We start from the raw sequence: 922,746 nt of genomic DNA, 5'->3' as shown, positions 1-922,746 counted from the left end.
AGTTCGACAGTGTGTCCAGCTCGTGACTGATCAGCAAGATGGCGACGTTCTGCAGCTGATTGAGCTGGGTCAATAGGCGGAATATCTGCGCCTGGGTGCTGGGTTCCATCGAAGCCGTGGGTTCATCGGCGATCAGCAGCTTGGGACGGTTGGCCAGTGCCATGGCGATCATCACTTTTTGGCATTCGCCTTCGGAGAGCTCCCAAGCATAGCTGGCCAGTACACGCCGCGGCTCTTTGACGCCCACCTTGTGCAACCATTTTTGTGCTGTAAGACGTCGTTCTTTACTGCGGCGCCAGAACGGGACTTGCTTGTTTAGCGGCATGGCTTCGATCAACTGACTGCCCACGGTCAGCGCCGGGTCGAAACTGCCGGAGGGGTCCTGAAATATCATCGACATATCAGAGCCCATCAGACTACGGCGTTCTGCATGGGTCATTTCCATCAGGTTACGGCCATCCCACATCATGCGATCGGCGGTGACAGTCCAGTTGGGGCCGGGAATTCCGAGAATGGCCCGCGCCATAAGAGAACGGCCCGAGCCGGATTCACCGACCAGACCATGGATTTCACCGGCATTGACAGTCAGGCTAACTTTTTCCAACGCCTTGACTCGCCCTTGGGGCGTGTCTAACTCTATGGTGAGATTTCGTATATCGAGTAACGGCATAATCAGTTTCTGATGGGCGCAAGCGCCGATCTCAGTCCATCGCCGACCAGGTTGACGGCCAACACACTCAGTAGGATAGCGGCTCCCGGAATAGTCACAGTCCAGGGGGCGGTCAGCAGGTTATCCAGCCCCTGAAAAACCATGGCGCCCCATTCAGATTTGGGCGCCTGAGCGCCGAGATTGAGAAATCCCAATGCGGCAATATCCAAAATGGCCGCAGATATTGCCAGCGTGGTTTGAATAATCACAGTTTCCCAGACATTAGGCATAATCACAAACCAGAATATTTGCAGACCATTGGCGCCATCCAACTTGGCGGCGGTGACATATTCTTTCTGCAACTCTTCATGCACGGCCTGATGTATGGCGCGCACAAACTGAGGCGTGAGTGCGATACCCACGGCCCAGAATACGTTCATCAGCCCGGGGCCCATTACCGCCACCACCAAGATGGCCATCAAGAGTGATGGAATCGACAGTAAGGCATCGAGCAGGTGCCCGAGGATACTCGACTTGAGGCCGCGCATCATCCCTGAGATTGAACCGATAATAAAACCGACCAAGAGCGCGGTGGCGACAATCGCCAGTGCCATGCCGAAGGTATAGCGTGCACCATGCAATAGGCGGGAAAAAATATCCCGGCCAAGATCATCAGTGCCGAGAAAGTGCTCAACCGTGCCGAGGTCGTCCCAAGAAGGGGGCAATAGTAGGGCATTCGGATCCTGGAAATTGGTTGGATAAGGGGCAATCATCGGCCCGAACAGCGTCAGCAATAGCAGGCAGAGTACCCCCCAAAGCCCGGCAAGCGCAAAGGGGTTGGCGGCAAAGGTACGCCAAAGCTTGAGGCTGGGAGACGGGATGTTGTCTTCCTGGTAAGTTTTAATTTGAGGCATAGAGTTCCTTCCTGCTGATAGGGTTGCTGGCCGTGTGCAGCACTTCAATCAGTATGCTCAGAAAGATAATCAGCAGCGCCACCGCCAGCGTACCGCCCTGGATCACAGTGTAATCCCGTTGGTAGATGCCAGATACCAGCCAGGACCCCAGACCTGGCCAGCTGAAGATCACTTCCACCACTATGCCATAGCTGGCAAAGGGCCCCAACATTAATCCCAAGTGTTTGAGCAAGGGGATCAAGGCGTTGGGCAAGGCATGACGCAATACAATTTTGCTGGTTGGCAAGCCTCTGGCCTCGGCGGCGCGGATATAGGTCTGGTTCATCACATTCATCATCGCCGAGCGGGTAATGCGAACTACCACGGTAAAGGGCAGTATAGAAAGTGTCAGCGCCGGTAGAATGATATGCAGAGCGGCATCCTTAAAGGCAGATAAGCGATATTGTGAATCTGACAGCAGGGTATCTATCAGCATAAAGCCGGTCACAGGCTTGATTTCATAGAGCAGGTTTATCTGCCCGGATATCGGCAGCCAACCCAGCCTGACGCCGAACCAGAGAGACAGTGACAGCCCGAGCCAGAATACCGGAATTGAATATCCTGTCAGTGTCATGGCCATAATGGCGTTTTGGGTCAGCTTTTGCTTACTCAACGAGGCCAGCACCCCCAGCGGTACCCCTAGAATGATGGCGAACAAACCGGATACAGTGGCCAGTTCGAAAGACGCCGGCAATACTGCCAGCAGCTCTTCCATTACCGGTTTTTGAGAGGTTACCGAAATACCCAGATCGCCGCTGAGCCTCTGGGTCAAATAACCCATAAACTGGGCCAAAGAGCCGCCATCGAGATGATAATCGGCAATGATTTGCGCCTCTTGGGCATCACTCGGTGCCTGGATCCCGGTCAGGGCGTAGATACGGTCGACCGGAAACAAACTGGTGGCATAGAAGAGCACACCAATCAGCAACAAAGAGGTGGCGACAAAGAGGTTGAGTCTGCGCAATAGGTAAGCAGCCATCATTCTTGCTCCTTGGCGGGTGGCGTTGGGGCATCAACAACAGCCGCTTTATTGCTGTGGCCTATGTTGGCAAAGGCGATGCCGCCGAAAGGCGTCAGGCTGGTTTCGGTCACGCTGGCATTTTTCAGCGCCATACGTTTGGCATGGGCCAGACTCACCAACGGCATATCTTGTGCCAGAATTGCCTCGGCCTGGTGGTACAGCAAACTGCGGCTTTCTCTGTCGGTCACGCTTCTGGCTTGGTTGAGCAGGGCGTCAAACTTGGGGTTACACCAGCGGGAACGGTTGTTGTTGGAGGCGATGGAACCACAACTGAGCAAGGGGGTGAAGAAGTTGTCCGGATCGCTGTTGTCGGCGTTCCAGCCGATAAGCACAGAGTCATAGTCGCTGCGCGCCAGTTTTTGGGTGAACACACTCCAATCGTAGTTGACGATATTGACCTTGACACCTATGGTCGCCAAATCGGCCTGGATCAGCTCGGCGGTCTTCAGCGCATTGGGGTTGTATATTCGTGCTACGGGCATAGCCCAGATATCCAGTTCCAATTTACCTATACCGGCTTCATCCAGCAGTGTCCTGGCTTTATCAGGGGCATATTCATAGCTCTTGGCCGAGTCGGAATAGGCCCAGGAGGAGGGGGGTAAAATCCCCGTTGCCTCGATGGCCGTATCCTGATAAACCGCTCTGAGCAGATTTTGTTTGTCGATGGCGTAGGCCAGCGCCCGTCTGACCCTGACATCATTAAACGGCGGTTTTTGGGTGTTGAAGGCCCAATAGGCCACGTTCATTCCCGGGCGGCTCTCCAAAACCAGGTTGTCATGCTGTTCAATAACCGGTAACTCACCGGCCTTGGGCAAGGCCGAGACGCTGCAATCACCGGTGATCAGCTTGGCCAGACGGGTGGTGCTTCGCGGTGTGATATCGAACACCAGCATTTCAGACTGCGGCATATTGCCCCAGTAACCGGGGTGGCGCCGATAGCGGATATATTCATTCTTAACGTATTGCACCAGCATAAAGGGGCCTGTACCTACCGGCTGGTTGTCTAACTGTTGTGGGCTGCCTTTGGCGAGAAGCTGATCGGCATACTCTTTGGAGAGGATCACCGCAAAGTCGGTGGCCAGGTTGGACAGGAATGAGGCATCGGGCTGGGTGAGTTCAAACCTGACTCGGTATTCGCTCAGTTTACTGATGGATTTTATCAGCCCGGCAAAACCTATGCTTTGGAAGAAGGGATAACCATCCTGAGCTACCTCATGGAAAGGGTGCTGTTTGTCTATGATGCGATTGAAGCTGAACAGCACATCATCCGCATTGAAATGCCGACTGGGGTGAAAGTAGGGCAGATCGTGAAACTGGGTGCCTTGGCGTAGCTCAAACTCATAACTGAGGCCGTCTTCACTTATTTGCCACTCGGTTGCCAGTGCCGGGATGATATCGCCGCTCTCGGGATCATAATCCACCAGACGACTGTAAATCTGGTGCGAGGTGGCATCGATAGTGGTTCCCGAGGTCACCAGCTGCGGGTTAAACGACTCGGGATTGCCCTCGGAGCAGTATACCAGGCCGGACGGCACTTTCTGTTGACCACAGCCGCCAAGCAGCATTGTCAGAGCCAGGCCGGTCAGTATGCTTCCGGTCAGCGTCAGGCGCCGGCATGAGCGGAATAAACGCCCAGTGGCAAGGCTTCCGTAGAGCTTGCTCCTGGAGACTTGCGCCATTGCATCAGAGACTCGCCCGGGGCGTAACGTCAGCAGATTCATTGCAAAATCGTTAGTTATTCAGATGTTGACCGAACATTTTAGCAGTGCAGCCGTTACCTGGGCAATCGGCTTATGCCTTATCGAGCAAATTGTATTTTTTCAGTATGCCTCTGAGTTGATGGTAGCTAAGTCCCAGTAGTTCGGCGGTTTTCTTTTGATTGAACTGGCTGGCACTGAGTGCACGTTGAATCAGGTCGGTCTCGAAGTCCTCACAGCACTGTTTGAAGTCCACCGGGAACTGTATCTGGTTTGCCGAAGGTTCCGGACTATCGTTTGTCGGCGCGGCGGCACTGCCGGCAAGGACTTGATTGTCAACTTCTTCAGCAGTCGCCAACTGGCGACTATGAGTCTTGACCCGCTTGGTGGGCCTGTAGGGCGAGGCAAAAGGGTCGAGCACTATGTTCTCAATCGGTTCTGGGTTATGACCATGGCGATAGACGCTGCGCTCTATGGCGTTTTTAAGCTCCCGAATATTACCCGGCCAGTTGTGATCCATCATGGTCGCCACGGCTGCGGCGGCAAAACCGGTAAACAGCTCCAGCTTGAGCTGACGCGCCATCCCCACGGCAAAGTATTCGGCCAATGGCAGAATATCTTCCCGGCGGCAGCGCAGCGGCGGCAGGGTGATCACATCGAACGCCAAACGGTCGAGCAGATCGGCTCGAAACTCGCCGGCTTCCGCCAGACTGGGTAAGTCTTCATTGGCGGCGCAGATTAGGCGGACATCGGCATTGAGGGTCTTGCTGCCGCCCACCCTTTCATATTCGCCATATTCAATGACCCGCAGCAGCTTCTCCTGAATGAGGCCGGACGTATTGGCCAGTTCATCGAGAAACAGGGTGCCGCCGTCGGCGCGCTCGAAGCGGCCTTCATGACGCCCCTTGGCGCCGGTAAATGCGCCGGACTCATGGCCAAACAGTTCACTTTCCAGTAGATTTTCACTCAGAGAGGAACAATTGAGTTTGATAAAACTCTGATCCCAGCGCTGGGAAAGATAGTGCAGACGTTCGGCTATCAGCTCTTTACCCGTCCCCCGCTCGCCTATGATAAGCACAGGTTTGGACAGAGGTGCGATTTGGGAAACGTGCTCCAACACCTCCAACAGGGCATTGGATTGACCGATAAGGTTGTCTTGTTGATAGGGATTGGCCACGATAACAGTTAGTCTTAAACGCTAATAATTGGTGAAAATCATAATATGCGGGTAGGTTAAATAAATAAAGTAAAAGTTAAGTTTTATATTATATCATTGATAATGTTGATAAATTAAAAGTTGGCACGGGATCTGTATTACAAGAACCGAGACCCACAATAAATGTAGAGGACAGGATTATGGGAATTTTCACACGTTTTGCCGACATCATTAATGCCAACATCAGTGCCTTGCTGGACAAGGCGGAAGATCCGGAAAAAATGGTGCGCCTGATCATTCAGGAAATGGAAGATACCCTGGTTGAAGTACGTTCTACTTCGGCTAAAGTATTGGCAGAGAAGAAAGAGTTGCTCCGCCGTATTGGCAAAGTGCAGCTTCAGGTGCAGGATTGGCAGGAAAAGGCCGAGCTGGCACTGACCAAAGACAGGGAAGATCTGGCCAAGGCCGCGTTGGTTGAAAAGCAAAAAGCCGCAGCGCTGGCGCAAACTTTGGAGCAAGAGCTCGAGGTAGTTGAAGAGCATATCGCCCGCCTGAAAGAGGAAGTGGGTCAACTGCAGGAAAAGCTGGCCGATGCCAAGGCTCGCCAGAAGACCATCATAATGCGCAAGCAAACCGCTTCTTCACGCCTGGAAGTGAAAAAGCAGCTGGATTCCAGCAAAATCGACAATGCCATGCTCAAGTTTGAACAGTATGAGCGTCGCATCGAAGGGCTGGAGGCTGAAGTTGAGTCCTATGATCTGGGTGGCAAGAAGTCCAGTCTGGAAGAGGAATTTGCGGCACTCAAGGCCGAAGATTCTGTCAGCGCCGAGCTGGAAGCCTTGAAGGCCAAGGTGAAGGGCGATAGCGCCAAAACCAAAAAATAATACAGACTCAGAGGTGATTTATGGATATGGACTTACTGCTGGCACCCCTGATTATCTTCATGATCTTTGTGGCGCCAATCTGGTTGATTCTGCATTACCGCAGTAAACGTCAGGTGAGCCAGGGGCTTACCGAGGCAGAGTTCAAACAGCTTAACGACTTGATAGACACAGCTGACAAGATGGGCCAAAGGATTGAAACACTGGAAGCCATCCTGGATGCCGAGTCCCCGGAATGGAGGCAACGTCATGACTGAATCAGGCAAGCGTACTCTTTACCGCATTCCCCAGCAAAGGAAGATAGCCGGGGTCTGTGCCGGGGTAGCCGAGTACTTTAATCTGGAACCTTGGTTGGTTCGGGTCGCTACGGTTTCAATCCTTTTACTCGGTGGCTATGGAATGGTGATTATCACCTATCTGGTGCTGTGGATGATACTGGATGTCAAACCTTGGACAGCCAAAGACACCCATAAGGACATTGGGGTCAAGAAAAAGGTCTGGCAAGCCGGGGAGCCCGCCGGGCAAGCGCTCAGAGATGTAAGCAATCGCTTTCAATCGCTGGAGCATAGGCTCAGGGCACTCGAACAACATGTCACCTCTGAGCAATTCGAGTTGAAAAGACAGTTCAACAACCTATAAATCCTTGTTCAAGGGGCGGTGCTTACCGCCCCGTTTGTTTGTATCAGGAGAATTATGGCAAGCGTCAGGCAAGAGTTCGGCAAACTCAAACACAAAACTCGTGAGTTGGCACAGCGCACCACAGACAGGCATCTTAGGTTGGCGGTTACCGGCCTTTCCGGCGCCGGCAAGACGGCCTTCATTACCGCGCTGGTGGATAGACTGTTGCGCGCTGGCACCGAGCCTGATGGCAGGGGCTTACCCCTATTTCAGGTGTGCCGCGACGGACGGTTACTCGGGGTAAGGCGGGAGCTGCAGCCGGATTTGACCATAGCCAGTTTTGATTTTGATGCGGCGATTGCCAGTTTGACCGCGGCCAGGCCCAGTTGGCCGGCATCGACCCGCAGCATCAGTGAGCTGCGGCTGACGCTCAAATATGTGCCTACCAAAGGGATGTTGGCAAAATTGGCCGACAGCGCCAAGCTGCATCTGGACATAGTCGATTATCCCGGGGAGTGGTTGCTGGATTTGCCCATGTTGAGCCAGGACTTTAACCGCTGGTCTGAAACCCGCTTTGCCTGGCAATCAACCCTGGAATCCTCGCCTCTTTACCCTAAATTTGCTGCGGCGCTGGCGACGCTGGATTTGTACGCCGATGCCGACGATCAGGCGCTGGCCGCCATTGCCGAAAGTTATCGGTTACTGCTGCTGGATCTGGTGCAACAACAGGGATTTTATCAAGCCCAGCCGGGGCGAATGTTGCTTCCCGGAGAGCTGGCCGGTACGCCAATTTTGGCCTTTTTCCCCCTGTTACCCGAGCAACTCAAAGACAAGCAGCAACTGGCATCGGCTGGACGTCGCAGCAATTATCAGGTGCTCAGGCACAGATATCAGCAATATCTGGCCAAAGTGGTTAAGCCCTTCTATCAGGAATATTTTGCCGGTTTCGACCGTCAGTTAATTCTGGTGGATTGCTTCAGCGCCCTTAATCGCGGCAAGGCGCAGTTTGAAGATATGGCCGAAGCTCTCAATGCCATCAGCGCCAGCTTCCAGTATGGGCAGTCCAATTTGCTGCGACGTTTGTTTGCTCCCCGAATAGATACTCTGCTGTTTGCCGCCAGTAAAGTCGATCAGGTGACCCGGGATCAGCAGGGCAATGTGTTGTCACTGCTCAGCGCCATGTTGGCACCCAGTCGGCAGCAGGCCGGATTTGCCGGCAGTCGGGTGGAAACCATGGCTATCAGCGCCATCAAGGCGACTCGTCACGGTATGGTCAAAGATGCCGATGGCGTGGAGGTGGAAGTGGTTTGTGGCCGGCGCATGAGCGATGGTCAGAAGGTGACCCTGTATCCGGGTGAGGTGCCCAGAGCCTTGCCTGAGAAAGCGTTCTGGCAAAGGCAGGGATTTCATTTCTGTGAGTTTGCGCCGCCAGACAGCCAACCGGAACAAGGCTATGAACATATCCGGCTCGATCACCTGCTGGAGTTTCTTTTGGGCGACAAGTTGAGGTAAGTCGTGGCAAAACACAGTTCAGAAAAGCGTGTTGATAATGCTGCCGGCAACGGCAGTCACGCTGATGAGGCGCAAACCACAGAGTTGGCGCCGCAAAGAATTTTCAGTCATCAGCCGGAATCCGCCGCCGAATTGGCCGCGGCCAAGGATTTCCAAGGCGATGGTTTTGTTGAATACCCCACAGAAGCCGAACTGGAACAAGTGCTGAGTGCAGAGCCCAAGGCGGATGAACTCATCTCCCTCAAGCCCAAACGCTGGTCTTGGTTGGCGCGTTTGGCCCTGTTGGGCGTGATGGCGGCGGTCGTGGTGCAGACACTGCTCGGTCTTGTCGATGCCTGGCGCGACAGCCCTTGGCTGTTTGGTTTTTACAGCCTGGTGCTCGCCTTGGTGCTGGCCTGGGTAGGCAAGCTTTGTTTCGGGGAATGGCGCAAACTCAAACGCCTGCGCCAGGTGGAAGATACCCAGCAAACCGGGCAACGCCTGCTCGGCAGTATGCAGATGGGCGAAGCGCGCGATTTTATCTATGGTATTTGCAAGCAGATGCCCAAGGGGCCGGAGCAGGACAGGCTGCAGTCGCTGCTGAATCCGGAGCAGAATGATGCCGAGCAGTTGCAGCTGTTTGATCAGGTAGTGCTGACCGAGCGCGACAAGGTTGGCATGAAGCTGGTGCGCCGTTATGCGGCCGAATCGGCCCTATTGCTGGCGGCCAGCCCGCTGGCGGTACTGGATATGGCGCTGATCCTCTGGCGTAATCAGAAGATGATCCAGGATATCGCCCGCTGTTATGGGGTAGAGCTGGGTTATTGGAGCCGTATTCGGCTGATCCGCGGGATCCTGGTTAATATTCTCTATGCCGGCACCACAGAGCTTGCCACCGACTTGGGTACCCAATTGCTGTCGGTAGAGATGTCCGGCAAGCTTTCGGCGCGGCTCGGTCAGGGACTGGGGGGCGGTTTGTTGACGGCGAGACTTGGCTATCAGGCGATGGCGCTTTGTCGGCCGCTGGCATTTTCCAGTGCCAGCAAGCCCAAACTGTCGCGGATCCACAAAGAACTCCTGTTGGAACTGAAGGATTTTTCCGCCTCAGTGCTGGTGAGGAAATCCGAATGTAACAAAGATTTTACAACCAAGGAGTAATGATTTTTGCTTGCCGATTTGGGCAAGTCTTGCTGACTCAGTATGTTGGTGCCAGGACAACTGAATCATCCCGGGCGAGAAGCCGAATAACAATATAAGGGATGGTCGGACTGACATGGGGAGTTAAGCATGCAACACAAGCAGCCAAAAGCACTGCACTCAGCCACACTGGCTATTCATGGCGGCCACTCGGGCGAGCCTTCCGGGGCATTGGTGTCGCCTTTATATCAGAGTGCCACCTTCTGTTTTGATACCGCCCAAAGCGGTGGTCGCCGCTTTGCCGGTGAAGAAGAGGGCTATATCTATACCCGCTTGGGTAACCCGACGGTTGCCGAGCTTGAGCGGCGTCTGGCGCTGCTTGAAGGCGCTGAAGCCGCTGCTGCTGCCGCGTCCGGCATGGGCGCGGTATCGGCGGCCTTGCTGGCATACTTGAGCTGTGGCGACCATCTGTTGGCTTCCTCGGCCGTCTATGGTTGCACTTTTTCATTGATGACAGAGCAGTTTGCCCGCTTCGGTATTGAAGTTTCTCTGGTGGATTTTGCCGATCTCGCGGCGGTCGAGGCGGCTATTCGTCCCAACACTCGGGTGATTTTTTGCGAAACCCCGGTGAATCCGCATCTGGCCGTATATGATATCCGTGCCATAGCTGCTATCGCCAAGCGCCATCAACTGACCAGCATAGTGGACAACACCTTTATGACCCCGCTGTTGCAACAGCCTCTGCAGTTGGGAATCGATCTTGTGGTTCACAGCGCCACCAAGTATCTCAATGGCCACGGCGATGTTATTGCCGGTATCATCTGTGGCTCACAGGCGGCGATAACGGCCATCAAGCAACAACAGCTAAAAGATATTGGCGCCGTGCTATCGCCTTTCGATGCCTGGTTGATTTTGCGAGGCCTGAAAACCCTCTCGGTGCGACTCGAACGTCATTGTGATAACGCCGAGCGCCTGGCGCAGTATCTCGAATCCCATCAAGCCGTGGCCAAGGTACATTATCCCGGGTTGGTTTCCCATCCGGGCCATCAGTTTATCGGCTCGCAGATGCGCAGGGCCGGTGGGGTGTTGGCGTTTGAGCTTAAGGCTGATTTGGAGCAGTCCATGGCCTTTGTCAATCGACTGGCACTGTTCAAAATTGCTGTGAGTCTGGGGGATTGTGAGTCGCTTATTCAGCACCCGGCGTCCATGACCCATTCACCCTATACCCAAGAGGCGCGTCTTAAAGCCGGCATTAGTGACAGCTTGCTGCGAATATCGGCCGGGCTCGAGGATGTGGATGACCTGATAGCCGATCTGGAGCAAGCACTGACAGTGATCAGTTAAAAGAGACAAGGCGAGCATGGCTCGCCTTGTTTTTCGGGCTTGCGAGAATCAAATGCCCCAGAAGGTGTGGGCTATGATATAGAGCACCAACATACTGATGACGTTGATGATTAAGCCTACGCGCATCATTTCAGATTGTTTGATATAACCGGAACCATAGACAATGGCATTGGGTGGTGTGGCCACCGGCAGCATAAAGGCGCAGGATGCCGAAATACCTATGAGCACCGACAGCATTACGGGCGATAGCCCCAATGCTTCGGCGATAGCGGCAAACACAGGTACCAGCAGGGCGGCACTGGCGGTGTTACTGGCAAACTCGGTCAGCATCACCACAAAGAAAATGACTGCGAACACGAACAACGACATATGGGTACTGCCGAAGATGTCCGTCATCCAGTGGGCCATGAAGACGCTGGTACCCGTGGCTTTCAGTACGGCGCTCAGAGTCAGACCACCGCCGAACAGTATCAGTACCCCCCAATCGGTGGTTTTTTCTATCTTCTTCCAGCCAACCAAGCCAAGCCCTGCCAGCAAAACCACTGCAGAAAGCGCGACTATGGTGTCAAACTGGCTGATACCACCGAGCGCCTCTGACAGGGGCTTACTGAAGATCCAGCAGCAAACTGTGGCCAGGAAGATAAACAGAGTCAGTTTTCCTTGGAAATTCAGTTTTTGATCTTCGATATCCAGCTTACATTCCACCGAAAGATCCGGTTTGAAATACAGATACAGGGCGATAAGCATGGTTGGCAACATCAAAGCCACGGTCAAGAGGCCAAACTCCAGCCAGTCGCTGAAGCTCAAGCCGGCCTGGGCAGCGGCAATGGCGTTTGGCGGACTGCCCACCAGAGTACCTATGCCACCAATGTTGGCTGAATAAGCGATACCCAGCAGCATAAAGACATAGGTGTTGTGCTGGCTCTCTTTATCCAGTTGCTGCAAGATCCCCAGTGCCAGAGGCAACATCATGGCCGCTGTGGCCGTGTTGCTGATCCACATAGACAGCAATGCGGTTACCCCGAACAGCATCATACAGGCGATGCTGAGTTTGCCTTTGGAGGCCAGTAATACTTTTTGGGCGATAAGGGTATCGATTTTTTGATGGTGCAGGGCAGCGGCCAAGACAAAGCCACCAAAAAACAAATAGATAATTGGGTTAGCAAAGTTGCTCATGGCAGCTTTGGTTTCAAACACACCAAAAGTGACTGCCAAAACCGGAATGAGTATCGCTGTGATACTCAGGTGAATGGCTTCGGTAAGCCAGAGCACTGCGGCAAATACCAAAATAGACAGGCCGGTATTCACTCCGGGTTCAAAGGGTAAAAAGTTGTGCAGTACAAAAAGCAGCAGAATATCTGCCACCAAGATCAACATGTTACGTTGTTGGGTGCTCTTCTCTGTCTGCGAAGGGGGTAAGCTTTCCGTTTGTTCTAAAGACATTTTCAACTTCCTCGTCTTGTTATTATGGCAAGCAATTTATGGCATGGCTCACATTTATCAAAGGGCTTTTTTGGGTAACTTAACTACCTGGTACATCACGCTTGTATTGGAACCATATCACGAAAGCTGGAAAATTGAGAGGGCGATCACTCAAGCGTGATCTCGTTGATGTGTTTTTTTGTTTCAAACGGTTAACATTGAGGCTTGCTCTTTATATTACTGAAAGAGAATGAAAGTTTAAAACGGTGATGTGTGTCACATTTGGTTATTGTCTTGGTGTCTGATTGTAATAATTTGGCAATATTCGTGCGCTGGACTACATTTCTTTAAGGCCAGGGAATACCGGCCTTAACCAATGACAAGGAGTCTTATATGAAAACACCATTCTATGCTTTGCTACTCGCAGCCTCTCTGAGTTCTCCCCTATACGCCGGAGAGCCCACTAAAGACAAAACCCCACAAACGCCGCAAGCCAGCCAAGCACAGGTTCATAAAATCAACATTAATACCGCTTCGGAATCTGAGCTGCAGTTACTGAAAGGGATAGGTGAGGCCAAGGCCAAAGCGATTGTTGAATATCGCAGCAGCCAAGGCAAATTCAAATCCATTGATGAGTTGACCCAGGTCACGGGTATCGGCGCCAAACTGGTCGAGCAGAATAAGCATCTGTTGGTGCTTTGAAAATAAAGATAAGCAAGTTTTTGTTTATCTTATGGTCAATTGGCCATTATTGAGGGGAAGCTGAGGTAATTCCCCTTGATCCCAGCGGAACCATGATGGATAATCCCCGGCGTTGCAGTAAGGCTGCAAATCTGTGGTGACCCCAGGGTCCCCCCGCAATGATAACTTGTGAACCCGGCCAGGCCCGGAAGGGAGCAACCGTAGCAAGTGACTCATGTGCCGGGGTGTGGCTCTGGGGGAACCTCCAATTCCAAACCTTTTCAAATGGTTAGCGCTGGAAGTACCTAAGGGGTCCACAAGGTGGTCCACTTTGAGTCTAGCTAAAGCCTCTAATCCAGCTCCTTATTTGTATCGATCCCGGCATGGTATTTGGTATGCCCGTGTAGTCGTTCCTGAAGACCGTAGAGATGCTATAGGGAAACGTGAACTCCGCAAGACACTTGCCACTAAAGACAAGCGCGAGGCTGTCCTGAGATCTTGGGATGTGCTCAAGGCTCTGCATGCCTTGGCTAAAGGCAAAGCATCGGCGACACAATCCCCGTCAGCCAGCTTGGAGTCTTCTCAAGGTCGTGCTGTGGTATCGGCTCCAGTCCCTCCTGAGATTGCCCCCGTATCCCCCCAGTTACCTAAGTTGAGTCAGATAGCGGATGAATACAGCCGGGAAAAGGTCTTGGGTGGTGCATGGTCGAAACATACTGAGAGCGTCAACCGCAAGACATTCAGAGACATGATTGCCTTGCTGGGCGACCTTAGGATTGACCAGTTCACCAAGGAACTGGCTCAGAGGTATAAGCAGCACTACAGTGCCAAGACTGACTTGTCTGTCGCGACAATCAACAAGTATCTGACTAGGGTCACCGCCTTGTTACAGTGGGCCTCAGCTCACTATGGGACACCCAATCCCATGGCAGGAATGAGCATTCGTGTGTCGGCAAAGGTGAAGGTGTCTAAAGAGCGGGAGGCGCTGTCTCCATTCCAAATCAAGCAGTTATTCCAAGCACTGCCCATAGGTAACGCTAAAAGGTATGCCTACAGGTACTGGGTGCCTCGGCTTGCGGCGTACACTGGGGCCAGAGTCGGGGAGTTGGCTCAGTTGTATCTGGATGATTTCACGGTAATTGATGGTCATCCGTGCATCCTTATCCGAGCCAATCACCCAGACCAATCAATTAAGACCCCAAGCAGCGAGAGGGCCATCCCCATTCACCCTAAGCTGATAGCTCTGGGCTTCCTGCACTTTGTTGAGAGACAGCGAAGCCTAGGTCATCAGCGCCTGTTCCCTGAGTTGCCTAAACAGGAGGCTCGTGGTTACTCCCATGCTGTTTCTAAGTGGTTCCACAACTTCAAAAGGAAACTGGACTGGGGAGAGCGAGAGACCTTGCACGGTATACGCCATGCGGTGGCAACTCAGTTGAAGCGCAAGGAGTTTAGCTCTGATTTGGTCGCCGGGTTATTGGGGCATTCCCATGGTTCAATTACCTTCGACCGCTACGGGAAGGAGTACGAGGTAAACAACCTGCTCAGAGTGGTTGAGGCTCTGGATTGGGAATGAGGGCTGGTGCATCGTCATAAGGATGTATCCAAGGACTTTAATCATGCTTGGAACCGCTTGATGCCAAAGGCTGGGTGTGTGTAGCGACAAGGGGTTACTTGGGTCAGCTCAGAGTAAAACTTATCCATCAGCTCCTTGAGGTTCTTGACCTCTACCTGAGTACTTGGGACAGCTCCATACTTAGTCTGGATGTAGATAGCCTCAGTGTTCACCTTGTAGTGCTCCAGCACCTTGCGGAACATGGCGGCAGAGAGGTTACGACCGTACATACACTTGGCGTCTGTGATAAGCAGGTAGCCAGGCTTGCAGCCACGAGAGGCAAACTTGTGCTCAATCTCGGAGAGACGCTCGCCTTGTTCGATCTGGGCCTGCTTCACGCTTAACAAAGCGGCCTCTTGGTCAGCTTGTTGGCGGGCGATAGCGGCAATCACCTGCGCCGGGGTCATGTTGGGTAATTGGCGTTGCTTGGTCTCCAGCTCCAGCCAGCGGTCGATTACGGCGGCCCGGCGAACTACGTCATAGCCACAGACCAGAATCTCGCACTCGCGGCGGGGCAAGTTGTATTGCTTGATGTAGCCACGATTGTCACGCTCAATGAGATGCTTCAAATCTGAATCATCCTTACCAAGCTGTTCAAACATGGTCTTGATGTCGCGGTGGATGTTGAAAAGTGTCTTACCTGTCAGCTCGGCAATCTCGCGGCTTGACATAGTTGGTACGTTGTTGGTTGATACTTGTGTGGACATAATCAGTCTCCTTTTTGCAGTTAATTAAGGTGGTTTGGGTTTGCCTTAGAACGGCAGTTTGCTCATTAGAGAAGCCCTAATGCCTGTGGTCGTATTGACCAACAGGCGGGGAAGTCGAGAGTTCTAATCGTGCTTGGTGGCCTTCGTCAGACGGAACTTAGCCAAACACTTCAGACTGCTTGGTGCAGTGGTGGCGCAGCGTCTCAAACTTGCCGTAGGTGGTCAGATCGAAGTGCTTGGTGTTAACCCGGTAGTCGTCAGCCATGTGCTTCAAGACAGTCGATACGGAAGTCCAGTAGGCATCCCGCTCAGTGGTTGCGGTCGATGGAAACTCTCTGGCAATCCGATCCATCAGCTCAATAGCCTTGTCTACGTCACCGTTCAGTTCCTCTAGGGCCTTACGCATGGCATGACCACCACGCTGGCCTTGGAGGTACAGTTCAGTGGCCCGTTGTTCATGGACAGACACTATGGTCTGGGCGATCTCTTGAGCTTCCTCAATGTCTCCATTAGTCAGGGCGGTGAAGGTATTCACGACCACCATGTAGAACTCAACATCACACCACATGGCGTAGGCATAGAGGGCTTCCTGAGTTGCCCATGTGTGGTTCAATCGATGACCACTCGGAGAGGTAGAGACACCGAAGCGCAATTTTGCGCGTCGGCTGAGACTGTCTCTGACTCGGTGCCTCCACTGATGTGGGAGCTTGCTATTGGGCAACTTGAAGGCGCGGTGAATGTCATTAAGGTCGTACATACCGTCTTCATTTGGGTAGACAGTTGCGGTGATGTTGTTAAAAGTCAGGGTTATGTTTTTCATAGCGTATCTCCAATTAATCCTATTTCTTGGTCAACCATTTGCTTTGCTATGGCAGCCAAGAGTTGAGCACTTGTCATCACCGGTTTGCCGTCAATAGCAGACCAGTAGTCGAGTACAGCAATGCAACAAACTACGTCGTAACCTGTTGCTAGAATCTCGTGGCTAGACATAGTGAGCACATTGCTAGGTGATATTTGGGTGGACATTATTAGTCTCCTTAAAGTACAGCCCTTCTGGGCGTAGTCAGTTGAATGCCCTACCGCTCGCCTACAGGCCGCAGCAGAGCTGGGTTTGTGATAAAACATGAGTACCTCCTGAAAGGTTCTGTCGTTAATGGAGGGACAATTAGTGATTTCCGGGTGAGCGGTCGCTGAAAAACCCCCTCGATCCACAGAGGGAAGGAGGGGTAAGGAGGACACACATTGAGGAAAATCGGATTGAGGTCTGCCCGTATCGGACTCGTCTGCCGAGGGGCGGGCGTTCGCTCAAAAGAGGTGGTTGCGGTGGGCTTTGGTTCCCACAATGCCAGTGCCTATGGACTGGCGGTTTACGTTAACTCTACGCAACCGAAACTAACTGTCGGCTTTCTGTCGTTAATGGAGGGACAATTGGTTTTGTCCTAGAGAATTGGCGGCAAAGGATGGATTTGAACCATCGACCCACTGGTTAACAGCCAGTCGCTCTGTCCACTGAGCTACTCTGCCTATAGCATGTAAATAAGGAATTTGGTCTCGGTGAGAGGACTCGAACCTCTGACTTCCTGCTCCCAAAGCAGGCGCTCTCCCAACTGAGCTACACCGAGGAAGGTGGCCGATACGTGCTCTCGCATTCTGAACGGCCAGCTTATTGAAACTGGTTGATGACCGTGAAAGGCCATTGCGCTTTCTGTCGTTAATGGAGGGACAATTCCCAGACCACCCTTCTCGCCTGCCTGTAGAAAAAGAGAGGGCCACTGAAACAGCAGAGGAAACTGTGTGGCCCCATAGGAAGGAGATAAGGAGACAAATTACGAAGCGTGACATTTCTGTCGTATATGGAGGGACAATTCCCAACGCCTTGATTTTGCTGGCTTCGGGCAGACCCAAGACATATCTGTCGTATATGGAGGGACAATTGCCTCCGGCCCTTAGAAAGAAGGTGAGTAATGAGCATTCATTCGTTTTCCTTGCTGAGAGTGTGCGAGCTTGGTGACGGGATATGACTCAGTACTTTTGAGCTGATGTTGTAGCTCAACACGCAGAGAAAGGGGCGCGTTCTGTTGCTTGAGTGTGGCTATCAGGACTGTGCCCGATCGTCACCATAACCCCAAGCTTGCTGTGTGTTTTACTGGAGGGGGAATAACCTGCAGTCCAGCCTACAGGCATTCTTGACCTGCTTGGCTTCTTCAATTTTCTGTATAACGTCAAACGGCAATGCCAGAGCACATTTCACCAAGCTAAATATCTTGCTGGCTTGAGATTTGCTGTAGCGGTAAGTCTCCATGATTGACTTGACTGTAATCAGCTCTAATTCAGATAGGACTGAAACCAGTACAGCAGGAGAGGCAACGCCCCTAGTGTTGTTGTCAGACAGGCTCGTTAATCCACGCAGCAGGTCCGAGAGGGCGAGGTGAATAACATCTCGACACTCATCTTTGAGGATCAGAAACCATGTGTTTTCAATGCTCGCCGCTTTTCGACCAGCGCCTGGCTTACGTTTTCTCCCCTTATCTTCCACATCCGAGCATTGCTTGGTTGTATCCAGGACGCTGAATGCTCTCCCATGCTTAGAGCGAGCACGCATTTCAAAGCTGGGCAGAGGTCGTAATGGGGCTGCTTCATCAAAATTGTGCAGTGCCTGTGCGATTATTCTTTGTTGGCATTCTGTGGGCTGGTAGCTAGTGGGGATGATTACGTCAGGTATGGGACTACCTGCGGCAAAGTCAAAGACTGTGCTCATGGTTGAGTAATGCTCCATCGTTGAGATAGCGCAGGTGGTTGGAATCTGAAAAGCCTTATTTGTCTCACCTATATAGAAAGACTCACCTAAGGATGCCTTCGGGCAGTAACGACCCCAGCTTCAGAGCTATCAAGTTGTACTAAAGGGAAGGTTTTATTTGTGTTAGCAGATGTAGAGAGAAGCGAGCCAAATACAGGAGGCATCAGGTAAGCGCGTTAGTTGAAGCTAAATCAACAGTCTCCTGTTACTTTGGCTACCGTTCTCCTAAAGGATGTAAATAGGCTTTGCAGTCTATTTGTGGGGCGTAGTAAGTAGATGAATGCCAATAGGCTGAATTTTCTTGGTTGGTATACCTCTACCTCAGGAGTGCTCTGAGTATGACCTGTAGGCAGGGACTGCAAGCGGGAGCGAGCAAAGACAGGGAACCTCTGGAGCGTAGCCACAGGAGAGACTCAAGTCTGCTCCATCGTATATGGAGGGACAATTGGCAGATGGTCTCCTGCTGGTGGTCTTGATGACCGTAGGCGGTCTCAGTGACAACACCAAAACAGGGAGGCAGAGACAAGGAATGCAGAAGATCCTCAGAACGCCCCAGAGCCTCGATTAGCCTCCAGTAATACCTATGGCCTATCCAAGGCTCTGGAGGCTATAGCAGATCATTCAGAGCGTTTACAGGCTCTTATTCCAGTGCCTCTTGACTGTCGCCAGAGACAACCCCAAGACCTCGCTTGCCTTGGATTGCGACAGCCCTTGCTCTCTTGCTTTCTTCACCGCCTCAGTAGTTCCCTTGGCTACAGGGCGGCCAAGCTTCTTGCCTTCAGCCTTGGCCCTTGCAAGTCCTTCCTGAGTACGCTCTACAATGCGGGACTTCTCGAACTCGGCAAAGGCTGTCATCAGGGACAGCATCAGCTTACCTTCAGGCGTGCTGAGGTCGGACACAGGCAAGTCTAGGGACTGGACGCTAATCCCCCTTGAGGTCAGATGCTGTATGGTCTGGAGCACGTCTATGGCATCCCGACCCAATCTATCCAGCTTCAAGACCACTAGGCGGTCTCCAGCTTCCAACTTGTGGTCCACTAGGTTCTTGAAAGCTGGCCGAGCCATGGCTGCTACGCCTCCAGAGATAGACTCGCTAATGATACGGCTATCCAGTAGCTCTGGAATGCGCTCCTTAAGCTGGTGGGCTTGAGTCTCGGCATTCTGCTCGACAGTGGAAACACGACAGTAAGCAAAGGTTCTCATGGGTTAACTCTCGGGTGGTGTCATAATCGGTATCAAGAATGATCTTGGGGTTCAACAATGTCAAGTGCTATTTTGTTGATACCAGATAAGACCCACAATTCCCAGTGTCATAAAACGATGGTTTGTTGAGCCTATGGATGGTGTCTGTGGTTGGCCTGAGAGTGTCTTGGGGAAACGAAGGGCAGATAATAAATCGATAGGGGGTACGGGGGGGAATGCGGGCAAAGGCTATATCTAGAAAGGCCTCAGAAATTTTTGGTGATTTTAAAGGCTATTGCCGTGGTTCTGCGTGAAACCTGACAAGTAATCATGGGCACTATTCATCAGATTTCACACAGACGCATATCATCGGGGACCCTATGAGCGGATCTATGTCCTATATAGCTAGGTCTAGAGGTAAATCGCTGATATCTTTCAGTCTTTTTCCTTCAACCATAGACATGATTGAGTTTAATTGCTCCGTGAATAAAGGCTCTTGCTTACTTAAGTCAGTGAGGGTGTTGATTAACTCATAAAGCGCAAAATGGTATACACAGTCGATATCGCCTGTTCCCAAGGCTATGGAGGACAAACGGCTTGGAGTCGGCTCAGCCGTTACGACAACTATATGGGGAACTCTACCTTTGCGACTTCGCATAAGGTTAAGGGCTTCTGTTCTAGCATTTTGTGCTCGGTCTGAGCGCATGGTAAATTTACAGGAGACACTTGCGTGTAACAAAGGGGAGACAGTACCGACATGATTGCTGGCTCGAAGCATTGAGTGTTGGCAATTAGTTGAGTCAACAATCAAGTCTGGTTTACCAAGGTTAATAACGTCATCTGGCTCGGGATACCTTAGGACAACCACGTCGGGGGCTATCGTGTAACCATCGCCTAAGAAGTTCTTTAACTCCACATGCTCTTTGGCAAAGTCATTCAATTTGACTAAATGAGCATATTGCTCATATGCCCCCAGAGGAACATCCTTACGGCTTCCCAGTTTCTGAATGTCCCAATTGCCGGGCCGAATATGGCTTAATTCTAAAAAGCATTCTGTAATGAAACGGTTACATGCCTCTTCAAAAAGAGTCCCGGCAGTTTGCCCTTTCTGTTTGTGGGCTATCTTTTGTGGTACTTCCCCAAGGCTGGGAAGAATCCTTTCAGCAATACCCGCAGCGATAAGGACACTAGCCTTGTTACTTTTATCGGCGTTTGGATAAACGGGGCCATACTTGTCGTCAGTCCCAGATGTAAAACTAACTAAGTTGTTGTTGAACATCATCCTATGAAAATTACTTCTAGCAACCCCAAATTTACTCATTCCTTAGTCACTCTCTTTTATCTTTTGGTACGCTAACATTAATTGCTTCCCAACAGCTTGAGCTACAGGAGGTGGGAAGGCGTTTCCTACTTGCCTGTAAGCATGAGTTTTAGTGCCCGTAAATGTCCAATACTCTGGAAAACCTTGGATTACAGACGCCATCTTCACTGTTAGTTGTGGCATGTATTCCGTGCCTTCTTTCACCTTGCCATTACGACCAATAGCGCCAATAAAACCTTTCGTTGGCACTTCGTTGTCATTTGCTAAACGATGGGCATTAACACCAAGTTCACTCCATTGACGTTTGGCTCTTGTTGGGCCTAAGTCTGGGCCACCATGTTTTTTTGAACCACCAACAACCGTGGGTGCTATTTTGTTTGCTTTAGATTTCCATTCATCCACACCGTCCCAGCCGTTTTCTGACATCAAATGGTAAAGCGCTTCCCCTACTGTTGGGGTAGGTTTTTCATGTGGTGTTGGCCAGCTAAAGTGTTGAAAATGTGGACGTTTAATTGCGACCATGATTACTCTTGGGCGAAGCTGAGGAACACCATAGTCACTGGCTTGTAGTAGTTTCCATTCACTGTCATATCCTAAGGAGGAGAGCTCATTAGAGATATGATTACGGTAGCTAGTAAATTTAGCCTCGGCTAATCCCGGGACGTTTTCTAGCATCACCATCATAGGGTCAACTTTTCTGACTATATCAATAGCTGTTGGAAAGAGGTCTCTTTCATCATCAGAACCCAACTGCTTTCCGGCTTTACTAAATGGAGGGCAAGGAACTCCTCCAGCAACTAAATCGATCTTACCTCTGTAGCTAGTTGCGTCTTTTTCAGCGAAGTCTTTTAGGTCTCCCGTTACAATCTTTTTCCATCCCAACTGAAGCTGTTGATTGTTAAAGTTCAAGGTAGCCGCGGCGTGTTCATCAATTTCAATAAGCAGCTCATGCTTGATGCCCGCAAGGTGGAGTCCTAGTGCTTGGCCACCAGCACCAGCACACATTTCAATAGCATTAATCATCAATAAAAAAATGTCAGTAAACCTCTAATAATTGGAGAGCAGTATACCTGCCAATAGCACTGAACCAAAGTGTGAAGAATGGATCCTGTAGTGGTTGACATGGATGCAGTCGAAGGGGTACAAATTGTGGGTCATTCAACAGATTAATCCACTTAGGTGTCTTCACGCGTGTGAATGGATGCTTACCTCGCGTCCTCCCCGCAATGATAACTTGTGAACCCGGCCAGGCCCGGAAGGGAGCAACCGTAGCAAGTGACTCATGTGCCGGGGTGTGGCTCTGGGGGAACCTCCAATTCCAAACCTTTTCAAATGGTTAGCGCTGGAAGTACCTAAGGGGTCCACAAGGTGGTCCACTTTGAGTCTAGCTAAAGCCGATTTCCACCCCTATCTCTGTTACTCCTGACACGATATTTGATGCGCCAGAAGCGCGACCCTATATAGCGAAGAAATGCCAGTGGCTACCATTAACACTTATGTTTGGTATAAACAGCTAGCTACATGGACTGCGATGGCTTGGCTATCAACTCATTAACGGCCAAAACAAGACAGCCAAGAAGTAAAAGAATAGTCGCAGAGCGGCGACTTTATTTCCGCTGGTGAGGCTCAAACCCAGAGTTATCCATATTTGTGATAACTGGCCTGTGTTACCCCTGCGCTTGCTGATCGGTTTCCAGTTTCGGGGGTAGTTTGGATTTCAAAAACGCCCGCGATTTCTCTAATGCCTGGTAGATTTCGTTGCGCATTCTATCTTGCTCTTGATAGTCACCGTAGAAATAGGTGTCTACCAGATGGTGAATGTAGCGCACTGGTAGTTGATTAAGCGTGATACAAGCCAGATCGGCCACATAGTCGCCCGGCAGCTCGTCCATTAATCCCTCTTCGGCGAGGATTTCCATTAACATCACTTCGTAGTAGTTGCGGATCTCTAACTGCATAGGTGACGCTCCCCAAAGTTTTGCTGCATTACGCTTGGTTTATAGCATTTGGTTTGTAGCCTCTAGCGATATAGCATAGCAGCGGCATGAAATAACTGACTGTGTCTGAGTGTTAATTGTAGAGGGTCTTTGCAGTATCCGCCTCCCGTGACACAGGCTATTGGTATTGCCGCGTCTCTGGCATGACGCAATACGCTCATATCCCGCCGGGATATGCCCTCAAGGCTGAGCCGCAGCAAGCCGAGTTCATCTTCAGCATGTACATCGACTCCTGCGTCATAAAGAATGAGATCCGGTCTATGAGTCAAGATCAGCAAAGGCAGTATCTGCTCCAGCGTTGTAAGGTACTCGTCATCACCAGCGCCTTTTTCAAGCTCGATATCATAGTGAGAGTCTGCTTTACGGGCGGGGAAGTTTTGCCGGCAGTGTATTGAGCAGCTGATAATGTTCGCATCGCCGACTGTCATGCTGGCTGTACCGTCGCCTTGATGGACATCGCAGTCGATAATCAGAACCTTGTCTGCCAGTCCTTGGTTTATCATGCGTCTGGCACTGTAGACTAGATCGTTGAAAACACAGTAACCGCTGCCAAAGTCCTGGTGAGCGTGATGGTAACCACCGCTGATATGCAGCGCTATGCCGTGCTCGAGCGCTTTTCGCGCCGCAAGCTCGGTACCCGCGACTGAGTGCAGTGTCCGCGTCAGTAGATGTTCGCTCCAGGGAAAACCTATGCGGCGCATCGCCTTGGGATCCAGTCGATTGTGAATAAATCCGGCAACATATTGAGGGCAATGCACAGAAGCGAGGGCAGTTTGGTTTACAGGCTTTGGAGAACAGAGGCTGAATTGCCCGGAAAATGGAGTTTGGCACAGATACTCAAACAGACGCTGATATTTGCTGATGGGAAATCTGTGCCGGGATGGTAACGCCAGCCTGGAATAGCTGGCGTGATATACCAAAGGGATCATTTATCAGAGCTGTTTGATGGCCCAGCTCATGAACTCTTTGCGAGTCGCTTCATCGGCCTGTAACCACCAGTACTGCAGCATTTGCTGAGCGTGGGCGGCACTGTCGCCATTTTGGCCACTGGCCTTGGAAGCCGCTGGCATTGTCATGGCGCTGACTGGCGATGGCTGAGTTACAGGGGCCACTGGTTGGCTGGCGGCCATGTTACCTGAAGTTACGGCAGCAGCAGCGGTTTCAACATCAGGTGCATTATTGCCATTGAACAGTTGCGACAGGAAAGAGGTTTCTTTCAGTTGAGTCAGTTCCACCTGGTAGTTGACCTGGCCCTTGTCGGCGCGGGTAATGACGACCTGAGGGGTTTTGGCAAACTCTTTGGGCTTCTTGACGTGGTCACCATCGGCAGGCTTGAGGATATACTCGTTGTCGCCTTCTGCCTTAAGAGTCAGGATGAAAGGAGAAGACTTCACGAAGCTCTGACTATCGGAAAAATCGTCATCGATCATATCGTGGTAACGAATGGCTATCTTGTGGACACCTTCGGACAGTGCCAGCTCAGATTTGTGGTTGAAGTTGCTGGTTTCAATTTCCTTGCCATCCAGTGCCAGATACTCAAAAGACATAGGGATGGTCAGATTGGCCGCAAATACCGAGGAAGTGCTGAGCAGGGCCAGTAGGGCCGAGGCGGTCAAGCGTAGTTTCATTGTTGCTCCTTAACGATTGTAACTCTGATGCGGACGTTCAAATGCCTGAATGCGATCTTCAATATAGCTGATCGCCTGCCTGCACTTACCGAGGCGGCGATGCATCAAAAGGATGTCATTCTGGACGGGGATTTTGTCAGTACTATGACAGTTTTCAAGCTTTGATTGCAATTGTTCAATCTTTTGTTCTATTTTTTTGGCCCAGTTCAGATGTTTGTTCAGCTCTTCGTACAATTGATGGCTGTTTTGCATAACACCCGCGGCTATCCAGCCAAAACCACTTTCCTGATGCCGGCGGCCCTGACGTTGTTGGTAGCTTTGCCGTTTACTGGCCTGCTGCAGCTTCTGGATCCTGGCGTTGAGACCTGTGGTACCCAAGGCCCGTTTCAGGGCGACAAACCTGTCCTGAATGCGCTCGCAGCTTAAGGCTATAGTGTGTTGGGCCAACTGATGGCGTAACTGTTTTTCCAGCTGATCTATGCTCTTGTGCAGCTGTTCCACACAGGGATAGAGTTGGGCACCATGCTGAATAAACAACTCGCTGTTGAAGCGTTCAGTATCCTGCAGCAGTTTGCGCTGCGCTGCTGGCAAAGAGGCATCATGCTGCAGCACTTCCTGCTCCAACTGCCTGAGCTGTTCCCGCAGACGTTGTACCAGTTGGTTGGTGTTCAAAACCAAGCACTCCAGGCTAGATTGGCGGCGATAAGCACCACGATAGCAATAAAGAGTGGCCTGATAAACGGCATTCCAAAGCGGATAGCCGAGTGGGCGCCGATATAAGAACCCAGCATCATACACAAGCCCATCACCACACCTACCAAAAGGTGCACTTTACCTAGCAGCAGGAAAATCATCAATGCCGTGATATTGCTGACAAAAGTCATTGCCCTTGCCAAGGCACTGCTGTGCAGGAAGGGCAGGCGGTACAGCGCGGTCGAGCTGACGGCCCAAAAGGCGCCAATGCCCGGGCCAGCAAAGCCATCGTAGGCGCCAAGCCCCAGCCCCTGAAGTATCTGTTTATGCTTGGCCGGCGTTTCGGTGACGGGTTTACATTGGCTGCAGCCCATGGCTCCGGGTGAAAACAGCGAATAGAACGCGATGGCGATAATAAGCAGTGGCAGAATTTTTTCCAGCCAACGGGTGTCGATGAGATAAACGGCAATACTGCCGATAACGGCGCCTATGGCGGTAGCAATAAAGGCGAACAGCCAGAACTTGGGGGTCAGCAACTGCTTGCGGTAGTAGGTAAATGCCGCCATGGAAGAGCCGAAGCAGGCCGCCAGTTTATTGGTCCCCAGCGCCAGATGAGGCGGCATGCCCACTGTCAGCAAGGCGGGAATGGACAGCAGGCCGCCACCACCGACTACGGCATCAATAAATCCGGCCAGCAGGCCGACTGCGGCCAATATGGCCCAGCTGCTGGGTTCGAGCAGAATATCCACTTTACATCCTGATTGAGCGCATCATTCGATAACGCGGCGGTAAGGCGGCAGGGCATCAAGCAGCGACGACCCGTATCTTTTGGTTACCAAACGCCTGTCTAATATGGTTATTCGGCCATAGTCCTGCTCTTTTCGCAACAGGCGGCCGCAACTCTGGATGAGTTTCCGTGACGCATCCGGAATAGTCAATTGTAAAAACGGGTTACCGCCTTTCATTTTGACATATTCTGCATGGGCCTGCTCTACCGGCGAGGTGGGCACGGCAAACGGCAGCTTGGTTACTATCAGGTTAGTCAGGTAATCGCCGGGAAGGTCGAGACCCTCGGAAAAACTGCCGGTACCAAAGATAATGCTGGGCTCACCTTTGTCACATTTCTGCTTATGTTGCTCAAGCAAGTGCTGGCGTGGGGCACTGCCCTGGATCAGCGGTTCGGATACCAATTTGTTGCGCAGTAGATCGGCCACCTTTTCCATCTGCCAGTAGGAGGCAAACAGCACCAGAGTGGCCATTTCACCCTCTACCAACTGCTTTATCTGGCTGGCGAGTTCTTCTGTGTAGGCGTCTTCGGTTGGCTCGGTGCGCATTTTCGGCAGATAAAGAGTGGCGTTGTTTTCAAAATCGAAAGGAGATTGCAGCGCCAGATAGCGACTGCCATCATTGAGTGACAGGCCAACCTGATAGGCAAAATGCTCAAAGCGGTTCAGTGCTCTGAGGGTGGCGCTACATAGCACGACGCCGGCGGCTTTTTCCCACAACATATGTTCCAGCATATAGCCGACTTCGATTGGCGATGCACTGAAAAGATAGTCTTGCGGTTTGCCGCTGAGGGCTTCAATCCAGCGGGCGGTGGGGGCACCTTTTGGACTGTCCTCCTTGGCCATCATCTTCCAGAGCTTTTGCAGGTTTTCCAGGCGCTGCATCATAAAGCCGGTTTCGCTCAAGAGGGCTTCGGCCTGATGCCTTGGTAATTCACCATCCTTGACGCTTTCGCTGAGAATAGCCTGCATCTTATTGAATTGCTTGAGGGCATCGTTGGAGGCCGTGGCCAGGTTTTCTGCCTGAATCAACAGAGCGTCCGGCAGCTTGCCATGTTCGAACCGCAGGCGATTTTCCGGGTTGGCAAAGAGTTTGGGTTGGGTATCACAGTAGTGGGCAACCTGATTCAGCAGGCCGGTTAATTCTTCGATGCGATCCAGCATCGCCTGCGCCGGGGCAATAATATTGTTGCTCTTTATTTGGTTTTGCAGTTTGGCCGTGGTCTTGCTGACTTTCTCCAGCCAATCGCAGGCGCCCCTGAGCGTGGCCTGGGCGCTGGAGAAATCCCTGGCTACATTCGGCAGGTGATGGGCTTCGTCGATAACGTAATAGACTTCTTCCGGATCCGGCAGAATTACACCGCCACCCAGTTCAAGGTCGGCCAGTAACAAACTATGGTTGGCAATAAGCACATCCCAGGTATCAATATCTTCGCGGGCCTTGTGGAAGGGGCAGTGGCTGTGACTGGCCAGTTGGCGATGACAGCTGTGTTTGTCACAGGCTATCTGTTGCCACAGGTGGTCTGGCAGCGGCGTTTTGAGGGTATCAAGTTCACCATTCCAGCGGCCATCCTGATAGTCTTTGAGCAAAGCCTGCAACTGCTCAACCTGTGAGGTATCCGGCTTGGTTTGCCACATGGCCATCTGGCTGCCGTTGCCATCACCGACCAACATCTCAAGCTTGGCCAGGCACACGTAACGCTGACGCCCTTTGACCAGACCGAAGCGGAAGTTGAGTTTGGAGTGTTGCAGAAAAAACGGCAGATCTTTATGCAGCAACTGCTCCTGCAGCGCCACAGTGGCGGTGGCGATACAGACTTTTTTCTTGCTAGCCAGCGCCAGGGGGATGGTTCCCAGAATATAGGCCAGGGATTTACCTATACCTGTGCCCGCTTCAATTACCATGATGCGCCGCTGCTTGTCGTATTCACCGGCAAGTGTCTTGGAGATCTCCGCCACCATATAATTCTGCTCCCGGCGGGAACGGAAGTTGGGCAGTGCGGAGGCAATGTCCTTGTAGATCTCGCGGATCTGGGTCTTTACATGGGCTGCTAGCATGAGACTCGGTTATGGAAAATTGTCCTGTATATAATACCACTAATTTCTTATGCTAATAAACCTCTAAAACACGATTGTCCCGACTCATGCCCCAAAACATGCCGCAAACCCTGAAAGGCCGTATTCTTACCCGTCATCTGGCTCAGAGAGACGAGGGGTTATGCCTGCAATACTATCTGGCCACCGAGCAGGGGCCTGTGTTGGTTGAGGTGCCGGGACAGGAGCAGATTTGCTTTGCCAAAGAGAAGGATGCGGCGACTTTATGTCAAAGTTTAAGCCAGGTACGGACCCAGCCGCTGGCGCTGAGAAACTTCGCCAAAGAGAAGGTTGCGGCGCTTTACAGTCGCAGTCGGCAACAGATGCGGTTACTGCAAAAGCAGGCCCAGGATCAGGGAATGCCCTTGTATGAAGCCGATCTTAAACCCCAGCAGCGTTTCTTGATTGAGCGCTTTATTGCGCTCGATGCCGAGTTTTACGGTTATTTCAGCGAGGAAAGCGGCGCACTGACACGGTTTGTTGCCAGTCGCGCCAGGAAAGCCTCGCTGAACAATGTCGGTCTGGCTGTTATTTCCCTCGATCTTGAATGTAGCATGCAGGGCAAGCTCTATTCCGCCGGACTCTACGGTCGTGACCGCGATGGAGCGCTGTTTCAGCGTGTGTACATGATAGGTCAAGCCCAGGACGGGCCAGACTATATCCACTGGGTCAGGGATGAAGCAGCCCTGTTACAGGCTTTGGTTCATTGGTTCAGTCTCTGGGATCCGGACATTATCATAGGCTGGTCGGTTGTCAATTTTGACCTGGCACTGCTGAGCCGACGCTACGCCCATCATGGTATTGAAGCACGGCTTGGGCGCGGAGGCGTGCCCATGTCCTGGTTGGTAGAAGGCAAGTATCGGCCGGAAACCCTCTCCTTGCCCGGGAGAGTGGTGTTGGACGGTATAGACTGGCTCAAGGCCGCCTTCTATCAGTTTGAGCGCTATTCGCTCGAGTTCGTCTCCCGCGCACTCTTGAGCGAGGGTAAGGCGATAGATGAAGTTGAAGATCGCGGTCAGAAGATAAGCCAGCTCTTCCAAGAGGATAAATTGGCATTGGCCCACTACAATCTGACCGATTGCCGTCTGGTATTGGATATTTTCGATAAAACCGATCTATTGAATTTTGCCCTAGCCCGGGCGCAGCTGACCGGGTTGGAATTTGGCCGGGTAGGGGCTTCGGTGGCGGCGTTCAATCATCTCTACCTGCCACACTTGCACCGGGCCGGATTTGTGGCGCCGGCAGCACCGGCCAGTGATGGCCTGGAGAGTCCCGGCGGCTATGTGATGGACTCCATTCCGGGCCTTTACCGGGACATTCTGGTGCTGGACTTCAAGAGTCTATACCCTTCGATTATTCGCACTTTTTTGATCGATCCCATGGGGTTGGTACAGGGTATGGGTGAACCCGAAGCCGAGACGGTACCCGGCTTTCTCGGTGCTAGATTCAGCCGCAAACAACCTATCTTGCCAACGCTTATCGCTAAGTTGGCCCAAGAGCGGGAAAGCGCCAAGGCTCAAGCCAATGCGCCCTTGTCTCAGGCAATCAAGATCATCATGAATTCGCTTTATGGGGTACTGGGCTCTCGGGGGTGTGTATTCCACGATGCCCGCTTGGCAAGCTCAATTACCATGCGCGGTCATGAGATAATGCAGCAGACCAAACGTTGGATTGAGGATGAAGGCATGAGTGTTATCTATGGCGACACAGATTCGACATTTGTTTGGCTAGGACAGCAGCATGACATCGCGGATCCGCAAGCCTTCGGCAGGGCGTTGGCCGCTAGGATTACCGCCAAGTGGCAACAGCATTTGGCGGAGCATTTTCAGTTGCAGAGTCATCTGGAACTCGAGTTTGAGCGCCATTATGAACAGTTTCTGATGCCTACTCTCAGGGATTCAGAAGAAGGCTCCAAAAAGCGCTATGTTGGTGCCAGCCGCAATAGCCAAGGTCAGTTGGATATTATCTTCAAAGGCATGGAGCAGGTTCGCAGTGATTGGAGTCCTCTGGCCAGGCGGGTTCAATACGAGCTGTACCGGCGTATGTTTAATGGCTTGGATGTAGCGGGCTTTCTGGCTACAGAAATAGAAGCGCTCAAACGCGGCGATTATGACAACGAGCTTATTTTCTCCAAGCGGCTAAGGCGTAAGTTGGATGCTTATCAGGCAAAGGCGTCACCCCATGTCAAGGCCGCCAGACAACTGTTGGAGCAGACCGGCGACCCTCGTTATGGCCGTTTGGGCACCCGGATTGACTACCTGATCACAATCAATGGCCCCGAAGCGGTTTCCCTCAGACGTTCAGCCATTGATTATGATTACTACATCGAAAGGCAAATCAAACCGATAGCCGATCCGGTACTTTTCATAATGAAAGAAAGTTTCAGTCAAATCTGTACCGGACAAATGAGTCTAATCTGACGTTGAACTTGTTTCAAAAGGTTAATAAAGTTAATAAATAGTTTTATTGCTGGGTTTTGTCGGTTCTTGTAGTTTTTTTTAAGGTAAAACTAATAGAAAATGTGATTTTTGTCTTTACCGCTTTGCTAACCTTTTGCTAATCTTCGCCACCTTGGATGGAAATAAAACAACGGAATGGGGTAGGTAGACTGAAAACACGTAAGGTTACAGCAAATGAACAAGACTCTCATCGCATCGGTCCTGGCAGGACTCTTGACCATTCCATCGGCGCAAGCCATAGAAATCTATAAAGATCAAAAAAATGCAGTCTCTATCGGCGGTTTCGTTGATGCCCGAGTGATCAATACTCAGGGGGAAACGGAAGTCGTCAATGGTGCTTCCAGGATTAATTTTGGCTTTGAACGTGAGTTGACCCATGGCTGGAATGCGTTTGTGATGCTTGAATGGGGTGTCAACCCATTCGGTAACAGTGATATTGTCTATAGCAGCAAGTTTGAATCAGTCCAGGATGATTTCTTCTACAATCGTCTTGGTTATGCGGGACTGTCCCACGACAAATATGGCACCTTGACCATAGGTAAGCAGTGGGGCGCCTGGTATGATGTGGTGTACAACACCAACTATGGCTTCGTGTGGGATGGTAACGCTGCCGGCGTTTACACCTATAACAAGGACGATGGCGCCATCAATGGTACCGGCCGTGGCGACAAGACGGTTCAGTATCGTAATAGTTTTGGCGATTTCAGCTTTGCTATCCAAACTCAGCTGAAGCACGATGGCTTCGATATGGACGAAAGTTCAGGTACCAACCCGTTCCCGCCAAGGGATCATGCGCCAGTTGCCGGCACTGCTGCGACTGCCACAACCGCCACCAAGGTTGAATTCAACAATACTTATGGCATTGCCTTGACCTATGCGGTCAGCAAAGATCTTAGCCTGATGGCCGGCTATAACTATGGTGAGTTTGAAGCGACCCGCGCAGATGGCAGTACTTTCTCTGAGTCTGACTATATCTATGGTGCAGGTATCACTTGGGGTGGTTGGGATAATCAAGGGTTGTATGCCGCTGCCAACGTCAACAAGAACGAGTTCCACGATACAGATAACCTGGGGCGTTTGATCCCTGAATCTTATGGTGTTGAAACTCTGGTTTCTTACCGCTTTGATAATGATATCCGTACTTTTGTCTCTTACAACTTGCTGAATGCCGGCGATGCCTACGAGCAGGCTTACGATGGTGACGTGTTTAAACGTCAGTTCGTGGTAATGGGTGTTCACTATATATGGGATGCCAATACAGTGTTGTATGTTGAAGGCCGTAAAGACTTTTCCGATTTCGAGGGAGCCAAAGAGGCTGAGATGGAATTGTCTGAAGACGATGGTATCGCTATCGGTATTCGCTATACCCTTTGATTTTAATGAGTTGTTCAAAAAAGCGCCGAAAGGCGCTTTTTTTTATTGAAAAAAGATAAGTGTAAACATCCCTTTCTAAAAAGAGGTATGTAATACATCTGTTACATCTCGGCTTAAAACAAGCATTTTGATAAATTCTCTTTACTTCAAGCTGTTATTGCGCCTGACTCCGGTTCAAAAGCCTTATATTACTGCAATAGCCATTATATTGGCTTTAGATGAAATAATGCTTTCTCTCTTTTGTTGTTAACTATATATGCAATATTCACATTTCAAATGTTGATAAAATGTTTGTTATGTGATTTTATTTGCGTGAAATTGTTGCTGGTTGGCTCATGTGCACCTGCAAACAACTAAAGGATCCGGACAAAGCATCCGGATCCGTTACCAAGACACAAGATGTCGAAAGGGAGATAAGTATGTATAAGAATAATTCGGTAACCAACGCAGTGCGTTTGGCATTGGTTGGTGGTGTTGCGGCAACGGCTTTCAGTGTCCCAACCGTTTTGGCGGCTGAAGAGGGCGCTGATAATGTAGAACGTATCGAGGTAACGGGTTCACGTATCAAACGTACCGACATGGAAACAGCAAGCCCTGTTAGCGTGATCGATGCTTCATCTATCATAGCGTCAGGCGCAGTGAATATTGACGACGTTCTGCAAAAAATGACCTCTGCCGGTGGTGCCATGACCAACGCCGGTATCAACAACGGCTCAGGTGGTAACTCGCGTATCAACCTGCGTGGTTTGGGTGACAACCGTACTCTGGTTCTGGTGAATGGTCGTCGTATGATTGCATCCGGTACCGGTGCGGCTTCTTCTGTTGACCTTAACACCATTCCTGTTTCCATGATCCAGCGTGTCGAAGTACTGAAAGATGGTGCTTCTGCTATTTATGGTACCGATGCGATTGCCGGTGTGGTTAACATCATTCTGAAAAGAGATTTCGACGGTTTTGAGATTAACGTTCAAACTGGTCTTTCAGGTGAAGGCGACGCCGACGAGTCCAGCATCGACATGACTCTGGGTAACACCTTTGATAAAGGTAATATCGTCGTTAACGCTCAGTACACCAAACGTGGTGATGCCAGCCAGGCAGATCGTGATTTCTCCAACTGTCCGATTGCAGAGAAAGGTCCTAAAGGAAATCGTAGCCTGTACTGTGGCGGTAGTAGCTACTCTCAAGGCGGTCACATTTGGGGTGACAACAACTTTGGTATCGTAGGTACAGGTCCTGAAGGTGCTTATGCCATAGGTGACAAGGGCTACTATGGTGAGTATGTCGATAACGGTGGAGGCAAGCCTAAGTTCCAGTACTTCGATGGTATGTCTGAAGCGGACCTGAGTGGCCTGGGTGGCACCTATCATGAGTTCAGTGATGCTGATAGATACAACTACGCCAAGGACAGCTATCTGTCGACGCCAATGGAACGTTTGAACCTGTCCATGGCCGGTACTTATGAACTGACCGAATCGATTCGTTTCTTTACCGAAGCCATGTACTCCAAGCGTTGGTCCAACCAGCAGATGGCGCCTCAGCCAATCTGGAACAACTCTGCTTGGGTTTACAATCCTAAGTCAGCCGGTGGTTGGATGACTGATGACCTGCTGCCTTGGGTGCAGCCAGGTGAAGCGCTGGCTTATGGTCGTCGTATGGTTGAATCTGGTACCCGTGACTTTGACCAGGTGGTAGACACCATTCGTATCGTTGTTGGATTGGAAGGTGAGTTTGAAAACGGCTGGACCTGGGATGCTTCTTACAACAAAGGTAAGAATGACTCGACCGATACTTTGGCTAACTTGCACAACTTAGGCTCCATCAACGCCGCAGTACTCGAAGGCACTTTCGATCCTTTCCTGCAATCTTCATGGGAAGGTGAGAGCATCAAGCCATACATCTATACCGAAGTGAACAGCGGTGGTAGTGAATTGGATGTGATTGCAGCGACTCTGTCCGGCGATCTGTTTGAATTGCCTGCCGGTATGATGGGCTTTGCAGCAGGTTATGAGCATCGTAAAGAAGCGGCTCACTATACTCCGGATTCTCTGACTTCACAGGGGTTGGCAAACGATCCTCGCGTTGAGCCTACTGCTGGTGATTTCAGCGTTAATGAATTCTACGCAGAGTTGGCAATCCCACTGCTGAGTGAGCTGCCTTTGGCGCAGCAAGTGGATCTGAGTGCCGCCATGCGTTACTTCGACTACAGCACTTTCGGTGATGATACTACTTGGAAACTGGGTCTGACTTGGCGTGTATATGATGACCTGATGATCCGCGGTGGTATGTCTACAGCCTTCCGTGCACCAACTGTTTACGAGTTGTACGGCGGTAAGTCACCATCGTTCGAGCAGATCGTTCACCCAGCCACCGATCAGGATCAGGCTGAAGTGACTGTTGGTGGTAACGAAATGCTGACACCTGAAGAGGCCGATATCACTACTCTGGGCCTGGTATATTCACCAAGCTTTATCGAAGGTCTGTCTCTGACTGTCGATTACTATGATATCGAGATCTCCAACACTATTACTTCAGTTGACAATAACTATGTTGCCAACCAGTGTTTGGATGCCGGTGGTAACAAGATCAACACAGGCACTGCGCTGTGTCAGTCTTCCAACATCGAAATCGACAATAGTGGTCGTATCAAGTTCGATAATGGTCTGCAGAACATAGGTGCTACTAATACTTCGGGTTACGACATCAATCTGGCCTATGTATTCGATGCATTTGGTTTGGACTGGAAAGCCGGTTGGGACAGCTCTATCCTGAGTGAGTATGAGGAGTTTGACCCGGATGGTAATGCCGTTGACTATCGCGGTTATATCACTGGGGGCGTAGGTGCTTATGCCAAGTTCAAGAGCAATCTGAACATTACTGCCGCCGGTGACGATTGGAGTGTCACTTATGAAGCTCGCTACATCGATGGTATGGACTCATTTGCTTGTAAGAAGAATGATGGTAGCTGCTACGCGCCTTCAGTAGACAGCGTAGTCTATCATGACCTGTCAGGTTCATATGATATCACCGACCGCATTCGTGTATCCGGTGGTGTCAACAACCTGTTCGACAAAGAGCCTCCATACTATACAGGTAACAACGACTCGAATACCGACCCTTATACCTATGATATGTTGGGTCGCTACTTCTTCGTTCGTGCCAGCATGAAGTTCTAATGACAAGCTTCATCTTATGATGAATTAAGTCAGCTTCATTAAATGAAAGCCCCGGGATGATCCCCGGGGTTTTTGTTTATTCGATCCTGATGAGTCGCCTTAATACTATTACGTAACAATTCGTTCTCAATCCTAGTGTTGACCTGGTATCGACGTGGTTTGGGGTTTGATTGTTTTTTATACTGCCTCAGTGGTTTGATATCGAAACAGTTGGATTAAATGTTATTGGTCTCTAACTTACGCATTACTCCATTTAGGCTTGTGCAAGAGAGAATGCTGCTTTTGTTTTTTTTAATTCATATAAAAATCATGGTATTAATCAGAAATTTCAATAGGGCGTAATGGCGTTTATCGGCTAAGCAAATCATTGACATTTGTATATAAATTGTAAAAAGTGGCTATTAGTGAATAATCGCACAGTTAACCCCGATTTCCGGCGTTTTCATCTCATTTCAAATGTTGACACAGGTCAACATTTTGTGAAATGATGCCAGCGGGTCTATGCCTCCAGGGGTATAGGAAAGGGAAGATAAAAAACTAACAATCACAAGAGAAAGACATACTTGATAGCTTTAGTCGCCGTTGAAAAGGGATATTCGAGGCACTGTTGCTGAAAAGTTAAACCTTTTTAATCACTTCAAATTGGTTGGGAACTATGTCCAAGGTAAGCAATAGAACAAAAATCGCTTCTGCGCTTGTTGGCGCGCTGGCACTCGCCAGCAGCAACTTAGTCGTTGCAGATCCTCTTACCGACGCGCAACAAGCCGCGGGTCGCCTACAGTCAGAAGCCGTTGCGTCACAAAAGAAGATCGATAAGTATTTTGACCAGGCTCAAGATATGCTTTTCGAATATTCCGCCGTTGCTGACGAGCGGGAATCTCTCAAAGCCTACAATGATTATTTGGCTGGATTGGTCGCTGATCAGGAAGCCACAATGAAGTCCATTCAGGACGATATCAATGGCGTAGACAAACTGCGTCAGGGTGTTGTTCCTTTGATGTTTAAAATGGTTGATGCCCTGGAGCAGTTCGTGGCTCTGGATCTGCCATTCAAGTCTGAAGACCGTGCACAACGCGTCAAAAACCTTAAAGACCTGCTTAACACTGCCGAAGTGACTCTGGCTGAAAAGTTCCGTCTGATCCTGGATGCGTACAGCATCGAGCGTGAATACGGCAGCTTTGTTGACGTTGAAACCGGTAAGCTGAATCTTGACGGTAAAGAAGTGCTGGTTGATTTCTTCCGCTTGGGCCGTGTAGCTCTGTACGCTCAGAGCCTGGACCAGAAGACTGCCTGGATGTACAACCCTGAAACCAAGGGCTGGGATAAGCTGGATGACAGCTACCTGCGTGACATCACCAAGGGTATTCGTATCGCCCGTAAACAAGGGGCTCTGGATCTGTTTGCACTACCAATTCCAGCTGCGGAGGCTGCACAATAATGAAAAAGCTAATCACTACCGCCGTCGTTGCTGCCAGTTTCTCACTGTCTGCCGGTATGGCCAGTGCCGCTGAGGCGCCTAAGACGATTGACCAACTACTGCAGCAAGTCAAAGTTGAGCGTGCCGCTCAAGGTAAAATCAACGCCAAGCGTGAGCAAGAGTTCCAAGCCGAGCGTGGCGACAAGGCCGCGTTGCTGAAGCGTGAAAAAGATGCGCTGGCTGCTGAAACTCAGCGTGGTAAAGATCTGAACCAGGCCTTCCTAGACAACGAGCGTAAGATTGCTCAACTCGAAGAAGACTTGAAAACCGCTCAGGGTGACTTGGGTGAAATGTTTGGTGTGGTTAAAGGTGAAGCAGGCGATTTCGCCGGCAAGCTAATCAACTCCAACGTCAGTGCTCAGTATCCAGGACGTGACAAGTTCGTTCAGGATCTGGGTGCCCGTAAGCAACTGCCTAAGATTGAAGAACTGGAGCGCTTCTGGGAAGAGCAACTGTTCGAGATGGCCGAGTCTGGCAAAGTGGTTAAGTTTGAAGGCTCTGTAACCGACATCGATGGTAACGTGAAAAACACCACCATCTATCGTGTTGGTGCCTTTAACCTGTTGGCTGATAACAAGTATGTGGTGCTGAACCACGAGCTGGGTCTGATCCAGGAGCTGTCTCAACAGCCTGAAGGTTACCAAGTTAAGCCTATCGCTGACTTTGAAAAAGCCACTTCGGGTACAGCCAAACTGTATATTGACCCTGCCCGCGGTACTCTGCTGAACATCTTCACTCAGAAGGCCAGCTTCCAAGACCGTATTGAGGCCGGTGGTACCATTGGTTACATCATCATCGCCTTGCTGGCTCTGGGTCTGCTGATCTCGCTGGAGCGTCTGGTGACTCTGACCGTTATCGGTGCCCGCGTTAAGTCTCAGGCCAAGAATGTTGCCAACCCAGGTAACAACGCTCTGGGCCGTGTACTGAAAGTGTACCAAGAGAACAAAGATGTTGACGTTGAGACTCTGGAGTTGAAACTGGATGAAGCTATCCTGAAAGAAACACCAGCACTGGAAACACGTATCTCCATCATCAAAGTATTGGCGGCTATCGCTCCTATGATGGGTCTGCTGGGTACCGTAACCGGTATGATTGCAACCTTCCAGAGCATCCAGCTGTTCGGTACTGGCGATCCAAAACTGATGGCCGGTGGTATCTCTATGGCACTGGTAACTACAGTACAGGGTCTGATTGCGGCTCTGCCACTGATGTTGTGTCATGCTATTGTTGTGGCTCGCAGTAAGTCTATTGTTCAAATCCTTGAAGAGCAAAGTGCCGGTATTATTGCTGAACACGCAGAGAAGAGGGCTGACTAATGATGCTATACCTGATGGACATTTGGGATTCCGTCAGGGGCTTCATGGCCTCCGGAGGCGACGTCCTCTGGCTTGTTGCGGCGGTGCTGTTTCTCATGTGGGTATTGATGCTTGAAAGATTCTGGTATCTGAACTGGGTATCACCTAAGAATCATAAAGAGATCATTACCGCATGGAATGCCAGGGAGGAAACCACTTCCTGGTATGCACACCGTATCCGTGAAGCTTGGGTATCCCAAGCGAAGCAAGATATGAATGCACGTATGCTGATCATCAAAACACTGGTAGCCATCTGTCCTATGATAGGTCTGCTGGGTACAGTGACAGGTATGATTTCAGTGTTCGATGTTATGGCAGTTCAGGGGACGAGTAATGCTCGTCTGATGGCAGCTGGTATTTCTATGGCCACTATGCCAACTATGGCTGGTATGGTCGCGGCATTGTCCGGGGTGTTCTTTAGCACTCGTTTGGACGCCAAGATGAAAATCAGCTTGGAAAAGCTGAAAGACAGCCTGCCACACCACTAGAGAGAGATTGAACATGGCACGTAAGAAGCATTCCAGTGTAGAAGAGGAAGCACAGATCGATATGACCCCGATGCTCGACATCGTGTTCATCATGCTGATCTTCTTCATTGTGACCACCTCGTTTGTGAAGCCATCCGGTTTGGACTACAACAAACCCAAGGCGTCCACAGCGACTTCAAAACCTTCGGCGAACATCTTTATCGGCGTCAGTAAAACCGGCGTAATTATGATGGAAAACCGTCAGGTTGATATTGAACGAGTAACCGCTAACGTAGAACGTATGTTGGCAGAGGCACCAGAAGCCGCCGTTCTGATCCAGGCAGACAAAGAAGCCCAACACGGCTTGGTTGTTAAAGTACTGGATCAGGTGAAGGCTGCTGGTATTGATAAGGTCTCGGTATCTGCGGGGAACGACTGATATGTTAAGAGCACTAGTATCTATCATTATTGGTGCTGCTGTGACTTTTGGTCTGTTCTGGTTTATGGCATTCCTGGTCGGAGGTGGCGCTCAACGTGGCGACACCTCAACCGAAACGCCAGTTATCGAGATCACAATGGACAAGCAGGATTCGAAGGCACAGAAGAAACCAAGGGTGACACCTAAGCCACCCCCACCACCAGAGCAGCCACCGAAGCCAGCGGAAACGCCACCGGATAGCTCTTCTGATATTGATACCAATATGTCATTCAATATGGGTGGAGTAGAAGCAGGCGGTCCAAGTACAGGCTTTAAGCTGGGCAACATGATGACCCGCGATGGTGATGCAACACCTATCGTGCGGATTGAACCTCAGTATCCCATTGCTGCGGCGCGTGATGGTAAAGAAGGTTGGGTACAACTTCGCTTTACTATCAACGAACTCGGTGGTGTTGATGATGTTGAAGTTATCCAGGCTGAACCGAGAAGGATCTTTGATCGTGAAGCGGTTCGTGCACTGAAGAAGTGGAAGTACAAGCCGAAGATTGTTGACGGTAAGCCGATGAAGCAACCCGGTATGACAGTTCAGCTGGACTTCACCCTGAACCAAGGAGACAGATAAGATGCAAAAAGTGAATAAGCTTGCTGCAGCCATGCTGTTGACTTTGTCGGGTAGTGCAGTGCTGATGGCGCCAATCGCCCAGGCCGCTGAGAAGTGTCCTATCGACCAGCGTCAGGCCAAGGCTGTGGGTCAAACTGCTGCCAAAAAGGTACAGAGATCCTTTGAAGCCTATCAGGACGGTAATCTGGACGAAGCAATCGCAGTATTGCTGGAAGCCAACGCCCGTAATGACTTCGACAAGGCCTATATCGCCCGTATGCTCGGTAACTTCTACGCTGAAAAAGGTCAGATGGGTACCTCCATCAAGTACCTGAAGCAGGCAGTAGAAGCCGATATACTCGGTGGAACCGATCACAGTGCAACGCTGAAATTGTATGCGGATCTGCTGCTGCAGGAGAAGAAGTTTAAAGAAGCTATCACTTACTATAACAAGTGGATGGACTTCTCCTGTAAACAAGATCCTGTGGTCTACCGTCGTATCGGTATCGCCTATACAGAGCTGAAAGATTATCAGAACGTGCTGAAAACCGCGGACAAAGGTTTGTCACTGGCCGAAACGCCCGACAAGAACCTTTACCAGCTTAAGTTCCAGGCTTACTTCAACCTCAAGCAGTACAAGAAAGCGGTTGGTGTTCTGGAAACTATGGTCCCCCTGTTTCAGGACGATAAGCGTCTTTGGGTTCAGTTGGCTCAGCTCTATCTGCTGACCGAGAACTTCGACAAGGCTACAGTGACATACGATCTGGCTTATCAGAACGGTTTCCTGGAAACCGCTGATAACATCACTCGTCTGTCGCAACTGTTGGCGTCCAAAGGTTCGGCTTATCGCGGCGCTGTGATTTTCGAGAAGCATATGAAACAAGGGCTTATCGAAAAAAGTGAGAAAAACCTGTCCATGTTGGCCGGTTTCTTCCACAACGCCAAGGAGCTGAAGAAGGCCGCGGCCTATTATGGTCAAGCAGCTGCTGCCGGTAACGATGGCAAGCTGTACCTGAAACAAGGCCGTCTGCTGGCCTTGGATCAGCAGTTCAAGGAAGCGATTCCAGTATTTAAGCAAGCGCTGGATGCCGGACTGGAAAACCCAGGTGAAGCTCAGTTTGAGCTGGCACTGGCCTACTTGAACCTGAAAGACTATAAGTCGGCTTACCGCCGTGCCGAATTGGCTTCCAAAGATTCCAAGACGGCTCGCAGCGCCACTAGCTACTTGTCATACATAAAAGAGAAAGCGCGGATCCACAACGTTTCGCTCTAATGTTATGCCAGTGAAAAGCCCCGTAAGGGGCTTTTTTATTGTCAGCGAGTCAGTGTACTTCCTTGACACGTGAAAGCGTGCTGTCCTGCTCTTCTAGCTGATGACTCAAGGCTTCGACATCAATAAACAAGGTCTCGGGTTTCAACTCTTTATTGGGTAAGCAGATGCAGGCCGCAAGGCGATAATCCAGCTGCAAGTGATGAAACTTACTGTACTCTTCGCTGAAGGCCTTTATTTTTTCGTTAATCCGTTCAATCACTTTCTCTGTCCCCATCTTATCGACGTTGAACAGGCCGAGGGCGAACAGATGGTGGTTCATGCGTCCCAATAGGTCGGTATTGCGCAGCAAGGCTTCTTGTATCTGTTTGGCAAAGAATTCCAGCAGGTGAGGTTGGTTAACTGTTTCATGTATGTGAGGGCAAAGATACAATAGCGCCAGACTCTGGTGATCCCGCAGATGGCGATACCATTCGCGGTGGAAGACTTCCATAAAATAGGTCCGGTTATAGACCCCGGTTTCCGGATCCCTGAAACCCGAGTTACTGAAGGAATAAATCATGGGTTGGCTCCGAGCTAATGAATGTTACAAGTATAGTTAACCAATCCATCTACTGAGTTGTGACAGGAGAATGACGACAATGAAAAAAGGGTTTTTGCTGTGCTCTATTATTTTGGCGTTGAGCGGTTGCTCCAAAGAGGAGAGCAGTTTGGTGACTCAGCCTCAGGCGGAGCAACAGCCCGCTGCGGTAATGGTACAAACGGCAGAGCAGGCTTATCTCGCCATGGTGGATCAGTTCTTCAAGGACTACCTCAAGCTTGAGCCCATCTATGCCACCTTTGTTGGGATCAATGACTATAACGATACTTTCGGTGGCGACCTATCCGAGGCCTACCTCAAACAGCGTCATGAACTCAACAGCCGCTACGCCGCCCAGGCTAAGACCATAGACAGACAAGCCTTGCCCGAACAGTTGCAACTCAGTTACGACATGTTTGTCTATGACAGGGATATGGCGTTGGTGGATGAAACCTTCCCCAGCCGTTTTATGCCAATAAGCCAGTTCTACAGCACAGTGATTACCATGGTGCAGCTTGGCAGCGGTGAGAGTGCCCAGCCTTTCAATACCCCGCAGGATTACGCCAACTGGCAGCAGAGGGTGAAAGGTTTTGTCAATTGGACTGAACTGGCGAAACAACGTATGGATGAGGGCATTGCCAGCAAGGTTGTGCTGCCACGGGTATTGGTCGAGCGGCTTATCCCTCAGTTGCAGGCACAGTTGGTGGACAAGCCTCAAGACAGTATCTTCTACGCCCCTGTGACCAAGATGCCTGAGAGTTTCAACGCCGCCGAACGCGCCTTGATTGAGCAAGAATATCAGCAGATGATCAGTCAAGAATTGCTGCCGGCTATCGCTTCTCTCAAGCAATATTTTGAGCAAACCTATCTGCCGGCCTCGCGGGCCACTGACGGTTGGTGGGCGCTGCCTAACGGTAAAGTCTGGTATCAACATCTGGCCAATGCTCATACCACAACCACTATGGCGGTGGACGATATTCATCAAATCGGCCTCAAGGAAGTGGCGCGGATCCTCGATGAAATGGACAAGGTGCGCCAGCAAGTGGGTTTTGAAGGTGATCTCAAGGCCTTCTTTGCTTCACTGTCATCCGAGCCAGAGTACTTCTTCAGTGACAGGCAGGGCTTAATTGACGGCTATATGGTGCTTAAGGATAAAATCAATGCCGTATTGCCAGGTTACTTCAATGTGATGCCCAAGGCTGACTATGTGGTGAAGCCGGTTGAAAGCTTCCGTGAAAAATCGGCCGCGGGAGCTTCCTACGAAGCACCGGCCGTCGATGGCAGTCGTCCAGGGGTGTTTTACATCAACACCTATAATCTGAAAGCTCAGCCCAAGTGGGGCATGACTACCTTGTCATTGCATGAGGCGGCGCCGGGTCACCACTTCCAAATAGCCATCAAGCAAGAGCTGCAGGGCGTGCCTGAGTTCCAACGTTTCAGCGGTTATACCGCCTTTGAAGAGGGCTGGGCCCTCTATGCCGAATATCTTGGAATAGAGATGGGTTTGTTTGAAGATCCGTACCAATATTTCGGCAAGCTCTCGGATGAAATGCTGCGGGCGATGCGTCTGGTGGTGGATACCGGCCTGCATGCCAAGGGCTGGAGCCGTGAACAGGCGATTCAGTATATGAAAGACAACTCTCCACTGGCGGAAAGCGACATTATCGCCGAGGTGGAGCGCTATATGGCAATTCCTGGTCAGGCACTGTCTTATAAAGTTGGTCAGCTGAAGATCCTGGAGCTCAGAGCCCGGGCCGAGAAAGCCCTGGGGGATAATTTCGACCTCAAGGCCTTCCACGATCAAATCCTTACCACAGGTTCCTTACCCATGGCGGTGATGGAAGCCAAGATAGATCTCTGGATAGAAAAGCAGCTGAAGCAAAAAGCATCTGCCTGAGACTGAATTTAAGTCGAGTCTTTGATAAGCAAACTCAAAACGCCGTCATCTGACGGCGTTTTTTATCTTTGACTCACGGCCTGCCATTATTGTTGTGTCAGTTAACTTCTGACACAGAATGATATTATACTGGCCGGGTTTGTTCGGTGACCGACCGAAAAAAGGCCACTTGGCCAAGATTACTGAGGAGCAAATTATGGTACAGGCAACAGCAAGACATCTACTGGTAAAAACCGAAGCAGAATGCGCCAGCTTGAAACAACAGATTATCGATGGCGCCGATTTTGCCGAGTTGGCCCGTAAACATTCTGCTTGTCCTTCTGGTGCACAAGGCGGCGAGCTGGGCTCATTTGGCCCGGGAATGATGGTGCGTGAGTTTGATGAAGTGGTGTTCAGCGCGCCGCTCAATGAAGTACAGGGGCCGGTGAAAACGGCTTTTGGTTTTCACCTGCTTGAAGTCACCAGTCGCGGTTAAGCTGTAAGAGTTTAAGCAAGTGATAGAAATCTATACCGATAGACTCAGGCTCAGGACTCTGAAGGAGCAAGATTGGCCGGCGTTTCTGGCACTGCATTGCGATCCTGAGGTGGGCCGCTTTGTTAGAGATCCCGAACCCGAACCACTGCTCAAAGCCAAGTTTGAGCAGCGCAGCCAGCCTTGGCGTTACGAGTCCGGCGACTGGCTGACGCTGGTGATTGAAGAACTGGGCAGTGGCCATTTTGTCGGCTTGACCGGCTTTTATTGCGTCGATCCTGAGCTGGCGCAGGCGGAGGTGGGTTACCTGTTGCATCCGGATATGCAGGGGAAGGGTTATGCCACGGAGTCGCTACGCGGGGTAATAGATTGGGGTTGTTTGAGCTTCAATATTCATAAGTTCATCGGTCACTGCGCCAATGACAATCTGGCTTCGGCCAAGGTCATGGAGAAATGTGGCTTCGAGCTTGAAGGGATATTGCGGCACAACTTCCGTATCGGCGATCTTTGGGTGGATGACAGGGCCTATGGCCTGCTCAGTGATGAGCGTCGTTGACTTCTCTCCCCCAAGCGGATGCTTGCTGCTATAATCCGCCCCAAATCGAGTCAATTCCAGCAAGGCAAGGTCACAGTGACACAGAAAATGAGCGAATTCACCCTCAATAGCGGCGATGAGTATATTGAGCTTTATAAGGTGCTGAAGGCAGAAGGCATGACCAGTGCCGGCGCCGAGGCCAAGCATGTGATTGCCGAAGGGCTGGTGCTGGTCAATAACGAGGTTGAAACCCGCAAGCGCAAGAAATTGCTGCCAGGCGATCTGGTCAACTTCAACGGCGAAACGGTTAAAATAGTGGCGGCGCAATAAGCGCAAGGGGAACAAAATGCAATTTCCAGATGATGACAACGGCAAGATGCTGCAGGCAATGCAGGAGTCGGGTATCGACCTGAGCAAGCCTTTGGATGTGGACTTTTTCCTGGTGTTTGATGATCAGCGCGACGCTGAATCGGCATTGGAAGATCTGAGTCAATCCGAGCAGGCAGGCGAAGTTGAGCTGCAGTTCAACGAAGAGATTGAAAAGTGGGAGCTGATTGTCTGCATCAATATGGTGCCCGAGTATCAGGCATTGGTGGCGCGCGAAACCGAGCTGAACACCTTTGCCGCCGAGTTTGATGGTATGACAGATGGCTGGGGCGTGATGCAGCATCAGGACGGCGATGACGAGTTTGCCGATGATGAGCATGAGTGCGACGACCACTGCCACCACTGAAGATAGTGAGTTATCGCTAAGGAAGGTGCGAACGAGTCCCGTCAGTGCTCTGCGTCGACTTACAGACTCGGATGCAAGGCGCGGCTCACGGCAAATGGCCTAGTCCTTAGCAAGAACCATTACCCCTAGGCCACCCGAATTTGGGTGGCTTTTTATTGGCTCGTTCTGCTTTTAGCCTCATTTACGATAAGGCGCAAACTCAGACAGCAACCAATCGATAAATAATGCCGACTTACGTGGCAGGCCGCTGGACTTGGGGGTTAACAGATAGTAGCTGTAGGGGCTGACAAAGGGCGCTTCAAAGGGGATCACCAGAGTGCCGGCCTTGAGTTGATCTTCGATAAAGAAACGCGGGATCAGCGCCGCTCCCATGCCGCTGGCGGCGGCTTGACTCAGCATATAGAAATGTTCGACGCCAAACTTCTGCTCTGTGGTAAGTTTTATCCCCAGTTGCTTGGCCCAGTAAGGCCAAAGCTCAGGGCGGGTGGTGTGCTTTAGCAGCGTTACCTGGTTGATATCTTCCAGTTGCTTTAGCTTGGGAGCCAGTAGCGGCGAGCACACCAGACACAGCTCTTCATCCATCAGTTTGATCACATTTACTCCCTGAGGTTCACTGGTGGCGGAGCGAATGGCGATGTCGTAGCGGCCGCTGGCAAAGTCGACGGCGAAGTCGCCTATGGTGAGATCCACATACAATTGCGGAAAGCGTGACTTAAATTCCTCCATTCTCGGGATCAACCAGTTGATGGTCAGGCTGGGTAATACATTGATGGCCAGGGTCTGCGCCTTGAGACTTTGACGTTTCAGCTCGGCGGTGGCATTGGCTAGAGTCTGCAGAGCCGCCTGCACCTGTGGCAGGTATTGCCGCCCCTCATCTGTGAGCGCCAGTTGCCTGTGTTGACGCACAAACAGACTGAACCCCAGAAAATTCTCGAGTAGGCGCACCTGTTTGCTGATGGCACCGTGGGTCACATACAACTCCTGCGCCGCGAGGGTGATGCTTTGCAGCCTTGCCGCTGCTTCGAATGAACGCAGGGCATTGAGAGGAGGTAATTCCTGAAGCATGTTTTCTCCGCTGTTTTTTATGTGAGAAAATCTCACGCATAGGCGAGAATAACTCCTTTGCCTTTTGCGGGCAAACTGCGTCTAATAGCGATCCTTCAACTCTGTATTCGACAACATAAAAAATGGCATTTGAACTCACTCTGCAATTGGCTACGGTTCTGTTTTTTGTCGCCTTGGTGGCGGGCTTTATTGACTCTATCGCCGGTGGCGGTGGCCTGTTGACTATTCCGGCGCTTATGTGGGCCGGACTGCCTCCGGCGGCGGCACTCGGCACCAACAAGCTACAGGCCTGTGGTGGCAGTTTCTTCGCCAGCCTCTACTTTGTGCGTAAGGGAATGGTGAATTTGGGTGAGATGAAACTGGCAATTGGCTGCGCCTTTGTCGGCGCCTCAGTCGGTACGATTCTGGTTCAATTGATAGATGCCAGCGTGCTGGAGTTGATGCTGCCGTTTCTTATTTTGGCTATTGGTTGTTACTTCCTGTTTTCCAAGAAAATTACTGAAGATGACCGCGCCAGGGTTCTGACCCCGGGGGTATTTGCCTTTACCGCCGCACTCGGGGTGGGCCTGTATGATGGCTTTTTCGGCCCGGGCACCGGCAGCTTCTTTGCCCTGGCGTTTGTGTCCTTGGCGGGGTTCGGTCTGGCCAAGGCGACGGCTCATGCCAAGGTACTGAATTTTTCCACCAATATTGCTTCGCTCATCTTTTTTGCCCTTGGCGGCAAGGTGGTTTGGCTGCTGGGATTGGTGATGCTGGCAGGGCAGGCCGCCGGGGCGACTCTGGGCTCACGTCTGGTGATCACCAAGGGCAGCAAGATCATCAAGCCGCTGGTGGTGGTCATGTCGCTGGTCATGAGCCTCAAGCTGCTGGCCGATCAATATCAGTGGAGTTTTTAAGCCCAAATAAGACAGACGGCTGAGTGGTAAGCACTCGGCCGTAGAACCTCGGCAGGCGCATATACTATTGCATTGATTTTGCATACCATAAGGCTCACGTATCCGCCTGTAATCTTAGCGCCCAATGAAATTTATCCATACCTCGGACTGGCATATCGGTCGGCAACTGCACAACGAGTCGCTGCTGGATGAGCAAGCCCATATGCTTGAGCAGATAGTGGCACTTGCCGCTGAGCATCAGGTTGATGCCCTGGTGGTCGCCGGTGACATATATGACCGCTCGATCCCGCCTGCCAGCGCGGTTGCCCTGCTGGATAAGTTCCTCAATACCCTGCTCAATGAGCATCACATTCCTGTGCTCATGATAGCCGGCAATCACGACGGTCAGGAGCGGCTCGGATTTGCGGCGCGGCAAATGGCCGCCAGCGGCCTTTATATTAGCGGTCCGCTGCAAGCGCAGGTTAAGCCGCTTATCCTCAAAGGCCGTGACGGCGATGCCTGTTTCTATCCCATTCCCTATGCCGAGCCGGCGCAGGTAAGGCATGTGCTGGAGGTAGATGCCGGCAGTCATCAGCAGGCGATGGCCTGCTTGCTGGAGCAGGTTCAGGCGCACGACAGCCAAGGCCTGCCCAAGGTAGTGGTGGCCCACTGTTTCCTCGATGGCGGCAGTGAGTCTGAATCCGAGCGGCCCTTGAGTATCGGCGGCGCCGATAAAATCGACCCTGCACTCTTTCGCGGCTTTGACTACGCAGCGCTCGGGCATCTGCATGGCCCGCAATACAAGGGCGCCGAGCACGTGCGTTATTCGGGCTCGCCGCTGAAATATTCCTTCAGTGAACACAAACAGAAAAAATCCGTGACTCTGGTGGAGCTGAGCGCAGCTAATACCCCAAAAATCACTCTGCTACCGCTAAAACCCAGGCGGGATGTGAGGGTGATTGAAGGCCTGCTCGATGAACTGTTGCAACAGGGCGAAAAAGATCCGGGGCGGGAAGATTACCTGATGGTGCGTCTGCTCGATACCCAGGCGCTGCTGGATCCCATGGGCAAACTGCGCGGCGTCTATCCCAATGTGTTGCATCTGGAGCGCACGGGCCTGATGTCCCGGCAGCAGGGGCAGGAGATTGGCCGCGACAGAATCAAAAAAGGTGAGCTCGACATGTTCAGCGATTTTTTCAGTCAGGTGCAGGGTGAAGCCATGACAGAGGCGCAGCAGCAGACCATGAGCCGTTTGATTGAAGAGTTGCACAGGGAGCAGGAACAATGAGACCGCTGATTTTGGAAATGCGCGCCTTCGGCCCCTTCGCCGATTGTCAGCGCATCGACTTTACCGAGCTGGGCGACAAGCCGCTGTTTCTGATCAATGGCCCCACAGGGGCGGGCAAGACCACGATTCTGGATGCCATCTGTTTTGCCCTGTACGGCAAAACCACAGGTAACGAGCGAGAAGGCAGCCAGATGCGCTGCGACAATGCCGATGACGGCCTGCTTACCGAAGTGTATTTCAGTTTTGAATTGGGGCAAAAACGCTACAGCATTCGTCGTTGTCCCGAGCAGCAAAGAGCCAAAAGCCGGGGCGAGGGTTTTACCCTGCAAAAGAGCGAGGCGGAACTCAAGCGGCTGATGCCCGATGGCACTGAAGAGTTGCTGGTGGCCAGTAAGGTCACGGATGCCAACGCCTGCATCGAAGAGTTGACTGGCCTGGATGTGGATCAGTTTCGCCAGGTGATGGTGCTGCCCCAGGGCAAGTTCCGCGAGCTTTTGCTGGCAGACTCCAAAGAGCGGGAAAAGATCTTCAGCCAGCTGTTTCAAACCCATATCTATCGCCGCATTGAAGAGCGCCTCAAACAGCAGGCGCTGGAAATCAAGGCAAAGGCCAGAGACTTGCAATCACGCCGCGCCGGGATTTTGGAAACTGCCGGTGTCGAGAGTCTCGAGCAGTTGACAGCGGAAATTGCCGCTCTGACCCCCTCTTTGAGCGAAGCGACAGGTAACAAACAAAAAGCCAGCGATGCCTTGGCCCAGAGTGCCAAGACGCTCGATAACGCCAAGGCGTTAACCGCCGAGTTTGAGCGCCGCAAGCTGCTGCAAACCCAGCTTGATGCGCTTGAGCTGCGGCGCGCTGAAATCGAGCTGCACCAGCAGACATTGGAGAATGCCCGCAAGGCTGAAAAGCTGCTGCCAAGCCTCAAAGAGTTGCAGTTTCGCCAGCAGGAGTGGCAGCAGGCTAAAGCCAAGGAGGCTGACTATGCCAAGCAGTTGCAGAGCGCCGAGCAGCGTCTGAAACAGGCTACAGATGACAAGGCAACACTCGCCGAGTTGGATGAGCACGCTAATAAGCTGCGACGGGAGCTTGAACAACTCGACAAGCTGCAGCCGGCTATTAACGAGCTCAAGCAACTGACCGAGGAGCATGAGCTTGGCCTAGTGGAGCTTGAGCGCCTTGAACGGGTAGAGCAGCAGAGTCACACTGAGCTGGAACAATGGCAGCAGCAACAACAAAAGCTTAAGTCAGAGGAGAAGGAACTGTGCTCAAGCGCCGAGCGCCAAGGGCCGTTGCATCAGGCTCTGGCGGCGTTGAACACTCGCCTGGAGAAGACGGAGCAGCTCGGGCACATTAAGCAAAAATGGCAGCAAGCCCAAGTCAGCCTGCAGCAGGCCGAGGCCTATGGTCATCAATGCAAGGCTGAAAGACAGAGCGCCGAAACGGAACATCAAAGGTTGCAACTGGCCTGGCATACAGGCCAGGCGGCTATTCTGGCGGCCAAGCTGCAGCCGGGGCAGCCTTGCCCCGTATGCGGCGGCTTGGATCACCCGGCACCGGCCGAGATGGCGCAGGATATTCCGGGTGAAACCGAGCTCAACCGGGCGAGAGACGCCGAGCAGCAAGCTTCGGCAAGGCATGAGGCGGCCCGCAGCGATTATCGTCATATCAAGCGGCAAACCGAGGAGTTGCAGCTCGAGCTGCAGCGCTTGAGCGCTGAGTTACACGCCTTTATCGCCGCGGATGTTACGACAGGTGTTACGGCTGATGTTAAGACTGGTGTTACGACAGAGGCTAAGGCTGACGCCGCTATGGATGCCGACTCTTATGCCAAAGCCGATCTCGCTAGTGAAATAGACAGGCTTGAGTCCCGGCGCAGGCAGCTGCTCAATGAGTTGCAACAGGCCGAAGCGGCTCAAACCCGCCTCAATAACTGCAGGAAGCAATTGCAGCAGGCCGAGCAGCAAGTGGAGCAGCGACTCAAACACAGCGAGACTCAATTAAAGCAGTTGCAGCAGCTAAGAGAGCAGTTGAGTCTTGCGGGAGCCCGTAAAGACGCGGCGCTTGCTGCTCTGCCCAATGAATATCATGCTTTGGCAGCCGAGGCGGCGCTTGAACTGATGGCGCGGCAACTTGAGCAAAAGCAGAGTGAGTGGCAACAGCTTAAACAGCGACAGCAAGATATCAATCAACAGTATACCGAGGCCGTCAGCCAGCATAAGGCGCTGATGCAGGCCTTGACATCGAGCCGTGAAGACAGCGCCCGGGCCGAGCAGTTTGCCATCAAAGCGCAGCATGCGCTTGATGATGCCCTGAAGCAATCTGGATTTGCTGATCGCCAAACCTTGGAACAGGTGCAGCTGGATGAAGCGCAGATGCAGGCATTGGCTGAGAAGATAGAGGCCTGGCGCACGCAGCGCTTTGAGCAGCAGGCGCTGCTCAAAGCCATGGATGAGCGGCTCGCCGGACAAAGCCTGCCTGAGCTTGGGCAGCTTGAAAGCCTCTGGCAGCAACAGCAGCAGCAACTCGCCGAGGCGGAGTCTGCTTGGCAGACGCTCAATAACCGAATGCAGAGCCTGAAAGGCACAGAAGCCCAGCTCAATAAAGAAGCGCTAGCCGCTCAGGCGCTGGAGCAGGAATACGCCCTAATCGGCACTCTGAGTGATGTGGCCAATGGCAACAGCCATAGCAAGGTGAGTCTGCAGCGCTTTGTGCTCAGTGTTTTGCTCGATGATGTGCTGCTCGAGGCCAGTCGCCGTTTGGCGCTGATGAGCAAAGGCCGCTACCGCTTGCTGCGTAAAGAGGACAGGGCCAAGGGCAATAAGGCCTCTGGTCTGGAGCTTGAGGTGGAAGATGCTTACAGCTCCAAGGTGCGTCCGGTGGCCACTCTCAGCGGCGGTGAGAGTTTTATGGCGGCCTTGTCGCTGGCGCTGGGACTCTCTGATGTGGTGCAAGCTTATGCCGGTGGTATCAAGCTCGATACCCTGTTTATTGATGAAGGTTTTGGCAGCCTGGATCAGGACTCGCTGGAGCTGGCGGTTCGTACCCTGATGGATCTGCAATCCAGTGGCCGCATGATAGGGGTTATTTCCCATGTGTCGGAGATGAAAGAGCAGATAAGCTGCCGTATAGATATCAGCAAGCATGCCTTGGGCAGCAGCATTCGCCTGGTTACAGCTTGATGCAAATGGGACCGATTTGTTGGACTGTTTTTAAATTCACCCAGTAATCATAGGGTTTTGGCGAATAATACTTGTCTCAGGGACTTTTTTTGATATAAGTTTGCTGTTGGCCCCTTGAAAACAGGGGCTTGAACTATTGGTTTTCAGTTTGAACTCGGTGAGGCGACAGTTGCAGACAGATAGAATTTCCTGGTTGAGTATGATCCCTATGCGTTTGCAGGCCTTGCCCACTTTACACAAGAAGCTGCTGCTCAGCTCAGGCTTATTGGTGGGCGCGGCGCTATTATGGCCCGGGACTCACGAAGTCACCCCACAACGTATTCCCTTGCATCTGGATATTGAAGCTCTGCTGCCTCAAGTCAGCACTGAGCCTTCGGTTGTTGAAGTCGCCGGCCCGGACTTTGAACGTGTGATCCAAAGTGGTGACACCCTCAGCGTATTGTTCCAAAAGGCGGGAGTTGGCCAGCAAACCATGTATAAGGTGTTGGAAGCCGATTTGGATATTCTGGCACTCGATACTCTGCAGCCAGGTAACAGGATCCGCTTTTGGATCGATGAGCAGGGCAACCTGACCCAGCTGGAACTCTACTTTAACGCCGCACATCAGGTGCTGTTCAAACGTTTCGATGATGGCGGCTATGGGGTTGAAGAGATCAACATCGAAGGCGTCTGGCAAAACCGGATTGTCAGCGGTGAAATCCAGGGGTCTTTCTATCGCTCGGCGCAGCGGGTCGGCCTGAGCGCCGCCGAAATTCAAAAAATTGAGAGCCTGCTGAAAGAAAAGCTCAATTTTGCCCGGGATCTGCGTGCCGGTGACCACTTTTCTGTGCTGATGAATGATCAGTACATAGAAGGGGAGTCGACCGGTGTCAGTCAGGTGCTGGGATTACGCATTCAAAACGGCCGCAATGAAATTACCGCCTTTCAGAGCACAGATGGCAACTTCTATGATGAGAAAGGTCAGAGCCTGGCGCGGGCGTTTCAGCGGATCCCGCTGGAGAAACGCTATAGGATCAGCTCATCATTCAACCCCAATCGCCGTCACCCGGTCACAGGGCGGGTTTCCCCTCATAACGGTACCGACTTTGCAGTGCCAATAGGCACCAAGGTCGTGGCGCCTGGCGACGGTGTAGTGACCCTGGTGACCAATCACAGATTTGCCGGTAAATATATAGTGATAGAGCATGGCAACAAATACCGTACCCGGTATCTGCATCTGTCTAAACCTTTGGTGCACAAGGGCCAGAGAGTCAGTCGTGGCCAAGTTATCGCGCTGTCCGGTAATACCGGGCGTTCGACCGGGCCGCATCTGCATTATGAGTTTCATGTCAATGGTCGGCCGGTGAATGCCATGAAGGCGGATATCCCCATGGCCAGCCAACTCTCCAAAGAGCAGATGCGTGAGTTCAGCCAATTGGTCAGTACCCGTAAGATGATGATGGATCTCGGTTAAATCCGTTTATTGTGAGTGCACCGGCCAGCGTCTTGAGCGCTGGCTTTTTTATAAGCTCATTTTACCCATCCCTCCCTATTTGTTAGGGTGTGGAGAAAACCTGAGTGCAACAGGAGGAAAAATGAAGTTATGGCATGCACTGGTATTGATGTTCTTGAGCCTGGCGTTGCCGGTTACGGCGGCCGAAGAGCCCCCAAAACCCTATTCGGAGCAGAGTATTTACGACAAGCCCTTGATGGAGCGCTATGTGCTCGATGAGCTCAAGTCGATACGGCAAGACATGCAGTCGCTGGAAAAACGGGTTACGGTCGATATTACCGACCGAGAGTTGGCGGTGGCCGACAAGTCGATGAACTACGCCAATGTGACTGTGACCTACTTCTTTTACCTCATTGCCGCCGCGGTGTCACTGATCGCCTTGGTCGGTTGGCAGTCCCTCAAGGATATTCGCGACAAGACCCAAGAGATGGCCAACGAGAAACTGGAGGCGATTGCCGCCCAGTATGAGAAAAAGTTTCAGGAGATGGAGCGTGAGCTGAAACGCAAGAGCCGGATCATTACGGAAAACAACAAGGAAATTGAGCGGATCAACGAGATACACAACCTGTGGATCCGTGCTCAACATTCGCAGACGCCGGAGCAGCGAATCGAGATCTACAACGATATCCTCAAAATACGTCCGGGCGATCTCGAAGCCTTAACCTACAAGGCCGATGCCGCCATGGAAATGGGCGAGTATCACTGGGCCTTGAGCATCTGTAACCGGGTGTTGGAAGTGGATCCCAAGAACGCCAATGCGCTTTATCAGCGGGCCTGCGCCTTTACCCGCATGGGCTCGGAAGAGCAGGCGATTTCCGATCTGGAATTGGCTGTGGGTTTCAGTGCCTCACTCAGTGAGGCGGCCAAGGAGGAGAAAGACTTTGATTCCCTGCATGGCTACAAACGTTTTGACGATCTGATCAGCGATGACTGACAGTAATGTCGGGCAATTATCTAGTCCTGCGGCAGGGTTAACCTGCCTGCTGTAGCCGCTGCTGATACTTAAGGGCGCAGCGGCACAGTTTGCCCTTGAGTGCCGGGCAGCCGCCGCAGGGGGATTTCTTAAAGGGGTGCAGCGCAAAGCTCATGCTGCCGGTCTGGGGCTTTAGGCTGTGAAGTTGTCCGAGTTCGACAGAAGCTTGATTGGCGGCAATCCAGGTGCCGACTCGGTTTTGTAGTTCTGCCTTGAGCAGTTTCTTTTGCGGTTTTTTGAGCTTCTTCTGCCGGGAGAGTTCAGTGGGCAGTTGCTGCTCTAATGCGCTAACCAAGTCTTTGCCAAGGCGTTTGCGGCTGGACTTGCCAAGTGCGGGTAGCGTCTTTTTCAGTGCCTTATTGGCCTGCTTGTGACATATCTTGGAAACATGCTTGCTTATCTTGGGCATAAACCACTCCACACCTTGCCGGTATCCTCATCACTGGCCAAGCCAAAGCCGGTTAAAAGAAGCCATCAGAAGTGGCCTGACGATAACTTTTGAAAAGGCTGTTTGAAAAGCTGACACCAAAAACTAAAGCTGATTTTAAATGAAAACTATTATCAGTCAATATAAGGTTGAGTTTATAACGCTTGGGTTCTTTTGAGGGCAGGTATTGGCGGGAAACGCTTCGAATAACGGCTGGATAGCAACTGGATATATTGCAGAAAGTCCAAGAACCAAACTTTCAGAGCTAAGCGGTTTTGAATGCAGCTCTAACACTCACATTGGGTAGGGGTCTTGGTTGGCGTCCAGCAAGCTGAGGTAGATCCTGAGCTCAAACTCCAACTGATGGTAATCAGGCTCCATATAGGTGCACAGTTTGTAGAAAGCCTTGTTGTGTTCTTTCTCCTTCAAATGTGCCAACTCATGCACCACCAACATTCGCAAAAAGGCTTCGGGTGCCCGTTTCAGGCGAGAGGAGATACGGATTTCGTTCTTGGTCTTGAGTTTGTGTCCCTGCTTACGGGCGGCGTAGGTATGCAGCCCCAGCGCCTGATGGCTGAGGCTGATCTTGTCGTCAAAACACACTTTGGCAAGCGGGTTTGATTGACGCAGATAAGTTTGCTTCAGCGCTTGGGTATAGTCCCAAAGCGCTTTATCACTGCGGATCTGGTGTAGCTCGGGATGGCGTTTTCGCAGGTATTCTCCCAGCTTGCCCGTTTGGCTGAGCTGCTGAACTTGCTGCCTGATCTCTTCGCTGTAATGGGCCAGATAATCAAAACCGCTCAAGGGGTTAGACCTTCTTGTAGATCCGCATTTGCAAAAAGGCGTAAGCGGCTTCGAAGGCGTTTTGCTGGAACTTTTTCAGCTCCAGGCCGCTGAAGTCCACTTGTGGTGGATTGCGTTTAAGCTGCTCTTTAATGTTTTGTGGTGTCAGCAGGGTTACCGGCAACTTACCCAATTGAATGGCCGCCTCGAACTTGAAGCTGGCAGAGCTGCCAGCCAGTTTGCCTTTGTATTCGCGCTCGATAATCACGACGTGCTCGACCTGGTAGTCTTCCATCAGCTTATCGAAAGCGAATTGGAATTCCCGAATTGCTTCCTGACTGGCAGGGTTGCTCAAGGTAAATGAGTGACGGCGGCAATCGGGAACGTTGAATACGTCCCCCTGGGCGCTCAGCAAACAGATGACGGCTTCGCCGCCTTTTAATTCAACAGCACAAACTTTCATGGTATTCCTTGTGGTTCATCATGCCGCACCGGCGGCTAATGTTAATCTTATGACTCGGAGCCGCTTTCATCGCCGTTATCTACTGGAGCGGGTTTACGCCTCATAGGGGCATCGCCCACATCCACCCCGGTAATAAAGCGCTTGTCTCTGCCTGACTTGGTCTTGCCCGGTTTAGCCGCTGTCTTGCTGCGGCCCTTGGGCTTGCTGGCCTTGGCGTTCTTGGGTTTGTTGCTCTGGCGCTTGGGATCGGCCAGGCCACTGAATTTGGGTTCGAGCCCCTCAAGGGTACTGAGCTCGAAGCGGCGACCGAGAAAGCTCTGCACCTTCTTGAAGTTGAACCAGTCCTTGGGGCCCACCAGAGACAGGGCATCACCCTTGGCGCCGGCGCGGCCGGTACGACCGATACGGTGGACATATTCTTCGGCAAACTTGGGCATGTCGAAGTTGACCACCAAGGAGACATTCACCAGATCCAGACCGCGGGAGGCCACATCGGTTGTCACCAGAATTTGCTGCTGGCCGCGGCTGAACTGATCCATTATCTGGTTACGGGCGCTTTGGCGCAGTTCACCACTGAGCGCCACGGCGCTGTAGCCCTCTTGTTTGAGCTTTTCGGCTAATCTGTCGGTATCCTGGCGGGTGGCGGTGAAGATGATCACCTGGCGCTGTTGTTCGCGCTTTAGCAGTTCAATCAGCAGCGTCTCTTTATGATCCAGATGGTCACAGAGGAAAATACGCTGGTGTATGTCCTGATGCTCGGCATTGGCGGCGCCAATGGCCACATGCTGTGGGTCATTGAGCAAGGTGGCGGCGATATCATTGACCTCTTCATGTTCCAGAGTGGCCGAGAACATCAGGGTCTGCCGCCGTCTATGGTTGGCGGCGTCGTTGATCGCCTTGAGTTGAGGCGCAAAGCCCAGATCCAGCATACGGTCGGCTTCGTCAAGAATAAGCAGTTCAAGCCCTTCCAGATACAGATGGCGTTGTGACAGGTGGTCGGCAATCCGTCCCGGGGTGGCGACGATAAAGTGTGGATCCCGCGCCAGGGCCTTGGCCTGATCGTTGAAGTTTTCTCCGCCAAGCACACTGATGGCTCGATATTGGGTATTGGCAACCAACAGACGCAGCTGGGCGTAGACCTGGTTGGCCAGCTCACGGGTCGGCAGGAGTATCAGTACCCTGGGATCACGCTTACTGAGCGCCTTGGTGGAGATCACCCTTTGCATTGCTGGCAACAAAAAGGCCAAGGTCTTTCCCGAGCCCGTCTTGGATGAGGCCATCAGGTCTTTCCCGGCCAGCGCCACGGGAATCGCTTCACGCTGAATTTCGGTAGGCTCATCGATACCCATATGTTTAAGGGTTTGCAGCAGACGCTGATCCAGCGAAAAATCGGAAAAATGCAAAGGTGAACTCCTCAATAAAAACGACCGCACATTATAACGGCTTTTACGGCGCTGGGCATGTATTTAGTCAAAGGAGTGTCGAAACACTTGCGACTTTTGTTCAAAAAAGTCGCAAGTGTGTGGCCGGAGTCCTGCCGGATAAAATCTGGAGCAGTACTGGCTTCGGGTGTATGCTGCCTTGGCTGTCTAAGCTTAGGCTGCGTGACTGGTAGAAAAATATAAAGGAGAGAGGATGACGCAGAGTCATAACCCTTGTATTGGTATCGCGCTGGGAAGCGGCGCCGCCAAAGGATGGGCCCACATAGGTGTACTCAAGGGACTGGCAGCCATGGGGGTGCATCCGGCTAAGGTCGCCGGTTCATCCATAGGAGCCCTGGTCGGCGCAGCTTATGCTAATGAACGCCTCGAAGAGTTGGAAGACTGGGTACGCAGCTTTTCCAGTTGGGATGTCTTGGGGTTGATGGATATCAGTTGGGGCCGGGGAGGGCTCATCAGTGGTGACCGGGTATTCAGCGCCATTCAGGACCGCATCGGCGATCTCTTGATCGAAGAGCTCAAATACCCCTTTACTGCGGTATCGACCGATCTTTATTCAGGACAGGAGATCTGGTTCAGCCGAGGCGATTTGCGCCAGGCCGTCAGGGCTTCTTGCTCCATGCCGGGGATCATGTCACCTGTGCGTCAGAACCATCGTTGGCTGGTGGATGGCGCTGTGGTTAACCCCATCCCAGTGTCTGTGGCCAGATCCATGGGAGTTGATCTGGTGATAGGTGTCGATCTGCATGGGCACAGACGAGAGCAGTTGCAAATGGTACCTGTGGCACTCAATAGTGCAGAGCCTCAGGCTCAAGGACGGGATATGGCACACGCCTCAGAGAGTGGCTTTATGGATCTGTTGGCCAAGGGTAAGGATTATATTTCCGGTTTGACCGACAAGTTTTCCCTCGGCAACAAGGCCGAGCCTGGGATGCTGGCGGTGATGTCGCAGTCGATGGATATTCTGGAGCAGCGTCACAAGCGTGCACGCTTGATGGGGGATCCACCGGATATCTTCATTGTTCCCAAGGTATCGGACATAGGTACTATGGAGTTTCACCGTGCCGGTGAGGCGATTGCTGCCGGTGAGAAGGCGGTGCAGCAGGCTTCACATCTGATTGATGCGGCGTTGGGGCGGCTGTAAAAGGCATTGCCTGCAACTGATACGTGTGGGCACACTTCCTGCATAGTCAGCACATCATCAGCATCAGGGTATTTCAAGGCGTTTTTTTGACTATTTCCAGCTAGTTAAGGCTAAAAAACGCACAGTTGAATATCTATATGACGGAAAACTGACATGCAGCCTATCCATTCATCAGTGGATCCCAGATTGTCCGGGGTTGATGCCTACGGCGTCAATAATCGTCTTACCAGCGGCAATGGTCTCTCGGTTGTTGATACTGAAACAGTCAATGACAGCAAAAACCAAAGCCAGAACTCGGCCAAAATAGGTCAAGATAGTATCTCTCTTTCCAGTGAGGGACGAAGAGCCGCTAGGGTACAGGAACTGGCCAAGGAGTTTTTCGGCTCTGGTCAGTTCAGTAGTGCCGATTTACCTAAACTCTTGGAACGGCTCTCCGATGAAGGCTTTTTATCGGAAAAACAACTTGGCAGATTGCAAAGCAGTGGTTTGATGGGGGTTGATACTAAGGATAACGCCAGCCTCAAGGAGTTTATTCAGGGGCAGATTGGCCTGCTCAGACAACAGGCCAGCCAAAGCCCTTTACTCAATGCGCTTAAAGGGGCGGACAACCTGATGGGCAATATGGGAATGATGTATTCACCATCAATCTCCTTGGCGGCCAATAAGGTTGCGGCACAGTTGGATACCCTGCTTAAGGGAGAAAATCAAACCGCCGAGAGTGCAGGGAGCAACAGCAATAAGCTAGCGGCCAAGGCCGACTCCGCATTGCAAGATCCACAGCTGTTATCGCGGCTGAGTGGCGTCAGCGCTTTGATGCGTACCGCTGCTGCAGTCGGTAGCCAGCAACAAGCCAGTGGGCAAATCAACAGTTATCTGGCCTTGGCAAAAAGGTAAATTAGGCCCGCCGACTTAGCTTTCGTCCAGGTCCGGGTCAAGGGAAAAATCTCAACAAGTTGTGCTCGTTGGCACTAATCCCAAACTCTTATTCATCATCTCCAATACCATGATCCAGATCATGGTATTGATGGCGGATTTGTCGCTTAATCTCCACATATTGTGCTTGGTTAATAAAACACCACTATATATGGTGTTAAATAAACAACATGGAGACTAATAAAATGCCGGTAGTGATTAAGCGGGACGGGTGCCGTACTCAGTTCGATGAGACAAGAATAAAGGATGCGGTGCTGGCAGCCTCGAGCCACTGCGGTATAGAAGATGAGGACTATGCGGCGACCGTTGCAGCCTTGGTGACTCAGGCCGTGGCTGACAAAGCCGAGGTCAATATCCAGGAGCTGCAGGACAAAGTTGAAAATCTGCTGATGGAAGGCCCTTACAAACAAGTGGCCCGCAGTTATATTGAATATCGTCATGATAGAGACATCTGCCGTGAATCCAGCAGCCGTCTGAACCTGGAGATCCGTGGTCTGGTCGAGCAGAGCAATGCGACTCTGCTCAATGAAAACGCCAATAAAGACTCCAAAGTGATCCCCACCCAGAGGGATCTTTTGGCCGGTATCGTCGCCAAACATTATGCCAAACATCATATTCTGCCCAAGGATGTGGTGGCTGCCCATGAGGCCGGTGAGCTCCACTATCACGATCTCGATTATTCGCCCTTCTTCCCTATGTTCAACTGTATGCTGATCGATCTCGGTGGCATGCTGACTCATGGCTTCAAGATGGGCAATGCCGAGATTGAGACACCAAAATCCATCTCCACGGCGACGGCGGTTACTGCACAGATCATCGCCCAGGTCGCCAGCCATATCTATGGCGGCACCACAATCAACCGCATAGACGAAGTGCTGGCGCCCTTTGTGGCCAAGAGCTACGACAAGCATTATCAAACGGCACTCAAGTGGGGGATTACCGACGCCAAGGCGTTTGCTACCGAACAGACCAAGAAAGAGTGTCACGATGCCTTCCAGTCACTGGAGTATGAGGTCAATACGCTGCATACCGCCAATGGCCAGACACCTTTTGTGACCTTCGGTTTTGGTTTGGGTACCAGTTGGGAGTCACGGCTGATCCAAGAGTCTATTTTGCGGATCCGTATGGAAGGTCTGGGCAAGAACCGTAAGACAGCGGTTTTCCCTAAATTAGTGTTTGCTATTCGCGACGGCATCAACCACAAGGCCGGCGACTGCAACTACGATATCAAGCAGTTGGCGCTCGAGTGTGCCAGTATTCGCATGTATCCGGATATTCTCAACTATGAGCAGGTGGTCAAGGTTACTGGCTCGTTCAAGACTCCGATGGGCTGCCGTAGTTTCCTTGGCACCTATGAGGAAAATGGCGAGTTGTTGCACGAAGGCCGTAACAACTTAGGTGTGGTCAGCCTGAACTTGCCGAGAGTCGCGCTGGAAGCCAAGGGGGATGAAGCCGAGTTTTATCGTATTTTGGATCAACGGCTGGCGATGGCCCGCAAGGCGCTGGATACCCGTATCGAACGTTTGGCCAACGTCAAGGCCCGAGTGGCGCCCATTCTTTATATGGAAGGGGCCTGCGGCGTGCGCTTGCGTGGGGATGATAATGTTGCCGAAATCTTCAAAAACGGCCGTGCCTCTATTTCTCTGGGCTACATTGGCCTGCATGAGACAATCAACGCGCTTTATGGTACAGACACTCATGTGTTTGATGATGAGGTTTTACGGCAAAAGGCCGTGGCTATTGTTGCCTACCTCAAGGCGGCCACTGTGCGTTGGAAAGAGGAAACCGGTTATGGTTTCAGCCTTTACAGCACCCCGAGCGAGAGCCTGTGCAGCCGTTTTGCCAAGCTCGATGCCAAGAGCTTCGGTCTGGTAAAAGGGGTCACCGACAAGGGCTATTACACCAATAGTTTCCACTTGGATGTGGAGAAAAAGGTGAATCCTTACGACAAGCTCGACTTTGAACAGCCGTATCCCGAGCTCGCTAGTGGGGGGTTCATCTGCTATGGCGAATACCCCAATATGCAACACAACCTTGAAGCGCTTGAGAATGTCTGGGACTACAGCTTTAACCGTGTGCCTTACTATGGCACCAATACTCCAATCGATGAATGTTACGACTGTGGCTTTACCGGTGAGTTTAGCTGCACCAGCAAGGGCTTTACCTGTCCCAAGTGTGGCAACCATGAGCCAACTCGAGTATCTGTGACCCGCAGGGTCTGTGGTTATCTCGGTAGTCCGGATGCCAGACCTTTCAACCACGGTAAGCAGGAAGAGGTCAAGCGTCGGGTTAAACACCTATAACGACAAACTGGTTTTAAGGAAGGGGTGAAAATTGCTTCCTTCCCTGAATAAAGGCGCCCCACGGGGCGCCTTGTGGATATAAATATGAACTATCATCAATATTACCCCGTGGATGTGGTTAATGGACCTGGTACCCGGGTAACCCTGTTTGTCTCCGGCTGTGAACATCAGTGCCGGGGGTGTTATAACCAGTCAACCTGGGACCCCCGCTCCGGGCATCCTTTCGATGGGGCGATGGCCGACCGGATCATTGCCGATCTCAACGACAGTCGGATCCCAAGACGTGGGCTATCGCTCTCCGGTGGCGATCCTCTGTTCCCGGGTAATCTTGACGCTATCAAGGCCCTGTTGTTAAGAGTGAAGGAAGAGTGTCCTGGTAAAGATGTCTGGCTCTGGACCGGTTATCGTTTGGATGAACTCAGTCCGGCGCAACAAGCCTTGTTGCCACTTATTGATGTGTTGGTGGATGGCAAGTTTGTGCAGGAGCAAGCGGACCCCTCGTTGAGGTTTCGTGGCTCGGCCAACCAGGTGATACACCTTCTTAAAGAGTCTCAACAAGCACAAAAGTGAAAACTGGTTAACACAATTGCTTTTTCCTGCTAAAAAACCCCGTCACCTCGGCTTGAGTTACTGCTATACTGCTGTCCGGCACAGCAACGGCAACCAGGCCGTCCACTCTCAGAGTGTCAGGATTTTGTAAGGTAACAAAATGAATTTGAAGCAGGAGCTGCAACAGCTCAACGATAAGTTGGATCAGTATCGCCGTAAATTGGCTGCAGCAGAACAACGCGGTGACGGTCCTATTATTGCCCAGTTTCAGCGGGAAATCGCCGCTGTGAACAAGCGCATTGCTGCCGTTAAGGGTCAGCAGAGCCGCCAGCTTGGTAAGCAAGGGCAGGGTATCCGTGATTTGCCATTTAGTCGTGAACTCACCAAGGCCGAACAGGCCGACATGGGCAAGCTCAAGAAGTCTGTTAAGGGCTTGGTCGTGGTGCACCCTATGACAGCTTTGGGTAGAGAGATGGGCATTACCGTCGTGACCGGTTTTGCGCCCAAGGCTTTTTAACTGCCGCAGTGACAGCGAATAATAACCAATGAATTCACTTGGGTATTCCGGTTGGTCAAAAAAACGCATAGAATGACCGACCTGAATACTGAGCACGCTTCACTATTATCTTGATTTTGAAGGATGTTAACCGTCTCAGGGAATGAGAGCAGTCGTTAAGGTTAATTCATGTCTATTAAATTTATCGCCACCGCCAAATTGCCAACCCCTTGGGGGGTGTTTGCCATGCATGGTTTCGAAGATACCGAAACGGGTAAAGAGCATGTGGCACTGACTTTTGGTGAGCTCCAAGCCGATAAACCTATGCTGGGACGGATCCATTCGGAATGTCTCACCGGAGATGCCCTGTTCAGCCTGCGCTGCGACTGCGGCTTTCAACTACAGACCGCGATGCAAAATGTTGCCGAAGCCGGGCAAGGCTTTATTCTCTACTTGCGCCAAGAAGGTCGTGGTATAGGGCTGTTGAATAAGATCCGTGCCTACAAGTTGCAGGACGATGGCGCCAATACAGTGGAAGCCAACGAGCGCTTGGGTTTTCCGGCCGATATGCGCAAGTACGATATGATTGCGCCGATGCTGGAAAAAATCGGTGTCCATCAGGTTCGGCTGATGACCAATAATCCTCGCAAAGTGAAGGCGATGAAAGAGCTTGGCATCGAGGTCATCGAACGTGTGCCACTGCAAGTGGGCAAAAACCGTTATAACGAAGCCTACCTGAAGACCAAGTCGACCGAACTTGGCCATATGATGTCTGAGTATCATTTTACTGAAGACCATCAGGACTGAGTCATCAAAGATGAATCCATAGGGGAAGGCTAAAATGAGTAACGGCTTGAGTCGCTTACTGAAGATAACTTCCCCGTGGCTGCTCCTGTTCGCGGCATCAAGCATTGCCGCAGAGTCCCCTGGCCATGCCCGGCCGCCTGACAACTCCCACTATGCCTTTGGCAGCTATCTAGGTAGCGGGGTTTATCGTGCGTCTGAGCAGGATGCCACTGTCATCAGCTTACCGCTGGACTTTACGCTGGAGCAGAGTGAAGACTCGGAGTTCTTGCTACGCCTGCCTATCTCGGTGGGCTTTTTCAACTATAGCCTCGAAGATGCCGGTGAGTTTGAGTTGCCTTCCAGTGTCGGTACCCTGACTGTGACACCAGGCTTTGAAAAGCGTTGGCGCCTGGATGATAACTGGCGCATTGAGGCCTATGGCGATCTCGGTTTTGGCAGTAATTTTGACCAAGGCGGTAATGTCGCCATCATGGCTGCCGGCATCAGTGGCTTACGTCATTTTGAACTGTGGCAGGCAGATTCTTTGTGGGTGACCCGGTTGAAATTTGCCGCCTACAGTGAACGGGCTTTCAGCATTAGCCAGAGCTTTTCCGTATTGCAAACCGGGGTGGATGTTGGCTTGCCCTATCGCTGGTCCTGGCGGGGGCTGCGGATACAGCCTCGGATATTTGCCTTGGGCTACTGGTACTTTGATCAGCTACAGTTTGCCGGCGATCTCAATCGGGATACTCTGGTGTCCGGCAGTATTGAACTGGGCGCCACCCTGGCTCTTGCCAAGCCAGTGCTTGGCATAGACAGATTGGGGCTCAGCTATCGCAGCGGTGATGGGCTGGAGATCTGGCGCCTGGTGTTCAGCATGCCAATCTAAACGACATCAACCCTTGTTGGCAGCATCTTCATCTTGTTTGGCTTTCTCATTAAGCAAAGAGACCAGTTGGCCGCTGACGGCAGCTATCTGATCTTGCAATAATTTGCGCTCTATTTCGGCAGCCTCTGAGTTATCGCCATTGAGTTGTTGCAGTTCCTGTTGTAACTCCTTGAGTTTGTCCTGCAGCTCTTTAATCTTCTTGTCAATGTCTGACATACCCGAGGTCTCTTCCTCGGCGGCTTTCTGCGCCTTTGATGTCTGCGCTGAACTATTTTGGTGCAGCTTGCCACCTAGATCATCGGCCAGCGCTTGGCGCCCAGCAGAAGAAATATTCACTTTATCTTGGCTGTTTGAGCTTATGGCACTGTTTTCTTGCACTGTGTCTTTGGCGGCCACATTAACCTCGCTCAGGCTTCGGGAACCGGTTCCCTGAGTGACCTGTTGACCTAAACCTGCAATGTTCATTGATAAACTCCTTGGTGACAGTAATTATTGGCGCTGATAGTCGTGAATAGAGTATCGACTCCCAAGAACAGAACTTTAACCGTATTAAAATTAAATTTGTATAAAATATAGCGGCTTGCGTGCTGTATTTGCTTTCGTTAATTGAGTTATTTACCCCAGATATGGGCATTAGTTTGTGGTTTGTCGGCACTGGTTTTTTTGACTGGCTTGGCGTTGATAGCAGGCGCTGAACTGCCCAGCAAATGAGGCGGAATGGGCAAGCCTTTGCTGGTTAGGTAGAGGCGCTCCAATTTTTCCCTGGCCCATTGGGTCTTTCGCAAAAAGGTCAGACTCGATTTAATGCTGGGATCATGGCTAAAGCAGCGCACCCTTATCCTTTGTGCCAGGCCATCAAAGCCGTACTGCTCAACCATCTCTGTGAGTATCGTCTTGAGTGTCAGGCCGTGCAGGGGATCTTTATTGGCTTGAGGGGAATTGGAAAATGTCATCAATGAGCCTTGGCATGTGGTGATAAGAAGCGGCAATAGTATAGCAGCTTTAATCACTAAGCCTTAAAAGTTCGATGCGCAAGTCGATTTGTCGGTTCAGTAAGTCTCATGGCGGAACCAATGGGGCGGGCGATTATTCAGTTGTAGTTCGCTTGGGAGTTTGTGTGCAACCGTTGTGCGTAAAAGACCGGGCCCATTAATGGGCCCGGCGGTCGTGTCAGCGCGGCTTAACGACCGGCGCTGGCCTTGAGGGTATAGTAGCCACCACCATTGTATACCGCCTGATAACCGGCGTTATCCAGCGACTCCTTGGCAATGCCTGAGCGGCGACCGCTACGACAGTAGACAACTACAGGGGTGTCCTTGGCAATGCCCTGTTTGGCGAAGACTTCGACTATCTGCTCAAAGGGGATATTGATAGCCTCTGGCAGGTGTCCCTCGGCGTATTCTTCCGGGGTTCTGACATCCACCAGCATGGCGCCCTGGGCGACCTTGGTCAGCGCCACCTCGGGAACCATCTGCTCGGCGCGAACGCTGAGGCTCAGCAATAGACCAAACATCAGAGTCGTTAGCCACAGGAGTTGGCGTTGGGTACGGGTTACTATTTTCACTTACATTCCTTAATCAGTGGGCCTTGGCCTGTTCAGCCTCCGTTTTCATACCGAATTTACGCATCAGCATGCTGGCAGGACAAAAGCCGGTAAAAGCACTTTGGAATAGGTTAGCGCCAACAAACAGAGTTAGCCATACAAAATTGTGATGGACAGTGGCGGTTAACAGTAATGACAACATCACCATAAATCCGGCAAAGGCCATAGTGGCACGTTCTACAGACATTTTAAGCTCCTTTGGCCGCTTGGGCCTGGTTGATTACTGAGTCGATGCGCTTGCGCATCAGGGCATAGTAAAGTACCGGGATCACCACCAATGTCAGCAGGGTGGAGATCAGGATCCCGAAGATAAGGCTGATGGCCAGACCGTTGAAGATCGGGTCATCCAGAATAAACATGGCGCCTATCATGGCCGCCAGGGCGGTGAGCATAATAGGTTTGGCCCGCACGGCGCCGGAGTGAATGACCGCCTGTTCAAATGGCACTCCGGCAGCGGTTTCCTGGTTGATAAAGTCCACCAGGAGTATGGAGTTACGTACTATGATCCCCGCCAGCGCTATCATGCCTATCATGGAGGTGGCGGTGAACTGGGCGCCGAGCAAGGCGTGTCCCGGCATGACCCCGATAATGGTCAAGGGGATAGGCGCCATAATGATCAGCGGTACCAGATAGGAACGGAAGTGGGCCACCACCAGGAGATAGATGGCAATCATGCCGACCCCATAGGCCAGGCCCATATCACGGAAGGTTTCATAGGTGATCTTCCACTCGCCATCCCAGAGTACGCTGATGGCATCCAGGCCATCGGGTTGGCTGAAATAATGCTGGTTGAAGCCAAGGCCACCTTCTGAGTCGATATCTGCCGCCATTTCAAACATGCCGTACAGTGGGCTGTCGAGCGGCCCGGCCATGTCGGCAATCACCATGATCATCGGGATCATGTTTTTGTGAATGATGGGCGCGTCTATCTGCCCCTTGCGGATTGTCACCAATTCGGCCACGGGCACAGTGCCGCCATGGAGGCTGTCGAGGCGCAGGTTGAGTACTGAAGTCAAATCCAGTTTGTCGGCTTCAGGCAGTTCCAGACGAATGGGCACGGGGCGCTTTTGCATTGGCTTATGCAGTACGTTGATATCCTTGCCGCCGACAGCGGTGGCCACCAGATCCACTATGTTGGCGTAGGGCACGCCCAGCAGACTGGCCTTGCTGCGGTCGATAAGTACCTGCCATTTCTGTTGTGCCGCCGGCAGGAAGATATCGATATCCACCACATCCTCGGTCGTCTGGAACAGGGACTGCAGCTCTCTGGCCGCCTGCTGGCGAATGTCTTGGCTGGGGCCATAGACCTCGGCCACAATCGGCGACCACACAGGTGGGCCTGGGGGCACTTCCACCACTTTGACATTGGCGTTGAAGCCCCGGGCGATTTGCTGCAGCGGGCCGCGTACTGCCAGGGCTATGCTGTGGCTGTCTCTGTCCCTGTGCTGTTTGTCACTGAGATTGACCTGAATATCGCCAAGCTCCTGACTGTTGCGGACAAAGTAATGCCTGACCAGGCCGTTGAAGTTGATCGGGGCATGGGTGCCGGCATAGAGCTGCAGATGCTGCACTTCGGGTACAGTCACCAGATAATCGGACAAGGCCTTGAGGACTTTTTCCGTCTGCTCCACCGGCGTGCCTTCCGGCATATCCACCATCACCTGGAATTCGCTCTTGTTGTCGAAGGGCAACATCTTGAGCACCACCAACTGGCCAACGGGCAGGGCAACGGCCATGCCTATCAGCACAAACACGCCGGCCGCCATGCCTACTCGGGCCTTGCGGCTCTCGAGGAATGGCTTGATAAGCCGGGTAAACAGCTTGAGCATTACAGGGCTGGTGTTGTCGCTATGCCCCTCGCCACCCTTGTGTCTGAGCAGTTTGTGACTGAGCCAGGGAGTGACCACAAAGGCCACCGCCAGGGAGATTAACATGCCCATGCTGGCGTTGATGGGAATAGGGCTCATATAGGGGCCCATCAGCCCCGAGACAAAGGCCATCGGCAGCAATGCCGCAATAACGGTAAAGGTCGCCAGAATGGTGGGGCCACCCACTTCATCCACGGCAGCGGGAATGAGTTCACTCAGGCTGCGTTTGCCCATGGCCATATGACGGTGGATGTTTTCCACCACGACGATGGCATCGTCCACCAAAATACCTATGGAGAAGATCAGTGCAAACAGGGATACCCGGTTGAGGGTAAAGCCCCAGGCCCAGGAGGCGAAAAGGGTAATCGCCAGGGTAATGACAATCGCCACACCCACCACCAGTGCCTCGCGCATTCCCATGGTGAACACCACCAGGATAACCACAGCGGCGGTTGCAAAGATCAACTTGAAGATCAGAGTGTTGGACTTGTCAGCCGCCGTTACGCCATAGTTGCGCGACACGGTGACATTGACATTGTCCGGAATAAGCAGGTTACGGCTCTTTTCCACCTTGGCAAGGATAGCATCGGCCACATCCACGGCGTTTTCACCCGGTTGTTTACCTATGGCTATGGTCACTGCCGGGAAGACGCCTTTAGCTTCTGCTTCGGCGTTGTGACCGTTCTGATGCCAGGCGCCATAGAGGGGGACATCGGCCTTGAGGCTGATATCGGCAATATCACTGAGGAACACTGGGGCGGCCTTGCCTTGGCTGTCATTGTGCACCGCGACCACCAGTTGCTGCACATCCTCCAGCGAACGCAGGAACTGGCCGGTCTGCACCCTGATCTCCTGGTTATCTTGCACCAGAGACACGGGCATGGAGACCGCATTGTTGGCGCCGAGCGCCCGGTTGATGGCATCGAAGCTGACACCATAAAAACTCATTTGGGCCGGATTGATGCGCACATTGAGCACCAACTCATGGGACCCCATGGACTCGACATCTCGGGTGCCGGGAATGCGCTTGAGTTCGGTTTCGAGCCCATGGGCCACATGAGTCAGTTGCTGAGCCGAGACACCGGGATCCTCTGACCAAAGAGTCAGGCTGACAATGGGCACATCGTCTATGCCCATGGGTTTTATCAAGGGATCGCCCACTCCCGCGGCTCTGGGCAGCTTGTCCAGGTTGGAATAGATTTGATTGTAGAGTTTGACTATCGCCTCGTTGCGGGGCACACCCACCTCAAAGATGACGATGATCATAGCGCCATCGGGCTGCGAGAAGGAGTAGAGGGTATCTATGCCTTTTATCTGCGAGATCACCTCTTCGGCCGGCAGGGTAACCAACTGCTCGACTTCGGTCGGTGTGGCGCCGGGGAAGGGGATAAACACATCGGCAAAGGTCACATCTATCTGAGGCTCTTCCTCCTTGGGAGTGACCAAAATGGCAAACATCCCCAGCAACAAGCCCAGCAGGGCCAGGAGCGGCGTAATGGCACTGAGCTGGAAACTGGCGGCAATGCGGCCGGAGATGCCGGTGTTATTTTCGCTGTGATTAGCCATGAGTTCCCCTTACTTGGCCTGGCGCTGCTCGAGCAGCAACTGATAGGCGTTGGCGGCGACTATGTCTCCGGCTTCGAGTCCTGCCAGTATGGTCACGCCATCGTCACGCACATCTCCCAGACGTACCTGTTGCAGGACAAAGTTATCGCCGCGCTTGAGGTAGACGGCCGACAGCTCATTGACGCTGTAAAGCGCTTCTTTGGGCAGCACTATCTCCTGGCGTTTGTCTATGGCAAAGCGCACCTTGACGAAACTGCCGGGCAGTAGATCGCCTGTGTTGGTCGGCAGTGGCAGTCTCACCTGAAAGGCGCGGCTCTGCTCATCACTGAAACCAAAGACCTTGGGGGTAGTGACGTCAAAACTGCGGCCATCGGCTAGGCTAACCGTCATCTTGTCTGTGGCTTTGGCGGCTTGAAGAAAACGCTGCGGCAGTTGCATCACCACCCGCATCTCATCGTCGGCAAAACCGGACAGGAGCGGCTGACCGGGAGCCACCGTCTCTCCCTCCTCCACATGCCTGGCCGTGACTATGCCAGCATATGGCGCGCTGACGACTGTGTATTTCAGTGATTCCTTTGCCTGAATGATCCTCGCCTTGGCGGCGCTGGCCGCTTGGGAAGCTGACTTGGCATTGGCTATGGCCTGATCCATTTGGCCGCGGGAAATCGCGCCCTTGGGAAACAGTTCCTGATAGCGCTTGAGCGTCAGCTGCGCTTCGGTATCCAAGGCTCTGGCTCTGGCGTATTCCGCCTCGGCTGCCGCCAGGGACGCGCCTTGCTCTTCACTGGTGATCTCAAGCAGCGCCGCCCCGGCGGGGACTCGGTCGTTGACATCAAAGTAAAGCTTGAGGATCCGTCCCGAGGTCTGGGCCGACACGGTTGCGGCCTTGACCGCCTCGAGCCTGCCGTCCAGAGTCAGCAACTGGGTGTGCTCTGTCTGCTGGACGGTAAGTGTCGTCAGATCTGCAGCATTAAGTGTTTGATTGAACAATAAAGCAGGCAGTAATAGGGTCAGTATTGATGTTATTTTAGGCATGAGCTGCTCTCGAATAAAGTCCATGAGAAAATTCTAATGAATAAAGTGTGGAGCTGCAACTGTTAATTGTTCAGTATAGTTAAATAAGTTATCAAGGTCGTCACGAACGGGCACAGGATAACGGCTAAAAGATCAAGAACTTTGGTCTAAGTTTAAAGCTTTTGACACTGCCGATATTGGGTGGATTCTGAACAAAGAAGCGCTGGATATCTGTCATGTATCCAACATCAGGGGGAAGTGAATATCCTGAAAAGGAGTGAATACTCCTTGGCATAAATAGCTGGCGGGTTTTTTTGGACAATCTATCGCCTTGGTGAAATCGCTTGCTAATGGTTTTTCGCCGCTAGCCGGTTGTTTTAAAATAAAAAGACCGCCCCAAAGGGCGGCCTTGTCAGCTTAAATTTGTTGGAGTTTTGGCTCAGAACTGATAGCTGTACTGCACTGAGTAGTACATGGCTTCTGATTTGGTAATGGCGTTAACCGGGCCAACTACTGCACTATTTTCTACCAACTCAACCTCTTCACCTTTAACAAAGGCCATGCCGAAGTCGATGGTTTGATGTTGGTTGATGTGGTAGCTCAGGCCAGCGGTGAACCATTGACGGTCAGAGTCTGGGATGGAGATAGAGCTGATTTCATCAACCACACCATTGTCGAACATGTAACCTGCACGCACTGTGAACTGCTCATTGATGTCGTAGGTTCCGCCTACACTCATCAACCAGGAGTTTTTCCACTGGTACTGTTTCAGAGGGGCGTTAACATTGTTGGCAATCACAGTACCGGTACCATAAATGCTGCTGACACCATCTTTGGCAGTAATTTGATCAAAGTTGCCCCAGCGGGTGTATTGAGCCGTGTAATGAACCGCAAAGTTTTCGGTTAACTGGTGGAAACCGGCCAACTGGAAGATATCGGCCAAAGGCACTTCCAGCTCATCAAACAGGGTTGACGCGAAGTTGCCTGTTTGGCCTAAAGGTGTCAGTGTCGCAATATGGCCACTCACATCGACATTGGGGCTGTAACGGTAGCTCAGGCCAAAACGGTTGTTCTCATTCAGCTCAAGCGTGGCACCAACGATGCCGCCAATACCCCAACCATCGGCATCCACATCGACCAAGGGCATTTGCTTGTAATAGCGATCCAGGTTGCCTTCGCCATAAACCAAATCCAGTCCGACGCCCAGACTCAACATATCATTGATGCGGTAAGACACACTGGTGTTGAAGTTGATGGTGGTTACTTCGGTATTACCGATCAGATCATAGGGAGCCGCAACTGTCTTGCTATTGACCAATGATGCGCTGTCTGTGCCGGTACCGAAGTTGGAAAAGGCCGCAAAACCGACAGCCCATTTATCGTTCAACGGCTGGATGTAATAGATGTTGGGGATCCATTTGACGCTGCCTGCATCATCAATTCCACCCAGATCCACCTGGCCACCCATGAAGTTAACGTCTTTGATATCTACCTGGACGTCTACAGTAGTGACACCAACCGAGATAGCGGCTTTGTCAAACAGTGCCATGGCGGCTGGGTTACGGGATAACACAGATGCGTTATCGGCGATCACGGCATCACCGGCAAAGGCGCGGCCGATACCTGTGGCAGATTGGCTGTTGAGTTGGAAACCGGCTGCCAGAGATTGGCCACTGATCAGCGCGACAGAAACTGCGATAAGAGTCTTGTTGAAATACTTCATTATTATCTTCTCTTTTTATGTTTGCAGGTTGGCTGTCAGTCTTTAACCCCCACAGACACCCGCCTATTTAATCCCGTGCATCTTATGGAGGCCCTGTACCGCTAACAACTCCGACCAGATGTGATTTTTTGTAATATTTTGGTTAATTTCAGCGAATGTGCAGCGAACGTGTGACGAACTTACAAATATGGATGGAGCTGTAAAAGCAGCAATAGCTGAATTTAAGGCGTTTGGAGGTACTCACTTGGCATGTTGCGCCGCTGTGAATTTGAGTGAAACAATAAATTACAAAGCTGCGGTGCGTTTGGCGTACAAGTGTACGCCAAACCCTGGAAAAGGCGTTGAAGAGTCATATCTGAAACAGAGTTAGAGGCTCTGTTTGAAGTGCTTGAATTGCACCTCTGTGACCTCGGATGGCGGCGATAAAAGGCTTATCACAACCCCGGCCAAGGTGGCTAGAATGAATCCAGGCAATATTTCATAGAGAGCGAAGATACCGCTTTCCAATTGTTTCCAGATGATTACTGTCAAGCCGCCAACCAGGATGGTAGCAATGGCACCGTTACGGCTGTAGCCACGCCAAAACAGCGATAGGATCACCACAGGGCCGAAGGCGGCACCGAAACCGGCCCAGGCATAACTTACCAGCCCAAGGACGCTCGCTTCCCGATCTAGGGCTATCACAGCCGAAATGATGGCAATGGCCAATACGCCGATACGACCGACCAACATCAGCTCCTTGCTTGAAGCCTCGGGTCTGAGCCATTTGCGGTAGAAGTCTTCGGTGATCACGCTGGAACACACCAGCAGCTGTGAGTCTATGGTGCTCATGATGGCCGACAAGATCGCGGCGATCAGCAGGCCACCAATCCAGGGGTTGAATGCAGCCTGCGTCAGGTGAATAAATACGGTTTCCGGGTTTTTGAGCGGCGCATCGGCAAAATAGAGCGTTCCGGCAATGCCGGTTGCTAGGGCACCGACCAGGGAGATCAACATCCAGCTCATGGCGATGCGGCGAGAAACTGGTAGATCCTTGACGCTGTTAATCGCCATAAAGCGCGACAGAATATGGGGCTGACCAAAATAACCCAGCCCCCAGGCCAGAGCCGACAGCAGGCCTATCAGGGTCAACTTATGGCTCCATAACGACAACATGGCCGGGTCCAGGGTCTCCAGGCTTTGGTTACTCTCTGGTTGGGTAAACATACTGACCGGGACTATCAACAGGGCGATTAACATCAAACAGCCCTGGAAGAAATCTGTCCAACTGACCGCAAAAAAACCGCCGACAAAGGTATAGGCCACTATTACGGTGGAACCTATCAACAGCGCCGTCAGGTACTCGAGGCCAAAGACATTGCTGAACAGCACGGCGCCGCCCACCATGCCGGAGGAGGCGTAAAAGGTGAAAAACAACAATATGGTGACGGCAGAAACCAGTTTCAGAAGGCCGCCCTCGTCGTTGAAGCGCTTCTCGAAAAAGTCTGGCAGGGTGAGGGCATTGTCGGCCATCTGGGTATAGATCCGCAGGCGTTTGGCGACTAGAAACCAATTGAGCCAGGCACCGAGCAACAGGCCTATTCCCATCCAGGCCTCGCCCAAACCGCCGAGATAGACGGCGCCGGGTAAGCCGAGCAGCAACCAGCCGGACATATCGGAGGCGCCGACACTGAGGGCGGTCACCGCCGGCCCCATCTTGCGGCCGCCGAGAATATAGTCATCGACCGAATCGGTCGCCTTGTAGGCCCACAGGCCTATCCCCATCATCAGGGCCAAATAACCCAGAAAAGTTATCATTACCGGGGTTTCAATATGCATGCTGGTTTACACTTATGTGTTGTTGTTTGGCGCGGATACTAGCAAAAGTTTGCTTAAGCGCCCAATGTTGATGGTTTATGTGAGGCAGAACTGACCAGTCCCGATGGTACGGGACTGGGACTGGGGAACGCTATTTCTTATATAAAACTTTGTTTTATTTCTTTTTTAATTTTTTCTATGTCTTGAGGGTATTCGGCCACCAAAACCAGGTAAGCCGAGTCAGTTTTGACAGCCTCGCCCCGGTATTCGCTATCGGCAAAGGCTTCGGCCAGCATCACCCTGTGTTCAGGGGGGACAATAAACACTGTCACCTTGCCGCGTTCACCGGCCAACACCAGGTGAATACTCTCTATTCCCTGAAAATCGCAGAAGGTGCTGTAAAATACCCGTCCTGGTTGGCTGTTGAATCTGACTGTTTCCAATCCTTTGAGCGATGCCAGTTCGGCATTGATCGCTTGATAAGAGATATCGGCATTACTGGTCATGGCCATGGTTTCATGACGCACATGGGCGAGGGCGTGTTGACCTAAGTCCACCGGCCCCTGGCGCCAGAGACTGAAACTGACTCCGGCAACAAAGGCGACGGAGGCAGCCATCGCCAACATCCAGCCTGTACGTTTACGTTGATTATGGTGCACGGCCAACTGTTGTTTCAGCAGCAGTTTTTCGGCCAGATTTTCCGGAACCGGGAGTTTGAGTGCCGAGTTAATTTTGTCATCGAGCGCCTTAAGCTCGGCGACAAAGGCACGATTGCTTTCACTTTGAGCAAGGGCGTCCAGAAATTCGGGATCCTGGTTATAGGGGTCGCCATAGGCCTGGCGGCGAAACTTCAGCTCATCCATTGGATTGACCTCTGACTTTAGAGTGCTCCAGTAGCTCTTTTAACTGATTTCTGGCCCGAAACAAGCGGGTCATGACAGTATTGGGGTTCAGATCCAATAATTGGGCGATTTCATCGCCACTGAATCCCAATATTAACTGTAATAACAAAGGCTCACGGTATTCGGGTTCCAGCTGGGCAATTTGACGCCTGAGCAGATAATGCTCTATATGGTCTTCCTGACTCATGGAGTCGTTATCCTGCCAGAGCTCTTCGCCGATATCGGCATAATCAAACTGCTTACGCTCAAAGCGACGGGCATTTTCCCGACGTAAAATAGTGATTAACCACGCCTTGGCCGCATTGTCATCCTTCAATGAATCCAGCGAGCGCCAGGCCCGGAGAAACGTTTCCTGGGTAATATCTTCGGCTATATGGCGATCGCCGCAAAGCCAGAAGGCGTAGCGGTAGATATCGGCATGCAGCGCCCTGACCAGGCTATCGTAACGTCTTTGTTTATTCAGCATGTCAGAAATGACCGCATCATTAGACTTTTTCTTTCGCCAGCTATCGAACATTTTCATGCTTGTTTTATTTTTGTCATCGTTAAGCTTAATGGCGTTGCAGGTATTCTGGCAAATGGCGGTGGCATAAAGTGTGTCTAAACCATGAATTGGACTGAGTTTTGCAATATTAACGGATAAAACTCTAAGGCTATTAGCAATATTTTTTGTTTATCTCGCAACTTTTTGATGACAATCGCGAGGCCGATAGCATGACTATGGCGCTAGTTTATGTTGCAACTCCCTCGTTATCTTTAACGAATGTTCAATAGCGGACGAATGAGCTGATGTTAATGGATAAGCATCTCCTCCAATGGGTATGCCGCCTAACCATAACGTTAGCCATAACTTTAGCTTTAACCATGGCGCGGCTTCGCGGCGGCGGATCAGACACTGAAGTTCATTGGGATTACCCCGGGCTTAACAAGCCACTAGCTTGATGAGCCCGGGGCGTGCTGTTAAGGATTCAGCGGCGCCAGCACTGAGGTCGAATCAGCCGCCTTGGAGTATTGGCTCTTGAAGCGCTCAAAGGCTTGCAGCAGCGCCGGGAAATACTGAGTGGGATCGCCGCCTTGTTTGCCATAGCGGCTGGCTTGAATCTTGGCGACGATGGCGGCCAACTCAGGTGCCAGTTTAGGCAGTTCATCGAGTGTGACGCTATGGCCCGTGATATCACTGAGTTCCAGTAGCAACGCCTGGAACACCCGGCTCAAGTCCCCTTGTTGACAAGCCTGGCTCAATCCCGGCCGGGTTTGGCTTGTTTGAGCTTGCGCCACTGTTGCCGGAGCGGTTATCGCTTGCTGTTTGCGCGCCTTTAGCCACAGCACACAGGTGGCCAGCCACAGCGACGCAAACAGGGCGGTCAACCAAGGCCAGAAGCCTGCGCTGAGGTTTGATTCTTCCTGCGGCGGGTTGATGATGGGCTGCGGCATATCGGCCGCGGGGGCTACTTGGATAGTGCGCGCCGGCAGCAGGGCGAACTCCTGCTGCTTTAAATGCGGATTCCACCAAGGCACCTTGATCTCCGGCAGGGTATAACTCCCCGGCTTGGAGGGCACTATGGCAATGGTTTGGGTCAGCTGAGATACCAGTTGGTTGTCGCGAACAAAGGTCTTGCGCTGCGCCTTTTCCGGATAGCTCTTGAGATTGTCCGGCAAGCTCAGTTTCAGCTCTGGCAGGCTGGTTTCATCGGCATTGGATGCCAGCAGTGTCAGGTTGCGGGTAATAGGGCGGCCCACTTCAAAAGTCTGCTTGTCGTCCCATTCCTCTTTGAGCATCACCAGATCCGATACCAGCCAGTCGCCGTGATATTCGGCCGGGATCGGCTTGATGCTGATCAGCATGCTGTCGCTCTGGGCCTGCATGGGGCGGCTTTCCTGGAAGGTAAACATGCCCCTTCTTGGGGTATCGACCAGCACATCACCCGAGAAGTTGGCACCGGAAATCGCCAGCTCGCCCGGCTCATCGGCTATGATGCCGTAGCTGCGCTCTATCACCCGAAAACGGCGGCCGTTGACGATTTCACTGCTTTCTTTATCCTCGCCGAGCTGTTTTATCTGGGCGCCACTGATAGAGGGGGCCGACAACACTCCACGCTGCAGCTCAACGGCCAGAAAGAGTTTTACCTTGTAGGTGAGCAGCTGGCCGACATAGGCCTCCTTGGCCGAGATACTGGTACGCAGGAACAGGTTTTTTTGTGCCTCCGGGCGGCTACCGGCCGGCATCACCTTCAATTCGATGGCATCGCTGCTGACGCCATCGATACTCAGGGCCGGAATAGTGACCTGACCTGTGGTTTTGGGGGCCAGCATCACTTGCCAGCGGGTTTCCTTGCGGGCATCAAAATTGATGATCTGGGTACTGCGACTGACGCTGGTGCGACCGACGATAAAGTCTTTCAACAGGGCCGAGGTGTCCAGTGCCTGGGCTTCGAGTTCATCATCTGCCACCACGGACAGCATAAAGTACTCGCTTTCGGTCACGGGATTGCGATCGACCGAGGCCTGAAGCTGTGTCAGTGCCAGTGCCTTGAGCGGCAGCAGGCACAGAAGCAATAGAGGAATAAGTCTAGTTACCACTGTTCATTGTCCTTGGGTGTCTCGCCGCGCTGGCGGCGTTTTTGATACTCGAGTTGCATCTTGTTGCGCAGCAAAATGGCCGGGTCATCTACCAATGCCTTCAGCGCCCGCTCCATTTCGGGGGGCAGGGGCTCGGTGTCATCGAGTGACGAGGCGGCAACTTGTGCCTTAATCTGTTCATCACTTTGCTCATCGTTTGGGCCTTCTTGTTGCTCGGCAAGGCTCGCCGAGTTGGCTTTGTCGGCATCAGACTCTGAGCCATCCTGTTGACCCGCACCGTTTTGACTTGCAGCTGTGCTTGACTCATTTTGCGGCTCTTGCTCTTGCGGCAAAGCAGCCTGCATCTCAGGCTCAGAGTCTGCGCCGGTGTTATCCTCGGCATTTTGCGGGTTCTGAGCGCCTTCGGCATTCTTATCAGCGTCCTTCTCGGCGGCATTGTCAGCATCATTTTGCTGCGAGTCGGCAGAGGAAGGCTCGCTATTCTCTTTGTTAGCGTCTTTATCTGAGCCCTGGTGCGAGTCCTTGCTTGAGCCTTGGTCGGCTTGGCTGTCTTGACCTTGCTCTTTGCTTGGGTTTTGGCCCTGGCTGTTGTCACCTTGGGCGCTGTCCTGACTGCCCTGACCGCCTTGACTCTGGTCGTTGCCAGACTGAGAGCCTTGTTGCTGTTGAGCCTTTTGTTGCTCGCGCAGTTCATCGGCTAAGACCTTATTTGCAGCAGCATCCTGCATTTGGGGATCTTTTTTCAGCGCCTCTTGGTATCTCTTGGCGGCCTCCTCGAATTGGCCAAGCTGCATCAGGGCATTGCCTTGGTTGTATAAGCCTGTGGCACTGCCATCTTGCTCGAAGGCTTGCAGCGCACCCTGATAATCGCCGCTGCGGTAGCGGGCGCTGCCTTGCCAGGCGGGGTCAACAAACTTGTCGGCGGCAGTGGCAAAATCCTCTTGCTTGAATGCCTGCATACCCTGTTGATCCCGGGTTTGCCAAAGGTCATCCCAGCCGCTTGCCTGGCTAGATGGGCTGACAAGCAGGCCAAGGCTCAAGGGCAGCAATAGCACCGGCAGGCCGCTGCGAAAGCTTAAAAGCAGCGGCAACAACAGCAAGAATGCCAGATAGGGGCCAAGGTCGACCCAGGTATCGCCGGCAAGATCTGTTTCTGTGGCATCCGAGCTGGTGGCGAGCCACTGCACCAGCGTTTGCAGATCCTTGCCGTCGTTGCTGTAGGGCACCAAAATGCCGTTCCCGGCACTCGCCAGCTCGCTGAGCATGCCAAAGTCGGTGGCCGGTACTACCACTTCATTTCGGCTGTCCTTGAGCAGTTGCCCATCCGGCAGCCTTATCGGTGCACCCTGGGATGAACCTATCGCCAGAATGCCCAAGCGGTAGTGACTGCCCTCAATCGCCTGTCTGGCGGCGTTGAGCTGACGGCTGCCGACGCCATCTGTTATCAAGATGATATCGCCCTGCAGGTGGCCGCCCTGGCTGAGCAGCTCCTTGGCTTTCTCCAGCGCCGCGGTTAAATTGGAGCCGCGCACTGGCATGATGGCCGGGCTCAGGGTTGGCAACAGATTGAGCAGGGTGTTGCGATCCCGGGTCAAGGGGCTGATGATAAAGGCATCACCCGCGTAGGCCAGCAGCGCGGTTTCCCCCTCATTGAGTTGCCCCAGCAGATCCGTGGCGCGGAACCTGGCCTGGGTCAAACGGTTGGGGGCGGCGTCTGTGGCATACATGGACAAAGACATATCCATCACCAGCACCCTTCCTGTGCTGCTGGCAAATACCGGCAGGGGTTTCTTGTAGAGCGCCGGGCCGCTTAAGGCCAGTACCGCCACCAACCAGGCCAGACCAAGCCAGGGCAGGCGGTTTTGGCGACTTTTGCTGCCTTGGGTCAACAGCAGTGGCGCCAGATGCGGCGCAATATAACGATCCCAGTCAGATTGGCCCGTTTGACGGCGACTTTGCAGCACTAACAGCAATGCCAGTGGCACTAAGGCCCACAGCCATTCGGGACGGATAAAGTGCAAACTCATGATTTCCTCCCCCAAGGCCTTGGCCAGACGCTGAGCAACAGGCTTTGCAGCTGCAGCAGTACGCTCAGTGCCAGCGCAAGTCCCAGCGGCCAGTAAAACAGCTCGGATTGCGGCCGGTAACTGAGGGCGTCACGGCTGACGGGCTCCAGCTTGTCGATTTCCTGATAGATCTGTTCCAGTTCTTCGGTATTCCGGGCACGGAAATAGCGCCCCTTGGTGGCATCGCTTATCCGTTGCAGCTGGGCTTCATCCAGATCCATCGAGGGGTTGACCCGCTCACGGCCAAACAGGGTGCGACGCTCCATCACATCGGCGCCCACACCTATGGTGTAGATGGTGATGCCGCGCTTGGCGGCAATGGCTGCGGCCTGATCCGGCACTATGCTACCGGCATTGTTGGAGCCGTCGGTCAAGAGCACCAACACCCGGTTGCTGTCTTTTACCTTATCGAAGCGTTTTACCGCCAGGGCAATGGCATCGCCAATGGCGGTCTGTTTGCCCACCAGGCCGATTTGGGCTTCCTTGAGATACTGAGCCACAGAGCGTCTGTCCTGAGTCAGTGGCGCCTGCAGATAGGCGGCATCGGCAAACAATATCAGGCCGATACGATCGCCGGCGCGGCGCTCGATAAAGTCGCTGACCACTTTCTGGATCAGGGTGAATCTGTCTACCGCCTTGCCATCGAGCACCATGTCTTCAATTTGCATACTGCCGGAGAGATCCACCGCCAGCATCAGGTCCCGCCCCTCTGTGGGCAGCTCTATGGGATCGCCGAGCCACTGTGGCCGGGCGATCGCCAGCAGCAACAGGCACCACAGCAGCCAGAGACTCAAGGGCGCTCTGCTTTTGCTTTGTTGCTGCTCGCGGGCATGGGCATCGACGCCGGGCAGTTGCAGTTGGCCGCCGCTGTTGACTGCGGGGCGATAGGCAAGCAGCAGCGGCAATGGAATAAGCAGCAGTAACCAGGGCCAATGGAGGGTCAGCATCTTGGTTTACCTCCCTTGGCAAAGTGTTTCGGCGCGCGCTTGAGCCAGCAAACACAAAGCGCCCGCAACTCGGCAGGGGCTGCGCTCGGTTGGCCACTGTATTGATTTTCGAGCAAAGAGGCGAAGCGACCACGCAGCTTGGCTGGCAGTGCGTTATCCAGATACTCGGCCCAGGGTTTGCCGCTGAGTCCGGCCACCTGGGCACGCTCACCATAGCTGATGGCGGTGCGTTTCAACAATGCGCTCATCTTGGATAGCAGCTCCGGGTCCTGGTCCTGCAGCTGCGTCAGTTCAGCCATGGCGGCTTGAGCCACCGCCTTGTGAGCCTTGGCTGCCTGCAGGCGCCGATAGCCAAAGAATGCCGCGGCGCCAAGCAGTAACAAGGCCAGTAGCATCAGCAGCCAAATACCGGGAGCCGGAGGCCAAAAGGGCACCTCGGCCGGTAGTTGAATATCCTTGAGCGCACTCAGCGCCGGATTGGCTTGATTGGGATTCATCTTAACAGTGTCAATTGTTGATTGAGGCGCCGGCCGGCATCCAGAGTGCGAACCGGGACCTTGAGTTGTTGCATCAGGGTATCAAACTGCGCCAGGTTGGCGCGCTGACGACCGAGCCAGGCATCATAACCGCTGCGATCCAGGATCAGGCTGCGGCCCGACTCCCGTACCGGCAGGGCAAACTGCCGCGGCAGCTCAAGTGTGCCTTGGCGCATGGGATCTGTTACCACAAAGGCCGCCAGCTCGCAGTGGCGTTTGAGTTCCGACAGCGCCTGCTGACATTCGCTGCCAAAACCGTTGCCGTCTGTGATTATCCAGATAAGGGAGCCGGGTTTGGCCAGTCGTGCCAGACGCTGACAGGCCTGGAGCATTAACGCCTGACCATCTTCATGGGGGCTGTCCAGCGCTTCGAGCTGCGACTTGTGTACCGCCACCAGCGCCGATATCAGTGCCAGGATCCCCTGATTGCGTGCTCTTGGCTTAAGCTCTCTGTGGGCGCTATCGCCCACCACCAGCGCGCCGAGACGGTCGCCCTGCATGATGGCATTCCAGCCCAAGGTCGCCGCCAGATGCGCCACCTGTACCGACTGCAATAACAGCTGGGAGCCGAAATAGAGGCTGTGCTTCATATCCACCAACAGCAGAATAGGGCGCTCACGCTCCTCGACAAACAGCTTGGTATGCGCCTTGCCGGTGCGGGCGGTGACCCGCCAATCTATGGTGCGGACATCATCACCCTGTTGATAGTGGCGCACTTCGGCAAATTCCATGCCGCGGCCCTTGACCAGGCTGGCTCTGTGACCGGCCATGGCCGCGCGGGCTTTTCCTTGCCTGTCACCCAGAGCGCGGGCGATATTCTGGCAGGCAAGCAGCTCGGCCTCACACAGGTGGAGGCCGTCGGCAAACAGTGGCAGTGAAGAGTCTGTTGCTGCGGCTTTCATCAGGGAACGGCCACCTGATTGAGCACATGGTCAATCACCTGATCGCGGCTGACCCCTTCGGCCTGCGCCTGATAACTCAGCAGCAAACGGTGACGCAGTACATTGGGCACCACGGCTTGAATATCTTCAGGGGAGACAAAGTCACGTTCATACAACCAGGCGCGGGCGCGGGCGCAGCGCTCGATGGATTGGGTCGCCCGCGGGCTGACGCCGTATTCCAGCCACTTGGCAAGCTGGTCGCTGTAGCGCTGAGGCTGACGGGTCGCCATCACCAAGTCGACAATATAACGCTCCAGCGGCTCGGCCAGATACAGCTCCAGCGCCTGCTCCCGGGCGAGGAATACTTCCTGCTGGCCTATGGGAGTGACTTTCTCCATGCCGTGGGTCTTGGCTTCGCTGCGGGACAAACGCAGGATCTTAAGCTCAGTGTCTGCTTCCGGGTAATCCAGGTTCAGGTGCATCAGGAAGCGGTCAAGCTGGGCTTCCGGCAACGGGTAGGTGCCCTCGTTTTCCAGCGGGTTTTGGGTCGCCATCACTAAAAACAGCGGCGGTAACTTGTAGGAGTGCTTGCCCACCGTCACCTGGCCTTCGGCCATGGCTTCCAAAAGGGCCGACTGCACCTTGGCCGGGGCGCGGTTGATTTCATCCGCCAGAATAAGGTTGTGAAATATCGGCCCGGCCTCAAATTCAAAGGTCGCGGTTTGGGCACGATAGATGTCGGTGCCGGTCAAATCGGCCGGCAGCAGGTCCGGGGTAAACTGAATGCGATGAAAGTCGCCCTCAATGCCATCACACAGCGCTTTAACGGCCCGGGTCTTGGCCAGCCCCGGTGGTCCTTCCACTAACAGGTGGCCATCGGCTATCAGAGCGATAAGCAGGTTTTCGGTCAAAATTGGCTGACCTATGATCACTTGATCCAGATAGGTCCGCAGTGCATGAAATCGACTCAAAGGCATGATGCTACTCGTTTTATTTTAAGGCCCAACTATAGACAGCGGTTATGGTAAAGAATTCCCTGCGCTCTTGGCTAGTGTTAAAAAAACAAACAAGTGTTTAAAACCGGCCAACAAGAAGTTAGAATCAGATCACACTTTTAATGGTCAGACCTGTTTAGGGCAGTACGGGTCTCTTATGGAAAAACAATAAAGCGCAGTGTCAGGGCCATTTTCGGCGTGCGCTGCTTAATAAGAGGGTGACAAATGAGTGACAGACAACAGGTAACCAATGCCAGGGGCGAGCGGATTGCCATAGTGGCCGGTTTGCGTACCCCGTTTGCCAAACAGGCGACGGCGTTTCACGGCGTGTCGGCGCTGGATATGGGCAAGATGGTGGTCAATGAGCTGCTCAGTCGCAGTGAATTGGACCCCAAGCTGATTGAGCAGCTTGTCTACGGCCAGGTCGTACAGATGCCGGCCGCGCCCAATATTGCCCGTGAAATTGTCCTGGGTACCGGCATGAATTTGCACACAGATGCCTATAGTGTTACCCGTGCCTGTGCCACCAGTTTTCAGTCCACTGTCAATATTGCCGAGTCGATCATGACGGGCAATATCGAAATAGGCATAGCCGGGGGCTCGGATTCCTCCTCTGTGCTGCCTATCGGGGTGTCCCGCAAGTTGGCCCATGCCTTGGTCGATCTCAACAAGGCCCGTACCCTGGGACAGAAGTGGAACATAGTTCGCCGTCTGGGGTTTAAAGATCTCTTGCCTGTGCCGCCTGCTGTGGCCGAATATTCCACCGGCCTGTCCATGGGGCAAACCGCCGAGCAGATGGCCAAGAGCCACGGCATCAGCCGCGCCGATCAGGACGCGCTGGCCCACCGCTCTCATACCCTGGCGAGCCAGAGCTGGAACGAAGGCAAGCTCAAGGATGAAGTCATGGTGGCTCATGTGCCGCCCTACAAGAGTTTTATCGAGCGTGACAACAATATCCGCGACAACTCGTCCCTTGAGTCTTACGCCAAACTCAGACCCGTATTCGACCGCAAGCACGGCAGTGTCACTGCCGCCAACAGTACCCCGTTGACCGATGGCGCCTCTGCGGTGATCCTGATGAGTGAAGGCCGAGCCAAGGCCCTGGGTTACACCCCCATCGGCTATATCAAGAGCTATGCTTTCAGCGCCATAGATGTCTGGCAAGACATGCTGATGGGGCCATCCTACGCCACGCCACTGGCGCTGAAACGCGCCGGTATGCAGCTCGAAGATCTGACCCTGATAGAGATGCACGAAGCCTTTGCCGCCCAGACTTTGGCCAATATGAAGATGTTTGCCTCGAAGAAGTTTGCCGAGGAAAAACTCGGTCAGAGCCGCGCCATTGGTGAAATCGATATGAGCAAGTTCAACGTGCTCGGCGGCTCGCTGGCCTATGGCCATCCGTTTGCGGCCACGGGTACCCGCTTGATCACCCAAGTGTGTAATGAACTGAAGCGCCGCGGTGGCGGTACGGGTCTGACAACCGCCTGTGCGGCCGGTGGTCTGGGTGTGGCAATGATAGTGGAAGTGGAGTAATTGCAGATGGAAAACAGCAACAAGAGTTTTAGCCTCAGCCGCCGCGACGACGGCATTGCCATTCTTTCCATGGATGTACCCGGCGAAAGCATGAATACCCTCAAGGCCGAATTCGGCCCTGAGATCAGTGCCTTGCTGAGCGAAATCAAAACAGACAGCAGTATCAAGGGCTTGGTGATCATCTCAGGCAAGCCCGACTCCTTCGTGGCCGGCGCAGATATCTCCATGCTCGATGCCTGTCAAAGCGCCGCCGATGCCCGCGAGCTGTCGAGCTCAGGGCATAAGGTGTTTGCCGAACTGGAAGGGCTGAAGATCCCCGTGGTGGCAGCCATTCACGGCGCCTGTCTCGGTGGCGGCCTCGAGCTGGCACTGGCTTGTCATCTGCGGCTGTGCAGTGACGACAAGAAAACCATGTTGGGGGTGCCGGAAGTTCAGCTCGGTCTGCTGCCGGGCGGTGGTGGAACCCAGCGTCTGCCACGCCTGGTGGGGATCACCACAGCGCTGGATATGATGCTTACCGGTAAACAGGTTCGCCCCAAGCAGGCGCTGAAGATGGGGCTGGTGGACGATGTGGTGCCCAAGTCGATTCTGCTGGAGGCGGCGGTTGAACTGGCATTGGCCGGCAAAGCCAAGCGCGGTAAAGGCAAAAATAATAAACCTATGATGAACAAGTTGCTCGAAAGCAACGGCTTTGGGCAGAAAATCATCTTTGATCAGGCCCGTAAACAGGTTGCCAGAAAAACCCAGGGTAACTATCCGGCGCCGGACAAGATCATCGACTGTGTGCGAGTAGGGATGAGCCAGGGGATAGAGGCAGGTTTGGCCACAGAGGCGCGCCATTTCGGCGAGCTGGTGATGACGCCCGAGTCGGCGGCGCTGCGCTCCATCTTCTTTGCCACCACAGAAATGAAAAAGGAAACCGGCGCCGAAGGTGCTGAGCCCAGTCCGGTTCACAAGGCCGTAGTGCTCGGCGGAGGCCTGATGGGCGGCGGTATCGCCTCAGTGACCACCACCAAGGCCAAAATTCCGGTGCGGGTCAAGGATATCAGTGAGCAGGGACTCAGCAATGCGCTGGGCTATGCCTATAAGTTACTGGATAAGGGCGTCAAGCGTCGGCATATGACCCCGGCAGTGCGCGATAAGCAGATGGCCTTGATGACGACGACTACAGACTATGTTGGGGTAAAGGATGCCGACATAGTGGTCGAGGCGGTATTTGAGGATCTCAATCTCAAGCATCAAATGGTGCGGGATATCGAGCGCGAATGCGGTGAACACACTATTTTTGCTTCCAACACCTCGTCTCTGCCCATAGGTCAGATTGCCGAAGCCGCCGCCAGACCGGAAAACGTCATCGGCCTGCATTACTTCTCGCCGGTAGAGAAGATGCCGCTGGTGGAAGTGATTGCCCACGACAAGACCTCGCCCCAGACGATAGCCACCACAGTGGCCTTTGCCCGCAAACAGGGCAAGACACCGATAGTGGTGAAAGACGGCGCCGGTTTCTATGTTAACCGTATCCTGGCGCTCTATATGAATGAAGCGGCGCAGCTGCTGCTTGAGGGCAACAGTGTCGAGAGCCTGGATAAGGCGCTGGTGAAGTTTGGTTTCCCGGTCGGCCCTATCACTCTGCTCGATGAAGTGGGTATCGATGTGGGCGCCAAGATTTCGCCGATACTCGAAAAAGAGTTGGGTGAGCGTTTCGCTGCCCCCTCTGCTTTCGATAAGCTGCTCTCCGATGACCGCAAGGGGCGCAAGAATGCCAAGGGCTTCTATCTCTACGGTCCTAAAGCCGGCAAGAAGAAGGAAGTGGACAAGAGCGTTTATCAAGTGCTGGGGATAGCGCCGGGTGTTGGCGCCGAAAATGCCAACCTGGCAGAGCGCTGTGTGGTGCAGATGCTCAATGAAGCGGTGCGGTGTCTGGAAGAGGGCATCATAGCCTCTGCCCGCGATGGTGATATTGGCGCCATCTTCGGCATTGGCTTCCCGCCTTTCCTCGGTGGGCCTTTCCACTATATAGACACCATGGGCGCCGATCAGTTGCTGGCCAAGCTGGAACGCTTCCAGAGCCGTTTCGGCGACAGATTCGCCCCGAGCGAATTGCTCAAGACCATGGCTGCCGAAGGGCGACGCTTCTTCGACTGACACTGATTGGAATGGCTGTTCTTCGAATCGCCTTTGAGTAACAGCACTTTGAATAACAGTGCTTTGAGTTACAGCGCTTCGAATAACAGCGCTGCTTTACTGTAAAGCGGCCTCAGGCCGCAACCCTCCAACCAAACGCCCCGGTAAGGCTGTAAATCACCGGGGCGTTTTTTTTAACTGTCACAACCGGGGATAGGACGTGATATCGGCAAATTGAAACGGGAAAATACCGGGTTATGGGTGATTCGAGTACCGGGGAAACTCAACGAAATAGGCGAATATTGCCTATTTCGCTGCGCTTTTATTGGTTCAAATAAGAATAACGAGGCGGGCCTGTAGACCCGCCCGTTGAGAGTGACACGCTATATTATTGTCCCAGATCGAATCGACGGGTGGTTTCCATCAGATCGGATGCCAAGCGGTTAAGATCCTGACAGGTGGCTGCCGTATGCTGGGTTCCTTGGGTATTTTCCTCGGAAACCATCTGGATGGTGCTCAGGTTACGGTTGAGATCCTCGGCCACCACGTTTTGCTCCTCGGTGGCGCTGGCAATCTGATTACTCATATCGGTAATAGTGTTCACCGCCTCGTTGATACTGACGATGCTTTCACCGGCCTTGCTTACCAGTTCCAAGGAGTCTTGCATCTGCGCTCGACTGATCTGCATCGCTTCACCGGCTTCAGCCGTGCGAGCCTGCAACATTTCGATGGTCTTGCTGATCTCTTCGGTCGAAGTCTGTGTACGCTGCGCCAGAGTGCGCACCTCGTCAGAGACTACGGCAAAGCCACGTCCCTGCTCACCGGCTCTGGCGGCCTCAATGGCGGCATTCAACGCCAATAGGTTGGTTTGGTCGGCAATGCCGCGGATCACGTCCAGCACCATGCTGATGTTATGGCTGTCCTGCTCCAGCTGTTGCACAACATTAGATGCTGAATCCAGTTTGTCGGCAACCGTATCTATACTGGTAACTGTCTGCTGTACTATGCCTGTGCCTTCCTGGGCGGCATTCATGGCATGATTGGCGGCATTGGCGGCTTCGGTAGTGTTACGGCCGACGTCCTGCAGGGTCGATTGCATCTGATTCATGGCCGTTGCCACTTGATCGATTTCGTTTTGTTGCTGTGACATACCCTGGGCCGATTGCTCGGAAATGGCGCTCATTTCCGCTACGGCCGAGCCCAGTTGCTCAACAGAGGAGGAGATCTCTGTCACCAGTTTTTCAGGCCTTCTTTCATTTCACGAATGGCCAGGGCCAGTTGCCCGGTTTCGTCGTTGTTGATGCGACCGTTTTCAATCCAGTCACAGAGTTCTCCATGGCCGAGCTTACCTTCGGAAATGGCCCGGGCCTGGTTGACCAGCATGGTGAGTGGATTACGGATCTGGCGGGTGAGAATGGTGGCAAAAAAAAACACCAGCAGCAATGCAGCTATGGTGATACTGATAATGCTAAATGTTGCCGAGTTGAAGTGGTTTTCTGCGTTTGCCTTGCCGGTATCGGCAAATCCGTGATTGATTTTGACCAATTTTTCAACATTATCAACAATCAAGGCAAATTTCTTCGGACCCTGAGTTAAAAATAACTGTTGTGCTTCGGGGATCCGACCACTGTCCAGTAAGTCGGCTACGCGGTTGTGAAACTCATGATATTCATCCCAATGTTTGACAATCGCAGTATAAGCGTCAGTTTCCTCTTGGTTGAAGAGATTCTTGCTGTATTCATGAAACAGTTTCTTGAGCGTTTGTGCCTGTTTTATCATCACGCCATTGTATTGTTGAGCTGTCTCGGGATCGTCCAAAATCAAGAAATACCCCAGTTCATAGCGGCGAAAATCGGTCACCTGACTACGAATATCATTGGCGATGTTCATGCTGGGAATGTTGGCATCAGTGATTTCGATTACGGCGTCATTCATCTGGTTAAACAGGTAGAGCGAAAACATTCCCATAAAGAGCAATATTGCCCCAAAAAGGGAAAATGCCATAGCCAGTTTTTACCTATTGTCAGGTGTCTGAGACTCATAGTTAAACCTTTTTGTTTTATTTGTTAAAACGGTGACTTTATATTATTAAGTCACTTTAGAATGATAGGGATTACAAACGGAAAATAAAAAACAGACAGTCGAAAAGTATTATGTATCTTAAAGGATGCATAACGGTTCCGACAGGTGTTTACTATGTCGAGTTTGTTCTAAATCTATTTATATTCTTCAAATTTTTTTTTTTGGTGAATGTTGCCACTAAATTTTTAGTATGATGGATATTTACAGGTAGTAGCCATCCATGGCGCGACAAATTTACACTAAATCAAGAGACATGCTTTCACGCACATTAAATATTATCTTTTAAGATGCCACTTTTGGGAATGACATTTGTCACAATTATGGTGAAACTGAGAATTTTGTATTCACTTTCATACTGGTTATTGTGCTTTAGTTATTAACTATAGATGAAAATGGCGTTAGCAATGGATTAATGAATAATAATTAATGATTGTTGCGATCATCGCTATTTGATTGATGGTTTTGTGTCGGGTGTTGATTCCGTTTTCTTTTTGCTGGCGATTACCTATTTTTAATGTGTTTTGGTTGTTTTTATGTTTTATAAATATTGGTCTGATTACTTTTCTATTTTTAAAGCAATAATGAAATACAATAATTTGATTGGGTTGTTACTCTTTGCGGCTTTCCTAAGTTGATACTAAATTTCACCTTAAAATATTAGTCATTGCTGTGCTTGTTGTTTTTTACAACAAGGATGTGATTAAATAATGCTCAAAATTTAAGTTATTTGTGAATAAAAGTGTGACTCGATTAATATTTAACGGACAAAGTTTAGTGTACCGAATGGGATGCTTGGATCCAGGATGTATAATTAACGTCCATCATATTAGCCCGGTCGAATAAACATTCTTAGAACACATGGTAATGAATTTCCGGGTACTTTAGTTTCGAGCAATGTCATGATAGAAATCCAACTCGATGGTACTCTCATCTCAACGGAAGAAAATAAAACACTTCTGGAAATAGCAACAGAGAATGGGGTTCATATTCCCAGTCTTTGCAATATAGGTAGCAGGTTAAATACTGAGTTTGAACATCACTGCAATATTTGTGTAGTGGAGGTGTGTCTTGCCGGCTCACCACCATCTGAGCGTCAGTGTCTGCGGGCTTGTGAAACGCTGGCTCAGCAGGGAATGGAGGTTGTTACCCATTCTGCTTTTCTGAGTGAGCAGCGGCAGCAAGCGCTTAAATACCTGTTACAGGATCATTTTGCCGACTGTGAAGCTCCATGCCAACAGGCTTGTCCTGCGGGAGTGGATGTTCAGCAGTATCTTTACCACTTAGCTCAGGGGAATCACACCGAGGCGGTGAAGGTTATCAAACAAACCTTGCCCATGCCTCTGTCTATTGGCCGGGTATGTCCGGCATTTTGTGAAGCCGAGTGTCGCCGCTCATTGATCGATGAGCCCGTGGCTATTCGACAACTCAAACGTCATGCTGCCGATCTGGATTTGGCTGATATGGAAAGTTATGTCCCGGAACGCCTTCCGGATACGGGCAAGAAAGTCGCTATCATTGGAGCCGGCCCCGCGGGATTGACAGCTGGCTATTTTCTTTCCAATCAAGGACATAATGTTACCATTTATGACGAGGCTCCCCAGGCCGGTGGTTGGTTGAGATACGGTATCCCTGAGTATCGTCTCCCTAAAGCCATTTTGGATAAAGAGATAGAACTCCTTCAGTGTAATGGTTTGGAGATAGTGACAGGATGTCGTCTGGGAAGAGATATTCATCTGGATGAACTGGCTCAAACCCATGACGCTATCTGCTTGGCCATAGGTGCCCAAAAAGCGGTGGAGATGAACTATCCGGGTAGCGATTTGGCGGGATGCTTCCTCGGGGTCGACTATCTGCGCGACTATTGTACGGACAAGAGACTGACAACAGGCAATAAGGTGGCCGTTATCGGTGGAGGGAATACGGCCATAGATTGTGCCCGTACTGCCGTGCGCGAGGGGGCTGATGTCACTCTGATTTATCGTCGTACCAAAGCCAGCATGCCAGCAGAGCCGCACGAGGTGCATGCCGCCGAAGAGGAAGGGGTTAAATTTCACTTCTTGGCTAATCCGGCATGCAATCACGCCGATGAGCATGGCCGGGTACGGGCCGTCACTTTTGACAAGATGCTACTCAGTGAACCCGATGCATCGGGGCGTCAAAGTGTCATTGCCAGCGGTGAGCAGTTTACTGAGGACTTTGATACCGTTATCGCTGCAGTATCACAACAAACCGATCTGTCTTTCCTGGATACACCTAAAAATCAGCTTGCCTCTGGTCAACTGACATTGACACGTTGGAATACTATTTCCGGTTGCGACCACACCATGTCTGCCGGTATTGACAAGTTATTCGTGATTGGGGATTCTCGCCGTGGCCCGGCTACTGCCGTGGCGGCCATAGCCGATGGGCGGCGTGCGGCTGAAGCGATCAGTCGCCAATTGTCCTCGGGTCTAACATGCGCCCTGAGCCCACGGGCTTTTAACGCTCGCAAGGCTGCCAAGACCCGCATGTTGGACAAGTCGCTTTATCCTGCCTCAAAGGTAGAACCCAGAGTTAAAATGGCTGAATTGCCTGCTGCAGAACGGCTACAGAGTTTTGCCGAGGTCGAGTTGGGATTTAGCCAAGAACAGGCATTGCGGGAAGCGGCCCGTTGTTTGGAATGCGCCTGTCAGTCCAACAAGGATTGCAAATTGCGGCACTATGCCACCGAGTACAAGATCAAAGAAACGCAACTGGACATAAGTCATGCCAGACGTTTTGTTATAGATGATTCGGCTCCGCTTATCACTTTTGATGCCAACCGTTGTATTAGCTGCGGAGCCTGCATCAGCGCCTGCCATAGCCATGGGCATAATGTCATTCGTTTTACTCCCGATCATTACAGTGCCTTGCCTGCGGGAGAAGAGGCGCTGCGCTGCGCTCCAAGGGCCGGTTTCAGCGTTTCCATGGCTGACAGTGAATGTGTGCAATGTGGCCAGTGTGTGCAGGTTTGTCCGACCGGAGCCCTGGTCTACAAAACCGATAAGCGTTATAACCGGGTGACTATGCGGGCGCTGGGCTTATATCGAGACGATCTGTTGTCTGATATTCGGGTCAGTCATGGCAACCCGGGCGTACTGGCTTTTTATCGGGATATGAATACCACGCCCATGGGGGCATTGGCTCATCAATTATTGCATACCCACTATATAGACAGGACTCGACTCGGAGCTTAGATCTGGCTGGCGCCGATAACACTTTGTCGATAAGTTGGAATCATGGTCGGCTATAGGATACCAACCTGAAAACGCTCCCGAGTTCGGGAGCGTTTCAATCGGAGATTATTTCAATTCAACACCTTGATAGTGCTGAGTTAAATGAGTCATTTCAATCGCTGGAACCTGAATTTTGTTTTCCAACAACAGATCGGCCACGCTTTGGTCAAATGAGCGGTAGTGAAGCTTCACTTCCACCTGGTAATGACTGGTTTCACTCGGCAATTCGAATGGATAAGCCACTGTTTTGCTGCCTTTGGCTGGAATTGTATTTTGCACGCTGAATTTGGCGACCTTCCAAGGCTTATGCTCCGAGTTGCCATGAATGTCTACCGAAGTATCTTGAAATACAACCGTATTTTCCGGCAGCTTGTTGTTGGCGTCCAGAGTTCCTGAGCGTAACAGCTCTTTACCCTTATCATCAGTAATAACAACCTCCAGCCATACCTGACGGATGAAGGTTAGGCTGGTTGGCAGAGCATGACCCGCGCGGCGGTTGTGAACCGTGATTTCCAACACAGGCTCCTTGGCTGAACCTTTGACTGAGGCGTTCAATTCAGCCACGGTTTGCAGGCGTTTTGTTGCTTCCTCAGCATGTTCTTTACCGCCCTTTACTCCCAGTAAAGGCGCGACAATGGCATTGCCCCCGACAAAGGTATGATCATGAACCAAGGACCTTTGTTTGCCTCCCATACCGGCTTTTCCGCCAAGACCGTGGTCGGCAAGTTGTTTGGCGGGTTTCATTTCATCAGCCACCCGCACAGCGGTTTCTACCGGAACCATGTGACAATCCTGGCATTGGATCCCGGCTTCGGCATAAGGTGAGTTTTTCCACTCCTGGTAGGTGTGTTCCAACGGGAAGTGATTCTCGGTCGGATTAAACACATTATGGCAATTGGCGCAAAATTCTGATTTGGTATGCAGCTCAGAATAAATCACTTTATGGCCCATGGCCTTAGCATCGTCATAGGGACCACGTTTACCACCATCGGTCGACAGTTCAAGCGAGGCGTTGCCATGTTCTCCATTGGCCGTTTTCGCCATATTGGTATCTACCACTGAGTGGCAGACCTCACAGCTGACCCCCTGATTGGCCACGGCCTGAGTGGTAAAACCACCAAACTTTCCGGATTCAGATTTAAACTCAACGGTTTGTGTGACAGTACCTAGAGCGGTATGGCAGCCACCACAAAGATTGCGGGTTGCACCATCGGTTTCCTTTTCGCCCATGGCCCACTCGGCTTGAAATACCGGATCGATAAAGGCGATGGAGTGCATGGAACCTTGCCACCCCTTAAATTGGCGGGGATGGCAGCCGGAGCAGGTTTTGGCATCTTTAAAGCGGCTGATTTCGGGTTGAGTTTGTTCCTTGATAGAAAGATTGGTCAACGGAAATGGCAGGGGTTCGCCGGCCATGGCCGTCAGCGGCAATGTGGTGCTTAATAGCAGCGCGATGGTGGTTTTTTTCATGGTTTTGCAATCAATGTAAATACAGTTGGAGTTTATGGTTAGCCGTCCAATGTGAACCGGCGGCTTGTTAATCTATGCAAAACAGGGTAGGGCGTGTGTCTTATGGATCTCAAACTTGTGATTTCAATGGTTATCTGTTTATTTTATTGTAATCTGCTCACAATAATACCTTTTGTTACATTGCAAAAGCTGTTTTTGTGGGGGTTGTTTGTTTTTTCATTACCACTATATTCTGTTTTTATTGTTATTTTTTAAGTTTAACGCTGCTGAAAGCGTTATTTGTTCAATGTCGAATTATTAGGTCTTTATGTGGTTTAAGTTGGGTTTGAATGGTTGTAAAGCGTGATGAACTTTGTCTACAGTGCCCGGAAGAGGAGAAAGACTTACAAGGAGGCTTGTTGCGTGATAACAGTGACGACTCGTCAAAGGTGGCAGACCCGTGGGTCTGCCTTGTGAGCGTTAGACTCGGGTTATTGGCCCAGGTCGAATCTGCGGGTGGTGTCCATTAGCTCAGAGGCCAAGCGGTTAAGATCCTGACAGGTGGCCGCCGTATGTTGGGTTCCTTGGGTATTTTCCTCGGAAACCATCTGGATGGTGCTCAGGTTACGGTTGAGATCCTCGGCCACCACGTTCTGTTCCTCGGTGGCGCTGGCAATCTGATTACTCATATCGGTAATAGTGTTCACCGCCTCGTTGATACTGACAATGCTTTCACCGGCCTTGCCGGCCAGTTCCAAGGAGTCTTGCATCTGCGCTCGACTGATCTGCATCGCTTCACCGGCTTCAGCCGTGCGAGCCTGCAACATTTCGATGGTCTTGCTGATCTCTTCGGTCGAAGTCTGTGTACGCTGCGCCAGAGTGCGCACCTCGTCAGAGACTACGGCAAAGCCACGTCCCTGCTCACCGGCTCTGGCGGCCTCAATGGCGGCATTCAACGCCAATAGGTTGGTTTGGTCGGCAATGCCGCGGATCACGTCCAGCACCATGCTGATGTTATGGCTGTCCTGCTCCAGCTGTTGCACAACATTAGATGCTGAATCCAGTTTGTCGGCAACCGTATCTATGCTGGTGACTGTTTGTTGCACTATGCCTGTGCCTTCCTGGGCGGCATTCATGGCATGATTGGCGGCATTGGCGGCTTCGGTAGTGTTACGGCCAACGTCCTGCAGGGTCGATTGCATCTGATTCATGGCCGTTGCCACTTGATCGATTTCGTTTTGTTGCTGCGACATACCTTGGGCCGATTGCTCGGAAATGGCGCTCATTTCCGCTACGGCCGAGCCCAGTTGCTCAACAGAGGAGGTAATCTCTGTCACCAGCTTTTTCAGGCCTTCTTTCATTTCACGGATAGCCAGGGCCAGTTGCCCGGTTTCGTCGTTGTTGATACGGCCGCTTTCAATCCAATCGCATAGCTCGCTGCGGCCGAGTTTGCCATGGGAAATAGCTTGGGCCTGAGTGACCAGCATAGTGAGCGGATCACGGATCTGGCGAGTGAGCATAGTGGCGAAAAAGAACACCAGTAACAAGGAGACGGCAGTAGTGACTATTACGCTGACTATTGCCGATTCATAACTGTATTCCACTTCTTGGCGGCTAAGGTTAGAGAAGTTATCGTTTACACTCACCAGCCGCTCAGCATCGTCAATGATCAACTTAAATTTCTTTGGTCCTTCACTTAAAAATAATTTCTTGGCCTCTACGACTTTGCCGTTATTCTGCAGCGCAGCAACTCGGTTATGAAGGAGCAGATAATCATTCCAATGGTTAACCACTGAGTGGTAAACGTCAGTTTCTTCCTGGTTGTAGAGAATTTTGCTGTATTTATCAAACAACCATTTTAATGTTTGTGATTGTTTTTCCATCACGGCTGTATATTCTCTGGTCTTCTCTGAGTCGTCCAAGATCAAAAAATAACCCAATTCATAACGACGAAAGTTGGTCACTTGATTACGGATATCTGTGGCGATGTCCATGCTGGGAATAATAGCGTCAGTGATTTCGGTAACCGCTTTGTTCATCTGGTTGAAAAGGTGGAGAGAGAACATTCCCAAGAAGAGCAAAATCGCTCCAAAAAGGGAAAATGCCATTGCCAGTTTTTTACCTATTGTCAGGTGTCTGAGACTCATTGTTAAACCTTTTTATTGTGTTTGTTAGGAATGGTGGCCTGTTTGGAGGGCCAACTTTAACGAGTGACAGGGCAAGTAAAAAAATAGAGGAATACCGTAAAATCAGTTCAGACTCTTGCTTTTCAAACAAGGGTGCCGGATTGAGCTCAGTCCGTTTGAAGTCAATTTATACCGGTAAACGTTGTTGAATAAGGTAGGTGCAAAAGCTGTCGAACAACAAGCGCTAAAAAATAGCCAGGTGGAAAATCAATATAAGATGTGAAATTACCTGTTATGGGTTACGAAATCATCTTCCTACTTTTGATGTAAAACTGTCACTCGGTTACGGATTATCCTGGAATTTATCAGATTTTGGAAGGATACTCATCACGGTTATGACAAGTTGGTAATATTTGTATCAACAAGTGGTTGTTTTTATCGCGCACAGAACTCCGTAGTTTAAATATTAAACTCACTACTTACTTGAGTTGTTGAGCCGCACTGGCTTAATAGGCAAATGGCAACGTTATCGCGAATTAGCCCCGTGTAGGGTATGACTTCAACAGGCTTTGTTGAGGTTTGGCAGGTCGACCCGTCCCTGGTTCTGGACCTGGTATAGATAATCAAAAGGAGCACAGTGGTTCTTTACTTACGAACCCACTTGCCGGAAGCATCCTGAACTATATGGCCTTTGTCGGCGGCAGCAATCGCCTTGGCGCCGGCGAGTTTGGCAACATCATCCACGGAAATTCCGTTTTGACGGGCGATTTTTTCATAGTGTGCCCGGCGTTTGGCATTGATATCCTTAACCAGTGCCGTTACCTCGGCGCTGGATTTGACCACGCCCAAATAGCCGTTTTGCTGTTCCCCCACCAACCCTTGGCTCTTGGCGTCCTGCAAACCTATGGCAAAGACGCAGAAACTCATCAACAGAGCGGCAGTCAGGGTCATCAACTTGGTTTTCATCTGTGTTTTCCTTTCGCGAATTCCGGCAATTTAAAACAGTTCATCATTGGCCAGCAGTTGATCCAGCTCTTTATCGACCTTGATGCGAATTTCATGTTCGATTTTCACATTCAGGTTGATCACAATCGGCTTATCCGGTGGCTCTATCTTGACCGTTGGGGTACAGGCCGAGGCCAATAATAGGCTGGCGGCTAGCGGCAACATAAATTGGGTCTGTTTCACATTCATGTCCTTTTGTGTCTTCACTGCATGGAAGCTTCAATTTGGGTTTGAAGCTTGTCACCTATGGTCAGACTCCTGAGGAGCTGCAGCATGTTCTCCTCATGAGAGTAGTTCAAGTGGATAGGGCGTTCAATCCCCTCGGCCTTGCCTTTTACTTCAACCTTGAGCCAGGCCTCGCCATCCGGCGCCATATCGTAAGTGCTGGCCAGGGTAGAATATTGCAGGTGTTCGAGGGTGGAAAAGGCAAAGTCCAGATAGGGTTGGCCGGCGCGCATTTGAGCGACAGCCGGATTATTGCCGACCTTGATAAGTCCGCCTGGGGCACGGGCGGCCAGGCGACCACCTTTGACCGACACCTGGCCGCCGGTAATAAATACCGGCAAAACACCGTCGAAAATACCGTCGGCGTAGATGCCTTCCTGAGGCTGGATGGCCAGCAATTCTTCCAGGCTCAGGCCCTGCAACACCAAATAGGCATTGGATGGCGCGTTGAGCCGCAAGCGGAAGCTGGGCAGCAGCATTTGTCCCTTGAGTAACTCGCCTTGGCCGCGCACCTGAATATCGGCATCCCGAAATCCGGGCAACAGCTTAGCTTGAGTGCTTTGGTTGTTGTCGAGTTCAGGGGTCAGGCTGAGCTGGCCTTCTAAACCCAGGTTGGTCAACAGCACTCCGGGGTTGAAGGCCTGTACCGAAGCCTTGAGTTGCTGACAGTTGAGTTCGGCCTCTGCCGGCGCCTTGGCTTCCTTGGCCAATGTCAAACGGCACAATGCCGACAGGTTGGCACCTTCAAATGGTAACTGACTGATACTGCCGGAGAGATCCGACAGCAGCGGGTTGAAATCCAGTTGCAATTGCAGCGCTCGTCCAAGCCCTTCGAGCTTGAGGTCGGCAATCATATGGGTCTCGCCCCTGAGTACCAACTCAGGAGGCAAGGGCAGGTTCTTGGCCGCCAGCGCCTTGATATCCGCGAGATCCGTATCCAGGGTCCAGCGACTGTTCAAGCGATAGCCAAGCGGATCTTTGGCCCGCTTGGGCCAGATGGGCATAAAGTCGTGGCGGCTGTGAAGCGGGATATTATCCAGTTGCCAGTTTTCTTCACTGATAAGACGGTTATCCTGCCAGTCAATGGTCTGGCTGAAGCTGCCATAGCCCAGATTGAGCAGGGTTTCGGTGCGAGGTCCGAGCTTGGTATGCCGGGTTTGGCTTAAGTTGAGCCCATCGAAGGCCAGATTCAAACGACTGGCAAAACGCTCATCCAAGAGTTGGCTCAAGAGTGGCAAGTGCCGTTTTTGATTTTGGTTGGCATCCAGGGTTCGACTGAGCCCGGGGCTCAGGAGCGAGGTTTGGGCAATCGACAGTGCCAGCGGCCCGCTTTTAGCCTGCAATTCACCCAGCTGGCTGCTGACCGCGGGCAAAGACAGCTTAAGTTTGCCTTGGTTGAAGCTGCCACTGAGCGGGTCCAGCAGTGATAACTTAAAGCCCGAGAGTTGGATACTTTTATCCTCTATACCGGCTTGAATGGCGCCTGTGCTGAGCCCAGGATTGGCCGCGAGGCTGAAGTCCAGTTGTTGCCCTGCGCTTGTCGGCTCCAGTGCCAGCTTACCGCTAAGCGCCATTGATGCGCCCTGATTGAGTTGCAATTCAGCGGCTGCCGACTGCCAACGAAAACCGCTCGGCAGGGAGGCTTCAAGGCGCCAGTCTGTGCTTGCTTGTTCCAGTGGCAACTGCTCAAGGCTGAGTTGCAGCCCCTGAATGGCCTGTTGCAGCGCCAGTTCGAGTCGCTGCTCGGCCGACAAGGGCTTTGATTTTGAGGCGTTTGGTGAGCTTGAGCCTGATGAGCCAGAGCTTGAGAAGTCAGAGCTTGATAAACCAGAGCTTGATAAACCAAAGCCCGGCGAATTTAACCCTTGAGGCTTGGCGCTTTGCGGCAAAGAAACAGACGTGTCTTGCTGTGCTCCTGTGGCCTTTGGCAGTTGCAATTGCAGGTTTTCAAAGGACAGCTGCAAACTCGGCCGCTCGCCATTACTGAGCGCTGCCGGGCTCAATTCCGCAACACTTGGCCGATTAATTGGCGAACCGAACGACGCTTGCTGCTTCTCTGTCATCAGGGCGGGCAGTAACGGCCGCACTGTCAGACTCGGCAGCGATACCCGCATGGATGTCTCATTGCCCGTTGCCGCATTGTTCTTTGTATCAGTGACCTTGGCGGGTTTGAGCTCGGCGCCGAGGCCCTGATCAAGCGCCAGCTCAATTGCGGCGATAAGGGGTTTTACTTGTTTTTTTTCAGCTGACTCTTGCGCCAGGACTTGCTGCAGCTGTGCCAGTTGTGACTCGAGTTCCGCTGCCTGGGCTGCTGATGCTTGCGCGGGTGTTGCTGCGAGCAAGGCAAGCAGTGCTTGGCGCTGAGCCGGAGTGGTTGAAAGCGTGAGTCTCAGCGGCGCCAGCTCAAGAAGCTGCTCGCTGGTGGAGCCCGAAAAGCGAAAGCGCAACCCTGCGCCGTCACTATCTTCAACCTCAGCCTTGGCATTTGCACTGGGGTTGGCACTGGCCTTGGCACTGAAACTGGCAGCAGCGTTGGAACTTGGGCACAGAGGGCTATCGGTCAATGAATTGTGTGCCTTAGCTTTAAGAGGCAGCGGCGTTATCTCAAGCGCCACTTGCTCGAGTCCCGGCATGGCAATAGTCGGCGCCGACCAGCAATGGCGCGAGTCTATGTTGCCTTGGGTCAAATCCAGAGTCAGTTGTGAGAAGAGATCTCCGCCAAGGCTCGGCATCAGCTCGGCATGCAATATTTCATCAAGCTTGAAAGCGCTGATGAGGGGCGCTGCGGCCGGGTCCTGCTCAACACTTGCCAGCGCCTGTTGCAGCGCTTTGAGATGCAGTTGACTGGTCAGTCGCCAGGCGGGGGCACCGTTGGCGAGTTTGGCTTTCAAGTCGGCGGTTAATGCCAGCAGGGGCGTCTCTTGTCTTGTTTGAGTTCCTGAGTGAGTTTCTTGTTGCCCTCCTTGTAACCGGGTGGCCAGCTCAGTAACCAGTTGCCCGGAAGGGCTGAGCTGCAACTGTTGCAGCAGCAGAATAAAGCTTTGGGGATTAGCTGCCTTATCCAAGGTCTGCGACGTACTGGGTGTATCGGATACGCCCGCCTCGGGCAACAGGCTTATTCGGGTCGGCCCCAGGGCTATTTCGGGCACAGAGTTCAAGTCCAGTGCCAGACTCTGACCGCCATCATCGCCGCCGGGCAAGAGTAGCTCAGGCGTCAAACTAAAACTGGCGTCTCGATAGCTGACTTTTTGAAGTTGCGCCATCAACCAGTCGGTGGAGCCAGGGGGCGGCGTCGATGCTTCGCCTGTCAGCAATTGCCAAATCCGTTTGGCACTGACAGGCGATTTGAGCTGGAGCCTGAGTTGATGAAACTCAAGCTCGCTGCCCTGGTAATCAAGCTTGAGATAATCGAAGCTCAGTCTGTCCCAGCCTTCAGGCGCCAGGCGCAACTCGTCGATACGAATATCTTGCGCAGCCAGATATTGATTAATATGCGGCAGCAGCCACTGCGGCCTTTCATAGAGGGACCAAGCCAGCCCCACCAGCAGGGCACCCGGAAGCAGCACCAGCAGAAGCAACAGGCCAACAGCCCATACCGTCAGGCATTTCTTGCTTGGGAGTCGATACCTCATTGGTGTTTCCCGGCCTTGGCCGCTCACTCCTGCCAGCGAATTTCTGTGGTCAGAGTGTGACTCTGTTTGGGGGCGAGCACCAGTTTATCTTCCAGCACATTGGCGGCTTCCAGGCAGACCATGGACAGGTAATCCTGCTCTTGGAAACGGGCCAGCCGCTTGGACTTGTCTATCCAGGGGTTCCAAAGTACTGCCGAGTGGCTCTGCTCACGGCTGACAAGAATAGTGCCGTTGGGGGTATGTAGCTTTTGCAGCTCGGACAAGCCGGTGTAAACCCGGTCAGTCTCGCGCTCAAAGCGCACTTCGTCCTCGACTTGTGCATACGGGCCTTTGCCAAACTCGATATATTGGCTGCCGGCAAAGCCTGTGGCGCGCAGTTGGTGGATATCGCCGATGGGGAAATAACTATGCAATGCCTGGGTCAGCGTCACGCTTTGCTCGCCCAGGTTGCGGTTAATCAGGCTGACCCTGAGGCTGTCGCTGAGGACAAAGTCCAGCCGCACCTCGGTATCGTGGGGCCAGTAACGTCTGTCCTCGTCGCTGAGTTTAAGGACAAAGCTCAGCTCTACCCGTTCATTACTGATATGAGTTCGCTCAAGTTGCCACAGCCGGGTACGGGCAAAGCCATGCTGGGGCCAGCCCTCATTGGCATGCATGCCAAACCAGGGCCAGCAGACGGGAATACCGCCGCGAATACCACTGCCCGGCAGATAGTCATCGGCAGGAGAAACCCACAGCAGCGGCGCCTTGCCCTTGGGCACAAAGCTATCTATCTGGGCACCCTGTAAAAAAATACGGCCGTAGCAGAGTGGGGTATCGATTTCGATATAGTCCAGACCATTGGGGTGTTTGCGGGTGTTGACGCTGGCCATGCAGGATTCCTTTAGCGGGCGAACAGGATAATGCCCCTAGCTTACAAAGTTTTACAGCCCGAGATAAGGGGCTGTTCAAGCGAATTTACGCAGAGCGCTGTTCTTGTATTCAAAAAAAGTGATATAAAACTGGTCAGAGGTGCTGAGTTTTTACTCAGAATTGGCTAAGGTGAGACATCAATCACAGGGAAAAGGAAATAAGCATATGGCAAGTTATCAGCCGCCGATGCGGGATTACCGCTTTATTCTTGAACAGTTACTGGATATTTATCAGCAGCCAAAACTGCAGGGGTTCGATGAAATCGACCCTGAGTTGGTCAATGCCATTCTCGAAGGCATGGCCGATTTCAGCACCGGGGTGATGCTGCCGCTCAACAGTGTCGGCGATCTGCAGGGCTGTCGTCTGGAAGCAGACGGGGTGAAAACCGCCGAGGGCTTTATCGATGCCTACCGCCAGTATGTGGATAACGGCTGGCCGACGCTGACCTGTGATCCCGAGTTCGGCGGCCAGGGCCTGCCGGAAGTGGTGGGTATCTTTGCCACCGAAATGCAGACCTCCTCCAACATGGCCTTTGCCATGTATCCCGGGCTGACCCACGGTGCTTACAGTGCCATCTTTGCCCATGGCTCCGAGGCGCTCAAGGCCAAATATCTGCCCAAACTGGTGAGCGGCGAGTGGACCGGCACCATGAATCTGACCGAATCCCATGCCGGTACCGATCTGGCGCTGCTGCGCACCAAGGCCGAGCCCGGCACTGACGGCTGCTATCTTGTCAGCGGTGAGAAAATCTTTATCTCCAGTGGCGATCACGATCTGGCTGAAAACATAGTGCACCTGGTCTTGGCCAGGTTGCCCGATGCCCCGGCCGGGGTGAAGGGGATCAGTTTGTTCGCCGTGCCCAAGTATTGGGTCAAGGAAGATGGCAGCCTGGGCGAGGCCAACAATGTCAAGGCCAGCGGCCTCGAGCATAAGATGGGCATTCACGGCAATTCCACTTGTGTGATGCTGTTCGATGGCGCCAAAGGCGAGCTGGTGGGCGAACCCCATCAAGGCCTCAGAGCCATGTTCACCATGATGAATCAGGCGCGCATGGGCGTTGGGGTTCAGGGGCTGGGCGTCTCTGAAATCGCTTACCAGAACGCGCTGGCCTACGCCAGAGAGCGGGTTCAGGGAAGGGCACTGTCCGGCACCAAGGCGCCGGAGCAAAATGCCGATCCTATTCTGGTGCACGGCGATGTGCGGCGGATGCTGCTGTCGCAAAAAGTCTTCAATGAGGGCGCCCGCGCTCTTATCGGCCAGCAGGCGCTGTGGCTTGATGAAGCCGAGCGCCATCAGGATGCCGAACAAAAGGCCAGAGCCAAGGCGTTGGCGGCGTTGTTTACCCCTGTGGTCAAGGGCTTTATCACAGATAGAGGCTTCAGCGCCTGTGTCGATGCCCAACAGGTGTTTGGCGGCCATGGCTATATCCATGAGTGGGGGATGGAGCAGTTTGTCCGTGATGCCCGTATCGCGATGATTTATGAAGGTACCAATGGCGTGCAAGCCCTGGATCTGGTGGGGCGCAAGCTGATGGGTGATAAGGGCGCGGCGCTGAAACTCTGGGCCGCAGAGGTGGAGGCCTTTATCGAAGGCGCCAAACCCAAGGCCGCTCAAGAGCCCCGGTTTGCCAAGGTGCTCGAAGGTTTGGGCCAGGCGGCAACGGATCTGCAGCGCGCTACCCAGAGCCTGATTGAGTTGGCGATGAAAAATCCCGACAACCTGGGCGCGGCCTCCATGCCTTATATGCAGCTATTTGGCACCGCTGCGCTGGCGTGGATCTGGGCACGGATGGCCGAGCTGGCGCTCGATGGGCTGGCAGATGATGCCGACGGTTTCTATGCCGGCAAACTGGCCTCGGCGGCTTTCTTTATGGACTACTATGTCAGCAGCGCCAGTGGCTATCGGCGTCAAATTGCCGCGGCCAGTGAATCCATCATGGCCTTCGACGACAGTTACTTCGGTTAATTGAGGTAGCTTCAATACCAAAGGGTCGGTGCAACCGGCCCTTTTTTGTGGTACACCAATAGCTTCCAAGCCAATCGATTCGTCAGTATGGAGTGACAAGATGGATCTGAATTACGACAACAACAATATTTTCGCCCGCATTCTTCGCGGCGAGTTGCCCTGTATCAAACTCTATGAAGATGAGCATACTCTGTCTTTCATGGATATCATGCCGCAAACCAAGGGCCACTTATTGGTGTTGCCCAAAGAACCGGCCGTGACCCTGTATCAGTTGTCTGATGAAGCGGCGGCGGCCTGCATGCGTACCGTCAAACTGATGGGCAAGGCGGTGGAAAAGGCCATGGGGATCCCGGGCTCCACTGTGTTCCAACACAACGGCAGCGCCGCCGGTCAGAGTGTGCCCCATGTACATTTCCATGTGTTGCCCGGCCCGCTCAAAGGCCTGATGGAGCATGCGGCCCATCAGGGGGACATGGATGAGCTGCACACCCTAGCCGATAGAATTCGCGCCTGTATCGAATCTTGAGTTGTTCCCCCCAAACAACCGCCTCTTGGCGGTTGTTTGCTATTAGTGCCATCTGAAGCGGGATTGGTTTTAGCGGCACAAAATCTCAATCAGCTTAAAGTCAGTTTGCCGTTGATAAGCAAAGAGAGGTTTGATTGCATAATCGCATTGTATTTACCGGTGGGCCGGGTTCAGGCAAGACGTCAGTCATCGACTTTTTGCAAAGCTTGGGTTATCCGAGTGCGCCGGAAGTCGGCCGTAAGGTGATCAAGGCTCAACTGGCGCAAGCTGGAAGGGCACTGCCCTGGGATGACAAGAGCGCTTTTCGTGATGCCATGGTTGATGAAGAGCTGGCGCGTTATCAAGCTTTCAGCGGCGATGACGGCATTATCTTCTTTGACCGCAGTATGCTGGATTCCTACGGTTATAGCCTGCTTGAGAACTTAACTATTCCCGAGAGTTTGCTGAGTCATTGCCGTGAGCTTGTTTATCACCCAAGGGTATTCATCTTTCCGCCCTGGCAAGCCATTTACGCCAATGATATGGAACGTAAGCAGGGCTTCAGTGAAGCGGTGGCGACTTATCATGCGATGCAAAAAGCCTATGAGGCTTTCGGTTATGAGTTAATTGAAGTGCCCAGATGGTCGGTTGCGAAGAGAGCCGGTTTCATTTTGGCCAAGGTGAGCGAGGCACTGCAAACGCCCTAAGCCGTCGCTCACATTTTCTCCGCTACTTTCTGTTTCCCTGCCATTCAACCTGAGGTTCCGGTTTAATCCCCGGGCCGCCCCTACCAAACGCTCAGTTTAAATATTGCTAAAATCACAGCACAGGTCAGCAGTCCAAGACCGCCCAAAACACAAACCACTTTTTCCGGGTAGCGTGAACCCAGTTCGGGAAAGAGGATAGCGCCCAGGCTGAAGCTTGGGATCATCTCGTACAGTAACCCCATTCTCTGGTTGCTTGCCGGTGCAAATGGCGGCAGGTAGAAGTAACAGAGCAGATAAATAGCCAAGGTGATAATCGCGAGCCATTCATAGCCCTGAAAGGGCTCATCGGCCTTGAGCAGACGGCGCAGCAGGACAATCATAATCGCCGCGATTAAAAGTAGCATGACACTTCCCTGTAAATAAATTGGCCGCCACAAACTAAGGGATCCGAGCTGAGCTGACAAGCGCAAAAGAGAAAAAGCGCCGCAGGGGCGACGCTTTTTGAGGCCATTTACCAGCTCAGGTGGTAATTGATGGCAAAAGTGCGGCCACGGCCGTGATAGTCAAACATCTTCTCCGGGCCGTAAGTCGGGCTGTAGAAGTAAGCGGCTCGCTGGCCCCAAAGGGTGCTGTAGTCCTTATCAAGCAGGTTTTCGATGCCATAGCTCAGGGTGCCGACTGCCAGTTCGATGGAGCCGAGCAGATCCAAAGTGGTATAGCTGTCTAACTCACTTCTCTGGCCATCATTTGCCTTGAAGCGATAGTCAGAGTCGGCGCTGAAGCTGTGCTCGGCCTGCAATCTTAACTGCTGGCTGTCACCGCGCCAGGCGATAAAGGCCGTGGCCTTGGAAGGTGAAGCATAGGTGACTGTCTCATCAATCCAGTCGGCGCCATTTTTGATTTCACTGCGAACCAGATGCAGGTTGCTGCCTACCTGCCAGACGCTGCTGATATCGAAGTTCAGCTGTGCTTCCAGGCCATAGGTGCGTTTATCCTTGTCCTTGACTTCTATGGTCAGATCGCTGCGATTGACCTCAATCACCTTATCCGAGATGGCGTAATACAGACTAGCCTGGGCCTGCCAACGGTCGGCCAGATAGCGCCAGCCCAGCTCAAAGGAGTCTGTCTTGATGCCATCGAGGCGGGAATCATTGATATTGATGCTGTTTGTCAGCTGCAGATAACCACCGGCATCGGCCTGATAGCTGCCGCGACCATAGTATTTGGACAGATCCGGTAGCTCAAAGCCTTGCGAGTAGGCGAGCCACAGTTGCTGATCCCGGCTCAGTTTAGCCACCAATCCCAGGTTAACCAGGCCGACATGGTAGTCTGTGCTGCCGCCCTTGATAGCATCGGCGCCCGGCGCCTTACCCTGGGCAATCGCCACCTGTTGGTTATAGCCGATAAAGTCATCGACGCTGTTGTCCATCTGCTGATAACGATAACCTGCGTTGAGCACCAGATAGTCGTTGATATCCCAACTGCCCTGCAGGAAGGCTGCGATGGACTCGACACTGAAGTCGACATATCGGCCTGTGGTGAATAGCTCCTTCATGGTCAAACCGCCACTCTGGTTGGCGGCGTCGAGATCAAAACTCATCTGATCCGAGTCGAAGCTCTCCTTGTCCCAGTCGATGCCCCAGGTGAGTTTGAGGCTGTCGCTGGGTCTGGATTCCAACACGGCTTTCAGGCCATAAATGCCGGTGTTTTGTGACGAGGCAGAGAAGTTGTAAACCCCGAGGGTTTCACTGACGTAAGGGAAGGGGTGAAAGTCGAGATCTTCCTTGCGGTAAAAGCCTTGCAGGTACAAGGTTTGGCCGAGAAAGTCCGCCTGGGTATAGCTGAGGTTCAGTAAGGTACGATCGGTTTTGGGACTGCGATCGGCATTCAATCCCTTGCGGCTTTCGAGCAGGGAAGCATCTGAGGTGACGCCGCTGAAGTTTTCCCCCATATAGAGGCCGTGGTCGCCGTCGGACTCATTGTTGTAAAACTGCACCAGGGCACTGAGGGTGGCATTGTTTGGCAGGCTCCAATCCAGGTTGGCCATCAGATCATAACCTTGGGTGTACTGCATGCCGGTTTGGGTGATATCCGGCATCACCTGATTGCCGCTGCCGTCGAACCATTGGCCATTTTCCTGCCAGGCGGCACTGAAACGTCCCTTGAGGGTATCACTGCCTCCGGCCACGGCAAAGGCGGCGCGGTAATCCAAGTCATCACTGCCGTTAAAACCCGATTTGAAACCTGCCTCGGCTTCAAAGGTATCCAGGCTGTCGGCGGCTTTTTTGGTCACTATATTGATAGCGCCGCCCAAAGCTCCACCGCCATAGAGGGCTGAGGCGCCGGCCAAGACTTCAATGCGGGCGATGTTAAAGGGATCTATGCTGTCCAACTGGCGGCTGATCCCTCTGGAGGTGTTCATGGATACGCCGTCTATCAGCACCACCATGGCGCGGCCGCGCATGTTCTGACCAAAGTTGGTTCGGCCCTGGCTGGATACGTCCATGGAGGGAACCAGGGCGGCCAGCATCTCTTTTACGCCTTTGCCGCTGTTTATCTGCTCGCGGATGCTGTTTTCATCGATTAGCCAAACCGTGCTGGAGAGCTCGCTTATCTGGGTAGGGGTACGGTTGGCGCTAACCACCATGCGCTCCATCTGGGTTTCTTCGGCCATGGCGGCTCCCATCGGCAGCAATTGACTGCTGACAGCCGCGGCGACAAGGGTCATCCGAACCGTGGATTTGGGCATAACATTCTCCTAAACAACTCAAGGGGTTAAATGAGGCACCAGACAGGGATCCAGCAGGCGAACACCAGGCTGAGCGTCTTCTTGCCGGGTTGGTATCCCAAGGCTAAAGACAGCACCAAGCCTGGTGCTAACAGCAGGATCAACAGTCGGGCATCCAGCCCAAAATTGGCCAATACCAGCATGATTGCCAGCAAGACCAATCCCTCACACCAAAGCAGTTGGTTACAGCGCAACAACAGCGGGGACGTTTCCATATTATTTGGCCTCCTGAAAGATGTTACATTTTAATTGCAAGTGATAATGGTTCGCAATTGAATTTACACTGGGTGGTAAAAGGTGAACTTATGGATAGATGATTATTTCCATAATGAAATCATGGGTATGTACATGGATTTTCGAATAGTGCTTTAATGACTTCCGCGCGTGGCACTTAGTGTTGGCTGTGGCAAAGATGAGAACTTGCTATTGGCCTGGAAAGTCTCGGCCGGGCTTTCATGGTTGATTTCAGCCGCCGATAGGGCATAGATTACGGCAAGGTAGAGAGGGACCATACTGAGATAGCTTGTGATCAGCGCAATGGATGAGTTTACTGGGAAGGCTGCTGTTAACGCGATCTGATGAGCTGGATAAAAGAGATGACGCTGCACTTTTCAGCGCCTGGCTGCATTAAAACGCTCGGCTTAGCCGAAGAGATGAGCATTTAAATCAGTTTGGTAACCTAAGGCGGCTCAAGGGCGCCGGTGCCTGCTCTCTCTATTGAGGTGGATGATTTCACTTTAATAACCAACCCATTGCTTTCAATACCATTCCCCTGGTGAATTACGTTTCCTCCGGGGCTGAGCGGCGGGCCAATAAGGAATTAAGCAGATGCAGTTACCCATAGAGTATTACTGGTTGAAAGCGCATAAATTTGCAGGACTCATGCCTTGGTGGTTTATCGATGAACCCGGCGGACCCGGGCTGAGAATGGAATACCAAAAAGAAACCGGAGAGGACTTTTATCCCATCGCCAGGCGGCAAGATAATGACAGCGTGGCCGGGTTTAAAGTGATTGACGGCGAAATACAAAAAGAGCTGGTCTCTGTCCATTTAACCTGGACAGGAAAGCGCGAGCAGCCAGGTTTTCCGGCCAGGGCCGTGTACAAGGATATTTTTTCCTGGTTGTCAGAAGAAGTCCTTCCCGAAACGGCTGACTGGGTAAGTGAAGAATTCCTGGCGGAGATTGAGGAGGAAAATAGATAGCTGCGCTGTGTTTAGTTGCCTTGTTCAATCGCCTTGTTCGATTAACTTTGCCCAATCAAGCTTAGTTAATCATGCCATTACCCACAGAGGATTTGCAGCTGGCAGGTGACTTGGCTAGAATTACTGTAATTTTATCCAGTAATTCTGTTCAGTGACAGTCAAAGGACGCAGTGGATGATCCTCTATATCGCCGAAAAGCCCAGCCTTGGGCGCGCCATCGCCGAGGTGCTCCCAAAACCCCATCGCAAACATGAGGGCTATATCGAGCTTGGCAACGGAGATTGTGTTTCCTGGTGTATAGGTCATCTGCTGGAGCAAGCTGAGCCGGATGCTTACGATCCCGCCTACAAGTCCTGGCAGTTGGAACATCTGCCTATTGTCCCGTCTGATTGGCAGATTAAACCCAAAGCCAGCAGTCGCGGCCAACTCAGTGTCTTGCGTAAATTGGTCAAGCAGGCCAGTGAGCTGGTCAATGCCGGCGATCCGGACCGGGAAGGGCAGCTGTTGGTGGATGAGGTGATTGCCCATCTTGGGGTCAAGGGCGATAAGCTGGCAGCGGTTAAACGCTTGTTGATAAGCGATCTCAACCCGCAGGCGGTAAAACGCGCCCTGGGGCAGATGCGCAGCAACCGCGAGTTTGTGCCATTGTCGACTTCGGCACTGGCGCGTAGCCGAGCCGATTGGCTCTACGGCATGAATATGACCCGTGCCTATACCCTGCAGGGGCGCAAGGTGGGCTATCAGGGCGTGCTGTCGGTCGGTCGGGTGCAAACTCCTGTGCTTGGTTTGGTTGTTCGGCGCGATCAGGAGATAGCCGCCTTTGTGCCTAAACCTTTTTATGAAGTACTGGCCCATCTTAGCACCCAAGAGGGGAGCTGTTTCAGCGCCCGCTGGCAGCCCAGTGAGGCTTGTCAACCTTGGATGGACGAAGAGGGGCGGGTGCTCTCCCGCGGTTTGGCGATGAATGTGGTCGGCAGGATCACCGGCCAACCCGGCCGGGTAGATGAGCTGGAGCGTAAGCAAAGACACCAGGCGCCGCCTTTGCTCTATAGTCTGTCTGCGCTGCAGATTGATTGCGCCAAACGCTTCGGTATGAGCGCCAAAGAGGTGCTGGATACGGCGCAGTCTCTGTACGAACGGCATAAATTGATAACCTATCCGCGCTCCGATAGCCGTCACCTGCCCAAGGCGCAGTTCCAGCTGGCCCCGGCAGTCTTGAATGCCATTACCCAAGGGGCAGCTGAGCTGCAGCAAGGCTGTGAAGTGCCCAATCCCGCCCTTAAGTCTAAGGCCTGGAATGATGCCAAGGTGGACGCCCATCACGCGATAGTGCCTACGGAAAAGACGGCTAGCCTCGGTGTGTTGTCACAGCGTGAGCGTCAGGTGTATTTGCAGATCGCCCGTCAGTATTTGGCGCAGTTTTACCCCAATTATGAGTACCTTGAAACCCGCGCCGTGATCGACATTGCCGGAGGTTGCTTCGTGGCCAAGGCCAAACAACCATTGAAACAGGGGTGGAAGCAATTGTTTGGCAAACAAAAAGCCGACGATGAAGCGGAAGATATTCAAACTGCTTTGCCTGAGCTGACTCAGGGGCAGATGCTGGATTGCCTCAAGGGTGAACTAGTGGAAAAGATGACCCAGCCCCCCAAGCATTTTACCGACGCCACACTGCTGGCGGCGATGACAGGCATAAGCCGCTATGTGAAAGACCCAGAGATCCGCAAAATTCTCAAGGAAACCGATGGGCTGGGGACAGAAGCAACCCGCGCCGGGATCATTGAACTCTTGTTTAAACGTGGCTTTTTGAAACGTCAGGGCAAGAATATTTTGGCTACCGAGGCTGGCAGCGGGCTTATTCAAAGCCTGCCTGAAGTGGCCACCACGCCGGATATGACGGCGCTGTGGGAAAGTAGCCTAGATGCGATTTGTCGCCGTGAACTTAAATATCAGGCCTTTATGCAGCCCTTGACGGCTAAACTGGGCGAGCTTATTGAGCAGGCCAAGGCACAACTGCCTACGGCCTTGAGTGGCGTGAAAAGTACAGGCTTCAAAGGACGTAAACGTCGCAGTGGTGCTTATGCTACTAAGACCGGCGCGTCCAAGGGCACAAGCACCAAAAAGAGCACTGGCGATAAGGCCGGCGCCGGCAAGCGCAACTATCGTTCAGCGACCAAGAGCAAAACCAAAGCCCAGTCTGCAACTTCCTGAGAGCTTGCGGTTATTTCAAGCGTCGGTATTGGTTGGATGGGGAATGATACTCGTATCCCAGCGCACTGAGCTTATGCTCCAGTTGGGTAGGTGACAGGTCGAGTTCGTAGTAGAGGGCATCCTTGTCTGGGCAGTTTAGCCTTAGCTTTTCATTGACTATGCCCAACAATATTTCGGCGGGCAGATGTTGTAAGTTTTCCATGTTCTCTCCAAGTGCTCATATAGTGCTCACCTATGATGCAACAGATACAATTGCCGCTGCAATATATTTAAATTTATACAAATCAGTATATTAGTCATCAGTCTGTGACTTTGTATCTTTGAGTGTAGGAGCCGCGATGAGGGCCGACAAGGGGTTGCCTGAGTCGTTGCTGAGGTGGCTTAGCTTAAGGTCGCTGAAAATCAGGGAGTTACCTTTTAATGAACAAATTTGTCAGCTCACTCGTTCCTGCAAGCCACTGCTGACTTATCAAAGTTAATAAAGATACGCTTGAACATGCTTTGATGCAGAAACTGCACGCTTGTTACAACGATATTTAATTCCTCTCACGGTATTTAACGCCCCCCAGTCACGATATTTCACGATTTGACGATCCAGCTCCGGAAACTCGGCTTTGACGGTGGCTTTTTCGTGGCTGGCACGCAAACTGCACCCCTTCGAATAATACATAGAAATATGTCTAATAAATCAGCGTGTTAAACGCTTTTTACTTATAAAAGGGTAATGAATATGAACAAGAAGATCCTGGCACTTATGATCCCGGCTATGCTGGCAAGTGGCGCTTCTCAGGCAGTAGAACTGTATAACGACCAAACCAACAGCGTGAACATGATCGGCTGGTTGGGTTTTGCGGCCTTCAACGATGGCCATGAAACCTCTGTTATCGATAACTTTTCTCGCGTAGGTTTCCGTTTCGATCGTCAGGAACGTGATGGCTGGCGTGCCTTTGCTCACACTGAGTGGGGCATCAACATGGTGACCAGTGATGACAGCCTGGTTTACACCCAAGGCCAGGGCGGTGGTCAGATGCGCGCCGAGAAGAACAGTGACTTTATGTTCAACCGTTTGGGTTATGTGGGTATGGCTCACGACAAGTGGGGTACTCTGACTTTCGGTAAGCAGTGGGGTGCATATTACGATGTTGCCTATACCACAGATATCCTGGATGCCTTCACTGGCTGGTCTGTAGGTGCCTACACCTTTGGTGACGGCGGTCTGACTGGTGCCGGTCGTGCCGATGCTGCCTTCCAGTATCGCAACACCTTCTTTGGCAAACTGCATATCGCTCTGCAGTACGCTTCCAAGCAAAATGATGACATCGCTCTGTTCGACAAAGACGGTGTGGCATTGAATGATGGTTCTGAGCTGAGCTTCGACTCTAGCTATGGCGCCAGCATGACTTACTATGTGACCGACAAGTTCAAGGTTCTGGCCGGTTTCAACCGTGGTGACTTCGAAGGCAACCTGGCCGGTGTCGCCGTTGATGATACCAACCAGATCGTCGGTATCGGTGCTCAATACGGTACTTTCTACCAGTATGCTCCAGGTCGTGATGCCGATGGTCTGTACGTTGGCTTCAACGCTCACAAGAGTAAGCAAAACGAACTGGTTGGCGGCAACCTGTACGATTCTACCGGTGGTGAATTCATCGTGGCTTATCAGTATGAAAACGGTTTCGTACCTTCATTCCTGCTGAGCTATCAAGATCTGGATACAGACGCCAACACCGCTATCAAGGGTGACTGGACTCGTCAGTTTGCGGTACTGGGTCTGCACTACCGTTACAGCCGTGACACTGTAATGTTCGCCGAAGCCAAGATTGACTTCAGCGACATGGATGACAAGTCTTGGGAAGATCTGCAAGACAACAACTATGCAGTAGGTATCCGCTACTTCTTCTAAGGGGCTCCCTTCTTTCCCTGCATTGGCCACCTTAGGGTGGCCTTTTTTTCACTTTTTCTTGCCTAGATGCAAAAGGAGGACAAACGAGACTATGACAGTGAGTAAGGGTCTGTGGTTATCGGCATTATTTAGCCTGTTGGCATTGGGAGAGACTGGTGCCGCCGCGGCATCTACTCGTGTGGAAACCGGTTACCTGGGGTTCCCCGGGGATACCCGTAGCGACAACCGCGGCGCTTTCAACCAGCCTTTTGTGGCGTTGAGCTACTTTAATCGCGATGAGCGTAACACCTTTTATCAACTATTGAAGGTGGAAAATCCGGCTAAAGTCGTCGCCGATAAGCGGGTCGCATTTAAATCTTTGACCATTTGGCATTATCGACTCAATGAAGAGCGAACCGCCTTATGGCTACAAAATTTTCTCGGTACCCATAAACATCTGACCGAAGACAATTTTTATTTGGGATTAAAACAGCATTTTGATTATGGCTCGCTGCGTTTTAATCTGGGGCTGGCGGGGCACTATACCGTGAGCCAGTCTAATCTGACGGACAGGGATTATTCAGGGTTATCCGGAGTGGTGCTCAATGGCAACAGTTATTACGATTTGCCAGTGCTCGCCAAGGGCTGGAAATTAAACCTGGATTATACAGCGGCTTTGGGGCGTGACCGCGAGCATGCGGCGGTATTTGGTTATGACACTGATTATGGGCATCAGCTATTTGCCGCGCTTTCCGGCCCATTGAGCAAAGATCTGAACCTGAAACTGCAATTGACTCATTACCAAAGTTGGGGTACTGCACCCAACGATGGTCTGGAATACAGTGTTGCCGTCAATTACGCTTTCTGAATCTATTAAACCAATAAGGCCGAAAGAGAGACTTTCGGCCTTATTATTTTTGAATTGTCGATTAAACAATTCCCAGTTTTTTCATTTTGCTGCGCAGCGTATTGGGGTTGATATCCAACAACTCGGCCGCACCACCCGGACCATAGAGCTTGCCGCCGGTCACTTTAAGGGCATGTTCAATATACTTGCGGGTCATGGTTTCCAGCGGCACCAGCTGATTACCGGCGTGGCTTGGGTCAACCACTATGGTCTGGCCGCTGGCAGTCGCCACGGCTTCGGTTTGTGGCGCCAGGAAACTGAAGTCCAGTGGGCCGGTCGGGTTTTGAATGATGGCCCGCTCCAGCACATTGATCAGCTCCCTGACATTGCCGGGCCAGTTGTATTGGCTGAGAATCGCCAGCTGTTCGGGGCGAATGCGGGGAAGCTTCGCCAGTTGGAATCGAGCGCTCAGCTGTTCAATGAAATGCTGTACCAATAGCGGAATATCTGTCCTTCGTTGGCGCAGAGAAGGGATATCAATCGGGAACACAGCTAGTCGGTACCAGAGATCCTCGCGAAAATCCCCTTGATGCACCATGGCTTGCAGGTGTCTGTGAGTCGCGGCAATCACCCTGATATCCAAATGTACCTGTTCATGACCACCGACTCGGGTGATGGTGCTGTTTTGCAACACCCTGAGCAATCTCACTTGAGCCGAGAGTGGTAACTCGCCGATCTCATCGAGGAAGATGGTGCCGCCATTGGCCTGTTCGAAGTAACCGGCCTTGCGCGACTCGGCGCCGGTAAAGGCACCTTTCTCATAGCCGAATAGCTCTGAGTCGATCAGGGTTTCAGGAATGGCGCCGCAGTTGACTTTAATGAAGGGTTTACCACTTCTGGCCGAGAGTTCATGAATGGCGTTGGCGATCACCTCTTTACCGCAACCAGTTTCCCCCAACATTAGTACTGTGGTGTTGAGGTGGGCGATGGATTGCACCTGTTGCATCACCTGCTTTAGCCCCGAGTTGGCACCGACCACACCATTTTGCACATCCAGCGTGCGTTTCAGGCTGACATTTTGTTTGGCCAAGGCCTGGTTTTCCAGCAGCAGATTACGGCCTCTGAGATTGAGGGCGGTGATTAGGGCAAAGGTGCTCATCTGCGGCGCCAGCATATCGGCGTGTCGTGGTCGGAAGGTACCGGCTTTTTTGGAATAGAAGCCAACTATTCCTAAATGGGTATCCTCGATCGACATCCGCAAGATGATCAGTGAGCGGATCCCGTATATTACTTTGGGGGCTACCTGAGAGGTTACCGGGTCATGGTCAATATCGTTAACAATTCTGACCCTTGGCCTATCTGGGTCCTCCAGGGTTTTGGCTAGACCTTCGGGAAGAGACACTTGGACATTAAGTGTACTGGCCTGGGTTTCACTGGCTTGAGCAATAAATTGTATATCATTGAATTCTTTTCGATAAATATTTATGTACAGACCATCGAGCGGTATAGAGTCGCGCACATAGTCGAAATAGTGTTTCAGTGATGTATCCAGTTGCAGGCTACTGCACAGCCGCCTGGTACACTCGTAATAAAAGTGTTTTTCCATTGATATTTCAAATAAACCGCGAAGTTTCGTGATTGTAGATCTTTATATTTCGTGATTCTGTGGTCGTAATCATAAATCTCCCCCAAAGCACCTCTTTTTAGTTAGTTGGCATGGCCAGTGCAACTGGTTGACTGAGTTCTTTCCCTGCATGAAAGGAAAATAAGTACATGACAGAAAAACAGAAAATAGACAGTAGTCGTCGTCAGTTGCTCAAAGGCGGCGCCGCTCTGGCCGTGACCGGGGTGGGGATGGCTGTCAGCAATGGTGCCATGGCCCAGTGCAGCGAGCAGGCACCGGAATCCTTTGATGAACTGGTAGATGTGTTGGTTGTAGGTAGTGGTTTTGCCGGTATGGCCGCAGCCCTGCAGGCGCGTGAAGCCGGCGTCAGTGTAATGGTTATCGATAAGATGCCTGTTTTTGGTGGTAACTCAACCATTAACGGTGGTGCCATGGCCGTTGCCGGTTCTCCGTTGCAAAAACAAGCCGGTATTGAAGATTCAGTCGATGCCATGGTGGCCGACATGTTGCGCGCCGGTCGTGGCATGAATGATGTTGAGATGCTGAAGCTGGTGTGTAATGGCACAGCCGAATCTTGCCAATGGCTGATTGACTATGGTGTCAAGTGGAAGCCATTTGTACAGCACTTTGGCGGTCACAGTGTTCAGCGTGTGCTGCAAACTGTTGAAAGCTCAGGTGCCGGCATTATCCGTCCTTTGGTTAAGGCGGCTCGCGCCAAAGGCGTGATCATGAAAAATCAAACCAAGCTCGAATCTTTTATCCGTGACAGCGATGGTCGCGTGATCGGGGTCGAGGTTCGTGAAGGTTATTATTTCCCACGCGAGCGGACAGGTAAACTACGCACTATCGGCGCTCGTAAGGGCGTGATCATGGCGACCGGTGGTTTTGGTCGGGATATCGAATATCGCATGATGCAGCTGCCTGAGCTGAACAATGATCTGGATTCTACCAACCATCCAGGTGCGACCTCTGAAGCTTTGAAGCAGATGATGCTTCTGGGTGCCAACCCTATCCATCTGGATCAAATCCAATTGGGCCCATGGGCATCACCGGATGAGAAAGGCTTTGGTACCGCCTCTCAGTTCAACACTATTGCCACTTATCCTCACGGTATTGTGGTGGATGTGCGCACCGGTGAGCGTTTCTTCAATGAGCTGGCCGACCGTAAGGCGCGTGCCGATGCCATCATGACCCGCAGAGATGAGCATAACAATCCTGTTTATCCCATCGGCTTTACCAATGCCGAAGGCGCGAAAAATGCGCAAACACTGGATTGGGGTATCAAGTACAAGGTAATCACCAAGGCTGAAACCTTGGACGAACTGGCCAAGGCTTATGGCATGCCTGCCGACAAGCTCAAGGCTCAGGTGGCTCGCTGGAATGAAGCGGTCAAGACCAGAGAAGACAAAGAGTTTGGTCGTCCAATGCAGGAAGCGATAGTGCTGGATAAGGGCCCATGGTACGCAGTGCGTATGTGGCCAAAAGTTCACTATTGCATGGGTGGTGTCAAAGTGAACACCAACTCAGAAGTTCTGCATCTGGTCAGCAATAAGCCTATCCCAGGTCTTTATGCTGCTGGTGAATCTACCGGTGGTATTCACGGTGCCAGCCGTCTCGGTGCTTGCGCCGTGGCCGAAGGTATTGTCACCGGCCGTAACGCTGGCCAAAACTGTGCCGCTGCCCAGTCTGTAGCACTCAAGCAAGCGTAAAATATTCAATAACAAGGAGTAAGATGATGAACAAGTCTCTTATGCTGGCGTCTTTGACGCTGAGTCTAATGTCAGGCAGTGCTCTGGCAATGGAGCAAGTGGTTCTAGATGGTAAACACATGACTCAGGAACAAGCCTGGGCCATTGCCGACGGTGCCAAAGTGAAGGTCGCTTCTCAAGCCCGTACCAAGTTGGTTAAGTCTCACGAGCTGCTGATGGAAGCTGCGCGTCTGGGTAAGCCGGTTTACGGCCTGACAGTAGGTGTAGGTCTGAACAAAGACCACAAACTGTTTGATGCCAACGGTAAACTGAGTGCGGCAGTATTGGATGCGTCTCGCAGCTTTAACTACAGCACATTGCGCGCCCACAGTGCCGGTGTTGGTGAGCCAATGCCTGTACGCCTGACTCGTGTTGCTCTGGCCGTGCGTTTGAACACCATTCTGGCGGGTCAAACCGGTGTTCAGCCTGTAGTGGCTGACCTTTACGAAGCCTACTTGAACAAGGGTATCACTCCAGTTATCCCTTCACAGGGCACTGTGGGTGAAGCCGATATCCTGCTGGCCTCTCACGTAGGTCTGGCGATGATTGGTGAGTGGGAAGTGTTCTACAAGGGCAAGCGCGTAAGCAGCCGTGAAGCTATGGCCGATGCCGGTATTCCTCTGCTGGAGCCTATGGGTAAAGATGCCCTGTCTATCCTGTCCAACAACGCAGTGGCTGTAGCCTATGCAATGAAGGGCTATCAGGATGCCAAGCACCTGCTGGAAGTGTCTCCAACCGTATTCGGTTTGAGCCTTGAAGGTTTGAACGGTAACGTGGCTCCTTTCCTGCCACAAACCAATGACATCCGTCCTTTCCCTTACATTCAGGCAACGACTCAAGATATTCTGGCGCAACTGGATGGCAGCTATCTGTGGCAACTGAATGATGAGCGTCCTCTGCAGGATCCTCTGAGCTACCGTACTACAGCTTATACTCTGGCTAGCGCCAAGAAAGCCTTGGTAGATCTGGGCGAAGTGATCGATATCCAGATCAACCACTCAGACGATAACCCAGCCGTAGTTCTGGGCGCATCCAAGGACTACAGCCAGTTCCCTCAGGTAGCCAAGTACATGGTTGAAGGCAAGGGCGGTGTGTTCCCAACCACCAACTTCGAGCCTCTGCCTGTTGCCCTGGCAGTACAGAACCTGAGCACTGCTTTGACTCACGTGTCTCACAACAGTGTAATGCGCACTATCCACCTGTCTGATGCCCACTTTACCCGTCTGAGCCGCTTCCTGGCCGGTCCGGAAAACAATGGTCATGCTTTCGGTGCAATCCAGAAAGCCTTCGTTGACATGCAGGTGCGTAACAAGCAACTGGCCAGCCCTGTCTCTTTCGATGGTATCCAAATCGCCGGTAACATCGAAGACACCTTCACTAACCTGAAGTTGGCTTCTGACAACCTGATCCAGATTGTTGACAACACCAACACCATCTATGGCCTGGAGCTGCTGCACTCTACTCAAGCTGTTGATCTGCGCAAGATGCATGACAAGAGCCTGAAACAGGGTAAAGCCACTGGTGCCATGTATGAAGCTTATCGTCAGCAGGTACCTTTTGTAAGCAAAGATCGTCCTTTCACTCCTGATATCCAGGCGTCACACGACTTTATTGCTAACTACTGATAGAAGAGCGGGGCAGGCAACTGCCCCGCAACAGGAAGCCCCAAGATGTTGAAGATAATATCCACTGTTCTTGTTACCTGCGCCTTGATGCTGCCTGGAGCGGCCAATGCCATGAAGATCAAGGACTACCACAAAGAAGTCATGACTGCTGAAAATGGTCGTGTCGATTGTGCCGCTTGCCATGGCGATGCCAAGCGTAAAACCATTCCTGATGCGACGGCTTGTGAAGCTTGTCACGGCACTCCTGAAGACGTTGCCAAGCAGACAGCTCGTCCAGCCAACGCCGGTCATGATGTTGAACCTAATCCCCATGACAGCCTGCACTATGGCACGGATTTGCCATGTACTTACTGTCACCAGGAGCACAAAGAGAGCAAGGTATATTGCAATCAGTGCCATGAGTTCACATACCCAGCGATGAAGCGCTAAAAGGCGATTCGAGTCTCCCTGTATTTGGGGATTGGATTTAACACCGTGCTTTACAGCGCTGTTCTTGATTGGTCGACATAACGCCGAGAAGTTCACCGCTGATATAGTGAATGGTATAAGTCTGTTATTTCCACCGCAGCCTTGGCTGCGGTTTTTTTTGGATAAAAAAAGGTCTGCCAAAAGAGCAGACCCGGACGATACTGAAACAAGCGTTCAAGTAACGCGTCAATGGATGTGGAACCGAGTTCAGTGTGCGCTTTTTAAATTAACCCAAACTGAAATCATCTGAGCTCGATGCCGCGATTGAGGGCGATAAGCTTATCCAAGATCCGTTCACCATCCATGCGTATGCCGTTGTGCTCATATTCAGAGGTCAACCAATACTTGAGGTTGCCGACTCTGGCGGCGGTTTCCAGGCTGTAGGCCTGCTCGACATACATATCTTCGCTGTAGATGGCAGCGGCGACAGGTACGCGGTTATTGGCGAGAATATTCGGGTCATAGAGTGAAGGCCAATCGGCTTTGGCGGCCAGCAATTCGGCGCAGGCTTTTAGCGGCTTGAGGTTGGCAAACTGCTCAAACATCCAGGGGTAGATCATCTCACCGCTGAAAAGCAGCTCATCGGCGTCCGGGGCAAACGCCGGATATTCGGCCCGCACCCTGTGGGCAGCCCAGTTTGCGGCTTGCTGCTGGCAATAGATAGACTCGTGCATGATGGCAAACAGTGGGTTGGTGTTGTAATCCAGCAATTGACAGAACTGCGCCTCAAACAAGGGATTGAGCGCCTTGCCGCTTGGGGTATCTATCAAGGCTTGCTCCAGCAGATAGTAGAGGGCTTCCGGTCCTTGCTCCATGCCTAAGTTGACGCCCAAAAGCTGCAGCATTTCCTGGGTCAGCCGCTCACCTGTGGCCAGGCGCGCATCATGGCTATTGATAAATTCTCTGAGCTCGGCCAGCAAGGCTTTGGCATCTTTGAAACGGGCAAAGAAATCCCGGTTTTTGGCCAACAGGCGTTGATATGTTGCCCGATAAACCTCGGTTGCGGGGCGCTCAAGGGATGGAATACCGCCGGTAATAAAGGCTTCCTTGAGCCCTTGCGGTGCGGCGCTCAGGTATCTGAGTACGCAAAAGCCACCGAAACTCTGACCGAGAATACTCCAGGGCGCATCCGGGCTCAGTTGCGCCCGAATCGCCTCGGCATCACGAATAATATTGTCGGCGCGAAAATGGCTCAGGTACTCAGCCTGATCGGCAGGCGTCAGCCCGCTAAGGGTCTTAAAGCTGACCGGGCTTGAGAGGCCGGTGCCACGTTGATCCAGCAAGAGTACTCGGTACTCTTTAAGTGCTCTTTTGATCCAGCCGCCATTGGCAAGGGGGCGGACGGCACCAAAACCCGGGCCTCCTTGGAAAAACACCAAGAGAGGCAGATTGGCGGCGTTGTCCTGGGGGCCGCGAAGCTCCCGGGCAAAGATTTGCAATTGTTCCCCGGTGGGATGCTGATAATCCAGCGGCAGAGAGAAGAAGTGTTTGCGGCTCAGGATGCCAGCAAGACGGCTGTCTGTTATCATGTAGGGACTTGGGCTTGAAGGTTGATAGCCCAAAATAGTATATAAAAATCCCTAAGCTGCAAACCGGCGCCAGATTAAAGCGGCTTATCTGACGCTTTCCTTGCCCGGGATCATTTTTTCTGTTGCCGGGTTGATGGATCATGCATCGAGACGATCTATCGATCATGGAACGATAACAGCCTGCGAGTGTGTGTAATGAAATACCAGATCATCCCTGTGACCCCTTTCCAGCAAAACTGCAGCCTTATTTGGTGTGAAAAGAGTGGCAAAGCCGCGGTGATAGATCCGGGTGGCAACCCAGAGCGCATCATGGATGCCTTGGCGCAGCACGGCCTGCAGTTGCAGTATATTCTGTTGACTCACGGGCACATAGATCATGTCGGTGCCGCCAAGACCTTGGCCACTGAGTGTGAGGTGCAGATCATAGGCCCGCATATCGACGATAAATTTTGGTTGGATAATCTGCCGCGTCAGAGTCAGAACTTTGGCTTTCCCGCTTGCGAAGCGTTTGAGGTTGATCGTTACCTCGAAGATGGTGAGCAGCTTACCCTGGGTGAACAACAGCTGAGTGTGCTGCATTGTCCGGGACATACTCCAGGGCATGTGGTCTTTTTTGATCCTGCCGGGAATCTGGCTTGGGTGGGGGATGTGCTGTTTCGTGGCTCCATTGGCCGAACCGATTTCCCCGGCTCCAGCTACCAAGCCTTACTTGATTCCATCCGTTATAAGCTCTGGCCTCTGGGGGAACAAGTCAACTTTATTCCCGGCCACGGCCCCATGTCCAATTTTGGCGAAGAGCGACGTAACAATCCCTTTGTGGCCGATCAGTTAATGGCCGACTAAAGTCGCCATTGATGAATAAACCCGGACCTTCCGGGTTTTTATTTGATTAAATTTCAATATTTTGTGGTTTTATTACGCCTTTGGGTGTGGTTTTGCACAATATTTAGCCATAAGTTAACCAATATTAGCGGTTGATCTGGTTTTTGTTATTAAAAGTGATGTAATTTAGTCAAAACATCGTTTTACTGGAGGCTACCATGCAACAGCGTTGGCATGCAGCAATATCTGCCGGGCTTTTGGCCACTGTTTGGTGTGGGGTTGCCGACACCTTGGATTTGACAACCTGGATAGGTTTTCTGGGGTGCAGTACTTTCTTCGCTCAGGGCCGCCGCGGTTTTGCCGGTCTGCTGCAGGCATGGTGCACCAATACTTCAGGTGTATTCTGGGCCTGGCTTATTATCAGCGGCAGCAGCTTCTTTGTCTCGCCGGTATTTGGCTGGATCTTTACCGGCATCGCCACCAGTGCCATGTGTTTGCAGGCTAGTTTCAGTAAACTCAACTTTATCCCCGGGGCTTTTATCGGCTGCTGTATTACCTTTGCCATGGCCGCAGATATTGCGACCATAATGCCCCCTTTGCTGATCGGTGCCGTGTTTGGTTATGCCATGAGTCGCTTGACGGATCTTATGGGTTATTACCAAACCAGCCGCAATGACAGCGCAAGTTCTGAATCCTTGACTCCTGAGCGGATCGTGGAGTGAGCCAAGCCATACTTGCTGTTTTGGGGCACCTGCTCTTAGGTGCCCGGCTGGGTAGCCCAGGCCTGGTCTAACGGGTTATTCCTGTTCGCTGGCGATGATGGCCTGAATGCTGTGAGGATGCACCTTGACGCAAACCCCGTCAGCCTTGAATGCCAATGTCGGGTTGGCCAAGCGTTCGGCTTCGCCTTTGGGGCTGCTGGCCTTGAGTTTAATATCCGTATCGCCATCGAGTGCGGCTTGGGTTCGGGGGCAGAGAGTTCGCAGTTGCTCAGCCAGTTCATCACAGCTTTGGGCGCCACCCGGCAAAACCAGTTCCAGATGTTCCCATCCCTCTTCGGGATAGTGTTTATCGCCGGGGAAGGGCAGCTCGACACAGGGAATTTGCCATTGACCCAATCGCAGAGGCTGCTGCAGTCGTATGATCAGAATCGGGCGGCCGTTGATGATATTCTCCGAAATGATTTCACCGCATTGGGCAAATTCGGCCTTGAGCTTTTCTGCCGCGGCGACAGAGTTGACCCGCAGCGCGGCGTGATCGCACTCGTTTAAACGTTCGAGTCCGAGGCGCTCAATCAGAGGCATAACTTTGTCGGCAAAGGCTTGCCAGTCTGTCAGCAACTGCGACAGAGATTGTAGGTTTTGCATATTTGATTCCTGTTTCAGGGCCAGATTTCTATCGGCGTTCCCGGCTCAATCAACTGCCAGAGTTCATCCATCTCTTTATTGGTGAGGGCGATACAGCCATTGGTCCAGTTAAACTGTTGCGCCTCTTCCGGGGTTAACTCAGAGCGGGGGTTTTGGCCGTGGATCATGATTTGACCGCCTGGGCTTATCCCAAGCGCCTTGGCCCTGAGTCTGTCCTCATCATTGGGATAAGAGATGTGAATCGCGCGGTAAAAGGCGCTGTCGGCCTTTTTATAATCCAGTAGATAACGGCCCTCGGGAGTACGTTGGTCGCCTTCCTGATACTTGTGGCCCTTGGGCATCTCCCCCATGGCGATGCGATATTCCTTGATCACCTTACCGGCTTTAATCAGGCTCAGACGCGAATCTGACTTGTTGACCAGCACCAAATCCACCTGTGCCGAGGCCAGGGGGCTGTACAACTGGGCAAACGCCAGCAGAAATATTGCATAAACTATATGACGAAACGAAGGGCCCATGGTGCCTGGCTCTGATTATGGTTATTTTGACGCGATAATAACCGAAAACAGGGGCTTTCTTGAAGCCTTTGAGCGCACCTGTCTGTGCTTTTTTGGCCTGCATGGGGTGCGCTTGTCTCTGTGCCGGTGCCAGAGAATATTTGGCACACTCGCCGATGCGTGGCAGACTTACGCCCCTGCCTTTTGGGCATGGCGCCGCGAAAATTGACAGTGCGAGACGTTAAAGGGTCAAGAGTGAGACGCCGTTTGGGTTAGACAGTAAGGAAAGCTTGCCGCATGAATCAACACAAGATGACAGATACGCCACCAGAGCCTGAGCTCAAGCGTAAGCTTAGAATAATCATCTTTGGTACTGAAACGCCTGCCGGTCGCTGGTTCGATATCGGCTTGATCATCTGCATTATTCTCAGTGTTGCCTTGGTTTTTCTCGATACCGTGGCTGATATCCATGCCCGTTTCGGACATATCATCCTGGCACTGGAATGGGCCTTTACCTTGGTGTTCACTCTGGAATATCTGTTGCGGCTCTATTGCTCCAGCAATCGCTTGAGTTATGCCCGCAGTTTTTACGGTGTCGTGGATCTGCTCAGTATCCTGCCCAGTTACCTGGCACTGTTCTTCCCCGGGGCCAATTTCACTTTGGTGATCCGGATTTTGCGGCTGTTCAGAGTTTTTCGGGTACTCAAGCTGCTCAGATACTTGAGTGAGGGAAACCTGCTGCTCAAGGCGATGCTGCAGTCGAGTCGCAAGGTGTTTATCTTCTTTTTCTCTGTGAGTCTCATCATTATGGTGCTCAGCGCCATCATGTATGTGGTCGAAGGCCCGGAAAATGGCTTTAGCTCGATCCCCAAGTCTGTCTATTGGACCATAGTGACCATTACCACTGTGGGCTACGGTGATATCACCCCCAAGACAGATCTCGGTCAGGCGATAGCGGCGTTTACCATGCTCTTGGGTTACTCGATAATTGCTATTCCCACCGGGATCCTTACCGCCGAAATCTCCCAGGAGATGGGCCGTAGCCGCGATCTGCGCCGCTGCGCCAACTGTTTAAAAACCGGGCATGATCACCATGCTATCTACTGTAATCGCTGCGGCAGTGAACTGGAGCCAGTTCCGGAAGAAAACAAGGATTAGGGTGTCAAACAACCAATCATCGGCTAAGACAGTCACTCAGGCAGGCACTCAGGCCGTCACTCAGGCTAAGTTTGTTGAGGGCAATATACTGCGTCACATTCTGGTGATGAGTTCTACTGCGGCCGTTGGGATCTCGGCGCTGTTTGTAGTCGACCTGTTGGATATTTTCTTCCTCAGCATGCTGGGAGAGCTGGAATTGGCGGCCGCCGTGGGCTATGCCGGTACCATCTCTTTCTTTACCACTTCCATAGGTATCGGCCTGTCGATTGCACTGGGGGCTCTGGTGTCCCGCGCCGTTGGCGCCAGAGACACCGAAGGGGCCAAGCGTTTGTTGCTCAATGCCGCCCTGGTGACTCTGCTGATATCCAGCCTGATGGCGATAGTGGTGACCGCCTTGATCCCTGAACTGCTGGCGCTGGTGGGCGCCAGGGGGCATACCGCCGAGCTTGCCGCCGATTATCTGTATATTCTGGTGCCTTCGCTGCCGATCATCTGTTTGGCGATGGCACTTGGCAGCGCCCTGCGCGCCGTGGGTGATGCTAGGCTCTCCATGCTATCGACCCTGGCGGGCGGCGCGGTCAATGCAGTATTTGATCCCATTTTTATTTTCTTGTTTGCCATGGGCATAGAAGGGGCGGCGGCCGCCTCGGTATTGGCGCGTCTCAGTGTGCTGCTGATCGCGGCAAGAGGGGTGTTTATCAAACACGGCCTTTGGCACCGTTTCGAACTTGCGAGCTTTCGCGGCGATCTGCGCGCCATTTTTGCCATCGCAGGGCCGGCCATGCTGACCAATGTGGCCACCCCCATAGGTAATGCGGTAGTGACCCGGGCGATTGCCGACTTTGGTGACAGCTTCGTCGCCGGTTGGGCCGTCGTGGGGCGTTTGACCCCGGTGGCCTTTGGGATGATCTTTGCGCTTTCCGGCGCCATAGGCCCAATCATAGGGCAGAATTATGGTGCCAAGGCCTATGACAGGCTCAGCGAGTGTTTGACCCGGGCGCTGCAGTTTTGTATCGCCTATGTGCTGGGGATGTCGCTGCTGCTGTGGCTATTGCGCGAGCCTTTGGTATTGGCATTCGACATGCGCGGCGATTCTGCCGAGCTGGTCCGCTTTTTCTGCCAATATATGGCGCTGTTTTTCCTGTTCAATGGTGCGCTGTTTGTGGCTAACGCCTCGTTCAACAATCTGGGTAAGGCTAAGTATTCGACCGCCTTCAATGTGGGCAAGGCCACTATCGGGACGCTGCCATTTGTTTATCTTGGAGCCGAGCTCGGTGGGGTATATGGAGTCTTGATTGGTCAGGCACTGGGGTCAGTGCTCTTCGGGATATTGGCGGTGATCACCGCCTATCGGCTGGTGGCCAGAGTGGCCGCCAATGGCCGCCAGCAAGGTCTTGAGGCCGACAGGCTCGATGAGGAGGAACTCTCCATGGCCTCCAGCAGTCCATTGTCGTCTTCCTGTACCCAGATGGGGCAGATGACCGAAGAGCTGGAGCCGATAGCCAGTGCCCAGGCGACCTCGCCCCAGCGGCAGAAGCCTTAACGCCATGCATTAAAGAAGAGCTTGAAAACGCTTTATAGGCTGTCAGATTGGGGCGTCGCGGCGGTATCATTTTCAGCAGTATCGCTGCTTGGTTGTTCAACAGCGCTGCTTTCTGCTTGTTCGGCCGCCGCGATTTTGGCGCGCTCGGCCTTGGAGATATAACCCTGTTTGGCCGGGCCTGAGTTGGGGATCTCTTTCTTGTTTTCCCGGGCTTTGGCACGCTTGGCCAGTTTTTTGGTCAGTTTTTGTCGCTTGTTCATGCAAAATTTCCTGGTACTTCCCACTTGGGATGGGCAAAGGGCAGGCATTTTAGCCTGCCGACGGCCGGGCAACAAGCTCAACCTGCCTGGGGCAGGTTGGGATACTGCGGCGCAAGCGCTTTTCTTAGAGGAATAGGGTCATAAAGACACCGATATAGCTCATGGAAACTGCGACTCCAATGCTGAGCAGAGCCATATCTAACATCAGTGGTCGTTCCGGCGTCTTGGCGGCCTTGATAAGCTCGACCACACTGGTGGGGATCACTATCAGCCCTGAGACTATCAGCAATAAGAAACCGGGGCGGAACAGGTTGAGCTGCAGTGCGCTTTGATCCTGCCAAAGGTGGTTATACTGCTCGCCAAACAACAATAACGCCATGGCAACCACGGCCGACAGGCTGGTGGCGAGTAACAACTGACGATTAACCTTGCTGCGGTTAACCGGCTCTTCTATCTCCTGAATGATTCCTGTGGGTTCCATCTCATATGCACCTAAAGCGGGAAACTGCGGCAAAACTAGCAAATTTGCGGTTTTTTTTCAAAAAAATTACTTATTGCCGAAGCGACTCCTGTCCATTTCATTGGCGCCATCGCGGCATTCGCCGCGGATCTCGCCTCTGTCGGACTGCAGCAGACGACTGAGCTCATAGAAGCCTTCGCGGCAATATTGATTCATCTTGAGGGTATTATCGAGCCCAAGTTGTAGCTGCTGTTCAAACACGGCAAGTCTCGCCTCTCGAATCGCCTGTCGTTGACGCATCTCTTTGGCTGTCCTGGGAGCCTCGATAGGATTTTCGTACCGGCCGTCAGCCTTGGGGGCTGTAAGCCGGGCGGTATAGGTGAAGAGCTTCAAACCATCGGCCTTGATATCGGTCTGAAAATTGTCTTTGATGGCACCGGCAAAATCGGCCGGATCTATGTTGGGTTTTGAGCTGCAGCTACTGAGCAGCAGCGGCAGTAATAACAGAAAAAGCGCACGCATAAGCTGGGGTGATTATCCTTATTATTTTTTTGGAGATACAAATTAGTGCTAACTTACTGCAGAATAAACATAATTGCATTAAGGAAGGTGCGAATAAGTCAGCGTGGCATCTATGTTTATCGCCTTTATTGGCTGAGCGAATGGTAGGTTATGGTCGAGTATCTTCAACATCTTTTCGATAAGGTTCAATGGCAGCCGGGACTGGCTGACGTGCTCTATGGGGCTCTGCTCTTTGGCTGGTTTGCCTGGATCTGGCCCAAACGGGACTGGCAACGACTACTGGCGGACAAGAGCCTGCAGTGGCGGGCGCTACTCAGTACCTTGGCCATCAATGGTCTTTGGCTGCTCAATGCCAGCGTAACCGAAGGGATCCATGCGCATTTTCTGGCCTTGGTGACCCTGATGCTGATGTTTGGCTGGCGTTTGGCGTCTGTATTGATGCTGCTTCCGGTGAGCTTCTTTTGCCTGTTTGTCTATCACCAGCCCTGGATGTTGGGGCCCATGATGCTTTTTGGCGTGTGTCTGCCACTGCTGCTGGCGTTGACCGTACACAGCTTGAGTTATCACAAATTGCCCAAGCATTTGTTTGTGTTTATTTTTGTGGCTGGTTTTCTTAACGCCGGGCTATCTGTTGCCAGCCATATTCTCGCCTGGTCGGCTTATCTCTGGGCCAGCACGGATTACAGTGCCGCTTACCTGGCGGATAACTATCTGCTGCTTATTCCGCTGCTGGGGTTCCCGGAGGCCTTACTCAACGGCATGGCCGTGACTCTATTGGTAGTATACCGGCCCGAGTGGCTCTACGATTACTCGGACCGGGTCTATCTCTGGCGTCGCTGACTTGTGCGACTGAGTGCAACTATCTTTCATTGCCTAACAAACTAAGCCTGTCATCAGGTAACTCGTTGTTTTTTCGATATTTGTGTTGGCCTGTGGTGAGACTTTAGTCTTTGGGGGCGCGGATCACCAGAGTACCGGCGAGTTTGTCATGCCAGCCCTGTTTGCGGGGATCGAAGGCCACCCAGAGATAGCCAAGGCCGAGTACCAGACTCGAAGGAATATAGCCCAAGTAGCGTACTATCAGACGGATAATAGATGGCTTTTGCAAGGTTTTGGCATCGACAATGATGATACTGAAGATCATCTTCCCTGGCGTCGCCGACTTATAGTGCCAAAATAAGACCACTAGGGTAATAGGCAACAGATAAGAGAGGATGTAGAAGAACAGCGTTGTGATATTGGGCAATTCCGTTGAAATAAGACCTATTCCATAGAGAAGCAATAAAAGTAATAACGTGATAAAGAATAACATGATGTTGTCCAGTAGGTTGGCGGTAAATCGTTCCCAAAATCCTATATAGACGGGATGGCTGACGCTAAGGGAGGGCACTTCTGTATTTGGTGCTTGAGGGGAGGAGGAAAAGGTCTGTGCTGCTGTTGGTGCTTGATGAACTAGGGCTGGCTCCATGCTCTGCTGGGATTGCTCTGTTGTCATTTACTCTGTCCTTGAGTCGAATTTACTCTTTGGACAATACACGGAAAACCTAGGGTGAACAAGCCGGGCGAGCCATATTGGATACGGCAAGCCCGGAGCGTTGTCAGCCAAAACGCTGATTGAGATAGCTGATGATGTCGTTGGATTCGTACATCCAGGTCACTTCACCGGCTTGCTCTATTTTCAAACAGGGAACTTTCATCGTGCCGCCGCCGTTTTGCAGGGCACTCTTGTGTGGCTCCTGCTTGGCATCCAGGGTGGTGATATTCAGGCTCTGGCGTTTCATCGCACGTCTTACCTTGACGCAGAAAGGGCAGGCGGGATACTGATATAGGCTGAGGCTACGACATTGTTCATCGATATCCGCCTGCTGCTCGGGTTGCCGCTTAAGCCCCTTGGGTGAAAAAACAAAGTTGAGCAGCAAAATAATCCGCCCCAAGATCCAACGAATAATAAACATAAGCATCCTCTATATAAGCTTAAAACGGCAGGCAGTTTAACTCAGTGGTAGTGAAACTCAAGCCTGGGCTAAGGGTGATGAAGGGGCGGGAGGAGTGCGCCAGAGTCCTTTGTCAGTGCAAAGGTTGCATGCAGAGATGTAAAGGCGCCAAAGAGGCGCCTTTACAAAGTGGCCAGCGTTTTAATCGGCATTGAGCGACAAAATCGCCTGAGATGCATCCTGTTTCATCTCTGTCTTGCTGTCGAGCAGGAAGACTCTTTCCGGGGCGACGGCTGCTCTGTCCACCAGGAAGGCCTTGATGGCCTGGGCCCTGGCCTGAGCCAGATTGGCCAGCTCGTTATTGCTGATCTCCTGAGCGCTGAGCAGTTGGTTGTAAAGGCCCATATGCCAGACGGTGAGCAGGGTATCTTCATCGACTCTTTCACCGTTGGCCTTTTCGGCAAGTCTTTGCTTCACTTTGTCTTTTTCCGCGTCGGCATCCAGTTTGAGCTGTTGCTCGAACAATTCCACCAGAGCATCTGCCAGCTTACCCTGGGTGGGGAAGCGACTGGCGCTCAGCTCGTCCGGCAGGGTTGCAAGCTTGCTGGCCTTGAGCAGTTGCTGCTGCAGTTTTTGCTCTGCCAGCACCTCACTGTCTTCTCGCAGTGCTACGCTGCCTTCAATGCTCAATTGCAGCTTGGGCCTGTCATCCAGCGCCTTGGCCAGCTTGCTCAGCTTATCCTCGGCGTCAGCGTCTAGCGTGGCTATACCGGGTTGGAAAGCGACCAGGTTCAGCTCTTCATCACTGCCAACCAGACCGGCCAATAAAGAGAAGGGGGCGGTGACCGCCTTGGTGATCACATTGGTGATGGCGGTCATCACTATGCTGCCGAAGCTGAAACTTGGACTATCGAGATCGCCTGAAACCTGTAAGCCAAGATCTATCACCCCATGTCTGTCTTGCAAAAGGGCGATAGCCAGGGTGATTGGCAAACTGGTGGCCAGATCGGAATCACTGGGTTTACCCAGTTTAAGCTGATCTATCACCAGATGATTGTCGCCTTTCAACTGGTTGTCTTCCAGTTGATAGTTGAGCGCCAAAGACAGCTGGCCTTTGTCTATGTAGTAACCGGCATAGGTGCCCGAATAGGGATTTACCGAGGTCAGCTCGACACTCTTGAATACTAAATCCAGATCCAGATAGGGTTTTTCCAGCAGTGGATTCACCTCTCCCTTTAGGGTGACCGGAGCATACTTGTCTATCTTGCCCTTGATATCGACACTGGCCTTGGTTCCCGGGGTAGAGGATAGCTGGCTTATCTTGCCTTCCAGCGCCTCGATACCGGAAGCAAAGTTAGGAGTGAGGGAGTTATCGGCAAAATAGGCCGAGCCGTTTTGGATGGCAATGCTGCCGATATCCAGTTTAAATGCCTTCTCTGCAGCTGCCCTGGCGGTGTTTTTTTCCTTGGCGGCAGTTTGCTGCGCTTGTATGTCGACGTTTTCTTGCGCCGCTTGAGATTGAGCATCCGCGCGGAGCAACTCGCCGATGTTGGTGCGCTTATCTTCGGTAATCATCACCTTGGCATAGGGCTGTTTCAAGAATATATTGCTGATTTTGAGGCTGTTTGCTTCGGAATCAAAGCTCATCGCATCTATCGCCATATTCTGCCATTTCAGCAGAGGCTCAAATGCCAATCCATCCTTGATAAGCAGTTTATCTATGTCGGCTTGCCCCTGAAAATGGGCCTTACCTTCGGCGTTGGCAGTGAACTTGCCCTGAGTGCTCAACTTGCCGCTTTCAAACTGCATATTGAGGTAGGGCGCCAGATAGGGCTGGAACTGCTGCAGCTCTAGCTCAGTTAGTGCCAACTCGCCTTTAATCGTGAGAGCCTTGGCATCTAACGCGCCGATGGAGGTGAACTGGCCTTGGCTGGTTTCCGGTGGGTTTTGGGCATCAGAACTCAGCGCCAGCTGCAACTGGTAGTCTATGTTTCCTTCGAGATCGGAACGCACGGGTCCTGTGGTGATATCCAATGGGTAGACACGCCAGTGGATACCATTGCTTTGCTGCTGCTCAAACAAGTTGAGATCGGCCTGTTTGAGATTGATTTTGCCTATGGTCAGCAGCCACTGTTTCTCTTGCCCCAGGGCTTTGTTTGGCTCAGCTGCTGGATGCGCTGTAGCTTTTTCTCGCGCTGTAGCCTTTTCATCTTGCGCTGTGGCTTTTTCTTTCGCTGTGGCCTTATTTTGCGCCTCGGTTTCAGTTGCCGCCTCTGGTTGGGTTACCGCTGGTTCCTCTTGCGCCTTGGCCGCGGTGTTATCGGGCTTGGCATGTGTGGCAGGCAGGGCGGGCATAAAGAGCTGCTGTAGATCCAGGCCTTGCTTATCCAGGCGGGCATCGGCCCACAGGCCTTGCAGCGCCAGTTCGTCGATATCAACACTCTGGTTATCGCCGTCCACCCGAATGTTATCCAGCGCCAACAGTGGCAACTTGACTCTGGCTTGCTGTTGGTCGGAGAACAGCAGATTTTCCAGAATAAACCGGCCCTTGTGGGCATGGTAATGCAGTTGGTCTTGTTGCTGTTTCAACTGGTACTGGCTTTGGAAGCTGAGTTCACCGTCGCTGAGCTTAGCGGCAATAAGCCCATCGGCAAACGGCCAGAAGGGCAGCAGGGAAATTTTGGCCAGTTGCAGCTCGCCGCTGACTTCGAGTGGCTGCAGCTGAAACTGTCCCTGAGTCTGCAACTGTCCATTATCGCTGCCGGTCAATGACAGGGCATAGCGGTTGGCATCTTTCGCCAGTATCGGTTTGTTCTCATCTTCCGGCAGACTGAGACTATATGCCTTGGTATCCAAAGCTTGTAGGCTGAAATTAAGCTTGTCGTAACTTAACTCGGTATTGGCGACCTCATCCTGGTAAGCGAATTTACCCTCTGTCACTCTGATATCCCGGGCAATGACTCTAAGCGGCGCAGAGGCTTTTTCCGTCGCCTCGGCTTGCGGTGTTCGATTGGCTTCAAGGTGGGCAAGCATATCGCTGAAGTTGAATTGAGCTTGGCCCTTCTCTGACGCAAGTCTTTGCACATTCACTTGTGGTTCAAGGAGATAGATATGATCTATGGCGATGGCCCCTTGAGTCAGCGAGCGCCAAAATGCCAGTTCCAACTCAAGCTGCGTGAAAGACACAAATACTTGCTGCGGGTCGCTCTCCTGCAGGGCGAAGTTATCCAGGCGGACTCTGAGAAGAAAAGGGTTGATGCTGATATCGTTCAGGCTGGCCTGACGCCCGAGCAGTTGTTGCAGCTGCTTGGGTGTTTGCGACTTGATCACCCAGGGAGCGAGTCCACCGAGCAATAGGGCATAGAGGCCATATGCTAGTAGTAGATAGATGCCGGCCTTGATGGCGAGCGGTGCCTGTCGAAAGCGGCTGATGAGCTGAGTCAGCAGATTGGGCATAGCGGTGTGAGATCCCTTGAAGCAGGTTTGCATCCATAATTGGGCGCTATTCTAACGTGTATTCGCTATTGTTGATAAGGCGGTTTTGTGTTTGGTTTTGTTACCATTAGGCTATTTATCCGGCCGTTATAAAACGCTTCTTTTACCAATCTGTCTGGCCGTTAGAGCTTTAGTTGGCAACATGAATGATCTTTACCAAACGGAGCGGATTCAATCTTCGCCGGATTGGGTGTATGTAATGGCAGCAATAATGGCGCCGCAGGGATCTTTTATCCAGCAGAAGCGACCGACCTGAGGAATGTTTTCCGGGCCGTAAAGGATATCGCCTCCCAACGCCTTGGCTTTGATGGCAACGGCGTCGACATCTTTGACGGTAATATAACCCGTCCAGTTGCTCGGCATGGCTGGCGCCGGACTGTCTGTTATACCGCCAATGCCGATACCTTCGTTTTCTATGATGTGGTAAGGCCCCTGCGGCAACTGCATGGTCTTGAAGCTCCATCCAAAAATTTCACCATAAAACCGCATCGCCCGCTCAGAATCATTGGCGGTCAATTCGTGCCAACTCAAGGCTCCATGGGTGTTAAAGGGGGAGTTCATAGATAGGTTCTCCTGAGACTGGCGGGCTGATAACTTGGCCGTTTTCATTAATCGACCCGGTTTGTTGAGCCCGCAATGAGTTCAGTTTTGAGTGTAGCCGAGTCAGCCGGGCTTTGTGGGTTTCTTTGGCGGGAGCTCTGGGGCGCGAAGGTAGCCATTGTCGCCTAAATCGGGAGGGCTCAAAGTCCGGCTTACATGGGGCAATCACCGCAAAGTGAGGGCGTTAGCTGATGGACTGGATGTAATCTGCAATCTCAGTGCGCCCCCACTCATGGGCAAACTCAAGTGCTCCCATATTTTTCATTGTTGGGCCGGTATAACGGACCCTTGTATCTATACCCGCTTCCACTAGCCGCTTCACAATATGGAGGTGGCCATAATGTATTGCAGTAAAAAGGGGATTGCGGTCTGGCTCAGAAATATCGAGTCTTGCGCCAAGGCCGATGAAGTAGTTCACGATATCTTCGTTGCCATTCGAAGCCGCCCTATGGATTGGACTGCTGCCACTGATACTGTCTTTGCTATCGATATCGGCTCCCAGCTTGACCAAAGCCTGGCACAATGCCAAGTTGTCATTATCAGCTGCAATATGAAGCATGCTGCCCAGTGGCGTTTGTAATCGAACCAGCTCTGAATTCATCTGCAATAAGTCGATTGCATCAGCGGTTCTCTTCTCCCTGATGCATGCCATCAGAGCCCTTAATTTCAGTATGACTGCTTCGTTCACTTATTTATCCGTCCTGACTTAATGGTTCCGAGTGGGTATCAAGCCTAATGTTTTCTAGAGTATGAGATTTATCAATAGCCGCATGTTGGTTGAGTTTTTCCGACAAAAAATGGGCAAACATTCACCATTGGCCAATAAACCTATGCTGTCGAATAAGGTTTATATGACGGCTTGTTTTATCAATACCTGTAGTGCTGCATTTGACAGAGGGTTACGGCCCCCACTAGGTGCAGAAATTCTTACTATTAGGGTTATCTGGGTTCAGGACTTGTATCCTAAAGTCTGGCGCCAGATTGAACCGTTTTATAACGCTTGATATTCGGTCAGATGTTAATGCAGAACCGAAATCCGAGAAAAATGGGATTGGATCATTATTGATAGCCCACATTTCATTCATTGTCTTGGCTAATTCTTTGGCTTGCTCCCAATCACCTGCAAATATCTTGGAGTAATCAAAATGCGGCCATGCCGCAATATCATCCTCCTTTGCCGAATCTTCGCTGAAGAGAAAGGATACACTGATCTCCGAGTGCCAAGGAAACACGCCTACGTCAATGATCCTTAGCTCTTTTTCGCCAAAGTCAGCTAAAGCTTGCCGCAATTTCCCTTCTAGCAGTTGTTCAATGTTTTCTCTGCTGTATTCCATATCCATTCCCATTTCTTTTGATGTCTTAATTAAGCTGTATAGGTTTATATGAACTGTTAGATTTCGCGCCTACTGACCTTTCCCGAGATTAGAATCAAGGATGCAAGATGTCGCATGTAGTCTTGCAAGCCGATGTTCAACTATTTAAATTAAAAATACAGTAAAAACCACTATGCCCATAACTCTTGTTGTAATTGTAGGAATTTTGCCAAGCGTTACCAAGTCCAGCAGTAATGTAACATTGTCTTGCTAGAATTTGATTGCACTTAAAAACTTAGAAATAGAGTTGTGTAACTTGAAAACACCAAACTCTATATCTACGTAGTACACGTTGCCTTCATTTTTTGGACCACTACCGATAAAAATCATTTCATCGCCTAGGGTGACAGCAATGGGGTTTGCATCAATACCTTCAAGATAAGGGTTATACCTTTCACGGATTGCTGTTACCTCTTCTGGCGGGATTATTTCAACTATCTCCAACTTCTTGTCAGGTATAAAATTACTCAACTCCTTATACTGAGCTACATCTATGTATTTTCCGATAATTTCTTCTGTGATGCTTTCCATTACTTCCCCGAGAGGTATCACGCCTCAAGTAGCGCTTCAGTTAGTTGACTTGTTAATTGAAAACTGATGTAAAAAGCAAAAATCAAGCTATCCACTGTAAAACAATAACTTAATCTTCTTTCTGTCTATATCAATATGCAACACCAGATGCAGAAGATTACTCATTATGGTGAATGTGGCCATATCAATGGCAAAAACGGCTTCCAATTCAAACAGTAACGATTCCACCCAACCACGGCGGTGGTCATAATTATTGCCCGAGTAGGCATCATCATCACACAGAAAGGCATGCCGCACCACGCGGCTGCAACAGTGGTAGTAAGGTGTATCTTCAAGGCTGATTTGAGTTCGGCGAGGGCGTGGCATAATAACCTCCTTGTTAAATGCTTAAAAAAAGCATAGTCGGAGGCTAACTACCGCGCCATTAACGTTGGGTGTCCACACTTTTTATCAGCGTACAGAACATCAATCTATACTCACCACCTAACATTCTTGCCAAAGGTATCTTTGGCTTGCTCTTCCTGTTGCTTCAACCACCTTGTTCTTTCACCGCTTTCTTGAATATAAATGCTCAAATCACGTATAGAGTCAAATGGAAGGCTATATGGAATGGAACGTAAATAAATAGATTGTACCGCTGTATTAAGGAATAAAGATTTTTGCTCGGGTTGGTTTAAAAACAGCTCCATTAATTGTGGATGATACTCTTTCATATCCTCGCTACCATGTTGACCTGCAGCAGCGTCAACACGATTCGCCATTAAACGAAGAACATCCGAAGTAAAACCATATTTTTCTATAATGTCAATTATATGACCCGATTGATATACCTCATGATCCAAATCATTTTGAAGTAAAAGCTCGATATACAACGGAATATATTTTTCATGATACATACAAAGAGCATAAGCTCCTGGTTCAGCAAGATGGTCTTCATCCCCACCCCAAAGTTCCAAAGTGGTTGTTTTACAGTAATTAGTGATATTGTAGATAAAAGTAACCGCTTTTCGCTCTAAAGTTGGATCAGTCGTAAATTTCTTGAACATCTCCTCTTCACTGACCGAACCTTCGGGAGTCACCACATTAATTTCAATAGGGCAGTTCCAGTCAATATCAGCGCGATACTCGTCGATTCTAGACGAAATATCAACATAAGCGTCGGCTAACTTAGTGAGTGTTTCTAAAGTATTAATTTCATCCACTTCAATATTGATAATAACTTCATCGTTACAGTTGTTAATCGTTTTTTTCACATCATACCTTGGAAATTAAAAATTTACTTATTGCACAAAAACTTTCAGTGCTCCGTTAAGAAGTTTACATAATATAAATAGCTTATAACAGCGATATAGTACGCATGCGCGTTTTAGTCCTCGGAGTGACCTTTCCCCGAGATTAGTACCAATCTCTTGATGAGATTTTCCAGCTTATGCTGCTTGCTTGGCATTCGCAACGGGCGGCATATAGTTCAGTGAACTATGAGGGCGAAAAGAAAAATCAAAATAAAAAATCAAGCCACCCATTATAAAACAATAACTTAATCTTCTTTCAGTCTGCGTTCAAGCACCGGTAGGGGATTTGAGCACCCGGAGGTAGAAAGATATCCTTGAGTTGCAGAGGTTTGATGAAATCGAACCGATTTCACGCAAAAATGCGAGATTTGAGCTGTGCTAGCCCTCCCCATGTTCAGGGGGGGGCAATGACTGCGGTTGAGATAAATCGCGTGGGGTTCAGGCCGTTTGAAAGTACTGGCAACTGGTTGCAAAATGCCGTCGTCGCTTCTCCAAGTGTTTGCAGTAACAGCTGAGCTCTTGCAAGGTGCCTACCGGTCCACGAAATAGTCTTCCAAATTCAGTGGTAAGCTTGAGCCAGTTCTCATGAGGGATATTCAACCGCATCAGTAGCTTGGTACTCTTTTCACTTATCGAACCTCGCTTATCATCGCGAATACAGCGCCCGGTATCATCCACCAATTCAAGATAATCCTTGAGCCCAAACGCAATACCACTGCGCAGGTTATCGCATTCATTGCCGATAAAGGGCAGTAGCTTGGCGGGTTGTTCGCATTTCAAGGCTGCCCGAATACGTAGCCGAATGCTGGTATGTGCCGACTGCTCAGGCGTATCGGCCATCTTGGCTCTGATGGGATTGAGGTCAACGTAGGCCATGCAGGTTAACACCGCGGCCTCATCCAGTAAGGCTTGTGACTTAAATCTTCCCTCCCACAAATTTATCCGGAATAAATTTGAACAGCTTTAGCTGGCCCGCAGGGAGAGCGCCAGGGATGGCGGCGAATAGAATCGGCCGGTACAGTTATCTTCCTGATTGGCTTGACGCGCTATCGGTTCGTTGAGACAACGCATGAACCAACTGATGTCACATAACCTGCTGCGATAAATCGCAATAGTATGCTTCAGCCTGGGAACTGCATGCGCTTCAATCAGCTCACCCTGGGTGAATTTGCGGGTTAACTCATCACCTTTGAACAGCTTATGCCATTGCTCAAGCACTTCTCTGTCTGTCCATCGGTTTGCTGTCTCTATATCGATATGCAATACCAGATGCAGATGATTACTCATGATGGCGAATGCCGCCACATCAATGGCAAAGACGGCTTTCAGTTCAAACAGTAAAGATTCCACCTAACCACGGCGGTGGTCATAATTTTTACCCGAGTAGGCATCATCACCACACAGAAAGGCTCGCCACACCACGCGGCTGCAACAGTGGTAGTAGGGCGTATCTTCAAGGCTGATTTGAGTTCGGCGAGGGCGCGGCATAATAACCTCCTTGTTAAGTGCTTAAACAAAGCATAGTCGGAGGCTAACTTCCGTGCCATTAACGCTGGGTGTCCATATTGTTACAAACCAAACAACGGAAAAGACGTCAATCTTGATGGCCTTGTTATATTCATTTTTGATCAATGGCACGACCAACTGAAACACTCCACTTCCCATTGTGAATTATTCGCTGGTGCGGAATCGTGCTATTTATGATTTCACTTTTGGTTAATTGGGACAGAGATTCCCATTCACTGTTGAATATATAAGTAGCGTTATCTAGGTGAATGCTTTCAAGAACGTATATATCTTTATCTTTGAAACCGTAAACAAAATACCCACTAAATCCAGCCCTACCAGTAGCAAGAAAATCCGGTTTTCTTTTTGCGATGATGCGCATTCTATACTCAATTACTTCCTTATCTTTTTCATCAAGGTTTTCTGTGGCCTTGTGGATTATGGGTTTGGATTTATCCCAAGGATATTCCCCTGGAGGCAGAACGTCCCATTGCAGCCTTTTTAGTTTTGGCCCAATAATTTGGTTTTTCTCTGTATCAAAGATTTCAAACTCAGAAAAACACTCAAGCATTACGTTAGTAACATGAATGTTTCTTTTCTCTTCTGATTCAATCAAGCTAAGTTCGGAGCTTGATATATGCAACCTTCCATTAATCTCAATTATTTCTAGTGTTTCTGACGGAGCAGGAATGTATTCGCGTGGATACTTATCCATAGTTCGGGTTTTAATGCCGTAATGGATTCCACCATGCCAGTCTCTTGAAGCACCATAAAACATGACTGATTCAGATTCCTTAGGGAGGTCTCTTCTTACCTTTATATCTCCATTATTGTTAAAGGCTGTGTATTTACCCATTGTCGAAGGGATCAAGTAATCCCCGACGCTCGGGTTTTGATCAAAACCAAGTGCTTTCCGCAGCTCCTCAGAGACACCTTCGAGTAGAACTGTGAAGCGCACCTTTTTTGCCGCCCCTACTGTTTTAAGGATCTTCGTTAGTGATCGGACTGACTTCCCTGAAAACTTCATTTAGTACTCCTGAATATAACGCCGCGCTCTGCGGCAAATTTGGAGCGCAGCGGAGAGTTTGTCCGACAGCAGCGCTTTGTTAGCTGATTTTCTCCAAAGTATAGATAATACCTTGTCGAGGTAATACCCCACCTTCAACTTTGAAATTTTTGTGTGTATCACCTTCTGATATCGTTTTAAGCTCATTAGATAAAGATGGATATACCGTAAATCTATAGCCTTTTGGAAATACTGCATTAATGTTTAAATCAATTATTGGATATTTTGTATGCTGACAGTCATATACTTTGTCAGAAAAAATTGTTGAATACTCAAAGGTTGACTCAATATAATCATTTGATGGAACCGTTACAGTGTAGCTAACTAACTTGCCGCCATTTTCAAGATCATCAATTTTTATATTCTTGTTGTTTGATACATCGCTTGGATGATATTCAATCAGTGCTGTACCGTCACTTGATAGGCATTGAGCTTTTTTGATTTCTTGATTTCCAGAAGACAATGGCTCCATACTGATTTTCACGGGATCAGAGACGGGTTCCTTACTGACATTATGTAATTCATAATGAGTAGTAGCTGTCATCTTGATTTTTCCACTTTCCTCTGAAAACACAAAAGTCCAATGTGCCTTTTTTCGTATTGCCTTGTTTTCAATTATTTCTGTTTTGACAATTTGAAATATCTCTTTTGGAATTAGTGTTTTAAATAAAGCATCAAATACGTTTATGTTCACTGCCTCCCTGAGTTTTTCAAGTTCTTTTTCATGCTTTTCTTTTTGATCTTGCTCTAGCTTTCTAGCAACAAATATCGTTGCAAATAGAGCAACTGCCAACCCATAAAAGAAATTTGCGATTAACTTATATATTTGCACCGCAGCAGGAACAACCACGACAGTTTTTTGCTCTGTTTTATTGGGACCAGTTGCAACTTCTACACTTTCATATGTAACTGCATAGTTATTTCCTTGAAAGTCAATAAATACGCCCACTAGAACCGAGATCAAGATTAAAATAAGCCATCCATATAGCTTATAATCTTTATTTTCGTTACTCATTAATACTCCGAAATTTGTATGATTGATTTCAGCTAACAGCTGTATAGCACGCATGCGCGTTTTAGTCCTCGGAGGAGTGTAAACGCGCATCGCTATCTGTTTGTATTAGCTGGATATAATACAATTTAGTCCTAATATCCCTTGCAGCTAAACGCGCATGCGCGGTTTCCAAACCTATTATCTACCCGCTGCACTTTTTAACTATATGAATTTAATGATATTTTTTTTAAAGTTACGGAAATAACGCGCAAACTTAGCTGCAACTTCCCGGCATTTTGTCGAGAATGTCAATAATACTGTATAAAAAATCAGTTATTAGGCACTTACCATGAGCGCTTCAAGCCCTGCAACCAAGGGCCTTAAAACCAAGCACCTTAAAACCAAGCGCCTTAAACCCAAGCCCCTAAAACTCAAGCCCGACAAAAAGCGTTAAGTAAAGCCATAGCTACCGCACGGGCGCGACATGTTGTTCGTCCCTGAATACCGTTACAAACGGAAAAGTATCCTTGTCGCAGAGCGTTCGCTTAAGAAAAAGCTAAAGCTAACTGGTTGAATTGGCTATACAATACCCAGTACCTATTAGTAAAACAATTAGCTTAAGGTCAAGTTTTTTAACAAAGGCAATAAAACCCTGATTTTGTGGGGGTTGGCAACATAATTAGCTATTAAAACAACTTTGCCCGGCAAATCATATGAGCAATATTCCAATTGTTAAATTGCCTGTTTCAGTGCTTGATGGCTGGGGGCTATTTCAGTTGTTATCGCCGACCAATACCGCTAAGTCTACTTGGGTTTGTGTGCTCGTTGAAAACGGCTGCCAGGATGGGCATGAACGGGAACAGGCTTGGGGGGAGGGCAGCCTAAAGCTGCTGCCAGAGAAGCTTTTCTATGTTAGCCTTGCCTTGTTTAAGAAGTTTATTGTCGTTTTGCCTTTGGCAAATAGTAAGATTTCAACTTGTATTCAGGGATGAAAAATGCAAATACGTTTGGCTACTGAAATGGATTTGGAGCAACTGATCCTGTTGTTTGATGAATATCGGCAGGAACTGGGGCAAGAGTCGGATCTCGGTCGTTGTCGCGAATTTTTACGCTGTCGCTTGCAGGAAAATGATTCGATGATCTTTATCGCCACCGAAGGCGATTACCCATTGGCATTCACTCAGCTCTTTCCTTCATTCTCTTCTTTATTACTCCAGCCCTTGTGGTATCTCGATGATCTCTTTGTATTGCCCGATTACCGTGGTCAGGGGATTGCCAAAGAACTCACCCATAGAGCCCGTACTCTGGCACAGGATGCCAAGGTGCTGGTAGTGAAACGCCAATTGGGTGAGTCCTCCATGTCGGCAACCGGGGATGACACAGAGCAAGGTCTGTATCACGCACTACTTTAATCGACTGCCCCCTGTTTGCTACCATTAGCGGGTTTTAATTTCAGGGGATTTTAGATTGAAAACAGCAGTACAACAGACACCTGTGCTCGACAAGAGCGCGGTTACCAATCTCTTGGCGCTGGCCATTATGCTGACCGGCTATGGCATGCACTCAGATGTGTTATTTAACATCGGCCTATTTGCCGTATCCGGCGCCATTACCAACTGGCTGGCGGTGCATATGTTGTTTGAAAAGGTGCCGGGTCTCTATGGTTCAGGGGTGATCCCGGCTCGTTTCGAACAGTTTAAGCAAGCGATCAGCGAGCTGATGATGGAGCAGTTCTTCTCTGAGGCCAACATAGACCGTTTCCTGTCTACCCGCTCGGACAAGCAGAGCCTGGATCTCTCCGGTGTTATCACCAAGGTAGACTTGGCTCCGGCCTTCGATGCTTTGGTGGCCACGGTTGCCCAGTCATCATTGGGGGGCATGTTATCCATGTTTGGCGGCGCTGAAGCTCTTACTCCGCTCAAGCAACCCTTTATTGAAAAGATGCAACAATCGCTGGCAGATATTGCCAAGAGTGATGATTTTTACGAGCTGCTCAAGGGCGAGCTGGAGCAGCCCGGAGTGATGGCCGATATGCGCAGCCAAATTCAGGATATTGTCGAGCAGCGGTTGGCCGAGTTAACGCCGCAGTTGGTCAAAGAGATGGTGCAGCAGATGATTAAAACTCACCTGGGCTGGCTGGTTGTCTGGGGCGGTGTCTTTGGCGGTTTGATAGGGCTGGTCAGCGTATACCTGCAACGCTTGCTATAACTTGGCTATCAGGCATTGGCGATAAGCGCGGTCAAGTAGAAGCTTTTCAGCATATTAAGTATTACAGCAATCAAGTCGCTCAAGCGGCGGGAGGAAATCCATGGCGTTACATCATACGATTAACTATCTTGAACTTCCCGCCCGGGAACTGGAAGCCACTAAAGCGTTTTTTCAGGCGGTGTTTGGTTGGGGCTTTGTTGACTATGGCCCGGACTACAGCTGTTTTACCCAGGCCGGGATCGATGGCGGTTTTTTCCGTTCATCGGTGAACTTCGATACCCTCAATGGCTGCCCGCTGTTGGTGCTCTACTCAAATGATTTGAATGCCAGCCTGGAGGCCGTGAAGGCCCATGGCGGCGAGATCAGTAAAGATATTTTCAGTTTCCCCGGCGGTCGGCGCTTTCATTTTCGCTGCCCGAGCCAAAACGAGTATGCCGTCTGGTCTGAATAGCCCCGGACGCTTCTGCCTTTACAAGGAAGGATTATGCCTCACTGTATTATTGAGTATTCGGCGCCCCTGGCGCAGCAGTTGTCGATTGCCAAGCTGGTTCAGGCGGTGCACCAAGGTGCCATAGACTCAGGCTTGTTCACACCATCTGCCATCAAGAGTAGGGCGTATGCCTGTGAGCATTTCCTGGTAGGGGAGGACAGCGCGCAAAGCTTTATCCATGTGCGTTTAGCCATTATGCCGGGGCGCACCGATGAGCAAAAGCAAGCCCTGACCCAAAGCGTGTTTGCCGCACTGGAGCCGATTGCGGTCAAAGCCGACAGTGTATCGCTGGAGGTTACTGAGCTGCATCAGCCAAGCTACCTTAAGCGCGGTAGCTAAGAAGCTAATATGTCCAGGCAGCCAAAGCGCAGTAACAGGGTGGATTCTCCCTGTATTCGCCACTGCTGCCTGGACCTGCAAGATGTTTGCCTGGGGTGTTTCAGGACGCTGGAAGAAATTCTGGCCTGGCATCAGGCAACGGACAGCGAGCGGCAGGCTATTCTCGAGCGCTGCTGGCAGCGACAAGTTGATCGCCACCAAGCCGCTGCCGGGCTTAGAGTGCTGAGAACAAGGCGCAAGTGAACAAGCTTAAAGCAAATAAAGCGGCACAGAAGCGGATTTAAGTTAATGAATAAAGGCGCCATTCGGCGCCTTTATGGTTTTTTCTTAAGCTCAGTAGGATGCGGTGTGCACAGAGCGCACCGCTCGGCCGGAAGGATCTATGATGCCGGATAGGCTCTCATCCCAGGCCAGCGCTTCCGGGGTCGAGCAGGCAACCGATTTACCACCCGGTACAGTCAGTGCTGCCGACTCCAGCGGGAAGTGCTCTTCAAAGAAGCAGCGATAGAAGTAGGCCTCCTTGGTTTCCGGCGTGTTGTGCGGGAAGCGGAAACGGGCGTTGGCCAGCTCTTTATCCTCCACCTGGGCGGCGGCATGTTCTTTCAGGCCGTCAATCCAGGAGTAACCCACACCGTCACTGAACTGCTCTTTCTGGCGCCAAGCGACTTCGGCCGGGAGCTTATGCTCGAAGGCTTCACGCAGGATATGCTTTTCAATCCGGCCATCGCGCGACATCTTGGCTTCTGGGTTCAGGCGCATGGCCACGTCCATAAACTCCTTGTCGAGGAAGGGTACCCGGGCTTCCAGGCCCCAGGCTGCCATGGCCTTGTTGGCCCGCAGGCAGTCGTACAGGTGTAGCTTGTCGAGTTTACGCACCAGTTCTTCGTGGAAGGCGCGGGCGTTTGGTGCCTTGTGAAAATAGAGGTAACCGCCGAATAGTTCATCGGCCCCTTCGCCCGAGAGCACCATCTTGATCCCCATAGCCTTGATCTTGCGCGCCATCAAATACATGGGGGTTGCAGCGCGTATGGTGGTGACATCATAGGTTTCTAGGTGATAAATCACTTCCTTGATGGCATCCAGGCCTTCCTGGAAGGTGAAGTGCAGCTCATGGTGTATGGTGCCTATGGCATCGGCGACCTTTTGTGCCGCTGCCAGATCTGGTGCCCCTTTCAGGCCCACGGCAAAGGAGTGCAGCTGTGGCCACCAGGCATCGGAGGCGTCGTTGTCTTCAATACGGCGCTTGGCAAAAGTTTGGGTAATGGCGGAAATCACCGAGGAATCCAGCCCGCCAGACAGTAAAACGCCATAGGGCACATCTGACATCAACTGGCGTTTTACCGCGGCTTCCAACGCTTCGCGCAACTCTTCGCTGGAGGCGCTGTTTTGGGCTACCGCTTCATAGTCGCGCCAGTCACGCTGATAGTATTGCACCGGCGCGTCATCTTCACTGTAGAGGTAATGCCCGGGGCTGAATACTTCCACAGTTTTACATACGGGGACCAGCGCCTTCATCTCGGAGGCGACATAGAAGTTGCCACTGGTATCGCGGCCGGTGTAAAGCGGGATGATCCCCATGTGATCCCGGCCTACGAGGTAGCAGTCCTTGGCCTTGTCATAGAGTACGAAGGCAAAAATACCGTTGAGCTTATCGAGAAAGTCGCAGCCATATTCCTGATACAGCGCCAGGATCACTTCGCAATCCGAGTTGGTCTGGTAGCTGTACTTGTCGCCGAGCTCGGCCTTGAGTTCTTTGTGGTTGTAGATTTCACCGTTGACTGCCAGCACCAATTGGCCGTCTGCAGATAACAGCGGCTGGGCACCGTGTTCGATATCGACAATGGCCAGCCGCTCATGGGCGAGAATGGCTCTTGCAGTGGTATGAATACCCGACCAGTCAGGGCCGCGGTGACGCATCAGTTTGGACATCTCCAGCGCCGTGCTTCTCAGAGCGGCGGCATCAGACTGGATATCGAGAATGGCAAAAATTGAACACATGGTAAGACTCCAAACTTGGTGTTTCTTCAGCAATGGCTCCACTTTGCCTGTAGAATTCTCAAAAGCCAAGCGTTATTTTTAAATATAAATCACAAAAACGGCCTAATTTATAAATTTTAACCTGTTTGTTTGGTGGCTTTTTTGCAGGTTGAATAATTTAATCGCTTAATTGGTGAAAGATCTGCATTTTAGTCTGCTGTAACCGCGTGCAAATTGGCGCTTTCCCAAAGCCGCTGTTTTTATCGGCGATCGATTTATCGGCCCGGAAAACAACACAAAAAGGCGCCGAAGGCGCCTTGGGGGATGGGGAAATGCGTCTGGTTAAATCGCCGGAGTAACGCCGGTTTCTGGTCGCAGGCTGTGAAACTCTGTGCCCTCGAAGTAACCCGGACGGTCGGCCGAATCCGCCAAGCGTTCGGCGGCCTTGTAGTACACGGCGAGATCTTCCAGTGCACCGGAGAGATCCCAGTTGGCATGATACTCATCGCAGAGGTTGTGATAGCAGCCTTTCATCTGTTGTTTCATCGCCGCTTTGTAGTCAGCGGTGGCCTGATCTACAGGTTCGCTGCCGCCACCGGCAAATACCGCAGGTACGCCATACTGGGCAAAACTGAAGTGATCCGAGCGGAAGAAACCGCCGGACTCGGGGTGTTTCTCTGCTGTGGCATAGCGGCCCTGGGTCTTGAGCGCGGCTTCCAGATAACGCTCCAGCTCAGACTTGCCTTTGCCCACTATGGTAAAGTCTTTGGTGCGGCCATAGATATTGGTGCTGTCGAGATTAATCACCCCTATGGTGTTTTCCAGTGGATAGGCGGGCTGGGCGGCATAGAAACGTGATCCCAGCAGACCTTGCTCTTCGCCTGTGGTGGCGATAAAAGTCAGCGAGCGCTTCAGGCGCTTGCCAGCCTTGACGTCGGCGGCAAACTCACGGGCGATGGCCAGCATGCCGGCGATGCCGGAGGCGTTGTCCATGGCGCCATTGAACACCTTGTCGCCTTCGGCCGAACTGCTCATGCCCAGATGATCCCAGTGGCCGGTAAACAGAATATGCTCATTGGCGCGGCTGCTGCCCGGCAGAGTGGCAACCACATTGTAGCTGTCGCCATACTCGGCCTTGTTGTCGAAAGCTATGCTGGCGGTTTGCCCCAGCGTCAGTTGCGTTGGGCCGAGGGCGGCGCGGCTGATGGCACTGTCCAGTTCAAGCCCGGCCTTGGCAAACACCTTTTTGGCGGCGTCCAGGGTTATCCAGCCTTCCACTGCCACTCGCTCATTGCCGGAGTCCGAGGCCAGATCCTGCTGTGGGCCGGTCCAGCTGTTCTCCACCACAGACCAGGGATAAGCGGCAGGAGCCGTATCGTGAATGATAATGGCGCCCAATGCGCCTTGACGGCTGGCTTCTTCATACTTGTAGGTCCAGCGACCGTAATAGGTCATCGCCTTGCCGTTGAATTTACCGAGATCCGGACGGGCAAAGCCGGGGTCATTTACCAGAATAAGGGCGATTTTGCCCTTCATGTCCAGGCCTTGGTAGTCATTCCAGTCGTATTCGGGGGCGTTGATACCGTAACCGACAAACACCAGCGGCGCGTTGGTGATATCGATGCGTTTGACATCATGGCGACTGCCGAGCACCAGATCCCGGGGATATTGAAAATCGATACCGGCTAACTGTATTGCCTGGGTTTCACTGGCGGTATAGCTCACCATGGGCACTTTTTGTAAAAAGCTGCCATTGACACCGGGCTCAAGCCCCATATCGGCAAAGGCCTGGCTGAGATAGTCCAGAGTCAGCTGCTCGCCGCGGGTTGTCGGCGCCCGGCCTTCAAACTCATCCGAAGCCAGGGTTTGGATGTCCTGGCGAAACTCTTGTTCATTGAAACTGACAACGCGGATGGGGTCGTCGGCAGTATTGGTTTGGCTGCAGGCACTCAAGAGTGCCAGGGTACACAGGGGGATCATCAAGCGCATAACGGATCCTGTTGTTGCTTTTATTGTCAGGTATGAAGTGGCAACGGCTTTGCCTTTGCCTGTGCGCTATCATGGACGAAAAAACGCCCCCGGCACAAGCGGAGGCGGTAAAAGGAATGTTACCAATGGTTTCAGATCACGTCGATGTCGGCGGCGCAGGCAAACACATGGTTGGGACGGAAGGGCTCTTTCTCTATGTCTTCCAGCTTGCTGACCCCACTGGTGACCAGTATGGTTTCCAGTCCGGCCTGAAAACCGGCCAGAATATCGGTGCGCATGTTATCGCCGATAATCACGGTATTTTCGGAATGACCATCTATGTGGTTCAGGGCCGAGCGGATGATCCAACTGCTGGGTTTACCCACGTAGAAGGGCCTGCGACCGCTTATTCTCTCTATAGGCGCGCAGAGAGCGCCACAGGCGGGGCTATAAGCCGGGCCATGGGTATCCGGGTTGGTGGCAATAAAACGGGCGCCATCGGCAACAAAACGGGCGGCTTTATGGATCATGTCCCAGTTGTAGGAGCGAGTTTCGCCGACGATAACAAAGTCGGGGTTGATATCGGTAATGGTAAAGCCAGCCTTGTAAAGTTCGTGGGTGAGGGCGCCTTCACCTATGACAAAGGCCTTGCTGCCTTCTTGGTGCCTGAGAAAGTCGGCGGTCGCCATGGCCGAGGTATAGAAACACTCTTCGGGAATATGCAGCCCGGCGGCACCGAGGCGGTTTTGCAGATCTTTGCCCGTCTGCACCGGATAGTTGGTCAAGATGACCAAGGGGTTTCCCTGTTCCAGCACCCGGGCGATAAACTTGTCACTGCCGGGGATTAATTTGTTGTCGTGCATCAGCACGCCGTCTATGTCGCAGATAATACTCTTCATGCGCGTCTCGTTCTGTCCTGATAACTGCCTCTATCTAACGCCATTGGTCATAAAATTACAATTGGCCGCTGAAAAAAGCCGGTAACGGAGCGTCATATCCGGGTAAATTAGGCGGAGAGGTAAGCTTGCGCCATAGCTGTAATAGCCATTGTTGTAATAAAAAAAAGGAGCCGTATGGCTCCTTTTCGCTTTAAGTTTACTCAGAGATCAGTCCGGGGCGTAGCCGTTGGGGCCGATGGCTTCATCGTCGAGCCAAGCTTTACCATCGACCATTTTCAACCGGCCCTGACAGAACCAGCGCACCACTATTGGGTAGATGGCGTGTTCCTGCTCGTGCACTCTGGCCGCCAGAGTTGCCACTGTGTCATCGGCAAACACTGGGACTTTGGCCTGCAAAATCACCGGGCCACTGTCCAGAGCCTGGGTAACAAAATGGACGCTGGCGCCATGCTCGCTGTCACCGGCTTCGATGGCGCGCTTGTGGGTATCCAATCCAGGATACTTGGGCAGCAGTGACGGGTGGATATTGAGCATCTTGCCCAGGTAACGGCTGACCAGCTCATCACTGAGAATACGCATAAAGCCGGCCAATACGATGAGATCGGGCTGATATCTGTCGATAGCCGCCTGCAGTCTGGCATCGTATTGGGCGCGGGACTCCTCTTTGCGGGCGATGACGCAACTGGTGTCTATTTCGGCATGATGGGCCCGGATCAGACCATAGGCATCGGCCTTGTTGCTGATCACTCCGACCACGCGCCCTGGCATCTTGCTATCACAGCTGTCGATAACAGCCTGCAAATTACTGCCATTGCCCGAAATCATTACCAATATGCGACAACTCTCCTGCATTAAAGGATCTCCACTTGCTCTTCTTGTTGATTACGATTGGCGATAGTGCCTATCTGCCAGGCGTTTTCACCTTTGGCCTTGAGTAGCTCAATGGCGGCGGCGGCTTCGGCCTGAGGCAGGGCAACTATCATACCGACACCACAGTTAAAGGTGCGGTACATTTCATGTTCTGTGATATTACCGGCTTGCTTGAGCCAGTTGAATACGCTGGGCCACTGCCAGGACTCGCCCTGGATAACGGCCTTGGCGCCTTCGGGCAGTACCCTTGGAATGTTTTCCCAGAAACCGCCGCCTGTGATGTGTACCATGGCGTGAACCGGGTGTTTTTCCAGCAGTTCCAGCAAAGGTTTGACATAGATGCGGGTTGGTTCCAGCAGGTGATCGATAAGCGGCTTGCCGTCCAGATCTTGCTGTGGGTTGGCCTGGCTGACTTCCAGGACTTTACGGATCAGTGAGTAACCGTTGGAGTGAGGACCACTGGAGCCCAGGGCTATCAGTGCATCACCGGCCTGTACCTTGCTACCGTCGATGATGGCTTCTTTTTCTACCACACCGACACAAAAACCGGCCAGATCATAGTCAGCGCCTTCGTACATGCCGGGCATTTCGGCGGTTTCACCACCGATCAGGGCACAACCGGATTGGAAGCAACCTTCGCCGATACCTGTGACCACGTCGGTCGCCACATTGACGTCCAGCTTGCCGGTAGCATAGTAGTCGAGGAAAAACAGCGGCTCGGCGCCTTGAACCAGCAGGTCGTTGACACACATGGCCACCAGGTCGATACCGACAGTGTCATGCTTTTTGAAGTCAATGGCCAGGCGTAGTTTGGTGCCCACACCATCGGTACCGGAAACCAGCACAGGGTGCTTGTATTTGGTTGGCAGTTCACACAGGGCGCCAAAACCACCCAGGTTGCCCATGACTTCAGGACGGTGAGTGCGTTTGACTACGGACTTGATGTTATTGACGAGTGCGTTGCCTGCATCGATATCGACACCGGCGTCTTTATAGCTCAGTGGGGTAGGGGTACTCACTTGATCCTCTCGGGTACATCGTTATGGATTTTATGCGGCGCTATTCTAGCAGTTTGCCGGGGGGCTCGAAAGCCAAGATTGCACTTTATTCATAGGGATATAAGTCACGATTTACCAGATTTATAAAACTTTCTGTTTTACCGCTGGAACAAATCAACTAAAATCTCACAAATTTGCCCAAATCCGGCTGGTTTGTGCTCTGCACGCCTGGAGCTGCCAGTCTGATTGCTCGTCCCGCCCGCAAGATCAGGAGAAAAAAGAATGAAAGTTGTCGAGGTTAAACACCCGCTGGTACGCCACAAAATTGGTTTGATGCGTGAAGCTGAGATCAGCACCAAACGTTTTCGTGAGCTCGCCGCTGAGGTTGGCAGCCTGTTAACCTACGAGGCAACCGCAGGTTTGGAAACCGAAACTGTGACCATTGAGGGCTGGAATGGTCCGGTTGAAGTGGAACAGATCAAAGGCAAGAAAGTGACAGTAGTGCCTATCCTGCGTGCTGGTCTTGGTATGATGGACGGCGTACTGGAGAACATTCCCAGTGCCCGCATTTCTGTCGTCGGTGTTTATCGTGACGAAGAAACTCTGGAGCCTGTGCCTTATTTCGAGAAGCTCGCCAGCGATATGGAAGAGCGTTTGGCATTGGTAGTTGACCCCATGCTGGCCACAGGTGGCTCCATGATTTGCACCATAGACTTGCTGAAAAAGCGTGGCTGTAAGCATATCAAGGCGTTGGTGTTGGTTGCGGCTCCTGAGGGCCTTAAGGCGCTGGAAGAGGCACATCCCGATATCGAACTCTATACAGCGTCTGTCGATCAGTGCCTGAACGATAAGGGTTATATCCTGCCTGGTTTGGGCGATGCCGGTGACAAGATTTTCGGTACCAAGTAAGCTTTTGCCGCTGAGCAAACCAGACAAGAAAAGGCGCCTTAAGGCGCCTTTTGACTTGATGTCGGAGCGTACTTAGGCTCAGCTATATCTCCCAACAAACCCCCAGTAAACCCAAGTAAATGAGTTCTCACGATAGACACCCTCCCAATATCTCTGAGATAAATGGCGCATTTTGCCATCAAGCCTTTTAGCCCCCTCAAGGCGATCTTTGGCGAGGATGTGCCAGGGCTTTAGCCCCGCCCCTCTGCTAGGATGTCCCGCTTTTAAGCGTGCCGATTCAGGGTTGATGGAATCCACAGATATCTAATGTATAGATGCTTAATGTATAGGTGCCTATGCACAGAGATCAGGACGAACGAGGTTAACTATCTCAGTTTCACAAGCTTTGGGCGAACAAGGTTTAAAGGTGAGCTTTGGGTCGCTGCTTGATACCTTGCCACAGCAGCAAGCCGCCGAGCAGCAGCACCAAAATAACCACGGGCCCACCGACCGCATAATCGTTTAAGGCGATCATCGGCGGCAACTGGGCCGTGTCTTGGTATGATGCATCGGACACAACGATCAGAAGCGCCAAACCTGCTGCCGCCAACAAGGTGATACCGCTGGAACGGCGCCAGTTACGGTGACGGTTGAGAAAACCGGCGAGGGTGAGGCTGACAGCCGCCAGCAAGGCGCCGAAGATAACCATAAAGTATTTTGCCGGTTGTTGCTCCGGCAGGCTCTGGAAGGCACCAAAAATACAGATATAAGCTGAAAAAGCACCGACCAGCAGTAACAGGTAAGCAAACAATATACGCAGCAGTGACATACGGGTCCTTGTTGTCTTTGGGAAAGGGGGCGATTAAAACATAAAAAAAAGCCCACTTGAAACAAGCGGGCCGCAAAAATTAAATCATTGCAATCAACAAATTGAAGGAAGGAAGTCAAGCATAAGAACCAGGGAAAACTGCCATGAAAACTACACAACAGTTTTGAAGTTCTTGGTTTTCATATTTACCGGGGTAAATACTTCCTGAAAACGAGGCACATTTTAGTGACAGAATGTGTCAGCAACAAGCGAGAAAAACTACGTCATGAGATAAGTAAAACTAATGCCACAAAGGTGATGTAGGTCACGTAAATGCACTTATAGCCCGTGTTTCGCTTCTTTACTCAATGTGGATGCATAAATCTGCAATTTATATAATTAATCCTTGTTGCCGTTTTATTAACATTTGTCATTGTTCAATCCTTGCACAGATTGTCATTTGACGATTGTGTCGGTTTTTTTTGCTTGTATAGTACTTTGCAAGTCGCTGCGTTTGCATTTTTTGCTAAAACGCCGCTGTACGCCTCTTTATTTAGTCGGACAGGAAGTTTCCATGATACTAACTACAAAATTAGCTCGCCCTATGCTGTTGGCGGTTGGTCTGAGCCTGGCGCTCGGCGCTTGCCAAAGTGCTGATAATTCTAAGGGCCAGAATGCGCTGGCTGCCGTTAAGTCCCAGTATCCGGCGACTCGCGCCGAAGTACTGGTTGAAACCATTCACGGTGTTCAGGTTGCCGATCCTTATCGCCACTTGGAAGAAAGCACCCCGGAAACCGAAGCCTGGGTCAAGGCGCAACAAGTTTTTGGACAGGAGTATCTGTCGGCAATCCCCAACAAGCAGGCGGTAGTCGACAGGATCACCACCCTGTGGAACTACGAAAAAATCTCTGCACCCTTTGAAAAGGGTGACAATACCTTCTATTACCGCAACGACGGCCTGCAGGCCCAGTCAGTGCTCTATGTCAAAGACAAGCAGGGTAATGAGAAGGTGTTGCTGGATCCCAACGCTTTCTCCGACAAGGGCACAGTTGCCCTGTCAGGAGTGTCAGTGAGTGACGATGGCAAGGTGCTGGCCTATGGCGTATCCGAGTCCGGCTCCGACTGGCAACAGTGGCAGTTTATGGATATTGCCAGCGGCAAGCTGCTCAGCGACAAACTGGAGTGGATCAAGTTCTCCTCTGCCGTGTGGGATCACGCCAACGAAGGCGTATTCTATGCCCGTTATGATGCCCCGGCCGGCGGAGACAAGATGGCCGATGTCAACTTCAACCAAAAGGTTTACTACCACAAGCTGGGCACAGATCAGAGCCAGGACAAGCTGGTTTATGAAAGACCGCAAAACAAGGACTGGGGCTTTGGTATCGGTGTCTCTGAAGACGGTGACTATCTGCTGCTGTCCATCTCCCAGGGAACCGACAGCCGCAACCGCTTCTTCTATAAGTCACTCAAAGATCCAAAAGCGGAAGTGGTCGAGCTGATTTCCGAGTTGGAAGCCGAGTACAGCTTTATCGGCAACGACAAGTCAGTGTTCTACTTCAAGACAGATCTCGATGCCCCCAACGGCAAAGTGATTGCGATAGATTTGCGCCGCCCGGCCAAAAAAGACTGGCAGACAGTGATCCCTGAGACAAAGGATCCTATCGCCAGTGTTGGTATCATCAATGATCACCTGGTGGTGAGCTCACTGCATGACGTGCTGGGACAGCTGTCCATCTACTCCATGGGCGGCGTCAAGCGCCAGGACGTGACTCTGCCGGGCAAAGGCAAGATTGCCGGCCCATACGGCAAACGCAGCAAAGACTACTTCTATTACACCTTCAACAGCTATGTGCAGCCGCAGACCACCTATAAGTTTGACTTCAAGACAGGTGAGTCCGAGCTGTACCAGAGCCCTAAAATCGCCTTTAATCCGGATGATTATGTATCCGAGCAGGTGTTCTACACCAGCAAGGACGGTACCAAGGTGCCGATGATGCTGTCCTACAAGAAAGGGCTGAAGAAAGACGGCACCAACCCGACACTCCTGTACGCCTACGGTGGTTTTGCCATCTCCATGACCCCAAGGTTCAGCCCGGCCAATATCGCCTGGTTGGATATGGGCGGCATCTATGCTGTGCCCAGCCTGCGTGGCGGCGCCGAATATGGTGAGAGCTGGCACCAGGCAGGTATGTTCGACAAGAAGCAAAATGTGTTTGACGACTATTTTGCCGCTGCCGAATACCTGCTGGACCAGGGCTATACTAACAAGAGCAAGCTTGGCGCCTATGGCCGCAGTAATGGTGGTTTGTTGATGGGCGCCGCCGTGACCCAAAGACCGGATCTGTTTGCCGCCGTGCTGCCCGCCGTTGGGGTACTGGATATGCTCAGATTCCACAAGTTCACCATAGGCTGGGCCTGGACCAGTGAATACGGCAGTGCCGACAATGCCGAGCAGTTCCCGGCGTTGCTGGCTTACTCGCCATATCACAATGTCAAGTCTCAGGCTTATCCTGCGACCATGGTGATGACGGCCGATCACGACGACAGGGTGGTGCCGCTGCACAGCTTCAAGTTTGCCGCCATGATGCAGGCCAAGCAGCAGGGTGATCAGCCGGTTATCATGCGTATCGAGTCCAATGCCGGTCACGGCGCAGGTAAACCCACGGCGATGAAGATAGATGAAGCGGCGGATATCTTCACCTTCCTGTGGCACAACTTTGGCTTGACTCTGCCTAGCAAAATCGACGGTTAAGCTTAAGTTAAGCCTTAAAAAAATAAACTGGGGCCTGCGGGCCCCTTTGCTTTTTCCGCCATTCACAAGCGGATTGTGGATAAGGTATAGTAGGCCTCACTTTTGGCGCATTAAAAGCAAGTGGAAGCATGTTTCGTTGGCCTATCACTGTCTATTATGAAGACACAGACGCGGGTGGGGTGGTTTACCATTCCAACTATTTGAAATTCTTTGAAAGAGCCCGAAGTGAGTGGCTCAGATCTATGTCGGTGAGCCAAACCGCTCTGTTGCAGCAGGATATCGCCTTTGTGGTACGCCGCGCCGAGCTGGATTTCTGCAAGGCGGCGCGATTTGAGCAGAACCTTTGGGTGGAAACCCGTGTCTCAGAAGTGAAGCGGGCATCTTTGGTGTTTGAACAGCGCCTGGTAGATGCCGAGGGTGAGTGTTATTGCGCGGCCAGCATTCTGGTTGCCTGTATTTCACTCGAGCGCATGCGGCCACTGGCCATTCCCCAACACATATTGCAGGAGTTTAAAAAAGGTGGAAGCTGAGATTTCGTTTATTGGATTGTTCATGCAGGCCAGTCTGTTGGTAAAACTGGTGATGCTCACCTTATTGTCTCTGTCTATCGCGTCCTGGGCTGTGATTATCCAGAGGCGCAAACTCCTGAATGCGGCCAGGCATAATGCCGAACGCTTCGAACAGAAGTTTTGGTCCGGTGTGGATCTCAATCGTTTGTATCAGGAACTGTCGGCGCGCCAGGACAGTAACTCAGGGCTGGAAGCCATGTTTGTTTCCGGGTTTAAGGAATATGCCCGCCTGTCGAAACTGAACGGTCGGGTGCCTGAGGCCATTATGGATGGCAGCTATCGCGCCATGCGGATCTCCCTCTCCAAAGAGCTGGATAAGCTGGAAACCCATCTGCCACTCTTGGCAACCATAGGCTCCACCAGTCCCTATATCGGCCTGTTTGGGACAGTTTGGGGGATCATGAACTCCTTTATCGCCTTGGGCGCGGTGGAAAATGCCACACTGGCCATGGTGGCCCCGGGGATTGCCGAAGCGCTTATTGCTACCGCCATGGGCCTGTTCGCCGCGATTCCAGCGGTTATCGCCTACAACAGATTCTCTACTCAGGTGGAAAAGGTCGAGACTTCCTACGCCAACTTTATGGAAGAGTTCTCCGGCATATTGCACCGTCAGGCATACAGCGATAAGGAAGCGGTATGATGCAGGGATATCAGCGCAAGCGGCGTCGCCCCGTCGCTGAAATCAATGTGGTGCCCTATATCGACGTGATGTTGGTGCTGCTGATCATCTTTATGGTGACGGCGCCGATTGTGACTCAGGGGGTGAAAGTGGACTTGCCTCAGGGCGAGGCCGAGCCGCTGCCCGCCGACAGCAAGCCGCCTGTGGTGGCCTCTATTAATGCCGAGGGTGAGTATTTTCTCGACTTGGGTGGCTCACCCAATAATGAAGTGCTGGATCTGGAAGAGATCAGCACCCGGGTCAGTGCCATCATCCAAATGGAGCCGGATCGCCCCGTGGTGGTTAAGGGCGATCGCGCCATTCCCTACGAGCGGGTAATTCAACTTATGGTATCGCTGCAACATGCCGGCGTGCCTTCGGTCGGTTTGATGACAGATTCGCCAGAGGAGAAGTAAGTGGCTGGGAAATCTGATTTTACTGTCCCCTTTATCATCTCAGCTGTGCTGCATGTAGGGGTTATTGCGATTCTGGCCATGGGCGTGGACTTTCATGACAAGCCTAAGCCGCAGCCCACCCAGGCGCAATCTGCGCCTGTGCAGGCCGTGGTGGTCGATCAGCAGAAAGTGGACGACTATGTCCAGAAGCTGAAACAGGACAAGGCCGCCGCCGAGCGCCGTGAGCGCGAGCGGCAGCAGGAGCTAGACCGCCAGGCCAATGAGGCCAGAAAGGCCCGCGAGCAGGAGCAGGAACGGATCCGCAAGCTGGAAGCCGAGCGCAAGCAAAAAGAACTGGAGACCCAGAAAGCCGCCGAAGCTGCCAAGGCTGCCAAGCTGAAAGAGCAGCAGGAGAAAGAAAAGGCCCAGAAGGCGGAAGCCGAGCGTAAGGCCAAGGAGCAACAGCGTAAAGAAGCCGAAGAGGCTGCCTTGAAGGCCGAGCAGAAACGCAAGGCTGAAGAAGCCGCCGCCAAGAAGGCGGAAGAGGAGCGCAAACGCAAAGAGGCTGAGCGTAAGGCCAAAGAGGAAGCCGAGCGTAAACGCAAGGCCGAGGAAGAGGCCCGTCGCCGTCAGGAGCAGGAGTTGGCTGAGGCGCTGGCCGCCGAGCAAGCCGCTTTGTCTGCTACCCGCAATCGTCAGGTCATGAGTGAAGTCGACCGTTACCGGGCGATGATCACCGCCACTATTCAGCGCAATCTGGTAGTGGACGAGTCCATGCGCGGCAGAGTCTGTAAGGTCAAGGTGCGTCTGGCCAAAGACGGCTTTGTCACCAACAGCCAGATCATCGAAGGGGATCCTGTGGTATGTCGCGCCGCCAAGGCTGCCATCAACAAGGCCGGGCGTTTGCCGGTTTCCCAGGAGCCTGATGTGTATCAGCTGATGAAAGAGATTAATTTAGAAGTTAGACCGGAATTCAACTAAGGGAGCCCCATGAAACGAATTGCCAAGAGTCTTATCTGTTTGCTGGCCGTGCTGGTGCTGCCGGCCAAGGCGGCGCTGGATATAGTGATCACCGAAGGGGTGGACGCCGCGCGTCCCATCGCCGTGGTGCCTTTTGTTTGGCAGGGCGCCGGGCCTGCGCCAGAGTCGATTTCGGATGTGGTGATGTCTGATTTGACCCGCAGCGGTACCTTCAAGCCTCTGGATGAATTGTCACTGGGTCAACGCGCCATCAGCAAGATAGACGAGTTCAATGCCGCCGCCTGGAAGAATGTTTCTGCCGAAGCCGTGGTAATGGGCTATGTGAAACCTTATGGCGCCGGTAAGTATCTGGTGAGCTTTGACCTAGTGGACTTGGTTAAGGCGCAGATGCAGACTGGTGGTCCTCAGTCCCGCAGCGAGCTATTGCTAGATAGCCGCGAAACCGTTATCAGCGAAGCGCAGTTCCGCCAGTATGGCCACAGGATCAGCGACATAGTCTATGAAAAGCTGACCGGGATCCGCGGCGCCTTTTTGACCCGTATCGCCTATGTGGTGGTCAATCGCGAGGAAAAGAACCCCTACCGTCTGATGATTGCCGACTACGACGGCTACAACGAACAGATGTTGCTGCGCTCGCCCGAGCCTTTGATGTCTCCGGCCTGGTCTCCGGACGGGCGTAAGCTGGCCTATGTCAGCTTCGAGAACAAAAAGGCTGAAGTGTTTGTTCAGGATATCTATAGTCAGAGCCGCACCAAGGTCACCAGTTTCCCTGGTATCAACGGCTCGCCGAGCTTTTCGCCCGATGGGACTAAGCTGGCGGTGACGCTGTCCCGAGATGGCCAACCTGAGGTCTACGTGGTGGATATAGCGACAGGTGCGCTCAAGCGGATCACCAATCACTATGCCATTGATACTGAAGCCACTTGGTTCCCCGATGGCAAGTCGTTGCTGTTCACCTCAGAGCGGGGTGGCAGGCCCCAGCTATATCAGGTAGAGTTGGCCTCAGGCAAGGTGACCCGCCTGACATTCGAAGGCGAGTGGAACCTGGGGGGAACTGTGACCCCTGATGGCCGCAGTATGATTTTCGTCAACAGAACCAACGGTAAATATAATATTGCCCGTATGGATCTGCAGACGCGTTTTATGCAGGTTTTGACTTCAACCCGGCTCGATGAATCACCCAGTGTTGCCCCTAACGGCACCATGGTGATTTATGGCACTACCTATAACGGCAAGCAGGTGCTGGCAGCAGTATCTGTCGATGGCCGTTTCAAGGCGCGGTTGCCCGTAGGGCAGGGTGAAGTGAAATCACCCGCTTGGTCACCGTTTCTATAACTTATATTTCAGAAGGATAACATGATGGATCTCAACAAGTTGTTTAAGGCAATCGTAATCGCGGCGCCATTACTGGCTCTGGGTGCCTGTAGCTCAACTTCAGAATCAGAAACGGACGCCAGCGGTTCGACAACTTCCGGCAGTGAGTACGGCAATGCTGCCGGCGGCGTGGAAATCGGGGGCGCCAACCCTGTGCTGAGCCCTGAAGAGCAGCAGCGCCTCAAGTTCCAGGAACTGCGTAAAGAACACATCATCTACTTTGATTTTGACCGCAGTGAAGTGCAGACAGAGTTCGCCGAAATTCTGGAAGCCCACGGTACATATCTGGTTGAACACCCTAACGTACGTGTGTTGATTGAAGGTCACGCCGATGAGCGTGGTACGCCGGAGTACAACATCGCTCTGGGTGAGCGCCGCGCCAAGGCCGTTGCCAAGTACCTGCAGGGTATGGGCGTACTGCCAAGTCAGATGAGCATTGTTAGCTATGGTGAAGAGAAGCCTCTGGACATGAACCATACCGACGAGAGCTTTGCCAAGAACCGCCGCGCTGTACTGGTGTACTGATCCCGGCGACAGAAGGACACTAAAGAATGAAGAAAGCCGTTATCATCGCGGCCATGCTTCTGGGAACTGGGGCCGCTTATGCGGCCCCAGCGCCCGTTGAAGATATTGGTGGCGGTTCCAGCGAAGATCGTATCGCCCGCCTTGAGCGGATCATCAAGGCTCGTCAGCAAGCTGAGTTTGATACCATGCGCAGAATGGATACTCTGCAACAAGAGGTGCTGGAGCTCAGAGGCCTGACCGAACAGCAAAACTATCAGATCAACCAGATGTTGCAGCGTCAGCGCCAGCTCTATGACGAAATCGCCAACCTGCAAAGTAAGCCAGCGGCGCCTGCCGTTAGCCAGACTCCATCCAATCTGGTGGCCAGCTCCTCTTTGTCCGAGACCGACAGCTATCAAAGAGCGGTCGATCTGGTACTGAAAGAGCGTCAGTACGACGCTGCAATCCCTGCATTTCGTGACTTTATCAAGCAGTATCCCAATTCGGGCTTTGCCGATAACGCCAACTATTGGCTCGGGCAACTGCTCTATAATAAGAATGAATTTGCCGAAGCTAAAACCGCTTTTACCAATGTGGTCGATAACTTCAAGGAATCGGGTAAGCGGGCCGACAGCCTGGTTAAACTTGGGCTGATTGCCGAGAAAACCGGTGATAAAACGGCGGCAAAGAACTACTATCAGCAAGTGGTGAAACAGTACGCAAACAGCGCTGCAGCAAGGATTGCACAGCAGCAACTGGCGGCAATTAAACCATGATTTAACTAAAAAACATCCGCCCAGTTTGTTTTTCATGCAAACGACAAAAAATCGGGAATTTACACTTGCATGAGAATCACAAAGCGGTATTATAGGCGCCCTCAGCACGGCACAGCCTGCTGGGGCGAAACTTGAATGGGTCGTTAGCTCAGTAGGTAGAGCAGTTGGCTTTTAACCAATTGGTCGAAGGTTCGAATCCTTCACGACCCACCAACTTCATGTTTCGTAAACCTTTTTAGTGGGTCGTTAGCTCAGTCGGTAGAGCAGTTGGCTTTTAACCAATTGGTCGAAGGTTCGAATCCTTCACGACCCACCACTGATTTATTGCGGTCTGCCTCGGCAGTTATGTCGGGTCGTTAGCTCAGTCGGTAGAGCAGTTGGCTTTTAACCAATTGGTCGAAGGTTCGAATCCTTCACGACCCACCATCGCAATTCAAATCAACAATCTGGCAGTATATCCGTGGGTCGTTAGCTCAGTCGGTAGAGCAGTTGGCTTTTAACCAATTGGTCGAAGGTTCGAATCCTTCACGACCCACCACTAGCCTGAGAATAGGGTGACACCCAGATGGGTCGTTAGCTCAGTCGGTAGAGCAGTTGGCTTTTAACCAATTGGTCGAAGGTTCGAATCCTTCACGACCCACCATTTCTCAGCGTACTGCAAAAGGTAGATCTTCCTGCGGGTCGTTAGCTCAGTCGGTAGAGCAGTTGGCTTTTAACCAATTGGTCGAAGGTTCGAATCCTTCACGACCCACCATCAGGAAAGATAGACCACAACATTCAGTGGGTCGTTAGCTCAGTCGGTAGAGCAGTTGGCTTTTAACCAATTGGTCGAAGGTTCGAATCCTTCACGACCCACCACTGAATGCTCCATCTGTATGGGTCGTTAGCTCAGTCGGTAGAGCAGTTGGCTTTTAACCAATTGGTCGAAGGTTCGAATCCTTCACGACCCACCATCCAGAATACCCTCTACAACATCTTAAGTTCGATATTTCCAAACTACGCAGATAATTAGGCTAATTTAGCTAAAGCTTTTCTACTTTTGTCTTATAGACCTATTGCCAATGTTTCAATTCTGTTAAACATCGGATAGTGCTTCTTGCTAGCTCAATCTGTTTCGGCTGTTGTGCGCTTTGTCGAATGGATTGGCATAACAACAGGGAGACAATCCAAGATGAAACAAGCAAGACTCACCGGGGTGTGTGCTTCAACCCTTCTGGCACTGGGCGGTTTGGGGACGGCTCAGGCATCGGCACTGGACAAGACTGACGTGCAGTTTGGCGGCTATCTTAAGGCCGATATCATGTTCAGTGATTACAGCAATGGCGCGCCCGACTCCAACAATATTTCACGCCAGTTTTATGTGCCGGGTGCCATCTATGGTGTCGATGGCAACGGCAATCAGGTTGCCGACTTCCAGGCTCGGGAAACCCGTTTTAATTTCAAGACGGTAACAGATCTCGATGGTCATACGCTCACCGGTTTTATCGAGCTGGACTTTATGACTCACGCCGATGGTGATGAGCGGGTATCCAACAGCTATTCACCGCGCATTCGTCATGCCTTTATCAGCTATGACAACTGGACCATAGGCCAGACCTGGACCACCTTTATGAATCCGGGAGCCTTGCCGGAAAACCTCGACTTTGTCGGCGCCACCGAAGGTACTCCCTTTGCCCGTCAGGCGCAGCTGAGATACAGCAATGGTGGCTTTCAAATCGCCATTGAAAACCCGGAAACCACTATTACTCCCTATGGCGGTGGCAGCCGGATCACCAGTGGTAATGGGGTGATGCCGGATCTTATCGCCCGTTATAACTTTAAGACCTCGGGTGGCGCCAGTTTCTCTGTAATGGGGATGCTGAGGCAACTCGAACTGGAGACTCGTATCGCCAATCAGGATATAGACAGCACAGAGCTCGGCTATGGCGCCAGCGTGGCCGGGATCATTCCTGTGGGCCGTGATGATATCCGTTTCACCGCCACCTATGGCGAAGGCCTGGGCCGCTATGTGGCGCTGAACTTTGCCAATGGCGCGGTACTGGATAACAATAACGATCTGCAGGCGATAGAATCCTACTCAGGCTTTGTGTCTTATCGTCATTGGTGGAACGAGCAGTGGCGCTCAAGCTTTACCTTGTCCGCTTTCAGCGCCGATAACGATGTGTCTCTGACCGGAGGCAGCGCCAACAAGGAATCCTATTCAGGTTATATCAACCTGCTTTACTCGCCGGTGAAGGCTCTGACCTTTGGGGTAGAGTATATGTATGCCAAGAACGAGCGGGAAAATGGCACAGATGGGGAACTCAACCGGGTCATTTTCTCGGCTAAATACGTGCTCTAACCCTTGTTGCGACCGGGAGCTGTGACTCCCTACTTATGATCCCTATTTATACTCTTAGCCAAGCCACCTCAGGGTGGCTTGCTTTATTCGGTGGCCTAAATATCCAGGCAATGGTGAAATAGGCCTTAAAGGTTTAGGGGCTGTAATATGGTTTTCCTTTATTGCCAAATCCCGCCCTCGGGGGTCATCAACGCCATAAGTGAGCTATGACCGATTTCGTTGCTGATTATTGCGTCTAGCTTGCCAAACACTAATTCGCTATTCATGCCATTGATAACATGTGAAAAGTCATTCTTCACATGTTAATGCTTCGGGTGCAACAGGAGAGATAATTGAAATGTAGGAGCGGCTTACATAGGTGAACCGTTTAAGCCGCCCTTGAGGGCATCCAAGCTGAAAGTAAAAAAATGCCCCTCCAGGAGGGGCAATAGGAGGAAGTAAGCTTTTACTCTGTACGGTTGAGTCGCGACTCAATCAGAGTATCAATCACGGCTGGGTCGGCCAGGGTTGATGCATCTCCAAGGTTGGTAATCTCGTTGGCGGCAATCTTACGCAGGAAGCGGCGCATGATCTTGCCGGAGCGGGTCTTGGGCAGGCCACCGGCAAACTGGATAAGATCCGGCGTTGCCAGGGCGCCAATCTCTTTGCGCACCCATTGTCTCAGCTGTTGCCTCAGCTCTTCGGTGGCTTCTATGCCCTTGGTCAGTGTGACATAGGCGTAGATCCCCTGGCCCTTGATGTCATGGGGATAACCCACAACTGCGGCCTCGGCCACCAGATCGTGCGCCACCAGTGCGCTTTCAATCTCAGCGGTGCCCAGACGGTGACCGGAGACGTTAATCACGTCATCGACCCGGCCGGTGATCCAGTAGTAGCCATCTTCATCACGACGGGCACCGTCACCGGTGAAATACATGCCGCGGAAGGTTTTGAAGTAGGTCAGGGCAAAGCGCTCATGATCACCGTAAACCGTGCGCATCTGTCCCGGCCAGGAATCCAGCATCACCAGGTTGCCCTCGGTAGCGCCTTCCAGAATATTGCCCATGTTGTCTACCAGCGCAGGTTGCACCCCGAAGAAGGGACGGGTGGCCGAGCCAGGCTTGGTGTCTGTGGCACCGGGCAGCGGGCTGATAAGAATGCCGCCGGTTTCGGTTTGCCACCAGGTATCGACAATCGGGCAATGCTCATGACCTATGACCTCGTGATACCAGCGCCAGGCCTCAGGGTTGATGGGTTCGCCCACAGAGCCCATGATCCGCAACGAGCTGCCGTTAAACTGGTCAAACTGCTCCTTGCCTTCGGCCATCAGGGCGCGGATAAGCGTGGGGGCCGTGTAGAGTATGTTGACCTGATGGCGGTCAATCATCTCGCCCAGGCGGGCAGGGCTTGGGTAGTTGGGCACACCTTCGTGAATAAGCACTGTGGCACCATTGGCCAGCGGGCCGTAAATCATATAGCTGTGGCCGGTGATCCAGCCCACATCTGCGGTGCACCAGTAGACTTCGCCCTGCTTGTAGTCGAACACATATTCGTGGGTCATGGAGGCGTACACCATGTAGCCGCCCGTGGTGTGCAGCACCCCCTTGGGGTTACCGGTGGAGCCTGAGGTGTAGAGCAGGAACAAGGGATCCTCGGCGCCCATCTCTTCCACTTCGCAATGCTCGGAAGCGGTTTCGGTCAGCGATTCCCACCAGACATCACGGCCTTCGACCCAGTTGATATCATTGCCGGTGCGTTTAAGCACTATCACCTTCTCAACCGTGGTGACATCCGCATGGGAGAGCGCCTCGTCGATATTGCGCTTGAGCGGAATAGCCCGGCCGCCGCGCAGGCCTTCGTCTGCGGTCAAAATGACTTTGGAGCGGCCATCTATGATGCGTGAGGCGATGGAATCCGGGGAAAAACCACCGAATACCACGGAATGTACGGCGCCGATGCGGGCACAGGCCAGCATGGCGATGGCAGCTTCCGGCACCATGGGCATATACATGGTGACCACGTCACCGCGGCGCACGCCCTGGCTCTTGAGGGCGTTGGCAAATTTGCACACTTCTGTGTGCAGCTGGCTGTAGCTCAGGGTGCGTTGATCTTTGGCATCATCGCCTTCCCAGATGATGGCGGTCTGATCGCCCAGTTTCTCCAGATGGCGGTCGAGGCAGTTGGCCGAGGCATTCAGCGTGCCGTCGTAGAACCAGTTGATCGACAAATTGTGATCGTCAAATGAGGTTTTCTTGACCTTGGTATAGGGCTTGATCCAGTCAATACGCTTGCCATGTTCACGCCAGAAACCTTCGGGGTTAACCACGGACTCCTGGTACATTTTCTTATATTTTTCATCATTTACCAGTGCATTGGCCGCAATCGCCGCGGGCACTTTATAAAGAGACTGAGTACTCATTGGGCTTCCCCTTGTTTTTATCATACGTGAGCCAAAGTATGGGTTGCTTGCCGGTGCCGTCTCTATTAGACATTGGTCTAGTGATGAAAAAATGTTATTTATTAATCGGTTATTGCGTTTAAAACGCACAGCTTGAAGTGCTTGAGCCGGCGTGGTTTTGTTAAGGTTTGCGCGGGTTTAAATCGGTATCCAATACAGGTTTTTGCCCCCACAATGGGCGCCGCATAAGATGCAAATCGCCACAGCGGTTCATCAAAACCCTTGGCTGGTGTAATCTAGCCGGGATAACAACAGTCGCCGACGGATACGGCGACAATAAAGAGAACCCTATGAATTTGACCCTTTTTGTGGCGGTGATCGCCGTCTGTTATGTCTGTTTGCTGTTCCTGCTTGCCTGGGGCGCAGAGCGTTGGTTCAGTGGCGTCACCCGCAGGTTACAGAAATGGATTTACGCCCTCAGCCTGGCGGTGTATTGCTCTTCCTGGAGTTTTCTCGGCACGGTTGGCCAGTCGGCCAATGACTTTTGGTCCTATCTGCATATCTTTATTGGCCCCATCATCATCTTTACCCTGGGCTTTGGCATGCTGCGCAAAATGGTGGTGGTGTCCAAGGCGCAAAATATCACCTCGGTGGCCGACTTTATCGCCGCCCGCTACGGCAAGTCGCAGCCGCTGGCGGTGATCATCACGCTCATTGCCCTGTTCGGCATCATGCCCTATATCGCGCTGCAGCTGAAAGCCATGGTATTCAGCCTAAGCCTGTTCCAAAGCCCGGATGATCCGCTCGATGGCGCCAAAGTCGCGCTTATCATCGCCGTGCTGCTGGCCATCTTCGCCATCCTCTTCGGCACCCGCAAACTGGATGCCACCGAGCATAACCCGGGGATGATGCTGGCTATCGCCTTTGAATCTTTGGTGAAACTGGCCGCCTTTGTGTTGGTGGGCGGCATAGTGGTCTTCGGGGTATTTGGCGGCTTTGGCGACCTCTGGAGCCAGGCCAGCGCCAAGGGGGTAATAGTCAATCCCAATCTAAGGCTCGAAGCACTGATGCCCGAGCTGATAGTCGGCATGGCGGCTTTTCTCTGTATGCCGCGCCAGTTCCACGTCATGGTGGTCGAGGCCGAAGGCGAGCAGACACTGTCCAAGGCGCGCTGGTTGTTCCCTCTTTATATTGGCCTGTTCGGTTTGTTTGTCGGGCCGCTGGCCCTGGCGGGCAAGGTGCTGCTCGGCGACAGTGTCTCTGCCGATACCTATGTGATCAATCTGCCGCTGGCGCTGGACGCACCTTGGCTGGCGATAGTGGCGCTGCTGGGAACCCTCTCGGCCGCCACCGGCATGGTGATAGTGGCTGTGGTGACCATCAGCGTGATGATAAGTAACGAGTGGCTGGTGCCGGTACTCTTGCGTACCGGGCAGATCCGTCGCAAGAACTTTAGCCAGTTTTCCCAGCAACTGCTCTATGCCAGACGTCTCTCCATCGCGCTGATCCTGGCTTTCGGGTATTTCAGTTACCTGAGCTTTGAGAGCAGTGATTCTTTGTCCAACCTGGGCATGCTGTCTTTCGGCGCCTTTGCCCAGTTGGCACCGGCCTTGGTGGGCGGGCTCTACTGGAAACACGGCAATCGCGCCGGGGTGTTTCTCGGCATGGCGGCGGGCTTCGGTCTATGGGGCTTTTTGTTGCTCAAGGGCTCGGGTGCCTGGGAAGGCGTGCTGGCAGGTCAATTTGAACTGTTAAAGGCGCTTAAGCCCAATGTCAACGATACCCTGTTGGCACTCGGCGCCAACCTGATTGGCTATATCGGCGGCTCTATCTGGTTGCGCGCCGGCTTGGTGGAGCGTATTCAGGCCAGCGCCTTTGTCACCCCGGGTGAACTCAAAAACACAGGTAATCGCAAGACGGGCCCCATTAGTCAGCAGGACTTGCTGATCCTGGCCAGTCGCTTTGTCAGCCCGACCCGGGCCTATGAGAGTTTCTCGCGCTTTTCTGCCGATGCGGTGCGCAGCGATAGCTGGCACAAGACGGCACCGCCCGAGCTTATTGCCCATACCGAGCACATGCTGGCCGGGGTGCTGGGGGCTTCCAGCGCCTCTTTGGTGATGGACTCAGTGTTGCAGGGGCGGGATCTGGCCCTCGATGAAGTCTTCAGCCTGGTGGATGAGGCCTCGTCGAAGATTATTCTCAGTCAGGACATGCTGCGCGCCGCCATAGAACACGCCTACGAGGGCATGAGCGTGGTGGACAAAGATCTCAACCTGGTGGCCTGGAACTACCGCTATGCAGAGCTTTACGACTATCCGGAGGATTTCCTGCAACCGGGCATGCCCATCAGCGAGGTGATACGTTTCAATGCCTCCCGCGGCTACTGCGGCCCGGGGGATGTGAACGAGCATGTCGAGCGCCGGGTACAGCATATGCGCAACGGCACCGCCCACAGCTCAGAGCGGCGCAGGCGCGATGGCAAGGTGATCAAGATTCAGGGCAATCCCATGCCGGACGGCGGCTTTGTGATGACCTTTACCGACATTACCCAATATCGCGAGCAGCAACAGGCGTTGGAGCAAGTCAACGAAACCCTGGAGGCCAGAGTCAAGGAGCGCACCTATGAGCTGGCGCTGCTCAACAGCAAGCTGCTCGAAGCCAAGGCCCAGGAGGAGATGGCCAACGCTTCCAAGAGCCGTTTCCTGGCGGCGGTGGGGCATGACTTAATGCAGCCGCTCAATGCGGCCCGGTTGTTTACCGCCTCTTTGAGTCAGTATCCTGGGCTTGACAGGGAAGGGCGGCTGACCCTCTCCCATGTCAACAGCTCACTGAAAACCGCCGGTGAACTGCTGACCGATCTTTTGGATATCTCCAAGCTGGATTCCGGCATGGTGGAGGTAAAACGGCGCGACTTTGCCATCTCCGAAGTGCTCAACGCCCTGGCGGTGGAGTTTGAGGCCATGGCCAAAGACTGCCAGATCCGCTTTGCCATGATGCCCTGCAGCCTGACGGTCAATTCAGACCCGTCACTGCTGCGGCGGGTGCTGCAGAACTTTCTCACCAACGCCTATCGCTATGCCAAGGGCGGGCGGGTGCTGATGGGCTGTCGCCGCCGCGGCAGCGAGCTTGAGGTGCAAGTGCTGGATACAGGTTGCGGCATCGAAGCCGGGCAGCTTAGGGAGATATTTCACGAGTTCAAGCGCCTGGATAACCCCCATTCCAACAGTGTCAACGGCCTGGGGCTTGGGCTGGCGATAGCCGACAGAATAAGCAAAGTGCTGGAGCATGATATCCGTGTATCTTCTGTGCAGGGCAAGGGCTCTGTATTTGCCATTCGGGTGCCGCTTGGGGCCACTGTCAGCGTGCCGCAACCCAAGGCCATCTCTTCTGTGTTGCAGCCGCTCGCCGGGGTCAAAGTGCTGTGTATCGACAACGAAGAGGCTATCCTCGCCGGGCTCGAAAGCCTGTTGAGTCGCTGGCAGTGCGAGGTGATCTGCGCCCGGGATCTGAGTGATGCCAGGATCAAGCTGGGGCTCAAAGGGGTGGCGCCGGACATCATGCTGGCAGATTATCATCTGGATAAGGGCCAAAACGGCGTCGATGCCATGGATGAGCTCAGGGCGCTGTATGGGCAACATCTGCCCGGTATTTTGATCACCGCCAACACCCGTAAGGATCTGGTGGAGGATGTCGAGCGCCGCGGTTACCACTATATGGCCAAGATGATTAAACCGGCGGCGCTCAGGGCTTTGATCTCAAGCCTGGTGAAGAAGGCGTAATTCAAAAGCTCAGTGAAATAGCCTATGGAAACAGGACCTGATTTATCGGCATTAAATCAGGCCCGGTATTTTAGCGGGTGACTTCTGTTTGTGTCTGTATCTGTGCCTGTGTCTGTATCAGTGCCTGCGCCGGAACCCCGGCGTATCCATCAACTTGCCAGGGGCGATAAGCCAGGCCGTAGCTCAAGGTCGCCATGGTCCAACCGATAAGGGCGCTGGCGATATCGTGGGATAAAAAGTGGGCGCCGCGAAACTCCTGACACAGACTGAACACGGCGCCTATCAGCAATACCGCGCCGAGTAACTTAAAGCGCCATTTCGGCTTCAAGACCAACGCCAGATAATAAAGTCCCACCCAGGCAAAGGCGCCGCTGGAGTGGCCGCCGGGGAAACACTGGCCCAATTCAGTGTCAACGCTCAGGCTCATGGGGAAGGGCAGATAAGGCTTTTGGCCACCAAATAGACTGAGATCCCAGGGGCAGGCAACATTGGTCATGCTCTTGCCGATACGCACCAAAAGCACGGTTGCCAGGGCGCTTGTAAACAACATCAGCAAGGGCCGGCGCCAGCGTTTCATTGAGGCTTTGAAACTGCTTAAAACCAGGGTCGACAGCAACACAACTGCCGCCAGCACCACCAGATCCCGTCCTCCTGTGTGCAGCAGTTTGTCTGCAACAAAGGCATGGCGCCAGGGCCAGGCCGTGTTGGTGCCTTCAAATGCCAACATCCACTGTGCCAGCAGTAGGTCGGCATTAGTGATGTGCAGCAAGATAAGCAGGCCAAGCCCTACCGATAACGGCAACAATAGATGATGTTTGAACCAGTGTTGAAAACTCAGTGGGTGGCTTGCAATGGGCATTGTGATTCCTGTGACATAGCGCGAGTTTAAACCGAGTCGCAGCTGAGATCTGCGAAATAAAAAGCCTGAAAAAGCGGGCGTTGAACTCATGGCGTTGAACTCACGGCCCGGCTGGTGGATAGGAATTATTCTGGCCGGCTCAGATTAAGGTCTGCTTAAGGCCGGGTGTTTTTGTCTACATTGCCTGGAATGGCGTATTGCAATGAGTTGAAACAAAACCTTTTTTGCGTATTTTTTTACCACTGGTTATGTTACAGGGGTAGCTCTGCTATGGCGCTGGTTAAGTTGCGGTTTTGGCGGGGGATCCCCACAGGTTTGCTGGTATTCAAATACAAGGAACAGGAATGAAGCTCAATAAACTCTTTTGGCTGACGGCCCTTGCGCTAGGCAGCCCCAATTTGCTGGCTGCCGAGGCCAAACTCCTGCGGGAGCCGGATCTTCGCGGTGATACTCTGGTGTTTTCCTACGCCAAGGATATCTGGAAAGTGTCGCTCAAGGGCGGCGAGGCGGTGCGCCTCACCAGCTTCCAGGGCCAGGAGATGCAACCCAAGCTGTCGCCGGACGGCAAGTGGGTGGCTTTTACCGGCGACTATGAGGGTAATCAGGATATCTACCTGCTGCCGATTGCCGGTGGCGAGCCCAAACGCCTGACCTTCCACCCGGATGTGGATCAGCTGGTGGGCTGGAGCCCGGACAGCAAATCGGTATTGCTGCGCTCCGGCAGGGCCAATGCCCCGAGAGGCTGGCAGCAGCTGTTTACCCTGTCCATCGAGGGCGGCAATCCCAAGCCTTTACCCATGAACCGCGCCTTTGACGGCAGTTTCTCTGCCGATGGCAAGCAGCTGGTTTACCGCCGCGCCGGTCTTTGGGATCCGGGCTGGCGTAACTACCGCGGCGGCCAGAATCAGCCGCTCAGGTTGATTTCGCTCGATAGCCTGGAGGAAAAAGATCTGCCCTGGGACAACACTCAGGATCTCGAGCCCCAGTGGCACGGCGACTATATCTATTTCCTCTCCAACCGCTCTCAGGTCACCAATATCTTTCGGGTAGCGGTCAAGGGTGGCGAGCCGGAGCAGGTGACCCATTACCAGGATGCCGATGTCAAAGGTTTTACCCTGGATAACGACACTCTGGTATACGAATACCGCGGTGAGCTGGTGAAAAAGTCGCTGGCTAACACCAATGCCAACGACAAGGGTGAGGCACTGGCCATCAGCCTGCATGCCGATTTCCCCTGGGTGCGGCCACGCTTTGAAGAGGTCGAAAAGCAGATAGAGTCGGCGGCCATTTCGCCTACCGGTAAGCGCGCCTTGTTTGTGGCCCGCGGCGATGTATTTACTGTGCCCGTGGAGCACGGCGATGCCCGTAATCTTACTGAAAGCTCAGACAGCCGCGAAGTAGGCGCCGCCTGGTCCAACGGCGGCAAACAGTTGGCCTGGTTCTCCGACAAGAGCGGCGAATATCGCCTGGTGATAGCCGATCAACTCGGCAAGCCGCAGCAAGAGATCAAACTGGCCGAAAAAGGCTTCTATAGCGGGCTTATCTGGTCGCCCGATGATAAACAGCTGGTGTTCAGCGATCAGCGCCAGCAACTCTGGCTGGCAGACTTGTCCAAGGGTAAGGCGCAGGTTATCGACAGCCAGCCGGTAGTGAATCCCGACTGGGAAATGGCCCCCAGCTGGTCGCCTGACAGCCGTTATCTGGCCTACAGCAAGCAGGATGACAGCTTCTTCCGTAGCCTCTACCTGTTCGATACCCGCAATAATCAGAGTAACAGAATTACCCAGGGCATGGCCGATGTGCGTTACCCAGTGTGGGACAGCGCCGGCGACAAGCTCTATTTTGCCGCCAGTACCGACTATGGCCCTCACGCCGCCTGGTTGGATATGACCTCGGTTGCCTTCACCCCGACTTACGGCCTCTATACCATGCTGCTCAATACCCGCACCGAGGCGCCCATGCTGCCAAGAAGCGACGAGGAAGAGGGCAGCGGTACTGAAGAGGAAGCCAAAGGCTCAGATGCGCCGCCTGCGGTGCGAATCGATCTTAACGGTATAGCGCAGCGGGTGCTGCCTCTGGGTGAGAGCGGTAAAATCCACAGCCTGAGCGCCGGTAAGCCAGGTGAGCTGTTCTATATGCAAGATTTGGATGAAACCACAGAGCTTCGCAAGTACAGCACTGAGGAACGTAAGGCCGATACCCTGGCCGGTGATGTGGATGAGTATCATCTGAGCCACGACGGCGAGAGCCTGCTGGTGAAAATCGGCGACAACTGGCAGCAATTTGCCGGCGCCGGGCCCATGGGGGACGATGCCAAGACGCTCAACGTCAAGCTGACGGCCCGTATCGATCCCAAGGCAGAATGGCAGCAAATCTTCCGCGAAGCCTGGCGCTTCCAGCGCGATTACTTCTATGTCAGTAATTTGCACGGCGCCGATTGGGACGCGGTATACAAGGAGTTCCAGCCACTGGTCGCCCATGTGCGCCACGGCGCCGACATGACCTATCTGCTCGATAACATGGGCGCCGAAACCTCTGTGGGCCACTCCTTTACCAATGATGGCGATCTGCCGGAAATTGCCGACAACCGCACCGGTCTGCTCGGCGCCGATATTGAGGCGACCGACAAGGGTTACCGCTTCAGCCGCATCTATCGCGGCGAAAACTGGTATCCGGCGGACCAAGGCAGTGCGCCGCTGGCTCTCTATCCCCAGGTCAAGGCGGGCCAGTATCTGCTGGCAGTTAACGGCAAACCGCTGGATAACAAGGCCAACTTCTATCAGGCCTTCCAGGGGACTCTCGGCAAACAGACCCGTCTCAGCATCAGCCCTGATGGCAGTGACAAAAAAGCCTTTGAGGTGACTGTGGTGCCAACGGCCAGCGAACAGGCATTGAGACGGAACGCCTGGGTCGAGGATAACCGCAAACGGGTGGATGAAGCTTCCGGCGGCAAACTGGCTTATGTCTGGGTTCCGGACACGGGTGAGAACGGTTTCAGTTACTTCAACCGCTACTTCTTCGCCCAGAATCAGCGCCAGGGCGTGATTATAGATGAGCGCTTCAACCACGGCGGTTACATTGCCGAGTACATCATAGATGTGCTGCGCCGAGAGCGTAACGGCTACTTCAATAACCAGATGGCCGGTGATCACCCCATGACCAGCCCGGGCAGCGGTATCTGGGGGCCCAAGGTAATGTTGATTAACGAAGTCTCCGGCTCGGGCGGCGACATGCTGCCTTATATGTTCCGCTATTACCAAGTGGGCAAGCTGGTGGGTAAACGCACCTGGGGTGGCTTGGTCGGCATCTGGGGTGTGCCTTCTTTGATGGATGGTGGCCATATCACGGCGCCGCGCAGCGGTTTCTTCAGTATCGACGGCCAGTGGCGGGTCGAGAACGAAGGTGTGGCCCCGGATGTGGAAGTCGAGCAGTGGACCAAGGACACAGCCAAAGGCATAGATCCTCAGCTGGAAAAGGCCATCGCTATTGCCTTGGATGAGCTGAAATCGGCCGCGCCGGTGAAGCTGCCGCAGCCTGCTGATCCTGTGCGGGTGCCTCAGGTGAAATGACTTTGATTAAATCGCTCTGATGAAATAGCTCAGGGGAAACTAGCCCAACAACTTGCGCCGCTTGCCTTAGTCTTACAGGCAAGCGGCGCTTTTTGTTGGAAAACTATCAAAATTCAGCCAATTATTTTGTAAAAAATAACCAAGACAGGCTTTTATGGCTTTTGTCAAAAACTTGACCTTTGGCTAATTGTTTTCACAAACGGGGCTAGGTATTGTGTAACTATTTCAGGTGCTTATCTTTAGCCTTTACTTAAGCTGGACGCTGTTGCATTTTTCTGTTTTCAGCGAAATTCAGGGACGAACAACATTCGTGCCCGTGCGGTAGCTATGAGGGTTACTCAACTTTTGTAGGACGCTTGCTCATCGAATAAAGATAGTAGCTATGATTAACTTGGCGCTTCAAATCAGTTGATCTAAAGGGCTTACGGTTCCGGCATAGTGCTGGCCAAGCACATGTGTGTATATTTGGGTTGTTTTCAGATCATTGTGCCCCAACAGCTCTTGGACGCTTCTGATGTCTCGGCCAGCCTGCAACAGATGAGTCGCGAAGGAATGCCTGAAGGTATGGCATGTGACCCTTTTCGCAATACCTGACTTGATTACTGCGGCGCTGAGGGCTTTCCGAATGACGCTTTGATGTAAATGGTGTCTACACATAGTCTGTGTGTAAGGGTGTTGGCTAATGGCCGTTGAGGGGAAAACAAACATCCATCCCGGACGTCTATATGCAGAGGGATACTTACGCTCCAGAGCGTAGGGTAAAGATGGGCCAATTCCTCTTTCGTTATCACGCGACTGTAAAGTATGAGCTTGTTCCATAAACACAGGTAATTGAGATGCACAGCGTTGGCTTAATATCGTCTGCCTGTCTTTACGTCCTTTACCGTCCCGTATGGTTAAGGCCAATTGAACGAGATCAATATCCTGGATCCGTAACCTAAGGCATTCAGATACTCTGAGTCCACTGCCATAGAGTAATTCAATGATCAACCTGTCACGCCCGCACAACTGCTGAAGGATGAGCTTGATTTCATCCGGGTGCAATACTGTTGGGAGTTGTCGTTGCTTACTGGCGTAACGAAAACCTAAGTTGCCAAGTTCTTGATGCAAGTGCTTGTGATATAAGTAAACTAATGCATTCAACGCCATCTTTTGGGTATTGATTGCCACATTACGTTGGTTGGCAATGTAACTCAAAAACTGGCCAACTTCGTTCGTTCCCATAGTCTCTGGGTGGCGTTTATCGTGAAATAGAATAAAAGCCTTGATCCAATAGAGATAGGCTTTCTCAGTCTTAACACTGTAACCGCGCATCCGCATGGTTTCCCGAACAGAAGTTAAAAAAGGACTTGGACTGGTCATTGCGAGCACCTGGACACTGTTTTTTTATACAGTATTATTGAGGTTTTGACAAAATGCCCAGAAATTTGGAGATAATTTTGCGCGTTATTTCTGCAACATCACAAAAAATAACTTAAAATTCATAAAGATATAAAACCATTTTGGTAGATAATAGGTTTGGAAACCGCGCATGCGCGTTTTGCTGCAAGGGATATTCGGGCTAAACTCTATTATATTTAACTAATACAAAGAGATAGCGATGCGCGTTTACACTCCTCCGAGGACTAAAACGCGCATGCGCACTATACAGCTGTTAGGCAAAAAAAGGAAAAGTATGAAGCCTGGAATCACTTTTGAGAATATCTGGCACGATGAAGATATGTATGAATTCAGAATATCTTCAAGTGATGGTGTCTCTGTATTTATCCATGATGTATATGTGGGCTACGGCACTTTTGATGAGACAATCGCGGGTTTAGATGCTTTCAAAAGCCAAGTATACGGTGGAATCTACGACATTGAATTTGGATCATTTGGTCCCGAGTATGCTAGTGGTGCATTCCATGCGAGATTGCACTTTCAGAACAAAGGCAAAATATTCGTTAGCATTAGTGCTCAATCGGAATTCGGAGATTTTGGTAAAAAGAATATCGCTAGTGAAGCTAAGCTGTATTTTGTTACCGAACCTGCATTATTAGATAACTTTATTGCTAGTCTAAAGTCTCTAAATAACGGGGATACTAACAGTGTATACCTCGAAATTGCCTAACAAGTGCATCTTGCCGGACTTGGGTAGACTGTCACCTTTTTCGCGCTACGCGGCAAAAAAGCCGCCAGTTCACCCAAGCCGCAAATGCAGGCGTTATGTTTTTCGAGGTTAATATCAACTTTGGGTGAATATGAAGAAAAAAGCAGATAAAACGATCAAACAGATATCAGCTCTTAATTCAAGACGTAATCAAGGTTTATCTCAAGCTGAAAATAGCGACCCGGGTTTCGGCTGTCAGGGAATTATAGGGCAGTTTGTAGGGTACTATTTAAGATGCGAAGTATTTGCAACCAAACTCCAACATTTTTACCAATCGGACAAAGGTTATAAGCAAACTAGTTTAAACACAAAGGATTTTAAAAGTGCTCTTACTCACTTTGATATACATCTTGAGGAAGACAAAGTAATCAAGATCTTTCAAGGTGGCAAAGGCAAGCGGGGAACAAAGAGTGCGAAACAATTAAGAAATGGATATTTACATCAGTTGTCTAGCTCTGATAAAACAGAAATTGAAACTAACGGAACATGGTTTGTTGGTGAAATGAAGAAACTATTGCGGTTGAGAATAAAAACATAACAAAGCATTTAAGAGTGATTCTCAACGCTTGGCTTTTTTCATTCTATCGTTGAGTTAAGTGTTTACGGTGGTATGGTTTAGTTTCGTGGTCGCGTTGTTCACACCTTAATGCGGCGTTATGTTTCATGAGAAGGATCTTGCATGCTGAAAAAGTACAAGGATGAAATCGGGTCTCTTGGTTCTATTTTTTCTACCATCGGTGTGTTGGCTGCCTTGGGGTTTTCTATTTACGCCCTTTATCCTAAACCTAAAGAACCAGCGCTAGACCTTCTGGTTAAGAGGATTGACTCAGAGTCGGAAAGACTTGTGATCTACAACGGTGGCGACGGTGTTTGTGCTGAATTAAACGTAACATACCCGGAAACCAAAACTAAGGCGTTTATTCTGTTTAATTATGAAGCATCTTCTCTCATGAACGCTGAATACGATATAAAGTCGAAAGCAGTTAAACATCCAGCTAAGTTTCCTTTTTACTGGGACGAATGTGAAAATGGCCAATGTGTAATTGAGGCAGGCATTCTTCTTCCCCAGCGTTTGATTTCTATTCAATTTACAGGTTTAGATACCTTTCCTGTCAGAGTTGAATGTATCGGCCAGTCTTACGAGGCGGTGATAAATGAAACATAACAAGGCCAGTCAGTTCGGACAAAAACTCGCTGTCACTTTTATTGCAAAAGCCGCAACAAAAGCGCCATCAAGCTTTTGCCGCTGCTGGCGGCGTTATGTCATCCGAGGACTGGGCAATTGATCAACTATCGATCTCTGCGAAGACGGTATCCAGATATAGTCACGTATCGGGCTGTCGCTGAAAAAGCGCGTCGACGGATACGAGGAAGATGCGAAGGGAATAAAGGTGTGGATAAAAATAGCTTGAAAACTCATGCAATTTTACATTTCGATGAGTCTGGCTTTACCGGCAATAATCTATTACACAAGCAACAGAAAATATTTTGTTATGCATCATTAGAATGCCCTCATGATGAAGCACAAAATTTCGTTGAGCACATCATTCGTAAGTACAAAATTCAAAACGGCGAAATTAAGGGCGGTAAATTATTAAAAGGGGTTCGAGGAAAGCGAGCTGTTGATGAAATAATTCAAAATTTTAAAGGCCGATTCAAAGTTTCAGTTTCCGATAAAAAGTACGCGTTAGCGGGTAAGTTTTTTGAGTATATATTTGAGCCTGCAATCGCGAACGTCAATTCAATATTTTATAACATCAACTTTCATCGCTTCATTAGCAACATGCTTCATCTTGAACTATCTGTCAGAGGAGCAATGGCTGAAGAAATATTTGAAGATTTCGAAAAACTGATGAGGACGGGAGATTTTGAAGGGTTAAAGGCGCTTTTTTCAACTTCGAAAGATGAAGGTATATCTCCAGTTTTAGAGCAAATTTGTGACTTTGCGATACACAATAAAGATTCCGTGGTGCAAGAGTTAGATGGTTATGCTGGTGAAGGTGCAGGGAAATGGGTTCTAGATTTGACTAACACTGCTTTATTCAGCCTCTTGGCTGAATGGGGGCAGGAATATGATCAATTAACTGCTTACTGTGACCAATCAAAGCCATTGAGCGAAGATCAAGAAATATTCAATGTCATGATTAATCGAGAGGATAAAAAATTCACGCATGTTGCAGGGATTGATTCACCCATAACATTCAATTTAAAAGAGCCACTAAATTTAGTTGACTCTAAAATCGTTCATGGGGTGCAGCTTGCTGACGCAATAGCAGGTGCTTTCGCCTATGCTTGCGACAGGGAAAATCAAGACGAGTACGCCGAAAAATGGCGAGCTATGATTGAGGAGCATGTAATTTTCGGTAGTGTTTTTCCTGACTATGATCATCTGGATTTGAATAAGCTAGAGGTGCAAAGAAATGCGGTTTTGCTGCAAGAATTGGCAGACCGTAGTAAAAATGGTATCAGTCTAACCGAAGATATTGCCGAATATATTCAATTCATCACTATAGCGCTAAGAGAAACTCCGCTTGAACTACAGACATAACAAGCGCATGTTGCCGGACTGGTTTTCCGCTGCGCTCCAAACCGCCGCAAATGCGGGCGTTGTTATGCATCAGTACCGATATTAAGGAAAGAGTAGCAAATAATGGGTAAATCATTACCATCAGAGAGTGAACTGAAAGAAAGTTATAAATCATTTGCTAACTTTACGTTTGAATTGCTCGGGGATATTGCAAGCAAAAAATCAAACCTTATGTTTGCTGCTGTTAATTCACAAATTGCGTTAGAGCTTTTTCTAAAATACTTGTTTACCGCTAAAGGTAAAGTTGATGAAATTAGAAAAACAAAAAAAGGAGAATTGATTGATGATTTTAAAGATTTTAATCAAATTCTTAATAGCTTTTACTCTTCAAGATCATGGAATTTTGGTCAAAAGAAAGAATTTGTTGAGTTGATGCAAACTCGAAACTCGATTGTGCATAGAGGCCAGAAGTCGCAATGGGATCCTGAATTAGCCAAAATAATTGTAAAAACGCACTTTTTTATGCATGCAACTGCATGGAGTGAATTAGGAGAGGTTTTACTATTCGACAATTACATTCCGCACAAAATTTCAAATATTAGTGTGTGGCGAGAAGGAGTTGAAGACTTCTGTGATGATCTAGCTGATATTTATAATTGTGAGGTGCTTAGTTGTACTGCTTGCAAAAGCCGAGCAGTAGTAAGTGGTGAAATATTCGTACTTGAGGAGGGGCATACAGAAGAATATGTTGTTTGCTTGTGTTGTCTCAGTTCAATAAATATTGAACATGAAGCTAGGCTTCTTGAATGTTACAAGTGTTTTGATAGAGCTTATCTTATTGATGCATTTAACGAACAAAAAAATCAACTTTATATAGGGAAGTGTTCTGAATGCGATACTGACACTATGGTTCGTAAATGCGCTAACTGTGAATGGTTTTACCACCCCTCATCGGAGCCTGAAGTTAAGTTCATAAATAAATATTTCTGTTCTGAATCTTGCAAAGAATGCTATGAAGAAGTTTATGCATAACAAGCGCCTGCAATCTGACCTACGGCTAATGTCACCTTTTGTGCGCTTCGCAGCACAAAAGCTGCCAATAGCCTCCGGCAGTTGAGGCGGGCGTTGATATGATTCCCATTGTCAAATAGATAAAAGTGTCCTTACCGGAGACCCAAAAATCTCCGGTAAGGACACTCTGACAGTCGGACTTTGGCGAGTAAGTGTCGGCGGTTGACCTTGCTGATATCCGCGAGTTTGGTTATTCGCATTACTTGTGTTCGCCGCAGGAGCCTTGCCTCAGTCTAGAAGCGCGGATGTGACCGCTTAACGCCCTCGAGGGTTGCTCGCACCGCTGCCGCCGTCCGGCGCTGCCAGAGTGATTTTTAAATGTAATTCAGTACGCTTGTTGTGGCATATCGGCATCAAAACCTTGAGCTAAATCCCAAATGTAGCCTGTCAGTTCGCGAGCCACAGCGGTAACGACTTTATTGTATTCTTTGCCTCTTGCTTTTAAGGCATGAAAGCGTCGACATAGGCGCTGCTGGATTTCCCATGAGCGAGTTTGCAGTTTGATAGAGTGCTCTTGTTGGCGACTTTCCAATTCCCTCGAGACCCGAGCGGGGAAACGATAGGCCCAGGCCGATTCAATAAGGATGCGTCTGGCGTGGCTATTGCCGCACTTGGTGATGCCGCCGCGCCGTTCCCGCTGACCACTGGAGTGTTCGCTGGGTGTCAAACCGACAAAGTTCATCAGTGAACGCGGAGAAGCAAAGCGTCTGAGGTCACCCAGTTCCGCCACTAGGGTCATAGCGGATAAGAAACGTACTCCACGCAGTACCGTCAGACGTTGCACCAGTGGGTACCAACGCCAGCTTTCGGCCAGGCTTTGCAGCTCCAATTCCAGCCGTTGCAAGCGCTCATAGCGCTCGGTAACGATATGAATGTAGTGCTGAAAGGTGATTTTAGTAGCACTTTGCGGAAAGTTGATATCAGCCAGGTGGCGTCGATAGGCCTCGGTCCAGTTTTACAAATACAGGACAGCCAATCCTTTTTGATGTTTCGCTCAGCCTTGACTAGGCTTTGAAATACCCATCAAAGCTCAGTCGAGGTTGGTTATGACCACAGCCCGTCGTCAGTTGATAGATGCTGAAAGTACGCCCTTTTACCACGTGATTAACCGTTGCGTGAGAAGGGCATTTTTGTGTGGTGAAGATGCACTGTCTGGGCGCAGTTACGAGCATAGGCGTGGCTGGATAGTGGATAAAATCAGGCAGTTGTCGTCAATATTCTGCATCGACGTTTGCGCTTATGCGGTTATGAGTAATCACTACCATTTGGTGCTCAAAATCGACCTTGCTGCGCAACAATCGTTGTCACCATTTGAAGTCATTGAGCGTTGGACATTGCTCTTTAGTGGCAATCCTGTGGCGGCAAAGTTCCTCAAGGGCGATAGTCTCTCAGAAGGTGAGCGAATACTGTTGGATACGCTGATTGGTGATTGGCAGGAACGTCTTGGCAGTATTAGTTGGTTTATGCGCTGTTTAAACGAAGATATCGCCCGCAAGGCCAATCGAGAAGATGGTTGCAAGGGCGTATTCTGGGAAGGACGCTTTAAGTCGCAGGCGCTGCTCGATGAACAGGCGCTGCTGGCCTGCATGATGTATGTGGATTTAAATCCCATTCGCGCAGGTATTGCAGATTCACTGCAAACTTCTGATTACACATCCATTCAGGAGCGCATAGAGGAAGTTGATGAACCTACAACTGCCAACGCTTCACTTAAGCCACTGCTGCAATTTGATGGTGAAGCCACTGCCGCCGAACAAAGCGGCATCCCATTTCACTTTGCCGACTATCTGGAGCTGATTGATTGGACAGGTCGGGCGGTGCGGGAAGACAAGCGTGGCTATATTGCCTGTTCCAGGCCCAAACTGCTGCTTGAGCTTGGTATCAGCGACGATGCCTGGATAACTTCTGCCAAGGAGTTTCGCCGTCAGTACAGTGGCATGAGTGGCCGATGGGATGCAATGTGTGCCATGAAGGCCAAATATGGCGGTAAATGGTGCCGGGGTAAGCAACAAAGCCAAGCAATACATCCCCATTAACCTTAAACCCTTGGTGATTTTGCAGCAACAGGCTTAAGCCTGCCGTTGGCATGCCTGGTAACTGTAGTTTTTGCATGAACCTCGCAGATTACTCATCTTAGAGAGCCTACTGCCCAAAATACGTCGTTATTTATCAGAGACTGACACTTGGCAGCGTGCTTCCTTGCGGTTTAGAAAGTGTTTAGGATGTCCTTGAGCTCTGTCAGAAAGTGTTTAGGATGTCCTTGAGCTCTGTCATATACTTCCTCGTAGCTCGTAAAGTGTTTAGGATGTCCGGTATATCCGGTAAGGATGTCCGGTATATCCGGTATATCCGCTGTATATCCGATAAATTGGCCTAAATTAGAAATTTAGCGTTTAAGATTTAGGCTGGTAAAGTAAAGGTTTGATCAAGGCCTAAATTGCAGGGCTTGTTCGCACCTTCCTTATAAAATGGAAAGATAAATTTGAAAATTGCATATATAACAGAAGATTTTGAAAAAGGTGATTGTTTTTTTGTGGATGATGACAACAGGGCATTCTATTATCAGGATGACAATTTTACACCTACCTCAATTCTTTCACCTGTTGTATGGTCAGATAAAGATTTGGTTAATATTGAAGCTTTAGATATCATTGATGCCAGTTGTTTAAATGTAACTAAAGAAATCGCTGAAGTTATAATGAGCTTTGATCCATATGGGGTTGAAGTCTATCCAGCTGCATTGAAATGCGGGGGTGATGACACTTTAACTGGAAGATATTTAGTGGCAGTAAATAACGAAGTAGATGTGATTGACCAAGATCGATGTTTCAAAGTTACCGATGCAACAACAAGGTTTTATTTATCGGAAGAGAAAATATTAGCACTCGAACCAAGTAAGAGGCATGTGTTTAATCCTAAAGGAATGTTGAAAACCTTCTTTTCAAATGAACTGTTTGAAGCACTTGTCGCTATAGCTCAAGAAGGGAAAATTAAAACAAGTATAGTTGCTTATACATTTGATACCTTAGATGAGGCACCACGAGTATAGTTAAGGAAGCTGCGAATACGTTGTATTAGTCGCGACTTGATCTGACACAACAAGACGATACGTTACAGTTGGGTGAGTAAGCTCTTGTTTGATTCCATAGAAGATGTACAAGACTATGCAACTCAATGGCCTTGGTTTTACAATCCCGAAAGGCCACGCAAAGCCAATCATGGGCGTCCACCTTTAATGGTCGCTTAAGCTCTACTTTTAACTGCGGTTAAAAAGGGGAGGATTACCATACTGGCAAAACAGGAGGCGTCCATATATGGCCAAGTTAAATTGGCCACGGTTTTGTATTCAAGCCAGTATCTTCGCTCTGACTCGTTCGGTGTCATTCCATCCACTTTAGCTTGGCGGATTTTGCGCGCACAGATACCCTGCTTGAGATAGAATAGCGTGCGAATTTTATTGCGAACTAAAGGAGCGCGAGTGCAGCAGAATCAAAATGAGCAGGCATCAGACCTGGCACAAATCTGGGTCGATGCCGATGCCTGCCCGGTAGTGATCCGCGAAATGTTGGTGCGGGCGGCGGCGCGTACCGGCATCAATGTCACTTTTGTCGCCAATCAGGCACTCAGGATCACAGGTGCTGCCAGTGTCCAAACCTTACAGGTGCCCAAGGGGTTTGATGTGGCCGATAACGAAATCGTGCGCCTGTGTCACGCCGGTGATTTGGTGATCAGCAATGATATTCCGCTGGCGGCCGAAGTGATAGACAAGGGCGCCAAGGCGCTCAATAGCCGTGGCGAGCTGCTGAATCGTGACAATGTGCGTGCCCGTCTTAATATGCGGGATTTTCTCGATACCCTGCGTGCCAGCGGTATAGATACCGGCGGCAGTCCCAAGTTGAGCCAGGCAGATAGACAGGCCTTTGCTAATGAGCTGGATAAATATCTGCTGCACTGGCAGCGTGCTAAGACGAGTCAGGGCTAAGCCTGCCAAGCCATAGTTCGCTCAGAGAATCAAAAGCCTGGAAATTTGAAACCTCAGCGATTTGAAAGCTGAGTGGCTCGCAAGTTTCGCGGCTATGCAAGATTCAGAGCCGATACAGAATTCATTTCCTATTTAAGATCTGGCTGCAGTTCAAGACCTGTCACCCATTAAAGACTTAACGCTCCATTCAAGACAGGGCATCCACTCAAGACTTGCCCAGATCCGGCGCCTCCGGCAGCGCCTGCTGCAAAAAGTCCAAGAGCAGGCTGACCTTGGGCGACAGATGGCGGTTCTGTGGGTATAAGGCCCAAATCCCCTCCGGCGCCGCCTGGTAAGCCTCGAGCACAGATACCAGGGCACCGCTGGCGAGATCCTCGCCGACATAATAATCGGGCAGTTGCACCAACCCGAGCCCTTTGCGGGCAGCATCCAATAGCCCTGGGCCAGAATTACACACCAAGCGGCCACTCAAACGCCATTGACGTTCCTGGCCCTGCTCGATAAAACGCCAGTAAGGATGGTTACCCAGTAAACATTGATGCCGATGCAGCTCGCCCAGAGTGTGGGGCACGCCATGGTTGGCCAGATACTCAGGGCTGGCACAGACATAATTGCGGCGACTGCCAAGACGCCGCGCCATCAAGCTGGAATCCGCCAGCTTACCCAGCCGAATCGCCAAATCATAACCGCCATCAATCAGATCCAGCGTCTTGTTGTTGAGATCCAGTTGCAGATCCAGCTTGGGGTGCAGGCAGAGAAAGTCATTCAGCAGCGGCAGAATAAACTGCTCGCCGTAAGTGACCGGCGCCGTCACCCGCAGCAAGCCCTGCGGGGTTTGTTTCAAACTGCCAAGGGCGCGTTCGGCTTCTTCTATACCATCTTGCAGCAAGCGGCAGTGGCGATAATAAAGCTGACCCTCTTCACTGAGCGACACCTTACGGGTAGTGCGATAGAAGAGTTTGCTCGCCAGGCGTTTCTCCAGCGTGGCGATTTGGCGGCTTATCTGCGCCACAGACAAGTTGAGCCGCTCGGCGGCGCGGGTAAAGCTCTGGCTCTCGGCCACGGCGATAAATTCGCTGATCCCTTCCCAGTGGTTCATTATTACTTCTCAGTAAAAGTGATTTGTATATTTGGCTGATTATCTTTTATTTGGGAATAAATACAATGTTGGCATCCGGTTTATGAGCCAAGAGGTTCGATACCGAATCAATCACAACAGAAGGAAGCGACAATGACAGACAAATTTATCAAGTCCCGCGCCGCCGTAGCCTGGGCCGCCGGTGAGCCGTTGAAGATGGAAGAGGTGGATGTGATGTTGCCCAAGGCCGGTGAGGTGTTGGTGCGCATTGTTGCCAGTGGTGTGTGTCATACCGATGCTTTTACCTTGAGCGGCGATGACCCAGAAGGCGTGTTTCCGGCCATTCTCGGCCATGAGGGCGGCGGCATAGTGGAGATGGTCGGCGAAGGCGTCACCAGTGTGGCGGTGGGCGATCATGTTATTCCTCTTTACACGCCTGAATGCGGAGAGTGTAAGTTCTGCCGCTCCGGCAAGACCAACCTGTGTCAGAAGATCCGTGAGACCCAGGGCAAGGGGCTGATGCCGGATGGTACCACCCGTTTCTTCAAAGACGGCAAGCCGATTTTCCACTACATGGGCTGCTCGACTTTCTCTGAATATACGGTATTGCCTGAGATCTCCCTGGCCAAAGTCAACAAGTCGGCGCCGCTGGAAGAGATCTGCCTTCTGGGCTGCGGTGTCACTACCGGCATGGGCGCTGTAATGAACACTGCCAAGGTGGAAGAGGGCGCCACCGTGGCCATCTTCGGGCTCGGCGGCATAGGGTTGTCGGCGGTGATTGGCGCTGTTATGGCGAAAGCCGGTCGCATCATAGGCATAGATGTCAATGAATCCAAGTTTGAACTGGCAAAGAAGCTGGGGGCAACCGAGTGCATCAACCCCAAGGACTATGACAAGCCTATTCAGCAGGTGATTGTGGATTTGACCGATGGCGGCGTCGATTACTCGTTCGAGTGCATCGGTAATGTGGATGTGATGCGTTCGGCGCTCGAGTGTTGCCACAAGGGTTGGGGCGAGTCAGTGATCATTGGGGTTGCCGGTGCCGGGCAAGAGATCTCCACCAGACCTTTCCAACTGGTGACCGGCCGGGTATGGAAAGGTTCGGCTTTCGGTGGTGTCAAAGGACGCTCACAGTTGCCAGGCATAGTGGAAGATTATCTGGCCGGTAAGTTCAAGTTGGATGACTTTATCACCCACACCATGGGGCTTGAAGATATCAATGAAGCCTTTGAGCTGATGCATGAAGGCAAGAGTATACGCAGCGTGATCCACTTCTGAGGACCTTCTGATGGAAAATATCAGTAACAACAGGTCGTTTGGAGGCTGGCACAAGCAGTACCGTCATCACTCCAGCAGTCTGAACTGCGAGATGCGTTTCGCCATCTATCTGCCGGAGCAGGCTAATAGCCAAAAGGTACCTGTGCTGTATTGGCTCTCCGGGCTGACCTGTACGGATGAGAACTTTATGCAAAAGGCCGGGGCCCAGCGTCTCGCGTCTCAGCTGGGGCTGGCCATAGTCTGTCCGGATACCAGTCCGCGCGGAGAGGGTGTGGCCGATGCCGAAGATGCTGCTTACGATCTGGGGTTGGGGGCCGGTTTTTATGTCAATGCGACCCAGGCTCCCTGGAGCAATCACTATCGTATGTATGACTATGTGGTAGATGAGTTGCCGGCATTGATAGAGCAGCACTTTCCGGTATCGGATAAGCGCGCCATTGCCGGTCACTCAATGGGCGGCCACGGCGCGTTGATGATAGCCCTTAAAAATCCGGGCCGTTATCTCAGCGCTAGCGCCTTTGCCCCCATCAGTCATCCTAGCCAGTGCCCCTGGGGCCAGAAGGCGTTTGCCGCTTATCTTGGCAGTGACAGGGAGGCTTGGAAGGCCTATGACACGGTCGAGCTGATAAAAAGTGGTGCCAAAGGGCTGCCGATGCGGGTCGATCAGGGCGAGAGTGATCTGTTTCTGGCCGAGCAGTTACTGCCACAGGCCTTGCAGGCCGCCGCCACTGACGCTGGAATTGCGCTGAGTTTTCACAGCCACCCCGGCTATGATCACAGCTACTATTTTATCGCCTCATTTATCGACGAGCAGCTTAAGTTTCATGCCAGCCATCTGGGCTTGTAAACGCTGAGCCTCTCAAATGCAGCGCCGCCGAGGGTTTGCCCCGGCGGCGCTTTTTTATGGGTTATAGCGGCCATTGCCCGGTATCCGCTTGTTGAGTACTTTCTGGTTTACCCCACTTTTGTCTGAGGGGGATTAACGAGCGCAGGGGTTAATGGGAGGGAGCATGAAAATAGGCAGATGGCAGACACCCTTCGAGCAGGGGGATCTTTTTATCACTGGGCTCTTCTGGGGCGGTGATTTCATGTTGCAGCTTCCCGGCGGCAAACGCTATCAAATCAAAAATACGCCCCATCCCGGAGTCGATCTCAGCCTGGAGCTGTTTCATTTACCGAGTGAAGGGCGCTATCGGCTGCATTACCACTCGGTCACTGCGTTTCGTATGTTGGATGAACATGGGTTGCTGGAGCTATGGCAGGCGCTGAGCGAGCTTGGGGACGAACAGGGTTACAACAGCCGCCTGATTAAAGATCACGCCTGGTCGCAGGAAAGCCCAATCAGTTTCTTCCATGGGCACAGCGACGGCTGGTCACATCTTATCTGCACCGGCGATGAGTGTGTCGAGGTGTTGTGCCCGAGCGCGCCGGAAATCATCTATCTTGGCAAGTGTGCCGCCATGGAGTACTGAAAGTCTTTGGGAAGCGGTGAGATCAGCTGATCTCGACCTTTTCCATCCCCAGTTGCTGCAGCGCTATCACGGCCTGGGTGCGGTTACGAACCCCTAGCTTTCGGAAGATAGCGGTGGCGTGGGCTTTGATGGTTGCCTCGGATACGCCCAGGTCGTAGGCTATCTGCTTGTTGAGCAGGCCTTCGGCAAACATCTGCAACACCTTGTATTGCTGGGGCGTCAGTTCAGAGAGCTTGCCGGCGACCTTGTCGGTATCATTTTCATCATCAATTTCAACCAACTCTATGTCTTGAGGCAGCCAGATATCGCCGAACATTACTGCGGTGATTGCTTCGATAAAGGTTTCCATCGAGGCCGATTTGGGAATAAAACCGGCGCCGCCGTAGTGCAAGGCACGGCTGATGGTGGCGGCATCTTCGTGGGCTGAAATCACTATTACCGGCAGCTCGGGGAAGTGGGCGCGCAGATGGATAAGGGTGGAGTAGCCATGGGATCCTGGCATCTGCAGATCCAGCAGCACCAGATCATATCCCTGATGAGTTTGCTCAAGCAGTTTCTGCAGCGCATCGGCACTGTCGGCCTCAAACCAGCGGGTATTGGAGAAACCGCTGTTAAGCGCTTGGCGCAGGGCATTGCGAAATAAAGGGTGATCATCGGCGATGATAATATTTAAGTTTTCTGGCTTCATGGCTTGTTATGGTTATGGCTCTGCACGCTGAAGAAGGGTCAATGTAACAGAAAAGTGACAAATAATCCTATTGCTTTATCAGGCTTTAAGTGACTTTTTGTTACCGTCGCTTTTAGACTTTAGTCGAGAACGACGGTCAATAAAAGCCTTTTCAGCGGCAAAGACTGTTGCAGAATGAAACCTAAAAGCCTGTAGCCAGATACAGGCCAGGATTATGCGAATAAGCGAACAGGGGCTAGTTGGCTAGATCATTACTCCAGATCTGGGTCGGTTTTCTGTCTTCATCGACGGCCACGAAGGTGAAGACGCCGCGGATAGCGTGCTCGCGCTTATCCTGATACATATCTTCTACAAAAATGTTCACTTCGACTTTCATCGAGGTGTTGCCCACATGGATCACCCGGGCGATCAATTCTGCCAGGCTACCGGCGGGGATCGGTTTTTTGAAGTCGATTCTGTCAGAGCTGACGGTGACCAGTGTCTTGCGACAAAAGCGGGTGGCGGCAATAAAGGCGGTTTCATCCATCCAAGCGAGGGCTTCACCGCCAAACAGTGTGTTGTGATGATTGGTAATGGACGGGAAAACCGCCTTGATGACCCGAGCCTCGGCTTGTTCAATTCGGCGCGCTACGGCCGCTTCATATTGGCTCTGTGTCGTTTCTGGCATACGGCAACCTCAAGGTTATGCTGGAAAATCAGGGGCGGTATTATAGTTCGACCAAAGGCGGATTGACAGCCTGGGGCAGAAAGCCTTGCATGAAAAATATTGGATGTTCAAAAGTATCCGGGCATGAAAAAGCCCCGGTATCTCCGAGGTGGAGACGGGGGCTATTTTATGTTGGCGGCCTGAATCTGTAGCGGCTTACTTGCCCAGCAGGCGGCGTCTTTCCTTGGCGGCGGCGGCCAGATCTCTGAGCAGTTTTTCCGAGTCTTCCCAGTGCAGGCAGGCATCTGTGATGCTTTTGCCGTAAGTGAGGGGCTCACCTGCAATAACTTTCTGATTGCCTTCGACAATAAAACTCTCGGCCATAATACCGGCAATGGCGGTGGAGCCGCTGCGCAGCTGCGCCATAATATCTTCGGCGACTTCCAGCTGCTTCTTGTGCTGCTTCTGGCTGTTGCCATGGCTGAAGTCGACCACTATACCTGAGTGGATCCCAACCGAATCCATCTGCTCTCTGGCCTTGGCCACATCTTGCTCGCTGTAGTTGGGGGTTTTACCGCCGCGCAGAATGATATGTCCATAAGGATTACCATGGGTGCGATAGACCGCCAGTGAGCCGTCTTTGTCCGGAGAGTAAAAGATATGTGGTTCTCTGGCGGCGCGCACTGCATCAACGGCGATATTGATGTTGCCGTCGGTACCGTTCTTGAACCCGACAGGACAGGAGAGCGCCGAGGCCATCTCACGGTGAATTTGGCTTTCTGTGGTGCGGGCCCCGATGGCGCCCCAAGTGATGAGATCGGCAATATACTGACCGTTCACCATATCCAAAAACTCGGTGGCGATCGGCAGTTTCAGCTCGGTGATCTGCTGCAGCAACTTGCGGGCCTGGCGCAGGCCTTTATTAGGGCTGAAGCTGCCATCCAAGTCAGGATCGGAAATCAGGCCCTTCCAGCCGACTATGGTGCGGGGCTTCTCAAAATAGACCCGCATCAGAATGCACAGATCGTCTTTGAGTTCATGGTGCAGCTTGGCCAGGCGGCTGGCATAGTCCAGGGCTGCCTCTGTATCATGGATGGAGCAGGGGCCTATGATGACCAACAAACGCGGATCGTCACCCTGAATAATGGCTTCGACTTCGCGGCGCTGTTCAACCAGGTAATCTGCGGCTTCCTGAGTCAATGGATACTCAGATGCGAGTTGGGCAGGTGAGATCACTTTACATAAGAGAGAAGTACGTAATTCGTCTGTTTTAATGGTCATTCATAATACCGGGGGAAATTTCTTGAGCGCTTTGCGCTTATCTTGTGTCGGATTATAACCAATCGAGCGGTGCTGCAAAGTGGCAATTGTCCGATAATTGGTCATGTGGGTCTTGAAAAATGATCAATTCCCACACTAACTTCATTTGATTCGTCTAGCAGTAACAAGTAGTTAGCCTGATGATGTCATTCTGTAACTCAGTTTCAACTCAGGTAAATATTACTTGGTGCATGGCAGAGATTTTAAAACATATGGCGTTCAAGGCCCGTGGCATCGAGGATCTTGGTGGCGATCTCCTCGACCGATTGGTTGGTGGTGTCTATATAAGGAATACGTTCTTTCTTGAACATCATCTCCACCTCTTTGACTTCGAGGCGGCACTGGCGCAGTGAAGAGTAGCGGCTGTTCTCCATTCGACTTTGGCGTATTTCATGCAGACGCACGGGCTCAATGGTCAGGCCGAACAGCTTGGATTTGTTGCGTTTCAGTATTTCCGGCAACTTGAGGTTATCCATATCGTCTTGAATAAAGGGGTAGTTGGCGGCCTTGATACCGAACTGCATCGACAGATAGAGGCTGGATGGCGTCTTGCCGCAGCGGGAAACCCCCAGCAGGATAATGTCGGCCTTATCCATATGTTTCATGGTCTGGCCATCGTCGTTCTCCATGGCAAAGTTAATGGCATCGATACGGGCATCATAACCCGCTTTGGCCATACCATGGGTTCGATGCAGTGAAGGGCTCGCTGTGACCCCCAATTGTTGTTCCAGTGGTGCGACGAAAGTGTTCAAAAAGTCATAGTCTAGGCCTTCACTGGAGTAAATAATGTCGCGAATTTCCGGTTTGACGATGGAATGGAACACCAGAGGCCGTTCCCCTGTTGTAATAAAACTATCGTTAATTTGTTTTTTAACGGCTTCGGCCTTAACGGTATTTTCGACAAAAGGAATGGTAAGTGAGTCAAATTCCAATGGAAATTGAGAAAGTACCGCGTGACCAAACACCTCGGCTGTGATCGCGGTTCCATCAGAAATGTAGAATACTTTACGTGCCATGCCGACCTCATGTAGTAATAAAATTACAAATAAAATTATAGATTTACGCTTGTTGCCTCGGAGTGTAAAATGCCGCTGCCCTCGTGTGAAGGGGCCACTGAAATAAACTTGCGGAGATAGAACTGTGCAGCAATACGTACTCTGGTATCAGGAATTAGGCATGGGTGACGTCAACAAGGTCGGCGGTAAAAACGCTTCCCTTGGTGAAATGATCAGTAATCTGGCCAATGCCGGTGTTCAAGTACCTGGCGGCTTTGCGACCACATCCCACGCGTTCAATGAGTTTCTTGAGCAAAGTGGAGTAAACCAGAAGATATACGACATTCTTGACACATTGGATGTAGATGATGTCAACGCACTGGCTAAAGTTGGTGCACAGATCAGACAGTGGGTTATCGAAACCCCATTTCAGCCAGAACTCGAACAAGCGATTCGAGAAGCTTACGAAAAATTAGCCTCTGAAACCCAAGACGCTTCATTCGCCGTGCGTTCCTCTGCCACCGCAGAAGATATGCCCGACGCTTCATTTGCCGGTCAGCAAGAAACCTTCCTTAACGTAAAGGGCTTCGACGCTGTATTGGTTGCCATCAAGCATGTGTTTGCCTCTCTGTTTAACGATCGCGCTATCTCCTATCGTGTGCATCAGGGGTACGACCATCGCGGCGTGGCACTGTCTGCCGGTGTTCAGCGCATGGTACGTTCCGACAAAGCGGCTTCCGGCGTGATGTTCACCATGGATACCGAATCTGGCAACAAGGATGTGGTATTTATCACTTCTTCCTTCGGTCTGGGCGAAATGGTGGTACAAGGTGCGGTTAACCCGGACGAGTTCTACGTACACAAGCCAACCCTGACAGCCGGTCACAAGGCCGTTGTACGTCGTAACATCGGCAGCAAGCTGATCCAGATGGTGTACTCGGATGACGCATCTCACGGCAAGCAGGTGAAAATTGAAGATGTCGCCAAAGAACAGCGCATGACTTTCTCCATCAACGATGAAGAAGTGATGGAACTGGCCAAGCAGGCGATGATCATTGAAAAGCATTATGGCCGTCCGATGGATATCGAATGGGCCAAAGACGGTAACGACGGTCGTCTCTACATAGTTCAGGCTCGCCCTGAAACCGTGCGTTCCCGTGAAGATGTGCAGCTGATTGAGCGTTATCACCTCAAGAGCCGCGGCGAAGTGATCTGTGAAGGTCGCGCCATCGGCCACAAGGTGGGCTCAGGTATTGCCAAGGTGCTCAACTCTATCGACGAAATGGACAAGATCCAGCCAGGCGATGTACTGGTTACCGATATGACTGACCCGGATTGGGAACCTATCATGAAGCGCGCCAGCGCCATTGTCACCAACCGTGGTGGCCGTACCTGTCACGCAGCCATTATCGCCCGTGAACTGGGCGTGCCTGCGGTAGTGGGTTGTGGTGACGTGACCGACAAAATTCAAAATGGTCAGGAAGTGACTGTATCCTGCGCCGAAGGCGACACAGGTTATATCTATCAAGGCAAGCTGGAGTTTGATGTGATTTCCAGCCGCGTTGATTCCATGCCTGATCTGCCGATGAAGATAATGATGAACGTGGGTAACCCTGACCGCGCCTTCGACTTTGCCCGTCTGCCTAATGAAGGTGTGGGTCTGGCCCGTCTCGAGTTCATCATCAACCGCATGATAGGCATTCACCCCAAGGCTCTGCTGGAATTCGATCAGCAAACCGACGAGCTGAAAGCCGAGATCACCGAGATGATCGCCGGTTATGAATCTCCGGTTGAATACTATGTTGCCCGTCTGGTGGAAGGTATTTCTTCTATTGCTGCAGCATTCCACCCCAAGAAGGCTATCGTGCGTATGTCTGACTTTAAGTCAAACGAATACGCCAACCTGATCGGCGGTGACAAGTACGAGCCAGAGGAAGAGAACCCAATGCTGGGCTTCCGTGGCGCCAGCCGCTACATCTCCGAGTCGTTCCGCGATTGTTTTGCCCTAGAGTGTGAAGCCATTAAGCGGGTTCGTAACGACATGGGGCTGAAGAACGTTGAGATCATGATCCCGTTCGTTCGTACTCTGGAAGAAGGCCGTCAGGTTATTGAACTGCTGAAAGAGCAAGGTCTGGAGCGTGGTAAAGATGGTCTGCGCGTCATCATGATGTGCGAACTGCCATCCAACGCCCTGCTGGCGGATCAGTTCCTGGAGATGTTCGATGGTTTCTCCATCGGCTCCAACGACCTGACTCAGCTGACTCTGGGCCTGGACCGCGACTCTGGTATCATCAGTCACCTGTTCGATGAGCGTAACGAAGCCGTTAAGGCGCTGCTGGCGATGGCTATCAAGTCTGCCAAGGCCAAGGGTGCTTACGTGGGTATCTGTGGTCAGGGCCCTTCGGATCACGCCGACTTTGCCGCCTGGTTGGTGGAGCAGGGCATAGACACAGTGTCTCTGAACCCAGACACAGTGATCGACACCTGGTTGTACCTGGCTGAAGCCCACGGCTAACAACTCAGTAAGTTATGAAAGAAGCCGCTTTTTAGCGGCTTTTTTTTGTTTATAATGGCCCGATAACAAAAAATTTATTCGAGCATAAGATGTTACCCCTACTTTCACACCAACAAACTCTGGAACCCTTGTATCTGGAATATCTGGATGCGCTGGAGCAGCGCGGTTTTCGCGGCGATATTGACCGGCGTTACAGTGCCCGCTTGGCGCAAGCGACGGATAACTCTGTTTATCAGTTTCTGCCACAGGCGGTGCTATACCCCAGAGACAGCGCAGATATTGCCATGGCGTTACGGCTCGCCTGTGAGGAAGCCTTTGCCAAGGTGGTCTTCAGTGCCCGAGGCGGCGGTACCGGAACCAATGGCCAGGCGCTGACCCATGGGATAGTGCTGGATCTCTCGCGCCATATGAACCGGGTGTTGGAAGTTAATCCAGAGGAAGGTTGGGTCAGAGTCGAGGCCGGTGTGGTCAAGGATGCGCTCAATGATGCGTTGCGTCCGCACGGCTTTTTCTTCAGCCCGGATCTTTCCACCTCCAACCGTGCCACCCTGGGCGGCATGATTAATACCGATGCCTCCGGCGCCGGCTCGCTGGTGTATGGCAAGACTTCGGATCATGTGCTGGAGCTCACCAGTGTGTTGGTGGATGGCAGTGTGCTGCACACGGCTCCGGTGAGCCGCGAGGCACTGGAATCGGGTGAGAAAGTCACTGACAACCCGCTCGGCAACAAGTTGATTACCGAGGTGGCCCGTCGCTGCCGTGAGCAGCGAGAGCTGATTGAACAGCGCTTTCCCAAACTGAATCGTTTTTTGACCGGTTACGATCTGAAAAACGTCTGGGATCAACAGCTAAGCGAATTTAATCTGTCGCGGATCCTCACGGGCTCTGAGGGAACGCTGGCGGTGGTGACTGAGGCCAAACTGGATATCACCCCCTTGCCGGCCAGCCGCCTTATGATCAACATCAAATATGACTCTTTTGAATCGGCGCTGCGCCATGCGCCCGACTTGGTGCTCGCCAATGCCACTGTGGTGGAAACCGTCGATTCCAAGGTGCTGAATCTGGCGCGGGAAGACATTATCTGGCACTCGGTATCCGAGCTTATCCAGGAAGTGCCCGGCAAAATAATCGATGGTCTTAACATGGTGGAGTTTGCCGGAGAACAAGCCCAGGTCGATGAGCGGGCTGAGCGTCTGGCCGCGGCGTTGGATGCACAGATTGCCGCCGGTGAGAAAGGGGTGCTTGGGTATCAGCTCACCCGGGATGCCGGTTCCATCAATAAGATTTATGCCATGCGCAAGAAGGCTGTGGGGCTGCTCGGGGCCACCAAAGGTCGCCGCAAACCGATAGCCTTCGCCGAAGATACCGCCGTACCACCTGAAAAGCTCGCCGACTATATTATGGAGTTCCGTGCCCTGTTGGATAGCCATCAACTGCAATACGGCATGTTCGGCCATGTGGATGCCGGGGTGCTGCATGTGCGTCCGGCGCTGGATATGTGCGATCCCAAGGATGAAGCCTTGCTGCGCACCGTCTCGGATCAAGTGGCAGCACTGACGCAGAAATACGGCGGCCTGATGTGGGGCGAGCACGGTAAAGGCGTGCGTGGTGAGTATGGCCCCCAGGTATTTGGCAAGCAGCTTTGGAGTGAGCTTGAAGAAGTTAAGACGCTGTTCGATCCCCAGAATAAACTCAACCCGGGTAAGCTGGTGGCGCCCAAAGGCCAACAGCTTATCTACAATGTCGACAGTACCAAGCGCGGCAGTTTCGATAGGCAAATACCTGTCAGTGTCCGCAATGCTTTCCCGGATGTGATGAACTGTAACGGTAACGGCCTGTGTTTCAACTACAGCCGCTTTTCGCCCATGTGCCCCTCGTTCAAGGTGACAGGAGACAGGATCCATTCGCCCAAGGGCCGCGCCGGATTAATGCGTGAGTGGCTGCGACTGCTGGAATCTGAAGGCGTCGATGTCAATGATCTGGCCAAGTCCAAACCCATGGGCCTGTTGCAGCGGCTGCAGAACAGCCTCAATGCCAAGAAAGAATACGACTATTCCCACGAGGTGATGGAGTCGCTCAAGGGCTGTCTCGCTTGTAAGGCGTGCTCCGGCCAGTGTCCGGTGAAGGTGGATGTCCCCAAGTTCCGGGCACAGTTTTTCAGTATCTATTACCGCCGTTATCAGCGTCCCGCCAAGGATTACCTGGTGGCCGGTGTCGAGGATTCGGTGCAGCTGATGGTCAAGGCCCCCCGGCTGAGTAACTTTGCGGCGCAGAACCCTTTATCCAAGTGGGTGATTAAAAAGGCTCTGGGGTATGTGGATGCGCCCGCGCTGTCTGTACCTACGCTGAAACAGCGCCTGGATGCTCACCCCAGCCGCGGTTATGATCTCAACGCCTTGAGCGCTATTCCTGCCGCTGAGCGACAAAACTATGTGTTGGTGGTGCAGGATCCTTTCAACAGCTTCTACGATGCCGAACTGGTTTATCGCTTTATTCGCCTGATTGAAGCGCTTGGACTCAAGCCGGTATTGCTGCCGTTCAAGCCAAATGGTAAACCGGCTCATATCAAGGGGTTTCTGGAGCAGTTTGCCAAGACGGCGCAGACCGCCGCCGATTTTCTCAATCAGGTGCATGCTCTTGGCATGCCCATGGTGGGGGTAGATCCTGCGTTGGTGCTGGTTTATCGCGACGAATACCGTGAGGCGCTCGGCGCCAAGCGCGGCCAATTCAATGTCCAGCTTGCCAGCGAGTGGCTCAGTGCCATGCTCGAGCAGTTACCGCAACTGCCTGCAAGCGGGCGCGAGTTCACCTGGTTCAGCCACTGCACTGAATCCAGTGCTCGCCCCGGCACTGCCAAAGAATGGCAAACCATCTTTGCCCGTTTTGGTGCCAAGTTGGGAACCGTGAATCTGGGTTGTTGCGGCATGGCCGGTACCTATGGCCATGAGCTGGAAAACCTGCCACGCTCCAAGGCTTTGTATGAGATGTCCTGGGACGAGGCGATAAAGTCGCTGCCGCAGGAGCAGATATTGGTGTCCGGTTATTCCTGTCGCAGCCAGGTCAAACGTTTTGGTGGCTTCAGGCCCAGGCACCCCATCGAAGCCTTGCTGGAGCTGACTCAGGCGCAAGCCTGAGAGCGCCAAAAATAGGGAACCCAAAATAGGAAGTCAGGATGAAACAGTCAGCAGACAAGGTGAGTGAGGCCCTGAAAGGGTTGGGGGCAAGGCCTGACTTGTGTCAGCAGCAAGCCCTGTTTGAGATAGACGTTAAAGGTGACTGGTATTATCTCAACTCACCACTGCCGGCCAAGTTTGCCAGGCTCTTCAGTAGTATTTTGCACTGCATCGAGGGTGAACATCTGTTGATCACCCCGGCAGAGCGTTTGAAGGTAGCGGTGACCGACACACCGCTCATCATAGTCGATTACAATCAGTTAGATATCGAGGCCGAGAGCAGCCGTTTTGCCCTGGTTTGCTCCCAGGGTAATGAGTTCGAGGTGCTGGGGCTCAATGCCTTTGAGAGCGCCGAATCCGGGCTATTGGTAAGCTTGCCTCGAGGTCTAAAGGCCAGGCTTGGGCGTGCCTGTTTCTATCGCTTTGCCGAAACCTATCTACTGAGTTAAATATTAACGGAATCGCTTTGCCATTCAGGCAGATATAAAACCTTTATTTACAGTAGCCTGACTGTAAATGCCCCATTGTTCTCCTTTCTTGTGTTAGTGAAATATTCAGCAGGTGGTAGTATTAATACCATTGGTATAGAAGTTTGATTGACTCAGAATCGGGTTAGCCACTCAAGTTTAAGGCGGATTGTCGGCTGGCAATCGTGTACCCATAGGGGAGTCATAAAGCCGTATATTTGGGCAGGTCAATGCGGTTTTATTCCGCTTGAGATGTCATATGCCGCTTTCATGCTCCCTGTGTAGGTCAATCATTTTGCGCAGTGGTATAGTTAAACTCGGCAGCGGAAATGGCCCGGCGCCAATGAAACAGAATAAGCGATTTTGTTGCATAAAGCGCTTGCCCCTGCCGCTAGCGAACAGACAAGCCCTGAAGTACAGGAGGTGTTGCTTGAACCGCAAAGAGAGTCTCGGTTATCTGGTATCCCATTTGAACGTGGAACTGCAACATGAACTGGATAGCCGCCTGAAGCGTTATCAGCTGGATATTAAACTCTGGCCTGTGTTGTTTGCGCTCTGGCAAGAGGAAGGGATAAGCCAAACCGAGTTGTCACGTCGCTGTGATGTGGCCAACTACACCATGACACGCCTGCTGGATCAACTGCAGGTACAAGGCTTAATCTATCGCCATCAGGAAGAAGACAACCGACGTGCATTTCAAATTTTCCTGACCGATCAGGCCAAGGCGATGGAGCAGGATTTGATTCGCGAGGCCGAGCGGGTCAACGAGAAGTTTATGGCGGCCTTGGATGAGCCGGAAAGAGGGCAGCTGCTCATGCTGCTCAACAAGATCAATCATACTGACAAGCGTTAACCCTATGGTTGAATGTATGCTCGGTAAATCAAAGATAAACCAAGAGCGCGCACACCAATCCCCCCAGTAGCAACCAGTGTTGCAGATGTGAGCTGCTTGACTGCTGTTTCCCCTGTTTGAGGCTCGCCAGCAGGCGGTTACACTTGTAGATGCGACAGATAGTCAGCTCTGTGGTGGGGTCAACCAGGAGTTGCATCCGGCAACGTACACCGTTACGCAACTTGAAGCTGTGCTCGCTCTGCAGCCCCAGGTTGAATTTGCTGGATACCACTTTACCGTCGACAAACAAACGCTCAAATCCATTCCAGTTGCTGGCCTGTAATTCAACCTTTTGCTGTTCCACTTCATAGCCGAATCTGAGCATCACTAACTCCCTGACATGCGAGATGACGAATGCTAAGTCAAGCAGAGGTAGATGACGCTTGCCAGTCCGTAAAAATGAATTTTCTGTTTCCGGCGCTTATCTCTTTGCCGACAGGAGGAAAATTTTTTCAGTAATAAAAAAGGGCCCGAAGGCCCATTTATGGAATATGGTTGAGCCTAGGCTTGGGTACCATTGATGATGGCACGGGCCATCTCATCGGCTACTTCGGCCGTGGTACGGTTCTGCTCATCGGCCTGTTTGAAGATGGTCAACAGGGTGTTGTAGATCTCTTCAACCTTGGCGGTAGACTTGGCGGCATCATAGTCCTTTTCGAAAGACACGTTGATGATACCACCGGCGTTGATCACATAGTCTGGAGCGTAGAGGATGCCCATCTGCTTGAGCTGCTCGCCGTGGCGAGGCTCAGCCAGCTGGTTATTGGCACAGCCTGCGACTATGTTCGCTTTCAGCTGTGGCAGTGTGGTGTCGTTAAGTGTCGCACCCAGGGCGCAAGGGGCATAGACATCCACGTCCAGAGCATAGATGTCTTGAGGAGCAACCACCACGGCGCCAAAGTCGGTGGCGACCTTGTCCAGTGATGCTTGATGAATATCGGTTACAAACAGCTCGGCCCCTTCGGCATGCAGGTGCTTGCACAGATAATAGCCCACATGGCCTACGCCCTGAACGGCTATCTTGAGGCCCTTGAGGCTATCTTTGTCCAGTTTGTGTTTAACGGCAGCCTTGATACCTAAGTAAGTTCCCATGGCGGTAAAAGGAGAGGGATCGCCGCTCATACCTTCCAGGCCAAGCACATAAGGGGTTTCATCATGGGCAATCATGATGTCGGCAGGGGTGGTGCCCACATCTTCGGCCGAGTAGTAGCGGCCGCCGAGGCTGTGAACAAAACGGCCAAAGGCGCGGAACAGCTGCTCACGATTTTCTGTCTTGGGATCGGCAATGATCACTGACTTACCGCCACCCATGGCCAGACCGGCCAGGGCATTCTTGTAAGTCATACCGCGGGAGAGGCGCAACACATCAGTGAGGGCTTCATCATCTGATTGATAGTTCCACATACGGCAACCCCCAACGGCTGGACCCAGGTTGGTATTGTGGATGGCGATGATGGCACGCAGGCCACTTTCCTTGTCATGACAGAATACTACCTGTTCATGTTCGTCGAATGATACATGATTAAATACAGCCACGTCTGTTCTCCGCTGTGCATATTGGGGCGGCGCTTAGCGGCCGCCTACCGCTTGTTATATTTATTGCAGAACCATAGCATTTAGCGATACTCTCAACAAAGCTGATGAGCAGAATAATTGTGATCTATCTGGCAATTTTGCTTTCCACTTTACGTTAACGTAAAGCTGGTTTAGTTCTCGGTCTGAAGCCTTGTTACCGTGTTGCGACTCAAGGCGGCTCGGGGGCTAAATCGAATCGACACAGAATAAAAAGCACAATAAAAACAAACAAGAAGAAAGGAAAGTTTATGACTGAACAGACAAGTACACCGCCCAGCGCCGAACAGCAGGAAGCCTTGCGTCAGGCTTGGGTGCGTGAACAGTTCCAGAAAGCCAATAAATTTCTTGCAGAGAAAGGGGTGATCCCCAGCAAAGTAGTACCGGCAGAAAGCCGCTATCTGGCGCCTTATGTCGCCATGTGGAAAATCGAATCCAAACAGCCCAGCCATAAGACTTATTGGGTAATGTCCGGTGACTTGCCTTCCGACTATGTTGATGTCAGCGTAGCGGCCACTGCTCGCGAAGCCTTGCGTCACTTTTCGCTGACCTGGCAGCTTAAGGCCGAGAACCTGGTGCAGTCGGGGGCAACCAAAGATCCTACCCAGGCCAAGTTTGCCCAGTTGCTGGTCTCCAGAGCCGAGAGCCTCTACAAAATTCAGCAGGATGATCAACTCTGGGGTTGAGTCTCCGTAATTGTTGAACAGTAAAAAATTAACACGAGAATGCCGTTCACTGATAGTGAACGGCATTCTTTTTTAGCGCGTATGCCATGGGGCAAGGGCGCTCAGTGACAACGAACAGCCGCGGTGTCTAGCATGATGCCGCCAAACCTTAGGGCTAAAAATAACCAGATCAAGCTGGAGCCAATACCCCATAAGCCGATATGGGATAGAGCCGACCGACTATGAGGTTTTGCCCATTTCCAGGCCAGTAATAGACTCCAACCAACGCCCAGCCATAACAGTATGGAAAACCAAGGCATGATGTCACTATCGCGCGCCAATCCAGTGAACTGCCATTGGCTGCCCCCAAGTTGTGCCAGACCATTCACCAGATTACTGATACCGCGGCTCATAAACATCATTAATCCATGTGATAACAACAGACATAACAGCAGAGGGATATTGATCGATAGCATGTCTGGCAACCAATTCTGCTTGCGGTCTTTGATAAAGATTGAGGCCGCGACAGCAGAGCTCCAGACGATAGTGGCGGTTATTAATAGTGCAAACAGAGTCAATAATAGCCCGGATACGTTGAGCCAAGGGAGCGTTATTGAGGGGCTTAAGTATTCGGCTAACGTGTTCCAGGGCAGTAGCTCTCTCATGTTGCTCCTATCCCATCTGTGCTGCAGTTGCGTTTGGATTGTGACCATGGCAATTAATGCTATATAGGCCCAAGCATAGATCATCGGGCGGGGGACCTGAGGTCGGTGCGTTGAATACCCCAGGCTTAATGAGGAACATTGAGAAAAGCATGCCAGGCAGAGATTACAACTTTGATGTTGGCGGCTGTCGTTTAACAGTGGCAATGAGATACGTTGCGGGCAGAGGCGACTGCACTCGACTGAACGGCAGTTTTGGCAATCTTGACTCAATTTTACGGTAAGAGAGCTTGTGTTGGAGCATCCTTGGGCTATTACAGCAAAAGGGCACAGGCTGCGACAGAAGGGGGCGTCGCGGTAATATATCGACATTAACAACATCAGTAGCAAAAAAGTGCTGAAAAATATCAAGGTGGCGGTCAAAGGGAGTTTCCCATAGCCTCCTGAAACTGCGGCATTGACCAACCAATAACTGCCGAGCAGCGTGGCTAAACTCCAGCCCATATGGTTCAATCTTTGAGGTAGGCGACGGCCAAGACCAAACCTACTTATGCTTCGCCCCAGGACGCCCAAAGGGCAGAAGGCGCAAAACAGTGGGCCGGATAGTAATAACAAGGTCACGGTAAGTACCGGCCAGAATAACCCCCAGAACAGGCTACGAACCCAGAGTTCACTCTTATCCGGAAGCCACCATCCCGCCAAAAGGGTCACTAGAAATACCGTGACCCCAGACCATTGAATGAGCTTCAACAAGCCACGTCCATTAAACATAGAGGGCATCTTTTTTATCCTCAAAAGCGATAGTGCAGGGTGGCATTGATATGGCGTCCAGGTTGGGTGAGGCGATCCGGGTTCATTTGTGGATCGGCTTGTAACCCGGCCAAATTGCCATAAAGCCAATATCGCTCATCGGTTAAGTTCATGATGCCTACTTGCAATTTGAGTTCGTCAGTGACCTGCCAGTAAGCCAGCAAATCCATGTACAGGTATTCAGGCGCGGTCAAATTGTTAAGCTCTGTCCAGTCGTCTCCTTGTTTGGCGGCACTGTATTTGATAAACCAGCTGGCCCCCCAGTGTCCATCAGGGTGGTCATAACTCAGATCCAGAGTGCTGTTGAAAGGGGCTATAGTGTCCAGAGCCCTTTGAGTAAGACGATTTTTACCTTCTGACCAGGCGGCAGACATTCTTAATGACGCCCCATCTAACCAATCAGACAGTTGCCAATGGGCCTTGAGCTCGGCGCCACGGATCCAAGCTTCGCCGACATTCTGGTATTGCATTACATTTGGCCAGACAGTGTCATCAACAACGCTGTCAATAAAATCTCGGTAGTCGTTGTAGTAAAGCGCGGCCTCTAATTGAGTATTTTTACTGTTCCAACGAATGCCCCACTCATAGTTGGTACTACGCTCGGCTTCGAGCGATTCGTTGGGAAGAATGGTGACATGGGGTAAGTCGAGACGATAGTAAAGATCGTATAAAGAAGGGGCCCGGTAACCGCTGGTAACCGTAATATAGCTGCCAAGCTCGTCGGTTAAACGATATAGCAAGCCGGTATTGAATGTCAGTACATTACTTTCATGACGAGCCAAATCCCCGTCGGGATCGGTACGATAATCGTCATATCTCAATCCTAAATCCCATTGCAGTGGGAAAGCATTTGCTGTTAGTTGTTGTTTAATAAAAAGTCCGCTACGCAGGGCTTTGGCTGCAGGCATGGTCGTATTGGTGTCGGTCACCACCCCGGTTTCTGAGTCGAGATCTTGATAAAATGAGTCAAACTCACTGTGTACTACCGATACACCATAGATCCAATGTTGTTCAGCACTATTTAAGGACACTTGCTTGTCAAACTGACCATGTAGTTGCAGATGTTTGTCTTCACGGTTGCGGATTAATACACAGTCGGCAAGGCAGTCGGTATTTTTTGTACGGTAATTGTCATTGTCGGTATCGGCTTGTTGCCAACTGAGATGCCATTGCCAGGAATCAAATAAATGCTTGTTGGCATCCCATTGGTGCGCCATGGTTAGGCGCCAGCGCGATTGTTCGCTTTCGAGCCGGTTATTGAAGTAAAGAGTATCGGGTTGATTGCCTCGCCCGGCAACCGTATAGCCTTCCATTGACCATAAATCGCTATCGCCATCGCGCAAGTATAGTTCTGCCGTGAGCGCCAAGGTTTGGGAACCTGTCAGTTGCGATACCCCCTTTAGCAATAAATTGTGACTCCGATAATTGGCCGGATCGGCCAGCCCTCTCATGACGCCAATGATATCGGCACCCTCTCCGTGAGCTTGTGTTTCGGCTTCATCTCGGAATGTATAAATTGCCAATCCTTGCCAGTTACCATTGTCTACTGCGGCTTCGAGGGTGTTTTTAACCCCCTGATTAGCACCGGTATAGCCCAGAGACAGGTTCAGCGCCCGGGCTTCTCCTTGAAGTACATCATCAGGTGTTTTGGTGCGTAATAGTACGGCCCCACCTATCGCATCACTGCCATAGAGGCTGGAAGCCGCATTTTTATTGATTTCAATGGCGGTGAGAGTATCGAGTTCAAAACCCGCAGAATATTGGTTGATCACATCTGTATGAGGGGAGCCGCTGCCAGCTTTAAAAAATACCGGTTGTTCTATGCCATCAATCAGTAGTTTTACCCTGTCTTCGTTCATACCTCGAATGTTGAAGCTGCTTAAGCCGAACTTCCCGGTGCCGGCTATTTCGACCCCAGGTTCCGCTTTGACTGCATCTTGGACATTGTTGGCCATATTACGAGCCATCTCCTGGGAAGAAATAGCCGTGACACTGCCGCTGACATTTGAGATGGCGGCGGCACTTCGATTCCCCACGACCACCATGACTTCATCCACCGTTTGGGCGTGTAGCAGGTAACTTGGCAAGAGTGCCAATGTGATTGTTGATATGGAAAAAGTCAGAGGTTTCACGAGGTTATCCTACATAGATTTACAATGAGTGCATGATAGGAATAGACACAGATAAAAATGGATGCGACCAATTGTCGCATGCTCAATAATGCTTTGTTTATTATGAGTATTTCACTTTGAGTAACTCTTCGGAGTGTGACGGGAATGGCAAAATGCTTTCTGTTTGCTTGGTGTAAACGGATAATGTTGTGTTCCAGAAGTCGCCATTGACTATCGGCTCAAGGGACTAAGCAAGATCTTATCAGCTTGGGTATCAAGTGATTGATTGGAAAAGAGATGAAAATCAAACTAACGGTTTTAACGCTATTTAAAATCGGTATTTTTTATTAAGATTGCCCACTCGTACACTTGCCTCGAGTCAATCTGTTGTCAAATCGACCGGCTTAATGATTAACAGGACGTCTGAAACATTTCAGAGCCGCATTCATCAGGCTTCAACTGTCATATTGATTTCTTTGAGTCGAGACGTTGCCTATCAAAAGTCAGTGACATAACTGAATTTGTCAGAGCGAGTCTTTGAGACTTTTATGTTTTATTGCTTGAGGGCGTTAAGCACTTTGGATTTTGAAATAAGAGGCGGCGCCCCAGATGGAACAATCGCCAAAGTCTATAAGGCTCTAGCCGTGAGAATATCGACAATACAAGTTGGCTTTTAAGCTGGTGGCAGTAATAACTATCTGAATTTAAAAGGACTAAAGTGGTAATAAGGAGGTTCTATGGCACTTATTTATGAGGTTCAGGCTCGGGGAGCGGCCAAGGTGCTGGTACATGAAGTCAGCTCCCGCGCGGCCGCCGATCTATTGGTTTATCGAGTCGACAGCCGCGGCGCTACGCACAATCAGGATAGTCTCTGGTGTCAGGTGGCGAGCCGCTCAATGGCTACGTCACTCATTCATTGGGTCAGCCATCGTGGCGCGGCCGATCTGCTGGTGTATTTTGTCAGCAGCCGCGGAGCCAGCGGTTGGCAAACCCAGCACCCGCTCAAAGGCCGTTTGTAACCCGAGGGCTTGTAAATCCAGGTAAAGAGGACGCCGGAAAGGTGAAAGAATGGATATTGAAAAACAGCTTTGGCTGCTCTGTGCGTTTTCATAAACCCGAGCTGGACACCAGTGGTTGGCTTGAACACTATTGCGTGACCATCTCGGGAGAAGGCATGCAGGCAAGTGTGAGGGTGGATAATCTTCCCTACGGACGGAACCCGGCGGATTTCTTTGAGGAGCTTGCCCGGCAGTGGCAGGGTTGGCAAGGCGAGCAAAGCTGGGCTGTTGCAGGCATTGGCGATGAATGGCAAAGATTTCTTTTATCCCGCGCCGGCCGGCCTTTGAATGCCCTTTAAAGACGTTTTACTGACAAGGATTTCCATGAGATTCGTATTTTTGCTTTGTGCCTTGCTGTCGCTGACTGCATTGGCCGAAGAGCAGCGTTTTACACTTGCGGCCGGGCTTATCGATGAAGCCGTGACAGTTCAGGTTGCTTTGCCCGAGAGTTATCGACATTCAGACAGTTTTCATTACCCCTTGTTGTTGGTACTTGATGGTTCGACTCAGTTTCATCATGTGGCATCCAGCGTTGGCTTTCTGAGCACATACGCCATAGTGCCGGAAATGATAGTGGTGGGCATAAGCACCCGCGACAGACTCAAGTACTTTACTCTCACAGAGCCGGAAGATTTCGCCGCAAGGGCGGGAAAGGCTGATGTTTATAACCGTTTTATCGCAGAGGAACTGCTGCCTGCATGGAGTGAACGTTACCGTCTGGCGCCTTACCGGACGATATTTGGCCACTCTTTGGCCGGGCTTTACAGCAGTTATCAGGCGCTCGGTCCGGCATATTCCTTCAATGCCGCGATAGCCATTAGTCCCAGCCTCTGGTGGGACGATGGTGCCTTGATTACAGATTACGACAAATACCAGACTCGCAAGCGTAAAACGCCCATGCGCTGGTTTCTCAGTATGGCGAGTGAGCCAGGCGAGATGGTGCAGGCTTTTGACGCCATGCTGCAAAAACTGGACACCAAGAAGCCGTCAAAGCTATAGGTTTTCAATGCCCGTTTTGCCCGAGAAACCCACGACAGCACTTCCTTGATTAGCAATGTCGAGGGGCTTAAAGCCATCTTCAGTGGCTGGAACGCGGTACCACAAGTCGATGTGATGTCGCTGCAACAACTGCTGGCGTTCTACAGGGGAAAAACTGCCGAGTATGGCTATACCTTTCCGTTGTCGGCACATCAATTCAATGTATACGGCCTAAAGGCCGCCTATGAGGGCCAAACTGCCTGGGGCGTTGCCATATTGGAGCAAGGAGTAGAGAGATTCGCTCGCTCGGAAATCCTTTGGGACAGCCTGGCAACGGCCTATACGCTTAACCAACAGCTCGATAAGGCAATGGCGGCTTCTATCAAGGCGCTGCAATTGGCCAGGCTGCATGGTTCGGTTTTTCTCGAAGAGATTATGGCTCAGAACCGGGCGCTTGAGCAAAAACTGAGTCAGCCCTAACTCAGGTCTTTTACCTACCAAGCCCGGGATTTCCTGGAGAAGATTTACACCTGTTATGAGAGGAATGCCGTGTTTCGTGGATTAAATGAGATAAAACAACATGTTGAAGAAGGCAATCTGGACTATTTGCGCCAGCATATGCCGAAAGCCTGGTCCCAATATATGTTCAGGATAGAGAAAGACCCGGCCTGGCTTGAGATCATCTCTTATCTCAGAGCGAACGCCGTTATCAAGGACTATCAAATCTATTATCTTATGTATTGTCGTGTGGCGTATTATTCCGAGCCGAAGCAGTTTACGCCACTATTTGACATCATCAAAGTCAACTGCCCGGATGGCAGCTTGGTCGAAGACGACCCTGAACATCTTTACCGGCTGTGTCACGATATTTATCTCGGTTTTATTAGCGCGTTTATTTCAGTGGGTGGCCGCTTGGACCATAACCGGTTGTTGGCATTGGTCTTCGCAGGAGAGTCTGACGCTTACGCCATTTTTAATTTTCTACTGCCCAGATACGTCTTCTCCCATAAGGCACTGGCTACGGCGGCGGCCTGTTTGTTTTACAATGAATACCATTTGGATGAAGCCGGTGAACAGGCTTTGGCTGCCTTGCTAAGTCGAGGCATAGCGTTGGATTACTGCTTTGATGATGACAGTGAATTCGGCGAATATGCTTGCTTGGCGGCATTGATCTTCGGTCACAACCCAAAAAAGTTTAACCAGCTGTATGCCGATGGTGTCGAGCAGGCGCTTGTCGACAGTTTCGATTGGTCGTTCTTGCTTACCGAGCATGAACTGACTCTTGAGCATATTGAAGCCCTCAAGCTGTTGTCCCGCAGCGCTGCGTTACCCATAGATGAGATTGGCGAGTGCCTGTTAGAAAGAGAAGATGAAGCATTGCTGGCTGCTTTTGACTCCCTGCGCTGATGTCTTAGGCTGAAGAACTTTATCAATCACGGCGCGAATGGCCGTTGAGGCTGTGAGCGGGAAACTCTGGGTGTTGTAAGAAACTGCCGACTTTCAAGGAGCGAAAAAATATGAATCTACTGCTGCTCAGTAATCACCAAAGTGCAAGAGGCCGTGAGGCGCTTGCGTTTGTTATCGCGGCTCTGGGGCTTAAAGGGCAAGCGGGTGGTTACATAGGTTCAGAGCCTGATCCCGAGGGGAATTTCTACCGGCCAACACAGGCGTTTTATCAAGGCCTTGGCATAGGTCTCAACACCTACCTGGATTTTGAACAGGGCTTTAACGACACTGCGATGCAGAGGTTACTGGATAAGCCTTTAGTGCATCTCTCTGGCGGGGATACTTACCGTTTTTTACATGGATTGTATAGCCGAAATCAACAGCAGAAACTCAAGAGTTATGCTGCATCAGGACATCTCCTGGTTGGTGTCAGTGCCGGCGCCATGCTGCTGACCGCCAACATAGAAACCGCGGCGCTTTGTGGTGACAGCAATACAGTAGGCCTTGAAAATCTGAAGGCGCTGGGCTTGGCCGAACTTTTATTTGTGCCCCATGTGGTTCATTCGCAGAGCCGAGACCAATCCCATGGCCTCAGCCAAAAACAGCGTGCAAAGCAATTGGCAGAGCGGCATGGTTTGCCTGTTTATCTCTGCTCGGATGAAGACGCGCTGGCCATTATTGATGGCCGACTTCACAGTTTTGGCGCGCCGGAGCTCATCCTGCCAGAGGCTATCGCCTGAGCCCTGCAGTGCAGCAGTGCCCGTTCATCGGGATGACAAACCTCATCTATTGAGGTAGTTTGAACATTATTGATGGCGTATGCCAACAAGGCCTTAAGGAAGCAAGGCATCACCCAAGAGGAAGCAAGGATGGCAGCAGAACTGATCAAATCGTCAATGACTACAGTGCAGAACGGAGTGGCCAAAGCCGATGGCAAGATTTCTTTGACCGGCAATGAACTCAGGTTTGTGCCTTTCAATCAGCAACTGGGGCTGGGGCCCTACACACTCAAGCGTGATGATATCTGCGCGGTAGAAAAGTGTCTGGCTACTGGCGGCGGTATTTTCCCTATATCGGCAGATGCGCTGCGGGTCATTCTCAATGATGGCAAACGCTATGAGTTTATTCTGGCAGATACCTCAGAGTGGCTTACGCTGCTGTAATTTTGTGCCTCTTTAGGTAAAAGCGGCATAATCGGGAGCTGGGTATGAAAGTATTGGCAATGTCTCAAGCGCAATGGTACCTGTTGGAGCATGAAGGACAACTATATCTGGATGTGCTTTGCCGACATAATAACCGCTTTATGATCCAGCTCAATGAACGGGAAGTGGCAGAGTATCGCCGTTCCGGCAATCTATTTCTCGGGCAACTGGCCCGTGATATTCAATATGCGGTACCTATTCGCAAGGGGACTCGTTGTGGTTTCCAGGGGCGGGATCAGCGTCGTCAACTGGGGGAATTGGCCACCACAGCCGAATGTGAGTGGCTGGCGGCCAAAGAAGCAGAACAGTGATTATTTTGCAATGCTGCCTCCAAAATAACTCTGCAAGATATTTATCGTAAATAATAATCACCCTAAAGCTTGGTCTAATTAATATTGTCAGGATGGAGCTTTGGTGTGTTAAAGTAAGAATGGTTTTGTATTTATATACTTCAACAATGTGAAAGGTATGTAAGATGGCTCCTTGATATTATTGGCGTCATTTGAAAAGGAATGAGAACATGGATAGTTTGTCGAAAAAGTTATTGGGTGTTTTTTTTGTTTTGTTGCTAAGTGGCTGTAGTCGTGAAGTTGCTTATTTGACTTTTGATACGTCTGCCTTAAATCATATTTCATCACCCAGTGTAGATAGAGATCTATCTGTTGAGATTCTGACTCTACTGGAAGAGCAAGGGATTGATGTTACCGGAGCGAGAATGCGCCTGGCGAAAGATGATCCCAAAACTGTGATTTTGACCTTGCCCGAGAGTGAGGCTGAACCAGCTAAATTACAGCGGATTGAACAGGCGCTAGGCAAGATACTGGCTGCACGTAAGGCATTATCTTTGGGTGTCAGTTTTACCCTGGATAGAGCCGCGGAGGAATTGAAAGCAGAGCAAGTTCCAGAGGTTTTTGAAACCAATTTCACTTTTGAAAACGATCTTGTTTTAACCAAAAGAAAAATTTATGGCGACATGCTTGTTAGTATGCTGGTAGGTGAAGAACCAAAGGCATCAGTATATTGCAATGCTTCGATACAATTGGACGAGAGTTTACCTTTTAATGCATTTTTTTATGAGGCGACCGGTAATAATAAAGTTGAATATTATGTTTGGATTGAAGGAAATAAACATAAAGTCAAAGTTAGGTTTCACAATGAGGAACTGCAAAGCATGTTTACAAATGGTGTTTTTACCCTAATAGAACCCCCTGTGGCAAAGCAGTCTTCATCTATTAGAGATAAAGCAGAAGGTTTTTATCTTGATTTTGGTCGTGTCGGCGAAGTTAAGATCGATAACCGTCCGAAATTCCCCTCATCTGGATCCTTTTCGAGGGAGCCCTATGCGACAATGGAAAATCGTTGCCATAGGCGACTTGTTGAGTCAGATCGACTCTTTACTTTTTTCAGTGGCCTGAGTATAGACCGTCTCGTTAGTGTCAATATCCTGTATGAATAAGTAGGCAAACAAAGCTACTTTTACTCTGGTTAAGGACACAAATGGGGGCAGTATTATTTCAGTGCAAGTATCACGTTTCCCGGGGATGGCACATTGGCGGTGTTTGCATTTGTTGCATAAAAGGCCGCATAATCGGCAACGGGCTTATCCTCGCCCCATGTCATACCTAAGTGCCTGCTAAGGCTTTTAAATCAAGGTCACGGAAAACCCAAGGTTTTGTGACAGTTATTCTGATAGGAAAAGGAATTTTACCTCAATGCTTCTGCAATCTTTTATCGACCATCTGCCACCCGGCGCAGATATCAAGCCAGTATCGGCGTCAACTCTTGCCAAATATCGGGACCATTTGCCCGAGTGCTTATTGGAACTGTGGCAACAACATGGCTTTGGCCACTATGGTGATGGTTTAATCCAACTTATTGATCCGGATGAATACCTGGACAATCTCTGGGGCTGGCTGATGTTGGATGAAGACATGAGTCGCATCCCGTTCGCTATCAGCTGTTTTGGCGACATTTTTTATTATCGGCTCCTGAGCGATGAAGGGGATGAAGATATCGCCTTTATCGATCCCCACACTTCACAGACAGATGTGCTCACCTGGAGCATGGAAGATTTCTTCAACGACTGGTGTTGTGACGATGAAGTGCAAACCAGCTTCTTCAGGAAGAAGGAACTTCAGCAAGTCAGTGACCAGCAAGGCAAGCTGCAGCCAAACCAGATCTATTTTTACACCCCGGCACTGCGTCTCGGGGGCGAGCCTGCCATTGATAAGACTCAAAGAGGCGATGCCAGAGTTCAGCTGGACTTCTTGCTGCAATTGGCACTTGAAGCCTAACTGCGAGAACAGGAGCAGAAATTGAATCGGGCAGCAGTCATAGTCTTCTGGCTAGCCTGCTTGTACACGCTTGGCAAGCTGGTTTTGTCGGCGACAAGACAGACCGCCATGAACGTATGCTGGTAGGCCGCCGGGCTGATCTTTATTTACGGCTTGTTGCGGATTCTGGGACAAGGCTCAGGCGGCGCCGAAACCGTCATGACAGGTTTGGGTGTGGCGCTGCTGCTGTTTTATAGCCTGATCATTAACTTATTTGCCGCGCCATATCTGTTCTTTGATGCCGCTCGGCAAGTGGGCTCCAATCAGGCTTTGAGCACAAAGCGGCATATTGGAGAAGCGAGCCAAGCAGAGTGAGTTCTTATGTTTGCCCATCTATTTCGAAAACGAAAGATAAAGCAATATGCCCGTAGGCTATCCAGGGATTTGCTAAAGCATTACGGCAAGAAGAGATATTACTCCAGAAATCAGCTGGAAAGGGCCTTAATCAGACAAAAGTTCAGGCGTCCGGCCAAAGCCTGTGATAGCAATGGCGGGATTTCGACCAATGAATATTATGCTTATGCCATGTATTGCTCACCGGCCGAGTTTTCCCGCACCTCGATGCAAACCTCCATCGCTCAAGGTCCCAGAGAGCCGGACTATGGGCAACTGAGAAGGGAAGCTGCGGAGGTTATCTTTGGCCGGCCACAGGATTTTTCTATCACGAGCCTGCATGATGCCTGTACAGGCCATAGTGCAGCGCATGCTGCTGGGGCTGATTTGGATTGTGACTCAACCGGAGATTAATTAAAACCATGGTTTTAAGTCTTTTGGGGGCTTGTCGCAGTCGCCTTTTTCGCATGACGATAGGGTGTGTTATCGGGCTTAATTGAAACAAGGTTTTTAGGAGTGCCCAATCAAACCAATTTTTCAAGGATGAGGCGTCCTAAGTTCAAGCGCATGCGCTCCAGGACGAATAATTAAAAAGGAGATTGACTGATGCATATGGCTTTAAAGGTTTTGTTTGTTAGTGGTGGGGTGCTGAGTTTTTTTATTGGCTTGCTATTCCTTGGTGGCGCCAGCCTGTTTCACAGTATTTTTGCGGCCAATGGCTTGGCTGTGGACGCGAGTCTTTTTGTTGTCATCGCCTTGGCCTGTTTTGCCTATGGTGGCTTGGGGTTTTGGGGAGGCTTCGGTGAGAATAAGCTCGCAGGTGGTACCTTTTGTGCGATTGGTTTGGTGATGTGGCCTGCCGGAACTATTTACAGTGTTATCTGTTTGCTTGTTTGGTTATTCCTGAATAACAATCAGGAAACGCCTGTAGTTGCTGAGGAAGAGGAGGCCAATCAAGAAGTAAAGCAGGCTGTTGGGGCCGCCAATGGGGAACTAGAGTCCCTTTCACAAGATGGCTCGTTGGTTGCCCAAAGGGAAGTGGACTTAGATACCAACGCTGAGCCGGAAGCTAACCCGGTTAATCATGAATTGCTATCCCACCTGAAAAATCAATCTGGTTTTGACTTTTCTAACATTGTTAAGCTTTGCGAAGTTTGTCATGCCGCAGATACCAAGCAACTGTTAGCCAATCATTATGTTTGTGGTGATTGCAGACAAAGATACCTGTAAACCGAAACTATGGCAGAACTATTGGTCAAATTGGTGCTGGCGGTTGTTCTGCTGACAGGCGTTTTGGGCTGGTTTGCCTTGATGTTTGCTTCGCTGCCCGGCGCCGAACTGCATCGCAGTTTGTCGATGCGTCTGGTGCGAGGATTGTTCTACAGCTATCCCCTTTGGGTGTTGGTGCCGGTATATCAGCTTAAATACACCATGGTAGCAAGCTTAATGGGTTTGCTTTGGGGGATAGTCCCAATGCTGCCTTTGCTGTTAGTCTGGTTGATATTTACCCTTCAGGGGCGGGAGCTTAAACGGCGGCAACAATTAAAAGCGGTATCAAAGCCCAGAACCAAACAGGAGTAGAAGGGCAAACATGGCTAAACCAGAGGCTGTTAATGCTCAAGTGATACCCATGGCCCATTGATACCGCAAGATTGACCAAATAATCAAGGAGGTTTAGATGGTGACTATCGCCGAGCTGCAAGCTTTTATTAACTACGAGCTGCCACAGAGCGGTATTGTGATTGAACATCTGGGAGATAAGTCGGCCAGAGTGCGTAAGCCGATAACTCAGGCGCACCTGCGCCCCGGCGGTACTGTCTCAGGGCCGGCCATGATGGAGTTAGCCGATATTGCCATCTATATCGCCTTGTTGGCGGAAATAGGTATAGTGCCTCTGGCGGTAACTACCAACCTGAATATCAACTTCCTGCGTAAACCCAGCGCCGAGTGTGACATAGTTGCCGATTGTAGGCTGCTGAAATTGGGTAAATCATTGGCGATTGCCGAAGTGTCTGTGTTTTCAGATGGACACAGCGAAGTTGTGGCTCATGCCGTGGGCACTTATTCCATTCCGCCGACGAACTAGCCCCTAACTCCATTCAAAAATTGTTGCTGCCCTTGTGATTCGATCCTTCCAGGGGCTTGGGCCTTGCTCAATGCCGAACTCGATAACTGTGATGTATCGTTTTTTGGGCCTTCGGCATCCAGGGAGTATCTGCAGCCTGGCCAAGTGCATGCTGTAAAACTATGCCTACTTCATGTGGTTTGCGGCTCAGTCATGAACCGGCTTTGAAACCGTAACCCTTTGTCAAAGGGGCTTCAATAAAATTAAAAAGGCTCCCTTTGGAGCCTTTGGGCTTATCTAAGGCTAAAACCGGTAGGTGACAGAGATCCCAAAGTTACGGGGATCGACTATCGCCGCATAGCCATCCGGGTAGTTACGGGCTGCCGGAGAGCGACTCAACACGGCTTTCTCATCAAAGGCGTTGTTGACGAAGGCGTTGAAGATCCAGTTGTCTGTCTCATAATTGAGCGACATACGTGCCAGCACATAGTCACCGGCAACTCGTTCCTCTGTGTTCTCAAAGTCACCATAGTACTCACCGACATAGTTGGCGGAGACACTGAAGGTAAGCTGATCCGTCAGCCAATACTGGGCACCGAGATTGGCGGTCATTGAGGGGGCCGAATCCAGTTCATTGCCCTTGGCAGAGGCATAACCTTCTCCAGGTTCCTTGATTTCCGAACTCAACAGCCCAAGGCCGCCGTGCAGGCGCAGATCCCGGGTCACCATGGCTGAGGCTTCAAACTCGGCACCATAGGTAATCACCTTGTCCATGTTGATAACCCGTCTGGCAGAACCTGTGGCCTGATATCCGTCGTAGTCGTTGTAGAACAGGTTGGCGCTCAGGTTGATATTACCGCCATCCAGGCTGGTTCTCAGCCCAAGTTCATAGGCGTTTACGTACTCTTCATCGTAGAAGTAGAACTCATTCTCCGGAAAGCCTATCGCCGCACCGGCGGCGTTGTAGCCACGGCGACCGCTTAAGGAGACTGTGGTCTCGGCATTGATATCGTACTGCAATACCAGCTTGGGCAACTTGATGGTCTTGCTGTTGTCCAGGGTATCTTCTATGGGCGTTTGCGGCTGCTTCATCCAGAAATTACGCAGCTGCGATTCCCGTTCGACCCGGCCTCCGGCGGTGATCCTGAAGTCATCGGTGAAGTTATAGGTAAATTCGCCGAAAACCGCCTTGGAGTCACTATTGTCGTCGCCGCGATAAACAGTACCGCCGATACTGTTGAAGTCTTGATCGCGCTTGAAATAGTAGAGGCCGATAAAGCCGCTGTAGAGTTCGCTGTTAAGGCCAAAATGCAGCTTGGTTTCAGCCGTGGTGTTGGACTCCTCCATACTCACCACTTGCTCGGTAGCAGGATCCTTGTCATAGGTATCCATCACCCAGTGGTAGTTCATTCTGGCCAGCAAGAAGTCGATCGAAAAATTGTCACCGATCCTGTAGTCCAGCTTGATGCTGCCGGTATCTGATTCAGTGTCCATGTTTCTGGGGTTGATGGGCTGATACTTAAAGGGATCGTCACCACTGAAGTATTGCCGTCCCGTGTTGCCGCGCTCATGGTTTTTGGCATAGCTGAGCATGGCCTTGAGGCCGTCAATGGCTGCGGGCTCCCACAGGAGTTTGGCTCTTATTCTGTCTGTGTTGAGCTTATTCAGATCAAAGCCCGGCGGGTTAGCTTCATGGATAATCGGGTTGGCGTAAGTTTCACCATCGGTATGCTGCGCCGATAGGCGAAAGGCCAGTTCATCCTCAATCAAAGGGCCGGAGATGGCGGCGGCCGAGTCTATATATTGGCTCTCACTGCGGTAACCCACCCGAGCGGCACCCTGCCAGTCAAAAGTCGGATCCTTGGTCTTGATAAACATGGCGCCACCTATGCTGTTGCGGCCATTACTGGTGGATTGGGGACCGCGAAACACTTCAATTTGCTCTATGTCCCACATGCCGGTATCGCCGGTCAAATCCGCCATAAAAGGTTCTGCCACACCATCGGTTATGGTTGATACCCGGGTCTTGGCGCCGCCGGAAACCCCACTAAAGCCGGTGGCGGCGCCGTTACCGGAAATCCCGCGGATATTGGGCATCTGCCCTGACAGCACTACCAGGTTGGGTATTTCTGAGATGGCGTCATGCACCGACAGGTATTGCAGCGTCTTAAGCTGCTCCTCGGTGATGACAGATACAGATGAACTCACGTCTTTCAATGATTTCTCTGTCTTTTCCCCCAAAACGACAATTTTTTCGATTGATTGATTTCCGCGCTCGACAGCATCGTCGGCAAAGGCCGGTGATGCCAGCATAGCGAGCAGCAGGGCATTGAGCTTAAACGTGTAGCTAGGCATGAGTATCTGTCCTGATTAACAAATGAAGCGATTGAGAAACTAAGCGTTGAGTGGGGGCAAATTTATATTGTTATAAACATGAGTGCAAGTGATAATTATTATCATTAAGAATGATTGTGGTTGAATGTAGGGAAATCTTTTGTAGAAGGGATAAATTGGATGTATGAAATGAGTTGCTGCAGATTTTAGGGCTGGCATCTGAGTGTACTTAAGGTAAGTTGCTCAGGCACGTTCGATGGTTTGGAGCAAAGGGGAGCTCTATATCTCAGTCAGACTGGAATCAATATGACTTTGGCCGTTGGAAGCCGCTGCCGCCCAATGCTCAGCGGCTAAAGACTTTGAGGGGCAAGTTAGCGTTGGTTATTGCGCCAACTTTGGATCTGCGCCGACAAGAGCTGCCAGTGAGGAGCTAAGTAACGGGCGAACACTTTATGTGCTAGGCGTTGTTTCAGTCGCAGCCAAAGGCCGGGAGACGTATTGAGACGTAACACAATATTCTCTTTGAGCCACTTTTCATCAAACCCGGCCCACTCGCCACAGGTATCGAACAGATTAGGGCCGCATACCGGTGCCACTTCGCGGTACAGAATATGTTCCAGCTCCGGCAGGGAATAGGGGGAAAGCGCGCATATCCGGGTGATAGCTGGGTAGTGCATGGTCACATCCGTGTCGAGAAATAAGTCCGACAGAGCGCTCCATACTGCTTGGCGCTGGTAGAGCGATTCAAGGAGTTGTTGTTCTGTTTGACAGTGGGATTCAGCCATAGGGTCCTTCCTTTGGGGCTTTATCTGTGCCGAGAGGTTAACCAAAGCGGGGAGTACCTGCAAGCAAGATGTGTATTATTTAAGCATTGGCTTGCTTGGTTTTTGAGCTTTTTATCTTGAATTGGATGCGAGTTTTTACAGAATTTTTTACAGAACGTTTTATATATGGCTATTGGCTTGGGAAAGTACTGACACTGCTGTTGACTCTGTCCTGGATAAACAGTGATAGGCTAAATTTTTAAATAATAGAGAGTTGCCCGTTGGAATTAACCTTTTGATACGGGCAACTCAAAGATCCTAAACAGTATCAAATTAAATTTAGGCTAAGAAACCTAAAGTCAATCGAGTCTGTTTATGTCGGAGTAGGCTTACTCGTTGTTACCTTTGCCAGTCCATTCAATGTTGGTTTTAATCTCTTCGACCAAACCGGCATCGTCTTCGGCCACATGGCCGATAACGCTATAGATCTTGCCAACAACAGGTTGTGCAATATTGAACTGGGCTGAGCAATATTGGATGCCATTCTCTTCGCCGGGGAACAGTTCGGCTGGAATACGATACTCCATGCCTTGGTAACTCAGGTTCAGATCGTAGAATTCACGTACTTCATCACAGCTGAAGTCGGTGTTAGGCACATCGAAGTACAGGCCAACATGGGCACCGCCGTTGTCTGCCGCTGTCATCTGCATGGTCAGGTGACCCAATTGATAGGTGGCGTCTGTCGTTGCCGGAAGTTCAGCGGTAAACATACGATTGGCCGCATCATCATCAGATTCGATATCCAGGCGCTTTTCTACTTCATCGGCGTTGGCAAACAGAGTATAGCGACCGCCCCACATTTGGGCGACTTTGGCTCCTGTACCCACCCCGGCGATGGCGTCGCTCAGCTCGATGGTTTCTTGATGTTCAACACCTTCATCATCGGCATATTCCAACACCATCTGACCTTTGTCGTTGATGAGGTAAGTGGAAACTTCTTCTGTTGCCAAGTTTGAGCAGTCGCTCAGGTTTTCAGCCGTGCGGACGTTACGTAGTACAGAATTGTTTTTAAATTCCAGTGTGTCACACCAAACCTGCATTACACCATCATCATTTTCATTGGCAGAACCCCATTCAGTGGTGAACCAGGTTTTACCTTCCAATGGGTGTTTTGGCTCAGGAGCGATACCGTTATCGGCAACCTTGACTTTAAGATCGGCTCTCACAGGCGCATGTTTGCCGTCATTAACTGTCACTGTGATCACAAAGTCACCGGCTACCACAGGCTTGCCGGACAAACGCAGTGAGTCGCCTTGTTCAATTTTCAAGGTGACACCTTGCATGTCGGTGGTGGCGTTGAAGGTCAGTTGATCTTTATCCTGATCGCCAAACAGGTCGTCCAGTTCAATAGTCTGATCAATCTGTGTTCCCACTGTCAGCGCCATGCGCGCCAGTTCAGCCTCGAGTTCAACCTTTTCGGCAGGATTGATGACAGGAGCATGGTTGATACTGCTGACTTCAATCTCAATTTCCAGTGGGTAAGAGCGGGCCCCTTTGCTGTCGGTAGCGTAGGCATGCAATTCGATTTCGCCGGCGACTTTAGGGGTGCCGCTGAGTACGCCTGTTTTGGCATCGAATGCCAATCCGAGAGTTTCCAGCGCTACGCTGCCATCTTCCTCCATCACGCTCAATTCAAAGGCATCATTGTCTTTGTCGGCAAAGGCTGCGGCTAAATCGATAGGTTCGATGGATTGATTTAACTCAAGGGTAATTGCCTGAAGTTTATCCTGCTCTGTTTTGGACAGGGCGATATGAGGTCTATGGTTGGCTTCAACGCTACCTTCAGGAGTAATCACAGGCTCATAATCGTTCAGATCATCACCTGCATCGACTTTGGCTGCGACATCTTCAACCAACTCTTCCAGGTATTCTTCAGCCACATCGGGTTGAGAAACCAGAGTTTCACCAACAATATTCAGTGCCTGAGCAACCTTGTCGCTGCCGCTCTTGGCTACATAGTCACCAAACAAGAGTTCAGAGTCGGCTTTCAAACCGGCAAATTTGGCAGATACGGCTTTCTGGGCATCCGCTTGGGATACACCCTTGTTAGCATCCATATGCTTGACTACCAGATCAGTCATGGGACTGATCACCTGGCTGTTTGCGTCTTTGCTTGCCTGAGCTTTCAATTCAAAAGCTTTTTTTACTACGCCACGACTTTCATCTATGGTCTTGTCGGCAATGGCTTTCACACAGATTTTTTGCCCCAGATATTGGCTGTCAATCTTGGCTATGCCGCCTCTTCCGGTTGTTGCCAGCTTGGTTTGACAGTTGTCACCGGCATAGATTTCGGCATTTACCAGATAACCGTCAATTGCTTTTACCGTGAATGAGTTGGTTGTGGTGTCGTTATCGCTGCCACCACATCCGGCCAGCGCCAACGTGATTGAAGCGGCAAGAAAAGTCGTTTTTTTCATTTGCTATCCCAAAATAAGTAAACCTGATCGCCTCAGGTTGTCCAATTTCCTTTCCCTTGATGAAATAAAGCTTCATTTCAAAAGGGGGAGAAAGGATACATTTTATAAGGGAAAGATAAATTGATTGAGTTCACATAAAATTCTCGATTAAAAACAATGCAATAACTTAATTTGCTGTTGTTTCAAATTTCATCAGTCAATGCGGTATTTCCGTTTTAAATGGCCTTTTTTGCTTGGAATTCCGAAGTGCTAGCAGTAATAAAGTGTGGAAAATGCCCCTTAAAACACGCTAAGTGTGTTTTTTTGTTGTTTTGCAACAAGAGGCTGGGAGTCATGGCCTTGGGGGCATGCAGGTCAATTGAATTTAGCTGATAGCAATCGCCCCGGCTTGCAGGGCTTTCACCACACTCGGTTTTTGTATTATTCGACTCAGGTAGGCGGTTATGCCATCGGTCGGATACCTTAACCGCCAATTGTCTTGTGAGCCTGAGTGTCACTAGGAATTATCCGTATTGTCCCTAAGTGACAGTTTCTAGAGAACAAACGGCTTAATATCCCAACGCCTCACTGCCGGCACGGCGCGGATCCGATGCGCCAAATTTACCTTCTTCGGTCACCATAATGCTTTGGGTGCTGCCCATGGCACTTTTGACCTTGACCTGGTGGCCCATGGCTTCCAGCAGCGCTATGGTGTCACCATTGAGGCTGCGCTCAACCCGAATTTCATCCGGCAACCACTGGTGATGCATCCGCGGCGCAAAGCTGGCTTCGGCGATATTCAGGTCGTGGTCAATCACATTCATGATGATCTGCAGCACTGTGGTAATGATCCTAGCGCCCCCCGGGCTGCCGGTAACCAGAAACGGCTGACCGTCTTTCATTATCATGGTCGGGCTCATGGAGCTCAGTGGCCGCTTGTTGCCCTGTACCGAGTTGGCTTCACCGCCCACCAGACCATAACCATTGGGGGTGCCGGGTTTGGCTGAGAAATCATCCATCTCATTGTTCAGCAAAATCCCTGTACCATCGGCCACTAGCCCAGAGCCGTAACTGAAGTTGAGGGTATAGGTGTTGGATACCGCATTGCCCCATTTATCCACGACCGAGTAGTGAGTTGTCTGGTCACTTTCATAGGGTGCCAGCTTGCCGGGTTTGATCTGGCTTGAAGGGGTGGCGTGCTTGCTGTCGATGCTCTTGGCCAATGTCTTGGCATAATCCGGGCTCAACAGGGCTTTGACCGGCACAGGATAGAAATCCGGATCGCCGAGATACTCGCTGCGATCGGCATAGGCCCGTCTCATGGCCTCGGCCATAAGATGCAAAGTGGCGGCGGTGTTATGGCCCAGATCATGGATGGGGTACTGCTCGAGAATGTTGAGGATCTCTATGATATGAATACCACCCGATGATGGCGGCGGCATGGAAACCACCTCATAGCCTCGATAGTGTCCGCGCACCGGCTGGCGCTCTATGGCTTGATAGTTGTTGAGATCCTCAAGGGTCATGATGCCGCCGGCGGCCTGAATGGCACTCACCAGTTTCTCGGCGGTTTCCCCTTGGTAAAATCCTTTGCTGCCCTGTTTGGCAATCAGCTCCAGTGAGTGAGCCAACTCAGGCTGCTTGATGATGTCGCCCGGTACAAAGCTGCTGCCATCTGCCTTGTAGAAGATAGCGGCAGAGCTTGGCCATTGGGAAATGCGGCGCTTAACCCCATTGAGGGAGTTGGCCAGATCTGAAGTAACGCTGATCCCATCCCGCGCCAGTTTGATCGCCGGGGCTATCACTTGCTCCCGTTTCATGGTGCCATACTTGGACAGGGCCAGCTCCATGCCCATCACAGTGCCGGGAACGCCTACCGCCAGGCCGTGCTCGCGGCTGAGTTTATTGACCGCATTGCCCTTGTCATCAAGGAAGATATCCCTGTGGGCCTTGGAAGGAGCCATCTCCCGATAGTCTATAGCTATGGTCTTGTTTTCCTTCGCCAGGTGTACCAGCATGAAACCGCCGCCACCTATATTGCCGGCCCGGGGCAAAGTCACTGCCAGGGCATAACCCACGGCCACAGCTGCATCTACCGCGTTGCCGCCTTGCTTGAGAATATCTACCCCGATACGGGAAGCCAGTGCCTCCTGGCTGGAAACCATGCCATGCTTGGCCCAAACGGGCTGGGCTGTGGCCATTTCACTGTAAATCGAGGATTCATTGGCGGTAACTTGTGGGCTGTAACTCAGGGTGGAGGCTGCAGGCAGAGCCAGAGCGACGGCGAAGATCAGCGGTTTTATCAGACGCACTATATTTCCTTATACTGCTTTTGCTTAAGTTGCTATGCAATGTGCCGCCAATTATCCTTGATTGCAAGTTTGCCTCGGCATATGGAATACATTTGGACAATAAGCACTGGCAGTGGCGTTTTGCCGCCGGCATTGATGAGATCCCCGCCGCCGAGTGGGATCTGTGTCTGGCTGAAGATGGCCAAACAGAGCCGGACAACCCCTTTTGTCGGCATGCTTTTTTGAAGGCGCTGGAGCAAAGTGGCAGTGTTTGCGCCGCAGCCGGCTGGCAACCCATGCATTTACAGCTGTTTTGCAACGACAGGCGGTTGGCTGTGATGCCGCTTTATCTCAAGGATCACTCCTGGGGCGAATATGTGTTCGACTGGGCCTGGGCCGATGCCTATCAGCGCCACGGTGAAGCCTATTATCCCAAGCTGGTCTGCGCCATTCCCTTTACGCCTGTCAGCGGCCCAAGACTCGGGATAGCGCCCGAGGCCAGGGCAGCGGCCACAGATATCCAGCAGGCGCTGGGGAAACTATTTGGGCAACTGCTCGAAAGCTATTCCTCCTGGCATTGGCTGTTTGTCAGCAAGGTGCAGCTCGAGTCATTGCGGCATTTGCCCCAGACCTTGGTGCGGGAAGGCACGCAGTTTCATTGGTTTAACCGGGGTTACAGCCACTTTGATGATTTTTTGGCGCGGCTCAACTCGAAACGGCGCAAGAATATTCTCAAAGAGCGCCGCGCCTTGGCTGACTTGCAGTTTGTCTGGCTCAGGGGCGATGAGCTGCAAGATTGGCACTGGCAGCTTTTCTATCGTTGCTATCGGCAAACTTACCTGAAACGCTCCGGCCACCGGGGATATCTTCAGCCCGGCTTTTTCAAGCTACTCGGTAAGTTGATGGCGGGCGAGGTGCGTTTGCTCCTGGTTCACCGAATGGGCGAAGCGCCGCAACAGGCGCTGGCATGCGCGCTTTATCTGCAGGGGAAAGATACCCTTTATGGCCGCTATTGGGGCGCACTTGAGGAGATCCCGGCGCTGCATTTCGAGGCCTGTTACTGGCAGGGGATTGACTACTGTATCAAGAACGGCCTCAGTTGCTTCAACGCCGGTGCCCAGGGGGAGCACAAGCTGATTCGCGGTTTTGAGTGTGTCACCACCTATTCGCTGCACGGGATAGCGCATCCGGGCTTTCGAGAGGCGATAGCCGATTTCTGTCAAACAGAGGCCGACAACAACCGCTTGTATCAAGCGCAGTTGCAGCAGGCCTTACCCTACAAAAAGGGCGATTAACCCAGCGCCAGCCAGACACCGACCCCTAGCATCAGGCTGCCGGCTATCCGGTTGAGCAGACGGACATTGTTGCCACGGCTCAAAAACAGCCTCAGGCTCTTGCCGCCGTTGGCATAGGCCAGCATGCAGATGAGTTCGGTACACATGATAATGCCGATGAGTGCCGTCAGTTGCGGTGCCATAGGTTGCTGCAGATTGATAAAGGGAGGCAGCAAGGAAATCATAAAGGCCCAGCCCTTGGGATTGGCAATGGCGGTGACAAAACCTTGGGAGATCAACGCCGTGCGCTTAATGCTTCGTGGTTGGTCGAGATTGGCCATCTTGCCCTTGGCCCGCCACATATTGATGCCGAGCCAGATAAGATAGGCTCCACCAAGATATTTGAGTCCCTGGAAGATCATTGGATGTTTCAACATAACCGTGGCCACACCCAGCACGGCCGCCAAAGCTACCAGGGCGACCCCCACGACTTCACCCAGCATCATCCACAGAGTGCGGCGCACCCCAATGCTCATCCCCAGTGTCATGGCCAGGGTCATGCACATTCCCGGGGTGACGGAAACAAAGAAAAAGGTTGGAATAAAAGCGGCGAGCAGGGCGTAGTCTTGCATTTTGGGTACAGCTATCTCTCAAAAAGGGAGATCAGTCTAATGAAATCCTACCGGGTGACAAAGTAAAAAATTGCAGTGCTCAATATACTAACAAGAGACCAATCATCAGATCGGTCTCAAACGGGGGATTTCGTTATCGGTTACAGCACGCCACGCTTCATTTGATCGCGCTCGATGGATTCGAACAACGCCTTGAAGTTGCCCTCGCCAAAGCCGAGGTTGTTCTTGCGCTGAATAATTTCGATAAAGATCGGGCCGAACAGGTTTTTGGTGAAGATCTGCAGCAGATAGCCACTGTCATCCCCGTCCACCAGAATTTGATGATGCTTTATCTTGTCGCGGTTTTCCGTCACCTGCGGCACCTTGTCGAAGATGGTGTCGTAGTATTCAGGGATGATGTCCAGGGTCTCGATTGAGGTTCCTTCCATGGCATCGAGCGAGGCGACGATATCCCGGGTGCGGAATGCCAGATGTTGCACGCCCGGGCCGTTATATTCGCGCAGGTACTCATCAATCTGGTTTTTGTCGTCACCCTTGCCCTCATTGATGGGGATACAGAAGCTGCCATCGGGAGAGCGCAGGGCGTAGGAGACCAAGGCGGTTTGTACGCCGCTGATATCGAAGTAACGCACTTCGGTGAATCCGAAGATATCCTTATAGAAATCAGACCATTGTTCCATAGTACCCTTGTGGACATTGTTGGTCAGGTGATCCACTTCCATAAAGCCTTTTTCAGGGACTATTACAGGGGCAGGCAGGTCGACAAAGTCTGTCTTGTAGATATTATTCTGCTCGCCGAAACGGTCGATGAAGTAAATCAGGCTGTCGCCTATACCATAGATTGCCGGGTAGGGCAGATCAGTGTGGACCTGATCTGCCGGGCGGGCGCCGCGGGATACCGCCAGTTGCAAGGCATAGTTGGCATCTTCTACCCGCCACCCCATGGAGCAGATGGCCGGGCCATGGTGCTTGGCAAATTCGGCGCTGAAGCCTTGACGCTCCTTGTTGAGCAGAAAGTTAATGTCATTCTGCTTGTAGTAGAAAATCTCCCTGTCCTTGGCTTTTTTCAGCATGGAGAAACCAAAGTCGATAAAGACCTGGTGCATGAAATCACTGTCCGGGGTTGCAAACTCGGTAAATTCGATACCGAGCAGTCCCAGTGGATTCTTTTCGCTTGCCATTTCTATGTCCTCTTCAATGATGTTGCTTGCGGCCATTCTCTGATGGCCTTGCTGGATATTCGGGTCCGGGCTCAGCGTTCGAGCCAGGAGCGGTTGTAATCAGTACTCATGCAGCTTTGCACATGGGTGGTTAATTGCAGCGGGGCAAAGGTATCCACCATAACGGCGTATTCATAGGTGTCTTTCTTGCCGATGGAGGCTTCGGTGCGCCCGGGCTGCGGCCCATGAGGCACGCCTTTTTGATGCAGTGTCAGGTAACCGGCTTCTATGCCGGTGCGGCTCATAAAGTCGCCGTCCACATAGTAGAGCACCTCGTCACTGTCGATATTGTTGTGGTAGTAAGGTGCCGGGATAGCCTTGGGATGGAAGTCGTAAGGTCTGGGAACAAAGTTGCAGATAACAAAGTTGTGGGCGGTAAACACCAGATGATCCGAGGGGGGCAGGTGAATCTTGCCTACCTTGGGCGCGTACTCTGTGATGTTGAAGGCCCAGGGGTAGACAAAACCGTCCCAACCCACCAGATCAAAAGGATGCCATTCCAGCTGAGTCAGCTGATACTTGTCGCCAAACTTGCTGACCAGTGGGAATTCCCCTTGCTCGACCTTGGCCTCTGTCAGTTCGGGTACCCGGATATCCCGCTCGCAATAGGGGGCCGACTCCAGCAACTGGCCATAGTCATTGCGAAAGTGTTTGGGGATCTCCACCATGGAGAAGGACTCGATCACCAACAGGCGAACATTAGTGTAGTCCTTGAATTTCAACTGATAGGTGGTGCCGCGGGGGATCACCAGATAGTCCCACTTTTGCACCTTGAGCTTGCCGTATTCACTTAAGAGCTCGCCTTCACCCTCGTGGACAAATACCACCTCGTCGGCGTAGGCATTGCGGTAGAACAGCTCGGTATCCTCGGTGACTCTGGCGGTATAAATCGCCAGATCCTGATTGAAGAAAATCTTGTTGCGGGCACAGAAGAAGTGCCCCTGCCTATCGGCCTGTTTGCTGTCCAGTTTATAGTTCTGTACCAGGGAGTCCTGCCACACTTCACCATGGCTGAGCTCAAAGGGCTCAACGGTTAACGCCTTGGTAGGCATATTGTGGTGGTACTTGTTGGAATAGATATTGGAAAAGCCATGGGTTGAAAACAGCTCTTCACGGTAGAGTTCACCGGATGGCTTCTCAAATGCGATATGGCGCTTGTTGGGAACCTGCCCCTGTTTTACATAAAATGGCATCTGACTCTTCCTTGGTGGCGCTTGCTGTTAACCTTCGTTGGGAACCTTCGGCGGCCACTGTTGTTATTCTTGTTCTCTTTGCGCTCTTGTCTGTCGGAATTGCCGGTCGCTGGCAGCGCAAATGAGCCGTTTTTGTGATCTATCTTTCAATTTAGTTGCGCGCTTGTACAAAAAAAAGAATAATTATTCGGCATACTCAATCTAAAAATTTGATTGTCTTGTTGGATTTACGGGAGTGTAAACCTTGCGTATCGATATCGACGCCTTCAATGTGCTTAAGGTGGTGGTGGAAGAGGGCAGTTTTGCCAAGGCGGCAGAGCGTCTGCACAAGGCGCAGTCGGCGGTGAGCTATCAGATAAAGAAACTGGAACAATATCTTGGCGTTAATCTGCTGGACCGTAATCAATACCGGGCCGAGCTGACTCACGAAGGGCGGGTTATTTTAGCCGAGGGACAACGCTTGCTGGCGCATCTTGGCAATATAGAACATCTGGCCAGTCGTTTCAGTGAGGGTTGGGAGCCCAGGTTGGAGCTGGTGATAGACGGCGCCTTGCCGATGGAGCCTATCATGACTGCCCTCAAGCGCATGACAGAGCATAAGATCCCGACCAAAATCCAGCTTAATATGGAGTTTCTCGGTGGGGTACAACACAGGTTTGAGCGCGACAGCGCCGATCTTATGTTGGTGAAAGACTATCGCAGTGGCCCCAGTTACCACCCCAAGCCCCTGCCTGCTATCACCAGTGTGTTGGTGGCAGGTAAAGACCACCCCTTGAGTTCGCGCCGCGGCATTACCCTGTCCGAATTGCAGCAACATGTGGAGCTTACCATCGAAGACTCATCACCGGTCAAGAGCCAGCGCGATGAGCTGCAGTTCGGCGGCGACAAGGTCTTTTATCTCTCCGGTTTTATCATGAAAAAGAACGCCTTGCTCAAGGGCTTGGGTTTTGGCTGGATGCCGGATTTCCTGATAACCGAAGAGCTGGCTTGTGGTGATTTAAGTGAGCTGGACTTTGTTGGCGGCAGCCGTTTTCGTTTTATTCCTCAGTTGGTGTCGACGCTGGAACGCCCCCTTGGCCGCGCAGGAAGGCTGTTTACCGAGCTGATTCTGGAGGAGTTTGAGCGCTTTCAAGGGGATAACGCCAGCGGTCTGGGTTGAAGCATTCTGTTACTTTTTACTCAAATCACATCCGCCTCCTCACTTGCCGTTTTGACATTTTATGTCATAGACTGAGTGCCAGGTCATTCAGACCCTAAACCATTGAGGGGGAGTTTCAATGAGCAAGCACAGCCATGAAGTGGATTATGAGATCAAGGGTGAGAGCATGCAGCTGGTTGAGGTGGAGCTGGATCCCGGCGAAACCGTGATCGCCGAGGCCGGCGCCATGACTTACATGGAGGAAGGGATCAGCTTTGAAGCCCGGATGGGCGATGGCTCAGAGCCGGATTCGGGCTTTTTCGGCAAGTTGATGGGGGCCGGTAAACGTATGCTGACAGGTGAAAGCCTGTTTATGACCCATTTCAGCAATCAAGGCCAGGGCAAACGCCGGGTGTCGTTCGCCGCACCTTATCCAGGCACTATTCTGGCAATCGATCTCGATGAGGTCGGCGGTGAACTCATTTTGCAGAAAGACAGTTTCCTGGCCGCGGCTATGGGGACCCAGGTGACCATGAGATTCAATAAGCGCCTGGGAACCGGTTTCTTCGGCGGTGAAGGCTTTATTTTGCAGAGCCTCAAGGGTGATGGCATGGCCTTTATTCACGCAGGTGGCACCTTGATCCGTAAAGAGCTCAAGGGCGAAACCCTGAGAGTGGATACCGGCTGTCTGGTGGGCTTTACCAACGGTATCGATTACGACATAGAGAGGGCCGGCTCTCTCAAGTCCATAGTGTTTGGTGGTGAAGGTTTATTTCTGGCGACACTTTCAGGCCATGGCACAGTGTGGCTGCAGAGCTTACCGTTTTCCCGTATGGCCGACAGGATCATTGCCCATGCGCCTTCCGCCGGTGGCAGTGACCGGGGCGAGGGCTCAGTGCTTGGCGGAATTGGCCGTATGCTGGATGGGCGCTGAGAAGCGCTATTGGCAAAATGACCGGCAAAGGTAGCAGTAAAGATTAAGGTAAAGATAGCAGCGAAGAAAGGCAGTCTAGAAAAGTAGTCAAGCGCTTAACCCATTTTGCCGACAAACAAAAAAGCCATGGTTTCTACCATGGCTTTTTGCTTTTGAACTCAGGGCTTTGATAACGGTATCAGTGTTCCAGGATCTCAATGATCCTGCGGGTCTTGTCGTGCAGCTTGAACAGTGTGCCTTCTATGTCGACCGTTATCAGGCCATCATTGCCCAGCGGCACAACCACTCGGCCGCGGGCATAGATATCATTATCAAGAATATCACCCCTGTGATAGCGCTTCTGCCAACCCGGAGGCAAAGGTTCACCCCGGGCGGCTTTCTTTTGCAGGCCCGGGGGTAAATCTTTGTGGTCTTTATCCTGCTTGGCCAAAACGGCCGGACTGGCCAGCAGGGCACCCAGGCTGATTGCTACCAAGGCTTTGGATAGTTTGTTTGTCATAGTTTCTCTCCTGCGAGTAGAAGAATACGTTGCCATTCCTGCTCTGTGACCGGTTGCACGCTCAGTCTGGCCCCTTTTTGTACCAGATACATATGTTCGAGCTGCGAGTCTGCCTTGATCTCTTTCAGGCTAATTGTTTTGGCAAACTGCCGTTCAAAGCCGATATCCAGCTGGAACCAGCGCGGTGACTCTGGGCTCGACTTGGGATCAAAGTAGGGTGATTCCGGATCCCAGGCCGTGGTATCGGCTTTGGCCTCTCCGACGACTCTGGCTGTGCCCACCACGCCCGGCGTTTTGCAACTGGAATGATAGAACAAAATGGCGTCGCCGATTTGCAGTTCATCGCGAATAAAGTTGCGAGCCTGATAATTGCGGATCCCGCACCAGGGTTCCACCTTGACCCGCTGTAGATCGTCGATGCTGAATTCATCGGGTTCGGATTTCATCAACCAGTACTTCATGCTGGCACTCCTTGAGTGTTTTTACCAGAAAAGCTTACCAGCCTGTTAAGCACTTATTCAGCAAGGCAAGGGCAGACTGACTTCATTAGATTGGTAGATTATGCATTATTGTGATAATCGATGTAAAAGATTAGGAGTCGCCTATGGCCACACTCAGCCTGACAGCTTCAACTGCTGATTATCAAACCTATCGCCATGATTTTGCCCGCGGGGAACAGGATTACGACCCCACGACAGTCCATAAATTTGTTGCCGAAATGAAGCGCCAAGGCATGTTGCTCAACGAGTTCAGTTGGGATGATTGGTATCAAAACAGCCATATGGTCGACAGGCCTGAATATATCGCCGATGCTTCCTTGTATGAATGCCGCTTGCTGCTCAGTGCCATGGCGCGCTTAGAGCGTTTCAGCCCGGGTGTCCTGCAGAACATGCGCCGCCAGGGGGTCATGTTGGCCTTACTGGAAAGAATGCAGCAATTGCAAAAGGCGGCCTGAGGATATTCGGTCGCTGTTACCGTGCATTTTGCGGCCATGATCCGTCATCGGCAGGCTTTTTATTCAGGGCTCCTTTGGGGCCCTGATGGTTTTTGAGCCATTATTCTTTAGTCTAAAAGCCGGTTTCCTTGCTTGTTATTCCAACGCGCCATTCGTTAGAGTCGTTATGAACCCTGCGCCCAGGCCGCAGTGAAAGCCGATCATTGCCGCTGTTTTGATGCTTTTCAGACGCTGCCAATATGGCTTCACACTGTGAGGGGAGGGCCGCCGGCTCAGGGTGACAGACTCTTCCTATAACGATAAAACAACGCACGGAGGCTTAGATGTCTGCCAACAAGACAAGCAAGCAACTCAATGATTTACCTCTGTCACAGAGCCGTTATCTGGGGCACAGTAATACTCCCTTGATAGACAAGACCATAGGTCAGTATTTGCAGGATATCTGCAACCGCTATCCGGACAATACAGCTGTGGTGATGCATCATCAGCAATTGCGCTGGAGTTATGCGCGCTATCTTGAAGAGATAGATAAGTTGGCCACAGGCCTGCTGGCGTTGGGTATCGGCCCCGGGGACAGGGTCGGGATCTGGTCGCCCAATAATATCGAGTGGTGTCTGACTCAGTTTGCCACCGCCAGAATTGGCGCCATCATGGTGTGCATCAACCCGGCTTATCGCCCGGAAGAGCTGGAATATGCACTTACCAATGTGGGCTGTAAGGCTCTGATCACTCACGATAAGTTCAAGTCCAGCGATTACCTGGCGATGCTGAATGAGTTGGCGCCGGAACTCAGTGATGCCGAGCCCGGTAAGCTGGTGTCCAGTCGTCTGCCGGAACTGCGCTGCGTTATTCGCACCGGCAGTGACAAGACGCCGGGCATGCTGAATTTCCCCGAGGTATGTGCCATGGGCTCTGAGGCGGAATATGCCGATCTCAAAGGCATAGGTGAGCGTCTATCGCCCCATGAGGCCATTAACATCCAGTTCACCTCAGGCACCACGGGTAACCCTAAAGGCGCCACTCTGACCCACCATAATATTCTCAACAACGGCATGCTGGTGGCCGACGCCATGGGCTTTGGCCCGGATGATAAGCTTTGTATTCCCGTGCCCCTGTATCACTGTTTTGGCATGGTGCTGGGGAATCTGGTGTGTCTGGCCAAAGGCGCCACGGCCGTATTCCCATCCGATGCCTTTGACCCTACTACTACCCTCAAGGTGGTCGAGCAGGAGCGCTGCACCGGACTGCATGGGGTGCCGACCATGTTTATCGCCGAATTGGAGCTGGCCAATTTCCAGGAGTATGACCTCAGCAGTTTGCGCACCGGGGTGATGGCCGGCGCCACCTGTCCTGAGGAGTTGATGAAACGGGTGCATAAGCTGATGCATATGACAGAAGTCGTTATCGCCTACGGCCAAACTGAATGCAGCCCGATCAATAACATGACAGAGGTGGAATCTTCATTCGAGAAACAAGTCACTACCGTTGGCCGGGCACTGCCCCATACCGAGGTGAAGATCATTGATGAATTCGGTGAGATTGTACCTGTAGGGCAGCCGGGGGAAGTCTGTAGCCGAGGTTATTGTGTGATGCAGGGTTACTGGAACGATCCGGCCAAAACCCAAGCCACCATAGATAAAGAAGGCTGGCTGCATTCGGGCGATCTCGGAGTGATGGACAGCGAAGGATATGTACAGATAGTCGGTCGCATCAAAGACATGATTATCCGGGGCGGTGAGAACATCTATCCACGGGAGATTGAAGAGAAACTCTACACCCATAGTGAAATTCAAGATGCTGCAGTATTCGGGGTACAGAGTGAAAAATACGGTGAAGAGGTGTGCGCCTGGATCAAGATACGTCCCGGCAGTACCGTCACTGAAGATGAAATCCGTCACTTCCTGACCGAGAAGGTGGCTTATTTCAAGGTGCCGCGTTATATCAAGTTTGTTGAACAATACCCTATGACGGTCACCGGCAAAATCCAGAAGTTCCGCATGCGTGAGCTGATGTATGAAGAGCTGCACCGGGATATCAACGCTTGAGTCATTTAAACCGCAACAGTAAAAGAGAAGCGCCGCATTGCGGCGCTTCTTTATGGTCATGAATTACTTGCCGAAAGGAATCGGTCTAGGGGTGTCTTTGTTGGATGGCGGCAGAATGGGCATTTCAACCTTGGGCTGTTCGCCGGTCAGCGACTTGAGGAAGGCCACCATCTCTTGGGTTTCTTTCTCGGTCAGCTTCTGACCCAACTGGATATCCGACATGGTGTTGACCGCCTCCTCCAGCTCCCAAACACTGCCGTCATGGAAGTAGGGGTAGGTGAGTTCAATATTACGCAGTGTCGGCACCTTGAACACCATCTTGTCGGCTTCCTTACCCGTTACCGCCTTGCGGCCTTCGGCAGGGTTATCCGTGTGGAAAGGTTTGATAAGTCCCATCTTCATATACATGGTGCCACCGACCGCCGGACCATTATGGCAAGCGACACAGCCCTTGTCCTTGAACAGCTGATAACCCGCTTGGGCTTCGGCGCTGATGGCATTTTTGTCCCCTTCCAGATACTTGTCAAAGGGGCTATTGGGGGTCACCAGCGTCTTTTCAAAGGCGGCAATTGCATCTGTGATCCTGTCGATGTTGACCTCTTCAGAGCCGTAAACCTGCTTGAAGCGGGCGCGGTAAGCCGGCATGGAGGCAACGGTTTCGGACGCCAGTTCATGAGTAAATCCCATCTCCTTGGGGTTGGCTATTGGACCTGCGGCCTGTTCCTTGAGATCTTTGGCGCGGCCATCCCAGAACTGTGCCAGCATATAATCGGCGTTCAATACGGTAGGCGAGTTGATAGGACCTTCTTGCCAGGCATGACCGATAGAGGTTGGCAGGGCATCTACCCCTCCCATGGAAAGATTGTGACATGAATTACAGGAGATAAACCCGGACTTTGATAATCTGGGTTCGAAGTAAAGCATTTTTCCGAGTTCGACTTTTTCCGGCTCGGTGATTTTCACCGGCTTGATAATTTCGATAGGCTCAGCCGCCTGAGCCGCAGTCATCCCGAGGGCTGCCGTTACAGCCATGACCAGTGCTTGATATCTCATTGCTATCACCTCTAATAGACTTACTATGCGTGTGGTTATTGGTCCATCATAGTGAGCGGTGAGCAGCTTTGACAGATGTTAATATCGATTGGCTCTATCGTTGATTTAGATGGTTTTTTTGTGATGATCGCCGCGGTTTTAGCCACTGAATTTAGCTATCTTGCTCGAATCAACTTTTTCCTGATTTTCACTCACCATCACAATTAAACTCTAAAATGTGCGACAGGTTGTGTTTTTATGCTCACAGCAACGCATATTAAGGGTAAGGGGTGTTTGATATCGACAAGCTATACTCTGTTAACGTTCTGAATGCTTGTGGGATTGGCCTTGGCAAACGGAGTAAGATTATGGCAAGAACAGCTATCACCTTTTTCGACCGGTCTGCGCTGCTCGTTCTCTTATTGCTGCTTTATTGTGGCATTTCTTCTGCACGTGCCGAGACTCTGCAACTGAGCTCGCTTAATTGGCCTCCCTACAGTGGTCAAATGCTGCAACAGCAGGGAGCCTGTGTTGCCGTGGTCAAGGCGGCATTGGCTGCCATGGGCCATGAACTCAAAATTAGTTTCTACCCCTGGAGCCGGGCTGTGAAGTTGGCGGGCATGCCTGGTTCACCCTATCTTGGTTACTTTCCCGAGTATTATCATCAAAGTGACAAGTTTATTTTTTCTAAGCCGTTAGGCTTCAGTCAATTGGCTCTGGTGGAGCAAGTCCAGCGGCCAGTGAGCTGGCAACAGTTGCAGGACTTGCAGCGTTACAATCTCGGAGTGGTAAAGGGCTATGTTAATACCGAGAGCCTAGATCGGGCCATGGACTCAGGCCGGCAACCCTTTGAGCTGGCCAATTCCGATGAACAAAACCTTCGCAAATTGGCGGCCGCCAGAATTGATGCCGTGGTGATCGATGCCAATGTCTATCGTTACCTGCTGCGGCAAAAGGGGATGGAAGATATGGAAGGCAAGCTTAAACTGAATCGGCAATTGCTGGCCAGCAAGGGCTTGCTGGTGGCTTTTCGAAATTCTGCAGAGGGACAACGCTGGCGGGATATTTTCGATCAGGGGCTGGCCCGTATCGATGCCAAGAGCATATTGGAGCAACACTTAAAGTATCATTGAGTTGTCATCCAAGGCGGCTAAATTGAGCACTTTACCCCAGATGGACGTGTCTGTGACAGAAAGTGCCTATGAGCTTGAACTGCTTGCCGAGTTGGAGCATAAATACCAGCAACACTTGAATGCCAGGTCTTTGGCCCAAGTCGGCTTTGCCGGGAAGACGCACGATGTACGGGCGCTGGAGCTGGGGAACCCAAACGCTGGGGTGCCCACAGTGCTGTTCGTCGGCGGCGTTCACGGGGTGGAGCGCATCGGCAGCCAGGTGATACTGGCGCTTCTTGGCAGCCTGTTGACCCGCTGCAGTTGGGATAAACATCTGCAGTTGATGTTAACTCAGATACGGCTGGCGTTTGTACCTGTGTTGAATCCTATCGGCCTTATCAGGGGAACTCGCGCCAATGGCAATGGGGTCGATTTGATGCGCAATGCTCCCATAGATGCCCGCGGCTCAGTGACTTTTATGGTCGGCGGTCAACGGCTTTCCCGCCATCTTCCCTGGTATCGGGGCCGCAGCAGTCAGCTGGAAACCGAGACCCGGGCGATTATTGACTACAGTAATGAACTTATGGCCCGCGGCAGCAGCTTGATTGTGCTCGATGCTCACTCAGGTTTTGGCCTGGTGGACCATATCTGGTTTCCCTTTGCCTGTAAGGACACGCCTTTTGCCCGCCTGGGGGAGGTGTATCATTTAAAGCAGTTGTTCGAAATGAGCTACCCCCATCATTGTCACTATCATATTGCGCCTCAAAGCTGTTTCTATCGTACCCACGGCGATATTTGGGATTATTTGGTCAGTTGTAACCCCCAAGTGCCTTTCCTACCTTTAACGCTGGAAATGGGCTCCTGGGCCTGGGTTAAAAAGAATCCCAGGCAATTGCTGCGCTTCTCCGGTTATTTCAACCCTCAAAAGCAGCACAGGCTACAGCGTATTTTACGGCGCCACTTTACCCTGATGCAGTTCTTGCTCGATGTGGGGTATGCTCAGGTACTGGAACAACTGCCTGAACTTCATCGGCATCACCTGGACTATCAGGCACGAAACTTTTGGTATCCACAAGCGGCGGAGAAACCAAGTCATGACTGAGCAGCAAACCTGGGTGATGATCCGCGGCTTGATGCGCGATAAACGTCATTGGCAGGCCTTTGCCGATAATCTGCTGGCGGCGGGGTTTCGGGTGGAGCTCATCGATCTGCCGGGAAATGGCGATAGGGTGGCGGATACCAGTCCCTGGGATATTCAGGATTATGCCGACTTTGTTGCAGATGAACTGCTGCGGCGCAAGGTGGCTAAATGCCGAATATTGGCTATCTCCATGGGCGCCATGGTGGCCATGGCACTTGGCGGGAAAAATGACGTTGAAGATGGCTGCCAAAAGGAATTTCAGATTGAGGGGCTTTTATTGCTCAACAGTAGCGCCGCCGATCTTTCGCCTTGGTATCAGAGATTTCGGCTGCAAGCCCTACTACAAGCCTTGTGCTTCAGAGTCAAAGGTGAGGGCATTCAATGGCGCGAGGCGACGATTCTTGCGCTTACCAGTCTTGCCCATGCCAAAGACAAGTCTCTGTGCCGTCACTGGAGCCAACTGGCGCTTGAGGCCAAAACTACACTCGCCAATGGCCTGCGACAAATTGTTGCCTCGGCCCGCTTTCGCTCACCGGCTAACTTGCGGATGCCGGCAGTCATTGTTTATGGCTGTGATGATCGCCTGGTTTCGCCCAAGTGCAGCGTTCGCCTGGCGGCCAAATATCGGCAAAAGCCGATTCCTTTTTGCCGCTGCGGTCATGATGTGGCGTTGGATAGGCCTGAGTTATTGCTGGAGTTGGTGCAGCGTTTGAGTCGACAAACGCCTTAGACTTGCTTGGGGAAGTTTGAGCCCAGGTCAAAATCGAGTCAGATATCCGACCTGGGCTTTGTGATTAGTGGGAGGCGACCACTGTCTTGCCTATGGGCGTTAAAGAAAGCAAGGCCAGCTTCAGATGCTGAATGCCAAAAGGTATGCCTATGATGGTGACAAAGCAGGCCAGGGCGTGGGTCAGGTGGCCTATCGCCAACCAAATTCCGAACAGCAGGAACCAGATGATGTTGCCGACCATACCCAGGGCGCCGGTGCCCAAGTCTTCGCGGCCAGAGAGCCTGTCGCGGTTGATATGCTCCTGACCGAAGGGCCAGAATGCCAGTTCACCTATGACAAAGCAGGCGCGGCCGAATGGGATACCTATGATACTGATAAAACAGAGCAAGCCGACAAACCACCAGGCCAGTCCCATGACAAAGCCGCCAAGAATAAACCAGGCAATATTAAAAATAAGACGCAAAATAGCCATTGAGTGCTCCTTTAAATGGCAGATCAGCCGCACAGTTTTACTGTAAAGCTTGGGGATATTTCGATTAATAGCCAGAAGCGTGCCATAATTATAACCTGTTGAATAATATGGGTTGTTGCTATTTCTAAGCCTGGGCGGATGGCGGGGATTGGTGATTTATACCAATAAGTGGCGATAATCATCACAGAGTGAAGCCGCAATGAATTAGCTACCAAGCCATCACTTGGTTGGCATAAAGCCTACTGGTGCCTGTGAGGATTTGTGGCCTGAACCCTGTCCTCCTTGGCGGCAAACACATACAATAGCTATCCCTTGCACACCTTAGCCTTGAAATATATCGCCACTGCCATGCCTTTAGCCGATTTCAAACTGGATAAAACCCCGGTTCAAGCCTTTGAGTTTCGGGGACATCAGCTGTTTATCAAGCGCGATGATCTACTTCATCCCAGTTTCAGTGGTAATAAGGCGCGCAAGTTCCGTTATTTCCTCGACCATGACTTTCCCGGTATCAAGCGCCTGATAGGTTATGGCTCGGCCCAGGCCAACTCACTCTACTCTATGGCGGCGCTGGCCAAACTCAAAGGTTGGCAGCTGGACTTTTATGTGGATCACCTGCCGGACTGGTTGCAGCAGCGCCCCCTGGGTAACTATCGCGCCGCGTTGGAATTGGGCGCACGGGTGATTGCCGTAAAGAATACGCCCAAGGCCGAGTTGATGACCGGGATGACTCTGGAGAACTTTGTCAGGCAGCATATTGTACCTGAGTGCGAGCACAGCCTGTTCGTTCCCGAAGGGGGCCGCTGTAGTTATGCCGAATACGGCGTAGCTCAGTTGGGCGCCGAGATTTTACAGTGGCAGCAGCAACAGGCTGCCCATAACCTCAAGCTGTTTCTGCCATCGGGAACTGGTACAACGGCACTGTTTCTACAGAAGTATTTTTGTGAGCAACAGGCTGATATTGAAGTGCTGACCTGCGCCGTGGTCGGCGGAGACAGTTACCTCAAGACCCAGTTGCTTGAGTTATCGCCCGATGAGGCATTGCATCCAACTATTGTTACACCTGAGCGTAAGTATCATTTTGGCAAGTGTTACCCCGAGTTTTACCAACTTTGGCAAGAGCTGGAGCAAAGCGGTATCCGCTTTGAGCTTTTGTACGATCCGCTCGGCTGGCAAGTGTTGCTCGACTTCTTGCGATGTGAGGGCGACTGCCAGGTACTGTATCTGCATCAGGGGGGGCTCCTTGGTAATGAGTCCATGCTTCCCAGATACAGGCGTAAATTCGGTTGAGTGGGAACCTTGACTTCAGATCAGCTGGTTGCGCTTGAGGATCTTATGAGTGCGCTCAGCCAAGCGCTGCAAGGATTTGAGATCGGCAAGCCCAGGCACTTCGTCATCGAGACGGGACTCCCAAAAGCATACCTCAGTGTCCAACATCTCCAGTATTTTCTTGGAGCAACCCAGGCATTTCCCGCCGCATAGGCTGGCTTCCGGCAAGTCCAGTGGAATACAGCGCCGGATCTCGCTAAGCAATGAGCGCATCGCTTCCGTGGTATTCGGTTTAATGGATCCGGGTTTAGTCACTCTGCTTTTAGCTGCTGTGATGGATTGATTCAAGACAACACCGACAGATGAGTTTGTTAAGCATCAGCTTAATTCAAGTGGAAGGGTTGGAAAATGATCTGGCGCTTGATTTACCTGTTTATCGCCATTTGGTCAGGCTGCTTCCCGGGATCACGGGAAAAGGCCTTGACCAAATGTGATGTTTTACCCGATTGCTGCTGGATAACAGTCCAATCTGCCTGAGCGCTCGATACAGTGAGAGGATAGGGGTATCGAGTGGGTATTTCGACAGTCTTACTTATTGGCGCTCAGCAACCACTTCATAAACTTGAGGGTTTCTGTACGCTTTGAGAAGGTTTGCTTCTTCTTGCCTTTGCTGTCGGTAAAGGCGATTGAGTTTTTGTTGATGGAAATTGAATCTACAGGAAAACTTACTGCGATTTCATGTCCGTTTACTTTGTATGACATAGGCCACACTCCTTATTTCTGTTAGCGCCGGTATTGGCGTATATAATCTTAACTATAGAAAATCCTTAGCATTTATTGCGAAAGATGCGTTGGTTGACTATTGAATGTACCCAGTTTGTCACCCTTTATCAAGCCCCCCGATAGACTGAAGTGCATAAAGGCACTCCGGGTGTCAGTAGAACATCAGACCATCGCCGCAGCACAGAGTTCACCACAGCTGTGTGACATTTCAATTAAACTCAAGAATTATTAACTGAACGGACTTACTTAAGAGGCCTGGAGCGAGATGGGACGAGCTGAGGATACCTTAATAATTCAGCTTATTGTATAGATAATTTACTACAAGTCAAGCAGTATAAATATTGGGCCGACATATCCGGAACTACATGTTTCTGCTACTCTTTTTTCTGATGGTGCCAATGGTTCCCTGACGCACTTTGGCTTGAACACAACTTGAAGTGATTACACCGGATGGATTGGTACCTTACCTTATAGTGGCAAGGAGTGCGTTAATGAATAGAGTGTTGATTGGCATAGGATTATTTATTCTTTTGCTCTGGCCAGGGTTGTGCCCGGCGGTCGAACCTGAGCCGGAAACGTCAAGCGAGCAAAGTGCTGCAGCGGCTTATGAGTACCGCGATCCCTTGCTCCGGGATACCCCCAGAGGTGCCCTGCAGGGCTTTATGCATTATGCCCGAGAAGGGGATTATCAAACCGCGGCCGAGTATCTGGATCTGCGTTTTCTTCCCGCCGGTATGACTGCGGAGCAGGGGCCACTCTATGCCAAGCAGTTGCTGGCGATTATCGAGCGTAATCTCTGGCTCAATCCTCAGGAGCTGGATGATACCCCAGAGGGTAAAACCGACGACAAGCTGCCCGCTTACCGGGAGGGGTTTGCCCGTTTGGAAGCCGAAAAAAAGGCCTACCAGCTCCTATTGCAGCGGGTGCCGAGCTCTGAATACGGCAGTCTGTGGAAGGTTTCCAATGCCACGGTTGCCAAGCTCCCAAAACTTTACCAGGCCTTGGGCTATGGCCCTGTGGTGGAGTGGTTTATCGAGCACATTCCTGAAGGACGCCTGTTTACCCTGAATCTTTGGGAATGGGCCATGATGCTGGCCTATCTGGTGCTGGCATTCTTATTCGTGGTGCCTTTGACCTGGTTGCTGCAATGGCCACTTTCACGTTCATCACACCCGCTCAAGGCTGAATTGGGCGCCTTTATTCGCGGCCCACTCAGGTTCTTTGCCGCTGTGGCACTCGATAGGGCCATGCTTGCCAACAGTACCTTGAGCGCTGCGATGCAGGAGATAGTCAACACAGGCTTTTTCTTTATTCTGGCCACGGTTTGGTTGATATGGGCGCTGGTGGGGCTGGCACAGAGCAGTCTTAGGGAGCGCTGGATAGCCAAAGGCAACAAACAGGCGGCCTCCTTGTTGCGTCCTCTTGGGAATTTTTTGCGGGTGGCCCTGCTCAGCCTGGCGACCTTATTATGGCTTGAGCACCTGGGATTTAATGCTGGCACTATACTAGCCGGGATGGGTATCGGGGGGCTGGCAATCGCCTTGGCCTCGAAGCAGTCGATAGAAAACCTGATTGGCACCATCACTCTCTATTCGGCCGCGCCTATCAAGGTTGGCAATATCGGTAATTTCGGCGGCGTTCGCGGCACAGTGGAGGAGATAGGCCTACGCTGTACCCGCATTAGAACTCTGGATCGCTCTGTTATTCATATGCCCAACGCCAAGTTGGCCGAAATGGAGATAGAGAATATTTCAGAGCGGGAGAAAATCCGTTTTAAGACAGATATACGTCTCGATTACAGTACAGATGCCAAACAGCTGCAGGCGATCATCAATGATATCAAAGCCTTGCTAAAGCAGCATGAGAAGGTGGATGAGTCACCGATGCGGGTCACCTTCAAGGGCTTTGGCAACGCCGGACTCGAGTTGAATGTACTGGCCTATGTCGGCACCACCAGTTTACCGGTTTATCAGGAAGTCGCCGAGGAGTTGCAGCTGGGGATCATGGCGATTGTCGCCGAGCACGGCAGCAAGATGGTGCCCGTATGGCCGGTTTCGGCCTGATGCCCAAGATTGAAAACGGCAGAGGCCAAAGTCGTGTAGACAATAACAATAAAAAACGGTGCTCACAGCACCGTTTTTTTAAACAGGTCATTCGGCTCAGGCTTTATCGCGATGGCAGAAATAGTCTACCGCGCGTTTTACCAGCTCAATACCTGTCTGATCGCATGGCGGCAGGCTGGCATCGCTCTGCTTCAGCGGCGTGACTCTATCACCCCATTTCAGCAGCAAGGCGGCGCTGGTGAGGCCGGCACCAAAGGCACAGGAAAGAATATGTTGTCCTGGCTTGATCATGCCTTTTTCCAACGCATCACAGATGGCAATAGGAATGGTGGCTGCTGAAGTGTTGCCATAGTTGGCAATGTTGACGAAGGCCTTCTCTTTGGGGATCTTCATTCTGTGTACCAGAGTGTCGATGATCCTCTCGTTGGCCTGATGGGGGATAACCCAATCGACCTCTTCCTTGTCCAGACCACACTTCTCCAACACCTGGGCGCTGAGTTTGCCCATGCCGTTGATGGCGCGTTTGAAGATTTCCTGGCCATCGAATTGGATGTAGAAGTCCAGTGACTCGGCAACAAATCTATCCATGCCTGTACCGAAGCCTGCTTTGAGAATATCGCGGCCTTCGGGATCATTGTTGAGTTCATAGCCCAGTACGCCAGATGGAGTATCTGTGGCCTCCAGTACCACGGCACCGGCACCGTCACCGAACAGTACAGCGGTCTCCCTTCTTGACCAGTCGAGGTAGAAGCTCAGCCGTTCGGCACCTATCACCAGGACTTTCTTGCATTGACCACTCTTGATTTGGGCGGTCGCTAAGCCAACCCCGTAGAGGAAACCACTGCAGGCGGCGTTGATATCAAAGGCGGCACAGGTGGCGCCGACATTGGCTTGTACTGTTGAGGCTATGTTGGGGATCAGGGTGTCCGGGCTGGCGGTTGCCAGGATAATCATATCCAGTTCACTGCCTTCGATACCCGCTGCGGCCAGTGCATGTTGGGCGGCTACTGTGGCCAATTCCGAGGTGTTGACGTGACTGATATGACGTTGGCTAATCCCGGTTCTGGGTTTAATCCATTCATCGGAGGTATCGATAAAGGTGGCCAGATCATGGTTGGTCAGAACGGCGGGGGGAACGCACTTTCCCCAGCCGGTAATAGTGGCGTACTGCATTGAATTTACTCTCAAAATTAAAAGACAGAAACCAGTTCTGTCTTTTGGACAACTAAAGCGCTATTGCTTGAAAAGGGTCGTGATTTTCAGCTCACCTGTTGGGCTACCAATTCGCGAATGGTACTGGCAGCGTGCAGTATGTGGGCCCTCAGCAGGACCACGGCCTCATCTATTTTTCTTTGCCGACATAATTGCAGTAACTCCCTGTGCTCCTGTTCGGCTCTGGGAATTGCCCCGGTCAGCAATAACTGTAAGCGGATATATCGATCACAGTTGGTGTTCAGACCATGTACGACTTCCATGGTGTGGGGCCGGTTGGCGGCCTGGTACAAACGCGTGTGAAACTCAGTGTTGAGTTCACTCCAACTGCCCACGGCATTATCCTGTCTAAAGGCAGATTCCAGTTTGTCCAGTACGGCTTCGGCCTGACGCAGATCTTCATCCTGCAGGTTTGGAATAGCTTTGGCAAGAAGATCAGTTTCAATCAGTGCTCTGAGTTCAAATAACTCTCTGACTTGTTCCACCGATAATTCGGTGGTTGTGGCGCCCTTATGGGCTTCAAACTTCACCAGCCCTTCGGCTTCCAGTTGCAGTAGCGCTTCTCTGATCGGAATGCGGCTCACGTGCATCTCTTCCGCTAGGGCGCTCTGTCGTAGAGGCGTGCCAGCCGAGATTTCACCTGAAAGAATTTTCTCTCGCAGCACTTCGACTACAACTTGAGTGCGCGTTTTATGAACTATGGGCTTTGTGTGGCTCATGGCTCCTGTCTTGCTTAGATTATTCGCTACTGAGCCGAATAAGACTACATTGAACACGAGGATAAATAAAGAAAAACCCATATGGCCACCCCTGGGAATTCCCTGGGTTCTGTGTTTTGGATATGGTGCGTGTTGGAGTGTTGGCCCGATAACCTGTGTCGTTATGAAGCGGCTTTTGGCAGAAAAAAACTATTTGCATTACCTTTGGGGCTCCATCTTTGTAGGGCTCCATCTAGGCCATCGGGGTCCTTGTCACCACAAGCGACAGAGAGATAAACGGCGCCGAGGCGCCGTTTTTACCGATGAGAGTGAGTAGGTCAATCCTTGATACCATGTACTATGTCGACGCCGTTATTACGCCCCTCGGCGTGACAAACGGCGCAGCTCTCGCTGCCGCTCTGGTACACAGGTCCGCCACTGGCATCCTTTTGGAATACACCACCGAAGGCTTCGGCATGGCTGGCCCATTTTTCCACTTGGATATGGCAGCCACCACAGGTTGCAACCGTGGGAGAATACTCGGCGATTTGGCCTTTCTCGGTTGCGCCGGGAGTGGCAACCAACACGGAGGCGCTCTGACTCAGGCCATCCAGCGTAAGCTGGCCCTTGATATGGCAGGCGCGGCAATCACTGGCCGGTTTCGGATAGGTGGCCGTCTCTCTGTCGGCGCCCATTCCGGCCACAGTGCGGGTACCACTGTGCAGCGAATGCACCATTTCCCTGTAGTTCAGACTGTTGTTCAGGGTACGGATCGCTTTTATTTGATCCATGCCAGGAGTGTGTTTCAGCCCGGCATTCAGGTACATGTTAGTGCCATTATTATGGCAGTCGTTGCAGCTCTTGTCGGTCAGGGCCGTAGCTCCTTGAGGCGCATGACAACTGCCGCAGCTGTCATTGCCCGGCTGGAAGCGGCTCGCCAGAGTATGAGCGCTGACAACCCGCTGCTGCATGTCGCTGTCATGACAGCGCCGGCAGGCAACCTCATCGGCAAGGGCTTTATTGCTTGCCGCAGAGCCTGTGAGTGACAAGGGGTTATCGGCAATCACCTCGATGCGGGTCTCGCTTGTATCACAAGCCACAGCAAAACCTGTCGCGGGATCGGCACAGACAACCAGTTTTGCCCGAACTTGAGTCTTGTCCGGCTCGCCAAAGTCCGCTGCTTGAAGCGGGCCTATGGCGGCGCTGAGGCTGTGCCCCTGCATGGCCAGGGTGACGTCATCCCCAGGGTTGGCTAAATCCCAAATCTTGCGCTGACCATTGTTGAGCGGGCGATTAACCGGCTCGGGATCGCCACTGACCGTTAACCACAATGACTCTATGGCCGGATCGTCTGCAGGCAGGCGGCCTTGGCTGCGAAAATCCAGGCTAATACTCAGCTTGTCGCCATCGATAGCGGCGGAGGAAAGCGCAAAGGCATAATCTTGTTTGATGAGTTTGCTTGTCCTGCCAAGGCTTAGGTGGATTTTACCCGCGCCCTCTGGGTTGCTGGCATCCGGATGGCAGCCGGAGCAGCTCTGTTGCCAGCCTCTGGGGAAGAGCTCTCTATCGTGGAATAACGCACTGGCGCTGCCATTCCAGCCCTCGGGGGCATCCTTACTGTGGCAGCTAAGGCAGCTGTTATTGCCGGGAATAAAGTATTGGTTGGCCTGCGGCGCGGCATCGGGAATATGACAGCTGTTACAATCCTTGATATCACCGGGATAGTGCAATTGGCTGTAGTCATATTCATGGCCCTGATAGCCAACGACCTTATACTCGCCTTGGTGAATTTGGTGAGTCAGGGTCGCCATATCAAGCGCCGAGCCGGTTTCTGGGTCGCCCGAATAACTGGTGTGACACATGACGCAGCCTTCAAAGGCAAAACGTTTGCTGCCGTGCATCAACAAACGCGCCTCACTGTTATCCCTGTCACTGCCGTGGCAGCGATAGCAGGCCTGCTGCTGATCTATCAATACCCGGCTGTCTTCGGCTGCGGCGGCTTGACCGGTTGCCGGAATAAAGTCATAGACACTGTTGATAAGCATACTGCTCAGTGAGCTGTCCGCAGCGGGCTTGAGCTCCAGATAGACCCTGTGAGTCTTGTCACTTTCGTAGTGGGTATCGAGCTCTTCAAAGCTTGGGTATTGATTGAGCGCCTTGCTGAATTGATAGCGGTAACGCCCCTGGCCCAGGCTCTGTAGGCAGTCGAGTTTGCAGTCACTCTCAATCCCGGCTTGCCACTGCGTCGAAGCTTGGGTTGTGGCACCATTTCCGGGCTCAACCAGTTTATTGATATAGCTTATCCATTGGGGAGCCCGGTTTATCTCATAGCGTCCCGTTGCAGGCATTGTATCTCCGTACATGGGTTGAGCACTGCCCAGCTTGGCTATGCCCATGGCCAAGGTGGATACCTGCTCCAGTTGTTCCAGTCCGGTTACGGCAACGCCGTTGGCATCGCTTAAGAAGAAGTCGACCGAAACCCGGGTCTGCTCATCTATGGTTACGGCTTCGATATTGGCTTGCAGTGATTTGGCTTTGGCAATATTGATCCCTACCTCACCCGGTGGACCCACTTGGCCGTCATCACCATCGGAACATGCTGCCAATAAGCAAACCACCAGTGGAGATAGTTTCCACCAGGCGTTTTTAGGCTTGAATTTCATCATTTCCCATTCCTTTATGTTTTAGATTCTGTCGGGATGTCTAATTAGGAATGTATGCAAGGATTAATTTATTTCTTTTGAGTTTTTTGTCTATGGCTATTGTCAATCTGAACCATTTATAACTGATAAGCGCTGCCTCGATCTAAATTGTGTTTTTCCTTTTTAAGAAAAGTGAAAGTTTAATATTTGATGATAATTCTAGTTACTGAGATTACTTTGCTTGTTCGTGAGTAAATGTGACCCGAGTTAAGAAAAAATGTCCTAGTTTAATTAGCATGAATCGTCGGGCATTTGGTGTATGCATATTTAAATAATATTTCTTAAACTAATTAAGGAACGCAATATGATTACCAGACGAGGAATGCTGAAAGGGAGTATGGGAGTGGCCGTAGGCACTGTCTATGGTGGAACGCTCATCAGCTTTCTTACCGGTTGTGGCAGTGACAATAACAGCGATGAAAAGGTTGAGGTGTTACCCGGTGGTTTGATGGTGGTTAATCCGGTTATCTGCGTCAGTTGCCGTCGCTGTGAAATCGCCTGTGGCTGGAACCATGAAGGCGATTGCAGCCCAACCCTGGCAAGGGTCAAGGTCGAACACAACATGAACTATGGGCCTCATGGTGTGCAATTCAATTACACAGAGCAGCGAGGGGAATGCGGCGATCGCACAGTGGTGCCCGCCACCTGTCGTCATTGTGAAGTTTGTACTGAGGTCTGTCCGCAGCAGGCTATTTCTACTCATCCGGAAACCGGCGCTAAGGTGATAGATGAAAAGCGCTGTGTCGGTTGCGGTTATTGCGCCGATAAATGTCCACAACAAGTGATTAAAGTCGTACGCAGCAAAATGAAAGCCGTGAAATGCGACCTGTGTCAGGGCGAGCCGGCCTGTGCCCAGGTTTGTCCGACAGGTGCGATTAAATTTTATACCTGGGAACAGGCGGAAGCCGCGCTCGAACAATATGAAAAATATACTGGCCTGATCGGTTAATGAGGTAATTGAAAATGACAGATAAACTTGGCGGATGGGCTGGTAAAGTATTAAGGGTTAATTTAACAACCGGCAATATTACGACAGAATCAATAAATAAATATCATGACTATATAGGTGGTATGGGAATAGGCTACAAGATCCTTTGGGATGGCCATAAAGATAATATCAAGGCCACAGATCCTGAAAATATTATTGTATTCTCAGCCGGTCCGCTAACCGGTTCAGGGGTGATCTGTACTGGTCGCACTACTATTACTTCCCGCAGCCCGGTGATTAAAGATCATCTGATCTCCGATGGTCATTTCGGTGGTCACTTTTCACCGGCAATGAAATATGCCGGATTTGATGCCATCGCCATTGAAGGCCGCGCCGCCGCGCCGGTATGGCTCAGAGTAGAAGATGGCAAAGTCACGTTAGAGTCAGCCGCTGCGCTTTGGGGCAAGGGGATTTTTGATACCCACGCCATGATTGCCGAAATGATGGGCCCCAATGCCCAAGTGGCGGCCATAGGTCAGGCGGGGGAAAACCAGGTGCCCTTGTCTGTGATTATGACTCAGGGGGGACACTCAGCCGGAGGTCATGGCGCCGTGCTCGGGTCAAAGAACTTCAAAGGGATAGGCATCATAGGTACAGGGGCTGTGGCCATTGCCGCCGATAATGCCAATATGCGTCGGCTCGATGACCATATTTTGGGGATTATAGGCGCCAATAACCAAGGGGTTGTGCCATCTACTCCGCAGTCTTGGGCCGAGTATTCCAATGGCATCAGCCGCTGGAAGGCGCGTCCTGGGCTTAAATGGGGGCAGTCGGATCAACAGATTGAGCTGGGTGAGGTACCTTGGAATGAACGTAATAAGGTGGGGTTCCGCACCTCAATGGCCGAGATGTACTTCGGTGAAGAGTATGCCAACAAGTGGATGAAGCGTACCGGTGGTTGTCATGCTTGCCCCATTCGCTGTTTTTGTGAACTTAAGGTGCCTGAGCTGAAGCAGAAGTATGGTCGCAAGAGCGAGCATATTTCCAACGTTTGTATGGGATTCCTGGCGCCCCAGTATCTGATGGATACTAAGAAAGGTTCGGAAGAGCACGCGATGACTGGGGCTTTGGGGGGACATCTGATCGATGATTACGGCATCTGGTGTAACTATGGCCTGATTTCGCATCTGTTCAAGTTCCTTAAAAAGCACGATATGTTCCAATATCTGTTGCCCAAGGAGGAGTTTGACAGCATCCCTTGGGATCTGTGGGACAAGAAAGATCCGGCGTTCCTTATCGATTTTTACCGCCGCATAGCCTACCGCGAAGGGGAAATTGCCCATATGGCCGATGGCATGTCGGATCTGATTGAACGCTGGAAACTGGATGGGCGTAACCCGGATCTTGGTTATTGGGATATTCACAAAGAATCCTCGGTGAAAATTTTCAATAAGAAGACTAACGCTGCCGTGCATCATGCCAGTGAGACAGCAGGGCAGGTGGGCACTCTGATCAATATGGTGTTCAACCGCGATGCCCAGTGTCACTCCCATATCAATATTGTTAACTGCGGCTTGCCTCAGGACATGATCGAAACCATAGCCGCCGAGTTCTGGGGCGAAGGGGCCTTCGATAAGGTGAAGTGGTACACCCCAATCAACCCGGCCAAGGTCAGGTTTGCCAAGTGGTCTTTGGTGAAAAACGTGCTGCACGACTCATTGACTCTCTGTAACTGGATGTTCCCCTTGCTGGCTTCGCCGGACAAGAATCGCAACTATCGCGGAGATAGCACCATAGAATCCCAAATGTTCTCTCTGGTTACAGGAAAAGTTGTGACCGAGACTGAGCTCGACTTTATGGCCGAGCGGGTACTGCATCTGCACCGTGCGCTGACCATGATCCAAATGAATGAGATCAATATGCGCAATGAGCACGATGTGCTCTGCGATTGGGTTTACGACATGGATCCCGACAAGGCCTTCGGCGATGAAGGCACCATTAAGATGGACAGAGACGATATTCAAAAGGCGTTGGATATGTTCTATGACGATTTTGGTTGGGACAGGCAAACCGGGGCACCGCTGAGGTCAACCCTGGAGAAATTCGGCCTGGGTTACGCGGCCGATGCCCTAGAGGCTCGTGGCCTGTTGCCGGGGTAAGCCATGCTGGAACTGGTGGATTTTATCCGGCTATTCAGCCAGCACGGACGTCTGGTTTCCCTGCCGCAGTTGTTGGCTGTGGCAGGGAAGGACACGGAAAAGATTGTGGATGCCGTGCAAGAGTACATCTGCTTGATCCTGGCGCCTGAATATAGGGATCTGAAGATGCGTTTATCGGATGGTGAACACTTCTTCTATTCAGATCGCCACATGGTGGACAGTTATGCTAACCGCTGGTTGGCATTGCAACGGGGTGAAGTGGTAGCGACCCTGGCGCAGCAGATACGCGAAGCCAGTTGCCTTCATACTGCTGTGCTCGAGGCTTCGGTTTTGTGCTATCCCCCTTATAACCTAGATGTCGAGGCGCAGCAGGCGTTGCGACAACAGTTGCTGGCGATGCCGGAGTATGACGACATACGTTATGGCATAGGCCGCGATGGCAAGGGATATTACTTTTCTACCGATGGCCTGAGTCCTGAATATGCCAGAGTGCTCGCAGACTACGACCCGTTTGAATGGTCATGCTGAGCCCGGAAGTCTAGCCTCTCCCTTAGCGGCAGTGCATTAAACATCTAGGCCAAACACCACCCCGGACCTCAAGGGCCGGGGTTTTCTCCCCCTCTGCCATAAAGCTCACAACATAAGTCTGTTCCCGCAGTGCATTTTGTTGCAATGAATGAAATAATATCGCCATTCGCTTTCTGGGAGGCAAACAGTGAACCGAGCGGTTTTTTTGGATAGAGATGGTGTAATCAATGTCGATCACGGCTATGTGCACCAGATAGATGATTTTGAATATATCGAAGGCGTCTTCGATGCTTGCCTGGCGTTGAAGCAGCAAGGCTATAAGTTGGTGGTGGTGACCAATCAGTCGGGAATTGCCCGTGGACTATACAGCGAAGAGCAGTTTGCCAGTCTGACCGAATGGATGGATTGGAACTTTGCCGACAAGGGCGTGGATCTCGATGGTATCTATTACTGCCCGCACCACCCCGAGAAAGGCATAGGTGAATACAAGCAGGATTGTGACTGCCGTAAACCTAAGGCCGGAATGATCAACAGTGCTGCCAGTTTCCTTAAGCTGGAACTTGCCGCCAGTGTAATGGTTGGTGACAAGGCCGATGATATGCGCGCCGCCAAAGCGGCGGGGATCCCGGTGCGGATCCTGGTCAGAAGTGGTAAAGAGGTGACTCAGGAAGCCATGGATGAGGCGAGCGTAGTACTGGATAGCATTGCCGATGTACCTAAATATTTGGCATCACTGGCCTAATTTGGCGGATTATTGGACTTCTTGGTGTAATAGTAATCACTTGAAGACTTTGATAAGAAAAATCGCCTTTTAGGGGTTGCGCAAAAATTCAGGCTCCCTATAATGCGCAACCACTGACCCGCGACAGGGTCTGGAAGTCAAAGATTCAAGCATTGTATGCTTTAAGTTGAAATGCTTGGCTGGCTTCTTTTGCTCTTTAACAATATATCAAGCAATCTGTGTGGACACTCACAGGCATTGAGAAATCGACAAAACGATTTAACTCGATGAAGAGTGTTCATACGAACAGAATTCATTGAGTCGATTCTTCGGAATCAACCAAAACTTTAATTGAAGAGTTTGATCATGGCTCAGATTGAACGCTGGCGGCAGGCCTAACACATGCAAGTCGAGCGGTAACATTTCAAAAGCTTGCTTTTGAAGATGACGAGCGGCGGACGGGTGAGTAATGCCTGGGAATTTGCCCATTTGTGGGGGATAACAGTTGGAAACGACTGCTAATACCGCATACGCCCTACGGGGGAAAGCAGGGGACCTTCGGGCCTTGCGCTGATGGATAAGCCCAGGTGGGATTAGCTAGTAGGTGAGGTAAAGGCTCACCTAGGCGACGATCCCTAGCTGGTCTGAGAGGATGATCAGCCACACTGGGACTGAGACACGGCCCAGACTCCTACGGGAGGCAGCAGTGGGGAATATTGCACAATGGGGGAAACCCTGATGCAGCCATGCCGCGTGTGTGAAGAAGGCCTTCGGGTTGTAAAGCACTTTCAGCGAGGAGGAAAGGTTAGTAGTTAATACCTGCTAGCTGTGACGTTACTCGCAGAAGAAGCACCGGCTAACTCCGTGCCAGCAGCCGCGGTAATACGGAGGGTGCGAGCGTTAATCGGAATTACTGGGCGTAAAGCGTGCGCAGGCGGTTTGTTAAGCGAGATGTGAAAGCCCCGGGCTCAACCTGGGAACCGCATTTCGAACTGGCAAACTAGAGTCTTGTAGAGGGGGGTAGAATTCCAGGTGTAGCGGTGAAATGCGTAGAGATCTGGAGGAATACCGGTGGCGAAGGCGGCCCCCTGGACAAAGACTGACGCTCAGGCACGAAAGCGTGGGGAGCAAACAGGATTAGATACCCTGGTAGTCCACGCCGTAAACGATGTCTACTCGGAGTTTGGTGTCTTGAACACTGGGCTCTCAAGCTAACGCATTAAGTAGACCGCCTGGGGAGTACGGCCGCAAGGTTAAAACTCAAATGAATTGACGGGGGCCCGCACAAGCGGTGGAGCATGTGGTTTAATTCGATGCAACGCGAAGAACCTTACCTACTCTTGACATCCAGAGAACTTTCCAGAGATGGATTGGTGCCTTCGGGAACTCTGAGACAGGTGCTGCATGGCTGTCGTCAGCTCGTGTTGTGAAATGTTGGGTTAAGTCCCGCAACGAGCGCAACCCCTATCCTTACTTGCCAGCGGGTAATGCCGGGAACTTTAGGGAGACTGCCGGTGATAAACCGGAGGAAGGTGGGGACGACGTCAAGTCATCATGGCCCTTACGAGTAGGGCTACACACGTGCTACAATGGTCGGTACAGAGGGTTGCGAAGCCGCGAGGTGGAGCTAATCTCATAAAGCCGGTCGTAGTCCGGATTGGAGTCTGCAACTCGACTCCATGAAGTCGGAATCGCTAGTAATCGTGGATCAGAATGCCACGGTGAATACGTTCCCGGGCCTTGTACACACCGCCCGTCACACCATGGGAGTGGGCTGCACCAGAAGTAGATAGCTTAACCTTCGGGAGGGCGTTTACCACGGTGTGGTTCATGACTGGGGTGAAGTCGTAACAAGGTAGCCCTAGGGGAACCTGGGGCTGGATCACCTCCTTACCTAAGCGATAATTGGTGTTTGTTGAGTGTTCACACAGATTGCTTGATAAAAGAAGTAGAGCATGGGGGTCTGTAGCTCAGGTGGTTAGAGCGTTCGCCTGATAAGCGAGAGGTCGGTAGTTCGAGTCTACTCAGACCCACCAATTCTTCCGCTATTCTGCGTTAAACAGGTCGTCGTTTACTCCAGTAAACTTTCTCCCTGTTTGCCTTGACTAGCGTCGAAGGGATGAACAGGTCAATGTTCAAGACTGTTTGCGAGAGATTTTTATCGAGTTTGAGGCGAAAGCTAACAACAAAATCGGTAACAAGAAGCGCAAAGAAAACGGGGCTATAGCTCAGCTGGGAGAGCGCCTGCCTTGCACGCAGGAGGTCTGCGGTTCGATCCCGCATAGCTCCACCACTTCCCTTGGAAGTGCTGGAACCGTCACTCTACAAAGGACGAGAGACGCCAAAGATAAGTCAGTATTTATCTTTGGCTTTTTTAAGCCCGCTCTTTAACAATTTGGAAAGCTGATAGTAGACATCAAAACCACTCTTAGGAGTTGGATTTGATGCATACAAATTGAGTTCTCAAACACTTCAATCAAGTGTTTTGGAAATTCTTCAAGGCGAGTCCACTTCCTTAACCCGGAGGTGAGACAAGTAAACCTAAGCTGGTTGCAATACAAACCGATGAAAACTCATCCGGGTTGTATGGTTAAGCGACCAAGCGTATACGGTGGATGCCTTGGCAGTCAGAGGCGATGAAGGACGTAGTAACTTGCGAAAAGCGTTGGTGAGCTAGTAACAAGCATTTGAGCCAGCGATGTCCGAATGGGGAAACCCGGCACCATAAGGTGTCATCAATACGTGAATACATAGCGTATTGAGGCGAACGAGGGGAACTGAAACATCTAAGTACCCTTAGGAAAAGAAATCAACCGAGATTCCCCAAGTAGCGGCGAGCGAACGGGGATTAGCCCTTAAGTCTTTGGGGTGTTAGTGGAATGTGTTGGAAAGCACAGCGGCACAGGGTGATAGCCCCGTACATGTAAACTAACCAGAGATGAAAACGAGTAAGGCGGCACACGTGATATGTTGTCTGAATATGGGGGGACCATCCTCCAAGGCTAAATACTCCTGACTGACCGATAGTGAACCAGTACCGTGAGGGAAAGGCGAAAAGAACCCCTGTGAGGGGAGTGAAATAGAACCTGAAACCGTATACGTACAAGCAGTGGAAGCGGTACTTGAGACCGTGACTGCGTACCTTTTGTATAATGGGTCAGCGACTTACATTTAGTAGCGAGGTTAAGCGAATAGCGGAGCCGTAGGGAAACCGAGTGTTAACTGCGCGTTTAGTTGCTAGGTGTAGACCCGAAACCCGGTGATCTAGCCATGGGCAGGTTGAAGGTTGAGTAACATCAACTGGAGGACCGAACCGACTAATGTTGAAAAATTAGCGGATGACTTGTGGCTGGGGGTGAAAGGCCAATCAAACCGGGAGATATCTGGTTCTCCTCGAAAGCTATTTAGGTAGCGCCTCGGACGAACACCTTTGGGGGTAGAGCACTGTTAAGGCTAGGGGGTCATCCCGACTTACCAACCCTTTGCAAACTCCGAATACCAAAGAGTGCTATCCGGGAGACAGACGGCGGGTGCTAACGTCCGTCGTCAAAAGGGAAACAACCCAGACCGTCAGCTAAGGTCCCAAAGTAATTGCTAAGTGGGAAACGATGTGGGAAGGCTTAGACAGCTAGGATGTTGGCTTAGAAGCAGCCATCATTTAAAGAAAGCGTAATAGCTCACTAGTCGAGTCGGCCTGCGCGGAAGATGTAACGGGGCTAAGCAATTCACCGAAGCTACGGGTACTGATGCTTGCATCAGTGCGGTAGAGGAGCGTTCTGTAAGCCGTTGAAGGCGAAGGGGTAACCCACGCTGGAGGTATCAGAAGTGCGAATGCTGACATGAGTAACGATAAAGGGGGTGAAAAACCCCCTCGCCGAAAGACCAAGGGTTCCTGTCCAACGTTAATCGGGGCAGGGTGAGTCGACCCCTAAGGCGAGGCTGAAAGGCGTAGTCGATGGGAAACGGGTTAATATTCCCGTACTTCTGCTAACTGCGATGGAGAGACGGAGAAGGCTAGGCCAGCGCGGCGTTGGTTGTCCGCGTTTAAGGTAGTAGGTGGTGTGCTTAGGCAAATCCGGGCACACATACACTGAGAGCTGATGACGAGTCCCTACGGGGATGAAGTGGTTGATGCCATGCTTCCAGGAAAATCTTCTAAGCTTCAGGTTAGCAGGAATCGTACCCCAAACCGACACAGGTGGTCGGGTAGAGAATACCAAGGCGCTTGAGAGAACTCGGCTGAAGGAACTAGGCAAAATGGTACCGTAACTTCGGGAGAAGGTACGCTGCCGGCGGTGAAGACCTCGCGTCGTAAGCTGCTGGCAGTCGCAGATACCAGGTGGCTGCAACTGTTTATCAAAAACACAGCACTGTGCAAAATCGCAAGATGACGTATACGGTGTGACGCCTGCCCGGTGCCGGAAGGTTAATTGATTGGGTTATCTTCGGAGAAGCTCATGATCGAAGCCCCGGTAAACGGCGGCCGTAACTATAACGGTCCTAAGGTAGCGAAATTCCTTGTCGGGTAAGTTCCGACCTGCACGAATGGCGTAATGATGGCCACGCTGTCTCCAGCCGAGACTCAGTGAAGTTGAAATTGCGGTGAAGATGCCGTATACCCGCGGCTAGACGGAAAGACCCCGTGAACCTTTACTATAGCTTGGCACTGAACATTGACCCTACATGTGTAGGATAGGTGGGAGACTATGAAGATGAGACGCCAGTCTTGTTGGAGTCAACCTTGAAATACCACCCTTGTAGTGTTGATGTTCTAACCTGGGCCCCTAATCGGGGTTAGGGACAGTGCCTGGTGGGTAGTTTGACTGGGGCGGTCTCCTCCCAAAGAGTAACGGAGGAGCACGAAGGTTGGCTAAGTACGGTCGGACATCGTACGGTTAGTGTAATGGCATAAGCCAGCTTAACTGCGAGACAGACACGTCGAGCAGGTGCGAAAGCAGGTCATAGTGATCCGGTGGTTCTGAATGGAAGGGCCATCGCTCAACGGATAAAAGGTACTCCGGGGATAACAGGCTGATACCGCCCAAGAGTTCATATCGACGGCGGTGTTTGGCACCTCGATGTCGGCTCATCACATCCTGGGGCTGAAGTCGGTCCCAAGGGTATGGCTGTTCGCCATTTAAAGTGGTACGCGAGCTGGGTTCAGAACGTCGTGAGACAGTTCGGTCCCTATCTGCCGTGGGCGTTGGATGATTGAGGGGAGCTGCTCCTAGTACGAGAGGACCGGAGTGGACGAACCGCTGGTGTTCGGGTTGTCATGCCAATGGCATTGCCCGGTAGCTACGTTCGGAATCGATAACCGCTGAAAGCATCTAAGCGGGAAGCGAGCCCCAAGATGAGTCATCCCTAGGTCCTAGAGACCTCTGAAGAGCCGTTCGAGACCAGGACGTTGATAGGCAGGGTGTGTAAGCGTTGCGAGGCGTTGAGCTAACCTGTACTAATGACTCGAGAGGCTTAACCATACAACCCAGATGGGTTTTACGGACTTGAAGAAGTCGATACTTGATTGAAGTTTGAACTCAAGCTCTGAAAAGAGCACAGCCAAGAATACCGGTCGCTTAGCTCAGCCGGGAGAGCACCTCCCTTACAAGGAGGGGGTCACTGGTTCGATCCCAGTAGCGACCACCATATTTCAAAGCAACAGCTTTCTGAATTGAAGAACAAAGGTTAATGACGCAGGTAATTGTTTGGCTGACAAAGCCGTGACGAGCGAGCCGCGCAGTGTACTGGAGTACATGAGCAGCGTAGCGAGGAAACAATACCGTCAGACGGACAATTAACCAGTAAGAATATGTCTGGTGACAATAGCATTGTGGTCCCACCTGATCCCATCCCGAACTCAGAAGTGAAACGCAATCGCGCCGATGGTAGTGTGGGGTCTCCCCATGTGAGAGTAGGTCATCGCCAGACGCCACTTTGGTTTTCACTTTTTAGAAAAGTGAAGACAAAACAGTAACGATGGATCCCCAGCACTTTGTGTTGGGGATTTTTCGTTTTAATGCATTTTGATATGTCCACTCTCACATGGGGAAGATAAAGAGTCCGAACGCAGTGAGGTACAATCCCATGTGGAGTAGGGTGAGGTTGTCGCGTTTATCAAACTCAGTTTGATGCGATAGACGAACGCGGAGAGCTTGCTAGAAGCTGGTCATCGCCAGACGCCCAATTTTATTTTCACTTTTTTGTTTGTCTCGCTTCCAGCGAGCATGACTTAACATGCAGCCCAAAGCTGCTTACGCAGTGCGGGCCCCTCAGCTCGCAGCCAAGCTGCTTCGCGCTACAGCCATCCATCAAGTTGTGCTTGATGAGCAGATGTCTTTTGCCCCCATGTGAGATGGTGCTGTGGAGATATTGAGAATAGATCGACCCGCTTGTCTGGTCAGGTTTATCCAGTCTCTGGAGCACAGAGATTTAACCCTACCGGTATCATCAATAAAGGTACTCGAGGCTTAAGTAGCGAAGGGTTTATCTCGCTTCCAGCGAGCATGACTTTCATGGCAGTCATATACTTCAGCTCATCGTGGCGTAGTTTCATATCACAAGCATTCATCAAAACCTGTTGTCATATGCTATCAATCCAAAGGCTTTAAGATGTTACAGGTGGCTTTATGATACAGCTAACTGTCATGGACGGGCTTTTCCTTTATAATTAACAATTTGATGCTTTCATATATTCTTGGTTAAGAATGAGGAGTCGAGCTTGCTGACCAAAATTCTGCTGACGGCCTTGGTGTTGGCACTGGCATGGGCCATGCTCAAACGAAGGTCAAGCCCTGAGGTAAGGCAGAAAGAGATTGCCGAGCCGTTGCCCTTGTTCAAACGCTTTTTGGTCCCGGGAGCCGTGGGCGTCACCTTGATACTGGCCTGCGGCTTTTTTGCCTGGCAGTGGTTTGATGGTTATCAGGTGGTTTCGGTGACCTTGGTGTCCCCCAAGGAGGAGCGGCGGGAGGTCTATCAAGTGCGCAAGAAGGACATCTCTGCCAATGAGCTGGTTACTGTAGATGGGCTGAGGATCCGCCTTTCTAGCGAGGAGCGTTTGATGATAGCTGAGAAAAGTGTTCCTTGACGTGACTGAGCGCTTTTCATTAATGGCTTATCAGGTAAACTAGGCGCATTTTTTGCCGGGCATATCTTTCTTCGGCATTGTTATCTTCAGGAGGACCCATGATTACTGCATACACCTATCAGGATCAGCAGCTTAAAATTATTGAGCTGACAATAGAAGACGGTCTTCCGGAGCAAACCCTGTGGTTGGATCTTTACAAGCCGGATGACGATGAGCGGGATTGGTTGAGCCGTTATTCGGTGGAAGAGGTGCCCGACGAGGAAGATATCAATGAGATTGAGGCCTCGGCACGTTTCTATCAAAACAAAGACGGCTTGCATATCAACTCTCTGTTTCCGCAGCGGGTTGGCCAAGATGTGCGTGGCGTCAACGTCTCATTCAACCTGCGTAGCCGGTTTTTGGTCACCATACGTGAAGAGGATGTCGGTCTTATTCGTTTGCTGCGTAACTATTTGCGCCTCGGACGCATCATGGTGGCCACGCCTCAAGCGCTGTTTATCGAGCTCTTTAACCTCAAGGTAGAGTACCTCTCTGACTTGATTGAAGATGTTTACACTGTGCTGGAAAACGTCGGTGAGCAGGTGTTCGAGAGTAATGAACTCGATGATGTGTTTAAGCTGATCACCTTGCAGGAAGATTCCAACGGCAAGATACGTTTGAGTCTGCTCGATACCCAAAGGTCTCTGCGTTACATACAGAAGTATTATCGTAAAGAATTAGCTGAAGATGAGCTCAAGGAAATTCGCGAGATGTTGTCGGACATCGAATCTCTTATGCCTCACAGTCAGTTTATCTTCGACAAACTCAACTTCCTGTTGGATGCTGCCATGGGTTTTAGTGGCTTGCAGCAAAACAAGATCATTAAAATCTTTTCGGTTGCAGCCGTGGTCTTTCTGCCGCCAACCCTGATTGCCAGTAGTTACGGGATGAACTTCAGAGAGATGCCAGAGCTTGAGTGGTACTTCGGTTACCCCATGGCGCTGGTGATGATGTTGGCCAGTGCGGCAGGCACTTACCTGTTCTTCCGCCGCAAAGGTTGGTTGTAATCGTTAGGACTGGGGTTAAGAAATACGGTTACAGGGTTTGCGCCTTAGTGGTATTACCTGAGCCTTGTGATCTCTGTATTGGTCTGGGGCTTCCAATACGCTCGCCAACGCGGCGAACTTGTGGCGCATAATACGGATGCTGACCAGGCATCTGTGATAAGGGTTATTGCAGCGTGCCAGACTCTGCTGCAGGTGGTGTTTAATGGTTCTGAGCTGCTCCTGGTTGGAGTCTGAACCATTGATCAACTCATCACTCAAACGCTCCTGTAGCTTGTCCAATTCTTCCGGCTGGTTTTGAGCCAGCCACATCAAGGTGTCAAAATCCGGTAGCTCTGTCATTGCCGGCCTCCGCCTGTGAGGGGTGAGCCTAGTTTCAGGCTACCCAAATCCAGGTTGCAACAACAAGATTAGTTCAGTCTAACTATGATGGTGATAATGACTTTGGTTATATAGGCTGAAGGGCTCAGCCCTTGCTTTCGCTGCCGAAGTAATAGCTGACCCGCTCTCTGGGATTGAGATACTTGAAGATTTTCTCTGGCAGCGCCGCCGGTGGCAGGCAGCGCACAATAGCAAGGCCTTCGGCTTCCAAGTCGATAATCGGTGCCTGATCTTTGGGCACCAGAGCGTCATACACCAGAATCCGTGGCAGCAGCAGCTTATCCAGGTTGACCGACATTACCAGCCCATATTGACCAGAAGAGAGTTCAACCACGCTGCCGGGAGGATAGACCCCGAGCATCTTGATCATCTTGCCGACATATTCCTGATTCAGCTTTCCCTTGGAGTATTTATACAGATAGCCTAGAGCAGCATAAGGCGTCTTGGCCTTGGATTGCACTCCAGGGTGACAAAGAGAGTCATACTGGTTCACCACGGCCACCAACTGGGCGGTCTGGCTCAGTTCATCGGCCTTTAGGCCTTTAGGGAAACCACTGCCATCGAGCAGCTCATGGTGATGGGTGATAACGTCCCTGGCATTTTCTGGAAAATCGGCTGCCAGCTTAATGAACTCTGCGCCCATCAGCGGGTGCTGATTCAGCAGGTTTAGTTCGGGTTTGGTCAGTGGCTCCTGCTTACGCAGTATCTGGCTTGGCAGTTTGAGCTTGCCTACGTCATGGAACAGTGAACCCAGGCCCACGGCTTCGATATTTTCTCTGGGCCATTGCAACTCTTTGGCCACTAACATGGAGAGAATGGCTACGTTGAGAGAGTGAAAATAGATGCTTTCGTCTTTATCCGAATCGGCCATCAGATGGAGGATAAGGTTGTCGGAGGATAACAGCTGCTCGGCTATGTCCCGCACCAAGTCTTGCGCTTCGGTAACGGCATTGAGAGGCCGATTGCGCAGTTTGTTGACCAGGTTGCGCATCCTTGCCAAAGAGCGATCAAAATGTTCCTCTGTCTTATGCAGCTCGCGGCGCATTTTCTTGAGAATTTCGATCCGTTGTTGCTTATCGCTTTCCATCTGTTGTTGCAGAGAATCCACTTCTTGTTGATCTTCTGCCGGAGCCGTTTGCTGATCGGCAGGCAACGGTGGGGTATCACTGCGATCCGGTACCACAAACACGCTGTCTATGCCCAGCTTACGGATAAGCTCGATTTGCGCCTGCTGTTTGATACGGAAGCTACTGAAAAGAAAAGGGTGATCTTTCCACGCCAGTGGAAGACGGACAAAGTTGCCTACCTGCAGTTGTTGGACACTGACTCTACAGCTCTTGTTCATTCAAATCATCTTTTTTAAGCACTCGTGCTATTTTATCGCAAAGAGTACGCTTTACAATTAGTTAGCTCACATGTAAGCATGTTTGGATAAAAAAATAAGCAAATTGAGATTTTTATGGACTTTATCGAAGTATATCCCAATGCCATTCCTGATGAGTTATGCGATCGTCTGATTGCCGCCTTTGACGCTCATCCCGGTGTTACAGAGGGCCGTACAGGCCATGGTGTCGACAAGGAAAAGAAAATCAGTCGCGATTTGACATTGGATCAGTACCCCGAGTTGCAGCCACTGCGTAATGAACTGCTTGGCCATACACTAAAGCATGCCGGGCGATACTTTGATAAGTATGCCATGGCGCTGATGGGAGCCGTGGCCGTGCAGGTGGCAGATGAGTCCGGCAATGCAGTAACCCTGACACCGGATAACTATGCTCGTCTGGGATCCCCCAGAGCCGAGGCGCTGGTACAATACCTTTATCGTAGTGGTACCATCAATCTGCAAAGATATCAGCGCGATGTCGGTGGTTACCCTCATTGGCATTCAGAGCAGTTTCCCCAGGCCGGTCACAACGATGCCCTGCACAGAGTGGTGCTTTATATGTTTTATCTCAATGATGTGGTCGAAGGCGGGGAGACTGAATTCTTTTATCAGCAGCGCAAAATTGCGCCGAAGAAGGGCACCATGGTGATAGCTCCGGCAGGATTTACCCATAGTCATAGGGGCAATCGCCCCAAGAGTGGTGACAAGTATATTGCCACGTCCTGGATCATGTTTAATCGCGCCGAGCAGCTTTATGGGCCAACCCGGCGCTGAGACTCACTGCATGGGAATCTGAATGCGGAAGCAAGCACCTTCCAGATCGGAATCCTCAATGCTGAGGGTGCCGCCGTAACTGCTGACGATTTCGTTACATACCGCCAGACCAATTCCCTGTCCCGGTGACTGGGTATCGGCGCGCACGCCGCGCTGGATGATCTTCTGTTTAAGGCTCTCATCAACACCTGGGCCGTCATCTTCTACCAGTATCTGCAGTATGTTGCCCTGATAACCGGCACTGACGTGAACGGTTGAAATACATAGGCGGAACGCATTTTCCATCAGGTTGCCGAACAGCTCCATCAAGTCGCCTTGATTCCCGGGAAACTGCAGTTCTTCCTCTATTTCGGCGCTGAACTTCACCTGTTTGTCTCGGTATACCTTGAACAACATCTGTGCCAGTTGCTCCACCAGAGGAGCAATCGGGGTCTGTTCCTGCTTGAGGCCCTTGCGTCCGAGCATGGCTCGCTTGAGCTGATATTTCACCAGCTGATCCATCTGGCTCACCTGTTCCATGATTTTTTCGCTGCTGGCCTGTTTATCCAGGCTGGCATCATCCGTAATGGCATGTACAGCAGCGAGACGGGTCTTGAGGCTGTGGGCCAGATCATTCATGGCATTTTGATAGCGCTGTTGCTGGGCGCTGGATTGCTGCAGCAGTTGGTTGAGCGCTTGGGTGACGCCTTCCAGCTCCACCGGATAACCGCCCGAGAGTGACTTGGACTTGCCGTTGATGATAGATCTCAACTCATTTCGCATCTGTACTAGTGGCCGCATGCCCCAGTAAGCGGCGCTGATAAGCAGTACCAGTGCCAGTGCCAATACCAGCGCCAGGCGAATATAGGTGCGTTTGGCAAATTGGCTGTATTCCTGCTCCAGTTTGGCCGCATCCTTAAGCACCAACAGGTTGTAGTGAATACCGGCGATATCGACCGACAGCAGATAGGCAAAATAGGCGCGATTATCGGCCATGTTGAGGTAGTAGGGGGGCGCTTCGTTGCGGATTTCATTGAAACGTTCACAGGTATCAAACAGACCTCTGTCCACCGCCAGCGACGAGGTCCATACCTGCTTGAACTTCTCGTCACAGGAGGCGATGACATAGCGCTCCTGTTTGTTGTTCTCCTCAAGCCAGGAGCTGGTATCAGGGATCAGGTCGTGCTCCCTGAGCTCGGCAGCTACCTGAGGGATTTCGGCTATCAGCTGCGCCGTCTCTTCGTTATAGCTGTTTTGCGCATGCAGTATGTTGACCATCCAGGCCAAGCCAAAACCGACCACGGCAATGATCGATAACGAAGTGAGAAACATCCGCGTCAGCAGGCGTTTCTTGGGTTTTATTCTCAATTGCATGGCAGGTTGAATTTGTACCCCTGGCCTCTGATGGTCACTATTGGATTTTCGATACCGTCACGGGTCAACTTCTTGCGCAGTCGGCTCACCATCACCTCAATGGTGTTGGGATCGCCTTCCTTGTCGCCGTAAATAACGTCCAGCAGGCGTTGTTTGGCGACCACTTCATGGTTGTGACGCATTAGGTACTCGAGAATTTGATATTCGAAGGCGGTGATTTCCATCGGCTCACCGTTCATGGTGACTTGCTTGGCGGCGAGATCCAACGACAGGTCTCCGCTGTTGATCACAGGTTTGACGAAACCGGCACTGCGGCGGACCAATGCATCGAGGCGGGCCACCAGTTCCTCTTTTTGAAAAGGTTTGACCAGGTAGTCATCGGCGCCGGCGTTGAGTCCCTCAACTTTGTCTTGCCAGTTGACCCGGGCAGTAAGGATCAGGATAGGGGCTTTGACGTCTTCATCCCGCAGGCGTTGGATAAGCGCAATGCCGTCTTGATCCGGCAAGCCCAAGTCCACAATGGCGACGTCAATGGGGTAGTTGGTTGCCTGGAAAAATCCCTCTTTGGCGGTTCCCGCCACCTGGACCTGATTTCCCAATTCTCCCAGCTGTACCTTGAGGTGATGGGAGAGTAAGGGATCGTCTTCAACAACCAAAATTCTCATATTCTTTACGCCTTTAACTGAAATCCAAACAGTGTACGCAGTTCCCTGGAGCAGCTCAAGCCGAGAGGCTAAATCAAGGGCTTAGGCCAAAGACCCGACTGGCTAAAACAGGGCTATACACTGGCGCGAGTGTATAGCCATTTTACTTAACCTGTGCTGACCTCTGATGTGGATTGTTGAGTAATTGGCCTAAAAAGTAGAAGGTCGTGGTGAGTTGGCGTTATGGCAGGCGGCCGCGGTTTCTCGCTAGCCCATTACCACTCCAGGCGCTCAGCAGAGTAAACAGGGTGACCCCGCCCATAATGAATGCCAGCCTTAGCCAGGGGGCATTCATGGCTTGGCGCATGGCAACATATTCAAAGCCACTCTTGGCCCATACCAGCAAGGCGCCGGCCAATAGGCCGACTTGCAGGATGCGAATACCAACGGCGCTTTTCACAAACAGCACGGTCGGCGCCAACAGGCAGATAGCGGCGGCGATCGTGTGTGAGTATCTGAGAAAATGGGCACCCAGCAGCCAATAAGCAAGACAGAGTAAAAAAACACGCCACCACATAGAAACCTCGAATCGATTGAGTTGGGGCTATTCTAGTCTGTATTTAAAATGCATTCCATTTACTGCTTCACAGTTTGCCACCTGGCTTAAAGGGGAAAGTCCATCAGGCTCTATACCAAGTTTGTGGCTCAATTGTTCTGCGTCAAGCCGTCAACAACCTCAGCAGTATGGCAACCGAGACGGCTAAGAAGATAGCGCCGCAAAGGTAGTCTATATAGCGGCCAAATCTTAATAGGCGTTGCTGCACTCGCTCGTGAGACAGCAGCATGGCCAGCATGGCAAACCAGATAACCGAGAGCAGCGGCAGTAATATAGCGACCAACAGCTTGATCTGATTGCTGACTTCTGGGGTGATAAGGGTGGAAAACAGGGTTACAAAGAACACCAACGCCTTGGGGTTGAACAGGTTGGTCGATAACCCAAGCAGCAGCCCGGCGGCGGCAGACATGGTGTTATCGCTCGCATTGTTGCCAAGGTTATTGTCTACTCTGTTGTTTAACTCCTCGGACTGCATGACTTGTGCATCATTGATTGCTGCCCGGCTGGTTGGCAGTTCATTGGTTTGCGCTTCAGCGAGTGGCCTTGCCGCCAAGGCGCGTTTAAGCCGTGCCTGAACACCAAAAACTCCCATTCCCATCCAACCCAGATAAAGGGCGCCAAAGAGTTGCACCAGCACAAACAGGGTATGCGAGCTTTGAATGGCCAGGCTGACACCTGTGAGGCTCAGGACAGTGTGCACCAATATCGCCAGAGAGATGCCAACGGCGGCCGCCAGTGCGGTGCTGCGCTGCTCTCGGCTGGCAATTTTCAGGATCAATGCAAAATCCGGCCCCGGGCTCGCCAATGCCAGCAGGTGAATGGTGCCCAGGGTCAGCAAAAGATGCAGATCTGTCATAGTCAACTCTATCCTGTAGTGCCTCATTAAGCCGAGGCTGAAAGTGTTTGGGTATAGGGGTAAAAAATGCTCAGCCGCCAAAGGGGGCATGTGGCATTCACAGCATGCGCCGCTGAAACGCCTGTGGAGAAAGCAGGAAGGCACGTTTGAAGGCCTTGTTCAAATGGCTCTGATCGAAGAAGCCGACTTGTTGTGCCACTGAAATCACACTGTCTCCCCTGAGTAGGGCTTTCTTGGCATATTCCAGGCGGATCCGCTTTAAATAGGCATGTGGCGTCATGCCGGTTCTCTGGCGAAACTGCCTAAGCAGTTGGTATTGGCTGAGATCCAGCTCCTTGGCAAGCTGCGGCAACCGAAATGGCGCAGCGGGATCGGCATGAAAGGCTTCTCTTAACCTATCGAGCTGACTCTGACTTAAGGCGTGGGGCTGTCGCTCGGTATTGAGCTGGCGGCCATGCTGGCGCAGCAGCTTTTCTAAAAAGGTGATAACTGCGGCTTCGGGAACCAGGAGATCATTGGCGGCTATGGGTTGTGTCAGCAAATGGTGCAGCTGGCAAAATTCCCGATACAGCGCCGGATGATGCAACAAAGGCGCGGCAAAACTGAAATGCCCCAGGCCGAGATCCCGCGCCAGTTGCTGCAGCCAGTCATGGGGCAGGGACATTACCAGGGCACAATAGCCTTGCTGTTCGCTGCTCTGGCCATCATGGCTGCTGTCGGGATCCAGGGTCGACAGCCAATTAGGTCTCAGGTGCCAGGTTTGGCCACGGTAATGAAAGTCCTGGCCGCCGTGACTGACCACACCGATATGAAAGTCCAGATGAACATGGGGCTCGAAGTGAAAATGTTGAAAACTGGCCCGACTGATCTCCAGTTCGGGATGGGATGGGGCGCGCCAGTAATGGATTTTCTCCTCGTGCATCTTGCTATCCTGGGTAAGAATTTATGTTATCTTAGCGGTCGGTTATCCAGGCCGCCTAGTAAATTATTGCACGGCCGGTATCAAAGTCAGACCTATAAACACCGATAACAGATTGGAGCCCACTGTGAAAGGACAGATCTTAAGAGAAATGAAAGTGCTGAGTGCTATTGAACCTGAATATGAGGTGGAAAGGCGGGTAGCATTTCTTAAGGCCAAACTGCAGGAGGCTCGCAGCCAGACTCTGGTTCTGGGGATCAGTGGCGGGGTCGATTCCTCCCTGGCCGGACGTTTATGTCAGTTGGCGGTAGATTCACTCAATCAAGGTAAAGCCGAGGCTGAATACCGTTTTGTGGCCATGCGTCTACCTTATCTTGAGCAGCGTGATGAACACGAGGCGCAACAGGCGCTGGCATTTATCCGCCCCAGCAAACTGGTGACAGTGAATATTCATGAGGGGGTGAGCGGCATTCATCAGCATGTACTCAGTGGCTTTGACCGCGCCGAACTGGCGCTACCGGATGCCAAAAAGGTTGATTTTGTGAAGGGTAATGTCAAGGCCAGAATGCGGATGGCGGCCCAATACGAAGTGGCAGGGCTGCTGGGTGGCCTGGTGGTTGGGACAGATCACAGCGCCGAAAATGTTACCGGTTTCTATACCAAGTGGGGCGATGGGGCCTGCGACTTGGCGCCGCTTTTTGGCCTGAATAAGCGTCAGGTCCGGCAGTTGGCCGCCTTCCTCGGTGCCTCGGATACCTTGGTATACAAAGCGCCAACGGCGGATCTTGAGTGTGACAACCCGGGTCTTGAAGACGAGGCTGCCCTGGGGTTGAGTTACGATCAGATAGACGACTTCCTTGAGGGTAAGCCGGTTTCCGCCGAGGTGGAAAGCAAGATCATAGCCATTTACAAGGCGACGCAGCATAAGCGCAGGCCTATCCCGACTATTTACGACTAACTGCTCAAATTGAATCGTAAAACGCCGCGTTGATCGCGGCGTTTTTTATGAGGGCTAGCGTAGCGCCTGACGCAGCAGCAGAATACTGGCGTTGGGAAATTGGCGGTAATCCAGGTAGGGGACTTTCCAGCGCCACTGATCCAGCCGCTGTATCCCAGGCGCACCGTTAAGTCTCTGCCCGGCATCGCCGGCGATATTCAGTTGGTGGGCGGCTTGATTGCCAGCGATAAGTGCTATGCCGTTATCGGTTATTAGCTCGGTTGCGCCAATCTCCAGTGCGACCTGGGAAAAGAGCCCCTGCTGCAGAAAACCACGCCAGTCTTCATCCGGGGCAAATATCTTGGCGCAGATCACCAGGATTTTGCGCCAGTGGTTGGAGTTGGCGGCTATCAAGGCCGCGGCGGCATCACTCTGCTGCCAATGCCAGTCAAGTGGCAGTGTTGGCGGATTGGGTAAGTAAACCCGCGCTTTAGCCAGGTCGTTACCAATACGCGAAGGAAATGAAGGCGTTGAGTGTGCGTGCACGTTTGCTCTCTGTTAGACTTTTATGCCAATAGATCTCAGTGAAATGCCGTTTCAGCGCCGCCACTTTGGGGCAGTTCGAGGTAAAGGTCAATGAAAACTCTGCTTATCAGCTCGGGGAAACAGCTTACTATTGCGCTTTTTTATGCTTGTTTCGGTATAGGGCTGGCGCTGACTGTGACCGGGATCTGGTTACTCAACGATCGTGCCGATTTGAGTCCCTGGCATACTCACTTTCTGAGTCATGAGTTTGATCGTCACAAGGGCGTCGAAGACTTCAACGATTATCTCAAGTTGGAGCAGCAACTGTTTGCCGAGCTTGATCAGGAGCTTGGTAAACTTTCCGGTGGCATAAGCTCACCGATAAATCGCTATCACAGCGGCAGCATAGCAGATCCCAAGCGCTGGGCTTTTCCCTGGAATCAAAGTTTCGAGTGGGCCAATGCCGATGCGCAGTTCGGGCTCTTGCTGCTCCATGGTATGTCAGATTCACCCTACGCCATGCATCAGTTTGCCCAGCAGTTTAAGGGGCGCGCTCATGTGTTGGCGCTGAGGTTACCGGGACACGGCACTCTGCCATCCGGCCTGGTGCGCTTGGAATGGCAGGATCTGGCCGCGGCCGTTAAGCTGGCCAGTCGCCATATGAGTCAGGTGCTCAATGGCAAACCTCTCTATGTGATAGGTTACTCCACTGGCGCCAGTCTGGCGCTCAATCATGAGTTGGAAAACCTTCACAAAGGCAGGCCTACTGACTATGAAAAGGTGGTCATGCTGTCACCAGCCATAGGTTTGGCCCCCATGGCGGTCGGCGCGCAGTGGCAGTCGCAGCTGGGTTATATTCTGGGGCTGGAGAAACTCAGCTGGAATACTATTTCACCCGAATATGATCCCTTTAAATACAGCTCCTTCGCCGTTAATGCCGGTGATGTGGTTTATCGCCTGGCGCAGCACAATAGCCAGCGTTTACTGGCTTTACCTGAGAACAAAAAACGCCAGTTGCCGCCGATTTTGGCATTTCAGTCGCTGGTCGATGATTCGGTATCGACGAGAGCTGTGCTGGATAACCTGTTCCTGCAACTGCCCAAGGGAGCCAATGAACTGGTGATTTATGATATCAACCGTAATCAGGTGAACCTCAGTATGACACCTGTGGATCCTCTGGCGGAGATCAGCGGCATACTGGCGCGAACTAATCTGACTTTCCGGGGAACATTGATTGAGAATCAGGTGGGCTTTAGCCATCTGGTGCAGGCCAGAGAGTTTGGTACTCATACTGGGGTAGAAAAACTCGACTTCAAATGGCCTGTGTCTGTCTATTCCTTGTCTCATGTAGCCTTGCCGTTTTCCGCCAACGACAGTCTATACGGTAATCAAATGGCCACAAGCATGGATCGCATTCAAATTGGCGCTGCAGCGTCCCGAGGCGAGCGCGGTGTCATCAGCATTCCGGCCGCCGATATGCTGCGCCAGCGCTGGAACCCTTTCTTCGATTATCAGATGCAGCGGATTGAAGCCTTTTTCAACCAAGATCCTGAGCCGACAGAGTACAGATGACCCGGTTACGTCCCTCGCTTTTGGCTCGGTACAGGTTGGCATCGGCTTCTTTCAACCACACCTCTAGAGAAGGACTGTAGGAGGCGTTGGCAACCAGGGCGCCGATACTTGCGGTGACGCTGATCCTGCGTTGATCTTCGGGGTTGATGATTTCAAGCTCGGCGATCGCTTGACGTATTTCATTTAGGTACTGTTCTATCTTGAAAGGGTTACACATGGGGAGCAGTAGCAACAGCTCTTCACCGCCATAACGGCTGATAAGATCCGAGTCGCGCTTGAATTTTGTCTTAAGTAAATCGGCAACCCGTTTCAAGGTCTCATCGCCGCCCAGATGACCATATTCATCATTGACCCGCTTGAAAAAGTCCAGATCCATCAGCACCACGGCTATGGCCTCCTGATTGCGCTGACACAGACTTTGTAAAGTGGTGAAACTTGCTTCGGCATGGCGCCTGTTGGCAAGCCCAGTGAGGGGATCGGTTTGAGCCAACTGTTTGAGTTTGCGGTTGGCTTGCTCCAGCTCCAGAGTTCGAATAATGACTTTTTCTTCTAGATCCAGCTGGTGGGCCATCAATTGGCGTTGGCTGTCCTTGAGCTCACTGTAGAGGTGAGTGACTTCCACAGGCACATTATGGCCATCTAGCCGCTTATCCTCAGTGAGGCGCATGCCCTTATTGATTTGCTCGGAAATCAATTCCAGTGGTTTGGTCAGGCGTTGGCCCAGCACTCTGGCCACCAGTAACGACAACAACAGGAACAACAACAATAGGGCAAAAGTAAACATAAACTGGCGCTCCACTTCGTGCAGCAGTGGGGCGTAGGGGTCGAGCACAAAAATTTGCCAGTTGTTTTGCAGGCGATACTGGCTGTAGATATATTCCGGGCTGTCATTATCCAGCGCCTTTAGGTTAAGCATGGGCAATAAAGAGCTGTAGTGCTTGCCACTTTGGCGGTAGTTGAGTTGCTCGAGTTTGGGTAAGGCCAACGCCTTGGAGGCGTAAATAAGACGCATATTTTCATCGACAATAAACATCGACTGATTGGTCTGTTCCAGAAAGTCATTATCCAATTCGCTGAAACGATTGAGATTTAGCGAACCTTCTACTATACCGATAACTTGTGGGCCTGTGGCCAGGTACAGTGGGCTGCTGATGGCGACTATGGCATCTGAGCCAAAGCCCCGGCCGAGAAATACAGGAGAAATAAACAGGCGTTCATTGAAAAACGCCTGCTGAAAGTAGTCTCTGTCATTGATCCTCTTCTCACTGCCTTCAAGTTCCTCGAGCCCATTGATGGGGCTGGCCTGCACTATACCGCCATCGCCGTTGGCAATCAGCATGGTTAAAAAGCCGGGGTTGAGTTTGTGCAGCCGTGACAGCATCCGCTGCAACTCATCCGGGCTGGGAGAACTATGTTTAATAAGTTCGGCGGCGGTAGCAATAACCGATTTATGTCGCTCCAGATAATGCTCTACCGCCAGGCCGATATTCTTGGCGGTTTCATGTAAGTGTTTACCCAAGATCTGTTGCTGCTTATTGACCCAGTAATAATTGAATACCAGGGTAGAGAGCATCAGGCTCAGGTTAAGCAGCAGTAAAAAGCTGTAGAAGAGTTGATTGCCAAAGCCGCTGCGCTTGGCGGGTAGCTGTGGTTTGGTTAGGCGCGTCAACGCTGGGGTTACCAGTAAAATCAAGCAGCCCAAGGTGATATAGACCATGGCATTGACCGATTGCTTGATGACGACGAAGGGAATGTATTCAGATGGTAAGTCGCTGAAAAGGTGTAGGTAACCATATATGAGCGGCATCCCCAACAACAACCAGAAACCGGCGCCTCCGTAAAACACCGGGACACGCTTCATCCGGGTGATGCCCAGCACCAGTGCCTCGAGACAGAAGAGTAAATAGACGTGCGGGCTGTCCCATTGCAACATCAAGGAGGATACGCTGATGGCGGCGGTGAGCAGGGCATACCAAGGTCCCAGTAAGATGGCGACAATCACATAGAGGGTATTACCCAACACCAGTTGCACGTTGGCAAACAAGGGGATAGGGAAGCTGTTGCAGGCAAAACCTATCAGGCCGGCCATCAGACTCAGCAATAGGGGTTGTCGATACCAGGGCAAGTGGGTCAAGTTAGTTCCAACTTCAGTCTGGAGTAAACGAATGGTTAATGACAAATGCTAGAGCCAAATGGTTTATTTAACAATAAGTTTTAAAAACTTGTCTCAATCGTATCCAATCGCTAATTCGAGCTGGTAACTAACGGCAGCACGTCTTGGTGGGAGAGGGGCCGGATTTGCTAGTAAAAGCTGCCAGGCTGATAGAGACGATATAGCTGAGGATAGCGGATGGGAAATGTATCAAGGCGCCTTTGATATCACAACAAAGCGCCTTGATGTGTTTGACAGCCTTATTCGCCCTTGAGGCGCCGATCCAGTTGATCTTTCAGGTTGGCCGGTACGCCTTTGATCAAAATGGTATCCGAGACAGGATCATAGATGACCCGCTCGCCCAGATGTGAGCTGTCAAAGCTTAGGGTCAGGCCGCCACCGGTGCCGGAGAATTTCTTCAACTGCCTCAGGGTAGATTTATCGGCCGGAAACTCCTCTTCCAAACCGTAATCACCGCCAACGGCGAAGTCATAAAAGGAGTCCATGCCGGATTCGGCCAGTTCATCGGCTAGATCCTTGAGCATGACTTCACTGCCGCTGTCGACCTGGGAGGTACAGTATTCAAACACCCGGTCGCGGCAGGTTTGACGCTCTTCTTTGGTCAAGTCGCCGCCACCGACAAAGTCTTCCACCGCCTGCATCAGGGTCTTGCTCTGCTGCTTAGGGTTCACCCCTTCGACGCAGCCCATAAAGTCGAGGAAGAAGTCGGCCACCTTGCGTCCCGCTCTGCCGCGGATAAAGGAGATATATTTGCGTGACTCACTGTCGGCCTGCCATTCGGTGAGGTCGATTCGGGCCGCCAGTTGGATGTTATTCAGATCCAGGTGGTCGTTTTGCGACAGCTCCATATCATCCAGCACTGTCATTGACGATTTGGCGTTCAGCAGTGCCACAAACAGATAGTCGCTGGCCATAAAGGTGTAGCAAGCCAGCAGCAAAAAGCCGCCTTGGCTGAAGTCATACTTGGAGAGTTCTTCCTGCAGCAGTTTGCCCGCAGTGGCTGAGAACTCTACAAAGCCTTGCTGCCCATCGCGATAGGACTTGAGCGCTTCCTTGAAGGCGGGATTGGCTTCGCCATCATCACCGGGGACACCAAAATAGCCAAAGCCTTTTCCCGCTTTGCTGGAGTAACTCTGGTGCAGCTCATCAAGCATGGTCTCAACGGCCTGGCTGTTCAGCAGTGGTTGAGGGCGCAGACGGCAGCTGAGCTGGCCTTCGCCATTTTGGGTGATTGCGTGAATAATCGCTTGTTCGACGTGAATACTCATAAGCCCCGATAGTGATACTCTGTTGTAAATCCGCTATTATATGCCGCTAATCCTTATCTGAGTGAATCATTTTTTATTTATGGCTATCCAATCAAAATATACCAATGCGCAAGTTGAATCTCTGATCGCCGAATTGCTGGCTGTGCTGGAAAAACACCAGGCTCCGACCGATCTTGGCCTGATGGCGCTGGGGAATGCGGCTTCGCATCTGCTATCGACCAAAGTGCCCAAGGAAGCTCGTCAGCAAGTAGCGGAGCAATTTGCCAAAGCATTGACACAATCCCTGCGTTGACTTGTCACAACTGAAATGCGTTAAATAGTGGCGTTGTAAGTCAAAAAGCAGATAATAACAATCAATGTAAGATACACAGGCACTTACAAAAAAGCGGATCCATATGGTCGAGCGAACAAAGCAGTTGGGCAAGGATAAAGTTTCACGCCTTATCAATTGGGGGCACTGGTTTGCCTTCTTCAATGGCTTTTTGGCCATGATAGTCGGCAGCCGATATCTGGACAGTGTCGGCTACCCGGAAACCTGGATTGGTTGGGGCTACCTTGGCGTCAGTACCATAGGCCATTTCAGCTTTCTGGCGTTTATTGTCTATCTGGTATTGCTGTTTCCCGTCACTCTGCTGTTGCCTTACTCGCGTATCCTTCGGGGATACGCGGCAGTGGTGGCCACCCTAGGCCTGTGTATCATGCTTTATGACACCATAGTCTATGACGACTATGGTATGCATTTGAGTCCCTTTGCCGTTGATCTGGCCTGGGCCGACCTCAACAGTCTGCTGCATGGCACCTCTTATATCGTCACTCCCCTTGGGATCCTGGCGCTGGAGTTGACCGCCGCCAACTTTATCTGGAAGCGGATCGAGAAAATTCAAAGGCGCAACTATGGCAACAAGGTGGTGGCCTTTATCGGGGTTTGCTTTGTCAGCAGCCATCTTATTCATATCTGGGCCGATGCCGCCGATGTCACCGAAATTACCCGTTTCGATGATGCCTACCCGTTATCCTATCCGGCGACGGCGCGCACCTTTATGGAAAACCACGGTATAGATGGCTCCAGCAGCTTGAAGGTGGATACTGAAACCAGCTTTAAATACCCAAGGGCGCCGCTGACCTGCAATGCAGAAGAACATCCCAATGTGCTGCTTATTGCCATCGACAGCCTCCGGGCCGATATGGCCGACGAGCAGACTATGCCGTTTTTCAGTCGCTACAGTAAACAAAACCATGCGTTTATGAATCATCTTAGCGGCGGCAATACCTACCGCAGCGGCATGTTTTCACTGCTTTATGGCCTGCAGGGCAGTTATATGGATGCGGTGGAGCTGAATTACACCAGCCCCTTGCTGGGGCAAAGCTTCAAGCAGCAGGGTTATAATCTGGGGCTGTTTACCAACAGAAGCAATTATGCCGAGGCGCGGCCTCAGGCAATATTCCGTGATTTTGATACTCATATTGCCGAAGATGCGAGTGGCAGTGCCATGGCCGATATTCAAAGTATCGACAGTTTCAAGCAGTGGCGAGCCCAGCAACAAGCCCCTTGGTTTGCGCTTTTGAACCTCAAATCGCCGGAAGACTATGATACGCCAGTGGGCTTCCTCGGGGTGCAGACAGTCAAACCCGACCACGCCCTCAAGCCAGCGCAGAAAGTGTTGTTCAATCAATATCGGCAATCGCTGAACTTTATCGACAAACAGCTGGAGCAACTCTTGTCTGCTATGCCGGAAAACACCCTGGTGATTATCACGGGAGTCAATGGCAAGGTGTTCACCAGTAACGCCGATGAAGCCAGACGTGATTTGTCACCGGCTAATGTCAGTGTGCCACTGGTGATCCATTGGCCCGTTGGTGGTCATATACAGGCCAAATATCGCACCAGCCACTATGGTTTGGTACCCACCTTGATGAGCCAGGTGCTGGGCTGCAGTAATCCACCGACAGATTACAGCGCCGGACGCCACTTGCTGCAGCCCGACAGTCTCACCTGGGTCTATGTCGGTGATGCCAGAATTTTTGCCATCTATCAGCAATCGGAGATCACTGTGATTGACCGTCATGGTCAATATCGTATCTATGACAAGGCTTATCAGAATCGCCTAGACAAGAAGATGAGTGCCCCGGAACTTATCGAAGTGATGCGCGAAGGGCGGCGTTTGTACAACCATTAAGCGCCGCGGATTAAAGACTGAACGATAGAGGAAAAACAGGCCACAAACTAGGCAGTTAAACTAAAAAACCACAGATGGAGCTTGCACAGCTTCGCGACTGTTGGTAAAGTTCTGCCTCGTTGAGACGGCACACTGCGCCAGCCGCTCAAGACAAATATCGGTATGTAGCGCAGCCTGGTAGCGCACTGTCATGGGGTGTCAGGGGTCGGAGGTTCGAATCCTCTCATACCGACCAATTTCTCTAAGATAGTCAGTCATTTGAAATATAGTGACTGGCTATTTTACTTTATAAACTCTGTACATGTACATCGACCGTGTACACAACAAAGTAACTCCAAGCTCATTTTAACGTTTACCGATTCAAATAAAGATCCCATAGGACTAAACACGCCTCTAAGATTCGCGTAAATTTGTACAGCCTCTATTGCGTCCTCAACCATATATTGACACCTGAATCACAATCTGAACCTGGGCTCTTCCATCCATGCTGACTAAGGCACTTGCCCCCTAGTTAATCATCAACATAGCCCCTTAAGTTCAGAGCCTGCTTATATTGATGCTCTATGGATCGCAGCCCCAAAACAACAAGCATCTAGTTTACAGCGAGTTAGAGGTACACAATTCCAAATAAACGTTCTTTTTAAAAATTCTAAGGAAGGTGCGAATAAGTCCGAGATGTGAGATCTTCGTATCGTGACTTGAACCATGGATGAGTAACCGGATGAACCAGCAACTGACTTTTGCCGACAGTGAGTTTTCCAGTAAACGCCGCCAAACCCGCAAGGAAGTCTTCCTTGGCAGAATGGATGACCTGCTCCCTTGGGACAAATTACGTGGCGTTATCGAACCTGTTTATCCCAGGGCAGGCAATGGTCGCAGACCTTATCCGCTGGAAACGATGTTGCGTATTCACTGCATGCAGCAATGGTATAACCTGAGCGATGAGGCCACGGAAGACGCTCTTTATGAAATCGCCTCTATGCGTCAATTTGCCCGTCTGTCACTGGATAAAGCCATTCCTGACCGTACTACCATCATGAATTTCAGGCACTTGCTGGAGCAGCATAAGTTGGCGCGCAAAATCTTCAGTACAGTGAATCAATGGCTAGCGGAGTGTGGCGTGCTGATGACCCAGGGAACATTGGTCGACGCTACCATCATTCAAGCGCCCAGTTCCACCAAAAACAAAGACAATGCCCGCGATAAGGAAATGCATCAAACCAAGAAAGGTAATCAGTGGTATTTCGGTATGAAAGCGCACATCGGCGTGGACGCCCAAAGCGGTTTGACCCACAGCCTGGTGACAACCGCGGCCAACGAACACGACCTTAACCAGGCAGGAAATCTATTGCACGGAGATGAGGAGTTTATCTCTGCGGATGCGGGTTATCAGGGAGCTGAAAAACGTGAAGAGCTGAGCCTTGTCAGCGCAAATTGGCTTATCGCCGACCGCCCTGGAAAGGTGAATGCGCTGAAGAAACACCCACGAAAGAACAAACGAGCTATCCGCTACGAGTACCTGAAGGCCAGTATCAGAGCCAAGGTTGAACATCCATTTCGGATCATTAAATGCCAGTTTGGCTTCGTCAAAGCGAGGTACAAGGGACTGGCTAAAAATGACAGTCAAATGGCAATGTTGTTCACACTGGCGAACCTGGTTCGAGTCGACCAAATGATACGAGCACAGGCGAGATCTACCTAAAATTTGGGAATTGGCCTGAAAAAGGGCCTAAATCAGCAGAATAAAGCCGACTTTGGGCTCAATAGTGGGAATTTGAGTGTAGGAAGCCAAAAAAGATGCACTTAGGCATCAACTTGGAAGATAGGTACAACTTAATCGCAGCTTCCCTAATTTATGGCATCTCAAAATTCCGACACAGAACTATCGGCGATATCTCTCTCAAACTCGCAATTAGCCACTATAAAAGTGAGTTGAATCAGTCTCTCTTCCCCTGTTTAATGTAACGGTAAAGAGTGGCCACACCGATCCCTGCGGCCTTCGCAGCGGTCTCTTTACTCAGCCCCTTGCCTACATACTCCATAGCCATTTGGCATGCTTTCAGTGTTTCTGGTGAAGCCTGACGCCCTTTCATCTTACCTTCAGCTACAGCCTTAGCCATACCAATAGCGGCCTTCTCTGCCTGTAACTCTCTCTGCATTTGATCAACAGCAGACAAGACTGTGAACATCAATCGCCCTGTAGCAGTACTAGTATCAACCACAGAGCCACCTAGGTTGTATACGACAAGGCCTATATCTCTCCGATTCCAATCTTCTACCAGCATGATTAGGTCTGCCGTATTTCTACCAAGGCGTGATAAGTCATACACAACCACTTTGTCACCTGACACTAAACGGTCATCCAAGGCCCTGAATGCCTCTCTATTGAGGTCTTTGCCTGTGGCCTTGTCATGATATACCTGAGCATCTGGGTAGGCCTTAGATAATGTCTCGAGCTGGCCTGTGATGTTCTGCTTATTGGTAGATACTCGTGCATAGATATAAGTGGTCATAATTGTCTCGCCTATCAAATGATAGGTTAAATGACAAACCTATCACTTAACCTTTATCAACACAAAAATGATAGGCCAATATCACAATACCAATAGACTATAGTCAGATGATAGAAAGGCATTATTGATAGAAATATCGTGATCGAGGATAAACAGAAGTAGCAAAAGGCAAGCAAATATAGCCACCAGCTAGATGTTCCCTAGCCAGTGACTACTGTTAGATACATTGATTAGACTATTCAGAGCAGAATATGACGTATCTGTGACCAAGCTCCCCTATGGGGGAAAAACACCTTCTCCTTCGGTGAAATATTGCTCATACAATAGCTCATCATTTTTTAGTGATTTAGGAAAATTTGAATAACCTAACAACAATGACGACTAAGTACCGTTTAACAAAAATACTAAAGATTGTATTTACTCTTCATCTCACTAGAAACAATCTGCGCATCAAACGATCTTGCATCAGGCTGTTTGCTATTCACACATTCTAATTTTAGCTTTGCAGAAGGCATACTTGTTTCCCAAGTCAAGCCTGACGGCTCCTTTATTACGGAGCTACTATGGGCCTCTGACCTCAAAACGTTATAAAACGAATAGCCACTTTCTAGACACAACTCTGCTCCTTTCAATTTGACAAAATCTCTCGCCTGATCGACTGATGTATATATATTTCCTGAGAAACTAACCTCGAACACTTTTTCATCAAACTGGCTGTAAGATAGTCCACCTGTCGTACCGACAGACTGATAAGGAGTTGCACATCCAACTAAAGTTAACGCAAAAATAACGCCTAAATAAGATTTCATAACCACTCTCAAAAAACTTTATAACTTACTGAGTTAACGCCTAAAGCGATAACTACTTATCACAATTTTCCATTAGATGAACGATATCTTTGGCCTTCAGGTGCGTATATTTGAATAACATCCCAATATCTCTATGCCCAGATATGACTTGTAGTTGTAACGTACTAAACCCCATGTTCGCATACCGAGTTATTGCACTATGTCTAAGGGAGTGAAAGCACAGCTCTTTAGGAAGCCTCAGACGATCACATGAGCGCCTAAAGGCTTGGCTCACTGTGCATGGCCTGCTTGTGAACAACCGCTCTCCAGTGGTCAATTGAGAGGCTTTTAGAAGGACATCTAAAGCCCTAGAGTTCAAAGGCACATCTCTACTATGTCCGTTCTTTGTATCAACCAATCTCAGAGTCTTGCGTTGCCAATCTATACAGCTAGCCGTGATACTCAAACACTCACTTCTGCGCATTGCAGTCTCCCAGCTGAGGACAACGAGCGGCCTCACTTTGGGTGCTATATCGTTAAGTATCATTTGGTATTGAATGGGTGAAAGAATCAACTCTCTGGCTTTGCCTGCTTTCGGTAGTTGATATTCAGCCAGAAGATTAGGCAATCTAGCCATCTTTAGGATTCTTGATAATAGCTGCAATTCCAATCTGACAGTTGAGCCAACTACTGTTCTGAGCCTATTTGCAACATACCTATCGAGATCAATGGCTGTGACCATACTTAGCTCTGAGGGCAATCCTCTAATCAGGTTAGCCAATCGGTATCTTGATGCTTCAGTTCCTCCCCTTCCCTTCAGTGTATCCAGATAAAGCTGGCCATAATATGCCAACGTGTAAGCATCTGGAGAGGTCTCAGAACCTTCCATCTGGCTTGCCCATAACTCGGCCTCAGGTTGAGACTTAAAGGTCTTGGTGATCGCCCTATGGCCTCTCCTACGGATCATCACATTGATATTGCCGCTAGGTAGGATTCTAAAAGTCGCCATGTACATACCCTCATTGTGTACACGACTGATTATCTTTTCAGGTCAGACACTTAGACATTAGCGAGGTTAGTAGCTGGTATGTCATGGGGTGTCAGGGGTCGGAGGTTCGAATCCTCTCATACCGACCACATTCAAAACAAAAAAGCCCAATCAACAGATTGGGCTTTTTTGTGCCTGTCTTTTTTGCATCAGTCTTTTTATCTATGTTTGGTCAGCCGCGAAGTCAGTAGTCTTGTTGGTTTATGCTGCTGTGCCTGTTAATGGTCAAGGTTCCCAAGCCAGGAGAATGAACTGCGGATAAAGCGGTCGGCATCCCGGGACTGCCCTGAAACAGGCAAAAGTCCAGCTCGGTAAGCCATGGCGCTATGGGGCTGTTGGGCGAGTCTACCAATTCGCCGAGCAGTAGTTGGTCGAAATGCAGATCACGGCGTTTTTTCGCCAGTTCTTCGGTCGCGTAGCTTAACGCGTTAGGGAAGGCTTGCTGCTAATCTTTGATAAACAGATGGTGCAATGAGTTGGGCGCCAGCAAGTCTCTGACTTCACCGAGGGCCATGACTTCCTCGAGTAGTTCGTCGCTGAGCGCTATGGGGGAGTGCAGCCAAAGCGCGCCATCATCAAGCCTGACCACTGTCATCCGGGTAGTGGATGGCAGACCAAAGAAAGGCACTGTCTTGCTTGCCACTATCCAGATGTTATCACCGAAGGGGTTGAGTCTGTGATTGGGCATTGCGGTTTCTTGGTATCGCCTAATGGCATTATCATCTAACGCCGATGATCCCGCTAGTTGTCAATGTCACTCCTGCGGGGCTTTTAGCTCCCTCAAGTAGCGGTAAATGGTGTGCACCGAAATATCCAGCCGCTTGGCGGCCACCTGGGCGCTATCCTTGAGTTCAAAAATGCCGGCATCGAACAGGCGGGTCACGATTTCACGGTTTTTTTTCGATGGCGGGATCTGTTCACAGTGGCGTACTTCTTGATTGACCTTGTCTATGGTGCTGTGCAGCGTTTCCTCAATATTGACGGCGAATACTTCTGACGTACCGCTGTGCTCTGTAAGCGGGGATTGTTGCGGCAGCATGGAGCGCAACACAGACATCAAAGGCGCATCCATATCCGTGTTGATACACAAAAGGCCTATGGCCATCTGTTTTTCGTTGCGGATAACCGTGGTGATGGATTTTAGAGTCTTGCCATTACCGCTTTGGCTCAGATAAGTCTCGGAGATATCCTGGCCGCGCTTGAGTTTTTCCAATGCCAGATTGGTAATAGGTGCACCGACACGGCGGCCGGTAATATGGCCGTTGGCTATTTTGATGACCGAGGGGTTCTCTCTATCCAGGCTGTGTAAAACCACTTCTGTGTGTGACCCATACATGGTGGCGATACCGTCGACCACATTTTTGATGGCGTTGAGTATCTCCATGTCTTTGGGAGTTAACTTGTGAAGTTTCACCGCTATCCTTGTGTGAAAGCCCGGTTATTGCCGGGCACTGGAGCTTAGGCAGACATGATACTGATAATGGTATTGTCGGTCGACACCATGCCATCACAGATCATCTGTCCCAGATTCTTGATCGTTTGTTCGACATCGGCGGCGACTATGCCCTGCGTCGATACGGCATGTTGGTTGAGCGCCATCAAAAATGCTCGTACAGCCGCGCTGGACGAGGTGCTGACCTTCATGGCACAGGAAGCTTTGGCGCCGTCACAGACCATGCCAGTGCTGTCACTGATGACATTCTGAATGGCGTAACAGCTTTGTTCAAAACTGCCCCCGGCAAGATACACCATGGCCATGGCCGCCGCGGCACTGGTCACTGTGTTGCCGCAAAAAGCCGACAGTGGCGGGTAGTGGGACTTGATGTAAATGGCGCCGAGGTGGCTCATGATAAGTGCCCGGGCCAGCTGCTCTTCACTGCAGCTGAACTTCTTGGCGGTGACCACTACTGGCACAGTCGCGGCTATGCCCTGATTGCCACTGCCAAAATTGCTCATGGCCGGTAGGCTAGCGCCACCCATGCGCGCATCCGAGGCGGCGGCCGTGTACATGACTATCGAATTGAGTAGATCGTCACTCAGCAAGCCGATATCGATATTTTTCTTCAGCGTTCGGCCCACTTCCAGACCATAGGCCGAATTCATGCCTTCGTCGGACAAGCGGGAGTTAAGATCGGACGCCGCCAGAATAAATCTTATTCGGTTAACATCTACACCGGTGGCAAACTCATAGATTGCGGCAATGCTGATATCGACGCCGTTGCATACCGAAGCAGTACTGCCTTGGGCTGAGGCTTCGGCCTGATACAGCAACTGGCCATCGAACCATTTCTCGGTAATTCGGGTATGGCTGCCACTGATAACGATTTTAACCTGGTGTTTGTCGTTGGCAGCGGTTACCGCGCAATAAATAAACTCGTCTGCTTGAATACGGGATATCTTGACCATGCCGGTATCAATAAGCGCCTGGGCCTCGGCCACTTGCGCCGGGTTGATATTTGCCAGCACTTCAAGATCGGCATTGGCATCGCCGCCAAGGGCTCCTGCTGCTGCGGCAATGGCCAGGCCTATCTTGCCGGTACCGGGGACAAATACGCCCATGGCGTTTTTGTAGAGGTTATCCGAAACCTGAACCTCCAGGTTTAAAGGCTTGGTACCAAGCGTTTCAGTGGCGACAGCGGCGGCATAGGCTGCGGCAACAGGCTCGGTGCAGCCCAGCGCAGGGCGCACAACTTGATTGAGGATAGCTATATATTGTTGCCACTGTGGTTTCATGACTGGGTTCCGACGAGTCTGAGTTGGGGATAGGCAAGGGCTTGGATTGCGGTCACTGTACCAATATGGCCCATAATCCCTTGAGATAACTTGCAACTATTTTTGAATGCGTTTCGGCTTAACGATGCAATTATTTGCATACCAAGGCTGTTGTGCAAATTTATTTTGCCATTAATGAGACGGCAATTGTTGCTAGTGTGACTCACATCTTGTAATTGATGGCGTTTTTCATTTAATCCTTTGATATCAACAAAATTGCAAAAAAGAATGGCTGCCCAGTTAAAGTGCTGCAACTTTTTTTGCAAAAAATAACAAGCAGTATCCAATAATATTTAGGGTCGTTATATGAAAACTGACACTTTGGCACCAGAGTGGGGCGCGGTCATTACTCGGAATGATACGCAGGCATGGAAGGAGGCGACCCGGTTTGACAGTACTGATTGGGGTTGGATCATCATGTCGATCGGCATGGCCATAGGTGCAGGTATCGTCTTTTTACCTGTGCAGGTGGGTTTAATGGGACTGTGGGTGTTTCTCTTGTCTGCCCTTGTCGGTTATCCGGCCATGTATATGTTTCAAAGGTTGTTTATCAATACCTTAGCCGAGTCCCGTGAGTGTCGGGATTACCCCAGCGTGATTGGTGATTATCTGGGGAAAAACTGGGGCATATTTCTCGGTGCCCTCTATTTTGTCATGTTGGTGATCTGGGTGTTTGTCTACTCGACGGCGATCACCAATGACAGTGCCTCTTTCCTGCAAAGTTTTGGAGCCACCAAGAATCTGTTGTCTGAAAACCCCTTCTATGGTCTGGGGCTTATTTGTCTTCTGGTTGCACTGGCTTCCCGCGGCGAAAGCCTGCTGTTCAAGATTTCGACCCTTATGGTGCTCACCAAGCTTGGGGTGGTCGCACTGCTTGGGCTGATGATGGTCGACAAGTGGGATATCAATAATATCGGCGCTGTGCCCACTAGCACAGATTGGATCCGCGATGCGGTAGTAATGCTGCCATTTACCTTGACTTCGATCCTGTTTATTCAAAGCCTCAGTCCCATGGTGATCTCTTACCGTGCCAGGGAGAAATCTATCGAGGTGGCGCGCTTCAAAGCGATGCGGGCGATGAACATAGCTTTCGGGATCCTGTTTGTTACTGTGTTCTTTTATGCTGTGTCTTTTACGCTGGCGTTGGGGCATGAGCAGGCGGTAAAAGCCGAGCAGGAAAATATTTCCGCCTTGGCGATAGTGGCGCAGGGGATGCCCGGCCAAACGCTGAAGCTCTTGAGTCTGACACTGAATATCTTTGCGGTGATGACGGCCTATTTCGGGGTCTATTTGGGTTTTCGCGAAGCGTGTCAGGGGATCACCATGAACCTATTGCAGCGGGTTATGCCCAAGGAGAAGATCAACACCAAGCTGGTGGGCTACGGCATCATGGTATTTACCATATTGCTATCCTGGAGTGCCATTGTGTTGAACGCCCCAGTGCTGAGCTTCACCTCTATCTGTAGTCCAATATTCGGCTTGGTTGGCTGTTTGATCCCGGCCTATCTGGTTTATCGGGTGCCGGCGCTACACAAATACAAGGGCGTTGGCCTGTACGTGATTATCGCTACAGGGATCCTACTGTGTATCTCACCCTTCCTGGCATTCAGTTGATTGACTTGAAGTTTGGATGTTAAAGAATCGAGTGAAGAACGCCCCGCAATGCGGGGCGTTGTCAATGGCGCGATAGCAAATTTACCACAAGGGGTTAGGCCAAAACTTATGTGAAGAGCTCAGGCCTTGTCCTGCTGCTGCAGAAAGTCGTGAAACTCTTCTTCATAGAGATGAAACAGCACTAGGGTAACGGCAAAGATGATAGGACCGTAGATCAGGCCGATAAGCCCGAAGAGCTGCAGTCCTCCCAGCAAAGAGAAGAAGATCAGTAAGGTACTCATGCCGGCAGAGCCTTGCATCAGAATCGGCCTTAGGAAGTTATCGATAGAACCAACCACCAATATCCCCCAGGCACAGAGGAACAGGCCCCAGCCCCAATCGCCGGTCAAGGCCAGATAAAGCGCGGCTGGCACCCAGATAAGTGCGGTACCCACCACAGGGATAAAAGAGGCGAACGCCATCATGCAGCCGAGGAATAATCCGGGCAGGCCGACTATGGCCATGGCGATACCTCCGGCAAAACCTTGGGCCAGGGCGGTGAGGAAGGAGCCGAGTACTGCCGACTTAGCCACTTTTTCCACCTCATCGAGAATTTTATCCTCCTGGCTGCGGGACAGGGGGATCACATGTCTGAGGCTGGTAATTATCTGTTCGTTATCCCTGAGGAAGAAAAACAGTACGAACAGCATCAGGGAGAAGTTGACAAAGAAACCAGTGATATTGCCGAGCAATGCTGTACTCAGGCCGACCAGGCGAGTGCTGAGCTCCGTAAGCGCTGCGGTAGCTTTTTGCAATATTTCCTGCGGATCTATGCTATCGAACGGCAACCATTTATTGGTTAGCGCCAGCGACGATTGTACCCAGGGATGCTCCAGCAACTCTTTGGCGCCACCATGAGTCAGCCATTGATAAGCCTGAGTGGCAGAGCTGACCCCTTGCTCAATCACGGAAATCAGCATAAACAGCAGCGGGATAAGTATGATTACCGTCAGCAAAACACAGGAAAGCAGCGCGCTTAGATTGGGGTGATTGGGGAGTTTCGCTTCGATGCGCTTGTGCACGGGTAAAAACAGTAAGGAAACGATAAATCCCAGTAGAATCGCGCCCAGATAGGGAGCGACCAATAGATAACAGGCATAAGCCGCAATGGCCAAAGCGGCGAGGATTAACCAATGGCGGGGTTCGACCCGAAAACGTACGGACACGGGAATTCCTTGTTAATTCAAAAAGTATGTTGAGTTTGCCATCTGTGTGGCGGGGGCCACATGCTTGGACCCGGACTCGAGATGACGGCAGCTATTAAACCACGGAGCGGCAGCGCAAGAGAAGAACTGCATAAGCTATTGGGCGCAAATAAGTTTGGGGTGGCGAAATGTTTCCTTCTAGGGCGCAGAACATGCCAAATTTGCCATCGGGGAGTCGGCATATAGTGCCGTTTGTTTTTTAACGCCTGAGTATTTGCTGAACGTAAGCAAAATAGAGCGAGTTTCCGATAGGATTGGACTCCTGAATGAGGCATTATGTCGGGGTTGCCGGTGAAGTTTATGCCGGTTGTGTCGATGTTAACTCCGGCTTACCGGCCTTACCCAAGTGTGCGGGAAGTGCTCTTGAGGAGGCCGTAAAGAACCGGCGTGAGGTTAAGGGAAGACCATGTCATTTAATCAATCTTTGAGTAAAGGCAAGAGCGAAGCGGCCCAAGAGGGAACTCTGACATCCAATAACCGGGTCAGTAAAAAAGATATGCGGATAAGCGCGGCTCGCAGGCGAATAGAGGATATTCGAGAGCAGATGGCCTTGTCCCGTGAGTTGGGGGTGGGAGTGTCGGCAGATGAGCTGGACTTTGACTGACAGCCAAGCTATTACTGTCCTTGGAAAGCCCGCATTCAAGCGGGCTTTTTGCTGTTCAAGCCTGCATCGCGGCGTGATAACGCTCGAAGGCCCGTTCGAGGTCGGCAATCAAATCGTCCGGATCTTCCAAACCTATATGCAGTCTCACCAAGGGCTTGCTGCTGTCCCACTGGGTTGCCGTGCGCAATTTCTCTATGCCGGATATCGCCAGAATAAGGCTCTCGAAGCCACCCCATGAAAACCCCATCTTGAAGTGTTCCATCCCTTCGACGAAGGCGGTCATCGCTTGGCGGTTACCCTCTTTGAGCACAAAGGAAAATAAGCCATTGGCGGCGCTGAAGTCACGCTGGAAAAACTCGTGACCCGGGCAACTGGCAAACGCCGGGTGGCGCAGGTGATCCACTTCCGGGCGCTGGGCCAGGAAATTGGCCACTTTGAGAGCATTTTTTTCATGTTGCGCCATTCTTACCCCCAGGGTTCTCAGCCCCCTGGCAGCCAGAAAGATATCGTCCGCAGAGGTGCACTGGCCCATGAGATAGCTGTTCTCCCTCAGGGTATCCCAGTGTGCTTCATTGGCGGTCGCCGTACCCAGCATCACATCCGAGTGACCCACTATGTACTTGGTGGCGGCCTGAATCGAGATATCGACGCCCATCTCAAACGGGCGACAATTGATGGGGGAGGCCCAGGTGTTGTCCAGCATGGTGACCAATTGATGTTCATGGGCGATACGGCACAGGGTCGGCACATCCTGGACTTCCATGGTGATGGAGCCGGGAGACTCCAGAAACAGCACTTTGGTATTGGGGCGGATAAGCTCGCGGATACCGGTGCCAATCAAGGGGTCATAGTAACTGGTTTCGATCCCCAGCCCCTTGAGCAGCTTGTCGCACAGATCCCGGGTGGGCTCGTAGACACTGTCTACCATCAGCAAGTGATCGCCGGCCTTCAGAAAAGACAGCAGGGCACCACTGATGGCCGCAGAGCCTGAAGGGTAGAGCGCAGTGCCAACACCGCCTTCGAGTTCGGCAATGGCCGCCTGAAAGGCAAAGTGAGTCGGAGTGCCGCGGCGGCCATAGAACATCTCCCCTTTGGCGCGATTGGCCGTGGCGTGGCGCATCTGTTCCATGCTGTCAAATACAACGGTTGATGCTCGAAACACGGGAGGATTGATCACTCCCTTGCTCCACTTTTTGTCCCGGCCGAGTGAGACCAGCTTGGTGGCTTTCTTCATGGATGCAACTCTTGTTTGTGATGGCGGGGCGGGCGCCCCTTTGAGGCATCTTAACATTGAATCTTGTCATTGCCAGTGCGGTGGGCTTGAGACTTGTTCAAGTTGGCCGCTGCTTAAAGCAGCGGCAGGCTGACCCGAATTTCGACACCCGAGCCATCGCTCAGGTTGCTGGCACTGATATGGCCGCCATGGAAGGCGGTGATAAGCCTGGCGATATAAAGTCCCAGTCCCAGATGAGGTTTGGACTGCATCGTTTGCGGCCGCACTGAGACCATGGACTCGAAGATCTGCTCGGCCATGTTTTCCGGCAACAGTGGCCCTTGGTTTTCCACCCTGAGCAGGGCCTGTTTGCCCTGCACCTTGAGGCTGATGCGGATATCGGTATCGGCTTTGCTGAACTCAATGGCGTTGCTGACCAGCTTATCCATCAGCTGGGCGATATATTCAGGTACGCCGCGCATGGTCAAAGGTTCATCCGGTAACACCAGCACGAAACCTTGTTCCTTGTAAGTCATCTGATACCCGGCGACGCAGCCTGCCACTACCTTGGTCAGCGGGAATTCATCTATCTCGGCCTGGGACAGGGACTCCTCGAGCCGGGTGGCTTCGCTCATGTTGGCGAGGATCAGCCATAAGCGGTTGACCCCTTCCTGGGCACGGTCGACATACTTGGCCGTGTCCTTGTCCAGTTGCTGCAGACTCAAGTGTTCCAATGAGCTGCGCACCACGGCCACCGGGGTTCTCAATTCGTGGGATAGCCGTGAGGACATGTTTTCCAGATAGTGGGTATATTGCCCCAACCGGCTGACGATATTGGCAAAACTGCGCGACAGATCGCCGATTTCATCGCGCACTTTTGAAGGTGGAATGGTGTCGCGAACCCGACCCTGGCTGTCGATGGCGCGCTCGGCCTGATCCCTGAGTTTGCGAATGCGGCTGGAGATCCCCGAGGCAAACACAAACAGTGCTAAGGTTCCCATGGCCATCACGGTCAGGATCACATTGAACAGCTTCTCCAGTGCCCGGTTACGCAGGGTACGGATACCATGGGTGGTTTCCTCGGCAACCACGGCGCCCATCACCTTATCGTCAATCCAGATGGGGCTGGCCGCCGCCAACACCACAGCTTTGTTATCCGGCGTCAGGCGCCAGGTGGAGGCCATCTGGCCATTCAGCGCCCGGCGAATATGGCTGCCGCCGAGTTCGGTCGAATCCTGCAGTGAGTCGATAAAATCCATAGGTGGCTTGGTCAGCACTGTGTAGTAGATGGGGTGTAAATAGTCGTGTTCCAGTTTGCCAAAGAAGCTTTCCGGTTGCCGCTCCTCCTCGACCGAGCGGGTCCAGACGCTGGAATCGGCGCGAATATCCCCCGACTTGGCCAGCACCCGGCCATGGACATCCACCACCCAGATCCGCGAGCTGTTATGCCCCATGCCTTTGATAATACTTTCAATTTCCGGTGATGGTACCAGAACCGTCCCCAGCTTGTCGGCGCGGTCAGTGGCCGAGGTACCGACTATGGCTTCCAGCCTGCGGCTCTTCTTGTCGTTGACATCATGAATGGCAAAACTGAGTTTACTGCCCACCATCTCCAGCGGCATTCTGAGTTCAATATTGTAACCCTTATCGGTTTTCAACCATTGGCCCTGAATGCGGACCTCTGGTGTCACCGGGGCGCTGAGCGCCGGATTTTCAGGCAACTCGAAGGCGCTGAGCCAGCCATCGCGTTTGTTGGCTATGGTATAGCGGCGAAAACGGCCATCCGGGGCCAGGGTGGCGATGGCCAGATAGTCGTTGCGATCCACACTCAGGCTGTTGCGGCCGCGGTAAATCACCTTTGGATCCGTTACCTCGAAAAAACCGTAAAGGTAGCCGCCATATTTCCCTACCATATGGGTAAAGCTCAGCGTTGACTGGCTGTCACTCAAGCGCATCAGGGTATGCTCTTCGCCATAGGTCATGGCGCGATGGCGGTAGGCCTCCCAATCATTGAGGCGGCCATCCAGCTGAATGGGGCCGTTGAGCGGATAGGCGTAGAGATCGCGGCCCTTTTCCACTTGATTGAGGAAACTGGCCTGGCTGTCGAACAGTCTGGGTCTTTCATGCAGCGCCGTAGCCAGGGCCTGAGTGGTCCCTTCCAGGGTTTTCTCCTGGCCGTGACGCAGATATTTCTCCATCTCCCACACATACTGATAGCCAAGCCAGGGCAGGCACAGCAAAAACAGCGACAGTACCAGAGTCTTGGTTCTGAGGCCTATTGGCGGGTGATAGGAGGGAAACTTCAAGATTCGGGATCCCAGCGATAACCCATGCCGTAGACGGTATCTATGCAGTCAAAGGCCGGATCGGCGGCGATAAACTTACGCCGGATCCGCTTTACATGGGAGGTAATGGTGCTGTCATCGACATAAATCTTGGCTTCCTGCATCAATTCGGTGCGGCTGCGTACATGGCCGGGATGTTTGGCCAGGGCGTACACCATCCAGAATTCGGTCACTGTCAATTCAATCGGCTGCTGTTGCCAATATACCTGAATTCGGTTGGCATCTATGGTGAGGGCGCCGCGCTCCATCAGGGTGTCGGCCGGAGCGCTGCTGCCGGCGAGTTCGCAGCGGCGAAACAGCGCCGCCAACCGCGCCAGCAAATGGGGAAAACTGACATCTTTACTCAGGTAGTCATCGGCGCCCAGACGCAGGCCACAAACCGTATCGAAGTCGCTGTCTCTGGCGGTGAGAAAAATAATCGGCAGGGTGCCCGACATCGCCCGCAGCGACTGGCACAAGGTAAAGCCACCATCGATTTCATGCTCCAGACCTATGTCAATAATGGCCAGATCCGGTAAGCGGGTGTTGAAGGCCTGCATGGCCTCGGGGCGGTTGGCGTAAGTCTGCACAGAGTAACCCTGTGATTGCAGCACATCTTTGTAGTTTTCTCTTATTGCAGCTTCATCTTCCACTATGGCAATGCGTTTCATCTGCCTCTTGTTCCTGCCGAGCCGTGAATAGCCGTGACTATACAGGATTTTAGCCGTGAAAAAAGCGATCGCTTCCAATTGCCATTTTGTTGCCACAATTGATAGCCAAAGTGCCATTTTTGCTCCCCAGACTTGCCATTTCAATGGGGTTTAATCATCTCAACGACGAGGAACGCTGCCAACTGGGCAGTAAGCTCTACAAGACAAAAGGAATCGAGATGATGAAAAAGACCCCCATAGCTGCCCTGATCATGGCATCACTGTTGCTGACTTCTTCTCTGGCGCACGCCGACAGCCAGCCAAACTTACCGACTCAGGAGAGAGACCACAACGAAGAGTTGGTTGGCTTTGGCACAGGCGCACTGCTGGGCGCCGTGGTTGGGGGACCTGTGGGGGCGGTTATCGGTGCCTTCACCGGCGGCATAGTGGGTAAGTCTGTGGGCGATGACGAGCAGCTCAAGAGTCAGCAGCAACAGCTGGCCGAGCAAACCGAACAACTGGCGAGTCTCAGTGAGAAGCAGCGAGCGCTGAAGGAGTTATCGTTGCAATACGCCGATGCCCAGAGCCGTCTTAATGCGCTTTCCCGCGACCGGGCTGCCCAGCTCGAAGAGTTGATAGTGGGTATGAATGTGCAGTTTCGTACTGGCACCGCCGAAATCGAACCCCACTTTGCCCGCCAGCTGGACGATTTGGCCTATGCCATGAGCCTGTCGCCTGAGCTGATGTTGGATCTGACCGGTTACGCCGATCGCCGCGGTAATTCTGATTACAACCAGACGCTGTCCGAGCAGCGAGTTGAGGCGGTGAAAAGTTATTTGGTTAGCCAAGGCGTTGCCGAAGAGCGTTTGCAAACCCAGGCTTTTGGCGCCCGTTCTCCCCTCAGTGCCAAACAGAGCCGCGAGAGCGACTTCTTTGACCGTCGGGTTACGCTGAAATTGCAGACTCAGGGAGCTGCTCTGGCAGCCAATCAACAAAGCGGTAATTGAGAGGGAGCGACAAAATGAATATGGATATCCCTCGGCAGGAAAACGAGCAGTTTCAGAGAATGCCCGCCGCCAGTCACAGCGATTCTGATACTTATTTATGCAGGGCCGTCAACGCCCTGCAATTTTCAGGCTTTGCCCTGCTGGCACTGCTGGTGTTCAATCTGGTGAGCTCGGTTGAAGCCTGGGCCGAGAATGGTCCCCAATTTGCCGAAGAGCCTGCAAGTGTCCAGGCTCAGGAAGGTACCCTTCAACTGATTGATAATCCGCAATGGCCAGGTGCCGGGGTGCTCGCTTTTGGCGACACTCAGGCACCGGCACTGGCAACCGAAGTCAGCATGAGCATCAGTGGCTGGAGTAACAGAGTCAGCGTCACCCAGTCATTCACCAATGATACCCAGAAGTGGATCCACGGCCGTTACCTGTTCCCGCTGCCCAATGAGGCGGCGGTGGACAGCATGCAGCTGAGAATAGGTGAGCGGATCATCGAGGGGGTTATTCAACCAAAGGAAGAGGCCAAGCGCACTTTTGAGCAAGCCAAGGCTCAGGGCAAGCGCGCCAGTTTACTGAGTCAGGAGCGGCCCAACCTGTTCACCACTCAGGTGGCTAATTTGGCCCCGGGGGAAACCCTTAAAGTCAGCTTCAGCTACCAGCAGGCATTGGATTACCGTGATGGTCAGTTCAGCCTGCGCTTTCCCATGACCCACACGCCCCGTTATCTGCCCCAAAGCATGCTGCAAAGCTTCAAGGGTGTGGAGGAGGCGGCGCGGTTGCTGAGTCCTGTGATTGAAGCCGCGGGCCTTGAAAAGATGTTTGCCGGTACAGATAGCGAAAGCTCTGATCTTAAAAGCTCCCAAGCGCAAAGCCCCCATGCGCAAAGCCCCCATGCGCACAGCGGTGGCCAGGAGAATCGCCTCAGTTTGGATATTATCCTGGATGCCGGTTTTCCCTTGCTGTCGCTGGAATCCCCTTATCATGCTATTTCCCAACAAACCCTGAGTGATGGCCGTATTCGGGTGCAGCTGCAACAAGACAATACCAAGGCCGACAGCGACTTTGTGTTGCAATGGCAAGCGGATCCGGGCGCCAAGTCCGCAGCGGCGCTTTTCAGCCAGCAAGGGCAGACCCATACCCCAGCACCTTCTTTAGCGCAGGCCGAAGGCCAAGCTGCCAGGGATGAATACAGTCTATTGATGTTGATGCCTCCACAGAGCAAAGAGGTGGCCAAGCCCTTGCCCAGGGAGCTTATTCTGGTGATAGATACTTCCGGCTCCATGGGGGGAGATGCAATAGTTCAGGCCAAACAGGCACTGCTGTATGCCTTGAGCAGCCTCAAACCGGAGGACAGTTTCAATGTTGTTGAATTTAACTCTGCAGTGCAAACCATGGCGACCAACTCTTTGCCTGCGACGGCCCACAATATAGGTCGGGCGCAGCAGTTTATTCGCGCCCTGGAAGCCAACGGTGGCACCGAGATGTCCAAGGCGCTGGAGTTGGCATTGAATAATGATTTTGCCGCTCAAAATAAAGTCGGCACGCAAGGTGAGGTTAAGGCGCTCAGGCAAGTGATTTTCATGACAGATGGCGCCGTAGGCAATGAACAGGCGCTATTTGAACTGATTAAAGACAGGCTCGGCGACAACCGCCTGTTTACCGTAGGCATAGGCAGTGCCCCCAACTCCCACTTTATGCAGCGCGCCGCCGAGCTGGGGCGGGGCAGCTTTACCTATATTGGCAAGATGCAGGAGGTGGAGCAAAAGGTGGTTGCCTTGCTGGAAAAAATCTCCGCTCCCAGGATCACAGATGTGTCGCTGCGCTACCCTGACGGCACAGTGCCGGATTACTGGCCGGCACAAATTCCGGATCTCTATCAGGGTGAGCCGGTATTGGTGAGCATCAAACAGCGTAGTAATGCCCAAAAGGCAGTTATCGTATCCGGTCTTATCGATGGCCAATTCTGGCAGCAGGAGCTGGCGCTCAATGCCAAGACTGAGCCCAAAGGGCTGGATCTTATCTGGGCCAGAAAACAGATAGCCGCGCTGGAGCTGGCCAAAGGTGCAGCCAACAGTGAACGCATTGAACGCCAGGTCACAGCGCTGTCGCTTAAGTATCACTTGGTCAGTCCGTACACCAGCCTGGTGGCAGTGGATGTCACCCCGGTCAATCCGGACGCTGCGGCGACCCGGGAAGGGCAAGTGGCCAGTCATGCGCCCAAGGGCTGGCAGGGTAAGTTGCCGCAGACCGCCACCGACAGCCGGCTGATGTTGCTGCTGGGGTTGGCAAGTTTGCTGGCGGCGCTGATGCTGGCGGCTTTCCCCAGGGCCTTTGGCGGCCGTGCTTGTGAGGAGGCGGGGCGATGAGCCAGGCTCATCAGGCCCTGACAGCAGGCGCTATGCCCTCGGTCAATAGGGGGCGCTTTAGCGATATCTGCTCAATAGTGATAGTTGTTCTGGTCGTGGCGGGTTCGGCCATGCTGGTTAAAGGAGGATATATGCAAGCCAAAGCCATGTTCGCCCAGTTTTTGATTGAAAAGGCCTGGGCCAAGAGTCTGACTGACGGTCAGGCACACAAACCCTGGTCCTGGGCCGATACCCACCCTACGGCCAAATTGTGGATAGGCAAGCATGAGCCACTCTATGTGCTGGCCGGGGCCAGTGGCCGTAACCTGGCCTTTGGACCGGCGCAGATGCTCTCGGGAGCCGGTGCCGGAGAGACAGGCAATACCGTGATTGCCGGTCACAGGGATACCCATTTCGCGATTCTGGCCGGGGCCAGGGTGGGGCAGGAGATCCGCTTGCAGGGCATGGATGGCCAGATCCATTTTTATCGAATACGGGCTACCGCAGTTGTGCATGAATCTGAGACACCTTGGTTGATGGGCAGTGATGAGCGGCTATTGACGCTGATCACCTGTTATCCCTTCGACAGCCTGAGTGGCGGTGCCGAGCTTAGATTTGTGGTGCAGGCAGAAGCCTTGCAGACGCTGGCGGTTTCAGCCTGATATCGGCATCACCCGATTGCGGCCCAAACGCTTGGCTTCATAGAGCAAGGTGTCGGCGCGTTCGGTAAGGGATTGGCGGGTATCCATTTGCTGCCACTCGGCAACCCCGAAGGAGGCGCTGATATTGCTGATGAGCTGGCCCTTGCGTCTGTCTCTGACGCTAACCTTCTCCAGTGCCCGTCTCATGGCTTCGGCCAGTTGCCGTGCCACTCTCAGCTGACTGGTCGGCACCAGAATAGCGAACTCTTCACCACCGAAACGATACAACTTGGTGCCGTCACGGCAACTATCCTGCAGACGCTTGGCCACCGCCTTGAGCACCTGATCCCCCAAAAGATGCCCATATTCATCGTTGAAACGCTTGAAGTGATCCACATCCACCAGAATAAGGCAGCAACCCTTCGGTGACTGACTCAACAAGCTATCGAAGTCGGCATCGAAGGCGCGGCGGTTAAGGCAGCCGGTGAGTGCATCAAACAATATGTCTTTTTCGGTGTTTTGCAGCTGTAGCCGCAGGCTGTCTATCTCCTGCTGGGCCTTGCTCAGTTGCGAGCTCAAATAATCCGTGCTGCTGCGAATATCATCCGAGTCTTGCACCAGGGCTCGGACCATGCCCATCACCTGTTCAAGATCCATGGCGTCTTGATCCAAGCGGCTCAGACGGCCGAAATTACGCTCGATTTTGGCGCGAAAGCTGTCGGCATTGCAGCTGGTATCCTTGAGCGACTGCGACAGCTCGGTCGCTATCGCCTCCATACTCTGGCGAATATCTCTGACATCCAGTTCATCTTCCGGGGCCAGATGATAACGGTAGAGAAGTTCCGCAGTGGAGGGCGGACAGGTATTGTACTGGCTGACGGTTTGATCCAGGCTGGCATTGAGCATAGGATTGCGTTCACTGACATAGGCATACCAGAGCGCATAGTTGACCGGCGTCGTCGGTATCCGATATTTCAACATCAGCGGTAAGGCTTTTTTCAGGTATTGGGCGGCTTGCTGAAGCAGAGTCATGGCGATGGAGAAGCTCATTGTTGATGCAATTAGCTATTCAGCTTGACATAAATCAGGCCGCTTGTGGATCCAAAGGCTCACGGAATGTCACCTTGTTGCGCCGATTGCCGAATGCTGCGCCGCTGTTACAATGGCTGAACAAAATAGATAATAGCAAGGAATGAAGTCGTGAAATTTACCTCTGTGTGTAGCCTGTTGGCCACACTGTTAACGCCTGCTCTGGCGTTGGCAGCTCCCTTTGAACTGGATGAATCCCGCTATCGCCAGGATGTGAAAACCCTTGCCAGCGATGCTTTTGGAGGCCGTGCGCCTTTGTCGGCCGGTGAACAGCTGACCTTGGATTACCTTACCGAGGCTTTCAAGGAGATAGGGCTTGAGCCCGGGTTTGGCAACAGTTACCTGCAAGCCGTTCCCATGGCCAGGATCAGCGCAGATCAGAATATGCAGCTTAAGCTGGGTTCAATGAGTTTCAGCAATGGCGAGGAGTTTACCGCCCGCACTCAAAGAGTGACGCCCAAGGTGGAGCTGCAAGACAGCGAAGTGGTATTTGTCGGCTACGGTATCAATGCCCCGGAATACGGCTGGAATGACTTTGAAGGCCTGGATGTTCGTGGTAAGACCCTGATTGTGCTGGTCAATGATCCCGGCTTTGCCACTCAGGATCCCCAGGTATTCAAGGGCAATGCCATGACCTATTACGGTCGCTGGACCTATAAATATGAAGAAGCGGCCCGTCAGGGCGCCGAGGCCGTGTTTATTGTGCATGAAACTGCGCCCGCCGCTTACGGTTGGGGAGTGGTGCGTAACAGTAACACCAATACCAAGTACACCCTGGTGGATAAAGACAACAACGCATCATCGCTTGGCGTGATGGGGTGGATCCAGCACGATAGTGCCAAGAAGCTGTTCAGCCAGGCGGGTCTGGACTTTGACACCTTGAAGCAACAGGCGGTCAATAAAGGCTTCAAGGCGGTGCCGTTGAAACTCAAGGCCAATCTGACCTTGAACAACAAGATAGAACTGGCGCAATCCCACAATGTGGCGGCCCTGTTGCCTGGAACCGAGCGTAAAAATGAATACTTGGTGATGCATGCTCACTGGGATCACCTGGGAAAGACCATTGAAGATGGCAAGGAAGTGGTGCTCAACGGCGCTGTGGATAATGCCTCCGGTGTGGCCGGTGTTCTGGCACTGGCAAAGCATTTCAAACAGCAAAAGGGCATTGAAGCCCCGAAACGCTCGATTCTGTTCAGCGCCTTTACTGCCGAGGAAACCGGACTCATTGGCGCCCAGTACTTTGCTGAAAATCCTCCGGTTCCCACCAAGCAACTGGTGGCATTTCTCAATATAGACGGCATGAATATGGGCAAAGGCGTGGATTATATCCTGCGTTATGGTGAGGGCGTGTCAGAGTTGGAGCAGTATCTGAATGATGCCGCCAAAGGGCAGGGACGCAGTGTCAAGGCCGATCCGCGGCCGCAAAATGGCTTAATGTTCCGCTCGGACCATTTCGCTCTGGCCAAGGAAGGGGTACCCGGCTTGCTGTTTATGAGTTTGGGAGATACAGACCCGGATTATATTGCCCACAAATATCATAAGGCAGCCGATGATTATGACCCCAGCTGGAGTCTGGATGGGGTTCAGCAGGACTTGGCCTTGATAAGCGATATTCTGGCACGGTTGGCCAACAACAATGACTGGCCCCAATGGCTTGAAGATTCGGATTTCAAGAAACGTCGGGCTCAGGATCTGCGCTGAGTTTGGTGGCAGGTGTGACTCAAAAAGGGTTACACCTGTCCATGCTTCTTGTCACTTGAAAGCGTAATTAATTGAATGCCTTAGTTTTTCATGGCTGTTCGACGCAGGCATGCACCAGAAAACTGGAGTGGAAGTATTTGGGAATGTATTTGGACAGCAGATAATTGAAGAAACCCACTCGTTTCCACTCTTTGAAATCGGCGTAATGCGCGACTGAAATCACCTTTAGCTTTCCATGCCATTGCTCAATCTCCCGTGGCGAGTCGAGCGCCAACTTAAAACCGGCACCGGCATATTTTACGCTGTCGTGGTTATCTGAATTGTCTCTCATCCAGCGACTGATACCGTCGAATAGAATATGGCAACCAGGAAAGCGGCTGGCCAGTTCTTGAAGCAACTGTTGTACCTGACAATTGTCGAAGTACATCAGCAGGCCTTCAGCAATAAAAACAAAGGTTGCGCCCTGATAACGGGCATTGAGTTCATCCATCCAATCGCTATCAAATACAGAAGCGCCGATGCATGTCTCACAACTGTCCGAAGGAAGGAGCTGCTCTCTGAGGGCAATCACTTCAGGCAGATCCAGGATGTAAAACCAGGCCTTGTCTTCCATCGTGTTTCCCATCAGCATTTGAACCCTCTGAAAGCGGGCATCGAGCCCGGCTCCGAGGTTGACTACAACACAGGACTGCGCCGCAGCGATAATATCCGCCGTGAGTCTGTCAAAGTAACCCGCGCGGATGGCGACCCCTACTGAGCTCAATACAGATTGGTCAAAACTTGATAAGTCATAATCAAATTGTTCGATAAGCGCGCAGGCCCAAGGATCTGAGAAGAAGGCATCTTTCAGTTTGGATTGGCACGATTTCATATAGAGTGGGATAAAAAGTGTTTGGGCGATAGGATCATTTAGCCCTGTGACTGCCAGCTTGTTACTCATCTTTGCCTCCTCCCTCATCCTTTTATTAAATGATAACCATTATCAGATGCGTAACTGTGAGCAAGAGTGGATTTTTATCAAACTCACTTTTTGAGAGGCTTGGCTGGCGAGAGGGCTGGAATACTTGGTGATTGTCGGCAAAAGATAGTGGACGACAGCTTTGACTAGAGCTGCCAATAAGCGACTATGCTCAGGGAAAGGGGTCAGCAAAAAGCGTCAGGGAAAGGGGGCAGGAAAAAGCGTGATTATACCGTCAAGCAGAGGACAAGTTCAGAAACGGTAGCTGATCGATAACATGGGGCCGATAAAACTATAGTAGAGGTTGTAGTCGGCCACTTTTACCGCGGCGTTCGATGCGCTCTGACGCACATCCACATCCACTTTGTAGTAGTTATAGGCCAAGGTGATGTCCCAACGATCACTCAGGGTGGTTTTCATGCCGGCTCTGATATCGACCAGTGAGCCCTTGAGATCATCGAGGCGCACGGAAAAATATTGGGCATGTAGATTAAATTGCCAACCGGGTGCCAGCTCATAGTCACCAAAGAGGCCAATATTCGGTAAAGGTGCAGTAACACTCTCATCTACGACTCTGGGAATGGGCTGGGCGCTGCAGATATTGCCACTGAGTTCTGAAGTGGCACAGGCGCCAATGGAACCTTCAAAGCTACTGTCAATAAACATAGTGTGCAGCCCTACACTGACCCCTATGTTATAACCGTTGCCTTGAAACAGGTCATAGCCATAGCCGATGCGGGCGATATCGATATTGAGCGTGGTGCCTAACTTTCCACCCGCCTTGACGTCATAGACAGTATCGTCAATCTGGATTTGAAATGGCCGACTGACCGCCTGAGTTTCGGCGCTGCGGTGCAGTTGTTTCCAGTCAATATAGATGTGGTGTCTATCGTTGAAACGGTATCCCAATTCAAACAGGGGCAGAAACTCATTTTCCGCCAACTGCAGATCAGACTCAAAATCCAGATTGAAGTCGTTGCCAATCAGGGGATCGGTAACCTGCATATTGGTGTCTGATTGAGAGTAGAAACCACCAATATTCAAGCTCCACTCGCCAGCTTGGGTTTGTGGCGCCGCACAGCACAGCAGAGTGAGTGTCAGCGATAGTCTTAAACCTGATTTGTTAATGGAATGTGGTATCAGCAATGGGCAATCTCTTTTCGTTACTCAGATAATCCAAGTGCCTTCTCAGAGATTCCTTTTCCGGGATAAAGCGGCACGTGCGCGGTTTGAGTGCTTGTTGGCTGCTGTTTGCAGGATGACACTTCTTGTCTTTTCGGATGCTGAAAATTCGCGCGACTGCAGAGAGTCTAAACCAGAAATGTTCCATATGTGAACACAATGTTTATTGAAATGTGGTTTTTTATGATCCATAACAAAAAAGCGCCCCTTTAAAAGGAGCGCTTGGGATTTATCTCGAAACCGATACTCGGATCAGGATTCGGACACTTTATTATCGCTTTTCATTGCGTCTTTATTGAACATCCCCAAACGGATGCGAATAAAGTGCAGTATTTGTGCCGCGATATCCAGATGAAGGCAAGATTCCAGTCCTTCAAAGCCCGGCGAGGAGTTGGCCTCGCAAATCTTGTAGTGACCATTATCGAACAGCAGATCGATTCCGGCGACATCCAGATCCAAAATATTGGCGGTCTGGGTCGCCAGCCATTCGATTTCAGGCGTGACAGCAAAGGGGCTGGCTGAGCCACCGGCGCTGACATTGGCTTTGAAACTGTCCTCTTGGCCGCGTCTCTCATAACATCCCGCTACCCGGCCACCTATGGTAAAGACTCGCAAGTCCCGACCGTGACTGTTGGAGATAAACTCTTGCAGGATGATATTGGCATTCTTGTTAGTTGCCTCGATAAGCTGCATCAGATCATCGAACTCGCGTGCCTTGTGTGACAGAAATACGCCGCTGCCTTGCGAGCCGGACAGTGTCTTGATCACCACAGGGAAACCCAAGTGGCGTTCAACCAAGTCAACATCGACCGGGAATTTTACCAACATGGTCTTGGGCGTTGGCAGGTTCTTTTCGGCCAACAGTTGTTGGGAAAACAGCTTGTCCTTAACGGTTTCTATCGCCTTGGAAGAGTTAAGGCAATAAACGCCAAGACGCTCCAGATGGCGGATAATCGCCAAGGCAAAATAGGTGGTACCCGAGCCCATACGAGGAATAATAAAATCGGGCAACTCTACTGGTTGCCCGTTCAGTAAAATACTCTTGTTGTCCTCTCGGGTCACGGTAAGGTCAAACTCATCGGGAGCATAGACCTCAAGTTCGATATTGTCGGCCTTGGCGGCCTCCAACAATCGGTTAATCTCATACAATTCAGGTTTTAGCTGAGTCGCGGTCTCTTTATATAAAATCCAACCACGCATTTAGTCGCAAACCCTAATTTTCATTGGTCATCCTCTAGTTCAGGCTCATCCTGAACATCGTCATCTATCATATCGTCAAGATACTCAGCATCGGCCTTTTTCACCAAAGTGGTGCCGACAACTGCGTAGAAAGGCTTCCCAGAAGCCAACTTGACATACTTTACCCAGATCTTTTCCAACAAGCTACCGGGAGCGGAATTTCCGCGGACAACTTCAACAAAATGACTCTCCTCCGGATTTCGGGGGGCTTGGCGTCCCTCTGCCAGAGCTTTCATGGCAACGCCATGTTTTTCGAGTAATTCTGCTTCGTTGTAAGTAAAATCCCCGCTGCGGCGAAAGCCTTTGGGGAAGTTCTTGTCGTCATAGAAACGGCGTTCGCTGACGAAACTCTCATTGGCGGCTTGTTGCATAGATGCACTTTGCAGTGCCGATGGTGAAGGAGTCGTGGTCAACATGGCGATATTCCTTACAAAAATGGTTCTTGAGGAGATTTGCAAGCAGAGTATTGGCTAGTATGATTGATTTATAAATCAAAAAAATTTGTCTATGACGATAAAGAATTTTTTATGGACACGGATTTACTCAAGACATTTCTGGAAGTTTCCCATACCCGCCATTTTGGGAAAGCCGCCGAGAACCTCTATCTGACCCGTAGTGCAGTATCTTTTAGGGTTAAGCAGCTGGAGAGTATTCTCGGCGTCGAGCTGTTTGAACGGCAGCGCAACAACATACAACCGACCCCGGCCGGAGTGCGGATGCTGGCGCATGCCGAAGCGGTATTGACCGCCTGGGAGCGGGCCAAACAGGATATCTCCTTGAGTGAGCACCAGTCGGTACAATTGGTTATCGGTGCGGCGCCCAATATCTGGGACGCTTATCTGCAGGGATATATGCAAGGTTTACATCAGGGGCTTGCTGGAGTGGCGCTGCGCACCGAAATTTTGGCGCCGGCGGCAATGACCAAACAGTTGATGGACCGAACGCTGGATCTGGCTATAGCCTTTGATCCCCCTAAGTTGGAAGAGTTTGAGCTGTTGCAGATAGGAGAGGTGTCGCTGCATCTGGTAAGCACAGAGGTGGCTTCCTCCGTCGATGAACTGACGGACAGGCATTATATCAAGGTCGATTGGGGCACGGCGTTTAATATTCAACATGCCAGAGACTATGCCGAGTTACCCATTCCTGTACTGCATACCGGCTCGGCCCGTATTGCGCTGGACTTTCTGCTCAATAATGGCGGCAGTGCATTTTTGCCGCAAAACATGATTGAACCTTATCTGGCGAAAGGGGAGCTGTTTGTGATTGATGATAAAACGCCGCTCAGGCGTAATGTCTATGTAGCGTACTTGCCGGGCAACGACCGCTTGGAGCAGATACTGCAAGCGGTCAACTACCTCAGAAGTCAGTTCTAAACTTGACCGGGCATTCAGCGTTTTGCCTTGATGCCCGGTTTCCTTACTGAAGCACTCAAAATACCAAAGCGTGCATCAACATAGCAAAGCGCTTTAGAACACCAGAGGCCAGATAACCACGGCCCAGGTCAGGCCGCATAAACACAGGCTGATAAAGACCGCCGCCGAGGCAATATCTTTGGCCTGGCCGCTCAAGGGGTGAATTTCATCACCCACTCTGTCGACTACGGCTTCAATGGCAGAATTCAACAGCTCGGTAATAATGACGATAAATACTGTCGCTATCAGCAGTAATTTTTCTGTCTTGGCCACATCCAGATATAACGCCAATGGGATCATTAACAATGCCAGTACGGCTTCCTGACGAAAGGCGGCTTCATGTTTCCAGGCGGAGCATAAGCCCTTGATGGAAAAGCCGGTGGCGCGGAAAATGCGTTTCAGTCCGTGGTTGTTGGCGGGTTTCATATTCTCTCAATTCTTGATCTGTGGCATAGCCGGTTGCTGTATAAAGACCCGCTGAACCGTGAAAGGTTCCTGGGTTAATGGGGTTGCAACTTGTCGCTTCCTTTATTGACCTCGCGTTGGTCACCAGTGACTAGTTTGGCTAGTAGTGCAGTGGCGCTGAGGTTTCCAAGGTGCGGCGGCATTATAGCAGCTCATCTTGCCGCTGATATAACAGTTACTGCACCTACCACGGGTGTTTGGCCGTTATTATGCCATGGCGGAAGGTTTGGCAAAGGGGGAGGGCCGTTTCGATAATCGTTACACCCGTTGTCACCATAACCACCACGACTTTCTATACTCTTGGTAGTTTTGATCTTTGTAGTTTTGGTCTCTGCTATAGGATGTAGCAGGCAATTGGTCGATAGCCAGGGAGGGCTTATGCAATATCCGCAATCTTTACCGACAACAGCATACCTTAAGTGTTTTCCGGCCATGCTGTTACTGCTGCAAACTTTTCTGCTCTCGTTTCCGGCGGCCAGCGATAGAGAATTACCGGCCCCGGAGTTGGCCGGTCGTTGGCAACAACAAAAGGCCGAAATCAAGGATTTCCTTGTCAGTGAAAAACTCGATGGTGTCCGCGCCAGATGGGACGGCAGGCGTTTGCTGAGCCGCTCGGGCAGAGTGATTCCTGCACCAGTTTGGTTTGTGAAAGACTTTCCCTCTGTGGCACTAGAAGGAGAACTTTGGGGAGGTTATCACAGCTTTGATACTGCATCATTGCTGGCCAGAGGTTTGGGCGAGGCAGACTCCTGGCGCCAGCTGGGTTTTTATCTGTTCGATGCCCCCGGGCTTAAAATGGCTTTTGCCGAACGTTATCAGGCGTTCAAGCAGTATCACCAACTGACCCCATATCTCTATGTCATTGAGCAGCGGCGTCTGAGCAGCACGCAAGAGTTACATCTGTGGTTACAACAGGTTGTGGCCAAAGGGGGCGAAGGCCTGATGGCGCACCGCATCGATGCCATGTATCTGGCGGGGCGCAGTGACGCCTTGTTAAAACTCAAACCTGTGGAAGATGCCGAGGCGCGAGTGCTGGCGATACTTCCGGGAAAGGGCAAGTATCAAGGCATGATGGGCGCCTTGCTGGTGGAGACCGAGGCTGGGGTAAGCTTTCGCTTGGGAACAGGTTTCACCGATGCCGAGAGGGCTTCACCGCCGCTTCCCGGAACCTGGGTGACCTTTGCTTTCTCCGGGCTGACCTCGGGCGGCAAGCCTAGGTTTGCCCGCTTCCTTAGGGTAAGATCCGACTATCGACTCAGTTTCCCGGCAGAGGTTATTGAGGCAAAAGTCTCTGTCGCCGACCCGGCTGCGGAACGCAATCCTGCCGAGTCAGCCAATAAGGAACCTTAAGGTGGAATTTCAAAGCGTGCCAAGTGTTAATGAGGGTGAAATTAACCGTATCTTAATGGTTTGTATGGGCAATATCTGCCGCTCACCAAGCGCTGAAGCTGTGGCCCGGGCCAAGGCTCAGGCCATGGGGCTGACACTGGAGTTGGATTCTGCCGGTACCATAGGTTATCACTCAGGGGAGTTGCCGGACAGGCGCGCCCGCGCTGCCGGTGAGCGGCGCGGGCTGGACTTTTCAGGGATCAAAGCCAGGCAGGTGTGTGCGCGGGACTTTGCTCATTTCGATCTTATTCTGGCGGCCGATTGTGAGAATCTTCAGGCCCTATATGAGGCTTGTCCGCAGATTTACAAACACAAGCTGGCCTTGATGCTGGACTTTGCCGATACTCCCATCAGGGAAGTCCCGGATCCTTACTATGGTGGCGACAGCGGATTTGAGCAGGTTTTGGATCTGTTGGAGTTGAGCATTGCCGGACTGTTTGCCCGGATCCAGGCCGCCAGGCCCAAGAGTATCCCGCCAGCGAGGTGAGTGGTTCTGCAAAGGACTAAAGTCATAAAGCTTATGCGGAATTTAGTTGGATAATTGGTTGGATAAGTGACATACAAAAACAGGCCACCATAGTGGCCTGTTTTCGCTAAGTTTGCTTCTTGAGGGAAACTTAACCCTGATGGCGTTTGCCGGAGCGCTTCAGCCTGTCGGCTTCTTTCTTTGCCTGCTTCAGGGCCTCTTTCTCCGCCAGCAGCTTGGCCACTTCCGCCTCTTCTGCCTGGGCCATTTCCGGCGTTTCCAGGGACAGCTGGCCGATTTTCCCTGAGCGGAACTCATGTAACAGCAGTTCCGAGGCTTTGTGCAAATCGATATGACCGCCGCTTCTGAGGGCGCCACGCCTGCGGCCTATCTCTTCGAGCAATTCGATATCGGTGGCGGGCAGGGAGGTCAGCTTATAACGCTCCATCATCGCCTCCGGGTAGGCATGCAGGAAGTAAGCTGCGGCAAACAGGGCCACATCCTCATATTCCATAGCGGTATCCTTGATGGCACCTGTGACCGCCAGGCGATAACCCGAGGCTTCATTGTCCACTTTGGGCCAAAGGATCCCCGGCGTGTCGGACAGCACTATGCCGTTTTTAAGGTTGATCCTTTGCTGCGCCTTGGTCACCGCAGGTTCATTACCTGTTTTGGCAATCACCCGGCCGGCCAGGGTATTGATGATGGTGGACTTGCCCACATTGGGGATGCCCATGATCATGGTGCGAATATCCTTGAGCGCACCTTCGCTTACGGGGACCAGTTTGCGGCACAGCTCGGGGATCTTTCTGACCATTGCAGGTTGCAGGGTAGTGATGGCTTGTGCCCGCACTCCTTGTTCCTGCTCCAGGTACTCAATCCAGCGATTGGTTATCTCGGGATCGGCCAGATCAGACTTATTCAGCAACTTGATACAAGGCTTGTCCTGGCGCAGCTTGGCCACCATGGGGTTTTCACTGCTGTAGGGTATTCGGGCATCCAACACTTCGATCACCAGATCTATCTGAGGCATCACCTCTTCTATCTCTTTGCGGGCCTTGTGCATGTGTCCCGGATACCATTGAATCGCCATCTATTGCTTATCCTGCTGAAAACTGAAAAAGAGCGCTATTGTAGCATTCCGAACTGAAAAAAGCGCCCGCAGGCGCTAGATAACCCCAAGTTCGCGCAGGCGCTCCATCAGGTAGCTGTCGGCGGTATAGCGCTCTGACAGCACAACGTCGGGACGAGGATGCAGGAACAGCGGCAGTGAGATCCGCGACTTGCTCATATCGGCGCCTTCCGGGTTGATCACCCTATGAGTGGTCGATGGGAAGTAACCGGCGGAAGCCTCCTGGAGCATATCGCCTATGTTAATGATAAGGTTGCCAAAATCGCTGGGAACATCCAGCCATTCCCCGTCGAGGCTCTGCACTTGCAGCCCGGGCTCGTTGGCGGCGGGCAATACGGTAAGCAGGTTGATATCTTCATGGGCGGCGGCGCGAATGGCGTCCGGGGTCTCATCACCCGTCATTGGCGGATAATGCAGTACCCGCAGTAGCGTCTTGTGGCTATTGGCTATCATTTGCGACAGCGCAGTGCGATAGTTGGCTGCCACCTCGGCAGGCGAGTGCGCCTCGACCCAATCCAGAAGCTCGGCGGCCAGTGCATTGGCTTCTTGGTAGTAGGTGAGGATATTGTCTTGCAATTGCTCTGGAATGCGGCCCCAGGGGTAGACGTGAAAGTACTCTTTGATGTCTTTGACCGTATGGCCTTTGGCGGTTTCTGAAATGCTCGCCGGAAAGAAACCATCCTGGGTTTCCGGCTTGAACATGAAGGCCAGCTTTTCTTCACTGTTGAAGAACTCCTGCCAGTCGCGGTAGATATCCTGCACCAAGTGTTGTGAAATAGGGTGGTTGCGCAACACGCCAAAGCCGGTGCTGCGCAGGGACTCTACAAAGCGCTCGGCAGCATCTGCGGCGCGATAGTCTATGGTTTCCAGTTTCATCATCATCTTATCTTGGTTATTTTTTATTGACCCGATACTCGTGTCTCTATGGACATTTTGTTGGCAGTCGGGTGACCCGGGCGCAAGTCTACCTTGATGTCTTTATAGGGGCAACGTAAAGTGATCCAGGTCACCTTTATGGCTCTGAGTAACTTGAGTGAAGGGTAATTGCAGCTATTCGGGTCTTATGGGTTACGCAGAGTAATCGAGGAGCGTTAAATGAAACCCCTGAACGAGTTTGAGCGTTATGTCATCGAGGAAAAAGGCACTGAGCGCCCTTTCAGTGGAGAGCTGTATCAACACAATGCCAAGGGGCGATATCTTTGCCGTAAATGCGGCGCCCCCTTGTATTTGTCCGAGCATAAATTCAATGCCCATTGTGGCTGGCCCGCCTTTGACGATGAAATCTCCGGCGCCGTCACCCGGATACCCGACGCCGATGGCCGCAGAACCGAAATCGTCTGCAGTCAATGTGGTGGTCATCTGGGACATGTGTTTGAAGGAGAGGGGTTAACGGCCAAGAACTTGCGACATTGCGTCAATTCTGTCTCCATGGTCTTTGAGGCCATAGATGATGCCGAGGCTTTGCAGCCGGCAACTGAAAAGCGTTTGGAGACGGCCACCCTGGGCGGCGGCTGTTTTTGGTGTTCAGAGGCGGTTTTTTTAAGCTTGGCCGGGGTTATGCAAGTGACTTCCGGCTATGCCGGCGGCGCGGCAAAAGATGCCAACTACAAGGCGGTATGCAGCGGCGCAACCGGCCATGCCGAAGTGGTGCAGATAGTTTTTGACCCCACTGTCATCAGCTATGCCGAGCTGTTGGAGGTATTCTTTGCCAGTCATGACCCCACCACCTTGAATCGCCAAGGCAACGATGTGGGGCCTCAGTATCGTTCGGTGATTTTCGCGCACTCGGATAAGCAGATTGAGACGGCGTCCTCCATGATTAAGGCGCTGGATGAGGAAGGTGTCTTTAGCGCGCCGATAGTGACAGAGTTGACCGCCTTTGATGGTTTCTATCCGGCGGAGAACTATCATAACGACTATTTTGCGCTTCATGGTGAGCAGCCTTATTGTGCCTTGGTGATCAAACCCAAGCTGGATAAGGTGCGACGGCGTTTCAGTGCCAAGCTGAAGTAGAATAGAAAAAACGGCAAGCCTCAGCTTGCCGTTTTTTTATGGTCTGGACAGTGTCAATTTACGAGTCCAACTTGTCGTCGGCAATCTTGTATCTGGGATCTTCAATCAGATTGACTTCCACCAGATCGCCGGCCTTGTGCAGCAACTGCTTGCAGTCGTTGGAAAGGTGACGAAGATGCAGGCGTTTGCCTTGGTTCACATAGCGCTCGGCCAAGGTGTCTATGGCATCGAGAGCCGAGTGGTCACAGACCCGGGATGACTGGAAGTCGACCACGACATCCTTAGGGTCATTGTTGGCATCAAACAACTCAAGGAACGAAGCCGCCGAGCCGAAAAACAGTGGGCCATTGAGGCGGTAAACCGCCCAACCGTTGGCATCTATACTTTTATGAGCACTGATCTGTTTGGCATGCTCCCAGGCAAATACCAGCGCAGAGACTATCACCCCGACAAATACCGCAATCGCCAGATCGGTAAATACCGTCACCACAGTCACCAGCACAATAACAAAGGCATCGTGCTTGGGCACCTTGCGCATTACTTTAAAGCTGGCCCACTCAAAGGTTCCCAGTACCACCATAAACATGACCCCGACCAAGGCGGCCAGCGGGATCATCTCGATAAAGGCGGCGGCAAACAGAATAAAGCACAGCAAGGTGAGAGCGGCGGTGATCCCGGAAAGACGACCGCGGCCCCCTGAGTTGATGTTAATCATCGACTGACCAATCATGGCGCAGCCACCCATGGCACCGAAAAAGCCACTGGTGACGTTACCCACGCCTTGGCCGACACATTCCTTGTTGCCACGGCCGCGGGTTTGGGTCATCTCATCGACCACTGTCAGAGTCAGCAGAGATTCAATCAGGCCAACAGCTGCCAGGATAACGGCATAGGGCGCTATGATATAAAGGGTTTCCAGATTGAAGGGCACTGCTGGAATGGCAAAGCTTGGCAGTGTGCCGGCGATAGTTGCCTCAGGGTTACCGCTCATATTGCGCAAATAATCAAGCACGTTGCGGGTATCCAAATCCAGGCCCACCACCAGAGCGGTTACTGCCAGTATGGCTACCAGGGATGACGGCACGGCTGTGGTCAGCTTAGGCAGAAAATGTATGATAGCCATGGTCATGGCTATCAGCGCCAGCATCAACCAGATATCGGCACCGGGTAGCCAGGCCATCTCCTCTTCGCCGACTTTGACCTGAAATTGCCCCAGTTGCGCCAGGAATATGACTATGGCCAGGCCGTTGACGAAACCTATCATTACAGGATAAGGCACTATGCGAATGAACTTGCCAAGACGCAGTGCTCCGGCGGTAATTTGAATTATCCCGGCCAGCACCACGGCGGCAAACAGATAGCTGACTCCGTGGGACACCACCAGACTGGTCATGACCACGGCCATCGCGCCGGTGGCGCCTGAGATCATGCCGGGACGGCCGCCGATGAGGGCCGTGATCAGTCCCATAATAAAGGCGGCATAAAGGCCCACCATAGGTTCTACTTTAGCAACGAAGGCAAAGGCTACCGCTTCGGGCACCAGCGCCATAGCAACCGTTAGGCCGGAGAGTATATCCGCCTTGTGACTGCTGGTTTTATGGCGTATCAGTTCAAACATTCAGCTTGGGATCCCATCTTGAGGGTTAAAAACAAAGTTGTGCATACTAGCAAAATTTCTGTTGTGACAGAAGTGTGAAGCAGATCAAAATAAAAAAACCATGCCCGAGGGCATGGTTTTTCTCAGCAACACTTAGGTTCAGGGACGGGCCATATCTGACTCGGCGCTGTTACCATGGCTCTTGCGTGGCGCGGTTTCGCCATTGGCCTGATACTCACGGCCTTTGGGCACTTCAACGTGAGCACGTTGATCCACCTGTGGCTTGGTTGTATCTGAGCCAACCATGGTGCTGAAGCGACTGACTCTTGGTGCGGCGCTTGCCTGGGTTGTTGCAGGTGTTGCTGCTGGGCTTTCCTTGGCTTCATTGCTTGCCTGACGCGCAGGGCGGCTGATTGCAGCCGGCTTGGCCATAGGGGCAGAGGCGGCGACGCTTGCCGATGCAGTTTCTGCCTTGGGCTTGGATGCAATCTCTTCAGCAGCTTTTGCCTTGGGTGCTTCGCTCGCTTTCTCTGCCGCTTTTGATGGCGCAGCTTCGACTGGTTGAGCTTTTGCAACTTCAGCTTTCTCAGCTTTGGCTTCAGACGCTGTCACTGGCTCGGCTTCCGCTGTTTTGGGCTCAGCCTTTACCTCTACCTCGGCGGCTTTTGCAGCGGCAACGATTTCTACCTTGGCAGCGACCTCGGCTTGAGGCTTTGTCTCAACCTGAGCTTCGGTAGTTACATCAGCTTTGGTTTCAACCTGGGGAGTCGGCTTGGCAACAACTTGAGGTTCAGCTTGTGCTTGCTCTTGAGCTTTGTCGGCAGGCTTTGCTTGCTCAGCGGCGACTTCAACGGCAGCGGCGGGCGCTGATGCCTCGGCGACAACCTCTTCTTTAGCGTTATTTGCTACTTCAGAGGCTGCTTTTTCAGTGCTTGCCTTTTCAGTGCTTTCAGACTCTTCGCCTTCCTGCTCAGTGCGGCGGCGACGCTGACCGGCTGCCCGCAGATGACGAGGGCTGCGGCGGCTACGACGTTGACCTTCACGCTTGGGTTTATCACCTTCTTCAGTGCCTTCGATGGCTTCAACGTCATTTTGAACACTGTTTGCAACTGTTTGCTCAGCAATGGCTGCTTGGTGAGTTTCACCGTTAACCACAGTGTCTTCCGCCTTAGGAGCAACTTGGGTTTCAGCGATTTGAACTTCGGTAGCTACCTGAGTTGACTCTTGAGCCTTCAGCTCGGTAGCAGTTTCGCTCTTGGCTTCTGACTTGGCTTCAACTTCGGCCTGAACTTCCATTTCCTTGGACTCAGCCTGAGCCGCGGCAGGCTTACGACGGTTGCGACGCGGCTTGTCAGCTTGCTCGGCGTTATCCTTGGCATCGCTCTCTTTGGTGCGAACTGGCTTGGCCTCGGTTTTTGCCTCGATCTTTACTTCAGATTTGGCCTGGGCGCTGGCTTTCACTTCGGCGCTGGTTGCTTCTGCTGTATTGTCAACGGCTTCCTGTGCATCGCTGGCCTCAATGCGCACCTTACGACGCAGGTTGCGACGTTGGCGACGCTCACGGGCGGCTTCCTGTTTTGGTTCCTGCTCGCTTTCGTCACGGGCCTTGCTGCGACTCTTGCGTTCATCCAAAGCTTCAGACTTGGGAGCCTTGTCGCTGCGGTCACCACGGGTTGGCTTGCCGGTGTCGTTTGCCTGGCGCTTGTTGCCTTGCTCGTCTTTATCACGGGTAGGGCGCTCGTTAGTGGCCGATTTACGGTTGCGACTGCGTGAATCGCGGTTACCGTCTTTGTCATCACCACTCTTGCGACGTCTGTCGTTGCGGTCATTGCGACGGTTACGGCGGTTGTTCTGGCCGCTGCCTTCCTGATTGTCTTTAGTGCTCTTTTCCTGCTTCTTGCCGGCTTGTGGCTCGGAAGAGGAGAAGATGGCACCCAGGGCGGCGAAGAAACGGGAAATTATTCCGGGCTTGGCTGCTTCAACCACTGCGGTTTTTGCCGCCGGTTTGGCTGTCTGCGGTGCTTCGGCAGTTTCCTGCTTGAGAGGTGTAGCAAAACCACTCAGTGCTGGCTTAGGTGCGGCTGCACGTTCCAGTTTACGTGGTTCATACAGTTTGTTTTCCGGCTCGTCTACACGCTGGTAGCTGACTTCAGAGATCTCATCGTCCTTGCGATGACGTACCACACGGTAGTTCGGGGTCATCATATGTGGATCCGGGATCACATAAACTTCAACTTCATGGCGCTGCTCTGTGATGCGTATGGCCTTGCGCTTTTCGTTCAGCAGGTAAGCCGCGACATCAACGGGCACTATGGCTTCAATCTGAGAGGTGTTTTCCTTGATGGCTTCTTCTTCCATCAGGCGCAGAATCGACAGCGCCAGTGACTCGGTACCACGAATGGTACCCTGACCGTTACAACGAGGGCAGATGTGAGCGGCAGACTCTTCCAGAGACGGACGCAGACGCTGACGGGACATTTCCATCAAACCGAAGCGGGAAATACGGCCCAATTGTACTCGGGCACGGTCATGGTGAACGGCATCACGCAGACGGTTTTCCACTTCGCGTTGGTGTCTAACCGGAGTCATATCGATGAAGTCGATAACCACCAAGCCGCCCAAGTCGCGCAGACGCAACTGACGGGCAATCTCGTCGGCGGCTTCTAGGTTGGTGTTTAGTGCGGTTTCTTCGATATCGCCGCCCTTGGTGGCTCTGGCGGAGTTGATATCGATTGAGGTCAGCGCTTCGGTGGGATCGATAACGATGGAGCCGCCGGAAGGCAGTCTGACTTCGCGCTGGAATGCGGATTCTATCTGTGACTCAATCTGATAGTGGGTAAAGAGCGGCACTTCAGATGAGTAGGGCTTGACTCTGTCGACAAAATCAGGACGTACCAAGGCGATATGCTGTTTGGCATCGGCATAAATTTGTGGGTGATCGATTAGAATTTCGCCTACATCACGGCGCAGGTAGTCACGGATGGCGCGAACGATAACATTGCTTTCCTGATGAATCAGGAAAGGAGCAGGGCGACTCTCGGCCGCTTCCTGAATCGCTGTCCAATGGTGCAGCAATACCTTCAAGTCCCACTGCAGATCGGCGGCAGCCTTGCCAACACCAGCGGTGCGGACAATCAGCCCCATGCCGTTGGGCACTTCCAGGTTTTCCATGGCCGCTTTCAGCTCAGTGCGCTCATCACCTTCAATCCGGCGGGAGATACCACCTGCGCGAGGGTTGTTGGGCATGAGTACCAGGTAAGAGCCGGCCAGACTGATAAAGGTGGTCAGGGCGGCGCCTTTGTTACCACGTTCTTCTTTATCTATCTGAACTATGACTTCCTGGCCTTCACTGACCACTTCTTTAATGCTGGGACGACCCTGGAAGGAGTAACCTTTGGGGAAGTATTCGCGAGCGATCTCTTTCAGTGGCAGGAAGCCATGGCGCTCGGCGCCATAGTCAACAAAAGCCGCTTCCAGAGAGGGTTCTACGCGGGTGATTTTACCTTTATAAATATTGGCTTTCTTCTGCTCATGGCCTGGGCTTTCGATATCCAGATCATAGAGCTGTTGCCCATCAACCAGGGCAACACGCAACTCCTCGGATTGAGTCGCATTGATTAACATCCGTTTCATGATGACGTCATTCTTCTTAATAAGAGGTCATCAAACGTACAGGTCGCTGCATTACGGGCCTGGTCTCATTCGGGTGACGCCTCTCGGCGTTCCTCCAGGCTGGGAGGTGCGCATTGCTGTTAGACGCATTCGCTGCGTGTCGCATCCTATTTATGGCTTATTTTTCAATGATTACAAAAACAAGGAATTCGTTGTAAAACATCAACCAACCCCATAAATTCTTTAATAATAATCCGGTAATGCCGAAGTCGAGCCTTGTCGTTTGATGACGAGTTAACATTAACTTTCGAAAACAGCATAGTGGCGGCTTGAAAGTAGTCTGAATTTCGTAATTCCATCCAGGTTTAACCGTAAAAACAATTTTTTCAGTAGTGTTCTTTTATATACGGTTTGCAAATCAATTATTTGCGACCTCGGAGGTCAGACATTACTCAAGCGTTTTCCACTGTTCGAACCGTTCATAGATTGAGCTATGGCCCAACAACACTCAGGGTTCGCCGCTGAAATATAGCTGAATTCAAAAAAATCGGCAATCAAAAGCCTCGACATGTTGTACAATAGCGCGCCCCGAACCGCAACATAAGTGTTATGAATAACGAGACCTCATCACCCAATCTGCAAGTTCGCCTGGTGACCATTGATGAAGACAATGTTGGCCAGCGTATTGACAATTTTCTGCTCAGCAAGCTCAAAGGCGTACCCAAGAGCATGATCTATCGCATAGTGCGCAAGGGCGAAGTCAGGGTCAACAAGAAGCGGATAAAGCCCGAATATAAGTTGGCCGAAGGTGACCAGGTGCGAATTCCGCCGGTTAGGGTCAGTGAAGAGAACTATCGCACTGCGCCATCCGCCAATCTTGAGCGGGTATCACGCCTAGAAGACAGAATTCTTTTTGAAGACAAGCATATTCTGGTACTGAATAAACCGGCCGGCATCGCCGTGCACGGTGGCAGTGGTGTGGATTACGGCGTGATAGAAGCGCTGAGATCGCTGCGGCCGCAACAAAAGTTTCTTGAGTTGGTACACCGTCTGGATAAAGACACCTCCGGGGTGCTTTTGGTCGCCAAGAAGCGTAGCGCGTTAAAGCACCTGCATGACCAGCTCAGACATAAGCAGATGCAAAAAGACTATCAGGCGCTGGTCCGCGGTGAGTGGCAAAAGCACGACAAGGTGGTTAAGGCGCCACTGCTGAAGCTGACGCTCAAATCGGGTGAACGTATTGTGCGGGTGAATACCGAAGGCAAAGCCTCTGAAACCCGCTTCAAAATTTTGCAGCGTTATGACGGTGCGACACTGGTGCAGGCGAGTCCGGTAACCGGTCGCACTCATCAGATCCGGGTACACTGCCAGTATGCCGGTCATCCCATTGCCTGTGACGAAAAGTACAGTGAGCAGAAGTTTGATGATAGCATGCGGGCACTCGGGTTAAATCGCCTTTTTCTGCATGCGGCGCAACTTAAGTTTACTCATCCGGACACAGAGACTGAAATGACAGTGCAGGCTCCCCTGGATCCTGTACTGCTTGAGTTGTTGGACAAACTCACTCGGGTATAGAAAGAAATAGGGAAACAGGCCATGAAGGCATATGAGCTGCTGATATTCGATTGGGACGGCACCCTGATGGACTCGATTGGCAAGATTGTCCGCTGTATGGAAAATACGGCAAGGGCAATGTCCTTGCCTATCCCTTCGGAGCAGGCTGTGCGCGACATTATTGGTCTGTCGATGACAGAGGCCCTGCAATGCCTCTATCCAGCGGGAAGTGTCGGCGAATATCAGGCGCTCAGAGAGGAATATAAGCAGCAGTTCTTGCAACTAGATACTACGCCGAGTCCACTATTCAGTGAAACGCCGACTTTGCTATCACAGCTTCGCAGTGAGAAGTATCTACTGGCGGTGGCGACAGGTAAGGCTAGAGCCGGCCTTGAACGCGTACTGCTGGAAACTGGACTTGGAGAGTTTTTTCATGCCAGTCGCAGTGCCGATGAGGCGAGAAGTAAACCCCACCCAGATATGCTGCAACAGCTATTGGCTGAATTAAAAATAGCGCCAGAAAAAGCTTTGATGGTGGGGGACTCGGTACACGATCTCAATATGGCGGCCAATGCCGGTATGGATGCCATTGGGGTCAGTTATGGTGCTCATAGTCGCGAACGCTTACATGAGGCGGCGCCAAAGGCCATTATCGATAGTCCATTGGGGCTATTGCACTATCTGTGATCTTCATTGGCATCTTTATCTAAGCATATTCTTAAAAGGCCTGCATCTGCGGGCCTTTTGCTTGCTCTATTCTATGGAAAAGGTGGAGCGTCATTTCAAGTGTTGGCGATTTTTAACTCTTGGCCCAGTTCTGTGCTCAGTTTTTTTGTGTTTGGGGGCTCTGTACCCAAGTTAAAAGCTTCAGTGCCCAGGCTGGACAATGCCAGTGCCGACAGACGTGTGATGTCGTGCGATGAGACTATGACACCACAAATTTCACCGGCATCGTTGATGCAGGGGGAATGGCGTACACTCATCAGCAACGGTATGGTCAGATGTGGTGGGTGCAACCAGCGATTGGCTTCCAGCGTTTCACCGTTCAAGGCTCGCTCAAGCAGCGGCCGGATCTTCTTCTCGAATGCCTCCACACCATGCAGCTCGGTAATATGCTTACCTATTATCTCTTCTTTAGGGCGATTGAAAAGCTGTTCATACCCTTTTGAAACCATACGGTAGCAATAGTCGGTACCGATAAATGCCAGTAGATGATCTGTAGTGGCTACCATCTGCTTGTGCATGGCGAGCTCGCGATTGACCAACATTCTGTGATATTCGAGGCCGATACGCTGAGCCAAGATCCTGAAAAACTCCTTTGATTTGGCATTCTCAGCTTGGGGGAGGGTATCGAGTACAAAAATATGCCCGATCGGTTTGCCATCTTTGCCGAGGATCAACTCGGCCTGATAACTCTGGGCGCCTATCTCACGGATCAAGGCAAAATGGGGAAAGCGTTTCTGCAGATCACGGGCGTGAAGAATATGAGTGCTGGAGGCCTGCTGTTGATAGAGGGATTCACAGGGAGAGCCAAACCATTCAAATTCAAAAGTAGGCAGAGACTGTTTGTTGTCACAAAAGGCGATGACCTCGCCTCGGGAATCGTTTTTGATTCGGCCAAAACCGGCCCAGCGACATTGGGTCACTAAGGCGAGAGCGCGTAGTGCCCGCTGAAAAAAACGTTTATCAGTGCAGGGGGCTGCCAGTAGAGCCAAGGCTTCTTCGATATCTGTCATCTTTCACTCTACTCGTTATCATTAAAAGAGGTATGTTGATTAATTGTTATTAGTGTAGGGCGAAAGCGGTCGTAACGCACAGTCGATTTTCTTAATTGGGGTAAGGTTTAGGCGCGCTTGATTAACCGGCATGTTTTATTAACATGCCGCGGGCTAGCCGATTAAAAAAGGAGTTCTTATGGCTCAACGACTTAACGCGTTAGCTTACGGGCGAAGCGGAATTTCCCAATACTTTGATACCCTGACGGGAGAGCATTTCGATGAGCAGGATTAAGGGTAAACCTATTAATGTATTGGGATCCCGTCCTTCGAGGGCCCGAAACAGGGCGATGCCCAAGCCTTCACACTTAAAGCTGCCAGCACACCAGAGTGGTTGCTCGCGGCGAACATAGTCGATGATTTCATCTTGGCTCAGGTTTCTGAAATGCACAATAAAAGGTTCGACTTCCACCTGAGTTTGGCCGCTGCAGCTGTTATAGAGCGCTAGCCCGGTATAAAAGGTAATGCTTTTCCCCGAGGCGGCCAGCAACTGCTGGCAGGCTTTCTCTTCAGTCAGAGGCTTGCCGACGATTTGACCGTCAACCACAGCGACCTGATCTGAACCTATCACCAGTGCGTTGCTTAACTGCTTTGCCCCGGCCTGCGCTTTGGCTGCCGCCAGACGCTTGACCAAATCAAAGGCGGTTTCTTCTGGCCGGGGCGTTTCATCCACATCGGGAGCCACACACTCAAACGCCAAACCTAATTTTGCCAATAGTGCCTTTCGATAGCTGGAGGTTGAGGCTAAAATCAGTTGAAGTTGATTAGGTGAGACGGCAGCCTGTATTTGGCCATCTGGTTGCGTCATGTCTTGGGTTCCAAAGCGATGTGAGAGGGGGATATTGTCGCCAAATTTGCCAATGCCTGGCAAGAGTGGCTTGGGGATGAGATGAATGGCTTTATTTTGCGCGGCAACGGCTTGTGAAGAGTCCTGTGCTTGGGTAGAATTCTGCGTCCGTCAATTTCGAACCCGTTGGAACAGATCTATGATGACGGGGAGAGCAAAGGTTTTATTTCCTTTGCGAGCCGCATCATCATTTTTCCTTTGACTCCGGCGGTTTCAAACTATAATATGCGCGCCTTATGCAAACAGTAAAGATACCGGTTTCAATTGATCCTATTCGTGCTGCGACCAGCCGCCTTAACTATCGAGGTGTTGTTCCTGGTACGCAACTGAAGCGATTGAATGAATTATGTGCCGGCGACTGTTCCGATGTGACAGTGTCAATTGAGTGTGGTGTGGATTTACAGGGGATAGTCTACCTGAAAGGGAAGGCTGTGACGGAGCTCACTCTGCTATGTCAACGCTGCATGACACTATTTACCACAGAGGTTACGGTCGAGTTTAGTTTCAGTCCTTGTCGGAATGAAGCTGAAATCGATGAGCTCCCGGATGCGTATGACCCTATTGAGTGCAATGAAATTGGCGAAGTTCGTCTGCATCAATTGATTGAAGATGAATTGATACTGGCTATGCCCTTGATACCTACCCATGACATAGATGAATGTCATACAGGTTCCAAGGATGTGGCCATAGGCGAGATTGAAGCCGCTCAAGAGGAGCGTCCAAATCCGTTTGCAGTGTTAGAAAAACTGAAGAGCAAGTAATCCAGGAGACAGATCAATGGCTGTACAACAGAATAAAAAATCTCGTTCAAAGCGCGGTATGCGCCGTTCACACGATGCACTGAGCACTGCTCAGCTGTCTGTAGACGCTACCAGCGGTGAACTGCATCGTCGTCACAACGTGACTGCTGACGGTTTCTACCGTGGCAAAAAGGTAATCAACAAGTAAGTTGTTGATTGTCTTATGACGAGTCTGACGCTTGCGTTAGATGCGATGGGTGGCGACCATGGCCCCCACGTGACGGTGCCTGCAGCCCTGCAGGCACTTAAATTATATCCAGATCTCAGGTTTATTCTGGTTGGTGATCAAGACCAGATACAGCCGTACTTAGCCCAATCCGGGCAAGACATTACCGATAGAATTGAACTCAGGCATACCACAGAAGTGGTTAGTATGTCCGACAGACCGGTGCATGCTTTGCGTTGTCGGCGTGACAGCTCCATGCGTCGGGCGCTGGATGCTGTGCATAAAGGTGAGGCTCAGGCGTGTGTCAGCGCAGGTAACACCGGCGCCTTGATGGCCATGGCCAAGGTAGTGCTTAAGACACTGCCGGGCATAGACAGACCCGCTTTGGTCAGTTGTCTGCCGACGATCAACCATAAGCCAGTCTATCTGCTGGATCTCGGGGCCAATGTGTCCTGTGATTCCGATACCTTGTTTCAGTTTTCTGTCATGGGTTCAGTCCTCTGTGAGGCGGTGACCAAACAACCCAGACCCAAGGTTGCGCTGCTCAATGTCGGCAGTGAAGAGATCAAAGGCAACGATCAGGTGCAGCAGGCTGCCCAGTTGCTGCAGCATACCCCCCAAATCAATTATCAAGGTTTTATTGAGGGCAATGACATTTACCGTGGAACTGTGGACGTGATCGTTTGCGATGGTTTTGTCGGTAATATTACCCTGAAAACTTCAGAAGGCATTGCCAGACTCTTGATACATCAGCTTAAGGAAGGGCTGACCCGAGGCTTTTTTGTACGCTTGCTGGCCAAATTTTTGGCTCCCAGTATTCAAAGCGTGCTCAAACAAATGAACCCCGACCACTATAATGGTGCAAGTCTGATAGGATTGCGCGGAATAGTTGTCAAGAGCCATGGGAATGCAGATGAAACTGCCTATTTACAAGCGATTAGCTTGGCAGTTACAGAAGCAAGACGTCGACTCCCTGAGATGATCAAGCAGCGTCTCGAGTCGATACTTTTAGATATAAACAGCTGATTTCTCCTTATGCATACAAAAATTCTTGGAACTGGCAGTTACCTGCCGGCGCAGGTGCGTAGCAATCAAGATCTGGAAAAAATGGTGGAAACCAGTGACCAGTGGATTGTTGAGCGTACGGGTATTTCTGAGCGTCGGATCGCTGATGCCAGTGAAACGGTTGCCACTATGGGTTATCAGGCGGCGCTGAAGGCCATTGAAATGGCAGGCATCGAAGCCAGTGAACTCGATATGATTATTTGCGGTACCACGAGTGCAGCAAATGCTTTTCCGGCAGCCGCCTGTGAAGTACAGGCCATGTTGGGGATTCATACTATCCCAGCATTTGATGTCGCTGCCGCATGCTCCGGCTTTGTCTATGCGCTGTCGGTTGCCGATCAGTTTGTAAAAACCGGTGCGGCCAAGAAAGTGCTGGTAATAGGTGCCGATGTGCTTTCCAGACTCTGTGAGCCGGAAGACAGAACCACCATTATTCTCTTTGGTGATGGCGCAGGTGCCGCCGTGGTGGGCGCCAGTGAAGAGCCGGGGATCATCTCTACCCATATTTACGCCGATGGTCGTCATGGGGAACTGCTTAAATGTGCTTTTCCACCCAGAGCCGGAGAAACCTCCGAAGCCGTGGGCTTTATGACCATGAAGGGCAATGATGTCTTCAAGGTCGCCGTGACTCAATTGTCCCATGTCGTGACAGAAACCCTGAGATTGAATAACGTCGACAAGTCAGAAATAGATTGGCTGGTGCCACATCAAGCCAATTTCCGCATTATCAATGCCACAGCCAAGAAATTGGACATGAGTCTTGATAAAGTGGTGCTGACGTTGGCCAAACATGGCAATACCTCAGCAGCCTCAGTGCCGATTGCACTGGATGAGGCGGTGCGCGATGGCCGCATCAAACGCGGGCAACTCCTGCTGTTAGAAGCCTTCGGTGCCGGTTTTGCCTGGGGTAGCGCCTTGGTTCGCTTCTGATATTCAGCGCCTGCTTTCTTTGCACAAGTGAGTGGGCCGTTTCAATGCATACAAGTTGATCTGCCGGGCAGATCAGTGGACTCGGGTAGCAACATCTGCTTTGCTGCCTGCAATCATAGGTAAATGAATATGGAAAACTTCGCTTTCGTGTTCCCGGGACAAGGTTCTCAGGCTGTAGGCATGCTTGCCGATCTCGCTGAACACTATCCGGTAGTGACCGAGACTTTTCGTGAGGCCAGTGACGTGCTGGGTTACGACTTGTGGCAACTGGTTCAGCAAGGTCCGGCCGAAACTCTTAACGAGACTGACAAGACCCAGCCAGCCTTGCTGAGCGCAAGTGTCGCCCTGTATCGCGCCTGGCAAGCGGCCGGCAAAGCCGCTCCCAACGTGATGGCAGGTCACAGTTTGGGTGAATACTCGGCGCTAGTGTGTGCCGGGGTGCTCAAGTTTACCGATGCCGTTAAGTTGGTTGAACTGCGTGGTCAGTTGATGCAGCAAGCAGTTCCTGCCGGAACAGGAGCCATGTTTGCCATCATAGGCCTGGATAACGACGCCATTGCCAAGGCCTGTAAAGACAGCGCCGAAGGCGCTGTGGTTAGCCCAGTTAACTACAATAGCCCAGGCCAAGTGGTAATTGCTGGTGAAAAAGCCGCAGTTGAGCGCGCCGCTGCAGCCTGTAAGGCCGCAGGTGCCAAAATGGCGGTTGCCTTGCCTGTGAGCGTGCCGTCCCATTGCGCCTTGATGAAGCCCGCCGCCGATCGACTGGCTATCGCACTTGGTGACATTGAGTTTAATCAGCCACAAATCCCCGTGATTAACAATGCGGATGTCGCCCAGCCTCAAGATGCTGCTGATATCCGCGATGCCTTGGTGCGTCAGCTTTACAGCCCGGTGCGCTGGACCGAAACCGTGGAAGCCATGGCGGCCATGGGGGTCACAGAGCTCTATGAGGTGGGGCCAGGTAAAGTCTTGACCGGGCTTTGCAAGCGCATTAACAAATCCCTTACAGCCAAGGCTGTCAACGATGCCGCTTCTCTGGCTGCATTGATCGAATAAGGAGCTTTTCATGAGCGTAACATTAGACTTAACCGGCAAGATTGCCCTGGTTACCGGCGCCAGTCGTGGCATTGGCAAATCGATTGCCACCACGCTGGCCGAAGCTGGTGCCACAGTATTTGGTACTGCAACCAGTGAGCGTGGCGCCGAAGCTATCTCGGCTTATCTGGGCGATAAGGGCCAGGGTTTGGTGCTGAATGTCACAGATCCACAATCTGTTGAAAATTTATATGCCTCGATCAAAGAAAAAGCCGGCGATGTTGATATTCTGGTAAACAATGCTGGCATCACCCGCGACAATTTATTGATGCGGATGAAAGAGGATGAGTGGCAGGATATCCTGGACACTAACCTGACATCTCTTTTCAGGTTATCCAAGCCAGTGATGCGCTCAATGATGAAGAAACGTCATGGCCGTATCATCAATATTGGCTCTGTGGTAGGTACCATGGGCAATGCAGGCCAAGTGAACTACTCTGCGGCCAAAGCCGGTTTGATCGGATTTACAAAATCTCTCGCCAGAGAGGTTGCATCTCGTCAAATTACAGTTAATGCTATTGCTCCTGGTTTTATCCAGACAGATATGACGGATGAGCTGACAGAAGATCAGCAACAGGCCATCATGTCCCAGGTTCCAATGGAGCGCTTGGGTCAGGCACAGGAAATTGCCAACGCCGTGCTCTTTTTGGCCTCGGATGCCGCTGCTTACATCACAGGGGAAACCTTGCATGTAAATGGCGGGATGTATATGGTTTAAGGGCGAATGGCAGGGATACTGTCGCAATTGGGTGGTGATCTGCAGCAATTGAGGGCCTAAAATCGTGGTTAGACCACGAATTCTAGGCTTGCAATGTTGGTCAAATCTAATAAACTACTCGCAATCTTACGCAAGTGCGTAATTTGAATAGGAAAGAAAACTAATGAGCAACATCGAAGAACGTGTAAAGAAAATCATCGTAGAGCAACTGGGCGTTAAAGAAGAAGACGTTAAGCCAGCAGCTTCTTTCGTAGACGATCTGGGTGCAGATTCTCTGGACACTGTTGAGTTGGTTATGGCTCTGGAAGAAGAGTTTGATACCGAGATCCCTGATGAGGAAGCTGAGAAAATCACTACCGTTCAGGCAGCGATCGATTACGTTTCCAAGAATCAGTAATCCAGAATTCCAGAAAACAGGCGGCATAATTGCCGCCTGTTTTTGTTTTTGCCCCGTCAGTTTCTGGTTGTACCAGTATCAGCCGTGCATTATTGTGTCTTGTGACCCATTCGGCTGCTGCCGGAGGCAATGGTAGGCTGCAGCGGCTTAGCCTATCATGATAACTCACCCGTTAATCTAAGGTGGACACAGTGACTAAACGTCGAGTCGTTATCACTGGCCTGGGTCTGGTGACCCCGGTCGGCAACACAGTGGACAGTAGTTGGCAAGCCCTACTTGCAGGTCAGAGCGGTATAGCGCCAATCACCAAGTTTGATGCCAGCGAATTCAGCACCCGTTTTTCAGGCTCAGTCAAAGATTTTGACGTAGAGCAGTACCTGTCCCGTAAAGATGCCCGCAAGATGGACCTCTTTATTCAGTATGGTATGGCTGCCGGCATTCAGGCCATGCGTGACTCCGGATTGGAGATGGATAAAGAAGATCCTACCCGAGTCGGAACCGCTATCGGCGCCGGTATGGGCGGCATGTGGTTGATTGAACAAAACCACAGCGCCTTGATGGCCGGTGGCCCACGTAAAATTTCCCCCTTCTTTGTACCCAGCACCATCATCAACATGATTGCTGGTCATTTGTCGATCATGTACGGCATGACAGGCCCTAACTTTGCGGTGACAACCGCCTGTACCACAGGGGTTCACAACATAGGTTTCGCAGCCCGTACCATAGCTTATGGCGATGCCGATGTGATGGTGGCCGGTGGCGCTGAAGATGTCACTTGTCCTCTGGGCGTGGGTGGCTTTGCTGCGGCCAAGGCCTTGTCTACTCGAAATGATGATCCTCAGGCGGCCAGCCGCCCATGGGATAAAGACAGAGATGGTTTTGTTATTGGCGACGGCGCCGGAGTGTTGGTGCTCGAAGAATATGAACATGCCAAGGCTCGCGGTGCCAAGATTTATGCCGAACTGATTGGTTTTGGTATGAGCGGCGATGCCTTCCATATGACCTCGCCGCCAGCCGATGGTGCCGGCGCAGCCCTGGCGATGAGCCATGCCTTGAAAGATGCCAATCTGGCACCCGAAAGTATAGATTATATCAACGCTCACGGTACCTCGACTCCAGCAGGTGACAAGGCCGAAGCGGCAGCAGTGAAGTCTATCTTTGGCGATCATGCTTACAAGCTGATGGTGAGTTCCACCAAGTCAATGACAGGGCATTTGCTCGGTGCTGCCGGTGCGGTGGAAACTATTTTCTCCGTGTTGGCCCTCAAGGATCAGGTAGTTCCGCCTACCATTAACTTGGATAACCCGGACGAAGGTTGCGATCTGGACTTTGTTGCCCATACCGCACGTCAGACCAAGGTGGAACATGTGCTTTGTAACTCTTTTGGGTTCGGTGGCACCAATGGCTCCTTGCTGCTGAAGCGAGTTTAAGATTACCTCTTGAAAAAGCGCCTTATGGCGCTTTTTTTATCTTTAAAATCAGTTAGTCATATTCTAAAACTAAACCCAGAATTAACCTTTGTTCATCTCTATTGGCATTCCTTGAATATAGCGCCAGAATCCTGCCAAATGATTCTGGAGTTTTCACTATGCTCAATCCTGCAATGTTTCCTGTTATGGCCGTGGTCGGAGCGATTGCGGCTAATTTAACCGAGTTAGTCAGGGGCGAAAGTCGTCGTTGGCAACCTGCGATGGAAATCGGTGTTCGCACTTTCAGTTTGGCTATTGCCGCCTATACTGTGCTCTGGTTTGCCTTGCTGACTGCGGCTGTGTATGCCGGGAAGGGGACTGATGTAGTAGCCGGGGTAGAGGTGCTAGGCATCTTCCTACTGGCGATGGGCATTTATTCACTTTTTCAACTATCTCGGTTTATCAATGACAAGGTGCAGTTGTGGATCTATCGGCTGGCCTTACCTCTGGTGATTGGCGGAAGTTTCCTGGTATGTAAGTTTGGGTGATTGCGAAATTTTCGCGTACACTCTCAGCCAGGTGCGGTCAGCAGACCGCCAAGCCTGATGAGAGGAACCCATGGCAGGAACAGAGAGACAGATAACCCTGAGGTTTTTGGCCGAGCCCGCAGACGTCAACTTTGGTGGTAAGGTACACGGCGGCGCCGTAATGAAGTGGATTGACCTGGCGGCCTATGCCTGTGCGGCCGGTTGGAGTGGTAAGTACTGCATCACGGTTTACGCCGGTGGGATCAGATTTGTTAAACCCATACATGTGGGCAATATAGTGGAGGTGAGTGCCAAGGTGATCTATACCGGCAGCACTTCCATGCATATAGGTTTGGACGTAAAGGCTGGTGATCCCAAGAATTCCGAGCGCCAGCTGACCACTCACTGTATCGTCATTATGGTAGCGGTAGATGATGAAGGTAAACCAACGCCTGTGCCCGAATGGCAGCCGACATCGGCAAGGGACATTGAGCTTAGGGATTCGGCTATCAAGTTGATGGAAATGCGCAAGAAAATCGGCGCGGAAATGGAAGCGCACGTTCATCCTTAAGTGTTGATTTCAAGAGCCACATTCGTGGCTCTTTTCTGTATGCGGGATGCTGAGTTTGTCCGTATCAACTTCTCCTTTATGCTGCCCCATGGCAAAATGCGGCTTAAACATCGGCTCGAATTGTCACTCTTGGCTTTATGCAAAAGGCTTTGAAGCATGGTCGGCAATTGGGCCAGCCTGTTCCCTCACTTAAAATAATCAAGGAAATATCATGGCGAACGTCGCATTTCTCGGTCTAGGTGTTATGGGGTATCCCATGGCTGGGCATCTGCAAAAACAGGGGCACCAGGTCACTGTTTACAACCGTACTTCCTCCAAGGCTGAAGCCTGGGTGGCAGAGTTTGGTGGGCGCTGCTGCGAGACTCCGGCCCAAGCCGCCGAGGGGCAGGATATTGTCTTTGCCTGTGTCGGCAATGATGATGACTTACGCCAGGTCGTACTGGGTGAAGAGGGCGCAGTGCATGGTATGGCTGTGGGCAGTATCTTTGTCGATCACACCACTGCCTCATGTGATGTGGCGCGGGAGTTGGCCGCTTTGCTGGCCGAGAAGGACATCGCTTTTATGGACGCGCCGGTTTCCGGCGGTCAGGCTGGCGCCGAGAATGGGGTATTGACCATTATGGCCGGTGGCTCTGAGGCGGTATTTGCGCGGGTAAAACCTGTGATGGCTGCCTATGCCCGCTGCGCCGAACTATTGGGAGATGTTGGCGCCGGGCAGTTGACCAAGATGGTCAATCAAATCTGCATCGCCGGGGTGGTACAAGGTTTGGCCGAAGCCATGCATTTTGCCAAGAGCGCCGGGCTCGATGGCGAGAAGGTGGTTGAGGTGATCAGCAAAGGCGCGGCCCAGAGCTGGCAGATGGAAAATCGTCACAAGACCATGTTGCAGGGAGAATATGATTTTGGTTTTGCGGTGGACTGGATGCGCAAAGACTTAGGTATCGCTCTCAATGAAGCCAGACGCAATGGCTCACATTTGCCGCTGACCGCCATGGTTGATCAGTTCTACGCAGAAGTGCAGGCCATGGGCGGTAACCGCTGGGATACTTCCAGTCTGATGGCTCGCCAGGAGAAGTGCCGCAACAAGTAAGGCCAGCGATTGAAGATAACAAAAGGACAGCTTCAGCTGTCCTTTTTGGGTTTTGAGTCTGCTATCAGTTGGGCTCGGGGCTGACCACTATATGTTCCAGCTCTACAGGCGCCACTGCGTGCAGGGCGTCCATGCTGGCTCCCACCAGAGAGATTTTGCCATCGGCCGATTCCAGCAGCAGCGCCCGTTTGATTTCGCTGAAGCTGCGGTTATGGCGCAGCAGGGTCGACAGTGCCATCTGCATCGGCATCATGGATGGGTTAAAGGCGGCGTTTTCGGCGTAACGGCCACAGAAGGTGCCACCATCAGCCGTTTCCAGTACTACCGCACAATGGCTCTTGCTGTACGGGGCATAGCTGAGGCTGGCGTGATCCAGCGCCTCAATCACCATGGGATCGGAGCTCTCAAGCGCCAGGTTTACCTGTTGTTTACTCAGCAAAGGCGTGGTGACATTGAGATCTTTGGGACCAAAGGCGTAGGGCAGGTAATGACTCAAAGGCGCTGTAGGCTGCTTGGGCAGGTGAATGCGGATCTCTTGCCCGGCCACCAACTCATTCATAAATTGACGGCAGTGGCCGCAGGGACTCTCGTTGACTATGATATCGACTACCTGGCTTTCACCGCTCAGCCAGGCATGACTGATGGCGCTTTGCTCGGCGTGAACCGAGTGACACAAGGCTTCACCCGGCAGTTCGATATTGGCGCCCATATAGATATCACCGCTCTTGCCTTTGGCGATGGCGCCGACATAGAACTCACTGATTGGCGGATTGGCCAGTGCCGCAGCAATAGGCAAGAGCGCCAGCAGTAACTCATCATCACCAAGGCCGCTGACCTTGGCCAATTCACTCAGCTGCTGTGCATCCAGATGACCGGCGAACTTATCGTTGAGCAGTGGCACCAATTGCTCGGCAAGTGTCTTGGGCAACTGGTTCAGGCTGTTTACAAATCTGTCTTGCATTGGCCATTCCTTGTTAAATGTTAAGCTATTGGTTATCCAGTTTAGTCAGGAAGTTACAGTTGAAACGGGACTGGCTTCGCAAAATTCCGTTAAAGCGCCTGTAAGTATTGCACCAGAGCCTTGAGAAGTCGCTGGTGACTTTCATTTTCGGCAGTTTCTTCCAACAGATTTTCCAAGCGAATGACATAATCCGGATCGTTGAGCCTTTGCTGACAGAACTCATGCCAGCGCAGTGTTTCTTTGTCCGTAAGTGTCGAGGGATAGTTACGGGCACGATAACGAAACAGCATCTCCTTGAGTCTGGGGTCGTCAAAGCTGAGATCCAACGCCGCCAGATTATCGGGGGCGGTATGGCGGATCATCTCCATCTTGGCCTTATCCGCCGGAGAGAAGAATCCACCGCTGTAGAGCATAAGATCCGGATCGGTACCCTGGTTGTCCCTCGGGGTATCAAACAGACTTGCCAGCTTGGCGCGGATCTGCGGATGCTGGCGCAGGCGCTTGTATTGTTCGCGGGCAAAGGCTTTGTCAAATCCAATCCGCGCGGCGGCTTCATCGGTCAGTGTCTTGGCGGTGGCAATAAAGGGGCACTTATTGATGTGCACCTGTTTAACCGGTATGGGTAATTCATCTTCTGCCAATTCGCTTCTTGGCGTGTAGAGACGCTCGCGAATGCTGTCTACATCCAGTTCAATCAGCGGGCTGATATCCATATGCAGGTTAACGCAGACAATGGCATTCTTGTTCTCGGGATGATGGGCCACAGGGGCTATGAGAGTGGCACAGCCCTGAGTCGCCGGGATTTTGGAGCTGATATGCACCAAAGGTTGCATATTGAGTACATCGATTTGCTCAGAGACTGCCTGCTTGCGTCTGAGTTTGAAATAGTAGTCAAACAGTCTTGGTTGTTTCTCTTTTATCAGTTTGGCCAAGGCTATGGTGGCGTAAACATCTGACATGGCATCGTGAGCTTTTTCATGGCCGAGTCCGTTGGCCTGGGTCAGATGTTCGAGCTTGAAACTGGGAGAGCCGTCTTCTTTGGTTGGCCAGTTGATCCCGTCCGGGCGCAGGGCATAGCAGGCCCGAACCAGATCGATAATATCCCAGCGGGAATTGCCTTGCTGCCATTCTCTGGCATAGGGATCGATAAAGTTACGGTAAAAACCATAACGGCTGACCTCATCATCAAATCGCAGCGAGTTGTAGCCGGCGACGCAGGTATTGGCTTGGCTGAACAAGGCATTGATCCGCCCCATAAACTCGGTTTCCGGCAGCCCTTTGCCATTGGCCAGTTGCGGCGTGATCCCTGTAATGAGGATCGCCTCAGGTGAAGGTAGGTAATCGCTGGCTATCTGACAGTAAAAGGTCTCGGGCTCGCCAATGATGTTCAGCTCAAGATCGGTACGTATCCCGGCAAACTGCGCCGGTCTGTCTTTCGCCGGATTAGCGCCGAATGTTTCATAATCATGCCAGAATATGGAAGGCTGAGGTTGGGCTTGACTCATGCTGATGACTTTGGCTCTGTAGACAAAAGCTTATCTTAACATTTTTTTACGGAAATGGGATTTTGCCGACATTATCGCTGGTATTTCGGTTAAAAACCGCCCTTGGTGAATCGATGGCCTCTGGTTACAATAAGCTGCCTGCCGGCAGGGACAACGAGGTTCGGATTACCCGAAGGGATGCAGATGTACAGTCAGTTTTTCAGTTCACCCACCATAGTCAATCTTTCAATGCCGACCAGGTTGTGCCTCAGCCTGCCGGACAGTGTCAGTGATTTTGTGTTGTCGGAAGCGCTGCGCTCGCCGCTGCTTGAGTGGGTAATGCTTGAAGGAGAAGACAAGGCTTCGCAGGGACAGTTTATTTTGAGGCTGCAACCTTTTCTGACTCAGCAGTTGCTGCCTTTTGAATCCGTCAGGAAGGATGGAGTGTCGCGAACGGCCGGACAGGGTCTAAGGCTTTATTCTGAGATTGGAACCAGTACTTCAAGTTGCATCGCCGCCCTGAGGCAAGGCGTGAGTATCGATTTTTGGCCAGGGCAGACATTTTTCTGCTCGTTACAAACCGGTAGATTCGAGCTGCTGCCTCTGGAGCAGGATTTGCGTTTGTCCCAGGAGCCAAGAGAGATCATTCTTGCCAAGACAGCGTTGGCCGAAGCTCAGGATTATCAAGCCAGCAGTGAAAAGTTGGCGGTGCAACTCAGTGAAGTGACTCAGGCTCGAATCAGGTTGGAGCGATACCAGCTGGCGCATGGGGCTAAGTTGCCCGAAGGCCAGCTCAACGAAGTTTGGCATCTGCTCACAGGTCTATCCCAGAAACGTCAATGGCTGCTGCGATGTTATAATCAGTCGCTTGAACGTCCCAATTACCGCCAGAGTGCCAACCATGATGGCACCGAAGAAAAGCTCAGGCGCGCGCTTGAGTGCTATGAACTCTTGTCTTCGCCGGAGCTCAATGCCATGGTCAGGCAGTTGACCGACGAAGAGTAATACCACCTTGGGCTGCAAAGCCCAATTCTGATGGAAGTAATGCATGACTTATATTTGTCCCCTGTGCCGCAGCGAGTTGGTGCAGGATGGAAAACAATGGTGTTGTAGCCAAAACCACAGCTTTGACAAGGCAAAGGAAGGCTATGTCAACCTGTTGCCGGTGCAGAAGAAAAATTCTCGCGATCCCGGTGACAACAAGCAGATGATGCAGGCCAGGCGCGCTTTTTTGAATGCCGGCTATTATCAAGCTCTCAGCGACAGGGTCAACGAGCTGGCGTTGGAATATTGTAAGACACAACCCGAGATTTTGGACTTGGGCTGTGGTGAAGGCTACTACAGCGAGCGTTTGCAACAAGCCGTTGGTGGTAAACTCTATGGTTTGGATATTTCCAGAACCGCGATTCGTTACGCCGCCAAGGCACATCCACAGATGCGCTTTTGTGTAGCCAGCGCCTACGACATGCCTTTTGCCGATGCAGCCTTTGATCTCATGTTGCGTATCTACGCACCATCAAAAGTTCAGGAGTTGGCACGGGTGTGTAAGCCCGGCGGCGTTTTCATCTGTGTATCCCCAGGCCCAAGACATCACTTTCAGTTAAAAGAGATCATCTATAGTGAGCCAAGAGAGCATGAGCTGACCAAGGCAGAGCTACCGGGTTTTAACCTGCTGCATGATGAGAGACTGCAGTGGCCGCTGGTTCTGCCGGCCGGACCGGTTTGCAATGACTTTCTGGAGATGACTCCCTATGTCTGGAAGCTCAGCGCCGAACAGAAACAGCAGCTGCAGGCTGAGGGATTGCGTTGTGAACTGGATTTCCACATTCAAATTTACCAACGTAATACATAAGAGCTAGAACTATAAGATAGGTTTCAACTTGTTACGGCAAATACTCGAAATTTAAGTAAAAAAAACTAAGAAGGGTCAATTAAGTTTGTTGACTTATCTCCAGAATGATTTATAGTCTTCTTAGCTTGAAAGTTGGGCTTATTTTTATGTCTTCAATACGACCAGTTCGTCCTGTAAACATAAGTAATACCGGCATTTTCAGCTCCACCGCCGTTAAGGCTTAAAAGATAGTTTTATTTACAGGATTTATATCATGTCACAAGTAACTGGTGTAGTTAAGTGGTTCAACTCTGACAAAGGTTTCGGTTTCATCGAGCAAGAGTCTGGTCCAGACGTGTTTGTACACTTCCGCGCCATCAACTCTGACGGCTTCAAGACTCTGGACGAAGGTCAGAAAGTATCCTTCACTGTTACTCAGGGCCAAAAAGGTCCTCAAGCTGAAAACGTTTCTGTTATCGGCTAATCGCTTTTCGGGGTAACCCGAGCGATATCGTAATAAACCGCGCGAGCCTACACTTCTTGGTGTAAGGAAGCGCGGTTTTTTTATGCCTTGATTTTTATGTATTGGTTGTTCATGTCTTCATAGCTAAGCCAGCCCAATTTCTATCTCTTCAATCTTTTATCGCTTCAATAAGTGGTCTCGGTCTAGAGCTTTTATTCTAATTCATGCTGTTCTCTCAAATTAAGATTAATTTATTTCAGGCGATTACTCTGTTTTAAAAAATATATCTTTATTACCCAGATAACAGCAATCGAGTCTCTGATTTATCCGATTTTGACAGGCTTCCTGGGATGACTTCGGTCAGGCCCAAGCCGCTCTCTAGGAAAAAGAACGCACTTGCGTCTTTCCCAAGACTTTGTTGGTGAAAATGGCAGGCGTAATGTAGAAAGGTATTTGATTAAGTTGCTGTAAGTTGATTTTGATGCAGACTGATACAAGTGTAAATGACAAGGTCAGGTGTAAATACCCTGAGTGGCTCGATAGAACAAATAAAAGCGTGACACTAACCTGCTGTAGACGAAAGAAAAAACCTATGCCAAGACATAGGTTTTTTCGTGTCAGGGCTCGACTGGTATGGACGAGTTGCTGAGATTCAGATTTAGGCTGCGCCGTCGAACAAGGTATCTTCCAGTGTTCGGCCTCGCATCAGGCTGCGATATTGCCAGTCATTTTGCTTGAGTAGCTGCAGCAGTTCGATATCCAAGGTGTCCTTCTCCGGTTGGTAACGGATAAGGTAGTTTTGTTTGCCCTTGGCCGAGATCTCGTAAACGCCTTCGAGGGCGTAGAGTGCTTCCAGCAGTTTTTCCTGATCACAGTGTTGCATCTGCAGCGTCAGATAGGCTTCGGCGCTGCTTTGCTGCATGGTGACCGACTGGCCCAGTTTACCTTTGTCCAGATACAGCACTCTGTCACAGAGTTTTTCCAGTTCATCCAGATTGTGGGAGCTGATAATAAAGGTGGTATCTGTGCTCAGGGATTCTACCAACTCACGAATTTTGCGGGCGTTAGCGGGATCCAGTCCGGCTGTGGGTTCATCCAGCAGCACCAGCTTGGGGTTGCCTATCAGCGCCTGAGCAATCGCGGCGCGTTTTCCCATACCATGACTCAGAGAGTTGGGTTTTTGATTGGCGACCTCCTCAAGGCCTACCAGCGCCAGCACCCGCATGGATTCAGCCTTGGCAGCGTCGGCGCCCATACCCTGCATGCGGGCAAACAGGCTGAATTGAGTCAGCAGACTGAAGCCGGGATCCAGGGCGGCGTCCTGGGGCAGGGCCGAGATCTGTCCCAAAAGTCCGGTGCTGCCGGGGCGCTGTCCCATCACAGTGATTTCACCACTACTTGGACGTATATAACCCAGCAGCAGGCTCATCAATGTGGTCTTGCCGGCACCGTTTGGGCCGACCAGGGCGATGGGACTACCGGGCTCCAGTTGCAAGTCGACGCTATCCAATGCCCGCTTGCTGCCGTAGAGTTTGCTCAGGCCTTTACAGTTAATCAGACTCATAGATCACCTCGCTGCATCATGGTGCGGCCTATCGCTAATAATCCAATGGTTTGCAGCAGTGGCAACCAGGCACTTGACAGTGCCGTTAGCGGCTGGGCATTGAGCATGGCATCTATCTGTGCGCCGGGCACCAGATAACCGATGAAAGAGAGCATGGGCAGCTGAGCGTTAATAGTTGCCATTACTATCATCATGGCGGCAAAGAAAAGCACCGCAAATACGCTGGCCAGTCTGGCCGAGCTGGCCCAGAGTGAGAACAGCGCCATCAGGGCTGTGTAGGGCAGCAGGATCAATACCAGATTGAGTGTCATCATCAAGCCGGAAGTCAGCGCGGGTAGCACCAACGCCATATCTCGGCTCATGGCCAAAAATACGGTTGCTATGACTGTGATGGCAACCAACAGCAATTGGATCAACATCATGCCGAGGAAGCGGCCGAAGAAGAGGGCATCGCGGCCCGAACGCAGGCAGATAAAGCGCAGTGTGCCGCGGTTTTTGTCCGAGGCGAACTGATCGCCGCAGATAAGAATGCTGAACATGGGGAACAGGTAGAGACTGATGACCCAATAGACGGCTTGCTCGGCAACCGGCCAGGCAAACAGTTGATCCAACGTGCCTTCACCGAAGGCGCCGGTAACAAAATGCTTGAAGTCCGGGTTCAACAGAAAGCTGGCGGCACCTCGGACCGGATAGGCGAGGATCAGCAACCACACCAGGGCAAAAGCTATCATCGCCAGGGTGCCACGGCGGTGGAAAATGAGTTTATAGAGTTCAAATCCCGCGAGTTGCAGGGCGTTTTTCAGCCCCCCGGGATGAGTGCTGTGAGTTGCAGTTGTCATGTGGTTCCTTGTTTTGCTCCCAATATGGAGTCCTTGCAGCGACCGGAGCAAGCACTGGGTTGCCGATAAGACGCCAGCCTAACACCATGAGGCCAGGCAGGCCAACGCCTGGCCGCTATTTCAAGCCGTAGCTGTCGTTTTTACGGTCAATTATGCCAGTTGCGCCTTGAGCTCGGCCAATTCCTGTTTTAGTAAAGCCAGCTCTTGCTTCATTGTCGCCAGCTCTTGCTCAAGCAAAGCTATCTGGCTCTGGCTCGCCGTTTCAGGCTCACTTTCGCACTCTCTTTCGCGTTCACCTTCATGGTGAGCTGTAGCTTGATTGGCAATCTGAGTGGTATCTGCGCCGCCGTAACCTTCAGATACACCATCATTCTCAGTGAAGTTCTCGGCAAAGCGTATCTCACGTTTTCCGGGCTCCCTGGGCAGTTGGCGGATAAAGCCTTTGTCTTTCAACGCCAGCAGGGTTTGCTCCACTTGTGGCAGGCCGTCAAATTCAAACAGCCGCTGAGCCCGGCTTCTGAGTTCACCTGCGGTTTGGGCGCCGCGCAGCAGCAACAAACACACAATTGCCAGCTCTGCGGGAGAAAACTGCAGCTCGCCAAATTCTGTGTTGCAGAATCTGTGGCGGTATTTAATGACCCGGCTGCCAAAGCCGGACTGCTCACTCAGTAGACGTTTTTTACTCAGGCTGTCCAAGGCTTGCTGCACTTCAGACTCGCTCAGTTCCATCACGGGATCGCGGCTGGTCTTTTGATTGCAGGCTTGGGTCAGTGAATTGAGAGACAGGGGATAGAGATCCGGAGTGGTGACTTCTTTTTCCAGCAGGCAGCCAATCACTCTGGCTTCGATGGCATTGAGTTGCAACATAATTGACAGTTCCATTCAAGGCAGATGTCGGCCAACTGACCGACATTTTACTCAGTGTTTTTGAGTTATATCAGAGCCTTGAGCCGATGTCGCGGTTTTCCTCGGCTGCGCCTGCCCTGAATAGGACAGGCGCGTTATTTTTGCTCAGTTCTTTGTTCAATTACTGGCGTGGATACCGTCATCTTCGATGCGCAGTTTTCCGGCCTTGAACAGGCCGCCGATGGCTTTTTTGAAGGCCTTCTTGCTCATGCCAAGTTCGGCGTAGATCACTTCGGGCGAGGTCTTGTCGCTGTAGGGCAGGAAACCGCCGGCCTGGGCCAGCTTCTTCATGATCCGCTGTGATTGCTGATCCAACTCCTGACGGTCAGCCTTTTGCAGGGTCAGATCCAGTTTGTTGTCGTGACGCACCTGCTTGATATAACCCTTGAGCTTTTGGCCAAACTTCAGCTTACGGAACACCTCATTTTGATAGATGACGCCCCAATGCTTGTTGTTGACTATCGCCTTATAGCCGAGATCTGTGGTACCTGCGATGATAAGGTCAACCTGTTGACCATTCTTGTACCAAGCCGGGCTCTTATCGACAAACTTATCGATTTTGGACGAAGCGACAATCCGCTCGTCGGCGCGGTTACGGTGAACATAGACCAGGTAACTGCGGCCTTCTTCGGCCTGCTTGTGCTGCTCACCGAAGGGCAGCAGCAGATCTTTTTCCAGTCCCCAATCGAGGAAGGCACCGACCCGACCTATGGAAACTACCTTGAGATAAGCAAACTCACCCACCTGAGCCAGGGGCTTTTTAGTGGTTGCGATGGGCAGGTCGTTGGAGTCCAGATAGAGGAACACCTCCAACTTGTCGCCCACCTGACAACCCTTGGGCACCACTTTATTGGGTAATAACACCTGTCCCAACTCATGAGCGTTGAGGTAAACCCCGAAATCAACCTGTTTGACCACTTCCAGGGTGCAACTTTGACCTATTTCTGCCATCTGTTTTTGAACCTGATTAACTTTGTTTCAGCTGCGGCGGATTATAACGGATTGCGCTCACCTATGCCCGTGCCTTTTGTTAGGGAGGTGCGAATAAGTCCTCGTGGCCTTCTCTTTTGTAGGGCGTGGCTTGCACAGCAATTGGCGTTCAAGGCATCTGACTGAAGGCATGCCGGGGCCTGTCGAAGTCAGACTTCCCTAAGTTTGAATAAGACTAAAGTTAGCGCTGCTTTTTGCAGCAGAACTGGTTAAGCTGAAAATAAAAACCTTTGCCTATGTTCTCTATCTGGTCCGTCAGCCTGCTGGCACTCTTGTATCTCGCGCTGTTGTTTATCATCGCCTGGTGGGCGGATAAATATAAACCCAAACGTTTTCGGGCGCTGTTTTACAGCCTGACACTCGGCGTTTACTGTACCTCCTGGGCCTTTTTCGGTACCACGGCCCAGGCTGCCAACCATGGTTGGTGGCTGGCGCCCACCTATGCCGGCACCTTGATCCTGTTTCTATTTGGCTGGCGGCTTTACTGCCGGGTGGCACAAATCTGCCGCGATGAAAAACTCACATCCCTGGCCGACTTTATCGCCAGCCGCTATGGCCAGTCTTCCAGCCTCTCCGGGCTGGTGTCTTTTATTTCCGTGATTGCCATAGTGCCCTATATTTCGTTGCAGCTGTCGGCCACCTCGGAAAGTATCGCCATGCTCACGGGTGAAGAAGTTTCCTCCGGTGGATTCTGGCAAGACAGTACCTTTTATATCATGTTGCTGCTGGCGCTGTTTGCCGTACTGTTCGGTGCCCGGCGTCCAAGACCCAGCGAGCACAACCCGGGGCTGGTGGCCAGTATGGCGTTTGAATCACTGGTGAAGCTGGCTGCCTTTATCTCGGTCGGACTGTTTGTCTGTTTCGGTTTGTTCGACAGCCCGCTGGCACTCTGGCAACAGGCACAGAGCGCTAAGGCGCAAGGGCACTTGAGCTTTGAGGTCGACTCCGGCTACATCTATGCCACCCATACCCTGCTTGGGGTGTTGGCCATGTTCTGTTTGCCGCGTCAGTTTCATATGCAGTTTATTGAACCGGGCGGCGAGGGCCATCTCAGTACGGCGCGCTGGCTGTTTCCGCTGTATCTCATTCTTATCAATCTGTTTATTTTACCTATCGCGGTAGCCGGCCTGTTATGGTTCGGTAAGGAGCAGGTGGCGCCGGACTCCTTCGTACTGGCCTTGCCGATGGCGGTAGAGAATCACGCCGTTTCCCTGATGGTGTTTCTCGGCGGGTTTTCGGCGGCCACCAGCATGGTGATTGTCTCGGCGATAGTGCTGTCAATCATGATCACCAACGACTTTATCAATCAGTTTATTCTGCGGCACTCATCACTGGCCTCCGGCAGTCGCGGCCTCAGCCAAAACGCCTTGCTGCAGGCCAGAAGGGCGGTGATCTTCGCGCTGTTGCTGCTGAGTTACTTCACCCACAGAATACTGGCCGATACCAACTCCCTGGCCATGGTGGGCTTGATGTCTTTTTCCCTGGTGGCGCAGTTTGCACCTGCGCTGATCATAGGTTTATGGTGGCGTCAGGCCTCTTGCCTCGGGGCACAACTGGGGATCGCCTCAGGCTCGCTGGTGTGGTTTTATACCTTGCTGCTGCCGAATCTGGTGATAGGCGCGGTTGGTTACCAGCCCTGGCTCGACAATGGTCCATTCGGTGTTCAGGCTTTGGCGCCGCGGGATCTACTTGGGCTGGGGCTGGATGATATTACCCAGTCCATGCTGCTGTCGCTTGGGCTCAATTTAATGGTGTATATCTTGCTGCCTGTACTGCGCCCGGCGGGGCTCGCCGAGCGGCTGCAGAGCAGCAAGTTTGTTATCAGCCGGGATGACCGACGGGAAGGTGTGCCCAAGGCCAGTTTGAGTTTTCATGATCTGGCAGCCTTGCTGAAACGCTTCGGCGAAGCCGACTCGGCCAGTCAGTTGGTTGCCAGCGAGTTCCCGCTGGATCCCAATCACTGGAAAGCGGATGCGCCGGTGCGAACCGAGCAACTGGTCGAGAGAGAGCTCGCCGCCATGGTCGGCGGCGCCTCGGCCAGGCTGATTATCGATGCCGCCAAAGATGAGAAACATCAGGGGCTGGAGCAGGTGGCCGAATTTGTCGATGAGGCCCGCGAAGTGCTGCGCTTTAATCGCGACTTGCTGCAATCGACCATAGAAAATATCCAACAGGGGATCAGTGTGGTGGACTCCCAGCTGAGGCTGGTGGCCTGGAATCAGGGCTACAAGGATATGTTTCTCTACCCGGATGAGGCGCTCTATATAGGTCGACCGGTGGAAGAGATCATTCGCCTCAACGCCCACAGAGGCATGTTTCGCGGCGAAGACCCCGAACAGGAAATTGCCAAGCGTCTAGACTATCTGCGTCAGGGCAGCGCCTATAAGTATCAGCGCACCCACAGCAATGGCCGGGTGTATGAGATGCAGGGTAACCCCTTACCCGGTGGCGGCTTTGTGACCACCTATACGGACGTGACCGACTTTGTCAGCCAGCAGCGCCAGCTGGAACACGTCAATGCCTCGCTGGAAGAAAAGGTCAATCAGCGCACTCGGGCGTTGACCCAGGCCAACCGTGAACTGTCCAATGCCAAACGGGTGGCCGAGCAGGCAACCGAGAGCAAGACCCGCTTTTTTGCCGCCGCCAGTCACGATCTGTTGCAACCCTTCAATGCCGCCAGCCTGTTCTGCTCCTTGATGAGTGACAAGGCCAGGGGCAGTGAGCTGGAAACCCTGGCCGATAATATCCGTAGCTCCCTTGGCAGCGCCGAAGAGCTGCTCAGCAGTATTCTGGAACTGACCAAGCTCAACGCCGGAGCCTTCAAGGTGAATGTCAGTGAATTTCCATTGCGGCAAATCATAGATCCCCTCAGGCACGAGTATCAGGCGCTTGCGGCGCAAAAAGGTATTGGCTTTCATCTAGAGAGTCAGGAAGTGCTGCTCAATACCGACAAGGCGCTGCTTAAACGTGTGCTGCGTAATCTGCTCAGCAACGCCATTCGTTATACCGAGCAGGGCGAAGTGCGGCTGAAGACCTATCTTGAAAACGGACTCTTGTCATTGATAGTGGAAGACACGGGCATTGGCATCGCCAAGGAAGATCAACTGACCATATTTGAAGAGTTCAAGCAGCTCGGCAGCCGCGGTAACGCCGAAGGGCTGGGGCTTGGGCTGGCGATTACCAAGCGTATCTGCGATCTGTTGGACATCCCCTTGCTACTGGGTTCCCAGGTAGGAACCGGTACTCAGTTTACCTTGTTGCTGCAATGCAAGTCGCTGCCGGGGGCCGTGGCCGCGGTCAAACCCAAGACTTTGGAGAGTGAGTCCGATTTTGCCGGGTTGCGGGTTTGGCTGGTGGATAATGATCAAACCGTGCTCGAAGCCCTGGGGCAGGTCATGGGCAGTTGGGGCTGCGAGATAGAAAAGGCCACCGGCGCCGAGCAGTTGGCTGAACTGCAAGCGCGTTTGCCCTTGCCGCAACTTTTGATAGTCGATTATCAGTTGGATGCCGGTCTCACCGGGGTTGAGCTGTTGGCCTCCCAGGGTTTGTCCGGATTACCTGTGATTATCAATACTGCCAATCAGGCCGAAAGCATTCGCGAGCAGGTTAGTGATGCCGGTTTCCCCTTGCTTTACAAGCCACTGAAGTTGCCGGCGCTCAGGCGCAGTATCAAGCGTTTGCTCAATTGAGGCGCGCTTTTAAATAAAGCGCTTTGTGGGGAAGGGGAAACCGTTATTCGGGGCGGCTGAGCTGGTTATAGCGGATACCGGCCTGGGTTCGGTTGTTGAGGCCGAGCTTGCGCAGAATGGCCGATACATGCTGCTTGACCGTGGTTTCCTGCACCTGCATTTCATAAGCTATCTGCTTATTGAGCAGACCATCGGCTATCATCGCCAGCACCTTGTATTGTTGCGGCGTCAGTTTTTCCAGATTTCTGGCAAAGTCCGTCTGCTCGTCATCGGCGTCCAGAGTTTCCAGCGCCAAATCCGCCGGTAGCCAGGTTTCGCCATTGAGCACCTCGGCGATGGCTTCGGATATCCGCTCCAGCGGCGAGGACTTGGGCACATAGGCCGAAGCGCCCAGGGCGATGGCTTGCTGCATAATCGCCGGTGCTTCGGTGGCCGACACCATGATGATCAACACATCCGGGTATTGATTGCGCAGTTGCGACAGTCCCTGCAAACCATTGGCTCCTGGAATGCCGAGGTCGAGAAACACCAGCTCAGTTTCACTGTGTCGCCCGAGCAGCTCAAATAACCCCTCGAGATCGGCGCATTCGCGTATCTGTGCTTCATCCAATACGCAGGCGGCGGCTTGCTTGAGGGCGCTGCGAAACAGCGGGTGATCATCGGCAATTATGGCTTTCACCAGACTCATCCTAAGGGCTCCGGGTTTCAAATTTTATACGGGAAAGTATCAATAAAAACAAGGCTTACCCTAGGGTAAGCCTTGTTCGGGGCACGGATTAAAAGCGGTAGCCTACCGTCAGGGTCACTGTACGTGGATCGCCGTAATAACCAATCAGAGTGTTGTCGCCACCGAGTCCTGGGGTGTACTTGCTGACATCTGTCGGATCGCTCGGATCCGGGGTGACAAACTGATAGCCGCCGATAAGGTACTCTTCATCGGTGAGGTTTTTGCCATAGAGGCCGGCATACCAGCTGCCGTCATTGCTATACCAGGTGATCCCCAGATTCAACAGGCCGTAGGCGTCCTGGGTTAGCAGGCTGTCTTCCTCAAACAGCACATAGTCACCGCGATAGTAATAGTTGCCGTTAAAGACAAACTCACCGATATCGGCATAGAGACGATAGGTGAAACCCAGGTTAAAGGTGAGATCCGGGGTATTGGCTATGGTAAATCTGTCCGATTTGTCGGAAGTTTCACCTGTGGCAGGGTCGGTATCGAACACTTCACTGAATTCAGCATCGATATAGCCCACCGCCAGGTCAAAGTTCAGCGCGTCTGTGGCCACCCAGGTCATCTCAAGCTCTGCGCCACGTGCCTCCGAAGAGCCTATGTTACCCAGGCGCTGATTGAGGTCGGCGGCCGTGTCGCCCGGCAATACAGAGATATACTGCCTGTCCTTATGATCCAGGCTGAACAGGGTCAGGTTGGCCCTTAAGTTGCGGCCCCATTCGCTCTTCATCCCCAGCTCGAAGCTGTCAACGGTTTCAGGATCTGCCGCCGGCTCGGCGCTTTCGGCCCTGGGATTAAAGGTGCCTGACTTGAAGCCCTGGGCGTAACTGGCAAAGAACATGATGTCATCCGAGTACTGGTATTCCACCCCGACTCTTGGGGTCAGCTTGGACCAGTCTTCACTGTCGTCCAATACCAAGGGCACCAAGTCGCCTTCGGGACGGACATAGCCCGGCACCCAGCCGGATTCGGGATAGACGGTATCGAATATCAGGCCGTTGCGGACATAGGCTTGCTTTTCGTCCTGGGTGTATCTCAGCCCTAGGGTCATGGACCAGTTGTCACTTAAATCTACGCTGCCCTGAATATAGGCCGCCTTGCTGGTGGAGTTGGAGCAGCCGCTCACTTCACGGGTCAGTCCAGGGGCGTTGAGCGCCTTTCCAAGCTCTTCGAGAATCGCCTGAAACTGGCCGCAGGACTCGGCATCATAGTAGTAAAGACCGGACACCAGCTTGTAGTTGTCGCCGCTGTGATGCAGCTGCAGCTCATGGGTGGTTTGCTCGTCGTCATAGATGGCCGGTACGTCGAAAATTTGCAGCGAGGTGTTGTCGAAATCTATGTTGGTGGGTGAGTAACTCTCTCTTCTGGCCGCGATATATTTCAGCTGCGTTGAGTGGTTTATGTCCCAGCTGCCGGTGAAGCTCCAACCTTCGAGGTCCACCTCGTTCCAGGTGGGCAGACTGGTGTAGGAGTCAAACTTGCTGTCCGGTACCGGGGCATTGGTCAGCAGACTCGGCAGCAGGCGATAACCGCCCTTGGCGTTGGATTTATCGTCTGTTTTATCCCAGGCGAGGCGGAAAAACAGTGAGTCTGTTGGGTGATACTCCAGGGTGAGTCGCATGGCACTGAGATCTTTGTTGTAGTTCTCTTTGTCCTGGTTCGGCTCGGCCGAGGTCAAAAACTCACCGAAACCATCGCGGTTGAGGTTGGCATAGCCAAAGCCCAGATACAGCTGCTCGTCTATTAGCGGATACTGGCCGGTGATCTTGAGATCTTTCTGATTAAAGCTGCCGTAGGAGCCCTGAATATTCAGCTGGGGATCGCCGGACATCACCTTGGTCACATACTTGACCGCACCGCCTATGGTGTTCTTGCCGTAAAGTGTGCCCTGAGGGCCGCGCAGTATCTCTATCTGCTGCACGTCCAGCAGATCCAGTACCGCCCCCTGTGGGCGGGCGATATAGATATCATCCACATAGATACCGACGCCGGGCTCATAACCCCAGAGCGGGTCCTGCTGGCCCACGCCGCGAATAAAGGCGGTCATGGTGGAGTTGGTTCCCCGACTCGCCTGCAGCGTGGTATTGGGGGAGAACTGCTGCACTTCGGTCACCACGGTAATACCGCGCTCATTAAGCTCGGCCTCACTGACTGAGGTGACGGCGACCGGTACTTCCTGCAGGTTTTCCACTGTGCGTCTGGCGGTGACTTCAATACGTTCCAGCTCGCCCTTATTGTTGGTTTCTTCTGCCTGAGCCGCTATCGGCGTCAATGCCGAAGCGATGGCCAGTGCCAGCAGAGAGTAGGGGATCTTGGCTTGACTCATGATTAAGTCCTTTTTGTTGTTTTGTTTGTTTTGTTTTTGTTAACACTTCGGCGTTTACTCTAGAGCAAAGGAAGCGGAAGGGAATTAGCACCTTAGTACAGTGTTATTTAATGATTTGAAATTTATTGGTTATTTTGTGTATAGCACTATGGTGTTATGTTCAATCCGGTTTTTGCTTGTCACTCTCTTGGTTGCAAAAATTGGTTGCAAAAAATTAACAATGACGCCTGGTCAATCGCTGCAAATTTGCGGCGCCGGAATAGGGCGGCCAACAACAAGAGATGGGCTTATGTTGAGTATGCTGGGACTCTTCGGTGGCTTACTGCTGCTGATTATTTTGACACTCAGAGGTGTCAACCTGTTTGTCGCCGCGCCACTGTGCGCGGCCTTGGTGGCGCTGAGCAACCATATTCCGTTATTTGATGCCTCGGGGGCTGACTTTGTCAGTGCCTATATGGGCGGTTTTTCCGGCTTTCTGGCGTCCTGGTTCTTTATGTTTTTGCTGGGCTCTCTGTTCGGCAAGTTTATGGAAGATACCGGCGCGGCCGATGCGGTGGCGCATTTTATTGTGGGGAAACTCGGGATCCGCTATGCGGTGCTGGCAGTGGTAGCCGCCTGTGCCGTGTTGACCTATGGCGGCGTCAGCGTATTTATTGTGGCATTTTCCGTCTATCCCATGGCGCTGGGGCTGTTCAAGGACGCCAATCTGCCGCGGCGCTTTATTCCGGCTGCGTTGGCATTGGGCTCGGTGACTTTCACCATGACCTCGGCCGGTTCGCCTGAGATCCAGAACTGGATCCCGATCAAATACCTCAATACCTCTCCCTGGGCTGCCTGGGAAGTGAGCCTGGTGGTGGCCCTGTTTATGGCGGTCAGCGGTTATTTTTGGCTCAAGTGGATGATTAACCGAGCCATCGCCAGAGGCGAGCGTTTCGAGGCGCGCAGTGATGATCCTGAAGTGCCGGAGCGGGATCTGCCCCATCCCATCACAGGGGTGATCCCTCTCATTGTGGTGCTGGTTATCTCCTTTTGGCTGCACGATACCCTGGCACAAAATGCCCTGATAGTTGCCTTGCTCGGTGGGGTGCTGACGCTGATGTTAATCAACTTCCGCCATTTTCATCATCTGGGACGGGCGGTCAATGACGGCACCACAGGCGCACTGGTGGCCATAGGCAATACCAGCGCCGTGGTCGGCTTTGGCGCCGTGGCCAAATCATCGACCGCCTTTGCCACCGCGGTTGAGGTGATGACCAATATGCCGGGCAATGAGCTGTTGGGGGCTGCGGTGGCGGTGAGCGTGATTGCCGGCCTTACCGGCTCTGCCAGCGGCGGCCAGGCGATAGCCTTGCCTTTGGTGGCGCCCCATTATCTGGATATGGGGGTGAACCCGGATCAGTTGCATCGAGTGGTGGCCATTTCTTCCGGTGCTTTGGATACCTTGCCCCATAACGGTTATGTGGTTACCACCATTCGCGCCATCTGTAAGGAAACCCACAAGCGCGCCTATTGGGCGATGGCGGCGCTGACGACCCTGCTGCCCCTTATCGGTGTCGCGCTGGCACTGGCTCTGTTTATTTGGTTTTAAGAGGTGAATATGAAGTTATTTGCATCCTGCATGTTTGCGGCGCTGCTTGGGGTTGCCCAAGCCTGTGCTCCGGCTTCGGCCGAGTCTGTTTCTGCCTCGGCGGCTTCGTCCTTGAAAGCAACCGCCCAGCCTATGCTGGTGGAGAAAAAGTCGTTTACCACCACTGAGTTTCGCACAGTATCGGGCAAAGTGTTGCCCAGTGTGACCGTCGGCTGGGAAAGCTACGGCAGTCTCAATGCGGCCAAGGACAATGTCATACTGATCACTCATTTCTTTTCCGGTAATTCCCACGCCGCCGGCAAGTACGCCGAGTCTGATCCCCAGAGTGGCTATTGGGACGCCATCATAGGGCCGGGCAAGGCGATAGATACCAATCGCTTCTTTGTTGTCAGCGCCGACACTCTGGTCAACGCCAATGTGCACGACGGTCATACCATCACCACAGGGCCTGCCAGCATCAACCCTGAAACCGGCAAACCCTGGGGATTGGATTTCCCCGTGGTGACCATTCATGACTTCGTAGAGGTGCAGCGCTTGCTGCTGGAGAGTCTCGGCATTGAAAAACTCCATGCGGTGATGGGTGCCTCCATGGGGTCATTTCAGGCGCTAGATTGGGCGGTGAGTTACCCGGATAGAGTCGAGCGGCTCATTCATGTTATCGGCGCCGACAGCATGGATGCCTGGAGCGTACCGGCACTGGAAAAATGGGCCCTGCCTATCCGGCTGGATCCCAACTGGCGCGGCGGCGACTACTACGGCAAGACGCCCCCGGTGGCAGGGCTGACCGCGGCGCTGCTCAATATCACCCAGGATGCAATGGCGCCGGAGGCTTATCTGGCCAGCTTCAAGGATTTCACTGTCGCCGACAAAGGCGCGCTGGCGGATATTCGCACGCTGCCGCAAATCAGCCAGATCTTGCAACAGCGCGCCGGGGCCAGGGCGGCATTGCAGGATGCCAACCATGTACTGTATCTGGTACGGGCCTCGCAACTGTTCAGTGCCGATTGGCAAGGGGGCGAGCTGAAACCCGCCTTGGCCAAGATAAAGGCCAAGAGCCTGTTGCTGCCCGCCAGTGGCGATCTGCTGCTGCGGCCCCAGAGGGTGAGGCAGATGGCCGCCACCCTGAAGGAACTGGGTAAAGAGGTAGAGATAAGTGAAATTAAAGGCCCCTGGGGCCATCTCGATGGCTTGTTCTCCATTCAGAGCAAGAGTGATGAAATCCGTGCATTTCTGGCGGACTGAGTCAAGCCGCCGCAGGGCGTAATTTAAGGAGCCTGTATGAAAGACCCTAAAACCGTATTGATCACCGGCGCGGCCAGCGGTATCGGCCTGGCGATTGCCACTGAGCTGGCGGCCTTTGGCCACAGGATATTGCTGAGCGATCTCGACCCTGAGCGGGCGATACTGGCCGCCAACACGCTTAATCAAGCCGGCGGCAACTGCTTGGGCCTTGGGCTCAATGTCGCCGACCCCCGGGCCATTGAAGCGCTGACCGAGCAACTGGCTGACATTGAAGTGGATGTGCTCATCAACAATGCCGGACTGCAGCATGTGGCGCGCCTCGATGCCTTTCCGGCCGAGAAGTGGCAACTGCTGCAACAGGTGATGCTCACCGGCCCGGCGATGCTTTGCAAGGCATTGCTGCCGGGAATGCGGGAGCGCAACTTTGGCCGCATCATCAATATCGGCTCTATCCATGCACTGGTGGCATCCAGGTACAAGTCGGCCTATGTGGCCGCCAAACACGGTTTGCTGGGGCTGAGCAAGGTAGTGGCACTGGAAAACGCCGACTGGGACATTACCGTCAACACGATTTGCCCAGCTTATGTGAAAACACCTCTGGTGGAGGCGCAGATAGCGTCCCAGGCAAGGGAGCACGGCATGAGTGAGCAAGAGGTTATCGACAACATCATGCTGTCCCCCATGCCGAAAAAGGCGTTTATCGGTGTCGATGAAATCGTGCACTCGGTAGCGTTTTTGATGGCGCCGGCGGCGCGCAACATTACCGCCCAGACGCTGGTGCTGGACGGTGGCTGGACCGCGCAATAAGGCAAGAGAGGCTGACACAGGAGAATCACTATGGCCGGGTTGGATAAAAGGGTTGCCAGTCATGAACAGGCATTGGAGGGGATAACCCATGAGATGCGGATCATTGCCGGAGGCTTTGGCCTTTGTGGCATTCCCGAGGGCTTGATAGCCGAGTTGGTGCGCAGAGAGGTGCGTGATCTGGAGCTGGTGTCCAACAACTGTGGCGTCGACGACTTCGGTCTTGGGCTGTTGCTGCAAAACCGCCAAATTCGCAAGATGGTGGCGTCATACGTGGGTGAAAATGCCCTATTTGAGCAATTGATGATGAGTGGTGAGCTGGAGGTGGAGCTGGTGCCTCAGGGCACTCTGGCCGAGCGGATCCGCGCCGGCGGCGCCGGGATCCCGGCGTTTTACACGGCCACGGGAGTCGGTACTCCGGTGGCCGAGGGCAAACCCCGTGAACATTTTGAAGGCCGGGAGTATCTGCTGGAGCGCGGCATAGTCGCCGACTTTGCGCTGGTTCGCGCCTGGAAGGCCGATTGGCAGGGCAACTGCATCTATCGCCACACCGCGATGAACTTCAACCCCTTGGCAGCGATGGCGGGCAAGATAACCGTGGTAGAGGCCGAAGAGATCGTCGAACCCGGCAGCCTGCCGCCATCACAAATTCATACGCCGGGGATTTTTGTCGATCGCCTGGTGCAGGGACAGTTTGAAAAACGCATCGAAAAGCGCACCTTTCGGCCCAGCTAACAGGAGAACAGCATTATGGCGTTGAGTCGCGAACAGATGGCTATGCGGGTCGCCAGAGAGATCCGTGACGGTGACTATGTCAATCTGGGCATAGGCATTCCCACTCTGGTAGCCAACTACCTGCCACCCGGGATAGAGGTGATGCTGCACTCGGAAAATGGTCTGTTGGGAATGGGTCCGTTTCCGTTGGAGGAAAAGATAGATGCCGACATGATCAATGCCGGTAAGGAGACGGTCACTGCGGTCAAAGGCGCGGCGATTTTCGACTCGGCCCTGAGCTTTGCCATGATAAGGGGCGGGCATGTGGATCTCACAGTGTTGGGGGCGATGGAGGTGGATCAACAGGGCAATATTGCCAGTTGGATGATCCCGGGCAAGATGGTCAAAGGGATGGGCGGCGCCATGGATCTGGTGGCCGGCGCGGCCAACATCATATGTACCATGATGCACTGCAGCAAACAGGGTGAGTCCAAGTTGCTTGAGCGTTGCACGTTGCCGCTGACCGGGGTTAACTGTATCAAGCGGGTGCTGACGGACTTGGCACTGCTGGAAATCCGTGACGGCGGCTTTCATCTACTGGAGCGCGCGCCGGGGGTGACTGTTGAGGAGATCCGCGCCAAGACGGCGGGCAGACTGCATTGCGGCGAGTCTGTGCCGGAAATGACCTTTGATTAATTCGCTAAATTGGGTGGCGTTTTTAGCTGCTGCGATTTTTGCTTGAATCGCCAGGCTTCAAGATAACAAACCTTTGTTTGAGGGTGAGTTTTCACCCTCGAATTCCCCAAGGGGGCTGCATTGAATCAAACCAGGTACCCGAAGCGGTATCTGGCCATCAAAATAAGGAGCCTGAGTATTTAAAAAATCTTGAACAGATATAATCGGCTTTCAAAGCTCAATCTATTGATATAAATCGAAAAAAAACCGTTTAAATGGCATGAGTGAACATCGCAGCTGTAGTTTATATTTCAAAGCCTTGGATAAACTGTGATTCGTGCTTGCATTATGGGGCACAGCAAGGTTTAATTGCGCCGTTTTGAAGGTACATTCAGTCCTGACAGGCAAACGTGAGTAACAGGGTTATTATGGTTCACGAGTCATTAACCGTGTAAATGAACAAAGCACCATTTACACGGGGTTAAGAGGGTTTTAGCTAATGCACAGCCATTCATTTGCCGCACTGGTTCGCCAAGTGCCACAACACAGGTTTTCAACCATTGTCAGCTATGACAATACCGGCTTGAAACATCTCACGTTAATCCGCATCAATTCCGGCCGCGAACAGGCCAATAGTCCCAACTGAGCCCGTCGTCCATCTACGACGATACATTCACTCGGCATTCGTTTTGGAATTGCCGAGGACGGGTTATTTGTCCACCCTTACATTCAACACCAAGAGTTTTAGGTTAAATGCAAGCCAAGAATATTTACTACGAGACACTGCATCCGGCATACGGGCAGTATTTTGAGGTGGAAAAGGTGCTGTTCGAGCAAAAGACCGAACAGTGGCACCTGAGCATTTTTGAAAATGCCGCTATGGGACGGGTCATGGCGCTCAATGGCGCCATCCAGACCACAGAGAAAGATGAGTTTGTCTATCACGAAATGTTGACCCATGTGCCTATTCTGGCCCACGGTGACGTCAAGCGGGTGCTTATTATAGGCGGCGGTGACGGCGGCATGCTGCGGGAAGTGGTCAAACATAAACAGATTGAATCCATTACCATGGTGGAGATTGATGCCGCCGTAGTAGAAATGTGTAAAAGCTATTTTCCAAACCATTCTCAAGGCGCCTATGATGACCCCAGAGTCAACTTGGTGATCAGCGACGGGATGGATTATGTTAGGCAATCACAGCAAAAATTTGATGTGATTATCTCTGATTGCACAGATCCCGTTGGTCCGGGGGAAGTGCTGTTCAGTTCCGACTTTTACGAGGGCTGTAAGCGTTGTCTCAATGAAAATGGGATTTTTGTCGCTCAGAACGGCGTGCCTTTTATGCAGCTGGATGAAGTGCAAAATACCGTAAGACGCATGAGCTCTTATGTGAAAGAGTGTCGGTTCTATATGGCGGCCGTGCCTACCTATGTGGGTGGCAGCATGGCCTTTGCCTGGGCAACCGATGATCTTGAGGCGCGTCAGCATAGCCTGGCGACTCTCGAAGAGCGTTTTGAACGGGCCGGTATTACCACCCGTTATTACACGCCGGCTATCCATCAGGCAAGCTTTGCGCTGCCGGCGTTTGTCGAACAGGCGGTCGCGTCAGCGATGACGGTTACCGCATAACCCATTTTTTGATAACAGGCTAACGAACATGAGTGATTGGTCTATTGACGATGCCCGCGTCGGCTACAACGTCGCATACTGGAGCCAGGGATTTTACGGGATCAGCGATCAGGGTGAGGTGACAGTGTCACCGGATCCTTTGAATCCGGACAGCAAAATCGGCCTGAACGAACTGGCCAAAGATATGGTGAAGGCCGGTGTTAACCTGCCTGTGCTGGTCCGTTTCCCGCAGATTTTGCACCACAGGGTCGATAGCCTGTGCCAAGCCTTTAATCAGGCGATTCAAAAGTACGAGTACAGCGAAGACTATCTGCTGGTTTATCCCATCAAGGTGAACCAGCAGCAGACAGTGGTTGAGGAAATCCTCGCCAGCCAGGTCAGCAAAGAAGCTCCGCAACTTGGGCTTGAAGCCGGCAGTAAGCCTGAGCTGATGGCGGTACTGGCGATGGCACAAAAGGCCAGCTCAGTCATAGTCTGCAACGGCTACAAGGATAAAGAATATATCCGCCTGGCACTGATAGGCGAAAAGTTGGGCCACAAGGTCTACATAGTGCTGGAGAAGATGTCCGAGCTTAAGATGGTACTGCAGGAATCCCGCGAGCTTGGGGTTACTCCGCGTCTGGGTCTGCGCGCACGTCTGGCGTTCCAGGGCAAGGGCAAGTGGCAGGCCAGTGGCGGTGAAAAGTCCAAGTTTGGTCTGTCTGCTGCGCAGGTGCTGCGGGTGGTTAACGAGCTCAAGAGTGCCGACATGCTGGATTCGCTGCAGTTGCTGCACTTCCACCTGGGTTCGCAAATCGCCAATATCCGCGATATTCGCCATGGTGTGGGTGAAGCGGCGCGCTTCTACTGTGAGCTGAGAAAACTGGGGGCCAAGGTCAACTGTTTCGACGTGGGCGGTGGCCTGGCGGTGGACTATGACGGTACCCGCAGCCAAAGCAACAACTCAATGAACTATGGCCTGAGCGAATACGCCAACAATATCGTCAGCGCTCTGAGTGATGTCTGCGCCGAGTACGAGCAGCCGGTGCCGAGAATTATCTCTGAGTCCGGCCGCTTCCTGACGGCGCACCACGCCGTACTTATCACGGATGTTATCGGTACCGAGGCCTATTCTCCTGAGAATATCCAGCCACCGGCAGAGGATGCGCCACAGCTGCTGCACAATATGTGGCAGTCCTGGAGCGATATCCGCGGCCGCGCCGATTCCCGCGCCCTGATTGAGATTTTCCACGATACCCAATCGGATCTGGCCGAAGCTCACGCTCTGTTTGCTCTTGGGCAACTGAGCCTGGAAGAGCGCGCCTGGGCGGAGCAGACCAACCTGCGTGTCTGTCACGAGCTGCAGGGCTTGATGAACAACAAGAACCGTTATCACAGACCCATCATTGATGAACTCAATGAGAAACTGGCCGACAAGTTCTTCGTTAACTTCTCGTTGTTCCAATCGCTGCCGGATGCCTGGGGCATAGATCAGGTGTTTCCTGTGTTGCCGCTAACCGGGCTGGATACCGCACCTGAGCGCCGCGCCGTGATGCTGGATATCACCTGTGACTCGGACGGCATGGTGGATCAGTATGTGGACGGGCAGGGGATTGAAACCACACTGCCGGTTCCTGCCTGGAGTGCCGAGAGCCCGTATCTTATCGGTTTCTTCCTGGTTGGGGCTTATCAGGAGATCCTCGGTGACATGCACAACCTGTTTGGTGATACCAACTCGGCTGTGGTGCGTCTCGATGAAAGCGGCCTGGCCAACATAGAGTCTGTGCTGTCCGGTGACACTGTGGCCGATGTGCTGCGCTATGTGAACCTGGATGCCGTGTCCTTTATGCGCACCTATGAAGAGCTGGTGAATCAGCATATTGCCGAAGACGAACGCACCTCCATCCTTGAAGAGCTGCAATTGGGTCTTAAGGGTTATACCTATCTGGAAGATTTTTCATAAGGTCGGTGCATTCAGCAGGCCCTTCGGGGCCTGCAATAAGTAGAGATAAAAGATGTTTTTTGAAGGTTCAGAAAAAAAAATTGAAGTGATAGTGACGCCGGCTACGCCTTCGCTGCGCTCACTGGGAAAGCCCTTCTGGGAAGAGATGGTGGCCAAGGCCAATGCAGAAATCCTCTCTTCCGTCAGCAATGATTATTGCGATGCTTATCTGCTTAGCGAGTCGAGCCTGTTTGTTTGGGACGACAGATTTTTAATGTTGACCTGTGGTACCACCACACTGGCGCGCTCGACCCTGCATTTTATCGATTCTCTCGGTGAAGAGGCGATAGCCTTTGCGACTTTTCAGCGCAAAAACGAATATCTTTCACACCTGCAAGCCAGCTCTTTTGAGCAAGACTTACAGGCACTGAGAGATAAGATGTCCGGGGTGGCATATCGTATCGGTCATCTGGATTCCCATCATCATTATCTGTTTTGCAGTGACAAGGCATATCGCGCCGAGAACGACGATATCACCAATGAACTGTTGATGTATCACATTCGCGGTGAAGCGGCCGACTATTTGCGCTCTGATAACCAAAGTTGCGCCGGAATACGTCAACTGTTGGCACTGGAAGAGATGTTGCCCGGCTTTCAGTTTGATGATTTCCTGTTTGAGCCCTTTGGTTATTCCATCAACGGCATTCGCGGTAAAGAGTATATGACTATTCATATCACACCGCAGGAAAGCAGCTCTTATGTCAGCTTCGAGACCAACCTGGATCTCGCCGCGCAACCGATAGATATCTTCGCCCGTTTGCTGGCCATTCTTAACCCCGGTAGTTGGGATGTCATCGGCTTCAACGCCCAGCAGGACACCCGTGGTTACCCGGAACATTTATGTTTGGGAAGTTGCTCTTTGTCCCTGGAGCAGGGTTATAATGTCAGCTTCAGTCATTATCAGCAGATGTGCCACGAAGTGCTGATCCCTGAGTCCATGTAAATATCGGCATTAGCCAAGTTTTGGAGTATTTATGACCACTTTAGCAGATAAACCTGATTACTCGCTTTATTCAAATGCGTTTGGTTATTTGCGTCAGCCACTGGATTTCAAACCGCTAGAAAGCGATGCGGATGTGGTGGTAATAGGTTTGCCTTTCGATATGGCCGTTACCGGCCGCAGCGGTGGCCGTATGGGGCCCGGAGCTATCCGCAATGCCTCGACCAATCTGGCCTGGGAAGAGAAGCGTTGGCCTTGGGATTTCAGCCTCAGCGAATATATCAAGATAGTGGACGCCGGCGATCTGGTATTTAATTGTGGTGATGCCGCCGATTTTACCGAGCGCACCGAAAACTTTGCCAGCAAAGTTTTGGCCTCAGGCAAGACACTGCTGAGCTTTGGCGGCGATCACTTTGTGACCCTGCCGCTGCTGCGCGCGCACCACAAACAGTTTGGCAAGATGGCACTGCTGCACTTCGATGCGCACACCGATACCTACAGTGAAGGCAGCAAGTTTGACCACGGCACCATGTTCTATCATGCCCCCAACGAAGGCTTGATCGAACCGGCCCATTCTGTGCAGGTGGGGATCCGCACCGAATACACCAAAGAGGGCCACGGTTTTCAGGTGATTGACGCCGCCATGGCCAATGATATGACCGCCGATGAAATCGTAGCGCAGATCAAGGCGCGGGTTGGCGATATGCCTTTGTATGTGACTTTCGATATCGATTGCCTGGATCCTGCCTTCGCGCCGGGAACCGGTACTCCGGTGTGCGGTGGTCTCACCAGTGACAAGGCGCTGAAGATTATCCGTGGTCTCAAGGGCCTCAACATAGTGGGTATGGATGTGGTTGAAGTGGCACCTGCTTACGATAGCGCCGACATTACCGCGCTGGCGGGCGCAACGCTGGGCCTGGAAATGCTGCATGTTTGGGCCTTGTGCCAGGGCAAAGTCAAGTAAGCCGCTTCACGTTAAGCCAACGCTTGTCGTTGGCTTTTCTTTTCGTATAGAGCCCCCTAGCTAGGCTGGGGGGCCGTTTCGCTGGGGCATTGCGCCCGGCTCAGGGACAAGGATAGACAATGACAGATTTGAGTGATATTCGCCGCGAATACACCCAGGGCGGCCTCAGGCGCGCCGATCTGGCCGCCGAGCCCATGGCGCAGTTCGAGCGCTGGATGGCGCAGGCCAAGGATGCACCTTTGACGGACCCTACCGCCATGGTGGTGGCCACAGTGGACGAAACCGGCCAACCGTTTCAGCGGATAGTCTTGCTGAAGCGTTTTGATCAGCAGGGTTTTGTATTCTTTACCAATCTGGAAAGCCGTAAGGCGCAGCAGATTGCCGTCAATGCCAAGGTCAGTTTACTGTTCCCCTGGCATCCGCTGGAGCGCCAGGTCGCCGTGACAGGTGTAGCCGAAGCCCTGTCTGCTACAGAGGTATTCAAGTACTTTGTCAGCCGTCCGAAAGATAGCCAGATAGCGGCCTGGGTCTCGAAACAGTCGAGCAAGCTTAGCGCCCGCCAGGCACTCGAGAGCAAGTTTGCCGAGATGAAGGCCAAGTTTGCCAAGGGCGAAGTCCCCTTGCCCAAGTTTTGGGGCGGATACCGCATAGTGCCTTCCAGTGTGGAATTCTGGCAGGGCGGTGAGCACAGGCTGCATGACAGATTCCTCTACAGTCGCACAGATGACGGATGGGAGATCAATCGACTCGCACCTTGATGGCGATATTGCCTAACAAGAGGGACGGCATCTGCCGTCCCTCTACTTTATCCCCCAGCTATTTTAACCGCACTACGTTTTCTGCCTGCAACCCCTTTTGGCCTTCAGTCACGCTGAAGCTGACCTTCTCTCCTTCTTTCAGGGTGCGGCGGCCGCTGCCTTGAATGGCGCGGTAGTGGACGAACACATCGGCGGCGTTTTCCTGGGTTAGAAAACCAAAGCCCTTTTCATCGTTGAACCATTTAACGGTTCCTGTCACTTGTTGCTCTGACATCGTTTCCTCATTACTTCATCTTGGCTGCGGGCCTGTATCCTTGCTTGTAGCTTAAAAGGGTTTTGTTTCATTGGTTTGACAGCCTGATGACGCTGAGAGAAATGGTTGCAAAAATTCACTCTATGGTGGCAAAGGTTTTCTTGGAGTGAACAATATGCTTTAGTAATGAGTAATCTACAAAAAGCGCTTGCTTTTACCCGGGTGAAATCCGGCGCAGTTCAATTCACACCTTACAAGGAATAATAATATGTATAAATGGTTCCCCTTGCTGGCGCTCGGCGCCTTCAGTCACCTAGCCCTAGCGGCTGACTGGCAGTTGGACAATGCCGACTCTAGGGTTAGCTTTGTGTCAGTCAAGAAAGGTGATATCGCCGAGGTGCATGAGTTTAACCAGTTGAGCGGCACACTTGCCGAGAATGGTGAATTTAAGTTGGAGATCCCTCTTAGCGGCGTCAATACCGGCATAGAGATCCGTGACAAGCGGATGCAAACCATGTTGTTTGAGGTGGCGAATTTCCCGAAACTGACTCTAACCGCCCATGTGCCTACTGAGCAGGTGAATAACCTCAAGCCTGGCGAACTATTGACCTTAGAGATAGAGGGCAAATTGTCGCTGCATGGTAAGAGTCAACACAAAAGTTTTGGCGTGGTGGTGGCCAGGCTGGGTGACTCCGGTCTTTTGGTGACCTCGAACAGACCCGTTATAGTGTATGCCGAAGAGTTTAATTTGACCGATGGGCTTGAAAAATTGCGTGAAATTGCCGGTCTATCCAGCATCAGTCAGGCTGTTCCCGTGTCTTTTGTTCTAAGATTAAACAAGTAACAAACATCGGCTTGATTTGAGGCAAGACTCAAGGCGGAATTTGTTTCATAATGTCACTCCCGAACGCCGCATTGACGGCGCTCGGAAGTTTACCCTTTATGGGTTGGCCTGAGACGTTGCACGCGGGAAGAAAGATGGTTACAGACAAAGAAGGCTATATGCACCTCATACAATACCTGACAGAACACTTGGGGTTGTTTGAGACTCCGGAGGGGGAACCTTTGGGCGACAGCAGCGTTATGGAATTATTTGAAGAACAGCTGTCGGCGCAGATTATTATGGTCTGTGGCCAGAATCCGCAGTTATCTTTTTCGGAGCGTAACACGGTTATCCGCGAGATCGATGCCATAGTGTACGACTTGGAAGAGATCCTCGCTAAAGTTGCAGATCAAAGGGCTACCGCGAAGCAAACCTTGTTTATCACTGAATTTTCCGGGTTGATCAAAAACTTGTTCGATCAGGAAATTGCCAAGCTCCTACCTCAATAACGCAGATGGTGGAGGCGCCTGATGCTGACACTGCTTTCCGGGTTTGATGACAATACAGTGGCAGTTCGCGTCAGCGGTGTGATCAGCGCTGAGGATTATGCTGTAGTCTTGCTGCCAGCGATAGAGTCTAAGCTCAGGGACCATGTGCTCATCAAACTCTGGTACGAATATGGTGCCGACTTCGAAGGCATCTCATTGCAGGCGCTTTGGGATGAACTCTGTCTTGGGCTATTCCATCTGCAAGACTTTTCCCGTATAGCTGTGATCACCGATAGCGTTGCCACCGAAGGCATGGCTCAGACCATGGCGCTGATGATCCCTTGTCCGGTCGCTGTATTTCCCCGGGATGAAATGGTCAGGGGCAGAGCCTGGCTCTCGGGAACCTGAAGCGTTAACATCTGTCTTATCTATACGTTCCGGTATTTCAACCGGATTTTCATCTTGTTAAGTGAAATGAATGGAATAGTTCTATGCTTAAAAAACTTGGTCTTTGTTTTATGTTGCTTTCGACATCTGTGTTTGCCCAGGACAAAACAGTCATAGGTCAGACTGAAATTATGACCGTCGCCGAAGCCGGACTCAGTTTTGAAGCCCGTATCGATACCGGGGCGGCCAATACTTCCATGCATGCGGTCGATCTTAAGGTCATAGGCGGCAGTGCCAAGAAGATGCAGGATAACGTGGGCAAAATGCTCAGTTTTACCACTGAGAACGAGCGTGGTGAGAAAAAGCAGCTCAAGGCCAAAATTGTCAAGACTTCTACCGTCAGTAATTCCCAGGGACGCGAGACTCGCTACATGGTGGAGTTGAACGTCGCGTTTGGTGAGCACCAGCGCAAGGTCAAGGTCAATCTCAGGGATCGTAGTCATATGGACTACAAGTTGCTTATAGGCCGTAACTGGCTGGCCGATGACTTTTTGGTCGATGTAGCAGAAAAACGTATCATAGGGCCGGTTGCTCCCATTAGTGTGCGGGAGTCAGGACTGATCTTCCAAACCCGCATCGATACCGGTGCGGTAGAAAACTCATTGCATGCCATAGATCTGAAAGTAGAGAATGGTGATGAAGATATGGAGAAGAATATCGGTAAGCAGCTGAGCTTCACCACCGAAAACGAAAAGGGCGAAAAGCAACGCCTGCATGCCATGATCACCAATACCTCACTTATTCGTAATGCTCAGGGCAGTGAAATTCGTTATATGGTGGAACTCAATATTGGTGAGCCGGGAAGAGAATATCCGGTCAAGGTCAACCTGAAAGACAGAAGCAAGATGACTCATAAATTGCTGATTGGCCGAAACTGGTTGCAGGGACACTATTTGGTGGATGTCAGCCTCAAATGAATTGACTGATTTTTAATTGTTACCTGAAGCTTTTGTCAAAGTGGGTAGCGGGAAGAAAGCCGTTCGTCCAAGATGAACGGCTTTCTTTTTTGTCGTGAGAGAATATCGCCGGGTAAGTATGCACAGACACCGGGGCTGCTTTATTTCAAGCCTCCTTTACTCTATTAATCAATAAACGCCAGTGGCAGCAATATACGGATCTGGCAACCTTGTTCTGGCTCGGCGCTGATGGTCATTTCCCCCAGCAGTTTTAACCTCACATAGTTCTGTAACCGCGAAAGAGTACCCGCACCATTTTGTGAAGCGGACTGCTCAATGCGGGCAAGTATTTCCTGATTTATGCCGCTGCCGTTGTCTGTCACCAGGATCTCTAGATGGCGTTCATCCAGCCGGTCTGCTTGGATGGCTATCCAGGCCGGAGTGGACTTCTGGGTAAAGGCATGGTGCAGGATATTGCTCAGCAAAGGGTAGAAGAGCAATAACAGCTGCCAGGCTCTAGCGCCGGGTTGCAGTTTTTTGGCAATGGTTAATTTCACTTCAACATTTGCCGCAGTTAATGGTGGCGCCATCAGTGCCAGCAGATGAGCCATAAACTCATCGAAATGAAGCGCCTTGATCTCTGTTTGCGGGGCGTTAACCAATGCTAACAGATGGCGTAACCTGGTGGAGCCGAGCAAGATCATCTCTTTTGACTGAAGCAGGGACTCGGCGTTTTGCTCTTCAAGCAACCGGGTACCGAGTTGATCGAAATTGGCAGATAATTCAGCAACAACTTGTCCCAATAATCTTGGCAGTTGCAGCTCCTGCTCCTTCATCAAGGTACTGCTGAGACTGAGTAACTGATATTTGCTCTGGGCCTGCTGCAACTGACCTTCCAATTGAGCTATCTGTTGCTGCTGTTGTTGCAGGGTGCGGCTGTTGCGCTTGTTGATATCGGCCTGCGACTCCAGGGCTTGTTCCAATTGTTGTTCCTGACGCTTATGACTGGAGAGATCGAACGCGATAGCCCCTATAGCACTCAACTCACCAAACTCATCACGCACGGGGAAGCGGGTTACTTGAAATAAAATATCGCCCATAGGGGTGGCTATCGGCTCTTCGGAGCAGAAGGGGCTCTGATTGTTGATCACTCTTTGATCGTTGGCCTGATAGATTTGCGCCAAGCCGAGAGGAAATATCTGATTGTCATCGGCGCCGATGAGTTGCGTCCGCTCATGGGCGGTAATTTCGCAGTATTTATCATTAACCAGCAGATATTTACCATTCAAATCTTTGATATAGATGATGTTTTGTGAGTAATTCATCAATGCATTGAGCTGTTTGGTACGTAGTTGAAGAATCTGCTGGGCGTTGTGTTGTACCTCCAACTGCTGCTCCAGCGCCAGGTTACTGGCGTCCAAGCTGGCCATTGCCGTTTCCAATTGGCGAGTGCGGGAGATAAAGCTACCGGCCAGCATTCCCAACTCATCTTCTCTGTCTCTGGCATCCAGCTCCAGCCGGGCGGGGTTGTTTTCCCTGAGTGCTGCCACCATGCGGCTGATAGGCTTGATAAATAACCTATGCTGCACCAGAAATAACAGCAGCAGTGCCAGCAATTGGATCGCTACCAGGTAGATGCCGACCTTGCCGGCAATCAGTGTCGCGTCCTCTTTGAGCGATGACAACGGGGTAACTATTACAATTTTCCAGTAGGTCTTGGGCATCAAAAATACCGAAACCAACGCGGGTTCGTTGAGCAAGGGATCCCGGGCCAGTTCCTGGGTCAACAACAGCTTGGCATTGGCCGGCCATTCTCTGGTCGAATTGTTGATTATGGTGCCAAGCAGTGCGGCTTCGGTTTGATCACGCTCGCCCATCAGGTTCTTGAGCTGTTGATTGCTGAAGGCCTTGTGTTGATTGGCCTCTTGAATAAGCACCTGATCGGCACTGCGCAGCGCTTCACCGACGGATTGAAACTCGGGGAACAGGCGTTCAAGACGTTGAAAGTTATCCAGAGTCAGCGGCTTTTCTTGCGTGCTGTCCTGCAACTCATCTTCCCAGGGAGAGGCGAGTAGATGGTTGCGGTAGTCGAGAGCGAATACATAACCGCTGAGATCCTTGAGTGCGCCCCTGAAGAAACGGTTGAGGCCGCCAAGGCTGATGTCCACGGTGGCGGCACCGATAAACTCATGATCCTGCCAGATAGGCACAGAAGCGGTGACCATGGCCTCGGCCGTGTAGGGATCGCGATAGGCGCTGGACCAGAAGGTTCTGTCGGCCGGAAAAAAACGAGTGGGTTTATACCAATCTTCATTGTGGTAGCGTTGCTGCGGCTGCTCGTTATAGCTGTTGAGCTGCTGCAGTTTGCCGTAGCTGTCGCGATACCAGAAGAGGCTGTCTAGGATCCGTCCGGGTTCAAAGGCTCGGGGCTCTGGCCAGATCCCGCCGCCGGTGATCATCTCTTTCTGAGTTTCCAATTCCAGCACCGACTCGATACTGGCCTTGAGTGCTGTGCCATTGCTGCGATAAAGGGCGCCAAGATTCGCCATGGTACTGACCAGGCTTTCTATCTGCGAGGTTACTTCCTGCAGTCTCGCGGTAACGACCTGACCATAGCTTTGGTTCAGTGCTCTTTGTTGACTGAGCAGCTGGTTACGTTGAATGCTGAGCAATACCAACACAGTGCTGATAACAATAAGCGCACTGATGAGCAACTGACTGAGGGCAAACTTGACCGGCAAGCGTTTTAGCCAGCTGGGAAGCCAAGGTAATCGGTTGGATTGTTGCTTTGCCTGGTTCCCTTGCATATATCCTCAGTAATAAGCTTTTCAAGCCGTTACATAATACAACCTCTCGGGAAAAGCCGCCATTTTTCTAAGGATTTCAACTCGCAGTTTTATATCGATCAGAGGCTCTGAAAGAGAGCTGTGGGTGGGAAGTTGAATCAGCGCTGAAATGGAACGGGTAGATTAATGGCTTTATTCGAGGAAAAGCTAAACAAAAGGCACCCGTTGGGTGCCTTGGCGTTATGTTTTTGATTTGCTTCAGAGCAGATTGTTTTCTCTGACATAAGCTTCAAATTCAGTGCAGCCGCCGACGTGCTCTTTGTCGACGAAAATCTGCGGCACGGTTTCAACCGGCTTACCTACGGTTTTTTCCAGATCGGCCTTGGTGATACCTTCGGCGTGAATATCGACATATTTAAACTTGAAATCATCACGCTTTTCAGCCAGTTGTTCAGAAAGCTGCACGGCACGTACACAATATGGGCAACCTGGACGACCGAAAATAACTACAAACATATTGACTCCCTTGGACTTGATTTGCAGCAGTTATACCACAGCTTAAGAACCTATGCTAAGCCGCTCGATCCCAGGAATGATTTTTCGGTTTGAAACCTGCCTTGATAATCAAAGAAAGTTTGCAATAAATCCCAGCGCCGCGCCTGTTTTTTCAGCAGCAGCATATCCGGCGCCCGAAACCGCGCAGCATCATCGACCAGTTGTTGTGGTTGACTGTATTTCGGCAGTTTCAGCCCGGGTGTTTTGCTATGGGGATGGATAAAACAAGCAAACAGTGCCCGGCGTTGAGCACTGGTCTCCATTTTAAAATACTGGTTGAAGTCATTGCCGTCGTAATCCAGATACTGAACTCTGAGTCGCCCCTCTTCGGCGTGCAGCAGCATTTGCTGCACCTTGAACAGATGATGATGTTGTTTTGACAACACCTCTTTGAGGCGTTTGTCCGGGTCGACCAGAGTCGATTGGCATTGATGGCAAATCTTGGCTGCGATATCGTTTTCGGCACCGCAATCCGGGCATGACTTGGCGCGATAGCGATAACTGCATTGACTATTGTCCTGCAACAGTCCCTGGCAGCGGCGGCCGAAATGTTCGATGATGTCGCCATCCTCATCCGTCTTGCCCCAGAAGATATTAGCAAAACCACACTCGGGGCAGGGAACCTGCACCGGCACCGAGTTTGCCGCGGGCTTGGGAGTGCCGACCTCGGGATAGAAGAGATCAAAGCCGCTGGCGGCATAATCTATGACCAGACAGTCCTGTTTGCCTTCGGCCAGCCTCAGGCCGCGGCCAACCATCTGTTGAAACAGGCTCACAGATGCCGTGGGCCGCATGATAGCAATAAGGTCCACATGGGGCGCATCAAACCCGGTTGTGAGCACGGCCACATTGACCAGAAACTTAAGTTCCTGAGCCTTAAAGGCACGGATGATGGCATCCCGTTGTTGCATCTCTGTGGTCGCTGTGATGAGCGCTGCCTGTTCGCCAGCTAGCAGCGTTAGCACTTCTTCGGCGTGACGCACAGTGGCGGCAAAAATAATCACTCCCTTGCGGGTGTTGGCCAGTTGCCTTAGTTGGTTAACAATGGCCTTGGTCGCGCGGCCACTGTGACTGAGCAGGGCATCAACCTTAGTCTCATCATATTCCCCATTGCCGTTACTCGGCAGGCTGCTGAAGTCATACTGAGCGCTCAGGCCATCGTAAAGCCTGGGCGGCGTCAGATAGCCTTGCTTAATGAGGGGCCTTAAGGGCAACTCGAAAATGCAGTCATCGAAAATCCCTAGGTCGGGATTACCGACCCGGCCGTGATAGTGGCGGCGATAGATAAATCCCAGTCCAAGGCGATAAGGTGTGGCCGTCAATCCCAGTAGCTTAAGTTTGGGGTTGTGGGATTTGAGGTGCTCAAGCAGTTGCTGATACTGGCTGTCCTGCTCAAGACTCACTCTGTGGCATTCGTCTATGACCACCAGGGAGTAGTGGTTGTCGAAGGCTTCCAGGTTGCGCCCGGCGGATTGCACGCTGGCGACAACGGTTTTGCCTTGGGTGAGTTTTTGTCTCAGGCCGGCCGAGTAGATGCTGGCTTCATCGGTTAACAGGGCAACTTTTTCGGCGTTTTGGGCGACCAGCTCTTTGACATGGGTCAGTACCAGTACCTTACCTTTGGCGATACGGGCCAGCTCAGCAATCACCAAACTCTTACCGGCTCCCGTGGGCAGCACTATCACTGCCGAGCCAGACTGAGCGCGGAAATAGCGCACCGCTGCATCCACGGCTTGCTGTTGATAATCACGCAATTGAATACTGGCCTTGGCGGTATTCTCTGCCTGAGGTTTTGTCTTGGCTTTTTGAGCTGCTGGCTGTTTACTGTCTACTGCTGACACTGATTTGTGAGGCGAAATTGACCATGCGGCGAGCTTATCACAAACCGGCTCCGGAGCTGTGGTTTTCACTTATGGATTTCCCGTATGTCTACCTCGGTGACGGCTTTTTACCCATCCAAACCCCAGCGCGTTCGGCTTAGGGCATCAATGGTCAAAAAAAGCACTTTTTGTAGGCAATTCATTTGTTAAAATGGCTCTCGCCACTGGTCAAAGACCCGTGGCTAACGTAGAATTTCACTCTTTTACTGTTTTATTTCAAACAGACACCAAAATCGCCGCCTACGGGCTGGCATGCACTGGAAGAGAAGATGCAGCAGTTAACTGAGATCGTAGAACAGGCCTTAGCCGCCATCGAAGGGGCCAGTGATCTGAAAATCCTCGATGACATCCGCGTCGATTATCTTGGCAAGAAGGGCAAGATAACCGACATGATGAAGTTGATGGCGACCCTGAGTCCACAAGAAAAGCCCGCCTTCGGTCAGAAGGTCAACGAAGCCAAGCAGAAGGTACAGCAGTTCCTCAATCAACGCATTGAAGGGCTGAAAGCCGCCGAGTTGGAGCAAAAGCTCCAGGCGGAAAAAATTGATGTCACCCTGCCGGGACGTCGCCTGGACAATGGTGGTTTACATCCGGTCACCCGTACCATAGAACGAATTGAAAGCTTCTTTGGTGAGTTGGGCTTTAGTGTCGTACAGGGACCAGAAATCGAAGATGATTATCACAACTTCGATGCCTTGAATATTCCCGAGCATCATCCTGCACGGGCTGATCACGATACTTTCTACTTCAATCCCAAGTTAGTTTTGCGTACCCAGACTTCAGGGGTGCAAATTCGTACCATGGAAGTGGAAAAGCCACCGTTGCGAATCATCTCTCCCGGCCGTGTCTATCGTAATGACTATGATATGACCCACACGCCAATGTTCCATCAAGTGGAAGGTTTGCTGGTGGACGAGAATGTAAACTTTGCCGAACTGAAAGGCATTTTGCACGACTTCCTGCGTAACTTCTTTGAAGAGGATCTGGAGATTCGTTTCCGTCCTTCATACTTCCCCTTTACCGAGCCGTCTGCCGAAGTGGATGTGAAAGGTAAGAACGGCTGGCTGGAAGTGCTCGGTTGCGGCATGGTTCACCCTAATGTGCTGCGCGGTGTGGGAATCGATCCTGATAAGTACTCCGGTTTTGCTTTTGGTATGGGCGTCGAGCGTTTGACCATGTTGCGTTATGGTGTCAACGACCTGCGTGCCTTCTTTGAAAACGACTTACGTTTTCTCAAGCAATTCAAATAACGGAGCTTTAGTACTATGAAATTCAGTGAATCCTGGCTTCGTGAGTGGGTTAACCCTGCGATTAGCCGTGACGAATTAACTCACCAAATCACCATGGCCGGCCTAGAAGTGGACGACGTCATTGCCGTTGCCGGTGATTTTTCCGGCGTGGTAGTGGGTGAGGTGGTTGAATGTGGTCAACACCCGGATGCCGACAAGCTGCGGGTCACCAAGGTCAATGTTGGCGGCGAAGAGCTGCTGGATATTGTTTGCGGCGCCCCTAACTGCCGCCTGGGACTCAAGGTTGCAGTGGCCGTTGTCGGTGCGGTGCTGCCTGGTGACTTCAAAATCAAGAAAGCCAAACTGCGTGGACAGCCTTCACATGGCATGCTGTGCTCTTATGGCGAGCTGGGCATAGAGATTGAAAGCGACGGCATTATTGAGCTGCCGTTGGATGCTCCTATAGGTACAGATATTCGCGAATATCTGCAGCTTGATGATGTGATCATCGATGTGGATCTTACCGCCAACCGCGCAGATTGCCTGGGTATGGTGGGTCTGGCCCGTGAAGTGGGTGTGCTCAACCGACTGAACGTGACCGAGCCAAGCTGGGAAGCCGCCAGTGTTAGTAGTGAGCGTACAGTTGAAATAGAAGTTGCCAACCCGGAAGCCTGCCCACGATATTTGGGCCGGGTTATCAGTAATGTCAATGTCAAGGCGCAAACGCCTGATTGGATGGTGGAAAAGCTGCGCCGTAGCGGTATTCGTTCCATAGACCCTATCGTGGATATCACCAACTATGTGTTGGTTGAGTTCGGCCAACCTATGCATGCTTTCGATCTGGACAAGATTGACGGCGGTATCAAGGTACGCCTGGGTACTGGTGAAGAGAAACTGACTCTGCTCGATGGCAATGAAATTACTGTGCCAGCCGATACCCTAGTGATTGCCGATAACAGCCAGGCATTGGCCCTGGCAGGTGTCTTCGGTGGTGAGACTTCCGGCGTCAGTGAGCAAACCCGCGATATTATGCTGGAGTGTGCGTTCTTCGCGCCTTTGGCCATCATGGGTAAGGCCCGTCGCCTTGGACTGCACACCGACTCGTCGCATCGTTTTGAGCGCGGTGTTGACCCAGAGCTGCAGCATAAGGCTATGGACAGAGCCACCCGTTTGGTGCTGGATATCTGTGGCGGTGAAGCCGGCCCTGTGGTTGAGGCCAAGAGCGAAGCGCATCTGCCAAAGGCTGCCGACATTAAACTGCGTCGCAGCAAGCTGGACAAACTGCTTGGACATCATATCGATGACACAGATGTTGAACAAATTCTGACCCGATTGGGCTTCCAGGTTGAAAAGCAGGCTAGTGACTGGCAGGTGAAAACCGCCACTTACCGCTTCGATATGGCAATTGAAGAAGATCTTATCGAAGAAATTGCCCGAATTTACGGCTATAACAATATCCCCAACACGGCGCCGCTGGCACGTCTGTCTATGACAGATCATCAAGAGACGGCTCTGAAGCTGAGCCGGGTGAGGGCTATGTTGGTTGCCCGTGGTTTCCAGGAAGCCATCACCTACAGCTTTGTCGATCCTAAGCTGCAAAAACTGGTGCATCCTGATAGCGAAGCCATGGTGTTGCCTAACCCGATTTCCAGTGAAATGTCGGCCATGCGCTTGTCTATGTTCACCGGATTGTTGAGTGCTGTGGGTTACAACCAGGCACGTCAACAGGGGCGCGTGCGCCTGTTTGAGACTGGTTTACGCTTTATTCCTGATGCACAAGCAGAATCCGGCGTAAGACAACAAGCCATGCTGGGCGCGGTGATTGCCGGTCCCCAGAGTGATGAACACTGGAGCATGGAGTCGAAAACTGTTGATTTCTTCGATCTTAAAGGTGATTTAGAGGCCATTATTGGCTTGACAGTTTCCGAAGCTGAATTTAGTTTTAAAGGAGCGCTGCATCCGGCTATGCATCCGGGGCAATGTGCTGAAATACTGAGAAATGATCGGGTCATAGGATACATAGGTGCAGTCCATCCCAGCCTCGAGAAGCCTTTCGGGCTGAATGGTAAAACTATAGTATTTGAGCTGGAATTGGATGCTTTGCTGCAGGCTAAATTGCCGCAAGCCCAGGCTGTATCTAAGTTTCCAGCTAATCGTCGCGATATTGCCATAGTAGTTGATGAAGAAGTCGCTGCAGGTGAAGTGATGACGCTAATAAGAAAAGTTGGCGGAAATCAGTTGGTTGGCTTAAACTTGTTCGATGTATACCGAGGTAAAGGTGTAGAGCAGGGCAAAAAGAGTCTGGCGATCGCACTTACGTTACAAGATAACACTCGTACACTTGAGGAAAAGGAGATAGCTGAGATGGTTGATACAGTCGTTTCTGCACTCAAGTCCGAGTTCAACGCATCGTTGAGGGATTAAAGTATGGCACTTACCAAGGCCGAAATGGCAGAGCATCTTTTTGAAACGCTTGGTATCAATAAGCGCGTAGCCAAAGAGATGGTTGAAGCGTTTTTCGAAGAGATCCGAACTGCGCTCGAAAATGGTGAGCAGGTCAAGTTATCTGGCTTTGGCAATTTTGACCTTCGGGATAAGAATCAAAGACCGGGAAGGAATCCCAAAACAGGTCAAGATATTCCTATTTCTGCCCGCCGGGTGGTGACATTCCGCCCTGGTCAGAAACTGAAGAGTCGCGTAGAAGCCGCTAATAAAGGCAAATAACTGCTCGGTCAGTAATTTAGAACAGGGAAGCCGCTCCTGAGGGTGGCTTCCCTGTTTGTGTCTGTAGAAAACGCTTTCATATAGATCTGTTGTTTTTAATGCCAGGTTTGGCATTGCATTGGGATTAAACCCAGGGGTTAAACCTTGTCAAATACACCTTCCAAGCCTAAGAAAGGCAAATACTTCGATAGGCGCTTCCGTTGGTCATTGTTGCATCCGAGATTTTGGGGCAGTTGGTTGGCGATAGGCGTACTGGTTCTGTTTGGACTCTTGCCCGCCATTATTCGCGATCCTATCGCTCGCGGTTTGTCACGTTTGGTCAGGCGTATAGCCCATAAGCCCATTAAGGTGGCCAGAGCCAATCTCAAAGCCTGTTTCCCCGATAAGAGTGAATCGGAAATCGAGCAGTTGCTGGAGCGCAACACCGAAGCTTTTGTGATGACCTTGCTGGCCCAAGCTGAGCTTATCTTGATGCCGAGTTCCTATATACGCAAAAGAGTCAAGGTTGAGGGAGAAGAGCATATTGCCGCTGCCCGTGAAGCTGGGCAGCCGATTATCTTTATCATGCCCCATGTGTGGGGCATAGAGTATGCCGGTTTGAGGCTGAATTTGGACTTGCCCATGGTCTCTATGGCCAAGGCGCATCGAAATGAATTGTTCAACTGGTTCAATAACCGGATGCGAAGCTCTCAAGGCGGCAATATCTATATGCGTGAAGCCGGGATCCGGGCCTTGTTGGCTGAGCTGAAACAGGGCAATAGTTTCTTCTATTTGCCGGATGAAGACTTGGGACCGGAACAGAGCGTATTTGCACCATTTTTAGGAACAGTCAAGGCCACATTGCCAGTGGTTGGCCGCTTGGCACAAGCAGGTAACGCCCAAGTAATGCCGGTGAAGATTGGCTATGATCAGCAAGCTAGGTGTTTTCGCTTGACGGTTATGCCGGCAATTGCCCCCACGTCGATGCAGGGCAAGGAAAATGAAGCCATTGCATTAAACAAGGCCGTGGAGCAGGTGATTACCGCCTACCCCGAGCAATATATGTGGTTTCTTAAGGTGTTGCGCACTCGTCCGGAAGGTATGCCGCCGATTTATTAAAAATAACACGCTGACAAAGCCACTCACAGAGTGGCTTTTCTTTTACGTATTACATGGTGTGGCCATTCTGCGCGAGCTTTTGCAACGGTCATGAATAGGTAGCCATGTTCAAAGGCTGAAATCTGGTTGATGTTTTGAGCTTGAACCAAGGGGAGGGGAAACATAATAATTTCCTGCAATACAAGAACAAGCCGATCCCGATAGCTCTCGCTATGCTCATAGTTAATGAGGGGAGTTTGCTACTTTAGGAGAAAATTGGTTACAGGAGCTGATTTGAACCGACGATCTTCGAGGCTCCTTGTAAAGAACTGAGCCGACCAGCTACCTTGCTGCATGAAGGAATTAAAGAATTGGTTGCGGGAGCCGGATTTGAACCGACGACCTTCGGGTTATGAGCCCGACGAGCTACCATGCTGCTCCATCCCGCGTCCGAATTGTGCTAATCAGTTTGAATTCATAATTAAGGAATTGGTTGCGGGAGCCGGATTTGAACCGACGACCTTCGGGTTATGAGCCCGACGAGCTACCAAGCTGCTCCATCCCGCGTCCGAATTGTGCTAATCAGTTTGAATTCATAATTAAGGAATTTGCTTACGGCGCTGGATTTGAACCGACAACTTTCTAGGCTCTTATAAAGAACTGAGCCAGGCTAGCTATCATGTTGCTCCATCCGGTGTCCGTCAAAGCGGGGTGGACTATAACGACCAAGGGGCGGCAATGCAAGGATAAATCATCAAAATGCCATTGAGTGTTCAAATTTAATTCATTAATGCGCAGGGGGTAAACGTATTGGTTACAACTCCAACAAATCGGTAGGATTGATCGAGAAAAGCGATCCTGAAAACGGAAGTTTTTATCTTTTACCTTAATCAGAGGTTATAATGCGCCATTCATTTTTGCTTTGCTATCTGGTTAGTTCATGTTGAATTTTTTTGCGGCGGCCCCCAAGGGGTTTGAATATGCTTTGGCGCAGGAACTGCGCGAGTTCGGTGCGCTTGAGGTCAAGGAAAGTTTGGCCGGGGTCTATTTTTCCTGTCCACTGGAGCAGGCATACCGCATTACTCTTTGGACCAGATTGGCAAGCCGTATTCTTCTTATATTGCATCGCGGGCCCTGTGACTCAGCAGAACAGCTTTATAATGCTGCTTTCTGTATCGACTGGCCGAGCCACTTTGACAACCGTTGTACCTTTAGTATCGACTTTCACGGCATGGGCGGTTTTATCAAGAACACCCAGTTCGGGGCCCTCAAGATTAAAGATGCTGTGGTGGATCGTTTCCGCGAAGATGATCTTAACCGTCCCAATGTGCAACGTGTTGATGCCGACTTCAAAATCGATGCTCACTACCGTAACGGCCAGGTAACCATAGCGCTGAACTTCTCCGGGCCGGCGCTGCATCAACGTGGTTATCGCAGCGGTACCGGTGAGGCGCCATTGAAAGAGAATCTCGCTGCCAACATGTTGGCCCGCGCCCAATGGGATAAACAAACGCCTTTGCTGGATCCATTTTGTGGCAGTGGCACTGTGTTGATTGAGGCGGCTATGATAGCGGCCGATATGGCCCCCGGACTGCAACGCAGTCGCTTTGGCTTTGAGCACTGGCATCGCCATGACGCCAAACTTTGGCAAAGCATAGTCGAGGAAGCCAAAGCGCGCGCCAGCATAGGCAAGAACCGTTGTGAAGTGAAGTTCTTCGGCTCGGACATAGACTCGCGCATGGTGGCGCTGGCCAAACGTAATGCCAAGAGCGCCGGTGTCAGTGATCTGATCGAGTTCAGTGTTGCCAATGCTCTCAATATTACGCCACCGCTGGACAAAGGCTTATTGATCTCCAACCCGCCTTATGGCGAGCGTTTGGGCAATGTCTCCTCCTTGTTGCAGCTTTACTATCAGTTTGGCGACAAGCTCAAGCGTGAGTTTGGTGGTTGGCAAGTGGCCTTGCTTTGCAGTGATATCGAATTGATCTCATCGCTTAAGCTCAAGGCCGACAAGCAGATGAAGATGTTCAACGGGGCACTTGAGTGCGCCTTTAACCTCTATACCCTGCATGCCAATTCTACCCGCAGGGCGGCGGTGGCAGCCGAGCAGTCGGGGGCTGAGGTCAGTGACATCGCCAGTGCCTTTGCCAACCGGGTGAAAAAGAATCTGAAACAATTGGATAAGTGGGCCCGTAAAGAGGGGATCGACAGTTATCGCCTCTATGACGCAGATATTCCTGAATATAATGTCGCTATCGACAAGTATCTGGATTATGTGGTGATTCAAGAGTATGCAGCGCCTGCCAGCATACCTGAAGCCGTCAGCAAGCGACGTTTGACCGATGTGCTTCTGTCTTTGCCCGGCGCCATAGGTGTTGAGCCGGACAAGATCATCCTCAAGACCCGCGAGCGGCAGAAGGGTACAAATCAGTACCAGCGGCTCGACAAAGAAAAGCTGGAGCTGGTTACCCAGGAGTATGGTGCCCGTTTCAAACTTAACCTGACCGACTATCTGGATACCGGGTTGTTTCTCGATCACAGGCTTATTCGCAAACTGGTGGGCAGTAAAGCCAACGGCCGTGATGTACTCAACCTGTTCGCCTATACGGGAACCGCGTCGGTACACGCCGGGCTTGGCGGTGCCAAGTCGGTCACGACAGTGGATATGTCCAACACTTACCTTAACTGGGCCAAGGATAACTTTGTGCTCAATGGTTTGATTGGCAAACAGTATCGTTTCGAGCAGGGGGACTGCCTGCAATGGATCCGCGATTGTGACCGCAAGTTCGATCTTATCTTTATCGATCCGCCAACCTTCTCCAACTCCAAACGGATGGAAGACTCATTCGATGTGCAGCGCGATCACGTCAAGTTGTTGTCTGATCTATTCAAACTGCTCAATCCGGGCGGAGAGATAATCTTTTCCAACAATAAACGTAAGTTCAAAATGGATAGCGAAGCCATGGCGGCTCAGGGCATGTCAGTTACCAATATGGATGCCCAGATGCTGCCAATGGATTACAAGCGCAATCCGCATATTCATAATACCTGGTTGATCACCCATGCCTGAGGCGCCATTGACCCTATACCACACAGATGGTTGCCACTTGTGTGAGTTGGCTATGGCCTTGCTCGATGGCCTGAATATTGGTTATCACACCCAGGATATTTGCGAGCAAGAAACGCTTGCCGCGCGCTATGGCGTGCTTATTCCTGTGCTGGCCAACAGCTTGGGTGAGGAACTCTGTTGGCCCTTCGATGAACAGCAAGTAAAACGCTTTACAGGAGCATAATGTGAGTCTGGTTCGTATCAATAATGGTTCGCTTGCCTATGGTTATACCCCTCTGCTACAGCAGGCAGATTTCAGTATTGAAGCCGGCGAGCGGGTCTGTATTGTCGGTCGTAATGGCGCCGGCAAATCCAGCCTATTGAAGGTCTTGGCAGGAGAAGTCCTGCTCGATGATGGTGAGTTCAATATCGCCACCGATGTGAAAGTCAGCCGCCTGCAACAGGATCCGCCCAAAGCGGAACAGGGCACTGTCTATTCCTATATTGCCGCCGGTCTTGCCGATGTGGGCCAACTGCTCGAAGAATACCATCAGCTGTCGCAGTCTATGGCCAAGGCCCAGGGCGAAGCGCTTGAGAAAATGCTGAAAAATCTCGAGCGGTTGCAATCCAAGCTGGATCATTTCGATGGTTGGCAGCTCGACAACCGTATTCAGCAAAACTGCCGGTTGCTGGGGTTGGACCCGGATAAACCTCTGTCTGAACTCTCTGGCGGTTGGCAACGTAAAGTCGCCCTGGCCAGAGCCTTGGTGAGCGAGCCAGATTTGTTGTTGCTCGATGAGCCAACCAACCACCTGGATATCGACACCATAGAATGGTTGGAACAGTTTCTGTTGGGATATAAGGGCGCCATCGCCTTTATCAGTCACGACCGTGGCTTTATTCAAAAGATTGCCACCCGCATAGTCGATCTGGATCGCGGAGTGGTTACCTCCTGGCCCGGTGATTACCAGAGTTATCTCGATGGTAAGCAGGAGTGGCTCAGGGTTGAGGCCGAGCAAAATGCCCACTTTGACAAGAAACTCGCCGAGGAAGAGGTGTGGATCCGTCAGGGGATCAAGGCTCGCCGTACCCGTAATGAAGGCCGGGTGAGGGCTCTCAAGGCCTTGAGAATGGAACGCCGGGCCCGCTTGGAGCGCCAGGGCAATGCCAGAATGCAGGTGTCTGAAGCCGATCGCAGTGGCAAGTTGGTGTTTGAGGTGCGGGATCTCAATTACAACCTGGCCGATAAGGACCTGGTGCGGGACTTTTCCACCAATGTGATGCGCGGTGATCGCATCGCACTGATTGGCCCCAATGGTTGCGGTAAATCCACGCTTATCAAGTTGTTGATAGGTCAGTTGGCGCCGCAGAGTGGTGAAATCAAGACGGGCACCAAGCTGGAAGTTGCCTACTTTGACCAATACCGCGAAGCCTTGGATCCGGAAAAGACGGTTGAAGAAAACGTCGGCGAGGGTAAGAGCACAGTCACTGTCAACGGCAAAGACAGGCATATCCTCAGTTATCTGCAGGACTTTTTGTTTTCGCCTATGCGTGCACGCACACCGGTCAAGGCGCTCAGCGGCGGTGAGAAAAACCGTTTGCTGCTGGCCAGGTTGCTGCTTAGGCCAGCCAACCTTATCATTCTCGATGAACCGACAAATGATCTTGATATAGAGACACTGGAGTTGCTAGAGTCTCTGCTCACTGAATATGAAGGCACTCTGCTGCTTGTCAGCCATGACCGGGCCTTTATTGATAATACGGTCACCAGTTCCTGGTGGTTCAGTGGCAATGGTCGTTGGAGTGAATATGTCGGTGGCTATCAGGATGCGGTTGCCCAGGGGGCACGTTTCTATCGCGACGCTGAGGAACCTGAGGCGGCTAAGCCTGTCAAACAGGAGGTTGCGCCGCAAAAAACTGCAGAACCCAAGACAGCCAAAAAGCTTTCCTATAAGCTTCAACGTGAGTTGGATGCTTTACCAGCCCTGATGGAAACACTGGAGCAGGAGCTGGAACAGCTGCAGGAGCGTGTCAACCAGCCGGACTTTTATTCGCAGGAGCAAGAGATTGTTGGTCGCGAATTGCAACAGTTGGCAGAGAAAGAACAGCAACTGGAGGCTTACTTCGAGCGTTGGGAAGAACTCGAGTCAATGAAGTAAGCTCAAAAAATATAATGGGAATTAAATTAATGAAGTTGAATAGTGCGCTGTCATTGGTGGCCATGGGGGTTATCAGTGTATTACAAGTATCGCAGGCGGCTCCTGTCTACGAAATTGTTAACCTGGATGGATATGATCTCAAAGGCAACCTGACCGATACTCGTACCGGCTATGGTATGGGCGTTAATGCCAACAATGAAGCCATAGCTGTGGCCAAGGGCAAGAAAAAGCTCAGCATCTCGGATGTGGACAATGACGATGGCATCATTGATATTGAAGATGGTATCGCGCCCGAGGAAAAGATCACCTATTCCATTAATAAACCCATTATTGCCAATAACTTCACTTTTAACTCCCAGGAAAACGATCCTGTGAGTCCCTGGACGCCTAATTTCGAGAGTATCAACGGTAGCACCCCTCCTGCGGATACCGACCCTGCCGTTCCGGCCAGCGTAAATTCAGTAGACAGTTTCTTCTATGGTATCAATGACGCCGGTATTCGCGTCGGAGCCATGACAGGTAAAGAGAATAAGGTCGACTATACCGGGGAAAGTACAGAACAGGACTACTGGTATTACCGTGACTTTGAACAGCGCGGTTTTGTTAAAGACGGTGACACCGAAGTGCCGTTGTTGCCGCCTTACACCACTTATACCAAGGACAACAAGACGGCTGAACTCGGCGGTTGGTCTATGGCATCGGCTATCAACAGCAATAACCAGATTGCCGGTTATGCCAGTACTGCCATCAGTAACTATGGGGCAGAGCGGGTTGCTGCCTGTCTGGGTAGTGACAACACGCTGCCGCTGGATGTGTGTTTGCAACGGGAAAAATACCCCAACGCCAACAACACCCGCAATATCCAGTATCAGATGCGTGCCTATGTCTGGCAATACGAAAACGGTGCGGTTACCGGTACCGAGTTGCCACTTGGCCTGACTCCCGGTGATTCAGACTATACCTTTACCGCTCAGGGGCTGGGGCTGAACAACTCTGGAGTTGTTGCCGGACGCTCCCATGTCTATCGTTATAACGATTCAGATAACCTGAGAATGGATGCGGCTTACTGGAGTAAAGATGCCAATGGTGAATACCAATACCATTGGATCCCGGTTGTCGATGACGATGTGCGTAACTCCATTGCCTATGATGTCAATGATGCAGGGATCTTGGTCGGTAGCTACAACAAGTACATTCAGGGTTATATCCGCGATAAGTTCTTTATCTATGATACCAATAACCCTGAGACCAAGCCGGTTACCCCCAATGATTTCTACAACACTATGTCTGATCTCTCCAGCAAGCCCAGAGATATCAACAACAAAGGTCAGGTCGTGGGTTATATCGAGTCTACCCATGACAAGGACAAACCAAGACCCAAGGTGGGCTTCCTGTTTGACAAAGAGTCCGGTGAGTTCAGTAATCTCAATAAGCTGCTGACCTGTGAGTCCAAAGGCTATGAGAAAGATGCCGAAGGCAACTGGAAACGTCATGAAGTGAGTGTTGAAGATGGCTCAGGCAAAACCCTGACCTACAACACTGACATAGTGGTGGTAGAAGCCAACAGCATCAATGAGGAAGGCACCATAGTCGGTACCGCCTTTATCCGTAAGCCTTCTTACCAGTTCGATGATAAAGGTAATTTGGTGATTGGTGAAAACGGCAAGCCGCTGTTTGAGCTTAATGGTAACGGTCAGCCTGTGACTTCTTATCTGCCGCGTATGGTGGTACTTAAGCCCAGTAATAGTGGTGAAGCCTGTACTCAGGTGGACGACGGTGATATCGATAAGCCGTTTGAGCGTTCCGGTGCGGCCAGTTTGGGTTGGTTGGCATTGCTGCCGCTGATCTGGTGGCGCAGACGCAAAATTTAAGCTTAGTTTAAGCCTGTGAGATCGGCGCCCAAAAGGCGCCGATTTTTTTTAATCAGGATCTCAATAGTTTAAAATTTCTTCGTTATAATTGGCGATTTTTTGATTGATCTCGGCGTTGAAAAGTTCTATTCATAGCAAGTGAAGCTGATGCTTCTATGTAAAATAGTACAGAGGACGCTTGCATGAAGAGACAAAAACGAGATCGTTTAGACCGAGCCTTTTCGAAGGGATTCCAAGCCGGTGTCGGCGGCCGCTCCAAGGAGCTTTGTCCTTATTCGAATCTTGATTCTCGCTCCCAGTGGCTAGGAGGCTGGCGCGAAGGGGTGGAAGGCCGAATTACCGGCCTGTTCAATAAGTAATTCAGCAAGACTGCCCTCCCAGATGAGGGCATTTTTATGGCGCTCTGAAAGCAACAAGGTCGGCAATTGCCGACCTTGTTGCTTGTATTCGATGGCTTTAGAAGGTTGAGGTATCGCTGAATACACCGACTTTCAGATCGGTGGCCGAGTAGATCTCGCGGCCATCGACTTCCAAAGTCGCATCGGCAATACCCATCACCAGTTTGCGGTGTATGGTGCGCTTGATATTCAGCCTATAAGTCACCTTCTTGGCGCCTGGCAGCACCTGGCCGGTAAATTTTACCTCACCAACCCCGAGTGCGCGGCCTTTACCCACGGCCCCTTCCCAGGCAAGGAAGAAACCAACCAGTTGCCACATGGCATCCAGTCCCAGACAACCAGGCATAACAGGGTCATCAACAAAGTGACAGCCAAAGAACCAGAGATCCGGGTTGATATCCAGCTCTGCAACAATTTCACCTTTACCGAAGGCGCCGCCGTTGTCGTTGATGGTCACGACTCGGTCGATCATCAGCATATTGTCCACGGGCAGGCGAGGGGAGTTCTTGCCAAATATCTCACCATGGCCGCAGGCGATAAGTTCTTCTTTGTTGAAACTGTTTGCTTTAGTCATTGTTGTTACCACATCCTTCTTCAAGTGCCGCCAAGATTAGCGAACAGGTGTAAGCTAAACAACTCCGATCAGCTAGTTATTGGTTAAAAAATGGCAATCTTGCCAGTAACCTTGCAAAATAGCCGGGTTCTTCATCAAGATTACCCGCCAATCTGTCGAGCCGTTGTTGTACCATGCCGTAAAGCGTGTCCTCTGGGAAGTTGTTATCTTCGTCGGCTTCTCCGGCTTTAATCCCCATTAACAGAGTGACGGCTTGGTCTACATGAGTGATTTCATAGAGCCGGAATAACCCTTGCTCTACCGCAGCGATGACATCGGGTGCCAGGTTGAGTTGCTGCACATTGGACTTGGGCATAATTACCCCTTGGCTGCCGGTCAAGCCGCGCCTCGCGCAGAGTTTAAAAAAGCCCTCAATCTTCTCATTGACGCCACCAATCGCCTGCACATTGCCAAACTGATCCAGAGCGCCGGTCACCGCCAGTCCTTGGTCTATCGGCTGTTCGGTTATTGCCGAGATCAGGCTGCAGTATTCGGCCAAGGAGGCGCTGTCACCATCAATTTCCTGATAGGACTGCTCAAATACGATATTGGCATTGAGGTGCAAGGGCGCGTCGCGGCCAAATACCCGATAGAGACAGGCGGACAGGATCATCATTCCCTTAGCGTGGATATTACCCGCCAACTCAGATTTCCGTTCAATATCGGCGACTTCACCATCACCATAGTGTACCGATGCCGTGATCCTGGCCGGTTCGCCGTAGCAATAATCCAAGGTGTCTATCACTGTTAGGCCATTAATTTGCCCCACCATAGCACCCTCAGTTGGCAAATAGATGAAGGCGTCATCAAGATTTTGGGCCGACTGCTGCTCTTGGGCGTTATGTCGCTGCTGGCGTTGGAGCAGGGCATGTTCAATGGCGTTGGCGTCTAGCGCTTGTCCTTGGCTATAAAAAGCCGCTTCAGCGAACACTTGTGCCAAATCTGCGCTGGCGAGGCTCAAGCGTTGTTGATGCTCTGTCAGACGACTGCTGTATCTGAGCAGCGGCAGTAAGGCCGACTCGGTCAGTTGACAATGACTGAGCTTGGCTAACTCTGCCAACCAGGCTACATAGTCATTGACAGCAACCTTTTGCAAATCAATTTCAAATACTAGTTCCCCAAGCAGGGCAAATAATTCGCTGAATCTGCGTTCATGGTACCTGAGTTCGCTGTAGAGCAGGCTCGAACCTACCAACACGACTTTCGCTTGCAGGGGCTGCCATTGCCCTTGGTGCTCGAAGCCCCCTTTCTCTATGGTGTCCAGCAATAGCTCCCATAAAGGCTCACGTTTCCATAGAGATTCGGCGCAGATAAAGAGTATTCCTGGCGTTGTGAGGGCGCTAGGTTGTCTTTGTTGCTGACTATTCTGATAGCCGAGTAGCTGAGCCCGGGTGATGCGACCACTTAAGTATTGCATCGGCATCTTGCTCTGGGCGCTCAGGGCTTCAAATAGCCAAGTGCGGTGGATACCCTGGAAATCTGCCAGGAAGAGCTGTTGTCCTGATAAGGATTGCAGTAGCCCAAAGGCCTCTATGACTCTTTCTTGTCCAAGTAATAGATCTGTCAGTTGGCTCGATGTGGGAAGCTGCAGATTGGAGTATTGAGGGGTAAGGGCCCCGGCCGGGATCAAGCTAGGCTTCATTGTGGTTCAAAGTCATTTAAAGATAAGCTGATTTTACCACAGGGGCGGCGGGGCAGCATGGTAAATCTCCATCTCGGGCAGCCTTTTATTGTTCGATATGAGTTCCGTTTGAATCCTTCGGATGGCTGAGATTTAGACATGTGAACATATTTTTAGAAATAAGGGTTTACAACGGCTTAGTGAGCTTATACTATTTGCGCCGTCCGGAGGGGTGGCAGAGTGGTTGAATGCACCGGTCTTGAAAACCGGCATGGGTTTATAGCCCATCCAGGGTTCAAATCCCTGCTCCTCCGCCATATTCAGAAAGGCCCGCTTGTGCAAACAGGCGGGCTTTTTCGTGCCTGATTTCCATATCTATCCAAGCTAGTTGTCATTCTGGCTGAAGTGTAACAGGGTTTATCGCGCCGTCATGCAGGGTTCGAATCCTTGCTCCTTTGCCATATTCAGAGAGGCCCCCTTGTGTAAACAGGCGGGCTTTTTCGTATCTCGGTTTTGATGAATTCTTGTCATACCTAAACAGTTCAGAGCAACCTGCGGTTTATGGTGTCGCTATAACCGACTTTTGCGTTGTTGATCACTCAGGAGTGCTCACCGAAAAGCCGGTTTGCCTAATGAACAAGCAGTTGGAATAAAATGATTTATTAACGGTTTACAGAGTCTGGGGTTGGCGATATTATTCGCCTCGTTCCGGAGGGGTGGCAGAGTGGTTGAATGCACCGGTCTTGAAAACCGGCATGGGTTTATAGCCCATCCAGGGTTCAAATCCCTGCTCCTCCGCCATATTCAGAAAGGCCCGCTTGTGCAAACAGGCGGGCTTTTTCGTGCCTGATTTCCATATCTATCCAAGCTAGTTGTCATTCTGGCTGAAGTGTAACAGGGTTTATCGCGCCGTCATGCAGGGTTCGAATCCTTGCTCCTTTGCCATATTCAGAGAGGCCCCCTTGTGTAAACAGGCGGGCTTTTTCGTATCTCGGTTTTGATGAATTCTTGTCATACCTAAACAGTTCAGAGCAACCTGCGGTTTATGGTGTCGCTATAACCGACTTTTGCGTTGTTGATCACTCAGGAGTGCTCACCGAAAAGCCGGTTTGCCTAATGAACAAGCAGTTGGAATAAAATGATTTATTAACGGTTTACAGAGTCTGGGGTTGGCGATATTATTCGCCTCGTTCCGGAGGGGTGGCAGAGTGGTTGAATGCACCGGTCTTGAAAACCGGCATGGGTTTATAGCCCATCCAGGGTTCAAATCCCTGCTCCTCCGCCATATTCAGAAAGGCCCGCTTGTGCAAACAGGCGGGCTTTTTCGTATCTCAGTTTTGATGATAGCGATTAGCCAGGTATAGGCGGTTAGAAAATGGCGGGTTTATAGCGCCGTCATGCAGGGTTCAAATCCCTGATCCTTTGCCATATTCAGAGAAGCCCGCTTGTGCAAACAGGCGGGCTTTTTCATGCCTGATTTCCATATCTATCCAAGCTAGTTGTCATTCTGACTGAAGCGTAACAGGGTTTATCGCGCCGTTATGCAGGGTACCAATCCCTGCTCCTTCGCCATAATCAGAAAAGCCCACTTGTGCAAACAGGCGGGCTTTTCGTGTTCCGGTTTTAATGATTGCTACTGGAAAATCAGTTCTGTGTTAGAGCTCACCTACACAGTTTCAAGTCCTTAATTCAGACAGAGAGGCAACCTCATTCCAATAGGCTTTAAGTGGACATTTAGGTATGCTATTAAGCACTTTTATGTCTACTTGATTGGGTTATGGATATCAGTACTGCTTTGCAACGGCTGCACAGTTTTGATCGTAAAGGCATCTATGTGTATACCAAGGGGAATCTTAGGCGGTTATTTTTTGATGATACGGCAGAAGCGTTTAAGCAGAGTCTGCCTAGGTTGATAAAGCAGGGGATCTTGGAAAGGCCCTGCCGCGGCGTATACCTGTTTGCGCTGAGCCGGCGAGATAGTTACGCGGTGGAGCATATCGCCTGTGCACTGCGGCGCGGTGAGTATAACTATGTCTCGCTGGAATCGGCCCTGTCTGAATACGGTGCGATTTCGCAGATCCCTATCAGTTACATTACCGTGATGACCACAGGTCGAAAGGGGGTTTTTAAGACACCCTATGGCACTATCGAATTTACCCATACCCAGCGCGATGACATGGATATTTTGCACAATACCATTAAAATTCCGCAAAGGCCGCTGCGTATGGCTACAGAAGCGGCTGCCCTGAGGGATCTGAAACGGGTTGGCCGGAACTTGCATATGTTGGTTGAATCTTAATCGGCTCAATGTCGACCCGAACTCATTTGTCTTTCGACCAAGGCATTGTTGCACTGACTTTGGCATTTTATTGCCTTGGCAAGAGAATTTTTATGCAACAAAAGGGAAGATTGTTGCACTTTATCCCTTATCCAAGTCAACATAAGAATGAGTTTCTTTTATAATCATAAAGTTAACTTGAGCTTTTCTATTGTCGGCAGATGGGCTAAATTATCCCAAAGGCTTCGAAGAATCAGGGCTACACGAAAAGGCCGACAATAATAAGGTGGGTTGAAGTTGATATCCGTATATTTGGTGGATGACCATGAGTTGGTCAGGACCGGGATCCGCCGGATCCTCGAAGATGAGAAAGGCATTAAAGTTGTAGGGGAAGCCGGTGATGGTGAAGCTGCTGTGCAGTGGAGCAGGCAGAATGAAGCCGATGTGATTTTGATGGATATGAATATGCCCGGAATAGGGGGGCTTGAGGCCACCCGTAAAATTCTGCGTTACCAACCTCATGCCAGAATCATAGTATTGACTATCCACTCAGAGGATCCTTTCCCGACCAAGGTGATGCAGGCCGGTGCTTCCGGTTATCTCACCAAGGGAGCCAAGCCGCCAGAGGTGATCCAGGCCATTCGACAGGTGGCTCACGGGCAGCGATATCTTTCACCGGAAATTGCCCAGCAGATGGCCTTGAGTCAATTTGATCAGACAGATGAAAACCCCTTCAAGTCATTGTCTGAGCGAGAACTGCAGATCATGATGATGATCACCAATGGTGAGAAGGTCAATGATATCTCCGAACAGCTGAACCTCAGCCCCAAAACGGTAAACAGCTACCGTTATCGCTTGTTTGCCAAACTGGGGATCAACGGTGATGTGGAGCTGACCCGGTTGGCGATTCGTTATAAAATGCTCGATACCGGGCAGTTCTGATTTACAGAGGGAGCCATGGCTCCCTCTTTCCTTGTTGTTTTCTGTCCCTGAAATCTTTATCTCCTCAGCCGTTATTCATAGAGTGGGTTCATGCCGCAGGAATTCAATCCCAAGCTTTTTCTTAAAAATCTGACCTCGGCACCGGGCGTCTATCGTATGTACGACAGCGCCGGTAGCGTGATTTACGTGGGCAAGGCCAAAGATCTCAAGAAACGGCTATCGTCTTATTTTCGCAAGAATCTGCCCAATGTGAAGACTCAGGCGCTGGTGTCCCATATCGCCAATATCGATGTTACACTGACTCACAGTGAAACCGAAGCGCTGATCCTGGAAAACGATTACATCAAGCAGTACTTGCCGAAATACAATGTGCTGCTCAGGGATGATAAGTCTTACCCCTTTATTTTGCTAAGCCAGCACAGGCACCCCAGGCTCGCCTACCACAGAGGGCCGCAACGGGAGAAGGGGCAGTATTTCGGACCTTATCCCAATGGCGGTGCGGTGCGTGAAAGCCTGCATTTGATGCAGAAACTGTTTCCTATTCGTCAATGTGACGATCTCTACTACAAGGCGCGCTCGCGTCCCTGTTTGCAGTATCAGCTCAAGCGTTGCAGCGCTCCTTGTGTCGGCAAGGTCTCAGACGAGGAATATCAGGAGCAGGTCAAGCTGGCGACCCTGTTTCTCAAGGGCAAGGATCAGCAGGTGCTCAGCGCCTTGGTCAAGAAAATGGAGCAGGCGGCCGAGTCCATGGCTTACGAGCAGGCAGCGCGCTATCGGGATCAGATCATGGCACTCAGGCGGGTGGCCGAGCAGCAAGAAGTGTCATCCAGCCACGGTGATCTCGATGTGATTGGGGTGCACTACGCCTCAGGGGTGGCCTGTTTCCACCTGTTGTTTATTCGCGAGGGCAAGATTTTCGGTAGCCGCAGCTACTACCCCAGCGTGCCGGCGCAGACCGAAATGGCTGAGGTACTCAGAGCCTTTATGCTGCAGTTTTATCTCAATGTCGATATTCAGCGTACTATCCCGCGGGAAATTCTCCTGAGTGACAGCTATGAGGAGCTGGAAGAGCTGGAGCAGGTGTTGATGGAGGCGCTGAACAAGAAAGTGGCCATCCGCACTCGAGTACGAGGGGATAGGGCCGGTTATTTGCGCTTGGCCAAGACTAATGCGACCAATGCAGTCAATACTAAGTTGGCCCACCGTAATACAGTGGAGCAGAGATTCCTGCTGCTTGAAGAAGCGCTTGAACAAAGCACCCCGATCAAGCGTATGGAGTGCTTCGATATCAGTCATACCATGGGGGAGAGCACTGTGGCCTCCTGCGTGGTATTCAATCGCGAAGGGCCGGACAAGAGCGAATATCGGCGTTACAACATCAAGGGCATTACCCCTGGCGATGACTATGCTGCGATGAAGCAAGCCTTGACTCGCCGGTTTGATAAGGTCAATGCTCAAGGCAAGATCCCGGATATCGTCTTTATCGATGGTGGTCTTGGCCAACTGAGAATGGCTCAGGAAGTGGTCAACGAAAAGTTTGTCGGCATAGAGGCGGTACCTACACTTATCGGGGTCGCCAAAGGTGAAAGCCGCAAACCCGGATTGGAAACCCTGATCTTCGGTGATACAGAAGAGAGCTTTTCACTGCCGGATGATTCACCGGCGCTACATCTTATTCAACATATTCGCGATGAATCCCACAGGTTTGCGATTACCGGTCATAGAAATAAACGTCAAAAGACCCGCAACACCTCAAGCCTGGAGTCTATCCCGGGGATTGGCCCGAAAAGACGTAAGGCCCTGTTGCAATATCTGGGGGGCTTACAGCAAGTGAAGGGGGCAAGTGTCGCGGAATTGGCAAAAGTGCCTGGGATCAGTCCAGAAATGGCTCAAACGATACATGATGCATTGCGAGGGTAGCAAAAATCAGGCAAGATTGGCGCTGCTTTTGACTATTTGGTTCTATCATGCCGTTTAATATACCCATCGCCCTTACTTGGTTTAGGTTGTTCTTACTGCCTGTTTTTGTTCTGATATTTTACTTGCCATACAGTTGGGCGCCGTTTGTGGCTGCATTTGTTTTCTGGCTTGCAGCGATCACAGATGCTTTGGATGGGTATGCGGCTCGAAAGTTGGAACAGTCTACTCGTTTCGGTGCCTTCCTGGATCCTGTGGCCGATAAGCTGATGGTGACCACGGCTCTGGTGCTGTTGGTTGAAGACTACAATACTATCTGGTTGACCTTGCCGGCGCTGTTTATGATTGGGCGTGAGCTGGTGATATCGGCACTGCGCGAGTGGATGGCCGAGATCGGTAAACGCGGCGCTGTGGCGGTATCCTGGATTGGCAAGTACAAGACAGCGGCACAAATGGTGGCAATTATCGGTCTTATTTGGAAGCAGGGTGATTGGATGGTTTATGCCGCCTATGCCTTGTTATATGTGGCGGCTTTCCTGACCTTCTGGTCGATGATTTGTTATATCAAGGCAGCCTGGAAGGATCTGATTGCCGGGTGATTGCTGCTATTTTACACCCGGTTGCACAATAAAGTTTCGATAAGATTATTTAGTGTTCAAGCAAACAGTTAAGGGTAAATTCTTCGTTGACAGCCAAGGTTAAAAGCGTAGAATGCCAATCCGTAGTCAGGGCTGGCTCTGAATACTAAACCTCGTAAAGAAGTGATGCGACATTAGCTCAGTTGGTAGAGCGGTACCTTGCCAAGGTACAGGTCATCGGTTCGAACCCGATATGTCGCTCCAACATCACACCACGCTCTGTGTTGTGATTCAAAAAGGCGCGATGGCAGAATGGCTATGCTGCGGATTGCAAATCCGTCGATCTCGGTTCGACTCCGGGTCGCGCCTCCAATTTAAAACCTTCCTTGATTAAGTTTTTCCCGCTAATGCAAAGTAATTCTGGTTACCGTTTGGGTTCCCGTTTGAATCTGTTGCTTTATCAACAATCGCTGGCGAATTTCATCGCATTAAAATAACCGTCTAATGTTTTTTCTTAAATGTTGGCTTTTATATCGATAGCTATTGTTAATAGGTGCTGATAGCGGGGCAGGGGGTGCCCCGAGCGCGGACTAATCTTGTTGCAGCATCTGTCTCAATGAAGGGGAAGGCTTAAAGCTTGGTTGGTTACAGCCTGCGATCTCCAGCGGCTCGCCGGTTTGCGGGTTCCGACCGTTGCGAGGAAGGTGGTATCTGAGTTCAAAAGTGCCAAACTGTGGCAGATAGACCTTTTCACCTTCAGTTAGCGCCTGGGTAAGGCTGGCCAGAATATGCTGCAGTTGCACTTTGGCTTCTGCTTGGGGTATCTGTTGTCTTTCGGCCATCTGCCGAATGAGCATTTGTCTATTCATTATATTGCCTGTTACTGCTTTGGCAGGATTTTATATCAGAATAGTCTCGATAATCACAGGCTTGTACTGATAACTGGTTAATTATCAATCGCTAATAATCATTTGTTTGCCGATCTCCCAGGTTCTCTGACGGTTGCTAGGCCATTTGTCAGCAAAATATCATCGAATCACGGTGTAAATTTGCCATAATTGAGCTTATGCCCAGGGAGGCCGATATGACCCAGCGCGCGTTAATGTCTCTACTGACCATTCTATTCCTCAGTAGTGCGGCATTTTCAGTGAAAGCCGATGATGCCGCTCTCAGGATCCTGAATGATCAACTGCAGTTACTGGCACTGTTGCCGGAGGGGCGAGAATTTGCCGATGACTTACGCACTATACGTGGCGGTGATCTCAACTTGCAGCTGGAACGCCGTGATGGGATTGAACAGGGCATCGCCGACTTTTGGAAACGTCGTGGCGTATCCTTGGCATTTAATCAATTGTCCAACGATGCGGACCCTCTCAGTCGGGCATTGGCGCTGGAACCTCAACAAGATGACTATCTGGCAACCAGCAGCCGGATCCGCTATCTGATTTGGCTCGCTGAGCGGCATCAATGGCCTAGGTTGGACCCCGGCGGTTGGCTGCGCCCTGGCGATAGTCATCTATTGATCCCAACGATTGCCAGGCGTTTATATTGGCTTGGCGATCTCAATAGCGAGCCTGGGGATAACAAGGTTTATTCACCGCAGCTGGCCTCGGCGGTAGAAGCGTTTCAATCCCGTCATGGGCTTAAAACCGATGCCATCATTGGCCCAGATACGCTGCGCTGGCTCAATACCGAACCGTTGGCGCGAGCTCGCCTGCTGGCCAGCAATTTCGTTGCTCGCACCGTCTACCAACAGCAGTTGGGGTCGCGTTACCTGTTGGTGAATATCCCGGCGTTTGAATTGACTCTGGTGGATGACAATCAGGTACAGTTGCGCTCCCGGGTCATAGTCGGTAAGCCCTATAGGCAGACGCCGCTGCTCAGTAGCGAGGTATCCAATATTGTTTTGAATCCTACCTGGACAGTGCCAAGGGGAATACTGAGGCGTGACTTACTGCCGCAGATCCGCAAGGATGGCGAATACTTGCAACAGCGGCATTTCAATGTCTATGACTATCAGGGCAATAGAGTCGAAGAGAGCGCCGAAGCCTGGCAAAAAGAGGCGAGTGGCCGTTTTCCTTATCGTCTAGTGCAGCAACCTGGCGCCGATAATGCCTTGGGGCGCTACAAGTTCCATTTCAGCAATGGCTTTAATGTTTATCTGCATGACACACCGGACAAGCATCTGTTTGCCAAGGCTAATCGTGCCTTGTCATCCGGTTGTATCCGGGTCGACAAGGTGGAAGAGTTGGCGTCCTGGATGGCCAATAATCTGGTGCGGGACAAGAGAACCTGGCAAAGGATGCAAAGTGACTATCAAACCACTCAGTGGTTTGCCTTTGAGCAGCGTCTGCCTGTTCATCTGGTGTATTGGACCGCTTGGATGGATGAAAGTGAAGTGGCGCAATTTCGCAGTGATATCTACCAGTTGAGCCCTGGGGTTAAGGTCGCTGTCGAGGCCAGGGTACGACAGGATGCCGAGCTAGCCAATAAATCAGGGCAACGTTTGCGGAGTGAAGCGCATTTGTTAGGTCCTTGAGATTGAGGGCGCACCTTTGCCGCATGGGTCAAAGGTTAAGCTTGTTGGACTAACTTAATGTGGCACAAGGAATTATCTTATTTCTAGCCGAGTTCTCGGGAAAGGGGCGTCGGTGCTTGGTATAAATCGGCGCTTGACCTTGGCGTTAATCCCGTATAATTTGCCGCCTTGTGGTTGTTTTTTGTGCAAGGTGAATAAGTGTCAGTAGTATGTCCTGCCCGTAGGCAGTTGTTGATGGGTCTTGGTGGCGCGGCAATGGTTTCTATGCTTCCTTCAAAAGCGATGGCGAGTCGATCTACCAAAGGTAGCCGATATCTGAGTTTTTATAACCGCCATACAGGCGAGCGTGGTGACGGGACTTATTGGAAAGACGGTCATTATCAGAGTAATACTCTGTCGCAATTCAGCCATCTTTTGAGGGATCATCGGCAGAACTTGGCGGCGCCCATGGATAAACGTTTGTTCGATCTCCTGTTTAACTTGCAGCAGACGCTGTCAGTTTCTGAAGAGATCCATGTGATTTCAGGTTATCGCTCACCTAAAACCAACGCCATGTTGGCGGGCAAAAGCAATGGTGTCGCCAAGAAGAGTTACCACATGCGGGGCATGGCAATGGATATTGCGATACCCGGAGTTAAGCTTGAGACTTTGCGTGAGGCTGCCCTGTCATTAAAACTAGGGGGAGTCGGCTATTATCCGGCGTCGGGATTTGTCCACGTTGACTGCGGGCCGGTGCGCAGCTGGTAGTTTTCTCTGCCATTGAAAGCTTGTTTTCCGCTCGGCGGATAAAGCCCTGTTCGCGGGGCTTTCTATCTTCAAGCAGTGCCATCAATTCGCTGAATTGTAATCTGAGGCGCAACAGCTCGCGAGTTTGCTGCCAGTCGGCTACTAGGGTGTTGAGCCTGTCGTAAAAAAGGGCGTCTGAGCTCAATTGTTCGATAAGATCCGGGTAGTTGCAGGCTCGCATCAGATGCAATAGATGGCTGCTTTTTTGCTGATTACAGGCGAGGAATTCCAGAAGGATAAGATCGAGTTTCTCTTGTCTAAAGGGAGCATGTTCGATCAGGTAATGCAGTTCCGCTGCCAGTTTATAACACAGGCTATCATCCCGGATCAGTTGCTGCAGATTGGCGTTCATCGGCTCTCTTCAAGTCATAAAACCAGACCACTTCAAGCAGAGTAGCAGCAGCTTAAGCGAAAAATTGTGATCTTGATCGGGGTAAAACTTCTACTAAGCAAGGGCTTTTCCTAATGGTTACAGATATTACAGATAAGCAACAGCTAAAATGGCGGGCAGGGTTATCATCTTGCTCTCAAACAATAAGTTGGCTTGTTTGCCCAAGAGAGCTGTGCTAGTATTCGCCCGCTTTATACGAGGCTGTTATTGGTCGAAAATGACAGCCAATTACTGACTATTTAATGAGAATGACTATGTCTTACACTATTCCAGCACAAACCCGCACTGAGATTGGGAAAGGTTCGAGCCGCCGCCTGCGTCGTGACGGGAAAGTTCCAGCCGTTATCTACGGTGCCGGCAAAGAAGCCGTTTCTATCGTGTTTGAACACAAAGATATCATCAACATCCAAACCAACGAAGACTTCTACACCAGCGATCTGACCATCGTTCTGGACGGTAAAGAAGTTAAAGTACGTGCCCAGGCTATGCAGCGTCACGCATTCAAGCCAATGATCGAGCACGTAGACTTCGTTTACGCTTAATCGATAATTGGATGTTGAAAAAGCGCCCTGAGGGCGCTTTTTTTATGTCTGTATTCTGACCTTTAAGTCAGAATCGCATTTTTATGTCCGGTAAGTCGCCGCGGCCTGCAAGGTTGGTATCTGCTGCCGAGAGGTGTTTACCGCTTAAAGATCAAAGCTGTAGTAGATATCCAGAGACTGGCCCAGAGTGCCGGATACACTTTCCAGGTAGAGCTGCGACAACAGATAGTAGCGTACCGTCATTTCGTAACCCGGATTGAATACACCAACACCATATTTGATCATCAGATCTTTGCCTATATAGCCGCTGATGGCGACTTTACCATCATCATTGGTATCCAACTGCACATTGGAGAAGCCAAACATCTCTACTAGGCCGGCCGCGGTGTCGCCCAAGGTGGAAATGGCGCCACCATCGACCTGGGAGCTCAACGACAGCGCTGCGCCCATCATCAGTGAGTTGTTCTGTTCATTCCCCGAGCCAAAGCCTTTTCCCTGAACAATATAAGAAAGGATCTCGGCCTGCTCCTTGGCCGGATTGGAGAATAGGGTCACTATCGGCTTGTTGGGGTTGCCGGTGATCCGTACCCCGGCGGTAACATCCTCATCGCGGATCTCCCTGATGGCCTCGATATTGAGGTTGGGGATCTGCATAGGCCCAACGAACTGTACCTCGCCAGTAGCAATTTTCAGTGTCTGACCCATGAATTTATAACTGCCGTTAACCACCTTGATATCGCCAAAGAGTTGCGGCGGCTTTTGGGGGGATTGCTGCATCCGTAAAGTTCCCACCAACATCCCTTTGAGGCCCATGCCATCGATAGCCAGCTTATCACCGACATCTATGTTCAGATCGGCACTCAACGCCATAGGAGATGACTTGGCCTCCTGCTCAGAAATCGAGTCGCTGAAAACTACATCGGATGATACGCTTACCCCGCCGGCAGGCAGTTGCACCACCTTGATATTGCCGGAAGGCACCTTGACCTCCCCCTTGATATCGAGCGCGTCCGGGCTGAAATGCAGTTGAATATCCGGGCTGACATTGACAATCGCCAGTGGCGGCTGAATGACGCCGAGCTCTTGGCCCTTGAGCTGGATATCGCCACTGAACTGTCCCTGTGGCCAGCGCAACTGACCGCTGAGATTGGCTTGGCCGCTACCCATCATCCACTGGCCCTGGAGCTCGGCCGTTTGGCCGACAAAAGCCATATCCAATGAGATTTGCTCTAGTTTAGTCGGGTTGGCTGTGCTAGCCAGAGCACCTTCGCGCAGACTGAGCTGGCCACTGAGTTCGGGGTTGTTGAGGCTGCCAGCCAACTTTAAGTTGGCCCCGAGTAAGCCCTCAATGGTTTCAAGCTGCGGCATAAACTGACCAAGCAGTTGTAGATTGATTTTTTCAATATTGACGTAGCCACTGAGGCTGCGATCCGGAGTGATATTGATATCCAGTTGGCTTTCCCAGCGGGCGAGGGCATCGGAATTGAACAGAATATGGCTTCTCAACGCATCATCGTCCAAGGTGGCCTTGAGTGTCAGCGCCTGATAGTCGACACTGGCGCTGGCTTGTTGTTTGCGTTTAAGGCTCACTTTCCCGGGAGCCAACTGGAAGTCGAGCTTGCCCTGTGGACGTGCGCCGGGTTGCCAGGCGAGGGCGGCATCCATCGAGGCATCACCCTGCCAGCTGAGCTGCTCGGGTAACAGCTTGGCGAGCAGTTGCCCGGGTTGTCCCTGATAGTGCAACTTGGCTTCACCCTTGTCGGTGAGGCTGACATTATCGACAAGGCAGAGTCTGCTGAATGGGTGACTCAAACAAAAGGCGCTGAGTTCGCCCCGGTTTTGCTTGAGATCCCAGTCCAAAGACACGGTTTGTTCAAGTTGCCACTGCCCGAGAACGGATCCCAAGTTGAACTTGCTGAGTTCCAGTCGAGCCGTTTGTTTGGCGAGATCCAGTTGGCTGTAGACGGCGGTGTCCAGCTGCAGATCGCCCTCGGTTTCCAGCCCCAGTTTCTGTTGCTGTTCATTGCCTTTGGCCCTGAGAGTGATGCCATCGAGATGAATGCCTGCGCCGTCAAACTCACCCGTCTTTAGTGACAGGGCAAACTCATGCAGATCCAGCGGTGCATAGAGCGCCTTGAGTTGGCTGCCACTGAGTCTGAGATCGCCAAATTTGATGCTTTGGGTTTCCGCCTTAAGCTGTACTTGTGGGTGTTTGGCATCGCCCACCACCTGGATATCGGCTGTTAAAGCCCCGAAAGCCTCGGGATGCCAGAGATTGAAGTCGGGTACGTCCAGCGTGGCACTGAGATCCCATTGCTCTTTGGCGCTGCCTGACAGATCCAGGCGGGTATTGAGCGCCCGCAGCGATAATCCCTGGCTGCTGAGCTGCAGCGAATCATCTATCTCCAGATCGCCAGTCAGTTCAAAGGGCAGGCGGTCCAATAAGCCCTGAAGTCGGGTCTGTTTGAGACTCACTCGCCACTTGCTATCCTGCCAGTGACCACTGGTAGCCAGCTGTCCGCTGATATCGCTGGACGGGATCACCGGCGTATCTTCAGCCAGACTTATTTCAGATTTGTCCTCGTCAGTCTGGTTTTGTGCGCTTGTTGCCTCGTTGTTAGTTTTGTTTTGTACGACTTGGCTATTGGTGTCTTTTTCTTTGGTCGCTTCTTCGGTAGAAGGCAGGGTTATCGCGCCGCTATTGAAGTGTGAAAGCAGAAGATTGGCTTCCCAGGCGATGCCATCGGCATAATCCAACGCGCCTTTAAGCACGACTTTACCGGCGCTGCTGTCGCCATTGAACTCTGCAACCTCGAGCCTTTGGCCTCGATGCGTCAGGTGGGTATTGAGGCTGAGCTCAGGGTAGAAAGGGGTACTTAATTGTGCCGCGAGGTTGGCCGTTTGCTGCTTGAGGTCGCCGCGGCTTTCCAGCTCTAGTCTGCTGACACTGTACTGGGCAAGATCAAAGGGCCAGTGCAGTTCCCCTTCTGAGATGTTCACTGAATAGGGCAGTTCCGGTTTGGTGAGGTTGACACTGGCATTGAGCGCCAGGCTCTGCTCACCACTGAGCTTAGCCTTGAGCGTTAAGTCGCTGAAATCTCCCTTGAGGGTGAGATCCAGCAGTTGCTGCTCGAGTCCCGGTAGTTCAGGTAAACGCTGTAACTCCAGTTGTACCGTCAGTGCCATGGGCCAATGCTTATCCAGAGTCAGTTCACCTTCCAGCGACAGACTGGCATCTGTGTGTTTGGCATAAAGCTCGTTGACTCGCAGCTCGGCGCCGAGATAATTGGCACTGAGGCGCAGTTCCTCAAACCTGTCATCCCTGCCCAGAATCTGCAGGCGTGAGTCCTTTAGCTCGGCATGTTTTAAATAGATGGGGAAGGGCATGGCAACGTTTGGCATCTGCGTCAGCGCCCATTCATCAGTCTCACTCTTTGGTGCTGCTTTTGGCTGCTTAGCCGTTGCGACCTGCTCGTCTTTATCTGCCACCTGCGTTTGGGCCGAATTTGACTCTGGGAGCAGCACGCTGAGCCCGCGACTTTCAAGCTGGATGACCTGCAACCCCGTTTCCTGCCAGTTGGCTGCGGTATTCAATGCCGCAGCATCAAAGTGCATCTCATCGACCCGCACTTGAATATCTGTGAGGTTTGCCTGCTTCAGGCTGATGCCAAAGGGCAGTATCAGCTCTCCCGTGCTTGATGCTTCTTCCTCTGCGGCCGGATCTGAAGCGAAGGCCTGGGTGTCTATGTCGACCCGAGTTGTTGTCAATTCCAGGGCGTCGACGCATAACTGTTTTTGCAAAAGGCAGGCAGGTTGCCAGGCAAGGGTCAAGGCATCCGCACCGACACTGATGCCGTCCATCTGCCAATGAACCTGTTTGAGTTGCAGCTCCCGGTTCAGGGTGCCGGAAACATATTCCAGCTCCAGATCCTGCACCAGAGCACTGGTGAGAAACACCGCCAAATGGCTGCCGGGTGCCGTGCCCAGCAAGAGTGCCAACAGCACCAGCAACCCGAGCGGAATATATAAGAGAGCGCGGGTAGACCACCTCAACGACTTGAGCCACAGGGGGCGCGTTTTTTTCGCCACCTGCTTGCGGCTTGGATTGGATTCCTGCGGCATAGGGGGTTGGCTCATAATTCTGTCCCCATAGTCAGGTGAATACGCCAGGGTCTGTCTTCGGCATCGGATTCATGCAGGCCGAAGCCCACATCCAGTTTGATGGGGCCTATGGGAGATATCCAGTGAATACCACCGCCGACCGACACCACAGGCTCGAATTGATTGACATCGAAGGCATTACCGGCATCGACAAAGGTGCCCACACGCCAGCTTGGGGTCAGATAATATTGATACTCAAGGCTGCCGACTGCCAGATAGCGGCCACCGACCACTTCCCGAGACAGGCCGCCCTTGTCATTGGTGTAATCCAGGTGGGGGCCGAGTTCCTGATAGCTGTAACCGCGAATACTCTGATCGCCACCGGCAAAATAACGCAATGACGGAGGGATGATGGCAAGATCGCCTTCGGCCGCGAGGTTGACGCCGAGATCGAGCCGGGAGACAAATCTATGTTTGTCAAAGAAAGTCTCAATCCATTTGAACTTGGCCTGCACTCGGGTCAGGCGAACATCTGAACCCAGCGAAGGATCGGCATATTCAAGGCTGTAAAGTTGCCGGAAACCCGACTTGGGATCCAGACTGTTATCGCCGCGGCTGGTCTTCGATAGCGTGGTACCAAGCAACAGGAATTGTGGGTCATAATCAATACCCGACTGGGTGTAGCTTTCCTGAATTGCCTCCAGCGAGTAGCTCAGCAGCCAGCCGTTATGCAGGCGTTTGCTGCGGCCCACCCCGAAAAGCTTCTTGGTTGATTCCAGTTGCCCCGTATTGCTAAAGTCCCTGTCTTCAGGGATATAGTCTTGAGTCACACCGTATTTGTCCCTCAGCAGGCCGACACGGATCTTGAGCTGATCATCCAAAGGATGCGTCAGGGGAATAGTATAGGTAGAGAGGAACTTGGGTCTGTCTCTCGACCATTCTATGCTGGTTTCCTGAGAGTGGCCGTAACTGTTGATCTGCGGAGTACGCCAAGTCATCCGGACTCTGGGATCCAGGCTGCTGTCTGTGCTGGAGCCGATATCGGCACCCAGACCCAGCTCTATAGAGTGATCCGGCCTTGGGCTTAGCTCGACCCGCACTGGGATGCTGTCTTCTGTCAACTTATCGATTTGGGGCAATACCTTGATATTGGCAAAATAGCCGGTATCCAGCAGTTCTTGATTGAGCCGCGTGAGCTTGCGGGTACTGTAGGGCGCGCCGGGTTTAAATGGCAGTAAGTCATCGAGCAATTGCGGCTGCAGGCTGTGGCCTTCGAAGCTTACTTCGCCAAATTGGTAACGCTTGCCCGAGTCAAAATACAGGTTGAACTGCGCCAGGTTGAGATCGCGATTAATGCGGATCTCCGATTTTTGATAATGGCTATCGAAATAACCCCGGGCCAGCGCCAGTGAAATCAGTTGCGACTTTATCTGTTCGTAATCGCCGTGGTTGAGGGGATCGCCGGGCTTGACCTTGATCTGGCTGAGCCAGCGATTGATCACAGGGTCATTGAGCACTTCGCCTTCCATGCGGATATCGACCCATTGCAGGCGGGTAACTTCTCCCGGAGTGATAGTGAGCTTGAGTTCCCACGGCCCTTGTTCGTTTTCCTTGAGCTCCTGTTCCAGCTTGCCATGGTAGTAACCCATGGATTCCAGCGCGGCCTCAACACTGTCGCTGACATTAAATAGATAGGCACGACGCTGCACCTTGGAGTCAGGAAAGTTGCCCAAGTGTGCGCGGATATTTTTCTCAAGCTCACCCGAAACCCCTTCGATGCGGAGATTAAGCAGAGGATCATCGGCGGCAAAAACCTGAAGGCTTGTCAGCATGATCGTTGCAAAACTCAGGATATACGCGGGAAAGCGACTGTATTTGGTCAAGGAAACCGGAACTTTTTCTTGGCGTAACATTATTGCTATTGTCGCCTCTGATCTTGGCTCAGGCAAGTAACAGATTGCCATCCACGCATAAAATAGTTACAAAGACTGCAGTCGTTAATATGGAAGCAATACAATGAAAACAAAAATAAAAACTCTTGCCCTAAGCCTGGGACTCTTGTTACCCGGAGTGCTGCCGGCCTGGGCGGCCGAGGCGCCTTTTGCGATTGCCATTCACGGCGGCGCCGGTACTATTTCCAAGGCGGACTTGACTGAAGAGCAGCAAAAAGCCTACCGCGACAAGCTGACTGAAGCCGTCAATGCCGGTTATAAGGTGCTGGATAAGGGCGGCGCCAGTATGGAGGCGGTGCAGGCTGCCATCAGAGTGCTTGAAGACAGCCCTTTATTCAATGCCGGAGTCGGCGCCGTGTATACCTTTGATGGTGCTCATGAACTGGATGCCTCCATCATGGATGGCAAGAGTATGAATGCTGGTGCTGTGGCCGGGGTTAAACATATACGTCATCCAATCGATCTCGCCAGAGCCGTGATGGACAAATCAGAGCATGTGATGCTCTCGGGGGCGGGCGCCGAGGAGTTCGCTCTGACGTTGGGAATGGAGCTGGTGCCCGGCAATCGCTTTGACAGCGAAGCGCGCTATCAACAGCTTCTCGATGCCAAGGCCAAAATCAACGCCGCCGAAGCCAATAAAGACTTTCAGGCGCGCCTGAGTCCTCTGGATCTCGATTACAAGTTCGGTACCGTTGGCGCAGTGGCATTGGATAAGCAGGGCAACCTGGCGGCAGGAACCTCGACCGGCGGCATGACAGCCAAACGTTATGGCCGCATCGGTGATTCACCTGTGATAGGTGCCGGCACTTATGCCGAGAACGGTGTCTGCGCCGTTTCGGCGACCGGCCACGGTGAGTACTTTATCCGTTTCCATGTGGCCGGCGATATCTGTGCCAGGGTCAAGTATCAGCAAAAATCGATTCTGCAGGCCGCCGATGAAGTGATCAATCAGAGGTTGATCTCTGCCGGCGGCAGTGGCGGGGTGATAGCCATAGACCAGAGAGGCAATGTGGCAACGCCGTTCAATACCGAAGGCATGTACCGTGCCTGGCGCAAGAGCAATCAAGCGGCGGAAGTGATGATCTGGCGAGATAACTAAAATTTTGGATTGAGGCAATCGCTATTGGCTTGAACCCCAAGGGCAAAATATTGGCTACACTGAACAATGAAGCCGTTTTGAACTTGGGGAAAGCTATGGATTCGATAAAAATACGTGATCATATGGACCGTCAGCCAGTGCTGTTGAAGGCGGATATGTCGATAGCCACTGCGGTGGAAAAACTGCTTGAGGCCAATAAGGGCGGGGCCCCCGTGGTGGATGCAGCAGGAAGCCTGGTGGGTTTTTTGTCACAGCAAGACTGCATGGCCGCCATGCTCAAGAGCAGTTATCACTGCGATCTGACCGCCGTGGTGCGCGACTGCATGCGCGCCGATGTCCTTTGGGTCAGACCGGATGACAGCATGTTGCAGTTGGCCGAGCAGATGCTGGGGCAGAAACCGAAAATATACCCTGTGGTGGAAGATGGTAAGGTGGTGGGCACCATCAACCGTACCAATGTGCTCAAGGCCATGAACAGCTATATGCAGCAGTGTTATTTGACCCCGGCCTGACAACTGCGCTTGATTTGACTGAAATTTGGGCGTTATCAGTCAGTAAGCATACCCAAGACGGCGTATCCTTGTTAGGATCGCCGTTTTTGATCCCCAATGGACACAGGTTTTGAACGCTAAGCTGCACCCACTCTCCCGCGAATATCTGGATCTCTGCTTTCAAGCCGATGCGGCGCGCATTCGCCGCAGCTTGTTCCGCTTGAAAAAAAGCCCCGACTCAGAAGCCAAACAGCAAAAACTCGCCGAACTCAGTGAAGCCGCGGTTCAGGCTTATGAAAGGGCGCAGCAAAGGCTGGCAGACAGACCGGTCATCGAATATCCGGATGAGCTGCCGGTGTCACAAAAGCGCGATGAAATCGCCTCGGCCATCATCAATCATCAGGTGGTGATAGTGGCCGGTGAAACCGGCTCGGGCAAGACCACTCAGTTGCCCAAAATCTGTCTCGACTTGGGGCTTGGCAGCCGTGGTCTGATTGGCCACACTCAGCCCAGGCGCCTAGCGGCCCGCAGCGTGGCCAGCCGGGTTGCCGATGAACTCAAGACAGAGCTGGGTCAGGCGGTGGGTTTTAAGGTTCGTTTCGCCGATGCGGTTTCCCAGGACTCCTATATCAAGCTGATGACAGACGGTATCCTGCTGGCAGAACTGGCATCGGATAAATGGCTCAGTCAGTATGATTGCCTCATCATAGACGAGGCCCATGAGCGCAGTCTCAACATCGACTTTATTCTGGGTTATCTGAAGCAAATTTTGCAAAAGCGCCCGGATCTCAAGTTGATCATCACCTCGGCTACCATAGATGTGGAGCGCTTTTCCAGGCACTTTGACAATGCGCCCGTGGTGGAAGTGTCCGGCCGTACTTATCCGGTGGAAACCCGCTATCGCCCCCTGTTGCAGGATGACGACGCCGACTTGGATCTGATGGACGGCATCTTTGCCGCCGTCGATGAACTCTGTCGCGAAGGCCCGGGGGACATTCTGATTTTCATGAACGGCGAGCGCGAAATCCGCGATACCGCCGAGCAGCTGAAAAAGCGTAACCTGCGCGATACCGAGATCTTGCCGCTTTATGCCCGTTTGTCATACGGCGAGCAGTCCAAGGTATTCAAGCCGCATCCAGGGCGGCGTATTGTACTGGCCACCAACGTGGCCGAAACCTCGCTGACTGTGCCAGGGATCCGCTATGTTATCGACCCGGGTACTGCCAGGATAAGCCGCTACAGCTATCGCACCAAGGTGCAGCGTTTGCCGATTGAGCCCATCTCCCAGGCCAGTGCCAATCAACGCCAGGGACGTTGCGGCCGGGTTGGACCGGGGATCTGTATTCGCCTCTATGACGAACAGGACTTTATCAATCGGCCGGAGTTTACCGATCCTGAAATTCTGCGCACCAACCTGGCATCCGTGATCCTGCAGATGCTGGCCATAGGCCTGGGTGACATCGAGGGCTTCCCCTTCATTCAGCCACCGGATCCGCGCCATATCCGCGACGGTTTCCTGCTGCTCGAAGAGTTACAGGCGGTGAGCAAGCACAAAGGGGCGCTGAAACTGACTCCGCTCGGGCGCGATCTGGCGAAGATCCCGGTCGATCCCCGCCTGGCCCGCATGGTGCTTGAGGCCAACAAGCTGGGTTGTCTGCATGAGGTGATGGTGATTGTCGCCGGGTTATCGATTCAGGATCCCCGCGAGCGGCCCCATGAGAAGAAACAGGCCGCCGATGAGGCCCATCGCCGTTTTGCCGATAAAGACTCCGACTTTGTTGCCTGGCTCAACCTGTGGCAGTACCTTAAAGAGCAACAGAAGAGCCTGTCATCCAGCCAGTTCCGCAAGCAGGTGAAGGCCGAGTATCTGGCCTATTTGCGTATTCGCGAATGGCAGGATCTCTATGCCCAGCTGCGTCAGAGTGTGCACGACCTCAAGTGGCGCCTCAACAGTCAGGCCGCCGACTATGAGCCGCTGCATCAGGCGCTGCTCTCGGGGCTGTTGAGCCATATCGGCTTCAAGGATAAAGACAACGAGTATCTGGGGGCCCGCAACCGGCGCTTCTTTGTGTTTCCCGGCTCGCCGCTGGCCAAGAAGGGCCCCAAGTGGATTATGGCGGCCGAGTTGACTGAAACATCACGCCTGTTCGCCCGTACCTGCGCCCGCATAGACCCTGTATGGCTCGAGTCTCTGGCGGCGCATCTGGTCAAGAAGCAGCACAACGAGCCCCATTTTGAAGCTAAACAGGGAAGTGTGATCGCCCTGGAAAATCAGGTGCTCTATGGCCTCACCATAGTCAACCGCCGCCGGGTACAGTTTGGCCCGCTGGAGCCGGTTAAGGCTCGGGAAATCTTTATACGCTCGGCTCTGGCCGAGGGTGAGCTGCGCTGCAATGAAGCCTTCTTCAAGGCCAACCAGGCGTTGCTCGAAGAGGTGGAAGATCTCGAGCACAAGTCGCGGCGGCGCGACATTCTGGTGGATACAGACGCCTTGTTCGCCTTCTACGATGAGCGCATTCCACAAGGGATATACAACCAGCCCAAATTCAACACCTGGTGGAAACAGGCCAGGAGAGAGACCCCTGAGCTGCTCAATTTCAGCCGCGAACTCTTGATGCAAAGGGATGACACCCATGTATCGGCATTGGACTTCCCCGACAGCTGGCAGCAGGGCAACCTTAGCCTCAGGCTGAGTTACCATTTTGAACCGGCGGCCGAGGATGACGGCGTCTCTGTGCTTATTCCGGTGGCGCTGCTCAATCAGTTGGATGAAACCGATTTTGACTGGCAGGTGCCGGGGCTCAGGGAGGAGAAGTGTGTTGCCCTGATCAAGTCCTTGCCCAAACCGCTGCGGCGCAATTTTGTGCCGGCACCGGATTATGCCCGCGCCTGTGTGCAGGCGATGGAACCTTTTGCCCAGCCTTTGTTGCCCTCCCTGTGCAAACAACTGCTGAGAATGAGTGGCACTCGTGTCAATCCGGAGGATTTCGATCTCAACGCCATTGCCGACCATCTGAAGATAAACTTCAAGGTGGAAGACGATAAGGGCAAACTCCTGGCCCAGAGCCGGGATCTCGACAGCCTCAAGGCATCATTGCAGGGGCAGGTGAATCAAGCGATACGCAAGGTTGCCGACAAGGGCATAGAGCAAAACGCCCTGACCGAATGGAGCTTTGGCGACCTGCCGAAAGAATATCAAAGCCGCAAAGGCAGCTATGAGGTGAAGGCGTTCCCCGCCTTGGTGGATGCCGGTGATACAGTTTCCATCAAATTATTTGATGATGAACAACAGGCGCTTTCCCACCACAGACAAGGGCTGAGAAAGCTGCTGCTTATCAATATTCCATCGCCGGTGAAACATCTACAGCAGGCCTTGCCCAACAAGGCCAAACTGGCGATGTATTTCAATCCGTTCGGCCAGGTGCAAATACTGATAGATGACATTATTGCCGCGGCAATTCAACAGCTTTTGGATGAGCAGAAGTTGGATGTCCGAAGCGCCGATGACTTTGCCAAAGCCAAGGAGATTGTCAGGGCCGAGCTCAATGAAACCGCAGCGGCCATCGCCCTCAAGGTGGAGCAGATTTTGACCTTGCACCAGAAGATCCGTAAGCGTCTCAAGGGTAAAATCAGCCTGGATATCGCCTTTGCCATGAGTGATATTCAAAGCCAATTGGACGCCCTGGTGTTCAAGGGATTTGTTGAAGCTTCCGGTTGGCGCCGTCTTGGCGATCTGATCCGCTATCTCAAGGCGATTGAGCTGCGCCTGGATAAACTGCCGGTGGATCCCAACCGTGACCGTTTGCACCTGCACAGTATTCACAACGCCGAAAAAGAGTTCAAGGCCGCGCTTGCCAAGGTGCCACGCAGCCAAGCGGTACCGGAGGCGCTGGCCGAGGTGCGCTGGATGCTGGAAGAGTACAGGGTCAGCTGTTTTGCCCAGAGTCTGGGCACTGCTTATCCGATATCGGAAAAGCGCATCCTTAACCAGTTGCAGCAGTTTTAACTTAAAATCCAACTGACAGCCGCGTTTGGCGCCTTAAGTGGACCCGATAAAAACCAGGCAGGCCCAGAGCACACACAGTGCCTGCCGGTGCTCGCCTGGTACGCGGCCATTTTTCCCACGGTGGCTATTGTTGAACGCCGCTTATTCCCAATCAAAATTGCATGTTTTGATTAAGGCTTGGCTCTCATTCCGGCTATTGTTCTCCTTGTCTTCAATAGCCGAAGTTTGCAGCCTTGGACCAATGTTTTTTCACTTCAGTCTCGATAAAGGCTCGCTTCTCCTCGGTCAGTTTCTCCAGCTCCACGCCTATGGCTGCCTGCGCCTTGGCCTTGGTGCTGTAGTCTGGATAATCGACTCGGGTGACGCCAAGGTTGGCATTCAGCTTGCTCAATATCTCTCTAGCCGCGCGGATCTGCTCTAAGCCCTTGTCCAGCAAGGCTTCACCCTCTTTGGCGTTGTGAGCGTGAATACCGTGGGATGACATGGCAAAGTCCCAGCGCCACTGTGCATGGCGTATCCCCATGATGGCATACCCTATCTGTTGCCATTGGGCTCCTGCCTTCCAGGCGGCGCCGGCTTCATAATGGGCCTTGATAAGAAGTTCCTGTAACTGCTGCGCCTTGGTCTCCAGCAGCGCCTTATTGTCGGCAATCAGCTGGGTAATTTGCTGTTGGCTCTGGTGACAACTGCTGCAATTGGCCGCTTCAAAGTCCGGCAGATGGTTGGTTATCTTGTGGTTGGTGAAAGATTTGCCGTCGGCGCTGGTTTCCTGGGTCATATGACAGGTGACACAACTGATACCTGCCTTGGCGTGGGCGCTGCGATTCCAGTGCTCAAACTCGGGATGGCGCGCCTTCACCAGCGGCGTTCTCGATACCGGGTGCACCCACTCGAAAAACTGCCGGGCATCATAATACTTTTCTATCTCATCGGCGCTGTTGCCAAAGATCCAGGGGATATTGACCTTGTCCTGGCGCTCAGGCTGGAAGTAGTAAGTGACATGGCACTGGCCGCAAACCTGTGATTGCTGCATCGACTGATTTTGTTCGCCAAAGGGTTTGTGCACTTTGGCCATGGCATCCTGGGCATGAGGTCTTGGCAGTGTCAGTTCAGCTGAGCCCTGGGTATGGCAATCGGAGCAGTACACAGGATTTTGGATTTCCGGACCCAGCTCGGCAAAGCGCTTGGCCGAGAAGCCTTCGACGCCCAGCTCTTTCATCAGCCTGGGCGCATCCGGCGTCTTGCAGGTCCAACAGCTGGCCGACAGGCCTGTTTCTCCAGCCTTGGGGCTAACACCACTGCGTAGACTGTGGCTGACATCGGCGACGGCAAAGTGATGCCCTCTGGGGCTATGGTACTCCTTGGCATAAGCCGAGCCGGCCCAGAGGATGATGCTGGCGGGGTTTTTCTCAAGCATATCTTCCCGCTGCAGTTCTTCGGCGGTCTGCGCCCAGGTTTGATATTGCAAGCTTGATGTTTTGCCTGCTGCGACAACAGAAAATGACAGACTCAGACCTAGCACAATGGGCAGTGTAGTAGGGTGGGTAAAGGGGTTCACTAAAGGCTCTCCTAGGTTGGGACGACGCATAAACCGGCGTTTGAAATTTGGTCCCTGAAAACAAAAAAAGATACAACTAAAATGCATGATAATGCTAAGGAGCTCTGTCAGTCGTTGCAATCGCAAGATACTGTTTTTACTGAATTCTGTGACCTGAAACAGGATTGGTTTTCTCCTTTTATGGCCGTTTTATCGCTTTAAGGCCCACCCTGTCTGGGCTCTACTCCCTAAGAGATATTTTGCTTATTTCGTTGTTTTTTTGACCGTTCTTTATTGGCGAAATAGCCACTTCTTTGCTGTATTTCATAAAGATATGAATAGCCAAAAAGAGAAAATATCGAAATTACAATCGGTTTTGGCGGTTGAGAAAGGTGATGTCTGTCGTTTATGGGCTCTTTTCATGATCCAGATCAACAGTATCAGGTGTTTACCAACTTGGGGGTATACAGTTTGTTAACACTTTGGCTTTATGATTGAAACTGAAAAATAAATAGCATTTAAAATACAACTTTAATCCGCCGGGCTTGGCGGCCGTTGCCCAGGAACAGCACAGCAGCAAGCCATCTTGATAGCGCCTAGGGAGGAGCCATGAGCGAGACACCGAGTACTGATGAAAAACGTCTGGAGCTGAAGATATTTATCTTCCTGACGGTTTTTTTGGCGCCGCTGTTGTCGGTTTTACTGGTCAGCGGTCTGGGCTTTGCCATCTGGTTCAGCCAAATTTTAACCGGCCCACCGGGGGCCGGTTAACGCAAATATAACGAGAGTCCTTAAAACAGGGGAACGAGATGAGTAGGGAATTGCATGTCAGCAGCCTGATCCTTCAGGTGATGCCACCCAAGATGGCCGGCGTTCGTCAGCAGATTCTGTCATTCGGCAATGCCGAGTTGTCGGTTAACGATGAAAGCAAGCTGGTTGTGGTGCTGGAAGGCCCGACCGAACAGGCGATCCTCGCCACCATGGACAGAATCAATGCCCTCAAGGGCGTGATCTCCACCGCTATGGTGTATCACCAGTGTGAACAGCTCGAAGAGGAAGAGCAATGAAAATGAACAGACGCGAATTCATGAAGGCCAATGCCGCCATGGCGGCAGCCGGGGTCGCAGGATTGGCCTTACCGGCCGGTGCCAGCAACTTGATCACCAGTTCAGAACACACCCAGCTCGATTGGAACAAGGCGCCATGTCGCTTTTGCGGCACAGGTTGCTCTGTGATGGTGGCCACCCGCGAGGGCCGGGTTGTGGCGACCCACGGCGATGCCAACAGCGAGGTCAACCGCGGCCTCAACTGCATTAAAGGCTACTTCCTGTCGAAGATCATGTATGGCCATGACAGACTGCAGACTCCCATGCTGCGAATGACAGACGGCAAATATGACAAGCATGGTGAATTTACCCCTATCAGTTGGGAGCAGGCCTTTGACATCATGGCCGAGAAGTGGAAGCACACCATCAAGACCAAAGGGCCGACGGCGGTGGGAATGTTTGGTTCAGGTCAGTGGACGGTTTGGGAAGGTTATGCCGCTTCCAAGCTGATGAAGGCGGGTTTCGGCTCCAATAATATCGATCCCAACGCCCGTCACTGTATGGCCTCGGCCGTGGGCGGTTTTATGCGTACCTTTGGCATGGACGAGCCCATGGGTTGCTACAACGATATTGAAGCTGCCGACGCCTTTGTGCTTTGGGGCTCCAACATGGCCGAGATGCACCCAATCCTCTGGAGCCGGGTCACAGACAGACGCCTTAGCGCACCCCATGTAAAAGTCTCTGTGATGTCCACTTTCGAGCACAGAAGCTTTGATTTGGCCGACTTGCCGATTGTCTTCACGCCGCAAACCGATCTGGCCATACTCAACTATGTCGCCAACTACATCATCAGCAATGACAAGGTTAATTGGGACTTCGTCAACAAACATGTGAACTTCCGCAGAGGCACAACCGATATCGGCTATGGCCTGCGGCCCTCACATCCATTGCAGCAAAAAGCCAAGAACGTGGCCACCGCCGGTGAATCCACCCCGATGGACTTCGATCAGTTCAAGGCCTTTGTCGCCGATTACAGCCTGGAGAAGGTCAGTAAGCTCTCGGGCGTACCCGAGCATAAATTGCTGGAGCTGGCGAAACTCTACGCCGATCCCGAGGTGAAGGTGACCTCCTTCTGGACCATGGGCTTTAACCAACATACCCGCGGGGTTTGGTGTAATAACCTTATCTACAATATCCATTTGCTGACCGGCAAAATAGCCACCCCGGGCAACAGTCCGTTTTCACTCACAGGTCAACCTTCAGCCTGCGGTACTGCACGGGAAGTGGGCACCTTCTCCCATCGCTTGCCGGCGGATCTGGTGGTGAATAATCCAGAGCACCGCAAGATTGCCGAGACCATCTGGAAAATCCCTTCCGGGATCATTCCGCCCAAGCCAGGCTACCACGCGGTAGAGCAGAACCGGCGCCTGAAAGATGGCGATCTCAACTGCTACTGGGTGCAGGTGAACAACAATATGCAGGCCGGCCCCAACATCAACGAAGAGGGTTTGCCCGGATACCGTAACCCGGAAAACTTTATAGTGGTGTCCGATGCTTACCCAACGGTTACCACCCAGGCCGCGGACCTCATTCTACCCACCGCCATGTGGGTGGAGAAAGAGGGCGCCTATGGTAACGCCGAGCGCCGCACCCAGTTCTGGCACCAGTTGGTGACAGCGCCCGGACAGTCGCGCTCGGATCTCTGGCAGTTGCTGGAGTTCTCCAAGCGCTTTACCACAGACGAAGTCTGGTCCAAGGCTGTATTGGCGGCCAATCCCGAATACAAGGGCAAGACCTTGTATGAAGTGCTGTATCAGAACGGCAATGTTGACAAGTTCCCTCTCAGTGAAAGCGATAACAAGTATCTGAACGACGAGGCCAATTACTTTGGTTTCTATGTGCAAAAGGGGCTTTTTGAGGAATACGCCACCTTTGGCCGTGGTCATGGTCATGACTTGGCTCCCTTTGAAATGTACCACCAGGCCCATGGTTTACGTTGGCCTGTGGTTGACGGCAAAGAAACCCTCTGGCGCTACCGTGAGGGCTCGGATCCCTACGTTAAACCCGGCAAGGGCTTTGAGTTTTACGGTAAAAAAGACGGCAAGGCGGTTATCTTCGCGCTGCCATACGAGCCGGCGGCAGAATCCCCGGATGCCGAATATGATCTTTGGCTCTCCACCGGGCGGGTGCTGGAACATTGGCACTCAGGCTCCATGACCCAGAGAGTCCCCGAACTCTATCGCGCCTTCCCGGATGCCGTGTGCTTTATGCATCCGGATGATGCCAAGAAACGCGGCCTGCGCCGAGGGGATGAGGTCAAGGTGGTGTCCCGTCGCGGCGAGATACTGACCCGGGTGGAAACCCGCGGCCGCAACAAGCCGCCGGTGGGCTTGGTGTTTGTCCCCTGGTTCGATGCCAGTCAGTTGATCAACAAGGTGACTCTGGATGCCACGGATCCGCTGTCCAAGCAGACCGATTTCAAGAAGTGTGCCGTGAAAGTGATGAAGGCCTGAGGAGGATAAGAAGATGAAATCGAATCATACCCTGTTGGCCTTTGCTGCACTGCTGACTGCGCTGTCCGTCAATGCCGCCGGCATTCCCGAGGATAAGGTGGCGACTTTGCGTCAGGCGCCGCTCAATAGCCAGCCGACGCCACCTGTGATGCAGAAGGTGAGAAATACAGATATCAAACAGACCCGTAACTACCCGATGCAGCCGCCGGTTATACCGCACAAGATAGACGGCTACCAGCTGGATCTTAAGGTCAACAAGTGCATGTCCTGTCATGCCCGCAGCCGCACCGGTGAATCGCAGGCGCCTATGGTGAGCGTGACTCACTATATGGACAGAGACAACAACTTCCTGGCCGAGCTGTCACCCAGACGATATTTCTGTACCCAGTGCCATGTGCCGCAACTGGACGCCAGATTGATGGTGGAGAATGACTTTGTCGATATGAATCACTTGCTCAAGTCCGGGGCTGAGAACCCATCCAGCCATTAGGAGTCGCTATGTTTGAGAAACTGAAACAGATATGGCGGGTGCTGAACCGGCCCAGTGTTCACTTCAGTCTGGGTTTTCTGACCCTGGGTGGCTTTGTCGCCGGGATCATCTTCTGGGGTGGTTTCAACACTGCCCTGGAAGCCACCAACCAGGAGGCCTTTTGTATCGGTTGCCACGAGATGGAGAACAACGTCTATCAGGAGCTGAAGACCACCATACATTTCACGAACCGCAGCGGGGTGCGGGCGACCTGTCCGGACTGTCATGTTCCCCATAATTGGACCGACAAGATAGCCCGTAAGATGCAGGCTTCCAAGGAGGTGTGGGGCAAGGTGTTTGGCACCATCAATACCCGGGAGAAGTTTGAGTCCAAGCGGCGCGAACTGGCTGAGCATGAGTGGGCCAGACTCAAGGCCAACGACTCGCTGGAGTGTCGAAACTGCCATAACTTCCAGTATATGGACTTCACTCGTCAGTCACAGCGGGCGGCCAATATGCACTCCACCTCGCTGGCAAGCGGTGAGAAGACCTGTATCGATTGCCACAAGGGGATAGCCCACCACCTGCCGGATATGCAGGGAGTGGAAGGCTTCTGAGCCCAAAGCTTTGGGCATAGCCTATAGCTTCATGAAAAAGCGCGCCGAACTTTCCCGGCGCGCTTTTTTATCTGTTAAATTCCAGTCAAAACCCATGATTAAGCAACGCGTTATTGGCAGCTCTGCTGTTGCCGACTCAGGAGTTTAAGCTCCACTTGATTGCCGTCCGGATCGTAAATATAGATAGAGCGGCTGTAACCCCGGGCGCCATATTTTTCCGAAAAGCCTTCATGGTGCACGCCGTGTTGCTCCAGGTGTTGCAGTACTGAGGCTTCATCCTTGGCGGCAATATTGAGGCAGAAATGCGCCATATTGAGGCCTAAGGGTTGATCGCTTCTTGGCACCAGATCGATAAGGGCGCTGCCGAATCTCAGTTGCAGCAGGCAAGGGGAGTCTAGCCGCCGCTCGAAACGAGCCCCCAGCACTTGGGTGTAGAATGCTTCGCTGGTTTCCAGACTGCTGCAGATCAACACCAGATGATCTATATCTATCGCACTGAACATAAGCTCTCCTGCATGCCGTTACACCTATTGTCAGCTTAGCAGGATAAAAAACACCCGCGCGAGTGGCGGGTGTACGTTTGCTTCGGTCCGGTTGGTGCTTCAGTCCGGTTGGTGCTTGGCTCAGGACGGGTGCTTTACTTGAGCGGTCCGCTCAGCTGGCGTCTTATGTTACTCACCAGCCACTCGCTGACATCATGGCCATTGTTGCTGAGCATCTTGGGGAACATGGAGATGGGGGTCATGCCCGGGAAGGTATTGATCTCATTGAGCAGTATCTCGCCTTCATCGGTAAGGAAGAAGTCGATACGCGACAGGTGGGACAGCTTCATGCCCTTAAAGGCGCGAATGGCATAATCGCGTATGGTATCGATTTGCGCTTGGCTCAGTTCGGCCTCGACCTTGGTCACAGCCTTGCTCTTGGCATCATACTTCTCATCGAAGCTGTAGAAGGTGTTGTTGGCGCAGATGATTTCACCCGGCACTGTGGCTATCACTTCACCCTGGTATTCATATACGGCCACTTCCAGCTCCCTGGCTTTGATGGTCTTTTCCACCACCACGTAGGGGGAGTAACTGAAGGCCTGCTCCAGCACCGAGGGGATATCATCGCCGTTGTCCACCCGGTAGCAGCCGACGGATGACCCCTGGGATGCCGCCTTGATAAACAGTGAGCCCCATTCATTCAAGGCCTCACGGCAGCGGCTGTTGGCCGCTTCACCGGCTTCACTGAGAAACAGATAAGGGGTATTGGGGATCCCGAGCGCACTGAACCACATCTTGGCCGTGACCTTGTTGAAGCTGTTGCTGCTGGATTCAGAGCCGCAGCCGAAATAGGGCAGGTTGATCAGATTGAAATAGGACTGAATATCGCCGGTCTCACCCGGATAGCCGTGAATACAGGGGATCACATAGTCCACCGGCCAGCTGGGCTCGGCCTCATCGAAGCGCACTTCACGGCGATTGGTCAGCTCGCAAATCTGGCCCTGCTTGGTGTGGTAGTGGCCGGCGGCGTCCAGCTCCAACCTGAGCACTTCCATGTCGGGAATATTTGCCAGGCAGCTTTCGATATAGTCAGCCGACATCAAAGAGATACTGTGCTCGGCGGCCCCGCCGCCACAGAGTAACAAGATATGGGTTTTGCTCATGAATTCTCCTGACTGAGCGGCCTGATAAATAACCTTGGCCGATATTATGCCTGCTTAGACAGGCCTTGAGTATAACGGCAGCTGACGCAGGCTCTCATCTGGTTATTTTGCCGCCAGAGTGAAACGGGCCGTATGGCATCTGGCCCGGTTGCTGTTCTCGCTATCGTCCCAGCCACAGTCATAGTTTCTGCCATAGCCATAATCTCTGCCACAATCACTGCCATAGCCTATCGGCCAGCCCCGAGGCCCGGTGAGTGAGGCGACGACAGGCGCCGTCAAATACTGAGCTGTTGCCCAGGCAGCAAAAATGCTGTTTGGCGCGGGTAATGGCGGTGTAGATCAGCTCCTTGGTGAGCAGTTGCAGCTGCGCCGGACTCGGGCTCGGCGGCAACACCAAGGCCACAGAATCAAATTCACTGCCCTGGGACTTGTGCACTGTCATCGCAAAACAGGTCTCGTGGCCGGGGAGACGCGCCGGCAACACCTTGAGCACACTGCCATCGGCCTGAATAAAGTGCGCCAGCAGCCTGTTGCTGTCTCGGTCGGGCAGAATAACGCCGATATCGCCGTTAAACAGCCCCAGGTTGTAATCGTTGCTTTGGATGATCAGCGGTCGGCCCGGATAAAACTCCTGCTGCGGGGCGATCAATCCGGCCTGTTTCAGCACTTGCGTCAGTTGCCGATTGATCCCCTCGACACCGAAATCGCCGCCACGGGTGGCGCACAGCAGTCGAAAGCGGTTGTAACGGGCGATGATCTCCTCGGCGCCGATGTCCGGCCTGTGCACCACTTCCAAATAGTCGCGGTAGTGCTCACAGGCCTGGCTGAGAAGCTGAGCCAGCCCCTGCTGCTGTTTACCGATTTCCAGCCACTCAAGCTCTTGATAACCACCATTCCAGGCCTCAGTTATCGCGGCGCCATCACTGAGATTGACCGCCTTGGCCAGCACGCCTATCCCGGCATCGCCGCGGAATCTGTGGCTGTGACGCAGCATACAAAGATTATTGCCTATACCGGGGGCGAGATTGACGCAATCGCTGAGGTCAAAGCCGGTGAGCCTTGTCAGTGTTGCGGCAAACTCGGCGCTGTAACGCATGCGCCAGTCCTGCTGGTGGCGCAGACCGGCGCAGATATCGGCGAGCACGGCGCCGGCTTCCACAGAGGCCAGCTGATCCTGATCCCCGAGCAGTATCAACCTGGCATTGGCGGGCAGGGCATCGAGCAGCCGGTCCATCATAGGCAAGTCCACCATGGAGGCTTCATCGACAATCAGCAGATCCAGATGCAGCGGGTTGTCTTGGTGATGACGGAATTTGTGCGAGCCGGGGATCACCCCCAGCAGGCGATGCACAGTGGCGGCTTCTTCGGGGATCTTGTCTATGGCACCAAGGTCAAGCTCGGCGGCAAAGGGCATAAGCTCTTTTGCCAGGCGCTGTTTTGAGGCCTTTATCGATTCGGTCAGGCGCGCCGCCGCCTTACCCGTGGGGGCCACCAGACGTATGTTCATTTCACTGCCGAGACACAGGAGCATCAGTAGCTTGGTGACTGTGGTGGTCTTGCCTGTGCCCGGGCCGCCGGTGATCACCGCCAACTGGCGACAATAGGCGGTGGCGGTGGCGACTTTTTGCCAATCGCGTTTGCCGGAATTTTCATTATCAGTTTGAGCTTCACTATCAGTTTGAGCTGCCTCATTAGTCGCTTGGCCTGTATGGCTGGCGGGCGGCAAAAACAGGCAATCCAGCGCGCGTCGCACCTCGTCGGTGGCGGGGTATTCAGTGGCGGCCATGGCGGTGAGTCGCCGGGCGACCCGGCACTCAAAATCATAATAACGTTTGAGGTAGAGGCGGCCAGCGTCGAGGATCAAGGGCTTGTCTTCACCGGGGACGCCGACGGCGGCAAAATTGGCCACCGCCAGCTCAAGGCTTGCCGGGTCGGTATTGAGGCGCACACTGGGGTGGGGCTCTGCCAGCGGATTATCAAACGCTATGCTCCCCAGTGGCAGGCAGGCGTGCTGCGATGATAACTGGCGGCTCAGCAGGGCGCACAGCAGCAGAAATAGCGGCGATGGCTCCCGGTGAATGGCGGCCATCTGCAGCGCAAAGTGGCGGTCGAGCGCCGTCAGCAGCCGCTGCTCTTCCCATTGCTTGAGCAGCGCAGTAACAGCTTGGCTGCTGTGCAGTATTGATGGGCTATCTGTCATAGACTCAACTCCAACTGAGGGGCGCTCGAGGGCGACTCGCCCTTGAGTAAGGCATCCAGGGCCAGGATCACCGCTTCATCCGGTCTGTCCACAAACACCCCGGCGCCGGGATGGGCTGCGGACATGCCCCGTAAAAACAGATAACAGCAGCCGCCGAAATGGCTTTGATAACAATAGTCCGGCAGTTTGAGGCTCAGGTATCTGTGCAGCGCCAGGCTGTAGAGCAGGTACTGGAGATCGTATCTGTGCTCGCTGATGGCTGCGGCCATCTTGTCCTGGCGGTAATCGCTGAAATCGTCCCCCAAATGGTTGGATTTATAATCGGCAATGTAGAAACGGCCCTGATATTCAAAGGTAAGATCGATAAACCCCTTGAGCATGCCCTTGAAGGCATCGAAGCGCAGCTCACCGCCATAGCCGTGCTTGGCCAGCAAGCGGCTAAGCTCGGTATCGATAAGCTGGGTATCGCCGCCAAGGGGCAGATAAAACTCCATCTCCACCAGCTTTTGGCGCTTGCTCAGGTCGCCCAGGCGCAGACTCTGTCCCTGGGGCAGAGCGATTTCGGCGTTAAGCAGATCCCGATACCAGTCATAAAGCATATCTTGCCAATCGCTGTCGATGCCGTACTGCTGCATCGCCTGGGGCAGATGCAGCAAGAGTTCCTCCTCGGCCTGGGTAAAGTCGATTTTCTCCAGTACCAGGTGCATAAAAGAACCGGCATTGGCGCCGCGCTCGAAGCTGAAGCGGTTGGCCTGCAAGACATCCTGCGGCTCATAGACAGAGGCCAGCTCGATTTCAAACTCCTCATCACCGGCGCCCGGCAACACCCGCTCGTGGGGCAGATGTTTGACCAGGCCGGAATAGCTGCCGACCCGCCAGGGCGCGCCTTGACGCGCCGCCGGCACCTGGGCACAAAGTGGGCTTTGGGAGTGGTTTTCAGTGCCTTGAAGGTGACTTGGATCTGCATCGCCTATCTCGGTCAAGGAGATGGCCTCGCAAGCAAGGGATGCGGCGGCGCTTTGCAACCTATCGCCGTCACAGTCCTTGTCTTCAATGCCGAGCAGATAGCCTATGGCGGTATCTTTCAAAAAGCTGTTGATGCCCGTCTTGTTCATGCGGCAGTGATTGGCCAGCCCCAGATAACAGCGATATACGGGCCGGGTCAGCGCCACATACAAGAGGCGCAGATCTTCGGCCAGCGTCTCGCGTTTACAGGCTTCCCAGCCTTCGTCACTGGCGTCCAGATCCCAGACTAATTGATTGTCCTTGTGGTACAGCATGGGCGAGGGGCGGCGACTGCCGTCGCGGGCCAGGCTGACAAAGGGGATGAAGCACACAGGATATTCCAGCCCCTTACTCTTGTGGATGGTGACTATCTGCACCAGGTTTTGTTCGCTGGCGAGCCTCAGTTGCTGCTCTTCACGGCTCTGGCCGGAGAGCAGTTCCTGCTCAAACCAGTTGACCAGGGCGCTCATGCCTTCGAGCTCGGTGGATTTTTGCTGCAGCAGTTCCGCCAGATGGCGAAAATCGGTGAGACGCCGCTCGGCGTTGGCCTCTCGGCCGAGCCGTTCCAGCAGCTGCCAGTGATCCGCGAGATTGAGCAGCGCCGGCATGATGCCGCGGCGGCTCCAGAGTTCATGCAGCGACATGAAGGTATCGAGCACTTCGGCGCGCAGTGTCTCAGATTGGTTGAATTCATGGATCTTATTGGCGCTGAAGCCCAGCAAGCGGCAGGCCAGTGCCGAGCGAATCGCCCGTTCATCCCTGGGGCTGGCGAGCGCCTTGAGGATGAGGGCGATTTCCCGCGCTTCCTCCGTGACCATTACCGAGTCGCGGCTGAGGAACACGGCGCCGATCTGGCGACTATTGAGCGCTTGTTGCATGACGGCGGCTTCGTTTCTGTCGCGCACCAAAATGGCGATATCCCGGGCGCGCAGCGGCTGCTCATTGCCACTGAGGCGACACTCGCCGCGGTTGGCGGCATTGAGCAGGCGCACGATTTCGGCGGCGGCATCTTCGGCCAGCAGTTTACGGGCCTGAGTCTTGTTGAGGCCCTTGTCCGGATCTTCCTTGAGCAGCCTGAGCTGCAGCGCCGCCGAGTCTGTGCCGGGCGCGAGCAGCTGTTTGCTGCCGGCGTCCTTGGCCTTGACCGGCTCGAACGGGATGGCGTCACTGATAAAAGGGTCGCTGTGGTTGGCAAACAGGCGGTTGACCGCTGCAATCATGTTGCTGGCCGAGCGGTAGTTGGTGTCCAGATTATAGTGATCGGCGGTATTGCGCCTGGCCTCGATATAGGTATAGATATCGGCGCCGCGAAAGGCGTAAATCGCCTGCTTGGGATCGCCTATCATCAACAGAGTTCGACTTGGCTCAGGCTCAGGCTCGGGCTCGGGCTTGGGTTCAGGCTCGGCGCCGGCATCCTGCTGTGGCAATTGCGCCGGGTAGATGCCGGAGAAAATTGCAAACTGCAGCGGATCCGTATCCTGAAATTCGTCGATAAGCGCCACGGGGAAGCGTTTGCCTATCTCCTGCTTGAGCTGCTCGCCGATGGCAAGGCCGCTATCCGGCGCCGTCTGGGTCAGGCCGCCTATGGCCTTGGCCAGGGTCAGCAGCAGATCGTCCGGGCTCAGCAGGTTGCGCTCGGCCTTGAGCTCGGCAAAACGCTCGGCTATCTGGGCTCTTGCCTGATAGAGGAATGCCGGAATAAGCGAGTCTACACTGTCTCTGAGCGCATCTATCTGCGCCAGCAGCGGCGCCTGTTGCGCTGTGGGGATTTCGCCGCCTTTTCTCAGTTTCAGTGACCCGAGAGCCAGGCTGTCCAGCAGCTTGGGTGTCGGCAGTCCCTGATGATACTTGGCCCAGTTGTCCATCTGCTCCAGCATGGCCGTGAGTTTGGGGTAGCCATCGGCTTGCTTGCCATAGCTGGTGCCGTTGAGCGGCAGGCTGTGGAGCAGGGCCTCGGTGGCGTCCCTTTCTCTTGGCCAGCTCAGTCGCAGCCTTGCGAGCTGAGTCTGCAACTGCTCTGCATATTGGTCGAATTTCCCCGGGTCGCGGTTGGCGCTCGCTTGACTGGCGCCGAGCAGCGGTCTCAATTCGCGCCCCAGCGCATCCGGAGTGGCATAATGGGCGGCTATCGCGGTCGCCAGCGCTGTCGGCAGCCGATAACAGACATGGCGCCAGAAATCGCGCACACTCTGGCGCAGATATTCATTGTCATCCAGGGTAAATTCCGACTCGAACAGCAGCGCCGACTCAAAGGCCATATCCGAGAGGATCCGCTGGCAAAAGCCGTGAATGGTAAAAATGGCGGCTTCATCCAGGCTCTTGAGCGCCAGATCCAGCTGCTTGAGGGCGGTTGCGCGCTGCGTTGGCGGGCAGCGCTGATAAAGCTGCTCGATAAAATCGTCTTTGACGCTTAGGCCGATAAAGCGCTGATAACAGCTGCGGATCCTTTTGCGTATTCTGTCGCGTAGTTCTTCGGTGGCGGCGTTGGTAAAGGTGACCACCAGGATCTGCTCACAACCGAGGCCCGGGCGCTCAAAATCACCCAGCAATAAGCGCAGATAGAGGCCGGAAATAGTGTAGGTCTTGCCGGTCCCGGCACTGGCCTCAATCAGGCGCCGGCCGCTCAGCGGTAAACTCAATGGCTCCAGTGCTTGCATATTATTCCTGCCCCATCTGGGTAAAATCGGCCAGGGCGGCCAGTTTGTCTTTGTGGTAAAGGCTGATAAGCGGCGCCAAAATCCCCTGGGCCAACGCCGGGAAACTCAGGCTCTGCTTGAGTCTGAGTTGCCAACCGCCTGGCAACCCCGCACTCATGTTGCTCAGCGTAAACTCATCTTCACTCAACTTATCTTCACTCAACTTAGGTTCGCCAGCTTTGAGCCCAAAATCCGTCGCCGTGCCAGCATAGGCGCTGTTATCAAGGGTTAAACCAAAGTCATCCGGAAAGCGGAACAGGCGGGCGTTATGGGGATCCTGGCCGTCACCGAACCCGGCATCATCCAACCAGGCGCTTTCGGCCTCAGCAAGCCGCAGCTGATGTTCAGTGTCAATGGGCAATCCATCTTCTACCTCGGCGCTGAAGTACGCCATGGAGGTTTGCGCCATAAAGGGCAGCGGCCTATGCTGCCCCAGCTCAAACAAGGCGGCCAACTGACCCAGCAGGGCCTTGGCGGACTCGGCCTTGAGCGGCGCCATGGCGTGGAAGTGACCGGCATCCAGCAGATAGCTGTGCCTGTGAATGCCGCTGGCATTGAGGCACAGATGGCGAATATAGAGGCTCAACAGATCCTTGGGCTTGGTGGTACCCGGCCTTAAGTTGACCAGCCCCTTGGGGTAGCAGTCTTCGATGCGGCCACAGAGCAGCAGTTTGCGGCCATTGACCTCGAGCTTGAGCGCTATTTCAACGGCATCCGGCTTGGGCAATTCGGCGCGAAGAAAACGGGTACGCTCCACCGCCGGGGCGATATCGCGGCGGTATTGATCCAGCAGCAGATCGTCAAACGGCGCCATCGGCAGCAAACCTTCGGCCTTGAGCTTGTCGAGCAGGGTTTCATCCAGCTCTCCGCGCTCGTCTTCCAGCGCATCCTGCATCATCAGCAGCTGCAGCTGATAGCGTTGCAGGGCGTTGAGCTCAAACGGCTCATCATTGTCCTGACTGTCGATATCCAGCCTCAAGTCCAGCTGCAGCACCCGTTGGCAGAAATACTGCGCCGGGTTGCGGAAAAAGCGGATCAGCGCCGAGAGTTCAAGCTCCGGCTCCTTGAGGCCGGTTTCCTCGCCCAGCTCATGTTCAATAAAGGGCGCCGGGCTTTGGGCGGCAAACATCTCCCGGGGGCACCACTGGGTTGCAAAACTGCCGGGCAGCTCGCTGTCACTGTAGAGCCGGGCATCGAAGGGTTGCAGTGGCTGCTGAATGATGATGCGCTGCATCAGCGCATCGGCCGCCAGATCGCCAAGGGCGGCAATCTCATCGGCATCTGTGAGCACTGCGGGCGGCGTAAATTGCGCCTCGTCCGGGCGGTAACACAGCTGAATGTATTCCAGCAATTCCGATACCAGCATGGAGGGAATACGCTCACTGTTATCGCGCTCGCTGTGGCCTATGTAACTGATATAGAGCTGATCCCGGGCCGACAGCAAGGCTTCGAGAAACAGGTATCTGTCATCCAGGCGTCTTGAGCGATCGCCGCGTCTTGGTTTTTCATGGGCGGTGAGGTCGAATCCCACAGGATGTTGCACCCTGGGGTAGACGCCATCGTTCATCCCCAGCAAACACACCTGGCGGAAAGGGATGGAGCGCATCGGCATCAGGGTACAGAAGTTGACGCTGCCGGCGAGATAACGCTGACCGACCCTGGACTCACTCAAGGTTGAGTTGAACCATTGCCAAACCACTGTCAGCGGCAATACCCCGCTAAAGCCCGACAGTCGCAGCTCCTCGGCGAATCTGTCTATGGCCTGGCGAATGTCGTTGATCTCTTCTCTGGCATCGTCCTCCTGGGCCAGATAAAAGGCATCGAGCAGGGCGTTAAGCTGCGCCACCCGCTCTTCCTGTGGGGTTTGCTGCTTGAGCTCTTCCCTGAAGTCATCGAGTGCTTCGATAAAATTCAACAACTTGCCGAGCGCCTGCGCCGACTGGCCTTCAATACCGGCCAGCGGCAGATCGCCCTGATACAGCTCGGCATCATCGCCCAGGGCATAGCCCAGCAGCATGCGACGGATCCCAAAGGCCCAGGAGTGTTTGTCAAACCCGGGCAAGCCCAGCTCTTCACGGTTGTGACTGTCGCGGCCCCAGCGAATACCGGCGGCCTTGAGCCAGCCCTTGAGCTGCTCCAGTTCCTCCTGGGCTATACCGAAGCGGGCGAGCACAGCGGGTACTTCGAGAATACTGATGATGTCTGTCAGGCCAAAGCGGCTCTTGTCCAGCGCCAGCAGGTTGAGAAAACCGGCAATTAAGGGGGATTCCTGGGCCGCGCCGCGATCGGCTATGGCATAGGGGATGAAATGATCGCCGCTCTTGGCGGAAAACACCGCATCGATATAGGGGGCGTAGGCGGCCACATCGGGCAGCATCACCATGATGTCCTTGGCGGCAAGCGACGGATCGCTGCGCAGCCGATGCAGCAGATGATCGTGCAAGGTTTCCACCTCCCGCAGCGGGCTGTGACAGCTTCGCAGGGTGATGGAGTCGTCGGTGGCGGCCAAGGGCCTGCGCCGGGCGATATTCAGGTATTTGCTGACATCCGGCCCCAGAGGCTCGCCTAAGGTTTCCATCTCCAGAATGTCATTTTGAATGCCGCCGAGCAGGGTATTTGTGTTGCCGGGGTGAAACAGCTCTTCCAGTTCCAGCCGCTCGGGTGGCAGCTCCAGCACCATATCCAGCAGCTCCCGGCCGAGACGGCCATTATTGGCCAAAATGGGGTTGCCCACTTCCAGCTTGTCTTCCCAGAGTTCGGGCAACTGTTTCTTGCCCTCAAAAGCCAGCGCCATTCGCGCCCGCGCCCTGGGCTCTATGATATCGCCCCAATAGTGACGACAGGGGCTGAGGCTCAGCATCACTACCTCGATGCGACTGGCGAGCGCATAGAGTACATCTAGGGTTTGCGGCGCCATCGAGGAGATCCCGAACACGAACAATCTGGGCGGCAGGCCTTCCAAGGCATGATTGCTGCCTGTCAGCGTTTCTATCAGCGCCTGGTGCAGATTGGCCCTGTGGTAATGGCTCTGCTGCAATTCCTGATTGTTGTAACGCACCAACTCGCGCCAAAGCTCGGGTTGCCAGGCGTGCTGCGGTGCTATCTCCAGCGGGGATTCATTTTGCTCCCAGCCGAGGATCCATTCCGGACGGTATACCAGATATTGATCGAAAATATCGGCGATACGGCCGCTGAGTTGAAACAGTTTGAGCTCAACATCGTCGCCCAGATAATGTCTGAGCGGTGCAAAATTGTCTCTATCCAGAAGGGAGGGCAACAGCGCCATCAGTTTCCAGGTCATCGCCGCCTTGGTAAAGGGGTTTTCCTTGGGCACATCATCGAGCAGCAGATAACAGAGCTGCCAGATAAAGCTGGACGGCAGCGGAAACTCTTGCGCCGCCGCCACGCCATTGTGGCGCGCCAGCTCCAGGCGGAGCCAGGTGGACATGCCGGGGCTTTGCACCAGAATTTGCTCACAGCTAAGCGGCGACATGCCGGGCACGCCATCGCGAAGCCGGTCTGCCAGCGTGGCCGACAGCAATTCCATCTTGTTGGACTGGATAAGAGTAAACATAGGCAGCAGGGTTACCTGGCTTTGGGCCGTTTATTGCTTTGGTGCTCTATTCTAGGTGCTTGATTTATCGGGTTGCAAATCTTGTTTCAGCAGTTTGAACCACAAAGCGCGGGACTGGCGGATAAAGCGGCGTTTATATATCGCCGACTCCTTGGAAGCGCCTTGATACTTGAGCTGAATATAGAGTGAGGTCCAGCTTTCTATCTCCTCTGTCAGCGCTGGCCAGCGCGCGGCAAGCGCCGCGGCGTAATCCACAGGCCCCAGGGAAGTCTGCCTTGGCAGCCCGAGCCTGGTAGCCTGGCGGCATACCTTGAGATAGTGACGGTTGATGCTGTCCGGGCCTCTTTTAAGCCGCAGCAGGCCAGTGGTGAACAAAATGACGATAAAGGTAAGGGCCATCACCCCGAGGACCAAGGCTGCCAGACGGCCGATACTCACTTCCCCCAGCAGTTTGGAGAGCACTTCTTGCTGACGCGCGTTGTCAAAACCCAGCACCCAGACGCTCCAGTAGTAATCCAGGCTGGCGAGCCTGAGTCTCAGGCTGTTGTACCAGTCGCTGGCCCGCACCCCGGCAAACGGCAGTTCGGAAAGATAGCTTTCTTCCGGGCTGAAAAGGGAGTCGAAACCCTGCTCAATTCGTTCGGGCGCTATCATGGCGGTGGGGTCGTAACGTACCCAACCTTTGCCTTCGAGATAGACTTCACTCCAGGCGTGGGCCATATATTGATACACGCTGAGATAACCGGCCTGCGGGTTGTATTCGCCGCCCTGATAACCGGTGACAATGCGGGCGGGCAAGCCGGTGGCTCTGGCCATGAAGGTGAATGCCGAGGCGTAATGAACGCAGAACCCGGCGCGATTTTCAAACAAAAAGTCGTCCAGTTGCTGCGGCCCCACCGGCGGGGGCGTCAGGGTGTAGAAAAAGGGCTGGCTGTTGAAATACTGCATCATGGCCGTCAAGCGCTGCTCGGCTTGCGGGTAACGGCGGGCAAATTCGGCGGCAAGTTTGCGGCTGCGGGGGTTGATTTCATCGGGGAGGCTCAGATTAAGCTGCCGTAGCGGCGCTCTCAAGCGGTTATCCAGGGGGGCATCCGGATAGCTCATCACCCGGTATTGCAACCTTTGTTCTACCGGCCTTATGGCATAGAGGCGAAAGTCCGGCAGATTCACCAGGCGCGGATCCATGCTGTAGGCGAGATCCAAGCCGAACAGCCAATGCTGGCCGCTCGGCTCGGCTATGATGCTGTAATCGATAAAAGGTCCTTTTGGGGCGCCGGGTTCGGGGCGGCGATTCATGATAAAGCTGTCTTGCTGCAGCGCCTTTATTCCCCGCGACTGCTGCCAGCGTTTGCCGTCATATTCTTCTAATACCAGTGCGCGCCAATACCTGTCTTCCGGAGCCGGTATCTGGCCCTTGAAACTGGCGCGAAATGCCAGCTCGTTGGACTTGGTCAGGCGCGAGATATCTCCAAAGCTCAGTTCATCGGACAGCCCTGTGGTACTGCTTTTCATCTGCGGCACCATCCAAAGCGGACTGAAACGCGGCAGCACCACAAAAAGCAGCAGCGCCAGCGGCAGACTCTGTGCCAGCAGCACCAGGGTTAGCTTGATCTGGCGATTGAACGAGGCCTGTTCGTGGTAGAGGCTTGCCAACACGCAGGTGTTGAGCGCCGCCACCAGCGAGAGTTGCAGGGCGTTGAGCATCTGCTGATGGTCGATAAAGGTGAGGGCGATAAGAAAGTAGCCCACCAGTACCACGGCTTTGACATCGCGGCGACTGCGCATTTCGATATATTTGAGGGAATAGCCGAGGATCAACAAGTTGACCAAGGCATTGAGCAGGCCAAGTTCGCGACTCACCAGCGCCAGCGTCAGCGCCGCAGCAATGGCCAGCACAGTCACCAGCACTCTGGGGGGCCTGGCGACCTTGCCAAGATAGATCCCCAAGCGCCAGATAAAACAGATGGCGCAGATCCCTAAGGTTCCCAGGGTGATTTTGCCTGCCAGCGGCGCCAGCACTGCCAGATTGGTGATCAGTAGCCAAAGCAAGGTGCGGCGGGCGATTATCTCCTCCGAGGACTCCTTGAGCGCGGTTTGCAAGCGAGCGGCTTTCATCGGCCGGTACCTTCAGCCTTGGCCGGATAGAGTGCTAGGGCTTTGAGGCATTCCTGACGCTGGGCTTCGCCTTGAGAAGGCGCTATGGTTCTGCCCGCTAATTTAAGCCCCCAGGTTTGGCCGGAATGGGCCAGTTGATTGATCTGATAACTCAGCTCACCCAGGCGCTTTTCCAACTCATCGCCGGTTAACTTGCTATCCAGCTCCAGCCACAAAGGCGCCCCCTGAGGCTCGGCAAACTCCTTGCTGAGCATGCCACGGCCCTGAGCCCACTGTTTCCAGGCCACCTGTTTGAGCGATTCACCCGGGACATAGCTCTTAAGCCCGGCGTATTCATCGACGCCGCTGAGCCACTCGCCACTGTCTTGGGATTCTGGGGTGTGTTCACTGCGCCCCAGTTTTGGCGTGCTGACCACAGGCGCCGGAAACACCCATTGACGGGTGTCGAGATCCAGATGAGACCAGGCGCGGCAGAGCCCCAGTGGGTAGCATGACTCCACCTTGAGTCTACCTGGATGCCAAAGCCCTCTGGGCCTTGGCTGCATGGGCACCAAAGCCGTCTGCTCCTGGTTATCGACACAGGAGATAAAGATTTGCCGCTCTCCCGGGTAGCTGAAACCGAGCCGAAACAGGCTTCTGTCGGCGCTGACGGTCACAGGGAAGGAGAGGCTGTCGCCGGCATAGGCTTGGGGAGGCTTACGGGCACTGAGTCTCAGTCCCGCTAAGTTGCGGTAACTGTGAATGATGCAGGTGTGAAACACGCTGGCCAATACTATGGCCAGACCGATCACCAGGTTGTTTTGATAGTTGGTGCCGAACAGAAACAGCAGTAGCACCAGCGCCAGCCAGATAACGCCGAAGCCGCTGGGAAGAATAAAGATGCTTCTGTGGCTCAAACGTTGCTCTTTGGCGGCGGGAATACGCCGTGACAACCAGCGGTTGAGCCGGGCAGAGAACAGGGCGGTCACAGAGGCCATCTCATTGTTACCGAATGGGATTAATGGTGCCGAGTAACTTGGCCGATAACTGCTCGCCCTGAAGTTGGCTCGAATGTCGCAGGCGGTGCTCGGCAACCGCGCCAAACACAGCTTGCACATCTTCGGGCACCAGATATTGACGCCCCTGGATATAGGCCCAGGCCTTGGCCGCCGCCAGCAGCGCCTTGGTGGCTCTGGGGGAAAGGCCATAGCCTTCGTTTTGGCTGCGGGAAGCTTCCACCAGCGCCAGAATATAGTTAAGCAGGGCATCGGAAGCGGCCACCTGCTCGCACTCCTGCTGCAGTTGATCCAGCTCGAGTGCACTTAGACACTGGGGCAGGGGCTGGTTGCGCTCCTGTCCTTTGAGCATGGCCAACTCGGCGTCCTGGCTGGGATAACCGATGGAGAGGCGCATCATAAAGCGGTCCAGCTGGGATTCCGGCAGTGGAAAGGTGCCTGATTGGTCGGTGGGGTTCTGGGTGGCGACCACGAAAAAGGGATGCGGCAGCCTGTGGGTCACACCGTCGACAGTGATCTGCCGCTCTGCCATCGCCTCGAGTAAGGCACTCTGGGTCTTGGGGCTGGCGCGGTTGATTTCATCGGCCAGCACCATCTGTTTGAAGATGGGGCCAGGGTGGAATACAAACTCAGATTGCTGCTTATCGAAGATGGAAACCCCGAGAATATCTGCAGGCAGCATGTCGCTGGTAAACTGAACCCGCTGATAACTCAGGCCTAAGGTTTGTGCCAGTGCGTGGGATAAACTGGTTTTGCCCATGCCCGGCAGATCTTCTATCAGCAGGTGACCGCGAGCCAAAATGCAAGCCAGTGCCAACCGTATTACCCTGGGCTTGCCTATCAATACTTGCTCGAGCTGCTGCAGTACCTGGGTTATCTGGCTCTTGGACACATTGGCTTCCTTGTTAGATGGCCACTGAAATCAGTTCCGGCTCTGTCTGGATGAACTGAGGTCTGAAATAGAAACCTTGCACTAAATCCACGCCTAAAGCCAGAGCCTGAGACAGGTGCTGCTCGGTTTCAACTCCTTCGAGTATAGTTATTTTTTGACTGGACTTGGCAAAATTAAGCAAGTTTTCCAGAAGCTTAGCCATGAGTGGTGCTTGGATGGCACTCAGCCAGTGGCGGTCGAGCTTGATGCAATCTACGGCAGTCAACAGTTGCAGCGACACCATGGCATGGGGAGCACCGACATCATCGAGCGCCGCTGTCATTCCGCGGCGGTGCAGTTCCTTGAGTAATGCCTGGGCCTTATCGGCGTCGTTGACACAGGTGTTTTCTATCAGCTCTACCGTCAAGCCCCCGGTTTGCTGCTGATATTTGTCCAGTGCCTGCATCATGCATTGACAGTTGGCGCTGTCCAGCGCGTGAGGATCGAGGTTCAGGTGCAGCCTTGGCGTTTGGGGCGCCTGATTGAGTTGCAACAGCTTGGCTTGCAGCTCTACCGCTGCCAGGGCGCGGCTGTCTCTGTGCAGCCAGTCGAATACCAGATTGGGCGCCAGCGCCTTTCCCTGTTGATTGTAAAAGCGGGCCAAGGCTTCATAGCCCTGAATGGTCAGGGTTCGGGGACAAACAAATGGTTGATATTCGCAGGCAATGTGCCGCGGAGGGGAAAGATCCATGCAATCATTAACAGAGTTGGCGAAATGAATGCTAATTATTCACATTATGCCCAAGGGATAACAAGCTCTTTCCCCCTCGAAAGTACTGACCGCCCAAAAATGCAACTGACAACAAGCTCTTTAATATCAAAGCGTTGGGAAATTGACTCAGTGCCAATTCACCGCCGCATCAATAGCGGCGGCCAAGCTCTGTTTCACTGAACTGTGGTAGTACCTGTTGCTGACGCAATTCATAAATCTGTCGGTAGGTGAATACGGCCTGCACATAGGCGCGGGTTTCACTGAAGGGGATGGTCTCGATAAAGCTCATCACATCCAGTTTGCCATCGCTCTGTTTCAACCACTGTTTGACCCTATGGGGACCGGCATTATAGGCGGCAACGGCCAGTACCCGGTTGTTGTCGAACTGTTCCAGCAGCTTGGTGTAGTAGGCACTGCCGAGCGGAACATTGATGGCCGGATCGTACAGACTGCGATTGCCGTTGAATGCCAATTTAAACTCTTTTGCCGTTTGCTTGGCAGTGGCCGGCATCAGCTGCATCAGGCCTCTGGCGCCCACTGACGAAGTCGCATAGGGGTAGAAGGCGCTTTCGCGGCGGGAGATTGCGCGAATTTCGTTGACATTGACTTTGAAGTCTTTGCCTGCCTGGGCAAAGAAAGGGTCTGCAGCATAGGGAAAGCGCATCTCCATATCATTCCAGAGCCTAGCCTGAATACTGGCTTCAACCGCCAATGCATCCCACCCTTGCTGCTGAGCGTAGACACCATATTGGGCGCGCATCTGCTTGTTGTGACGGCCGAGCATCTGGCTCCATTCGATGCGGGCATCGACCAGCTTATCAAGCGCCAGCAGTTCAGATACCCGCGCCAGCGCCTTGTCATCGGCGAGTCTTGGTTGCATTTGCGCCTGGGGAGGAGTTGGCACATGCGCCAGGTTGGGGGCGACACCGAGTTCGGCGGCGGCCCAGAAACCATAGAAATTACGCTCCTTGCTGAGTGCTTCGAGCATGGCATCGTCCCGGCCATTGACCCTCAGGTGCCAGTAGCGCCAGCGCGCATCGTTACGGCCTTCATCGCTGAGCAGCGGCAGAAAACGGCGGATATCGGCATCGTTTTGCTCGGCAATCGCCCAGCGCAGGCGGCGCTCGGTCAGATCATCGGCCTTGAGCAGTGGCAGCATGGTATCGATATGATCTCTAAGCCCCTCGTCCTCGACGATAAGCGCTCGCCTGACCAGATAACGGTTGAGTTGTCGCCCTTGGAAGTCGCTGAATCTGCCGGCCTTTTCATACTTGACGTACAGGCGAACTGCCTGACGCAGATCTTTGCGGGCTAGGCGTTTGAGGCCGGCGGACACTATGTCGCTGTAGATGGGGGCATCGCCATCAAACTGATTCATGTGCCTGAGGCGGTTGGGATCTTTGTATACCGCCTGCAGCAACTTGGCCTGGCTCTGATGCTGAGTCACTTTACGCCCCAGATACTGCAGCAGACCGCTTTGGCCTGCATCAAAGGCCAGCATCATCCGCGACCAGATCAATTCTTGAGTGCGGTGCCCGGCCTTGCTCCAGGCATTGAATAGGGGATCGCACTCCTTTGGACGGGAGCGACCATAGAGCCAGAGTTGGCGAGCGCCATCCCAGGCGACCTGAGTCTCACCCTGGCCAAGCTTGGCCCGGTAAAAATAGCATTGCAGCTCTGTGGCTCGGGGAAGTTGCGGGGAAATGGCCAGAAAGTCTTGCCAGCGTTTGTCGGCGCCGGCTTGCACCAGGTACCTGTGGCGGGCGCTGCCATGCAAGGGTGAATGCTCAAACTTGTCCAGTGCTTTTAGCGCCTTTGAGCCAGAAAGCGCCATTATGTCATCCAGCTCGGCGTGAAAATCCAGATAGATATTGAGTGGGTAATCCTTGAGTTGGGCCCTGAGCTTGCGATACTCCTCAAGTTGGCCTTTATCCAGTGCTTCTCTGGCCTTTAGGTAGCTTTGGCGTTGTTGCTCCAAAGCGGCAGGCGCCTTGGCCGCATGGCCTATCCCGGGAAACAGCATCCAGGGAGTGGAGACTGTCAATGCACTCAAGGCAACACTGCCGGCGAGGGCGATTCGGGTCAAGGCTCTGCGCATCGATAACTCCTTTTTGATGGCCGGGTTTGCTCGAAAGACGGGCTGAACTTAGGATGCCAGCTCGCCGTTCGTCTCAGTATCTTCCATGGCTTCGACATCCTTGTCTATCGGCAAGGATACGTCTGTCATCGCCTTTTCAAGTAGCTGTTTGTCCAGTTGTTTACTGGTTTCAACGCCCAACTGTTGCATCTGGTGCGCCTGGCGAACAAGGTTGCCCCTGCCGGTAGCCAGCTTATTCATGGCGCCGTTAAAACACTTCTCTGCATTGTCCAGCGCGCGCCCGAGCTTGTCCATATCTTCCAGATAACCACAGAGTTTATCGTAAATTTTTCCGGCTTGCCTGGCTATCCTTTGTGCGTGTTGGTTTTGGTATTCGTAGCGCCAGATGTTATTGATGGTGCGCAGTGCCACCAAAAGATTGGTCGGGCTGACGAGCATGATGTTGTTTTCGAGCGCGAAATTTACCAGCTGCGGCTCTTGTTCCAGTGCTAGTAGGAAGGCGGGTTCCACCGGAATAAACATCAACACATAGTCTAGGCTCTTGATACCGTGCAGTTGTTGGTAGTCCTTCTGACTCAGGCCTTTGATATGACCGCGGATAGAGTTGATATGTTCACGCAACGCCAGGGAGCGCTGTTCATCGGTGTCGGCGTTGTAGTAGCGCTCATAGGCGAGCAGTGACATCTTGGCATCTATCACCACATCCTTGTTAGCTGGCAGGTGGACGATGACATCGGGTTTAAAGCGCTTGCCGGCATCATTTTTCAGATCCTGTTGCACATCATACTCGTGTCCTTGTCTGAGACCACTTTCCTGCAGTACCCGCTCCAGGATCACTTCGCCCCAGTTGCCTTGCTGTTTGTTGTCGCCCTTGAGCGCTTTGGTGAGATTGACCGCATCCTGGCTCATGCGCAGGTTGAGCTGCTTGAGATCTTCCAACTGGTGTTTCAGTGAGGAACGTTCACTCTGTTCTTGTGAGTAGGATTCATGAATTTGTCTTCTGAAGCCTTCTAGCTGTTGCTTCAGTGGGCCGAGCACGCCATCGAGTTGCGATAGATTCTGGGATTTTAGTCTTTCGCTTCTGTCTTCAAAAATTTTGTTGGCGAGATTTTCAAACTGCTCTTTCAGACGGGTTTCACTGCGTTCAAGCAGTTCTATCTTATCGTTGAGCGCCCGTTGCTCGGCATCGAAGCGAGCGCTGAGCGTTTGTTGCATCGCATTGGATTTTGACAGGTTAAGCTGGGTTTCCAATTGCTTGCGCTGAGCATCCTTGAGTTGCTGTTCAAGCTCGGGTACTCGTTCGGCGATGGCCTCTGCCTTGCCGAGTTGAGACACCAGCCATTCGGCTTTTTCTTGGCTGCTGCTGAGTTGTTCACTGAGTTCGCCGCATCTTTGCTCGTGTTGCAGCACTAACTGTTCTCTGAGCTGTTGCCAGCGGCTGCGGGTCATCCGTTGGTTAAAGAGGGCGCCAAGCAAGATCCCCAAAAATAATACGGCTGCGGCGGCAATGAGTTGAGGCGTGGAAATTGTGGTGGCCAAGTCCATATCATGTCCCTTGAGTGCAAAAAAAAGAGGAGCGAAAAACTCGGATAGAGTCGCAGAATGAGCACTCTCCTTCAAGGGCTTGAGTATCCAAGCCCTGGATAAATGGCCAAGAGTTGCCCATTTTGTCCCCCTTGTCAGCCAAGGTTCAGTCAACGGGGCAAGGATTTTTCCCGGCGGGAAATTTTTCTTTATCTACCTGGGTCTAATAAACTGAATTGACTGCAGCTATTGAGAGGTCACTGTGAGCAATAAAAAATTTAAACCGGGTATTGGCAGGCAAATGCCCTGGGAGTTGCCGGCAGCTGAAGTGACGCCGGAGGCAGTGTTTCGCGATCGGCGCAACATAGTCAAGGCGTTGGGGCTCGGTGCCATAGGCGCAAGTATTCCCGGCCATGTTCAGGCAGGCCTGTTTGACCTTTTTGGTGAAAAGCGCGAGAGCGAGGCATTTGTCACCTCAAATCTCAACTATCGCAGCAACCCTGAGTTTCAATTACCGGGGAGCCTGACACCCCTTGACAAGGTGATCCGCCATAACAACTTTTACGAGTTCGGCACCGGAAAACAAGATCCCTTCGAAAACAGTCAGGGTCTCAAGGTCGATCCCTGGATGCTTAAAATCGAAGGCGAGGTCGAGCGCCCCTTAACGCTGGACTATGACGATCTGCTCAAATTGCTTCCCCTGGAGGAGCGCCACTATCGTTTGCGTTGTGTCGAGGCCTGGTCCATGGTGATCCCCTGGGTCGGCTTTCCGCTGGCGGCTTTGCTGGCCAGGGCCGGTGTTAAATCCTCTGCGACTCATGTGGCCTTTGAAACCCTGTTTGATCCCGAGCAGATGCCGGGGCAACGCAATCGCTTGATGGGCGGCGGCATTCATTATCCCTATGTGGAGGGATTAAGACTCGATGAGGCGATGAATGAGTTGAGCTTCCTGTCAGTCGGCCTCTATGGCAAGACGCTGCCGCCGCAAAATGGTGCCCCTGTGCGTTTGGTGGTGCCCTGGAAATATGGTTTCAAGAGCATTAAATCTATCGTGAAAATTAGGCTTTTGGACAAACAGCCGCCGACCAGTTGGAATCAGCTGGCAGCCCATGAATATGGTTTTTATGCCAACGTGAACCCAGGAGTGGATCATCCTCGTTGGTCACAGGCGACAGAGCGGCGGATTGCCGAAGGTGGGATCTTCTCTGCCAAACGGATCCCGACCCAGATGTTCAACGGCTATGGTGAGCAGGTCGCGCATCTGTACCGGGATCTGGATTTAAGGAAATACTATTGATGCGTCTAGCTCCCAAGCAACTGCCTTGGTTAAAGGCGTTGCTGCATTTGGCCGCCGGTTTGCCCCTGCTTTATTTGGTCCTGCAAGTGGTGACAGACAGGGCCGGTGGCGATCCTGTGCAATATATTATCCATTTTACCGGCAAAGGGGCGCTCAATGTCTTGGTGGCCACCCTGCTGGTATCGCCTGTTGCCAGAAAATTCAAATTGGGGTTGTTGATGCAAACCCGGCGTTTGCTTGGACTCTGGGTATTTGCCTGGGCCTGTTTGCACATTCTCAGCTATTTCAGCCTGGATCTGCTGTTTGCCTGGGAGTTGCTGCTCAGTGAAATTATCAAGCGCCCCTATATTCTGGTGGGGGCCAGCGCTTGGTTGTTGCTTGCTGCGCTGGCGCTGACCTCGTTTAAGGCGTTGCAGCGCCGGATGGGGCGACGTTGGCAGCAACTGCATTACAGTATTTATGCCATAGCCCTGTTGGTGCCTGTGCATTATTACTGGTCGGTGAAGTCTGAAATCATTGAGCCCAGTCTTTATCTTGCAGCCATGTTGGTGTTGTTGGCGATAAGGCTGCCGAGGTTCAGCTGGTTTAGGCGTTTATGGCCGGTTGTTTGAGTGCTGGTTATGATTAAGCTTTTGCAGGTAGCCAGGATAATCAGGATTGAGAACTGGGCTTGGCAAAGCTGTAGCGCTGTTTTGCCTGGGGGCCGGTGGCGGCCTGAGACTCTTTGGCCTGATACATGGCATTGTCGGCGGCGCTGATGAGTTCGGCCAGGGTATCGCCATGCTCGGGATAGAGGCTGATGCCGGTACTCAGGCCAACCTCCAACCTTTGTCCCTGCCAAGAGATATCCGTACCCAAGGCGTGAATTTTTTCCAACACGGCACAGACTTCTTCGCGGCTATTTATCGGCTCTAGCCAGATGATAAACTCGTCGCCGCCGATGCGGGCCACCAAATCCGAGCGTCTTAATGTATTTCTCATCCTTTTGGCGATTTCCACCAGTACTGCGTCACCGGCGCTGTGACCAAAACTGTCGTTGATGGGTTTGAATTTATCCAGATCGATAAACAGTAGCGCCGCTTTCAGTTGCTGACGTTGGCAGCGCACTATGGCGTGTTCCAGCTCGGTGGTGGCGGCGCCGCGATTGAGTGCGCCGGTGAGATCGTCATGATCTGCTAGGTAGCGCAATCTATCCTGTTGCAGTTGTAACTGCCGGGTTTGTGCTTCCACTTCCAGCTGTAACTGCTCCTTTCGTTCAGTCGTTTCCATCAATGCCTGTTTCATGTTGTTGAATTCATTGGCCAGCTCTGAGAGTTCATCCTGTTGTTCCAACTGAATGCGGCTGTGAAGATCGCCTCTGGCTAGATCGCGAATACCACGTTTCAAACTGGCCAAATGGAGACGAAAGCGCCTAAGCGTGTGCAGCGTAAAGCCTGTCACCAACAGGGCGATAGCCAGTAGCAGGGCACCATTGAGATAAAGATGGCTAAGTTGCAATTGCCGCGCCTTATCCATGGTGTAATGTTGAAAGCGAAACAGATCTTCGCTCATGGATTGAATGCTCATATTGTATCTGGACTGTAACATACTGCTGACCAAAGGGGTTTCTGCTATCCGAGGCAGTTTTGGCAAAGAGTGGTCAAGTAGAGTGTTGATGTGTTCGCTCTGACGTTTGAGATTTGCCAACAGTTGTTGCTGATGTTTGTCATCGACTTGAGTCACATTTAACAGCGCATTGAGGCGCTGCAGATCCCGTTGGGTATTTTCAACGGCCTGGATATCTCCGTACTGCTGCAGCAGCCATAAGTTGGAACGCAACTGATCCAGATGTAATTGCAGGCGCACCAGTTTATGCATTTGGTCGAAGGTTTGTTGGGAAAAATGGCGTTGCTGCAATAGTGACAGTGCCAACACCAGAGTCAGGACAATGCAAAGGCTTACCAGAATCATGAGACGGCTGGAAAGTTTCATCTGTGCTCCACCAATGACATGTGCTGTACCTGATCCAGCGGGACCGGGTCGATAACACTTCTGAAATCCGGTAACTGCTTGGCCGTTATGGTGCCGCTCGACATCGCCCAACGCCCTTGGGATTGCAAGTTGCTGAGCAGGCTGTTACCCAACGATAGGCGAAAGAGATAGTCGGGCCAAAGCGCGGCTATCTCCTCAGTAGGAACTTGCAGGAAGTCAGCCACTATCCGGTTGGCCTCCTCTGGATGCAAAACAATAAATTCACTGGCGCGCTTCAAGGCTTTCAGTATTCGCACATGATGCTCGTAAAACACCTGATTATCGGCTTTGCGGCTAATCAGATTGAAGGAGAGACTATGTAATCCTCTACTGGAAAATTCATTGACTTCCCCTGGATGTTGCTTCAGCAGCTGAAAGCTGTAGGGTTCCCAAACTGAGATGGCATCCACGTCGCCCGCCAGTAGCGCCGGTGCCAAATCAGAGGGTCGAATATTGACACGAATAGGGGTTATTGCAGGGGGGCCGGCGATGTTCAAAATCGTATCCAGAAAATACTCGCTGGCACTGCCGGTGACTATGCCTACGCGTTTGCCATCCAATTGTGCCGGAGTGGTGATACCGCTCTTATGTAGGGTTAACAGTTTGATGTCATTGTCCGATTCCGCAAAGCTGGCGAGCACAGTGAAGTCTGTTCGTTTGAAACTGTTGAACATCACCACAGATTCTGAGCTGGTGGCTAGATCGGCTCTGTGGTTGACCAGTGCCTCGAAACAGATATCTCCGCCTTGAAGGGGGTGCAACACCACATAGATGCCTTCTCGCGCAAAAAACTCCAGCTTGTCGGCAATGATAACCGGGGCTGAAAGTAGCGAGGTGGACACCGCGATACGGACCGGAGTTTGATTGAGTCTGACGGGATAATCCGTTTGTTTTTCCCCGTAGAACCAAACAAATAAAATAAGTAACAGAGCCAAAGGTAATAATATTTTCCCCATTGTTCTGCTGTCCTCCGATCACATAAGAATTATTGCTTTCTCCAGCCGGAGAACTCCTTAAAGTGTAGTGCAAACAACAAGGAAGGGAATAAAACTCACCAGTCAGCAAGACGCTTTCCTGCCGTGGGGAGCGTGTTTCTTGTGTGGTTTGATCCGCAGCGATTGGACCTATTCATAGTGGCGAATGAGTCGAAACTGCCGGGTGATAATAATGATTTGCTCGAGGCAAATAGGAGGATGTACTTTATATGAAGAGAAAGACATCAGTCGATGGAAATAAAAACGCACAGAGGCTTATTATCAGTAATACTCTGTGCGATCTTAGCCTAGCGAACGAGTGCTATTATTTATCGGTATGGCTGGCCATATAATTTAGCACTTCGTCATAGGACATATTGAGTTCACGGGATAAGTTAATGACCTTGGTCTTAAAGGTTTGAACTTGTTCTTGTTTATGCAAGTTATTCTGTGTTTCTTCAACTAGTTCATTGACCGCTTGTTGCAGCAATTTGAGGCGCCTAAGGCTGTAATCCAAAGACTTCAAATAACGGGTCATCTGTTGTTTGTTTCTGGCTTGCTCAAGATCCGTTGAGTGTTTTTTTTCATATCCATATGCATCGAGCGCCGCTATAGCACTCTGCAAATCGAGATCTTTTGTCATGTATGTTCACTTAAAAACGAAGTTTTGCCCGAAAGGGTGGACAGGATAAAGGGATCGCCAAGCTGTCACCTGCAATAGTTTATAGTACATTTCTGAACTTACTCAAGCATTTCCCTACATAACGCCAATGATGCTCCTTCTGCTATTATGAAACTTGTGGTGCTCGGGCAAGGGCGTTAACCTAGAAAGTCCTATTTGCACGGAGGCCTATATGCTGGATTTGTTACCGGATCTCTTTGATCACTATGAGAATGATCTCATGTTGCTGCCATCTGTTTTTCGTCAGTTTGGTGGTAAGTCTATATTTTGGGGCGAAATCGTTACCGTCAGGTGTTTTGAGGATAATTCCATGGTGAAACAGCTGTTGGCGACCGATGGTACGGGCAAGGTGCTGTTGGTGGATGGTGGCGCCTCTACAGCCAAGGCCCTGATGGGCGATCTTATTGCTCAGAGTGCGGTTGACCATGGTTGGCAAGGGGTGGTGATTTATGGCGCCGTGCGCGATGTTGCCACGTTGGCGACTATGCCTCTGGGAGTTAAGGCGCTGGCGGCGGTTCCAATCAAAACTGAGCGCAAGGGTGTGGGAGACATAAATTGCACTCTTACTATCGGTGATGTGCAGATCACGCCCGGCATGATGCTTTATGCCGATGATAATGGCATCGCCGTCAGTCAAACTCCCTTGAATATGGCCTGTATCAGTTAAACAAGTGCCTTTGTCCTTATTGTTGAACAAGGAAACCATTATGAAAGTTGTTAAGTGGATACTGGGTATTGTCGCGGTATTGTTTCTCGGTCTAATCCTATATTTGACCCTACTTTTTGATCCCAACGACTTTAAACCCCAAATAGTCGATGCGGTAAAAAAACAGACGGGGCGTGAGTTGGTCATCAGTCAGGATCTCAACTGGACTTTTTTCCCGACTCTGGGGATTGAATTGGGCGGTATTAGCCTGAGTAATCCGGATGGTTTCGATGAGAAACAGATGTTGGCGGTCAACCAGGTGGTTGCAGAAGTCGCCTTGATGCCGCTGTTTCGTAAAGAGGTGGAAATTGCCCAGTTAAACCTCGATGGCTTGAAATTGGAGCTCATTACCCAGAAGGACGGTCGCAACAGTCTCGATGGCCTCAGCGGTGATGCCGGTACGGCCAAGGAGCAACCCCAGAGTACCGCAGGCAACGCTCAGGGACTGGCCAGTCTCAATATCGGTGGTATCAATATCACCAATACTCAAATCCATCTGCTCGACAAGCGCAGTAGCAGTGACCAAACCTTTGTACTTGAGTCGCTGACCCTGGGCGAGTTTTCGCTCGGCAAGTTTGCGCCTTTGGCTTATAAGTTCAGCGGCAGCATGCCGGAGATGAAAATTGCCAGCGAGGGCAAAGGGCAACTTAAGATTTCACCGGACATGAAGCAGTTGGAGATCACCGGCTTTGCCATTGAAAATCGTGTCGAAGGCAAGAGTATGCCCGGCGGTAAGCTGAGTGCCGATCTGAATGCCGATGTAAAACTGGATCTCAACCGTCAAAACGCCGAGCTGGTATTGAGCAGCCTCAAGGTGGCCGACATTGAAGGTAAGGGTAACCTCAAAGTGGCTTTCGGCGGCAAGGTGCCGGATGTGAAAGCCAAACTGGCGCTGGGGGAAATTGATCTCGACAAGTTACTGCCTGCCGGTGAGGAAGATAAAGCCGCAGCCAAAAACACTGAATCGGCGACGGCTGCTAAGGCCAGCAGTGAACCTGACCTGAGTGCGATGAAGCAGGTCAACTTCGCCATGGATCTAACGGTTAAGGCCATTAAGGTTGCCGGTTTGACTACTGAAAACTGGCAGATGGATCTGGCATTGAACAATGGCGTGCTGGATATGAAGCAGCTCAGTGCCGACTTGTATCAGGGCAAACTGATGAGCAAGGCACAGCTCGACGGCCGCAATAAGGTCGCCAGCTACAGCTTTGATACTCAGTTAAGTGGCGTCAAAATTCAACCTCTGCTCAAGGATGCGGCCGATCTGAAAATTCTCGCCGGTGCTACCGCTTTTAATGTCAAAGGTAAAGGCAAGAGCCTAATTCCAGATAACATCAAGCAAAATTTGGATGCTAACGGCAAGTTTGAAATCAGCGACGGTGCCCTTTATGGCGTGAATATCCCTCATATGATCCGCAGCGCCCAGGCCAAGCTAAAAGGTGATTTGTCGGCTCAGGAAGAGGGCGAACGCAAGACAGACTTCTCCAGCCTGACCGGCAGTTTCAGTCTGAAAAATGGTGTGGCCAATAATCCGGATCTGGCGATGGCATCACCACTCATTCGCTTGGCGGGTGCCGGTAGTGCCAACCTTATCAGTGAGCAACTGGACTATAAGCTGAAAACCTCAGTGGTCGGCAGCCTCAAGGGCCAAGGCGGCGAAGGCAAGAATGAGCTGGCCGGTGTTGAAATACCGCTGGTGATCTCCGGTTCATTCCAAGAACCCAAGTTTGCGCTCGACACTCAGGCGCTGTTTGATTCCAAGCTCAAGGAAGAAACCGAGAAGGTGAAAGACAAGCTTAAAGACAGCATCTTCAAGAAACTCGGAGGTCTATGATGCGTACTGTTTTGCCTATGATGGCAGTGCTGGTACTAACAGGGTGTAGCGGCTCCAATGTCGCCGCAGCATCTGTTACCCAGCATAATCCAATCGGGATGGAGGAAAGCCGGATGCCAACACTGCACTTTGGTACCATCAAAAAAGCGCCGACACCGGCGTTGCTTGAGGGGCGGCTGACGTTTAGTGAACTGGTCGACAAGCAGCCGTTGCAGGCGATACTGGAGATCCGTAATTTAAACGAATATGCGGTTGGGATCCGTTTCAACTCGGGAATGACGGCGGATCTCTGGTTGCTGGATGATAAGGAACAACGAGTCTGGGCCTGGTCTGATGACATGATGTTTACCCAGGCGCTCCGAGATACTCGCCTTGAGCCTGGACAGGCATTGAAAGTGATGTTCAAGGTGCCGGCCAAGACACTGGAACGTATCGGTCCTGAGGGATACAGCTTCCAGGCCCGCTTTATGGGTAAACCCCTGGAATCCAAACTGGCGGCTATGGCCATGCTGGAAGTGCCGGTGGCGAGACGCTAACTCTATATTCATGATGTAAACAAGGGAAAAAGTCAGGCACTGCCTGACTTTTTTTTTTTTATAAATTAGAATGTTATTCAGTTTTGTGAATGGTGAAACGCATCAGAACTGAGCAATCAATTCCTTTTGCCGTTCGCTTTGGCGGGTGAGTTCTTCGCCGTGATGACTCGCAGCTTCACTATTACTCGTCAGGCTGCCAACCCCTTGCTGCAGCTGTTCGGAGTGATGGTGCAACTGTTCAACCACACAGGCCTGCTGCTCGGTGGCAACGGCTATCTGTTGGCTATGGGCGGCAATCCGCCCAAGTGCCTGGGTAGCCTCGTCCAATCGCTGTGCCAATCTTTGTTCCAATTGCAGACTCTCTTGAGTCAGTTGTTGACTGTGGGCCATTTCAGCCACCGTCTGCTGGCTCTGCTGACTGAGTTCGGCAATGATTTGATGGATTTCTCCGGCAGATTCACTGGAGCGCATGGCCAGATTGCGTACTTCATCGGCTACCACGGCAAATCCGCGTCCGGCTTCACCGGCTCTGGCTGCTTCGATGGCGGCGTTCAGTGCCAACAGATTGGTTTGATCCGACAGCTGCTCAATCACTTCCAGCACAGTGTTGATGCTGGTGCAGCATTTATCCAATTCCAGCAACTGGTTTTCTACTTTGCTCAACAATGCCGCGATTTCGCCGCTGGCGGCGCGGCTGGCGGCTAGGGCTTCCAGAGTCTGCTGGTTGCTTTGTTCCAGTTCAGTTACTTCGTTGGCAGTTTCAGCTGAGGTGTTGGCAATTTCGGCCACAGCACCTTTGAGTTCGTTAATGGCATCGCCTTGCTGTTTCAGGGCACCGGTTTGTTGTGCCAGTTCGCGATAGTTGGCGTCGACGGCCGCTTGATGGGCACTCAAACTGTTATCGAGGATCTCACCACTGTCTCTTATCCGCCCTGTGATGGCAAAGATCTCGGCCTGCTGCATTCTCAGGCTCAATTCCAGTGCGGCGAGTTCATCTGTGCTGTTGCAATAAATGGCCTGCATCAGAGGATTATTTTGTACCCCTTGGCTCAGTTCAGTGAGTTTGCCTAACCTGTGCTTGAGTCTGAAAAGGTTCCAGCCCATGATGCCTGTCGCCATGGCAATGGAGGCGACTTGCCATAGACCCGTTAACCAGGGTAGGGGGAGTAAGCATAGCAGCGATGCCCCCCAACCCAGGGCCAACTTGGTCGTCAGGCCGAGTTGGACGCGTGGCAGTACCGAACGCCCTTGGTTGATGGCCTGATAACATTCCTCGGCTCGGGCGATAAGCTCAGGGCTTGCCTGGGTACGCACCGATTGATATTCAACGATTTTACCTTTGCGGCGGATCGGAGTGACATAGGCGTTGACCCAGTAGTGACCACCGTCCTTGCGGCGATTCTTCACCAGTCCCATCCAACTGTTGCCATTCTTGACCTGTTGCCAGAGATCGGCAAAGGCCGCCTTGGGCATTTGAGGATGACGCACTATGTTGTGGCCGTGGCCCAGCAACTCTTCTCTGGAATAACCACAAAGATCAATGAATTCTTGGTTGATATGGGTGATTCGTCCTTTGAGATCTGTAGTCGATAGAATTCGGGCATCTTTTTTAACAGGGGTTTCGATGCCGGTAATGGACAAATCTCTGCTCATCTTGGTTTTGTTTAGGTTGAATTAATACAGCGGATGATTATCGACAAAGATGAACATTAAATTTGTGATAACGCACAGAGGGATCAGGATTGTAATAAAGCAGCTTGCAAAATTTAGATCTGGATCAATAGCGGCATCTAGGATGCCGCTCGATTGGGATTAGCTTTTGACTCTGGTCACATCTACAAACAGGGTCAACATTTGCCCGGGTTGTAAGTATTTATTGGCCTTGAGTTGGTTCCATTCCAGCAGGTCATTGACTGTGACACTGAATTTACTGGCTATTCGGGCCAGAGAGTCACCCGAGCGCACCTTGTATTTCACGGTGCGCATGACAGCATTGGCATTCTGTGATTTGCCTTGGGTGCGACTCCAGATAGTCAACTGTTTGCCTGGACGCAAAGGTGTTTTGGCTGAGATCCCGTTCCATTTCACCAATTCATTGACACTGACATCATGATCTTTGGCAATCTGCCACAGGGAGTCACCGGCCTTGACCTGATAGCTACGTTTGCTCTTGCCGGATCTATTCTGACCCAGACGCTGCTCTTTGGAGAGCGGGTAAGCCGAGGCGTCCTTGAGGGCGACCGGGATCAACAAGTGCTTGCCGGCGACAATATTGTTACCGCTGATGCCGTTGACAGAACGGATCACATCGATGCTGGTATGATGCTTTTGGGCTATCACCCCGAGGGAGTCACCCTTGCGGATCTGGTATCTAAGCCAGTTGAGGCGCTCGCTCGGCTCTGTGCTGGCCAAGGCGATCTCAAATTCTTTGGCCTTTTCCAAAGGTAATACCAGCTTGTGTGGGCCATCTGGCGCGGTGGCCCAGCGATTGAACCCTGGATTGAACTGCTGCAGTTCATTGACTTCCATACCGGCAAGGCGGGCTGCCAGGGCCAAGTCTATCTGACTACCGACATCGACTACTTCCAGCTTCTGCTCGTTGGCGATCGGCGTGAGCTTAATACCATATTTGTCGGCGTTCTTGACCACATCGGCCAGTGCCAGCAACTGTGGTACATAACGCTCAGTTTCCTTAGGCAGGGACAGCGACCAGAAGTCGGTAGGCTGCCCCTTTTGGCGGTTGCGCTTAACCGCATTCAACACCCGACCTTCGCCCGTGTTATATGCGGCAATGGCATAGAGCCAGTTTTCGCCCGTCTTGTCGTAGAGGTATTCCATCATACTCAGCGCGGCTGTTGTGGCCGCCGGCACGTCGCGACGTCCGTCATACCACCAGTTGATATTCAGGCCAAAATGCAGCGCCATGGGCGCGGTAAACTGCCACAGCCCGGAGGCGGCGCCATGGGAGTAGGCAAAAGGGTCGAAGGCGCTTTCTACTATCGGCAGCAGCGCCAGTTCCATCGGCAGTTTACGCTCTTCTATCTGCTCGACAATCAAATACATGAAAGGGGCGGCCCGCTCGGAGATCTGCTCTAGGTGCCTTGGATTATTGATGTACCACTGGCGGTATTGGCGCACCAGTTTCTCATCGGGTATTGGCATATTGAGCTGGTTGCGGATCCGCTGCCACACATCAGTGACAGCCACTTCTGGCTCCCTGAGTACTTGTGGCGCCCGGGTGACGGCCGGTGGCGGGGTGACTTTCACCTGTGCTTCGGTCGTGGACTCCGGCGCCTGAGACAGCAGCTGACAGCCGCCAAGCAGGGAAAGGCTCCCTGCCAACATAAAAAATCTGATTTGCTTCAAAAACAGCAACCCTCGAATGATGGCCTGAACAGACAGGCAAACGCACATCAAACGGAAACCCGGGATAGGCCTGGTCCCTTGGCCCGGGATAGCACCTTGGGCGGTACTCTTTCTCAGGTTGGGTTTCCGTGGTGGAAATAGATACTGTTGTCGCAGATAAAATATCTTCTGCAACAATAAGATAAGTCGATTATAACTTGGTTGTTTCAACACCAGGCCATAATGGCGACGCAAAAAAAGCGGCTTATTGTAACCCGGTTTTCAGAAATTGTCTTTCCATTGCCTGAGAACTGCAAAGCGGCTCACGGGATCATCGCAGGGCTTGCTGCTGTGGGCCTCCAGTACGCTCTGCAGTGTGTCTTTTTGACAGCGCATAAAGGGGTTGATGGCCTTTTCACGACCAATAGTGGAGGGGAGTGTGGAGTGTTGCTGCTTGCGTAGTGCTTCGGCTTCAAGCCTGTAGGCTGTAAGCGCTTGATTGTCCGGCTCTACGGCTTGGGCAAAACGCAGATTGGCCAGGGTATACTCATGGGTGCAATACACCTTAGTGTTGTCAGCGAGGGCAGCAAACTGACTCAAGGAATGGTACATCTGCTCGGCGCTGCCTTCAAACAGGCGGCCGCAGCCGGCGCAGAACAGGGTATCGCCGCAAAAGAGGGCATCGCCAATCAAGTACGCGATATGATCCAGCGTGTGCCCAGGAACCTTGAACAGTCGGCACTCGAGAGCAAACCGGCCTTGCCCAGGCTCAAGCCGATATTCGCCTGCCTCTGTTAGTGCCCGGGTAATGCCTTTGATGGCCGGATTGGCCGGCCCGTAAACCGGGAGCGAGCCGAAAGTTTCCTTTAAGGCCAGAATGCCACCGGTATGGTCGCCGTGGTGGTGAGTTATCAATACCCCGGCCAAAGTCAGGTTATTTTGCGCCAAAAATGTCAACACCGGCGCGGCATCCCCCGGGTCTACCACCCAACAACAATCACCTTGAGGCGCCACTATGGCCCAGATATAGTTGTCATCGAAAGCCGCTATCGGCGTTATCTGGGGCTTGGAGAGGGGGGCGTTGGCGTTGGACATAAGCTCGGGACTCCTTTAAATCGGCGGGATCAGTTTCAATTTTACTGAGCCTCATACTTGCTTGTATAGGTGTTTCGTTATTAAGCTGAGCCTAGAACCGCTTTACCGGAGTATCTATGCCGCTCTCGTCTGAGTCCAGACCCAGCTCTTGGGACAGTTTGCCTGCCGGTGAGACTATCAAACGTGAACTGGAAAGCAAATTGACCTATTGGTGGCCAAGAGTGTTTGGCTACCATCTGTTGCGCCTGGGAGCTTTAAGCCATGAACTCGAGATTAGGCGCTGCCCGGTCGGGCACCAGTTTTCCCTCTTTCCTGCTAAAGGCGCTTCTATAGTCGCGGATTTTGCCGAGCTGCCGCTGGCGCCGGTCAGCATAGATGCGGTGGTGATGAATCTGGTGCTGGAGTTTGAGGCCGACCCTTACCGGATTTTACGCGAGGCTGATCGGGTACTGGTTAGCGGTGGGTATTTGTTCATTGTCGGGATTAACCCCTTCAGCTGCGCCTTTTTCGGCAAGTTGCTGCCCAGATTTCAGCAGGCCTTACCCTGGAGCGGCCATTTCTTTATGCCGGCTAGGGTTAAAGATTGGCTGGGGCTCTTGGGGTATCAGGTGGTGCATGACGAACGGCTCTTATACCATTCGTTGCTCAGCGAAGCCGCGCCCTTGAAGATATGGCATCATTGGCAGCAAAAATGGCTGCCGGGTACCGGCTCTCTGTATCTATTGGTGGCTCGCAAGCTGGATTCGCCGTTGACCCCCTTGGGGGATAAACGTCGTCAGCGGATCCCCGGCTGGCAGCCTACGCCAACACCGGGATTCTCCGGCAGGCAACTGGAGCGCTACACTAAAAAAGAGCAATAATTTTAATGCGTATTACCCTGAAACAGTTGATGATTTTTGAAGCCGTGGCTCGCAGTGGCCAGGTGGCTAAAGCGGCCGAAAGGGTTAATCTCTCCGCGCCGGCCACTTCTATGGCGTTGTCGGAGCTTGAAAAACAGCTCGATACCCGTTTGTTTGAGCGTATAGGCAACCGCTTGCAGCTCAACTCTCAAGGCAGCCTGCTGCTGCCTCTGGCCAGCGATGTGCTGCAGCGTATCGAGCGTATAGAGCAGGCGTTTACCCCGAATAATCACGAATTGGCCGGTATGTTGAATGTCAGTGCCAGCTCTACCATAGGTAATTTTCTGCTGGCCAAAGCTGCGGTGGCATTCAGCCAACAACACCCTCAGACTCAGGTCGACTTGGCGATAGACAATACCCGCAAGGTTATTCGCGATGTGGCCGAATTTCGCGCCGAGTTAGGCTTTATTGAAGGTTACTGTCTCGACAGTCGTATCGCCGTGTTGCCCTGGCATCAGGACTGTCTCAAGGTGTTCTGCCATCCGGCACATCCGCTGGCGGGAAGCAAAGTCTCGCCAAGCGAGCTCAAAGGACTCTCCTGGGTATTGAGAGAAGAGGGCTCTGGCACCCGGGAGTATTTTGTCGATGCAGCCAACCGTTTGGATCTGCAACCCGAGGCCCGTTTTTGCTTCCCTACTCCCGATGCCATCAAACAGGCGGTGAAACAGGGCGCTGGGCTCGGAGTTTTGTCTGAACTGACACTGGATAAAGAGCTGGCCCGTAGAGAGTTGGCGTTGGTGGAGGTGGAGGGGCTGGCGCTTGAGCGGCCGTTTTACCTTATTCGCCACAAGAGCCACAGCCTGACGCCATTGGCGCAGGCCTTTATCGACTTTTGCGGCAAATTTTTGAAACTCAAGACTGTCGCGGACAAAGGTGTTTAGAGACTGGCCTGATAACCCTGATCGACAGTGGCAGGATTGGCTTCGGCGGCTTCTCTTGCCAGGGCGTCGCAACGCTCGTTCTCCGGGTGTCCGGCGTGGCCCTTGACCCAGCGCCAGTCTATTTGATGTTGTTGCGTGGCCTTATCCAGCCGCTGCCAGAGATCGACATTTTTCACCGGCGTCTTGTTGGAAGTGACCCAGCCTTTTTTCTTCCAGCCGTGGATCCATTGGGTGATCCCCTGGCGCATATATTGGCTGTCGCTGGTTAGCACGATTTTGCAAGGCTCTTTCAGGCTTTCCAGCGCGATAATGGGGGCCAGCAGCTCCATGCGGTTGTTGGTTGTCAGGGCAAAGCCACCGGAGAGTTCTTTGGTATGTTGTTTATAGCGCATGACGACACCATAGCCGCCGGGTCCGGGATTGCCCAGGCAAGAGCCATCGGTGTATATCTGGATCTGTTTCAGTTCGCTCATCAAGTTGTTACCATATCCGGCAAATGCGGGCGAGTATACCCGTAAATTCACTCAGGAAGCTGCAAAAAATAGATGAATATCATATCGAATGCCAGTCGGCAGATCATTCTGGATACCGAAACCACAGGTATGAACCAGGGCGCAGGCCCCGTCTATCAAGGCCACAGGATCATTGAGATCGGTTGCGTGGAAGTCATTAACCGCCGCCTGACCGGCCGCACTTTCCACCAATACATCAATCCGGGCCAGCCCATTGATGAAGAGGCGATCGCGGTTCACGGTATTACCAATGAGAGGGTGGCCAACGAGCCCAGGTTCCAAGAGATTGCCGCCGATTTTATCGCCTTTATTCAAGGGGCGGAGATTGTGGCTCACAACGCCTCGTTTGACGTGAGCTTTATGGATCATGAGTTTTCCATGACCAATCCCCGGGGACCGGTGACGGCGGATATTTGTCAGATCCTCGACTCCCTGGCCATCGCCAAGTTTTTGCACCCGGGGCAAAAGAACAATCTGGACGCCCTGTGTAAACGCTACCATATAGACAACTCCCGTCGTGAGTATCACGGCGCTTTGCTCGATGCCGAGATCCTCGCCGATGTATATCTGGCGATGACAGGTGGTCAAACCAAGTTCAACCTCTCCAGCGATCAAGCCGGCCAGGAAGCCGGCGGCATCGTTCGTCTCGATGCCAATCGCGCAAAACTTAAAGTGATCACCGCTTCGGCCGATGAATTGAATAAGCATGAGCAAAGGCTCGATTTAGTTGCAAAATCAGGCAAGTGCCTCTGGCGTGAAGAACCACAACTTTTGGATTGAAACAGATAATGGGATTGAGACCAGCGCTGAGCCTCATGATGTGTCTACTGCTTGGCCTGGGTGCCCCAGCGGTAGCAGAGGTGATACCCAAAGAACAAGCCTCGGAGCTTAAGAACCGCTTTCGGGTCGACCATATGGTCGACAGAATTGTGCTGCTGGTACAGCGGGAATATGGCTCGGCTCCTGTCGTTGTAGTCTTACCCGATGGCAGTAAATGGTATGCTTCGCGCCACCCAGAGAATGTCAAGTGGACCGATGGCGTGGCAGGCGACATGATCTCGGTGGAAAACCCGGTGCCCGGCCCTTGGCAGCTCATTGGTAAAGTGGTGCCCGGTTCGCAAATCACTCGGGTGTCTGATTTGGGGGTCGATGTGGATGAACTGCCTCAACCTCTTTATCAGGGCGAGCGCCTAAAACTGACTGCTCATCTTACCGGTGACTCGCTGAGAATGCGCCTCCCCGGGCTTGAATACTTGTTGCAATGGACGGCGCGTTTTGTTTCCTCCCACAAGCCGGGCGATGAAAACTTTGCCGCCGGTACCCTTATTGTCGGTAGTTATCAAGACAACGGCGAGGCATTAGACGAGCGGCCCGATGACGGTACCTTTACCTCCAACATTAACCTCAATCAACCCTGGGGCGATTACACCCTGCAAGTGAGTGTACAAAACGACGTGTTTGAACGTGAGTTTAAGCAGTCATTTCGGCTGGAGCCTTCGCCTGTGGATATCAAGGTGGTAGAGCCGGAGGATCCTCTGACTCAACCCTGGGGGCTGGCGCTCACTGCGGACCCCGAGATTCTGCGCCTTGACGAAACCTATTTCGATATTGAACTCTTGGGCCCCGCCGGATTGCAGCTGCCTGTGACGCTGCGTCAGCCCACAGAGGGGACCACGCAACTCGTGCTGCCCCAGGTGAGCGATTTTGGCAGCTACCGTATCAAGGGCAGTGTATTCAGCACGGACAAGCAGGGAAGGGAGCTGGTACTGAGCCTGCCGGAGCGCTTTTTCAATTTTGTCGAACCTCCCAAGCCACCACCGAGCGCCGAAGAGTTGGCCGCCAGGGCCGCCGCCATTGCGGCGAAAGAGGAGGCGGCAGCCAAACAGAATGCCCTGTACCTGATCATTGGCGGCAATGTCTTGTTGTTGTTGCTTGGGGTCGGTGCCATTCTGTTCTGGCGAAAGCGTCAAAGTTTGAAGCAGGCGTTGGCGGCGGCCGAAGAACAATTGTTAGCAAAGCAACAGGCGGCCCCAAAAGAGAATGACATGCCGGAAATCGATCTGACTTTGCCTGATGAAGATGAGCGCAAATCCAACTGAACATCTTGATTATTAGTGGATTGCTGATTTTTTAGCTGCTTGAGAGACTTTTAAGGAAAAAACTGTTGACGCTGGCATGGGCGCTACGTATTATTCCCGGCAACTTGAGTGGAGCGGTAGTTCAGTTGGTTAGAATACCGGCCTGTCACGCCGGGGGTCGCGGGTTCGAGTCCCGTCCGCTCCGCCAGTCAAGTTAACAAATTTGAGTTTTATTGCCCAGGCGATAAAGCAAGATTTTGGAGCGGTAGTTCAGTTGGTTAGAATACCGGCCTGTCACGCCGGGGGTCGCGGGTTCGAGTCCCGTCCGCTCCGCCAAAATTAAAAAGCCCGAGCTAGTAATAGCTCGGGCTTTTTAATTTATCGTCTTTGAATTTTCATCTTCGGAGTTCTCTGCCCCAGTTATCTGATGACTGACTTTCAACCTGTTCGGAACTACTGAATGATCTGGGGTAGAAAGGTTTTTCCGCTATAAACGTCTTTGGGGAAAGGGCGGTTTGGCAAGTTTTACTATTGAACAGGCAAGCCAAATGTAACTTGGAGTCGCAATCGGCTTGCCGGCAAATCTTTAAATTTGCACGGTGAAAATGACATCTTTACCGGCGCTAACGCTGCCCTGGCGTTTTTCCAGATATTTCACATCTTCCATATTGGCCAGTACTACGGGAGTAAGAAGGCTGTTGACTTGATCCTTGAGAAACTCGAGGTCAAATTCCAATATCGGCTCACCGGCTTTTACATCCTGACCTTCTTGGGCGAGGCGTTTAAAACCTTTGCCTCTGAGTTCTATCGTGCCAACGCCAAAATGCACAAACAGTTCCAGCCCTTGAGGTGACTCTATGCTAAAGGCGTGGTTGGTCTCAAAGATTTTGCCTATGGTGCCGTCAATGGGAGCCAGCATAAACTGGCCTTTGGGTTCAATAGCTATGCCATCACCGACAATTTTTTCGGCGAAAACAACATCCGGGACTTTTTCAATGGCAACAATATCACCACTGATGGGGGCATAAACTTGAATACCGCCTTCTATACTGGGCTGCCCCGATACCATACGGCGGATGCGGCTTAAAAATCCCATGGGTTTTTGGTCCTTTTATTCTTGGTTTCCGGCTGACTTAGGGGTTTCCGGTTGAACTGTCCCTCGACAACCTGAGGTTGGGGAAGGGGATTTTTGCTTAGCATACTGAATTAACAGCTTTAATGACAGTGGGAGATCAGGGATTCCAACTCTGTAATTCGAGTGCACGCTAGGGCTTTTTGGGCCAGTTGTGTGAATTGACTGAAGTCGCCTTCGGACAGTGCTGCCTTCACCTCCAGCAAGGCCCCGGGAGTGACAGACAGTTCATCCAACCCCATCCCCATTAATATTGGAGCAATTCTGGGATCCGCTGCCAGTTCGCCACACAGGGAGACAGGAATGCCAGCGGCTTTGGCTTCTGCCACTGCGATGGCGATCAGTTTGAGTATTGGCGGCGAAAATGAGGGAAAACTTCGGGTCAACTCTGGGTTGGTCCTGTCGGCCGCCATGGCATATTGGGTTAAGTCGTTGGTACCGATACTGATAAAGTCTAACTTGGGTAGCAAACTGGGGAGATTCATCACGGCGGCCGGCGTTTCCACCACTATGCCCAGTTGAATATGGCCATAGTCTTTGTTGGCGTTTTTAAGCTGTCGCTTACAGATTGCCAGTAGTTCCAATACAGCATCCAGCTCTTCGACCTGATTGACCATGGGAAGCATAAGACGAACATGGCCATGATTTGCGGCTCTTAATACCGCTTTTAGCTGAGTTTTAAGGAGCTCTGAATGCTTGAGAGTGTAGCGCACGCCGCGCATTCCCAGCGCTGGATTATCTTCAACTTCCTGTTCAAGGCAAGGAAGTTCTTTATCGGCGCCTATATCTAGGGTTCTGATGGTAAAGGGTTGACCCGCGAGCAGTTGCAAGGCATCGCAATAGAGGTTGTACTGTGATTTTTCATCGGGAATGCTGCTGACATTCATCAACATGAATTCGGTCCGAAATAGTCCTATTCCCTCGGCGCCTACCTGAGGTAAGCGGGAAATTTCATTGAGGTTGCCCACGTTGGCCAGTATCGATAACCGTTGGCCATCCAAGGTTTGGGCCGGTCGTTCCCGGTATTTTTCCAGCGCACTGCGCCTGACCTGTTCCTTTTCAAACCTTTGATTGAGTTCAGTGATTTCAGTATTCAATGGTCGAACAAAGAGCGCACCCTGATTGGCGTCCAAAATGAGCGGATCACCCGGGTGAATTTGGGCCTTTTGATAGTCACAAGAAAGCAGTGCCGGCAATCCGGCCGCTCTTGCCAAAATTGCGGTATGACTGGTGAGTCCGCCGGTTTTCAGCACCAGGCCTTTGATATGCTCGAGTGGCAGCAGGGCAAATTCTGCCGGTGTCAGATCTTGGGCCAGCAAGATAGTATCCTGCTCGAGTTCCCCCAAACTGGCCGCATCGGCACCGTTGATGCTGCTGATAAGCCGTCTGCCCAGACAGCGAACATCCAAGGCACGGTTGGCCAGATAGGGGTCATCCAGAGATTCAAGTTCACTGGCATGATGGGCAAAGACCCGTTCCACTGCCGCGGTAGCCGAGAATTGTAATTTACTGACGGATTCACGAATTTGCTGAACAAGTTCAGCATCTTCCAACAGTAGCAGATCGGCCTCCACTAATTGAAAGTTGTCTGAATCTTCGGTCAGCTTATCGAGAGTTGTATGGAGTTGGTGACACAGTCGTTGCAGCGCCTGATCCAGTTTATTCAGTTCGTCAGCAACCCTGGCAAGTGGCAACAGACGGTAATCCATACTGTTGTCAAAAGGGTTATAGACAACCGCCTCTCCAAAGGCGATACCCGATGAGACTGCGATTCCATCCAGGCGCATCTGCATTCCTCTTAGCTTAAAGTGATCAGTAACTCTGATACCCGTTCAACGGCTTGGTGAGCCTGTTCACCTTCGGCAAAAACTCTGACGGACACACCGTGATAGAGTCCCAATGTTTGCAATTTGAACAGGCTCTTGGCACTGGCTTGCTTGCCCTGACATTCAACCATCACATCACAATCATACTGCTTTGCCTCTTTTACCAGCAGGGCGGCAGGGCGAGTATGGATCCCGTGTTTAGCGGTAATAGTGACGATTTTTTCGTACATAGACTTCTTTGACTCACGTAATTAATTGAATAATATCCAGTAACGGCCAATTTTTTGCAAGACTTCAGGCAGTTGTATCATCACTCATCATATTCAATCACCTGGTATTGCTGCTTTTTAAGCGCGCGAATGGCGGTTTCCAGTTTATCTTTTTTAAGCAGTATATAGTCGGTGTCGAAGGTTGAAACGGTAAAGATACTCACATGCACATCGGCAAGGGTGGCAGAGATCCTGGCCATGATCCCTGTCATGGAAAAACCCAGCGGCCCCATGAGTTCGAGACAGCGCCAGTTTTCCTCTTGCTCGAGGCTGTCGAGTGTCAGTTGGCAATCGACAACAATTGAGAGTTCTTCCCGGGTTTTGGCAATAAAAAATAGCGGCTGGCTCAGTACTTCGGCGGGAACCTGGGTATCTGAGCTGAAACTGTGAATAGTAAATAGCTGCGGATGGACCGCCAGTGTCATACGCAAAGCCCAAATACCTCTCAATCTTTTACGCTTGGCCCGGAGTGGTTTAGCCGTTTGATTGATGTGCAAACCACACGGTTCAGCATATCACAAGCATAAGGGGGCGGAACAAATTCCGCCCCCTTATGAGGATGATAGTTGGCTTTTTGGGGCTTGGTTAATCAGATTTTGAACTGTCCCAAGGTACGGCGCATGTTTTCACTGATCTGCTGCAGCGACATGGCGGCATTTTGATTATTGGCATTGGCCTGAACCGATACTTGGGTCAGTTCGGAAATGGTACTGACGTTGCGGTTGATCTCTTCGGTTACCAATGATTGCTCTTCGGTAGCGCTGGCGAGTTGGGTATTCATATCGCTTATCTGCGCGACCAGGGAAAGGATTTGATCCATGGCAGAGCCTGCCGCTTCGGCCTGTTTTTGCAGCTCGGAGGATTGGCTCTGTGTTTGGCTGTTACTCTCCATAACGGCGCTGACACCGGATTGAATTTCACTGATCAGCTTGTGTATTTCGTTGGTGGAGTCCTGAGTGCGGTTGGCAAGGGCGCGCACTTCATCGGCCACTACCGCAAAGCCGCGGCCGTGAGTACCTGCGCGGGCGGCTTCGATGGCGGCGTTGAGTGCCAAAAGGTTGGTTTGTTCGGCAATGGTGCGGATAACGTCGAGAATGCCGCCAATTCTGCCTGAAGCCTGACCCAGGGTTTCGGTAAGATTTTCTGCCGCCTGCAGTTCGCGCACCAGCGCCTGGCAGTTTGCCAGTGTTGCATCCATGGTCTCTTTACCGCTGAGGGCTTGTTGTTTGACGCTGGAAGCGGCATCGGCAGCCTGCTGGGTATTGTTGGCCATCTCCTGTGTGGTTGCCAGCATCTGATTCACGGCGGTAGCCACGCTGGCGGTTTCTCTGTGAATGTTATCTGCGCTGTGGTTCGACTCTTGAACCGCGACCGTTAAATGCTCGGCATCTTCGCCAAGTGATGCACCAAGTGGCTGCAATTCGCTGACGGTTCTACCTATCTTTTCGACAAAATTATTGAAGGCGCGGGCTAGAGCTGCCACTTCGTCACGGCTTTGACCATCGAGGCGCTTGCTGAGATCCCCTTCGCCTTGGGCGATATCTTCCATGGCGGCGATCGCCGTCTTGAGTGGTGCGGTAATCGATTGATTGAGTACCAGGAAAAACAGAAAAATAGGCGTGGCAATCAGTACCATAATCACTACATAGTCCATGGAAACTGACATCATGGTGGCATTGATATCACTGATATAGGTACCGGTCAGCAGAGTCCAGCCCCAGTCTTTATCGTATCTGGCCTCTGTGAGTTTCTCTTCGATATTACCGTTGGCGGGATTGTACATAGCATAACTGAGTTTGGCGCTACCTTGGGCCTTGGCTTGCTGTTGCAGTATGGCGAGGGGATTGGTGCCATCCTTGATGCTGTATGATGCGATGGATTGACCTATCTTTGCGGGCTCGGCACCGTGGGCAATGATTTGGCCATTATCCGACAGCAAAATGAAGTAGCCTTCACGGCCATAACGCATCTGGCTCACCAGAGTGGCCGATTCTTGCTGAGCCTGTTCGAGTGTCAGTGTTCCTGCTTTGGCTTGTTCGCGGTGAGCAGCGACTACCGAGAGCGCGGTATTCAACTGGGCGTCATTTTGCAGCCATTTTTGAGTGAGCAGGTTGTCGTATTGTTCTTTAATGGAGAAACTGGCGAAACACAGGGTGCCTATCGCAGCCAGAACCAGCATAAGAATGAGCCGCTGAAGGATGGTGAGCTTCCTGAGTAATGCCATGTTGTGCTCCTTTGTTATTTCTTTTTAGGTAGTTGCAGCGACTATAACCCGCAGGAAAAACCAAGTGAAACCTTTTTACATTGAGTGTCTCGCTTTGTTGATCTGCTTCATTGTTCTGGTTTTTTCTGTTCAAACCAAGGTGGAAGCGGCCGATAGTTTCAAGCTAAGCTTGTGTCTATATTCGCCTTAATATCAAAAGCTTAAGATACATAGGGTTACATTTGGTGGCGTATTTCTAATTATTTGTTTTCATTTGATTTTTGCGGTAAAACGGCTCAAAATTAACCTCATATCTCTATTATTGGTCTCATTCCATGAATACACCTCAAGTCATTAGTTCAGACGATATTTTGCTTAAACTCTGTCACTCTGTGACCCATGTCTTGTCGGCCACCACTGCCAGCACGCTGTCTCATGCCGGTATAGTGCAAAAAATAACTCGCACCCGACTCAAGCCGGACCTAGGTTGTTTTTCTATCTTTGATGGCGGTTTCTCAGGCTTGGTGGTGATCAACTTTTCGGCGGCGGCTGCCTTGGAAATCTATCGCCGTTATATGTTGCATATGGGCATGCCGGAGGAGGAGTTGGCTTTCTCTCATACTTCGGATGAGGTGGGCAATGTCATGGGCGAGTTGATGAACCAGATGTTGGGGGATTTTATTGGCAAGGTGTCCAAGGAGCTGCAAACCTCCATCAGTCAGAGCCAGCCTAAAATGTTGACTATCAACAAAGAGCTGACTATTTCCATCGATGCCAACCTAGATGAGCCCATTGCCCGCAGAGTGTCGTTCAAAACAGAAAACAACCACATCTTCTATCTGGAATTCGCCATGGACAAGACAGAGTTTATCCGCCTGGCCGAATTTGAAACCGATGAGGAATTTGACCCGGATCTTCTGTTGGCTCGCCACGGTAATCAACAGGCGCAGGGTAAAACGCCTGAATCACCTTGGGTGAAAGCCGCCAATACCGATGATGATACCGACGATCTATTTAAAGAACTTGGGATCTGAGGTTCAGGCGCAAATCACTAAGTCTTAGCGCTTGCGGGCGGCAATGGACCGACCGCAAGCTATCATATTTTCCATCCGTGCCATGAGTCAGTGGAACTTGAAGGGGATTTGAGTTTGTTATCGAGCCTTTTCTTTCCCTCTGAGTCTTCTCTTCTGTGACTTTTCTTTGTTTGATTTCCCTACAGCATTCAACTAACGATTTTCAGTTTATTCACTGGTGTCCAAGCGATAGTGGCGAATGCATGTTCCGGTCGATTATAGACACCAAATAGATTGTTCATCGTGTTTAAACTAGGTCCTTACGTGACTGGCCAAGGTCATCTTGCCTCTGGTTCTTGGTCGGCAAGGTGAGCGCCGCTAACAGTTAAACCTCGCTCACTTTAATACAACAGCTGTTGCGCTCGAATTTTCCGCAGTTAATTTCAGATATTCCCATTGTTTCTTTAACGACAAATGTCTCGCTATTTTTATTTTATATTTCTGATTTTAATGGTTTTTTAAAAAAGTCTGGTTTGTTAAAAAATGTTTTTCCGATCACAAAGTCATCATTTGGCGTTAAATTCCGCTTGCTAGGCGTCGGTACAATGTTTATTGTGCAAACAAAAGTTTGTCACGTAAACAAATGTTTGTGCAGGAGCGCGCCAATGACAGAACGTGAACTCGAAATTCTGGCCCTGATTAAAGCTGACCCATTGATCCCACAGCAAAAAATTGCTGATCAATTGGGCATAACCCGCTCTGCCGTTGCCGGTCATATTATGAACCTGACTCACAAAGGCGTGATCCGCGGCAAGGGCTATATCTTGGCAGAGAACCCCTATGCGGTGGTGATAGGCGGCGCCAATATGGATATTCTTGGTCGGCCGGCTTCCAAGCTACGGGTGGGGGATTCCAACCCTGGCAGTGTCAGTTGCTCACCCGGTGGTGTTGGGCGTAACATTGCCGAAAACCTGGCTCGCCTGGGTTCAGATACCCGGCTGGTGACGGCGATAGGCAAAGACGCTTATGGTGAAATGATCACCGCCCAGTGTCGTCAGGCCGGAGTCGATATGGGCAACAGTTTGCAGTTCGAAGACGCGGTGACCTCCACCTATCTTTCGGTACTGGATGGCGACGCCGATATGCATGTAGCCATCAATGACATGGCCATTCTTGAAAGATTGGGCCCTGAAGTGCTCAAAGGGCTGGAAGATATGCTGCGCCGCGCCGAACTTCTGGTGTTGGATACCAACCTTTCTGAAGCCGCCTTATCCTATCTTTTGAGCAACTTTCCTCAAGTTCCGGTATTTATTGACACGGTTTCCTGTGTCAAGGCGATGAAAATCAAGCCTTATCTCAACGCCATCCACACCCTCAAACCCAACCTCAAGGAAGCCGAACACCTCTCCGGCATCGAAATGCGCAGCAAAGAAGACTTAAGCGCCATCGCTAACTGGTTCCATGAACAGGGCGTCAAGCGGATCTTCCTCAGTATGGGCAGTGAAGGGGTATTTGTCAGCGATGGCGGTGAATCGCAGATGGTGAGCGCCAAGCAAGTGGAAATGGTCAACGCCAATGGCGCCGGAGATGCCTTCCTGGCCGGATTGGCTCACGGTTGGCTCAAGCAATGGCCATTGCTGGAAACCACAGAATTTGCGATGGCCGCGGCCCGGTTGGCGCTGTCTCATATCGCAACTATCAACCCCAATATGTCTGAAATCTCTGTAAACCGTATTATCAAGGAGTCGTTATGCTGAAGCAGTATCTGGATATTCATCCTGAAGTTCAAGCAGCCCTGGAACAAGGCAAGCCGGTGGTCGCGTTGGAATCGACCATTATTTCCCATGGTATGCCGTATCCGCAGAACGTTGAGACAGCGCTCAAGGTGGAGCAGATCATCCGTGATAACGGCGCTGTACCCGCAACCATCGCCATTCTCAAGGGCCGCCTCAAAGTGGGCATGAGCCGGGAAGAGATCAATTACCTGGGCAAGGCCGGTGAAGCCGTTATCAAAACCAGTCGCCGTGACATTCCCTTTATTGTTGCCAAAGGGGCAGACGGTGCCACCACAGTAGCTTCCACCATGATCCTGGCGGCAATGGCCGGTATTAAGGTGTTTGCAACCGGTGGTATCGGCGGTGTACACCGCGGCGCTCAGCAAACTTTCGATATCTCTGCTGATTTGCAGGAGCTGGCCAACACAGATGTAGCTGTGGTTTGCGCCGGTGCCAAGTCTATTCTGGATCTGGGCCTGACCCGTGAATATCTGGAAACGCAAGGCGTGCCTGTCGTTGGTTTTCAAACTGATAAACTGCCGGCTTTCTACACCCGCGAGAGTGACTTCGGTGTCGACTATCGCTTGGATCAGCCGGTAGAAGTGGCGGCCGCCATGAAGGCCAAGTGGGACATGGGTCTTAAGGGCGGGATGGTGATTGCCAACCCAATTCCCCATGAGCATGCGTTGGATAAAGCACTGATCGATGGCGCCATCGCCCGCGCAGTGGCTGAAATGGATGAGAAAGGCATAGGCGGCAAGGCTTCAACGCCGTTCCTGTTGGCCAAAGTTGCCGAAATTACCGAAGGTCACAGCCTGACTGCCAACATTGAGCTGGTATACAGCAATGCCAAGCTGGCGGCTGAGATTGCCCGCGAGTATGTGACCCGCTAATAAGGCGGCATTCAAGGTTACTTGAGCTAACTCAACCAACCCGGCGATTGCCGGGTTTCTTTTGAGATGACATATCGCCCCTGAGCCAAAGCATGCCAAAGCTCAAATCGGACAAATAGTGTCTTAAAAAGGGATTAATCCCGCCAAAGCCACTCAAGCCCCTTGCAGAGCCGGGGGCGAACTCCTATGATCCAGCGGTTTTCCATCCCGAGGCCCAAATATGCTTAACTCCCCGCTTAGCGAACATGCCAGTGAGCTGGTCATTGCGATTCTCAATCAGGTACTGACTCAAGGTGCGCCGCTGGACCGTGCCTACTCAAAGCAGTTTGCACCTGAGCGCCTCAAGCCTTGGGAGCAAGCCAGAATTGCTCTGGTCACCGGGGATATTTTGCGCCGTTTAAGTTATTACAGCTTTCTGGCCGATGTTGCACCTGAGCAAATTGAGCGTGAAGGCACCCGGCTCATCAACGCCTGGCATATGGCCAATGGCCTTGAGCCGCCGAAAATGCGCTACGCGCTGCAGATGGACAGTGAACTGCTTGAGCAGCGGATGGCGGAGGCCCAAGCACAGCCTGCGCTGCTCGATGGTTGCCCGCAGTGGCTCGAAGCGCTAGGGAGTGAACAACTGGGGGACAACTGGCCGGCCGAGCGCCACGCCTTGACTCAGGCCCCAAAACGTTATCTGCGCACCAATTTACTTAAGTGCAGCCGGGAAGAACTCAAGGCTCGTCTTGCCAAGGAAGGGGTGGAGACTTGTGAAGTCCCCGAGGTTGCCAGCGCTCTTGAAGTGATTTCCGATTCAGCGCTGTTTCGCACCGAATGCTTCAAGTCGGGCTGGTTCGAGCAGCAGGATGCCGGCTCGCAACATGTCGCCGAAGCCCTTGGGGTTGAACCCGGGATGCGGGTCATTGATGCCTGCGCCGGTGCCGGCGGCAAGACGTTGCACCTGGCCGCCAAAATGCAGGGCAAGGGACGATTACTGGCGATGGATGTCGAGCAGTGGAAGCTGGATAACCTTAAGCAGCGGGCCCGCCGCGCCGGCGCCCACAATGTGGAAACCCGGCTGATTGCATCAAGCAAGACCATCAAACGTTTGAAACTCAGCGCCGACAGAGTACTTTTGGATGTGCCTTGCTCAGGGCTTGGGGTGCTGAAACGCAACCCGGACACCAAATGGCGTGATACCCCTGAGCGCTTGCCGGTGCTGATGGAACTGCAGGAACATATTCTCGGCAGTTACAGCCGCATGGTGAAGGTGGGCGGGATCCTGGTTTACGCTACTTGCTCGATTATGCCGCAGGAAAACGAGCAGCAGGTAGCGCGTTTTCTGAAGCAGCAAAGCCATTTCCGCTTACTCGATGAGGAAACTATCAGCCCGGCCAAAACCGGTTTCGATGGCTTCTATCTGGCAAGAATTGAGCGGATAGCCGAGTAACAATCAGGCCTGTTTGAGTCATATTGACTTAAACAGGCGGTTTCACACCCGCCTCAAAAAGCATCTCAACAAAAAACGCGCCGACCACTCTTACCGGTTTGCCTAGTCTTGCCGCTTTATTCCCCCTGCAGGGTTAACAGCAAGCGGCGCCGACCGCCATTGTCTCTGTGCTCGCCAAGATAGATCCCTTGCCAAGTACCCAGTGCCAGTTGTCCGGCGCTGACAGGCAGCAGCAAACTGGTGCCCAGCAGGCTGGATTTAATATGGGCCGGCATATCATCGGCGCCCTCATAGGTGTGGCGAAAGTAAGGAGTATCTTCGGCCACGGCGTGATTGAACCAAGCCTCAAAATCCTGCCGCACTGTGGGATCGGCGTTTTCGTTGAGCGTCAGCGAGGCAGAGGTATGCAGCAGTTGCAGGTGCAATAAGCCGCAACTGACGTAAGGCATATCATCGAGAGCCTTGGCAATATCATCGCTTATTAAATGAAAACCGCGCCGCTTGGCGTTTAAGGTCAGTTGTTGCTGATGCCACATAGATATTCCTTAATGCGGGTGAGACTGGCCGCCATCTGAAAGCTTGCCATTAGATCACTGCGAATTTAAAAGCGGGCCTCTGATTTTAGGTCAGCGCCCGGCGAAACATTCTATCGTCTTTATGGGGGCGCCCCAAGATGCAAGGCGGTATTTACCCAGCGGACAGCCCATCATTAGCTGAAGAGATAGTGGGCGATTCAATTATCAAGTTTGATAACCAAGCCTGTATCGCGCCATGACCATCTCATTAATGAGAGTGATGAAAGAGGGGGATTAGAGAGAGTGATTGCAGATAAAACACAGATTGTTTGCTAAAATACCGGCCGCGAATTTACCCCTAGAGACCCAGGAGAAATACCCCATGGCCAGAGCTTGCGCCAGACACATTTTGGTTAAAACCCGTGAAGAGGCGGAAAAACTCAAGGCTCGTATCGCCAAAGGGGAAGATTTTGGCAAGCTGGCGAAACAATACTCTCAGTGTCCTTCCAAAAAACGCGGCGGCGATCTCGGAGAGTTTGGCCCAGGGCAGATGGTCAAGGCGTTCGATCAAGTGGTGTTCAAAAAGCCTGTGCTGGAAGTACATGGCCCGGTCAAAACCCAGTTTGGTTTTCATCTGATCCAGACGATTTATCGTAATTAAGCTAAAGCCTGCTGCGGTTTCTGGCAAAGGCTCGATAGCACTGAGCCGGATCGCCGGCCAAAGTTTTACAGGCCGTGACTTCATCTTTCAGGTCGACAAAGTCTTCCAGCAGCTTCTGCAACTGCGTGGGCGGCAGCTGAATTAAATTGATGTCCGGGTACAGACTGAGGCCGCGCTTTATCATGGCGGCTGAGGGAGCGACCCTCAGCACATCAGGATAGCCTAACTGTTTCAGCTGCTTGGCTATCCGGCCATAACCGCATCCAAAGTCCAGTATTCTGGCATCGGGTTTCACCAACAGGCGGAAGCGCTGCACATCGATTTCCAGATTGAAATTGACCTGGTTGGCAATCTTATACCAAAGCGGCGCCGTCATTGCTTATCTTCATCAATAATGGAAACTTTATTGTTGAGGAACAAAGAGTTGGGCACCAGATGCGTCACGCCTTCATCCTTTACCGTAATATAACGCAGGTTGAGATCCACCACAGTCCCCTTGGAGCCGGTAATATCGATTTTATTGCCCAGCTTTATCGGTTTATAGAGCACTATCATAATGCCGGCAATCAAGTTGGATATGGCGTCTTTGAGGGCAAAACCCAGCGCAAACCCGGTGAGCCCGAGTCCGGCAACCAGGGCGCCAACATCAAAGCCCAACTTGGATAAGGCCAAGACGGCACCGATAAATATCAGTACCACGCGCTGGGAGTTGGAGATCAAGCGAAACGATTCGCTGGCCGCCGAGTCAAAGCGGGTCGCCACTTGTTTCAGGAAACGGTCGATAACCAGGCTGACCACCACAAATACGGCAAACACCAGGATTGCCTGCATGACATTTTCATTCATTTTTTGCTCCGAATAACAACTTTTTTTCTTTGTATATCAGGTCTGGCTCGAAAATGCGGGCCATGGCGTGATTAAGTCAACAAGGCGCCACAGGCTAGCCAAACTTGGATCGGGAAACAAGTCGAGCTTATTTTTTAGCCGGTTAACGTCAAGGGGACGGTTTTGTTGTTTAGCTCAAGGTATTGGCCACTAGAGGAGGTTATAAGGGGATACTCTTGTTCAGGAAAGCAACGATGAAAGCTATCTCCGAGGCTAAACGGTATTTGCTGTTGTTTTTGTTCCCATTATTGTTGTTATTGTTGTCCTCGGAGCTGTTGCTTCGGCCCGTTACCAATGTCATAGTTCAAAATCAGTCAGCCATCATGATGAAGTATTTGACCAAGAGAGCACAGGCGATAAACAGCATCATTGAACATCAAGTGTCCCAGTTCCATTTTGATTGCGGTCCAACCGATGCACAACTCTTGAGAGCTCCGGAATACTACAACCGTTATTTTCGGATCATAGGGGTCAAGAATTCTGCCGGGGTAGGCTGCAGTTCACTGGGTATCGATTTCGAACTGCCAGACTTACCTAAAGAACCTCTCACTGGGCAGCAATTTGGTTTGAGTCAAACCAAGGCTATGTATGGGACAGATCAAGAGCTTTTGCTTTATTTCAGACGCGACAACAATCTCGCTTATTGGGTCTTGGATAGCAGTTGGATCCGGGAGCTTATCAGCCTGCCCTGTTCCGATTGTTATTATCTGGAGTTGCAACATCTCGCTCCCGGGCTTGAACAAGTCAGTTTTGAAAGGGGAAATCGGGAGGTTCCCAGAGAGCATCATGTTCACTATCTGTACGTCAAAAATTTAAAACAACAGGTTGAGTTAAGACTGTGGTTTGGGCAAAAGCTACATCAATATGCCTGGAAACAGATATTTGCTTACGGGGTGCCTTCAAGCCTGTTGCTTGGGCTGCTTTTGGTTGCAGGCTATTCATTTTATCTCAATCGGCATTGTTCCCTGGAAAGTATGCTCCGGAAAGGAGTCGTTAATCAGGAGTTTGTTCCTTTCTATCAGCCGATAATGGATGTTCGTCAGGGAAAGTTGGTCGGTTATGAAGTGTTGGTGCGCTGGAAAAAAGACAAGGAGTTTATTTCCCCGGCCGCCTTTATCGAACATGCCGAAAACTGTGGTTTGATCATTCCCATTACCGAATCATTGTTGCAGCAAGTGTTGCAGCATTTGCCCGAATTGGAGTCCAATGCTTGGGTCAGTATCAATCTGGTTGCGGCCCATCTGGAGCGAGGGCATCTCAGTCGCTTATTGGAGCAAAACAACTGGCCCGAACCCGGACGCTTGAAATTTGAAGTCACCGAGCGTTTACCCATTGCCGACATAGAAACGGCCAAACAGGAAATCGCGAAGCTGAGCGCACGTGGCTATGGCTTTACGATTGACGACTTTGGTACCGGATATGGCGGATTCAAGTATATTCAGACCTTGGGGATTGGCAGTATCAAGGTAGACAAGATGTTTACCGACACCATAGGCACCAACGATCTTAAACTGGATGTGCTCAATGCCATCATAGCTTTTGGCCTGGAGTCGGGACTTGAAACCATAGTGGAAGGTGTGGAGACGGCGCAGCAGTTGGCTTACCTCAAGAGTCGGGGGGTCTATCTGGTTCAGGGGTACTACTTTGCTTGCCCTATGCCGGTTGAAGAATTGAAAAACGTCATTTGAACAATGGCAGATAAAGATGTTTTACTTGTTCAGAAGTTATATCGTCCCGTCGTTGTGTAGCGAATAAGGAGCGTTGTGAAGCCCGCAGCCCCCGAACTGGCCAGCGATTATTACCTTGGCAATTTTGAGCTCTTGTTGGAGGGTTGCTCCCGCTACCTGGATATTTTGCCAGACGAACTGACCAAGTTACGTTCGGCATACCTTGGCTGTTCCAAGGTCTCACGGATGTTATTGGTGCGGCTCTTGTCCCGCAAGGGCGAGTGGTTTCGCGCCGATAAGCTTAACTACCCGGAAATAGGAGAGCTTACCCCCGCGATAAGGGGCCTCAAGCTAGCCGGGCTTATCGATACCGCTTCAGTGCCGGAGCCTGAAACCTGGCTCAAAGGAGTCACTCTCACCGAGCTGCGCTCGGCGCTGCTTACATTTCAGCAGCGCCAGGATGATATGGCTGCACTTGGCCAGTTGAATATCGCCCGCAGCTCCAAAGAGACTCTGAAACAGGCCATATTGGCTCTCGAACCTCATTACTTACCGCCGCTGTTAAGCCGATTGAATGCAAGCCTTGACATCGATTGGTTAGCGCTTAAATGCCAACCACTGCTCGACGCCTTGTTGCTACTCTACTTTGGCAATCGCTATCAGGATCTGAGCCAGTTTGTACTTAGCGATCTGGGTTTACAGCGCTTTGAAGTTACTGTGTTGGACAAGGCTCACCGTGCCTATGATAGCCCGGAGCAGCTGGGCACAGCATTGGCATTACGTCTTTTGAGTCAACAGTTAGATGAGTCGCTGCTAGGTAGACAACCGCTGGATATTCCGTTACTGCTTGAGCAAATCAATGCCGTTTCCCCTATGCCCGAGGTTAATCCCTTGCTTGAGCGGCGCCGACAAAAACTACTGACTCTGATAGGCCGCGAAGCCGAAAGACAGGGGCAAACTTCCCTGGCCATCAGTGTCTATTCGCAGTGTGAAGATTGGCTGGCGAGGGAGCGCCTATGCCGCTGCTTGGAAAAACAGGCTCAATGGCAGCCGTTGACGCATGCGCTGCTGCACCTTTGTGAGCTGGCCGCTAATGAAAGCCACTGGCAAATCATTGAGCGCATTGGTAAACGTCTTTTTAAAAAGCGGCCTGTTGGCAAAGGCCTTCCTGGTTTACCGCTGCCGGACGACGACGAGGTGTTAGACTCATTGGCGTTAAGGTTGCAAGCAATTCGCGAAAATATGCTGGCTAAAATAACTGCGCCGCCAGCGATAGCTCTGCAACTCTCTCCCAATGGTGAGCGGGTCGAATCATTGGTGGCAGCGCATTTTGAAGCTCACGGCTATCAAGTATTTTTTCTCGAGAATACTCTGCTCTGTGGCCTCTTTGGCCTGGCCTTTTGGGACATTATTTTTGCGCCCATCAAGGCGGTATTCGATAACCCGTTTCAACGCAGTCCGCGGGACATGTTCACCGAGGCGTTTGTCAGTCGCCGGCAAGAGGCCATAACGGCGCGTCTCGATGAAATCGCTCGGGAGCCCGCTGCGGTTATTTGGCGCCATTTTCAGCAAAAGCAGGGACTGGCAAACGATTGGGTTTACTGGGAAAACCTGCCGCAACAGGTACTAGAGCTGACACTGGCGGCACTTTCCGGGCCGAAACTCGTTCGCGTGTTTCAGCGTATGCTTGGCGATCTCAAACATTACCGCAGTGGTCACCCGGATCTGGTATTGTTTGACCCCCAAGGTCGTATCAGCTGGCTGGAAGTCAAAGGCCCGGGCGATAAGCTGTCCGATCACCAAATATACTGGCTCCACTTCTTGAATGACTTGGTGGGAGCGCAGGTTTGCCATGTCAGTTGGTCACCTTAAACCGTGGGGCTGTGAACTCGGTTCGGGTTGTTCTGTGTTTCAAGGCCGTCTGGTTCCAGGGCGGTTGGCCACCGGGGATCTTTGCTTAACGTGCTGGTGAGACACTGTTTGATGGGCAAAACCTTTCAAAACCTCAGTGTTATTTCGAGTCAGTTTTTCTTGGGGTCGCATTTCGCTTGGAAGTTCAGTTGCTCTCATTGCTTTTAACGGATACTTCCCCTAGGCTGCCAGATTTTGACCTCCAAGATTAAGGATACAGGGATGGCAGTCAAAACCATCTTTTACGCTTCGACCTTGTTATTGATGAGCTCGAGTGCCTGCGCTATTCAAGGCAGTATGACAGAGGAAGATGCCAAACAGTTGGCTGGTGTGTGGCAAGGAACCTTGGGAAAAACGCAAGTCCGCGCCTGCTTCAACGAATATGGTGATTCCGGCAATTATTACTATATCAAGTATCTAAAGCCTATCAGCCTGAAATTTAAGGATGACCATTTCCAGGAGCGTGACGATACCGGTCGCTGGCAAATCACACTTCAAGATGGACAGCTCGAAGGACTTTGGTATTTGGCGCAAGGAGATAAGACCTTGCCTATCAACCTCAGGAGAGTCTCAGCCTTTGATAACGCTACAGACTGTAGCAGCGAAGCCTATAATCTGGCGTTGGAAACCCAACCCAAGCTTAAGCGTGGTGCCTGGCAGAGTTTTAACCATGCCTTGGAGTTTCGGGAACTCACCTATGGTGGCGAAGTGGGGCTTGAATTTCGCGGTCAACAGCTCGGGTTGAACAAAATCAATCACTGGCTTAAGCAGCGTCTCACCAGCCCTGAGTTACTCGAGCATTATTATCAAACCCGCAGAGACTTTCTTGGGCGCATGGGCACGGCATTTAGCGATGAAACGGGTGTAGAGGTCAGCTTTGCTAACGATAACTGGCTTAGTGTCAGATTCTATCGCTGGGCCGCAGGGTATGGCGCCAGCGGAATATCAATTAACTTTACCAATTTTGATCTTAATACGGGGGAGCGGTTTCATCCTTGGCAGTGGTTTTATGATGTTGATCCAGATCAGCAGACAAATCAGCTACCGTCTTTACTGCAGGCCAAGTGGTTCCCAAAGGGCACGGAGGCCGATCCCGAATTTGACTGCGATAGCACAGAATATGGTGCAAAGGGCTATTATCACTTAACCTTGGAAACCCAAAATGGACAAAGTGGTCTTAAGTTCTGGGAGTTTCCTCGCGGTAACGGCTGCGAGCATGAATTCTTTTTACCTTTATCTGACCTGAAGCCTTATATCAATCAAACAGGGCGTCAGCAACTGGGATTAAAATAGTCGAGATTAAATTCATCGGAAGTGAAGTAATTTTGTTTATAAGGCAATTTATTCGATGCTTTGTCAAACATTGGCCAGGCAATGGTCTGGCCGACTTTTCATAGGCGAGCAAATTGTGCTGAGGTTTAACCTCGTGACTCACCTTGACTCTCTTAATCGGGGTAGATAAAAAATAGCATGGGCTGAAGGGAAGCCATTTCATCGAGAACAAGGAGAGTGTGATGCAAGGATTAAAGGGATTTTTGTTGTCTTCTCTGTTGGCATTGCTGGTGGGTTGCAGTTGGGCGGCCTTGGCGGGCATTGTTGGATTACTGCTGTTGCCTTCCATGTTTCCATCCAAGGGTTGGTTGGATCTGACCTATATGTTGGTGGGGGCTATTTTGATGCTACAAGCATTGATCGCCGGATGTTGGGCCGGTTGGTTGAGGGGGAGCGGGGTATTGATTCGGCAAACGGTAACCCAAAATGCCTTTTGGAAGACCAACTTGTCTATTGCCATTGGAATGTTGCTGTTGTTTGCGTTATTGCATTAGTTTTCTGTATCCGGCAAGGGTAAGCTTGGTCATCGAGTGGACCGTTAACACCCGCTTAAAATATCCTTAATCATATTGTTTTTTAATTGTTTGCGGGCTGTGAGTCTACTCACGTTTTGGGTTATCTTCGGCGGCAATAGTCGGCAAAATGGTAAGATCCTCTTTTCCTTATTATTGTCTGTATTGGTGGAGTGCCATGCGTAGTTTATGCTCTTGGAGTTTGGTTCTTTGTCTGTCGTTACTGGCTTCGGGTTGTTCATTGCTTGAGGTGAAATTGGAAAGCGGTATTGAGCCGCTGCCGCAGGAGCAGTTGAGCATGCGGGTATTTACCCGGGAATATGCCAGCAGCTTTTTTGCTGGAGTAGAACAGAGCGCCGATCTGATACTGCAGCGCTCTGATGATCTGCAGATCCAATCCAATGCCCTGATGTGGAAAATTAATGCCGAACAAACACTGGGACAAACCATTTTTCAGGTGTCGCCGGTAGCCGCTATGATAGACACTTGGGCATTTACTGCCCAGATGGCACAGTTTTTTGAGTCCGGTAATGGTAAGGCATTGTTTGGCGAGCAAACGCAACTGGCAGCCAACACCAGTCAACAACTGTTGGCTGATTATGAGCGCCGCATGCAAGGGTTGATGAGTAAAGCCGATTTTACTGCCAATCAGCAGTTTATCCGCGAATATGCCATGGCCCACCCGCTGTTTGATGTTAGTTTTCCGCGGGTCTCCGCGTTTAACGACTGGTTGAGCTTCCGTAAGATCGGCGAGTTTGATGCTGTGACTACCTTCGGCAGTGTGCCTGAGGTGATGAGCGATATGTCCGACCGTATGGCCATGCTGGCGAGCCAAACGCCAAAACTGCTTGGCTGGAAGGCAGAACTGTTTGCCCTTCACTCTAACATCAACTCAAAAGAGGTCCAGCAAACCCTAAAAGACATCAGCGAAACCTCGGCTAAATTTCAGAAGCTGATGAATGAAAGCCCGCAGTTAATGTCTGAGCTGGCAGTGGATCTGCGCCGCGAGCTGACGCCGCTGTTGGCACAATTGGATGCCAGTGCCGAGCGCAATCTGGCGCAACTGTCGGTTGAACGTCTGGCATTGGAAAAAATGGTGGAACGTGAGCGCATTGCGCTGGAACAGATGGTGGATAGAGAGCGCCAGGCCGTGACCAAAGAAGCCGACGCGCTGGTGCAACGTACTGTGACTCAGGTGTTTGAAGAGCTCACTGGCGTGATTAAAAGCCTGATCCTCTATATTGTGCTGTTCTTGCTGGTAGTGTTCTTTGCGCCACTGGGCTTGGGTGTTTGGTTGGGCAAGCGTATCGGCTTGAAACAAGCCAGTATGACGAAGCAATAGTCAGTCAAATGGTGGCAAGTGTCTTATAGTGAGGCGCAGAAGGTAGCGTAAGTTGTATTAGTCGCAAGAGGGTGTTAACGCGCGGCTTAGGACTTCAAACAGATACTTGCCACCACTTTTCAGCCCAACCGTCCGAGGGTATTCGCAGGGCTGGTTACTTATTTCTACAGATCAGCTTAACGTGTGCCTGCAGTTTCTTTAGGGCCCGAGGACTTATTCGCACCTTCCTTAGCTGTATTAGCTCATGTGTAGACTTGATGAAACCATGGGTATTTCGGTTATAGTCTGTTTTAATTAGATGACTTTTTTACCAAACTTATCCATTTTGCAATTGCATTTAGGACAAGTCCAACCACCCCACATCAGTTGACTTATATTTTGGGGTATACGAATTTTCGGCATTATTTCGCCGCATTCTGGGCAGTTGATCTCATGTAAATTTATATCCATTTTAGACTGCTTGTTTTCAGTCATGGTGTTCTCCTTTTAAATTATTTTTGTGTTGATTTTTTGGGAACTGGCATGCCAGCCGTCCTTGTGGTAGCCGCATGTTATAACTGGTTGAATCGCCTTTAAAGTAACCAAGTCATCTTAACAAAACAAGAGGTCTTATCTGCCTGGATAGTTTAACAGTAAGCCGGCACAGGTTTTATTGGCGAGATAGCAGTAGTAAGAAAGGATAGAGGAAAGGGCCAAAGGCATTATTGAAGCGATAGCCCTTGGCCTTAAGTTTTACAAGTGCAGTTCAACACAGATAGCGGCGCCGCTTTGCTTGGGCAGGTTTAATCTGTGATTAACTCGAGTTGCATCAATAGCATATCTTCACCGTCTATGATCCGGGTATCCTGGCTGTGGCAGTGGGGACAGATGACGGTGCGCTCTTCTGGGGTGCTTTGCTGCCGGCATTGGTTGCAGGATAGCGTCAGCGGCGCTATGTCGATATCGAGCACGGCGTCGTGGCAGACACTGTGCTCACGAAAGGTGTTGAAGGCGGTGCGAACCAACTCAGGCTCAACGCCGCTCATGGCGCCTATCTTGATGGCGACCCGGGCAATGCCCTTGGCGCCGTGCTCGGCGGCGAGTTGCTGGCACTGCTCCATCAGGGCACTGACGATAGAGTACTCGTGCATCAACAGATCCTCGGCAACAGCTCGCCCTGTGGCAGATCCAAATAACGGCGACTGCCCCAGGCCGATTCCAGTACCACTTTACCCGGATGTTGTTCGCCTACTTCGCCTATGATGCAGGCCTGATCGCAATGACCGAAGCGGCGCATGATTTCGACCGCGCCTTCGGCGAGTTCGCGGGGCAGGGCGATGACAAAGCTGCCTTCGTTGGCGAGATCCCAGGGCTCAAAACCGTAGAGTTCACAGACGCCGCGTACCTCATCACAGACGGGAATAGCGGTTTCTTTGAGGGTAATGCCCTTGTTAGAGGCCTTGGCCCACTCGTTGAGCACAGCCGACAAGCCGCCGCGGGTGGCGTCACGCATGGCGTGGATCTCCAGATTGGCGGCAATCAGTTGCTCCACCACATTCCAGAGCACGGCGCAGTCTGAGCTGAGTTCAGACTCCAGCTCCAGCCCTTCTCGGGCACTCAGGATGGCGGCGCCGTGACGGCCTATGTCCCGCGAAAGCAAGATGGCATCGCCGCTTTTGAGCGCATGAGCCGAAATGCCCGGCTTGAGAATACGGCCCACCCCTGAGGTGTTGATGAAAATGCCGTCGGCGCAGCCTTTGGGCACTACTTTGGTATCGCCGCAGACGATGCGGGCTCCGCATTGAGACAGGGCATCGGCCATGCTGGCGACTATCTGTTTCAGACGGCTGATTTCAAAGCCTTCCTCTATGATAAAACCACAGCTTAAATATTGCGGCTCGGCGCCCATCATAGCTAAGTCGTTGACTGTGCCGGCAATGGCCAGCTTGCCGATGTCGCCACCTTTGAAGAACAGCGGCGCTACGGTAAATGAGTCTGTGGTAAAGGCGCAATCGCCGCCAAGATGCAAACAGGCGGCGTCTTCTTCGCGTCTGAGAATGGGGTTGTCGAAGGCATCGAAAAACAGCTTGTTGATAAGCTCAGCCATTTCCCGGCCACCGCCGCCATGGCTCAGTTGTACTCGTTTATCGGACATCAGTTTACTCCGGCATATCTGTAATAGGCATTGCAGGCGCCTTCAGAGCTGACCATGCAACTGCCGAGCGGTGTTTGTGGGGTGCAGCCGCGGCCAAATACTTTGCAATCCTTGGGATTGGCCATGCCACGCAGAATATCGCCGCATTGGCAGGCCTTGTGATCGTCTATCTGTTTCACCGGCAAGCGTTCGGCAAAGCGTTGTTCGGCATCCCTGTGACTGTATTCGGGTTTCAGCATCAGTGCCGAGTCGGCAATGGGGCCAAGGCCGCGCCAACGAAAACTGGGGCGTACCTTAAAAAATTGCGCTACCTTTTGCTGCGCCAAGAGATTGCCCTGTTCGCTGACGGCGCGTTGATACTGGTTTTCCAGTTCACAGCGACCGCTGACTTTCTGTTTGACCAGCGCGAGGATGGATTGCATGACATCCACAGGCTCGAAGCCCGAGACCACCACAGGGGTGTGATAACGTTCCACCGCCGGGCGATAGATGCGGGCGCCGCTGATAACGCTGACGTGGGCCGGGCCGATAAAGGCGTTGACCTTGGTCTCGGGGTGGCTCATTACCGCATCTATTGCCGGTGGTACCAGCACATGGTTGATATGAAACAAGAGGTTACTAAGGCCCTTGGCTTCGGCTTGCTCCAGCAGTACCGCCGTCATCGGCGTGGAGGTTTCAAAACCGATGGCAAAGTAGACTATGGTCTTGTCCGGGTTATCGGCGGCGATTTTCAGCGCATCGAGCGGGGCATAGACGGCGCGGATATCATGACCTTCGGCGCGCACCGAGGCGAGCGAACCTTTGGAGCCGGGAACCCGGATCATATCGCCCAGGGTCACCAGTATCACATCATCGAGGCGGGCGAGGGCGGCGGCCTGATCTATCCGCTCTTTGGGCATGACACATACCGGGCAACCCGGGCCATGAATGAAATGGATATTTTCCGGCAGCAGCTGCAGCAGGCCATATTTCATTATGGTGTGGGTGTGGCCGCCGCAGACCTCCATGATATTGAGCGGCTCAGCCAGCTTGGGAGCCAGCGCGGCGATTTCCTCGGCCAGATTACGGATAGTGGCCGGGCAGCGAAAGCCGTCGTACAGCTGCTTGAGTTCAAGCTCTGCCATCTTCCGCCTCCAGTTTGGCCGCTATCTCACGGTACAGCGCCAGGCTCTCGGCGGCAGATTCGGCATCTATCTTGTTCATCACAAAGCCGATATGGATAAGCACATAGTCACCAATGGCAAGCGGTTCATCCAACAGATGGCAGCTCACTGTGCGTTTAACCCCCAGGGTCTCCACGGTAACGCTCTGGCTTTCGGGGTGCAGCTCCACTACCTGGGATGGGATAGACAAACACATCAGCGGGCCTCCTTAGTGCGCTCGGCAAAGGCGGCGAGCTGCTTATCCAGCCACTGGGCGACCCGGGTCAAACTGGCGGGATCTTTGGTAGAGACTTCCAATACCTCGGCCTTGGGGTTGAGCTTACTCACCTGGGCACGGGCCTCGGCGACATCAAAGTCAAAGTAGGGCAGCAGATCGCACTTGGTCAGCAGTACCAGATCGGCGCGGTGGAACATTACAGGATATTTTTCTATCTTGTCGTCGCCCTCGGGGATGGAAACCAGCACAATATTCATGTGGGTGCCAACATCATAGCTGGCCGGACACACCAGGTTGCCGACGTTCTCGACAAAGCAGATATCCATGTTGTCGAGCGCTTGCTGGTGCAGGGCACCGTGCACCATAAAGGCATCCAGGTGGCAGGCGCTGCCGGTTTGGATCTGAATCGCTTCTATACCCTTGGCCTTGAGGCGGTCGGCATCCCGCGAGGTTTCCAGATCGCCTTCAATGACGCAGTACTTTTTGTCTGTATAGGCACCAAGATGCTCCAGCAGGCTGGTTTTGCCACTGCCGGGGCTACTCATGATATTGAAGGCCATCACCTTGTGGGATTCGAAGTGTTCACGGTTGTGCTGGGCTTCGATATCGTTTTTGTCGAGGATCTTGTGGATCACCGACAGTGTCTTGCTGTCGTTCAGCTGTGGGTTGGTGTGTACTGTGCCCTGGCTATGAGAATGGCTGTGAGAGTGCTCATGGGAATGGCCATGAGAGTGACTGTGACCGTGATTGTGATCGTGACTGTGAGAATGACCATGCTCGTGAGAATGATGCCCGCCGTTGCCCCTGGGCAGTGAACATCCGCAATCTTTACACATAATGAACTCCCTTTGGTTCCTTAATCTGAGCATGCGCCGCTTTGGCGGCAGATGCCTTGATATCAATCAGTAATTTCAACGTTCGACCAGGCTCTGTGTGAGCCCGGGTTGATGTAATCCATACCAGAGCTGCCCGAGGGCGATACCGCCATCATTGACCGGCACCAGGCCGGGTTTCAAGCGGTGAAATTCAAGCCGGGCGAGTTCCCGGTGGCAGTATTCACTGAGAAGCCTGCTTTGAAACACGCCGCCGCTCAGTACCAGCGGCAGATCTTCTATTCCTTCGGCCTTGAGCCAGTTACGGGCCTTGAGCGCCGCGGTAATAATCCCTTTGCCTATGGCTCGAATAAAGGCCAGCGCCAGCAGTTCACTGTCCGGCTCGGTGCGCCAGGCTTGCAGTAGCGCCGAAAATAGCGGTGCACTTTGCCACTGCCCAAGCACCAGCTCGGCGCGAGTGTTTGTCGGTTCGAGCTTAAGTTCAAGCTTCAGCTCTAAGCCTAGCTTCTCGGCGCCTTGCTGTTTCCCGGCGGCAATGGCTCTGCGGGCAAGGGTTTCCAGGATAATCCCGGCTTGGCCTTCATATTGGCTGAGTCTCAAGTTCGCCAGCATAGCGGCGGCGGCATCGAATAAACGGCCGATGGAGTGGCTCTTGGGACCTATGCCACCGCTGGCGAGCTTGCCAAGGTTGGCCAGCTTGGCTGCAGGCTCGGCGGCAAAGACCGCCAATTGCTGCAACTCTTCAATACCATGGTTTTGCAACAGCAGGCTATAGAGTAGGCGCCAAGGCTCGCGAATGGCCTGCTCGCCACCGAGCAGTGTCATCGGGCTCAGGGTTGCCAGGCGCTGAAAGCCCTGACAATCTGCCAGCAGCAGTTCGCCGCCCCAGAGCTGGTTGTCATCTCCAAGCCCTGTGCCATCAAAGCTGAAGCCCAGCACCTTGCCGCTGTAATCATTGGCAGCCATCACCGCCAGCAGATGGGCGAAGTGATGTTGCACCTCAAGCTGCCGAGCACTTTGCCGCTCGGCCCAGCGGCTGGAGGCGTAGTCGGGGTGTTTATCGCGGATGATGGCCTCGGGTTCAAAGCGGTACAGGCGCTGGAAACTCTGCAAAGTGCGCTCGAAATAGCCTTCAGCCTCAACACTGAAAAGATCGCCGATATGGGGGCTGAGATAGAGCTGATTACCGATATTGAGCGCCAGGGTGTTTTTCTGTTGTGGGCCCACGGCCAGCAGTGACGGCAGCTTGTTGGAGCAGTTGTCTCTAGAGTCCTTACTCGCCAAGCTCTTGCTTGCTTTGTTCATGCTCGCCAAGCTTTTGCTTACTATGTTCATGCTCGCCAAGCTCTTGCTTGGCAGGCTCAGCGGTGCATAACCGCGGGCGAGACGCAGTATTTGCAGTTCATCATCCAGCATCTGCACCACAGAGTCGTCACAACCGTTGATGATGGGGCGGTTATGATCCAATACTGCATCGACCACAGCCAGAGGCGGCTTGCCGAGTTGCTGCAGCACCTCGTCGCCGTCTGTGATAATCGGCTCACCGGAGCGGTTGGCACTGGTGGCCACCAGCGGCCGCTGCAGACCATCGAGCAGCAGGGTGTGCAGCGGCGTATAGGGCAGGAACAAACCCAGCCGGTCGATATCAGGGGCTATGGCGCTGCTGAGTGCCGGAGCGTCAGCCTGGTGTTGCTTCTTGCCCATAAGCACTATTGGCCGCTCTTGACTACTGAGCAGTTGCCATTCGGCGCTTGAGCCTTCGGCATACTGTTTGGCGAACTCGACTGAGGGCATCATCAGTGCCAGCGGCTTGGCCGGGCGGCACTTGCGGCGCCTAAGTTCAGTGACTGCGTCATGATTACCGGCATCACAGATCAGATGAAAGCCCCCTAGGCCCTTGATAGCGAGGATTTTGCCCTGTTCGATAAGGGCAATGGTTTGCGCCAGCGCTTGCTCTCTCTTGGCGAGGGTTTCGCCGCCTGCGCCACGCAGTGTCAGCTCGGGGCCACATTTTGGGCAACTGACCGGCTGGGCGTGATAGCGCCTGTCCATAGGGTCTTCATAGGCTTGGCGACAGGCATCACAGAGCGCAAAGCCCGCCATGGCGGTATTGTGTCTGTCGTAGGGCAGGTTGCGGATAATGGTGTATCTGGGGCCACAGTGGGTGCAGTTGGTGAAGGGGTAACCGAAGTGGCGATTATCGGGATCGCGTATCTCGGCCAGGCAGGCATCGCAGCTGCTCTTGTCGCTGCCCACAGTGACTATGGCCGCCGCTTGCCCCGCACTGCTGTGCGCTATGGTGAAATCCTGTAAGTCCTGCACTTGGGCATGGCTGACGGTGAGTTCATCAATGCGGCACAGCGGCGGGCGCTCGGTATCGAGCGCGGCTCGAAAGCCTGCCAGCGCCATCTCCGGACCTTGCACCAATATGCTGACGCCCTGGCCATCGTTGAGCACATGGCCCGTGAGCTGAAAGCGTTTTGCCAACTGGAAAATCCAGGGGCGAAAACCCACCCCCTGGACTATGCCTTTGATATTGAAGCTTTGGGCAACAAGCGCTGTCATCAGCGCCTCCTTTGCCTGAGCCAAAGTGCGCCGGCGGCGAGCAGGGCGCCGTCGAGATCGAGCAGCTGACTGGCCGCCAGCGGGAAGTTTTTGCCGATGCGGATGGCGATTCTCTTGCTCAGAACCGGGTTGACCATGGCGCTGCCGGCCAGAAACACACAATCTATGCCAACGCTGAGATCCAGATGCTCGACCCAGTTGGCCAGATAGTCGGCCAGTGAATCCTGGGCGGCGAAGCAGAGCTTGGCGGCATCTGTGTCGCCGGCGAGGCGGAAACTCATGACAGTGCCCAGCGTTTTGCACCAGTTAAGGCCGCGCACCGCTTCGCCTTTGGCCAAGGGGTAATCGATTCGCGGTGCGTTGGCGCCCTTGTAACTCATGGCGGCGGCGATAAAGGCATCTTTAAGCTCAGTGGCCGACTGACCCTGCTGCCCGAGGCCACTGATGATGGCGATAACGGCCCATAGCGCATCCAACCCGGGGAAGGCGGATGGCTCGCGACTGCCAAAATCCAGCAGGCGGTTATAACACTCGGGGAATTGGCTTTTGAATTTTTGCACCACAGTGCGCTGCGGGCTTTGCTCCAGTGCGTGTACTATCTCATAGCCGCTGGCGGGCAGTTGAGTTAGCTCAAAGAAGCACTCTTGTTCGCCGTCCTTATCCAGATAGCGTATCTGAGATGGATTCGAGCCGCTGAAATAGAGCAGCGCGGCCTTTTTTATACCGGAAAATTCGGCCTGCAGCCCATTGAAGGCACATTCGGCGCCGTGCTCGGCGGACACTTGCCAGATATTCGCGTCATTTTCCGTGGCGGCTCTCAATACAATTTGCGGCTCTTTTTTGTTGCCCTGGTTTTGAACGGTCGCCACTGATTTGCCGAACCTTGCCTCATCGTGCAGGGTTTCCGGCAAGGCATGGCCTGAGCTTGCCTTACTCAGCCGCGCCTGCTGAGCATAAAGCGGCAGATAGTGACCGGCTATCCAGCTAAGTTCCACACGGGATGGCTGGGATAACTCGGTGGCAAACAGATAATCGCAGCCCTTGATACGCAAATACTCGCAGATGATCAGCAGCAGTCTGCTATCGGCAAACGCCACTGAGTACAAGGGCTGTGTGAGCCTGGAATGCTGCGAGCAGGGCCTTAACCGCAGCGCAGGTTTTTCCATCGAAGAAAGCGCCAACACCTCGGCATCGGTCAGCAGGAAGTGGGCGTTGAGGCTATTGGGATTGCAGCAGATAAGTGTTTGGCCGCTGGGTATGCCCTGAGGCATATCATCTTGTTTGAGACTCAGTTTTAGGCGCCGATTGCCGCTGTCGGTGAGCGTGAGCGATTTGCCCTCAAGCAGTTGCTCGGCCATGGCGCGGATATCGCTTGGCTGCAGGGCGCAAAGCGCCGGCTTGGTCAATACCGCCTCTTCACCGTGGCAATGGGGGCAGGGCAAACGGATATTGGCAAAATCAGGGTGTTGGTTATCGCCCAAACGTGGCTGGCAGTGCTGACAAAACGCCAGGCTCGGCCGAGTGGCTGCATTGGGAAGTACGTCGGTTAAAGCCAGTGGTGTGGCGGCGCCGAGTCTTTCCTCTGCCAGTAAAATACGTGAGTCCAGTAAGCTGGTGCTCAAGAGAAAATCACCCGCAATCTCATCGGCGAGCTGCTCAAGCTCACTCTGGCTCCCCTCGGCTTCGAGAATATATCGCCAGATGATCCTTGGCGCCTGATGATTCTGCTCCAGGGCGGCATCAGTGCTTTGCTTGGCCGCAGATTTCAGCGGCAACAGGGCGACAGTGATATTCAGCTTATCGTAATTAAGATATTGGTTACATAAATGCCCATACCAAGGCTGCTGCGAGGCGCAGTCAAATTCGAATCTAACGAGTTTCATGGGATGTTTCCGGCAGTTTGTCTTCTTCATCGACCGTTGCAGTTACAGACAGCTTTGGGCGATAGGAGTGGGGAATAAGGGCTTCTATGTCTGTGTTACCGGTTTTTTGGCATTGCCAGCCAAGGTGCTGCAGATAGTTGATAAGCGTGGTTTCCATCAAGGGCACGGCGGCGGCAATTTGCGGTGTGAGCCCAAGGGTCATGGGTTCAATCACGGTTGGGGTGATCCCAAGTACCATGGTGTGGGGCCTGTCGCCAAGCATCTCCATCATGATCAGGGTTTGCAGCATTTCCACTTCGTGAGCGCTGCCTTGCCAGTCGATTTCAGGCGGAGCCTTATCGAAGTCGAAGAAATAGACTTCGCCGGGTTTGGCGCCTGCGGCATTGACGGTATCGACCAAGAGCAAAGCGTCGTACTTGGCGATGATAGGGGTGAGCCCCTGTGCCAGGGTGCCGCCGTCGAGGAGATCGAGCTGATCGCTTGGGTGAGTAAATTGGTAGTTTTCATTGAGGTAATTGACAAAATGTACGCCGATACCTTCATCGGCGTACAGGACATTGCCAATACCCAGCAGCAATATCTTCATCTGACCTCTAGTGCTTGTCCGGGTGATAGTCATAACCCGAGACAATAGAGTCCACTGAGTTATGTTTGAAGCGGATACCTGTCCAGACTGCCATATAAACGTGGATAACCACGAAGATGACAAAGGCCCAGGTCAGATAGTGGTGCCAGATCCTGACCATGGCCAGGCCACCCATCTGCGCCGTGATCCAGCCGGAGATATCCCACAGCCAGCCGCCCATACCTTGATGGTAGACGTTAGCATAGAGTACCAGACCGGTAATACAGATCACCGCAGCCATTACAGACACTGCCAGATAGGTCATAAACTGCAGTGGGCCATAGACACCGGCCTTGTTCAGCTTACCCATCCACAGATAGGACTTGAGCTGAACTATCCAACTCTTCAAGCTCATCACATCCCGAAACGAGCGCCGCTCGATATCGCTCTTACTGAAGAAGAACAGATAAGCGCGGGCCAGGGTAATGGCACAGAGGATAAAGCCGAAGATCAGGTGGGCAAAGCGGATCCAGCCTTGCACCAACACATCACTGGACTCGGGCGCCACCAGAAACGGCCAGGCGATATAAAAGCCTGTCACTACAAGTACCAAAATGGCCAGCGCTCTGAGCCAGTGAAATATCCGGATCGCGGCGCTGAATACTATCTCCTGTTTATAGGAAACACTCGATGTAGCCATGACGCTTCCTCCTTAGCGGGCATTGGGATCGATACGGAATTCGCCCAAAGACTGCCCCTTATAATCCATCACGTGTACGGCGCAGGCCATACAGGGATCGAAAGAGTGAATAATGCGGATCACTTCCAGTGGTTTGGCGGGATCTTCAAGTTTCAAGCCTATCAGTGATGCTTCATAAGGCCCCATCTGTCCCTTGGCGTCCACAGGTCCTGCGTTCCAGGTGGTGGGCACCACGGCCTGATAGTTTTCCACCAGTCCCCCTTTGATGCGGATCCAGTGACTGAGCATACCGCGGGGCGCTTCAGTCATGGCGTGGCCGACATACTCTTTGTTGCTATCGAGCTCAGGCTTGATATAAGTGCTGTCGTCACTCTGGATATTAGTCAGCAGGGCATCGAAGGTGCGCAATCCCTCTTTGGCCACAATCGAGGTTTGCAACATGCGCGCCGCGGTGCGGCCAAGGGTGGTGAACAGGGCTTCAATCGGCAAGCCGGTGCGTTGCAGCAAACCATTGACAGCATCGACCACCACTTGATTGCCTCTGGCATAGTTCACCAGCAGGCAGGCGAGTGGGCCCACTTCCACGGGTTCACCTTGATAACGGGGCGATTTCACCCAGCTGTATTTGTTGTCACCATCCAGGGTCGGCAGTTTGCCGTAAACCGTGTCGCGCTCTACAAAGCCGGTGTAATCCGGAATTGTGGTGCCATCGTAAGGGTGTTGCGGCTTGTCGGCCTTGTACCAAGCGTGGGTGACATCTTCGGCAATCAGATCCGGGTTGATGTCACTGACACCGGCCAGGTCGCCCTTGAGGATAACCCCTTGTTCAAACAGATATTCACCATCGGCTGTGACAAAGTCATTGGTGGCCATAAAGCTCTTGATGTTAACGCCGCCCAGTACCGAGGCTTCGCCGCCGAAGGCTTCGGCCGCCATTATGATATCGGCCTTGTATGCACGTTCAATAAAGTCGGCCACAATGGCATGTTTTTGTTTCCACTCCTGCAATCTTGCCGGGCTCAACATATCGCGCACCGAGGTCACACCGCCGACCACCAGAGATTGAGGGTGAGGCTGCTTGCCGCCGAAAATCGCCATCATCTCTGCCGCAACCCGCTGTACTTCCAGCGCCTTGAGATAGTGCGACAGGGCAATCAGGTTCTGCTCTGGGGTAAATTTATAGGTACCGTTACCCCAGTAGGCGTTGGCGAAAGGCCCAAGCTTGCCGGTTTCGACAAAGCCTTTGACCCTTTCCTGAACGGCCCTGAGTTCACCTTCACCGGCGGCAATCGGCTTGTCTGTGTACTTGAGCGCCACCTGGGCCGCCTTGGCGGGATCGGCACTGAGAGCGGAAACCACATCCACCCAGTCCAGACCATGCAGATGATAGAAATGCACTATATGGTCGTGCATAAACAGCGAAGTGTGCATCAAGGAGCGCAGATAGCGGGCGTTGAGCGGAATTTTCATCCCCAGAGCGTTTTCCACCGCTTCGGTGCCGCAGCGATAGTGGGAATAGGTACACACCCCGCAGATCCGCTGCACGATAAGGCCCACATCCATAGGCGTACGGCCCTTGAGGATCACCTCAATACCGCGCCAGAGGGTGGAGGAGGACCAGGCTTTTTGCACCACATTGTTTTCATCGACTTCCACCTCAACACGCAGGTGGCCTTCGATACGGGTAATGGGATCTATGACTACACGTTGGTTCATTGATTAATCCTCCTTCGAACCGGCAAACAGACTGGCAACCGCATGGGCGCCGATACCCACCACAGTGGCACCGAGAATAACAGCGCCTATGGTATCGGCGGTGGCATCCAGGCCATGCAGTAGTTGTCTACCAAGAGGTTTTTCAAAGTCAGCCATATCATCCCAGAAGTTGGGCTCAGAGCAACCCATGCAGCCATGACCGGCCAGCACAGGCCAACTGGTATGGTGATTAAAGCGCTCGGTCGGGCAGTTGTTGTAGGTGTAAGGCCCCTTACAACCTACCTTGTAGAGGCAGTAACCTTCTTTGGCGCCGGTATCGCCGAATTCCTCAACAAATTCACCGGCGTCGAAACGGCCGCGGCGTTCGCAATTGTCGTGCACCCTGGCACCATAGGCCCACTTGGGCCGATTGAACATGTCCAGGGCAGGGAGCTTGCCGAACATGATGAAGTACATCAGGGTGCCGACAATATTCTTTTCACTCGGTGGGCAGCCACCCAGGTTGATGACCGTCTTGTTGACCACTTCATGGACACCCTTGGCACCCGTTGGGTTGGGCGCGGCGGCTTGAACTCCACCGAAGGCGGCGCAAGTACCCACGGAAATTATCGCGGCAGCGCCTTCGGCGGCATGCTTGACAATTTCGAGCCCGGTATGGCCCTTACAGCCGACTGTTAAGAAGGCGCCGTTATTGGCCGTTGGCACGGCCCCTTCAACCGCCAATAGGTAGTTGCCCTTATAAGCTTCCAAGGCGTGTTCCAGATTCTCTTCTGCTTGCCAGCCAGCGGCAGCCATTAGAGTCTCGTGATATTCCAGCGAGATATGATCGAAGATCAACGAATCCAGATTAGGCGTGTCGGCACGCACCAAAGATTCGGAGCAACCTGTGCACTCGGCCAGATGTAACCAGATTAAGGGAACCCGATCGGCCAGTTCAGCGGCCTCGGCCACTAGGTTGGAGAAGGGCAAGGGCAGCGCCAGCATGGCGGTAACCGATGCACTCCACTTCATGAAATCACGGCGGGTCAAGCCGTATTCCAGCATACGTTCCTGTAAAGACTTGTCCTGACGGGCGGGCAGCTGACGCAATTTTTCCAGCCGTTGCCGTCCTTGCTCGTAAAGGGCTGCATGTGTGTCCATGGGTGAACCTTTTGTTTATAAGAATGTAATAACTTTTTAACTCACACAAATCACGACTGTGAGTTTAGGCCGCAATAGAGTGATTAAAGTTGATGTGCATCAAGATTTCAGCTGGGGTGTGATTTTTAACGAGTTTACTTTTTCATAGCATGATCGGGATCAAAATACGCTTTTAAAATGTGGACAAATTGTCCTATTTTGCGCCCAAAAACGTTTAAAAATTCGCAAGATGGCTGTTTGAGAATGCCGGTTGAGCTTCCGAATTGATTGCTATGATGCCCTTTGTCAGATTTCGGGCGATTGGCCGCGCAATTCACAAGTGCGATGTTATTTTACATTCGGTGTAGCAATAAGCGGCTGGTAGAGACTGTGTTCAGCTTGACAGTCAGACGCCACTGCTGCGAAATAGGGGCAACCTAAACCGGATGTTATACCCATGAGAATATTGCTGATAGAAGACAATGAGTTGTTGGCTCAGGGGATATTGCTTAGCCTTGCCAAGTTGGATATGCAGGTGGATCACGTCACCAGTATCAAACAAGCCGAGGCGGCCGTGATTAATGAAACCTTCAGTGCCATAGTACTGGATTTGGGCTTGCCTGATGGCAATGGCCGCCAACTGCTGACCCAATGGCGCCGCCGCGGCATAGATACCCCGACCATAGTGTTGACCGCCAACACAGACTTTGATACCAAGCTTGCCTGCTTGGATCTCGGCGCCGATGATTACCTGGCCAAACCCTTCGATGTGCGGGAACTGGTGGCCAGAATCAAGGCGATCGTCAGGCGGCAACATGGTCTGAATCAAAACCGTTTGGAAGTAGGGGCTCTGGTTATTGATATGGATGCGCATCAGGTGCTGTTTCGCGGTCATCATATCCAGGTGTCGCGGCGCGAATATCAATTATTGCTTGAACTGGCCCAGTCCAGTGGCAGGGTGCTCAGCCGCAATCAGCTTGAGCAGCTGACCTATGGTTGGGACGAGGTTGGCAGTAATTCCATCGAGGTGCATATTCATCACCTGCGTAAAAAAACCGCCAATGAGCTTATCAAGACTGTGCGCGGCATAGGCTATACCTTGGTGGCAGTAGAATGAGCCGGGTATCCCTGCGTCTGGTGATGATGGTATTGATGCTGCTTGGCATCTGCCTCTCGGTCGGCATCAGCAGTTACCTCAACACCCAGGACTCTCGCCGTCAGATAGAAGAGCTGTTCGATGCCCAGATGCTGCAAAGTGCCAAGATGCTGGAGATGTTCTATGGTGCCCAAGGGCGGGATCATCGCCTGGATATGTTGGAAAACCCACTGATTTTGAGCGTCAACCCGGGCAAGGTTAACACCTTTACCGAGCAGGCCGATGCCACTGAGCTGAGTTATGAGCTGAAACTCGCCTATCAGATGTGGACCCCGGCCAAACAACTGATGGCAAGGTCGGATAACAGCGATACTCAACCCATGGCGCCATTCGAACGCGGTTACCACAAGCGTTATTACCAGGGTGAGCTTTGGCATCTGCTCAGTTATTTCTCCGATGATCTGGGTGTATGGATCATTACCGGCCAAAGAGATGATGTGCGCGGTGAGCTGGTGGAGCAGATCATGGGCAACAGCTTTATCGGCCCGGCGTTGGTGGTGCCGGCAGTGGCATTGCTGATGGTGTTTCTCTCCTATTGGTTGTTGCAACCGCTGGAGAGCCTGGCGGCCCGGCTCAAACTCCGCAGCCCTGCGGATATGCGCCCGCTGTCCCTGCAGTTGCCGAAAGAGTTAGTACCTGTGCAGGACGCGCTCAATACCTATATCACCCGCATCAGCGATAATCTGGCGCGGGAGCGGCGTTTCAGCGCCGATGCGGCGCATGAGCTAAAGACCCCGCTGGCGGTCATTAAACTGCACCGTCAGGGCTGGCAACAGGCCAAGACAGAGGCCGAGCAGCAGCTGCACCTCAATGCCATAGACACAGGCATTGGCCAGATGACCCATACGGTAGAGCAGTTGTTGTTGCTGTCTCGGGTGGAATCCCTGTCCGAGCTGGAAGTGGCGCAAACGCCGGTGGCGGTAATGGTTCAGGAAGTGCTGGATCAACTGCTGCCGCTGATTGCCGATTACAGTTGGCAGTTGGAATTGCCGGAAGAGGTGTGTGTCAGGGTCGATCCCTTCTATATGAAACTGGTGCTGAAAAACCTGCTGGAAAACGCCTGTAAGTATTCGGGCAAAGATCAGCCAATCAAAGTCAGTTGCTGGCAAGAGGGGCGCCAAGAGAGTAAACAAGTGGTAATTCAGGTATTGGATTCAGGGCCAGGGCTGCCATTGGAGCAGTGTCGGCAGTTGACTGAGCGCTTTTTCCGGATCGCCGATGAGTCAGTTCCCGGCGCGGGTCTGGGTCTGTCTATCAGTGCTCAAATCGTTGAGTTGCATAAGGGTAAGTTGAGTATTCAACCGGGCATCGAACGTGGCTTGGATGTAAGGATCATCTTGCCGGTTTGAGTTAGCCGAGCAAAAACAAGTCATAAGCCGAGTAGAAATAAAAAGCCGCAGCCTTCCTCGGGGCGGCGGCTCACTTTTAAAGAAGGCAACTTACTCTCAGAACAGATAACGGTAGATTAGCTGCGCCGTACGCGGTGCGCCCAGAGTGGGAATCGGGTACTCGGCCTTGTGCCCATGTTTGAAGATGGCGCTGGTGTTGTCCTCATCAAACAGATTATCTATCCGCAGCGTTAACTGCTGGTTTTGGCTGGCGGTCAACCACCAGTCGGCGCCTATGCCTGTCAGCAGATAGTCGCCGGCCTTGAGGCCATAATCGGTAAATTCACCCACATAACGTCCCTGCAGATAAAGATTCAGTGAATCAGTGGCATCCCAACTGAGGCGGGCAAAGCCCATGTATTGCGGGATCCGCTCTATCTGCTGATCTTTGCCGCGCTCGCGGGCACGGTTATAACTGCCGGATAACTCAAGTTGCCAGCCCTGGGCGGGGTTCATTATGTATTGAATATCCAGCCCCTGAGCCCGAACCTTGCCATCCAGGTTGGCGTACTGCCAGACATTGGTAGCAATTTCCCGTTTGTCCACTAGGTTGTCGGTTTCACGCCAGTAGGCCTCGACACTGAAAGTAAAGTCGCCTTGATAGACCAAGGTCAGATTGGTGTTGATACTCTCTTCACTCTCAAGCTCAGGGTTGCCCAGGGTACCGACCTTGGCCCACAGCTCAGATGAAGTGGGTTGCCGAAAACCATTGCCCACGGCGGCTTTCAGTTGCCAGTTTTGTCCAAGCTCTTGTTCCAGTCCCAGTGACGCCACCCATTTGTCTTCATTGTTGGCCAGGCGGTTATACCTGATCCCCAACGCCAGCACTGTGCCTGGCAGGGCAGAAAAATGCGGCTTGTATTGCAAAAAGGCGGCCTTGGTATCGTCGGTGGGCGCTTGCAGCTCCATCACTTCATCGGCGCCATAATAGCTTTGCCACTCTACGCCGCCGAGCCAGTCGTCACCCGAATCGGCCCGGTAACGACCGCTGACCTTGGCGCCCTTGTCGGTAAAACCCCAGTAGGCATCCCGGTAAGGGATGGTCATGCTGCCATCCGGCTCCAGGGTGATTTCAGAGTAATAGGAGTCCCAGTTTTGATAGTGAAGCCGGGTTTCCAGGCTCAGCTTATCCGTTGCTTGATATTGCCAGCCGAGCCAGGCAAGAGTCTGTTTGCGCTCGTTCTCTGAGACGATGGCGCTGTAGGCCAGAGGCCTTTCCAGTACGCCATTATTGTATTGGCCGAACAGGGTGATTTTGTGCTCGGCAGAAGGTTGCCAATTGAGCTTGCCGCCTATGTTCATCATGCGATAGCCCCGGTCTTTATCTTCTGCGGCTACCGGTGAGTACTCGTCATCTTCCCAGAATGCGTAACCGTCCGATTGACTGGAGCTGCCGCTGAGGCTGTAGCTTAGGGTATCGCTGCCGCCACTGACATAAGCGCCGAGATCATAACTGGTGAGAGTATCGGCGCTTAAGTTGACTTCGCCGCCTTGCTCGCCATGACTGTCGCGGGTGATGATGTTGACCACTCCGGCAATGGCATCCGAGCCGTAGATCAAACCTTGAGCGCCTTTGATCACCTCAATGCGTTCTATCATCATGGGGTTGATGCTGTCGGTATAGGTGGAGCCATAGAGGCGGTTATTGAGGCGATTGCCGTCCAATAACCAGAGTATATCCACAGGGCGACTGCCCTGAAGCGAGTAGTCGGTATCGGTGTGGCGGCCATTGCGACCGTTGGCAAAGAGTCCGGGCACAAATTGGTTGAGGATTTCGTTGATGTCCACCGCACCGGCCGACACTATCATGTCGCGACTGATAACCGTCAGACTCTGGCCAGTATGACTGAGGGCCAACACAGAATCATCCTGATAGCGAGTGCCGTTGACGGCGATGATCTCCATGGCTTCGTCGGCATGACCAATCGGCATTAGCAGTGTACTGGCGGCCATGACACCAAAGGGCAACCAAGGCAGGACCTGTTTAAAAGAGTAACTTATACACATCTCAATCGTCCTTAAAAAAGACTGTGTGAAAAATTGGCAACAGCTAAATGGCTTAACTGTTGCCGCGCATTCAAAAAGTGTGATTTGTATGAGTGCGCTGAGTTACATCACTTATAAATACGGTGACGATTATAAAAACTCAGCCAAGGGATTTGTTGAAGTAGATCAAATTATTGGTGATGGGTATGAAAAATTTTATATTCGTAACACTCAGGTCTTGCCATTAACGTTGCAAGATCCAGTTGCAAGTAGCTGCCATGTCAGGCTTATGGTTTAGCGGGTGGAAAGGGGGGGATTTTCATCGTCGCTGACGTTTCTGCCGGGCATGAAGGTTTGCCCGGCGCTTGGGAAAGTGTCTGAAGAAGGCCTAAGAGCTGAAAATTAGATGATACCGGCGCGGCTCAAACGGGCAAGGTTAACGCCTTTCAGGGCGGCGATTTGGTTGACCAGCTTATTTACCTCAGAGGCTTGCCCTTTGAGGATAATGGTTTCCAAACACCTGTGATGATCGATATGGACATGGGTGCTACAGAGTACATGCACCAGGTGGTGATGCTGGATCTCAATCAGTTTTTCAGTCAGGCCTCTTTGGTGATGGTCAAACACCAAGGTGAGCACACCGACCACATCTTCAACACTGTTATTCCACTGTTTATCGACTATCCTGTCGCGGAACAGATCGCGAATATACTCGGAGCGGGATTGATAGCCACGCTGATGGCTATCATTTTCAATCTCTTCAAACAGGGATTGTGGGAGAGAGACGGTAAAACGTTGGGTTTCATCTGTCATGATTTTCCCTTTAAAAAGTCTTGGAATGATAGAGCTTACACAAGCTATGCCACAAAATGTCGCTTTTGCTTTTAGCCGATGTGATCTGGTGCAAACTTTTGGCTTTTGGCGTTTTTTTATGCTGTTGTGCCATGGGTAATGAGGGTAGTGTTACAAAAAAAATATTAGTAATATTTTGCCGTTTCCTGACCGTTTTCCCTAATCTTGTCGGCTCATCTTGGTTGGCAAGGATCCCAGTAACTGGAGTTAAAGCCGCGCGCAGCCAATACAAAGTAGCATTGGTTAAGATATTTGAGTAACGCCGCTTTAATCAAGGAACTTTTAATCAAGGAACCGTTGAGTAAAGTCACTCTCGGCTCATTCAACTTACGGTCTAGCAAACTCGGCTTGGTCTTTGGTCCGGATAATCTATCTGATCCTTTGTTGCCCTCCGGGGCTTGAAGAAAGATAAGCTCCTTGAGCCATTGGAGCAACAACTACCGGCCAAGGCTTCAGATAACCATAAGCGTCACTGATAAGGTTTCACCATTTTTGGGGAGTCTCGGGTGTTGTTTCTATCTTTTTCTAACAAATCCAATCCGCAGCAGGCAACCACTTTAATCAAGCATCGCCGTTTACTCGGCCTGGGCGTCTTGTTGTGCGCTTCATGGTTTGCGCTCTTGCCCTCTTCTGTGGATGCCGCTGATAGCCCTAAACCCTTGGTCATGGTGCTGGGCGCCGAGCCCGATGGTGGCTTTGACCCCATCCTTGGCTGGGGGCGCTACAATAATCCACTTATTCAATCTGCCTTGCTGCGCCGCTCAGGTGGCGGCGAGTTTATCGGTGATATTGCCAGCGATTGGACCTTGAGCCCCGACAGGCTCAAATGGACAGTAACCCTGAGGCCTAATCTGGTGTTCAGTGACGGCAGTCCGCTCAATGCAGAGGATGTCGCCTTTACCTTTGAGCAAGCCAGAAAAGCGGCCGGTATGCAGGACTTGTCCAATTTGGTCAAGGTGGAACAAGAGTCTGAGCTGCAAGTCGAATTCACCCTCAAGCAGGCAGATATCGGTTTTATCGATACCTTGGCGGAGCTGGCGATAGTGCCAAGCGACAGTTACGGCCCGGATTATGGTCAGCATCCCATAGGTTCGGGGCCCTATAAAATGCGCCGCTGGGATAAGGGGCAGCAGTTGATCCTGGAAGCTAATCCTAAATATCAGAGTGCCGATCCCGACAACCCGCTGCTGAAAAAGCCCTTTTTCGACAAATTGGTCATCGTCTTTGCCGACGAAGACAGCCGCTTTGCCATGCTCAGAACCGGGCAGTTGCAACTCTCGGCGCTGGCACCCAGATATGCCGATGCCCTGATGGCGCAGGGCAATTATCGCCTGTGGTCACAAACCAGTGTCGACAATCGCGGCATTGCCTGGCCGATGCGGGCGGAAGATAATCCGGTCACCAGTGAATTGGCGGTGCGCCAAGCCTTCGATATGGTGATCGGCCGCCAGCAACTGGTCGATAATCTGCTGGGGGGCTACGCAAGACCGGCCTGGTCAATTGCCGATGACTTGCCATGGGGCGGTGCGGTTCCCGATTGGGCCGACTGGCAGATGAAGCAGCGTTTACTCAAAGCGTCAGAACTCTTGGCCAACGCCGGTTGGTTACCGGGTGCAGACGGCATTCGCGAAAAGGATGGGCAACGGCTGACATTCCCGCTCTACTATCTGGCCGGTGACAGCATACGTGAGCAGTTGGCGCTGGCCAGTGCCCAGATGGCCAGAATGGCCGGATTCCAGGTGGAGCCCAAGGCGGACAGCTGGGAAAATATCTATCGGGTGATGCATCAGGCGCCAGTGCTCTTTGGCTTTGGCAGCCTTTCGGCCAATGAAATGGCGCTTGTCTACGACAGCCGCAATGCCGGCAAAGGCTATTTCAACTCCGGCTACTATCAAAATCCGTTGGTCGATAAGGCGCTGGAAAAGGCTCGCGAGGCCGACTCTGTCGAAACTGCGATTGCATTCTGGCAACAGGCACAGCAACAGATAAGCCGGGATGTGCCTTGGAGTTGGTTGGTGAATCTGCAGCATCTGTATGCCGCCAACCCTTGTCTCGACTTGGGGCAACCCTTGGTGGAACCTCACGGTCATGGCTGGCCGATCACCAATAATATCAACCAGTGGCGCTGGCAATGTCCATGAAACCAATGTTGTCTTCTATAAAGCCGGTAGCACCTAAAAAGTGGTCGTCAGTCTGCTGGCGGGGAGCTTTGTTGCGGTCTCTGCGGCTTGCGCTGCTATTGCTGTTTGCTTGTTTGCTGGCCTTTGTGCTCTTGTCATTATCGCCGCTCGATCCCTTAATCCACTACCTTGGCGGTAACCTGCTGGCGGTATCCGATGCCCAGCGCACCCAGATGATCCGCGAGCTGGGGTTGGACACCGGACTCTGGCAGCAGATCAGCAGTTACTTTTCCGCGCTGCTGAGTGGCGATATGGGCCAGAGCCTGGTGTTTCGCCAGAGCGTTTCTGAGGTGATTGCCGAGCGCTTGCCGCTATCCTTGCTGTTGATGGCGCTCTCCTGGGGACTGGCTCTGCTGCTCGGTTATGGCCTAGGACTGATGTGTGCCATCACCGAAGGGAGTTTCTGCGATCGCTGGCTGAGACGCTTTGCCTGGCTGCTTTCGAGCATTCCGTCATTTTGGTTGGCAATGATAATGATAAGCCTGTTCTCTGTCACTCTGGCCTGGACACCCGTGTGCTGCGCCGCGCCGCTGGGGCTGAGTTTTACCGAGCAGAGCCTTGGCAGTATGTTGTTGCACCTCGCTTTGCCCTTGACTGTCCTGACGCTAAGCCAACTCTCACCCTTGGTGCTGCACACCCGGGAAAAGGTGCTGGATCTCTACCACAGCGAATATGTGGGATATGCCCAAAGTCACGGCAAAGGTCGTCTGGCGGTATTCAAGAAGCATATCTTTGCCAATAGTCTAAAGCCCGCGATAGTGCTGCACTTTGCTTCTTTTGCCGAGCTGTTCGGCGGTTCTATTCTCGCCGAAACCGTGTTTAACTTCCCCGGACTTGGTAGCGCCTTGGTCAAGGCCGGACTCGGCAACGATGCGCCCTTGCTGATGGGGATCACCCTGTTTTCGGCGCTGTTTGTGTTTTGCGGTAACCTGGCCGCCGAGCTTATCAGCGCCAGATTGCAGCGTGGTAGGCTCAGTGGACTTTCGGCTCATGCCACTGGAGTTCAGGCATAATGGGCGGATTAACGCTTTGCTTGAAAAGCCTTCAGGCCAAGGATGGCAGTCGCGTTGCCATCTGGTTTTGGCCGGTTTGCGGACTTTTCTTGCTGACGACACTATGCCTGCTATTTGGCAATCATGCCAGTGAGCTTAACCTGCTGGCCAAGAGTCAGGGGCCATCCTGGGCTCATCCCATGGGGACGGATTGGCTTGGGCGTGATATGGCCGAGCGTAGCGGCGCCGCGATGCTCAAAAGTCTGTGGATAGGCGCGCTGGCGGTACTGCTCAGCAGTTCGCTGGCACTGTTGCTGGCCTTGTTGGCACAAACCGGATCCAGATGGCGCCAGGCTGTATTACTAGGTTGCGATCTCTGTATGTCGCTGCCACATCTGTTGCTGCTGATCTTGCTGGCGCTGGCCTTTGGCGGCCAGGAATATGGGGTGATTGCGGCTCTGGCTTTGAGCCACTGGCCGAGACTGACCCGTTTACTCTTGCTGGAAATGGATGAAATCCTGGCCCAGCCCTATGTCAGTCTGGCGCTGGGGTTTGGCGGCTCCAGGTTCAGCACCCGCATGCGCCACTTATGGCCTCATATCATGCCACAGTGGCTGATTGGCGGGCTCAACTTGTTTCCGCATGCCTTGCTCCATGTCGCGGCGCTGAGCTTTCTTGGCTTTGGCCTCGACAGCAACGCGCCCTCCATTGGCGAACTGTTGGCTGAGGCCAATCGCTATCTGTTGCTTGGCCAATGGTGGTTGGCGCTGTTTCCGGGGCTCTTGCTGCTGAGCTTTGTTCTGCTGTTATCTAAGCTTGCCGAAAACCTGATCCAGTTTGCCAGAGATGGTATGGCGGCGCCTAAGTTACCGGGCACCAATGCCATGGAGTCCAAAAGCAATCTGCTTCCCTCAAGCGATGTTAAACCCGTCGCCGCCATTCATACCCAAGTGACAGATTTAACGCTGAAGGATAACTGTGGCAGAACCTTGCTGGATGGGCTCAATATTGAGGTGACACCAGGACAGGTTACTGCAGTGCTGGGGGAGAGCGGCGCCGGTAAGAGCTTGCTGGCGCTGGCTATCATGGGCAGTTTGCCAAAGGGCATAGTCATGCAATGCGCTGGTTTGATGCGGCCACAGAAGACGGCGCTCTGCGCTCAGAGTACCCAGGTGCTGGACGCCAACATTAAGATAAGCGAATTGCTTGACTGGTACTGTGATGACGCCATGCGCCCTTACCGGCAGGCTCTGTATGACGAGCTGGGTATTACAGCGGAGATCTTGGCGGCTTATCCCCCCATGCTCTCCGGCGGTATGGCCCGGCGGGTATTATTGGCCCAGGCCCTATTGCAAGCGCCGGATCTATTGCTGGCCGATGAGCCTTGTTGCGGTCTAGATGAGCTTGCTGCCACTGAGCTTTACGCCTTACTTAACGACTTCGCCAGCGGCGCCTTGCAGCTGCGGCTGGGTTTAGACGCCAGCCCAAAGGCGGTACTGGTTATCAGTCATAACCTCAGGGCCGTGCTGGCCTTGGATGCCGAGCTGTATCTGCTGCGCCGCGGCCGGCTCGCCGAGGTGACGGATAGCGCCAGTCTGCGGGGGAGTATTGCCGGGCATAAGCCGGGAGATGAATATGAGAGTGACGGCTGCTATAGCCACACCTTGCTGGCGGCGTTGCCGGAAAACTGGCCTGCTGGCAGCTGTCGTCTGGCTGATGCTGAATCTACTGGCGAGCCCAAGAGTCAACTCAATAGCCGACTCGATAACCAAGCTGCTAGTCAATCCGTTGGCCAATCTGCTAGTCAAGCCGTTAGTCAACAAAAGTCCCATGGTGACAGTCTGGAGAGTTTCAGCAACTCGCCTTGTCGGAGGCGTGCATGAGTCTAAATTCTATGCAAATAAAACCGGCTCAATCCGGCTCTGCCTTGGCGCTTGAAAGCGCGCCTTCGCCTTCTGAATCCTTATCGCCGCTGCTTTCACTCAGTGGTGGCTTGGCTTATCGGGGCAGCAAGGTGATTGAGCTGCCTGATATCGTTATTAATCGCGCCGAAATTCTCGGGATCTGGGGTGACAGTGGCTGCGGCAAGTCCACCATGGCCGCGATACTCACAGGCTTGATGCCGCTTGCGGCGGGAAAGCTCGAATGCTGTCGGCAGCTCAGGCAGATTCGCGGCCGTCCTTCACCCATTCAATGGGTTATCCAGCAGCCGGAGCAGGCGTTCAACCCCAGATTGACCCTGGCCCAATCATTGAATGAGAGTTGGCAGGGGCGTGATTATGCTCATCTTTTGCCTATGCTCGGCGTGGCCGAGTCTGAACTCAGGCGCTGGTTGGCATCTCGCCCCGGCAGCCTTTCCGGCGGTGAGCTGCAAAGGCTCAATATTTTAAGGGCTGTGGCGCCGGAAACCCGGCTGCTTATCTGTGATGAAATCACGGCACAGCTCGATATGGTGAGTCAGCAAAGGCTTTGGCAGCAACTATTGCAGATAGCCCGTGACAGGCAGTTGACCCTGCTGGTGATCTCTCACGACAAACCTCTGCTCGGCGCGGTTTGCGACAGAGTGCAACCCTTTAAGCCGGTGTAAAATACGTAGCTAAACTTGATCTCCAGCCAATAAAAAACGCGCCCGGAAGCGCGTTTTTTTGGATAAGAACTCGTTAGAAGTTGGCGCTTCTTGGGGCGCGAGGGAAGGGGATCACATCGCGGATGTTGGAAACACCGGTAACGTAAGACACCAGACGCTCGAAGCCCAGACCGAAACCTGAGTGAGGCACGGTGCCGTAACGGCGCAGATCTCTATACCACCAGTAATCTTCCTTGTTGAGATTCATCTCGGCCAGGCGCATATCCAGTACGTCCAGACGTTCTTCACGCTGTGAACCACCGATAATTTCACCAATGCCGGGGGCCAATACGTCCATCGCCGCCACTGTCTTGCCATCTTCGTTGAGACGCATATAGAAGGCCTTGATATCTTTTGGATAGTTCTTCACGACCACAGGAGCCTTGAAGTGCACTTCGGCTAGATAACGCTCGTGCTCGGATTGCAGATCTATGCCCCATTCGACATCATACTCAAACTGCTTGCCGCAGTTTTTGAGGATCTCAACGGCATCTGTGTAGTCCACCTGGGCAAAGTCACTGCTGACAAAGTTTTCCAGACGCTCAATCACGCCTTTATCGACGCGCTGGGCAAAGAACTGCAGGTCGTCCATCCGCTCTTCCAGCACCGCCTTGAAGGCGTACTTGAGCATGGCTTCCGCCAGACCGGCAATATCGTTCAGATCGGCAAAGGCTACTTCCGGCTCAACCATCCAAAACTCGGCCAGGTGACGACTGGTGTTGGAGTTTTCGGCGCGGAAAGTAGGGCCAAAGGTGTAAATCTTTGACAGGGCACAGGCGTAGGTTTCACCGTTGAGCTGGCCCGATACGGTCAAAAATGCCTCTTTGCCGAAGAAGTCTTCTTCGTAATTCACCTTGCCATCGGCCGTACGAGGCAGGTTTTCCATGTCCAACGTCGATACGCGGAACATTTCACCGGCGCCTTCACAGTCTGAGGCGGTGATAAGTGGGGTAGAGACCCAGATAAAGCCGTTTTCGTGATAGAAACGGTGAATCGCCTGTGACAGGCAGTTACGTACTCGGGCCACTGCGCCAATGATGTTGGTACGTGGACGCAGGTGCGCCAGTTCCCTCAGGTGTTCAACCGAGTGGCGCTTGGCCGCCATAGGGTAGGTATCGGGATCTTCCACCCAACCTGTGACTTCCACTTGGGTGACCTGCAGTTCAAAGTCCTGGCCTGCGCCTGGGCTTTCAACCACTTCACCTGTGACAATCACGGAGCAGCCGGCAGTGAGCTTCAGCACTTCGTCATTGTAATTGGGTAAGCTATTTGGCACCACGCCCTGGATAGGATCGAAACAGGAACCATCATAGACGGCAAGAAACGAGATGCCGGCCTTGGAATCACGACGGGTTCTTACCCAGCCACGTACAGTGACCTGTGAACCGACCGCATGCTCACCTTTAAATACAGATGCGACAGATGCAATGCTCATTATTGCTTAGTTCTCCAATGAAACGTTTTTATGCTTCAATTCGGCTCCGAAAATAGTTCGAGAGCAGAAATCAGGCAAATCCCTGACTATATTGATGACACAGGAAAAAATTTGGAGGTTAATATTACCTTGCTGGTGGCTTTTCTCAAGCTGAAAAAGGTATTCTGGGGACAATATCCCCCTTCAGACGGAAGGAGTTCGGATGAAGAAGGTCAAAATCTTTCAATATCTGTTGGCGAGCCTGTCGATTATAGGTTGGTCACTGGCGATTTATGCCCTGTTGATATTCGATAAGGCGAGGCCGGACAGGGCCGTAGGTTACTTCTTCAGCAAGGGAGCGCCAGTGCGTTTGTACTGGGACCCTCAGCAAACCATGCTGCTGGAATATATCATCTGGGCTTGCGCCGCCATCAGCTTCCTCAGTCTGGGCTTTAACTGGTATGTGGCTCATCACAGCCGGTTGGGTTACTGGTTCAATATTCCACTGTTGCTGCTCTCATCCACCGCCGCCGGCTTGTATCTGCGTTTCTTTATCTAACTGCCTTTATGCTGTGCTGTCAGCGTAGTTGTCGACAGAGCATATCGATAATCGCCGCAGTGGCGCCCCAGATAAAGTGCCTGCGATAGGGAATAAAGGTGACAGGGTAGAAATGGCCGCGGCGCTCGAACATCGCCGTGTGACGATTTTCCTCTTCCAGTAAAAACGCCAGCGGCACTCGAAATAGCTCCTGCACTTCGGCCGGGTCAATTTGGGCCTCAAAGGGTGACTTTACCCAGCCAAGCACTGGGGTGATCTCAAAGCCGGTAAAGGTGGGATGATTGGGCAGTTGACCTATGATTTCGACATTATCCGGCGCCAAGCCTATCTCTTCTTCCGCTTCTCTGAGGGCTGTCATGATAAGGTTCTGATCTTCGGCTTCCGGTTTGCCGCCGGGAAAGCTCACCTGACCGGGATGAGCCTTGAGATGCTTCGGCCTCTGGGTCAAGATAAGCTCCGGCCCCTGCAAACCCGGCTCCAGCGCGATAAGTACCGCGGCGGCTCTGAGTTTGGCCGGTGTCAAAGGGCTCGAATGGTATCGACTCAGGGCTCTGAGTTGAAAACGGGTCAGCAGTTCGTCTTTATCCATAGTGTCCTTGAAGTCGATTAAACTAATCAATAACCCAAGCCATTACTGTCCAGTCTTCGCAAAGCACTCTCAACCAGCTTAAATAACAAGTATCAGGCTAAGGCTGGTCTGGCTCAGGGGCTAATAGCGGCAGTATTCGACTCACTTTATCATAGGTTTCCTGGTATTCGGCATCCACGTCTGAGTCGGCCACTATGCCGCCACCGGCCCAGCAATAGAGCTGCCCGGAATCGGCAACCAGGGTTCGAATGGTGATGCTGCTGTCCATTTTGCCATCCTGGCTCAGATACCCGATGGAACCGCAATAGAGTGAGCGGCGACTGGGTTCCAGCTCTTCGATAATTTCCATGGCGCGGATCTTGGGCGCGCCTGTGATAGAGCCGCCGGGGAAGGCGGCCCGCAGCAAGTCTGTGGCCTGATAACCCGGTGCCAGTTCGGCGGTTACTGTGCTGACCAGATGGTGCACCGCCGGAAAGCTTTCTATGGCAAACAGATGCGGCACGGCCACACTACCGGGGCTGGCGACCTTGCCAATATCGTTGCGCAGCAAGTCCACTATCATCAGGTTTTCGGCTCTGTCCTTTTCTGAACTTGCCAGCTGTTTGGCAAGCTGCTTGTCTTGCTGTTCATCGGCACTGCGGGGCAGGGTGCCCTTGATGGGCTTGGTTTCAATATGGCGGTTGGGATCCAGGGCAATAAAACGCTCGGGTGAGATGGACAGGATGCAGTTGTGCTCCAGGCGAATAAAGGCAGAGAAGGGCGCGCCGTTGGCTTGTCTGAGTGTACGATAGGCTTGCCATTCATCACCTTGATAGTCGGCCTGGAATCTTTGGGTCAGATTGATTTGATAGCAATCGCCGCTGTGAAGATATTGCTGCACTTGGGCAAACTTGTCGCCATATTGCTCGCGGCTGAGCTGCGAGCGCCACTCAACACTGAGCCGGAACGCTTTTTGGTCAAGGTGCTCATTGGGGCTGTTTGTGACTTTGGCCGTCAGCCGCGACAGGGTTTCAGTCAGCGCCCTTTCACCGCGGTAGTGCACCAGTTGCCAGCACCTTAATTCCTTATCGCGAATAAGGGCCCAGTTATAGAGGCCGACATTCATCTCCGGCAGAGCGATATCGGCTGCGGCCAGTTTGGGCAGTTTTTCCAGTCTGCGGCCAAGATCGTAACTGAAGGCGCCCACAGCGCCGCCGCTGAAAGGCAGATTGACCTGCATAGCGTTGGGAAAATACTGTTGCAGCAGTTGTTGCAGCAAGGCAAAAGGATCGTCATTTGAGTGGCGTCCGCCGCTCGCCTCAGTGATTTGGGTGGTTTCACCCGTGGTGACTAGCGTGGCTATTGGCTCGGCAACTATGATGTCGTATCTGGCGTCAGTGTGCTTGGCATCGGCCGAATCCAGCAGCATGGCCCAAGGCTCATCGCTAAAATAAGAAAACAGCTCTAAGGTTGATAATTGCCAGTCAAGAAGGCGAATGGCGGGAGGGCAAATAGCCTGCTGGTACATCGAACGACCCTATCTGAAAATGTGATGTAGCCCAAAAAGGAACGAAAGAGTATCATATCGGCCACAAAAAACTAATAAAACCACCCCTGGCCCTTGGTGAAAACGCGTTGTATCACGGCTTTGCTGTCGTTTTGAGCATTTTTGTGTCGCAAAACTGGCAAACGGAGCTTGAAGTTCAAGGCTTTGGCCCGAAACTTGTTGCGTGTTGAGCCTGAGCTGAAGGGGCGGGCCCTTAGGCTAATGGAGCGCCAAACATGTCTGTAATCAAGCAAGCTGACTTTATCGACAGCATCACTGATGCCCTGCAATATATCTCCTATTACCATCCGAAAGATTTTATCGATGCCATGGCTGCCGCCTATGAGCGTGAGCAGAGCCAGGCTGCCAAGGATGCGATTGCCCAGATTTTGATTAACTCGCGTATGTCTGCCGAAGGGCACAGACCCTTGTGTCAGGATACCGGCATTGTGACCTGTTATGTCTATCTGGGGATGGGTGTGCAGTGGGACAAGACAGATATGACAGTGCAGCAGATGGTGGATGAAGGTGTGCGCCGCGCTTACACCAATCCTGATAACCCGCTGCGGGCCTCAATTGTGGCCGACCCGGCCGGCAGCCGTAAAAACACCCGCGATAACACACCTTCTGTGGTGCATATTCAGATGGTTCCCGGCGATCATATCGAAGTGGCCATTGCCGCCAAAGGCGGTGGCAGTGAAAACAAGGCCAAGATGGTGATGCTCAATCCGTCTGACGATATCGCCGCTTGGGTGGAGAAGACACTGCCAACCATGGGCGCTGGCTGGTGTCCTCCGGGTATGCTGGGAATAGGTATTGGCGGCACCGCCGAGAAAGCCGCCGTGCTTGCCAAGGAAGCCTTGATGGAGAGCGTGGATATTCATGAACTGATGGAACGCGGCGCCGAAACTACGGAAGAGAAGCTGCGTTTGGATATCTTCGAGCGCGCCAATAACTTAGGCATTGGTGCCCAGGGCCTGGGCGGTTTGACTACTGTACTGGACGTTAAAATCAAGACAGCGCCAACCCACGCAGCCTCCAAGCCTGTGGTGATGATCCCTAACTGCGCCGCCACCCGCCATGTGCATTTCCATCTTGACGGCAGCGGCCCAGCCGAGCTGACTCCGCCAAGCCTTGATGACTGGCCGGAAATCACCTGGGAAGTGGGTGAGAGCGTGCGCCGGGTCAATCTCGATACTGTTACCCAGGAAGAGATTGAAAGCTGGAACAGCGGCGATACTCTGCTGCTCTCGGGTAAGATGCTCACAGGTCGTGACGCGGCTCACAAACGGATCCAGAGCCTGATCGAAAGTGGTGAAGGCTTGCCTGAAGGGGTTGATTTCACTGGTAAATTCATCTATTACGTAGGTCCAGTCGATCCAGTTGGTGATGAAGTGGTTGGCCCGGCCGGTCCGACAACCGCTACCCGTATGGATAAGTTCACCGATCTTATGCTGGATAAGACAGGGTTGATGGGCATGATAGGCAAGGCCGAACGTGGTCCGGCCACAGTTGAATCTATCCGCAAGCACAAGGCGGTATACTTGATGGCCGTCGGCGGCGCCGCTTATCTGGTGTCCAAGGCGATTAAGCAATCCCGTGTGGTGGCGTTTGAAGATCTCGGGATGGAAGCCATCTATGAGTTTGACGTCAAGGATATGCCTGTTACTGTAGCGGTTGACTCCAACGGGGTGAATGCCCATGAAACCGGCCCGGCAATCTGGAAGGTGAATATCCAGAACGCCAAGGCTTAAGCTGAACCTTGAGGGGCCAATTGGCCCCTTTTGCATTGCAATCTACAACCAATAAGAAGATTTATAATGAAAACCAACCCATTGTTGATGGCGCTGCTCGCCGCAGGACTGGCTCTGCCGGCGCTGGCTGCCGATAAAGCCCCTTTTACTGTCCAGGATCTGGTCAAGCTTAATAAACTTCATTCTGCCGCTGTATCCAATGACGGCACCAAGCTTATCTACGGCCTGAAAAAGGTTACCGATGATGGCAGCAGCTCAGATCTCTATCTTTTGGATCTCAGCGACAAGCATGCGACTCCCAAGCAGCTGACATCGGCACCGGGCACCGAACACGATGTGGCCTTTAGCAGCGACGACAAGCAAGTCTATTTTATCGCTGCCCGTGATGGCAGCAGCCAATTGTATCGCTTGCCGCTGGATGGTGGTGAAGCCCAGGCTGTATCTGATCTGCCTCTGGGTATTGACGGCTACAAATTATCGGCCGATGGCAAACAGGTGGTGATGAGCATTCGTGTTTTTCCCGAGTGCGACACCCTGGAATGTTCAAAAGCCAAGTTTGATAAAGAAGCCGAGCGCAAGAGTACTGGTCGTGAATACGATCAGCTGATGGTGCGTCACTGGGATACCTGGTCTGATCATGCCCGCAATCACCTGTTTGTAGCGCAGCTTGAAAACGGCAAGCTGGGTAAGCCGGTGGATGTGACCCAAGGCCTGGATACCGAAACCCCGCCAAAGCCATTTTCCGGCATGGAAGAGGTGACATTTAGCCCGGATGGCAAATACATAGTCTATAGCGCCAAGGCACCGAGCAAAGATCAGGCCTGGACCACCAACTACGATCTCTGGCAGGTGCCGGTAACAGGTGGCAAGGCCAAGAATCTTACCGAAGATAACCAGGCCTGGGATGCTCAGCCGGTGTTTTCCGCCGATGGCCGCTATCTGGCCTATCTGGCGATGAAAAAGCCTGGGTTCGAGGCCGACAGATACCGCATCATGCTCAAAGACACAGTCACGGGTCAGAGCAAGGAAGTGGCGCCTATGTGGGACAGAAGCCCAGCCTCACTGAGCTTTGGTAAAGACAACAACACCCTGTATGTGACCGCTCAGGATCTGGGCCAGGTATCTGTCTTCGCCATCAACACTCAGTTTGGTGATGTGCGCACTATTTACAACGATGGCAGCAACAGCCTGGTGGGTCTGGCGGGCGATCGTTTGATCATCAACCGTAAGTCGCTGATAGAACCGGGCGATCTCTACTCCATCAATATGGATGGACAAGATCTGACCCGTTTGACTGAAGTCAATAAGGCCAAGCTGGACAAGGTCCAGTTCGGTGAGTTCGAGCAGTTCAGCTTCAAGGGCTGGAACAACGAAGAGGTTTATGGTTACTGGCTCAAGCCGGCGAACTTCCAGAAAGGCAAGCAGTATCCGGTGGCCTTCCTGGTACACGGTGGCCCACAAGGTTCATTCGGCAACAGTTTCAGCTTCCGCTGGAATCCACAGTTGTGGGCCGGTGCCGGATATGCCGTGGTGATGGTGGATTTCCACGGCTCTACCGGCTATGGTCAGGCTTTTACCGATTCCATCAGCCTGGATTGGGGCGGTAAGCCTCTGGAAGATCTGCAAAAAGGTCTGGCTGCGGTTGCCAAACAGCAGAAGTGGATCGATGCCGATAACGCCTGTGCCCTCGGCGGCTCCTACGGCGGTTACATGATGAACTGGATCCAGGGTAACTGGAATGACGGTTTCAAGTGCCTGGTTAACCACGCGGGCTTGTTCGATATGCGCTCTATGTACCATGTGACAGAGGAACTCTGGTTCCCAGAACATGAGTTTGGCGGCAGCTATGAGCAGGCCAAGGATCTTTATGAGAAGTTCAATCCGGCCAACTATGTGGAAAACTGGAAGACTCCTATGCTGGTGATCCACGGTGAGAAAGACTTCCGGGTACCTTACGGTCAAGGCTTGGCGGCGTTCAGCTATATGCAGCGCAACAATATCCCTTCTGAGCTGCTGATCTATCCGGATGAAAACCACTGGATCCTCAACCCCAATAACCTTGAGCAGTGGTATGCCAAGGTACTGGGTTGGATGGACCGCTGGACCAAGTAAAGGACAAGAGTCTCTTTAATTGGAACAAACCGGCCATTTGGCCGGTTTGGTTTTTTATGGGTATGATCACGACTAAGATTGAAGGCTATTTTGGTAATTGGTGTTGGATGGCTGTAGTTTTGCCCATTCTACCTTTGGCGGATTGTATTGCGGCGGCAACTGAGTTAGATTGAAACAAGTGTTTAAATCCAACGTTTAAAGAGTCTGTAGATGAATCCCTATCAAGCCCCGTTAACCGACATGCGCTTCTTGCTTGAGCATGTCTTTGATGCTGAACAAACCTGGTCTTCATTACCGGCAATGGCCGATGCGGTCGATATGGATACTGCCGCAGCCATTCTCGAAGAAGGCGCTAAACTGTGCCGCGATCTTATCCATCCTATAAACCGCAATGGTGATGAACAAGGAGTCAGTTTCGAGGCTGCTAAGGTGATCACACCCGATGGTTATAAAGAGGCCTATGCCGAGTTTGCTGCAGGTGGTTGGGTAGGGTTGTGCGGCGATCCTGAGTTGGGCGGTATGGGGATGCCGAAAATGCTCGGTGTTATGGTCGATGAAATGGGCTATAGCGCCTGTAACGCCTTTACACTTTACAGTGCACTGACAGCCGGGGCGGCGTTGTGTATTCACGCCCACGGCAGTGAGGAGCTCAAGGCCAAATATCTGCCTAAACTCTACTCCGGTGAATGGGCCGGGGCCATGGATATGACAGAGCCTCAGGCTGGTTCGGACTTGCGCAATATCCGCACCCGCGCCGAACCGACCGACAGTGGCAGTTTCCTTATCAGTGGTTCAAAAATTTTCATCACAGGTGGCGATCAGGACTTGACCGAGAACCTGGTTCACCTGGTGCTGGCCAAGATCACCGGCAGCAAAGGCATCTCGCTGTTCCTAGTTCCTAAGTTCAAAGTGGCCGATGACGGCAGTTTGGGCGCAGCCAATGGTGTAACCGTCGGCGCCATAGAGCACAAGATGGGTCTCAAGGGCTCGGCGACTTGTGTGATGAATTTTGATGGTGCCGAGGGTTACCTTATCGGCGAGCCCAACCGTGGCCTGGTGTGCATGTTCACCATGATGAACTATGAACGTCTGTCCATAGGTATTCAGGGGCTTGGCAGTGCTCAGGGCGCATATCAAATGGCGGCCGACTATGCCAAAGAGCGCCTCCAGGGCGTCGCTGCCGGCGGCTCACCCACCGGCAGCGATTCAGATCCTATTTTGGTACACGGCGATGTGCGGCGCATGCTGCTGAATATTCGCGCCATGACAGAAGCGGGTAGGGCCTTGGCCATGCTCACAGGTAAACAGCTGGATCTGGCCAAGTTTGCCGAAGATGAAGCGGTTAAAGCCAAGGCTAGTCGTTACGTGGGTCTCTTGACTCCGGTCGCTAAGGCGTTCCTGACCGATCGCGGTCTGGACGCTACCATATTGGCGCAGCAGGTATTCGGTGGTCACGGTTATATTCGTGAGACCGGCATAGAGCAGTTAGTGCGTGATACCCGTATCGCCCAGATTTATGAGGGCACCAATGGTATTCAAGCCATCGACTTTTTGGGACGTAAGCTCACAGGTGACCGTCTGGCGACCTTGAATGAGTTTATCGCCGATATCAAGGTTGATATGGCGAGCTTCGAACAAGTATCAAATGAGCAGAAACAGCGCGTTGAAAGCCTGTTTGACCAGTTTGCCAGCGCGATTGCCGCTATTAACGAGCAAAAAGGCGATAAGCCTGCGCTCATTAACGCCTTGGCGGTTGAAGCCTTGGATGCCTTTGGTTACATACTCTACGGTTACCTGTGGCTGTTGATGGCAGATAAGGCTTTCACTGCAACCGATACCCTTGAGCCAGGCTTTGCCGAGGTCAAGAACCAACTGAAGGAGTTCTACTTTGCCAAATTGTTGGCCAAAGCCGATTTCCACTTGAGTCAGCTGGCCGGTGGTGATGACAGTGTGATGGCCCTTGCGCCCGAGCTGTTCTGATAACATTGAAGTATTCAAGCAGAATCGAAAGAGTCGCTACAAGCGGCTCTTTTCTTGTATAGAGCCCCCCCACCAGCTAGGCTGGTGGTTCCGTAAAGCTTTCAGCTTGTAGTGGCATAGTGAATTTGGCCATCTAAATAGACGAAGTGATAGACTCACTTCTCGCAAATGGGTGGCAGATATGAAGAACACAAGACCGACATTCAACGCTGAGTTTAAGCTAGAGGCTAGCTCAGCTAGTAACAAAGCAAGGTTACAGCGTGGCAGAGGCTGCAACCGCAATGGGAGTCAGCAATTCAGCCATGCGAAAGTGGGTAAAACAGCTCCAACAGGAACTACAAGGCGATTCCCCCAAAGGCTCACCAGATACGTGACGGGGTATTACAGTCAGCTTAGACCGCATCAATATAACGGTGGGCTGACACCGAACGAGTCAGAGCGAAGATACTGGCTTGAATACAAAAACGTGGTCAATTTAACTTGACCACTACAGTTACAGAAATAACGCGCAAGATTATCTTCAAATTTCCGGGGCTTTTGTCAAAACCTCAATAATGCGGTGTAAAAAAACGCGTTATGGTGCTCTCCCGGAGCTGTTTGAATCTTTTTCTAACTGATATTCGTGACGTCATACCATAGGGACACAGGGTAAATATGAAGTTGCTCCGTTTCTTACTATTTATAATGAGCTCAGATTTATACTGAGCCCGATTTATGTTGAGCTAGGATCAGTGATTCCAGCAGCTTACAGGCCGGGCCTTGTTTGTCTCTCTGTGGCACCACCAGACTGAGCAGTATCTTGCGGCTGCTGGAGCCTTTGAGGCTGAGGCGTACCAACTCTCCATTTTCCAACTCCTGCTTGACCAGATGCGCCGGGATCCAGCAAAAACCTATGCCTTTGGCTAGGATCACCTTAGCTTCGTGGAAGTTGCTGACGGTCCAGCGCTGCTCGGCCTTGAGCCAGCCGATTTCCTGCTGACTATTGACGCCGGTATCTTTGATCACAATTTGCAGATGCTGGGCCAGCACTCTGTCGTCTTCAATTTCCACTTGAGCCGCCAGCGGATGGGAAGGGTGGCAGAGCAGGTAGAAGTCCAAGTCGCAAAGGGGCTCAGAGATATAACCCATGGGCGGGGTACCGCAAATCGCAATATCCACCTGATGGTTTTTGATCATCTCCTGGGTGCCGCTGATCACTGTGTCCCGCACTGTGACCCGGGTTCCGCGGCTTTGGGGCAGAAAGGCGGCCAGCGCCTCGGTCAGGGTTTCCATGGGGTAGACCAGCTCCCTGGCGATGCTCAGACTCGGCTCCCAGCCCTGTTCCAGATTGCTGGCGAGCTGCTCCAATTCCCCCACAGCCTGAGTGACGTGACGAGAGCGACGAAGCAGTACTTCGCCGCATTCGGTCAGATAGGCCTTGCGGCCACGCACTTCGAGGAGTTGGATCCCCAACTGATGCTGCAGCTTGGCCACAGCATGGTTGAGGGATGATTGGCTCTTGTTGAGCTGCTCGGCGGCCTGGGCGTAACCACCGAAGTCGACGACGGCCTGTAGGATACGCCACTGTTCCAATGTGGACTTGGGTCTGTTCATTTTCTAAAAACTCGTCAGATTTCGGCCTATCATGGGCGGAAACTGCCAGTTTTTCAAACTATTTAGCCTTTTTCGTCGACTCGGTCGCCTGTTTGACCGACTCGAGTGGCGTCACCTGCATCGGCAGGTATTTCCGGGTCGCCTTGAGCTCACTCAAATAGGGGCCTTTATGCAGTTTTTCCGGCCATTTGAGCAGCATCATCGCCAGCACATTACGGTGTTCACCCAGGGCCAGCGCCGGGTTGCCTTTGGGGGAGCGAATAAAGTCCACCTCAGGATCGAAGGACTTGATGATGTGCGCCTGGGTGGCTTTCACCATGGGATGATCTTTGTCCTTGCCGGCGAGCAGATAGCTTATTCCTACTTCGGCAATAATATCGTCGGTGGCATCTCTGAGGATCCGCTGGCGGTTGGCTTCGAAGTAATCGAGGATCCAGGCGAACTCCTTGGCATCAACCGGGTGCTGATAGTATTCGCTGGCGGCGAAGATAAAGTGAGTCATGCCATAGAGCTTATTGCGATATTGTGCCTTACTGAGCTTGTCATCTTCGGCATCGGGGTAGACACGTTTGAAGGCGGCCTTGTAGTCTTCCAGGTAATCGCCAACGCCAAGTTGCTTGGCCCAGTAGACGTAGTTGACCAGCTGCGCCGCCCAGGCTTCAATCATGGCTTCGTCGGTCAGACCGTGCTGTAGATCTGTACTCTTGAGCCCTTTGAGCAACTTGTCGTGGCAGGGGCCGGTAAAACCAAACTCATTTATTCGGCTGGCGTAGCGCAGCAGCACATCGGTATAAAACAGAAATTCGGGGAAGGGTTTGAGCGCTTTTTTGCGTGCCTTGGCCCGGGGGCCATTGCCTAGTTGGGATATCGCCTTGAGCGATTCACTTTTGACAAATTCAGGGTCGTCCAGCTGGCAGGCATAGAAGCTTTGCGCTTCTGTAACCGCAAACAGATCCACCAAGGCGGCGTTGGCGTACTGCTCGTCACCTGTCATCCGATAGAGGCGGATCCCGTAATGGCCCTGCACCCTAGGGGGCAGCTGGTAGAGATGCTGCTCCAGATTCTGCTGAATGCGTTGATAAACCTCGTCAGCGCTGGGCTGGCTCTTGGCGGCCAGGGTACTGCTCATCACTCCCAGGCAGAGGGCAAGTGTCAGTTGACCGGTTCTCTTGAGTATTGGCATCGCGTATCCTCCGGATGAGTGTGGCCGCATCGGCAGCGCCAAACAGGCTTTGCAAACGGGCGGCCATAGGTTGGGCTGATTCGTTGACCAGCAAGAGATCAAATAGTTGCGCCGGGTTGCAGCCCCGGGTGTGAACATCTATCGCTTTGGCAAGTTGCTGTTGCCAGAGTCCGAGATAATAGAGCGGCCCCTGATCGCTGATGGCGCCAAAGCTGTAGCTATAGTCACTGACTTCGGGCCAGGAGCCATTAAAACTGGCTTCAAACGCCTTGTGTAGCTGTGGGTATTGGCTGTTGCCAAGGGATTCAAAGCTGGCGAGGGCCACTTTGGCGCGAAACACCTTGAGCTGCTGCTGGTATTCTTCGGCCAGTTGTTCGCGCGAGCCGGGAACCGGCTTGAGTGAGAACGTAAAGGCGCCGCTCAGATAGCGTTCCAGCCAGGCTTTGCCCACTCCGGCGCCATCCTGAGGTAACTCCAGACTGTTGTTGAGATAATAACGACCGCCACCACTGAGTTGGGCTATGGCGGCGCTCAGGGAAGAAACTGCGGTCTGATAATCTTTTAGCCTAAGTTGCTGAGGCTTAAGCACCAGCTCGCTCTGGCCGGTTTGTTGGCCGACAACGGCGCGGCGCAGCATTTTATGGCGGTTGTGTTTGCCTTCGCTGATAAGCAGTTCACCCAGCAGCCGACCATGGTGATACACCCTGAGCCAGTCGTCGTTAATCTGCTCTGTGGTCAATCCCAGCGGTTTGAGATGGTCAAACAGGGCTTTTAGTACTTCAGAGCCTTTGAGCGCGACCATTTGGGTCGAGTGGGCCTGTTGTAACTTGCGACCCAGATCCCAAGGGGCGTAATCCAGTTTTTGAGTGCTGGCATCGAGAAACCTGGCCACATCGCTTGGCGTGCTCAGCAACTGAGAACTGAGGATAAAATCACTGTAGCTCGGGTAACCGTGCGCCTTGGCTTGCTCTTGTCTTAGGGCAAACACAGATGACAGCGGCAGTTGATTGCGTAGTCTGGCGCGGCCCTGATAAGTGCGCCAAACCTTGGCGCGACAATCACTATTGGCCTGTTGCATCAAGTAAGAGGCGATATTGACTGCAAAAAAGCCGGGCTTTTGGGCTGATTGAGCGGCTTCCTGCTCCGCTGAATTATCTTCGGGATTGAGAGCCTGTTGCATGCCGGGCAGGGCACATTGTCCCAACTCCAGCTTGAGATCGTCACTGCGCATTCCCTGACGAATGCTGGCCTGGGCGCCATGAAGACGTGCCTTTTCCTCTATGCCCAGATGTTGTTGCATCAACCAGTCCAACCTCTGGGCCAATGCCTGAAGCTGTGGCTCATCATCCTGGTTCAGTTCGGATGTCAGGCTTGTCAGCGCCGGTTCGCTCAGGAATCTATCCATGGTGTCGGCCAGTTTCAACTGACACTGCAATAACAGCTCATGCTGCGCCGCTGACAAAGGAAAACTCCGATAATAACTGAGGCGGTCATTGATATTGTGCAGCCCGAGGGTTTGCCGCTCCAGCAGCTGCAGATCCTGAAATTCAGGTTGAAAATTGCTGCTGTATTCGACACATTGAGCCGTCAGCAAGGGGACAGCATTAGACGCGGCCAGGGCGGGGGAAATGCCCGAGGCCATTGTCGATGCCAGCAGCGAAGCCAACACCGACAGTGGCAGCCTGGACTTGAGGCGAGACGGACTCAGGCCGGAGTTAGCGGCTGGCAAAGTGCTTCTTGGCATAAGCGACCCGTTCTTCCACTGACATGGGTTTGCCCGTCATTCTTTCCACATGCTGCAACCTTGGCAATATCCCCATGCCATTGGCTATCTGGATGGCAAGCCCGGGACGGGCGTTGAGCTCCAGCAGCAGTGGTCCCTTGTTTTGATCCAGTACCATATCGGTTCCCAGATACCCCAGTTCGCACATCTCATAGGCACTTGAGGCCGTGTGCAGCAAGGTGTCCCAATGGGGCACCTCGATTTCAATCAGGTTACGCCCCGTATCCGGATGCAAATCGACCGGGCGGTCAAACTGCACCGCATGCAGGCCACGGCCGGTGGCGATATCCAAGCCGACACCAACCGCGCCCTGGTGCAGGTTGGCCTTGCCATCGGAAGCGGCGGTGGACAACCTGAGCATTCCCATCACAGGAAAACCCTTGAACACTATCAGGCGGATATCCGGAACCCCTTCATAGCTGAAGCCATCGAATACGGGATCGAACTCAATCAAGCCCTCAATAATGGCCACATCCGGCTTGCCACCGAGGGAGAACAGGCCACTGAGGATATTGGAAACGTGGCGGTCGACCTCGCTCGGGGTGACTTCATTACCGTTGGGCTTATAGAAGCGACCATTCTCCACATGGGTGATCACCAAGATCCCTTTGCCGCCCGAGCCTTTGGAGGGTTTGATCACAAAGCCACTGCGATCTTTTACCTGCTCGGGAATGCTATTGATACCGTGTTGCTCGCGCACCACGCCTATCAGATCGGGCACGGCAATATCATTGGCAAGCGCCAGTTGCTTGGTGGTGAGCTTGTCGTCCACCCGTTTGTAAAACTTGCGCGGATTGTAGCGGCCAATATAGTCGATATTGCGCTTGTTCATATTCAGCACGCCAGCGCGGCGTAGCTGCCATGGCCAGGCAAAATTCATTTTATTCTCCTGCCAGTGGCTTGAAGCGCTTGAGCTCCAGCAGTCGATAACCCGTGTACTGCCCCATCAGCAGCACCAGCGCCAGGATCACCAAATGAATACCCAGGAAGTTGAACACCCAGTGCTGTACCCAAGTGGCGCTCATGGCCAGATAAGCCAGAGTGGCTACCAGAAGTGAACCGCCACCTTGCACCATCACCTCTTTGGCGCCTTCCTCTTCCCAGAGGATAGACATACGTTCAATGGTCCAGGCGAGAATGATCATCGGGAAGAAGGTGATAGTCAGGCCTTCACTGAGGCCAAACTTGTACGACAGCAGGGTAAACAGGCCTATGATACCTATCACCACTATGATAACCGCCGATATTCGCGAAATCAGCAACAGGTTCAGATGCGATAGATAGGAGCGGATCATCAAGCCAAAGGCCACAATCAGCAGGAAACCTATCAGGCCGGTCAGCAGTGTGGTCTGGATAAAGGCCAGGGCGATAAGCACAGGCATGAAGGTACCTGAAGTCTTGATGCCTATGATAACTCTAAGGAATACCACCATCAGCACTCCGATGGGGATCAGCAAAATACCCTTGAACAGGCTCTGCTCTTCCAGCGGAAGTTGATAGAGGGAAAAATCGAAGGCGCTGTTTTTGGCCATCATATCAATGGAGGTCGCCAGGGCTGAACGTGTGTCTTTCAGCATGGAGAAGTTGACCTGGGAGTTGCTGCCACCCAGTACGTCCAATACCGATTTACCGCTACGCTCCCACAGCACCATGTTTTCCGGACGGCCCTCTGTGCCTTTGACCAGATCGAACAGGTGCCATTTACCGTCCTGATAGACTTCGACAAAGGGAGACAACTGTTGCCGACGGCGCTGATCTTCCAGATACAGCCCATTGACTTCCTGAGTCGGGATACCGCGGCTGTTGAGCATATGGACAAACAGCTTGGTGGGTGAGTTAGCCGAGAGCAGCAGTTCTATATTTTGACTGCGATCACGGCCAGCAATGGCGCGCATAAGCTCGCGGGCAAAAGAGAGGTTACCGGCACTGCGGGACCAGGCTTCGTTCATGACCTGTTCGGCGGCGGCTTCCTCGGTCGCAGACCAGATATAAGGTGCCGGGGGCAGGGGTTCTTCCTGAGCCTTGAGTTCCTCACGGCCTGTGGGGATCAGGGTGACCTTGTAATAGAGATCCTGCTGGCCATTGGCTTGGCGAATAGACCAGAGCGCGCGGCGGCCCTGTTCATTGTTGCTGATGGTCAGGCCATAACCCGGGGAGGTGGCGTTTTCCATCAAGACTTCAAATGCCGGATCCTGTGGCAGAGAAAAAGAGACTTCTGCCGGGCCTCCTGTACCCTGAAAGCTTACCTTGGCATCGATTGCCCAACTCTGTACCTGCTCACCGGGCAGGAAGGGGACATTGTGCTCAATACCGCGATAAATACTGGCGCTGAGCCCAACAATAAACAGCAGAGCTACCACCAGGTAGAAAGGTTTCCGTGAATGCATTACCGCTCCTATTTATGGCTCGAAATCACTAAGTCTTTGGCTTTACCGTGCAGGTAAGCTTGGCCTACATCGACAACGGCTATGTCTTTCATAAACTTGCGGCCGAGCAGTAAAGGGTATTCGAGGTGACTGCGGTCGGTAAGGTTAAGGTCGGTTTCGGCAGCATATTTGCCTATTTTGAGGTGGGCATGGATCACCGGACGGCGATCGTCTTTTTCATCGGCCTCTTGCTTGATACGGACAAAACGCACCACCTTGGATTCGAAGGTTTTTCCCGGTGCATCCGCGCCATTGATCATCACATCGAATCTCACCCACTGGGCGCCATCGCGCTCAAACAGAATAATGTTGCGGGCATCGAGTGAAGAGGATTCGGCGCCGGTATCGATACGGGTATCGAAGCTGGCATTTAACTCATCGATAAAGACGCTCTCAACTTCGCCGAGAACATATTTGTCGCCAATGGGCGAAGCTTCACAGGGCGCAGGGACTTCAACTTCCTTGATAATTTCCTTGGGGGGCTGCTGCAGTTTCTTCACCTGCTGTTGCAGGCCTTCAAGTTGAGTATTCAAGGCATCCAGATGCTGCTGTTGTTGATTCTGAGCCTGGGCAATCACATTGACTATGCTGGCTTCCTGAGAGGCGAGGTTGGACTGCAAGGTCTGGGCGTCGACCGGCACTGGGGCATTTGCCACTTCCTGAGTGCTGGCGCAGCCGCCGGCAAGTGTTGCCATGGAGGCCATGACGGCGATTGAAATCATCTGTTTCAACATGTTGCTTCCTGTATTCTGTTTTCCAGATTGCGTCACTTATATTGGGTTCGGTGAACTCGACTTACTTAATTGCGATAAAGGTGGCCCGTTTGGGGGCGGGGTAACCTTCCACTGTTAAATTGATGTCGGTCGGATCGAGGTAATCCACCAGAGATTCGTTGCGCATCCAGGGCGTGGAGCGTTGCTCGGCCAGTGAAGTGACATCGACATCGACACAGCGAACCTCACGAAAATCGCACTTTTCAAGCCAAAGTTGCAACGCGGCAACGGACGGAATAAACCATACATTATTCATCTTGCCATATCTATCCTGGGGCACTAGTACGGCATTTTCATCACCATCTATGACCAAAGTCTCCAAAATGAGTTCACCTCCGGTTCGCAATTGATCACGCAATTGTAACAAGTGGTCAATGGGAGAGCGCCTGTGGTACAGCACCCCCATGGAGAACACAGTATCGAAGGCATCCAGTGGTGGCAGTTCTTCTATACCCAAAGGCAGCAGGTGCACCGGCGGAGTGCCGCCGGCGAGGCGTTTGACCGCTTCGAACTGGCATAAAAATAGTGAAGAGGGGTCGACACCGACCACCATTTTGGCGCCTTCACCATACATGCGCCACATGTGATAACCGCTGCCGCAACCCACGTCCAGCACAGTCCTGCCTGCCAAAGGGCTGATATGAGGAGCGACCCGCTCCCACTTCCAATCGGAGCGCCACTCGGTATCGATATGAATGCCGTGAATATGAAACGGTCCCTTGCGCCAGGGGTGCAGCAACTGCAGCAGGTTTTCCAGTTTTTCCCGTTGACCAGCAGCCAGTTGCTCACCTGAGCCAATGGTGACACTGTCTTTGAAATCCAGCCGGTCGGGGGCGGGGTAGTTGAGCTTGGCGAGCACTTTCTCCCACTTGGGCAAGGCGCCGTGCTTGTGCTCTCTTTGCCAATCGCCGAGTTTGGCTGGCAGTGTTTCCAGCCAATGCTGCAGATTGGAGTCGGCAATCTGTTGATAGAAGTTACTGAAACTGATCACTTGATAGCTACCATGGATGTGAAATTGAAGCACTGAAACCAGACACCGTAATGGGCAAAACCGGCCTGGGATAATCTGTTGTAGTGATTGTCGAGCTGATCGGGTTTCATCACGTTTTCCAGTGCGCTGCGCTTTTGGCTGATCTCCAACTCGCTATAGCCATTGGCGCGTTTGAAATCCAGATGATGTTCATCCAGTACTTGCTGGATAACTTCATCGCCGAAGCGGATTTTCTCCGACAGCACCAAGGCGCCACCGGGTCTTAAGCCGGCATATATTTTCTGGATCAGGGTATCGCGATCCTCGGGCGGCAGAAACTGCAAAGTAAAATTGAGTACCACCAAGGAGGCGTCTTCGATGGCGATATCACGAATATCACCACAAATAAGCTGCACTTGGGTATCGCTGACATAAGCATTGAGATACTCCTGGCAGCGCTCGGTCATCGCCGGTGAGTTGTCGACGGCGATAATCTCGCAGCCCTTACCTTCAATGCGCCGACGAATACTCAAAGTTGCCGCGCCAAGAGAACACCCTAAATCATAGACTTTACTGTCTTGTGTCACAAAGCGTTCGGCGAAGTCGCCAATGGTGTTGATGATCTGGCCGTAACCCGGCACAGAGCGGCGGATCATATCGCTGAATACGCCGGCTACCCTGTCATCAAAAGCAAAGTCTGAGACCTGACCGCAGTCAGTCGCATATATGGTGTCTTGAGAAGTGTTCATCTGAAATCTTGTGCGGGAAAATCAGTGGCGCATTTTAGCTAATCCCGCCTGAAAGCAGCAAGTGTGCTCTGGTAATTGACGCAAATTTTTTGTCTAATAGCTCGGGAATAACAAAATAATTACATCGCCTTACCAGGAAATAAGCACTTGAAATCGCTGACCTCTCTTTTGAGTCTATTGTGTGTGCTCGTATGTCTGCCGCTGGACGCGGCCAATCAAACGGTTTCTCCCGCCAAGCCACTCGTTATCGTGATGGGGGAGGACAGTTATCCCTACCAATTTGTTGATGATACCGGCCAGCCTCAGGGGATATTGGTTGACCTTTGGCAGGAATGGAGCCGGGTCAATCAAAGGCCCATCACACTGGTGGCGCGGCACTGGGACGATTCCCTGAAGCAGCTTAAAGAAGGCAAGGCGGATGTGCATCTGGCGTTGGCGCTGACCCCGGAGCGCGAAGCCGAGTTTGAATTTGCCAAGCCCATCAGTCGTATTGATACCTACCTCTATCTGCACTCTGAACTGAGGCACAAGGATAGCTTTGATAAACTGCTGCCGTACCGGATAGGAATAGTCAAAGGCTCGTCCCACGAATCGGATCTTAAGGCGTTGGAACCCGGACTGGCATTTACCTTCTATCCCGGACGTAATGCGTTGCTCAACGCCGTATCCGCAGGAGAAATCAAAGCGTTTGCCGGCATGGATGGTTATCTTCGTGACCGGCAGTTGGCGCGCAGTATTGCCCAGCAATATCCCACCGCCAATCGGATGCTGATCAAGCATTCACAAGTGGCACCGGCTGTTGCCAAGGGCAAGCAGGCCTTAGTGGCCGAAATCGATAGTGGCTTTGCCCAGATCACTCCTGAGTTTATCATCCAGACCCAGAGGCGCTGGCTGGGTTATCATGCCGAACAGCATGGGATCACGGTTGCCATGCCACTGAATATGGAGCCGTTTTCCGATCTTGGCCCGGATGGTTTACCCCATGGCCTGTATGTGGATATCTGGCACAAATGGTCTGCCAAAACCGGAGTACCGGTGGAGTTTGTTGCCGGTAGCATGAACAGTACTCTGGAGCAGGTCAAACAGGGTATTGTCGACGCCCATATAGGCTACCCGGAAAGTGATGACCTCAGCTCAGGACTCAAACGTGCCTGGCACTTACACACCCAAAGCAGCCGTCTGTTTCTCAAAGGCCAGGTGGTGGATTCGTTGGCACTTTTGGATGGCAAACGCTTAGGCATTTTCCCATCATCGCCCTATATCACAGAGCTGAAACAGGCCTTGCCCAAGGTACAGCTCAAGTATTTTGACTCTCTCGATGCCATGATCAACGCCGCCGACCGTGGCGATATCTCAGGCTTTGTCTCGCCCTCGGCCTGGACGCAGCACTATCTGTTGACTCATGGACTCTGGGCCGGTTACCAACAAGCACAAGCCTTGCAGTTCAGCTCAGATATCTATGTATTGACACGCCGCCAGGATGAGGGCCTGACCCAAAGGCTCATCGCCGGCTTTAATCTGCTGACCCGCAATGAGTTGGCGGCGCTGGAAAACAAATGGATGCTCAATAGTGACGATCATGTTTACAGCAGGGAGCAGAGTCGGCTGCCATTGACTCAGGCCGAGCTGGGCTATCTTGATAGTTTGCCCGAGCTTAAAGTGGGCTATCTCAAGGATTGGCCACCCTTTGAATTCAAGGATGAGCAGGGGCAGTTTGCTGGAATTAACGCCGATGTGATGACCAGGGTGGCGCAGCAGTTGGGGCTAAAACTGCTGCCCGTGGCTTTCGATGAGTGGCGCGATCTTCTCAAGGCGCTTGGCAGCGGCGAAGTGGCGATGGCGGCCAGTCTGGCGGCGAGAGATGAACAAAATGTCACGCTGGCTTTTTCTGATGGTTATTGGCCATCGCCCTGGGCCATGGTGTCTACTGCCGAACATTTGAATCTTTATAGCTTGGGGCAACTCAATGGCCAGCGGGTGGCGATTGTCGAAGGCTATCAGCTCGCCGGTGAACTCATGGCCAAGAGCCAGGGCATAAGCCCAGTGTTGGTGCCCGGTATGCGTGAAGGATTGGAGGCGGTTAATCAGGGAAGGGCGGATCTCTTTATCGATAAAGTGGTATCGCTGGCCTCGGCACTTTCTACCGGGCAATATCCGGCGCTGAAGATGAACCTGATAACCGACATGGCCGATCAAAAGAGCCATATTGGTGTCACACCCGGCTATAAACCCTTGGTGCCTTTGATTAATCGGGTAATAAGCGGTATAGATGACAGCCAACGGCAAAGGATCCATGAAAAATGGGTTGGCACTGTGATCACCGATAAGAGTCAACAATATAAGACATGGCTGGGCTATTTTCTGCTGGCACTCTTGATTGCACTGTTTATTGTGCTGCTGGTGTTGCAACTCAATCGGCGCCTCAGTCGGGAAATTACCCTAAGGCGTGAGGCAGAGCTCAAGATGGCACACCTTGCCAATCACGATCCGCTCACCGGCTTACCCAACAGGGCATTGCTCGATGACAGGCTGGAGCAGGCGTTTTTGCAACATGCCAGAGAGCAGGAGCGTTTTGCGGTGCTGTTTTTGGATGTCGATGGCTTCAAAGCCATTAACGATACCTATGGTCATGAGGTGGGTGACAGAATGTTGGTGCTGGTCACCCAGCGCCTGGCCGCCGTGATCCGCAAATCTGATACACTGGTGCGCTTTGGCGGTGACGAGTTTGTGGTGATCCTCAATAGAATTCAGGATTTCGATGCCGTCTGTCAGGTGGCGGATAATTTGATCCAATCGCTTGCTGGGCCACTCAAGTGGCAAAACATCAGTGTACAGCTGTCGCTCAGTGTCGGGATCAGCGTGTATCCGGTGGATGGCGACAACGCCATCGAACTGCTCAAACGGGCCGATCAACTCATGTATCGCGCCAAAGAGAGTGGCGGCAGTTGTTATCGTAGTGCCTGATTGTTGTTATTTTGAACGCTCGTGCCTTGACCTGGTTTCAGCCACTGGTCAAAGGGAGCAAACTGTTTGATACTTCACCGTCTGAAAGTGAAGTACTTTGGTAAGCGGCAGATTTTCTCTATAATGCCGCTCTTATCGTGTTGAATCGTTCCAGAGCTCAGCAGGCCGGAATAAAGGATATAAAGCAGATGCGCAGTCATTATTGTGGGGACGTAAACAAGTCCCACGTTGGACAAGAAGTGACCCTGGTGGGTTGGGTGAACCGTAGCCGCGACTTGGGTGGTGTGGTGTTTTTGGATCTCCGGGATCGTGAAGGACTGATCCAGGTAGTATATGACCCGGACTTGCCTGAGGTTTTCGATGTCGCCAGCACACTGCGCAACGAATTCTGTGTCCAGGTGAAAGGTGTGGTCAGAGCCCGTCCCGACAGCCAGGTCAACGCTCATATGCGTACCGGCGAAATCGAGGTGCTGGGTAAGGAACTGACCATAATCAACGCCGCTGACCCTCTGCCGCTGAGTATGGATAACTTCCAGAACAACAGCGAAGAGCAGCGTCTCAAGTATCGCTATCTGGACCTGCGTCGTCCGGAAATGGCCCAGCGACTGATTTTCCGTGCCAAGGTCACCAGTGCCGTGCGTCGTTTTATGGACAGCAATGGTTTTTTGGATATCGAAACCCCCATTCTGACCAAGGCCACGCCGGAAGGCGCCCGTGACTATCTGGTGCCAAGCCGCACTTACAAGGGGCAGTTTTTCGCCTTGCCTCAGTCGCCTCAGCTGTTCAAACAGCTGTTGATGATGTCAGGTTTCGACCGTTACTACCAAATCGTCAAGTGCTTCCGCGATGAAGACTTGCGCGCCGACCGTCAGCCTGAATTTACCCAGATTGATATCGAAACCTCTTTCATGAGCTCTGAGCAGGTGATGCAAAAGACCGAGGAGATGGTGCGCGGTCTGTTCCTCGAACTGCTCAACGTGGACCTGGGTGAATTCCCGACCATGACCTATGCCGAAGCCATGCGCCGTTTCGGTTCCGACAAGCCGGATCTGCGTAACCCGCTGGAACTGGTGGACGTGGCCGATCTGGTCAAGGATGTTGAGTTTGCGGTATTCAACGGCCCGGCCAACGATGTTGAAGGCCGTGTGGCGGTTATCCGGGTGCCTGGTGGTGCCGAGCTGTCCCGTAAGCAGATAGACGACTACACCAAGTATGTCGGTATCTATGGCGCCCGCGGTCTGGCCTGGATGAAGGTCAACGATCTGGCTGCCGGCATGGAAGGCATTCAGTCACCTGTGCTCAAGTTCCTCAATGAAGATATCGTCAAGGCGCTGCTGGAACGCACCGGCGCGCAAAGCGGCGATATCATTCTGTTTGGTGCTGACAAGGCCAACGTGGTTGCCGAAGCCATGGGCGCGCTGCGTCTGAAGCTGGGTGAAGATTTCAACCTGCTCCAGGGCGATTGGGCACCGCTGTGGGTGGTGGACTTCCCTATGTTCGAGAAGGCCGATGGTCGCCTGTACGCAGTGCACCATCCGTTTACCGCGCCGCGGGGCGTGACTCCGGCCGAGCTGGAAGCCAACCCGGCCGAGACGGTATCCGACGCTTATGATATGGTACTTAACGGTACCGAACTCGGTGGCGGCTCTGTACGTATCCATAATCAGGAGATGCAGGCCACAGTATTCCGTATTCTCGGGATCACAGATGAAGAAGCCAAAGAAAAATTCGGCTTCCTGCTGGAAGCGCTGCGCTACGGCACACCACCGCACGCTGGTTTGGCCTTCGGTCTCGACCGTCTGGTAATGCTGATGACAGGCGCCAGCTCGATTCGTGACGTGATGGCGTTCCCGAAAACCACTACCGCAGCCTGCCCGCTGACGAATGCACCGGGTGAGGCCAATCCACAACAACTGGTGGAATTGGGTATCAAGGTTGCTGAAAAGGCGGCCGACAAAGCTGAAGTCTGAAGGACTGAGCTTGAAGTCATAAAAGTGTGAATCAAACCGGGGCATAAGCCTCGGTCTGTTTTTTTACCGGTTTGAATTTAAACCGGTATTGAGAGGAGATATACCTATGGCAGGTCATAGTAAATGGGCCAACATCAAACACCGCAAGGCCGCTCAGGATGCCAAGCGCGGTAAACTGTTCACCAAACTTATCCGCGAGCTGACAGTATCAGCCCGCGAAGGTGGCTCAGATCCGGACTCTAACCCCCGTTTACGTGCCGCTATCGACAAAGCGCTGTCCAACAACATGACCCGTGACACAGTCGATCGTGCGGTTAAGCGCGGTGCTGGTGAGCTCGACGGCCAGGCGCTGGAAACCGTAGTTTATGAAGGTTATGGCCCAGGCGGCACCGCCGTTATGGTCGAGTGCATGACAGACAACCGCAACCGCACTGTGACCGGCGTACGTAATGCCTTCAATAAGTCCGGTGGCAACCTGGGGACAGACGGCTCAGTGGCGTATCTGTTCACCAAGCAGGGCGTTATCAGCTACGAAGAGGGCGTTGATGAGGATGCCATCATGGAAGCCGCGCTGGAAGCCGGCGCCGAGGATGTGGTCAGCAATGATGACGGCTCTGTGGATGTATACACTGCACCTGCCGATTTCGGTGCGGTAAAAGATGCGCTGGATGCCATTGGGGTTGAAGCGGTGAATGCTGAAGTGACCATGGTGCCATCGACCAAGGCCGATCTGGATGAAGATACCGCCGCCAAGTTCCTGCGTCTTATCGACACACTGGAAGATCACGACGACGTTCAGGAAGTTTATCACAACGCGGAAATTGCCGATGATGTGATGGAACGCCTCGGCTGATAAGGCGGACTATGGCGATTATTTTGGGTGTTGACCCTGGCTCGCGGATCACTGGCTACGGCGTGATCCAGTGTCAGGGAAGACACCAGATTTACCTCGGCAGCGGTTGCATTCGCACCAGCTGCGAGGACCTTCCCTCCCGTCTCAAACAGATATTCGACGGCCTGTCGGAGATTATCCGCCAATATCAGCCGGAGCAGTTTGCCATTGAGAAAGTGTTTCTGGCCAAAAATGCCGATTCGGCGCTGAAATTGGGCCAGGCCAGAGGTGCGGCCATAGTGGCCGCCACTGCGGCGAATTTGCCGGTGGCTGAATACACGGCAACCCAGATCAAAAGCGCCGTGGTCGGGACGGGCAGGGCCCAGAAAACCCAGGTACAACACATGATCCAGCAGCTGCTCAAACTGCCGGCCGCCCCGCAGGCGGATGCGGCAGATGCGCTCGCCGTGGCCGTGTGTCATTATCATACTTGCCAGAGTCTGGTTGCCCTCGGCGGCCGGGCAACGGCTCGCAGCTATGGAAGATACAGATGATAGGGCGTTTACAGGGGATATTGCTGGAAAAGCAAGCTCCGGAAGTGTTGTTGGATGTGCATGGCGTGGGCTATGAACTGCAGATGCCGCTGACCAGCTTTTATGAGCTGCCGGAACTGCAACAGAGCGCCACTCTCTATACCCACTTTGTGGTGCGTGAAGATGCTCAGCTGCTGTATGGCTTCATTACCAAGCAGGAAAGAGCCCTGTTCAGATTACTTATCAAGGCCAATGGTGTCGGCCCCAAGTTGGCGCTGACCATACTGTCGGGACTGACGGCGCAGGAATTTGTCAGCTGTGTCGAGCGCGACGATATCGCCACCTTGGTCAAGCTGCCTGGGGTGGGCAAGAAGACCGCCGAGCGTTTATTGGTTGAGATGCGCGACAAGCTCAAGAGCCTGATGGAAGCCTCCAGCGGCAATGAGCGTGAGTTTGTACTCAAGTCCAACTTTACCCCGGTAGAAGCGCCCAACAGCGCCGAAGAAGATGCCATTGCAGCCTTGCTCTCTTTGGGCTATAAACCCGCCCAGGCCAGCAAAGCGGTTTCCAGCGCCTTTGTTGAAGGCATAGATTCAGAAACCCTGATCAAGGCCGCACTCAAATCCATGCTGTAACATGGAGCGGATAACTGAGGAATGAAGGTAAAGGCATGATAGAGGCCGACAGACTGATCCAACCCCAAGGCTCTCCTCAGGAGGAGCTTATCGATCGGGCGATGCGTCCCAAGTTGCTGGACGAGTATACAGGTCAGAATGAGGCACGCGCTCAGCTCAAGGTGTTTATTCAAGCCGCCAAAAACCGCCAGGAAGCCTTGGATCACATGTTGATCTACGGCCCGCCGGGGCTTGGCAAGACTACCTTGGCAATGATAGTGGCCAATGAGATGGGGGTGAATATCAAGTCCACCTCTGGGCCAGTGCTGGAAAAAGCCGGCGATCTGGCGGCATTGCTGACCAATCTCGAGCCGGGCGATGTCCTGTTTATCGATGAAATTCACCGTCTCAGCCCTGTGGTGGAAGAAATTCTCTATCCGGCGATGGAAGACTATCAGCTGGATATCATGATAGGCGAGGGCCCGGCGGCCCGTTCCATCAAACTGGACTTGCCGCCATTTACCCTGGTGGGCGCCACCACCCGCGCCGGTGCGCTGACTTCCCCGTTAAGGGCTCGTTTCGGGATCCCGCTGCGACTTGAGTTTTACAATGTCGATGACCTCAGCACGATAGTTGCCCGCTCTGCCAAGATGTTGGAACTGCAGATGGACTCTGACGGCGCCAGGGAAATCGCCCGCCGTGCCCGCGGAACCCCGCGGATCGCCAACCGCCTGCTCAGACGGGTGCGTGATTTTGCCGAGGTGAAACACGATGGCCGGATCACCAAGTCGGTGGCCGAGCAAGCGCTGGATATGCTGGATGTGGACGGCGAAGGCTTCGATTACATGGACCGCAAGTTGCTGCTGGCGATCATCGACAAGTTTATGGGGGGGCCTGTGGGGCTCGACAACCTGGCGGCGGCCATAGGCGAAGAGCGGGAAACCATAGAGGATGTGCTGGAGCCATTTCTTATTCAGCAAGGTTTTATCCAGCGTACTCCTAGGGGCAGGATAGCCACAGCCAGGGCCTACAGCCATTTTGAGATGATAAAACCCGAATAACGCACCGGCCAAAGTCGTAAGGCAGAATGGGAATAAGACAAAAAAGCGGTAGCTGAAAGGTGGCCGCTTTTTTTGTGATTTTGGAAAAACGTCGAGGCTAGGACAGCAAACTTTTCTTGATAAGCTCGGCCAGGTGCTCGGGCGCTTCCAAAGGCAACATATGGGTAGCGTCTTTCACCACTCTTAGCCAGGCACTCTCAACTAGGCTTGAGGTCTGCTCACTGACCAAGCAATAACTCTCCCTCTATGGGGAAGAATTCGCTGGCAGCATTGATCAGAGCCAGCGAAGTTAATTCGGGAACGGCGTAAACCTCAACCCGCTTGCCTTTTTGACCTAGCTTTTCGGCCAACAGGGCAAAATCGCCGTCACCGGACAGCAGCACTATGGTGTCCGCTGCATCGGCATATTCCAGCGCATCTATGGTAATTCCCACATCCCAGTCGCCTTTGGCTGAGCCATCGGCGCGTTGGATAAAGGGTTTGAGTTTCACCTCAAAGCCGATGGCCCGCAGGATATTTTGAAATTCCCGTTGCTTCTTATCGCCCCTGTCTATGGCGTAGGCGAAGGCTTTAACCAACTGCCGGTTCTGGGTGACTCTGGACCAGAGCCGGTTATAGTCAAGATTGCACCCGAGCGCTTGTCTGGTGGTGTAGTAGACGTTTTGCACGTCAACCAAGATCAATACTCTGCCTCGCTGCTCACTCATAACAGGTGTTCCTTCTCTTCAGGGCGCTAACTTTTGTCGGCAACAGCGTTTTCTGAGCCACTTTCAGTGTCATAGGCCTGTCAGCTGCATGCTATATTCTCTGTGGCCTGTGTTGGCGCAGGTTTGTTCGCCAATAATCACAGCCCCCTTGCGTTGGTAAAAATCGACACTGGCCTGGTTGTCGCAATAAACACTCAAGGTCAGTTGTTCTCTTTGCTGTCTGGCGTGCTCGAGTAAGCGACTGCCAATTCCTAATCCCTGCATAGCAGGTTTGACAAACAAAGCCGCCAGGCTGTTCTCGTAGAGAGAATAAAACCCCAGTACTTCGGCGCCATGCTGGTAGACATAGTTCTCAGCTGCTGGAATATAGACTCGGCGCATATTATCCAGTTGGGACTGCCAAAAATCTGCGGCGATAAAATCGTGTGCGTCTATGGAGGCGGTCAACCAGATTTCCAATAGCGGATACATGTCTTCCTTGGCGAATGAACGGATCATATGACTTCCCTGTGGATTATTTACATCGAATATGGATCTTAAGGCGATTGCTACCCTGATGGATTCAAGGGCTCGGCAAGTACCGATACCAGGGCAGGATAACAAAGCGGATCGGCTAAAAAAATGATAAATGGCTCAAAGTGTTACTTTTTATCGTTTCAATCCGGCCAGCATTGCCGGTGTTTTGTCGGCCGTTGGGGCATTTAACCGTGGCAATAAAGGCTTGGTAAAAAATTTACACTGTTATTCTGGCAGTTAACCGGCACTAAGCCAAAAGTGGATTACACTTTAAATCAGACATAGCGTACTGTAATGAAAGTACTTGATGCCGGGTTAAGTTGCCGCAGTAGTTACAGCTAACCAATGGCTGTCCGTTGTTAGCTGTGGGTGGATACAGCCCAGGATAAACAGTACTGAGTACCGGGCAGGGGAAACGGTCTCCTGCAGGTTTTGTCCAGACAATGATGCGGGCAAAGTGACTGAGGGATTAGTAACTATGATCGATGACTTTCTGTTTTCGTCCGAAACATTACCGGAAGAAGCCCATCAGCGCGACAACAAGTGGCGTATTCTGGCGGTGGATGATGATGTCAAATTCCAGAACTCCTTGAGTTTTGCCATCAATAAAATGACCCTGATGGGGCGTCCCCTCGAACTCATACAAGCCTATAGCATGGCCGAGGCATCCAGTTTATTGGGGAAAGACGCCGACTTTGCCGTAGTGCTGGTCGATGTGGTAATGGAAACCGAAGATGCCGGCCTCAGGCTCGTCAAGGCGGTGCGGGATCTGCTGGGAATATCTGAAACCCGCTTCGTACTCTTGACCGGTCAGCCTGGAATGGCACCGGCCGAGTCCGTGATGCAAGATTATGACTTGTCTGATTATGTGCTCAAATCTGATCTCGCCAGCCGCGGTATTCGCAACATACTCACAGGTGCGGTGCGCAATTATCATCAGCTCAAGACCATTTCCTCAGCACGCCGCGGTTTACAGCTTATTGTCGAGTCCAGCAACCGTTTGCTTGGACTGCGAACACTGGCGCAGATAGCCTCGGTGACTTTGAGTGAAATTGCCAATCTTATCAATGTTGCCGATGAAGGGCTGGTTTGTGTTAATCGGGGGCGCCATAGCGCAGATGGCTCGGGGCAGGAGATCTTTGAGCCCATGACCATAGCCTGCAGTGGTCGTTTTCGTCAGTATATTAATCGCTCCCTCAGAGAGTTGCCGGATCCTAACATTCAATCCATGGTGGAACAGGCGCTCAGGGAAAAACATTTTGTCAGTACCGATGAAAGCCAAGTGCTGTTTTTCCCCAAATCGGCAGCATTGGCCGAGTTTGCCATCTATGTGGCCACAGGCCGCAACTTAGATGACACCGAAATGGAGCTGCTCAAGGTGTTTGCCGCCAATGTTTCCAAAGGTTTTGGCAATGTTGCCCTGATAAGCCGACTCGATAAGATAGCCTATCAGGACGAGTTACTCGGCATTCCCAATCGTAGTGCCTTGCTGCGGGAGCTCTCCAGGTTACAGGCGATGTCCGGCGTCGATGCGTACAACTTGTTGTTATTGGATCTCGATAATTTTTCCGGTCTCAATAATCTGTTTGGTTCTGCGTTCGGTAATCAGGTGTTGCAAGCGGTTGCTCAAAGGTTGGAGGCGGTTTTTCCGCGCCCAGCTGTCATCGGGCGGCTGCATTCTGACCTATTTGCCGTTGTTGGCCATAAGGAGCAGGTGAATATCGACAGGGCGCAGCGGGTGTTCAGTGCGCCTTTTGAAATGGATAGCAGCCGTCATATTCTCACCGCCTGTATGACGGAAGTTTCCCTGGCAATCGATGGTCAGGATCCCACCGATTTACTGCGTACTGCAGGTACCGGGCTCAGAAATGCCAAGTCTCGAGGCCCCGGCAGCATACAAGCGTTTGATCCCGAATTTGAACATCAGGCGGCACACAGATTCAAGCTGATGCAACGGTTGCATACCGCGATTCAACGCCAGGAATTCGTACTGCATTATCAACCCCAAATAGATCTGAACAGCGGTGATGTTGTGGGAGTTGAGGCCTTGCTGCGTTGGCAGACGGAAGACGGCATGGTGCCACCGGGCACCTTTATTCCGTTGGCAGAGCAATCGTCTTATATTCATGGCATTGGTGACATAGTCGTTGCCTTGTCCTGTCAGGCGGTGCATGCGCTGGATCAGGCAGGATTTGCTGATATTCTGATCAGCCTCAATTATTCGGCTCGCCAGTTGGATAAGCCGGATGTACTCGATAGGCTCAAACAACAATGTCGTTTGGCCGGGATTGAGCCGAGCCGCTTATGTTTGGAAGTCACTGAAACTGCCATGATGCAATCGTTCCAACAGGTGGCTAATATTCTCCAGCGACACCGTACTTCGGGAGGTACAGTCGCGATAGACGATTTCGGTACCGGGCTTTCATCGCTCGAATACCTGCTGCAGTTACCGGCCGATCACTTGAAGATAGATATGACCTTTGTTTCCAGATTGGATGAGGATGAGCGCAGTCGTTTTCTGGCATCGATGATCATTGAGTTGGGGCGGCGGTTGAACATCTCTGTAGTTGCCGAGGGTGTAGAAACCCAGAGTCAGGCCAACTGGCTCAGGGATAATGGCTGTCATATCGCTCAAGGGTGGCTGTATGGTAAGGCCATGCCACTGGATGAGCTGTTGTTGTGGCTCAAAAAACGCTGAATGGGAGCTTACTTATGTCGATAGAATTGCCCCAACAGCCCGTGATGGCCCTGTTGAGTTCAGAGGAAGCCTCAACCGGGAAGCAAAAGCGCATTAAGTGGCTGACATGGATGAGTTATCTTTTACCTTGGTGGCTGCTGGTACCGCTGGGAAGTTGGATGATGTATCACTATGCATCCCAATGGCAGATAGATCAGTTGCGCTATGCCCAACAAGAATTGGTTGACAGAGACACCCTGGTGCTCGATGCGCGCTTGGCTCGGGTAAAACAGGATGTGAATTTACTGGCACAGATGACCGCATCGGTATTGGCCGACCCACAGCTTGATGAGAATGAACAGCTGAGCTTGTTGCAACGCCTGTTTGTTGATTTTAGCACGGCCTATCCCAGCTATATGCAAGTGCGCTGGATAGGCACTTCAGGAGTTGAGCGGGTCAGGGTGGATCATACGGATAACCTAAGGCGGGTCGTCGCCGCTGAGGCATTGCAGGATAAATCGTCACGCTATTACGTGATTGAAGCCAACCGCCTGGCTCCTGGGGCAGTTTATTATTCTCCTTTTGATCTCAATATCGAAGGCGGTGAGATAGAGAAACCCTATCGGCCCACTTTACGGGTGGCGACCAAGGTGATGAATGCCGATGGCGGGGAACTAGGACTGGCGCTACTGAATCTGGATGGCAGTGGTTTACTCGAGCGACTACGTCAGTCTGGCAAGACCATGTTGTTGGATGCTGAAGGTTATTGGCTGCTGTCAACTGATGGCCACAGGGAGTGGGGCTTTATGTTCGACGACCCGGAGCAGAGACTTGCCGTGGTTCATCCAGAGGTTTGGCGGCGAATGCAACAGGAGCAACAGGGGCAGTTTATCGATGACTCCGGAATGTGGACCTTTTCTCGTGTCGGCCCCAAGCTGAATGGCAACAGTCAGGTACCAGTGCTGTATACCTTGTCCCATGATGAGCAGCCGCTATTTATCCAGGCCAGGTTGAAACAACTCTACTCTGGAGTGGGGGCCGCGGTGCTCTTATGTATGACGTTATTGGGGGCTTTTCTGGCGCGATCCAATTTAAGCCTGGCGGCCAAGGCTCATGAATTGCAACAGAGCAATGCGGCATTGGCAATGACATTGGCTCAGCTGAGGGCGTCACAGCAAGAACTGATCCGTACTGAGAAATTATCATCCCTGGGTTTGATGGTGGCGGGAGTTGCTCATGAGCTTAACACGCCGATTGGGGCCGCCATGTTGTGTGTCACAGCCCTGAATGACAGGGTGGATGAGCTCAAGCGAGACTATCACAACGGTAATATCAAACGTTCGCAATTGGAGGAGTTTATTGAATACCAAGAGGAAGGATTGACGTTGGCCGAGCGCAATCTCAAACGTTCAGCCTTGCTTATCCAACAATTCCGCCAGGTCGCGGCCGATAGAGCTAATGCTGATAGACAAGCCTTCTGGCTCCACGAATTGATCGCAGATATTCTGGCACTGAATCATGGCCAGTGGAAACATTATCATCATAAGCTAATCACAGATATTCCTTCCGATATCCATATGCTCAGTTATCCCGGTCCCTTGGGACAGGTGATCCAGAATCTGGTACACAATGCGTTGATCCATGCCTTTGAAGAGGCAGATCGGGGAGAGGTACATATCTGTGCCCGTAAGCTGCAAAACCAGGTCGAAGTCTGTGTCGTGGACAATGGTATCGGGATTAAAGAACAGGATCATCAACGGGTATTTGATCCCTTTTATACCACTAAACGTAGTAGCGGTGGCACAGGGTTAGGTTTGCATATCGTGCATCACCTGACCACTGAAGTGTTGGGAGGAAGTGTGCGGATTTCGTCTGGCATCAATGGTATTGGGACCTCAATGATCTTACTTTTGCCGTTGGAACAAATTGAGCTCAAATCATCGAAAGAAGAAGCTGAGCTGGCGACAAGCTGATACGGGTTTGAACTAAGCTTATTGGTCAACATTTTTGTGTTTGGACACATGGCGGGTAGCGTCAGGCCCTTGTTATAAATAGTTCGTTTTAGCTATTTCGCCTTAGTTATTTCAGCATAAAAACAAGATGTTATCTTTTACTTGTCAAGGTCCATATTGCCACCCCTGCTGATGCCAAGTTGATCAGTGACTTAATCATTCCCCAAACCCGCAAATTCGTATTGTCATCCTGTGGAAGCGAGGTTCATACCTTGCTGCTTGACTCCATTTCGCCAGCCAGAGTCAGTATTTATCTTGGCGGTGATTACCGTTATCACTTGACGGCCGATGGTAGCGGTGAGCTTTGGGGAGTTGATTGGCATGAGGGAAATCGCCATCTGTATCATCTGGTTGTTCGCGAAGATGCTGCAGGTCAGGGGCTGGCCAGGCAACGCTGATATGTGGCCAGAAAGAGATGCCTGGACAAGGGCAATGCAGGCAAATTTACCTTAAATTCAACTGTTGCAGCCGCTGGTAGCGGGCAACGACAGAACATGCCGCCCGGTCATTGAGGGTTCAAGCGGTATTGAACATGAAAAAGCGCCCATGAAGGGCGCTCCCAGGTCGCGCAAGAAAAATCAGGCTTCGTCAGCGACAGAACTGTTTGTATGGTTTTGATGAGGCTTACTATCTGGCAGCAGCAGGTTCATCAGTATCGCCACAATACCGCAGAGGCTGATGCCGGTGAGGCTGAAGGAGCCAATACCAAAAGCCATACCGCCGATACCAAATACTAGAGTCACCCCAACAATAGACAAGTTGCGAGGCTCGCTGAGATCCACCTGATGCTTGATCAAAGAGTTGAGGCCCACGGCGGCGATAGAACCGAACAGTAAACACATAATACCGCCCATTACAGGCACTGGGATGGTTTGCATCAGGGCGCCAAGCTTGCCGACAAAGGCCAGCAAGATAGCGGTAATGGCTGTCCAAGTCATGATTTTAGGATCGAAGTTGCGGGTCAGGGTCACCGCACCTGTCACTTCAGAGTAAGTGGTGTTTGGCGGACCGCCAAAAGCGGTGGCCGCTATGGTGGCAACCCCGTCTCCGGCAAGAGTGCGATGCAGACCGGGCTTCTTCAAATAGTCTTTACCGGTAACATTGGAAATCGCCAGGATATCTCCTATGTGTTCTACTGCCGGAGCAATGGCAACTGGGATCATAAAGAGGATGGCATGCCAGTTAAACTCTGGGGCAACGAAGTTGGGCATCGCCAACCAGGCGGCCTCATGCACGACATTGAAATCCACTATGCCGTAAAATAGGCTCAGGCCGTAACCGACAATAATGCCAGCCAAGATTGGCATCAGTTTCAGCAGTCCCTTGGCAAAAATGGCCACGGCTATAGTAGTCAAGAGTGACGCCAGAGACACAATAAGGGCGGTATCCGGAGACACAAGCACTTGGCTGCCGTCACCGCTTTTGCCAAGCGCCATATTCACGGCAACCGGTGCCAGGCCTAGGCCTATGATAATGATCACAGGACCCACCACCACGGGAGGCAGAAGTTTCATGATGATGCCGCTGCCGCGCAGCTTCACGACAGTAGCCAGCACTAGGTAGACGCAGCCTGCAGCCATCAAACCGCCCATAGTGGCAGGAATCCCCCAAGTTTGAACGCCATACATGACGGGAGGAATAAAGGCAAAAGAGGAAGCGAGGAAAACAGGAACTTGGCGTTTGGTGACTAACTGGAACAACAGGGTGCCGAATCCGGCGGTGAACAGGGCTACGCTGGTATCCAAGCCGGTGAGCAGCGGCATCAGCACCAGGGCTCCGAAAGCGACAAATAGCATCTGTGCGCCTTGCAGAGGACGGGCAAGGTATTTCATTTTTTTATCCGTATTGTGGTTAAACCGGTTAATGTTACCAGTTTGACGCCAAGAGTGGACTCCTTTTTTAGCGGTCCAGATCAAACTTTTACAGTTTGTGTTGTTGTTCCCCCGGGTTCACAAACTCCAAGGTTTTTCCATTTCTGCGGCTCGCCAAGTGAGGCATATATGATACACTTTTGCCATTCCGACCACTTTTACCGTCGCAAAGATGCTGAATTCATTTATAAAGCCAGTTGTTTTTCTCTCCCTGTTCTGTGCCACAACCTTGGCCCAGGCGGTGGAAGTCAAACGTTTGGATGAAGCCACAGTTGCCGTGGAATCCAGAACCAGTGCCGAGAAGAGCAAGGGACTCAAGAAAGCATTGGAAGATGTTGTTTTGAAAAACTCCGGCTCCCGCAGTGCGCTCGAAAACCCGGAAATCCAGGCCAAGCTTGCAAACGTTGACACCCTGGTCAGCCAATTTGGTTATCTCGATACTGAGGAGGGGCTGAAGCTAAAGGCCAGTTTTGATCATGGCAAGATTATCAACATGTTGCGTGAAGCCGGTTTGCCTGTCTGGGGCAAACAACGTCCATTGACCCTGGTTTGGCTCAGCACGGATATCAATAATGAGAAGGTCATCCTCAGTGATGACTCGAGCGCTGCAGAGCGTAAGGCGTTTGCCAATGCCTCGATGGAACGTGGTGTGCCCTTGATGTTTCCTTTGATGGATCTGGACGATCTGATGCGCGTTAATGTCAACGATGTGCGTGGTTTGTTTGCCGATACCGTCGCGGGTGCTTCAGGCCGCTATCAGGCTGACTTTTTTGCCATGGGTTCACTGGAACAAAATGGCAGTGAGTTCAATTATCAGTTGCAGCTCTACCCAAAGACAGATGTCAGCCAGTCTTTGGGTCAACCTCTGCTCAGTCGTCGTGGTCAGGCCGCCAGTAAGGATGATGCCGTGGCGGAGATGATACTGTCACTGTCTGATTATTTTGTGTCTCGGTATGCGATTGCCGACTCAGGCGATGTTCTACAGAGCAAGGTGCGATTTACCGGTATCAACCAAATGAAACAATTGGTTGAGATAGAGGCATTTCTCAATCAACTCAGCGCGGTGCGAGGTGCCAGTCTCAGTACTCTGCAGGGGGACAGTGCTACCTTTAGCGTGCAACTCTTTGGCTCGGTAGAGGACTTAAAAAATCTGCTGCGTCTAGAGCCTCGTTTATCGTTGGCCGAGGGTGGGTTTCAAGGCTTGAACCCAGTGCAAAGCAATGAAAGTACCATTCTATTGCCGCAGCCATCGAATAGCACAGAATTCAGCGATAATGTGAACCAGCCCTTAGGTCCTTACCAATGGCACAGCCGTTGAGGTTTTAACAGCGGCGCCAGTCATGCTAGACTTGGCGCCCGCATTACTTGATTTACTGCGATTTGGAACGATCCTGAGTGACACAAAACTCACCATTGCAACTTTCACTGCCCGTTCACTTGCCGGACGATGAGACTTTTAACAGTTATTATCCCGCGGCAGGAAACGATGAACTCATCCAGACCTTGAGGGCTTGTGCCGAAGGCCGTAGCCAGGGGGCCGTCTACTTATGGGGGCCGGTGAAGTCGGGACGAACTCACTTGATGCACGCCGCCTGTGCTCATGCCAATGAACTGGAACGCAGTAGCTTTTACATTCCTCTGGGCATTCACGCCAGTATCTCTACCGCTTTACTCGAAGGCTTGGAGCAGCTCGATCTGGTTTGTATCGATGATGTCGATGCCATTGCCGGTCACCCTTTATGGGAAGAAGCGATATTCGATCTCTATAACCGGGTGGCCGAGCAGAAGCATTGTGCACTGGTGGTCAGCGGCAGTGCGGCCCCCATAGATGCCGGTTTTGCCTTACCGGATCTGATCTCAAGGATGCAATGGGGGCTCAACTATCAGTTGCAACCCATGGCCGATGAGGAAAAACTGGTGGCATTGCAGCGCCGCGCTGCGATGCGTGGCTTGCAGTTACCGGAAGATGTGGGCCGTTTTCTGCTCAATCGTTTGGCCCGTGATCTGCGCACCTTGTTCGATGTGTTGGACAGGCTGGATAAGGCTTCCATGGTGCATCAGCGTAAGTTGACTATCCCCTTTATCAAAGAGATGTTGCGCCTCTGACTGCCGAATTTAAGCCTGTTACTTTAAACGCATTCAAAAAGCGCAGCCGGAGCTGCGCTTTTTTGATGCTCGAATAAACCGAAAAGCGCGTCAGGGTCTGTTTACTCCTACGGGAGTTTTGTGGCGATCGCCACTTAAACGCAGCGGCACTTGGGGCTGCTCAGGCCCTTGCTGACGCTGGACATTGCTCTTCGGCGCCACAAGTGTGGGTGATATGCCGAGGTTGGCTGCCCAGCTCAGGCCTGGTTGCATCTGCAGCGGCGCCGGCAAACTATCCAGCAGCAGCTGAGCATTGAGCTCAGGCATCATTTCGCTCAGCACCAAGCTTGTACGGTTTCTGAGTTCGCTGGCACCGATCCGTCCCCGCTGGCCCCAGTCGACACTTATGCTGTTTGCGGTCACAGTTTCGGGTTTGTCTGTAATCGCCACATCACGCTGCACGCCAAGACGGTAGCTCATCATGGCTTCTTCAAACAGCATGGCGGCATCTTCCCTGGGGGTGCTGTAGTTGTAAAAGTCATTGGCTCTGTCTGCGGAGAAGAAGCCACTGACATCCCCGGGCGTATATGCCTTTTGGGTGGCGGTAGCCGTTTCACCCATAAAGCTCACGCCGGCCAGGGCGCTCATCTCTGTGCTGCCCAGCGGATAGGCGCTGCTGAGCTGATCCGATATCAAGGCTTTTTGCGCCGTGCGTCGGTAATAGTCATCCAGCAAAGTCGGCCCCTCAAGGCTTTGGTGAACACTGCGCGGGAAAAAGTCATTGGCATGGGCCAACTCGTGATAAAGCAGCGAGGAGAGATCGGTTGTCAACTCGCTGATAGGGCGGTTGCTGCGCTGGCTGCGATCACGATAGACAGAAGCATAATCGTTGTCTTTGACATAACGCCAGGGGATCAGGAACTGCAGTTCATTACCGAAACCGGCACGGTAATCCGGCGCTTCATTGATACTGTCGCGCTCAGTTGCCGTCAACCAAAGATCTTCCGGATCCAGATAGATAGCACCTGTAACCACCCAGTAAAAGGACGGGCGGACATCGTAACTTATCACCACGGCGGTGACAGACTGCAGCAAGGTGGCAAAGTCACCATGAGTGTCCATTTGATCGAGGAAGGCTTCAAAATTACGTCCCATCCAGTCGTGGGATACCAGTACCCGGTTCATTATCGCTTCTTTATCACTGATGCCGCCGGCGCCTTGGCCTATCAAGGGCAGGGTACTGAGCTGGCAAGCGCTCAACTGATTGGAATAAGTGCAGCGCTTTAACACTTCGGCATAAGGCGAGTTGCGTTTGTAGGCATGGGTGCGGGCGATGGGCGTATCAAAGTACTCTGAGGTGATTTGCGCTTCATCTGTTATCAGTATGCTGACTTCATCGCTTAAGGTCTCGCCATTGACACTGGCGCTGGCTCTTAAGATCACTCCTGTGTCTTGATTGACCTCGGGTGCAACAAACAAGGGGCGTTCAGGGTTGGTCAGATCCAGGTTGAGCTCAGGTCCGGCGGCAATACACCAGCTGATGTTGTTTGCCACAGCGCCATTGACTCTATCAAGTCGCACGCTGACATTGTTGCCCTCTACCACCTGGTGATCCTGGCGGATATTCAGGCCATTTCCGTCCATCACTGTCAGGGTTACCGTTTCCTGCAGGCTGAGATCACTGCCGCTGACATTCAACTGAAAGCGGTAATCACCGCTTTGTATCGGCACAAAGGCCAACACAGGGCTGTCATTGATGTCCATATCGACACTGGGCCCGGACAACTGCTGCCACTGGAACTGTATATTACGGCTATTGAGCGTACCCAGTGTGGTCAGAACACTGCTTTGCTGACCGGCTAAATAGTGGCTTTGTAGCTTAAAAACCAGACCAGAGGCTGTGGTTTGGTTGTCGAATTCACTTGGCTGTTCACAGCGCGACAAGGCCGGAGGTGGGGTAACGACAGGTGGGATAAGGTCGCTGCCATCATCGTTGCCACCACCGCCACAGGCGGTGAGCAATAGAGTACAGGTGAAGGGGAGGTAAGGCAGTATCTTCATGGCACGGCTCCACTTGGTTGACTGCTTGTTGTTGTTTGTTGTTATTTGTTGTTTTTGTATAAAAATAGTTGCAAGACTTGGGCACTATAGCACGGGCCAGCAGGGTGACCAATAGTCCTTAAAATGGGAAAAATTGTTGCAAATTATGCCAGTATGCGAGGACGGTAGAGCAAGAGCTGAACAAAACACAAAAAAGGAGCCATCATCGGCTCCTAATTTATTATTCCAGTTTACTCTTTGTCTTTGGCGCGTTTCTTGATTCCCAGACCCAACTCGCGGCCGCGCTTGCGGGCGTAGAAGGGCATGCTGATCAGTAAGCATGAGATCAACAGACTTTCAATCAGCGCAAACCACCATTCATAGCCCTGGGCTATATAGAGCAAGGTTAAGCCGTGCAAAAGATAGAGACAGAGAATAAAGCTGGCCCAGGCAAAGGTATAGGGATTGCCTTTGAGGATACCCGGCAGCGGCAGCAGCAAGGGCACCAGCCAAAGACTGGTGAACAGCAGCGAGTATTCGCCATTGAGCCCCTTATCGATAAAGGCATAGGCCAACAAAGCTGCCAGTAGCAGATAGCCTAGTCGTGAGACTTGCAATAACGCCTGACTGCTCATTTATAGTATCGCCAATACGTTTTCCGGTGGGCGGCCGATGGCGGCCTTACCGTTGGCCAGCACTATGGGACGTTCGATCAACTTGGGAGTGGCGACCATGGCGGCAATCAACTGGACTTCGGTCAGTTCGGGATTATTCAGCCCCTGAGCCTTGTATTCCTCTTCCTTGGTGCGCATCAGTTCGCGGGCACTGATCCCCAATTTGGTCAGCAGTTCACTGATAGTGGTTGCATCGGGCACTTGTTTCAGATACTCGACAATCTGGATCTCGACGCCTTTGGACTCCAGCAGTGCCAGTGTTTCGCGGCTCTTGGAGCAGCGAGGATTATGGAAAATAGTGACCTGGGTCATAGGTTTTCTCTTTACCTTGGCTGAAAAGTGCGACGATGATAACAAAAATCTACGCTGACGTCAGGGGAAAGTGGCCCGACTAACGGGCCAGTGAAAGCCAGCATAATCAAAGTGTAAGCCGACTATTTCTTCAATTCGTCCAGCGCTCGGTCGGCGACACGGAACTGGCGTATTTTGGCCTCGATTCTGGCAATCTGCAGAGGCTGGCCATCGGCGGCTTTGTAAGCAAAGTTGAGCTGATCGATAGCCCCCTTGTAGTCGGCTCTGAGGGCCATGGACTCGGCATTGGAAAAGTGTTCCAGCGTCTTGTTGCCGGTTTGCTTGTAGGCTTCGGTCAGTAATTGATAGGGCAAGGGGTTTTGCTTATCCAGAAACGCCATATCCTCGAGAATAGGGATTGCCCGCTGTGGCTGTTTACTTTCGAGATAAACACTGGCCAGGTTGGCATTGATCACCTGGGAAGTGGGTTTGAGGCGTCTCTGGGCTTCCAACATCGTTATCGCGCCCTGATAATCTTTACGCTCCACCAGCAGATCGGTTTTGGTATCAAGATAGAAGAGGTTGTCCTGATCTTTTTCCAGCAATTGATCTATCAGCTGCTCGGATTGTTTGAAGTCCTTGAGGCGAAACAGTGCCAATGCCTTGCCATAGAGGGCTGCATCTTTAAAGGCGTAGTTGTGCTTGGTTAATTGGGTTTCAAACAACGACAGTGCTGCATCATCGCTATAGCTGGAAAAGCGCACCTGGATCCTGGCCTTGGCCAGATGGAAGTTAAGGTTGTCTGCCACATATCTGTGGGGATACTGAGCCGCGCGGTTACGGGCATCGGTGATCCGCGACTCCGGCAGGGGGTGAGTCAGCAGCATTTGCGGCGGCTTGGAGGTAAAACGATAACGGGCCGCCAGTTTGCCGAAGAAGTTTGCCGAGGCGTTGGGATCGAAACCGGATTCCACCAGAATTTGCATGCCTATCCTGTCGGCTTCTTTTTCATGCAAGCGGGTATAGTTTATTTTGGACTGGGTCGATAATGCCTGAGTGGTGGCCAGCGCCGCCATCCCGGCCTGAGGCGCCGCTATGGTCAACAAGATGGCACCGAGCAGCCCGGCAATGGTGGCCGGGCTGGCTTTCTCCTGGGCTTCGAGTGAGCGCGCCAAGTGCCTCTGGGTTACGTGGGTAATTTCGTGCGCCAGTACCGAGGCTAATTCACTTTCATTGTCGGCGTTGAGAAACAGGCCTGTATGGATTGCCACATGGCCGCCGAAAAAGGCAAAGGCGTTGATTTCATCGTTTCGCAGCAGGAAGAAATAGAAGGGGGTCTTAACCCCGGTGGCATGGGCCACCAATTTGTTACCCAGCTCAGTGGCATATTGGCTCAACACAGGATCGGATAACACAGGCGCCTGGGAACGAATAACCCGCATATAGGCGTCACCATAGACCATCTCTTTTTCGAGACTGAAGGTATTGACGGCGGCGGTACCGAGATCCGGCAGGTCGTTATTGGCGAAACTCTGGCTGGCGGTGGCGAGCAGGAGAGAGGTGGCACCGGCCAGAATGGATTGTCGGAACTTGGAAAAAGTCAAAGTACTCAAGCTGATTAGATTTCCTGTATGCCACTAATGCATAACTGCCTGGCTTGTGGTTTGAGTTGCAACTTAGGATAATAGCCGAGGTTTATGTTTAGCAAGCTCATCATGGTTTTAATTGATTTAACTCAGAGTCGTTGTCCCGAAGCCCTGGTCAAGGCCAAGATGGCGATGAAACGTTTGCGGCCCGGTGAAACTCTGTGTCTCTTGCTTTCAGACCCAGGATCGCGGCAGGATGTTCCCCGCTTTGCAAAAAAACAAGGTTATGATTGTCGGATAGCGTCCGACGAGCCGGCCGTTTTGCGCTTACATGTCTCAGTTGCCATAACTGAATAGCAGCGCAGTATCTATACTAGACAGCTTCTTGAAGAAGCGATAATCAAGATGGCGCAGCCATCATCAGCACAGGAATCCCGGATGTTTAGTTATTTGAGTCGTTGGTACCAGGCCCGCTTCAGTGATCCTCAGGCTCTGACACTATTGTTTATTCTGCTTGGCATTGCCTTGACCATCTATTTTGCCGGTGGCTTGCTGATGCCACTATTGGTCGCTCTGGTACTGGCCTTTTTGCTGGAGTGGCCGGTGGCACAGATGGCGAGAATAGGGATAAGTCGAACTGCGGCCGCCTCTTTGGTACTGGTCCTCTTTATCGGCTTAATGATCTTGTTGTCATTCGGCCTGATCCCCAGCATCTGGCGCCAGGGTGCCGCGCTGCTTAGCGATCTGCCCAACATGCTCGATAAGGGGATAATCCTGCTGCAGGAGCAGGCGCAGCAGTATCCGCAGTTTATCTCAACAGATCAGCTCGATACCATGGTGTCCGAACTCAAAAAATTGCTCGATACCCAGCATCTCTTGGATATTGCCACTCAGCTCCTCGGCTATTCGGCCTCTTTGCTGGTCTTGATGGTTTACGCCATCCTAGTGCCGCTGCTGGTATTCTTCTTCCTCAAGGATAAAGATGAACTGATCCGCGGCAGCAAGCGTTTCTTCCCCAGCAATCGTGACTTGGCCCGTAAGGTTTGGTTCGAGATGAATCAGCAGATCTTCAATTACATTCGCGGCAAAGTGATTGAAATTGTGATTGTCGGGGTAGTGAGTTACGTATTCTTCGCCCTGATGGATCTGCGCTATGCGGCGCTGCTTGGGGTGTTGACCGGGCTTTCCGTGCTTATTCCTTATGTCGGTGCCACCCTGGTGACCTTACCTATTGCGCTGGTTGCCTTCTTCCAGTGGGGCGTCAGCCCCGAGTTCGGTTATCTGATGCTGGGTTACGGCATCATTCAGGCGCTGGATGGCAACCTGCTGGTGCCTTTGTTGTTCTCCGATGCGGTGGACTTGCACCCGGTGATCATCATAGCCGCAGTGTTGGTCTTCGGTGGCCTTTGGGGTGTTTGGGGCGTGTTTTTCGCGATCCCGCTGGCTTCTCTGGTCAAGGCTGTATTGAACGCCTGGCCCAACGCCGAAGCAGATGCGGCCAAAGCCGCTTTAGAGGCGCAAGCCGAATAAGGCGGTAAATTTCAAGTTCACTGACACAGGCGGCCTATGGTCGCCTGTGTTTTTTCAACCGCTATTCATTCGGGCAACAAGTGGTTTCTGGCGCTCGCCGCCAATGCCCTGAATACCAGAGTGGTCTGCTTGGCCTTAAGGTTCCAGTGTTGCCAGTAAAGCGGTACCCGCATCCGCATCATGGGTGTCAACTCAATCAAGCGCCCGGATGCCAACAGCGGCTCGGCCTGCAGATGGCCCACCAGGCCATAACCCAATCCCTGTAGAATCGCTTCCAGAAAGCCTTCCGATGAAGGTACTGTGTGTTGCCACCATTGTCCCGGCAACATCTCGAAGTAGCGCTTCAAGTACTTTTCATGCAGCTTGTCGCGGGTGGAGAACACCACTGCCGGTGCCGAAGCCAGTGAATCGGTATTCGGCAGACCGTCGAAATAGCGTTCGGCAAACTCAGGCGTGGCCACACAGGCATACTCCATCACCCCGAGAAACTCGCTGGAGCAGCCGTTCATCGCTTGCCCCAAGGTGGTCACGCAGCCAACCGCTTCACCGTTTTTCAGTAGGTGATGAGTGTAAGACTCATCATCCACGATCAGCTCCAACAACCAACCGCGGCGGGCGAACATGGCACTAATAGCCGGCAGAAACCAGGTTGCCAGACTGTCGGCGTTCACCGCAATTCTCACTACAGTGGGCATGGCCGGATCGTCGGCGTCCATTTCGACTCTGAGCTCAGTCTCCAGCAGTTCGACTTGAGCATAGTGGCGCAAGAGCCGCTTGCCTGTTGGTGTCGGCACCACGGGATTACTCCTGACGAGCAGCGCTTGACCCATTCTTTCTTCAAGCTGCTTTATCCGTTGTGATACCGCCGATTGGGTTACATGCAACCGTTTGGCTGCGCGCTCAAAGCCGCCTTCGGCGACCACCACGGACAAAGCCTTGAGATGACTGTAGTCCAGCATAACGACTCCTTGGGTTAATCTTTGCTCAATTATAAGTTTTGCTAATGGCCGATAAAAAACATTAGTTATATTAATTTTCTTGCCGGGAGTAAACTGCCGCCATTGAAAACCTTTATTGGTCGCCGATTATTGCGACGACCTGCTGTTGGAGAGATTATGCAAACCGCTTTCATTCAGGGCATGGGGATAGGTGCCAGTCTGATCATTGCCGTGGGAGCTCAGAACGCCTTTGTATTGAAGCAGGGCATCAAGCGTGCCTATCCGTTTCCTATCGCCTTGACTTGCTCTTTGATAGACGCCCTGATGATCACCGCGGGAGTTGCCGGGCTAGGGCAGTTGATCTTGGCGGTGCCGGCCATCAAACATCTGGCGAGCTTTGGTGGTGCCGCCTTCTTATTGTGGTACGGTTTTAATGCGCTGCGTTCCTCGTTCAAGAGTCAGGGATTGGAGACCGGGGATGCCGAAGCCGCGGATTCGTTTCGCAAGGCGATGATCACTACTTTGGCCATCAGCTTTTTGAACCCACATCTGTATCTGGATACCGTAGTTTTGCTCGGTAGCATAAGCACAAAGTTTGATACCGAGGTCAGGGGCTGGTTTGGTGCCGGGGCCGTACTGGCTTCCTTTATCTGGTTCTTTAGTTTGAGCTTTGGTGCGCGCCTGTTGGCTCCCGTATTCAGCCGTCCAGCGGCCTGGCGTTATCTGGACAGATTTATCTGGTTGACCATGTGGTCAATCGCTCTGGCTATCCTCTGGCCCTATTTTCAGGGAAAGGGTTTCTGAGGCATTAGGTATCTGCAGAACAACAAAAGCCCGCATTGCGGGCTTTTTAGTGTCTTTGGCTTGAAGCTACATGGCTTAGGCTTTATGCAGTGAATGCCGGTAAAGAAGCCGACAAATAGCCGTGGGATTTATCCCTTGAGATAGTCCAGCACTACTTGATGATGATCTTTGGTCTTGAACTTGTCGAACCTGTGGCTGATGGTGCCGTCCTGGTCAATCAGAAAACTCAGGCGGTGCAGGCCATCATAAACGTTGCCCATAAATTTTTTCTCTCCCCAGACACCGAAGGCATCGGCTACTGCGTGGTCTTCATCGCTGAGCAGGGTGAAGTTGAGCTGATGCTTATCGATAAACTTGCCCAGTCTCGCCACGGGATCAATGCTTATTCCAAGTACGGTCACATTGAATTCGTCCAGTTCCGCCTTGCTGTCTCTCAGGCCGCAGGCTTGCACTGTACAGCCCGGTGTCATCGCCTTGGGGTAGAAGTACACCAGTACCCGACCTTTTTGTAGACAATCTTGCAGTGAAACATTTTCATCGTTTTGGTTTTTAAGGGTGAAGAGTGGCGCTTTATCGCCCGCTTTTAAGGTGTTCATGCGTTCAATCCTTTTGATCTCTATCTAGATGATGTGGGATTCAATCGGCCTTGGGAACCGCAATACCCTGCATACGTTTGATATTGCAGGTCAGGGACATCTCTTCGGCCAAGGCCTGGATGCTGGTTTCCAGTTTATCCAGTTCGACCTTTTCCGGGATATTGATGGCCAGGAAAACGTGCTGAGTCTGGCTGCCGTCCGGCAGTTCTTCCGAGTAGGAGCGCACCGCACCGAGATCCAAAGACCTGTCTGCCAAAAACTGGGAGATGCGCTTCATGGTGCCGCGCTGATCCTGACCGTTGAAGGTCACTTCAATACGCGAGATATAGTTTTGTGGCGTGTGCTTGGAGGTGCGCTTCATCACCGTCATCAGCTCAAGCTCGACACTGAGACTGGGAAGGCTGGTTTCTATCTTGGTAATGGATGCCCAGGAGCCGGACAACATCATAATTAGAGTAAACTCGTTGCCGAATAGCGCCATGCGGCTGTCGACTATGTCACAGTCGCAATCACTGGCCAATCTTGCCAGTTTGCTGACTAGGCCGGGACGGTCGGCCCCCATAGCGGTAACGACCAGGTAGTTGGTCATGAATTTTCCTCATATTTCCGGTATCATAGAGCGAAAACTCAGCCCCTTTGAGCTGAGTTTTTTGTGCAGTCGACCATGCTACCACAACTTATTCGATTTGTTAGCCCTGACAGTGCTTGTCATTGGCTGGCTGCACCAGTACCATAGCGAATCCTGAAATCTTGGGGACATAAGATGATAAACGGAAGCATCGTAGCCTTAATTACGCCCATGAAAGGCGATGGCTCAGTGGATTTTGCAAGTCTCGAGCGTTTGGTGGAATTTCATATCGAGCAGGGAACCGATGCCATAGTCGCAGTCGGTACCACAGGCGAATCTGCCACTCTACCCATTCGCGAACACCTCGAAGTGGTGTCACAAACCCTTTCTTTTGCCGCAGGTCGTATTCCCGTCATTGGTGGTAATGGCGCCAATGCCACCGCTGAAGCCATAGAGCTGACCCGGGGATTGTCGAAACTCGATGTGGCCGCCATGCTGGGAGTGACACCCTACTATAACAAACCCACTCCCAAGGGGTTGGTTGCCCATTATAAGGCGGTTGCCGCCAGCACGGATGTTCCCCAAATTCTATATAACGTTCCAGGCCGTACTTCGGTCGACATGAAGCCGGAAACCGTTGCTCAGCTTTGTGATGTGCCCAACATCATAGGGGTGAAGGAAGCCACAGGCGATCTTTCTCGGGTTAAACAGCTGCGTGAGCTTTGCGGCGATGATTTTCTGCTGTTCAGTGGTGATGATGCCACGGCGCGTGAATTTCTGGCCCTTGGCGGTAATGGGGTGATCTCGGTTGCCAACAATATCGTCCCTAAGGCGTTTAAGGCCATGTGTAAGGCGGCGCTGCAAGGAAGAGCGGCAGAGGCAAAAGCCGTGGATGAACCCCTGAGTGGCCTGTACAGCGCACTCTTTTGTGAGGCTAACCCAATACCGGTTAAGTGGGCAGCCCATCGCATGGGACTCATCAGCGAAGGCACAATTCGTTTGCCTTTGACTGAACTTTCCGAGGAGTTTCATGGTCTGTTGCTTAACGCAATGCAAAAAGCCGGGATAGAGGTTAAATAATTTAATGCTAAAGCAAGTTTCCCCCTTAGTGCTGGTTGTCGCAGTTTCAGCCTGCAGCACGCCGATTGACCGTCGTCAGGCCAATGGCAACTTCGAGTATGTTGAAGCCAGCACTTCAGCTCCTTTGGTGATCCCGGAAGGTTTGGACACCCCAAGGTTCAGTAAAGAGTTTGAGATCCCGCAAGCGGGCGCCAAGAGCAATCCTGAGTTTGTCGGTGAAAAACTCGATATTCGTCCCCCTTTGCAAGTGCTGCCCATGGCTGAAGGCACCCATGTGGAAGAGGGCAGTGACAACATCAAGGTTGTGGTTGAGTCCATCGACAACAGCGTTGATCTTAAGCAGGAGATCTTCAGCACGGTTAAGGGTTACCTGCAAAAGCAAGGCTACGGCATAGTCTCTGAAGATTATGATAAAGGCTCTATCGAAACAGATTGGATTGAAACTGAGCAGGTGCTCGATTCTTCTTGGTTTGGCAGCGATAAAGTCTACCAGCTGCGCCAGCGTTTCCGTTTCGATGTCGAAGTTCGTCCTCATGGCCGTACCGGTAATTTGCTGATCACACTTATCGACCACGAAGAGCATTATGACGGCTCAGAGCTGCCGGTATTGCTCAGCGGTGAAGATAAGCGCCGTTACACCATAGATATGCTCAACAGCGCCGTGGCCTATATGAGCCTCAAGCGTGAGCAGATGATCAAGGCCAACCGTATCAAGCAGAGTCTGGGCATTGATATGTCATTGCATCAGGGCGGCGACAGCGAGAGCTACTGGGTGGCTGATGCGCCATTCAAGCGTACCTGGGATCGTCTGCGGATAGTACTGCCTGAGCTTGGTTTGGAAGTGGTGGACATGGACTCAAGCAAAGGTTTGTTCTACGTTAACTTGAATGACAATTCTGGCTTCTGGAGTTCCCTGTGGGGCGATAACAAGTTGGCGCTTAAAGAGGGCAGCTATCGTTTATTGCTGCAGGAAAATGCTGCCAACAAAGGGCAGACAGAGATCCGCCTACACGATGTGGCCGACCAACCGCTCGCGAATGAGACCATTGAAGCCGTCTATCAGAACCTGGCGGAGTTGATGCGCGAAGATCGTAAAGTGCGTTAAGCTCTGCGGGTTTACACCAGATAATGTGATTGAAAAGGCGCCGATTCCGGCGCCTTTTTTGATCTCCTCATAAGCCTATTGCTGCCCTTAGGTGCCAAAAGTCGGTACCGAAGTTCTGTGGCTTTCTCAGCATCAGCCATTTATAACCATTTAATTTATAGTGTTTTTGTTTGATATTTGCCCTGCCTCCTCATAGTTACCGCACGCGCGATGAACTCAACGCCTCTCTGTAGATAAAGCCATTTGCAGAATAGTCATTGGTTTTTGAGTCAATCTATAGCCTGTATCTTTGCTCTGACGGTGTTGATGCAGTTGTTTTAACTGTGTGTGTGCATGTGTCAAATAAATGTAATTTGTAAGTAAAAGTAAAACGTATTGAAGCCGATAAGTCGCAGGGTAAACTGTTTTACCCATAAAACTCTGTACCTTCGGACAATCAATGAAAAAAATAATACTCCTAGTGGTACTACTGGCGGCCGCAGCCATTGGTTATCAGCAATGGCATCAGCAGCAAGCCCCGGCGGAGAAAAAGGCCCGCCCGGTACCCAATGTTGTGGTGTATAAGGCCGCCATTCAGGCCGTGCGGGATGAAGTGGAGGCGCTTGGTACCTCCAAGGCTTATGAATCAGTGACCATCACCCCCAAGGTCAGCGATGTGCTGACCTCGATTCGTTTCGATGATGGTCAGATAGTCAAGCAAGGACAGTTGCTAGCCAAACTGCAGGACGCCGAACAGCAGGCTAGGGTGGAACTGGCCAGGATCAAGGTGCGGGAGAATACCCGCGAGTTCGACCGCATCAGCTCGCTGGTCACCAGCAAGACAGTTGCTGAAACCGAACGCGACCGACTGCAAACCCTGATAGAAAGTGCCAAGGCCGAAGTCGAGCAGGCACAGGCGGCGCTGCGGGACAGGCAGATCACCGCCCCCTTCAATGGTCGCCTGGGTTTACGCCAAGTCTCGGTCGGTAGCCTGGTGACCCCGGGGGTGGTGATCACCACCTTGGATGATATCTCGGTGATCAAGCTGGACTTCTCGGTTCCCGAACGTTTTATTCAGGACTTGTTGCCGGGCAAAATCGTGGAAGCCAGCGCGGTCGCTTACCCGGATAAGCTGTTTCGCGGCAAGGTTGTTTCCATCGACAGCCGGGTTAACCCAACCACACGGGCAGTCGTGGTGCGCGCCGAAATCCCTAACCCCGATGGTCAACTGCTACCGGGCATGTTGATGAAGGTGAAGCTCATCAAGCAAAACCGTGAGGCGTTGCTGTTGCCTGAGTCGGCGATTATTCCTATTCAAAACCGTCACTACCTCTATCTGGCCAACAGCGAAGGTGTGGTGGAACAGCGTCAGGTTACCATAGGGCTGCGCAGCCGTGGCTGGGTGGAAATTATCGAAGGCGTCGAGCTGGGGGAGCAGGTGATCATTCGCGGGATCCTCAAGGTCCGTCCCGGCGACAAGGTCAAGGTGGAGTTCAAGGAACATTTCAGCTTCCTGACGGCTGAAGAGGCGAAGACCACAGCATGATACTGACAGACATTTCCGTTAAACGGCCGGTTTTCGCCTCGGTCATCAGCCTGCTGCTGATCGCTTTCGGTCTGGTGTCCTTCGATAAGTTGCCGCTGCGCGAATACCCGGATATTGACCCGCCGATAGTTTCGATAGATACCAGCTATCGCGGCGCCAGTGCCTCCGTGGTGGAAAGCCGGATCACTCAACTGATTGAAGACAGGATCAGTGGCGTTGAAGGCATACGCCATATCAATTCATCCAGTACAGACGGCCGTTCTTCCGTGGTGCTGGAATTTGATATTGACCGGGATATTGAAGCGGCGGCCAACGATGTTCGCGACCGTATTTCAGGTTTACTCGATAACTTGCCGGAAGAGGCCGACCCACCGGAAGTGCAAAAGGCCAATGGCGGCGATGAAGTGATCATGTGGCTCAATCTGGTGTCGGATCAGATGACCACTTTGCAGCTCACCGATTATGCCCGTCGTTACCTCACCGACAGATTCTCCGTCATCGATGGGGTAGCCAATATGCGTGTCGGCGGTGGCAAGGTCTACGCCATGCGGGTCTGGATTGACCGCCAGGCGCTGGCGGCCCGCAACCTGACGGTGGCCGATATCGAAGCGGCGCTGCGATCGGAAAACGTCGAACTGCCGGCCGGTTCCATCGAATCCAAAGAGCGCCACTTTACCGTGCGGCTTGAGCGTAGCTTTCGCACCGCCGAAGACTTTGCCAACCTGGTGCTGACCCAAGGGGGCGATGGTTACCTAGTTAAACTTGGAGATGTGGCTCAGGTCGAAATCGGCTCGGAAGAAGAACGGATCATGTTCCGCGGTAACGGCGAGGCCATGATAGGCTTGGGGGTCTCTAAACAGTCTACCGCCAATACTTTGGAAGTGGCGCGGGCAGTGAATAAACTGGTGGATGAGATCAACCCGACTCTGCCCCAGGGGATGGAGATCAAACGCTCCTACGACAGCTCGGTGTTTATCGAAGCCTCTATAGACGAGGTTTATCAGACGCTGTTTATCGCCATTATTCTGGTGATCATCGTCATCTACCTGTTCCTTGGCAGCGTGCGCGCCATGTTGATCCCGGCGCTGACTGTGCCCGTATCCCTACTGGCCACTTTTATTGTGCTTTACGCCTTGGGATACACAATTAACCTCTTGACCCTGCTGGCGATGATCCTGGCCATCGGCATGGTGGTGGATGATGCCATCGTGATGCTGGAAAACATTCACCGCCGCATCGAAGAGGGCGATAGTCCACTGAAAGCCGCTTTCCTCGGCGCCCGAGAGGTGGCCTTTGCGGTTATCGCCACTACGGCGGTATTGGTGGCGGTATTTATGCCGATCACCTTCCTCGATGGCGATCTCGGTAAGTTGTTTAAAGAGTTTGCCGTCACCATGAGTGCTGCCGTGTTGTTCTCCTCGATAGTGGCACTGACACTCAGCCCCATGATGTGCTCCAAACTACTTAAACCCGCGAGCCAGGATACCTGGCTGATGCGCCAGGTCGACAAGGGAATGAACGCTCTGGCAGGCTTTTACAGCCGCAGCCTCACCGGCGCCATGAAGCACCCCTTGCTGGTTTCCCTGTTGGTGGTGGCGGCTCTTGGGGCCAGTGCCTACATGGTTAAACAGATCCCGCAGGAGTTTGCTCCTCAGGAAGACAGAGGCTCAATGTTCCTGATGGTCAATGGCCCGGAGGGCGCCAGCTATGAATATATTGAAGCCTATATGAACGAGGTGGAACAGCGTTTGATGCCTTTGGTCGACAGCGGCGAAGTCAAACGTTTGTTGATCCGTGCGCCTCGCGGTTGGGGCGGCTCGGCCAACTTCTCCAACGGTATGGCGATCATAGTACTCAATGATTGGGGCCAGCGCCGTCCCGCCAAGGAGATCATCAATGATATCCGCGCAAGGCTTGCCGATCTCGCCGGTGTCAGGGCATTTCCCGTGATGCGCCAGGCCTTTGGCCGCGGTGTCGGTAAACCTGTACAGTTTGTCATTGGCGGCCCCAGTTATGAGGAGCTCGCCAGATGGCGCGACATCATGCTGGAAAAAGCGGCGGAAAATCCCAATCTGGTCGGTTTGGATCATGACTACAAGGAAACCAAGCCTCAGCTCAGAGTGGTCATCGATAAAGACAGGGCGGCGGATCTCGGGGTCTCCATTGCTCATATAGGGCGTACACTGGAATCCATGTTGGGTTCACGCCTGGTAACCACCTTTATGCGCGACGGTGAAGAGTATGATGTGATCATCGAAGGCAACCGCGAAAGCCAGAACACCGCCTCGGATATGCAGAATATCTATGTGCGCTCAGATCGCAGCAAGCAGCTGATCCCACTCTCGAATCTGGTGAGCATAGAGGAGTTTGCCGATGCCAGTCAGCTCAATCGCTACAACCGGATGCGGGCGATAACCCTTGAGGCCAGTCTGGCGGAAGGTTACAGCCTGGGTGAGGCGCTCGATTATCTCAATGATTTGGCCCACACCTATCTACCGGCAGAAGCCTTGATAAGTTACAAAGGCCAGTCGCTCGACTATCAGGAGTCCGGTAGCTCCATGTACTTCGTGTTTCTGTTGGCGCTGGGAATTGTGTTCCTGGTATTGGCGGCGCAGTTTGAAAGTTATATCCACCCCATGGTGATCATGCTGACTGTGCCGCTGGCAACCGTGGGCGCCTTGGTGGGCCTACTGCTGACCGGCCAAAGTTTGAATATCTACAGCCAGATAGGCATCATCATGTTGGTTGGGCTGGCGGCCAAGAACGGTATTCTTATCGTCGAGTTTGCCAACCAGCTCAGGGATAAGGGACTTGAGTTCGACGCCGCTATATTGCAGGCGGCCAACCAAAGGCTCAGACCGATACTGATGACAGGTATAACCACGGCCGCCGGCGCCGTGCCTCTGGTGCTTGCCGAGGGGGCAGGCGCCGAGACCCGTTTTGTTATCGGTGTAGTGGTGCTCTCCGGCATCTTGCTGGCTACAGTGTTTACCCTGTTGGTCATCCCTGTGGCTTATTCACTGTTTGCCCGACATTCCAGCTCACCGGAAGCGGTGGCGCAGCAACTGGAGAAAGAGCTGGCCGAATAATCGGCCTAATCAGTCGCCAAACCGGTTAAATTGGTTTGGCTGTTGGTTAGGCTATCGGCTTAACCTCAGATCTAGAAACCAGCGCTCCTTTAGGGGCGCTTTTTATGTCTGAGCTATTCGGTTGTTTTGGCTTTGTTGTCATGATCGCAGTCTGGCAAGGCGCATAAGGATAACGTCCAAAAGCGAATGCGTCAGTCGACTGAAACGCCAACAAAGTCTGAATCGCAAAGAAGAGAATGAAGTGTGAGGGATAGAAACAGCAAGACCGGCCAGTGGCCGGTCTTGCTTAATGGTTTGACAGGGAAATCAGAGCGGGTCCCCGGCGGTATGGACATCGATATCCGGATGGGTTCTGGCATAGTTGAGTGCCAACACCACCAGCACCACCATGGACGAAGTCAAAAGCCCTATGCTGAGTTGCCCCATCATAGGCACCAGCGACATCAACATGGCCGCAAGACCGGCGGCAAAGTTCTGCAGGCCACCGAGCAGAGCGCCGGCAACTCCGGCTTGGCGCGGGAAGGGTTCAAGCGCTGCCGATGTCAGTGCCGGAAACAATATGCCTGCCCCGGTAAAGAAGAGCACAGAGCCAATCAGTAGGCACCAGCCTATCACCAGAGTCGACAGGCCGGGCAGCAGTAAAAATAACGCCCCGGCGCCCAGCAGAGCCACACCGTAGTGAAACAGTTTATGCAGTGAGGCTTGTCTGCCGGCATACCAGGCGCCCAAAAGATAACCCGGAATAGGGGCCACGAAATAGCAACTGACCATCATGGGACTCATGGCTAACACCTGGCCATAGAGAATACCGGCAATGGCCTCAAAGGCGGCAATCCCGGCGAAGGTAGCCACCAATGACAGCAGATAACCGCGAAAGGCTCTGTGTTTGAGTACCAAGGCATAAGACTTGAACACAGATTGTGGCTGGCGTTTTTCTTTGGGCAGGGATTCCTTGAATTTCAACGCCAGGGTGATTATCACAAAGATCCCGAAGAAAGCCAGGAACCAATACACGGCATGCCAGCCATAATGCACACTCAACACCCCGCCAATAAAGGGAGCCAGCAGCGGCGAGAACACCACGGCCATGGACACATAACTGTTGAAGCGCACCAGTTTTTCACCGAAGAAGAAATCTCTTGGAATAGAGCGGCAAAGGGCGCCGGCACTGGCGGTGCCGCAGCCTTGAATGGCACTGGCGAGCAACAGGGTGTTAAAGCTCTCGGCGCAGGCGGCAATGATAGCGCCTACAACGAAAAGACTGAGACCGATAAGCAGCAGCGGCTTGCGGCCGAACCTGTCCGATACCGGGCCATAAACAAATTGCAGCAGGCCATAGGCCAACAGATAAGTGCCCATAATCGCCTGCAACTGACCGGCGCTGACACTGAATTGCTCACCCATCATAGGCAGAGCGGGCACAAAAATGGTTTGGGCTATCTGGCCGCAGGCGACCATCATCACCAGCATGATTAACAGGGGGCTCAAGGATACGCCGGAAACATTCTCATCAGGTACCACAGTCAATACTCCACAACCTTGATACAGAACTAAAAGATCGTTTGGGAAGATACGCAAAGACGGGTGCCGGATAAGGAAGCGCATCTTCCTGCTCGGGGTCTCCCCGAGACGGGCGCTATCATACTCGGCTATTTTGCAATTTCAATGACAGAAGTCGCTGTTAAACAAGAAAAAACTAGGGGTATTGATAACTTTTTATTCGGCATAACATTGCGTAATTATTTTTTTACAGTTGTTGGGTTGATTCTTGGGCAAAGCCAACAGCAAGTCATCTCTGTAACCCGCGCACCTTCGCTTTTATTGGTTTTGAAGTCAGCATTTGAATATTGGTGCGGAATAATATGTTTACAGTCTGCTTTGATAAATTAATTTTTGGATCTCAAGCCTGTTACTCGTGTTATCGGCAAGCGGCCAGCGTTCCATCCTAGAAAGAGTGAGCTTAAAGCGCTTGCTGCAACCAGGATGCGGCAGTAAACTGCGCCGGCCATTAGATTGGGCTGTCACTGCCTCAACACCACTCCTAATCCAGTGGCACAAACTAGCTATTAAGTCATTGTCATTCGGGATATTCATGTCAATTCAACCTCACGCGGTTCACCGCTTGTATGAATACCGTCAGTCGCTGTCGACCAAACCTTATGCCTCAAGGGGTAAGAATCTTATTCGCTGCGGTCGCTGTCTGTTGGAGCAGAGCTTTTGTACTTGTGAGCACAGGCGCCTGTTGCCTTCCAAGGCGGCATTTGCGCTGGTTATGTATGATGCCGAGGTATTGAAACCCAGCAACAGTGGGCGTTTGATAGCCGACCTCATTCCGGATACCCATGCCTTTCTCTGGTCGCGAACTCAGCCGGACCCTCAACTCTTGGCCTTGCTGGAAAACCCGGATTACCAGCCTTATCTGGTGTTTCCTGGGGAATATGCCTTACCTGGGCAAGAGGTGGTGACTGAGGCTTTGAGTGAGGTGCTCGCTAATCAGGGAGAGCCAGAGCAAGCCAAGCGGCCGCTGTTTATTGTGCTCGATGGCAGTTGGCGTGAGGCGGTGAAGATGTTTCGCAAGAGTAGTTATCTGCATCAATTACCTATGCTGTCATTCAGCGCTGAAACCTTGGCTCGCTATCAGCTTAGAAAGGGCAGCCGCGACTTTCAGATGGGCACCGCCGAAGTGGCGATATTAACTCTGCAATCTTTAGGGGAACAAGGCTGCGCCGAAGCCTTGGATACCTGGTTTAAGCTCTTTATCAGCAGCAGCCTGGCAACCCGCAGTCGTTTGGTAAAAAATAAGCCAGAACAAATTCAAATACTTAAACAGCAGTTTGCCCGCCAGGTCGCCGATTTGTATTCCGAACAGATAACTTACCATCCCTAACCAGGGATGATAATTGACAAGTAGCTTCAAGCACTTACACTGGGAAATAAAACAACCTGGTGCTAAACGCCGGGTTGTTGAGCCATCAGGACCGCCCATTGAATGTTGGAAGCTGCTATGTCCTTAGTTGTTACTGCACTAAAACCTGTGTTTGCCCGTAAGGGTTATTTTAATCACTCGACAGCCCCACTTTTTGTCTTGCCACTGCTTATTGTCAGTGGCTTTTTATTGCTCGGTTGTGAACCTGAACCTGTGGCCATTACTCCTAAACTTGTGGTTGTGGAAGAGGTCAAACAGGCCACAGTTCCCATATATGGTAACTATGTTGGTGTCACCAAAGCTTCATTGGATGTTGAAGTCAGGGCCCGAGTCGACGGCTTTGTCGAGGAGCGACTCTTTACCGAGGGCAGTGCGGTCAATGCCGGCGATATCTTATACAAGATAGATAACAAGCCGTATAACGCTGTGGTTAACCGACTCAAGGCCAATGTCGACTCGCAGCAGGCGATATTGGAAAAGGCGCAGCGGGATGTGAAGCGTCTGAAACCTCTCTATGAACAGGATGCCGCCAGTCAGTTGGATTATGACAATGCGCTGTCGGCGTTGGCTCAGGCCAAGTCGGCCTTGGCCGCCGGCCACGCCGAGCTGGAAGAAGCGCTGCTGGAGCTTAGTTACACCGAGATAAAGGCGCCGATTGCAGGTCTGGTCAGTCGCTCCGAGGTAGATATCGGCGCCTTGGTCGGTAGCCAGGGGCAATCCTTGCTGACACGGGTGAAGCAGGTGAACCCCATTTATGTCAATTTCAATATGTCGGCGCTGGATTACCTTAATGCCAGACGTCGCATGACCAGTTACAACCAGCAACAGGAAGCAGAGACCGAAGGCAAGGCGGTAGAGGGGTTTGTACGTATCACCTTGCCGGACAACAGTGAATATCGCTATCTGGGTAACGTCAGTTTCACCGATCCCCAGGTTAACCCCAGTACAGGTACTTTCGAGGTGAGGGCGGTTTTGCCCAATCCTGACAAGGAGTTATTGCCGGGTCAGTACACCAATGTCAGGATCAAACTCAGTGAGATAGACAATGCCATAGTGATCCCGCAGCGTTCAACCCAGGTGGATCAGGGCGGCGTTTATGTGATGGTGGTGATGCCGGACAATAAGGTTGAGCGGCGCTTTATCGTGATTGAGCACCAGGGGCCGGAGGGCGTGGTGGTCAAAAGCGGTCTCAACGCCGGTGAACGTGTGATAGTCGAAGGCATGCACCGTGTGCGTCATGGCCAACTGGCCGAGCCGCTTGATGCCAAAGAGTATCAAAAGCGGCTCGACGAGCAGGAAAAGCAGGAGGCGCTGGAACAGCAATCAAAAGAACAGGAGCGTAACTAGATGGCTCAGTTCTTTATTGGCCGACCCGTGTTCTCGGCCGTTATCAGTATTGTTATTGTGCTCTTGGGCTTGATAGCCATGTTCCAGCTGCCGGTGGATCAATATCCCTATATCACGCCGCCGCAGGTGAGTATCTCGGCTTCCTATCCGGGAGCAGCCTCCACAACCGCCGCCGAGTCCGTGGCAACACCGCTGGAGCAGGAGGTCAATGGTGTGCCCAATATGATCTATATGAGCTCCAAGAGCACCAATTCCGGCGGCACCAATGTCACCATCACTTTTGATGTAGGCACAAGTCCGGATCTGGCGGCAGTGGATGTGCAGAACGCCACTCAGCAAGCTCTGGGTAATTTGCCAATCAATGTGCAAACCGAAGGTGTTTCTGTCTCCAAGGACTCTTCGGTGGAGCTGCTCAAGCTGGCATTGACCTCCAAAGATCCTCGTTTCGATGAAATTTACCTCTCCAATTACGCCTCCATTAATATCGAATCGGCACTGAGACGGATCCCCGGCGTTGGTCGTACCCGGAATACCGGCTCCCGCAGTTATGCCATGCGGGTGTGGCTGCGCCCGGATGCCATGGCCGGTCATAGCCTAACCACGACAGATGTTACTGACGCCATCAAGGCACAAAACAAGGAAACCCCGGCCGGTACTGTGGGTACCCAACCCAATAGTGATGCCTTGAGCCAGACCTTACCGATAACCGCCAGTGGGCGGCTGTCCAGTGTCAGGGAATATGAAGAGATCATAGTTCGCGCCAATCCGGACGGATCCATCATTCGCCTGCGTGATATTGCCAGGGTGGAGCTCGGCTCCTCGGCTTATACCTTGCAATCCCAACTCAATGGCCAGAATGCCACCATCTTACAGGTGTATCTGTTGCCCGGTGCCAACGCGCTTGAGGTGACCCGTAAGGTCAAGGAAACCATGGCTGAGCTGGCGACCAAGTTTCCCAGCGGTATGGAATGGCAGGTGTTTTACGATGCTTCTGTGTTTATTGAAGAATCCATCGATGAGGTGGTGCAAACCCTGATCGAAGCCCTGGTGTTGGTGGTACTGGTGGTATACCTGTTCTTGCAGAATTGGCGCGCGACCCTGATCCCGGCGATTGCGGTGCCTGTTTCCCTGATTGGGACATTGGCCGCCATGCTGGCTTTCGGTTTTACCATCAATACCGTCAGCCTGCTGGCACTGGTTTTGGCCATTGGGATTGTGGTTGACGATGCCATTGTGGTGGTGGAAAACGTCGAACGACTTATTAATGAAAAGGGCATGAGCCCGATGGCGGCCACCCGCAGCGCCATGAAAGAGTTATCCGGTGCCTTGATAGCAACCAGTTTAGTGCTGTGCGCCGTGTTTGTACCCGTGTCTTTTCTTGCCGGGATCACCGGCATTATGTACCGCGAATTTGCTGTCGCCATTGCCGTGGCGGTGCTGATCTCCACTGTGGTGGCATTGACTCTGAGCCCGGCACTTTGCGCCTTGTTGCTGCGTCCGGGCGATGTGGCCAACAGCGGTTTCTTCTTCTGGCTCAATAACCGTCTCTCCAAATTGACCGATAAATATGTGTCCTTGGTAGGCTTAGCCAACAAGCATGCGCGGCGCAGTTACCTGGTGTTTGGCGCCATGGTGGTGGCGGTTTGGTACATCATGAGCCATTTGCCATCGAGCTTTATGCCGGATGAGGATCAGGGCCGTTTCTTTATCGATATGACGCTGCCGGCCGGAGCAACGGTCAACCGCACCCAAGAGGTGCTCAAGATTGCCGAGCGCCATGTGCTGGCCCATCCGGCCGTCGCCTGGTCTTTTACCCTGGCCGGGGAAAACCGCCGCTCTGGGTCGAATCAGGCCAACGGTCAGTTTGAAGTGATCCTCAAACCCTGGGCCGAACGGGAACAAAATCAGGCCACAGTGCAGAAGGTAATGAAAGAGCTTAAATATCAGCTCAGCCAGGTGTTGCAAGCAGAGTTCAACCTCTACCTGCCTTCGGCTGTGCCCGGTCTGGGTAACGGCTCCGGTGTGGAGATGGTGTTGCAGGATACTTCGGGAACCAACTTCAAAGGATTGATGGAAACCAGCAACGAGTTGGTGGAGCAGCTCAAGCAGCAACCTGAGGTTGCGGCAGCGGCCATGTCGTTGCAGGGTTCTATTCCACAGCTGTACCTCTCGGTCAATGAAGCCAAGGCGATGGCTATCGGGGTGGATGTGGCCGATCTCTACAGCACTATTAAGACCTTTACCGATTCGGCCACGGTCAATGATTTTAATCTGTTTGGCCGGGTGTATCGGGTCAGGGTACAGGCCGAAGACAGTTATCGTCAGTTTCCCCAGCAGATTAAAGATTATTATGTCCGGTCATCCAATGGTGCCATGGTGCCCATCGGAGTTCTGGCCGACTATGAATATACTGTGGGGCCGGCGGCTGTGACCCATTACAATCTGTTCTCCAGTGCGTCCATCAATGTCACTCCGGCGCCCGGATATGCGACCGGCGATGTGATAAAAGCCATCAATAGGGTGGCCAAGCCCATGTTACCGCCCGAGTTCAAGTATGAATGGACCGGGCTCACCTTCCAGGAAGTGCGCTCGGCCAACCAGACCAGTATCGCCATTACGCTGGCCTTGGTGTTCGTGTTCCTGTTTTTGGCGGCGTTGTATGAGAGTTGGACCATTCCTGTGGCCGTGCTGCTTATTGCGCCCATCGCCATGCTGGGAGCCTCTTTGGCAACACTGCTCAGTGGTATGCAGAGTAACTTGTTCTTCCAAATCGCCTTTATCGCCCTTATCGGGATGGCGGCCAAAAACTCGATTTTGATTGTCGAGTTCGCCAACCAACTGCACCGAGAGGGCCGTTCACGACTGGAGGCGGCAATGGAAGCTGCCGCGATGCGCTTCAGGCCGATTTTGATGACCTCCATGGCCTTTATTCTCGGTGTCTTGCCGCTGGTTTTGTCCGCCGGACCCGGCTCTGTCAGTCGTCACTCGGTATCTATTCCCATCCTTGGTGGCATGGTGCTGGCCACCAGCATAGGGATTGTACTGGTGCCATTGTTCTTTGTGACCACAGCCGCTTGGGTTCGCACCAAGGTTAAGGGTGACTCGGCAAGCCAAAAGTCGGCCACGGAGGAAGGCGTATGAAGACAGGGGTATTAACCATGAGCCGGGTGAAACCGACTAAGGTACAGGTCCTTAGTAAATGCACTAGACCGGAACTGCTCGCCCTGACACTTTCCTTGGGCCTTTGGGGCTGCACTCTGGGGCCGGATTATCAGCGCCCCGAGCTCAACATGCCGGCGCAGTTTGATAAGGCGCTGCCGCAAGTAGAGGCCGATGAAGCCGTTGCAGATGAGTGGCAGACGTTTTTCCTTAATCCCGAGCTGCAGGTACTTATTCGTCAGGCGCTGAATAACAATATCGACCTGGCGATGATGCAAAGCAGGCTGCGAGCCGCCAGAGCCGAAGGGCGGGTGGTTGATGCGGCTCTGTGGCCCGAGCTTGGACTTGAGTTTGCAGCCGAACGGTCACTCAGCAGCGCCATTACCAATAAAGATCCCAGTGCCGAGACAGATGTTAATCTCAAGGGGGTTGCGTCATGGGAGCTGGATGTTTGGGGCGCCAACCGCCGGGCCAGTGAGGCGGCACTGGCCAATACTCTGTCGCAGGCAGAGCTGCTTGAGGCATCCAAAATCAGCCTTATCAGTGATATCGCTACTGCCTTTTATCAGCTGACCGATATAGAGCAAAGACTTAAGATCTCTCGGGAAACGGCCGAGATCCGCGCCAAGGAACTGCAACTGGCTAAACTCAGGCGAGCCAACGGGATGATTTCGGGTCTTGATGTACGCCAGGCGGAAGTGGAATATCAAACCGCCATGGTGACCTTGCCTCAGCTCGAATATGACAGCAAGGCCAAGCGCAATCAGTTGCTTATCTTACTTGGAGCTTACGATCACCCCCTGCCAGAGCTTCCTAAATTGGTGAGCCGTGAATTTCCCGAATCTCTGGCGGTTGGGGTGCCTTCGCAGTTACTGTCGCGCCGCCCGGATGTTCGCGCCAGCGAGTTGGCTTTGGTAGCGGCCACGGCGGAGGTCGGGGTAGCTAAGAGTGCGTTTTTCCCGGGGTTTACCATTACCGCCGAATATGGCCGCGGATCCGATAGCCTGGATAACCTTTTCAGTTCCAAGGGACTCACCTGGTCGCTGCTCGGTGGGATCACGGCGCCGATTTTCAATGCCGGCAAGATAAGCGCCGAATATGAGATAGCCAACGAGGCGCAACTGCAGGCCATGCTTGCTTATCGCAGCACGGTATTGAACGCCTATATGGAAGTGCGCAATGCGATGAATGATTATCAGAGAACGCAACAAGCTCTGATAGAGCAGCAACGCTTGCTCGATGCTTCCTCTGAATACGTGCGCCTGGCGCGGCTCAGATACAAGAACGGTGTTGCCACTTCACTCGATTTGATGGATGCTCAGCGCCAACACTTCAGCGCCGAGCTGTCATTGAGCGAGTCAAAACGCGATAAGTTGCTGGCTATGATAGCCCTCTACCGCGCCCTGCGTGGCGGCGCGCCGGCGAAGAGTTAACCCAGGGAACACAGTAACCTCAGTCGAGTTTCTTGAGGATATCGCCCAGCAGTTGGTGGGCCATTTTGGCGTCTCTGTCACTTAAGCGAGAGAGGCTCTCATTCAGCCACAGGCTTAACTTGGCATCATCGGCGGCATCGACCCTCTCCAGCAAAGTGGCGGCCTTTTGTTTGAGGGCACTGAGTTGCGGCAACGGCGATTGAGCATCTTTTAACCCCAGGCGGCCATCGGCACAGGTCAAAGCCTGACCCAGAGCGTAGGAGTAGACCATCACGGCTTGCGCCAGATTGAGGGAAGGGTATTCGGTGGCCAGTGGTACGTAGCTGAGTAAGTCACAAATCGCCAAGTCGGCGTTACTCAGGCCACTGGCCTCACAGCCAAAGACGATGGCTACGTGTTGCACCTGTTCCTGCTGGATACTCAGTTGCTCGCCGAGTTCTGCCGGGCTTAAATAGTGTCTTGGGCTGCCGCGCTCTCTTGCCGTGGTGGCCACCATAAGCTCAAACTCTTCTCTGAGCTCCTCCAGGCTGGCCACTTCACGGATGTTGGCCAGTATGTCCTCGGCGCCGCAGGCGACCCAGGCCGCTTCCTTTTCCAGATGAGCTTGTGAACTCACCACAATGAGTTCACTGAACCCTTGGGTTTTGATGGCACGGGCAGCGGCGCCAACATTGGCGGCGCGAGCAGGGGAGACGAGTACAAAGCTGAGTTTCATCCGAAAAAAGGCTCTAAAGGAAAACTGCAGCGATTATAAGGTTCTGCAATCGAGAATAAAGCAAAAAAGCTGCAACCGGCCGGGAAAAGGTCTGTTGCAGCTTTATTGGTTCAGTCAGAGGGGGTAAGTCGCTGTGTTACTTAGAATAGTTGAATACAGTGTCTGCCCGCCACACCCGGTAGCGCAGCTCGGCATTTTCAGGCAGATAGATAACCATAGGCAACTTGCTGTTATATCTCAGCTTGTATTCCCCCGGAATGCGAACAAACTCCTCATGCTTGGCCTTATCGAAGCAGGCCATCATGGTTGAGCGCCCCGGACCAATTTCATCTAGCTCCCAATAGGTGTAACCCCAACCTTTGAGATCCATCTGCTTTAGCTCGCCCATCAGGCCATGCTTGTTGCAGTCAACCATCTGGGTTTGGCCCACCTGAATTTCAACCATGTAGTCATCTTCGTTTTCCAATTGGGGTAGGGTCAATATGTGTTGCACCATGCCTTCTTTGGGGGCGGGGAACATCTTGCTGTTATCCTGCGGCTGATAGCTGTTGGCATCAAATTGGTTTGCAGTAATCATGTTCTGGTTGTATCCCTGTGGATGCGGCTGGCTGACTGCCAAAACCTGGGCAGATAACAAAGCGGAAGCGATAAGTGCCAGTTTCAGTTTGCCGGACTTAAGCATAGGTTTTCTCCTTATGGGCCCGCTATGGGCTGAAATCAACTATTGGATTGGCGCTGTGTATGATTGCGCTTCTGTAGAGTTAAACGGCCAGCTGCTGAGAAAGGGTTATTTATTTTCAAAAAATCATAAATAACTTTTTTTGCCATACAAATCAAAATAGTACCAGCTATGTGTTTGCTCTTAATTCAAGTTATCGAGAGGCAAAACGCCCACCAGGTTCAGCCTGGCGGGCGTTGTCAGTTTAGGGCGGTTCGTTTGAACAGGCTGTTCGTTTAAACGCAGCTGTTTATTTAAATGCCGACTTCACCACCATCGACTTTACGCAGCACCACGGTCGCTGCCCTCGGGCGTATGCTGGTGCCGATGGGTGTTTCCTCGGCGGCATTGGCCGATACCGGCCAATTCCCCGGGTGCTGGATATTGGCAAATACCGAAGTGTAGTCCGGCGAGATAGCAAAGCCTGTAACTTCACAGCCATTGGGACCGACGAAGAAGCGCTTCAGCTCGGTTTGATTGTCGGCGGTAACTGTCAGAGGCTTGCCGTCGCCATCGACCATCTTGGATGGCACTATTGCCAGCATCTGGTCGTTGGTGTGCTCAGTCACCTCTTTGGCACCATTATCTGTCTGGATCCACAGAATACCGCGGGCATCGAACGCCAGGCCGTCCGGGCTGGCCAACTGGTTAAGTTCAGTCAGGCTGGAGAGGTTGGTGGCGTCGTCACCGTCCGCCGGAGAACCGAACAGGAAGATATCCCAGCTAAACTCGGTATCACTGCTACCTTCATCCCAGCGGATGATATGGCCAAAGTTGTTTTTAAGCCTAGGGTTGGCGGCGTTGGCTTCAGTCCGCTTGGAGTTGTTGGTCAGGGTCAGATAGACACTGCCGGTGAAAGGGTCCACTACACACCACTCGGGTCTGTCCATTGGCGTCGCGCCAACCAAATCGGCGGCACCGGCAGTGTTGATGATGATATCGGCCTGGCTGGCAAATGTATCGGCCAGGGTCTTGCCATCTTGCGTCATTGCATCCAGGGTCAACGGCAACCATTCACCTACGCCATCTTCGTTGAACTTGGCCACATACAGGGTTCCTTCATCCATGTATTTGGCACCGGTTGCCAGACGGTTACTGCTGTCGGCATCCTTGGGGTCCCAGAGCGCCGCCGAAACAAATTTGTATATATATTCAAAGCGCGAGTCATGGCCTGAGTAGAATACCAGTGGTTTACCTTCGGTCAGCTTGCCAAAAGCGCAGCCTTCATGACGGAAACGCCCCAAAGCAGTGCGTTTGACTGCGCGGGAGTTGGGGTTGTAAGGGTCGACTTCGACGATATACCCATAGCCGTTGTCTTCATTGCGATAGTCGTACATGGCATCGCTGGCCTTGGGGGTGACATCGAAACGGGCAAATTCATCCAGGCGCTCTTCAGCATCACCGGCCAGATCGGCCCAGCCATAGCGGGTAGAACTGCTGCTGACACCGATACGGCGTTGCGCTTGAGTCATCTCGCCCTTATTGACGAAGTAGCCGGGCCAGTTCTCTTCACAGGTGAGGTAGGTTCCCCAAGGGGTATAACCGTTACCACAGTTGTTCAGGGTGCCGCGGGTCTGGCTGCCATCAGGCGAGAAGGCGGTTACGACTTTGTCGGTATAGGCTACCGGGCCGCTGAGATCCATGGTGGAAGCACCGGTGAAACGGCGATTGTGCTTGTCATCCTTGACCACTTCCCAGTTGCCGCCGTTAAGTTTGATACGCACCACAGTCATGCCGTGAGCATTGATCTCTTTGCGGACTTCATCGACCAGGGTTCTCAGGCCGGTATCGGCATCTATAGTCGGGCCGTTGGGGTGCAGGGCATCTGGCTCAATGTATTCATGGTTGATACACAAGAGGCCATCGGTTCCGGCTTCATTGAGCGGAAAGAAATGCATGCCGTCGTGGTTTTGACCCACAGAGTTGGCCTGATCCTGGGCGGTATTGCTGCCATCAGCCTGCCATTCGGCAGCTTTACTGTTCAGCGGCGTCCCCCAGGGAGCTAGGACCTGAGCGCGGTAACCTTCAGGGATAACCACTGCATCAAGGCGAGAACCGGCTACTGACTCAAATCCTAGTGTGACGTTGGATTGGCTGGGAGGAACCTGAGTCGGCGGCACAGGTTCCACTGTGCTAGAGGTGTTATTGTTGTCGGAACCGCAACCGGCGAGGCCGAAGCCGCCAAATGCAGTCAGGGCACTGACGCCCAAGCCACTTTTTACAAAATTGCGCCGGGAAAGGTGCTTATCCAGTACCTGGGCAAAAGGTTCGTTCTGACTCTGGTTATAACACGTCGGATCGAAAGTCGCCTTGCTCATAAGATTTCACTCCGTGATCTTCTATCTCGTTATAGGATTTGCAAATGCGACGCAAAGACTAATGACGCCATATGACAGCCAGATAACTGAAAGGTGACACAAATAAGACGTTCCACGGGTTTGGATAAAATATTCGTTAACAACAATTTATGTGATTGGTCACTTTTTTCAGTTTTATGCTTGAAATTGCCTCTGGAAAGAGAGATATTTTGCCTGTCAAATAGTTTGATTATCAAAATATAATAGTAGGCTAACCATGAGTTCACAATTTCACGCCACCACGCGCTGGCAACATAAGCATGACTTTACTCATCATAATGAGCAGGGAGAGAAGAGTACCAAGTGGGTACTCTTGTTGACTGTGGTGACCATGGTGGCCGAGATTGTTGCCGGTACTATATATGGCTCCATGGCGTTGCTGGCCGATGGCTGGCATATGGGAACGCATGCTGCTGCATTCATGCTGACACTGTTTGCATACTCTTACGCCAGGAAACATGCCAACAACCCCAGCTTTGCCTTCGGTACTGGCAAGGTCAGTGTGCTCGGTGGTTTTACCAGCGCTATAGCTCTGGGATTGGTGGCGCTGTTGATGCTGGTCGAGTCTGGCTCCAGACTTCTGTACCCGGAAGATATTCATTTTGATCAGGCGATTCTGGTGGCCATTATTGGTTTAACTGTCAATGTTCTGAGTGTTTTGCTACTCAAGGATCACCACGGTCACGATCATGGCCATACCCATGGACATAGTCATAAGCACGAACATAACCATAAACACGAACATGACCACAGTCATGACATCGACCACGGACACCAGCATGTCCACGACCATGGAGATTCCCACGGACATAAAGATCATAATCTGCGCGCAGCCTATTTCCATGTACTGGCCGATGCCTTGACCTCAGTGTTGGCAATTGGTGCGTTGTTGGCCGGCAAATATTTTGGATTGAATTGGCTCGATCCCGTGATGGGAATTGTCGGAGCTGTTATCATCAGTCGTTGGGCTTGGGGACTTATCTGTCAGACCAGTCCCATTTTGCTTGATGCCGGTGTTGAAGCCGAGTTCAGTCGCAAGCTGGTGGAACGGATTGAAGCCGAAAAAGATCACAAGGTCACCGATATCCATGTGTGGCCGGTCAGCGCTGATCATCATGCCGCCATGATTTCTTTGGTGAGCCACGCGCCTCACAGCACAGACTATTATCATGAGTTGCTGGCGGATTTCACTCACGTAGACCATCTGACTATTGAAGTCAATCAATGTGCCGACTGCGATAAGGCGACAACACCGAGGGCCAACAAGCGTGAACAAGCGAGCCATCAAGAGACAGGACATCACCACCATCATCATTGAGGTGCCAAAATAGATGAAACAGCAACAGCGGCAGGATTCGCTGCAACAGTCAATCAACCACGCCATCATAGAGTTTTATGAGCGCTTGTCCTCCTGGGAACAGAGTGTTGTCAGGGGGCAAGGCGCTTCGCTGGCACAGATCCATACCGTGGAGATCCTGGGCGCTCATGGGCCGATGAAGATGAAGGAACTGGCGGAAAAACTCGGCATTACCACAGGTACCTTGACTGTTCAGGTCGAGCGTCTAGTCAAGGCGGGCCTGGCTGAGCGTCAGTCGCTGGAAAATGACCGGCGCGCCATTCAGGTTTCTTTAACCGAAGAGGGGGTGAAGATGTTTCAAGAACATGATGCCTTACATCTGCAATTAACCCGTGAGATGACGGCGAAATTTACCGAAGCCGAACAGGCCCAACTCTTGGCTTTCTTTAACCGTCTTAAGGATGCGTTTTGACAAGTTGGCAGGAGTAAGCTTTTTTATGAAGATCACATTATTATAAAGATTGCATTTGACTAATTTACATTTGTGTCAGTTTTTTGTAGAACCTCTCCTAATGCACCCACTAAGTATCTTGCTCTCTCTTTAGCTATGCCTGTTTAGCGCAACGCCGAGATTATTCGGTATGTCGCCAGGTATAAAAAAATTTCGCCCAGGAACCTCCTCTGATTGGTAAGGGAACCTTAAGATAGAGTGGCTATATTAATATTTTGATTATTTGGTTAACATTTTGTAACCAGCGTGGTTTTAACCGTCATTTAGGAATGAGTGTGCTGAATCCCATCTCTGTTAATCGCCTGACCTTTGTTCTGGCACTGTTTTTTGTGGCCGTATTCAATGTGCCTTTTTTTACCATAGTCAAGCAGGGGCTTGAGAATCAAGCACATGTCGACCCTCTGTTTGTGGCGACCATCCCTATCTTCTTGATCTCGGCCTTGGGGATCTTGTTTTCTCTGTTCAGTTTTAAATATATTCTCAAGCCTTTCTTTATGGTGTTGTTGCTGTGTTCATCGGGGGTATTTTTTGCCGCATTCAAGTATGGTGTGGTATTCGATACCGGCATGATCGAAAACACCTTTCAGACCAACAGCGCCGAAGCGCTGACTTATGTTAACTGGGCATCGGCGCTTAACCTGTGTCTGACCGGCGTGCTGCCAGCGTTGCTCTTATATCGCATCCAAATAGACTATAAACCCATAGGCAAGGAGCTGGCATATAAGGCGCTGTACATCATAGCGAATGTCATCATCATAGTGGTGATCGCCTTTTTCTATATGCAGAATTATCTGGCTTTTGGTCGCAATAATGATGAGATTAAACGTTACATTGTGCCCACCTATTTTGTTGGCTCGGCGGCTAAATACATCAATCAACATTACCTGCAACAGCCGCTCGAATATCAAAAGTTGGGGACAGATGCCAAGCAGGTAAAAGCAACCGGTGAAACTAAACCCAGACTGATGGTGCTGGTGGTCGGTGAAACCGCCCGGGCACAAAATTACCAATACTATGGCTACGATAGGCCAACCAATGTCTACACCAAGGCGATTTCACCGCTGATCTTCGGCGATGTCAGCTCCTGTGGCACGGCCACGGCAGTGTCTTTACCCTGTATGTTTTCCCGTATGAACCGGGAAGATTATGACTCCCGAATTGCCAAGGCTCAGGATACTGTTGTGGATGTACTCAACTATGCCGGTGTGAAAGTGCAGTGGTTTGATAACGACAGCGGCTGTAAAGGTGTGTGTGACAGGGTAGAAAACAAGCTGATAGCACTGAATGCCGACCCCAAGCTATGCGATGGTCAGTTTTGTCAGGATCAGGTACTGCTTGATGAACTCAAACAAGCCTTGTTGCAGCCGAACAATGGTCAGGATCGCTTGATAGTGTTGCATATCATCGGCAGTCACGGACCGACCTATTATCTGCGCTACCCCGAGCAATTTCGTCGCTTTACCCCGGATTGCCAGCGTAGTGACATTCAGAACTGCAGCCGCGAGCAGCTCACCAACACTTACGACAACACGATTCTGTATACCGACTATATCGTCTCTCAGGTGGTCGAACAGCTTAAGGGCAGCAGTAGTGATTATGATACGGCGATGATGTATCTGTCCGATCACGGTGAGTCTCTGGGCGAAAAGGGTATGTACCTGCATGGTTCTCCCTATGCCATAGCCCCCAGAGAGCAGACTCAGATCCCTTGGATGGCCTGGTTTTCTCAGCCGTTCAAACAGCAACTTGGGCTGAATGATGACTGCCTGGTAAAGGAAGCCGCCGCCAAGCGTGTTTCCCACGACAACCTGTTCGATACGCTGTTGGGGCTCTTCGATGTCAGCAGCAAGGTTTACCGGCCTGAGTTGGACTTGATTGCCCTATGTCGACGTTGAGCGAGTCTGCTCAAATTATCAAAAGAACCCGGCGTTAGCCGGGTTCTTGGTTTTGAGGTGCGATTGTTCACCTTCAATAGGGAGGTGCTTATGTGTCCTTGCCCGAAAGTTCCATGTGCATCTTGATCAGATGTTCTTCCATATCAAAAGTAACTGTAAAACCAAGACTCTTGGCAAGGCTCGCCATATTGCGGTTTTCAAACATGGTGAAGCCGGTTAACACCTGAGTGCCCGTAGTGCGGTAATAGTTAATCAGCTTTTCCAACAACAATTTGCCTATGCCGATCCCCTGATGAGAACTGCGAACCGCCATGGCAAATTCCGCTTCTGTGTTGTCCGGATCGATTGAGGCTCGCACCGCGCCCAAGGTTTCCTCTTCACCATTTTCATCTCTTATGGTGGCGATAAACGCCATCTCACGGGCGTAATCTATCTGGGTCAGTACCGCCATCTCTTCGTGGGTCATACGCGAGCGCACCCCGAAATAGCGCTTGTATCTGTCTTCATCAGTCAGCGAGTTGTCAAAGTCCAGATGCTTGGGTTCATCTTCCGGTAGTATCGGCCGCAACATCACCTCAAGGCCGTTACGCAGTTTGGCTTTCTCTTCTAGCTCTTTGGGGTAGGGTTGAATCGCCAGTCGTCCGGCGTTATCCGTGACTTCCGGGTTCAGACGCAGATTGACATCCAAGAGAGTAATTTTCTCGCCCGCCGCCAATACTGGATTGAGATCCAGGCTCTCAATTTCGGGACAATCGATAATGAGTTGCGAAATCTGGGTCAACATCAGACACAGGGCACGCATATCCAAGCCTTGGGGTAAGTGACGGTCGCGGATCTTTTGGGTCTTAAGCGCCTGGATCACCATATAACGTGCCAGCGCCATATTCAGCGGTGGCAAGGCGACGGCGGCGTCTCGGGTCGGTTCCCATTCTGATCCGCCTTCCCCCAGCATGATGGCTGGGCCAAATACGGGATCGCTTATCACCGCAACTCTGAGCTCCTGTGCGCCGGCGGTAAGCGCCATTTTTTGCACTATCATGCCCTCGACCGAAGCGGCGGGGTTAGCTGTGTGGACCCGCTCGACAATGGCCGCTGCGGCTTGATTGACCTCAGAAGCCGATGTGAGATTCAGCATCACTCCGTGAACGTCAGATTTATGCAAAATATCCGGCGACTGCACTTTCAAGGCGACCGGATAACCCGCCTTATCGGCAATGGCCACGGCCTCGGCAGCGTCTTTAGCGAACCAGGTATCTATGGTATCCAAGCCATAGGCGTTAAGAATATTGCTGGCATCATGGGTTTCCAGCACTCGTTTCCCTTTGGCAATGGCTTGCTGCAACAGGCTTCTGGCGGTGGCACTGTCTGTTGGGATAGTGTCAGGTATAGATTGCGGTACCTCCTGCAGCAGTTTTTGGTTACGGCGATATTCCACCATATGCATAAAAGCGCGCACGGCGCCCTCGGGAGTACGATAAGTGGGGATACTCGCCTTGGAAAAGTGTTTTCGAGCCCGGTAAGCGGCATCTTCGCCGCTCCAGTTGGTAAGTATGCTTACCCGATTACGTTTCGGGTGTTGCTTGATGGTTTCAATCAAGGCATCGGCGATGGCAACGCTTTCACCGAGGGCCGAGGGGGAGTGCAATACCAAGATGGCGTCCAGCTCATCGCTATCCATCAACACAGACAGCGCCTGGCTGTAACGCTCGGCATCGGCATCACCTATGATGTCCACCGGGTTTTGCCCGGACCAGGTAGAGGGCAACAGCTGCGAGAGTTTCTCCAGGGTGGCTTCGGACAATTGTGCTAACTTGCCACCCTTGAGTACCAGTTCATCCACCGCCAGCACGGCCGGGCCGCCACCGTTGGAAAGAATACACAGGCGCTCGCCATTCAGTGGGTTGAGGTGAGCCAGACTCTCGAGTGCTGCAAACAATTCAACCAAGTCGGTGACTCGGAGCATACCGGCGCGGCGAAAGGCGGCCTCGTAGACGGCGTCATTACCGGCAATGCCACCTGTGTGCAGTTTGGCGGCATTGCCACCCTCGGCGCTGCGGCCGGATTTGATCACCAAAATAGGTTTATGGCGGGCTGCGGCTCTGGCTGCCGACAGGAAGTGGCGCTTCTCATTGACCGAATCTATATAAAGCATGATGGCGCTGGTGCGGGAATCGCGGCCGAGAAAATCCAGCAATTCATCGAAGTCTATGTCAGTGGCATCACCGAGGGAAATAAATGAGGAGAAGCCGATCCCTTTGTTGTTGGCCCAGTCGAGTACTGTGGTGCAGATGGCCGCCGATTGGGATACAAAGGCGATTTTGCCGGGCAGGGCACCGGCATGGGCCAGGCTGGCATTGAGTCCTTGGGGTGGCAACATCATCCCCAAACTGTTGGGACCGAGGATCCGCATGCCGTAACGTCTGGCGTTGGCTTGAGTCAGTTCAAGCAGGTTTTCGCCTTGTTCATTGAGTTCATCGGCCATGCCGGAGGCCATGATAATCGCCACTTTGCAGCCAAATTGTGCCAGGGTTTCAACAATGGCCGATACACTGGCGGCACGGGTACAGATGATGGCCAAGTCTGGTTTGATCGGCAAAGACTCAATATTGGGATAAGCCAGCACGCCCATAACCGCGTTATACTTGGGGGTGACCGGCATAATTGGCCCGGCAAAGCCCCCGGAGAGCAAGTTCTTCATTACCACATTGCCTGCGCGTTTATCCTGATTGGACGCGCCAATGACGGCGATGGATCCGGGTTTGAACAGCGTGTGCAGAGTACGTTGGCTCATGGATTTCCCTGTCGGCAAAGGACTTTGGTTTATGTCCCATGATTCCACGGCCGGAGAAAGTAAGCAATATACAAAAAGTCGGGCTTGAATTACAAAAATATTATTCAGTAGAGGGGCTTACTCATACTGGGGTATACAGAGATGGTTACAGCAGAAAATGGCAGCTCGAATAGAATAAGAGGGAAATTTTAGGCATAAAAAAACCTGCTTGAAGCAGGTTGCTTGGTACACCCGAGTGGACTCGAACCACCGACCCCTACCATGTCAAGGTAGTGCTCTAACCAACTGAGCTACGGGTGTATCGCATGATTTTCATTTTTTGAAAATCTGAAAATATTGGTACACCCGAGTGGACTCGAACCACCGACCCCTACCATGTCAAGGTAGTGCTCTAACCAACTGAGCTACGGGTGTACTGTGTTTTTCAGGCTGTCGCCCTCGAACGAGCGCTATATTAAGGGCGAGCAGCCGCTAGTTGCAAGTAAAAAAACACAAATTTTCATTGAGTGGCGAATTGCTGCACAACTTGCTGCAGCTTTGATCGCATTTGGTTCAATGTGTAGCCTCATCTGAGATAACTTCAAACTGTTTACCGCTTTTCTGGATATATCTCAGGCGGATAGCAAAGAGTATCGCAGCAACAGTCAAACCGGCGATAAGCCCAATCCAGAATCCATGAGCCCCCATGGCGGGTGCCAATAAGTCGGTATACGCCAATACATAACCCAGGGTCATCCCCACGGCCCAATAGGCAAACAGGGTGATGAAAAAGGCGCTGCGGGTATCCTTGTAGCCACGCAATGCTCCGGCTGCCACCACCTGCACTGAATCGGACAACTGATATAGAGCAGCCATCAGCATCAGACTGCCGGCCAGAGTAACCACTTCGGGGTTGTCGTTATAGAGCAGGGCAATCTCATACCTGAATAGCACGGTTAATATGGCCGTGAGCATGGCCAGAGAGAAGGCGATGGATAATCCCACTTTAGTCACCAAGGCCGATACATCACTCTGGCCGCGCCCCAGGTAATAACCGACCCGAATAGAAACGGCTATGCCGATGGAGAGTGGCAACATAAACACTATCGAGGAGAAGTTCAGCGCGATTTGGTGACCGGCCACGACAGTGGCACCGAGAGGCGCCAGTAAGAGGGCTATCACCGCAAAGAGGCTGACTTCAAAGAATAGCGCCATGGCAATAGGCATACCCAGTTTTGTCATCTCAACAATGGTGCGTAAATGAGGCTTATGAAATGCCTTGAAAGGCGCCAGTTCGGCAAAGCGTTTATGCCACTGCATATAGATGACCATGGCCAGCAGCATAGCCCAGAATACCAGGGCAGTAGCCACACCACAGCCGGCGCCGCCCATGGCGGGCATGCCGAAGTGACCATTGATAAAGATATAGTTGGCCGGGATATTCACCGCCAGACCGACAAAGCCGATAATCATGGTCGGCAGGGTATAGGATATTCCTTCACTGCAGCCCCTGAGTACTTGATAGAGTACAAAGGCCGGTGCACCCCAGAGAATACCGTCAAGATAACCTATGCTCAATCGCTTGAGCTCAGGTTCCAGTTCCATCCAATCCAAAATATGTGGCGCAGATGCCAGAAACAGCATCACACCCAGGGCCCCGATTATGGCAATATAGGCAGCTTGAAAGGCAAGTGGTTGAATTGCCTTTTGGTTGTTTGCGCCATGATGGTGAGCAAACATAGGCGTAAATGCCAGCAACAGGCCTTGAACGAACAGTATGGCCGGTAGCCAGAGACTGGTTCCGACAGCAACGGCTGCCATGTCGACAGCACTGACTCTGCCGGCCATCAGGGTGTCGATAAACCCCATCATGGTCTGGGTAAGCTGTGCAATAAGCACAGGCAGAGCCAATTGAATTAAGCGTTTGGCCTGAAAGCCGGTGTGATTCATGAAAGCAGCCCTAACAACTAAGCGAGTGAGAAAATGTTTACAGGTATTGTTCAAGCCAAGTGTGAAATCCTGGCGATCGAGAAAAAGCCCGGGCTAAATACCCTCGAAGTCGCTCTGCCCCCCACATTGCGCGAAGGGTTGGAAATTGGAGCGAGTGTCGCCAACAACGGCGTTTGCCTGACGGTAACCCAGCTTGCTGATGATAGGGCGTTTTTTGATGTAATGGAAGAGACTCTGGCGGTGACTAACCTAGTCGGACTTAAGGTAGGCGACAAGGTTAACATAGAGAGGTCACTCAAGTTTGGTGCCGAGCTTGGGGGACACATTCTCTCCGGCCATGTGCATACCCAGGCGCAGTTGGTACGGCTAGATGTCAGTGACAACCATTACAATATGCAACTGGAAGTGGCCGAAGAGTGGTTGAAGTACATTTTCTACAAGGGCTTCATCGGTATCAATGGTTGCAGTCTTACTATTGGTGAAGTCAAAGGCAATCGCTTTATGCTGCATCTTATTCCTGAGACTCTCAGGCTGACCAATCTAGAGGATTATCGGGAAGGGGATTGGTTGAATATTGAAATCGATACTCAGACCCAAACGATAGTAGATACGGTCGAGCGCGTATTAGCTCAACGACACCAGGCTTAATTGTCGCTGATACACTTCATTCGCGGCCGCACTCGTCCTATATAAGCAGCTTGAAACGGTTTTTTTCAGTAGAGCTGTTCGTCATCGCCATCGACGTACAGCTCTATCATGTGCCTCTGGTCATTGATGTGCATCCGCATATGAATAGGGTTGCAACATACCCTGCAATCATTATAAAACTCCTGATCGCCGCCGCTGGCGTCGAGCTCCACTTTTTGATGGTGGCCACAATGGGGGCAGCAAATAGTTTGACTCTTGAGTTGCATGGCTTCCTCCTTTGTCCGGTAGCGCTATGCCCTTTGGACGATAGAACTTCATATCACAACACAGTTCAAGTATAGCCCCAGGCTGTGAGCAAAAGCTTATCCCTTGAGTGTTTTTGGGTTGCGCTGGCAAGGGCTTATCCCGTAAAATTGCCAGCCTGCCCGGCGGAGACCTTAAGGCTCCTGTACTGCCTTAACTCAAGGGCTAAAACCCTCTTTTTCATTGATAACCAAGTGGCCCTACGTGTGGGTCACCACTGGACAAGGAATTTTCATGCCTGTAATTACACTTCCCGATGGGAGCAAGCGCGAGTTTGCCAACCCAGTCTCTACACTCGATGTTGCTGCTGATATTGGTCCTGGTCTGGCGAAAGCCTGTATTGCCGGACGAGTCAACGGCGAGTTAAAAGATGCCTGTGATCTGATCGAAACAGATGCAGAACTGTCGATCATCACGGCCAAAGATGAAGAAGGGCTGGAAATCCTTCGTCACTCTTGCGCACACTTGTTGGGTCATGCGATCAAACAGCTGTGGCCTGAAACCAAGATGGCGATTGGTCCTGTTATCGATAACGGCTTCTACTATGACATCGACCTGGAACATAAACTGACCCAGGAAGATCTGGAAAAGCTTGAAAAGCGCATGCTGGAACTGGCCAAGACTAACTATGACGTGGTCAAGCGTGTGGTCAGCTGGCAGGAAGCCCGTGACACTTTCGAGTCTCGCGGCGAGCCCTACAAGATGGCGATCCTGGATGAGAACATCAGCCGAGATGCCACGCCGGCACTGTATCACCACGAAGAATACACAGATATGTGTCGTGGTCCCCATGTGCCCAACATGCGTTTTTGCCATTTCTTTAAGCTGATGAATGTTGCCGGTGCCTACTGGCGCGGTAATTCAGACAACAAGATGTTGCAGCGTATCTATGGTACTGCCTGGGCCGATAAGAAAGCGCTCAAGACTCATCTGACTCGTCTGGAAGAAGCCGCCAAGCGTGATCACCGTAAAATTGGCAAGCAGCTGGATCTATACCACATGCAGGAAGAAGCGCCAGGTATGGTGTTCTGGCACAATGATGGCTGGAGTGTATTCCTCGAGCTTGAGCGTTTTATTCGCCAGAAGCTGAGTCAGTACGACTATCAGGAGGTGAAAGGCCCGCTGATGATGGACCGCGTGCTGTGGGAACGTTCAGGTCACTGGGATAAATACGCCGAGGCGATGTTTACAACCAGCAGCGAGAACCGCGAATACGCCGTCAAGCCGATGAACTGTCCTGGCCATGTGCAAATCTTCAACCAGGGCCTCAAGTCTTATCGCGATCTGCCGCTGCGGATGGCCGAGTTTGGCTGTTGTCACCGTAATGAGCCTTCGGGTGCCTTGCACGGCTTGATGCGAGTTCGTGGTTTTACCCAGGATGATGCGCACGTATTCTGTACTGAAGAGCAGGTGCAAGCCGAAGTCAGCAAGTGTATCAAGATGGTGTACGACACCTATTCCACTTTCGGCTTTAGCAATATCGTAGTTAAGCTTTCTACCCGTCCAGAGAAGCGTATCGGTGACGATGCCATGTGGGATAGGGCAGAAGAAGCTTTGAAACAAGCGCTGCGCAGCAACGATATCGAATTTGAAATACTCCCAGGTGAAGGTGCCTTCTACGGTCCTAAAATCGAGTTCACTCTGCATGACTGTCTGGACCGCGCTTGGCAGTGTGGTACAGTGCAGCTCGACTATGCCTTGCCTGGACGCTTGGGCGCGACTTATGTTGCCGAAGACAACAGCCGTCAGACTCCAGTGATGATCCACCGTGCGATTTTGGGCTCTTTGGAGCGATTCCTCGGTATTCTCATTGAAGAGTTCGCCGGTCGCTTCCCAACCTGGCTGGCTCCTATGCAGGTTGTTGTTATGAACATAACAGATAAACAAGCTGATTATGTTGAAGAAGTAGTCGAATTCTTCAAGGAACAGGGCATACGTGCCTCTAAAGACTTGAGGAATGAAAAAATAGGCTTTAAAATACGCGAGCACACTTTGAGGCGGGTTCCTTATTTGCTGGTCATAGGTGATCAGGAGATGGAAAATCGGGAAGTCGCTGTGCGTACCCGAGACGGAGTAGACTTAGGTAAGATGCGAATCGATGATTTCGCCGCTAAGGTCAAGCAACAAATTTCGCTCCGTAGTCTTGAATTGTTGGAGGATTAGGTCATAAAGATCAAAAAATCAGCAGGCCGTCAGGCGGCCCCGAATAGAATCAATGAAGAAATTACCGGCGTACCTGAGGTACGTTTGAATGGCGCAGATGGTGAAGCCATTGGTATCGTCAGCATCAAAGAGGCTCAGGAAGTAGCCGATGAAGCAGGTCTGGATCTGGTAGAGATCAGTCCTAATGCTGAGCCGCCTGTATGCCGTATCATGGACTACGGTAAATATCTGTTCGACAAGGCTAAAGCCCAAAAAGAACAGAAGAAGAAGCAGAAACAGATCCAGGTGAAGGAAGTTAAATTCCGCCCTGGTACTGATGAAAACGACTATCAGGTAAAACTACGCAACCTGATTCGTTTTCTAGAAGATGGAGACAAAGCGAAAGTCACGCTGCGTTTCCGCGGACGCGAAATGGCACACCAGAACCTGGGTATGGATCTTTTGAACCGTATCAAGGCCGATCTGGAAGAGTATGCGGTTGTTGAATCCTTCCCGAAAATGGAAGGTCGACAAGCCATCATGGTGCTGGCGCCCAAGAAGAAATAGCAGGGCAACCCTGAAAAGTAGCAAAGGTCTACGGGCCTTTGCTCGCCTTGCGTTTTATTAATATCCCAATGCGGAGTTTTAGTAATGCCTAAAATGAAAACCGACAAGGGTGTAGCGAAGCGTTTTAAGAAAACCGCCAATGGTTTCAAGCGTAAGCAAGCCCATCTGCGTCACATCCTGACCAAGAAGAGCACCAAGCGTAAGCGTCATCTGCGCGCCAAGTGTTTAGTTGCCAAAGCTGACGTGCCTATGATTGCACGCCAACTGCCATACGCTTAATTAGGAGGAATTGAAAAATGCCAAGAGTTAAGCGTGGTGTAACTGCACGTGCTCGTCACAAGAAAGTTCTGAAACTTGCCAAAGGTTACTACGGTGCCCGTTCACGTACTTTCCGTGTAGCGGTACAAGCTGTAACCAAAGCAGGTCAATATGCTTACCGTGACCGTCGCCAGAAGAAGCGTCAATTCCGTCAACTGTGGATTGCACGTATCAATGCGGCTTCTCGTCAGAATGGTCTTTCATACAGCCGTTTCATCAACGGTCTGAAAAAGGCGTCTATCGAAATCGATCGTAAGATTTTGGCAGACATCGCTGTATTCGACAAAGTAGTGTTTGCTACTCTGGTAGAAAAAGCGAAGGAAGCACTGGCAAACTAATCTCTCAGGAGATGAGTTGTAGTTGCTGTTAAAAAGGGACCTTGGGTCCCTTTTTTCATTTTTGTGATTTGTTTATGTTTCAATGTCTCAGACAAAAAAAGCCAGTCATCAATGACTGGCTTTTCAGTTTGTTGGCGGAGCTTATTTCTGAGCATCCAGGAAGCGCTCGGCGTCCAGAGCCGCCATACACCCGGTACCGGCTGAGGTGATGGCCTGACGATAGTGCTGATCCATCACATCGCCGGCGGCAAATACGCCCTTGATGCTGGTTTGGGTGGCATTGCCATTGAGGCCACTTTCAACCTTGATGTAACCGTTATTCATTTCCAACTGGCCTTCAAAAATACCTGTGTTGGGGCTGTGACCAATGGCAACAAACACTCCGGCCACTTCCAAATCGGAAATACTACCGTCTTTGGTGCTTTTCATCTTGAGTCCGGTCACGCCCATGGCATCGCCAGTCACTTCATCGAGAGTCTGATCTAGGTGCAAAATGATATTGCCATTTTCGACCTTATCCATCAGACGATCGATGAGGATTTTCTCAGAGCGGAAGCTGTCACGGCGATGGATCAGGTGCACTTCAGCTGCGATGTTGGAAAGGTAGAGCGCTTCTTCAACCGCTGTGTTACCACCGCCGATGACGGCCACTTTCTGATTGCGATAGAAAAAACCGTCACAGGTGGCACAAGCAGATACACCACGTCCCTTGAAGGCTTCTTCAGATGGCAGACCGAGATACTTGGCGGATGCGCCTGTGGCTATGATCAGCGCATCGCAGGTGTACTCACCGTTGTCACCTTTCAAGGTGAAAGGACGCTGTTGCAGGTCAACTTCATTAATATGATCGAAGATGATTTCGGTATCAAACTTCTCTGCATGCTTTTGCATCCGTTCCATCAGCGCCGGACCCGTGAGGCCTTCGGCATCGCCGGGCCAGTTCTCGACCTCTGTTGTCGTGGTCAACTGGCCACCCTGTTGGATGCCAGTGATCATCACAGGCTTGAGGTTGGCACGGGCAGCATAAACGGCTGCGGTATAGCCTGCTGGGCCTGACCCTAATATCAATAAGTTACAATGTTTGGCTTGGCTCATTTTATTCTCCCTGCCTTGGCAAATTGCAGCGATTGTAGGTAATTTACCCCTAGGGGTAAAGCGCCCGGGATAGAATCTTTTAGATTGGCTTAATCGAAAAAGGAGCCCTCGGGCTCCTTTAAAACGACAGCGGATCTATTTACTGTAACAGTTCGCTGGCCGCGGTATAAGCCATATTGTGAGCTTCGGCGACCTCTTTACAAGTGATCTTACCGTGCATTACGTTAAGACCGTTCAGCAGATGCTTGTCAGACAAGAGCGCGTCGCGGTAACCCAAGCGGGCCAGCTTGAGAATGTAGGGCAGGGTAGCGTTATTCAGCGCGAAGGTGGAGGTACGCGCCACAGCGCCCGGCATATTGGCGACACAGTAGTGCACCACATCATCAACGATATAGGTAGGATCCTGGTGAGTTGTGGCATGAGAGGTTTCCACACAACCACCTTGATCTATGGCGACATCCACTATGGCGGCACCTGGCTTCATCTTCTTGACATGTTCACGGGTAACCAGCTTGGGCGCTGCGGCGCCGGGGATCAGCACGCCTCCTATGACCAGATCGGCTTGCAATACATGTTTTTCAATGGCATCGGCCGTTGAATAGATGGCCTTAACCTTGGAGCCAAATTGTACGTTCAAACGACGCAGTGCATCGATGGAGCGATCCAGCACTACCACATCGGCGCCCATGCCCACCGCCATTTGCGCCGCATTGGTTCCTACCATGCCACCACCGATAATCACAACTTTCGCCGGTTCAACTCCGGGAACACCACCGAGTAGCATGCCTAAACCACCCATGGATTTTTCCAGCGCCATCGCCCCGGCCTGGATAGACATGCGTCCGGCCACTTCCGACATGGGAGCCAATAAAGGTAAGCCACCACGGTCATCGGTAACTGTTTCATAAGCAATACAAACAGCGCCGCTATTGACCAATTCTTCGGTCTGGGGCAGATCGGGGGCAAGGTGCAGATAGGTAAAGAGGATCTGATCATGGCGCAACATGGCACGCTCTACGGCCTGCGGCTCTTTGACTTTGACTATCATCTCAGCCTTGGCGAAAACCTCTGCGGCCGTGTCCAAAATAGACGCACCGGCATCAATATAGTCCTGATCAGTAAAGCCAATTCCATTACCAGCATTCGTTTCGATAAAAACCTGATGACCATGCATAGTCAATTCGCGTACGCTGGACGGCACCATACCCACACGATATTCATGGTTTTTGATTTCCTTTGGAACACCAATTATCATTTTCGAGCCTCAATATACTAAAAAACCCACTTTTAATGGGCATAATTGTTATTTTATAGTGACCTGAACGTGATCAATTCAGGAAAGTCTAGTATAGTATTGCCCGGGCAGATTATGCTGCTAAACTTGTGACATACGCAAAATTAAATGTTGTTTTAGTGATAAAACAAGGTTAAAAATATGGTAAATAATAAAAAGAGTCCTGTAAAAGACTTGGATCGTATCGATCGTAACATTCTTAATGAACTGCAAATTGACGGTCGCATTTCCAACGTTGAGCTTTCCAAACGTGTTGGTTTGAGTCCAACACCCTGTCTTGAACGCGTTAAGCGTCTTGAAAAACAAGGTTACATTAACGGTTATACCGCATTGGTCAATCCGCACTTTTTAGGTGCATCCTTGTTAGTGTTTGTCGAGATCACCCTCAATAGAGATACACCGGAAGTCTTCGATAAGTTTAATCGTGCCGTACAGCTTTTGGATGATATTCAAGAATGTCACCTGGTATCGGGCGACTTCGATTATCTGCTCAAGACCCGGGTGTCCGATATGTCTGCTTATCGCAAATTGCTCGGTGAAACCCTCTTAAAATTGCCTTCAGTATCCGATACCCGCACCTATGTGGTGATGGAAGAGGTGAAACAAACCAGTAAAGTGGCCATAGGTATTTCTGCTGAAGTTTGATAGCGGTTTCGTTTCTTGGATAAGGAGTCTATGAGGCTCCTTTTTCATCACTGCTGTGTACTTTTTGGACCAGATAAGTTTTCCGGCATAAAAAAACTTTTTGTCCGCCTCTTTCGCGGGCTTATTCGCTGCACATTCAGGTTGATTCTGGTATCTTAAATCCATCCGTTTTTCGTTTGCTTATGGAAATCGCATTTGTCTCAGGGAAATAGCGTCAGAACCCTCAGCGGCCTGCAACGTCTGCTGGAAGGGGGGCTTATTCTGTGCTGCATGATCGCCATCTATATACTGTTGGCGCTGGGCAGCTTTCATCCGGGCGATCCGGGCTGGAGTCAGTCTAACTATCAAGGAAAGATTGAGAATGTTACCGGTGCCGTAGGTGCTTGGCTGGCCGATGTCCTGTTTTATTTCTTTGGTTATACCGCCTATCTGATCCCCGTCATCATTGCCGGAACCGGTTGGTTGATCTTCAGGCGTGCTCACAAGTTGCTGGAAGTAGACTACTTCTCGGTCGGCTTGCGCTTGATAGGCTTCCTGTTGATGGTGCTGAGCCTTGCTGCCTTGGCCAGTATGAATGCCGGCGATATCTATGAATTTTCGGCCGGTGGTGTAGCTGGAGATGTAATAGCCCAGGCCATGTTGCCTTACTTTAATCAACTGGGGACCACACTGCTGCTGCTCTGCTTTGTCGGTGCGGGCTTCACTCTGCTGACTGGAATAAGCTGGCTTACCATAGTCGAGCTTACCGGTTTTGCAACTATCTGGTGTTTTCGCAAGCTCAAACAGTTACCGGCACACCTGTCTGGCCCAAGAGAAACCGAAGATACCCGCGGCTTTATGTCGGTAGTGGACAAGTTCCGCCGCGAGCGTGGTGACCTTGAACCAGAAGAAGCGTTCGAAGAAGATGACGATGATGAGGTTATTGAAGCCCCCGTTAAGAAACCCGGGCTACTGAGTCGTTTCCGTAAAAAGGAGCAGCAAACTCTTGAGCGGGAAGCCGCGGAGATGGCCGATGAGAACTCTGATACTGAGCCCAAGCATCAGGGCAGGGTAGAGCCGGTGCTTTCGGTTGGCGTTGCCGGGACTGCGGCTGACAAGGCTGCGGGCATTTCCTCGGGCAATGCTGAAGACACACCGCCTTGGCAGAATAACACCGAGGGAAGCGATACAATCGACTTCGACAAGCGTGCATCTACAGGGGCTATCAGTCATAAAGAGCGGCAATTGCAAACCCAGAAAGCCAGGGTTGAAAATGGCATTATTATTTTACCCGGTGAAGAAGGGGCTTCCAAAGAGCGTAAGCAACCTATGGATCCCTTGCCGAGCATCTCGCTGTTGGATGTGCCTAATCGCAAGAAGAACCCCATCAGTGAAGAAGAACTGGATCAGGTGGCACGCTTGGTGGAAAGCAAACTTGCTGACTTCAATATTACTGCGCAAGTAGTCGGAGTCTATCCTGGACCTGTGATCACCCGCTTTGAGCTGGACTTGGCTCCCGGGGTCAAGGCTTCAAAAATTTCCAACTTATCCAAAGATTTAGCCCGTTCTCTGCTGGCTGAAAGTGTGCGGGTGGTGGAGGTTATTCCGGGTAAGGCCTATGTGGGGCTGGAACTGCCCAACAAGTTCCGCGAAACTGTATTTATGCGTGATGTCCTCGATTGCCAGGCGTTCAAGGACAGTAAATCCAACCTCACCATGGTGCTGGGACAAGACATTGCCGGCGATCCGGTCGTGGTGGACTTGGCTAAGATGCCGCACCTTTTGGTGGCTGGTACCACAGGTTCGGGTAAGTCGGTCGGGGTCAACGTGATGATCACCAGTCTGCTGTATAAATCCGGCCCGGAAGATGTGCGTTTTATCATGATAGATCCCAAGATGCTGGAGCTTTCTGTCTATGAAGGTATTCCGCATCTCTTGTGTGAAGTGGTTACGGATATGAAAGAGGCCGCCAATGCACTGCGCTGGTGTGTGGGTGAGATGGAGCGGCGCTACAAACTGATGTCGGCGCTCGGGGTACGTAACCTCAAGGGCTTCAACGCCAAAATCGCCGAGGCCAAGGCCGCGGGTACGCCAATATGCGATCCGTTGTGGAAGTCCAACGAAAGCATGGAAGATACGGCGCCTGAACTCGACAAGTTGCCCTCTATCGTGGTTGTCGTGGACGAATTTGCCGACATGATGATGATAGTCGGTAAGAAGGTGGAAGAGCTGATTGCCCGTATTGCCCAGAAAGCCCGCGCTGCCGGTATACACCTGATTCTGGCGACCCAGCGCCCGTCTGTGGATGTGATAACAGGCCTTATCAAGGCCAACATTCCCACCCGCATCGCTTTCCAGGTTTCTTCCCGCATCGACTCGCGCACCATTTTGGATCAGCAAGGCGCCGAAACCCTGCTCGGAATGGGCGATATGCTTTATCTGCCCCCGGGGACCGGCGTGCCCAACCGGGTTCACGGTGCCTTTGTGGACGATCACGAGGTGCATGCGGTCGTTGCCGATTGGCATGCCCGCGGTAAGCCTCAATATATTGAAGAAATTCTTCAGGGAGCCAGTGACGGCGAACAGGTGTTGCTGCCCGGTGAAGCACCGGAAGGCGGTGAGGAGGAGCTGGATGCACTCTACGATGAAGCCGTGGCTTTTGTTACCGAAACCCGCCGCGGCTCTATCTCCAGTGTGCAGCGTAAGTTCAAGATAGGTTATAACCGCGCCGCTCGCATCATAGAGCAGATGGAACTTCAAGGGGTGGTCAGTGCCCAAGGCCATAATGGCAACCGCGAAGTATTGGCGCCACCGCCGCCAAGATAAGACAGATTTGAGGTACAAATGAAAAAAAGCGTTATGTTTCTTGCTCTGGCAATGAGCTTACCGGCCGTGGCCGATGATGCCGGACAACTCAAAGCGAAGTTAGATGCCATCGCCGGCTTGAAAGCCGACTTCCAACAGCAAGTCACAGATATTAATGGCAAGCTTATTCAGCAAGGCAGTGGCGAGCTCGCCTTGGCGCAGCCGAATCAGTTTTACTGGCATCTGCAGCAGCCGGATGAATCTGTGATAGTCGCAGATGGCAAAGACGTTTGGATTTATAACCCGTTCGCCGAGGAAGTGAGCGTACTGGCGCTGGAAAATGCCATTGCCGCTTCGCCCATGACGCTTTTGGTGCGCCGCGACGAGGCCAGTTGGGCTCGCTATAACATCACTCTGGACAAAGAGTGTTTCCAGATAGCGCCCAAAACAGAAGAGGCCGGAGTACAACAGGTCAGCGTCTGTTTCAACGATGACTCTTTGACCCAATTGGCACTGAAAGACACTCAGGGTAATCTCAGTCAGTTCAACCTGAGCGAGCAACAGCCGCTGACAGATAGCGACAAGAGATTGTTCCAATTTGAGGTTCCCGAAGGCGTTTCCATTGACGATCAGCGCCCGGGGCAGGAAGGTTAACCTTGTCCAGCCTGAGCTTTGATTTTGCCCCCGACTTTCGGCCCCTGGCTGCAAGAATGCGCCCGGCGACGCTGGAGCAGTACGTCGGTCAGCAACATCTGTTGGGACCTGGGCAACCGCTGAGACTGGCATTGGAGGCCGGCAAGGCTCATTCCATGATGTTCTGGGGGCCGCCGGGTACCGGCAAGACTACGCTGGCAGAGCTGGTTGCTCATTATGCCAACGCCCATGTGGAGCGAATATCTGCGGTCACATCCGGGGTGAAAGAGATCCGCTCGGCGATAGAACACGCCAAAAACGTGGCGCAATCGCGCGGCCAGCGCACCTTGCTGTTTGTCGATGAGGTGCACAGATTCAACAAGAGCCAGCAGGACGCTTTTCTGCCTTTTATTGAAGATGGCACTGTGATTTTTATCGGCGCCACCACAGAAAACCCTTCTTTTGAAATCAATAACGCCTTGCTCTCCAGAGTGCGGGTTTATCTGATTAAGCGTCTCGATGAAGCCGAGATTGCTACCATAGTGACCCAGGCGCTCGCTGATGAAGAGCGTGGTCTTGGCAAACGCAGGTTGCAGATGCCGCAGGAGCTGATGGCCAAGTTGGCGACACTCGCCGATGGTGATGCCCGCAAGGTTCTTAACCTGGTGGAGCTGATGAGTGACATGCTGCCGGACGGCGGTAGTTTTACCGAGGCTATGCTGGTACAGGTAGCCGGTGAACAGTTGGCGGGGTTTGATAAGAATGGCGATCAATATTACGACCTGATCTCAGCCGTGCACAAATCGATTCGCGGCTCGGCGCCGGATGCGGCGCTCTATTGGTTTTGTCGTATGCTGGAAGGGGGCTGCGATCCTCTGTATGTTGCAAGACGCCTGCTGGCGATAGCCTCTGAAGATGTGGGGAATGCCGATCCTACTGCAATGACAGTTGCTCTCAACGCCTGGGATTGTTTCCACCGGGTCGGCCCGGCAGAGGGCGAGCGTGCTATCGCGCAGGCGATTGTTTATCTGGCCTCGGCGCCCAAGAGTAATGCGGTGTACACAGCCTTTAAGGCGGCCAGACAACTGGCCCGGGAAACCGGCCAGCAGCCTGTTCCCATGCATTTGAGAAACGCGCCGACCGAACTGATGAAATCCATCGGCGCCGGTGAAGGCTATCGTTATGCTCATGATGAGGCCAATGCCTATGCCGCCGGCGAATGTTATTTCCCCGAAGCCTTGGCCGAGAGTCGTTTTTATTATCCGACTGAGCGGGGATTCGAGAAACGGATCCGCGATAAGTTGGCGCAGCTTTGCCAGCTCGACCGCCAAAGTGAGAACAAAAGGTATGATTAATCTGACCGTTGTCGCCCTTGGCGGTGCAACCGGCGCAGTTTTGCGCTACCTGATATCGATATTTGTGCTCCAGCTATTTGGCAGTGGTTTTCCTTTTGGTACACTGGCTGTTAATGTACTTGGCTCATTTCTGATGGGGATGATCTATGCACTGGGAGAACTCAGTCATATCAGCCCTGAGATCAAGGCGCTGGTCGGTGTCGGATTTCTTGGTGCACTGACAACCTTCTCGACTTTCTCAAATGAAACCTTACTGCTGATACAGGGAGGTGAGTTGCTAAAGGCATTTCTGAATGTGGCGTTGAACCTGGGACTGTGCCTGGCCATGGTTTACCTGGGACAACTGCTGATTTTTTCACGCGTATAACTGATAAGACAAGTAGACATGTTAGATCCAAAATATCTGCGTAATGAACTCGCAACAACTGCGGAGCGCCTGGCGACCCGCGGTTTTATCCTCGATGTAGACAGGCTGACCAAGCTGGAAGAAAAGCGTAAGTCGCTGCAGGTGGAAACCGAAGAGCTGCAGGCCAGTCGCAATGCCATCTCCAAGTCCATAGGTCAAGCCAAGTCCCGCGGTGAGGACGTTGCTCCAATCATGGCGCAGGTAGGCGATCTCGGCAGCCAGCTGGACAGTAAAAAGCAGGAGCTGAGTGCGCTGCTTGAAGAGCTGGATGCTATTGCCATGAGCATTCCCAATTTGCCGGATGAATCTGTACCTGTGGGTTCAGACGAGAACGACAACGTGGAAATCCGCCGCTGGGGCACACCAAGGGAGTTCGACTTCCCAGTAAGAGATCATGTGGATCTCGGTGAACTGCTCAAAGGACTGGATTTCAAGAGTGCCGTTAAGGTAACGGGTTCGCGCTTTATCTTTATGCAGGGCCAAATTGCCCGTATGCACCGCGCTTTGGCGCAGTTCATGCTGGATTTGCATACTCAGGAGCACGGCTACACCGAATGCTATGTGCCTTTACTGGTCAACGAAGCCAGCCTTAAGGGCACAGGCCAACTGCCTAAATTTGGTGAAGATCTGTTTCACACCAAGCCGGCCACAGAGGAAGGCCAGGGGCTTAGCCTGATCCCAACCGCCGAAGTGCCGCTGACTAACCTGGCCCGCGACACCATACTGGATGAGGCCGAGTTGCCTATCAAGTTGACCGCTCACACGCCATGCTTCCGTAGTGAAGCCGGCTCTTACGGTAAAGATACCCGCGGTCTTATCCGCCAACACCAGTTCGACAAGGTCGAAATGGTGCAGTTGGTGAAACCGGAAGATTCTGAAGCCGCATTGGAACAGTTGGTTGGTCACGCTGAAAACGTACTGAAGAAGCTGGGTCTGCCACACAGAACTATCGTCCTGTGTACCGGTGATATGGGCTTTGGTGCCGCCAAGACCTACGACGTTGAAGTCTGGGTTCCGGCTCAAAATACCTACCGTGAGATATCTTCCTGCTCTAACGTGCGTGACTTCCAGGCGCGGCGCATGCAGGCCCGTTATCGCTCCAAAGACGACAACAAACCAAAGCTTATCCACACTCTGAATGGCTCAGGGCTGGCAGTTGGTCGTACTCTGGTGGCCATTTTGGAAAACTACCAAAATGCCGATGGCAGTGTCACAGTACCTGAAGCACTGCGCAGCTATATGGGTGGTATTGAAAAAATAGGTTGATGGGTGAGGTCATATGGATAAAGGTCAGCGCTACCTGCGCTGGCTTGCCTACGTGGCCGTCATTGCAGTTTTTTCTGCCCTGTTTTTAGCCACGCTCGGCAAGGCAGCTATGCTGGTATATGAGAATTTAAAATAGTTATTCTGCATAGTAAAAAGCCCCGAAGTTCGGGGCTTTTTTGTGTGCGGAATCGAGTCGTATTAAATACACTTGGCAGGTTTGGGCAGCCCGGCAATCTTGGTTGCCTGCTTGGCCGGCCCCATCGGGAACAGGGTGTAGAGGTACTTGGAGTTGCCTTTTTCCGGCCCCAGTGCCTGGCCGATTGCCTTGACCAAAACCCGAATAGCCGGGCTGGTCTTGTATTCAAGATAAAAGTTACGCACAAAGTTAACCACTTCCCAATGGGCCTCGGTCAACTCTATCTCTTCGGCTGCGGCGATGACAGGCGCCAGCTCGGGCGTCCAGTCGGAAACCTGCTTCAAGTACCCTTGAGGATCGGTCGCTATCTGCTTGTCATTGAATTGAATGAAATCTACCACGAAATAACCTTTGTATGAGCCAATGTCAGCGCTACCAGCGCCGGATAATCCAACTGTTCATAATTACCAAGAAAGTCTTCCAGCCCGCGGGCCTTAACATCATCAGCCACCAGCACCACTTTAAAGGGTGATAGCGCCATGGCCCATTGACGTTTCAGCAGGGCGCTTACTGCATCGCCGGCCAGCAAAAACACGTCTGTCTTACCAGCATATCTCAGTGCGCAGGACAGCGCAGTGTCGCGCGCCGCCGATGTTTGTATTTGGTGTAATATCATCAGAAAACCATGACCTCATCGGCATCCAGCAGGGCCTGGCGGATCTGCTCGTTATCACAAATGGTGGCAGGAATAACCAGTTCGGTGCGGCTAAGTCCCAGCTCCTGCAGCGATTGCTTGCAGACCAGCACAGTGTCTATGTCATAGAGCGGCAGCGCACCTAATGTGGCGATATAATCCTTACAGCCGATAAGCTCAGGTTGCTGCTGCTTCAGCAGCGTAAGCACGCCTTCATCGGTAAATATCAGGCTTACCTCTTGCTCGAAACTGGCGCTCAGCAGCGCCAGATCCAGGCCTTCGCGCCCGGAAGCCGAACCATGCGGAGCCCGGCGAAAAATAATGGCTATTTTCTTCATTAAAAACTCACCAGACGATCACTCTTTTCAAGCCCGGTGACCAACTCGCCAAGCCCTCCCATGGTAAAGCCAGCGGCGAGATTGGCACTCGCTTTGGCGTTGTCCTTGGCGTCCTGTGCTGAAAGCACACCGCGGCGCAGGGCGGCAGAGACGCAGTTCACCAGATTAAGCTGCCACTCCTCTGCCAACTGTTGCCATGCGGCAGTTAAGTCCAATTCGTCCGATGCCGGCGCGCATAGGGCATTGGACTGACTTACGCCGTCCTGATAAAAGAATACGCAGTGAACCTCATGGCCCGCTTGCAGCGCCGCCCGGGTATATTTGAGTGCATGGAAGCCGGCCGCCGGGCCGTAGACACTGCCATTCACCATAATAATAAGTTTGCTCATACCAAAAAAAATGACCCTGAATTAGGGCCATTTTAACCTATTTTCCATCCCATGGGGATCAGTCATCGCCACCAACACCCATCAGGTGCAGCAGGCTGATAAACAGGTTGAGGAAATCCAGATACAGGGCGATGGTGGCGCGAATATAGTTGGTCTCACCACCATTAACGATACGGCTGGTATCAAACAGGATAAAGCCTGTCATCAGCAGGGCGATACCCGCATTGACTGCCATAAATACTGCGCCGTTACCGACAAAGATATTGATCACCGCAGCGGCTATGACGACCACCAGACCGGCAATCAAGAAGCCGCGCATAAAGGAAAAATCTTTCTTGGTGGTCACGGCATAGGCTGACAGGGCGACAAAGATGGCTGATGTCAGACCAAAGGCCTGAATAATCAGCTCAGGGCCGTTACTCATGCCGGCGTAATGGTTGAGGATATAACCCAGAGACGCGCCTTCCATACCGGTAAAGGCAAATACCCAAAAGATCCCGGCGGCGGATTCCGCCTTTCTCAGGGTAACGAACAGCAACACCAAGCCACCGATGGAAAGTCCCAGTGACATCATGGGGCCGATACCCATCGCCATGGCGATGGCGGCACATACGGCTGAAAACCCTATGGTCATTGCCAGCAGCATGTAGGTGTTTCTGAGCATTTTGTTCACTTCCATAGTGGAAGTTTGGCTCGAATAAAGGGTTTGCTGAGTCATTTGCTTCTCCGAAGGTTGACTGACATAGCCCGGGTTGACGACCCGGCTAGTTTCCATGTTAGAGCAGTTTAAACCGTATATGGTTCCGCTGCCGTTTTCCTGTTATAGATTGTGCCATTAAACACTGAATCTTTTGTGAATTAAAGTCAGGCGAGCCACTCTCTGTGCAGTTTTTCGGTATCGCCCAGATAATCCAGTACCCATTTAAGCGCCGGTGACATCTTGTTGGCATTCCAAGCCAGACAGCAGGAACTGGCCGGTAGCGGCGTTGCCAACTGTTTTTCCACCAGGGCTCCGGCGCGAATAAAGGGGCTGGCAAGGTGTACTGGCATATAACCTATCCCCAAGCCTTCGCGGAAGCAGTTGATGGCCCGGATCCAATCCGGCACCACCAAGCGGCGCTGATTGTCCAGCAACCAGGTGTGGCGCTTGGGGATCTCTCTTGACGTGTCATCCAGGCAAATGGAAGGGAAGGGCCTGAGCTCTTCGTCCTCCAGAGGACGGTCTATGGCCGCTAATGGGTGAGACTTGCTCACCAAAAATGCCCACTCGATGTCGCCCATGTCTCTGTGATGATAAGCGCCGCCGACCGGAATGGCGGTGGTTGCGCCTATGGCAACATCGCTGCGCCCGGTAGACAAGGCTTCCCAAACACCGTTGAACACCTCAATGCGAATGATCAGCTCCACATCGGTGAAGTGGCGATAGAAGTCGGCAATTAACACACTGATCCTGTCTGCCCTGACGATATTGTCCAAAGCGATGGACAGCGTCGGTTGCCAACCATTGGCCACCCGCTGGGTTTCCCGTTTCAGATCGTCCAGTTGCTTGAGCATAATCCTGGCTTCCTTGACGAAATGAGCTCCGGCGGGCGTCAAACTGACGCTGCGGTGATGACGTTCAAACAGCACAACCCCCAGCTCTTCCTCAATCTGCTTTATGGCATAACTCACGGCGGAGGGCACCTTGTGCAGCTTGTTGGCTGCGGCGGTGAAACTGCCAAGGTGAGAAACAATATCGATAAGTTGTAACGACTGTTCAGAAAGCATGGCGATTCCTTGCTGTGAGAATATTTGAAGGCATAAGTCAAAAATAAACGTTTCACCTCGATAGAGCAAGGCTTTAGACTGCACCGGCATTCATATTACTTTTATCTTAAGTTGTAATCAGGTTGTATATGACTCTTAAATATTTCATGTTTTTATGCTATCTCGCGCTCCTGAGCATGTTGGCTTTCATCGCGACCGACATGTATCTTCCAGCATTCAAAGCAATTGAAAGCTCTCTTGATGCCAGCGCTTCTCAAGTAGCCATGTCCTTGACCTCTTTCCTAGCCGGATTGGCCTTGGGTCAACTGCTCTACGGCCCTCTGGTGCAGCGTTTCGGTAAACGCAACTCACTGCTCGGTGGTTTGGCGCTGTTTGCCTTGGCGACAGTCTGTATCGGTTTCAGTGACAATATTATCATGCTGAACTGCTTCCGTTTTTTCCAGGCGATTGGCGTCTGCAGCGCTGCTGTTATCTGGCAGGCTTTGGTGGTAGAGCAGTATGATGTCAAAGACTCACAGCGCATCTTCTCCAACATCATGCCCTTGGTGGCCTTGTCACCGGCCTTGGCGCCCATTCTCGGCGCCAAGGTGCTTGGGCATCTGGGTTGGGAAGCGATATTTTTCATTTTGGCGGCGACGGCGCTGGCATTGATGGCATTGACCATGGTGTTGGTTAAGCCAGCAAACAAGAGTACAACCAAATCTGAAGTCAAGGTGGCTTACAAGACCTTTTTCAACAACACAGGTTATTTGGGCAACGTACTAATCTATGGTGCATGTTCCGGGGCTTTCTTCGCCTACCTGACACTCTGGCCGATAGTGATGGAGCAGCACGGTTATCAGGCTGACGCCATAGGTTTAAGTTTTATTCCGCAAACCATCATGTTTATCGTCGGTGGCTATGCCAGCAAGTTGCTGATCCGCCGGGTAGGCAGCGAGATGACACTTAAACTGTTGCTGGCGCTGTTTGGTTTGTGTGTGTTGGCGATTGCTGTGGCGACTTTGATATTCAAGGCGCAAACCATCTATCCATTACTGATAGCGTTTTCTGTGCTGGCCGCCGCCAATGGTGCCATTTATCCGATAGTGGTTAACAGTGCGCTGCAACATTTCAGTCAGTGCGCCTCCAAAGCGGCCGGGCTGCAAAACTTTTTACAGATAACCTTGGCGTTCGGCGCATCAAGCCTGGTGGCTGTGTGGGCCCAGGCCGGGGAAACTGCTATTGCCTGGGGGATCCTGGGTTGCAGTGTGCTGGTATTTGCTGGCTATAAACTGCGACAGTTTGCCGACTGGTCGCAGGTGAGGGCAGGTTTTACCAAGCCGGATCCAGCGCGCTTGGCAATGCATGCAGAAGAAACGCCCAAAGACTGAGTGCAGATTGAGCAAATAGATAAGGTTGTGACATTTTCTGCTTTACAGTCTCATGTCCTCGCTATAGTATTTGCAGCGTTCGGAGGGGTGGCAGAGTGGTTGAATGCACCGGTCTTGAAAACCGGCATGGGTTTATAGCCCATCCAGGGTTCAAATCCCTGCTCCTCCGCCATATTCAGAGAAGCCCGCTTGTAAAAACAGGCGGGCTTTTTCGTATCTCAGTTTTGATGATAGCGATTAGCCAGGTATAGGCGGTTAGAGAATGGCGGGTTTATAGCGCCGTCATGCAGGGTTCAAATCCCTGCTCCTCCGCCATATTCAGAGAGGCCCGCTTGTGAAAACAGGCGGGCTTTTTCGTATCTCAGTTTTGATGATAGCGATTAGCCAGGTATAGGCGGTTAGAGAATGGCGGGTTTATAGCGCCGTCATGCAGGGTTCAAATCCCTGCTCCTTTGCCATATTCAAAAGATCGTTAGGCTTATCGCAGTTATCAGCCTTATTCTTGGTTTCCCGCAAAGAACTCTATGGGACGCCCCTGATTGTCTGCATCTGTGACAGGTAGATCAATAATCCTTCGTCTTTGTTGGTTTTTCGGTATTTAACTTGTTGCTTTGTCGAACTTTAGGCATAGTGTGGGCGCTGGAAATTCACCCCGGCGAAGATGGACAAGCAAGAAAAGGAAGGAGTTAGGTGATGGATAAGCCTGAAGTACCCGCAATCGGCATAGATTTGGGCACCACCAACAGTGCCATTGCACTTTGGCGCGATGGTAAGGTGCAGATGATCCCCAATGCCTTGGGAGAGGATTTAACCCCATCAGTCGTCAGTATTGATGAAGATATGCATTTATTGGTTGGCCGTCCGGCCGCCGAACGTTTAATAACTCATCCACGTAATACTGCCGCCATATTCAAACGTTTTTTGGGCAGTGAGAAACGCTATCGCCTCGGTGGTCAGGAGTTCAGCCCCACTGAGCTTTGCGCCATCATACTCAGTACCCTCAAGGCCGATGCTGAAGCCTATCTTGGACACGCCATTAAGCAAGTGGTGATTTCAGTGCCGGCTTACTTCAATGATCAGCAGCGCAAACAAGTGCATACGGCTGCCGAGCTGGCCGAGCTGGAAGCGGTACGCCTTATCAATGAACCCACAGCCGCCGCCATGGCTTACAGCTTACACGAGTCCCATAGCCGACGTTTCCTAGTATTTGATATAGGTGGTGGTACCTTCGATGTCACCATTGTCGAGTTCCAAGATGGCATCATAGAAGTTCGCGCTTCAGCTGGTGATAACCGTCTCGGTGGTGAGGACTTCACTCAAGATCTGCTCGATGGCGTGTTGCAAAAGCTGCAGCTGGAGCGTGAAAGCCAATCTCTCAAGTACCTCAGTCAGCTCTATTACGCCTGTGAAAATGCCAAGCGTCACAGTAATGGCCAGGGAACCCGGGTCTGTTTGAGTGGCGAGCAGGATATCAACCTCGAGTTCGACGGCCATGAGCTGGAAAAGATTTGGCAACAGACACTGAACCGGCTGCGAAAACCGCTGAGCCAGGCACTTGCCGACGCCAGATTACAACCCGAAGAGATAGATGAACTCATTCTGGTGGGTGGTGCCAGCCGTCAGCATCATGTAAAGCAGGTCGCTACCAGGTTACTGGGCCGCTTTGGCCGCCAGGAGCTGGATCCCGACCGGGTGGTGGCCATGGGCGCTGCCATTCAGGCCGCCTGTCGTTTGCGCGATGAAGCGGTAGAGGAGCTGATCCTCACCGATGTTTGTCCCTTCAGTCTGGGGATCCGGGTAGAGAGCAATGGCCAGTCCGGAGTGTTCAGTCCCATCATAGAACGTAACACTGTGGTGCCGGTATCGCTGGAGCAACGCTATTACGCCGGTCATGAAGAGCAGAGCCAGGTGTGTATCGCCATCTATCAGGGAGAGAGCCTTTGGGTTGCCAATAATCTGCACATTGACGATCTCGATATCGATATTCCAACCGGACAAGGGTTGCAGTCGGTGGATGTCAGATTCAGCTACGATATCAACGGTATGCTTGAAGTGGATGTCACCATCACCAGCACTGGAGAGGTACATCAGAAAGTGATTGATCGCAGCCCGACCGGGGTATCGGAAGACGATAGACAAGCCAGCAAGCAAAGGCTTGCCAGATTGAAAGTGCATCCCCGCGAGCAATTACCCAACCTCAACCTGACGGCAAAGTTACATCGCATGTATGAGGAATGCCTGGGAGGCGAGCGGCGTCAAATAGAGCACTGGTTGCTGAGTTTTGAACAGGCTCTGGCCTCCCAGGATGAACACTATATTCGTGATGTGCGCCAGGCGATTCAAAATGCACTGGCGCACTGGGATCAATAAACAATTTCCTCCAGGGTAATTCTTCTGGGTGCTTTAAAACTCTTCGGCCAGCCGTGACGCATTGAAGACGCGGCTTGTGTGCCTGCGGCCGCCACAAGGTGACCGAGAAGCAGTGGCAGCGCCCACCAAAAGCTGTTACCCACCAAGGCCAACCCGATGGCAAAGGAGCACCACACCCCATAGTTGCGGGCGCCTTTCGATGTTTGGCGGGTACTGCAGATCCTGAATACCATAAACAGGTTAAAGGCCAGAAACACCAAGAGTTTTCCTTTATGAGCCTCGAGTTGCTGCACTATGGACATGGGGTCGAGCAGTGAGGCTGCGCTGTCGGGATAGATGGGGAATACGAGAAAGCCGTGCAGTGCCACCAGTAGTGCCCAGACAAAAAGGCGCGTGCTGCTGTACAGATTAAAGCGTTGCGGCGCTTTATCTCGGTCGTCACTGATAACCTGGTTGAGCTTGTCTTCCAGCAGTTGGCACAATAGCTTGGCGGTGTTTTGTCTATCACCGCCAAGCTTAGGTTGCGACTTGTGAAAGTTTCCTACCAAGGTGCCATTAAATCCTATTCGTGAGATGTCATTGGCTAGCAGGGCTATGCAGTAACAGGCCGGATAGACATAGTCTTTGGCCTCTTTTTTTGCCGCACAGGCATCAATGGCTTCCGGATGGATGCCCTGGTCCCAGTCATCATTTAGCAGACCGTAGGCCAGGGTATTGTCATCGTAGTAATACTCATCGAATTTGATATTTTGCTGTTTCAGTTGCTCTTGAAGCTTCTCCAGTTGTGGCGTGGTGACATAGCGCCAGCTATTACCGGCGTTGGGATGATATCTCAGTGCCGCCCAAAGGATCAGGGTATTGTGTATATCATCATTGTTTTCAACCCTGCGATTGATCAAGGCACCGAGTGCCGTCAGTTGCTCGGCATCAATCTGTTGCCAGAGCTCTTCATCGCTTAAGCTTGATTGCGCCAAGCGCTCAACCTGGTTGCGCAGCTCTATGCAAAACACAAACTGCTTGGGCCAACGCATGACGGCTTCGGCAATCAGCGGCGAGATGTTTTGCGGTTCCGCACACATCTGCCAAGCCAAGGCAAAGGGAGTGTCCTTAAGTAGCGGCGGCAACTGCGTCAGTGAAAGTGCCTGACGCATCGCCAAGCGCTGGCTGATTTTGCTCCATGACAATGAATAGTAGAACTCTGCCCACTCCAGGGCGATATCCGGTTGATAACTTTGTTCTTTGACTTGCTCGCCGTTTTCATCGTCTGATGAATGCTCAAACGCCGACAGCAATGGCTGTCGCACCCCTTCACGCTGCCAGATCAGCATGCCAAACAGGCTGGGATCTTCTGTCAGCAGTGACAGCCATTCTTCGGCCTCGGCTCTTTGACACAAGGCCTGCAGCCAGCTATCCGGCAGTAGGGGATAGCGCTTGCCAACTTGCAACCACTCCTCGGGCGAGGGGTGGCTGAAAGCTTGGGCATCGGGCGCAGACATAGTAAACCAGTTGGGCTGGCCATAACCTGCCGCCAGCGCTTCAAATACGGCATGCTTGGGTCTATTGGCGAGGATCTCTGTCGCAATGCCGCAAAGTAACTCGCCGAGATAATGCCAACCTACTTCCACGCGATCGCAAGCCGGCAATTGAGCGAACTGTTCAATCTGTTGCCAACTGCCCAGCTGGCATGCCCAGAACAATCTCGCCAACGCGCCTTCATAACCGGGCAAGGACTTCAGCGGCAATATGGTGTGGGGCAGAGCGCCTTCGTTGAATACAGTCTTGTACAGCAGTTGCTCGATAAAATCCGTCTCTTGGGGCTCATCAAACCAGCACTCTTCGAAGGCTGCCGATATTCGCCAGTTCCAACCTTGCTGACAGGCCAATGCCTTAAACCAAAGTGCCAAACGCGGCGTATTTGGCAGATACCAGTTTTCCAGATGTTCGGCGAGTTGCTGAGGTAACTCATCCCGCTTGAGCTCATCGGCGAGTTTGAGTACTAAGGATTCTTTACCGCAAAGGCGGCTGATCTCGGCCAGCAGCACCAGCTCTTCCCCCCAGGGATCACCTTGCTGCAACACAAAGTCACACAGCTCAAGCAACTGTTCCACGGGCCAATTCAGGTTTAATGCCCTGATAGCCTTGAGTTGAACAATCGCAAGTGATGGGTGCAACACGCCGCAGACATGATTGCTTAAGAACAACATACGCAGCTGCGGGAAGTCACAGTCAAGCAATGCATTTTGCAATGGTTGGTAGTAGCTTTGAATGGCAATTTGAGTCGCATGATCCTGAGTCGCCAACCAGTTCAGCGGCACAGGGCTCGGCCGCGAAAGCCACCAATCGAAAAAAGCCGCTCTTTGTTGCTGCGCCTTATCGCCGCGTTCAAGAGCACTCCACTCCAGCGCATGCCATAAATGCTTGATGATTTGTCCGGGCAGCCAACGCCAATTGAGGATCTCCGCCTGAACCCACTGCGACAACTGGGCTTGGCAGGAAAGAGAGCTTTGGCCGACACGCTCGGCCCACTGATACCAGTGTTCATTGTCAAAGCGCAGGCGCTCATTGCCCAACATGCTCATCAGCTGCTGGAACAGACTCTCCGGGGTTTCAACCTGGGCTTTGACAGCTGTTTGCTGGGTTTCCGGCGGTTGGGCCCGGTAGTTGTAATCTTGCTGCGACTCTTGTTGTGGCAATGGTTGTGGGTTGGCTGCTGCGGGCGAGGGCGTATTCAGCTCCAGCGGTTTGGCCTGGGTTGACGGGCGGGCCGCAGCCAAGGCTTGCTCGTAAGCGCTGCGCAGTGCTCTGAAGCCTTCCGGATTATCCTCCGGGTGACAGTCGCGGAGTTGGGTGCGATAAGCCTGCTTGATCGCCGCTTCATCTTGGGTGGCGGTGATACCGAGTATTTGCCAGATATCCATGGCGATTAATCCTGTGTTTGATTGAGAAGATCGAGCAGGCTCTGCGGGGCGCTAAGTTGCGGCAATTCCATGTCCCAGTCGCATTGATGAATGGGGTTATCCTTGTCACTGATGGCGCGGCGATAGTCTAGCCGTTGTCGTCTGGCTATCCAGCCATTGAGTAATGCCTCTGCGGCCTCTTCTGTATCCGGCTCGTTGATTAAAAACATCCATATCGCACGCCCGGCAAACCAGGCTTGGGTATATTGCTCCCAAGAGTGGTAAAAATAGCGGCTCTTGGCTGCGATAAAACTGTGGAGAAAATCGAACTCTTCCTGGCTGACCCAACCCAAGCGCAATCCTTCCCGGGTGAGATAAGAGGCGCGTCCAAAATCATAGGCTCGGGTACCGCCGACCCCGAGAATGGAATAAGTCGCGGCGACATAGCGCATCTCGGCCTGCCTACGCGGGGACTGTTCAAAATCAATAAGATATCGCCAGTTCAAGCTGGAACCACAGGCATATCGAGTATAATCACTGGCCAAATAATGACCATGAGTGCCATCGTTAACCAGACTGGCAATCTGCTGATGCAGGGATAATCTGTCGGTAATGCCCCAGTCTTCTTCCAGTGTATTGGGCTCTTCGAGTCCGGCATGCAGGGAAATCGGGTTTAGATAGCCTCTGGCCTGAGTTTGGAAACTGATCTGTGGCGAGGTGAGGGTCAACCACCAGATCTGATTGAGAGGCAAGGTATTGGTGGACATTCCAGCTCCTTGGCTTTCTTCCTTAAAAATCAGCGGCTACTATAAAAGTCGCTGACTGATTACGCAATAATCACCCGGTTGAATGACGGCTTTGTTGCACAACTTGTGAACTCGATGGCATGACTTGCAAAGCTAAGCCCCGCGAACGGGGCTTTGTGGAATGATTCAAACTAACAGCTTAAGACTGAACGCTGGTTTGCAGCGCCGCAATAGGCTGTTTTTGCGGCATGGCCCAGATACTGTCAGCTGGCCCCCGGGTCGCTCGTTTAAAGGTTTTGAGCGCACCCAAGGCAAAGAGGGTGGCAAAACCGAATGCGGTGAGATCCACCGCCCAGGTGCCTGGAGTCTCCGGTGCCCAAATTCCAAGACTGGGGGGGGCCAACAACGCCAGGATGGATGTCAGCGGCATTGCCAGACAAACCAGCGCCAATAGCGCTTGCAGTGTTATCGCAGCTCTAGCCGCTCCACGCCAGAAAGCATAAGCCAGGGCGAAAAGGAAACTGGCGTAGTAACTCCATAGATAGAGATGATTGATATTCTCTACATGAGCATATCCCCATTTGCCCAGCAACATGGCCAGCGCCACGCCTAACATTGAACCCAAGCAAATTCCTACCGTAGCGGCTCCAAGGAGCCTGACTCTTCTGGGTTGCTCAGGAATAGGCTCTCCCTTACGCTGTTTACTGCGGCGCTTTTCCAGCCAGAGCAGATTACCGCTGTAAAACAGCATGGCACCACTCATACCGAGGAAAAAATAGAGCCAGCGACCGGGATAGCCGCCGTAGGAGCCAAAGTGAAGTCCAAAGAACACCGAAACCATCCGGCCCCAAACGCCTTCTTCCCCCGGAGTAAAGGTGCTGTTGCCCACCTCAAGGGTGTAGGGGTTGATATAAAGGAAGTCTCCTATGGGGCCGCGCATCAAGGCTTCTTCGTTATACATGGCCATCCGGACCATGGGCGCCGGAGTATCCATACCCATATAGGTCAAACTGAGCGCCTGATAACCGGGCGCAAAGCTTTCGGCCCGAGCAACCAGTTCAGTTACCGGGGGCAGGGTGTTCAGTGAGCGCACTTCGCCCTTGGGCGCTTCGCGGTTGAACATCGGCTTATCGCCGTAAACAAACTGCCCCAAGGCGCCGTACAATTGATCGTGAAACACAAACACCACCACAGTCACACTGATAATGATATGAAATGGCAGGGCGGTGATGCCTAGCAGGTTGTGGCTGTCGAGCCAAAAACGATTGGGGCCTTTCTTGCGCCTTAAGGCAAACAGCGTTTTCACCAGAGTTGGCAGCAGGAAAATCACCCCGGAAACCAACGCCATAAAATAGAGAATACCGGCAACCCCCATAAGATAAGCACCAAGCTGCTCGTGTCCCGTATCTCCAGGAATACCGCCGGTGCGGTGCAGCTCATCTATCAAGCGCGCTAGTTGGCTCTTGGGTTCCTTATGGGAGATGAGCTCACCTTGATTGTTTAAACTGGCATGCCAAAGCTCATCGCCAAGCCCCCATTGCCGCTCACTGCCGGAGGCGTACCAACTCAAAGGCGAATGCTTGTCACTGGCAAGATGAAGGCTGAAGCCCTTATTTAACTCAGGGTGTTGCGCTCTGGCTTCACTGAGTAGTTGGTCCATCTGTTCCAGTTTCACCTGTGGCAAAATGGTTTGCGGCGGTGATGACCAGGCGGCAATCTCTTCCTTGAACATGGTCAGGGCGCCGGCATAAAAACCGATAAACAGTAAAATCCCGGCGAGTATGCCCACCCAGGTATGAAGTGTTTGATAAATTCTGAGAATATCGCTGCGGATCTGCATTTACTTAACCCACCATAGCAGCAGCCATGCAAGCACATTGGCCGCCATTAGCCAGAAAATGGCGCGGCGGGCACTGTAGAACAAATAGCTGAAACTGAAGAATGAAAGCCAGAGTGGCGCTATCAGCCACATATTGAATTGCACCTTATCTTTGGCGTCTATGCCACCGGGCCCTACCCAGGCAAAGATGCCACTGAGTGCGACTGCCAGGGCAAAGCCCAACAAGGCGCCGGCAAGGGTTTTCCCCAGCCAGTCAGGGCGGATTTTATCTTTTTTAATGGTTGTCATTCGTTGTCTCCCTTGAGCAGGGAAATAAAGGGCAGGGAGCCCAGCAGCATGGAAAGCAGCATTAGCCAAAAAAACAACGCGGCTGAGGCCGTCAATAGTAAACCCCAGCCGAGCAGAGTGAGCAGCAGTAATAAAGTGCCCAGCAGTTTGGTCTGCCAGGGCAAAGGTTTTGCAAGCAATGCCTGATGTTTACTGCCTAAATAGATAAGCAGCGAACCCAGGGTCATCGTTAGGATCAACAGGAGGTACCACATGAGTTGCGATGTCCGAAGAATTGGTTTGATAAAGAATCGCAACATAGCACAAGAATCAAATTCATCAAATGATATTTATTCCCATTTACAATAGATGCCAAATTAAATACAAGTCACTGATATCATTGATTAACCATATTCAAATCGATGAGGAGTTTATGTGTTACTCCACATAAACCCTGAGGAAATAAAACCGGGGATGCAGCCCTTATGATCTCGGCAAGAAAGTTAAACAGCTATGTGGAGAAGGCACTTCATTTTTGATTGACGGCTGTTTTTTAAAAGATGCTGTAAGCCTTTTCTGGGAACATAGCCAAAGGAAAACCTAGTATGGAAAGCACAAGATCTCAGGAATGTCGTTCACTGTTCAAGACATTGTTGAAGTCACTGCGATTACCGGATCTATTTGACCGGCAAATGGAAACTTAACCTCTGGATGACTATGTTAAATAGAGTAAAGCGTCCGAGTTTCTGGTTGTTTCAGATCAGCCATCTAAAAGATGTAGAGACAATTGCGGTGCAGCAAGATTATCGGACAACCCATAAGCTAGGCGGGAAACCATTAGCCAACCCGCTGGGCAATCAACTAGTCTTGATGACTGTCAGTAACAACCGAGTGTAGTTACAATCAAAGCAATGCGAAAAATTAGTCTCAAAAGTTGAAGCAAAACCCGAGTCAACACAACGAGAGTGGACTTAACTCAATTCAGGACATTCTTGCCGAGCATGTTTTACATGAAACAGCTCCATGATGCGGGTGCATGGATTTGTGGGGCCAAACAGGTAAATTCACTCAGAGTCAATTTGATCCGCACTGCCAATACAGGACACGCTACTAAGCAACACTCTTTAGTTCGTAGTTTTCTGGACTGTTATAGCCCAGAGCACTGTGCCTTCTTGTTCGATTGTAATCAACCTCGATGTATTCAAACACAGCCCGACGCATTGTTTCTCGATTCATGATTGGCTCGTATTGCACCGCTTCAACCTTCAACGAGTGGAAGAAGCTTTCGGCGCAAGCATTATCCCAACAATTCCCTTTACGGCTCATGCTTATCTTCAAACCATGCGCCAAAGCTAGGTTTCGATAAGCGTGTGAGCAGTACTGGCTGCCTCTATCGCTGTGAACGATGACTCCTGTGGGCATGCCGCGACGAAACAGTGCCATACGGAGCGCATTACAGGTTAAGTCAGCTGTCATTCGGGGGCTCATCGCCCACCCTACGACAGCGCGTGAGTAAAGGTCGATGATAACGGCCAAGTACAGCCAGCCCTCGCTGGTCATTAGGTAGGTGATGTCGCCCACCCATTTTTCATTGGGCGCCGCAGCGGTAAAGTCTCTCCCAAGCAGGTTTGGCGCTACAGGAAGGCGATGGTCGCTGTTAGTCGTCACTTTGAATTTGCGGGCTGCTTTGGGCACGAGCTGTTGCCGTCTCATGCTATCAGCAATGGTTTTTACATTGGCTCTCTCGCCGTCATCTGCCAGTTCGGCCTGAATGCGTCGGGCACCATCGCGCTGTTTGCTGGCGTCAAATGCGGCCTTGATTTTCCTATCCCTGTCATCACGTTTCAGTTGTCGTTTACCAAGCTCGGAGCTGGCGTTACGCCATGCATAATACCCACTACGCGAGACCTTGAGCACAACAGTCATACGCTTTACCGAGAAGCGATGCTGGTGCTCAAGCATGAATGCAAACCGGTTCACTTTTGATTCTTCGCGAAGTAGGTAGCCGCCTTTTTTAGAATGGCGAGGTCCTCTGCTTGCTCTGCGAGCTGGCGTTTGAGTCGCGCCACTTCGGCCGTGAGCTCAGCTTCGCGCTGACTGGTGTTCGTATTCTTCTCTGCGGCATTACGCCAGTTGTAGAGTTGGGAGTCGTATATACCCAGCTCCTAGGGAATCCCCAGATAATTCCCTTTTTATTCAATTTAGTAGACACGCATGGTGTTGATTGATCTAATTGATTTCGCCAAAAAACTACCAGATCCAACACCATGCGTGATGTCCACATCTTACACGATTTACTCAAAAAGCAATGCCCACAAATACATCAAAAACGGCTTAATTCTCTGATGGTTGCTACAGAAGCGTTACTTGATGGCAATCAGTTGTCACTGACTCAGCTTGGTCGCAATATCTCTGGCGCGGTGGCGCCAAAGCACAACATCAAACGGATAGACAGGCTACTCGGCAACCCGCATCTACACTCTGATAAATTCGCTATTTATCAATGGCATGCCAAGTTACTCTGTGCAACTAATCCCATGCCGGTAATCCTCATTGATTGGTCTGATGTCCGTGAACAATTGCGGATGATGACATTGCGAGCCTCTGTCAGTGTGCAAGGGCGCGCGGTTACCCTGTATGAGCGTACTTTCAAGTTTGCCGACTACAATGCTCCACGCAGTCATAACGCCTTCTTGGCTGAGTTGGCACAGGTGCTGCCGTCCCATGTTTGTCCACTGATTGTCACCGATGCAGGTTACCGCAATACCTGGTTTCGGGAGGTGGAACGATATGGTTGGTTTTGGCTTGGCCGTGTCCGTGTGGGGATGTCGGCTTTCTCCTGGCCAATCATGCCCAATGGCAGTCGAATAAGTCGCTTTATCCCTCCGCCACGGCGAAAGCCCGGCATATTGGTTACGTAAAACTGGGACGAAAATCGCCTATGCGCTGTCATTTACATCTGTACAAGGCTGCGCCGAAACATCGAGCCGACAAGCGGTCATCCAAAGCAGGACGCAATCATACGGCACAACAAAGTTACCGTCTTGGCAGTAAAGAGCCTTGGTTACTGGCAACCAACTTGCCTACTGAGGCGTTCTCGTCAACGCAGGTGGTCAAACTTTATGCCAGACGGATGCAGATAGAAGAAACCTTTCGCGACCTCAAAAGTCCCCAATACGGCATGGGACTCAGACAAAGCCGCAGTCGTTGTCCACGCCGTTATGATGTGTTGTTGCTGATAGCTTTGTTGGCAGAAATCCTGCTTTGGTGCATCGGTCTGGCTGCCAGGCATCTGGGATGGCAGCGGAGGTTTCAAGCCAATACGATACGTGACAGAAACGTGCTATCTGTGCTCAGGCTCGGCAAAGAGGCGAGACGACGTCCGGAATACTCAATCAAAGAATCGCATTTTCGCTGGGCTTGGGGTGAATTTCTTAAACTGGTTAACACCTCTGGGAGGCCCGAATTATGAGGGGATCCTCCAGACCCAGCTCTTTAGCGGCGGCGCTTACCCCTTTGATTTTTGCTAGCTTAAGGGCTTCAGCTTTGTACTCAGATGTATAGGTTTGTCGTTTGGTCTTTGATGTCATTGTTCACCTCGTTAAACGATTTTACTCGCTTAGCGTGGTGTCCAAAACTACCGGGGCGGATCAACTGACCGAAGACCTGTTATGCAAGATCAGATCATGGAAAGCGAAAAAGGTTCCGCTTATTTAGGCAACAACGCCCCAAATACCAACTAGTACTGTTTTTTCCGAAAAACCTTTTAACTAGCACTGTTTTTTCCGGTAAACATAGCAAAAAATCTAAAAAACTAGTCAAAAACACTTTAAACCGTTCAAAATCATCAATTAAATAGAATAATTGTGTGTTCTTCGGAAAAAAGTATCTTTAACGCTAACTATGACTGATTTTTCCGGTACATTTGTTATATTTGATATTTCAATGATGAAAACAGCTGTTTTATATCGCACTAATTTGTTGACACGAAATTTTTAAGTATGTGAAACCAACGACTGGAACAAGGCGAAGACTGAAGTTGTTGATGAATAGATGGTTTGTAATACGTTTGCATGTGCGTTTCTTCAGCAAGCTCAAACACTTGTTGAACACTTGGGCGAAAAACGCTGAGTTAAATAGGTCACAATAAAAGGATAACTGTGCCCGGTCTTTCTGAACAAAAAAACTGTACTTCTTTAGCGACATTGAGTCGTGCTGAGTGGAAACAGCGGCTGCAAAAGCACTATCTTTCCGTTGATGGCCCCTATGGACAACAGCCTTTGGAATGGCTAAACGCAACTGCTGAAGATTTAGCTGTAGCTGTTGGTTATCCTGACACTCCCCAAGAACAAGTACTCGAGGCATTTATGAAACTTTTCAGCAGAAAGGGGGTTCGTAGTGTGCTTGGGAATAAGGTTTTTAAGCATCAGGGACTATTTGCTTATAATAACTTCCATTATTTAGTTTTAAGTTGCTTTGTTACTTCCACTCCGATTGGTGCCGGTGATAATAAAGACTTTCGAGATCGGCTAGGTGAGTTATTCGATGATGGTGACGGCAGGGAACAGGGAGTTTCTGGTGTCAATTCTTTATGGGAAGCGCTTGCCGAGTGGGTTAATAAGTCCTCCTCTTGGAGATCTATTGTCCTGCCAGACCCTGGTAGTTATAAAAATATAGGTATTGCCCTCAAGCTGGCCTATCCATCCTGGGAAGATTTAGCTGTGCTTAAGAAAATACTTAAGAAAGCGCAGGTTAAAGACATGCAGAGTCGTTATGTTCTTTTGCAGCATATTCGTAGCTGTCAGTACGAACTGCCTGCATTGGCGCGCCAGAGAATAGGCAAACATATTAATGAACTGGAAGATCGATTCCGTATCGGAAGGCCGATAGAAAATCATGCGTTCTGGCGGATAGTTGAACGAGTGCTCGATGACATTGCAAACGAAGAAGTTTTCAACCAATCCCAGTTACTTTGGCGGATTTCGGTAGATTTTTATGGGGCGGGTGAAAATGGTATAGATGTTCTGGTTGCACGAGGAAACAAGAGGGAAGAACTAAGTCAGCCTTGTTGGGAAGGGAGTTTCAGGCAGCTATTAAGCTCATTAAATGATCCTAAGATACCTATTCAGCTTCAGCAGATAATGGCGACGGGCACGGTTCTGCTATTTGAAGGGCATGATGGCTTATGGACTCAGGATGATCGGGCTGTTGATAATGTATCCACCATTATATTGACTAATGTAAAATCCTATATTTACTCATTTAGAAAACCACTGGAGTTAGAACGTGGCTGGTTTGTATCTGAGAAAATGGATATTGATCAAGCTAAGCAAATTACGTTTGGGGAGGGGATTGCCTGTGATCCAAAGGTAGTAACTCGGGAGCTTTCAATTGAGGGGGGAATCAAAGATCGCATGGGACGGTGGTTGGGCATTCCAGGTTATTTCCCGTATATCAATTTGCCTGAATCTACGGATATTGAATCATCACCAGAGTTGAATCTTCAAATACAGAATCATGCCGCATTGATTGGTGCTAACAACGCACTGGATGGTCAGTGGAATATTCAGATAAATGGAGAACAATTCTACAGGTCGCTGGATTTGTCGTTCACGAGTAAGGCTGCTCGAAATGAGAAATGGCCCAGCCGTCCAGAAAATGGTTTTGTTGACGCACAAGAAGTGCAGTTCGAGGAAGGTGAGTTAATCTTTAATGGCATAGTACCTGTACATACAGCGTTTTGCTCTTCACGGTTGCTTGATGTTTTAGAAGCCATCTATGCCAGAGCAGGTGCCACCCGTTCTGAACGTGACATTTTAAGCTTTTTAAAGCCCGTTTTGCCTGGAAAACTGAATCCTTGGGAACTGTTGCGCTCATTAGAAGAAGCGGGATGGTTGAAGCAAGATGTCAGCAAAAAATGGCGCGGAAGACGTTGGCGAGTTTTACCGCCTCGCATAGTTAAAACGGGTCATGGTACAGCAATCATTGAGGGGGCAACTAGCTTTCTTGAACGAGAGCTTCTTGAAGTGGAAGCCAAAGTACACGGTGTCAATTATTTCTTTAATGCAGAACACCCTTGGTCTGTGCCTGTAATAGGTATTGAAGGAGAAAACCTTCAAAGCTTAGCCGATGATTTAAATTGGCCTCTGATTCATGCACGAGAACCCTTATTAGAGCCTGCTCCTAGTTGCTGGTTTACCGATAGTCGAACACATCAAGGTCGAAAGTTAGAAAGTGTTTGGTGCCCCGATACCAAAAGTTTTAAAAAGTCAGAGTTTCGTTCTGAAACAGAGCAACTACAGCTGTATCGGTATGTTCGAGATGACAGCCAGGATTTTTTCTGCATCACGAATGACGAGAAGTTGGTGTTCGGCTATTCTGAGCGCTTAGCTGCTCTCTTAGAGTATTCACGTCAAACGTGTACTTCATTGTTTGCGAGTCGAGAAGACTCACTTATTCGTCAGGCTAAATCTGGTTATTTACCACTGTGCATCTCGAAATGGCTTCGACGAGTAACGGCTCAGCAATCTGGCCCTCGACAGGATGATTCAGGGTTTTGCTATGGCTATGGTGTAACAAGTGCTCAGTTGACCGAGTTAAAAAGAATTTTTGGTCAAGCTATTGGTGATAACGGCTCGGCAAGAAAACAAAATATTATTCAGATAATGGCACAAGATCGACAAAGAGGTCAGCGCAGTCATTGGCCAATCAACAAGGAGTTATAATAAGTGTTAGACGAAGTGTATTTGGGTTTTAGCGATTATGACTATTCATCTGGGCATGGAACACGCATTAAAGCTGCAGCAAAAGAGAATAATGGCTATTGGGTATTTGCAAATAACTTCGAAGATAACCTGCCTCCAAAGGGGAAAGCATTTGCAATTGCTTCTGGACTAAGTTGGCTTAAAAAAGACCAACTGGTTGCTTTCAAAGTACAGCCAATTTCACAGGATGTACGCGATGGTTATGATCAGTTCGTCGTAGACCCAGGTGCTAAGCCAGTGCGGAGTATCCTAGATTTTCGTAAAGGTGGAGTGGAGTATGCACGCTATCAGTGTCTTGAGGTTGGTTTTTCAATTGATGCCATTGAGTCGGAAGAAGTCATTATTGCAATATCAAATGAGCAATGCATTGTCGTTTATTTCACTTTAGATCTAACAACTAATCGTTATGTTTCACCAAGTGGAACGGTTACGGTTTGTTCACTTAACCCCGCCATTTTCGAGGGTGACCGAATCAAAGATCGACTCTTCGAGGTGCCTGGTAAGACAGTCGGCGAACCACTCTATGATTTGCCCTGGAAATTTGATCAAGATTTATTAAGCGATTTGCTAGATGCTCTTCGTAAGAGCGATAGCAACGGGCTTAGTAAGAATAAACGAGATGAGTTAGTAAGTGTTTTTACCCGAGCTAAGAACTTAGCCGATGAGCATACAGATATGGCGCATCTAGCTGCTTGGCTTCCTTCATTTTCTAATCGCTTAGATACCTATGTCGATGCTCCCACTCGAATTGCTGACACTCTAATACAAATTGAGCCGGTAAAACAAAAGCTTGAAGAGGCTCGTTGCAAAGTCGAAAACAGCTTACGCGAAGAGCTTGAGCTACACGTTCGCTCACAGCTTGAAGACTGTTATCAAGAACTTAAGCAAGAGATAGAAGCGGCTCGTAATGAATTACAAGCATTATCTGAAGAGCTGGCAGTAAAACAAAATGAAAAAAATGGTATTGAAGCTACTTTTGCTGGCTTGAGAGACGAGCTAATAAGTCAAATTCAGCGCCTAAATCCGGTACTTGGTTTAGAAAATGGCTTGGTTGATAAAGACTTTGAGCAACTATTGAACAGCCTTCGTTCAATATTGGGAGATCATGCCAAACATCTGTCGCCTCGTTATGCACAGATTCCTCCCTGGTCACTGGCGCAATTCGCCAGTTCCAGTGAGCAGATAACCTTCTCTCAATTGCCTGATCGCCTCAATAAAGTCGCCCGTGAGGCTGGAATTTTATCTGAGTCCATGAGTCTGTTTGATGTGGGTGCTCGTTCGGGGGGCCTTGTAATTGTGCCTCAAACACAAGCAGAAGTAATGGTTCCTGCGTATGCTCGTGCGGTTAGTCGCGGAGATTTTGTTCGTGTTGCCCTTGGCCCTAGTGTGTTGCATCTAGATGATCTTTGGGCGCACCCTGCTAAAGATCAACCAACTGGGTTTGCATATGCTTGGCTAGAAGCAGAAAGTAATCCTGATCAAGTTCAGTTGGTCTGGTTGGATGGCCTACACCGAAGTCCAATGGACTTATGGTTGCCAAGTTTGATTGGAGTGTTGCATAGCGAGAAAAGGCCTTCAAATCTTCTAGTGGTAGCCAGTATCGAACATAACCAATGGGATGCCGATCGCGTATGGAGGGAGTTACCAAAATCATCTTTCCCTATTGTGCCTAAAACCCAGTCATGTGGTTTGAAGCAATTCTCAAATCCTGATCAGAAGCAAATCACCTCAATTTGCTGGAATTCGGGAGCTGATATCATGGTGGATAAAGATGATTTAGACGAGGTGATTGAACTTTGTGATCAAAATGACTATTTCGCACTCAGAACTAAGACCGCTTTATATCGCGCGCTAGCTATGGTCAATAGTTCTAATACTCCAGTCAGCGAACAGTTAGATAAAACTGTAAACCTTCGAGAACAAGGGCTGAAGTGGTTAAAGGGCATTATCGAATAAACTTTCAAGGAAGCTGTCATGCTAGATCCTATTGGTGCATATCAAGAAATTCACAAATTGTATCTGTCTTACTTGGATACTGCTTATCGTATTCGGCGAGAAGAGCTATCGAATGACCGCAGAAGATTGTTGAGCGAACCTGGTACTTTAATGCCTGAGCCATTTTTAGAGCCAATTTTACGCTATCAGCCATCACAAAGTACGCTAGAGTCATTTTTGGATGACGAAGCCGAAGCAAACCCATTCAAAAGGTTTAACAGGGAACAACGAATAGCTATTTTAGAAATGATCTATTCAGGGCTTTTTCCAGGTAAGGATGGGACTGGTGAGTTAAAACGAGTCAATGCTTTTAAACCGTATAAGCATCAAGTAGACATGCTTTGGCGTGGATTGAAGCCTGGACGACCTGGTATCGTTACCTCTGGTACTGGTTCGGGTAAAACTGAGTCTTTTCTATTACCCGTGCTTTCAGAACTGGTTGCTGAAGCGACTCGTTGGCCAGTGCCGAAATCTGATTATCTTAGAAATCAGTGGTGGAGTGAGGGGAGTCAGTTCTCTTTGCATCGAGAGGGAGAAAGTCCTGATAGACCAAAAGCTGTCAGGGCACTTTTGCTCTATCCTATGAATGCTCTGGTTGAAGACCAGATGGTTCGTCTCAGGAAAATGCTGGACTCTAGTGAAGCTTGCGAAGTGTTGGATACAAGAGCTAATGGCAACAGGATATTTTTTGGCCGTTATACAGGCGCTAGTCCTGTTGCAGGTTATCGTGAGCATCCAAGATCAAAGGATTCCAAGAAAGAAAAGCAGCGACAGTCGCGAGTGAAAAAGGCTTTGCAAGATGCAGCCAAACACTTCAAAGCGGCATTTAATGCTGACCAAAGTGCCGAAGAATTTAATAGAACAGTTAAAGAACCAGATCAGAAAAAAAATGATTCGACGAGATTTCTATTTCCTTCGCCAGATGGTGCAGAGCTTATTTCTCGCTGGGATATGCAGGAAACACCACCGGATCTGTTAGTCACTAACGTTTCTATGCTGAATGCAATGTTGTCGAGGGAAGTAGAGGCGCCCATCTTTGATCAGACAAGGACATGGCTGGAAACAGATCCTGATGCGTATTTCTTCTTGGTGCTGGATGAGCTGCATTTAATTCGAGGTTCTGCTGGAACGGAAATGGCTGGCTTGCTGCGCCTGCTTATCAATCGCTTGGGGTTGGATCGATCAGCATTTAGACACAAATTACGTATTTTGGCTTCGAGTGCTTCTTTACCGCTTGAGGGAGATATGCGGGAGCAAAGCCTCGAGTATCTCTACGATTTCTTTGGTGATGCGGGTACGCATTCTGGCCCTCTTGAATCAGGTGCTGAGAGTCCTGATGACTGGGAAGAGGCGGTGCTAACGGGACATCCTTTATTACCTCAGCCAAAGCATCAAGATATCTTGAGTCCAGAGCCTTTTGTAAAGCTGCTCAGTTACCTTTCATCGTCAAATAATGAGTTTATCGGGCAACTTCATGTAGAGTTGGATGACGATCCAAAACTTTTACAGCTAATTGCTGAATGTGGGCAGTCATTAGGGGCGGAAATATTATCATCTGAAGAAGTGATAAAAGAGGCCGCAACACGGTTAATGCTCGCTTGTAAAGGTGAGGATGGAATCAAAGCGCGACCACTATCTGTAATTGCTCAAGCTATTTTCGGGTCGAGCCATCAGCAAGAAGCCTTGCGAGGGTTGACGCTACTGAGAGCGTTGGGTGATAAACTAAAAAATATTGATGCGACTAGTTTTAGGCAACATCTTTTCTTACGCAGTCTAGAAGGGCTTTACGCAAGTGCCCAGTTAATTGATGGTCAATTGACATATCATGGCCTCAATGTGGAGAAGGGTAGTAGTCATATTAAGGTTGGCGAAGAGTCCCTACGACTTTTCGAACTTTTCCACTGTGAAAGCTGTCATGAAGAATTTATTGGTGGCCGTAGAGGTAAATTAAGCCAAGGAGGTCCTAAAGAAGACTATGAGATTTTGCCTAATACTCCTGAACTAGAGCGCTTACCGGAAGCCGGTGCTGAAGTAGCAATTGAGCAATTGAGTCATGATGACTTTTTACTATTTTGGCCAGCACAGAATGATGCTCAAAAGGGGGATGATGAGAAGGAAATTTGGAAACTGGCGTTCCTAGACACTCGCAATGGTCAGGTAAAGCAAGAAGCTTCAAACGTATCAGATAGCCCTTTTATATTGTCTGGCCGCCTTTTTCTAAAGCACGGGTCTCAGCTTGCACTTAAAAGCCCTAAAACAGCAGCACCGCATGTTTGTCCTGCATGCGGCACTGATTACTCACGACGAAGTGAAGAGTATCGAAGATCTCCTATTCGTAGCTTTAAAACCGGTTTTGACAAGACTTCTCAATTATTAGCAACTGAGGTTATGGAAATACTAAAACGCTCAGGAACAGCGACAAAACTCATTTCCTTTTCCGATAGTCGGCAGGATGCAGCAAAAACCGCTCTGAATATTGAGCGTAATCACCACATTGATACACGTAGAAAACTCCTAATTGAAGCGCTTCAGCAAATAGAAATGCCGAAGGAGTCGGTAGCCGAATTAAGAAAAATGCGAGAAGAGGCTGAAGATGCGGGGGATGATGATCTTTTTGATGAGTTGTCGAAGAAAATCAAGGAGATTAAAAATTCTGGGGATGTTAACAGAGTTGCACTTACTCATGTGCTCGAGGTTGACAATCAAGCACGTAAAACAAAATCTTTGCTGGGAAGTATGGCCAGTTTAGGTATGCATCCTACAGATGATTCTGGAGTATCTAAGATTTTTGGTGCTGATGGGGCTGATCGAAAAGTTAAGTATGATTGGACCGACTTATTCAAGATCGAACAAGATAACGTCTATTGGAATGAAGATATACCAGCGAATGATACTCTTGCAGCTCGCGGACATATCTCAACCGAGCAGTTCTCGTTACTAGATGACGTACTTTTTGCAAGAAACTACTTCTCATTGGAAGAAACTGGTTTGGGCTACCCATGCTTAACTAATAAACGAGATAAAAGCTCGGATCTTGCAGATGCATTCCTACGTGTGCTGTCAGATAACTATCGAGTTGAAGCGAATAAGTGGTTTACAAAAGATAGCAAGGAATGGGCTGTTTACTCAGATATTAGTAGCAAAAGAGTAAAAGCATTTATTAATAAAGCTGGACTTACTGAAGACAAGGTAAATGAACTACTAAAACTGTTTTCAGAATATGGTCACACTAATGGTGTGATTCGAATAGAGAAGTTGCATATTTGCCTTGCCAAAGAAAGCGATCCTGTATATGAATGCACGACTTGTGGCCGTGTGCATTTACATTTAGGCGCAGGTATTTGCACGCGTTGTCATGCTCCGCTTCCGGTTAAAAGTAATGGCGTAACAAAAAATCTTCGTGACCGAAACTATATTTCACGACGCTTAACACGAGCATCCAATGAGGATAATAGCTTCCGATTGAGGTGTGAGGAGTTGACTGGCCAAACAGATGATCCGGCAGAACGTTTACGCCGTTTTAATGGTATCTTTATTGATAACACCAATGAACTTAAGAAACTGTCGGAAGAAATTGATTTGTTGTCGGTGACAACCACTATGGAAGTAGGGATTGATATCGGCTCTCTGCAAGCCGTTTATCAGGCGAACATGCCCCCACAGCGATTTAACTACCAGCAGCGTGTCGGCCGTGCCGGTCGACGAGGGCAAGCCTTCTCATTAGCGATGACTTTGTGTCGTGGAAGAAGTCATGATCAGCACTATTTTCATCACCCTGAAGAGATAACTGGTGATGCTCCACCACCGCCTTTTCTAACACAAGATCATATCGACATTAGTCTTCGATTGCTGCGAAAAGCTTGGCTAACGCGGGCCTTTCAGATTTTACGTGATGAAGATGGAGCTAGGTATCCTGGGGATGTGGTTGCGCCGGATATTCACGGTGAATTTATACCTGCTGCACTTTTTTACGATGATTCGACTAGCTGGTCTGCTCGACTTTTGCGAGCGGCAAACCAAACTATTAACTTTGCTAAAGACGTTGCGAAAAGTTTGGGTCAAGGGAAGCCTGAAATATTGGATAGTTTGATTGGGTATACTGAATCGACCACAAAACTTCTTGAGGAAATAAAACATTTCAAATCAGAGGGGAAAAACAGGGATTTGGGTCTTGGGCAATTCTTAGCGGAATGCGCCTTGCTACCCATGTTTGGTATGCCGACACGTGTTCGCCCACTATATCTAGGGATGAAATCTAAAAATGGCAAAGACCCTGAATGGGATGCAGTTGATCGTGATTTAGACATAGCAATCTATGAGTTTTCACCAGGGCAGATATTAGTTCGAGATAAGCGTTTGCATAAGAGTATTGGAGTAACCAGTTCTTTAGGTTTTATCCAGCCTTCAAGAGAGGGTAACAAGCTTATACCTGAGCCAGTATCCCAGTGGTGGACTGATACAGAGATGTTGGCTGACTGCCCTCATTGTGGAGCTTTACAAAGTAAATTTATAGACAACGTGGCTGCTGACCAAGTTTGTTCTGACTGTGGCGAATCTATACCTGTATCTATGTTCGAGCAGTACCACTCACCAGCGGCATTTAGAACAGATTTTTATCCACAAGTTTCCGATGGAACAGAGCCACAAAAGCCTGCATTAAGAAGAGAAACCAGCTCAATCATATCTCCGATGGTCAATCATCAGGTTGAACGAACTAATGTTATGATTGCAAGTGGTAGTGATGCCCTCGTTATCAGAAGAAATAGAGGACCGATTGATACTACATTCGAGCATCAGCCTTTTACATTAGTTCGAAAAACACAAACTAATGTTTATTCTGCTGATGTCAAACTAAGTCAATTATCTAATCAAACTATAGATACAGAACTAGTCTATGGTAATAATTGGCAATCCCCTCCAGAAGGCTCTGAACCAGAGCAAGTGCGCTTCTATTCAAAAAAGAAAACAGATGCAATCAGTTTGGGAATGATAAGCATAGCTCCTGGATTAGATCTTCATAAAGTAGGTACGCGAGAACGAGAGCATACAAAAATACGTTCCGCAGCTCTCAGTGCAACACACATGCTTGTTCAGCGAGCTGCATTGGCGATGGATATTGCGCCAGAAGAGTTTGAAGTGCTTGAGCCTAGATTACGGGAAGGTCACCCATACCTGCAAATTGCTGATACTTTGGTTAACGGCGCAGGTTTTAGTAAGCGACTCGCTGCTAACTATCTCAAAGAGCCGTTAGCTGTAGAGTTAATACGATCAATGTTGAATGATCCAAAAGACCAAATGTCGAGAGTTTTTTTTGAGCAGCAACATCGTGATCAATGTGCGCTTTCGTGTTATCGCTGTATTCAACGTTTTGGCAACAAAAACTATCATGGTCTTCTTGATTGGCGTCTCGGACTAAGCTTTATACGTTGCCTGTTAGAGCCTGAACATCGCGTAGGGTTAGACGGTGATTTTGAAACTTATCGAGAATTAAGTGATTGGCCCAAATTAGCAATGGAAGCAGCCCTATCGATTCAAAAGTTGAATCCCAGCACAAGGAAAGTGATTCAGATGGGAGTGCTTAACTTGCCAGTGGTTACAGATGAAAAAGAAGCTTATATGGTCGTCCACCCATTTTGGGATGTATTAAATTCGCCCTCTGAAGTGATAAATGAGTCTCTTGTCGAGCTAAGAAGGCAGTTTGATAAGGTATATTGTATCGATACTTTTGAGGCAAACAGAAGATTGATGAACACTCTCGATAGACTTCGAAAAGCCTAGTCGCATTCTCGATATCCGGTGGATTTCTATCGACCTTGGTTGTGATCCTGGCATCACAACCAAGGTAGCTAACGGTTGATAACAACAAAAAACTAGCTAGGATTGATATCGGCAAGTATCTGAGTGATACTGAGGACATAGTAATTGGCGGTAGGAACATCCCCACGAAAAAAACTAAATTCCTTGTATTGTAGTGGCATAGTGAATTTGGCCATCTAAATAGACGAAGTGATAGACTCACTTCTCGCAAATGGGTGGCAGATATGAAGAACACAAGACCGACATTCAGCGCTGAGTTTAAGCTAGAGGCTGCTCAGCTAGTAACAAAGCAAGGCTACAGCGTGGCAGAGGCTGCAACCGCAATGGGAGTAAGCAATCAGCCATGCGAAAGTGGGTAAAACAGCTCCAACAGGAACTACAAAGCGATTCCCCCAAAGGCTCACCACTTACGCCTGAGCAACAGCGGATCCGTGAGTTAGAAAAGAAACTTCGCCGCATCGAAGAAGAGAACATTATTTTGAAAAAGGCTACGGCTCTCTTGATGTCAGACTCACTGAACAGTTCTCGCTAGTCGAGAAACTCAGGCAGAGCCATAGTGTAAAACTTATTTGTTCAGTATTTGGTATTCATCGCAGCAGCTATAAGTATTGGCGAGGTAGACCCAGCATTATTAGCTCAGAGCAGGTGAAACTGCATAGCTTGGTGCGAGGGGCCCATAAAGCCAGCAACGGCTCTGCAGGTGCAAGAACCATCGCCAATATGGTGACAACCGCGGGTATACCATTGACGCGTTATCGCGCGACAGGGTTGATGAGAAAACTCGGATTAGTGAGCTGCCAGATACCTCAACACCGCTACAAAAAGGCGGATGCAGCTCTGGCGTTATCAGATAAAGCAAAGCATGAGCAGACGAGGGAACTGCTGGGACAATAGCCCGATGGAGCGTTTCTTCTTACAACTCGTAGATTTGTGCCTAGTGTACGAAGATTTCGCTGAGTCAAATGACGACGGATCACATGTAAGGTATTGATGTAGTGTAGGCAAGAAGGCACACATGTACTAAATAACACTCACTTTTTATTTAACATAATATACATTGTACGCATTTTTATGTGCGGCTATTTGAAATCTGCAGAGTAATCATCGGTACTCCTCTAGGTTTAAGGCGATTTCCTCCCTAAGCCACCTTAAACCTCCAAGCATTAACTCTCAATTCCTTGCAGTCTATCCAATGGCTTGGCCGATGCACTCTGGTGCCTTTCTTCCTGGCTGGTGTGCAGATACTGCGACGTGGTGTCTATGCTTTCATGACCGGCGTCAGCTTGTACATGGGATAAAGGTCGGCCATTGAGATTGATGTCATGGGTGATCCCGGTGTGGCGGATGCTGTGCGCAGTGAGCTGTCGCATTTCATTGGCTTCACGGATAAAACCATCCTTCTCGGCATCATCGGCGGCGCAGTTGATCAAAAACTGAATTTCATCCCGCAATTGACGTATGCCGAGGTTGGCATTGAGCTCGCCACTTTCCCGACCACGGCCGGCGGCTCGATGCCGTATAAACAGCGGCGTGGTTTCATTGGCTTCGGGATAATCGCTCAGCCCCAAATGGCGCCGGTAACTTTGCAGTGATTGCAGCAACGCCTTGGATACCGCCACGTTTCTGGCCTTGCCGCCTTTACTCCTGGGAATATGAAAATACCAGATACCGCTGTGATTATGGCGCCTGAATTGACTCATGGTTGGCGCATAACCGGCACGAGCGGCAATTTCCGAGATCCGCAGATAACAGCCGTACATCAGGTTAATCAAGAACAGACTGCGTTGGTGTTGTGCTGGCTCGGCTTTAGCCAGGCGCTGTACGCAAGCCACAAGATAAGACCATTGCAACTCACTGAACACCTTGAGTTGCTCTTCGGCAGGATCTAACCTGAACTTACTCTTATTAGCAAAGCGGCTGTGATTGAGCCAAAGCTGCGCCGGGTTGCGCTCACAATATTCTTCGCTCATAAGATAAGTATAAAATGATGAAAGTATTGCAATTTTCGTCTTCAAGGCATTATCGCTCAGGCTGTATGGCAAAGGTTTTCCAAGCGCCTTGCGCCCAATAAACGGTCGCCAGCTGGGATTGGGTTCCCGGCTCTGACTGAGCTTATCCGTCTTGAATTGTGGGACGTTGAAATAACCGACCAAATCAGTCGGCGGCGCCTGGCAATAAGCCACGTAACGTCCCATTTCCCGCCTGCCTACCTTGGCTGCAGATATGCCTGCAACATCGAAACACCAGTGAAAAAAGGTCGTCAGTTCACTCCGATAAGCCTTGTAGTTGTTTTCACTGTCTCTTTGTTCGTAAAGCCAATCGGTGGCATGTTCAAGCAAGAGACCCGCATCGGCCACTTTACCCAGGCTTAATTGGGTAATATAGCTGTTGACCACAGGATTGCCCTGCAAAAGCAAGTCTGCACTGTCAAACAGCGGCATAGCTCTTAACGGCTGATTTTTTTCCAAGATGAAACCTATTCTATAGCAATGATTATTATAGATTTTACCCTTTTTTGACTGGTGCCGATAATGTTATTTATCGGCACCAATCCCAGTCTCACATTGGCTGCATTGACGATCGCAATGCACCTTTTGTTTACAACACCAAAGGCACAACTGCCAAACTTGTTTTTTGGACTGGCTATCGAGACAACGAAAATCCGCCGCACATAATTCGCCCTTGTGGATCAATTCAGCCAGTTTACCTATAGGTATCGCCATGCAGACTTCCTGCTCGGTTTTATACGATATTGTTTTGCTTTTGGTTTCCATTCTGCCGCCCTTTTAATGAGAATGATTATCAATATAGTAGATCCGCACGATGGTGAAAATCCCCCTTTCCCAGACAACAGTAAATTTGTGAGCTATTGCTAGCCCTTCCCGATGCTTGGACTACACTTTTGAAAGGTAAATCAAAACTATTCAATTGATTGGAGTCCGACCGATGCTGATCGACACGGCCAAGAAAGGCCCGCTATTTGCCTCAAAGAAAACTTCAACAACCACAGATACCCTGCCCCCATGGAAGGTACTGGTGGTGGATGATGAACCTGACGTACATACGGTCACCAAACTTGCCCTCTCCCGTTTCAAGCTCGATGGCCGTGGCTTGCATTTCATTAACGCCTACAGTGGTGAACAGGCCAAAGAGTTACTGCAAGACGAAGAGGATGTGGCTGTCGCCTTTATTGACGTGGTGATGGAGACGGATCATGCCGGGCTTGAGTTAGTGCGTTGGATCCGCGAAAAGCTGCAAAATAAAGCTATCAGGCTGATTCTCCGCACCGGCCAACCCGGGCAAGCACCGGAAGAGGACGTGATAGTCAACTATGACATCAATGACTATAAAGCCAAGGCCGAGCTGGACTCCCGTAAGCTGACAACCAGTGTCTACTCTGCCCTGCGCTCTTTCAGGGACATTACCGAAATTGAGCAGGCGCGGCAGATGCAGCTCAATCATCGTCGCGGACTGGAACGAGTACTCGGAGCGACTTCTGGCCTGTTTGAACTCCGCACCCTGCACAAGTTTGCCGATGGTTTACTGACTCAGGTGGCCAACTTGCTTGAGCTCAAAGACACCACCACCATACTCGGCTGCAATGCGATGGATGCAGTAGCAAAGCCAGGTCATAACAAAAAAATTCATATCCTTGCTGCTACAGGCGAGTTTACCAACCATCATGAAAAACCTTTGCCTTCCCATATTCAATCACTGATGGAAGAAGCTTTGAATGCTCGACGTTGTCTTTACCGGGATGATTGTTTTGTGGGTTACTTCCCGGCCAAAAATAACTGGGTCAACCTGCTTTATATGGATTCGGTCAGCCAGTTGACCGATCTGGATAAACAACTCATCGACATTTTTGCGATCAATGTCGGGGTGGCGTTTGAAAACCTGTTGTTGAACCAAGAGGTAGAAGATACTCAGTCGGAGCTGATCCTGCGTCTCGGTGATGTGGTAGAGAGCCGCTCCAAGGAAGCGGCCAATCATGTGAAGCGTATGGCAGAGTATTGCCATCAGTTGGCATTGTTAGCAGGCTTACCAGAAACCGAAGCTGATCTGCTCAAGCGCGCTGCGCCCATGCATGACATAGGGAAAATAGCCATTCCCGACAATGTATTGCTAAAACCGGGAAAACTGGACGATATGGAGTGGGATGTGATGCGGCAACACCCGATAATCGGCCATCAGATCCTGGCCAATTCTGAAAGGCCTATTTTGAAAGCCGCCGGCACCATTGCCTTGCAACACCATGAAAAGTACGATGGCAGTGGCTATCCCAATGGCCTCTCGGGTCATGAAATCCATCCATTCGCCAGAATCGTGGCCATTGCCGACGTGTTTGATGCCCTATCCCATGCCCGCTGTTATAAACCCGCCTGGCCGCTCGATGAGGTGCTGAGTGAGATGCAGTCCTGCAGTGGTCGCCATTTTGACCCAGACTTTTTAAGGTTGTTTGTTGATAACATAGATGTTTTCATCAAAATCAAAAACAGTTGGCGCGATGATGCCGAACCTTAACCCGCTTATGCGAGAACCTTAGGCGCAACTTGTTAAGCAGTCATGAAGGTTTATACCCGAATGCCTTTACTTCTGCTTGTGGTTGTCGGCGAGAAAGTCGAACCAAGTGGAGTATTGCTCTGTTCCCTGTTGCCAACTGACAAACATGCGCCATACCATATAGCCACTGCTGCAGGAGCCAAACATCATCTGGCCCTCAAATGCTTTTCCGTCAGTAACTGATGTTGCCACTGGAATTACGCCCATAAACATATCCCTCCCCTCAAGACGAAGCTTGAGATTGGAAACCGAGCTGCTGAAGTTAAGTTGCCAATGAATTGGCTTTTCACTCGGGGCAAAGCCTGGCTCAAGCCTTAGGGATAGCTGTTGCTCCGCCACTTTTTTAACACAATCTGAGACAGAAAAATCACACAAACTGAGGTCTGGGTCAGCTTGGGTCGTTATCTGATTTTGAGCCTGATCACACCCAAAGAGCAAAAACAGACTAAAAATACCACCAACGAGCTTGGAGAGAGTTACGTAACGCATAAAATTTCACCTTATGCTGCAAGGTGTTAACATTCTATTGTCGAGTTTGATCTGGATCAATAATGTGTCCGGCAGATTGGTATCTTTTTTGATGTAGCTCAAGTATCATTGCTGCGCCTGACACTTTATTTCAAATATGTAGATCACGGCATTGACAAAGCGGGCTCGCTGCAATAGGGGCTTGTTAGTGTCACTTATAACAGGTAAAGACTAGTACTTTACTGAACAACAAGTAAAAGTAATAAGCAGTGGAAGCAATATGATGAACCATTCCCAGCCAACAGGCGCTGATTACAATTACACCGTTGTCCGCCAATTTGCGCTAACCACAGTTTTGTGGGGCATAGTTGGTATGTCATTAGGTGTACTTATCGCGGCTCAGTTAATCTGGCCACAGCTGAACTTTGAGACTCCTTGGTTAACTTTCAGTCGTTTAAGACCGTTACATACCAATGCGGTGATCTTTGCGTTCGGCACATCAGCCCTTTTCGCCACATCCTATTATGTCGTTCAACGCACCTGTCAGACCCGTCTGTTTGCACCTAAACTGGCTGCATTCACCTTCTGGGGCTGGCAAGCCATCATTCTCTCGGCCGTAATCACACTGCCGCTGGGTATCACCAGCAGTAAAGAATACGCCGAACTGGAATGGCCTATTGATATCGCCATCGCCGTAGTCTGGATCGCCTATGCGGCCGTGTTCTTCGGCACCATTATTAAACGAACCACTTCCCACATCTATGTGGCTAACTGGTTCTTTGGCGCCTTCATTATCACAGTCGCCGTATTGCACATAGTGAACTCCATGGCTGTTCCTGTCAGTCTGTGGAAGTCTTATTCACTGTACAGTGGCGCCGTCGATGCCATGGTGCAATGGTGGTACGGTCATAATGCGGTAGGCTTCCTGTTGACTGCCGGTTTCCTCGGAATGATGTATTACTTCGTTCCCAAGCAAGCCGGACGTCCTGTTTACTCATATCGCCTGTCGATCGTCCACTTCTGGGCCTTGATTGCCCTGTATATCTGGGCCGGTCCTCACCATCTGCACTATACAGCCCTGCCCGACTGGACCCAGTCTCTGGGTATGGTGATGTCGCTGATCCTGTTCGCACCTTCATGGGGCGGTATGATCAACGGTATCATGACCCTGTCCGGTGCCTGGCATAAACTGCGTACCGATCCGGTTCTGCGCTTCCTGGTGGTGTCACTGTCCTTCTACGGTATGTCTACCTTCGAAGGCCCTATGATGGCCATTAAGACAGTAAATGCCCTGTCTCATTACACCGACTGGACTATTGGTCACGTTCACTCTGGTGCACTTGGCTGGGTTGCCATGGTGTCTATCGGTTCTCTGTACCATCTTATCCCAGTACTGTTCGGCCACGGCCGCATGTATTCCACTAAGCTGGTGAACCTGCACTTCTGGTTGGCGACAATTGGTACTGTACTTTATATCGTTTCCATGTGGATCTCCGGTGTAATGCAAGGTCTGATGTGGCGCGCTGTAAACGCAGACGGCACCCTGACTTACAGCTTTGTTGAAAGCCTGGAAGCCTCTTATCCGTTCTACTTCGTCCGCTTCCTGGGTGGTTGTTTCTTCGTAACGGGTATGCTGATCATGGCTTACAACGTGCTGCGCACTGTTTATGCCCCTAAAGACTCTCTGCCTGCCATCGCAGAAGCCAAAGCCGCATAAGGAGCAGTAACGATGAAATTCAATCATGAAATAGTTGAGAAGAACGTCGGCCTGCTGGGTATCTTCACTGTGATTGCCATCAGTATTGGTGGCCTGGTGCAGATCACGCCGCTCATCTTCCAAAAAGATACCACTGAGCCGGTTGCCGGTCTCAAGCCTTACACTGCTCTGCAGCTTGAAGGCCGTGATATCTATATCCGTGAAGGATGTAATAACTGCCACAGCCAGATGATCCGTCCGCTGCGTGCCGAAACTGAACGTTACGGTCACTATTCAGTTGCCGGTGAATCTGTTTGGGATCACCCCTTCCTTTGGGGTTCCAAGCGTACCGGTCCCGACTTGGCCCGTGTGGGTGGTCGTTACAGTGATAAATGGCATGAAGTTCACCTGATCGATCCCCGTGCCGTAGTTCCTCAGTCCAACATGCCTGCCTTCCCTTGGCTTGCTGAAAACACCCTTACAGGTGAATACACAGCCAAGAAGATGGAAGTGATGCGTGGTTTTGGTGTGCCATACGAAGATAAAGATATCGAAGGCGCCCAAAAAGCCGTTGAAGGCAAGACAGAACTGCAGGCGCTGATCGCCTATCTGCAGTCGCTGGGACACGCACTGAAATAAGGAGGCAAATATGGACTACGGCACTATACAAGGGATTATAACGCTGGTTTTGATCTTGGTTTTTGTCGGGATATTTGCTTGGGCATATAGCTCGCGTCGTCAAAAGCAATTCGACGAAGCAGCTAATCTGGTGTTTTCAGATGAACAACACCAGAATGCGAAGGACTCAGGAGAACACAAATAATGTTAATGAGTAACTTCTGGAGTATCTGGATCACCGTGCTCAGCTTACTGGTGATCGCAGGATGTTTTATTCTGCTACGGCTCTGCTCCAAAAACACCACGCCGGAGATTAAAGAAGGCGACCTGATGGACCATAGCTATGATGGTATTCAGGAGATCAATAACCCACTGCCTAAGTGGTGGAGCTATCTCTTTTATATCACCATCGTCTTTGGTCTGCTCTATTTGGTGCTCTACCCTGGCCTGGGGAACTACAAAGGCCTGCTCGGCTGGAGCAGCTCCAACCAGAGCATAGGTACAGAGCAAGGCATCAAGGCCGACTCTGCCAAGGCGATTGCCGACGCAACGGAGGAAGGTCGCTGGGTTCAGTACGATCAGGAAGTGAAACTTGCCGATGAGAAGTACGGCCCTATCTTCGAAGCTTATAAAGCAACGCCACTGGCCGAGCTGGTGAAGAACGAAGAGGCCCTCAAAGTCGGTGGTCGTTTGTTTCTGCAAAACTGCGCCCAGTGTCACGGCTCAGCCGGTCGTGGTGGCAAAGGCTTCCCTAACCTGACCGATAGTGACTGGTTGTACGGCGGTGAGCTGGAAACCATCAAGACCAGCATCATGAATGGTCGTCACGGTATGATGCCACCTAAAGGTGGTCTGCCTATCGATGATAGCGAAATTGCAGGTCTGGCCGAATATGTGGTGAGCCTGTCCGGTCGCGAACATGATGCCGCTTTGGCTGCCAAGGGCCAAGGTTCATTCATGAAGGGTTGTTTTGCCTGTCACGGTATGGATGCCAAAGGTAACAAGCTAATGGGCGCCCCTAACCTGACCGACAATATCTGGCTTTATGGCGGTAGCCGCGGCATGGTGATGGAGTCCATCAAGAATGGTCGCAGTGGCGTCATGCCACCTTGGAAAGACGTTCTCGGTGAAGAGAAAGTCCACGTCATAGCCGCTTACGTATATAGCTTGTCACATCAGGCAGAGAAGTAAGTTTGATTGACTTTTCAAGGGCCTCGAACTTTTCGGGGCCTTTGTTTTTAAAATACCGCTTTCGCGATAGAATAGCCCTCCAAATAGAATAATAGGTAAACAGTATGAGCACTCCACAAGCCTGGTATAAGCAGTTCTGGCCTTGGTTTCTTATCGTTTTGCCCATGTGTGCCGTTATAGCCAGTTTTGCCACTCTGCGTATTGCCCTCACCAACTCCGACTCTCTGGTTGCCGATGACTATTACAAAAACGGCAAGGCGATTAACCAGGATATCCACAAAATTCAATATGCTCGTCAATTGGGAATGCAATTTTCCCTGGAATGGCGTGATGGTGAACTTTTGATCACCCAACATGGCGGCCCAGAGTATCTGGCGGCACTGAACCTGGAGTTTTACCATCCGACGCTGGCAGACAAGGATTTTACCCAAATGCTGACCGCAGACGCCTCCAATGTGTACCGCTATATTCCCAATGAGACGCTCGATGGTGCCTGGGTTGTACGAGTCGAAGGATTTGACCGTAAATGGCGTTTGCAGCAAAGATTGCAGATAGAAGCGGATAAGACCTACTGGCTCAATTGAGTGCTGTCATGACACATACAGTCTGTTTTCATTGTGGGGAGCCCGTCACCACGGGCATGCAGTTCAGTACAGTGATTGATGGTCAGGCTCAGCCCATGTGTTGCCTGGGGTGTCAGGCTGTGGCTCAGGCCATCATGGATGCCGGACTGACCAACTACTACAAATTCCGCTCAGAACCTGGCAGCAGGCAAAACGCCCTGGTGCCGGATGAGCTCAAGACCTTCAGTGCCTACGACCTTCCCGAAGTGCAGCAGGACTTTGTGCACGATCAGGGCAATCAAACCTCAGTCTCGTTATCGATTGACGGTATTACCTGTGCCGCCTGCGCCTGGCTCATCGAGCATAAAGTTAAACAGTTGCCTGGGATTGACTCGGTGCAGGTCAATTCCACCACCCAAAGAGCCCTCATCAGTTGGCGTCCGGCCGACATTAAACTGTCTGAAATACTTAATCAAATCGGCCGTATCGGTTATCAAGCGGCGCCTTATCAGCTGGACGAACAGGAAGTTCAGAGTAAAAAGAACAGCCGAAAGTTTCTGCTGAGGCTTGGCTTGGCGGGCTTTGCCACCATGCAGGTGATGATGTTCGCCCTGGCGCTATATGCCGGTTACTTTTCCGGGCTTGAGGTGGAATATCGCGACTATTTCCGCTGGGTGAGCATGATGTTTGCCGCACCAGTGGTGTTCTACTCGGCGCAGCCTTTCTATTTCAGTGCCCTGCGGGCCCTGCTCGCAGGCAGGCTCAATATGGATGTGTCTGTCTCCATCGCCATCTGCGGTGCCTATATCGCCAGCTGTATCGCGACTGTGCAAGGCACTGGCGAAGTCTATTTCGAGTCTGTGTCCATGTTCACCTTCTTCCTGCTGCTTGGGCGCTATTTTGAGCAAGCGGCGCGGCAGAAAGCTTCGGTCAGTTCGAGTAACCTGCATAAGTTGGTGCCCCTAACCGCCCAATGTATCGGGGATGATGGCAGCAGCAAAGAGATCCCCGCCAAGCGCTTACAAATAGGCGATCTGGTGCTGGTGCGCCCAGGGGAAGTGATCCCCGCCGATGGTTTGGTAGAGCAAGGCCATTCTGCGGTCAACGAGGCCATGCTTACCGGGGAGCAGATGCCGCAGAGCAAACAGCCTGGAGACCAGGTTTATGCCGGTACCATCAACCAAGATCAACCACTGAAAGTACGGGTGAACGCCATAGGCCAAGATCAACTGGTGGCAGAAATCATCCGTTTGCAGGAACTGGCCTCCAATAATAAGCCAGCCGTCGCCATGACGGCCGACAAGCTGTCGCGTTATTTCACCGGCACTATACTCAGCATCGCAGCTATCACTTATCTGGTGTGGCACCAGTTCTCACCCGAAGATGCCTTCTGGGTCACGCTATCTGTATTGGTAGCTACCTGCCCATGCGCGTTGGCCTTGGCAACCCCAACGGCTGTGACCTGCGCTACGGCGCTGTTTACCCGCCTGGGGGTAATTACCCGTAAAGCGGGGGTGTTTGAAAAGTTGCCGCAAATTGATGCCGTTGTCTTTGATAAGACAGGCACCCTCACCTGTGGCAACCTGACCTTACTGGAAACTCACATTACCAAAGGCCGAGAGGCAGAGTACAGTGAATTGCAGGTACAACAATTGGCAGCAGCGCTTGAAGCCGGTTCATTGCACCCGATTGCCCTGGCATTCAGCCCTTATGCCGGAGGACTAGAAGCTGAGAATGTCCATCATCAGGTGGCTCGTGGTATCAGCGGTAAGATCAATGGTCGCGATTTTAAGATAGGCAATGCCGAGTTTGTCGGTATTGAGCTTCCCCCAAGTCAACAGCAACGGGTGTTCCTCGCCGATGAACAAGGCTTGGTGGCCAGTTTTATCCTGCAGGATAGGCTGAGGGACGATGCCAAGGATACGGTCGAGGCACTCAAGGCCAACAGTATCCGTCTGGCGATCGCCAGTGGTGATACCCGCCCCCATGTGGAATCTCTGGCTCGGCAAGTGGGCATAACTGAAGTGTACGCAGACATGAGTCCGGCTGATAAGCTCGATTATGTACGCCGTTTACAACAGCAACATAAGGTGGCCATGTTCGGTGATGGTATCAATGATGCCCCAGTGCTTGCCGGAGCCGATCTGTCTATCGCCATGGGCAGTGGCACGGCACTGGCAAAAAATAGTGCCGATCTGATTTTGCTTGGCGATCATCTATGGCGTTTTACCCAGGCCATAGCGGTTGCCCGCAAAGCCAATCGCATCATTCGCCAAAATCTTGCCTGGGCTTTGGGGTATAACCTTCTTATACTGCCTCTGGCCGTAACCGGCCATGTTGCACCCTATATTGCCGCTATCGGCATGTCGGCCAGTTCGCTGATCGTCGTCAGCAACAGCCTCAGACTTCTCAAGGTCCGCTTATGAGTATTATCTACGTGCTAATCCCCATCGCCATGTTGTTTGTTCTGATCGCCGTGGGGGTGTTCTTTTGGGCGGTAAAATCGGATCAATTTGACGATCTCGAGCGCCACAGTGTATCGATTCTATTTGACGACGAGCCAGTGGCCACTAATACGCAAGAGGCTGAGTTTCAGGAGAGTGTTCAGGATAAATCGCATTCTCAGGACAAAACTCATGGAATATAACCTCACCGGCGCCTTTCTGGTGGGCCTGATGGGAGCCGGACACTGCTTTGGCATGTGTGGCGGTTTGGTGGGCGCCTTTTCCAGCCAGCTTCCCGCTGCCCGCCGGGGCCAGAATCCATTGGCACAACAGCTCTCGTTTCTGCTTCCCTATAATCTTGGCCGCATTCTCAGTTACAGCCTGGCCGGCGCTTTGGTAGGCGGTTCGGCAGCTGGGCTTGGCATGCTGTTTGATATTGATATCTACCTCTTGGTGCTCAGACTCATTGCCGGTGTGATGATGATCGCTATGGGGTTGTATATCGCCCGTATCTGGGTAGGATTGGTTCAGATTGAACGCCTGGGTCAGGGATTGTGGCGTTTACTTAAGCCCTTGTCCCAAAAATTATTACCTGTTACTCATCCCGGCCAAGCATTGCTTGCAGGCATGGTTTGGGGTTGGCTGCCCTGCGGCCTGGTATACAGTACCCTTACTTGGGCTGTCGCCAGTGGCAGTGCCAAACAGGGTGCGCTGATCATGCTTTGTTTCGGTTTGGGAACATTGCCTGCTCTGCTCAGTGCCGGTGTGGCCGCCAAGGCGTTGGCCGACTGGGCGCAAAAGCGCGCCGTACGCTTGCTTGCCGGGTTATTACTGGTTGGTTTCGGAGTCCAAACACTCTATATTGCTCTGGCTCAGCTTGACTAGCCGGGGTCGGTGAATTGGTTTAACATGGGAAGAGTCGCTTTACTTGAGAAAGACTATGACAATAGACAATAACAAGCATCGTCGCCCTGCTGCCGGGGGTTGTACCATTCATTGTCATGATTGCAGCATGGGGACTCTGTGTATCCCCTTTACGCTCAATTCCAATGAATTGGATCAGCTTGACAATATTATCGAGCGCAAGAAACCCATTCAGAAGGGGGAACAGCTGTTCAAGTCCGGAGATCCGCTGAAGTCTCTATATGCGATTCGCTCCGGAACCATTAAGAGCTATACCATCACAGAACAGGGCGATGAGCAGATCACTGGCTTCCATCTGGCCGGCGATGTCATAGGCTTCGACGGTATCCATTCCCAGTCACACCAGAGTTTTGCTCAGGCCCTGGAAACCTCTATGGTGTGTGAAATTCCCTTCAATACTCTGGATGAACTCTCCGGCACCATGCCCAAACTCAGGCAACAGATAATGCGCCTGATGAGTAATGAAATTATGAGTGACCAAGGGATGATCCTGCTGCTCAGTAAAAAGAATGCCGAAGAACGCCTGGCGGCCTTCATCAGTAACCTCGCGGCTCGTTTTGGTAGCCGTGGCTTCTCCCCCAGAGAGTTTCGCCTCACTATGACCCGCGGTGATATCGGCAACTATCTTGGCCTAACCGTGGAAACCATCAGCCGCCTGCTGGGGCGTTTCCAAAAGGCGGGGCTGATCGAAGTAAAAGGTAAATATATCACTATACTGGATCTGGAAGAGCTGGACAGGCTGGCGGGAGCCGCCCGAATAGCAAGATAACTAAGCGAATCAATATATTGATCTCAAGCAATACAAATCATAGCCAATATCGCATGATATAAATACATCATGCGGAATAAGGAAAACGCCATGAGGGATTATCAAAAGCTATTGGTCGTAGTCGACCCTACATCAGAACAACAACCAGCCCTTGCCCGCGCAGTGGAGCTCGCCACTCGCAGCAAGGCCAAGATTACTGTGTTTCTGTCTATCTTTGATTTCTCCTATGAAATGACCTCTATTCTTTCCAATCAGGAACGTGAGGCCATGCGTCAGGGGGTTATCAATCAACGGAAAGCCTGGATTGCCGATCTGCTCAAGCCGCATCAGCAAGCCGGGCTCGAGATGGACAGCGAAGTGCTGTGGCACAACCGCCCCTTTGAGAGCATCATCAACTTTGCCATTCAAGGTGAATACGACCTGATAGTCAAAGGTACCCATGAGCACGACAAACTCAAGGCGGTTATTTTCACCCCAACCGACTGGCACTTATTGCGTAAGGCACCAGTCCCAGTGTTGCTGGTTAAAGAGCATGACTGGCCGGTGAAAGGTAAAATTCTCTGCGCCGTCAACGTTGCCTCTGAAGATGAAGAACATCAATCCCTGAACGGCAAGATCATTGAGCATGCCCAGGAACTTGCCACCAAGTTCGATGCCGAGGTGCACCTGGTCAACGGTTATCCAGGAACCCCGGTCAATCTGGCGATTGAACTGCCGGACTTTGATGCCCACACTTATAACGAAACCATTCGCATGCAGCATGAGCAGCGGGTCAATTATCTGGCCAACAGTTACGGCGTTGATACCGCCCACTGCCACGTGAAAGAAGGTCTGCCTGAGGATGTTATCCCTGAGCTGGCGGAGCAACTGGACGCCGAACTGGTCGTTCTCGGCACTGTGGGTCGCACAGGATTCTCTGCCGCGCTTATCGGTAATACAGCCGAACATGTGATAGATTCGGTCAACTGCGATCTGCTGGCGGTCAAACCCGACGGTTATAAGTCGCCTCTGGCCTGAGTCGCCCCTTTACCCGACCGGCTTTAGCTGGAATAATACGCGCCCTGAACCATAGTGTTACTGGGCGCTTATTTTTTTATGTCTGAAGTTATGCAAGAGCTGGATAAGAAACAAATCACTCGTCTCAACAAACTGCAAAAGCGTTTACGCCGCGAAGTCGGCAGCGCCATTGCCGATTACAACATGATTGAAGAAGGCGATCGCGTGATGTGCTGCCTCTCCGGTGGCAAAGACAGCTATGCCATGCTGGACATTTTGTTGAACCTACAACAGCGGGCGCCTGTGCAGTTTGAAATTGTCGCCGTCAACCTGGATCAGAAGCAGCCCGGATTCCCGGAAGAAGTACTGCCAGCCTATCTGGATAGTTTAGGCGTGGCCTACCATATTCTTGAAAAAGACACCTATTCGATAGTTAAAGATAAGATCCCCGAAGGCAAGACCACTTGCTCACTTTGTTCTAGGCTGCGCCGCGGTACCCTTTATGGGTTTGCCCAGCGAATAGGTGCCACCAAGATAGCGCTCGGCCACCACAGAGACGACATCATAGAAACCCTGTTCCTCAACATGTTCTACGGTGGCAAGATGAAGGCCATGCCACCCAAGTTGCTATCGGATGACGGTGCCAATATGGTGATCCGTCCCCTCGCCTATTGCCGAGAAAAAGACATTGCCGAATACGCTAAACTGAAAGCCTTCCCTATCATTCCTTGTAACCTTTGCGGCTCCCAGGAAAACCTCAAGCGCGCCGAGGTCAAGAATATGCTCAAACTGTGGGACAAACAGTTCCCCGGCCGTATCGAAACCATCTTTACTGCGATGCAAAATACCGCACCGTCCCAAGGCGTTGACCGCACTGTGTTTGACTTTATGGCACTGGAGCGCAATCCGGATGCTCCCGCCAGCGGTGAAGTTGCCGAAGCCGATTTACCCGCCTTTGACTTTATGGATGTCAGCAACAGCGGTCATATCGATCTCGACAGTGCCGCCAAACATGCAGATCAAAGCCAGCGTATCGAAGTGGTTGGCATCTATCAGCCTTGATACAACTCTTCCGAACAAGCACCAGGTGCTTGTTCGGAAATGCTCTGTTTACTGCCGCTTACTTCATCAAAACTAAAGTCACTATCAAAACTAAAGCCACTTTTGCATAAACAGCAAACGCTTGCCATTGACCTCAGTAGCATCGAATTCACAATAGCCCAGCTTTTGATAGATATGGCGGCCAACCTGATTAATATCAAATACATCGAGCCAAATACGCGAAACGTTTAACTCATTAAGGCGATATATCGGCTTCATACGACATAAAGAAGCCCCGCAATGCGAGGCTCTGATTTGTTTGACCAGAACTAACTGACCAGAACGGTTTGACAGCGGGTTTAGCGGTTACTCGTATGTCATTTGCCTGGCGCGACCCAGGGGCTGATCACTTTGGGGGTAGCGTCAAACTTCAGAGTTTTGAGTAACGCGATCTCCTCATTACTGAGTTCATAGCGCTTATCCAGCGCCTGGTGGCGGCCATCGAACCAAGCACCATTTTCACTGCCGCTAAACTCTATGCTCAGACCCGAGATAGGCTTGGCGAAATACTTCATGGGAAAGCCCTGCATCTGCTTCAGCGCTTCATTCATTTGACTGCTGATGTTTCTCAGCTCGTCGCCGCTGTACTCTTGCTTAGGATTACGCACCCTGAGCTGCATCCCTATGCCACAACCTTGCCCTTCACCTTCAATCTCAAGATTAATCAAGGCTCTGGCATGCTTGAGTTTTTCATCGAAGGGAATATATAGCCGCTGGCTGGCATCGAAAGTCAGCGGAAAGTGTTCAGTCTCCGTACTGATATTGCCGGCTTTCAGCTGACAGTTCTGGGTTTCCGGTACGCTAAACGCCAGATCGATGAGTTGATAATTCCCCTTATTCATCACTTTCATCCGCGTGTAAAAGTCGGCGTAATTCAAGGATACCTGGCTCGCCATCAACGAGGGAGACAACAATAAGAGTGCACTAAACAGCAGTTTTTTCGACATGGTTTTCCACCAAATATTCTTCGTTGTGACGCAGCATATCGAGCAATTCGTCAATATAGGCTTCCTGGCGCTCGGAATAATTCACCAGACCATAAACCAGCTTTTCAGCGGTCAGCGGCTCATGCTGACTACGCAGATCGGCGCGAATGGAGCGAAATAATGAATAGGCAGCATTGGAATTAAGATTGCGCATATAGGAAGCCACCGAATCATCGACCGATTTGAATACCGCAACCTCATGGGACATACCTTCGGTACGCGATTGCGGTACCAAGCCGCAGCCTTTCTTGAAACACCACTGACCGAAGAAGTTCAGTCCTTCGCGGGCAAAGCGTGAGCTGCCCCAGCCAGTTTCATTGGCTGCCTGAATAAGTACCATGGATTCAGGGATCACATCGACTCGGCGTAATAACTTATTGATGCTGTCACTGTCGATGGCACGCATGGCATATTGATACTTTTCCGCCAGACGCTGAATACGATACTGCTCGGCTTCATTAAGCTGATGCTGGTTTTGCAGGTGTTTTTGCACCTGCTCGAGGAATTTACGCTCCTCGGCGATGATGTTGTTTTGCTTTTGCACGGCCGGACGCAGGAAGTCAAAAAACGCCTGTTTCTTGTCGCTGACAACACTGATACTGCTGAAATCGGGGATCAAACTGACACCCAATTGGTTCTTCATCAGTGGCGCTGAAGTCTGCTCGGTGGTTTTCAAACTGGGTATCAAATACACTCTCAGAGCCAATACCGACAGGATCACCAAAGCCAGTGCCAGGGTAAATGAGCCAAGTTTTCCGGTTTTCAATCAGTCTTTCCTTTTGCTTATTGCCCAAAGGTCGAGGGAAAAATGTCCGCGCATTATATGTCAGATATCACTTTTCACAAAATCAGTCGCTGGCAGCTTTCCCCCACTAATGTAGAATGTAAAGGTTTCAAATCGCAGCAAGGATCCGCTATGCAAGCGCAGTTATTCAGTCAATATCGGCAAGTTGTTGCCATAGGCGGTGGCCATGGATTAGGACGAGTGCTGTCGGCTTTAGCGTTTCTGGGAAACCACCTCACCGGCATAGTGGCGACAACCGATAATGGTGGCAGTACAGGTAGATTAAGGAATAGCAATGACTGTATTGCCTGGGGCGATCTGCGTAACTGTCTCAGCCAGTTGGCCCATAAGCCCTCTGTTGGCTCACTGTTGTTTGAATACAGATTCAACAGTCAGGATGAGCTCAATGGCCATAATCTGGGCAATCTTATCCTGACTGCGTTGGATCAACTCTGCGTCCGGCCGCTTGAGGCTATCAATCTCATCCGCGGTTTACTCAAAATTGAGACCCGTCTTTACCCCATGTCAGAGCAACCGACTCACCTTTTTGCACTCGATGTCTCCGGCTGTAAGGTGTTTGGTGAACTGGAGGTCGACAACATGGCAGAGCGGCCCGTCGCAATGAATCTTGAGCCTATGGTAAAGGCCACCGAAGAAGCCGTGGCTGCATTGAACGCTGCAGAACTGATCATCTTAAGCCCAGGAAGCTTTCTCACCAGCTTGATGCCGCCTTTACTGTTGCCCGAATTGGCTACCGCTATTAAAAACAGCGCCGCCAAGGTGGTGTTTATCGACAATCTGAAACCCGAATCGTCCGTAGCCGGTGAACTCAGCCTCAATGCCAAACTGGACTGGTGTCAGCAGCTGATAGGCCCGGGGCGTATCGATGCTGTGCTGTGTCATGGTCAGCCTGCGCAGGAAGGATTGATTTATCGCTCGCCGCTTGCCGACCCAATCCAGAGTGGTTGCCACGACAGAGACGCCCTGATCAGCGCACTGGTGCAGGCTCTGCAGCCGAAGAAACTCATTGCCTGAGCAACATTTTTTTAAGACCGGCTTTTGTGCCCGGATACGTAAAAAGGACAGCCGCAGCTGTCCTTTTTTAAGTTTGGCAAAACCCAGCAGGCTTAGAGCACCTTGGCTATCGCCTTGCAGATAACCGGCATATTGGTCTTGGTCATGCCGGCAACACTGATACGGCCGGAGCCGACGATGTAGACGCCGAACTCATCTTTGAGCCTGGCAACTTGTTCTTTGTTGAGGCCTGAGAAGCTGAACATACCGTTTTGACGAGAAATGAAACTGAAGTCGCGATCGACGCCTTCGGCCTTGAGGCTCTCAACGAACAGGGTTCTCATGCTGGCTATGCGCTGGCGCATTTCGGTCAACTCTTGCTGCCACAGGGCATTGAGTTCACCGTCGTTGAGAATAGTGCTGACAATCATGGCACCATGAGCCGGCGGGTTGGAGTAGTTGGCGCGAATGGTACGCTTAACCTGACTGAAAGCCCGGGCAGCGCACTCGCTGTCTTTAGCCACCAGAGTCACGGCGCCGATGCGCTCGTTATAGAGACCGAAGTTTTTCGAGAAGGAGTTGGCAACCAGCAGCTCAGGCACCATGGCGGCTACGGCTCTAAGTCCCTGGGCATCTTCTTCAATTCCAGTGCCAAAGCCTTGATAAGCAAAGTCAAACAGGGGCACCAAGCCTTTATCGGCGCACAGTTTGGCAACTTGTTGCCATTGACTCATATTCAGATCGATGCCGGTCGGGTTATGGCAACAGCCATGCAGCAGCACAAGATCCCCTTCACTCGCCTGTTGCAGATCTGTCATCATGGCATCGAAGTCGAGATCATGGGTTTCTGCCTGATAATAGCTGTACTCTTTGATCTCAAGCCCGGCGGTTTCGAAAATATTCTTGTGGTTGGCCCAGGTTGGGTTGCTGATCCAGATGGTTTTGCTGTCAGTGTTGCTCAGGACAAACTCTGCAGCAACCCGCAGCGAGCCGGTACCACCCGGAGCTTGGGCTGTTACCGCCCGGCCATCGGCGATAATGGCGCTGTCTTTACCGAACAGCAATTGCTGAACCGCTTGATTATACAGGGCAACCCCTTCGATACCGAGATAGCTCTTGGTCTTTTCCTCTTCGAGCAACTTGGCCTCCGCCAATTTAACCGACTTGAGTACCGGAGTCTGGCCTGCCTCATCCTTATAGATGCCAACCCCCAGGTTGACCTTATCTGTGCGGGGATCGGCTTTGAAAGCCTCGGTTAAACCAAGAATGGGGTCGGCCGGCGCGGCGGTAATCTGAGAAAAAATCATGACAACTTTCCTGTAATTGGACATGTAGGGACAAATTGGTTCCATTTATACCACTGTCCTCAGTCTGGTTATAGTCTCCTTGGCAGATTCTGAGTCATTTAATTTATTAATTGAAAGATATTCACTCAGAAAGGAAATTTATCATGGATATGACAACGAAATGCGCTACCGATGGCTTCCGCCTAGCTGTGATGTCAGCTAGGTTCGGAAACGAAAAACGGGACCCAGTTAAGACTGGATCCCGTTATCAAAATCTGGCGGTGAAGGAGGGATTCGAACCCTCGATACGTTGCCGTATACACACTTTCCAGGCGTGCTCCTTCAGCCACTCGGACACCTCACCGTACGTTGGACATTGCGTCTCAACGGGGCGGTACTATAGAGAACTCCAAAGGCCGGGTCAATGCTTTATCGTGCATTATCATCCGTTCGCCGGGTTTTTAGCCTTACACGATTAAATCAACCGGAGCCACTACCCCGAACATGTCAATGTTCTACAAGAAATAAACCCATGAGTTTATTTCTAAACAAACGAAAACGGGGTTCAGCCTAAACTGAACCCCGTCGTCTAAATTTGGCGGTGAAGGAGGGATTCGAACCCTCGATACGTTGCCGTATACACACTTTCCAGGCGTGCTCCTTCAGCCACTCGGACACCTCACCGCATCGATACTATTTACTGTGCGTATCAGCACATTCACCAAGAGACAAATCTCTATCCCCTTGATGGAGCGGTACTTTACGCAAAAGGAGGATTCCGGTCAAGCAAAAATCCGCCTTAATCTCCGTTTGCGCATTTGCTGAGCAGTACGGTTCATAAATGGTTCAATCAATGTTCATTGAGCCTGAATTTACTCACTTCATCACTCATTCTATTGGCATCTTTGACCAGCAGTTCGTTGAGTTTGCCCAGTTCATTGGCAATATCCTGAGTATTGCGATAAATATCGCTGATCTTCATCGCATTGCGGTTCACCTCTTCAGATACGGCCGATTGCTCGTGGGTCGCGGCAGCTATCTGCTCATTCATACTGTCGATTACTTCCACGTGCTCAACTATGCGTCTGAGCTCTTCTCCGGCGCGATTGGCTTCATTGACGCTGGTATCCGCTTGAGTCTTGCCTTTGGTAATGGCGGCTACCGCCACTTCGGCGCCCTGTTTGAGTCTTTCTGTCATGTTACGGATATCCTCGGTAGAGGATTGCGCCCGCTGTGCCAGATTACGCACCTCATCGGCCACCACGGCAAAGCCGCGGCCCATCTCACCGGCGCGTGCAGCTTCAATGGCTGCATTCAGGGCCAAAAGATTGGTCTGCTCGGCAATCCCGCTGATAACCTCAAGCACACTGACGATACCGTGAATATCCTTATCTAGCTCTGAGATAGCATCGGCAGCAAAACTGATCTCATCAGCCAGCTCACTGATGGCCGATGCAGTGCGTCCCACTTCCAGGCTCCCTTCCCTGGCCTCTGTACTGGCTTGATTAGACGCTTCCGAAGCCCTTACCGCATTCGAGGCAATTTCCTGTACGGTTGAACTCATTTCTGTCATCGCCGATGCCACCTGTTCTGTCTCACTGTAGCCAACAGCTACATCGGCCTGCATCTGGGTTGAGTGTTGTTCCATCTGTTGCACCACTCCCAGCAGAGTCTTGCTGCTGGAGCGGACGCGCAGTATTACCTGTTCAAAGTCGGTCATCATACTGTTGAAAGACTCGGCCAGCTCGCCAAATTCATCTTTCCCTGTATGGGGTAAACGCACACTCAAGTCATAATCTGCCCGGGCACGGGTCACACCACGATGCAACTCCCGCAAACTCCCGTGTAGGTATTTAAGAATGATGCTGGAAACAAGACTGACAATGATCAGTCCTATCACCATAATCCCCAGAACTATCCAGGTTTGATTGGCCGCATTTTGTTGTTTGTGCAAGGTCTCGGCCAGCAGTTTATCCGACAGCTTCTGCTCAAATTCATGTAACAGGTTAATTCGGGCGGTAGACTGATTAAACCAAGTTTCCGGCGATTGGGACCTGAGGTCCTCGGCTTTTTGCCCAAAAGCCAACTCTCTCAACCGAGTAACCTCGGCCACTGCGGCTTGCGCCTGCAAGATCTGTAAATCTTTGAGAGCGGCTTCATCCGCCAAGGCCACAAACCTTTCCTGGTAAGCGTTTTGCTCTGAAACCAGAGTGATAAATTTGCGATATACTCCGGGTTTGAATTCACTGTGGCCAAAGGTGGAGCTGAGTACCGCTCGTTCGATACCAGCGCGTTCCTTCATCTGTAAAAATGCTGAAAAAGCGGCAGCCTTAATGGCGATTTGCTGATCGCCCCCTTTCTGAACACTGAGGTCGACAATCGACAGCAACAATTTATTCAATTCGGTATAGAAAGCGACCTCTTCGGCAACCGTGATGGTTAACCTGTCCACTTGGCTACGAATTTCTCTCAAGCGGGCAATGCTGCTTCTGGCCTGTGCTAAATCCGTAGCAAAATCGGCTGGAAGCTGATGACTATTCAGAAATTCATTAAATTGTTGTAACTGTTTGTCGGTCAGTTGCCGCTGGCTTGGCAATTTGTCGGCAAAACTCTTGCCCTTGGAGCCAAGATAACCGGCGCTCATGCCGCGCTCTTTTTGCAGTTCATGTACTAGCGCCGAATTGACCACCGCAAGTTCACTGAGATCCAGCACTTCCTCCAGACCATTGGCAAGTGATAGTCGATCGCTGAACAGTAAAATACCAAACAAAGTTGCCGCTATGAAAGGCGGCAGGATGACCAAGAGAAATTTGTGTTTCAGAGGAAGATTTTCAATCCATTGCCATTTCATCGATATACCCTTAATGCGCTAACTTACTAATTTATCGTTACGAGATACAATTTTTAGTATTTGTTGGCAAGTATAGTCGATGAATTGGCGTGTAAGTGGGTAAAGAGCCTACAAAAGTAGGCTCTTTATTGACTCATTGATTAAAAATTAATTCGAGTTGATCAGGCGTTGCCTTTGACCTGCATATTGAGGGTTTTGGCAAAATCCAGCATTCGAGTCAGAGGCACCAGAGCGCCTTGACGCAGCGCTTCATCGACAAAGATCTCATGTTGGCTGTTGTCCTGATTTTCCAGCGCACTGGCTATCGCCTTGAGGCCATTCATTGCCATCCAGGGGCAGTGAGCACAGCTGCGGCAAGTGGCGCCTTCACCGCCGGTTGGGGCTTCAATCAGGGTCTTACCCGGTGCTGCCTGTTGCATCTTGTAGAAGATGCCTCTGTCGGTGGCCACGATAAAGGTATCATTGTCCATGGTCTGGGCAGCTTTGATCAACTGACTGGTTGAACCTACGGCATCGGCCATTTCCACCACACTCGCCGGAGATTCAGGGTGAACCAAAATGGCGGCGTTCGGGTGCTGCGCCTTTAATTGACGCAAGGCTCTGGCCTTGAATTCATCATGAACAATACACTCGCCCTGCCACATCAACATCTCGGCACCGGTTTGCTTGGCAATATAACTGCCCAAGTGACGATCTGGCCCCCAGATGATTTTCTTGCCTTCACTGTCCAGGTGCTCCACGATTTCCAGTGCTATGCTGGAAGTCACCACCCAATCGGCTCGGGCTTTGACCGCAGCCGATGTGTTGGCATAGACCACTACCGTATGATCCGGATGGGCATCGCAGAAGGCACTGAACTGCTCAATAGGACAACCAACATCCAGAGAACAGGTGGCTTCCAGAGTCGGCATCAGAATGGTTTTTTCCGGACTCAGGATCTTAGCGGTTTCCCCCATGAACTTAACCCCAGCAACGATGAGCGTCTTGGCGGGATGATCACGACCAAAACGCGCCATTTCCAGCGAGTCGGAGACACAACCACCGGTTTCCTCGGCCAGAGCCTGAATTTCAGGGTCCGTATAGTAGTGGGCAACCAGCACCGCATTCTGCTCTTTAAGCAGTTGCTTGATCCTGGCTTTGTATTCGCTTTTTTCCTGTTCAGACAAGGGAACCGGTTTGGGCGGGAAAGGATATTGAATATTTTCTATGCTTGGTGCTACCTGACTCATAACAGACCCAATGCGACTAATATTGCTGGCGATTATACGAAATCTGCCACCAAATCGTAACCACTTTGTGCTCAAGATCAAATAAAGCCATTCTGTAAGCCAATTGAACGGCGCCCGGCTCAAGCACACCTAAAACGAAGCCCCGCATAGCGGGGCCTTCTATCTTATCTCATCGCCAGCAGCATTTCCTGCGGCTGCTCGAGATACTGCTTCCACAGATTACAGAAGCGGGCAATGGTGCCGCCATCTATCACTCTGTGGTCACCAGACCAACTGACCTGCATCAGTTTACGGGCTTCCACCTTACCCTTGGCATTGAAACGCGGCAGGGTTTGCACCTTACCCAAGGCCACAATCGCCACTTCGGGTTTATTGATGATAGGTGTTGCCACAGTGCCGCCCAGCGCGCCTATGTTGGAGATGGAGATGCTACCATCTTTCAGATCGGCAGGTGCGACTCTACCCGAGCGCGCGGCCCGGGTCAGACGGGTCACTTCGGCGGCGATATCCAGAATCGACTTATCCTGCACATCCTTGACGTTGGGCACCAACAAACCGACCTTGGAGTCGACGGCCATCCCTATGTTATGACGACCAAGATAGGTGAGCTCGGTGCAATCGGCGTTCACTCGGCTGTTGATCACCGGAAACTCGGTCAGCGCCAACGACATGGCCTTCATAAAGAAAGGCATCATGGTCAACTTGAGCTCGTCATTTGAGTACTTGGCCTTCATCGCTTCACGAAGGGCGATAAGCTCGGTCAAGTCCAACTCTTCGCAATAAGTAAAGTGCGGAATGCTGGAGACAGACTCCATCATCATCCGCGCCATCACGGCGCGAACGCCCTTGATAGGCTCTACCCTATCGCTTGCCGTTGCCGTTTTGCTGGCTTGCACTTGGCCCTCTGCCAAAGTTTGGGTTTGGGCTTGAACCTGAGGAGCCGCCCCCTTAAGGAAACGTTCGATATCCTCTTTGTAGACCCGACCGTTTTTACCGCTGCCAGGCACTTTGGCGATATCAACATCCAGACTGCGAGCCATACGTCTTACCGCTGGGCTTGCAAGTGCCTTGCCCTGGGGCACCATACTGCAGGCGGCAGTTTGCGAGCTGCTCTGGGCTTGAGAGACGGCAGAGGCTGAGCTTGATGGAGCACTTGCTGCAGCGGGTTGAGCCACGGCTGCACTGGTGGATTCAGCGGCAACTTCAATGGCAAACAGAGGCTGATGCACCTGGGCCAACTGCCCCTTGCGGTAGTGCAGCTTGACTATTTTACCGGCCTTCATCGCCGGGATTTGCACCAGTGCCTTGTCTGTCATTACATCACAGATAGGTTGATCTTCAACCACAGTGTCGCCTTCTGCGACCAGCCACTCCACCAGTTCGCACTCGACTATGCCCTCGCCGATATCCGGCAGCATAAAGTCTTCCACCTGGCTGCTACCACCTGCAGCACTAGTACTCGGCTGTGCAGCAGTATCGGCGCTGGCTACAGGTACAGGCACTTCGCTGTCTGCAGCGTCCACTTCCACGGCATACAAAGGCTCATGCACCTTGGCAATTTCCCCCTTAGCGTAATAAAGCTTACTGATAACACCGGGGAAAGGCGCTGGAATTTGCACCAGAGCCTTGTCTGTCATCACATCACAAACGGGTTGATCTTCGGCGACGGTATCCCCCTCAGCCACCAACCATTCCACCAGTTCACACTCGACAACACCTTCGCCTATGTCGGGCAAAATAAAATCTTTAATCATCCTGGCTCTCCTAGAAATTCACCGAGGCCTTGATGGCTTCAAAGGTTTTAAGCGCATCCGGCATATATTCTTTTTCGTGGATCAAGGGATATGGCGTATCCAGACCACAAACCCGGCTGATGGGCGACTCCAGGTACAGGAAGCATTCCTGTTGGATGGTAGCGGCAATTTCACCGGCAAAACCACCGGTCAGCGGCGCTTCGTGGTTGATAAGCAATCTGCCGGTCTTTTTCACCGACTCGGCCACGGTTTCCACATCCCAAGGGGCGAGAGTACGAAGGTCGATGACTTCGCAGTCAATGCCTTCCTCTTTGGCCATATCGGCTGCTTTCTCGATGATTTCCATCTGCGCGCCCCAGGCCAGCAGAGTAATATCTTTACCCTCACGAACCACTTCGGCTTTACCCAGCTCCAGTTGATAGTCGCCTTCCGGCACATCGCCGACAGAGGCGCGGTACAGGCGCTTGGGCTCAAAGAAGACCACAGGGTTGTTATCGCGAATGGCGGCCAGCAGCAAACCCTTGGCTTGGTATGGGTTACGGGGAACCACCACCTTAAGACCGGGCGTTTGGGTAAAGTAGGCTTCCGGTGACTGGGAGTGGTAATGACCGCCGGCAATGCCGCCGCCATAGGGGGTTCTGAAGGTCAGGCCGCCGACATCAAACTCGTTGCCGCTGCGGTATCTGAACTTAGCCGCTTCGTTGACGATTTGATCGAACGCCGGGAAGATGTAGTCGGCAAACTGGATTTCCGCTACCGGCGTCATGCCGTTGGAAGCCAGGCCGTTGGCAAAGCCTGCTATCCCCTGTTCGGTAAGTGGAGTATTGAAGCAGCGCTCACGGCCAAACTTTTCCTGCAAACCGGAAGTTGCCCGGAACACACCGCCGAAATGGCCTACGTCTTCACCGAAAACCAGCATCTTGTCGTCGGCTTCCATCGCTATGGTCAGGGCATTATTGATGGCCTGTAACATATTCATCTGTGCCACGCTTATGATCTCCCTGCTGTTTTAGGATAGGCTTTCGGATACTTGGCAACGTGGGCCTTAAGCTCGGTTAATTGCTGCTTGAGCGCCACTGTCGGCTGATCAAAAACGTCTTCTATGATGGCGTCTATGGCTGGTGCCGGAACCTTTTCGGCCACTTTTACCGCGGCCAGCACTTCCTCGCGATACTTCTCATACAGCTCGGTCTCGTCGCTTTCCTTGAGCCAGCCTTTGTTGATCAGCCACAACTTGAAGCGTTTCACAGGGTCATGCTGTTGCCACTTGGCTTCTTCCTCTTTAGAGCGATAACCGGATGGATCGTCGGAAGATGAGTGGGCGCCCAGGCGGTAGGTCATGGCTTCAATCAGCACTGGCGCGTTGTTTTCAAGCGCGTAGGCTCTGGCTTGCTGCGTTGCGGCCAGAACCGCCAACATATCGTTGCCGTCGACTCTGATGGTGTGCATGCCATAACCAACGCCGCGGCTGGCTATGCCGTTACCGGCGTACTGCTCTTCCGTAGGGGTTGAGATGGCGTAGCCGTTGTTGCGGCAGAAGAAGATGACCGGCGCTTTATGAACTGCGGCCATATTGAGACCGGCATGGAAATCGCCTTCAGAGGCGGCGCCTTCACCAAAGTAACAGATAGCGACATTACGCTTGCCCTGCATCTTCAGCGAGTAACCTATACCGGATGCCTGCGGGATCTGGGTCGCCAGCGGTGAAGAGATGGTTTGGTAGTTGAGTTCACGGCTGCCATAGTGAATAGGCATCTGCCGGCCTTTGCCCAGATCTTTCTCATTGCTGAACATCTGGTTCATAAACTGCTCTGTGGTAAAGCCTCGATAACGCAGTGCGGCATGTTCGCGGTACTGGGCAAGGATCACATCCTTGTCATCCAGCGCGGCGGCACTGCCGATAACGGCGGCTTCTTCACCGATACAGGTCATGTAAAAACTGATCCTTCCCTGACGCTGGGCGCCCAACATACGTTCGTCCAGGACACGGGTAAAGACACAGGTATCGAATATCTTGCGTGACAGGGCTTCATCTATGACGGGCAATACCGCCTCTTCATAGGTGGTGCCGTCGGCCTGAAGTATTTTGAGTACAGGGATATGCAGCGAGTCCTTGTTCAAAAAACTCACCCGATGCACCGTCTCATTCATCTTTGTTGCGTTGCTCATAGTGTGCTCTTGTTATCTCTGGGTTTGTCCGGCTCGAAACCGGCCCTACCGATTTTTTCAGTACGCGCCCCGAACATTACGTTAACGTAAACTAGCAAGCAACTCCCGCCTTGGTCGCTTTGCCAACTAGCATGGGATCGGTGCGTATATATTGGTTTACAATTCAGGCCAATGGCACCTCTGTGGCCTGAACCAGGCAGATCACCGTTCGTTGGCCAATGGGCACCTTGGCGTTGGGAAACACCACAGCTTCCGAGTCCTGCTCTACTCGAATATCCCGGCCCGCTTCCCGCGCCAGCACATAACCCTTGGGGAAAGCGGTGAAGTTTTCCACATCGCTGGCGAAGGTAAATTCAAAGTCGTCGGCCTGCTTATTGATGACCCTACAGACCTGATAGATATTGACCCGTTCAAGCGCCTGTTCCTCGAGTTCGAGCGATTGCTTGCAGATCAAACGGCTCAGCATCTCCCGGGTGGCGATAAAACGTGTCATATCGTTTTGTCCCATGGGGTAAACCTTGCCAAGCTCAATGGTAAAGGCGTCAGCGCCAAACTGATTTGACGAGAAATAGCTGAAAGTGGTTGTGGGTTCATGATGCAGCAACACGGTATCGACTCCGGCCGCCTCCAGGAACATCAATTGTTCACGGCTGTAAGCCTTACCCGGTCGATAGGGATAGATGGCAAACTTTTCATGCTTGGAGCCGCGAATGGCGGTGTGCAGATCGTAATGGATCCTCTGTCTTGCCCCTTGCGGTGCGTCTTCGAAGAAACGTGTGACATAATTTTCCAGCTTCTTGGCGCGGATCCGCTCCGGGTTCACCAGCCCGGGGGAATTGGAATGTTCACCACTGAACAGCCGGTTGAGGTTTTCATCGACAATACGGGTGCCACGGTTAATTGCCGCCGGGTTACCGAACATGAAAAGTACTCGCTGCCCTACCCGTATCTCTTGCTTCAACAGCGACTTGATAATGCCATTACACAGTTCAATAGGTGCAGTTTCATTGCCGTGTACCCCGGATGACAGCACGATATCTTTATCACTCTGGTTGTCCAGAGGTTCAAACAGCAAGACTCCTGTGTCCCAAATCGCTATCCGAGTGTGGTCGCCAAGCGTGCCGCTAACGCTTTCCAGTGAATTGGGGTTATTTAGAGTCAATGACAGGAAGTCAGGATTATCCTTCAAGGCTTGTAACACGAAATACTCCTTCTTATTGCCGCTTTGGCTGTTGTTTCCATTAACGCTGCCTCCTGGGCATTTGTCGCAGTGCGTTTGCTAGTTGAGACCAGCGCCGGAGAGCAAGGTTTCATAGTATCACAGCTTATTAAATTGGTGATGTGACTAAAGCTATCCAATGCTAGGCTCGCGAACGGGTTTCAGATAATCCTTATCTAACTAAGGAAGAAAAAAGCTACTCCAACAAATACACCACTTGTGCCGGGAAAGCTTATCATGCACAATTTGGCCATCCAGACATCTAGAGATAAGTTCAATGGCGGTAGCAACATTCGGTGGCGGTTGTTTTTGGGGGGTGGAGTATTTCTTTCGCCAGGTGCCCGGGGTATTAAACGCCAGCAGTGGTTATATGGGCGGTGATGATAGAATCAACCGCTATGAAGAGGTCAAACAGGGAAACAGCGGCCATGCCGAAGTGGTTCAGGTGGAGTTCGATGAAGCCCAGGTTTCATTTAACGAGCTGCTGCAAGTTTTCTGGAGCAATCACAACCCCACCAGTCTCAATCGCCAAGGCGGTGATATCGGCACCCAGTATCGGAGCGTGATTTTTTTTCACAGCAAAGAGCAGAAGGAGCAGGCTGAGGCCTCGAAACTGGCGTTGGCTCGTAGTGGTAAGTGGGGGCAGCGGCACATAGTGACAGAAATTGTTCCAGTGAAACAGTTTCATCGTGCGGAAGAATATCATCAGGATTATATCCAGAAGAATAACCTGCCCAGTTGCCATCTTGAATATTGATCCCCGGGAATAAAAAAGCGCAACTGTGTTCACGGCTGCGCTTTTTTACTGAATTGGCAATCTCTTAAGCTCAGTTCGGCTTGCCTTTTAGGGCGCTGGTTATCAGCGTTCTCGCCTGTTCCAGTATCTGCTGCAGATGCTGCTCGCTGACAAAGCTTTCGGCGTAAATTTTATAGAGTGCCTCAGTGCCTGAAGGTCTGGCGGCAAACCAGCCGTTGTCGGTTAGCACCTTAATACCGCCAATGGCACCATCATTGCCAGGGGCCTTGGTCAGTACCGCCTTAATCTTGTCTCCGGCCAAAGTCTCTGCCCCCAGAGTATCTGCATTGAGGGTGGCAAAACGCGCCTTTTGCTTGGCATTGATGGGACTGTCTATCCGTTTGTAGAAGCAATGACCGTGTATAGCAGCCAGTTCTGCATAACGCTCGGCTGGATTTTTGCCGGTCACGGCGAGGATCTCAGCGGCCAGCAGTCCGAGAATAAAACCGTCTTTATCCGTGCACCAGGTTGTGCCGTCACGTCGAAGGAAGGCGGCGCCGGCGCTTTCTTCGCCGCCAAAGGCCAGGCTGGCTTCACTCAACCCACCGACAAACCACTTGAAACCAACCGGCACTTCACAAAGCTGGCGCCCGTGTGAGGCAACTATCTTGTCTATCATGCCACTGGAAACCAAGGTCTTGCCGATCTGCAGCGTCTGCGGCCAATCGGGTCTGTGCTCCAGCAGGTAATCTATCACCACTGCCAAAAAGTGGTTGGGGTCCATCAACCCTGTCTCTGGGCAGACTATCCCATGTCTGTCGTAGTCGGGATCGTTGCCAAGGCAGATATCGAACTCATCCATGTGCTTAAGCAGGCCTGCCATGGCAAAAGGCGATGAGCAGTCCATGCGGATTTTGCCGTCTTTATCCAGTGGCATAAAGCCGAAGCTGGGATCCACCCGGTCGTTGACCACTGTGATATTCACCCCATAACGGCGGGCAATATGTGGCCAGTAATGGATACCTGAGCCGCCCAAAGGGTCGACACCTATGCGAATGCCGGCATCTTTGATGGCTTGCATATTTACTACAGAGGCGAGATCGGCAACATAGGGCTCAATAAGATCGGTTTCTTTGATGAGTCCGATACTGGCGGCTACGCCGTAGTTGAGTTTCCTGACCCCTTCCAGCTGCGCCTTGAGATAATCGTTGGCTCGCTGTTCAATCCAGGCGGTAATCTCACCTTCTGCCGGCCCACCATGGGGCGGGTTGTACTTAATTCCGCCATCCTGAGGGGGGTTGTGAGACGGGGTAATAATAATGCCATCGCTAAGCTCGTGGGCATTTCGGTTTGCGCTAACTATGGCATGGGAGATGACAGGCGTAGGCGTAAAGCCTTGGTTTTCTTGCACCACCACTTTCACATTGTTGGCCAGCAAGACTTCGATGGCAGAAATATAAGCCGCCTCAGACAAGGCATGGGTGTCCATGCCCAGATAGAGTGAACCCTCAATTCCATGGGATTGGCGGTAATCTACCACAGCTTGGGTTATGGCCCAGATATGGTTTTGATTGAAGCTGCCGCTGAAGGAACTGCCCCTGTGCCCAGAGGTGCCAAAGCTCACTCTTTGGGCCGGGTCATCACAGTTGGGGACAATTCGGTAATAGTGGCTCATCAGCCGCGGAATATTAACCAGATCGTTCTGCGTGGCCTTGTTACCGGCCCGCTCATGAATAGCCAAAACAGTACTCCTTGATGGCGATGTTGAAATACAGATTTACGCCTTAAGCGGCAACGCCTTATCGGCAATGGCTTTAGCCTTGCTGCCGTTGCACCCCATCTTTTCAAGGACTTCAGACAATATAGTGTGTTTCTTGGCAGTGTTGTTATTAGTGGTCACCCAAAAACCACTGCTGCCGACTTCTTTGGGGTTGGCAGACTTACTGGCCTTGAGCAAGGCTTCCTTCGAAGTGGCAAAATAGAGGCGGTCACGCCCCTGAACTTGCAGCACTTGTTCAAAACCGCGGGGGTCTTGGTTGTACAGGCATTCGAGGGCGAACAGAAACCGGCCAACGGCCCCCTTTTGGGCTTCGATAGCCGCACTGCTAAACAGGTTGTCAAAGTCCAGAGTGGACTCTACTTCGGGTAATGCATTGGGACGATAGCCCTGCTCCATTCCTGGCTGGCTGATATCAGCCGGAGCCTTGGGCTCAACTGCGGTAGCATCCAAGCCTAACAGTCGACGAAGAATATCCGATGCGCTTTCGCCAATCCTTTCGGTCTTCCCGGCAATAAAGCGATACAGTTCCTCATCCACCTCAATATATTTCATGGCCCGATTCCTTTAATTTCTGCTTGTTCTATGCAGCCTTTATGACTGTGCCGTCAAAGCCCCTCTGGGGCGCAGCTGCGATTTGGCTCAAAGTATGCCATAACTCGCCAGCGGTGGAAGGCTGAATCATACCAAAATACGAGAATTGAGTTGTAAACCTAAGACTTGCGCAGCCAATTTGTTGAAAAAGCGGTCAAATCCAGTGTTAAATCCGCATCCATCCTTGTCAAATACTGACCTTTGTCGCAGAATTTGCCCCCTGCCGAATGCTGGCAACAAACTCTCACAGTAAAGGGGGGCGTATGCACTTTGTCTCGACCGGAAGCGGGAGTCCGGTGTTGCTGATCCATGGCTTATTCGGTGATTTGGATAATCTCAAATCGCTCGGGGCCCAGCTTGAGCAAAATCATCGAGTGATAAGAGTCGATTGTCCCAATCACGGTCAAAGTGAACATTGGCCACAGATGGACTATCCAGCCCTTGCAAAAGCGTTTGTGGCTCTGCTCGATGAGCTGGCTATAGACAAGGTACATCTGGTGGGCCATTCCATGGGCGGCAAGATTGCCATGGCAACCGCGCTGGCTTATCCGCAGCGAGTACAATCGCTGACCGCCGCCGATATCGCGCCTGTGGCCTACTCGCCGAGACATGAAAAAGTGTTTGCCGGCCTGAGCAGTATGCCGCTGGATATTAAAGACAGACGTCAAGCGCTGGCACATCTTTTAAATCATGAGATCGATGAAGCGACGGCGCAATTTCTACTCAAGAGCCTGCGCCGCACCGAGTCAGGGTTTGAGTGGAAGATGAATCTGCCGGGGTTGATTGACAGTTATCCGGCGATCATAGGTTGGCATAATGGCCCAGAGCGCCGCGGTGGCCAATTGAGCTATCAGGGACCCACCTTGATGCTCCGGGGCGGCGAGTCAAATTATGTCACAGGCGATTACAAAGAGCAGATCATCGCTCAATTCCCGCAAGTGAAAGCTAAAACTCTGGAAGGTTGCGGACACTGGTTACACGCCCAGAAACCGGCGATATTTAACCGTATTGTGTCCGATTTCATTACCAGTACCGAGCAAGAACAAGGACCTAACTGAGGGTAAATGCGGTAGCAGCCCCCGAACCAATATGCTATATTCCCGCCTCTTTTGGGTAAGGGAACACCAGGAGTTGCAGCGTGTTAAATCAGTATATGCAGCAGATAGAAGCCATAGGGCTGGATCTGTTTTTCGCGGCAATTTTCTTTTTTATCGGTATGGCCATCAGGGATGTGCTCAAGCAGGGTAATGTGCCCAAGTTTGGTCGCTTTATTGTTTGGTTAGTACTCTTCCTTGGCTGTGCAGGCTTTGTCGCCAAGGGAATAATTCAAATGACCTGGGAAGGCTCAGGTATAGGTTAAACATCAGATTTCAAATGGCAAAAGAAGCAACAGACAGAACCACCATAGACCTTTTTGCCACTGAAAAGCGCCGCGGACGGCCTAGAAGCAATCCTTTGCCCCGCGAGCAGCAGCTCAAGGTGAATAAACGTAACCAGATCATGCGGGATCGGGCAAAGGGTCTGAAACGAATAGAGTTAAAAGTGTCACAAGATTTATATGACGCCTTGAATGAGAAGGCTTTGGCCAGTAACATCAGCCGCAGCCAGTTAATAGAATTGATCCTTCAGGAGCAGTTAGGTTAGCCCCTGTCAGGAAAGATCGAAGTAGATAGCGAACTAGACATTAAAGGAAAGACAATGGCAACTGTAGGTCTTTTTTTCGGTAGCGATACAGGTAACACCGAAGCTGTAGCCAAGATGATCCAGAAGAAACTGGGTAAGAAGATGGTTGAGGTGAAAGATATCGCCAAGAGCACCAAAGAGCAGATCGCCGAATACGACCTGCTAATCTTCGGGATCCCCACCTGGTACTATGGTGAAGCTCAATGTGACTGGGACGATTTCTTCCCTGAGCTGGAGCAGATAGATTTTACCGATAAGTTGGTAGCCATTTTCGGTTGCGGCGATCAGGAAGACTATGCCGAGTATTTCCTCGATGCCATGGGCATGATCCGCGATATCGTTGAAGAGCGCGGCGCAATAGTCATTGGCCACTGGCCAACAGAAGGCTACAACTTCGAAGCCTCTAAGGGACTGGTTGATGATAAGCACTTTGTCGGTCTTGGTATAGATGAAGACCGTCAACCCGAATTGACCGAAGAACGCGTCGACGCCTGGGTTAAACAGATATACGAAGAGATGTGCCTGGCTGAGCTGGAAGACTAATATCCGCTCCCAGATACTTCTCCGGCGGCCTTTATGGCCGCCTTTTTATTGGCTATCACTCTGGAACATGGAAACACAATGCAAGTCGACAATCAGCGTCATTGGGATATCTTCTGCACTGTGGTAGACAACTATGGTGACATAGGTGTTACCTGGCGCCTGGCGCGGCAACTGGTCAGCGAATACGGCATTGAGGTACGTTTGTGGGTCGATGATCTCAACAGCTTCGCGCATATTTTGCCCGAACTTAACTCGACTCTAGTCAGTCAACACTTTGGTGGAGTTGAAGTCATCCACTGGTGCGCCCCCCTGCCCTTGGCCTGGCTACCGGGCGAAGTCTTGATAGAAGCCTTTGCCTGCGACTTGCCCTCGGAAGTGCTCACAAGCCTGCCTGAGCTTGCCAAGGCGCCCAAGTGGATAAACCTAGATTATCTCAGCGCCGAGAGCTGGATAGAGGACTGTCATGGCCTCAGTTCGCCGGCACTCAAAGGGGTCAAGAAGACCTTTTTCTTCCCAGGCTTTACCCCAAAGTCAGGCGGGCTCATCTGCGAGCAGTCTCTGTTTAGCGAACGTGATGCCTGGCAAGCAACGCCTGAGCACGCCATGGCCCACTTTGCCGAGCTGGGGCTTAGTGATATTGCCATTGATGATTACCTCATCAGCCTGTTCAGCTACGAGACCCCAGCCTTGCCAGCGCTGCTTAAGCTTTGGCAACAGAGTGAGCGGCGAGTACAACTGTTAGTTCCCAAGGGGCGTAGCCTGGATTGCCTCGCGCCTTTGCTTGAGCAATTTAACCAGGACTCCGGACCCAAAGTCGACTGGCAAGATCCCGCCAGTTGGCAAGCCGGTCAGAGTTTCAGCCGCGGCGCACTCAAGGTGCAAATCCTGCCGATGACAGATCAAGATGGTTATGATCGCCTGTTGTGGAGTTGCGATTTCAACATAGTTCGCGGCGAAGATTCCTTTTTACGCGCTCAGTGGGCCGCAAAACCCTTTATTTGGCATATCTATCAACAGGAAGAACAAGCACATCTGGTAAAATTGGATGCTTTTATGGCACGATACTGCGATAATCTGCCTCCCCCTGTCGCCCAAACTTGGCGAACGCTGAATACGGCATTCAACTGCGGTCAGGGTGAACAAGCTTGCCAAAGCTGGCAAGCTCTGAATTCTGCCATGCCGACCCTGCTACAACATGCCAAAAAGTGGCCGGCTGAAGCAATAAATGAAGCAGATCTGGCAAACAGGCTAGTGCAAATGGCCAAAAACGGCTAAGATTCTGCGCTGAATTGAAAAACCGCTTATATAGGAACATACGTAATGAAGACTGCTCAGGAAGTCCGCGCAGGTAACGTTATCATGGTTGACGGCAACCCTATGGTTGTACTTAAGACCGAGTTCAACAAATCCGGCCGTAACGCTGCTGTGGTAAAGATGAAGCTGAAGAACCTGCTGCAAGGTTCCGGCACTGAAACTGTATTCAAGGCTGATGACAAACTGGAAGATATCCAGCTTGAGCGCCTGGAGTGCACCTACTCTTACTTTGCTGATCCTATGTATGTCTTTATGGACGCAGACTTCAACCAGTATGACGTTGAAGCCGAAAACATGGGTGATGCCATCAACTACATAGTTGATGGAATGGAAGAGATCTGTCAGGTTACCTTCTACGAAGGTAAAGCCATCTCTGTAGAACTGCCTACCACTATCATTCGCGAAGTAGGTTACACTGAACCTGCCGCCCGTGGTGATACCTCAGGTAAGGTAATGAAGCCTGCTTCTATCGTAGGTACAGATCTGAAGGTGATGGTTGCCGACTTCGTTAAAGAAGGCGACAAGATTGAAATCGATACCCGCACCGGTGAATTCAAGAAGCGCGTTTAATTAAATCGCCCTCCTTTGTAAAAAGCCAGCATCGTTGCTGGCTTTTTTGTGCCGCTGAAAAATTCATAAGAACACCGAATTAAATTTCCGCTTTGATTTAATGGCTTGTTATTAGCATGCCAGTCGCAAACGGGTATTGAGCATTAACTTTTCATTCGATAAGGCAGGGTAAGCTGCTTCATAAGGTGAGCCTCCCGGATAATAGTCCCGCAAAGCGAGCGCCTCATCAGACAAAGAGGTAAAGCAGATACCGGGTTTCTCAGCGAGCTCCGTAATATAATCAGGACCGATTACATACACAGAGTAGTCGAGTTTGATATCACTCTCATCCTTCCCCATTAACTCTTCATTTGAACTGTCTTTCAACCTGCCTCTTATTCGGTTCAGCTCGTTCCTTATCTCTGCAGCCGCTATCTCCACTTGGTAGACGAGTGTACTTTCCGACTGGCACTGGAGTGCCATGCGGGATGAGAAGAGTACATTTTCATAAAGGGAAGCCCCTTGAGTCTGGCTATTGGTATCCACGAAGGCAATTATCTTAATGTTGCGGCCTTCAATTAAGGGATCGCGTTTAAAAACGATCTCCGCTTTCAAGGAGATGAGCTGACCTGCAGTATCCTGGTTTTGAGTAACATTAAAATGTTCAATCAAAGGGGTTTGAGCATAATCTTGCCGCTGTTTGGCGAGAAAAACCTTAAGTGCCGCACTTCGTTTGGCACTGTGTTTTCCATCCATCCGGATAATCATTAAGATACCGGCAAAAATAAGCAAAATAACCAGTACCAAGCCTGCAATAGCACTTATCACACCTGAGCCTGAAGCATCGGGAAGTATAGTTTTGAAAATTGCAGAGCAGCCCCAGACAATTAGCCAAAGAACGCTGATAAAAGCCATAGCCTGGCGAGGAGATGGAGTAAACCAACGGCTCTTGTTACTGCTTAGAGGTGTTATGAGTAATAACAGCAGCGCAGTAATGGCAAAGAATATATGCATACAGCTCCGTCCTTGAGCCTTATGGTACTCACTTACAAACACCATAGAAGGCAAATTCCCTGTATCGTTATTCACAATACTGCCGGGAAGCGTTTGATATGTCGAGCTATTGAACCTTTTGTGTCCGCTTTTATTGATGATTTCTTGCGGCAAACCTTTGATAAAAAATCCCCGCGGCATAACCTTGGGGATTTTTATTGGTAGGCTCAGGCTTATGAAACAGCCGTCATTCAACTAATCACGCGACTAATCATGCAACTATGATGAAGCCAATAAAGGTAAGTACTGCCGCTATCAAGGCATAGGGTAACTGTGTCACCGCATGGCTTACCAGATTACAGCCCGATCCTTGCGCCGCCAGAACGGTGGAGTCTGAGTAGAAGCAAGCCTGGCTACCAAAGGATGAAGCCGACAACAAGGCACCTATCACCAGAGGAATGTCGGCCCCCACAGATTGAGCCAGCGGCATCACAATAGGAATGGTCACCGCAAAAATTCCCCAACTGGACCCGGTAGCGAAGGCCAGAATTGCCATGGCCACAAACACCACTGCAGGCAAGAGTTTAGGCGTCATAAAGGGACTCAGGGACTCAATCACATACTGAGGCAGCAACAGTTGGTCGCAAACATCTTTGAAAACAAAGGCGGCGATAACTGTGCCTATGGCCGGCAACATGCTTTTGAAGCCATCTATCATCTGATCCATCATCTCGGATAAGGGCATCAAACGTTGCACCGCGTAATATGGCAAAGTAATCACCAAGGTTGCCAACAAGCCTTTCCAGACATCGATATCGAAGTAGACGGTAAAACCAACCAACAGCAAAATGGGTACCAGGAAATTGTGCAATTGTCCTTGCTTATCCGCCTGCTCGAACTCCTCCTCCATGGCACGTACGGCATATTCATCCGAGGTCTGAACCTCGTCAAAATCTGTCTGCTCTTTGGCCGGACTGCCGGCCGCCGCCGCGAGCTGCGCCTTTTTCATCGGCCCTATGGCCGGTACTATGCCAAGGATGACCAGCAGCACCATGGCAACCGCCAACCAGGCGTAAAACATATAAGGGATCGCTTGCATATAGATTTGGATCCCCTCGCCTTCTGCGGCCACACCGTTGTTAACCAATAGCCCGCCAAAGAACACCGCCCAGGTAGATAACGGTACCAAGACGCACACAGGTGCTGCGGTGGAGTCGACCACATAGGCAAGCATCTCACGGGAGATCTTGAACCTGTCGGTGACCCGCTTCATGGTTTCGCCGACCGTGAGTGCATTCAGGTAATCATCAATAAAGATCACCAGGCCGAGCACAAAGGTCATCAGCAGAGATGAGCGTGGCCCTTTGGCAAGTTTGAGCGCTTTACGGCCAAAGGCCAAGGCGCCACCTGTGCGCACCAACAAGGCTATCAGGGCACCGAAACTGCCACATACCAGGATTAACCATCCTATGGTCTCATCGGCCATCACTTTGAGTGAGATATCGGCGAAGTTATTCAGTACCTGACTGGGGTCCAGAAGCAACAGACCACTGACGGCACCTATGATTAAGGCCAGGATGGGACGACGCAACCAAATGGCCAGCACCAATACGACAATCGGGGGAACAAGACTTAACGCTGTCGGCTCAGACATGCACTTAGGTCCTCAAAAAGGTGGCCTTGCGGCCTTATAAAGTCATGTGGGGTGTTGAGACACCGCCAAAACAACTGCTTTATTTACGGCTTTCCGCCAGACGGACAGTAACAACTGGTCGCTTTTGTTGGAGCCTTGCTAAAAACATCGCGCAGAAAATAATGCGCAACTGGATATGAGTCAACCATAAATTGAGTCAGTCAGTGCAAATTTTGACCTTGCAGGCAATTATTGAAAAAATTCCATATGATTCAATAGCTTTTATATGCACATTTTACGCCCGTTTGTCATGGCTGACATATAAGCATTCAGTTAAACTGCCTTTTTATTTCAAATATTGCCGAAACTGTATTGTGACAACTGCTAGCGTTTACACCTTTAAACAGTTTTTAACTCCAATATTGAAGCGCAATTCAGCTTCATCATCTTTTTTGTGAGGTATTTTTTTGCATTTAAAAGATGAAAGTTCTGATAAAAAATAGAAATAGGGACTTATTCCCCTTTATAAGCCGCTTGAAATTAGGTATTGTGCCGAAGGTTAAACTCTTTCATATCAGCCAGTTTCGAGGTAGTAATGCGGCCAATCATCAAATCCAATAAGCTCGACAGTGTTTGTTACGATATTCGAGGGCCGGTACATAAAGAAGCGCGTCGGTTGGAGGATGAAGGCCATCGTATTCTTAAGCTCAATATAGGTAACCCGGCCCCCTTTGGCTTTGAAGCTCCGGAAGAGATAGTTCGTGACGTTATCCTCAACCTGCCATCGGCCCAAGGGTATTGTGAGTCCAAAGGTTTGTTCTCTGCCCGCAAGGCGATAGTGCAGCATTACCAGTCCCAGGGGATCTTCGGTGTCGATATCGAAGATATCTATATAGGTAATGGTGTTTCCGAATTGATTGTGATGGCCATGCAGGGGCTACTCAATACCGACGATGAGGTGTTGGTTCCCTCCCCTGACTATCCACTGTGGACCGCAGCGGTTAACCTGGCCGGCGGCAAGGCGCGCCACTATCGCTGCGATGAAGCGGCCGACTGGTTTCCCGATCTTGAGGATATCAAGAGCAAGATTGGCCCAAGAACCCGCGGAATTGTGATCATCAACCCCAACAATCCAACCGGTGCCGTATACAGTCGCGAACTGTTGCTGGAGATTGTTGAGCTGTGCCGGCAGCACTCCATCATACTGTTTGCCGATGAGATCTATGACAAAATTCTTTACGATGGCGCTGTGCATATCCCAGCCTGTAGTCTGTCGGATGATATTCTTACCGTGACGTTTAATGGCCTTTCCAAAGCCTATAGAGCCGCCGGTTTCCGGGTCGGTTGGATGATGTTGTCCGGCAATCTCAAGGCGGCGCGCAGCTATATTGAAGGGCTGGAGATGCTCTCCTCTATGCGTCTTTGCGCCAACGTGCCCAATCAGCATGCGATTCAAACCGCATTGGGGGGGTATCAGAGTATCAATGAGCTTACCGCCATCGATGGCCGCCTGACTCAGCAGCGGGATATCTGTTATGAGCTGCTCAATCAAATTCCCGGCGTCAGCGTGGTGAAACCCAAGGGCGCCATGTATGCATTTCCCCGCCTCGACAGCAAGCGTTTCGGTCTCAGGGACGATGAGCGCCTGGTGCTGGATCTACTAAAAGAGAAGAAAATTCTCTTGGTACAGGGTACCGCCTTTAACTGGCCGGAGCCGGATCACCTGCGAGTGGTGTTCCTGCCTCATAAGGAAGACTTACAGCGGGCCCTGCTCGCCTTCGGTGACTTCCTCGAGTACTACCGCCAATAACACAATGCCAGCCGCCCATCGAGGCGGCTTTTTTATCCCCGTCCGGCACTGACAGCCTTTAACCACTGAGGTAAAGTAAGGGAAACGCGCAAAAAACTTAGGGAAGTTGTATGAGTCACCTTTTTGCCCACCTGGCCAGGATGAAGTTAATTCAGCGTTGGCCCTTGATGTATAACGTCCGCACCGAGAATGTGCAGGAACACTCATTGCAGGTCGCCATGGTGGCCCATGCGCTGGCCATCATCAGTAACCGTAAATTCAATGGCCAATATTCGCCGGATCGCGCCGTGACCCTGGCCATCTTTCACGATGCCGGCGAAATTCTTACCGGCGATCTGCCCACCCCGGTCAAATACTTCAATGCCGAGATAGAAGCCGAATACAAGAAGATTGAAGCCATAGCCGAGGCCAGGCTGCTGGAGATGGTGCCCGAAGAGTTTCGTGACGATTACCGCTCGCTGTTTATCAGTGATAGCGACGAGCTCAGCCATCGCAAGTTGGTCAAGTCCGCCGATACTCTGTGCGCTTATCTCAAGTGTCTCGAAGAAAAGCGCGCAGGCAATAACGAGTTCAACAGTGCTCGCAAGCGCCTCGAAACCATGCTGGATGCCAACCCAGACCCGGCAGTAGCGTATTTTCGCGAGCATTTCATTCCCAGTTTCACCCTTGATCTGGATGAGATCAATCAACTGCTCTAGCAGGAGAGATTATGAGCCAAGCCCACTGGCAAGCCAGACGCGAGCCCAATAACAGTCAGCGCCGCGACGATAATCGCAGTCCCTATCAGAGAGATAGAGCCAGAATTCTGCACTCTGCCGCTTTTCGGCGCTTGCAGGCCAAGACTCAGGTACTTGGGGTGGGCATGAACGACTTTTACCGCACCCGCCTGACTCACTCACTGGAAGTCTCGCAAATAGGCACGGGCATAGCCGCCCAGTTGAAGCAGCGCTATCCCGAAATGGCCTTTTTGCTCGATTCCATGAGTCTGCTCGAAGCCCTGTGTCTCGCCCACGATATCGGCCACCCACCCTATGGCCATGGCGGCGAGGTGGCGCTCAACTACATGATGCGTGAGCACGGCGGCTTTGAAGGCAATGGCCAGACCTTCAGAATTCTTACCCGGCTCGAACCCTATACCGAACACTTTGGCATGAACCTAACCCGGCGTACCCTGCTCGGTGTACTCAAATACCCAGCGCCGGTACGTACGCTGAGAATCGATAGACCCCAGCCGGAACTGAGTCACTATCGTCAGTTAAGGCCGAGCCAATGGCCGCCGGTCAAAGGGATTTTCGATGATGATGAAGCTATCCTCGATTGGGTGCTTGAGCCGCTGGATAGTAAAGACAAGCAAGGCTTTCTCAGCCACTATAGCCCGGGCGAAGGGCTGCACCATCGCACCCGCTACAAGTCATTCGACTGCACCATTATGGAGCTGGCCGATGATATCGCCTATGCGGTGCACGATCTCGAAGATGCCATAGTGATGGGAATTGTCACTGGCGCGAATTGGCAAGAGGATATGCGTGCCCCGCTGCAAGCCATTGAAGATGAATGGATCCAAAGCCAGCTCGGGAATATTGAGCTCAAGCTGTTTTCTCGCAAACATCACTTGCGAAAGGATGCCATAGGAACCTTGGTAAATGCGCTGGTCACCGCCATCAGAATCGACCAAACTCCGGACTTTGCCGAACCCTTGCTGAGATTCAATGCCAAGTTGGAGTCGGCCTTTGCCGAGTTATTGGAACTATTGAAGCAGTTTGTACTTAAACATGTGGTACGTAAGCCCGAGATCCAGATGCTGGAGTACAAGGGGCAGCAGATAGTAATGGAGCTGTTTGAAGCCTTTGCCTCGGATCCTCTGAGGCTCCTGCCCCATAATACTCAATCACGCTGGCAACAGGCTAACAGCAAAGGGGAAAACAGCCACAGAGTGATAGCAGACTATATTTCGGGAATGACAGATGAGTTTGCCGCCAGGCTGCATCAACAACTGTTTAGCCCCAAGGGGGGTGCCATCATAGACTTGAGCCAGAATTATTGATTGCGGTTTTATTACTCCATATCTGCCCTGCAAACTTAAAATAATAAAGCCCGCCAAACTGGGCGGGCCTTATACTGTTAACGAAAACAGCAATTACCACATGAGATCATCGGGGATAACATAATCTGCGTAAGGGTCATCCTCTTTCGACACTTGCTCTGCATTGTTCTCGGCTTGCCACAAATAACCACACCATTCGGGTACCAGCAAATTGACCCGCTCGGCGAGCTTATGGGGCACCAGATAGCTGCTTTGCTCAATTCGCACTATCCCCAAACGGCCACCGAGTAACTGACTCTGAAGTTTTTCATTGATATACAAGGGGTATATCTTGTTCTCCAGGGTATAGTTGAACTTGATCTCGCCATCTTTCGGCAGCGCCACCGCATTTTGCTTAACTTCGGTGACAAGGCCGCGGACCAGACCTTTCTCTGTGGCCTCGGCAAAGCGTTGTTCATTGAGCGCCTTGTCCTTTTCTGCCTGCTGCTTTTTCTGCTGAGCGATCTGCGCCTTCAGCTCAGCAGAGCCGTCATCAATATTGGACTTGCGGTTACGTTTCTTTTGGGTTTTGACATCGCGAACTTTTTGCTTGCTGGCGAGCCCCGCCTTGAGCAACTGTTCCTGTAATGCGTTTGCCATTTTATAATCTCTCTCTTGCTACTTACTTGATTCTTGCTTTGCCGCCAGTGCCCCGAGTTGACTCATGGCCGCACTGGCACCGCCAAGCGACCAACCTCCGTCAACCGGTAATATGGTTCCGGTAATATAGGAAGCCATTGGCGATGCCATAAAGAGTGCAGCATTGGCCAAGTCTTCGCCCTCACCGTTGCGTTTTAACGGCACACTCTCGGCCACCTGTTGCTGCAACTGCGCCGACGGCGCCAAGCGATTAAACCCTTCGGTACCGGCAATCGGCCCGGGTACCAAGGAGTTTATCCGTATGCCTTCAGGCCCCCATTCCAAAGCCAGAGTGCGGGTCAACATATCGACGCCCGCCTTGGCGGCGCAAACGTGGATCTGCATCGGCATGGCAATATACGCCTGCGGCGCCGAAATTTGAATAATGCTGGCGCCAGGGCGCTTAAGCATAGGATAGGCTTGCTTCAACACCTGAAAACTGCCCAGCAAATCGATATCCATGACAGATTTAAAACCGTTGGCACTGAGCTTGGCGGCGCTGGCGGGGAAATTGCCGGCGGCGCCACTGACAAGCACATCGATATACGGGAAACTCTGGGCCAAGACGGCAAAGCCTTGCTCTAGTGCCGGCAAATCCCTGACATCGAAGCTCAGGCCCAGATGTTGACCTTGCGGATTGGCTTCATTCAATAACGCCACCGCGGCTGCCACTTTTTCCGGGTTACGGCTGGCAACCGCCACATGGGCACCGGCAACTGCAAACGCCTTGGCGATACAGAGGTTAATGCCGCTGGTACCCCCGACGACCACTACATACTTACCCTGATAATCGAACATTGAGCTTCTCTCCTATCCACTGTTCATTCGTTATTCCGGTCCATACTGCGAGTCGCCGGTATGTCACAAGTTTATGCTAGCGATTGATGTATCGCCTGCAGTGTCGCCAAAGGATCGGCCGCTTGAGTAATGGGGCGACCTATCACCAGATAATCTGAGCCCGCCGCCATCGCTTCGGCCGGGGTCATGATGCGTTTTTGATCGCCGGCATCACTGCCCGCCGGACGAATACCTGGAGTCACCAGTTTGAAATCGGCGCCAAGTTCGGCCTTGAGCATACTGGACTCACGGGCCGAGCAGACCACACCATCGAGACCGGCTGTTTGCGTCAGGCGCGCCAGCCTGAGAACCTGATCTTCAGCACTGCCTTCAACACCAATAAGCTTGAGTTCATCGTCGCTCATTGAGGTCAGCACAGTAACGGCTATCAACAAGGGGGCGTTATCTCCGTAAGGCAACAGTGCCCGGCGGGCAGCCTCCATCATGGCGAGACCGCCACTGGCGTGAACGTTCACCATCCACACCCCCATTTCGGCGGCGGCAGCAACCGCCTTGGCCACTGTGTTGGGAATGTCGTGAAACTTCAGGTCCAGAAACAGATCAAACCCACGGTCATGGATCTCTTTCACCAGTTGAGGCCCGAACAGGGTAAACATCTCTTTGCCTACCTTAAGGCGGCACATAGACGGATCCAACTTATCAATAAGCTGCAATGCTTTGAATTTATTATCAAAGTCCAAGGCGACCACAATAGGTGTCTCTGTCATTTTTACTCCGTTATCTGAGGGTTATTCTCCGTCCAAGCCGCGTACCCGTTTGATACTGCCCCAGTTTTTGCAAGATGGGCAGTGCCAATACAAAGTATGTGCCGGGAATCCACATTCCCGGCAACGGTAGCTTGGACGGAATCTAATTTGTTGCTCTACCAGTTTTTCCAACATCGCCAGGCTATCGCGGGCTTGGCCCTGTTCAGCTTGTTTTATATGCATCTGCATCAAATGTTGGAAACCGCGCATAGTTGGGTGACGATAGAGAGCTTCCATCACCATGTCTTCGGCACCTTTGATATCGCCGTCTTCTATCATGCGTTGCGCCAATGCCACCACAACCGACGCACCCGCGCCCTTGTCTATCGCATGTGTTAACAGTTCTCGATAACCTTCAATATCATTGAGTTCCCGATAGAGTTGACGCGCGCAGACAAGCGCATCGGCGAAAAGCTCGGCATCGGCGTCAATCAGTTGATTGAGCATCTGTTTGGCCTGAGGCAATTGCCCAGCATCCAGGTAAGCGTTGGCCAGTGACAACAAGGCGCGGCCACATTGAGAGTCTTGCTTGAGCGCGGCTTGAAAACCCTTGAGTTTTCCTGCTTCGTCGCCAGACTCTTCGGCCAATTGACAGTAGAAATGGGCGATGACGGGTTTAAGACCCTGCTGGCGTTTACGTGGCAAGCGCTTGGTGATATCAATCGCCTTTTGCCACTCTTTGGTAATTTGGTAAATGGAGATCAGTTGGGTTTCCGCTTCTTCGCTGTGATCGTCTTGAATGACCAGGTTAAGGAAAATCTCCTCGGCTCTATCGTAGAACCCGGCGGCCATATAGTCCTTGCCCAACTCCATCATCGCCATGTCTCTTTGCTCGGTAGCGAGATTGGGGCGGGCTATCAGGTTTTGGTGAATACGAATGGATCTGTCTACCTCACCCCGTTTGCGAAACAAGGAACCCAACGACAGATGTGTGTCTATGGTTTCATCATCGACATCCAGCATGCTGATAAAGAGATCAACCGCCTTGTCCGACTCATTGGAGAGCAGAAAGTTAAGCCCGGTAAAGTAATCTCGGCTCAGTTTCTTTTGTGCTGAATTCTGTTTCTGCCTCAAACTGCGACGGCCCATGTACCAACCGTAAGCCGCAGCAATTGGCAACAACAGAAAGAGAAGTTCGAGCATACTAGGCGTCTTGCCCCTGCTGCTGAGTTAAGGTCTGGATTTTCTTGCGGGCATTACGCAATGAAAGTTTCAGCTTCATGATGTAGTAGAAGGCGATGATCCAGCTGAGAATAAAGCCTGCCAGAAATACCACGGCCAGCACCACAGGTAAGCGGAACTCTCCCTGTGCCACAAAATAACTGATGGTGACTAACTGTTCATTGCGGGAGCCAAATACCAGTGCCACTACAAACAGCATTGCCACCAGTACGGTTGCGACAAATGACTTCACGTTGCACTCCATAAACGCGTTTCAATGTTCTGATTATCCAGTAATTTGACTGGGCTGACCAGCTTTAGCCAAGCTCCAGGCATAAAAAAGCCCCCTTTCGGAGGCTTTTAATACAACAGCGATTAACGGCTATATGCGTCAACGCGTTCGCGCAGTTCTTTGCCTGGCTTAAAGTGCGGGACGTACTTGCCATCCAACTCCACTGATGTTCCCGTCTTGGGATTACGACCAGTGCGAGGTGCACGATAATGAAGTGAAAAGCTGCCAAAGCCACGGATCTCTATACGATCACCGCTTTCCAATGTCTTTGCCATTTGCTCCAACATCTCTTTGATTGCACTTTCGACTTCCTTCGCCGACAGTTGCGACTGCCCACTGGCGAGTTTTTCGATCAGTTCGGATTTAGTCATCCTAGCTACCCCTATTATCAAGCCAAACACAGTCACCTAACAGGGGGCAAGCCCCCTGTACTACAGGCACTTACTTACGAGCTGCCTTAAACGCTTCAGCCATTGCATTAGTCATGATAGCGTCGTCCTGCTTGTTCAGGTTAGCCATCACTTCTTTTTCTTCAGCTTCGTCTTTAGCACGTACAGACAGGCTGATTGCACGGTTCTTGCGATCTACGCCCATGAACTTGGCTTCAACGCTGTCACCTACATTGTAGACGCTTGATGCATCTTCAACACGGTCACGGCTGATGTCAGATACACGGATGTAACCTTCAACAGTGTCAGCCAGCTCAACAGTCACACCTTTGGCGTCAACAGCAGTAACAGTACCAACTACGATTGTACCTTTCTTCTTGTCGGCCAGGTAGGCGTTGAATGGATCGTCTTCAGTCTGCTTAACACCCAGGCTGATACGCTCACGCTCTGGATCAACAGACAGAACCACTGCAGTGATTTCGTCGCCTTTCTTGTACTCGCCAACAGCATCTTCGCCGCTACCGTTCCAAGAGATGTCAGACAGGTGAACCAGACCGTCGATACCGCCGTCCAGACCGATGAAGATACCGAAGTCAGTGATAGACTTGATCTTACCGGTAACTTTGTCGCCCTTGGCGTAACGGTTAGCGAAGTCTTCCCATGGGTTGGTCTTGCACTGCTTGAGACCCAGAGAAATACGACGACGCTCTTCATCGATGTCCAGAACCAGAACTTCAACTTCGTCACCCAGGTTAACAACCTTGGATGGGTGGATGTTCTTGTTGGTCCAATCCATTTCAGAAACGTGTACCAGACCTTCAACGCCTTCTTCGATTTCAACGAAGCAGCCGTAGTCAGTCAGGTTGGTTACGCGACCAGTCAGACGAGTGTTTTCTGGGTAGCGCTTGCTGATTTCCAGCCATGGGTCTTCACCCAGTTGCTTCAGACCCAGAGATACACGAGTGCGCTCGCGATCGTACTTCAGTACTTTGACGTTGATTTCGTCACCAACATTTACGATCTCAGATGGGTGCTTAACACGCTTCCAAGCCATATCGGTGATGTGCAGCAGGCCGTCAACACCGCCCAGATCTACGAATGCACCGTAGTCGGTCAGGTTCTTAACGATACCTTTAACTGCTTGACCTTCTTGCAGGTTTTCCAGCAGAGCATCACGCTCAGCGCTGCTTTCAGATTCGATAACAGCACGACGAGAAACAACAACGTTGTTGCGCTTCTGGTCCAGCTTGATAACTTTGAATTCCAGTTCTTTGTTTTCCAGGTGAGCAGTATCGCGTACTGGGCGAACGTCAACCAGAGAACCAGGCAGGAACGCACGGATACCGTTCAGCTCAACGGTGAAACCGCCTTTAACCTTGCCATTGATGACACCGATTACAGTTTCAGCATCTTCGTAAGCTTTTTCCAGAACGATCCAGGCTTCGTGGCGCTTGGCCTTCTCGCGAGACAGTTGAGTCTCACCGAAACCGTCTTCAACGCTATCCAGCGCAACGTCAACTTGGTCGCCAACGGCGATTTCCAGTTCACCTTGAGCGTTTTTGAATTGCTCAGCTGGGATTGGGCTCTCAGATTTCAGACCGGCGTCAACCAGTACCATACCGTTTTCGATGGCAACTACAGTACCACGAACGATAGAACCTGGGCGGAATTCCAGTTGTTGAAGGGATTGTTCAAACAGATCAGCAAAAGATTCAGTCATGTTAATTAACTTTAAGTAATAAACCACGTATCTATCCTGAACGTGGAGTCAGTAAAATAACTCGCCTCTTCCTTGTGGCGAATGCCTATCCCACCAGTCTCAGAGACTGATGTCAGATAACTTGTCGACTATGTGCCTGAGCGCCAGCTCCAGCACAGCATCAATTCCAAGACCAGTAGTATCTATCACCAAGGCATCTTCAGCGGGCACCAAAGGCGCAACGGCGCGATTCATATCCCGGTGATCTCTTTCCTGGATCTCGGTTAAAAGACGCTCGATGTTAACATCGAAGCCTTTGTCCTGCAACTGATTATAGCGCCGCTGGGCCCTTTCTTCAGCCGAGGCAGTCAAAAACAATTTTGCCGGTGCATGTGGGAAAACAACGGTTCCCATATCCCGGCCATCGGCTATAAGCCCGGGAGCAACTCTGAAAGCACGCTGCCTTCTGAGTAAGGCTTCTCTCACCCGGGGAAACGCCGCCACTCTTGAGGCCGCGTCGGAACATTCCTGCGAGCGAATGGCCTGACTGACATCTTCGCCTTCCAGCACCACTTTTATGGCTTCACTTCCGGCTCCCGCCAGAAACTGTACATCCAGATGTGCGGCCAACAGGGTGATGGCTTCTTCGTTATCCAATTCAACATCGTGGTGGATAGCGGCGAGTGCCAACACTCGATATATGGCACCGCTATCGAGTAACTTCCATCCAAGTTTGTTGGCAAGCAACTGACTTATAGTGCCTTTTCCCGCACCGCTTGGGCCGTCAATTGTGACAACAGGCGCCCGTTCAGACATAAATTCCTCCGCAGTAATTGTCATCTTCCATGAGGACACAGTATGAGTTCACCGAAAATGAGCGGCCAATAGTATATATCAACTGCATGCTTTCCGTATGCTGAATTCAAGGCCAATTTCGAGCCGCTGCTGTCAACAGCCCGAAATTCAGCCGCTTAACAGGCCAAGGCCGCAAAGCGTTGGAAGTAATCCGGGAAGGTTTTTGAGGTGCAATCCGGGTCATTGATGGTGACGCCGCAATCGGCAAACGCCAGCAGCGAAAAACACATGGCCATGCGGTGGTCGTTATAGGTGTCGATAGCGGCATGCGTGGGCGTAACTGGTGGATTTACCGAAATATAATCCTCGCCCTCTTCCACCTCGGCACCAATTTTCCGCAGCTCTGTCGCCATGGCGCTGAGACGATCTGTCTCCTTGATACGCCAGTTGTAGATATTACTGAGGCGGGTCGGCCCTTTGGCAAAAACCGCGGCGGTGGCTATGGTCATTGCTGCGTCGGGAATATGGTTCATGTCCATATCTATCCCCTTGAGCTGGCTGCCTCTGGCAATAATAAAGTCATCTCCCCATTCAATCTCGGCGCCCATGGCGGCCAGCGCATCGGCAAACTTGACATCGCCCTGAATGCTGAGACGGCCAACCCCAGTGACTTTCACCTCGCCGCCGGCGATGGCACCGGCGGCCAAGAAATAAGACGCCGATGAGGCATCGCCTTCCACCAATACCTTGCCCGGTGACAGATAGCTTTGACCGGCCGGGATCTCAAAACGCTGATAGTCGTGGTTGATAACCTTGACACCAAATTGCGCCATCAAGGCCAAAGTAATATCGATATAGGGCTTGGAAACCAGTTCACCCTTGACCTTGATATTGACAGCGGCACCGGCCAGCGGCGCAACCATCAGGAGCGCGGTAAGAAACTGGCTGGAGAGATTACCGGCAATTTCCACATCCCCGCCACTGAGTCCCGTTGCCTTGATTTTTAATGGCGGGAAGCCGGGATGCTTCAGATATTGAATATCCGCGCCCAACGCCTTGAGGCTGTCGACCAGATCTCCTATCGGCCGCTCCTCCATTCTGGGTTCACCCGTGAGAACAAACTCACCGTTCCCCAGAGTCAGCGCGGCGCACAATGGCCGCATCGCGGTGCCGGCATTACCGAGAAACAGCTCTTGCAGCTTGTTGCTGTTGATAGCGCCGCCAAGACCCTGCAAGCTGCAGCGGCGCTTGTCTTCGGAAAGCTCAAATTGCACGCCGAGCTGTTTGAGCGCTGCCAACATGTGGCGAATATCATCTGAGTCGAGCAGATTGGTCAGTTCTGTGGTGCCCTCGGCCAGGGTTGCCAATAGCAGCGCCCGGTTGGAGATACTCTTGGAGCCGGGGATGTTGACCTCCCCATGCATTTTACTTATGGGATCCAGTCGCAATTGCTTCATCTTTTTTGGATTCTTGCATCTGTGTTTGACGGAGTTGCAGCGTCACGCCACGTACCGCCAAAGCGGGTTAAAAGACCTTGTCACCGATTATGAGATAAAACCGGTAAATCAAGACAAAAGATTAGATACAGCGAGTGCTGATAGGCCTGAATTAAGTGTTCGTGGCATTAAAGTTACCTGAGCGCCACAGGGATTCAACCGTTTTTTGCTGAAAAAAGCCGATTTCAGCGGAAAATTATTCAACTAGCGCTAAATAAGCTCTTTAACTCTCCGATAGACGTTCCAACAAGTGATACAGAGAAACGACTCTCCTTTCCTGCAACTGAGCTTTACACCCTGGAAGCCCAGCTTGCCAGTTGCACCACTCTGACTATCGCTTGCTGCAGCCTCGCCAGCCGTTAACAAATAGCCAAAATGCCGTTATGCTAATCCTCTTCAACAAGTATTCAATCCAGGGAACCCTATGTTCAGCACACTCAAGGCGATGCCTGCCGATCCCATTCTTGGGCTGCTCAGCCAATATCGCGACGACCCTCGCGGTGAAAAAATTGATTTGGGCGTTGGTGTCTATAAAGACATCTTGGGAAATACTCCCATCCTCGACTGCGTTAAAACCGCCGAGCAGCGCCGCACCGCTACAGAAACCACCAAGGTGTATATCGGCCCCGCCGGTAGCAGTGATTTCAATCGGCTCATTGCCGAGCTGGCATTCGGTGAGCAGCACCCTACCCTGAGCGCCGGACGCATTCGCAGCGTATCCACTCCCGGCGGCACCGGCGCGCTGCGGGTCGCAGCCGACTTTATTAAACGTTGTCGCCCAGGCGCAACCGTTTGGGTCAGCGATCCGACCTGGGCCAATCACACCGGACTTTTTGAGGCGGCCGGTCTCAAGGTTGAGCGTTACCCTTACTATGACTACGCCACCAAGGCGCTGAAGTTTGATGAAATGCTCGCCAAACTCAACACCCTTGGTGAAAACGATGTGGTGCTGCTGCATGCCTGTTGTCACAACCCATCGGGCCAGGACCTCAGCAAAGAGCAATGGGACCAAGTGGTACAAGTCGCCGTCAAACGCGGTTTTACCCCGCTAATCGATATGGCTTACCAGGGCTTTGGTGCCGGTGTCGAGGAAGATGCCTACGGCGTTCGCAAGATGGCGGCCGCCGTGGAAGACATGTTGCTCTGCTCCTCCTGCTCAAAGAATTTTGGCCTTTATCGCGAACGTATCGGCGCCTGCAGCATCATAGCCAACAGCAGTGCTGCCGCCGATGTCGCCTTGTCGGTACTGCTTTACGTAGTGCGTTGCCTCTACTCCATGCCGCCAGCACATGGAGCCGCGTTGGTGGAAACCATTCTCGGCGACAATCAGCTCAAGCAGCAGTGGCTAGATGAACTCAAGGTGATGCGTGACAGGATAAACGGTAACCGTGCCATCCTGGTTGAGCGTTTAAAGGCGATAGGCGTCGAGCAGGACTTCAGCTTTATCGCCCGCCAAAAAGGGATGTTCTCCTTCCTTGGGGTGTCGCCCGCGCAGGTTAAACAACTTAAGCAGGAGTTCGGTATCTATATGGTGGATTCAAGCCGGATCAGTATCGCCGGGATAAGCGATAGCAATGTCGATTACCTTGCCAAGTCTATCGCCAAGGTGTTGCAAGGTTAAAATTGGAGAGTCAGATGAAAAAAGCGAATGCCGAGGCATTCGCTTTTTTATGGGATTTGTTGCAATAAAGCGATTTTCGCCGGGGTTCAGCTGCTGTGCTTGGCCGCAAACGCTTTCATAAAGGCAACCAGGGCCTCAACGCCGGCCAAAGGCATGGCGTTATAGATACTGGCGCGCATCCCGCCGACAATTCTGTGCCCCTTAAGAGCTACCAAACCTGCGGCCTCCGCCTCTTTCAGGAACTCACCATTGAGCGACTCATCGGCCAATTGGAAAGTCACATTCATCCGCGAGCGGTTTTGCACCGCCACACCATTGCGGTAAAAGTCCAATTCATCGATACAGGCGTAAAGCAGTTCTGCCTTGGCCTTGTTAAGCTCTGCCATCGCCTCGATACCGCCCACCCGGTGCAGCCACTCAAACACTTCGGCGGCCAGATACCAGGCAAAAGTAGGGGGAGTGTTAAACATGGAATCGTTTTCGGCCGCCAAGCGATAATCCATGATGGACGACTGTGGCATGGCCGGCAAAGCCAGCATCTCTTTACGCACTATCACTATGGCCAAACCGGAAGGGCCGATATTTTTTTGCGCCCCGGCATAAATGAGCCCGTAACGACTGACATCGATTTCACGGGACATGATAGTGGATGACATATCCGCGACTATTGGCCAGGGGGACTCCAACTCTTCAAAAATTTCGATGCCATCTACCGTCTCGTTGGGGCAATAGTGCACATAACGATATTTACCACTATCACCTTCCAGCTTAGGTAAGGTTACTTTATTGAGTCCATTGCTCTTTTCAACAATGCTTTGGCTATCAATTCTGTCATCTCCGGCCAGCTTTCTGGCCTCTGCCGTGGCCGATCTTGACCACTGACCGCTCTCCAAATACAGGGCTCTGCCGTTATTGCCCAAAAAATTATTCACGACAGCCGAGAACTGACCGCGACCACCGCCATGCATAAACAGTACATGATAATCTTCGGGAATATTCATCAACGAGCGTAATCTGGATTCGGCTGCCTTGGTGAGATCGATAAAGGCCTGACTGCGGTGACTGATCTCCATGACGGAGACACCGTGCCCCTGCCAGTCCAGTAATTCCTGCTGGGCTTTTTGCATTACCGCGGCCGGCAACATGGCTGGTCCGGCACAGAAATTATAAATCGTGCTCACTTCATTATTCTCCTTGAAAAAAAGAGCGTCCAGATGGACGCTCAGATATGCTTGATGCTGTTATTCCTGCTCGGCTTCAGGTGCTTCGGGCGCTTGGCCTTCAGTATCCTCAGCTGCAGCTTCGGCCACTATGGGTTCGCCGTTTTCATCGAATTCCACTTCGTCTTCATCAGACTGGATTTCATCGATACGCTGTAAACCCACCACGGCCTCGTCACCGGCGGTGCGGATAATGGTCACGCCCTGGGTATTACGGCCTATGATGGAAACGCCGGCCGCTGGAGTTCTCACCAGTGTGCCCTTGTCGCTGATCAGCATGATCTCATCATTGTCGCCAACCTGAACCGCACCGACTACGGCGCCGTTACGCTCGCTGACCTTGATGGAAACCACGCCCTTGGTAGCACGGCTCTTGGTTGGGTATTCACTCAGTTCGGTACGCTTACCAAAACCGTTTTCTGTGACTGTCAGAATGGCGCCATCTTCTTTTGGCACTATCAGTGAAACCACTTCCTGACCGTCTTCGAGTTTGATACCACGAACACCGGTAGCGGTACGGCCCATGGCGCGCACCTGATCTTCGCTAAAGCGTACCACCTTACCTTCGTTGGAGAACAGCATGATTTCATTGCTGCCGTCGGTCAGGTCAACGCCGATCAACTGGTCACCGTCTTTCAGGTTAACGGCGATAATACCGTTGGCTCTTGGGCGGCTGTACTCGATAAGCGATGTCTTCTTCACTGTACCGTGGGAAGTCGCCATGATGACATACTTGTCGGCTTCGTATTCACGAACCGGCAGAATCGCCGTAATGTGCTCGCCCTCAGACAATGGCAGCAGGTTCACAATAGGTTTACCGCGCGACTGACGGCTGGCCAGCGGCAACTGATAAACCTTGAGCCAGTAGAGCTTGCCGAAGTCGGAGAAGCACAAAATGGTGTCGTGGGTATTGGCAACCAACAGTTTCTCAACGAAATCTTCGTCTTTGACCTTGGTAGCCGCTTTGCCCTTACCGCCGCGGCGCTGCGCTTGGTAATCGCTCAGAGGCTGATACTTGGCATAACCCAAGTGCGACAGGGTTACTACCACATCTTCTTCGCAAATAAGGTCTTCGAGGCTGATATCCACGGCTGAAGCATTGATCTCGGTGCGACGCTCGTCACCATATTGCTCGAGTACTTCTGCCAACTCTTCTTTGATCACTTCCATCAGACGCTCTGGGCTTCTGAGGATATGCAGCAATCCAGCAATCAGCTCCAGCAGTTCTTCATATTCCTGGAGGATCTTCTCGTGCTCAAGACCGGTCAGACGGTGCAGACGCAGCTCGAGGATAGCCTGGGCTTGCTGCTCAGTCAGATAGTAGAGACCATCGCGAATACCAAACTCCGGCTCCAACCATTCAGGGCGGGCGGCGTCATCACCGGCTTTTTCCAACATGCCCTGCACGTTGCCGAGCTGCCAACCGGTTTCCACCAGTTTAACCTTGGCTTCTGCGGGTGTTGGAGAGGCCTTGATCAGCGCAATCACAGGGTCGATGTTGGCCAGGGCGATAGCCAGGGCTTCCAGAATATGCGCGCGTTCGCGGGCTTTACGCAGTTCAAACACGGTTCTGCGGGTCACCACTTCACGGCGGTGCAGAATAAAGGCTTCCAGCATCTCTTTAAGGTTAAACAACTTAGGCTGACCATTGGTCAGGGCCACCATGTTGATACCAAAAGAGGTTTGCATCTGGGTCTGGGCATAGAGGTTGTTGAGCACCACCTCGGCCACTTCGCCGCGCTTAACCTCAACCACAATGCGCATACCGTCTTTATCAGACTCATCGCGCAGGCCGCTGATGCCTTCAATTTTCTTGTCTTTTACCAGCTCGGCAATCTTTTCAATCAGACGAGCCTTGTTCACCTGGTATGGGATCTCTGTAACAATGATCCGCTCGCGGCCATTGTCTTCGGTTTCCACCTCGGCACGGGCGCGCATAATCGCCTTGCCGCGACCGGTACGGTACGCTTCCTCTATGCCTTTCTTGCCATTGATAATGGCGGCAGTCGGGAAATCCGGGCCCGGGATATAATCCATCAGCTGTTCGATAGACAGCTCAGGCTCTTCGATAAGTGCCAAACAGCCTTTAACCACTTCGGTCAGGTTGTGCGGCGGAATATTGGTGGCCATACCCACCGCAATACCGGAAGAACCGTTGACCAGCAGGTTGGGGATCCGGGTCGGCAACACGGCCGGGATCATTTCGGTGCCGTCGTAGTTGGGGACATAATCGACGGTTTCTTTCTCAAGGTCAGCCAGCAGTTGATGCGCCAGCTTTTCCATACGAATTTCGGTATAACGCATGGCCGCCGCGGCATCGCCATCGATAGAGCCGAAGTTACCTTGGCCATCCACCAGGGTGTAACGCAGCGAGAAAGGCTGTGCCATACGCACTATAGTGTCGTACACGGCGCTGTCACCATGAGGGTGATACTTACCTATCACGTCACCGACAACACGTGCCGACTTCTTATAGGGTTTGTTCCAATCGTTTTTCAGCTCGTTCATCGCAAAGAGTACGCGGCGATGTACCGGCTTGAGGCCATCGCGTACGTCTGGCAATGCCCGCCCGACGATAACGCTCATGGCGTAATCCAGATAGGAGTTCTTTAGTTCGTCTTCAATATTTATTGGCGAAATTGATAAAGCCAGATCAGTCATAAACTGCTCGATCCCCTTAAATTAGCTGACAACTTGTAATCCGTGTCATTGTCGAGCCCAACAAACGTGATTTGGCATTCTAACACAGTTATTTAATGTCGGAAGTCCTTAAAGCCGCCTTTGCAGCCAAAAAGGCCAAGGGCATGATACAAGTCGCGAGCAGGGCCAAAGATCACTGTCCTGGGTGTGAATTCTGCTGCTGTTTTTATCATCAAAAACCGAATCTTGCCTATATTTTGCGCGATCTCTAATCTTTGCCGAGAGCGATCACATTGAGGCACCATTTTATGCTGCCCTTGCGCGTAAGTTATATGGTTATAATAGGTTCACTTTATTATTGCTGTTTCAGGTCCGAATATGTCATCTCTACCCAATGTCGACCCTCAGGAAATCGCCAAGTTTGAAAGTATGGCCGCCAGTTGGTGGGATCCTGCCGGTGAATTCAAACCGCTGCATGAACTCAACCCTCTGCGCCTTAATTATATAGACGCCCAATCCGGCGGTATCTTTGACAAGCTGGTACTGGATGTCGGCTGCGGCGGTGGCATTTTGTCAGAGAGCATGGCCCGCATCGGCGCTAAGGTCACCGGGCTGGATATGGGCTTTGAGCCGTTGGAAGTCGCCAGGCTGCATGCACTCGAAGCAGGCGTCAGCATAGACTACCTGCAGGAAACCGCCGAAGTGCATGCCCAGAATCATCAGGGACATTACGATACAGTTACCTGTATGGAGATGCTCGAGCATGTACCGGATCCGCAATCTGTGATCCAGGCTTGTTGCGATATGGTCAAGCCCGGAGGTTGGGTATTCTTCTCCACCATTAACCGCAACATCATGTCTTGGGTACAAACCATACTCGGTGCCGAGTATGTGCTGAAAATGCTACCTGCCGGTACCCACGATCACAGCAAATTTATCCGTCCGTCCGAGTTGATCGCCATGGCGGAACACACCGAACTGTTGTGCCGTGACGCGCTGGGCATAAAATACAACCCCTTGAGTGGCGTATTCAGTTACACCAAGAGCGTTGAAGTTAACTACATGATTGCCTGCCAACGCCAGGACTGATGCCATGACGCCTAAGCTGCCGTTTCAAGGGATTCTGTTCGACTTGGATGGGACTCTGGTGGATACCGCCGAGGATCTAACCGAAGCGCTGGCCTTGGCGCTGGCATCCCATGGCGTCTCGATAGAGGATAAGCGTAAACTTCTGCGTACTCTGGCCTCTCACGGCTCGCTTGCCATGGTGCAAGCCGCCGTGCCCCAAGCCTCAGCAAAGGAGCAGGAGCATATCCGGCAAGCGATGCTCAGGGAATATGATGAGGTCAACGGCCAAAAAGCCTGTTTGTTTGAAGGCATAGAAGCCTTGCTGGACAGTGCCCTATCAAGAGCCTTGCCGTTGGGTATTGTCACCAATAAACCGGCGCGTTTTACCCGCCCCTTATTAGAGCGCATGGGACTGCTTAAACGCTTTGATGCTGTGGTCAGTGCCGATACCACCCTCTATCGTAAGCCCCACCCTGCTCCTATGTTACTGGGAGCTCAGCAACTTAACTGCGCTCCCGAACGTATTCTCTATCTTGGCGATGCCGAGCGCGACATAGTCGCGGCGCAGGCGGTCAATATGCCCTCAGCCATCGCCCTATGGGGATATCTGGCGGCCGAGGATAAACCGGCGGAATGGGGTGCCGATTGGCAGTTAAATCATCCACAGGCAGTGATGTCGCTGCCATTGTGGTAAGTCACTCGTTCACTTTCCCCATAATCCTTTGGAATAATCGGCCTCAAAAAAGCCCTTGCACCACAAGCGACACCATGATAGCAAGCCGACAAAGATCACAGATTGACGTTTATTTTGGCAGTCGCTCACTTTGCTCACGTTTGCCGCTTTTTTGAGCTCGCCATCGGTTTGCGCCAGAAGGGGTGCCACTTTGACTTTTGATATCCTCAAGATATCCACAAGATATGCCCAAAACACAGACTTGCAAAAGTTCACTCACCTCACTATCTTGTTACTCAAGATCTAGAACAACACCATATCTAGTGTATTGGTCGCAATCGAACATACTAGTCATGCACTGAAATCTTCCAGTTAACAGAACCCTCTCGGGCTGTCTTCGTTAACTGTTCGGTTGATTGTTTTACTTTACATGGAAAGGTTCAATGGTGCGGGCGTACCATTGTCACTGATATTACAACCAAGGCCTATCTTCAATGAATAGCACTATGACAGTTACCAAACGCAGTGGCGCACGAGAAATTATCGATCTCGACAAGATCCACCGTGTTATCACCTGGGCAGCCAAAGGATTAAACAACGTCTCGGTCTCCGAGGTAGAGTTACGTTCTCATCTGCAGTTTTATGATGGTATTCCCACAGAAGCCATCCATGAAACCATTATCAAGGCCGCCGCCGACCTGATCTCTCCCGAATCTCCGGACTATCAGTTCCTGGCAGCTCGCCTTGCTATTTTTCATTTGCGTAAGAAGGCCTTTGGTCAGTTTGAGCCGCCAAAACTGGCTGATCATGTCAGCAAGTTGGTTGCCATGGGCAAGTACGACAAGCATCTGTTGGAAGACTACAGCCGTGAAGAACTGGATGTACTCGACAGCTATATCGACCACTGGCGCGACATGAACTTCTCCTATGCTGCCGTCAAACAGCTGGAAGGCAAGTATCTGGTACAAAACCGTGTGACTCATGAAGTCTACGAAAGTGCCCAGTTCCTCTACATTCTGGTAGCCGCTTGCCTGTTTGCCCGTTATCCGAAGGAAACCCGGCTACAGTATGTCAAAGACTTCTATGATGCGGTTTCTACCTTCAAGATCTCTTTGCCGACGCCTATCATGTCCGGTGTGCGTACGCCGACCCGTCAGTTCAGCTCTTGCGTGCTGATCGAGTGTGACGACAGCCTGGATTCTATCAATGCCACGGCCTCATCCATCGTCAAATATGTCAGCCAGAGAGCAGGTATCGGTGTGAATGCCGGCCGTATTCGCGCCCTTGGCAGCCCGATTCGTGGCGGCGAAGCCTTCCACACAGGTTGTTTGCCTTTTTACAAGTATTTCCAGACTGCGGTGAAATCCTGCTCCCAAGGCGGCGTTCGCGGCGGTGCTGCAACCCTGTTCTACCCTATCTGGCACCTGGAAGTTGAATCGCTGCTGGTACTGAAAAACAACCGTGGTGTTGAAGACAACCGTATCCGTCACCTGGACTATGGCGTTCAGATCAACAAGCTGATGTATCAGCGGATGATCAAGGGGCAAAATATCACTCTGTTCAGCCCATCGGACGTTCCCGGCCTGTATGACGCCTTCTTTGCCGATCAGGACGAATTCGAGCGTCTGTATGAACAATATGAACAGGACCCGAGCATTCGCAAGAAGACCCTAAAAGCGGTCGAGCTCTTCTCGCTGATGATGCAGGAGCGTGCTTCCACCGGCCGTATCTATGTACAGAACGTGGATCACTGTAACACCCACAGCCCCTTCAACGCCGAAGTGGCCCCAGTGCGTCAATCCAACCTGTGCCTTGAGATTGCCCTGCCAACCAAGCCACTGAACAATATTGACGATCCCAATGGCGAAATCGCCCTTTGTACTCTGTCGGCGCTCAACCTGGGTGCGATAAACGACTTGGGCGAACTGGAAGGCCTTGCCGATTTGGCCGTGCGCGCCCTGGATAACCTGCTGGACTACCAGGACTACCCAATTCCCGCAGCCAAGACGGCATCGATGAACCGCCGCACTCTGGGTATCGGGGTCATCAACTTCGCCAACTATCTGGCCAAGAACGGCGTGAAATACTCTGATGGCAGCGCCAACGGCCTGACTCACAGAACATTTGAAGCCATACAGTACTACCTGCTCAAGGCCTCGATGAATCTGGCCAAAGAGCTGGGTGCTTGCCCGCTGTTCCATGAGACCACTTATTCTCAGGGGATCATGCCGGTAGATACCTACAAGCGGGATCTGGACAAGATTTGTGATGAGCCGCTGCACCTGGATTGGGATGCCCTGCGTCACGATATCAAGCAGCATGGCCTGCGTAACTCGACTCTGTCGGCACTGATGCCATCCGAGACCTCTTCGCAGATCTCCAACGCCACCAATGGTATTGAGCCTCCACGCGGCCTTATCAGCGTCAAGGCCAGTAAAGATGGCCAGCTCAAACAAGTGGTGCCCGATTTTGATGAGCTCAAGGAGAAGTACGAGCTGCTGTGGCAGATGCCCAGCAACGACGGTTACCTGCAGTTGGTGGGTATTATGCAGAAGTTTGTCGATCAGGCGATTTCGGCCAATACCAACTATGACCCATCCAAGTTTGAAAGTAACAAGGTTCCGATGAAGCTGCTGCTCAAGGATCTGTTGACCGCCTACAAACTCGGGGTCAAAACCCTTTACTACCACAACACCCGGGACGGTGCTTCCGACAAATTCGATGACATTACCAGCATCGAGAAGGAAGACGACGGTTGTGCCGGCGGCGCCTGCAAGATTTAAGCAGGATTAAGTAACAAGTTCGGGGCCCAGGTGGCCCCGTTGTTTGGAAAGAGTAGATCATGGCTTATTCAATTTTTTGTCAAACCCCCAACGATGCCACCCGCGAACCTATGTTTCTCGGTCAAGCGGTTAACGTGGCCCGTTACGATCAACAGAAGTACGAAGTATTCGAGAAACTGATCGAAAAGCAGTTGTCTTTCTTCTGGCGCCCGGAAGAAGTGGATGTCAGCCGCGACAAAATCGATTTTGGCGCCCTGCCGGATCATGAAAAGCATATCTTCCTCTCCAACCTCAAGTACCAAACCCTGTTGGACTCGATTCAGGGCCGCAGCCCCAATGTGGCTTTCCTGCCGCTGGTGTCCCTGCCCGAGCTGGAAACCTGGATTGAAACCTGGTCCTTCTCCGAGACCATTCACAGCCGTTCCTACACTCATATCATCCGCAATATTGTCAACGACCCATCCGTGGTGTTCGATGACATAGTGGTCAATGAGGAGATCCTCAAGCGCGCCGGCGATATTGCCGAGTATTATGACCGCCTTATCGAGCTGACCCAGCTGTATCACCTGCATGGTGAAGGCAAGTTCGACGTCAACGGTCGCACCCTTGAAGTCACTACCCGCACCATCAAAAAAGCCCTCTATCTGTGCATGATGTCGGTCAATGCGCTCGAAGCGATACGTTTTTACGTCAGCTTCGCCTGCTCCTTTGCCTTTGCCGAGCGCAAACTGATGGAAGGCAACGCCAAAATCATTCGCCTGATCGCCCGCGATGAAGCTTTACACCTGAACTCAACCCAGCACATTATCAACCTGATGCAGGGCGGCAAGGATGACCCTGAGATGGGTGAAATCGCCAAAGAGTGCCAGCAGGAAGCTTACGATCTGTTCCTGCGCGCAGCCGAGCAGGAAAAAGCCTGGGCCAAGTACCTGTTCAAGGATGGCTCCATGATAGGCCTGAACGAAACCATTCTCTGCCAATATGTGGAGTTCATTACCAATCAGAGAATGAAGGCGGTTAACCTGGGCGCACCATACAGTGAGCAGAGCGATCCCCTGCCCTGGATGAAAAACTGGCTGGAGAGCGATGCCGTACAAGTCGCGCCTCAGGAAGTGGAAGTATCATCCTATTTGGTCGGCCAGATAGATTCGGCTGTCGATGACGATGAGTTCTCCGACTTTGACCTTTAACAAAGCCCCTATCGTGCTGCTGCGCGGAGAGCCCTTGCTGCTGTATACCACAGAGCACAGGACTCTACTGGCAGCGCTCGAAGCCCGTAAGGTGAGCATTTTTTCCGAGTGCCGCAGCGGGTTTTGCGGCGCCTGCAAGACCCGGATGCGCAGTGGTTCGGTCACTTACCTGACCACGCCATTGGCCGAGTTAAAGGCGGATGAATGCCTGCCCTGCTGCTGTGTGCCTACGGAAGATCTGGACTTGGACCTCTCCAGCGAAGGCGCCGACATGCCGCTGCTGCGGGTTAAACACTTGGCCTGACACAAGCGCAAAAAACACCGTCAATGGCAGATCTCCTACAGTCAAACAAGCGTTTTTTCGTTGTAAATCCTGCCTGACTCCGGTACTCTGCCGGACTTATGAAATCAGACTCAAGTTATTCATTCAAAAGTCTTTATTGCGCTTTTGACCGCTACCCTCTGCCCAAAGGCGCTTCGACCCATATACGTTATATGGCGTCAACCCTGTTTGCCTTCCAGTCCCCCGGTATGCTCTATCTGCAAGGTGATCCCCAGATGCCTTCCTGGCAGAAAGAAACCCTGTCACTCGGCAGCAATCCCAGCGAGGTAAGCAGTGAGGTCAGTATCGTCAGGCACCAGCTAAACCCAGGCTCGGGCAATAACGTACTTGCCAAGGCGCTGGACTATGCCAATCAGCTTGGGGCGCTGCTCAGGCAAAATCGCGATACCCTGACATTGGCGCAGTTTCGTGATCCCTGGGCGGGGGTGCCTTTGCTGGATCATCGCAAGGACAATCCAGCGCTCAAGCTAGTTTATGAGGTCAATGCCCTGCCCAGCATAGAGCTGCCTATTCACCTGTCGCTGCCGCGAAAAACCCTGGCCAAAATCAGCGCCTGGGAGCAGCGTTGCCTGGATGGTGCCGATCTGATTGTGACCCCATCAAGAATCACGGCTGCCGGCCTTGAAAAACGCACTACCACTCCAGTAGTCTATCTGCCAAACGGCGCCGAGTTGCCGCCTGCCGAGCCATTGAGGCAAGCACAGGATGCGAGGCTACCCAGGCTCATCTATTTTGGTGCCGCCCAGCGCTGGCAGGGGCTTAAGGATCTACTCAAAGCCTTTGCCTTGGTGCGCCAGCAGTTGGAGGTCGAATTGGATCTCTGCCTTTCTCTCGAAAATCGCCAGGCACGGCAGGTAAAGGCCTGGCTCAAGTCCATGGAACTGGAAGATTATGTTTCACTGCATTTCGGGCTGGACCAAGCCAGTCTCAGGCAAAAAATCCAAGCCGCGAGCGCGTCTTTGGCGCCGCTCACGCCCTGCAGGCGCAACATGCTTCAGGGATGCTGCCCTTTGAAAGTGCTCGAATCCATGGCTTGTGGCACCGCAGTTATCGCCTCGGATCTACCGGTCATTCGTGAACTAGTAACCCATGAAGAGCATGGGCTCTTGGTTCCCCCCTCCAGGCCCTCCGAGCTCGCCAGAGCCTGTATTGAACTGCTCAGTCAACCGGCCAAGGCCAAAGATTTGGGACTCAAGGGCCAACAAAGGGTGACAGAGCAATTCCAATGGCAACAGATCTGCGCTCAGCTCAGCGACTTGTATCACCAGCTGAGCCAAGGCCCCATGCAAGCTAGCGCTTAATCGCTAGCCGTTTAATAGCACCTGTTTAATGTCAAGGAAACGATATGGAAACAGCCATAAACCCTTTTAACGCCCCGCTTCACTACTGGCGAATGCGCAAAGTGTTCAAGCAGTTAACCCCGGCGGAGCAGGAATTTATCCGCACCAAGAAGTTGGATGCGACCCATTCGACCCAGCACTGGTTACTGTTTCTCAAGCGTCTGACCCGATTGGATCGTATGGGCAGCCCATTGAGACGCCAGTTTCGCCGCAGCCGCAATTGGTTGATAGGTTTCACTGTTGTCAGCATATTCCTGCCCGTGCCTCACCTGGTGGTGTATACCCTGGTAGGGTTGACCCTGGCCTCGATATTACTGCTTCACAGCTGCAACAATATGGACGTCAACGACAATGTGCGCACCGGCCTTATCAAGTTAATGCAAGTATTGGCGATGGAGACCAACAGCGTGCAGCTGAAACTGGATCTCGACTCCATACACAAGCGTAAGCCGGCCCGAACCGAAAAGCCTGAGAAAAATACCCAACTGGCCTACTTTGAAGTGCCACTGTTGCAATTCAGGGCCAAACTCAAAGACGGCAATGAGCTGCAACTGCGGGTGGATGATGTTATCTGTCGTCGTAAACGCACCCGTCGCAACGCCCGAGGCAAAGTCAAAACCAAGATCAAGTACAAGGGACGGCGCAGCATTCGCAGCAGCCTGACGCTGAATGCTGAATATTATCATCTACGCCAGGGTAAACTGGCACCAACGAGCAAGGCACAGACTCAAAACGGCATCACCAAGGTGAAATCCAACTCCACCTTTAAATTTATCGGTGAGTCACGTTTGATGGATGCCGAGAATATTCTCAGAACCATCGCCAAGTCCTATCAACAGACCAGTATTCGAGCCAGGGGATAATATGAGTCAGTGTCAGCTAAAAGTCGGTTTTTTCACCCTAAGCCCTTGCGGCCAACCTGCCGTTGGCAGTTGCAGTGAGTGCCAAGCCAGTGTCTGCGAGCATCATCTGGATCCCAAAACCTGTCTGTGTTTTCAGTGCGCCGCCAAGCCATTGAAGGTCGGCAAGGAAGTCTATGAAGATCCACACTCAGGCACCAAGTATGAGCAATTGAGCCTACAAGGCGTTAAACCAGAGGATCCGCTTGCCGGTTTCGCCCTCAAGCAATTGTATCTCGGTAGTGCCTGGTACCAACTGCACACCAAACACGGCAGTTACAATAAAGAGTTTGATGCCGAAGACTTTGCCGCTTTTGAGCTCCCTGTCGACGAAGATGATCAGCAGTTGCCGGATTACGAGTATCGGGATATCTATGACAGCTAACCCCAGGCTACTGTGGCTGACTCAACACTACCCACCTGCCAAAGGCGGCATGGCACTATCCTGCGATAGACTGGTGCGCCATTTGCGGCGGCTCGGGGTACATATCACCCTTTATCATTTGCGCTCCGGCGGCTTGGAAAAGGAGACCGGCTATTTTGCCGAGCAGGGTTGTGATCACAGCTTCCCCATGGGTACAAACCCGGCGCACTCGCTCAATCTTCTGTGGCACAAGCTGGAAGGTGAATATGATGCTGTCGTTGTCTATGGCTATCCCTTCTCCATGCATGCCGGGCGGGTCTTTGCCGCCTGGCTTGGGCTACCGCTCATCACATTGCTGCGCGGCAACGACTTCGACTTGAGTATTCTCGATCATCGTCGCTATCAAGTGCTGCAGGATACGCTGCAAGCCAGCGCGCTGGTATTGACCGTCAGCGCCGACAAGGCAAAACGTGTCAAAGCCCTGTGGCCGCAAGTCAGAGTGCACAACATGAGTAATGGCCTGGATAGCGAACGTTGGCAACCATTGCCGCTGGATAAAGAGCAAGCCAAAGCCTGGCGTTCCAATAACCTGGAAAATCCCAGTCAGCCTGTGATTGGACTTTTCGGTCATTTGAAAGAGAAAAAAGGTTTGGCCTTTTTTATCGAGACCTTCAAACGCAGCCCCTTGGTACACAGCTGCCATCTGTTGTTGATTGGCGAGCTGGATGAAAGCGCAGCCGAGCTATTGCAAACCCTGCCCGAGGGCAGTTACACCCTGGAGCCGTTTCTTGACAGGTATCAACTGATAAGCCGTTATCTGGTATGCGACCTTATCGCCATTCCCTCTTTCTATGAGGGAACCCCCAATGTGCTGCTGGAGGCGGCGGCGCTTAACATCCCTGTGCTCGGCGCCTGCTGTGGCGGTATGGCCGATCTTATCTTCGACAGCCTGCATGAGCGCGAAAAGCATGTCTTTGATGGCCGTTTGACTGACAGTAATGCAGCAAATAATCTCCGCGGCCAAACGGACTCAGGTTATCTGTTTCATCCAACTTCGGCGGAATCGCTTTTGGATGCGTTGGTGCGTTGGCAAACCGATACGGCTTCGATTCGCGCCGCCAAGAGCCAGGCCTTGTACCAAACGGTACTGAGTCAGTGCAGCGCCGAGGCTGAAGCCGAGCGCTATTTTTCTGTCATCAAGTCTCTGGTCGCTCAAACGGCGAGTCACTGATGCTTATCTATTACGCCCCCGGCGGCGGACTCGGGCACTTGAGCCGGGCACTTAAAGTGCTCGGCTTTATCAAGGCGCAGCAAGCGTTGGTGATCACAAGTCCACTGCCGTTAGCGGTCGACACGCTGTTACCAAAGGGCATTCAACACATAAGTCTGCCTACCAGGCTTCAAAGCCGAGCCGAACTCAGCGCTTGGCTCAAGCAGTTACTGGCATCGCTCAACAAGCAACAAGCGTGTCGGCTCATGCTGATAGATGCCTTTCCCGGGGGCATTTGGGGCGAGCTTGGTGATCTCCCCTTGCCTGGCAAACTTGTCTATATCGCCAGATTGCTCAACTGGAATGTCTATCGCCAGCGTATTGCCCATATTCCCCATTTTCAGCAAATCTGGTTTTGTGAATGGCCGACCCCGGAGCAAGAGCTGGCGCTCTCCAATCAAACGGGCCAACGCTTCTGGCTGCCGTTACTCGGCGAAGACAAGTCCCAAGATGCAACCCCAAAGGGTCTTGAGAAGCCTAAACAGACTCTGGTGATCCACTCGGGAAGCCTTGCCGAGCAGGCTATGCTGCTTGAACACGCCGCAAAGGCGGGAGAAGCGATAGATATTATTGCGCCGCCGCGCCCAAGCGCCGATGCAGGCTTTAACCCCCTTGATGGCAAACCCCTTGATAAGCGTGCTCTGAGCGACTTCAACAACTGCAACAACAAAGAGCACAAACCTGGATTAACCCGGCTGCAGCTGTACCCGGCCTCAGATATTGGCTGGCAGTATCAAAGGGTTATCTGTGGCGGCGGCTTCAACCTGGTGAGCGAATATATCCTGCATCCAGGCGCCCTCTTCGTGCCCCTGACCCGGGCGCTGGATCTGCAGCATTTGCGTATCGACCGCGGCTTGGGCGGTTTTTTACCGCCGCCCGGGTTGAGCTCAATACCGAAAGATATCCTCAAGCGGCTTTGAAACGCTCATTTAGTGTTGAAAGCTTGTCACTCAAGGCTGTGACTCGGCTATCCGGGCGTGAATACGGTTGACCTCCAGCAAAGCCGCACTGCCGTACCAGGCTTTAAGTTCCATAATAAGGCTACCGGCCTGAACCGCAGGATCGCTGGCCGTCAAGGCTTCAGCCTCAGCCAGACTGGCGACATCAAAGATATAAATCCCCCGCCACTCGCCGCCATTGATAAAGGGCCCGGCTAACACGAGTTTGCCCTCATGCGCCAAACGCTGAATATGGCTCATGTGCGCTCTTTGAAGCTCGGCGCGCTGTTCTTTGCTGCCACTTCGATTGGGACCCGCCTTTAAAAACGCCATCACATAAGGTTTCATACCATATTTATCGGCACCGAGTGCATGGGCCAGCGCCTTATCATAAGCAGGCGTTTCAACGGATACCGGATTATCTGAACCAGCAGCCGTTGCCACTAAACTCAAGCCGGTCAACAGCGCCAGCGCGCAGCAACTCGCCATGGTAGTTTTCATCATTGCTATCTCCCCAACCCGATGCCCTTGTATGTCCGCTTTTCGACAATAAGGTTATAAATAAAGCAAAAAAATCCCCACCGTGGCGGGGAGTTAAGCTAAGTAATCCGACTTTGACAGGCCTCGGCATGCCTTCAGTCTGATGCCTTGAACGTGCAAGCCAGTCTCTACAAAAGAGAAGGCCAAGAGGACTTATTCGCACCTTCCCTAAACCCGGATAGAGACTAGATCCGCATCGCCAATTCTGCACCCTGACGAATGGCGCGTTTGGCATCCAACTCGGCAGCGACATCAACGCCGCCAATGAGGTGCATTGGCAAGCCGCACTCTTCCAGTTCCGGCAACAGCACTCGGTTGGATTCCTGACCTGCGCAGATCACCACAGTATCCACAGGCAGCAGCTGCGGCTTGTCATCAATCAGTATATGCAATCCCTGGTCATCAAAGCGCTCATAGCTGACCCCACTGAGCTCTGTCACCTTGTGCTGCTTAAGCACCATGCGATGGATCCAGCCCGTGGTCTTACCTAAGCCTTTACCCAGCTTGCTCTTCTTGCGTTGCAACAAATACAGCTCTCTGGCCGGGGCATGCGCCTGGGCTTGTTTGGCCAGTCCGCCACGCTCGGCGTAACTTGTGTCTATCCCCCACTGACGATACCAGCGCTCCGGCTCCAGCGTGCTGGACTCCTGCTCGCCGAGGAAATGCGCCAAGTCAAAACCTATGCCACCGGCGCCGATAAGTGCCACCCGCTGGCCGACTTCCACCTCGCCCCGCAGCACCTGTTGATAACTGACCACCTTGGGAGAATCAAACCCGGGCAAGTTGAGCGCTCTTGGTACAACACCACTGGCGACCACCAACTCATCAAAAGCCTCATCCCTGAGCACAGAGGCGTTGAGCGGCGTATTCAAACGCAGGTCCACCTTAAAATGTGCGAGGCGATTCTTAAAATAACGTATGGTTTCGTTGAATTCCTCTTTGCCGGGGATCTTGCGCGCCAGGTTAAACTGACCACCGACTTCGTCTCGGGCTTCAAACAAGGTCACCTTGTGCCCCCGCTCAGCGGCGTAGACGGCAAACGCCATCCCAGCCGGGCCCGCGCCCATCACAGCCAGGCGTTTGGGTGACTCAGTCTTGGGGAAATTAATCTCTGTCTCATAGCAGGCTCTTGGATTAACCAGGCAAGTAGCACGCTTGAGCGAAAAGGTATGATCGAGACAAGCCTGATTACAGCCGATGCAGGTATTGATGGCTTCGCTTTGATTGGCCGCGGCTTTGTTGACAAACTCAGGATCAGCCAGGAAAGGCCTGGCCATAGACACCATATCCGCCTGCCCCGAGGCGAGGATCTGCTCGGCTATCTCAGGCGTATTGATCCTGTTGGTGGCCACCAAAGGAACACTGAGTTCTTTTTTCAAACGTTCAGTGACCCATGCAAAGGCGCCTCTGGGTACGCTGGTAGCTATGGTCGGGATCCTGGCCTCATGCCAACCTATGCCGGTATTGATGATAGTGACACCGGCTTGTTCCAGCGCTTTGCCGAGCTCAATGACCTCCTCAAGGCTTGAGCCCTTGTCGACCAGATCCAACATAGACAGACGAAAGATAATGATGAACTCGGGCCCAACCTTGGCGCGGATGGCGCGAACAATTTCCAGTGGCAAGCGAATACGGTTTGCAAAACTGCCGCCGTACTCATCGCTGCGCTGATTGACCCGCTCACAGATGAACTGATTGATGAGATAGCCCTCAGAGCCCATCACTTCCACGCCATCATAACCGGCCCGTTTGGCCAATTCGGCAGAGGTGGCATAATCCTTTATGGTGCCGCGGATTTGCCGCAAAGACATGGCTCTCGGCGTAAATGGGGTAATGGGCGATTTGACCTTGCTCGGTGCCAGCGAAAAAGGATGATAGCCATAACGGCCGGCATGAAGGATCTGCATACAGATCTTGGCGCCGCCCTCATGCACGGCGCGGGTAACGATTTGGTGTTTGCCCACTTGCCAGGGAAAGCTCAACTGACAGGCGTTGGGGGCCAAACGGCCGCGAAAGTTTGGCGCTATGCCGCCGGTGACAATCAAACCCACACCACCCAGCGCCCGCTCCTTGTAGAAGTGTGCCAGTTTCTCAAAACCGCCCTTTTCTTCTTCCAACCCGGTATGCATGGAACCCATGAGTACCCGGTTTCTCAGCTGGGTAAACCCCAGATCCAAGGGTTCTAATAAATGAGGAAAGCCCGACATTAAAACATCCTTTTTAAACAAGTGATTTAAATCAGCATAACCTGAGCCGCCATCAAGCTCAACATAAAGCATGCATTGCGATCTCCCTTCGGCTAAGCCGGTAAAAGCACGCGTATAAAATCACTTACAAATGTGTTTTCCCGTTGCTGTTATTTTCAGTTAGCATTAGCAGAATGCATGGAAAAATGGAGTGGCTATGTCCGCAAAACCCCTGACAACCAAGAATACCCTGATGTTGATCTGGAATGTGATCAACTTCATTCGCAAGCTGGTGTTGAACCTAGTGTTCTTCCCGCTGTTCTTTATCGCTTTGATAGCCGTGGTCATCGCCATGGTCAGCAGTGATGAAATCCAAGTTGAAGATGGCTCGGCGCTGGTATTGAACCTGGCCGGCGGCATAGTGGATCAAAAGCGCCAGATTGACCCGTTCGAGGCGATGTTAAGCCAAGGCAAAGGGCCTGATGCAAACGGTGAAATCTTATTGAGCGAAGTGCTTTATACCATTAACAGCGCTACCAATGACAAGCGGATCAAGGCCCTGGTGTTGGATCTATCCGAACTGCAATATGGCGGCCTGAGTAAGCTGAGCGCCATAGGCCAGGCGCTCAACGAATTCAAAGACAGTGGTAAGCCTGTGGTCGCCATAGGTAACTACTATGATCAGAACCAGTATTTCCTGGCGAGTTTTGCCAATACTGTCTACCTCAACCCTGAGGGCATGGTGGCGGTAGATGGCCTGAGTCGTTATCGTCAATACTATAAGTCAGCGCTGGATAAGTTAAAAATCAAGGCGCACATTTTCCGTGTCGGCACTTTCAAGTCAGCGGTCGAGCCTTTTATCCGTGACGATATGTCAGAAGCCGCCAAGGAGGCCAACTCTGCCCTGCTCAACGACATCTGGGGCAGTTACACAGAGACTGTCGCCGCCAATCGCGGCATAGACAAATCCAGCCTGGGCCTTAATGCCACGGCTTATTTGGCAGAGCTGGAACAAGCCGACGGCGATTCAGGCACCATGGCGGTTAACCTCAAGTGGGTCGATAAACTGGCCAGCGCCGAAGACTTCCGCTTGGCGATGTTGGAACTGGTAGGCAAAAGCAGTGAAGGCGATAGCTTCAAGCAAATCAGCTACTATGATTACGCCACGTTGATGGCACCGCTGCCCGAGCTGGTCCCCTCAGAAGAGATTGGCGTAATAGTGGCCAAGGGCAATATTCTCAACGGCAGCCAGCCGGCCGGCGACATTGGCGGCGAAAGTACCTCCGCCCTGCTGCGTAAGGCGCGCTTCGATGACACGATCAAGGCCGTAGTGCTGAGGGTCGATAGCCCCGGCGGCAGCGCCTTTGCTTCCGAGCAAATTCGTCAGGAAGTGCTGGCATTGAAGAAAGCCGGTAAGCCTGTGGTGGTCAGCATGAGCAGCATGGCAGCCTCCGGTGGTTACTGGATTTCGGCCAGCGCTGACTATATCTATGCCACTCCCACTACCCTGACCGGCTCCATCGGTATCTTCGGCATGATAACCACCTTCGAGGATTCCCTGTCTTCAATCGGTGTCAATACCGATGGAGTGGCCACCTCCGACTGGGCTGGTCTCTCGGTTACCCGGCCACTTTCCGATGGTGTCAAGGCGGTGATCCAGCGCCATATCGAGCGTGGCTACAAAGACTTTATCTCACTGGTCGCCAACGAGCGCAATATGACACTCGAGCAGGTGGATAAGATTGCCCAAGGCCGCGTCTGGTCCGGCAAGAAAGCTCTGGAGCTAGGCTTGGTGGATGAACTAGGCGATCTTGATAACGCCATTGCCAAGGCCGCCGAACTGGCAGGGCTGGATAAGTTCGACAGCCGAGTGATAGAGCAAGAGCTGACACCTGAGCAACTCTTCATTCAGGAGATGTTTGCTAGTGTTTCCGCTTATCTGCCTCAAAGTGTCAAGCAGTCCAGCGTACTGGAAAAATTGCTGACTCAGTGGAGCAAAGTGCTGGAAGAATTTGCCGCCTTTGATGACCCTAACGGTGTCTATCTCTACTGTGATAACTGTAGTTATTGATAGCCTATCTCTGTAAGCCCGGCGAGCCGGGCTTTTTTACGCCTTATGCTGAGGAGCTTGATTTGCTATACTCCCGCCTCTGTTTTGCCCCAGAGATAAATAAAGCCAGATTATGAGCAAAAGAAAGTCCATCTATGTCGCATACACGGGCGGCACCATAGGGATGCAAAAAACCAGCAACGGCTTTGCCCCTGTTGCCGGTTTCCTGACCGAATGCGTCAACTCCATGCCGGAATTTTTCCATGAAGAGATGCCGACATTCGTTATCCAGGAATACAGTCCGCTGATAGACTCTTCCAACATGGCTCCCAGCCACTGGCAGATGATAGCTGACGACATTCAAGCCAACTACGACAAATATGATGGCTTTGTCATTCTTCACGGCACGGACACCATGGCATTTACCGCCTCGGCACTGTCTTTTATGCTGCAAGATCTCGGTAAGCCGGTTATCGTCACTGGCTCGCAAATACCACTGGCGCAGTTGCGCTCAGATGGCCAGACTAATCTACTCAATGCCTTGTATATCGCCGCCAACTATCCGGTTGCCGAGGTTTGCCTATTTTTCAACAATAAGTTGTTCCGGGGTAACCGTACCACCAAGGCTCATGCCGATGGCTTCGATGCCTTTGCTTCGCCGAATTTCCCCCTATTGCTGGAAGCCGGGATCAAAATTCGTCTGCGCGCCGGTAAAATTGCCCCGGCTTGCGATAAACCATTAAAGGTTGCATCCATCACCCCCCATCCCATAGGTGTGGTCACCCTGTATCCAGGGATCTCCACCGAGGTGTTCAACAACATATTGCAGCAACCGGTAAAAGCATTGATATTACTGACCTATGGTGTCGGTAATGCACCGCAGGATCCTGCCTTGTTGGAAACTCTCAAGCGAGCCAACGACAAGGGCACTGTACTTATCAATTTGACCCAGTGTTTACAGGGAAAGGTCAATATGGGCGGTTATGCCACCGGCAACGCCTTGGCGAAGGCCGGCGTCATCAGTGGCGCCGATATGACCACCGAAGCCGCCTTGACCAAGTTACATTACCTCTTGTCTCAAGGGTTAGATGTCGAAGAGATAAGACGGCAGATGCAACAAAACCTCTGTGGTGAACTCACTGCAGATTGAATTTAATTGATAGCAAAAAGCCCTGTTTATACAGGGCTTTTTATGTTTAGAATCCAGAGAATTAATTAAAGATCAGATTCTTTGAATTCAGCAATGCTCTCACCGCGAAACTGTTTTTTCAGCTGCGCTTTGGACAGCTCGTTGATCTGGCCACCGGCGCCTATAGTGAAGTGCTCGGTTTGTTCCATACGCCTGGCTTGATACAGCATCACCAGTTGCAGGGTGTTTTCCCGCTGCTCCTCGGTCAGCACAGTGCCATCTTCCCACTTACCTATCTCGGCGGCGCTGCGCAGTCTTTCATAGACCTCAACCGGCATCTCTTCAATCACTTTATTGATATCTGTCATACACTTTTCCGCTTGTGCAAAATAATACGTACCCGGGTTATCAGATAGCCCACGAAACCGAGCGTAAAGCAGACGGCACCGGCAATGGCGCGATAACCTTCGGCGACTTCCCCACCCCAGAACCAGATAACCACCCCGGCGATAAACAGGGTCAAAGCCAGAAAGCTCTGATTCATCAGTTTGGTCGACTGCTGAATATGGCTGATCCTCGACAGCGACTCGGTGTTGGGGCCCAGCTTGGAACTGCAGTGTGGGCAACTGGGTGCCTTACTGGAGATCCGCTTGCGGCATAAAGGGCATTCAACCAGTGCCATAGCGGCTCCTTACCTGAGTTTATCCACTACGGCCAGCATGGCGGTCAAAGAAGCTTCACCCAGGTACAAGCAGCGCTCCGGGGACCAGCCCACCAGCGGATCGGCCAGATTATCATTATCTTTAAATGGCATTTCCAAGGTGTTTGACAGGCAGTTGAAGGTTTCACCGACCCAGTTGGAACCTATGGTCAGGTTGGCCTTGCCGGGCTCGTCCTTTTCATAGCCATGTTCGGTTTGGAAATCCGGGCTAACCAGCAGTAGTGCCGAGGCAAATTCCTGTTGCAACTGAGTCAAACGCTCATCCCAACAAGGAATGCCTTCACAACCGGCCAAGAACACATAAGGCAGACCTTCATCACCATGAACATCATAGAAGAGATCGACACCGGTTTCTTTCATCTTCTGTACCACATGGTACACCTCTGGACTCTTCTCCAAGCTTGGCGTTTGCCACTCCCGGTTTAGGTTAACGCCGGCAGCATTGGTGCGCAAATGGCCGCGGGCGCTGCCATCTGGGTTCATGTTGGGTACAACATAGAAGTTGGCCTTATCCAGCAACTGTTTGGAGACAGGATCGTCCGAGTCCAACAAACGATACAACAAACCTTCCACCAGCCATTCGGCCATGGTTTCCCCCGGGTGCTGACGGGCAGTGATCCAGATGTTGCGCTTGCTGCTATCACCGTCACCGACCTTGACCAGGGTCAGATCGCGACCATCCAGGGTCAGCCCCAGGTGTTCCAGACTCACTTCAGGATGCACCTGCACTGCGCTGAGCAGATCCAAGTGGCGCTCATAACTATAAGGAGCAAAATAGGCTATCTGAATCGCATCGGCGTCCAATTCAACATTGATACTCAGTTTACCGTCTTCATATTTGGTGGGCAGACGGAACCAGTGCTGGCGATCATAGCTGGCAACTGCTTGGTAGTTTTCCCAGCCTTTGGGATAAGAGGCGCTGCCGGCGTTGATGATATTGAGGGTGTAACCGTTTCCTACCTGGCCTTCAAAACGGAAATTGAACCACTGGTAGAACTCTCCGCCCTGATCCGGGCGGATCGCCAGTCTGATGTCGTCCTTGTCATCCAAACTGATGACTTGAATATTACCACCATCAAAATTCGCGCTGATCCGCATGATGTTTTCCTTCATTGCTTTTATAGGGTGTGGAGCCGGATGGCTCGCGCAAGTGGACTATAGGATAAACCAAATTGGCCGCGCTTGAAAACGCGACCCAAAGCGATATTGCATACTGGAATAAAAGAGTGGTGAGATGTTGCATCTCACCAGAGGTTAAAGCTGTATCCTTGGCCGCGCACAGTATTGATAAGGCTTCGAGGTAATTGAGTCTGCTCCAGTTTGCGCCGAGTGTTGGAGATGTGCATATCGAGGTTACGATCAAACTGACCCAGTTCTTTTTTCAATACCCGCCGCTGTAACTCCTGTTTGGTAACCACTTGTCCCTTACGATCAAACAGATATTTGAACAAACGAAATTCTGTTTGAGTCAAGCACAGCTGCTGATCGGCGATGGCCACTGTGTTATCAGTCTCGTCAAACTGGATATGCTTGTTAAACGTCAGTTCGGCAGTTTCCTGTTCCTTGCAGATATTAATCCGTCGTATGAGTGCTTGAATACGGACCAAGAGCTCTTTAACACTGAATGGTTTACTCAGGAAATCGTCTGCCCCCAGTTCATAGCCTTTAATCCTTTCCTCTTCATTGTCTATGGCTGAAATTACTATGACAGGCGTTTTGTCCTTACGGGCAAGCAACATCTCAAAACCATTGAGTTTGGGCATCATTAAGTCGAGCAAAATAACATCCGGAGTAAAGGTGTCCAGTCTCATCAACGCATCCAAACCATCAGTAGCGGCTACTACATAATGTCCCTCGCTCTCCAGAGTTTCTTTAAGTAAGTCCCTGAACTCCAGGTCATCATCCACTAATAATATTTTCGTCATTTCCGTTAAATAATTCTCGAATAAGAACCATTACCATTTACGTTAACATGATTGCCCCGGATGAGCCAGTAAAATCCACCGCCAGTCATGATTGAGGTGCGCAGGATCACGCCCAAGGAACAACGAAAAAGGGACAGTGGGTCAAACTGTCCCTAAGGGTAAGAACGACTTGTTTAATGACTCCAACCCCGAGAGCCATACCACAGGGTGAACTCAGTTTATTGTTGGATAACGCTCTAATTATCTTGTATCAATTGACTGATGTACTTGACCGGGGCACTGCCATAGCTGAGAAAGCTTTCGTGGAACGCCTTGAGATCAAATGCCTTGCCTTGCTGCTGTTTGAGCTCCTCCCTGAGATCGTAAATTTCACGATATCCGGCGTAATAGCTGGTCAACTGTACCTGGCTCAGCGTTGCCCGGCGCCACTTACCTTCCGCCTCGGCTTGCTGTTGGAAGGCTTCTTCGGTCATCAGCTTGATTGCCTGCTCTTCAGTCATCCCCTTGACCTGAATGCTGTAGTCCAGAATGGTGTTGCATATCACCCTGAGGTTCCACTTGTAGTACATCAGCCACATTTCCGGCTCAAAGTTGCCATAGCCCTGTTCCAGCATCATACGCTCGGCGTAAACGGCCCAACCTTCGACCATGGCGCCATTGCCAAACAGGCTCTTGACCAGGCTCGGTGACTCATTGGAGTACACCAGCTGAGTGTAATGGCCGGGGATCGCCTCATGTATGTTCAGTACCTGCAATATCCAGTGGTTATACTCGCGCAAGTAACTTTCGGCCTGCTCGTCAGTCATGCCATCGAGGGGAGTCACGTTGTAATAGGTGTTGCCCCCCTTCTCATAAGGTCCGGGAGCACTGATGGAGGCTCCGGCAAAACCTCGCATATATTCTGGTGTTTCCCTGACCACCAAAGGCTTTTTCGGATCCAGAGTCACCAAGTCATGTTGATTGACAAACTTCACCAACTCGGGGATCTGCGCTCTCACCTCGGCCACAAAATCTTCCCGCTTAACATGCCGGGCCGAAAGCTTATCGATCAACTGCCTGATAGCCTTCTTCTCGTCTTGCGGCTTAGGCTCTTGGAAATACTTGCTCCAGAGCTTATCGGTAATTTTCGCCATTTCGCCCTGAACCCTGGCCTTATCGGCCAGCGCTTTTTCATAGAGGGCCTTGGCGCTCATACCGGCCTGAATATCGAAGGCAAACTTCTCCTCATAAAGTGCTTCTCCTATCCGAAAACTACGGCTGCCTTCGCGCTTAAGTTGCTGTTGCAGCTGTTTTAGAAACTGGATATGCCCTTCGATGGCTGCCACGGCATTAGCCAGTCTTTGCTTGAACAACGCCTTTTCATCAGCGTTCAAGCCGGAAGCGTCCACCTTGGCGAGCAGTTCATCGGACAATACCGTAAAGGCACCCTGATTTTGCATGATGGCCAACTCTGTGTGCTCCAGAGTGGGATTATTTATGTTTTGCTGCGCCGCCCGGTAATAGGCCGGCACATTTTCCAATCGTCCCAATACAGAGCGCAACCTTTGATCCAGAGGTGCAAAGTCCTCATTGATGATTTGCGCAAAGCCTCCAGCCACGTTGTAACTGGAAGGATCCCACTGCCAGGACTTAAAGCGCTTGATCTCCCACTCCATGCTGCCGAGAACATTTTCAATCAAGCGATAGTCAATCAGGTTGGCCGCTGTCAGCGCCGCAAAATCAAAGCTCGTCATCTTGGCTCGCTGCTGCTGAATAAAGTTCAGCGTCGCAGTGCGGCTGGTCGCATCCGGTACCAGGAGTTTGGCATCATACTGATGAAAGCCGTTATAGAGCGCCCAAGTCGGTGCAACTTGCCATAGCGAATCGATAAAGCTTTGACTGAATGCACTAAACGCTTGGTTCTGATCTTGTTTAACAACAGCAGAGAGGTTAGATGCCATCGCCTCGGGCGAGCCTTGGGTTTGACATGCAGACAGACCTGTCAGCGCCAGTGACACCGCCAGGCACAGGGTGAGTTTTTTCATATGATTTCCTTCCCGGCACCCGCGTGTTAAAAATTGAATTGTTATCGGTTTTTGGGTGCATAGTAGGCAAGTAAATCATGGACGCGGCGACTTTTCAGCAATTGTTGTTAAAAAGACATTCTTTGTTACAGAATGCGGCCTCGCTTAACCCCTTGGTTAATCGCTGAGTTGGCGCAACTTCCTTTCTGCGAAGGGTGAATAAAGCATCCTCGAAACAGTAACGCAAAAAATCGGCGTCATTAACATTAACCCTATCATCTATCTGCTTCGGGGGACGCCGCTAAAAAGTAACTGTTACCGCATCGGCACTACGGATTGCCTCACCATGGTAAACGGCTTCGATATTATTACCATCCGGATCAAGTACAAAGGCTGCATAATAACCGGGATGATAGTGACGCATCCCAGGGGCACCGTTATCCTTACCGCCATGAGCCAAGGCAGCAAGATAAAACTTATCCACCATACCCGGGTCTTTTGCCTGGAAGGCGATATGATGGCGCCCGGTAAGCTCGCCCAAGGCGGCAGCGCCATCTACTGCTGTAACCAGCAATTCATCAGCCCAGAAGTATCCCTCTCCCGAGCCACCAATGGGAATATCAAGAGTGGCCAACACGGCGTTATAAAAGTCATAACTGGCCTCAAGGTTACTTACAACCAATTGAATATGATCAATAAGACGCCCCTTATAAAGCGCTGTCATGAGAAGTACCTCCTTCAAAAGAAACCAAGGAATGATTTGCCCGGATGTGAATCGGCGTCAACAAACAACTTGTTTAAATATTCACCCACGCGCGAACCCCAAGGCTCATCCTGTGCAGATTAGCAATTGAGAAAACAGATATGCCTCGGCCACCAGCATAGGCTAGATCAGCGAAACTCAAAAAGGCTCGGCTTAAAGACCAAAGAATAAGCTTCCAGAAGATAAAATCATTGGACGCGCCGGAACACTCATCCCTTTCAACGAGTTCAGATATCAACGACGATGGAACTTCGCATCTTGATCGAGACACCACTGCGCCGTTGCGCTCTTATCCTCATTGGGTCGGCCGGTAAGAAGTTCACCATGTTCATTGATGAAATAGACAAACGCCTTGGCATCACCCAGTTCATCCCAGTAGAGCATAGCCTTATCAGCTTCCAAACCTTCACACGTTGTGATTTTTCCACCTACGGACTCGATATAGGCGCTACCCTTGATTTGGCTCAGGGGCGCTCCCGTACATTGGCTGTTGTCATAAAGATTGGCAATACTGTGGTAGCGGTTTTCATCAAAGCGCATGACAAACTCTTTTCCCAGTTTACCGTCACTGAGGCAACCTGTAGTCCATTCCCCTTTGAGCGCATCCGGCATGGCATCATCGCCATGGAACATCAGGAAACCGAGCGTTGCAGCCAGAATAAGCAGCAACATCACACTTAACGATTTGATCATTAACACATCTCTGACAAAGAATTTATCAGGATATTACTCCGCGATGACCCACTTCGCTATCGAACTCATCGCAAATTTACATTGAGTGCGACAAATTGGTTCCGGAGGGTAAACTGTGGCACATTGGAGTAACATACAAGACCACGTCATTTTCTTGCTTAAGCAAACACTTATTGGAGGTTTTTCAGTGTCGGACAAGCATTCAGAGATAGATTTTCGCCGTAAAATTACGGCGCAGCGCCCCTTTGGTAAGCCTGAAGACACCCGGGTAGATAATCCGGAAAAACTGCAACTGGCGCTGGAAAGCGATCGTGGGCGCATCATTAACTCGGCGGCGATCCGCCGCCTTCAGCAAAAGACCCAGGTGTTTCCGCTGGAGCGCAATGCCGCGGTACGCAGTCGCTTGACACACTCGATGGAAGTTCAGCAAGTGGGCCGCTTTATCGCTCAGAAGATATATAAGCAACTGGGTCAGAATGCAGAACGCTGGGGCCTGCAATATCTGGAACGACAACTGGAAACTCTGGTGGAAATGAGCTGTTTGATGCACGATGTGGGCAATCCCCCCTTTGGCCACTTCGGTGAAGCGGCTATCAGCGATTGGTTCGGGCGCCATCTTCCCAAGCTTGCCCCTCAAGGTTTCGCCCAAGCGCATCCGGAACTAATGCAGGATCTGTCCCATTTTGAAGGAAACGCTCAAGGCATTCGCTTGATCCACGCCTTGCTTGGACTGAACCTAACCTACAGCCAGCTTGCCGGTATAATGAAGTACACCCGTCCAGGCACATTGCTCAAAGATGACATTCCACCACATCAAAGCTATCTGATGAAAAAAGTGGGTTATTACGCCAGTGAATCCAGGTTGATTGCCGAGCTTACGGATGCGCTGCAGATAATGCCCGGTTGCCGCCACCCGGTGAGTTACATCATGGAGGCCGCCGATGATATTTCATATTGCCTGGCCGACATTGAAGATGCGGTAGAAAAAGGCATTATAGAGTTAGATACCCTAAAACAGAGTCTGCAGGAGGAGTACCTACGGCAAATAGCCGGTAAAGAATACGCCCACGTTTATAATGATTTTATGAGTAAGGCGATTGAAGCCGCAGACAACAGCGCGCAACATCTTGCAATCAACCAGCAGAGCCAGTTTTTTACCTTTCTCAGGGTTAAACTGATCCATCCCTTGGTCAATCATGCCGCCAAACGCTTTATCGACAATATTGACGCCGTGTACCATGGCAGCTTGAACGAGTCGCTGCTTGAAGACGGCGGTTATCAACACGCTATTACAGAAACCCTCAAGCAAGTCGCCATTAAGCAAGTATTTTGTCACCGAGAAGTCGAAAAGCTTGAACTGCAGGGATACAGGATCATCACAGGCTTACTGGATAACTATCGCTCCCTGCTGGCATTGGGCGAAGATGAGTTTAGCAAACTGGTGCAAGGCCTCCCCAAGACTGCACTCATTGAAACTCGGCTATTCCATAAACTTCCAGGCAAACACCTGGCGACCTACAAACGCGCCACGCAAGCCAAGCAATATCCTGAGTTTTACCATAGATGTCGTTTGTTGCAAGACTACATCAGCGGTATGACAGACCAATATGCCCTAGATGAATACAGGTTGTTGATGGCGCTTGAATAAAACCTACCAAGGTGTGCGGCTCCTTCTGAATGACTCAGTCAAAGATGCCGAAACAGGAAATCGTTACGCCCGGAATTCTTGACCTGATACATCAAGCGATCAGCATCGGCCAGAATCAGTTTGGCATCATGTTTTCCGGGCCCGACATACACGGCACCTATGCTGATACTGACGGCTAGTTTGCCGGCCTTAGTGGCAAAAGGCTGCTGATTGACCGATTTCAATATCATGGAAGTCAGTGTTTGGGCATCGGGCTCAGTCATCCCCTGCAACATGATGCAAAACTCCTCTCCCCCGATGCGTCCAAATACGGCCCCATCGGGCATCACCTTCTCCACAGTCTGCGCCAACAGATTGATGACTTCATCTCCGATATGATGACCATAATTATCATTAATCCGCTTAAAATTATCGATATCAAACAAAAGTAAGGTCAGACTGTCATAGCTTCGACTGTCACACGTTCGCTCCAGCGCATCCATAAAGGCCCGTCGATTAGTTATACCGGTTAAACCATCTGTCGTCGCCCAATAAGCCAGTTCAGCATTTGCGGCTTTCAGTTCAGCGGTTCGAGCAGCAACAGTGCGCCGCAGAGCAACAATATAAATCAGGATCCCGAGCAGGAGTAGCGCAAGTCCGCTTTGCAGCAGATAGCGTGGATAGACAGTTTCCACGTACATCCAACGATTCAGGATCCTCTGATATTCTGAATCGGGAATGCGAGCCAGTCCCTGACGGATTTCCTCCAATAGCGCACGATTGCCCTCTTTCACTGCGGGTCGAATTTGAGCGCTGTAAAGATGACGAACAGGAATAAAACGCGCGGGTTCGCGTGAAGTATAAAGATAAAAATTAGCCACTTGCAGATCGGCAACAAAGACTTTTAACTTGTCATCAAAGGCGGCCTTGAGCATCAATTCGTTACTGGCATAGGTCAATACACTGGCTCGCGGATATTTTTGACGCACAAAGGATTCTTCATAACCGCCCCGCACGACTCCAACCTCACCGCCATTCATGAGATACCCATCGGGCTCAACACCGAGCAACTTTTGATTGAAGAATAACTGGCTTTCTATTCCCAGTAACTCGCGAGCATAATCGAGATAATGCTCTCGCTCCCGAGACCAGAGTAGCCCGGCGTGAATATCGGCCTGCCCATTACGGACCAAATCCAGTGAACCTTGCCAATCTGTCAATATAAAACGTATGTCGACCCGATTGGCCTTGGCATACTCGCGCCAAATATCCACCAAAATACCGCTGGGCTCACCGGCATCATTCAAATAGGAAAAGGGTTTCCAAGAACTGGAATTAGTAATTAATAATTGTCGTTTTTGATGCTGCGGAGTTTGTCCATTTTCATCTGCCGCTTGCAGAGAACCTGGGGACAATATCAAAACCAGTATCAGAGTCGTTAGCGTCATCCATGCCGCAGCGACTGAGCGCGACCACGAAAACAACCTGCTCAGAGCGGGGTCCAAAGCTAAAAAGAAAGGCTTCATGTGGCCGGAATATCCTTAAAAAGCATGAGACTGGCGGGTTCGACCCGGGTTATTGGCCCGGGTTCAAAGAACACTCACCGGAAACACACCAAATATTAACATTCGTTAGGCATTTCCAGCAGTTTTTTTCAGCAGCGACGGATCCTGACTACTTTCATGGTTTCCATCTCAAAACCGGCTACTATGGTTGTTTGCGGGTAATAATCAACCGAAACGCGGGAACCTTTAAGCGAACGGTATTTCTTGGGGCGCTTGAAGCGAAACGGTGCGTCGCAATTTTCCAACATCAGAGTGTGTTGAACCCAGTCGCCCTCGTCTCTTTGGGTGTGGGAAACAACCGTCTTGTCTTCTGTGTGATAAAGTGGTGAGTGTTTTTCTGTCAATACGTCAGCGATTGTCATAGTGCATTTACCTCCGGTAAGTCGCTTCTGACTGTGAATCCAAGGTCCTGACGGGCCCGACCTTGCCCATGTAGGCCCGGGCAGCGGCTTCGCTTTTTGTTCAACCCTCTGATAAGCGCTTGAGGTCTGTTTAAAGAAGACCGTTAGGATGACATGCCAGTCGCGACAAAAAGCTTCCCTGCCGCAACAAATTGGCGGTAACGGTTCGGTTGAGTCTGGGTAAACAGAGCAGCCCGGATACAATGTCCCGGACAAGAGTTAATTCAGAGCGAAAAGACATTGTAGCAAATTCATACAGAAAGATCTTGAGCAAAATCCATACACCACTCTTGAGTGTTCTTGTTGATTCAATTGCGCGGTGCAGCCATTCAAGCTAAAGCTTGATCCAAGGTTTGACTATTTCCCTTTATAAAGTGTTGTCCTCTCGTTGTATTTTGGTAACAATGCGGCATCGAACCGAGCCTTTAGTTGGGTAACATTTGCATGAGAACAACGGAACTCATCCGCCAGACAATCCTGCAGCTGTATCATAAGATCTCGACCTTTGCAGAAAGGTTCCGCACAGGTATCAGTCAATGGCTCGCCAAGCTGAGCACGGCCCAAAAGCTTTACCTGTTGGCGCTATTCAGTCTGCCGTTTTATGAACAACACCCTTCGTTGACAACCCTGCTCACAGTCAGCGCGCTGGTTATTGAGTTTTGGCCACTATTCAACAAACTGTGGCACTCTTTGGCGGGCAAGGCGGTCATTTTGCTGTTTTATGCCACCATAGCCAACTTTTCGCTGGCCAGTAGCGGTGCCATAGTCAATGAAGTCACCGGCGTGTCGGCAGCGCATTTCAACTATACCCATAACTTCGCCCTGTTACTGGAGCTTCCGGTTTGGATGGTGATCACCAGCAGTATCGCCCTGTTGCTGCTGCAGATGTTACTGCCCATCTACCTGGTAGGACTGCTGCTGCTCAAACTGGTGGGGCTTATCGGCTTCAAGTGGCAGCCCAAGTACGCCTATCCTGTGAGCACAGCCTTTCTCAGGCTCATGTTATCGTTTTTAATCTTGCATCATCTGATGTTGCTGGTCGATATGGAGCGTTTCATGGAGAGCCGCTTCAGGGTAGATGACAAGGGTGTCAGCTTCTCCTTTAATGGTCAGTTTAAGCCAAACGAGGATAAAGCAAATGCAAACCTCTCCCCTTTGCATGTACCGGACACCGCCCAAGGAAACGAGGCTTTAAGCGCTCAGCAAGAAGCAAACAAGCTGAATACTGAAGGTCAGGATCCAGCAGGACAGAAATCACAAGCGCAAGAAACGGAAAATAACGAAGCAAAAACAGAAGATGATGCATTGGTATACGCCCGTTTCACCGCCGCCTATAGGCACAAAGTGAGGCAACTTGTGGCCGACTTCGCTTTTGGCATGGAAGCCGATGGCCGCAGTCGCTGCCAGATGTCTGCCAATGCGAGCGGCGTTGAACTCAATGATTACGAGCTGTTGCAGATCTTGCCCGACACCGGCGAGCTTTATGGCTATCGTTTTGAGGTTATTCCCTGTGTCTCGGCTGCATTTCCGCGAACTCAGGTGAGCCCTTCTTCACTGCCGAGCGATTAATCCTGGTATGCAAATCCAGTCTCTAAAGCGGATTATCTCTTAAGTGGATGTTCTCTTTTGTGAATGAGTACTATCGAGTCCGTAAAAAAGCCGCCTCCCGGCGGCTTTTTATCCTTTTATTGTCAGAAGCTTGCCAAGAGTTGCATGCCCGAGAAGGCAGAGTATCCGCGGATCATCACATGATAGGTCGCCGCCTGGGTGACTTGAAAGCTGCAGCTTTCACTATTACCACTCTTGTATGGACGGCAATCATACACAGACGTAAAGGGTGCAGCCCCGGCGCGAACATAGAGATCGGCGTCACCACTGCCACCGCTGGTAACAATATTCAGGCTAGCACCCGCCGGAACCTGGACAGTGAAATGCTGCTCTGAACCCGCACTGCCACTCAAGTTGCTCTTCGGCACGCCATTTTCCAAACAATCGCTGCCACAACCACCACCGGCGTTGTGTGTTGCCGTTAATGTGGCGCCGCTGTATGCACTGTAACCCTGTAGCATCACGTACCAGCGCCCTTCTGCCGGCGAGCTGAAGCTGCAGCTCTCATTATTGCCACTCTTATAGGGGCGGCATTGGTAGCTGTTTAACGTGGGTTTGCTGCCTTGGCTGACATAGAGATCGGCATCACCACTGCCGCCAGCCAGATCTATGTTCAAGTCGGCAGCGCCCGCAGGGACATCGATATAGAAATAGTTGGATGAACCCTGGACACCGCTGACACTGATCCCCACGCCGTTATCCAATGGAGTATCATCCGATGGACAATCATTGCCACAACCGCCGTCATCGCCTGCCAGAGAATAGAGCAGCTTGTTGGGTGAACCTGTCTTGGCATCGCCCACTTTGCCGGATGAGGCGCGGCTTACCAGCAAGTTAGTCAGCTGAGTCGGGCTCAAGGCTGGGTTTTCCGCCAGATAAAGTGCCGCCACCCCGGCCACATGGGGGGATGCCATGGAAGTACCACTAATGGTGTTGGTTGCGCTGTTGGAGTTGTACCAGGCAGAGGTGATTGACGAACCCGGAGCATAGATGTCCAGACAGGTGCCGTAGTTGGAGAAGCTTGAGCGACTGTCGGTGCTGGTGGTAGAGCCCACAGTCACCGCATTGGCGGCCCGCGCCGGTGAATAGTTACAGGCATTACTGTTGTCATTACCCGCTGCCACAACAAAGCTTATCCCGGCCGCTACGGCCGCATTTACTGCATCATCCAGCGCCTGGGAGGCGCCGCCGCCCAAACTCATGTTGGCAACAGAAGGCCCTTGGGCGTTGTTTTTCACCCAGTTGATCCCGGAAATCACGCCGGAGTTGCTACCTGAGCCCGAGCAGTTAAGCACCCTGACCCCGACAATATTGACATTCTTGGCAACCCCATAACTGCTGCCGCCTATGGTACCGGCAACATGGGTACCATGACCGTTACAGTCACTGCTGTCGTTATCGTTATCGATAAAGTCATAGCCACTGCTGGCACGGCCGCCAAACTCATTATGGGTGTTACGTACACCTGTATCGATGACAAAAGCGGTGACGCCGGAGCCATCATAGTCGTAATGGTAGTTACTGTTGAGCGGCAGATCCCGCTGATCTATCCGGTCAAGCCCCCAGGTAGCTCCGCCTTGATCGCCAGCGGCTTCCACCATGGGTTCAATGGACACCCTTTGATCCTGTTCAACATATTTGATGTTGGGATCTTTAAGCAGACTCTGGATCTGAGCCGCATTGGCCTTGACCAATACCCCGTTGAGGCTGTTGCCAAAGTTTTGTCTGACTTCAATGCCGTGTTCGTTGGCAAGCCTTGCCCCCATACTGCTGGCGTAGGCGCTGACACCATTCGGGTCATTAAGGTTGATAACAGCCGGGGTATTGAACACTACAATGTATTGATCTTTGATGGCTTTGGCAGGATTGACCGCATGTAACTGGGCTTGATAGTCCTGTGCCAGAACGAACGGGCTGCTCAGGGCTGCAGCAACTGCAATCGCAATGAAATGTTTCCTTTGCATAATGATTTCCTTGGTTATTATGATTTTGCCTCGAGGGCCGTTTTAACCTAGGACAATTTTCAGCCAGTACATATAACATCATACTGAGTCGGATAAACACTCCGCCCTCAAAATGTAACATTTAAATTACATACGCCCTGCAAAAGTAGTAGAGAGATCCTCCAGGAGTATGATAGATACAAAATGGGGGGCGGTTGCAACGGATCAGCAAATTAATTCAATAAATCATTATGTTAACCATACAAGCAAAACAGATAACTCAGTCAATACCACCACATCGTACTAACTGGCATTGAATACCATCAATCTAAAGTATGATTTTAAGTTCAAGCTTTCAGCGAAAGCCCCTACTCTTCTTGCCCTTGAGTGATGTTTATCAGCGTCAAAGGAGCCCTGTTGATAGATAAACAGTTTGCTCACCAAGCTATGGTGTTCCCCAAGTAGTCGTAAAAGCCGCCACTTTGCGCCTGGCTGAGGTGATCCAGCAGTTGTTTGATGCCAACCGCCGAGGTACGCACATCAATAAGCGCATTGGGGCCGCCCATGCTGGTCTGCACCCAACCTGGATGCAAGGCTACCGCTTTGACACCGGCATCGGCCAAATCTATGGCAAGACTCTTGGTGATCGAGTTAAGCGCGGCCTTGGATGAACGATACAGATAACCACCACCACTCTGGTTGTCGGCCATACTACCGACCTTGGATGAGATATTGGCTATGATGCCTTTTGCTTGGATAAGATGAGGCAGGAAAGCTTCGGCAAGCTTACAAGGCGCTATGCTGTTTACTTCAAACACTGTGCGCCATTCATCCACAGGCAATTGTCCCAACAGCAAGCCTTTGGGGCCATAATAGCCCGCATTGTTGAGCAGGAGATCCAAGCCCCGTCCCTCAAGCTCTTCAGCCAAGTCTGCCACCGCTTCATAGTCGGTCACATCCAGAGCAAACACCTCCAGCCCCTGAAATTCGTTGACCAGTTCCAGTAGTTCATCGGCTGTTTCCGGATCGCGACAACAGGCCAATACGTCCCAACCAGCGGCAAGATAGACTTGGGTCAACGCCAATCCTATGCCGCGGTTGGCACCGGTTATCAATAGTTGTGGCATAGGGTGAATCTCCTTTTACTTAAGAATTTCGGGCTTAGGTTGTCGTCACTCATGAAGCTAACGATCGAGCTTATCATAAGCCTGTTAACTTCCGTTTGGCTTCTGTTGATGAGTCAAATCCTGAGTTACTTTCGCGATGACTCTGGCGGATAAGCGCTTCACCAAGCATGCCAAAGTAATTTGCCAGCGCGTTGAGAATCGCTTGTCTATGAGCCTCATCAGGATAGGCCCCGACATCATTGAGCTGTGAGAAAGTCGTACCCGACACCAGGTATTGGTTCCGTATGTCGGTAAAAGACTCGATAGCGGCTTCAAAGGCCCTGGCCATCAACTCGGTAGGGAGCGAAAAATAGCGCCTGCCATAATGTTTATCCAAGGCGATGGCCCGGCGCACATAGTCACTCGGCTCAAGGCCATCCGGGCTTATCAGCACAGTTTGATATAGGAATGCCAAATGCCGGTTGAGTGGATGGGGTCTAAGCTCGACATCTTTAAGATAGAGGTCACTGCCAAAACCAATAGCACTACCAACACTAAATGCTAAGCCTGAGTCCTGGGAGCAGACTAGCTTGTCGACACTTGAATGAATGCTAAAGGCTACTTTGGCAATATAATGATCAAAGGCGTGCCAAAACTCATGGGCCAAGGCGCCGGCACCGGCATTTTTCGCCAGCGCCAATATCCTTTCATGAGGGGCGTAGTGCGCCTGGACACCTTTCTGGCCGCCGAGACCAAAGTCCAGATTCAGGGTTTGTCTAAGTCCAATGGCGTCCGGCGGTAACTTGAGTATAAAAGCCAGGTCCGCCAGCGAATCAAATATCAGATTGGCAGCCAGCCGTGATTCTTCAGCGCTGACCCACTTGCCTACCCGCACATTGGCAAAGCCGAACTGTTGCTTGATATCGAGAAAACTGACCTGCTCGTCGAAACGATAATCCGGTCCTTCGCGCAAATAGTGGCGGCTTGTCAGCAAAATGCTTGGCTCCCGGTCAATTCTCAACAGAAGCAAGTGTATAACCGAACGCCTTGAAAGTCCCACAAAGGCTTAGGGGCGCTGTAAGAAAATTCAAAAACAAAAAAGGCTCCTCGAGGGAGCCTTTTTTGCACCATTTATAATGGTACCCGAGGACGGACTTGAACCGTCACGCTGTTACCAGCGAGGGATTTTAAATCCCTTGTGTCTACCGATTCCACCACTCGGGCAAACTGTGTAACAAGGAGATATTACCCATTGTCACTGAAAGAGTGGAGGCGCGACCCGGAGTCGAACCGAGATCGACGGATTTGCAATCCGCAGCATAGCCATTCTGCCATCGCGCCCCAAGCCATGAGGCTGGGATTGGAGCGACATATCGGGTTCGAACCGATGACCTGTACCTTGGCAAGGTACCGCTCTACCAACTGAGCTAATGTCGCATCACTTGTTTGCTTCATCTTCCGAGTTGACAATCAACAAAGGTACCAACCTTCTGTTTTATCAACTGAGCTAATGTCGCATGCCTGTTCCGCCATTCAAGCGGAAGCCAGAGTGTTATCCCCTGACTGCGGAATGGCATTCTACCGATTTAAGGCCGGGAGTCAATCGGCAAATCAGCATTTTTATGCCAAAACCACTCGGATGCTGCCAATTTGTTCAAAGTGGGTCAAATTTTCATTATCATGATTAAAATACAATCCGATTCAGTAGCTTGTCAGCGGCTACTCCTACCGAATACCATCATAAAAGTCACAGTGAAACCCCTTGTGAAAAGGCTTGATAGCCGCCCAGGTTAAGCAAAAACATTAAGACTTGGATACAACAAGGCCCGGTACTCAGACCGGGCCTTGGCAGTAAGAGTCGAAATTACTCTTCAGATAGCGGCAGAGTCAGGTAGTTAAGACCCAACATCTTTTGCATCACACCGACTACCTGGCAGCTGTAACCGAACTCGTTGTCGTACCATACATAGAGGATAGCGCGCTTACCGTCGGCGATAGTGGCTTGAGAATCAACCACACCGGCGTAGCGTGAACCCACTAGGTCACAAGACACGATTTCTGTAGACTCGGTGAAGTCCACCTGATTTTGCAGCTCAGAGTGCAGCGCGATATCACGCAGATAAGCGTTCATATCTTCTTTGCTGGTTTCGGCGTTCAGGTTCAGGCTAATGATGGCCATGGACACGTTCGGAGTCGGTACCCGAATCGCGTTACCTGTCAGCTTACCGGAGAGTACCGGCAGCGCCTTGGCAACCGCTTTAGCGGCACCGGTTTCAGTGATCACCATGTTCAGCGGTGCACTGCGACCACGGCGGTCGGCTTTGTGATAGTTGTCGATCAGGTTTTGATCATTGGTATAAGAGTGGATAGTTTCCACGTGACCATTTTCAATACCGTACTTGTCATTAACGGCCTTCAGTACAGGCGTAATGGCGTTGGTAGTACAGCTGGCGGCAGACACAATAACATCTTCCGGCAGAATATCGTTATCGTTAACACCATAAACTATGTTCTTGATGCTGCCCTTGGCAGGGGCAGTCAGCAGAACCTTGGAAGCACCTGGACTCTTGAGGTGCAGACCCAAACCGTCTTCATCTTTCCAGATACCTGTGTTATCGACCACCAGGGCATCGGTAATACCGTACTTGGTGTAATCCACTTCATCGGGTGAGTTGGCGTAAATCACCTGAATATAAGTACCGTTGGCGATGATGGCGTTGTTCTCTTCATCCACCTCGACAGAACCGTTGAAAGGTCCGTGTACTGAATCACGGCGCAGCAGGCTGGCACGTTTTTCCAAATCCCCCTTGCGGCCACCGCGCAGAACAATCGCGCGCAGACGTAGCTTGTTGCTGCGGCCGGTTTTTTCAATCAGCAGACGGGCCAGCAGACGACCGATGCGGCCAAAGCCATAGAGTACAACGTTGCGTGGCTCAACTTCATCTTTGCTTTCGATGGCACTAGCCAGCTCGCGGCTCATATAAGCTTCGATTTCGCTGCCGTCGGTGTGGTTACGCCAGTACTTAACGGCCAGTTTACCTATATCCACTTTGCACTGTTTGACATCCAGTTTGCTCAGGGCTTCTACGAAGGGGAAGCTCTCACGCAGGCGCAGCTTATCGCCCACATGGCGACGAACCAGACGATGGGCCTTGATAATATCGATGGTGGAGGCGATCAGCAGGGGTTTACCATAAACCACCACTTCTACGCCCTGATTGCGATACAACTTGCCCAACAGGGGCTGCATGGCCTCTGCCAGTTCGAAGCGTTCTTGCCAACTTTGTAGGTGTTTATCAGCGCTCATTTACAGATCCTTTATCTCACTTTTCCACTTTATTGCCGGGAAAGGTTTGAGTAACAAAAAGAAAAGACCAATAATCTTAATAACGACAGCTAACCTGCCCCTTTTTGGTCGGCGCTATTGTAATGAAAACTGCTGCGTCAGGCTAGTAGGAGATTTTCGCTAAATCTCTAATTAAATTACAGATTTTATTTAATGGAGCGCATTTTGACGCGTAATCTAGTAATAATTACATCATTTATCCTTTTTTCCGGGGTTACCGGCTGTGATAACCGCCCTAATCCCGCCACTATTTGTAAGAATAATCCCGAACTTTGTGACGATTTACATAAGGACAGCTGGTGCAGACGGGAAAAGGCTAGCCTGATCATTCAGCGCTATCAGGTCAAAACCACGCCGGAGCCCTCAGGAGAGCAGATCTATCGCTTGCTCGTTAATCTGGAAAACTACAACCGCTGTGTGGGGCTTGCCGCCGGAGTACAGCATATTCTCAATCCTGAGCGTACCAATGACAGAGCCAGAGCATTCGGTTTAAGCGCGCAAAGCCTGTCTGAGCTGCAAGCCTCCACCAAGGGCAGCAATGACATCCATATCGCCTTCTATCACTGGGCACATTTGGGTGATGACGCGGCACTCAAGGTATTGCTGGAGGCAGAAAAACAACAACAGCTAGATTCGCCCGAGATCTTGGCCGGGCTTGCGGGCTATTACCTCAAGTTTGATGCGACCAAAGCGAAACAACTCTATCTTAAAGTGTTGGCAAGAAGCACCGAAGAGAACTTCGACCCCGATTGGTTGTTGGGGCTGGCAAGCGCTTTCCGGCAGTTGCAGGATATGGAGCAGGCCTATCTGCTTTCGAGAGCCAATTTGCTTTTGACCGACAATCCGGTCGATGAAGTTCAACTGAAGGCCATGATAGGTAACGATAACCAGTTGAGTACACATTTGGATCAACAAGCAAGCAACCTCGCCGAGGTTCTGAAAAGCGGGGATTATCTTGACAGTGACTGGCCTAAACGGCTGCAAGGCGACGAGGAAAAACAACCAGAGACTGAGCCGACAGAAACACAAGCCCCTGATAGCAACACCACACTCGAACAAACTGACGCAACAGCCGGGCCCCGGTGATGTGCCTATACCGTTATTTAGACGGCAAATACCCGCCAGTTTGTAATTTACGCCGTTCAGTCACACAATTAAAGTATTGTTTCGCGACCGCTGTAATAAAACCACCTAATTTGTTAACGGAATAGCCGGTTACAGCATGAATTAACTTGACGTACTGCGTCATTTTTGTAATTTTACTACCAATTACTGTTTTTACATTCACCAGAGGGATATGAGATGACTATCCGCGTAGCAATTAACGGTTATGGCCGTATCGGACGCAATGTTCTGCGTGCTCTATACGAGAGTGAGAAAGACTATCCAATTCAAATCGTTGCCATCAACGATCTCGGAGATGCTTCCATCAACGCTCACCTGACCAAGTATGACTCTGTTCACGGCCGCTTCAACGCCAAAGTCGAACATGACGACGATGCTATTTATGTCAACGGCGACAAGATCCCGACCTTCCAGGAGCGCGATCCTGCCAAGTTGCCTTGGGCCGAGCTGCAGGTAGACGTAGTCTTCGAATGTACCGGTATCTTCACTTCCAAAGAAGCGGTACAACCACACCTGGATGCCGGCGCCAAGAAGGTTATCATCTCAGCTCCCGGCAAGAATGTTGATGCCACTGTGGTATACGGGGTTAATAACCAGGAAATCACCAAAGAGATGACTGTTATCTCCAATGCTTCCTGTACCACTAACTGTCTGGCGCCTGTGGCCAAGCCATTGAACGATGCCATCGGCATTGAGTCCGGCCTGATGACCACTATTCACGCCTACACCAATGACCAGCGTCTGTCTGATGTGTATCACAGCGATATGCGTCGTGCCCGTGCGGCGGCTCTGTCGATGATCCCAACCAAAACAGGTGCCGCGGCGGCTGTTGGTTTGGTTGTACCTGAGCTTCAGGGCAAATTCGACGGCCTAGCGGTTCGGGTTCCGACTGTCAACGTGTCTCTGGTTGACCTGTCCTTTATCGCTTCCCGCGACACCACAGTGGAAGAAGTTAACGCCATCATAGAAGCGGCTGCCAAGACTTCCCCCATGAATGAAGTGCTGGCGGTAAACAAGGAGCCTCTGGTTTCCATCGACTTCAACCACAACGCCTTCTCGTCCAACTTCGACGCCACCCAGACTCGCGTCAAGGGACGTCTGGTGAAAGTCATGGCCTGGTACGACAACGAGTGGGGTTTCAGCAACCGTATGCTGGACAACGCCGTTGCCTTGATGACAGCCAAGTAATCCGAGTTCAAAGCCAAACGCCTGCCAAGTGCAGGCGTTTTTTATGCCAGTTACTCTGTCTTGCCAAGGCCGAGGTCTTTCTCAAGCGACCATAGCCCGTTTTTATCCGTCTCTCAACAGTGCTTTCACTCCATATCTCCTTGCTTCTTCATTGCCCATGCAATACTTGATGCAAAGCAGCGGATTTCCATTTTCGACAAGCACCATCAAGCACATTTCACTTCCGGAAAATAAAGTCCCTACTTAGACTCAGGTTAAAAGCCGTTTCAATTATTGTGTTTGAAAGCCAATTCGGCCATTGCGCCGGTTAGCGCCTTGCTTTTAGCGGAGTCTCACTATGGACAATCAATTTCTCAGTCTTATTACCGATCCCTTGCTTGACCCCAAGCAAAAGACCCTGGCGTTGGCCGGTGCCGCCGATGCCAGTATTCCCTATCTGCCTCGCAGTGAAGCACTGACCCAAGCCATGGATAAAGGCATTATCTGCGATATGTTTGAGGGTCATGCCCCGTTCAAACCCAGATATGTTTTGCCCGATTACCAACGTTTTCTAGAGCAAGGCTCCGAGTACCTGGAGTTGACACCGGCCGAAGATCTGGATGATGCCCTGATGAAGCTGATGGTGCTGTATCACCATGTGCCGTCAGTCACCAATATCCCTGTGTTTCTTGGCTATCTCGATAGTTTATTGTTGCCTTACTGCCAGGATATCAGTGATGACGCCTTGTATCAGAAACTGAAACGCTTCTGGATCCAGTTGGATCGCACCCTGCCGGACGCCTTTATGCATGCCAACATAGGCCCAGAGGACAACCGTGTCTGCCGCACTATTTTGCGCATTGATGCCGAGCTCAAGCAGGTGGCTCCCAATCTAACCTTTATGTATGACCCCAAGCGCACCCCCAAAGCGCTGCTGCGACTGGCAACAGACAATATCATTGCCTGCAGTAAACCTCACATTGGCAACTGGCCGATACATGCCCAGACCTTTGCCTGTGCTCCCGGTGAGGCGCCAAATCAAACGTTCGGCATTGTCAGCTGTTATAACGCGCTCCCCACCCGAGGCGGCGCCAATACTCTGGTCAGACTTAACCTCAAAGCCGTCGCCGAAGAAGCCGGTACCCTGGAGGAAATGCTCGAGCGCACCCTGCCCCATTACTGCAACCTTATGTATGAACTGATTGAGCTACGCTGTGAGTTTTTACACCGCCGGTCCCATTTCTTCGACTCTTTCCTGGTAAAAGAAGGCCTCATTGACGAATCCCGCTTTGCGCCCATGTTCGGCGTTTATGCCATGGCCGAAGCCGTCAATCATCTGCAGCAGTTGGCAGGTATGAGTGGCGAATATGGTCACAGTGAGCAGGCCAATGCGCTCGGTTTAGCCATTAGCCGCGCGCTCAGTGACAGAGTGACCACTACCCAAGTCAGTTTTGGCTTTAATGGCCGCGCCTTACTTCATGCCCAGGGGGGCCTTTCCATCGACAAAGGCACCACTCCGGGAGTCAGAATAGCCTACGGCCACGAGCCGGATCCTGTCACTCATGTGTTGGCGCTGGCGCCGCAACACGCTTTCTATCCTTCCGGGATCAGCGAGATCCTGACCCTGGATGAAACCATCAAGGCCAATCCTGAAGCCCTGCTTGAGCTGTGTATTGGCGCCCTGGATGCCGGCTTTCGTGAATTTACCGCCAATACCGCCGATACCGATCTGGTGCGCATCACAGGTTATATGGTGAAAAAGTCGCAGATCGCCAGTTACCGCCAACAAGGCTCACGTACCAACACCACCTTTCTGGGCACAGAAGCCAGTGAAACCACGGCCGTGACCCAAAGGGCACCGCGGGTAGTGAGCGCCGAGTTCCATGCCGCCGACAAGTCCCAGGTGTAAGGACGCAAGCTATGAAGAGTGCAGCCCCGGGAATAGGAATATTTGATAGCCCGTCTAATCATTCTGAGCTTAATCGCGATGAGCTGAATGGGCGTCAGTCGAATCGCCGTGAGTTAAATAGCGGCGACACTGGCACTTCGGCATTGACTATAAGTTCCGAGGTTGCCAGTGCCGACGTCGCCAGAGTGTTGCCCTTCTCGACCGTTGATGGCCCGGGCAATCGCATGGTGTTTTTCCTTCAGGGTTGCAACTTTCGCTGCCCCGGTTGCCATAATCCGGAAACCATCACTCTGTGTGACGCCTGCCAGGAGTGTATTACGCACTGCCCGGCAGGTGCCTTGAGCCTAAAATCAGCTGCGGCTGACATTCAAGCAATTTCAAATAGCAAGGCATCTCTCAGGCTTGCCTGGGATAGTACAAGCTGCATCGGCTGCAACACCTGTCTCGATGTTTGCCCTTCGAGCAGCCAGCCCAAGACCCAACGCCTGTCAGTCGAAACAGCGTTGGCGCTGGTTAAAAGGCAGAAAGCTTTTATCCGCGGTATCACCTTGAGTGGTGGAGAGGCCAGCTTGCAACTGAACTTCGTCACTAACCTGTTTAAGGCCATTAAACAAAGCCCAGAGCTCAAACACCTGACTTGTCTTTTGGATACCAATGGCAGCCTGGGAGAAGGTGGTTGGCAGCGTCTGCTCCCTTGGCTTGATGGCGCCATGGTTGACCTGAAAGCCTGGGATGAGCCGGCTCACCGACGACTGACAGGCCGTGGCAATATCAAGGTCAAGCAGAGCCTGCAACTGCTGGCCGAAGCGGGAAAACTGGCGGAAATCAGGCTACTGGAAGTTCCCGGAAAAAGTGATTATTGGCAGCACTTTGACGCTCTGGCGTTGTTTTTGCTCGACTTGCAACGCTGGCAAGCGCTGAAGGGGGAGCCGATGCGGCTACGCCTAAACGGTTACAATCATCATGGTGTCAAAGGCGAGGCCTTGCGCTGGCCCAAGGCGAGCCAACAGCAGATTAATGATCTGGCCAAGGCGCTTAGCCGTGCCGGCATAGCCAATATCAGTCTGCCACCGGTTAACCTTGGCTGATGGACTGCTTAAAGCCACTCAGCAGGGTTGCTTTTAGCCATTGTAGCGCCGGATCCCGGCTACCACTTTGATGATGCACCATGCTATAGCCCACCTTGCCATAGGCAAAGGGCAATGGCTTAACCACCATGCTGCTTGCCTGCGCCGCCATTGAAGCCCACAGCGCCGAGCAGGTAAACAGCAAGTCCGAGTGGCGGCAGATACTGGCGGCGGCGCCGAAGTCGGCGACTTCCATCGCCAGCTCCCGCCTGCGGCTCAATTGTGCTAATGACTGCTCGAAAAAGGGTTGCTGCAGATCGGCATCCAAGATGCCCACATGGGCGAAGCTCAGATAGGCATCCAGCGTCAGCTCTTTTGCCGCCAGCGGGTGATCGGCCCGCATCAGGCAACACATCTCGTCCTCTGCCAAACGTTCCCAAATCAGTTCGTTGCGGCCAGTTGGCGGCTGTCCCAAGTCGTGAGGCAGAACCAGCAAGTCCACCCGTCCTTCACACAGGGATTGAAACCCCGTGCTCTCTTTGGCATGCACCGCCAGTGTCATTCCCGGCGCCCGCTGCTGCACGCTGGCGATAGCGCTCGCAAGCAGTTCGAAGCTGCTTTCCCTCAGCGCCAAATTCATCCGCCCTTGAAATCTTTCCGGGCGAAAGCCCTCTTCGGTAAACAGGTTATCCATCTCTCTGAGCATGGCGCTGATAACCGGCCCGAGTCGTTTGGCCTTGGCAGTCGGCAACAGCTGATTCCCCTGACGGTAGAAGAGCTCATCGTCGAGGCAATCCCTGAGCTGGGAGAGTATTTTGCTGACCGCCGAAGGGCTCAAACACAGACGCGTGGCCGCCTGGGTGACGCTTTGCTGTTCCAGCAGTTGTCTGAGCACCAGAAGATGACGGAAATTGATGCGGGATAAGCGGACGATATCACTCATTCTGGCTGTATTTCACCTTGGCGGGGTTTAACCTTGACGGAATAAGCCAAGGTTAAACCATAACGGAATGAAGTTCTGCAATCATACTTTCATTCGGCCAAGCGCTTGGGGAAAGCGCTATCAGAGAATACGCCGCAGCAGAAAGTCGGCCTTGAGCCTGCGAATGCGGTTCATGATTTTCTTTACCGGCTTGGGGTAACTCTGCAAGGTATCTATCTGGCTGTAATGATACAAACGCTGGCTGTGCAGCAGCAGATGTTGCTGCTCTTTGGCAAAAGACTCGGCCAGCTCTTGTTTGTCATCATGCAGCAGCAAACCATTTTCCAGATCCAGGGCCCAGGCCCGCGGATTGAGATTGCTGCCGGTGAGCAGGTGTTTGCGACCATCCATGCTCACCCCTTTGAGGTGATAACTGTTGTTGTCATGCTTCCACAGATGGATATTGAGTAGCCCCTGATCCACCGCCCACTGCTGGCGTTTGACAAACTTGCGCAGCGACTGCTCATAGAGATACGGCAAGGCACCTATGGTGGAAAAATCCTGCTCCGGCGGAATATAGAAGTCATTGGCCGTCTTGTCACCCACCAGAATATCCAGGCGCTTGCCGTTGCGCAGGTGTTTAACCAGCGCCCGCACCAAAGCATAGGGCGGGTTAAAATAGGGAGTGCAAATAAAAAGCGATTCCTTGGACTCCTCCACCATGGCGAGTACCGCCTTGTTGAGCGGATTGCGCTTGCGTCCGAGTCCCAAAAGCGGCGTGACCCGCAATCCCTCTTCAACACCCTTGAATTGATAGCTTGCCGCCGACAATCGCTGCTTAAAGCTTCTGACATCGATTTTTTCCGGCAGCACTTCCTCTTCTTCCGGACAGCTCAGACAACTAACCGCTTTGTCACTCAAAATAGCACTGTCAATCATCTCTCGCATGCTGGTAGCCAGCTCGGCCGACTCCAGCACATGGTAGCGATCGAAACGATATCTATCTTTCTGCTGCAGATAGATATTATTGAGGCTGGCGCCGCTGTATATCACGGCATCATCGACAATAAAGCCCTTGAGGTGCAGTACTCCCATAAACTCGCGGGATTTCACCGGCACACCATAGATGTTGAAGCGCTGCTGCGCTTGCGCCATCACCTGACGGTACATCAGGTTGTTGCCGCCATCGCCCTTATGGCCAATAAGGCCGCGGCGGGCGCGGTGAAAATCGACCAGCACCTTGATTTCGAGTTCGGGTCTGGCAGCCTTGGCCGCCAACAGTTCGGCAAGTATCTCACGCCCGGCTTCATCGTCTTCCAGATAGAGTGCCGCAATATAGATAGCCTCTTTGGCGTTACGGATCCGCTCAATCAAGGTCTGTTTGAAGTTACTTGGGGTCAGCAGCCAGTGCAATGCATCCGGCGCTATGGCAATTCCACCCAGCTTATCCAGCAAGGTATCCTCCTGTCACTGTATGTTCCGGCAATCCACTCGCTCCTTGTGTTTCCCGGCAAAATGTCCTTCCCCTGTGATGGCGCAATCGACAAAGATCCGCTGCGGGGCGAATAAGGCAATAGAAATTACCCACTTGTCCCGGCCCGGGCAAGCCTTTTCTCGCCAACAGCCGCTATTGGTTCACGATTTCGACGCAATTTGTATCAAAATAGATACTGACGACAGCGCGACAAGAGTAAAACCAACCCAGATCACGCTTTTGCAATGGGACTCCTGTTATTACAGGTTTCGCCTTATACACTATTATGCCCCTGAGCCTAGTGCTCAATGAATTCAAACTGGACGACAATGAACAAACAATTCTGGTTAACGCTTATCGGCACCCTGCTCGCGGCCTGGGCTCTGTTTCACTTCAAAACCTATCTCGGCCCTTTAGTACTGCCGCTGTTTATCGGTTTGGTATTGATAGTCACACTGAAACTCTATGCACTGATGGACAAGGACGACAGCTAAGACTCTGCAGGTTATACTCTCAAAAGCATTCACGGAACCGGAGGCTTTTTTATGCCACAGCTGTCCCTGCAGTACTTGGCACGTCCACTGTTATTATTGAGCGCCATGGCGCTGTCTTCCCCTTTGAAGGCCGATAATACCTCTCTTGATGATCTTTTGGCTCTGATCACTCCGGCCTCATCACAAACCGCCGTCTGGATAGAAGATCTGCAAAGCGGCGAGCTACTGCTGAGCCACAACAGCGAAACCCTGATGATCCCGGCCAGTACCCAAAAGCTGCTAACCGCGGTAACAGCCACCGAAATGCTGGGAGAAGAGTTTCGTTATCACACCAGCATTCTCAGCACAGGTTCGCCCAAAAATGGCGTACTTCAAGGCGATCTCTATCTGCTGTTTAGTGGCGATCCCACCTTAAAGCGCCAGGATTTAATAGAGCTGTTCAAGCGTGTCACCGAAGCGGGTATCAACCAGGTACAGGGCAACCTTATCTTGATAGGTGAAACCCATGAGCAGCTTAGAGCACCCGGTTGGGTATGGGATGACTTGGGGATCTGTTACGCAGCCCCCGTCTCCAGCTATGTGATTAACCAAAACTGTGTTCATGGCAAACTCGAGCCTACACTCGCCTCGGACAAGGCCAAAATTTCCGCGCCGGTTTATCTGCCGGTCAAGCTAACCACCAACGCCATCTTCGATAAGGGCCACAAGCAGGGCTTTTGCGAACTGCAACTCGCTAGATTACCCGGGAACCACTTTCATTTCAGTGGCTGTTTCCCAGGCGCTCAGGTATTACCGCTGGCGCTGGCGGTCAACGATCCCGGCCAATATGCCATCGACACTGTCGCTGGCATCATCAAGGGCAAGCTCAGTATAAAAGGCAAGATACTCACCTCCAATCAGCTACCGGCCAGCTCAAGGGTGGTGGCCAGTCATGCCTCGGATACCCTGCCCGAGCTTTTGGAAACCATGCTGCTGGAATCTGACAACCTGATTGCCGACAGCCTGCTTAAACAGCTGGGGAAACACTATTATGGTGATGGCGCCAGTTTCAGTGCCGGCGCCAAGGCCATCAGGGAAGTGCTGGCGGAAAAAGGCATAGTGTTGGAAAGAGCTCAACTGATAGACGGTTCAGGCCTATCACGTTACAACCTACTCAATGCCCGGCAGTTGGCGCAGTTGCTGCGTCTGATTGCCGATACCCCAGATTACCAATGGTTGATGCACAAACTGCCGATATCCGGCCACAGCGGCACCTTGAAGTACCGTAAGCATTATGCCAACAAACCGCTCAAGGGCAGAGTCTGGGCCAAAACAGGCAGCATGCAGGGTGTGGTGAATCTGGCCGGTTATGTTACCGATGACAGTGACAAGCAAGTGCCCAGATACCTGTTTGTAATACTGGAAAATGGTTTGAGCCCCCAGAGTAAGGAACTTGAAGCCGCACCCTTTGCCACGCTTTTGCTGCAGGGGCTGACAGATTACCGTGCAAACAGCCACACAGAAGGCCAACTGGCGGCAAAAGAGCAAGATAAGCCCAAACCAACACAGCAGGAAAAAACGCAGACAGAAGTTAATGTCAGCGCCCGTTAGTAAAGCACCTTCAAAACTCTTACCTCCATAAAACGGCAATAAAGCCATAAGAAATGTCCTCCGGCACAGCCGGAGGTTTTTCATATGCGCCTATAAGGCTTTCTTACTAGCAGCGCCCTAACAGGCGCATCGCGTTTGACATTTGCATATGACGATTACTTACGGCCCGTAAACGGGCTGCCAGGATATGGGATCGACAATTGCTTGTAGTGGTCAAGTTAAACTAGCCACGGTTTTGTATTCAAGGCAGTTGACTGCTGCGCTATGGCGCCCATCAGACGAGACAGGCCTATGGGGAAGTTTGCAGAGTCGCCAGCCTTGGGTTCAAAGGAAGGCGCGGACTTTTCAGCAGCCGAATCTGCGGCTCCCAACAGGTTTTGACTCAGCTCAGGCTTTGGTGCGGCGGCAAGTCTCTGGGTTCCGGCCTCTTCTCTTGCCTGGTTATATTTACGCATCGCCTCGGCGGCAACCCGGATATCGGCCATGGAGGGATCGACAGGTGCCATCGCCGCCGCATAGACCTGTTTCATTTTCGCCATGGTCGCCAGCGGATCGCCGTTCACTACAGAGACATCAATCTGAACTTCACCTTCCACCGCGTAACGTTTGCCATCGGGTCCTTTCTCGAATTCAAATGCCGGTTGTCCGGCATGGATCCCGCCTACCGCGGCATGAGCCTGTTCATGGGAGCGCACCTGGGTATCGCGCTTCATCAGGGAGTCAATTTCCCGCTCAAGCGCCTGTTGCTCACGACTCTCACGGTTCTGCTGCTGTTTCTGTTGCGCCTCATCCGGCTTGGGTTCGGCGGCGCTTGTCTTATTCGGCTCCCCGGCTGACTGGCGAGCCGCCCCATCGTCCCCTTCTTTTACTTCGCTGCCAGCCTGGCTCGATGAGCGACTCGAAGAGCTGCCGGAAGTGTTGCCAAAAGCCTGCTCTGCCCCACCCATAGAGTTGGCGGAAGTATTTGTGCCATTAAAAGCGGGAACCTCAGGCGCTTCTCCCGCTAAAGTCACAGGTATCGCAGGGCCGCCGGCAATGTCAGCCCCTTGGCCGGAAAAGGCAGATGCTTGAGCCGATATCCCCGCGAGCGGCATCGATGCTTGAACCTCTCCATGCCAATGGCCTGAGCTGGACAAGGCTGCTGCCCCAAGGGCTCCTTTAGTCAAACTGACCAGTGCTTCCCGCGGCGGCTTTACAGTTTGTGGCTCTGAATGTTGCGCAGCTGAACCTTGGTGCAAACTTGAATTGACCTGGCTTGGATTAACTGAACTTGTATTGAGTGCGCTTGTATTGGCTGTGCTTTGATTTCCCGAGCTCGGGTTTAATGGGCTTGGCTTTACACCATTGACCTGAGAGGGATTTTGACTGGCGGAGATTTTACCGGCAGGGTTGGCGCTGATAGGCGATTGGTTTATAGAGCTGCCACTGCTTAAGTTGATAATTGACGAGCTTGGCCGCCGGGACACGGCTGTTGCCGTTAGCCCCGCGCCGGCCAGCGCGCCAACCATATATTACACCTCGATATCTATGATACTGCCCAAGGTGTCAGATGCGCGTTCAATCACCTCTACTGAAGCTTGACCCTGGGCCTTGGATTCCAATGCCGATACCAGTGCCGAGGTTTTGTCTGCCTCCTCAACCGGGCGGGCCGAATCGGCCTGCTGCGCAGGTGCCGGACGGGCGATATCCACTGTTGCCTGAGTCAGGCCGGACTGGGCGCTTTGCAGCCCTTGAACTCCCGCCGAAAAAGCCGATGGAATTTGCATGATTGCCCCTTGTCTGTATTGGACTGTGGATTGTCGTTCTGTGGCTAAAATCAGTTGCTACCATTTCAGCCACAGCTTTGAACAATTATTGGCCAATTCAGTGCAAATGTACAGCCCGAAAGGTTCATGCGCCTTGATGGGTTACCGCAAAAGAGGCGCCTGCGAGCCAACTCGCGTCCCAATCTTTCCACACAGGTTGCATGCCTTGTGCTCGAATGGCGCTGACCACCTCAGGGACTGTGCGCTCATCACTTATCTGGAACTGATCCAGCTGCAACTTGGGATTGCTGTAACCACCTGGCTCTGTTGAGCTGGCGGCACTCACATGAGTGATCCCAAGGGGCAATAGATTGTCCCTGAGTGAGGCGCTCTCCCGGGTAGAGAGACTCAACTCCAGCGCCGGGCTGAACAAGCGCATGGCGCAGATTAACTGCACCAATCCGGCATCATCCAGAATCACAGCCGGCGTTACCCCACCAACGCACGGCCTGAGCCTTGGCAGCGACACGCTGAAGCGGCTACGCCAGTACTTTTGCTGCAAATGGTCCAGATGTAATCCCATCAGTGCCGAGTCCAGGCGCCAATCATCCAGCCCGAGCAAAACCCCCAGGCCTATCTTGTCGACCCCGGCCCTGGCGGCCCTGTCCGGTGTATTAAGCCTGAAACCAAAGTCCTTTTTATTGCCTCTGAGATGATGGCGGTCATAGGTGGCGGGCTGATAAGTTTCCTGATATACCATCACGGCATCCAGTCCCCCATCAACCAGGCGCCGATAGCCCGCTTCGGTGAGGGGCTGCACTTCAATCGCCAGGTAGCTGAAGTCCTGCTTGAGTCTCAAAAGCGCCTGGGCAAAATAATCCAGCCCGACCTTGGTTTCATGTTCGCCGGAAACTAGCAACACAGAATCAAAGCCGCGCTGCTTGAGAATGGCAATTTCAGCATCCAGTTCGGTCTGGCTTAGGGTCTTGCGGCGAATTTTGTTGCTCATGCTGAAACCGCAGTAGTCGCAATCATTGGCGCACAGATTGGAAACATAGAGCGGCGCATAGAGACCTATGTTGGCGCCAAACTTCTTGCGGGTGAGCGCAGCAGAGAGCTGCGCCATAGGCTCGAGAAACTCCCGGGCCGCCGGTGACAAGAGAATAAGCAAGGCCGAGGGATTGTGCGCTATCGTCTCGGGCCGCGCCAAACAGCGCTCAACCTCGGCGGCGCTGACACTGGCAATAGCAAGGCGCAGTAGATCTCTGTCGATAGCGGTAAAACGCTCAAGAAAATCAGCCATGGTTGTCTCCCAGATTGAGAAACCCGGTCAGTGGACTGGTGTTTTGGGCTCGATTGCTGATGGCCCCGAGTCCGGCAAGATAGGCCGCTCGCCCGGCGCGCACCGCATCCTTGAAGCTACTCGCCATGGTCACGGGATCCAAGCTGGAGGCGATGGCAGTATTAACCAGCACAGCATCGGCGCCCAACTCCATCGCCCGCATCGCCTGTGACGGCGCCCCGATCCCGGCATCCACCACCACAGGTACATTGGCCTGCTCTATGATGATCTTCAAAAAGGGTTCTGTGGCCAGCCCCTGATTGGAACCTATGGGACTGCCAAGCGGCATCACGGCAGCGCAGCCTACCTCTTCGAGGCGCAAACATAACACGGGATCGGCATGCACATAAGGCAGTACGGTAAAGCCATCGCTGCACAAGACTCGGGCCGCTTCCAGTGTTTCTACCGGATCCGGCAATAGATAACGGGGATCCGGGTGGATCTCCAGCTTCAATAGTTGAGTGCCCAGCATCTCCCGCGCCAGCTCGGCAGCAAAAATTGCCTCCCTGGCATTGCGGGCCCCGGCGGTATTGGGCAGCAGCTGCACGCCGCGTTCTTTGAGCGGTGCCAGCAATTCATCACTGCCCTGGTTAAAATCGAGCCGCTTCATCGCCACAGTAACCAACTCGGCGCCGCTGGCTACGAGCGAGCGTTGCATCAGCTCTGCCGAAGCAAACTTGCCGGTGCCGCCAAACAGCCTGGATTGAAATTCAAACTCGCCAATTTGCAACATATCAACCTCCAGCTACGGCGGAAAACAGCTCGAGGCTGTCTCCGCTTTGACATTCAAGCTCTGGCCACTGAGATCTGGGCACTACGGCGCCATTACGCACCAGCGCCACGCTGCCAGGCGCTATATCACACCACTTGAGCAGCTGTAACAGCGTCATAGCCTCAGGCAACTCTTTGACTTGATTGTTTATCTTAATTTGCATCGCAATTCTCCTCACGGCTAAGCTCAGAGTGCCCTTTCATAAATTGGGCTTCGGTTTGAAGTTCAGCCTGAGTGTGGGTTTGACAGCAAAGACAAGCTGGGTCGGCGCAAAGCGCAGCCTCACGCACACTTAACGTTCGGCAATCCAAGCTGATGAGCCGTCCCAGGATGCTGCGCTCTCCAAGCAGAGTATTGATGGCTGCCAGCGACTGCATCGCCGCCAGGGTTTGCACCGCAGGACCCAGAACCCCCATGTCGCGGCAGCGCCCCGAGCCTGTGCTGTCTCGCGGGAACAGGCATTCGTAACAGCCCGCCTCGGGGTTAAGCCAAGGGGCGGTATGACACAATAGGCCGGAATCGGCGCTGATCGCCGCCGCAATCAGCTCTTTGCCCAGCTTCACACAGGCTTGATTAAGGTTATGACGGCAAAGGAAATTATCGCTGGCATCCAATACCAGTGACGCCTCACGAATAAGCTCCGCGCTCTTGGGGCCAAATAGCTTGGGCTCAATCTCAATCAGGCAGTTTGGATAATCGCGCCCCAGCTTTTCCTTGGCCACGTCGACCTTCAAACGGCCGATATCCTGCTCGTTGTAGAGCAGTTGCCTCGGCAGATTACCCAACTCGACAATATCGGGATCGATAAGAATGAGACGCCCTACTCCGGCGGCGGCCAAAGAGCGCGCCAGATGGTGGCCAAGGCCTCCGAGCCCCACTATGGCGACCGTCTTGGCCCGTAAGGCGAGCTGCCCCGCTTCTGAGACTCTGGGCAGCAGCAACTGGCTACCGTAACGGATAAAGTCGCGGTCGCTCAGTCCAGCATTTTGTTGAACCCCGCCATTTTGTTGAGCATGGCTAATCCCGCTTGCAATCGTGGCTGCTCGCCCTAACCAGCTTTGTGTCAGGCGCCTGAAGGCCGTTACCGGTTCGGCGGCCTCGGTAATGGCCCGCACCACGGCGACATTGGCCACTCCGGCATGCTTGACGGCATCAAGGTTATGCTCGTCAATGCCGCCAATGGCGACCGTCGGCAGCAAGGAGCCGAAAGTTTCGCTGTAGGCGCCAAGGCGCGCCAGTCCCTGGGGCATAGACGGCATCACTTTGGTCTTGGTGGCAAAGATATGCCCGAGGGCCAGATAACTGGGCCTGTGGCGCAATGCAAGCAGCGCCTCGAAATAACCATGACTGGATAACCCCAGCGCCAGACCGGCCCCTTGGATGGCCTCAAGGGATGCCTGGCTGAGATCCTCCTGGCCCAAGTGCACACCAAAGGCGCCGTGGGCAATGGCCTGTTGCCAATGATCATTGATAAAGACCCGCGCCTGGTATTGGCGCCCGAGCGCGATGGCGCGAATAATCGCCTGCTCGGCGCTCGAGCCGGGCAGCACTTCCTCCTTGAGACGCAATTGAATAGTGCGGCAACCTGCTTTGAGTAAGGCTTCCAGCAATTCGACATCGGCCACGACCGGGTAGATACCCAGATTATGGGGTAGCGTTTTGAAGCCTTCAGCACTAACACTTTTAGCACTAACGCCTATAGTGCCAACAGCATCAGCAGCGGTTGGCGCTGCAAGCCAAGGGGCGCCGAGCACCTGGGCTGGGTTGGCCCAGGGATAATCCTCCAGCGGCCAGATGACAGGCATAAGCCCGGCGGCCAGACAAGCCCCGGGGCGACCTAAGGGCCCGGGACCAGTGCCTACCCGATAACTCTGCGCCAAGGCGCCATTGATATAGGCCTTGGCCAGGATCAGGGCATCGGGCAAGATCCAGTCGTGGGCCCAAAATGCCGCTATGGCGCTGGATAACGTGCAGCCGCTGCCATGGTTGTTGCTGGATGCTTGTCTTGGGCTCGCCAACACAAACCCCTGCCGTTGATGCAACCCGGAGCTGTGAGGCAAGTCTTTAAAAAGCAGTAAGTCTTCTGCCAGGCCGCGCGCTATCCCCGCCTCGAAATCCCCGCCCTTGGCCAAGAGATGGCAAGGCAGTTCGTTTGCCAGGCAAGTTGCCGCATCTTGCCAGGACGGAAAGTCATGAATATCGCTGCGACTCAGCAACGCCAGCTCGTGAATATTGGGGGTCAGCACAGTGGCGAGCGCCGCCAGCGGCCGGTAATCCAGCCGCGCTGCGCCCGTTGCAGTACTCTTTGAGAGTGCATCGCCGCAACTGGCCACCATGACAGGGTCGACTACCAAAGGAACATCAGGTAGGTGCCGAGCCAACCAGTCACAAAGCAGCTGCAACTGCGCTTGATTGGCGAGCAAGCCGATTTTTATCGCCTTGGGCGGCAAGTCACCGAGCAGAGCATTGAGCTGCGCCACCAACATCTCCTCGCTCACCGCCTCGGTTAGCGTCACTGCCACACTGCTCTGGGCGGTCAAAGTGGTGATAACAGAGCAGCCATGGCAGCCAAGATTACTCAAGGTGGCAAGATCGGCCTGGATACCGGCGCCGCCGCCACTGTCTGAGCCGGCTATGCTCCAGACTATCGGCCTTTTATCAGCCGCCATTTCAGGCTTCCTCTTCATAGCGTGTAGCCTCTGGCTTGGACTTGGACTTAGGCTTTGGGTTGGGATTGGACTCGGACTTTTCGCCTACTGTTGCCGGTTGATACAGGGCGCTGCCAGCGGCCTTGAACTGCGCCGACATCCGCGCCATCCCTGCCTCGGCATCCAGTACTTCCAGCGGCTGTGCCGTCAATTCTTCTGCCTGCACAGGCTCGGTTTGGCGCTCTGCCGCGTCTGGCCCTGACGAATCCCCCGAAGCCACCTGAGACGCAGCCAAAGACGCTGCATAGTCGCGTACATCCTGGGTGATTTTCATCGAACAGAACTTGGGGCCGCACATGGAGCAAAAATGCGCCACCTTGGCAGACTCCTGAGGCAGGGATTCATCGTGGAACGCCCGGGCGGTATCGGGATCCAACCCCAGGTTGTATTGATCTTCCCAGCGAAACTCGAATCTGGCCTTTGACAACGCATTGTCGCGCAGCTGGGCACCTGGATGTCCTTTGGCGACATCGGCGGCATGCGCCGCAATTTTGTATGCAATAAGCCCTTGTTTAACGTCTTCCTTGTTAGGCAACCCCAGATGCTCCTTGGGGGTCACATAACAGAGCATGGCACAGCCGTACCAGGCAATCATCGCCGCGCCTATGCCAGAGGTGAAATGATCATAGCCGGGCGCAATATCCGTGGTCTGGGGCCCCAAGGTGTAGAAAGGCGCCTCATCACAGTACTCAAGCTGTTTATCCATATTTTCCTTGATCAGCTGCATCGGAATATGGCCCGGCCCTTCGATAATGGTCTGCACATCGTATTCCCATGCGATTTTCACCAGCTCACCCAAGGTTTCCAGCTCGGCAAACTGAGCCTCGTCGTTGGCATCGGCAATCGAGCCGGGGCGCATGCCGTCACCGAGCGACAGAGAAACATCATAGGCGGCGCAAAGCTCACAGATATCGCGGAAATGGCTGTAGAGGAAGTTTTCCTTATGATGGCTCAGGCACCACTTGGCCATAATGGAGCCGCCACGGGATACCATGCCGGTCACCCGATTGGCCGTCATGGGCACATAGCGTAGCAAGACCCCGGCATGAATGGTGAAGTAATCCACCCCTTGTTCGGCCTGCTCTATCAGGGTGTCGCGAAACACTTCCCAACTGAGGTCTTCGGCAATGCCGTTGACCTTTTCCAGCGCCTGATAGATGGGCACGGTACCTATGGGCACCGGCGAGTTGCGCACTATCCATTCGCGGGTTTCGTGGATATAACGGCCGGTGGACAGATCCATTACCGTATCGGCGCCCCAACGGGTGGCCCACACCAGTTTTTCCACCTCTTCCTCGATGGAAGAGGTCACCGCCGAATTACCGATATTGGCGTTAACCTTCACCAAAAAGTTGCGGCCGATGATCATAGGCTCAGCTTCCGGGTGATTAATGTTGGCGGGAATGATAGCGCGGCCACGGGCCACTTCGCTGCGAACGAACTCAGGGGTTATCGGCGTGGCAACTATAGCGCCAAAGGCTTCTCCTTTGGCCTTGCGGGCCAGCTGCGGATCTTTGGCAAGCGCTTCGTTGGCCCGGGCCATATTTTCACGAATGGCGATATATTCCATTTCAGGAGTGATAATGCCGGCGCGGGCGTAATGCAATTGGGTCACCCGCTTACCCGGCTTGGCCCGGCGCGGTTTGGGCAAAGCGTCGAATCTCAAATGATCCAGCCCTTCATCCGCCAGCCGCTGCTGGGTAAAACTGGAGCTGACCGAAGTCAGCTCTTGCGTATCATCACGCTCTAAGATCCAGCCCTGGCGCAGTTTATCCAGGCCCTGGCGCACATTGATAGCCGCGTTGGGATCTGAGTAAGGGCCGGCACAATCATAAACACGTACAGCGGGATTGGGTTCAAATTGCGCGCTGCCATCTTGGGTTGGTATTCGGGTGTCTGTCTGCCTGATTTGGCGCATGGCAACCTGAATATCGGCCCGGGAACCCTGAACAAACAGCTTCTGTGAATTGGGATGCAACAAGGGTTTAAGGTTATCGATAAAGGCCTGGGCGGCCTCACGGGTTTGACGACGATTGGATTGACGATTTGACATAAGCAAGCTCACTCTTTTGGAAAATGAAATTGCTTGTCAGGAGAGTTGAATAATAAGCGGCGCGAGCTGACTGGTTAAACTCCTTGATTTGGAGTCCTCATCCGGCGGTGTTGGCAGACTGACCTCGTGGTTTCAGGTCAGTTCAATGTCCGCTTGAGAAGCCAGATATCGCCTCGGCTCTTTAAAGCCTTTGGCATAGATTTTTGCTCGCAGTGGCTGCGGTAATGCTGCAGCTGAATGCTTGTTTCCTTCGCAGGTGCTAGCCTGATCAGGTTCAACGGATCCCGAATAAACGGTCTCAGCCCAGAGGGCACTCCGACAAGATTGCTGCCGAGTATAAGCACAAGCCGAAGCGGGAAACAAGCCCAATGGCAAAACTTGCCGCAGGATTAAATCCATTAAAATCACAAGTTAATTGTTTGAAGTTAATAAAAATATTTACAGAAATTTGGGAATCAACCTATTTCCAATCAAATAAATTGATTGCAAAACTCACTTACCAAGCCGCTTTAGACGGCTGGCTACCGCCTCCTTGAGTGCTTTTTCCATCTCTGTCTGACCGCACTTAAATGGAAACCCCAAGTTTTCGGCATAGGGATTGAGCGGAGTCGGCACCTTGACGACCCGATAGCAGGTATCACCATCCTTGACGATACGGTTGGGGTCGAGCGGCAGATCCAGACTGGCCACTTTACTGAAATCATCGGCGTCATTGACCCAAAGCACCTCCATCTCCCCATCCATTTCACTGAGGCTCTTGCGTCCCGAGGCCTTATCCGCATATTGTTGTGATAACTGCTGCAGCGCCTGCTGTTGCGAGTGTTGCAATACTTTTCGGGCAGACTTTAATGCGCTTGAACTGAAGTCAAGCTGAGCTTGCTCTGCCGGCTGCGATTTAAAGTCATTTGCTCGCTCTGGCGCAGGTACGGCTGCATTTTTCGTTTCTTCAATGACGCTACCAATAGACTTAACGCTTTGAGCCCGAGTCTTGGGGATGCTTTGCTCTTTCTGGTCTTGAACAGCCACTTGTTCAGTCTCTTCGGCAGCTTGTTTTTGTTGCTCGGTTTTTTGTGGCTCAGAACGCTTGCTCGAGTCAGCTTTGTTAACCTCTATCGTTTCCTTGGACTGGATTATTGCTTCTTCGGCCAAGGCTTCCGGCACTGGCGTTAACGGTTTGGGGCTGGGCTGACTGAAATACAGATAGGATTGCAACGCCTTGGGTTTGACAGGCTCTGTCACCACTCTTCGCCATTCGGCCTGCTGCCAAAACCAGGATACCCCCAGCAATAGTACTAAGTGCGCGGCTCCCGCCGCAGTCCAACTACTGAAGGCGTTGCCCTTTGCCTCAGCATCCCCCTGCTCTGTTTTTTTAGTCATGCCAACTTGCGCCAGGCATTGGGGTTGAACCCCAAGCTGTTGACTAAAAGGCGATTGGGCAAAGAGAGGGTCAATCGAATGTGTGTGAAAATGGCTTGGTTGGCAGGAGCAAGTGTTAAGGATTTCATCCAGATCAAGCTCAAAGGCAACATCCCTACCCGGAATGCTGAAGCTCAAGCTTGCCATTGTCGCCGGGCTTTCGTCTCGGCTGGCAATCAATTTATCTGAATGTGGAGGCATAAGCCGCTGATTTATCTTTCACCAAATGTAAACTCAGTGTTAGAGAAAACCCTCGGTAAAAAGTTCATTCCCTTGTTTGAAAAGCAATTTACGCTACAAACTCAAATCGACGGCTTCAAGCAAAACAGGTAAAACCCTTGTCGAATAAGGCTGACAGAATCCACTGAACAAATTAACTGTAAAAAGCGACTTGGAAGCCGGGCAACGAGTTGTTAAGGTGCAGCATTAGACGTTTGCAAAAATGCAGACGATACAGTTTAAAGAACAAATCAATCTCAGCGAACAGCTGTACACTTTTATCTAGCCATGGCGCTACGGCGCTGTTAGACTCACTTTCAATGAGGTCGAACCAGAGAGTCAATCATGCCCAACAGCAAAACCCCAGCAGCCGAAACCCATTTCAATGGCCAGTTTTCCGCTGGATACAGTCTGAATGAAGAGATAGCCAATGCCGTCAGCCATGGTTTGGGGGTGATTGCCGGCATTCTGGGATTGGTGCTGATGTTGCTCAAGGGCTGGCATTCGCTGAATGCCATTCAGTTAACAGGTGTAACCATCTATGGCAGCAGTATTATCCTGCTGTTTCTCTGCTCGACCCTGTATCACAGCATTCCTCAGCCAATGTGGAAACGGCGCCTCAAGATGCTGGATCACTGCGCCATCTATCTGTTAATCGCCGGAACCTATACCCCACTGATGTTAATTACTTTGGCCGATGCCCAGGAAGAATGGGTGCTGATAGCCATCTGGTTATTGGCACTGGGGGGAATAGTGTTCAAGAGCTGCTTTATTCACAGATTCAAGGCGCTGAGCTTGGTGCTATATCTGGCCATGGGCTGGCTCTGCGTCGCCGTGTTGCCTGAGCTTATCGATAACTTGTCAACTGCTGGGTTCAACTTGCTGTTGGCCGGGGGGCTGAGCTACAGCTTGGGGGTGATCTTCTACGCCACCAAGGCGATCCCTTTTAATCATGCCATCTGGCATCTGTTTGTATTGGGCGGCGCCGTTTGCCATTTCCTGTGTGTTTATCTGACGGTGATCTAACGCAGGCGAATAGGCTTAACTCAGCGCCGCCCTAGAGAGACGGCTTCCGGCTTGCTGTGCCAACTCTAGTGCAGCTAGGCCGGAGCTCTTATCTCAGCCTGCCATTGATTAAACTCACTGAGTAACCGCCTGGCGGCGATACTATAGTCTCCCCCCAAGTCTTGCCAAACAGCCGCAATACATTCCAAGGTACATAACCCGCCCTGGCGCTGATTGCGCCGTAACCGAAACGCTGAGCCCTGCTCTGCTTGCAGTTCAACTCTGGCCAGCGACTGCAGATAGGGGCTTTGGCGATACATCTTGCCGGCCTCCTGCCAGGTTGCATCGAGTATGACCAGCGAATTTAGCGGCTTCCCTAATTTCAGAGCAGTTTTCTGAACGGCTTCCTGAGTAGCGTCTTGAGGCAATGTTGCGCCCTGAGCCGGGCTTGGGTTTAGCTTTGAACTTGGGTCTGGAGTTGGATTTGGGTCTTGGTTTTGGCTTAAGTTTTGGCTTAAGTTTGGGCTTTCATTTGTAGCTTGAGTTCGCGAAATACTTTCTTCGGTTTGCGGATAGAGTAAGGCGGTTCGCCCCAAAGACAAGTGCTCCATTAACCAAGCATCCGGGGCTTTACGCGCCCACAGTACCCGCTTACACAGAGTCGGATAAGCATTAAGCGCCAGGGTGGCTGTATTACTGGCTCGATTCAGCTCTCTTTCATGGGTCAGCAGGATTATTTTCACAGGCAACAGCAGCTTAAAATGAGTTATCGGCTAATGGAAATCCCGCGAGTGTACCACCAGCGCGTGCATACTGCCCGAGATATCCTCCAGCCGACCGGCCAGCAGATGTAATACGCCGGACGAAAATTCCACGACCCCACTCACCTTGAGGATCCTGGCGCTCAAATAAGCCTGTCTCTGGGCTCTGGCCGTATCACTCCACACCACCAGATTAACATTGCCGGTTTCATCTTCGAGGGTGATGAAGGTGACTCCACTGGCGGTGCCAGGCCTTTGCCTGCCGACCACCAACCCAGCCACAGTCACATTCTGGCCATGACGACACTGCCACAAAGAGGCGGCGCTGTGACACTTGCCGAGTAACCCCTGCTCTCTGAGCAGTGCCAGAGGATGGCGCCCCAGAGTTAGCCCGGTACAGGCGTAGTCGGCCAGCAAGGCATCGACTTCGGTGACCTCAGGCAAGGCGGTTTCAAGGCGAAAATCGGCCTCGTCCGGCAGCTCAAACAAGGGCAAACTCTGCTGACGGGCGGCCAACTGCCACCTGATCTGATGGCGATCGCCCCCCAGGGTAGCAAAGGCATTGGCGCTGGCCAGCGCCTCCTGCTCACGCCTTGGCAGTGCCAGAGCCGCCAACTGCGACAAGTGAGTAAAGCCCTCGCCCCGACCCGCGACTATCTTGGCGGCGTTGTGCTCGGATAACCCCTTGACCAACCTGAACCCAAGGCGCAGTGCCAAGGAACCATCGGTTTGTCGCTCCAGTGTGCTGTGCCACTGGCTGAGGTTGATGCAAACCGGCAACACCAGGCCGCCATGATGACGAAGATCCTGAATAAGCTGTGACGGGCTGTAAAAGCCCATGGGTTGACTGTTGAGCAAGGCGCAGCAAAACGCCACCGGGTAATAGTGTTTGAGAAAGGCCGAAACATAGGCCAGGAGCGCAAAGCTGGCCGAATGAGACTCGGGAAAACCATATTCGCCGAAGCCGCGGATCTGGCTGAATATCTGCCTGGCAAAGGTGTCACTGTAGCCTCGGGCCGTCATCCCCTGAAGCAGCTTGTGTTCAAATTGCTCCAGCTCGCCACTGCGTTTCCAGCTGGCCATGGCACGGCGCAGCTGATCGGCTTCCCCGCCACTGAAACCGGCGGCGACCATGGCCAATTGGATCACCTGCTCCTGAAAAATGGGCACCCCCAGAGTGCGTGACAATACATTTTCCACCTCGGCCGAAGGAAAAGTGACCGACTCGATTTTATCGCGGCGGCGCAGAAAGGGATGCACCATGTCTCCTTGAATTGGCCCCGGGCGCACTATGGCTATCTGTATCACCAGATCGTAATAACTGGCGGGTTTAAGCCTGGGCAGCATGCTGGTCTGGGCTCGTGACTCCACCTGAAACACCCCCATACTGTCGCCCTGCTGCAACATACGATAGACGGCCGGATCTTCCCAGCGAATATCCGACATGGCAAAGGGATGAATGTGGCGGGAGATCAACTCGAAACATTTGCGGATCGCCGTCAGCATTCCCAACGCCAACACATCGACCTTTAACAGCCCCAGGCTCTCGAGATCATCCTTGTCCCATTGGATCACAGTGCGCTTGGCCATGGCGGCATTCTCTACCGGCACCAGCTCGGCCAATGGCCCGGCCGAAATCACAAAGCCGCCGACATGTTGCGACAAGTGCCTTGGAAAACCCATCAGAGTCTCCACCAGCGGCAACAACCACTGCCCCAAACCTTGTTGTGGCAACAGCTTGCCTTGTTGCAACTGCTGCTGCCAAGGCACTTGCGGATCGCGGCGATCGACAGCGCCTATCAGCTCATCCAGCCGTTGCTCGCTGAGCCCCAGGGCCTTACCAACATCTTTCATGGCACTCTTGAAACGATAAGTGATCACACTGGCGGCCAGGGCTGCACGCTCACGGCCATATTTTTGGTAGATATACTGGATCACCTCTTCGCGGCGTTCATGTTCAAAATCGACATCGATATCTGGCGGCTCATGGCGCTCCTTGGAAATAAAACGCTCAAACAGCATATTGACCTTGGTGGGATCCACCTCGGTGATCCCGAGGCAATAACAAACCACAGAATTGGCGGCCGAACCTCGTCCCTGATGCAGTATCCCTTGCCTGGCGGCAAAACAGACCAGATCATAAATAGTCAGGAAAAAGTATTCGTAATTAAGCTCGGCAATCAGCTTGAGCTCGCGCCGATACTGAGTCTGCACTTCAGGTGGAACCGCCTCGCCAAAACGCCTGCGGGCGCCCTTTTCCACCTCTTGCGCCAGATATTCACTGGCACTTAGGCCGCTTGGCACCAACTCGGCCGGGTACTCATACTTGAGTTCATCCAGACTGAAATGACACCGGGACGCCAGCTCACAGCTCCTTGCCAACCAGGCTTGAGGGTGACGCCTGGCCATAGCTGTTATCGGCTTAAGCGCCATCTCGGCATTACCCGATAACAGCTCGCCGGCCATGGGCACGGCGCAGCCATGGAGGATACAGCTGAGTACATCGTGCAACCTTTGCCGCTCGGCAAGATGCATCTGCACATTACCGGCGGCGACACAGGGGAGGGAAAAACGATTCGACAGCGCCTCACAGGCCTCGAGATACCAGGCCTCTCCGGGTTGCAGTTGCCGCTCCATCAAGAGATAAAGCGGCAGTGAAAACGCGGCTTTAACCCGTGCCGTCAGGGTATTCAACTGTGCCAGACTGCGCTGCTGCAGCTGCGTCAGCCAAGGGGTTTGCTGACTTGGGCTTTGGTTGCCTATTCCCTGGTTTTTAGAGTTCTGATTATCGACATTCTGCTGACCAAGACTCTGGTGCTCAGTGCTTTGCAAGTCGGCTTGCGTCAGCAACTCGCTCACTGATGGCGGCCGCCACAGGCAAAAGCAGCCGCGGTCAATGGCCGCAAAATCATCCAGACTTAACCGATACTTGCCCTTTTCGGCCCGGCGCCGCCCTTTAGTTATCAGAGTGCTGATAAGACCATAACCCCGGCGATTTCTTGCCAGCAGCACCAGGCAGCCTTCCGGCAGGTGGAATTCGGCGCCGACAATCAGCTTGATACCGCTTTGTTTGGCGGCCTCATGCGCCTTGACCACACCCGCCAGAGAGCACTCATCGGTAATGGCGATGGCCTCATAACCCAGTTTGGCGGCCTGCTGCACCAACTCATCCGGGTGGGAAGCCCCGCGCAAAAAGCTGTAATTGGAAATAGCATGCAATTCGGCGTACATCAGCTGAACCAAGCATGAAGAAAGAGCCCATTAGCGGTGCGGAACAGCCAACACAGACCGCCGCTCTCCTTATGATGGGCAAGAAAATAATCCCGGCAGGGAAAAGGCCCTGAATGCCAGGGGCTCTGTAACCTTTCCGGCCCCCTAAGCAGCTCCACGGCTTCAGGAGCAATGGCTTGCGGCTCTTGCAGCAGCCAAAGAGGTCGCAGCGCCAGCGACGGCTGAACGGGCGGCCTTGCCGGTGGCGGCCAGCGAGTCAGGGGAGCCGCAGTACTGGCCAGTTCAGGCATGGGATCGGCCGCCAACACCAAAGAGCGCACCTTATGGTTACCTAACCTGGCCTGTAATCTGGCGAGTAATTGATTGGCATCCTGCTGCTGCCCTTCTCTGGACTCAGTCAACTCTCGACTGCCCTGCTGCTGCGACACAAACTGCTTGGCTCGCAGCTCAATATCGACGACCGGGCTCGGCAGTTGCAATCCTTCCAGCTGTAAGCGGCAGAGCTGAGATAGTCCCTGCAGTTGATATTCCCCGAAGGGATAGTTGAGTGTCAGTTGCAGCGCCGGGGTCTCTGGCTCGCGAAACTTCAGCCACAGCTCCAACTGTTGCACCGCCAACTGCCTGATCCGCAAATAGGTTGCCAATTCCCCCAGCAGTTTTTGCAATGGAAACAGCAATCCCTGAACCCACTCAACATCATGCAGCAAGGTCAACCTGGCCTGAAACTGTTCGGGTAACTCATATCCCTTGCGGCAACAGGGCAAACGCCCCTGGATTTGTGCCAGCAGCTGCAGCAAACCTTGACCAAAGCGCCGCCCCAACTCGGCAAGGGGTAAAGCATCAAACATGGCTAGAGTCGTCAGCCCAAGCGCGCCGAGCCGCTGCCGTTCCTCTTGGGTCAATGGCAGCAAATCCAGTGGTAAATCCGGCGGTAAGCCTTGATGCACCTTGAGGCGCCCGGCTTTTTCAGCTGTGGGCGTGCTCATGAAGGCAGCTGATACCGCGCTGATGCCGACGTGAGTATGCCGCGCCAATATCGCCGCATCCAGCGGGCTGTGTGCCAGCACCAATGAGCATTCCAGACCATAGTCGGCGACTTCGTTGAGATAAGCCTCGACAATGGCGCTCAAACTGCCAAACAGTTTAACCATGGATCCCACTTCCAGCAGCAGGGTATCTGTAGGCCAGCGCGCATCGGCCGCACTTTGAGCCGCTTGTTCAGTAAGTCCGGATAACAACGGCGGCCAGACTCTGGCGCTGAAATCATAGCTCCACTGACATAACCAATCCCGCAACGCCTCGCTGTCCACCTCCTGCAGCGGCCAGAGTTGCAACTCTCCGAGCAGCGACTGAGCGCTGCCGATACTCATCCCAGCTGTAACGCCTTTTGCTTGAGCGGCGGGACAGGCCGAATGTATAACCAGCTTCCGGCTGTCATACAAGGCCATGGGGACTTGGGGATCAAAAGGCTCTGACGCCGCAGCGGTTGGCACTGCTTTGGGCTGATTTTGGGTTTGGAACTGAGTTTGAGCGCGTATTTGAACCTGAGCCGCACCACTGCCTGTCATACTTCCAGTCCTAGTGTCGGTCATAGTACCTGTCACAGTGTCGGTCATAGTACCGGTCATAGTACCGGTAATAGCGCCCGCCATATTGCCCAGCATAGCCAGGCGATAACGCTGATATTGCAGCAATAGCTGTGGAAACCAGACTCCCATCCATACCTGGGGCATCTCAGATAGCCTCTTGACTCTGAGCAGTATGGCTTTGAGCGGCTTGGCTCTGGGCCGTTTGAGAATTGGCCGGTTGCGGATTAGCGCTTGGGAAAAGCCCCGCGGGTTTATTTGACTCTTGCCGTGCCGTCCAGGGATTAGCCGCGCATTCATTGGATGCAGCAATCCTTGACTGCGCCATCCCCCAAGGACCATGAAGCACAGTGCTATGAAAACCAGAGTTGTGAAGACCAGTGCTATGAAAACCAGTGCCATGTAAACCAGAGTCGTGAAGCACAGGGCCATTGGCCTTGCGGCCGGAATGGTTTGGCTCAATTAAATCTGTTGAGTTACTTAAACTATGATTGAGACCCGCCTTGCCGCTTCTCAGGGTTACCACACCCGGCTCGACATGGGGCAGTTCAAGCGCCAGTGCCGGCAAGCCACGCAGATGCAATTCAGGGACGGGCCAACCACCGCGACGCTTTAAAATTTGCAGCCTGGCGGTATTAACGCCAGCCGTGCTGATAGCCAGCTTTAGGGTAACAGGATGATTACTGTCTACCTGAGCCATAGGCAACTGGCAAATTCCCAGCGCCTTGCCCTGCTCTGCGGCAAGTTGCAACCTTCTGGCCTCACTCAGTGTCAGCTTGTCCAGCCAAGCCAGCACCAAAGAACAGGCGCCGCTGCTCAACCCTTGCTCCATGGCCCAGAGCACCTCTTTACGCTGGGTTAACTCCAGCCACAAAATACGCTCGGCGGCAATACCGTGCTGGGCAAAGCTCTGTGCCAGCGGCTGCAGTGGCGGCGCTATCAGCATTATCATGGCATCTCTGGACTCATCCCCTCTAAATTGATTTCTTTTGGACTGATTTTTTGCGGACTGACTTGTTGTCGAATGATTTATTTCGGAATGATTTCTTTCGGAATAAGAGCCACACTGAGCCGGCAGTAAATAACGCATCAAAGGCAGCAACAGGCTGAGTTCCCCGTGCCCAGGAGATTGGCTGAAGAGTTCACAAATACCCTGCCTTGGCCACCCTGCATCACTGAGCTGCGCATCCAATGCTTCAAAACCACTGGGATACCCCAATGTTTTGTTCTGACTGCCCGGCCCCAACCAGAGATCCCGGCGCTCCAGCAGGCTGTTCAAGGCCTGAGATTTTGCTGAATTAGATTTTACAGAGTGAGTTTTGGCTGAAACAGGCATGAAAAACACCGATACTGTATTTTTATACAGTATAACTAACTTTAGCCAACTGACAAGTCGTGCTGGCGCCAAAGCCTTAACCCGAGATAGAATAAATGAGAATGATTATCGAAACATATTCTCGACTTCAGCGAATAATTCAGGAGCGTGCCTTGCTGCCCTTTTCCGGCCTGTTTTCCCAACTCCAATGGCGACTGTTTGGCTATTTTGGTGTGTCATTACTGCTTATCCTGCTGCTCGCCAGTGGTATTGAAGCCATGCTGCTAAACCGCCTGTTACTGCTGCCCCAGCAGACCCAAAGCCAGTTACAGCAACTGGCCGATGAGGCCAACGACTATATCGTCAGGGGCGATATTACGGGACTTGCGGATTGGGAGGGACGGCAGGCATTTGTACTCTATGTGCTGGATAGCGAGCAGCAGGCGGTGAGTCAGCGGGAAATGCACCCGCACTTTGTTTACAAACTCAATTTCCTCAAGCAGTTGCAGCAGCCTATGGGGGACAGGGTGCAAAAACCTTTGATAGGCCTACCACTACGCAATAGCCTGGAGCCGGATAATCCCCTGCTCTTGGTGGTGCAACTCAACGCCTCTTTACATCCGGCGCAGCAACTGGATAAAAGCCTCTGGCTTATCCGTATCCTGGTAGGGCTACTGGTGCTCTTGTTGTTCAGTCGTCTGTTGAGCCGCTATCTGATCCAGCCACTGAGTTTATTGCGCAGTGCCACCCGTCAGCTGGCACAGGGTCAACTCGATACCCGGATTGCCGGCCATTTTTCACTAAAGCAGCCGGAGTTTTTCCAGTTGGCGACCGACTTTGACCATATGGCCGAGCAGCTGCAAAAAAGCATTCAAACCCAGCAGCGGTTACTGAGGGATGTCTCCCACGAACTGCGCACTCCCCTTGCCCGGCAGGAGCTGGCCTTACACCTGTTGGAAAATCGCTTGGGGGAGGAACATCAACAACCGCTTGCCAGGCTAAGACGCCAGGGCGAAGAGATGGCGCAATTGATCAACACCATTTTAGACTTCAGCCGCCTGAGCAACGGCTTCATCAAGCTGACGGCAGCGTCTTTTACCCTGACAGAATTACGCCGCTCACTGCTGCAGGATCTGGAGTTTGAGTCTGGCCCCAAGCAAAGCATAGTCTGGGCACAAGCCCCCATTGATGAGCAAACTTTGCATACCGATATGGCCTACTTGAAGCGGGCGCTGGAAAATGTCTGTCGCAATGCCCTCAAATATGCCGGTGAAACCTGCCGGGTGGAAATCCAGGTATCTCAGTTGGGTGACGACAAATTAGGTGATAGCAGACTGCAGCTGAGTGTCAGCGACGATGGACCCGGGATCCCCAAGGAGCAACTGGAAGCCTTGTTCAACCCTTTCACCCGTTTGGATGAAGCGCGTCACAGCTCTCAGGGAGGTTATGGGCTGGGATTGGCGATTGTGCGCCAGTGTATGCAGCTCCTGGGCGGCTCGGCCCAAGCGGTCAACCGGCCTCAGGGCGGTTTGAGCATATTGCTTGAGCTGCCGCTGCAACTGCCAAGCTGCAGCGAAGCCCAACTTAAGTCTATCGCTTAGGCGGTAAACTTACGCACCTTCTTCAGTGCCATCTCCTGTTTAAGGCGAGAGAGATGCTCGATAAATACCTTGCCGTGCAGATGATCGATTTCATGTTGCAGCACTATGGCCAGGAAATCATCACTGTGGAGCGTCTGGGCTTGGCCCTGGCGATCCAGATAGCTGACAGTGACCGACTCGAAGCGTTTTACCTTGGAGCGATAACCGGGAATGGACAAGCAGCCCTCTTCACCGATAAATTCGCCGCTGGACTCAGTGATCTGCGGATTGATCAGCACCAGAGGTTGATTGCGCTCTTCTGAGATATCAATGACGACTATTGCGTGTTCACTGCCCACCTGGGTCGCGGCCAAGCCGATACCATCGTCTGTGTGATACATGGTTTGCAACAGATCATCGATGAAAGGCTGCACGGCTTCTATTTCGGTGACAGGCTTGGCTTTACGCTTGAGCCTGGGATCGGGAACCGTCAAAATATCCATAATTGCCATAGGGTTATATTCTCAATTTACTCGACTTGGCGTTCAATGGACGCCATTATGGCGAAAAAGCATCAAAAGGCAAATCTTGCATGTGCAGCGCAGAGCCGCCATGACACTTTTGCCAAGTGAGTAACCTCCGCTATGGAATGGTATTATAATTTGCGCCAATAGCATCAGGAGCCAAGATGACCCCGGAAACGAGCGCCCCGCCACTAAGTCCAATGCAGAAGATTTGGCACATAGTTGCACTGATCCCCGAAGGTCGGGTGGCAAGCTATGGCAAGATTGCCGACTATGCCGGCTTGCCCGGACGGGCACGCTATGTTTCCCGGGCACTGAAACAGGCGCCGGACAGCCTGGCACTGCCCTGGCACAGGGTTATCAACAGTCAGGGGAAAATATCCTTTGCCAAGGATACCCAGGCGTTTCAACTGCAGATGAGCCTGCTGCGCAGCGAAGGCGTACCAGTGAACCAAGGCAGAATTGCCCTGTCTGAATATGAGTGGCGGCCGGATATGGCCACTCTGGTCTTGTCCATGCCGTTTTAACCACAGGAGACTGCCTTTGATCCGTTCACTTCAACTCTTTGTACTGTTACTGCCCTTGTCGCTATGGGCGCAGACCAGCCCCCTGGCACCCCATACCGCCGAATATCAGGTCAATTATGGCGAAATCAATCTCGGTGGCGCCCGTTTTATGCTGTTGCCGCCAGAGGGCGACTTCTATCAATACAAATTGGACAGCGATCTCAGCCTGCTGGTGCTGAGCGATAAACGCCATATCCGCAGTGAATTTACCTATCAGGATGGTCAGCTGACGCCGCTGCGCTTCAGCCATCAGCGAACCGGCACAGGCCCCAACTTCAATGAGCAGATAGCCTTTGCCAAGGAGCAGGGCAAAATCTTCAGTCGCTACAAGGACGAAAAGAGCAAGCTGGACTACTCTGGCGCCCTTTACGATGCCCTGATGGTACAACTGCAGTTTCGGCTGGATCTCGCCGCCGGCAAGGAGCCACTGGCCTATGAGCTGGTCAAGGACAACGAGATAGATGACTATAGTTTCAAGATAGTCGGCAAGGAGCGGATGACACTGGACAGTGGCGTTTATAACACGGTGAAACTGGAAGTGGTCCGCGACAGCAGCAAACGGCAGACCTTTATTTGGATGGCACCGGATCTCGGCTGGCTGCCGGTGCGCCTGACCCATTTCGAGTCAGGCAGCAAGCAGCTCGATATCAAGTTAGCCAAGCTGAGCCTGGGCTCGGAAGTCAATAACCAGCTCGCCAAGACGGAATAATTTCCAATCCCCCGGTGCCAATAGCTGCCAGTTTTCATTGCCGGTCAGCGGCCGGGTGGCTATGACAGTGACCACATCCTTGGGGGTGGTCTGGGTGTCAAAATCAATCACCACATCCGTGTCTATCAGCTGCGCCCGGCCAAAGGGCGCCCGGCGGGTGATGTAGCAAAGGTTATTGCTGCAATAACTCATCAAATAACGGCCATCGCTGAGGATCATATTAAACACCCCTAGAGTGCGGATCTCCTCGGCAAGCTGGGCAACATATTCAAACACGGGCAAAATATCATCCGGCTCGGATTCACCGAAACGCTCGGCCAGGCGGCTCATTATCCAGCAAAAGGCCTGCTCACTGTCTGTATCACCTACGGCCTGAAAGCGGCCGCTTTGAAACTTCTGTTCATAGTCAGACAACTGGCCGTTGTGGGCATAGGTCCAGTAGCGCCCCCAAAGCTCGCGGGTAAAGGGGTGGGTATTTTCCAACGAGACTTCACCGCGGTTGGCCTGCCGAATATGGCTGACCACCACTTCACTCTTGATCGGGTATGACTTGATAAGGCTTGCCACATGGGACTGGCTGCTGGGGCTGGCATCCTTGAAGGTGCGACTGCCCTTGCCTTCATAAAAGGTGATCCCCCAACCATCCACATGGGGCCCGGTCACCCCGCCTCGCTCCGCCAGCCCGGTAAAGCTGAAGACAATATCCGTTGGCACATTGGCACTCATCGCCAGCAGCTCACACATCTTGGTTTTTCCTGTCACTGAATCTGTTATTTCATTATCTGCGGCATTGTAGCCAAGCCTTGTCGGCAGGGGAATTATTGCTTGCAATAAAAAATTTAAACAATTGTTTGAAAAATGCTTGTATTCGATTTCGCTTAGGTTTAATTTTATTGCGACACAGGTCTGACCACATACTATAATTGTGATCTTGATCGCTCTCAAGCGAGGCGTTCTACACTGAATAAAGTGGTCGTTTTATTAAGGAGAACAAACAGTGACTACCCTACTATGGATCCTGGCATTGCTCTTGGTTTTAGGAGCAGCAGCGTACCTCAGAGTATCCCTGCTGACTGCAACCATAGCCGCCGCAGTGGTCATGGCAGCAGGCAGCCTGCTGGATGTAACTGGACTGATTAGCTGGATAATTTTCCTGGTTATTGCCCTGCCGCTGAACCTGAGTGCCTTCAGGCAGAGTGTGATAACCCGGCCATTACTTAAACTCTATCGCGGCATCATGCCGGAGATGTCTTCCACCGAAAAAGAGGCGATTGAAGCCGGTACTACCTGGTGGGAAGCCGATCTCTTCGCCGGTAATCCCAACTGGAAGAAGCTGCACAACTATCCGGTTGCCCGTCTGAGCGCCGAAGAGCATGCCTTCCTGGAAGGACCTGTGGAGGAGGTCTGCCGCATGGTTAACCAGCATATGGTTTCCCATCAATTGGCGGACTTGCCTGCCGAAGTATGGCAGTTCCTCAAAGACAAAGGCTTCTTTGCGATGATCATCAAGAAGAAGTACGGTGGTCTGGAGTTCTCTGCCTACGCCCAATCCCGGGTACTGCAAAAGCTGGCCGGTGTCAGCAGTGAACTGGCCTCGACCGTAGGTGTGCCCAACTCACTGGGCCCGGGCGAGCTGCTGCAGCACTATGGTACCCCGGAGCAGCAGGATCACTACCTGCCCCGCCTGGCCAAAGGTTTGGAAGTTCCCTGCTTTGCCCTGACCAGTCCTGAGGCCGGTTCAGATGCCGGCGCCATTCCGGATTTCGGTGTAGTCTGCAAAGGCCAATGGCAAGGTGAAGAAGTGCTGGGGATGAAACTGACCTGGAACAAGCGCTATATCACCCTGGCACCTGTTGCCACAGTTTTGGGGTTGGCATTCAAGCTTAAAGATCCCGAGCATCTGCTTGGCGATAAGGAAGAGCTGGGCATTACCTGCGCCCTGATCCCAACCGATGTTGAAGGTGTGGAAACCGGCCGTCGTCACTTCCCGCTCAACTGTATGTTCCAAAATGGTCCAACCCGAGGCAATGAGGTGTTTGTTCCTCTGAGCTTTATCATAGGTGGCCCGAAAATGGCGGGACAAGGCTGGCGCATGCTGGTGGAATGCCTGTCGGTTGGCCGCGGCATCACCCTGCCCTCCAACTCAGCCGGTGGCGTTAAAACCGCGGCTTTGGCAACCGGTGCCTATGCACGCATTCGTCGTCAGTTCAAGCTGCCAATAGGTAAGCTGGAAGGCATTGAAGAGCCTATGGCGCGTATCGGCGGTAACGCCTATCTGATGGACGCTGTAACCTCCTTGACCACCACAGGTATTGATCTGGGTGAAAAGCCTTCCGTCATCTCGGCGATAGTCAAATATCACCTGACCGACAGAATGCAGAAATGCGTTATCGACGCCATGGATATTCACGGTGGTAAAGGCGTATGTCTTGGCCCCAACAACTATCTGGGACGCGGATATCAAGCGGCACCTATCGCCATTACGGTTGAAGGGGCCAACATTCTGACCCGCTCCATGATCATCTATGGTCAAGGTGCCATTCGCTGCCATCCATATGTGCTGGCAGAGATGGAGTCGGCCTTTGATACCGACGTAAACCGCGGCCTGAATAACTTTGATGCGGCGCTGTTTGGCCATATCGGCTTTACCACAAGTAACTTTATCCGCAGCCTGTGGATGGGGCTCACCGGCAGTCGCTTCTCCAATGCGCCTTTTGCCGACAAGACCAAGCGTTACTATCAGCATATGAACCGCTTCAGTGCCAACCTGGCCTTGCTGTCGGATCTGGCGATGGCGACCTTAGGGGGTAACCTCAAACGTAAAGAGCGGATCTCTGCCCGCCTGGGTGACTTGCTCAGCCAGTTGTATCTGGCATCAGCAACCCTCAAGCGTTATCAGGATGAAGGCCGTCAGAGTGAAGATCTGCCACTGGTACAATGGGCGGTTGAAGACGCGCTCTACAAGCTGCAGTCTTCTCTCGATGAGCTGCTGGATAACTTCCCTGCTGGCCTCGGCGGCGTGCTGCGCCTGGTGTTGTTCCCCTTCGGTCGACCACTGAAGCGCCCAAGTGATGTGTTGGACCACAAGGTAGCCAAGATAATGCAGACCCCTTGTGCCAGCCGTGACCGTCTGGGTAAGGGACAATTCTGGGAAGCCTGCGACAATAATGCCGTAGGTATTCAGGAACAGACCTTCAAAGACATACTGGCGGCAGAGCCCTTGTATGACAAAGTCTGTAAGGCTACCGGCAAACGTCTGCCCTTCATGTGGCTGGATAAAGTGGCCGCAGAAGGCAAGGCGCTGGGTGTTCTGAGCGATGATGAAGTGGCCCTGTTGGAGCGCGCTGAAATCGGCCGAATGAAATCCATCAACGTGGATGACTTTGACCCCGCCGAACTCAAGGCCCAGAGCCTGGAGCCGGAAAATCGCGAAGAGCAAGCCGCTTAATAGCGCGTGATTCGTAATGGAGTAGCCCCAATGAGGCCCAACTTATCGTTGGGCCTTTTTTTGATCCGGTCATTGTGAATTTAAACCAGAAACAGTGCATCGTCTTAAGACACGGCTAACCCATTCCCAATACCGCAAACCTTTCTGACCAATAACCATTGAACTATAGAGAAGCTGAGTTCAAACCATCAAGACCAAAAGTGACCTTAACAAAAAGCCCCGCTTTCAAGGCAGGGCTTACTTTCAAGTCTGGATGAAGTTCAAGAGCCTATTCGATTAAGCTCGGAAATAAACCTTTAAAACCATCGGCAATCACTTCAATACCAATAGAGAGCATTAATAGCCCCATCAAACGAGTGATCACGTTGATCCCTGTCTTACCCAGGAGCTTATTGATCACCGATGCCATTCTGAACAAGGCGAAACTCACAAGCCCAAAAATGACAACGGTTATCGACATTCCTAGTAAATTGGCCAAGCCTTTATGCTCGGCAGCAAACACAATAACTGAACTGATGGCACCTGGACCAGCCATCAAAGGCAAGGCCAAAGGAACAACGGCAACAGATTCCATCGCCGAGGCTTCCCTGTCTTCCTCTTGGTTTCGCTTTACCTCACCCAACTTACCTTGCAACATGGACATGGCAATAATCGCAATTAGCGTACCACCGGCAATTCTGAACGCCGACAGCGAAATACTGAACATATTCAATATGTACTGTCCCGCCACTGTGGTGACTAACAGAATAATCACTACAGCAAAGTTGGACACCTTGGCAGTATGATTGCGTTCAACCTCAGTCTGGTGACTGGTTAGGCTGACAAATACCGGTAACAGGCCCACCGGGTTGATGATAGCCACCAATCCGAGGAAAAATTTAACGTATAGGGTCAAATCCAATTTAGTATCCTTCCAGTGTTGGGAATTCACTGGGAAACAGTAGCTTGAGACGGTGCATACTCTACTCTAAGTTAACAAACCCCAGAAATGAGATTTTCTATTACTGGTCACATCTTCGAATAAATTTTCGTAATACCAATAAAGCCAATTCGCCGCCATAATTCACTCTAGCCGCGCCCCAAAACGCCATATCATGCAGTTCAAGCGTACTTTGATTACAGAAAATCCCGCTGTTCGTGGCCAAGATCACAGTTGACGGCCCTATTTGGTTGTAATTTTATTTCATGTAAGAGAATTTAACCAAGATGAGCCTTTGTTAAATTTTTTTACGGGAAACTGATTATGAAAGTCACCAATACTCAGGAACTGGATCTGCTACTGGAAAGAGTCAGCCAGGCTCAGGCGAAATTCGCAGGTTTCAGTCAGCAGCAAGTCGATAAGATATTTCGCGCCGCCGCGCTGGCAGCCGCCGATGCCAGAATAGTGCTGGCGAAACAGGCCGCCGCCGAAACCTCCATGGGAGTGCTGGAGGACAAAGTGATTAAAAACCACTTTGCTTCTGAGTATATCTACAACAAATACAAGGATGAAAAGACCTGCGGCATTCTGGAAGAAGACGACACCTTCGGCACCATCACCATTGCCGAACCCGTGGGGATTATCTGCGGCATAGTACCGACAACCAACCCAACCTCCACCGCTATCTTCAAGGCGCTTATCAGCCTGAAAACCCGTAATGCCATCGTCTTCTCCCCGCATCCCAGAGCCAAGGCATCCACAGTCGCGGCCGCCCGAATAGTACTGGATGCCGCCATCAAGGCTGGGGCCCCCGAGGACATCATAGGCTGGATAGATGAACCCAGCGTCGCACTCTCCAATCATCTGATGACCCACGAAAAGATAAATCTCATACTGGCCACCGGCGGCCCGGGTATGGTGAAAGCCGCCTACTCTTCCGGGAAACCGGCTATCGGTGTCGGCGCAGGTAACACTCCTGTGGTTATCGATGAAACCGCGGATATCAAACGGGCGGTGGCTTCCATATTGATGTCAAAAACCTTTGATAACGGTGTGGTATGCGCCTCTGAACAAGCTGTGGTGGTGCTCGACAGCGTCTATCAAGCCGTGCGGGAGCGTTTTGCTCATCATGGCGGTTACCTGCTCAATGACGAAGAATGCCTTGCGGTGAAACAGGTTATCCTCAAAGATGGCGCTCTCAATGCTGCCATTGTTGGCCAGAGTGCGGCGCGCATTGCCGAAATGGCTGGCTTCAGCGTGCCGAGCTGGACCAAGGTACTGATCGGTGAGGTGGATGAAATCACCGAAGCCGAAGCCTTTGCCCATGAAAAGCTTTCGCCGCTGCTTGGTATGTACCGCGCCAAAGACTTTGACGAGGCGCTGGATAAGGCCGATGCCTTGGTGAAACTCGGTGGTATCGGTCATACCTCTGGACTCTATACCGATCAAGATACCCAGGAGCAAAGGGTCAAGCGTTTCGGTGAGCGGATGAAAACCGCTCGAATTCTGATCAATACCCCGGCATCTCAAGGCGGGATTGGCGATCTCTATAACTTCAAGCTGGCGCCCTCCCTCACCCTGGGCTGTGGCTCCTGGGGCGGCAACTCCATTTCGGAGAATGTGGGTCCGAGTCACCTTATCAACAAGAAAACCGTCGCCAAGAGGGCCGAGAATATGTTGTGGCACAAGCTTCCATCTTCCATCTATTTCCGCCGCGGCAGCCTACCCATAGCACTGGAAGAGTTGGCCGACAAACGCCGCGCCTTGATAGTGACAGACAAGTTTCTGTTCAATAACGGCTACTGCGATGAAACCGTCAAGATCCTCAAAGGCTTGGGGCTGGATACCGAAGTGTTTTATGAAGTGGAGGCCGATCCTACCCTGGCTGTGGTTCGCGCCGGCACCAAGGTGGCCGAGAGTTTCCAACCGGATGTGATCATCGCCCTTGGCGGCGGCTCCCCTATGGACGCTGCCAAGATCATCTGGGTAATGTATGAACATCCTCAGGTGGACTTTGCCGATCTGGCGCTGCGTTTCATGGATATTCGTAAACGTATTTACAAGTTTCCCAAACTTGGGCGCAAGGCCAAGATGGTCGCTATCCCCACCACGTCGGGCACAGGCTCTGAAGTCACACCATTTGCCGTGGTGACTGATGAGAAGACAGGTGCCAAATATCCCATCGCCGATTATGAGCTGACCCCCAATATGGCGATTGTGGATCCCAACCTGGTGATGAACATGCCCAAGTCCTTAACCGCCTTTGGCGGGATAGATGCCATTACCCATGCCTTGGAAGCCTATGTCAGCGTGATGGCCAACGAGTACAGTGACGGCCAGGCATTGCAAGCCTTGAGTCTTCTGGTTGAGCACCTGCCCAAAGCCTATGAAGAGGGCGCCGCGGCGCCGATTGCCCGGGAAAAAGTGCACAACGGCGCCACTATTGCCGGTATCGCCTTTGCTAACGCTTTCCTGGGCATATGTCACTCTATGGCCCACAAACTGGGCGCCGAATTCCATCTGCCCCACGGTTTGGCCAATGCACTACTCATAAGCAATGTCATCCGTTTCAACGCCACCGACCTGCCGACCAAGCAAGCCGCCTTCAGTCAGTATGACAGGCCCAAGGCGCTCTGCCGTTATGCCGCCATTGCCGATCACCTCAAACTGACAGACGCTTCGCTGAGTGACGCTGAAAAAGTCGAGCGTTTGATAGCCAAAATCGAACAGCTGAAGCTGGCTTTGGGGATCCCGGCCTCGATTCAGGAAGCCGGTGTCAAAGAAGCCGACTTCTTGGATAAGCTCGATGAACTGGCTGAAGATGCTTTTGATGATCAATGTACAGGCGCCAACCCCAGGTATCCCCTGATCAGTGAACTGAAAGCTTTATTGCTGGCAAGCTTCTACGGCGATGCCTATCGCGATTAAGCATCAGCTCAGTTAGTGTCAGTCCAAATCAAGGCCTCCTTCGGAGGCCTTTTCCTTAAGAGCGAGTATCCAACACGCTAACGGATCTCTTGGGGCTAAGCACTTACGGCATTTTACTTGTCGGTCTGTTGCATCCTTTGATGAATAAACTCCGCCAGCATTTCATCGGTTTGTTGCTGCTGCACCGCTTGCCAGCCATCTTCATGGACCGCTAACGCAAGTGGTCGCCTCGGCAACCAGCCTTTGCGCTCAAGCTCAGGGGTATCGTTGAAAGCACTCACCCGCCCCAGACACAAATAAGCGATAATTCTTATCTCCTCTGGGATCCCCAGAGTCTCTCGCAACACCTTATCATCGAGAATACTGACCCAGCCAACGCCCAAACCTTCGGCCCTGGCGGCAAGCCACAGATTTTGCACCGCACAAACCGCGCTATAGTTGTCCATTTCCGGCTTGATGGTGCGGCCAAGTACCACAGGCCCGCTGCGGCGGGGATCGCAGGTCACACAGATCCCCAAAGGCGCCTCCAGGATACCTTCGAGTTTCAACCTTTGATATTGACGACGGCGCTCACCGCTGAACTGTTCGGCCGAGCGGGCATTGGCGGCATCAAATCCTTGTTTAATGGCACGGCGTTTGGCTTCGCTACGCACCACAATAAAGTCCCAAGGCTGCATAAAGCCGACGCTGGGCGCATGGTGCGCCGCATTGAGGATCCTTTGCAGGCTCTCTTCTGGCACCGGCTTTGACAAAAATTGACTGCGTACATCGCGGCGGGCAAATATCGCCTTATACAGGGCTTCTCTCTCCTGTAAAGAAAACGCTTCGGCTTCGGAGGAAACAGCGAATTCGGACATGGTTCACCTCTTTTGATGACTAATCTTTTATGACGATTCTTTGATGGCTGATCGTTAATGCCTGCTGTACCCGGACTATAGCAGGCATGTCAGTGACAGTGCCAATCCCCGCTGTAGCGGGCCATCTCGAAAACCACACCTTGAGAAATAAAAATACCGGGCCGTTTGATTGACCCGGTATTTTCTGCCGCGAATTTCAGCCTGAAAGCACACCATTTACTCAGGCAGTAGCTTTTCCGCCGTCTTTCTCTACGTCTTTACCATCGCTTTGTCCGCCGCGGGCCTCAGCCTTTTCATCAGCGTTCAATCTGTCTTGCGCTTCGGACTCAGCTTGCTGATCCATTGTTTCTTGAGCCACTGCTTCTTGAGCCATTGCCTCTTGCTCCTTGGCCTTTTGCTCGGCTTCAGCCCTCATCTGCCTAAGAGTTTCCTCCGCTTCCTTGAGCGCCGATGCCTCCGCCAGTGCCTCTTTGGGGATCAGGCTGATAAGCTCAATCCCGCTTGGCAAATCGGTTGTGTTGCCGGTCAACATAGTAACTTTACCGCTTTTCAAGTACATCAAGGGCACCACAGTTTCACCATAGCGGCGGCAAAAGTCTTTGTAGCCAAAGCTCTCCGTCAGGTTAGTGCTCTTCAGTACTCCGCCCTTGGAGATCAAGCTGGCCAGTTTGGCGTAGGAGACCGTCTCTCCAAACAGGCACATACGCTTCAAGTAAGATTCAGACAACTGATGACGGGCACTGGCACTGCTGCTTTCCGTACTACTGAGGCCATAGACCTTATTCTGACCGAGAATATCCTGGAAATGGAAGTAGACCACGGGATTAAGCTGGCGATAGGGAGAGAGGATCAGCACCTTGCCGATACCGGTCAAGTCCAGATAGGTGTCGGCATGCTCGGAGGCCGGGTTACCAAAGTAAACCGGAATATTATCCATCCGCGCCAAACGAATGTTATCCCAGTTACTGTCGGCGAGGATCACCTTGATATCCTTGCTCTTGAGCACCTTGGCCAGCTCTCGGGAGAACTTGGAAGCGCCAAAGATCAGCAGGCCGCGAGCAGAGCCTGCCTGCACCCCAAGAATATTGGCCCAGCGTCTGGCGGTAAGCGACTGGATTACGACTGTACCTATGATGATCAAAAACACCAGCGGCACTATGGTCTCGGCGCCGGGCACTTCCATCTTTTCCAGCTTGATGGCAAACAGTGATGACACGGCCGCCGCCACTATCCCCCGCGGCGCCACCCAGCTCAAAAACCACTTTTCAGCGCTGCTAAGCGAAGTGCCTATACCCGAGAGCCAAATGCTCAGCGGCCTGGCCACCAAAAGCACCACCGCCAGCACCCCAAGGCCGCCCAGACCAAGATCCAGCATGGCCGACGAATCCAGCCTGGCCGCCAACAAAATAAACAGCGCCGAGATAAGCAGTACCGTCAGCGTCTCTTTAAACTCGAGAATATCGGCAATATCCACGCCGCGCATATTGGCGAGCCAAATCCCCATTACGGTCACAGTCAACAGGCCGGACTCTTCCTGCAACAGGTTTGAGCCGACAAAGACCCCAAGCATTATGGTCAGTACCGCCGTGTTGGTCAGATAGTGTGGTAAGAGATTACTTCTCAGCACTCGCCCGACAAGGTAACCGGCCAGCGCGCCAAGCCCCAAGCCAATACCCAGCATAGAGCCGAGTGCCAGCAGTACATGCGCCGTCTGCCCGGCGCTAACAGTGATGTACTCAAACACCAACACCGCCAGCATGGCGCCTATGGGATCTATCACTATCCCCTCCCAGCGCAGAATGCTCGCCAGTTGAGACTTGGGCTTAACGGTTCTGAGCATGGGCACTATCACTGTCGGCCCGGTAACCACTACCAAGGCACCAAACAACAGCGCCAGCGGCCAATCAAAACTCAACAGGAAATGCGCCGCCGAGGCGATGCAGCCCCAGGTGATCAGCGCGCCAACAGACACCAAATGCGTTACCATCCGGCCATGGTCCTTGATCTCCTTGAAGTTGAGCGTCAACGCCCCTTCAAACAGAATGACAGCAACCCCTAAGGAGATGATGGGAAACAGCAAGTCGCCGAAAATCGCGTCGGGATCCAGTAAACCCAGCCCGGGACCCAACAACAAACCACACAGCAACAGCGGCAATATCGCCGGTAGACGCATCCGCCAGCCAATCCACTGACACGCCAGAGACAAGACGCCTATCAACGCCAGCATGGCGGTGATTTTTTCAACCATAAGTAGAATCCTTTTATCGCGTTCCTGCGCCCGAAAACAGCATTAAAACATGACTCGTGCCGGCGTCAATGCTTGTGTCTGTTTGAGATAGGAATGAAACCATCTAAAAATATCCGGGCTTCTCCAAAGAGATGTTAGCCGTTCAAACAGCAAATGGCTCATCAATTTCACTTCTATGCCTCCGAAATCAAGCTACCTAGTTTCAATACCGCGCAATACGCGCCGATGGTCTTATGCCAGCACGCCAGAGAGTAACAAGATATAGGTCGCCACTGCTTCTTAATAAGCTTTTTCCAGCGCCCTCAATATCCGTGTTTCACAAAATTAACCGCTTCCCCATCAGTTCTTATCCCAAAACTCGACCTATTTTTTAGGTAGACTAACAGCGCTCAACCCTCGAAAAGATAGCCCTTTTAATCAGTTTTGCCTTTGTTATACTCGCTGACAATCACGAACTATAAGCAATACAGAGAAACGGACTCGTCATGACAGATAGACTCTATGGGATTAAAAACTGCGACACGGTAAAAAAAGCACGAAAATGGTTGGAGGCCAAGGGCCTGCAAGTGACATTTGTGGATTTTCGTGAGCAGGAACTTTCACAAGACACACTCAAGGCCTGGGTCGAGCGCATCGGCTGGGAGGCGGTGCTGAACAAACGCTCCACCAGTTTCCGTGCGCTGGATGACGCCGATAAGCAGGATATTGATAGTGCCAAGGCGATATCCCTGATGCTGGCCAATCCAACCCTGATCAAACGCCCTGTATTGACCCGGGGCCAAGATGTGATGACCGGTTTTAAAGAAGCCGACTACCAAGCGTGGTTCGGACTATGAGTCAGCAAGTGCTTGAACTGGCCAAGGAGTTAATCTCCAGGGCATCTGTTACCCCTCTGGATGAAGGCTGTCAGGCATTGATGGCCGAGCGACTCGCCAAGCTGGGTTTTGCCAACGAGTCCATGGTATTTGAAGATACCACCAATCTCTGGTCTCGCCGTGGTACTGAAGGACCGGTATTTTGTTTTGCCGGCCATACAGATGTGGTACCGCCGGGGGACTTGGCCAATTGGCATACTCCGCCCTTCGAGCCAGTGGTTATCGATGACTATCTTCACGGCCGCGGCGCCGCAGATATGAAAGGCTCGCTGGCGGCCATGGTGGTGGCCACCGAGCGTTTTGTGACCGCTCATCCGCACCATCAAGGCTCTATCGCTTTTCTGATCACCAGCGATGAAGAAGGCCCCTTTATCAATGGCACCACCCGGGTGATAGACACCCTGGAAGCGCGCAATGAAAAGATCACCTGGGCCTTGGTCGGTGAGCCATCCAGTACCCTCAAACTGGGCGACGTGGTCAAAAATGGCCGCCGCGGCAGCCTCACCGGCAATCTCGTCGTTAAGGGTATTCAAGGACATGTGGCCTACCCTCACCTGGCGGATAACCCAGTGCACAAGGCTGCGCCGGCGTTGGCCGAACTTGCCGCCATGCAGTGGGACAAAGGCAATGCGTTTTTCCCGCCGACCAGTTTTCAGATAGCCAATATCAACGGCGGCACAGGGGCGTCCAACGTGATCCCGGGTGAGCTCAAGGTAATGTTCAACTTCCGTTACTCCACCGAAGTCACCGCCGAAGAGCTGATTACGCGGGTCGAGAATATCCTCGATGCCCATGGACTGAATTATGAGCTTGGTTGGATCTTTAATGGCCTGCCATTTTTGACCGGCGATGGCCCACTGCTTGAAGCGACCCGCCAAGCGATTAAAGAAGTAACAGGCTCAGAGACCGACCCGCAAACCTCGGGTGGCACTTCAGATGGGCGCTTTATTGCCCCTACAGGTGCTCAGGTAATAGAGCTGGGCCCGGTGAATGCCACCATTCACAAGGTTAATGAGTGCGTGAAAGTCGCAGATCTCGAGCTGTTGGCCCAGTGTTATCAGCGTATCCTGGAAAAACTGTTGTTGGAGTAAGTGATGGCAAGGGGCGATTTTCTCTATGGCCTGGAGACTGAAGCAGCGCCGGGAAGGACACTGGTTAGTCTAAGCGGCAGTGAAAGCGGGTCAGGCGCTGAAGTTTGGCTGGAAGCCGAGACGGCGGCGGCCTTTCTTGAGATGCAGGCCGCCGCCAAGCAAGATGGCATCGCCCTGGCCATCTGCTCCGGTTATCGCAGCTTTGAGCGTCAACTCACGATTTGGAATGCCAAAGCCTCAGGGAAGCGCCCTCTACTGGATAAAGACTCACTCCCTGTGGGTGACATCGGCGCGCTCAGTGATGATGAGTTAGTGGCGCTTATTTTGCTTTGGTCGGCACTGCCTGGCGCCTCTCGCCACCACTGGGGGACGGACGTGGATCTCTTCGACAGCGCCCAAATCAGCAAGCATGAACTCAAGTTGGTTAACGCCGAGTATCAACCCCAGGGCCCTTGTCATAAGTTAAACCTGTGGCTGAACGAGCGCGCCCTGGATTTTGGCTTCTACCGCCCTTTTCAAGCTGGCCTCAGTGGCGTCAGCCCGGAGCGCTGGCACTTGAGTTTCCTGCCAAAGGCCAAAGGGTTTCTCGAGCAGTTTGATAGCGAGCGTCTGCGGCAAATACTCGACCACAGTGATATAACACTCAAGCAAAGTTTGCTTAGGCGTTTACCGGACCTGGTCGAGACTTATGTCAGGCGCATTGCCCCCTATCCGGTTGGATTCAAATAAGTACCTTTGAAGTACGTTTGAAAAAGCAAGTTTAAATAAACATCATGCGATTTCGCGCTCAGATCCTAAGTCGGCAAACTTGAGGTATCCTGTGTCCCAAACAATAAATCCGGGATACCTTTCAACAATGACTGACTTCAATCAATATCGACAGCAAATCGAACTCAGAGGCGAACCCCTCAGCTATCTGGATATGGGCCAGGGCCCTGTGCTGCTGCTCGGCCACAGCTACCTTTGGGACGCCACCATGTGGCAACAGCAACTGCCTGTACTGGCGAAATACTACCGCTGCATAGTGCCGGATCTCTGGGGCCATGGGCAGTCAGGCGCGATTCCCGCGCATACCGAGAGCCTGGCGGATATCGCCGCCGATATGTTGACCTTGATGGATAAACTCAGTATCGATGAATTCACTGTTATCGGCTTGTCGGTCGGTGCCATGTGGGGGGCCGAGCTGGTTCTGAAGGCGCCTTCTAGAGTCAAGGCGTTGGTGATGATGGGCAGCTTCCTCGGCTTTGAACCCGAAGTTACCCGCAACAAATATATGGCCATGTTGGATGGCATCAGCCAATTGGGGCAAATTCCTGCGCCCATGGCCGAGCAGATAGCGCCGATGTTTTTTGCCGTGACCACAGCAAGTTTACGGCCGCAACTGCTGAGTGATTTCGCCAGCGCCCTGCAAAGTATTTCACCAGAGCGGATCCCTGATACCGTCGCCATGGGCAAACTGATTTTTAATCGCCGCGACGCCATGGAAGATGCCGATAACTTGACTCTGCCCTGTTTAATCATGTCAGGTGTAGAAGATACGGCACGCACTGTGCTGGAATCCTTTTTGATGGTCGATGCCATAGATGGCGCCGAGATGGTGCAGATACCGGCGGCCGGCCATATTTCTGTGTTGGAACAGGGCGATTTTATCAACCAAGCCCTGCTGACTTTTCTTGAAAAACATCACTAAAATCCGGCCGCGATGGATAGACCAGCGCGGCTTTATTTTCTGATACACTGCCGAAAATAAATCGGACCACTGTGTTCCCATAAGCTATTTTGTGAGCCTGAATGAAAATACTGAAACCGCTTTTTGAAAACAACCGCCGCTGGGCAGCCAGAATAAGCACTGAAAACCCAGAGTTTTTTGAGCAGTTGGCCAAACAGCAAAACCCCGAATATCTCTGGATAGGTTGTTCCGACAGCCGGGTTCCCTCCAACCAGATCATAGATCTGATGCCAGGAGAAGTATTTGTACATCGCAATATCGCCAACATGGTGATCCACACAGATCTCAACTGTTTGTCAGTCTTGCAATACGCGGTCGATGTCCTCAAGGTGAAACACATCATGGTAGTGGGCCATTACGGCTGCGGCGGCGTCAAGGCCGCCATGGGTACCGACAGACTCGGGCTTATCGACAACTGGCTGGGGCATCTCAGGGATATCTACCGCCTGCACCACCAAGAACTGGAAGCCCTCGATGAAAAACAACGGTTTGATCGCCTTTGTGAGCTCAATGTAATTGAACAGGTCGCCAATGTCACCAGCAGCAACATAGTCCAGGAAGCCTGGGCCAAGGGGCAAAACCTGTCGATACACGGCTGGATCTACGGAATCGACAATGGGCTTTTGACCGATCTTGATGTCACAGTGGATGGCGGCCATCAAAGGATGGAGTGATCCAAGCGGATAAGGGGCGCAGCTGCGCCCCTTGCTTTATCGATGAAATTTTACCCAGTTGGATTTTTTCCGAAAGAAAGCATCGCAGTATGTTGGCCACCCCGTTATAATTCTGCAGTTAACACGGGTGCTCAGTCATCCGGTCACCCGGCGCACTTCGCGTAACAGCCTTATGGCATAAGGCCTTTTCTGGCGTGACCCTCCCAGAGCACAATACTATCTAAGGAGACACCTTCCATGCCCGGTTTTGAATTGTTTGGTCCTGAAGAAAAACAGGAAGTAGCAGACGTCATGGAGAACGGATTCACCTTCCGTTACAACTTTGATGCCATGCGTAATGATCGCTGGAAAACCCGCGATATGGAGCAGCTCTTATGTGACAAGATGAATGTCAAGCATGCTCACCTGCTCTCCAGCGGCACTGCCGCCCTGCAAACCGCACTGGCCGCCGCCGGTATCGGTGCCGGGGATGAAGTGATTGTTCCTCCTTTCACCTTTGTCGCTTCTGTTGAGGCAGTATTCATGGCCGGTGCCATTCCGGTATTTGCCGAAATCGATGAGACGCTGTGCCTGTCCCCAGAAGGAATTGAGGCCGCCATTACCCCACGTACCAAAGCGGTAAACCTGGTACACATGTGCGGTTCCATGGCCAAGATGGATGAAATCAAAGCCATCTGTGAAAAACACAATCTGGTACTGCTGGAAGATGCCTGTCAGGCTATTGGCGGCAGCTACAAAGGTCAGGTACTGGGTACCATAGGCGATGTAGGTTGTTTCTCTTTCGACTCGGTTAAAACCATCACTTGTGGTGAAGGTGGCGCTGTAATCACCAATAATGAAACCATCTACAACCACGCCCACATGTTCTCTGACCACGGCCATGATCATATAGGTAATGACCGCGGCGCCGAGTCTCACCCTATCATGGGTCTCAACTTCCGTATCAGCGAAATGAACGCCGCCCTGGGTCTGGCTCAGCTGCGCAAACTGGACACCATAGTGGAGATCCAGCGTCGCAACAAGAAGCTTATCAAAGACGCCATGGCGGATATTGAAGAAGTTACTTTCCGCGAAATTCCCGATCCTGAAGGCGACAGCGCCGGTTTCCTCAGCTTTATGCTGCCAACCGAGCAACGTACTCAGGAAGTCAGCAAGGCGCTGACCGCCAACGGTGTCGATGGTTGCTTCTACTGGTATGTCAACAACTGGCACTACCTGAAGAACTGGCATCACATTCAGCAGCTCAAGAGCCCTGCTGCCCTGCCGATCACATTAATCGAAGATCGCCCGGACTATACTGCGGTTTCTGTGCCCAAATCTGACGCTATCATGAGCCGGACCATTTCCATGCTGATCAAGCTGTCCTGGACTGAAGAACAGATTGCCGAGCGCATTGCCAACATCAAGAAAGCATTTGCCCAATAACCTAAAGGGAGCTGGTTGCTATGAGTTTCAAGAATTTTAAAGTCGTCCCCAAAATGATCTTTGGTCGCGGTTCTTTCGTCCAACTGGACGAAGTACTGGCCGCCGAGCGCAAAGAAGCCAACGACTTCGTGGTTTTCGTCGTGGATGACGTTCACAAGGGTAAGCCACTTGAAGGCCGTCTGCCGTTGAAAGAACAAGATCTGGTGCTATGGGTCAATGTCGATGAAGAGCCAACCACAGAGCAGGTTGACAGCCTTACCGAGCAGGTTCAGGCATTCAACAGTAAGCTGCCTGTGAGCGTAGTCGGTCTCGGTGGCGGCGCCACCATGGATCTGGCCAAGGCCGTTTCTCTGATGCTGACCAACCCAGGCGGTTCTGCCAAGTATCAGGGCTGGGATCTGATCCAGAATCCTGCCATTCACCATATCGGTATCCCTACCATTTCCGGTACAGGTGCCGAAGCGTCACGCACTGCGGTGCTGTGTGGCCCTGAGCGTAAACTGGGTCTGAACTCTGACTATACAGTATTCGATCAGATCATCATGGACTCCGAGCTGATTGCCGGCGTACCTACAGATCAGTGGTTCTACACAGGTATGGACTGCTATATCCACTGTGTTGAGTCTCTGCAAGGTACCTTCCTGAATGAGTTCTCCCGAGCCTATGCCGAGAAATCTTTGGATATGTGCCGTGAAGTCTTCCTGGGCGATCACCCAGAGAAAGACGACAAGCTGATGATGGCCTCCTTCATGGGCGGTATGAGCATCGCCTATAGCCAGGTAGGTGCCTGTCACGCGGTTTCTTACGGTCTGTCTTATATCCTGGGTTATCACCACGGTATTGGTAACTGTATCGCCTTCGACGTGTTGGAAGAGTACTACCCTGAAGGGGTTGAAGAGTTCCGTGCCATGATGAAGAAACACAACATCCAGTTGCCGAAGAACATCTGTAAAGACTTGCCGGACGAAACCATTGCCGCCATGGTTAAAGTCACCAAGAGCATGGGACCTCTGTGGGCCAACGTCTATGGTGACTGCTGGCAGGAAAAAGTCACCGATGAAATGCTGACCAAGCTGTTCCGCCGTATCTAAGCCGGCACAGGACTGCTATGATTAGGGCTCTTTATGAGCCCTTTCTTCTTGAATACTAGGAAAATTGAATGAAAGTCACCCTGTTGATCCCTGCACGCTATGGTTCCAGCCGTTTTCCCGGCAAACCTCTGGCACCGATTAACGGTAAACCCATGATCCAGCACGTTTATGAGCGCGCCGGACTGGCCAAGGGGTTAGATAACATCTATGTGGCAACCGATGATGTTCGCATCAAGGATGCCGTAGAAGCCTTTGGCGGCAATGTTGTGATGACCGGTGCCGAAGCGGCCTCCGGCACTGACAGGATTAACGATGCCATCACCCAATTGGGATTGGCGGATGACGATCTGGTGATCAATCTGCAAGGGGATCAACCCCTGATCGATCCCATCTCCTTAGAGCAGATCATTAGTCTGTTCCAGCGTCATCCCGGTGAGTTTGAAATGGCCACTCTCGGCTACCAAATCACCGAAGAGGAAGAGCTGGACGATCCCAAGCATGTGAAGATGGTGTTTGACAACGACTTCTACGCCCTCTACTTCTCTCGCGCCCGGATCCCATTCGGCCGTGATGTCAACGACTACCCTGTCTATAAACATTTAGGAGTTTATGCTTACACCCGCCGTTTCGTCGAGACCTTTGCCAAGCTGCCTTTGGGCAGACTGGAAGATCTGGAAAAACTAGAGCAACTGCGGGCCCTGGAATATGGTCACAAGATCAAGGTCGCCATCAGCGCATTTGACTCGCCAGAGGTAGATACACCTGAAGATATCCGCCGCTGTGAACAGCGCTTAGCCGTAGACTGAAGCAGGTAGCAATAGATGGAAATGTCATCTTTGGAAGTCTGGTTGATCATCATTTTGGTGATAGGTGTTATTGCCAGTAACCTGGCGATACTCAAGTACAGTGCCAAGTTCAAAATGCCGCAATTTGGCCAGCACAGTAAAGACAAACAGATAAAGCAACAGGGTGACAGGGATAAAACCCCAAACTCCCCAGCTGATGAAAAACATCAAGACAAAGACTGACATGAAAAAGGCGCCTAGGGCGCCTTTTTCATCTCTATAAGAGATGGCCTCAATAAAACTGCATATCGGATATACGAGTCAATCTAACTCCATCGACCACCATCTGCCATTCATTTCCGACTTGATGAGGGGGAACAGAGACCTCGAAACGACTGGAGATAAAACCTATTCCCACTTCGAAGTCGTTACCGTCAAACTTCTGGATCCCACCACTGATAGAGGTGCGGCTGTTGCCATCATAGCGCTGATATTCCACTGTGCCATCATGTTGAATAAGCAGATACATGTCAGCACTCTGCCACTCACCGGCATACTCGGCCTTATCTAGCGGCAAGGGCTGGCCACAACCGCCAAGGAGCCAGGCACAAACTAAAACCAGCAGATATTTGAACTTGGAAGATAACTCTCTTAACTTGCTGTTTTTTATTGGAAGAGCAGAGGAAGGAATTACTGCTGAGCCACACATGACAAAACTCCTTTTATCGGTTCCTGAAAAATTAGTGACGAAAACCGCTGGCGAAAAATGTATTTCCACAGGCAGGACAAGACATTTTTATAGGCAGGGGCTGCAATCCAAACAAAACCATGGTACCAAGCCCGAGTGGTATTGTTAGCCAGTTGGCAATAAAACCAAAATCGATCCTGGCCTCAGCGATATGACCATTTGCGCTCTGATACGAACATGCCGGACATTGACAGGCGTTGTAATGCCTGATGATACGCTCGAATCTCACAAAGGCTCCTCCCTGAGTCATACCGTTTGTTCAAACTTGCTAGTGGCAGTTATATGACAGGCCAAGGCCAATCAATCACGTTCACCTCAAATTCAAGCTACCCTAAAGTACAGAGGCGTGCAAGCCAGCCTAAAGGACTAAAAAATCATTGGTTTTACTGCTTATAAATACCATTAAGCTAAAAAAAAGGCTACCTTAAGTAGCCTTATTCATTCTGGTTAAATGCTCACAACGCCGCAATGGCTTCTTGACACAAGCGGGTGATCCTGTCCCAGTCACCCTGCTCCATCGCTTCTACCGGAGCTATCCAACTACCACCGATACAATCGACATTCCCCAGCGCCAGGTAGTCTTTATAGCTGCTCGGAGTGATCCCGCCAGTTGGGCAGAAACGGACATCGGCCAGCGGGCCGCTGAAGGCTTTGAGCGCATTGACCCCACCAGAAGCCTCAGCCGGGAAGAACTTGAAGTGGGTATAGCCCAGTCCCAGTCCCACCATGACTTCGGAGATACTGGCCACCCCCGGAATAAGTGGGATCTTACCGGCTTTACCCGCCTTGAGCAGTTCCACCGTCGCCCCCGGAGTGATGGCAAATTGAGCACCGGCCTCTGCCGCCTGCGCCAATTGCGCTTCATTCAGTATGGTACCGGCACCGACCAGGGCTTCCGGCACTTCGGCCGCAATCCGCCCTATGGCCTCAAGGGCACAATCGGTACGCAGTGTCACTTCCAGTACCCGAATGCCACCGGCAACCAAGGCCTTGGCCAGGGGCACCGCATGTTCAATCTTGTTGATAACCATTACCGGAATGATCGGGCTCAGTTTAAATACGTCCTGGGGTTGCAAGGACCAGTTACTCTCAAGCATGTACTTTATTCCTTAATGATTAGTAATAGTCATCTATGGCACTGGTACTACGAGCACCGGTTTCAGGACTGCTGAGATTGGCCCGCAGCGCACTGAACAGCTCACGGCCCATGCCGTAACGCACACTTCTCAATTCCACTTTATCGGCACTTCTTGCGGCCAGTTGCGGTTCATCTACTAGCAGGCTGAGTTCACCTTTTTCGGCATCGACCCGCACTATATCGCCATTACGCACCTTGGCGATCAGACCACCATCGAGCGCTTCCGGCGTCAGATGGATAGCTGCAGGCACCTTACCTGAGGCTCCTGACATACGGCCATCGGTCACTAGAGCAACTTTAAAACCTCTATCCTGCAAGGTTCCGAGAATAGGGGTCAGCTTATGCAATTCGGGCATGCCGTTGGCTTTGGGCCCCTGCCCCTTGACCACCACCACGCAGTCCTTATCCAGTTGACCACTGGTAAAGAGCTCATTGAGCTGATTCTGATCATCAATAACCACAGCAGGTGCTTCCACCACTCGGTGTTGCTCCTGCACCGCAGAAACCTTAATAACCGCCCGGCCCAGGTTGCCCTTGAGCAGTTTAAGGCCGCCATTACTCTGGAAAGGTTTGGCCACTGAAGTCAGCACTTCGCTGTCCAGACTTTCTGTCGGGCCATCCACCCAGTTGAGCTCACCATTGAGCAGCTTGGGCTCTTTGGTGTAACGCTCAAGACCAAAGCCGGCTACTGTGTTGACGTCTTGATGCAGTAAACCGGCATCCAGCAACTGCCGCACCAGATAAGCCATCCCACCGGCGGCATGGAAATGGTTAATGTCGGCATGACCGTTGGGATAAACCCTGGCTAGCAGCGGAACCACATCTGACAGCTCGGAGAAATCGTCCCAGTTGACTATGATGCCGGCCGCACGAGCGGCCGCCACTATGTGCATGGTGAGATTGGTCGAGCCACCGGTGGCCAGCAGAGCCACTATGCCGTTGACTATCGACTTTTCACAAACCAGCTCGCCTATGGGGCTATATTGGTTGCCAAGTTCGGTCAGACGGCACACCTGTTTGGCTGCCGCCTTATTGAGCGCCTCACGCAAAGGATCGTCTGGATTAACAAATGAGGAGCCGGGTAGCTGCAGCCCCATGACTTCCAGCATCAGCTGGTTGCTGTTGGCCGTACCGTAAAAGGTACAGGTACCCGCGCTGTGGTAAGACTTGGATTCGGCTTCGAGCAAGGCGGCTCTATCGACCTTACCTTCGGCAAACTGCTGGCGAATATGAGCCTTTTCCTTGTTGGGGATCCCGGACTTCATCGGTCCCGCCGGCACAAACAGCATAGGCAGATGACCAAAGCTCAGGGCGCCGATCAGTAACCCGGGGACTATCTTGTCACAAATCCCCAGCAACAAGGCACCATCAAACATATTGTGGGACAGGCCAACGGCGGTAGCCATGGCAATCACTTCACGACTCAGCAGGCTGAGCTCCATCCCGGGTTGGCCCTGGGTGACGCCGTCACACATGGCCGGCACGCCAGCTGCCACTTGGGCAACGCTGCCCACCTCATTGCAGGCCTGCTTCAATAATTCAGGATAGTGTTCGTAAGGTTGGTGCGCCGACAGCATGTCATTGAATGCAGTCACTATGCCTATGTTGGCCTTGGTCAGCTGGCGCAGGCTGTCTTTATCGGCCGGCTGACAAGCGGCAAACCCATGGGCCAGATTGCCGCAGCTCAAACTGCTGCGGTGCACGCCCTTGGCCCTGGCTTCGGCCAATGCCGCCAGGTACTTGCCCCTGTGATCTTGGCTACGGGCAATAATCCTGTCTGTTACGGCTTGAACTCTTGGGTGCATCTTGCCTCCTTAAGCGCTCCAGAACACATCGACCGGGGTCTTATGCTGCGCCAATACGGCGCGGATCGGCATTTCCCTGGGATCGTCACTCTCGAGAGCTTGGTGATATACGGAAAGTTTGGTTTCGCCAACCAGATGCAGATAGATCTGGCGGCTGCCGAGCACGGCTTGGCGGCTCAGGCTGATCCTAGCGTGAGGCGCATTGCCCGGATGCACGGCGCACAGCAGCGCATCGGTTTCCAGCGCCTCGGTCAGTTGTTCTTCGGGGGCGCAGGGGAACCAGGAACAGGTGTGGCCATCATTACCCATGCCCAACACGACCACATCGAAAGGCCGCGGGAAGTTGGCCAACTGTTCTGTGGCCATACTCAAGCCCGCTTCCGGAGTGGCAAACATATTCTTCAGGCCACGGAACTTGGCGCTGGCGGCGCGATTTTGCAGTAAATGCCCGCGCACTAGGCGCTCGTTGGAGTCCTGGTCTTCGGCATCCACCCAGCGCTCATCGGCGAGCGTGATATAAACATCGCTCCAGTCGATCATTTTATGACTGAGCTCAGCAAACAGTTTCAGCGGCGTCGAACCACCGGAAACCACCAGGCTGGCCTTGCCGCGGCTATCTATCGCGTTTTGCAGCGCGCTGGCAATACGCTCGGCCAACTGGCTCTCTAGCGCAGTTGGGTTGTCGAACGATTTGAATACAGTTTCTCTAATCATGCTGTCTCCTTATTCATCCCAGGAGCGGCCGTCTTTAGTGATCAAGGCCACTGAGGCCACTGGCCCCCAGGTACCGGCAGGATAAGGTTTGGGTTTTTCGTTGCTCATCTCCCAGGATTGAATAATGCCATCGACCCAAGTCCAAGCCTGCTCCACTTCGTCGCGGCGCACAAATAATGCCTGATTACCCAGCATGGCTTCGAGCAACAAACGTTCATAAGCGTCGGCGATACGTTCGTTCTTGAAGGTGTCGGAGAAGCTCAAATCCAGCTTGGTGGTTTGCAAGCGCTGTTTCTGCTCAAGCCCGGGCACCTTATTCATCATCTGGATCTCCACCCCTTCATGAGGTTGCAGACGAATGGTCAGCTTATTGGGCGGCAGATTGCGATGGCTGGAGCGATACAGGTTATGGGGTGGATTCTTGAAATAGATGACAATTTCGGAACTCTTGAACGGCATACGTTTACCGCTGCGCAGATAGAAAGGCACCCCGGCCCAGCGCCAGTTGTCGATATCGACCCGCAAGGCTACAAAGGTCTCTGTGTTGGAGTCCACGTTGGCGCCCTCTTCCTCCAGATAACCGGGAACCGGTGATCCCTTGAGGAACCCGGCCGAATACTGGCCACGCACTGTATTTTCAAACACATTATCTTGGTTTATCGGCCGCAGCGACTTGAGCACCTTCACCTTTTCATCACGAATACTATCAGCATCCAGATTCACCGGCGGATCCATGGCAATCAGAGTCAGTACCTGTAGCAAGTGGTTCTGGATCATGTCGCGCATCTGGCCGGCTTTATCGAAATAGCCCCAACGCCCTTCAATGCCCACCTCTTCGGCCACAGTGATCTGTACATGATCTATGGTGCGGTTATCCCACTTGGAGGCAAACAGTGAATTGGCAAAACGCAACGCAATCAGGTTCTGTACTGTTTCTTTACCCAGATAATGGTCGATACGATAGACCTGACTTTCATCAAAATAAGCAGAAACCTGGTCGTTGATGACTCTGGAAGACTGCAGATCTGAGCCTATGGGCTTTTCCAGCACCACTCGGGTATCGGGATGGATCAGTTGCTGTTCATGCAGGCAACGACAGATATCACCGAAGATGGCCGGAGGCGTAGCAAAATAGTTGACCATCACCCGCTTGGCAGGCTCGAGCAGTCGGTGGAAGGCTTTGTAGCCTTCAGATTCGGTAAAATTGGTGCCGACATAATGGCAACGTTCGAGGAAGCGGGAAAGCGTGGTGTCGCACAGGGGTTCTTTAACAAAGGTGCTCAGGGCCGTTTTAACCAGTTCGCGAAAATCTTCGGCAGAAAATTCGTCTTTGGCAACACCTATGACCTTGGTGTCCTGGTTGAGTAGGCCGGCTTTATCCAGCTGGTAGAGCGAAGGTAACAATTTACGCCTTGCCAGGTCGCCCTTGGTACCAAAGAGTACAAAATCACAAGCTTTGGCCTCTGATGTTGTTTTGCCCATTGCTTAATGTTCTCCTTTTGTCGGTGGTGGTTCCATTATGCGATGAAGAATCCCACACTTTTGTTGTAATATAACAACAGTGTTTGTTAAATGCATCTATAATTTGCAAATAAAGCCACAAGCCAACGCTAGGCAGGTTTGGCAATAATCTGATATGCTTCTCATGCTTAAAACCTTCTTATCTCGGAAGTTAACCTGTTTTCATTCCGGTATATACAGGACTTATGTCAAGATTGGTTTTCACCCTACTTTGTAGTGCTCAGGCCTCAAAGAAATAATAAAATTACATAATTTCAACCCAGCGGACGTACGTGTATGAACACCCTCGAAAAGGTTCAAAAAAACCTACCCCACTTCAGCAAGTCGGAACGCAAAGTAGCCGAAGTTATCCTGGCATCCCCCCAAACCGCTATCCATTCAAGCATAGCAACTCTGGCCAAAATGGCGGATGTCAGCGAGCCTACAGTCAACCGTTTCTGTCGTCGTTTGGATACCAAAGGGTTCCCGGATTTTAAATTACATCTGGCCCAAAGTCTTGCTAATGGTACCCCTTACGTCAGTCGTCACGTTGAGGAAGATGATACTCCCGAGTCATACACTACCAAGATCTTCGAATCTTCCATGGCATCTTTGGACACCGCGCGCCAGAGCATAGATACCGCGGCCATCAACAAGGCGGTAGACATACTGACCCAAGCGAAGAAAATCTCTTTCTTTGGTCTGGGCGCCTCGGCCTCTGTGGCACACGATGCCCAAAATAAGTTCTTCCGTTTCAATGTTCCGGTGCTGTGTTTCGATGATGTATTGATGCAACGCATGAGCTGTATCAACAGCGATGAAGGCGATGTAGTAGTACTAATTTCCCACACAGGCAGAACCAAATCGTTGATCGATATAGCAAGATTGGCCAGAGAAAACGGCGCAGCCGTAATTGGTATTACTGCGCGTCACTCACCGCTGTCGCAGGAATGTACCCTACCGGTGACCATGGAAGTGCCAGAGGACACTGATATGTACCTGCCAATGGCCTCTCGTTTAGCTCAGTTGGTGATTATTGATGTACTGGCGACCGGGTTTACCCTACGCCGTGGCCCTCGCTTCAGAGAAAGTCTCAAGCGGGTCAAGGAAGTTTTGAAAGAATCCCGCATCGAAAAGAACGAACCACTTTAATTATTTTCCTAGAGACTCTCGGGCAGTTGTCACCTTGGCAACTGCCAATGCCCCGCCTAAAATTAGCCGTAACTCACAAAAATAAAACTTTGAGTTAGATCATTTTGTCTGTAAGTTTCCTACATATCGAGCCGATGTCTGTTAATATAGCGTAAGATTTTTTAAAACTTAAACGGAGTATATTATGTTCCGCAGAACCAAGATCGTTACCACGCTGGGCCCTGCCACAGATCGTGATGATAACCTGCGTCGTATCATAGCAGCAGGTGCCAACGTTGTTCGCCTCAACTTCTCCCACGGTTCCCCCGAAGATCACCTCAAACGCGCCAGCCAAGCCCGCAGCATTGCGAAAGAGCTTGGTGTACACGTTGCCATCCTCGGCGATCTCCAGGGGCCGAAAATCCGTGTTTCCACCTTCAAGGACAATAAGAAAGTCCAACTTAAGCTCGGCCAACCATTCATTCTGGATGCCGAGCTGGGTAAAGGCGAAGGCGACGAAACTCAAGTAGGTATCGATTACAAGGAACTGCCGGACGATGTAGTTGTCGGTGATATACTGATGCTGGACGATGGCCGGGTACAACTGAAAGTCGAAAAGGTTGAAGGCCGTAAGGTACATACCAGCGTAACAGTTGCCGGTCCACTGTCCAACAACAAGGGGATTAACAAGAAAGGTGGTGGTCTGTCTGCCGCAGCGCTGACAGATAAAGACAAGCAAGATATTGTCACTGCGGCGCAAATCCAGGTGGACTACCTTGCGGTATCCTTCCCCCGCTGCGGCGCCGATCTTAACTATGCCCGCGAACTGGCGCAAAAGGCCGGCAGCAATGCCCTGATAGTATCCAAGGTAGAGCGCGCCGAAGCCGTAGCTTCCGATGAAGCGATGGACGATGTAATCCTCGCCTCCGATGCCGTCATGGTAGCCCGCGGTGACCTGGGAGTAGAAATCGGCGATCCGGCTCTGGTTGCCGTACAGAAAAAGCTGATCAGCCGCTCGCGTCAACTCAATAAGGTGGTGATCACCGCGACCCAGATGATGGAGTCTATGATCAGCAGCCCTATGCCGACCCGCGCCGAAGTCATGGACGTGGCTAACGCCGTACTCGACGGTACAGACGCAGTGATGCTCTCGGCCGAGACCGCTGCCGGGGATTATCCGGAAGAAACGGTTCAGGCCATGGCCAGAGTTTGTCTTGGCGCCGAAGCGCATCCCAGTGTACGGGTATCCAAGCACCGTCTCGATGAAAGCTTCAGCTCCATAGAAGAAACCATAGCACTGTCTACCATGTATGCCGCCAACCATTTGCAGGGTGTTAAGGCGATTATCGCCCTGACCGAATCCGGCGCAACGCCCAAGTTGATGTCACGGATAAGCTCAGCGCTGCCTATCTTCGCCCTTGCCCGTCATCAACCCACTTTGGCCAAGATGGCACTGTATCGGGGTGTCTATCCGGTAGAGTTTGACTCCACCGTTTATGCCGCCGATGAACTGGCGAAAAAAGCCCTTGAAAGCCTCAAGGCCAAGGGATACCTGGAGAGTGGTGACATGGTACTCATGACCAAGGGTGATGCCATGGAAACCGTAGGCGGCACAAACACCTGCAAGGTGCTGATCGTTGCCTAATGGCTTGCCAATAACGCTAAGCTGGTAACAAAACAGAAAAGGTACGCCGAGGCGTACCTTTTTAATTTCTGCTGCTTTCGTTGCTGTTTCAGGCTTGGTGATTTTGTTTACATCAGAGCTAAGCCTGCCCGGGACAGGCTTACCAAACTGAAATTCAGATACCAATCAACCTCAATTACAGAGTTTCAAAGTCATCGACATTGATTGCCGCCAAGCGCAGCTTATCGGCCTCAAGCAACTGCTCATACTCGGCTTTACTGATAACCTCAGCATCCAATGCCGCCTGATACAGAGATAGCGGCGCCAGTTTGGCAAGCAAACGACCATCTTTTTGTGCCTTTCTCAGTTTGCTATGCAATTCACGGCACTGATATTGAGCCTTGAATGCCGCTTCCACCTCGGCAATACCACTGGTGTCGCCGTCAAATTCAGGACAGAGGAAGGTCAGCCTGTCGCGGGCCGGCCCCGGTTTAAGCATACTCTTGACCAGTTCAATGGACTGGCTGTCTTTCGGGCCGTTGAAGTGGTTCCCCAGCGGGAATACCAGCACACGCATGACCCAAGCAACCGGACGATTGGGGAAGTTAGCTATCGCCTGCTCAAGCGCCTTGGCCGCCAGTTGCAATCGGGTATCCATCACATGTTTGACTATCGGCAGATCGTCAAACTGGCGGCCATTGTCTTCAAACAATTTCAATGTGGCCGAGCCCAGATACAGCTGACTGAGCACATCACCGAGTCTGGCCGAAATCATCTCCTTGCGCTTGAGATCGCCGCCCAAGATAAGCATCGACAAGTCGGTCACCAGCGCTAGCGCCTTGGACAGACGGGCCATCTGCTTGTAATAATCGCGAGTATCGCCACTCACCGGTGAGCGCTCAAAATAGCTACGGCTGAGAGCATTGCCCAATGAGCCGAAGGCGTTACGCAGCGCATAACCTATGTGGCCCATCAGCAAGGAGTCAAAACGCTCAAGCGCTTCACTGTTGTCTTCCATGCCGGCAGCTTCCATCTCGGCCAGCACATAAGGATGACAGCGGGTCGCGCCCTGACCGAAGATCATCAAACTACGGGTCAGGATGTTGGCCCCTTCCACTGTGATGGATATAGGGTTGGCCATATAGCCATGAGCCAGATAGTTTTTGGGCCCCATCTGAATACCCTTGCCGGACTGAATATCCATGGCATCGTTCATTACCTGACGGCCAAGCTCTGTCATGTGATATTTGGCAATCGCGGTAACCACAGATGGCTTAACCTTGAGATCTATGCCTGTGGTTGTCAGACGGCGGGCCGCTTCCAGCTGATAGGTGTTGGCGATGATCCTTGCCAGCGCTTCCTGAACCCCTTCAAACTGACCTATGGCCATGCCAAACTGTTGACGCACGTAGCTGTAAGCGGTTGTCGTCTTGGTCGCCATATGCCCGGACGCCGTCGCCAACGCCGGCAGTGAAATACCACGTCCGGCAGAAAGACATTCCACCAGCATACGCCAGCCGCGACCGGCGTATTGCGGGCCACCTATGATCCAATCCAGCGGAATAAACACCTCTTCCCCTTGAGTGGTACCATTCATAAAGGCCATATTGAGCGGGTTGTGACGGCGACCAATTTTCACGCCGGGATGATCGGTTGGGATCAGGGCGCAGGTGATCCCCAGGTTAACCTTGTCCCCCAACAGTCCGTCTGGGTCGCGCATCTGAAATGCCAGTCCCAGTACTGTGGCCACTGGAGCCAGAGTGATGTAACGCTTGTTCCAGCTAAGCTTAAGCCCCAGAGTTTCCTCGCCCTGGAACTCACCGCGGCAAACTATCCCTTCATCGGGAATAGCACCGGCATCTGAGCCGGCTTCGGGGCCGGTCAGGGCAAAACAAGGGATCTCTTCACCTTTGGCCAAGGCCGGCAACCAATGCTCTTTCTGCTCCTTGGTACCATAATGAGTCAGCAACTCACCCGGGCCGAGTGAGTTGGGTACCATCACAGTCACGGCGGCGCTGACACTGCGGCTCGCCAACTTACTGACTATGGTGGAGTTGGCATAGGCAGAAAACTCACGACCACCGTATTTTTTGGGAATGATCAGCGCGAAGAAGCCTTCTTTCTTGAAGTACTCCCACAGCTCCGGCGGTAAGTCCTTGCGATTGTTGACTATGTCATAGTCATCAATCATTTTTAGCGCCGTCATCACCTGATGGTCGATAAAGTCTTTCTCATCGGCACTCAGCGCCGGTTTACCATAAGCATGCAAGCTTTCCCAGTTGGGTTTCCCGCGAAACAGCTCGGCTTCCCACCAGACATCACCGGCCTCCATCGCTTCGCGCTCTGTATCCGAAAGCGGCGGCAACACTTTACGAAAGAAGGCCAATACCGGCCGAGTCACAAACTGCAGACGTATGTTACGCACAAAGAACAGCGCTATCAGGGCAACTATTATTAAGAGGATAATGCTCATAACCAGACCTTTATTCTGCTTGAGAAACCAGCGGCACAGCCACACCGGCGGCCATGTAGGGGATCACCTTGCGGATGACTGCTTCAATATCATTATGTTCACCAAAGTCGGCTTCGGCTATCTCATTGAGCGCATCGGCCGAGGCCATGGTGAAGACTATGGTTCCCAGGGTAAAGTGCAAGCGCCAGAACATCTCTGCCGGCGGAATGTGAGGCGCACTGCCGGACACAGCCTGAACAAACTGATCCAGATGCTCGCCATAGTGGGTGGTAATAAACCAGCGCAAGTGCCCCTGGCTTTCGATATAACCGCGACCGAGCAGCTGCAGGAAGATACTGGTTCCTTCGTTACGGAGTTTATTGAGCTCAAGCAGCGGCCCCACCAGGGAGGAAAAAATGGCATCCAACGACGCCTGTTTATCCCGGCTGATAAGCTCATTGATGGCGTTTGACGCCGATGGCATAAACACGTCCAGATAACGTGCCAAAACCGCCCGAATGAGCTCTTTTTTGGAACCAAAATGGTAGTTTACAGATGCAAGATTCACTTCTGCTTTGCTGGTGATAAGCCTGAGGGAGGTTTCCGAAAACCCCCGCTCGGCAAACAGCTTCTCCGCGGCATCGAGAATTCTTGTCTTGGTATCAGATCGACTTGCCATTCCGTGACCTTAGTTAATTTAAAACACTCGTTTAAATTAAACACTGGTTACACTTATGTCAAACGAAATCTCGGCTACGGTCAAGGCAGATAATCTGCCGTCCCAAACAGCTCAGCGAAAGCCCGCTCCTTTATGGTTGGTCTCGCGGGATTCAATCCGCTTGGCATCTGATTTAGGCAACATCACATAGAGGGCGCCATAGCCGCCATGTTCGCGCTGTGCGCTGTGAAAGGCCTGCACTTCATCCATCTGCGACAACCAGAAGTTGACACAAGATTTAATAAGCCCAGGAAACGGCTTGCGATTCTGTCCCTTGCCATGGATCACCAGCACGCAGCGATGGCCCAAAGCCACCTGAGATTGAATGAAACCGAGCAGATAATCTCTGGCTTGGCGCACCGACATGGCATGAATATCCAGCTCGGCGGCTATCTTGTATTTGCCGAGACGTAAATTCTTGAATACCGCCTCCTGGATCCCCTGCTGCTTGTAGCTGAGCATATCATCGGGTTTTACTTTAGGGATCAACGCTAAATCCAAGGTCAGGCGCTGCAGATACTCATGGGCCTCGGCGGCGGCTTTGCGTGCCTGTTTTGACTCGCTGGAAAGAGGTTTCGCTCTGGTCTGGGCCTGTGTTTGCTGCTTGAGTGGCACCACATCGGCCATTTCTTGCATAAAAAGTGTCAGATCATCTGCTTTCATGATGCGACTCCTCCAACTTATGACGAGGTTTACACACTTTGTAAAGAAATCAATCTTCTGTTACCAAGGGGCATCTATTATAGTGAGGTCAGATGAGCCTGCTTAGATGATTTTAATGAAATTCCCGACCCTATTGCTCGTTTGCCTGATTTCTGTGCTCCAGCCACTCAATGGTGCCGAATTGCCGGATAAAGACCAAGCAGCCCTTAATCGAGTCTATGTCATGTTCAACCGGGCATTTAATGAACTCGACACTAGCCCCCTTGAAAATATATACGCCGAGGATGCCACTTATATTCCCGAACAGCAAAGCCTTGCCATAGTTCAGGGACGTGAAAACGTACTCAAACTATATCAAAAGTTCTTTGACCGTATTCGCCATAAGCAAGCCAGAATTGAAGTGGATTTTCGCCTGCAAAAGCGACAAGTCCACGGCAAGAGTGCTACCGACATAGGCTATTATTTGGTGCGCTTTTATCCCCCGAAAGACACGGAAGAACCCATGAGTGAATTTGCCGGTAAAATTGTGATTGTCAGCCATAAAGACCAAAAGGGAAATTGGTTGGTGGATTTAGACACCAGTAACCGCGCCGAGCCTGAACATTACTTCAACGCCAAACCTCAAACCAACCTTTATTATGGAGAGCAATTTGCGCCAGAAGCCCCAATCAGTGTTGAAATCGAAACCCGCCACGCCGAGTAGTAGCCGTATTGAAAGCTAGCTTCCTTGAATAAAAGGACGCTAGCGGGCGCCTTAGCTGCAGCACAATGATGATTGCTGCCAACACAAATAAAAGGAATTATGAGTCAAGTGACGCCATTCAAAAGCTTATTAAACGATAGAAAATGGTTCGATCTCGCCTTTAGCGGCAAATACGCTAATCTGGATTTGGGGAGCGAAATCACTTTGCCTATCACTTGGAACTTTTTCACTCTGCCCTGGAGAAAAGAGCTGCCGCTGCTTTTAAGCGTTATCCCGGTTATTGTGCTAACCACACTGCTGGCACCAGTGCTGGGAACCACTCAGTTGTTACTGCTCCCGGCCTGCAGTGTCATCTGGTTTTTGATATACATTCAAGTGCGCAAAAGCCAGATACTGGCCCAACTAGGCGTGAAACGAAGTGCCAAAGAAGAGCGGCAGATAAGGATAAATCAAACCCATATTTTCCTGCCTCAATATCTCACGGGAACAGCGACCGCTGTCGGCAAAGAGGATATCGTGAGCATGGTGTTCCACTGGGTGGGCTATCATGACAGCCACCAGCTTGAGCGCAAACGAGCTCACGCCTTAACAGTTAAGCTGAAAAATGGCCGGGAGTATCGGCTCTCAGGTTCTGCCTATCCGCTAAGAAGTCTGCTTTATCTGGCCACTTTCTTTGACTACCCGCGGGAGCTGATAGAAGCTTTACCGGCCAAAGAACGCCTTATCCAATTTGCCATAGGGCTTGCGTTCAGTGTTTTGATGCTCAATCTGGTAATGATTTTCATCATCCAATAACCAAACCTTCTAAGACCTGACAATATAGCCGCTTTTCAATGCAAGGCTGCCGTCAAAGCGTTATTATGGGCGCTATTCAAGCCGGGATACCGGCACCTTATTTACCATTCACGATTGAAACAGAGATTGAAACAGAAAATCCCGATGCCAACCGATACTCTTTGCCCTTGCAGCTCTAACCGTCCCTACAGTGAATGCTGTCAGCCACTGCACACTAAGCAGCACACAGCCGCTACTCCAGAGCAGTTGATGCGCTCCCGCTATGCCGCCTTTGTCAAACAGGAGTTTGACTATCTTATCGATACCCATCACCCGGATTATCGTCGGGGGCTGAGTGCACAAACCCTGGCCCAGATGCCAAAGACGCATTGGCTGGGATTGCAGATTGTCGAGCGGGAACCTTTGACTCCCGGGCAAACCCAGGCCAGAGTTACTTTCAAGGCATGGTATCTGGCCGATGGCCAGTTGGATGCCATTTTTGAACAGTCGGAATTTCTACTTGAGGATGAATGCTGGTTTTACACCGAGGGCAAGCAGTTTGCTGTTAGCTATCCCAAGCGCAATGAACCCTGTATTTGCAACAGCGGTAACAAGTTCAAGCACTGCTGCCTGAAACGGATTTAACCTTGGCTTAAGGGAAACATTTTGAGGCCGGTTTGGCTAATCTGTGCAACACAGAGATTGACTCTGCTGCAAGAAAGCACTGAACTCGGCTTCTCTGAGCGCCGGGCTATATAAGAATCCCTGAGCCTGATGACACATACAGGACGTGAGGAAGCGCTCCTGCTCGGCGGTTTCCACACCTTCGGCTGTCAGCGAAATATTCAGCGCCTTGGCCATCGCAATAATGGCGCTGACAATTTCGCGACTCTCACGGCTGATACTGAGATCAGAGATAAACGACCTGTCTATCTTGAGCTTACTGATGGGAAACTGTTTCAAGTAGCGCATCGAACTGTAGCCCGTACCGAAATCATCGATGGCAAGCCCTACTCCCAGATCCGCCAATTCCTGACATAGATTGGTGGCATAGCGTATATCTTCCATCAGCTCGGTTTCAGTGATCTCCAAAATCAGCGTGCCAGGCTTCAAATAGTAACGATTGAGCAGTTGCCACACCTGTTCATAGAGATTGCTACCAAAAAACTGCCTTGCAGACACGTTCACATGCATAGCGATATTGATATTGTGATGTTGCCACAAATTCAGTTGCCGACAGGCCGCTTCCAGTACCCAGGTGCCTATGGCATTAATCAGCCCCGACTGCTCGGCAATATCGATAAAGGCCCCGGGATACAGAACCCCGCGCTTGGGATGATGCCAGCGGATCAGCGCTTCCGCCCCAATATAACTGCAGTTTTGTAAGTCTTTGAGTGGCTGATAATAAAGTTCAAACTGCCTACCCCGAATAGCAGCATGCAGATCTCTTTCTATCTGAGCATCATCCTTGAACGCTTTTAGTAGCGCACTGTTGAAGAACTGAATTGCCGTGCCCTGCTTCTTCTTGGCGTATTGCAGTGCAATATCGGCGCAGGTCAGCGGCGCGACCAATTCGGCGACTTCGGCAATATTAACCGCGGCCAGAGCCGGTTTGGGCTCCACCTGTTCACGGCCAATATTGATGGGGTTTCGCAGTTGTTGATAGAGGCGATGACAGCAGGCATCGATATCGAGATCGCCTCTATCATCCAGCAACAGGGCAAACTCATCGCTGCCCACTCTGGCAATATTGCAACCTGGATAAAGTGAGGCGAAATGCTTCAGCCGCCGTGCCACTTCAATCAGCAAGGCATCCCCCTGCTCATGCCCATAGGTATCATTGAAGCGCTTAAAACCTATCAAATCGATCAGTAAAAGCCGTCCGTTATAGGTTCTGTCGAGTAAACGATTGAAATGGGTGCGGTTATAAAGCCCGGTCAGACTGCAACGCCAAGCCAAGCGTTCCAACTCAGCCTGATGATGGTGCTGCTCGGTACAATCTTCGCAAGATACCAACACATAGTGATTACCGCGCTGGGTAATAAATTGACTGGCATGGTAACTGAGCCAGTATTCCTGACCTTGCTCGCGATTGAGCATGACTTCACCCGTCGCCACTTCACCGCGTAGCACTTTGGCCAGGGTCATCTCGGCCAACTTGGGCTGCTGATGGAAAAAAACCAGCTGTTTCAGGCTGGCGCCGAGCATCTTTTCTTTCGGGATGCCAGTGATCTGTTCATGGGCGCTGTTGATGTATTCAATCGCTTCTGTGTGCAGATTGATCAACATAGTGACCTGAGCCGACTGTTCTATCGCAGACTGAAACAAAGTCAGTAGTTCGTCTTTACGGTAAGCATCATGGGTTGCCAGTGTCAGCGCCAGCTGATCGGCAACTTGTGATGCCAGATGGATCTCCAGTTCGCTCCAGAGAACGCCGGACACTGTTCGCTCCAGGCTCAAGACCCCTTCAATATGACCATTGATCCTGATAGCGATATCCAGAGCCCCGACAATACCGTTGGCACTATAATAGATCTCGGCAAGCTCGCTCATACGCCAATCAGCCCCCGCATCATTGGCATCTATATAGCGTTTTTGCTTAAGCTGTTGAGTATAAGTGGGAAGTTGTCCCAAGTGTTGCGGCTTTGGACTATGAATAGGTCGCCCCGAACCGAAGCGGGCAACCTCGAACTGCACATGTTGATCCTTGGACCAGGACCAAACGCTGGCATGCTGCACATTGAGATACTGACACAAAAGTTCAGTAGCCAATTCGGCAGTTTTAATAAGATCACCTTGCTGCTTGGCAACCGAGTTGGTCAACAACTCCAGCAATCGCTGATACCTATGTTGTTTCACTCAAGTCCTCAGGCTCCCTTTCGGGCTTAAAGAAGCCCACACCGAACGCGTGGGCCTGTTATTATGGCTCTGGGCAAGATTACACTTTTACATAATATACAGCAAGATAACTCATACTTTCTTACATTTACCCTGCTATGTTGTCTTTTGTTCCTAAGAAGTTACTATCTTCAGCGATTTTCCCCAAAAACAGGACTTATGCCAAAGCGTTTTCCAACTGGAAGATCATCTTCTCGGCGCTACAGGAAAAAGTCAGCGCCAGGGTAACAGTCTGCTCAACGCGGCGGAGCTCTGCCTTAACATCGGCGAAACGACCTTCAGCCAGTTTTTTCAATGTCTCAGCATCAGCCGTTGCCGACTCACCTTGAAAAGTCAACGAAAGCAAGGTGTCCCCTTCTTCAACTACAGTCCCTATATCCACGTAGCTGCCACATTCAGCACAAGTGTCATGTACATTGGCCGCCTGAGCCTGTTGAATACTTTTCATTTGTTGTCTCCAAAGCTAATAAACTCCTGACATTATAACGCATGCCCGGCACCATAGCAGAGTCTGGACTCATGCGGTTTGATAAATCCCGGCAAGCCTACGTTGCTCAGACAGTTGGTCCACAAACTCCATTAGCGCCACCTTGGGTTGGTTTAGGGCGCCTTCCGTGCGCAGCCTTGTGTGCCAATCGCAATTATCCAGCGCATCCTGCATCCCGCTATCTCTCTTTCCTCTGATAACCAAAGGTTCGGGCACCAAGGCCTGAGCCAACTGAAAACTGCGCTCCCCCTCACTGATAAAATAATAACTGTTATCGACCGGAAGGGGCTCCTGACTCAAGTCTCCAACTAAAGGCTGAGGCGCAGGCAGATCAAATTGCTGCCGCAGGACTGCGTCCTTTTCAACATCGTCGTGCAGGTGAAACTGAGGCCAATCGCGCACATCTTGAGACATCAATGCCAAAAGCAGGGCAAACTCACCCCGGCGATGGGACTCTACGGCTTGATTTAACCGTCCACCCAATTGCAGTTCATTGATTAAGGAAACATCGGTGCGCATAAAAAAACATCAGCAAAACAACTCGTTGTTAGTTAATCGACCAAATAACCAGGAACTTTAGGCTTTTTTTTAAAAACAGGCTTTACATGAAAAAGGTTTCTGACTACTATGGCGGCCGCAATTGAGGAGGGGTTCCCGAGTGGCCAAAGGGATCAGACTGTAAATCTGACGGCTCCGCCTTCGAAGGTTCGAATCCTTCTCCCTCCACCATTTGCCTACAATTTAAAAAGACACGAAAGTGAAATCGTGGAGGGGTTCCCGAGTGGCCAAAGGGATCAGACTGTAAATCTGACGGCTCCGCCTTCGAAGGTTCGAATCCTTCTCCCTCCACCATCTTTCACTCTAATGTCTGGCTCCAAATATGTGGAGGGGTTCCCGAGTGGCCAAAGGGATCAGACTGTAAATCTGACGGCTCCGCCTTCGAAGGTTCGAATCCTTCTCCCTCCACCATTTCTTTTTTATCTTTATTCAATCTTCAAAGCGTTTTATCTACGCCCAATGCGTTTAATTCCATAATAATCAATCATCTAGCCTGTGGCTGTATCCGAATACGCCTGAGTTTTCGCTATCCATTGTCATTACCTTTGGTTATGATTAAGACCATCCTGTTATAAGAAAGAACAACAACAATGGCCGATCTCTGGGTAAACGAAGCAATTGCCAAAATCGAAGCCGATTTTCAGCGCAGTGCCGACACGCATTTGATTAAACTGGAACTGCCGGCGGTAGCCGGAGTGGATATCTATCTTAAAGACGAAAGCACCCATCCAACCGGAAGCCTCAAACACCGTTTGGCAAGATCACTGTTTCTCTACGCCCTGTGTAACGGCTGGATCAAACAGGATACTCCTGTCATTGAATCCTCATCCGGCAGTACCGCTGTCTCCGAGGCCTACTTTGCCCGCCTGCTGGGACTCCCTTTTATTGCCGTTATGCCGGCGTCCACCGCCCGCAAGAAGATACAGCAGATAGAGTTTTATGGCGGCCGTTGTCACTTTGTCAATCACTCCAGCGAAATCTACGCCGAGTCTGAGCGGCTGGCGCGGGAGCTGAATGGCCATTATATGGATCAGTTCACCTATGCCGAGCGGGCCACCGACTGGCGCGGCAACAATAATATAGCCAATGCCATTTTCGATCAGATGCAGCGCGAGCCCTTCCCTATTCCCGAGTGGATTGTGATGAGCCCGGGTACCGGCGGCACTTCGGCCACCATTGGCCGTTATATCCGCTATCAACGGCTTTGCACCAAGCTGTGTGTGGTCGACCCGGATAACTCAGTGTTCTATGACTATTTTCAACAAAGAGATGCGGCCATCACCTGCGAGCAAGGCAGCAAGATTGAAGGTATAGGCCGACCCAGAGTCGAACCCTCCTTTATCCCGGGGGTGGTCGACTCCATGTTGAAGATCCCCGATGCCGCCTCTGTGGCGACAATCCACTGGCTGGAACAGATCATCGGCCGCAAGACCGGGGCCTCGACCGGCACCAACCTCTATGGTGCCCTGATGCTGGCGGCCGAAATGAAACGCGACAATCGCCAGGGCTCAATAGTGACCCTGATCTGCGATCCCGGTGAGCGCTATCTGGACACTTATTACAATCCCGAGTGGATAGCCGCCAACATAGGGGATATCAGCCAGTATCAAAACAAACTGCAACTGTTTGAAACCTCGGGGGAGCTCTGCTGCTAAGAGCGCGCTTCAGATAACAAAAAGCCGCATCAATGCGGCTTTTTGTCGATTACCACTACAGATTAATCGATATCCAGATACTTGTGAGTCTGGATAGACAAACGCCAGTTGCGTTCGATACAGACTTTCATCGCCAGCGCCGTCGCCCGGCTCTTCTGACTGATGGGCTGCAGGCAGATAGTCTTGTCTTTGAGATCCAATCCCCGCAGCAGTTGATCCAGTTCCTCAATATGAGCCTCGGTCGCCACCGGATGCTTAATCTCATTTGCCCGCTCCAGCGCCTGACGCAATACCGGCATCCCGCCCTTCATACCGACCTTGGGCGAGACTGTGACCCAGGTATCTGCGCTGCAATTCACCTCAAAGGTGCCACTGGTTTCAATTTGAGTGCGAAAGCCTGCAGCATTAAATGCTTCAGTCAGCTCAGTGAGTGAATAGAGACAAGGCTCACCCCCTGTGATCACTATATGCCTGGCATTGAACCCCTGCTGTTTGAACGCCTCCAGTAAAGACTTGGCATCATGCTCGGCCCAGCGACCGATACTGCCATCGGTGCGGATCACATCGGCAGGTTTCACCTGATTATGCTCAAGCTTGTCCCAGGTCTGGCGGGTATCACACCAGGGACACCCCACAGGGCAACCCTGCAAACGCACAAAAATGGCCGGAACGCCGGTAAACACACCTTCTCCCTGCAGGGTTTCAAAGACTTCGTTGACGGGGTAGTACATCGGGGTTCCTCATATTTGCCGGGGCGGCATTTATAGAGGAATTTAGCCCCAAGCGCAAGGATGAGCGAATTTTCCGTTTTTTACCAAGCCGGCGCTGACAGTCGGCCAAATTAGGGTAAACTGTGACGATTGAGTCATCCCTTTGAATAGACACTTATGTCTTCATCCAATCAATCGCTTATGTCATCAGAATCAAACGCACCGCAAACCCAAACCGCAGAGCCGCCCCGGAGCACTAAGCCAGCTATTTCCAAGGCGATAGTCGTTTTCAGCGGCGGTCAGGACTCCACCACCTGCCTTATTCAGGCCTTGGCCCAGTATAATGAAGTACATGCCATCACCTTCGACTATGGCCAGCGCCACAGCCAGGAGATTGAAGTTGCCAAGCAACTGGCACAAAAGCTCGGCGCCGCCAGTCACAAGGTGCTGGATGTCACTCTGCTCAATGAGTTGGCCATCTCGGCCCTGACTCGCGACAATATTCCGGTATCAAACGACTTGATGGACAATGGTCTGCCCAATACTTTTGTTCCCGGACGCAATATTCTGTTTCTGACCCTGGCTGGGATCTATGCCTATCAAATAGGCGCGGAGGCCGTGATCACAGGCGTCTGCGAGACCGACTTCTCCGGCTACCCGGACTGCCGTAATGACTTTATCAAGGCAATGGAATCTGCGCTGGTACAAGGCATGGACAGACAGCTGCGTTTGGTTACGCCACTCATGTGGCTCAACAAGGCCGAAACCTGGGCTCTGGCAGATAAATACCAGCAACTGCAGCTGGTAAGAGATGAAACCCTTACCTGCTATAACGGCATTCTGGGCAAAGGCTGTGGCACCTGCCCCGCCTGTTTACTGCGTCAAAAAGGGCTGGATGAGTATCTGGCGACACCGGACAGCATCCAGGCGATACTGGCGGCCAAGACAGCGTGAAGCCGAGTTCCGCTTATTTTTCAGGTGTTGTGTTAACAGCCCTGGCGCTGCTGCTGTATTCTCTGCCGCTCACTGAGCTGTTGGCCTTTCGCCGCAGTGCCATAGAACAAGGTGAGCTGTGGCGGCTTGTCAGCGGCAATCTGCTGCACACCAACTTCTGGCATCTGCTGATGAACCTCGCCGGGTTTTGGGTGATCCTTTATCTGCATAAGGAACACTATAACGCCCTGAGCGTATTGCTATTGACCCTGGCACTGTGTCTGTTTGAAGGCGTAGGGCTTTATCTTTGCTACCCTGAGCTTATGGGTTATGTGGGACTAAGTGGCATACTGCACGGCCTGTTCGCCTTCGGCGCCCTGGCCGATATTCGCAGCGGTCGAAACTCGGGTTACCTGCTGCTTGCTGGCGTTATCGCCAAGGTCGGCTGGGAGCAATGGCAAGGGGCGGCCGCTGAAGTCAGCGCCTTGATTGGTGCCAGAGTCGCGGTTGAAGCGCATCTTGTTGGCCTGATTGGCGGTATCGCACTGTTTGGCTTGTGGCGACTGAGTGCCTATAAAGCGCCGAAACTTTGATACCAAGCCTAAGCATTTAAATAGGTTTTTGAAATTAGGCTGTTAAATCAAGCTCTTTAAAGTCGTTGACAGATGAACAGCATAAAGAACCCGGCTTTTGCCGGGTTCTTTATCAATGGGTCAATTTTAGGGAAGGTGCGAACAAGCCCCATGTGTGCTTTAGGCCTTGATAAGATCCTCTCTGAGCCTTGCCACTTCATCACGCAGCGCAGCGGCCTGCTCAAACTCCAGATCCCTGGCATGCTTGTGCATCTGTTTTTCCAGCCTGTCGATTTCATGGGCCAGATTGGCAGCGTCCACCTGATAAGCCGACTTGCGCTCTGCCACCTTGCGGGCACCCGGCTGCGGTGCTGCCGATGAAGGGGAATCTCCCACATCCATAACATCTGTGATCTTCTTCACCAAGCCTTTGGGCACTATGCCATTGGCCAGGTTGAAGGCGTGCTGTTTCTCGCGGCGACGATTGGTTTCATCCATGGCCTTGGCCATCGAAGGGGTCACCTTATCGGCGTAGAGGATCACCTTGCCATTAATGTTACGGGCGGCGCGGCCTATGGTCTGGATAAGTGAGCGCTCGGAGCGCAGGAAACCCTCTTTATCGGCATCGAGAATACACACCAGAGACACTTCCGGCATATCCAGCCCTTCCCTGAGCAAGTTGATGCCGACCAACACGTCGAAGACCCCCTTACGTAAATCGCGAATGATCTCCACCCGCTCCACGGTATCCACATCCGAGTGCAAGTAACGCACCTTCACGCCGTGTTCATCCAGATATTCGGTAAGATCTTCCGCCATCCGCTTGGTCAGCGTGGTCACCAGCACACGTTCATTGACGGCAATGCGCTTATTGGCCTCGGAGAGCAGATCATCCACCTGAATCGCCACCGGCCGCACTTCCAGCTCGGGATCCAACAAACCTGTAGGCCTGACCACTTGTTCGGCCACATCGCCGCCGCTGCGTTCGAGTTCATAACTGCCCGGTGTGGCCGACACATAAATCGTCTGCGGCATCAAGGACTCGAACTCTTCAAACTTGAGCGGTCTGTTATCCAGTGCCGATGGCAGGCGGAAACCGTACTCCACCAGGGTGGTTTTCCTCGAACGGTCACCCTTGTACATGGCACCTATCTGCGGCACAGTCACATGGGACTCGTCGATGATCAGCAGACCATCCGGCGGCAGATAATCCAGCAAAGTCGGCGGCCCTTCTCCCGGTGCGCGCCCGGAGAGATAACGGGAGTAGTTTTCGATACCGGAGCAATAACCCAGCTCTGTCATCATCTCCACATCGTACTGCACCCGCTCGCTGATCCTTTGTGCCTCAATCAGCTTATTGGCATCCAGCAACTGCTGGCGCCGTTCTCTGAGCTCAGCCTTTATCTGCTCTGTGGCCGCCAATATTTTTTCTCTCGGGGTCACGTAGTGAGTCTTGGGGTAAACCGTGGCGCGAGCAATGCGTTTACGTACCTGGCCGGTCAAAGGGTCGAACAGCGACAGCTGCTCTATCTCATCATCAAACAACTCGACCCGAATGGCGTCCCGGTCCGATTCGGCCGGGAAGATATCTATCACCTCGCCGCGCACCCTGAAGGTACCGCGCTGCAGTTCAATATCGTTGCGGCTGTATTGCAACTCGCTGAGCCGCTGCAGTATATCCCGCTGGCCAATGATGTCGCCCTGGCGCAGATGCAACAGCATCTTCATGTAAGAGTCGGGATCGCCAAGACCATAGATAGCTGAGACCGAGGCCACCAACACCACATCACGCCGCTCCAGCAAAGCTTTGGTGGCAGAGAGTCGCATCTGCTCAATATGAGCGTTGACCGAAGCGTCCTTCTCAATAAAGGTGTTGGTCGAAGGCACATAGGCTTCCGGTTGGTAGTAGTCATAGTAGGAAACAAAGTATTCCACCGCATTATGGGGGAAAAACTCTTTCATCTCGCCGTAGAGTTGCGCCGCCAACGTCTTATTGGGCGCCATAATGATGGTTGGCCGCCCCTGATTGGCAATCACATTGGCAATAGTGAACGTTTTTCCTGAGCCGGTAACCCCCAACAAGGTCTGATTAGCGAGCCCGGACTCCAGGCCATCAATCAGTTTGGCAATGGCGGTGGGCTGATCTCCGGCAGGGGAATACTGAGACTCCAAACGAAACGGCGTAGCTGACACTTTAATGCTCCTTCGATTAAGCCTTTCATTCTACTCATTGAGCCGAATAACGCCAAGCCAAAAGCCGCGAGACTCCTGCCAGCCTGGTGTCAGCAGCAGCTTGTGCTGAAACTCAGCAACGAAACGGCAGATGTGGCGGCCAAAGGTGCCAATTCAATCAAAATGAGTCACTGAGGTGGATTTAATGCACAAGGATTGGCAGATACTTCCTTACAGCTTTGTTACAAAAATCAACAAGCAAACCGAAGCGGCTTGACTTTCACATCTAATTGTTTTTACTTGACTTATTTTTTAACCATTCAAACTGACCATTTTAAGTTCAATGCTGATGCCACAAGGGTTTGCAGCCCAAAAAGTCGGGAAGCTCACAGGTTTATCCACAGATTTAGTGGATAAGTCAGTGTAACCCTGTAGCCATGGGGGCTTGAGGCATCTGGCTTCATGTCGCTTAGAGCACAGGTGTTTTGTAATAAAAGAACATATGAAAGTGCGGCACTTATTGAGAAGCTCAAGCTGCACCCAAATGAACACTCTGAGCTTCTGTTGCTCCGTTTTTGATCATGACTCGGCAGGTTAGCTAATGTGATACTGACTCAGGATACCCTTGCATACTCATTCTAGATGGCTCGTTACACCATTTTCGGCTCATTCAATAGATGAACCCATAGTCTTGCTGTCAATTAACGCGAGTTTTCCATAAAACCTCCGACACATTCGTGTTTAACCGTTATTTTTTAAGCAAAAAATATTCATAAAGCAGTTTTATCCATCAGTATGAACATTAGATAAGCAGTTAACAGCTTAATGACACTTTTTTTGGGGATGCGAGTTGACTCCTCCCACAGAGCGATTTACTATGCGCTCCGTTCTCAGCGAGACAAGCGAGAAATTGCGATTCCCCTGTAGTTCAGTCGGTAGAACGGCGGACTGTTAATCCGTATGTCACTGGTTCAAGTCCAGTCAGGGGAGCCAATTCAAGCAAGTCTTATGAAAACAATAGGTTAATCCTAGCTAAGTTATTCCCCTGTAGTTCAGTCGGTAGAACGGCGGACTGTTAATCCGTATGTCACTGGTTCGAGTCCAGTCAGGGGAGCCAATTTAGTTAGCTTGAAATCTGTTCCCCTGTAGTTCAGTCGGTAGAACGGCGGACTGTTAATCCGTATGTCACTGGTTCAAGTCCAGTCAGGGGAGCCACTTCAAATTAAACCTAAGCGAAATCTGTTCCCCTGTAGTTCAGTCGGTAGAACGGCGGACTGTTAATCCGTATGTCACTGGTTCGAGTCCAGTCAGGGGAGCCACTTCGATTTCAGCTCAACAAAATATTCTATTCCCCTGTAGTTCAGTTGGTAGAACGGCGGACTGTTAATCCGTATGTCACTGGTTCGAGTCCAGTCAGGGGAGCCACTTCACTTCTATTTCTGTGTTTTGTATTTATAACAAATACGTATACAATTTCGACACTCGTTTCGGGATTGGTCTGAACTCAGAAAAATATGGGCATTTCGCGCTTTTTTCAGCTGTTACTACTATTGGGCTTTCTGGCTACCGGCATAGTCCTGCTACAGCAGGAGCGACAAATACTGCAGCAAGAAGGCGATCTGCTATTGCAGCAATTGCAACAAGCAGTAATGCAGGCTCAAGCTACAGAAGAAGCCGCCCTACTCTATCAACAGCTGCAAGACAGAGTGCCACTGCAGTTTTTCCAATATACCGATGACGCCGACGGCCAGAATAATCTCACTCGAGGACATTTCCTGCCGGAGATGAACTGGCAATATTATCTGTTGCCGTTACAACTCGAGTCCCAATACCGCTTCGCTTCCGGACGGGTGTTACTTCAGCCCGACCTCAGCCCGCTTAGATATCAAGGGATCCATACTCTCTGGCTCGCCGGATTACGCTTGCTGCCTCTTTATCTGGCGCTGGCGTTAATCTTTGCCTTGATGATGGGCCGTCACAAGCGCGTCCTCCAATATGCGGCCGACTATCTGACAAAGATGTCCCAAGGTGAGTTCAATGCGCTGGCACAGAGCCGCTTTCGGGGTGAGCTCAAGCCCTTGGGGCAAGCATTGGAGCAGAGTCGACAGCTGTTCAAACAGCGGCTTGAGAAACTTGAGTCAGAAAACCTGGCTCTGAAGAAGCTCGCCTACGAGGATCCGATAACCGGCTTTGGCACCCGCCAGCACTTCACCGAAAAACTGCAACAGTTATCGCTCTCCGGCAAATCGCAAATTGGAGTGCTGGCTCTGGTAAAAGCCACTGAGCTTGGTCATATCAATCAACTGCACGGCCGTCAGGGCGGCGATGACTATCTTGCCCGTGTGGCGGTTTGTATTCGCCGGGCACTCCAGGGTTACAAAAACAGCGAAAGCTTTCGTATTGCCAGCACTGATTTCGCCATCTTTGTCCCTTCAATAGTGCTGAAAGACGCGCAAACCTTTGCCACCCAGCTCAAGCGTGAGTTGGAAGAATATCAAGCAGAGCTGCAAACCGACTCCATCGCCCATACAGGCATAGTCACCTACACCAGCGACAAAGATCCCATGGGTATTCTCGCCATGGCCGATACCGCCGCCAATGTGGCCCAAACCTTGGGCCCTAATGCAGTGCAGTTTCAGGATAAGAATATGCTGGATGAAAAACTCGGGGATAACCGCTGGAAACTGGCCATTGAAGACTTGCTGAAGCGCCGGGCACTCAAGTTTTACCAGCAAACCATTCAGCCCTGTCGCAGCGAGGTAGATGGCTACCGGGAGCTGTTGGCACGCTTTTACAACAGTGAAGGCAAGTTTCTACCGACAGCCACGGTGATCGCCATGGCCGAACGTCACGGCATGAGCCAAGAGCTGGATAAGCTAGTGCTACTCAGTGCCTTGAAGCTCTTGCAAAACCTGCCAAACCTCAGCGGTAATATCGGCGTCAATTTGAGCTCAGGTTCAGCCTCCAAAGAAAGCTTTATTGCCTGGGCCAAAGATCTGCTCTCCAAACATCCGAGATTAGCCTCAAGACTGGTATTTGAGATCAACGAGGCAGGTATGCAGAGTAACCTGGCCGCCAGTCACAAGTTTGTTCGCGCCATGCACAGCGTCGGCTGCCGGGTATCGGTGGAACGCTTCGGCATGGGCTTTACCTCGTTTAAGTTTTTCCGTGAGGTACGCCCCGACTATATCAAACTGGATCCCAGCTATACCCAGGCCATCGATGAAGATACCAATAATCAGTTCTTTGTCCGCATGCTGGTCGATGTCGCTCGTCGCAGTGGTGTCAGGGTCATTGCCTGCGGCATTGAGCGCCAGGAGGAGAAAATGGCCGTTGAGAAACTGCTGATCGACGGCATGCAAGGCTTCTACATCGCCAGGCCACAACAGCTGGATCCGGCCGAAATGAACAGAAATTAATGAATTTTAGGTCTCAATCTAGGTGCAAAGAAGGTAAACCCTGCTTTCTATATGTTGTTTATGACCACTGAAACACTGATAATAACCGCTAAGAAATCACAACACCTGTAATGAGATGAGTGAGTATCTCCTGTTGTTGATTGGCACTGTGCTGGTCAACAATTTTGTATTAGTGAAATTCCTTGGTCTGTGCCCTTTTATGGGAGTATCCAGCAAGCTGGAATCTGCCATAGGCATGTCCATGGCGACCACCTTTGTTATGACCCTGGCAGCCATCCTCAGCTACCTGGTTAACCGGTATCTACTGCTGCCCTTCGATCTCGGCTACCTGCGCACCATGAGCTTTATTCTGGTTATCGCAGTGGTGGTACAGTTCACCGAAATGGTGGTGCAGAAAACCAGTGCGACTCTGCATAGGGCGCTGGGTATCTACCTGCCGCTTATCACCACCAACTGTGCCGTGTTGGGGGTTGCCCTGCTGAATATCAATGAAAACCATGATTTTATGCAGAGTGCCATCTACGGTTTTGGCGCTGCCGCCGGCTTTTCATTGGTGCTTATCCTGTTTTCGGCGATGCGTGAACGTCTGGCGGCGGCCGATGTTCCCGCGCCTTTCAAAGGCAGTGCCATCGCCATGATCACCGCAGGCCTGATGTCGCTGGCCTTCATGGGCTTTACCGGTTTAGTCAAATAGAGTTATGTCTTCCATGCTAATTGCAGTCATTTTATTGTCTCTGCTGGCGCTGGTATTCGGCGTTTTACTCGGCTTCGCCGCCGAGAAGTTTAAAGTTCAGGGCAATCCAATAGTGGATCAGGTCGAAGCCCTGTTGCCACAAACCCAGTGTGGTCAATGCGGCTACCCTGGTTGCCGCCCCTATGCCGAGGCCATAGCCAACGGCGAGAAGATCAATCGCTGCCCACCGGGCGGTACCGCCACTATGGAGAAACTGGCCGATCTTATGGGGGTCGATCCCGAGCCTCTTGATGCCAGTGTTGAAACCCAGGTCAAAAAGGTCGCCTACATTCGCGAGGAGGAGTGTATCGGCTGTACCAAGTGTATTCAGGCCTGTCCGGTAGACGCCATTATAGGAACGGGCAAGCTGATGCACACAGTCCTGACCAGCAACTGCACCGGCTGCGATCTCTGTGTTGAACCCTGCCCTGTGGATTGTATCGATATGATCCCGGTGAAACAGGATCTGAAAACCTGGGACTGGCAGCTTAACGCAATTCCAGTGAAGTTGGTGGAAGAGGACAAGCCGTGCTGACATTACTCGAACAGTTGGATAAAGGAACTCAGTGGCGCCTGACCGGTGGAATTCATCCGCCGCAGATGAAAGACCTGTCAAATGGCAGTCCTATTGGGCGTCTACCGCTTGCCAGCGAATTCTTATTGCCTGTGCCCCAGGTTGGTGACAGCGCCGTGCTCGAAGTCAAAGTCGGCGACAGAGTGCTCAAGGGCCAAGCGCTGACCCGCGGGCTGAGCGCCATGTATCTGGCGGTGCATGCCCCCACCTCAGGCATCATTCGCGCCATAGAGCAAAGACCGAGTAACCACCCTTCGGCCCTGCCGGTTTTGACCTGTGTGCTGGAAGCCGACGGCCAGGATCAAGCCATAGATTTTGATCAGCAAGAGGTCTCAGCACTGAGCCGCGAGCAGATCCTCAGCCGCATTCGCCAGGCCGGGATAGCCGGATTGGGCGGCGCCATGTTTCCGGCTCACATTAAACTCAACCCCGCCAGTGAGATTGAACTGCTGTTGATCAACGGCGTGGAATGTGAGCCTTATATCAGCGCCGATGACAGATTGATGCGCGAACACGCCAGCGAAATTCTGAGCGGCATTGAAATTGTTCACGGGCTGCTAAATCCCAAACGGGTAATTATCGCCATCGAGGATAACAAGCCCGAAGCCATACAGGCGATGCAGCAGGCACTCGATAGCTGCCACCTGCCCAAGGGAAGTATCAGGATCACAGTGATCCCGACCAAATACCCTTCCGGCGGCGAAAAGCAACTGATCCAGATCATTACCGGGCAGGAAGTGCCTTCCGGCGCCATTCCGGCGCAACTTGGGATAGTAGTGCACAACGTAGGCACCGCCTTCGCCATTCGTGAAGCCGTTTGCCTGGGTAAGCCTCTCATAGAGCGGGTTGTCACAGTAACCGGCGGCAATATCCCAAGACCCGGCAATTACTGGGTACCACTTGGCACGCCCATAGCCCATATACTCGAGCAAAGTGGCTTCACCGCCAGCGGTCAGGATACCGTCATCATAGGCGGCCCCATGATGGGTTACACCCTGCCCCTTATCAAGGTGCCGCTGCTCAAGGGCAGTAACTGTGTCTTGGTGCCGTTGGCCAGCGAGATCAGCCCTCCGGCCGAGGAAAAGGCCTGCATTCGCTGCGGTGAATGCGCTCAGGTGTGCCCGGCGTCGCTATTGCCCCAGCAACTCTATTGGCACAGTAAAGCCGAAGAATACGACAAGGCCAGCTCCTACAACCTCAGAGACTGCATCGAGTGTGGCTGCTGCAGCTATGTTTGCCCGTCGGATATTCCGCTGGTGGAGTATTACCGCATTGCCAAGGCGGCCATCAAACGCAGTCACGAGGAAAAACAGCTGGCCGAGCAGGCCAAGCAGAGATTCGATGCTAGGCTCAAGCGGCTGGAGGCCGAGAAACAGGCGCGGGAAGCCAAAGCCAAGGCAGCAGCCGATAAGCGCCGCGCCGCCATGGGCAGTGGTGAGAAAGATGCCGTTGCCGAAGCCATGGCCAGGATCAAGGCGAAAAAAGCCGCCGAAGCTTCTGTGGCGACCGCTGCTAAACCGGCAGAAAAAACGGCCGAAACCGCCGACCCGGCAGTTATCCAGCCAAAGGCGGATAAGAGAAAGAGCGATGTCGCCGCAGCGATTGCCAGAGCCAAGGCCAAAAAGGCCGCAGCACAAGGCACTGCTGCCAATGAAGTTGCTGATGCGACGACAGATAATGCAGCTGAAGGCACAACACCTGGCTCGGACAAGAAAGCTCAAGTAGCAGCGGCTATCGCCCGTGCCAAGGCAAAAAGGGCCGCTGCAGCCTCAGGGAAGACTGAAACTGACACTGGCGAAACTCATGATGCACAGGCCAGCAGCACTCAAGCGACAGCCGACGAAGCAAGCCAAAGCGTAAGCGATGACAGCAAACAGGCCCGTATCGCGGCAGCAGTTGCCAGAGCCAAGGCCAAGAAGGCCGCGGCGGCGTCTGAGTCAGCTAAATCAATTGCGGCCGATGATAATGACGGGGAACAAGCGCAAGGTGCCGAAGTAAACCCAAGCTCAAGCCAAGCAGCAAAACAAGTCGCAAGCGACGACAGTAAACAGGCCCGTATCGCGGCAGCGGTTGCTAGAGCCAAGGCCAAGAAGGCCGCCGCAGCTGAACCAGTTGGGGCAACTGCGACCGATAATAATGGCGTGGGTTCAGCGCAAGGCGCCGAAGTAAACCAAGTCGCAAGCCAAGCGACAAAACAAGCCGAAGGCGATGACAGTAAACAGGCTCGTATCGCGGCAGCGGTTGCCAAAGCCAAGGCCAAGAAGGCCGCGGCGGCAAGTGAACAATCACAGGACAACGGCGCAGCAAATACGCCTGTTTCGGCTGAAAGTCGGCCACCAAGCGAGTCGACAACCGCTACCGAGCCCACGTCCGCTGATAGTACCCCGTCTGATGACAGTAAACAGGCGCGTATTGCCAGGGCAGTAGCCAAAGCCAAACAAAAGGCCAAAGAGAAGGCGCTCAGCGCACAGGAGAAAGATTGATATGGCGTTTAAAATAGCCTCCTCCCCCCATGTCAGCCGACCGCTGCAAACCAGCACTGTGATGCAAAGGGTGCTGCTCTGCGCCCTGCCCGGCCTGGTAGTCCAGTGTGTATTTTTTGGTTGGGGCAGCCTTATTCAGGTACTGCTGGCCGTGATGGTCGCTTTGATTTCAGAGGCCGCCATCCTCAAGTTGCGTAAGCGCAAGGTACTTTCGACGCTGTCGGATAACAGCGCGGCTCTGACAGCGGTTCTTATCGGTATCGCCATACCGCCGCTCGCCCCTTGGTGGATGGTGGTGATAGGCACAAGTTTTGCCATCATCATGGTCAAACAGTTGTATGGCGGTTTGGGAAATAACCTGTTCAACCCGGCCATGGCAGCCTATGTGTTGCTGTTGGTGGCCTTCCCGGTACAGATGACCAGTTGGGTTGCACCGGCGACGGTTGCCCAACATTCTCCGGATTTTCTCACCAGCTTGCAGGTAATTTTCGGCGCCAGCCAAGGCAGCGTTGCCGAGTACTTCCAGCTCGGTATCGATGGCGTCACCATGGCGACACCGCTCGATACGCTGAAGACGGATCTCTCTATGGGAATGACCACCACCGAGAGCCTGCAAAAACCAATTTTTGCCGGCACTATCAACAGTGGCTGGTTTTGGGTCAACCTGGCCTACCTGTGCGGCGGCCTGGCGCTATTGAAGATGAAGCTTATCCGCTGGCATATCAGTGTTGGCGTGCTGGCGTCACTGTTTATCTGCAGCGGCTTTGCCTATGCGCTTGGGCCAGATACCCATGTCAGCCCTCTTATTCATCTGTTCAGTGGCGCTACCATGCTGGCGGCTTTCTTTATTGCCACAGATCCTGTAACCGCGCCCGCCAGTAACCGAGGCAGATTGATCTTCGGCGCCCTTATCGGCCTGGTGGTTTACCTTATCCGAAGCTTTGGCGGGTACCCTGACGCCTTTGCTTTTGCGGTGTTGCTGGCCAACCTATGCGCCCCTTTGATCGACTACTATGTCAAACCCCGAGCCTATGGCCATCGCGCCGGACATTGATAGCAAGAGAGATAGACAGTGCAAAAATCCATGTTGAAAAATGGCCTGCTTTTGGGCCTGTTTGCCCTGATATGCACCGCAGTGGTGGCGGTTGTCAATGACAGCACCCGGGATGCGATTATGGCTCAGCAAAAGTTGGAGCTCAAACGCACCCTGGAGCAGATCATCCCCAATGAACTGCACGACAATCCGCTCGAGGAAAGCTGCATTCTATTGCAGGACAGAGACGCCCTGGGCACGACTCAGCCCATGCCGGCCTATATCGCTACCCAAGATGCCCAGCCAGTCGCCATTGCCATCGAAACCATAGCCCCAGATGGCTACAATGGTGAAATACGCTTGATCATAGGTATCAAGACTGACGGCACTGTGCTTGGGGTTCGCACTCTGTCGCATCAGGAAACCCCTGGGCTGGGTGACAAGATTGAGCGCAAGAAATCTGATTGGGTGGACAGCTTTATCGGCAGAAAGCTTCAAGGCAGTGATGACAAAGCCTGGTATGTGAAAAAAGACGGTGGTGAAATCGATCAGTTTACCGGGGCGACCATTACCCCCAGAGCCTACGTCAAGTCGATAAGAAACACCCTGGCCTTCTTTGAAGCCAATAAGCAGACCCTCTTTTCGCAATCACAGACATGTGAGGCAAGCCAATGAGTTTATATCGTGATATCGCCTGGCAAGGCTTGTGGAAAAACAACCCCGGACTGGTGCAGATGTTGGGGCTATGTCCCCTGTTGGCGGTAACCTCTACCTTTACTAACGCCCTGGGGCTTGGACTCGCTACCGCAGTAGTGTTAATTGGTTCTAACACCACAGTATCCCTGGTGCGCAACTTTGTACCCAAAGAGATCCGCATCCCCGTGTTTGTAATGATCATTGCCGCACTGGTAACCGCAGTGCAGTTGCTGGTTAACGCTTACGCCTACGGCCTCTACCTGTCTCTCGGTATTTTCCTGCCGCTGATCGTAACAAACTGCGTCATCATAGGCCGCGCCGAAGCCTTTGCCTCGCGTAATTCACCTATGGATGCCGCCTTTGACGGCTTGATGATGGGTATTGGCTTTACCTTGGTATTGATGGTGCTCGGTGGCGGCAGAGAAATACTAGGGCAAGGCACCCTATTTGACGGCGCCGATCTGCTTCTTGGACCATGGGCTGAGAGTCTGCGTATTGAAGTTTGGCAAGTCGATACCCCCTTTCTGCTGGCACTGTTGCCGCCCGGTGCCTTTTTGGGTATGGGACTGCTGATTGCCCTGAAAAACGCCATCGACAAGAAACTCGCTGAGCGCCAACCCAGAGAGCAAACTGCGCTAGTGGAGCGCGCCAGGATCACCAAAGTCAACTGAGGTCATTGAGTGAACAAAGACAAGAGACGGGCGATACTCGAACGCCTGCGGGACAACAATCCTCATCCCCAGACAGAGCTGAATTATTCCAGCCCTTTTGAATTACTGGTCGCGGTAACGCTTTCGGCGCAGGCAACCGATGTCAGTGTCAACAAGGCCACTGACAAGCTGTTTCCGGTGGCCAATACCCCGCAGGCTATCGCAGACCTCGGGGTTGAAGGGCTGAAGGAGTATATCAAGACCATAGGGCTCTATAACAATAAGGCCATCAATGTGGTGGCACTGTCCAAGATCCTTGTCGAGCAGTACAACGGCGAAGTCCCTGAAAACCGCGAGGCGCTGGAGTCACTGCCCGGGGTCGGCCGTAAGACCGCCAATGTGGTGCTCAACACCGCTTTTGGTTGGCCAACCATAGCCGTCGACACTCATATTTTCCGGGTCAGCAACCGCACCCGCTTTGCGCCGGGGAAAAATGTTCAGGAAGTAGAAGATAAACTGCTCAAAGTGGTGCCGACCGAGTTCAAAGTTGACGTCCACCACTGGCTTATTCTTCACGGGCGCTATACCTGCATCGCCAGAAAGCCCCGTTGTGGCAGTTGCCTGATTGAAGATCTGTGTGAATTTAAAGACAAGGTCTACCCAGAAGATTAACGACAACTTCTGACACTCTGCAAATCTACACGGCGCACGAAATGTTAGCTTACAGAAACAACAATGCCGCCCAGGGGCGGCATTGTTGTGAGTTCTTTAGCGCTATCAATCAAAACATCTGTACAATCATAGCGGCGAAAACGATCGCGATTACCAAAGTAGAGCCGATTGCCATTTTTAGTTCTGTAGTCATGCTTGTCTCCTGCGTCCAGCTAAGATAGGGTTAGCTCCATTATTGATGAAGCAGGCACAAATACCATACTTATTTCATGGATTTGTGAACTGGCTATCAAGTTGAGCCGAAGTAAAGCGACTCCATTTGGGAGTCATTCTCAGCTACCTTGATTTCACTTGATTATCCTTGCGACCGCCACTAAAGTCGGTCTCAGTTTTAGAACCAAAAGAGGTTGCAATGTCACAAGTTCTGCACACTATGCTCAGGGTCGGTAACCTTGAGCGCAGCATCCACTTCTATACAGAAATCATGGGGATGAAACTGCTACGTCAGTCTGAAAACCCTGAATACAAATATACCCTCGCCTTCGTTGGTTATGGCGAAGAGTCAAGTGGTCAGGCCGTTATCGAATTGACCTACAACTGGGGCACAGAGCAATATGATATGGGTAACGCCTTTGGTCATATCGCCATAGGTGAAGAAGATATCTATGCCCGCTGTGAAGCCATCAGCGCCGCCGGTGGCAAGGTTATCCGTGCCCCTGGCCCGGTTGCCGGCGGCAGCACCGAAATCGCCTTTGTGGAAGATCCTGACGGTTACAAGATTGAGCTCATTCAGATGAGCTCGGCTGAAAAAGGCCTAGGTTAAACAATCAAACATAAAAAAAGCGCCGAAGGCGCTTTTTTTATTCAAAGATGACTTAGAACTTATAAGTCACACCACCATAGATTTGACGACCGATAGTGTCATAGACTTCAGGTACCGTCCCGGCATCACTACCGTTGGATACAAATGAAGGTTCTTCATCAGTTAAGTTCTTAACACCCAGCGAGGCTGTCAAACCATCAGTGAAGTGATAAGTACCGACAATGTTGTGATACATGACCGCATCAGCCTTGGCAACCGCCGTAAACGGTTTATCATTCTGATCGTAATCAGTGTAGATATCATCCATCTCGCCTATATAACGGTTGTAGTACATCAGGCTCCAATCTCCACGACTGGCTTGAATACTAAAGTTATTACGAACTTCTGCATAACCGCCAAAGTTACCGTCTATGGTACCGTCATAAGCAACGCCATCCTGTTCAAACTCCAGCAGATAGGTCAGGTCGTTGTTGATTTTCCAATCCAGCCCCAGACCTTCAAAGCTGTAAGCCAGGTTGAAATCGATACCACTGGTATTTTGGCTCCCCACGTTGGTTAGAGGGTTAATAAATTTGGACAGATCGCCATCCTGAGTGATCTTGAAAGTGTCACAGGCAACTTGGTTTCTGGCATGACAGTCATTCAAGCCTTTCTGGGCATCCAGACGGGTAATAGCATTGGTTACCCGGAAACGCCAGTAGTCCAGGGTCAGAGACATACCGTCGATAAAGTTTGGTGAGTAAACCAGACCGGCGGTATATGACTCGGACTCTTCTGCCTTCAGGTTTTCATCCGAGATGTAGTTAACCAGAATTTGAGGATCTTGCTCATTACCCCATGGATCATCCAGGTAGTCATAAGACCCTGTGTTACCACCGTAGAGCTCGCTGACGTTTGGTGCCCGGAAACCGGTAGCCGCAACGGCACGCAGCATTAAGTCATCGGTCGCTTCATAGGTCAGGCCTATCTTCCAGGTCGATGCCTTACCGAAAGTGGAGTAATCATCGAAACGTAGCGCAAATTCACCTGTCAGCTTTTCGCTAAAAGGTACGCTAACCTCTTGATAGATAGAGATAACGTCGTAGTTACCATCAGTTGGGTCTTGCTGGGCCGCTGTACCCTCACCGGCGACAATCACAGGATCCGGATTAAAGTAACCGCTGTCGTAACGGTATTCGGCACCGATAGCAAAGCTGACCGGCCCCGCATCGAGATCAAACAGCTCACCGCTCAACACGCCGGCAACCAGATGCTGTTCATTACCACCATCGTTACGCTCGGTAAAACCGATGTCGTTGATGATCTCCTGAGTCAGGGGGGCACCATTAAACCAGACGCCTTGATTGTTGTAGAGGGAATCTTCCATCTTTTTGGCATTGATGGAATTCTCAACCCAGGTATCGGCCTTGTTCTTGCCATAGGTGTAAGACAGATCCCAAGTCATGCCGGTATGAACATCCAGCGTGCCCTGCAGGGCAATCGAGGCGCGCAGCGTATCGACGTCTTGATTATAGATACGAGGCCCTACGTCATTGGTACGGCGACGGTAGTTAACACGGCCGGTCTTATCGGCCTTGATACCGGCATCCAGCATAGATTGATCCAATGTGATGCACTTGGCGGGATTGATATCTGTTTGACCACAAACACCCAGCATGATATTAGCTGGTTGAGCCGCCATCTGCTGATCGGACTTACGCTTGGTATACAGTATGTCACCTGTCAGTACCAGCTCATTACCCAACTCCTGGATCATGTTGGCAAATAGGCTATAGCGCTCGCTTGGCGTCTGGAACCAGCTATCCTGAGTGTAGTCATAACCAGTAGTACGCTTAACCCAGTTACCACTGGCGTCTTTGACCATACCGTCCAGTGAACCGTTAGGGATAAAGGAGCTTGAGCCTGGCTCGGTCCAATCGCGCTCCCCTTGAATAACACCACGACGGTCGGAGTAAGCGGCGCCGAAGGTGTAATTGCCGCCATTATCTGTGTTGAAACCGTACAACAGGCTCAATTCACCTGTTTCGCCGTCACCCTTATCGGTTCCGCTGCCATTGAAATCCAGTTGAAAACCTTCAAAATCTTTCTTGGTGATGATATTGACCACACCGGCAATGGCATCAGAACCGTATACCGCCGAGGCACCATCCTTAAGGATCTCTACCCGGGCAATCATAGCCACAGGGATTGAGTTCAAGTCCACTGCACTGTCTGCGCCCGAGCCTGAGTTAACCATACGGCGGCCATTGAGCAATACCAGAGTACGCTCTGCGCCCATACCACGCAGATCGACCTGAGCCACACCATCCGCACCGTTATTGGTGGTTGAACCTACTGCCGCCCCGGCCATAGAGGTTTGAGCCTGCAGCAACTGATCGACAGAAGTGAAACCTTCCGCACGAATGGCATCGGCGCTGATCACTGTCACTGGAGAGGCGGTTTCCATATCCTGACGTTGGATACGTGAGCCTGTAACTTCGATACGTTCTACCTTGGCACCCTCTTCTGCGGCGTAAGCCATCTGGGACACAGATGCCGCTCCCGTAGAGACTGCGGCAAACAGAGCCAGTCTGACTGCCCCAGTCAGCTTATTAGTTCTTGTCATTTTAAACTCCCTTACTTCATGGTTTGTTTTTATTTTGACCACGCTTATTAACGCAGCGTTACCAAGATACTGTCGCCTCGTTTCAATATCGTCAATAACAGGATTTTAATCTGACAAACAACATGGTGTTTATTTTATGTGTATTTTTTGTTTTCATTTATGGCAAATAAAACCATTTGCATTCAGCAGGAATAAATATGCAGCCAAACCAGGGGGAGTTGTTAAAAAATTAATTTAATTTACTGTTAATTTTGCATCCTAAATTTAACAATACACAACCCAATAAATGTGACACACCTCACAGTTGCCGCACTTAAACCACAATGCTTCACAATAAATTTGTGGGGTTTCTCCACTCATTTTTCTGCCTTTAATCGCTTTTTGTAACGTTAATTACATCACCAATAAGCCTGATTAGTCATATTGATTAAGTAATAAAACGATACATTCAATACATTTGTTTCGACTTTGTTTTATTTGAGGGAGGAGTAACACAAAGAGCGCGATACTATAGACAATAAAAAGTCACTGGCCATACACAGCCAATCATCTCGACTTGTTACAGTTAAAACAGAGAGAATGTGAAGATAATGACGCCAACCAAATTGGCATTGCAGACAAACCAAAAAAGGCCGGAATATATCCGGCCTTTTCATTTACAACACTTAAAATACTGAGACTAATCTCAGGCTTCATCCTGCTTGTACTTGGCAGCAGTGTCCTTGATCAAGGTTTGTAACTCACCTTTTTGGTACATTTCGGTCAGGATATCACAACCGCCGATCAGCTCACCTTCGACCCACAACTGAGGGAAAGTCGGCCAATTGGCATACTTAGGCAATTCTGCGCGGATATCCGGGTGCTGCAGAATATCAACAAATGCGAACTGCTCACCTATATTGATCATGATCTGAGCCACCTGAGAGGAAAAACCACAGCTGGGCAATTTGGGCGAACCTTTCATGTAAAGGATGATGGGGTTTTCAGCAATTTGCTGCTTAATTTTTTCAACAGTTTCCATTTACGTTCCTGAGTACGACACTATTATTGATACGCCATTGTACGCGAGAGCAGCACAGAACAAAATCCCACTATTTGTAAGGGTATTAGTCATTTGATTTTTCAATGATGTCAATCTGCTCAATCATTCAAACAATGATTCACTTCACAAATTTTATCGGTACAATAGATGGCAGTGAGCAAGTCTGAAAATGATAAACCAAGTCCATGGAGAGATACTAATGGCTTTCGAATTACCAGCATTACCATACGCCAAGAACGCACTGGAACCCCACATTTCTCAGGAAACCATCGAATACCACTACGGTAAGCACCACAATACTTATGTGGTTAAGCTGAACGGTCTGATCGAAGGCACTGAATTCGCAGACAAATCTTTGGAAGAGATTGTAAAATCCTCCACCGGTGGTATTTTCAACAACGCGGCTCAAGTTTGGAACCACACTTTTTACTGGAACTGTCTTACCCCCAACGGTGGTGGCGAAGCCACAGGCGCTGTAGCCAAAGCTATCGATGCCGCTTTCGGTTCTTTTGAAGCCTTCAAGACTAAGTTCACTGAGTCTGCAGTCAACAACTTCGGTAGTGGCTGGACCTGGCTGGTCAAAAAGGCTGATGGCACTGTGGCTATCGTTAACACCAGCAATGCAGCCACGCCACTGACAGATGCTTCAGTGACCCCTCTGCTGACCGTTGATGTTTGGGAGCACGCTTACTACATCGACTACCGTAACGTACGCCCTGACTACATGGCGCACTTCTGGCAGTTGCTTAACTGGGATTTTGTAAACCAGAACTTCGCCGGTTAATCGTTCTTAAAGACGATGACCCCAAAGGAGCCATATGGCTCCTTTTTTATGCCTTATCAACGCTTGCTCAGCCCGTGTACTCCCGTTCGGCAATCATTCTTTTCTTCCATCCCTCACAAATGCAATTGTTGCTTTTGCAATGATTTGCCTTTGTTTTTATTTGCATTTTTTGACATGAAGCAAAAATTTGTGACTAAGATTAGTGGTAGGTGACTGCCAAAGACAGTTCCCTTCCCAGACATATTTGGCGTTTCAGGGGGTTTAATATGGGCATATTTGAGCACTACCAACAGCGCTATGAGAAGAAACTCGATGAAGAATACACATTACAGGAGTTTCTCGAGATCTGTAAGCAAGATCGCAGCGCCTACGCTTCGGCAGCAGAAAGGTTGCTAATCGCCATCGGCGAGCCGGAAGTGATCGACACTTCCAAGAATCAGGTTCTGAGCCGGATATTTTCCAACCGCTTAATCTCTCGCTATCCCGCGTTTAAAGACTTCTACGGCATGGAAGATGCCATAGAGCAGATAGTTTCCTACCTTAAACACTCGGCCCAGGGGCTGGAAGAATCCAAGCAAATCCTCTATCTGCTGGGACCTGTCGGTGGCGGTAAATCTTCGCTGGCAGAGAAGCTCAAAGCTTTGATGCAGCAAGTCCCTATCTATATTCTCAGCGCCGATGGAGTCAGAAGTCCGGTCAACGATCACCCCTTCTGCCTGTTTGACGCCGAGGAAGATGGCAAGTTGCTGCAGGAAGAATACCAGATCCCGACCCGTTACCTGCGCAGCATAATGTCGCCCTGGGCGGTCAAGCGCTTGCATGATTTTGGCGGCGATATCTCCCGCTTCCGGGTCGTTAAGGTATTCCCTTCGGTGCTGGATCAAATTGCCATCGCCAAGACTGAACCCGGTGATGACAACAACCAGGATATCTCTTCTCTGGTGGGCAAAGTCGACATTCGTCAATTGGAGCACTTTGCCCAGAATGATGCCGATGCTTACTCCTATTCCGGAGCCCTGTGCCGTGCCAACCAGGGTTTGATGGAGTTTGTGGAGATGTTCAAGGCGCCGATCAAGGTGCTGCACCCTCTGCTGACAGCCACCCAGGAAGGCAACTATAACGGTACCGAAGGCTTATCGGCCCTGCCCTTTAACGGCATTATTCTGGCTCACTCCAACGAGTCTGAATGGAGCAGCTTTAAAAATAATAAAAACAATGAAGCCTTCCTCGACCGTGTTTATATCGTTAAGGTGCCTTACTGCCTGCGGGTGTCGGAAGAGATGCAGATTTACCGCAAGCTTATCGCCAATTCAGAACTGACCAAGGCGCCCTGTGCCCCAGGCACACTGGAGACCTTGGCTCAATTCAGCGTGCTCTCAAGGATCAAGACCCCGGAGAACTCCTCTGTCTACTCCAAGATGCGGGTCTATGACGGTGAAAGCCTCAAGGATACCGATCCCAAGGCCAAGTCTTACCAGGAATATCGTGACTATGCCGGGGTCGATGAGGGGATGCATGGACTGTCGACCCGCTTCGCGTTCAAAATCCTCTCCAAGGTTTTTAACTTCGACCACTCTGAAATTGCCGCCAATCCAGTGCACCTCTTCTATGTGCTGGAGCGGCAGATAGAGCAAGAGCAGTTCCCTTCCGATACCGCAGAAAGGTATATGGAGTTTTTGAAGGGCTATCTGATCCCTAAATATGTTGAGTTTATCGGTAAGGAGATCCAGACCGCTTATCTGGAATCTTACTCGGAATATGGTCAAAACATCTTCGACCGCTATGTCACCTATGCCGACTTCTGGATCCAGGATCAGGAGTACAGAGATCCGGAAACCGGCCAACTGTTTGACCGGGCCGCACTCAACGCCGAATTGGAGAAAATTGAAAAGCCGGCCGGGATAAGTAATCCCAAAGACTTCCGCAATGAGATAGTCAACTTTGTGCTCAGGGCTAGGGCCAATAACGATGGCAACAACCCGCAATGGACCAGCTATGAGAAACTCAGAACCGTGATCGAGAAGAAGATGTTCTCAAATACGGAAGATCTCCTGCCGGTCATTTCTTTCAACGCCAAGACCTCCACAGACGATCAGCGCAAACATGATGATTTTGTCAATCGTATGATGGAGAAAGGCTACACCAAAAAACAGGTGCGCCTGTTGTCCGAGTGGTACTTACGGGTACGTAAGTCCTCATAGCTGTGCCCTTTCGGGGCTCTCGGGCCCCGGTATTTGCTTTGGGAGGTGCGTATGGCGAACTTTATCGACAGGCGGTTGAATGCCAAAGGAAAGAGCACGGTTAACCGTCAGCGGTTTATTAACCGCTATAAACAACAAATTAAAAAAGCGGTCAGTGATGCCGTCACTCACCGTAGCGTCACAGATGTCGACAAGGGAGAAAAAATCAGTATCCCCACCAAGGACATCAGCGAACCCGTATTCCATCAAGGTCGCGGTGGCGTCCGTGAGCGAGTGCATCCGGGCAATGACCAATTTACCCGAGGCGACAAGATAGACAGGCCTCAGGGCGGCGGTGGTGGTGGCAGCGGCAAGGGCGATGCCTCGGACTCAGGCGAAGGTCAGGATGACTTTGTATTTCAAATATCCAAAGATGAGTACCTCGAGCTCTTGTTTGAAGATCTTGAGTTGCCCAACCTGCAGAAAAACCGCCTGAACAAACTGGTGGAATATCAAACTTACCGAGCCGGTTATACCAATGATGGTGTGCCCTCAAATATCAATATCGTCCGCTCTTTGAGATCGTCTCTGGCGCGGCGCACCGCTATGTCCGCAGACAAGAAACGGCGACTGCATGAACTGGAAAACGAACTGGCAGAGCTGGAAAACACCCCGGGAGCCAGTGCCGAGCGGATATTGCAGCTCAAAGAGGAGATTGAAGAGCTTAAACAGCGCATCGCCAAAGTGCCCTTTATTGACACTTTCGATCTGCGCTACAACAACTTTGCCAAACGGGAAGTGCCCACCAGTCAGGCGGTGATGTTCTGTCTTATGGATGTTTCCGGCTCCATGGATCAGGCCACCAAGGATATGGCTAAACGCTTCTATATATTGCTGTACCTGTTTCTGACCCGCACTTACAAGAATCTTGAGGTCGTCTATATCCGTCATCATACCCAGGCCAAAGAAGTGGATGAACACGAGTTCTTCTACTCCCAGGAGACGGGCGGCACCATAGTCTCCAGTGCACTGAAACTGATGCACGAAATTCAACAAGAACGCTATCCGGCCAATGAATGGAATATCTATGCCGCCCAGGCATCCGATGGCGACAACTGGGCCGATGACTCGCCCACCTGTTATCAGATCCTCGAAACACAACTGCTACCCGTAGTACGCTATTTCAGTTACATAGAAATCACCAACAGGGCGCACCAGACGCTCTGGCGTGAATATGAAACCCTGCAAAAACAATTCGACAATATGGCGGTACAACATATTCGTCAGGCAGAGGATATCTATCCCGTCTTCCGCGAGTTGTTCAAGAAGCAGGCGGTTTAAGGGGAAGCGATTATGAACAAAAAGAAAACACGCCAGCCACTGAGCGACGGGCCAGAATGGACTTTTGAGCTGCTGGAAACCTATGAAAAGGAAATCGCCCGGGTCGCGGAGCATTATCGTCTGGGGACCTATCCCAATCAGATAGAGGTGATCACCGCCGAGCAGATGATGGACGCCTACGCCAGCATTGGGATGCCCATAGGGTACACTCACTGGTCCTTCGGTAAGCGTTTTATCGAGACCGAGCAGGGTTATAAGCGCGGCCAGATGGGGCTGGCCTATGAAATAGTCATCAACTCTAACCCCTGTATCGCCTATCTGATGGAAGAAAACACCCTCACCATGCAGGCCTTGGTGATAGCTCACGCCTGCTTTGGCCACAACAGTTTCTTCAAAAACAACTACCTGTTCCGCACCTGGACAGATGCCGGCTCCATCATTGATTATCTTGTCTTTGCCAAGCAATACATCAGTGAATGCGAGCGTAAATATGGCATAGATGAGGTGGAAAACCTGTTGGACTCCTGCCACGCCTTGATGAATTATGGCGTCGACCGCTACAAGCGCCCAACAGAAATCTCGTTTCGTGAAGAGCAGGCGCGCCAGAAAGAGCGCGAGGCCTATCTGCAAACCCAAGTCAACGATCTCTGGCGCACCATCCCCTCGCACCAAACCAAAGAGGAAGCCAAACAGCAAAAACGTTTTCCGTCAGAGCCACAGGAAAACATTCTCTACTTTATCGAGAAGCACGCTCCGCTGCTGGAGCCCTGGCAACGGGAGCTGGTGCGTATCGTACGCAAGATGGGGCAGTATTTTTACCCGCAACGCCAAACCCAGGTAATGAACGAGGGCTGGGCCACCTTCTGGCATTACACCCTGCTCAATCATCTCTATGACGAAGGCTTGGTCACCGACAGATTTATGTTAGAGTTTTTACAGAGTCACACCAATGTGGTGGCTCAACCCGCCTACAACAGCCCTTATTACAACGGCATAAACCCCTATGCCCTGGGGTTCAATATGTTTTGCGACATTCGCCGCATCTGCGAACAGCCAACTGAAGAAGATAGATATTGGTTCCCGGATATCGCCGGCAGCGATTGGCTGAAAACGCTGCATTTTGCCATGGAAAACTTCAAGGATGAGAGCTTCATCAGCCAGTATCTTTCCCCCACCATGATCCGCAAGTTCAAGCTGTTTGGCGTACTCGATGATGAAAGCAAAAACTATCTGTCGGTATCGGCCATTCATGATGAACAGGGATACCGCGATATCAGACAAATTTTGTCTTCGCAATACAACCTGTCCAATAATGAACCCAATATCCAAGTGCACAATGTCATGGTCAATGGCGATCGCTCGCTGACACTGAGGTATATACCCAGTAATGGTATTCCTCTGGCGGGCAGTTGTCAGGAAGTGCTGAAACACCTGCATCGGCTGTGGGGTTTTGACGTGACTCTGGAGCAAAAAGAGGACAATGGCGAAATAAAGGTGTTGGCCTCCTGCCCTGAAAAAAGTGAATTTAGTTAGATAATGTCACCCGCAAGAAAAAGACCGCCTTCGGCGGTCTTTTTACTGTATACCAATGAGCTTAAAACTGACTATTGATTATCCTGAGCCATCTCTAGCGGCATGGCATCGCGCAACTTCTGCCACATAATACCGCTGTCGATACCATAAGTGCGCATTAAGGCCGGCACTTGAGTGTAGTTTTTGTCTTTGGCCAGCATTTCAAGCTTCTGATAGAAAGACAGCGCCAAGGCTCTCGCCTCCGGGCTACTGAAATAGTAGCGCCCGACTCTGGCATACAGTCCCTTGAAACCATTGAGGATCAGCACGTACAGCGGGTTGCCGGATGAAAACGCCAGAGTATGATGTAATTGGTAATCAAACTCGGCATAGGCCTCGGCATCATCTTCCAATTCGTGAATTTTTGACAACACTTCCACTGCCGTATCGGGATTATGACGCAACGCCCCACGAAAATAGATCGCACTGACATTGGTTCTAGCCGACAAGAGTTGGTCAACCAGTACCGGGAAACCTTCAGGATTGAGATCGGCAATGGTCTCCAAAATATTGAGACCAGAGGTTTCCCAGAAATTATTCACCCGGGTGGGTTTACCGTGTTGAATCGTCAACCAACCGTCACGGGCCAAACGCTGCAACACTTCTCTCAGTGTTGTACGGGTCACACCTATCAGCTCTGATAGTTCCCGCTCTGCCGGAAGTATGGAGCCGGGGGGAAACTTATTTTCCCAAATTGAACGCACGATATATTTCTCTGCAAAGCTTGCAGGTCCTTTGGCATTGATTATCATCAGCCCGGTTTTCCAATTGTTGGCTTTATTCTGGCCACAGATCATACCAGAGCGACAAAAAATGAAAACCTTCTGTTCAGCGAAGTAAAATCTTGACCCATCCAAGTCAAGATAATCGCCAAAAAAGTGACCAAGTTCAAATCAGCAGTCTCTTAATTTTGCGTTCGAGATCCGCTTTTTGAAATCCCTGTATACGCTAATCGTTACATTGAGTTTATCTTTAGGCTAGACTGAACTACGCAAATTTTACCGTTCGTCGAACAAAGACGTTACAACCATTTATAACAGAATTAGAGAGGAAGACATGCCTGCTACACCGATTCAGGCTTTTATGAGTAACTTCTTGGGCAACTCGCCCAAGTGGTACAAGCTTGCAATACTGAGTTTTCTTATCATCAACCCGATACTTTTCAGCATCAATCCTTTTGTTGCGGGCTGGTTTTTGGTCGTGCAGTTTATCTTCACTCTGGCCATGGCACTTAAGTGCTATCCTCTGCAACCCGGCGGTTTATTGGCGATTGAGGCCGTGTTTATTGGCATGACCAGTCCCAGCCAGGTATTGCACGAGATTGAGGCCAACCTCGAAGTATTATTGTTGTTGGTGTTCATGGTGGCCGGTATCTACTTTATGAAGCAGCTGCTGCTTTATGTATTTACCAAGATGATCACCAAGGTACGCTCCAAAATGATCGTATCCTTGATGTTCTGTGTCGCCTCCGCCTTCCTGTCAGCGTTCCTCGATGCCTTGACGGTTATCGCGGTAATCATTGCCGTTGCCGTTGGTTTCTACTCCATCTACCACAAGGTGGCGTCCGGTAAAGACTTCAGCGCCGATCATGACCACACCAGTGATGGAAGCGAGCAACTCAATGCCCAAGAATTGGAAGACTTCCGGGGCTTCCTGCGTAACCTCTTGATGCATGCCGGTGTCGGTACTGCTCTAGGCGGCGTATGTACCATGGTGGGTGAACCGCAAAACCTGATCATTGCCGCTCAGGCTAACTGGCAGTTCTCTGAATTCGCCTTGCGGATGTCTCCCGTGACTGTACCCGTATTCTTTGCCGGTATCCTCACTTGTATGCTGGTGGAGAAGTTCCATATCTTTGGATACGGCGCGCAACTGCCTGACGCTGTACACAAAATTTTGGTGGAATTCGCCGCTCATGAAGATGCCCACAGAACCAGCAAAGATAAGATGAAGCTGGTAATCCAGGCTCTGGTTGGTGTTTGGCTGATTGTCGGTCTGGCCTTCCATCTGGCATCGGTTGGCCTTATCGGTCTATCTGTGATTATTCTGACGACTGCCTTTAACGGTATTACCGATGAGCACGCTCTGGGTAAAGCCTTCGAAGAGGCCCTGCCCTTTACTGCACTGCTGGCAGTATTCTTCGCTGTAGTGGGTGTGATTATCGATCAAGGCCTGTTTGCCCCGGTTATCCAGTGGGCACTCGGCTTTGAAGGCAATATGCAGCTGGTTATCTTCTATGTGGCTAACGGTTTGTTGTCCATGGTCAGTGACAACGTGTTTGTGGGTACCGTCTATATCAATGAGGTGAAAGCCGCGCTGATTGATGGCCAGATCACCCGCGATCAATTTGACCTGCTGGCCGTTGCTATCAACACAGGCACTAACCTGCCATCAGTGGCAACGCCTAACGGTCAGGCTGCATTCCTGTTCCTGCTGACGTCGGCTCTGGCTCCACTCATCCGCCTATCTTATGGTCGTATGGTATGGATGGCGCTGCCTTATACTATTGTGCTGTCCATCGTGGGGGTACTGACAATTGAGCTTGGTTTCCTCGAGCAGATGACCCAATACTTCTATGACTCTGGCATGATCCTGCACCACAGCGCCCAAGAGGTACTGGGTAAAGGTGCTGCAGTAGGCCACTAGTCTGCTAACTATTGACTGAACCTTTCGGTTTCAGTAGAGTCCAAAAAACGCCCCTTCGTGGGCGTTTTTTTATGGGAATTGTATCCAGCTGCGGAGCCATTCTGCTAATTCTTGAACTGATGGATACTCAACGGAGGATCATTTTGACCACAATGATACGTTTTGCGCACTCCCGAATGGCTTGGGGAATTCTGGCGTTGACTGCCTTATCTTTAGAACTGGCTGCCTTGTACTTTCAGTATGTGATGCAGCTCGAACCTTGCGTCATGTGTATCTACCAGCGCCTGGCAGTATTGGGATTACTACTGGCCGGGATAATAGGCTTTCTTGCGCCGAGAGTACGTCCTGTACGAATCTTGGCTGCGGTACTTTGGGGGATTAGTGCCAGTTGGGGGCTGAGATTGGCCATTGAGCTCAACGACATGCAGCAGAACCCATCCCCTTTTTCGACCTGTTCATTCCTTCCTGAGTTCCCTTCGTGGATGCCGCTGCATGAATGGCTACCTTCGATATTTATGCCAACGGGCATGTGCTCTGATATTCCCTGGAGTTTTATCGGTATCACTATGTCACAGTGGATGATTGTCGCTTTTGCTACATATCTGGTCGCGCTGTTGCTCTATGTTTTGCCTATTCTGAGCAAGAGCCGTAACTAGGTATTCAATTCAAGCAAACGAGTTTTCTATGAGCATAAAAAAGCCAAACAATCGTGTTTGGCTTTTACTCTTGATGCCTGGATGGCATCAATCCAAGTCCTTCAGTGGCCAGAGTACAATATGATCTTCAAGATCCCGGACTTTGGTTTCGCATTGTGTCTTGCCTTTAACCGACATCCCCGCTGCATGCATGGCATCCTTGGAGCCGGTCAAGAGAGGATGCCATGAAGGCAATGGCCGCCCCAGGTACAAACGCCGGTAAGCGCAACTATCCGGTAGCCAATTCAGATCAGCGATATTCGTCGCCGTCACCGCAGTGCACAGAGGTACAAATTCAAAGCGTTTTTCATAATGAATACAGCTACAGTCTTTATCAGACAATAACTTACAAGCTGCGTTAGTATAATAGAGCTCTTCAGTTTCATCATCGATGAGCTTATTGAGACAACATTTGCCGCAGCCGTCACAGAGCAACTCCCACTCATCCGGAGTCATTTCGGCCAGGGTCTTGGTTAACCAGAAGGACATAAACTTGTTGATTCGTTCTTGAAAACTTGCGTAAAAAGCTATTTTACACTATTTCCGGGGGGGATACTTGATCCTTTCAGAAAGATAAGCCGCCGCCAGCGCAAAATAGTCCGAGTCCTGCCAACTTCGCAAGGCGCGGAAATTCTTGTACACCAGATAATGGCGACCACTTGTGCCATCAGGCATGAGTAATGATACCTGCATATCAGTCCGGTCCGGCAGATTAGCGCCATCATAGCGACGTACCCCCAACTCTTGCCAATAGCTGAAGCTAGCCTGATGACCCAATCCCAATTGGCTGTCCTCTATGGATGTGGGCGCTTTGACCTGACGTCCCCAGGTTTGGGTATCATCCCAGCCGGCCTGTTGCAGATAATTGGCCACGGATGCCAAGCCATCGGCAAAGCTGTTCCAGATATCGACCTTACCATCACCATCACCGTCACTGCCGTATCGCAGATAGGCACTTGGCATCAAACCCAAGGGCCCCATGGCACCGGTACTCGAACCCTTGAGTTCATTAAAGTCGAGCGCCTGCGACTCCAGGATTTTCAGTGCCGAGATAAATTCCCTCCGGTAAGCCTCTTGCCCTTCATAGGCCAATGAAGCCGTAACGGAAAGCACGGGGTAACTGCCCTGTTGATTACCAAAATCCGACTCGAGTCCCCAAAGAGCCAAAATAAACCTGGGTTGCACTCGATATTGCTTACCAAGTTTGAGCAGCAGTGGCCGATACTCTTCGGCCAGCACCCGACCTTTGACCACCATCTGTTCATTGATAACTTTAGGAATATAGTTCTCTAGATCCTGTGGCGGCGCTGGGACAGACTTGTCCTCATTGGAGGCCCTTTTAAACAGTTTTATCTGGCTAAAGGCCTTATCCAATGTCAGTTCTTTTATCCCTTGTGCTGCCGCATCCTGCTTCAAGTTATCAAGGTACTGCTCAAAATTACCTTCAGACGCCACGCTAATATTCGTCAGCGATGCACTCAGCAGTGAAATAAACACCAGGGAAAGTCTATCCATAAAACGCGTTATTCCTTAAGCAGAATGATCATCCAAGCCTTTGCTGCGTCTCAAATCCTTAAGCATATCCACAGGAGGCGGTGGTAATTGCAAATAATAGCCCTTTTCTGCCAGTTCTGCTTTGACCTTATTGATGTCAGCAATGCCCAACTGTTGTCGTTTTTGCAGCGGCAACAACATTACCAATTGAGGAGGACCAAATACCTGCATCAAGGGAGCAGGTACATCGTCAAACTGATCTTTCTTGTTGACGAATAAATAGGTATCGGCTTTTTTCAGGCTCTTATAGACAGCACAGATCATAATTGTATCAATTTCCATGGGTTCAAACTTGCCACTCATCGGGGCACACTATAACATGGACGCCTTGGAATATAACGCTGTCACGCAATCTGACTGCTCATTTTCTGGAGAATGACACCGGGATGCCACAACCAAGTCTCGAGCTAAAAGGTTCCTCTTTTACGCTCTCCGTACTCCATATCAATACCCCAGATCTGGACGCCCTTTTCAAAGAACTTGATGCCAAGCTCGCCCAGGCGCCCCAATTTTTCCTTAACGCTCCGCTGGTACTCAACTTAAGTCAGGTCAACGGCACTGACATAGATCTCAAAGGCCTACGCCAGGGGATGATAGAAAGGCAGCTGATAATAGTCGGGGTGACCGCGGCCAATAAGACACTCAACGAGGCCGCCAAAGCACAAGGCTTAGCCAGCATTAAGGCAGGCAAACAATCAGAATTCCCACCACCACCGCCGAGGATCACCAAGATAGTTAAACAAAACGTACGTTCCGGGCAGCAAATTTATGCCAAAGACGGCGATTTAATTGTATTTGGTGCAGTTGGGAATGGCGCAGAAGTCATTGCAGATGGTAGCATTCATGTGTACGGGGCACTGCGTGGGAAAGCAATGGCGGGAGCCAGCGGCGACAAACATGCCGTGATCCTGGCCCAGTCCATGGAAGCTGAACTGGTTTCGATTGCGGGACAGTACTGGTTAACAGAAAACCTGCAACAACACTGTACCGCCAAGAGTAGTTGTATCAGACTCAGCGGTGAGTCATTAATCGTTGAATCTCTGCCCGGATAAGGCAGACGCAAAGGATAAAATAGATCATGGCACAAATTATTGTTGTCACCTCAGGTAAAGGCGGTGTGGGCAAGACCACATCGAGCGCGGCTATCGCTACTGGCTTGGCACTAAAAGGACACAAGACTGTCGTTATCGATTTTGATATCGGCCTGCGTAATCTGGATTTGGTCATGGGCTGTGAGCGCCGGGTTGTTTACGACTTTGTCAATGTCATCAACGGCGAAGCCAATCTGAACCAGACACTAATTAAAGATAAGCGCTGTGATAAACTGTTCGTTTTACCGGCGTCCCAAACCAGGGATAAGGATGCCCTGACCAAAGAGGGTGTCGGCAAGGTACTTGATGATTTGAGCAAAGACTTTGAGTACATCATCTGTGATTCTCCGGCGGGTATTGAGACCGGCGCCATGATGGCACTCTACTTTGCCGATACTGCCATAGTGACAACCAACCCTGAAGTCAGCTCAGTCAGAGATTCTGACAGGATACTCGGTATGCTGCAAAGCCGCAGCCGCCGCGCCGAACAAGGGCTTGAGCCCATCAAGGAGTATCTGTTGTTGACCCGTTACTCTCCAGCCCGAGTAAAAACCGGCGAAATGCTCAGCGTGGAAGATGTGCAGGAGATATTGGCGATTCCGTTACTCGGGGTGATCCCTGAGTCTCAGGCGGTACTCAAGGCCTCCAACTCAGGGGTACCGGTAATCATAGATCACGACAGTGATGCAGGACAGGCTTACGAGGACACTGTCGCTCGTTTGCTGGGTGAAGAGCTTCCGCTACGCTTCGTTGCGGAAGAGAAGAAGGGATTCCTTAAACGAATATTTGGTAGCTAAATTATGTCATTACTCGACTATTTCAAAAGCAGTAAGAAAAGCAGTACCGCAGCAACCGCCAAAGAGCGTTTGCAAATCATCGTAGCCCACCAACGTGGCGAGCGCGGGGTACCGGATTACTTTCCGCAGATGAAGCAGGAGATAATTGCAGTGATCCGCAAGTATGTACATATCTCTGAAGAACAGGTGTCTGTACAGCTGGATCAGAACGATGACAACCTGTCGGTACTCGAGCTCAATGTAACTCTGCCGGAGCGTCCCTGATACGCGCTCCAACGGTAAAAGCCTGTGCCTGTGCATCCTCAAATTTAAAGACGAGCAAAGCACAAATAAAAAGTACATATGCAGCTGCAATAAAGAAGGCACCCTAGGGTGCCTTCTTTATTAATATAAGCAAACTCAGAAAGTCAGCTTAGCTAACTTATCGGCCACCAACTGACCACGCCAGCCCAACAATACCAAGGGGATTGGCCCCTGTTTACCGGCCCATACCCATTCAAGGTATTCGTGAATATGGCGCTTGGAGCCGAGTAACTCCATGGGCACATTGTCAGACTCAGCAACCTCTCCCAAACACTGCTTGATACTCTTGAAGGCGCTCTTATATCCAGGCTTGAGAGCCAACACATCCAAGGGCTCCGGCAGATTGCTCATATCCGCCTTGGCCATGACCTTAAGCACATCTTTGGCGTAGAGACGCTTTTCATGATCCGTTAGCTCTTTCATGGCAAGCACGTCGTTGATCCCTCTTGGCTGACGCTTAGCCAAACCGATAAGAGCGTGGTCTTTCATGACAAAACCCAGCGCCATGTCCTTTGCCAGCGCCTTACGCAAACGCCAGGCTGCCAACACCTTAAGCACGGCTAACTGTTGCGTACTCAGTTGAAAGGCGTTCTTGACTCTTAGATATGCCGTGTCTTCATCAGGCGCATCCAGACGCCCTTCGGTCATGCGCTGACTCTCTTCCAATGCCCACTCAAGCCTGCCCTGCTGTTGCAATTTCTGCAGTAGCTGAGGATAGAGCTGGTGTAAATAATAAACGTCATTGGCCGCATAACTGAGCTGCGCTTTAGAAAGTGGTCGTTTCAACCAGTCAGTACGAGACTCTCCCTTGTCGAGCTCAACCCCTAAGCATTCTTGCACCAGCTTGGCATAACCCAAGCCGTGACCCATACCGGCAATGGCAGCCGCCAATTGACTGTCAAACAAAGGCTTAGGTTGACAATGGCCCTGACGGGCAAACACTTCCAAGTCTTCACTGCAGGAATGCAGCAACTTGGTGATCTTTTCATCGGTCAGTAAGGCCCAGAAACTAGAAAGATCCGAGATAGCCACAGGATCTATCAGCGCCAGAGTCTTACCATCATAGGCTTGAATAAGCCCTAGACAGGCATAGTAAGTGCGAGTGCGTACAAACTCAGTATCCAGTACCAATAATTTGGCCTCACGGTACTGGGCCACCAGCTGAGCCAAGGCGGCATCATCTTCTACATACAGGTAATCTTGCAAATTCAACTCCCATCCTGCGCGAGTTTCCAGGCCCCGGAAACACGAGAGCCGGCTGGCGCCGGCTCTCTATATTATGCAGATTTGGCCTCATCTCTGAGTTCTCTGCGCAGGATCTTTCCTACGTTGGTTTTCGGCAATTCGTCCCTGAATTCTACCAGTTTCGGCACTTTATATCCTGTTAAATGATGACGACAATGCTTGATAAGCTCCTTGTCGGTCAAAGATTTGTCTTTTGCCACCACAAAAATCTTCACCAGTTCACCACTGACCTCATGGGGTACCCCCACGGCGGCCACTTCAACCACCTTGGGATGCAAGGCCACTACCTCTTCCACTTCATTGGGGAAAACGTTGAAGCCAGAAACCAGGATCATATCTTTCTTGCGGTCAACGATATAGAAAAAGCCCTTTTCATCCATATAGCCGATATCGCCTGTGGCCAACCAACCGTCTTTGTCGATCACTTTGGCAGTTTCTTCAGGACGCTGCCAATAACCCAACATCACCTGGGGTCCCTTGGCGTAAAGCTCGCCTGTCTCCCCCTGAGGCAATACTTGACCATCGTCACCCCGTACCTGAATTTGTGTCGAAGGTGCTGGCAAGCCGATAGAACCGTTATAACCGGCCAAATCATAAGGGCAGCAAGCCACTAGAGGTGAAGCTTCGGTCAGGCCATAACCTTCGAGCAAGCGGGTCTTGGTGATGTTCTGCCACTTGTCGGCTACGGCGCGCTGCACTGCCATCCCCCCACCAATTGAGAGCTTGAGGCGAGAGAAATCCAATGCCTTAAACTCTTCACTGTTGACCAGGGCGTTGAACAGAGTATTAACTCCAGTCAGCGCGGTAAAAGGCGTTTTCTTGAGTTCGGCAACAAACCCAGGAATGTCCCTTGGATTGGTGATCAGCAAATTGTTGGCACCTTTATGCAGGAACAACAAACAATTCACCGTCAAAGCGAAAATATGGTAAAGCGGCAAGGCGGTTACCACAAACTCCTTGCCATCGTTGAGCAGGGGGGCATAAGCACCGTTGGCCTGCAATACGTTGGCAACTATGTTGCCATGGCTGAGCATGGCGCCCTTGGAAACGCCTGTGGTACCGCCGGTATATTGCAAAAAGGCCACATCATCACTCTTGACCTCAGGCTTGACATATTGTGCTTTCTTGCCGGCTCTCAAGGCTCGGCGCATGGAGATGGCGTGGGGCAGAGAGTATTTGGGTACCAAGCGCTTGATGTACTTCACCACAAAATTAACCAAGGTACGCTTGGGAGCACTCAAGAGATCACCAAGCCCTGTGATAATCACATTCTTGACCGGCGTTTGATCGACAACCGCTTCCAGCGTACTGGCAAAGTTGGACACAACCACGATAGCCTTGGCACCGGAATCGACCAGCTGATGCTTGAGCTCTCTTGGGGTATAGAGCGGGTTGACATTGACCACGACCATGCCGGCTCGCAACACACCAAACAGCGCGATAGGATATTGCAACAGGTTTGGCATCATGATCGCCACTCGATCGCCCTTTTGCAACTTGAGATCATTTTGCAAATAGGCAGCAAAAGCCCGGCTGCGCTCTTCCAACTTTCGGTAGGTCAGGGTTGCCCCCATATTGACGAACGCGGGTTGATCGGCATAAGTATTCACCGCCTTCTCAAACATCTCCAGCAAAGAAGTATAACGGTGTACATCAATTTCAGCTGGCACATCGGCAGGCAGACTGTTAATCCAGGGCTGGTCCACAAATTTCTCCTAAAATTCCGTCTTCAGCGGAAACGACTCTCTGTCGTTAAAGCCCGCGGCGTTTGCGGGCAAAGCACTGAGTATTTTTATGAAGTTCTTATTAAGGCCTTTGGCCTCGACTCTTGGTGTTTAACTTTCGCGCCGCAAAAATCATACGGGCGTTTAAAATTTTGATCATCATCACATAAAAGCTTTTATTTGCCTAGTCCCCCGGATTGGATTTTCTCCCATGGAGAAATCCGGCCAAGGTCTGCGCTACTTCGCTGGCATTGCCCATGTGTAAATGGTGATCCCCTTGTAGTTGCACTATTTGCAAGTCACTGTACCAGGCGCGGGCCTGGGGTAAACTCTGCACCAATCCAGGAAATCCCTGCTCACCCGTGATAAGTAAGCTGGGGATGGCGATCCCCTGCATCAGCGATGCTACCTGCTCAAAACAAAGTCGCATCGGCGAATCGAGTCGCAGTCTTGGGTCGCTGCGCCATCTGGCGCCTTGGGCATCAATTTGCATATTGCGCGTCACCAACAATCTGGACCAAGGCTCGGCCAATCCGGTCAGTTGTACCCGGGCTCTGATGGCCGGTTCAACACTGTCATAAACCACTTGGCGGCGTTTGCTGCAAAGCATGCGTTTATGGGCTGTAAAGCTCTTTCTCAGTCTCGGCTTGACCTGCTCGACCGCTTCATAGAGAGGAGCGAAAGCTTCAATCAACAGCAGCTTGGCAACTCGCTCGGGAAACGCGGCAGCATAGGCGCTGGCGACGATTCCCCCCAGCGAATGCCCTAAAAGAATGACAGGTTCATCGACAGTTAAACTGTCGAGCAGCAACTCAAGATCATATAGATAATCAACCCAATGTAGTGGGTAATGCCCAGGTCTGTGCTCCGATAAACCATGTCCCGGCCAGTCGATGGCCAGAACACGATAATCATCCATCAGCTTCTCAGCCAAAGGGGCAAAGCTGTTGCTGTTATCCAGCCATCCATGCAATGCCAATATCAGGGGTTTATCTTCCGCGCCCCAGCATTGGGCGGCCAGGTTGAGATGCGGCAGCGGGATGTTCTGTGCTTTTACGGGGGCGGAAGGTTGCCACATAATTCCTCTGTTGTCAGCGTATCAGTTCGCTTTTTTGATAAATTTGAGTGTCATCCGGTCACTTTCTCCTATCTTGAGGTAAGTGTCCCTGTCCTGCTCACCCAATCGTAATGTCGGCGGCAAGGTCCAGACGCCTTTGGGGTAATCTTTACTGTCCCTGGCATTAGCGTTGATCTCACTACTGGCTTCCAAGGTGAAACCGACCTTTTCTGCCAGTGCTATCATCTCACTTTGCATCATGTAACCGCTGTCAGGGCCGTTGCCGGCTTTGCCCCTGTGCTCAACCACACCAAAGACGCCGCCATCTTTAAGCACATTAAAGGCAGCCTGAAACACGGTTTGCAGTTGCCCCTGACTGGCCCAGTTATGCAGGTTTCTGAAAGTGAGTACAGCATCGGCGCTGGCATCTTCCCCCAGTTTGACCTGCGCGGGAGGATCCAAAACCACCAGTTTGATTTTCCCAAGCTCTTTGGGGTGGGCTTGAAGCCATTCAAGATAACGCTTGCCCGCCTTGGCCCGATAACGGCTGCCAGGGGTGTCTTCCTGCGGCTCTGTGTTAAAACCGGCGGCAATATACTGCCCCTTGTCCGCCAACATGGGCGCCAGGATTTCTGTGTACCAGCCACCGCCGGGCCAGAGTTCAATCACGGTTTGCTCTGCGGTGATCCCAAAAAAATCCAGTGTCTGCTCTGGATGACGATATTGGTCGCGTTCAACATTGGCTTCCCGGCGAAAGTCACTGTTAACCGCCTCCAGCAACGCCTGTTCGCCGGCCTGCACCGCACCGCTGCCAAGCAGCAAGCCTGCCAATAGCCACACCTTGCCAAGCGGCGTTGCCAGCTTGCGATTGAATTGCTTGTATTCCATTTCCCTTCTCCTTTGAATCTGGACTTATGCTACGGCAACAGACCCGCCGACACGACTTTTTGGCACACACTAGTGCCAAATAAAATTGCAGTTCAAGCTAACAGTGAGCGGCAGACTTGCCAAGGATCAGTTTGATTTTCCATCTATGCGGCGCCAGCAAAGCAGTAGCGCCAATAAGCCGGAAGTGAACCACAGCAATACCCAGACGAACGCAGGCACCCAGCTGTACTCAGCCAGCAATACCGCATCCCCCCTGTCGTCCAGCCCCAGCAACACTGCAGGACTGGCAAGCGCGTTGAGCATCACCATCAAGGCCACCAGGCGCAGACTGCCGCTGAGCGTGCCAAATAAAATTGCAGTTCAAGCTAACAGTGAGCGGCAGACTTGCCAAGGATCAGTTTGATTTTCCATCTATGCGGCGCCAGCAAAGCAGTAGCGCCAATAAGCCGGAAGTGAACCACAGCAATACCCAGACGAACGCAGGCACCCAGCTGTACTCAGCCAGCAATACCGCATCCCCCCTGTCGTCCAGCCCCAGCAACACTGCAGGACTGGCAAGCGCGTTGAGCATCACCATCAAGGCCACCAGGCGCAGACTGCCGCTGAGCAATCGATTGCCGCCAAATTTCAGCGGCAGCAAAAACAGAACACTCAGGCTAATGAGGATACTCAGGGTCAGTACGTCCCGCCCCCACAACAGTATGGTGAGCAGCACCAAGGCGCCGATAAAGGCGAAACTTATACGGATCCCCCGCGGCCAAGTAGCCAGGTGGTAAAGCAGGCAGCCCCAAAAGGCCGCCCCCAAATAACCACTGAAGCCGATAAGGAGCGGCCAACCACCCTGACTGAAGCAGAAACCGGCGCCACTCGGAAAGAGTTGGATATGGCTGACAATCCCGCCGCTTAACAACGTTGCCAGCGCATGGGACAACTCATGGAAATAGCTTTCCAACCATTTGAAGGGTACAGAGACATAGGGCAGATGAGTCAACATCAAGGCCAGCAGGAGTTCCAGCAGAAACTGGCCTCTTCCGGGTAATTGCACTGAATGGGACGATTTTACAAACGCGTTATCGGCTGCGGAACTATCAGGCGTAGACATCTATGCCCACCATGGCTGAGATAGCGTCCCGCTGCGCGGCGTGTTGGGTATGGAGATAGAGGGCGATTGCATCAGAATGACCTGCGGTTTCCCGCTTCAGTTGCTCTCTTTGTTGGTATTTGTCGTTAAGGGCTTGGCTGTCAAACTCGACCAGTTGCCTGGATGGGCTGACAAGAATTTCATCATAAGTCTCAACGGTTTGCTGGGCACGCTCAGGAGGCCTGTTGCCGGCTACCGCCTGCGACAGACTTTGAACTGCACCCGGATGTCCCGTCTGCTTGATCATCATGATACTGGTTTGATCCCCGTTTACCCCTGGCCCTTGGGTTAATTAAGCCACCAGCGCCCTATTCTCTTCCTGGCAACTTTTTCCAGGCAACAGTATCTCGCAAATACACTGGCGCCAGCTCATCGACCGAGGTGGCCAGCCCTTGTTGCCAACCAAGGTTTGCCAAAGCAAGCATAGCACTGGCTTGAGGATATTTCACCGCATCCAGCAAGGTCAAGTTTTCGGCATGTTGTAAAAGTGCCGGGTAGGCATCAAACCCGGTGCCGCAGCAATACACCTTGTCCGCATTGGCAAAGGGCGAGGTCATTGTCTCTGGGGCGCTCACTTGCTCTATGCCAACCAGTTTGGCCATACCGGACTCCTGTTCAAACGCCGCCCAATAGATTTCGCCCATGCGGGCATCTATGGCACAAATCACCTGCTGTGCACCATGTTCGGTTATGGCCTGTTGCGCCATTACTGCCAAGGTAGAGATGCCGATTACAGGGACATCCAGCCCTAGCGCCAACCCTTGAGTCATAGAGGTGCAGATACGGATACCGGTGAAACTGCCTGGCCCACGGCCATAGGCGATAAGGCCGATATCTTGCATCTTGAGCCCGGACTGACTCAGCAAGTTCTCTATCATGGGCAGCAATCTTTGGCTGTGTTCACGGGGCGCATCGACAGATTCCGCAATACTGCCACCTTGCCATGCCAGCGCCGCTGAGCAAAGTTCGGTACAGGTATCCAGAGCCAGAATAACAGGAGAGTTGGCAAGCTTAGTCGATGTCATGGGTTCAACCTTGATGGGCGAAGGCATGGCCTTCGGCGAGTTAATAGCGGCGGGATCATACCATCAAATACGCTGAAACCAAGCCCGGATCTGCCCTTGTGATCCTTATCATGGACAATGAGAACAGTTCTCAACTAATATGGAGTCCCCTTTTCGGTTAGCGTCTGTTATGTCCAGCCCTTCTCAATCTTCCAATGAAACCGCGGTTTCGCGGTTGAAACATGCCTTTGTCGCCGGTATTTGGGCCACGCTCATCAGCATAGCCATCGGGTTTTCCTTCAAAGTCTGGCTCGCCAGCTGGGTTCCCAAGGCGGACCTGGCCATCTATCACACGGTTATCGATATCATCTCGCTGTCACTGATCCTGATGACAGGCTTTCGCTCATCCATGGTGGTGTCTTACAGCCAGATCCGCAACGACAGGGATATCATCAATATTTTTCGCTATGCGCTGATCCTTGTGGTGCTGTTGACCTGGGGCATCATACTGCCCTATATCAAGCACAAACTCGCCATAGATGTGGAATACCTGCAACTGGTGGGCATCATAGTCAGCATGGGACTCAAGGTGTACTTTACCAACCTGGTTGCCATGTATCGCCTCTATGAAATCAGCAACAAGGTAACCTGGCTGGAGCCGCTGTCTTTGGTGCTGGCCTTTGCCCTGTGTTACTACGGGCTGAGTATGGCGCCGCTGGGGGCACTCTTTTACGCTACAACGCTGTCATCTCTGATTATCGCGGCCTTTATGTATCTGAGAAGACGGCGTCAAATCGCCACCGCGCCGCTCGCCAAGGTCAATCTGGAGCCGGCACTAAAAAGCTTTATGAAGCGCAGTGTCACCGCCTCGCTCGAAGCCGGCTCCAGCATTCTGATGATCTATATTACCGTACTGCTGACCATACGTTATTTCAGTGTCGAAGAGTTGGGGGATTTCCAAGTGGTGGTCAGGCCGGTATTTACCTACATGACCTTGCTGTTTGTATTCCCCATCTACCGCTTCGTATTGCCTGAATTGGCGGTCTGTGTTCGCGCCCAGGACAATGAACAGATCCGCGCCATCAAACACTGGCTCTACAAGCTGGCGCTGGTTGTCAGCATCAGTTTCTTTGTTGTCATGCTGCTGGGCGGCGAGAGTCTGTTCAGAATGTTGTTTCCGCCCCAGTATCACGGCGCCGTCCCGGTACTGCTGCACTATGCCATTTTCTTCATCTTTCTAATGCTTAACGGCTACCAACTGGCCTATATCAAGGCCAAAGGCTACTTCAATGCCAGTTTGCTGATCCGCCTCGCCGGCATAGCAACTCTGGTGGGCGCCTTCTTCCTGCTCAGGCAACTGACGGCCAATGTGGTGGCGGTGATCCTCGCCCTCGGCTGCGGTTACTTGATGATGTACCTGATAGGCGCTCTGGTGGAGCGCCATATCCGCCACAGTAAAGCCCAGGCTTCACCGGCCGTTTCCTAAGGAAGGTGCGAATAAGTCCCATCTGTGCTTTGCGTTGGCTTACGGGCACCAACCAAGGAAAGCGGCCAGTCTGATTTACTCTTGAGTCAATTGCGCTTGATAGTAGCTTCGGGCTATGGCCGTTTTCACCTTCAGCGGCTAAGGTTAACCCCAAGGAATAGTACGCAATAGCAAAGGATTGGAGGCCAGGGAATGCCAGGCGCCTATGCACACCTCACCATGGTCAACAGCCTCAGACAGCCACTTGAGCTGGAGGCTGTTCCCAATATGCCCAAGGCCGCTATTCGCGCCTTACTGAAACACTTCAAGTACTGCGAACTTGGAGCGGTCAGCCCGGATTATCCCTATCTTGCTCTCAATGACCGCCAACAGGCCAAAAGCTGGGCCGACAAGATGCACTACCTGCATAGCGGCGAAATGCTCAAGGCCGGCGTTCGTCACCTGGCCTGCAGTGAAGGGGAAGAACGCGACAAGGGCCTGGCCTGGTTGCTGGGCTATTGTGCCCATGTAATCACAGATGTCACTGTGCATCCGGTTATTGAGATGAAAGTCGGCCCCTACAAAGACAACGCCGATGCCCACAGGCATTGTGAAATGCATCAGGATGCCTACATCTATCCAAAGCTCAATCTCGGGGCAATCGGTCTGTCCGAACACTTGGATTCCGGCATCGCCGCCTGCTGCGATGCCACAGGCCAGAAACTGGATCCTGTCATAGAGAGATTGTGGGACAACTGCTTCAAAGACGTATATAGAGAGGAATGGGCCAATAATCCACCAGCCATCAATGACTGGCATAAAGGCTTTATCACTGTGGTGGACAAGATTGCCGAGGAAGGCAACAGACTGCTACCGTTTGCCCGCCACTTGGGCGTCAAGTTCGCCGTCCTCTACCCGAGCCAAGAGCAGATTGAAACAGCGTATTTAACCCTAGCTACCCCTGAGGGCGAGATGCATTATGACGAGATTTTTCTGCGCGCCAGAGAAAACGTCAAACACTTTTGGCAACTCATCGCCAGCGGCGTACTGGCGCAAGACAGCACCTATCTGGAAAGTATCAAAGATTGGAATTTGGACACGGGCCGAAATGCCGCCGGCGAGCTGGCGTTTTGGCAGGAACAGACCTAACAGGAACTAGCGCCGACCTACTATTTGTAGATAAGGATTCAAGGATGAAATCAATTTTCCATCAAGGCCCAATCGTCTGCCTGCTGCTAGCGCTGCTACCAATACTTGGTGGTTGCGGTCTCGGTGACAGGCATGAACAAGACTACCAACCACTGGCACCGGCACTGACCAAAGTAACCAGCGCCGCCGAGGCCACCATACGTTATGACGACCATCCTGACAGCATAGATGGTCAAAGCTTGTTGGCGTTGGCTACCGCCCATGATGCCTCTCTGCTCGAGCCATTCCGCCAATATCAACTGCATCTGTTTCGTATCGAGGATCATGCCCTCTTGTTGCTGTGCAGCGCAGACGGTAAAACGGCACTGATGGAAGACAGTGGCTGCACCGCCAAACTCGATAAACAACATTGGCAACAGGGCACACATCCCTGCGAAACCAGTATTGCACCTGCCAACATCTGCCAGGAAGAACTGTGATCTTCATCATAGAGTCCCGTTTCGGGCAAAGGGTATCCTAAGCGCTATTGGGCGCTTGTGCCCCTTTAACCTCAATAGCTTAGTGCTGGTTGCCAGATCTTGAGAAAAGTGCCGGCAAACAGCTATCCGCCATAGCAGTAAAGGAACTCTCATGTCAGATAGTCATTGCCGTCACGGCAGCTTCACCAAACCTCTTCGTCGCCTTCGCCGTCTTCGCAGCTCAGAAGCCATGCGGGATCTGGTTCGCGAGCAGCAAGTTTCCCTGACCGATCTGGTGCACCCACTGTTCATCGAAGAAGACATTACCGAGCCTGTGGCCATCAGCACCCTTCCCGGGATCAGCAGATTGCCCGAGAGCATGCTGGCAGCTGAGATCCGTGAGCTTAAGGCCCTCGGGATCCGCTATGTGATGCCCTTTGGTATTTCACACCATAAAGATGCCATCGGCAGCGATACCTGGAACGATGATGGCCTGTTGGCACGGATGATCCGCACCATCAAGCAGGAAGCACCCGAGATGCTGGTGATCCCGGATATCTGTTTCTGCGAGTACACAGATCACGGCCACTGCGGTGTGGTCGAGCACAATGAAGTCTGTAATGACGCGACTGTGGAAAACCTGGTCAAGCAGTCTGTCTGCGCTGCCCGCGCCGGTGCCGACATGCTGGCTCCTTCGGCCATGATGGACGGCCAAATTCGGGCCATACGTGAGGGCCTGGATGCGGCCGGTTTTGAAAATGTCGCCATTTTGGCCCACTCGGCCAAGTTTGCTTCCTCTTTCTATGGCCCATTCCGGGCGGCGGTAGATTGTGAACTCAGCGGCAATCGTAAAGGTTATCAACTGGATAGCGCCAATGGCCGGCAAGCGCTGTTGGAGGCCCTGCTCGATGAAGAGGAAGGCGCCGATATTCTGATGGTTAAGCCAGGTACGCCTTATCTGGATGTGTTGTCACAATTGAGAGAGCGTACCGAGTTACCTTTGGCGGCTTATCATGTGGGCGGTGAATATGCCGGGATCAAGTTCGCTGCTCTGGCCGGCGCTCTGGACGAAAGGGCCGTGGTTACCGAAAGCTTTGTCGGCTTCAAACGCGCCGGTGCCAGCTTGATTGTCAGCTACTACACCAAGCAATTTGCTTCCTGGCTGGCCGCAGATCGCGGCTAATCGCTAGTACAGAGAGCAAACAGGCGCCTGAAAGTAGGCGCCTTTTTGCTATCAATTTATTTGCCCCAAAAATTGGATAAACACTATCAATAACAGTATCAAGCTGTTTTTAATCAATTTATACCTTCAAGAAAAGACAAAGCAGACTGCAAATTGCGGGTTCTGTACATGGGCGGCAAGGAGTTGAGAAATGCCTGACCATAGCTGCGATTGACGATGCGATTATCACAGAGAATTAGCACACCGCGGTCGCTCTCGTCACGAATGAGCCGTCCAACACCCTGCTTGAGTGCTATCACCGCCTGGGGCAAGGCCAACTCCACAAAGGGGTCACCCTGTCGCTTGTTGATCTCTGCAGCTCTGGCGCGATAGAGATTATCGTCCGGAGACACAAAGGGCAGTTTGTCGATTATCACGCAAGAGAGTAACTTGCCGCGCACATCCACACCTTCCCAAAAACTGCCGGTGCCCAGCAGCACGGCATTACCCAGCTGACGAAACTTTTTCAGCAAGGTCTGCTTACCGGCGCTGCCTTGCACCAGGAGTGGATAACGACTGCGACCATGAAGCGCCTGCGCCACCCGCTGGAGCATCCTGTGACTGGTAAACAAAATAAAGGTTCGGCCCTTGGCCGCATTAATCGCCTGCTCACACACCTCAAGCAGGCGCCGAAACTGATAATCCCCTTCAGAGCGCACATCCCCAAACTCCCTGGGGACACACAAAATTGCCTGGCGCCGATAGTCAAAGGGGCTGTCCAGAATAAGCTCCCTGGCCCCCTTAAGTCCCAATGTCCGGCAAAAATGGCTCAGGCTGCGATTCACCTGTAGCGTTGCCGAGGTAAATAGCCAACGGGTTTGCACCTCAAACAGCGCCTGACACGCCTTGGCAACATCAATAGGCGCCATTCTCAGCGTCGGCAGACGACTGCCCTGCTCTATGCTGTAAGCCGCACTTTGATCTTCACAGTTGAAAAACTGCTGCAGCTGCCCGCAGTAATCGAGCCATTTTTCCAGGCAATCATCCAGTTCATCACTGCGGCCGATATTGGCCAGCATCACCCGCTCCAGCGCCCGAAACTCTTCGAGCAGCTGCCAGCATTGCCTTGCAAGTTCTTTATCGGCCAACAAGGGACGCCAGTCGCTTTGCCCGGAAGCCTGGGTCATCTGCGCCCAATCCGCCAGGCGGGAGCCGCAGCGCCTGGCGAGATCGCTCAGTTGTGAAGTATCCCTGAGTTCCTGTTGATATACCGCTTCCACCCGCTCCAGCACTCGCTGCATGGCCGCGAGCGACAGCTGGCGACCAAAGTAGGTTACGGCGATATCGGCAAGCAGATGAGCCTCATCGAAAATCACCGCATCGACATCGGGCAATAACTCGGCAAAGCCGGTATCCTTGAGGATCCTGTCGGCAAAAAACAGATGATGGTTAACCACGATAATCCTGGCTTCCAGGCTTTTCTGTCTGGCCTTGCGGGTAAAGCAGCTGTCATAGAAGGCGCAGCGCTTGCCGGTGCAGCGCTCTTTCGAAGAAGCCACCAGCGCCAGTGCCGGCGACTGCTCGGAAACCGTGGCCAGCGTGCCAAGATCGCCATCTGTGCTGGCCGCGGCCCATTGATTTATCCTGAGCAGATCATCAAGCACTTCCGGGCTGCGGCTCTGGGCACCATCCAACTGCTGCTCCAGCAATAACTGACACAGATAATTGTTGCGCCCTTTGAGCAGCGCCACCCGAACTTGCAGATCCAGCATCTGCAGCAAGGCCGGCAGATCTTTATAAAACAGCTGTTCTTGCAGGTTCTTTGAGCCGGTGGAGACAATCACTTGCTTACCGGAGAGCAGCGCCGGGATCAGATAACCGAAGGTTTTGCCAACCCCGGTGCCGGCTTCGAGCACCAAAGGCACTGCAGCGCCGCTTGGGCCATGGAGTAACTGGGCCACTTCTCGGGCCATCTCCAGTTGCGGTTCTCTGGGCTTGAAGCCCCTGATATTGGAGGCCAAAGGGCCGCCCGGGGCGAAGGCCAGTGCCGTTTCGCTGACGAGTCGATTACGCATTGTGCTCCTTTTTGCCCTGGGGTATGGCGTGCATTATCGCTATTTGAGTGACGGATACAAGGGACAAACCTTATCGCCAAGCCGCTCTAGCCAACAGAGTTGGCATTGATATAGTTAACATAACCACTTAAACCAAACTCTTCAGGCTAAGGATTCGCAAACTTATGCTCAAGCGGGACCGTAAGCCGATGCAGAGCACACATGGGACTTGTTCGCCCCTTCCCTTGATGAATCCTTTTCAAGCAGCAGATGTTTTTTGATTTTGGGTGTTGCAAATTCCTGCCAAAGGGATTAGCTTAAAAACACACCAGCCGAATCGGCTCAGAATTGAATGTTTATGCGCTGCCAAATTACAGCGTGAAATCACAGGACTTATTACATGACACAGCTTCGCAACGCTATCCATCATCACCACCACGAGCGGTAGCCTTCGGAGCTGACTGCCGAAGGTTCATTCCTTCTGGCGGTTGATTCATAAGATCTGAAAACCCCTGGAAGGAATTCCGGGGGTTTTTCGTTTCCGGATTTGAGTTTTTTAACCAAGATTGAATTGACCAACAGGAATGACCACTATGACTTCAAATCGACTGCGCATCGCCATCCAGAAATCGGGCCGGCTTTCGAAAGAATCACAACAACTGCTGAAAAACTGCGGCGTAAAATTCACCGTCAACGAACAGCGTCTGATAGCCCACGCCGACAATATGCCACTGGATCTGCTGCGGGTGCGTGATGACGACATTCCCGGCCTGGTCATGGATGGTGTGGTCGATTTGGGGATCATTGGCGAGAATGTGCTGGAAGAGGAGCAGATAGAACGGCAGACACTGGGCAAACCTTCGGCCTGCAACAAACTCAGACAACTGGACTTCGGCGCCTGCCGTCTGTCGCTGGCGGTACCCAGTGAGTTCCCTTATCAGGACGCCGCCTCACTGGAAGGCTTGCGAATTGCCACTTCCTACCCCAACCTGCTGCGCCGTTTTATGCAAAATAAAGGCATAAGTTATCGCGACTGTATGCTCAAGGGCTCGGTAGAGGTCGCTCCCCGCGCCGGACTTGCCGACGGGATCTGCGATCTGGTTTCCACCGGCGCAACTCTGGAAGCCAACGGCCTGTACGAGACCGAAGTGATCTTTCGCTCTATGGCCTGTGTCATCCAATCACAGCAAACCCAAACCCCGGCCAAACAAGCCTTGATAGACAAGCTGATGAGCCGGGTCAACGGCGTCATCCGTGCCCGTGAAAGCAAATATATCCTGCTGCACGCTCCCACAGAAACCCTGGAGAAGATTGTTGCCCTGCTGCCCGGCGCGGAGAACCCCACAGTGTTGCCGCTCAACGATGACAGCAACCGGGTCGCCATCCACGCGGTCAGCACCGAAGATCTGTTCTGGGACACAATGGAAGAGCTGACCAAGCTCGGTGCCAGCTCGATTCTGGTAATGCCAATTGAAAAGATGATGGGGTGAAGCATGCAGTATCTGGTATGGGACACACTGAGCGAAAGCGAGCAGGCCGCCGCGCTCCAGCGCTCCTCCCTGGTGAGCAGCAAAGCGCTCGAGCAGAGCGTCAGCGAGATCATTGAGGCCGTCGCCGCCAAGGGTGACCAAGCCCTCAGGGAGTACAGCGAGCGCTTTGATGATATCCCCCTTGAAAATATCGCCCTCAGTCAGGCGCAGATAAAAGCCGCTGCCCAGGACGTGAGCCCTGAGCTCAAAGACGCCATCAAGACCGCCATGGCCAACATAGATGTGTTCCACAGCGCGCAGCAGCCTCAGGCTTTGGATATCAATACCCAGGCCGGAGTGCGCTGTGAGCTCAGAAGTGAGGCCATAGACAGCGTTGGCCTCTACATACCGGGCGGCAGCGCGCCGCTGATTTCTACTGTGTTGATGCTGGCGCTGCCGGCCCGAATCGCCGGTTGTCGCCGCCGGGTCTTGATAAGCCCGGCTCCGATAGACAGCGCCATCATCTACGCCGCCAGCGAATGCGGCATCGAAGAGATTTACCAATCCGGTGGCGCCCAGGCCATTGCCGCGCTGGCATTGGGCACGGAAACCATAGCACCGGTGGACAAGATATTTGGCCCCGGCAACCGTTATGTCACCGAAGCCAAGCGCCAGTTGTCCCAGGATCCCAGGGCGCGAGTCAGTATCGACATGCCGGCGGGGCCATCCGAAGTGCTGGTCATCGCCGATGAGACTGCGAGTCCAGCCTTTGTGGCGGCCGATCTCCTGTCACAGGCCGAGCACGGTCCCGACTCTCAGGTGATACTGCTCTCTAGCTGTGAATCGCTGGCAAAAGCCGTCATCCAAGAGCTGGACAAGCAGCTTGCGGCCCTGCCCCGCGCCGACATTGCCCGCCTGGCATTGGCCGAAAGCCGTATTTTACTGCTCGATTCACTGGATAAGGCTGCAGCCGTTTCCAATCGTTATGGCCCCGAACACCTTATCATCCAGACCCGTAGCCCAAGAGCGCTGCTGGCGCAAATTCGCGCCGCCGGCTCTGTGTTTCTCGGCCCCTACACCCCGGAATCTGTGGGTGATTACGCCAGCGGCACCAACCATGTGCTGCCCACTTACGGCTACAGCCGCTCGGTATCCAGCCTGTCACTGGCGGATTTCTGCCGCCGCTTTACCGTCCAGGAACTAAGCGCCGAAGGTCTGTGCGCCTTGGGGCCCTCGGTAATGACCCTGGCCCAGGCAGAGCAGCTTGATGCTCACAGCAATGCCGTTGCCCTGCGTCTGGCCTCTCTTGGGGTATCCGGCCCCGAAGGTTCAACCGAGAGTGTTTCATCCCCAAGTGCTTTCTCCGAGAGAGCTTCATCACCGAGCGTGCCGCCCGCGAGTGTAGAGGAATAACAACCATGCCTGCAGCCATCAATACCCCCTCAGAGGATCCAAAGAACGGTACTGCAGCCGTTACCCGCCAAAGCCGCGAGCTGGCCGCCGCTCTGGCTCGCCCCGAGCTTTTGGCACTCGAACCCTATCAAAGCGCCAGGCGCCTTGGCGGCCAAGGGGAAGTTTGGATCAACGCCAACGAGTCCCCCTTCAACCACACGGATATCGACCGGGTCAACCGCTACCCCGAGTGCCAGCCACCAGAGGTGATAGCCGCCTATGCCGCCTATGCCGGAGTCTCGGATTTGCAGCTCATCTGCGCCCGCGGCGCCGATGAAGCGATAGAGTTGCTGATCCGTACCTTTTGCACCCCTGGAGCAGACAGCATCGCCCTCTTTGGACCCACCTACGGCATGTACGCCATCAGCGCCGCGACCTTCAATGTCGAGGTCAAGGCACTGTCGTTGGATGACAACTTTCAGTTGCCCAAAGCGTTAACCCAGGCCCAAGGCGCCAAACTGCTGTTTATCTGCAACCCCAACAACCCCACAGGCACCTGGGTAAGCCGGGATGAAATCCTGCGGGTGCTCGAGGCCATGCCAGACACTCTAGTGGTAGTGGATGAAGCCTATATTGAATTCAGCCCCGAGCTGAGCGCCGCCGCTTTGCTCAAGGAGTATCCCAACCTGGTCGTACTGCGCACCCTCTCCAAGGCGTTTGCCCTGGCTGGAGCCCGCTGCGGCTTTATGCTGGCCAATGAAGGCATTATCGAGATGGTAAAACAGGTGCTGGCCCCCTACCCGGTACCTGTCCCTGTGGCACGCTTGGCGGCTTTGGCGTTAAGCCCTGAGGGCATAGCCAGAATGCAGGCCGATGTGGCGCAGCTCAAGACCCAGGGACAAAGAGTGGCTGAGGCGCTGGAAAGACTCGGTGCCAGGGTACTGCCAAGTGGCGGCAACTATCTGCTGGCGTATTTCGCCGATGCCCCCAAGGTGCGTGAACAGTTGCAGCACTTTGGCATAGTCGCCCGCAGCTACCGGGATCCGCGTCTTGTTGACGCCATACGTTTCAGTTTCAGCGATGACTCAGATACCGAGCGGTTGCTCGCCGCCCTGAGCCAGGTGCAATAACGATAATAATCAGCCCGGCAGCGGCCGGCACAAGGAAACATCAATGAGCCAGAAAATACTCTTTATCGATCGCGACGGCACCCTTATTGAAGAGCCGCAAACCGACAAACAGGTGGACAGATTGGATAAGCTGGTGTTTGAACCCGGCGTTATTCCGGCGCTGCTCAAACTGCAAAGCGCCGGTTACCGCTTGGTGATGGTCTCCAATCAGGATGGCCTGGGCACCCCCTCCTTCCCGAAAGAAGACTTCGATGCGCCCCACAATCTGATGATGCAGATTTTTTCAAGCCAGGGGGTCAACTTCAGCGAGGTGTTGATTTGCCCTCACTTCAACGATGAAAACTGCAGTTGCCGCAAACCCAAACTCGGGTTGGTAAAAGCGTTTCTGACCCAGGGCCTGGTGGATTTCACCCGCTCGGCAGTTATTGGTGATCGGCAAACCGATATTGCCCTGGCCGAGGCCATGGGCTTGACCGGCTATCGCTATGACAGGGAAAAGCTCAACTGGGGCGTTATCTGTGATGCCCTCTTGAGCCGGGGTCGCCAGGCAACTGTGGTGCGCACCACCAAAGAGACCGATATTCGGGTTGAGGTGGATCTCGACCGCGCCGGCAACAGCGACATCAATACCGGCATAGGCTTTTTCGATCACATGCTGGATCAGATTGCCACCCACGGCAATTTCAAACTGGCAGTCAAGGTTGACGGCGATCTGGAGATAGATGATCACCACAGTGTGGAAGATACCGCGCTGGCGCTGGGCGATGCTTTACGTCAGGCGCTGGGCGATAAACGCGGTATTGCCCGTTTCGGCTTTTCCTTGCCCATGGATGAAGCCCGTGGCGACTGCCTGCTGGATCTCTCCGGCCGTCCCTTCCTCAAGTTCAACGCCGAATTTGAGCGGGAAAAGGTCGGGGAGCTGGCCACAGAGATGGTAGCGCACTTCTTTCGCTCCTTTGCCGACGGCCTGCGCTGCACCCTGCACCTTGGCTGCGAGGGCGACAATGACCACCACAAGGTAGAAGCGCTGTTCAAGGTGCTGGGGCGCACTCTGCGCCAGGCCATCAAGGTTGAAGGTGATGCCTTGCCTTCCAGTAAGGGAGTGTTGTAATGACCCAAGCCGTTGCCAAGACAGTGATAATAGATACCGGCTGCGCCAACTTGAGCTCGGTGAAATACGCCTTTGAGCGCCTCGGCGCCGACGTCTGTATCAGTGATGATGCCGAGGTTATCCGCAGCGCCGAAAGAGTGGTGCTTCCCGGAGTGGGCACAGCCAGAGCCGCCATGGCGGCGCTCACTGAAAAACAGCTAATTCCTGTTATCAAGGCGCTGAAACAGCCGGTGCTGGGAGTGTGTCTCGGTATGCAGCTCATGTGTGACAGCTCGCAGGAAAGTGGCGAGGATGCCGATGAATGTCAGTGTCTTGGGCTGATCCCGGGCACTATACGTTCACTCGACTGTAAGGGGTTGCCCAGTCCGCATATGGGCTGGGATCAACTGAGCCCCGTACTTGATGCAAACGGCCAGGCGCACCCGCTGTTTACCGGTATCGATGAAGGCAGCTACTGCTATTTCGTCCATTCCTTTTGCGCCGCGCCTTCGGCGGCCACCATAGCCGAATGCTGTTACGGCGAGCGTTTCAGTGCCGCCATTGCCAAAGACAACTTTATGGGAGTGCAGTTTCACCCGGAAAAGAGCGCCGCTATCGGCAGCCTTATCCTGGCTAACTTTCTCACTCTGACCCAGGATGATTTTAACGGAGCCGCAGCATGATTATACCGGCAATCGATCTTATAGAAGGTCAGGTAGTGCGCTTGTTTCAGGGCGATTACCAACAGGAAACCCGCTTCAATCTGCAACCTGAAGCCCAACTGCTCGCTTATCAGGCCCAGGGCGCTTCGCTCTTGCATCTGGTGGACTTGACCGGCGCCAAAGACCCTGAGCGCTGCCAAAGCAGCCTGATAGCTTCGCTCGCAGCCGCCCTGGATACACCACTGCAAGTGGGCGGCGGCGTACGCAGTCAGCGTCAGCTCGATGAACTATTCAAGGCCGGGGTTTCCCGGGTAGTGATAGGTTCATTGGCGGTGCGTGAGCCCAAACTGGTTGGCGCCTGGCTCGAGCAATACGGCCCGGAGGCCATCTGTCTGGCGCTGGATGTCAATATCAATGCCACGGGCGAGAAAATAGTGGCGGTTCACGGCTGGCAGAGTGGCGGTGGCAAAACCCTGGAATCTCTGGTGGCCCAGTTTGCCCCTTTGGGCCTTAAACATGCCCTGGTCACCGACATCAGCCGTGATGGCACTATGACGGGGGCCAATACGGCCCTGTACCGCGAGTTGGCGCAGACCTTTCCCGATATCGCCTGGCAGGCTTCCGGCGGTATCGCCAGCCTGGATGATGTCGCCGCAGTCAGGGATTCCGGCGCCAGCGGCCTGATTATCGGCAAGGCTTTGCTAACCGGCGAATTCAGCGTAGAGGAGGCGATCGCATGCTGGCAAAACGTATAGTCCCTTGTCTCGATGTACGGGACGGTAAGGTGGTCAAAGGCGTGCAGTTTCGTAACCACGAAACCATAGGCGATATCGTGCCGCTGGCGGCCAGATATGCTGCCGAAGGCGCCGATGAACTGGTGTTCTATGATATCACCGCCAGCGCCCACTCGCGGGTGGTGGATAAGTCCTGGGTCAGCCGGGTGGCGCAGCAGATAGACATCCCCTTCTGCGTGGCCGGCGGCATCAAGACCCTGGCCCAGGCACGCGAGCTGCTGGCATTCGGTGCCGACAAGATCTCCATCAATTCACCGGCACTGTCGGATCCCAGCCTTATTCGCAGGCTGCAGGATGAATTCGGCCGCCAGTGCATAGTGGTGGGTATCGACTCTTTCTTCGATGCCAATGACAACAGCTATAAGGTGAAACAGTTTACCGGCGATGAAGCAGCGACCCGCGACACCCAATGGCACACCTTGGATTGGGTCGAAGAGGTGCAGCGCCAGGGCTGCGGCGAAATCGTCCTCAATGTGATGAACCAGGATGGGGTGCGCCAGGGTTATGATATCGAGCAGCTCGCCAAAGTGAGAGCCGTCTGTGATGTGCCGCTTATTGCCTCCGGCGGCGCCGGTACCATGGCGCACTTTCTCGAGGTCTTCGACAAGGCCAAGGTCGATGCCGCTTTGGCCGCCAGCGTATTTCACAAGGGGATCATAGAGATCCAGGCGCTGAAAGCCTTTCTCAAGCAAAGCGGCGTCGCCATTCGCAGCTAAGGAAGGCTTCTTGCAAAGGACTAGGGCCATTGGCTGCGAACCACGCCTTGCATCCAGGCCTGTGAGCCGACGCAGAGCACACATGGGACTTGTTCGCACCTTCCCTAATGCCCCACAACCCAATACAGGTATTTGATATGACAACCGAGACAAACAATGCCGACTGGCTCAATCAGTTGGACTGGGATAAACAACAGGGATTACTGCCGGCCGTAGTGCAGGACTTTCACAGCGGCAAGGTGTTGATGCTGGGCTATATGAACCGCGAGGCCCTGGATGTCACCCTAAGCAAAGGCCTGGTGACCTTTTACAGCCGCAGCAAACAGCGGCTCTGGACCAAGGGCGAAAGCTCGGGCAATCTGCTGCAATTGGTCAGCATAGGAGTGGACTGTGACAACGACAGCCTGCTGCTGCAGGCCAACCCCTTAGGCCCCACCTGCCACAAGGGGACTGACAGCTGCTGGGATAATCCGGCCTGCGGCGAAGTGCACCCCTTTATCAATCGCCTGCAAAGCCTTATCGCCTCCAGAAAGGAGGAAGACCCCAACGAGAGCTACACCGCTTCGTTGTTTCAGCGTGGTACCAAGCGCATTGCCCAGAAGGTGGGCGAAGAGGGATTGGAAACCGCGCTGGCGGCGGCCACTCATGATCGCGAAGAGTTGGTGAATGAAGCCTCGGATCTCCTCTATCACCTCTTGGTACTGCTGGAAGATCAGCAGCTGTCCCTCGATGATATCCATGCCAACCTGGCCAAACGCCACGCACAGGCAAATAAAGGAAAGTCTTAGCCGAGTATTGTCCCCCATGCCCCTTGAGGGGCATGTACCAAGCCTTTGCAGTGAATGGATAACTAACCGCTGGGAATGCTCTGGTTGGAACGAGGATGAAGCTTCAATAATATATCAACAAGAAGGCTCCCCCTTCTTGTTGACAATTAAGCGAGGGCGAAATGTTATTATTTAGGCTGCAACAATTTGCTGCTGGGCTCTTAGCGGATGCAAGCGATCGTGCATCACCTTGATCGTTTCGAAGCGGGTCAGGGTTTTGACATCGCTGAGTCGGCATTCGTTAGCCAACATCATCACCAAAGAAGCCTGCAACCCGGTCTCTACCACCATCACCAGCACGCGATCCCCACGACATTTGAGATCAAACATCTTGCCCGGCTCACTGTAGACACAGACCCCACTAGGCTCAAAAAACCATGATTTGGGCATCTGTGGCTTTTGCATAAAGTGGGCAGCAGTGGCATTTAATGCCAGTTGAACAATTTGAGCATCCGTCAACGACAGTGACTTGGTCAGCCGATCAAGCAGGTCAATATAGAACTTGGCGTGCTCGACGCTAAATTCTGCTTCTTTCATTGCATCCGGTATCAAAGTTTTGGCTTTATAAGGAGTCAGAAATTCCATTTCCGAACCTAACGATACGCTAAGGACACCATACGAATCGTTATATCTCCATTGCCAATCTCTATTTGGCATTAATAACATAACGCAATCCAATAAGACCTGTGATTTATTACAGATGGAATAATAGATGATATTTTACCCAATATCAAAAAAAGTTTTAGATATTAGATTGAGATAACAATATCTTAGAACGATCCTTTAGATCAAAAAACGATCGATATAATCAAAAAAGGATCGCATACGCGATCCCTTTGGCTGTTTTTTAACTTATTTGGATCTATAGGCGTCAACAATATCTTTAATTAATTTTGGACCCTGGTAAATAAAGCCTGAATAAATCTGCACCATGCTCGCTCCGGCATCCAATTTTTCCAAAGCATCATCGGCACTATTAATCCCACCTACCCCCAAGATCGGGATCTCACCTTTCAAACACTGCGCGAGATATTTTATCACCTTGGTTGACAGCTGGTTCAGCGGCTTACCGCTAAGGCCACCGGTCTCGTTGGAGTTGGCTAAGCCGCTGACCCCATCACGGGTCAAAGTGGTATTGGTTGCGATGGCGCCATCGAACCTATGTTTCAATAACGACTCGGCAATCTTTTCGATCTCTTCTTCAGTCAGATCCGGCGCAATTTTCAATGCAATGGGGACATATTTACCATGCTTTTCTGCCAGCTCAATTTGTTTGTTTTTTAGGCTAGACAGCAAGTCATCCAATAATTCGCCATATTGCATGGTACGCAGGCCAGGAGTATTGGGTGATGAGATATTGACTGCGATGTAATCGGCATAGGCGTATACCTTATCCATACAGATCAGATAATCATCTTTCCCCTGCTCTACCGGTGTATCTTTATTTTTACCTATATTGACACCGACCATGGCGTTGGATTTTTTAGCCTTGAGATTGGCCACCAGATTATCTACGCCGAGATTATTAAAACCCATGCGATTGATAATCGCCTTGGCCGGCTTAATCCGGAAAAGCCGTGGTTTATCGTTACCGGGTTGCGGTCTTGGAGTCACAGTTCCGACTTCAATATGACCAAATCCCATGGCATGAAAGGCATCGATACATTCACCGTCTTTATCCATACCGGCAGCCAAACCGACGGGATTGGGAAATGTCAGCCCCATGAATTCGACCGGGGCCGGGGCAAAATGCTGCGCATAAAAGCAGTTCAGCGGTGAGTTACCTGTTGCTCTGAGGCTGCCTATGGCCAAGTTATGGGCGCGCTCAGGATCCATCTGAAACATGACTTTTTGTGCGAGTTTGTAAAACATGGTTTCTCCTAGACCTAAAAAAAGCCCCGGCGTTTGCCAGGGCTCTTATTGTTATAATAGCTTACTTCTGCCCTTCGCAGTGCAGGATCAGCAGATTCAGTTCTCGTAACGCTACAGAAAACTTCGCAAATTCATGAGTTTGCGAGGTTTTGAAGTCAGCCAGCATGTGGAACCAGCGCTCCAGCAAGCCCTGATTGAGTTCGACCCACTGCTCAATAATGGCATCGGACTCACAACTATCGCTACAACTGCGCAGTACCGCCGAAGTCAGTGCTCTTTGCTGCCAATCCAACTCCTCGCGGAACGCCGCCCTGGCCAGTGCCTGCCAGTGGTTGGCCACCGGCTGACCACCTATCTGTTCCAAGAACCAGTGCAGATCGATTCTGGCACCCAACTTAAAGTAAGTCTCGGCCACCAAGGAAATCGGCTTGGATTCCAGCTGAGCTATCTGAGCGATATCCAGTGCCGAGAACAGCGTGCTCATCTTGGCAACCAGACTGGCCACTTCGTGAGGCACGGCTTCTTTTTCCAGCGCGGCAATATCCTCTTCGATACCCGCCAGTTCATCGGCCACCAAGTAGGAACGGATATTGGTTTTCAGCTCGTCAAACACCGGCTTATAGAAAGCCACTACCTGCTCAATGCCCATATTCCGGCTGCGATTACGCAGGAACCAGCGACAGGCGCGGCGCATATTACGGCGCAGCTGGTGCAGCATTTCACCCTGAACAACCGCGGGTACTATGCCGTTCAAATCAGTAATGGCTTTGGTTAAATCTGCCAAACCAAACACTTCACGGGCCATAGTGTAACAAATGGCGGCATCGGCAACTGAGGCGCCTGTCTCATCCTGCATACGCTGGACAAAATTGAGCCCCATATCGTTAACCAGTTCATTAGCCAGCGAAGTGGCGATGATCTCGCCGCGCAGCGGATGCTGAGTCATCTTGTCGGCATATTGTTGTTGCAATTTACCGGGGAAGTAGTTGACCAGCAGTTGGCTCAACCAGGCATCCTCTGTGATATCGGGCGTCAACAATTGCTCCTTGAGCACCATCTTGGCGTAAGCCACCAATACCGACAGTTCAGGACGGGTCAAACCACGACCGCTGGCCAGACGCTCTGAAAGCTCCTCTTCTGTGGGCAGGAACTCCAGTGCCCGGTCCAACTTGCCCTCTTTTTCCAGGTAGTTGATAAAGCGGATCTGCTCTTTGAGCTGTTCGGCGCCGCGCACCTGGGTCACAGAGATGGTACGGGTCTGATCTTTACAGTCCTGCAGCACTATCTGCGCCACTTCGTCAGTCATCTCTTCCAGCAGGCGGTTACGCTGCTTGAGGGTCATCTCGCCTTCGGCCACCAGGGCGTTAAGCAGAATTTTGATGTTAACTTCGTTATCCGAGCAGTCTACACCGCCTACGTTATCGACAAAGTCGGTGTTGATACGACCGCCATTGGCTGCGTATTCAATCCGGCCGAGCTGAGTACAGCCTAGGTTACCACCTTCGCCTATGATCTTAGCCTTAAGCTCATTGCCATTGACTCTCAAACCGTCGTTGGCGCGGTCGCCAACTTCGGCGTGAGTCTCTTTGCTAGCCTTGACATAAGTGCCGATACCGCCATTCCAGATCAGATCTACCGGCATTTTCAGCAGGCACTTGATCAGTTCGGTCGGTGTCATCGCATCCTTGTCAGTCGCCAGCATCTTCTTGATTTCCGGCGTCAAACTGATGGACTTGGCGCTACGGGCAAACACGCCCCCCCCTTTGGAGATCAGCTCCTTGTTGTAATCTTCCCAGCTGGAGCGGGGCAGATTAAACAGACGCTTGCGCTCAACAAAGCTGGTCGCTGAGTCCGGCGTTGGGTCGATAAAGATATGCATGTGGTTAAAAGCGGCCACCAGCTGGGTATGCTCAGACAAGAGCATGCCGTTACCGAATACATCGCCGGCCATATCACCGATACCGACACAGGTGAAATCTGTAGTCTGGCAATCGATACCCACTTCGCGGAAGTGACGTTTCACCGACTCCCAAGCGCCACGGGCGGTGATCCCCATCTTCTTGTGGTCATAACCGTTAGAACCACCGGAAGCAAAGGCATCACCCAGCCAGAAGCCATATTCAATAGCAATGGCGTTGGCAGTGTCAGAGAAGGTGGCTGTTCCTTTATCGGCAGCGACCACCAGGTAAGGATCGTCTTCATCGTGACGCACCACATCCATAGGGGGCACTAGGTCACCGTTGACGATATTGTCTGTGATATCCAGCAGACCCCGGATAAAGATCCGGTAGCATTCCTGACCTTCGGTGAAGAAGGCTTCACGTCCGCCCTCGGTCGGCAACTGTTTACAAACAAAGCCTCCCTTGGCACCCACAGGCACAATCACAGTGTTCTTAACCTGCTGTGCCTTCACCAGCCCCAGCACTTCGGTACGGAAGTCTTCGCGGCGATCAGACCAGCGCAGACCACCTCGGGCCACCTTACCACCGCGCAGATGCACACCCTCAACCCTTGGGCTGTAGACGAAGATTTCAAACTTCGGCAGTGGCTTGGGCATTTCTGGGATCTGATCCGGGGCAAACTTGAAGGAGATATAATCCTTCGGCAAACCCGCAGCATCTTGTTGATAGAAGTTGGTTCTCAACGTGGCGTTGATAAGTTCCAGATAGCGACGGATGATACGGTCATCATCCAGGCTGGAGACATCATCGAGACGCAGATTGATCTGCTCGATAAACTTGTCCAGCGTGCGGGTCTTCAGCTTGGGGTTGAACTTACGAATAAACATCTTCACTAGCGAATCGGCGATCTGCGGATAACGGCTGAAGGTTTCTTCGATGTAAGCCTGGCTGAAGGTTGCATCGATTTGGCGCATATACTTGGCATAGGCGCGCAGCACTGACACTTCGCGGCCGGAAAGTCCGGTAGCCAGCACCATACGGTTGAAGCCATCATCTTCCAGCTTCTTCTGCCAAACCTGTGCCAGCGCAGTCTGGAATCTGTCCTGACTGTCAGCCAGATTCTCAGTGGCGCTGCCTTGTACCGTCATCAGGAAGTCGAGGATCCAGAAGGTCGCCCCATCTGTGGTCTTCACTTCATAAGGGCGCTCATTGATCACCCTGAGACCGAAGTTTTCCAGCATAGGCAGCACATCCGACAGATGGATAGGCTCATCCTTGTGGAACAGCTTCAAACGCACCTTGTTACTGCCGGGTGCCGCTTCCTGCGGCTGATAGAACAACATGCCCAGCTTATGATCGTCGTCCAGCGCTTCCAGTTGTTGCAGATCTACCACGGCCGAGGTGGCCAAGACATCATCTTTGTAACTCTGTGGGAAAGCGGTCAGATAACGCTTGAACAGGCGGGTGCCCTGCTCTTCACCCAGTGAATTGTTGAGCGCGCTTTGAAGTTTATCTTCCCATAAGCGTGCCGCTTCAATCAGGTTGTTTTCTATGGCAGCCACATCGAGTTCCAAATTATTGTTGTTGTCGACTTTAACTATGTAGTGGGTACGGGCCAAGCTCGACTCGGAGAAGTAAGTGGTAAACTCCACCTCTTCAGTGCTGTTAAAGGTTTGGGCAAAGATCCTTTGAGTCTCTTCACGCAGACGGGTGTTGTATCTGTCTTTGGAGACATACACCAAACAAGACAAGAAACGGCCGAAACCATCTTTACGGACAAACAGTTTGAGTTTGTCTCTGTCCTGCATATCCAACACACCATGTGCCATGTGCGACAGCTCATCGACACTGGCCTGAATAATCTCATCCCTTGGCAGGTTTTCGAGAATATTCATCAGAGCCTTGTAATCGTGGGAGCGCGGTGCCAGTCCTGACTTGTCCATTACCCGCTGGATCTTCTCGGCCAGCAGGGGGATCTCTTTCGGGCTACGGTTGTATAGATTAGAGGCGTACAAGCCGATGAATCTATCTTCACCGACAACATTACCGGCCTCATCGAAACGTTTGACGCCGATATAATCGACATAAGCAGGCCTATGAACCCGGCTCTTGGCACTGCTCTTGGTCAGGATCAACAGGCTGTTGTCCAATGCTTCACGGCGAGCCGACTCTGAGAAAGAAGACAGCATCAAGCCGTGCTCGGGCTGCGCCTTGCCGGGTTTATTCATCAGGCCAAGGCTGCTGGCCATATCGGGTACCAGCTCAACGTCACCCTCGACTTTACGCAGGTCGTAGCGACGATAACCCATCAGAGTAAAGTGATGGTTGTTCAAATAGTTAAGGAAGCGAGTCGCTTCTTCAAGCTCGGCCTTATCACCGGGGAATGGGCGCTTGGGCAACTCTTCTGCTACTTCGGCCAACTTGTCGGACATGGCACTCCAATCATTGACGGCGGCGGCCACATCGCCGAGCACGGACTCTATCTCTTTTTCGAGTTGTTTTATGTCCTTGTCGCTGCTTTGGCGGTCGATTTCAATCAGGAAGACCGCCACCTTATCGCTGTCTTCCTTGCTGTCGTTAACAAAGCTGACGCGATTGATGTCTTTGCCTTGGCGCTCGATGGCCAATGGCGTGTGCAACATCATATGAGCGGTGATCCCCAAACGGTTGAGAGCCATACCCAAAGAATCCACCAAGAAAGGCATGTCGGGCTGCACAACTTCGATGATGGAGTGGGTTGATTGCCAGCCGTGCTTGGCCTGGCTTGGGTTGAATACCCTTAAATGAGTTTCCCCACAAGGCGTGCTGTTCAGGGCATTCCAAAGACTCAAAACGGCACCGTAGAGATCGCTGTCGTTACGGGCTTGGAGATCGTCTTTGGACATGTGAGCGTAGAGGCAGGTGGCGAACTGTTCCACCTGATTTGCTTGTGCTTTAGGGACTTTGGAGCGAATTAAACTGACTACCTTTTCAAGTAGTACTGAAGGCATTGCATCTTTCAAGGCCATTTTGCTGTTTCCTTAAGCGTCTATGGCAGCGCTTTTTTCATTATATGGATGCTTCGACGAATGACCCGGACCTGAATTTTTGTGACCGAGGTCATGCCGCGCAGTGTATTACTAAACACACCATAATTCGAGCAAAATTTTAGTGGTACATCCTGTACAAATCCAGCAATGACGGGATATTGAAGGGAGTGATGAAGAAACAATCGGAATAACAGACTAACTATGCAGCAGGGGCAGGAGAAACTTCTTCTCCTGCCCCTATCACTAGCTGTGTTTGCGCCAGAAAAGTGCCGCCAGCGCAGGCAGGATAATTATGGCACCTAGCATGTTGACCACAAACATGAAGGTAAGCAAAATTCCCATATCCATCTGGAACTTAAGTGCAGAGAAGAACCAAGTACTCACCCCAATGGCCAAGGTCAGACCGGTGAAGATGACCGCACTGCCTCGCTCCATCAAGGCTTCGAAATAGGCTTGCTGCACCGCCATACCATCACGCAATTTCACCGCCATGGTCGACAGGATATAGATGCCATAGTCCACCCCGATACCCACCCCGAGGGCTATAACCGGCAAGGTGCTCACCGTCAGGCCGATATCCAGCCAGGTCATCAGTGCCTGCGCCAGTGTCGATACCACATACAGAGGCAGAATGACTGCAATCGTGGCTTTCAGCGAGCGGAAGCTTATCAGACAGAGGATAAACACGGCGCCATAGACATACAGCATCATAGGCAGTTGCGCCTCGGCCACCGCCTCGTTGGTTGCCGCCATCACCCCCACAGGGCCGGAAGCGAGTTTAAAGCTCAGCTTGTCGTCGTCCATTTCGGCGGCCAGCAGCTTTACCTTACTCACCACCTGCTCTATGGTTTCCGCCTTGTGATCCTTAAGAAACAGATAAACAGGCATCACAGAGCAATCGCCGTTCAGCAGGCCGGTACTGGTAGGAATTTGTGACACCAGCTGGGCTAGGCTCGCCGGGCTCCTGGGCAATACCTGCCACTTGGGGCTACCCTCGTTGAAACCGGCATTCACCTGGCGTGCCACCGAGGCAATACTGGCAGTAAACTCAACCCCTGGGGTGTTGCGTGCCAACCATTCGAACCTGTCAATCTTCTCCAGCGCCGAGTGATAGGTGCAGGCCTCGGGATAAGCTTCCACTATCACGCTCATCACGTCAGTGGTGATAGAGAAATGATCAGTAATAAAGAAAGTGTCCTGGTTATAGCGAGAGTCCTGATGCAGCGCCGGTGCTCCGCCCTGAAGATCGCCGATTTGCATCTTGCCGGCTTGCTGCAGCCCGCCCAGATAAAGCAGCGCCGTCACAGCCACTACCACCACAGCATATTTTGGGGTGGCAAAACAGGTGAGCTTTTGCCAAAAGGCCGCTGTCTTGGCCTCGGTGCCAGCATCCGCTTTCGCGGCCTTTATCTGGAAGAAGGAGATCACCAGAGGCAAGAGTATCAGGTTGGTCAGGATAATCACTGCTACCCCAAGCGATGCCGAAATCGCCAACTCGCGAATAATGCCGATATCGATTGCCAGCAAGGTCATAAACCCTATGGTATCCGACAACAAGGCGACCCCGCCCGGCACCAAGAGGCTACGAAATGCCGAAGCCGCCGCCACCTTGGTACTCAGGCCATCGGCAACCCGCTTGCGGATGGCATTGATCATCTGTACCCCGTGGCTGACCCCTATGGCAAATACCAAAAACGGCACCAGAATCGACATGGGATCCAAGCCAAAGCCCACCACGGTCAAGAGCCCAAGCTGCCAGACCACGGCAATCAAGCTGCACACCAAAGGCAGCAGGGTCAACACCATGGAGCGGGAGAAGAGATATACCATCAGGGCCGTGACCAAAATGGCTATCAGGAAAAACAACAACACTCCTTTGGCCCCGTCAGCCACATCACCGGCCATCTTGGCAAAGCCTATGATGTGAATTTTGATACCATCTTTTTCAAACTGACCTCTGAGCTGCTCTTCCAGTTGCGCGGCAAACGCCAAAGTGTCCAGTGGCTCGCCGGTTTGCGGATCAAAGTCCATCAGCTGCGCCGTCACCATGGCGGCGCTGTAATCCTCAGCCACCAAACGGCCGACTATGCCGGCTTTTTCGATATTGCCTCTAACCCGTTCAAGCCCGGCTTCTGTGGTACTGAAATCCGCCGGGATCACCGGCCCCCCGGCAAAGCCGTCTTCCACCACTTCAGTAAAACGTGTCGACGGCGAAAACAGGGATTTCACCTGGGAGCGTTCTACCCCGGGAATGAAGAACAGTTGATCATGTACATTCTTCAGGGTGTCGAAAAACGCGGGATTGAAAATATTACCGCTGCTGTCTTCTACCGCCACCATGATGGAGTTGGCGCCTCCAAACTGCTTCTGGTGTTTGAGGTAGGTCTGCATATAGGGATGATGCAGCGGAATGTTTTTGACAAATGCCGCATCCATTTTCAGCTGACTGGCCTGAAAGCCCAGAAATACCGTGGTCAGCGCAAACAGCAGTATCACTCCGATACGATTGCGAAAGAGAAAACTCTCAATCCCATTGACCAGTCTGTCTAACATAATAATGGCCCTTTATTGTTGTTTTAATTCGAAAAGCCCTTTGGTCCCGGCTATCCATAACCGGCCCTTAGGGTCTACAGCAACTGCCGATAAATTTTCCCCTCTGCGCTGGGTCACCAGCTCAGCGTGTAAATTGTTATCCAAACGAATAACGGCACCGCCATTGCCGACCAGCAGCAGGCCCCCTTTGACCGGCGCAGCCGCATTGAGGGTCGATTCAAGCGGCATCTTTATCTCCTGCCACTGACTCATATCTTCCGGTGCGCTGAAGGCATGCCCTCGCAGACCAAACACATAGAGCTGTTTATCCTTTTCTATGGCATTAAACAAAGAGCCGTCATAAATAAACTCCAGTCGCTGCCACAAACGGCCGCCATCTTCGGAAATGGCTACCATTCCCAGCTCCCCGACCATGAGTAAACGCTGATCTTCAAGGGCGATGACCCGGTTGAAATGGGGCAGAATAGAATCAGACTCGGCCCGATAGGCCTCTTCATCCTGCTGTTTGAGATCCGCCAGATAGTCGGCATCATCTTGGCTCAAGAGCTCAGGGTGAAACTCTTTCTGCCAACTTTGACCGCCATCTGTGGTGCGCAGAAATAGACCATAGGCGCCAACGGCTATGCCGTTTTTAACATCGGCAAACCAAACATCCAGCAAGGGCCGGGCAAGCTCTGGCGAACCAAACTGTGACTGCCAGGATAGCCCGCCATCTTGAGTAGCAAGAATGGTGGCATCATGACCCACGGCCCAGCCATGATTGGCATCGAGAAAAAATACCTTGGTCAACTGCGCCTGACTCGGTGTCACCACCTGTTGCCACTGATTGGCATCGGCGCTGAGCCTTAAGATATGACCACGCTCACCGACAGCGACCATAGTGCTGCCGGCCTGAGCAATATCCAGCATCAAAGAATGCACCGCCAGAGGCTGCAACTGGCCAGTCAGAGCACCGGTTACAGATTGCGTTTCGGCGTGAAGGGGCGACATTGTGCCCTGGAACGTGAGTATGCCAAGACCCAGAGCCGCTGCTTGAAGCATGCGATACGACATTACAGACTTCCTTAGGGTTTAAAGGGGCGCACGCGCCCCTGGAATTTCCAACTGGGTGACTTATGTCACCCAACGACACAGGCTTAACGTATCCCTTCGCGGCGCAGCGCGGCCGGGGTGAAGTTGGCCTCAGACAACTTGGCATCGAAGTCATACATACGGCCTTCGTTATCCAAACCTATGGCGATATAACGACGAGACTGCAGATCGTAATACACCTCGAGAGTACTCCAGTGAGTCGGCACCTCGTAGTAGTTCAGACCATGCGCCATGGCAACCCGATACAGTTCGTCACGGTTGTCGTACAGATCGGCGATTGATACCTGCCAGGAATCCTCATCCAAATAGAAGACTCGGGTCTTGTAGATATGACGCATGCCCTCTTTCAAGCTGGCCTTGACCACCCAGACTCTGTGCTTTTCATAGCGAATATAATCGGGGTTCAGGTGACCGGGCTTGAGTAGCTCACTGTACTTGACCTTATCCGAATGCAGACGGTAGTCGTTGTAAGGAATGAATATCTCTTTCTTGCCCAGCAACTCCCAGTTGTAACGGGAAGGCGAGCCGTTGAACATATCGAAATCATCCGTGGTACGCAGACCATCAGAAACCGTGCCAGGCGTGTCAAAGGCCACGTTGGGCGCCTTTCTCACCCGGCGCTGCCCTGTGTTGTAGGTCCAGGCCTGGCGGGGTTCCTTCTCCTGATCCATGGTTTCTTTCACCAACAGCGCAGTACCGGCCAAACGCGCGGGTTGCGTCACCACCTGTTTGAATTCAAACAGAATATTGTTCTTTTTCAGTTCATCCAAATTGGCTTCGGGACGAGAGTATTCGAAACGTATCTCCTCGGCCATTTCCACCAGTGTGTAATCACCACTGGCGGTAGGCGCCGCCTGATTACGTTCGGTTTCGATATCGACACCGCGGAATCTGAGGATATGGTTCCAAATGGCTTCCAATCCATTGGCAGGAATGGGGAAAGGAATGCCTATAGACGCGCCATCGACACCATTGCCCTCAGAGACCAGAGTCGCTCTCGGCGCATTGGCCTTGGTGGCATCATAAATAAACTGCGGCACAGAAGCGGTACGCCGAGTCTGATAGATGTTCATTTTGAAACTATCTGGATAGGTTTCAAACATCTTCAGTTGCCCCGGCGTCAGGAACTCCTTGTATTGCTCCTTATTGGCTGCGGTAACCGTCACCAGCGGCTTGTCATCCGGAAAGGGATCGGGGTGATGCATGCCTTTTTTATAACTGGCAGGAGGTGTGGTAATGCCGCCGTCCCAAGCCGGAATACTACCATCGGCGTTGGGGCCCTTTTCAGCCCCGAGTGGTGTCAGGCTGCTACCCAGTTTGGCCACATCGGCCTCGGAAACCTTGGCTTCTACGGCTGTAGTGGCCCCCAAAGCCAGAATTACAGCAGCAGACAATATAGCTATCGTTCTCATTTTATTGTCCTTATCAGATCGAAAACTTAACGTTGAAAGACACATAATCGCGATCGGCCATCGCATTGGTTGTGCCTACCCCACCAAAGAAACTGTTATAGGAAAGATCCGCGCCCCAGCGGCTCTGGTAATCAAAGCTGAGTCCCAGTGCCACAGACTTGCGACCTTCGGTAAACAGGAACATAGGATCTGGGGTAATACCATCAACGTCATGGGAGAAAATCACTCTAGGTGACATATTGATGCCGGAGAACACGTTGTTAAAATCGGCCTTGGCAACAATCCGGTAACCCCAAGCGAAATCAGTCGGGAACGGATTGGTTTCAGGTCCGTTGTGCAACGCTTCAATGATGCCTGGCATATCCGGGTTGCCGCCGCTGCGCCCTGTGCCTGGACCATTGAGTCTGAGTTCATCAAAACCCGGCATATCGTGGATCCACACCCCACCCACTTCGGCGAGCATCACCAGGTTATCGGTACCCAGCGTCGGGCCAAACAGGTGGGTAAAGGTCATCTGCGCCTGAGTAGTATCGAGGCGGATAAAACCTTCGGCGTATTCACCTGGACCAACATCCTTGACATGGGAAGTGTACTGGGACAAACCATCGAGATCCGGCCTCAGCCCCGCGTTAGCCAGCTGTTGTGGCATAGCGGCAAATAACAGTTCCACATCATCAATCTGCAGAGGCTCATCCTGGCGGTGCGCGATTTCACCGGCTACAGAGGTATCACCTATCAAGGTGTTGAAACTAAAGCCGTAAAGCTTGATATCTTCCGGATAAACCACCTGGGCCTTGGAGAAGCTGTCTAGGCTAAGCAGCACTTCACGGTTAATATTGCCGGCGTTTTGCCCAAGCACCGCCATATCAGACAGCAACGCGCCAGTGCTGAAGTCCGCCGTGGTACCGCTGATGAGCGGACGGCGACTGTGGTAATTCATGTAATAAAAGCCAAACTCGGTTTCGCCCAGCTCCGGGGCGTAGTACCCCAGTTTGATACCGTACTGACCGGAATCGCTGGGAGCGGCTTCATCTTCCACCAATGTCACCTTGGTGGGATAAGCCAGCGCCATCTGTACCAACTGCTCGGTCGGAATGCTCTGTCCGGAGGCTATCATGTTGGACAGGCGGTTATATTCCTGGGTCAGGAAATCGAGGTTGATATCCGGGTTGGCGTTAAAACCAAGCTGAGCGTTTTGGTTGTAGCCACCGTAACCGACAAAGTCGTTGGTACCGAAAATCGACCCGGGAGTCGGAACCCAGATAGGCTCCCAGTCATATTGATAAAACGCTTCCACCGACAGGTTTTCGGTCACCCCCAAAGAGGCCCAAACCATACCCTGCGGCCTGAAGGCTTCCTTCAATTCCGCGCCCGGTGCGTTAAGTATGTTCAAATCCACCGGGTTGATCACCGCAATACCATGGGAAATCAGCGTGCTTTCCCCCCATGACACCACCTGATTACCCACACGGATAGTCAGTGGATTGGCACCATCGTTGAAATCGAAGTTGGCATAGACGAAGGCATCCAGCAGACGGATATCCTTACACTGCACTTCCTCGGCGCGCTTGTCGGCGCAAGGATCGTAACGGTTGCCGGTCAGAGGATCATTGAAATCGTAAATTCTGTCATTCAGCTTACGATCGTAGAAATACATGCCGCGGGCGAAAATACCGAAATTCTCATACTTGAGCGACAGTTCGTGCAGCCCCTTGAAGATTTCCGAGGTAGTATCGCCTTTAGAATAGAGGAGATTACTCAAGTCATTGTTGCTGGAATAGGAACCGGGTTGCGCCCAGATCTCGGCGGCGGTGTACTTGGTATCGGTAAAGGCGGAGTAACCGCTCCAGTCGAATCTGGGATGGTTAACCTTACCTATCTGACCATCCCAGTCACGTCCTTCCACGCGCCAACTGGCGCCCAAGGTCCATGTCGAGTCAAAGGAACCATCCACATCGCCCCATTTGAACGATACCGCTTCGACACTGGGGATCATCCCTAAACTCAGTGCCGACGCCACCCCCAAAGCGAGCGCCGACTTGTTAAAACGGTTTATCACTGTTTTCATTTATCGCTTCTCCGTAACCTGCTGGATTAATTGTTATAGGAGTCTCAACCAACATCTTGTTAGCTCACAGGTAACACCATTGTTACAGCAATTAATGCTGATGAGCAAGGCAGATACTGAGAAATTTATCTTGCAGATTTGAGGACTTAAGGTCGTTAGTTCGTGCACTGAAGGGGACAAAATTTAAATTTTTGTTGCGTATGCGGGCGACAAATGGCGGTGACAGCTATAAGCCGCTTAATTTCAATGAATTAACCTTTGTTACAGGCATAAAAAAACGGCCGACTGATTTAGTCGACCGTTTTAAGTAATTACTCTAAAGTTGTTTTAAAGAAATGAATTTTCCATCCCGGTCCAATCTGAGATGGAATTCACCGTGAATACCATCGGCGGTCAGAAAAGGGCGTAGACGGCGGCCGTTGATCCAGAGGATCTTGCCACCCTTCTCCCTGACCTCAACATTCTCGGCAATACCTTGATAGTAAGGTAAAAAATCTTGATAACTCAGATTGAGGCGAAAGTAAAATTCCATCTTTGTACTCAGTCTTCCAGTGCGCGGCTGACCTTCTCATAGAGATCCCGCGACAGCTCAGGCATAGCCAACAGCTCCTGCAGACAAGCCTTCATTTTGGCCTGGCGCTCGTCATCAAACTTGGCAAACTGGATCAGCGGAGTGATGATCCGCGCTGCCACTTGCGGGTTGAGGCTATTGAGCTGTTTGAGCATGGCGGTAAGGAAAGCATATCCCTTGCCGTCCAAGCGGTGGAATTGACGCACATTGGCCGCGGCAAAACTGCCCACCAGAGAACGAACCCGGTTGGGATTATTCAGACTGAAGGCCGGATGTTGCAACAGGGTCTCGAGTCTGGCGATCACCCCATCATCTGTCGCCATCGCCTGCAGGCTGAACCACTTGTCCATAACCAGAGGGGTCTGGTTCCAGCGCTGCTCGAATGTCTGCATCAGGGCATCACGGCACTGACAATCGGCATCGTTAGCGGCAAGCAGCGCGCCCAGCGCATCTGTCATGCCAGAGGCCAATGCAAACTGCTGTTCAATCAAAGACTCATGTTCATCAGAGACTTTGGCCAGCAGCCAAAGCAGAGTATTTTTTAAACTGCGGGCGGCGGCATCATCCTGCGACAGTAATTGACGATAACGGGCCAACAGCTCATCTTCACAGCCACTGGCGATGGCTTCAATCACAAAGTCGCGGGCCAGCAACAGGGCATCCAATTCCACCTTATCGGCCTGTTCAATCAAGGACGACACTGAAAGCAGCTTGAGAATTTCGGCCGCAAGGCCCTTATCCAAAGCGTCATCCAGCATCACACCTCTGAAGCCGTCGACAACCCGAGGATCCAGATGCATCCCCTGCCCCTGTTCGAGCAAAGCAACGTTGGCCCACACGGCGCGGCTGAAGAGGCTCATCGCCGCTTCCCAACGGGCCACTTCACTGCTGGCATGGCGCAGTAAGCAAAGCAGCTGCACTGTGCTGTAGTCATACTTGAGCTTCACCGGCGCCGAAAAGTCCTGCAACAGCGAAGGAATTGGACGGGCACTGATACCCTTGAACTCTAATGTCTGCTCAGCCTGGGTAAAATCAAACACTTGGTTGACCAATGCGTTGCCGTCATTACCCAGCAGTTCCAGGCTGAACGGAATATGTAATGGTGCCTTGGCCGCTTCTCCGGCGCGCACTGGGGTGAACTGTTTGAGGTGCAGGCGGTAGGTCGCTGTGCTTGCATCATACTCATCAGTCACTGTTACCTGAGGGGTGCCCGCCTGGCTATACCAGAGGCGAAACTGAGTCAGATCTTTACCCGAGGCATCTTCCATAGCGGCGACAAAGTCATCACAGGTAACCGCCTGGCCATCGTGACGCTCGAAATAAAGCTTCATCCCCGCCTGAAAGGCCTGCTCACCCAGCAGGGTGTGCATCATGCGGATCACTTCGGCACCCTTGTTGTAAACAGTGACTGTATAGAAGTTATTCATCTCTATCACGCTTTCGGGGCGAATAGGATGCGACATCGGCCCCGAGTCCTCGGCGAACTGCTGATTCTTGATGACCTTGATGGCATGAATACGGTTGACGGCCCGGGAGCCGAGATCTGAGCTGAATTCCTGATCGCGAAATACGGTCAGCCCCTCTTTCAGGCTAAGCTGGAACCAGTCACGGCAAGTTACCCGGTTGCCGGTCCAGTTGTGAAAATATTCGTGGCCAATGACAGACTCTATGCCGTGGAAGTCATCATCGGTCGCCGTGTCATTATCCGCCAACACATACTTGGTGTTGAAAACATTCAGGCCCTTGTTTTCCATGGCGCCCATGTTAAAGAAGTCCACAGCCACCACCATGTAGATATCGAGATCGTACTCGAGGTCAAAGCGTGACTCGTCCCAGGCCATCGCCTTTTTCAATGAAGCCATGGCGTGTCCGGCCTTGTGCAGGTTGCCCTTGTCGACAAACACCTGCAGTTTGACCTCTCTGCCTGAGCGGGTGGTAAAACTGTCTTCCAACAGGTCAAAGTCACCGGCAACCAGCGCAAACAAGTACGCGGGTTTAGGGAAAGGGTCTTGCCAGACGGCGAAATGACGACCATCGTCCATCTCCCCTTTTTCCAGCAGATTGCCGTTGGAAAGCAGGAAAGGAAACGCCTTGTCGGCTTCGATACGTACCTGGTATTTGGCCAGCACATCGGGACGGTCGAGAAAATAGGTGATGCGTCTGAAACCTTCCGCCTCACACTGAGTGCAATAGGCGCCATCGGACATGTACAGACCTTCCAGTGCCGAGTTATCGGCCGGGCTGATACGGGTCACCAGAGTCAATTCAAATTCGTTGAGTTCAGTTTCAAGCAGCAGTTTACCCGGTTCGAGGCGATAGTCGGCAGGTTCACCGTTAACCAATAGCTGTTCCAATTCCAGCTCATCACCGTCAAGCTGCAAAGGTTCATTGTGATTGCCGTTGCGCCTAACCTGGCTGACGGCCGTCACTCGGGTTTGCTTGGGTTCGAGCTGAAATGAGAGGGACAGTTCTGGGATCAAAAACGCCGGTGGACGATAATCGGCCAGGCGCTTGGCCTGCAGTTGGTCCGGGGAAAGGGTTTGTGCTTCAGACATAGGTCATCCTTAATTCGTTGGGCACTGGCAGTCGCTGAGTTCGTTGACTGATCTTGCCTCTGTGAGCGCTGGGAGCAAACAAAAAACGCGCAATCAGCGCGTTTTTATGTTTCCTGGAGCCAGCATCAATTTGCGCTGTTTTTTGCCAATCTCTGATAGTCCACCATATCCAGAGTGATATAGACGGCTTCATCGAGGAAGGCATCCGGAGTCTCGATTTTTTTCTCATCTTCGGAGACATTTTCATCGTCATCCAGAGACTTCAAGGGTTCGAGACCATGGTCAACCCGACGTTCGTTGAGGCGGGCCAACTGTTTTTGATCGTCCTTATCCCGCTCGGCCAGGCGCTCGCTTTCCACCAGAGAAACACTCTTCTCTTTATGGTGTTTCTTGAACTCGCCTATGTCCTGCAGTATATAACCGAACTCGACGTCCTGCTGGATCCGGCTCTGGTGGCGTTTCGCAAGATTGCTGACCATTTCTGCGCCGATTTCACCCAAAGGCTGGTACTTGGCTACAGGCACCTTATCCCATGGCAGCGCATTGTCTTCTTCCGCTTCACCGTATTCACCCGGCTCCAACGCACTGGGGAACGGGATATCCGGAGTCACCCCTTTCAGCTGGGTACTGCCACCATTGATACGGTAGAACTTGGCAATGGTGTACTGCACATGGCCAACCGGCTTTTCATACAGGTCATAGATACGGCCAAGGCTCTTGTGCTGCTGCACTGTGCCCTTACCGAAGGTAGACTCACCGATAATCAAGGCGCGGCCATAATCCTGCAATGCAGCGGCAAAAATTTCCGAGGCCGAGGCCGAGTAACGGTCAACCATCACTGTGAGAGGGCCGTCGTAATAGCTCTTACCATCGTTGTCGCGGTTTTCGCTGATGCGACCATTGGCATCACGAATTTGCACCACAGGTCCCTGGTCGATAAACAGCCCTGTTAGCAAGGTCGCTTCGGTCAAGGCGCCACCACCGTTACCACGCAGGTCGACAATCACGCCTTCAACCTTGGCTTCATTGAGGGTTTGCAACTCTTTGGCCACGTCGCGGGATAAGTCCATATAGAAGCCGGGGATCTGGATAACACCGATTTTACGCTGGGCGTAAGGACCGGTTTCCGGCTCGACTATCTTGGAAGTCGCCGCCCTGTCTTCGAGACGAATTTTGTCCCGCACCACAGTCACATTGATGGGTTTAGCATTGGAGCCGCCTTTCTTGGGCAGCACCTGCAAAGTCACGGTACTGCCTTTAGGCCCCTTGATCAGCTCAACCACATCGTCCAGGCGCCAGCCGATAACATCGACCATCTCCTTGCCTTCCTGACCCACGCCGACAATTTTGTCTTCTGGCGCCAATTTCTCACTCAGCGCCGCCGGACCACCGGCCACCAGACTCTTGATAACCGTGTAGTCATCTTCCATCTGCAGCACAGCACCTATCCCTTCCAAGCTCAGGTTCATCTCCATCTGGAAACGTTCGGCATTACGGGGAGACAGATAACTAGTGTGCGGTTCAACACTGCGGGCAAAGGCATTCATCAGCCCCTGGAACACATCTTCGCTGTTAGTTTGCTTCAGGCGTTTGATGGCATTGTTGTAGCGCTTACCCAGCACATCAACAATCTCTGGCCACTCTTTACCGGTAAGCTTAAGGTTAAGGGCATCGTACTTGACCCGTTGACGCCACAACTCATTGAGCTCGGCCTCGTCTTTGGGCCAGGTGGCATCTTTACGATCAAAGACATAAGCATCGCCGGCCTGATTAAAGTCCATCTCTTTGTCGAGCAGACTCAAGGCATAGGCAAAACGCTCGTAACGACGCTGCTGCACCAAATCGTACATCTTGTACGCAGGTTCCAGATCGCCGCTGCGCACCATATCGTCAAACTGGTTGGCATAGACTTTAAAGCTGTCGATATCGCTCTGCAGCAATACATTGCGGCGATAGTCGAGCTGTTCGAGATAACGCTTGAAGATCTGCTGCGAGAAGGCATCATCCAGATCGAATCTGTGATAATGGGAGCGACTGAACAGGCCGGTAATCCGTTTGCTGGCAACCTTGTGTTGTGGCTCCTGTTGTAGATGGGGTAACTCGCTGACCGGGACTGCCGGTGAGATAGCCAGCGCCTGGGAACCCATAAAGACACTGGCGATCGATGCAGCAAGAATAAATTTTCGCATCAGCAAGTTACTCCTTTCTATTTGATGATTTTACAGCAGAATATGTTCCACACGAACCTTGACTGACAGGCCGGAATCCAGTTGAACGTGAACATCTTCTTTATTGATGTCGAGGATCACACCGGCTACCGGCGTCATACCCAATTTGACATTCACTCGCTGTGAAGGTTTCAGCTCTTCCAACACAGCTGGAACCAATTCCACGGCTGGAGCAGCAGGCTTCGGCTTACGGGCCACTTTTTTGTCGCTGCGTGGGCGCTCACTGCGAGGCTTGTCACCCTGAGGACGTGGCTTACGCGCAGGCTTAGCCTTCTTGGCTTCACCTTCTTTGGCAGGCTCAGCCGCACGGCGGGCCTTGGCCTTTTCCTGACTCTCTTTCAGCGTCGCCTTGGCATGTTCAATATGTTCGGGATCCAGTTCGCCGCAAGGGTTACCATCGAGGTCTACCCGCTGAGCGCCTTCCTTGATGCACTTAAGATAGCGCCAACTGTTGGTATAGCGTCTCAGGGCGACCCTCAGTTGGGTCTTACTGACTTTGGAATCATCAGCCAACCTTTCAGCCAAATCCTGAAACAGTCCTATCTTCAGCGGTTTGGTTTCTCCTTCGGCGATAAAGCACAAAGGAAATGTTTCATACAAATACGCCAGAATAGCGTTGGTGTCGGTCAACTTTTCTGTTGATTCCATCATTACTTCCACAGTTAACAGGGGACGTCAGTGGTCAGTTAGGTCTGCTGTACTCACGGCGTCGTTCATCTTCGTTAATCCCTTGGGGGATAACGTACAAATTAGCATGCATTCGGCCATTGCCAAAGACATGACACAAAACTTAACATTTCAGCCCGATAGGGCCAAGCACCACAAACGGTCAGTTGGCCCACAAAGCGGCCGCCTATTATAAGCTGCACGCGCCTTAATGCGACCACCAATTGTGGCAAATTGTACAGGGATTAACCAAATAAGCACTTTTCCAGACTCTGCACTAGGGTCTCCAGTCCGGTTTGATCCTCTTTATCGAAGCGCGACAGGCTGGGACTGTCGATATCCAGCACGGCAATCAGTTCGCCCTGACGATAGAGTGGGATCACAATTTCCGAATTACTGGCGGCATCGCAGGCAATATGTCCGGCAAACTGATGCACATCCTCAACCAACTGAGTCTCAGCCTTTGCAGCCGCAGTGCCACAGACACCTTTACCCATTGGGATCCGAGTACATGCCAGCTTGCCTTGAAAGGGGCCAAGCACCAGTTGCTCGCCCTTGAGCAGATAAAAGCCCACCCAATTGATATCCTCAAGCTGTTCATTCAACAAAGCAGAAAAGTTGGCCATGGCACAAATCACATCGTCTTCACCGGCGAATAGTGCCTGTACCTGACGGTTGAGCGTATCGTAAAACTGAGCTTTCATCTGGGGTTCCGGGTTATACTTTTTCTGATTCTGTCTTCTTCTTGTTGCTCTTGGCAGGGGCCGGCGCTTTTACCGGGGCGCCCTTGAGCAGATTCGCCAATGTATCTTTATGAGAAGCTAAATAAAAAGCAAGTTTTTCCGCTGTATTATCATCCAGCTCCAATTCACTACTCTGAATAAAGGGGATTAAGTTATCCGCGATGTCGAGCATCTTATCGTAGGCATCAGCCTCCTTCTTAGATGTAAATGTCATCTTCTCAACCCCTTCTCTGACCACAACGTACTGAGTTATAACGGCCATGACCTTCCTCACACTGTTTAAATATACAGTAAATAGATTGACATAAAATGCGCTATAGATGCAAGAGACGCGTTCTTTCTGATAGTATTTGCGAGTTTGTTTTGTCGATTAACTCCAATGGACCCACAAGCAACGCAGTTAGCGTGTTGGCGATTAAGCTTGGGTCACCATGGCCAAAACAGGACATATCCAGCACTTGAAAGCTTATACTCCAAGCGACAGCAAGCCAGACTGCAGCATAGTGCTCTGCCGCGCCTGTGATTTGGCGGTGAGTAAACGCGCCTTGCCCTCCGGCGTCAGAGCGCTTTGTCCAAGATGCCATACGGCGCTTTATGATGCGCCTTACTGCTCCATCAATGGCATGCTGGCGTTATGTATCAGTGCCCTGCTGTTTTATCTGCCCGCCATGCTGCTACCCGTACTGGAAATGCACTTTCTCGGCAGTGTCAGAACCACGACCGCATACCAGGGCGCCTTGGCGGTGATGAACCAAGGTTATTGGATAGTGGGGATTGCCGTATTGGTGGCGGCAGTAATAGCCCCCGGGGTGCTCAACCTGTCGATTTTTATTCAAGTGCTGATCATCAAGACAGGTCTAGTACAGCATCACTTCTGGCGCCGTGTTCTTACTTGGCAGCTCAAGAAGCAAGGCCTGCTGTCGCAAATGACCATGCTGGAAATTTATGTGATCAGTTTCCTGGTTTCCGCCTTTCAGTTGTCCGACTTCTCTGATGTTTACTTTGGCATGGGAACCTTTTGTTTTACCATGCTGTTTTTAGTGACTCTCTTCCTGCAACGCGAATATAACCTGGAGCATATGTGGAGTTTTCTCGATGAAAGCTAAAAAGCAGCTCCAGGGCAAAGACATGGGCCTGTGCACCTGCCCCGCCTGTAAAAAACTCAATCAGATAGAGAATGAGTATTGCAGTCGCTGCCAAAACCCACTCAGGCTAAGGGACGAAACCAGTCTGCAAAAAAGCTGGGCCTTGTTGATCACCGCAGCCATCTTGTTGATCCCGGCCAACATCTATCCCATTACCATGCTCACCAAACAGGGCAAGGTTACCTACGACACCATTTTTTCCGGCATCACCCATCTGGTACAGTCGGATATGTTACCCATCGCCATCATAGTCTTTACCGCCAGTATTCTGGTGCCCTGGCTGAAGATTATCGGCCTGGCTTTCTATCTGACGGCGATCAGTTTCAACCTGCCTATCCCCAAACGGCCACTGATGGCCGGGTTTCATATCATAGAATGGATTGGACGCTGGTCTATGCTGGATCTGTTTGTCATATCCATTACCGTTGCCCTAGTTAATATGGGGCAATTGCTGGACGCCAAGCCGGCGCCGGCGGCAACTGCGTTTGCCTTGGTCATCCTCTTTACCCAACTTGCGGCCAAGGTGTTGGACACACGTTTACTTTGGGATCAACTGGACACAGAAGATGACGCAAATCGAAAAGCCTAAAATAGTCAAAAAGAAGCTTTTTTCCCCCATCTGGCTGTTACCTATAGTGGCGTTGGCCTTGGGCGCTTGGCTGGGGCTAAAGAGCATCAAGGAATCCGGCATTGAGGTGCGGATCCACTTCCCCAGTGCCAGTGGTATGGATGTGGGCAAGACACTGGTGCGCTATCAGGGCCTGACCGTCGGCAAGGTGGTGGATATCTCCATCGATGAAGAGCTGCAGGGCGTGAACGTCGATGTATTGATGGACTACCGCGCCGAGCCTTTCCTCAGGGATGAAACCAAGTTCTGGCTGGTGACCCCCAAGGCATCCATCACAGGTGTCGAAGGTTTGGATGCCTTGTTCTCGGGGAACTATATAGGCATTCAACCCGGAGACGGCGATTCACGTTACAGCTACGAGGCCGAGCGCTCTGCCCCGGCCGTGCTGCCCAGTAACGATGGCTTAGTAGTTGAACTGAGCGCCGATCGCCTCGGCTCACTGGATGTGGGCTCTCCGGTATTCTATCGCCAGGTACCGGTTGGCAGTGTGGTCAGCTATCGACTCGACAACAGTGACAAGCTGCTACTGAGCGCCTTTATTCAGGAGCAATATGCCTATCTGGTCAAGAAAGACTCCCGCTTTTGGAATGTCTCCGGCATAGAGATCAACGCCTCACTTTCCGGCGTTAAGGTCAGCGCAGAGAGCCTGGCGGCGATACTCGCCGGCGGCATCAACTTTGATTCCCCCGAAAGCTCAAAGAACGCAGTAAACGGCGATAGTTTCACCCTATATGGCAATGAAACAGAAGCCAGTGGCGGCGCCAGCTTTATTCTGTCGGCAAAAAACGCCGATGGCCTCAACAAGGGCAGCCCCATTCTCTACCGCGGTTTGCCCATTGGGGAAATCGAAGAGATAGTGCTGGCCGATGACGGCGTGGCGCTGCATGCCCGCCTGGACGCCCCCTACTCGAGTCTTTTGACCGGCACGGCGCAGTTTTGGCGTGAAGGCGCCGAGCTGTCACTGTCCGGCATAAAACACCCGGGCCGATTGCTGAGCGGCGATGCCATCGCCTTTCTCCCGGGTACGGGCGAGGCCCAAACCCGTTACGCCTTGGCCGAGCAGGCGCCGGATCTCAGCAAGGCCAAGGCGCTAAAGATAACGCTTAGAGCCGATGAAAACCCCGGCATCAGCCCAGATGCCGAGCTGAGGTACAAGAAGATCGCCATAGGCAAGGTCACTTCAGTTGCCCTGAGCCGGGACTTCAATTCGGTCGAGTACCAGGCCGAGGTGTTGCCCGAGTTTGCCCCGTTGCTGACTCAAGGCAGTGACTTCATCGCCGAAGCCGCGCTGGACTTCAACGCCTCACTGGACGGCGTCAGCCTCAAGAGCGGCGATTTTACGACCCTCACCAAGGGCAGTGTCAGCTTAAGACGCGGCCAAAGCCGCAAGGGCGCCGATCTTTCCAAGCCGCTGCCGCTGTTTGCCTCAAGTGCCGAGGCTGGCCACTATTACCAAGGCATGGAGCAGCTCAAATGGCAACTCTACAGCGATGATGGCGCCGACTTGAGCCCGGGCGCACCTGTCTACTACAAGAAGATGCAGATAGGACAGGTGAAACAGGTTAGCTGGCAGAGCCAGGATGACAGATTTGCCATTGCGCTCGCCATAGACCATACCTTTGCGCCCCTACTCAAACCCAATGCCGTGTTTTGGCGCAATCAGGCGGTGTCAATCGATGCCGGACTTTCGGGAGTCAAGCTGGATGTCGCGCCGCTGGCCGGTGCCATCAAGGGCAGTATCAGTTTGGGCTTTTTGGAGCAAGGCGAGCCCAACAATAAGCTGCTTTATGCCTCCGAGTCACTGGCGCGCAATCAGGCCGTTGCCATTGGGCTGAGCTTCCCGGCCAGTGCCACTATCAAACCAGGTGCCGCTATCCGCTATCAGGGGCATCAGATAGGTGAAGTCACCCGGGTAACCTTGAGTGACGATCTCCACAGCCAGCAACTCAGTGCCTTTCTCTATGGCCGCTATGCCGAGCCGTTTCTCAAAAGCGACAGTCGCTACAGCCTGGTCAACGCCGAAATATCCCTTAAGGGCATAAAGGCACCGGAAACCCTGCTGACCGGCGCCTATATCAGTGCCCTGCCGGGCCAAGCCGCCGAAGTGAGCCGGCAGTTCAGCGGCCAAGTACACACGGCGGTTGCCCCAGAGGCCGATGCGCTGCAACTGGTGCTGAGCAAGCCCAGCCTGGGCTCGGTCAACGTAGGCACAGGGATCTTCTTTCGCGGCATTCAAATTGGCGATGTAACCAGTTACCGGCTGGCGCCCAAGGGCGATGAAGTCTGGATCCAGACCCAGATTGCCGCGCCCTATCGGCATCTTATCAACCAGAGCAGCAGGTTCTACGACTTGTCCGGTATTCGGGTCGATTTGGGGCTGTTTTCCGGAGCCCAAATCGAAACCGGCTCATTGGAAACCATACTCGCCGGCGGCATAGGAGTGGTCACTGAACTCGACAACCAAAGCAGCAAACCGCTTGAAAACCAGAGCCTGATGCCACTTCATGACAAACCCGAGCGCGACTGGCTCGATTGGCGTCCAAGACTCAGCCAGCCATAAAACCCAAACGGGGCTCATCTGAGTCCCGTTTTTTTAAGTCTGTAATCCTACCTATGTTTCACCTCAGCCATAAAACCAATAACACACCGCAATAGCAGTGCAGATACCCGCCAGATCGGCAAACAAACCACAAGCCAGTGCATGACGGCCATTGCGGATACCGACAGCACCAAAATACACCGCCAGCACATAAAATGTGGTTTCAGTACTGCCCTGGAAAATGGCCGCCAGCCTGCCGGCAAAAGAATCGACGCCGTAATGGGCCATGGTTTCCAGCATCATGGCTCTGGCGCCTGAGCCGCTCAAAGGCTTCATCAGGGCGGTTGGCAAGGCATCGATAAAGCGGCCATCCATCCCCATATGGCTCACCAAAGCGGCAATCACCCCGAGTAGATAATCCAGTGCGCCGGAGGCGCGCAGTAAGGCTATCGCCAACAGCATGGCCAGCAGATAAGGAATAAGCCGCACCGACTGCTCAAACCCCGACTTGGCGCCTTCAATAAACTCATCGTAAACCGCCACCCGCCTAAGCAGCGCCACCAATACAAAGGCAAAGATGATCCCCAGCAGCAAACCGTTCCCCAGCATGGCGGAGACTTCGCCGATCCGCTCGGCTCCCAGGGTCAACAGGTACATCACTCCGGCGCTGAGACCGCCGAGCAGTATTGCGCCATAACTCAGCACCACCCAATCCAGCAAGCGTATCCTTTGCACCAGCGCCACCAAACTCAAACCCGCCAGGGTCGAGCCCAGGGTAGAGAGTAAAATCGGCAGGAAAATGTCGGCAGGATCAGCCGCTCCTTGCTGCGCCCGATACAGAAAAACCGTCACGGGTACCAAAGTCACGGAAGAGGTGTTGAGCACCAAAAACAGGATCTGGGCATTGGTGGCGGTCTTCTTGTCGGGGTTCAGGCTTTGCAGATCCGCCATCGCCTTAAGTCCCAATGGTGTGGCGGCATTGTCCAACCCCAGCATATTGGCGGTCAGGTTCATGGTGACGCTGCCATAGGCGGGATGGCCTCTTGGCACTTCTGGCATCAACTTGCTGAGCAGCGGCTCAAATACCCAGGCGATGGCGGCAACCACTCCGGCTTTTTCCCCGAGACGCATCAGCCCCATCCACAGGGTCAACACCCCAATCAATCCCAGGGCTATTTCGGCGGCCAATTTGGCGCTGTCAAACATCGCCGTGACTGACTCATTGAGCACGGTCGCATCGCCGCTCATCAAACGCAGCAAAATCGCTCCCAGCGCGATAATAAAGAACAGACTCCAAACCCGGTTCAACACCTAAAACACCCCACAGTCGCCGCGCCCGAGTGTGCTATACTGCCGCCATCCCGGGGTCACCCTTTTTGTTTATGGTTCAATTAAATCAGAATTTTATCAACAGTATCGCCAAGGATCTGCCAGAACATCTCAAGCTCGAGGATTTTATTCACTTTTGCAGCTTACCATTGAGAGCCGCCTTGCGGGTCAACACCCTCAAAATCAGCGTCGATGAATTCCTCTCGAGAATGCGGGCCAAAGGCTGGCAGTTCGAAACCATTCCCTGGTGCCCAGAAGGCTTTTGGTACCAGGCGGGTGATAGCCAACCCGGAAACTGTATCGAACATCAGCAAGGGCTGTTTTACATTCAGGAGGCGAGCTCCATGCTGCCACCCGTGGCGCTGCTTGAACCCGGAATGGAGCGGGTGCTGGATATGGCCTCGGCGCCGGGATCCAAGACCACACAAATGGCGGCCATGATGGCCAATGGAGGCGTGCTGATCGCCAACGAATACTCCTCCAGCCGCGTCAAAGTGCTGCATGCCAATCTACAGAGAATGGGGGTCAGCAATACCGCCCTGACCCACTTCGATGCCAGGGTATTCGGCCAATACCAGTATGAATCCATGGATGCCGTGTTGCTCGACGCCCCCTGTAGCGGTGAAGGCACGGTACGTAAGGATCCGGATGCCCTCAAACACTGGGATCCACAGGAGATAGCCGACATTGCCGCCACCCAGAGGGATCTGATAGATTCCGCCTTTCTGGCGCTTAAGCCTGGCGGGGTAATGGTGTACTCCACCTGTACCCTCAACAGCCAGGAAAACCAGGCCGTACTGCAACACCTTAAGCAAAAATATGGCGCTGCCGTGGCCTTTGAGTCACTTGAATCACTGTTTGCCGGAGCGGAAAAAGCCTGCACGACCGAGGGCTTCCTGCATATTTGGCCGCAAATCTATGACAGCGAAGGTTTCTTTGTTGCCAAGGTGCGTAAGCTGAGTTCAGTGGCGCGCGAAAGTGATGAACCCAAACAGCAAAAGCAGTTTCCTTTCAGTCCCGCCAGTACCAAACAGCAACAGGCCATCGCCACCGAACTGCAGCGGTTGCTCGGCAAAACGCTTCCCGAAGGCAGCCTCTGGATCCGGGATCAGGAGTACTGGCTGTTTCCCAGCGGCTTTGAGCCCTTTATCGGCAAGATGCGTTATCAGCGTATCGGCCTTAAGCTCGCCGATGACAGTAAGCATGGGTTAAAACTGCGCCATGAGGCCTTAATGGCCTTGGGAGTAACCGCCGACAAGGGTTATGAAGTTACAGAGCCTGAGGCTCAGGCTTATCTGATGGGCCGGGATATCGCGCTGGATGGCAGTGAAAAGGCCCGTGGTGAGCTGGTATTGACCTGGGGCGGGCAAGTGCTTGGGTTGGGTAAACATCTGGGCAACCGGCTGAAGAACAACCTGCCTCGGGAGCTGGTCAAAGACAAGATCTGCCTATCCTGAAAGCCTTGGCCGTCCTGAAAGCATTAGGTAAACGCCGCTGCCGCTACGCTTTCAATTAAACTCGCCTGAATGCTTAAAAGAGTGGCTTATTAAGTCATTCTTTTAAGTGCCCTTCCTTAAATCGATCTCTATTTTTGTTATATCTTATATCAATTGGTGCTAACAAATCTGCCGGTCAAATACCTCTTTTATCGGCGTTCGGCTAATATTTAGTCAGAGATAGCCAATCCTGTCGGATCTCAACATTAGCGCACGGCTCAACCATGAGCCATTCCCCTAGGCCCAAAACAATTGGAATAGTTTTGGGCCTTTTTTTATCTGCAGCTTTTATGGCAGATGACCAGTGGTTGGATATCCCTAAGCCTGCACCCTATCTTGCCGCAAGTTTGGCCGCATCCTTGAACAGGGTAAAAAAGTTGTCTGTGGTGTACAGGGCCAACTCTTCAAAGGACTCTCCTCTGAGCTCGGCAACAAACTCGGCGACATCACGAACAAAGGCCGGCTGATTCTCTTTTCCCCGATGAGGCACGGGTGCCAGATAAGGCGAATCGGTTTCGACCAACAGCCTGTCTTTGGGAATTTTACGGATAACACTTCGTAGCTCACCGGCATTTTTAAAGCTGACGATACCGGAAACCGAAATATAAAAGCCCAGATCCATCGCCGCCTTGGCCATTTCCCAGTTCTCGGTAAAGCAGTGCAGTACCCCGCCGCACTGTTCGGCGCCACCGTTCTTCAGTATGGCTATGGTGTCTTCTCTGGCATCCCGGGTGTGAACAATCAAAGGCTTGGCCACTTCTCTGGCCAGTGCCACTTGTTGCTCAAAGCATTGTTGCTGCAAGGCCTTGGTATCATCGGCATAGAAATAATCCAGCCCAGTCTCGCCAATGGCCACAACTTTCGGATCGGCGGCATAACTCTTGAGTTCATTGAGATCCAATCCCTCTTTCACATCCAAAGGATGCACCCCGGAAGACAGGAACACCTGCTCAAACCCGGCGACTTTGGCCTTCATCTCGGCAAAACCTTTTTGCCGGACATTGACACAAAGAAAATAGTCTACCCCCCGAGCCTTGGCGGCATCGAGCAACTGACTGAGGCTTTCGGGATCCGGCGCGGCTTTGAGGCGATCGAGATGGCAATGGGAATCAACTAACACTTGGAAATCCACCCACAATTGAAAAGGACGGCAAGGATAGCGCCCTACATAGTGCAGGTCAAATCACCCGAGGCCAGCTCTCTGGAGAGGAGTTTTTCGATATGATGCTTGTGGGATTCGGGATCCGAGAGAATTTTAACCCCGATACCGGCCGGGCGTCCTCCGGAAGCACCGAGCGGGTTGATCCACACCACGACCCCCTGAAACTCATTGACATGAGTCGAGCCCGGCAAACGATAACCTATCTGGATCTCCTGACCGAGGAAATGCCCCTCGGTCGTTGCCACAAACAGGCCCGCTGGCTGAATAAAAGGCATGTAAGCACGATACAACTGGTGCAGGGTGTCAAAATTCACTGTCAGATCGACCATAGGATACTTTTTAAGTTTTCAGTCTCTTATATTCTAAGACATAATTCTGGCAAAGCGCCAAGTAGTTGACACTCGGCATCTGGCTCAGACGATTACAGGTATCCATCACCTTGGCAGCCAGGGTCGCTATTCGCGCCCGCAGCAAGGGGTCCTCCCCTTCGGTGGTTAACAGCTCTCTATGTAACACCAAGTATAAAACTCTAAGTACATCAGAGATTTGTTCTTCACCTACCGTTAACAAGCTAGCACACAGATGGCCCGTTAACAAACTGGTGCGCCAATCGCGGCGATAATCCAATAAGGTCTGATATCTGTCAGATTGCAAAACCTCTGCCAACTTTAGCGGTCCGCCGACGACGGGCAAACACCAGGTAACATCGGCCGGCAGCGGCAATTGCTGCGCCAGCCAGGACTGAATGGCACTATTGTCCGGAAGTTTTACCTGCACTCTCTGACAACGACTGGATATGGTAGGCAGCAGCCCGGCGGTGCTGTCGGTCTGTAGAATAATCAGTGTCCCCTGCCCCGGCTCTTCCAGGGTTTTCAGTAGGGCATTAGCCGCCGCTTGATTGAGGCGCTCACTTTGGGCGATAAGCGCTACGCGCCGCCCACCTTGCTGGGCCGTGGAGGTGAGATCCTGACAAAGCGCCCGCACCTGATCCACTTTTATCTGTTTACCATCGGCTTCGAGAAGATGAAAATCGGGATGGTTACCGGCGAGCAGCAGCTGGCAGCTCTTGCAATGACCGCACTCTCCCCGAGCTGTGGGTTCGCTGCACAGGGCCGCCGCGGCTATCTCTTCGGCAAGCTTCATGCCGCCATAGCCTTGAGAAAGCCCCAGTAGCAACGCATGAGGCATCTGAGCCGAGTGCAGTTGCTGCATAAAACGGGCTTTGGCGTCACTTAACCAGGGCATGTCCACTTTCATCACTCCTTATACCGCGTGCTTACCAATCTTTGGTTTGCAACACAGCCAGAATATCTTTATGCACTTCGGCCATGCTCTGACTGGCGTCGATAACCGCTATGCTGTCGTCCTGTTGGGCCAGGCTCAGATAGGTGGCACGGGTTCGTTCAAAGAAGGCCAGCTCCTGTTGCTCGATTCGATCCAGCTCACCACGGTTGGCGGCGCGGGTTAGCCCAAGGCTTGGCTCTATGTCAAGATACAGGGTCAAGTCTGGTTTAAAATCCCCAAGGGTGGCGGCGCTGACTGCGCTGACCAATGGCATCAACCCCCGACCACCGCCCTGATAAGCCAGGGACGACAGATTGTGTCTGTCGCCGAGCACCCAACGGTCCTCGGCCAGCGCCGGCTTGATCACTCGGGCCACCAGTTGCGCCCTGGCGGCATACAGCAGCAGACATTCAGATTCGTCACACAGAGGGTCGCTTGCATCGGCCACCTTCACCAAGTCACGGATCTTCTCCGCCAACGGGGTACCACCCGGCTCACGGGTACAGACAGGTGCCTTACCGGTATGTTTTTCGATAAAGTCTCGCACCAATGCGATGGCGCTGGACTTACCGGCACCTTCCAGGCCCTCGATAACGATAAATTTTGCAGTGGCTTTTTGTGGCATTATCTCTTTCTCTGATACTGGTTTACGGCGCGGTTATGTTCGGCCAGTGTACGGGAAAATACATGGCTGCCGTCATTGCGGGAAACGAAGTAGAGGTACTCCACGGCTTCCGGGTGTGCGGCCGCCAGCAAGGCTTCCCGCCCGGGCGCGGCAATAGGTGTCGGCGGCAGTCCAAAAATACGGTAGGTGTTAAATGGCGTTTCTTCGCGCAGATCTTTACGGGTGATATTGCCATCAAAGCGCTCACCCATGCCGTAAATGACTGTGGGATCTGTCTGCAAACGCATACGTTTTTTCAAGCGATTGACAAATACTGCCGCTATCTTGCCGCGCTCCTCTGCCAGGCCGGTTTCCTTTTCTATGATGGAGGCCAGGATCAAGAGTTCATAGGGACTCTTGAGCGGAATACTCTGATCCCGCTGCTGCCAGATACTCTCCAGTTGTTGCTGCATCTTGATAAAGCTTTGGGTCAACAGAGTATTGAGCTCTGTGCCGGCACGATACTGATAGGTATCCGGGAAAAACTTGCCTTCCGGCAAGCCGCTGCTATCCCCTTGGGCTTCGAGCACATCGATAAACGGCTTGTCGCTGACCTTGAGATGCGCCAGGGTCTGCAGATATGCTTGCCACTCACGAATAGTCTTACCCTCTACCAGCGTCAGGGTGAATGTCTTCTCGTCACCGGCCACCAGCCGCTCCAGCAAAGACACAGGGGTGTCGCCAGGTTCAATCTGGTAGAGACCGCTGCGAATGGCGGTCATCTGCGGGTATAGCTTACCCCAGAGCTTCCAGTGCCAGTCAAACTCCAACAACTGCTGCTTTTGCAACTCTTGCCCCAACTGGTAAAAGGAGGTGCCTCGTTTCAGCAGCAGCTCTCTGGGTTCATCCAGCTTCAGCTCGGTGGCCGCAAAGCGGTTGAGTTCGTTGTAACCCCAAAAACCGACGCCCAGCGCCAGAGTCATCAGGGTAAACACAAAGGCCAGGGCCGCAACTAAGCATTTTTTCATAATTGGATAGCAAGCGCCTTGCGAAGAGGTGTGCTGCCGGGCCAGAGTTCAAAGTTTTGCTGATCCACAGCAATAACATCGACCAAACCCAACAGGCTGTTACTGATAAAGAGGTGCCGCGCCCGTTGCAGCATCTCTGTGTTAATAGGGCACAGCTGCACGTCTATGCCCTGGTCGAGCAAGGCCATGATCAACTGTTGTCGCATCACTCCAGAGACACCAGAGTAATTCATGGCCGGTGAATACGCCGTCAGTTTACCTTGTTCATTAGGTAGTAGCAGGAACAGATTGGCCATCGAGGATTCGAGCAGTAAATCGTCGCAATCCAGTACCAGCCAATCATCAAAGCCTTCAGGCAATGGCTGCGCCTTGATAAGCACCTGTTCCAGGCGATTGAGGTGTTTGATGCCGGCAAGCCTAGGCTGTTTGCCAAGCCTGATGGATGAGGTCTTGAGGGCAATCCCTTTTTGCTGCCAATCTGGGTAATGCACCGGCAATGGCGCCAGGCTGATGACTTCGGTGACCAAAGCGTCTGCAGGCGGCGTATAACCACGGCCGCCCTCTCCCCGGGTGAGCTGCAACTTAAGACAGCTGTGGGGATTGGCGATGGCGATGCGCTTGAGGCTTGAGTACAAGGCATCCGATGCCTGCCAGACAAAACCCAAGCGCAGCGCCCCCTGAGTCAAGCGGGCAAGATGCTCACTCAGAAAGGCTATCTGTCCCTTACCATCCACCGCCATGGTTGCAAACAGGCCATCACCATAGGTAAATCCCCGATCGCGAACGCAGACGCTATCCTGCTCTTTTCCCTGAACCCAGACACCACTCATGCGCAATCCAAGGTTCAGTCCTGGCTGATCCGACTGGCGACCGCGTCCTGCTGATCGCGATACTTGGCGTTCTTGCGGGTGTTGTAGGGTCTGGCCACAGGACGGGCCAAACGCTCAAAGTTCAATGCGCCTATGGTCATCATGGGACGCAATGCCAGCGGTAATTTACCGCTGTTGTAAAACTCAAGCACAATTCGCCCCTGCCAGCCCGGATCGATACGATGCGCGGTCACGTGCACCATCAAGCCCAGACGCGCCAGTGATGAGCGACCATCGAGCCAGCCGACTATGTCGGAAGGCAGGTGAACACTCTCATAGGTCACCGCCAATGCCAGCTCGCCCGGATGTAAAAAGAAAGCATCGCCGTCGGCAATATCTATCTGCTCGCTCATCACTCTATCCAGCGCGGCCTGCACTTCGGCCTTAGGGCCACTGAGATCTATATAAGGCGCAGTGTGATCCTTGAACACCCGAAACTGGTGACCCAGACGCACATCAACACTCACGCCACTGATGGCCTCTATGCCAGGACGGGGATCTATGACTATGCTGCCCTCGTCCAGACATTGTTCAATTTCGATATCAGTTAATCGCATCTCGCCTTCTAGCTCCTTGGATACTTGTGGTTATTTCGCCAGCAAATGCTGGATTCTGGCCTTGAGAATATCGGTGGCAATCCGGTTCTTACCGCCCCTTGGCACTATGATGTCGGCATACTGCTTTGAGGGTTCGATAAACTGCAGAAACATGGGCCTTACTGTTTTTTGGTACTGGCTGATCACAGACTCCATGGTGCGGCCACGCTCGGCCACATCACGGGTCAGACGCCGCAGTAGACAGATATCCAACGGTGTGTCCATAAACACGCTGGCATCCATCAGTTCACGTAACTTAGGGTCGGTCAGCAGCAGAATACCTTCGAGGATGATGACCTTTTTAGGGGTCATCTTCAAGGTATCGCTGGTGCGGGTATGCTCGGCATAGCTATAGCAGGGAATATCCACCGCCTGCCCCTGTTTGAGCGCTACCAGGTGAGTGCTGAGCAGTTCATGATCCAACGCCTTGGGATGGTCATAGTTGGTCTTGACCCTCTCCTCCATGGACATATGGCTCTGATCCCGATAGTAGGCATCTTCATTGATAACCCCAATCTGATCTGTCCCTAAGTCTCGGCATAACTCTTCAAATATGGTCTTGGCGATCAAACTTTTACCTGACGCCGAAGCCCCTGCTATCCCGATAACGACACACTGTGGCGAATTCATGCTGCTAAAACCTTACTCATCATCTGCTATTGCGATTGAAATACCGCTGTGATTCTTTTGCTTTGCCAGTTGGGCACCCACACGGCGGGCGATATCCCGGTAAATACCGGCCACTTCACCCTCAGGCGCGGCCACCACAGTCGGTGCACCGTTATCCATATCCTCACGGATATTGATATGCAGAGGTAAGGCGCCCAGTAAAGGCACTTGATAGCGTTCGGCTATCTTGCTGCCACCATGAGTACCGAAAGGATGCTCTTTATGGCCACAAGCAGGGCAGAGATGGAAGCTCATGTTCTCCACGATCCCCAACACAGGGATATTCACCTTCTGGAACATGGTGATGCCCTTCTTGGCATCGGCCAAGGCGATATCCTGAGGCGTAGTGACTATCACGGCGCCGCTGACCGGCACTTTCTGCGACAGCGTCAGTTGGATATCCCCTGTGCCCGGAGGCATATCAATCATCAGGTAATCGAGCTCAGGCCACTGGGTTTCATTGAGCAGTTGCACCAGGGCGCCAGCGGCCATAGGGCCACGCCATACCGCGGCCTGATCGTCGGTCAGCATGAAACCTATACTCTGGGCGCTGATACCATGGGCCGCAGCGGCTGTCATATGCACGCCATCGGGGGAAACCGGTCTGAATGTGGGGATCCCCAGCATCAATGGAATGGAGGGGCCATAGATATCGGCATCCAAAATACCCACCCGGGCACCTTCGGCCGCTAGGGCCAAAGCTAGGTTAACCGCAGTGGTTGACTTACCCACACCGCCCTTACCGGAAGCAACGGCAATCACCTGCTTCACGTTGGGAATAGGGTCAATATTGCCTAGGGCCGAGTAACTGAAAGGCTCAAAGCCAATCTCACACTCCACCTCATCGATGGCATCGAGCTTGGACAATTCATTGGTCAGCGCAATCACAGTGTCGCGATATTGGGTCTGACAAGGATATGGATACAAGATGGTCAGCAACAGCCTTTTACCATCCAAATCCAACTTACGAATACAACCGGCATCGACTAAACCCTGGGCCAGGTATGGATCCTGAAACGCATTGAGAATGGCAAGAACCGGACCGAGCAGATCGTCACTGAGACGATAGTCCTGAGAAGCAGAAGACAAAACGCAATCCCCTTTTGATAAATTTGGCCAAGTGTACCAGATAATGATGCGAATATTAGAGTAGAATTAACCCACTCATGTCAGGTTTTGATGAAAAAGCTGGATTAATCGGTTAGTATCTATGCCATTCTTTCAGGGCCTAGATTTAACAGAGAAAAGATGGCAACTACACAACGTAAAATCCTTGTTACCAGCGCGCTTCCATATGCCAACGGTCCCATTCACTTGGGCCACATGCTCGAGTACATACAGACAGATATCTGGTCCCGCTTCCAAAAACTCCGTGGCCATGAGTGTCATTATATCTGTGCCGATGATGCCCACGGTACACCTATCATGCTCAAGGCTCAGCAGATGGGGATCCAACCCGAAGAGATGATCGCCAAGGTCAATCAAGAGCATCAGCAGGATTTTGCCGAGTTCAATATTGCCTTTGACAATTATCACAGCACCCACAGCGAAGAGAACCGCCAGCTGGCCAGCGAGATCTACCTCAAACTGCGCGATAACGGCTATATCAAGAGCAAGACTATTTCCCAGCTGTTCGATCCGGAAAAGTCCATGTTCCTGCCGGACAGATTCGTCAAGGGCACCTGCCCCAAGTGTAAGTCTGAAGATCAATACGGCGACAACTGTGACGCCTGTGGCGCCACCTACAGCCCAACCGAGCTGATCAATCCGCGCTCGGCGGTATCCGGTGCCACCCCTGTCATGAAAGAGACAGAGCACTTCTTCTTCGATCTGCCCGCCTTTGAAACCATGCTCAAAGAGTGGACCCATTCAGGTTCACTACAGAGTGAAATGGCCAACAAGCTGGATGAATGGTTCGAGCAAGGCCTGCAGCAGTGGGATATCACCCGTGATGCGCCCTACTTTGGCTTTGAGATCCCTGATGCGCCGGGCAAATACTTCTATGTTTGGCTCGATGCGCCTGTGGGCTACATGGGTTCATTCAAGAACCTCTGCGACAAGCGCCCGGAGCTGAACTTTGACGAGTTCTGGAATGCAGACTCAAAGGCCGAGGTGTATCACTTCATCGGCAAAGACATAGTCTATTTCCACAGCCTATTCTGGCCGGCCATGCTCAAAGGCGCCGGCTACCGTCAGCCAAGCAGTGTCTATGCCCACGGCTATGTCACGGTCAACGGCGCCAAAATGTCCAAGTCCAAGGGCACCTTTATCAAGGCGCGTACTTACCTGGATCATCTGGATCCTGAATATCTGCGCTACTACTATGCCGCCAAACTCTCCAGCCGTATTGACGATCTGGACTTGAACCTGGAAGACTTTGCCGCCAGAGTCAACTCAGATCTTGTCGGTAAGCTGGTAAACCTGGCGAGCCGCACCGCCGGCTTTATCGTCAAGCGTTTTGACGCCAAACTGGCCAAAGTAGAAGACAACAGCCTGGCCGAATCCTTCCTGGCCAAACAGGAGCTGATCGCCGAGCTTTATGAAGGTCGCGAATACGGTAAGGCGATGCGTGAAATCATGGCGCTGGCCGATGTCGCCAACGCTTACGTTGCCGATGAAGCTCCTTGGCAATTGGTGAAAAACGAAGAAACCTTGGCCCGCGCCCATCAGGTATGCTCAGTGGCGCTGAATTTGTTCCGTATTCTGGTGACTTATCTTAAGCCGGTACTGCCGCGCTTGGCCGCCGATGTTGAAGCCTTCCTCAAGCTGGAACTCAGCTGGAGCGGCTTGGCAATGGATATGGCCGGTCACCAAATCAACCCATTCAAGCCTATGATGCAACGTATCGAGCTCGATAAGGTGAGCGCCATGGTGGAAGCCTCCAAGGAAAGCCTCCAAGCAACCGAGGATACGCCCAAGGCCAGCGGTCCATTGGCAGATGACCCTATCAGCCCAACCATAGAGTTTGACGACTTTGCCAAGCTGGATCTGCGGATTGCGCTTATCAAGAAGGCCGAGCATGTCCCTGAAGCCAACAAGCTGCTCAAATTACAGCTGGATCTCGGCGGCGAAACCCGTCAGGTCTTTGCCGGTATCAAGTCGGCTTATGCGCCGGAAGATCTCGAAGGCAAACTGACAGTAATGGTGGCCAACCTGGCTCCTCGCAAGATGCGCTTTGGTCTATCTGAAGGCATGGTGCTGGCCGCAGGCCCGGGTGGCAAGGATCTGTGGATCCTTGAGCCCCATGAAGGTGCTCAGCCTGGGATGCGAGTCAAGTAACCCAAGAGCAATCGCCAACTACCGTTGACCCGGTATTGATAAAGGCCTGCCCGAGTACTTCGGTGCAGGCCTTTTCATTTCCCAGAGTGGAATGGTGTCTCTAACAGGCTCTGAGGATCAGGCTGCCGATGGAGTAACCCGCACCAAAAGAGCTCAACAGGCCCAACTCGCCAGGCTTGAAGTCATGGTGATATTTATGGAAGGCGATCACCGAACCGGCCGACGCCGTGTTGGCGTATTGATCCAGTACCACAGGTGCCTTCAAAGGCTCCGGGATTTCACCCAAGAGCTTTTTCACCACAAACTGATTCATATTGATGTTGGCCTGATGTAACCACAGACGCTTGAACTGCTCAGGCGTTATGCCGGATTCCTCGAGCTGCACATCCAGATGTTGATATATCATGGGCAGCAACTCTTTGAATACCTTGCGCCCCTGTTGATGAAACAGCTTATCGGCCGCACCGGAAGTCGAGGGATCACAGCGGTTGAGGAAACCAAAGTTACTGCGGATATTATTCGAGTAGTGGGTAAAGCAGCGGCTGGAGAGGATCTCAAAGGCAGATCCGGAACGGCAATCAACAGCAGACTCCAACACCAGCGCAGTTGCCACATCCCCGAAAATAAAGTGGCTGTCGCGATCCCGATAGTTGACCTGAGCCGAGCAGATCTCTGGGTTAATCACCAACACCCGCCGGGCGCTACCACTCTTGATAGCATTGACCGCAGTGACTAAAGCAAAGGTCGCCGATGAACAGGCCACCTGCATATCAAAGCCGTAACCTTGGGTGCCAAGGGCCTGTTGGATCTCTATTGCCATCGCCGGATAGGCCCGCTGCGTATAAGCGCAGGCAACGATAATCAAATCAATGTCACCCGGCTTGCAATTGGCGCTCTCCAGCGCCTGTTTGGCCGCATGCAAGCCCATTTCGGCCTGCAGGGACAAGCTGTCGCTGGCACGTTCAGGGATCAACGGCATCATGACTTCAGGATCTAAAATCCCCTCTTTGACCATCACAAACCTGTGTTTGATCCCTGAAGCCTTCTCGATAAACTCACTCGATGAGTAATTCAGCGCCGCCACATGGCCAAGATCTATCTGCGCCCGATTTTCGTTATTGAACAGGTCAACATATTGATTGAAGCTGTCCACCAATTCTTGATTGGTAATTCCTTGTGCAGGGGTAAACAGCCCGGTGCCGGAAATGACAATCGCATCCTTCATAGCCTACCTTCTTATTGTTTTTTGAGTCGCCCCGCTTACCCGATAAGGGTTTCCTGTGGGTTAACTCAGATCCATTGCAGTTGAGCTGAAATATGATGTTCGTTATCGCCAGCAATCGCGCCGCAAACAAGCTTTCAGCCGACAAGGAACCAAGCCATTACCGCACTCCCTGCACGATAAAGGCATTCCATCAGCCAAAGCTTAACATCTATTGTCACTAACACCGCAGCCCAGCTTACTTTTTGGTTAAAATCCAGTCAGCAGCTACCCGCCGACCAGCGCATATTGAGCAAAATGGCCACTTGCGGGTCTCGGGTTCCCCCGGCCAGACCTCTAGCATTACAAATAACAGCAAATCCTTTAATAACCAAACGGAATAAAGAAGAACAAAGATTCACTTCTCTTTGATCTCATAGGGATTATGCTTTAGGGATGCAATCAAAGGAGGCCTGCAAGCCATGAGCAAAATTTTCGAAGATAACTCCTATACCATAGGCAATACCCCGTTGGTTCGACTCAACCGAGTCAGCAACGGCAAAGTACTGGCCAAAGTTGAGTCTCGCAACCCCAGTTTCAGCGTAAAATGCCGTATCGGTGCCAACATGATTTGGGATGCAGAAAAGAAGGGCTTGCTGACCAAAGAAAAAGAGCTGATTGAACCCACCTCAGGAAATACGGGCATTGCGCTGGCCTACGTTGCCGCGGCCAGAGGTTATAAGTTAACACTGACCATGCCAAATACCATGAGTCTTGAGCGTCGCAAGTTACTCAAGGCTCTGGGAGCGAACCTGGTACTGACCGATGGTGCCAAAGGCATGAAGGGAGCCATTGATAAGGCGGAGGAGATCCGTCAATCTGCACCGGATAAATATCTGCTACTGCAGCAGTTTGACAACCCCGCCAATCCTGAGATCCACGAAAAAACCACAGGTCCTGAGATCTGGAACGATACCGATGGTCAAATCGATGTATTTGTGGCCGGTGTCGGTACCGGTGGCACCATCACAGGTGTGAGCCGTTATATCAAGAACACTCAAGGCAAAGCCATCACCACAGTTGCCGTTGAGCCAAGCGACTCGCCGGTGATCAGCCAAACTCTGGCAGGCCAACCTTTGCAGCCGGGTCCTCATAAGATCCAGGGCATTGGTGCCGGTTTCATTCCTGGCAATCTGGATCTGGAACAGATAGACAAGGTAGAGCGGGTTGGAAACGATGAAGCCATAGAAATGGCCCATCGTTTGATGAAAGAGGAAGGCATTCTGGTGGGTATCTCTTCCGGTGCCGCCGTCGTTGCCGCTAACCGCATCGCCGCCCTGCCGGAATTCGCCGATAAGAATATCGTTGTTATCCTGCCATCGGCTGCCGAGCGTTATCTGTCATCGGCTCTGTTTGTCGGCCAATTCGGCGATCAGGAAAACGTACAATAAGAGTAAGCTGTAGTTGCCAGCCCCGTCCCATGACGGGGCTTTTTGTTGCCAAGGCTATGCTTCTTTGGATAGCTTCATTTAAATCCACCACAGCTTTGGAGCAACCGCTGCTTTAGAGTAACCAAAGCCAAGAGAATGCAGCTGACCACTATCTGTTATTGTCAAAACAGGCACAGCGGTATCTAGCTCAATGGCGATATCCGATTCGAATTGGCATTAATCCCATATTTGCCTTCTTGATCATAATTTTATACAGCCGGTCTGTACTTGTTTTTGGCTTTGGGCGATAAAGCTCTTTTTGGACCTTTCCCTCGGCTCTCAAGACAATGCCCTTTTTCAGTGAACCCGCCAAGCTCAGTGCCTTTCAGGCCAAATTTGAAGCACAAAAAATCGCCTTCGCTCCCGTCAGCTTTCAAGTTACCCGCTGCCTGCTGCAGTTCGACATCCTCAAACATATAGATGCCGCCGGCGATGAGGGCACCGACCTTGAGACACTCAAAGATAAAACCGGGCTGACAGCATATGCCTTGGGCGTGCTGCTGGATATGGCCCTTTCCATGGGGCTGCTTTGGCATAAGGGAGACAATTACATCCTCGACAAAACAGGCTGGTTTCTGCTGCATGATGATATGGCCGCCACCAACCTCAATTTTATCCACGATATCTGCTACCAAGGTCTGTTTCATCTGCAGCAAGCGCTGGAACAAGGTACGCCTGAAGGCTTAAAGGTCTTCGGTGACTGGCCGACCATCTACCCCGCACTGAGCCAGTTACCAACAGAGGCCAAACACAGCTGGTTCGCCTTCGACCATTATTATTCAGACCATGCCTTTGACAGCCTGATGCCGCGCATATTTGCCAATGGACCGACTCATTTGGTGGATATCGGCGGCAATACCGGCAAATGGGCCTTGAAATGTGCCAGCTACAACACACAGTGCCGGGTAACCATAATGGATCTTGCTCCCCAGCTTGAGCTGGCCGCCGAAGCCGCAAAAGCCGCAGGTTTGAGCGAGCGGATATCCGGCCTGGCGTGCGATCTGCTAACCCCAGACGGCCCCTTCGTAACCGATGGCGACCTCTATTGGATGAGCCAATTCCTCGACTGTTTCAACGAAGCACAAATCCTGGCCATACTGCAGGCTTGTGCCAAAGCCATGCCAACGACAGCCGAACTCTGCATTCTGGAAACCTTCTGGGACAGGCAGCCCAATGCCGCCTCCGCCTATTGTGTCAATGCCACCTCGCTCTACTTCACCGCCATGGCCAACGGCAACAGTCGTATGTATCACTCCAAGGTACTACTGAAACTACTGCAACAGGCCGGTTTCTACGTCGATGAAGATATCGATGACATAGGGCTTGGGCATACACTGCTACGCTGCAAACTTAAATAAATTTGAATCTTTGGATAACTTAATTCCAATTTTATTAATCAAAGGCCGATTTTAGACTAGGAGCATCAAATAGGAATCTAGAGGTCACAGCATGAAACTTGTAGCCACTACCACTGAAGAACTCAGCACTCGCGAGTCCAAGTTCAGTAAAGCCGCCTTCAGGCGACTGCCAAGCCCGCTGGCAGGATTAGCGCTGGCCATCGCCAGCCTGGGCTGGGCATGGGAAAGCGTGTCAGCGGAATTTCCCGGCCTGGCATTGGGCGCGGCGGTTGCCGGTGTATTACTGTTACTGTTGACGGTCAAGTTCATTCTGCATCCTGAATTACTGAATGAAGAACTGCGCCACCCTGTGGTCGGCAGTGTGCTGCCCACCTTTGCCATGGCACTGATGGTGATCTCCAAAGCCGTTGGGGTCCATCTTCCTTTGTGTGGCTTTCTGATCTGGTTGACGGCTATCGCCATTCATTGCTGTTTGCTGGCGGCCTTTGTGCTGCATAGAGCAATGGACTTCAACCTGGAGCATATGGTGCCCAGTTGGTTCGTGCCCCCTATCGGCATGGTGGTGGCAGCCGTGACCTTTCCCGGCGCCGAAGCCGGCGAGGTAGGCGCTCAAATCGCTCACATAATTCTGATGTTCGGCCTGGTGAGTTACTTGGTGATGCTGCCTGTGATGCTGTATCGCTTAATCTTCTGTAATCCGGTCGCGGATGCCGCCAAGCCTACCATAGCGATTCTGGCAGCACCGGCCAGCCTGTCTCTGGCCGGCTATTTGACCCTGACTCCCGAGCCAGAGCTTTGGTTGGTTGCTCTATTGCTGAGCCTGGCCCTGCTGATGACCCTGGTCATCTATCTGGCCTTCCTGCACTTGCTGCGACTGCCATTCAGCCCAGGGTTTGCTGCCTACACCTTCCCGATGGTGATAGGAGCCACAGCGCTACTGAAAACAGCCGCTTGGTGCAACAGCCAACCCATGCTGCAATCGCTGAACAAGCCATTGATGTTACTGGGTAATATTGAGCTGGTGATAGCCAGTGCCATTGTCGGCTACGTTGCGGTCAGCTACTTAAGACATTACCGCCCCTGGTCTAGTGAAAACTAAGCTCATCCCTTGGCTGCAAAAGCGTGATACGCATCACGCTTTTGCAATTTATCGGCTGTGGAATAAAAAATATTAAAACCTGTTTCATCTCCTCAAAAAATTAAAAAATACTTCCGCCAACCCATCAATCAAACATAAAAGTCACAAAAAGCTTTTCATCCAATACACAATTAAAGAATATTTCACCGATTAATATGATTAATTAATCGCCTCGCTCAATAAAAACAAGAAATATACGGCATACGTTATTTTTTTTGATAATAAAATGAAATAAATAAGTTTATTATAAATTTAATTACATCTGTATTATTCATGTTGCACTTTTTATTTCGCCGAGGTTATATTCCCGATACATCCGGAAACATTATTTAATTAATTCGGATAAGAAAAACAAAAAGCACACATAAGTATCAGGGAGAAAGAAATGCAAGCTAATTCTAAATTAGCCAAAGCAATTAATTTTGCGCTAATTGGCGGTACAGCAATAAGTGTTCTGTCCATCCCCACTGTTCAGGCCGAAGATGATGGCGCAAAAGTAGAACGCATTGAAGTTACAGGTTCACGTATTAAACGCACCGACATGGAAACGGCAACGCCGGTAACGGTAATGAGTGCCGATGATATGGCCAAACAAGGTTTCACCAGCGTTCAAGACGCGTTGGAAAGCCTGACCTCAACAACCAGTGCCATGACGACTCAAGCCGTACATGGGTTTACCCCAGCAGCCTCGTCCATCAGCCTTAGAGGTGCAGGTGCAAGCCGCACTCTGACACTGATCAATGGCAAACGCCTTAATCAATATCCTAAGCCTGCCGGGGGCACAGATAACTTCGTTGATACTGCTAACCTACCAATGGAAGCGGTTGCACGCATTGAAGTATTACAGTCTGGTGGTTCAGCAATTTATGGTGCCGATGCTGTTGGTGGTGTGGTTAACATTATTCTCAAAAGGGACTTCGAAGGTATCGCCCTGAAATATCGTCATGGCGATACAACCAATGGAGGCGGTGCCAGTGACCGTATCGCACTGTCATTAGGGGCATCCAGCGACCGCGGTAATATTTCTACCTTTATTGAATTCACAGATACTGAACAATTAAAGGCAACTGACAGAGATAACTTTGGCCTACATACAGACAAAGTGCCTTACAGTGAATTTTCAGCATACAGTTCTTACGGAGCAAGGATTAAAGGTCCTGATGGCAGTCCTGCTGTCGGTAGTCTGCCTATGGAGCGTTGTGTCGCAGAAGGTTTTTTATGGAATAACGGCACTTGTGGCTTCGATCGTTCACAATGGCGTGATCTGGCACCAGAGAGCAATCGTTTTATCAGCTCCACCAACTTCAATTATGAATTGTCTGACAATTTGACCTTTGTTGGACGCCTCGACTTTGCGCAAGCCAAATCTACAACCCGCGTAGAGCCCATGGCCACAGACAACTTTAACGTCAAAGTTGCCGGTGATACTTTGACTCTCACTACAGATATGGACGCCAACCTGAGCAAAACGTTCAATAAGGCGAGCGGTCTTGGGGGCGACTTCGCTAACGCAACAGACGGCGACTATACCTATATACGTCGTTTGCATGAATTTGGCCACCGTGCAGGAGAGACCAACACTCGTAACTATTTCTTCACCGCAGGCCTCGAAGGCATGTTGGCCGACACTTACACTTGGGATGCCTCTGTCAACTATGGTCGTACCAATGTGGATGTCTATAGCAGTGGCCTTGCCAGTGTTGCCAATATGTACAATTACATAGCTCAGGGCAAAGATGGTGTTTCTTTGTTGGCGCCTATAGCGGCGGCGGATGTTAAAAACATTAGCTATTCACCTTTCGAGCGCGCTCAATCGACCCAGAAAAACGTTCAAGCCAATATTTCCGGCCCAGCATTTGAACTGCCAGCCGGCGATGCCGAGTTTGCCTTTGGTGCCGAATGGACCAAACAGGATTACGAAACAGAATCGGATTCAGAATCCGCTAAAGGTAATATCCTCAGCCGAGGCGGTTCGTCAGGTGCAGGTGAACGCTCATTTTGGGCAACTTATGCCGAACTTCGGATACCTGTAACAGAACAACTGGTCGTTGATGCCGCCGTACGTTATGACAGATACGATGACTTTGGCGGAAACGTGTCTCCCCAGTTGACCATAGAGTATCGTCCTATCGATGAGTTGCTGCTGCGCGGCGCCATAGGTAAAGTATTCCGAGCCCCAGACATGCACAGAGTATATGGTGATGCCACCAAGGGCTACGCCACTGTCATAGACTTCAAACAATGTCAGGCATTGGGCGGAATACCGGGTGAAGCCTACGAAAACGATCCAACCCTGAATGAAGTCTGTAAAGAACTCAGTATCGACAGCACCACCGGAGCCAATAAAAACCTGAAAGCCGAAGAAGGCTACACGGCTAACATAGGCGCAGTATATGGCGGTGATGCCCTGAACGCCTCTTTGGATATCTGGGAATGGAAACTGGACGACATGGTAAGTGATATCGGTCCAGACAAAGCCGCTCGTGAATATGATACATACGCCGATATGATCACCCGTAACGACGTGGGCACTATCACTCATATCAACGCAGTAGCGCAAAACCTGGCGTTCCAAAAAGTTCGAGGCATAGATCTTACCGCCGGTTATGGTTGGGATCTGAACGAATTTGGTGAACTTAAGCTGAATTTCAACGGAACCTATATCCTGTTGTCAGAAGGTCAAACCGATCCGACTGCTGAAGTTGATGACGATCTGGATGATGGCGGTATGCCACGTTACCGTGCCAACCTAGTACTGGGTTGGTATATAGAAGACTTCGAAGCAACGCTGGGAGCCTACCATACCGCCCGTATGCATGGCCTGCAGTACAAATCATTCAAACGGTCAGCCATCAAAAACGGCGAGCTATTTGATGAAAATGCTCATGAAGTCGCCTCTCAAACACGTTGGAATTTAACTGCCGCCTACAACATCAGCGACAGCATTAAACTCACCGCAGGTGTGGTCAACCTGTTTGATGCGGGTCCTAACTTTGACCCAACTTATACTACATGGCCTCACTACCCACGTTCCATATATAATGCCCGTGGACGTGAATGGTTTGTCGAAGCTGAAGTCAAATTCTAACCCTTCAGCTTTCTTGAAAACGGCACCTTGAGTGCCGTTTTTTTATGTAACCAAGGTTTCGAAAGTCTCTTGTTATCTCTCTTAAACTGCAACACAACAGACAATCCCTTCAGGCAATGAATTCTGCCATTAAAAAATAATTCGTTGACCATACTAAAACCTACATTGCAATAACCACTTTGATGACGTTACCTCAACCACAAACCGAATAGCACACCCTAAAAATAACGATTCCGAACATCATAAATAGCAACAACTTGTTAGCAATTTGTTTTTAATTTGAAACAATTTAACGCAACAAAAGTTATTATTTAGCTTAAAAATGTTTGTTTACACCTTTATTACAATAAAAAACAACCAAACAGCATTTAACTACTTGTATTATTTGTTTCCTGATGGTTACATTTTGTCGCCAATGACTCACATTCGGCACAAATAAATACAAAAAGACAAAATGAATATCATAAAAGGATATAAATGATGAATCTTAGTGTCAGCAAAGCTGTGCGCTTCGCCCTATTCGGCGGTGCGGCAGCCGCCACTCTTAGCCTACCTGCAGTCCAAGCCAACGAAAATGAACAACAACTGGAGCGCATCGAAGTTACCGGCTCGCGCATCAAGCGTACCGACATGGAATCGGCACTGCCGGTGACGGTAATGAGTTCTGAAGACATAGCCAAAACCGGCCTGACAGATGTTTCTGCGGTACTGGCACAAATGCCATACAACACGGCGGGTAGCTTTATCAGTGACGCAGGTAGTTCTGCCAGTAACCATGCCAGCTCAGGCATGCGAGGCCTGGGTTCAAACCGTACCCTGACCCTGATCAATGGTCGCCGGATTGCACCATCAGCCACCTTCGGTGCCGATGCAACCAACCTTAACCTGATCCCCATGGACGCCATCGAGCGTATTGAAATTCTTCGTGACGGCGCTTCAGCCATTTATGGTTCCGATGCCATTGGCGGTGTAATCAACATCATTTTGAAGAAGAACTATGACGGCCTCGGTTTCGATCTAAAATTCGCCAACCCGACTCAGGGTGGCCGCGATGAAATGTCGGCATCGATGACCTTTGGTAACACCAGCGACAAGAGCAGCAGTCTGGTTATCATAGAGCACAAGAAGTTTGATCCTCTCAAAGGCGGCCAGCGTGAACACCTCACCGCTAACTGGGATGAAGCTTATGGTCGCAGCTCTCTGTATGCACCGGAAGGCACCTGGCGCCCAGTAGCCGCTCGCCCAGGCAAAAAGGACGATGGAACCTTTGAAACCCCGAGCTACACTGGTGACTATGTCCCAGGTAAAGACTGCCCCGCCGATCAAATCGTTCAGAGTAAAGATGGTCCACGTTGTGGCTACAGCATGTTTGATGGTACCGATTACCTGCCGGATCAGACCAAAGACTCCTTGTTCAGCAACCTGACTTACAAGATCACCGATAATCTGGAGTGGTTCGGTCAGGCGATTGTGATGCGTGACAAGTCCACCACTTCCTCTACCGCACTGTGGACCCCCAACCTGTTTATAGCAGCCGACAACCCACTGAACCCAACTTATGGCACAGCCGGTGCAACTGAAGTACAGGCTTACCACCGTCTGACAGGCGTGGCCGATCGCAGCACGACGTTCAAGTCCGATGTTGTTGACGTGGTGACAGGGCTGAACCTGGAGCTGGATGCCGGTTCACTGAACTGGTACGTACAATATTCAGATCAGCAGGTGGATATAAGCACAGACTCTTATGTGTTTGAAGACAACCTGCAGCAAGCCGTCGATGCCGGGCTTTATAACCCATTTGTTCTGGGCGGTAATGCCACTCAGGCAACCCTGGACAGCTTCCTGCACACAGCCACCCGTCAGGCAGATTCCAAGACCACAGCGACTGCCATTTCCTGGGCAGCCCTGGCACCTATTGCCCTGCCAGGCGGTGACATAGGTTATGCCGTAGGCGCCGAGTACCAGAAGATGGAATTCAGCGATCGCCGCGATGCGCAGCAAGCTGCCGGCAAAGTACTGGGTACTTACGGTGGCGACTCCGCCGGTGAGCGTAACTACAAGGCAGCCTTCGTTGAGTTGGAACTGCCGGTCACCGACGATCTGAACGTTAAACTGGCCAGCCGTTATGACCAATACAGCCTGCCGGATGAAGGCCAGCTGTCCAGCTCTATCAACCTGCGTTATCAGTTGTTGGATAACCTGGTCCTGCGCGCGTCTTACGGCCAGGGCTTCCGCGCTCCATCACTGGATGATCTGCTGGGCGAAGCTGCTACCAGTTATGACCGAGTGATCGACACCAAAGGCTGTCAAATGCTGCCGGCTGACCAACGCGAAGGCGCCGATGTGTGTGAGTCAACTCAGTATCTGCGCAAGAGCTCAGGTAATCCGGAGCTGAAACCTGAAGAGTCTGATCAGTATGCCTTCGGTGCTGTGTGGAACATCACAGATGATATCTCTCTGGTTGTGGACTACTACAACATTGAGATCAGCAACCAGGTCAGCTATGTCGGTGCCCAGACTATCCTGGATCTGGAAGCCACTACAGGTCTCGGTGCCTACGATCCTAAATATGTCTATGTGAAGCGAGATACCGACGGCAAGATTGAAGAGATTGGCGCCGGTTACATCAACATGGACGGGGTGCAAACCTCGGGTCTGGACGTCTCTTTCAGCTCGCGCTTCGAGCTGGGTAACTACGGCAGTCTGAAGTTTGCCCTGGACGGCACCTATGCACTGGAGTATACAGAGCAAGCCAGTCCGGTCGACCCACGTTACGACGTGCTGGGTACCAAGGGATATCCTGAGCTGCGTTTCAACTCCACCTTTAGCTATGAGTACGATGCCTTCAGCGCCTCGCTGATCGCCAAGTACATCGACTCCTATGCCGGTGAAACACCACAGCAGCAAGCTGCCAACATCGACAAGCAGGACTTTGGTTCCTTCACCACTTGGGATCTGGCCATGAACTATGACTTTGACCAGTTCGGTAAAGTCACGGTCGGTGCCCGTAACCTGTTCGATGCCATGCCTACGGTTAACTATGAGCTGTCCTACCCAGGTTATGACGCCGATACCCACAACATTATCGGCCGCGTAGTCTACGCGGGTTATCAGATCCGTTTCTGATAAGCTCCTTAATAGCCAAAAGCGCAGTCAATGACTGCGCTTTTTTTGTTTCATCCGCTACTCAACAATCAAGCATAGCTCTTTACTCTGCCTTATCCGGCGCTACCGCCAAAACTTCCCGCGCCATCAACCATGCCTGGCAGCCCAACATGGCCAAGAGTGAAACCAGCAAGGCCGGGACCACAGGGTGAATATGAAATGGTAAAGGCAAGGCCTGCCATTGCAGCATTCCATAACTCAGCAATCCGGAAATCATCGCGGCAAATACGGCGTTGCCAGTCAATGAAGGCCAGAATACCGCCGCCAATATCGGCCAGAGAAACACCGCCTGCAGCGCGCCGAAAGCCGCCAGATTGAGCCAGACTATCATGGCCGGAGGCTCCAGCGCCCAGTAGCAGGCGAGCGCAGCAATCATCAACATGGCGATGCGACTCAAACGCAGCTGGCTTTGCGCCGAGGTTTGTGGCCTGACTTTAACCCAAGCATCCCGTACCAGACTGACCGCCGCCTGCAGCAACATAGAGTCCACCGACGACATCACGGCGGCAATGGGCGCCGCCAGCAGCACCCCGGCCAAAAGTGGCGAAAACAGTCCGGAGATCAAAGTTGGCATGATCTCATCCGGTACCTGCAAATCGGGATAAAGCGCCCGCCCCATCAATCCAATGAGATGCGGTAACAGTGTCATCAAGACACTGATAAGGGTGCCCCAAACAATACCTTTCTTGAGCGCCTGGGTATTTTTAACCGCCAGCAAACGCACCACAGTATGTGGCAGCCCAAGCGTGCCAAAACAGATAAGCACCCAAAACGACAGCATCATGGGCCAGCCCAGTTGCCCTTCATTGCCATGGGGCTGCAACAAGGCCGGATCTTCACTGGCCACCTTGGACATCAACTCTGTCATCCCCCCATGGTCAAGCAGGGTGAAAAACAGCAGCAAGAGCCCCAGCAGCATCACTATCCCCTGAAAGGCATCAGTGATGGTCACCGCCCGAAAACCACCGCTCAGGGTGTAAGCCAACACAGTCACCACAAACAGAGCCAGCCCCAGGCTGTAGTCGATACCGCTGACCCCGGCAAACAACCTGGCGCCACCGATAAACTGCACCGTAATCATGGCGACAAATCCAAGCACCAAGGAGCCCAGCGCCAACATGCTGACCCCTTTATGCTCAAAGCGAGCATCCAACCACTCAATCAAAGTGGCGTAAGGCGCCTTGGCCGCGAGAATTTTCGGCCCCAACACTCCCAGGGTCAGCATGGCAACCGGCACCTGGATCAAGGCTAGCCACACCCAGCCCAAACCTATCTTGTAAGCGGCGCCCGGACCACCGATAAAAGAGCTGGCGCTGGTATAGGTGGCCACCAGCGTCAAGGCCAACATGGGGCCATTGAGAAAACGGCCACCGATAAAAAAGCGCGCCGCCTTATCCTGATAGAGGCTGGCCTTGTCTTGTCTGGCGGCAATAAAGCGGGTCAACACCAGGCTGAGCAACAGATAAACCAATACGGGGATAAGGGTGGTCACTCTTTATGCCCTCCCCGGCCAAACAGGTAGAAGAGCCCCAGAATGAAACATAATGGAGTCAGAATACAGGACAGCCAAAACCATAAAGGCAGGCCGTAATAATCAGCGTGTGCTCCCCAGATCCCCATATCGGTCAAGAGGGGCCCCAGAGCCCAAAACAGGGCATAAATGAGGGTAAGTATGATGGCCAGACGTGCCATGGATGGCATAACGGCCTCCTTGGATAGCCCCTTGAATTGGAGCGTGACAACAAAAAGAAAGCGTTGATTCTAATCAACTCTTTGTCTCGGTGCCAAGCTGCAAATTGAGTTATTCCCAGGTTACCGGATAGTGTTCGTTTAACCTTTTGGCTTCATGCATCGTAAATGATGACCGACTTCACAAGCTAAAGACTGTTCATAAATAGCTCACACCGCCAGCAACAACATGATGAATCGCACATAAGCAGATATAATGCGACCCACATCACTGAGCAATTGAATAAAATATCCCCTCACTCAACCCTAGTCCCTGACGCCAATGGCTTACAATTGTTAACCTGCTCGCAAAATTTAGCTTTCGCTGTTCAGTTAGCAGCGATAACAGATGCCGAGAAGACAGCTCTGTGTTAATATTTTCATGGTAAATTGGTAAGACCAATTTTGATGTTGTACGGTAAAAAGCGGGCAAGTTCGGCTGTTCTTCCGATAATTGAGGGTATAAGACAGAGCCCAATAAACAACTTACCCAAGAGGCCGCGAGCAACAGCACAGACTGGTTTTTTATAACGTGTTAAAAGCTATGCTGTGGTTAAAAGAAGAGTATTTTTCCCGTATAACGGCTGGTACAACTAAATAGACTGAGAATGTCAGCATATTGTTTTATAAGAAAGCGAGAGGAATAACGATAGACAAGCTGAGAAATGTAGTTTAATTACGCGATTAGATGAGAAACAACCGCTAAATTGATCTAAATCACGTAATTTAATTACATCGCATTTATAGTTAACGAATGCAGTGGTCATTGAATAGCCCTGCAGAAACTATCAATGTAATTCATACCTAAACCGGTGGCCTGCCACCAAATGAGCGAGAGAAGGCAATGATGAATAACACTCCTAGCCCATTTGATGCATCAACCCCTGCCCAAACTGCGCAGAAGGTCGAGGATGCGGCCGTCGTCAAAATTGGTCGCGACACTCAATCGACTCTGCTGTTGGCCATGACTGCGGGGGTATTTATCGGCCTCGCCTTCATCTTCTATGTCGTCGCCACTGCCGGTGGCAGTGCCCTTCCCTACGGTCTCAACAAACTCATCGGTGGTCTGTGCTTCAGCCTCGGCTTAATGTTGGTGGTAGTACTGGGCGGCGAACTCTTCACTTCCACTGTTTTAACCATTACCGCCAGAGCCAGTAAACGGGTTACCACCAAGGCCTTACTGCGTAACTGGGGGTTGGTCTATTTAGGTAACTTTATCGGTGCCATGATCTTGGTTGGCCTGATGATTGCCGCCAAACACTATGATGCAGGCCACGGTTTGATAGGCCTTGGCTATATGAAAACCGCCCAGGCCAAACTGCACCATGACTTTATCCAGGCTATCGCCCTCGGGATCATGTGTAACATCATGGTATGCCTCGCAGTATGGATGGCCTATGCCGGTCGCTCAGTCACAGACAAATTGCTGGCCGTGGTATTACCGGTTGCCATGTTTGTCGCCGCGGGTTTTGAACACTGTATCGCCAACATGTTTCTTATTCCTATGGCTATTATTAGTAAAAACCTGGCAAGCACTGAATTTTGGACAAACGCCGGAGTAAGCCCCGAGCAGTTTGCCGATCTCACATGGAGCCAATTCGTGTTCCATAATCTGGTTCCCGTCACTCTGGGTAATATCGTGGGGGGAGCTTTATTTGTAGGGTTGACTTACTGGTTTGTATATCGCCGTCCCTTGCTGGCCAAGCAAGGCAGCGAAACCAGCAAGTAACTTTATCTCAACTAGAAGGTATGAGTACTATGACCGAGAAAACTGAGCTGTTTGCAAACGCGTGGGAAGGCTTTGTTCCCGGCGATTGGAAGACCGAAGTCAATGTACGTGACTTTATCCAGAAGAACTACACCCCCTATGAAGGTGATGAGTCTTTCCTGGCTGGCCCCACCACTGCGACCACAGCCCTGTGGGACAAAGTCATGGAAGGCATCAAGCAGGAAAACCGCACCCATGCTCCGGTCGACTTTGATACAGACAAAGTCTCTACCATAGATTCCCATGATGCCGGCTACATCAATCAGGAACTGGAAACCATTGTTGGTTTGCAGACCGATGCGCCACTCAAACGCGCCATGCTACCCAACGGTGGTATCCGCATGGTTGAAGGCTCCTGCGCCGCCTATAATCGCGAACTGGATCCTGAAATCAAATATGTCTACTCCGAACTGCGTAAGACCCACAACCAGGGCGTGTTCGATGTGTACACTCCTGAAATCCTCGCTTGCCGTAAGTCAGGTGTACTGACAGGTTTGCCCGATGCCTACGGTCGTGGCCGTATCATTGGTGACTACCGTCGCGTAGCCCTCTACGGTATCGACTACCTGATGAAAGACAAGGTTGCCCAGTTCACTTCACTGCAAGCTCAAATGGAAGCCGGTGAAGATCTGAGCAACGTTATCCAGTTGCGTGAAGAGATTGCCGAGCAGCACAGAGCGCTGGGCAAGATGAAGAAGATGGCAGCCAAATACGGTTATGACATCTCCGGCCCAGCCAAAAACGCCAAAGAAGCCATCCAGTGGACCTACTTCGGCTATCTGGCCGCCGTGAAGAGCCAAAACGGCGCCGCCATGTCTCTGGGCCGTACTTCAACCTTCATCGACGTTTATATCGAACGCGATCTGAAAAACGGCGTGCTCACCGAAGAGCAGGCTCAGGAAATGATCGACCATTTCGTGATGAAACTGCGTATGGTGCGCTTCCTGCGTACTCCTGAATACGATGAGCTGTTCTCCGGCGACCCAATTTGGGCTACCGAATCTATCGGTGGTATGGGTCTGGACGGTCGTCCACTGGTGAGCAAGACTAGCTTCCGCTTCCTGCACACCCTGTACAACATGGGCCCAAGCCCAGAGCCAAACATCACTGTGCTTTGGTCTGAGCAGCTGCCTCAGCCATTCAAAAAATACTGCGCCAAAGTGTCTATCGACACCAGCTCTATCCAGTATGAAAACGATGACCTGATGCGCCCTGACTTCGAGTCTGATGACTACGCCATCGCCTGCTGCGTGAGCCCCATGGTTGTAGGCAAGCACATGCAGTTCTTCGGTGCCCGTGCCAACCTGGCCAAGACCATGCTGTACGCCATCAACGGCGGTGTGGATGAAAAGCTGAAAATTCAGGTTGCTCCCAAGGCAGATCCTATCACAGACGAAGTGCTCAACTATGATGACGTCATGAGCCGCCTCGACGGTCTGATGGATTGGTTGGCAACTCAGTATGTCACTGCGCTGAACACCATCCACTACATGCACGACAAGTACTCTTACGAAGCCGCGCTGATGGCGCTGCACGACAGAGACGTACGTCGTACCATGGCCTGTGGTATCGCCGGTCTGTCTATTGCTGCCGACTCCCTGTCTGCCATCAAGTATGCCAAGGTGAAACCGGTTCGCGATGAAAATGGTATTGCCGTAGACTTCGAAATCGAGGGTGATTATCCCAAGTTCGGTAACAACGACGCCCGTGTTGATGACATCGCCTGTATGCTGGTCGAAGGCTTTATGGCCAAGATCCGTGACAAGAAGATGTACCGCAACGCCATCCCAACCCAGTCAATCCTGACCATTACTTCCAACGTGGTGTATGGTAAGAAGACAGGTAACACTCCGGATGGTCGCCGCGCCGGTGCACCATTTGCCCCGGGTGCCAACCCAATGCACGGCCGTGACGAAAAAGGCGCTATCGCTTCACTGACCTCAGTGGCCAAGCTGCCCTTCGCTCACGCTCAGGACGGTATCTCTTACACCTTCTCCATTGTGCCTAACGCACTGGGTAAAGATGAAGATGCCCGCCGCACCAACCTGGCCGCGCTGATGGACGGATACTTCTCCCACAAGCCGGGCCATGAAGGTGGTCAGCACCTGAACGTCAACGTGATGAACCGTGAAATGCTGGAAGATGCTGTCGTCAACCCTGACAAGTATCCACAGCTGACCATACGTGTATCAGGCTACGCAGTGCGCTTCAACTCACTGACCCCTGAGCAGCAGCAAGACGTGATTACCCGTACTTTCACCAAAGCACTGTAATTCACGTTTGAAACCAGGCTGCAGCGGCCGCCGCTGCAGCCATTCCAAGGAGAGCACATGACAGTAAAAGGACGGATCCACTCGGTGGAATCCTTTGGCACAGTAGATGGCCCCGGCATTCGCTTTATCGCCTTTATGCAAGGTTGCCTGATGCGTTGTAAATACTGTCACAATCGCGACACCTGGGATCTGGATGGCGGCAAAGAAGTAACGGTCGCGGAGCTGATGGAACAGATAGTCAGCTACCGACCTTTTTTGGAAGCCAGCGGTGGTGGTGTGACCGCCAGCGGTGGTGAAGCCGTGTTACAGGCAGAATTCGTTGCCGAGCTATTCAAGGCCTGTAAGGCCGAAGGCATACACACCTGTCTGGATACCAATGGCTTTGTTCGTAAATACACCGAAGTGATCGACCAGTTGCTGGACAACACAGATCTGGTACTGCTGGACATCAAACAGATGGATGATGCCAAGCACATAGATCTCACCAAGGTCAGCAATCAGCGAACATTGCAGTTTGCCGAGTATCTGGCCAAACGAGGCCAAAAAACTTGGATCCGTTATGTGGTCGTCGGCGGTTATACAGATGACGAAGCTTCGGCCGAAAAGCTGGCAGAGTTCATCAAACCAATGACCAATGTGGAAAAAGTGGAGTTACTGCCCTACCACGAACTGGGTAAACACAAGTGGGAAGCCATGGGCGAGCGCTACGAACTCGACGGCGTGTCGCCGCCGAATCGCGAAACCATGGAGCGAATAAAGACTATATTTATTCAAAGAGGGATCAATGCCGGTTACTGAACGTTAGAGTTCTTCCCAAAAACCGGCATCGAGACGCTCAAAGGCCAACTTCAGGATCTGTGCCATATCCATATAACTGGCCTTGGCGCCTAGTGGACGGCTACTGACTCCAAGTCCGGAAAGTTTGGCATTGAGCTGATTGCCCCAATCGAGCAAGGACAGCGGCAAGGGATGGCGAGCACGCCAACCGAGCCACAGATAGCCCTGCAATGGCAGGCTGAGAAAGAATAGAAAAATGGCTATGGCCTGGGGCAAAAAGTCCCAACCATAGACATAGATTTGCGCAGCAGCAGAGACCATGGCCAATGCCGGCATCAGTTGCAGCGCTAACCGAGTAGCGCGAATAACGCGAAACTCAGGAAAAAAGTAACCCAGTTGTCTGACCATGGGCCAGGTCTTCATATAACGACGACCTTCCCTCACGGTTTTGAGAAAGTTAAGGCTCAATCAAGGCACCTGAACAACAAGCATAATATTGCTTTTACCTTAGCACAGTTCCCTATTCGGCCCCAACAACGGCTTGACGGCAGGAACGCAGTGAAACAGGTTACAGGCGAGTCCAGTTCACCCGTAACTTATTAATTAAAAACGGCGAAAGGTTTTTAACATGTCTAAAAAACTGGTATTGGTTCTAAATTGCGGCAGTTCTTCTTTGAAATTTGCAGTCATGGATGCACTCACAGGCGATGATCAGATCTCTGGTCTGGCCGAGTGCTTTGGCTTGGAAAACTCCCGCATCAAATGGAAACACAATGGCGAAAAGCATGAAGCCACACTGGGCGCATTCACCGCGCACCGTGAAGCCGTGGAGTTTATTGTAAACCAGATTTTGGCTCCCCTGCCCGAACTGGCATCACAAATCTTGGCGGTGGGTCACCGAATCGTGCACGGTGGTGAAAAGTTCACCCACTCGGTAATCATTGACGATCAGGTGATCAAAGGTATCGAAGATTGTGCCTCGCTGGCACCATTGCACAACCCTGCGCACCTGATAGGTATTCGCGCCGCCATGGCCTCGTTCCCAAGCTTGCCTCAGGTTGCCGTGTTTGACACCGCCTTCCACCAGAGCATGCCTGAGCGCGCCTTTGTCTACGCCCTGCCCTATAAGCTTTACCGTGAGCATGGCATTCGTCGTTACGGCATGCATGGCACCAGCCACCTGTTTGTCAGCCGCGAAGCAGCCAAGGTATTGGGCAAAGAATTGGCCGACACTAATGTGATCTGTGCTCATCTGGGCAACGGTGCATCCGTCACCGCTGTAAAAGGTGGCAAGAGCGTAGACACCTCCATGGGCCTGACACCACTGGAAGGTTTGGTGATGGGTACTCGCTGTGGCGATATCGACCCCTCCATCATCTATCATCTGGTACACCAGTTGGGCTACACCCTGGAAGAGGTCAACAACCTGCTGAACAAGCAAAGTGGCCTGTTGGGGATCAGTGAACTGACCAATGATTGCCGTGGTATCGAGGAAGGATATGCCGAAGGTCACAAAGGTGCGACACTGGCACTGGAAATCTTCTGCTATCGTCTGGCAAAATACATCGCCTCCTACACTGTGCCATTGGGCCGTCTGGATGCCGTAGTCTTTACCGGCGGCATAGGTGAAAACTCCGACATTATCCGTAAGAAAGTGCTGGAACTATTGTCCATCTTCAACTTCCAGATCGATGATGAACGCAACCTGGCCGCCCGTTTCGGCAATGGCGGTATCATCACTAAAGATGAAGGCACTCTGGCCATGGTCATTCCCACCAATGAAGAGTGGGTCATCGCCGAAGACGCTATTAGTTTGATAGAAGAATAATATGACCAAACAGCCGCCAGCTTAACCTGGCGGCTTTCATGTTTTTGACTTTATAAGATTTACCGGAAAACCATCGACTCCGAAGAGGTTTTTATGTCCCGTAACATTATGTTGATCCCCATAGGCACAGGCGTCGGCCTGACGTCTATCAGCCTGGGGATGGTTCGCGCATTGGAACGCCACGGCGTTAAAGTGCAGTTCTTTAAACCCATTTCCCAATTGCGCCCGCAGGACCACGGCCCTGAGCGCTCAACCACCATTCTCAGCAAGTCCCCCACGGTCAACCCGCTGGAACCGTTTGAAATGGCCCACGCAGAAGCCTTGATCCGCGCCGATCAGACAGATGTACTGATGGAGCAAATCATCGCCCGCGCCAGTGAAATTGCCGATAACACCGAAACCCTGATCATCGAGGGTTTGGTGCACACCCGCAGCCATCCCTTTGCCGATGATGTTAACTATGCCATCGCCAAAGCGCTGGACGCCGATGTGATTTTTGTCGCGACCCCCGGCAACGATAGCCCAACCGGGCTGATGAACCGTCTCGAAATCGCCTTCAACTCCTGGGGCGGCAACAAGAACAAGCGTCTCATTGGCACTATCATCAACAAGATTGGTGCGCCGGTGGACGATGAAGGTCGTGCCCGTCCGGATCTGTCTGAAGTATTCGATCACCAATATGTACAACGCACTGATACCGCAGGCATGTTCCAGTTGCCGGGTAAGAGCCCATTGAGGATCCTCGGCAGTGTGCCTTATAACCTGGATCTGGTGTCCCCTCGGGCATCCGACCTGGCCAAGCACCTGCGTGCCCGGATCATCAATGCCGGTGAGATGAACACTCGCCGTTTGCGCAAGGTAACCTTCTGTGCCCGCTCTATTCCCAACATGGTGCAGCACATCAAGGCAGACTCGCTACTGGTGACTTCGGGTGACCGTTCCGACGTTATCGTTTCGGCCTGTCTGGCGGCGATGAACGGCGTCAAGATTGGTGCCTTGCTGCTAAGCGGCGGTTATGAACCAGAGCCCGAGATCATGGCTCTGTGTGAACAGGCCTTTGAAACCGGCCTGCCTGTGTTCCTTATCGACACCAATACCTGGCAGACCTCACTCAATATTCAACGCTTTGACCACGAAGTACCTGTGGACGATGCAGTGCGTATTGAACTGGTACAGGAATACGTTGCCGGTCATATTGATCAGAGCTGGATTGAAAGCGTCACCGAAAACTCGCCTCGCGAGCACCGCCTGTCGCCACCGGCTTTCCGCTATAAGCTTACCGAGCTGGCCCGCGCCGCTCACAAGACTGTAGTACTGCCTGAAGGCGATGAGCCACGCACCATCAAGGCTGCCGCCATCTGCGCCGAGCGTGGCATTGCCCGCTGCGTACTACTTGGCAAACGCGATGAAATTCTGCGTATCGCAGCCCAGCAGGACGTTATTCTGGGAGAGGGTGTCGAGATTATCGATCCCGATGAAGTGCGTGAGCGCTATGTCGAGCCTATGCTGGATCTTCGCCGTCACAAGGGCCTGACCGAAGTGGTTGCCCGTGAACAGCTGGAAGACAACATGGTGCTGGGCACCATGATGTTGGCCCAGAATGAAGTGGACGGTATCGTTTCCGGTGCGGTTAACACCACGGCCAACACCATTCGTCCGCCACTGCAGCTGATCAAGACTGCGCCCGGCTCCAGCCTGGTCTCTTCCATCTTCTTCATGCTGATGCCGGATCAGGTGCTGGTATATGGTGACTGCGCCATCAACCCGGATCCCAATGCCGAGCAGTTGGCCGATATCGCTATCCAGTCGGCCGAGTCTGCCAAAGCCTTCGGTATTGAGCCCAGAGTCGCGATGATCAGCTACTCTACCGGTGACTCAGGGACAGGCTCAGATGTGGATAAGGTGCGCGAAGCCACCCGGATTGCCAAAGAGAAGCGTCCGGATCTGGTGATTGACGGCCCACTGCAGTACGACGCTGCGGTAATGCCTAACGTGGCTCGCTCCAAGGCGCCGGACAGCCCGGTTGCCGGTAAGGCGACTGTGTTTGTATTCCCGGATCTCAACACGGGTAACACCACTTATAAGGCCGTTCAACGAAGCGCCGATCTGATCAGCATAGGCCCTATGCTGCAAGGTATGCGTAAGCCGGTGAACGATCTGTCCCGCGGTGCCCTGGTGGATGATATTGTTTACACCATCGCCCTGACTGCCATTCAAGCGACTCAGAACGATTAATAGCCCATCAAATTGGGATTAGAGAAAAACGCCTGTCAAAACAGGCGTTTTTTTATGCCCCAATTAACCGACTGCGGCTTTTATCAACAGCGACTGAACAAAATAACCGCAAACGATCTTTTACAACTGGCGATATTTGAGTGAATTCAAACTCGGAGAGGGATAAATTACCGCGGGAACACTGCAGGCGTCAAAAAATAACCAGCCAATATCTGACATGTAATTCAACTAGTTAGAAAGCATCAACTGAGTCTTCAACACACTTGTCCACAGATTCTGTGGATAAGAATGCAGGTACCAGCCTTTCTATATGCCATAGGATCGCCGATCCCGTCAAGCCCAAGGCACCGGCTTGCGATCAGAGTTAAAAAAACTGATACTGTTTGGCACCAATAATCGGAGTCAACACTATGAGATATCTACTTTTTATTTTTCTAATCGGCCTGTTTGGCTGCAGTGATGACCCCAAAGTGACGATAGATACTCCAGAACAAGTCGCCCTGGGATTTTTTCAGGCCATCTACATAGATAAAGATGTCGAGAAGGCCACCCATTATGTCGATGAACCGATGAAAGAGGTACTACGCAGTTACCATATTGCCCCTTCGGTACAACGCTATATGCTCAATTTGCAGATGACAGATGTCACCCTGGAGATTGAAGAGATAGATATCGATTTCTTTCGTAAGTTCACTGATGACGTCACGGTTGTCGTCAAGTTTACCGGCCAAAAAGATGGCCGCCGCTGGATTGATGATAGAACCATTCGCTTGCATAAACGTGGCAAAGGCTGGGTCATAGTCGAAATATTCCCAGAAAACGGCAAGATCAACTCAGGTTCCTTGTAATAATTGTGCACTGACCCACGCAAGGGCCGAAGAGGTTTATCCCTCAAAGCCCGCCGTGCTACACTCACAGCCAATTTTCACTCAGTCTGATTACTATGAAACAACTGCTGGATTTCCTGCCGCTGGTCATCTTCTTCGCCGTTTATAAGTTTTACGATATTTATGTCGCCAGTGGCGCCTTGATAGCCGCAACGGCACTGCAACTCGTGGTGACCTACCTGTTGTACCGCAAGCTTGAAAAAATGCATCTCATCACCTTCGCCATGGTGGCCGTATTCGGCACCCTGACTCTGGTGTTTCACGACGATGCCTTTATCAAATGGAAAGTCACCATAGTCTATGCCCTGTTCGCCTTGGGCCTGGGTGTCAGCCAACTGCTGAATAAGCCTGTACTCAAGGGCATGCTTGGGCAAGAACTCAAGGTCGCCGACAAGATATGGGCCAGAGTCACCTGGTACTGGGTCAGTTTCTTTATTATCTGCGGCCTTATCAATATCTATGTCGCCTTCAGTCTGAGTCAGGAAACCTGGGTCAACTTCAAGGTCTTTGGCCTGACCGCAGTGACGCTGCTGAACACCATAGCAACCGTGGTTTATCTCTTTAAACACATCCCCGAAGAGCAACGCAAGGAACTCAAATAATGTGGTATATGATCTCATCCCAAGATGTTGAAAACAGTCTGGAAAAACGTCTTGCCGCTCGTCCGGCCCATCTGCAGCGCCTGCAACTGCTAGCCGATGAGGGACGATTGATGCTGGCCGGTCCACATCCCGCCGTGGACAGTGAAAACCCGGGGGACGCCGGATTCAGCGGCTCTTTGGTGGTGGCCGAGTTCGAATCGCTTGAAGCCGCCCAGACCTGGGCCAATGCCGATCCTTATGTTGCCGCCGGCGTTTATCAGAGTGTTATCGTAAAACCCTTCAAACGAGTGCTGCCCTGATGAAAATCGTTTCCTTCAACATCAATGGCTTGAGAGCCCGTCTGCATCAACTGCAGCAGTTGATAGACAGCCACCAGCCAGACATCATAGGGCTGCAGGAAACCAAGGTGCACGACGAAGCCTTCCCTCTGGCCGAAGTGGAAGCCATGGGTTATCAGGTACATTTCCACGGTGGCAAGGCCCACTATGGCGTGGCCCTGTTGTCCAAACAGGCCCCCATCGAGGTTCAAAAAGGCTTTCCGACTGACGATGGAGATGCCCAGCGCCGACTTATCGCCGGGAAGTTCATCCAGGACAACGGCCGCGTGTTGACAGTGATCAACGGTTATTTCCCTCAGGGGGAGAACATCAATCACGAGACCAAGTACCCGGCCAAGCGTAAGTTTTACGCCGATCTGATGCAGTATCTGCAAAATTCATTCAGCCCGGATCAGGATATTGCCATCATAGGGGATATCAATATTTCGCCGCTGGATCTGGATATCGGCATCGGCGATGCCAACGCCAAGCGTTGGCTGAAGACGGGTAAATGCAGCTTCCAACCGGAAGAGCGAGAATGGTTGCAAACCCTGCTGGATTGGGGCTTGGTAGATACCTTCCGCCAGTTACACCCGCAACGTAGCGAACGCTACTCCTGGTTTGATTATCGCAGCCGTGGCTTTGATGATAACCGTGGCCTGCGTATCGATGTGATCCTGGCGACCGAGTCGCTGGCAAGCCGCTTGACGGAGGCCGATGTGGATTACGCGCTTCGCGGCATCGACAAGCCCTCGGATCACGCCCCTATCTGGAGCTGTTTCTCAGAGGTTTAAACAAGCCAGATAGCCAAACCGCCAATGGCAGAGCTTTGTTGCCATTGGCGGTTTTTCTCATTTTTCCCTATCGCCAACACCGAAAAAGCACTACTTTTTCGCGTCACTCTTGGCTTGCTGTAATACCTGACTCATTGGCGGCACCAAAGAGGTAGGATCCAGACGCATCTGATACCAGTTCACCCGCCAATCCAGATGTGGCCCTGTGGCTCGTCCGGTTGCCCCCACTTCGGCTACCGCCTGGCCCTGTTTCACCTCATCGCCCTCTTTGACATACAGCTTGCTTAAGTGCAAAAAGCTGGAACTGACGCCATAGCCGTGGTCGATAATCATGGTGCCACCGGAATAGAACATGTCCGCTACCGACAAGCTGATAACGCCATCGGCCGGTGCCACCACCACAGTGCCGGTTTTTGCAGCCACATCCACACCATAATGCGGTGTGCCAGGCTTACCGTTGTAAACCCTTTGGCTACCATAAACCCCTGAAATTCGCCCGGTCAGCGGCCAGATAAAGTCGTCGACAAACGCCTGCTGGGTACTGAAATGGCTGCGGGCCGCCTTGACCTGAGCGCTGTCCTTGGCCGCGCGCTCCTGGGCCTTGGGATCCGGCTTCATGATTTTCTTGCTGATCCCCTCAACGTATTGAATACGATAATCCCGCTTGTCGAGTTTGAGGCTACGGCTCTCACGGCTGCCATCCGGGTAGTTGAGTGTCAACGTCTGCTCGAGCGCGGCCTCACGCTCAAAACCAAAGGCAAACCGACCATCCGGCGTCAGGGTGATGCTCCCGCCATTGAGACGCACCTCGGTGCCCGGCTCTGTTCTGGCTCTAATCAGAGCCCCCTGTTCAAACTTGCCCTGAAACTGCACCCGTGATGACTCGGGTTTGATGTTGGGCTCAGACTTGGATTCGGCCTGCAGCATAGGACTCACAACCAAAGTGCCCAGCAGCATCAACGGCAGCGCCTTAAAAGATGGGATTGGCATCTTGCTGTTATTGAACTTCACTCTTGCTCCTCTTTATCTTTGCGCCCCATAGACCCCAAGGTGCAGCCTACTTGCGGATACCTTTAGATTGCTTTTAGTTTGACCTTATTCTTGGTCCGGCTCAGGCTAGGTGATATCAGTCGCCCTGATGCTGCGCCGATGCGATGGCGCCCTTACCTATACCCTCGAAGGCTACCACTTTAAAATGTTTGCCCGGCTCAAAGCCCGCCATGCTGTCGGCCATAAAATGAGCCAGCAGTTCGACCGTGGTGTCGTGGGGGATCAAATCACAGCAGTCTCTTGGCATCGCCAACTGGAAATCCCCCTGCGGCGCCTGGTATCTGAAGCCAATATGGCTCTGGTCATCTATCTTGGTTTGGGGTGACAGCTCAAGCTCGCTGACACCAACCACATCTTCTTCACTGCCAAGGTAGATATCTTTCCAACGTTTGGCCCAGTATTCATCCCATTTGGGCGCGGCGATACCATCGGCAAACACATTGACAGGACTGCGGTGACCGTGAGCGATACGCTGGCAGTTACCGTCGTGCTTACGCAAGCCGTGACTGTAATGGTAATAGGGCGTTTCCAGCACCTCGTTGCGAAGTGTTAGGCTGATACCCTGAACATTGTCCGGCAAGGCATCTGTCAGCGCCTTGTGCAAAAACTGATTCACGCTGTCAAAGTCGATAATCTCGCTGGGGATAAGGGCGAAAGCCTGCGCCGGACAAGCCAGGTGAATGCTGCCGCGCAAACTATGGAAGTCCATCCACACCTTGTCGCCCTGCTGTTGCCAGCGTACCTGGCTACAGGCGGTGGGCACCAATAAACGGTGATCGGCCACCTCATCTATGGTTTGCTTTATGGTGCGCTTGACCTTGGAAAAGTCGAGCAACATGTTTTGCTCATCCAGGCCACCGTCGAGCAGCACATCGACTATCCAACTTTCGCCTACCATGCCGCGAAACGGGCACAGGTAAGAAAAATCAACCACAGTTAAATCTTTGACAAATAATTGCATTCTCGCTCCCAGGCAGATAAACAGTCCACCCATGTGTTATCGGCCGGCCGATATTGGCACCGATTGAACCGATACCGGCCAGGGTATCGGCACTTGACGTATCTTTCGCAAAAAGTCTGTGATCTTGTCCAAAAGCTCCACAGCTTTTTGCTTGAGTTTCCGGTATTATACGCAAGTCACTGCCAATATTAATAACGCTAATCAGGTATCCTATGAAAACCCTCATCTGCAACGCCCAATTGGTTAATGAAGGAACAATCCGTACTCAGGATCTGCTGATCGACAACGGCCGCATCAGCCAGATTGCCTCCCAGATCACGGCTCCGGCAGGGGCTCAGGTCATAGATGCTCAGGGTAAACACCTGCTGCCGGGGATGATCGACGATCAGGTGCATTTCCGTGAGCCGGGTTTCCCCAATAAGGGCACCATCGCCAGTGAATCCCGCGCCGCCGTGGCCGGGGGTATCACAAGCTTTATGGAAATGCCCAATGTAAACCCGCAAACCACCAATCTGCAGGCGCTGGAAGACAAGTATACCCGCGCGTCTCAAAGTTCATTGGCCAACTTTGCTTTCTATCTCGGCGCCACCAACGATAACCTGGAAGAGATTAAACGTCTCGATCCCAACCAGGCCTGCGGGGTGAAAATCTTTATGGGCGCCTCTACCGGCAATATGTTGGTGGATAACAGTGCTACTCTAGACGGCATCTTCGCCAACTCTCCTGTGGTCATTGCCACTCACTGTGAAGACAGCCCCACCATAGCCGCCAATGAAGCCGCCATGCGTGAAAAATACGGCGACGCCGTACCTATGGAGCTGCACGGCGAAATCCGCTCCCGCGAAGCCTGCCTCAAGTCATCTCAACTGGCGACCGAACTGGCCATCCGTCACAAGGCGCGCCTGCATGTACTGCATTTGACCACCGCCGACGAGCTTTATCTGTTTGAGCCGGCCAAACAACTGGCACAACTCAAGGGTGCCAACATTACCGCCGAAGTCTGTGTACACCATCTTTCGTTCAACGACAGTGACTACGCCCGCCTCGGCAGTCAGATAAAGTGTAACCCGGCGATCAAGACCCTTGCCGATCAACAGGCACTGATAGATGCAGTCAATCGCGACATCATTGACATTATCGCCACAGATCACGCGCCGCACACCTGGGAAGAGAAGCAAGCCGACAGCTATTTCCAGGCGCCGTCCGGTTTGCCGCTGGTGCAACATGCACTGCTCAGCCTGCTGGATCTGCATGCCAAGGGGCACTTCAGCCTGGAAAAAATCGTCCAAAAGACCAGCCATGCGGTGGCCGAGCGCTTTGAACTCAAAGACAGGGGCTATCTGCGCGAAGGTTATCTGGCGGATCTGGTACTGGTGGATCTCAACAAGCCCTTCGAGGCCACGCTGGAAAACACCCGCTATCACTGCGGTTGGTCGCCCTTTACCGGCCACAAGTTTGCCGCCTCTATCAGTGGTACCTGGGTCAATGGTAAGCAACTGTTTGACGGCAGTCGCTTTATCGACAATACCCTGGGCCAACGCCTCACATTTAATCGCAGTTAATTGCGATCAATTGAACGGAACCCCCAGTCTAGCTAGGGGGTTCTATAGACAAAAAAAGCCTCGATTTCGAGGCTTTTTTGTCTATATCTCGACCTATCAGTTTACCGCTTGGGGCCTTGGCTCGTAGGCGTCGGTTCCCCACAGCGGCACAGTGGACAAGGCGTGCTTGTGGCTACCGTTGGTTTCTTTGGTGGAATAGGACAGATACAGGAGTGTCTGGTGTTCACTATCATAGATACGTCTCACCTTGAGGCTCTTGAACAAGATGCTCAAGGACTCGGTAAACACTATCTCGCCCTTCTTACCCAGTTCGATACCGGCCAGTTGCGCCTTGGTTATCGGCCCTGTCTGGCGACAGCTGATACTCATATCCGATGGGTCGGCAAAATCCAGATTAGCCTCTATGCGGCTGATATGACAGGTAACACCGGGCAGTTTGGGATCTGTCTTGGCATCTATGATCACATCTTTGGTGGTAAATACGCCCAGGCTGACCTTGCCCACATCATCGCCGCACCCAGCGAGCAAGCTTGTCGCCGCAGTCACGACTAAGGCGGCCAAGAGTGGCGTTTTTTTCAGTGCCATGAAGAATCCTCTTTCAATCAAAGTGCAATAATTGCGACTAACGGTACAGGCGCTCGGCCCAGCGGGTCAAGCCGGCCACCACAGAGCCAAAGTGATCGCCACTAACCAAAGCCACATCCGGGAAGCGCGCGCGGATCTGCTCGGTAATATAGGGGCTCTTGGCACTGCCACCGGTGAGATAAATGACATCCGGCTGACATCCCCCTTCCGCCAAAGCTTGGGTGATGAGCTTGTGCACCGTTTCAAGCGATTCATCGATGGCGGCGACAAAGGTGGCGGCATCGACATTCACAGTCAAGGGCTGCGGTTTGGGCGCTTCGACAAAACCTATATCCATAGCGGCTTGCTTACTGTCGCTCAGGGCGATTTTAAGCTGCTCGGCACTGCGCACCAAACGATAACCCAGCTGATCTTTTTGCACCTTTAATAAGCGCGCAAGTTTCGCCTGCTCTTTGGCATCCCGTTGCAGCTCCTCAATCAACTTGCGACTACTCAAGGCAGAGAATTCCCGCTGGGCACTGACATCGTTGACGGCGACCGCGTTCCAGAAGGGTTGCCTTGGCATAGGCTTGCCTGTGATGAGCGCACTGCCGAGCCCCAAGTGCGGCATAAAACCGGCCATCGCCAGAGCGATATCCAGATCGTTACCCCCTACCCTTTGACCACTGTGGCCCAGGCAGTCGTCACTGCGATCTTTCTTGTCTTTAAGCTCAGGCCCCATGCGCACAAAGGAGCAGTCGCTGGTACCGCCGCCAATATCCACCACCAGCACCCGCTGCTCCCGGGTGAGTGTCGACTCAAACTCAAGGGCAGCCGCCATAGGCTCATACAGAAAAGCCACATCGGTGAACCCGGCGCGCTGGGCCCCCAGAGTCAAAATGGCCTCGGCTTGCTTGTTGCTTTGCTCGCCACCAATGCCCTGAAAGTTAACCGGCCGCCCGATCACCACCTGGGAAATCGCCTGTTTCAGGCTCTGCTGCGCCCGGGTATGAATTTCCTGCATCATCAGGGTGACGATATCTTCAAACAGTGCCATCTGATTGCTGAGCAGGCCCGAAGCGCCGAGGAAGGACTTGGGCGAGCGAACATAGAAGCCCTCTTCCGGCATTTCCATATAGGTTTCAATCGCCTGATTGCCGATGAATACCGCTTGCTCATTGGCAAGCAAATCCAGCTCCAGGCGCGCCGTTCGGGCGCGACTCAGCTCGGCGGCGCGTTTGGGTTTGAAATCAGCCTGGGCCGCCAAAGGCAAGCGCTGCAGCACAGATTCGGAAATGAGTTCCCGCTCCATGGCATAAATGGTCGACGGCATATAGTTGCCATCCTCGGCCAGAGGCAAGAGCCGAGTCTGGCCCTCCTCCATCACGCCAATGGCGCAGTTGGCACTGCCATAGTCAAAACCTGCAAACATTCCGTCCTCCTGCTTTCGCGGGCTCTATGTGATCTCGATGCTGCTTTCAAGACAAAGCCCCCGAAAGCTGCGTCCACCGACCGAGAAAAAAGAGCGCAACATAACATAAGCCGCATGCAAAGCCCATTGAACAACGGCGATTTATCGACCGCTTCGAACCCTTAGTGATGATTTAGAGGGGACTTAATGGAGACTTGTCATGCTCTGGACATAAATTCACTCTAGTTTGAACCAGCCGGGCCACCGGATCCCAATGTGGGCCAAGGACTCATAACCCCAGGCCTTTATTCACTGATTACAAGCGGATATCGGAGTGTTATTGTATATCTGCCGGGCTTTCTCTATGCCCGGATTCTGCTAATGAGGAGTCTTAGCGTGTTACCGTCCGTCGAAAAATTTTCTCTGGATAAGGAGCTTTCCTGGCTGTCTTTCAATGAAAGAGTCTTGCAGGAAGCGGCCGATCCTCTGGTGCCTCTGGTGGAACGGGTTCGCTTTTTGGGCATATTCTCCAACAACATGGATGAGTTCTTCCGGGTCAGGGTTGCTGCGGTGCGCCGCTCGATTCTGTTATCCACCCTGCAGGAAGGCCGTAATTCCAGCCGCCATTTGATGGCCAAGATCCAAACCAAGGTATTGATACTGCAAGAGCGTTTCGACACTATCTACGGCGAGTTGATGCGAGAGCTGGCCAGACACAGCATCTTTCTTATCAATGAGAAACAGTTGAGTGATTTTCACAGCCAGTGGCTGAAAAAGCATTTCAAGGATCATCTCAAACGCCATATCGCACCGCTGATCCTCAGCAATCGCTCCGAGCTGTTTAAACAGATCAACGATGACACCACTTATCTGGCGGTGTGCCTCTACAGCCGGGAAAAGCGTCAGTACGCCCTGGTGGAAGTGCCCACCAAGAATGTGCCACGTTTCATCCAACTGCCGGCAGAAACCTCGAAGCGCCGCAAACATTTGATCTTACTTGATAACATAATCAGGCACTGTGTCGATGAGCTATTCGCCCCCTTCTTCGAATATGAAGAGATTGAAGTCTTCTCCATGAAGCTAACCCGCGATGCCGACTTCGATCTCACCGATGAGCTGGAACAAAGCCAACTGGAAAAGCTCACCAAGGGCCTGAAAAAGCGCCTCACCGCCGAGCCGGTGCGTCTGGTGTATGACAAAGAGATGCCGGAGCATATGCTGAGTATGCTCACGGCGCAGCTGAATATCTCCAATACCGAGTGTCTGATCCCCGGCGGCCGTTACCACAGTTTCAAGGACTTTATCGGCTTTCCCAATCCGGGACGCAAATACCTGGAAAACGACAAGCTTCCGGCACTGGACTCGGCCGGATTCAGTGTCTGCGCCAACAAGTTTGACGCCATTCGCCGCGGCGATATCATACTTTATTACCCCTATCACAAGTTTTCCCACTTTACCGAGCTGGTGCGCCAGGCGGCCTATGATCCTGCCGTCAAGTTCATCAAAATCAGCCTCTATCGGGTGGCGAGAAAGTCCCATATCATCCAGTCGCTGATAGATGCAGTGAAAAACGGCAAACAGGTCACCACAGTGATTGAACTCAGGGCCCGTTTCGATGAGCAGGCCAATATCGAGTGGAGCCGGGTGCTGGCCGAGGCCGGTGTCAAGGTGCACCATGGGATCCCAAGCTTGAAGGTCCATGCCAAGATGTGCCTTATCGGCCGCGAGGAAGCCGGTGCAATGCGCCTCTATGGCCACATTGGCTCGGGCAACTTCAACGAGGGCACGGCCAGGGTGTACACCGACCTTTCACTGTTTACCGCTAATCAGGAAATTACCGCCGAGATAGAACAGGTATTTGAGTTGATTGAGCACCCTTACAGACGGGATAACTTCCAGCATCTGATAGTCTCCCCCTATGATGCGCGCCAGAAGCTGACCGGCCTTATCGAGCAAGAGATCATCAATGCCCAGAGCGGCATCAAGGCCGCCATCACCCTCAAGCTCAATAATCTGGTGGATGAGGCGATGATCCAAAAGCTGTATGAAGCTTCCAGCGCCGGCGTCAAAATCCGTTTGCTTATTCGCGGTATGTGCGCGCTTATTCCCGATATTCCCGGGATCAGCAACAATATTGAGGTCTTCAGCATAGTGGACAGATTCCTCGAGCACTCGCGGGTGATGCTGTTCCACTCAGGCGGCGAAAACAAACTCTTTCTCTGCTCCGCCGATTGGATGGGGCGTAATATCGATAACCGTATCGAAGTCAGCACCCCGGTATATGATCCCGGTTTGAAGCAGATGATCCTCGACACCCTGGCGCTGCAATTTGCCGACAACATCAAGGCGCGAGTGATCAACAAAGATCAATCCAACCCCTACCGTAAGCGGGGCAACAAGCGTAAGGTAAGATCCCAGATAGCCATACATCAGTATCTGGGCAACTACGAAAAACAGCGGCAACTGGATCTGGCCAAGCCCCAGGAACCGACGCAATAGCAAAATGAGGACCACCTTGACTGCAACACCCAAGCATTTTGTCGCTGTGGATATGGGTTCCAACAGCTTTCATCTGGTGATAGCCCGCGAGCAGGATGGCAGCATTCAGATCCTGCATAAAGAGAAACGTCTGGTACAGTTGGCCGAGGGGCTGGATCAGGACAACAGGCTGGATAATGACGCCATAGCGCGCGGTCTCGCCTGCCTCAAGGATTTCAACCTCAGGTTTTCCACTCTGGATCAGGCCAGAGTCAGACTGGTGGCCACCCACACTCTGAGAGTCGCCCGCAACCGTGAGGCCTTTATCGAGGCCGCCAGGGCCATTATGCCCTACCCGGTCGAAGTGGTCTCCGGCCATGAAGAGGCGCGCCTTATCTACAAGGGCATAGCCCACAGCCAGGAGCTGGCGGAGCGCAACCTCATCATAGATATCGGCGGAGGGTCAACCGAAGTGGTGCTTGGCCACAAGACTCAGGCACAGATACTCTCCAGCCTGCGCTGTGGCTGCGTCAGTTACAACCAGAAGTACTTTGTCGACGGCAAGCTGACGCTGGAGAACTTTCGCGCCGCCCAGGCAGCGGCCGATAAACAGTTTGCCTCGCTGGCCAAGGAATATTTCAGTGGCCAGTGGGATCTCACTCTCGGCAGCTCTGGCAGTGTCAAGGCCATCTGCGAGGCGATGCAGCACTTCTTCAACGATGAAACCATCACTCTGCCCAGGCTCAAGCAGTTGAAACAGCAATTGCTCGACTGGGGGCATGTGGATCAGATTGAACTGCCGCAGGTGGACAGCAAACGTGCGCCTTTGCTACCGGCGGGGCTGGCTATCCTGATCAGCTTCTTCAAGAGGCTGCCGGTCACCGAGTTGCAGTTTGCGCAAGGGGCACTGCGCGAAGGCGTACTATACGAACTTGCCGGGATCAGCCAATTCGGTGATGTCAGCGGCCGCACTGTCGAGAGCATGGCCAAACTCTATCATGTGGACTTGAACCATGCCGCCAAGGTGGCCACTTCCGCCAAACAGCTATTCGATGCCGTTGCCGACTGTTGGCAACTCGAGCCCTGGCGCTCCCTGCTGGAACATGCAGTGAAACTGCATGAGATAGGGATCCATATCAACTCCCGCGCTCACCACAAACACGGCGCCTACATCATAGCCCATAGCGATCTGCCCGGTTTCAGCCAAGAGCAGCAACAGCTGCTGGCACTGCTGATTGGCAACCAGCGCAAGAAACCCAACCTGGAGGCGCTGGCACAACTGGAGCCCGCTCAGAAATTACGCCTCATCCGCCTAATGGCGCTGCTGCGGCTCGCCGTGTTGCTGAATCTCGGCCGTATCGCCCGCAGCTTGAAAATCACCCGGGTAAAACCCACGGCAACAGGCATGCAGATAAGCCTGCCCGAGCCGCGTCAACGCATCAGCCTGTTTGCCAAAGACCTGCAGCGGGAGCAAAAGCAGCTCGCCCAGTTGGGTTTTGAGCTGCAGATAAGTTATGCCGATAACTGACGTCCTGTGACTAGGCCCTTGTTATATCGGTAACTGGGGTTAATCAGTGGCTGGGGTTAATCAATGACTATGATGTCAGTGGCTGTGATGCCCGCCTTCAAGCTGCTGACCATCTGCCGAGTAGAAGCCTGAGCTGCCATGTTGAATAAAGCCCTGGGTGATCATCTTGGCAATAAAAGGGTCAGACTCACTGTCGCCCACATCGGCAAAGTCGAGGTCCTGGAAACCTGAGGTAAGCCGCTTGAAACCCTCCTGGCTCACAGGCGTCAGTTTGCTGAGCCGATAAACAATACGCTGCTCACCTTGAGTGATGGTCATCTCGGCCGGCAGTTCCAACTCGCTTATCCAGCTCAGTTGCAAAGACTGCTGCTCGGTGGCGCTTTTGTTCGCGTGACTATGGTTTTCTTCATGACCTTCGTCATGACTATGATTTTCCTCATGACTTTCTTCATGACTCTTGCTCTTAAAAGAATAGCTCTGACGGGTGAAGCAGCTATCCTGCAGGCTTTGGCCCTTTTCAAATTGACTCAAGGCAGCAGGCGATATCAGGTGAAACTGCCTATCGAGATCGGTGTGAATATTCAGCGCCAAGAGATCGCCGCGACGATAGCTGATAGAGCGTTTCTCCTGGGGGAAATAACGCACATACTCGCCATTTTTATGCCAAGCCTCATAGCTGACAGGGCTGCGTTGATAGATGATGGTATCGTCAAAGCGCGTCAGGATCAGTTGCTGCTGCCTGGCCTGCTCACCACTGCCAACAGTGATCTGATAGCTGGCTTGAAAACGGCCGGGTTTGGCGGCACAAACATTAGCATCATTGCCAATTGAGCCGCCCGCTTTGACATGGGCGTGCTCCTGGCTGCCTGGCTGGTTGCTGGCAGACTGGGTATTGGCCATGGCAAACTGCCCCAGCGAAGCTGTGAGCCCCAAAGCGAGTGAAAACGTAAGTGGGCGACAAAGAACGCGAGGGGCTGTGCAAAGAGCTATGCGAGGAGCGATATGAAGCGCTACGCAGGAAAAAAAGGGGAACGCTGGCTTGAATGTTACTCGGGACATAATAAACCTACTGATATGACTCTAAAACAAAAGACTAAAACCAAAGACCAAAACCAAAGAAGCAGCCTGGCACCCTGCTTGAACCTAGGGATAAGCAGGGGCATCAGGCTGCGAAACGCTAAACTTTATTGCGCCGCGGCGGCCTCGGCCTTTTTAACCAAATCACCGGCAAAGTTCATCACATGGAAGATGTGGTTCTGCTCAACCGTACCCTGGACCAGGCTGGCACCCGGGCCGCGAGCGAAGATGGCCACATCTTCACCGGCATGGGTTTCACTTGCCAGCGGCACCAATGCTTCCTGATGGAACCCCACACTCTGGGTGTCTATGTAATTCAGATCCACCCGACCAGGCTCGGCGGCATAGTTGTAACGCTCATCGCCACCAGTCGCCAGCGAGCCAAAGCCCAGGCCATTGGCATAACCAACCGTGGTATAAGGCATGCCGTTGGCATCGGTAGAGTTGGTGACCGACGGCTGACCGTTGGCATCGTTACTCTTCACCAGGCCCAGGATAGGATTACCTCGGGTCGGATAGCCGGCGATGGTGAACACATGGCTGTGGTCGGCGGTAACCATCAGCAAGGTGTCATTGGCCGAAGTCTTCTCCATGGCAACACGTACCGCCTCAGACAAGGCTATGGTGTCGTGCAGGGCACGGGCCGCATTACCGGCATGGTGAGCATGGTCGATACGACCGGCTTCAACTATCAGGACAAAGCCTTTGTCGTTCTTTTTCAGAATATCGATACTCTTGGCCGTCATCTCTGCCAAGGAAGGTTCACCGGTAACACCGGCCTCCACTCTGTCGTAGTCATATTCCATGTGAGAGGAGTTAAACAGCCCCAGCGCATGCTCTGTGGTGCCGCTATCCATCGCCAGGAAGCTGTCACGGTCGGTAACGTAACTGGCGTTGGGGTACTGGGACAGCCACTCGGCGGTCAGATCGCGACCATCGTTACGCTTACCTGCTTTGCCTTCAGGATCGATAGTGGTGTTGGGAATAAACGCGCGGCGACCACCGCCCATAACCACATTGATCCCTTTGCCGTTATTGAAGTCCAGCATCTGGGCGGCAATGTCTTTACAGCCGTTGCTGACGGCTTCGGCCGGCAAGTTGCTGTCCGCTTCCCAGTCGCGATCCGGCACATGAGCATAAGTGGCAGCCGGGGTCGCGTGAGTGATACGTGCGGTCGAAACCACACCGGTAGCCATACCCGCCATGGCGGCCAGCTCCAGCGAAGTCACCAGGTTTTGACCGCTGGTGGAAGAACAGACGCCGCGCTCAACACCTTCAGCCTGTGAGATCACGCCAACGTCCGTCTTCACCCCGGTGACCATGGCCGTCATGGTGCCGGCCGAATCCGGGGTTTGACCATCGACATTATAAGTCTTGGCCAGGCCAAGATAAGGCAGGGTTTCAAAGGAGAGTGAGTTTTCCTCTCCAGTTTGCCCCTTGAGCTGACCATCGAGGATCCGCGCCGCCGTCACAGTTGAAACGCCCATGCCATCGCCGACAAACAAGATGATGTTTTTTGCCGCCCCCGCCTGGGTGTTATTGCTCATATTGGACGCCTTGGTGACGCGGTTTTGACCATCGACATACCATTGATTAACGGCGGTCCAGTCTTTTCCGTCACTGCCGTTGCTTCCATCTGTGCCCGGAGTGCCTGCGTTGCCGTTGTCACCGTCACTTCCACAGGCCGCCAAACCGAGAATCGCGGCCAAAGACAGTACCAGTAATTTCTTATTCATTTCCTTGCTCCCAATTAATACTTAGTACCGCCAAGCTCTTGGGCTTGATTGATAATGTGGAAAATCACGTTCTGCTCCATTACACCCTGCACCAGGTGGGCGCCGGGGCCTGTGGCGTGCAGACTGATGTCTTCACCGGCGTGGGTTTCACTTCCCATAGGAATAAGAGCTTGTTGGATAAAGTCTTTGTCTTGAGTGTCCACTGAGGTCAGGTCGTCACGGTTCCCCACAACGGCGCCCGGGCCATTGGTGTAACCCAAGGTGGTGTATGGCTTACCATCGAGGGCAGTAGAAAGGTTTCCATCCACGCCGTGCACCAGACCCAGAATGGGGTTACCCCGCTTCGGATAACCTGCGATGGTGAACACGTGGCTGTGGTCGGCGGTGACCAGAATTAGCGTCTCTTCCGGGTTGGTGTTTTCGACCGCCGCCTTAACGGCGTTGGAGAGTTCCACCGCATCGGCCAGGGCGCGCTTGGCGTTACCGGCGTGGTGACCATGGTCGATACGACCCGACTCGACAATCAGCAGATAGCCCTTGTCATTCTTCTGCAAAATCTCGAGAGATTTTGCAGTCATCTCAGTCAATGAAGGTTCGCCGCCCACATCATCGGCGCGGTCCGCTTCATATTCCATGTGGGAGGAGTTGAACAAGCCCAGCAGGTGATCTGTGGTGCCGGCATCTATGGCATCAAACTCTGCGCTGTTCCATACATAGGCGGCGTTGTCCAGGTTGTCGACCCAAGCCTTGGTCAAGTCCAGGCCGTCTTTACGCTGGCCTTTCTTGTTCTCGCCATCTGTCACTGTTTCAGGGATAAAGGCGCGGCGACCACCGCCCAGCGCGACTGACAGGGCATTGTCTTTATCGCGCATCACCATCTGGTAGGCGATATCTTTACACTCGTTGGCTACCGCCTCGGCAGGCAGGTTGGCGTCAGATTCCCAGTCACGCTCCGGGCTATGGGCATAGGTTGCTGCCGGAGTGGCGTGGGTGATACGTGCAGTGCTCACCACACCGGTAGATAAGCCTTTGGCATTGGCCAGATCCACCAAAGTCACCAGCTCATTACCTTTGGATGACAGGCAGTTGCCACGAAGGCTCTGTTCGGATACCGAAATCACCCCCGCTTTGGACTTTACCCCAGTCGCAATGGCCGTCATGGTGCCGGCACTGTCCGGTGTTTGCTGGTTGGTGTTATAGGTCTTGATCAATGCGGTATGGTCAAACTTCTCAAAACTCAGGAAATTCTCTTCACCACCCTGGTTACCGGCCAGCTGCTGCCCTTGGTAGATACGCGCAGCAGTCAAGGTGGAGATCCCCATACCGTCACCGACAAACAAAATGACGTTTTTGGCTTTTGCTTTTGATTCTAATGTAGCCTTGTCTGACACCCGCTGGGCGCTTTCCTTATACCAATGGCTGTCAGTTTGAACACTGGGTAACACGGCACTGTTGGCCGCCATGGTTACCAGGCTGCATGAGATCAACGCAGCTAATCTATTTTTCATCACTTTCATCATCCGTATTGGGTTGAAGTAAATTGTTCGCTATTAAAAATAAAGCGGCCTGATTGTCAGGGATCCAGATGACAGATTTGATTAATCAAGATTGCAGTTATGTGAAGCTCTGCGTTTAAACGACACAAATCAAAGGAAAAGCTGGCTTTTTGACCAAGAAACCTGAATGGGGATTGAGTGGGGGGAAGGCTGCGGTTTGTTCCGGTATCGAAAAACCATAGTGACTGGGGCGATTCAAGGCTCTGAACTAAGGAAGATGTATATAAGAAAAAAGGAGCCTGTGGGCTCCTTCGATGATTAGATTTCTTACCGCTATCAAGAGGTTTGCTTGGCCTGCTCTTTCTGACGCTGTTTTTGCTCACGGCGCTTATGGATCACTTCTTTGACATCGGCGCCTATATGGGCCTCACCGCGGCGCTTGGCCAGTTGCATCTGTCTCTCACGCTCGATAAAGCGCCGACGCTGCTTTTCATCCAGCTTATCTATGCAATGGGGACAGCTGCCCCCCTGCTCATAGGCCGGGCTCTGCTTATCGGCCTCGGTTATCGGCATCCGGCAGGCATTACACTGATCGTACTGACCTTTTTGCAGCTGGTGATCCACAGAAACCCGGTTATCAAAGACAAAGCACTCTCCTTGCCACAAACTCTGCTCTTCGGGCACTTCTTCCAGATATTTGAGGATCCCGCCTTCGAGGTGATATACCTCATCAAAGCCTTGTTGCTTAAGATAAGCTGTGGACTTTTCACAGCGGATCCCGCCGGTGCAAAACATGGCTACCTTCTTGTGCTTGGCCGGATCCAGCTGCTGCTTCACATATTCTGGGAACTCGCGGAAAGTCTCGGTCTCGGGATTGATGGCATTCTTGAAGGTACCAATTTGCACTTCATAGTCGTTGCGGGTATCAACCAGCAGCACATCGGGATCGGAGATCAGCGCATTCCAGTCTTTGGGTTTGACATAGGTGCCGACCACTTCTCTGGGATCTATGCCTTCCACCCCCATGGTGACTATCTCTTTCTTGAGTTTGACCTTGGTGCGGTAAAACGGCATCTCATCATCAAATGAGCGCTTGGAGACGATATTATCCAGGCCATTCTGGGCATCCAACCAGGCCATCAGGGTATTGATACCGTTTTCCGAGCCGGCCACAGTGCCATTAATGCCTTCGGCAGCCAGCAGCAAGGTGCCGCGAATACCATTGTCTTCCATGGTTTCCAGCAACGGCTGACGCAAAGCCTCATAATCCGGCAGGGAAACAAACTTATATAAAGCACATACCACTATTTTGGACATCATTACCTCAACTTCTGCTGGCTGGAACCTAATTTCCAGTGCATAACGGCGTCACCTTCCGGAACCTTCCTTAAGTGATCCACCTCCCAAAATGGGGGTGCCATTCTATCCCAATCACAGTAGCGCAAATAGACAGTAAAAGTAGGGTTATTCGGCGATTCCTGCAGCAGGCCGCCATATAGTAGCGGTTTAACCCTTTACATGCGGTTATGAACAGCAACCTTGCCTGCCACCCGAGTGATTCCTACAATGGCTGTTTTCATTGAATTCCAAGGGACTCTTGTGACTCAAGTAAGCAGTCAAACTATTCTGTACAGCTTTCGCCGCTGCCCCTATGCCATGCGCGCCAGACTGGGCTTGATTGCCGCCGACTACTCTGTTGTAGTGCGGGAAATTCTGCTGAAAAGTAAGCCGCAGCAGATGCTGGAACTATCGCCCAAAGGCACAGTGCCTGTGATGCAACTCGCCGATGGAAGGGTACTGGACGAGAGCCTGGATATCCTTTTCTGGGCACTGGCACAAGCCGATCCCCACTCATTGCTGCCGCAAAATCCTGAGGAAGAAAACCTTATCTCAACCCTGATAGCGACCAATGACAGGGCATTCAAGCCTTTACTGGACAGATACAAATACTTTGACCGTTACCCTGAGTTCAGCCAGCAAAGCTATTTCGAACAAGCGCTCCTGTACTTGCTGCCACTGGAGCAGAGGCTGGCTGAGGCTCAAGAACAACTCGGGCAGCAAAAGCTACGGGGGCAAAAAGAGCAACAACAGCAGGTCATGTTGCTCGGGCGAATGAGCGCGGCGGATCTCGCCATTTTCCCTTTTGTGCGCCAATTTGCCCATGTGGATAGAGCCAGGTTCAATGCAGCGCCCTTGCCCTGTCTGACTCAATGGCTGCAGGCCTGGCTCGAGCACCCCTGGTTTATCCGCGCCATGAAACCCAAGCCTCTGTGGTTGGAAAGCGGCGAGCAACAGCCTCTTTAGCGCCTGCCGAGTAATCCGGGCAGGCGTTTGCGAGCTGTCGGGATCCCGCCAGGTCTTACAGGTGTGACGGTCTGGGGGCGCTGGTATCATCGCCGGCCAAACGCCGCACTTCGGGGGCCTGGCCCTCAGCGACCGCTTGTTTGTAGTTTTGATGCATTCGCACCGCCAAGGCCAAATCAGGCCTGATGATCAAACCATCCTCCGCCACATCTATGCCACTGGCTTCGCACCAGCTGAGCAGTTGACGTTTACGGCCCGCCAGCACCAGGCTGACACCGCGGCGCTTCAACAGGTGCGCCACATCGGCAATCATGGCCATCACACTGATATCCAGATGACTAAAACAGGCCACCGCATCGACTATCACACAGTCCACCGGCTCGGGCTGCTCTTTTAATCTGGCCAGCAACTGGCGTTTGAAATAACCGGCGTTGAAATAGGTCAAGGGTGAGTTGAAACGGTAGATCATGATCCCCGGGATCGCCGTGGCCTTGTCACTGCGGTCGATACTGCGCAGCACCCCTTTACGATCGACACCGAGCAGCTGCTCCGAGGGTTTCATCACTACCCGGATAAATTGGAATAAGCCCAGCAGCACCGCCAGGGTGATCCCCGGGATCACCCCGATAAAGAGCACGGCCAACAGGGTGATCAGCGCCAGGGTAAAGGCGCCGTTGTCACGCTTTCTCAGCTTCCAGATCCCCTTGATATCAATCAAAGAGAGCGATGCGATAACCAGCACCACCCCGAGCGCCGCCGAAGGGATATATTGCAGCGGCGCAGTCAGGAACAGGGCCACCAGGGCTATCAGCAGCGCCGCTATCACAGAAACCAACTGCGACTTGCCGCCATTGGCATCATTAACCGCGGTGCGCGAATCGGCGCCGCTGATGGCAAACCCCTGGGACAAACCCGAGGCGATATTGGCAAATCCAAGCGCGCGAAACTCTTTATCGGGATCTATGTCGTAGCCGTTTTTGGCGGCAAAGCTGCGCGCCGTCAGCATCATGGAGACAAAGCTCACCATGGCAAGGTTCAGCGCCGGCATCACCAATTCACGACTCAGCCCCAAGTCAAATACCGGTGCCTGAAACTCCGGCAAACCGCCTTCAATAGTGCCGACCACCGCCAGTTGATACTGCTGCAAATCTAGCAGCCATACCAATAATCCGGCCACAGCTATCGCTACCATAGAAGCAGGCAGTTGCGGCCGCAGACGCTTGACCAGCAGGAACACCAACAGAGTGACCAGACTCATGCCCAATGTTGGCCAGTGAGTGCGCGACAGATACTCGGCGCCGCCTGCCAGGCGCTCCAGCAAATAGCGGGATTCGAAGCTAAAGCCAAAAATCTTCGAGAACTGGCCGACGATAATGGTTATCGCCACCCCGTTGAGCAGCCCCATCAAAATCGGCCGCGAGAGAAACTCAGCAAGCACCCCTAGCCGAAAACGGCTGGCCAGCAAACACCAAATCCCCGTCATCAGGGTCATGGTCATCACCAACTGCCAGTGCACCTTGGCATCGCCCGCGGCCAGTGGCGTCACCACAGCGGCAATGACGGCGCAGGTCGCGGCATCCGGACCCACTATCAGTTGCCTCGATGTACCCAGCAGGGCATAAATCAACATAGGTAAAATACAGGAGTATAGCCCGGCCACAGCACTGACTCCGGTAAGCTGGGCATAGGCGATAGCTACCGGCAAGGCCACAGCGGTTACCGACAAGGCGGCGCGAAGATCGTCCCGCAACCATTCTTTCTGATAATTCAGCAATCCTGCCAACCCTGGAAGTGATTGAGTCAGCAACTCCCGGGTATTCCATCGTGGAAAATGAACTCGCATATTCAGCACTCAACTCCATTAATTTAAGCGCACACAATCTTGAGTGGACAATGTAGTGAGCTTATGCCAGGAAGTCATCCAGGGTGAAATAAAATATTCTCACTACCCACTTTTTCATCTTCCTTTGTCAGTAATGTAAAGAAACCACTCTGGGGGATTGGCTAATTGGTCGCCACGGCTTAACATGAACCCCAAGCCACATTTCGTGGCATGAGTCACATTCCTGACCAAGCATCCAATGCTTTTTGGCCAATATATGAGGTTAAATTGGATACCCAACCCCAGATAACCAGGCGCGCGCCCCAAGGGCTGCATCTGGCCTTGCTTATTCCCATGCTGTCGGCCATAGTGGCGATAACGCCTTTGGCCATCGACATGTATCTGCCGGCCATGGCTACCCTAGCCGAAAGCTTCCATTCCGATATCACGACAGTGCAGCAGTCTCTGAGCCTGTATCTGGCCGGGTATTCTCTGGGCATGCTTACCTTTGGGCCTTTGGCCGATCGCTTCGGTCGTCGTCCTTTGGTGATCATTGGCCTATCGGGATTTATGTTGGTCAGCCTGGGATTGGCGCTGTCGCAAACGATAGAAATGTTTTTAAGCCTCAGATTTGTCCAGGCGTTTATCGGCGCCGCCGCTACCGTGGTTATCCCCGGCTATATCAAGGAGGTCTATGGTGACAATACAGCCAAGGGCATGTCCTATGTCAGCCTAATAATGATGCTGGCGCCACTGCTGGCACCGTCCATCGGCAGCCTAATTTTGGAGCTGGGTGAATGGCATCTGATTTTCTTTATCCTCGCCTGCTATTCCTTGCTGCTACTCATGCTGGTATTGCTGAAACTGCGTTTGCCATCGGATATGCAAGGCGCCGAGCGCAGCCGCAAGTCATTCTTTGGCGCCTATGCCACCGTCTTTACCCGGCCCGGCGTTAAGCTGCATATTGGCAGCGGCGTACTGACTTCATTCGCTTTTTTTTGCTATCTGACAGCCTCGCCGTTTGTCTATATGTCGGTATTTAACTTGGATAAGTCACTGTTTGCCATACTATTCAGTACCAACGTAGGCGCCTTGATGCTGGCCAATATTATCAACTCACGCATTGTCGGTCGCTATGGTTCAAGACGCATGTTGGTTGCCGCCACTATGCTCGGTAGTATCGCCGCTACCGGGCTGTTACTGGTGAACCTGCTCGACTTGAGTTACCACTTTACCGTAATCATGTTGCTGCCATTGATGGGCTGTCTGGGGATAATGTCGGTCAATGCCGATGCCATAGTACTGATGAGATTCCAGCAGGAAACCGGCACCGCCACCGCGGTTATCGGCACCCTGAGATTCGGCTTTGGTGCTCTGGCCGGACCGCTGCTGGCACTGTTTTACACGGGGACTGCCGTGCCCTTTGCCGCGCTGATGCTGGCCTCTGTACTACTGGTGGGGCTGTGCCAGTTCGCTGTCAGTCGCCGCCCTGCGCCCGAATGCCGCAGTACCGGCTCCTAAAATAAAGCTAGCGGTAAAGCACGCTCAAGCGTTTGAAACCGCTTGAGCGAAAAGTGCCGTTTGTCGATTTCCCGCAACCACTAGAACCCCAGTTTTCAAAGATTGGTTTCATACACAAGGAATTAGCGCCGTTTTAGACTAAAGTCTAAAAAGATCCTCAATTAAGAATAAAATACAATAAATTCAATATATAACAAAAATCACTTTAGAAAAAGCCTACCGCAACCAGGGCCGCTTTTCGGCGGCAAAAATGAAATTTATTCATGCTCATAAAAAAGCCAGGTTCAGGGGCTTGAAAACTTACCTCTTTCCAATATGATGAAATTCTGTCCATTGGTGACAGAGATCCCTTCCCTACAAGGAAGTGTGCCCCACGGCCGGGTCGACAGCTGGCCGGAACTACCCTTCCGGCTTGGATTAGAGCGATAACCGTCGCTGTAAAAGTTACTGTTTACCGTAACGGTATCTTATCAAGGAGTACCAAATGGAGATGCTTTCAGGCGCCAGCATGATAGTGCGTTCGTTAATTGACGAAGGCGTAAAACATATATTCGGCTACCCGGGTGGCTCAGTTCTCGACATCTATGATGCCCTGCATCAAAAATCCGATATAGAACATATTCTTGTCCGCCATGAACAGGCGGCCGTGCACATGGCCGATGGTTACGCCAGAGCCACGGGCAAGGTCGGCGTGGTGTTGGTGACATCCGGCCCGGGAGCGACCAATGCCATTACCGGCATCGCCACCGCCTATATGGATTCAGTCCCTCTGGTGGTGCTTTCGGGCCAGGTGCCCAGTAACCTGATCGGCAATGACGCCTTTCAGGAGTGCGACATGATAGGGATCTCCCGCCCTGTGGTGAAACACAGCTTTTTGGTGACAGATCCCACTGAAATTCCCACCATTATCAAGAAAGCCTTCTATATCGCGGCCAGCGGCCGCCCTGGCCCTGTGGTAGTGGATCTGCCAAAAGACAGCCTCAACCCGGCGATACTGCACGAGTATCAATACCCGGAAGAGATTAAGATGCGCTCCTACAACCCGACGCTTTCGGGTCACAAGGGCCAGATCCGCCGGGGTTTGCAGGCCTTGATGGCCGCCAAAAAACCTGTGTTGTATGTGGGCGGCGGCGCCATTATCTCCGGCTGCCACCAGCAGCTGTTGACTCTGGCCGAACGACTGAAACTGCCCGTGGTCAATACGCTTATGGGGCTGGGCGCCTTTCCCGGTTCTCATCACAACAACCTGGGCATGCTGGGGATGCACGGTCTGTACGAAGCCAATATGGCCATGCACCATTCAGATTTAATCTTCGGTATTGGGGTGAGGTTCGATGACAGAACCACCAATAATGTCGCCAAATATTGCCCGGATGCCACCATACTGCACATAGATATCGACCCTTCATCCATCTCCAAGACCATCAAGGTGGATATTCCGATTGTGGGCTCGGCCGATAAGGTGCTGAACGAGATGCTGCAATTGCTGGATGAAGACAAGGTAACGCCTCTGGATGACGAGGCGCTGCAACACTGGTGGCAGCAAATTGCTTCTTGGCGCAGCCGTAACTGCCTCGACTATCAGCGCAATGCCGAACGGATCAAGCCCCAGCAAGTGATAGAAACCCTCTATCGCCTGACAAACGGTGATGCCTATGTGGCCTCGGATGTTGGCCAGCACCAGATGTTTGCCGCTCTCTATTATCCTTTCGACAAGCCACGGCGCTGGATCAACTCAGGCGGCCTGGGCACCATGGGATTCGGCTTGCCGGCCGCCATGGGGGTCAAGATGGCGATGCCGGATGAAACCGTCGTGTGCGTCACCGGCGACGGCTCGATTCAGATGAATATTCAAGAGCTTTCCACCGCACTGCAATATGATGTGCCGGTGAAAATCATCAATCTCAACAACCGTTTCCTCGGGATGGTGAAACAGTGGCAGGACATGATCTACTCCGGCCGCCACTCCCATTCCTATATGGACTCAGTGCCTGATTTTGCCAAAATAGCCGAAGCCTACGGCCATGTGGGGATCAATATCGACCATGTGGATGAGCTGGAGAGCAAACTGGCACAAGCCCTGGCCATGAAAGACAGGCTGGTGTTTGTGGATATCAGTGTCGATGAAACCGAACACGTCTACCCGATGCAAATTCGTGGTGGCGCTATGAATGAAATGTGGCTGAGCAAGACGGAGAAAAGCTGATGAGACGTCGAATCATATCTGTATTGATGGAAAACCAGCCCGGCGCCCTGTCAAGAGTTGTCGGTCTCTTCTCCCAACGCGGCTACAACATTGAAACTCTGACGGTTGCGCCCACCGACGATCCGACACTTTCCCGGCTCACAGTCGCAGTCGAGGCCGATGAGAGCATTCTGGAGCAGATAGAAAAGCAACTGCACAAGCTTATCGATGTGCTCAAGGTATCCAACATCACAGAGTCCACCCATGTGGAACGGGAGCTTGCCTTGGTCAAGGTCAAGGCAAGCGGCGCATTGCGGGCAGAGGTAAAACGCACCGCCGATATCTTCCGCGGCCAAATTGTCGATGTAACCGCCAATCTCTACACAGTACAGATGGCGGGTACCAGCGATAAACTGGACGCCTTTATTGCCGCGCTGACCGAAGTCACCAAGGTAGTGGAAGTATCCCGCTCCGGCGTGGTGGGGCTTGCCAGAGGCGAAAAGGCGATGCGCGCCTGAGCCCACCTCAAAGTCTACGCATGAAAAAACCAGGCTTGAACCTGGTTTTTTACTATCTGTGAAAACATGCTCTGGCGTTACTGCAGAGGTTTGCTTATCCGGATAACCACTCGGCGGTTGCGAGCCCGCTCGTCACTGGAGTCATTAGAAGCCACATGACGACGCTCGCCATGCCCTTCGGTGTGGATCCTGTCACCCGGGATCCCCCGCGCCACGAAAAACTCTTTGACTGAACCGGCGCGCTGCTGAGATACCTTCTGGTTGATACTACGCCCACCATAGCTGTCGGTATAGGCGTCTATCAGTACCAGCTCTACCTCGGGATCATAGGCCAGATACTCCTGCACCCGTGCCAGCTGCGCCTTGGAATAACGGGTCAATTCAGTACCGCCCATCTCATAGGTAAGCACGGTAAAGGCGATATCATCGAAACTGTAAGGCAGTAGATTGGCCAAACACTGCTTGAACTCGCGGTATTTCTGAGCAAAGTTGGCTGCAGAAAGCCCGACCGCCACCTTATTGCTTTGGTTATACCAATCGCTGTAGTAGAAAGTGGGTTCCATGCCGCGATCCAGCTCTGCCAGCATCGACCAGGCGGCCTTTTTCGGCACTTCGCCATTGAAATATTTCTGGTAGCTCAGCTCAGTAATCGCCTTGGAGGTCACTCCGGGACGCCAGGCCGGTGCCTTGCTCATCAAGCGGGCATGGGTCACGGCATCAGGCTTTTGCCACATATCCAGAGTAAACTGCAGATTCAGCTCTTTACCCGCATGACTGCTAAACACCGCCTTGCCGTAGGCAGGAATGTCGTGCTCCAGACTACAGCCTATGGGGGTATTTTGCGCCACGCGCCAATGAGAGTCATCGAGTGACGCTACATAGTGTCTAAGATCCGCCACCGCCGACAGCGGCAGACAAAGAGTCGACAGCAGGAACAGTTTACGCCACATAGAAATCTCTCTTTTACATATCATGTTGTCTCTATCGGCAAAGAAATTCATTCCTTTAGCCTATAAAAACAACAATCGAACATGACACCCTGTTGATGTTTTAGCATAATAGCCGCTTCGTTATTTTCCAGGGGAAATGCATGACTCAGCCAAGCCTAGCCAACCAACTCAAACACAGATTCAGGGGCTATTTCCCTGTGGTGATCGACGTGGAGACCGCTGGCTTCAATGCGCAGACCGACGCGCTGCTGGAGATTGCCGTCACCCTGCTGAAGATGGATGCCGATGGTAATCTGGGCATAGACAGAACCCTGCACTACCATATCGAACCTTTTGAAGGCGCCAACCTCGAGCCGGAGGCGCTGGCATTCAACGGCATAGATCCCAACAACCCTCTCAGGGGCGCCGTCAGCGAGAAAGAAGCTTTTCTGGAGATATTCAAGGCGGTGAAGAAAGCGCAGAAGGCGGCCGATTGCCACCGTTCTATCATAGTGGCTCACAACGCCGCCTTCGATCACGGCTTTGTCAGTAAGGCAATCGAGCGCAATGATATCAAGCGCTCGCCGTTTCATCCCTTTGCTACTTTCGATACCGCCACTCTGGCCGGATTGGCCATAGGCCACACAGTGCTGGCCAAGGCCTGCAGCTTGGCCGGGATCCCCTTCGATAACAAAGAAGCTCATTCGGCACTTTATGATACAGAGCGCACCGCCGAGCTATTCTGCTACATAGTGAACCGCTGGAAAGCCCTCGGCGGCTGGCCTTTGCCTGCCGAAGCAGAAACCGAAGCCCCAGAGGATGCGGTCTAAACCCGCTCAAACATACGTTCAAACATAGTAAGTCGGCTCAGACATATAAGTCTGACTCAAACTACAGTGTTGCCCGCCCTCAAGCCAAATCCTTTGAGCATCTGGCGTGAGGGCGCATCAAAACCCAGTGACCAAAGACCAGCTTTCAGAAACCCGTTCAGAAGCCAGTGACTAAAAACCAAAGACAGCTAGGCTCCAAACCCAGATCTTGAGCCTCATGTTTAAAGCCCGGTGCGACTGTCGAGTTTCAAGGCTTTAATCAAGTCGAATACTTCATGGATCTCTTTAAACACTTGCTCGATATCAGCGCTGAGATCCAGCGGCTTGAGTAGATCCAGTTGCGGCTCAAAATAGCTGTGCTGACAGGCTATTTTGACAAACAATCGCCCCTGTTTGAAACAGGCTTCCAGCTCACCCTGATAAAATCCTGATAGTGACAACAAACGCTCCATAGTCGCTGTGTTGAGCACATATCTGGCTTCAAGCTGATCGTCACTGTAGACCTCAAATCTACGCTCAAAGTCCGGGTCTTCCAGCTTTACCCTCGAGAGTTTGCTTCTGAACTGCGCCAAGCCATTGGCCATAAAACCTTTATCGCGGCGCACTTGGATGGTTGCGGAAAATGTCTTTGGCAGCTCGAACTCTATCACTATGCCATCGAACAGCGTCTTATATTGGGGACCATTATCGTTCTTGCCTGTGCGTTCGAGTAACGTCAGTTCCCTAAGCAGAAAAGGCACATTAAGATATTTGCCTCTGACCGAGTTTTGAAAATAACCTTTGTCATAGTCGGGAAAGAGACCATAGTCTTTATAGCTTTCCAGTTCAGGCAATCCTGAGGGGTTAAACGCAAAGCTTTTACCGAAATACCCCAGCAATAGAGGGTAGATCTCCTCGACTATCTGGGTACGCAGTTCACTTATCTCACTGCCTGCCCAGATGTTGGCCAATACCACCACCGCCAGAGATACCACGGCGCCGCCAAAGCCGATAAAAAACACCCCTTCTTTAAAATCCAGCATGAAGGCGCCGTAGAAACTCATGGCAAAAAACAGTAAAAATGCCGGAATGCCGATAAAGGTTAGAGGCGCAACTATCTTTCTACGCTCTTTATACCTAGCAGCGGCGGCCTCTCGCACCGACTCATAACGCCGGCACTTGGGGGCGATCTTTTGCGCATAATATTGGCTGAAGGCCTGCTTGTCCTGCTCAGGGATGGCAAACTCCACTGAATTCATCCTGTCTTCCTTACTATTTTCCGGCTCAATTAGCGGCTATCTCAAACCTTACGTCACGCACTGAACAATAAAGGTTTAATCGATATAAAAAAAGCTGCCCGAGGGCAGCTCTTTGAAATCAATTCAGAAAATTACAGCTCTTCAGCGTTCTCTGACAGATAGGCAGCTACACCGTCTGGGCTGTCTTTCATGCCTTTCTTGCCTTTTTCCCAACCGGCAGGGCAAACTTCACCGTGCTCTTCGTGGAATTGCAGCGCGTCAATCATACGCAGCATTTCATCGACGTTACGGCCAAGAGGCAGATCGTTAACGACCTGGTGACGCACCATACCTTCTTTGTCGATCAGGAAAGAACCGCGGAAAGCCACACCGGCTTCTGGATGCTCAACGTCGTAAGCCTTACAGATGTCATGACGAACGTCGGCAACCAGAGTGTATTGAACCTGGCCAATACCGCCTTTTTCCACTGGGGTGTTGCGCCATGCATTGTGAGTAAACTGAGAGTCGATAGAAACACCGATCACTTCAACGCCACGCTTCTTGAACTCTTCCATGCGGTGATCGAAAGCGATCAGCTCAGATGGGCACACGAAGGTGAAATCCAGTGGGTAGAAGAACACTACCGCAGGCTTGCCTTTGATTGCTGCAGTCAGGTTAAAGCTGTCAACAATTTCGCCAGAACCCAGAACAGCTGCTGCAGTAAAGTCCGGAGCCGGACGGCCTACTAATACGCTCATTTTATACCTCCATCTATGGATTGAGCTGTGAATAAAACAGAATCCGTTTTAAGTACAAGTCATTATAAGAGGTGCCATCCACCTGACAACCTATTTAGGATCAATATCACGCTTTTGCGACACGCCAAGGCGTGTTTGAGCAATAAACCAACAAATTGTTATCCATTTTGTCAATCTGGCTCACATGCTGCGAAGCAGAACACTGATCCAATTCACAAAGGCAGATTTTTTCCCGCAAACACTGATTGCAGCTGGACATCCAAGCCCCCCCAGTCAAAAATACCCCCTTTGTTTAGCGAATAAGACTTTACTATGAACGCAGTTGTGATTGCCGTCTGTCTGATGCTCGCTCTCAGTCTGGCCCGGGTCAATGTGGTGATCGCCTTAACGATCAGCGCCCTGGTCGCCGGCTTGATGGGAGGACTGGATATCCACCAGACCATAGAGGCATTCAATACCGGCCTGGGCGGTGGTGCCCAAATAGCCCTGAGTTATGCCCTGCTCGGCGCCTTTGCCGTGGCCCTGTCCCACTCAGGGTTGACCACTTTGATCTCCACGACGGTGATCAAGGCCCTTGGTAAGGATCCCAATAGTCAAAACCTCAAGTGGGTTCGCAGCCTGTTGCTGCTGTCACTGCTAGCCATGGCTATCAGCTCACAAAACATTCTGCCGATCCATATCGCCTTTATCCCCATTTTGGTGCCGCCCCTCTTGCATCTGATGTCCAAACTCAAGCTGGACAGGCGTTTAGTTGCCTGTGTTATCACCTTCGGCCTGGTCACCACTTATATGGTGTTGCCTGTGGGCTTTGGCGGCATATTTCTAAACGACATACTGCTGGCAAACCTGCAGTCCAACGGCTTACAGGCCCAGTCAGGAGATATCCCCAAGGCCATGCTCATTCCGGCCGCCGGCATGCTGGCCGGACTGTTGACGGCCGTGTTTATCAGCTATCGCAAACCAAGAGAATACCGGGAAGAGCAGATCCTCGCCGCCGAGCCGGAAACCGGCCTCAGCAAGCGCAACATCATCATTGCCGTGCTGGCCATTTTGGCGACTCTGCTGGTGCAGCTGCAGACAGATTCAATGATCTTCGGCGCCCTGGTCGGCTTTATGATCTTCTCATTCAGCGGCGCGCTCAAACATGTGGCCGATGAAGATATCTTTAACCAAGGCGTGCGCATGATGGCCAACATAGGCTTTATCATGATAGCCGCCGCCGGTTTCGCCGCCGTGGTCAAACAAACCGGTGAAGTGTTAACTCTGGTGAGTGCCATAGGGGAATTGATCGGTGATAACAAAGGCCTGGGCGCGCTGTTGATGTTGGTGGTAGGTCTGTTGATCACCATGGGCATAGGCTCATCTTTCTCGACTATCCCTATTATTGCCACCATCTATGTGCCGCTGGCGCTGAACTTTGGTTTCTCTGTACCTGCGGTTATCGCCCTGGTCGGCACCGCCGCGGCGCTTGGGGATGCCGGTTCACCGGCATCGGACTCAACGCTCGGCCCTACTGCCGGCCTCAATGCCGATGGTCAGCATGACCATATCCGCGATAGCGTGATCCCAACCTTTATTCACTACAACATTCCGCTGCTGATCTTCGGCTGGATTGCCGCCATGGTACTCTAAGCACTGCCTTGGGGAATGATAGCCCTGAATACAAAAAGCCAGTCTGTATCAGACTGGCTTTTTTGCTTTAGCGGCCTGCTTTACAAGCCGGGACTTAGCTTATCGACGCTGTTTCAGGCCTGAGTTTCTTCTATCAAGCGGTTACCTGAGCCTATCTCAATTTTGCGCGGTTTCATGGCTTCAGGGATCTCGCGCACCAAATCTATATTAAGCAGGCCATGTTCCAGATGAGCACCTTCAACGGTCACATAATCGGCCAACTGGAAGGTACGCTCAAAGCCGCGCTCGGCAATGCCTTGATACAGGTATTTACGCTCCGGAGCCTGCTCGCCCTTGGTGCCTTTCACCAACAGCTTTTCGCCCTCGCTGGTGATCTCCAGCTCATCCATGGCAAAGCCTGCAACCGCCATGGTTATCCGGTAACGGTTCTCACCCAGGAGTTCGATATTGTATGGAGGGTAACCGGCATTGCCATTGTTGGCGGCGGCATGTTCGGCCAAACGGGCCAAACGATCAAAACCGATAGCGCTGCGGTAAAGGGGAGTCAAATCATAGTTACGCATAGTCATATCCTCATAGATTAAGCAATATGGAGTGTCGGGCCGAATCATCGCACCCTAGGTTTCACTGGCCGCCCAATGGCACGGCCTTTAATTTATCGGTCAAGGCGCTTTCCCTGCCGACACTCAATAGATAGGGTCGGGCAATGGTATTTCAAGTCCAGGTAGAATTAATTGATTAAAATTTACGCAAAACCACATGACCACCCTGCTCTTTTGCCATAAAAAAAGCAGCCCCGAAGGGCTGCCTCTAAAGTGACTTAAAGTGCTATTTACTGAGGCACTTCACAACCCAGTGGGCTGTTGGAGTTTTCATAGACAATATCGCCTACCGGCGCGTAGTCAGCGGCTGTGATACTCTTCTTCTCTTTCAGGAAGCTGTAGAAGACTTCGGCATCCACATAACCAGTTTGTACCGGATCCAGCTTGGGATAGCCGTCACCGCCCGCGGCATTAAACCCAGGCACAGTGAAGGTGTAGCTGTCTGTTGCGCTGTAGTCCTTGCCGTTAACTTCGCTGATAGCGACCGACTTGGCCTGACAATCAACTGTCATTTTCACACCTGTGATCTGGGCATAAGCCCCTGAACCGCGCTGCATGGTGGCCACTACACCCAGATAATCGCTGAGCTCGGCACCTGTCATGGTGCTCAAGGTGATCATGTTACCGAAAGGTTGCACTGTCAGTACCTGACGGTAGCTGATATCACCGGCGGCGATAGAGTCACGTACACCACCCGAGTTCATCACGCCGATGTCGGCATTGACCTTGGAGGCCTGTGCCATGGCGAGCAAACGGCCCAGGTTAGTCTGCTGACCACGTACCACATCGCTATCGCCTTCTAGTTTGCCATCGGTAGTCGCGATAATTTCGCCCAGTTTTTCACTGCCCTTGTCCTGATACTGCTGCAGCACAGCCTTCACTGTAGTATCGGCAGGGATAGGCTCGCCGGCCAATTCCTCTGTCTTCTTGCCTTCGGCATCCAGTTTTCTCAGGTTGACCGGGATCAGCTTATAGCTGGCCAGGTGCAGTTTGCCGCCATAATATTCAAAATCGGCGCGGCCAACATACTTACCCCATTCATGGGCCTGCATGATCCAGGTGCCGTTCTGCTGATCGGGCAGGCACTCATCACCGGGGTTGAAATCGGCATAGCTCTGGCTGCCAGGCTCCATACAAACCGGATCTTGTGAGTGGCCACCTATGATGACCTGCAGCTTTCCCTCTTCCAGGGCGCGAGCCATGGCCACATCACCCGGGGCGTTACTACCGTTTTGGGCATCGGCATAGTGCCCCATGTGAGTGGTCGCCACTATGATATCGGCGACTTTGTTATCATTGAGCTCTTTGATGACCTTTTTGATCTCTTCTTTGGGATCGGTAAACTTAAGTTCGCCAACAACCTCAGGGTTACCTATCTTGTGGGTGTCTTCTGTGGTCAAACCTATGACAGCCACTTTAAGGCCTTTGACATCGAATACCTTGTAAGGCTCGAAATAGCGGGTGCCATCTTTTTTATAGATGTTGGCGGCCAACATGGGGAACTCGGCGAGCTCGCGCTGCATATCCAACACGCTCAGAGGGTTATCAAACTCATGGTTACCCACGGCCATGGCATCATAACCAATCAAATTCATGCCGATAAAGTCAGGCTCGGCATCTTGCAGATCCGACTCAGGCACACCTGTGTTGATATCACCACCGGAGAGCAACAGAGTCTGGCCGCCGTTGCTTTCCACTTCGCTGCGCAACCGTTCAATCAAGGTCTTACGAGCCGCCATACCATACTCACCGTCGCTGTTTTCCCAGAAACGGCCATGGTTGTCATTGGTGTGCAAAATGGTGAACTTGGTGCAGTTATCGGCGCCGCAGACTTCCGCTACCGGATCCTTGTCATCACTGTTACAACCGGCAAGCGCGGCCACAACGGCGGTCGCCAACAGTCCTTTCATCAGTTTATTAGCCATTATCAAATTAACCCCATGTTTTTATTTATTTTTGCCAACTTCATTAGCAAGCGATGAAGTAAACTTCCCGCGCACGACATACTAACAAGATTAAGTCGAACATGTGTCATTAATATTAATGACAGTGTTCTATAGGTGTGATTTTTAAGACGAAAAACAATAACTTTTGTTTACATGGGCGAACGTCAGCTTTCAACGAAAGGGGGCTTAAATGGAATAGATTTAAAGACCGGGTTTACTGGCCAGACACAACCAAACCTAACCTACTGTTATTTAACTAAATAATTAATTATCACTACCCAAGAAACTATTGTTTGGCAAAACAAACAGTCCTAAAGATCATCGTCTTGCTGGACTGTTTAATTTTCAAACACCTAACTCCTGGACGACTTAGTGCCAATTAGCTAAAACGCGCCTGCAGCCATTGGCTGATAAGATTCAGCTCCTGCGGCACTACGCCGTGCGCCATTGGGAAAGTGTGCCATTCAAGCCGATATCCCCCCAGCTCAAGCGCTTCTTTGGCCATACGTCCGGCACTGAGGGCAACCACATCATCCTGCTCGCCGTGGCATTGCAAAATAGGTGTATCACGGTTGGCGCGGCTCAAGTCTTCCGGCAACTGCTCACCACTCGGCAAATAACAGGACAGCGCCATAATACCGGCCAAGGCTTCGGGATAGCGCAGTGCAGTAAAGAGGCTCATCACCCCACCTTGGCTGAAGCCGGCAAGCACAATGCGGTTGGCGGCAATGCCCTGGGCGACTTGCTGATCTATGAGTTGTCGAACCAAACGCTCGGATTGCAGTACCCCAGCCATATCGGCTCTGTCATGGAGGTTGAGGCTCTTGATGTCATACCAGGCGCGCATCACATAGCCACCATTGACAGTAACAGCCTGCTCCGGCGCATGTGGAAACACAAAGCGTATCGAGTGATCGGCTGGCAATCCCAAGGCTGGCACCACAGGGGCAAAGCCGTCACCCGAGTCACCCAAACCATGCAACCAGATAACACAGGCCGTGGCCGGCTCGCGGGGTTCAACAACAACGGCATCCAGGGTCGTTGACGACATAACAACTTCCTTCTTGATAGGCAAAAATGTGACCGATATCATATCAGGCTAAGACTTCCTTGCCAGCACCATTCTAAAAATTCGAATAAAAACACATGTATTTCGCACTTTACCCATAAATAACCTCCACCTAGACTGAAATGCGAGCCATAGAGCAAAGCGGTTAAAGGAGCGACAGATGGGATTATTGCAGCAGGGCAAATGGGTTGACCAGTGGTATCAGACAGACAAAAGCGGCGGCAAGTTCGTCCGTGAAGATGCAAAGCTGCGAAACTGGATCACCCCGGATGGCAGTCCTGGCCCCAGTGGCCAAGGCGGATTCAAGGCCGAGCCGGGCCGCTATCATCTCTATGTTTCACTCGCTTGCCCCTGGGCCCACAGAACCTTGATATTTCGCGCCTTGAAGGGATTGGAAGCGCTTATCTCTGTGACTGTGGTCGAGCCCCATATGTTACAAAACGGCTGGGAATTTGCCACAGAGGCGGGTCCAAAGGGTGGCCACCCTATCCAGGGGGCCGAGCAAGACCCTTTGTTTGGCAAAGCATTCCTCTACCAAATTTATCAGCTCGCCGCGGCCGATTACAGCGGTCGGGTGACAGTACCTGTGCTGTGGGACAAACATCATCAGACCATAGTCAGCAATGAATCATCGGAGATCATCCGTATGTTCAACTCAGCCTTCGATCATCTGACCGGCAATAACCTGGACTTTTATCCGCCCCATCTGAGAGAGGAGATAGATACGCTCAACGAGTTCATCTATCCCAATATCAATAACGGGGTTTACCGGGCCGGTTTTGCCACCTCACAACAAGCCTATGAAGAGGCCTTTGAGCAGCTGTTCAGTGCCCTTGACAGATTGGAGTTGCAATTGAGTGAACGCCGCTTTCTCACCGGTTCACAAGTCACTGAGGCCGACTGGCGCTTGTTTACCACCTTAATCCGTTTCGATGCCGTCTATGTGGGCCACTTCAAGACCAATAAACGCCGCATTGAAGACTACCCGGCGCTGAGCCAATACCTGCGCGATCTGTATCAGTACCCCGGTATTGCCGCCACGGTCAACTTTGAACATATCAAACAGCACTACTACTACAGCCATGGACAGATAAACCCCAGTCGTATCGTGCCCCAGGGCCCCGAGTTAGACTATCAGCGCAGCCATCAACGCCACAGACTGGAATAGTAAATCACTCGGGCGTCAGGCCGTAAAAGTCTGCCAGTTGCTGGAGCTGTTCATCTGAGTCGAGCCGCAGCTGCCAACGCACGGCGCCGGCATCGGCCAGCAGAATGCAAGGGCCTTTGAGCAAACGGATATCGTCGCTCAGCGCCATCAACACTGTCTGCATGGTCGGCAAGCGTACCTGCAGCTCATTGGGACTCAGCAGCAATCGCCCCTGCTCGCAGTCAATTTTCATCCCCACTCCTCTCAATGGTTTCTCAATCAAAAACGCCCGCTAAAGCGGGCGTTTTCAGTTAAAGCCAAACTCAGTGGTGATGACCACCGACGCCATGGGCATGACCATGGGCTATCTCTTCATGGGTGGCTTCACGGGCAGAGACCACTTCAATATCAAAGGTCAGCTCGCGACCGGCCAATGGGTGATTGATGTCCACAGTGGCCATAAACTTGCCCACCTTGAGCACAGTCACTTGACGCTGGCCTTGATCTGTATTGACTATCGCGCGCATGCCTGGCTTCCATACTTTGGCGCCCATCAGGTGTTTTACCGATACGCGCTGCTCGGCGCCTTCAACCCGCTCACCGTAAGTTTCAGAGGCAGGCAAGGTCACACTGAACTTGGCACCTATCTCTTTGCCTTCGATGGCTTTCTCGACTCCAGGCATCATGTTGTCATGGCCATGCAGATAGGCGATGGGATCGTGCCCCTCGTTGGTTTCCAGCACTTCACCCTTTTCATCGCGCAGTGTGTAATTGAACTGCACCACCATATCTTCTTTAACACTCATTCTGAGTCCTCAGTATTCATGATTCCGGCGCAGCTTAACAAAACTGTCGCCTGCACTCCACTGCTTTGAATTAACGCCCTGCGCCCGGCACTATCGCCAGATGCTCGAGTCGCTCCAGCACCTGGTGGTTTTTCAATGCCAACTGACAAACACCACCATCGATTTGATGCCTGGTGGAGCAATCCACACTCCAGCTGCGCAGCAGATATCCGGCCAAGGCCGCGTTGCTGGCCACCTTGAGTTCACCATCTTCCATACGATAGTCGAGCATAATCGCCTCCGGATGCTTCAGGCTCGGATGGGGTACCAACACCAGTTCCACCGGCGTCAACCAGTTGCCGTCGGCCGCCGGTTGCTCCTTGGGCAAGGGAGAGCCTTCAAGTTCTCTGGCCTGCTTGATACGGGTCACCACAAAGTCGTTGAACTTGCCATGCTGTCTGTCAAATGCCCGTACATGCCAGCGCTGGCCGTTGTTGACCAGGGCATGGGGCACAATTTCACGGAGGGTTTCACCGCTTGAGGTGGAAACATATTGCAGCGCCAGCGCCTGCCCTTGCTGAATCGAGCGCATCAGCGCCGCGATAATCTCGGTATCCGGATGAATAAGCCGCACCGCATCGAAACAGACCTGGCTGGGCACCAGGGGCTGTGACAAACCATCACCAAAGCCACGGGCCAGCCCCGAGAGAATGGCTTCAGGATCGTGATGAAACAAGGGCTTGAATTCATGCTGGCGCTGATAATGACGACTGGGGTGCATCAGCTTGAGGTTCTGCGGCGCCAATTCGCGATAGAGGCTGAAGTCGCGGGTGGCGGCCGCCAATCCGGTGGCAAACTTGGCAATCAGATCCTGACGACTGACCTGGCCAAAATATTGCAGACTGAAATCGATAAAGGCAAGACGCTGACGCTGGCCGTGACTCAACTTATCTATGTTGCTCATCTCGCTGCTCATATCATTCCCTGAGTTCAATAGGTGAGGGAGAACGCCAATTTCTGCTGCCGACATTATCCGCCGGGCAGTTGCTTGGCGCCTTTATGAGCTAACATTAGCCAATCCCTTGGCTGCTGGCAATCATTTTGATTAGCAGAACTAGAGTCCCAGGGCTTTAAAGGTTTCGGCAGAGGGGAAGCCGTCGGCTACCAAGCCTTTGCTGAGCTGAAACGCCTGTAAACTGGCGCGGGAGTTACGCCCGAGAATACCGTCCGGCTTTCCGGCATCAAACCCCTGCTCATTGAGCTTTTGCTGCAGCGCCTTTATCTGGGCGCGGCTCAAGCGGGTTTGCTGCGGCGGTGCTTTGGCAAGCCGTCCGGCGCCACTTATTCTGTCGGCCAAATGGCCTACTGAGATGGCATAAAACTCAGAACGGTTCCAACGCTGGATCACCTGGAAGTTATCGTAGCCGAGAAACGCAGGGCCCTCGTGCCCGGCGGGCAGATAGAGTGTGGCTTCCATCTGGGCCTGTGGCAGCACCTGGCCATTGCTCTGGGTCAATCCCAGCGCCTGCCAGTCGGCGAGAGACTTTTTCTGCCCCAGATACTGATAATCAAATGATTCAGGTAAGCGAACCTCCCTGCCCCAGCGTTCGTTGCGCTGCCACCCCAGGTGAGCAAGAAAGTTTGCCGCCGAGGTCAGGGCATCGTCTATGCTGTTCCAGAGATCCGCCTTGCCGTCACCGTCACCATCGACGGCATAACTGGCGTAGGCACTGGGCATAAACTGGGTGTGTCCCATGGCACCGGCCCAGGAGCCTTGCATATCGGCCGCAGCAAAACCATATTTCTGGCTCAGCTTCAGCGCTGTCATCAACTCCTGGGTAAAGAAACCCGAGCGGCGGGAGTCACAGGCCAGGGTTGCCAGCGAGTCCAGGACCGGCATCTTACCCTTGTAGCCTCCGAAATTGGTCTCCATGCCCCAGAAAGACAAGAGATATTGCGGCGGCACGCCATACTCGCGCTTGAGCTTATCCAGCAGCGCCTTGTGCTCAACCAGCAATTCCCGGCCCTTGGAAACCCGCCAATCTGTTACCCGCTTATCGAAATAGTTGGCAAATGTCTGGGTAAACTCGGGCTGACTGCGATCCAGCTCTATCACTCTGGGGACAAACTTGAGTGGCTTAAGATGTGAGTCGATGGTCTGTTGACTGATGCCCTCGTTAAGGGCCTTGTCCTGCAACTCCACAATACACTGAGGAAAAGCCGCTTCCCCGGCTTTTATCAGGGCTTCTACAGGATCCTCATTCTGGGGGGCTGCCAGCGTTTGCGTGGCCAGCAGCAGGGGAAACCAGGATAATACTCTGAACACCTTCCGACTCCTTAAAAGATTAAACACCCCATCGAGTTCCATCCTAACCAGTCGCTCAACGTTTTTTAAGCCCCGCAGGCATAATTCCCTGTCGTTGAGTCGATTTTTAAGCATTTATTCCTGTTTGTTCATCTGAGGTTAAGATTAACTTGGACTCCAGTGCTTATGCCGTATAATGGCGCCACTAACCCTTGCTCAAGAGAGAGATCATGACTGATTTAGCGCCGGCACTGAGCCAATTTATCGATAACGTCAAAGAGCACCAGCAGGTGTGGGGCTTACAGGACGACTCCGGCGAAGGCTGGGTGGTGTGTGACTCCAGCGAATATGAAGACACAGATGTCATGCCTTTATGGTCTGATCAGGCGGTGGCCCAGAGCCATTGTACCGAGGAGTGGGTCAACTTCGCACCAGTAGCGATTTCACTGGAAGAGCTGCTGGAGTTCTGGATTGAAGATCTCAACGAAGATGGCGTATTGATTGGTATAGATTGGCGTGCCGAGCAGGAATGTCCCGAAGTTGAGCCGGTAGAGTTGGCCAAGTTCCTGGTGGATGTGGAAGCCGAATAAGCTTTACCCGGTCGGGAGTCGCCAAGACTCCCGACTTCTTTTAAGACTCAGAGCAGCATCTGCACAACCCTATGCCCTGTCCCTTGGTCGACATCCCCTTTAATTGCCGTCACAGTTGCTGGTTTTGTGCCGAGCCCTGCGAACACGTTTTTGCCTTTGAAGCCTCCCCCAATGCAGAACATGCCTCACTGAGCGTGCCCGCCTGTAAGGAGTGCCTGACGCTAGCCCGCAAAAATCCTCTCACCTCGATATACGAGTGCCGTATTGCTGTTAAAGATGCGCTGATGAAGCGCTACGCCAAACATCTGGCCATAGGGTTGAATTGGACCAGTGAAGAGCTGGAAGAATCGGAGTTTTCCTGCAAAATTCTTGGCGGTTTTAAACGCAGCGCCTGGTTTATGTATGAAGTGGCCAGAGACAGGATCAATGCCAAAGGTTGGCCCCTCTGTATTGAAGGCGTTCCGCTGAGCGACGAGACCCCAAATACCGGGTTTGACTTCGACGGCTTGCACTACAGCTCAGTGTTTGCCGCCATAGAGCACTACGCCAAAAATTTTTCGTTGGATAAAGACTTTCTGCAGGCCTTGACGGCCATCTGCGGCCGCAACAGATTTGCCTTTGCCGTGCGCTTGGCCAGGCTCAATATCGCCGCGGACAAACGCACCAAAAAGCAACTTATCCGCGAGCTGGAGCAGGAATACTGAGGTTAGGTATCAATCCAACAGTCGCATTCTGTCCTGTACGGCTTCCACCAGCAGATCCGGCTGGAACTTGGATATAAAACGATCGCAGCCCACTTTTTCCACCATCGCCTTGTTAAAGCTGCCGCTGAGAGAGGTATTGAGGGTGATATAGAGTTCGGCCATCCGCTTGTCGTTGCGCACCTCATAGGTTAGACGGTAACCGTCCATTTCAGGCATCTCAGCATCGGTGATCATCATCAAAATCTGATCTGTCACCTTGAGCCCCTGATCGCACCATGACTTGAGCAGCGTCAGCGCCTCGCGACCATCGCTGCATTCAATCACCTCGAGCCCCAACTGCCCCAAAGTATCACGTACCTGACGTCTGGCCGTAGGCGAATCATCGACAATTAAAATCTTGTGCCCCGGCATCTTGGCCACCAAGGACTCATCCAGTACACCTTCGGAGAGACGCACATCATAGTGGATGATCTCCGCCAACACCTTTTCCACATCGATAATCGACACCAACTCAGTTTTACCCTGAGTCTCAATACGGGTAATGGCGGTGAGGTAATGATTGCGGCCGGCAGTTTTCGGTGGCGGCATGATATCGCCCCAGGTCATATTAACAATATGCTCAACCTTACCCACCAGAAACCCCTGCACGCTGCGGTTGTATTCTGTGATGATCAGGTTGGCATCGTCACCGGCAGGCATCGGCGAAAAGCCTATGGCGCTGCGCAGATTAATGACAGGGATGGAAGTACCGCGAATATTAGCAACGCCGCTGATAGCAGGATGGCTGCCGGGCATGGCCGAGAGCTCCGGCAATTTCACCACCTCTTTAACCTTAAACACATTGATGGCAAAGAGTTGAGTTGAATTAATTCTGAATAACAGTAACTCCAGCCGGTTCTCACCCACAAGTTGTGTGCGCTGATCTACTGATTCCAATACGTTAGCCATAACGACTGCTTTCCCGATTTACCGCTATCTAATGGACAAATTATAGTGGTAAAGCCGTTCAACAAACCATGTCCTAGGGCAAATTTAAGCTAAATTGTCTTAAATGATACGCACTTGGCTACAGTTATATCGGTAGAGTTAAACGCATCAGTGCTTATAGAGTGAAGCTGGGCAAAACCCAACCGCCAAGTACAACAAGGCCCAGCTCGCCCCGTGATTATGCTGCTCAAGCTTTGCCGGCGGTTTTACGGGCCAAGATGATACCCGCCAGCGCCGGCAACTGGTGTTGGCGGATAATCTCAAAGTTGCCGCTATCTTCAAGAACAGCCAAGAGTTCAGCGTGATTGAAACGGTTTTCCTGGGGATGTTCAAACAGACGCCGACTCAAGGGATTACAGATAGCGGCGCGATAAAGCTCTTCCAGTACAAAATAGCCACCAGGGCGCAATACCCTGTGTACTTCGGCCACCGCCTGTTGCCAATCCGGAATATGATGAAAGGCGGCAAAATCGACCACAAGGTCAAACTGGCTATCGGCAAAAGGCAAGGCGCTGCCATCACCCTGGCACAGATGCAACCAGTTTTGATCCGAATACCGCCCGGCGCAGTGGCTGACCATGTCGAGATCAAAATCGAGCGCCCACACTTCTTCCGCCCCCAGCTCCTGACGCACAAGCGCTATTCCCTCACCAAAGCCGCAGCCTATCTCCAAGGTGCGACTAAAAGCCGGTAAAGGCTTGGCAAACAACTTCAACAACATCCGCCGCTCCAGCCGCCTTTGCAGCCACAAACGCAGCGGATGCCTGACTATCGATTTTTCAAAGCGATTGAGTTGCATGAATGGCGATCCACCCAAGATAATTCATGGTTAACATTTAAGCGCTCTTACGGCGACAATCATCTTCACTCGTCCCCAAAGGGTTCCAGCGGCAGTTGATCCCAATAGATGCCCTGCCCGAAGAAGTCTTCCAACAGTTGATTGAGCCGTGAAAAACTGCTCACCCTTTGCGGCTTGCCACTGATACAGTGCCACACGTACCTGTGGCAGTTATTGTCAAACAGGTCATAATCCCGATACTGAAACAGGCTCTCGCAGGCGCGGGCCAACGCCTGTTCGCTGACCAAGGGCATTCTTTGATGATCGCAGGCAACAAACACCTTGCTACCGCTGCGACCTGCCAGGAAACGCTTCACCGATACTGGCCGCACCAGGCCGCTGCCGTGGAGTTCGGCCAACATACCGTCACCGAGCCAGATACCTGTGTGTTCAATGACCCCGAATACGTGGCAGCACACCAGCATCCCGGGCTGTACTTGTTTGACACTCTGACTGTGAAACCATTCACTGGGTGTCAGCCGCGCCTGCCCCTTAGTCCCCTTTGTCGGCATATCCTTGAGTACTCGATTGCGGGCGACTTTCTTACGCTTCTGTCCTTCATCGGCAAGCCACACGGCGCCGAGTGCGGCAGAGCCGAGCCAGAGTAACGGAAGTGCCATAGCTTTGCTCCTTAACGCTTTGAGTGACATCTTGAAATTAATCGAATTCAGGCCGCTTGGCAAAGTTCAATTCGACCAAGCTCAGTTCAGCCAAAGCTCTGATCAGCGTCAAACCAAGGGAATACACCCAGGAAGTGTTCAAAGGCTACTATACCCAGGAGAGGAAATCGGCCACAGGCTCTTTGGCGGCATCACAGCTTTGCGCCAGAAACAGCTCACCACAGGCCAGCGCATCAGTCAGGGCATTGTGGGCCGAATACGGCGGCAGATGATAGCGGCTGCGGCTAGCGCCGAGGCGCAGACTACCGCTTGGCAGCACCTCCTGTTGCCGCTGTAGGCGGGTCTTTTCCAGCAGCAGGGTATCTATCACGGGAAGGTGCAACTTAGTACCATATGCCTGCAGACAAAGTCGGCTGAGAAAAGCGCAGTCCAAAGGAGCATGATGCATCAGTAAAATGCGCCCCTGACTTTGCCGTAACAGCCAAGGCAAGAGCTGTTCGGGCGCCAGCGCCCCCTGTTCAAGATGGCGATCCATAATGCCGTGAATCGTGGCGCTCTGACCGACACTGCCATCAATACTCACCAATTTGTGGCGCGCGCCGCTGAGCTCCAGTCTGCCTTTGTTGATGGGCACCACACCGATGGAGAGGATCTGATCGCAACCCGGCTCTAGGCCGGTCATTTCCAAGTCCAGCGCCATCAAAGGCGCCTCTGCCACAGGTTTGGATAACACAGGACTCAAGGCCTGGTAAAAAGATTTGAGTGGCTCTCTTGCCTGCCAACAATGCCAGGCCAGGCGGGTTCTATGCAGCAAAGGCATCTTAGAAACTCCGGGTAAATTTGAGTTTCAGCGCCGCCTGGGCATCATGCACCACCTTGAAGGCATCCCTGAGTTGATGACGCATCAGTGAAGAGAGTACCTGCGGCATCAGAAAATTGCTTATCTTCTGGCCCTGCTCAAACTGACGCCCCTGATTGGCCAGCCGCATATGGGCAATAAATTCATGGGCATCGGCAAGATTGAGGGCATCTTTGCGGCTCAACAGCTTGCTCTCCATCAGGGCGCGGATCCGTTTGGCGGTATTGACCTCTTTGATACCGGTGGCCAAGGCATATACCCGGGCGATGTCATTGATAAGGGCGCTGCCCCTGTGTTTAAGATCCATCCCCTTGACCTCACTGCCATCCCTGTCGAGCACGAATTGGCGGAAGAATCCCAATGGCGGCGACTCACTTAAGGCATTGCCGGTCAGGGCCGCCAGAAAGATATCGTTATCTTTGGTCTGCACCAGCACCTTGTCTTGCAACGCATCGAACAGGCTGTCCGGCCCATATACGGAGCGCATATCGAAAAAGATGCTGGCATGCATCAAGGCCTTGGGCTCAGGGATATTGACCCAAGAGGCAAACTTCTGTTGCCAACTTGCCAGCGACAAACACCAGTTGGGGTTTTGCGCCATGATATCCCCAGGGCAGTATACATAACCGCATTCGTTGAGCCCGGCGCACACCCCCTTGGCCAAGGCCTGAAAGTAACCTCTGGCATGCTCATCCGGCTCTTCGGCCAGCAATAAACCATTGTCCTGATCCGAGCAGGCGGCCTGATCCTGGCGCCCCTGTGAGCCAAATGCCAACCAGCAAAACGCCATCGGCGCCTCCCCAAGCAGCGCCTGATGGAGCTGGATAAGCCTGCGGGTAAGCGCATCGGTAACTGAGGTCAGTACCCGACCAATCTCCTCGGCGCGGGCATCGGCGCTGATAAGGTTTTGCAACAGAAGTGGAATTTGCCGACTGACACTGATGAGGCTTTGTAAATCTTTTTGCCGCTCTATCTCGCCAATCAGCAGCAAAGGTTGGGATGCCTGACTGCGCAATATGTCTGTGCTGGTGATCATCCCCACCGGCAACTCTCGCTCCATGACCGGCAGATGGTGAATGTTGTGCTCGCTCATCAGCAGCATGGCTTCAAATACCAGGGCCTGGGCATCTATGTATACGGGCTGGCGGGTCATGGCTTGAAACACGGCTTCATTGCCGGTAAGCCCCTCGGCCAGCACCCGATTACGCAGATCCCTGTCGGTGAGGATCCCCACCAGTTTGTGATTATCCAGAACCAACACAGACGACACCCTGTGCTTGCGCATCAGCTTGGCCGCATCGGTAATGGAAAGACGGTGATCGACACTGACAGGCTCATGGGTCATCAGGGTGCTGATCCGGCTGGTGGTGGTCAAATCTTTAGCCCGAAAACGCCCTTGATGACGCAACCGCTTGGCATAGGCGCGGTTGAAGAAGCGATCGAAGCTGCGGCACTCCAGGCGCAGAGTGTCAAACAGTGCTGGCGGCACATGATAGACCAAACCATCTTCGAGGATCAGCACCTTATTACTGATCTCCTCGCCCGACAGCAAAGAAGGAAAGCCGAAACAATCGCCCTCCCCCAAGCGATCCAGCAACTCGCCCTCGGCATCGCGCACTTCAAAGGCCCCGCTGCGAACGATATAAAGCATGGGGTTGGCCGAATCCAGCGGCACGGCTTTCATCGACTTGCTGTAATAACCTATGCTGATGGCGCGGCAACATTGCTCCAGCAAGGGTTGCGGCAGTTCATCGAAAGGAACCGTCTGTTGCAGAAAGCTGCGAATAGGCAGCAGTTCACTCTCATCCATGGGCGGCCTTTAAAGTTGGACTGACTCACCACAGTATTGCCCACTCTGGAGAATGCTGACTATCTGGCTTTAGTCGAATACCACCATCCCTGAAACAGAAAACCCGAAACTGAAAGTCCAAACTAAAAAAATAGAAGGTTGAATATCCAACCCAAGCGAAATTGATAAAAAAATCCCCCGGCTATGCGGGGGATCCTCTACTTGAGCAGCATCAGACTATCAGTGATCCTGCGCCGTGCCAGCCCCTTTGGGGAAGCGAATAGACTCCACCATTTCCTGCACATGCTCAGGAACAGCAGCAGTCATCTTGGCAACGATAATCGCCACCGCAAAGTTGATTATCATGCCTACCATGCCGATACCTTCAGGTGAAATACCAAACAGCCAGTTCTCGGCGCTATTACCCGCAGGATTAATGAACTTGAAGTAGATGATATAAGCCGCGGTAAAGCCAAGCCCCACTACCATACCGGCTATGGCCCCTTCCTTGTTCATTGACTTAGAGAAAATCCCCATCACGATTGCCGGGAACAGTGACGATGCCGCCAAGCCAAAGGCAAAGGCCACCACTGCCGCCACAAACCCGGGCGGATTAATCCCGAAGTAACCGGCAATCACTATACCAACAGCCGCCGCGGTTCGGGCGTAGAACAACTCCTTCTTGTCTGAAATGTCCGGCATAAAGTTTTTCTTCAACAAGTCATGGGATACCGAGGTTGAGATAACCAGCAGCAAGCCCGCAGAAGTCGAAAGCGCCGCCGCCAGACCACCGGCTGCCACCAGAGCAATCACCCAAGCCGGCAGATCGGCGATTTCAGGGGTCGCCAGCACCATGATATCGCGATCGATATTCATCTCGTTGCTGCTGTCGTCGGTGAGGTTACCCTTGGCGTAGTACATCTTGCCGTCGCCGTTTTTATCGTTCCACTTGATAAGCCCGGTCGTTTCCCAGTTTTTGATCCACTGCGGCGCCGACTCATAGGCAACACCGGTCGATTCAGGGCCATTGATGGTTTCAATCATGTTTACCCGAGAGAATGCCGCCAGAGCAGGCACTGTGCTGTACATGATGGCGATAAACACCAGCGCCCAACCGGCACTGATACGGGCATCTTTTACCTTAGGTACGGTAAAAAAGCGCACGATCACGTGCGGCAGACCGGCAGTACCCACCATAAGCGCGGCCGTGATAGCGAATACATCTATGGTACTCTTGGCGCCTTCTGTGTATTCAGTGAAACCCAGCTGGGTTTGCAGACCATCGAGCTTTTGCAGTAGATACACCCCGGTATCATTCCCGGCGGCATCTATCAGCTCAGCACCAAAACCGATTTGTGGGATAACATGGCCCGTCATCATCACAGAGATAAAGATGGCCGGAACCATAAAGGCGAAGATCAGCACGCAGTATTGCGCCACCTGAGTGTAGGTGATCCCCTTCATGCCACCGAGCACGGCGTAGAAGAATACTACCGCCATACCGATATACACCCCAGTGTCGACATCCACTTCCAGGAAACGGGAGAACACCACCCCAACGCCACGCATCTGCCCGGCAATATAAGTAAAGCAGATGAAGATGGCGCAAATCACGGCCACAACTCGGGCCGCCTGGGAGTAATAACGCTCACCAATAAAGTCAGGTACAGTGAACTTACCAAACTTGCGAAGGTAAGGTGCCATGCACAAAGCCAGCAGCACATAGCCACCGGTCCACCCCATCAGATACACGCTGCCATCGTACCCCACAAAGGAAACGATACCCGCCAATGAGATAAAAGAGGCAGCCGACATCCAGTCTGCAGCCGTGGCCATCCCGTTCATAACCGGGGGCACCCCACCACCTGCAACATAGAAATCCTTGGTAGAGCCGGCTCGCGACCAGATGGCAATCCCGATATAAAGGGCAAACGAGAGCCCCACAATCAAAAACGTTAATGTTTGAACATCCATCGGCCCACTCCTTAGTCTTCGTGTACGTTATATTTTTTATCTAAGGCATTCGCTTTGGCCGCATAAACGAAAATCAGCGCTACGAACACATACATGGAACCTTGCTGGGCAAACCAGAAGCCAAGCTTGAATCCCATAAAATGAATTTCATTGAGAACATCCACCAGTAAAATTCCACAACCGTAGGAAACAGCAAACCAGATGGCCAGTAGTCCCAGTACCAAGCGCAAGTTTTCGCGCCAGTACCCCTTTGCCTTGTCATTGTTTTCAAAACCCATAGCGACTCCCCTGTGGTAATAATTATTAAGTCACAGTTAATCTAGCAACCGCCGGGAACGTCACAATCAAGACCTTAGTCTAAGCCAAAATTCACACACCATTAACAATTCAACAAAGTAATTTATTATCAAAAACTTATAAACATATCCCTCGATAAAACGCTCGTTTAATTGACGCTTATTATTAGACCAATGTCGAAGTGATTTTCAGCATAATTTGATAAAAAAGCGGCTCTTTTCCGCCATATAGTGAATAGAGCAAGAGTCCAACTCTCTTGATGAAAAGTGGTCAAAATGGAGTAAACAACCAAACCCAGCCATTAACCCGTACAGAATTAACTCTAGGTATTAGGACAGAGAAAAAAAAAGAGGCCTTACGGCCTCTTGATGATATTGATAATATTATGGAAATTATGGTGCTTCCCGGTTCAGATAGAGAATGAGTGCCGCCAACTCCTTGGGATCTGAACTTTTCGAGGTAATTAAATACCTGCCATTGACCAAGAGAGAGGGCACACCACGGATCCCGGAGAGTTGAGTCTGGGTATCATAATTGGCCAATGCCAGCTTGCTGTCGGCCGAGCCTAAGGTTTGGTTAAGCTCTTGCTCATTCACCCCTTGTGCCAAAAAGAAATCCTTCAACTGTTGCGGCCGCTCAAAGGCCTGATGTTGTTCATGGATCCGGTTAAAAATATTGCCGTGCACCTGATCGGTAATCCTGAATTTTTGCGCCAGATAATAGGCTTCCTGACTGAGGATCCAGGAAGGACGTCCGGCACCGACCGGGGTTCTTTCAAAATCCAGTTTCCCCTTCAGCAGGGCAGCTGTTTGCTGCATCAAGGGATCCTTGTAGTAGCAATGGGGGCAGTTATAGGAGAAAAACTCTCTGACAATACCGCCCTTGGCTTCGGGGATCCCCGCCACCTTGACATAATCGCGCCCTTCCTGAAAATCGGCCGCACTGGCACTGAAACTGCCAATGGCCAAGAGTATCAACGGCAAGGCTCTCACCATTCTAGATAACAAAGACATAGGCTTTCCTCTTGTTCTGTTTTTAATCATGCCCTTTAACGGCAAGCGGCAATAAGGCTATCAGCGTCGGGGTAACTGTATTCAAAGTCAAGTTCGCGGCAGATGAGAGAACCATCCACCCACTTACCGGTTTCACTCTCTTTTGCAAACTCGGGCGATGCCAAGCCGAGTGCCTTGGCGGCAGCCGGATAAAACTCTTGCCTAGTTGGATGACACGGAGAACAAAGATTATAGATGGCCCCGGGGTTAGCGGCGGTCAATAACTTCAAGCAGGCATTTATACAGTCATCGAGGTGCACCAGATTCACCACGGCGTTCGCACCGGGCAGCCCTGTCTTTCCAGCGAGGAAGCGCCCAGGGTGACGCCCTGGACCGACCAAGCCGGCAAAACGGATAACAGTGACTTGAAGACCTTCATTGGCAAGCGCCAGTATCTTATGTTCAGCCATCGCCAAGGTGCCGCAATAGCTGTCAGATGGAGCATCAACAGATGTCGTCTCTGTGACTACGCCCTGAGACTGAGGGTAAACCCCTGAACTACTGATAAACAACAGGCGTTTGATGGAGCTTGCAGCAATCACAGGCAATAAGCGCTCGAGAGAAGGTAGATAATCATTATCGCCGCGCCTTAGACCGGGGGGGATATTGAGCACTAGGGCATCACAGTCATCCGGCAACGAAGGTAAAGATGCCGGTTCAGCAAGATTGAGGGTCACGGCATCTATTCCCTCTTTTCTCAACAGCTCCGCGCCCTCCTCGGTACGCTTACTGCCGCAAACCTTAATGCCACTGGCAAGCAGTGTCCTTGCCAGTGGCAAACCAAACCAGCCGCAGCCCCAAACCGCAATATGTTTCATCGCCCTACTCCGCTGTAAACCGAGCTCAAGCATAAGACAAATAACAATAAAAACCAGAGGTGAACCTATGAGTGACTAAACTTTAGCCGCTCAAAGCAAGAGCAAGCGGGTTGCAAACTATTCCAGGGCGCTGAAATAGAAACTGATGCTGGCACCGGTTTGCAGGGTTTTTGAGGCGCCTTCGGTCAGTTCATCAGACTTGAGCACCGCCTCCACGCTGACATCTTCATCCATCAGAAAGCGCAACTTAGGCTCGCTGCCATCGCGTTTACAGGCCCAAACCTGAGGCTGTCGCACCTCTGATGTGGTCATCATCACCTTGCCGACGCTGTTGTCAGACAGACTCACCAGGGTGCCAGGCGGATATATACCCAACACCTTGACCAACGCCGAAATCAGTTGCTCCTGATGTTTGCCAACCCGATATTTAAATAGGTATCCCAAAGCGATTTGCGGCGAGACGATCTCCTGACGCGCCAATTGGCTGTCATAGTCGTTGGCCAGCGCGACTATCTGAGTGATCAGGGGCAACTTGGCCAGCTTGAGCCCATCTGGATAGCCGGAGCCATCGATAAACTCATGGTGGTGCATCACGATATTCAGCACCTCATTGCCAAACAGGCCACTGCGTTTGAGCATGTCATAGCCAAAATTGGGATGCATAGAGAGGAAGTTGCTTTCATGTTGACTCAAAGGCCCGCGCTTACGTCTGATAGACTCCGGCACCTTGAGCTTTCCAACATCATGCAGCAGTGCGCCCAGGGCGATATCCCTAAGCTTATCTTTGGAGAGTTCCAATGAGTGGGCAATCATCAAAGCTAATACAGCGACCGATATCCCGTGTTGAGTAACGCTGGGAGCGCCTTCACCACTGGACACCAATGCCAGTTTGGGGCTATCGGACTCCAACAGATGCTCCAGCATTTGCTCAACTAAAGTTGAGGCTTCACGAGCGGCGCCTTCGGGATCGGACACCAACTTACTGACCACGGTACGACTGTCATTAATGGCATTCAAAAAACGTCCCTGACTCTTGCGTATCGCCTTACGAGCTGTCGCTTTGGGATCTGGCTTACTGTCCTTTGTCTGCTCTGTGACTTGTTGCGCCTCGTCTTCCTCTTCAATCACATCATTGAGCAGTTCCTCATCGGAGAGCAAAATGACATAGGGCACTCCGAGATTACGGATCATCTCTATTTGACTGGCATCTTTGATTTCTATGCGATTAAACAAAAAGGGGTGATCTGTCCAAGACAGAGGCAATTTGACTGTAATGCCGGTTTGCAGGCGTGACAGCGGGAGATGGATCCTTTCAGCTTTGGCCACTCAAAGTTTCTCCAGAGAACGACTTGATAAACAAGGTTTAAAAAACCATTACCCAAGAGTCCTAACTATAGTCTATTGAAAACCAAGCGTAAGACTTAAGCGCCAAATTTATGACAAAAACAGCATATTTGACAGTATTTTAGTCTTTAAACTGCATTGGGCGCCCGGATCTGTTTAAATTTCACCCAAAACGGCCGTTAGAAATAGTTATTTGAGCCGACAGAAACAAACTGATCCCTGTTTTATATAGCAAATAACTGCCGAATCTGCCTTTTAAGTCACTCCGATATGTCTTGTTTTTGCCAGTCGTTGAGATAATGGCGTAAATGCGCCGACTTGGCGAGGTACAGCAAGGACCAGAACAGCAATAAGGCATCCAACGCCAGATTCCAACTAAATAGCCAGTCACTGTGACCAAGACGCTGAATAAGCAGCATGCCATCTATCCCCAGCAGCAGCGCCAACCACCAGCGAATTTGCCTAAACAGTGGGATCAATGCCTCAAATATCCGTTTACGCTCAGCCAGGATCAAACCATAGATCAACAAAGCACCGGCGCCGGCGGCCAGAGACAATAGAAAGTCACTCTTTTCCGGATAAAATAGCCGCACCAGAGCGGCCCTGTCGCTGGCCTGGGTCAGGGACGCTGCAAACACACACCAGCCGCGAGCCAAAAACAGCACTATGATGTAAAGCAGTAACGGTGGCTTGATATGGCCATCATTGTCGAGCCAGCGCACATGTTCAAATTTAAGCAAGGGCATGATCCCATGATTGTGACTCACCCAGACAAGGCCTGGCGCAGCCATGATAAAAATAACCTAAAGCGTCCACGCTTGTGACTGACTCTGTTTTTAAGCAGATGCCCCGAGATACACCTCTTCCATAAGCGGCCTCAATGAGGCGATCTGAGAGCGAGTCTCGACCAACCATCCTACGGAATAATGAGGTGGGTCCTGTGGCAACACAATTCAAGTTATGTGGCGCAAATAACCTAAATAGAAGCCAGAAACACACCGTTTGGCTATTTTGACTCTACAATCTTAAGGGGCTCATACCACCTCGGATTGGTTGCCATTGAGTGAAGGTAAAAAAGCCCCGCGGCTTGGCGAGGCTGAAGCAGAAAGATTAAGCTCAGGACTGCAGCAGCGCCAGCAGGCCGGCTTCATCCAACACCTTGACCCCAAGCTCATTGGCCTTGGTCAATTTGGAGCCAGCGGCCTCGCCGGCCACTACGCAGTCTGTCTTCTTGGAGACACTGCCGGACACTTTGGCGCCGAGCGCCTCCAGCTGCGCCTTGGCGTCAGTGCGGCTCATCTGGCTCAGAGTGCCGGTCAAGACCCAAGTCTGCCCCTTGAGCGGTTGCTCGTCTTCAGACGGCGCTTCGATGGCCGGCCAGGTCACCCCGGCGGCCAGCAGTTTATCTATCACCTCAAGGTTGTGGGGCTGAGCAAAGAAGTGCGCCACATGCTGAGCCACTATGGCACCGACATCTTCCACTTCGATAAGCTGCTCGACACTCGCCTGCTTCAGGGCATCCAGCTCTTTGAAGTGCCGTGCCAGGTTGGCAGCGGTAGACTCGCCTACCTCACGGATCCCCAAAGCGTAGAGAAACTTGGCCAGGGTTGTTTGCTTGGCCGCTTCTATGGCCTGCACCAGATTAGTGGCCGACTTGAGCCCCATCCGCTCCAGCATAGTCAGGGCAGAAGCCGTGAGTGAGAACAGATCCGCCGGGCTCTCTACCAGCTCCTTATCGATCAGCTGCTCGACTATCTTGTCGCCCATGCCATCTATATCCAGCGCCTTGCGGGAAGCAAAGTGTTTGATGGCTTCCTTGCGCTGCGCTTCGCAGAACAAGCCACCTGTGCAACGGGCCACGGCTTCCCCCTCAAGACGTTCCACCTGAGAGCCACAAACCGGGCATTGCTCCGGGAAACGGATCTCTTTGGCATCCTCAGGTCTTTTTTCCGGCACCACGGCAACCACTTGTGGGATAACATCACCGGCGCGGCGAATGATCACAGTATCGCCAACTTTCACCCCAAGGCGGGCGATTTCGTCGGCGTTGTGCAAAGTGGCGTTGGAAACTGTCACCCCACCGACAAACACAGGCTTAAGCCTGGCAACCGGTGTCACGGCGCCGGTGCGGCCTACCTGAAAGTCGACCCCTTCGAGCAGAGTCATCTCTTCCTGGGCCGGAAACTTATAGGCGATGGCCCAGCGCGGTGCACGGGAGACAAATCCCAGTGTCTGCTGCGCTTCTATGCTGTTGACCTTAAATACCACACCATCGATTTCATAGGCCAAAGCACTGCGGCGCGCCATAATATCCCGGTAGTAGTCATCCACTTCGCTGAGGTCCTTGGCAAGGCGGATCTCACTGCTGACCGGCAATCCCCAGGTTTTAAGCTGCTGCAACTGCCCAAGATGGGTGTCCGCCAGCGGGAAGGATTCCGGCTCAACCACACCCAATGCATAAGCGTAAAACGCCAGTGCCCGAGAGGCAGTGATCTTGGAGTCCAGCTGCCGCAAACTGCCGGCGGCGGCATTACGCGGATTGACAAACAGCTTGTCTCCCTTGACTCGGTTACGCTCGTTGAGCGCCTCGAAGGCCGCCTTGGGCATGAATACTTCACCGCGCACTTCCAACAGCGGCGGATAGTCATCCCCCCTGAGTTTCAGCGGCACCGCCCGAATGGTGCGAACGTTTTCGGTAATATCTTCACCGACCGCACCATCGCCACGGGTGGCGGCACGCTCCAGCACGCCATCGCGATAGAGGATACTGACAGCCAGCCCATCGAGCTTGGGCTCGCAGCAATAGCTGAACTCGCCGACTCTGTCAGTCACCCGTTTATGGAAGGCGGCAAAGTCTTCTTCACTGAAGGCGTTGTCCAGACTGAGCATAGGTTTGAGGTGAGTCACCTGTTCAAATTTGGCCAGCGCCAGCCCACCGACTCTGAGGCTTGGCGAGTCGCTGCGTTGCAGCTCAGGGTGCTCGGCCTCCAGCGTTTTGAGCCGCTGCATCAGGCGGTCATATTCGGCATCGGGAATGCTGGGGTTGTCATCCACATAGTAGCGAATGTTGTGCTCGTTAATGGTGCTTATCAGCTGATCAATTTCGTTTTCAATGGCTTGCATAAAAATTCCGCACAAAACAAAGGCCGCAGAGGCGGCCTTGGATAGAGAGACTCACACTGGCTCCCTGATGAATATCAGCCCTGGGCCCGAATACGGCCCAGGTAGGCTTGTTTAGTATCCTGATGCCATGGCTGACGTTGGCCGTCTAGCAGATCGGCACCAAGATCATCCGCCAATTGATGGGCGGAGTTGAGCATGATGGAAAAGTTCATCAGCGGATCGCCATGACAAGGTAAGGTCATAAACAGGACTATCCCTTGAGTGCTGAACTGTTCCATGTTGTCCGGATCAAACACCCCGGGCTTAACCATGTTGGCTAGGGAAAACAACACCCGCCCCGTACCAGCGTTATCTTCATGGCGATGGAAAATATTCATATCACCGAACTTGAAGTTCAGTGCCAACAAGCAAGGCAGCAACTCGGCGCCGCTGAGGCTCTCGCCTTCTTTGGCAACCACATGCAGTACCAAAACATCCTTGGGATCGGGCAACTCATCGTGGCGCGATTCTTCCTTGGCCTGCTCGCGGGTCTGTTGTTCAGTAGCCAGTTGTGGCTCTGGCTGACGATTTGCCTGATGACCGGCTTGGGCCGCTATTTGAGTGTCGTTGTGATTATCCGCGCCCAGCCCAAGCTCCATCTGCATTTCGGCCGTATCTTGGTCATCATCGAGATGCAACACTGGCTCTTGCCGTTGTAGCTTGCTATTCACTCTCGGCTCGGGTTTGGCCCCTGAGAGGGAAAATGCCTGTTCAGTTTCAGTCTCATCAGCCTGAGGCGACTGGAAGCCAGGTTTACGCAACTTGCTGCTCTTGAGCTTGGGTGGCTTTTCATCCGGTGAGACTTTACGCACCCTCACCTCACCAATTCCATCGGCATCGAAACCTTCGCTATCACGCCGAGCCTGATCCTTATAGAAACCTGTCAGCGGGTTTTCTTTCAGCGACTTGGGCTGTTGTTTGCGGATAGACCAGAAACCGTGAACCAGCACGGCAATGATGGCAATCGCGCCCAATACAGACAATACCAGTTGCAAATCTTCCATTGGTTACCTGTTTTCCTATGGTTATCCGGCGTCGGCCATAGCCACCGCTTCTTCAATATCGACTGCGACTATGCGAGAGACACCCGGCTCATGCATAGTGACACCTATCAACTGATCAGCCATCTCCATAGTGAGCTTATTGTGGCTGATATAGATAAACTGTACGCTGTCCGACATCTCCTGCAAAAGACGGCAGAATCTGTCGACGTTGGCGTCATCCAAGGGTGCATCGACCTCATCCAGCATACAAAAAGGCGCCGGATTGAGCCTGAAAATCGCAAACACCAATGATAAAGCCGTCAGCGCCTTTTCTCCACCCGAAAGTAGATGAATCGTGCTGTTCTTTTTGCCCGGTGGCCGGGCCATGATGGTCACTCCGGTATCGAGTAAATCATCATCTGTCAGCGCCAGATAGGCACTGCCGCCACCAAATACCTTGGGAAACAACTCTCCCAGTCCGGCATTGACCTGCTCAAAAGTCGCCTTGAAGCGACTGCGGGTCTCTCTGTCTATCTTGCGGATCGCCTCTTCGAGACTAGCCAGCGCCTTGTTGAGGTCTTCATCCTGGGCATCGAGATAAGCTTTACGCTCTTTTTGCTGCTCATACTCTTCAATGGCCGCCAAGTTAATGGCGCCGAGGCGACTTATCTTGCGCCGAACCGATTCCAGTTCATCCTGCCAGGGCGCGATTTTTGCTTCATCCGGCAGGTTTGCCGCCACTTCATGCAACTTGATCTGTTGCTCGCTGAGCTGCGCCAATTGGCTGTCGGCCTGACCTTTTAAGCCCTCGCGACGTAACTTTAACGTGCTGATTGTCTGAGTCAAGTGCTCCAGTTGTCCAAGCTGTTGTTTTTGCTTTAAAGCTGTACTATCCAACTGCTGTTGCTGCTCGGCAAGTTTGGCCCGGGTGCGCTCAAGCTCCGTCTGCATCCTGTGTTGCTGCGCCAGCAATCCCTCCAGGCGTTGCTCCAGCGGTTGCAGCTCGGCGCTATCAGCCCCCTGCTGCGGTCTATCTAGCAATTCACTGCGCTTGTGCTCGGCCTGCTGCAACTGCTCGGTCAACTGTTTACGCCGCTGCGCTGCCAACGCCAAGGCGGTTTTCTGCTCCGCCAGAGTCCCGTTCAAGGTTTTTAACTGGCGCTCGAGTTCGCTCAGGCTGACTTTAAGGCTGTTTTTTTGCTGATTGGCCTCGTTGTGGCGCTCACTCAGCAATCGCTCCTGCCGCTGGCGCTCATAAAGAGTATCATCGGCAGCAAACTGACTCTCAATCAGCGTCTCCAGCTCAAACTGCTCCTGCTCGAGGCGCTCTTTTAGCTCGGCGATTTCCGCTTCTATCTGTTGCCTTTGTCTGAGTTCGCGTGCCGCCTGCTCGGTGGCCGCCTCACAAGCCATCACTGCGCGGGTCAACGCCAGTTGCTGTTGCTGTAGCGCCTCGGACTTGAGCTGCTGAGCCTGCCTTAATTCGTTGAACCTATCCTGAGCCGCAGTAGTTTGTTGCTGCGCCTGCCGACTCTCGCTTGCAAGCTTATCGAGCTCGGCCTGAATGGCGCCCTGCTCGGCGGTCAGCTTCACCAGTGACTGGCCATCCTCGGCGAGCGTCAGCTTTACATCATGCGCAAAAAGGTTGCCATCGCGGCAGAGGATCAACTCCCCCTCTGCCAGCCCCTGCTCGAGCAAGTTGGATGCCTGCTGCGCCGACTCGGCCCAGCGCACCCTGGCAAGCCAGGGGCTTAAGTTGACGCTAGCGCTGACCGGCCCCCAACTTTGGCGACGAGTCTGAGCAAAACCTTGGCCATCAAATGGTTTGCTGTCAGGATAGACAGCGGCGCGCATCAAGGGGCCAAGCCAAGCCTCAACCACTTGCTCCCAACCGGCCTCGACCTGAATGTCCTGCCAAAGCTGAATCAAGGCAGTTTGTGTTGCTTGCGTTGCTTGAGCGGCGCCTTCGAGCCACTGACTTATCAGTTCCAAGCGACCAGTTAGCCCCGAGCGGCGCTGCACCAGCTGTTGCTCCGCTTGTCTTGCCCGCTCCCACGTTTCCTGGGCCTCAATCAACTCTGCACCATGGCGTTCGACATCGGCCTTAGCTGCCGCCAATTGTGACTCACACAAGCTGACCTGCTGCTGAAGCTCAGCCGGGTTTGCCCCGTTATCGGCCTCAGGTTGCTGCAATCTTGCACTAAGCTTATCGAGCTGCTCGGTGCGCTGGGCATGTTGCTGCTTAAGATGCTGCTCCCGGGTGGCGGCGAGCTCCTGCTGATGCTTGATATCTCTGACTGCAGTCACCGCCTGTTGCAACTCACCGGCAAGGCTTTCACTTTGCGAGAGCGCCGCTTCATACTGTTGGCTCAGTTCAAACTGCTGCTCTTCCAGCACCTCCTGGCGCGGCAAATGTTGCTGCAAACTGTCATCCAGAGTTTGCTCCTGCTGCTTGGCCTGAGCCAGCTGTTCATTCAATGTGACGATTTGCTGTTGCAGCGCACCCAATTCAGATGCCTGCTGTATATCCCGCTCTTTGAGATACTTGAGTTGCTGCTCGATACGGGCGATTTCAGTGTTGTTGTGATAAAAATCGGTAACTTGGCGCTGCTCTTTTTCACTGAAATCATCCTGAGCCAGCTTTTGCTGAGTCAAACTCAACTCCAACTCTTGTTTTAGCGCCTGCTGCTGGGCCAGCTCGGTCTCCAGTCTTTCTATCTCGCTGTTTTGCGCCTCGGCCTGCTCATTGAGCTCCAAGAAACGCATCACCAAGAGTTCAGCATGCAAACGCCGCTCGCTTTGCTTGTATTCCCGATAGCGTTTGGCGGCCTGAGCCTGAATCGTCAACTTATCCAGTTGCTTACCCAGCTCGGAGCGAATATCCCCCAGGCGCTCAAGGTTTTCACGGGTATGGCGAATACGGTTTTCCGTGTCCTTGCGCCGCTCTTTATAACGGGAGATGCCCGCGGCCTCTTCGATAAAGACCCTGAGTTCCTGTGGTTTACATTCTATCAAGCGGGAGATGGTGCCCTGGCCTATGATGGCGTAGCTGCGCGGCCCAAGGCCGGTGCCCATAAAGATATCCGTAATATCCTTGCGGCGGCATTTTTGACCGTTGAGAAAATAAAGAGCTTCGCCATCGCGGGAGACCTGGCGCTTGACGGAAATTTCACCGTAGTTGGCATACTGGCCGCCGATACGTCCAAGGGCGTTGTCGAATACCAGCTCAACGCTGGCGACAGAAACAGGCTTACGGGCACTGGAGCCGTTAAAGATAACATCGGCCATGGAGTCACCGCGCAGGTGTTTGGCCGAGCTTTCACCCAGCACCCAGCGCACGGCATCAATCACATTGGATTTACCGCAGCCATTAGGGCCGATAATGGCCGTCAGCGGATTGAGAAAAGGGATTTTGGTAGCATCGACAAATGACTTGAAGCCAGCGAGTTTTATCTGTTTGAGTCTCATATTTGCCGTTGGATGTCAGTGCCGATTGTTTTTGTTTTGCGGGCCAATCCTGAAGGAAATTCAATAGCCTGATTGAAACGCCGCCGTCCTGGCCCAAGAAGCTGTATAAGCGCTGTCACTTTAGCAAAGCGGGCCGCATTTTGTAACGCTTTTTATTCCCTTGGCTGCGTTTTTCCCTTGTTTTCGTGGCCTTGGTTGCTCAAAATCGGCCTAAGTATTCTTTTATTGAGAGTAAGTGGTACATGTC

General features: G+C 52.1%; 780 protein-coding genes, 39 tRNA genes, 3 rRNA genes, 2 other RNA genes, 10 pseudogenes and 1 riboswitch (2 of these 835 only partly in view). Of the genes and pseudogenes, 432 read left to right on the top strand and 402 right to left on the bottom strand.

The genetic code is table 11. The annotated features are described in order from the left end of the window. The 5 genes from K5621_RS12860 to pspF form a co-directional block, all read right to left on the bottom strand. Positions 1 to 670: the 5' portion of a peptide ABC transporter ATP-binding protein gene (locus K5621_RS12860; RefSeq protein ID WP_100145490.1), read on the bottom strand. 338 nt of this gene lie to the left of the window's left edge; 670 of the gene's 1,008 nt are visible here — the first part of the coding sequence; its start codon is at positions 668 to 670; the stop codon falls past the left edge of the window. Between the two features lie 2 nt (positions 671 to 672). Next, positions 673 to 1,563, bottom strand: coding sequence for an ABC transporter permease subunit (locus tag K5621_RS12855; RefSeq protein WP_100145492.1), 891 nt, complete (start codon positions 1,561 to 1,563; stop codon positions 673 to 675). After that, positions 1,550 to 2,581, bottom strand: coding sequence for an ABC transporter permease (locus K5621_RS12850; RefSeq protein ID WP_100145810.1), 1,032 nt, complete (start codon positions 2,579 to 2,581; stop codon positions 1,550 to 1,552). Before K5621_RS12850 ends, K5621_RS12855 begins: the two co-directional genes overlap by 14 nt. After that, positions 2,581 to 4,188 (bottom strand): ABC transporter substrate-binding protein, encoded by a 1,608-nt coding sequence (locus K5621_RS12845; protein WP_245003183.1) that lies wholly within the window; start codon positions 4,186 to 4,188, stop codon positions 2,581 to 2,583. The genes K5621_RS12850 and K5621_RS12845 overlap by 1 nt, the downstream gene beginning before the upstream one ends. 226 nt (positions 4,189 to 4,414) lie before the next feature. After that, positions 4,415 to 5,497: a phage shock protein operon transcriptional activator gene (gene pspF / locus K5621_RS12840; RefSeq protein ID WP_221049421.1), complete on the bottom strand. Its 1,083-nt coding sequence runs from the start codon at positions 5,495 to 5,497 to the stop codon at positions 4,415 to 4,417. A gap of 179 nt (positions 5,498 to 5,676) precedes the next feature. On the opposite strand from pspF, the gene pspA reads away from it, so the two are divergent. From pspA to K5621_RS12810, 6 genes are all read left to right on the top strand, one after another. Further along, positions 5,677 to 6,360, top strand: a complete 684-nt coding sequence (gene pspA / locus K5621_RS12835) for a phage shock protein PspA (protein ID WP_039033897.1) — start codon at positions 5,677 to 5,679, stop codon at positions 6,358 to 6,360. Between the two features lie 20 nt (positions 6,361 to 6,380). After that, positions 6,381 to 6,614 (top strand): envelope stress response membrane protein PspB, encoded by a 234-nt coding sequence (gene pspB / locus K5621_RS12830; RefSeq protein ID WP_025011223.1) that lies wholly within the window; start codon positions 6,381 to 6,383, stop codon positions 6,612 to 6,614. Then, positions 6,607 to 6,996 carry an envelope stress response membrane protein PspC gene (gene pspC / locus K5621_RS12825; protein ID WP_039033898.1) on the top strand — a complete coding sequence of 130 codons (390 nt, stop codon included), beginning with the start codon at positions 6,607 to 6,609 and terminating at the stop codon, positions 6,994 to 6,996. Before pspB ends, pspC begins: the two co-directional genes overlap by 8 nt. Positions 6,997 to 7,050: 54 nt before the next feature. Continuing rightward, entirely contained in the window at positions 7,051 to 8,487 is a 1,437-nt protein-coding gene (locus K5621_RS12820) for a YcjX family GTP-binding protein (protein ID WP_221049420.1), read from the top strand. Between the two features lie 3 nt (positions 8,488 to 8,490). Continuing rightward, positions 8,491 to 9,624 (top strand): TIGR01620 family protein, encoded by a 1,134-nt coding sequence (locus K5621_RS12815; RefSeq protein ID WP_221049419.1) that lies wholly within the window; start codon positions 8,491 to 8,493, stop codon positions 9,622 to 9,624. Between the two features lie 129 nt (positions 9,625 to 9,753). Further along, a complete protein-coding gene (locus tag K5621_RS12810) occupies positions 9,754 to 10,947 on the top strand; it encodes a trans-sulfuration enzyme family protein (protein WP_221049418.1) in 1,194 nt (397 codons plus the stop codon). Between the two features lie 48 nt (positions 10,948 to 10,995). Here the strand turns inward: K5621_RS12810 and K5621_RS12805 are convergent, their stop codons facing one another. After that, the gene (locus K5621_RS12805) at positions 10,996 to 12,390 is read right to left on the bottom strand and encodes a DASS family sodium-coupled anion symporter (protein ID WP_100145506.1); all 1,395 of its coding nucleotides are present in this window, start codon (positions 12,388 to 12,390) and stop codon (positions 10,996 to 10,998) included. Positions 12,391 to 12,762: 372 nt separating this feature from the next. Here K5621_RS12805 and K5621_RS12800 point away from each other — a divergent pair, with 372 nt between their 5' ends. The 3 genes from K5621_RS12800 (at position 12,763) to K5621_RS12790 (ending at position 14,623) form a co-directional block, all read left to right on the top strand. After that, entirely contained in the window at positions 12,763 to 13,071 is a 309-nt protein-coding gene (locus K5621_RS12800; protein ID WP_100145508.1) for a ComEA family DNA-binding protein, read from the top strand. Positions 13,072 to 13,213: 142 nt separating this feature from the next. Continuing rightward, positions 13,214 to 13,310: signal recognition particle sRNA small type (gene ffs, locus K5621_RS12795), an RNA gene on the top strand. Positions 13,311 to 13,417: 107 nt separating this feature from the next. Then, a complete protein-coding gene (locus K5621_RS12790; protein ID WP_221049417.1) occupies positions 13,418 to 14,623 on the top strand; it encodes a site-specific integrase in 1,206 nt (401 codons plus the stop codon). A gap of 41 nt (positions 14,624 to 14,664) precedes the next feature. Here the strand turns inward: K5621_RS12790 and K5621_RS12785 are convergent, their stop codons facing one another. The 6 genes from K5621_RS12785 to K5621_RS12760 all read right to left on the bottom strand — a co-directional run bounded on the left by K5621_RS12785 (position 14,665) and on the right by K5621_RS12760 (position 18,127). Continuing rightward, positions 14,665 to 15,369: a Rha family transcriptional regulator gene (locus tag K5621_RS12785; RefSeq protein ID WP_221049416.1), complete on the bottom strand. Its 705-nt coding sequence runs from the start codon at positions 15,367 to 15,369 to the stop codon at positions 14,665 to 14,667. Positions 15,370 to 15,526: 157 nt separating this feature from the next. Further along, on the bottom strand, positions 15,527 to 16,189 hold the full coding sequence (locus K5621_RS12780; RefSeq protein ID WP_221049415.1) for a KilA-N domain-containing protein: 663 nt from the start codon (positions 16,187 to 16,189) through the stop codon (positions 15,527 to 15,529). Next, positions 16,186 to 16,395, bottom strand: a complete 210-nt coding sequence (locus K5621_RS12775) for a hypothetical protein (protein WP_144216597.1) — start codon at positions 16,393 to 16,395, stop codon at positions 16,186 to 16,188. The genes K5621_RS12780 and K5621_RS12775 overlap by 4 nt, the downstream gene beginning before the upstream one ends. Positions 16,396 to 16,817: 422 nt before the next feature. After that, positions 16,818 to 16,893 (bottom strand) — tRNA-Asn (locus K5621_RS12770). A gap of 22 nt (positions 16,894 to 16,915) precedes the next feature. Then, positions 16,916 to 16,991: transfer RNA gene (locus K5621_RS12765), tRNA-Pro, on the bottom strand. A 521-nt stretch (positions 16,992 to 17,512) separates the two neighbouring features. After that, a complete protein-coding gene (locus tag K5621_RS12760; protein WP_221049414.1) occupies positions 17,513 to 18,127 on the bottom strand; it encodes a hypothetical protein in 615 nt (204 codons plus the stop codon). 484 nt (positions 18,128 to 18,611) lie between these two features. Here K5621_RS12760 and K5621_RS20095 point away from each other — a divergent pair, with 484 nt between their 5' ends. Continuing rightward, entirely contained in the window at positions 18,612 to 18,734 is a 123-nt protein-coding gene (locus K5621_RS20095) for a hypothetical protein (RefSeq protein ID WP_257581628.1), read from the top strand. Between the two features lie 62 nt (positions 18,735 to 18,796). Here the strand turns inward: K5621_RS20095 and K5621_RS12755 are convergent, their stop codons facing one another. The 3 genes from K5621_RS12755 to K5621_RS12745 all read right to left on the bottom strand — a co-directional run bounded on the left by K5621_RS12755 (position 18,797) and on the right by K5621_RS12745 (position 21,692). Beyond that, positions 18,797 to 19,369 carry a recombinase family protein gene (locus K5621_RS12755; RefSeq protein WP_071477084.1) on the bottom strand — a complete coding sequence of 191 codons (573 nt, stop codon included), beginning with the start codon at positions 19,367 to 19,369 and terminating at the stop codon, positions 18,797 to 18,799. Between the two features lie 376 nt (positions 19,370 to 19,745). Then, on the bottom strand, positions 19,746 to 20,669 hold the full coding sequence (locus K5621_RS12750) for an NgoMIV family type II restriction endonuclease (RefSeq protein ID WP_162207141.1): 924 nt from the start codon (positions 20,667 to 20,669) through the stop codon (positions 19,746 to 19,748). A gap of 3 nt (positions 20,670 to 20,672) precedes the next feature. Then, positions 20,673 to 21,692, bottom strand: a complete 1,020-nt coding sequence (locus K5621_RS12745; protein WP_162207145.1) for a DNA cytosine methyltransferase — start codon at positions 21,690 to 21,692, stop codon at positions 20,673 to 20,675. 186 nt (positions 21,693 to 21,878) lie between these two features. Between K5621_RS12745 and ffs (K5621_RS12740) the strand changes: the two genes are divergently transcribed. Continuing rightward, positions 21,879 to 21,976: signal recognition particle sRNA small type (ffs, locus tag K5621_RS12740), an RNA gene on the top strand. 360 nt (positions 21,977 to 22,336) lie between these two features. Here the strand turns inward: ffs (K5621_RS12740) and K5621_RS12735 are convergent. The 6 genes from K5621_RS12735 to dinG all read right to left on the bottom strand — a co-directional run bounded on the left by K5621_RS12735 (position 22,337) and on the right by dinG (position 27,830). Beyond that, a complete protein-coding gene (locus K5621_RS12735) occupies positions 22,337 to 22,627 on the bottom strand; it encodes a late competence development ComFB family protein (RefSeq protein WP_100145524.1) in 291 nt (96 codons plus the stop codon). A gap of 62 nt (positions 22,628 to 22,689) precedes the next feature. Further along, a complete protein-coding gene (locus K5621_RS12730) occupies positions 22,690 to 23,595 on the bottom strand; it encodes a histone deacetylase family protein (protein WP_221049413.1) in 906 nt (301 codons plus the stop codon). A 3-nt stretch (positions 23,596 to 23,598) separates the two neighbouring features. Then, positions 23,599 to 24,294, bottom strand: coding sequence for a DUF2057 domain-containing protein (locus tag K5621_RS12725; RefSeq protein WP_100145528.1), 696 nt, complete (start codon positions 24,292 to 24,294; stop codon positions 23,599 to 23,601). Positions 24,295 to 24,303: 9 nt separating this feature from the next. Continuing rightward, positions 24,304 to 24,966, bottom strand: coding sequence for a primosomal replication protein (locus K5621_RS12720; protein ID WP_100145530.1), 663 nt, complete (start codon positions 24,964 to 24,966; stop codon positions 24,304 to 24,306). After that, a complete protein-coding gene (locus K5621_RS12715; protein ID WP_039035594.1) occupies positions 24,963 to 25,736 on the bottom strand; it encodes a TSUP family transporter in 774 nt (257 codons plus the stop codon). Before K5621_RS12715 ends, K5621_RS12720 begins: the two co-directional genes overlap by 4 nt. Before the next feature lie 21 nt (positions 25,737 to 25,757). Continuing rightward, positions 25,758 to 27,830, bottom strand: a complete 2,073-nt coding sequence (gene dinG / locus K5621_RS12710) for an ATP-dependent DNA helicase DinG (protein ID WP_221049412.1) — start codon at positions 27,828 to 27,830, stop codon at positions 25,758 to 25,760. 86 nt (positions 27,831 to 27,916) lie between these two features. Here dinG and K5621_RS12705 point away from each other — a divergent pair, with 86 nt between their 5' ends. From K5621_RS12705 to K5621_RS12665, 9 genes are all read left to right on the top strand, one after another. Further along, a complete protein-coding gene (locus tag K5621_RS12705) occupies positions 27,917 to 30,286 on the top strand; it encodes a DNA polymerase II (protein WP_221049411.1) in 2,370 nt (789 codons plus the stop codon). 213 nt (positions 30,287 to 30,499) lie between these two features. Next, positions 30,500 to 31,699 (top strand): porin, encoded by a 1,200-nt coding sequence (locus K5621_RS12700; RefSeq protein ID WP_100145536.1) that lies wholly within the window; start codon positions 30,500 to 30,502, stop codon positions 31,697 to 31,699. A 419-nt stretch (positions 31,700 to 32,118) separates the two neighbouring features. After that, positions 32,119 to 34,872: a TonB-dependent receptor gene (locus tag K5621_RS12695; protein WP_221049410.1), complete on the top strand. Its 2,754-nt coding sequence runs from the start codon at positions 32,119 to 32,121 to the stop codon at positions 34,870 to 34,872. A gap of 655 nt (positions 34,873 to 35,527) precedes the next feature. Beyond that, complete coding sequence (locus K5621_RS12690; protein ID WP_100145542.1) at positions 35,528 to 36,310, top strand: DUF3450 domain-containing protein; 783 nt, start codon at positions 35,528 to 35,530, stop codon at positions 36,308 to 36,310. Next, entirely contained in the window at positions 36,310 to 37,665 is a 1,356-nt protein-coding gene (locus tag K5621_RS12685) for a MotA/TolQ/ExbB proton channel family protein (RefSeq protein ID WP_100145544.1), read from the top strand. Before K5621_RS12690 ends, K5621_RS12685 begins: the two co-directional genes overlap by 1 nt. Further along, positions 37,665 to 38,192: a MotA/TolQ/ExbB proton channel family protein gene (locus K5621_RS12680; RefSeq protein WP_082014355.1), complete on the top strand. Its 528-nt coding sequence runs from the start codon at positions 37,665 to 37,667 to the stop codon at positions 38,190 to 38,192. The genes K5621_RS12685 and K5621_RS12680 overlap by 1 nt, the downstream gene beginning before the upstream one ends. Before the next feature lie 13 nt (positions 38,193 to 38,205). Further along, positions 38,206 to 38,610 carry an ExbD/TolR family protein gene (locus tag K5621_RS12675; protein ID WP_025011238.1) on the top strand — a complete coding sequence of 135 codons (405 nt, stop codon included), beginning with the start codon at positions 38,206 to 38,208 and terminating at the stop codon, positions 38,608 to 38,610. Position 38,611: 1 nt separating this feature from the next. Further along, positions 38,612 to 39,232 (top strand): energy transducer TonB, encoded by a 621-nt coding sequence (locus tag K5621_RS12670; protein WP_100145546.1) that lies wholly within the window; start codon positions 38,612 to 38,614, stop codon positions 39,230 to 39,232. A gap of 1 nt (position 39,233) precedes the next feature. Continuing rightward, entirely contained in the window at positions 39,234 to 40,484 is a 1,251-nt protein-coding gene (locus K5621_RS12665; RefSeq protein ID WP_100145548.1) for a tetratricopeptide repeat protein, read from the top strand. Positions 40,485 to 40,533: 49 nt separating this feature from the next. Here the strand turns inward: K5621_RS12665 and K5621_RS12660 are convergent, their stop codons facing one another. After that, positions 40,534 to 41,043: a diguanylate cyclase domain-containing protein gene (locus K5621_RS12660; protein ID WP_100145550.1), complete on the bottom strand. Its 510-nt coding sequence runs from the start codon at positions 41,041 to 41,043 to the stop codon at positions 40,534 to 40,536. A gap of 79 nt (positions 41,044 to 41,122) precedes the next feature. Here K5621_RS12660 and K5621_RS12655 point away from each other — a divergent pair, with 79 nt between their 5' ends. The 5 genes from K5621_RS12655 to K5621_RS12635 all read left to right on the top strand — a co-directional run bounded on the left by K5621_RS12655 (position 41,123) and on the right by K5621_RS12635 (position 44,698). Then, positions 41,123 to 42,958 carry a DUF885 domain-containing protein gene (locus K5621_RS12655; RefSeq protein WP_100145552.1) on the top strand — a complete coding sequence of 612 codons (1,836 nt, stop codon included), beginning with the start codon at positions 41,123 to 41,125 and terminating at the stop codon, positions 42,956 to 42,958. A gap of 118 nt (positions 42,959 to 43,076) precedes the next feature. After that, entirely contained in the window at positions 43,077 to 43,433 is a 357-nt protein-coding gene (locus tag K5621_RS12650; RefSeq protein WP_472544862.1) for a peptidylprolyl isomerase, read from the top strand. 19 nt (positions 43,434 to 43,452) lie between these two features. Further along, the gene (locus K5621_RS12645) at positions 43,453 to 43,986 is read left to right on the top strand and encodes a GNAT family N-acetyltransferase (RefSeq protein WP_221049409.1); all 534 of its coding nucleotides are present in this window, start codon (positions 43,453 to 43,455) and stop codon (positions 43,984 to 43,986) included. Between the two features lie 87 nt (positions 43,987 to 44,073). Next, positions 44,074 to 44,295: an RNA-binding S4 domain-containing protein gene (locus tag K5621_RS12640; RefSeq protein ID WP_100145556.1), complete on the top strand. Its 222-nt coding sequence runs from the start codon at positions 44,074 to 44,076 to the stop codon at positions 44,293 to 44,295. Between the two features lie 16 nt (positions 44,296 to 44,311). Next, entirely contained in the window at positions 44,312 to 44,698 is a 387-nt protein-coding gene (locus K5621_RS12635; protein ID WP_221049408.1) for a ribonuclease E inhibitor RraB, read from the top strand. 177 nt (positions 44,699 to 44,875) lie between these two features. Here K5621_RS12635 and gcvA read toward each other — a convergent pair whose 3' ends face one another. Beyond that, a complete protein-coding gene (gcvA, locus tag K5621_RS12630; protein ID WP_100145560.1) occupies positions 44,876 to 45,763 on the bottom strand; it encodes a transcriptional regulator GcvA in 888 nt (295 codons plus the stop codon). 122 nt (positions 45,764 to 45,885) lie between these two features. Here gcvA and K5621_RS12625 point away from each other — a divergent pair, with 122 nt between their 5' ends. From K5621_RS12625 to K5621_RS12605, 5 genes are all read left to right on the top strand, one after another. Beyond that, positions 45,886 to 46,659, top strand: coding sequence for a TSUP family transporter (locus K5621_RS12625; protein ID WP_100145562.1), 774 nt, complete (start codon positions 45,886 to 45,888; stop codon positions 46,657 to 46,659). 124 nt (positions 46,660 to 46,783) lie between these two features. Continuing rightward, on the top strand, positions 46,784 to 47,926 hold the full coding sequence (locus K5621_RS12620; protein WP_221049407.1) for an exonuclease SbcCD subunit D: 1,143 nt from the start codon (positions 46,784 to 46,786) through the stop codon (positions 47,924 to 47,926). Then, the gene (locus tag K5621_RS12615; protein ID WP_221049406.1) at positions 47,923 to 51,105 is read left to right on the top strand and encodes an AAA family ATPase; all 3,183 of its coding nucleotides are present in this window, start codon (positions 47,923 to 47,925) and stop codon (positions 51,103 to 51,105) included. The genes K5621_RS12620 and K5621_RS12615 overlap by 4 nt, the downstream gene beginning before the upstream one ends. Positions 51,106 to 51,274: 169 nt before the next feature. Then, positions 51,275 to 52,558 (top strand): peptidoglycan DD-metalloendopeptidase family protein, encoded by a 1,284-nt coding sequence (locus K5621_RS12610; protein WP_373289258.1) that lies wholly within the window; start codon positions 51,275 to 51,277, stop codon positions 52,556 to 52,558. Positions 52,559 to 52,679: 121 nt separating this feature from the next. Next, the gene (locus tag K5621_RS12605; RefSeq protein WP_221049405.1) at positions 52,680 to 53,531 is read left to right on the top strand and encodes a TPR end-of-group domain-containing protein; all 852 of its coding nucleotides are present in this window, start codon (positions 52,680 to 52,682) and stop codon (positions 53,529 to 53,531) included. Between the two features lie 37 nt (positions 53,532 to 53,568). Here the strand turns inward: K5621_RS12605 and K5621_RS12600 are convergent, their stop codons facing one another. The 4 genes from K5621_RS12600 to K5621_RS12585 all read right to left on the bottom strand — a co-directional run bounded on the left by K5621_RS12600 (position 53,569) and on the right by K5621_RS12585 (position 56,646). Continuing rightward, a complete protein-coding gene (locus K5621_RS12600) occupies positions 53,569 to 53,979 on the bottom strand; it encodes a hypothetical protein (RefSeq protein ID WP_221049404.1) in 411 nt (136 codons plus the stop codon). A gap of 312 nt (positions 53,980 to 54,291) precedes the next feature. Then, positions 54,292 to 54,801, bottom strand: coding sequence for a M48 metallopeptidase family protein (locus K5621_RS12595; RefSeq protein WP_221049403.1), 510 nt, complete (start codon positions 54,799 to 54,801; stop codon positions 54,292 to 54,294). Positions 54,802 to 54,805: 4 nt separating this feature from the next. Continuing rightward, positions 54,806 to 55,243, bottom strand: a complete 438-nt coding sequence (locus tag K5621_RS12590; protein ID WP_100145576.1) for a DUF3010 family protein — start codon at positions 55,241 to 55,243, stop codon at positions 54,806 to 54,808. A 47-nt stretch (positions 55,244 to 55,290) separates the two neighbouring features. Continuing rightward, positions 55,291 to 56,646 carry a DEAD/DEAH box helicase gene (locus K5621_RS12585; protein ID WP_221049402.1) on the bottom strand — a complete coding sequence of 452 codons (1,356 nt, stop codon included), beginning with the start codon at positions 56,644 to 56,646 and terminating at the stop codon, positions 55,291 to 55,293. 232 nt (positions 56,647 to 56,878) lie between these two features. On the opposite strand from K5621_RS12585, the gene rssA reads away from it, so the two are divergent. The 7 genes from rssA (at position 56,879) to K5621_RS12550 (ending at position 63,782) form a co-directional block, all read left to right on the top strand. Continuing rightward, entirely contained in the window at positions 56,879 to 57,826 is a 948-nt protein-coding gene (rssA, locus tag K5621_RS12580) for a patatin-like phospholipase RssA (RefSeq protein ID WP_100145581.1), read from the top strand. A 153-nt stretch (positions 57,827 to 57,979) separates the two neighbouring features. Next, entirely contained in the window at positions 57,980 to 58,720 is a 741-nt protein-coding gene (locus tag K5621_RS12575) for a hypothetical protein (RefSeq protein WP_100145583.1), read from the top strand. A 224-nt stretch (positions 58,721 to 58,944) separates the two neighbouring features. Then, complete coding sequence (nrdD, locus tag K5621_RS12570; protein WP_100145585.1) at positions 58,945 to 61,062, top strand: anaerobic ribonucleoside-triphosphate reductase; 2,118 nt, start codon at positions 58,945 to 58,947, stop codon at positions 61,060 to 61,062. A gap of 84 nt (positions 61,063 to 61,146) precedes the next feature. Next, positions 61,147 to 61,632, top strand: a complete 486-nt coding sequence (nrdG, locus tag K5621_RS12565) for an anaerobic ribonucleoside-triphosphate reductase-activating protein (protein WP_100145587.1) — start codon at positions 61,147 to 61,149, stop codon at positions 61,630 to 61,632. A gap of 139 nt (positions 61,633 to 61,771) precedes the next feature. Then, positions 61,772 to 62,128 (top strand): YibL family ribosome-associated protein, encoded by a 357-nt coding sequence (locus K5621_RS12560; RefSeq protein WP_100145589.1) that lies wholly within the window; start codon positions 61,772 to 61,774, stop codon positions 62,126 to 62,128. A 168-nt stretch (positions 62,129 to 62,296) separates the two neighbouring features. Next, positions 62,297 to 62,914: a GTP cyclohydrolase II gene (gene ribA / locus K5621_RS12555; RefSeq protein ID WP_100145591.1), complete on the top strand. Its 618-nt coding sequence runs from the start codon at positions 62,297 to 62,299 to the stop codon at positions 62,912 to 62,914. Between the two features lie 34 nt (positions 62,915 to 62,948). Next, the gene (locus tag K5621_RS12550; protein ID WP_221049401.1) at positions 62,949 to 63,782 is read left to right on the top strand and encodes a hypothetical protein; all 834 of its coding nucleotides are present in this window, start codon (positions 62,949 to 62,951) and stop codon (positions 63,780 to 63,782) included. Positions 63,783 to 63,788: 6 nt separating this feature from the next. Here K5621_RS12550 and K5621_RS12545 read toward each other — a convergent pair whose 3' ends face one another. The 16 genes from K5621_RS12545 to K5621_RS12470 all read right to left on the bottom strand — a co-directional run bounded on the left by K5621_RS12545 (position 63,789) and on the right by K5621_RS12470 (position 82,242). Then, entirely contained in the window at positions 63,789 to 64,247 is a 459-nt protein-coding gene (locus tag K5621_RS12545) for a hypothetical protein (RefSeq protein ID WP_221049400.1), read from the bottom strand. 146 nt (positions 64,248 to 64,393) lie between these two features. Further along, the gene (locus K5621_RS12540) at positions 64,394 to 64,735 is read right to left on the bottom strand and encodes a VF530 family protein (protein WP_221049399.1); all 342 of its coding nucleotides are present in this window, start codon (positions 64,733 to 64,735) and stop codon (positions 64,394 to 64,396) included. Positions 64,736 to 64,962: 227 nt separating this feature from the next. Continuing rightward, complete coding sequence (locus K5621_RS12535; protein WP_100145815.1) at positions 64,963 to 65,295, bottom strand: rhodanese-like domain-containing protein; 333 nt, start codon at positions 65,293 to 65,295, stop codon at positions 64,963 to 64,965. Positions 65,296 to 65,359: 64 nt separating this feature from the next. Further along, complete coding sequence (locus K5621_RS12530) at positions 65,360 to 65,572, bottom strand: YgaP family membrane protein (protein WP_025011137.1); 213 nt, start codon at positions 65,570 to 65,572, stop codon at positions 65,360 to 65,362. A 1-nt stretch (position 65,573) separates the two neighbouring features. After that, complete coding sequence (locus tag K5621_RS12525; protein WP_221049398.1) at positions 65,574 to 68,819, bottom strand: efflux RND transporter permease subunit; 3,246 nt, start codon at positions 68,817 to 68,819, stop codon at positions 65,574 to 65,576. Between the two features lie 9 nt (positions 68,820 to 68,828). Beyond that, entirely contained in the window at positions 68,829 to 69,854 is a 1,026-nt protein-coding gene (locus K5621_RS12520) for an efflux RND transporter periplasmic adaptor subunit (protein ID WP_245003076.1), read from the bottom strand. Between the two features lie 418 nt (positions 69,855 to 70,272). Beyond that, positions 70,273 to 71,556, bottom strand: coding sequence for an OmpP1/FadL family transporter (locus K5621_RS12515; protein ID WP_221049396.1), 1,284 nt, complete (start codon positions 71,554 to 71,556; stop codon positions 70,273 to 70,275). 366 nt (positions 71,557 to 71,922) lie between these two features. Continuing rightward, positions 71,923 to 73,374, bottom strand: coding sequence for a sodium/proline symporter PutP (gene putP, locus K5621_RS12510; protein WP_221049395.1), 1,452 nt, complete (start codon positions 73,372 to 73,374; stop codon positions 71,923 to 71,925). Between the two features lie 137 nt (positions 73,375 to 73,511). Then, complete coding sequence (locus K5621_RS12505; RefSeq protein ID WP_100145605.1) at positions 73,512 to 74,216, bottom strand: DUF3379 domain-containing protein; 705 nt, start codon at positions 74,214 to 74,216, stop codon at positions 73,512 to 73,514. Next, the gene (locus tag K5621_RS12500; protein ID WP_221051190.1) at positions 74,209 to 74,772 is read right to left on the bottom strand and encodes a sigma-70 family RNA polymerase sigma factor; all 564 of its coding nucleotides are present in this window, start codon (positions 74,770 to 74,772) and stop codon (positions 74,209 to 74,211) included. The genes K5621_RS12505 and K5621_RS12500 overlap by 8 nt, the downstream gene beginning before the upstream one ends. A 443-nt stretch (positions 74,773 to 75,215) precedes the next feature. Beyond that, positions 75,216 to 76,835 carry a BatD family protein gene (locus tag K5621_RS12495; protein WP_221049394.1) on the bottom strand — a complete coding sequence of 540 codons (1,620 nt, stop codon included), beginning with the start codon at positions 76,833 to 76,835 and terminating at the stop codon, positions 75,216 to 75,218. Beyond that, positions 76,829 to 78,862 (bottom strand): vWA domain-containing protein, encoded by a 2,034-nt coding sequence (locus K5621_RS12490; protein WP_221049393.1) that lies wholly within the window; start codon positions 78,860 to 78,862, stop codon positions 76,829 to 76,831. The genes K5621_RS12495 and K5621_RS12490 overlap by 7 nt, the downstream gene beginning before the upstream one ends. Beyond that, the gene (locus tag K5621_RS12485) at positions 78,859 to 79,848 is read right to left on the bottom strand and encodes a vWA domain-containing protein (protein WP_221049392.1); all 990 of its coding nucleotides are present in this window, start codon (positions 79,846 to 79,848) and stop codon (positions 78,859 to 78,861) included. Before K5621_RS12485 ends, K5621_RS12490 begins: the two co-directional genes overlap by 4 nt. Further along, a complete protein-coding gene (locus K5621_RS12480; protein ID WP_221049391.1) occupies positions 79,842 to 80,345 on the bottom strand; it encodes a DUF4381 domain-containing protein in 504 nt (167 codons plus the stop codon). The genes K5621_RS12485 and K5621_RS12480 overlap by 7 nt, the downstream gene beginning before the upstream one ends. Next, positions 80,342 to 81,286 (bottom strand): DUF58 domain-containing protein, encoded by a 945-nt coding sequence (locus K5621_RS12475; RefSeq protein WP_039032829.1) that lies wholly within the window; start codon positions 81,284 to 81,286, stop codon positions 80,342 to 80,344. Before K5621_RS12475 ends, K5621_RS12480 begins: the two co-directional genes overlap by 4 nt. Beyond that, positions 81,286 to 82,242, bottom strand: a complete 957-nt coding sequence (locus K5621_RS12470) for an AAA family ATPase (protein ID WP_221049390.1) — start codon at positions 82,240 to 82,242, stop codon at positions 81,286 to 81,288. The genes K5621_RS12475 and K5621_RS12470 overlap by 1 nt, the downstream gene beginning before the upstream one ends. A 243-nt stretch (positions 82,243 to 82,485) precedes the next feature. Between K5621_RS12470 and fadI the strand changes: the two genes are divergently transcribed. Together fadI and fadJ are read left to right on the top strand one after the other, a co-directional pair. Further along, positions 82,486 to 83,796, top strand: a complete 1,311-nt coding sequence (gene fadI / locus K5621_RS12465; RefSeq protein ID WP_044734713.1) for an acetyl-CoA C-acyltransferase FadI — start codon at positions 82,486 to 82,488, stop codon at positions 83,794 to 83,796. Positions 83,797 to 83,802: 6 nt separating this feature from the next. Further along, a complete protein-coding gene (gene fadJ, locus K5621_RS12460) occupies positions 83,803 to 85,941 on the top strand; it encodes a fatty acid oxidation complex subunit alpha FadJ (protein ID WP_221049389.1) in 2,139 nt (712 codons plus the stop codon). 367 nt (positions 85,942 to 86,308) lie between these two features. On the opposite strand, the gene K5621_RS12455 is transcribed toward fadJ, so the two are convergent. Both K5621_RS12455 and K5621_RS12450 read right to left on the bottom strand, forming a co-directional pair. After that, positions 86,309 to 87,154, bottom strand: coding sequence for a methyl-accepting chemotaxis protein (locus tag K5621_RS12455; RefSeq protein WP_221049388.1), 846 nt, complete (start codon positions 87,152 to 87,154; stop codon positions 86,309 to 86,311). Beyond that, complete coding sequence (locus tag K5621_RS12450) at positions 87,151 to 87,924, bottom strand: MCP four helix bundle domain-containing protein (RefSeq protein WP_221049387.1); 774 nt, start codon at positions 87,922 to 87,924, stop codon at positions 87,151 to 87,153. The genes K5621_RS12455 and K5621_RS12450 overlap by 4 nt, the downstream gene beginning before the upstream one ends. Positions 87,925 to 88,901: 977 nt before the next feature. Between K5621_RS12450 and K5621_RS12445 the strand changes: the two are divergent. Together K5621_RS12445 and K5621_RS20015 are read left to right on the top strand one after the other, a co-directional pair. Further along, a pseudogene (locus K5621_RS12445) lies at positions 88,902 to 91,031 on the top strand (FAD-dependent oxidoreductase); the annotation flags it as partial. A gap of 15 nt (positions 91,032 to 91,046) precedes the next feature. Beyond that, positions 91,047 to 91,217 carry an iron hydrogenase small subunit gene (locus K5621_RS20015; RefSeq protein ID WP_229671964.1) on the top strand — a complete coding sequence of 57 codons (171 nt, stop codon included), beginning with the start codon at positions 91,047 to 91,049 and terminating at the stop codon, positions 91,215 to 91,217. Positions 91,218 to 91,322: 105 nt separating this feature from the next. On the opposite strand, the gene K5621_RS12440 is transcribed toward K5621_RS20015, so the two are convergent. The 6 genes from K5621_RS12440 to K5621_RS12415 all read right to left on the bottom strand — a co-directional run bounded on the left by K5621_RS12440 (position 91,323) and on the right by K5621_RS12415 (position 100,565). Continuing rightward, on the bottom strand, positions 91,323 to 92,726 hold the full coding sequence (locus K5621_RS12440; RefSeq protein WP_221049385.1) for a multiheme c-type cytochrome: 1,404 nt from the start codon (positions 92,724 to 92,726) through the stop codon (positions 91,323 to 91,325). Positions 92,727 to 93,196: 470 nt separating this feature from the next. Continuing rightward, a complete protein-coding gene (locus tag K5621_RS12435) occupies positions 93,197 to 94,852 on the bottom strand; it encodes a methyl-accepting chemotaxis protein (protein ID WP_100145627.1) in 1,656 nt (551 codons plus the stop codon). A gap of 624 nt (positions 94,853 to 95,476) precedes the next feature. Beyond that, positions 95,477 to 95,797, bottom strand: coding sequence for a YdbL family probable chaperone protein (locus tag K5621_RS12430; protein ID WP_025890142.1), 321 nt, complete (start codon positions 95,795 to 95,797; stop codon positions 95,477 to 95,479). Between the two features lie 30 nt (positions 95,798 to 95,827). Next, positions 95,828 to 96,001, bottom strand: coding sequence for a YnbE family lipoprotein (locus K5621_RS12425; RefSeq protein ID WP_100145819.1), 174 nt, complete (start codon positions 95,999 to 96,001; stop codon positions 95,828 to 95,830). Between the two features lie 38 nt (positions 96,002 to 96,039). After that, positions 96,040 to 99,693, bottom strand: a complete 3,654-nt coding sequence (locus K5621_RS12420) for an intermembrane phospholipid transport YdbH family protein (RefSeq protein WP_221049384.1) — start codon at positions 99,691 to 99,693, stop codon at positions 96,040 to 96,042. A gap of 23 nt (positions 99,694 to 99,716) precedes the next feature. Next, entirely contained in the window at positions 99,717 to 100,565 is an 849-nt protein-coding gene (locus K5621_RS12415; RefSeq protein ID WP_221049383.1) for a D-hexose-6-phosphate mutarotase, read from the bottom strand. Between the two features lie 205 nt (positions 100,566 to 100,770). Here K5621_RS12415 and K5621_RS12410 point away from each other — a divergent pair, with 205 nt between their 5' ends. From K5621_RS12410 to K5621_RS12400, 3 genes are all read left to right on the top strand, one after another. Further along, complete coding sequence (locus K5621_RS12410; RefSeq protein WP_221049382.1) at positions 100,771 to 102,570, top strand: acyl-CoA dehydrogenase C-terminal domain-containing protein; 1,800 nt, start codon at positions 100,771 to 100,773, stop codon at positions 102,568 to 102,570. A 100-nt stretch (positions 102,571 to 102,670) separates the two neighbouring features. Next, positions 102,671 to 103,096, top strand: coding sequence for an HIT family protein (locus tag K5621_RS12405; RefSeq protein WP_221049381.1), 426 nt, complete (start codon positions 102,671 to 102,673; stop codon positions 103,094 to 103,096). Positions 103,097 to 103,230: 134 nt separating this feature from the next. Next, positions 103,231 to 103,782, top strand: a complete 552-nt coding sequence (locus K5621_RS12400; RefSeq protein ID WP_208163665.1) for an AAA family ATPase — start codon at positions 103,231 to 103,233, stop codon at positions 103,780 to 103,782. 80 nt (positions 103,783 to 103,862) lie between these two features. Here the strand turns inward: K5621_RS12400 and K5621_RS12395 are convergent, their stop codons facing one another. The 3 genes from K5621_RS12395 to K5621_RS12385 form a co-directional block, all read right to left on the bottom strand. Further along, positions 103,863 to 104,186 (bottom strand): hypothetical protein, encoded by a 324-nt coding sequence (locus K5621_RS12395; RefSeq protein WP_221049380.1) that lies wholly within the window; start codon positions 104,184 to 104,186, stop codon positions 103,863 to 103,865. Positions 104,187 to 104,293: 107 nt separating this feature from the next. Then, entirely contained in the window at positions 104,294 to 106,531 is a 2,238-nt protein-coding gene (locus K5621_RS12390; protein WP_221049379.1) for a TonB-dependent receptor, read from the bottom strand. Positions 106,532 to 106,557: 26 nt separating this feature from the next. Then, the gene (locus K5621_RS12385) at positions 106,558 to 106,785 is read right to left on the bottom strand and encodes a hypothetical protein (RefSeq protein WP_100145637.1); all 228 of its coding nucleotides are present in this window, start codon (positions 106,783 to 106,785) and stop codon (positions 106,558 to 106,560) included. Between the two features lie 613 nt (positions 106,786 to 107,398). Here K5621_RS12385 and K5621_RS12380 point away from each other — a divergent pair. Both K5621_RS12380 and K5621_RS12375 read left to right on the top strand, forming a co-directional pair. Continuing rightward, entirely contained in the window at positions 107,399 to 107,773 is a 375-nt protein-coding gene (locus K5621_RS12380; protein WP_221049378.1) for a hypothetical protein, read from the top strand. A 174-nt stretch (positions 107,774 to 107,947) separates the two neighbouring features. Beyond that, positions 107,948 to 109,984, top strand: coding sequence for a DNA topoisomerase III (locus K5621_RS12375; protein WP_221049377.1), 2,037 nt, complete (start codon positions 107,948 to 107,950; stop codon positions 109,982 to 109,984). A 10-nt stretch (positions 109,985 to 109,994) separates the two neighbouring features. Here the strand turns inward: K5621_RS12375 and K5621_RS12370 are convergent, their stop codons facing one another. Both K5621_RS12370 and K5621_RS12365 read right to left on the bottom strand, forming a co-directional pair. After that, the gene (locus K5621_RS12370) at positions 109,995 to 110,186 is read right to left on the bottom strand and encodes a DUF4250 domain-containing protein (RefSeq protein WP_221049376.1); all 192 of its coding nucleotides are present in this window, start codon (positions 110,184 to 110,186) and stop codon (positions 109,995 to 109,997) included. Positions 110,187 to 110,459: 273 nt separating this feature from the next. Next, complete coding sequence (locus K5621_RS12365; protein WP_157929111.1) at positions 110,460 to 110,630, bottom strand: hypothetical protein; 171 nt, start codon at positions 110,628 to 110,630, stop codon at positions 110,460 to 110,462. A gap of 84 nt (positions 110,631 to 110,714) precedes the next feature. Here K5621_RS12365 and K5621_RS12360 point away from each other — a divergent pair, with 84 nt between their 5' ends. Together K5621_RS12360 and K5621_RS12355 are read left to right on the top strand one after the other, a co-directional pair. Beyond that, positions 110,715 to 111,887: a porin gene (locus K5621_RS12360; RefSeq protein WP_100145641.1), complete on the top strand. Its 1,173-nt coding sequence runs from the start codon at positions 110,715 to 110,717 to the stop codon at positions 111,885 to 111,887. Positions 111,888 to 111,978: 91 nt separating this feature from the next. Further along, positions 111,979 to 112,734 carry an outer membrane protein OmpK gene (locus K5621_RS12355; RefSeq protein WP_221049375.1) on the top strand — a complete coding sequence of 252 codons (756 nt, stop codon included), beginning with the start codon at positions 111,979 to 111,981 and terminating at the stop codon, positions 112,732 to 112,734. Between the two features lie 61 nt (positions 112,735 to 112,795). Here K5621_RS12355 and K5621_RS12350 read toward each other — a convergent pair whose 3' ends face one another. Continuing rightward, positions 112,796 to 114,319, bottom strand: coding sequence for a sigma-54-dependent Fis family transcriptional regulator (locus tag K5621_RS12350; RefSeq protein WP_100145643.1), 1,524 nt, complete (start codon positions 114,317 to 114,319; stop codon positions 112,796 to 112,798). 167 nt (positions 114,320 to 114,486) lie between these two features. Here K5621_RS12350 and K5621_RS12345 point away from each other — a divergent pair, with 167 nt between their 5' ends. From K5621_RS12345 to K5621_RS12335, 3 genes are read left to right on the top strand one after another with little or no spacing between them, the layout of a single operon-like run. Next, positions 114,487 to 116,046 (top strand): flavocytochrome c, encoded by a 1,560-nt coding sequence (locus K5621_RS12345; RefSeq protein ID WP_221049374.1) that lies wholly within the window; start codon positions 114,487 to 114,489, stop codon positions 116,044 to 116,046. 26 nt (positions 116,047 to 116,072) lie between these two features. Next, positions 116,073 to 117,710, top strand: a complete 1,638-nt coding sequence (locus K5621_RS12340) for an HAL/PAL/TAL family ammonia-lyase (protein ID WP_221051189.1) — start codon at positions 116,073 to 116,075, stop codon at positions 117,708 to 117,710. A gap of 45 nt (positions 117,711 to 117,755) precedes the next feature. Then, positions 117,756 to 118,139 carry a cytochrome c3 family protein gene (locus tag K5621_RS12335; RefSeq protein ID WP_100145646.1) on the top strand — a complete coding sequence of 128 codons (384 nt, stop codon included), beginning with the start codon at positions 117,756 to 117,758 and terminating at the stop codon, positions 118,137 to 118,139. Positions 118,140 to 118,420: 281 nt separating this feature from the next. Here the strand turns inward: K5621_RS12335 and K5621_RS12330 are convergent, their stop codons facing one another. Beyond that, a complete protein-coding gene (locus tag K5621_RS12330) occupies positions 118,421 to 119,707 on the bottom strand; it encodes an alpha/beta fold hydrolase (RefSeq protein ID WP_221049373.1) in 1,287 nt (428 codons plus the stop codon). Between the two features lie 195 nt (positions 119,708 to 119,902). Between K5621_RS12330 and K5621_RS12325 the strand changes: the two genes are divergently transcribed. Next, positions 119,903 to 120,550: an MBL fold metallo-hydrolase gene (locus K5621_RS12325; RefSeq protein ID WP_100145648.1), complete on the top strand. Its 648-nt coding sequence runs from the start codon at positions 119,903 to 119,905 to the stop codon at positions 120,548 to 120,550. Between the two features lie 197 nt (positions 120,551 to 120,747). Beyond that, positions 120,748 to 121,251 carry a DUF1097 domain-containing protein gene (locus K5621_RS12320; protein WP_221049372.1) on the top strand — a complete coding sequence of 168 codons (504 nt, stop codon included), beginning with the start codon at positions 120,748 to 120,750 and terminating at the stop codon, positions 121,249 to 121,251. Between the two features lie 75 nt (positions 121,252 to 121,326). On the opposite strand, the gene K5621_RS12315 is transcribed toward K5621_RS12320, so the two are convergent. Further along, positions 121,327 to 121,896 carry a VOC family protein gene (locus K5621_RS12315; RefSeq protein WP_221049371.1) on the bottom strand — a complete coding sequence of 190 codons (570 nt, stop codon included), beginning with the start codon at positions 121,894 to 121,896 and terminating at the stop codon, positions 121,327 to 121,329. 14 nt (positions 121,897 to 121,910) lie between these two features. Then, positions 121,911 to 122,414 carry a L,D-transpeptidase family protein gene (locus K5621_RS12310; protein ID WP_100145651.1) on the bottom strand — a complete coding sequence of 168 codons (504 nt, stop codon included), beginning with the start codon at positions 122,412 to 122,414 and terminating at the stop codon, positions 121,911 to 121,913. Between the two features lie 276 nt (positions 122,415 to 122,690). Between K5621_RS12310 and K5621_RS12305 the strand changes: the two genes are divergently transcribed. Further along, the gene (locus tag K5621_RS12305) at positions 122,691 to 123,551 is read left to right on the top strand and encodes an ion transporter (RefSeq protein WP_100145653.1); all 861 of its coding nucleotides are present in this window, start codon (positions 122,691 to 122,693) and stop codon (positions 123,549 to 123,551) included. A gap of 106 nt (positions 123,552 to 123,657) precedes the next feature. Further along, positions 123,658 to 125,094: an MATE family efflux transporter gene (locus K5621_RS12300; RefSeq protein ID WP_245003181.1), complete on the top strand. Its 1,437-nt coding sequence runs from the start codon at positions 123,658 to 123,660 to the stop codon at positions 125,092 to 125,094. A gap of 32 nt (positions 125,095 to 125,126) precedes the next feature. On the opposite strand, the gene K5621_RS12295 is transcribed toward K5621_RS12300, so the two are convergent. The 3 genes from K5621_RS12295 to K5621_RS12285 all read right to left on the bottom strand — a co-directional run bounded on the left by K5621_RS12295 (position 125,127) and on the right by K5621_RS12285 (position 126,336). Continuing rightward, positions 125,127 to 125,354, bottom strand: coding sequence for a DUF2986 domain-containing protein (locus K5621_RS12295; RefSeq protein WP_100145655.1), 228 nt, complete (start codon positions 125,352 to 125,354; stop codon positions 125,127 to 125,129). A gap of 124 nt (positions 125,355 to 125,478) precedes the next feature. After that, positions 125,479 to 125,835 carry a hypothetical protein gene (locus K5621_RS12290; RefSeq protein WP_100145656.1) on the bottom strand — a complete coding sequence of 119 codons (357 nt, stop codon included), beginning with the start codon at positions 125,833 to 125,835 and terminating at the stop codon, positions 125,479 to 125,481. Positions 125,836 to 125,901: 66 nt separating this feature from the next. Further along, positions 125,902 to 126,336: a hypothetical protein gene (locus K5621_RS12285; RefSeq protein ID WP_221049369.1), complete on the bottom strand. Its 435-nt coding sequence runs from the start codon at positions 126,334 to 126,336 to the stop codon at positions 125,902 to 125,904. Positions 126,337 to 126,486: 150 nt separating this feature from the next. Here K5621_RS12285 and K5621_RS12280 point away from each other — a divergent pair, with 150 nt between their 5' ends. Further along, positions 126,487 to 127,176: an energy-coupling factor ABC transporter permease gene (locus K5621_RS12280; RefSeq protein ID WP_221049368.1), complete on the top strand. Its 690-nt coding sequence runs from the start codon at positions 126,487 to 126,489 to the stop codon at positions 127,174 to 127,176. Positions 127,177 to 127,279: 103 nt separating this feature from the next. Here the strand turns inward: K5621_RS12280 and K5621_RS12275 are convergent, their stop codons facing one another. The 12 genes and pseudogenes from K5621_RS12275 to K5621_RS12220 form a co-directional block, all read right to left on the bottom strand. Next, the gene (locus K5621_RS12275; RefSeq protein ID WP_245003075.1) at positions 127,280 to 127,831 is read right to left on the bottom strand and encodes an RDD family protein; all 552 of its coding nucleotides are present in this window, start codon (positions 127,829 to 127,831) and stop codon (positions 127,280 to 127,282) included. 103 nt (positions 127,832 to 127,934) lie between these two features. Continuing rightward, complete coding sequence (locus K5621_RS12270; protein WP_100145660.1) at positions 127,935 to 128,291, bottom strand: glutaredoxin family protein; 357 nt, start codon at positions 128,289 to 128,291, stop codon at positions 127,935 to 127,937. Between the two features lie 180 nt (positions 128,292 to 128,471). Then, entirely contained in the window at positions 128,472 to 131,726 is a 3,255-nt protein-coding gene (locus K5621_RS12265) for a DUF748 domain-containing protein (protein WP_221049367.1), read from the bottom strand. Between the two features lie 210 nt (positions 131,727 to 131,936). Next, positions 131,937 to 132,326, bottom strand: a complete 390-nt coding sequence (locus K5621_RS12260; protein WP_100145662.1) for a VOC family protein — start codon at positions 132,324 to 132,326, stop codon at positions 131,937 to 131,939. Positions 132,327 to 132,549: 223 nt separating this feature from the next. Beyond that, positions 132,550 to 133,053, bottom strand: a complete 504-nt coding sequence (locus K5621_RS12255) for an ankyrin repeat domain-containing protein (protein ID WP_100145663.1) — start codon at positions 133,051 to 133,053, stop codon at positions 132,550 to 132,552. A gap of 223 nt (positions 133,054 to 133,276) precedes the next feature. Further along, positions 133,277 to 133,705: a hypothetical protein gene (locus K5621_RS12250; protein ID WP_221049366.1), complete on the bottom strand. Its 429-nt coding sequence runs from the start codon at positions 133,703 to 133,705 to the stop codon at positions 133,277 to 133,279. A 243-nt stretch (positions 133,706 to 133,948) separates the two neighbouring features. Continuing rightward, the gene (locus K5621_RS12245; protein ID WP_071477401.1) at positions 133,949 to 134,269 is read right to left on the bottom strand and encodes a hypothetical protein; all 321 of its coding nucleotides are present in this window, start codon (positions 134,267 to 134,269) and stop codon (positions 133,949 to 133,951) included. A 123-nt stretch (positions 134,270 to 134,392) separates the two neighbouring features. Beyond that, a pseudogene (locus K5621_RS12240) lies at positions 134,393 to 134,635 on the bottom strand (transposase); the annotation flags it as partial. Positions 134,636 to 134,745: 110 nt separating this feature from the next. Next, complete coding sequence (locus tag K5621_RS12235; protein ID WP_100145666.1) at positions 134,746 to 135,522, bottom strand: hypothetical protein; 777 nt, start codon at positions 135,520 to 135,522, stop codon at positions 134,746 to 134,748. A gap of 477 nt (positions 135,523 to 135,999) precedes the next feature. Next, positions 136,000 to 137,049: pseudogene (locus K5621_RS12230) on the bottom strand (transposase). Positions 137,050 to 137,179: 130 nt separating this feature from the next. Further along, a complete protein-coding gene (locus K5621_RS12225) occupies positions 137,180 to 138,094 on the bottom strand; it encodes a hypothetical protein (protein ID WP_221049365.1) in 915 nt (304 codons plus the stop codon). A gap of 79 nt (positions 138,095 to 138,173) precedes the next feature. Then, positions 138,174 to 139,202 (bottom strand): hypothetical protein, encoded by a 1,029-nt coding sequence (locus K5621_RS12220; RefSeq protein ID WP_221049364.1) that lies wholly within the window; start codon positions 139,200 to 139,202, stop codon positions 138,174 to 138,176. A 638-nt stretch (positions 139,203 to 139,840) separates the two neighbouring features. Between K5621_RS12220 and K5621_RS12215 the strand changes: the two genes are divergently transcribed. The 6 genes from K5621_RS12215 (at position 139,841) to K5621_RS12190 (ending at position 142,407) form a co-directional block, all read left to right on the top strand. Further along, positions 139,841 to 140,119 (top strand): hypothetical protein, encoded by a 279-nt coding sequence (locus K5621_RS12215; protein ID WP_100145669.1) that lies wholly within the window; start codon positions 139,841 to 139,843, stop codon positions 140,117 to 140,119. 3 nt (positions 140,120 to 140,122) lie between these two features. Beyond that, the gene (locus K5621_RS12210) at positions 140,123 to 140,539 is read left to right on the top strand and encodes a GNAT family N-acetyltransferase (RefSeq protein WP_221049363.1); all 417 of its coding nucleotides are present in this window, start codon (positions 140,123 to 140,125) and stop codon (positions 140,537 to 140,539) included. Positions 140,540 to 140,666: 127 nt separating this feature from the next. Next, positions 140,667 to 141,335 (top strand): DUF445 domain-containing protein, encoded by a 669-nt coding sequence (locus tag K5621_RS12205; protein ID WP_100145821.1) that lies wholly within the window; start codon positions 140,667 to 140,669, stop codon positions 141,333 to 141,335. 100 nt (positions 141,336 to 141,435) lie between these two features. Continuing rightward, positions 141,436 to 141,786 carry a VOC family protein gene (locus K5621_RS12200; protein WP_039035489.1) on the top strand — a complete coding sequence of 117 codons (351 nt, stop codon included), beginning with the start codon at positions 141,436 to 141,438 and terminating at the stop codon, positions 141,784 to 141,786. A gap of 33 nt (positions 141,787 to 141,819) precedes the next feature. Beyond that, positions 141,820 to 142,164, top strand: coding sequence for a 5-carboxymethyl-2-hydroxymuconate Delta-isomerase (locus K5621_RS12195; protein ID WP_221049362.1), 345 nt, complete (start codon positions 141,820 to 141,822; stop codon positions 142,162 to 142,164). Positions 142,165 to 142,173: 9 nt separating this feature from the next. Further along, entirely contained in the window at positions 142,174 to 142,407 is a 234-nt protein-coding gene (locus tag K5621_RS12190; RefSeq protein WP_221049361.1) for a DUF1289 domain-containing protein, read from the top strand. A 90-nt stretch (positions 142,408 to 142,497) separates the two neighbouring features. Here the strand turns inward: K5621_RS12190 and asnB are convergent, their stop codons facing one another. The 5 genes from asnB to purM all read right to left on the bottom strand — a co-directional run bounded on the left by asnB (position 142,498) and on the right by purM (position 148,897). Next, entirely contained in the window at positions 142,498 to 144,162 is a 1,665-nt protein-coding gene (gene asnB / locus K5621_RS12185) for an asparagine synthase B (RefSeq protein ID WP_221049360.1), read from the bottom strand. A gap of 321 nt (positions 144,163 to 144,483) precedes the next feature. Next, positions 144,484 to 146,130, bottom strand: coding sequence for a M28 family metallopeptidase (locus tag K5621_RS12180; protein WP_221049359.1), 1,647 nt, complete (start codon positions 146,128 to 146,130; stop codon positions 144,484 to 144,486). 131 nt (positions 146,131 to 146,261) lie between these two features. Then, positions 146,262 to 147,008: an HAD-IIA family hydrolase gene (locus tag K5621_RS12175; RefSeq protein WP_100145674.1), complete on the bottom strand. Its 747-nt coding sequence runs from the start codon at positions 147,006 to 147,008 to the stop codon at positions 146,262 to 146,264. Positions 147,009 to 147,215: 207 nt separating this feature from the next. Beyond that, entirely contained in the window at positions 147,216 to 147,860 is a 645-nt protein-coding gene (gene purN / locus K5621_RS12170) for a phosphoribosylglycinamide formyltransferase (protein WP_221049358.1), read from the bottom strand. Continuing rightward, the gene (gene purM / locus K5621_RS12165) at positions 147,860 to 148,897 is read right to left on the bottom strand and encodes a phosphoribosylformylglycinamidine cyclo-ligase (RefSeq protein ID WP_208248871.1); all 1,038 of its coding nucleotides are present in this window, start codon (positions 148,895 to 148,897) and stop codon (positions 147,860 to 147,862) included. The genes purN and purM overlap by 1 nt, the downstream gene beginning before the upstream one ends. 261 nt (positions 148,898 to 149,158) lie before the next feature. Between purM and upp the strand changes: the two genes are divergently transcribed. Continuing rightward, positions 149,159 to 149,785 carry a uracil phosphoribosyltransferase gene (upp, locus tag K5621_RS12160; protein ID WP_221049357.1) on the top strand — a complete coding sequence of 209 codons (627 nt, stop codon included), beginning with the start codon at positions 149,159 to 149,161 and terminating at the stop codon, positions 149,783 to 149,785. Positions 149,786 to 150,185: 400 nt separating this feature from the next. Here the strand turns inward: upp and K5621_RS12155 are convergent, their stop codons facing one another. Next, complete coding sequence (locus tag K5621_RS12155) at positions 150,186 to 150,593, bottom strand: hypothetical protein (RefSeq protein WP_100145678.1); 408 nt, start codon at positions 150,591 to 150,593, stop codon at positions 150,186 to 150,188. 553 nt (positions 150,594 to 151,146) lie between these two features. Between K5621_RS12155 and K5621_RS12150 the strand changes: the two genes are divergently transcribed. The 17 genes from K5621_RS12150 to K5621_RS12070 all read left to right on the top strand — a co-directional run bounded on the left by K5621_RS12150 (position 151,147) and on the right by K5621_RS12070 (position 160,922). Further along, positions 151,147 to 153,324, top strand: a complete 2,178-nt coding sequence (locus tag K5621_RS12150) for a prolyl oligopeptidase family serine peptidase (protein WP_221049356.1) — start codon at positions 151,147 to 151,149, stop codon at positions 153,322 to 153,324. A 128-nt stretch (positions 153,325 to 153,452) separates the two neighbouring features. Further along, positions 153,453 to 153,854 (top strand): tol-pal system-associated acyl-CoA thioesterase, encoded by a 402-nt coding sequence (gene ybgC, locus K5621_RS12145; RefSeq protein WP_071475837.1) that lies wholly within the window; start codon positions 153,453 to 153,455, stop codon positions 153,852 to 153,854. Next, entirely contained in the window at positions 153,844 to 154,533 is a 690-nt protein-coding gene (gene tolQ, locus K5621_RS12140) for a protein TolQ (RefSeq protein WP_100145680.1), read from the top strand. Before ybgC ends, tolQ begins: the two co-directional genes overlap by 11 nt. After that, positions 154,530 to 154,967, top strand: a complete 438-nt coding sequence (tolR, locus tag K5621_RS12135) for a protein TolR (RefSeq protein WP_071237975.1) — start codon at positions 154,530 to 154,532, stop codon at positions 154,965 to 154,967. Before tolQ ends, tolR begins: the two co-directional genes overlap by 4 nt. Continuing rightward, positions 154,968 to 155,927, top strand: coding sequence for a cell envelope integrity protein TolA (gene tolA, locus K5621_RS12130; RefSeq protein WP_100145682.1), 960 nt, complete (start codon positions 154,968 to 154,970; stop codon positions 155,925 to 155,927). It abuts the gene before it with no gap. Between the two features lie 9 nt (positions 155,928 to 155,936). Then, positions 155,937 to 157,262 carry a Tol-Pal system beta propeller repeat protein TolB gene (gene tolB / locus K5621_RS12125; protein WP_221049355.1) on the top strand — a complete coding sequence of 442 codons (1,326 nt, stop codon included), beginning with the start codon at positions 155,937 to 155,939 and terminating at the stop codon, positions 157,260 to 157,262. A gap of 24 nt (positions 157,263 to 157,286) precedes the next feature. Continuing rightward, on the top strand, positions 157,287 to 157,826 hold the full coding sequence (gene pal, locus K5621_RS12120; protein WP_100145684.1) for a peptidoglycan-associated lipoprotein Pal: 540 nt from the start codon (positions 157,287 to 157,289) through the stop codon (positions 157,824 to 157,826). A gap of 26 nt (positions 157,827 to 157,852) precedes the next feature. Next, a complete protein-coding gene (gene ybgF, locus K5621_RS12115) occupies positions 157,853 to 158,581 on the top strand; it encodes a tol-pal system protein YbgF (RefSeq protein WP_221049354.1) in 729 nt (242 codons plus the stop codon). A gap of 137 nt (positions 158,582 to 158,718) precedes the next feature. Further along, positions 158,719 to 158,794: transfer RNA gene (locus K5621_RS12110), tRNA-Lys, on the top strand. Between the two features lie 27 nt (positions 158,795 to 158,821). Continuing rightward, a tRNA-Lys gene (locus K5621_RS12105) sits at positions 158,822 to 158,897 on the top strand. A gap of 34 nt (positions 158,898 to 158,931) precedes the next feature. Next, positions 158,932 to 159,007 (top strand) — tRNA-Lys (locus K5621_RS12100). Positions 159,008 to 159,043: 36 nt separating this feature from the next. Then, a tRNA-Lys gene (locus K5621_RS12095) sits at positions 159,044 to 159,119 on the top strand. Positions 159,120 to 159,148: 29 nt separating this feature from the next. Continuing rightward, positions 159,149 to 159,224 (top strand) — tRNA-Lys (locus tag K5621_RS12090). 35 nt (positions 159,225 to 159,259) lie between these two features. Continuing rightward, positions 159,260 to 159,335: transfer RNA gene (locus K5621_RS12085), tRNA-Lys, on the top strand. Positions 159,336 to 159,363: 28 nt separating this feature from the next. After that, positions 159,364 to 159,439 (top strand) — tRNA-Lys (locus K5621_RS12080). Positions 159,440 to 159,458: 19 nt separating this feature from the next. Further along, positions 159,459 to 159,534 (top strand) — tRNA-Lys (locus K5621_RS12075). A 218-nt stretch (positions 159,535 to 159,752) separates the two neighbouring features. After that, positions 159,753 to 160,922, top strand: coding sequence for a DcaP family trimeric outer membrane transporter (locus K5621_RS12070; protein WP_221049353.1), 1,170 nt, complete (start codon positions 159,753 to 159,755; stop codon positions 160,920 to 160,922). 445 nt (positions 160,923 to 161,367) lie between these two features. Here the strand turns inward: K5621_RS12070 and acs are convergent, their stop codons facing one another. Then, a complete protein-coding gene (gene acs, locus K5621_RS12065) occupies positions 161,368 to 163,320 on the bottom strand; it encodes an acetate--CoA ligase (protein WP_221049352.1) in 1,953 nt (650 codons plus the stop codon). Between the two features lie 329 nt (positions 163,321 to 163,649). Between acs and K5621_RS12060 the strand changes: the two genes are divergently transcribed. Next, positions 163,650 to 167,078 (top strand): hybrid sensor histidine kinase/response regulator, encoded by a 3,429-nt coding sequence (locus tag K5621_RS12060; RefSeq protein WP_100145688.1) that lies wholly within the window; start codon positions 163,650 to 163,652, stop codon positions 167,076 to 167,078. Between the two features lie 70 nt (positions 167,079 to 167,148). Here the strand turns inward: K5621_RS12060 and K5621_RS12055 are convergent, their stop codons facing one another. Beyond that, positions 167,149 to 167,937: a phosphatase PAP2 family protein gene (locus tag K5621_RS12055; protein WP_221049351.1), complete on the bottom strand. Its 789-nt coding sequence runs from the start codon at positions 167,935 to 167,937 to the stop codon at positions 167,149 to 167,151. Positions 167,938 to 168,281: 344 nt separating this feature from the next. Between K5621_RS12055 and K5621_RS12050 the strand changes: the two genes are divergently transcribed. Beyond that, on the top strand, positions 168,282 to 171,506 hold the full coding sequence (locus K5621_RS12050) for a S41 family peptidase (protein WP_221049350.1): 3,225 nt from the start codon (positions 168,282 to 168,284) through the stop codon (positions 171,504 to 171,506). A gap of 399 nt (positions 171,507 to 171,905) precedes the next feature. Here K5621_RS12050 and K5621_RS12045 read toward each other — a convergent pair whose 3' ends face one another. Continuing rightward, positions 171,906 to 172,868 carry an integron integrase gene (locus K5621_RS12045; protein WP_101057580.1) on the bottom strand — a complete coding sequence of 321 codons (963 nt, stop codon included), beginning with the start codon at positions 172,866 to 172,868 and terminating at the stop codon, positions 171,906 to 171,908. A 313-nt stretch (positions 172,869 to 173,181) separates the two neighbouring features. On the opposite strand from K5621_RS12045, the gene K5621_RS12040 reads away from it, so the two are divergent. The 6 genes from K5621_RS12040 (at position 173,182) to K5621_RS12020 (ending at position 177,214) form a co-directional block, all read left to right on the top strand. Beyond that, positions 173,182 to 173,616, top strand: a complete 435-nt coding sequence (locus K5621_RS12040; protein ID WP_221049349.1) for a hypothetical protein — start codon at positions 173,182 to 173,184, stop codon at positions 173,614 to 173,616. 130 nt (positions 173,617 to 173,746) lie between these two features. Beyond that, a complete protein-coding gene (locus K5621_RS12035) occupies positions 173,747 to 174,193 on the top strand; it encodes a hypothetical protein (RefSeq protein WP_221049348.1) in 447 nt (148 codons plus the stop codon). A 141-nt stretch (positions 174,194 to 174,334) separates the two neighbouring features. Next, positions 174,335 to 174,820 (top strand): hypothetical protein, encoded by a 486-nt coding sequence (locus tag K5621_RS12030; RefSeq protein ID WP_221049347.1) that lies wholly within the window; start codon positions 174,335 to 174,337, stop codon positions 174,818 to 174,820. Next, entirely contained in the window at positions 174,810 to 174,941 is a 132-nt protein-coding gene (locus tag K5621_RS20090) for a hypothetical protein (protein ID WP_280638573.1), read from the top strand. The genes K5621_RS12030 and K5621_RS20090 overlap by 11 nt, the downstream gene beginning before the upstream one ends. 107 nt (positions 174,942 to 175,048) lie before the next feature. Further along, positions 175,049 to 176,203 carry a DUF3800 domain-containing protein gene (locus K5621_RS12025; RefSeq protein WP_221049346.1) on the top strand — a complete coding sequence of 385 codons (1,155 nt, stop codon included), beginning with the start codon at positions 175,049 to 175,051 and terminating at the stop codon, positions 176,201 to 176,203. A gap of 102 nt (positions 176,204 to 176,305) precedes the next feature. After that, on the top strand, positions 176,306 to 177,214 hold the full coding sequence (locus K5621_RS12020; RefSeq protein ID WP_221049345.1) for a hypothetical protein: 909 nt from the start codon (positions 176,306 to 176,308) through the stop codon (positions 177,212 to 177,214). 364 nt (positions 177,215 to 177,578) lie between these two features. On the opposite strand, the gene K5621_RS12015 is transcribed toward K5621_RS12020, so the two are convergent. After that, a complete protein-coding gene (locus tag K5621_RS12015; RefSeq protein WP_221049344.1) occupies positions 177,579 to 178,097 on the bottom strand; it encodes a transposase in 519 nt (172 codons plus the stop codon). Positions 178,098 to 178,299: 202 nt separating this feature from the next. Here K5621_RS12015 and K5621_RS12010 point away from each other — a divergent pair, with 202 nt between their 5' ends. From K5621_RS12010 to K5621_RS11995, 4 genes and pseudogenes are all read left to right on the top strand, one after another. Further along, the gene (locus K5621_RS12010) at positions 178,300 to 179,289 is read left to right on the top strand and encodes a transposase (RefSeq protein ID WP_221049343.1); all 990 of its coding nucleotides are present in this window, start codon (positions 178,300 to 178,302) and stop codon (positions 179,287 to 179,289) included. 446 nt (positions 179,290 to 179,735) lie between these two features. Further along, positions 179,736 to 180,302, top strand: a complete 567-nt coding sequence (locus K5621_RS12005; RefSeq protein WP_206191799.1) for a hypothetical protein — start codon at positions 179,736 to 179,738, stop codon at positions 180,300 to 180,302. 45 nt (positions 180,303 to 180,347) lie between these two features. After that, positions 180,348 to 180,500 (top strand): annotated as a pseudogene (locus K5621_RS12000) (IS3 family transposase); the annotation flags it as partial. 231 nt (positions 180,501 to 180,731) lie between these two features. Beyond that, positions 180,732 to 181,235: a YaiI/YqxD family protein gene (locus K5621_RS11995; protein WP_280638572.1), complete on the top strand. Its 504-nt coding sequence runs from the start codon at positions 180,732 to 180,734 to the stop codon at positions 181,233 to 181,235. Positions 181,236 to 181,440: 205 nt separating this feature from the next. Here the strand turns inward: K5621_RS11995 and K5621_RS11990 are convergent, their stop codons facing one another. Next, positions 181,441 to 182,334: a LysR substrate-binding domain-containing protein gene (locus K5621_RS11990; RefSeq protein ID WP_221049342.1), complete on the bottom strand. Its 894-nt coding sequence runs from the start codon at positions 182,332 to 182,334 to the stop codon at positions 181,441 to 181,443. Between the two features lie 132 nt (positions 182,335 to 182,466). Between K5621_RS11990 and K5621_RS11985 the strand changes: the two genes are divergently transcribed. The 3 genes from K5621_RS11985 to K5621_RS11975 all read left to right on the top strand — a co-directional run bounded on the left by K5621_RS11985 (position 182,467) and on the right by K5621_RS11975 (position 185,063). Then, entirely contained in the window at positions 182,467 to 183,591 is a 1,125-nt protein-coding gene (locus K5621_RS11985) for an S-(hydroxymethyl)glutathione dehydrogenase/class III alcohol dehydrogenase (protein WP_028781420.1), read from the top strand. Positions 183,592 to 183,601: 10 nt separating this feature from the next. Continuing rightward, positions 183,602 to 184,438 (top strand): S-formylglutathione hydrolase, encoded by an 837-nt coding sequence (gene fghA / locus K5621_RS11980; RefSeq protein WP_039033417.1) that lies wholly within the window; start codon positions 183,602 to 183,604, stop codon positions 184,436 to 184,438. A gap of 163 nt (positions 184,439 to 184,601) precedes the next feature. Then, on the top strand, positions 184,602 to 185,063 hold the full coding sequence (locus K5621_RS11975) for a hypothetical protein (protein WP_221049341.1): 462 nt from the start codon (positions 184,602 to 184,604) through the stop codon (positions 185,061 to 185,063). 22 nt (positions 185,064 to 185,085) lie between these two features. Here K5621_RS11975 and K5621_RS11970 read toward each other — a convergent pair whose 3' ends face one another. The 4 genes from K5621_RS11970 to ppsR all read right to left on the bottom strand — a co-directional run bounded on the left by K5621_RS11970 (position 185,086) and on the right by ppsR (position 188,733). After that, positions 185,086 to 185,751 carry a response regulator transcription factor gene (locus K5621_RS11970; protein WP_221049340.1) on the bottom strand — a complete coding sequence of 222 codons (666 nt, stop codon included), beginning with the start codon at positions 185,749 to 185,751 and terminating at the stop codon, positions 185,086 to 185,088. Between the two features lie 235 nt (positions 185,752 to 185,986). Beyond that, complete coding sequence (locus K5621_RS11965) at positions 185,987 to 186,418, bottom strand: acyl-CoA thioesterase (RefSeq protein ID WP_221049339.1); 432 nt, start codon at positions 186,416 to 186,418, stop codon at positions 185,987 to 185,989. 195 nt (positions 186,419 to 186,613) lie between these two features. After that, positions 186,614 to 187,678 carry a 3-deoxy-7-phosphoheptulonate synthase gene (locus K5621_RS11960; RefSeq protein WP_221049338.1) on the bottom strand — a complete coding sequence of 355 codons (1,065 nt, stop codon included), beginning with the start codon at positions 187,676 to 187,678 and terminating at the stop codon, positions 186,614 to 186,616. A 242-nt stretch (positions 187,679 to 187,920) separates the two neighbouring features. Beyond that, on the bottom strand, positions 187,921 to 188,733 hold the full coding sequence (ppsR, locus tag K5621_RS11955; protein ID WP_100145698.1) for a posphoenolpyruvate synthetase regulatory kinase/phosphorylase PpsR: 813 nt from the start codon (positions 188,731 to 188,733) through the stop codon (positions 187,921 to 187,923). Positions 188,734 to 188,857: 124 nt separating this feature from the next. On the opposite strand from ppsR, the gene ppsA reads away from it, so the two are divergent. The 4 genes from ppsA (at position 188,858) to K5621_RS11935 (ending at position 195,720) form a co-directional block, all read left to right on the top strand. After that, a complete protein-coding gene (ppsA, locus tag K5621_RS11950; RefSeq protein WP_100145699.1) occupies positions 188,858 to 191,227 on the top strand; it encodes a phosphoenolpyruvate synthase in 2,370 nt (789 codons plus the stop codon). 89 nt (positions 191,228 to 191,316) lie between these two features. Further along, positions 191,317 to 194,361 carry a D-2-hydroxyglutarate dehydrogenase YdiJ gene (ydiJ, locus tag K5621_RS11945; protein WP_221049337.1) on the top strand — a complete coding sequence of 1,015 codons (3,045 nt, stop codon included), beginning with the start codon at positions 191,317 to 191,319 and terminating at the stop codon, positions 194,359 to 194,361. 38 nt (positions 194,362 to 194,399) lie between these two features. Further along, positions 194,400 to 194,849, top strand: coding sequence for a DUF1285 domain-containing protein (locus K5621_RS11940; protein WP_221049336.1), 450 nt, complete (start codon positions 194,400 to 194,402; stop codon positions 194,847 to 194,849). Positions 194,850 to 195,297: 448 nt separating this feature from the next. After that, positions 195,298 to 195,720 carry a MarR family winged helix-turn-helix transcriptional regulator gene (locus K5621_RS11935; RefSeq protein ID WP_025011184.1) on the top strand — a complete coding sequence of 141 codons (423 nt, stop codon included), beginning with the start codon at positions 195,298 to 195,300 and terminating at the stop codon, positions 195,718 to 195,720. 28 nt (positions 195,721 to 195,748) lie between these two features. Here K5621_RS11935 and K5621_RS11930 read toward each other — a convergent pair whose 3' ends face one another. Together K5621_RS11930 and K5621_RS11925 are read right to left on the bottom strand one after the other, a co-directional pair. Beyond that, positions 195,749 to 196,084, bottom strand: a complete 336-nt coding sequence (locus tag K5621_RS11930; protein WP_100145701.1) for a hypothetical protein — start codon at positions 196,082 to 196,084, stop codon at positions 195,749 to 195,751. A 176-nt stretch (positions 196,085 to 196,260) separates the two neighbouring features. After that, on the bottom strand, positions 196,261 to 197,295 hold the full coding sequence (locus K5621_RS11925; protein ID WP_100145702.1) for a Glu/Leu/Phe/Val dehydrogenase dimerization domain-containing protein: 1,035 nt from the start codon (positions 197,293 to 197,295) through the stop codon (positions 196,261 to 196,263). Positions 197,296 to 197,582: 287 nt separating this feature from the next. Between K5621_RS11925 and K5621_RS11920 the strand changes: the two genes are divergently transcribed. Next, the gene (locus K5621_RS11920) at positions 197,583 to 198,017 is read left to right on the top strand and encodes a DUF4826 family protein (RefSeq protein ID WP_100145703.1); all 435 of its coding nucleotides are present in this window, start codon (positions 197,583 to 197,585) and stop codon (positions 198,015 to 198,017) included. Positions 198,018 to 198,118: 101 nt separating this feature from the next. Here K5621_RS11920 and K5621_RS11915 read toward each other — a convergent pair whose 3' ends face one another. After that, complete coding sequence (locus K5621_RS11915; RefSeq protein ID WP_157929113.1) at positions 198,119 to 198,661, bottom strand: hypothetical protein; 543 nt, start codon at positions 198,659 to 198,661, stop codon at positions 198,119 to 198,121. 788 nt (positions 198,662 to 199,449) lie between these two features. Next, complete coding sequence (locus K5621_RS11910; protein ID WP_221049335.1) at positions 199,450 to 201,600, bottom strand: TonB-dependent hemoglobin/transferrin/lactoferrin family receptor; 2,151 nt, start codon at positions 201,598 to 201,600, stop codon at positions 199,450 to 199,452. Positions 201,601 to 202,316: 716 nt separating this feature from the next. Here K5621_RS11910 and K5621_RS11905 point away from each other — a divergent pair. From K5621_RS11905 to K5621_RS11840, 15 genes are all read left to right on the top strand, one after another. Continuing rightward, positions 202,317 to 202,598, top strand: a complete 282-nt coding sequence (locus tag K5621_RS11905) for a 7(1) septoil knot domain-containing protein (RefSeq protein ID WP_221049334.1) — start codon at positions 202,317 to 202,319, stop codon at positions 202,596 to 202,598. Between the two features lie 41 nt (positions 202,599 to 202,639). Next, on the top strand, positions 202,640 to 202,936 hold the full coding sequence (locus K5621_RS11900; RefSeq protein WP_221049333.1) for a DUF6228 family protein: 297 nt from the start codon (positions 202,640 to 202,642) through the stop codon (positions 202,934 to 202,936). 25 nt (positions 202,937 to 202,961) lie between these two features. Then, a complete protein-coding gene (locus K5621_RS20010) occupies positions 202,962 to 203,636 on the top strand; it encodes an alpha/beta hydrolase (RefSeq protein ID WP_245003074.1) in 675 nt (224 codons plus the stop codon). Between the two features lie 45 nt (positions 203,637 to 203,681). Further along, on the top strand, positions 203,682 to 204,095 hold the full coding sequence (locus K5621_RS20005; protein WP_229671945.1) for a hypothetical protein: 414 nt from the start codon (positions 203,682 to 203,684) through the stop codon (positions 204,093 to 204,095). Between the two features lie 69 nt (positions 204,096 to 204,164). Then, complete coding sequence (locus tag K5621_RS11890) at positions 204,165 to 205,022, top strand: hypothetical protein (protein WP_221049332.1); 858 nt, start codon at positions 204,165 to 204,167, stop codon at positions 205,020 to 205,022. A gap of 110 nt (positions 205,023 to 205,132) precedes the next feature. Continuing rightward, positions 205,133 to 205,801, top strand: coding sequence for a Type 1 glutamine amidotransferase-like domain-containing protein (locus tag K5621_RS11885; protein WP_221049331.1), 669 nt, complete (start codon positions 205,133 to 205,135; stop codon positions 205,799 to 205,801). A 129-nt stretch (positions 205,802 to 205,930) separates the two neighbouring features. After that, positions 205,931 to 206,224, top strand: a complete 294-nt coding sequence (locus K5621_RS11880; RefSeq protein ID WP_025010478.1) for a hypothetical protein — start codon at positions 205,931 to 205,933, stop codon at positions 206,222 to 206,224. A 44-nt stretch (positions 206,225 to 206,268) separates the two neighbouring features. Continuing rightward, positions 206,269 to 206,574 carry a hypothetical protein gene (locus tag K5621_RS11875; protein WP_100145710.1) on the top strand — a complete coding sequence of 102 codons (306 nt, stop codon included), beginning with the start codon at positions 206,269 to 206,271 and terminating at the stop codon, positions 206,572 to 206,574. A gap of 209 nt (positions 206,575 to 206,783) precedes the next feature. Further along, positions 206,784 to 207,719 carry a hypothetical protein gene (locus K5621_RS11870; protein ID WP_221049330.1) on the top strand — a complete coding sequence of 312 codons (936 nt, stop codon included), beginning with the start codon at positions 206,784 to 206,786 and terminating at the stop codon, positions 207,717 to 207,719. A 256-nt stretch (positions 207,720 to 207,975) separates the two neighbouring features. Beyond that, the gene (locus K5621_RS11865; RefSeq protein ID WP_221049329.1) at positions 207,976 to 208,557 is read left to right on the top strand and encodes a GAD-like domain-containing protein; all 582 of its coding nucleotides are present in this window, start codon (positions 207,976 to 207,978) and stop codon (positions 208,555 to 208,557) included. A gap of 213 nt (positions 208,558 to 208,770) precedes the next feature. Further along, the gene (locus K5621_RS11860; RefSeq protein WP_221049328.1) at positions 208,771 to 208,911 is read left to right on the top strand and encodes a hypothetical protein; all 141 of its coding nucleotides are present in this window, start codon (positions 208,771 to 208,773) and stop codon (positions 208,909 to 208,911) included. Positions 208,912 to 208,917: 6 nt separating this feature from the next. Then, the gene (locus tag K5621_RS11855) at positions 208,918 to 209,343 is read left to right on the top strand and encodes a DUF6559 family protein (RefSeq protein WP_221049327.1); all 426 of its coding nucleotides are present in this window, start codon (positions 208,918 to 208,920) and stop codon (positions 209,341 to 209,343) included. Between the two features lie 192 nt (positions 209,344 to 209,535). After that, entirely contained in the window at positions 209,536 to 210,159 is a 624-nt protein-coding gene (locus K5621_RS11850; protein WP_221049326.1) for a hypothetical protein, read from the top strand. A gap of 9 nt (positions 210,160 to 210,168) precedes the next feature. Beyond that, entirely contained in the window at positions 210,169 to 210,510 is a 342-nt protein-coding gene (locus K5621_RS11845; protein WP_221049325.1) for a hypothetical protein, read from the top strand. A gap of 97 nt (positions 210,511 to 210,607) precedes the next feature. Next, on the top strand, positions 210,608 to 211,015 hold the full coding sequence (locus K5621_RS11840; protein WP_221049324.1) for a PaaI family thioesterase: 408 nt from the start codon (positions 210,608 to 210,610) through the stop codon (positions 211,013 to 211,015). 282 nt (positions 211,016 to 211,297) lie between these two features. On the opposite strand, the gene K5621_RS11835 is transcribed toward K5621_RS11840, so the two are convergent. The 4 genes from K5621_RS11835 to ggt form a co-directional block, all read right to left on the bottom strand. Continuing rightward, a complete protein-coding gene (locus K5621_RS11835; protein WP_221049323.1) occupies positions 211,298 to 213,349 on the bottom strand; it encodes a TonB-dependent receptor in 2,052 nt (683 codons plus the stop codon). A 350-nt stretch (positions 213,350 to 213,699) separates the two neighbouring features. After that, positions 213,700 to 214,113: a DUF7079 family protein gene (locus tag K5621_RS11830; protein WP_100145725.1), complete on the bottom strand. Its 414-nt coding sequence runs from the start codon at positions 214,111 to 214,113 to the stop codon at positions 213,700 to 213,702. 368 nt (positions 214,114 to 214,481) lie between these two features. Next, positions 214,482 to 216,569: a hypothetical protein gene (locus K5621_RS11825; protein WP_221049322.1), complete on the bottom strand. Its 2,088-nt coding sequence runs from the start codon at positions 216,567 to 216,569 to the stop codon at positions 214,482 to 214,484. Positions 216,570 to 217,117: 548 nt separating this feature from the next. Next, on the bottom strand, positions 217,118 to 218,860 hold the full coding sequence (gene ggt / locus K5621_RS11820) for a gamma-glutamyltransferase (RefSeq protein WP_221049321.1): 1,743 nt from the start codon (positions 218,858 to 218,860) through the stop codon (positions 217,118 to 217,120). A gap of 92 nt (positions 218,861 to 218,952) precedes the next feature. Here ggt and K5621_RS11815 point away from each other — a divergent pair, with 92 nt between their 5' ends. Continuing rightward, on the top strand, positions 218,953 to 220,134 hold the full coding sequence (locus K5621_RS11815; protein WP_221049320.1) for a GNAT family N-acetyltransferase: 1,182 nt from the start codon (positions 218,953 to 218,955) through the stop codon (positions 220,132 to 220,134). On the opposite strand, the gene K5621_RS11810 is transcribed toward K5621_RS11815, so the two are convergent. From K5621_RS11810 to K5621_RS11800, 3 genes are all read right to left on the bottom strand, one after another. Beyond that, the gene (locus K5621_RS11810; RefSeq protein WP_221049319.1) at positions 220,131 to 220,745 is read right to left on the bottom strand and encodes a LysE family translocator; all 615 of its coding nucleotides are present in this window, start codon (positions 220,743 to 220,745) and stop codon (positions 220,131 to 220,133) included. The genes K5621_RS11815 and K5621_RS11810 overlap by 4 nt on opposite strands. Before the next feature lie 140 nt (positions 220,746 to 220,885). Then, complete coding sequence (hppD, locus tag K5621_RS11805; RefSeq protein WP_221051186.1) at positions 220,886 to 221,926, bottom strand: 4-hydroxyphenylpyruvate dioxygenase; 1,041 nt, start codon at positions 221,924 to 221,926, stop codon at positions 220,886 to 220,888. A 71-nt stretch (positions 221,927 to 221,997) separates the two neighbouring features. Further along, positions 221,998 to 223,158, bottom strand: coding sequence for a homogentisate 1,2-dioxygenase (locus tag K5621_RS11800; RefSeq protein WP_221049318.1), 1,161 nt, complete (start codon positions 223,156 to 223,158; stop codon positions 221,998 to 222,000). Positions 223,159 to 223,402: 244 nt separating this feature from the next. On the opposite strand from K5621_RS11800, the gene K5621_RS11795 reads away from it, so the two are divergent. Both K5621_RS11795 and K5621_RS11790 read left to right on the top strand, forming a co-directional pair. Then, a complete protein-coding gene (locus K5621_RS11795) occupies positions 223,403 to 224,317 on the top strand; it encodes a LysR family transcriptional regulator (protein WP_221049317.1) in 915 nt (304 codons plus the stop codon). Between the two features lie 118 nt (positions 224,318 to 224,435). Next, entirely contained in the window at positions 224,436 to 225,230 is a 795-nt protein-coding gene (locus K5621_RS11790; protein WP_221049316.1) for a TIGR00266 family protein, read from the top strand. Positions 225,231 to 225,408: 178 nt separating this feature from the next. Here the strand turns inward: K5621_RS11790 and K5621_RS11785 are convergent, their stop codons facing one another. Together K5621_RS11785 and K5621_RS11780 are read right to left on the bottom strand one after the other, a co-directional pair. Then, complete coding sequence (locus K5621_RS11785; RefSeq protein ID WP_028780804.1) at positions 225,409 to 225,729, bottom strand: hypothetical protein; 321 nt, start codon at positions 225,727 to 225,729, stop codon at positions 225,409 to 225,411. After that, entirely contained in the window at positions 225,726 to 226,190 is a 465-nt protein-coding gene (locus K5621_RS11780; protein WP_221049315.1) for an EVE domain-containing protein, read from the bottom strand. Before K5621_RS11780 ends, K5621_RS11785 begins: the two co-directional genes overlap by 4 nt. 143 nt (positions 226,191 to 226,333) lie before the next feature. Here K5621_RS11780 and K5621_RS11775 point away from each other — a divergent pair, with 143 nt between their 5' ends. Continuing rightward, positions 226,334 to 226,684, top strand: a complete 351-nt coding sequence (locus tag K5621_RS11775) for a DUF6508 domain-containing protein (protein ID WP_221049314.1) — start codon at positions 226,334 to 226,336, stop codon at positions 226,682 to 226,684. Between the two features lie 323 nt (positions 226,685 to 227,007). After that, complete coding sequence (locus K5621_RS11770; protein ID WP_100145735.1) at positions 227,008 to 228,729, top strand: AMP-binding protein; 1,722 nt, start codon at positions 227,008 to 227,010, stop codon at positions 228,727 to 228,729. Positions 228,730 to 228,792: 63 nt separating this feature from the next. Here K5621_RS11770 and K5621_RS11765 read toward each other — a convergent pair whose 3' ends face one another. After that, complete coding sequence (locus K5621_RS11765) at positions 228,793 to 229,782, bottom strand: cytochrome-c peroxidase (RefSeq protein ID WP_101096782.1); 990 nt, start codon at positions 229,780 to 229,782, stop codon at positions 228,793 to 228,795. Between the two features lie 347 nt (positions 229,783 to 230,129). Between K5621_RS11765 and K5621_RS11760 the strand changes: the two genes are divergently transcribed. The 3 genes from K5621_RS11760 to K5621_RS11750 are packed head-to-tail and all read left to right on the top strand — an operon-like array spanning position 230,130 to position 232,744. Then, the gene (locus tag K5621_RS11760; protein ID WP_221049313.1) at positions 230,130 to 230,894 is read left to right on the top strand and encodes a substrate-binding periplasmic protein; all 765 of its coding nucleotides are present in this window, start codon (positions 230,130 to 230,132) and stop codon (positions 230,892 to 230,894) included. A 52-nt stretch (positions 230,895 to 230,946) separates the two neighbouring features. Then, a complete protein-coding gene (locus K5621_RS11755) occupies positions 230,947 to 231,975 on the top strand; it encodes a M14 family zinc carboxypeptidase (protein WP_425332471.1) in 1,029 nt (342 codons plus the stop codon). After that, the gene (locus K5621_RS11750) at positions 231,968 to 232,744 is read left to right on the top strand and encodes an alpha/beta fold hydrolase (RefSeq protein ID WP_221049312.1); all 777 of its coding nucleotides are present in this window, start codon (positions 231,968 to 231,970) and stop codon (positions 232,742 to 232,744) included. The genes K5621_RS11755 and K5621_RS11750 overlap by 8 nt, the downstream gene beginning before the upstream one ends. Positions 232,745 to 232,808: 64 nt before the next feature. On the opposite strand, the gene K5621_RS11745 is transcribed toward K5621_RS11750, so the two are convergent. Further along, a complete protein-coding gene (locus tag K5621_RS11745; protein ID WP_039033368.1) occupies positions 232,809 to 233,216 on the bottom strand; it encodes a YccF domain-containing protein in 408 nt (135 codons plus the stop codon). A gap of 348 nt (positions 233,217 to 233,564) precedes the next feature. On the opposite strand from K5621_RS11745, the gene K5621_RS11740 reads away from it, so the two are divergent. Beyond that, positions 233,565 to 234,503: a pyridoxal-phosphate dependent enzyme gene (locus K5621_RS11740; protein ID WP_221051184.1), complete on the top strand. Its 939-nt coding sequence runs from the start codon at positions 233,565 to 233,567 to the stop codon at positions 234,501 to 234,503. 15 nt (positions 234,504 to 234,518) lie between these two features. Here the strand turns inward: K5621_RS11740 and K5621_RS11735 are convergent, their stop codons facing one another. Then, the gene (locus tag K5621_RS11735) at positions 234,519 to 234,755 is read right to left on the bottom strand and encodes a hypothetical protein (RefSeq protein WP_221049311.1); all 237 of its coding nucleotides are present in this window, start codon (positions 234,753 to 234,755) and stop codon (positions 234,519 to 234,521) included. Positions 234,756 to 235,070: 315 nt separating this feature from the next. Then, positions 235,071 to 235,244 carry a hypothetical protein gene (locus K5621_RS11730; RefSeq protein WP_100145745.1) on the bottom strand — a complete coding sequence of 58 codons (174 nt, stop codon included), beginning with the start codon at positions 235,242 to 235,244 and terminating at the stop codon, positions 235,071 to 235,073. Positions 235,245 to 235,756: 512 nt separating this feature from the next. Between K5621_RS11730 and K5621_RS11725 the strand changes: the two genes are divergently transcribed. Then, the gene (locus tag K5621_RS11725) at positions 235,757 to 237,328 is read left to right on the top strand and encodes a mechanosensitive ion channel family protein (RefSeq protein ID WP_221049310.1); all 1,572 of its coding nucleotides are present in this window, start codon (positions 235,757 to 235,759) and stop codon (positions 237,326 to 237,328) included. A gap of 96 nt (positions 237,329 to 237,424) precedes the next feature. Here the strand turns inward: K5621_RS11725 and K5621_RS11720 are convergent, their stop codons facing one another. The 3 genes from K5621_RS11720 to K5621_RS11710 all read right to left on the bottom strand — a co-directional run bounded on the left by K5621_RS11720 (position 237,425) and on the right by K5621_RS11710 (position 241,904). Beyond that, a complete protein-coding gene (locus tag K5621_RS11720; RefSeq protein ID WP_100145747.1) occupies positions 237,425 to 238,501 on the bottom strand; it encodes a ketoacyl-ACP synthase III in 1,077 nt (358 codons plus the stop codon). Between the two features lie 86 nt (positions 238,502 to 238,587). Continuing rightward, entirely contained in the window at positions 238,588 to 239,259 is a 672-nt protein-coding gene (locus K5621_RS11715) for a GntR family transcriptional regulator (protein ID WP_100145749.1), read from the bottom strand. A 317-nt stretch (positions 239,260 to 239,576) separates the two neighbouring features. Next, positions 239,577 to 241,904 (bottom strand): multiheme c-type cytochrome, encoded by a 2,328-nt coding sequence (locus K5621_RS11710; protein ID WP_221049309.1) that lies wholly within the window; start codon positions 241,902 to 241,904, stop codon positions 239,577 to 239,579. A gap of 340 nt (positions 241,905 to 242,244) precedes the next feature. Here K5621_RS11710 and K5621_RS11705 point away from each other — a divergent pair, with 340 nt between their 5' ends. From K5621_RS11705 to corA, 12 genes are all read left to right on the top strand, one after another. Beyond that, positions 242,245 to 242,889 (top strand): 4Fe-4S dicluster domain-containing protein, encoded by a 645-nt coding sequence (locus K5621_RS11705; protein WP_221049308.1) that lies wholly within the window; start codon positions 242,245 to 242,247, stop codon positions 242,887 to 242,889. A gap of 14 nt (positions 242,890 to 242,903) precedes the next feature. Beyond that, positions 242,904 to 245,027: an aldehyde ferredoxin oxidoreductase gene (locus K5621_RS11700; protein ID WP_221049307.1), complete on the top strand. Its 2,124-nt coding sequence runs from the start codon at positions 242,904 to 242,906 to the stop codon at positions 245,025 to 245,027. Between the two features lie 3 nt (positions 245,028 to 245,030). Continuing rightward, a complete protein-coding gene (locus K5621_RS11695) occupies positions 245,031 to 245,555 on the top strand; it encodes a hypothetical protein (RefSeq protein ID WP_221049306.1) in 525 nt (174 codons plus the stop codon). A gap of 187 nt (positions 245,556 to 245,742) precedes the next feature. Further along, on the top strand, positions 245,743 to 246,297 hold the full coding sequence (gene gmhB, locus K5621_RS11690) for a D-glycero-beta-D-manno-heptose 1,7-bisphosphate 7-phosphatase (RefSeq protein ID WP_100145759.1): 555 nt from the start codon (positions 245,743 to 245,745) through the stop codon (positions 246,295 to 246,297). A 327-nt stretch (positions 246,298 to 246,624) separates the two neighbouring features. Continuing rightward, positions 246,625 to 248,169 (top strand): 16S ribosomal RNA (locus K5621_RS11685). Positions 248,170 to 248,235: 66 nt separating this feature from the next. Then, positions 248,236 to 248,312, top strand: a tRNA-Ile gene (locus K5621_RS11680). Positions 248,313 to 248,493: 181 nt separating this feature from the next. Continuing rightward, positions 248,494 to 248,569 (top strand) — tRNA-Ala (locus tag K5621_RS11675). Between the two features lie 295 nt (positions 248,570 to 248,864). Further along, a 23S ribosomal RNA gene (locus tag K5621_RS11670) occupies positions 248,865 to 251,756 on the top strand. A 90-nt stretch (positions 251,757 to 251,846) separates the two neighbouring features. Beyond that, a tRNA-Val gene (locus tag K5621_RS11665) sits at positions 251,847 to 251,922 on the top strand. Positions 251,923 to 252,088: 166 nt separating this feature from the next. Then, positions 252,089 to 252,204: ribosomal RNA gene (rrf, locus tag K5621_RS11660) — 5S ribosomal RNA — on the top strand. Together the 16S, 23S and 5S rRNA genes with 3 tRNA genes alongside form the textbook arrangement of a ribosomal RNA operon. 790 nt (positions 252,205 to 252,994) lie before the next feature. Continuing rightward, complete coding sequence (locus K5621_RS11655; RefSeq protein ID WP_221049305.1) at positions 252,995 to 253,360, top strand: hypothetical protein; 366 nt, start codon at positions 252,995 to 252,997, stop codon at positions 253,358 to 253,360. A gap of 98 nt (positions 253,361 to 253,458) precedes the next feature. Continuing rightward, positions 253,459 to 254,406, top strand: a complete 948-nt coding sequence (gene corA / locus K5621_RS11650; RefSeq protein ID WP_025889695.1) for a magnesium/cobalt transporter CorA — start codon at positions 253,459 to 253,461, stop codon at positions 254,404 to 254,406. Positions 254,407 to 254,421: 15 nt separating this feature from the next. Here the strand turns inward: corA and K5621_RS11645 are convergent, their stop codons facing one another. Together K5621_RS11645 and K5621_RS11640 are read right to left on the bottom strand one after the other, a co-directional pair. Beyond that, positions 254,422 to 254,745: a DUF3135 domain-containing protein gene (locus tag K5621_RS11645; protein WP_221049304.1), complete on the bottom strand. Its 324-nt coding sequence runs from the start codon at positions 254,743 to 254,745 to the stop codon at positions 254,422 to 254,424. 124 nt (positions 254,746 to 254,869) lie between these two features. Then, on the bottom strand, positions 254,870 to 256,129 hold the full coding sequence (locus K5621_RS11640; RefSeq protein WP_221049303.1) for a cyclic di-GMP phosphodiesterase: 1,260 nt from the start codon (positions 256,127 to 256,129) through the stop codon (positions 254,870 to 254,872). Between the two features lie 114 nt (positions 256,130 to 256,243). On the opposite strand from K5621_RS11640, the gene K5621_RS11635 reads away from it, so the two are divergent. Beyond that, a complete protein-coding gene (locus K5621_RS11635; protein WP_221049302.1) occupies positions 256,244 to 256,942 on the top strand; it encodes a 2OG-Fe(II) oxygenase in 699 nt (232 codons plus the stop codon). Between the two features lie 3 nt (positions 256,943 to 256,945). On the opposite strand, the gene K5621_RS11630 is transcribed toward K5621_RS11635, so the two are convergent. From K5621_RS11630 to K5621_RS11610, 5 genes are all read right to left on the bottom strand, one after another. Continuing rightward, entirely contained in the window at positions 256,946 to 258,295 is a 1,350-nt protein-coding gene (locus K5621_RS11630) for an ATP-binding protein (protein WP_100144056.1), read from the bottom strand. Next, on the bottom strand, positions 258,286 to 258,960 hold the full coding sequence (locus K5621_RS11625; RefSeq protein ID WP_025011466.1) for a response regulator: 675 nt from the start codon (positions 258,958 to 258,960) through the stop codon (positions 258,286 to 258,288). The genes K5621_RS11630 and K5621_RS11625 overlap by 10 nt, the downstream gene beginning before the upstream one ends. 220 nt (positions 258,961 to 259,180) lie before the next feature. Beyond that, on the bottom strand, positions 259,181 to 259,516 hold the full coding sequence (locus K5621_RS11620; protein WP_221049301.1) for a hypothetical protein: 336 nt from the start codon (positions 259,514 to 259,516) through the stop codon (positions 259,181 to 259,183). Between the two features lie 142 nt (positions 259,517 to 259,658). After that, positions 259,659 to 260,411, bottom strand: coding sequence for a LysE family translocator (locus K5621_RS11615; RefSeq protein WP_221049300.1), 753 nt, complete (start codon positions 260,409 to 260,411; stop codon positions 259,659 to 259,661). Positions 260,412 to 260,508: 97 nt separating this feature from the next. Next, positions 260,509 to 261,333 (bottom strand): AraC family transcriptional regulator, encoded by an 825-nt coding sequence (locus K5621_RS11610; protein ID WP_221049299.1) that lies wholly within the window; start codon positions 261,331 to 261,333, stop codon positions 260,509 to 260,511. Between the two features lie 124 nt (positions 261,334 to 261,457). Here K5621_RS11610 and nadE point away from each other — a divergent pair, with 124 nt between their 5' ends. Further along, entirely contained in the window at positions 261,458 to 262,288 is an 831-nt protein-coding gene (gene nadE, locus K5621_RS11605) for an ammonia-dependent NAD(+) synthetase (RefSeq protein WP_100144048.1), read from the top strand. A 54-nt stretch (positions 262,289 to 262,342) separates the two neighbouring features. Here nadE and K5621_RS11600 read toward each other — a convergent pair whose 3' ends face one another. After that, complete coding sequence (locus tag K5621_RS11600) at positions 262,343 to 262,813, bottom strand: DUF6942 family protein (protein WP_221049298.1); 471 nt, start codon at positions 262,811 to 262,813, stop codon at positions 262,343 to 262,345. A 90-nt stretch (positions 262,814 to 262,903) separates the two neighbouring features. On the opposite strand from K5621_RS11600, the gene K5621_RS11595 reads away from it, so the two are divergent. After that, complete coding sequence (locus tag K5621_RS11595) at positions 262,904 to 264,364, top strand: alpha/beta hydrolase (RefSeq protein ID WP_221049297.1); 1,461 nt, start codon at positions 262,904 to 262,906, stop codon at positions 264,362 to 264,364. Here the strand turns inward: K5621_RS11595 and K5621_RS11590 are convergent. Further along, complete coding sequence (locus K5621_RS11590) at positions 264,330 to 266,498, bottom strand: diguanylate cyclase (RefSeq protein WP_157929086.1); 2,169 nt, start codon at positions 266,496 to 266,498, stop codon at positions 264,330 to 264,332. The genes K5621_RS11595 and K5621_RS11590 overlap by 35 nt on opposite strands. A 278-nt stretch (positions 266,499 to 266,776) precedes the next feature. Further along, complete coding sequence (gene yejK, locus K5621_RS11585; RefSeq protein WP_100144040.1) at positions 266,777 to 267,805, bottom strand: nucleoid-associated protein YejK; 1,029 nt, start codon at positions 267,803 to 267,805, stop codon at positions 266,777 to 266,779. Between the two features lie 79 nt (positions 267,806 to 267,884). On the opposite strand from yejK, the gene K5621_RS11580 reads away from it, so the two are divergent. The 4 genes from K5621_RS11580 (at position 267,885) to K5621_RS11565 (ending at position 271,684) form a co-directional block, all read left to right on the top strand. After that, positions 267,885 to 268,097, top strand: coding sequence for a YejL family protein (locus tag K5621_RS11580; protein WP_025011457.1), 213 nt, complete (start codon positions 267,885 to 267,887; stop codon positions 268,095 to 268,097). Positions 268,098 to 268,200: 103 nt separating this feature from the next. After that, on the top strand, positions 268,201 to 269,982 hold the full coding sequence (locus tag K5621_RS11575; protein ID WP_100144038.1) for a DUF3413 domain-containing protein: 1,782 nt from the start codon (positions 268,201 to 268,203) through the stop codon (positions 269,980 to 269,982). A 158-nt stretch (positions 269,983 to 270,140) separates the two neighbouring features. After that, positions 270,141 to 270,217, top strand: a tRNA-Pro gene (locus K5621_RS11570). Positions 270,218 to 270,703: 486 nt separating this feature from the next. After that, complete coding sequence (locus tag K5621_RS11565; protein ID WP_221049296.1) at positions 270,704 to 271,684, top strand: IS5 family transposase; 981 nt, start codon at positions 270,704 to 270,706, stop codon at positions 271,682 to 271,684. A gap of 235 nt (positions 271,685 to 271,919) precedes the next feature. On the opposite strand, the gene K5621_RS11560 is transcribed toward K5621_RS11565, so the two are convergent. The 6 genes from K5621_RS11560 to K5621_RS11535 form a co-directional block, all read right to left on the bottom strand. Next, positions 271,920 to 272,495, bottom strand: coding sequence for a recombinase family protein (locus K5621_RS11560; protein WP_221049295.1), 576 nt, complete (start codon positions 272,493 to 272,495; stop codon positions 271,920 to 271,922). A gap of 404 nt (positions 272,496 to 272,899) precedes the next feature. Further along, positions 272,900 to 273,304 (bottom strand): CC0125/CC1285 family lipoprotein, encoded by a 405-nt coding sequence (locus tag K5621_RS11555; protein WP_221049294.1) that lies wholly within the window; start codon positions 273,302 to 273,304, stop codon positions 272,900 to 272,902. A gap of 52 nt (positions 273,305 to 273,356) precedes the next feature. Next, positions 273,357 to 273,830: a site-specific integrase gene (locus K5621_RS20155; protein WP_425332470.1), complete on the bottom strand. Its 474-nt coding sequence runs from the start codon at positions 273,828 to 273,830 to the stop codon at positions 273,357 to 273,359. Positions 273,831 to 274,776: 946 nt separating this feature from the next. Further along, positions 274,777 to 275,019, bottom strand: a complete 243-nt coding sequence (locus tag K5621_RS11545) for a DUF4336 domain-containing protein (protein ID WP_221049292.1) — start codon at positions 275,017 to 275,019, stop codon at positions 274,777 to 274,779. Positions 275,020 to 275,085: 66 nt separating this feature from the next. After that, positions 275,086 to 275,745 carry a helix-turn-helix transcriptional regulator gene (locus tag K5621_RS11540; RefSeq protein ID WP_100144037.1) on the bottom strand — a complete coding sequence of 220 codons (660 nt, stop codon included), beginning with the start codon at positions 275,743 to 275,745 and terminating at the stop codon, positions 275,086 to 275,088. Between the two features lie 44 nt (positions 275,746 to 275,789). Continuing rightward, positions 275,790 to 277,064 (bottom strand): L-cysteine desulfidase family protein, encoded by a 1,275-nt coding sequence (locus K5621_RS11535; RefSeq protein WP_221049291.1) that lies wholly within the window; start codon positions 277,062 to 277,064, stop codon positions 275,790 to 275,792. 345 nt (positions 277,065 to 277,409) lie between these two features. Here K5621_RS11535 and K5621_RS11530 point away from each other — a divergent pair, with 345 nt between their 5' ends. Continuing rightward, a complete protein-coding gene (locus K5621_RS11530) occupies positions 277,410 to 278,717 on the top strand; it encodes an SLC5/6 family protein (protein ID WP_245003072.1) in 1,308 nt (435 codons plus the stop codon). A 119-nt stretch (positions 278,718 to 278,836) separates the two neighbouring features. Here K5621_RS11530 and K5621_RS11525 read toward each other — a convergent pair whose 3' ends face one another. Next, complete coding sequence (locus K5621_RS11525) at positions 278,837 to 279,922, bottom strand: AI-2E family transporter (RefSeq protein WP_039036131.1); 1,086 nt, start codon at positions 279,920 to 279,922, stop codon at positions 278,837 to 278,839. A 445-nt stretch (positions 279,923 to 280,367) separates the two neighbouring features. Between K5621_RS11525 and K5621_RS11520 the strand changes: the two genes are divergently transcribed. Further along, positions 280,368 to 280,565 (top strand): PA3496 family putative envelope integrity protein, encoded by a 198-nt coding sequence (locus K5621_RS11520; RefSeq protein ID WP_100144029.1) that lies wholly within the window; start codon positions 280,368 to 280,370, stop codon positions 280,563 to 280,565. A 55-nt stretch (positions 280,566 to 280,620) separates the two neighbouring features. Here K5621_RS11520 and K5621_RS11515 read toward each other — a convergent pair whose 3' ends face one another. The 3 genes from K5621_RS11515 to pdsR form a co-directional block, all read right to left on the bottom strand. Further along, the gene (locus K5621_RS11515; RefSeq protein WP_144216359.1) at positions 280,621 to 281,799 is read right to left on the bottom strand and encodes a cystathionine beta-lyase; all 1,179 of its coding nucleotides are present in this window, start codon (positions 281,797 to 281,799) and stop codon (positions 280,621 to 280,623) included. A 113-nt stretch (positions 281,800 to 281,912) separates the two neighbouring features. Beyond that, positions 281,913 to 284,084, bottom strand: a complete 2,172-nt coding sequence (gene pdsS, locus K5621_RS11510; protein ID WP_221049290.1) for a proteobacterial dedicated sortase system histidine kinase — start codon at positions 284,082 to 284,084, stop codon at positions 281,913 to 281,915. Beyond that, the gene (gene pdsR, locus K5621_RS11505) at positions 284,081 to 284,773 is read right to left on the bottom strand and encodes a proteobacterial dedicated sortase system response regulator (protein ID WP_025009526.1); all 693 of its coding nucleotides are present in this window, start codon (positions 284,771 to 284,773) and stop codon (positions 284,081 to 284,083) included. The genes pdsS and pdsR overlap by 4 nt, the downstream gene beginning before the upstream one ends. A 218-nt stretch (positions 284,774 to 284,991) precedes the next feature. On the opposite strand from pdsR, the gene pdsO reads away from it, so the two are divergent. From pdsO to K5621_RS11490, 3 genes are read left to right on the top strand one after another with little or no spacing between them, the layout of a single operon-like run. After that, positions 284,992 to 285,759, top strand: coding sequence for a sortase-associated OmpA-like protein PdsO (pdsO, locus tag K5621_RS11500; RefSeq protein ID WP_342370118.1), 768 nt, complete (start codon positions 284,992 to 284,994; stop codon positions 285,757 to 285,759). A 14-nt stretch (positions 285,760 to 285,773) separates the two neighbouring features. Beyond that, positions 285,774 to 288,116 (top strand): marine proteobacterial sortase target protein, encoded by a 2,343-nt coding sequence (locus tag K5621_RS11495; RefSeq protein ID WP_221049289.1) that lies wholly within the window; start codon positions 285,774 to 285,776, stop codon positions 288,114 to 288,116. A 32-nt stretch (positions 288,117 to 288,148) separates the two neighbouring features. Continuing rightward, positions 288,149 to 288,757 carry a class GN sortase gene (locus tag K5621_RS11490; protein ID WP_052247971.1) on the top strand — a complete coding sequence of 203 codons (609 nt, stop codon included), beginning with the start codon at positions 288,149 to 288,151 and terminating at the stop codon, positions 288,755 to 288,757. Here the strand turns inward: K5621_RS11490 and K5621_RS11485 are convergent. Further along, positions 288,749 to 289,774 carry a GGDEF domain-containing protein gene (locus K5621_RS11485; protein WP_221051182.1) on the bottom strand — a complete coding sequence of 342 codons (1,026 nt, stop codon included), beginning with the start codon at positions 289,772 to 289,774 and terminating at the stop codon, positions 288,749 to 288,751. The two genes, K5621_RS11490 and K5621_RS11485, sit on opposite strands and share 9 nt — an antisense overlap. A gap of 162 nt (positions 289,775 to 289,936) precedes the next feature. On the opposite strand from K5621_RS11485, the gene K5621_RS11480 reads away from it, so the two are divergent. Continuing rightward, entirely contained in the window at positions 289,937 to 291,526 is a 1,590-nt protein-coding gene (locus K5621_RS11480; RefSeq protein ID WP_221049288.1) for a M28 family metallopeptidase, read from the top strand. Positions 291,527 to 291,614: 88 nt separating this feature from the next. On the opposite strand, the gene K5621_RS11475 is transcribed toward K5621_RS11480, so the two are convergent. From K5621_RS11475 to K5621_RS11460, 4 genes are all read right to left on the bottom strand, one after another. Continuing rightward, positions 291,615 to 292,466 (bottom strand): class I SAM-dependent methyltransferase, encoded by an 852-nt coding sequence (locus tag K5621_RS11475; RefSeq protein WP_221049287.1) that lies wholly within the window; start codon positions 292,464 to 292,466, stop codon positions 291,615 to 291,617. Between the two features lie 270 nt (positions 292,467 to 292,736). Further along, positions 292,737 to 293,630, bottom strand: coding sequence for a hypothetical protein (locus K5621_RS11470; protein WP_425332445.1), 894 nt, complete (start codon positions 293,628 to 293,630; stop codon positions 292,737 to 292,739). 288 nt (positions 293,631 to 293,918) lie between these two features. Next, positions 293,919 to 294,866, bottom strand: coding sequence for an ATP-grasp domain-containing protein (locus tag K5621_RS11465; RefSeq protein ID WP_221049286.1), 948 nt, complete (start codon positions 294,864 to 294,866; stop codon positions 293,919 to 293,921). 20 nt (positions 294,867 to 294,886) lie between these two features. After that, on the bottom strand, positions 294,887 to 295,321 hold the full coding sequence (locus K5621_RS11460; RefSeq protein WP_208146885.1) for a MaoP family protein: 435 nt from the start codon (positions 295,319 to 295,321) through the stop codon (positions 294,887 to 294,889). Between the two features lie 111 nt (positions 295,322 to 295,432). Between K5621_RS11460 and hdfR the strand changes: the two genes are divergently transcribed. After that, positions 295,433 to 296,278: an HTH-type transcriptional regulator HdfR gene (hdfR, locus tag K5621_RS11455; RefSeq protein WP_100144079.1), complete on the top strand. Its 846-nt coding sequence runs from the start codon at positions 295,433 to 295,435 to the stop codon at positions 296,276 to 296,278. 93 nt (positions 296,279 to 296,371) lie between these two features. Here the strand turns inward: hdfR and K5621_RS11450 are convergent, their stop codons facing one another. Continuing rightward, positions 296,372 to 296,743, bottom strand: a complete 372-nt coding sequence (locus tag K5621_RS11450) for a diacylglycerol kinase (RefSeq protein WP_025009535.1) — start codon at positions 296,741 to 296,743, stop codon at positions 296,372 to 296,374. A 417-nt stretch (positions 296,744 to 297,160) separates the two neighbouring features. Between K5621_RS11450 and K5621_RS11445 the strand changes: the two genes are divergently transcribed. Next, positions 297,161 to 298,132, top strand: coding sequence for a DNA ligase (locus tag K5621_RS11445; protein ID WP_245003071.1), 972 nt, complete (start codon positions 297,161 to 297,163; stop codon positions 298,130 to 298,132). A gap of 55 nt (positions 298,133 to 298,187) precedes the next feature. Then, the gene (locus tag K5621_RS11440; RefSeq protein ID WP_221051180.1) at positions 298,188 to 298,658 is read left to right on the top strand and encodes a low molecular weight protein-tyrosine-phosphatase; all 471 of its coding nucleotides are present in this window, start codon (positions 298,188 to 298,190) and stop codon (positions 298,656 to 298,658) included. 130 nt (positions 298,659 to 298,788) lie between these two features. On the opposite strand, the gene ylqF is transcribed toward K5621_RS11440, so the two are convergent. Further along, a complete protein-coding gene (gene ylqF, locus K5621_RS11435; RefSeq protein ID WP_093983046.1) occupies positions 298,789 to 299,730 on the bottom strand; it encodes a ribosome biogenesis GTPase YlqF in 942 nt (313 codons plus the stop codon). A gap of 75 nt (positions 299,731 to 299,805) precedes the next feature. Continuing rightward, complete coding sequence (locus K5621_RS11430) at positions 299,806 to 300,645, bottom strand: isopenicillin N synthase family dioxygenase (RefSeq protein ID WP_093983065.1); 840 nt, start codon at positions 300,643 to 300,645, stop codon at positions 299,806 to 299,808. A gap of 219 nt (positions 300,646 to 300,864) precedes the next feature. Here K5621_RS11430 and K5621_RS11425 point away from each other — a divergent pair, with 219 nt between their 5' ends. After that, complete coding sequence (locus K5621_RS11425) at positions 300,865 to 301,782, top strand: bifunctional methionine sulfoxide reductase B/A protein (RefSeq protein ID WP_221049285.1); 918 nt, start codon at positions 300,865 to 300,867, stop codon at positions 301,780 to 301,782. Positions 301,783 to 301,840: 58 nt separating this feature from the next. Here the strand turns inward: K5621_RS11425 and K5621_RS11420 are convergent, their stop codons facing one another. Both K5621_RS11420 and rne read right to left on the bottom strand, forming a co-directional pair. Then, the gene (locus K5621_RS11420; RefSeq protein ID WP_100144013.1) at positions 301,841 to 303,400 is read right to left on the bottom strand and encodes a SulP family inorganic anion transporter; all 1,560 of its coding nucleotides are present in this window, start codon (positions 303,398 to 303,400) and stop codon (positions 301,841 to 301,843) included. Positions 303,401 to 303,538: 138 nt separating this feature from the next. Continuing rightward, entirely contained in the window at positions 303,539 to 307,012 is a 3,474-nt protein-coding gene (gene rne, locus K5621_RS11415; protein ID WP_221049284.1) for a ribonuclease E, read from the bottom strand. Between the two features lie 588 nt (positions 307,013 to 307,600). Between rne and rluC the strand changes: the two genes are divergently transcribed. Both rluC and K5621_RS11405 read left to right on the top strand, forming a co-directional pair. Next, the gene (gene rluC, locus K5621_RS11410; protein ID WP_221049283.1) at positions 307,601 to 308,566 is read left to right on the top strand and encodes a 23S rRNA pseudouridine(955/2504/2580) synthase RluC; all 966 of its coding nucleotides are present in this window, start codon (positions 307,601 to 307,603) and stop codon (positions 308,564 to 308,566) included. Positions 308,567 to 308,587: 21 nt separating this feature from the next. After that, positions 308,588 to 309,232, top strand: coding sequence for an HAD-IA family hydrolase (locus K5621_RS11405; protein WP_221049282.1), 645 nt, complete (start codon positions 308,588 to 308,590; stop codon positions 309,230 to 309,232). Between the two features lie 95 nt (positions 309,233 to 309,327). Here K5621_RS11405 and K5621_RS11400 read toward each other — a convergent pair whose 3' ends face one another. Together K5621_RS11400 and K5621_RS11395 are read right to left on the bottom strand one after the other, a co-directional pair. After that, a complete protein-coding gene (locus tag K5621_RS11400; RefSeq protein WP_221049281.1) occupies positions 309,328 to 310,281 on the bottom strand; it encodes a PAS domain-containing protein in 954 nt (317 codons plus the stop codon). Between the two features lie 199 nt (positions 310,282 to 310,480). After that, a complete protein-coding gene (locus tag K5621_RS11395) occupies positions 310,481 to 311,128 on the bottom strand; it encodes a Maf family protein (RefSeq protein ID WP_221049280.1) in 648 nt (215 codons plus the stop codon). Between the two features lie 275 nt (positions 311,129 to 311,403). On the opposite strand from K5621_RS11395, the gene yceD reads away from it, so the two are divergent. From yceD to K5621_RS11340, 11 genes are all read left to right on the top strand, one after another. Beyond that, a complete protein-coding gene (gene yceD, locus K5621_RS11390) occupies positions 311,404 to 311,928 on the top strand; it encodes a 23S rRNA accumulation protein YceD (protein WP_100144001.1) in 525 nt (174 codons plus the stop codon). A gap of 16 nt (positions 311,929 to 311,944) precedes the next feature. Then, positions 311,945 to 312,115 carry a 50S ribosomal protein L32 gene (gene rpmF, locus K5621_RS11385; RefSeq protein WP_025009546.1) on the top strand — a complete coding sequence of 57 codons (171 nt, stop codon included), beginning with the start codon at positions 311,945 to 311,947 and terminating at the stop codon, positions 312,113 to 312,115. A 15-nt stretch (positions 312,116 to 312,130) separates the two neighbouring features. Next, positions 312,131 to 313,159, top strand: coding sequence for a phosphate acyltransferase PlsX (gene plsX / locus K5621_RS11380; RefSeq protein ID WP_100143999.1), 1,029 nt, complete (start codon positions 312,131 to 312,133; stop codon positions 313,157 to 313,159). 9 nt (positions 313,160 to 313,168) lie between these two features. Beyond that, on the top strand, positions 313,169 to 314,128 hold the full coding sequence (locus K5621_RS11375; protein ID WP_100143997.1) for a beta-ketoacyl-ACP synthase III: 960 nt from the start codon (positions 313,169 to 313,171) through the stop codon (positions 314,126 to 314,128). A 129-nt stretch (positions 314,129 to 314,257) separates the two neighbouring features. Then, the gene (gene fabD, locus K5621_RS11370) at positions 314,258 to 315,184 is read left to right on the top strand and encodes an ACP S-malonyltransferase (protein ID WP_221049279.1); all 927 of its coding nucleotides are present in this window, start codon (positions 314,258 to 314,260) and stop codon (positions 315,182 to 315,184) included. A gap of 10 nt (positions 315,185 to 315,194) precedes the next feature. After that, complete coding sequence (gene fabG / locus K5621_RS11365) at positions 315,195 to 315,941, top strand: 3-oxoacyl-ACP reductase FabG (protein WP_100143995.1); 747 nt, start codon at positions 315,195 to 315,197, stop codon at positions 315,939 to 315,941. A 163-nt stretch (positions 315,942 to 316,104) separates the two neighbouring features. Next, positions 316,105 to 316,338: an acyl carrier protein gene (gene acpP / locus K5621_RS11360; RefSeq protein ID WP_006081231.1), complete on the top strand. Its 234-nt coding sequence runs from the start codon at positions 316,105 to 316,107 to the stop codon at positions 316,336 to 316,338. A gap of 191 nt (positions 316,339 to 316,529) precedes the next feature. After that, positions 316,530 to 317,768, top strand: coding sequence for a beta-ketoacyl-ACP synthase II (gene fabF / locus K5621_RS11355; RefSeq protein ID WP_100143993.1), 1,239 nt, complete (start codon positions 316,530 to 316,532; stop codon positions 317,766 to 317,768). A gap of 158 nt (positions 317,769 to 317,926) precedes the next feature. Next, positions 317,927 to 318,295 (top strand): hypothetical protein, encoded by a 369-nt coding sequence (locus K5621_RS11350; RefSeq protein WP_100143992.1) that lies wholly within the window; start codon positions 317,927 to 317,929, stop codon positions 318,293 to 318,295. Positions 318,296 to 318,365: 70 nt separating this feature from the next. After that, positions 318,366 to 318,845 (top strand): acyl-CoA thioesterase, encoded by a 480-nt coding sequence (locus tag K5621_RS11345; RefSeq protein ID WP_100143990.1) that lies wholly within the window; start codon positions 318,366 to 318,368, stop codon positions 318,843 to 318,845. A gap of 211 nt (positions 318,846 to 319,056) precedes the next feature. Continuing rightward, positions 319,057 to 319,935, top strand: a complete 879-nt coding sequence (locus K5621_RS11340; RefSeq protein ID WP_221049278.1) for an NAD(P)-dependent oxidoreductase — start codon at positions 319,057 to 319,059, stop codon at positions 319,933 to 319,935. A gap of 64 nt (positions 319,936 to 319,999) precedes the next feature. On the opposite strand, the gene cdd is transcribed toward K5621_RS11340, so the two are convergent. Together cdd and sbcB are read right to left on the bottom strand one after the other, a co-directional pair. Further along, a complete protein-coding gene (gene cdd / locus K5621_RS11335; RefSeq protein ID WP_221049277.1) occupies positions 320,000 to 320,896 on the bottom strand; it encodes a cytidine deaminase in 897 nt (298 codons plus the stop codon). Between the two features lie 89 nt (positions 320,897 to 320,985). Then, positions 320,986 to 322,401, bottom strand: a complete 1,416-nt coding sequence (gene sbcB / locus K5621_RS11330; RefSeq protein ID WP_221049276.1) for an exodeoxyribonuclease I — start codon at positions 322,399 to 322,401, stop codon at positions 320,986 to 320,988. Positions 322,402 to 322,584: 183 nt separating this feature from the next. Between sbcB and K5621_RS11325 the strand changes: the two genes are divergently transcribed. The 3 genes from K5621_RS11325 to K5621_RS11315 all read left to right on the top strand — a co-directional run bounded on the left by K5621_RS11325 (position 322,585) and on the right by K5621_RS11315 (position 324,695). After that, positions 322,585 to 323,385, top strand: a complete 801-nt coding sequence (locus tag K5621_RS11325) for a hypothetical protein (protein ID WP_221049275.1) — start codon at positions 322,585 to 322,587, stop codon at positions 323,383 to 323,385. Between the two features lie 43 nt (positions 323,386 to 323,428). After that, complete coding sequence (gene rlmA / locus K5621_RS11320) at positions 323,429 to 324,232, top strand: 23S rRNA (guanine(745)-N(1))-methyltransferase (RefSeq protein WP_221049274.1); 804 nt, start codon at positions 323,429 to 323,431, stop codon at positions 324,230 to 324,232. 253 nt (positions 324,233 to 324,485) lie between these two features. Continuing rightward, entirely contained in the window at positions 324,486 to 324,695 is a 210-nt protein-coding gene (locus tag K5621_RS11315; protein ID WP_025009607.1) for a cold-shock protein, read from the top strand. 637 nt (positions 324,696 to 325,332) lie between these two features. On the opposite strand, the gene K5621_RS11310 is transcribed toward K5621_RS11315, so the two are convergent. The 4 genes from K5621_RS11310 to K5621_RS11295 form a co-directional block, all read right to left on the bottom strand. Then, positions 325,333 to 326,238 (bottom strand): ABC transporter ATP-binding protein, encoded by a 906-nt coding sequence (locus K5621_RS11310; protein ID WP_221049273.1) that lies wholly within the window; start codon positions 326,236 to 326,238, stop codon positions 325,333 to 325,335. After that, entirely contained in the window at positions 326,235 to 327,077 is an 843-nt protein-coding gene (locus K5621_RS11305; RefSeq protein ID WP_100143976.1) for an ABC transporter permease subunit, read from the bottom strand. Before K5621_RS11305 ends, K5621_RS11310 begins: the two co-directional genes overlap by 4 nt. A gap of 150 nt (positions 327,078 to 327,227) precedes the next feature. Beyond that, positions 327,228 to 327,941 carry a YceH family protein gene (locus K5621_RS11300; RefSeq protein WP_221051179.1) on the bottom strand — a complete coding sequence of 238 codons (714 nt, stop codon included), beginning with the start codon at positions 327,939 to 327,941 and terminating at the stop codon, positions 327,228 to 327,230. 159 nt (positions 327,942 to 328,100) lie between these two features. Further along, positions 328,101 to 328,934 (bottom strand): CvfB family protein, encoded by an 834-nt coding sequence (locus K5621_RS11295; RefSeq protein WP_093983029.1) that lies wholly within the window; start codon positions 328,932 to 328,934, stop codon positions 328,101 to 328,103. Positions 328,935 to 329,209: 275 nt separating this feature from the next. Here K5621_RS11295 and K5621_RS11290 point away from each other — a divergent pair, with 275 nt between their 5' ends. Continuing rightward, positions 329,210 to 332,662, top strand: coding sequence for a PAS domain-containing hybrid sensor histidine kinase/response regulator (locus K5621_RS11290; protein ID WP_221049272.1), 3,453 nt, complete (start codon positions 329,210 to 329,212; stop codon positions 332,660 to 332,662). 43 nt (positions 332,663 to 332,705) lie between these two features. On the opposite strand, the gene K5621_RS11285 is transcribed toward K5621_RS11290, so the two are convergent. Both K5621_RS11285 and K5621_RS11280 read right to left on the bottom strand, forming a co-directional pair. Beyond that, positions 332,706 to 333,350: a response regulator gene (locus K5621_RS11285; RefSeq protein ID WP_025888960.1), complete on the bottom strand. Its 645-nt coding sequence runs from the start codon at positions 333,348 to 333,350 to the stop codon at positions 332,706 to 332,708. An 88-nt stretch (positions 333,351 to 333,438) separates the two neighbouring features. Then, positions 333,439 to 335,718, bottom strand: coding sequence for a TonB-dependent receptor (locus K5621_RS11280; protein WP_221049271.1), 2,280 nt, complete (start codon positions 335,716 to 335,718; stop codon positions 333,439 to 333,441). A gap of 289 nt (positions 335,719 to 336,007) precedes the next feature. Here K5621_RS11280 and K5621_RS11275 point away from each other — a divergent pair, with 289 nt between their 5' ends. From K5621_RS11275 to pdxH, 11 genes are all read left to right on the top strand, one after another. Beyond that, the gene (locus K5621_RS11275; protein ID WP_028779308.1) at positions 336,008 to 337,306 is read left to right on the top strand and encodes a GntP family permease; all 1,299 of its coding nucleotides are present in this window, start codon (positions 336,008 to 336,010) and stop codon (positions 337,304 to 337,306) included. A 9-nt stretch (positions 337,307 to 337,315) separates the two neighbouring features. Then, positions 337,316 to 338,548: an E22 family MetX-like putative esterase gene (locus tag K5621_RS11270; RefSeq protein WP_221049270.1), complete on the top strand. Its 1,233-nt coding sequence runs from the start codon at positions 337,316 to 337,318 to the stop codon at positions 338,546 to 338,548. A 36-nt stretch (positions 338,549 to 338,584) separates the two neighbouring features. After that, positions 338,585 to 339,355, top strand: coding sequence for a 3-hydroxybutyrate dehydrogenase (locus K5621_RS11265; protein WP_093983025.1), 771 nt, complete (start codon positions 338,585 to 338,587; stop codon positions 339,353 to 339,355). A gap of 30 nt (positions 339,356 to 339,385) precedes the next feature. Beyond that, a complete protein-coding gene (locus tag K5621_RS11260; protein WP_221049269.1) occupies positions 339,386 to 340,087 on the top strand; it encodes a CoA transferase subunit A in 702 nt (233 codons plus the stop codon). A gap of 15 nt (positions 340,088 to 340,102) precedes the next feature. Beyond that, on the top strand, positions 340,103 to 340,762 hold the full coding sequence (locus K5621_RS11255) for a CoA transferase subunit B (RefSeq protein WP_028779305.1): 660 nt from the start codon (positions 340,103 to 340,105) through the stop codon (positions 340,760 to 340,762). 478 nt (positions 340,763 to 341,240) lie between these two features. Further along, complete coding sequence (locus tag K5621_RS11250) at positions 341,241 to 341,387, top strand: hypothetical protein (protein ID WP_093983023.1); 147 nt, start codon at positions 341,241 to 341,243, stop codon at positions 341,385 to 341,387. A 107-nt stretch (positions 341,388 to 341,494) separates the two neighbouring features. Then, on the top strand, positions 341,495 to 342,370 hold the full coding sequence (gene speE, locus K5621_RS11245; protein WP_100143958.1) for a polyamine aminopropyltransferase: 876 nt from the start codon (positions 341,495 to 341,497) through the stop codon (positions 342,368 to 342,370). Positions 342,371 to 342,398: 28 nt separating this feature from the next. Then, positions 342,399 to 344,312, top strand: a complete 1,914-nt coding sequence (speA, locus tag K5621_RS11240; RefSeq protein ID WP_025888969.1) for a biosynthetic arginine decarboxylase — start codon at positions 342,399 to 342,401, stop codon at positions 344,310 to 344,312. Between the two features lie 52 nt (positions 344,313 to 344,364). Next, positions 344,365 to 345,294 carry an adenosylmethionine decarboxylase gene (locus tag K5621_RS11235; protein ID WP_221049268.1) on the top strand — a complete coding sequence of 310 codons (930 nt, stop codon included), beginning with the start codon at positions 344,365 to 344,367 and terminating at the stop codon, positions 345,292 to 345,294. 31 nt (positions 345,295 to 345,325) lie between these two features. After that, a complete protein-coding gene (gene speB / locus K5621_RS11230; protein ID WP_221049267.1) occupies positions 345,326 to 346,255 on the top strand; it encodes an agmatinase in 930 nt (309 codons plus the stop codon). Positions 346,256 to 346,374: 119 nt separating this feature from the next. Next, the gene (pdxH, locus tag K5621_RS11225) at positions 346,375 to 347,013 is read left to right on the top strand and encodes a pyridoxamine 5'-phosphate oxidase (protein ID WP_028779301.1); all 639 of its coding nucleotides are present in this window, start codon (positions 346,375 to 346,377) and stop codon (positions 347,011 to 347,013) included. Positions 347,014 to 347,071: 58 nt separating this feature from the next. On the opposite strand, the gene K5621_RS11220 is transcribed toward pdxH, so the two are convergent. Next, a complete protein-coding gene (locus K5621_RS11220) occupies positions 347,072 to 347,287 on the bottom strand; it encodes a cold-shock protein (RefSeq protein WP_025009621.1) in 216 nt (71 codons plus the stop codon). 247 nt (positions 347,288 to 347,534) lie between these two features. On the opposite strand from K5621_RS11220, the gene K5621_RS11215 reads away from it, so the two are divergent. From K5621_RS11215 to K5621_RS11200, 4 genes are all read left to right on the top strand, one after another. After that, positions 347,535 to 348,110 carry a YceI family protein gene (locus tag K5621_RS11215; protein ID WP_100143954.1) on the top strand — a complete coding sequence of 192 codons (576 nt, stop codon included), beginning with the start codon at positions 347,535 to 347,537 and terminating at the stop codon, positions 348,108 to 348,110. Positions 348,111 to 348,244: 134 nt separating this feature from the next. After that, positions 348,245 to 348,598 (top strand): DUF3802 family protein, encoded by a 354-nt coding sequence (locus K5621_RS11210; protein ID WP_100143952.1) that lies wholly within the window; start codon positions 348,245 to 348,247, stop codon positions 348,596 to 348,598. Between the two features lie 21 nt (positions 348,599 to 348,619). Further along, positions 348,620 to 348,985 carry a SpoIIAA family protein gene (locus K5621_RS11205; RefSeq protein WP_221049266.1) on the top strand — a complete coding sequence of 122 codons (366 nt, stop codon included), beginning with the start codon at positions 348,620 to 348,622 and terminating at the stop codon, positions 348,983 to 348,985. Between the two features lie 83 nt (positions 348,986 to 349,068). After that, positions 349,069 to 349,941, top strand: a complete 873-nt coding sequence (locus K5621_RS11200; RefSeq protein ID WP_100143948.1) for a putative ATP-dependent zinc protease — start codon at positions 349,069 to 349,071, stop codon at positions 349,939 to 349,941. Positions 349,942 to 350,105: 164 nt separating this feature from the next. Here the strand turns inward: K5621_RS11200 and K5621_RS11195 are convergent, their stop codons facing one another. The 3 genes from K5621_RS11195 to radD form a co-directional block, all read right to left on the bottom strand. After that, positions 350,106 to 352,727, bottom strand: a complete 2,622-nt coding sequence (locus K5621_RS11195) for a PDC sensor domain-containing protein (protein WP_221049265.1) — start codon at positions 352,725 to 352,727, stop codon at positions 350,106 to 350,108. A 237-nt stretch (positions 352,728 to 352,964) separates the two neighbouring features. Continuing rightward, positions 352,965 to 353,222 carry a GrxA family glutaredoxin gene (locus K5621_RS11190; RefSeq protein ID WP_025009626.1) on the bottom strand — a complete coding sequence of 86 codons (258 nt, stop codon included), beginning with the start codon at positions 353,220 to 353,222 and terminating at the stop codon, positions 352,965 to 352,967. Between the two features lie 50 nt (positions 353,223 to 353,272). Then, positions 353,273 to 355,021, bottom strand: a complete 1,749-nt coding sequence (gene radD / locus K5621_RS11185; protein WP_221051178.1) for a DNA repair helicase RadD — start codon at positions 355,019 to 355,021, stop codon at positions 353,273 to 353,275. Positions 355,022 to 355,410: 389 nt separating this feature from the next. Between radD and pheS the strand changes: the two genes are divergently transcribed. The 4 genes from pheS (at position 355,411) to lpxM (ending at position 360,192) form a co-directional block, all read left to right on the top strand. Continuing rightward, the gene (pheS, locus tag K5621_RS11180) at positions 355,411 to 356,391 is read left to right on the top strand and encodes a phenylalanine--tRNA ligase subunit alpha (protein ID WP_100143945.1); all 981 of its coding nucleotides are present in this window, start codon (positions 355,411 to 355,413) and stop codon (positions 356,389 to 356,391) included. A gap of 15 nt (positions 356,392 to 356,406) precedes the next feature. Beyond that, a complete protein-coding gene (pheT, locus tag K5621_RS11175; protein ID WP_221049264.1) occupies positions 356,407 to 358,794 on the top strand; it encodes a phenylalanine--tRNA ligase subunit beta in 2,388 nt (795 codons plus the stop codon). 3 nt (positions 358,795 to 358,797) lie between these two features. Continuing rightward, entirely contained in the window at positions 358,798 to 359,094 is a 297-nt protein-coding gene (gene ihfA / locus K5621_RS11170) for an integration host factor subunit alpha (protein ID WP_025009628.1), read from the top strand. 144 nt (positions 359,095 to 359,238) lie between these two features. After that, complete coding sequence (lpxM, locus tag K5621_RS11165; RefSeq protein ID WP_100143941.1) at positions 359,239 to 360,192, top strand: lauroyl-Kdo(2)-lipid IV(A) myristoyltransferase; 954 nt, start codon at positions 359,239 to 359,241, stop codon at positions 360,190 to 360,192. Positions 360,193 to 360,543: 351 nt separating this feature from the next. Here lpxM and K5621_RS11160 read toward each other — a convergent pair. Continuing rightward, a tRNA-Met gene (locus K5621_RS11160) sits at positions 360,544 to 360,620 on the bottom strand. A gap of 41 nt (positions 360,621 to 360,661) precedes the next feature. Further along, positions 360,662 to 360,738: transfer RNA gene (locus K5621_RS11155), tRNA-Met, on the bottom strand. A gap of 373 nt (positions 360,739 to 361,111) precedes the next feature. Here K5621_RS11155 and rlmKL point away from each other — a divergent pair. From rlmKL to rmf, 5 genes are all read left to right on the top strand, one after another. After that, on the top strand, positions 361,112 to 363,241 hold the full coding sequence (rlmKL, locus tag K5621_RS11150) for a bifunctional 23S rRNA (guanine(2069)-N(7))-methyltransferase RlmK/23S rRNA (guanine(2445)-N(2))-methyltransferase RlmL (protein ID WP_221049263.1): 2,130 nt from the start codon (positions 361,112 to 361,114) through the stop codon (positions 363,239 to 363,241). Then, positions 363,234 to 363,464 carry a glutaredoxin family protein gene (locus tag K5621_RS11145; RefSeq protein WP_221049262.1) on the top strand — a complete coding sequence of 77 codons (231 nt, stop codon included), beginning with the start codon at positions 363,234 to 363,236 and terminating at the stop codon, positions 363,462 to 363,464. Before rlmKL ends, K5621_RS11145 begins: the two co-directional genes overlap by 8 nt. Position 363,465: 1 nt before the next feature. Further along, positions 363,466 to 365,379, top strand: coding sequence for an ABC transporter ATP-binding protein (locus K5621_RS11140; RefSeq protein ID WP_221049261.1), 1,914 nt, complete (start codon positions 363,466 to 363,468; stop codon positions 365,377 to 365,379). A 29-nt stretch (positions 365,380 to 365,408) separates the two neighbouring features. Beyond that, a complete protein-coding gene (locus K5621_RS11135; protein WP_221049260.1) occupies positions 365,409 to 367,250 on the top strand; it encodes a DUF3466 family protein in 1,842 nt (613 codons plus the stop codon). A 182-nt stretch (positions 367,251 to 367,432) separates the two neighbouring features. After that, the gene (rmf, locus tag K5621_RS11130) at positions 367,433 to 367,609 is read left to right on the top strand and encodes a ribosome modulation factor (RefSeq protein ID WP_084271256.1); all 177 of its coding nucleotides are present in this window, start codon (positions 367,433 to 367,435) and stop codon (positions 367,607 to 367,609) included. A gap of 97 nt (positions 367,610 to 367,706) precedes the next feature. Here the strand turns inward: rmf and fabA are convergent, their stop codons facing one another. Next, positions 367,707 to 368,222 carry a bifunctional 3-hydroxydecanoyl-ACP dehydratase/trans-2-decenoyl-ACP isomerase gene (gene fabA / locus K5621_RS11125; protein ID WP_100143931.1) on the bottom strand — a complete coding sequence of 172 codons (516 nt, stop codon included), beginning with the start codon at positions 368,220 to 368,222 and terminating at the stop codon, positions 367,707 to 367,709. 76 nt (positions 368,223 to 368,298) lie between these two features. Continuing rightward, the gene (locus K5621_RS11120) at positions 368,299 to 369,903 is read right to left on the bottom strand and encodes a Lon-insertion domain-containing protein (protein WP_100143929.1); all 1,605 of its coding nucleotides are present in this window, start codon (positions 369,901 to 369,903) and stop codon (positions 368,299 to 368,301) included. Positions 369,904 to 370,108: 205 nt separating this feature from the next. On the opposite strand from K5621_RS11120, the gene K5621_RS11115 reads away from it, so the two are divergent. The 9 genes from K5621_RS11115 to K5621_RS11075 all read left to right on the top strand — a co-directional run bounded on the left by K5621_RS11115 (position 370,109) and on the right by K5621_RS11075 (position 375,969). Beyond that, positions 370,109 to 370,199: transfer RNA gene (locus K5621_RS11115), tRNA-Ser, on the top strand. Between the two features lie 393 nt (positions 370,200 to 370,592). Continuing rightward, a tRNA-Ser gene (locus K5621_RS11110) sits at positions 370,593 to 370,683 on the top strand. 393 nt (positions 370,684 to 371,076) lie between these two features. Continuing rightward, a tRNA-Ser gene (locus K5621_RS11105) sits at positions 371,077 to 371,167 on the top strand. A 492-nt stretch (positions 371,168 to 371,659) separates the two neighbouring features. Continuing rightward, entirely contained in the window at positions 371,660 to 372,181 is a 522-nt protein-coding gene (gene abiEi / locus K5621_RS11100) for a type IV toxin-antitoxin system AbiEi family antitoxin (protein WP_025009634.1), read from the top strand. A 276-nt stretch (positions 372,182 to 372,457) separates the two neighbouring features. After that, the gene (gene uvrY, locus K5621_RS11095) at positions 372,458 to 373,102 is read left to right on the top strand and encodes a UvrY/SirA/GacA family response regulator transcription factor (RefSeq protein WP_221049259.1); all 645 of its coding nucleotides are present in this window, start codon (positions 372,458 to 372,460) and stop codon (positions 373,100 to 373,102) included. A gap of 90 nt (positions 373,103 to 373,192) precedes the next feature. After that, a complete protein-coding gene (gene uvrC / locus K5621_RS11090) occupies positions 373,193 to 375,022 on the top strand; it encodes an excinuclease ABC subunit UvrC (protein ID WP_100143872.1) in 1,830 nt (609 codons plus the stop codon). Positions 375,023 to 375,069: 47 nt separating this feature from the next. Further along, positions 375,070 to 375,618: a CDP-diacylglycerol--glycerol-3-phosphate 3-phosphatidyltransferase gene (gene pgsA, locus K5621_RS11085; protein WP_100143870.1), complete on the top strand. Its 549-nt coding sequence runs from the start codon at positions 375,070 to 375,072 to the stop codon at positions 375,616 to 375,618. Between the two features lie 167 nt (positions 375,619 to 375,785). Further along, positions 375,786 to 375,861 (top strand) — tRNA-Gly (locus K5621_RS11080). A gap of 34 nt (positions 375,862 to 375,895) precedes the next feature. Continuing rightward, positions 375,896 to 375,969 (top strand) — tRNA-Cys (locus K5621_RS11075). A gap of 218 nt (positions 375,970 to 376,187) precedes the next feature. On the opposite strand, the pseudogene K5621_RS11070 reads toward K5621_RS11075, so the two are convergent. Then, a pseudogene (locus K5621_RS11070) lies at positions 376,188 to 376,478 on the bottom strand (HU family DNA-binding protein); the annotation flags it as partial. A gap of 203 nt (positions 376,479 to 376,681) precedes the next feature. Between K5621_RS11070 and K5621_RS11065 the strand changes: the two are divergent. Both K5621_RS11065 and mepK read left to right on the top strand, forming a co-directional pair. Next, a complete protein-coding gene (locus K5621_RS11065) occupies positions 376,682 to 378,136 on the top strand; it encodes a L,D-transpeptidase family protein (RefSeq protein WP_245003070.1) in 1,455 nt (484 codons plus the stop codon). A 198-nt stretch (positions 378,137 to 378,334) separates the two neighbouring features. Continuing rightward, positions 378,335 to 378,883, top strand: coding sequence for a peptidoglycan L,D-endopeptidase MepK (gene mepK, locus K5621_RS11060; protein WP_100143866.1), 549 nt, complete (start codon positions 378,335 to 378,337; stop codon positions 378,881 to 378,883). Here mepK and K5621_RS11055 read toward each other — a convergent pair. Then, positions 378,771 to 379,274: a hypothetical protein gene (locus K5621_RS11055; protein WP_221051255.1), complete on the bottom strand. Its 504-nt coding sequence runs from the start codon at positions 379,272 to 379,274 to the stop codon at positions 378,771 to 378,773. The two genes, mepK and K5621_RS11055, sit on opposite strands and share 113 nt — an antisense overlap. 293 nt (positions 379,275 to 379,567) lie before the next feature. On the opposite strand from K5621_RS11055, the gene rplY reads away from it, so the two are divergent. Then, positions 379,568 to 379,855, top strand: a complete 288-nt coding sequence (gene rplY / locus K5621_RS11050; RefSeq protein WP_100143862.1) for a 50S ribosomal protein L25 — start codon at positions 379,568 to 379,570, stop codon at positions 379,853 to 379,855. 144 nt (positions 379,856 to 379,999) lie between these two features. On the opposite strand, the gene tamB is transcribed toward rplY, so the two are convergent. Both tamB and K5621_RS11040 read right to left on the bottom strand, forming a co-directional pair. Then, a complete protein-coding gene (gene tamB, locus K5621_RS11045; protein ID WP_221049258.1) occupies positions 380,000 to 383,992 on the bottom strand; it encodes an autotransporter assembly complex protein TamB in 3,993 nt (1,330 codons plus the stop codon). Beyond that, positions 383,989 to 385,788 (bottom strand): autotransporter assembly complex protein TamA, encoded by a 1,800-nt coding sequence (locus tag K5621_RS11040; protein WP_245003069.1) that lies wholly within the window; start codon positions 385,786 to 385,788, stop codon positions 383,989 to 383,991. Before K5621_RS11040 ends, tamB begins: the two co-directional genes overlap by 4 nt. Before the next feature lie 184 nt (positions 385,789 to 385,972). On the opposite strand from K5621_RS11040, the gene K5621_RS11035 reads away from it, so the two are divergent. The 3 genes from K5621_RS11035 (at position 385,973) to hrpA (ending at position 391,504) form a co-directional block, all read left to right on the top strand. Continuing rightward, a complete protein-coding gene (locus K5621_RS11035) occupies positions 385,973 to 387,007 on the top strand; it encodes an isoaspartyl peptidase/L-asparaginase family protein (protein WP_221049256.1) in 1,035 nt (344 codons plus the stop codon). Positions 387,008 to 387,102: 95 nt separating this feature from the next. Beyond that, the gene (locus K5621_RS11030; RefSeq protein ID WP_100143924.1) at positions 387,103 to 387,519 is read left to right on the top strand and encodes a CBS domain-containing protein; all 417 of its coding nucleotides are present in this window, start codon (positions 387,103 to 387,105) and stop codon (positions 387,517 to 387,519) included. Between the two features lie 109 nt (positions 387,520 to 387,628). After that, the gene (hrpA, locus tag K5621_RS11025) at positions 387,629 to 391,504 is read left to right on the top strand and encodes an ATP-dependent RNA helicase HrpA (RefSeq protein ID WP_221049255.1); all 3,876 of its coding nucleotides are present in this window, start codon (positions 387,629 to 387,631) and stop codon (positions 391,502 to 391,504) included. A gap of 211 nt (positions 391,505 to 391,715) precedes the next feature. Here hrpA and K5621_RS11020 read toward each other — a convergent pair whose 3' ends face one another. Further along, positions 391,716 to 393,029 (bottom strand): ammonia-forming cytochrome c nitrite reductase subunit c552, encoded by a 1,314-nt coding sequence (locus K5621_RS11020; RefSeq protein ID WP_245003180.1) that lies wholly within the window; start codon positions 393,027 to 393,029, stop codon positions 391,716 to 391,718. A gap of 621 nt (positions 393,030 to 393,650) precedes the next feature. Between K5621_RS11020 and K5621_RS11015 the strand changes: the two genes are divergently transcribed. From K5621_RS11015 to K5621_RS10995, 5 genes are read left to right on the top strand one after another with little or no spacing between them, the layout of a single operon-like run. Further along, positions 393,651 to 393,812, top strand: coding sequence for a nitrate reductase (locus K5621_RS11015; RefSeq protein WP_025009643.1), 162 nt, complete (start codon positions 393,651 to 393,653; stop codon positions 393,810 to 393,812). Between the two features lie 38 nt (positions 393,813 to 393,850). Continuing rightward, positions 393,851 to 394,108 carry a chaperone NapD gene (locus K5621_RS11010; protein ID WP_101055127.1) on the top strand — a complete coding sequence of 86 codons (258 nt, stop codon included), beginning with the start codon at positions 393,851 to 393,853 and terminating at the stop codon, positions 394,106 to 394,108. Positions 394,109 to 394,110: 2 nt separating this feature from the next. After that, positions 394,111 to 396,600 (top strand): nitrate reductase catalytic subunit NapA, encoded by a 2,490-nt coding sequence (gene napA, locus K5621_RS11005; protein WP_221051176.1) that lies wholly within the window; start codon positions 394,111 to 394,113, stop codon positions 396,598 to 396,600. A gap of 13 nt (positions 396,601 to 396,613) precedes the next feature. After that, complete coding sequence (locus tag K5621_RS11000; RefSeq protein ID WP_221049253.1) at positions 396,614 to 397,090, top strand: nitrate reductase cytochrome c-type subunit; 477 nt, start codon at positions 396,614 to 396,616, stop codon at positions 397,088 to 397,090. A gap of 8 nt (positions 397,091 to 397,098) precedes the next feature. Further along, on the top strand, positions 397,099 to 397,686 hold the full coding sequence (locus K5621_RS10995; RefSeq protein WP_025009645.1) for a cytochrome c3 family protein: 588 nt from the start codon (positions 397,099 to 397,101) through the stop codon (positions 397,684 to 397,686). A 110-nt stretch (positions 397,687 to 397,796) separates the two neighbouring features. Here K5621_RS10995 and K5621_RS10990 read toward each other — a convergent pair whose 3' ends face one another. The 11 genes from K5621_RS10990 to rmuC all read right to left on the bottom strand — a co-directional run bounded on the left by K5621_RS10990 (position 397,797) and on the right by rmuC (position 417,205). Next, a complete protein-coding gene (locus tag K5621_RS10990; protein ID WP_221049252.1) occupies positions 397,797 to 398,189 on the bottom strand; it encodes a VOC family protein in 393 nt (130 codons plus the stop codon). A 134-nt stretch (positions 398,190 to 398,323) separates the two neighbouring features. Next, positions 398,324 to 399,334 (bottom strand): D-alanine--D-alanine ligase, encoded by a 1,011-nt coding sequence (locus K5621_RS10985; RefSeq protein ID WP_221049251.1) that lies wholly within the window; start codon positions 399,332 to 399,334, stop codon positions 398,324 to 398,326. Positions 399,335 to 399,548: 214 nt separating this feature from the next. Continuing rightward, positions 399,549 to 401,534, bottom strand: coding sequence for an exodeoxyribonuclease V subunit alpha (gene recD / locus K5621_RS10980; protein ID WP_221049250.1), 1,986 nt, complete (start codon positions 401,532 to 401,534; stop codon positions 399,549 to 399,551). Beyond that, a complete protein-coding gene (gene recB, locus K5621_RS10975) occupies positions 401,531 to 405,196 on the bottom strand; it encodes an exodeoxyribonuclease V subunit beta (protein WP_221049249.1) in 3,666 nt (1,221 codons plus the stop codon). The genes recD and recB overlap by 4 nt, the downstream gene beginning before the upstream one ends. A 1-nt stretch (position 405,197) precedes the next feature. Then, positions 405,198 to 408,809 carry an exodeoxyribonuclease V subunit gamma gene (recC, locus tag K5621_RS10970; protein ID WP_221049248.1) on the bottom strand — a complete coding sequence of 1,204 codons (3,612 nt, stop codon included), beginning with the start codon at positions 408,807 to 408,809 and terminating at the stop codon, positions 405,198 to 405,200. Between the two features lie 51 nt (positions 408,810 to 408,860). After that, positions 408,861 to 410,924: a transglutaminase TgpA family protein gene (locus K5621_RS10965; RefSeq protein WP_221049247.1), complete on the bottom strand. Its 2,064-nt coding sequence runs from the start codon at positions 410,922 to 410,924 to the stop codon at positions 408,861 to 408,863. Continuing rightward, the gene (locus tag K5621_RS10960) at positions 410,921 to 412,021 is read right to left on the bottom strand and encodes a DUF58 domain-containing protein (RefSeq protein ID WP_245003068.1); all 1,101 of its coding nucleotides are present in this window, start codon (positions 412,019 to 412,021) and stop codon (positions 410,921 to 410,923) included. The genes K5621_RS10965 and K5621_RS10960 overlap by 4 nt, the downstream gene beginning before the upstream one ends. Next, positions 411,909 to 412,811, bottom strand: coding sequence for an AAA family ATPase (locus K5621_RS10955; protein ID WP_100143838.1), 903 nt, complete (start codon positions 412,809 to 412,811; stop codon positions 411,909 to 411,911). The genes K5621_RS10960 and K5621_RS10955 overlap by 113 nt, the downstream gene beginning before the upstream one ends. 13 nt (positions 412,812 to 412,824) lie before the next feature. Beyond that, positions 412,825 to 413,541, bottom strand: coding sequence for an EAL domain-containing protein (locus tag K5621_RS10950; protein ID WP_100143836.1), 717 nt, complete (start codon positions 413,539 to 413,541; stop codon positions 412,825 to 412,827). 169 nt (positions 413,542 to 413,710) lie between these two features. After that, positions 413,711 to 415,585, bottom strand: coding sequence for a transglycosylase SLT domain-containing protein (locus K5621_RS10945; protein WP_100143920.1), 1,875 nt, complete (start codon positions 415,583 to 415,585; stop codon positions 413,711 to 413,713). 123 nt (positions 415,586 to 415,708) lie between these two features. Further along, complete coding sequence (gene rmuC / locus K5621_RS10940) at positions 415,709 to 417,205, bottom strand: DNA recombination protein RmuC (RefSeq protein WP_221049246.1); 1,497 nt, start codon at positions 417,203 to 417,205, stop codon at positions 415,709 to 415,711. A 280-nt stretch (positions 417,206 to 417,485) separates the two neighbouring features. Here rmuC and msrP point away from each other — a divergent pair, with 280 nt between their 5' ends. Together msrP and msrQ are read left to right on the top strand one after the other, a co-directional pair. Beyond that, positions 417,486 to 418,481 carry a protein-methionine-sulfoxide reductase catalytic subunit MsrP gene (gene msrP / locus K5621_RS10935; protein ID WP_221051174.1) on the top strand — a complete coding sequence of 332 codons (996 nt, stop codon included), beginning with the start codon at positions 417,486 to 417,488 and terminating at the stop codon, positions 418,479 to 418,481. Further along, a complete protein-coding gene (gene msrQ / locus K5621_RS10930) occupies positions 418,478 to 419,092 on the top strand; it encodes a protein-methionine-sulfoxide reductase heme-binding subunit MsrQ (protein ID WP_280638570.1) in 615 nt (204 codons plus the stop codon). Before msrP ends, msrQ begins: the two co-directional genes overlap by 4 nt. Before the next feature lie 40 nt (positions 419,093 to 419,132). Here the strand turns inward: msrQ and K5621_RS10925 are convergent, their stop codons facing one another. The 3 genes from K5621_RS10925 to K5621_RS10915 form a co-directional block, all read right to left on the bottom strand. After that, the gene (locus K5621_RS10925; RefSeq protein ID WP_100143830.1) at positions 419,133 to 420,452 is read right to left on the bottom strand and encodes a GGDEF domain-containing protein; all 1,320 of its coding nucleotides are present in this window, start codon (positions 420,450 to 420,452) and stop codon (positions 419,133 to 419,135) included. Further along, entirely contained in the window at positions 420,449 to 421,447 is a 999-nt protein-coding gene (locus K5621_RS10920; RefSeq protein WP_100143828.1) for an ABC transporter substrate-binding protein, read from the bottom strand. The genes K5621_RS10925 and K5621_RS10920 overlap by 4 nt, the downstream gene beginning before the upstream one ends. A 343-nt stretch (positions 421,448 to 421,790) precedes the next feature. Next, a complete protein-coding gene (locus K5621_RS10915) occupies positions 421,791 to 422,108 on the bottom strand; it encodes a hypothetical protein (RefSeq protein ID WP_100143826.1) in 318 nt (105 codons plus the stop codon). 211 nt (positions 422,109 to 422,319) lie between these two features. Between K5621_RS10915 and K5621_RS10910 the strand changes: the two genes are divergently transcribed. From K5621_RS10910 to K5621_RS10900, 3 genes are read left to right on the top strand one after another with little or no spacing between them, the layout of a single operon-like run. Further along, the gene (locus tag K5621_RS10910; protein WP_100143824.1) at positions 422,320 to 422,814 is read left to right on the top strand and encodes a putative 4-hydroxy-4-methyl-2-oxoglutarate aldolase; all 495 of its coding nucleotides are present in this window, start codon (positions 422,320 to 422,322) and stop codon (positions 422,812 to 422,814) included. A 40-nt stretch (positions 422,815 to 422,854) separates the two neighbouring features. Continuing rightward, positions 422,855 to 424,687 (top strand): AsmA family protein, encoded by a 1,833-nt coding sequence (locus K5621_RS10905; protein WP_221049244.1) that lies wholly within the window; start codon positions 422,855 to 422,857, stop codon positions 424,685 to 424,687. Next, positions 424,684 to 425,223: a BsuPI-related putative proteinase inhibitor gene (locus K5621_RS10900; RefSeq protein ID WP_221049243.1), complete on the top strand. Its 540-nt coding sequence runs from the start codon at positions 424,684 to 424,686 to the stop codon at positions 425,221 to 425,223. The genes K5621_RS10905 and K5621_RS10900 overlap by 4 nt, the downstream gene beginning before the upstream one ends. A 102-nt stretch (positions 425,224 to 425,325) precedes the next feature. Here K5621_RS10900 and K5621_RS10895 read toward each other — a convergent pair whose 3' ends face one another. The 3 genes from K5621_RS10895 to gloB form a co-directional block, all read right to left on the bottom strand. Beyond that, a complete protein-coding gene (locus tag K5621_RS10895; protein WP_100143818.1) occupies positions 425,326 to 426,876 on the bottom strand; it encodes a methyl-accepting chemotaxis protein in 1,551 nt (516 codons plus the stop codon). Positions 426,877 to 427,035: 159 nt separating this feature from the next. Beyond that, complete coding sequence (locus K5621_RS10890; protein ID WP_245003067.1) at positions 427,036 to 428,568, bottom strand: lytic transglycosylase; 1,533 nt, start codon at positions 428,566 to 428,568, stop codon at positions 427,036 to 427,038. 282 nt (positions 428,569 to 428,850) lie between these two features. Beyond that, positions 428,851 to 429,663: a hydroxyacylglutathione hydrolase gene (gene gloB, locus K5621_RS10885; protein WP_221049241.1), complete on the bottom strand. Its 813-nt coding sequence runs from the start codon at positions 429,661 to 429,663 to the stop codon at positions 428,851 to 428,853. Positions 429,664 to 429,779: 116 nt separating this feature from the next. Between gloB and K5621_RS10880 the strand changes: the two genes are divergently transcribed. Together K5621_RS10880 and K5621_RS10875 are read left to right on the top strand one after the other, a co-directional pair. Next, complete coding sequence (locus K5621_RS10880) at positions 429,780 to 430,523, top strand: class I SAM-dependent methyltransferase (protein WP_221049240.1); 744 nt, start codon at positions 429,780 to 429,782, stop codon at positions 430,521 to 430,523. Between the two features lie 5 nt (positions 430,524 to 430,528). Next, positions 430,529 to 431,443 carry a LysR substrate-binding domain-containing protein gene (locus K5621_RS10875; RefSeq protein ID WP_100143811.1) on the top strand — a complete coding sequence of 305 codons (915 nt, stop codon included), beginning with the start codon at positions 430,529 to 430,531 and terminating at the stop codon, positions 431,441 to 431,443. Here the strand turns inward: K5621_RS10875 and rnhA are convergent. Then, positions 431,440 to 431,916 (bottom strand): ribonuclease HI, encoded by a 477-nt coding sequence (gene rnhA / locus K5621_RS10870; RefSeq protein ID WP_100143809.1) that lies wholly within the window; start codon positions 431,914 to 431,916, stop codon positions 431,440 to 431,442. The two genes, K5621_RS10875 and rnhA, sit on opposite strands and share 4 nt — an antisense overlap. Positions 431,917 to 431,988: 72 nt before the next feature. Between rnhA and dnaQ the strand changes: the two genes are divergently transcribed. The 4 genes from dnaQ to K5621_RS10850 all read left to right on the top strand — a co-directional run bounded on the left by dnaQ (position 431,989) and on the right by K5621_RS10850 (position 434,369). Next, the gene (gene dnaQ / locus K5621_RS10865; protein WP_100143807.1) at positions 431,989 to 432,735 is read left to right on the top strand and encodes a DNA polymerase III subunit epsilon; all 747 of its coding nucleotides are present in this window, start codon (positions 431,989 to 431,991) and stop codon (positions 432,733 to 432,735) included. 8 nt (positions 432,736 to 432,743) lie between these two features. Beyond that, complete coding sequence (locus tag K5621_RS10860) at positions 432,744 to 434,054, top strand: TIGR03503 family protein (RefSeq protein WP_221049239.1); 1,311 nt, start codon at positions 432,744 to 432,746, stop codon at positions 434,052 to 434,054. Positions 434,055 to 434,164: 110 nt separating this feature from the next. Next, positions 434,165 to 434,241: transfer RNA gene (locus tag K5621_RS10855), tRNA-Asp, on the top strand. 51 nt (positions 434,242 to 434,292) lie between these two features. After that, positions 434,293 to 434,369 (top strand) — tRNA-Asp (locus tag K5621_RS10850). Positions 434,370 to 434,619: 250 nt separating this feature from the next. Here the strand turns inward: K5621_RS10850 and crr are convergent. The 5 genes from crr to K5621_RS10825 form a co-directional block, all read right to left on the bottom strand. Continuing rightward, on the bottom strand, positions 434,620 to 435,129 hold the full coding sequence (gene crr, locus K5621_RS10845) for a PTS glucose transporter subunit IIA (RefSeq protein WP_100143804.1): 510 nt from the start codon (positions 435,127 to 435,129) through the stop codon (positions 434,620 to 434,622). Positions 435,130 to 435,248: 119 nt separating this feature from the next. Continuing rightward, positions 435,249 to 436,952 (bottom strand): phosphoenolpyruvate--protein phosphotransferase, encoded by a 1,704-nt coding sequence (ptsP, locus tag K5621_RS10840; RefSeq protein ID WP_221049238.1) that lies wholly within the window; start codon positions 436,950 to 436,952, stop codon positions 435,249 to 435,251. Positions 436,953 to 436,963: 11 nt separating this feature from the next. Further along, the gene (locus K5621_RS10835; RefSeq protein ID WP_100143800.1) at positions 436,964 to 437,221 is read right to left on the bottom strand and encodes an HPr family phosphocarrier protein; all 258 of its coding nucleotides are present in this window, start codon (positions 437,219 to 437,221) and stop codon (positions 436,964 to 436,966) included. An 80-nt stretch (positions 437,222 to 437,301) separates the two neighbouring features. After that, positions 437,302 to 437,691 carry an ACT domain-containing protein gene (locus K5621_RS10830; protein WP_100143916.1) on the bottom strand — a complete coding sequence of 130 codons (390 nt, stop codon included), beginning with the start codon at positions 437,689 to 437,691 and terminating at the stop codon, positions 437,302 to 437,304. 158 nt (positions 437,692 to 437,849) lie between these two features. Beyond that, complete coding sequence (locus K5621_RS10825; protein WP_221049237.1) at positions 437,850 to 439,484, bottom strand: methyl-accepting chemotaxis protein; 1,635 nt, start codon at positions 439,482 to 439,484, stop codon at positions 437,850 to 437,852. A gap of 314 nt (positions 439,485 to 439,798) precedes the next feature. Between K5621_RS10825 and K5621_RS10820 the strand changes: the two genes are divergently transcribed. The 4 genes from K5621_RS10820 (at position 439,799) to K5621_RS10805 (ending at position 444,579) form a co-directional block, all read left to right on the top strand. Next, complete coding sequence (locus K5621_RS10820; protein WP_100143796.1) at positions 439,799 to 440,497, top strand: DUF3334 family protein; 699 nt, start codon at positions 439,799 to 439,801, stop codon at positions 440,495 to 440,497. Positions 440,498 to 441,141: 644 nt separating this feature from the next. Next, positions 441,142 to 442,233 (top strand): PfkB family carbohydrate kinase, encoded by a 1,092-nt coding sequence (locus tag K5621_RS10815; protein WP_221049236.1) that lies wholly within the window; start codon positions 441,142 to 441,144, stop codon positions 442,231 to 442,233. Continuing rightward, positions 442,227 to 443,144, top strand: coding sequence for a pseudouridine-5'-phosphate glycosidase (locus tag K5621_RS10810; protein WP_221049235.1), 918 nt, complete (start codon positions 442,227 to 442,229; stop codon positions 443,142 to 443,144). Before K5621_RS10815 ends, K5621_RS10810 begins: the two co-directional genes overlap by 7 nt. A 220-nt stretch (positions 443,145 to 443,364) precedes the next feature. Next, the gene (locus K5621_RS10805; RefSeq protein ID WP_221049234.1) at positions 443,365 to 444,579 is read left to right on the top strand and encodes an RsmB/NOP family class I SAM-dependent RNA methyltransferase; all 1,215 of its coding nucleotides are present in this window, start codon (positions 443,365 to 443,367) and stop codon (positions 444,577 to 444,579) included. 116 nt (positions 444,580 to 444,695) lie between these two features. Here the strand turns inward: K5621_RS10805 and K5621_RS10800 are convergent, their stop codons facing one another. Further along, complete coding sequence (locus K5621_RS10800) at positions 444,696 to 445,115, bottom strand: secondary thiamine-phosphate synthase enzyme YjbQ (RefSeq protein WP_025010267.1); 420 nt, start codon at positions 445,113 to 445,115, stop codon at positions 444,696 to 444,698. A gap of 361 nt (positions 445,116 to 445,476) precedes the next feature. Between K5621_RS10800 and K5621_RS10795 the strand changes: the two genes are divergently transcribed. Beyond that, entirely contained in the window at positions 445,477 to 445,755 is a 279-nt protein-coding gene (locus K5621_RS10795; RefSeq protein WP_025010268.1) for a peptidylprolyl isomerase, read from the top strand. 1 nt (position 445,756) lies between these two features. Here K5621_RS10795 and K5621_RS10790 read toward each other — a convergent pair whose 3' ends face one another. Further along, positions 445,757 to 446,131, bottom strand: a complete 375-nt coding sequence (locus tag K5621_RS10790; RefSeq protein WP_221049233.1) for a class I SAM-dependent methyltransferase — start codon at positions 446,129 to 446,131, stop codon at positions 445,757 to 445,759. Further along, positions 446,128 to 446,601, bottom strand: coding sequence for a mechanosensitive ion channel family protein (locus K5621_RS10785; RefSeq protein ID WP_221049232.1), 474 nt, complete (start codon positions 446,599 to 446,601; stop codon positions 446,128 to 446,130). Before K5621_RS10785 ends, K5621_RS10790 begins: the two co-directional genes overlap by 4 nt. Before the next feature lie 233 nt (positions 446,602 to 446,834). Between K5621_RS10785 and K5621_RS10780 the strand changes: the two genes are divergently transcribed. From K5621_RS10780 to K5621_RS10760, 5 genes are all read left to right on the top strand, one after another. Further along, a complete protein-coding gene (locus K5621_RS10780; RefSeq protein ID WP_221049231.1) occupies positions 446,835 to 448,328 on the top strand; it encodes an EAL domain-containing protein in 1,494 nt (497 codons plus the stop codon). A 75-nt stretch (positions 448,329 to 448,403) separates the two neighbouring features. Further along, positions 448,404 to 450,179, top strand: a complete 1,776-nt coding sequence (locus K5621_RS10775; protein WP_221049230.1) for a VRR-NUC domain-containing protein — start codon at positions 448,404 to 448,406, stop codon at positions 450,177 to 450,179. A gap of 261 nt (positions 450,180 to 450,440) precedes the next feature. After that, on the top strand, positions 450,441 to 451,511 hold the full coding sequence (locus K5621_RS10770) for a hypothetical protein (protein ID WP_221049229.1): 1,071 nt from the start codon (positions 450,441 to 450,443) through the stop codon (positions 451,509 to 451,511). A gap of 221 nt (positions 451,512 to 451,732) precedes the next feature. Next, on the top strand, positions 451,733 to 452,044 hold the full coding sequence (locus K5621_RS10765; RefSeq protein ID WP_221049228.1) for a hypothetical protein: 312 nt from the start codon (positions 451,733 to 451,735) through the stop codon (positions 452,042 to 452,044). A gap of 196 nt (positions 452,045 to 452,240) precedes the next feature. Beyond that, a complete protein-coding gene (locus K5621_RS10760; RefSeq protein WP_221049227.1) occupies positions 452,241 to 453,404 on the top strand; it encodes a chemotaxis protein in 1,164 nt (387 codons plus the stop codon). A 294-nt stretch (positions 453,405 to 453,698) separates the two neighbouring features. Here K5621_RS10760 and K5621_RS10755 read toward each other — a convergent pair whose 3' ends face one another. The 12 genes from K5621_RS10755 to hyaA all read right to left on the bottom strand — a co-directional run bounded on the left by K5621_RS10755 (position 453,699) and on the right by hyaA (position 466,320). Beyond that, positions 453,699 to 453,878, bottom strand: a complete 180-nt coding sequence (locus K5621_RS10755) for a hypothetical protein (protein WP_165565012.1) — start codon at positions 453,876 to 453,878, stop codon at positions 453,699 to 453,701. A gap of 308 nt (positions 453,879 to 454,186) precedes the next feature. Further along, a complete protein-coding gene (gene hypA / locus K5621_RS10750; protein WP_071477383.1) occupies positions 454,187 to 454,534 on the bottom strand; it encodes a hydrogenase/urease nickel incorporation protein HypA in 348 nt (115 codons plus the stop codon). Continuing rightward, positions 454,534 to 455,538: a hydrogenase expression/formation protein HypE gene (gene hypE, locus K5621_RS10745; RefSeq protein ID WP_221049226.1), complete on the bottom strand. Its 1,005-nt coding sequence runs from the start codon at positions 455,536 to 455,538 to the stop codon at positions 454,534 to 454,536. The genes hypA and hypE overlap by 1 nt, the downstream gene beginning before the upstream one ends. Next, the gene (hypD, locus tag K5621_RS10740; RefSeq protein ID WP_100143770.1) at positions 455,538 to 456,662 is read right to left on the bottom strand and encodes a hydrogenase formation protein HypD; all 1,125 of its coding nucleotides are present in this window, start codon (positions 456,660 to 456,662) and stop codon (positions 455,538 to 455,540) included. Before hypD ends, hypE begins: the two co-directional genes overlap by 1 nt. Further along, positions 456,649 to 456,897, bottom strand: coding sequence for a HypC/HybG/HupF family hydrogenase formation chaperone (locus K5621_RS10735; RefSeq protein WP_025010286.1), 249 nt, complete (start codon positions 456,895 to 456,897; stop codon positions 456,649 to 456,651). Before K5621_RS10735 ends, hypD begins: the two co-directional genes overlap by 14 nt. Next, positions 456,897 to 457,754, bottom strand: a complete 858-nt coding sequence (hypB, locus tag K5621_RS10730) for a hydrogenase nickel incorporation protein HypB (RefSeq protein WP_221049225.1) — start codon at positions 457,752 to 457,754, stop codon at positions 456,897 to 456,899. The genes K5621_RS10735 and hypB overlap by 1 nt, the downstream gene beginning before the upstream one ends. 75 nt (positions 457,755 to 457,829) lie before the next feature. Then, complete coding sequence (hypF, locus tag K5621_RS10725) at positions 457,830 to 460,316, bottom strand: carbamoyltransferase HypF (protein ID WP_221049224.1); 2,487 nt, start codon at positions 460,314 to 460,316, stop codon at positions 457,830 to 457,832. Continuing rightward, positions 460,316 to 462,199 carry a NiFe hydrogenase gene (locus K5621_RS10720; protein WP_221049223.1) on the bottom strand — a complete coding sequence of 628 codons (1,884 nt, stop codon included), beginning with the start codon at positions 462,197 to 462,199 and terminating at the stop codon, positions 460,316 to 460,318. Before K5621_RS10720 ends, hypF begins: the two co-directional genes overlap by 1 nt. Then, positions 462,186 to 462,785: a HyaD/HybD family hydrogenase maturation endopeptidase gene (locus K5621_RS10715; protein WP_025010289.1), complete on the bottom strand. Its 600-nt coding sequence runs from the start codon at positions 462,783 to 462,785 to the stop codon at positions 462,186 to 462,188. Before K5621_RS10715 ends, K5621_RS10720 begins: the two co-directional genes overlap by 14 nt. Before the next feature lie 7 nt (positions 462,786 to 462,792). After that, positions 462,793 to 463,464, bottom strand: coding sequence for a Ni/Fe-hydrogenase, b-type cytochrome subunit (cybH, locus tag K5621_RS10710; protein ID WP_100143765.1), 672 nt, complete (start codon positions 463,462 to 463,464; stop codon positions 462,793 to 462,795). Positions 463,465 to 463,476: 12 nt separating this feature from the next. Then, complete coding sequence (hyaB, locus tag K5621_RS10705; protein WP_221049222.1) at positions 463,477 to 465,180, bottom strand: nickel-dependent hydrogenase large subunit; 1,704 nt, start codon at positions 465,178 to 465,180, stop codon at positions 463,477 to 463,479. 3 nt (positions 465,181 to 465,183) lie between these two features. Next, a complete protein-coding gene (gene hyaA, locus K5621_RS10700; RefSeq protein ID WP_100143761.1) occupies positions 465,184 to 466,320 on the bottom strand; it encodes a nickel-dependent hydrogenase small subunit in 1,137 nt (378 codons plus the stop codon). 436 nt (positions 466,321 to 466,756) lie between these two features. Between hyaA and K5621_RS10695 the strand changes: the two genes are divergently transcribed. Then, positions 466,757 to 467,416: a response regulator gene (locus K5621_RS10695; RefSeq protein ID WP_025887320.1), complete on the top strand. Its 660-nt coding sequence runs from the start codon at positions 466,757 to 466,759 to the stop codon at positions 467,414 to 467,416. Next, positions 467,413 to 468,804: an ATP-binding protein gene (locus tag K5621_RS10690; RefSeq protein WP_221049221.1), complete on the top strand. Its 1,392-nt coding sequence runs from the start codon at positions 467,413 to 467,415 to the stop codon at positions 468,802 to 468,804. Before K5621_RS10695 ends, K5621_RS10690 begins: the two co-directional genes overlap by 4 nt. A gap of 96 nt (positions 468,805 to 468,900) precedes the next feature. Here K5621_RS10690 and K5621_RS10685 read toward each other — a convergent pair whose 3' ends face one another. Continuing rightward, positions 468,901 to 470,850: a TonB-dependent receptor plug domain-containing protein gene (locus K5621_RS10685; RefSeq protein ID WP_245003066.1), complete on the bottom strand. Its 1,950-nt coding sequence runs from the start codon at positions 470,848 to 470,850 to the stop codon at positions 468,901 to 468,903. Between the two features lie 25 nt (positions 470,851 to 470,875). Here K5621_RS10685 and K5621_RS10680 point away from each other — a divergent pair, with 25 nt between their 5' ends. Continuing rightward, positions 470,876 to 471,127: a hypothetical protein gene (locus K5621_RS10680; RefSeq protein WP_221049220.1), complete on the top strand. Its 252-nt coding sequence runs from the start codon at positions 470,876 to 470,878 to the stop codon at positions 471,125 to 471,127. Positions 471,128 to 471,231: 104 nt separating this feature from the next. On the opposite strand, the gene nikR is transcribed toward K5621_RS10680, so the two are convergent. Further along, positions 471,232 to 471,642: a nickel-responsive transcriptional regulator NikR gene (gene nikR / locus K5621_RS10675; RefSeq protein ID WP_100143757.1), complete on the bottom strand. Its 411-nt coding sequence runs from the start codon at positions 471,640 to 471,642 to the stop codon at positions 471,232 to 471,234. A 545-nt stretch (positions 471,643 to 472,187) separates the two neighbouring features. On the opposite strand from nikR, the gene K5621_RS10670 reads away from it, so the two are divergent. The 4 genes from K5621_RS10670 (at position 472,188) to K5621_RS10655 (ending at position 477,440) form a co-directional block, all read left to right on the top strand. Further along, positions 472,188 to 473,822, top strand: a complete 1,635-nt coding sequence (locus tag K5621_RS10670; protein ID WP_245003065.1) for an ABC transporter substrate-binding protein — start codon at positions 472,188 to 472,190, stop codon at positions 473,820 to 473,822. Between the two features lie 71 nt (positions 473,823 to 473,893). After that, positions 473,894 to 474,874, top strand: coding sequence for an ABC transporter permease (locus tag K5621_RS10665; protein WP_245003064.1), 981 nt, complete (start codon positions 473,894 to 473,896; stop codon positions 474,872 to 474,874). Positions 474,875 to 474,894: 20 nt separating this feature from the next. Further along, a complete protein-coding gene (locus K5621_RS10660; RefSeq protein ID WP_245003063.1) occupies positions 474,895 to 476,736 on the top strand; it encodes an ATP-binding cassette domain-containing protein in 1,842 nt (613 codons plus the stop codon). Then, positions 476,733 to 477,440, top strand: coding sequence for an ATP-binding cassette domain-containing protein (locus K5621_RS10655; protein ID WP_245003062.1), 708 nt, complete (start codon positions 476,733 to 476,735; stop codon positions 477,438 to 477,440). Before K5621_RS10660 ends, K5621_RS10655 begins: the two co-directional genes overlap by 4 nt. A gap of 73 nt (positions 477,441 to 477,513) precedes the next feature. On the opposite strand, the gene asnS is transcribed toward K5621_RS10655, so the two are convergent. Further along, a complete protein-coding gene (gene asnS / locus K5621_RS10650; protein ID WP_100143754.1) occupies positions 477,514 to 478,914 on the bottom strand; it encodes an asparagine--tRNA ligase in 1,401 nt (466 codons plus the stop codon). A gap of 202 nt (positions 478,915 to 479,116) precedes the next feature. Here asnS and K5621_RS10645 point away from each other — a divergent pair, with 202 nt between their 5' ends. After that, complete coding sequence (locus K5621_RS10645; protein WP_100143752.1) at positions 479,117 to 479,452, top strand: hypothetical protein; 336 nt, start codon at positions 479,117 to 479,119, stop codon at positions 479,450 to 479,452. A 19-nt stretch (positions 479,453 to 479,471) separates the two neighbouring features. Here the strand turns inward: K5621_RS10645 and K5621_RS10640 are convergent, their stop codons facing one another. Both K5621_RS10640 and pabB read right to left on the bottom strand, forming a co-directional pair. Next, on the bottom strand, positions 479,472 to 480,041 hold the full coding sequence (locus K5621_RS10640; RefSeq protein ID WP_221049218.1) for a CoA pyrophosphatase: 570 nt from the start codon (positions 480,039 to 480,041) through the stop codon (positions 479,472 to 479,474). A 97-nt stretch (positions 480,042 to 480,138) separates the two neighbouring features. Continuing rightward, entirely contained in the window at positions 480,139 to 481,548 is a 1,410-nt protein-coding gene (gene pabB / locus K5621_RS10635) for an aminodeoxychorismate synthase component 1 (RefSeq protein ID WP_221049217.1), read from the bottom strand. 254 nt (positions 481,549 to 481,802) lie between these two features. Here pabB and K5621_RS10630 point away from each other — a divergent pair, with 254 nt between their 5' ends. The 5 genes and pseudogenes from K5621_RS10630 to K5621_RS10610 form a co-directional block, all read left to right on the top strand. Further along, the gene (locus K5621_RS10630; protein WP_039035276.1) at positions 481,803 to 483,320 is read left to right on the top strand and encodes a fumarate hydratase; all 1,518 of its coding nucleotides are present in this window, start codon (positions 481,803 to 481,805) and stop codon (positions 483,318 to 483,320) included. A gap of 66 nt (positions 483,321 to 483,386) precedes the next feature. Continuing rightward, positions 483,387 to 485,432, top strand: coding sequence for a dipeptidyl-peptidase 5 (locus K5621_RS10625; RefSeq protein WP_221049216.1), 2,046 nt, complete (start codon positions 483,387 to 483,389; stop codon positions 485,430 to 485,432). A gap of 210 nt (positions 485,433 to 485,642) precedes the next feature. Continuing rightward, on the top strand, positions 485,643 to 487,412 hold the full coding sequence (locus tag K5621_RS10620; RefSeq protein ID WP_221049215.1) for an acyl-CoA dehydrogenase family protein: 1,770 nt from the start codon (positions 485,643 to 485,645) through the stop codon (positions 487,410 to 487,412). A 181-nt stretch (positions 487,413 to 487,593) separates the two neighbouring features. Next, positions 487,594 to 487,783: pseudogene (locus K5621_RS10615) on the top strand (transposase); the annotation flags it as partial. Continuing rightward, positions 487,771 to 487,896 (top strand): annotated as a pseudogene (locus tag K5621_RS10610) (IS3 family transposase); the annotation flags it as partial. The pseudogenes K5621_RS10615 and K5621_RS10610, both read left to right, overlap by 13 nt. A 212-nt stretch (positions 487,897 to 488,108) precedes the next feature. Here K5621_RS10610 and K5621_RS10605 read toward each other — a convergent pair. The 8 genes from K5621_RS10605 to cmoA form a co-directional block, all read right to left on the bottom strand. Continuing rightward, a complete protein-coding gene (locus K5621_RS10605; protein ID WP_028779246.1) occupies positions 488,109 to 489,005 on the bottom strand; it encodes a LysR family transcriptional regulator in 897 nt (298 codons plus the stop codon). Positions 489,006 to 489,063: 58 nt separating this feature from the next. Next, positions 489,064 to 490,134, bottom strand: coding sequence for a DUF3541 domain-containing protein (locus K5621_RS10600; protein WP_245003061.1), 1,071 nt, complete (start codon positions 490,132 to 490,134; stop codon positions 489,064 to 489,066). Continuing rightward, complete coding sequence (locus K5621_RS10595) at positions 490,094 to 491,932, bottom strand: M3 family metallopeptidase (RefSeq protein ID WP_221049213.1); 1,839 nt, start codon at positions 491,930 to 491,932, stop codon at positions 490,094 to 490,096. The genes K5621_RS10600 and K5621_RS10595 overlap by 41 nt, the downstream gene beginning before the upstream one ends. After that, the gene (locus tag K5621_RS10590) at positions 491,904 to 492,851 is read right to left on the bottom strand and encodes an alpha-L-glutamate ligase-like protein (RefSeq protein WP_039032903.1); all 948 of its coding nucleotides are present in this window, start codon (positions 492,849 to 492,851) and stop codon (positions 491,904 to 491,906) included. The genes K5621_RS10595 and K5621_RS10590 overlap by 29 nt, the downstream gene beginning before the upstream one ends. A 1-nt stretch (position 492,852) precedes the next feature. Then, positions 492,853 to 494,358, bottom strand: a complete 1,506-nt coding sequence (locus tag K5621_RS10585; protein WP_100143741.1) for an inactive transglutaminase family protein — start codon at positions 494,356 to 494,358, stop codon at positions 492,853 to 492,855. An 8-nt stretch (positions 494,359 to 494,366) separates the two neighbouring features. Next, a complete protein-coding gene (locus K5621_RS10580) occupies positions 494,367 to 495,131 on the bottom strand; it encodes an ATP-dependent zinc protease family protein (protein WP_100143740.1) in 765 nt (254 codons plus the stop codon). A 61-nt stretch (positions 495,132 to 495,192) separates the two neighbouring features. Beyond that, the gene (cmoB, locus tag K5621_RS10575) at positions 495,193 to 496,161 is read right to left on the bottom strand and encodes a tRNA 5-methoxyuridine(34)/uridine 5-oxyacetic acid(34) synthase CmoB (protein ID WP_100143739.1); all 969 of its coding nucleotides are present in this window, start codon (positions 496,159 to 496,161) and stop codon (positions 495,193 to 495,195) included. Further along, positions 496,158 to 496,889, bottom strand: coding sequence for a carboxy-S-adenosyl-L-methionine synthase CmoA (cmoA, locus tag K5621_RS10570; protein ID WP_071237650.1), 732 nt, complete (start codon positions 496,887 to 496,889; stop codon positions 496,158 to 496,160). Before cmoA ends, cmoB begins: the two co-directional genes overlap by 4 nt. Before the next feature lie 147 nt (positions 496,890 to 497,036). Here cmoA and K5621_RS10565 point away from each other — a divergent pair, with 147 nt between their 5' ends. From K5621_RS10565 to ruvB, 6 genes are all read left to right on the top strand, one after another. Further along, positions 497,037 to 499,853 (top strand): diguanylate cyclase domain-containing protein, encoded by a 2,817-nt coding sequence (locus tag K5621_RS10565; RefSeq protein ID WP_245003060.1) that lies wholly within the window; start codon positions 497,037 to 497,039, stop codon positions 499,851 to 499,853. Positions 499,854 to 500,041: 188 nt separating this feature from the next. Further along, positions 500,042 to 501,823, top strand: a complete 1,782-nt coding sequence (aspS, locus tag K5621_RS10560; protein WP_221049212.1) for an aspartate--tRNA ligase — start codon at positions 500,042 to 500,044, stop codon at positions 501,821 to 501,823. Positions 501,824 to 501,929: 106 nt separating this feature from the next. Further along, complete coding sequence (locus K5621_RS10555; protein WP_039032909.1) at positions 501,930 to 502,676, top strand: YebC/PmpR family DNA-binding transcriptional regulator; 747 nt, start codon at positions 501,930 to 501,932, stop codon at positions 502,674 to 502,676. An 11-nt stretch (positions 502,677 to 502,687) separates the two neighbouring features. Further along, the gene (gene ruvC / locus K5621_RS10550; RefSeq protein WP_100143737.1) at positions 502,688 to 503,209 is read left to right on the top strand and encodes a crossover junction endodeoxyribonuclease RuvC; all 522 of its coding nucleotides are present in this window, start codon (positions 502,688 to 502,690) and stop codon (positions 503,207 to 503,209) included. Next, complete coding sequence (gene ruvA, locus K5621_RS10545; RefSeq protein ID WP_100143736.1) at positions 503,206 to 503,823, top strand: Holliday junction branch migration protein RuvA; 618 nt, start codon at positions 503,206 to 503,208, stop codon at positions 503,821 to 503,823. The genes ruvC and ruvA overlap by 4 nt, the downstream gene beginning before the upstream one ends. 35 nt (positions 503,824 to 503,858) lie before the next feature. Further along, positions 503,859 to 504,863, top strand: a complete 1,005-nt coding sequence (gene ruvB / locus K5621_RS10540) for a Holliday junction branch migration DNA helicase RuvB (RefSeq protein ID WP_100143735.1) — start codon at positions 503,859 to 503,861, stop codon at positions 504,861 to 504,863. Positions 504,864 to 505,081: 218 nt separating this feature from the next. Here ruvB and K5621_RS10535 read toward each other — a convergent pair whose 3' ends face one another. Next, complete coding sequence (locus tag K5621_RS10535) at positions 505,082 to 505,570, bottom strand: LabA-like NYN domain-containing protein (RefSeq protein WP_221049211.1); 489 nt, start codon at positions 505,568 to 505,570, stop codon at positions 505,082 to 505,084. Between the two features lie 69 nt (positions 505,571 to 505,639). Next, a complete protein-coding gene (locus K5621_RS10530) occupies positions 505,640 to 506,068 on the bottom strand; it encodes a GNAT family N-acetyltransferase (protein ID WP_221049210.1) in 429 nt (142 codons plus the stop codon). A gap of 496 nt (positions 506,069 to 506,564) precedes the next feature. Between K5621_RS10530 and K5621_RS10525 the strand changes: the two genes are divergently transcribed. The 3 genes from K5621_RS10525 (at position 506,565) to K5621_RS10515 (ending at position 511,173) form a co-directional block, all read left to right on the top strand. Further along, positions 506,565 to 508,784 carry a GGDEF/EAL domain-containing response regulator gene (locus K5621_RS10525; RefSeq protein WP_221049209.1) on the top strand — a complete coding sequence of 740 codons (2,220 nt, stop codon included), beginning with the start codon at positions 506,565 to 506,567 and terminating at the stop codon, positions 508,782 to 508,784. Between the two features lie 14 nt (positions 508,785 to 508,798). Continuing rightward, a complete protein-coding gene (locus tag K5621_RS10520) occupies positions 508,799 to 510,736 on the top strand; it encodes a sensor histidine kinase (RefSeq protein WP_221049208.1) in 1,938 nt (645 codons plus the stop codon). A gap of 251 nt (positions 510,737 to 510,987) precedes the next feature. Continuing rightward, positions 510,988 to 511,173, top strand: coding sequence for a GNAT family protein (locus K5621_RS10515; protein ID WP_221049207.1), 186 nt, complete (start codon positions 510,988 to 510,990; stop codon positions 511,171 to 511,173). Positions 511,174 to 511,353: 180 nt separating this feature from the next. On the opposite strand, the gene K5621_RS10510 is transcribed toward K5621_RS10515, so the two are convergent. Further along, positions 511,354 to 512,607: a uracil-xanthine permease family protein gene (locus tag K5621_RS10510; RefSeq protein WP_100143729.1), complete on the bottom strand. Its 1,254-nt coding sequence runs from the start codon at positions 512,605 to 512,607 to the stop codon at positions 511,354 to 511,356. Between the two features lie 211 nt (positions 512,608 to 512,818). On the opposite strand from K5621_RS10510, the gene K5621_RS10505 reads away from it, so the two are divergent. Then, positions 512,819 to 513,964 (top strand): DUF2066 domain-containing protein, encoded by a 1,146-nt coding sequence (locus tag K5621_RS10505; protein WP_100143728.1) that lies wholly within the window; start codon positions 512,819 to 512,821, stop codon positions 513,962 to 513,964. 77 nt (positions 513,965 to 514,041) lie between these two features. After that, a complete protein-coding gene (gene hda, locus K5621_RS10500; RefSeq protein WP_100143727.1) occupies positions 514,042 to 514,752 on the top strand; it encodes a DnaA inactivator Hda in 711 nt (236 codons plus the stop codon). Between the two features lie 90 nt (positions 514,753 to 514,842). On the opposite strand, the gene K5621_RS10495 is transcribed toward hda, so the two are convergent. The 4 genes from K5621_RS10495 to bepA form a co-directional block, all read right to left on the bottom strand. Next, complete coding sequence (locus K5621_RS10495; RefSeq protein ID WP_221049206.1) at positions 514,843 to 516,792, bottom strand: PKD domain-containing protein; 1,950 nt, start codon at positions 516,790 to 516,792, stop codon at positions 514,843 to 514,845. Between the two features lie 230 nt (positions 516,793 to 517,022). After that, complete coding sequence (locus K5621_RS10490; RefSeq protein ID WP_221049205.1) at positions 517,023 to 517,406, bottom strand: DUF2069 domain-containing protein; 384 nt, start codon at positions 517,404 to 517,406, stop codon at positions 517,023 to 517,025. Beyond that, on the bottom strand, positions 517,407 to 517,757 hold the full coding sequence (arsC, locus tag K5621_RS10485) for an arsenate reductase (glutaredoxin) (protein ID WP_100143724.1): 351 nt from the start codon (positions 517,755 to 517,757) through the stop codon (positions 517,407 to 517,409). 122 nt (positions 517,758 to 517,879) lie between these two features. Continuing rightward, a complete protein-coding gene (bepA, locus tag K5621_RS10480) occupies positions 517,880 to 519,349 on the bottom strand; it encodes a beta-barrel assembly-enhancing protease (protein ID WP_221049204.1) in 1,470 nt (489 codons plus the stop codon). 84 nt (positions 519,350 to 519,433) lie between these two features. Here bepA and K5621_RS10475 point away from each other — a divergent pair, with 84 nt between their 5' ends. Together K5621_RS10475 and K5621_RS10470 are read left to right on the top strand one after the other, a co-directional pair. Next, positions 519,434 to 519,679, top strand: coding sequence for a sulfurtransferase TusA family protein (locus tag K5621_RS10475; RefSeq protein WP_371873717.1), 246 nt, complete (start codon positions 519,434 to 519,436; stop codon positions 519,677 to 519,679). 81 nt (positions 519,680 to 519,760) lie between these two features. Next, the gene (locus tag K5621_RS10470; protein ID WP_100143722.1) at positions 519,761 to 520,852 is read left to right on the top strand and encodes an AI-2E family transporter; all 1,092 of its coding nucleotides are present in this window, start codon (positions 519,761 to 519,763) and stop codon (positions 520,850 to 520,852) included. 65 nt (positions 520,853 to 520,917) lie between these two features. Here the strand turns inward: K5621_RS10470 and K5621_RS10465 are convergent, their stop codons facing one another. Further along, the gene (locus K5621_RS10465; RefSeq protein WP_221049203.1) at positions 520,918 to 521,811 is read right to left on the bottom strand and encodes a LysR family transcriptional regulator ArgP; all 894 of its coding nucleotides are present in this window, start codon (positions 521,809 to 521,811) and stop codon (positions 520,918 to 520,920) included. A 156-nt stretch (positions 521,812 to 521,967) separates the two neighbouring features. On the opposite strand from K5621_RS10465, the gene K5621_RS10460 reads away from it, so the two are divergent. Beyond that, positions 521,968 to 522,594 carry a LysE/ArgO family amino acid transporter gene (locus K5621_RS10460; RefSeq protein ID WP_221049202.1) on the top strand — a complete coding sequence of 209 codons (627 nt, stop codon included), beginning with the start codon at positions 521,968 to 521,970 and terminating at the stop codon, positions 522,592 to 522,594. 128 nt (positions 522,595 to 522,722) lie between these two features. On the opposite strand, the gene bcp is transcribed toward K5621_RS10460, so the two are convergent. Both bcp and K5621_RS10450 read right to left on the bottom strand, forming a co-directional pair. Further along, positions 522,723 to 523,190, bottom strand: a complete 468-nt coding sequence (bcp, locus tag K5621_RS10455; RefSeq protein ID WP_208165586.1) for a thioredoxin-dependent thiol peroxidase — start codon at positions 523,188 to 523,190, stop codon at positions 522,723 to 522,725. Between the two features lie 40 nt (positions 523,191 to 523,230). Then, the gene (locus tag K5621_RS10450; RefSeq protein ID WP_025009712.1) at positions 523,231 to 523,779 is read right to left on the bottom strand and encodes a glycine cleavage system transcriptional repressor; all 549 of its coding nucleotides are present in this window, start codon (positions 523,777 to 523,779) and stop codon (positions 523,231 to 523,233) included. Positions 523,780 to 523,953: 174 nt separating this feature from the next. On the opposite strand from K5621_RS10450, the gene dapA reads away from it, so the two are divergent. From dapA to K5621_RS10430, 4 genes are all read left to right on the top strand, one after another. Beyond that, on the top strand, positions 523,954 to 524,838 hold the full coding sequence (dapA, locus tag K5621_RS10445; RefSeq protein ID WP_221049201.1) for a 4-hydroxy-tetrahydrodipicolinate synthase: 885 nt from the start codon (positions 523,954 to 523,956) through the stop codon (positions 524,836 to 524,838). 4 nt (positions 524,839 to 524,842) lie between these two features. Next, positions 524,843 to 525,943 carry an outer membrane protein assembly factor BamC gene (gene bamC, locus K5621_RS10440; RefSeq protein ID WP_221049200.1) on the top strand — a complete coding sequence of 367 codons (1,101 nt, stop codon included), beginning with the start codon at positions 524,843 to 524,845 and terminating at the stop codon, positions 525,941 to 525,943. A gap of 439 nt (positions 525,944 to 526,382) precedes the next feature. Beyond that, positions 526,383 to 527,468 carry an efflux RND transporter periplasmic adaptor subunit gene (locus K5621_RS10435; protein ID WP_221049199.1) on the top strand — a complete coding sequence of 362 codons (1,086 nt, stop codon included), beginning with the start codon at positions 526,383 to 526,385 and terminating at the stop codon, positions 527,466 to 527,468. Then, positions 527,465 to 530,557 (top strand): efflux RND transporter permease subunit, encoded by a 3,093-nt coding sequence (locus K5621_RS10430; protein WP_221049198.1) that lies wholly within the window; start codon positions 527,465 to 527,467, stop codon positions 530,555 to 530,557. The genes K5621_RS10435 and K5621_RS10430 overlap by 4 nt, the downstream gene beginning before the upstream one ends. A gap of 306 nt (positions 530,558 to 530,863) precedes the next feature. On the opposite strand, the gene emrD is transcribed toward K5621_RS10430, so the two are convergent. Continuing rightward, on the bottom strand, positions 530,864 to 532,084 hold the full coding sequence (gene emrD, locus K5621_RS10425) for a multidrug efflux MFS transporter EmrD (protein WP_280638569.1): 1,221 nt from the start codon (positions 532,082 to 532,084) through the stop codon (positions 530,864 to 530,866). Positions 532,085 to 532,141: 57 nt separating this feature from the next. On the opposite strand from emrD, the gene K5621_RS10420 reads away from it, so the two are divergent. The 5 genes from K5621_RS10420 (at position 532,142) to K5621_RS10400 (ending at position 539,422) form a co-directional block, all read left to right on the top strand. After that, positions 532,142 to 532,447, top strand: a complete 306-nt coding sequence (locus K5621_RS10420) for a hypothetical protein (RefSeq protein WP_221051254.1) — start codon at positions 532,142 to 532,144, stop codon at positions 532,445 to 532,447. A 202-nt stretch (positions 532,448 to 532,649) separates the two neighbouring features. Then, positions 532,650 to 533,444: a tRNA-uridine aminocarboxypropyltransferase gene (locus K5621_RS10415; protein WP_221049196.1), complete on the top strand. Its 795-nt coding sequence runs from the start codon at positions 532,650 to 532,652 to the stop codon at positions 533,442 to 533,444. Positions 533,445 to 533,561: 117 nt separating this feature from the next. Continuing rightward, positions 533,562 to 534,830 (top strand): efflux RND transporter periplasmic adaptor subunit, encoded by a 1,269-nt coding sequence (locus tag K5621_RS10410; RefSeq protein WP_221049195.1) that lies wholly within the window; start codon positions 533,562 to 533,564, stop codon positions 534,828 to 534,830. Then, entirely contained in the window at positions 534,831 to 537,971 is a 3,141-nt protein-coding gene (locus tag K5621_RS10405; protein WP_221049194.1) for an efflux RND transporter permease subunit, read from the top strand. Beyond that, entirely contained in the window at positions 537,968 to 539,422 is a 1,455-nt protein-coding gene (locus tag K5621_RS10400) for an efflux transporter outer membrane subunit (protein WP_245003059.1), read from the top strand. The genes K5621_RS10405 and K5621_RS10400 overlap by 4 nt, the downstream gene beginning before the upstream one ends. A gap of 19 nt (positions 539,423 to 539,441) precedes the next feature. Here the strand turns inward: K5621_RS10400 and K5621_RS10395 are convergent, their stop codons facing one another. From K5621_RS10395 to K5621_RS10385, 3 genes are all read right to left on the bottom strand, one after another. After that, positions 539,442 to 540,137: a tRNA/rRNA methyltransferase gene (locus K5621_RS10395; protein WP_221049193.1), complete on the bottom strand. Its 696-nt coding sequence runs from the start codon at positions 540,135 to 540,137 to the stop codon at positions 539,442 to 539,444. A 136-nt stretch (positions 540,138 to 540,273) separates the two neighbouring features. Beyond that, positions 540,274 to 540,819: a serine protease inhibitor ecotin gene (eco, locus tag K5621_RS10390; RefSeq protein ID WP_221049192.1), complete on the bottom strand. Its 546-nt coding sequence runs from the start codon at positions 540,817 to 540,819 to the stop codon at positions 540,274 to 540,276. Positions 540,820 to 541,109: 290 nt separating this feature from the next. Next, entirely contained in the window at positions 541,110 to 543,173 is a 2,064-nt protein-coding gene (locus K5621_RS10385; protein WP_221049191.1) for a PhoX family protein, read from the bottom strand. Between the two features lie 256 nt (positions 543,174 to 543,429). Here K5621_RS10385 and dmeF point away from each other — a divergent pair, with 256 nt between their 5' ends. The 3 genes from dmeF (at position 543,430) to K5621_RS10370 (ending at position 546,915) form a co-directional block, all read left to right on the top strand. Next, positions 543,430 to 544,530, top strand: a complete 1,101-nt coding sequence (gene dmeF / locus K5621_RS10380) for a CDF family Co(II)/Ni(II) efflux transporter DmeF (protein WP_221049190.1) — start codon at positions 543,430 to 543,432, stop codon at positions 544,528 to 544,530. Between the two features lie 13 nt (positions 544,531 to 544,543). Then, positions 544,544 to 544,981 carry a MarR family winged helix-turn-helix transcriptional regulator gene (locus K5621_RS10375; protein ID WP_221049189.1) on the top strand — a complete coding sequence of 146 codons (438 nt, stop codon included), beginning with the start codon at positions 544,544 to 544,546 and terminating at the stop codon, positions 544,979 to 544,981. Positions 544,982 to 545,289: 308 nt separating this feature from the next. Then, positions 545,290 to 546,915, top strand: a complete 1,626-nt coding sequence (locus tag K5621_RS10370; RefSeq protein WP_221049188.1) for a phosphoethanolamine transferase — start codon at positions 545,290 to 545,292, stop codon at positions 546,913 to 546,915. An 88-nt stretch (positions 546,916 to 547,003) separates the two neighbouring features. On the opposite strand, the gene K5621_RS10365 is transcribed toward K5621_RS10370, so the two are convergent. The 4 genes from K5621_RS10365 to K5621_RS10350 form a co-directional block, all read right to left on the bottom strand. After that, positions 547,004 to 549,706 carry a bifunctional acetate--CoA ligase family protein/GNAT family N-acetyltransferase gene (locus K5621_RS10365; RefSeq protein ID WP_221049187.1) on the bottom strand — a complete coding sequence of 901 codons (2,703 nt, stop codon included), beginning with the start codon at positions 549,704 to 549,706 and terminating at the stop codon, positions 547,004 to 547,006. Positions 549,707 to 549,929: 223 nt separating this feature from the next. After that, a tRNA-Val gene (locus K5621_RS10360) sits at positions 549,930 to 550,006 on the bottom strand. A gap of 37 nt (positions 550,007 to 550,043) precedes the next feature. Beyond that, a tRNA-Val gene (locus tag K5621_RS10355) sits at positions 550,044 to 550,120 on the bottom strand. 138 nt (positions 550,121 to 550,258) lie between these two features. Further along, on the bottom strand, positions 550,259 to 551,635 hold the full coding sequence (locus tag K5621_RS10350) for an MATE family efflux transporter (protein ID WP_100143704.1): 1,377 nt from the start codon (positions 551,633 to 551,635) through the stop codon (positions 550,259 to 550,261). Positions 551,636 to 551,668: 33 nt separating this feature from the next. Between K5621_RS10350 and K5621_RS10345 the strand changes: the two genes are divergently transcribed. Further along, positions 551,669 to 552,283 (top strand): riboflavin synthase subunit alpha, encoded by a 615-nt coding sequence (locus K5621_RS10345; RefSeq protein ID WP_221049186.1) that lies wholly within the window; start codon positions 551,669 to 551,671, stop codon positions 552,281 to 552,283. Between the two features lie 65 nt (positions 552,284 to 552,348). On the opposite strand, the gene K5621_RS10340 is transcribed toward K5621_RS10345, so the two are convergent. Next, positions 552,349 to 552,549, bottom strand: a complete 201-nt coding sequence (locus K5621_RS10340; protein WP_025009725.1) for a CPXCG motif-containing cysteine-rich protein — start codon at positions 552,547 to 552,549, stop codon at positions 552,349 to 552,351. A 271-nt stretch (positions 552,550 to 552,820) separates the two neighbouring features. Here K5621_RS10340 and thrS point away from each other — a divergent pair, with 271 nt between their 5' ends. From thrS to rplT, 4 genes are all read left to right on the top strand, one after another. Continuing rightward, positions 552,821 to 554,749, top strand: coding sequence for a threonine--tRNA ligase (thrS, locus tag K5621_RS10335; protein ID WP_100143702.1), 1,929 nt, complete (start codon positions 552,821 to 552,823; stop codon positions 554,747 to 554,749). 3 nt (positions 554,750 to 554,752) lie between these two features. Continuing rightward, positions 554,753 to 555,295 (top strand): translation initiation factor IF-3, encoded by a 543-nt coding sequence (gene infC / locus K5621_RS10330; RefSeq protein WP_100143701.1) that lies wholly within the window; start codon positions 554,753 to 554,755, stop codon positions 555,293 to 555,295. Between the two features lie 84 nt (positions 555,296 to 555,379). Beyond that, entirely contained in the window at positions 555,380 to 555,574 is a 195-nt protein-coding gene (rpmI, locus tag K5621_RS10325) for a 50S ribosomal protein L35 (protein ID WP_025009728.1), read from the top strand. A gap of 17 nt (positions 555,575 to 555,591) precedes the next feature. Next, the gene (rplT, locus tag K5621_RS10320) at positions 555,592 to 555,951 is read left to right on the top strand and encodes a 50S ribosomal protein L20 (protein ID WP_025009729.1); all 360 of its coding nucleotides are present in this window, start codon (positions 555,592 to 555,594) and stop codon (positions 555,949 to 555,951) included. 141 nt (positions 555,952 to 556,092) lie between these two features. Here the strand turns inward: rplT and trxB are convergent, their stop codons facing one another. Beyond that, positions 556,093 to 557,046, bottom strand: coding sequence for a thioredoxin-disulfide reductase (trxB, locus tag K5621_RS10315; RefSeq protein ID WP_100143700.1), 954 nt, complete (start codon positions 557,044 to 557,046; stop codon positions 556,093 to 556,095). Between the two features lie 139 nt (positions 557,047 to 557,185). Beyond that, positions 557,186 to 558,301, bottom strand: coding sequence for an alanine dehydrogenase (gene ald, locus K5621_RS10310; protein WP_100143699.1), 1,116 nt, complete (start codon positions 558,299 to 558,301; stop codon positions 557,186 to 557,188). A gap of 180 nt (positions 558,302 to 558,481) precedes the next feature. Between ald and lrp the strand changes: the two genes are divergently transcribed. The 7 genes from lrp to K5621_RS20085 all read left to right on the top strand — a co-directional run bounded on the left by lrp (position 558,482) and on the right by K5621_RS20085 (position 565,565). Beyond that, positions 558,482 to 558,985 (top strand): leucine-responsive transcriptional regulator Lrp, encoded by a 504-nt coding sequence (lrp, locus tag K5621_RS10305; protein ID WP_100143698.1) that lies wholly within the window; start codon positions 558,482 to 558,484, stop codon positions 558,983 to 558,985. Between the two features lie 195 nt (positions 558,986 to 559,180). Continuing rightward, a complete protein-coding gene (locus K5621_RS10300) occupies positions 559,181 to 561,790 on the top strand; it encodes a DNA translocase FtsK (protein ID WP_221049185.1) in 2,610 nt (869 codons plus the stop codon). 18 nt (positions 561,791 to 561,808) lie between these two features. Continuing rightward, entirely contained in the window at positions 561,809 to 562,423 is a 615-nt protein-coding gene (gene lolA / locus K5621_RS10295) for an outer membrane lipoprotein periplasmic chaperone LolA (protein WP_221049184.1), read from the top strand. A gap of 2 nt (positions 562,424 to 562,425) precedes the next feature. Further along, positions 562,426 to 563,757 carry a replication-associated recombination protein A gene (locus K5621_RS10290; protein ID WP_221049183.1) on the top strand — a complete coding sequence of 444 codons (1,332 nt, stop codon included), beginning with the start codon at positions 562,426 to 562,428 and terminating at the stop codon, positions 563,755 to 563,757. Beyond that, positions 563,750 to 564,124 carry a fluoride efflux transporter CrcB gene (gene crcB, locus K5621_RS10285; protein WP_100143694.1) on the top strand — a complete coding sequence of 125 codons (375 nt, stop codon included), beginning with the start codon at positions 563,750 to 563,752 and terminating at the stop codon, positions 564,122 to 564,124. Before K5621_RS10290 ends, crcB begins: the two co-directional genes overlap by 8 nt. An 18-nt stretch (positions 564,125 to 564,142) precedes the next feature. Beyond that, positions 564,143 to 565,429, top strand: coding sequence for a serine--tRNA ligase (gene serS / locus K5621_RS10280; RefSeq protein ID WP_100143693.1), 1,287 nt, complete (start codon positions 564,143 to 564,145; stop codon positions 565,427 to 565,429). 13 nt (positions 565,430 to 565,442) lie between these two features. Then, on the top strand, positions 565,443 to 565,565 hold the full coding sequence (locus tag K5621_RS20085) for a hypothetical protein (protein WP_025009737.1): 123 nt from the start codon (positions 565,443 to 565,445) through the stop codon (positions 565,563 to 565,565). 62 nt (positions 565,566 to 565,627) lie between these two features. Here K5621_RS20085 and K5621_RS10275 read toward each other — a convergent pair whose 3' ends face one another. The 6 genes from K5621_RS10275 to punR all read right to left on the bottom strand — a co-directional run bounded on the left by K5621_RS10275 (position 565,628) and on the right by punR (position 568,753). Continuing rightward, positions 565,628 to 565,966: a TusE/DsrC/DsvC family sulfur relay protein gene (locus tag K5621_RS10275; protein ID WP_100143692.1), complete on the bottom strand. Its 339-nt coding sequence runs from the start codon at positions 565,964 to 565,966 to the stop codon at positions 565,628 to 565,630. After that, positions 565,960 to 566,241 carry a sulfurtransferase complex subunit TusB gene (gene tusB, locus K5621_RS10270; RefSeq protein WP_025009739.1) on the bottom strand — a complete coding sequence of 94 codons (282 nt, stop codon included), beginning with the start codon at positions 566,239 to 566,241 and terminating at the stop codon, positions 565,960 to 565,962. The genes K5621_RS10275 and tusB overlap by 7 nt, the downstream gene beginning before the upstream one ends. Then, on the bottom strand, positions 566,241 to 566,597 hold the full coding sequence (gene tusC / locus K5621_RS10265; RefSeq protein WP_221049182.1) for a sulfurtransferase complex subunit TusC: 357 nt from the start codon (positions 566,595 to 566,597) through the stop codon (positions 566,241 to 566,243). The genes tusB and tusC overlap by 1 nt, the downstream gene beginning before the upstream one ends. After that, positions 566,597 to 566,986: a sulfurtransferase complex subunit TusD gene (gene tusD, locus K5621_RS10260; RefSeq protein WP_215772901.1), complete on the bottom strand. Its 390-nt coding sequence runs from the start codon at positions 566,984 to 566,986 to the stop codon at positions 566,597 to 566,599. The genes tusC and tusD overlap by 1 nt, the downstream gene beginning before the upstream one ends. A gap of 58 nt (positions 566,987 to 567,044) precedes the next feature. Next, complete coding sequence (locus tag K5621_RS10255) at positions 567,045 to 567,704, bottom strand: Bax inhibitor-1/YccA family protein (protein ID WP_100143689.1); 660 nt, start codon at positions 567,702 to 567,704, stop codon at positions 567,045 to 567,047. Positions 567,705 to 567,850: 146 nt separating this feature from the next. After that, a complete protein-coding gene (gene punR / locus K5621_RS10250) occupies positions 567,851 to 568,753 on the bottom strand; it encodes a DNA-binding transcriptional activator PunR (protein ID WP_039032966.1) in 903 nt (300 codons plus the stop codon). Between the two features lie 128 nt (positions 568,754 to 568,881). On the opposite strand from punR, the gene punC reads away from it, so the two are divergent. The 3 genes from punC to K5621_RS10235 all read left to right on the top strand — a co-directional run bounded on the left by punC (position 568,882) and on the right by K5621_RS10235 (position 572,493). Further along, a complete protein-coding gene (gene punC, locus K5621_RS10245; protein ID WP_245003058.1) occupies positions 568,882 to 570,123 on the top strand; it encodes a purine nucleoside transporter PunC in 1,242 nt (413 codons plus the stop codon). 81 nt (positions 570,124 to 570,204) lie between these two features. Then, positions 570,205 to 570,295, top strand: a tRNA-Ser gene (locus K5621_RS10240). Positions 570,296 to 570,816: 521 nt separating this feature from the next. Beyond that, entirely contained in the window at positions 570,817 to 572,493 is a 1,677-nt protein-coding gene (locus tag K5621_RS10235; RefSeq protein ID WP_100143687.1) for an Hsp70 family protein, read from the top strand. Here K5621_RS10235 and K5621_RS10230 read toward each other — a convergent pair. The 6 genes and pseudogenes from K5621_RS10230 to K5621_RS10205 all read right to left on the bottom strand — a co-directional run. Next, positions 572,487 to 575,411 (bottom strand): J domain-containing protein, encoded by a 2,925-nt coding sequence (locus tag K5621_RS10230; protein ID WP_221049181.1) that lies wholly within the window; start codon positions 575,409 to 575,411, stop codon positions 572,487 to 572,489. The genes K5621_RS10235 and K5621_RS10230 overlap by 7 nt on opposite strands. Before the next feature lie 5 nt (positions 575,412 to 575,416). After that, entirely contained in the window at positions 575,417 to 576,157 is a 741-nt protein-coding gene (locus K5621_RS10225; RefSeq protein WP_100143685.1) for a DUF1266 domain-containing protein, read from the bottom strand. Between the two features lie 178 nt (positions 576,158 to 576,335). Next, positions 576,336 to 577,976 (bottom strand): PepSY-associated TM helix domain-containing protein, encoded by a 1,641-nt coding sequence (locus K5621_RS10220; protein WP_221049180.1) that lies wholly within the window; start codon positions 577,974 to 577,976, stop codon positions 576,336 to 576,338. Further along, positions 577,977 to 578,264 (bottom strand): hypothetical protein, encoded by a 288-nt coding sequence (locus tag K5621_RS10215; RefSeq protein WP_028779881.1) that lies wholly within the window; start codon positions 578,262 to 578,264, stop codon positions 577,977 to 577,979. Beyond that, a complete protein-coding gene (locus K5621_RS10210) occupies positions 578,261 to 578,518 on the bottom strand; it encodes a hypothetical protein (RefSeq protein WP_221049179.1) in 258 nt (85 codons plus the stop codon). The genes K5621_RS10215 and K5621_RS10210 overlap by 4 nt, the downstream gene beginning before the upstream one ends. A gap of 835 nt (positions 578,519 to 579,353) precedes the next feature. Continuing rightward, positions 579,354 to 580,408 (bottom strand): annotated as a pseudogene (locus K5621_RS10205) (IS3 family transposase); the annotation flags it as partial. A 102-nt stretch (positions 580,409 to 580,510) separates the two neighbouring features. Here K5621_RS10205 and K5621_RS10200 point away from each other — a divergent pair. The 5 genes and pseudogenes from K5621_RS10200 to K5621_RS10180 all read left to right on the top strand — a co-directional run. Beyond that, positions 580,511 to 581,715: pseudogene (locus K5621_RS10200) on the top strand (IS4 family transposase). Positions 581,716 to 582,403: 688 nt separating this feature from the next. Next, positions 582,404 to 584,968, top strand: coding sequence for a hypothetical protein (locus K5621_RS10195; protein WP_221049178.1), 2,565 nt, complete (start codon positions 582,404 to 582,406; stop codon positions 584,966 to 584,968). Positions 584,969 to 584,971: 3 nt separating this feature from the next. Continuing rightward, positions 584,972 to 586,963 carry an AAA family ATPase gene (locus tag K5621_RS10190; RefSeq protein WP_221049177.1) on the top strand — a complete coding sequence of 664 codons (1,992 nt, stop codon included), beginning with the start codon at positions 584,972 to 584,974 and terminating at the stop codon, positions 586,961 to 586,963. Between the two features lie 18 nt (positions 586,964 to 586,981). Beyond that, positions 586,982 to 592,780: a DEAD/DEAH box helicase gene (locus K5621_RS10185; protein WP_221049176.1), complete on the top strand. Its 5,799-nt coding sequence runs from the start codon at positions 586,982 to 586,984 to the stop codon at positions 592,778 to 592,780. Positions 592,781 to 593,043: 263 nt separating this feature from the next. Beyond that, positions 593,044 to 593,741: pseudogene (locus K5621_RS10180) on the top strand (transposase); the annotation flags it as partial. A gap of 241 nt (positions 593,742 to 593,982) precedes the next feature. Here K5621_RS10180 and K5621_RS10175 read toward each other — a convergent pair. Both K5621_RS10175 and K5621_RS10170 read right to left on the bottom strand, forming a co-directional pair. Beyond that, complete coding sequence (locus K5621_RS10175) at positions 593,983 to 595,260, bottom strand: tyrosine-type recombinase/integrase (RefSeq protein ID WP_221051166.1); 1,278 nt, start codon at positions 595,258 to 595,260, stop codon at positions 593,983 to 593,985. Positions 595,261 to 595,353: 93 nt separating this feature from the next. After that, positions 595,354 to 595,593 carry a hypothetical protein gene (locus K5621_RS10170; RefSeq protein WP_100143663.1) on the bottom strand — a complete coding sequence of 80 codons (240 nt, stop codon included), beginning with the start codon at positions 595,591 to 595,593 and terminating at the stop codon, positions 595,354 to 595,356. A gap of 172 nt (positions 595,594 to 595,765) precedes the next feature. Between K5621_RS10170 and K5621_RS10165 the strand changes: the two genes are divergently transcribed. Beyond that, positions 595,766 to 597,343 carry a DUF3369 domain-containing protein gene (locus K5621_RS10165; protein ID WP_100143662.1) on the top strand — a complete coding sequence of 526 codons (1,578 nt, stop codon included), beginning with the start codon at positions 595,766 to 595,768 and terminating at the stop codon, positions 597,341 to 597,343. Positions 597,344 to 597,409: 66 nt separating this feature from the next. Here the strand turns inward: K5621_RS10165 and K5621_RS10160 are convergent, their stop codons facing one another. Beyond that, the gene (locus tag K5621_RS10160; RefSeq protein WP_221049175.1) at positions 597,410 to 597,871 is read right to left on the bottom strand and encodes a hypothetical protein; all 462 of its coding nucleotides are present in this window, start codon (positions 597,869 to 597,871) and stop codon (positions 597,410 to 597,412) included. A gap of 259 nt (positions 597,872 to 598,130) precedes the next feature. Between K5621_RS10160 and ccoN the strand changes: the two genes are divergently transcribed. The 11 genes from ccoN (at position 598,131) to ttcA (ending at position 608,113) form a co-directional block, all read left to right on the top strand. After that, entirely contained in the window at positions 598,131 to 599,567 is a 1,437-nt protein-coding gene (ccoN, locus tag K5621_RS10155; protein ID WP_100143660.1) for a cytochrome-c oxidase, cbb3-type subunit I, read from the top strand. A 12-nt stretch (positions 599,568 to 599,579) separates the two neighbouring features. After that, positions 599,580 to 600,185 (top strand): cytochrome-c oxidase, cbb3-type subunit II, encoded by a 606-nt coding sequence (gene ccoO / locus K5621_RS10150; protein ID WP_025010382.1) that lies wholly within the window; start codon positions 599,580 to 599,582, stop codon positions 600,183 to 600,185. A 10-nt stretch (positions 600,186 to 600,195) separates the two neighbouring features. Continuing rightward, positions 600,196 to 600,369 (top strand): cbb3-type cytochrome oxidase subunit 3, encoded by a 174-nt coding sequence (locus tag K5621_RS10145; protein WP_100143659.1) that lies wholly within the window; start codon positions 600,196 to 600,198, stop codon positions 600,367 to 600,369. A gap of 5 nt (positions 600,370 to 600,374) precedes the next feature. Continuing rightward, entirely contained in the window at positions 600,375 to 601,355 is a 981-nt protein-coding gene (ccoP, locus tag K5621_RS10140) for a cytochrome-c oxidase, cbb3-type subunit III (RefSeq protein WP_221051165.1), read from the top strand. A 104-nt stretch (positions 601,356 to 601,459) separates the two neighbouring features. Beyond that, complete coding sequence (locus K5621_RS10135; RefSeq protein ID WP_100143658.1) at positions 601,460 to 601,939, top strand: FixH family protein; 480 nt, start codon at positions 601,460 to 601,462, stop codon at positions 601,937 to 601,939. Positions 601,940 to 601,947: 8 nt separating this feature from the next. Continuing rightward, positions 601,948 to 604,344 carry a heavy metal translocating P-type ATPase gene (locus tag K5621_RS10130; RefSeq protein ID WP_221051093.1) on the top strand — a complete coding sequence of 799 codons (2,397 nt, stop codon included), beginning with the start codon at positions 601,948 to 601,950 and terminating at the stop codon, positions 604,342 to 604,344. Beyond that, entirely contained in the window at positions 604,341 to 604,565 is a 225-nt protein-coding gene (ccoS, locus tag K5621_RS10125) for a cbb3-type cytochrome oxidase assembly protein CcoS (RefSeq protein ID WP_100143656.1), read from the top strand. The genes K5621_RS10130 and ccoS overlap by 4 nt, the downstream gene beginning before the upstream one ends. Next, positions 604,555 to 605,247, top strand: a complete 693-nt coding sequence (locus tag K5621_RS10120; protein ID WP_221051092.1) for a sulfite exporter TauE/SafE family protein — start codon at positions 604,555 to 604,557, stop codon at positions 605,245 to 605,247. The genes ccoS and K5621_RS10120 overlap by 11 nt, the downstream gene beginning before the upstream one ends. A gap of 55 nt (positions 605,248 to 605,302) precedes the next feature. After that, a complete protein-coding gene (gene etrA, locus K5621_RS10115; RefSeq protein ID WP_100143654.1) occupies positions 605,303 to 606,055 on the top strand; it encodes an electron transport transcriptional regulator EtrA in 753 nt (250 codons plus the stop codon). Positions 606,056 to 606,145: 90 nt separating this feature from the next. Continuing rightward, positions 606,146 to 607,072, top strand: coding sequence for a universal stress protein UspE (gene uspE / locus K5621_RS10110; protein ID WP_100143653.1), 927 nt, complete (start codon positions 606,146 to 606,148; stop codon positions 607,070 to 607,072). A gap of 78 nt (positions 607,073 to 607,150) precedes the next feature. Next, on the top strand, positions 607,151 to 608,113 hold the full coding sequence (gene ttcA, locus K5621_RS10105) for a tRNA 2-thiocytidine(32) synthetase TtcA (RefSeq protein WP_045282778.1): 963 nt from the start codon (positions 607,151 to 607,153) through the stop codon (positions 608,111 to 608,113). A 90-nt stretch (positions 608,114 to 608,203) separates the two neighbouring features. On the opposite strand, the gene K5621_RS10100 is transcribed toward ttcA, so the two are convergent. The 3 genes from K5621_RS10100 to K5621_RS10090 form a co-directional block, all read right to left on the bottom strand. Beyond that, positions 608,204 to 608,371: an N-acetyltransferase gene (locus tag K5621_RS10100; protein WP_221051091.1), complete on the bottom strand. Its 168-nt coding sequence runs from the start codon at positions 608,369 to 608,371 to the stop codon at positions 608,204 to 608,206. 98 nt (positions 608,372 to 608,469) lie between these two features. Continuing rightward, positions 608,470 to 609,099, bottom strand: a complete 630-nt coding sequence (locus K5621_RS10095) for a DUF2987 domain-containing protein (protein WP_221051090.1) — start codon at positions 609,097 to 609,099, stop codon at positions 608,470 to 608,472. Beyond that, the gene (locus K5621_RS10090; RefSeq protein ID WP_221051089.1) at positions 609,077 to 609,904 is read right to left on the bottom strand and encodes a glucosaminidase domain-containing protein; all 828 of its coding nucleotides are present in this window, start codon (positions 609,902 to 609,904) and stop codon (positions 609,077 to 609,079) included. Before K5621_RS10090 ends, K5621_RS10095 begins: the two co-directional genes overlap by 23 nt. A 150-nt stretch (positions 609,905 to 610,054) precedes the next feature. On the opposite strand from K5621_RS10090, the gene yvcK reads away from it, so the two are divergent. After that, positions 610,055 to 610,957 (top strand): uridine diphosphate-N-acetylglucosamine-binding protein YvcK, encoded by a 903-nt coding sequence (gene yvcK, locus K5621_RS10085; RefSeq protein ID WP_221051088.1) that lies wholly within the window; start codon positions 610,055 to 610,057, stop codon positions 610,955 to 610,957. Positions 610,958 to 611,049: 92 nt separating this feature from the next. On the opposite strand, the gene K5621_RS10080 is transcribed toward yvcK, so the two are convergent. The 9 genes from K5621_RS10080 to astE form a co-directional block, all read right to left on the bottom strand. Continuing rightward, on the bottom strand, positions 611,050 to 612,243 hold the full coding sequence (locus tag K5621_RS10080) for an amino acid aminotransferase (protein ID WP_100143648.1): 1,194 nt from the start codon (positions 612,241 to 612,243) through the stop codon (positions 611,050 to 611,052). Positions 612,244 to 612,498: 255 nt separating this feature from the next. Continuing rightward, positions 612,499 to 612,586: transfer RNA gene (locus tag K5621_RS10075), tRNA-Ser, on the bottom strand. Between the two features lie 232 nt (positions 612,587 to 612,818). Then, positions 612,819 to 612,906, bottom strand: a tRNA-Ser gene (locus K5621_RS10070). Between the two features lie 166 nt (positions 612,907 to 613,072). Further along, positions 613,073 to 615,073: a methyl-accepting chemotaxis protein gene (locus tag K5621_RS10065; RefSeq protein WP_221051087.1), complete on the bottom strand. Its 2,001-nt coding sequence runs from the start codon at positions 615,071 to 615,073 to the stop codon at positions 613,073 to 613,075. A 161-nt stretch (positions 615,074 to 615,234) separates the two neighbouring features. Then, the gene (nadA, locus tag K5621_RS10060) at positions 615,235 to 616,302 is read right to left on the bottom strand and encodes a quinolinate synthase NadA (protein WP_100143646.1); all 1,068 of its coding nucleotides are present in this window, start codon (positions 616,300 to 616,302) and stop codon (positions 615,235 to 615,237) included. Between the two features lie 164 nt (positions 616,303 to 616,466). Then, positions 616,467 to 618,056 carry a dihydrolipoyllysine-residue acetyltransferase gene (locus tag K5621_RS10055; RefSeq protein WP_221051086.1) on the bottom strand — a complete coding sequence of 530 codons (1,590 nt, stop codon included), beginning with the start codon at positions 618,054 to 618,056 and terminating at the stop codon, positions 616,467 to 616,469. A gap of 10 nt (positions 618,057 to 618,066) precedes the next feature. Beyond that, a complete protein-coding gene (locus tag K5621_RS10050) occupies positions 618,067 to 619,044 on the bottom strand; it encodes an alpha-ketoacid dehydrogenase subunit beta (protein WP_071476039.1) in 978 nt (325 codons plus the stop codon). A gap of 2 nt (positions 619,045 to 619,046) precedes the next feature. After that, a complete protein-coding gene (locus tag K5621_RS10045) occupies positions 619,047 to 620,225 on the bottom strand; it encodes a thiamine pyrophosphate-dependent dehydrogenase E1 component subunit alpha (protein WP_221051085.1) in 1,179 nt (392 codons plus the stop codon). A gap of 163 nt (positions 620,226 to 620,388) precedes the next feature. Beyond that, positions 620,389 to 621,426 carry a succinylglutamate desuccinylase gene (gene astE / locus K5621_RS10040; protein ID WP_221051084.1) on the bottom strand — a complete coding sequence of 346 codons (1,038 nt, stop codon included), beginning with the start codon at positions 621,424 to 621,426 and terminating at the stop codon, positions 620,389 to 620,391. A gap of 295 nt (positions 621,427 to 621,721) precedes the next feature. Here astE and msrA point away from each other — a divergent pair, with 295 nt between their 5' ends. After that, positions 621,722 to 622,201 (top strand): peptide-methionine (S)-S-oxide reductase MsrA, encoded by a 480-nt coding sequence (gene msrA / locus K5621_RS10035; RefSeq protein ID WP_100143643.1) that lies wholly within the window; start codon positions 621,722 to 621,724, stop codon positions 622,199 to 622,201. A gap of 70 nt (positions 622,202 to 622,271) precedes the next feature. On the opposite strand, the gene pgm is transcribed toward msrA, so the two are convergent. After that, complete coding sequence (gene pgm / locus K5621_RS10030) at positions 622,272 to 623,921, bottom strand: phosphoglucomutase (alpha-D-glucose-1,6-bisphosphate-dependent) (protein ID WP_221051083.1); 1,650 nt, start codon at positions 623,919 to 623,921, stop codon at positions 622,272 to 622,274. Between the two features lie 36 nt (positions 623,922 to 623,957). Next, positions 623,958 to 624,512 (bottom strand): replication initiation negative regulator SeqA, encoded by a 555-nt coding sequence (gene seqA, locus K5621_RS10025; protein ID WP_100143641.1) that lies wholly within the window; start codon positions 624,510 to 624,512, stop codon positions 623,958 to 623,960. A gap of 302 nt (positions 624,513 to 624,814) precedes the next feature. On the opposite strand from seqA, the gene K5621_RS10020 reads away from it, so the two are divergent. The 6 genes from K5621_RS10020 (at position 624,815) to efp (ending at position 628,661) form a co-directional block, all read left to right on the top strand. Further along, positions 624,815 to 625,609, top strand: coding sequence for an alpha/beta fold hydrolase (locus tag K5621_RS10020; protein ID WP_100143640.1), 795 nt, complete (start codon positions 624,815 to 624,817; stop codon positions 625,607 to 625,609). Between the two features lie 80 nt (positions 625,610 to 625,689). Beyond that, a complete protein-coding gene (locus K5621_RS10015) occupies positions 625,690 to 625,911 on the top strand; it encodes a DUF2788 domain-containing protein (protein ID WP_100143639.1) in 222 nt (73 codons plus the stop codon). A gap of 14 nt (positions 625,912 to 625,925) precedes the next feature. After that, entirely contained in the window at positions 625,926 to 626,195 is a 270-nt protein-coding gene (gene ybfE / locus K5621_RS10010; RefSeq protein ID WP_025010403.1) for a LexA regulated protein, read from the top strand. A gap of 54 nt (positions 626,196 to 626,249) precedes the next feature. Next, positions 626,250 to 626,777, top strand: a complete 528-nt coding sequence (fldA, locus tag K5621_RS10005; protein WP_100143638.1) for a flavodoxin FldA — start codon at positions 626,250 to 626,252, stop codon at positions 626,775 to 626,777. A gap of 78 nt (positions 626,778 to 626,855) precedes the next feature. Next, complete coding sequence (gene earP / locus K5621_RS10000) at positions 626,856 to 628,052, top strand: elongation factor P maturation arginine rhamnosyltransferase EarP (RefSeq protein WP_221051082.1); 1,197 nt, start codon at positions 626,856 to 626,858, stop codon at positions 628,050 to 628,052. 45 nt (positions 628,053 to 628,097) lie between these two features. After that, entirely contained in the window at positions 628,098 to 628,661 is a 564-nt protein-coding gene (gene efp / locus K5621_RS09995; RefSeq protein WP_100143637.1) for an elongation factor P, read from the top strand. Positions 628,662 to 628,772: 111 nt separating this feature from the next. Here the strand turns inward: efp and K5621_RS09990 are convergent, their stop codons facing one another. Both K5621_RS09990 and K5621_RS09985 read right to left on the bottom strand, forming a co-directional pair. Continuing rightward, positions 628,773 to 629,654, bottom strand: coding sequence for a hypothetical protein (locus K5621_RS09990; RefSeq protein ID WP_221051081.1), 882 nt, complete (start codon positions 629,652 to 629,654; stop codon positions 628,773 to 628,775). A 250-nt stretch (positions 629,655 to 629,904) separates the two neighbouring features. After that, complete coding sequence (locus K5621_RS09985; protein WP_093982828.1) at positions 629,905 to 631,287, bottom strand: Na+/H+ antiporter NhaC family protein; 1,383 nt, start codon at positions 631,285 to 631,287, stop codon at positions 629,905 to 629,907. 574 nt (positions 631,288 to 631,861) lie between these two features. Between K5621_RS09985 and K5621_RS09980 the strand changes: the two genes are divergently transcribed. From K5621_RS09980 to K5621_RS09970, 3 genes are all read left to right on the top strand, one after another. Then, positions 631,862 to 633,076, top strand: a complete 1,215-nt coding sequence (locus K5621_RS09980; RefSeq protein WP_101058770.1) for a pyridoxal phosphate-dependent aminotransferase — start codon at positions 631,862 to 631,864, stop codon at positions 633,074 to 633,076. A 110-nt stretch (positions 633,077 to 633,186) separates the two neighbouring features. After that, positions 633,187 to 633,774: a 5'-deoxynucleotidase gene (yfbR, locus tag K5621_RS09975; protein WP_221051080.1), complete on the top strand. Its 588-nt coding sequence runs from the start codon at positions 633,187 to 633,189 to the stop codon at positions 633,772 to 633,774. An 11-nt stretch (positions 633,775 to 633,785) separates the two neighbouring features. Beyond that, on the top strand, positions 633,786 to 635,120 hold the full coding sequence (locus K5621_RS09970) for an anti-phage deoxyguanosine triphosphatase (protein ID WP_221051079.1): 1,335 nt from the start codon (positions 633,786 to 633,788) through the stop codon (positions 635,118 to 635,120). A gap of 93 nt (positions 635,121 to 635,213) precedes the next feature. On the opposite strand, the gene K5621_RS09965 is transcribed toward K5621_RS09970, so the two are convergent. The 9 genes from K5621_RS09965 to aroA form a co-directional block, all read right to left on the bottom strand. Further along, positions 635,214 to 635,759 (bottom strand): DUF2058 domain-containing protein, encoded by a 546-nt coding sequence (locus K5621_RS09965; RefSeq protein ID WP_221051078.1) that lies wholly within the window; start codon positions 635,757 to 635,759, stop codon positions 635,214 to 635,216. 18 nt (positions 635,760 to 635,777) lie between these two features. Further along, positions 635,778 to 636,596: an SDR family oxidoreductase gene (locus K5621_RS09960; RefSeq protein ID WP_100143631.1), complete on the bottom strand. Its 819-nt coding sequence runs from the start codon at positions 636,594 to 636,596 to the stop codon at positions 635,778 to 635,780. A gap of 71 nt (positions 636,597 to 636,667) precedes the next feature. Continuing rightward, positions 636,668 to 637,363, bottom strand: a complete 696-nt coding sequence (gene pyrF, locus K5621_RS09955; RefSeq protein WP_221051077.1) for an orotidine-5'-phosphate decarboxylase — start codon at positions 637,361 to 637,363, stop codon at positions 636,668 to 636,670. Between the two features lie 21 nt (positions 637,364 to 637,384). Beyond that, complete coding sequence (gene lapB / locus K5621_RS09950; RefSeq protein WP_221051076.1) at positions 637,385 to 638,545, bottom strand: lipopolysaccharide assembly protein LapB; 1,161 nt, start codon at positions 638,543 to 638,545, stop codon at positions 637,385 to 637,387. Position 638,546: 1 nt separating this feature from the next. Next, positions 638,547 to 638,816 carry a LapA family protein gene (locus K5621_RS09945; RefSeq protein ID WP_025010412.1) on the bottom strand — a complete coding sequence of 90 codons (270 nt, stop codon included), beginning with the start codon at positions 638,814 to 638,816 and terminating at the stop codon, positions 638,547 to 638,549. A 122-nt stretch (positions 638,817 to 638,938) separates the two neighbouring features. Beyond that, positions 638,939 to 639,226: an integration host factor subunit beta gene (gene ihfB / locus K5621_RS09940; protein ID WP_100143628.1), complete on the bottom strand. Its 288-nt coding sequence runs from the start codon at positions 639,224 to 639,226 to the stop codon at positions 638,939 to 638,941. Between the two features lie 70 nt (positions 639,227 to 639,296). After that, complete coding sequence (gene rpsA / locus K5621_RS09935) at positions 639,297 to 640,964, bottom strand: 30S ribosomal protein S1 (protein ID WP_025010414.1); 1,668 nt, start codon at positions 640,962 to 640,964, stop codon at positions 639,297 to 639,299. 99 nt (positions 640,965 to 641,063) lie between these two features. Further along, entirely contained in the window at positions 641,064 to 641,759 is a 696-nt protein-coding gene (gene cmk, locus K5621_RS09930; protein WP_100143892.1) for a (d)CMP kinase, read from the bottom strand. A gap of 155 nt (positions 641,760 to 641,914) precedes the next feature. Continuing rightward, a complete protein-coding gene (aroA, locus tag K5621_RS09925; protein WP_221051075.1) occupies positions 641,915 to 643,195 on the bottom strand; it encodes a 3-phosphoshikimate 1-carboxyvinyltransferase in 1,281 nt (426 codons plus the stop codon). A gap of 463 nt (positions 643,196 to 643,658) precedes the next feature. Here aroA and K5621_RS09920 point away from each other — a divergent pair, with 463 nt between their 5' ends. Beyond that, complete coding sequence (locus tag K5621_RS09920; protein ID WP_221051074.1) at positions 643,659 to 644,855, top strand: amino acid aminotransferase; 1,197 nt, start codon at positions 643,659 to 643,661, stop codon at positions 644,853 to 644,855. Positions 644,856 to 644,941: 86 nt separating this feature from the next. On the opposite strand, the gene serC is transcribed toward K5621_RS09920, so the two are convergent. Next, positions 644,942 to 646,036 carry a 3-phosphoserine/phosphohydroxythreonine transaminase gene (gene serC / locus K5621_RS09915; RefSeq protein ID WP_221051073.1) on the bottom strand — a complete coding sequence of 365 codons (1,095 nt, stop codon included), beginning with the start codon at positions 646,034 to 646,036 and terminating at the stop codon, positions 644,942 to 644,944. Positions 646,037 to 646,096: 60 nt separating this feature from the next. After that, positions 646,097 to 648,736, bottom strand: coding sequence for a DNA topoisomerase (ATP-hydrolyzing) subunit A (gyrA, locus tag K5621_RS09910; protein ID WP_221051072.1), 2,640 nt, complete (start codon positions 648,734 to 648,736; stop codon positions 646,097 to 646,099). A gap of 357 nt (positions 648,737 to 649,093) precedes the next feature. Here gyrA and ubiG point away from each other — a divergent pair, with 357 nt between their 5' ends. The 10 genes from ubiG to K5621_RS09860 all read left to right on the top strand — a co-directional run bounded on the left by ubiG (position 649,094) and on the right by K5621_RS09860 (position 659,565). Beyond that, entirely contained in the window at positions 649,094 to 649,804 is a 711-nt protein-coding gene (ubiG, locus tag K5621_RS09905; RefSeq protein WP_100143624.1) for a bifunctional 2-polyprenyl-6-hydroxyphenol methylase/3-demethylubiquinol 3-O-methyltransferase UbiG, read from the top strand. A 4-nt stretch (positions 649,805 to 649,808) separates the two neighbouring features. Continuing rightward, complete coding sequence (locus tag K5621_RS09900; protein WP_221051071.1) at positions 649,809 to 650,477, top strand: HAD family hydrolase; 669 nt, start codon at positions 649,809 to 649,811, stop codon at positions 650,475 to 650,477. Positions 650,478 to 650,950: 473 nt separating this feature from the next. Beyond that, positions 650,951 to 653,239: a class 1a ribonucleoside-diphosphate reductase subunit alpha gene (gene nrdA, locus K5621_RS09895; RefSeq protein WP_221051070.1), complete on the top strand. Its 2,289-nt coding sequence runs from the start codon at positions 650,951 to 650,953 to the stop codon at positions 653,237 to 653,239. Between the two features lie 59 nt (positions 653,240 to 653,298). Further along, on the top strand, positions 653,299 to 654,429 hold the full coding sequence (gene nrdB, locus K5621_RS09890; RefSeq protein WP_025010421.1) for a class Ia ribonucleoside-diphosphate reductase subunit beta: 1,131 nt from the start codon (positions 653,299 to 653,301) through the stop codon (positions 654,427 to 654,429). Beyond that, entirely contained in the window at positions 654,398 to 654,733 is a 336-nt protein-coding gene (gene yfaE / locus K5621_RS09885) for a class I ribonucleotide reductase maintenance protein YfaE (RefSeq protein ID WP_245003161.1), read from the top strand. Before nrdB ends, yfaE begins: the two co-directional genes overlap by 32 nt. Before the next feature lie 98 nt (positions 654,734 to 654,831). Continuing rightward, positions 654,832 to 656,073 carry a glycosyltransferase family 4 protein gene (locus tag K5621_RS09880; RefSeq protein ID WP_221051069.1) on the top strand — a complete coding sequence of 414 codons (1,242 nt, stop codon included), beginning with the start codon at positions 654,832 to 654,834 and terminating at the stop codon, positions 656,071 to 656,073. A gap of 44 nt (positions 656,074 to 656,117) precedes the next feature. Next, complete coding sequence (locus K5621_RS09875; protein WP_221051068.1) at positions 656,118 to 656,975, top strand: hypothetical protein; 858 nt, start codon at positions 656,118 to 656,120, stop codon at positions 656,973 to 656,975. 1 nt (position 656,976) lies between these two features. Then, complete coding sequence (locus K5621_RS09870) at positions 656,977 to 657,396, top strand: hypothetical protein (protein ID WP_052247922.1); 420 nt, start codon at positions 656,977 to 656,979, stop codon at positions 657,394 to 657,396. Then, positions 657,386 to 658,606, top strand: a complete 1,221-nt coding sequence (locus K5621_RS09865; protein ID WP_221051067.1) for a glycosyltransferase family 4 protein — start codon at positions 657,386 to 657,388, stop codon at positions 658,604 to 658,606. The genes K5621_RS09870 and K5621_RS09865 overlap by 11 nt, the downstream gene beginning before the upstream one ends. Beyond that, the gene (locus K5621_RS09860) at positions 658,606 to 659,565 is read left to right on the top strand and encodes a hypothetical protein (RefSeq protein ID WP_221051066.1); all 960 of its coding nucleotides are present in this window, start codon (positions 658,606 to 658,608) and stop codon (positions 659,563 to 659,565) included. Before K5621_RS09865 ends, K5621_RS09860 begins: the two co-directional genes overlap by 1 nt. A 30-nt stretch (positions 659,566 to 659,595) precedes the next feature. On the opposite strand, the gene K5621_RS09855 is transcribed toward K5621_RS09860, so the two are convergent. Then, the gene (locus K5621_RS09855; protein ID WP_245003160.1) at positions 659,596 to 660,087 is read right to left on the bottom strand and encodes a YciI family protein; all 492 of its coding nucleotides are present in this window, start codon (positions 660,085 to 660,087) and stop codon (positions 659,596 to 659,598) included. 221 nt (positions 660,088 to 660,308) lie between these two features. Continuing rightward, positions 660,309 to 662,330, bottom strand: a complete 2,022-nt coding sequence (locus tag K5621_RS09850; RefSeq protein ID WP_221051065.1) for an oxidoreductase — start codon at positions 662,328 to 662,330, stop codon at positions 660,309 to 660,311. Between the two features lie 196 nt (positions 662,331 to 662,526). Between K5621_RS09850 and sppA the strand changes: the two genes are divergently transcribed. Both sppA and ansA read left to right on the top strand, forming a co-directional pair. Further along, a complete protein-coding gene (gene sppA / locus K5621_RS09845) occupies positions 662,527 to 664,380 on the top strand; it encodes a signal peptide peptidase SppA (RefSeq protein WP_100143615.1) in 1,854 nt (617 codons plus the stop codon). A gap of 112 nt (positions 664,381 to 664,492) precedes the next feature. Beyond that, on the top strand, positions 664,493 to 665,509 hold the full coding sequence (ansA, locus tag K5621_RS09840) for an asparaginase (protein WP_100143614.1): 1,017 nt from the start codon (positions 664,493 to 664,495) through the stop codon (positions 665,507 to 665,509). Between the two features lie 65 nt (positions 665,510 to 665,574). Here ansA and K5621_RS09835 read toward each other — a convergent pair whose 3' ends face one another. From K5621_RS09835 to K5621_RS09805, 7 genes are all read right to left on the bottom strand, one after another. Further along, positions 665,575 to 665,856, bottom strand: a complete 282-nt coding sequence (locus K5621_RS09835; RefSeq protein ID WP_100143613.1) for a YeaC family protein — start codon at positions 665,854 to 665,856, stop codon at positions 665,575 to 665,577. Next, entirely contained in the window at positions 665,853 to 666,170 is a 318-nt protein-coding gene (locus K5621_RS09830; protein ID WP_100143612.1) for a zinc ribbon domain-containing protein, read from the bottom strand. Before K5621_RS09830 ends, K5621_RS09835 begins: the two co-directional genes overlap by 4 nt. 9 nt (positions 666,171 to 666,179) lie before the next feature. Beyond that, positions 666,180 to 667,307, bottom strand: a complete 1,128-nt coding sequence (locus K5621_RS09825; RefSeq protein ID WP_221051064.1) for a M14 family metallopeptidase — start codon at positions 667,305 to 667,307, stop codon at positions 666,180 to 666,182. A gap of 146 nt (positions 667,308 to 667,453) precedes the next feature. Next, positions 667,454 to 668,134 (bottom strand): response regulator transcription factor, encoded by a 681-nt coding sequence (locus K5621_RS09820; RefSeq protein ID WP_100143610.1) that lies wholly within the window; start codon positions 668,132 to 668,134, stop codon positions 667,454 to 667,456. A 236-nt stretch (positions 668,135 to 668,370) separates the two neighbouring features. Further along, a complete protein-coding gene (locus K5621_RS09815; RefSeq protein ID WP_221051063.1) occupies positions 668,371 to 670,158 on the bottom strand; it encodes a DUF885 domain-containing protein in 1,788 nt (595 codons plus the stop codon). 280 nt (positions 670,159 to 670,438) lie between these two features. Further along, positions 670,439 to 670,861, bottom strand: a complete 423-nt coding sequence (locus tag K5621_RS09810; RefSeq protein ID WP_100143608.1) for a VOC family protein — start codon at positions 670,859 to 670,861, stop codon at positions 670,439 to 670,441. A 273-nt stretch (positions 670,862 to 671,134) separates the two neighbouring features. Further along, positions 671,135 to 671,593: a hypothetical protein gene (locus tag K5621_RS09805; protein WP_100143607.1), complete on the bottom strand. Its 459-nt coding sequence runs from the start codon at positions 671,591 to 671,593 to the stop codon at positions 671,135 to 671,137. Between the two features lie 187 nt (positions 671,594 to 671,780). Between K5621_RS09805 and dgt the strand changes: the two genes are divergently transcribed. Beyond that, complete coding sequence (gene dgt / locus K5621_RS09800) at positions 671,781 to 673,241, top strand: dGTPase (protein WP_280638589.1); 1,461 nt, start codon at positions 671,781 to 671,783, stop codon at positions 673,239 to 673,241. Between the two features lie 38 nt (positions 673,242 to 673,279). Here dgt and K5621_RS09795 read toward each other — a convergent pair whose 3' ends face one another. Both K5621_RS09795 and K5621_RS09790 read right to left on the bottom strand, forming a co-directional pair. Continuing rightward, positions 673,280 to 674,746, bottom strand: coding sequence for a transporter substrate-binding domain-containing diguanylate cyclase (locus tag K5621_RS09795; RefSeq protein WP_221051062.1), 1,467 nt, complete (start codon positions 674,744 to 674,746; stop codon positions 673,280 to 673,282). A gap of 128 nt (positions 674,747 to 674,874) precedes the next feature. Next, positions 674,875 to 675,147, bottom strand: a complete 273-nt coding sequence (locus tag K5621_RS09790; protein WP_100143606.1) for a hypothetical protein — start codon at positions 675,145 to 675,147, stop codon at positions 674,875 to 674,877. Between the two features lie 483 nt (positions 675,148 to 675,630). Between K5621_RS09790 and K5621_RS09785 the strand changes: the two genes are divergently transcribed. Next, complete coding sequence (locus tag K5621_RS09785) at positions 675,631 to 676,755, top strand: hypothetical protein (protein WP_100143605.1); 1,125 nt, start codon at positions 675,631 to 675,633, stop codon at positions 676,753 to 676,755. A gap of 122 nt (positions 676,756 to 676,877) precedes the next feature. Here K5621_RS09785 and K5621_RS09780 read toward each other — a convergent pair whose 3' ends face one another. From K5621_RS09780 to K5621_RS09750, 7 genes are all read right to left on the bottom strand, one after another. Beyond that, positions 676,878 to 678,758: a S8 family peptidase gene (locus K5621_RS09780; RefSeq protein WP_221051061.1), complete on the bottom strand. Its 1,881-nt coding sequence runs from the start codon at positions 678,756 to 678,758 to the stop codon at positions 676,878 to 676,880. A 416-nt stretch (positions 678,759 to 679,174) separates the two neighbouring features. Then, positions 679,175 to 679,864: an SDR family oxidoreductase gene (locus K5621_RS09775; protein ID WP_100143603.1), complete on the bottom strand. Its 690-nt coding sequence runs from the start codon at positions 679,862 to 679,864 to the stop codon at positions 679,175 to 679,177. Between the two features lie 73 nt (positions 679,865 to 679,937). Next, positions 679,938 to 680,837, bottom strand: coding sequence for a CLCA_X family protein (locus K5621_RS09770; RefSeq protein ID WP_221051060.1), 900 nt, complete (start codon positions 680,835 to 680,837; stop codon positions 679,938 to 679,940). Between the two features lie 143 nt (positions 680,838 to 680,980). Beyond that, positions 680,981 to 681,067, bottom strand: a tRNA-Leu gene (locus K5621_RS09765). Between the two features lie 43 nt (positions 681,068 to 681,110). After that, a tRNA-Cys gene (locus K5621_RS09760) sits at positions 681,111 to 681,184 on the bottom strand. A gap of 20 nt (positions 681,185 to 681,204) precedes the next feature. Then, positions 681,205 to 681,280 (bottom strand) — tRNA-Gly (locus K5621_RS09755). 427 nt (positions 681,281 to 681,707) lie between these two features. Further along, the gene (locus K5621_RS09750; RefSeq protein ID WP_221051059.1) at positions 681,708 to 683,150 is read right to left on the bottom strand and encodes a glyceraldehyde-3-phosphate dehydrogenase; all 1,443 of its coding nucleotides are present in this window, start codon (positions 683,148 to 683,150) and stop codon (positions 681,708 to 681,710) included. 204 nt (positions 683,151 to 683,354) lie between these two features. Between K5621_RS09750 and K5621_RS09745 the strand changes: the two genes are divergently transcribed. From K5621_RS09745 to K5621_RS09730, 4 genes are all read left to right on the top strand, one after another. Then, on the top strand, positions 683,355 to 684,275 hold the full coding sequence (locus K5621_RS09745; RefSeq protein WP_245003159.1) for a DUF2989 domain-containing protein: 921 nt from the start codon (positions 683,355 to 683,357) through the stop codon (positions 684,273 to 684,275). A 216-nt stretch (positions 684,276 to 684,491) separates the two neighbouring features. Continuing rightward, a complete protein-coding gene (gap, locus tag K5621_RS09740) occupies positions 684,492 to 685,502 on the top strand; it encodes a type I glyceraldehyde-3-phosphate dehydrogenase (RefSeq protein WP_221051057.1) in 1,011 nt (336 codons plus the stop codon). Positions 685,503 to 685,839: 337 nt separating this feature from the next. Continuing rightward, positions 685,840 to 687,390, top strand: coding sequence for a YjjI family glycine radical enzyme (locus K5621_RS09735; RefSeq protein WP_221051056.1), 1,551 nt, complete (start codon positions 685,840 to 685,842; stop codon positions 687,388 to 687,390). Positions 687,391 to 687,401: 11 nt separating this feature from the next. Further along, positions 687,402 to 688,478, top strand: coding sequence for a YjjW family glycine radical enzyme activase (locus tag K5621_RS09730; RefSeq protein WP_221051055.1), 1,077 nt, complete (start codon positions 687,402 to 687,404; stop codon positions 688,476 to 688,478). Here the strand turns inward: K5621_RS09730 and K5621_RS09725 are convergent. Then, positions 688,465 to 689,400 carry a LysR family transcriptional regulator gene (locus K5621_RS09725; RefSeq protein ID WP_221051054.1) on the bottom strand — a complete coding sequence of 312 codons (936 nt, stop codon included), beginning with the start codon at positions 689,398 to 689,400 and terminating at the stop codon, positions 688,465 to 688,467. The two genes, K5621_RS09730 and K5621_RS09725, sit on opposite strands and share 14 nt — an antisense overlap. Positions 689,401 to 689,520: 120 nt before the next feature. Next, positions 689,521 to 690,834, bottom strand: a complete 1,314-nt coding sequence (pssA, locus tag K5621_RS09720) for a CDP-diacylglycerol--serine O-phosphatidyltransferase (RefSeq protein ID WP_221051053.1) — start codon at positions 690,832 to 690,834, stop codon at positions 689,521 to 689,523. Between the two features lie 348 nt (positions 690,835 to 691,182). Between pssA and K5621_RS09715 the strand changes: the two genes are divergently transcribed. Continuing rightward, on the top strand, positions 691,183 to 691,347 hold the full coding sequence (locus K5621_RS09715; RefSeq protein ID WP_100143596.1) for a hypothetical protein: 165 nt from the start codon (positions 691,183 to 691,185) through the stop codon (positions 691,345 to 691,347). Between the two features lie 51 nt (positions 691,348 to 691,398). Continuing rightward, a complete protein-coding gene (gene dacB, locus K5621_RS09710; RefSeq protein ID WP_221051052.1) occupies positions 691,399 to 692,937 on the top strand; it encodes a D-alanyl-D-alanine carboxypeptidase/D-alanyl-D-alanine endopeptidase in 1,539 nt (512 codons plus the stop codon). Between the two features lie 218 nt (positions 692,938 to 693,155). Here dacB and K5621_RS09705 read toward each other — a convergent pair whose 3' ends face one another. The 8 genes from K5621_RS09705 to K5621_RS09670 all read right to left on the bottom strand — a co-directional run bounded on the left by K5621_RS09705 (position 693,156) and on the right by K5621_RS09670 (position 702,934). Continuing rightward, a complete protein-coding gene (locus K5621_RS09705) occupies positions 693,156 to 694,445 on the bottom strand; it encodes a putative metalloprotease CJM1_0395 family protein (protein WP_245003158.1) in 1,290 nt (429 codons plus the stop codon). A 3-nt stretch (positions 694,446 to 694,448) separates the two neighbouring features. After that, positions 694,449 to 694,703 (bottom strand): hypothetical protein, encoded by a 255-nt coding sequence (locus K5621_RS09700; RefSeq protein WP_025888106.1) that lies wholly within the window; start codon positions 694,701 to 694,703, stop codon positions 694,449 to 694,451. 124 nt (positions 694,704 to 694,827) lie between these two features. After that, complete coding sequence (gene thiH / locus K5621_RS09695; protein WP_221051050.1) at positions 694,828 to 695,985, bottom strand: 2-iminoacetate synthase ThiH; 1,158 nt, start codon at positions 695,983 to 695,985, stop codon at positions 694,828 to 694,830. Continuing rightward, positions 695,978 to 696,757 carry a thiazole synthase gene (locus K5621_RS09690; RefSeq protein ID WP_221051049.1) on the bottom strand — a complete coding sequence of 260 codons (780 nt, stop codon included), beginning with the start codon at positions 696,755 to 696,757 and terminating at the stop codon, positions 695,978 to 695,980. Before K5621_RS09690 ends, thiH begins: the two co-directional genes overlap by 8 nt. A gap of 1 nt (position 696,758) precedes the next feature. After that, on the bottom strand, positions 696,759 to 696,959 hold the full coding sequence (thiS, locus tag K5621_RS09685) for a sulfur carrier protein ThiS (protein WP_221051048.1): 201 nt from the start codon (positions 696,957 to 696,959) through the stop codon (positions 696,759 to 696,761). After that, complete coding sequence (locus K5621_RS09680; protein WP_245003157.1) at positions 696,949 to 699,465, bottom strand: bifunctional hydroxymethylpyrimidine kinase/phosphomethylpyrimidine kinase; 2,517 nt, start codon at positions 699,463 to 699,465, stop codon at positions 696,949 to 696,951. The genes thiS and K5621_RS09680 overlap by 11 nt, the downstream gene beginning before the upstream one ends. 1 nt (position 699,466) lies before the next feature. Beyond that, the gene (gene thiC, locus K5621_RS09675) at positions 699,467 to 701,557 is read right to left on the bottom strand and encodes a phosphomethylpyrimidine synthase ThiC (RefSeq protein ID WP_221051046.1); all 2,091 of its coding nucleotides are present in this window, start codon (positions 701,555 to 701,557) and stop codon (positions 699,467 to 699,469) included. A 228-nt stretch (positions 701,558 to 701,785) separates the two neighbouring features. Next, positions 701,786 to 701,885, bottom strand: a riboswitch (TPP riboswitch). A gap of 164 nt (positions 701,886 to 702,049) precedes the next feature. Continuing rightward, the gene (locus K5621_RS09670) at positions 702,050 to 702,934 is read right to left on the bottom strand and encodes a hypothetical protein (protein WP_221051045.1); all 885 of its coding nucleotides are present in this window, start codon (positions 702,932 to 702,934) and stop codon (positions 702,050 to 702,052) included. A gap of 603 nt (positions 702,935 to 703,537) precedes the next feature. Here K5621_RS09670 and trhA point away from each other — a divergent pair. Beyond that, the gene (gene trhA / locus K5621_RS09665; RefSeq protein WP_221051044.1) at positions 703,538 to 704,218 is read left to right on the top strand and encodes a PAQR family membrane homeostasis protein TrhA; all 681 of its coding nucleotides are present in this window, start codon (positions 703,538 to 703,540) and stop codon (positions 704,216 to 704,218) included. Positions 704,219 to 704,292: 74 nt separating this feature from the next. On the opposite strand, the gene K5621_RS09660 is transcribed toward trhA, so the two are convergent. Genes K5621_RS09660 through K5621_RS09645 form a run of 4 tightly spaced genes read right to left on the bottom strand, consistent with a single transcriptional unit; the run spans position 704,293 to position 710,727 of the window. Then, positions 704,293 to 704,940, bottom strand: a complete 648-nt coding sequence (locus K5621_RS09660; RefSeq protein WP_221051043.1) for a tRNA-uridine aminocarboxypropyltransferase — start codon at positions 704,938 to 704,940, stop codon at positions 704,293 to 704,295. A gap of 30 nt (positions 704,941 to 704,970) precedes the next feature. After that, positions 704,971 to 708,189 carry an error-prone DNA polymerase gene (locus K5621_RS09655; protein WP_221051042.1) on the bottom strand — a complete coding sequence of 1,073 codons (3,219 nt, stop codon included), beginning with the start codon at positions 708,187 to 708,189 and terminating at the stop codon, positions 704,971 to 704,973. Next, complete coding sequence (locus tag K5621_RS09650) at positions 708,189 to 709,922, bottom strand: Y-family DNA polymerase (protein ID WP_221051041.1); 1,734 nt, start codon at positions 709,920 to 709,922, stop codon at positions 708,189 to 708,191. Before K5621_RS09650 ends, K5621_RS09655 begins: the two co-directional genes overlap by 1 nt. 1 nt (position 709,923) lies before the next feature. Further along, positions 709,924 to 710,727 (bottom strand): ImuA family protein, encoded by an 804-nt coding sequence (locus K5621_RS09645; RefSeq protein WP_221051040.1) that lies wholly within the window; start codon positions 710,725 to 710,727, stop codon positions 709,924 to 709,926. Between the two features lie 536 nt (positions 710,728 to 711,263). Between K5621_RS09645 and K5621_RS09640 the strand changes: the two genes are divergently transcribed. Continuing rightward, positions 711,264 to 712,691 carry a HAMP domain-containing sensor histidine kinase gene (locus K5621_RS09640; protein ID WP_245003156.1) on the top strand — a complete coding sequence of 476 codons (1,428 nt, stop codon included), beginning with the start codon at positions 711,264 to 711,266 and terminating at the stop codon, positions 712,689 to 712,691. On the opposite strand, the gene def is transcribed toward K5621_RS09640, so the two are convergent. Continuing rightward, the gene (gene def, locus K5621_RS09635; RefSeq protein WP_039035272.1) at positions 712,688 to 713,182 is read right to left on the bottom strand and encodes a peptide deformylase; all 495 of its coding nucleotides are present in this window, start codon (positions 713,180 to 713,182) and stop codon (positions 712,688 to 712,690) included. The two genes, K5621_RS09640 and def, sit on opposite strands and share 4 nt — an antisense overlap. Positions 713,183 to 713,358: 176 nt before the next feature. Between def and K5621_RS09630 the strand changes: the two genes are divergently transcribed. Together K5621_RS09630 and K5621_RS09625 are read left to right on the top strand one after the other, a co-directional pair. Continuing rightward, on the top strand, positions 713,359 to 713,721 hold the full coding sequence (locus K5621_RS09630) for an MGMT family protein (RefSeq protein WP_243757008.1): 363 nt from the start codon (positions 713,359 to 713,361) through the stop codon (positions 713,719 to 713,721). A gap of 19 nt (positions 713,722 to 713,740) precedes the next feature. After that, positions 713,741 to 714,469 (top strand): DUF3108 domain-containing protein, encoded by a 729-nt coding sequence (locus K5621_RS09625; protein ID WP_243757109.1) that lies wholly within the window; start codon positions 713,741 to 713,743, stop codon positions 714,467 to 714,469. Here the strand turns inward: K5621_RS09625 and K5621_RS09620 are convergent. Then, a complete protein-coding gene (locus K5621_RS09620; RefSeq protein ID WP_039035273.1) occupies positions 714,413 to 715,213 on the bottom strand; it encodes a class II glutamine amidotransferase in 801 nt (266 codons plus the stop codon). The two genes, K5621_RS09625 and K5621_RS09620, sit on opposite strands and share 57 nt — an antisense overlap. Positions 715,214 to 715,466: 253 nt before the next feature. On the opposite strand from K5621_RS09620, the gene fadE reads away from it, so the two are divergent. Continuing rightward, positions 715,467 to 717,917 (top strand): acyl-CoA dehydrogenase FadE, encoded by a 2,451-nt coding sequence (gene fadE, locus K5621_RS09615; protein ID WP_221051038.1) that lies wholly within the window; start codon positions 715,467 to 715,469, stop codon positions 717,915 to 717,917. A 268-nt stretch (positions 717,918 to 718,185) separates the two neighbouring features. On the opposite strand, the gene K5621_RS09610 is transcribed toward fadE, so the two are convergent. Further along, a complete protein-coding gene (locus K5621_RS09610; protein ID WP_221051037.1) occupies positions 718,186 to 718,818 on the bottom strand; it encodes a YchE family NAAT transporter in 633 nt (210 codons plus the stop codon). Between the two features lie 342 nt (positions 718,819 to 719,160). Here K5621_RS09610 and adhE point away from each other — a divergent pair, with 342 nt between their 5' ends. After that, positions 719,161 to 721,764, top strand: a complete 2,604-nt coding sequence (adhE, locus tag K5621_RS09605; protein ID WP_221051036.1) for a bifunctional acetaldehyde-CoA/alcohol dehydrogenase — start codon at positions 719,161 to 719,163, stop codon at positions 721,762 to 721,764. A gap of 113 nt (positions 721,765 to 721,877) precedes the next feature. Here the strand turns inward: adhE and bluB are convergent, their stop codons facing one another. Continuing rightward, complete coding sequence (gene bluB / locus K5621_RS09600; RefSeq protein ID WP_100143577.1) at positions 721,878 to 722,621, bottom strand: 5,6-dimethylbenzimidazole synthase; 744 nt, start codon at positions 722,619 to 722,621, stop codon at positions 721,878 to 721,880. Positions 722,622 to 722,841: 220 nt separating this feature from the next. Further along, positions 722,842 to 724,869 (bottom strand): cation:proton antiporter domain-containing protein, encoded by a 2,028-nt coding sequence (locus K5621_RS09595; RefSeq protein ID WP_100143576.1) that lies wholly within the window; start codon positions 724,867 to 724,869, stop codon positions 722,842 to 722,844. Between the two features lie 485 nt (positions 724,870 to 725,354). On the opposite strand from K5621_RS09595, the gene K5621_RS09590 reads away from it, so the two are divergent. The 9 genes from K5621_RS09590 (at position 725,355) to K5621_RS09550 (ending at position 732,782) form a co-directional block, all read left to right on the top strand. Then, a complete protein-coding gene (locus K5621_RS09590) occupies positions 725,355 to 725,705 on the top strand; it encodes an ArsC family reductase (RefSeq protein ID WP_215774323.1) in 351 nt (116 codons plus the stop codon). Then, on the top strand, positions 725,702 to 726,835 hold the full coding sequence (gene dapE, locus K5621_RS09585; RefSeq protein ID WP_221051035.1) for a succinyl-diaminopimelate desuccinylase: 1,134 nt from the start codon (positions 725,702 to 725,704) through the stop codon (positions 726,833 to 726,835). The genes K5621_RS09590 and dapE overlap by 4 nt, the downstream gene beginning before the upstream one ends. Positions 726,836 to 726,838: 3 nt before the next feature. Next, complete coding sequence (locus tag K5621_RS09580) at positions 726,839 to 727,564, top strand: M15 family metallopeptidase (RefSeq protein ID WP_221051034.1); 726 nt, start codon at positions 726,839 to 726,841, stop codon at positions 727,562 to 727,564. Positions 727,565 to 727,691: 127 nt separating this feature from the next. Next, the gene (locus tag K5621_RS09575) at positions 727,692 to 728,525 is read left to right on the top strand and encodes an alpha/beta fold hydrolase (protein WP_221051033.1); all 834 of its coding nucleotides are present in this window, start codon (positions 727,692 to 727,694) and stop codon (positions 728,523 to 728,525) included. A 101-nt stretch (positions 728,526 to 728,626) separates the two neighbouring features. Continuing rightward, positions 728,627 to 729,238, top strand: coding sequence for a carbonate dehydratase (gene can, locus K5621_RS09570; RefSeq protein WP_221051032.1), 612 nt, complete (start codon positions 728,627 to 728,629; stop codon positions 729,236 to 729,238). A gap of 237 nt (positions 729,239 to 729,475) precedes the next feature. Further along, complete coding sequence (gene kdnA, locus K5621_RS09565) at positions 729,476 to 730,663, top strand: 8-amino-3,8-dideoxy-alpha-D-manno-octulosonate transaminase KdnA (protein WP_221051031.1); 1,188 nt, start codon at positions 729,476 to 729,478, stop codon at positions 730,661 to 730,663. A gap of 20 nt (positions 730,664 to 730,683) precedes the next feature. After that, entirely contained in the window at positions 730,684 to 731,754 is a 1,071-nt protein-coding gene (gene kdnB / locus K5621_RS09560) for a 3-deoxy-alpha-D-manno-octulosonate 8-oxidase KdnB (protein WP_100143569.1), read from the top strand. Between the two features lie 68 nt (positions 731,755 to 731,822). Continuing rightward, the gene (kdsB, locus tag K5621_RS09555) at positions 731,823 to 732,560 is read left to right on the top strand and encodes an 8-amino-3,8-dideoxy-manno-octulosonate cytidylyltransferase KdsB (RefSeq protein ID WP_100143568.1); all 738 of its coding nucleotides are present in this window, start codon (positions 731,823 to 731,825) and stop codon (positions 732,558 to 732,560) included. A gap of 21 nt (positions 732,561 to 732,581) precedes the next feature. Continuing rightward, entirely contained in the window at positions 732,582 to 732,782 is a 201-nt protein-coding gene (locus K5621_RS09550; RefSeq protein ID WP_221051161.1) for a DUF2897 family protein, read from the top strand. A gap of 49 nt (positions 732,783 to 732,831) precedes the next feature. Here the strand turns inward: K5621_RS09550 and K5621_RS09545 are convergent, their stop codons facing one another. From K5621_RS09545 to zwf, 5 genes are all read right to left on the bottom strand, one after another. Beyond that, the gene (locus K5621_RS09545; protein WP_229671790.1) at positions 732,832 to 733,116 is read right to left on the bottom strand and encodes a hypothetical protein; all 285 of its coding nucleotides are present in this window, start codon (positions 733,114 to 733,116) and stop codon (positions 732,832 to 732,834) included. A 626-nt stretch (positions 733,117 to 733,742) separates the two neighbouring features. Continuing rightward, positions 733,743 to 734,384 (bottom strand): bifunctional 4-hydroxy-2-oxoglutarate aldolase/2-dehydro-3-deoxy-phosphogluconate aldolase, encoded by a 642-nt coding sequence (locus tag K5621_RS09540; protein WP_208190537.1) that lies wholly within the window; start codon positions 734,382 to 734,384, stop codon positions 733,743 to 733,745. 19 nt (positions 734,385 to 734,403) lie between these two features. Next, positions 734,404 to 736,230, bottom strand: coding sequence for a phosphogluconate dehydratase (gene edd / locus K5621_RS09535; protein WP_100143566.1), 1,827 nt, complete (start codon positions 736,228 to 736,230; stop codon positions 734,404 to 734,406). Between the two features lie 9 nt (positions 736,231 to 736,239). After that, a complete protein-coding gene (gene pgl / locus K5621_RS09530) occupies positions 736,240 to 736,944 on the bottom strand; it encodes a 6-phosphogluconolactonase (RefSeq protein WP_100143565.1) in 705 nt (234 codons plus the stop codon). A 9-nt stretch (positions 736,945 to 736,953) separates the two neighbouring features. Continuing rightward, positions 736,954 to 738,426, bottom strand: coding sequence for a glucose-6-phosphate dehydrogenase (gene zwf / locus K5621_RS09525; protein WP_100143564.1), 1,473 nt, complete (start codon positions 738,424 to 738,426; stop codon positions 736,954 to 736,956). Positions 738,427 to 738,741: 315 nt separating this feature from the next. Here zwf and K5621_RS09520 point away from each other — a divergent pair, with 315 nt between their 5' ends. Together K5621_RS09520 and pyk are read left to right on the top strand one after the other, a co-directional pair. Continuing rightward, positions 738,742 to 739,596: a MurR/RpiR family transcriptional regulator gene (locus K5621_RS09520; RefSeq protein WP_100143563.1), complete on the top strand. Its 855-nt coding sequence runs from the start codon at positions 738,742 to 738,744 to the stop codon at positions 739,594 to 739,596. Between the two features lie 184 nt (positions 739,597 to 739,780). After that, positions 739,781 to 741,220, top strand: a complete 1,440-nt coding sequence (gene pyk, locus K5621_RS09515; RefSeq protein WP_100143562.1) for a pyruvate kinase — start codon at positions 739,781 to 739,783, stop codon at positions 741,218 to 741,220. A 175-nt stretch (positions 741,221 to 741,395) separates the two neighbouring features. Here pyk and K5621_RS09510 read toward each other — a convergent pair whose 3' ends face one another. From K5621_RS09510 to smrA, 3 genes are all read right to left on the bottom strand, one after another. Then, positions 741,396 to 743,672, bottom strand: coding sequence for an acyl-CoA dehydrogenase (locus K5621_RS09510; protein WP_221051030.1), 2,277 nt, complete (start codon positions 743,670 to 743,672; stop codon positions 741,396 to 741,398). A 10-nt stretch (positions 743,673 to 743,682) separates the two neighbouring features. Beyond that, positions 743,683 to 744,330 (bottom strand): TetR family transcriptional repressor PsrA, encoded by a 648-nt coding sequence (psrA, locus tag K5621_RS09505; RefSeq protein ID WP_221051029.1) that lies wholly within the window; start codon positions 744,328 to 744,330, stop codon positions 743,683 to 743,685. A 111-nt stretch (positions 744,331 to 744,441) separates the two neighbouring features. After that, on the bottom strand, positions 744,442 to 745,032 hold the full coding sequence (smrA, locus tag K5621_RS09500; protein ID WP_100143561.1) for a DNA endonuclease SmrA: 591 nt from the start codon (positions 745,030 to 745,032) through the stop codon (positions 744,442 to 744,444). Positions 745,033 to 745,147: 115 nt separating this feature from the next. Here smrA and K5621_RS09495 point away from each other — a divergent pair, with 115 nt between their 5' ends. The 3 genes from K5621_RS09495 (at position 745,148) to K5621_RS09485 (ending at position 747,154) form a co-directional block, all read left to right on the top strand. Next, positions 745,148 to 745,735 carry a YybH family protein gene (locus K5621_RS09495; protein ID WP_100143560.1) on the top strand — a complete coding sequence of 196 codons (588 nt, stop codon included), beginning with the start codon at positions 745,148 to 745,150 and terminating at the stop codon, positions 745,733 to 745,735. 72 nt (positions 745,736 to 745,807) lie between these two features. Then, positions 745,808 to 746,530 (top strand): hypothetical protein, encoded by a 723-nt coding sequence (locus K5621_RS09490; RefSeq protein ID WP_221051028.1) that lies wholly within the window; start codon positions 745,808 to 745,810, stop codon positions 746,528 to 746,530. A gap of 144 nt (positions 746,531 to 746,674) precedes the next feature. Continuing rightward, positions 746,675 to 747,154 carry a YchJ family protein gene (locus K5621_RS09485; RefSeq protein WP_100143558.1) on the top strand — a complete coding sequence of 160 codons (480 nt, stop codon included), beginning with the start codon at positions 746,675 to 746,677 and terminating at the stop codon, positions 747,152 to 747,154. Positions 747,155 to 747,190: 36 nt separating this feature from the next. On the opposite strand, the gene K5621_RS09480 is transcribed toward K5621_RS09485, so the two are convergent. The 3 genes from K5621_RS09480 to K5621_RS09470 form a co-directional block, all read right to left on the bottom strand. Beyond that, complete coding sequence (locus K5621_RS09480; RefSeq protein WP_221051027.1) at positions 747,191 to 749,368, bottom strand: putative bifunctional diguanylate cyclase/phosphodiesterase; 2,178 nt, start codon at positions 749,366 to 749,368, stop codon at positions 747,191 to 747,193. Between the two features lie 196 nt (positions 749,369 to 749,564). After that, positions 749,565 to 749,855: a DUF406 family protein gene (locus K5621_RS09475; protein WP_221051026.1), complete on the bottom strand. Its 291-nt coding sequence runs from the start codon at positions 749,853 to 749,855 to the stop codon at positions 749,565 to 749,567. A gap of 69 nt (positions 749,856 to 749,924) precedes the next feature. Beyond that, complete coding sequence (locus tag K5621_RS09470; RefSeq protein ID WP_221051025.1) at positions 749,925 to 750,413, bottom strand: VC2046/SO_2500 family protein; 489 nt, start codon at positions 750,411 to 750,413, stop codon at positions 749,925 to 749,927. A 125-nt stretch (positions 750,414 to 750,538) separates the two neighbouring features. Between K5621_RS09470 and K5621_RS09465 the strand changes: the two genes are divergently transcribed. The 4 genes from K5621_RS09465 to K5621_RS09450 all read left to right on the top strand — a co-directional run bounded on the left by K5621_RS09465 (position 750,539) and on the right by K5621_RS09450 (position 752,107). Further along, positions 750,539 to 750,623: transfer RNA gene (locus K5621_RS09465), tRNA-Tyr, on the top strand. A gap of 38 nt (positions 750,624 to 750,661) precedes the next feature. Next, a tRNA-Tyr gene (locus K5621_RS09460) sits at positions 750,662 to 750,746 on the top strand. Positions 750,747 to 750,778: 32 nt separating this feature from the next. Beyond that, a tRNA-Tyr gene (locus K5621_RS09455) sits at positions 750,779 to 750,863 on the top strand. A 179-nt stretch (positions 750,864 to 751,042) separates the two neighbouring features. Further along, positions 751,043 to 752,107 (top strand): PLP-dependent cysteine synthase family protein, encoded by a 1,065-nt coding sequence (locus tag K5621_RS09450; protein WP_221051024.1) that lies wholly within the window; start codon positions 751,043 to 751,045, stop codon positions 752,105 to 752,107. A gap of 62 nt (positions 752,108 to 752,169) precedes the next feature. Here K5621_RS09450 and queE read toward each other — a convergent pair whose 3' ends face one another. After that, positions 752,170 to 752,838, bottom strand: a complete 669-nt coding sequence (gene queE / locus K5621_RS09445) for a 7-carboxy-7-deazaguanine synthase QueE (RefSeq protein ID WP_208167838.1) — start codon at positions 752,836 to 752,838, stop codon at positions 752,170 to 752,172. A gap of 180 nt (positions 752,839 to 753,018) precedes the next feature. On the opposite strand from queE, the gene queC reads away from it, so the two are divergent. Both queC and rrtA read left to right on the top strand, forming a co-directional pair. Beyond that, positions 753,019 to 753,771, top strand: a complete 753-nt coding sequence (gene queC / locus K5621_RS09440; protein WP_221051023.1) for a 7-cyano-7-deazaguanine synthase QueC — start codon at positions 753,019 to 753,021, stop codon at positions 753,769 to 753,771. A 29-nt stretch (positions 753,772 to 753,800) separates the two neighbouring features. Continuing rightward, on the top strand, positions 753,801 to 754,343 hold the full coding sequence (gene rrtA / locus K5621_RS09435; protein WP_245003155.1) for a rhombosortase: 543 nt from the start codon (positions 753,801 to 753,803) through the stop codon (positions 754,341 to 754,343). Positions 754,344 to 754,502: 159 nt separating this feature from the next. Here the strand turns inward: rrtA and uvrB are convergent, their stop codons facing one another. Then, positions 754,503 to 756,515: an excinuclease ABC subunit UvrB gene (gene uvrB, locus K5621_RS09430; protein WP_221051021.1), complete on the bottom strand. Its 2,013-nt coding sequence runs from the start codon at positions 756,513 to 756,515 to the stop codon at positions 754,503 to 754,505. Between the two features lie 896 nt (positions 756,516 to 757,411). On the opposite strand from uvrB, the gene K5621_RS09425 reads away from it, so the two are divergent. The 14 genes from K5621_RS09425 to gloA all read left to right on the top strand — a co-directional run bounded on the left by K5621_RS09425 (position 757,412) and on the right by gloA (position 767,577). After that, positions 757,412 to 757,487: transfer RNA gene (locus tag K5621_RS09425), tRNA-Asn, on the top strand. Between the two features lie 48 nt (positions 757,488 to 757,535). Further along, a tRNA-Asn gene (locus K5621_RS09420) sits at positions 757,536 to 757,611 on the top strand. Positions 757,612 to 757,633: 22 nt separating this feature from the next. Then, a tRNA-Asn gene (locus K5621_RS09415) sits at positions 757,634 to 757,709 on the top strand. A gap of 28 nt (positions 757,710 to 757,737) precedes the next feature. Next, a tRNA-Asn gene (locus tag K5621_RS09410) sits at positions 757,738 to 757,813 on the top strand. 30 nt (positions 757,814 to 757,843) lie between these two features. After that, a tRNA-Asn gene (locus tag K5621_RS09405) sits at positions 757,844 to 757,919 on the top strand. An 89-nt stretch (positions 757,920 to 758,008) separates the two neighbouring features. Then, positions 758,009 to 759,913, top strand: a complete 1,905-nt coding sequence (locus K5621_RS09400) for an EAL domain-containing protein (protein ID WP_221051020.1) — start codon at positions 758,009 to 758,011, stop codon at positions 759,911 to 759,913. Between the two features lie 115 nt (positions 759,914 to 760,028). Next, complete coding sequence (gene rsxA / locus K5621_RS09395; RefSeq protein WP_100142653.1) at positions 760,029 to 760,607, top strand: electron transport complex subunit RsxA; 579 nt, start codon at positions 760,029 to 760,031, stop codon at positions 760,605 to 760,607. A gap of 4 nt (positions 760,608 to 760,611) precedes the next feature. Next, on the top strand, positions 760,612 to 761,181 hold the full coding sequence (gene rsxB / locus K5621_RS09390; protein ID WP_025010231.1) for an electron transport complex subunit RsxB: 570 nt from the start codon (positions 760,612 to 760,614) through the stop codon (positions 761,179 to 761,181). Then, positions 761,175 to 763,703 (top strand): electron transport complex subunit RsxC, encoded by a 2,529-nt coding sequence (gene rsxC, locus K5621_RS09385; RefSeq protein ID WP_221051019.1) that lies wholly within the window; start codon positions 761,175 to 761,177, stop codon positions 763,701 to 763,703. Before rsxB ends, rsxC begins: the two co-directional genes overlap by 7 nt. A gap of 1 nt (position 763,704) precedes the next feature. Continuing rightward, positions 763,705 to 764,757, top strand: coding sequence for an electron transport complex subunit RsxD (gene rsxD, locus K5621_RS09380; protein WP_039033978.1), 1,053 nt, complete (start codon positions 763,705 to 763,707; stop codon positions 764,755 to 764,757). 18 nt (positions 764,758 to 764,775) lie between these two features. Then, entirely contained in the window at positions 764,776 to 765,411 is a 636-nt protein-coding gene (rsxG, locus tag K5621_RS09375; protein WP_188726009.1) for an electron transport complex subunit RsxG, read from the top strand. Next, positions 765,408 to 766,103 carry an electron transport complex subunit E gene (locus K5621_RS09370; protein ID WP_221051018.1) on the top strand — a complete coding sequence of 232 codons (696 nt, stop codon included), beginning with the start codon at positions 765,408 to 765,410 and terminating at the stop codon, positions 766,101 to 766,103. Before rsxG ends, K5621_RS09370 begins: the two co-directional genes overlap by 4 nt. A 9-nt stretch (positions 766,104 to 766,112) precedes the next feature. Then, positions 766,113 to 766,754, top strand: a complete 642-nt coding sequence (gene nth, locus K5621_RS09365; protein WP_100142657.1) for an endonuclease III — start codon at positions 766,113 to 766,115, stop codon at positions 766,752 to 766,754. A gap of 412 nt (positions 766,755 to 767,166) precedes the next feature. Further along, positions 767,167 to 767,577 (top strand): lactoylglutathione lyase, encoded by a 411-nt coding sequence (gene gloA, locus K5621_RS09360; protein ID WP_100142658.1) that lies wholly within the window; start codon positions 767,167 to 767,169, stop codon positions 767,575 to 767,577. Between the two features lie 52 nt (positions 767,578 to 767,629). On the opposite strand, the gene K5621_RS09355 is transcribed toward gloA, so the two are convergent. Next, positions 767,630 to 770,182, bottom strand: coding sequence for a TonB-dependent receptor plug domain-containing protein (locus tag K5621_RS09355; protein ID WP_221051017.1), 2,553 nt, complete (start codon positions 770,180 to 770,182; stop codon positions 767,630 to 767,632). Between the two features lie 685 nt (positions 770,183 to 770,867). After that, positions 770,868 to 771,203 carry a Grx4 family monothiol glutaredoxin gene (locus K5621_RS09350; RefSeq protein ID WP_165565203.1) on the bottom strand — a complete coding sequence of 112 codons (336 nt, stop codon included), beginning with the start codon at positions 771,201 to 771,203 and terminating at the stop codon, positions 770,868 to 770,870. Between the two features lie 220 nt (positions 771,204 to 771,423). Between K5621_RS09350 and sodB the strand changes: the two genes are divergently transcribed. From sodB to K5621_RS09330, 4 genes are all read left to right on the top strand, one after another. After that, positions 771,424 to 772,008: a superoxide dismutase [Fe] gene (gene sodB / locus K5621_RS09345; protein ID WP_221051016.1), complete on the top strand. Its 585-nt coding sequence runs from the start codon at positions 771,424 to 771,426 to the stop codon at positions 772,006 to 772,008. Positions 772,009 to 772,274: 266 nt separating this feature from the next. Then, positions 772,275 to 774,209, top strand: coding sequence for a PrkA family serine protein kinase (locus tag K5621_RS09340; protein WP_100142661.1), 1,935 nt, complete (start codon positions 772,275 to 772,277; stop codon positions 774,207 to 774,209). Between the two features lie 51 nt (positions 774,210 to 774,260). Further along, positions 774,261 to 775,529: a YeaH/YhbH family protein gene (locus K5621_RS09335; protein ID WP_025887760.1), complete on the top strand. Its 1,269-nt coding sequence runs from the start codon at positions 774,261 to 774,263 to the stop codon at positions 775,527 to 775,529. Between the two features lie 12 nt (positions 775,530 to 775,541). Then, positions 775,542 to 777,062: a SpoVR family protein gene (locus K5621_RS09330; protein ID WP_100142663.1), complete on the top strand. Its 1,521-nt coding sequence runs from the start codon at positions 775,542 to 775,544 to the stop codon at positions 777,060 to 777,062. 71 nt (positions 777,063 to 777,133) lie between these two features. Here K5621_RS09330 and fadR read toward each other — a convergent pair whose 3' ends face one another. Then, on the bottom strand, positions 777,134 to 777,853 hold the full coding sequence (gene fadR, locus K5621_RS09325; protein WP_100142809.1) for a fatty acid metabolism transcriptional regulator FadR: 720 nt from the start codon (positions 777,851 to 777,853) through the stop codon (positions 777,134 to 777,136). A gap of 304 nt (positions 777,854 to 778,157) precedes the next feature. On the opposite strand from fadR, the gene nhaB reads away from it, so the two are divergent. Then, the gene (gene nhaB / locus K5621_RS09320) at positions 778,158 to 779,747 is read left to right on the top strand and encodes a sodium/proton antiporter NhaB (protein ID WP_221051015.1); all 1,590 of its coding nucleotides are present in this window, start codon (positions 778,158 to 778,160) and stop codon (positions 779,745 to 779,747) included. Positions 779,748 to 779,890: 143 nt separating this feature from the next. Further along, a complete protein-coding gene (gene dsbB / locus K5621_RS09315) occupies positions 779,891 to 780,403 on the top strand; it encodes a disulfide bond formation protein DsbB (RefSeq protein ID WP_100142810.1) in 513 nt (170 codons plus the stop codon). Positions 780,404 to 780,490: 87 nt separating this feature from the next. Here the strand turns inward: dsbB and K5621_RS09310 are convergent, their stop codons facing one another. Genes K5621_RS09310 through K5621_RS09300 form a run of 3 tightly spaced genes read right to left on the bottom strand, consistent with a single transcriptional unit; the run spans position 780,491 to position 782,260 of the window. Beyond that, positions 780,491 to 780,931, bottom strand: a complete 441-nt coding sequence (locus tag K5621_RS09310; protein WP_221051014.1) for a YcgN family cysteine cluster protein — start codon at positions 780,929 to 780,931, stop codon at positions 780,491 to 780,493. Positions 780,932 to 780,979: 48 nt separating this feature from the next. Next, positions 780,980 to 781,957 carry a lytic murein transglycosylase gene (locus K5621_RS09305; protein WP_221051013.1) on the bottom strand — a complete coding sequence of 326 codons (978 nt, stop codon included), beginning with the start codon at positions 781,955 to 781,957 and terminating at the stop codon, positions 780,980 to 780,982. A gap of 15 nt (positions 781,958 to 781,972) precedes the next feature. Continuing rightward, positions 781,973 to 782,260: a YcgL domain-containing protein gene (locus K5621_RS09300; protein WP_100142811.1), complete on the bottom strand. Its 288-nt coding sequence runs from the start codon at positions 782,258 to 782,260 to the stop codon at positions 781,973 to 781,975. A 122-nt stretch (positions 782,261 to 782,382) separates the two neighbouring features. Here K5621_RS09300 and minC point away from each other — a divergent pair, with 122 nt between their 5' ends. The 3 genes from minC to minE are packed head-to-tail and all read left to right on the top strand — an operon-like array spanning position 782,383 to position 784,148. Next, on the top strand, positions 782,383 to 783,048 hold the full coding sequence (gene minC, locus K5621_RS09295) for a septum site-determining protein MinC (RefSeq protein WP_100142667.1): 666 nt from the start codon (positions 782,383 to 782,385) through the stop codon (positions 783,046 to 783,048). A gap of 26 nt (positions 783,049 to 783,074) precedes the next feature. Next, positions 783,075 to 783,884 carry a septum site-determining protein MinD gene (gene minD / locus K5621_RS09290; RefSeq protein WP_100142668.1) on the top strand — a complete coding sequence of 270 codons (810 nt, stop codon included), beginning with the start codon at positions 783,075 to 783,077 and terminating at the stop codon, positions 783,882 to 783,884. Positions 783,885 to 783,887: 3 nt separating this feature from the next. Continuing rightward, entirely contained in the window at positions 783,888 to 784,148 is a 261-nt protein-coding gene (gene minE / locus K5621_RS09285; RefSeq protein ID WP_100142669.1) for a cell division topological specificity factor MinE, read from the top strand. Between the two features lie 135 nt (positions 784,149 to 784,283). Here the strand turns inward: minE and rnd are convergent, their stop codons facing one another. The 8 genes from rnd to tsaB all read right to left on the bottom strand — a co-directional run bounded on the left by rnd (position 784,284) and on the right by tsaB (position 791,267). Then, complete coding sequence (rnd, locus tag K5621_RS09280; protein WP_100142812.1) at positions 784,284 to 785,393, bottom strand: ribonuclease D; 1,110 nt, start codon at positions 785,391 to 785,393, stop codon at positions 784,284 to 784,286. Between the two features lie 71 nt (positions 785,394 to 785,464). Then, the gene (fadD, locus tag K5621_RS09275) at positions 785,465 to 787,138 is read right to left on the bottom strand and encodes a long-chain-fatty-acid--CoA ligase FadD (RefSeq protein ID WP_100142670.1); all 1,674 of its coding nucleotides are present in this window, start codon (positions 787,136 to 787,138) and stop codon (positions 785,465 to 785,467) included. A 202-nt stretch (positions 787,139 to 787,340) separates the two neighbouring features. Further along, entirely contained in the window at positions 787,341 to 788,234 is an 894-nt protein-coding gene (locus tag K5621_RS09270) for an alpha/beta fold hydrolase (RefSeq protein ID WP_221051012.1), read from the bottom strand. Positions 788,235 to 788,255: 21 nt separating this feature from the next. Then, positions 788,256 to 789,101 (bottom strand): class I SAM-dependent methyltransferase, encoded by an 846-nt coding sequence (locus tag K5621_RS09265; protein ID WP_221051011.1) that lies wholly within the window; start codon positions 789,099 to 789,101, stop codon positions 788,256 to 788,258. A 126-nt stretch (positions 789,102 to 789,227) separates the two neighbouring features. Next, on the bottom strand, positions 789,228 to 789,419 hold the full coding sequence (locus K5621_RS09260; protein WP_342370163.1) for a hypothetical protein: 192 nt from the start codon (positions 789,417 to 789,419) through the stop codon (positions 789,228 to 789,230). A 76-nt stretch (positions 789,420 to 789,495) separates the two neighbouring features. Continuing rightward, a complete protein-coding gene (locus K5621_RS09255) occupies positions 789,496 to 790,203 on the bottom strand; it encodes a M50 family metallopeptidase (RefSeq protein WP_221051009.1) in 708 nt (235 codons plus the stop codon). Continuing rightward, a complete protein-coding gene (locus tag K5621_RS09250) occupies positions 790,190 to 790,492 on the bottom strand; it encodes a hypothetical protein (protein ID WP_100142674.1) in 303 nt (100 codons plus the stop codon). Before K5621_RS09250 ends, K5621_RS09255 begins: the two co-directional genes overlap by 14 nt. A gap of 58 nt (positions 790,493 to 790,550) precedes the next feature. After that, positions 790,551 to 791,267: a tRNA (adenosine(37)-N6)-threonylcarbamoyltransferase complex dimerization subunit type 1 TsaB gene (gene tsaB / locus K5621_RS09245; protein ID WP_221051008.1), complete on the bottom strand. Its 717-nt coding sequence runs from the start codon at positions 791,265 to 791,267 to the stop codon at positions 790,551 to 790,553. Positions 791,268 to 791,436: 169 nt separating this feature from the next. Between tsaB and K5621_RS09240 the strand changes: the two genes are divergently transcribed. The 4 genes from K5621_RS09240 (at position 791,437) to hemB (ending at position 795,501) form a co-directional block, all read left to right on the top strand. Then, a complete protein-coding gene (locus tag K5621_RS09240; protein WP_221051007.1) occupies positions 791,437 to 792,732 on the top strand; it encodes an MATE family efflux transporter in 1,296 nt (431 codons plus the stop codon). A gap of 192 nt (positions 792,733 to 792,924) precedes the next feature. Beyond that, a complete protein-coding gene (locus tag K5621_RS09235) occupies positions 792,925 to 793,860 on the top strand; it encodes a zinc dependent phospholipase C family protein (protein WP_221051006.1) in 936 nt (311 codons plus the stop codon). Between the two features lie 44 nt (positions 793,861 to 793,904). Continuing rightward, entirely contained in the window at positions 793,905 to 794,339 is a 435-nt protein-coding gene (locus K5621_RS09230) for a hypothetical protein (RefSeq protein WP_221051005.1), read from the top strand. Between the two features lie 151 nt (positions 794,340 to 794,490). Continuing rightward, positions 794,491 to 795,501 carry a porphobilinogen synthase gene (gene hemB, locus K5621_RS09225; RefSeq protein ID WP_221051004.1) on the top strand — a complete coding sequence of 337 codons (1,011 nt, stop codon included), beginning with the start codon at positions 794,491 to 794,493 and terminating at the stop codon, positions 795,499 to 795,501. Positions 795,502 to 795,614: 113 nt separating this feature from the next. Here hemB and yoaA read toward each other — a convergent pair whose 3' ends face one another. After that, a complete protein-coding gene (gene yoaA, locus K5621_RS09220) occupies positions 795,615 to 797,555 on the bottom strand; it encodes a DNA repair helicase YoaA (RefSeq protein ID WP_221051003.1) in 1,941 nt (646 codons plus the stop codon). Positions 797,556 to 798,127: 572 nt separating this feature from the next. Between yoaA and hisG the strand changes: the two genes are divergently transcribed. The 8 genes from hisG (at position 798,128) to hisIE (ending at position 805,575) form a co-directional block, all read left to right on the top strand. Further along, positions 798,128 to 799,024, top strand: coding sequence for an ATP phosphoribosyltransferase (gene hisG, locus K5621_RS09215; protein ID WP_221051002.1), 897 nt, complete (start codon positions 798,128 to 798,130; stop codon positions 799,022 to 799,024). 3 nt (positions 799,025 to 799,027) lie between these two features. Continuing rightward, entirely contained in the window at positions 799,028 to 800,416 is a 1,389-nt protein-coding gene (gene hisD / locus K5621_RS09210; protein WP_221051001.1) for a histidinol dehydrogenase, read from the top strand. 5 nt (positions 800,417 to 800,421) lie between these two features. Beyond that, entirely contained in the window at positions 800,422 to 801,525 is a 1,104-nt protein-coding gene (gene hisC, locus K5621_RS09205) for a histidinol-phosphate transaminase (RefSeq protein ID WP_221051000.1), read from the top strand. 43 nt (positions 801,526 to 801,568) lie between these two features. Next, positions 801,569 to 802,636 (top strand): bifunctional histidinol-phosphatase/imidazoleglycerol-phosphate dehydratase HisB, encoded by a 1,068-nt coding sequence (gene hisB, locus K5621_RS09200; protein ID WP_221050999.1) that lies wholly within the window; start codon positions 801,569 to 801,571, stop codon positions 802,634 to 802,636. Next, the gene (gene hisH, locus K5621_RS09195) at positions 802,636 to 803,298 is read left to right on the top strand and encodes an imidazole glycerol phosphate synthase subunit HisH (protein WP_101096414.1); all 663 of its coding nucleotides are present in this window, start codon (positions 802,636 to 802,638) and stop codon (positions 803,296 to 803,298) included. Before hisB ends, hisH begins: the two co-directional genes overlap by 1 nt. Continuing rightward, positions 803,295 to 804,032 (top strand): 1-(5-phosphoribosyl)-5-[(5-phosphoribosylamino)methylideneamino]imidazole-4-carboxamide isomerase, encoded by a 738-nt coding sequence (gene hisA / locus K5621_RS09190; RefSeq protein WP_039033226.1) that lies wholly within the window; start codon positions 803,295 to 803,297, stop codon positions 804,030 to 804,032. The genes hisH and hisA overlap by 4 nt, the downstream gene beginning before the upstream one ends. Continuing rightward, positions 804,014 to 804,787: an imidazole glycerol phosphate synthase subunit HisF gene (hisF, locus tag K5621_RS09185; RefSeq protein ID WP_044734598.1), complete on the top strand. Its 774-nt coding sequence runs from the start codon at positions 804,014 to 804,016 to the stop codon at positions 804,785 to 804,787. Before hisA ends, hisF begins: the two co-directional genes overlap by 19 nt. A 137-nt stretch (positions 804,788 to 804,924) precedes the next feature. Next, on the top strand, positions 804,925 to 805,575 hold the full coding sequence (gene hisIE, locus K5621_RS09180) for a bifunctional phosphoribosyl-AMP cyclohydrolase/phosphoribosyl-ATP diphosphatase HisIE (RefSeq protein ID WP_221050998.1): 651 nt from the start codon (positions 804,925 to 804,927) through the stop codon (positions 805,573 to 805,575). 171 nt (positions 805,576 to 805,746) lie between these two features. On the opposite strand, the gene K5621_RS09175 is transcribed toward hisIE, so the two are convergent. The 13 genes from K5621_RS09175 to K5621_RS09115 all read right to left on the bottom strand — a co-directional run bounded on the left by K5621_RS09175 (position 805,747) and on the right by K5621_RS09115 (position 826,566). After that, positions 805,747 to 806,280: a cell division protein ZapC gene (locus tag K5621_RS09175; RefSeq protein ID WP_100142687.1), complete on the bottom strand. Its 534-nt coding sequence runs from the start codon at positions 806,278 to 806,280 to the stop codon at positions 805,747 to 805,749. A 186-nt stretch (positions 806,281 to 806,466) separates the two neighbouring features. Then, entirely contained in the window at positions 806,467 to 807,486 is a 1,020-nt protein-coding gene (pyrD, locus tag K5621_RS09170) for a quinone-dependent dihydroorotate dehydrogenase (protein WP_221050997.1), read from the bottom strand. Between the two features lie 61 nt (positions 807,487 to 807,547). Beyond that, on the bottom strand, positions 807,548 to 812,395 hold the full coding sequence (locus tag K5621_RS09165; protein WP_188726010.1) for an NAD-glutamate dehydrogenase: 4,848 nt from the start codon (positions 812,393 to 812,395) through the stop codon (positions 807,548 to 807,550). A 264-nt stretch (positions 812,396 to 812,659) separates the two neighbouring features. Continuing rightward, positions 812,660 to 814,969 carry an efflux RND transporter permease subunit gene (locus K5621_RS09160; protein ID WP_100142689.1) on the bottom strand — a complete coding sequence of 770 codons (2,310 nt, stop codon included), beginning with the start codon at positions 814,967 to 814,969 and terminating at the stop codon, positions 812,660 to 812,662. Positions 814,970 to 814,981: 12 nt separating this feature from the next. Continuing rightward, positions 814,982 to 816,022, bottom strand: a complete 1,041-nt coding sequence (locus K5621_RS09155; protein WP_221050996.1) for a WD40/YVTN/BNR-like repeat-containing protein — start codon at positions 816,020 to 816,022, stop codon at positions 814,982 to 814,984. 83 nt (positions 816,023 to 816,105) lie between these two features. After that, complete coding sequence (locus tag K5621_RS09150) at positions 816,106 to 817,473, bottom strand: DUF1329 domain-containing protein (RefSeq protein ID WP_100142691.1); 1,368 nt, start codon at positions 817,471 to 817,473, stop codon at positions 816,106 to 816,108. A gap of 13 nt (positions 817,474 to 817,486) precedes the next feature. Further along, on the bottom strand, positions 817,487 to 819,541 hold the full coding sequence (locus K5621_RS09145) for a DUF1302 domain-containing protein (protein ID WP_221050995.1): 2,055 nt from the start codon (positions 819,539 to 819,541) through the stop codon (positions 817,487 to 817,489). Positions 819,542 to 819,857: 316 nt separating this feature from the next. After that, entirely contained in the window at positions 819,858 to 820,073 is a 216-nt protein-coding gene (locus tag K5621_RS09140) for a DUF2835 domain-containing protein (protein ID WP_025011156.1), read from the bottom strand. Positions 820,074 to 820,081: 8 nt separating this feature from the next. Then, the gene (gene pepN / locus K5621_RS09135) at positions 820,082 to 822,667 is read right to left on the bottom strand and encodes an aminopeptidase N (protein WP_221050994.1); all 2,586 of its coding nucleotides are present in this window, start codon (positions 822,665 to 822,667) and stop codon (positions 820,082 to 820,084) included. A gap of 125 nt (positions 822,668 to 822,792) precedes the next feature. After that, complete coding sequence (gene prc / locus K5621_RS09130; protein ID WP_221050993.1) at positions 822,793 to 824,856, bottom strand: carboxy terminal-processing peptidase; 2,064 nt, start codon at positions 824,854 to 824,856, stop codon at positions 822,793 to 822,795. A 30-nt stretch (positions 824,857 to 824,886) separates the two neighbouring features. Further along, positions 824,887 to 825,543 carry an RNA chaperone ProQ gene (gene proQ / locus K5621_RS09125; RefSeq protein WP_100142695.1) on the bottom strand — a complete coding sequence of 219 codons (657 nt, stop codon included), beginning with the start codon at positions 825,541 to 825,543 and terminating at the stop codon, positions 824,887 to 824,889. A 263-nt stretch (positions 825,544 to 825,806) separates the two neighbouring features. Further along, entirely contained in the window at positions 825,807 to 826,265 is a 459-nt protein-coding gene (locus K5621_RS09120) for a GAF domain-containing protein (RefSeq protein WP_100142696.1), read from the bottom strand. A 13-nt stretch (positions 826,266 to 826,278) separates the two neighbouring features. Continuing rightward, positions 826,279 to 826,566 carry a YebG family protein gene (locus K5621_RS09115; RefSeq protein WP_221050992.1) on the bottom strand — a complete coding sequence of 96 codons (288 nt, stop codon included), beginning with the start codon at positions 826,564 to 826,566 and terminating at the stop codon, positions 826,279 to 826,281. Between the two features lie 169 nt (positions 826,567 to 826,735). On the opposite strand from K5621_RS09115, the gene K5621_RS09110 reads away from it, so the two are divergent. Genes K5621_RS09110 through K5621_RS09100 form a run of 3 tightly spaced genes read left to right on the top strand, consistent with a single transcriptional unit; the run spans position 826,736 to position 830,637 of the window. Then, positions 826,736 to 827,410 carry a paraquat-inducible protein A gene (locus tag K5621_RS09110; protein ID WP_221050991.1) on the top strand — a complete coding sequence of 225 codons (675 nt, stop codon included), beginning with the start codon at positions 826,736 to 826,738 and terminating at the stop codon, positions 827,408 to 827,410. Next, positions 827,400 to 828,038: a paraquat-inducible protein A gene (locus K5621_RS09105; RefSeq protein WP_221050990.1), complete on the top strand. Its 639-nt coding sequence runs from the start codon at positions 827,400 to 827,402 to the stop codon at positions 828,036 to 828,038. Before K5621_RS09110 ends, K5621_RS09105 begins: the two co-directional genes overlap by 11 nt. After that, positions 828,016 to 830,637: a PqiB family protein gene (locus K5621_RS09100; protein ID WP_221050989.1), complete on the top strand. Its 2,622-nt coding sequence runs from the start codon at positions 828,016 to 828,018 to the stop codon at positions 830,635 to 830,637. The genes K5621_RS09105 and K5621_RS09100 overlap by 23 nt, the downstream gene beginning before the upstream one ends. Positions 830,638 to 830,700: 63 nt before the next feature. On the opposite strand, the gene K5621_RS09095 is transcribed toward K5621_RS09100, so the two are convergent. Further along, positions 830,701 to 831,927 carry a nucleoside recognition domain-containing protein gene (locus K5621_RS09095; protein WP_221050988.1) on the bottom strand — a complete coding sequence of 409 codons (1,227 nt, stop codon included), beginning with the start codon at positions 831,925 to 831,927 and terminating at the stop codon, positions 830,701 to 830,703. A 71-nt stretch (positions 831,928 to 831,998) separates the two neighbouring features. Here K5621_RS09095 and rsmF point away from each other — a divergent pair, with 71 nt between their 5' ends. Continuing rightward, positions 831,999 to 833,402 carry a 16S rRNA (cytosine(1407)-C(5))-methyltransferase RsmF gene (rsmF, locus tag K5621_RS09090; RefSeq protein WP_221050987.1) on the top strand — a complete coding sequence of 468 codons (1,404 nt, stop codon included), beginning with the start codon at positions 831,999 to 832,001 and terminating at the stop codon, positions 833,400 to 833,402. 370 nt (positions 833,403 to 833,772) lie between these two features. Here rsmF and K5621_RS09085 read toward each other — a convergent pair whose 3' ends face one another. The 9 genes from K5621_RS09085 to apbC are packed head-to-tail and all read right to left on the bottom strand — an operon-like array spanning position 833,773 to position 840,742. Further along, complete coding sequence (locus tag K5621_RS09085) at positions 833,773 to 834,561, bottom strand: TatD family hydrolase (RefSeq protein ID WP_221050986.1); 789 nt, start codon at positions 834,559 to 834,561, stop codon at positions 833,773 to 833,775. Positions 834,562 to 834,605: 44 nt separating this feature from the next. After that, positions 834,606 to 834,932, bottom strand: a complete 327-nt coding sequence (locus K5621_RS09080) for a PilZ domain-containing protein (protein WP_025011164.1) — start codon at positions 834,930 to 834,932, stop codon at positions 834,606 to 834,608. Between the two features lie 10 nt (positions 834,933 to 834,942). Beyond that, positions 834,943 to 835,848 (bottom strand): DNA polymerase III subunit delta', encoded by a 906-nt coding sequence (holB, locus tag K5621_RS09075; protein ID WP_229671796.1) that lies wholly within the window; start codon positions 835,846 to 835,848, stop codon positions 834,943 to 834,945. A gap of 31 nt (positions 835,849 to 835,879) precedes the next feature. After that, the gene (tmk, locus tag K5621_RS09070; RefSeq protein ID WP_100142704.1) at positions 835,880 to 836,512 is read right to left on the bottom strand and encodes a dTMP kinase; all 633 of its coding nucleotides are present in this window, start codon (positions 836,510 to 836,512) and stop codon (positions 835,880 to 835,882) included. Continuing rightward, the gene (gene mltG / locus K5621_RS09065) at positions 836,512 to 837,519 is read right to left on the bottom strand and encodes an endolytic transglycosylase MltG (RefSeq protein ID WP_100142705.1); all 1,008 of its coding nucleotides are present in this window, start codon (positions 837,517 to 837,519) and stop codon (positions 836,512 to 836,514) included. The genes tmk and mltG overlap by 1 nt, the downstream gene beginning before the upstream one ends. Beyond that, on the bottom strand, positions 837,516 to 838,349 hold the full coding sequence (gene pabC / locus K5621_RS09060; RefSeq protein WP_100142706.1) for an aminodeoxychorismate lyase: 834 nt from the start codon (positions 838,347 to 838,349) through the stop codon (positions 837,516 to 837,518). The genes mltG and pabC overlap by 4 nt, the downstream gene beginning before the upstream one ends. A gap of 14 nt (positions 838,350 to 838,363) precedes the next feature. Further along, complete coding sequence (dcd, locus tag K5621_RS09055) at positions 838,364 to 838,945, bottom strand: dCTP deaminase (RefSeq protein ID WP_100142707.1); 582 nt, start codon at positions 838,943 to 838,945, stop codon at positions 838,364 to 838,366. A gap of 30 nt (positions 838,946 to 838,975) precedes the next feature. Further along, positions 838,976 to 839,614, bottom strand: coding sequence for a uridine kinase (udk, locus tag K5621_RS09050; RefSeq protein ID WP_100142708.1), 639 nt, complete (start codon positions 839,612 to 839,614; stop codon positions 838,976 to 838,978). 12 nt (positions 839,615 to 839,626) lie between these two features. Further along, on the bottom strand, positions 839,627 to 840,742 hold the full coding sequence (gene apbC, locus K5621_RS09045; RefSeq protein ID WP_100142709.1) for an iron-sulfur cluster carrier protein ApbC: 1,116 nt from the start codon (positions 840,740 to 840,742) through the stop codon (positions 839,627 to 839,629). A gap of 159 nt (positions 840,743 to 840,901) precedes the next feature. Between apbC and metG the strand changes: the two genes are divergently transcribed. After that, positions 840,902 to 842,932 (top strand): methionine--tRNA ligase, encoded by a 2,031-nt coding sequence (metG, locus tag K5621_RS09040; RefSeq protein WP_221050985.1) that lies wholly within the window; start codon positions 840,902 to 840,904, stop codon positions 842,930 to 842,932. A gap of 100 nt (positions 842,933 to 843,032) precedes the next feature. Here metG and K5621_RS09035 read toward each other — a convergent pair whose 3' ends face one another. Further along, entirely contained in the window at positions 843,033 to 844,157 is a 1,125-nt protein-coding gene (locus tag K5621_RS09035; RefSeq protein WP_221050984.1) for a beta-ketoacyl-ACP synthase III, read from the bottom strand. 458 nt (positions 844,158 to 844,615) lie between these two features. On the opposite strand from K5621_RS09035, the gene cysK reads away from it, so the two are divergent. The 5 genes from cysK (at position 844,616) to K5621_RS09010 (ending at position 854,333) form a co-directional block, all read left to right on the top strand. Continuing rightward, positions 844,616 to 845,584 carry a cysteine synthase A gene (cysK, locus tag K5621_RS09030; RefSeq protein WP_221050983.1) on the top strand — a complete coding sequence of 323 codons (969 nt, stop codon included), beginning with the start codon at positions 844,616 to 844,618 and terminating at the stop codon, positions 845,582 to 845,584. Positions 845,585 to 845,910: 326 nt separating this feature from the next. After that, on the top strand, positions 845,911 to 846,981 hold the full coding sequence (locus tag K5621_RS09025; protein ID WP_221050982.1) for a methyltransferase: 1,071 nt from the start codon (positions 845,911 to 845,913) through the stop codon (positions 846,979 to 846,981). A 91-nt stretch (positions 846,982 to 847,072) separates the two neighbouring features. Beyond that, the gene (locus K5621_RS09020; protein ID WP_221050981.1) at positions 847,073 to 848,080 is read left to right on the top strand and encodes a TDT family transporter; all 1,008 of its coding nucleotides are present in this window, start codon (positions 847,073 to 847,075) and stop codon (positions 848,078 to 848,080) included. Positions 848,081 to 848,504: 424 nt separating this feature from the next. Next, complete coding sequence (locus K5621_RS09015; RefSeq protein WP_221050980.1) at positions 848,505 to 851,207, top strand: TonB-dependent receptor; 2,703 nt, start codon at positions 848,505 to 848,507, stop codon at positions 851,205 to 851,207. Between the two features lie 477 nt (positions 851,208 to 851,684). After that, positions 851,685 to 854,333, top strand: coding sequence for a TonB-dependent receptor plug domain-containing protein (locus K5621_RS09010; protein ID WP_100142716.1), 2,649 nt, complete (start codon positions 851,685 to 851,687; stop codon positions 854,331 to 854,333). Positions 854,334 to 854,415: 82 nt separating this feature from the next. On the opposite strand, the gene panF is transcribed toward K5621_RS09010, so the two are convergent. Together panF and K5621_RS09000 are read right to left on the bottom strand one after the other, a co-directional pair. Then, positions 854,416 to 855,864, bottom strand: a complete 1,449-nt coding sequence (panF, locus tag K5621_RS09005; RefSeq protein WP_221050979.1) for a sodium/pantothenate symporter — start codon at positions 855,862 to 855,864, stop codon at positions 854,416 to 854,418. After that, on the bottom strand, positions 855,861 to 856,073 hold the full coding sequence (locus K5621_RS09000) for a YhdT family protein (protein WP_221050978.1): 213 nt from the start codon (positions 856,071 to 856,073) through the stop codon (positions 855,861 to 855,863). Before K5621_RS09000 ends, panF begins: the two co-directional genes overlap by 4 nt. Positions 856,074 to 856,947: 874 nt before the next feature. Between K5621_RS09000 and focA the strand changes: the two genes are divergently transcribed. Genes focA through pflA form a run of 3 tightly spaced genes read left to right on the top strand, consistent with a single transcriptional unit; the run spans position 856,948 to position 860,939 of the window. Beyond that, entirely contained in the window at positions 856,948 to 857,829 is an 882-nt protein-coding gene (gene focA / locus K5621_RS08995; RefSeq protein WP_100142719.1) for a formate transporter FocA, read from the top strand. Between the two features lie 29 nt (positions 857,830 to 857,858). Beyond that, the gene (gene pflB / locus K5621_RS08990; RefSeq protein WP_100142720.1) at positions 857,859 to 860,141 is read left to right on the top strand and encodes a formate C-acetyltransferase; all 2,283 of its coding nucleotides are present in this window, start codon (positions 857,859 to 857,861) and stop codon (positions 860,139 to 860,141) included. A gap of 57 nt (positions 860,142 to 860,198) precedes the next feature. Beyond that, complete coding sequence (gene pflA / locus K5621_RS08985) at positions 860,199 to 860,939, top strand: pyruvate formate lyase 1-activating protein (protein ID WP_221050977.1); 741 nt, start codon at positions 860,199 to 860,201, stop codon at positions 860,937 to 860,939. Between the two features lie 3 nt (positions 860,940 to 860,942). Here the strand turns inward: pflA and yfbV are convergent, their stop codons facing one another. Next, a complete protein-coding gene (gene yfbV / locus K5621_RS08980; protein WP_100142722.1) occupies positions 860,943 to 861,386 on the bottom strand; it encodes a terminus macrodomain insulation protein YfbV in 444 nt (147 codons plus the stop codon). 160 nt (positions 861,387 to 861,546) lie between these two features. Between yfbV and ackA the strand changes: the two genes are divergently transcribed. From ackA to xthA, 6 genes are all read left to right on the top strand, one after another. Beyond that, a complete protein-coding gene (ackA, locus tag K5621_RS08975; protein ID WP_100142723.1) occupies positions 861,547 to 862,746 on the top strand; it encodes an acetate kinase in 1,200 nt (399 codons plus the stop codon). 93 nt (positions 862,747 to 862,839) lie between these two features. Next, positions 862,840 to 864,981, top strand: coding sequence for a phosphate acetyltransferase (gene pta / locus K5621_RS08970; RefSeq protein ID WP_100142724.1), 2,142 nt, complete (start codon positions 862,840 to 862,842; stop codon positions 864,979 to 864,981). 410 nt (positions 864,982 to 865,391) lie between these two features. Beyond that, complete coding sequence (locus K5621_RS08965; protein ID WP_100142725.1) at positions 865,392 to 865,829, top strand: WYL domain-containing protein; 438 nt, start codon at positions 865,392 to 865,394, stop codon at positions 865,827 to 865,829. Between the two features lie 95 nt (positions 865,830 to 865,924). Beyond that, entirely contained in the window at positions 865,925 to 866,470 is a 546-nt protein-coding gene (locus tag K5621_RS08960) for a septation protein A (protein ID WP_025011775.1), read from the top strand. Beyond that, positions 866,470 to 866,769, top strand: coding sequence for a YciI family protein (locus K5621_RS08955; RefSeq protein ID WP_100142727.1), 300 nt, complete (start codon positions 866,470 to 866,472; stop codon positions 866,767 to 866,769). The genes K5621_RS08960 and K5621_RS08955 overlap by 1 nt, the downstream gene beginning before the upstream one ends. Continuing rightward, positions 866,769 to 867,581: an exodeoxyribonuclease III gene (xthA, locus tag K5621_RS08950; protein WP_221050976.1), complete on the top strand. Its 813-nt coding sequence runs from the start codon at positions 866,769 to 866,771 to the stop codon at positions 867,579 to 867,581. Before K5621_RS08955 ends, xthA begins: the two co-directional genes overlap by 1 nt. Positions 867,582 to 867,671: 90 nt before the next feature. On the opposite strand, the gene K5621_RS08945 is transcribed toward xthA, so the two are convergent. Both K5621_RS08945 and K5621_RS08940 read right to left on the bottom strand, forming a co-directional pair. Continuing rightward, positions 867,672 to 868,508: a M23 family metallopeptidase gene (locus K5621_RS08945; protein ID WP_245003175.1), complete on the bottom strand. Its 837-nt coding sequence runs from the start codon at positions 868,506 to 868,508 to the stop codon at positions 867,672 to 867,674. 199 nt (positions 868,509 to 868,707) lie between these two features. Next, positions 868,708 to 869,592, bottom strand: a complete 885-nt coding sequence (locus K5621_RS08940) for a 6-carboxytetrahydropterin synthase (RefSeq protein WP_093982754.1) — start codon at positions 869,590 to 869,592, stop codon at positions 868,708 to 868,710. A gap of 212 nt (positions 869,593 to 869,804) precedes the next feature. On the opposite strand from K5621_RS08940, the gene K5621_RS08935 reads away from it, so the two are divergent. Continuing rightward, positions 869,805 to 871,154 carry a dihydroorotase gene (locus K5621_RS08935; RefSeq protein WP_221050975.1) on the top strand — a complete coding sequence of 450 codons (1,350 nt, stop codon included), beginning with the start codon at positions 869,805 to 869,807 and terminating at the stop codon, positions 871,152 to 871,154. Positions 871,155 to 871,250: 96 nt separating this feature from the next. Here K5621_RS08935 and K5621_RS08930 read toward each other — a convergent pair whose 3' ends face one another. Both K5621_RS08930 and yegD read right to left on the bottom strand, forming a co-directional pair. Then, complete coding sequence (locus K5621_RS08930) at positions 871,251 to 871,739, bottom strand: CreA family protein (RefSeq protein ID WP_100142730.1); 489 nt, start codon at positions 871,737 to 871,739, stop codon at positions 871,251 to 871,253. A 37-nt stretch (positions 871,740 to 871,776) separates the two neighbouring features. Further along, positions 871,777 to 873,150: a molecular chaperone gene (gene yegD / locus K5621_RS08925; RefSeq protein WP_100142731.1), complete on the bottom strand. Its 1,374-nt coding sequence runs from the start codon at positions 873,148 to 873,150 to the stop codon at positions 871,777 to 871,779. Between the two features lie 360 nt (positions 873,151 to 873,510). Here yegD and ppk1 point away from each other — a divergent pair, with 360 nt between their 5' ends. Together ppk1 and ppx are read left to right on the top strand one after the other, a co-directional pair. After that, the gene (gene ppk1, locus K5621_RS08920) at positions 873,511 to 875,628 is read left to right on the top strand and encodes a polyphosphate kinase 1 (RefSeq protein ID WP_392465006.1); all 2,118 of its coding nucleotides are present in this window, start codon (positions 873,511 to 873,513) and stop codon (positions 875,626 to 875,628) included. Positions 875,629 to 875,644: 16 nt separating this feature from the next. Further along, a complete protein-coding gene (gene ppx / locus K5621_RS08915; protein ID WP_280638588.1) occupies positions 875,645 to 877,135 on the top strand; it encodes an exopolyphosphatase in 1,491 nt (496 codons plus the stop codon). A gap of 75 nt (positions 877,136 to 877,210) precedes the next feature. Here the strand turns inward: ppx and K5621_RS08910 are convergent, their stop codons facing one another. The 4 genes from K5621_RS08910 to trhO form a co-directional block, all read right to left on the bottom strand. Further along, on the bottom strand, positions 877,211 to 878,035 hold the full coding sequence (locus K5621_RS08910; RefSeq protein WP_221050972.1) for a hypothetical protein: 825 nt from the start codon (positions 878,033 to 878,035) through the stop codon (positions 877,211 to 877,213). 284 nt (positions 878,036 to 878,319) lie between these two features. Continuing rightward, positions 878,320 to 879,948, bottom strand: a complete 1,629-nt coding sequence (locus K5621_RS08905) for an alkaline phosphatase family protein (protein ID WP_221050971.1) — start codon at positions 879,946 to 879,948, stop codon at positions 878,320 to 878,322. Between the two features lie 14 nt (positions 879,949 to 879,962). After that, complete coding sequence (locus tag K5621_RS08900) at positions 879,963 to 881,465, bottom strand: alkaline phosphatase family protein (protein WP_221051159.1); 1,503 nt, start codon at positions 881,463 to 881,465, stop codon at positions 879,963 to 879,965. A 315-nt stretch (positions 881,466 to 881,780) separates the two neighbouring features. Next, a complete protein-coding gene (gene trhO, locus K5621_RS08895; RefSeq protein ID WP_221051158.1) occupies positions 881,781 to 882,761 on the bottom strand; it encodes an oxygen-dependent tRNA uridine(34) hydroxylase TrhO in 981 nt (326 codons plus the stop codon). A gap of 282 nt (positions 882,762 to 883,043) precedes the next feature. On the opposite strand from trhO, the gene K5621_RS08890 reads away from it, so the two are divergent. Beyond that, positions 883,044 to 883,748: a glutathione S-transferase gene (locus K5621_RS08890; protein WP_245003153.1), complete on the top strand. Its 705-nt coding sequence runs from the start codon at positions 883,044 to 883,046 to the stop codon at positions 883,746 to 883,748. 55 nt (positions 883,749 to 883,803) lie between these two features. Here K5621_RS08890 and K5621_RS08885 read toward each other — a convergent pair whose 3' ends face one another. Then, positions 883,804 to 885,591, bottom strand: coding sequence for a SulP family inorganic anion transporter (locus K5621_RS08885; RefSeq protein ID WP_100142737.1), 1,788 nt, complete (start codon positions 885,589 to 885,591; stop codon positions 883,804 to 883,806). A 267-nt stretch (positions 885,592 to 885,858) separates the two neighbouring features. On the opposite strand from K5621_RS08885, the gene K5621_RS08880 reads away from it, so the two are divergent. From K5621_RS08880 to ilvN, 3 genes are all read left to right on the top strand, one after another. Beyond that, complete coding sequence (locus K5621_RS08880) at positions 885,859 to 887,091, top strand: multidrug effflux MFS transporter (RefSeq protein ID WP_483414561.1); 1,233 nt, start codon at positions 885,859 to 885,861, stop codon at positions 887,089 to 887,091. 484 nt (positions 887,092 to 887,575) lie between these two features. Next, a complete protein-coding gene (locus K5621_RS08875) occupies positions 887,576 to 889,297 on the top strand; it encodes an acetolactate synthase 3 large subunit (protein ID WP_221050969.1) in 1,722 nt (573 codons plus the stop codon). Further along, complete coding sequence (gene ilvN, locus K5621_RS08870) at positions 889,297 to 889,794, top strand: acetolactate synthase small subunit (protein ID WP_039033365.1); 498 nt, start codon at positions 889,297 to 889,299, stop codon at positions 889,792 to 889,794. Before K5621_RS08875 ends, ilvN begins: the two co-directional genes overlap by 1 nt. Before the next feature lie 77 nt (positions 889,795 to 889,871). On the opposite strand, the gene K5621_RS08865 is transcribed toward ilvN, so the two are convergent. Next, on the bottom strand, positions 889,872 to 890,744 hold the full coding sequence (locus tag K5621_RS08865) for a flagellar protein MotY (protein WP_100142739.1): 873 nt from the start codon (positions 890,742 to 890,744) through the stop codon (positions 889,872 to 889,874). Positions 890,745 to 890,884: 140 nt separating this feature from the next. Here K5621_RS08865 and rnt point away from each other — a divergent pair, with 140 nt between their 5' ends. Further along, positions 890,885 to 891,553 (top strand): ribonuclease T, encoded by a 669-nt coding sequence (rnt, locus tag K5621_RS08860; protein ID WP_221050968.1) that lies wholly within the window; start codon positions 890,885 to 890,887, stop codon positions 891,551 to 891,553. Between the two features lie 221 nt (positions 891,554 to 891,774). On the opposite strand, the gene K5621_RS08855 is transcribed toward rnt, so the two are convergent. Next, positions 891,775 to 892,791 carry a DUF3137 domain-containing protein gene (locus K5621_RS08855; protein WP_100142741.1) on the bottom strand — a complete coding sequence of 339 codons (1,017 nt, stop codon included), beginning with the start codon at positions 892,789 to 892,791 and terminating at the stop codon, positions 891,775 to 891,777. Between the two features lie 131 nt (positions 892,792 to 892,922). After that, positions 892,923 to 893,528: a peroxiredoxin gene (locus tag K5621_RS08850; RefSeq protein ID WP_025009505.1), complete on the bottom strand. Its 606-nt coding sequence runs from the start codon at positions 893,526 to 893,528 to the stop codon at positions 892,923 to 892,925. Positions 893,529 to 893,840: 312 nt separating this feature from the next. Between K5621_RS08850 and K5621_RS08845 the strand changes: the two genes are divergently transcribed. Next, positions 893,841 to 895,160, top strand: coding sequence for a Na+/H+ antiporter family protein (locus tag K5621_RS08845; RefSeq protein ID WP_129979025.1), 1,320 nt, complete (start codon positions 893,841 to 893,843; stop codon positions 895,158 to 895,160). A 113-nt stretch (positions 895,161 to 895,273) separates the two neighbouring features. On the opposite strand, the gene K5621_RS08840 is transcribed toward K5621_RS08845, so the two are convergent. The 3 genes from K5621_RS08840 to K5621_RS08830 all read right to left on the bottom strand — a co-directional run bounded on the left by K5621_RS08840 (position 895,274) and on the right by K5621_RS08830 (position 898,759). Then, positions 895,274 to 895,723: an Hsp20 family protein gene (locus tag K5621_RS08840; RefSeq protein ID WP_028779347.1), complete on the bottom strand. Its 450-nt coding sequence runs from the start codon at positions 895,721 to 895,723 to the stop codon at positions 895,274 to 895,276. Between the two features lie 269 nt (positions 895,724 to 895,992). Next, positions 895,993 to 897,687 (bottom strand): bifunctional UDP-sugar hydrolase/5'-nucleotidase UshA, encoded by a 1,695-nt coding sequence (ushA, locus tag K5621_RS08835; RefSeq protein WP_221050967.1) that lies wholly within the window; start codon positions 897,685 to 897,687, stop codon positions 895,993 to 895,995. 400 nt (positions 897,688 to 898,087) lie between these two features. Further along, positions 898,088 to 898,759: an alpha/beta hydrolase-fold protein gene (locus tag K5621_RS08830; protein WP_100142816.1), complete on the bottom strand. Its 672-nt coding sequence runs from the start codon at positions 898,757 to 898,759 to the stop codon at positions 898,088 to 898,090. A 178-nt stretch (positions 898,760 to 898,937) separates the two neighbouring features. Between K5621_RS08830 and K5621_RS08825 the strand changes: the two genes are divergently transcribed. Further along, a complete protein-coding gene (locus tag K5621_RS08825) occupies positions 898,938 to 899,945 on the top strand; it encodes a glutathione S-transferase family protein (protein ID WP_221050966.1) in 1,008 nt (335 codons plus the stop codon). 4 nt (positions 899,946 to 899,949) lie between these two features. On the opposite strand, the gene K5621_RS08820 is transcribed toward K5621_RS08825, so the two are convergent. The 4 genes from K5621_RS08820 to K5621_RS08805 form a co-directional block, all read right to left on the bottom strand. Beyond that, a complete protein-coding gene (locus tag K5621_RS08820) occupies positions 899,950 to 900,177 on the bottom strand; it encodes a DUF3389 family protein (protein WP_100142745.1) in 228 nt (75 codons plus the stop codon). A 70-nt stretch (positions 900,178 to 900,247) separates the two neighbouring features. Beyond that, positions 900,248 to 900,730, bottom strand: a complete 483-nt coding sequence (locus K5621_RS08815; protein ID WP_028779351.1) for an FKBP-type peptidyl-prolyl cis-trans isomerase — start codon at positions 900,728 to 900,730, stop codon at positions 900,248 to 900,250. A 70-nt stretch (positions 900,731 to 900,800) separates the two neighbouring features. Continuing rightward, positions 900,801 to 901,685, bottom strand: coding sequence for a WYL domain-containing protein (locus K5621_RS08810; protein ID WP_229671802.1), 885 nt, complete (start codon positions 901,683 to 901,685; stop codon positions 900,801 to 900,803). A 138-nt stretch (positions 901,686 to 901,823) separates the two neighbouring features. Next, positions 901,824 to 903,035 carry a lytic murein transglycosylase gene (locus K5621_RS08805; protein WP_425332460.1) on the bottom strand — a complete coding sequence of 404 codons (1,212 nt, stop codon included), beginning with the start codon at positions 903,033 to 903,035 and terminating at the stop codon, positions 901,824 to 901,826. A gap of 209 nt (positions 903,036 to 903,244) precedes the next feature. Here K5621_RS08805 and K5621_RS08800 point away from each other — a divergent pair, with 209 nt between their 5' ends. Both K5621_RS08800 and K5621_RS08795 read left to right on the top strand, forming a co-directional pair. Beyond that, positions 903,245 to 903,604: a DUF2750 domain-containing protein gene (locus tag K5621_RS08800; protein WP_025009498.1), complete on the top strand. Its 360-nt coding sequence runs from the start codon at positions 903,245 to 903,247 to the stop codon at positions 903,602 to 903,604. A 71-nt stretch (positions 903,605 to 903,675) separates the two neighbouring features. Next, positions 903,676 to 904,308 (top strand): hypothetical protein, encoded by a 633-nt coding sequence (locus K5621_RS08795; protein WP_221050965.1) that lies wholly within the window; start codon positions 903,676 to 903,678, stop codon positions 904,306 to 904,308. Between the two features lie 9 nt (positions 904,309 to 904,317). Here the strand turns inward: K5621_RS08795 and K5621_RS08790 are convergent, their stop codons facing one another. The 14 genes from K5621_RS08790 to K5621_RS08725 all read right to left on the bottom strand — a co-directional run bounded on the left by K5621_RS08790 (position 904,318) and on the right by K5621_RS08725 (position 922,499). After that, complete coding sequence (locus tag K5621_RS08790; RefSeq protein WP_100142748.1) at positions 904,318 to 905,256, bottom strand: chemotaxis protein CheV; 939 nt, start codon at positions 905,254 to 905,256, stop codon at positions 904,318 to 904,320. 226 nt (positions 905,257 to 905,482) lie between these two features. Beyond that, on the bottom strand, positions 905,483 to 906,094 hold the full coding sequence (locus tag K5621_RS08785; protein ID WP_221050964.1) for a class I SAM-dependent methyltransferase: 612 nt from the start codon (positions 906,092 to 906,094) through the stop codon (positions 905,483 to 905,485). Between the two features lie 65 nt (positions 906,095 to 906,159). Beyond that, a complete protein-coding gene (locus tag K5621_RS08780) occupies positions 906,160 to 906,753 on the bottom strand; it encodes a lecithin retinol acyltransferase family protein (protein WP_221050963.1) in 594 nt (197 codons plus the stop codon). Between the two features lie 148 nt (positions 906,754 to 906,901). Further along, on the bottom strand, positions 906,902 to 907,573 hold the full coding sequence (locus tag K5621_RS08775; RefSeq protein WP_221050962.1) for an exonuclease domain-containing protein: 672 nt from the start codon (positions 907,571 to 907,573) through the stop codon (positions 906,902 to 906,904). A 1-nt stretch (position 907,574) separates the two neighbouring features. Beyond that, complete coding sequence (locus K5621_RS08770) at positions 907,575 to 909,422, bottom strand: DUF294 nucleotidyltransferase-like domain-containing protein (protein WP_221050961.1); 1,848 nt, start codon at positions 909,420 to 909,422, stop codon at positions 907,575 to 907,577. 219 nt (positions 909,423 to 909,641) lie between these two features. Then, entirely contained in the window at positions 909,642 to 911,375 is a 1,734-nt protein-coding gene (locus tag K5621_RS08765) for a sodium:solute symporter family protein (RefSeq protein ID WP_100142753.1), read from the bottom strand. Positions 911,376 to 911,386: 11 nt separating this feature from the next. Continuing rightward, positions 911,387 to 911,653, bottom strand: coding sequence for a DUF4212 domain-containing protein (locus K5621_RS08760; RefSeq protein WP_096141649.1), 267 nt, complete (start codon positions 911,651 to 911,653; stop codon positions 911,387 to 911,389). A gap of 411 nt (positions 911,654 to 912,064) precedes the next feature. Beyond that, the gene (locus tag K5621_RS08755) at positions 912,065 to 912,685 is read right to left on the bottom strand and encodes a thiol:disulfide interchange protein DsbA/DsbL (RefSeq protein WP_221050960.1); all 621 of its coding nucleotides are present in this window, start codon (positions 912,683 to 912,685) and stop codon (positions 912,065 to 912,067) included. 35 nt (positions 912,686 to 912,720) lie between these two features. Continuing rightward, entirely contained in the window at positions 912,721 to 913,542 is an 822-nt protein-coding gene (locus tag K5621_RS08750; RefSeq protein WP_221050959.1) for an SDR family oxidoreductase, read from the bottom strand. A 117-nt stretch (positions 913,543 to 913,659) separates the two neighbouring features. After that, a complete protein-coding gene (locus tag K5621_RS08745; RefSeq protein WP_100142756.1) occupies positions 913,660 to 914,868 on the bottom strand; it encodes a cyclic di-GMP phosphodiesterase in 1,209 nt (402 codons plus the stop codon). Positions 914,869 to 915,146: 278 nt separating this feature from the next. After that, positions 915,147 to 915,632 carry a DUF2919 domain-containing protein gene (locus K5621_RS08740; protein ID WP_221051155.1) on the bottom strand — a complete coding sequence of 162 codons (486 nt, stop codon included), beginning with the start codon at positions 915,630 to 915,632 and terminating at the stop codon, positions 915,147 to 915,149. A 370-nt stretch (positions 915,633 to 916,002) separates the two neighbouring features. Further along, positions 916,003 to 918,009, bottom strand: coding sequence for an NAD-dependent DNA ligase LigA (gene ligA / locus K5621_RS08735; protein ID WP_221050958.1), 2,007 nt, complete (start codon positions 918,007 to 918,009; stop codon positions 916,003 to 916,005). Positions 918,010 to 918,083: 74 nt separating this feature from the next. Beyond that, positions 918,084 to 919,052, bottom strand: a complete 969-nt coding sequence (gene zipA / locus K5621_RS08730) for a cell division protein ZipA (RefSeq protein WP_221050957.1) — start codon at positions 919,050 to 919,052, stop codon at positions 918,084 to 918,086. A 21-nt stretch (positions 919,053 to 919,073) separates the two neighbouring features. Beyond that, positions 919,074 to 922,499 carry a chromosome segregation protein SMC gene (locus K5621_RS08725; protein ID WP_221050956.1) on the bottom strand — a complete coding sequence of 1,142 codons (3,426 nt, stop codon included), beginning with the start codon at positions 922,497 to 922,499 and terminating at the stop codon, positions 919,074 to 919,076. Positions 922,500 to 922,741: 242 nt separating this feature from the next. Here K5621_RS08725 and cysZ point away from each other — a divergent pair, with 242 nt between their 5' ends. After that, on the top strand, positions 922,742 to 922,746 hold the beginning of the coding sequence (gene cysZ, locus K5621_RS08720) for a sulfate transporter CysZ (RefSeq protein WP_100142760.1). It continues 766 nt past the right edge of the window; the window shows 5 of its 771 coding nt (coding positions 1-5); the start codon lies at positions 922,742 to 922,744; the stop codon falls past the right edge of the window.

Source organism: Shewanella carassii, assembly GCF_019670705.1.
Taxonomy (GTDB): Bacteria; Pseudomonadota; Gammaproteobacteria; order Enterobacterales; family Shewanellaceae; genus Shewanella; species Shewanella carassii.
This window is presented reverse-complemented; position numbering and strand designations above follow the sequence as displayed.

Coding starts and splice junctions, on each gene's coding strand:
- K5621_RS11400 (WP_221049281.1), bottom strand. CDS start 310,281: ATGACAGATATCGAAGAAGCCTTGGCTCTACTGGCAGCCCCCTGCACT.
- hisB (WP_221050999.1), top strand. CDS start 801,569: ATGAGCCAGAAAATACTCTTTATCGATCGCGACGGCACCCTTATTGAA.
- acs (WP_221049352.1), bottom strand. CDS start 163,320: ATGAGTACTCAGTCTCTTTATAAAGTGCCCGCGGCGATTGCGGCCAAT.
- pepN (WP_221050994.1), bottom strand. CDS start 822,667: ATGTCTGAAGCACAAACCCTTTCCCCGGACCAACTGCAGGCCAAGCGC.
- trxB (WP_100143700.1), bottom strand. CDS start 557,046: ATGAGCCAAGCCAAACATTGTAACTTATTGATATTAGGGTCAGGCCCA.
- rlmKL (WP_221049263.1), top strand. CDS start 361,112: ATGTTGAATTTTTTTGCGGCGGCCCCCAAGGGGTTTGAATATGCTTTG.
- nrdB (WP_025010421.1), top strand. CDS start 653,299: ATGGCTTATTCAATTTTTTGTCAAACCCCCAACGATGCCACCCGCGAA.
- K5621_RS09110 (WP_221050991.1), top strand. CDS start 826,736: ATGGCCAAAACAGGACATATCCAGCACTTGAAAGCTTATACTCCAAGC.
- K5621_RS08940 (WP_093982754.1), bottom strand. CDS start 869,592: ATGCAATTATTTGTCAAAGATTTAACTGTGGTTGATTTTTCTTACCTG.
- yoaA (WP_221051003.1), bottom strand. CDS start 797,555: ATGCGTAATCGACTCGTCAGCGAAACGGCACTGGCCTTCGCCCCGGGC.
- K5621_RS11430 (WP_093983065.1), bottom strand. CDS start 300,645: ATGAAACTGGAAACCATAGACTATCGCGCCGCAGATGCTGCCGAGCGC.
- K5621_RS11780 (WP_221049315.1), bottom strand. CDS start 226,190: ATGAAGTACTGGTTGATGAAATCCGAACCCGATGAATTCAGCATCGAC.
- K5621_RS11010 (WP_101055127.1), top strand. CDS start 393,851: ATGAGTAGGGAATTGCATGTCAGCAGCCTGATCCTTCAGGTGATGCCA.
- K5621_RS11325 (WP_221049275.1), top strand. CDS start 322,585: ATGTACAGTCAGTTTTTCAGTTCACCCACCATAGTCAATCTTTCAATG.
- pta (WP_100142724.1), top strand. CDS start 862,840: ATGTCCCGTAACATTATGTTGATCCCCATAGGCACAGGCGTCGGCCTG.
- K5621_RS11055 (WP_221051255.1), bottom strand. CDS start 379,274: ATGAACGCCAATCTGCAGCAACTGATCCGGGATGATAGCCTGTGTTAT.
- gloB (WP_221049241.1), bottom strand. CDS start 429,663: ATGTCCAACGCCAACGCCCCCCTCTCCAAGCCCCAGATAACGCCGATA.
- hisF (WP_044734598.1), top strand. CDS start 804,014: ATGCTGGCAAAACGTATAGTCCCTTGTCTCGATGTACGGGACGGTAAG.
- K5621_RS10120 (WP_221051092.1), top strand. CDS start 604,555: ATGGAATATAACCTCACCGGCGCCTTTCTGGTGGGCCTGATGGGAGCC.
- K5621_RS12675 (WP_025011238.1), top strand. CDS start 38,206: ATGGCACGTAAGAAGCATTCCAGTGTAGAAGAGGAAGCACAGATCGAT.
- queC (WP_221051023.1), top strand. CDS start 753,019: ATGTCATCAGAATCAAACGCACCGCAAACCCAAACCGCAGAGCCGCCC.
- K5621_RS09785 (WP_100143605.1), top strand. CDS start 675,631: ATGAGAACAACGGAACTCATCCGCCAGACAATCCTGCAGCTGTATCAT.
- K5621_RS09160 (WP_100142689.1), bottom strand. CDS start 814,969: ATGTTAGACAGACTGGTCAATGGGATTGAGAGTTTTCTCTTTCGCAAT.
- K5621_RS11445 (WP_245003071.1), top strand. CDS start 297,161: ATGCAATATCCGCAATCTTTACCGACAACAGCATACCTTAAGTGTTTT.
- K5621_RS09165 (WP_188726010.1), bottom strand. CDS start 812,395: ATGGCCTTGAAAGATGCAATGCCTTCAGTACTACTTGAAAAGGTAGTC.
- K5621_RS09575 (WP_221051033.1), top strand. CDS start 727,692: ATGACTGACTTCAATCAATATCGACAGCAAATCGAACTCAGAGGCGAA.
- K5621_RS12520 (WP_245003076.1), bottom strand. CDS start 69,854: ATGCCTAAAATAACATCAATACTGACCCTATTACTGCCTGCTTTATTG.
- K5621_RS11190 (WP_025009626.1), bottom strand. CDS start 353,222: ATGTTTGTAGTTATTTTCGGTCGTCCAGGTTGCCCATATTGTGTACGT.
- K5621_RS08795 (WP_221050965.1), top strand. CDS start 903,676: ATGCCCTGTCCCTTGGTCGACATCCCCTTTAATTGCCGTCACAGTTGC.
- K5621_RS09020 (WP_221050981.1), top strand. CDS start 847,073: ATGAAACTTGTAGCCACTACCACTGAAGAACTCAGCACTCGCGAGTCC.
- K5621_RS08800 (WP_025009498.1), top strand. CDS start 903,245: ATGACTGATTTAGCGCCGGCACTGAGCCAATTTATCGATAACGTCAAA.
- K5621_RS09520 (WP_100143563.1), top strand. CDS start 738,742: ATGAACACCCTCGAAAAGGTTCAAAAAAACCTACCCCACTTCAGCAAG.
- K5621_RS11770 (WP_100145735.1), top strand. CDS start 227,008: ATGTCTGCCAACAAGACAAGCAAGCAACTCAATGATTTACCTCTGTCA.
- K5621_RS11630 (WP_100144056.1), bottom strand. CDS start 258,295: ATGCAATTGAGAATAAAACCCAAGAAACGCCTGCTGACGCGGATGTTT.
- lolA (WP_221049184.1), top strand. CDS start 561,809: ATGAAAAAAAGCGTTATGTTTCTTGCTCTGGCAATGAGCTTACCGGCC.
- K5621_RS09355 (WP_221051017.1), bottom strand. CDS start 770,182: ATGACAAGAACTAATAAGCTGACTGGGGCAGTCAGACTGGCTCTGTTT.
- rpmI (WP_025009728.1), top strand. CDS start 555,380: ATGCCTAAAATGAAAACCGACAAGGGTGTAGCGAAGCGTTTTAAGAAA.
- K5621_RS10370 (WP_221049188.1), top strand. CDS start 545,290: ATGAGTGTGCTGAATCCCATCTCTGTTAATCGCCTGACCTTTGTTCTG.
- K5621_RS08845 (WP_129979025.1), top strand. CDS start 893,841: ATGAACGCAGTTGTGATTGCCGTCTGTCTGATGCTCGCTCTCAGTCTG.
- K5621_RS11645 (WP_221049304.1), bottom strand. CDS start 254,745: ATGACAGAGCTACCGGATTTTGACACCTTGATGTGGCTGGCTCAAAAC.
- K5621_RS08960 (WP_025011775.1), top strand. CDS start 865,925: ATGAAACAACTGCTGGATTTCCTGCCGCTGGTCATCTTCTTCGCCGTT.
- K5621_RS11940 (WP_221049336.1), top strand. CDS start 194,400: ATGAAACAGTCAGCAGACAAGGTGAGTGAGGCCCTGAAAGGGTTGGGG.
- fabG (WP_100143995.1), top strand. CDS start 315,195: ATGAGCGTAACATTAGACTTAACCGGCAAGATTGCCCTGGTTACCGGC.
- K5621_RS08965 (WP_100142725.1), top strand. CDS start 865,392: ATGAGATATCTACTTTTTATTTTTCTAATCGGCCTGTTTGGCTGCAGT.
- K5621_RS08935 (WP_221050975.1), top strand. CDS start 869,805: ATGAAAACCCTCATCTGCAACGCCCAATTGGTTAATGAAGGAACAATC.
- K5621_RS08765 (WP_100142753.1), bottom strand. CDS start 911,375: ATGGATGTTCAAACATTAACGTTTTTGATTGTGGGGCTCTCGTTTGCC.
- K5621_RS11835 (WP_221049323.1), bottom strand. CDS start 213,349: ATGCCTAGCTACACGTTTAAGCTCAATGCCCTGCTGCTCGCTATGCTG.
- rplY (WP_100143862.1), top strand. CDS start 379,568: ATGTCTTACACTATTCCAGCACAAACCCGCACTGAGATTGGGAAAGGT.
- K5621_RS12545 (WP_221049400.1), bottom strand. CDS start 64,247: ATGAACATTGCAGGTTTAGGTCAACAGGTCACTCAGGGAACCGGTTCC.
- zwf (WP_100143564.1), bottom strand. CDS start 738,426: ATGGGCAAAACAACATCAGAGGCCAAAGCTTGTGATTTTGTACTCTTT.
- dapA (WP_221049201.1), top strand. CDS start 523,954: ATGATAAACGGAAGCATCGTAGCCTTAATTACGCCCATGAAAGGCGAT.
- K5621_RS10905 (WP_221049244.1), top strand. CDS start 422,855: ATGAAAGTTGTTAAGTGGATACTGGGTATTGTCGCGGTATTGTTTCTC.
- K5621_RS12395 (WP_221049380.1), bottom strand. CDS start 104,186: ATGCTACTTTTAATCGCGGCGATTATGATTGTCCTGCTGCGCCGTCTG.
- rne (WP_221049284.1), bottom strand. CDS start 307,012: ATGAAACGGATGTTAATCAATGCGACTCAATCCGAGGAGTTGCGTGTT.
- K5621_RS12155 (WP_100145678.1), bottom strand. CDS start 150,593: ATGTCACTGCTGCGTATATTGTTTGCTTACCTGTTACTGCTGGTCGGT.
- K5621_RS10590 (WP_039032903.1), bottom strand. CDS start 492,851: ATGAATTTTGCCTGGCCATGGCAGCTACGCCGCGCTGGCGTGCTGAAT.
- K5621_RS11625 (WP_025011466.1), bottom strand. CDS start 258,960: ATGAGAATTTTGGTTGTTGAAGACGATCCCTTACTCTCCCATCACCTC.
- tmk (WP_100142704.1), bottom strand. CDS start 836,512: ATGCCACAAAAAGCCACTGCAAAATTTATCGTTATCGAGGGCCTGGAA.
- K5621_RS12035 (WP_221049348.1), top strand. CDS start 173,747: ATGAAGAAAAAAGCAGATAAAACGATCAAACAGATATCAGCTCTTAAT.
- K5621_RS09970 (WP_221051079.1), top strand. CDS start 633,786: ATGAGCCAAGCCCACTGGCAAGCCAGACGCGAGCCCAATAACAGTCAG.
- thiS (WP_221051048.1), bottom strand. CDS start 696,959: ATGCAAATTAAGATAAACAATCAAGTCAAAGAGTTGCCTGAGGCTATG.
- K5621_RS20085 (WP_025009737.1), top strand. CDS start 565,443: ATGGATAAAGGTCAGCGCTACCTGCGCTGGCTTGCCTACGTGGCCGTC.
- hisIE (WP_221050998.1), top strand. CDS start 804,925: ATGACAACCGAGACAAACAATGCCGACTGGCTCAATCAGTTGGACTGG.
- K5621_RS12625 (WP_100145562.1), top strand. CDS start 45,886: ATGGCATTTGAACTCACTCTGCAATTGGCTACGGTTCTGTTTTTTGTC.
- K5621_RS10210 (WP_221049179.1), bottom strand. CDS start 578,518: ATGTGGTACCTCCTGTTGATCCTAACGATGACCCTGGGTTCGCTGCTT.
- K5621_RS11000 (WP_221049253.1), top strand. CDS start 396,614: ATGAAATCGAATCATACCCTGTTGGCCTTTGCTGCACTGCTGACTGCG.
- K5621_RS08910 (WP_221050972.1), bottom strand. CDS start 878,035: ATGGCCAATACCCAGTCTGCCAGCAACCAGCCAGGCAGCCAGGAGCAC.
- K5621_RS09120 (WP_100142696.1), bottom strand. CDS start 826,265: ATGAAAGCTCAGTTTTACGATACGCTCAACCGTCAGGTACAGGCACTA.
- earP (WP_221051082.1), top strand. CDS start 626,856: ATGCAAGTCGACAATCAGCGTCATTGGGATATCTTCTGCACTGTGGTA.
- K5621_RS09810 (WP_100143608.1), bottom strand. CDS start 670,861: ATGACAGCGCTTTATAAGGGGCGTCTTATTGATCATATTCAATTGGTT.
- pspB (WP_025011223.1), top strand. CDS start 6,381: ATGGATATGGACTTACTGCTGGCACCCCTGATTATCTTCATGATCTTT.
- K5621_RS09990 (WP_221051081.1), bottom strand. CDS start 629,654: ATGCATATATTCTTTGCCATTACTGCGCTGCTGTTATTACTCATAACA.
- K5621_RS10875 (WP_100143811.1), top strand. CDS start 430,529: ATGCGTATTACCCTGAAACAGTTGATGATTTTTGAAGCCGTGGCTCGC.
- K5621_RS11465 (WP_221049286.1), bottom strand. CDS start 294,866: ATGCGTGGTTGGATTTTATATAAAGAGACCGCGACTCAGCTAAAACCT.
- ylqF (WP_093983046.1), bottom strand. CDS start 299,730: ATGGCGATTCAATGGTATCCGGGACACATGCACAAGGCCCGCAAAGAG.
- tsaB (WP_221051008.1), bottom strand. CDS start 791,267: ATGACATCGACTAAGCTTGCCAACTCTCCTGTTATTCTGGCTCTGGAT.
- K5621_RS11555 (WP_221049294.1), bottom strand. CDS start 273,304: ATGAAATCTTATTTAGGCGTTATTTTTGCGTTAACTTTAGTTGGATGT.
- K5621_RS09350 (WP_165565203.1), bottom strand. CDS start 771,203: ATGGAAACTGTTGAAAAAATTAAGCAGCAAATTGCTGAAAACCCCATC.
- bcp (WP_208165586.1), bottom strand. CDS start 523,190: ATGAACACCTTAAAAGCGGGCGATAAAGCGCCACTCTTCACCCTTAAA.
- K5621_RS11560 (WP_221049295.1), bottom strand. CDS start 272,495: ATGACCACTTATATCTATGCACGAGTATCTACCAATAAGCAGAACATC.
- K5621_RS10145 (WP_100143659.1), top strand. CDS start 600,196: ATGGACTACGGCACTATACAAGGGATTATAACGCTGGTTTTGATCTTG.
- K5621_RS10605 (WP_028779246.1), bottom strand. CDS start 489,005: ATGAACAGACCCAAGTCCACATTGGAACAGTGGCGTATCCTACAGGCC.
- ccoO (WP_025010382.1), top strand. CDS start 599,580: ATGAAATTCAATCATGAAATAGTTGAGAAGAACGTCGGCCTGCTGGGT.
- K5621_RS11460 (WP_208146885.1), bottom strand. CDS start 295,321: ATGTTGACCACGACTCCTTCACCATCGGCACTGCAAAGTGCATCTATG.
- K5621_RS12350 (WP_100145643.1), bottom strand. CDS start 114,319: ATGGAAAAACACTTTTATTACGAGTGTACCAGGCGGCTGTGCAGTAGC.
- K5621_RS12175 (WP_100145674.1), bottom strand. CDS start 147,008: ATGAAGAGTATTATCTGCGACATAGACGGCGTGCTGATGCACGACAAC.
- K5621_RS09655 (WP_221051042.1), bottom strand. CDS start 708,189: ATGTACGCCGAATTGCATGCTATTTCCAATTACAGCTTTTTGCGCGGG.
- K5621_RS11705 (WP_221049308.1), top strand. CDS start 242,245: ATGATTACCAGACGAGGAATGCTGAAAGGGAGTATGGGAGTGGCCGTA.
- K5621_RS11750 (WP_221049312.1), top strand. CDS start 231,968: ATGACTGAGCAGCAAACCTGGGTGATGATCCGCGGCTTGATGCGCGAT.
- K5621_RS12275 (WP_245003075.1), bottom strand. CDS start 127,831: ATGACAACAGAGCAATCCCAGCAGAGCATGGAGCCAGCCCTAGTTCAT.
- gap (WP_221051057.1), top strand. CDS start 684,492: ATGACTATCCGCGTAGCAATTAACGGTTATGGCCGTATCGGACGCAAT.
- K5621_RS12415 (WP_221049383.1), bottom strand. CDS start 100,565: ATGGCCAGCGTCAACACCCGCAAACACCCCAATGGTCTGGACTATATC.
- K5621_RS11970 (WP_221049340.1), bottom strand. CDS start 185,751: ATGAAGCCAGAAAACTTAAATATTATCATCGCCGATGATCACCCTTTA.
- K5621_RS09150 (WP_100142691.1), bottom strand. CDS start 817,473: ATGAGAACGATAGCTATATTGTCTGCTGCTGTAATTCTGGCTTTGGGG.
- K5621_RS11710 (WP_221049309.1), bottom strand. CDS start 241,904: ATGATGAAATTCAAGCCTAAAAACGCCTGGTGGAAACTATCTCCACTG.
- K5621_RS09495 (WP_100143560.1), top strand. CDS start 745,148: ATGAAATTCCCGACCCTATTGCTCGTTTGCCTGATTTCTGTGCTCCAG.
- K5621_RS12685 (WP_100145544.1), top strand. CDS start 36,310: ATGAAAAAGCTAATCACTACCGCCGTCGTTGCTGCCAGTTTCTCACTG.
- K5621_RS10625 (WP_221049216.1), top strand. CDS start 483,387: ATGAAAACCAACCCATTGTTGATGGCGCTGCTCGCCGCAGGACTGGCT.
- K5621_RS11865 (WP_221049329.1), top strand. CDS start 207,976: ATGCTTCTGCAATCTTTTATCGACCATCTGCCACCCGGCGCAGATATC.
- K5621_RS10580 (WP_100143740.1), bottom strand. CDS start 495,131: ATGTTGAAACAGATGATTTCAATCGCCGTCATGGCCTCCATGGCAACA.
- K5621_RS09650 (WP_221051041.1), bottom strand. CDS start 709,922: ATGCCCCAGGTATGGATGGGAGTCTGGTTTCCACAGCTATTGCTGCAA.
- K5621_RS11740 (WP_221051184.1), top strand. CDS start 233,565: ATGCCTTTAGCCGATTTCAAACTGGATAAAACCCCGGTTCAAGCCTTT.
- K5621_RS09590 (WP_215774323.1), top strand. CDS start 725,355: ATGACAGATAGACTCTATGGGATTAAAAACTGCGACACGGTAAAAAAA.
- K5621_RS09715 (WP_100143596.1), top strand. CDS start 691,183: ATGAACAAACAATTCTGGTTAACGCTTATCGGCACCCTGCTCGCGGCC.
- K5621_RS09820 (WP_100143610.1), bottom strand. CDS start 668,134: ATGACGAAAATATTATTAGTGGATGATGACCTGGAGTTCAGGGACTTA.
- K5621_RS12515 (WP_221049396.1), bottom strand. CDS start 71,556: ATGAAGTATTTCAACAAGACTCTTATCGCAGTTTCTGTCGCGCTGATC.
- K5621_RS10415 (WP_221049196.1), top strand. CDS start 532,650: ATGTCAATTCAACCTCACGCGGTTCACCGCTTGTATGAATACCGTCAG.
- K5621_RS09830 (WP_100143612.1), bottom strand. CDS start 666,170: ATGGCACTGGTTGAATGCCCTTTATGCCGCAAGCGGATCTCCAGTAAG.
- K5621_RS10215 (WP_028779881.1), bottom strand. CDS start 578,264: ATGACAACCATTAAAAAAGATAAAATCCGCCCTGACTGGCTGGGGAAA.
- ushA (WP_221050967.1), bottom strand. CDS start 897,687: ATGGCTAATAAACTGATGAAAGGACTGTTGGCGACCGCCGTTGTGGCC.
- rsmF (WP_221050987.1), top strand. CDS start 831,999: ATGGTTCAATTAAATCAGAATTTTATCAACAGTATCGCCAAGGATCTG.
- K5621_RS12425 (WP_100145819.1), bottom strand. CDS start 96,001: ATGTTGCCGCTAGCCGCCAGCCTATTATTGGCCTCGGCCTGTACCCCA.
- K5621_RS12670 (WP_100145546.1), top strand. CDS start 38,612: ATGTTAAGAGCACTAGTATCTATCATTATTGGTGCTGCTGTGACTTTT.
- K5621_RS08740 (WP_221051155.1), bottom strand. CDS start 915,632: ATGCCCTTGCTTAAATTTGAACATGTGCGCTGGCTCGACAATGATGGC.
- K5621_RS11250 (WP_093983023.1), top strand. CDS start 341,241: ATGCACAGCCATTCATTTGCCGCACTGGTTCGCCAAGTGCCACAACAC.
- rsxA (WP_100142653.1), top strand. CDS start 760,029: ATGAGTGAGTATCTCCTGTTGTTGATTGGCACTGTGCTGGTCAACAAT.
- pyk (WP_100143562.1), top strand. CDS start 739,781: ATGTTCCGCAGAACCAAGATCGTTACCACGCTGGGCCCTGCCACAGAT.
- dnaQ (WP_100143807.1), top strand. CDS start 431,989: ATGAATATCATATCGAATGCCAGTCGGCAGATCATTCTGGATACCGAA.
- crr (WP_100143804.1), bottom strand. CDS start 435,129: ATGGGATTTTTAAGCCGCATCCGCCGTATGGTATCGGGGCAGCCCAGT.
- hypE (WP_221049226.1), bottom strand. CDS start 455,538: ATGTCCGATAAACGAGTACAACTGAGCCATGGCGGCGGTGGCCGGGAA.
- dinG (WP_221049412.1), bottom strand. CDS start 27,830: ATGCTAGCAGCCCATGTAAAGACCCAGATCCGCGAGATCTACAAGGAC.
- K5621_RS10080 (WP_100143648.1), bottom strand. CDS start 612,243: ATGATTTTTTCTCAGATTACCGCCGCGCCGGCCGACCCCATTCTTGGT.
- K5621_RS09595 (WP_100143576.1), bottom strand. CDS start 724,869: ATGGTTGAAAAAATCACCGCCATGCTGGCGTTGATAGGCGTCTTGTCT.
- K5621_RS11850 (WP_221049326.1), top strand. CDS start 209,536: ATGCATATGGCTTTAAAGGTTTTGTTTGTTAGTGGTGGGGTGCTGAGT.
- K5621_RS11490 (WP_052247971.1), top strand. CDS start 288,149: ATGCCCTCGGTCAATAGGGGGCGCTTTAGCGATATCTGCTCAATAGTG.
- dcd (WP_100142707.1), bottom strand. CDS start 838,945: ATGCGATTAACTGATATCGAAATTGAACAATGTCTGGACGAGGGCAGC.
- K5621_RS11975 (WP_221049341.1), top strand. CDS start 184,602: ATGAAAATAGGCAGATGGCAGACACCCTTCGAGCAGGGGGATCTTTTT.
- nrdD (WP_100145585.1), top strand. CDS start 58,945: ATGCCGGTAGTGATTAAGCGGGACGGGTGCCGTACTCAGTTCGATGAG.
- K5621_RS10950 (WP_100143836.1), bottom strand. CDS start 413,541: ATGGATCTTTCCCCTCCGCGGCACATTGCCTGCGAATATCAACCATTT.
- trhA (WP_221051044.1), top strand. CDS start 703,538: ATGCCCAACAGCAAAACCCCAGCAGCCGAAACCCATTTCAATGGCCAG.
- ald (WP_100143699.1), bottom strand. CDS start 558,301: ATGATAATTGGTGTTCCAAAGGAAATCAAAAACCATGAATATCGTGTG.
- K5621_RS11135 (WP_221049260.1), top strand. CDS start 365,409: ATGAAGTTGAATAGTGCGCTGTCATTGGTGGCCATGGGGGTTATCAGT.
- K5621_RS11830 (WP_100145725.1), bottom strand. CDS start 214,113: ATGGCTGAATCCCACTGTCAAACAGAACAACAACTCCTTGAATCGCTC.
- K5621_RS12220 (WP_221049364.1), bottom strand. CDS start 139,202: ATGCGTGCTATACAGCTGTTAGCTGAAATCAATCATACAAATTTCGGA.
- K5621_RS09580 (WP_221051034.1), top strand. CDS start 726,839: ATGGCAAGGGGCGATTTTCTCTATGGCCTGGAGACTGAAGCAGCGCCG.
- K5621_RS10765 (WP_221049228.1), top strand. CDS start 451,733: ATGCAAGGATTAAAGGGATTTTTGTTGTCTTCTCTGTTGGCATTGCTG.
- K5621_RS12775 (WP_144216597.1), bottom strand. CDS start 16,395: ATGTCCACCCAAATATCACCTAGCAATGTGCTCACTATGTCTAGCCAC.
- K5621_RS12450 (WP_221049387.1), bottom strand. CDS start 87,924: ATGGCATTTTCCCTTTTTGGGGCAATATTGCTCTTTATGGGAATGTTT.
- K5621_RS12310 (WP_100145651.1), bottom strand. CDS start 122,414: ATGGGCCCTTCGTTTCGTCATATAGTTTATGCAATATTTCTGCTGGCG.
- K5621_RS09270 (WP_221051012.1), bottom strand. CDS start 788,234: ATGTGGCAACCTTCCGCCCCCGTAAAAGCACAGAACATCCCGCTGCCG.
- K5621_RS10460 (WP_221049202.1), top strand. CDS start 521,968: ATGCAAACCGCTTTCATTCAGGGCATGGGGATAGGTGCCAGTCTGATC.
- K5621_RS11800 (WP_221049318.1), bottom strand. CDS start 223,158: ATGCCATTTTATGTAAAACAGGGGCAGGTTCCCAACAAGCGCCATATC.
- efp (WP_100143637.1), top strand. CDS start 628,098: ATGAAGACTGCTCAGGAAGTCCGCGCAGGTAACGTTATCATGGTTGAC.
- K5621_RS10470 (WP_100143722.1), top strand. CDS start 519,761: ATGTTTAGTTATTTGAGTCGTTGGTACCAGGCCCGCTTCAGTGATCCT.
- K5621_RS12285 (WP_221049369.1), bottom strand. CDS start 126,336: ATGCGTGCGCTTTTTCTGTTATTACTGCCGCTGCTGCTCAGTAGCTGC.
- K5621_RS09870 (WP_052247922.1), top strand. CDS start 656,977: ATGAGTCAGTGTCAGCTAAAAGTCGGTTTTTTCACCCTAAGCCCTTGC.
- putP (WP_221049395.1), bottom strand. CDS start 73,374: ATGCATATTGAAACCCCGGTAATGATAACTTTTCTGGGTTATTTGGCC.
- udk (WP_100142708.1), bottom strand. CDS start 839,614: ATGAATTCGCCACAGTGTGTCGTTATCGGGATAGCAGGGGCTTCGGCG.
- K5621_RS11640 (WP_221049303.1), bottom strand. CDS start 256,129: ATGAACAAGAGCTGTAGAGTCAGTGTCCAACAACTGCAGGTAGGCAAC.
- aroA (WP_221051075.1), bottom strand. CDS start 643,195: ATGAAGCAATTGCGACTGGATCCCATAAGTAAAATGCATGGGGAGGTC.
- K5621_RS11545 (WP_221049292.1), bottom strand. CDS start 275,019: ATGCCCAATCACAGACTCAACCCCTTCGGTGATAACATCTGGATAGTG.
- K5621_RS10495 (WP_221049206.1), bottom strand. CDS start 516,792: ATGAAGATACTGCCTTACCTCCCCTTCACCTGTACTCTATTGCTCACC.
- K5621_RS12735 (WP_100145524.1), bottom strand. CDS start 22,627: ATGCAGTTAGAGATCCGCAACTACTACGAAGTGATGTTAATGGAAATC.
- rplT (WP_025009729.1), top strand. CDS start 555,592: ATGCCAAGAGTTAAGCGTGGTGTAACTGCACGTGCTCGTCACAAGAAA.
- K5621_RS10410 (WP_221049195.1), top strand. CDS start 533,562: ATGTCCTTAGTTGTTACTGCACTAAAACCTGTGTTTGCCCGTAAGGGT.
- ppsR (WP_100145698.1), bottom strand. CDS start 188,733: ATGGCACGTAAAGTATTCTACATTTCTGATGGAACCGCGATCACAGCC.
- K5621_RS09645 (WP_221051040.1), bottom strand. CDS start 710,727: ATGATAATGCTGATAGCGCCGCCACTGCAGCCGCTGGCACAGAGCTTT.
- rsxB (WP_025010231.1), top strand. CDS start 760,612: ATGTCTTCCATGCTAATTGCAGTCATTTTATTGTCTCTGCTGGCGCTG.
- ybgF (WP_221049354.1), top strand. CDS start 157,853: ATGAAGAAAGCCGTTATCATCGCGGCCATGCTTCTGGGAACTGGGGCC.
- K5621_RS11235 (WP_221049268.1), top strand. CDS start 344,365: ATGTTTTTTGAAGGTTCAGAAAAAAAAATTGAAGTGATAGTGACGCCG.
- speE (WP_100143958.1), top strand. CDS start 341,495: ATGCAAGCCAAGAATATTTACTACGAGACACTGCATCCGGCATACGGG.
- upp (WP_221049357.1), top strand. CDS start 149,159: ATGAAAGTTGTCGAGGTTAAACACCCGCTGGTACGCCACAAAATTGGT.
- ribA (WP_100145591.1), top strand. CDS start 62,297: ATGTCTATTAAATTTATCGCCACCGCCAAATTGCCAACCCCTTGGGGG.
- K5621_RS09790 (WP_100143606.1), bottom strand. CDS start 675,147: ATGACAATCGCTGACGTATTGACAGAAAAACACTCACCACTTTATCAC.
- pspA (WP_039033897.1), top strand. CDS start 5,677: ATGGGAATTTTCACACGTTTTGCCGACATCATTAATGCCAACATCAGT.
- K5621_RS10760 (WP_221049227.1), top strand. CDS start 452,241: ATGCGTAGTTTATGCTCTTGGAGTTTGGTTCTTTGTCTGTCGTTACTG.
- K5621_RS11775 (WP_221049314.1), top strand. CDS start 226,334: ATGGCCACACTCAGCCTGACAGCTTCAACTGCTGATTATCAAACCTAT.
- crcB (WP_100143694.1), top strand. CDS start 563,750: ATGATTAATCTGACCGTTGTCGCCCTTGGCGGTGCAACCGGCGCAGTT.
- K5621_RS09540 (WP_208190537.1), bottom strand. CDS start 734,384: ATGCTTGAGAGTAACTGGTCCTTGCAACCCCAGGACGTATTTAAACTG.
- K5621_RS12210 (WP_221049363.1), top strand. CDS start 140,123: ATGCAAATACGTTTGGCTACTGAAATGGATTTGGAGCAACTGATCCTG.
- K5621_RS10350 (WP_100143704.1), bottom strand. CDS start 551,635: ATGAATCACACCGGCTTTCAGGCCAAACGCTTAATTCAATTGGCTCTG.
- K5621_RS09370 (WP_221051018.1), top strand. CDS start 765,408: ATGAGTTTATATCGTGATATCGCCTGGCAAGGCTTGTGGAAAAACAAC.
- fldA (WP_100143638.1), top strand. CDS start 626,250: ATGGCAACTGTAGGTCTTTTTTTCGGTAGCGATACAGGTAACACCGAA.
- K5621_RS09860 (WP_221051066.1), top strand. CDS start 658,606: ATGCTTATCTATTACGCCCCCGGCGGCGGACTCGGGCACTTGAGCCGG.
- K5621_RS10130 (WP_221051093.1), top strand. CDS start 601,948: ATGACACATACAGTCTGTTTTCATTGTGGGGAGCCCGTCACCACGGGC.
- K5621_RS12755 (WP_071477084.1), bottom strand. CDS start 19,369: ATGAGAACCTTTGCTTACTGTCGTGTTTCCACTGTCGAGCAGAATGCC.
- K5621_RS11275 (WP_028779308.1), top strand. CDS start 336,008: ATGTTGAGTATGCTGGGACTCTTCGGTGGCTTACTGCTGCTGATTATT.
- K5621_RS09300 (WP_100142811.1), bottom strand. CDS start 782,260: ATGATCTGTGCTGTCTATAAGAGCCTGAAAAAAGCCGATACCTATTTA.
- K5621_RS11215 (WP_100143954.1), top strand. CDS start 347,535: ATGTATAAATGGTTCCCCTTGCTGGCGCTCGGCGCCTTCAGTCACCTA.
- K5621_RS12040 (WP_221049349.1), top strand. CDS start 173,182: ATGAAGCCTGGAATCACTTTTGAGAATATCTGGCACGATGAAGATATG.
- K5621_RS20010 (WP_245003074.1), top strand. CDS start 202,962: ATGAGATTCGTATTTTTGCTTTGTGCCTTGCTGTCGCTGACTGCATTG.
- K5621_RS10690 (WP_221049221.1), top strand. CDS start 467,413: ATGAGCCGGGTATCCCTGCGTCTGGTGATGATGGTATTGATGCTGCTT.
- K5621_RS09305 (WP_221051013.1), bottom strand. CDS start 781,957: ATGGATAGACTTTCCCTGGTGTTTATTTCACTGCTGAGTGCATCGCTG.
- K5621_RS11840 (WP_221049324.1), top strand. CDS start 210,608: ATGGTGACTATCGCCGAGCTGCAAGCTTTTATTAACTACGAGCTGCCA.
- punC (WP_245003058.1), top strand. CDS start 568,882: ATGACTCTTAAATATTTCATGTTTTTATGCTATCTCGCGCTCCTGAGC.
- K5621_RS08725 (WP_221050956.1), bottom strand. CDS start 922,499: ATGAGACTCAAACAGATAAAACTCGCTGGCTTCAAGTCATTTGTCGAT.
- K5621_RS09250 (WP_100142674.1), bottom strand. CDS start 790,492: ATGATGATCAAGCAGACGGGACATCCGGGTGCAGTTCAAAGTCTGTCG.
- K5621_RS11535 (WP_221049291.1), bottom strand. CDS start 277,064: ATGAAACCACAGTGGCAACAATATATAGCTATCCTCAATCAAGTTGTG.
- K5621_RS12020 (WP_221049345.1), top strand. CDS start 176,306: ATGGGTAAATCATTACCATCAGAGAGTGAACTGAAAGAAAGTTATAAA.
- K5621_RS10170 (WP_100143663.1), bottom strand. CDS start 595,593: ATGGAAACCAAAAGCAAAACAATATCGTATAAAACCGAGCAGGAAGTC.
- K5621_RS09795 (WP_221051062.1), bottom strand. CDS start 674,746: ATGAAGCCTTTCTTTTTAGCTTTGGACCCCGCTCTGAGCAGGTTGTTT.
- fadI (WP_044734713.1), top strand. CDS start 82,486: ATGAGTGACAGACAACAGGTAACCAATGCCAGGGGCGAGCGGATTGCC.
- K5621_RS09400 (WP_221051020.1), top strand. CDS start 758,009: ATGGGCATTTCGCGCTTTTTTCAGCTGTTACTACTATTGGGCTTTCTG.
- nrdA (WP_221051070.1), top strand. CDS start 650,951: ATGAATAGCACTATGACAGTTACCAAACGCAGTGGCGCACGAGAAATT.
- K5621_RS08755 (WP_221050960.1), bottom strand. CDS start 912,685: ATGTCTTTGTTATCTAGAATGGTGAGAGCCTTGCCGTTGATACTCTTG.
- K5621_RS12010 (WP_221049343.1), top strand. CDS start 178,300: ATGACCACAGCCCGTCGTCAGTTGATAGATGCTGAAAGTACGCCCTTT.
- ansA (WP_100143614.1), top strand. CDS start 664,493: ATGAGCAAAAGAAAGTCCATCTATGTCGCATACACGGGCGGCACCATA.
- K5621_RS08900 (WP_221051159.1), bottom strand. CDS start 881,465: ATGAAAGTGATGAAAAATAGATTAGCTGCGTTGATCTCATGCAGCCTG.
- K5621_RS12390 (WP_221049379.1), bottom strand. CDS start 106,531: ATGCCCAAATCCACGGTTCGGATGACCCTTGTCGCCGCGGCTGTCAGC.
- K5621_RS12375 (WP_221049377.1), top strand. CDS start 107,948: ATGATCCTCTATATCGCCGAAAAGCCCAGCCTTGGGCGCGCCATCGCC.
- K5621_RS09880 (WP_221051069.1), top strand. CDS start 654,832: ATGAAATCAGACTCAAGTTATTCATTCAAAAGTCTTTATTGCGCTTTT.
- rpmF (WP_025009546.1), top strand. CDS start 311,945: ATGGCTGTACAACAGAATAAAAAATCTCGTTCAAAGCGCGGTATGCGC.
- K5621_RS08790 (WP_100142748.1), bottom strand. CDS start 905,256: ATGGCTAACGTATTGGAATCAGTAGATCAGCGCACACAACTTGTGGGT.
- K5621_RS10805 (WP_221049234.1), top strand. CDS start 443,365: ATGCTTAACTCCCCGCTTAGCGAACATGCCAGTGAGCTGGTCATTGCG.
- K5621_RS10770 (WP_221049229.1), top strand. CDS start 450,441: ATGGCAGTCAAAACCATCTTTTACGCTTCGACCTTGTTATTGATGAGC.
- K5621_RS08865 (WP_100142739.1), bottom strand. CDS start 890,744: ATGTGGCGTAAACTGTTCCTGCTGTCGACTCTTTGTCTGCCGCTGTCG.
- K5621_RS11255 (WP_028779305.1), top strand. CDS start 340,103: ATGGCGTTGAGTCGCGAACAGATGGCTATGCGGGTCGCCAGAGAGATC.
- ccoP (WP_221051165.1), top strand. CDS start 600,375: ATGAGTAACTTCTGGAGTATCTGGATCACCGTGCTCAGCTTACTGGTG.
- K5621_RS09835 (WP_100143613.1), bottom strand. CDS start 665,856: ATGACAGATATCAATAAAGTGATTGAAGAGATGCCGGTTGAGGTCTAT.
- pdsO (WP_342370118.1), top strand. CDS start 284,992: ATGATGAAAAAGACCCCCATAGCTGCCCTGATCATGGCATCACTGTTG.
- K5621_RS10055 (WP_221051086.1), bottom strand. CDS start 618,056: ATGATTAAAGATTTTATTTTGCCCGACATAGGCGAAGGTGTTGTCGAG.
- K5621_RS09670 (WP_221051045.1), bottom strand. CDS start 702,934: ATGACTAAAAAAACAGAGCAGGGGGATGCTGAGGCAAAGGGCAACGCC.
- K5621_RS11595 (WP_221049297.1), top strand. CDS start 262,904: ATGAAAACTCTGCTTATCAGCTCGGGGAAACAGCTTACTATTGCGCTT.
- pheS (WP_100143945.1), top strand. CDS start 355,411: ATGCAGCAGTTAACTGAGATCGTAGAACAGGCCTTAGCCGCCATCGAA.
- K5621_RS11960 (WP_221049338.1), bottom strand. CDS start 187,678: ATGACCATTAAAACAGACGAATTACGTACTTCTCTCTTATGTAAAGTG.
- K5621_RS12070 (WP_221049353.1), top strand. CDS start 159,753: ATGAAACAAGCAAGACTCACCGGGGTGTGTGCTTCAACCCTTCTGGCA.
- K5621_RS11580 (WP_025011457.1), top strand. CDS start 267,885: ATGGCTATCCAATCAAAATATACCAATGCGCAAGTTGAATCTCTGATC.
- K5621_RS11345 (WP_100143990.1), top strand. CDS start 318,366: ATGGCAGGAACAGAGAGACAGATAACCCTGAGGTTTTTGGCCGAGCCC.
- K5621_RS09485 (WP_100143558.1), top strand. CDS start 746,675: ATGCCAACCGATACTCTTTGCCCTTGCAGCTCTAACCGTCCCTACAGT.
- K5621_RS08930 (WP_100142730.1), bottom strand. CDS start 871,739: ATGGCACTGAAAAAAACGCCACTCTTGGCCGCCTTAGTCGTGACTGCG.
- K5621_RS11760 (WP_221049313.1), top strand. CDS start 230,130: ATGGCAAGAACAGCTATCACCTTTTTCGACCGGTCTGCGCTGCTCGTT.
- ybgC (WP_071475837.1), top strand. CDS start 153,453: ATGTTTCGTTGGCCTATCACTGTCTATTATGAAGACACAGACGCGGGT.
- K5621_RS12700 (WP_100145536.1), top strand. CDS start 30,500: ATGAACAAGACTCTCATCGCATCGGTCCTGGCAGGACTCTTGACCATT.
- K5621_RS08885 (WP_100142737.1), bottom strand. CDS start 885,591: ATGCGAGTTCATTTTCCACGATGGAATACCCGGGAGTTGCTGACTCAA.
- K5621_RS09240 (WP_221051007.1), top strand. CDS start 791,437: ATGTCCAGCCCTTCTCAATCTTCCAATGAAACCGCGGTTTCGCGGTTG.
- K5621_RS09805 (WP_100143607.1), bottom strand. CDS start 671,593: ATGATCAAATCGTTAAGTGTGATGTTGCTGCTTATTCTGGCTGCAACG.
- K5621_RS09105 (WP_221050990.1), top strand. CDS start 827,400: ATGAAAGCTAAAAAGCAGCTCCAGGGCAAAGACATGGGCCTGTGCACC.
- hypA (WP_071477383.1), bottom strand. CDS start 454,534: ATGCACGAGTACTCTATCGTCAGTGCCCTGATGGAGCAGTGCCAGCAA.
- pabC (WP_100142706.1), bottom strand. CDS start 838,349: ATGAGTGGTGTCTGGGTTCAGGGAAAAGAGCAGGATAGCGTCTGCGTT.
- rssA (WP_100145581.1), top strand. CDS start 56,879: ATGACGCAGAGTCATAACCCTTGTATTGGTATCGCGCTGGGAAGCGGC.
- K5621_RS11610 (WP_221049299.1), bottom strand. CDS start 261,333: ATGCACGAGGAGAAAATCCATTACTGGCGCGCCCCATCCCATCCCGAA.
- K5621_RS10365 (WP_221049187.1), bottom strand. CDS start 549,706: ATGAGCCAACGTACTCTGCACACGCTGTTCAAACCCGGATCCATCGCC.
- K5621_RS10065 (WP_221051087.1), bottom strand. CDS start 615,073: ATGAAATGGCAATGGATTGAAAATCTTCCTCTGAAACACAAATTTCTC.
- gyrA (WP_221051072.1), bottom strand. CDS start 648,736: ATGACTGATCTGGCTTTATCAATTTCGCCAATAAATATTGAAGACGAA.
- nrdG (WP_100145587.1), top strand. CDS start 61,147: ATGAACTATCATCAATATTACCCCGTGGATGTGGTTAATGGACCTGGT.
- K5621_RS12655 (WP_100145552.1), top strand. CDS start 41,123: ATGAAAAAAGGGTTTTTGCTGTGCTCTATTATTTTGGCGTTGAGCGGT.
- K5621_RS08775 (WP_221050962.1), bottom strand. CDS start 907,573: ATGCCTTTGCTGCATAGAACCCGCCTGGCCTGGCATTGTTGGCAGGCA.
- K5621_RS11985 (WP_028781420.1), top strand. CDS start 182,467: ATGACAGACAAATTTATCAAGTCCCGCGCCGCCGTAGCCTGGGCCGCC.
- K5621_RS10435 (WP_221049199.1), top strand. CDS start 526,383: ATGAAAAAAATAATACTCCTAGTGGTACTACTGGCGGCCGCAGCCATT.
- K5621_RS10835 (WP_100143800.1), bottom strand. CDS start 437,221: ATGTACGAAAAAATCGTCACTATTACCGCTAAACACGGGATCCATACT.
- fadJ (WP_221049389.1), top strand. CDS start 83,803: ATGGAAAACAGCAACAAGAGTTTTAGCCTCAGCCGCCGCGACGACGGC.
- K5621_RS12470 (WP_221049390.1), bottom strand. CDS start 82,242: ATGCCTTTGAGTCGATTTCATGCACTGCGGACCTATCTGGATCAAGTG.
- ubiG (WP_100143624.1), top strand. CDS start 649,094: ATGTCATCTCTACCCAATGTCGACCCTCAGGAAATCGCCAAGTTTGAA.
- K5621_RS12370 (WP_221049376.1), bottom strand. CDS start 110,186: ATGGAAAACTTACAACATCTGCCCGCCGAAATATTGTTGGGCATAGTC.
- K5621_RS11195 (WP_221049265.1), bottom strand. CDS start 352,727: ATGCAAGGGAACCAGGCAAAGCAACAATCCAACCGATTACCTTGGCTT.
- cysK (WP_221050983.1), top strand. CDS start 844,616: ATGAGCAAAATTTTCGAAGATAACTCCTATACCATAGGCAATACCCCG.
- K5621_RS11035 (WP_221049256.1), top strand. CDS start 385,973: ATGAAAACAAAAATAAAAACTCTTGCCCTAAGCCTGGGACTCTTGTTA.
- nhaB (WP_221051015.1), top strand. CDS start 778,158: ATGCCTGCTACACCGATTCAGGCTTTTATGAGTAACTTCTTGGGCAAC.
- K5621_RS12810 (WP_221049418.1), top strand. CDS start 9,754: ATGCAACACAAGCAGCCAAAAGCACTGCACTCAGCCACACTGGCTATT.
- K5621_RS11965 (WP_221049339.1), bottom strand. CDS start 186,418: ATGCCAGAAACGACACAGAGCCAATATGAAGCGGCCGTAGCGCGCCGA.
- K5621_RS11785 (WP_028780804.1), bottom strand. CDS start 225,729: ATGACAAACAAACTATCCAAAGCCTTGGTAGCAATCAGCCTGGGTGCC.
- K5621_RS12335 (WP_100145646.1), top strand. CDS start 117,756: ATGTTGAAGATAATATCCACTGTTCTTGTTACCTGCGCCTTGATGCTG.
- K5621_RS08875 (WP_221050969.1), top strand. CDS start 887,576: ATGGAGATGCTTTCAGGCGCCAGCATGATAGTGCGTTCGTTAATTGAC.
- K5621_RS12505 (WP_100145605.1), bottom strand. CDS start 74,216: ATGGATGAGCTGAAGTTTCGCCGCCAGGCCTATGGCGACCCCTATAAC.
- K5621_RS12680 (WP_082014355.1), top strand. CDS start 37,665: ATGATGCTATACCTGATGGACATTTGGGATTCCGTCAGGGGCTTCATG.
- ruvA (WP_100143736.1), top strand. CDS start 503,206: ATGATAGGGCGTTTACAGGGGATATTGCTGGAAAAGCAAGCTCCGGAA.
- K5621_RS11855 (WP_221049327.1), top strand. CDS start 208,918: ATGTTTGCCCATCTATTTCGAAAACGAAAGATAAAGCAATATGCCCGT.
- bluB (WP_100143577.1), bottom strand. CDS start 722,621: ATGTCCGAATTCGCTGTTTCCTCCGAAGCCGAAGCGTTTTCTTTACAG.
- K5621_RS09470 (WP_221051025.1), bottom strand. CDS start 750,413: ATGCGCACCGATGTTTCCTTAATCAATGAACTGCAATTGGGTGGACGG.
- K5621_RS10925 (WP_100143830.1), bottom strand. CDS start 420,452: ATGAAACTTTCCAGCCGTCTCATGATTCTGGTAAGCCTTTGCATTGTC.
- plsX (WP_100143999.1), top strand. CDS start 312,131: ATGACGAGTCTGACGCTTGCGTTAGATGCGATGGGTGGCGACCATGGC.
- K5621_RS11290 (WP_221049272.1), top strand. CDS start 329,210: ATGTTCTCTATCTGGTCCGTCAGCCTGCTGGCACTCTTGTATCTCGCG.
- rluC (WP_221049283.1), top strand. CDS start 307,601: ATGAATAACGAGACCTCATCACCCAATCTGCAAGTTCGCCTGGTGACC.
- K5621_RS10230 (WP_221049181.1), bottom strand. CDS start 575,411: ATGGATATCTGGCAAATACTCGGTATCACCGCCACCCAAGATGAAGCG.
- K5621_RS12540 (WP_221049399.1), bottom strand. CDS start 64,735: ATGACATTTTCCAATTCCCCTCAAGCCAATAAAGATCCCCTGCACGGC.
- msrA (WP_100143643.1), top strand. CDS start 621,722: ATGGCGGTAGCAACATTCGGTGGCGGTTGTTTTTGGGGGGTGGAGTAT.
- K5621_RS10720 (WP_221049223.1), bottom strand. CDS start 462,199: ATGAAACTCGTTAGATTCGAATTTGACTGCGCCTCGCAGCAGCCTTGG.
- K5621_RS10895 (WP_100143818.1), bottom strand. CDS start 426,876: ATGAGCAGAGATTTGTCCATTACCGGCATCGAAACCCCTGTTAAAAAA.
- K5621_RS12560 (WP_100145589.1), top strand. CDS start 61,772: ATGAATTTGAAGCAGGAGCTGCAACAGCTCAACGATAAGTTGGATCAG.
- yfbR (WP_221051080.1), top strand. CDS start 633,187: ATGAGTCACCTTTTTGCCCACCTGGCCAGGATGAAGTTAATTCAGCGT.
- K5621_RS10100 (WP_221051091.1), bottom strand. CDS start 608,371: ATGAAGCCGATATATCGCCTTAATGAGTTAAACGTTTCGCGTATTTGG.
- def (WP_039035272.1), bottom strand. CDS start 713,182: ATGGCAATTATGGATATTTTGACGGTTCCCGATCCCAGGCTCAAGCGT.
- K5621_RS12660 (WP_100145550.1), bottom strand. CDS start 41,043: ATGATTTATTCCTTCAGTAACTCGGGTTTCAGGGATCCGGAAACCGGG.
- yceD (WP_100144001.1), top strand. CDS start 311,404: ATGCAAACAGTAAAGATACCGGTTTCAATTGATCCTATTCGTGCTGCG.
- hisH (WP_101096414.1), top strand. CDS start 802,636: ATGACCCAAGCCGTTGCCAAGACAGTGATAATAGATACCGGCTGCGCC.
- K5621_RS09620 (WP_039035273.1), bottom strand. CDS start 715,213: ATGTGTGAGCTGCTGGCGATGAGTGCCAATGTGCCAACGGATATTGTC.
- thiH (WP_221051050.1), bottom strand. CDS start 695,985: ATGGCTGATTTTCTTGAGCGTTTTACCGCTATCGACAGAGATCTACTG.
- K5621_RS12845 (WP_245003183.1), bottom strand. CDS start 4,188: ATGCTGCTTGGCGGCTGTGGTCAACAGAAAGTGCCGTCCGGCCTGGTA.
- holB (WP_229671796.1), bottom strand. CDS start 835,848: ATGCCCTGGTTAAGTGACGCCAAAGCCCGTTTTATGCAGCAACTGCAC.
- ihfB (WP_100143628.1), bottom strand. CDS start 639,226: ATGACTAAATCCGAACTGATCGAAAAACTCGCCAGTGGGCAGTCGCAA.
- K5621_RS11375 (WP_100143997.1), top strand. CDS start 313,169: ATGCATACAAAAATTCTTGGAACTGGCAGTTACCTGCCGGCGCAGGTG.
- K5621_RS10530 (WP_221049210.1), bottom strand. CDS start 506,068: ATGATCCGTTCATTCGCCAAGGAAGACATGTATCCGCTATTGGAAATC.
- K5621_RS11845 (WP_221049325.1), top strand. CDS start 210,169: ATGGCAGAACTATTGGTCAAATTGGTGCTGGCGGTTGTTCTGCTGACA.
- minD (WP_100142668.1), top strand. CDS start 783,075: ATGGCACAAATTATTGTTGTCACCTCAGGTAAAGGCGGTGTGGGCAAG.
- K5621_RS09750 (WP_221051059.1), bottom strand. CDS start 683,150: ATGAGCGCTGATAAACACCTACAAAGTTGGCAAGAACGCTTCGAACTG.
- K5621_RS10225 (WP_100143685.1), bottom strand. CDS start 576,157: ATGTCCACCAATACCTTGCCTCTCAATCAGATCTGGTGGTTGACCCTC.
- K5621_RS12280 (WP_221049368.1), top strand. CDS start 126,487: ATGGTCGAGTATCTTCAACATCTTTTCGATAAGGTTCAATGGCAGCCG.
- pyrF (WP_221051077.1), bottom strand. CDS start 637,363: ATGACAGAGACACCTATTGTGGTCGCCTTGGACTTTGATAATAAATTC.
- ihfA (WP_025009628.1), top strand. CDS start 358,798: ATGGCACTTACCAAGGCCGAAATGGCAGAGCATCTTTTTGAAACGCTT.
- K5621_RS09550 (WP_221051161.1), top strand. CDS start 732,582: ATGTCATCTTTGGAAGTCTGGTTGATCATCATTTTGGTGATAGGTGTT.
- K5621_RS08855 (WP_100142741.1), bottom strand. CDS start 892,791: ATGAATTCAGTGGAGTTTGCCATCCCTGAGCAGGACAAGCAGGCCTTC.
- ackA (WP_100142723.1), top strand. CDS start 861,547: ATGTCTAAAAAACTGGTATTGGTTCTAAATTGCGGCAGTTCTTCTTTG.
- rpsA (WP_025010414.1), bottom strand. CDS start 640,964: ATGACTGAATCTTTTGCTGATCTGTTTGAACAATCCCTTCAACAACTG.
- K5621_RS10505 (WP_100143728.1), top strand. CDS start 512,819: ATGCTGAATTCATTTATAAAGCCAGTTGTTTTTCTCTCCCTGTTCTGT.
- K5621_RS10645 (WP_100143752.1), top strand. CDS start 479,117: ATGAAGAAGGTCAAAATCTTTCAATATCTGTTGGCGAGCCTGTCGATT.
- K5621_RS12500 (WP_221051190.1), bottom strand. CDS start 74,772: ATGTTCGATAGCTGGCGAAAGAAAAAGTCTAATGATGCGGTCATTTCT.
- K5621_RS10795 (WP_025010268.1), top strand. CDS start 445,477: ATGGCCAGAGCTTGCGCCAGACACATTTTGGTTAAAACCCGTGAAGAG.
- ttcA (WP_045282778.1), top strand. CDS start 607,151: ATGTCTGAAGTTATGCAAGAGCTGGATAAGAAACAAATCACTCGTCTC.
- K5621_RS12745 (WP_162207145.1), bottom strand. CDS start 21,692: ATGATTAATGCTATTGAAATGTGTGCTGGTGCTGGTGGCCAAGCACTA.
- K5621_RS10790 (WP_221049233.1), bottom strand. CDS start 446,131: ATGACGGCGCCGCTTTGGTATAAGATTGCCAACCAGGTCAATTTCAAT.
- K5621_RS11530 (WP_245003072.1), top strand. CDS start 277,410: ATGAAAACTGACACTTTGGCACCAGAGTGGGGCGCGGTCATTACTCGG.
- K5621_RS10045 (WP_221051085.1), bottom strand. CDS start 620,225: ATGAGCAACGCAACAAAGATGAATGAGACGGTGCATCGGGTGAGTTTT.
- K5621_RS11870 (WP_221049330.1), top strand. CDS start 206,784: ATGGATAGTTTGTCGAAAAAGTTATTGGGTGTTTTTTTTGTTTTGTTG.
- K5621_RS12635 (WP_221049408.1), top strand. CDS start 44,312: ATGCAATTTCCAGATGATGACAACGGCAAGATGCTGCAGGCAATGCAG.
- K5621_RS09775 (WP_100143603.1), bottom strand. CDS start 679,864: ATGCCACAACTATTGATAACCGGTGCCAACCGCGGCATAGGATTGGCG.
- K5621_RS11700 (WP_221049307.1), top strand. CDS start 242,904: ATGACAGATAAACTTGGCGGATGGGCTGGTAAAGTATTAAGGGTTAAT.
- K5621_RS09010 (WP_100142716.1), top strand. CDS start 851,685: ATGATGAATCTTAGTGTCAGCAAAGCTGTGCGCTTCGCCCTATTCGGC.
- K5621_RS11295 (WP_093983029.1), bottom strand. CDS start 328,934: ATGGCAGAAATAGGTCAAAGTTGCACCCTGGAAGTGGTCAAACAGGTT.
- abiEi (WP_025009634.1), top strand. CDS start 371,660: ATGGATATCAGTACTGCTTTGCAACGGCTGCACAGTTTTGATCGTAAA.
- K5621_RS12750 (WP_162207141.1), bottom strand. CDS start 20,669: ATGAGTAAATTTGGGGTTGCTAGAAGTAATTTTCATAGGATGATGTTC.
- tolR (WP_071237975.1), top strand. CDS start 154,530: ATGATGCAGGGATATCAGCGCAAGCGGCGTCGCCCCGTCGCTGAAATC.
- hyaA (WP_100143761.1), bottom strand. CDS start 466,320: ATGGACACACATGCAGCCCTTTACGAGCAAGGACGGCAACGGCTGGAA.
- K5621_RS12590 (WP_100145576.1), bottom strand. CDS start 55,243: ATGAAAGTTTGTGCTGTTGAATTAAAAGGCGGCGAAGCCGTCATCTGT.
- yfaE (WP_245003161.1), top strand. CDS start 654,398: ATGACGATGAGTTCTCCGACTTTGACCTTTAACAAAGCCCCTATCGTG.
- K5621_RS11310 (WP_221049273.1), bottom strand. CDS start 326,238: ATGAGTCTGATTAACTGTAAAGGCCTGAGCAAACTCTACGGCAGCAAG.
- hisC (WP_221051000.1), top strand. CDS start 800,422: ATGCCTGCAGCCATCAATACCCCCTCAGAGGATCCAAAGAACGGTACT.
- hyaB (WP_221049222.1), bottom strand. CDS start 465,180: ATGAACCAACGTGTAGTCATAGATCCCATTACCCGTATCGAAGGCCAC.
- K5621_RS12270 (WP_100145660.1), bottom strand. CDS start 128,291: ATGTTTATTATTCGTTGGATCTTGGGGCGGATTATTTTGCTGCTCAAC.
- K5621_RS11260 (WP_221049269.1), top strand. CDS start 339,386: ATGGCCGGGTTGGATAAAAGGGTTGCCAGTCATGAACAGGCATTGGAG.
- psrA (WP_221051029.1), bottom strand. CDS start 744,330: ATGGCAAGTCGATCTGATACCAAGACAAGAATTCTCGATGCCGCGGAG.
- K5621_RS08905 (WP_221050971.1), bottom strand. CDS start 879,948: ATGAATAAGAAATTACTGGTACTGTCTTTGGCCGCGATTCTCGGTTTG.
- K5621_RS10960 (WP_245003068.1), bottom strand. CDS start 412,021: ATGTGCAAGCTGTGTTTGGCGCGGTTGCCGAGCACCGCCTGCGACATT.
- K5621_RS20015 (WP_229671964.1), top strand. CDS start 91,047: ATGCGGGCGCTGGGCTTATATCGAGACGATCTGTTGTCTGATATTCGG.
- xthA (WP_221050976.1), top strand. CDS start 866,769: ATGAAAATCGTTTCCTTCAACATCAATGGCTTGAGAGCCCGTCTGCAT.
- K5621_RS10910 (WP_100143824.1), top strand. CDS start 422,320: ATGCTGGATTTGTTACCGGATCTCTTTGATCACTATGAGAATGATCTC.
- K5621_RS11495 (WP_221049289.1), top strand. CDS start 285,774: ATGAATATGGATATCCCTCGGCAGGAAAACGAGCAGTTTCAGAGAATG.
- K5621_RS09000 (WP_221050978.1), bottom strand. CDS start 856,073: ATGCCATCCATGGCACGTCTGGCCATCATACTTACCCTCATTTATGCC.
- K5621_RS12055 (WP_221049351.1), bottom strand. CDS start 167,937: ATGCCCATTGCAAGCCACCCACTGAGTTTTCAACACTGGTTCAAACAT.
- K5621_RS12475 (WP_039032829.1), bottom strand. CDS start 81,286: ATGAAAGCCGCAGCAACAGACTCTTCACTGCCACTGTTTGCCGACGGC.
- K5621_RS09815 (WP_221051063.1), bottom strand. CDS start 670,158: ATGAAAAAACTCACCCTGTGCCTGGCGGTGTCACTGGCGCTGACAGGT.
- K5621_RS12650 (WP_472544862.1), top strand. CDS start 43,077: ATGATATTATACTGGCCGGGTTTGTTCGGTGACCGACCGAAAAAAGGC.
- K5621_RS11120 (WP_100143929.1), bottom strand. CDS start 369,903: ATGAAGCCTAGCTTGATCCCGGCCGGGGCCCTTACCCCTCAATACTCC.
- K5621_RS09035 (WP_221050984.1), bottom strand. CDS start 844,157: ATGAAGGATGCGATTGTCATTTCCGGCACCGGGCTGTTTACCCCTGCA.
- K5621_RS10945 (WP_100143920.1), bottom strand. CDS start 415,585: ATGCTGTTTCCCGGGATAGGCCATGCGGCCAAGGCGCCTGCCGCTTTG.
- rlmA (WP_221049274.1), top strand. CDS start 323,429: ATGACTTATATTTGTCCCCTGTGCCGCAGCGAGTTGGTGCAGGATGGA.
- K5621_RS12200 (WP_039035489.1), top strand. CDS start 141,436: ATGGCGTTACATCATACGATTAACTATCTTGAACTTCCCGCCCGGGAA.
- K5621_RS08955 (WP_100142727.1), top strand. CDS start 866,470: ATGTGGTATATGATCTCATCCCAAGATGTTGAAAACAGTCTGGAAAAA.
- K5621_RS10520 (WP_221049208.1), top strand. CDS start 508,799: ATGTCGATAGAATTGCCCCAACAGCCCGTGATGGCCCTGTTGAGTTCA.
- K5621_RS11440 (WP_221051180.1), top strand. CDS start 298,188: ATGGTTTGTATGGGCAATATCTGCCGCTCACCAAGCGCTGAAGCTGTG.
- K5621_RS12480 (WP_221049391.1), bottom strand. CDS start 80,345: ATGAATCCCAATCAAGCCAATCCGGCGCTGAGTGCGCTCAAGGATATT.
- minE (WP_100142669.1), top strand. CDS start 783,888: ATGTCATTACTCGACTATTTCAAAAGCAGTAAGAAAAGCAGTACCGCA.
- cybH (WP_100143765.1), bottom strand. CDS start 463,464: ATGGCTACATCGAGTGTTTCCTATAAACAGGAGATAGTATTCAGCGCC.
- K5621_RS09025 (WP_221050982.1), top strand. CDS start 845,911: ATGCCCTTTTTCAGTGAACCCGCCAAGCTCAGTGCCTTTCAGGCCAAA.
- K5621_RS09725 (WP_221051054.1), bottom strand. CDS start 689,400: ATGAGTGATATCGTCCGCTTATCCCGCATCAATTTCCGTCATCTTCTG.
- K5621_RS12530 (WP_025011137.1), bottom strand. CDS start 65,572: ATGTCTGTAGAACGTGCCACTATGGCCTTTGCCGGATTTATGGTGATG.
- K5621_RS11635 (WP_221049302.1), top strand. CDS start 256,244: ATGGACTTTATCGAAGTATATCCCAATGCCATTCCTGATGAGTTATGC.
- mltG (WP_100142705.1), bottom strand. CDS start 837,519: ATGAAAAAATGCTTAGTTGCGGCCCTGGCCTTTGTGTTTACCCTGATG.
- K5621_RS09780 (WP_221051061.1), bottom strand. CDS start 678,758: ATGCAAAGGAAACATTTCATTGCGATTGCAGTTGCTGCAGCCCTGAGC.
- K5621_RS11720 (WP_100145747.1), bottom strand. CDS start 238,501: ATGCAGTACGCCACTATTACCGGCTGGGGAAAGTGCGTTCCCCCCGCC.
- K5621_RS11905 (WP_221049334.1), top strand. CDS start 202,317: ATGGCACTTATTTATGAGGTTCAGGCTCGGGGAGCGGCCAAGGTGCTG.
- pflB (WP_100142720.1), top strand. CDS start 857,859: ATGACCGAGAAAACTGAGCTGTTTGCAAACGCGTGGGAAGGCTTTGTT.
- K5621_RS12225 (WP_221049365.1), bottom strand. CDS start 138,094: ATGAAGTTTTCAGGGAAGTCAGTCCGATCACTAACGAAGATCCTTAAA.
- K5621_RS12600 (WP_221049404.1), bottom strand. CDS start 53,979: ATGCCCAAGATAAGCAAGCATGTTTCCAAGATATGTCACAAGCAGGCC.
- K5621_RS11405 (WP_221049282.1), top strand. CDS start 308,588: ATGAAGGCATATGAGCTGCTGATATTCGATTGGGACGGCACCCTGATG.
- K5621_RS12760 (WP_221049414.1), bottom strand. CDS start 18,127: ATGAGCACAGTCTTTGACTTTGCCGCAGGTAGTCCCATACCTGACGTA.
- K5621_RS12420 (WP_221049384.1), bottom strand. CDS start 99,693: ATGAGGTATCGACTCCCAAGCAAGAAATGCCTGACGGTATGGGCTGTT.
- recB (WP_221049249.1), bottom strand. CDS start 405,196: ATGCAAGCACTGGAGCCATTGAGTTTACCGCTGAGCGGCCGGCGCCTG.
- rmf (WP_084271256.1), top strand. CDS start 367,433: ATGAAGAGACAAAAACGAGATCGTTTAGACCGAGCCTTTTCGAAGGGA.
- nikR (WP_100143757.1), bottom strand. CDS start 471,642: ATGACAGATGAAACCCAACGTTTTACCGTCTCTCTCCCACAATCCCTG.
- purN (WP_221049358.1), bottom strand. CDS start 147,860: ATGCAGGAGAGTTGTCGCATATTGGTAATGATTTCGGGCAATGGCAGT.
- K5621_RS09330 (WP_100142663.1), top strand. CDS start 775,542: ATGAACAAAAAGAAAACACGCCAGCCACTGAGCGACGGGCCAGAATGG.
- K5621_RS11745 (WP_039033368.1), bottom strand. CDS start 233,216: ATGGCTATTTTGCGTCTTATTTTTAATATTGCCTGGTTTATTCTTGGC.
- tusB (WP_025009739.1), bottom strand. CDS start 566,241: ATGATATTACACCAAATACAAACATCGGCGGCGCGCGACACTGCGCTG.
- K5621_RS10640 (WP_221049218.1), bottom strand. CDS start 480,041: ATGGATAAAGACGAACTGCTGACCCGTTTTCAACTCAGAGCCCTGAGT.
- asnS (WP_100143754.1), bottom strand. CDS start 478,914: ATGAGCATTGCATCTGTCGCATCTGTATTTAAAGGTGAGCATGCGGTC.
- K5621_RS12605 (WP_221049405.1), top strand. CDS start 52,680: ATGAAGTTATGGCATGCACTGGTATTGATGTTCTTGAGCCTGGCGTTG.
- K5621_RS12550 (WP_221049401.1), top strand. CDS start 62,949: ATGAGTAACGGCTTGAGTCGCTTACTGAAGATAACTTCCCCGTGGCTG.
- K5621_RS12050 (WP_221049350.1), top strand. CDS start 168,282: ATGAAGCTCAATAAACTCTTTTGGCTGACGGCCCTTGCGCTAGGCAGC.
- K5621_RS12665 (WP_100145548.1), top strand. CDS start 39,234: ATGCAAAAAGTGAATAAGCTTGCTGCAGCCATGCTGTTGACTTTGTCG.
- hisG (WP_221051002.1), top strand. CDS start 798,128: ATGACTTCAAATCGACTGCGCATCGCCATCCAGAAATCGGGCCGGCTT.
- K5621_RS10985 (WP_221049251.1), bottom strand. CDS start 399,334: ATGAGCAAAACCCATATCTTGTTACTCTGTGGCGGCGGGGCCGCCGAG.
- K5621_RS11305 (WP_100143976.1), bottom strand. CDS start 327,077: ATGACAACTGCAACTCACAGCACTCATCCCGGGGGGCTGAAAAACGCC.
- K5621_RS09340 (WP_100142661.1), top strand. CDS start 772,275: ATGGGCATATTTGAGCACTACCAACAGCGCTATGAGAAGAAACTCGAT.
- K5621_RS08820 (WP_100142745.1), bottom strand. CDS start 900,177: ATGAAAATTGACTGCGAGCAGGGGCGATTGCTGCTGAGTCCCAATGAG.
- etrA (WP_100143654.1), top strand. CDS start 605,303: ATGACAATAGACAATAACAAGCATCGTCGCCCTGCTGCCGGGGGTTGT.
- K5621_RS10475 (WP_371873717.1), top strand. CDS start 519,434: ATGTTTAGCAAGCTCATCATGGTTTTAATTGATTTAACTCAGAGTCGT.
- K5621_RS10595 (WP_221049213.1), bottom strand. CDS start 491,932: ATGCCAAGAAGCACTTTGCCAGCCGCTAACTCCGGCCTGAGTCCGTCT.
- K5621_RS11270 (WP_221049270.1), top strand. CDS start 337,316: ATGAAGTTATTTGCATCCTGCATGTTTGCGGCGCTGCTTGGGGTTGCC.
- kdsB (WP_100143568.1), top strand. CDS start 731,823: ATGAAAGTCACCCTGTTGATCCCTGCACGCTATGGTTCCAGCCGTTTT.
- K5621_RS10450 (WP_025009712.1), bottom strand. CDS start 523,779: ATGACCAACTACCTGGTCGTTACCGCTATGGGGGCCGACCGTCCCGGC.
- K5621_RS12205 (WP_100145821.1), top strand. CDS start 140,667: ATGCTGACCGGCTATGGCATGCACTCAGATGTGTTATTTAACATCGGC.
- K5621_RS11280 (WP_221049271.1), bottom strand. CDS start 335,718: ATGAGTCAAGCCAAGATCCCCTACTCTCTGCTGGCACTGGCCATCGCT.
- K5621_RS11030 (WP_100143924.1), top strand. CDS start 387,103: ATGGATTCGATAAAAATACGTGATCATATGGACCGTCAGCCAGTGCTG.
- K5621_RS09960 (WP_100143631.1), bottom strand. CDS start 636,596: ATGTTCGATTATCAGGGTAAGTATGTAGTGGTCGTCGGGGGTACCAGC.
- nadA (WP_100143646.1), bottom strand. CDS start 616,302: ATGAGTCAGGTAGCACCAAGCATAGAAAATATTCAATATCCTTTCCCG.
- gloA (WP_100142658.1), top strand. CDS start 767,167: ATGTCACAAGTTCTGCACACTATGCTCAGGGTCGGTAACCTTGAGCGC.
- hisD (WP_221051001.1), top strand. CDS start 799,028: ATGCAGTATCTGGTATGGGACACACTGAGCGAAAGCGAGCAGGCCGCC.
- K5621_RS11205 (WP_221049266.1), top strand. CDS start 348,620: ATGCTGACACTGCTTTCCGGGTTTGATGACAATACAGTGGCAGTTCGC.
- hypD (WP_100143770.1), bottom strand. CDS start 456,662: ATGGCAGAGCTTGAACTCAAGCAGCTGTACGACGGCTTTCGCTGCCCG.
- uspE (WP_100143653.1), top strand. CDS start 606,146: ATGAGGGATTATCAAAAGCTATTGGTCGTAGTCGACCCTACATCAGAA.
- K5621_RS12695 (WP_221049410.1), top strand. CDS start 32,119: ATGTATAAGAATAATTCGGTAACCAACGCAGTGCGTTTGGCATTGGTT.
- yvcK (WP_221051088.1), top strand. CDS start 610,055: ATGCAAGCGCAGTTATTCAGTCAATATCGGCAAGTTGTTGCCATAGGC.
- K5621_RS12615 (WP_221049406.1), top strand. CDS start 47,923: ATGAGACCGCTGATTTTGGAAATGCGCGCCTTCGGCCCCTTCGCCGAT.
- pabB (WP_221049217.1), bottom strand. CDS start 481,548: ATGTACCAGCAGGCTATTTGCCCTCCCGCCATTCGCCTTCTTGACTGG.
- K5621_RS10400 (WP_245003059.1), top strand. CDS start 537,968: ATGAAGACAGGGGTATTAACCATGAGCCGGGTGAAACCGACTAAGGTA.
- K5621_RS12730 (WP_221049413.1), bottom strand. CDS start 23,595: ATGATCCCTTTGGTATATCACGCCAGCTATTCCAGGCTGGCGTTACCA.
- sppA (WP_100143615.1), top strand. CDS start 662,527: ATGTCCGCAAAACCCCTGACAACCAAGAATACCCTGATGTTGATCTGG.
- K5621_RS10405 (WP_221049194.1), top strand. CDS start 534,831: ATGGCTCAGTTCTTTATTGGCCGACCCGTGTTCTCGGCCGTTATCAGT.
- K5621_RS11475 (WP_221049287.1), bottom strand. CDS start 292,466: ATGAGTAACAAGCTGGCAGTCACAGGGCTAAATGATCCTATCGCCCAA.
- K5621_RS12410 (WP_221049382.1), top strand. CDS start 100,771: ATGGCAAGTTATCAGCCGCCGATGCGGGATTACCGCTTTATTCTTGAA.
- napA (WP_221051176.1), top strand. CDS start 394,111: ATGAACAGACGCGAATTCATGAAGGCCAATGCCGCCATGGCGGCAGCC.
- K5621_RS08815 (WP_028779351.1), bottom strand. CDS start 900,730: ATGAGTGTTAAAGAAGATATGGTGGTGCAGTTCAATTACACACTGCGC.
- recD (WP_221049250.1), bottom strand. CDS start 401,534: ATGACAGATAGCCCATCAATACTGCACAGCAGCCAAGCTGTTACTGCG.
- ccoN (WP_100143660.1), top strand. CDS start 598,131: ATGATGAACCATTCCCAGCCAACAGGCGCTGATTACAATTACACCGTT.
- tolB (WP_221049355.1), top strand. CDS start 155,937: ATGAAACGAATTGCCAAGAGTCTTATCTGTTTGCTGGCCGTGCTGGTG.
- K5621_RS08840 (WP_028779347.1), bottom strand. CDS start 895,723: ATGCGTAACTATGATTTGACTCCCCTTTACCGCAGCGCTATCGGTTTT.
- K5621_RS10255 (WP_100143689.1), bottom strand. CDS start 567,704: ATGACTCAGCAAACCCTTTATTCGAGCCAAACTTCCACTATGGAAGTG.
- K5621_RS12260 (WP_100145662.1), bottom strand. CDS start 132,326: ATGAACTCCCCCTTTAACACCCATGGAGCCTTGAGTTGGCACGAATTG.
- K5621_RS11615 (WP_221049300.1), bottom strand. CDS start 260,411: ATGACAGATCTGCATCTTTTGCTGACCCTGGGCACCATTCACCTGCTG.
- ydiJ (WP_221049337.1), top strand. CDS start 191,317: ATGTTACCCCTACTTTCACACCAACAAACTCTGGAACCCTTGTATCTG.
- K5621_RS09175 (WP_100142687.1), bottom strand. CDS start 806,280: ATGTTATTAATGCCAAATAGAGATTGGCAATGGAGATATAACGATTCG.
- punR (WP_039032966.1), bottom strand. CDS start 568,753: ATGCTTTCTGAACAGTCGTTACAACTTATCGATATTGTTTCTCACCTT.
- K5621_RS11015 (WP_025009643.1), top strand. CDS start 393,651: ATGAGCGAGACACCGAGTACTGATGAAAAACGTCTGGAGCTGAAGATA.
- K5621_RS10630 (WP_039035276.1), top strand. CDS start 481,803: ATGTCTGTAATCAAGCAAGCTGACTTTATCGACAGCATCACTGATGCC.
- thrS (WP_100143702.1), top strand. CDS start 552,821: ATGCCTGTAATTACACTTCCCGATGGGAGCAAGCGCGAGTTTGCCAAC.
- K5621_RS09510 (WP_221051030.1), bottom strand. CDS start 743,672: ATGAGCATTATCCTCTTAATAATAGTTGCCCTGATAGCGCTGTTCTTT.
- prc (WP_221050993.1), bottom strand. CDS start 824,856: ATGCGAAAATTTATTCTTGCTGCATCGATCGCCAGTGTCTTTATGGGT.
- tusC (WP_221049182.1), bottom strand. CDS start 566,597: ATGAAGAAAATAGCCATTATTTTTCGCCGGGCTCCGCATGGTTCGGCT.
- K5621_RS12525 (WP_221049398.1), bottom strand. CDS start 68,819: ATGGCTAATCACAGCGAAAATAACACCGGCATCTCCGGCCGCATTGCC.
- ruvC (WP_100143737.1), top strand. CDS start 502,688: ATGGCGATTATTTTGGGTGTTGACCCTGGCTCGCGGATCACTGGCTAC.
- K5621_RS20090 (WP_280638573.1), top strand. CDS start 174,810: ATGAAACATAACAAGGCCAGTCAGTTCGGACAAAAACTCGCTGTCACT.
- pal (WP_100145684.1), top strand. CDS start 157,287: ATGGATCTCAACAAGTTGTTTAAGGCAATCGTAATCGCGGCGCCATTA.
- K5621_RS12485 (WP_221049392.1), bottom strand. CDS start 79,848: ATGCTGACCCTCCATTGGCCCTGGTTACTGCTGCTTATTCCATTGCCG.
- cdd (WP_221049277.1), bottom strand. CDS start 320,896: ATGCAAGACAGATTTGTAAACAGCCTGAACCAGTTGCCCAAGACACTT.
- K5621_RS11040 (WP_245003069.1), bottom strand. CDS start 385,788: ATGCTGACAAGCCTTCAGGTTTTTGCCGCCGATGATCCTCTGCTTAAT.
- fabD (WP_221049279.1), top strand. CDS start 314,258: ATGGAAAACTTCGCTTTCGTGTTCCCGGGACAAGGTTCTCAGGCTGTA.
- ilvN (WP_039033365.1), top strand. CDS start 889,297: ATGAGACGTCGAATCATATCTGTATTGATGGAAAACCAGCCCGGCGCC.
- K5621_RS10890 (WP_245003067.1), bottom strand. CDS start 428,568: ATGTTGGCAGGGAGCCTTTCCCTGCTTGGCGGCTGTCAGCTGCTGTCT.
- dapE (WP_221051035.1), top strand. CDS start 725,702: ATGAGTCAGCAAGTGCTTGAACTGGCCAAGGAGTTAATCTCCAGGGCA.
- K5621_RS08760 (WP_096141649.1), bottom strand. CDS start 911,653: ATGGGTTTTGAAAACAATGACAAGGCAAAGGGGTACTGGCGCGAAAAC.
- K5621_RS10385 (WP_221049191.1), bottom strand. CDS start 543,173: ATGAGCAAGGCGACTTTCGATCCGACGTGTTATAACCAGAGTCAGAAC.
- K5621_RS12325 (WP_100145648.1), top strand. CDS start 119,903: ATGAAATACCAGATCATCCCTGTGACCCCTTTCCAGCAAAACTGCAGC.
- K5621_RS10220 (WP_221049180.1), bottom strand. CDS start 577,976: ATGCAGATCCGCAGCGATATTCTCAGAATTTATCAAACACTTCATACC.
- K5621_RS10655 (WP_245003062.1), top strand. CDS start 476,733: ATGAGTCTAAATTCTATGCAAATAAAACCGGCTCAATCCGGCTCTGCC.
- K5621_RS12215 (WP_100145669.1), top strand. CDS start 139,841: ATGAGCAATATTCCAATTGTTAAATTGCCTGTTTCAGTGCTTGATGGC.
- K5621_RS10235 (WP_100143687.1), top strand. CDS start 570,817: ATGGATAAGCCTGAAGTACCCGCAATCGGCATAGATTTGGGCACCACC.
- hemB (WP_221051004.1), top strand. CDS start 794,491: ATGTCAGATAGTCATTGCCGTCACGGCAGCTTCACCAAACCTCTTCGT.
- pgl (WP_100143565.1), bottom strand. CDS start 736,944: ATGATTAGAGAAACTGTATTCAAATCGTTCGACAACCCAACTGCGCTA.
- K5621_RS09855 (WP_245003160.1), bottom strand. CDS start 660,087: ATGATGAAAACTACCATGGCGAGTTGCTGCGCGCTGGCGCTGTTGACC.
- serS (WP_100143693.1), top strand. CDS start 564,143: ATGTTAGATCCAAAATATCTGCGTAATGAACTCGCAACAACTGCGGAG.
- pheT (WP_221049264.1), top strand. CDS start 356,407: ATGAAATTCAGTGAATCCTGGCTTCGTGAGTGGGTTAACCCTGCGATT.
- K5621_RS12490 (WP_221049393.1), bottom strand. CDS start 78,862: ATGAGTTTGCACTTTATCCGTCCCGAATGGCTGTGGGCCTTAGTGCCA.
- K5621_RS09630 (WP_243757008.1), top strand. CDS start 713,359: ATGACCCCGGAAACGAGCGCCCCGCCACTAAGTCCAATGCAGAAGATT.
- K5621_RS10160 (WP_221049175.1), bottom strand. CDS start 597,871: ATGCGTTACGTAACTCTCTCCAAGCTCGTTGGTGGTATTTTTAGTCTG.
- tusD (WP_215772901.1), bottom strand. CDS start 566,986: ATGAGCAAACTTATTATTATGGTGAATGGCAGTGTCTACGGCCCGGCG.
- K5621_RS09920 (WP_221051074.1), top strand. CDS start 643,659: ATGTTCAGCACACTCAAGGCGATGCCTGCCGATCCCATTCTTGGGCTG.
- K5621_RS11735 (WP_221049311.1), bottom strand. CDS start 234,755: ATGCGCTCATTGCTTAGCGAGATCCGGCGCTGTATTCCACTGGACTTG.
- sodB (WP_221051016.1), top strand. CDS start 771,424: ATGGCTTTCGAATTACCAGCATTACCATACGCCAAGAACGCACTGGAA.
- K5621_RS12180 (WP_221049359.1), bottom strand. CDS start 146,130: ATGCGCTTGATGATCCCCCTGTGTACCCTGGCACTCTTGAGTGCCTGC.
- K5621_RS12640 (WP_100145556.1), top strand. CDS start 44,074: ATGAGCGAATTCACCCTCAATAGCGGCGATGAGTATATTGAGCTTTAT.
- K5621_RS08830 (WP_100142816.1), bottom strand. CDS start 898,759: ATGTCGTCAACGACCCTGGATGCCGTTGTTGTTGAACCCCGCGAGCCG.
- K5621_RS09965 (WP_221051078.1), bottom strand. CDS start 635,759: ATGGCAAACGCATTACAGGAACAGTTGCTCAAGGCGGGGCTCGCCAGC.
- asnB (WP_221049360.1), bottom strand. CDS start 144,162: ATGTGTTCAATTTTTGCCATTCTCGATATCCAGTCTGATGCCGCCGCT.
- K5621_RS12245 (WP_071477401.1), bottom strand. CDS start 134,269: ATGGAAAGCATCACAGAAGAAATTATCGGAAAATACATAGATGTAGCT.
- K5621_RS11715 (WP_100145749.1), bottom strand. CDS start 239,259: ATGAGCCACACAAAGCCCATAGTTCATAAAACGCGCACTCAAGTTGTA.
- K5621_RS10020 (WP_100143640.1), top strand. CDS start 624,815: ATGCACTTTGTCTCGACCGGAAGCGGGAGTCCGGTGTTGCTGATCCAT.
- K5621_RS10780 (WP_221049231.1), top strand. CDS start 446,835: ATGAAAGCTATCTCCGAGGCTAAACGGTATTTGCTGTTGTTTTTGTTC.
- K5621_RS11065 (WP_245003070.1), top strand. CDS start 376,682: ATGACCCAGCGCGCGTTAATGTCTCTACTGACCATTCTATTCCTCAGT.
- adhE (WP_221051036.1), top strand. CDS start 719,161: ATGAAAGTCACCAATACTCAGGAACTGGATCTGCTACTGGAAAGAGTC.
- K5621_RS11990 (WP_221049342.1), bottom strand. CDS start 182,334: ATGAACCACTGGGAAGGGATCAGCGAATTTATCGCCGTGGCCGAGAGC.
- eco (WP_221049192.1), bottom strand. CDS start 540,819: ATGCTTAAGTCCGGCAAACTGAAACTGGCACTTATCGCTTCCGCTTTG.
- K5621_RS12295 (WP_100145655.1), bottom strand. CDS start 125,354: ATGAACAAGCGACAAAAACTGACCAAAAAACTGGCCAAGCGTGCCAAA.
- K5621_RS10820 (WP_100143796.1), top strand. CDS start 439,799: ATGAATACACCTCAAGTCATTAGTTCAGACGATATTTTGCTTAAACTC.
- K5621_RS10825 (WP_221049237.1), bottom strand. CDS start 439,484: ATGGCATTACTCAGGAAGCTCACCATCCTTCAGCGGCTCATTCTTATG.
- focA (WP_100142719.1), top strand. CDS start 856,948: ATGAATAACACTCCTAGCCCATTTGATGCATCAACCCCTGCCCAAACT.
- K5621_RS12030 (WP_221049347.1), top strand. CDS start 174,335: ATGCTGAAAAAGTACAAGGATGAAATCGGGTCTCTTGGTTCTATTTTT.
- K5621_RS11145 (WP_221049262.1), top strand. CDS start 363,234: ATGCCTGAGGCGCCATTGACCCTATACCACACAGATGGTTGCCACTTG.
- K5621_RS11265 (WP_093983025.1), top strand. CDS start 338,585: ATGAAAGACCCTAAAACCGTATTGATCACCGGCGCGGCCAGCGGTATC.
- K5621_RS09265 (WP_221051011.1), bottom strand. CDS start 789,101: ATGGAATACAAGCAATTCAATCGCAAGCTGGCAACGCCGCTTGGCAAG.
- K5621_RS10345 (WP_221049186.1), top strand. CDS start 551,669: ATGTTTACAGGTATTGTTCAAGCCAAGTGTGAAATCCTGGCGATCGAG.
- K5621_RS08750 (WP_221050959.1), bottom strand. CDS start 913,542: ATGAAACATATTGCGGTTTGGGGCTGCGGCTGGTTTGGTTTGCCACTG.
- trhO (WP_221051158.1), bottom strand. CDS start 882,761: ATGTCCAAAATAGTGGTATGTGCTTTATATAAGTTTGTTTCCCTGCCG.
- K5621_RS10860 (WP_221049239.1), top strand. CDS start 432,744: ATGGGATTGAGACCAGCGCTGAGCCTCATGATGTGTCTACTGCTTGGC.
- K5621_RS10465 (WP_221049203.1), bottom strand. CDS start 521,811: ATGCTGGACTACAGTCATCTCAAGGCTTTGTCCGTGGTGGTCGCCGAA.
- speB (WP_221049267.1), top strand. CDS start 345,326: ATGACCACTTTAGCAGATAAACCTGATTACTCGCTTTATTCAAATGCG.
- K5621_RS10735 (WP_025010286.1), bottom strand. CDS start 456,897: ATGTGTTTGTCTATCCCATCCCAGGTAGTGGAGCTGCACCCCGAAAGC.
- K5621_RS11695 (WP_221049306.1), top strand. CDS start 245,031: ATGCTGGAACTGGTGGATTTTATCCGGCTATTCAGCCAGCACGGACGT.
- K5621_RS10755 (WP_165565012.1), bottom strand. CDS start 453,878: ATGACTGAAAACAAGCAGTCTAAAATGGATATAAATTTACATGAGATC.
- K5621_RS11810 (WP_221049319.1), bottom strand. CDS start 220,745: ATGCAAGACTACGCCCTGCTCGCCGCTTTTATTCCAACCTTTTTCTTT.
- K5621_RS11565 (WP_221049296.1), top strand. CDS start 270,704: ATGAACCAGCAACTGACTTTTGCCGACAGTGAGTTTTCCAGTAAACGC.
- K5621_RS20155 (WP_425332470.1), bottom strand. CDS start 273,830: ATGATACTTAACGATATAGCACCCAAAGTGAGGCCGCTCGTTGTCCTC.
- K5621_RS11620 (WP_221049301.1), bottom strand. CDS start 259,516: ATGTGGTGGCGTGTTTTTTTACTCTGTCTTGCTTATTGGCTGCTGGGT.
- K5621_RS12340 (WP_221051189.1), top strand. CDS start 116,073: ATGAACAAGTCTCTTATGCTGGCGTCTTTGACGCTGAGTCTAATGTCA.
- K5621_RS12855 (WP_100145492.1), bottom strand. CDS start 1,563: ATGCCTCAAATTAAAACTTACCAGGAAGACAACATCCCGTCTCCCAGC.
- K5621_RS12360 (WP_100145641.1), top strand. CDS start 110,715: ATGAACAAGAAGATCCTGGCACTTATGATCCCGGCTATGCTGGCAAGT.
- bamC (WP_221049200.1), top strand. CDS start 524,843: ATGCTAAAGCAAGTTTCCCCCTTAGTGCTGGTTGTCGCAGTTTCAGCC.
- uvrC (WP_100143872.1), top strand. CDS start 373,193: ATGCCGCAGGAATTCAATCCCAAGCTTTTTCTTAAAAATCTGACCTCG.
- K5621_RS12575 (WP_100145583.1), top strand. CDS start 57,980: ATGCAGCCTATCCATTCATCAGTGGATCCCAGATTGTCCGGGGTTGAT.
- K5621_RS09155 (WP_221050996.1), bottom strand. CDS start 816,022: ATGTCGTATCGCATGCTTCAAGCAGCGGCTCTGGGTCTTGGCATACTC.
- hypF (WP_221049224.1), bottom strand. CDS start 460,316: ATGACAGCGCTTGTTGCCCAAAGCTTCAATATCAAAGGCATAGTCCAG.
- lrp (WP_100143698.1), top strand. CDS start 558,482: ATGGTAAATAATAAAAAGAGTCCTGTAAAAGACTTGGATCGTATCGAT.
- lapB (WP_221051076.1), bottom strand. CDS start 638,545: ATGCTCGAACTTCTCTTTCTGTTGTTGCCAATTGCTGCGGCTTACGGT.
- yejK (WP_100144040.1), bottom strand. CDS start 267,805: ATGAGTATTCACGTCGAACAAGCGATTATTCACGCAATCACCCAAAAT.
- K5621_RS08825 (WP_221050966.1), top strand. CDS start 898,938: ATGGGATTATTGCAGCAGGGCAAATGGGTTGACCAGTGGTATCAGACA.
- K5621_RS11880 (WP_025010478.1), top strand. CDS start 205,931: ATGGCAGCAGAACTGATCAAATCGTCAATGACTACAGTGCAGAACGGA.
- K5621_RS12440 (WP_221049385.1), bottom strand. CDS start 92,726: ATGAAAAAAACCACCATCGCGCTGCTATTAAGCACCACATTGCCGCTG.
- K5621_RS10620 (WP_221049215.1), top strand. CDS start 485,643: ATGAATCCCTATCAAGCCCCGTTAACCGACATGCGCTTCTTGCTTGAG.
- K5621_RS10715 (WP_025010289.1), bottom strand. CDS start 462,785: ATGAAGATATTGCTGCTGGGTATTGGCAATGTCCTGTACGCCGATGAA.
- msrP (WP_221051174.1), top strand. CDS start 417,486: ATGCCCTGGGAGTTGCCGGCAGCTGAAGTGACGCCGGAGGCAGTGTTT.
- K5621_RS11315 (WP_025009607.1), top strand. CDS start 324,486: ATGTCACAAGTAACTGGTGTAGTTAAGTGGTTCAACTCTGACAAAGGT.
- K5621_RS09705 (WP_245003158.1), bottom strand. CDS start 694,445: ATGGTTGGCGCGCTGGCCGGCGCGGGGCTAACGGCAACAGCCGTGTCC.
- minC (WP_100142667.1), top strand. CDS start 782,383: ATGCCACAACCAAGTCTCGAGCTAAAAGGTTCCTCTTTTACGCTCTCC.
- K5621_RS12195 (WP_221049362.1), top strand. CDS start 141,820: ATGCCTCACTGTATTATTGAGTATTCGGCGCCCCTGGCGCAGCAGTTG.
- K5621_RS10525 (WP_221049209.1), top strand. CDS start 506,565: ATGATCGATGACTTTCTGTTTTCGTCCGAAACATTACCGGAAGAAGCC.
- K5621_RS10965 (WP_221049247.1), bottom strand. CDS start 410,924: ATGAAAGCCGCTCGCTTGCAAACCGCGCTCAAGGAGTCCTCGGAGGAG.
- K5621_RS10430 (WP_221049198.1), top strand. CDS start 527,465: ATGATACTGACAGACATTTCCGTTAAACGGCCGGTTTTCGCCTCGGTC.
- proQ (WP_100142695.1), bottom strand. CDS start 825,543: ATGGAATCAACAGAAAAGTTGACCGACACCAACGCTATTCTGGCGTAT.
- K5621_RS11730 (WP_100145745.1), bottom strand. CDS start 235,244: ATGTCATACAAAGTAAACGGACATGAAATCGCAGTAAGTTTTCCTGTA.
- K5621_RS11210 (WP_100143952.1), top strand. CDS start 348,245: ATGGTTACAGACAAAGAAGGCTATATGCACCTCATACAATACCTGACA.
- kdnB (WP_100143569.1), top strand. CDS start 730,684: ATGAGTTTCAAGAATTTTAAAGTCGTCCCCAAAATGATCTTTGGTCGC.
- cmk (WP_100143892.1), bottom strand. CDS start 641,759: ATGTCTGAACGGGCGCCTGTTGTCACAATTGACGGCCCAAGCGGTGCG.
- K5621_RS12300 (WP_245003181.1), top strand. CDS start 123,658: ATGAGTTCTACTGCGGCCGTTGGGATCTCGGCGCTGTTTGTAGTCGAC.
- K5621_RS09680 (WP_245003157.1), bottom strand. CDS start 699,465: ATGGCGGCTGATAAAAGGCCGATAGTCTGGAGCATAGCCGGCTCAGAC.
- K5621_RS12620 (WP_221049407.1), top strand. CDS start 46,784: ATGAAATTTATCCATACCTCGGACTGGCATATCGGTCGGCAACTGCAC.
- rnhA (WP_100143809.1), bottom strand. CDS start 431,916: ATGAGCGAACTGAAACAGATCCAGATATACACCGATGGCTCTTGCCTG.
- tamB (WP_221049258.1), bottom strand. CDS start 383,992: ATGAGCCAACCCCCTATGCCGCAGGAATCCAATCCAAGCCGCAAGCAG.
- pflA (WP_221050977.1), top strand. CDS start 860,199: ATGACAGTAAAAGGACGGATCCACTCGGTGGAATCCTTTGGCACAGTA.
- rsxD (WP_039033978.1), top strand. CDS start 763,705: ATGGCGTTTAAAATAGCCTCCTCCCCCCATGTCAGCCGACCGCTGCAA.
- K5621_RS09900 (WP_221051071.1), top strand. CDS start 649,809: ATGACGCCTAAGCTGCCGTTTCAAGGGATTCTGTTCGACTTGGATGGG.
- K5621_RS10815 (WP_221049236.1), top strand. CDS start 441,142: ATGACAGAACGTGAACTCGAAATTCTGGCCCTGATTAAAGCTGACCCA.
- K5621_RS11725 (WP_221049310.1), top strand. CDS start 235,757: ATGAATAGAGTGTTGATTGGCATAGGATTATTTATTCTTTTGCTCTGG.
- K5621_RS10165 (WP_100143662.1), top strand. CDS start 595,766: ATGCTGATCGACACGGCCAAGAAAGGCCCGCTATTTGCCTCAAAGAAA.
- K5621_RS10095 (WP_221051090.1), bottom strand. CDS start 609,099: ATGTCGAAAAAACTGCTGTTTAGTGCACTCTTATTGTTGTCTCCCTCG.
- K5621_RS11875 (WP_100145710.1), top strand. CDS start 206,269: ATGAAAGTATTGGCAATGTCTCAAGCGCAATGGTACCTGTTGGAGCAT.
- K5621_RS09700 (WP_025888106.1), bottom strand. CDS start 694,703: ATGCAAATTCCATCGGCTTTTTCGGCGGGAGTTCAAGGGCTGCAAAGC.
- K5621_RS12290 (WP_100145656.1), bottom strand. CDS start 125,835: ATGGAACCCACAGGAATCATTCAGGAGATAGAAGAGCCGGTTAACCGC.
- fghA (WP_039033417.1), top strand. CDS start 183,602: ATGGAAAATATCAGTAACAACAGGTCGTTTGGAGGCTGGCACAAGCAG.
- K5621_RS10185 (WP_221049176.1), top strand. CDS start 586,982: ATGCTAGATCCTATTGGTGCATATCAAGAAATTCACAAATTGTATCTG.
- K5621_RS10555 (WP_039032909.1), top strand. CDS start 501,930: ATGGCAGGTCATAGTAAATGGGCCAACATCAAACACCGCAAGGCCGCT.
- K5621_RS12535 (WP_100145815.1), bottom strand. CDS start 65,295: ATGTTTGGTCTATTGCTGAGCCTCAGCGTTCGCGCCGAGCAGATGGTT.
- K5621_RS09450 (WP_221051024.1), top strand. CDS start 751,043: ATGGCCGATCTCTGGGTAAACGAAGCAATTGCCAAAATCGAAGCCGAT.
- K5621_RS10800 (WP_025010267.1), bottom strand. CDS start 445,115: ATGTGGCATCAGCAACAACTGACCTTAAACGCCAAGCGGCGCGGTTTT.
- K5621_RS08785 (WP_221050964.1), bottom strand. CDS start 906,094: ATGCAACTCAATCGCTTTGAAAAATCGATAGTCAGGCATCCGCTGCGT.
- hdfR (WP_100144079.1), top strand. CDS start 295,433: ATGGACACGGATTTACTCAAGACATTTCTGGAAGTTTCCCATACCCGC.
- recC (WP_221049248.1), bottom strand. CDS start 408,809: ATGTTTACTCTTATCCAGTCCAACAAGATGGAATTGCTGTCGGCCACG.
- K5621_RS12850 (WP_100145810.1), bottom strand. CDS start 2,581: ATGGCTGCTTACCTATTGCGCAGACTCAACCTCTTTGTCGCCACCTCT.
- K5621_RS08770 (WP_221050961.1), bottom strand. CDS start 909,422: ATGGATGAGAGTGAACTGCTGCCTATTCGCAGCTTTCTGCAACAGACG.
- K5621_RS10695 (WP_025887320.1), top strand. CDS start 466,757: ATGAGAATATTGCTGATAGAAGACAATGAGTTGTTGGCTCAGGGGATA.
- K5621_RS12045 (WP_101057580.1), bottom strand. CDS start 172,868: ATGACCAGTCCAAGTCCTTTTTTAACTTCTGTTCGGGAAACCATGCGG.
- K5621_RS11395 (WP_221049280.1), bottom strand. CDS start 311,128: ATGACGCAACCAGATGGCCAAATACAGGCTGCCGTCTCACCTAATCAA.
- K5621_RS10785 (WP_221049232.1), bottom strand. CDS start 446,601: ATGAATGAAAATGTCATGCAGGCAATCCTGGTGTTTGCCGTATTTGTG.
- K5621_RS12430 (WP_025890142.1), bottom strand. CDS start 95,797: ATGAAAACCAAGTTGATGACCCTGACTGCCGCTCTGTTGATGAGTTTC.
- K5621_RS12265 (WP_221049367.1), bottom strand. CDS start 131,726: ATGCCCAATCTGCTGACTCAGCTCATCAGCCGCTTTCGACAGGCACCG.
- zipA (WP_221050957.1), bottom strand. CDS start 919,052: ATGGAAGATTTGCAACTGGTATTGTCTGTATTGGGCGCGATTGCCATC.
- gcvA (WP_100145560.1), bottom strand. CDS start 45,763: ATGCTTCAGGAATTACCTCCTCTCAATGCCCTGCGTTCATTCGAAGCA.
- K5621_RS08780 (WP_221050963.1), bottom strand. CDS start 906,753: ATGGCACTTCCGTTACTCTGGCTCGGCTCTGCCGCACTCGGCGCCGTG.
- K5621_RS09015 (WP_221050980.1), top strand. CDS start 848,505: ATGCAAGCTAATTCTAAATTAGCCAAAGCAATTAATTTTGCGCTAATT.
- K5621_RS11425 (WP_221049285.1), top strand. CDS start 300,865: ATGAAACCCCTGAACGAGTTTGAGCGTTATGTCATCGAGGAAAAAGGC.
- queE (WP_208167838.1), bottom strand. CDS start 752,838: ATGTACTACCCCGTCAACGAAGTCTTTGAAACCCTGCAGGGAGAAGGT.
- K5621_RS12190 (WP_221049361.1), top strand. CDS start 142,174: ATGTCCAGGCAGCCAAAGCGCAGTAACAGGGTGGATTCTCCCTGTATT.
- K5621_RS09255 (WP_221051009.1), bottom strand. CDS start 790,203: ATGTCTACGCCTGATAGTTCCGCAGCCGATAACGCGTTTGTAAAATCG.
- K5621_RS12250 (WP_221049366.1), bottom strand. CDS start 133,705: ATGGATATGGAATACAGCAGAGAAAACATTGAACAACTGCTAGAAGGG.
- metG (WP_221050985.1), top strand. CDS start 840,902: ATGGCAACTACACAACGTAAAATCCTTGTTACCAGCGCGCTTCCATAT.
- cmoA (WP_071237650.1), bottom strand. CDS start 496,889: ATGAACACTTCTCAAGACACCATATATGCGACTGACTGCGGTCAGGTC.
- K5621_RS11515 (WP_144216359.1), bottom strand. CDS start 281,799: ATGAAGAAAGCCACCAAGCTGGTCTCACTCGGCCGGGACAAAAAGTGG.
- ppk1 (WP_392465006.1), top strand. CDS start 873,511: ATGAGGAGTCTTAGCGTGTTACCGTCCGTCGAAAAATTTTCTCTGGAT.
- K5621_RS09115 (WP_221050992.1), bottom strand. CDS start 826,566: ATGGCCGTTATAACTCAGTACGTTGTGGTCAGAGAAGGGGTTGAGAAG.
- K5621_RS09080 (WP_025011164.1), bottom strand. CDS start 834,932: ATGGTCGATCTGACAGTGAATTTTGACACCCTGCACCAGTTGTATCGT.
- K5621_RS11575 (WP_100144038.1), top strand. CDS start 268,201: ATGGTCGAGCGAACAAAGCAGTTGGGCAAGGATAAAGTTTCACGCCTT.
- K5621_RS09980 (WP_101058770.1), top strand. CDS start 631,862: ATGCGGCCAATCATCAAATCCAATAAGCTCGACAGTGTTTGTTACGAT.
- K5621_RS12060 (WP_100145688.1), top strand. CDS start 163,650: ATGAATTTGACCCTTTTTGTGGCGGTGATCGCCGTCTGTTATGTCTGT.
- K5621_RS09985 (WP_093982828.1), bottom strand. CDS start 631,287: ATGTCTGAGCCGACAGCGTTAAGTCTTGTTCCCCCGATTGTCGTATTG.
- acpP (WP_006081231.1), top strand. CDS start 316,105: ATGAGCAACATCGAAGAACGTGTAAAGAAAATCATCGTAGAGCAACTG.
- K5621_RS09145 (WP_221050995.1), bottom strand. CDS start 819,541: ATGAAAACAGTGATAAACCGTTTTAACAAGTCGGCGCTCGCTTTGGGG.
- pgsA (WP_100143870.1), top strand. CDS start 375,070: ATGCCGTTTAATATACCCATCGCCCTTACTTGGTTTAGGTTGTTCTTA.
- K5621_RS12380 (WP_221049378.1), top strand. CDS start 107,399: ATGCAGTTACCCATAGAGTATTACTGGTTGAAAGCGCATAAATTTGCA.
- K5621_RS09310 (WP_221051014.1), bottom strand. CDS start 780,931: ATGTCCTTCTGGTTAACCAAGACCCTGGCCGAAATGACTCCGGATGAG.
- K5621_RS10600 (WP_245003061.1), bottom strand. CDS start 490,134: ATGAGCAGTACCCTGGCCGCCAAGAGCCAGCCCAGCGCTGACGAGGTT.
- K5621_RS11220 (WP_025009621.1), bottom strand. CDS start 347,287: ATGTCAGAGCAACAAGTGACAGGAACCGTTAAATGGTTCAACGATGAA.
- K5621_RS12150 (WP_221049356.1), top strand. CDS start 151,147: ATGATACTAACTACAAAATTAGCTCGCCCTATGCTGTTGGCGGTTGGT.
- K5621_RS10995 (WP_025009645.1), top strand. CDS start 397,099: ATGTTTGAGAAACTGAAACAGATATGGCGGGTGCTGAACCGGCCCAGT.
- K5621_RS10915 (WP_100143826.1), bottom strand. CDS start 422,108: ATGACAAAAGATCTCGATTTGCAGAGTGCTATAGCGGCGCTCGATGCA.
- arsC (WP_100143724.1), bottom strand. CDS start 517,757: ATGACCCAGGTCACTATTTTCCATAATCCTCGCTGCTCCAAGAGCCGC.
- K5621_RS09230 (WP_221051005.1), top strand. CDS start 793,905: ATGAAATCAATTTTCCATCAAGGCCCAATCGTCTGCCTGCTGCTAGCG.
- K5621_RS10880 (WP_221049240.1), top strand. CDS start 429,780: ATGCCGCTCTCGTCTGAGTCCAGACCCAGCTCTTGGGACAGTTTGCCT.
- K5621_RS09100 (WP_221050989.1), top strand. CDS start 828,016: ATGACGCAAATCGAAAAGCCTAAAATAGTCAAAAAGAAGCTTTTTTCC.
- K5621_RS09825 (WP_221051064.1), bottom strand. CDS start 667,307: ATGCGGATCAGCGCGAATTTTGATGGTGGTAATATTCAAGTCATCAGT.
- seqA (WP_100143641.1), bottom strand. CDS start 624,512: ATGAAATATATTGAGGTGGATGAGGAACTGTATCGCTTTATTGCCGGG.
- K5621_RS12330 (WP_221049373.1), bottom strand. CDS start 119,707: ATGATAACAGACAGCCGTCTTGCTGGCATCCTGAGCCGCAAACACTTC.
- K5621_RS11790 (WP_221049316.1), top strand. CDS start 224,436: ATGAGCAAGCACAGCCATGAAGTGGATTATGAGATCAAGGGTGAGAGC.
- K5621_RS10535 (WP_221049211.1), bottom strand. CDS start 505,570: ATGAGTGAGCAGCGAGGCAGAGTATTGATCTTGGTTGACGTGCAAAAC.
- K5621_RS11765 (WP_101096782.1), bottom strand. CDS start 229,782: ATGAGATATCAAGCACTGGTCATGGCTGTAACGGCAGCCCTCGGGATG.
- K5621_RS10510 (WP_100143729.1), bottom strand. CDS start 512,607: ATGAAATACCTTGCCCGTCCTCTGCAAGGCGCACAGATGCTATTTGTC.
- pdsR (WP_025009526.1), bottom strand. CDS start 284,773: ATGAAACGCATTGCCATAGTGGAAGATGAAGCTGCAATAAGAGAAAAC.
- K5621_RS09475 (WP_221051026.1), bottom strand. CDS start 749,855: ATGAAAAGTATTCAACAGGCTCAGGCGGCCAATGTACATGACACTTGT.
- K5621_RS12690 (WP_100145542.1), top strand. CDS start 35,528: ATGTCCAAGGTAAGCAATAGAACAAAAATCGCTTCTGCGCTTGTTGGC.
- ptsP (WP_221049238.1), bottom strand. CDS start 436,952: ATGCGCCTGGATGGAATCGCAGTCTCATCGGGTATCGCCTTTGGAGAG.
- fadR (WP_100142809.1), bottom strand. CDS start 777,853: ATGATAATCAATGCCAAAGGACCTGCAAGCTTTGCAGAGAAATATATC.
- K5621_RS12805 (WP_100145506.1), bottom strand. CDS start 12,390: ATGTCTTTAGAACAAACGGAAAGCTTACCCCCTTCGCAGACAGAGAAG.
- K5621_RS09730 (WP_221051055.1), top strand. CDS start 687,402: ATGAAGAGTGCAGCCCCGGGAATAGGAATATTTGATAGCCCGTCTAAT.
- K5621_RS10375 (WP_221049189.1), top strand. CDS start 544,544: ATGAAACAGCAACAGCGGCAGGATTCGCTGCAACAGTCAATCAACCAC.
- ybfE (WP_025010403.1), top strand. CDS start 625,926: ATGGCAAAAGAAGCAACAGACAGAACCACCATAGACCTTTTTGCCACT.
- can (WP_221051032.1), top strand. CDS start 728,627: ATGAAAATACTGAAACCGCTTTTTGAAAACAACCGCCGCTGGGCAGCC.
- pspC (WP_039033898.1), top strand. CDS start 6,607: ATGACTGAATCAGGCAAGCGTACTCTTTACCGCATTCCCCAGCAAAGG.
- K5621_RS12800 (WP_100145508.1), top strand. CDS start 12,763: ATGAAAACACCATTCTATGCTTTGCTACTCGCAGCCTCTCTGAGTTCT.
- hypB (WP_221049225.1), bottom strand. CDS start 457,754: ATGTGTAAAGATTGCGGATGTTCACTGCCCAGGGGCAACGGCGGGCAT.
- pdxH (WP_028779301.1), top strand. CDS start 346,375: ATGACAGATTTGAGTGATATTCGCCGCGAATACACCCAGGGCGGCCTC.
- fabA (WP_100143931.1), bottom strand. CDS start 368,222: ATGACTAAAGCAAACAGTTTCAACAAAGAAGAACTTATCGCCTGCGGC.
- K5621_RS11825 (WP_221049322.1), bottom strand. CDS start 216,569: ATGAAAAAAACGACTTTTCTTGCCGCTTCAATCACGTTGGCGCTGGCC.
- K5621_RS08945 (WP_245003175.1), bottom strand. CDS start 868,508: ATGCTGCAGGCCGAATCCAAGTCTGAGCCCAACATCAAACCCGAGTCA.
- K5621_RS12320 (WP_221049372.1), top strand. CDS start 120,748: ATGCAACAGCGTTGGCATGCAGCAATATCTGCCGGGCTTTTGGCCACT.
- K5621_RS11450 (WP_025009535.1), bottom strand. CDS start 296,743: ATGAAACCCGCCAACAACCACGGACTGAAACGCATTTTCCGCGCCACC.
- K5621_RS12405 (WP_221049381.1), top strand. CDS start 102,671: ATGGATCTGAATTACGACAACAACAATATTTTCGCCCGCATTCTTCGC.
- rmuC (WP_221049246.1), bottom strand. CDS start 417,205: ATGGACTTGGCCACCACAATTTCCACGCCTCAACTCATTGCCGCCGCA.
- K5621_RS11285 (WP_025888960.1), bottom strand. CDS start 333,350: ATGAGTCTGGTGAAAGCCATAATTGCCGATGATCACCCGCTGTTTCGC.
- K5621_RS09850 (WP_221051065.1), bottom strand. CDS start 662,330: ATGTCGGGCTTTCCTCATTTATTAGAACCCTTGGATCTGGGGTTTACC.
- K5621_RS12705 (WP_221049411.1), top strand. CDS start 27,917: ATGCCCCAAAACATGCCGCAAACCCTGAAAGGCCGTATTCTTACCCGT.
- K5621_RS12345 (WP_221049374.1), top strand. CDS start 114,487: ATGACAGAAAAACAGAAAATAGACAGTAGTCGTCGTCAGTTGCTCAAA.
- K5621_RS11420 (WP_100144013.1), bottom strand. CDS start 303,400: ATGTTTGAACTGATACGCCATAAAACCAGCAGTCACAAGGCGGATATA.
- K5621_RS10900 (WP_221049243.1), top strand. CDS start 424,684: ATGATGCGTACTGTTTTGCCTATGATGGCAGTGCTGGTACTAACAGGG.
- K5621_RS11520 (WP_100144029.1), top strand. CDS start 280,368: ATGTCATTTAATCAATCTTTGAGTAAAGGCAAGAGCGAAGCGGCCCAA.
- K5621_RS11915 (WP_157929113.1), bottom strand. CDS start 198,661: ATGAGAGAGCTACTGCCCTGGAACACGTTAGCCGAATACTTAAGCCCC.
- K5621_RS12305 (WP_100145653.1), top strand. CDS start 122,691: ATGAATCAACACAAGATGACAGATACGCCACCAGAGCCTGAGCTCAAG.
- K5621_RS10920 (WP_100143828.1), bottom strand. CDS start 421,447: ATGGGGAAAATATTATTACCTTTGGCTCTGTTACTTATTTTATTTGTT.
- K5621_RS09140 (WP_025011156.1), bottom strand. CDS start 820,073: ATGGAATTTTACTTTCGCCTCAATCTGAGTTATCAAGATTTTTTACCT.
- dacB (WP_221051052.1), top strand. CDS start 691,399: ATGCCACAGCTGTCCCTGCAGTACTTGGCACGTCCACTGTTATTATTG.
- K5621_RS12820 (WP_221049420.1), top strand. CDS start 7,051: ATGGCAAGCGTCAGGCAAGAGTTCGGCAAACTCAAACACAAAACTCGT.
- K5621_RS10490 (WP_221049205.1), bottom strand. CDS start 517,406: ATGAGCAGTCAGGCGTTATTGCAAGTCTCACGACTAGGCTATCTGCTA.
- K5621_RS11920 (WP_100145703.1), top strand. CDS start 197,583: ATGACTGAACAGACAAGTACACCGCCCAGCGCCGAACAGCAGGAAGCC.
- K5621_RS10135 (WP_100143658.1), top strand. CDS start 601,460: ATGAGCACTCCACAAGCCTGGTATAAGCAGTTCTGGCCTTGGTTTCTT.
- K5621_RS10395 (WP_221049193.1), bottom strand. CDS start 540,137: ATGAAACTCAGCTTTGTACTCGTCTCCCCTGCTCGCGCCGCCAATGTT.
- K5621_RS12785 (WP_221049416.1), bottom strand. CDS start 15,369: ATGTCCACACAAGTATCAACCAACAACGTACCAACTATGTCAAGCCGC.
- dmeF (WP_221049190.1), top strand. CDS start 543,430: ATGAGTTCACAATTTCACGCCACCACGCGCTGGCAACATAAGCATGAC.
- K5621_RS12355 (WP_221049375.1), top strand. CDS start 111,979: ATGACAGTGAGTAAGGGTCTGTGGTTATCGGCATTATTTAGCCTGTTG.
- K5621_RS11340 (WP_221049278.1), top strand. CDS start 319,057: ATGGCGAACGTCGCATTTCTCGGTCTAGGTGTTATGGGGTATCCCATG.
- K5621_RS08850 (WP_025009505.1), bottom strand. CDS start 893,528: ATGAGCGTATTAGTAGGCCGTCCGGCTCCGGACTTTACTGCAGCAGCT.
- hppD (WP_221051186.1), bottom strand. CDS start 221,926: ATGGCAAGCGAAAAGAATCCACTGGGACTGCTCGGTATCGAATTTACC.
- yegD (WP_100142731.1), bottom strand. CDS start 873,150: ATGTTTGCAGGTTTTGACTATGGCAGTGCCAACTGCGCCATTGGCGTG.
- K5621_RS09735 (WP_221051056.1), top strand. CDS start 685,840: ATGGACAATCAATTTCTCAGTCTTATTACCGATCCCTTGCTTGACCCC.
- K5621_RS12315 (WP_221049371.1), bottom strand. CDS start 121,896: ATGCAAAACCTACAATCTCTGTCGCAGTTGCTGACAGACTGGCAAGCC.
- K5621_RS11885 (WP_221049331.1), top strand. CDS start 205,133: ATGAATCTACTGCTGCTCAGTAATCACCAAAGTGCAAGAGGCCGTGAG.
- K5621_RS12435 (WP_100145627.1), bottom strand. CDS start 94,852: ATGAGTCTCAGACACCTGACAATAGGTAAAAAACTGGCAATGGCATTT.
- K5621_RS09235 (WP_221051006.1), top strand. CDS start 792,925: ATGCCAGGCGCCTATGCACACCTCACCATGGTCAACAGCCTCAGACAG.
- corA (WP_025889695.1), top strand. CDS start 253,459: ATGATTACTGCATACACCTATCAGGATCAGCAGCTTAAAATTATTGAG.
- rnt (WP_221050968.1), top strand. CDS start 890,885: ATGACTCAGCCAAGCCTAGCCAACCAACTCAAACACAGATTCAGGGGC.
- K5621_RS12725 (WP_100145528.1), bottom strand. CDS start 24,294: ATGAAACTACGCTTGACCGCCTCGGCCCTACTGGCCCTGCTCAGCACT.
- K5621_RS10810 (WP_221049235.1), top strand. CDS start 442,227: ATGCTGAAGCAGTATCTGGATATTCATCCTGAAGTTCAAGCAGCCCTG.
- ruvB (WP_100143735.1), top strand. CDS start 503,859: ATGATAGAGGCCGACAGACTGATCCAACCCCAAGGCTCTCCTCAGGAG.
- speA (WP_025888969.1), top strand. CDS start 342,399: ATGAGTGATTGGTCTATTGACGATGCCCGCGTCGGCTACAACGTCGCA.
- K5621_RS08810 (WP_229671802.1), bottom strand. CDS start 901,685: ATGAGCAGCGAGATGAGCAACATAGATAAGTTGAGTCACGGCCAGCGT.
- hisA (WP_039033226.1), top strand. CDS start 803,295: ATGATTATACCGGCAATCGATCTTATAGAAGGTCAGGTAGTGCGCTTG.
- K5621_RS09865 (WP_221051067.1), top strand. CDS start 657,386: ATGACAGCTAACCCCAGGCTACTGTGGCTGACTCAACACTACCCACCT.
- ccoS (WP_100143656.1), top strand. CDS start 604,341: ATGAGTATTATCTACGTGCTAATCCCCATCGCCATGTTGTTTGTTCTG.
- K5621_RS10175 (WP_221051166.1), bottom strand. CDS start 595,260: ATGCCGCTGTTTGACAGTGCAGACTTGCTTTTGCAGGGCAATCCTGTG.
- pyrD (WP_221050997.1), bottom strand. CDS start 807,486: ATGTTTTACAAACTCGCACAAAAAGTCATGTTTCAGATGGATCCTGAG.
- K5621_RS09335 (WP_025887760.1), top strand. CDS start 774,261: ATGGCGAACTTTATCGACAGGCGGTTGAATGCCAAAGGAAAGAGCACG.
- thiC (WP_221051046.1), bottom strand. CDS start 701,557: ATGTCAAATCGTCAATCCAATCGTCGTCAAACCCGTGAGGCCGCCCAG.
- K5621_RS10340 (WP_025009725.1), bottom strand. CDS start 552,549: ATGCAACTCAAGAGTCAAACTATTTGCTGCCCCCATTGTGGCCACCAT.
- K5621_RS11350 (WP_100143992.1), top strand. CDS start 317,927: ATGCTCAATCCTGCAATGTTTCCTGTTATGGCCGTGGTCGGAGCGATT.
- K5621_RS10990 (WP_221049252.1), bottom strand. CDS start 398,189: ATGTTCAGTGCGATAGATATAGATCATCTGGTGTTGATCTGCAGCAGT.
- K5621_RS09875 (WP_221051068.1), top strand. CDS start 656,118: ATGGAAACAGCCATAAACCCTTTTAACGCCCCGCTTCACTACTGGCGA.
- smrA (WP_100143561.1), bottom strand. CDS start 745,032: ATGAAAGCAGATGATCTGACACTTTTTATGCAAGAAATGGCCGATGTG.
- edd (WP_100143566.1), bottom strand. CDS start 736,230: ATGCACCCAAGAGTTCAAGCCGTAACAGACAGGATTATTGCCCGTAGC.
- kdnA (WP_221051031.1), top strand. CDS start 729,476: ATGCCCGGTTTTGAATTGTTTGGTCCTGAAGAAAAACAGGAAGTAGCA.
- K5621_RS11200 (WP_100143948.1), top strand. CDS start 349,069: ATGCTTAAAAAACTTGGTCTTTGTTTTATGTTGCTTTCGACATCTGTG.
- sbcB (WP_221049276.1), bottom strand. CDS start 322,401: ATGAGTCAAGCCCAACCTCAGCCTTCCATATTCTGGCATGATTATGAA.
- K5621_RS10685 (WP_245003066.1), bottom strand. CDS start 470,850: ATGTGTATAAGTTACTCTTTTAAACAGGTCCTGCCTTGGTTGCCCTTT.
- aspS (WP_221049212.1), top strand. CDS start 500,042: ATGCGCAGTCATTATTGTGGGGACGTAAACAAGTCCCACGTTGGACAA.
- ligA (WP_221050958.1), bottom strand. CDS start 918,009: ATGCAAGCCATTGAAAACGAAATTGATCAGCTGATAAGCACCATTAAC.
- K5621_RS10585 (WP_100143741.1), bottom strand. CDS start 494,358: ATGCATTCACGGAAACCTTTCTACCTGGTGGTAGCTCTGCTGTTTATT.
- K5621_RS11930 (WP_100145701.1), bottom strand. CDS start 196,084: ATGCTCAGATTCGGCTATGAAGTGGAACAGCAAAAGGTTGAATTACAG.
- K5621_RS12385 (WP_100145637.1), bottom strand. CDS start 106,785: ATGGAAACGTCCCCGCTGTTGTTGCGCTGTAACCAACTGCTTTGGTGT.
- K5621_RS09690 (WP_221051049.1), bottom strand. CDS start 696,757: ATGTTGCAAATTGGCGAGTTTGAATTTCAATCCAGGCTGTTTGGCGGC.
- K5621_RS12780 (WP_221049415.1), bottom strand. CDS start 16,189: ATGAAAAACATAACCCTGACTTTTAACAACATCACCGCAACTGTCTAC.